We start from the raw sequence: 878116 nt of genomic DNA, 5'->3' as shown, positions 1-878116 counted from the left end.
TGTTTTGTTGGTTTCTGGAACGCTGTTATGGAGGTGTGGAGATGGTGTTCAAGGAGCTTCGTCCGCATCAGCGTGAGGCTGTTGATGCGGTTGTTCGGGCTCTGGATTTTCCTGCAGCGGGGATGCTGCCGGAGCGGGGCCTGCGCACTCAGGTGATCATGGCCACGGGTTCGGGCAAGAGCTTCGTGGCGGTGCGCAGTGCTGAGGAGCTTCGCGCGGGGCGGGTGCTGGTGTTGGTGCCGTCGCTGGATCTGCTGGAGCAGAGCGTGGCCGCGTGGCGTGAGGGGGGCCGTACGGGTCCGGTGGTGGGTGTCTCGTCCTTGCGGGGGGACGAGGTCGGGTTCGTCAACACCACGGACGTGGACGAGCTGGTGGCGTGGATCCGGGGGATGGAGTGGGTGACGGTGTTCGCCACGTATGCCTCTCTGGGGCTGGGCACGCTGGAGCGTGCGCATGCTGCCGGGCTTCCGGGGTGGGACCTGATCGTGGTCGACGAGGCGCACCGTACGTCTGGGCGGATCGGGAAGCCGTGGGCGGTTGTTCATGACAACTTGCGTATTCCGGCGGTGCGGCGGCTGTACATGACGGCCACCCCGCGGTTGTGGCAGTTCGGGGATGAGGGTGCCGGGCAGCCGGGCGGGGTGGTGGCGAGTATGGAAGACGATCCGGGGGGTCCGTTCGGCGGGCGCTGTTACACCCTGACGCTTTCCGAGGCGGTCGACCGGGGGATCTGCGCCCGGTACCAGGTCGTGTGCGTGGATGTGAGGGATGCGGACTTTCAGGCTGCGCTGCTGCTGGGGGAGAACGCTCGCAGTGACACGGTCCGCGGTGCGCGGCTCGCTGCTTTGCAGACGGCGCTGCTGAAGGCGTCGGCTGAGGAGGATCTGCGCAGGACGTTGGTCTTTCATCACCAGTTGAGGGAGGCCGAGAGTTTCGCGGCCGGTCTTCCCGGCGTCGCGGCGCGGCTGCACGCCGGCGATCCGGAGTTGTACCCGAAGACGGTGTGGGCGGATTGGCTGTGCGGCGAGCACGGGCCGGTGCGCCGTCGTCGGGTGCTGGGCGAGTTCGCCGACGGGGTCGCTGGTGACGGCACGGTGGTCGAGAAGGGTTTTCTGTCCTCGGTGAAGGTGCTCGGTGAGGGCGTGGACACGAGGGATTGTGATTCCGTGTATTGGGCGGATGTGCGTGGGTCCATGCCGGATCTGGTTCAGGCTGTGGGCAGGGCGCTGCGTGTGCAGCCCGGGGAGGGGAAGGTTGCCTCGCTGGTTGTGGCCGGTGTGCTGCTGGGTCCCGGTGAGGGTCCGCAGAACATGCTCACTTCCAAGGCCTATGCCGGGTTGGCCCGGCTGTTGGAGGCGTTGCGCGCGCATGATGCCCGGGTCGTTGAGGCTCTGGCCGAGCAGCAGGTTCGAAGCCGTCGTAGGTTCGTGGAAGAGGAGAGCGGCGTCGAGGGTGTCAGTGGTCCTGCCAGGGAGTTGCTGAAGTTTTCCGCTCCTCGTGACCATGCCGCTCTGGCCGCGTTCATCACGCTGCGTGTCCTGGATCCTGAGCACAAGCACTGGAGGCGCGGGGTCGAAGCTGCGGGTCTGTACCGGCGTGTGCATGGTGATCTGCGGGTGTCCTTCACCTTTCGCGTGCCGGTCGGCGAGGAGGGGGAGGCCGGGGGGTGGCCTGCGTCGCTGGCTGACTTTCCGCTGGGGCAGTGGCTTGCCGACGCTCGCCGCGCGTACGGGCAAGGTCGTCTGGATGACGGGCGGATCGCTCAGTTGGAGAAGCTGGGCATGATCTGGTCGCACTTCGACGTCGCCTTCGAGGAGGGGCTCGATGCGGCGCGGGCGTGGGCGGACGGGCACGGTCACCTCCTTGCTCCGGTGGGCGCTGTCGGCCAGGGCGGGTATCCGGTCGGGGACCTGGCTGCGGAATCAGCGCGCGGCTGCGAAGCGGGCGGATGAGGCCGTGCGGCGGCGCGGAGAGGGGCTTCCGGTCGGTTCCACGGCGGGGATGCTCTCCTCGGAGCGTCGCGAGGCGCTGGAGGAGATCGACCCGGCCTGGTGCCCTCCTTGGCCGGTGGACTGGCAGCGGTGTTTTCATCTCACGCGTCGTCACCGGGAAGCCGGCGGGAGGCTGCCCACCGAGCCGGGGGTTGTGATCGTGCAGGGTGATGATCTTGGGCGGTGGGTGGCTGCGCAGCGGCGCGGCTGGGACGCGCGCAGTGTGGCGCAGCAGTGGATGCTGCGGCATGTGCTGGGTGTCGAGCCCGCTACCGGGGTGGGGATGGCGGGGGTGCGGCGTAGCAGGGCGCAGATCTGGGCGTCGAATCTCGCGGCTGCGCGGCAGTATCGGGAGCGGGAGGGTCATTTGAATGTTCCCCGCTCGCATGTGGAGTGCGTGGAGGGTGTCGATTTCCGGCTTGGTGCGTTCATCTCCAACCAGCGCTCCCGGGTGGGGCGTCTTGCGCCTGAGCGTGCCGCTCAGCTCACGGAGTTGGGGATGCGCTGGGTGTGAGTGTGTGCCGATCCCGGGGGTTGGGGGTTGGTTTTGTTGGTGTGGTCGGGTTGGTCAGTAGTGGAGTTCTGCGTAGTCGATGTCGGTGAATTCGACGAGGAGGCCGGCGGCCCGGCGGCCTCGGTCCTTGAAGTACTGCTCCTGCAGTCCTTCGGCGATGATGGCGCGTAGTTGTTCCTCGGTGGCGGCTTGGGCCTGGGCGTCGAAGAGGCGTTGGGCGTAGGCGGGTGGCAGGTGCTGGGTGATGAGGCGGATGCGGCCGTCGTCGGTGGAGCCGGGTGCGGCGGTGAATCCGAAGCGGGCGCGGGTCTCGACGGTGATGCCGCCGGTGGTGGCGGCGCGTTTCTGGGCGCGTTGTTTGATGCGTGGCTGCCAGTCGCGGCGTACTTCTTCGGCGAGGCGGGCGGCGAGTGGTGCGCGGGGGCGTTTGAACTGGCCTGTGAGGTAGCGCTCGACGGTGCGCTGGGAGATGCCCAGGCGGTGGGCGACGGTGCGGGTGGAGCCCTTTTCGCTCTTGACGAGGAAGCGCATCCGGGCGCCGGCGCTCTTGGGGAGGGGGCGGGTGGTGGTGTTCTGGGCGGCTTTGGTGAGGCCGTCGCCGATGGTTCCCACGGGCTGCTCCTATTCTCCGCCGTCGGGGGTGTCGTCGTTCTTGATGTGGCGGGCGGGGTTGTGGCCGGCGTCGAGGAGTTCGGCGGCCCACAGGAAGGACTGGGTGCCTTCGTGTTTGACCATTCCGGGGCTGACGCCGAGGCGGAAGCCGCCCGGTACCGGTTTGCCGTCGTGGCCGCGTGGGAGGACGTCCAGCGGGGAGGGGCCGGCGGAAGGGTAGACGACGCAGTCGGAGAGCACCGCGAGGGGGAAGAGGTTTGCGGTGTCGGCGAGGCGGCGCATCTTGCGGTGCATGTTGATGCGGGCGGTGGAGATGACCGCGGCGCGGATGTCCGGCCGCCAGGTGGGGCGTTCCAGGGCCGGCCACCGGTCGCCGGGGCGGTAGCCGGCGCCCTGGGGGCGTTCGCGGAGCTTGCCGATGCCGCCCTTGACGGTGGCTTTGATGGCGGTGAGCAGCGCGGCCTGTCCCGGGTCGAGGCTCTTGTGGTGCTTCATTGCGGTGAGGTATTCGGCTTCGTCCATGCTTGTGGTGACGCCGAGGTGGGCCATGGTCGTCAGGTAGGCGTCCCGCAGCCGCTGGTACCAGGGGTCCAGGTAGGGGCCGCTGTCGGGGCGTAGGTATGCCTCCAGTGGGTGTACGTCATGGCCGAGTTCGAGGGCGTAGGCGAGGGTGGGGGTTGCATACCAGGCTGGTCCTGTGGGGCGGTCGCCGTGCGGGGTGAAGGGGTTGGGCAGCCGCGTGTCGAGGTCGATGTGGGAGAGGTCGGCCAGCCAGCAGCCGGGCAGCTTCTTGTCGAAGGCGGGTGCCTGGCGGTGTTCCGGGGCGCCGAGGCCGACGGTCAGCCGGTTCGCGGCCGCGGCGAACGCGGCGTTGACATCCAGGCCCACCACGAGAGGTGCTGTGCATTCGGCGTCGGTGAGCAGCTGCGGGTCGCGGATCCAGTCGTAGGCTTCCTCATCCAGCAGCTGCCCGTCCGTGCGGTGTTGGGCGAGTGGGTGTTCGGGGGGTGCTTCGGGTGGTGCCGGGTCCACGGCGGTGGTGAGCGATCCGGGCATCGGGGCGGAGGTGAAGGAGCCGGAGGTCTCCTGCCGTACGGCGCGGGTGGGTGGCCGCAGCGCGGTCATCAGTTCCAGGCCGCATACGGCGGTGGAGCCGCGGGGGGTCAGGACGCGGGTGGCGAAGTCGCCCAGGACGCGGGCGAGTTCGGCGGGGGGCAGCTGCGCGGCGGTGCCCCAGGAGCGGGTATCGAGCGCGCCCCAGGGCAGTACGGCGAGTTGCACGCACTGGCGGCGGCCGTCGTGGACGGGGCGGTAGATACGCGGCCACGGGCCGAAGCCACGGCGTGTGAGGTTCCAGCGGGCTGCGGTCAGTTGTTGCACTACCGGGTGGTCCTGTGGCAGACGCAAGCCGCGGCGGTCGGTCAACTCTGGGGGCAGGCCCAGGTGTTCGGCCGCTGCCGCGGTAAGGACGATGAGGGGGTCGGCGTCCTGGCCGGAGCGGTGCAGCCGTGGTGCGCCCAGGTTCGCTTCGGACAGTGTCCATTCGGCCAGTTCCGGGACCGTGGTGGCAGGACAGTCCAGGACGAGGCCGGCGGTGCAGTACGCGGAGCCGTCGCCGTCCAGTACCGCCAGCGGGCCGGCGGTGAACCGTGGATCGTCCTCCGCCGCGGCCGGCACCCGTTTCGCCGGCACCCGTTTCGCCGACGGGGCCTTCCCCGGCGCAGACCCCCCCGAGCAGCCCTCGCCCCGCGGCGTGACTCCCCTCTCCCCCACAACCCGCCGCGGCGAAGACCCCGCTCCCCACCCAGGAACCGGGGCCGGGGCCGACTCACGTTCGGGGGGCGGCTCCGGTGCCGGGGCCGGGGCCGGGGCCGACTCACGTTCGGGGGGCGGCTCCGGTGCCGGGGCCGGGGCCGGGGCCGACTCACGCTCCGGCTCATGCCCCGGTTCATGCCCATGCTCCGGTGCCGGGGCCGGCTCACGTTCGGGGGGCGGCACACCGGCACCAGCACTGTCCGCGCTCCCCCGCCCCGGGACAGAGTCCGCCTCCCGCCCTGCCCCTGCTGCCCGCACACCATCCGGCCGCTCCCGGCCCCCGCCCTCCGGCGGATACAGCTCAGCAAGCCTGCCCAACAACCGCGCATACGCCTCACGCTGCCGCCCCCGGGGCACACTCCTGCCCGCCTCCCACGACACCACCGTCGCCCGGCGCACCCCCAAAGCCCCCGCAACCTCCTCCTGCGTCAGCCCGTGAGCCCTCCGCAAACGCGCACGTTCCCCCGGCGCGGGCAACGCACTGCTCCCCGCAACCAACCCGTCAACCGCATCGAACAACCCCAACACCAACACCCCCAACGAACAGCGACAGCGAACAGCGACAGCGAACAGCGACAGCGAACAGCGACAGCGAACAGCGAGCGCGAACAGCGAGCGCACTTCACGCGTACATATAGCGCACCGAGCACCCCGCTCGCCCACGGTAATGCCGCGGGGATCCCCTGACGCCCGGGGCGAGCGCAGCCCTCCACAAGTCCCCGCCCCCGCACGGGGCCCGGGGGCTCTGCGAAGACCCGGGCCCGCCACAGCAGTTCACGTACCCGCCACGTCCCACGCGACGGTATCCCCACCCCCTGCCGTCAACCGCACGCAGCCGGCCCAGGCGGCGGCGTCCCGCGCGCCCCTGCGTGGGTGGCGGGTAAGGCGGGGGATCGGAGCGCAGCTGGGGAGAGCGGCCCAGCCGACGCCGGGGAGCGGGGGCGCGGGGTGGCGGTCTCGGGAAATGTTGAGTGGGACAATCCCCGGCCCAGTCCCCGTCGGGCGACGTCACAGATCCACAGCGCACCCACCGGCCGCCGCTCCCGCCTGCACACCGGCCGGCAGATACCGGAACACCTGCACTCGGACGGCGACGTGCCGTGGAACAGCATGGCCGGTGCCGCACCATAGGGCGGGGAACTGCCCACCGCAGTGCTCACACACGCCCGCCCCCTCCCGGAGGAAGCCACAACCTGGCACACCACACCGCACACGCGATCGCCGCACACCACAACGTCCCTGGCGGAACCGCCGCAGCACCCCCCACTCCCCGAGCACGGCAGACAACACAGCAGGCAACACGGCAGGCACCATGGCAGAAAACCCGCCAACAAAACCCAGCAGGAAACCACCCACCCACCACGCAGGTGGCACGACAGCCAACCCCAGCCCACGACAGGGAGCACGGCACCGCCGGAGAGGAGCTGGTCAGGATGCGGGTCACGGTCGTGGGCAGCGGTGACGCCTTCGGTACCGGGGGACGCTTCCAGACGTGCATCGTGCTCGGAGCGGACGACCCGGCCGCCGCCTCACACACCCTCCTCGACTGCGGCGCCACCAGCGCGGTCGCTCTCCAGCAGCAGGGGTTCGACCTGAACTCCATCGAGACGGTGCTGGTCACCCACCTCCACGCAGACCACTTCGGGGGCATTCCCTTCCTGGTGCTCGACGGTCAGTTCCGGCGCCGCACCAGGGACTTGACGGTGGTCGGGCCGCCGGGGACCGAGCGCCGCCTGGCCGAGGCCATGGAGGTGTGCTTCCCGGGGTCGACGTCGGTCCGGCGCCGCTTCTCGCTGCGTGTGCTCGAACACGCCGAGCGGACGCCGCTGGTGACCGACCCGTTCCCGGTGCGTCACTCCGCGGGTGCGCCCGCGTACGCGATCCGCGTCGAGGACGCCGCCACCCCGGCCCGTATCGCCTACTCCGGTGACACGGAATGGACCGACGCGCTCGTCGAAGTGGCGGAAGGCACCGGCCTGTTCCTGTGCGAAGGGTACGCTCCAGGCCCCGTGCGCTGGCATCTGGACCTGGCCACCCTGCAAGAGCAGCGTGGCCGGCTGGCCACACAGCGTCTCGTCCTGACGCATCTGTCACCGGCGGCGCTCGAGGCCGACCTGAACGGCTGGGACGTCGCCCACGACGGCCTGACCATGACGGTCTGACACCCCCGGGATGCACTCCCCGTGCTCCGGCAGCACACCTGTGCGCTGCCGGAGCACAGCAACGCGAAACCGAACGGGCCTGCGCGGAAGGGATGTTCAGCGCACCGCCGTGAAAACATCCAGGTTGCGCAGCTCGCTCCGCGTCACCTCGGAGAAGAGGCCGGTCAGCCCCCGCTCGATGCGCCGAAGCTTCTCCTGCGGCAGACGCAGACTGCGGGCGATACGCCCCGGCGCGGAGCCCCCGTGCCAGGCGATCACCACCCGCCCCCCGGGACGCAGCACCCGGTGCAACTCCCCCAGCCCGGCCTCCAGATCCGGCCAGACAGCGACGTTGTTGACGCAGACCAAGCGGTCGGCACTGCCGCCCTCAAGCCCGGTCTCCTCCGCCGTGCCCAGGCCCAGGCAGACGCGGCCGGCGCGTACCGCCGCACGGTTGGCGCGGATCGCGGCCGCACGCATCTCAGGTGAGGGATCCACCCCGCGGACCGTGGCGGCGCGGGTGCGGGCCGCGAGCAGCCCAACGAGGGCTCCAGGGCCGTAGCCCACCTCCACCACCTCATCACCGGGCCGCACATCAAGCAGCCCGACCACCTCGTTCTGCCGGTTGGTCCACCGCATGAACCACCCCGCCAGGCGCCCAGCGGCACCGGAAGGATGCGCGAAAGACGAAGTGACCGGCCCGTCCACGGCCCACGAGCGCAGATTCGTATCCATGACGCAACACTGGCACTCCAAACCGGCTTGACGTCACATGCCGCCCTGAACCCGGCCGGGACCGGTGAAGCGGCACACCGGCTGGGCACCACCACCCCAGCACCGCGCTACGACGAACAACGCCGCACCCTCACACCCACCACACCCGCCACACCCGCCACCCGGCACAACGGCCGGGTGGCGCATGTGGCGGCCCGAGGAGCTACGCAAGCTCACATTCCTACAGCTCATGCGACATCTGGGAACCAACCCGAACAACACCCGCACCGTCCCGCAGCAGCACCGACCCGGACCACGTGCAAGGGGTCAAAACTCGGCTGCCTCCAGGAACCGCTCGAGTTCAGCACGGGTGTCGGGCCCGCACGGCTGGAAGACGATCTCCGTGACGCCCTGCGCGGCGAAGTCGTCCAGCCGGCGCCGGATCTGGTCACGGGTGCCGCTGACCGTCACCTCCCGCAGCATCCGGTGACCGCCGGCCTTCCACGCGGCCTCGTCGGCTTCGTTGAGCTCGACGCAGTGCCCCTCATGGACCGCGAGGTGCCGCCGCTCCTGGGGGATCCGCTCCACGGCATCCATCCACTCCGCGCCGCCCGGGAGTTCACGCACGGCGCAGGGACCACCGAATTCATACGCCCCGTGGTAGGCCAGGGCCCAGCCCGGTCCGCCGGCCAGCCGCGCGTGCTCGGAATCCGAGGCCTCCCCTTCCTCCAGCACCGTTCCCCACACCAGATACGGCACCCACGAGTACTCCTTCATGAACTCCGGCAACCGCAGCGTGACATACAGGCCGTCGCCGATCTGCTCGGTCACTCCGTGACCCTTGGGGCCCAGAGCGCTGATCAGGACGGGAACATCGACCGGACGAGCGGGAGCATGCCCTTCCGGGTGCAGCATCTGCATCTGCGCACCCTCCCACTCCACGACCTCACCCCGCAGCAGACCCCGGTAAGCGCGGATATACGAGTCCATGTAAGACCAGCTGACCGCCCGATACCCCATAGCACGGCGACCGGTGAACCCCGTACCGAAAGCCACCACAACACGACCCGGCGCCAATTCCGCGAGGGTAGCGGTCGCAGCGGCATTGACCATCGGATGACGCAGACTGGGAATCAACACACCCGGCCCGAGACCTATCCGCTCGGTCCGCTCAGCGGCCAGCGCGAGAGTCATCCACACATCCGGACTCTGCTGAGGCGTGTCATACACCCACGCCCGCGCATATCCCAACCGCTCGGCCACAGCGATGTTGTCCGGCGAATCAGCAGCGGTCGGAAAAGCACAGGACACCTCCACAGGGGCCCCTCCATTTCTCCCATGACGGACAGGACGCCAACAAACAAGCCACCAACACACGCCGCACACACACCGTCAGGCAGTGTCCTTAAGGCAAGCCGGCGTGCGGGACCTCCACGCGTACCGACAACAGTTGCGCTTCGCGCACCGGGCGGCGTTCGTGTTCCGGGAAGGAAGGCGCCGCACACAAGAACAGAGTGCGGCCATCGTCACCACCGAGCATGCACGCGAACACACCCGTTCCCGTGGCTATCTCCTCCACGACCTCACCACCCTCCACAACACGCAAAACACGATGATGCAACGCATCCGCCACCCACACCGCGCCGTCGGCGTCCGCGCAGATTCCGTCGGGACCGACCTCAAGACGCTCGACGGCCTCGCCGACGTCCTCGGTGTCGGGTGTCTCGCCGAACTGCGCCCATGTGCGCCGGTTGCTCAACTCGCCGTCCTCGCCGACGTCGAAGGCGGTCAGCCTCCCGGCGAACGTCTCCGCGACGACCAGTACTCCGCCCGGCAGGATCACCATGCCGTTGGGGAAGCCGAGGTTCTGTGCCGCGGTCGTCACGGTGCCGTCCGGGTCGACCCGGGTGAGTGTGGTGTAGCGCAGCGCGGCCCCGCCCATGAGGTCGAAGCCGAAATTGCCGACGAAGGCACGTCCGTGCTCGTCGACGACCATGTCGTTGAGCACTCCGGAGACGGCGCCGGACAGGTCGGCGTGCTCGGTCAGCTCTCCCGTCTCAGCGCGGACGAGGACACGGTGATCGCGCATCGACACGATCAGTGTGCGCCCGTCGGGCAGGAAGCCGAGCCCGGACGGCTGGCCGGGCACCTCCGCCACGACCTCGATGGCACCACGCCCATCGGTCGCCACGACCTGATTGGTGTAGAAGTCCGACACCCACAGCCGGCCGTCGTGCCACCGCGGGCACTCCAGGTAGGAGTACCCGTCCAGCACGACCGTCAACTCCCGGGCCGACGGCTGTACTTCCTCCATCGTGACCTCGTTCCCCCACGTCGTCGTGGGCAGTTCGGAAGGCCTGGTCCCACGGTGGCTCCTGGGGCGGCCACGTCGCACGGCACGAGAGCGGCGCAACGAGGGTTGTGGGACGTACTGACTAAGCGCATAGTCATTCCACCGGGAATGGGTGTCAAGGGTCTGGGCGACGACTTCGGGAAAGGGTGGAGGAACACCGTGCGGCATCCCTTCGGAGCTGCGGCTGCGTCTCGCGGGCAGCCGACGGGACGGACGGCAGCCACGAATTCGCTGCGCACAGTTGCCCGTTCGCCGCAGAGGAGGAGAGCGTCGGTCAGTGACTGAGCGCATGGTCACTGGAGCGTGGTACACAGTTCGAGGCGTTCGTGACGCGGAGTCTCACCGGAAAGTCACCGCATGCGAGCAGGAAGCGAGCGCCAGCAGCGAAGCCGGGATCCGTACCGGAACCGCAGGAAGGGGCGTCTCGGCATGGCCAAACGGCAGGCCCGCTTCACACCGCGGGAGATGGAGGACGACCCCCGCCTGCAGGACCAGTCCCCGGATCTGTGGAACAAGGAGTTCGGGGACGTCGCCCGCGGACTGCTTGCCTCCGCCGTCCGCTGTTTCGCCGCCAACGGCTTCCACGCCACGACCACGCGCGACATCTCCGCCGGTGTCGGGCTCAGTCCGGCCGCGCTGTATGTGCACTTCCCGTCCAAAGAACTCGTGCTCTACGAGATCACGCGGATCGGCCACGAGCGCGCTCTCGCTCACATACAGGGGCCCGAAATCGAGGCGACCGCCGGCGCCGCGGACCGTCTGCACCTGCTCATGAGGCGGTACACCGCCTGGCACGCACGCCACCACGTGGCAGCGCGGGTCTGCCAGTACGAGCTCAACGGGCTTGCCCCGGAACACTACGACGAGATCCGGCAGCTGCGTCGCCGGACCAACGAGGTGTTCCGCGACGTCGTCGCCCGTGGCGTCGCGGACGGCACTTTCGCGCAGGTCGACGTCAACAGGGTCGTGCGCGGCACGCTCTCACTCGGCATCGACCTGGTCCGCTGGTACCGGCTGGACGGGCCCGACTCCCCTGAGGAACTCGGCGAGTTCTACGCCGATCTCGCTCTGAGGATGGTGACGAAGACCGCCGCACAGGACGAGCAGTCCGCAGGAGCACCGGCCCGGTCGCGCAACCGCCGGAAGGCCAGCAGCTCCCCGGTCTCTGTCACCGGGTAGCAGCTTCATGCACGTCGCGGGCAGCGCCGAGGCGGTGCTGGAATGCTCACATCGCACCGGCATGGACCGCTCTTCGTCGTTCTGCTCGGCCGGACCAGCTCACAGGAGGATGTGACAGTGCCGTTCAACCGTCTCGCCGCTGCTTCCGCCACCCGGATCGGACTCGGACTGGCCGCACTGGGGCGTCCCGGCTACATCAACCTCGGCCGGGAGTCCGATCTGCCCGCCGAGCGGACGGTCGAGGCGATGGAGGAACGTGTCCGCGCAGTACTCGACGCGGCATACGCACGCGGAGTGCGGTACTTCGACGTCGCTCGCTCCTACGGGAGGGCGGAGGAGTTTCTCGCCGGCTGGCTGCGGAGCCGCCCGGAAACCGACGATGCGGTGGTCGGCAGCAAGTGGGGCTACACGTATACGGCCGAGTGGCATGTCGGCGCGACGGTGAACGAGGTGAAGGACCACAGCCTGGCCACGTTCGAACGCCAACTGGCCGAGACACGCGGCTTTCTCGGCGACCGCCTCGACCTCTACCAGGTCCACTCCGTGACTCCCGACAGCCCCGTCCTCACAGATCGTGCCCTGCAGGTCCGCCTCGCCGCTCTCGCCGCCGAAGGCGTCACCATCGGTCTGTCCACGTCCGGTCCCGGGCAGCCGGCCGCCATCCGCGCCGCTCTCCCGGTCACGGTGGACGGCGTCCCGCTCTTCTCCAGCGTCCAGGCCACGTACAACCTGCTCGAACCCTCAGCAGGAACCGCCCTCGCCGAGGCGCACGACGCCGGGCGCACCGTCATCATCAAGGAGGCCCTCGCCAACGGCCGCCTCGTGCACGAGACGGCCGACTCGCCCCTCGGCTGCCTCGCGAGGGAGACCGGCACCACTCCCGATGCCCTGGCCATGGCCGCCGTACTGCGAGAACCGTGGGCCGACATCGTCCTGTCCGGCGCCGCCACGACGGGCCAGCTGGACGACAACACCTCGGCGGCGGCTGCGCACCTCACCGACGGCCACGTCGAACGACTGTCTGCCCTGGCTGTGCCGGCGACCGCCTACTGGCGGCACCGGGCAGCCCTGCCGTGGACCTGAACCGCACCTCTCGGACCGAGCAGCCTGGTCTTCGCCGCGGACCGCAGGTCACACCTCTGCCGTGACGGCGGCGGCCGCATCCTCCGGGGACAGCCTCCGCTGGGCGTTACTGTCGAAAGCAGGAGGAAGGGGGACACAATGTCGTCCCGGATGCTGCATGACAGCGCACTGACCAGCCTGCGCACGGGCTTCACCGGCACCCTGCTCACTCCAGGCGACCCCTCCTACGAGGAGACCCGCGCCGTCTTCAACGCCATGATCGACCGCTCCCCCGCGCTGATCGCTCTGCCCCACAACGAGGCGGAGGTCGCCAGGGCAGTGGCCTACGGCCGTGCGGAAGGGCTGCCGATCGCGGTGCGCGGCGGCGGCCACAGTGTCGCCGGCAATTCGACCTGCGACGGACTTGTGGTGGACCTGCGCGAGATGAACGGCGTCACCGTCGATCCCGCCGCCCGCACGGTGCGTGTGGGCGGGGGCGCCACCATCGGCGATCTCGACGCCGCGGTCCAGCCGTACGGGCTGGCCACGACCGGCGGCCGGGTCTCGACGACGGGTGTCGGCGGGTTCGTTCTCGGCGGAGGATCGGGGTGGCTGGAGCGCACCTTCGGGCTGGCCTGCGACAACCTCCTGGCCGCCGAGCTGGTGACGGCGGACGGCAGTCTCGTACGGGCCACCGCCCACAGCGACAGCGAGCTGTTCTGGGCACTGCACGGCGGTGGCGGCAATTTCGGCGTGGTGACGTCGATGACGCTGAGGCTGCATCCCCTGCCCGTGCTGACCGCCGCTCTGCTGATCTGGCCGGCGGAGGCCGGGCCCCAAGTGGTGCGCGCGTACCGGGATTTCATGGAGAACGCGCCCGACCAGGTGGGCGGCGGACTGATCTGCCTGACGGCAGGTCAGGAGCCTTTCGTCCCGGAGAGCCTTGTCGGGAGACTCGCCTGCGCCGTGCTGATCACCTACACCGGGCAGGAGGCACAGGCCCGCGACGTCATGGCCCCGATGCTCCGGCTCGGCCACGCGGGAGAGATGATCGCCGAGATGCCGTACGCGGAGCTGCAGAGCATGCTCGACGATCCGCCCGGCTACCGGAACTACTGGTCCGCGGAGCACCTTGAGGCGTTTCCCGACGAGGCCGTGGATCTCTTCTGCGCGCGGGCTCACGACATGGTGGTTCCCTCGCCGTCCCAGCATGTGCTCTTCCCTCAGGGCGGCGCGGTCGCGCGGGACGCCGATCTGTATCCGTTGCCCTGGCGCAACGCCCCCTGGACGGTGCATCCGTTCGGCCTCTGGGACGATCCAGCCGACGATGCCCGGGCCAAGGAGTGGGCACGCGGCCTGCGCAGCGATCTGAAGCCCTGGGCGAGCGGTGCCGTGTATCTGAACTTCATCGGGCAGGAGGGCCAGGACCGGGTCGTCGCCGGCTTCGGGCCTGAGAACTACCGGCGCCTGGCCAGGGTCAAGGCCCACTACGACCCGGAGAACGTCTTCCGGCTCAACCACAACATCCAGCCGGCGTCTTGAGAGCGCGTGGCCGTTGAGGGCGGGTGGCCGTTGAACGCGCGTGGCCGCCGCCAGTCATGGCAAGCCGCTGCCGTGCGTCACTCCTCGTCGAGGGCTGCGCTGAGCAGCCGCCGGGTGCCTTCCTCGACGCGGTCGGCGTAGTAGTCGTAGAGCGCCTGGCGGCCCAGGTGGGCCGCGAGTGCCCCGTCACCGTCGCGGATCGCGGCGAGGACCTGACGGTGGTGGGCGATGGAGCGGTGCATCCAGACGGTGGCGTCGGCGGCCACCGCGATCTTCTCCTCGATGACCTCGACGACGGCGTCGTGGACGGCGCGTGCGCACAGACCCAGCAGTGAGTTGCCGCTGGCTTCGGCCACGGCCTGGTGGAAGAGCGCGTCGGCCTCGCTGAAGGCGTGCAGACCGGCCTTCCCGGCGCTGAGCGTCTCCATCCGCTCGATCTGCTGTGCCATGCGCGCCAGGTCGCTCTCACTGTGCAGGCGGGCCGCGAGGCGGTTGCTCTCGGCGTCCAGCACCATGCGGAACTGCACCAGTTCGCCGAGGGTGGACAGATGGGAACGGGCGAGCCGCCCCAGGGTGCGGCTGAGGTTGTCCGGCGTGATGCCGAGGACCTCGGCCCCCAGGGGGTCACCGGGCCGGGAGCGTACGAGTCCGGCGGACTGCAGTACGCGCAGTGCTTCGCGGACGGTGGAGCGTCCGACGGCGAACTGGCTGACCAGTTCGCGTTCCCCTGGGAGCCGTGAGCCCGGCGGAAGGTCGCCGCTGAGGATGCGCTCCTCGATCTGTTCCGCGACGCGCTGATATGCGCGCACCGGCTCCACCGGCTGGAAGATGGCCTCCTCCGCGGACATGTGCTCCCCCTCGTCGTACCCGGTCGGCTCCTGGACTGCTGGTACTCACTGCCTCGAACCCCCGCACCGGCGGAGGCTCAGCATGTTCTCCCCCTTGACCGAGGCGTGAGCGCCCTAGGAGAGTACGGGAATTCAACTGGTCTGACCAGTCTCCTGGCTACCTGGCCAGGTGTCTTGGAGGGTTGTTGCCACATGCATTCCAGTCCAGGTGCTCCTCCGCGTGACCCCGTGGTCGACGCGGAGGCCGCCGTCCGTCTCACCCGCGATCTGGTACGGCTGCGCACCGTGAGCGATGCGGGAGCCGACGGCGTCGAAGGGCCGGCCGTCGGCCTGCTCGCGGAGCTCTTCACCGAGTTCGGCTGGGAGTACGAGGTGACCGAGGTGGCGCCGGGACGCCCGAACCTCGTCGCCGTCGTCGAGGGCGGCGGCGGGGACGGCCCGACGCTGATGTTCGAGGGGCACACCGACGTCGTGACGGAGGGGCGCGGCAAGGACTGGAGCGTCGACCCGTACGGCGGCGACATCCGTGACGGCAGGCTGTGGGGCCGGGGTTCCGCCGACATGAAGTCCGGTCTGGCGGCCATGATCCACGGCGTACGGGGCCTGGAGCTCGCGGGCCCGTTCCCCGGCCGGATCGTCCTCGGCGTGCTGTGCGACGAGGAGGGGATGATGCTCGGCGCCAAGGCGTTCGCGGCGTCCCCGCTCGCGTCCCAGGTGGACGGGGTCATCGTCTGCGAGCCCGAAGGTTACGAGGTGTGCACCTCCGCCCGCGGCGGCATCCGTATCCGGCTGGCCCTCACGGGCGTGATGGCGCACGGCGCGATGCCGCAGGAGGCGCGTTCTCCGCTGATCGCCGGGGCCCGGATCGTCGAGGCCCTCGCCGGCGTGGAGGAGTGGGCTGTGCGGCGCTTCGGCACGCATCCGCATGCCGGGGCGGTGACCGTGACCCCGACCGTGCTGCACGCCGGGGACCCGGAACAGCTCAACGTCATTCCCGCGCACGGCATGGTCGGCGTCGATGTGCGTACGGTTCCCGGCACCGACCACGCCGAGCTGATCGGCCGTGTGCGGCAGGCTGCGGCGGACGCCGCCGGGACGGCGGGGGTCACGGTCGAGACGACCGTCGTCGACGACAGGCCCGCGATCGAGATCGGCGAGGACCATCCCGTCGTCGCCGCGCTGGTCGCCGGGCACCGCGCCGAGCACAGCTCCGCGCCCGCGTTCGGGGCGGTGCCGGGCACCACGGACGGCACGATCCTCACCCGTGACGCGGGACTGCCGACAGTGGTCTACGGCCCGGGCGGCAAGTGGATCGCGCACCAGAAGGACGAGTACGTCGAGGTGGCCGAGATCGGCGAGTACGCGAGGGTCTACGCGGCCGCGGCCCGGCACTTCCTCACCGCCTGGCCCCGGGAATCCGAGGGGGCGGCACGGTGAGCGCTTCCTCCCCTTCCGGCGGTCACCTGCTCGCCGGCACCCTTCCGGAGGGCCTGACCGGCTCGCTTCCCGTCGGCGACGAGCAGGTGCCCGCCGTGCGCAGGGAGCCCGTGCGCTTCCCGTACGACGGCAGCGAGGTCGCGCTCGCCCCGGTCGGCGACGAGGCCCTCGCGCTGCGGGCGGCCGGGCACGCGGCGCAGCTGCGCAGGCAGGTCGCGAAGCTGCCGACACGGGTGCGACGGCGGGTCCTCGCCGGCGTCGCCGCGGCGCTGGAGGAGGTCGCCCGCGGCATGGAGGATCTGCTCGTGCTGGAGACGGGCAAGCCGCGCACAGACTGCCGCACCGAGGTGGTGCGGGCCGTGGCCACCTGGGAGGCCGCGGCCGACGAGGTGTCCCATGTGCACGGTGAGACGGTGCCGCTGGACGGCCTGCCGTCCGGTGACGGCCTGACGGGGTTCTGGACTCGGCGGCCGGTCGGTGTCGTCGTCGGGGTCGCGGGGTTCAACTACCCGATGATGCTGGCCTCGCACAAGATCGCTCCGGCGATCGCCGCCGGGTGCCCTGTCATCGTCAAGCCCGCGCCGGCGACGCCGCTGGCGACGCTGTGGCTGGTCGCGCTCGTACGGGAGCAGCTGACGGCCGCGGGTGCACCGGCCGGAGCGGTGCAGATGGTCACCGGGGACGCCGACGTGGGGCGCGTGCTGACGACGCATCCGGACGTGGCGGCGGTCTCCTTCACCGGGTCCGCTCAGATCGGGCACCGCATCGCGCGCGAGGCGGCACCGCGCAAGGTGGTCCTGGAGCTCGGCTCGAACGCGGCGCTGGTGGTGGCCGCCGACGCCGACCTCGACGCGGCGGCGGACGCCGTGGTGCGCGGCGGTTTCTACGCCTCGGGGCAGGCGTGCATCTCCGTACAGCGGGTGATCGCCGTGGAGGGGATCGCCGGTGAGCTGGAGCGGAAGATCACCGAGCGGCTGCCCGGCGTCGTCGTCGGTGACCCACGCGAGCCGGACACCAGGGTGTCGGCGCTCATCGACGAGGCGGCGACGCAGCGGGTGTGCTCCTGGATCGAACGCGCCCGCGCCGCGGGAGCGCGGCTGGTGCACGGCGGTACGCGCAGCGGCCCGTGCGTCACGCCGACGCTGCTTGCCGGGGTGCCCGACGGTGAGCCCGCCTGGGACGAGGAGATCTTCGGCCCGGTGGTGTGCCTGCGGACCGTGCCCGATCTCGATGCGGCGTACGCGACGGTCAACGCCAGCCGGTACGGGCTGCACGCGGCGGTCTTCACGCGGGATCTGGGGGCGGCGTTCGACGCCGTCGAGGAGCTGGAGGCCGGAGGCGTCGTAATCAACGAAGTACCCGGCTACCGCTGCGACATCGCACCGTACGGCGGCGTGAAGGACTCGGGAACGGGCCGCGAGGGTCCGCGGTTCGCGATCGAGGAGATGACGGTGACGCGGATGGCGGTGTTCCGGCGGTGAGCTCGGCACGGAAGGAGAGCAGGGTGGCGTACGCGGATCTGTTCCGCCTGGACGGGCGCCGGGTGGCGGTCGTCGGCGGGGCGAGCGGCATCGGCAGGGAGTCGGCACGGGCACTGGCCGCGCACGGTGCGGAGGTGCTGGTCGCCGACAGGGACGGGCCGGGCGCGGAGGAGACGGCGCGGCTCGCCGCCGGTGAGCGCCCAGCGCCGGGGTCGGGCACGGGCCCCGTCAGCCCGCACACACTCGACGTACTCGACGAGGCCGCCGTACGGGAAGCCGTGGCCGAGTGGGGAGCGCTGGACGGCCTCGTCGTCACGGTGGGCGCCAATGTGCGCAAGCGGATCGCCGACTACACACCGTCCGACTTCGACCGGGTCATCGCGCTCAATCTGCGGGCGTATCTGACGCTCGTGCAGTCGGCGGCCCCGCAGATGGCCGAGCGGGGGCGGGGCAGCGTCGTGGGGATGGCGTCGATGCGGGCCTTCCAGGTGGAGGCGGGCCAGAGCGTGTACGCGGCTTCGAAGGCGGGGCTCGTGCAGTTGCTGCGTACCGCCGCCGCGGAGTGGGGGCCGCGCGGAGTGCGCTTCAACGCGGTGGCACCGGGGGTGGTGCGTACCCCGCTGACCGATCAGATCGCCGCCGATCCGCAGTGGTACGAGGCCTACGCGCAGGCGTCGGCGCTGGGCCGGTGGGCAGGCGCGGAGGAGATCGCGGGGGCCGTGGCGTATCTCGTTTCGGACGCCTCGACGTACGTCACCGGCAGCGTGCTGACGGTGGACGGCGGCTGGACGGCGGTGGACGGCCGCTACGAACCGTCCCTGTAGCCGGTTCCGGCGGACCGCAACCGGCAGACACGCACCGGGCGTTCGGCGCCGGGCAGCAAAGGCAGAGCGGCCGGCACCGGGCACGGCTCCGAGCACCGAGCTCCGAGCACCGAGCACCGGACTCCGAGCAGCAAGCAACGAGCAGCAGCACAGGCAGCGGCACAGAAGGAGCGACATGTCCGACAGCCGATCAGAACCAGGCCCGGAGGAGTCCGGCCGGAAGGAGTCCGGCAGGCCGGGTCCGCCCGGGGCGGCACCGGCCGCGAACCGGCGCCGCCGCTCGCTCTGGCTCCTGCTGGTGCCCGGTGTGCTGTACTGCGCGGCGCCCGTGGTGGCCAACAGCATCGAACCGCGCATTCTCGGTGTGCCGTTCCTCCTGGCGTGGATCATCATGGCGACCGTCGTCAGCCCTTTGATCATCTGGGCTGCCGCCCGCCTCGACCCCGCCTACCGCACCGACGCGCTCGAACCGATACCCGCGGACGATGTCCCGGGCGCAGCCGCGGAAGGCGGCGATGAGCGCGGGCCGGCCACGGGAGGTGCGGCATGAGCGGGTCCGCTGCGATCGCGACGACGATCTTCGGTCTGGCGATGGTGGCGACCATCGTCGTCGGTCTGCTCAGCGCACGCGGAAGGGACAAGGGACTGGCGGAGTGGTCGGTCTCCAGCCGCGGTCTGGGCGTGCTGTTCATCTGGCTGCTGATGGCCGGCGAGACCTACACGAGCTTCTCCTTCCTCGGCACGGCCGGCTGGTCGTTCTCCTTCGGGGTGCCGATCCTCTACCTGGTGGCGTATCTGACGACGGGTTTCGCCGTGGCGTACGTGGTGGGGCCCGCCCTGTGGACGTACGCGAGCCGGCACCGGCTGATATCCATCGCCGACATGGCCGAACACCGCTTCCGTTCCCGGCCGTTGGGGATGCTCGTCGCGGTCGTGGCGACGGTCTTCATCGTGCCCTACATCCAGGTGCAGATTCAGGGCATGGGCGTGGTGGTCAACGCCATGACGTACGGGAGCATCGATCTGCGCGTCGCCGCGGTGATCTCCTTCGTCGTCGCCGAGGTCTTCATCCTGGTGTCCGGGCTGCGCGGCTCGGCCTGGGTCAGCGCGCTCAAGGACGTCCTGGTGATCGCCGTCGTGGTCTTCCTCGCGGTGTACGTACCGATGCACTTCGTGGACGGGCTGGGCGACTTCATGCAGCGGATGGTGACGGAGAAGCCGGAATGGCTGACGTTCCCCGGCCACGAGTCGGACGGTCTGGACGGCACGTGGTTCGTGACCACACTGCTGCTGAACGCAGTGACCATCACGATCTTCCCGACGACGGTCGCCGGCTACCTCAGCGCGAAGTCCCCGAACGCCCTGCGCCGCAACGCAGTTCTGCTGCCCTGGTACCAACTGCTGCTGTTCATCCCGATGATGGTCGGCGCGACGGCGCTGTTCGTGGTGCCCGATCTGAAGAACCCGGATCTGGCGCTGTTCTCGCTCGTCACCGACTCGCTGCCGGCTCCGCTCGTCGCGGTGATCGGTGTGGCGGGGGCGCTCTCGGCGATCGTCCCGATGAGTGTGTTCATGCTGGCGATCGGCACGTTGTGGGGCCGTACCCTGCTGGGCGGCGGCAACGGCGCCGACCCGCGCAGCCGCCGCAGCGGCTCGGCTCCGGCCGACGACGTGCGCACCAAACGGCTGTCGCAGCTGGTGTGTCTCCTGGCGGGGCTGCTGGCGCTCGCGGGAAGCCTGTTCTTCCCCAACACCCTTGTCCAGCTGTCCGTTCTGTCCTACGAAGGGCTGGCGCAGTTGGTGCCCGCCGTACTGCTGGCGCTGTACTGGCGGCGGATGCCGGCTGCGGCGGCCGTCGCGGGAATGCTGGTGGGCCTGACGGTGATGACGCTCCTCTGGGCCACCGGCAACGATCCGCTGAACGGCATCAACGGCGGCATCATCGCCCTGGCGGCGAACCTCGCCGTGACCGGTGCCGTCACCTGGCTGCGCCCCGCCGAGGGCGGCCCGCCCGAGGCAGCCCAGAAGGACCGCGCACCGGATACCGCACCTGCGACGGGAGATGCCGAATGACAGGCGGACTGCACGAGATCCGGCCCGTGCTCTACCGCGCCGCCCGCATCGTCAGCCAGCAGACTCTCGGCGGCCCGGAGCCGGAGGCGATCGCCGTCGCCGGCGGCCGGATCGCCGCCACCGGCACGGTGACGAGGCTGCGCGAGCGCTTCCCCGGCGCCGAGGAGGTCGACTTCGGTGACGCCGCCGTCGTACCGGGCCTGAACGACGCGCACATCCATCTCGCCATCGCCGCCGAGGACTTGCTGCATCTCGACCTGTCGGCCGACGCCGTCGGCGGCGTCGAGGACCTGCTCGGCCACGTACGGGCCGAGGCGGTGCGTGCGGCACCCGGTGAGTGGATTCGCGGCAGCCGGTACGACGACACCAAGACCGGCCGGCTCACCCGCTGGGACCTGGACCGCGCCGCGCCCGGACACCCCGTCCTCGTCGTGCAGGTCGCGGGCCACTGGGGCGTCGCCAACTCCGCCGCGCTGCAAGCCCTCCACATCGACGAGGACTCCTCGCCTCCCAGCGGCGGCGACTTCGGACGCGGCAGTGACGGACGCCTCGACGGCCGGCTCATCGAGCGTGCCCTGATGAACGTCGTCTATCCGGCGACCGCCCGCGGCGCCGACTCACCTCTGCGGCCCAGCTCCCCGCAGGAGAAACTGCGCGGCCTGGCCCGCGCGCAGCGGCAGTGGCACGCGGCAGGGCTGACCTCCGTGTGCGACGCCCTCATCGCTCCCGAGGACATCTCACTGCTTCGCCAGGCAAGGGCCAGGGACGAACTGACCCTCCGTGTCGGCATGCTGCTGTCCATCGACCACTACGCCGCGGCACAGGCGCTGGGCGCCGGCAGCGGCTTCGGCGACGACGTGCTGCGGCTCGTCGGTGTGAAGGCGTTCGTGGACGGCGCGATCGGCGGACGTACCTGTCTGCTGGCGGAGCCGTACGCCGACTCCGGAGGCCACGGACTGCAGACCACGCCCACGGAGGAGCTGTCCGCACAGGTGCGGTCCGTGCACCGGGACGGCAACCGCATCGGCGTGCACGCCAACGGGGACGCGGCGATCCGTCTCGTCCTCGACGCGTTCGAGGCCGCCCAGCGGGAGGTGCCGCAGCCTGACCTGCGGCACCGCATCGAGCACTGCAGCGTCATCGACGCGGACATCCTGGAGCGGATGCGGAGACTCGGGGCGGTCGCCGTGTCCTTCGCGGGCTATGTGGGCTACCACGGCGGGGCGCTGAACCGCTGGTACGGGGAGGAGCGCGCCGAGCGGATGTTCGCGCACCGCTCGTTCCTGGACGCCGGGGTGGCGGTCGCCGGTTCGTCCGACTACCCGTGCGGCCCTTATCAGCCGCTGCTCGGCATCCAGTCGATGGTCACCCGCGAGGGGACGGACGACGGCGTGCCGGTCGGCCCGTCGCAGCGGGTCACCGCGCGGGAGGCGCTCGGCGTCTTCACTCTCGGCTCGGCCGAGGCCGAGGGCACCTCCCGGTACAAGGGGCGTCTGGAGCCCGGCTGCCTCGCCGACTTCACGGTGCTGGGCGAGGACATCCTCACCGTGGAGCCCCAGGGCATCGGCTCCGTACCGGTGCGTGCCACGTACGTGGGCGGTGAGTGCGTCCACGAGGCGTGACAGGCGACTCCCCCGCGGCAGGAGCGGCGGACACAGCGGACGCACGGGCGGGCCGGACGGGCCCATTGGGCCCGCCCGGCCGGGACCGCTCCACCGGGACCGCGCCTGAGCGCGACCCCGCTACCGCGGGTGCGGCCGCAGCGCCGGGTCGACGCAACGCGGCGGTTCGAGACGGTCGGCGATGCTGCGCAGCGTACGTGCGAGCGTGCGACGCGACCGGCGGACCTTCGCGGGCTCGTCCGGGACCACGGGAGCGCCGGGCAGCGCGGAGTGGGCGAGATTCCGTGTCGCGTCCGCGACGAGGGGGCCTTCGATCGGGAACATGGCGTCTCCTTCGGGTCAGTCGGGTACGGGTCCGGTGGTGGCCCGTACGACCAGTTCGGTGGGCAGCTTGATCCGCGGCACCTTCTCCTCCTCCCGGGGTTCGAGCAGCAGCCGGCCTGCGAGCCGGCCCTTCTCGCCCATGGGCTGCCGTACGGTCGTCAGGCGTGCTCTGCCCGCTTCCGGGACGTCGTCGAAGCCCGCGACGGAGATATCACGCCCGACGACGAGCCCCCGCTGCTCGCAGGCGTCGAGCACCCCGAGCGCGAGCACGTCGCCGATCGCGAGCACGGCGGTGGGCCGGTCGGCGACATCGAGGAAGTGGGCTGCGGCGGAGGCCGCCGCGGAACGGGAGTTGCGGCCCGCGGCGACGACGCGGACACTGCGCCAGTCGACTCCCACCTCCTCCAGGGCGTCCCGGTAGCCGGCGAGGCGGCCGCGCAAGTCCCCGCAGTCGGAGGCGAGTTGCTCCTCCACGGTCGCGGGGCCCGAGGTGCCCGGTGCGACGACCTGATCGACCATCACCGCGATCCGCCGGTGGCCGAGTCTGGCGATGTGTTCTCCGGCGAGCCGCGCCGAGGCCCGCTCGTCGATACCGACGTACGGGATCGAGGGATCGTCCCGCTCGTCGGTGGTCACCATCGGCAGGCCCCGTGCCCGGATCAGTGCCTTGGCGGGATGGCCTACAGGCACGCAGTAGAGACAGAAACCGTCGACCACCGCGTTGCGTACGGCCGTCTCCGGATCGTCGGTTCCGGGCGGCACCGGAGCATCACTGCCGGCCGTTTCCGGGTTGTAGGCACGGGGCGGCATGGGGATGAGGAGCAGGCCGGTGCCGGAGGCTTCGGCGACCTCCGCGACTCCGCGCAGAAAGCCCACGGAGTACGGGTCGGCGAAGGCGTACGACAGGGTCTCGGTGAAGAGCAGGCCGATCGCTCCGGCCCTCCCCCGCCGCAGTGAACGCGCCGTCGCGTCGGGCCCGGGGTAGCCCAGGCGCCGCGCGGCGTCGAAAATCCGCTCGCGCAGGTCCTTGTTGAGCTGGTCGGGGCGGCCGTATGCGTTGGAGACGGTCGTCCGCGACACCCCGACCTCGTCCGCGACGGTCTGCAGCGTCGCCCGCTTCCCACGCGAGTCCATGGCCCCCACCGCTCGTCCACCCATCTTCTGTATCGATTAAGTCTGTATCGATACAGTAGCCGGGCGCCGTAGCGGCTGTCCAATTCTTTTTTCGCGAGAGGGGCTTGTTCAGGCCGATTCGACGGCCTGCTTGATCCGCCGGCCGAAATCCTCCGCGTCCTTGCGTGCCGCGTTCAGGGCGACACCGGCGATCATCTTGCCGACGCCGTGACCGGTGAGGGAGTTGAACAGCCGCACGCGCGTGGTGCCTTCGCCGGTCGACTCGAGGTCGTAACCACCCTCCTCGGCCGTCACCAGATTCTCCGAGGTCTCCGTCCAGCGGATCTTGGTGGGCGGTTCGAACTCGGTGATGCGGAACTCCCGGCGCGTGCGCACCCCGGCGTCCTTGACCGTGCTCCTGTACACGGTGCCCACCCCGGTCGGGCCGTCGGTCACCTTCGCCATCTCCTCGACCCTGGGGCTGAATTCGGGGTCGTTCCGCCCGTCGGCGAGGAACGCGAAGACCTCCTCGACGGGGCGGTCGATCTCCGTCGTCACCTCGAACTGTCCGGCCATCGCCTCTCTCCCCTGCTTCGGATCACTCCCTGGGTCCGACTCCGTTCACGGCTGCCTGCGGGCCTGTTCGGTGGCCATGCCGGCAGCCTCCCGTTCAGAGCCGGCGCTGGCGGTGCTCAGGGCACCGCCGGCGCTCTCCAGGTGTGCCCGTACGAACCACTGGAAGAGTTCCAGGCTCCGCAAGTGCTCGATGAGCATGTCCTGGGTGATCAGGTCGCTCTCGTCGGTGGCCTTCACCGCTTCCCTGTGGTCCTTGATGATTCCGCTGTAGACGAGGTCGAGAGCACCGAGGTGTTCGATCGCCTCGGCACGGCCGATGGCGTAGTCCTCCCAGCCGCGCTCCGCCACGAGGGCTCCGGGGGTGCCTTTCGGCGATCCGCCGAGTGTGGAGATGCGCTCGGCGGTGGTGTCGGTCATGTCGCGTACGGCGTCGACCTGGGGGTCGAGCATCTCGTGCACGGCGATGAAGTGCGGGCCGACCACGTTCCAGTGGACGTGCTTGAGGGTCAGAGCGAGATCGTTGAGGGCATGCAGCCGCATCGTCAGCAGCCGGATGACGTCGCCGCCCTCCCGCTGCGACATTCCGGGGACCGTGTACTTCGGGTCGGGCGCACTGCTGGGCACTCGTCTCTCCCTCTCCGCTGACGGTCCGCCCCAACTCGGCGGTTTCTCCCATGCGACCACCGGTGAACTCCCGGCGCGCGCCGGGAGAGCGCCGAGTCGCCCATTCGGGAGCCGGGGAACACCCCGGCGCGCGGTCGCCTGCACGTGTGCCGCCGGTACGTCGCGGAGTTCCCACAGCGCGGGTTGCGCGCGGTGTTCCGGGCGGGTTCACGTGCCGGTCGGCGGCGCCGCGACGCACCGTACGAGCGCACTGAGCCGCTGGTCGGCGGGCGGTGCAAGACGTGCCTGTTCCAGGGCCGTGAGCGCGGACGCGGTGAGCTGACCGATGCGTGCCTCGACGGCGGCGACGGCCCCGAGACCGGTGAGGAGGTCCTGGATCCGCCCGAGCTCGCCGGCGTGGAGTTGCTGGTTGCCGAGCGCGGCACGCAGTTGACGCTCGGCGTCGTGTCTGCCGTGTGCGCGTGCGCGCTGCAGCGCGATGGCCATCAGGTACGTGGAGACACCGTCCCGGATGTCGTCACCGGCGGGTTTGCCCGTACGGACGGGCCCTCCGAAGACGCCGAGGAGGTCGTCGCGCAGCTGGAAGGCGACACCGGCGCTGCGTCCCGCCCGGCGCAGCGCGGCGATGAGTTCCGGGCCCGCGCCCGCCATGGCGGCTCCCAGATGGAGGGGGCGTTCGACGGTGTAGAGGCCGCTCTTGAGGTAGGCCACCCGCAGCGACTCCTCGGGCGAGTCCACGCCGGTGCCCTGCCCGTACAGGTCGAGGTACTGGCCCGCGATGGTCTCGGTGCGCATGGCCTGCCAGGCGGGACCGACGGCCCGTCTGGCCCTGCTGTCCAGCCCCGCCGTCTCGAACAGGTCGTCGGCCCACACCAGGGCGAGGTCGCCCGCGAGGATGGCCGCCGAGACCCCGAAGGCGTCGGCGTTGCCGCGCAGCCCCGCCGCCCGGTGCTGGTTGGCGAAGGCGACGTGGGCGGACGGGGCGCCTCGGCGCAGCAGCGAGCCGTCCATCAGGTCGTCGTGGATGAGCGCACAGCCCTGGATCAGCTCCAGCGCTGTGGCGACCTTGAGCACGGACTCGGCTCCGGAGCCCCGGGGCGCGCCGCCGCAGCCGCGCCAGCCCCACCACAGGAAGGCGGGACGGGTGCGCTTTCCGCCGCGCAGGACCACGTCGGCCAGCAGGTCGATGACGTCCTCCGCGAACCGGTCGCTGCTGCGGGCGGCCTCTTCCCTGCGAACCGAGATGTGCCGGGTCAGCAGCGCCTCGATGACGGCCGCTGTGTCGTGATCGGGATCGATGCCGAGCGTACGGACGTCCCGGACGTCCTGGTTCCCTTCTCGTACATGGGCGCTGGGCCGGCGCTGCATGGCGGCTCCTTCCCGCGGTCGGCCCGACAGCGCGGGCACGCCGCTCGCACTCACGGATGGTGAAGGGAGATCTGCGGAGAGTTTTTCAGCAGTGCCGCGCCGGTGCACCTCCGCGCCGTGCAACTGCCCGGGAACGTCCGTACGGGGCGACGGGACGTCCCGTACCAGGAGCGGAACGGAACTCCAGGCATTCACCGAGGGCGGAGGGGCACCCGGTCAGCGAATGGTACGAATCATGCGAAAGGCGGCATCCAACCCATGTCGAGGGGCAGAAAGATCCTCCGGGACGGCCGGCTGTCACGGAGAACGCAGGGCAACGCGGCGTTCGGGAGGTTCCGCCGCCGGATCGCCGACGGAACACGAGTGGTGGCCCGTACGGACGCCGGCGTTCTCCGTGCTGCCGGCGGCCGGTACAGCGGGACATCACCGGCCGGCGACGCAGGCCCGCCCGGCGGACCGGAAGAGCTGCACGGGAGAGGGGGGAACGCCCCATGAGCGACATGAAGCAGGGTTCCCAGCGCGAGGAGCTCTTCGCCGACTTCGCCCGGCACGTGAATCTGCCCGCGGGCCAGCTCGAGCACTGGCTGGAGACGGAGCGGTCACGCAGCGTGGGCCGGCACAAGGGTCAGCGGGAGAGCCACGGCCACGCTGCGGGGCGCCGCATACTGCGGCTTCTGCGCACCCCTAGGGCGGACTTCACCGCGGACGATCTGGTGCACATGCGAAGGGCGATCCACCACATCGACCGGCAGCTCAAACACCGGCCTCGGGGCGACGTCAGCGACACCGACTGGCGCTTCGCCCTCATGAACTGGGGGCACGACCCGCAGCGCTGAGGCCGTTCGGACGGGCCACGCGGCGGCACGGCCGTACAGCGGGGGCCCGAGCCGTACCCGCCCAGGGTGATGCGCACCGGGGGCGGCGGAGTGAGGATGGTGCCATGCTGCTGGCCGACATCGCGCGGACGTCGAGGGAGATCACGACGGTTTCCGCCCGCAAGGAGAAGGTGACGCTGCTTGCGGAACTCTTCCGCGCGGCTTCGCCCGCCGAAGTGCCGGTCGTCGTCACGTACTTGGCGGGCCGGCTGCCGCAGCGGCGTACCGGTGTGGGCTTCCGTACGCTCTCCGCTTCCCACCCGGCGTCACCCGAGGCGCACTTGACCATCGCCGAGGTGGACGCGGCGCTGGAGGAGATCGCCTCCGTACGCGGCAAAGGAGCACAGGCGGAGCGTAAACGGCTGCTGGAGGCGTTGATGTCCGCGGCGACCGAGGAGGAGCAGGACTTCCTCTTCCGGCTGCTCACCGGCGAGTTGCGGCAGGGGGCGCTGGACGCGTTCGCCGTCGAAGGGCTGGCGGAGGCGGTCTCCGTGCCGTCCGGACAGGCGCGGCGCGCCGTGATGTTCGGCGGTTCGCTCGGCGCGGTGGCGAGTGCGCTGCTGGCCGAAGGGCCCGCCGCGCTGGAGGAGTTCCGGCTGCAGACGGGCCGCCCGGTGCTGCCGATGCTGGCGCAGAGCGCGAAGAACGTACTGGAGGCGGTCGACAGGCTCGGTCCCTGCGTCGTGGAGGAGAAGCTGGACGGCATCCGCGTGCAGGTGCACAAGGACGGTGAGAGTGTCGGGATCTACACGCGGACCCTGGACGACATCACCGCCCGGCTTCCCGAGGTCTCCGGCGCGGTGGCCGCTCTGCCGGTGCGGCAGGCGGTGCTGGACGGGGAAGTCATCGCGCTGGCCGAGGACGGCAGGCCGCGCGCGTTCCAGGAGGTCTCACAGCGCGTGGGTTCGCACGCGGACGTGACCGCGGCCCGTGGGACGCTCCCGGTGACACCGCGTTTCTTCGACGTACTCTCGGTCGACGGACGTGATCTGGTGGACCTGGACGCGGCGCAGCGCCACGAGGCTCTCGCGCAGGCCGTTCCCGAATCCCTCCGGGTACGGCGCCTCGTCGTCTCGCATCCGCAGTCTGACGAAGAACGCAGCGCCGCCGAGCAGTTCGCACAGCGGGTGCTGGACCAGGGCCATGAGGGCGTCGTGGTCAAGGCGCTGGACTCCGCCTACACGGCGGGGCGGCGCGGCGCGTCCTGGCTGAAGGTGAAGCCCGTCTTCACGCTCGACCTCGTGGTGCTGGCCGCGGAGTGGGGCCACGGGCGGCGCACGGGGCGTCTGTCCAATCTCCATCTGGGTGCCCGGTGGCCGGACGGATCGTTCGCGATGCTCGGCAAGACCTTCAAGGGGCTGACGGACGAGCTGCTGGCCCGGCAGACCGGGGAGCTGCTCGCGATCGCGGAGCGCGAGCACCACTGGGGTGTGACGGTGCGCCCGGAACTGGTGGTGGAGATCGCCGTCGACGGGCTGCAGCGCTCGACGCGGTATCCGGCGGGGGTGACGCTGCGCTTCGCACGCGTGGTGCGCTACCGGCCCGACAAGAGCGCGGCGGATGCCGACACCGTCGACGATGTCCTCGCGCTGCGCAGGTGAACGGGCGGCGCACCAGGGGGCTTACGGGCGTGGGTGTACCCGTTGCCGCCCGGCACCGCGGCTTACACGGGCCGCGGTGCCGGGCGGGTCACGGCGCGGGCCCGACGGAAGGCCGGTGCCGGGCGGGTGAAGTCCCGCCGCCGCGGGGGCGGTTCAGCCGCGCGGGACGACCATCGAGAGGACCTTCGGCAGCGGGTACCAGTCGGAGGTCGCGAAACTGGCGTGCGACGCGGCGAGTTGGGTGACCCGGTCGCGGGCCTCCTGCTCCCCCGGTTCGACGTTGTCGATCTCCGGATCGACCTTGTGCGCGTCCGTCATCACCGTGAGATAGCCGTGTTCCTGATACCAGGCCGTGTCGATTCCGTCGCCGGCGAAGGTCGCAGCGTCGCCGTCGAAGACGACGAACCAGGGGCGCAGCGCCTCGTCGTAGCGTTCCGTGCGGGGGTCGCCCTTCTCCGCGCCGTGCACCGCCGGGAAGGCACCGGCCTCGGCCAGCGAGCCCTTGGCGGCGAGGTCCTTGAGGTGGGTGGCGTACTCCTCGTCCGTCCACAGGTCGTCGGCCGGGTTCTCCTCCTCGACGGTGCCGGGGATGAGTTCGACGAGGAACTTGCCCGCCATGGCGTCCCGGCCGGGCCAGCCGGTGCTGCCCACGGCTTCGTCGAGGGTGGCGTGTTCACCGGTGACGTCGGAGGGGCGCAGCAGGGCGTCGCCGAGCTTCTCGCCGAGCAGGGCGTCGAGTTCGTCGGGTCCGCGGTCGGCCTTGTCGTAGAAGCCGTCCTTCATCTCGACCTTGATGAGGACGGGTGGATGTCCCGGGTTCGCGTCGTGCCAGGCGCGCATGTCGGCGAGGCAGCCGTCGAGGCGCTGGTCGCGTTCCTTTGTGCGCAGCTCGTCCGCGGATGCGGCGTTCTCGCAGTTGTTGTCGTTTCCGGTGGGGCTGCTGTGGGAGACACGCCAGCCCTTGCCGAGGACGTTGGTCCACACGTCGAGTTCGAGGAGGGAGGCACCCGAGTCGAGGGCGTCGGCGAAGTATTCGTACTTGTCCTGCTCGTATGCGTTGTGTACGCCGACCCCCGTGGTGTCGGCGTAAGAAGCGGCCGCCGCCTTCTCTGGGCCCGCCTGGGCGGTGACCGGGAGGGCGAGCGCGGTGGCGGCGGTGACGAGCGCGGCAGTCGACACGGCGAGGGCGAGGCGGGATCTGCTCATGGCCTGAGTCCTTGGTGGTGTGGGGGGTCCAAGTGGTCATCAGCGTAGAGCGGTTCACCGTCCGCGGGTACGGGTTGCGCCGAAAGTCCCAGCACAGCAAGGGCCAGTCACAGGCTCAGCCACCGGTTCAGGAAGCGGCACCGGACCCGCCGCACGCGAAGGCCCCCTGCCGGCGCATCCGTCCGGCAAGGGGCCCCGGTGCTCCACGGGTTGGCCGCGTGGGCGTCCGCTCAGCGGCGGCGGCGTTTCGAACGGTCGAGGGCGGAGACGCCGAGTGCCGCCAGGACAAGCTGGATCAGCCACTCGACCCAGTCGACCCCCTTGGTGTCGGCCACGCCGAAGTACGTGGCGATGGCCGACCCGATCAGGGCGGCCACGATGCCGACCCCGATCGTCAGGAGAAGGCCGACGCGCTGACGTCCGGGGACGATGAGCCGCCCGAGCACGCCGATGACGATCCCGATGACGATGGCGCTGATGATGCCTGAGATCTCCATGATCTCCCCTTGTCGGTCGTCGTGTTCCCTCCTTTTGCCCGCTCAGCAGGCCCGCACTCGGCACTTCTCGCCTCGGCCGCCGTGCGTGCGGCGCCCCTGCGTGCCCTGACGGACGTGGGGGTCGGCGGCCGATTCCCGCCGTCCGCGTCCGTACGGGACTGCGACACTGGCCGGGTGCGGTCGGGCCGTACATACGGCTGGTGCGCACCGGCTCCGGGCCGTACGGCAGGCCTCGGCACGCACGGCAGTTCGGCACGTACGGCCGCCTCGGTCCGCACGGCAGCCCGGTCCGTACGGCGTCAAAGCACCAAGGAGGCCCGGCACTTGGACGCCCTCATCCCCGCTCCCCCGTCGAGCCCCGCGCCCGGTGCCGTGCATCTGCCCGGGTGGCTCGGCATCGATGAGCAGCGGCGCCTGGTCACGGCCTCCCGGCGGTGGGCGGCCGGTCCCGTACCGCTCCGGCACACGAGACTGCCGCGCGGCGGTGTGATGTCGGTGCAGACGGTGTGCCTGGGATGGCACTGGCAGCCCTACCGCTACACGCGCACCGCCGACGATGTGAACGGGCGCCGGGTGGCGGACTTCCCCGGGTGGCTGGGGGAGCTCGGCCGCCGGGCGCTGGGCGACGCGTACGGCGAGAGCGGGGCGACGCAGCAGTACGCTCCGGACACGGCACTGATCAACTTCTACGACGGCCGCGCACGCATGGGCATGCACCAGGACAAGGACGAAAGGTCGGCCGAGCCGGTGGTGTCGCTGAGCATCGGCGACACGTGCGTCTTCCGCTTCGGGAACACCACCTCACGGGGCCGGCCCTACACCGACATCGAGCTGGCCTCGGGGGACCTGTTCGTCTTCGGCGGCCCCTCCCGCTTCGCGTACCACGGCGTGACGAAGGTCTTCCCGGGCACGGGCGATCCGGCCACGGGGATGGCGTCGGGACGGCTGAACCTCACTCTGCGGGTCACCGGTCTGGCGGACTGAACCTGGACCGGACCGTCGGAAATCGGCAGAAGCCACGGCCGGAGCCGGTCTCCGTGTATGGATCGCGCGTCTCTGCCTACCCGGGGGTCATGGACGAGAAATACCCCGACCCGGAGGATCCCCGGCACACGCCCGGTCTGGAGCCCGGCGGCCAGGTGCCACCCGGGGAGACGCCTCCCGGCGAGGACAGCACGGGCGGCGCCGGCCCGGATGAACGCCACAATCCCGCGAAGGGCTGGGCCAGGACGCCGGTGATCGTGCTGGCGCTGCTCGTCGCGGTCTTCTTCGTCTATTTCCTGGCCTGGGCGGTCGAGCTCTGAGCGGACGCCCTCGCTCGCGGCGGCGGGCAGCGGGACCGGGGCGGTGAACGGCTGCGTCGGCCTGGTCCTGCTGCGTCCGGCCGAGTGCGTACCGGCCTGTGCGCGGTACGGGCCCGCACCAGCACAGGCCGGAGGCCGTGGGCGGACAGGCAGGAAGGGGATGTGCCTGTCGCCCACGGCCTCCGTTCGGGTCGGCCCGCAGTTGCGGACCGGCCCGCTCTCCTACGGCACCGGCTTCACGGCGCCGGCGGAGCCGGCTGCGGTTCCGGGTCCGGCGGGACGGGCTCGGGCCCGGGAGCCGGCGGGATCGGATCGGGAGCCGGCCCCGGCGGCGGGGTGGGTGCGGGCGCCGGCACCGGATCCGGTGCGGGTCCGGGGCCAGGCCCGCCGGGGCCGGGCGGCGGAGTGGGCTTGGGCGGAACCGGGTCGCGCGCCCGCCCGGACGCGAACCTCGTCCCTGGCTGCTGAGCCATCACAACTCCAGCGGTCTCACGTAGCGGCCTGTTCCTGCTCCCGCTGCGGGTGCCCGGTTGTCCGCTCGGCACTCCCCGCCCGCCGGCCCGGGCCCGGGTGCGGCACCCCGGTCAGTCCGCGGGCACCTCGCTGCGGTCCCCGCCCCAGAGCGTGTGGAAGGACCCCGGACGGTCCGTACGCCGGTAGGTGTGCGCTCCGAAGAAGTCGCGCTGCCCCTGCGTGAGCGAGGCAGGCAGCCTCGCGCTGCGCAGGGCGTCGTACGAGGCGAGAGCGGCGGAGAAGCCCGGCACGGGGATGCCGTGCCCGACGGCGGTGGCCACCACCGACCGCCAGTCGCCCTGCGCCTCGCCGATCTCCTTGCCGAAGTGGTCGTCCGCCAGCAGCGTCGGCAGATCGGGCCGGGCGGCGAACGCGGCACGGATGCGGTCCAGGAAGACCGCGCGGATGATGCACCCCGCGCGCCAGATGGCGGCGACGGCGCCGGGGTCGATGTCCCATCCGTACTCGTTGCTGCCGCTGCGGATCATGTTCCAGCCCTGCGCGTACGAGGTGATCTTCGAGGCGTACAGGGCCTGTTCGACCTTCTCCGCGAACCGCTCGGCGTCGGCCGGGGCGAGCGGCGCGGCCGTGGGGCCCGGCAGGTGTGCGCTGGCGGAGCGCAGATCGGCGTGGCCCGACAGGGAACGGGCGAAGACCGCCTCGGCGATGCCGGAGACCGGCACCCCGAGATCGAGTGCCGTCTGCACGGTCCAGCGGCCGGTGCCCTTCTGCTCGGCCTGGTCGGCGACGACGTCGACGAAGGGCTCGCCGGTCGCGGCGTCGTCGTGGGACAGGACCTCGGCGGTGATCTCGATGAGGTAGGAGTCCAGACGGCCGGTGTTCCAGTCGCGGAAGGTCTCGGCGATGCGGGCGGGGCTGTAGCCGGCGATGTCACGCAGCAGATGGTAGGCCTCGCCGATCAGCTGCATATCTGCGTACTCGATGCCGTTGTGCACCATCTTCACGAAGTGGCCCGCTCCGTCGGGGCCGACGTGGGTGGTGCAGGGAGTGCCGTCCGGCGCCTTGGCGGCGATGCTCTCCAGCATCGGGCGGAGCGATTCGTAGGCGTCGGCGGAGCCGCCGGGCATGATGCTCGGGCCGTGCAGCGCGCCTTCCTCGCCGCCTGAGATGCCCGTACCGACGAAGTGCAGCCCTCGTTCGCGGAGTGCCTTCTCGCGGCGGCGGGTGTCGGCGTAATGGGCGTTGCCGCCGTCGATGATCACGTCGCCGGGTTCGAGCAGTGCGGCGAACTCGTCGATGACGGCGTCCGTGGGACCACCCGCCTTGACCATGATCACCAGCCGCCGGGGCCGCTCCAGTGCGGCGACGAACTCCTCCGCCGTCTCGGCGGCGACGAAGCTGCCCTCGTCGGAGAAGTCGCGCACGAGGTCACGCGTCCTGGAGACGGTCCTGTTGTGCAGGGCGACGGTGTATCCGTTGCGTGCGAAGTTGCGGGCGAGGTTACGGCCCATGACGGCGAGGCCGGTGACGCCGATGTGTGCGCTGGTGCTCATGCTGATGCTCCTGAAACGAAACGGGCCGGCCGGCGGATCCGCCCGGCTCGGGTGGAGGGGGAAGCGGGTGCCCGGCGGCGCGACGTGTCAGCCCGTACGGGGCGGAAGCGGCAGGGGAAGACCGGGCAGACCGTCCAGGCTGACTCCGACGTGCTCCTTCGCCTCGCAGTATGCGGCGAACGACTCGTCGGTCTCGCGGGCGAAGCGCTGCGTGTGCAGGGGCCGTTCTTCCCGGTACTCCATGAAGGGCACCGCGAATCCGCACGTGTCGCTGATGCGCTCGGCCCGCACGGTGATGACGGCACGCAGATCGGTGCGGTCCCGCATGCCCTCGCCGAAGTGCGGGAGCAGCTCCGCCCAGCGCGGGTCGTCACGGAAGACGGGTCTGCCGGTGCCGTGGACGCGGACGATGCGCGGCGGCCCTGCGAACGCGCACCACATCAGGGTGATCCGGCCGTTCTCCCGCAGATGGGCGATCGTCTCGGCGCCGCTGCCGCCGAGGTCGAGGTAGCCGACGGTGACGTCGTCGAGCACGGCGAACGAACCGGCCACCCCCTTCGGTGAGACGTTGACGTGTCCGCCGGGCGCCAGCGGAGCGGTCGCGGTGAAGAAGACGGGCTGCTCCTCGATGAAGTCACGAAGCCGCCCGTCGATGCGTTCGTAGATCTTGCCCATCCGGGCATTGTCGGCCGGGAGCGAGGGCCATGAGCGGGGATTCCGCAAACGCGTACGGCCGCGTCGCCGGCCACTCCGCCGCCCGTACGGTGCTGGGCCGGGAGATGCCGGATGCCGGGCCGGCGGATGCCTGGTGCCGGAGCCCGTCAACTCAGAGGCGTGCCGTCGACGACGGTCTCGACGCCGTCGGCGAGGAAGCACAGGTGCCCGGCGATGCGCGCCGCCTCGTCCAGCGGCTGCTCGTAGCACCACGCGGCGTCCTCGATGACGCCGCCGGCGGTGCGCAGCGTCCGGTAGGAGGCCCGGCCCTTGTAGGGGCAGTGCGTGTGTGTGGAGCTGGGCTGCAGCAGTTCGGTGCGTACGTCCTCCGGCGGCAGGTAGTAGCGGTTGGGCAGGCCGGTCTCGGAGAGCAGGTACGCCCGGCGGCTCCCGGCGATCTCCGTGCCCGCGGCCCTGATCACCACGTGACGGCCGGTGGGGCGTACGTCGACGCGGTGGTACGGGTCGCGTACGTGCCCGCTGACCTCTTCGTCCTCGTCGAACCATGCGTCCATGGACGCCCAGTACACGGCCGCGTGCCCCTTGAGCCACCCGGCGCCGTCCAGCGGTTCGGGGTAGCTCCACACGGCGTTCTCCGCGAGGCGGTCGCCGTACCGCACGCTCCAGTAGCGGGCGTCGCCCTTGAAGGGGCAGTGGGTGGTGTGGCCGCTCTCCTCCAGCAGGTCCTCGCGCAGGTCGCCCTGCGGCACGTACAGCTGCGGCAGCAGATTGCTCTCGTGGAGCAGTTTGGCGCTGGTGGAATCCAGCACAGTCTCGCTGCCCAGCAGCGCCCGTACGCGGCGCGGGAACGGCTGCCACAGCAGCCGGTGCGCCGGGCCGTCGATGGTGTAGTTGACGGTCTCCGGGGACCGCGAGGCGAGCGGTCCGCCGCCGAGGGTGAGGGTCATGGTCTGCGCCTCCGGATCAGCGTGGCGGTGCGGTGCGCTTCCCACTCTCGCACCGCGGCCGGCCCACCGCGCCCGGCGCGGGCTCTCACCCCAACGGGCCCGCTCATCTCACCGGATGGAACTCCCGGAGACCGTACGGGCGATGACCAGGCGCTGGATCTCGCTCGTCCCTTCGAAGATCGTGTAGATGGCGGCGTCGCGGTGCATCCGCTCCACCGGGTATTCGCGTGTGAAGCCGTTGCCGCCGAGGATCTGCATGGCCTGTGCGGTGACCGTCTTGGCCGTCTCGCCCGCGTAGAGCTTCGACATGGACCCCTCGGCGGAGTCGAACGGCCTGCCCGCCGCCGCCATCCACGAGGCGCGCCACACCAGCAGGCGTGCAGCGTCGATGCGGGTGCGCATGTCGGCCAGCTGGAAGGCGATGCCCTGGTTGTCGATGATGGGACGCCCGAACTGGACCCGGTCCTTGGCGTAGTCGAGCGCGACCTCGTACGCGGCCCGCGCAATGCCCACGGCCTGCGCGCCCACCGCGGGCCGGGAGGCCTCGAAGGTCGCCATCGCGGCGTTCTTCACGCGCTCACCGCCCTGCTTGGCGCGCTCGCGCGCACGGGCGAGGCGCTCGTCCAGCTTCTCCTTGCCTCCCAGCAGGCAGCTGCCGGGGACGCGCACGTCCTCCAGGACGACCTCCGCGGTGTGTGAGGCGCGGATGCCGTGCTTCTTGAACTTCTGGCCCTGGGACAGGCCTGTAGTGCGCGGCGGGACGATGAAGGACGCGTGTCCCTTGGAGCCCAGCTCGGGGTCGACGACGGCGACGACGACGTGGATGTTGGCGATGCCGCCGTTGGTGGCCCAGGTCTTGGTGCCGTTGAGGACCCACTCGTCCTTGGCCTCGTCGTAGACGGCGCGGGTACGCATGGCGGAGACGTCGGATCCGGCGTCGGGTTCGGAGGAGCAGAAGGCGGCGACCTGCACGTCGTCAGGGTCGCCGTACATCTGCGGGACCCAGGTGCCGATCTGCTCCTCGGTTCCGTTGGCCAGCACCCCGACGGCCGCCAGGCCCGTGCCCACGATGGACAGGGCGATTCCGGCGTCGCCCCAGAAGAGCTCCTCCATCGTCATGGCGATGCCGAGACCGGTCGGGTCGAAGAACTGCTGCGCGTAGAAGTCGAGCGAATACAGACCGATCTTCGCGGCCTCCTGGATCACGGGCCAGGGGGTCTCCTCGCGCTCGTCCCATTCGGCGGCGGCCGGGCGGATCACGTCGGCTGCGAAACCGTGAATCCATTCACGGATCTCCTTCTGATCGTCATTGAGATCGAGCGCGAATACGGAGTCGCCCATGACCGGTCCTTCCAGCAGCAGAGTTACCAATGGTAATGGCAAGTCTGTTACTGGTCGGTAATTGCTGTCAACTCCCGGCCGTGACCGGTCGTCCGGCTGCGACGGGTGTTACGTTTCGCTGGGGTAGCGAGATTGCAAAGGGTGGGGAGGCACCATGGAGACCACACAGCCGGCGGAGCAGCGGAGCGCCGCGGACCGGCGCCGCAAAGAGCTGCTGGAGGCCGCCGACCGCGTGGTGCTGCGCGACGGCCCGGGTGCCTCGATGAACGCCATCGCCGCGGAGGCGGGAATCACCAAACCCATCCTGTACCGCCACTTCGGCGACAAGGAGGGGCTCTATCGCGCGCTGGCCGTACGGCACACCGACGCCCTGCTCAGCGCGCTGAGAGCGGCACTTGACGCCCCCGCGGAGCGGCGTCAGCGCGTCGAGGCCACGCTGGACACCTACCTCGCCGCCATCGAGGTACGGCCTCAGGTCTACCGCTTCCTGATGCATCCCTCCGAGGGAGGCTCGGGCAGTGACCGCGGCTTCGACGCTGGGCAGCACTCCGCTCCCCTGCTGCGCCGACTCGGGGACGAGCTGGGCAAGGTGATCGAGGAACGCCTCGACCTCGGGCCGGGCGGGCAGGAGGCGGCGCGCGTATGGGGACACGGCGTCGTCGGCATGGCGTACGCCGCCGGTGACTGGTGGCTGCGTGAACGCCCTTGCTCGCGGGCCGAGTTGGTGAGACAGCTCGCCGACCTGCTGTGGGGGAGCCTTGCGATGGCCGACGACCGTCCCGGTGCCCCCGGCCGTCTCTGAGCACATCGCGGCACGTTACCGCGTACAAGTGCGCGTACATGCGGCGGCGCCGCGCCCCGGACGCGAACGGGCCCGGCGCACGAGGGCAAGTCGCCTGTGGGTGAGGCGGTTCGGGCACAGCGGCGGACCTCGGTAGGCTGCTCCCACCGAGGGGCAAGGAGGAGCAGGACGATGGCAGGCAACCAGGAGCCGCTGTCTCCGCGGGCCAGGCTGGCCGTGACGGCGGGCAAGGCCGCGGCGGCGGTGTCGAGGGCAGCGGGTCGCGGCAGCGGATCGGTGATCGGCGGCAGGGTCGCTCTGAGGCTCGATCCCGACCTGCTGGCTCAGCTGGCCCATCATCTCGACGTGGTCCTGGTGTCGGCGACGAACGGCAAGACCACCACCACCCGCCTGATCGCGGAGGCGCTGCGCGCCAACGGCGGAGTGGTCTCCAACGCGCTGGGCGCGAACATGCCCGCAGGGATCACTTCCGCGCTGGCCGGCGGATCGGAGGCCCAGTACGGCGTGATCGAGGTCGACGAGAAGTACCTCGACACCGTCGCGCGCGATGTGACCCCCAAGGCGATCGCCCTGCTGAACCTCTCCCGCGACCAGCTCGACCGTGCCGCCGAGACGCGCATGCTGGCCGAACGCTGGCGTGAGGGGCTCTCCGGCACCAAGGCCGTCGTCATCGCCAACGCCGACGACCCCCTCGTCGTATGGGCGGCCTCCTCCGCGCCGAACGTCGTGTGGGTGGCCGCCGGCCAGGAGTGGAAGGACGACGCGTGGTCGTGCCCCGCGTGCGGCGGCGTCATGCAGCGGCCGGACGACGACTGGTTCTGCGGCGAGTGCGGTTTCCGCCGCCCGACGCCGAGTTGGGCGCTGTCCGGGGACGAGGTGCTCGACCCGCACGGCTCCGCCTGGCCGATCAAGCTTCAGCTCCCGGGCCGCGCCAACAAGGCCAACGCCACGACGTCGGCGGCCGTCGCCGCGGCGTTCGGTGTGGCCCCGCAGGTGGCGCTGGAGCGGATGCACTCGGTGACCGCCGTCGCCGGACGCTACGACGTGGTGAACTACCGGGGCCGGGAGGTGCGGCTGCTGCTGGCGAAGAACCCCGCCGGGTGGCTGGAGACCTTCTCCCTCATCGACGCACCCCCCGCTCCTGTGATCCTCTCGGTCAACGCCCGCGGCGCCGACGGCACGGACACCTCCTGGCTCTGGGACGTGGACTACTCGCGTCTGGCCGGGCACCCGATCTGCGTGATCGGCGACCGCAAGCTGGACCTGGCCGTACGGCTGGAGGTCGCCGGCGTCGACTTCCAGGTCTGCGAGAGCGCGGCGGAGGCGGTCTCGGCGTGCCCGCCCGGACGCATCGAGGCGATCGCGAACTACACGGCCTTCCAGGATCTGCGCCGCGTCGTCGGCAACTGAACCCATCGACCCGCTCAAGGAGTTGGCGAGCATGAGTGACACGGGCCTGCGGGTGGTGTGGGTCTACCCCGACCTCCTCAGCACCTACGGCGACCAGGGCAACGCGCTGGTGGTGGAGCGGCGCGCGCAGCAGCGCGGGCTGTCGGTGCAGCGCACCGACGTCCGTTCCGACCAGCAGGTGCCGACGTCGGCGGACATCTACCTGATCGGAGGCGGCGAGGACCGGCCGCAGCGGCTCGCCGCGGAGCGGCTGCTGCGCGACGGCGGGCTCGGCCGGGCCGTCGACAACGGCGCCATCATCTTCTCCGTCTGCGCCGGCTACCAGATCCTCGGCCGGGAGTTCGTCAACGACCTCGGCGAGCCCCAGCGTGGCCTCGGCCTGCTGGACGTGGTCAGCACCCGCGGCGAGGCCGAGCGCTGCGTGGGCGACGTACTGGCCGACATCGACGGCGAGTTGGGCCTGCCGGAGCTGACGGGCTTCGAGAACCACCAGGGCATCACGCACGTCGGACCCGGCGCCCGCCCGCTGGCGCGGGTGCGGCTGGGCAAGGGCAACGGCACGGGCGACGGCACCGAGGGCGCGTGGAACGACACCGTCTTCGGTACGTACATGCACGGCCCGGTTCTGGCGCGCAACCCCCAGATCGCGGACCACCTCATCAAGCTGGCGCTGGATGTGAACGCGCTTCCGCCGGTCGACGACCAGTGGTACGAGGCGCTGCGCAAGGAACGGATCTCCGCGGCGCTGCAGCCGGCCTGAGCTCCGGCTGAACGCTCCTCCTCCCCCGCCCCGGTCGCCGTACCGGAGGCGGGGTGTTTCATGCCCGGGCGGGGAGCGAGGTCCCCGGGGGCGGCGGCCCGGAGGCGGGCGAATACGCTTGTCGGGCAGAACGCCCAAGTCAGGAGAGAGCGCAGATGGACCACGGCGGGCACGGCATGACGATGGATCTGCCGCCGTTCACACTCGGCCGCGGTCTGGAGTTCACCGGGGAGCCGTTCTTCCTGGTGGGCTGCCTGCTGGCGCTGGCGCTGTACGCCGCCGCCGTGGTGCGGCTCCGCAGGCGCGGCGACGCATGGCCGCTGCCACGTACCGTCGCGTGGGTGCTGGGTGTGCTCAGTGTCGCCGTGACCATGTGCACGGCGCTGAACGAGTACGGGATGGTGCTCTTCAGCGTCCACATGGTCCAGCACATGATCATCAGCATGCTGTCGCCGATCCTGCTGCTGCTGGGAGCGCCGGTGACGCTGACGCTGCGTGCGCTGCCGTCGGCGGGGCGCGGTCGCAAGGGCCCACGGGAGCTGCTGGTGGCGGTGCTGCACAGCCGCGTGCTGCGAGTCCTCACCCATCCCGGCTTCACGATCCCGCTGTTCATCGCGAGTCTCTACGGGCTGTACTTCACGCCGCTCTTCGATTTCCTGATGGGGTCGACCGCCGGGCATTTGTTGATGATGGTGCACTTCCTGATGGTCGGGCTGGTCTTCTTCTGGCCGATCATGGGCGTCGACCCGGGTCCGTACCGGCCCGGCTACCTGATGCGGATGCTGGAGCTGTTCGCCGGGATGCCCTTCCACGCCTTCTTCGGCATCGCACTGATGATGGCCTCGGAGCCGATGATCACCACGTACGCGCACCCGTCGGCGTCGCTGCAGGTGACGGCGTTGTCGGACCAGACGGCCGCGGGCGGCATCGCCTGGGCGTTCAGCGAGATCCCCTCAGTGCTGGTGCTCCTCGCGCTGGTCTTCCAGTGGCACAGGTCGGAGGAGCGCGAGGCGCGCCGCAGGGACAGGATGGCCGACCGTGACGGCGACAAGGAGCTGGCCGCCTACAACGCCTACCTGGCATCCCTCCAGGCCCGTCAGCAGTGACCTCCAGGCAGTAGCGCCACCGCCCTCCGGCGAGCGACCATGGGAGTCGGATCCGGTCCCTTTTGTACGGGAATCCCCGTCACCGGCCGGATCCCGGGAGGAGGGGTGCAGTGATGCCTGGCTCTGCGAAGGCGATGACCGTCGGTACGGTGTCGGCACTGGTGCTCGTGACGGCCTACACGGTGACCTTGGGGAGCAGCGGGTGGCTGTGGTTCGCGTGGGTCGTGCTGGTACTGGTCACGCTGGGAGCCGTCTCCACACAGCGGAACTGAGTCCGTCGGCGGTGGGCCCCCTCCCCCGGGCGCCGGGGAGGGAGCTACTCTGCGATCTCACCGGAACGCATGGGGGAAGGCCGTAGCGTGTTCTACAACTTGTTCAAGTACGTGTTGCTGGGGCCCCTGTTGCGCCTGTACTTCCGTCCGCGGATCGAAGGACTGGAGAACATCCCGGACGACGGGGCGGCCATCGTGGCCGGCAACCATCTCTCCGTGTCGGACCACTTCCTGATGCCGGCGATCCTGCGACGGCGCATCACCTTCCTTGCGAAGTCCGAGTACTTCACCGGGCCGGGCCTGAAGGGCCGTCTGACGGCCGCGTTCTTCCGCAGCGTGGGCCAGATCCCGGTGGACCGCTCGGGGAAGGGGGCCGGCCAGGCCGCCATCGACGAGGGCCTGGGCGTTCTCCGCAAGGACGAGCTGCTCGGCATCTATCCCGAGGGCACCCGTTCCCACGACGGGCGGCTCTACAAGGGCAGGGTGGGCGTCGCGGCCATGGCTCTCCAGGCGGGGGTGAGGGTGATTCCCTGCGCGATGGTCGGCACCTTCGAACTGCAGCCTCCGGGGCGGAAGATGCCCCGGTTCGGGCGCGTGACGATCCGCTTCGGCAAGCCTCTGGACTTCTCCCGTTACGCGGGAATGGAGGGCGAGCGCGCGGTGCTGCGGGCCGTCACGGACGAGATCATCCACGAGATCCTTCAGCTGTCCGGCCAGGAGTACGTCGACATGTACGCGCCGGAGGCGAAGGCCCTTCAGGCGCAGGAGCGGCAGCAGGCCCGTACACGGGGGCGCAGCGAGGAGCGCGGGAAGAGCTGAGCCGGCGGGGCGGCGGAGGAAGCGGCGGCCGGTACAGCGGGGGGCTCGCACCCCGCAGAGTGGACGCGACGAAGGGGACGGCCGGAATGTCCCGCCGTCCCCTCGTGCATTGCGCGGTGGGCTCTGCGCCCTCAGCTCAGCGCGGCGGCCCCTGCAGCCGTGCGGCGTTGGCCTTGGCGTCCGGCACGCTCAGGCTGGGGACGATCTGCGGGACCGGCGCGGAGTGCGGAGCGCAGGTCAGGTCCTTCTCGCCGACCGTTCCCTCAAGGAGGTAGGTGTCGACACGCTTGTTGATGCAGGGGTTCCTGATGTCGGTGATTCCGTGCGAGCCGGCGTCCCGCTCGGTGATCAGACGCGAGCCCTTGAGGCGCTTGTGCACCTCCAGAGCACCGCCGTACGGGGTGGCCGCGTCCCGCTCGGACTGGGTGATCAGGACGGGCGGGAGCCCTTCCCCGGAACCCACCTCGACCGGCTCCTGCTGCTTCACGGGCCAGGTGGCGCAGGGCAGGTTGAGCCAGGTGTTGGACCAGGTGAGGAACGGGTGCTTCTCGTGCAGCCGCGTGCTGTCGCTGTCCCACTTGTCCCAGCTGGTGGGCCACTTGGCGTCGGTGCACTCCACGGCGGTGTAGACGGCGTTGCCGTTCTCGGACGCCTTGTTGCCGGCCTTGTCGGACAGGTCGGGACCGGCGGCTTCGACAAGGGCCTTCTCGTTCCCCTTGCGGTGGTCGGACCAGGCCTTGGCTACCTGTGGCCACGCCTGGTCGTAGTACGGGGCGTTCTGGAAGAAGGCCAGCAGCTCGGCCGGTCCGACGACTCCGCCGATGGGCTTCTTCGCGGCCTCGGCCCGCAGCTTCGTCCACTGCTCGTCGACCTTCGCGGCCGTGTCGCCGATGCCGTAGGTCTCATCGTGCTCGGCGACCCACTTCGTCCAGTCCTCCCAGCGGCCCTGGAAGGCGACGTCCTGGTCGAGGTTGTTCTTGTACCAGATCTGGTCTCGGGAGGGGTTGACGACGCTGTCGAGAACCATGCGGCGCACATGCGCCGGGAACAGGGTGCCGTAGACGGACCCGAGGTAGGTCCCGTAGGACACCCCGAGGTAGTTCAGCTTCTTCTCGCCGAGAGCGGCACGGATGACGTCGAGGTCGCGGGCGGTGTTGGGCGTCGTCATGTGAGGCAGCAGGCCGTCGCTGCGCTCCTTGCAGCCCTGGGCGTACTCCTCGGCCAGCTTGCGCTGGGCCCTCTTGTCCGCTTCGTCGCCGGGCACCGGGTCCTGCTTCGGAGCCTTGACGTACTCCTGGGGGTCCATGCAGGAGATCGGTGAGGATTGTCCGACACCGCGGGGATCGAAGCCGACGAAGTCGTAGGCCTTCGCGGCCTTCTTCCAGACGGAGGAGGTGTTCTTGGTGATGCGCCCGGGGAAGGACAGCCCCGAACCTCCCGGCCCGCCCGGGTTGTAGAGGAGCGAACCCTGGTGGTCCTTCTCGGCGCCGGTGGACTCGGCCCGGTCGACGGCGATCTTGATGGTTCGTCCGCCGGGGTCGGAGTAGTCGACGGGGACGGTCACGAACCCGCACTGGACGGGCTTCTCGACACCCCAGTCCTTGGGGCAGTCCTTCCAGTCGACGCCCTCCTTGGCCGCGCGGGCCGCTGCGATCTTCACGCCACGGGCCTCGGCACCACCGCCAGGCTCGGCCTGGCCGCTGCGGGCGTCCGCGGACGCCGGGGGGACTACGAAGAAGCCAACCGTGAGCGCGGCTGCGCCGACGGCGGCGATGCTTGCGTTGCGTATGTTCACGTGGGGTGGTCCCCCTTGGGGTGGCTGGCCGCTGGAGGCAGACCGTGATCGTTGATCACGGTTAACGTCGATCCCTACCTGCCCGCGGCACACAGGGGACAGGGTGCGCAGGCGATCTTTATCAAGTCGTGAATCTACCGGCGCCGGCCGGTGCACGCCTCAGCAGCGCTGCCATTCGGGTAACCGGCACCTCCCGGTTCCCCGCAAGTACGCGAGTCGCATCGTCAGAACTGCTGCGCCGGCGCGGTGTTGGACGGCGTCACCCGGACGGCTTGCCGCGCTCGCGCCGTTCCGGCACGTTCATGGCGACCAACGCGCGCAGCCCTTCCTCGAATCCGTCCGGGTCCAACCCGCCGAAGAGCGCCTGCTGCACGAAGTACCCCTGCACCGTGCCGATGAGGGTGCGCGCGACGTGGTCGGGATCCGCCCCGGGGTCCACCCAGCCGCGCGCCTGGTACTCCTCGACCAGCGCGACCCACTGCCCGCGCAGCCGCTGATATCCGTCCGCGAGAACCCGCGCCACTTCGGGATTGCGCAGCGTCTCCCCCCACACCTGCACCAGCATCTGCGGAAGCGCCCGCTGGTCGTCGGAGTCCCCCAGCGACTTGCGCAGCCGGGCGAGGACCGAGCCGAACAGCTCGTCCGGGGTGGGCGGCGGATCCGCGGCGGCGACTGCGGCGTAGGACTCGCGGACGCTCTCCAGCGTCTCGGCCGCGACCGCTGCGACGATCTCCTCCTTGCTGCGGAAGTAGCGGTAGACGGCTCCGGCGGACAGGCCCGCTTCCTTGAGCACGTCCTGCATCGACGTGGCATGGAATCCGTTGCGTGTGAAGCAACGGCGGGCGCCGTCGAGGATCTGGCGCCTTCGGGCGTCGAGGTGCTCCTGGGAAACGCGGGCCATGACCTAAAAGACTAAAACGAACATTCATTCTTGACAACCTCAGGCAGAGGCGCGACGGTGGGCGTCAGAAAAACGAACGATCCTTCTCTCTCACCGGAGGGCCACCGAATGTCCGGTTCCTCGCCCCACCGCACGCCGGTTCCACGCTCCCGTGCGCTCGCCGCCGTCCTTCTGCTCGTCCCACTGATCGTCGCCTTCGCACTGTGGGCCTTCGCCTGGCCCGCGGCACGGACGGCGCCGCGTGATCTTCCGGTGGGCGTCGCAGGGCCGCCTGCCGCCGCCGCGTCCGTCGAGCAGAAGCTCGGCCGGGGCGGGGAGGCTTTCGAGATCCACCGGTACGGCGACGAGGCAGCCGCGCGCGACGCCATCGAGCAGCGGGAGATATACGGAGCAGTCGTCGCGACGCCTGAGGGACCGCGGGCACTGACGGCTAGCGCCGCGAGCCCGGTGGTCGCCCAGGCCCTGGAGCAGGCAGTGGCCGGCCGGTCAGCAGCCGGCGACGCCGCGCCTTCCACGGATGTGGTGTCCGCGCCCCCGGCCGATCCCCGGGGTGCGGCGCTGAGTTCGAGCGTGCTGCCGATGGCGATCGGCGGGGTCGCGGCGGGCGCCCTGGTCGTCACGCTCGGGCTGCGCGGCACTCGAGCCATCGCCGCACTGGTGGGCGCAGCGGCACTCGTCGGTGCGGTGGCGGCCGCGCTCACACACAGCTGGCTGACCGTGCTCACCGGCAACTGGTGGGCGGAGTCCGCCTCGTTCGGACTGATCTCACTCGCGGTGAGCGCGAGCGTGGCCGGTCTCGGCACCCTGCTGGGACCGGGGGGCATCGGATTGGGGGCGATGGTGATGGTGCTGCTCGGGAATCCCTTCTCAGGAGTCACCTCCGCGCCGGAGATGCTGCCCGAGCCCTTCGGAGCAGCGGGACAGTGGCTGCCGCCGGGCGCGGGCGGAACGCTGCTGCGCTCCGTCGGCTTCTTCGACGGACGGGCCGTGGACTCCCCCGTCCTGGTGCTGACCGTGTGGGCCGTGGCCGGCCTCACGCTGGTGACGATCGGCGGGCTGCGCCGGCCGACGGGGCCGCCGGCCGCCGGCGAGGAACAGCCGCGGACTCGGGTGCCGGCGACCTGACCTGCCGGACCGCGGTCTCAAGTACGGGCCGTACGCCACCTGTTGGAGGGACGGGCGGCGTACGGCTTCCGGGCTTTCACTTCATCCGTACGCCATGACTCCGGTCGCAACTCTCCGTATGCCGCAACCCCCCGTCCGGTAAACGCTCTTGACGCCGTACGTGCCCGCGGACGATTCTCGTCTGGACGCACGACCCAGCAGTAACTTCGAACCCCCCACACAGCATCGGAGTCCCTGTGATCCGCAAAGAGAAGCGTCGTATTCTCATAGTCGCCTCCGCGAGCACCGCGCTGGCGGCAAGTCTTATCGGGGCAGGTGCAGCTCAGGCGGCCAAGCCGGAGCAAGCAGCCGCACCCGACATCTCCGTGGACGCCGTCCAGAAGGACCTCAAAGAGCTTCAGTCAGTGGCAGAGGCCAACGGAGGCAACCGCGCGCACGGCGAGCCCGGATTCAAGGCGTCCATCGACTTCATGAAGAAGAAGCTCGACGACGCCGGATTCAAGACCAAGGTCCAGGAGTTCGACGGCGGCGGCGCGACCGGATACAACCTCATCGCCGACTGGCCCGGAGGCGGGTCCGCCGACGACACGGTGATGGTCGGCTCCCATCTGGACTCGGTCAGCGAAGGCGCCGGCATCAACGACAACGGCTCGGGCTCCGCCGGAGTACTCGAGACCGCTCTCGCCGTCTCCGAGGAGAAGCTGGAGCCGAAGAAGCATCTGCGCTTCGCCTGGTGGGGCGCAGAGGAGCAAGGCCTCGTCGGCTCGCAGCACTACGTCGACAGCCTCGCCCAGGACGACGTGAAGAAGATCAACGCCTACCTGAACTTCGACATGATCGGCTCCCCCAACGCGGGCTACTTCGTCTACGACGACGACGCGGCCGTGCAGAAGGTCTTCACGGACTATTTCAAGTCCAAGGACATCACGACGGAGACGTCATCCGAGGTCGGCGGACGAAGTGACCACGCCTCGTTCGCTGCTGCGGGAGTGACCGTCGGCGGCACCTTCACCGGCGCCGGGGAGACCATGACCGAGGAGCAGGCCAAGCAGTGGGACGGCCAGGCGGGCGAGCCGTACGACAAGTGCTACCACTCGGAGTGCGACGACGTCTCGAACATCAACGAGAAGGCGCTCGACGTGAACAGCGACGCCATCGCCCACGCCGTCTGGGAGCTCAGCTCCTGACGCCCCGCCACGTCTCACCCGTGTGAGCCGCGCGCCGCTTCCGTGCGCTGAGGCTCAACTCCCCCGGCCCGGCCGCCTGTTACCGGCGGCCGGGCCGCGGTGCTCTGCGGCGATGCCGAAGCGCTGACGTTCGCCTTCGGCGGAAGGCACGTCTCGCACCGTCGAGACGGTGCTGATCACACCGTCCTCCGCCGCCGCGTCCAGCTCTTCCAGTTTCTCCAGGTCAGCAGCCGATACGAGCGCCACCAGCGGCTTGCCGTGCCGCGTGACCACCACACGTTCGCCGCCGTAGACCACACGGTTGATCAGGTCGGCGAGGGCCGCACGTGCTTGCGTCACCGGAATCTCGTACGTCATGCTCCCAGCATAACGTCATGTACGTCCTGTACATTTTTGACGTTCGACGACCCCGACCGAGGGAGAGGTGACGTGATGCCCGAACGGCCGTCAGCCCGCTACGTCCTGCCGGAGCTGACCGAGCGCACCAGCAGCGGCACCCGCACGCTCGATCCGTACTCCAAGCTCCTCGACGAACGGATCATCTTCCTGGGCACACAGATCGACGACACCGCGGCGAACGACGTCATGGCCCAGCTCATCCACCTGGAGGCGGCGGCGCCGGAGCAAGACATCTCGCTCTACATCAACTCCCCCGGTGGATCCTTCACGGCGATGTCCGCGGTCTACGACACGATGCGCTATGTCAGCTGCGACATCGAGACGGTCTGTCTGGGGCAGGCGGCCTCGTCCGCGTCGGTGCTGCTGGCCGCCGGAACTCCCGGCAAGCGGCTGGCACTTCCGGGTGCGCGCATCGTCATCCACCAGCCCGCGTTCGCCGAACCCGTGCATGGACAGGCCGACGATCTGGCCATCCAGGCGAGGGAACTGCTGCGCACACGGGAGCTGCTGGAGGAGATGTACGCAGAGCACACCGGCCGGCCCTTGGAGACGATCCGCGCCGATCTGGAGCGGGACAAGATCTTCGATGCCCAGGAGGCCGTCGCCTACGGGCTGGTCGACCGGCTCACCGCAGGCCGCAAGGGCGGCGCCGCCGGCCACCGTTCCGAGGGGTGAGGCGCCGTGCTGCCGCCCGAACTGCCGCCGCTGCCGGCCCTGACCCGTGCCGAGTGCCAGGTCGTCGACGCGTATCTGGAGGTGCTCGACGTGCTGGGGCGCATCAACCCGGCACGGGGCGAGCACACCTACGGCGGACTGCGCGCGGCTCAGGCACTGGTGGGCAAGGCCACCGCACTGCGCGACGCGCTGACGCTGATGCACGAGCGGGGCGAGAGCGAACTGCACGGTCCGACGCTGGCAACCGCCCTGCGGGTACTGGACGGTGAACGGCGCGCCTCGCTCGTGACGCTCCCACCCGACGGATCGAAGGCGGGCTGAAGGCGCCCTCAGGGGCCGAAGGCCGTGTGCCGGTCTGCTCAGCGGGCCCCGGCCGGTGCGTTCCGGGCGATCGTGGAGGCCGCCGAGTCGAGCTGTTCCTCGTCCAGGTCCGCGCGGGCCGTCAGACGCAGCCGCGAGATGCCGTCCGGCACCGAGGGCGGCCGGAAGCAGCCCACTTGGAGCCCGTCGGCGCGGCACGCCGCCGCCCAGCGGACGGCGTCTTCGGGGGTGGGTGCCCGTACGGAGATCACGGCGGCGTCCGGGCGGCCCGCGCGCAGCCCGGCGGCCGTCAGCCTGTCGTGCAGGAAGGCGGCGGCGGAGCGCACGCGGACTGAGCGCCCGGGCTCGCGACGCAGGACGCGGAGCGCGGTCAGTGCCGCCGCGGCTGCCGCGGGTGCCAGGCCTGTGTCGAAGATGAACGTGCGGGCGGTGTCGACGAGATGGGCGATGACGTGTGCTGGTCCGAGCACCGCACCGCCCTGGCTGCCGAGGGACTTGGAGAGGGTGACGGTCGCGACCGTACCGGCGGTGCCGGCGAGGCCGGCGGCATGCAGGGCTCCGCGGCCTCCCTCGCCGAGCACCCCGAGGCCGTGTGCGTCGTCGACGGCCAGCGCGGCGCCGTGCGCGCGGCAGACCTCGGCGAGTGCGGGCAGCGGTGCCGCGTCGCCGTCGACGGAGAAGACGGCGTCGGTGACGGTCAGCGCGGGCCCTTCGTGCCCGTCGAGCGCCTTGTGCACCGCGTCGGGATCCGCGTGCGGGACGACGACGGTCTCGGCACGGGAGAGGCGGCAGCCGTCGATGAGGGAGGCGTGATTGCCGGCGTCGGAGACGAGCAGGCTGCCGCGCGGGGTGAGCGCGGTGAGCGCTGCGAGGTTCGCGGCGTACCCGGAAGAGAAGACGAGCGCCGCCTCGAATCCGCAGAACTCCGCGAGTTCCGTTTCGAGTTCGGCGTGCAGGGCGGTGGATCCGGTGACCAGGCGCGAGCCCGTCGAGCCCGCTCCCCAGCGGCGTGCCGCCTCCGCGGCTGCACCGGTCACCTCGGGGTGGCGGGCCAGGCCGAGGTAGTCGTTGCCGGCCAGGTCCAGTGCGCCGGAGTCGGCCGGACGGGGCCGGAGCTCACGTACGAGCCCGGCGCGTTGCCGGAGCCGGCGGGCCCGGCCCGTCCAGGAGAACGGATCGCTTTCGCCGGCCGGCAACGGCGGCGGCGCAAGCTCCGCGCCGGAAGCGGACACGCCTGACGAGCCGGTGGCGGCGGCAGGGGGCTCATCGGGCATGGGTGTTCCTCCTCGTGTCTCCGTCCGCATGCGCCGGACCGGCGGGCAGGTACGCGGCGGGGGACGGGAACGCGGCAGTGCTTTTTGTCGGCAGTCCATAGACCGTAGTCCCTCGGCCGCCGGGCCGCGGTGTGGCGATACACACACCGCCCCGGGGCGGTGTTGTGAGTTCTCTCCTTGGCCTTGAGCGGGGAAATCGGCAAGGATCACCACCATGGACCTGCTGAACACGCTGGCGGACAAGGGCCTCCGCCGGGAACTGCCGACCCGCGACGAGGCCCTCGCTGTTTTGGAGACCTCCGACGACGAACTGCTCGATGTTGTGGCCGCTGCCGGGAAGGTGCGCCGCCACTGGTTCGGGCGGAGGGTGAAGCTGAACTATCTCGTCAACCTCAAGTCCGGGCTGTGTCCTGAGGATTGCTCGTACTGCTCACAGCGTCTCGGTTCGAAGGCCGAGATCCTCAAGTACACCTGGCTGAAGCCCGACGAGGCCGCCTCCGCCGCAGAGGCCGGTCTCAAGGGGGGTGCGAAGCGCGTCTGCCTGGTCGCCAGCGGCCGCGGGCCCACCGACCGCGACATCGACCGCGTCTCGCAGACCATTTCCGCCATCAAGGACCAGCACGAGGACGTCGAGGTGTGCGCGTGCCTGGGGCTGCTCTCCGAGGGCCAGGCGACCCGCCTGCAGGAGGCCGGTGCCGACGCCTACAACCACAACCTCAACACCTCCGAGGAGACTTACGGCGACATCTGCACGACGCACGACTTCGCCGACCGGCAGGAGACGGTGCGTCAGGCGCAGGGCGCCGGCCTTTCGGCCTGTTCCGGGCTGATCGCGGGCATGGGCGAGCGTGACGAGGACCTGGTGGACGTGGCCTTCGCGCTGCGCGAGCTGGACCCGGACTCCGTGCCGGTCAACTTCCTCATCCCGTTCGACGGGACACCGCTGGCCGGCCAGTGGAACCTCACGCCCCAGCGGGCGCTGCGCATCCTGGCGATGGTGCGGTTCGTCCACCCCGACGCCGAGGTGCGGCTGGCGGCCGGACGCGAGGTGCATCTGCGGACGATGCAGCCGCTCGCGCTGCACCTGGCCAACTCCATCTTCCTCGGCGACTACCTCACCAGCGAGGGACAGGCAGGTCAGTCCGACCTCGACATGATCGCGGACGCGGGGTTCGAGGTGGAGGGCACGGACACCACGACCCTGCCGGAGCACCGCGAGCACCCCGGGCAGCGCGCCGGTGATCTGGTCGCCGTGCGCCGGCGCGGGGCCGGCACCGCGCTGCCGCCCAATGCCTGAGGACGCCCGCTCCCCCATGGGTCACGACTCCCACGCTGCGCGAAGCCCTCTGAGCACCCGCGAGTTGCTCGACCTGGACCGGCGGCACGTATGGCATCCGTACGGGCCGATGCCCGGCCGCACGGAGCCGCTGGTCGTCGAGTCCGCATCCGGGGTCCGTCTGCGCCTGGCCGAGGAGTTCTGCGGGCGGCGCGAGCTGGTGGACGGGATGTCCTCCTGGTGGTCAGCCGTGCACGGCTACAACCACCCTGTGCTCAATGAGGCGGCACGTGCGCAGCTGGAGCGCATGAGCCACGTGATGTTCGGAGGGCTGACGCACGAGCCGGCCGTGCGGCTGGCGAAGCGCCTCGTCGAGATCACCCCGGCGGGACTCGAGCACGTCTTCCTCGCGGACTCCGGGTCCGTCTCGGTCGAGGTCGCCGTCAAGATGTGCCTGCAGTACTGGCGTTCGCAGGGGCGCGGCGCCAAGCGGCGGCTGATGACATGGCGCGGCGGATACCACGGGGACACCTGGCAGCCCATGTCGGTGTGCGATCCCGAGGGCGGCATGCACGAACTGTGGTCCGGTGTTCTGCCGAGGCAGGTCTTCGCGGACGCGCCACCCGACGGTTTCGGCGCCGCTCCGGACGAGGCCTACGTGCGTCACCTGCGCGAGACGGTCGGGCGGCACGCGGACGAGCTGGCCGCGGTGATCGTGGAACCCGTCGTCCAGGGGGCGGGCGGCATGCGCTTCCACTCCCCCGCCTACGTACGGGCGTTGAGGGAGGCGTGCGACGAGCACGACGTGCTGCTGGTGCTGGACGAGATCGCCACGGGTTTCGGGCGCACCGGGACCCTGTTCGCCGCGGAACACGCCGGCGTCACGCCGGACGTGATGTGCGTGGGCAAGGCCCTCACCGGCGGTTACCTCACGCTCGCGGCGGCCCTGTGCACGCAGCGGGTCGCCGGCGGAATCTCGCAGGGCGAGGTTCCGGTGCTGGCGCACGGCCCCACGTTCATGGGCAATCCGCTGGCGGCCGCCGTCGCGGACGCGTCCGTCGGACTGCTCCTGGACGGGGACTGGGCGGCCGAGGTGCGCCGCGTGGAGGACGGGCTGCGCACCGGCCTGGCCGGTGCCGAGGAGCTGCCCGGTGTGACCGGGGTACGGGTGCTCGGCGCGATCGGTGTGCTCCAGCTCGACCACGAGGCCGGCATGGCCGAAGCGACACGGGCGGCAGCTCGCCATGGAGTGTGGCTGCGGCCGTTCCGCGACATGGTCTACACGATGCCTCCGTACGTCACCGGCGACGAGGACGTCGCGGCGATCTGCGCGGCGATGCGTGCCGCAGCGGCGGAGGGCTGAACCGGTGCGGGGCATCACCGTCGTCACCGGGACGGACACCGAGGTCGGCAAGACGGTCGCCACGGCCGCGATCGCCGCGGCTGCTCTGGCACGCGGCCGCTCGGTGGCAGTACTCAAGCCGGCCCAGACGGGCCTGGCCGACGGTGAGCCCGGCGACGTGGAGCGGGTGCGGCAGCTGGCGGGCGGGGAAGTCACCGGCGCCGAACTCGCCCGCTACCCGGAGCCGTTGGCGCCCGCGACCGCCGCGCGCCGGGCGGGGCTCCCGTCCGTCGGGCCGGAGCAGGTGGCGGAGGCGGCGCACCGGCTGGCCACCGTTCACGATCTGGTACTGGTCGAGGGCGCGGGCGGGCTCCTCGTACGGTACGACGAGGCGGGGGCGACGCTGGCGGACGCGGCACGGCTGCTGGACGCCGACGTGGTGGTGGTCGCCGCGGCCGGGCTGGGCACGCTCAACGCGACCGCTCTGACTGCGGAGGCGCTGTGCGCACGCGGTCTGCGGATACGGGGCGTGGTGATCGGAAGCTTCCCCGCCGAGCCCGGGCTGGCGGCGCGCTGCAACGTGGAGGACCTGCCGGCGGCCGCCGGCAGCGCTCTGCTCGGCGTGCTGCCCGCGGGAGCGGGAGCCATGGCCGCCGCCGACTTCCGCGCGGCGGCGCCGGGTTGGCTCTCCACGACGCTGGGCGGCTGCCGGCCGGAGTGCTGACCCTCGCTCGGGCCCCTCGTTCCTCCTGTCGCTACGCCTGCCCCCCTGCTCCTGTCGATACGCCGGCTCTTCTGGTGTTCGGCCCTTGTCTCCTCCTTCCCGTCTCCTCTCCCCACCGACCGTGCGAACGGGCAGAATCGGGACGTCCTGCCCTTTCCGCCCGGAGTGGGCGGGCCCCGACGGGAGGAATCGTTCATGGCCGCACGGAACGCGCAACCGGCAGGCGGAAGCCCCGTACGACACCCGCTGTTCGCGCGCTTCTACGAGCGGCTGAGCGTATCGGCCGACGCAGGGGCCGGAGTGCGGGCACACAGGCAGGAGTTGCTGACAGGACTCACGGGCAGCGTGATCGAGGTGGGAGCCGGCAACGGCCTCAACTTCGCCCGGTATCCGGCGGGCGTCTCCCGGGTGATCGCCGTCGAGCCCGAGCCCCGTCTGCGCCGGTCGGCCACCGAATCGGCCCGCGGACCCGAGGTGCGCGTTCCGGTGCATGTCGTGGCCGGCACGGCGCAGGCGCTGCCCGCCGCGGACGACTCCTGCGACGCCGCGGTCTGCTCGCTGGTTCTGTGCTCGCTGCCGGATGTCTCCAGCGCCCTGAGCGAGGTGCGGCGCGTGCTGCGGCCCGGCGGTGAGCTGCGCTTCTACGAGCACGGCCGCGCCGAGGGACGGCGGGGGATGATGCGTTTCCAGCGTGTTCTGGACGGCACGGTGTGGCCTCTGCTCTTCGGCGGCTGCCACACCGGCCGGGACCCGGTCGGGGAGATCGCAGCCGCCGGTTTCACGGACGTCTCATTCCGCCGGCTGCAGGTACCGGAGAACGGACCGGCGCTGCCGGCCTCGTTCCACGTGCTGGGCAGTGCGCGCCGCCCCTGAACAGCCGGGCCGGTACGCCCCGGCAAGGCAGCGGATTCATTGCATCGAGCGGTTCGGTTCGTCCAGCGGTTCAGTACGTCCAGGAGCGCAGCTCGAGGGCGATGTCGCGTACGCCCGCTGAGCCGTCCTTGACCAGCCAGGCCAGATCGCGGATCTTCTCCGGCGAGGCGCTGACCCGCAGGCCGCTGGCGACGAGATAGCCGTAGGCGACGGCGGAAGCGAAGAGGGCGTTGCCGCGCTCCAGCGCGGGGACGTGGAGCAGCAACTGCAGCAGTGCCGCGGCACGGTCGTGCGGCTCCGCGTAGACGGGACGTTCGAATATGGTTGCTTCGTGCCTGCTGACGGCGGCGACGAGAGCACCGTAGTCGGTGACGCGCGGGTCGCCGGGGGCCTTCGCCTCCGCGACCATCAGAAGCCAGGCGAGGTCGATGCGGAGAGTCACGTACGCGGAAGGCCCTCGCTCTCGCGCCGCCCCGGTTCGGGGAACTCCTCCGCGAAGACCGACTCGTAGTTCTTCATGAAGTCCGACGCCGCCTCGACGAAGGTCTGGCCTGCCTCGCCCGCGTCCCGCTCGACGAGCTCCTCGATGTAGCGGTTCATGCTCATCCCCCGCTCGGTGGCGCGGTCACGCGCTGTCTGTGCGGTCGCTTCGTCCACGCGGACGTTCAGCTGAGTCTTCGACACACCTCCACGCTAGCACTGATTCGCTAGCAACGGCCAGACGAGTGCGCGGGACCTTCGGCGTGGACTGTCGCGGGCATTCCAGGGGCGCTTCGCTGACGCTTCCGCGGGCACCGGCCGTTGTCAGTGCCCGGCTCTAGGGTTCTGTGCGTCGGGGACCGCCGGGGGAATTCCGCGGACCTGCGCAAGGGGATGGGGGAAGAACCGTGCACTGGACGGCATGGGCCGCGTCCGCGCTTGTGGCGGTAACGGGCGGCTGGATGCTCTTCGACGGGCTCCACGCCCTGATCACGGGTGACTACGTGACACCGGACAGCGGCACGCACGCCGGGCAGCTGGGCCCCTGGGCGAGCCTGATCTCGGGCATCGGGCTCGACCCCAGGTCGCTGCTGGTCAAGTGGGTGTTCGTCGGGTATGCGGCGGCGTATCTCACCTCGGGGGCCGTTCTGGCCGCAGGTGCGGCGGCTGCCTGGCGTGCGGTGGCGGTCGTCGCCGTGCTCGGGCTGTGGTACCTGCCGTTCGGGACCGTGGCGAATCTGGCCGTGCTGGCTCTCCTGCTCATACCGGCACTGCGAATACGGGGCTGAGCGCAAGCGCCTCGTGACCCGAGTCCGGATGGTGAAAACCCTTCGCCGTCCCTGACGGGCGGGTGCTCAGCTGCCGGAATGAGTGATCTCGTGATACGCGCGGCGACGGACGACGACCTCGACAGCGTTCTGGGGTTCTGGAAGCACGCCGCCGAAGGCACCAGCATCAGCGATGACCAGAACGGTGTGGCGGCCCTGATCGCCCGGGATCCGCAGGCCCTGCTGCTCGCGGAGCGCGACGGAAGGCTGGCCGGGACGGTGATTGCCGGTTTCGACGGTTGGCGCTGCCACCTCTACCGGCTGGCCGTGTGCCCTCGGCAGCGCCGGCAGGGCGTGGCCACCGCGCTGCTGCAGGCGGCCGAGCAGCGTTTCGCCGCACTCGGCGGCCGGCGGGCCGATGCGATGGTGCTCGACCGCAACATCCCGGCGCACTCCGCATGGACCGCTGCCGGCTACGGCACCGAGCCGCAGTGGAGCCGGTGGGTCAAGCACCTGGTCTGAGCGCATACCGATGCGATGCCCGGGGAACTCGCCGTCGGCACCGTCCGTCTACGATGAACGACCGCCGTCATTTGCGAACCTCTGGCCAGTGACGTTCCGCGATCCCCGCACACCACCGGGGCAGCCCGACCGAAAGGTGTGAGAGTCCGCCCATGGGCGATTCTCCCAACAGCAGACAGCACCGTGACCGGCACGTCGTGACCGCTCAGCCTCAGCCCCGCCCCGCCCCGTGCGCCCCGTACACCGCATCCCGCCGCGCCTTCCCGCCGGCAGCGGAGGCGGCACGGTGACCGAGGTGCTCTTCCTCCTGGTGGCGCTGCTCCTCGCCCTGGCCTGCGGAGCGTTCGTCGCCGCCGAGTTCTCGCTGACGACGGTCGAGCGCGCCGATCTGGAGCGTGCGGTGCAGCGCGGCGAGCGGGGCGCGCAGAGTGCCATGGAAGCGGTGCGGTCGCTGACCTTCCAGTTGTCCGGGGCGCAGCTCGGGATCACGGTCACCAACCTCGTCGTCGGCATGCTCGCCGAGCCGTCGATCGCCAAGCTGATCGCGGGCCCGTTGCGGGCGGCGGGTGTGCCGCCCTCGGCGGCGCCGTCGGCGGCGCTCGTCATCGGTACGGGCCTCTCCACTCTCGTCCTCATGGTGGTCGGGGAACTCGTACCGAAGAACTGGGCGATCTCCCGGCCGCTGCCCATCGCCAAGGCCGTCGCCACACCGCAGCGTGTCTTCTCGGCGGTCTTCCGTCCCCTCATCCGGCATCTGAACAACACGGCCAACCGGATAATGACGATGATGGGCCTGGAGCCGACCGAGGAGCTGGACTCCGCCCGCTCACCGCGCGAACTGGCCGCACTCGCCCGGCACTCGGCGAAGGAGGGCGCGCTGGAGCCCGACACCGCCGACCTGTTCGTGAGGACGCTGCACCTCGCGGAGCTCACCGCGGAGAACGTCATGACCCCCCGGGTGCAGGTCACTTCCCTGGATGTGCAGGCGAACGCCGAGGACGTCGCCAACGCGACCCGGGCCACGGGGCTCTCCCGCTTTCCGGTGGTCCGCGGCGGACTGGACACCGTCGTCGGCATCGTGCGGATCAAGGACGTGCTGGCCGTGCCCGCCGAGGAGCGCCCGCGCTATCCGGTGACGGAGCTGATGAGGGAACCGCTGCTCGTACCGGAGTCGCTGACCGTGGACCGCCTGCTGGACCGCATGCCCGGCGGGGAGCGCAGCATCGCCGTCGTCATCGACGAGTACGGCGGCACGGCCGGCGTGGTCACCCTCGAGGACATCATCGAGGAGGTCGTGGGCGAGGTGCGCGACGAGCACGACCCTCAGGAGCCGCCGGACCTCGCCCCCGCCGGCCACGATCCGGACGGACGGCGCGTCTTCGACGCGGACGGCGCCACCCGCACCGACCAGCTCGAAGCCATCGGCATGCACGCCCCGGAAGGCCCGTACGAGACGCTCGCGGGGCTGATCGCCACCGAGCTCGGGCGGATTCCCGAGCGGGGTGACGCCCTGGACGTCGCCGGCTGGCACATCGAGGTGGTGGACGCACACGGGCGCCGCGCCGCACGCGCACAGCTCACCGCTCCCCCGGAACCCGAAGAGGACGACGAAGCCGCCGGGGAGGAGAAGCGTTGACCGCGATCCAGCTGTTCATCGGGCTGCTCACGCTCGTCGCCAACGCCTTCTTCGTGGGCAGCGAGTTCGCGCTGATCTCCGTACGCCGCGCACAGATCGAGCCCCGCGCCGAGCAGGGCGACAGGCGAGCGCGCAGCGTCCTGTGGGGCCTGGAGAACGTCTCCGCGCTGATGGCAGCGGCGCAGCTCGGCATCACACTGTGCACGCTGGTGCTCGGTGTCGTCGCGGAGCCTGCCATCGAGCATCTTCTGGAGCCTCTCTTCCACACGCTGGGCGTGGGCGACGGCCTGGCCCGCATCATCTCCTTCGTCATCGCGCTGTCCGTTGCCACGTACGCGCACATGCTGCTGGGCGAGATGGTGCCGAAGAACATCGCGCTGGCCGACCCGGAGCGTGCGGCGCTGCTGCTGGGGCCGCCGCTCGTCGGGCTGTCCCGCGCGCTGCGGCCGGTGATCTTCACCGTGAACGCCTTCGCCAACAGCTTGCTGAAGCTGCTGCGCGTGGAGCCGAGGGGCGAGGTCGTCTCGACGTTCTCCGACGACGAACTGGCGCAGATGGTCGCCGACTCCAGCGAGGCGGGGCTGCTCGACGACCGCTCCACGGAGCGCCTGCGTGACGCGCTGGAACTCGGCCGGCGGCCCGTCGGCGAGATCGCGAAGCCGACCGAGCAGGTGGTCGCCGCACGTCTGGGCGTGACTCCGGAGGAGCTGGAGCAGCTCTCGGCAAGTTCGGGCTACTCCCGGTTCCCCGTCGTCGACAGCAAAGGACGCGCCCTGGGCTATCTGCACGTCAAGGACGCGCTGGACGCACTCCCGCGAGACGCGGCCTTCCCGGCGACGGCGATGCGCCCGATCGCGCGCGTCCGTGCGTCGATGCCGCTGGACGACGTGCTGGGAGCGATGCGCTCCAGCAGTACGCACCTCGCGGCGGTGATGGGGGACGACGGGCGTACGGCGGGCGTGGTCACGATGGAGGACGTGCTGCGCGAGCTGGTGCACCGCAGCCGGGACGACGAGCAGCGGTGATCACCGGGCCGACCTGAGCCGAGCTGAGAGGAGCAACTGACGGTCGCCCGGAGCAGCCGGATACGATGGTCGGCCGTGAGCAGCACGCAGGACTCCTCAAAGACAGCCGCAGCAGCCGCATCGGCCACGACGGCCGGGGCCGCAAGGACAGCCGCATCCGTGAGGAAGGCCGGGTCCGTGGCGCCCGACGGCCCCGCCGGGCCTTCGGAAACCCCCGTCGTCCGCAGCTTCGTCGCCCTCGGCGACTCCTTCACCGAAGGCATGTCCGACCGTCTCCCGGACGGCAGCTACCGCGGCTGGGCCGACCTGCTCGCCGCGCGTCTCGCCGCCCTCGCCGAGGACACTCCCCCGCGCTCCGCCGGGCCGACGCCGCCGGACGCCGAGGAAGGCTTCCGGTACGCGAACCTCGCGGTGCGCGGCAAGCTCATCGGGCAGATCGCGGCAGAGCAGGTGGACACCGCCGCGGCGATGAACGCCGACCTGGTGACGCTCGTCGGCGGGCTCAACGACACACTGCGCCCCCGTTGCGACATGGGCCGGGTGTGCGGCGTGCTTGAGGAGTGCGTGGGGAAGCTGGCCCCGAGCTGCGGGCAGCTGGTCCTGATGCACAGCCCCGGACGCAACGGTCCCGGACTGGAGCGCTGCAGGGGCCGCATGGAGCAACTGTTCGCATTCATTGACGAGTTGGCGGACCGGTACGGCGCGACGGTCGTAGACCTGTACACCGGTGCGCCGCTGGCCGATCCGCGGCTGTGGGACGTCGACCGGCTCCATCTGACCGCCGAGGGCCACCGGCGGGTGGCCGAGGCGGTGTGCCAGCGGCTCGGGCATCCCGCGGTCTCGGACTGGCGCGCACCGGTGCCGCCGTCCCCCGCACCGTCCTGGCTCGCACGGCGCCGTGCCGATGTGCGCTTCACGCGCGAACACCTGGTGCCTTGGATAGGACGGCGTCTGACGGGCCGCTCCAGCGGAGACGGACGGGCGCCCAAGCGCCCGGAGCTGACCGCGCTGGCCTGCGAGGACACCCCGTAGAGGCCGGTACGCCACCCCGTAGAATCGGGTGATGTGACTGACAAGCCCCGCATCCCCGACGTCCTCGCCTCCCGCTACGCGTCCGCACAGCTGGCCCGTCTGTGGTCCCCGGAAGAGAAGGTGGTGCTGGAGCGGCGGCTGTGGCTCGCGGTGCTGCGCGCCCAGCGCGACCTGGGCGTCGGCGTTCCGGAGCAGGCGGTCGCCGGCTACGAGCGCGTACTCGGAGACGTCGACCTGGCCTCCATCGCCGAGCGCGAGCGGGTCACCCGCCACGATGTGAAGGCCCGCATCGAGGAGTTCAACGCGCTGGCCGGGCACGAGCACGTGCACAAGGGCATGACCTCCCGCGACCTGACAGAGAACGTCGAGCAGCTGCAGATCCGGCGCTCCCTGGAGGTCGCCCGGGACCGCACGGTCGCGCTGCTGGCGCGGCTGGGCCGGCTCGCCGGTGAGCACGCCGGACTGGTCATCGCGGGACGCTCGCACAACGTCGCCGCGCAGGCCACGACTCTCGGCAAGCGTTTCGCGACCGCCGCCGACGAACTCCTCGCCGCCTACGGACGGTTGACGGAACTGCTCGCCCGATACCCGCTGCGCGGCATCAAGGGCCCCGTCGGCACCTCGCAGGACATGCTGGACCTCCTCGGCGGCGACGAGGAGAAGCTCGCCGAACTCGAGCGCAGGGTCGCCTCCCATCTCGGCTTCTCCCACGCCCTCACCTCCGTCGGCCAGGTATATCCGCGCTCCCTCGACCACGACGCCCTCACCGCGCTGGTGCAGCTCGCCGCCGCGCCCTCGTCGCTGGCAAAGACCATCAGGCTGATGGCCGGACAGGAGCTCGTGACCGAGGGCTTCAAGGAGGGGCAGGTCGGTTCCTCTGCGATGCCGCACAAGATGAACACCCGCTCCTGCGAGCGCGTCAACGGCCTGATGGTCGTCCTGCGCGGTTATGCCTCGATGACGGGCGAGCTCGCCGGCGACCAGTGGAACGAGGGCGACGTCTCCTGCTCCGTCGTGCGGCGCGTGGCCCTGCCCGACGCCTTCTTCGCCTTCGACGGGCTGATGGAGACGTTCCTGACGGTGCTCGAGGAGTTCGGCACCTTCCCCGCCGTCGTGGAACGCGAACTGGACCGCTACCTCCCCTTCCTGGCCACGACGAAGGTACTCATGGCGTCCGTACGGGCCGGCGTCGGCAGGGAGAGCGCACACGAGGTCATCAAGGAGCACGCCGTGGCCTCGGCGCTGGCGCTGCGCGCCGGTGCGGAACGCAACGAGCTGCTGGACCGGCTCGCCGCCGATGAGCGGATCCCCCTCGGACGCGAAGAGCTGGGCGCACTGATGGAGGACCGGCTCGCCTTCACCGGCGCGGCGGCCGGCCAGGTGGGCGCGGTGGTCGCCCGTATCGAGAAGGTCACCAAGGAGCACCCGGAGGCCGCCGCCTACACGCCGGGAGCGATCCTCTGACGCGGCGCGCTCCCCGCTTCAGTCGGGAGGAGCTGGAGGCCGCCCGCGGCAGACTCGTCCCGGACGTGACCGCAGAGGGACTGAGGGTGCTCTTCTGCGGTATCAACCCGGGCCTGATGTCGGCGGCGACCGGGCATCACTTCGCCCGGCCGGGCAACCGGTTCTGGCCCGTGCTGCACGTCTCGGGCTTCACGCCGCGCCGGCTCCGGCCGGACGAGGAACGCGAGTTGCTCACGTACGGGCTCGGCATCACCAACGTCGTACAGCGGGCCAGCGCACGGGCCGACGAGCTGAGCGACAGGGAGTACCGGGAGGGCGGCAGGCAGCTTGCGGAGAAGGTGGCGGGGCTGCGGCCGCTGTGGCTGGCCGTGGTGGGTGTCACGGCCTACCGCACAGCCTTCGGCGAGCGTGCGGCCCGGATCGGCCCGCAGGAACGGCTGATCGGCGGGGCGCGTGTGTGGGTGCTGCCCAACCCCAGCGGCCTCAACGCCCACTGGACGCCGCAGGCGATGGCTGAGGAGTACTCCCGGCTGCGGGAGGCGGCCGCACCCGGGCCGGGACCGGCGGCGAGGGCTGCCGGCACCGGACCGCGGCGCGGGCGCTAGAGAGGCGAGGCGACTCCAACGCGGGCGCTAAGGCGGGTCGTTGACGGTGACCGCGGCGATCAGCTGAAAGGGCAGCTCGTGGCCCTGCTGCGAGACGCCCACGGCTATCCAGCGGCCGTCCGCCCGCCACAGCTCCACATAGGGGACGCTGCCGCTCAGCCCTTCCCAGGGCTCGGTCATCTCCTCGCCCTCGGTGCTCCGCAGCAGGACGCCGTACAGGCTGACGACCTGCGGCTCGCCCCATCGCCGGGTGAGCAGCATGCTCAACGCCCCGCACTCCGCCCCGTACTGATCCTCCGCGGCGAGCCGCGCCGTGCCGTCGTCCTCCCAGAACCCCTCGCTCGTGGACAGCTCCGCCAGGTGGTAGCCCGGGCCGCTGACCACACCGGCCTCCCTGCCGCGCTGGGCGGGGAAGTCCCTGGCGCGTAACAGGTCGATCGTGGCGAGGTGTTGGGCGAGGTCGCTCATCGTCCCAGTAAACCGCCAACGGCCGACATCCGAGTACGCACGGCCGGCCGCCGAGGGCGACTCCCTGCTGTTTCCGGCCGCGCTGCGCGAACCGGCCGCGGCGCACGGCAATCCGCGGGCGCGCGAAGTGCTGGAGCGTGCGGCGTTGACCGGCCGGGAGGAAGAGGTCCTGCGGCTGGTCGCCGGCGGGCTGAGGAACACGGAGATCGCGCAGCGGCTGCTGCTGGGCACCGAGACGGTCAAGTCACATGTGAGTTCGCTGCTTTCGAAGCTCGAAGCCCGTGCTCGCACACAGGCGTTGACCGTGGCGTACGAGTCAGGCTTCGCAGCCCCCGGGTGAGGACCCCTCTACTCGCGGTAACAACCGGTACCCGATACGATCCGGACCTGGGCTCAGGCAGGGAGGCGGACTTGGCGCGGCTCTCCGGCAGAGATCCTTCTCTGCTGCGACGGATCAACTCGACCGCCGTGCTGCGCGTACTGCGCTCGGAGTTCGGCCGCGCCCCGCTGACGCTGACCGACCTCGCGCAGGCCACGGAGCTCTCCCGTCCCACCGTCGAGGGCGTCGTCGAAGGCCTTGTCGAAGCGGGTCTGGCCGAGGAGAGCCCCGGCGGCACGGAGCACGCCGCGCGGCGCGGACGTCCGGCGCGCCGTTTCCGCTTCCGCGCGGAGGCCGGGCACGCGCTCGGCGTCGAGATCGGATCGCACCGCACCGCCGCCGTACTGGCCGATCTGACGGGCGGGTTCACGGGTACGGTCACCCACGACGTCGACGAGGATGCCGACGCGGAGGAGCGTCTGGATCAGGCACACAGCACTGTGGCCGAACTCCTCGACGCGAGCGGGGTGGGCTGCGAGTCGCTGCGGGCTGTGGGCGTGGGCACACCGGGAATCGTCGATGCCGACGGCACCGTACGCCTGAGCACGGCACTGCCGGGATGGACGGGGCTGCCGCTCGGCGAGCAGCTGCGCGAGGCGTTCAACTGCCCGGTGCTGGTCGAGAACGACGCCAACGCCGGTGTGGTCGCGGAGCGTTGGCAGGGGGCGGCGGAAGGTGCCGAGGACGTCGTCATGGTGCTGGTCGGGCTGAGCCCCGGCGCGGGCTCACTGATCGGGGGCCGCCTGCACCGCGGGTTCGGCGGGGCCGCCGGGGAGATCGGCGCGCTGCACCTGCTGGGCCGCGAGGCCACTCCGGAGCGGCTGCTGTCGACCACGGGTGAGCCGCTTCATCCGCTGGACGAGACGGCCGTGGCGCGTGTCTTCGCCCTCGCCCGCGCGGGCGACGAGCGCGCGGAGCGGGCCGTGGAACGGTTCGTGCAGCGGCTGGTGCACGACGTCGCCGCGCTGGTGCTCGCTCTCGACCCCGAACTGGTCGTGATCGGCGGCTGGGCATCCGGGCTGGACGACGTACTGCAGCCGCTGCGCGGCGAGTTGCAGCGCTACTGTCTGCGGCCGCCGCGCGTCGCACTGTCGGTGCTGGGCGAGGCGGCGGTGGCCACCGGAGCACTGCGGCTCGCTCTCGACGAGGTCGAGAGCGAGCTGTTCAGCGTCAACGCCGGCTGAGACGCGCGCCGGCGCGGTGCCGGCGGTGGGCCTGTTCGGCGGCGGGCCCGTCGGCGCCCGTCATAAAGGGCTCGGGCACCCTGCTGTCGCCGAAGGTGAGGCGGCAGGTGTCGGCACGGTAGGTGGAGACCCCGACGGCGGCCGTGGTGCCCTGCGCGATGTAGCAGGTGGTGACGACCAGCACGGGAGCGCCGGGCAGCCGGTCGAGCTGCCGTGCGTCGTCGGCACGTACGGAGCCGAGCTCCACGGTGCGCTCCTGGCCCTCAAGGTCCAGGCGCTGCAGCTCCCGCAGTACGGCGCGGCCGCGTGCGGCACCGGCACCCGGCTCCGCGTCGGGCAGCGCGGGGACCGAGGAGCGCGGTACGTAGAGCACTTCGGTCGCCACCGGCTGACCGTGCGTCATGCGCGTACGGCGCACGGAGTGGACCGGCTCGCCCCCCTCCTGGCCCAGCAGCGCGGCCACACCGGCGGGCGGTGCGCTCTCCTCGCTCTCGCCGGTCTGCCAGGCGTCATCCGGGGTGCCCGGCCACCCCTGCTCGCCCTGGACGACGTCCACCCCGAAGCGGGGTGGTGCGACGGTGGTGCCGACGCCGCGCCTGCGCTGCAGCCTGCCTTCGAGTTCGAGCTGCTCGAGGGCTTGCCGGAGGGTGGCGCGGGCGACGCCGAAGCGTGCGGCCAGTTCGCGCTCGTTCGGCAGGATCTCGCCCACCGCGAACTCGGAGTCCAGCGCGTCCGACAGCACGGTCTTCAGGTGCCAGTACTTCGGCTCCGGCACCGTGTCCAGCTGTGTGGTCCCCACTGTGGCTCCGCCTTCCCCTGTCAGCCTGCCGCGATCCGGACAGGCTTTATACGTGCTTGTTTTTTAAAGGTCCTTGCGTATGGCCGACCTTAAGGCCGCCATAAGAGTTGGTCAAGACCAATCTGAAACGGGTGAGATCTGGCCACCACCGCACTGAGCTGCAATGATCGATCATCGTTCAGCAGAGGAGGATGCGGAGCCCATGGCCACACAGCAGCGGATCACGGTCGTCACCGGTGGCAGCCGCGGCATCGGCGCGGCTGTCGCCGTACGTCTGGCGCGTGCGGGACACCACGTCGCCATCGGGTACGAGCGCTCCCGCGAAGCCGCCGAGAGCACAGCACGGACGGTACGAGCCGAGGGGGTGCGCGCCCTGGCCGTGCAGCTGGACACCAGCGTCGAGGCGGACGTGGACCGGCTCTTCGACGCTGTGCGCGAGCAACTCGGGCCTGTGACAGGGCTGGTGAACAACGCCGGAGTGACCGGGCCCCTCGGCCGCTTCACCGAGACGCCGACGGAAGTGATGCGCCGTGTCCTCGATGTGAACGTGCTCGGCTCACTGCTGTGCGCGCGGCGCGCCCTGCTGGAGATGTCGACGGCGCACGGCGGCGAGGGTGGAAGCGTCGTGAACATCTCCTCCGGGGCGGCGACCCTGGGCGCACCGGGCGAGTACGTGCACTACGCGGCGTCCAAGGCGGCGGTCGACGCGATGACGGTCGGCCTCGCGAAGGAGTTCGGGCCGGAGGGCGTACGGGTCAACTCCGTACAGCCCGGGGCCGTTCTGACGGAAATGCACGCCACGATGGGCGACCCGGAGCGGCCGTGGAAGAAGGCCGCGACCATTCCGGTGGGACGGCCGGGCGAGCCGGACGAGGTCGCGGCTGCGGTGGCGTGGCTGCTCTCGGACGAGGCCTCGTTCACGAACGGCGCGGTGCTGAGGGTCACCGGCGGGGTCTGAACGGCGGCCCGGTCACCGGCCGGACAGCGCCGGACGCGGCCTGACGGCGCCGGACGGCGGCCGGGCAGCGCGCTCAGCGCGTGCTGTTCAGAACGTGGCGCTCAAGGCGTCCGCAGGTGGCCCAGCTTGTCCGGGTTGGCCAGCAGGTAGACGGAGCGGATCCGGCCGTCGGCCACGTCCAGGAACATCACGGCCGACGGCTTGCCGCCGAGTGAACCCACTGCGGCTGTCGCGCCGTTGAGCTCCGTGAATGCGAACTCCAGGTCCGCGACGCCCTGTTCGCCGATGGCCGCGATGAAGCGGCTCACCTTGCCGGCCGAAGTGATGGTCCGCAGCGGCGCCTTGGCCTTGCCACCGCCGTCCCCGACCAGCCGGACGTCGGGTGCGAGCAGTTCGAGCAGGCCGTCGATGTCGCCGCGGGAGGCGGCATCGAGGAACCGCCGCGTCAGCTCACGCTGCTGGGCCGGATCCACCTCGTAGCGAGGGGTGCGCTCCGAGACGTGCGCACGCGCGCGGGCGGCAAGCTGCCGTACGGCCGCCGGACTGCGGTCGAGAACGGCGGCGATCTCCTCGTGGGGGAAGCCGAAGGCCTCGCGCAGCACGAACACCGCGCGCTCCAGCGGCGAGAGTGACTCCAGCACCACGAGGACGGCCACGGAGACGGACTCGGCCAGCATCACGCGGTCGGCGCCGTCCGGCACCTGACCGGCATGGATGTCGGTGGGCAGCGGCTCGGGCAGCCACGGTCCGACGTAGGTCTCGCGACGGTGCTGTGCCGAGCGCAGCCGGTCCAGGGCGAGCCGCGTGGTGACGCGTACGAGGAACGCCCTGGGCTCCCGCACCTCCGCGCGGGCCGCCGAGGCCCAGCGCAGCCAGGCGTCCTGGACGATGTCCTCGGCGTCCGCGACGCGGCCCAGCATGCGGTAGGCCACGCCGAGCAGGACCGGACGGTGCTCCTCGAAGACCTCGACCTCGGTCGCATCGCTTTCTTCGGCGTCCACGGGCCCATGATGTCACCCGGTACCGCGGCGTTCTCACGCACGTACGCCCATGCGCCCGTGAGTCCTCACGCAGGTACGCCGATGCGCCCGTACGTGCGTTCCCGCGGGAGGCTTCCACGGCGGGCCACTTGCTGACATCGTGTCTACGAACGGCCGGGCCGTCCGCACCGGCCGTCCCGTGCCCCACGTACGAGCAATTCACGAGGAGTGGACCATGACCGCCGTCGCCTCCCCCCACGCGCCCGTGCCGCCCACGGAATCCTTCGTGCACGTCACCCCCGCGGGGCAGCCCGGGTTCGACCTCGCCTATGAGCGGCGCGGGAGCGGCGAGCCCGTCGTGCTGCTGCACGGCATCGGACATCACTGGCAGGCGTGGGAGCCCGTGCTCAGCATCCTCACCGCGTCCTGCGAGGTGATCGCCGTCGACCTGCCGGGCTTCGGCGCCTCCCCGGAGCTGCCGGACGGCGTCTCCTACGAACTGGACAGCGTGATACCGCTGTTGAGCTCGGCGTTCGACGCCCTGGAACTGGAGCGTCCGCATGTCGTCGGCAACTCCCTGGGCGGTCTGCTCGCTCTGGAGCTCGCGCTGCACGGACACGCGCGCTCGGTCACTGCTCTCTCCCCCGCCGGTTTCTGGACCGGGGCGGAGAGGCGCTACGCCTATGCCGTACTGATGGGCATGCGGGCCGGTGCCAAGGGGATTCCTGACGGACTGCTGCAGCGGATGGCCCGCAGCGCCGCGGGACGGGCGGCGCTCACCAGCACCATCTACGCGCGGCCGGGCCGCCGTTCACCCGAGGCTGTCGTGGCCGAGACCCGTTCGATGCGCGCGGCGACCGGGTTCGGCCCGACACTCAAGGTGGGGCGGAGTCCGGATGTGATCTTCAAGCAGGACATCCCCGGTGTGCCGGTGACGATCGGGTGGGGCGAGAAGGACAGGCTGCTGCTGCGCCGTCAGGGCACGCGGGCGAAGAAGGCGATCCCCGGCGCACGACTGGTCCCGCTGCCCGGCTGCGGGCATGTGCCGATGAACGACGATCCCGCGCTGGTGGCCCGTCTGGTGATGGAGACGGTACGGGCGGTCTGAGCACCGGCGGAGACCGCGACGGGGCCCGGCGCGGCTGCCGGGCCCCGCACGCGCTCAGGGCCGGGGCCGGTGACCCTCCGGCACCGCTTCCCCGGCGGGCACCGGCCCCGGCGGTGTTCCGTCGCCGAAGGGCCGGCCGCCCAGCTGCTCGCGGTGGTGCGGGGTCAGCCAGCCGGCGAGGTCAGGGCCCGCGGGCACGATGCCTGTCGGATTGATGCCGGCGTGGACCCCGTAGTAGTGCCGCTTGATGTGGTCGAAGTCGGTCGTGTCGCCGAACCCCGGCGTCTGGTAGAGATCCCGCGCGTAGGCCCACAGCACCGGGTCCTCGGTGAGCTTGTTGCGGTTGCACTTGAAGTGGCCGTGGTAGACGGCGTCGAAGCGCACGAGGGTGGTGAAGAGGCGGATGTCGGCCTCGGTGATGCTCTCGCCCACCAGGTAGCGGCGGTCGGCCAGTCGTTCGGAGAGCAGGTCGAGCCGCCGGAAGACATCGCCGTACGCCTTCTCGTACTCCTCCTGGCCGGTCGCGAATCCGGCCCGGTAGACACCGTTGTTGAGGTCGCGGTAGACGCCGTCCATGACCTCGTCGATCTCGTCGCGCAGCTCTGCCGGATAGAGATCCGGGGCGCCCGCACGATGCAGACGCGTCCACTCGGCCGCCATATCGAGGGTCATCTGCTGGTAGTCGTTGGTGACCAGGCGGCCGCTCGGGACGTCGACGACCGCGGGGACGCTCACCCCGCCCGGGTACTCCTTCTCGCGGGCGTCGTAGGCCTCGTGCAGGAAGCGGATGCCGAGAACGGGGTCCTTGTCCCCGGGGTCGAGCGTGAAGCGCCAACTGCGGTCGTCCTGGAGGGGATCGGTTACGGCGAGCGACAGCGCGTCTTCCAGGCCCAGCAGCCGCCGCGAGACGGCGACGCGGCTCGCCCACGGGCAGGCCCGGCTGATGACGAGCCGGTAGCGCCCGGCCTCCACGGGCCAGCCGTCCGCGCCGTCAGCGGTGATCCGGTCCGCGAAGTGGCTCCTGGACCTCTTGAAGGCCTTCTTCCCGTACGCGGTGTTGCTCTGCGCGGTGTTGCCGGTGGTGGACGTGTCGCCGTCGGGGCTCAATGTGCGGTTCCTTCCCTGTCGGTCTCCGGTGACCCCCCTACCCCTGTGCGGGCCCGTCCACCTTCCCGCGAGGCGGTGACATTCCGGAAACGCCGGGCGGGAGCTCTCAGCCGGTTCCGTCGTCCGACCGGTGCCGGGCCGAGCGCACCAGGCGGTCGCCGTCGCCGTCTCCTTCCGCCCGGCTCTGGCCGTCCCGGCCATCCCCCGCGGGCGCCGGCGGGTCCGTACGGCGCGGCCACGGGCGCCGTCAGACGATCTCCTCGCTCATCTCCGCGAGTTCGCGGTCGCCACTGCCGCTGCTGAAGGTGGGAGTCGTGTACGAGCCGCGCCCCGCGACCGCCCACCAGAACGACGCGAGCCCCAGCACGCAGACCAGGGCGACGGGTGCGTAGTTGAAGGAGTCGGGGTTGATCGGGTTCGTCTGCGGGAGGCAGAAGAGCACGGTCACGAAGGCCACCCACGCCACGGCCGTCCAGCCGATCGGCACACCCCAGCGGCCGAGGTTCCACTTCCCCTGCCGGAAGCGCTCCTTGTACCGCAGCCGCAGGAAGATCGGGATGGCGTACGCAGGGGTGATGCCGATGACGGAGATCGCCGTGACCGCGCCGTACGCCGCCTTGCTGAAGAGCGCCGGAGAGGCGAGCAGCGCGGCCACGGCGACGGTCAGCAGCACGGCACGGGCCGGCGTCCCGGTGCGCGGGCTGACGCGCCGCCACTGGGCGGAGAGCGGCAGAGCACCGTCGCGGGAGAAGGCGAAGACCATGCGGCTGGCGGCTGCGACCTCTGCGTTGCCGCAGAAGAGCTGAGCGATGATCACGATCAGCAGCAGCAGCTTTGCGCCGGTCAGGCCCAGTGCGTCGAGGAAGATCTGCGCGGGCGGCACGCCGGTGGCGCTGTTCTGGGTGCCCGCGTAGTCCTGGATCGCGAAGGTCACCCCGGCCAGCAGGACGAAGCCGGCCACCCAGGACCATCCGACGGCCCTCACGATGCCGCGCGCGGCACTGACCTCGGCGTCCGTGGTCTCCTCCGACAGGTGGGCGCTGGCGTCGTATCCGGTGAAGGTGTACTGGGCGAGCAGCAGCCCGATCATCACCACGTACAGCGAGCTCGACCAGCCGGTGTCGTTGACGAACTCGCCGAAGACGAACGACGCCGACTGGTGCTCGGACGGTATGAGCGCCAGCGCCGTGACGATCACTGTGACACCGGCGAAGTGCCACCACACGCTCACGGAGTTGAGAACGCTGACCAGCCGTACCCCGAAGAGGTTCAACGTCGCGTGCAGCACGAGGATGCACAGGAAGATGATCATCACGACGCCCGGCGTCGGATCGACCCCCCACTGGAGGTTGAGCAGCGCACCGGTGAACATCGCGGCGCCGTAGTCGATTCCGGCGAGGGTGCCCAGCAGTCCGAGCAGGTTCAGCCAGCCCGTGTACCAGCCCCACCGGCGGCCGCCGAGCTGGTCCGCCATGTAGTACAGGGCACCGGAGGTGGGGTAGGCGCTGGTGACCTCGGCGAGTCCGGCGCCGACGAACATCACCATCAGACCCACCAGCACCCAGCCCCACAGCATCACCGACGGCCCGCCGGTGACCAGGCCGAATCCGTACAGCGTCATGCATCCGGAGAGGACGGAGATGACGGAGAAGCTGATGGCGAAGTTGCCGAACGGGCCCATGCGGCGGATCAGTACGGGGTGGTACCCCAGGTCGCGCAGCTTGGCGTCGTCATCGATCCGGTCGTCGCGACGCGACCTGACGTTGGGGCTCAACGGAAACCTCCTGGGGTGGTGCGAGGGGACGGAAGCGGGGGGCGGCGGGTGCGGCGGGGACGGTGGTATGTGGCGGTGACCGGACGGTGGCGAGGCGGGGAGTGCGGTCCGGCCGCGGCGGTCAGCTGTCCGCGGCGAAGGACTCCTCGCGGGCCCGGCAGTACTCCGCCCGCGCCGATTCGGGACGTTCGGGATCCTCGGCGACCTGGAGCCACGGCTGCTGCGTGAAGTACGGGCCCAGCGCGGCGAAGACGCGTGCCGCGTCGGCTGCCCGCTTTCCCGCCCACAGAGCGTGCGCCAGATGATTGAGGTCCAGTACGGACTGGCTGGTGGGGTCCGTGTGGTCGAACCAGCCCTGCAGGGCGGTGCGGGCGTCGAGGGCGACGGGATCGTGCGCCCACTGCTGCCGCAGCAGCGGATCGTCCTTGCCTTCGGCGATCTGGCGCCGGTACTGCTCGACGTAGGCGTAGAGCGGGAGCGCCAGCAGCGCCGAGCCGGCCGGCGCCCAGGAGGACACCCAGCGGACGAAGTCGACCGCGGACGCGTGTGTGGAGAAGCTGCCCCCGGAGCGCGCGTGCAGGAAGTGCAGCATGCGGTGGTGCGCCTCGCGGTTGTATCTGTCGCGTTCGTAGACGCGGTAGAGCAGTCCCCACGGGCCGGGCGGGAGCATCGGCTCCGCGGCGCGCTCGCGGTGCTCGCCCCGCTCCTGGCGCTCGTCGAGACGGGCCAGGGCGAGCAGGCACACCCACGGCACCGGGTCGGCGGGCAGCAACTCGGCCGCGGCGTGGCACTCCAGACGTGCGGCCTTCTCCAACTCACCGGCGCTGTAGTGGTGTTCACGACGGGCGCGGACGGCGCGCTCCACCGCGACCCGTGCCGACATCATCCGCGCGTCGGCGTTGCGCGGGTCCTCCTGCAGCCAGGCCTCCACCACCTGGGACCCGGCCGCCACGACGCCCAGCACCTGCGAACGGGCCGTGCGCAGCCCCCATGAAGTGCCCGTACGGTCCAGAAGCGTGCGCATGGCCATCCAGCGGCCGGCACGCAACTCCTCCAGGGCGCCGCGCAGTTCGTTGTCGAATCCGGCCGGGCTGTAGACGGGGCGTATCCCCCGGCCCGCTCCCCCGGTCGTCCGCCGCATCAGTTCTGCTCCGTGGCCACCCGGCGCGACGGCGAACGGCGCGTCGGGCTGTTCGGGGGCAGCGGCGGGTGGTGCGGCATCACGGAAGTTCCTCAACGGCAGGGGCGGGGACCGCGTCGCGCCGACGACCGCGCAGGGCGGGCGAGCAGCGAAGCGTGACCGCGTGTCCCGGATTCATCACCGAACCTAACTCCTCGGAGGTCACAAGCCAGCAGTGGGAAATGTGACGGTCCTGCGCCGAAAGTCCGCGAAGGGGTTGTGAATCGGCACCCTTGCCGCTTCTGCGTCCTTCTTCCAGGCTCATCTTCTCCGCCCCACCGCGGACAAGAAGGTGCCGTCATGGCGTCGCGCGCGTGGGGGACCGCGCTGACGCGCCAGGTCACGATGTAAGGAGAGAGCTTGGAGGCAGCGGGGACGCGCGTCAAGACCCGTCAGCGGTGTGCGACTTGCGCGCTCACCGCGCGCAGCGCACGGAACCCTTTCTGCAGTTGCGGCGTCGGTGTTCACTGAGTCCAGTGTTCGTCGCTGCGCTCGCCGAGGTGTCGCGTGCACCGCCGACGTGGCGGTGATACGTATCGCCCGGTCCGGTCCGTACCGCCCTGTTTTGTCCATCCGCGATCCAGGAGGCTCGTCCATGGCGCACGAGGACCCCATCTTCCGCACCACCGGCGGCACGGCACCGGGACGGCGTGCGCTGCTGCGCGGCTCACTGGTCGCGTCCGCCGCCTTCTCCCTGCCCGCGCTGTCGGGTGCCGCCCCGTCGCAGGCGCTCGGCGGACGTCCACGGGCGAAGTGGGGTGTCCAGACCGGTGATGTGACGACGTCCTCGGCTCTGGTGTGGGTACGGTCCGACCGGCGGGCCCGGATGGTCGTCGAGACGTCGGCGACGGAGTCCTTCCGCAACGCGCGCCGGTGGGAGGGCCCCGTCGTGGGCCCCGGCACGGACTTCACCGGCGTCACGCCGCTGCGCGGGCTCCCGGCAGGGGAACAGGTCTTCTACCGCGTCACTCTCGCGGATCCCGACGATCCGCGGCGTACGGGCGAACCGGCGCGCGGCACCTTCCGCACCGCGCCGGGCAGACGGCGGCAGGGCGTGCGTTTCCTCTGGTCGGGGGACCTGGCGGGGCAGGGCTGGGGAATCAACCCCGACCGCGGTGGCTACGCGATCTTCGAAGAGATGCGGCGTCTGGAACCGGACTTCTTCCTCAACAGCGGCGACACCATCTACGCCGACGGGCCCATCGAGGAGAAGGTCGCGCTGCCGGACGGCGGAGTGTGGCGCAACGTCACCACCGAGGAGAAGTCGAAGGTCGCCGAGACCCTCGGGGAGTTCCGCGGCAACTTCCGCTACAACCGGCTGGATGAGAACCTGCGCCGGTTCCAGGCCCAGGTGCCCTCCGTCGTCCAGTGGGACGACCACGAGGTGCTCAACAACTGGTATCCGGGCGAGATCCTCGACGACGACCGCTACAAGGTGAAGGACGTCGACACCCTCGCCGCCCGCTCGCTGCGCGCTTTCGCCGAATACCACCCGCTCACGACGCTCCCGGCGAAGGACGAGGACGGGCGCGTGCACCGAGTCGTCCACCACGGCCCGATGCTGGACGTCTTCGTCCTCGACATGCGGACGTACCGGAACGCCAACTCCCCCGGCAGGCAGGAGCAGGACCCCACGGGAATCCTCGGCGAGGCGCAGCTGAAGTGGCTGAAGAAGGCACTGTCGCGCTCGCGGGCCGTCTGGAAGGTGATCGCCTCCGACATGCCGATCGGCCTCGTCGTGCCCGACGGGAAGACCGACTTCGAAGGCATCGCCCAGAGCGACCCCGGTGCGCCGCTGGGCCGGGAGCTCCAACTCGCCGAACTGCTGCGGCACATCAAGCGTGAACGCATCACCGGGACGGTGTGGTTCACCACGGACGTCCACTACACCTCGGCGCAGCACTACGACCCCTCGCGGGCGGCCTTCAAGGACTTCGAGCCGTTCTGGGAGTTCGTCTCGGGGCCGCTCAACGCGGGAGGATTCCCCGCCCTGAAACTCGACGGCACCTTCGGACCGTCGCAGGCCTTCGTCAAGGCGCCGGAGAAGGCCAACACGCCGCCGTCCGAAGGCGGCCAGTACTTCGGGCAGGTCGACATCGACGGCGGCAGCGGCGAGTTGACGGTGCGGCTGCGGGAGCAGGGAGGCGAGACGCTCTTCACCAAGGTGCTGCAGCCCGGCCGGGTCGGCCAGTGAGCCGCGGGAGGGCCGGAAGGGTGACGCCGTGAGCGGCACCCGCGAGCTCCCGCACGGTGAGCCCTTCAACTATCCGGGCGCAGGCGCCACCGCGGGGCGCCCCGGGAGCTGGCCGGCGGGATTCCGCACGCTGCATGTGAGCACTCAAGTCGGTTCCGGCGAGGCCGACTTCGCACTCGCGGCGGACGCGGTGATGACGTGGCACCTGCACCGGACCGCGGGTGTGCGCTTCGTCACCGGCGCGCGCCGGGCGGCACCGGGGGTGGAGGTCGTCGTCGGCCTGGGCGTGGGCGGACTGCGGGTCCACGCGCCGTGCCGCGTGGTGTGGACCGCGGACCGGGACGGCCGCACCGGATGGGGGTACGGGACGCTGCCCGGTCACCCGGTGCGGGGCGAAGAGGCGTTCGTGGTCGTACAGGACGAGGACGGCACGGTCCGGCTGGAGGTCCTGGCCTTCAGCCGGCCGGCGGCCTGGTTCACGATGGCGGCGGGCCCGCTGCTGCCGGTGTTCCAGCGGTGGTACGCCCGCAGATGCGGGCGGGTCCTGCGGCGGCTCGTACGCGCGGGACGGGGCGCGGAATAGGACTCGGGACGGGGCGCGGAAACGGTCACGGGACCGGGCTCCGGCCGGGGCGAAAACGGCCATCGAGACGGCCGGGAAGAAAGCGGCACCGAGGGGACAGAACATCCTTAACCCATCGGTCACAAGGCGTTCTTGATCGGGCAACGCCAGTGCGTGAGGGTGATCGCATGACTGACTTGTCACAGAACGAGCATCCGACTCCACAGGGCCTCCGCAACCTCCTCACAGGCGGCATCGGCAACTGGCGGTCGCTGCTCCGCAGGCACCGCCCGCAGTCACCGCCGCGCAGCGCCGAGGACTGCGCGACCGGAGTGAAGTCCCGGGCGACGGCGGCGGCTTCGCTGTGGCGGGTACGCACCACTGTGCCGGACGAGCCGGGGACGCTCGCGCGGCTGTGCGCGGCGTTCGCGCGGGAGCGTGTGGACATCGTCTCGCTGCAGACCTCTCCCCTGGGCCTCCGGCCCGGGGAGACCGCGTCCCTCGGCCTCAGGCCCGGGGACGACCCAGGCCCCGGGTATCGCCATGAGCCCGGTGCCGGGCCCGTCGACCGCACGGGGTCCGGGCACGAAGGCGCCCGTGAGCAGGCCATGGACGAGTTCGTGCTGCGCGCACCCGCCCGGCTGGAGGCCGGCGAGCTCGCAGGGATCGTGAACGGCGCGGGCGGCAGCGGCACATGGGTCGAGCGGGCCGATGCCCACGACCTCGTCGACACCCCTACCCGGGTACTTCGCCTCGCCGCGCGCACCGCCGTCGACACCGCCGAACTGCCGCTCGCGCTGCGGCAGTTGCTCGGACGGTGCACGGTGCGGTCCGTTCCGCCCGTCTCCCCGGTCTCCGGTGCGCCGTCACCGCTGGAGGTCCCGCCGGAGGGTACGTGCGAGGGGACCGTGCTGCGACTGCCCGACCCCGCCGGTGGCGTCCTCGTCGTCGAGCGCCCCCAACTGCCCTTCACTCCTGCCGAATTCGCACGGGCTGCCGCTCTCGTGGAGCTGGACCGCGTGCTGGGTGCCGGTGTGCGTGTGCCCGGTTCTCCGGACGCCCTGACACTGCCGGACGGCTGGCCGGTCACCGTGCGGCGCGCCGACACCGGCGATCTGGAGGCCGCCCTGGAGATGCACGAGCGGTGCTCGAAGACGACGCTGACGCAGCGTTACCACGGGCCCGTCGGCGAGGCCGACCGCTACCTGCGGCACCTGCTCTCACCGCGGTTCGGCCGGACCCTGGCCGCCCGTACGGCGTCGGGGAAGCTCGTCGCGCTTGGACATCTGCTGTGGGACGGCGACGAGAGCGAGGTCGCCCTCCTGGTCGAGGACGACTGGCAGCGCAGGGGAATCGGGAGCGAACTGCTGCACCGTCTGGCCCGGCTGGCGCGCGAGGCGGGTTCGTCGGACGTCTACGCCGTCACGCAGGCGTCCAACACGGCCATGGTCTCGGCGATGCGGAAGCTCGGAATGCCCCTCGACCACCAGGTCGAGGACAGCACACTCGTCATCACCGCCCGGCTGAGCGGCACAGACACGTCCGCGGGCGCGGTCCGCGCACCGGCCACGGCGTCGTCCGTGCCCCAAGGCCGCGGCTGAGGCGGCTCGCCGGACGGGCACACCCGGGCGGGCACACAGGCGGAGCCCGCCCGGGTGCGCGGCGGCCCCGGCGACCAGTGACGTCCCGGCCGGCGCCCGGCACAGCGGATGCTGATGACGCCGGGGGCCTGCGCATACCAGGATGGGAGCATGTCCGATCCCATGAACTCCACCCCCCTGCCGCGACAGGTCGCCGACGCATACGTGGACGCCCTCGTCGAACTCGACCCGATCACCGGTACGTACCTCGGCGTACCGGAGAGCCACGGCCGCTTGCCCGATTTCTCCCCCGCAGGCCAGGAAGCCCTCGCTGAGCTGAGCCGCACGACGCTCCGCCGGCTCGCCGAGGCGGAGGAACAGCCCGGAGCCGGCAGCGACGCGGAACGCCGCTGCGCACGGCTGCTGCGCGAGCGGCTGACGGCCGAACTCGCCGTGCACGACGCCCAGGAGGGGCTGCGCGCCGTCAGCAACCTCCACTCCCCCGTCCATGCGGTACGGGGGATCTTCACCGTCATGCCGTCCGAGACCCTGGAGGACTGGACGGCCGTCGCGCAGCGTCTGCGTGCCGTCCCCGACGCCCTCGACGGCTACCGGGAGTCTCTTGAAGCAGGCCTCGCCAAGGGCCTGCACGCAGGGCCGCGCCAGGTCTCCACCGTCATCGGACAGCTGGAGGAGTGGGTCGGCGACGGTGAAGACGGTGACGGCAAGGGATGGTTCGCCGCCTTCGCGGCGGAGGGCCCCGACGCGCTGACCGAGGTCCTCGCTTCCGCCGCGGCCGACGCGACGGGCGCGGTCCGGGAGCTGCGTGACTGGCTGCGCGAGGTGTACGAGCCGGGTGTCGCGGGATCGCCGGAGACGGTCGGACGTGAGCGGTACGCCACGTGGGCCCGCTACTGGAACGGCGCCGACCTCGACCTGGACGAGGCGTACGCGTACGGCTGGTCCGAATTCCACCGTCTGCTGGGTGAGATGCGCACCGAGGCGGAGAAGGTTCTGCCGGGTGCGTCCACGCCGTGGGAGGCGCTGCGCCACCTCGACACGGAGGGCGAGGCAGTCGAAGGCGTCGACGAGGTGCGTGAGTGGCTCCAGGGCCTCATGGACGAAGCCATCGAGAAGCTGGACGGCACGCACTTCGAACTGGCCGAGCGGGTCAGGCGCGTGGAGTCCCGCATCGCGCCTCCGGGCGGCGCGGCCGCCCCGTACTACACACAGCCGTCGCTGGACTTCTCACGCCCCGGCCGCACATGGCTGCCCACCATGGGAGAGACCCGCTTCCCCGTCTACGACCTGGTCTCCACCTGGTACCACGAGGGCGTGCCCGGCCACCATCTGCAGCTGGCGCAGTGGACGCACGTCGCGAACGAGCTGTCCCGGTACCAGACGACGGTCGGCATCGTCAGCGCCAACGCCGAGGGCTGGGCCCTGTATGCGGAGCGGCTCATGGACGAGCTGGGCTTCCTCGTCAACGCCGAGCAGCGGCTGGGCTATCTGGACGCGCAGATGATGCGGGCGACGCGCGTCATCGTCGACATCGGCATGCACCTTTCGCTGCGCATCCCGGACGACTCGCCGTTCCGTCCCGGCGAGCAGTGGACTCCTGAACTGGCGCAGGAGTTCTTCGGGATGCACAGCGGCCGGCCGGCGGACTTCGTGGAGAGTGAGCTGGTGCGCTATCTGGGGATGCCGGGACAGGCGATCGGCTACAAGCTGGGTGAGCGTGCGTGGCTGACGGGGCGTGAGGCGGCGCGCAAGGCGCACGGTGACGAATTCGACCCGAAGAAGTGGCACATGGCGGCCCTGTCCCAGGGGTCGTTGGGGCTGGACGACCTGGTCTCGGAGCTGTCGGCGCTCTGAGGTCCGGCTCGCCCCCGCGCGAGACGCCGCGCGGTGCGTGACCGGCCGTCGGGTCCATCACGCACCGCGCGGCGTTTCCACGCTCGGTCCGCTCGGAGGGTCAGCGCCACTGAAGGGGCAGTGGCGGAGTCCCCTGAGCGATTTGGCGACAAGTCGCCCCGTCGACTGGTCGGTTCATTGACCGGCTGTCCCCTGTCTCCCGGCACGCCACGGCCCGCACGGTCAACGGGCGAAGCCGTTCTCGGAGTTGATGACCTCGCCGGTGATCCATGCCGCCTCGTCCGTGGTGAGCCAGGAGACGAGGCGCGCGGGATCGTCGGGCGTGGCCCAGCGGCCGCCCGGGAAGAGCGCGGCGACGGCGGCGTGATCAGCGCCCTTGCGGTAACCGGTGTCGACGGGGCCCGGGTTGACCGCATTGACGGTGATGCGGGGTGCCAGCGCCGTGGCGAGCGTACGTACGGAGGAGGCCAGGGCGCCCTTCGCGAGGCTGTAGCAGATCTCCTCCGGCATGCCCCCTCGTACGTCCTGGCCCGAGGTCATCACCACGACGTGGCCCGCGGGGGCCTCCTCGGGGCGCGGGAGGCGTGCGAACGCCTGGATCAGAAGGATCACCGAGCGGGTGTTCACGGCCCAGTGGGCGTCGAGCATCCCGGCGTCGACGGATTCGAGTGGGCCGTCGCTGCCGCTGAGGGCGTGGTTGGCCACGAGGATGTCGAGCCCGTTTCCGCCGAGCGCCTCCGCCGCCTCGTCGATGAGGCGGGACGGTGCACCGGGCGCGGTCAGGTCGCCGGGGCCGTGCGCGACGGTCGCACCGGGTACGGCGCACTCGCGCAGGGCGTCGGCCAGCGCACCGGGGCCCTCCGGGTCGCTGCCCCATGGCTGGGTGGAGTCGTGCGGGAGGTGATGGTGCATGTAGACGCTCGCGCCATAGGCGGCCAGGCGGCGTGCGACGGCGTGGCCGATGCCGGCACGGCGGCTGGCTCCGGTGACGAGGGCGGTGCGGCCGGCCAGCGGCAGCGGGTCGCGGCGGGGTGCTGAATGTGCAGGCATGGCGGACAGCCTGATACGCGACGGCGGGCGGCGTCACTTGGATTTCACGGCGCCGGTGCGGCGGCGGGCGGCGCCGGCCTGGTCAGGAGTCGGCGGGTGACGACCGGTGGTGCAGCGCGGACCCCTGCCGGGACTTAGTGACCTCGAGCTGCACGGGGATGCGCTGCCGCAGGTCGGCGACGTGGCTGACGATGCCGACGCACCGGTCGCGCTCCCGCAGCGAGTCCAGGACGTCGAGGATCTCGTCGAGTGTCTGCTCGTCGAGGCTGCCGAACCCCTCGTCGATGAAGAGTGTCTCCAGCCGAGTGCCGCCCGCCTCGTCGGTCACGACGTCGGCGAGGCCAAGGGCCAGGGCCAGGGAAGCGGAGAACGTCTCGCCGCCGGAGAGCGTCGCCGTGTCGCGCTCGGCCCCCGTCCAGGCGTCGATGACGTGCAGGCCCAGCCCTGAGCGTGCCCGTCCGCCGGAGAGGGCGTCGGAGTGGACGAGGGTGTAGCGGCCGGCGGACATCCGGGCGAGGCGCTCGCTCGCGGCGGCGGCGACCTGCTCCAGACGTGCGGCCAGCACATAGGACTCCAGCCGCATCCGGCGTTCGTTCTCCGCCGACGTGCCGGCCGCGAGCCCCGCGAGGCGCGCGACCCGTTCGTGGGCCTCCCGCAACGGCGCGAGTTCGCGTGCGCCGGCGACTGCCTTCCGGCTGAGGGCGTCGAGCTCGGAGCAGCGTGTACGGGAGGCGTCCTCGGCGGCCGAGGCTGCGCGCAGCCGGCGGGTGGCCTCGTCCGTGGCCCGCTGTGCGGCGTCGGCGTCGGCGGGCGGCAGCGCGGCCGCGGCGATGAGCGCCGGGTCCCTGAGCTCGGTGCCGACGGTCGCCTCGGTGGCCCGCCACTCCTCCAACCGCGTTTCCAGTACGCGCTGTTCCCCGTCGTCGAGGACGGCCGCGGCCGCATCCGCCGGGCTCCCGAAACCGGCACGGGCAGCCGCGGCGGCGAGTTGGGCGGCGGCCTCCTCGACCCGCCGGCCGGTCTCCTGTGCCCTGCGGGCCGCCTCCGCCGCCTCGGTGAGCATGGCGGTGCGGCGCCGCAGGGTGGCGGCCCGTTCGGTGACGCTCGGCGCGTCGCCCCGTGCCTGCTCCAACTCGGCCGTCAGCGTGCCCAGTTCACGCTGGAGCGCCTCACGGTGGGACGTACGGGCCGCTGAGCGGCGCTCGGCGGACCGCGTCTGGGCGAGGCGCTCGGAGTGCTCCCGCTCGGCACGGGCAAGGACCTCGCGCGCGGCGTGCGCGTCGGCCGCCTCCCCGTGTGCGAGCTGGTGCTCCCTGTCCAACTCGGCCACCGCGGCGGCCAGTTCGCCGGTCTCTTCCCCCTGTGACTCAGCACGCGCCGCGGCCAGCGCCTCCCGTACGCGGTGCGAGGCGGTGTCCGCCTCCTCGCGCGCCGCCTCGGCACTGCGGTACGCGGCCAGCGCGCCGTCCTCGGCGGCCTGGTCGACGGCTCCGGCCACGGCACGCGCGGGCTCGGGGTGCTCGGTGGCCCCGCAGACGGTGCAGGGCTCGCCCTCCCGCAGTTCCGCGGCGAGTTCGGCGGCGATCTCCCGCAGCCGCCGGTCCTTGAGCCGCAGCCACTCCTCGTGGGCGGCGGCTGCTCCTTCGCGTGCTTTCAGCAGCCGCCGGTCTGCGTCCTCGGCATGCTGCGTGAGCTCGTCACGCCGCCGGGCCGCGGCGAGGCGCAGCTTCGCGGGCTCCAGCCGCCCGGCGAGCTGTTCGGCCCGGGTGGCGGCCTCCTGCGCCGCGTCGACGCGCCGCTGGTGTGCCTCGCGCGCGCTCTCCCAGCCGGAGAGCCACTCCGAGGCCTCGCGCAGGGCCTCCTCGTCCGTACGCGATTCGCGCTCCAGCGTGGCGAGTTCGGCCTCGACCTCGCAGCGGCGCTGCTCGGAGCGCCGGGCGGCCTCCAGCGAGCCGAGCTCCTGCCGGTACTCCCCCGCCAGGCGTGTCAGTTCGTCCGCGGGTGCGTCGGTCAGCTCCGGGGGCAACTGCCGGCTGTGGTGCGTCTGCTCGGCCTGCGCCTCGTCGTGGGCGGAGGATGCCGAGGTGTGCAGGGCTGCGGCGGGGGCGACTCCGGCTGCGGCGCGGGCCCGTTCGAGACTTTGCCGGGTCTCTTCACGCTCGGCCGCGCGGGCCTCCAGATCGCGGGCGCACTGCTCGGCGTCGGCGTACTGCCTCTGCCGCCGGGCGAGTTCACGGGTCTCGGCCAGCTGTGACATGGCCTCGGCGTGGACGGCCTCGGCCGTGGCCGAGGCGATGGCGACGACGTCGAGGCGCTCGCGCGCGCTCGTACGGGCGAGAGCGGCCCATTCGAGTACGGCGGCGGTCAGCCCCGGGTCCCCCGGCGCCAGGCCGTCGCCGCTCGCGACCTCCCGTGATGGGCGCTGCCGCTGCTTGCTCTTGCCGCCCCGCTGGCCGGGCAGGCCGGACGTGCCCGACGCGCCGTCCGCCTCCTGCTCGCCGGCCGGCCCAAAGCCCTGGCCCTGCGGCAGTCCGTCCAGGCCCCCGACGCCGCCGAGAGCCTGCCGCATGCGGTGGAGCAGGCCCAGCAGGGCCTCGTCTCCGGAACGCACCTCCTCCTGCGCACCGCGGCGCATGCGCGCAAGCTGTTCCTCCGCGGCGGCGAACCGGCCCGTGTCGAAGAGCCGGCCGAGGAGCTTGGCGCGGTCCTCCGCGCCGGCTCGCAGGAACCGCGCGAAGTCGCCCTGCGGAAGGAGCACGACCTGGCAGAACTGATCGCGGCTCATCCCGGTCAGCTGCGCGACCTCTTCACCGATCTCCTGGTGGGACCGGCTCAGGCCGCGCCACTGTGCCTTCCCCGCGTCGTACTCACGCAGCCAGGACTGAGCGCGCTCGCGGGTGCTGCCGGTGCCGCGCCGTTTGGGGCGGGTCTGCTCGGGACGGCGCGTGATCTGCAGACGGCGCCCGGCCACGGTGAGGTCGAGCACCACCTCGGTCAGTGTGCCCGGTGCGGCGTGGTCGCTGCGGAGGGTGCCGCCCGGCTGCTGGCGCACGCCGGGAACCGTGCCGTAGAGGGCGAAGCACACGGCGTCGAGCACGGAGGTCTTGCCGGCGCCCGTCGGGCCGTGGAGCAGGAACAGACCGGCGGCGGACAGCTCGTCGAAGTCGACCTGCTGGGTGTCCGCGAAGGGCCCGAAGGCGGTGACCGTCAGCGTGTGCAGCCTCATCCGCGGGCCTCCGCGCGCTCCGGCGTATCGCCGGGCGCGTCCTCGGCGCGTGCGGCCTCGAGGGCCTCGCCGAGCATCCGGCGCTCGCGGGGGTCGGCGGCCCTGCCCGTACGGACGTGTCCGACGAAGTCCTCGGCGATCTCCTGGTCGCTGCGGCCCTTCAGCCGGCGTGCGTAGGAGACGTCCGTGCCGGTCGCCGCCGCGGGATCGGGATCGAAGACGAGGCTGACGGTGTGCGGGAACCGCTCCGACAGCCGGGCCATGGGCCCGTGCGGCCGTGCCGCGTCGGTGAGGGTGGCCTCCACCCACGCCTCTTCGTGCGGGGTGTGGGCCGGATCGTGGAGCAGGTCCTCCAGGCTGCCGCGCAGCCTGGCCAGGGGCCGCGGTACGGGGCAGTCGATGCGACGCGCCTCGACGCCCCCCGCCGCGTCGAGGTCGACGAGCCACATCGACTTGCGGTGTGCGGCCTCGGAGAAGGAGTAGGCGAGTGGCGAACCGGAGTAGCGCACGCGCTCGCTGATGGTCTGACAGCCGTGCAGGTGGCCAAGTGCCGCGTAGTGGACGCCGTCGAAGACTGAGGCGGGCACGGAGGACACCCCGCCGACGGTGATGTCCCGTTCGCTGTCGGAGGATTCGCCGCCATGGACGAAGGCGTGGGCGAGCACGACGGAGCGGGTGGTGGGCGCCCGGGACGCGAGATCGGCGCGCACCCGGTCCATCGCGGCGCGCAGCACGGCGGTGTGGCCGCTGCCTTCGGCGCCCAGTGCGGCGGAGGCGAGGGCCGGTTCCAGGTAGGGCAGCCCGTAGCAGGCGACGTCTCCGTGTACGTCGGAGAGCAGCACCGGGGTGCCGCAGTCTTCCGGATCCGTACGCAGGTGCACGCCGGCGTGGCGCATCAGGCCGGAGCCGACTCCCAGTCGCCGGGCCGAGTCGTGGTTGCCGGAGATCATGACGGTGGGCACGCCGAGCTGCGCGAGCCCGTGCAGCGCCTCGTCGAAGAGCGAAACCGCCGCCAGCGGCGGCACCGCCCTGTCGTAGACGTCGCCCGCGACGAGGACGGCGTCGACCCGCTCCTCCTCGACGGTGGCGAGCAGATGGCCGAGGAACTCCCGCTGCGCGTCGAGCATGCTGACGCGGTGAAAGCCCCGCCCCAGATGCCAGTCCGATGTGTGCAGCAATCTCACAGCACTGCTCCCGCCCGCACGCGCGCGCTCCTCCGTCGTCAGGTCGCCTGAACACCGACTGGTCTACCAGTCGGCACTGACAACGCGGCAATCGGCACGTCCGGCGGTGACCGCGCCCGCGGGCCGTCCGAGCCGAGACCAACAGGCCTGCGGCACCGCTGACCTGACACGGCATCGGCGGAATGATGGGGAACGGTCTCGGCTGTACGACCCAGCCCATGCCCGCATGCGAGGGCCGTCCCGGGAGTCCGAGCCGTCCGAAAGCCGTTCGCCGCGGGGCGAGTTGACGACCGCTCGGCAGGGGGTGCGGCAAGCGGCGGCGGGCGTGCCGTGCGTGCTGCTCAGTGTGCGTCGGGCCGCAGCCGGAGCCCCTGCATGCCTCCGTCGACGGCCAGTTCGGTGCCTGTCGTCGCACCGGCATACGGTCCGGCGAGATAGCACACCGCGGCGGCGACCTCCTCGGCTGAGACCAGCCGGCCCGTCGGCTGCCTGGCCTCCAGGGCGGCACGCTCGGCAGCCGGGTCGGGGGCCGCATCCAGCAGCCGTCCGATCCACGGGGTGTCGGCGGTCCCCGGGTTGACGCAGTTGACGCGGATGCCTTCGCGGACGTGATCGGCCGCCATGGCGCGCGTCAGCGCGAGAACCGCGCCCTTGCTGGCGGAGTAGAGGGCACGCTGCGGCAGTCCCGCGGTCGCGGCCACGGAGCAGGTGTTGACGATGGCCGCGCCGCCGCCGTGCACCCCGCCGTGCGCCGCTCCACCGCCGTCTGCGGCGGCCGCCTGGCGCAGCAGCGGGAGGGCAGCGGCGCTGACCCGGGCCATGCCCGTCACGTTGATGTCCAGAACCCTGCCCCACTCCTCGTCGTCGTTGTCCTCGACGGTGCCCTGGGCTCCGATGCCCGCGTTGTTCACCAGTACGTCGAGACGTCCGAAGCGCTCACCGAGGGCCTCCAGCGCGGCGTTCACCGATGACCGGTCGGCTACGTCGCAGGGCAGTCCCCACAGGCCGTCCGGCAGCGTGTCCCCGGCGACGTCCAGGACGCACACCTGCGCGCCGCGCCGGGCCAGTTCCCGGGCGACGGCCAGGCCGATCCCGGAGGCGCCGCCGGTCACGGCGGCGCTCCGGCCGCCGAACTCGCCCTCGGAGGATGCCTTCTGCTGAGCCATGCTGCTTCGCCGTCCTTCGTACGTACTGCTGCCGGGCGTGCCGGATGCCGTTCGCGCTCAGTCCGCCGGTGGGCGGCCGGTGTGCGCCTGCACCGCATCCTGGCGGTGTGCTCAGCAGAGCGTAAGGGCGGGTGCGTACAAGTCCATCCGGCCGGGTCGGTCCCGCTGGGTCCGTCCCGACCAGTCCGTCCCGGTTCCGTCACGCCCGGCTCCGTCCCGCAGGGCCGGGGCGCAAGCGCGGTCCGGGACGTGCCCGCGGACCCGGGCGGTCCGCGAGGCGCGGCGCCGCTGCCCGCTCAGGCCCCGGCCCCGTCTCCCTCGCCTGTTGTCCGGCCGGCTGCCAGGTCCCGGGGCCTCCCCCGCTCGTACAGCAGCGCAGAGGCGATGAGCCCCGCGGCGAAGAACCCGGTCGCGCACCAGTAAGCGACCGCGAAACTGTGGACGTTCGCCCGCGCGATCAGGTCCGGGGTGCGCGCGTGAGTGCGGGTGTAGTCGGTGAAGGCGTGGGCCGCCATCGTGTTGAACAGCGCCGTGCCGACCGAACCGCCCACCTGCTGCATCGTGTTGACGGTGGCGGAGGCGACGCCCTGGTCCCGCTTGACGACGCCCAGGGTGGCCAGGCTGATGGCGGACGGCATGACCAGGCCCAGGCCCACACCCATGACCAGCAGCGGCGGCAGGACGTGCGCCGCGTAAGTGCTGTGCAGGCTGAGCGCGGTGAGCCAGATGAGCCCCGCCGCCGCCAGCCCCATCCCCGCGGGCACGACCGGCTTCGGACCGATTCGCGGGATCAGCACGTTCGTCGAGAGCTGGGCCGTCGCCATCAACGCGCCGACCATCGGCAGGAAGGCCAGACCGGTGCTCACGGGTGAGTAGCCGAGCGTCCTCTGCAGGTAGTACGTGAGGAAGAGAAAGACGCCGAACATGCCCGCGCCCGCGATGAAGACGCTGATGAAGGACGCGGCACGGTTGCGGTCCCTGATGATGCGCAGCGGAAGCAGCGGGTTGTCCGTACGCGATTCGCGGACGACGAAGCAGCAGAGCAGCGCGGCGCTCACGGTGAGGGAGCCCCAGCACCGCCAGTCGCCCCAGCTCTCGGTGTCTGCGCTGGAGAACCCGTAGACCAGGCAGAAGAGCCCGCCGGCGACCAGTGCCGTGCCCGGCAGGTCGAGCCGGGGACGGTGGGTGGGCCGGTGCGGCGGCAGGATCGCCATGGCGCAGGCGGCTGCGACGACGGCGATGACGATGTTGACGTAGAGCGTCCAGCGCCAGGTCAGGTACTCCGTGAGCACACCGCCCAGCAGCAGCCCGATGGCTGCCCCGGACCCCGCGATGGCGCCGAAGACGCCGAACGCCCGGGAGCGTTCGCGCGGCTGCGTGAACGTGGTCGTCAGCAGGGACAGCGCCGACGGGGCGAGCAGCGCCCCGAACATGCCCTGCAGCGCACGTGCACCGATCAGTGCCGTGAAGCTGCCCGCGGAACCGCCGAGGGCCGAGGCGACGCCGAACCCGATGAGTCCCGTCACGAAGGTCCTGCGCCGCCCGAGCAGGTCGGACAGCCGGCCGCCGAGCAGGAGCAGGCTGCCGAAGGCCAGCGTGTACGCGGTGATGACCCACTGCCGGCCCTCGTTGGAGAAACCGAGGTCCCGCTGCGCGGAGGGCAGGGCGATGTTCACGATCGTCGCGTCCAGGACCACCATCAGCTGGGCCAGGGCGATGACGGTCAGCGCCCACCAGCGGTGGGAGGTGCGGCTCTCCTCGCCCGCGCCGGAGGCCGGGGCGGAACCGGCATCACCGCCGGGAGAGGGACCGGCCGGTCTGGGGGGCATCGGCGGACCTCACGGCTCCACGGCTGACAGGACGGTGACGCTTCGCAGTCGTCACGCTATGTCCGGATTCCGCGGGCCGCAAAAGATCAAGACCCGGGAGATGGGGAGATGGGGAGTGCCACGGGACGGCACGGTGCCGGAGGGGGCAGGGCTGACCAGAGCGGGACTCTCAGGGATTTCCGTAGGCCTCGCCGCCGACCGCGAGGCGTGCCGTGCCCGCGGTGCTGTCCGCCAGCCAGTCACGGAAGCCGTCGAGCTCCGCCTCGGGCAGCCCCACTTCGATGGTCACCTCGGCCCCGTAAGTGACTTCGCGTACCGAACGGCCGCCGGAGCGCATGTCGTTCTCCAGCCTGCCGGCACGCTGGTGGTCGGTGGTCACGGTCACCAGGCGGTACCGCTGCCGCACACGGGTCCCGACGGCGTCCAGCGCCTCGCCGACGGCTCCGCCGTACGCGCGCATCAGTCCGCCCGCGCCCAGCTTCGTACCTCCGAAGTAGCGCGCGACGACGGCGACCGCGCAGCGGACCCCGCGGCGCGTGAGCATCTGCAGCATCGGCAGGCCGGCGGTGCCGCCCGGCTCTCCGTCGTCGTCGGACCTCTGCAGGCCGGCGTCCGCGCCGATGACGTACGCCCAGCAGTGGTGGGTGGCTCCCGGGTGCTCGGCGCGGACCCGCGCGACGAACGCCTTCGCCTCCTCCTCGGTGGCCGCGGGAGCCAGTACGCACACGAACCGCGAGCGGCTGACCTCCGTCTCGTGCACGCCTTCGCCGGCGACGGTGACGTACTGCTCCTGCATACGGGCACCCTACGTTCGGGCCCGGCACGGCCGGGAGCGGGAATGGCGGGGCCGGTCCCGCCCGTTGGAGAGGTCATGGACGCAGACGCGGAGACGGTACGCAGGATTCTCACCGAGTCGGGCGGCACATGGGCGGTGGTCGGCCTCTCGACGAACCGGGCGCGCGCGGCGTACGGCGTCGCGGGTGTGCTCCAGCGCTTCGGCAAGCGCGTGGTGCCGGTGCATCCCAAGGGCGAAACGGTCCACGGCGAGAAGGGCTACGCGACGCTGGCCGACATCCCCTTCCCCGTGGATGTCGTGGACGTGTTCGTGAACTCCGACCTGGCAGGGAAGGTCGCGGACGAGGCCGTGGACGTCGGGGCGAAGGCGGTCTGGTTCCAGCTGGGAGTGGTCGACGAGAGCGCGTACGAGCGCACCCGGGCCGCCGGCCTGGAGATGGTCATGGACCGGTGTCCGGCGATCGAGATCCCGAAACTGGGGTGAGCCGCCCGGCGCCGCCTGGCTATGGTGCGTGGTCGTGATCAGGACACGGATGGCAGACCCGGACGACGCCCCCGAGCTGGTGCGGCTTCGCCGGCTGATGTTCCTGGGCATGCACGGGAGAGACGAGCCGGGCCCCTGGGAGCGGGACGCGGAGGCCATCGCCCGCCGCGAGCTGCGCCGGGACACCGCCGGCGGCCGGCTGGGCGCGTTCGTGGTGGACGGGGACGAGCCGGGACCGCGGCACCTGGCGGCCTGCGCGGTGGGCACGGTCGAGGAGCGCCTGCCCGCGCCGAAGCATCCGGCCGGGCGCTTCGGATTCGTCTTCAGCGTCTGCACGGACGAGCGCTACCGGGGGCGCGGCTACGCGCGTACGACGACCGAAGCGCTCCTGGACTGGTTCGCCGGGCAGGACGTGACACGGGTCGACCTGCATGCGAGCGGCGACGCCGTACACCTCTACCGCTCGATGGGGTTCGCCGAGCATTCGACCCCGCTCTCGCTCGATCTGTCGCGGCAGTGACGGCCCTCGGCGTTCGTGCCTCAGCGGCACGGCCGCCGCGAGTGCGTGCGTACGCCCGCTCAGATGCCCAGGTCCTCCAGGACGACGGCGCCCGGGAGTCCGGCCAGCGCCTTGCCGGGGACGATGAGCTTGCCGCGGCGCCGGCCGCTGCCGATCAGGGTCCAGGGCAGTTCCGTGACCGCCGCGTCGATCAGCACCGGCCACCCCTCGGGAAGCCCGATCGGGGTGATGCCTCCGTACTCCATGCCGGTCTCTTCGACGGCGGTGTCCATCGGCGCGAACGACGCCTTGCGTGCCTGTAGTTGGCGCCGGACCGCGCCGTTGACGTCGACGCGCGTGGTGGAGAGCACGACGCATGCGGCCAGGGTGCGCTCTCCGCCGCGCTTCGCGGCCACGACGACGCAGTTGGCCGAGGTGCCGGTCAGGTCCTCGCCGTAGTTCTCGACGAAGACGGCCGTGTCGGCCTTGTCCGGATCGGTGTCGACGTACAGCAGCTGGTCGGCCGGCACCTCGCCCTTCCAGGCACGTACGGCGTCCGCCGCCGGCCCGGTGAAGTGACCGGCCGCTCCCGCGGGTTCGGCCGAGTCGAAGTTCCCGATGGGTGCGCGCATGCGCCGCACGCTAGCACCGGACCGCGGACCGAGGCAGCGCCGGTCAGCGGGGTGCGGGCACCGAGATGGCCATGGTCATCTCGACCGGTGCACCGCCCTGGTTGCGGTAGCCGTGCGGCACGTTCGCCTCGAAGGAGGCGGAGGTGCCCGTGGGCACCTCGTAGTCCTTCCCCTCGACGCTGAGCGTGAGCAGACCCTCGCGTACGTGCACCAGCTCGGTCGTGCCGGCCGGGTGCGGGTCGGAACTGCTCCCGTCGCCGGGCATGAGCCGCCAGGACCACAGCTCCAGCGGGCCCGGAGCCTCGGCGCCCGCCAGCAGGGTGCTGTGGCTGCCCGCCTCGGTGGACCACAGCCGTACCGCCTGCTCCGCCGGTACGAGGCGCACCTGCGGCTCCTGGTCGTAGTCGAGCAGGGTGGTGATGCTCACGCCGAGGGCGTCGCCCACCTTGACGACCGTGCCGACGCTGGGATTTGTGCGGCCCTGCTCGATCTGGATGAGCATCCCGCGGCTCACGCCGGCCCGGGCTGCGAGGCGTCCAAGGTGTAGCCGCGCTCCTGGCGCCGGCGCTTCAGATTGCGGGCCAGGGACTGCGTGAGGTGGTCGAGGTCCGTCACGGGCTCCGTACACCGTCCAATATTCTGGATGACAGGGTTCAGCGTACTAAACTACGGTGAGCTGTACTTCCTTGTTCACGCCACTGTACTGCGAGGTGTTTCATGACCGCCGCCCTGGCCCTGGTCACCAGCCTGATGTGGGGGCTCGCCGACTTCGGGGGCGGGCTGCTCACGCGGCGCATGTCCGCGCTGACCGTCGTCGTGGTCTCCCAGGCGCTGGCGGCCGTGGTGCTCGGCGCGATCGTGATCGCCACGGGAGGCTGGAGCGAGTGGGGCGGACAGCTGTGGTTCGCGGCGGCGGCCGGTCTCGTCGGGCCGGTGGCCATGCTGGCCTTCTACAAGGCGCTCGCCCAGGGCCCGATGGGCGTGGTCTCGCCGCTGGCCTCGCTCGCTGTGGTCGTCCCCGTCGCGGCCGGTCTGGCACTGGGGGAACGGCCGGGCTGGATCCAGGCGGCGGGCATCATCGTCGCTGTGGCCGGGGTGGTGCTCGCAGGCGGTCCGGAGCTGCGCGGCGCCCCGGTACAGCGGAAGACGATCGCCCTCACGCTCGTCTCCGCGCTGGGCTTCGGCGCCGTGATGGCGCTGATCGAGCACGCCGGCACCGGCACCATGGCGGGCCTCTTCCTCGCGCTGTTCGTGCAGCGGGTGTGCAACGTCGCCGTGGGCGGTGCCGCGCTGTACGTGCAGGTCAGGCGGGGGACACCGGCGCTGCCCGCCGAAGGGGGCGGCCGTGCCGTTCTCGCCGCGCTGCCCGCTCTGGCCTTCGTCGGCCTGGCGGACGTCGCCGCCAACGGCACGTACATGCTCGCGACCTCGTACGGGCCGGTGACCACGGCCGCGGTGCTCGCCTCGCTTTATCCCGTCGTCACGGCGATCGCGGCGCGCGGTGTGCTGCGGGAGCGGCTGCGCGCCGTGCAGACCGCCGGGGCGGGCCTGGCGCTGGTCGGCACGGTGCTGCTGGCGTCCTCCTGACGCCGGGCCCGGCTGCCCGGAAGGTCACGTGCCGTCCGCCGCCGTGCTCCGGGGCGCTGCCCCCACGGCACGGCGGGGGGCCGTCCGTGCCCTACTCCCCCTCGCCCCCGGCCAGTTCGGATGCGGCCAGGAGCTGCTGGGGCGTCACACCGTCCGGCACCGGCACCGGCGCCGGCGTCCGCAGCGGCGGCTGCCAGCCCCGCTCGCCCTCCCAGCGGCGCACGATCCTCGCGGGAGCACCGGCCACCACGGCATGACCGGGCACTTCGCCCCGTACAACCGAACCGGCTGCGACGACCACGTTCCGGCCCAGCCGCGCCCCCGGAAGGATCACCGCACCGGCGCCGAGCCAGCTGCCGCCGCCGATCTCGACGGCGGCACTGCGCGGCCACTGCTTGCCGACGGGCTCATGCGGGTCGTCGTAGGAGTGGTTGGTCGAGGTGATGTAGACGTACGGGCCGCAGTAGACGTCGTCACCGAAGGTGACGGACCCCTGCACGTCCGCGATGACGTGACTGCCGCGGCCCAGGACGACGCCGTTGCCGAGGGTGAGAACCGGTTCCGGGCCGAGGTCGAGGTCCGGCAGCATCCCGGCGGCGAGGGTGACCTCCTGGCCGATGACGCAGTGATCCCCGAGTTCGATCCACGGGGTGCCGAAGACCGTGCCCTGCGGGAAGGCGAGCCGGGTGCCGGCCCCGATCCGGCGGAAGGCATACGGCCCGGGGCGCTCGGCGCTGATGGCACCGGCGTACTGGGCCCGGCGCCAGATGCCGTGCACCGCACGGGACGTGAGCGAGGCGAAGGTGTTCCGGATCGATGGCACGCCCGTCACGGTAGTCCGGACGGGTACGTGCGGGCCCGTACAGGCCCCTGTGATCTTCCGCCCACCCATCGCCTACGGTTCAAGCAGGGGCCGGTGACGATCCGGCCGGGGAGCGAGCGGAGAAGACGATGACGGAGAAGCGAGCGGTGATTGCGGGTGTGAGCGGCAGCGAACCCAAGCTCGACGAGGATGCCTACACCGCGCCGACATCCGTAGTCGTGGGAGCCGTGACCATGGGCGCGGGCTCCAGCGTCTGGTACGGGGCGGTGATGCGTGCGGACTGCGACCTGATCACGCTCGGCGAGGGCTCCAACATCCAGGACAACTGCACCGTCCACGCCGACCCGGGCTTTCCCACACACATCGGCGCCGGCGTCTCGGTCGGCCACAACGCGGTGCTGCACGGCTGCACCGTGGAGGACGACGTCCTCGTCGGGATGAGCGCAACGGTGCTCAACGGCGCCCTCATCGGCTCCGGTTCGCTGATCGCCGCCCATGCGCTCGTTCCGCAGGGCATGCAGGTGCCGCCGGGGTCGCTGGTGGCGGGCGTGCCGGCGAAGATCAAGCGGGAGCTGACCCCCGAGGAGCGCGAGGGCATCAAGGCCAACGCCGCCATGTACCAGCATCTGGCCCGCACCCACCGCGACGAGGTCTCGCCCGTCGAAGACTGAGCGGCCGGCAGGCCTCGCTCAGTCGCCGGTACGGACCGCGCCGGACCCGGCGCGGTCCGTACCGGCGTTGTCCTGCCCGGCGCCGGCCCCCGCCTTGTCTGCCCCGGCCTTCTCGCCCGCCGCCTTCTCGGCCCCGGCCCCTGCTTCCGCGCCCTCGGAGGCGGCACGTTCGGCCTCGGCCTTACGGGCGCGGCGGCGCACGATGATCATCGAGGCGAGTCCGCAGAGCACGGCGGCCACGAGGCCCAGCCAGGAGAAGCGCTTGAGCCACTGCTCGGCCACGATGCCCACGTAGTAGATGACGGCCGTCGTGCCGCCCGCCCAGACGATGCCGCCCAGCACGTTCGCGATGAGGAACTTCCAGTAGGGCATCCTCAGCACACCCGCGAGCGGCCCGGCGAAGATCCGCAGGAGCGCGATGAAGCGGCCGAAGAAGACCGCCCACATCCCCCACCGCTCGAACGCCCGCTCCGCGGTGGCGACATGATGCGGCCCGAAGTGCTTCGGGAACTTGCCGCCGAGCCAGGCCAGCAGCGGTTTGCCGCCCTTGCGGCCGATCGCGTAGCCGATGGAGTCACCGACGATCGCGCCCGTCGTGGCGCATGCGCCGAGGATCAGCGGGTCGATCTCTCCGTGCTGCGAGGCCAGCAGCGCCGAGCTGACGAGGACGATCTCACCCGGGAGGGGAATGCCCAGGCTCTCCAGCCCGATGACCACCCCGACCAGGAGATAGACACTCACGGCCGGCACGCTCTGGAGCAACTCCTGGACCTCGTGCAACTGAGCTTCCTCCCGCAGGTGATGGACGCGGGGAGGCGTCGGTCCGCTGCACCCCGCGCACGCGCCCGGAAGGCCACGGGCGCGCGTCCGGGCAGCCTACTCGATGCCGGGAAACGGGAAACGGCGCCGCGAAGGGCAGCAGGAGGTCACCTCGACCGCGCGGCGCAGGGACCGTCCGCGGCCGGCCGGCCGACCGTCACTTCGGCTTCGGGCGTCGGCGGCGGCGTCGGCTCAACCGTGGGGACGCAGCGTCCAGATGATGGTCATCTCGCCCGTGACGGCGCCGTCCTCGCGGGCGATCTTCACATCCACCGGGAACTCCGGCCGCTCCCCCACGTCCAGCTCGGCCAGCACGTCCGCCACGGGCCTGCCGAGCTCGGCGGTCGCCGTCACGGCGCCCATGGCCAGCTTCTTGTATCCGATCTCGGCACGGACTGCGAGCGGCACCGCGCGCCCGAGCTGGTCGCCGAACGCGGCGAGCACGACGGCTCCGCTGGCCGACTCGGCGAGTGTGAACATGGCTCCGGCGTGCGGCCCGCCGACGTGGTTGTGGTAGTCGCTCTGGTCGGGCAGGGAGACGACGGCCCGCTCGGCGCTCGTCTCGCTGAACTGGAGGCCGAGGGTGCGGACCATCGGGACGGTGTCCGCCATCATCTGGCCGATGGACGGGAGGGAGTCTGTGGACATGGCAGCGAGGTTACCACCCAGTAACTCCGGTCGGTCAACGGCTCCGGCTCCCCCCCCCAGTGCGGCCGCCGGGTCAGCCGATGGTGAAGGCGCCCTCCGGCGGCTCCGGCGACGGCGCGGCCTCGCCGTCCGCGACGGGTTCCGCCCCGTCGGTGAAGCGATCCAGCGCCGCTCCGTGCACGACCCGTGCGGGGAAGGCGTCCGAGGCCGTGCTGCGCGCGAGGGCGTCGACGGGGAACGGCTCGTGCGAGACGGCCAGGACGATGTTGCCGAAGCGCCGGCCACGCAGCACCGGGGGCTCGGCGACGACGCAGATGTGCTCGAAGACCGTGCGGAACGTGGCGACCTGGGACGCGGCGAACCGGAACGGGGCGGCGTCGGCGACGTTCAGGACGCAGATGCCCTGCTCCCGCAGGACGCGGCCGACGGCCTGAGCGCAGGAGACCGTGGTCAGATGCGGCGGCACGTGCACGCCGTCGTAGACATCGGCGATCACGACGTCCGCCGACGCCGCCGGTGACGCGCCCAGGAAGTCGAGGGCGTCCGCGGCCGACGGCGCGATACCGGAGCCGGGCGGCAGCGGAAGGTGCTCCTGTACGAATCCGAGCAGGGCCGCGTCGGTGTCGGCGACCTGCTGCCGCGACCCGGGGCGGGTCGCCGCCACGTACCGGGGAAGGGTGAGCGCGCCGCCGCCCAGATGCAGCACGTCCAGGGCCTCCCCGGGCGGCGCCGCCAGGTCCAGTACGTGGGCGACGCGGCGGGCGTACTCGAATTCCAGGTGCGTGGCGTCGCGCAGGTCGACGTAGGACTGCGGCGCGCCCTCGACCGTGAGCAGCCAGCCGCCCTCGCGGTCGATGTCGGGCAGCAGCTTCGCGGTGCCGCCCCCGACGGCACGCGTCACGGGTATCGGATCCTCGTTCACCGTCCCATTGTGCTGTCGTGCCGCCGGCCCTTGTGCCCCCGGCCCGGACGTGCGGCGGAGTCGTACAGCCGCACGTCCGGGCCGGGGCTCGGACGGCCCCGGGGGGGGCCGCCCTCGCGCTACTCTTCGCCGACCCGCGTGACGGTGCCGGCGCCCACGGTGCGGCCGCCCTCACGGACCGCGAAGCCGAGGCCCGTCTCCAGCGGCACCGCGTGGTCCAGCTCGACGTCCAGCGTCACGGTGTCGCCGGGAAGGGCGATGCCGTCCTCACCGAGGGCGACCTCGCCGGCCACGTCCGCAGTACGCAGATAGAACTGCGGACGGTAGCCGCTGTGGACCGGCGTACGGCGGCCGCCGTCCCGCGTGGAGAGCAGCCGGACCCTCGCGGTGAACCGGCGCCGGGGAGTCAGGCTGCCCGGCACGGCGACGATGTGCCCCCGCCGCACGGCGTCCCGCGGCACGCCGCGCAGCAGCAGCGCCACGTTGTCCCCGGCCTGTGCCTCCTCCATCGGCTTGCCGAAGGTCTCCACGCCGGTCACGACGGTCTCGGTCTCCGCTCCGAGGACCTCCGCCTTGTCGCCGACGCGCACCGTGCCGCGTTCCACTGCTCCGGTGACGACGGTGCCGCGTCCGGTGATGGTCAGCACGTTCTCCACCGGCAGCAGGAAGGGTGCGTCGAGGTACCGCTCCGGGACGGGGACCCAGGTGTCCACGGCGTCCAGCAGCGCCTCGATCGCCCCCGTCCAGCGCGGGTCGCCCTCCAGTGCGCGCAGCCCGGAGACCCTCACGACGGGGAGGGTGTCCCCGTCGTAGCCGTGGGCGGTCAGCAGCTCGCGGACCTCCAGCTCGACCAGCTCGGTCAGCTCCTCCTCGCCGGCGTCCGCCTTGTTCAGGGCGACGACGACGTGCTGTACGCCGACCTGCCGCGCCAGCAGCACGTGCTCGGCGGTCTGCGGCATTACGCCGTCGACGGCGGAGACCACGAGGATCGCGCCGTCCAGCTGGGCGGCGCCGGTCACCATGTTCTTGATGAAGTCCGCGTGGCCGGGCATGTCGATGTGCGCGTAGTGCCTCGTGCCGGTCTCGTACTCGACGTGCGCGATCGTGATCGTGATCCCGCGGGCCGCCTCCTCGGGTGCCCTGTCGATGCGGTCGAACGGCACGAACGCGCCGGTGCCGCGGTCGCTGAGGACCTTGGTGATGGCGGCCGTCAGGGTCGTCTTGCCGTGGTCGACGTGCCCCATGGTGCCGATGTTGAGGTGCGGCTTGGTGCGCACGTAAGCCTGCTTGGCCATGTCTCTTCCTCGTCTGGTTCGCGCCCTCGGAACGGGCGCGGCGGGAACGGGACCCCTCGGACCGGCCGACCCTTCCCCTGCGGGGTCCTCGGTGCGATCCGGGAAGGGTCAGCCTCGGGTGCCGTCGGCTGCCACGGCGGCGGCAGCCAGGGCAGCGCATGCGGCTGCGGCCGCGCCGGCGGCGACGGGGCCGGCCGGCGAGGTGACCGAGGTGAGCGAGGAGAACGGCGGAACGGCAGCCCTCGGCACGCCCGCTGCCGCGGGCCGTGCGATGAGGAGGGGCTGCCTGAACATGACCTTGATGCTGACGTCCCAACGGCCGTACGTCGACTGATTTTTCTCACACTCCGGCCGGCCCGCGGTCGCCGTCCGCCGGGCCGGCGAAGCCGCCGCTGAGAAGGGGTCCGGGCGGGCGGCTGACCCCGGTCACCACGTCGCGGATGTGACCGTTCCGCGGATGAGCGATGGGCTTCCCGTCCGGCGGAGGCTCACATACGTCGGTTACGCTCGCCGCGTGTCCGTCCCCTCAACGCAGCAGTCAGACGGTCTCCCCAGCCGGCTGGTGCAGGCGCTGCTCTCCCCGAGGTGCCGGCTCGCAGTGCTTCTGCTGCTGCTGTCCGCCGCGGGGATATCGATGCTGGTGTACGAGCCTCAGCGGTTCGTCACCCAAGGGCTGCCCGCACATCTCTCGGGCGGCCTCGCCGGCGTCCTGTTCACGGTGGCCTACGGGCTGTGCACGGCGGCCTTCGTCCCGCGGCCGGTCCTCAACGTCGCCGCCGGCGCGCTCTTCGGCAGCCAGGCCGGCACGGTCGCGGCGGTCGTCGGTACGGTCATCGGCTCCGGGCTCGCTTTCGGGCTCGGCAGAATCCTGGGCCAGGACGCGCTCCGTCCACTGCTGCGGGCGCGCTGGCTGAGCGCCGCCGACCGCCAGCTGAGCCGGCACGGATTCCGGTCGATGCTGATCATCCGGCTGCTTCCCGGCGTCCCCTTCGCGGCCTCCAACTACGGTGCCGCCGTCTCCCGTATGGGATGGCCGGCCTTTCTCACGGCGACGGCCCTGGGCGTGGTGCCCAACACGGCCGCGTATGTGATCGCCGGCAGTCACGCCGCCGCGCCCACCTCTCCCGTCTTCCTCGCCGCCTTCGGCTTCATCGCGCTCTCCGGCCTCGGCGGTGCCGTGCTCGCCTGGCGCAAGCGCGCCCTGCTGCGGGGTTCCGCACCGGCCCGTAGCGGGGAGAGCGAGCCCTGCGGCCAGGGCGACGCCGCTCCTTGAGGGCCCGTCACGACCGTCATCCGAATGGCTGTAGTCTTCCCCGCGTGATCATTGCCGCGGCGAGGACGGGTCAGCGCAGATGTCTTGGTTCGAATCGTTCATTCTCGGGCTCGTCCAGGGACTGACCGAGTTCCTTCCGATCTCTTCGAGCGCCCATCTGCGGCTCACCGCGGCCTTCGCGGGATGGCAGGACCCGGGCGCCGCCTTCACCGCCGTCACCCAGATCGGCACGGAGACGGCGGTCATCATCTACTTCCGCAAGGACATCGGGCGCATCATCTCCGCCTGGAGCCGGTCCCTCGTCCAGCGCGACATGCGGCGCGACCACGACGCGCAACTGGGCTGGCTGGTGATCGTCGGCTCGATCCCCATCGGCGTGCTCGGACTTGCGTTCAAGGACCAGATCGAGGGCCCGTTCCGTGATCTGCGGCTCATCGCGACGACGCTGATCGTCCTGGGCATCATCCTCGGCGTCGCCGACAGGCTCGCCGCCCGGGACGCCCGCGCGGGGAAGCACCGGACGGTGCGTCCGCGCAAGACGATCGACCAACTGAACGTCAAGGACGGCCTGCTCTACGGATGCGCCCAGGCGCTGGCGCTGGTCCCAGGCGTATCGCGGTCGGGCGCCACCATCAGCGGCGGCCTCTTCATGGGCTACACCCGTGAGGCCGCCGCCCGTTACTCCTTCCTGCTCGCCATCCCCGCCGTGATGGCCTCCGGCTTCCTCGAGCTGACGGAGATCGGCAAGGGGCATGTCTCGTGGGGGCCGACCATCTTCGCGACGGTCCTCGCCTTCGTGGTCGCGTACGCGGTGATCGCCTGGTTCATGCGCTGGATCTCCACCCGCAGCTTCATGCCCTTCGTCATCTACCGCGTGCTGCTGGGCATCGTGCTGTTCGTGCTGGTGGCCACGGGAGTTCTCAGCCCCACCGAGGGCGCCTCGTCGGACGGCGGCGTCTCGTCCGGCTGAGCTTGGGGCAGTGCGGCGTCAGACCAGCGGTGCACAGCGGCCCCTGGGTGTAGTCCTGCCGCCGTACGGCAGGACTCACCCGCGGGACGAGGACAGAGCACGGTTCACGAGGCATCGTTGACGACATGAACCGGATGTGGCCATTCCGCCTGGATCGTCCGTGAACGCCCTCATGGCAGCAATGCTGCTGTCCCTGGTGTCGGCCGTGTGCTACGCGACCGCGGCCATCGTCCAGGAACGCCTCGCCGCGACGACGGCACCCAGCCGGTACGGACTGCTGCGATCGCCCCGCTGGTGGGGAGCGGTCGCGCTGAACAGCTCCGGCGCGATCCTCCACGTGGGCGCGCTGGGGCTCGGGCCGCTGACCGTTGTGCAGCCGCTCGGCGTCCTCACCCTCGTACTGGCGGCCCCGCTGGCAGCCGTGCTGGTCAACAAGCCGGTGAGCGCGGCCGCTTGGTACGGCATCGTCATCGTTTCGGGCGGGCTTGCCGTACTTCTGGTGCTCACCGGGTCCACCCCTGCCCATGCTCTCGGGGGTGCCGGGCAGCTCGCTTTGGCGGGGACGGTGGCCTGCGCGCTGGCTCTGCTCCTGCTGACCGCCACGACGGCGGGACGGCGCGCACGGATGCTGCGGTCGGTGTCGATGGCGGCAGCGGCGGGAGTGGCCTACGGCGCCGCGTCGGTGTTCACGAAGACCGTCGCCGACATCTGGGACACCTCGCTCTCGCTTTCCGGTTTCCTGGCGACCGCGCCCGTGCTGCTGCTCATCGGCGTTCTCGCCGCGGCCGGGCTGGCGGCCTCCCAGTCCTCGTACCGCGGTGGCGGGCTGGCCGCACCGCTGGCTACGACGACGGTGGTCAACCCGGCCTTCGCCGCCGCCGTCGGCATCGTGATGCTCGGCGAGAGCTTCCGCTACGGGACTCCGGGCGCCGTGGGCGCGGTCCTCGCCGGGGTCGTCACCGCGTGGGGGCTCTTCGTCCTCGCCGCCGACAGCGCCGGTGGCCGGCCACGGCAGGCCAGAGGCTCGCGGGTTCCGGTCAAGGGCCCGGGGCCCGTGGTGATCCGGGCTCCCGGGCGGCTGTCCGGGGCGGTGCACCAGGCCGTCCTGCGGATGCCGCCCGTACGGCAGCACACGCGGGAGCCTGCCTCGCGGCGCTGACGCGGCGGGGCGGGGCGGGGCGGGCCTGAGGGCTGGGCTGGAACTGGCGACCTGGCGTGGGGCAACGCCGGGGCGTGAACAGTTCCTCCGGCCGCGCAACAGCGTGGACACAGGATCTTCACACCGTGTTCATTTTTCGCAGCTCGCGGTGACGGAACGCACAGAGGGCGTGCCGAATGTCGCGTTTCAGCGAATGATGCCCCTTCATTCATTCCCAGGAAATTGTTCGCCGAATGAGGGAAATCAAAGACCGTTTCCGCAAAGGCGGTTACGCGCAGCATTCACAAGTTCCTTGCGTAATTCCGCCGGACACGCAGCTATACATGGTGAGGGTGACCGGTCGGTAAGCAGCGATCAGATCCGGCCAATGTCGCACCGGCGTACGGCCGAATCATGTCGCGACCAGCGGGCACCAAGTCGTCACGAAAGTGACAGAACGGCGAGACTTCCGTATGCGCTTCCCAAGCTGACGGCGCGTCGGCCCGGCACCTCGGCCCGCACACCCGGATTCCCGTCCCGACCAGGCACTCTTCCCCTCCTCACCCCGCCCTCGGCAGGGCCGCGGAGCGGCTGTGCACCCCGGCCCGGCACGGCACCCGGCGGTACCGGGGCGGATTTCCACGCCAACTGTCCTCAGCTTGTCCCTGAGACCAGGACAAGCCCTTCCCTCCGCAATGCGCGTACAGGGCCGCTCAAGAGCGGCATCATGCCGTGAGGGGACCGGGGGGAGACCGACCGCACCGATCAAGAGTTGGTGGACCATGCGAATCCGAAGGCTTCTCAGCGAACCCCGCACGAGGGCGACACAGTTCACAGATGGATTACTGAATCTTTCCGGGTCGCACGCGTTCTCGGCTGGCTACACTCACGCCCCATGCGATCCATGAACCACAGCCGTCGGAGGCGTGCAGACGAGAATCACCCGATATTCATTGCCAGTTCAGGTCGGCGTAGACGACTCGTCCGATATGCGGCAGTGACAGTCGGGTGCGCCTGCACCGGGTACATGGCGCTCTTCGTAGCTGTGTTCGGTGGAGTTCAGGACCCGGTCGGGGATCAGCCCCCGCGTATGGACCAGCCGTTGCCCAGCACATCTTCACAGGACGACTCCGATGTACCGGCGGGCGCAGAGATTCCGGCCCGCACAGCCTCCCCCCACAATTCGTCCTCCCCCCACGACCCCCCGGCCTCGACCAGGCCTGACCGCAGGACCACACCCCCCACCCCCCGCAGCGACCGCGACCCCGCACAGACCACCCCCACACCCGCCAATTCTTCGGCCCGTCCCGGCGGCGCGACCAGGTGAGCCGGCACGCGCTGCGCCGAGACCCGCGAGGGCACTGGCTGCTGCTGGTGCTCTTCCTTCCCGTGGTCACAGCTGCCCTCCTCTTCGAGGGCTGGACGAACCACGAGGTCGACTCCGCACGCACCAAAGCCCCGTGCGCCACCCCGATCCCGCGCGCCGCCGACAACGGGGACCCTGTTCTGCGTCTCGACGGCAAGTTCGTCCAGACGGCCTCCATGCCCGCCCGCACCGCCGCGCTCACCTTCAACGGGGGCCCGGACCCCACGTGGACGCCGCGCATCCTCGACCTGCTGCGCAGCCGCCACGCCAAGGCCACCTTCTTCGTCTACGGATCGCAGGCCACCCGCCACCCCGAACTGGTGCGCCGTATCCGTGCCGAGGGGCACGAGATCGGCTCGTACACCTACACGGGCGGTGACCTCGGCGTCGCATCGCCCATCCGTGCCCAGTTGGAGCTCTCCCTCACGCAGACCGCGCTGGCGGGCACCGCCGGCGTCAACACCGGACTTCTCCGTCTCCCCCACACCAGGGCGGCCGACACGATGTGCGGCAAGGAGTGGACGGCGGCACAGCGCAGCGCCGAGCAGGGCTATCTCCTCGTCGCCGCGGACCGCAAGTCCCGCAAGCCCTCGCAGGGAGTGATACGGCAGTACAGCCACACCGACCTCGGTTATCACGAAGCTGAGCAATTGCTCCGCAACCGGAACGTGAAGAAGTTCACCACCGTCACAGGAGGGCTGGGGCAGCAGTCCTCGATGACGACGGTGTCCGCAGACGAAAGGCTGCGAGGTGAGGGGCTGATATGGGCGCGGACCCTGGGCCGCTTCTTCACCGGTGCGATGGCCTGGGCGCTGGGCATCGCCGGCGGCCTCGGTGTGCTGCGGCTGCTGATGCTCGTACTCTTCGCGCGGATGCACATGCGGCGCCTGCAGCGGTTCCGTCCTGGCTCGCCGTGGCTGCGGGAAGTGAACGAGCCGGTGACGGTCCTCGTCCCGGCGCACAACGAAGAGGCGGGGATCGAGGCCACGGTCCGCTCACTTCTGGCCTCGACGCACCCCTACGTCCAGGTCGTCGTCATCGACGACGGGTCCACGGACCGCACCGCGCAGATCGCCGAAGGCATCCGCGACCCGCGGGTGACCGTCGTACGGCAGCCCAACGCGGGCAAGCCGGGCGCGCTCAACACAGGTCTGGGCTACGCGCGTCACGACATCGTCGTGATGGTCGACGCGGACACCGTCTTCGAGCCCGACGCCCTATTCCGGCTCATCCAGCCGCTGGCCCATCCGGCCATCGGTGCGGTGAGCGGCAACACGAAGGTCGGCAACAGGACCAAGCTGCTCGGCAGATGGCAGCACCTGGAGTACGTCTTCGGGTTCAACCTGGACCGGCGGATGTTCGAGGTGCTGGAGTGCATGCCGACCGTCCCGGGTGCCATCGGCGCCTTCCGCCGGGACGCGCTGATGGGCATCGGCGGCGTCAGCGACGACACCCTGGCCGAGGACACCGACCTGACGATGGCCCTGTGGCGGGCGGGATGGCGCGTCGTCTACGAGGAGTCCGCCATCGCGTGGACCGAAGTGCCGGGCAGTCTGGGCCAGTTGTGGCGGCAGCGCTACCGCTGGTGCTACGGCACGCTCCAGTCGATGTGGAAGCACCGGCGTGCGGTCCTGGAGGTCGGCCCTGCCGGGCGCTTCGGGCGCAGAGGGCTGAGCTACCTGGCCCTGTTCCAGATCGCCCTGCCCCTGTTCGCACCGGTCGTCGACGTCTTCTTCCTCTACGGCATCTTCTTCCGCGACCCTGTCGAGGCGGTGGGCGTCTGGCTCGGCTTCATGGCCGTCCAGATGGTCACGGCCGCGTACGCGCTGCGGCTGGACAACGAGCGGATGCGCGAGCTGTGGGCGCTGCCGCTCCAGCTGTTCGTGTACAGGCAGCTGCTGTATCTGGTGATCATTCAGTCCGTGGTGACGGCCATGCTCGGCAACCGGCTGAAGTGGCAGCGCATGCGCCGGTCGGGCACGGCGGACGAGTATCTGCTCAGCGAGCCGGTCCAGCGCAAGAGTCTGCTGCCGAAGTGAACGACACGTACGTGACCGTATCGACGTCGACGTGACCGAGGGAGAGTCGGACCATGAAGGACCCACTTGACCAGTGGGCCGAGGGTGAGACGCCAGGTGCGTCTCAGGGGGATTCTCCGGGCCACACCGCCGAGTTGGCCGGTGAGTGGAGGCACCACGGGCCCGGGGGCTCGAGCGTCCACGGCTGGGCCGGGACCGGCCAGGGGTGGGCCGTCTCGGACCCGGTGAACGTCGTCGGCCCGGCACGTCGCGGAGACCCGAACCGGCCGCTGCAGCCCTCCTGGGAGACCAGGGAGACGATCAGGGGCGAGGTGGCCCGGTCACGTACGGAGGCGGCCGGCCGGCCGGGCCCCGCTCCGCCGCAGTCCCCGGTACCAGGCCAGGGAAGGGGGCCGCGCCCGCAACCCGGCCGTCCGGGATTCCCCGCCGGGCGGGCCGGAGCTGTCGGACCTGGCGGCCCCGGCGGACCGGGAGGGCCGGGCGGTCCGATGAGACCCGGCGGCCCCGCCGGACGCGGCGGCATGGGCGGCGGACCTCCCGCGCGGGAGAACAACTCCCGGTTCGGACCCACTCCACCTCGCGCACCGCGCCGTCCCAAGCGCCGCAGGCCGCTGCGGCGCGCCGCCGTCCTGCTGCTCGCAACGATCCTCGTGGGCTCCGGCGGCACCTACGCATGGGCGGAGACGAAGCTCCAACGGGACGTGAACCTCGACAAGTTCACGGACCGTCCCCCGGCCGGCAAGGGCACGAACTACCTCATCGTCGGTTCCGACAGCCGCGAGGGCCTCTCCGAGGCGGACCGGAAGGAGCTCAACACCGGTGTGTTCGGGGGCCGTCGCACCGACTCGATGATCCTCATGCACAAGGGCGCGCACGGCACGACGATGATGAGCCTCCCCCGCGACTCGTGGGTGACGATCCCCGGGTACAAGCGTCCCTCCACGGGCAAGCAGTCCGCGCCTGTGAAGAACAAGCTCAACTCGGCGTTCGCGCTGGGCGGTCCGGAGCTGCTCATAGCCACGATCGAGCAGAACACCGGCCTGCGCATCGACCATTACGCCGAGATCGGGTTCGCGGGCTTCGTGAACATCGTCGACGCGGTCGGCGGAGTCCCGATGTGCATCAAGCGGGACATCAAGGACGAGGACTCCGGCGCCGACCTGAGGAAGGGCTGCCAGAACCTCAACGGGGCCGAGGCCCTCGCGTTCGTACGGCAGCGCAAGCAGGAGGCCGAGGGCGACCTGGGCCGCACGCAGAACCAGCAGCAGTTCCTCTCCGCGCTGGCCGGCAAGGCCACGTCACCCGGGACGATGCTCAACCCGTCCGATCTCTACCCCGCTCTCAGCGCCGGGCTCGACACGCTCGTCGTCGACCAGACCATGAGCATGCCTGCGCTCACCAAGATGTTCCGCTCCGTGCAGGGCGTGTCCAAGGGCGGCGGTCAGCAGGTCAACGTGCCCACCGCTGGGGGCATCTCGACGCCGAAGGGCAGCGCGCTGCGCTGGGACGAGGCGAAGTCGGAGAAGCTCTTCTCCCAGCTCAAGAACGACAGTCCGGTGACCGTCACCAACAAGTGACCTCTCCCCAAGGCCTGTTGAGGGCGACCGCCAGGAGTGACCAGGGCGGTCAGCGGATACGGTGCTGACATGGGGAACGGGGCGCCGGACGGGCACGGACACGCTGCGCAGGGCGAACGGCCGGATCAGGGCTATGGGTTGCTGGTGGCGGCGACACCTCCGGGCAGACACCCGGCGCTCCAGGCGACGGAGGCGCTGCCCGCTCTCGCCGCGACTCCCCCGTCGGTGCTGCTGGGCACGGGCACCGGCAGCGTCGTCCAGCTCGCGGACCCGGGCGACCCCAACGCCGTGCTGTCACACCTGCGTACGGCCGCCGCGCACGACGGACCGCTGCTCGTCTATCTCGCGGGGCAGCTCCTGCTCGACTCGCGCGAGCGTCTTCCGCATCTCGCACTGACGCGCTCCACGCCGCGGTCCGTGCGCTACACGGGTCTGCCATGGCACTGGCTCGTCGCCGAGTTCGGCCGCAGACCCATCGGGAGCACGGCGGTGATCGCCGACCTCGTCGCGGACGCGGCGCTGTGGCAGCGGCGTTCGCAGTACCGGCTCGCGGACGGGCTCGTCCTGCACGGGACTCTGGCCGCGCCGCCCGCCGGACGGCTCCCCCGCGCTACGGAGTACAGCCGCGCGCTCGCCACGGTGCTGCGGGCGAGCCGCGTGCGGCCGCCGCTGGACCAGCTCCATCAACTCGCCATGCACGGCGCCGGCTTCGGCCCGGCCTGTGACGAGCGGATGCCGCTCGGCGGTGCTCCTGCCCCGGCCATGCCGGGTCCGGGGCCGGGGCCGGCACCTGCGCCGGGGCCCGGGCTGGTCCCTGCGCCGGGTCCGGGGCCGGAACCTGCGGCCGTGACCGTGCCCGCCTCGGAACCTCCGGCGGCGCCGCCTGCCCCCGCACCCGCACCCGCACCCGCACCCGCACCCGCGACGGTCACGCCGCTCCCCGCGTCCGCGTTTCCCCCGCCACCCTCGTCTCCCCCTCCGGCGCCGCCATCGTCCCGGCCGTCCTCGCCGCCCGTACCGCCCTCAACACCCGTACCGCCCGTACCGGGAGGGGCAACTGAGGCCGCCGGTGACGCACCCGCCGGCGTGCACGAGGCCATCTACCGGGCAGCCGGTGAAGGCCGCCACGGTGAGGCCGCGACGATCGCCTCCCAGTGGGAGACCGCCGCCCTGCGCGCTTCAGGACCCCACTCGATGGAGGCCGTCCACTGGGTGGAGGTGCGCGCCGACCTCGCCCATCGAGCGGGCGACGCCGCACGCGCGTGCACCTTGTGGCTGCAGGCGGCCGCCGTCCGCCTCCAGGCCGGCCAGGCCCCGGAGACGGGCGAGGTCTCCGGTGCCGTGGACCGCGCACACCACTGCTGGCACCAGGTGGCCGACCAGGGGCAGGCGTACCAGCTCGGAGTGCAGCTCTCGCAGCTCAGGGAGCGGGCACCGGGCGGCACACCGGGAGCGGTCCGCGACGTACAGGACCGGCTCGCCGTGCTCGCTTCCCCGCACGGGCCGGGAGACCGGGCGGCGGCAGGCTGACAGCCGGATGCCGGGCCGGCCGCTCCTCCGGCCCCCTTCCCGGACATGGCCGGACCGGGCCGGGCAGGGGACCGGCCGGACAGGACTGCCGCCCTGCCACCGGAAGCGTGGCCGGGGCGTTCAGTGCGAGTGCCGTGGCACCTCGCTGCCGCTGCCACCCGTCAGGAAGTCCAGGTCGGCGCCCCGGTCGGCCTGCATGACGTGATCGGTGTACAGCTTCGACCAGCCGCGCCGCGCTCCGCCGCCGCTGCCCTTCGCGCCGTCACCGTCCGAAGCGGATGATGCCTCTGCCTCGGCACGGGCGGCCAGTTCGGCCTCGTCGACGCGCAGATCGAGCCGCCGTCCCGGGACGTCGAGTTCGACGACGTCTCCCGTACGTACGAGCGCGAGCGGCCCCCCTACCGCCGCCTCCGGTGCGACGTGCAGCACGCACGTGCCGTATCCGGTGCCGCTCATCCGCGCGTCACTGATCCGGACGACGTCCTCGACGCCCGCCTCCAGCAGCACCTTGGGAACCGGGACGTTGCCCACCTCGGGAAAGCCGGGATAGCCCTTGGGCCCGGCGCCCCGCACCACGATGACGGTGGACGGGTCGACGGGCAGCTCCGGGTCGTCCGCAGCGGCCGTGTAGTCCTCGACCCGGTCGAAGACGAGCGCGCGCCCGCTGTGGGTCAGCAGTTCCGGGTCGGCCGCGGACACCTTGAGCACCGCGCCGTCGGGGCAGAGGCTTCCGTAGAGCACGACGGTTCCCGCACCCGCCGGCATGAACGGTTCGGAGACGGTGCGGATGACCTCGCGGTTGTAGCACTCGGCGTCGGCGATCTCCTCCCCGATGGCGCGCCCGGTGACGGTGACCGGCTCCTGGTGGATGAGCGCGCCCAGTTCACGCATGACGACGGGCAGGCCGCCCGCGTAGTAGAAGTCCTCCATCAGGAAGCGCCCCGAGGGCATCATGTCCGCGAGCACCGGGACTTCGGAGGTGAGTGCGTCGAAGTCGCCCAGTTCGAGGGGCACTTCGACCCTGCCCGCCAGAGCCAGCAGGTGTACGACGGCGTTGGTCGAGCCGCCCAGCGCCGCGTTCACACGTATCGCGTTCTCGAACGCCTCGCGCGTGAGCACCTGGGAGGGCCGCAGATCCTGCTCCACGAGCTGTACGGCCTGCCTTCCGGACGCCTGCGCAAGGGCGTAACGCCTGGCGTCGACTGCGGGGACCGCCGCTCCGCCGGACATCTGCATGCCCAGGCTCTCGGCCATGCACGCCATCGTCGAGGCCGTACCCATCGTCATGCAGTGCCCGCGGCTGCGCGACATGCAGCCCTCCGCCTCGCGCAGGTCGGCCTCCGTCAGCTTTCCTGCGCGCACCTCCTCGCTGAGCTTCCACACCGCCGTGCCCGAACCGATGTCCCTGCCACGGAACTTGCCGTTGAGCATCGGCCCGCCGGTGACCATGATCGAGGGGATGTCGACGCTCGCGGCGCCCATGAGCATGGCCGGTGTCGTCTTGTCGCAGCCGGACAGCAGCACGACGCCGTCGAGCGGGTTGGCCCGCAGCGTCTCCTCGACCTCCATGGCCATCAGATTGCGGTACAGCATGGTGGTCGGCCGCATCAGCGGTTCGCCGAGCGACATGGCGGGGAACTCGAGCGGCAGGCCGCCCGCTTCCCACACGCCGCGCTTGACCGCGTCCGCCACGTCCCTCAAGTGCGCGTTGCAGGGCGTGAGTTCCGACCAGCTGTTGCCGATTCCGATGACGGGCCGTCCGTCGAAGACCTCGGGGCCGAAGCCCTGGTTGCGCATCCAAGAGCGGTGGATGAAGCCGTTGCGGCCCTCCGCCGCGAACCAGGCCGAACTGCGCCGGGCGGATCCGTCGTTGCTGCCCATGTCCACTCCCTGTGCTGGTCGGTGCTGTGACGGCCCCCGGGTCAACGACGATCTTGGTGTGCGGTTCACCGCCGGGTCAACGGTCGCGCTCGTCCGCCTCCCCGAGCGGCGGCGGCGTGTCCTGCCTGCCCGTGCCCCATTTCGAGGGCTCCGGTCCGAGGCGGAAGTCCAGGGAGCTGCCGCGCCGTATGTCCTCCGTGCTGATCCAGGTACGGGAGATGTCCTTGCCGCCGGCCGACGCGGAGCGTATGTAGCGGTCCGCTCCGTCGCCGCGCGGTGCGCGGATCGTGAAGTGTCCCTTCGGATACCAGTCGCGGTCGAGGGTCAGCTCGACCCGTTCGAACGCGGGGGTGTTCAGGCCCCAGGTGTCCGTGCCCGGTGCGACCGGGAACATGCCCATGGCCGACAGCACCATCCAGGACGACATGGTGCCCAGGTCGTCGTTGCCGGTGACGCCGTCAGGGGCGTCGGTGAAGCGGCACAGCGCGGCCTCGACGACGTCGGTGGTCTTCCACGGCGAGCCGGTGGAGAGGTAGGTGTACGGGGCGATGAGGTCGTGCTCGTTCTGCGGGTTGTACTTGTCGGAGTCGTAGTAGTCGTAAGGACCGTCGACCCACACGTCGCTCGCTGTCTTCCGCGGATCCTCCGTGAGCTGGTCGTAGGCGAAGAACGAGTCCAGGCGCTCCTCGGTCGCCTCGCGTCCTCCCGTACGGGACATCAGCCCCGCCACGTCCTGCGGCACCATCCACATGTACTGCCAGGGCGTCCCCTCGTGGAACCCTTCGCTCCTGGCAGGGTCGGCGGGCCCGGCGAAGGTGCCGCCGGCTTCGCGGGCGCGGAAGAATCCGGTGCCGGGGTCGAGGATGTTGCGGTAGTTGCGGGAGCGTTCGGCGTAGCGCCGGGCGTCGGCGGTGTGGCCGAGATCACGGGCCATTCCGGCGAGGGCGGCGTCGGCGGCGGCGTACTCAAGGGTCGCCGAGCCGCTGTGCTTGAAGTCCGGACTGCCTGGTTTGATGCGTTTCCTGTCCGGGTCGTGCGGGATGTATCCGTCCTTGATGTATTCCTTGTTGGCCATACGCCCCAAATAGGGGGAATCCGTGGGCGGAACACCGTCGGCGTTCTTCTTCAGCGCCCGGTAGGCCCTCTCCTCCTCACCCTCCAGCAGCCCCTGCTGGTAGGCGTTGGTGAGGAACGGCGTGACCGGGTCACCGGCCATGATGTTCGTCTCCCGGGTGGCGTAGCCCCACCGGGGCAGCCACCCGCCCTGCTCGTCGACGTCCAGCAGCGACAGCGCCATGTCGCGGGACTCGCGCGGTGCGACGAGCGTGAGCAGCTGCGCCTGGGTGCGATACGTGTCCCACAATGACCAGTTCTGGTAGTAGGTGTGCCCCTTCGCGCGGTGGATCCGCTGGTCCCAGCCCCTGTAGCGCCGGTCCACGTCCTCCCCGGTGTTGGGGTGGAGCAGCGCCCGGTAGAGCGAGGAGTAGAAGACCCGCAGACGCGCCTCACTCCCGCCGCTCACGCGGACCCGGCCGAGCCGCTCCTGCCAGGCCCGCCGTGCGGCGTCGCGGGTCTCGTCGAAGGACTGGCCGTCCACCGCGCCGAGGTTGCGTTCCGCGCCCTCGGCGTCGACGTACGACAGGGCCGTCACCGCCTCGACGTCGCGGTCGCCGTTCCGGGTGTCGAAGCGGGCGTACGCGCCGCGGCGCCCGCCGCCCTCGGAGGAGTCGCCGCCCTCGGTGACCTTCTCCCCGTCCCAGGTCCCGTGGGAGTCGAACGGCCGGTCGAAGCGGGTGACGGCCCATACGGTGTAGGGCTCGGTGCCCTGGCAGAAGCCGCTCCCTGTGACCTTGGTGGCGATGGTCCGCTCGTCGATGACGCGCGCGGAGCTGCCGGTCACCTTGTGCAGTGCCTGGCCGGAGTTGAGCAGCACGTTCGCCTTGCCGGTACGGGGAAAGGTGTAGCGCTGGTGGCCGGTGTGCCTGCCCGCGGTGAGTTCGGCCTTCGTGCCGCCGTAGTCGTCGAGGGCGACCTTGTACGACCCAGGTGAGGCGCTCTCGGTCTCGTGGCGGAATCCGGAAGCGTACTCGTTGTTGTCGGTGCTGGTGATGTCGCCGGTGGTCGGCATGGCAGGAAGGTCGCCGCCCAGCCCGCACCCGACGCCGGAGAGGTGCACGGAGGAGAAGCCGCGTATTCGGTCCTCGTCCCAGTCGTAGCCGGTGCTGCTGCGGGTGGTGTCGGGTGAGAGCTGCACCTTGCCGAACGGGACGGCGGCACCCGGGAAAGTGTTGCCTTCGTTGCGGGTGCCTATGAAAGGGTCGACGAAGGCGGCGGGGTCCCTCACCGGACCCGCGTGCATCTCCCCTCCCCCGCACGGAGCAGCGGGCGGGGAGGCCCCTACCAGCCCGGCACAGAGCGTCGCGACGGCCAGACCCAGCAGGGTCCGGATGCGCTTCGCTCGTATCACCAGGGGCCTCCGGCCGGGACATCGTTGTCGAACGGCCAAGGGTTGCCACCGCCAGGGCCGCTGTCTATGCCCCAGGTCACAACGGTCCGTACGGTCCCCTCCGGTGCATGCGCCCTTCCCCGCCGGGGAAGCCCTCCGCACAGTTGGTGACCCGGTGACAGGACGGTGGAGGCGACACATGGCCGCACGGCGTGACGATGCCCCGCCCGCTCCGGCGCGCGGGTCCCGCTGGGCACGTCCCGCCGCTGCTGCCGTGGCCGGCGCGCTCCCCGCGCTCGCCTTTCCGGCGCCGTCCCTGTGGTGGCTCGCATGGGTGGGTCTGGTGCCGTGGCTGCTGCTGGTGCGGGGTGCCGCCTCCGCACGTCAGGCCGCGCTGACGGGCTGGATCGGCGGTACGGGTTTCATGCTGGCCGTACACCACTGGCTGCTGCCGAGCCTGCACGTCTTCCTCTTCGTACTGGCGGCGCTGCTGGGCCTGTTGTGGGCTCCGTGGGGATGGCTCGTGCGGCGGCTGCTGGGCGGCCGCGCCGGGCCGGGCCGGCTCGCGGCGGCTCTCGTGCTGGTGCCTTCGGGGTGGCTCGTGATCGAACTGGTCCGTTCCTGGGAGTACTTGGGAGGACCGTGGGGTCTGCTCGGCGCGAGCCAGTGGCAGATCACCCCCGCGCTGCGGCTGGCCTCCGTCGGCGGAGTGTGGCTGGTCACCTTCGTGCTGGTCGCTGTGAACACCGCAGTGGCGGCGCTGGCGGCACCGCTGGTGTCGCGCCGTACCGGCCGCTCAGTGACGGAAGCCGTCGCGGCAGCCGCCGCCCTGGCCGTCTGCTGCGGCGCGGTGGCCGCGGCATGGGCGTGGGCGCCGCGGCCCCGCGCGGACGGTGAGCTGCGCGTCGCCGTCGTACAGCCCGGCGTGGTGAAGGGCCAGCACGCGCGGCTGGAACGCAGCGAGGAGCTGACCCGCAAGCTGAAGGACCGCCGGCTGGATCTAGTGGTGTGGGGCGAGAGCAGCGTCAGCTTCGACCTGGGAAACCACCCGCGGCTGCGGAAGCGGCTCGCTGACCTCTCGTCGCAGGCCGGCGCGCGGATCCTGGTCAATGTGGACGCCCGGCGCTCCGACCGTCCCGGCATCTACAAGAGTTCGATACTGATCGGCCCCGACGGCACGGTCGGCAAGCGCTACGACAAGACGCGCCTGGTGCCCTTCGGTGAGTACGTCCCGGCGCGCTCCCTGCTCGGCTGGGCCACCTCGGTCGGCCGGGCGGCAGGCGAGGACCGGCTGCGCGGCGACGGCCCGGTGATGATGGAGACGTCCGGCGAGAAGTTCGGGCCACTGGTGTGCTTCGAGAGCGCGTTTCCCGACATGAGCCGTCAACTCGCCCTGGACGGAGCGCGGTTGATCGTCACGCAGTCCTCGACGTCGACGTTCCAGGACAGCTGGGCCCCCGCGCAGCACGCCTCACTGGGCGCCATGCGTGCCGCCGAGACCGGGCGGCCGATGGTGCACGCCACGCTCACCGGCATCAGCGCGGTCTACGGTCCCCGCGGAGAGCGCACCGGCCCGTGGCTCGGCACGGACCGCAGCACCGCGGAGGTCTACACGGTGCCGCTGGCCACCGGTTCGACGCTCTATCTCCGTACGGGCGACTGGATCGTGCACGCCGCGACGGCCGCACTGGTCCTCTGCGGGGCGGCCGCACTGGTGCGCGGACTCCTCAGGCGCCGCCGGTCGGACGGGCAGCGCGGCACCTCCGACGGCTCACCTGCCGCGGGCCGCTGACGATCCGTCCGCCGCCGTGCCGGTTCCCGGCTGCCCTCCGCCGTCCGTCCCCTCGTGCGTCCCGTCGTGCGCCGCCGCCGCGTCGTGCTCCCCCGGCGGGCTCCAGTCGGCGATCCCGTCGAGTGCGCGCAACGCCAGGTGCGGACCGATCCGGTTGACCGTGGCCACCGCGGCATCACGCAGCGCACAAGCGGGCGCGGAGGTCATGGTGACCAGTCGGGCGACCCGGACGGCCCGCCGTACCACCTCGCTCGTGCGTGGCAGACGGTCGCGGGTATACGCGGCCAGGGCCCGCGGTACGTCCGCCTCCGGTCCGGCGTGGTGGGCGAGCACGACGGCGTCCTCGACCGCCTGGTTGCCGCCCTGACCGAGGGTGGGCGGCATCGCGTGCGCGGCGTCGCCGAGGACGGCCACGCGTCCGCGGTGGAAGGCCGGAAGCGGCTCGGCGGCCTGGTGGACGTCGTTGCGCAGCACGTCGTCCGGGCCCGCGGCGTCGAGGATCGCGGGCACCGGATGGTGCCATGTGCTGAATCTGCGCCGGAGTTCGGCGTGTTCGTCGTCGGCCGCCCGCTCCCCTGCCGGCACGGCCGCGGCGGCGTACACGTAGACCCGTCCGTCGTGCAGCGGCTGCGTGCCCCACAGGGTGCCGCGCCCCCACGTCTCGTGCGGCGGGTAGGCCACGTCGGGAGCCGGCACGACGAGGCGCCAGGCGGTGAAGCCCGCATACCTGGGAGCGGGGCTTCCGGGAAAGAGCACGGAACGCGCCGGTGAGTGGATGCCGTCGGCGGCCACGGCCAGTTCGGCCTCCCACTCCTCCGCGTCGCTGCGCACGCGCGCCGACCGGTCCGGGCCGCCGGGGTCGGCGACGGCGCCCGGCGTGCCCGTGCGCACCGTGCCGTCGGGCAGTCGGGAGAGCAGCAGGGAGATGAGCGTGGCCCGGTGCACGGGGACGAACGGACCACCGAACCGGGCTGCCGCCGCGGCCTGGTTCGTACGGGAGAGCCAGCGCCCCGAGGGAGTGCGCAGCCCGCCCTCGTCCGTCCAGGTGCGCATCGACCTGAGGGTGTCGCCGAGGCCGACGACGTCCAGCGCCCGGAGGGAGTTGGGGGTGAGACCGAGGCCAGCGCCGACTGCTTCGACGGCCGGGGCACGTTCGAGGACGGTGACGTGCCAGCCCTGCTGGTGCAGGGCGACGGCGGCCGTGAGCCCGCCGATGCCGGCGCCGATGACGACTGCTCGGGGCTGGGACCGGGATGCGGGCATGGGCGGTCTCCTCTTCCGTCGGGCGACCTGCCATCAGGCCACTACATATGTAGTCTACTACGTCCGTAGTTCCGCGGTCCGTGCCCGGAGGTGCCGTCGTACATTTGCTGCCATGAGCGCCCCCCGTTCCTCTCCGCCCGGCGCCGGGCCCCTCGCCCGCTCCGAGGTGATCGCCGACGCCGCGATCGCCCTGCTCGCCGAGCGCGGGCTCCGAGCCCTGACCCACCGGGCCGTGGACGAGGCAGCCGGCCTTCCGCAGGGCTCGACCTCCAACCACGCCCGTACTCGGGCAGCGCTGATCGAGGCAGCGGTGCGCCGCCTGGCCGTACGGGAGTCGCAGGTGATCGCGCTCGAGGAGATGCCGACCGGGGAGGACACCGCCGAACTGGCGGACGGGCTGGCGCTGGCGGTGCACCGCTACCTCACCCGGGATCCGTCGCTGCTCCTCGCACGCTACGAACTGGCCCTGGAGATCACGCGACGGCCCGGACTGCGGGAGATGTATGTGCGGACCGGGACCAGCGCCTTCCGTGAGCCGCTCGTGGCGATGCTGACGCGCGCCGGGTCGTCCGCGCCGGAGCGGCACACGCTGTCGCTGGTGGCGTGGTGCGACGGGATGCTCTTCTCGTGCACAGCCGGCTCGTACGCCGCCGAGGTGCCCACGTACGCGGAACTGCGGGCCGGGCTGCGGGAGTTGCTGCAGGGCATGCTCGCCTCGTCGCCCGCAGTGCCGGGGAGCTGAGCGGCCGGCGGCCGGGGGCCGGCCCGAAGGCTTCAGGCCGGCCCCAGCCTGCTCTCCAGCCGCCCCACTGCGGCCCGGATTCCCTCCCCGTACGCATCGTCGGCCAGCGAGCCCAACGCGCCCTGCGCGCGGCGCAGTTCGCGGCGTGCGGCAGCGCTGTCGCCGAGCTTGGCGTGAGCGGCGGCGACGTTGAGATACAGCGACGGATACAGGGAGCGGACCGCCGGCGAGTGCTCACCCCACTCCACCTGCTCCTCGGTGAGCGCGTCGGCAGCGGCGAGTGCCCGCAGGTCCCACTCCAGCTCGGCGCCGGGGTCGTCCTGGGTGTCGGCCATGTAGTGCGCGATGGTGCAGCGGTGGAAGAGGTCCCCCTCGCCCGTGGTCTCGGACCACAGCAGCGAGAAGCGGTTCCGGGCCTCCTCACGGTCGCCGGCGCGATGGAGCATGATCGCCTGGCCGATCCGGACCATGACCCCGTCCGGGGACGTCTCCTGCTGCGGCTCCGTCACGGGACTCCTCCTCCACCGGCGCGCCGAGTGCTGCCGTCACCTGCCACGACGACGCTAGCCGCAGGCACTGACAATCACGCTCAGGCGCGTGCGCCGGCATCCGGGATACGCCAGTCGACGGGCGCGTGCCCGGCCGCGGCGACCGCTTCGTCGATCCGGCTGAAAGGCCGCGAGCCGAAGAACTTCTTCGCCGAGAGCGGCGACGGGTGGGCGCCCTGCACCACGGTGTGCCGGGCGGTGTCGATCAGCGGAAGCTTCTTCTTCGCGTAGTTCCCCCACAGCACGAAGACGACCGGGGTCTCCCTGGCCGCCACGGCCCGGATCACGGCGTCGGTGAACGTCTCCCAGCCCTTGCCCTTGTGGGAGTTGGCCTCGCCCGCCCGGACCGTGAGCACCGCGTTGAGCAGCAGCACGCCCTGCTCCGCCCAGGGCGTGAGATGTCCGCTGTCCGGCACGGGATGGCCGAGGTCCTCGCGCATCTCCTTGTAGATGTTGCGCAGCGACGGCGGGGTGCGCACACCGGGCCGCACGGAGAAGCACAGGCCGTGGCCCTGGCCCTCTCCGTGGTACGGGTCCTGCCCGAGGATCAGCACCTTCACCCGCTCGTACGGCGTGGCGTGCAGGGCGGCGAAGACCTCCTCGCGCGGCGGGTAGACCGGACCGCGCTCACGCTCCTGCTCGACGAATTCGGCGAGCTCCTTGAAGTAGGGCTTTCCGGTCTCCTCGCCGAGGGCCTGCTGCCAGGAGTCCGGCAGGGTGCCCAGCATGTCGTTCAACTCTCGTACCTCCGCGGCGGCTTCGCATCTGTGGTTGCCGTCACGAACGTACCGGCTGCCGCCGACACGCCGCCGCCTCCGCCCCACGACAGCGGGGCGGAGGCGGCGGCGCGGACTGCGGTTTTCGGGCGTGCCTCCCGGACGGGGGCCGGACCGGTCTACCAGCTGGACTTCTTGTGCAGCTCCCACATGCGCGGAAGCGTGGAGGGGTCCAGGACCCACTCGACGCCGGCCACGTCCTTGAGCGAGGCCACATACACCCGGCCCTGCCAGAGCGGCAGCAGCCGCGCGTCCTTCGCGATGAGCTTCTGGGCGCGGGTGAAGGCGCGGCTGGCGGTCGCGCGGTTGCTCTCCTTGCGCGACGTGGGCAGCAGGTCCCCGGTGATCTCGGAGTTCTCGTATGGCGTGCCGAGCGCGTTGTTCTTGCCGACGAAGGGCGCCACGTAGTTGTCGGCGTCCGGGAAGTCGGGGAACCAGCCGCGGCCGAACACCGGGTACTTGCCCTTGCTGTAACCCTCGACGAACTCGGACCACGGGCGGCCCTGCACGGAGACGTCGAAGAGCCCGGACTTGTTCAGCTGCCGCTTGAGCTCGGCGAACGTCTCACCCGTCGTCGAGCCGTAGCGGTCCGTGGTGTACCACAGCTTCAGCGGCACCTTCTTGCTGATGCCCGCTTCTCTGAGCGTCTTCTCGGCCTCGCCCCTGTCGGGCTCGCCGTAGCGGTCGTAGTAGGCACTGGTGTGGCCCGTGATTCCGCCGGGGACCATGGAGTAGAGCGGGTCGGTCGTGCGGTTGTACACGTTGCGCACGAGTGCCTTGCGGTCGATCAGCTCTGCAACGGCCTTGCGCACGGCGGGATTTCCCGCCATCTGGTCCTTGGGGTTGAAGACGAGATAGCTGATCTCGGAACCGAGGAGTTCCGTCAGCTCCACTTCCTGGTTCCCGTTCGCCTGCGCCTTCTGGAATCCGCTGACCTGATCCGGCGTCAGGCCGCGGTATGCGACGTCGATCTTCTTGTCCTTGAGCGCCTTCACCATCTTCGCGGAGTCCTGGAAGTACTCGATGGTGACGACGTCGTTCTTGGGCTTCGCGGGACCGCGGTAGCCGTTGTACCTCGTCAGCTCCGCCTTCTTGCCCTTGCTGTAGGACTTCAGGGAGTACGGACCGGAGCCGACGATCTTCGAGCCCTTGCGCAGCTTCTTCGCCGGGTACGTCTCAGGGTCGACGATCGAGGTCGCCGGCGTGGCGAGGATGAAGGGGAACGTGGCGTCGGACTTCTTCAGATGGAAGACGACTGTCCGCTTGTCCGGCGCCTCCACCCGGTCCAGGCTGCCCAGCAGGCCGAGCGGCCCCGACTTCGCCTTGATCGTCATGACGCGGTCCACGGAGTGCTTCACCGCGTCGGCGTCGAGCGGATTCCCGTTGGAGAATTTCAGGCCGTCCCGCAGCGTGCAGCGGTAGACGCGGCTCGCGGAGTCGGTGAAGCCGCAGCGCTTGGCCGCGTCGGGCTCCGGGGAAGAGCTGCTGCTCGGGAAGGACAGGAGCGTCTGGTACACGTTCTTGTAGAGTTCCCATGAACCGTCCCAGGCCGCAGCCGGGTCGAGGGTGCTGGGAGCGCTGGTGGTGCCCGTGACGATCTCGCGGAGCTGTTCCTCGTTGTCGCCACCCGACATCGAACTGCACCCCGCGACCATCGACATAGATATGACAACGGTCGCTGCGATCCTCAGAGGTCCGTTCCGGTCGAACACCTGCGCGCTCCTCAGTCGGCGGGGCCACTACTGCCGATGCAGTTGCAAAAGGGAATTGCCGTCGGCCGGTCAATGCGTTGCTTGCGTTCCTACGCCGTCGTACGGAGTACGGCGGCGCCCTACGCGGACCCGCTGGCCGAGAGGCGAGAGAGACCCTACCTCAGCACCCGACCCGGCGAACATGCACTGGTCAACCATTCGTCAATTGCCAACAGGACGCGGAGCATTCCGATGACAGCGGGTGCCGGTCCGGCAACGGACCGGCACCCGGAATTCCCCGGAGGGACGGTGCACGCGGGGCGGGAAATCCCTACTCGACTCCGGCGTTGAGCGCGAGGCCCCCGTCGACGACCAGAGTCTGGCCGGTGATCCACGCGGATTCGGAGGAAGTGAGGAAAGCGGCGGCCCCGCCGATGTCCTGCGGCACCCCGAGCCGGTTCATGGGATAGCGGGCCGCGGCGTCCGCTTCCCGCCCCTCGTAGAGAGCGGCGGCGAACTTCGTCTTCACCACGGCCGGCGCGACGGCGTTGACACGTACGGCCGGCGCGAATTCATGAGCGAGCTGCTGTGTGAGATTGATCATCGCCGCCTTGCTCATGCCGTACGCGCCGATGAAGGGCGAAGCGGACATACCGGCGATGGACGCGACGTTCACGATCGTGCCGCCGTTCTCCCGCTGCCAGGCCGCCCACGTGGACTGCGCGAAGCCGAGCGCGGAGACCACGTTCGTCTCGAAGACCTTGCGCGCGACACCGAGGTCGAGTTCGGCGATCGGGCCGAAGACCGGGTTGGTCCCCGCGTTGTTGACCAGGTGATCCACCCGCCCGTAGGCCTCCATCACCTGCTCGACGGCGGAGCGCCGGTGCTCGTCGTCGTGCGCCTTGCCCGCGGCGTACATGGCCCGCTGCGGTCCGAGGGCGGCGACGGCCTCCTTCAGGGCGTCCTCGTTGCGTCCGGTGATGCACACGCGGTGCCCGCGTGCGATCAGGGCCTCGGCGACTCCGTATCCGATGCCCCGGCTGCCGCCGGTGACGATCGCGACCTCGCCGCTGTCCTGCTGTGCTGCTTCGTGCTGTGCCATCTTCCGCGACCCTCCGGTCAGTTGAGCGGGCCGCCGGCCACGTACAGAACCTGGCCGGAGACGAATCCGGCGTCCTCACCGCTGAAGAAGGCGATGGCGCCGGCGATGTCCTCCGGCCTGCCCACACGCTGCACGGGGATCTGCGAGGCGGCGGCGGCCTGGAAGTCCTCGAAGCCCATGCCGACACGCTCGGCGGTGGCGGCCGTCATGTCGGTGACGATGAAGCCGGGTGCGACGGCGTTGGCCGTGATGCCGAACTTCCCCAGCTCCTTGGCGAGGGTCTTGGTGAAGCCCTGCATCCCGGCCTTGGCCGCGGCGTAGTTGACCTGTCCGCGGTTACCGAGGGCCGAGGAGGAGGAGAGGTTCACGATGCGCCCGAACCCGGCGTCGACCATGTGCTTCTGGCAGGCGCGGGACATCACGAAGGCACCGCGCAGGTGCACGTTCATCACGGTGTCCCAGTCGGCGTCGCTCATCTTGAACAGCAGGTTGTCCCTCAGCACGCCCGCGTTGTTCACGAGCACCGTGGGCGGCCCGAGTTCGTCGACGACTCGCGCGACGGCGGTCTCCACCTGAGCGGAGTCCGAGACGTCGCAGCCCACGGCGACCGCCCGGCCGCCCTCGGCTGTGATCTTCTCGACGGTCTCCTTGCAGGCCGCCTCGTCGAGGTCGAGCACCGCTACGGCGCGGCCCTCGGCCGCGAGCCGTACGGCGGTGGCCGCGCCGATGCCCCGCGCCGCACCGGTGACGATCGCGACGCGCTGGTCGGTGGTGGACATGCTGTTTCTCCTCGCCCTGATTACGTGGTGAGCAACCGCTTAGTACCTTGTGGCAGTCGTGACGCTATGAGTAGCGCCACCTGCTGTCAACGGGTGCCCCTGCACATGAGATTCACCGCACGAGCAGCTCCAGCAGCCGCTCGGCCTCCGCCTCGGGGTCACAGGTCAGTCCCGTGTGCACCGGTCCCGGCTGCACCACCGTGCTGCGCGGGGCGACGAGCCAGCGGAAGCGGCTCCCGGGCGCGTCACCCGCCGCCTGCCCCGCGGCGTTCCCTCCGTCGCAGACTCTCTCGGCGGCGTGCAGCGCCGCCCGTACACCGTCCAGGTCCGCCTGCGGGTCGAGCGCACGCAGCCGTTCCTCGTCCAGGTGCGTACGCGCGACGACGAGAGATCTGGCGCGGCAGTAGAGGACCACGCCCGCGTTCATCGTCTCGCCCCGCTCGACGCGCGGAACGACCCGCAGAAGTGCGTACTCGAACTCGTCGCGCTCCGCGCACTTCCCCGCGCTCACCGCCGCGCTCCCCGCCTGTCCCGCTGCCCGTGCGGCCATCCTTCCGTCAGCCACCCCGGAGCCTTGGACGGGCCGTCCTCGCTCGGCTCGCCAAGCGTGATCCGCTCGTGCAGGCCGGGGACGCGCGCGGAGAGCGCCCGTACATACGCGTCGCGCAGCTCGTCCGGCCCCGCGAACCCCGGTTCGTCCGTGAGCCACTCGTCGGGGACCTCGGCGGCGCATTCGGCGAGCAGCGAACCGGTGACCAGCGGCGCCAACTCCGCGGCGGCCCCGGCCACATCGGGCGCGAACGGGGCGAGCACATGATCGGAGGCGTCGTAGGGCTTGCCCGAAGAGGCCTGTCCTGAAGAGGCCTGTGCGGATGGCCAGTTGTGATGCCAGATCATCGTCGCGCCGTGGTCGATGAGCCACATCCTGCCGTGCCAGACCAGCAGGTTGGGGTTGCGCCAGGACCGGTCGACGTTGCCCGTCAGCGCGTCGAACCACACGAGGCGGCCCGCCTCCGCCGCATCGACGCGGAAGGCCAGCGGATCGAGCCCCAGCGACCCGGGCAGGAAGTCCATGCCGAGGTTGAGGCCGCCGCTGGCTTTGAGCAGCGCCTGAACCTCCTCGTCCGGTTCACTCCGGCCGATGACGGGGTCGAGCTGGATGCGTACGAGTTCGGGCACGCGCAGGCCGAGCCGGTGCGCGAGCCGGCCCGCGAGGACTTCGGCCACCAGAGTCTTGCGGCCCTGCCCGGCGCCCGTGAACTTCATGACGTACGTGCCGAGATCGTCCGCCTCGACGATTCCGGGCAGCGAACCGCCCTCCCGCAGCGGGGTGACATAGCGGGTCGCGGTGACTTCGCGCAGCATCCGCTCAGGTTAGCCGCCACCCCTGCCCGGCACCGTTCGATATTCGCGGCGTCCCCTTGCGGCACGGTGCCATCCTTCGCGCATGAATCCATCAGGTACTTCCGGCGCTTCCGGTACGTCTGGCGCTTCCGCTGCCTCCGGCGGCCCGGGGACGGCGGGCGGCCCGTTTCCGGATGAGGCCGTCGCCGCCTTCCCCGCGCAGTTCGCCCGCTCCCGGCGCTTCTCTCTGGGAGCGGTGCGCCACGTGACGGTGTCACCGGACGGGGAGCGTGTGGTGTTCCTGCGTACGCGCAGCGGAAGCGACCCTTCCTGTGGCCTGTGGGTACGGGAAGCAGGCGGTGACGAACATCTGCTGGCCGATCCGGCCGTGCTGGGCGCCGCCGCCGGACCCGGGCCCGCGGCACCCACGCCCGAGGAAGCGGCCCGCAGGGAGAGGGAGCGCGACCTGTCCACGGGCGTGACCGGCTATGCCGTGGACGACGCGGCGGAGCTGGCCGTCTTCGCCCTCGACGGCGCGCTGTGGGCGGCGCCGACGCGGCCCGGCGGGGGCGGCCCCTCCCCCGTACCGGCCGCGGGCCCGGTCGCCGATCCGCGGCTCTCCCCCGACGGTCGGCTCATCGCGTACGTCACAGGCGGCGCGCTGCACGTCGTGCGGACGGACGGCACGGACGACCGCCGCCTCGCGGGGCCCGGAGAAGACGAAGCGGGGACGGTGACCTACGGGCTGACCGACCACGTCTCGCAGGAGTCCCTGGGACGCGGCCGCGGACACTGGTGGGCTCCCGGCAGCGACGCGCTGCTGGTGGCTCGCGTGGACAACACGGACGTGGGAGTCCGCTTCCTCGGCGACCCCGCGGACCCGGCCCGTCCACCGCGCGCCCAGCACTATCCGGAGGCCGGGACCGCGAACGCCGACGTCTCCCTCCACCTGCTGCGCCTGGACGGGCCCGGCGCCGAAGTGGACTGGGACCGCGGCGCGTTCGAGTACGTGGTCGAGGCGGGCTGGGACGCGCACGGCCCTCTCGTCACCGTCCAGAGCCGCGACCAGCACACCCTGCTGACCCTCGCCGTGGACGCCGCGACCGGCGCCACGCGTGAACTGGAGCGGCAGCACGACGAGCACTGGGTGGAGCTGCTGCCGGGCGCGTACTGCCGGACCGCGTCCGGAGCACTGGTGACGCCGTGGGAGAGCGAGGACACCCGGAGGCTGTGCGTGGGCGGGCACGTGGTGACGCCGCCGGGGCTGCAGGTCTCGCAAGTCCTGGGAACCGAGAAGGAGACGGTGCTCTTCACCGCGAGCGGGGACCCCTTGGAGAGTCATGTGTGGTCCTGGTCCCCGGACGCCGGCAGCGTGCGGATCAGCGACGGTCCCGGGCTGCACTCCGCGGTCGCGCGCGGCGGCACGACGGTGCTCGACAGCCTCACGCCGGACGGCCCGCGCGTGGCGGTGCTGCGCGACGGCGCGGCCGCGGGCACCGTCGGCTCCCTCGTCGAGGAGCCGACGCTGCGGCCGCGGCCGGAACTGCTGACCCTGGGCGAACGCCGGCTGCGCAGCGCGCTGTTCCTGCCCAGCTGGTACGAGCCGGGTGCCCCGGACACCTCCCCGCTTCCGGTGCTGCTCGCCCCGTACAGCGGACCGGGGATGCAGCTGGTGGTACGGGCACGCATCTGGCCGGCGCTCGTCGCGCAGTGGTTCGCGGAACACGGATACGCGGTGCTGGTGACCGACGGGCGGGGAACCCCCGGGCGCGGCCCGGCGTGGGAGAAGTCGGTCTGGGGGGACCAGTTCACACCCGTTCTGGAGGACCAGGCAGACGCCCTGCAGGCGGCCGCGGCGGCGCGTCCGTACCTGGACACGGCACGGGTCGGCATCCAGGGCTGGTCCTACGGAGGCGCGCTCGCCACGGCAGCGGTCCTGCGAGCACCGGAGACCTTTCACGCGGCGGTCGCCGGCGCTCCTTCCATCGATCCCAGGCTGTACGACACGCACTGGAAGGAACGCTTCCTGGGACACCCCGGCGAGCACCCGGAGAACTACGACCGCTGCACCCTGACCCGGGACGCCGGTCTGCTGCGGCGTCCGCTGCTGCTTGTGCACGGAACTGCCGACGACAACGTGACCTTCGCCCATACTCTGCGCATGTCGGCGGCACTGCTGGCCGCCGGACGCGAACACTCGTTGCTGCCCCTGCCCGGGCAGTCGCACATCGTAAGCGACCCCGTCACGGCCGAGAGGCTGCTCCCGGCGCAATTGCTTTTTCTTGACAAAGCCCTTCGCACCTGACGGGCTGCTGTGCAGGATTCCCAGATCAGAGGCAACGCGTGCAGCTCCCGACAGAACAGGATCTCCCCATGTCAGGATCGACCACCCGCAGGTCCGTGATCGCCGCGGCGGGCGCCGCCTCGGCCGCCGTCACTCTCGCCGCCTGCGGCTCCGGCGGCGGTGAGAGCAGCGACGAGAACGCCGGTGGCGACGGCGGCAGCGAGGAGGGCGGCGGCGCGGCCAAGGGCGAACTCGGCGACGCCGCCGAAATCCCGGAGGGCGGCGGCAAGGTCTTCAAGGAGCAGAAGGTCGTCGTGACGCGTCCCAGCGGGTCCGAGTACAAGGCCTTCTCCGCGACGTGTACGCACAAGGGCTGCTCGGTCGCGGAGGTCAAGGGCGGCGCGATCATCTGCCCTTGCCACGACAGCAAGTTCGACATCTCGGACGGGAGCGTCAAGGGCGGACCCGCGACCAAGCCGCTTCCGGCGGCGCAGGTCTCCGTCAAGGGCGGCAAGATCCACCTCGCCGACGGCTGAGCCCGATGCCGGGTCCGGTGCCCGTGGCCGCGCTCGTGCCGGCGGCCACGGGCACCGCTGCCGCGTGCCCGTGACATAGCGCCCTGCCGGCCGCAACGGGCAGCGGGCCTCTCAGTCGTAGCGCCGTGCGGCGGCGGGCCGGAGCGCGGCCGCCACCACGGCGGCCACCTCTTGCGTGCTCTCCACCGTCAGCGGGGAGACGGTCAGACGAACTCCGGGCGGCGACGTGAGCCGGAAGCGCGCTCCCGGAGCGACGGCCCACCCCGCCTGCATCAGGCGCGCGACGGCCCCCGTCTCGTCCGGCACCGGCACCCACACGTTCATGCCGCTTCGCCCGTGCGCCCCGACGCCGCGCTCCCGGAGCGCCCGTACGAGCGCATCCCGGCGCTCCCCGTATGAGCGTGCCACCGCGGCGACATCGACCGCCCGCGTCTCCCACAGGTGCAGCACGGCGTCCTGCAGCAGGTGGCTGACCCAGCCGGGACCGAGGAGCTGGCGGCCGCGCACGCGGTCGAGGGTGAGATCGTCGCCGGTGACGACGGCCAGCCGCAGGTCCGGCCCGTACGCCTTCGCCGTGGACCGCACCAGAGCCCAGTGATCGGTGTGCCCCGCAAGGGTGTTGAGCGGCTCCTCGACGATGCCGTGCCCGTGGTCGTCCTCGATGAGCAGCGTCCCGGGATGTCCCGCGAGCACTTCGCGCAGCCGCCCGGCACGCTCGGCGCTCACCGCGGCACCGGTGGGGTTCTGCGCCCGGGCGGTGACGATCAGGGCGTGGGCGCCCTCGCGCAGCGCGCGTGCCGCTTCGCCGGGCAGCGGGCCGAAGTCGTCGACCGCCACGGGCAGCGTCCTCAGCCCGAGGGCGGGAACCAGATCGAGCAGGCTGCCCCACCCCGGGTCCTCGACGGCGACGGCGTCTCCCGGGCGCAGATGCGCCGCGAGCACCCGCTCGATGGCGTCGAGCGCGCCCGAGGTCACCGCGACCTGCCCGCCGGGCACGCCGTCCTCGTCCAGCATGCGGCGTGCCGCGCGGGCGAGCGGTTCGCTCACTGCCGGGTCGCCGTACAGCGCGCTGCGGCGGGCGGCGTTCTCCGCGGCCGACGCGAGCGCCGCGTGCAGCGGCGGCAGCAGGCCGGTGTCGGGGTTGCCGGTCGAGATGTCCGCGCACCCTTCCGGCACTTCGGCGCGGATGGCCTCCCGCGGGGTGGCGGCGGGCCGACGGCGTACGCGGCTGCCGCGGCGGCCCGCGGTCTCGATCACCCCGCGTTCGCGCAAGGTCCGGTAGGCGGCCGCCACCGTGTTCGCATTGATGCCCAGACTGTGCGCCAACTCCCGCATGGGCGGCAGGAGTTGCCCCGGACTGAGGCCGCCCGTGCGCACACCGCTCTCCACGCTCGCCGCGATCTCTGCTGCGCGACGGCCCTCGATCCGATATTCTCCTAGCACAAACTTGATTATGCACTAGTACAAAACTGAACGCAAGGGAGAGTTCCTTGACGTACACCGTCCCGTCCCCCGGCCCTTCCCCCGACTCCTACGCCCGCACCGACCGCAGCGTCCCGACCCGGCACCGCGAACGCGCCTCGTACGACCGGGAGTTGGTGCACTCGATCCTGGACGAGGAGTACATCTGCCATCTGGGCTTCGTACGCGACGGCGCACCGGTGGTCCTGCCGACGCTGTACGCGCGCAGGGGCGAGCGTCTGTATCTGCACGGATCCACCGGGTCACGCCCGCTGCGGGAGGCGGACGGCGAACAGGGACTACGGGTCTGTGTGACCGTCACCTGCCTCGACGGGCTCGTTCTGGCCCGTGCGGCCTTCCACCACTCGCTCAACTACCGTTCCGTCGTCGTCCACGGGACCGCCCGCCGGGTCACGGAGCACGGCGAACTCACCGGCGCTCTCGACGCGTTGGTCGACGGCGTGGTCCCCGGGCGTGCGGCCGACTCCCGCCCCGCCGACGCCAAGGAGCTGGCCGCGACCGCCGTCCTCCGCCTCGACCTGGAAGAGGTGTCCGCGAAGGTCCGCCAGGGCGGGCCCGGTGACGACCCGGAGGATGCCGGACTGCCCCATTGGAGCGGCGTCGTCCCGGTCAGCCGCACGTACGGCACCCCCCTGCCCGCCGAGGACCTGACCCCCGGCACGGCGCTGCCCGGGTACCTCAAGAGCCGCTGATCCGGGGCCCGTTCAGCTCACGGGGCGCGCCCCGGCTCGTCAGGTGCGGGCGTCGTCCGGCGGGACGCCTCCGGCAGGACGCCGCGGGCATCGGCAGTGCTCTCCGCTCCGCCGGAGGCGACCGGCTCGTACTGCTGCTGTTTCGGGGCCGAGCTCTGCGCGATGAAGGCCCCCAGTAGGACGACCGCACCGCCCACGAGCTGTACGGCGGCGAGGTGTTCGCCGAGGAGCACCCAGGCGAGCACCGTCGCGATGACGGCTTCGAGGCACGCCACGACGCCGGCGACCTGCGGGGAGAGCCGCCGCACCGAGATGACTCCGGTGAGATACGCGGCGACGGTCGCGACCAGCACGATCCATCCCAGCAGGACGACCGCCGGCACCGTCCTGCCGTCCAGGGACGCCTGCCCGCCCAGCACTCGCCACTGCATCTCCCAGGGCCGCGCGAGCACGGTCAGTACGAGCGCGCCAATCAGCAGCCCGTAGGCGATCACGCCGAACGGATCCGGGGGCAGGCGGCCGTCCTTCCCGTCGCTGCCGTGGTCCGAGAGCACGAAGTAGCCCACCTGGCAGCAGGCAGCGCCCAGTGCCAGCAGCAGCCCCAGCAGATCGAGCGTGAGCCCGGACCACACCCGCACCACGCAGGCCAGACCGCCGACCGCGAGGACGACGCCCACTCCCGCGGCCCGGCTGACCGGCCGCCGCTGCACGAACCGCACCCACCCCAGCACCAGTGCGGGAGCGAGATACTCGATGAGGAGCGCGACGCCGACCGGGATGCGGGAGAGCGCAGCGAAGTAGCACGCCTGCACGCCGGCCACCGCCAGCAGCCCGAACCCCAGGAGCAGTCCGGGACGTTCACGCATCAGCGCCCGGTGGCGCCAGGCGAGGGGCAGCACGAGGAAGGCCGCGCCCGCCACCCGTAGCCAGGTCACGTGCAGCGGTTCGAGGCCGGCTTCGATCAGCGGCTTGGCAGCGGGTCCGGAACCGCCGAACGCGAAGGCGGATACGAGCGCGAGCGTCAGCCCGAGGCTGCGACCGCGGACATGCCGGCCGCCGGGCCGAGTGGTGTCGTGCATGCGTTCATCATGTCAACCGCCGACAGGAGTGTCACCCCTCATACCCCTGACATCGAGTCCGGCGGCGAGCCCCGTCACGTCGACTCCCGCGGTGCGCAGCACCTCAGCCGCGCGGCAGTCCGCATCGGCCGCCAGGCCGGCGAAGAGGTCGACGGCGTCGGCGCGTGCCTCCCCCCGTGCGGAGGCACGGTCCAGTGCCACCTCCATCGCCACGGCGGCGGCCGGTGACCAGCCGGCCACGAGCGGGGGGTCCGTCCCCCGCGGTCGGGGGCCGCCGGTCTCCACCGTGTGCCGCCAGCGCAGCCCGTAGCCGATGCTGCGCTGGGCGAGATAGCCGAGCAGTTTCGCGGTCTGCGCACCGCCGCCGCCGAGGAACGCCCGTATGACGGGGTCCGATTCGAGAAGGCTGTGCAGCAGATGCGCCGTGTCCACCTCGCGGTCGCCGCCCCGCGCGGCGCGGCGGCGCGCGGTCGCGACGACGGCGGCCAGCTGTTCGCTGAGCCGGTCCTCGATCACCGCGCCGGCCGTGCTGCCGGCAGGCACTGGGGGCGTACTGGTGTCCACAGCAGCACCACATCACATGCACATCCGGCCACACATCGCCGTCACGGGGCATATGCACGTCCCCCGTTGGGAGGTGAGCCCCGGACCACGTCTCCTCCCTGAGGAGGAGCAGGGCCTCAGGGACCCCCGCGAAGGGTATGCAGGAACCGAATGCCCGGAACATTGCGTCTTGTTCCCCAACAACCCCCCATACGGCAGCACTTGGAGATTCCCATGGCAGACCACCATGCACGCTCCGTTCTCGCCGCTCTCGCCCTCGGTGCCGCTGTGACCCTCAGCGGGTGCGCCGGAGGCTCCGCGTCCTCGTCGTCGTCCGACTCACCTGCTTCGGTGGACGGCCCGGACTCGGGCTCAGCCGCTCCGCAGAAGCCCAGCGCGCAGGACGCCGAAGACGACGGCGCCCGCCGTCCGGACGGCTCCGGCAATTCGCAGAGCCGGCCGCGGTGGTGCACGACGGAGGCGCTGTCGGTCTCTCTGCGACCGGGACAACCCGCCGCCGGCAACCGCTATGCCGCCCTCGTCCTCGCCAACTCCTCGTCCACCCCCTGCCGTACGCAGGGCTGGCCCGGGCTCCAGCTGACCGGCGAGGACGGCGGGAAGATCCCGACCGAGGTCGTACGGGACCACTCCACCCCCTCGCGGCAGCTGACGCTCTCCCCCGGCGGCAAGGCGTCGGCCCGGCTGCACTGGACGGTCGTGCCGGGCGAGGGCGACCCCTCCGACGGAAGGTGCCCGGACCCGAAGGCGGTACGCGTGATCCCGCCGGACCAGCGCACCGCGAAGTCCGCGCAGTGGAAGCTGGGCGAGGTGTGCGGCGCCGGCGAACTCGACGTCCGGCCGCTGCTGCCCGGCGGGGGTCCGCCGCGCTGACCGGCGGGCGAAGGCCCACGGCGCAACGGTCACTCGTCCTCGGCGAGGATCAGATAGAGCTTCTTGCGGGCGTCGTTGACGACCGCGAGCGCCTTGTCCCGCTGCTCCGGGCTGCCGTTCGCCCAGACCTGCTGGAACGCGCTGACCAGAGCACCGCCGGCCTTGCGCACCTCGTTCATCGCCTCCCAGTCGATGCCGCGTCCGGCCTCCTCCCACGGAGCCTCCGGGCCGGCGTCGGCCTCCTGCCGTCCGGCGTCGGTGAGGGAGAAGAGGTTCTTGCCGCCCTCACTGGCGCTGCTGATCAGACCCTCGTCCTCCAGCAGCTGCAGCGTCGGGTAGACGGAGCCCGGCGAGGGCTTCCACGCTCCGCCGCTGCGCTCGGCGATCTCCTGGATCATCTCGTAGCCGTGCATCGGACGGTCCTTGAGGAGCGCCAGGATCGAGGCACGCACATCGCCGCGGCGTGCCCGGCCTCGCGGTCCCCCGCGGCCACGCCCCCGCGGGCCGAACGGCGGCCCGTCTCCGAAGGGCGGACCGAACGCACCGAAGGCCCGCCTCTCGGACGGACCGAACCCACCCGGGCCGCAGTGCCCCGGGCCGTGACCGCGCCCGCGGCCGCCCGGTCGCTGTTCTTCCTTACGCATGACGACATCCTTTCGATGATCTGTCTTCGACAGACGTTGACTTGTCGTGATGCGTCAACGATATATCGCTGATGCTCGTATGGCAATGCCCTGGTTCTCGCCCCGTCTGACCTGTCTCAGCGGAGCTGGCGTCGATCTCACCCAAGGTGCGCGGATGCGGTTCTGTCTCAGCGAAGGTTGCTATCCCAGCAGTTTGTCTCAGCGAATGTGCACCGGCGCTCATGCCGGGTGTCCGGTCGCATCGAAGTTTGAGTGCTTGGTCCGCGACGCCGTACTCGGGCCCGGCTGAATAAGGGATGCACGCTGTGAGGGCTCGGTCCTAGGGTTTGCGCCCATGTCCACGACCGCCTCGCCGCTGTCCGCGTATCCCCCGTTGAACCTGGAGGTGCACACGCCCCGGCTGTCCCTGCTTGGGGCGACAGATGAGCTCCTGGAACGCCTGGTCCCGACGGTGCGCAAGGGGATAGCCACGGGGCCTCCGTGGCCCTTCGACGATCCGATGTCCCTCTATGAGGAGGGGCCGGGACGCGAGTGGAGCTGGCTGCGGGAGGTGTGGAGGGGCCGAGGCCGTGTCGAGGCCGGCTTCTGGCGCCTTTACTTCGTCGTGGTCATCGACGGCGAGCCGGTAGGGATGCAGGACCTGATCGGCACCGACTTCGCCGCGTTCGGAACGGTCTCCACCTTCTCCTGGCTCAGCCCCGACGTGAGGGGCGGCGGCATGGGGAAGGAGATGCGGCAGGCAGTGCTGCATCTGGCCTTCGAAGGGCTGGGGGGCTGCGAGGCGAACAGTGATGCGTTCGTCGACAACCATGCCTCGAACCGTGTCTCCGAAGCCCTGGGATATGTGCCGAACGGCGTCACCTGGGACACCCGACGGGGCGAGCCGGCGGAGATCAAACGCTGGAGGCTGACCCGCGAGCAGTGGATCACGCGGCGGCGCGACGATATCGAACTCGTCGCTGTTGCTGACTGTCTGCCCGTCCTCGGGATCGCCCCGTCACCCCTGAACTGAGCAACGCGAAGTGACGGCGCTGCCGTGGGAGCGGCGAGAAACAGGAAGGCGGGACCCAACGGACGTTGGCAGAATGCCCGTCCTGCTCAACACCCGACGGAGGACCCGACGGCCATGCCTCGTGCCATCACTTTGATCCGCACCGCCTCTCTGTCCGACGTCGCTGAGTATGCCTACGCGGCCACGGCGCCCGCCGAGTCACGCCTGATCTTCCTCGCCGGCGCGTGTCCGCTGAACGATGACGGCTCCACAGCGGCGATCGGGGACTACGCGGGTCAGGCGACGAAGGCCATCGAGAACATGCAGACTGCTCTCGCTGCCTCGGGCGCGTCGCTCCAGGACGTCATCAGCACCAGGGTCCTCGTCGCATCGGCCCGGCAGGAGGACCTGGTGGCTGCATGGGAGGTAGTCCGGAACTCGTTCGCCGACCATGACGTCCCCAGCACCTTGATGGGCGTCACCGTGCTCGGCTACCGGAACCAGCTCGTCGAAATCGAGGCCGTCGCCGCCGTGCTCGATTCTTGAGCCCACTGCCACGCATCCCCCCCCCAGCCCGTGGTGGCGCAGGCCCGTTCGTCGCCGCGAAGGCATCCCGCGTCCGCTCGTCCATGTCGTGCTCGGCCCGGACATCCACGACTCGGGCATGCACTGCAGCCAGCCGGACTAAGCAGCCGGGAGCGTGGCGGCGCTGGCGCCTGCCGTCATGCCAGCGCAGCCAGAATGGCTGCGACGATACGGCCGTCACCTGCGGTCTCTGTCGAGCAGGATCAACCGGTCCCGCTCCAGCCAGGAACGAGCTTCCGTTCACCTTCGCTGAGTTTCACGGAATCTTCGTTGAGACAGGTCACCGCCCGTCCCGGTCCACCTGTCCGGCATTGGCCGTCGCCCGGTCCATCCGACGTCGCCTAACGTCCCGCGGCATGAGGATCCGTACAGTCGACGCCTTCACCGACCGTCCCTACAGCGGCAATCCGGCCGCGGTCGTGCTGCTGGAGGAGGAGTCGTTCCCGCCGGACGAACGCATGCAGAAGGTCGCCGGAGAGATGAACCTCTCGGAGACCGCCTTCGCACACCCGCTCTCCGGGGACTCGGAGGCCGACTGGGCGCTGCGCTGGTTCACTCCCACCACGGAGGTCGGTCTGTGCGGTCACGCGACGCTGGCCACCGCACACGTCCTGCACGGCGACGGCAGGAGCGAAGGCGCCGTCCGCTTCCGCACCCGCAGCGGTGTGCTCGGCGCGGCAACCGCGCCCGGCGGAGCGATCACACTGGACTTCCCCACGGCACCGCTCACCCCTGCCGCCGCACCCCCCGGTCTCGCCCCCGCTCTCGGCGCCGAGCCGGTCTCCGTGTACGACACGGGCCCGCTCGGCGATCTCCTCGTCGAGGTGGCGGACGAGCGGACGCTGCGCGCCCTCACCCCCGACAGCGCGGCGGTCGCCCGCCTCCCGCACCGGGGCGTCATCGTCACCGCGCTCGCGGAGGGCCGCACCGGCGGCACCCATGACGGCGGCCACGACTACGTCTCGCGGATGTTCGCCCCCGGCGCCGGTATCCCTGAGGACCCGGTCACCGGCAGTGCCCACACCGCCCTGGCGCCGCTGTGGTCCGGGCGGCTGGGCCAAGACTCCCTCACGGGCCTGCAGTGCTCCGCTCGTACGGGCCTGGTGCGTACGACACTGCGCGGTGAACGCACCGAACTGACGGGCGAGGCGGTCACGGTGCTCGACGCGCAGCTCTGTGCCGGATGGTGACGCGCGTCCGCCCGGAGAGCGCAGTCCCCGGCCACGCCCGTCGGTTCAGGGCGTAGGCAGCCAGTCCACCTTGCCGGCGAAGAGCGCGTAGCCGGTGAAGGCGACGATGTCGATCAGGGCGTGAGCCACCACCAGCGGCCCGACACGTCCCCAACGCCGGTAGAGCACAACGAAGATGACGCCCATCGCCATGTTCCCCAGCATGCCGCCGATGCCCTGGTAGAGGTGGTACGAGCCGCGCAGCACGGCGCTCACCCCGAGGGCGGCCCACGGTGAGTAGTGCAGCTGCCCGAGTCTGCGCAGCAGATAGCCGACGACGATGACCTCTTCCAGCACGGCGTTCTGCAGCGCGGAGGCGATCAGGACCGGAATCCGCCACCACACGTGCGGCAGGGACTCGGGGACCACGGTGAGGTTGAAACCGGCCTGCAGGGCGGCCAGGTACAGCGCAAGGCCGCTCCCGCCGATGGCGGCCGCCAGCAGCGCCCCGCGTCCCAGGTCGAAGCCGGGCCTGCTCCGGTCGAACCCGAGCGAGCGCAGCCCTCCCCCTGCGCCCGGGCGGCCCGGGCGGTGCTCCCAGCCCTCCCGCATGAGGAGGTGCGCCACCAGCGCCACCGGCACGAGCGCCGTGGCGATCCCGAAGAGCTGCCAGGCCAGGTCCAGCCACGGGCGGTCCGGGGCCCGTGAGGTGTTGAGCCGTGCGGCCTGGTCGGCGAGAGCCCCGGAGGCGGTCAGCGAGCCCACGAAGCTGATCAGCGCCGATACCGCGCTCGCCCCGAGCGACAGTGCCAGCACCAGCAGCGTCTCGCGCCGCAGTACGCGCTCCGTGAGCGTCTCCCCGGACGCCGGGGACCGGGCGGGGTCGCTCGCTTGCGACTGCACACATGCCTCCACTTCACCGGTACGCGACAGCCGGGGACGTGCATAGCTTGCCGGACGCGGACGGGGCGTGCGAAGCGGGGTCCGGCCGCACGGGCCGGGGCGCGGGCCGTACCGCTAGGCCCCTGGGGGCCAGGTGTGCACCGGCTCGCCCGTGCGGGCGAGTTCGCAGTAGCGCCGTGTGACCGCCGCGAGCGCCTTCTCCCGGTCGAGCCCGGAGTCGACGCAGCGGTGGTAGGCGGCGGCCTGCCACGAGGCGCCGTTGACGCGGCGGCGGCAGCGTTCCTCGATGATGCTCAGGCAGCGGTCGCGGTCGCCGCTCTCGACGCCCCACGCCTCCAGCCCGGCGGCCGCCATGGGCAGCAGTTCCTCCTGTACGAGCCGGACCGCCGGCACAGTGGCGAGGCCGCCGGGGCGGCCGGGCCGCGGCCAGGTCAGTTCGGCCTCGATGCCGTACCGGCAGGCCGCCTCGAAGTTCGCGGACGCGGCGCCGAAGGGCAGTCTCGTCCAGACCGGGCGCGGCTCGTCGGCGAGGCTGCGCACCAGTCCGTAGTAGAGAGCGGTGTTGGCGAGCACGTCCGCCACCGTGGGGCCCGCGGGCAGCACCCTGTTCTCCACGCGCAGATGGGGGACGCCGGCGGTGACCGCGTACACCGGCCTGTTCCAGCGGTAGACGGTCCCGTTGTGCAGCACAAGTTCCGGGAGGCCGGGGGTGCCTCCCTGCCGCAGTACGCCGTGCGGGTCCTCGTCGTCGCAGATGGGCAGCAGCGCGGGGAAGTAGCGCAGGTTCTCCTCGAACAGGTCGTACACGGAACCGATCCACCGCTCGCCGAACCAGGTGCGCGGCCGTACGCCCTGTGCGCTCAGCTCAGCCGGCCGGGTGTCGGTCGCCTGCAGGAAGAGCGGGATGCGCGACTCGCGCCACAGCTCACGGCCGAACAGGAAGGGCGAGTTGGCGCCCATGGCGACCTGCACGGCGGAGACCGCCTGCGATGCGTTCCACACGTCGGCGAAACGATCCGGCGTCACCTGCAGATGCAGCTGCACCGAGGTGCACGCTGCCTCCGGCGCGATCGAGGCGGAGTTACGGGTCAGCCGCTCGACGCCTTCGATGTCGAGGACGACCTCCTCGCCCCGCGAAGCCATGATCTGGTCGTTGAGCAGGGTGTAGCGGTCCACCTCGGTCAGGTTCGACGAGACGAGGTCCTCGTCCGTGAGCGTGGGCAGGATGCCGATCATCACGATCCGGGCGCCCTCTTCCCGGGCCTGCCTGTCGGCATAGCCAAGCCCCGTACGCAGCTCCTCCGCCAGCTGATCGAACACCCGCCCGGACAGGCGGTGCGGCACGATATTGACCTCGAGATTGAACTGCCCGAGTTCCGTCTGGAAATCCTGGCTGCCGATACGCCGCAGCACCTCGGCGTTCATCATGCGGGGCATTCCGTCGGCGTCCGCGAGATTCAGCTCGATCTCCAGGCCCATCAGATTCCGCGGGCGCTCGAACCGTCCCTCGTCCAGGAGCACCCCGAACGCCTCGAGGCACTCCTTCAGCTTCCGCCTGTACCGATGCCGAGCGGACAGGTCGAACCCGTCGGAGACGACCTTCTCACCCATCGGGGTGTCCCTCCTCGATACGGCCGCATGGTGTCAGCCATGATGCCCGTCGGGCAGGTGGATAACGCCTAGGCCGCGCGTTTTGAGACTCCCGTCCCGCCGGTCCTCCGGCAGGGGCCGCGCTCGATTCAAGGCCCGGCCCGGAAGGTACGAGTCCGGAACCCGGCCGCCGGTGACTGCCGCATATCGCGCCGGGCGTCACGTTCCTCTGGCATGCGGCAGGAGTCCCAGTCCGGACGCACAGTCATTGTGGGAAAGGCAGACAGGATCCGGCCGACCACCGGAGCACCGTCGCCCCAGGCAGCAGGCCCGGGCACCACAGGACAAGCAGTCAAGTACCGCACCACGCCGACCGGATACCGCCTTGCGTTAACAACCCTGGCGCGTTAGCAGAAATGGTGATGTAGCACCCTTCGTATAAACTCCGGGCAGAGGCCGAGGCGCGGTATCACCGGACGGTCCGGGGGCCCGCAGTCGACGCGTCCGCCCGCGGCTCGCGGTCTTCCCACGCCGACAGTGCTGTCCGCGCCATGCAGAGCACCACGTGATCTCCAGTGAGAGGTGGCGACCCATCATGCCGCTGCAGGTCCCTTCCGCCCCGGTTTCCGCATCACGCAGCGTCCTTGCGGCGCTTCGCACCCGGCCTCCCGCGCACCGGGGACGCACGCCTCTCACCGCGGACGGAGCCGGGCGCGCACTGGAGATCGAACTCCCGCTGCCCGTCCATGAGTTGACCGGAGACCGCCCGGCCGCCGCGGCCCCGTCCACGCGGCTCACCGGCTGGCGCTTCCTGCTGCGGGATGCGGGCGCCCCCGCCGGATCGGCCGCGGTCGGCGCCGCGGAGACACTGCTCACCTCCGACGGGTGGGCGTTCGCGTACTTCTGCGGCGGCCCCTACGTCGCCTCGTCCCAACGGGCCCTGCGGCAGGCCGAGTCGCTGCCCGGGCTCCACCAGCCCCGGCTGCTGTCCGTGCCGCGGCTGTACATGCTCACGCTGTGGCTGCACGGGAACGCCGACGCGGACATGACCGAGGGCACACCGCAGCCCTCCGACCTGCTGATCCCGCTGGCGCCCGCTCCTCCGGGCATCGCTGCCCGCGTACCGCACCGGGCGGACGCGCTGCTGCCGCTGCTGACCAGGCGTTCGGTCACGACGACGACGCTGCTGCGAAGCGGGGCGTGAACGAAGCGGGGGATGTGAACGAGGTGCGGTACGGTACGCGGCACCTCGCGCGGTTCCGGGCCAGGGCTCCCCGCAGCACCAATACGGCAAACCACCCGTAACAGCGGTGGAGTTGACGGCAACCACCCGCACGAGTGATGCGTCTGTCCTGGTTGAGGAGTGGTGACACGAAATCCCTGCGGAATCTCCTCCGCGGGGGAACACTGGGACACGCACCGGAACGGGGGGCGGCAATGGACACCGTTACCAGCCGCAACACGGACATCACGACACTACGGAAGACGACAGCGACAATGTGCCAGCACCAGCCACCTTGCCCGACAGCCGAGTCCGCCGACCGGGAAGCCGCACACCCTGTGGCTCACTTCCCGGAACAGGGCTGGAGCCTGCTGTGCAATGGTGTTCTCCTCTTCGAGGACACGGGTGAACTCCTGCCGGACGGCAAGATCATCGATCCGCACCGTCCGCTCGACAGCCGCAACATCGCCACCGCCGCCTGATCCCGCAGCGGCGCAGAGCCAGGGCCGGCCCGGTGTCCCACCGAACCGGCCCTGACGTATGCGGCGTTGCTCCGCCGCGCCGGCTCAGCCGTCGTACTCCTCCAACGGCGGGCAGGAGCACACCAGATTGCGGTCGCCGAAGGCGCCGTCGATACGCCGCACCGGCGGCCAGTACTTGTCCGAGGCGCTGACTCCCGCGGGGAACACCGCCTCCTCGCGCCCGTAGGGGTGCGCCCAGTCCCCGCTCAACTGCCCTGCGGTGTGCGGCGCGTTGCGCAGCGGATTGTTCTCGGCGGGCCACTCCCCCGAGCCGACCTTGTCGATCTCACCGCGGATCTCGATCATCGCCTCGCAGAAGCGGTCCAGCTCTGCCAAGTCCTCGCTCTCCGTGGGCTCCGTCATGAGCGTGCCCGGCACGGGGAACGACATGGTCGGTGCGTGGAAGCCGTAGTCGATCAGCCGCTTGGCCACGTCGTCGATGGTGACGCCGGTCTGCTTCGCCAGCGGCCGTACGTCGATGATGCACTCGTGCGCGACCAGCCCGCGCGGCCCCGTGTAGAGCACCGGGTAGTGCGGTTCCAGGCGCTTGGCGATGTAGTTCGCGCCGAGCACCGCGACCTGTGTGGCACGGCGCAGCCCTTCGGCTCCCATCAGCCGCACGTACGCCCAGGAGATCGGCAGGATCCCGGCCGAGCCCCAGGGTGAGCCGGAGACGGGGCCGATGCCGCTCGCCGGTCCCGCGGCGGGCTGCAGCGGGTGGTTGGGCAGGTGCGGGGCGAGGTGCTCGCGCACCCCGATCGGGCCGACGCCGGGACCGCCGCCGCCGTGCGGGATGCAGAAGGTCTTGTGCAGGTTCAGATGGGAGACGTCGGCACCGAACTTGCCGGGCCGCGCGAGCCCCATCAGCGCGTTGAGGTTCGCGCCGTCCACGTAGACCTGACCGCCGGCGTCGTGCACGGCGGCGCAGATCTCGGTGATGTTCTCCTCGAAGACCCCGTGCGTGGAGGGGTAGGTGACCATCAGCACCGACAGTTCGTCGCCGTACTGCTCGATCTTCGCGCGCAGGTCGGCGGTGTCCACGTCACCGTCCTCGCTGGTCCTGACGACCACCACGCGCATGCCCGCCATCACGGCGCTGGCAGCGTTGGTGCCGTGCGCAGAGGAGGGGATCAGGCACACGGTGCGCTGGTCGTCGCCGCGTGAGCGGTGGTAGGCGCGTACGGCGAGCAGCCCGGCCAGTTCGCCCTGCGAGCCGGCGTTGGGCTGCAGGGAGACCGCGTCGTAGCCGGTGATCTCCGCGAGCTGCTCTTCGAGCTGGCGGATGAGCGCAATGTAGCCCTCGGCCTGGTCGGCCGGTGCGAAGGGATGCAGCCCCGCGAACTCGGGCCAGGTGACGGCCTCCATCTCGGTTGTCGCGTTGAGCTTCATCGTGCACGACCCGAGCGGGATCATGCCGCGGTCCAGCGCGTAGTCGCGGTCGGCCAGCCTGCGCAGGTAGCGCAGCATCGCCGTCTCGGACCGGTACTCGTGGAAGACGGGGTGCGTCAGGTAGTCGTCGGTGCGCAGCAGCGCCTCGGGCAGTGCGTCGGGCAGGGCGTCGTCCGCAGCGCGGGCGTCCAGCTCGGCGGGATCCGCCTCGACGCCGAAGGCGGACCAGGCGGCCTCCAGCTGCGCCCGGTTCGTGGTCTCGTCGCAGGCCATGCCGACGTGGTCGGCGTCTGTCTCCCGCACATTCACACCGGCTTCCCGCGCACGGGCGACGATCTCGGCCGCACGGCCCGGCACCCGGGCGGTGACGGTGTCGAAGTAGCTGCCGTGCACGATCTCGACGCCGCCTGCGCGCAGCCCCTCGGCGAGCAGCGTCGCGTAGCGGTGCGTACGGCGTGCGATGTGCGCAAGGCCCTCCGGCCCGTGGTGCACCGCGTACATCCCGGACATCACCGCGAGCAGCACCTGGGCAGTGCAGATGTTGCTGGTGGCCTTCTCGCGGCGGATGTGCTGCTCGCGGGTCTGCAGGGCGAGGCGGTAGGCCTGCGAGCCGTCGGCGTCCTTGGAGACTCCGACGAGGCGGCCGGGGAGGCTGCGCGCGTAGCTCTCGCGCACCGACATGTAGCCCGCGTGCGGCCCGCCGAAGCCCATGGGCACACCGAAACGCTGACTGGAGCCGACTGCGATGTCCGCGCCGAGCGAGCCCGGGGAGGTCAGCAGCGTGAGGGCCAGCAGATCGGCGGCGACGGTCACGACCGCACCCAGTTCGTGAGCCTGATCGATGACGGCACGGTGGTCCCGCACGGCGCCGGAGGCTCCCGGGTACTGCAGCAGCATCCCGAAGACGCCCCGCTCCGCCACGTCCGCGGGGATGCCGTCGTCCAGGTCCGCTACGACGACCTCGACGCCGGTCGGCTCGGCGCGGGTGCGGATGACGGCGATCGTCTGCGGAAGGCAGTCCGCGTCGACGAGGAAGACGCCTTGCTTGACCTTGCCGACACGGCGGGAGAGGGCCATGGCCTCGGCCGCCGCCGTGGGCTCGTCCAGGAGGGAGGCGCCGGAGGTCGGCAGACCCGTCAGGTCGGCCACCATGGTCTGGAAGTTGAGCAGAGCCTCCAGGCGGCCCTGCGAGATCTCCGGCTGATACGGCGTGTACGCGGTGTACCAGGCCGGGTTCTCCATGACGTTGCGCAGGACGACCGCGGGCGTGAAGGTCCCGTAGTAGCCGAGGCCGATCATGGACGGGAGCACCTGGTTGCGGGCGGCGAACTCCCGCAGCTCCGCGACGACCTCGGCCTCGGTTCGGGCGGGAGGCAGACGCAGGGCCTCATTGCTCTTGATCACTTCGGGGACCGCCGCGGCCGTCAGCTCGTCGAGGGAGCCGTACCCGACCTGGGCGAGCATCTTGGCCTGCGCACCGGTATCGGGGCCGATGTGCCGTCGTTCGAAGGGAGTTCCGCGTTCCAGATCGGTGAGAGGGATGCGGTTGGCAGTCATCTGCGGGGGCCTCCTGGTCGCTGTGACCTACGGGGACACCATGGCGCTGGTGCCCGGACGCCCTCCCCCTCTGTCATCTCGACCTGAGAGTTTCACCGGTCCGCCCGGCTGGACGGGAACCCGGCTTTCACCGTCGGTGAGGAGGAGCCCAGGCACTGCTCGGCCCGCCCTGCTTTCCAGAGTGACCTCGCCCGCGCGGTACGTGAGCCTGAGAGATTCCGGGGAGGAGTTGCTCCTTCGGCGCCTCCGGCTGCACCGGAGGACTCTCCCGCTCGGGGTCAACAGCCGCTTCCGAGCCTACCAGCGGTTTGTCCGGCAGGAGCCGGAGGTGCACTCGGGTGGCCAACCGCTGAAATGTGCCTTTGGGTGGTAATACGGCTTGTACGACCGGCTCCCGGCGTCCCCCGGCGCCCCCGCAGCACGCCGTTGCGCGGCAGTACGACAGGCCGAGGGAGGGGTTCGTCAAACCACCAGACCCAGGACCGGCCTCTTATCGTCACGCACCCGGTGCCCTGGTCACGTCGACTTGGAGGGACCGTGCAGCACGACATCGATCCCCGGAGCCTGATCGGACGCAAAGCACTCGACAGCAGCGGCTGCAAGATCGGAACGGTGGGCGAGGTGTATCTCGACGACGCGACGGGCGAACCCGAGTGGGCTGCCGTGCGCACCGGGCTTCTCCGGCGCGAGACCCTCGTACCGCTGGAGCCGAGCGAACTCGTCAGCGGCTTCCTGCGCGTCCCCTTCGACCGCGCTCTGGTGCGCAGCACCCCCGTACTGGGCGTGGGCAGACACCTCTCCCCCCGCCAGGAGCTCCAGCTCTATCTCCACTACGGACTGGACGTGCCGCCCTCCGCGGAAGCCTCGCGCCCCTCTGCCTCCCCGTCCCCGGCGTCCGAGGACTCTCCCGCCGCTTCCTCCTCCGTCTCACCCGCTCCCGACAGGGACTTCGGGCGGATAGCGGGTTCCGAGAGCTGAACCGATTCCTCCCTGGCCGCCTCCCCCGTCCGGCCCAACGAGTCCGTACTTTCCGTGCGCGACATCGCCGCGAGGGGCGGCGGCTCGGCCGCCTCCAGAGCGGGATCGTCCACGGAGAAGGTACGGACTCGCCCGGGCACCGACCCCGGATCCTCAAACCGCACGGTGACCCGTCCGAGGCCGCTGCCCTGCACCCAGCCGTGGCCATGTTCCGCATGCCGTACGTCCCGCCCCGGGACCCAGCGCCGGTCGGCCGGCGCCTCGGCCGCCTCGGGCGCGGCCGCCGGGCCCGGTCCCTCCCGCTGCCGGGCGTCGTCGGCCGCCGCCATCGCTTCAGCCGCATCCGCCGTGGCCTGTGCCTGTGCGAACAGGTCCTCCTGTGTGAAGTCCGCCAGACCGCTCACGCCGACACCGAGCAGCCGTACCCCGGCGGTGGTGTCCACCGTGTCGATCAGCCTGGCCGCCGCCTCCCGCACCACGCCGCGGTCGTCGGTGGGGCCCCGCAGCGTCTCCGAGCGCGTCAGCGTGGAGAAGTCGTAGCTCCGCACCTTGATCGCAACGGTGCGCCCGGACCTCCCCGCCGCCTGCAGCCGCTCCACACAGCGGTCGGCTAGCCGCGCGACATGGGCCTGTACGAGCGCCCGGTCGGTGAGGTCCACGTCGAAGGTGTCCTCCACCGACACGGACTTCGCATCGCGCTCCGCGATCACCGGGCGGTCGTCCCATCCGTTCGCCATCGCGTACAGCGAGGTGCCGTGCGCTCGGCCGAGGAGCCTCAGCAACTCCGCCTCTCCCGCCTCCGCCGTGTCCCCGACCGTGGTGATCCCCGCCCGGCGGAGGACCTCGGCCGTGGCCGGGCCGACCCCTGGCAGGGTGCGTACGGACATGGGAGCCAGGAGCTCACGCTCCGTCCCCGGCTCTATGACGACGAGTCCGTCCGGCTTGGCCTCCTCCGATGCGATCTTGGCCAGCATCTTGGAGCCGGCCAGTCCCACCGATCCGTTGAGGCCCGTGCTCTTGCTGATGCTGTCCCGCAAGCGCTCACCGACGGCCCGTACGGCAAGGGAGGCAGAGCCTTCCGTCAGCGCGTCACCCGCCTCGAGGTCGACGAACGCCTCGTCCAGGCTGAGTGGCTCCACGAGCGGCGACAGCTCACCGAGGATCTCCATCACGGCTTCGCTCACCTCCCGGTAGAGGCTGAAGCGAGGTGCGAGATAGGCGGCATTGGGGCACAGCCGACGGGCCTGCGCCATGGGCATGGCCGAATGGACGCCGAAGATCCGCGCCTCGTACGACGCCGTGGAGACGACTCCGCGCGGGCCGAGACCGCCCACGACGACCGGCTTCCCCCGGAGGCTGGGCTTGGAAGCCTGCTCGACGGCAGCGAAGAAGGCGTCCATGTCCAGGTGCAGGATCGTCGGAACGCTTCTCACACTTGTCGATGCTGCCGCATGGGTCCGACAGTCTCAGCCGGCGCGGTTGCGGCGCCGTGCCAGTTCGTCCCCGGGATGGTCGCCGACGATGGTCTCGCCCGAGTCGACGTGTTCGCCGTGCAGCTGCGCCAGGGCCGCCTCGACGTCCTTCCACACCACTCCCACGGCGATCCCGAAAACGCCCTGTCCGCCCTGCAGCAGGTCGACGACCTCGTCGGGCGAGGAGCACTCGTAGACGGTGGCGCCGTCGCTCATGAGCGTCATCTTGGCCAGGTCGGTCCGGCCACGGGAGCGCAGGTGCTGGACGGCGGTGCGGATGTTCTGCAGCGATACGCCGGTGTCCAGCAGCCGTTTGACGATCTTGAGGACCACGATGTCGCGGAAGCTGTAGAGCCGCTGGCTGCCGGATCCGTACGCGGGGCGGATGCTCGGCTCCACGAGCCCGGTGCGCGCCCAGTAGTCGAGCTGGCGGTAGGTGATGCCTGCGGCGGAGCAAGCAGTCGGTCCGCGGTATCCGACCAGGTCCTGTGATTCGGCCCCTGCGCTCTCCCCCGGCGACGGCGCTGTGGAACCCCCCGGCGGAGGAGAACCGTCCGCTGCCATACCGTCGCCGGTACTTCTCACGCCGACCTCCGTCCTCCACGTCCCGGGGCATACCCCAGGACCTGCCTCACTGAAGGTAGGCAGTCACCCGTGGTGCGTCAACGATCGCCACACTCGGCACGCCGGGTGATATTGCCCCAAGGAGTGGTTTGCCGTAACCGTGAGCAGGGAAGACGTCACGGTCCACACGCGGGCGGAGCGGGCGCGGGACGGCGGCCCGGGAGGGTCACTGACTACTGGTGCCGAAGTCCTCGGGCGAGATCTGGTCGAGGAACTCGCGGAACTTCTCCACCTCGTCCTCCTGCTCGTCCGGAATGGCGATCCCCGCGTCGTCCAGCACACCTTCGCTGCCGTAGATCGGCGTACCGGTGCGCAGAGCAAGCGCTATGGCGTCCGACGGGCGGGCGCTGACCTCGACGCCGCTGGCGAAGACCAGCTCGGCGTAGAACACGCCTTCGCGCAGGTCGGTGATACGGACGGCCGTGAGCTCCTGCCCCACAGCCTCCAGGACGTCCTTGAACAGATCATGGGTGAGCGGGCGAGCAGGCGTCATGCCCTGCTGCGCGAAGGCGATCGCGGTCGCCTCCCCTGGGCCGATCCAGATGGGGAGGTACCGGTCGCCACCCACTTCACGCAGCAGCACGATCGGTTGGTTGGAGGGCATTTCGACCCGGACACCCACAACGTCGAGCTCGTTCACACAGCAACCCTAGGCCGTGCCCCGCCTGTTTGGGTAGTCGGGACCCACCCTGAGCTGTCGTATGAACCTACTCACCCGGCCGCCGCTCCACGTCGCCCTGCTCAGCGGCCCGGAACCGCGGCGCCGCCCGCACAAAGGCCGTACGGACCTGCATGGACGGTGGCCCACGACGCGGATTCCCCGCCCGGGCGGACAGCCGGCGCCCCGGAGGTGTCCGTACGGGCGGAAATCCGCATCGGGCCCGGACGACGGCGTCCAGCTGCTCTTTGATCACTTGAGAGGGGACGTTGGTCACAGTGCAGCCGCCGGGACGCCGCCGAGCCCTGCGGCGAGCGCGGCGCTGGCCCTGCGGCGACGTGGCAGAGCCCGGCCCTCCGTGGTCTCACGCGGACCGGTCTTCGCAGCCGTGACCGCAGGGCTCTCTGCCCACCGCCTGTGGCAGGGCTCCGTGGGCCTGCGACGTATGTCAGACCGGTATGTCAGACCGCGCGCTTGCTGGCGAAGAAGACGAGGCGGAACTTGCCGATCTGCACCTCGTCGCCGTTGGCGAGCGGAACGCCGGCTTCGATGCGCTCCCGGTTGACGTACGTGCCGTTGAGGCTGCCGACGTCCGAGACGGTGAAGACACCGTCGGGGCCACGGCGGAACTCCACGTGCCGCCGCGAGACAGTCACATCGTCAAGGAAGATGTCGCTCTCGGGATGGCGGCCTGCGGTGGTGAGCTCCCCGTCCAGCAGGAAGCGGCTGCCGGAGTTGGGCCCGCGGCGGACGACCATCAAGGCTGAGCCCAGGGGAAGCGCGTCGACCGCGGCCTGTGCCTCCGGGGAAAGCGGCGGAGTCTGCTGGCCGGTGGCCTCCGCCTCGTAAGCCTCCAGGCCGGAGATCGAGATGGTGGAGGTCGTCTCGGAGGAACCCTCGACCACGGGGGCCCCGCCCCGGAGCGGTGCCCCGCAGTTGGAACAGAACCGGCTCGCCTCTGCGACCTGGGTCCCGCACCTGCTACACACCGGCACGGCAGATCCTCCACCCTTGTTCGAGGTTGATGGTGCACCGGAACCTATGCGGCCCGATGCTGCGGGGTCAACCGAAACCCCGTCCTGACCACCCGCATGGCCAGCGCCGGGAGCGGTGATCTCGTCGCGGAACAGCGGCCGTCCGGCACCCTCGCCCTCGGTGCCCGCCGCAGCATCGTGCTGCCGGGAGGTCCGGCGCCGCGCGGCGTTACCGCCGTGGTCCTGGCGGCCCTTGCCGAACAACCTTGCAAAAAAACTCACGGGCGATTCCCCTCGCACGAAACAGACCCGCCCGTGGGGCAGGACAGACCTTCGATGCTCTCACTCCGCCGGTACGACGCCCAGACAACGTCCCTGGCCTTCGGACAGTTTCCCTCACGCGATGGTCACCGGGTCCGCCGACCCCCCGCAAGACTCCGCCGCCACCTCAACGCCCGGATGACCGAGCGTAATCAGGCCGTTTCGCAGAGCGCAAGGCGTTCACGACGATCTCCTGGGACGGCTTGACCGAGGCGTCGGCCTGTTCCTTCCGCAGCGTCTGCACGACACCGCCGGGGATGTTGAGGGCCGGCTCCAGGTCCTTGGGCTTGCCGATCACCTGAAAGCGGTACGGCGGACTGATCTTGTGTCCGTCCACACTCACACCGCCCGGGCTGTCCGAGAAGTACGTATTCGCAACCACTCGTACGTTGTTGACCTCGATCGCCTCGGCGCCGGCGGCACGGAGCTCCTGCACGGCGTCGAGGAGCATGTCCGCCTCGACGGACTTGCCGGGATCAGACACGGTCAGCTCGATCCCCGGCCCCTGAGCGCCCACCGTACCTGCGAGCACGCCGAGTTGGCGTGCCTTCTGGCGCGTCTGCTTGCGGGCCTCCTCGGCCTGGTCCGAGCTGTTCTCCAACTCGGTGCGCTGGCCCTCGAGACTCTGCTTCTCGTCCTCGAGCCGCTTGGTGCGGTCGTCCAGTTCGTCGAGGATGCGCACCAGGTCCTCCTGGCGCGCGCCGCGCAGCGCACTGTTCTCACTCGTGGAACGGACCTGGATCGCCAGCCCGAGGCCGAGCACGAACAGCAGGAGCGCGACGATGAGTTGGGCTCTCGTCACACGGGGCGGCCAGACCGCCTGCGCCAGCCGCTGCCGGCCCGTACGCTCCGGCTCCTGCGGAACACCTGCGGAATCAGCGGGTGTTGGCTGCTGCTCACGCGCAGGTTCGCGTGGCGCCCCTCCGCGTGCGTCCCCGTCTTCCGAGTCGCCGGGCTCCGAGTCAGCGGGCTCCACCGGGTTCTGCGGCGGATGCCGCGAATCCCCGTCCGGGTCGCCGTCGTCACCGGGCGACCTGCCGGGCCGGGCGCTCCCCGCGCTCCCGGGCGTGCGTCCTTCCCGCTCTTCCTCAACTGGCCGGGAGGGGCCGCGGTCCCGGTCCGGGCCGCCCTCCCCCGCCGGCTCCTCGGGGGGCAGTTCACCGGGGTGCTTGTTGCCGTCTCCGTCGCTCATCGGCCTCACGCCCGGAACACGTGCCGCCGGATCGCGGCTGCGTTGGAGAAGATGCGGATACCGAGCACCACCACGACGCCGGTGGACAGTTGTGCACCCACACCGAGCTTGTCGCCGAGGAACACGATCAGCGCCGCGACAACCACGTTCGACAGGAACGACACGACGAACACCTTGTCGTCGAAGATCCCGTCGAGCATGGCCCGCAGTCCGCCGAAGACCGCGTCCAGCGCCGCGACAACGGCGATCGGGAGATAGGGCTCGACGACCGTCGGGACGACGGGCCGGACCACGAGCCCGGCCACGACCCCGACGATGAGGCCCAGTACGGCGATCACTATCTGCTGCCCTCTCCTGTCTGCACCGGCTTTGCCGTTCGTACGATCAGGCTCGGCGCGGCGGGCAGCCGCACCTCGTCCTGAGTGCTGATGCTGGTGCGCACACCGTAGTTCTCCTGCAGCACCTGCAAGTACTGCCCGTCGGCACTGTCCTGGAACGCCGTGCTCATCTTCTTCCCCGGCCCCAGAGCGAGAAGGGTGTACGGAGGCACGAGCGGCTTGTTGTCCACAAGTATCGCGTCGCCCGCGGCCCGGATCGCCGAAAGTGACGTCAGGCGCTGACCGTTGACGGACACGGCCTCGGCTCCCGACTCCCAGAGGCCGTTGACCACGCGCTGCAGATCCCGGTCGCGCACCCGCCCGTTGTCAGAGAATCCGCTGCTCTGACGGGGGCCGCCGGAGTCACTGTCCTGCGTGTCCTTGGCGTCGTCGACGGTCAGCTTGATGCCCGGCCCGTGCACTGGCAACGCGCCCGAGAGCAGCCCTGCCACCTCCGCCTCGTCGCCCCCGTGCTTCTCAAGAGCCTTGCGCTGCCGCGCCTCGACGTCCTTACGGAGCTGGTCGACGCTCTTCTGCAGTGAGTCCGCACGCCGGTCGCCGTCGTCGATCCGTGTGATCAACTCCTGCCGCTCCTTGGCGAGTTCGGGTGCGGACACCCGTGCCTGGGCGGCCCCCACGGTGACGACCAGCGCGGCCAGCACCAGCCCGGCGGCGAGCCAGAGCTTCGCGCTGACGGTCCGCGGCATGCCGGACCGGCCTTCGGCTCCGCGGCGGGCAGCGGCCTGTGCGTACCCGTCGTCGAGGCTGTGGTGCATCGCGTTGGTCAGCAGCGACATGGAGGCATCTGGCCGCGCACGCCCCGAAGCCGTACTCCCTTCAGGGTGCTGCTGCGACATGACGCACATCGTCGCACGGCAAGGTCACTGCCGCCGAACCCGCCCACCCCTTCTGCGATCAGCGGCCCGCGCTGTCGACCACTGCGGACCATTCGTCCAGCAATGCCTGCGCCGAGGCGTCGTCGGGCCCTTCCGCCCACAGATGGGTGACCGCCTCTGCGGGATCAGGAAGCACCATCACCCACCGGCCGTCGGACTCCACGATCCGGATGCCGTCCGTGGTGTCCACGGAACGGTCGCCCGCGGCCTCGACGACGGTCCGCATGACGAGCCCCTTCACCGCCCAGGGTGTCGCGAGGTCACGCTTGAGTACGTGTGCCCTCGGAATACGTGCGTCGATCTGGCTGAGTGTGAGCTGCGCCCGGGCGACGAGACCGATGAGGCGTACGAAGGCGGCCGAGCCGTCGAAGACGGAGCTGAACTCCGGGGTGATGTACCCACCACGGCCGTCGCCCCCGAAGACCGTCGTCTCGTCACGGCCGACGCGCGTCAGGTCGTCGGGGGACGTCGTCGTCCACTCCACCTGTGTGCCGTGGTAGGCCGCGACCTGTTCGGCGATACGGGTCGTGGTCACCGGCAGAGCCACCTTCCCGCTGCGCCGCTCGGCGGCGATCAGGTCGAGCATCACCAGGAGTGCCCTGTCGTCCTCGATGATCCGGCCGCGCTCGTCCACGAGGGACAGGCGGTCACCGACCGGGTCAAAGCGGATGCCGAAGGCGGCGCGCGCGGAAGCGACGATCTCGCCGAGCCTGACGAGGCCCGAGCGGCGCTCGTCGGCGGTCTCGGTCGGGCGGGACTCGTCCAGGCCGGGGTTGATGGTCAGCGAATCCACACCGAGCCGCCCCAGGAGGCTCGGCAGAACGAGCCCGGCGCTGCCGTTGGACGCGTCCACGACGACCTTGAGGCCGGCCTCCTCGACGCCGGTGGTGTCGACGGAGCGCAGCAACGAGCCCGTGTAGGAGTCGTACACGCTCGCGGGGAACCGCAGATCGCCGATCTCGCCCGGGAACGCCCGCCGGTACTCCTGCCGCGCGAAGACCCGGTCGAGTTTGCGCTGCGCGGCCTGGGACAGGTCGGCTCCGCGTTCGTCGAAGAACATGATGTCGACGTTCTCCGGCACTCCGGGTGTCGTACGGATCATGATGCCGCCGGCGCTTCCGCGTGCCGTCTGCTGGCGGGCGACGGGCAGCGGGACGTTCTCCAGGTCCCGCACGTCGATGGCGCTGGTCTGCAGCGCGGAGATCATGGCCCGCTTCAGCGCGCGGGCACCGCGGGAGTGGTCGCGAGCGGTGGTGACGGTCGACCCCTTCTTCAGGGTGGTCGCGTAAGCCCCGGCGAGCCGTACGGCGAGTTCCGGCGTGATCTCGACGTTCACGATTCCCGAGACGCCACGCGCGCCGAAGAGATGGGCCTGGCCCCTCGACTCCCAGATGACCGACGTGTTGACGAACGCGCCTGCCTCTACGGTCTTGAAGGGGTACACCCGCACATTGCCCTGGACGATGGACTCCTCGCCGATGAGGCACTCGTCCCCGATGACGGCACCGTCCTCGATGCGGGCCGCGCGCATGATGTCGGTGTTCTTGCCGATGACGCAGCCGCGCAGATTCGCCTGCGGCCCGATGTAGACGTTGTCGTCCACGACGGCGCGGTGGAGGAAGGCGCCGCTCTTGACGACGACGTTGGAACCGATGACGGAGTGCTCGCGGAGTTCGGCGCCCGCTTCGACCTTCGCGTAGTCACCGATGTAGAGAGGGCCACGCAGCACCGCGTCCGAGTGGACCTCGGCGCCCTCGGCGACCCACACGCCGGGGGAGATCTCGAAGCCGTCGATGTCGACCTCGACCTTGCCCTCGAGCACGTCGGCCTGTGCCTTCACATAGCTTTCGTGTGTGCCGACGTCCTCCCAGTACCCTTCGGCCACGAAGCCGTAGACGGGCTTGCCTTCCTTCATCAGCTGCGGGAAGACGTCGCCGGACCAGTCGACGGACACATCCGGTTCCACGTAGTCGAAGACCTCGGGCTCCATGACGTAGATCCCGGTATTGACGGTGTCCGAGAAGACCTGCCCCCAGGTGGGCTTCTCCAGGAATCGCTCCACCCTTCCGTCGTCGTCGACGATGGTGATACCGAACTCGAGGGGATTGGGTACACGCGTGAGGCAGACGGTGACGAGCGCGCCCTGCCGCTTGTGGTACTCGATGAGTTCGGTCAGGTCGAAGTCGGTGAGCGCGTCTCCGGAGATGACGAGGAAGGAGTCGTCCTTGAGGGCCTCTTCCGCATTCTTCACGCTGCCCGCCGTGCCGAGGGGCTTCTCCTCGTTGGCATAGCTCAGCTCCATGCCGAGCTCTTCACCGTCCCCGAAGTAATTCCTGACGAGGGACGCGAGGAATTGCACGGTCACCACGGTCTCGTTGAGTCCATGGCGCTTCAGCAACCGCAGCACGTGCTCCATGATGGGCCGATTGGCCACGGGCAGGAGCGGCTTGGGCATGCTCGAGGTCATGGGGCGAAGGCGGGTCCCTTCGCCGCCGGCCATAACGACGGCCTTCATATCGGAAGCGTCCTCCTCGGTAAGACGACGGTCATACCGACTTCCCCGATCAGGGATGAACCACACATTGCCCAGGCGCGAACCAGCCGCTCCGTCCTGGGAGAATTCTCACGCGGCGGTCGTTCCCGCGTTGAGCAGACGACGCACCTGGACCACGTACAGGATCCCCGCCCACCAGTAGAGCGCCGTTCCCCAGCCGGCGAAGGCCCATCCGAAAACTGCCGCAAGTGACGCGATCCAGCCGGTGCCGTCACTGAGAAGCAGCAGCGGAAACGCGTACATCAAGTTGAACGTCGCGGCCTTCCCGAGGAAGTTCACCTGCGGGGGCGCATAGCCGCGCCGGTCCAGAAGCCACACCATCACCAGAAGGAGAAGTTCGCGCGCCAGCAGCGTCGCCGTGAGCCACAGCGGGAGGATCTCGCGCCATGTGAGCCCGAGCAGTGTGGAGAGGATGTACAGCCTGTCGGCAGCAGGGTCCAGGATCCGGCCGAGATCGCTCACCTGGTTCCAGCGGCGCGCGAGCTTGCCGTCCAGGTAGTCGCTGATGCCGCTGAACGCCAGGACCAGCAGTGCCCAGCCGTCGCAGTTCGGCCCGCCGAAGACCGGCCAGAGGATCAGCCACAGAAACACAGGCACGCCGACGAGACGAGCCATGCTGAGGATGTTCGGGATGGTGAAGACCCGGCCCTCCGCGGACTTCCTGTCCTGGACCTCCACCGGAAGCCTCCTGTGAACACTCGCGTCGACGATGCACCCAGACACTACCGGCACAGCCATGCCCCGGGTACAGGGCCCCCGTCGTACGCAGAGAAGCCCCGTTGGTGTGGGTTGTGTTCCCATTCCAACGGGGCTTCTTCTACTGGTAGTTCGGCGGTGTCCTACTCTCCCACACGCTCCCGCATGCAGTACCATCGGCGCAGTAAGGCTTAGCTTCCGGGTTCGGAATGTGACCGGGCGTTTCCCTCACGCTATGACCACCGAAACACACCCCCCACACAACGGTGGGGGAAACCTGTGTATGTGTGTGTCAGCGCACTATTCACATATCAACAACCGCCCCGGCTGCCCCTGCTTGGGGGTGTGGGGGTTGTTGCTTCAGATACCGCACAGTGGACGCGTAGCACATGTGGTCAAGCCCTCGGCTTATTAGTACCGGTCAACTCCAACCCTCACGGGTCTTCCATATCCGGCCTATCAACCCGGTCATCTCCCGGGAGCCTTAACCCCACACAGGGGGTGGGAGTCCTCATCTCGAAGCAGGCTTCCCGCTTAGATGCTTTCAGCGGTTATCCCTCCCGAACGTAGCCAACCAGCCATGCTCTTGGCAGAACAACTGGCACACCAGAGGTCCGTCCGTCCCGGTCCTCTCGTACTAGGGACAGCCCTTCTCAAGACTCCTACGCGCGCAGCGGATAGGGACCGAACTGTCTCACGACGTTCTAAACCCAGCTCGCGTACCGCTTTAATGGGCGAACAGCCCAACCCTTGGGGCCGACTCCAGCCCCAGGATGCGACGAGCCGACATCGAGGTGCCAAACCATCCCGTCGATATGGACTCTTGGGGAAGATCAGCCTGTTATCCCCGGGGTACCTTTTATCCGTTGAGCGACGGCGCTTCCACAAGCCACCGCCGGATCACTAGTCCCGACTTTCGTCCCTGCTCGACCCGTCAGTCTCACAGTCAAGCTCCCTTGTGCACTTACACTCACCACCTGATGACCAACCAGGCTGAGGGAACCTTTGGGCGCCTCCGTTACATTTTAGGAGGCAACCGCCCCAGTTAAACTACCCACCAGACACTGTCCCTGATCCGGATCACGGACCCAGGTTAGACATCCAGCACGATCAGAGTGGTATTTCAACAACGACTCCACACCCGCTGGCGCGAATGCTTCACAGTCTCCCACCTATCCTACACAAACCGAACCGAACACCAATATCAAGCTATAGTAAAGGTCCCGGGGTCTTTCCGTCCTGCTGCGCGAAACGAGCATCTTTACTCGTAGTGCAATTTCACCGGGCCTATGGTTGAGACAGTCAAGAAGTCGTTACGCCATTCGTGCAGGTCGGAACTTACCCGACAAGGAATTTCGCTACCTTAGGATGGTTATAGTTACCACCGCCGTTTACTGGCGCTTAAGTTCTCAGCTTCGCCACACCGAAATGTGACTAACCGGTCCCCTTAACGTTCCAGCACCGGGCAGGCGTCAGTCCGTATACATCGCCTTACGGCTTCGCACGGACCTGTGTTTTTAGTAAACAGTCGCTTCTCGCTGGTCTCTGCGGCCACCACCAGCTCCCCCAGCACGTGGGATCACCAGCCGTGGCCCCCCTTCTCCCGAAGTTACGGGGGCATTTTGCCGAGTTCCTTAACCATAGTTCACCCGAACGCCTCGGTATTCTCTACCAGACCACCTGAGTCGGTTTAGGGTACGGGCCGCAACAGCACTCGCTAGAGGCTTTTCTCGACAGCATAGGATCATCCACTTCACCACAATCGGCTCGGCATCAGGTCTCAGGCCCATGTCATGCGGATTTACCTGCATGACGCCCTACACCCTTACCCCGGGACAACCACCGCCCGGGCTGGACTACCTTCCTGCGTCACCCCATCACTCACCTACTACAGACTCGGACCGCCGGCTCCACCACACCCACAGCATCCCGAAGGACACCGCAGGGGGCTTCACGGGCTTAGCATCACCTGATTCAGCGCTGGCGCACTGCCACGGGTACCGGAATATCAACCGGTTATCCATCGACTACGCCTGTCGGCCTCGCCTTAGGACCCGACTTACCCTGGGCAGATCAGCTTGACCCAGGAACCCTTAGTCAATCGGCGCACACGTTTCTCACGTATGTATCGCTACTCATGCCTGCATTCTCACTCGCATACCGTCCACAACTCGCTTACACGGCTGCTTCACCCGGCACACGACGCTCCCCTACCCACCCACACACCCGTTAGGGCTCACATATGAGTGACACGACGTCGGCGGTGTGCTTGAGCCCCGCTACATTGTCGGCGCGGAATCACTTGACCAGTGAGCTATTACGCACTCTTTCAAGGATGGCTGCTTCTAAGCCAACCTCCTGGTTGTCTCTGCGACTCCACATCCTTTCCCACTTAGCACACGCTTAGGGGCCTTAGTCGATGCTCTGGGCTGTTTCCCTCTCGACCATGGAGCTTATCCCCCACAGTCTCACTGCCGCGCTCTCACTTACCGGCATTCGGAGTTTGGCTAAGGTCAGTAACCCGGTAGGGCCCATCGCCTATCCAGTGCTCTACCTCCGGCAAGAAACACACGACGCTGCACCTAAATGCATTTCGGGGAGAACCAGCTATCACGGAGTTTGATTGGCCTTTCACCCCTAACCACAGGTCATCCCCCAGGTTTTCAACCCTGGTGGGTTCGGGCCTCCACGAAGTCTTACCTCCGCTTCACCCTGCCCATGGCTAGATCACTCCGCTTCGGGTCTTGAACACGCTACTAAACGCCCTCTTCGGACTCGCTTTCGCTACGGCTCCCCCACACGGGTTAACCTCGCAACATGCCGCAAACTCGCAGGCTCATTCTTCAAAAGGCACGCAGTCACGACGCACCAAGCAAGCTTGGCACGCGACGCTCCCACGGCTTGTAGGCACACGGTTTCAGGTACTCTTTCACTCCGCTCCCGCGGTACTTTTCACCATTCCCTCACGGTACTATCCGCTATCGGTCACCAGGGAATATTTAGGCTTGACGGGTGGTCCCGCCAGATTCACACAGGATTTCTCGGGCCCCATGCTACTCGGGAAAAAGACAAGTGAGCCATCACAATTTCAGCTACGGGGGTCTTACCCTCTACGCCGGGCCTTTCGCATACCCTTCGCCTATTGCAATGGTTTCTGACTCACCCAGCCGCCGGCAGACGACTGAAGCCCCATCCCACAACCCCGTACATGCAACCCCTGCCGGGTCTCACACACATACGGTTTAGCCTCATCCAGTTTCGCTCGCCACTACTCCCGGAATCACGGTTGTTTTCTCTTCCTGCGGGTACTGAGATGTTTCACTTCCCCGCGTTCCCTCCACACACCCTATACATTCAGATGCAGGTGACAGCCCATGACGACTGCCGGGTTTCCCCATTCGGACACCCCCGGATCACAGCTCGGTTGACAACTCCCCGGGGCCTATCGCGGCCTCCCACGTCCTTCATCGGTTCCTGGTGCCAAGGCATCCACCGTGCGCCCTTAAAAACTTGGCCACAGATGCTCGCGTCCACTGTCCAGTTCTCAAACAACAACCAGCCACCCACCACCCACGCCCACAGACGCAGTACACCGGGACCGGCACCAAGAGACCCACGACCACACGGCCGTACTCTCAGACACCCAACAGCGCGCCCGGCCCCCGCCACCGGCCCGTCCTCCGTTCCACACCCCGTCCGAAGACGAGGCAGTACTTGGATGACAGGCCCGCGACAGCAGACCGAATAGTCAACGTTCCACCCATGAGCAGACCACCGTCGGACATTCGCCGACGAAATGGCTCTGGACGGCAGGACCTCCGAACGGGAGGTGAACCCTGTCGCCACATGCTCCTTAGAAAGGAGGTGATCCAGCCGCACCTTCCGGTACGGCTACCTTGTTACGACTTCGTCCCAATCGCCAGTCCCACCTTCGACGGCTCCCTCCCACAAGGGGTTGGGCCACCGGCTTCGGGTGTTACCGACTTTCGTGACGTGACGGGCGGTGTGTACAAGGCCCGGGAACGTATTCACCGCAGCAATGCTGATCTGCGATTACTAGCGACTCCGACTTCATGGGGTCGAGTTGCAGACCCCAATCCGAACTGAGACCGGCTTTTTGAGATTCGCTCCACCTCACGGCATCGCCACTCATTGTACCGGCCATTGTAGCACGTGTGCAGCCCAAGACATAAGGGGCATGATGACTTGACGTCGTCCCCACCTTCCTCCGAGTTGACCCCGGCAGTCTCCCGTGAGTCCCCAGCACCACAAGGGCCTGCTGGCAACACGAGACAAGGGTTGCGCTCGTTGCGGGACTTAACCCAACATCTCACGACACGAGCTGACGACAGCCATGCACCACCTGTACACCGACCACAAGGGGGACCCTGTCTCCAGGGTTTTCCGGTGTATGTCAAGCCTTGGTAAGGTTCTTCGCGTTGCGTCGAATTAAGCCACATGCTCCGCCGCTTGTGCGGGCCCCCGTCAATTCCTTTGAGTTTTAGCCTTGCGGCCGTACTCCCCAGGCGGGGCACTTAATGCGTTAGCTGCGGCACGGACAACGTGGAATGTCGCCCACACCTAGTGCCCAACGTTTACGGCATGGACTACCAGGGTATCTAATCCTGTTCGCTCCCCATGCTTTCGCTCCTCAGCGTCAGTATCGGCCCAGAGATCCGCCTTCGCCACCGGTGTTCCTCCTGATATCTGCGCATTTCACCGCTACACCAGGAATTCCGATCTCCCCTACCGAACTCCAGCCTGCCCGTATCGAATGCAGACCCAGGGTTAAGCCCCGGGCTTTCACATCCGACGCGACAAGCCGCCTACGAGCTCTTTACGCCCAATAATTCCGGACAACGCTTGCACCCTACGTATTACCGCGGCTGCTGGCACGTAGTTAGCCGGTGCTTCTTCTGCAGGTACCGTCACTCACGCTTCTTCCCTGCTGAAAGAGGTTTACAACCCGAAGGCCGTCATCCCTCACGCGGCGTCGCTGCATCAGGCTTCCGCCCATTGTGCAATATTCCCCACTGCTGCCTCCCGTAGGAGTCTGGGCCGTGTCTCAGTCCCAGTGTGGCCGGTCGCCCTCTCAGGCCGGCTACCCGTCGTCGCCTTGGTAGGCCATCACCCCACCAACAAGCTGATAGGCCGCGGGCTCATCCTGCACCGCCGAAGCTTTCCACCACCAGAGCATGCGCCCGGCAGTCCCATACGGTATTAGACCCCGTTTCCAGGGCTTGTCCCGAAGTGCAGGGCAGATTGCCCACGTGTTACTCACCCGTTCGCCACTAATCCCCGGCCGAAACCGGTTCATCGTTCGACTTGCATGTGTTAAGCACGCCGCCAGCGTTCGTCCTGAGCCAGGATCAAACTCTCCGTGAATGCCTCAAAAAGACAGACCACAAAGAGCGGCACAACCAGGAGGAATAATCCCGGCATGCCAGCACCCTCGCTGTCATCAAAGAAATCCACACCCCTCAAAAACCCGGGATGCGGGGTATCAACATATCTGGCGTTGACTTTTAGCACGCTGTTGAGTTCTCAAAGAACGGACGCTTCCATCACAACCCTGCCACAGGCCACTCCGGGCGCTTCCCTCTCGGTAAACCCGACACTATCAAACTCCTTGCCCCGCAAACGAATTGGGGCTGTCGGCCGAGCTGTCGGGCACCAGGCCGGGGGGCGACGTTACCGGGCCGCAGAAGCAGGGGCAAATTGATTTCCCGCGGCTCGGGCCCGTGCAGGGCCGGGACGCACACGCCACACCTCATGCTCGGGCTGAGCGGGCCGTTTCCATGACTTACGCTTCTCAACGATGCGCCGTCCAGGACAGGTCGGGGACGGCGGACGTTCCGTTCCCTCACCGGGAGGCACCATGACCACCGTTACGTCCCCCCTGGCCGGAGTCGCCGTCGGGCTTTCGTCGGTGCCCGACCCTGTTTTCTCAGCGGCGATGGTCGGACCGGGTACCGCCGTTGATCCGGTACGGGAGCGCATCGAAGCTGTCTCCCCTGTGGACGGGATCATCGTCTCGCTGCATCCGCACGCCTTCGTCGTCGTCGATCCGGACGGACATGGTGTGCTGACTCATCTGGGGATCGACACGGTCCAGCTCAACGGAGAAGGTTTCGAACTCCTCGCCGCCAAGGGCGACACGGTGGAGCGCGGACAGGCGCTCGTGCGCTGGGATCCGGCCGTCATCGAACAGGCGGGGAAGTCGCCCATCTCACCGGTGATCGCGCTCGAGGCCGCCGCCGACTCGCTTGGGGCCGTACTGGAGGAGGGCGTCGTCGACACTGGTACGACGCTCTTCAAGTGGAAGTGACGTCCGTACCCGCTCCCGCGCAGAGCGTCGGGTACGCGTGAAGTACAGCGGTGGCCGGGCTCACCGCACCAACCGGAGATGAGTGAGATGGACACACCCCTTCGAGGTGTCGGCGTAAGTCACGGAGTGGCGATCGGTGAGGTCCGGCACATGGGTACGGCGGTCATGGAGCCGCCGGCCAGGCAGATCTCCGAGTCGGAGGCGCCGCGGGAGCAGCAACGCGCGCAGCGTTCGGTCGAAGCCGTGGCCAACGACCTGATGGCCAGGGGCAATCTCGCGGGCGGCGAAGCGCAGGCAGTCCTCGAGGCGCAGGCCATGATGGCGCAGGATCCCGAACTGCTGGCCGACGTCGAACGGCGTATCGCGGTGGGAAGCACGGCGGAACGAGCTGTCTACGACGCCTTCGCCGCCTACCGGGCTCTGCTCGCCGGTGCCGGCGAGTACCTCGCGGGCCGGGTCGCGGACCTCGACGACGTGCGGAACCGCATCGTCGCGCGGCTGATGGGCGTTCCGATGCCCGGTGTGCCCGACAGCGACCAGCCGTACGTGCTCATCGCGCGCGACCTGGCTCCGGCCGACACCGCGCTGCTGGATCCGGGGCTCGTGCTCGGCTTCGTGACGGAAGAGGGCGGTCCGACCAGCCACAGCGCCATCCTTGCCCGTGCGTTGGGAGTGCCCGCCGTCGTGGCGCTTGCGGGTGCCTGCGAGGTGGCGGAGGGCACCGTCGTGGCTGTCGACGGCAGCACCGGCACCGTGCGGGTGTCGCCGACCGAGGAGGAGCAGGCCGAGCTGGCCAGGGAGGCGCGTGAGCGGAAGGCATCGCTGGACGCCGCCAAGGGGCCGGGGGCGACGTCCGACGGTCACAAGGTGCCGCTGCTGGCCAACGTCGGCGGGCCCGCGGATGTGAGCGCCGCTGTCGAGGCCGGCGCGGAAGGCGTCGGGCTGTTCCGCACCGAGTTCCTCTTCCTCGACGACAGCACGAAGGCGCCCTCCGAGGAGAAGCAGGTCACGGCCTACAGGCAGGTGCTGGAGGCCTTTCCGGAGGGGCGCGTCGTCGTGCGTGTGCTGGACGCCGGGGCAGACAAGCCGCTGGACTTCCTCACACCGGCCGACGAACCCAACCCAGCGCTCGGAGTCCGTGGTCTGCGTACGCTGCTCGACCACCCCGAGGTGCTCCAGGGACAGCTCGCCGCGCTGGCGAAGGCGGCCGACGGGCTGCCGGTCTACCTGGAGGTGATGGCCCCGATGGTGGCCGACCGCGCCGACGCCAGGGCGTTCGCGGACGCCTGCCGTGCAGCGGGGCTGGAAGCCAAGTGCGGGGTGATGGTGGAGGTGCCCTCGGCTGCGTTGCGTGCGCGGTCCGTGCTGCAGGAGGTGGAGTTCCTCTCGCTGGGGACGAACGATCTCGCGCAGTACACCTTCGCCGCGGACCGTCAGGTGGGTGCCGTCTCCCGGCTGCAGGACCCCTGGCAGCCTGCGTTGCTGGATCTGGTGGCGCTGGCGGCCGAGGCGGCCGCGGCGGAGGGGAAGAGCTGCGGAGTGTGCGGGGAGGCGGCCGCCGACCCGCTGCTCGCGTGTGTGCTGACAGGGCTCGGGGTGACGAGCCTGTCTATGGGCGCAGCGTCCATTCCGTACGTACGGGCGACGCTGGCCAAGCACACTCTGGCCCAGTGTGAGCGCGCGGCCGCGGCGGCGAGGGCGGCGGACAGCGCGCAGGACTCGCTGGTCGCCGCGCAGGCCGTGCTCTCCGGCGAGTGAACCCGGGGCCGGCCGCCGGTCCGCGACCGGTGTCGTGCTGACGCCGCCCGCGGACCACCGCCAGCCCTGCGGGACGGGTCAGCAGTGCAGTTCACCCCCCGGGTGCGACAGGTGGTGGCCGGGCGCGTGCTCGACCCCGGGCTCCGGGGCCACCGGCTCCCGTGTGGCCGGGTCGGTGCAGTAGGCGGCGAAGACCTCGGCGGCACTCAGCGGCCTCAGCCAGCACCGCCCCGGGTCGAGCCGCCACCCGCGCACCACGTCACCCGGCGGCGCCCCGTCGGATCCGTCACCGCCTCGTCCGGCGGCGGCGCGGGCCTCCGAACGGAGCACGAGGCCGCCGTGGCTGCCGGTGGCGAACCCCGCCGCGAGCGCCGTGGTCAGTGCCAGCGCCGCGGACTCGTGGGCGTGGCAGGCGCCTTGGGCCGTGCGGCGCACATCGAGTGCCGCGGCGAGTGGTGAGCCCGGGACGGCGACACTGGCGACCAGATGGTGGACACCGGGCCCGGCCGCGTCGAGGAGAGCGCTCAGCGCGAGTGCGGCACGGTCGAAGGCCGCCTTCCCGATGTCGGTGCCGCACCGGCCGCAGGAACCCGCCCTGGCCAGGATCTCGGCTCCCGCCTGCCAGGTGAGCCGGCACACGTGTGCGTCGCGGAGCTGCGGCAGCAGACGGGCGAGGGCCTGTCCCCGGTACGGCACCGTGGTGCCGGTCACGGCGACCTCGGCGACATACCGCCCGCGGCTGGCCGCGGTGTCGGGGTCGAGCCGCTGCTCCTGGCAGAACAGCTCGTAGTCGACAGGGTCGAACAACGCCACACGGGTGTGCACGTGATCGGCCGTCAGCGCGCGCAGCATCCCTTCCAGCTGCCTCAGATAGCTCTGGTGATCGTCGAAGCTGAAGGATCCGTACGTCCGCATGCGCGCGAAGTGCGACTCGTCGGCCAGCACCGGGACGATGCTGGGTGCTTCGCGACGCAGGGTGCGGTGGCGGCTGCGTCTGCGGCTTCTGGTGTGTGCCATGGGCTCCCCCTCGGGCCGTACGGATCACTTGCTCACTCACCGTAATCGGGGGGTCTGACAACGGGCCGCCGCGGCCGCCTCGCTCAGCCGGTGCGGTCCTGAGCGAGCCGTTCGTAGAAGCGGAGGAGCTCGACGTCGTCGACGGATCCGGGATTGACGGCCTTGTCCAGGCGGGTGCCCTGGAGCAGGCGTTTCACGGGGACTTCGAGGCGCTTGCCGGTGAGCGTGTGCGGCACGCCCTCGATCTCGATGATCTCGTCGGGCACGTGGCGCGGAGAGAGCCCTTCCCGGATGGTCTGCCTGATGCGGTCACGCAGTGTGTCGTCGAGCTCGGCTCCCTGGGCGAGGTGGACGAAGAGCGGCATCCAGTAGCCCCCGTCCGCCTGTTCGACTCCGATGACGAGGGATTCGCGGATCTCGGGCAGCCGCTCCACGGCCTCGTAGATGTCGGCGGACCCCATGCGCACGCCCTGCCGGTTGAGCGTGGAGTCCGAACGGCCGTGGATGACCACGGTGTTGCGGCCGGTGAGCGTGATCCAGTCGCCGTGCCGCCAGACGCCGGGGAACATCTCGAAGTAGCTCTCGCGGTAGCGCGATCCGTCCGGGTCGTTCCAGAAGCGGATGGGCATGGAGGGCAGAGGGCAGGTGACGACGAGTTCGCCGACTTCGTCCGTGAGCGGCTTGCCCTGCGGGTCCCAGGACTGCAGGTCCGTCGCGAGTGAGGGCGCCTGCAGCTCGCCCGTGTGCACGGGGAGGGTGGGGACGGCGCCGGCGAAGCAGCTGCAGACGTCGGTGCCGCCGCTGACGGAGGCGATCCACATGTCCTCGGAGACCTCGTCGTGGATCCAGCGGAAACCGTCGGGCGGCAGCGGCGAGCCGGTGGTGGCGACGCACTTGACGCGGGAGAGGTCGAGGTCTCGGCCCGGGTGGATGCCGGCCTTGCGGCAGGCCATGACGTACGCGGCCGAGGTGCCGAAGAAGGTGGTGCCGGTGCGGGCTGCCACCTGCCACTGCGCGTTCATGTCCGGATGGCCCGGGCTGCCGTCGTAGGTGACGACGGTGCTGCCGGTGAGGAGACCGGAGATGAGGAAGTTCCACATCATCCAGCCGGTGGAGGTGTACCAGAAGAAGCGGTCCCCGGGGCCGGTGTCGCAGTGCAGGCCGAGCTGCTTGAGGTGTTCCAGGAGGATGCCGCCCTGCGACTGCACGATCGCCTTCGGCAGCCCCGTGGTGCCGGAGGAGTAGAGAACCCACAGCGGATGGTCGAAGGGCACCTGCTCGAAGACGGGAGCGCTGTCGGCGGAACCGGCCGGGGCGGCGGTCAGGGCGGACCACTCCAACGTCCCGTCGGGGGCCGGGGTGCCGAGCAGGGGGATGTGAACCACCGCGCGCAGACTGGGCAGTTCGCGGCGGAGTTCGGCGACGGTCTCGCGGCGGTCGTGTTCCTTGCCGCCGTAACGGTATCCGTCCACCGTGAACAGCACGGCCGGCTCGACCTGCTGGAAGCGGTCGAGGACGCTGCGGGCACCGAAGTCCGGCGCGCAGGACGTCCACACCGCTCCGACGGCGGCGGACGCGAGCAGGGCGACGACCGCCTGGGGAACGTTTGGCAGGTAGCCGCTGACGCGGTCGCCCGGCCGTACGCCGAGCCGGCGCAGTTCGGCGGAGAGGGAGCCCACTTGGCGGCGGAGTTCGCCCCAGGTGACAGGGCTCGGCTCGTGCTCCTCGTCGACGTGCAGCAGGGCCGGGTCGTCGACTCGTGCCGGGTCCTCGGCCATGCGCAGCGCGTGCTCGGCGTAGTTGAGCCTCGCTCCGGGGAACCATTCGGCGCCGGGCATGGCGGAGTCGGCCAGCACCGTCTCGTAAGGGGTGGAGAAGCGGACGTCGAACCATTCGGTGAGCGCCTGCCAGAAAGAGGTCAGTTCCTCCACGGACCAGCGGTGCAGTGCGGCGTAGCTCGCCTCCGGGTCGCCGGGTACGGCGGCGGGCGCACCGTGGTGTTCGGCCGCCCACGCCTGGAAGCGTGTGATCCGTGCGCCAGCAACGCGGTCCGGGCCCGGCCGCCAGAGAGGCTCCGGCGAGACGGGCTGCGGTTGCGGTGTGCTGTGCGCGGCGGTCATGGCGGCTCCCGGTCCGGATGGGCTGGCGGCACGCCTTGCGGGCGTACGTGTGGCTGACCTGGACGATGCCATGTGATCAACACTCACGCCAGGGCGCACACCACATGCCCGCCTCGCAGCGAATGTGGCGGGAGCACCCTCTGACGGTGGCAGGCACAGGCGCCCGCCCCACACGCCGGCGGAGGCGCGTGGAGGCGCGGAGACGCATGGCACGAGCGGATGTTCAATGAGTGAACTCCGGTTGAACGCCGGTGACGGACGGCGCTCCGCGCTGGCACGCTGAACAGCATGGATGGGCGTGGCCTGGTGGGGGCGGTGCGGGCGGCGGGCGCGGCGTGGCGGTCGAAGCCGGGGGGTTCCAGTCCTGGACGGACCAAGGCCCAGCGGGCCTCGTGGGGGCTGCGGCGTGGCGCAGCCGGGCGGCAGCGGTCCCGGGGAGCCGAGCGGGCCCGGGTGCCCGGGCCCGCGAGCGGCGCTGTGGCGCGGCCGGGGGGCGGGACGATCCGGTTCGAGCGGTCGTCGCTCTCCGTACGTGTCGCTGTGGGCGGTGCCGTCTTCCTCGGCTGGGACGAGGCGGGACCGAGCCCTTCGTACGCGCTGCCCGGACCCGTTCCGGAAGCGGACACCCGTGCTGTGCTGGAGCCGGACAAGGACGGCGGATGGCGGCTGGTCTCGGAGCGGCTGCTGCTGACGGTCTCCCGTCACGGGACGGTCGAAGTACGCACTCCCGGCGGTGAGTTGCTGCGCAGGGACCTGCCGCCGCGCTGGTGGGAGACGTCCGGCGGCCGGGATGGGAACTCCGACGAGCCGGCCGGGGAGCGGGAGACGGCGGAGCAGAGGAAGGCGGAGCGGGAGACGGCCGAGCAGGAGGGCGACCGGGATCCCGTCGTGGACGGGGCGGCGGCCGGGCGCAGCGAGGCCGCCGCGCGGCAGGAGCCCGGAGCGGAGGTGCCGCCCGCCGGGCGGGGCGGCCGGTGGATGCACCGCTCCCAAGTGGCCGCCGACGCCCGCTTCTTCGGGCTCGGCGGACGTACGTGCGGACCCTGCCTGCCCGACGGTTCGTACCCGCTGCGCAAGCGCGGCCCCGCCACTGCCCCGGACGGCGCCCGGCACGGGGACGACGCGCCGGACCTCTCCATGCCCGTACAGCTAGTCGTCGCGGACGCGGGCACTCATCTGGTCTTCCACGACAACCCCGGCGAGGGCCGGGTGACGTTGCGCCAGGGCCTGGAGGGAAGAGGCTCGGGACACGACCGCCCGGGGCACAGCCAAATCCGCATGGCCGGGGGGCCGTTGCGCTATTGGGTGATGGCGGGGCCGCCGGCCCGGGTGCTGCACGGCTGGGCACGCCTGACAGGTGCCCCTGTGCTGCCGCCCGGGTGGGCGCTGGGGCACCAGCACGCGGGCGCCGGGTCCGGCCGGGGGCCCAGTCAGGTCGCGGCGGGGTACCGCGAGCATGAACTGCCCCTGCGTGCCGTCCACTTGGACGGCGACGCCGGACACGTGGGGCACGCCGCGAACCGGATACTCAGGGGCGAACGCGGGCGGCGGGCCGATCTGCCTCCGCCGGCCGCCGAGTTGCAGGAGTACGGAGTCCGTCTCGTGTCCGGCGACGACACCCGGGACACCGCTTCATCGGCGCCCTCGGCCACCCAGGACCCGTCCGGCACAGCGCACGACGGCGCCAAGTTCGCCCTCTCGCACGGCGGTTGGGCAGGCATGCAGCGCGACGGAGGCACCCGGGGCGGCGAGGTGGCCACAGGATGGGAAGGGCTGCGGGAGTCGCTGTCCCTGGTGGTGGGGCTGGGTCTGTGCGGCGTGCCGTATTCCGGCCCGGGGATCGGAGGGCCCGCCGGCACCCCGTCTCCGGAGCTGTATCTGCGCTGGTTCCAACTCGCCGCGTACTTCCCGCTGTTCCACGTTCACGTCGCCAAGGGGACCGGCGCAAGGGAGCCTTGGGCGTTCGGGGACGAGGTGCTGTCGGGCTGCGCGTCGGCCATGGCCGAACGGGAGAGGCTGCGGCCGTACTTCACCACGCTCGCCCATCTCGCGCACCGCACCGGCGCTCCGTACGTACGTCCGCTGTGGTGGCAGCATCCACGTGAGCGGTCGCTGCGCGACTGCGGCGACGCCTTTCTGCTGGGCGACGCGCTGCTGGTGGCCCCGGTGCTGGAGGAGGGCGCCCGCCGGCGGACGGTGCGGCTGCCGCACGGCCGCTGGTACGAGACGGTGACGGGCGAGATGCACGAAGGTCCGGGCGAAGTTCTCCTCGACGCCCCGCTGTCGCGGATCCCCGTGCTGGCCCGTGCCGGAGCGGCGGTACCGGTGACCGGCACGGACCGGGGCACGGAACTGGAGGTCTGGACGCCCGCACCGGGACGGAGAGGCAAGGGGCTGGTGATCCGCGACGCCGGTGCGGAGCGCGGTGAACTGCCGCCGCCCGCGGAGCGCTTCACGGTCCTGCGACGCGGCGGCGCCACGGTGGTGACTCGCGAGGACGGTGCTCCCGTGGGCTACCCGGTGCGGCTGCGAAGCTGATAGACGAATGGGCCATGGCAGCATTCAGAGGATCATTCAGCCGCACGGCGCTCACTGCCGGGCTGCTCGCCCTGGCAACCCTCGTGTCCGCAGCACCCGCCGCCTCGGCCGCGGCCAGTGCGGCCGGTGACCCCGCTCAGCGAGGACACCGGGACGGCGGGCACCAAGACCCCTCCGCTCCCAGGGAGTTCGTCGCGCTGCGCGACGTCGCCCCCACCGTCCTTCAGGAGATCCGCTACCGGACGCGGCACAACTTCGTCGGCGACCGCGTGCACGGCTACCGGCAGAGCATGTGCATCGTCACCCGCGACACCGCCGAGGCGCTGCGAACGGCGCAGCGCTCGCTCCTCGGGAAGGGCTACTCCCTGAAGGTGTACGACTGTTACCGCCCGCAGCGGGCGGTCGACCACTTCGTGGAGTGGGCGAAGGACCTGGACGACGAGCGTATGAAGGACGAGTTCTATCCGCGCGTCGAGAAGGACCGCCTCTTCGAGGACGGCTACATAGCCGAGAAGTCCGGCCACAGCAGGGGCAGCACGGTCGATCTGACGCTGGTGCGGCTGCCGGCGAAGCCGACGCGCCCGTACCGGCCGGGTGAGCCGCTCGTGTCCTGCTTCGCGCCGCAGGATGTGCGCTTCCCCGACAACTCCGTGGACATGGGCACCGGTTACGACTGTTTCGACACGCTCTCGCACACCCTCGATCCGCGTATCGAGGGCAAGCAGCGGGCGAACCGGATGCTGCTGAAGAACACGATGGAGAAGTCCGGGTTCACCAACCTCCCCGAGGAGTGGTGGCACTACACCCTCACGGAAGAGACGTTCCCCGAGACCTACTTCGACTTCCCCGTCTGGCGTCGCGCGCTCGAAGGACACTGAACGGCGACCGTCGGGGCGGCAGGCCGGCAGGGTGCCGGCCTGCGGTTTCCCCGGGGCTCCGGCGGACGGGCCCGGCACCGTACGGCGGCACGGAGCCACCCCCGTGGGTCCCGTGCCGCCGTACTGACGTCGTGGACGGCGGCGGCAACGGGACGGTTCGCCGCCTGGACGGTCCGTACACACGTGTACGCGTCCGGTGACACGGCCGTGACATCCGGGACCGGGCCGGCTGCCGGCGGGCCCCGAGCCTCAGAAGGGGTAGTGCGCGTGCCGGGTGGCCAGCGTGACCCAGCGGGTGTTGCTGAACGCCTCGATGCCCCAGCGGCCGCCGAACCGGCCGTAGCCGGACGCCTTGAATCCGCCGAAGGGGACCTGGGGTTCGTCCGCGACCGACTGGTCGCCCACGTGCACGATGCCGGTGCGTATGCGGCGCGCGAGGGCGAGCCCGTGCGTGCCGTTCTCGGTGATGATGCCGCAAGTCAGGCCGTGTTCGGTGTCGTTGGCCAGAGCGACTGCTTCGTCGTCGTCGGTGAAGGTGGCGACAGCGCAGACGGGGCCGAACGCCTCGCCGTGGTACAGCTCCATGCCGGGGGTGACCCCGGTGAGCACGGTGGCGGGGTGCACGGCGTTCTCCGGTGCGCCTCCCCCGGTGAGCACCGCGGCGCCCTTGCCGACGGCGTCCCGGACGAGAGCCGCGACCCGTTCCGCGGACTCGGTGCTCACCATCGGCCCGATGACGGTGGTGGGTTCGGCCGGACCGCCGTGCGGCAGCGCGGCCACCTTCGCGGTGAACTTCTCGGTGAACTCCTCGGCCAGCGAGGTGTGCACCAGGATCCGGTCGCCCGACATGCAGATCTGGCCCGCGTTCATGAAGACCGCGAACGTAGCGGCGTCGACGGCGTAGTCGACGTCGGCGTCGTCGAGCACGATGACGGAGTTCTTGCCGCCCAACTCCAGGACGGCGGGCTTGAGATGCTGCGCCGCGAGATTGCCTATGAGGCGGCCGACACCCGTCGAACCGGTGAAGTTGACCGCGCACACAGCCGGTTCGGCCACCAGCGCCGCGGCGACCTCGGCGGCGTCCCCGGGGTCGTTGCTGACGACGTTGAGCACACCGTCGGGCAGGCCGGCCTCCCGCAGTACGTCCGCCACGAAGTAACCGCAGGCCAGCGGTGCGTCCTCGCTGGGTTTGACGACGACGGTGTTCCCCGCGGCGAGCGGCGCGGCCACGGCCCGGGTCCCCAGGATGACAGGGGCGTTCCACGGCGCGAACGCCGCCACGACACCGACCGGCTCACGGACGGCGAGGCTCAGCGTCCCGTCGTCCTGCGGCGTCAGCACCTCGCCCTGGGGTGCGCTGACCGCTGCCGCCGCCTCGCGGAGCATCCCGGAGGCCAGCTGCACGTTGAAGAGGGCCCAGGGGCGGCTGCCTCCCGCCTCCTGCGCCATGAGCGTCGCGGCCTCCTCGCCGCGGGAGTCCAGGATGTCGGCGGCCTTGAGGAATACGGCACGGCGCTCGGCGGGCCCGGTCGCCGCCCAGGACGGGAACGCCGCGTCGGCGGCCGCCACCGCACGGCGCACATCCTCCGGTCCGCCGGCGGCGACCGTGGCGTAGACCTCGCCGGTGTACGGGTTGTGATCCTCGGCCCTGCGTCCGGAGGCGGCGGGGACATCCTTCCCGCCGATGAACAGGTCGCGGTGGACGGTCATGCCGGGGCCTCCCGAGGTGGCGGCGGTGCTGAGCGAGGTCCGACCGCCGGTGCGGGGCCGTGAGCCGCCGGACGCCGCGAGCAGGACCATGTTCGCCAGGCGAACTTTCGTTCATATTGCTAGCCGGAGTCTCCGGCTGTCCCGACGCGGGTGTCAACGGTCGTGGCCCGCCCAGCACTCCCCAGCCCGCCCGCAGGAAACGGAATCCTCCCGGCGATCCCGTGCGGGCCAAGGGTCCGTGACCGCTCCACCGGCCCCCCCGGATCCGGGGGAAATACGGAGCGGATAACTCCGACACGGCGGCGATGTCGATGACCTCCACGGCCCGGCACGTCCATGATGTCAATGCCCTTGACGGTCCCTCAGCTGCGATGAACACTGCCGACACGCTCGTCACGGAGACCGGGCGGGGTGGCGCCGGACCGTGATCAGCGGCCCTCTGCCCTGGCGCCGGCTCCGTGCCAGATCAAGCACCATCCCGAAGGAACGTCCGGGGGCGCCTCCCCCGGCCAAGGGACAAGGAGCCGTCATGAGCCAGTTCTCCAACACGGACATCTTCGCGGGTGAGGTGATCGGCACCGCGATTCTCATCCTCTTCGGAGCCGGTGTCTGTGCCGCCGTCAATCTGCGATTCTCCAAGGCCGCCGCATCCGGCTGGGTGGTCATCGCCTTCGGCTGGGGCTTCGGCGTGCTCGCCGGCGCCTACACGGCACTGCCGCTCTCGGGCGGGCACATCAACCCCGCGGTGACCGTTGGCATCGCCCTCGACAGCGGCGAGTGGAGCAAGGTGCCGCTCTACATAGCCGCGCAGATGATCGGCGCCGTCATCGGTGCCGTCCTGGTGTGGGTGGCCTACTACGCACAGTTCGCCGCCAACGCCGACCCCGAGTTCGCCCAGGGGACGCTCGGCAACTTCTCCACCATCCCCGAGGTGCGCAACCCGGGTGCCAATCTCGCCACCGAGATAGTCGCCACCATCGCGCTGGTTCTGCCGATCCTCGCCTTCGGTGCGACTTCGGCGCTCGCCGAGAACGGCACGCAGGTTCTCATCGTCGCCCTGCTCGTCGTCGGCATCGGGCTCTCGCTCGGCGGCCCGACCGGGTACGCCATCAACCCCGCCCGGGACCTCGGGCCCCGCATAGCTCACGCGCTGCTGCCCATCCCCAACAAGGGCGGGTCGGACTGGGGTTACTCCTGGGTCCCGGTCGCCGGTCCGCTCATCGGGGCCGCGATAGCGGCGGGCATCTTCAAACTCGCCTTCTGATCCCGGGCCGAGCGCCCCGGGACTTCTCTCCAGCACTCCGGTTCGGACAAGGGGACGCGACCATGTCGGACAAGTTCGTCGCAGCGATCGACCAGGGCACCACATCGAGCCGCTGCATCATCTTCAACCAGGACGGCGCCGTCGTAGCCGTCGACCAGCGCGAGCACCGCCAGATCTTCCCGAAGCCGGGGTGGGTGGAGCACGACGCCACCGAGATCTGGTCCAAGGTGCAGGCGGTGGTGGCCGGGGCGATCGCCAAGGCCGGTCTGCGGGCCGACCAGCTGAGCGCGCTGGGCATCACCAACCAGCGTGAGACCACCGTCCTGTGGGACAGGAAGACCGGCAAGCCGGTGCACAACGCCATCGTCTGGCAGGACACCCGCACGGCCACCCTCTGCAACGAACTGGGCGGCTCGGACGGCCAGGACCGCTTCCGCGACCGTACGGGCCTGCCGCTGGCGAGCTACTTCGCCGGGCCCAAGGTCGCCTGGCTGCTGGACAACGTGCCCGGCCTGCGGCAGCGCGCCGAAGCCGGCGACATCGCCTTCGGCACCATCGACTCCTGGCTGATCTGGAACCTCACGGGAGCCACGGACAGCGGGGTGCACGTCACCGACGTCACCAACGCCGGGCGCACCATGCTGATGAACCTGGAGACGCTCCAGTGGGACCAGTCCATCCTCGACGCGATGAACGTGCCTGCGGCCGTGCTGCCGGAGATCAGGTCCTCGGCCGAGGTGTACGGGACGGCCCACGGCCAGGTCGCCGGGGTGCCGGTGGCGTCCGCGCTCGGCGACCAGCACGCGGCGCTGTTCGGCCAGACGTGCTACTCCGTCGGCGAGGCCAAGAACACCTACGGCACCGGCTCCTTCCTGCTGCTGAACACCGGTCAGCGGCCCGTCCCCAGCAAGAACGGCCTGCTGACGACGATGGCCTACCAGCTCGGCGGTGACGCTCCCACGTACTGCCTGGAAGGGTCGATCGCCATCACGGGCGCGCTCGTCCAGTGGTTCCGCGACCAGCTCGGCATCATCAGCGAGGCCGCCGAGATCGAGACGCTCGCCGCGAGCGTCGACGACAACGGCGGTGCCTACATCGTCCCGGCCTTCTCGGGGCTGTTCGCTCCGTACTGGCGCTCGGACGCGCGCGGCGTGGTGGCCGGGCTTACCCGTTACGTCACGAAGGGGCACCTGGCACGCGCGGTGCTGGAGGCCACCAGCTGGCAGACGCGCGAGGTCGTGGACGCCATGTACCAGGACTCCGGCGTCCACATCACCAGCCTGAAGGTCGACGGCGGCATGACCGAGAACAATCTCCTCATGCAGCACCAGGCGGACGTGCTCGGCGTACCGGTGATCCGGCCGGTCGTCGCGGAGACCACATGTCTCGGCGCTGCCTACGCGGCAGGGCTGGCGACAGGGGTCTGGTCCGACCTGGACGAGCTCAGCAGCCACTGGAAGCGCGACGCGGAGTGGACTCCCCAGATGGACCAGGACGCCCGGGACCGGGAGTACCACAACTGGCGCAAGGCGGTGGAGCGCAGCTTCGGCTGGCTGGAGGACGGCGAGTGACCGGCTGACGGCGGCTCACCGGTTCCGCGGCGCGCGGCAGTACCGCAGCGCCGCATGGCAGCACCGGAGCCCCGTCCGGTCCCGGCGGCGTTCAGCGCGCCGGGGCCGGGCGGGGCTCCGTCTGCTGGGCGGCCACGGCACGGCGCATCGCATGCTCGACGACGGAGACCAGCACGTCGCGGACGGATTCGCGGCGGCGGGCGTCGCACACCAGCACCGGCACCTCCGCGTCCAGGTCGAGCGCCTCGCGGATGGCGTCGGGCGGGTAGACCTCGGCGCCGTCGAAGTGGTTGACCGCGACGGTGAACGGGATGCTCCGGCGTTCGAAGTAGTCGATGCCGGCGAAGCTGTCCTCCAGCCGCCGTGTGTCGACGAGCACGACCGCGCCCAGTGCCCCCTGCGCCAGCTCGTCCCAGAGGAACCAGAACCGGTCCTGTCCGGGCGTGCCGAACAGGTAGAGCACCAGGCCGTCGTTGATGGTGATGCGGCCGAAGTCCATGGCGACGGTCGTCGTGGACTTCGACTCCACGCCGGCGGTGTCGTCCACCGGGCGGCCCGCCTCGGTGAGTGTCTCCTCCGTGCGCAGCGGTTTGATCTCGCTGACGGAGCCGACGAGAGTTGTCTTGCCGACGCCGAATCCGCCGGCCACGAGAAGTTTCAGCGTCACCGGTTCGGCTGGTGACGCCTTGCTCGCGCCTCGCTTAGAGCGCCCGAAGGCCATCGATTACCTCTCTGAGAATGCTTTCGTCCGGCAGTTCCGCCGGAGGGACGGGCCTGCTCACGCGTACCCAGTCGGCGTCGATGAGGTCCCCGATGAGAACGCGTACGACGCCGACGGGAAGGTCGAGTTCGGCGGCCAGCTCGGCGACGGACTGCGGAGCACGGCGGCACTGGACGACGATGTCGACATGCTCCGGAGCGAGGGAGTTGTCCGCGAGCACATCCGTGTTGTCCAGGGCGCCGCCGCCGGTGTCCTCACCGGCCGCGCCCTCGTGATTGTCGCCGCCGCCGTCGCCGCTCTCCTGGGCCTTCGCTGCCCCTTCACCGTCCCGGCCCTGCGCGATCACGAGGGCGATGAGGTCGAGGCGTACATCGTCGGAGCTGCTGCGGGTGCGGCCGCGCGTCATGGCGTACGGCCGCACCACAGGCCCAGCGGCGTCGTCGAACCAGCGGTCCGTCATCACTGTGTCCCGTTCAGATCCCGTCAGTTGCCGCTGGTGCGGCTCGGCGGGCCCGACCGGGGGGCGGTGCCCAGGTGTGCACCGACCCGCTTGACCAGGAGTGTCATCTCGTAGGCGATCAGTCCGACGTCGGCGTCCGCCTCGGCGACCACGGCGAGGCAGCTGCCGTCCCCGGCTGCAGTGACGAAGAGGAACGCCTCCTCCAGTTCGACGACGGTCTGGCGCACTCCGCCCACGTCGAAGTGCCGGCCGACGCCCTTGGCGAGGCTGTGGAAACCGGACGCGACGGCGGCCAGATGCTCGCCGTCCTCCCGCGTCAGGTCCTGGGAGGCCCCACGGGGCAGCCCGTCGCCGGAGAGGACGAGAGCCTTGCTGATGCTGCCGACACGCTGGACCAACTCGTCCAGGAGCCAGTTGAGTTCACCGCTCCCAGAAGCGTTGCTCTCCGTGCCTTTCGGTGCGGTCATCGACCGTCCCCCTCCGGTGTCGTTCCTGGTGCTGACTCCGCCGCCTCGTCCCCCGATGCGCCGGCGTTGTGCAGGCGGCCGCGCTGCCAGCCACGCTGGAGCGAGGCCATCCGGCTGCGTACCTCGTCCGCGTCGCGGTTGGCGAGATCGTCGGAGCGGGGACCTTGGTCGCCGCCGCTCCCCGGTGCGCTGTCGCCCGAATTCTGTTTGAGCTGGGGTGCCAGGCTCGCCTGGCGGACCCTGCGGGGCAGTCCGGAGACCGTACCGGACTGAGCGGGACCGGCGGACGGCGTGGTGCCTGGACCCGTACCGGCGTCCGCGGAGTGGTCCTGGCTGCCCGGACGGTCCCGGCGCCCTTCCGTGGCGTCGGCCTCCTGAGCCTCTGAGGCCTCCTCGTCGCGTCCGACCGTACGCCCGTGGTCGGCGACCAGCACCGGCGTACGGGGGCGGCGGCGCGGCAGCGGGGCCAGGCCGCCCCGGCCCTCTCCGGACGACGTGGGACGGGAGGAGCCCTCGGAGTCGTCCTCGGCCTGCTGGTGCTGTTCGAGGCCGGGCCTGGGACCGCCCAGGGCGGGGCCGGGGGCGCTGTGGAGCGGGGTCTGGCGGCCGCCGTTCGCGTCGTCCCTGCCGTTCCCGTGACCGGAGCCCTCCTCCAACTCGCCTAGCGGGGCCTCCAGTTCGACGGGTCCGTCGAGGGCGGCCCGCTCCCGCGGAGTCCCACTCGCCCCCGGAGCGGAAGGACCGCGGGTGAGAGCGTCCAGCCGGGTACCGGAGACGCCGTTGCCCGACGGCTCCCGCTCGACCCGGTCGTCGTCGTGCCCCGAGGTCTCCGTGAGGATCCTGCCGGGGAGCAGGACGACGGCCGTGGTGCCCCCGTACGGCGAGGGCTGCAGCGATACGCGTACACCCTGGCGCTGTGCGAGCCGGGAGACCACGAATAGTCCGAGGCGGTCGGTGTCGGAGAGTTCGAACTCCGGTGTCTCCGCGAGCCGCAGGTTCGCTTCGAGGAGCGCGTCGGCCGCCATGCCGAGTCCGCGGTCGTGGATCTCCAGGGTGTAGCCGTTCGCGACGCGTTCGCCCAGGACCTGCACCGCCGTGTGAGGAGGCGAGTAGACGGTGGCGTTCTCCAGGAGTTCGGCGATGAGGTGCGTGAGGTCGGCGACGGAACCGCCGTCCACCGCAAGCCGCGGCAGGCGGCGGACCTCGATGCGTTCGTAGTCCTCGACCTCGGCGACGGCGGCGCGTACGACGTCCATCAGCTGCACCGGCTTGCGCCACTGCCGGGAGGGCGCGGCTCCGGAGAGGATCACGAGCCCTTCAGCGTGGCGGCGCATGCGGGTGGTGAGGTGGTCGAGGCGGAAGAGGTCGGCGAGTTCGTCGGAGTCCTCGGTGCGCCGCTCCATGTGGTCCAGGAGGCTCAGCTGCTTGTGCAGCAGAACCTGGTTCCGGCGGGCCAGGTTGACGAACACCTCGGAGACGCCGCGGCGCATGTCCGCCTGTTTCACGGCCGCTTCGACGGCGGCGCGCTGCAGGGTGTTGACGGCCTGGCCGACCTGCCCGGCCTCGTCCTGCGAGTACTCCAGCTTCGGCGCCTCGGTCTCGATGTCGACGGCCTCGCCGGCGGCGAGACGGCGCATCACGCTCGGCAGCCGCACTCCGGCGGCCTCCTGTGCCTCTCTGCGCAGGGTGCGCAGATCGCGTACGAGGCCGCGGCCGACCCGGAAGGAGATGACCACCGAGGCGATGACGGCGGCGGCACCGAGGACGGCCGCCGCTCCGGCCTGGATGAGCACCTTGGTCGCATCCGGCTGCACGCGCTGCTCGTAGCGGTCGCGGGCCTCGAAGTTCATGCGCTCGAGATCGGTGAGGACCGTGGAGGTCGCCGACTGCCAGCGTTCCGCGTTCACCACGCCGTCGGTGCCCCGGCTGCCCGCCGCGATGACGGCGTCCTCGTAACTGCGCAGCGTGCCCCCGTCGGTGCCGTTCCAGTACGCGTCGAAGACCTGGCGTTCCTCGGCGGGCAGTTCCGCGAGGGTCGTCTCGTAGGTGAGGTTGCGTTCGGCGACGCGGTCGGAGAACGCGCGCCGGTCGCCGCTGGTCATCTTCCCGGAGGCGAGCGCCGCGGCCATCAGCGCGTCCTCGCGGGAGAGATACTCGCGTGCCCGTACGAGGCCGACGAGGGCGCGTCCCTGCTTGTCGAGGTCGACGTCGTCGAGGCCGCCCAGCGCGCTGAGGAACGTGTAGCAGGGGTCGATGAGTCCGTTGTACGCCTGGAAGGCGCCGCCGCGGGTGAGCGTGCTCTCCCCCGCCTTGCGGACCTTCTTCAGGCCTTCGAGCTTGTCCAGCATCGCGTCGAGGCGCTGGTGCGCGTTGACCGTGAGGTTCGAACGCAGCCCGGGCGCACGGGCGTTGGAGCGCAGCTTCGCGATCTGCGCGTCTGTGTCCCGCTGTTGCTTCTTCATCTGGGTCAGCGCCTCGGAGCCACGCGGGTCCGCGAGGTAGACCATCACCTGCCGCCGCTCCCGCTGGAGCGCCTGAGCTGCGTCCTGCGCTGGGTCGCCCACCTTGTCGACGGTGTTGACCACGTTCAGCAATTCCTGCGCCTGACGGCCGGTGATGTACGTGGCGAAGGCCCAGATGGACACCAGAGACAGCAGCGGCACCAGCAGCAGCACCACGATCTTCCGGCGGATCGACCTACCGCGCAAGCGCATGGCCTCCCCTAGTCAACCCCGTCCGCTCGGGGGCGAGTTCCGACAGCAAACGGCGTGAGCCTACTACTGACGCAGTACCCAGTCGTAGATGTGTCCGAGCGGGAAAACCGGCCGTCCAGGGTGCCTCATCCTGAGATGTCCGGCGATGCCCCACACGAGTTCCTGGATTGTGGCGCAGGCCACTGACGTGGAAACGTGTGACGTATGGGGGATCGTGAGGGGGGAGTGAAAGGATCATGTACGCGAGACCCAGGCTGCCGGACCCCGTCCGTGCGGCGGCGGTTCGCGCACTCGTCATAGTCGCGGTGACGCTCGTCGAGTTGATGGTCGCCGTGCTGTGTTCGCTCGCCGAGGTGTGGCTGGCCTTTCCCATGGTGATCTCCACCGTGGCCAGCACGGTGGTGGCGACGTGGGCGGTGCTCGATGTGTGGGTGACCCGTCAGGTGTGGCGGCAGCGGCACGGAGTGCTCTCCGAGCCCAGCAGCGCCGCCCGGCAGCGTGCGGTGGATCGGGCCAGGACCAGGACGAGAACGGCCCCGGGGACGGCGCAGGGAGAGGCGTCCGGTACGTCGCCGGGGGCGGGTCGAGGAGCCGGGACGGGAACGGGAACGGGGCGGGAGCGAGGCGGCCGGAGGGCGTGACCGGTCCGGGACCGGTCCGGGACTGGTCCGGGACCGGTCCGGGACTGGTCCGGGGCCGCTCCGCACGAAGTGCCGCCCGTGCGTGCCCGGTTACTGGTCCCGGCGGGGGCCTTCGGCCTGTGCCGGCACGCGCGGCCCGTGATCGCCCCGCTCGGGCCGGCGGAACATCCGCGTCGCCGTGATCTCCCCGTGCACGGCCTCCTCGTCCCCGTCCTGCTGCGGCAGTCCGGGGCGCAGGTGCTCCTCGACGCTGATGTACTTCAGCCCCGCACGCAGGTCGGCGTCGTTGCGCAGCCGTACGACGAGGGGGAACTCGGCGAGGGCCGTGGTGTCGAACAGCCCCGTGGTGTACAGCAGTTGGACACCGAGGGCGTCGGCGACGGCCCGCTGCAGCTCCAGCAGATACGTGGCGTTGGCGCGGCCGATGGGGTTGTCGAGGAACAGCGTGCCGGCGTGCCGGTCCTTGTCCTGGCCGCGGTCGTTGCCGCGCAGTGCCGCCATGGTGCAGTAGAGGGCGATGGCGGCCGTCAGCAGCTGGCCGCCGGAGAAGACGTCGCCCATCTGCCCCACGGGCACCCGCTCCGCGCGCAGCACCGCATCCGGCTTGAGGATCTCCACAGATACTCCACGCGGCTCCAGGGCGGCGTGAACTCCCCGCAGCAGCAGCGACATTCCGTCCCGCCGCAGATCGGAGTTCTTCGCGACGGCGGTACGGGTGGCCTCGTCGACCACCTCTCCGAGCCGCTCGGAGAGCACGGCCTGGTCGGGGTCGTCGAAGCGGATGCGCAGGAACTCCTGCCCTGACCACTCCCCTAGCCCTTCGGGCAGCCTGGAGAGGCGCTGCGCGGAGCGCAGTGTCGCCAGTGACGACTCCACGAGGCCTCGCAGGCGGTCGACGATGCTGTCGCGGTTGCGCTCCAGCTGCTCCAGCTCGTCGCTGAGCACCCGGAGCCGCGGAGCGAACGCCTCCGCCCAGGCGGTGGCGTGGTCGGGCAGCGCGGAGGCGGGCAGTTCGCGGATCTGCTGCCGGGCCGGGGTGCGGACCTGCTCGTACCGGGAGGAGTTCGCGTGCCGTACGAGCACGTCGCAGGTCTCCCGCACCGCCTGCTCCGCGGCCGACAGGTCGGCTGCGCAGCCGCGCACGGAGCGGCGCGCCTCGGCGGCGGCCCGGCGGGCCTCGGCGGGCGTCGCCGGGAAGGGCTCGGGCGTCCCGTCGGCGTCCTGCGCCGCCGGCTGCTGCGGGTCACGCAGCGAGTCCCGCAGGAGCGCCGCGGTCTCGTCGAATCCGTCCGCGGCCTCCTCGGCCGCCCGGTGGGCCCTCACGAGAACGGTGTGCGCGGTGCGCGCCTCCTCCAACTCGTCGCTGTGGGCGGCCAGTTCGGCCTTGGCCGTACGCAGCAGACGCTGTGCCTCCTCGACGTCTGCGGGCTCCATGCCGGCGGGGAGTTCCGTGTGGCTGCCGCCCTGTGCCGGGGCCAGCCGCTCGGCCTCACCGCGCAGTCTGCCCAGCTGTTCGCTGGCAGCGGCGGCGCGGGACTCCAGCATCTGCACCCGCAACTCGGCCCGTGCCGCGGCGGCCTGACGGGCGGGACCGTCCGCGCCGTCCGGGCCGTCCAGAAGCAGCGCCGCGCGGGTGCGGACCTTGTTGGTGAGCCGGTCGAGGGCGGCCCGACCGGCCGACTCGTCGCTCTCGGCGTGGGCCTGCTCGGCACGCAGATCGGCGCCCACGCCGACTCTCTCGTACAGCTGGGAGGCCGATCTGTACGCCTCGCGCAGGGCGGGCAGCGACGCCGCGCGAGGCGCCCGTACGGTCTCGTCGACGTCGTCGGGTACGCCGGCGATCTGGGCGCGTTCGGCGCGCAGCGCGCGTGCGGTGCGCCGCGCGTCGTCCGCTGCGCGCTGTGCGGCACGTCTGTCCTCGTCGCCCGCGCGGGCGCGCGCAAGGCAGGTCTTCGCGCGCTCCTCCGCCTCCGCGGTCTCCTCGGCCAGAGCACGGAGCCGGGTCAGCCAGCCGCTGCGCTCCCGCAGCCGGGAGGCGAGACCGGCGAGTGCGTCCGCCGCGCGCCGGGCCCTCCCGGCCTGCTCCTGGCGCTCGTCCCGTACGCGGGCGGCGCCTGCGGCGGCTTCCTCCGCCTCCTCGTGGGCCGTGCGTGACTGTGCCAGGTGAGCCCGGGCGGCTTCCGCTGCCGCACGGGTGCTCTCCGCGGTCGCGGCCAGCTCCGCGAGCCGGCCGGGCGGACAGGCGGTGCGCCAGGAGGCGAGGCGGGCCGCGAGGGTGCGGTCGGCGGAGAGGCGTGCGGCGAGGGCGCGGATCTCCTCGTCCCGGGCGAGCGCTCTGGTGCGCAGCTGCCGGCGCTCCTCGTCGGCGGCGTGCTCGTCGTGCATGGCCGGATTCGGCGGTACGAGGAAGACGTCGTCGCGACGCGCGGCGGTGCCCTCCCGGGGGACGGGCGCGAGCAGGGCCGCGGCCGTGCCGACCGCCACCGCGGACCGGGGCAGCAACGCCGCACCGGCCAGGGCCTCCTGAGCGCGGACGTGGCTTGCGGGGTCGGTGACGACGACGCCGTCGACCAGCTCGGGACGGGCCGCGAGCACATCGGCGTGGTCCGCCGGGTCGACGGCCTGCGCCAGATAGCGCCAGCCGGGCAGTGCGGGGACGCCGTGCTCGCCCAGGAAGTCGACGGTCGCGGTGACGTCGGGGGCGGGCGGCAGCAGACCGCCGTCGCCGAGGGCGCCCAGCATGCGGGAGTCCTCCGCGGCGCCGGTGCGCAGCTCGAAGAGCTGCCGTTCGCAGGATGCGACCGCGTCGTCGAGGAGTTCCGCCAGTGACTCACCGCCGCTGTCCAGCTCCTCGGCGGTCAGGGGGCCTCCGGTGCCGTCGGCACCTCCCGGGGCGCCGTACGGGGAGGCCTCCCCCGGCGGAGACCCGGCCCCCGGCCCGGCCGCCCCGTCCTCGTCGCCGCTGCGGGCAGCCGTACGGGGCGAGGGCACCGCGGACGGGGCGGACTCCCCCTCCTGATGCGGATTCCGGGCCTTGTGGGGCAGGCCGAGGAGCTCGGCGAGGCGTTCCTCCGCTCCGAGCGCTTCGGCCGTACGCAGTTCCACGGCGTGGGCGGCGGCGGCCGCTTCGGCCGCGTCTTCCGCGCGGGCGGCGGCGAGTTCGGCGCGGGAGAGTTCCGTGACGGCCTCCTGAGCGCGCTCGGCAGTGCGGCGTGCTGTCTCGCGCGCCTCCTCCCAGGCCGCGGTGGCGCTCCGTTCGGCGTCCTCGGCGGCCAGGGCGGCAGCGGCCGGGTCCGTGCCGGCGTCGCCGTCCTCCGGCGCCTCGATCCAGCCGGCCCGTACGGCTTCGGCGGTCTCCTGCTCCACCTCCGCGAGGCGGCCGCGCAGGTGGCCCGTCTCGCTGCGGGCGCGCTCGGCTTCGGTTGCGGCGGCGGTCGCGTCCCGGTGTGCGTCCTCCGAGCCGGACTGGAGCGCCGCGGAGCGCTCCTCCTCCTCGGCGGCGTTGCTCTCCCCGTCCTCGGCAGCGGCGTGCAGGGCGCGTACGAGGTCGGCGGCTGCCGTGGCCCGGGCGGCCAGGGCGGGGGCCGCGTCCCGTTCGGCCTCGCGGATGGCGTCGGAGAGCCGCGCCGCGCGGTCGGCTGCGGTGCGGTGGGCGAGCACCGTCTCCGCGGCCTGCCAGGCCGAGAACAGGGTGCGGGCCTCGGTGAGTTCACGGCGCTGGGCGGATGCTGCCTTCTCCGCGCCCTCGAGCGCCGACGAAGCATGTCTGTAGGCGAGTTCGGCCGCGATGAGGGACGAGCGGTCGCGCCGGGCGCCGGCGCGGGTGACGGCCTGCTCCGCTTCGGCGACCTGGCCGGCGAGTTCGGCGCTGTGGCTGCGTTCGGCGCTGCCGCGGGCCGTGAGGCGGTGCACCAGCGTGCGGGCGCGGCCTTCGGCGGCGGCGTGGATCCCGCGGGCGCTCTCGCGCTGCTGCGCGGAATCGGCGATGCGGTGCAGGAGGTCCAGCGATCCGGCGGTGAAGTCGCGCTCCGCGGTGAGTTCGCTGCGGCGGCCGAGTTTGTGGGCGAAGCCGTGCACCAGATCGGCGAGCCCGTCGGTGTCGCGGGTGTCGGTGACGGCGCGCAGCAGGAGGTCGGTGAAGTCCGAGTCGTTCTTGACCGCGAAGAGACCGGCGGCCTCACCTTCGTCGGCGTTCATCTCCCGCTGGTAGCGGAAGAGTTCGGGGTCGAGGCCGAGGCCGGTGAGGCGTTCGGTCCACCGTTCGTGAACCTCTTCCCAGGCGACATCGAGGTTCGGGTACGCCTTGCCCGTCTCCGTCAGTACGTCCCGGAAGCCCTTCATCGTGCGGCGCCGCCCGCGCGCCGACGAGGTGCCCTCGGACGCGGGACGCAGCGCGGCGGACTCCGCGACGGGCAGCGAGTCCAGACTCATTCCGGGGCCCGGCCGGAAGGCATACCACGCCTCGGCGAACTTCCGCGGGTCGCTGGAGACTTGGCGTCCGCGCCACTCGCTGACCTTGCCGACGACGACGGTCTCCCCGGTACGCGTGTGCTGCCACTCCAGTGCCACGTGGCCGCAGTCGTCCGCGAGCAGGAACTTGCGGAGCACGCCGGAGCTCGCACCGCCGAGGGTGTTGCGGTGCCCGGGCAGCATCACGGAGAAGATCAGCTTGAGCAGTACGGACTTGCCGCCTCCGTTCTCCAGGAAGAGCACCCCGGCGGGGGCGGGTCGGCGCGGGGGCCCGCCCGGCTCCTCCTCGAAGAAGTCGGCCTGTGCGGGCGCGGGGCTGGGCACCGGACCGCCGACTCCGCGCAGATCCAGCACGGTGTCGGCGTAGCGCGCACCGGCGGGCCCGATGGAGTAGAGGCGGATCCGGGACAGCTCGTACATGGCGGCGGGCTCTCGTCGTCGTGGTCGGGGTGAGCGGGTGCCGTGCGGCGCTGGGGCCGGCCTGGCGGCTCGCGGGTCGGGCGGGTGCCGGGCACCGGAACGGACGGATCAGGGGGTCAAGGGGGCAAGGGGTCAAGAAGTCAGGAGTGGAACGGCAGGGCTGCGTCACCCGCGAGCGCCGGCTCGTCGCCCTCGGCGGCCGGAAGCAGCGTGGCGCTTCCGTCGCTGACGGGGACGACGCCCAGCTCCAGCAGTTCGGACATGGCGGCGCTGCCTGCCATGTCACGGACCTGGAGCTGATACCGGGCGGTGGTGCGGTAGGTGCCTCCCGCGTCGTCGCCGGTGCGCTGCAGGAATCCGGAGTCGGCGAGGAAGGCGACGGCCTTGCCGATGATGCCTGTCGTCGAACCGGCAAGCCTGCGGGCGTCCTTGGTGGCGCCGGTGGAGCTGCGGCGTGCGTAGACCCGCCAGGCCGCCTCCAGGCCGGGGGCGTCGGTGGCCGGGTCGGCGTTCTCGCCGGCCTCCTCGGCACGCTCCGCCAGCCTGCGGCACGCCTGCCGGACGAAGGAGTCCACACCGTTGACCGAGATGCGGCCGATGTAGGCGTCGTCGGCGAGATCTTCGGGACGGGGGAAGGCCATGGCGGCGACGGCAAGATGAGCCAGCCCGTGCAGGAAGCGGTCGGCGGAGTCGGCCGCCGCACGCCGTGCGTAGTCGCCCATGCGGACGGCGAAGGCCGAGTCCTCGCCCGCGGCCAGCGCCATGCCCGCCCGGCCCGAGACCTCCAGGACGACCAGGCCCAGCCCGGTGGCGACAGCGTCGGCCAGGCGCGCGAACGCCGGTTCGTCTCGGTAGCGCCGGAGCAGCCCCGCGTATTCGGAGTCGCGGGCGGGCAGCAGCTTCGGGTGCAGCCCGAAAGAGACGAGGCGGGCGGCGTCGGCGGTGTCGGCGGGCGTGACGGCCGCGGGTGCGGTGCGGGCCGAGGAAGCGGCGGACTCGCCCACCGCGCCCACCGCGCCCTCCGCGGCCGCGGAGGGAATGCGGGCGGCGGGGCCGGGGCGCTCGTCGTGGCTGTCGGTCACGGGTGGGTCACTCCTGCGCCTCGGGTCGGATGCCGGAACGGGACGGGGCGGGACTGGAGATGGCGGGGGCTGGAAGCAGCGGGGCTGGAGAGGGCCGGAGAACGGCGAGGTGCGGGCCCGGAGGGAGGTGGCAGGCGAGGGCGGCCCCGGAGAGGGACGACGCGTGCCCGGCGTGAACGGGCCGTCCCCGCACCGCACTTCACGGAGCGTCGTCGGGCCGCCGGGCGGCGGGGGCTCACGCAGCTCCCTCGCGGCTCTCGCGGCCGGACGCCATCCCCGCGGCGTCCAGCGCCGCAGTGCCGACGATCAGATCGGCTCCCCCGAACTCCTCGTCGTCCAGCTCCTCGCCGTCGTCGACCGCGAAGAGAAGGGTCCGTTCGCCCTGGCGGTATGCGGTGCCCACGGGCGGGCTCGCCGCGTGCACCGCCAGCAGGGAGACCAGATAGGGAAGTCCGGGATCCAGACGCCTGGCGTCCGCCAGCAGCCCGGAGAGCCTGCGCGGCGCGTCCTGCGGCAGGTCCAGCAGCTCCATCGCCGACTCCAGCTGTTCCTCGCTGAAACGGCTGTCGTCGGGGGTGGCGATCAGATCCGGCTCCGGCATCTCGGCGCCGAGATGTTCGCGCGGCGTGGGCGGCGTGAGCAGCATCTCCGTCAGATCCCCCAGACGTACGGCGCCGGGGGTGCGCAGCCCCGTCCCGCGTGCGAAGAAGGCGTCGGTGACCGCCCCGGCCTGCTCCACGGGCAACGGCAGCAGCGGCGCGAGCAGTTGGCCGTACAGATCGAGACCGGCGCGGGCTGCGGGCGGAGCGAAGGACTGGCGGTCCTGCTCGGCGCGGAAGAGCGGCCCCGCCGCCAGCAGCCGCGACTGGAGCTGGGTGTGGCGGCGGATGCAGTCCTTGACGATGTCGACGAGCTCGGCGGCGCGGCGCTTGTGGTCGGGGCCGCGCTCGGACGCCGCCTCGTCGCGGGCGCGGCGGATGTTGGTGAGGATCGCGTTCTCATGGCGGTAACGCTCGGCGACGTGCTCCAGGGCCTCGGTGATCATGTCGGGAACGGTGCTCAACCAGTCCACCGCGCGCACGTCGCGCCGGGTGGCCTCCAGGGTGCGGCGGAGCGTCTCCGCGTACTGCACCGTGCGGTAACGGGCCTGTTCGGCCGCGAGCTGTGCGTCGGCGAGGCGACCGCGGCTGATGAGGACCTCCAGCTTGACCTCGGCGGCGATCTGGGCGCTGGTGACGTCCGTGTCGAGGGCGCCCACCAGGACGTTGACGGCTTCGTCGGTGGTGCGCAGATAGACGCTGCCGCCGGGGCCGGGGACCTCCTCGATGAGCTTGAAGTCGTAGTCACGGCGCACGTACGAGCCTTCCGGCCCGAACGTGCCGTACACGGCGCGGAATCCGCGGTCCACGCTGCCGACGTTGAGCAGGTTCTCCAGCACCCAGCGGGCGACGCGCTCGTGCTCCGCGACGCCGCGCCCCGGGGCCTGCGCCGCGACCCGCGGCAACAGCCTCGCCACGACGTCCTCGTGGTCGGCACCGGTGTCGAAGTCCATCTGCAGGGTGACGAGGTCGATGGCGCTCAGGGCCACCTCCGCCATGGCGTAAGTGCTGTACTCCCCCGCGAGGTTGGCCTTGCGTACATCCAGGTCGTGCAGCGGAGCCGTGCAGGCCAGAGCGCGGAGCCGGCGTGCCAGCCCTTCGTCGGCCGCGGGGCCGGGGGCGGGGGACGGGAGGATCGGCGGGGCGTGCTCAGTCACGACGGACACACTAGGCGGTCGCGCTGACAACGCCCGGAACAGCCCCTGTTGTCGCTTACGTCATCGGCGCGCGGTCATCGACTGCGCGCTCCCCCACGGCAGTTCACGCCGACAGGACGGAACAGACGGCCTGTCAGGGGCGGCACAGGCGGCACACACGCGGCGCACAGGCGGCAGCACCCGAAGAGCGGCCCCCGGTGCCGGCTCAGCGCCCCGTCTCCGGGCTGAGCCGTCCGCGCACCGCGCTCTGCACACCGGCCTCCTCCGCGGGATCGGCGGCGAGCCTCCGCAGCCGTTCGACCACCCGCTCGTCCCCCGTCGCGGCGGACTCCGCGGCAAGCGCCCGGGTCGTCTCCTCGCAGTCCCACAGGCATTCCACGGCGAAGCCCGCCGCGAACGAGGGGTCGGTCAGGGCGAGCGCCCCGGCCGCGCAGCCGCGCAGCTGTGAGGAGGACGTCTCCCGGTAGATGTGCCGCAGCACCGGCGCCGCGCAGTCCACGCCGAGCCTGCCCACGCCCTCCACCAGCGGCCACAGCGCGTCGCTGTCGGGACCCTCCTTGCGTACGGTGCGGCGCAGAGCGCTCAGTACGGCTCCGGAATCCTGCGCCCCGCCGCAGCACGCGAGCATCTCGGCTGCCACCGTCGTCAGGCATTCGGGCAGCGACCCCTCGGGCGCGGCAGCCCACTGCCGGGCACGCACGATCGCCGCCGTGCTGCGCATCCGCGCGAACGCGCACAGTGCGGCTTCGACGACGGTCGAGCTCGGGTCGGCGGCGGCCAGTTCGATGAGGCCGAGCGCTTCGGGGTCGCCCCGGTCGGCGAGATGACGCAGCGCGGCGGCGCGTGCGGCCTCGCGCTGCGAGCGTGCCGCCGCCAGCAGCTCCTCACGGTCCTCCGGCCCCGCCACGGCGGAGAGACACCGGGCGGCGGCCGCCTCGCGGTGGACTCGCGGATGCTGGTCGAACCCGTCCTGTGCCCAGTCGAGCACCTCGCGCACGCTCCAGCCGGGACGGGGGCCCGGCGCCTGCATCTGGCGCTGCCAGCGGTCGAAGCAGCCCTGTTCGCGCACCCGCAGCAGCCGCTCAGCCTGCTCGGGACGGCTCTGGTCCTCGGCCCACAGGCGCCAGGGGCGCGGCTCGAAGGCCTCCCGCGCCGCCGCGGCCAGACCGGCGTCGCCCTGTGCCGTACGGGGGAAGCGGGCGAGGACGGCGGGACCCAGCCCGCGCAGCCCGGCGTCGTCGTCGCGGACGGCCAGCTCGTCCAGTGCCCACTGCCAGTTGGCTCCGGAAGTGGCGTACCGGCGCAGGAGTTCCCTCGCGGCGGTGTCGTCGTAGGAGGCGAGGTGGCCGAGCACGGAGAGCGCCAGACCCGTGCGCGCCTCACGGTCGCCGCCGGGCGGGAGTTCGTCCTCGGGGGCGAAGAGATGTTCCTCGATGTCGTCGAGTGAGGCGTCGAGCTCCATGTGCAGCCGCGCGTAATAGAGCGAACGGTTCTCGATCCGCCAGTCCCGCCGGGGGTCGTGGAGCACGCACTGCCTCAGCGCAGCGAGCGCCTCGGTGCGAGGCGCCGCCAGCGCGTGCAGCGTGCCGTCGCCGCGGCCCCTCTGAAGGAGGCCGAGCAGCGTACCGCTGGGCGCTATGTCTGAATCGACGGAATCGACGAACATAAGGGTCAGCATCCGGTGCGGGGTGTTCGACTGGCAACGGGATTTCCGTTGACCAGCATCCTTGCCGGTGGTCGCGGTTCTACTCCTGCTCCTGGGGCGGCGCACAAGCGGAATGGCGAGACCGCCAGTACGGGCCGGGAGCTTACCGGCACTCCCCGCCCCCGCGCCCCTCCGCCCGGACGAGCGCTCCGCACGCACCTCGCCCCCGACGGCAGGGGCGGCATATGTCCGGCGCACCACCGGGCCGTGTATCGCGAAACCACTTACGGGCAGTCGCAGGCTGTGCAACAGTCGTAACCGAGCCCTCACTTCCCGTATCGGAGACCTCGATGCCCTCCCACCTCGATGCGGACCGTCCGGCCCCTCAGCCGCCCGAGCGCGGCGCGCTCGACGCCCTCATCACGCAGGCGCGGCATCTGCGCGGCGGGATCGACGCCGTGCGTCCGCACACGGCGGACGAGGACGCGGAGCGAGTGGAGGATCCGGCCCGGCGCTGGCAGCGTGCGCTGTGCGACCTCGCCGCCCACCAGCTCGACGACCTCGGCGAGCACCTCGGGCAGCTCCGCGCCGGCCCGCCCGCGCAGCCGGAACCGCCCGGTGGCCCGCTCCCGGGCGAAGGCGCCGGCACGGCCGGTGCCGCGGAGCCGGCGGCGCTGACCAGCAGAGTGGGAAGCGCCGAGTGGAACCTGCTCACCGACGAGGTGTCGTGGTCGGAGGAGCTGTACGGCCTCTTCGGGCGCACCCCCGAAGAAGGCCCGCTCTCCCTGGACGAACTGCCCTCGTGGGTGCTTCCCGATGACCAGCCCCTGCTGGCTGCCGCCGTGACGGACTGCCTCGTGGACGGCAGGCCCATCGACCAGGAGTTCCGCATCATGCGGCCGGACGGCGCCGTGCGCAGCCTCCATCTGCTGGGCGAGCCGGTGCTCGACGGCCACGGCGGCACCGCGGCGATGTGGGCCGTGCTGCGGGACGTCAGCCGGCTGCGCCGCAGCGAACTCGCCGTGCGTGAGAGCCGCGAGACGGTGCGGCACGAGCGTCACGCGGCGCAGGCGGAGCGCAGGCTCGCGGCGGAGCTGCAGGAGACGGTGCTTCCGCCGTTGCGCGGCTCCCGGCGCATCGACCGCGGCGGTTCGGGCCGTACGGGCGGCGAGGGGACCCTCGACATCGCCTCGCACTATCTGCCGTCCCACACCAGCACCATGATCGGCGGCGACTGGTACGACGCCCTGGAGCTGCCGGGCGGCGCCACCCTGCTCTCCGCCGGTGATCTCACCGGGCACGGTGTCGCCGCGGCCTCGGGTATGGCGATGCTGCTGGGCGCCGTACGCGGCATGGCCTTCGCCGGGGTGGAGCCCGGCGCGCTGATGGGACATCTGAACGACCTGCTGGAGGCCTCCGCGCAGCCCGCCCTCGGCAGCGCCGTGTGCGGCCGGTACGACCCGCGCGAGCGCACCTTCACCTGGTCCCAGGCGGGACATCCGGCGCCGGTCGTCTTCCGCGGCGCCGCCGGCCGTGCGCTGCGGCCGCCGCAGGGCATGCTGCTCGGTGCGACACCGGGCGCCGCGTACGGGCAGCGCACCGAACTGCTGCAGCCCGGCGACCTGTTGGTGCTGCACACCGACGAACTCGCGCCCCGCGTCGGTCCGTCGGGCACGGCGGCCGCGAAACAGGGCACGGCGCCGGAGCGGCTGCTCGGGCTCGCGGAACGCTTCGCCGGGGCGCAGTCGGCACAGGAGTGCGTGCGCGCTGTCGTCGACGAGTTCGGCGGCCCCGAACGCGAGGGCGACGCCTGCGTGCTGGTCGCCCGCGTCACCGGCTGACGGCAACGCACGGCGCCCGCAGCCCTGTTGAAGCGGACGGAGCGAGTGCCGCAAGCGGAACGGCAGGGAAGAAAACGCCCGTGCGCGTTCATTTGTTGGAGTCAGAACGCTCTCTCTTGACGTCACGTTTCTCCACCGCGAAGCTTTCGCTCGCCCTGGACGTGGCCGTTCGACCTGACGGCTTCACGTGGTGAACTCATCCGGGCGCGGCCGAGGGCCCGCCCCCGTTCCTCTCCTCTGGAGGATGCGTGCGTACCAACTCCCGTCGGAACTTCCTGCGAGCGGCGCTGGTCGGTGCGTCGGCGATGGCCGCGCCCGTCCCCCTGGCGGGTGTGGCCCGTGCCGAGGGCGCGAGCACGCCGGCCGCCGCGAAGGCCTCCGGGGAGGCGCCCGGCGGTCCAGGGGCGGGCGCGGTGTTCACGCCTGCCGACAAGACGGGCTTCGGCACCTCCCGTACGAAGGAGAGCCCCGTCTGGTTCACCTTGCAGGGCGGCCGGATGAGCGAGACGTACTACCCGGACCTGAGCACCCCCGCCAGCCGGCAGACGCAGCTCGTGGTCACGGACGGCAAGACGTTCGTCGAGCGTCTCAGCGACGGCGAGTCCCGTACGGAGCTCTGCGGCCGGGACGGGGCTCCCGTCTACCGGCTGACCAGCAGGGGCACCGGCTGGTGCGCGGTAACGCGGTACGTCACCGACCCGGAGTGCGCGAGCGTGCTCATCGACGTCGAGGTGCGCTCCCAGACGGGCGCCCCGCTGCAGGTGTTCGTCCTGCACGACCCGTCGCTCTCCGGGGACGGCGACGACGACAGCGCATTCCCGTGGGACGGGGCGCTCGTGGCCAAGGACAAGCACGCGGCGAGCGCGCTGGTCGCGCACGACGGCTTCGCCGAGTCCACCGTCGGCTATCTCGGCGTGAACGACGGCTGGAGCGAACTGTCCGAGAACAACGGTCACTTGAAGCACCACTACGCCACCGCCGGACCCGGCAACGTCCTGCAGACCGGCCGGCTCCGGATCGACGGACGCGGCCGCACCCGGCAGACGGTCGTGGTCGGCTTCGGCGAGAAGGCCGCGGACGCGGTCAGGACGGCTCGGCTCTCGCTCCGTGCGGGCTTCGACGCGGCGGCCTCTGCGTACGAGCGCGGCTGGAGCGACTACCTCGCGGGCCTGCCCGAGGCGCCGGGGAGCCTGCGTACACCCTCCCACCAGGCCCTGTACACCGCGTCGGTCGTGACGCTGGCCGCCGGCGAGGACAAGCGCAATCCGGGGGCGTTCATCGCTTCCCCGTCCATGCCCTGGGACTTCGCTTCCCGCCACGTCGTGCCCGAGACCGGCCCGTACCACCTGGTGTGGCCACGGGACCAGTACCAGATAGGCACCGGTCTCCTCGCGGCAGGCGACCGCGCGGCGGCGGACCGGGCCCTGGACTACATGCTCAGGACCCAGGAGCCCGACGGACACTGGGCGCAGAACTGCAAGGTCGACGGCGAACCGTTCTGGACGAACATCCAACTCGACGAGACCGCAGCACCGATGCTGCTCGCGTGGCTGCTGGACCGTCACGACGCCGAGACCCTCGAGCACCTCGTCCGGGCCGCCGACTTCATCCTCGGCTTCAAGAGCGAGGAGGGGTACAAGGCGCCCTACAGCCAGCAGGAACGGTGGGAGGAACAGTCGGGCTACTCGCCCTCGACGATCGCCTCCGTGATCGCCGGACTCGTCTGCCTCGGCGACCTCCTCAAGCGCGGCGGCCAGGGCGAGGCGGCCGCCGAGTACCTCAAGGCCGCCGACAAATGGCAGGAGTCGGTCGAGGACTGGACGGTGACCTCACAGGGGCCCGACTCCTCCGAGCCCTACTATCTGCGGCTCACCAAGAACGGCAAGCCGAACTCCGGTGAGGAGTACGAACTCGGCAACAACATCGAGACGCCCGTCGACCAACGCACCGTCGTCGACGCCGGGTTCCTGGAGCTCGTGCGGCTGGGCGTCAAGCCGGCCGACGACCCGGTGATCGCCAACTCCCTCGCCGTGGTGGACCGCAAGCTCGCCGTGGACACTCCCGCCGGGAGGCACTGGTACCGCTACTCCGGCGACGGTTACGGCGAGCAGCCGAACGGCGAGCAGTGGACCGTCAACCGTCCTGAGGTGAAGACGACCCACGGGCGGCTGTGGCCCATCTTCGCCGGCGAGCGCGGTGAGTACGAACTCCTCTGTGGCGAGAGGCAGTCGGCGGCCGGGCGGCTGCGCGACATGGCCGCAACCGCCGGCGAGACGCTGATGCTGCCCGAGCAGGTCTGGGACGACCGGCCGCCGGTGCCGCGTGAGAAGTCCGGCACCGGCACGGCCTCGGCCACGCCGCTGGCGTGGACGCACGCGCAGTATGTGCGCCTCGCCTGGTCCGTGGAGCGCGGAGCTCCGGTGGAGTACCCGACCGTGGTCGCGGAGCGCTATCTGCGCCGCTGATCCGGCACGGGAACCCCGGCCGGGCCGGGCCGGCAGGCGGCCTTGCGGGGCCCCCGACCGGGCCCGGTCCGTCCCGGGGGTCGCCGACCGCTCACACCGAGCGCAGCCCCCTGCTCCCCGGCAGCCGGGCCGGCTTGGGCTCGTCGGACAGCTTCGGCTTCCTGGGCTTCCTGGGCAGCGCGTGCTGGATCTCCTCGCGCAGGTCGGCGACGGTGCCGTGCCCGGCGTACTGACCGGTGAGCCGGTACATCTCGCGCAGCCTGTCCCAGGTGCGGTGCGAGGAGTTCTCACCGATGCTGACGAGGGCGAGGCGGGCGTAGCGGTCGGCCTGTTCGGGCTCGTCGGCGATGAAGTAGGCCGAGGCCAGGGAGATCCAGTCGAAGATCTTCGAGCGCTGACGCTCCTCCGCCCGCAGATGGAGGGCCTGTTTGGCGTGCCCCTCCGCCACACGTGCCGCGGACGGCTCGTGCTCGGCGAGCGTGCGGAAGGCCAGCGCCTCCATGCCGTGCAGATCCGCCTCGTCGAACATCTGCATCCAACTGGGCGGCGGCACATCGCCGTTGTCGGAGGCGAAGAGGTCCTCCGCCTCCCCGAGCGTCCGCCGCATCTCCTGCCCGCGGCCCATCGACGCCTGCGCCCATGCCTCGATGGTGTGCAGCATCGCGCGCGTACGCGGCAGGGTCTCCTCGCCGGATCCCGCACGGGCCAGCTTCATCAGGTCGAGCGCGTCGTCCGGCCGTCCGAGGTGCACCATCTGGCGTGCGGCACGCGAGAGCGCCTCGCCCGCGCGTGGCCTGTCGCCGCCCTCGCGGGCCGCGTGCGCGGCGATGACGAAGTACTTCTGCGCGGTGGGCTCCAGGCCGACGTCGTGCGACATCCACCCCGCGAGTACGGCGAGGTTGGCTGCGACGCCCCACAACCGCCGTTGCAGACGGTCCGGATGGTGGTAGGCGAGCATCCCGCCCACCTCGTTGAGCTGGCCGACCACCGCCTTGCGCTGGAGGCCGCCGCCACGTGCGGCGTCCCAGGCGCGGAAGACCTCGACCGAGTGCTCAAGGGCCTCGATCTCCTGCGTGCCCACGGGGGCCGCGTCGTACCTGTCGACGGCCGCCTGGTCCACGAGGCGCGGGTGGCCCGGGTGGCCGGGGTGGAGGATGCCGGCGGCGGAACCGGGGTCGCCGCGGAGCCAGTCGTACATGGCACTGCTGAGTGCCGATCCTGCGGTGAGCGCGGCGCCCGCGCCCACCAAGCCGCGTCGGTTGAGCATGAGGTCCATTCCCGTGAATTCGGTGAGGACCTCGGCCGTCCGCTCGGGCGCCCACGGCAGCCCGTCCAGTCCGGACTGCTGCCGTCTGGCCGGCTGCCCCGCCTTGCTGAACCCGAGGTCCTCGATGGTCACGACACGGCCGAGTCGCTCGGTGAACAGGGCCGCCAGCACCTTCGGCACCGGATCGCGCGGGGTCTCCCCCATGTCGATCCAACGCCGCACCCGCGAGGTGTCGGTCGCCAGCTGCGCGTGGCCCATGGCCACCGACTGCCGGTTCACGAGCCGCGCGAGCTCGCCCTTGGACCATCCGGCGAGGCCGAACAGGTCCGCGAGACGGGTGTTGGGTCCCTTGGTCACGTCAAGCCCCCAGGTTCTCGGCTGAGTTGACAGTAACCCCCGCTCAACTGCCCTGCGAGTATTCGCCAGGGTTCGCCAGGGTCCGCCAGATGGTGTGCCACCCGCGCGCGGGTGTCCTGTAGGACCGCGCCACCCCGGTCCCGTCCGGTTCGGCCACGCATTCCCCAGGGTGCGGGCCGCCTCCCCCGGACGGGCCCGGCGGGCGCGCAACCCGTCGGCGTACGAAGGGACCCTGCTCACCATGCATCCAGCGACGTCCGCCGTGTCCGCACCGCTCCGGCCGCTCGGTACTCCGCCCTACGGCGGCGGTTCCGCTGCGGCTCCCCTGAAGGAGGGGCCCTTGAGGGAGGGGCCCTCCGCCGCGCGTACCGCCCCTCCCCGGGCCGGCACCGCACGGACGCGGCTCGCGGCCGGCGCCGCATCCCAACCCGTCAGCGGGAGACTGGACTTGTCCGGCCCACAGGGTGCGCAGCTGCGCACGGCCATCGCCGCCGTCCACCGGATCTGCCCGGAGTTCCATCCGGTGCAGGTGCTGCGCCGCGTCGGCCGCTCGGTGCTGGTGTCCGGGACGGCCGGGCGGAACGCGGTCGTCGCCAAGTGCCTCGTGGACAAAGGCGATTCGTACGTCGAACGCTTCCGGCACGAAATAGCGGCCTACCGCACCTTCGTACGCCACCGGCCCCCGGTCCGGGTGCCGAGGCTGGTGGCCGCCGACCCGGAGGAGTGCGTGCTGGTGATCGAGCGCATGCCGGGCCGTGTGGCGGCGTTACGTCGGCACCTGCTCGACTCCCCGCCGCGCGCCGATCTGCGTGCCGCGCTGGGCGCGTTGTGCAAGGTCAACCTCTGGCAGCCGCCGGGCGGGGCCTTCACCCGCCCGATCGACTACCCCGCGCGGCTGTCCCGATGTCATGAGCAGGGCCTGCTGACGGACCGTGACCTGGGAGACCTGCAGACCCTGCTGCACGGCGTCGCCCAGGCGCACGGCGCGGGCGGCGCCTCACCCTGGCAGTTCTGCCACGGCGACGCCCTGCTGACCAATGTGCTGCTCGCCCCGCCGGGTCCCGCCCTGGTCGACTGGGAGCACGCGGGCTGGTACCTGCCCGGGTACGACCTGGCGACCCTGTGGGTGGTGCTCGGTGACGCACCGATGGCCCGGCGCCACATCAGTCAGCTCGCCCAGGCGCAGGGCGCGGCGGCGAGGGACGCGTTCCTGGTGAATCTGATGCTGGTGCTGACGCGTGAGATCCGTACGTACGAGACGGCCATCCAGCGCACCATGCGCGAACCTGCCCCGGCCGCTCCCCCGGCCGGCGGTCAGGAACGTCCTGGTGCGATGGCCACCGGAGAGCAGCAACGGCTGCTGCTGCGGCGGCTGCACGACGACTGCGGCCTCGCGAGGCGTGCGGTGCGTGCCGCCGTGGGCACCCGGTAGGCGCAGGCCGGCGCGGGGGCCTTCGGGCCGTTCCGCCCGTCACCTGCGGGGCGTCACCGGTCTGGACAGGTGACGCCCCGCAGGCTGTGCGGGGCGTCCGTCGGCACGCCCCAACGCACCACGCTGACGTGCGAATTCCCTTCCGCGCCCGGTCATTGACGGATGGTCGGGCAACCGATACCTCTGAGGCCTGCTCGCACCTGTATGCGACGAGTGCCGGTCACGGCACCAGCCCAGACCGAGGAGGCCGCATTGCCTGGATCGCCCGGATCTTCTGGTTCGCTTCACGACTCTCCCGACCCGCTCAGACGCCTCGCCCGAGCCATGTCCGCGTGTGCCCCGTCCGGACGGGGCACTCCGCGAAGCCGCCGCTCCCGCGCCCTGCGGGCCGCCGGCACCGGTGTCGCCGCCACGGCGCTGCTGCTCCCGCTGGTCTCCGCCGGCCCGTACGCGACGGCGGAACAGCGCGGCTCCTCCCGGCTCCAGCAGCAGTTCGCCGACGCCGCCGAGGAGTACGGGGTGCCGGAGAGTGTGCTCCTCGGGGTCTCCTATCTGCAGTCCCGCTGGGACGCGCACGACGGCGCGCCGAGCGTCTCCGGCGGCTACGGGCCGATGCACCTGACCGATGCGCGTACGGCACTCGCCGGATCGGCGGCGACGCGAGCGGGGCACGGCGCAGGGCACTCCGGTGAGGAGGACGCCCGCGGCGACACGGCACGCCCGGTCCGTACGGCCGGTGCGGCGGCGGCCGGCACCCGTGCGCCGCGCGCCCGCGATCTGCCCGCTCGCCTGCGCACCGCCGAGGCGGCCGCGAAACTGACCGGCCTGCCGGAGAAGGAGCTGCGCGGGTCCACGAGCGCGAACCTGCGCGGCGGCGCGGCGCTGCTGGCGGCCGCGCAGAAGAAGCTGGGCCGTCCCCTCAGCTCCGATCCGGCGGACTGGTACGGGGCGGTGGCCGCCTACCCGCAGGCATCCGAGCGGGGAACCGGGTCCGCGTTCGCGAACGACGTGTTCGGGGTGATGCGTTCGGGACAGCAGCGCACCACGGACTCCGGGCAGCGGATGAGGCTGGAGGCCGACCCCGGTCTGCGCGCCGGACCTTCCCGGACGGACGGCCGCGGGCAGGCAGAGGCCGGGCCGCGGTCCGCGGCGAAGGAGAAGCCCGAGTGCCCCAGCAGCGTGTCCTGCGAGTGGCTGCCCGCGCCGTACGAGGAGTACACGGACGACGACGGCAATCCGACCTACGGGAACCACGACAAGTCACGCCGTCCCGGCTCCGCCTCCATCGACTACATCGTGGTGCACGACACCGAGGGCCGCTGGGACACCGTGCTGGACCTGGTCCAGGACCCGACGTATGTGTCCTGGAACTACTCGCTGCGCTCCTCCGACGGTCACATCGCCCAGCACGTACGGGCCAAGGACGCGGCCTGGCACGCCGGCAACTGGTACGTCAACGCCAAGTCGGTGGGCCTGGAGCACGAGGGCTTCCTCACCGATCCGGACGCCTGGTACACCGAGGCGATGTACCGCTCCTCGGCCCGCCTGGTGCGGTATCTGGCCGGGAAGTACGACATCCCGCTGGACCGGCAGCACATCATCGGCCACGACAACGTGCCGGGCGTGACCACCGCCAACATCCCCGGCATGCACACCGATCCCGGTCCGTACTTCGACTGGCAGCACTACTTCACGCTGCTCGGCAAGCCGTTCGTACGAGGGGCGGCACCCGGCAGCAAGCTGCTGACGGTGCGGCCGGACTACGACAAGCACCGGCCTGCCTACACCAAGTGCGACGACTCGGGCGATCCCTGCCCGCCGCACGGCTCCGGTGCCGTGCGGCTGCACACCGAGCCCGACGCGGACTCCGAACTGGTCGAGGACGCCGGGCTGCACCCCGGCGGCGGCAAGTCCACCACCGGCGTCAACGACACCGGCGCACGCGCCAGTACGGGCCAGCAGTACGCGGTCGCGGGCCGCAAGGGCGACTGGACCGCGATCTGGTATCTCGGCCAGAAGGCCTGGTTCCACAACCCGGAGAAGCAGCCCACCGCCGTCCCCTCCCGGGGCAAGGTCGTCGTGCCCAAGGCGGGCAAGGACGAGATCCCGGTCTACGGGCGGGCCTACCCGGAGAAGGACGCCTACCCCGAGGGCGTGCCGGCGCAGGAGCTCTCGCCGCTGCCGTACAAGATCAAGGCCGGCCAGGCGTACGCAGCGGGCCTCAGGACGCGGGGCGAGTATCTCTACGCCAAGGAGTTCGACCCGCAGGCGGAGAAGTTCAAGGTGGTGCGCGGCGATCTCACGTACTACCAGATCCAGCTGGGCCACCGCGTCGCGTTCGTCAAGGCGGACGACGTACGGGTGACCGGCTCGTCCTCGTAGGGACGGTCCGGCCGCGGAGAACCGGAAGGGCCCGGGAGCGTCACTGCTGGAACATCTCGGCGGGCAGCGGCTTCAGCAGCGCGTAGAGGTCGTTGGTGATGGGCCGGTCCCAGCTCGCGATGGTGACGAGGACGCCGTCGCTGCGGTCGAACTGGACGCACGAGATGCGCTCCTCGGAGCATTTCACGCGGCGCACGATCAGCAGATTGTCCTCGTGCATGACCGGGTCGTCCTCGACACCGGTGACCTCGACGGCTTCGTCGTTCTCCAGCGCCGACAGCAGTTGCGCCACCTCGAAGGGCACCTGGCTGCCGGTGACCTCGCGGGCCGGGGAGCCCTCCGGCAGATTGCCGATGATCATCGCCGGCCCGCGGCCGCCGAAGAGGTCGTAGCGCAGGAAGACGCCCTGGCAGGTGCCGTCCGGCGCGGGCAGCAGGCCGGCGCCGAGGTTGCCCGGCCAGTCGGTCGGGTCCATGGCCAGGACATCGAAGTCCGGACCTGCGGGAACGGACGCACTGCGACGGCGGAGGAACGACATGCCGACATGGTACGTCCCCCGGAGCGCCCCTTCCCGGGGGCACCTCAGCATGGTCACGGTCCCGTCACCGCGCGCGGCGGGCAGCCGAGGAGGGGCAGTTCGGCCCCGGCCCCGGCCCGTGCCGTCAGGTCAGTGCCCGTGCCGTCAGGTCAGGTCAGGTCGAAGCGTCCGTTGCGCGCACCGAGCACGAACGCGTTCCACTCACCCGGTGAGAAGATGACCGCCGGGATCTCGGGAGTGCGGCCGTTGCGCATCGCGATGTAGCCCTCGACGAAGGCGATCTCAACGCCGCCCATCGCCTGGGTGCCCGACTGCCAGCGGGCGTTGGTGAGATCGAGGTCCGGCCTCGTCACGGTGCTGGTGGTGGTGCGCTCGGCCACGTGCGCTCCTCCTGATTCTCTTCGCGGAAGGGTTCAGCGTAACGACCGCCGGAGGGCGCCCGACAGAGCCGTGCTGCCGCCGATTGCGCCCGGGGACGGGCGCGGGCGCCGTCAGACGATCTCGTTGCCGTTGAAGATCCCGAGGCGTTCACGGTACAGCTCGACGGGCACCCCGTTGGGGTCCCGCAGATACAGGCTCTCCTCGACACCGCGGTCCGGCCCCGCGTACTCGATTCCCGCCGCGTCCAGTGCGCTGCGCGCCGCCGCGTGCGCGCCGCCCTCCATCGACAGGGCAAGGTGCTGCACGCCGCCGACCGTCTCGGCGAACGGCGGGTGGTCGTGGCCGGGGAAGTCGAAGAAGCCGAGCAGGTTGCCGTTGCCGATGTCGAAGAAGAAGTGCGTCGAGCCCCGGTAGTCGCGGTTCTCCACCAGTTCGACGAGGGGGAAGCCGAGGAGCTCCTGATAGAAGCGGATGGTCTCCTCCACGTCGCGGCAGATGAACGCCACGTGGTGGACGCCGCGGGCGGTCGTGGCCGGCCGGTCGGGGACGCCGAGCAGATAGCGGGACCGCAACGTCTCCCGCCGGGTGCGCAGTTCCTCCAATGCCGTTCCCTCCGGCTCAGCCATCACGGACCTTCCTGCAGAAGTGATTGGTCGTTCAACCATTCACTCTACGGGCGTCCGGCCGTGCCGCGCGAGGAGCCTCGGCGGTCAGCGCACCGCGGACACCGGCCCCGTATCCGTGCGGGCCGCGTCCCGGGACTGATCCGCCTGCCGGGGCCGCTGGTGCGGGGCGCCGCCGTCGCGCAGCAGTCTCCTCAGCGTCCGGCCGACAATGAGCACGCCGTTGCCGGTCAGCAGTGACTCCGCGTGGAACTGGAGCGAGGCGAAGCCCGGTCCGAGCAGCGCGTGCACCTCACCGGTCTCCTGGTCGCGGCTGACCCGTACGGTCCCCAGTTCCGGGTGTGTGAACTCGCCCGCGCCGCTGCGTGCCGCGAAGGAGTTGTAGAAGCCCACGTCCTCGGCGGCACCGAAGAGATCGATCCGGCGCTGCACGCCCTGGTTGGGGACCTCCCTGCGGGCGACGGGCAGACCGAGTTCGAGGCTGAGCACCTGGTGGCTGAGGCACACGGCCAGGAACGGGCGGCCCTCGGTGAGCAACGTCCGCACCGCGGACCGGAGTCGGGCGATCTTGGGATGCTTCGCGTCGCACGGATCGCCGGGCCCTGGACCGAGCACGACCAGGTCGTGGCCGTCGAAGCTGTACGGCTCGTCGTAGCGCTGCAGCGTCACCGCCAGCCCCAGGGAGCGCAGTTGGTGTTCGAGCATGGAGGTGAAGGTGTCCTCCGCGTCCACGACGAGGACGCGCCGTGCGGACAGCAACGGATCGGGCGGACCGGCGGCATCCGCTTCCCCCCGCCAGAAGCCGGCGACGGAGGAGTTGCGCTTCTCGAGTGCCGCACGGACGCTGGGATGCTCGCTGAGCGGCGTGCCGGAACCCGTCTCGAGCGCGCCCCGCAGTCCCGCCGCCTTCGCCCATGTCTCGGCGACTTCGGAAGAGGGCCGGGAGTGCCGTACGAGCGTCGCGCCCACGCCGATACGGACCCGGCCCCCGCGGTCGATGTCGGCGGTCCTGATGAGGATGGCCGAGTCGAGGGTGCGCCGGCCGCGGTCCCGGCCGATCAGTGCGATGACTCCGCTGTAGTAACCGCGGCCCTCCGGTTCGTACTTCGCGATGACGCGGCAGGCGTTCTCCAGCGGGCTGCCGGTGACGGTGGGGGCGAACATCGTCTCGCGGAGGATGTCGCGCGGATCCCTGGTGCTTCTGCCCTCGATGAAGTAGCCCGTGTGCGCCAGGCGTGCCATCTCCTGCAGATGGGGGCCGACCACTTTGACGCCGCTGTCGCAGACCCGCGTCATCATCTTCAGTTCCTCGTCGACGACCATGTACAGCTCGTCGGTCTCCTTGCGGTCGGCGAGGAACTTCAGCACCTCCGGCAGGTTCGGCCCCGACGGCGGGTAGCGGTAGGTGCCGCTGACGGGGTTCATCACGGCGGTGCCCTCGTGGAGGCTGATGTGCCGCTCGGGGGTGGCGCCCACGAACGTGCGGTCGCCGGTGTGCACGATGAACGTCCAGTACGCGCCCGACTCCCGCTGCACCAGGCGGCGGAAGAAGGCGAGGGCGCTGTGCAGGCCGTAGTCGGTGATCTCGGCCGTGAACGACCGCTTCAGCACGAAGTTGGCGCCCTCGCCGCCGCCGATCTCGTCGCGTACGACGCTGCGGACCATCTCGGCGTACGTCTCGTCGTCGATGTCGAAGTGCTCGTCCGTCAGCTTGACCGGCACGTCGCGGATGCGTTCGAGGGCCTCCGACAGCCGTACGGTCTCCTGCTGCGTCACCCTCATCGCGATCAGCGGGGACCCGTCGTCGGCGCAGGTGAATCCGCGTTCCGCGAGGGCGCGGTAGGGCACGAGGGCGAGCACGTCGTGGCGCGGGCCGCCGTTGCCGCGGGACCCGTGCCGGTCGTGCCCGTCGTGCAAGTCGTCCTCGGCGCCCCGGGCTTCCCGCTCCTGGGGGTCGTCCGTGTCGTCGGGCAGCGGGAGCCCGGCGAGTGATCCGGGCGTTGAGACCTCGCCGAGCAGCACCTCCAGCATCGCGGGGCCGGGTCCGGTGCTCTCGGGCCGGTGCAGCAGCGCGAAGACCGGCGCCCGCCGGGACAGCACGGATTCGAGCGCGCCGGATGCCATGGAGGTCTCCTTCTCGGTGGTGGTCATGTCGCGGCCTTCTCCAGGCCGTCCCCGGCGGCGCCCACCGCCGCGTCGTCCAGCTGACCGAGCAGCCGGCCGGTCACCGAGACGACGGCACAGCGCTGGGCCGCGTACTCGATGGCCATCCAGTGGTGGGCCTCGGAGAAGTCGGCGACCCCGTCGGCGACCAGGAACGGCTGTATGTCGTTGGTGAACGCCTCGACCGCGGTCATCAGCACGCCGACATGCGCGTAGACACCGCAGACGATCAACTGGTCGCGCTTCTCCTCGCGCATCTTCTCCAGCAGCCCGGAGCGGAAGAACGCGCTGTAGCGCCACTTGGTGAACCGCCAGTCCTCCTCGTGGGGCGCGAGTTCGTCGACGACGTGCCGGTCCGCCGGGTCCACGCGCATGCCGGCCCCCCAGAAGTCCTTGAGGAGGCCCCGCTGTTCGTCGGTCATGCCGCCCGGCTGTGCCGTGTAACCGACCGGGACGCCCAGCTCACGGCAGCGTTCGCGCAGCCGCGCGATGTTGCCCACGACCTCGTCCCGCAGCCCTTCGGCCGGCAGGGGCCGTAAGAAGTACCTCTGCATGTCGTGGATGAGCAGCGCGGCGCGGGCAGGGTCGGGTGCCCAGCGCGCGGTGTTGGCGGGCAGATCGCGTGCCGTCGGCAGCGAGTAGGGCTTGATCTCCGGGATGCCTGGCATGTCGTCCTCTGCTGGTCGGCGGCCTTGCGGGGGTTCGTTCGCGGCTGCGGACACGCGCGTCAGACGCCGAGCGTCGCTCCGCCGTCCACCGTGAGCGTGTGCATGGTGATGTGGGAGGCGCGGTCGGAGAGCAGGAAGACGACGGCGTCCGCGACTTCGGAGGGTTCGGCGACCTTCTCCAGCGGAATCCCGAGGCGGTACGCGGCGGGCGAGCCCTCGAGCGTCCTGCGCGGCCCGGTCTCGTCGTGCCACATCGACCTGAGCATCGGGGTGTCGGTGGAGCCCGGCGCCACGACGTTGCACCGTATGCCGTGCCGTGCGACCTCCAGCCCGAGGCACTTGGTGAACATCGTCGCCGCGGCTTTGGAGGCCGAGTAGGCGGCCATGTCCATGCGGGCCGTGTCCGCGGCGTTGGACGCGACGGTGACGACGGCACCGCGGGCGCGGGCCGTCATCTTCCGTACGACCGTCCGGGACACGAGGAAGGCGCCGAGGGCGTTGACGTCGAACGTCGCCTTCCAGTCGTCCTCGGTCAATTCGACGGCCCGGCCGAGCCGGAGGACGCCTGCCGCGTTGACGAGGTAGTCCAGCGGCCCCAGTTGGTCCTCGACGGCGTCCACCGCGGAGGCCACTTCGGTGCCGGAGGTGACGTCGGCGGCGAAAGGCAGCACGGTCTGCCCGTCCGCCGCCAGCTTCTCCGTGGTCTCGCGCAGGGCGTCCGCGTCACGGTCGACGGCCGCGACCTTCACTCCGCGCCGCCCGAGCTCTCCGGCCACCGCGGCGCCGATGCCTCCGGCCGCGCCGGTCACGAGTGCGGTCCTGTCCTTCATCTGCTGGATCTCCTTCCGAAACGGGCGGGTACGCGGGGTGTTCCGGCGTCCGCCGCCGTGCCCGTCAGCCCTGCCACGAGGCCACCACCGACATCGCCTGTTCGGGGTTGAGGCGCGGATCGCAGAGGCTCGTGTACTTCTTGGCGACCTCGCCGGCGTACGACTCGTTCAGCACGCACTCGGTCACCTCGTCAGGCGTGGTCTCCAGGTGCAGTCCGCCCGCCACCCCGCCCGAGGAGCGCACCGCCATCTGGAACTGCTGGATCTCCTGTACGACGGTCTCCACGAAGCGGGTCTTGAGCCCGGCACGCGTGACGACCGTGTTGCCGTGCATGGGATCGGTGAGCCAGACGACGGGGTGTCCGGCGGCGCGCACCGCCTCGACGAGCGCGGGAAGCTGCCCGGCGACGGCGCCGGCGCCCATGCGCGCGATGAGGCTGAGCCGGCCCGCTTCGCGGCCGGGGTCGAGACGCTCGCACAGGGCGAGGAGTTCGGCGGGCCGCACGCCCGGACCGACCTTGCAGGCCAGCGGGTTGACGACACCTGCGAGAAGAGCGACGTGGGCGCCGTCGAGCTGTCTGGTCCGCTCCCCGATCCAGGGAAGGTGGGTGGATCCGAGGAGCACCTCGCGGTCCGCGGTCCGGCGGAGCATGGGGACCTCGTAGTCGAGCAGGAGCGCCTCGTGGCTGGTCCACACGCGGGTGTCGACCTCCGGCGCAGGGCACGCGCCCCGCCACCCCAGCTGTGTCATCGCCGCCGCGGCGGCGCGGTATCCGTCCAGGATGCGCGTGGGGTCCGGGCGCCTCAACGCGGCGTCCGGCTCGGGGCTGTTGACCATGTGGCCGCGGTATACGGGAAGCCGGACGCCGCCGGTCATCTCGGTCGCCGCCGACCTGGGCTTGGTGAACTGGCCGGCGATACGCCCGATTCGCAGTACGGGGGTGTGGGTGGCCATCTTCAGCGTGCCTGCCAGTACGTCCAGCAGGCCGGCCTTCCTGGCGACGTATCCGGTGGTGCAGTCTGCCGGGTCCTCGGCGCAGTCACCGGCCCACACCACATGCGCGGCGCCGGCCGCGACCTGCGCCAGCAGCGCCCGCAGCCGGTGCACGTCCTCGGCGCAGACGAGCGCGTCCTCGTCCGCCAGCCGGGCGCGTACCGTCGTGAGCAGCGGATGGCCGCTCCAGTCGGGCTGCTGAAGAGCCGTTCTGGAGCGGATGTCCAGCAGATCGTTGACCACTGACTCCTCCACGTCCGAGATGAACAAGAGGCGCGGGATGCGCCGGAGACTCGCCCTGCCTTGCCGCTGCCGTCGCGGAACCGCCGAGGAGGCGTCCGGTGCGTGCCGGCGCGTCCCGTTCCCGCGTCCCTGCCGGCCCGGCCGCGCACGCGCACCGCGGCCGTACCTCCCGTGGTTCAGGAGGCGTGCGGCCTGTCTCTGCCTGGCGCCGCCGACAGGACGGCGACCGTGTGTGCGGCCGAGGCGAGGGTGACGTGGCGGTGCCAGCCGCTGTATGAGCGGCCGACGTAGTCCCGGATGCCTACCTGCGAGGTGATCTCGTCGAAGTCCCGGTCGACGCGGCGGGAGAAGCTGCTCAGGTGTGGTACGGCCGCGCTGCGGGAGCGTGGCAGGTCCGTCAGCCACAGTTCCGACGGCCAGCGCCGGTCGCCCTCGCCGACCCCGACGAGCAGGAAGCTGCCGTCGTCGCGGGCCGCCGCCGGCCGTGCGCCGGGCGGCCGCACCCGTACGGCCGTGATCAGGCTGGTACAGCGGCGCGGATGCGGCCGCGGCCCGGGCTCCCGCCACATCACGGGCCGGCGCATGTTCCTGGCGGCACGCATGATCTGCGCGGCGGGCAGCATGTTTGCGCCGTGCCCGGTCAGTGCGGGGTCGGTCACCGTGAGGCGGAGCTCGCCCGGGACTCTGACGACCGACGGGATGCCTTCCGCGTGCAGGCCGTTGGCGGTGGCCAGCGGGTCGGCCTCACCGATGTCGACGACAACGGGCCGGGCCGGTATCCGCCAGTCCTTCAGCATCTCCCGGCATGCCGTGAGAACACAGTCGCTGAGGGTCTCCGGCTCGACCTCGCACGGGATGGACGCCTGGTTGCGGCGCAGCCCGTCCTTGATCCACGTCTGCGGCAGGTGCAGGCGCCAGTTCAGCGGTGCGCTCATGCTGTCCGAGACGGCCCAGACCCCTATCGCACGCTGTGCGTTGAGCGCCTGGCCCTCGGCGTGCGAGAAGTACCTGCTGACGCCTACCGAGTGCTGCCCGACCTTCGGGATGATCATGGGGCGGGCGACCCACGCCTGCGGCGGTGCCGTGTCGATGAGATGGGACGCCATCGCCTGCCGCACGAGCGTCCAGTCCCAGGTGGAGCTGCAGATGAAGTGGTGCAGGCTCTGCCCGGTGCCGCTCCCGCCGATCAGGGCGGCCATGTTGCGTATCGACTTGCGGCCGCGGGTGGACAGCAGGCCCCGTATGTAGTCCATGCCTTTGCGGCGCTGGTCGCTGCGTCGCAGGGAACGGAACAGCGCGGTGCACAGCTCGTCGAGCTCGGCCTCGAACTCGCCGGTCTCCACGGGCGGCCCGCCCTGGCCCTGCTCCGGCACGTTCCCCACGGGGCCGACCCGGGATACGGGCAGCTGTGCCGCCGTCACTACCGGCGCTTCAGCGGTCAACGGCTGGCTGACAGTGCTCATGTGGAGTCCTCCGGTCAGGTGCACCCGCGGGGCATGCACTCGGCAGAGTGATCTGCTGCGGCAGCGATCTTCGCCGGATTACACATTAGAAATCCCGCTTTCCAAATTTGAATAACAATGCGATGGCAAGGTTCAGCGGTTGGGCCTGTCACGGCACATGACTACTTCGTGTCGGCAGCCAATTCGGGAGTTGACCGGGAGACGACTCGAAGGTCACTGTCTAGTACCGGCGATCAAAGGCAAGTCGGCAGGGGTGCCACTGCCCGTGGCACTGAACCTAGGCTTTGAGAAGCGGAGCTGAGATGGGGCTCAACAAGAAAGTGCTCCTCGCGGAACCCCGTAGTTTCTGCGCAGGAGTGCGACGGGCCATTTCGATTATCGAGCTCGCTCTGGAGCGCTATGGCGCCCCCATTTATGTACGCAAGGAAATCGTCCACAACCACTACGTCGTAGGGCTGCTGGCCCGGCGCGGAGTGCGATTCGTCGACTCCGAGGAAGAGGTGCCGGAGGGAGCGGTCTGCGTTTTCTCCGCGCACGGAGTGGCACCTCAGGTCCGCCAGAACGCCGAAGTGCGACAGCTCGACGTGATCGACGCGACCTGCCCGCTGGTGTCCAAGGTGCACCAGGAGGCCAGGCGATTCGCCCGTGAGGAGCGCACGTTGCTGCTGGTCGGGCACGAGGGCCACGAAGAGGTCGAGGGTACGTACGGGCACGCGCCGGACCGTACGGTGATCGTCGAGACCGTCGAGGACGCCGAGCGGCTGGACCTTCCGGCCGACGCGCCGGTCGCCTACCTGACGCAGACCACGCTGTCGGTCGACGAGACCAAGGACATCATCGAGGTCCTTCGCCGGCGGTTCAGCGACCTGCGCGGGCCCGGCACCGACGACATCTGTTATGCGAGCCAGAACAGGCAGGACGCCGTCAAGGCCGTCGTGTCCCGCAGCGATCTCGTCCTCGTGGTCGGTTCCCGTAATTCCAGCAATTCCCTCCGCATGGTCGAGGTGTCCGAAAGGCTCGGCACTCCCGCCCATCTCGTCCCGGACGTCACCGAATTCGACGAGAGCTGGATCGAGGGCGTGAACACCGTGGGAGTGAGTGCGGGAGCCAGCGCGCCGGAGATTCTGGTCGAGCAACTGCTGGACCGGCTCGCGGAGTTCGGCTTCTCCGACATCGAGATCGAGCAGGTCGCACAGGAGGACGTCGTCTTCCACCCGCCGGCGCGGCTCACCGACCCGGCGCCGGCCGGCTGACTCAACCACGGAAGGAGAGGAAGGCCGACATGGACGTGGACACTCCCCCGGTCTCCGCCGCGCGGCGCAGGCGTCTGGAGGTGATCCGGCGGACCGAGAGGCGGCTCAGCGGTTTCCTGGCCTCGGAACGCGAGAAGTGGGCCGGCGTGAACAGCCGTGGCGCCGTGCCGGTGGACGCCGTTACCGGCCTGGTCGAGGCGGGCGGCAAGCGGCTGCGTCCGGCGTTCTGCGTCACCGGTTTCCTCGCCGCCGGCGGCGACGCCGGCGATCAGTCGATCGTGGACTGCGCTGCCGGCGTCGAGCTGATCCACACCGGTGCCCTCATCCACGACGACGTGCTGGACGCGTCCGAACTGCGGCGCGGCAGCCCGGCGGTGCACACCCGCAACGCCGCGGTGCACGGCGAACGCGGATGGCTCGGCGAGTCCCGCCGCTACGGCGAGGGCGTCGCCATCGTCTCCGGCGCGCTCGCGGGCATCTACGCCGAACGTCTCACCCGGAACCTGCCCGCGGAAGCCGCCGGCATCTGGGGCGAGATGCTCACCGAGATCCAGATCGGCCAGTACCTGGACCTCGCCGTCGCGGCCGAGGGCGTGGCCGAGCCCGAACTGTCCCGCTGGATCGCGATATGCAAGTCCGGCCGCTACAGCATCCACCGCCCGCTGCTGCTGGGCGCCGCAGTCGCCGGACGGCACGATCTCGGGCCGGTCTTCGAGGAGTACGGGGAGGCGCTGGGCGAGGCGTTCCAGCTGCGTGACGACCTCATCGGCACCTTCGGCGACAGCGCCGCGGCGGGCAAGCCGGTGGGCCTGGACCTGGAACAGCACAAGATGACGCTGCTGCTCGCCGAGGCGGCACAGCGCGACGAACGCGTACACAAACTGATCTCGACGAGCCGGTGGGACACCGCCGAACTCCTCGACCGGCTGGGCGAGCACAAAGACCGGATCGAGCAGCGCATCACCGCTCTCGTGGAGCGGGCCCGGCAGGCCGCCGGGACGGCGGAGCTGGACGCGGCGTGGCGGACCGAACTCGTCGAGATGGCCCACGAAGTCGCTTACCGGAACCGCTGAGGAGACCGAAGATGTCCGAGACATTCCGCGCCCAGGGGCGGCGTCCGCTCAGGGCCGGCTCCCGAGTGAGCGGGTGATGGCGATGTCGCTGCTGGAGAGCGTGCGAAGCCCTGAACGGCTGCGGGAGCTGAACACCGAGCAACTGGAGGAACTCGCGGGAGAGATCCGCGAGTTCCTGATCGAGAAGGTGACCGGCTCCGGCGGTCACCTCGGTCCCAATCTGGGCGTGGTGGAGCTGACGATCGCGCTCCACAGCGTGTTCGACTCGCCGCAGGACCGGCTGCTGTGGGACACCGGTCACCAGTCGTACGTGCACAAGATCCTCACCGGCCGCACCACGGGCTTCGACCGGCTCCGCAAGAGCGGTGGTCTCTCCGGTTATCCCAGCGCCGCCGAGTCCGAGCACGATCTGGTGGAGAACTCGCACGCGTCCACCGCACTTTCGTACGCGGACGGGCTCGCACGCGCCAACGCCCACCACGGCCAGGACGAGCGCTCGGTCGTCGCGGTGATCGGCGACGGCGCGATGACCGGCGGGATGGCCTGGGAGGCGCTGAACAACATCGCCGGAGGCCCGGACCGCCGGCTGATCGTCGTACTCAACGACAACCAGCGCTCCTACGCCCCGACCCAGGGCGGATTCGCCGACCACCTCGGCGTGCTGCGGCAGGGCGAACGCCCGGGACAGGGACTGTTCGAGCAGCTCGGACTCGCCTACACGGGCCCCGTTGACGGGCACGATGTGGCCGCCGTGCAGGACGAGCTGCGCCGGGCACGTGACCGGGGAGGTCCCGTCGTCGTACACGTCGTCACGGAGAAGGGGCGCGGTTTCCCGCACACCGAGAACAACGATCTGGACCGGGGGCATGCCATCAAGCCCATGAACCCCGTCACCGGGGAGGCGCTGGGCAAGTCCTCGGGTCCGTCGTTCACTTCGGTCTTCGGCAGCGAGATCGTCCGTATCGCCGAGGCCCGGCCGGACGTCGTCGCGGTCACCGCGGCGATGCTGGAGCCGACCGGACTGCTTCCGATGAAGGAGCGCTTCCCCGACCGCGTCGTGGACGTCGGCATCGCCGAGCAGCACGCCGTGACCATGGCGGCGGGCCTGTCCATCGGCGGCGTCCACCCCGTCGTCGCCATCTACTCGACGTTCGTCAACCGGGCCTTCGACCAGCTCCTGATGGACGTGGCCCTGCACCGCAGGGCGGTGACGTTCGTACTCGACCGCTCCGGCGTCACCGGCGACGACGGGCCGAGCCACAACGGCATGTGGGACATGTCCGTGCTGCAGGTGGTGCCGGGGCTTCGGATCGCGGCACCACGCGACGGCGCACGGCTGGCCGAGCTGCTCACGGAGGCCGTCGGCTGGGAGGAGGGCCCCAGCCTGGTGCGCTTCCCGAAGGGGCCGACGGGCGAAGACCTGCCCGCCAAGGCGACGTTCGCGGGAATCGACGTGCTGCACCGCGAGGGTCCGCTGGACGTGCTGATCGTCTCGGTCGGCGCGCTCGCGGGCATGGCCCTGGGCGTCGCGGAGGTCGTACGGGCACAGGGCATCGGCGCCACCGTGGTGGACCCGCGCTGGGTGACGCCCGTCAACCCTGCGCTCGGCGACATGGCGCGCCGTCACCGGCTGGTGATCACGGTCGAGGACAACAGCCGTACGAGCGGCGTGGGTTCGAACCTCGCGCAGTTCCTGCGTGACGCGAGCGTGAGCACGCCGCTGCGCGAGTTCGGCATCCCCCGGCGCTTCCTCGACCACGGGAGCAGGGCAGAGGTGCTCTCCGGCTGCGGGCTGACCGCGCAGGACATCGCACGTGCGGTGGTGGAGGAGATCAGCGGTCCGCAGACGTCACCGGAAGGCGTCCCGGCCGACGACCTGAGTCACGAGATGCTCCGCCTCATGGAGCAGGGCACTGGGAGGGAGACACGGTGACGACCGTAGGGCTGGGGATACCGAAGCTCCGGGAGGAGCCGCCGGAGCCGGCTGAGATCGCCCCGCGGCGCAGGACCCGTCAGATCATGGTGGGTCAGGTGCCGGTGGGCGGTGACGCGCCGGTGTCGGTGCAGTCGATGACGACGACGCTCACCGCGGACGTGAACGCCACGCTGCAGCAGATCGCCGAACTGACCGCGTCCGGCTGCGAGATCGTACGGGTGGCAGTGCCGTCCGCGGACGACGCGGAGGCCCTGCCGGCCATCGCGAAGAAGTCGCAGATACCGGTGATCGCCGACATCCACTTCCAGCCCAAGTACGTCTTCGCCGCGATCGACGCGGGCTGCGCCGCGGTGCGGGTCAACCCCGGCAACATCAAGAAGTTCGACGACCGCGTCGGGGACATCGCCAAGGAGGCCGCGAACGCGGGCATTCCGATCCGGATCGGCGTCAACGCGGGGTCGCTGGACAAGCGGCTCCTCGAGAAACACGGAAGGGTCACCCCGGAGGCGCTGGTCGAGTCGGCGCTGTGGGAGTGCTCCCTGTTCGAGGAGCACGGGTTCCGCGACATCAAGATCTCGGTGAAGCACAACGACCCCGTGGTGATGATCGCCGCGTACCGGCAGCTCGCCGCTCAGTGCGACTATCCGCTGCACCTCGGTGTGACCGAGGCCGGGCCGTCGTTCCAGGGAACGGTCAAGTCCTCGGTCGCCTTCGGCGCGCTGCTGGCCGAGGGGATCGGCGACACGATCCGGGTGTCGCTGTCCTCCCCGCCGGTCGAGGAGGTCAAGGTCGGCAACCAGATCCTCGAGTCCCTCGGGCTGCGGCAGCGCGGACTGGACATCGTCTCCTGCCCGTCCTGCGGGAGGGCACAGGTGGACGTGCACACGCTCGCGGAGAAGGTCACAGCAGCTCTGGAGGGGTTCCCGGTGCCCCTGCGAGTGGCCGTGATGGGCTGCGTGGTCAACGGTCCGGGCGAGGCCCGTGAGGCCGACCTCGGAGTCGCGTCCGGCAACGGCAAGGGCCAGATCTTCGTCAAGGGCGAGGTCATCAAGACGGTGCCGGAGTCGAAGATCGTCGAGACCCTGGTGGAGGAGGCCATGAGGATCGCCGAGGAGCGTGAGGAGGCCGCCGGGGGCGAGCCGGGGGCCGTGGTCCTCACGCCCTGACGCAACGCTGCGCGTGCGCGGCGGAGTCCGCGGCCCGTCCCCTGGGGGCGGGCCGCGGATTTCGTATGTCCGTACGGCACGCGTGGCGTCCGCACCGGACGTGTTGTGTCCCCGCGGCACGTGTTGTGCCTCCATGCCACGTGCGGCTCTCCTCGCGCGGCTCATTCCCGTCCGCACGGAGAGTCCGGTTTTCCGGTCTTTCACCGGTTTTTTCTGGCCTGCGGCGCCGCTTGCGAAGCCATGCCCGGGCTGAATGGCAAGTGCCGTCAGAAAGTTCACGCCACTACGGACTCGGGCTCGCCGGAGGGCTACGTCAAGTGCGTTGACGTGCCCGGCTGTTTGGCGCGGATGACACTGATCCCTTTCCCCGTGGAGGGGGTACCTCCGCCTGTGGTGTCGAGGTACCGTGACGCCGTGACCTGACTGTGTCGCACGCATACTCGGAGAGGGGTTCAAGATCCATATTTACGGGGGCCATGCCAGAGTTGGCTGTGAAGGTACAGCCCTGTGGATTCGGTGGCTGCTCCCCAAACGAAAGGCCTGTGGAGCGTTGGGATTTACTGCCATCGAAGGGACTGTTCATGTCGTCAACCCGACAGCAGACTCCGGCTGAAAAGCCAGCGGTCGGTGAGCCCGATGACGTCGACATTTCTTCATTCGCACTCGTCGACCGCGAGTCGGAGTTCGCCGACCTCCGCCGTCTGCTCCTTACACCCGATGTCCGTATCCTCACCGTCACCGGCGCGGTCGGGGTGGGAAAAAGCCGCCTCGCGGAAAGTGTTTTCAGAGAGGTTTCCAAGGAATTCGAGCACGGCGGCGGTTTCCTGGAACTCAACGAGGTCCGCTTAGATCCGGACCTGCCCGCGCTGCTCGCCGGCATGCTCGGGTTCGACCTGCCCGGCTCCGGATCACTTCCCGCGGAGCAGCACCTGCTCGGGCGCCTGCGTGACAAGCAGTTCCTGCTCGTGCTCGACGGCTGCGACCGGCTGCGTGAGCAACTCGCCCCTCTCGTCGCCCGGTTGGTCAAGGGCTGCCCCCGCCTGTCCGTGCTGGTCACGGGCCCGGAGCGGCTCGGCGTGTACGGCGAGATCCTGCTGCGACTGGACCCGCTCGGGCTCCCCTCCCCCGAGCGCTCCGAAGATCTTCCGACGATGCAGCAGATTCCGTCCGTACGGCTGTTCGTCCAACGGACACGCATGGTTCGCCCCAACTTCGCGCTGACCAACGAGAATCTCGACGCGGTGGCGCGGCTGTGCATACGGACCGACGGTATTCCGCTTGCCATCGAACTCGCCGCGGCACGGATGAAGTTGCTGTCACCCCAGAGGCTCCTCGCCGAACTGGACAAGGACTTGGACAGCCTCTCCGGGACGGAATTCGACACGCTGTCCAGACACCGCGGAATGCGGCAGGCCATCGAGCGGAGCCTGAGCGGGCTGGGAGAAGAAGAACGGTCGTTCTTGGGCCGGTTGGCCATGTTCGGCAAGGAGTTCGACGCGGCGGCCGCAGTGGGCATGTCTCCGATCGGCCCCGGAGAGACACAGCAGTTGCTGGAAAGGCTGGTCGACAAGAACCTCCTGCGCACCACGGAATGCCCCGACGGAGACCTCATCATCACGATGCTCGGTCTCACGCGGCAGTATCTGCTGGAACGCCTGGGAGAACAGGAGGATTCCAAGGGGATACGCTCGGACCACGCCCGGTACTTTCTCTCGATGACCAGGTCGGCGGAGGAAGCCCTGCGTGGTCCGGAACAGACGCGCTGGCTGGGTCAATTGGACCACTGGCATCTCGATATAACCACCGCGCTGCGCTATTTCGCGGAAATCGGGGACGGCACGAGTCTCGTGACGATCACCACCGCTTTACGGCTCTACTGGCAGGCACGCGGAAGCGCACGGGACGGAATTCACTGGCTGCACCAGGGCCTTGAAGCCGCGGCCTCCGGGCGCCTGCCGGCGGATGCGGCCACCGACGCTGCGGGCACCGGGGCTGCGGAAACCGTGGCGGCGGACCCGGGCGTCATCGCCGGTGCCGAGCTGGTGATGGCCGAACTGCTGCTGTGCACCGGGGAGTTGTCGTCCTGCGAGGACTGGCTGACCAGGGCACGCTCCCGGTACCAGGAGCTCGGCGACCATGCGGGGATCGCAGCCTGCCTGCGGGTGTACGGGCAGGTCGCCTTCCACAGGGGTGATCTGGCGGAAGCGGAACGCCGGTTCGGCGAGTGCGCGGACATGCGGCTCCCCGACGACGCCGGCGAACGGGGCGAGGCGCTGCGCGGTCTCGCCGAGTGCCACAGGCTCTCGGGCGATCTCCAATCCGCCAGGGCGGTGGCCGAGGAGGCCCTCGCGGTCTTCCGGCGCACGCGGGACTCGCGGAACGTCGCGCTGACCAACATCGTGCGTGCCGACGTCGCCTTCGGGTCCGGTGATCAGGACACGGCCATCGAGCTGTACCAGTCCGCGATGCTCCAGATCGCCGAGCTCGGGCACCTCCTGGGGTGCGCGCTCGCGCTGGAGAAGTTCGCCGTCCTGCTGACCCGCAGCCGCTCCCGCCCCACGGAGACCTGGCGCCGGGCGGCGAAGGCCTTCGGCACGGCGGCCGCGATACGTGCCACCACCGGGTGCACCGCCCCCGCGTCCAGGAAGATGGAGATCGAGTCCGTGACGGCCAACACCCGCGTGCGCCTCGGCGACCAGGAGGCCGAGGAACTGGCGGCGGTCGGCGCGGGGATGGAGCCGGAAGTGGCCATCACAGCGGTCCTGACTCCGCTGGAGTGCGCGGGACTCACCCCCGAGTGGGAAGGGCCCGGGCACCCCCTGACGCCGCGCGAGCTGGAAGTCGCCCATCTCGTGGCCAGCGGCCTGACGAACCGTGAGATCGCCCGCCGGCTGGGCATCGCGGAGTGGACGGCCGTCAACCACCTGCGGAAGATCATGCGCAAGCTCGCCTGCTCCTCACGTGTGCAGGTGGCCAGCTGGATGGCCAAGCGGGCCGAGGACGCCGTGGAGAGCGGCGCCGAGTAGGGCCTCGGAGCCAGGGGAAGTACGCGGAGCCCGGGGCGAGGGCATCGGGCCGCCCCGGGCTCCGCTGTCGGTGGTTCCCTCCCCCGCGCGCCGGACGGCAGAACGGGGGCCGCGGACGTCGCCGGTCAGAAACCGAAGTGCAGCAGGTTGAAGGCGAGGACGCAGGCCACGGTCGTACGGAACGCCACCACTCCCCTGCTCCGTGCGAGCAGGGCCTGGCCGCCCAGCAGATACGCGCCGTACTGCTTGAGGCGTACGGCCATGAACGGGGCGAGCACGAGGGCGAACCACCACGGAATCCACCCCAGCACCGAGGGGCCGACGATCACGAGCAGATTGAGCGCGGTGAGGATGCCAAGGAAGATCTTGTTGCCGCGGTCGGAGGTGAGCACGGCGACGGTGCGCCTGCCCACGGCGCCGTCACCGCCGGCGTCGTTGGTGTTGGAGTAGCCGGCTATCAGGAGCTGGCCGAACCCGAACAGCAGGGCCTCGACCAGGACGAGTGCCGGCAGGCCGCCGGCGATGATGCCGTACGGTGCGAGCACGAACGCAGCGGCGGAGTAGAGCAGCAGCACCTCGCCGAGCGCCACGTAGCTGAGCTTGAGGCCCCAGGAGTACTGCACGCTGAAGACCAGCAGCGCAGCTGCGACGACGATCGCCCAGGTGGGGGTGTGCGGCGCCTGTGTGATCGCGACGGCCCACCAGACGGCCCCCCAGGCCCATGCCGCGTAGCCGAAGAGCAGGGCATGGCGCACCGGCAGCTCGCCGGTCAGGAGCGGCTTCCGCTTCAGCGGGCGGAGTTCCGTGTTGTCCTCGGAGAGGTAATTGGCGCTGTCGCTGCCGTCCTTGATGCCCATCACGTCGTCAAGCGTCATGACGGCGGAGAGCACACCGACCTTCCCCAGGGCGAAAAGCAGAAACGTCAGCAGGACGTGACCGTCGAAGCGGGATTCCGCATCCAGCGCGGTCCACACAATGAGGAGCGCAAGGAAGAAATCGATTACGAACTGGAACTTGACGAGCCTGGCGAAGAGGCCGATCTTCAGGCGGAACCCTTGCTTCGGTGAAACGTCAGTACCGGCTGCCATATTGATGTCCTTACAATCGGAGCTTGTGGTCGGCCTCGTCGTTCACAGGGCCACCGCGTCCGTGTTGAGGCATGCCAGAAGGCTGCGCGCCTGCACGTTGACGTAGTGGCCGTGCTTGACCAGTGCGTTCAACTGCCCGGCGGTGACCCAGAGATAGCCCCGTGGCGGCGTCGCCGGGGCGTCCGTCCCGTCGGCGTCGACGAACATGTAGCGGCTCTCCGCCTGGTGGAAGCGCCCTCCCTCCTCGCAGTGCACCGCCTCGTAGCGGACGCGCTCACGGGGGGCCCGAAGCACCAGATCGAGGAACGCGGGGCGCTCCGCATCGCTGAGGTGGGCGTAGTTCTCCGGTGTGTACTGCACGGTCGGCCCGAGCTCGACCGTGTCGAGGAATCCCGCCTCGGCACGTGCATGGGCCAGCAGATGGGGCACGCCGCCGAAGCGGCGCGTCACGAACGCGGTGACCCCGGTGGCGACGGGCTCCAGCAGCGGCTGCGTCCAGCTGGTGACCTCACGGCTGTCGGCCTGTACCGCGACGGCCATCACCCGGAAGTACCGCTCCGGCACGTGCTCGATGGAGGATTCGCCACGCACCCATCCGGTCACCCCGGCCAACGGGACGCTCTGCACGCGCACTTCGTGCCGCGAGCGCTCCGCGGTGATCCTTGAGAGCAGCTCGGTGTCCGGGTGCAGCGCACGCTCTCCGGCGGACGGGAGCGGCACGCACGCCAGCACGGTGCGGGCGTCCATGTTCACGACGTTGTCCCGGCGCAGCAGTTCGCCGAGCTGTCCCAGGGTGAGCCAGCAGAAGTTGTCTTCCAGCGGCACCTCGCCCCGCGCCTCGACGATCATGTTGCGGTTGGACTTCCTCAGGAACCACGAGCCGTGCTCGGACTGGAGCACGTCGGCGAGCACACGCCCGCGCGCGGGGTCGGTGAAGTACTCCAGGTACTTCACGTCCGCGCCCTTGTGCACCTTGGTGTAGTTGCTGCGGGTGGCCTGCACGGTCGGCGAGAGCTGGAGCAGGTTGGGATTGCCCGGCTCCATCTTGGCCTGCATCAGGAAGTGCGGCACTCCGTCGAACTGCCTGACGAGGATGCCGAGGACGCCGACCTCGGGCTGATTGATGATGGGCTGTTCCCATTCGCCGTGCGGGCCCTCGCCAAGGCGTACGCGCACACCTTCGACGGAGAAGAATCTGCCGCTGCGGTGCACCAGGTTGCCGCTCTCCCGCTCGAACGACCAGCCGTCCAGGTCGGCGAAGGGAATGCGGTCGACCCTGAATCTGCTCCGTGCGGCGAGCCCGGCCAGCCAGCCGGCGACATCCCGCGTGGGAAGGCCCCGTCCCTGGGTCGTACGGGCGGAGCGCGCCATGGCGAGGCCGGCGTCCGGGTCATCGCGGGGGCGCAGCAGGGGTGTTCCGGGCCGTGCTTCGGCGACGGGCCCTGCTTCGGCTCCGGGCCGGGCCGCCGCGTCCGCGGGACTCGTCGCGCCCGCCGGATCCGTTGCGCCCGCCGTCCTAGCGGAGTTCGGCGGCATGGCTCTCCTCCCGCTTCTCGTGGCTCTGCGCCAGGACCGCGCGGTGGGTGGCCGGAGTGTCCACGGGCGCCGCGGCATCCGCGTCCGGCCGGCGCTTGACCGCCTTCCACCAGCCCGGGTTGTCGCGGTACCAGGCGACCGTCTCCACCAGGCCGCGCTCCAGTGACACACCCGGTTCGTAGCCGAGTTCGTCACGGATCTTGGTGTCGTCCAGCGAGTACCGGTCGTCGTGGCCCAGCCGGTCGGCGACCCGGACGATCGCGGAGGGGGAAGCGCCGCACAGCTCGATCAGACGTTCCGCGATGGCGAGATTGGGCCGCTCGTCGCCCCCGCCGACGTTGTAGACCTCGCCGGGACGCCCGTCCAGCAGGATCTTGTGGATGGCGCGGCAGTGGTCGTCCACGTGCAGCCACTCGCGGACGTTGTGGCCGTCCCCGTAGAGCGGGACCTGCTTGCCCTCCAGCAGGTTGGTGATGAAGAGCGGGACCAGCTTCTCGGTGTGCTGGTACGGGCCGTAGTTGTTGGAGCAGCGGCTGACGGAGACGTTCAGCCCGTGTGTGCGCCAGTACGAGCGGACCAGCATGTCGGCGCCGGCTTTGGACGCCGCGTAGGGGGAGTTCGGGGCGATCGGAGAGGACTCCGTCCAGGAGCCCTCGGGTATCGACCCGTACACCTCGTCGGTGGAGATGTGCACGAACCGCTCCAGCCCGCGGTGCAGTGCGGCGTCCAGCAGCACCTGGGTGCCGAGCACGTTCGTACGGAAGAAGTCGCCGGGGGCCGCGATCGAGCGGTCCACGTGGGACTCCGCCGCGAAGTGCACGACGGCGTCATGACCGGGCAGCAGCTCGTGGACCAGTGCCGGGTCGCAGATGTCGCCGTGCACGAACTCCAGCCCCCGCGCGCCGGTCGGCAGGTTCTCGCGGTTGCCGGAGTACGTCAGTTTGTCCAGCACAGTCACCTGCACGCCCTCGGCGTCCGGCCGGCCACCGCCGAGCAGGGTGCGTACATAGTGCGAGCCGATGAATCCGGCTCCTCCGGTCACCAGGATTCTCATGTCGCGACCTCCACCTTGGAATCGTCACCGACGATGAGGCGGTGCCGGGGTGCGGAACCGGCGGCCGAACCCACGGACGCCGACCTGCCGATCAACGAGCCGCTCAGGCCCCGCAGTCCGCGGACCGTCGACCGGTCCAGCACGATCGAGTCCTCGATGCCGGTGCCGCTCAGGCCGCAGTGTCTGCCGATGGAGGTGTACCTGCCGATGTGGCTGTCCTCCACCACGCTGCCCGCGCCGATGATCGCGGGGCCTTCGATCGTGGAACGCACGACGCGTGCTCCCGCCTCGACGGTCACCGGGCCGGTGACCGTGCTCTCCGCGTCGACATGGCCGGTGCTGTGCGGGCGCAGTGCGTCCAGCAGGCGGCGGTTGCACTCGAGTACGCCGTCGGCGTTCCCCGTGTCCTGCCAGTAGCCGGCGTACTCGCTCGCCGTGACCCGCTCGCCCTCGGCGACGAGCCAGGCGATGGCGTCGGTGATCTCCAGTTCGCCACGGGCGCTCGGTGAGATGGCCGCGACCGCCTCGTGGACGGCGGGAGTGAAGCAGTAGACGCCGACGAGGGCGAGGTCGCTGGCCGGCTCCTCGGGTTTCTCCGCCAGCGCCCGCACGGCGCCGTGTTCGTCGATCTCGGCGACACCGTAGGCGCTGGGGTCGGGGACCTTCTGCACGACGATGTGCGCGGCCGGGCGCTGCGCGGTGAAGGCGGCGGTGACGTCCCCGATTCCCTCCGGCAGCATGTTGTCGCCGAGATACATCAGGAAGTCGTCGTCGCCGAGGAAGCCGCTCGCGACCATGACGCAGTGCGCGAGTCCGAGCGGCTCTGCCTGGTGGATGTAGGTGATGCGGGCGCCGAAGCGGTCGCCGTCCCCGATGGCCTCGCTGATCTTGCCGGCCTGGTCTCCGACGATGACGCCGATCTCGGTGATGCCCGTTTCCGTGATGTTGTTCAGGACGTGTTCGAGCACCGCTTTGCCGGCGATCGGCACGAGTTGCTTCGGCGAGGAATGGGTGAGAGGCCGGAGCCGGGTTCCTGATCCTCCGGATAAAACTAGAGCCTTCACGATTTCCTCTCGGACTGCCCTCTGGCCGGTGATCCGCCGGTATGCACGACCCGTTGTACGGCAGAAATGGGCTGTGATTCCGCTGTCCGGCTCCGTATTCATTACCGCGCACACGCCCGCCGGGTGCTCTTGCGAACCTGGAAGCCGTCGTACCAGGTGAGAAGCACCGTCTTCGCTGGGCTCAGGAGAACGGGAGCACGCCGGTCCGGCCTGCACATCCGGTATTCCACGAGTCGGCGAAGCGATGACGAACGCTTTGTGTCGACTGTCACGAATTTACTGCGAGCAATCTATCCGCGGAGTTGCGGCAGCCGTGCGGCCCGGGCGCTGAGTCTGTCAGGTCATCACGGACCTGACAGACTCTCGCGGTGAATGCGCGAGTCCGCGGCGCGTGCTTTCAGTGACGGACCGCCCGGACCGCCCGGTCCACCCGTTCCGCCGGGTCCCCGCGTTCGGCCGGGTCCGGCATCGACGGATCGTTCACGACCCCGTCGGGCGTGGCCGCACGTCCACGGGCGGACTCGGCCTCGAACTCCGCCTCTCCCAGGGCGCTTACGGCGAGGACCGTGACGCGGTCGACGTCGAACCTCTCGCCCGCCGGCAGTGGCGCGGCCACCGACTCGCGCGCCGCCGCGGCCGCGCCCAGCAGCCGTGCGGCGTGCCCGTGGTGCCCGGCGAGTGCCCGCGCCCCGGCGAGGCCCTCCAGCGCCAGCGCGACCGCCCGCGGGTCCCCGGTGGTCCGGGCAGTGGCGTAGCCGTCGAGCTGAAGGCCGAGGGCGGCCTGGCTCCGGCCGCGGTGCTCTGCGATGAATCCCAGCTCGGCGAGGATCAGCGGGGGCGCGCCGGGCTCGTAGCCCATCTGCCGGTGCAGATCGAGGACGCTGTGCATGTGCGCCTCGGCCCGGTCCAGTTCGCCTTCCCTGCGTGCGCCGAGGCCGAGCCCGATCTCGGCGAACTGTTCCCCGAACCGGTCCGACTGCTCGATCGCGAGCCGCCTCGCACGCTCGTGGAACTCCCGTGCCTGGCCGAGGTCTCCGGTCAGCAGCGCCGTGCGGCCCAGGCCCGACAGCTTGAAGGAGACCTCGGGCCACAGCCCCAGGTCCTCGGCCATCCGCAGCCCGTCCCGGTAGAGCTGCCCCGCGTGATCGTAGTCACCCACGATCTCGGCGAGGGTCGCCAGCGGTGCCATGGCCTGCAACTGGCCCCACTGGTCTCCGAGTTCGCGGAAGAGTTCGAGGCTGCGTTCGCCGTCCCGCCGCAGCGCGCTGAAGTCTCCGCGCAGCTTGGCCTGGAAGCTGCGGCTGCTGAGGGCGGCGGCGATGCCCCAGCGGTCGCCGAGTGAACGGAACGCCGTCAGGGCACGGTTGACGAGTTCGGTGCCGGGTGCCGGATCGCCGATGCCGTACAGGTTCGAGCCGAGGAACCACTCCATGCGGGCCTGAGTGCCGGGCTCGTCGAGGTCTTCGTACGGCTGGAGCGCCGCGCGGTACTCCGCCGAGTGGTCGGCGCTGCCCCCCAGTTGAAGCCTCGTCGAGCCGAGCGCCGCCGTGGCCGCAGCCACCTGGGACGGATCGGCCGGGCCGCCGGTGGACAGCGCCATGGTGAGGGAGCGCTGCGCTTCGCTGATGCGGCCCCGCAGATGCCAGTACCACATCAGTGCGTTCGCGAGACGCAGCGCACGGCCCGCGTCGCCCAGCCGTGCCGAATTCTCCAGCGCCGTACGGAGGTTGGCGGCTTCGGAGTCCAGCAGCCGCAGCGACTCGCGCTGTCCGTGGCCGCGGAGATGGGGATCGGCCCGTTCGGCGAGTCCGGTGAAGTAGTCGCTGTGCCTGCGCTGGAAGTCCTCGGCCTCGGCGGCCTCCGCGAGGCGTTCGGCGCAATAGGCGGCGACGGACTCCAGCAGCCGGTAGCGCGGCCCCGTACGGCTTTCGGTCATCACGACGAGGGAGCAGTCCACGAGCCTGGCGAGCAGGCCGAGCACGGACGCGGGGTCCAAGTCGTCCCCGGCGCAGATCTCTTCGGCCGCCGCGAGGGAGGCTCCGTCGGAGTGGACGGCAAGCCTCCGCAGGACTGCCTGTTCCTGTTCGCCGAGGAGCTCCCAGCTCCAGTCGATGACGGCACGCAGAGTCCTCTGGCGTGCCGGGGCTCCGCGTGTGCCGACGGCCAGCACTCGGAAGCGGTCGTCGAGCCGCGCCACCAACTCGTGCACGCCCAGGGCACGTACGCGCGTGGCGGCCATCTCCAGAGCGAGGGGGATGCCGTCGAGGCGCCGGCACACCGCCGCGACCGCGGCGACGTTGCTCTCGTCCAGTACGAAACTCGGTGCCGCCGCGGTGGCACGTGCCACGAACAGCTCGACCGCGCTGAATCCGCAGACCTCCTCGGCGCTGACGCCCTCGCTGTGCGCGGGCGTACGCAGCGGAGGCACCGCCTGGAGATGCTCGCCCGTAATGCCGAGCGGCTCCTGACTCGTCGCCAGGATTCGCAGCTGCGGTGCGGCCTTCAGCAGCGCCTCGGCCAGCTCGGCGACCGGCTCGATCACATGCTCGCAGTTGTCCAGCACCAGCAGTGCCGGCTCGTCACCCAGCGCCCGTACGACGCGCTCGGTCACCGACGGCGGTCTGCCACCCGGGCCGGGCGAGGTCGTGGTGTCCTCGCGCACGCCGAGGACGGCGCCGACGATCTCGTGCACCTCGGCCGCCGCCGTGGCCGGCGACGGTTCGAGTGAGGCGAACTCGGCGAGCCGTACGCCTCCGGGAAACGCCTCGCCGGCCTGTGCCGCGGTGGCCAGGGCGAGTTGGGTCTTTCCGACGCCGCCCGCCCCGGTGAGCGTCAGCAGCCGGTTGGCCCCCAGCAGCGTACGCAGATCGCTGAGCGCCTCGGTCCGTCCGATCAGGTCGGTGAGCGCGGTCGGTACGTTCGACGGCCGGCGCGCGGCGCTGGTGGCGGGTGTGGGCACGGGTGTGAGCGACGGGTCCTGGGTGAGGATCGCCTGGTGCAGCGCGGCGAGTTCGGGACCGGGATCGACGCCCAGATCGTCCGCCAGATGTCCGCGCAGATCGGCGTAGCTGCTCAGCGCGGCGCCCTGACGGCCGGCCAGATAGAGGGCACGGATGTGGGCGGTGCGCAGCCTCTCCCGCAGCGGGTGCGCCGCGACCAGGTCGCCGAGTTCGTCCGCGAGGAGCGTGTGCTCCCCCAACTCCAGGCGTGCCTCGGCCTGTTCTTCCAGCGCGGTCAGGCGCTGCTCCTCCAGCCGTGTCGTGACCGGGCGGGTGAACTCCTCGTCGGCGAAGTCGGCGAAGGCCGGGCCGCGCCACACCGCGAGAGCGTCGGCGAGGAGGGCGGCACGCGCTCCCGGGTCGCCGGCCTTGCGTGCCGATGCCGCGAGCCCGTGGAACCGGTCCGCGTCCAGGGCGTCGGGGGCGGCCCGCAGCTGGTAGCCGCGCGAGGCTGACACCACCAGATCCCTGCCGCCCGGCTCGGCGTCCTCCAGGACGCGCCTCAGCTGCCACACCTTGCTCTGCAGCACACCGCTGGGGTTGTTCGGCAGCTTCCCGCCCCACAGGTCCTCGATCAGCGTGTCCGCCGTGACCGGCCTGCCCTGGTGGGCGAGGAGGTCGGCGAGCAGTGCGCGGACCTTGAGCTCGGGAACCCTGACAGGCCGGCCGTCCTCCGTCCACACCCCCAGCGGGCCAAGCACCCCGAAACGCATGCGGTCACGGTAACCCAACGCGCGTTCGCGGTCACCGGCGGCAGCGGATCCCGGGTGCTCACGGACGTACGGGAGCACTCCGGGAGCGACCGAGAGCAGACCGGGACCGGACCGGGAGCGGCTGGGAGAAGAGTGACGGACTGAAGGACTTCGAGCGGACGACGGGAGACGGAATGAGCGAAGAGAAGCTGCGCGTGGCCGTCATCATCGGCAGCACGCGGACCGGCCGCTTCGGGCCCGTCGCGGCCGACTGGATCGCCGCGGAGGCGTCCAAGCGCGGCGACCTGGACGTCGATGTGATCGATCTCGCCAAGGCGTGGCTGCCCGACGTGCTCGGCGACGGCGGTCCCCCGCCCCAGGCGGTCGCCGATCTCGCACCGTGGCTGGAGTCGGCGGACGCGTTCGTCATGGTCACGCCCGAGTACAACCACAGCTTTCCCGCCTCCCTCAAGAACGCCGTCGACTGGTACGTCGAGGAGTGGAAGGCCAAGCCCGTCGGCTTCGTCTCGTACGGAGCCATCGCGGGCGGCCTGCGGTCGGTCGCGCATCTGCGCGAGGTGCTCCCGTCGATGCACGCCGTCACCGTCAGGGACTCCGTCTCCTTCCACGACTACTGGGAGCAGTTCGACGAGGAGGGGCAGCCGCGAGATCCCGAAGGGTGCAGCGCCGCGGCCAAGCTGATGCTCGACCAGTTGTCCTGGTGGGGGCATCTGCTGCGGGACGCGCGCACGGCGCGCCCCTACCCCGGCTGAGCCCACGCCCGACACCCGTAAACCCACACCCAAACCCACACCCACACCCACACCGCGATCAAGTACGGCCCGTGCGTGCCCCGTACGCCCACGCGAGGCATGCGGCGCATCCGGTCCGCCGCGGTCCACGACACGCATCCATGCACCGGCACACATCACGGAAGGACTGCCATGTCATCGAAGGCCCCCGCGGCCGACGGCCCGAAGGCCGGTACACGGGAGTGGACCGGGCTCGCAGTGCTGGCCCTGCCGACACTGCTGCTCGCGCTCGACCAGAGCGTGCTCTTCCTCGCGTTGCCGCACCTCGCCGAGTCGCTCAACCCCACCGGCACGCAGACGTTGTGGATCATGGACATCTACGGGTTCATGATCGCCGGCTTCCTGGTCACGATGGGCACCCTCGGCGACCGTATCGGGCGCCGCAGGCTGCTGATGATCGGCGCGTTCGTCGTCGGTCTCGCCTCCCTGGCCGCCGCGTACGCCTCCAGCTCCGAAATGCTCATCCTCACCCGGGCGTTGCTCGGTGTCGCCGCGGCGACGCTCATGCCCTCGACGCTCGCTCTCATCAGCAACATGTTCCAGGACGAGCATCAGCGCGGCCGGGCCATCGCCGTGTGGGCGAGCTGCTTCATGGCGGGCACGGCGCTCGGCCCGGTGATCGGCGGCGTGCTGCTCGAATTCTTCTGGTGGGGCTCGGTGTTCCTACTGGGTGTGCCCGTCATGCTGATCCTGCTGGTCGCAGCGCCGATGCTGCTCCCGGAGTACAAGGATCCCGACGGCGGCAAGCTGGACCTGCTGAGCGTCGCCCTGTCGCTGGCGGCGATCCTGCCGGTCATCTACGGGCTCAAGGACATCGCGCGGCACGGCTGGCAGCCCGTGTACCTCGGAGTGATCGCGGTCGGCGTGGTGTTCGGCGTGCTGTTCGTGGCGCGCCAGCGCCGGCTCACCCATCCGCTGCTGGACATCAGGCTCTTCCGGCACGGCGCCTTCACCGCGGCCCTGCTGATCCTGATGCTCACCATGGCCACCATGGGCGGCAGTTACCTGTTCATCACCGGCTTCCTGCAGATGGTCGAGGGTCTCTCGCCCGTGGAGGCCGGCCTGTGGATGGTGCCCTCCGCGCTCGCCTCGATCGTCTCCGCGATGGTGGCGCCCTCCCTGGCGAAGCGGATGCCGATGGGCATCGTCATCGGCGCGGGCCTCGGCATCAGCACCGTCGGGTACGCGCTCATCACGCTCGTGGATCCCGTGGGCGGACTGCCGCTGCTGGTCGCCGGTTTCGTGCTTGCCTTCTTCGGCACGGGTCCCATCGGGGCGCTGGGCACCAACCTCGTCGTGGGCTCCGCACCCCCTGAGAAGGGCGGCTCGGCGGCGTCGCTGTCGGAGACGAGCGGTGAGTTCGGGGTCTCGCTGGGCGTCGCCGCCTTCGGCAGCCTGGGCACGGCCGTCTACCGCAACGAACTGGCCCTGCCCGCGGGCACTTCCGAGGACGCCGCCGAGGCGAGCCGTAACGGCGCCGAGGGTGCCGTGGCCGCCGCGGAGCAGCTCTCCGGCAAGGCCGGCTCGGAGCTGCTCACCGCTGCGCGCGACGCGTACACAAGCGGTCTCAACACGATCGGCGTGGTGTGCGCGGTTCTCATCGCCGTGACCGCGTGCATCGCGGTCACGACCCTCCGCCGGGTCGGCGCGGGGGACTCCGGGGACTCCGGAGCCGGCGAGGAGGCCGGGGACAAGGACGGCGGCGGAGGCAAGTCCTCCGAGACCGCGGAGGGTTCACTCTCCGGCACGTGAACCAGCCGCCGGTGCACCGCCCCCGCTCGGATTCGGTGCACCGGCGTGCCTCCCGGCCCTCCGCGACTCCCCCCTCGCGGAGGGCCGGCGTCATCCGTGGCCGCCGCGATCCGTGATCCGGGCCCGGACGACGGCAGTTCGCCGCCTCTGCCCGTGAACCTGACATAGGGCCGGGACTCCCGTTGAGGCGGATCACGCGGTGAAACAGACTCGCCACGAGGATGCTCCCCACGTCGGTTTCAAACCCGGCCTCATGTCCCGCGGCGGTGCTTTGCCGTCCGGGGTTTCCCAGAGGAGATGGAATGCCCGCTCCGGCAAAGGCGAATGCAGCGACCGCGGCCCGGTGCCGGATATGCGGCGGCGGCGTCGAGGAGTTCTTCGACTTCGGACGGCAGCCCGTATCCGACTCGTTCGTGACACGGGAATCGGCGGGCAGCGAATTCTTCTTCCGGCTCGCGGCGGGCATCTGCACGTCGTGCACGATGGTGCAGCTGATGGAGGAAGTGCCGCGGGAGCAGATGTTCCACGAGGACTATCCCTACCGTTCGTCAGGTTCGGTCGTGATGAACGAGCACTTCGAGAACTTCGCGCGGCGGCTGCTGGAGAGGGAACTGACGGGCACGGACCCGTTCGTCGTCGAAATCGGGTCCAACGACGGCGCGATGCTCAGAACGATCGCGAAGGCGGGTGTGCGGCACCTCGGTGTCGACCCGTCAGGTCAGGTGAGCGACACCGCCAGGGCCGCCGGGCTGCGGGTGCGTACGGACTTCTTCCAGGAGTCGACGGCGCGTGAGATCGCCGCGTCCGACGGGCCCGCGGACGTCGTCTTCTCCGCGAACACCACGAGCCACATCGCCTACATCGGCTCCGTACTGCGCGGTGTCGACGCGCTGCTGTCGGACGACGGTGTGCTCGTACTCGAAGACCGCTATCTGGGCGACATCATGGAGCAGAACGCGTTCGACCAGATCTACGACGAGCACTTCTATCTGCTGTCGGTCTCCTCGGTTCGGTCCATGGCCGGAACCTTCGGGTTCGAACTTGTCGACGCCGAACCGCTCTCGGTGCACGGCGGTTCGATGCGCTACACCATCGCGCGGCCCGGCAGGCGCACGGTGAGCGGCGCCGTGGAGCGGCTGCTGGAGCAGGAGCGGACGCGGGGCCTGGCCAGCCCCGCCACGTACCAGCGCTTCGCCGAAGGTGTGCGCGGCAGCTGCCGTGACCTGATGGCCCTGCTGGAGGACCTGCGCGCAAAGGGCCGCACGGTCGCCGGCTACGGCGCGACGGCGAAGAGCGCCACGGTGATCAACTACTGCGGGATCGGGCCGGAACTCCTCCCGTACATCTGCGACAGCACCCCGGCCAAACACGGGCGGCTCACGCCCGGGACGCACATTCCCGTGCGGCCCTCCGAGGCATTCTCCGACCCGTATCCCGACTACGCGCTGCTGTTCGCCTGGAATCACGCCGAGGAGATCATGGCGAAGGAGCGGGAATTCCACGAGGCGGGCGGCAAGTGGATTCTCTACGTCCCCGGCGTCCACATCGTCTGACGCCTCAGGGACGTCTCAACCGGGACGGCGGCGCGCCCGAATCGGGCTGCATCGAGCTCCATCGGGCTGCATTGGCTGGAGAAGCACTCCTGAGAACAGGAAGGGTGTCATGAAGAAGTACGAAGGCAAGAAGGCCGTCGTCACCGGCGGAACGCACGGCATCGGAAGGACGGTTGTCGAGGCCCTTCTAGACGGCGGCGCGGAAGTCCTGCTCACCGGGCTCAACGAGCAGAACATCAAGACGGCGGCCGAGGAACTCGGCCCGCGCGCGCACGTACTGCGCTCGGACGCCGCGAGCATGGCGGACATCGAAGCGCTCGGCACCGCCGTGCAGGAGAAGCTCGGCGAAGTCGACTTCGTGTTCGTCAACGTGGGACTCATCAAGTTCGGCTCTCTCGGCCAGGTGACCGAGGAGACCTACGACAGGATGTTCGACACGAACACCAAGGGCGCGTTCTTCACCGCGCAGCGCCTCGCTCCGCTCGTCAGGGAAGGCGGCTCGTTCGTCTTCACCAGCGCCGTCGCGGTGGGCATGGGATTCGTCGCGACGAGCGTCGGCACCGGCATGAAGTCCGCGATCCGGGCCTTCTCGAAGGTCTTCGCCTCGGAGCTCCTCCCCCGGCGGATCAGGGTGAACACGGTGAGCCCCGGATTCACCCAGACCCCTTCCATGGGCATCGCCGAGATGTCCGAGGAACTGCGGGCCGCCAACCAGAAGGAGGGGGAGGAACTCACCCCCATGCGCCGCTTCGGCACGCCCGAGGAGGTCGCCACCGCGGTGCTCTTCCTCGCCTTCGACGCCACCTTCACCACCGGCATCGACCTTCCCGTCGACGGCGGTCTCGGCCAGGGGCTGGAGTGGCCGCACGACGAGATCGTCGAGCACTGACAGCGTCCCGGCACACAGCGACCCGTACCCCACGGAGGTGGACAGGGATGTCCAAGCCCATCAGAACCGCAGTGATCGGCGGCGGCATGGCCGGCTGCGCCGCGGCCAAGAAGCTCATCGCGGACGGCCGGGAAGTCGTGATCTACGAATCGGCGGACGGGCTCGGCGGACGGGCACGCTCATGGCACCGGCCCGAGATCGAGCCCTCCGTCGGCATCAACCTGATGTACGTCAGCTTCTACTCGCTGATGAAGGAGATGATCAGCGAGTACGGCCTGGAAGACGAGCTCATCCCCATCTCCAGCAACGTGCACATATCCGACGGGTCCAAGGCGATCGGCCTGTCGTCGGACTCGCCGCTGAGCCTGCTCTCGTACAAGCACGTCTCGCTGCGCGACCGCTTCGCCTTTCTGCTCACGACGCTGAAGCAGGTGCGCAGGCAGAAGGAGCTGGACCTCTTCGACCCGGTCAAGTCGGCGCCGTTCGACGACGGTACGACGGCCGCGGAATGGGGCTGCCGGCAGGTCTCGAAGCGAGGCTTCGACTTCCTGCTGCGCCCGCAGATCGAGGGGTTCTGGAACTTCGCCTGCGAGGAGATCTCCGCGGTGCACGCGCGGGCGCTGCTCGCGTGGATGGGCGGCTCCGGTTTCTACGTCTTCCGGGACGGCATGCAGGTCCTCGCCGAGCGGAACGCCGAGGGCGCGGATCTGCGCCTCTCGCACGAGGTCACGGGCGTGCAGATGACGGCAGGGCGGGTGCGCGTCACCGCCGCGCCCCGTGACGGCGCCGAAGGCACCGAAGGAACTGGCGGGGCCGAAGGGGCGCCCGGGGCACAGGGAGCCGGCAACACCGACGCGGTGAGCGACACCTTCGACGACGTCGTGATCGCCACGCCCGCGACGATAGCCGCGAAGCTGGTGACCGCGCTCCCGGCGGAGGCCGTCACCGACGGCACGCGGTCCTTCCTGGAGTCGCAGAGGTACGAACCGGCGCTGTCGGTCTCCTATCTCGCCGACGCGGGAACCCTGCCCTCCCACGCGCACATCGTGGCCGGCGGCCCCGACGACCCGCCGCTGCGCAACATGATCACCTACCCGCGCGAGGTGCGGGACGAGAACGGCGGCCGGTCGGAGAAGCTTCTGGTCTTCACCTATCCCGGCCGTGCGAACACCCGCCGTCTGCTGGGCCGTTCCACGCAGGAGCAGTTCGAGGCGGTGACACCGCTGCTGCCGACGCTGTGGCCGGACTTCCCCTCCGACGCGGAACCGTTCCACATCGCCGAGCGCCCGTACGGATTCCCCATTCCCGCACCCGGACGGTACCGGCGCTCCGCGGAGGTCATGCGGGAGCAGGGGGCGCCTGTCGTCTTCGCGGGCGACTACTTCAACTCGCCCACCACGGAGGCCGCGATGCTCTCCGGCGTACGGGCAGCCGAGACGCTCATGGCCGCCGGCTAGGGGTGTCTGAAAAATCCCTCCCCCAGCTACCGCTGGGAGGTGCCCCCAGCTGCGCGGCCCTAACGGGCGGACGACGCTATTTCCCAGACACCCCCAAGCGCCTCCCTCCAGCCGATCCAGCAAGGAGAGCCGATGAAGGTCCTGTTCATTCCCGGCAACAGCCCGTATCCCGTCTTCTCGCACACGCCGCTGGCGACCGCGGCCCGTAACGCGGGACATCAGGTCTTCATGGGCGGGATCGAGTGGGTGCTGCCCAACATCGCCAGCGTCGGGCTGTCTCCGGTCAAGATCTCTCCCGTCTCGATGGAAGAGGTCAGCGCCTTCATGGGCGCGATGCCGGAGGACCCGGCCGAGCAGGTCAAGGCGGTGGGCAAGGTGTACGCGGAGATCGCGGTCGACAGCCTCGAACCGCTTCTCGACATGGCCGACCACTGGCGTCCCGACATCGTGGTCGGCGGCGGCATGTTCTACACGGCGCCGGTGCTCGCGCACCATCTCGGGATTCCGTCGGTGCGACTGGAGTGGGACCGCATCGACTGCCGCATGTACGACCCGGGGGCCGTGACCGTACTGGAGCCCGTGCTGGGCGAGCTGGGTCTGGAGCGCACCCCCGGCCCCGACCTCTGGCTGGACGTGTGCCCGCCGAGCCTGCGTCCCGAGGACGCGCCGCCGTCCCGGTCGATGCGGTGGGTGCCCGGCAATCCGCAGAAGCCGATCGCACCTTGGATGTACACCAAGGGCGACCGTCCCCGCGTCTACATCACCGCCGGCACGCGGCTCTTCAGCGGCGACGCCCTGCGGGAGATGGCCAGGAGCATCGGCGGCCTCGGTGCGGAGGTCGTCGTCGGCGCCCCGGAGAACGTCGCCGCGGAACTCCGCGACGACCTGCCGGGCGTACACGTCGGCTGGGTGCCCCTGGACGTGCTCGCCCCGACCTGCGACATCATCATGCACCACGGCGGCGGCGGGACGGACATGACAGCGCTCAACGCCGGCATCCCGCAACTGATCGCCAACCCCGAGTACCCGACCTCGGCGACCAGGAAGATCACCGAGTTCGGCGCCGCACTGCTGGTGGAGTCCGACGGCCGGAGCACCGAGGACCTCACCGACGCCTGCAAGGAGCTGCTCGCCGACCCCGGCTACGCCACGAAAGCGGCGTCGCTCTCCCGTGAGATGGCCGAACTCCCCCCGGCCGCCGGGATGGTGACCGAGATGGAGAAGCTCGTGGCCGCCCGTTCCTGAAGTTCCGGCAGGTCCCGGTCACCGTCCGCCGCCCGCGGAGGGTGACCGGGGAGAGGAAGGCGGGAGAGGAAGGCGGGAGAGGACGGCTGTGCGGATCGAAGAGACGGGGATCCCCGGGGCCTATGTCGTCACACCGGAGCAACTCCCCGACGAGCGGGGCAGCTTCTGGGAGGCGATGCGCGCCGACAAGCTGGAGGAGGTGCTGGGCGAGCCCTTCGTGCCGCGGCAGATCAGCTACTCGGTGTCCCGGCGCAACACCCTGCGGGGCATACACTCGGTCGCCGTTCCCCCGGGTCAGGCGAAGTACGTGACGTGTGTACGCGGCCGGCTGCGCGACATCGTCGTCGAACTGCGCACCGGGTCACCGGCGTTCGGCACCCACCACGTGGTCACGCTCGACGCGGCCTCCGGACGCTCCCTCTACATTCCCGAGGGCGTCGGCCACGGCTTTCTCGCCCTCGCCGACGACACGTGCATCAGTTACGTCATGTCCACCGTGTACGCCCCGGGCACGCAGATCGACATCAACCCGCTCGACCCGGAACTCGGCCTGCCCTGGAACCCGGCCGGCCGCCCCTGATGTCGCCGAAGGACACCCGGGCGCCCAGTCTGGCCGAGACGGTGGCCTCCGGCGTGCTGCCCGAGTGGCGGGGAAGCGCCGCATGACCGCGCGGCCAATCCGTATCGGCGTGCTGGGCTGCGCCGACATCGCACGGCGCCGGATGCTGCCCGCGTTCGCAGCCTGCCCGGACACCGAGGTGAGCGCCGTGGCAGGCCGCGACGCCGCGAGGGCGGAGGCGCTCGCCGGCGGGTACTCGGCCCGCGGAGTCGGCGGCTACGCCGCGCTCCTGTCGGACGAGGAGGTCGACGCGGTGTACGTTCCGCTGCCGCTCGCCCTCCACGCGCGGTGGGTCGAGGCAGCGCTGCGCAGCGGAAAGCACGTACTGGCGGAGAAGCCGCTGACGGACGAACCGGCCCGTACGGCCGCCCTGTTCGCCCTGGCCCGGGAGAACGGGCTGGCGCTGATGGAGAACGTCATGTTCCTCCACCACGGCCAGCACGCGCGGGTGAGCGACCTGGTCGCGGACGGCGCCATCGGCGAAGTGCGCTCCTTCCACGCCGCGTTCACGGTGCCGCGGCGGCCGCCGGGAGACATCCGGTACGACCCGGAGCTGCGCGGCGGCGCGCTGTGGGACACCGGCGTGTATCCGCTGCGTGCCGCGATGCGGTTGCTGGGCCCGGAACTCGAAGTCCTGGGTGCCCGGCTCGCCGCCGGTCCCGGATTCGCCGTCGACACCTCGGGGGCCGCGCTGCTGAGCACGCCGGACGGTGCCGCCGTCCAGCTCTCCTTCGGGCTGGACCACGCCTACCGCAACTCCTACGAACTGTGCGGCAGCACGGGCCGCATCACGCTCGACCGTGTCTTCACGCCGCCGGCGGACCATGTTCCCGTGGCGGTGCTGGAGGACGGCTCGGGCACGACCGCGCTGCCCCTGGAGGCGGACGACCAAGTGGCCAACACCGTGGCGGCGTTCGCGGCGGCCGTGCATGCGGGCGGTGCGCAGGAGGCGGACACCGTACGGCAGGCAGAGCTGCTCGACTCGGTGGTGAGGCATTCCCGGCGGTGAAGGACCCGCGGCGGTGAGGCACCCGGCACCCCGCCCGCTGCCGGCGTCCCGCCGGAACATGGCGGAATTCCGGCCGAGGGCTCCCGGAGCCGCGGCCCTGGCCCATGAGTCCTCTCACCCTTTGCCGTCCCTGCGGTTGCCCGCAGACTGTCCGACCACAACGAGGCAAGAGACGGCGTCCATGAGGGACCTGGTACAGACGGCCCGGATTCACGTTCGCGCAGCGCACGTCGAACGGATCACGTCCATCGGTGCGCTCCGGGCGGCGAGCGCCGTCAGTTTCTCTTCAGCTCCTCGGCGAGCATCACAAGGATGCCGCTGGGACCGCGGAGGTACGTGAGCTTGTAGGCATCCTCATAGGTCGCCACACCGCGAAGCGGACGGCATCCGTGCTTTGCGGCTGCCTCAAGGGCTTTGTCGATGTCGTCGACTGAGAAGGCGACGCGATGCATGCCGATCTCGTTGGGACGAGTGGGCTTCGACTCGATCGCTTCGGGGTGGATGTACTCGAAGAGCTCAAGGCGACCGTGACCGTCCGGCGTCTGGAGCATCGCAATGTTGGCATGATTGCCATCAAGCCCGACGGCGGTGTCGGTCCACTCACCACTGACCGTGTCACGGCCGACGACCGTGAGGCCGAGGTCGGTGAAGAAGGAGATCGTCGCTTCGAGGTCGCGAACGGCGATGCCGACGTTCTCAAGTTTGATGGCCATGCGTTGCATGCTACCGAGCCGGACCGATCGGGTGCTTCCGGCAAGGACGCAGCCGAGTACCAGGGCACCCACACCCGCACGTCATCGCCAACCAGGGTGACCACCCCACCGAGATCCCGGCACCGTTGGGGCCACAGGGCGAACGGATGCACGTCAGTCCGGGACCTGACACGGCCCCGCAACCGCTCCACGCAAGGGAAGGCGAGTTTGCTCTGGCCTGAACCGCGCGGATCGCGCCGCCAGCTGGCGGTGGGGTCCCTGCCGGCCTGCCGCGCCGGGAACAGCCCGTCCGGTCGGCACGGTTGCATCGTCCGAGGGACCGGCGCCGCAGGGGCGGGGAACACGCGAGCCACGAGGTCGTCCGCCCACCAGGATCCGGTCCCCAGGATCGCGGTGGCAGTCGGCTCAGATGCCGAACTCCGTGGGGGACATTCCGAGAGCCGCGCACACCTCGCGCAGGACCTGCTCCTCAGCGGGGGCCACCCAACCGTCTGCCCCGGCCACCACGATGCCGGTCTGGATCACGGCACGGGCCTCGGCCGGCTTCTTCGCCGCCTTGGCGATCTCCTGTAGCGCCTCGGCCTTGCCATGCGCGAAGTTCGCCGCGAGTTGGTCGGCGTGCTTGTTGAACCGCTCCCGGAGCTGGGCCGGAGGGAAGTTCTGCAGGACGTCGTTGTTCAGGATGAGGGATTCGACGTGCTGGCGCTCGGCCGGATCGACATGACCGTCCGCGGCGGCGACCAGGGCACACGCCGCCATGCTCGCGTCCCGGAACGCGCCGCTCTTGAGTTCCGCCTTGAGGGAGGTCAGCTGGGTCTTCAAGGCGCTGACGAGCTGCGCCTTGGAGCCTCCCGAGCCGGATCCTCCGCCGGGTCGCGCCTGACCCACCCCACGCCTGCCCGGCGCCTGCTGCTGGAGTCCCTTGGCCTGATCCTTGAGTCGGTCCCACATCGCCACTGCTGCCACCTCGGCTTTCGGAGTGCGTCCACCGCGCCCGTCACGCGGCACCCTGCCAACGTGGCCCGCCCCGGTGAAGTTCCACGACCGGGCGAGCGCCTGCCTGCCGTCAGGCCCCCGGTGCGAGGAGGTGCCCCGGAACTGCACACGCCCGGAGCGTCGCCTGCCGTCCCGTCCGACGGACGGGAGTCGCTGCTCACCGTCGGCGCGGAGGGTGCTGACGGTGCATACGCAATCCTTTCCGGAGCGCATGATGCGGACCGTGTTCCTCGGGAGTGCCGGATGCGCAGTGCGTCGCCGGGGCACGCCCGCATGCCGGTGTGAAGTCGCCCGCGCCCCGCGCCCGTTGACGTGAACGGAAGGCGACAAGGCGCGCAGCCATACCGATTGATCCCTCCTGCTGCCTTGCCTGGGCCTGGTGTTCGGGCACTTCGGGCTTGCCGCCTTCGTGGCTGTTGGGGTTGCGGATGCCGCGTAGCGGCCTGTCGCGAAGTCCTCCTGGTGGGCCTGGGTGAAGACCTGCCGGTACAGGGCGGTCTCGCTCACGTCGCGGCGGCCGACACTGTTTCTGCGCCTCGGCGTTCACCTTCCGGGAGGCGGACCTCTGGTAGACGAACGATGTTCCCGTGTAGCGGACTTGACCGTTCTCATTCATTCGAGGCGTTTGATCAGCGAACCCATTCGGTTCCCCTTGAACCTCAGCGAACCTTAGGCGTCAGGGTGATCGTGCTGGGGGTGCGGGGGGTGTCTGTACCGGCTGGGGCGGGCCTTGCAGCGAGATACGTCGAGTTCTCGTACGTAGACGGTGTCCCGCGAGCGTCGGGCGCGTCCGCTGCTGGGCTGTGTGGCGGCACCCTTTGAGGACGTGGCCCCGTGAGGCCATTTCGATGGCCGCAGAGCGAACGCCACTTCGCGGACTGGCACTGGTCGGCGACGACCGGACGAACACGTCGGCTTCGAGTCGTGGCTGCCGCATCGCCTCCCCCGCGTCTCACCCTCCCGTGCAGTACACGTCGTTGAGCCTGAGACTCCATGAGGGAAACCGCACCGATGACTCACAGCTTTACCGCCGCAGCCGCCCCTGGCGCGCTTCCGATCATCGGTCATGGCTGGGCGCTGCTGCGGCGCCCGCTCGACTTCACCGCCTCTCTCGCCAGTCATGGTGATCTGGTGACGATCCGGCTGGGCCCACTGCGCGCGTACGTCCCGTGCCATCCGGAGTTGCTGTGGCACGTACTGACGGATGACCGTACGTTCGACAAGGGCGGCTGGATGTACGACAAGGCGCGCGCACTGGCGGGCAACGGCCTGCCTTTGTGCCCCCGCCGGGATCACCGTCCGCAGCGTCGACTGATGCAGCCGGGTTTCCATCCCAGCAGGCTCGAGCGGTACAGCGAGGTCATGGCGGACGAGATCACCGCCATGACGGCCTCATGGCGGGACGGCCAGATCATCGACGCCTTCCCCGCACTGTTCGACATGGCACTGCGTACGGTCAGCCGCACGCTGTTCCGCACCAGCGTCCACCCCGGCTCGGTAGAGGAGTTCCGGCGCAGTCTGGCAACTGCGATGGGCAGTTTCCTGCCACGATTGCTGGTGCCACGGTCCCTTGAGAAGCTCCCGCTACCCATGGTCCGTCGGCTCCAGCAAGTGACGCAGGATCTCCTGTACGCCCGCGACCGGCTCATGGCCGAGAGCGCTCACGATCGGGGCGAGGACGGCAGCCTCCTATCCGCCATGATCGCCGCCCGGCAGAGGGAGAGCTACGGCTGGCTGTCCGCCGCGGACATCGATGAGCAGGTCCTCCCGCTGCTCATCGCCGGTTCGGACACCGCCGCGGCATCGCTTGCCTGGGCCCTGCACCTCCTGGCCCACAACCCCGACGCCGAGCGCCGGCTCCACGAGGAGGTGGACGAAGTACTCGACGGCAGGTCAGCGCAGTGGAGCGATGTGCCCAGACTTCCCTACACCACCCGCGTACTCAGCGAGGCCCTACGCCTCTACCCTCCCGCGTGGCTACTGACCCGGGTGACCACCGCCCCCACCCGGCTCGCCGGACACGAACTGCGCCCCGGAAGCACGGTCATCTTCAGCAGCGCCGCGGTGCACCGGCACCCCCGCTTCTACTCGGATCCTGATGAGTTCGACCCCGACCGCTGGCTGCCGCACCACGCCGACCGTCTTCCCCGCGGTGCGTACCTGCCCTTCGGGGCAGGATCACGCAAATGCATCGGAGACCGCTACGGGACGACCGAGGCCACTCTCGCCCTCGCGACCATCACCCACCGATGGCAGCTGCGCAGTGCCCCAGGATCCGATCCGCGTCCGGCCCCGCTCAACGCCATCCTGCATCCCCGCTGCCTCCTGCTGCAGGTACGGGCGCGGCAAGGTGCCGCATGAAGGCGGGCACCGCCGTCCGGAACACGTCGTTGAAGCGGAACGTCGAGCACGCAGCCGCCACCTGCGGGAGCGCGGAGATGGCACGATCCGTCCCGGCACGATCCGCATACCCTGACACCACATCGGCGGCAAACCGGGAACCGCCGGTGGCTGACCGCGGAATTGATCCACACCCGGGCGGGGTTGGAGCAGTCATGAAGGCAATCGCACTGGAGAAGTACGGGTCCGCCGACGACCTCAAGCTCGTCGACCTGCCCGAGCCGAAGGTAGCGCCCGGCGAGGTGCTGGTTCGGGTGAAGGCGGCCGGGGTCAATCCGGTCGACTGGAAGCTCGCCGCCGGAGGGCTCGACCCGGTCATGGACGCCGGGTTTCCATTGATCCCCGGCTGGGACGTGGCCGGGGTCGTGGAACGTACGGGATTCGACGCGGGCGAATACGCCCCGGGCGACGAGGTCTACGGATACGTCCGCAAGGACTGGGCGCAGAACGGCACATACGCGCAGCTGGTCTCCGCGCCCGTGCGCACGCTGGCGAAGAAGCCCACCGCGCTGAACTGGCAGGAGGCGGCAGGTGTGCCGCTGGCCGGGCTCACCGCGTACCGGACGTTGAAGCGTGTCGCCGCCGGAAGCGGGGACACGGTGCTGATCCATGCCGCGGCGGGCGGCGTCGGATCTCTCGGTGTGCAGATCGCGGTCGCCCTCGGGGCGCGGGTCATCGGCACCGCGAGCGAGCGGAACCACGAGTTCCTGCGCTCCCTCGGGGCCGAGCCGGTCACCTACGGGGACGGATTGGCCGACCGCGTACGGCAGTTGGCGCCCGAGGGCGTCGACGCTGCCCTCGACTTCGTGGGCAGCGGGGCAGTCGACGTATCGCTGTCCCTCGTGGAGCGGGCCGACCGAGTGGCCTCGGTCGCCGAGGGCGAGGTGACGCAGAAGGGCGGACATTACGTGTGGGTGCGCCCGGACGCGGACGACCTGGCTTTCCTTACGGAACTCGCGGACGCCGGCAAGCTCAAGGTGCATGTGGAAGAAGCTCTGCCGCTGGCTGAGGCTGCGCAGGCTTGGCGGCTGAGTCAGGCGGGGCGCACCCGCGGAAAGATCGTCCTCACTGTCTGAAGCAGGCGAAGGGGCCCGGCGGGGTGCGGCGTGCGGCAGGCCCGTACCCGCGTGGCCTCCACCGGCGCCCGCACGTTGAGCGCCGGTAGAGGTCGAACCCGGGCGGACCCTGCGCTCGCCGGCAAGGCCGCTGACGTACGGCTCACCCCGGACCGTCTACACCGGCACCCAGCGACTCAAGGGCTTCACCGACGCCCTCGACGCCGCGGGGCTTCCCGTCGACGAACGCTACGTACGGCAGGGACAGAAGACGACCGGCGAGGCGACGCTCGCCGCGCGGGAGCTCCTTTCCTTGCCCGAACCGCCCACCGCCCTGTTCTGCTCCAACAACCGCAACACCATCGGCGCGTACCACGCCATGCGCGCCGCGGGCCGCTCCACCGCCCTCACCGGATTCGACGACTTCGAACTCGCCGGCGCCCTGGGGCTTCCGCTCACTGTCGTCGCGTACGACACCGACCAACTCGGCCGCTGCTCCGCGGAGTTGCTCATGTCCCGCATACGAGGCACCGACCAGCCGCCAACCCAGGGGCCCCGCGCGTCCCGCCGAGTCACGGTGCCCACCTCGCTCATCACGTACAACACGGGCGGCAAACAGATCCTCTGACCGCCGGGCCGGCAGTCAGGTGCGGGTTTCAGGACGTGAAGCGGCTCTGGATGTCCGGGCGCTCGGCGAGGTGCTTGGGATAGCCAGGGCCGAGGCGCGGGTGGGTGTCGTCGGCTGTCATCGGTTCCCCACAGGCGGCGCAGACGACCTCGGCACCGCTCTCTCGGCCGCAGCGGTCGTGGTGGAAGACCACGGGTGGTCCCTGCTCGTCGGCGAGCCAGCGATTGCCCCAGGTGTTCATTGCAGCCAGCACGCCGAAGAAGTCGCGGCCCTTCTCCGTGAGGACGTAGTCGTAGCGCACCGGCTCATGCTGGTAGGCCTTCTTCTCCATGAGGCCTTCATCGACCAAGCGGCGGAGACGGTCGGTCAAGGTGTTGCGAGCAATGCCGAGCTCCTGCTGGAACGCGTCGAACCGCTTGATCCCGTAGAAGGCCTCCCGCAGGACCATCGGCGTCCACCAGTCCCCGAGCAGGTCCATGGTGCGCGCGACGGAACACGGCCAGTTCGCGAAAGAGGTCCGCCTCATGACCTCAGCATACTTAGGGTCTCACGATAAGACCCAGCAGTTCGGAACCGTTGACCTGCAGGCGGAGCAGCTGAGTAGCCGCAGCGGCGGTCGCCACCGCTGCGGCATTCACGACGGGACCAGGTCGAGGGCCCGGCCCAGGGTGGTGAGCCGGGCGTCCAGCGTCTCCCCGGCGGGGTAGAAGCGGACGGTGTCGACCCCGGCGTCGCGCCACACCCGCAGCCGGTCTCGCACCATGTCTTCGGTGCCGATGAGCGTGGTACCCAGCACCATGCCGTCGGTGACCAGTTCGGCCGCGCCGTCCCGGTCGCCGGCCTGCCAGCGTTCGCGGACCTCGGCGGCGGCCTCCGCCCAGCCCTGACGGCTGTATGCGTTGTTGTAGAAGTTGGTGCTCGCGGAGCCCATGCCGCCGAGGCTGAAGGCCAGTTCCTTCTTCCGGCCGGCCACCATCGCCTGCAGCGCGTCCTCGTCCTCGGCGAAGGCCACCTCGGCGCCCTGGCAGATGTCGAGATCGGCGCGTGAGCGGCCGGAAGCGCTCAGGCCCGCGTCCAGGTGATCGAAGTAGGCCTCTTTGGCTCCCTCGGGTACGAAGCTGGTGCCGAGCCAGCCGTCGGCGATCTCGCCGGTCAGATGAAGCGTCTTCGGCGAGAGGGTCGCGAGGTAGACCGGGATGTCGTGCTCGGCGCGCATCGACAGGCGCATCGGCTTGGCATCCCCACCGGGCAGCGGGATCTGGAACTCGCGCCCGCGGTAGGAGACCTTCTCACCCGCGGCGGCCTGCCGCACGATCTCGACGGTCTCCCGCAACCGTGACAACGGCCGGCCGAAGGAGACGCCGTGCAGTCCCTCGATCACCTGCGGACCGGATGGGCCGAGTCCCAGCAGGAAGCGCCCCTCGGAGATCTGCGACAAAGTGATCGCCGCCCGGGCGATGGCCATCGGCGTGCGCGTGGCGAGCTGAATGATCCCGGAGCCGAGCAGCATGCGCTCCGTCCGCGCGGCGAGATACCCCAGCGGCGACGGCGCCTCGGAACCCCAGGCCTCCGCCACCCAGCAGATGTCCAGGCCCAGCTTCTCCGCCTCCGTAACGAAGGCCACCGTCTCCTGCCAACTGCCCCCGGATGCCTCGATCGTGGTCGACGTACGCATCACACACTCGCCTTTCCGGACTCTTCCGCAAGCCTCTTGATCGCCTCGAGAGTGATGCCGATGTTGCTCTCGAACTCGCGCATCCGCACGAACACGATCTTCTGTTCCTTCTCAGGCATCCGGTCGATGGCGGCGGAGAGACCGGAACGGCCCGGCCCCAGCTGCATCCACTGCCGCAACAGCGTTCCCCCGTCCCTGGGTTCGAGAGTGAATCGCCAGATCGCCGCAGGTCGCTCGGGGTCCTCGACCGCCCAGGCGAACACCCTCGGCGGCTCGTACTCCACGACGTGGGAGGTGGTGGCCCACTCCCCCAGCGCCTCGTGCCTGCTCCGGCCCACGAAGCGGGCCCCCGGCACGGGTCCTGTTCCTCCCTCCAGCCACTCCACCGAGTGCAACTCGGCGCTCATGCGCGGCATCAGCTCGATGTCGGACACCAGCTCCCACACCCGTTCCGGCGGGGCAGCGATCCAGATCGGCACCTCCACCGTCGGCTTGTCCGCGTAGCGCGCGCCCGTCCACTCCATGGCCCGGTGGCCTCCTCAGCAGTAGCGAATATCCCCGCAACGAAGGTTCTGAACAGTAAAGTTGCGTAGATAGACTGACCTGTCAAGCGTGGGCCGCTGCACGGACGGTTCGCTCACCGGCCCCGGTCTGCAGCAGCGGCTTACCGAGACCGTCGCTGCCTTTCTCCGCCTGGTCGAAGCGGATGTGCGCTACGTCTGCCTGAAACGCCGGTGGTACGAGTCCCCAGCAGAGCGCACTGAGGCGCCTGTCACCCAGCGGGTGGAGGAGCAGGGCGACCCCTTGCGGATCACTGTGCCCTGTTCCCGCCCGGGGCCGGTTTCAGAACCGAGTTCCGTCCGGTTCTTGCGAAGTGTGGGAGGAGGTTCGCGGACTTTGCGCAGTGTGCGATCGCTGGACGAACCCATCTCTCGGAATTGGGTTTGCGCCTGGCAACCTGTCAATTCACCTGAGACGTACGGCGTTTGACACCTCAACGGCCCCTCCGCCACCGCCCCGGCGCCGCGCGCGGGGTGACCGGAACACCCGTGGTCAGTCCACGCCGCCCTGCATCGGGGCCCAGAACTCCTCGAACGACATCGTGCCGTCGCCATCCGTGTCGAGTACGTCGATGAACTGCTGCGCCTGCTCGTCGGTGAGGTGCTCGCCGCGCAGCTCGGCGACGACCTGCTGGTATTCCTTGGCGGTTATCTGCCCGTCGCCGTCGAGGTCGTATGCATCGAAGACCTTGCGCGCGGCCGCTTTCATGTCCACCACGTGAGTTCGCCTTTCCTCGTTGGATGTTGGGCGATACTACTGCGCACTGATCGCCTGCAGCACAGGCCCGCGCATCTCCTCGCGTGGGCATCCATCCGCCGCTCCGGCACGTTCGCGGTGCACCGCCCGTACGACGCGACGCCGGCCATGGATTCACGCGTCCCCCCTGGCCCCCTCAACATCCCCGATCGGTGCAGCACCCGACGAACACAGCGACCGGCACAAGTCAGGGGAACGGGCTGTGATCAGCCTCGGCAGTTGTCTCCAAGGTGTCAGGACCGTTTCAGGAGCGATGCGCAGGCATGGGGTTCGGGCAAGCCCGAAACACCGTGCGCCGCCGCCGCGGACTGCACATCCTTCTCTGTATCAGTCCATGAGGCGAGGGGGAGAGAAAGCATGATGAGCAAGATCCGTACGGGTCTGGTGGGGGCCGCCGCTCTGGGCACGGCTGTTTTCGCGATACCGGCCGGGAGCACACAGGCCCAGCCTGCCGCTCCGAAGCCCGAGCCGGCAGCCTCCGAACCGGCCGGAGAGATCAGCGCACAAGCGTCGATATGCAGGGGCGAGACGATCAAGATCGACGGTGGCACGCTGCGGTACGGGGAGTGCTCCCAGGACGGGAAGCGCGAGGTGACGGGCACGCTGAACGACACGAAGGGCAACGGCCGTTGCGTCTACGGCAAGGTCGTCTTCAAGCCGTCCGACGTAACCAAGGAGTACAAGGACTGCGGCGGCGCGGTCACCAAATTCTCGACAGGCTGGCGCGATGCCGCAGACGCCAAGGTGTACCTGCGCTGAGAACCAGACAGGCCGATGCGCCCGGTCCCGGTGTCGTGCGCTGAGCAGGCGCGGTGCCGCCGCACCGCGCCTGCTCAGCCGCCTTGCCGCTCGGCCTCCGCGCCCGCCTGAGCACCGACGGTGTGCGCGGGGCCGAGCTTCTCGATCTCGTACTCCCCCGTGGGAAAGCCGGGCGTCGGCAGCGGATCGGGGTACGCGGGATCGGTACGGGGCGGCTGCCGCCGCACCCACGCCGAGCGGATCCTGATGGCGGCGTCCACGGCCAGGCACAGCAGCCGCGAGGGCGTGCGGACCCCGAAGGCCGTGCGCATGTGCGGAGACAGCAGCGCGGGCACGGCAGCTTCGGCCAGGCGCCGTCCGAGCGGGCGCAGTCGCTCGGGCAGCCAGCCGGCCATCGGCTCGGTCACCGTGCCGCGGAGGATGTTCCACAGGGTCTCCGCCTCGGGCGAGTAGCGGAAGTTGGCCTCGACGTACTCGTCGTGGAACCGGGCGAACTCCTCGTACGAGCCGGGGAGATCCTTGAGCCCCATGTGCTCGCCCTGCTGCTTCATGTGCAGGTAGCCGGCCATGTGTTCCTGCTCGCTCAGCGGGCGCCACCCGTAGCGGTCCACCCAGCGGGCCTGTATCAGCATGCTGGTCGCCAGCGTGAAGAGGTACTCGTCGTTGTGGATGGACCACTGCTCGTTCTCGTCGCTGATGTGCTTGACCGCGTTCTTGTGTATCCGGTTCATCTGGCGGACGGCGGCCCTGCCCCGCTCGTCCTTGAAGCCGCGCCGCACCATCTCCAGGCTGATCAGGGCGAAGTGTTCCATCCTCCGCTGGGTGTTCTCCGTCAGCTCACCGGTCCTCACCAGCACGGCCGCCATGTGGGGCGGTGCCACGCTGTTGGCGAAGGCGAGCGCGCCGGCGATGCTGTAGTCCCACGGGAACTCGTATCCCATGTCGAGCCACCAGATGTGGCTGCACGACTCCTCGACATCCATGTCCTGGATCTCCCGCAGCCGTGCGTACCGCTCCTCGTGCCGCTTCGAACGCCTGCCCCTGATCATGTCGCTTCCTTTCAGCCCGCGTTCAAGAGGACGTACCGCCGTGGCCGGCCGAGATCGCCCGCTCGGTCAACGCCCGTGCCGCGCCTGTGTAGTTGACGGGATCGCACAGCTCGCTCAGCTCGGCGCCGGTGAACTGCCGGGCGAGTTCGGGCGATTCGGAGAGCACGTCCCTCAGCGGTCTTCCCGAGGCGCTCGCCGTCGCCGAGCACCGCGACAGCAGCCGCTGCGCGGCCGCCTTGCCGAGCTTCGGAGCCAGCCGTGCGGTGATCCGTTCGGCCGCGGCCCGTCCCCCGGTGATGGCGAGGTTGCTCCGCATGCGTCCGGCGTCCACCTCCAGACCTTCCACGAGGGCTACCGCGGTGTGCGCGGCCCCGCCGGTCAACCGCAGGCATTCGCGCAGCAGTTGCCATTCGGCGTGCCAGGCGCCCGCTGAGCGCTCGTCCTCCGACATGAGGCACTGGGTGAGGGCGGCGGCCATCGCCGGCACCTGCATCGCCGCGCTGCGTACGAGGGTTGAGAGCACCGGATTGCGCTTGTGCGGCATCGCCGAGGAGGATCCGCGCCCTTCGCCGCCGGGTTCGGCGACCTCGCCGACCTCCGTGCGGGCGAGCGACTGCACATCGACGGCGATCTTGCCGAGTGCTCCCGCAGTGAAGGCGAGGGCGGCGGCCAGGTCGGCGACCGGAGCCCGCAGCGAGTGCCAGGGAAGCGGCGTGACCGCGAGACCGGTCTCCTCGGCGAAGACCTCCAGGAGCCGCGCGTGGTATCCGGCGCGTTCCTCCGCGGTGAACGATCCGTCCGTCTCCGCGTACTCGAGGTACCCGGCGAGCGTGCCTGCGGCCCCGCCGAGCGAGACGGGCAGTCCTCCTGCGGCGAGCCTGTCCAGCCGTTCGCGTGCGCCGAGGAGCAACTCCCGCCAGCCGGCGGCCTTGAGGCCGAACGTCGTGGGAACGGCGTGCAGCGCGAGGGTGCGCCCGGCCATCGGGGTGTCCAGGTGCCGCTCCGCGAGCCCGGCGAGCGCTCCGGCCGCCGTTTCCAGGTCGGCGCGCACGATGCCCAGCACCCGTGAGGCGACCAGCATGGCGCCCGTGTCGAAGACGTCCTGGCTGGTCGATCCGCGGTGCACGTACTCGGCGGCGGCGGGGTCCTCGGCCGCGACCACGCGCGTCAGCGCCTGTACGAGGCCGACGACCGGGTTGGCCGTCTCGCGTGCGGCCAGGGCGAGTTCACGCAGATCCAGCATCCCGGCGCGCGCCGTACGGGAGATGGCGGAGGCGGCGGACTCCGGCACGACCTTCAGGCGGGCCTGCGCTCGTGCCAGGGCGGCTTCCGCGTCCAGCATGGCCTGGAGCCACGCCGTGTCGCACGCCGCCGCCTCGGCAGGTGTGCCCGCACGTACCGGCGAGAGGAGGCCGGCGTCCAGCTGCACCTCCCGCCCGTTCATGGCTTCCCTCCCGGCATGCGCAGCCGTCCGGCCCTCCGGCACGTCCGCCTCGGCGTGCGCGTGGTCACGCCCGGTCACACGATCACCCCGTCGAGGTCGAACTCGGAGACGTCCTGCCTGACGGCCGCGGGCACATGCGCCACCGGCGGCAGCGCCAGCACCGAGCGTGCGATGGCGTCTGCGTCGCCGACAGTCACGGAGTCGGCTCCGGGCCGGATCCCGGCGGCCGTCACCCAGTGCACGAACTCGGTGGGGACGCCGTACGCGTACCGCCGCGGATGAGCCTGGCCGCGCCCGTCGATCAGGTGGTACGGACGCTCGGTCACGGCGAGGCCGCCCGTCTCGAAGACGGTGTCGCGGTCGCCGGGTATCCGGTACGGCATCGCCTGGTCGGTGTTGAGCAGATGCCGCAGCAACGGGTCGTCGGTGCGCCGGAGATCGGGCTCGGGAAGCCGTGCCTCGATGAGGGCGCGGGAACGCACGGGCGGCCCGGGGACGGTGGCCGAGGAGGCGACGAACGCCGGGCGGCCGGTGTTGAGGCGTATGTGCGTGCCGGGCCCCGTGATCTCCACCAGTCCGGCCTCGATCAGCGCTGTCAGCTCTTCGACCCGGGAGGCGGGCGGCCCTATGGAGAGGAAGGCATTGAGCGGCGTGTACCAGCTGGCCAGATCGTCGCGGTGCGAGTTGCCCTCGAGGCCGCCGTGGTCGACGGCGAGCCGCACCTCGTTGCGCAGATCGCGGAGCACGTCGAGGGCCGCCTTGAGGGCACCGCTGACGTTGCCCGCGCGCGCCTCCCGCACATCGCGTTCCAGATACTCCAGCAGCCAGGCACGGAAGTCGTCCCTGTCGGTGAACTTCCGGGCGGCGCAGGGCTTGGAGATCCGCTCCCAGTCCCAGCGGTCGCCCTGTGCGATGCCGTACGAGTCCAGCAGCCGCCCCTCGCCCGCGTCGCCGGCCTCGCCGGTGCCGGGGGTGAGGCTCAGATACTCCTCGACGAGCGCTTCCGCGTCGGCCGCGCGGCCACGGGAGACGAGGAGAGTGCGGTAGTAGACGCACTCGACCTCGCGGCGGATGAGCGGCCACAGGTCCCTGCCGAAGTTGACGCCTCCGCCGCCTGCGGAGCGTGAACGCAGCCCGCCGGCCCTCTCGGGCGTGAGCAGCCGCGGGAAGTACCTGCCGGAGGCGCCCTTCTCGTTCTCGCCGCGTGCGTGGTAGGGCACGCCGCGGCGGGAGAACGCGTACATGAGCGGCTCGTTGCCGGACGGACGGTAGACGAGCCTGCCGTCCTCGCGGCTGAAGCGTCCGCCGCGGCCGACCGTGAACAACGCCATGTAGTCGAAGAAGCACAGCCCCAGCCCGCGCAGCAGCACCGGCTCCCCCGCCTCGATCCCGCTCAGGTCCAGGTCGGCGGGGTTCGCCGGGGTGATGTAGGTGAGGTGGTGGATGCGGGCCAGGCTCGCGGCGCGTTCCTCACGGGCGGTGGGCCGGGTCGCCACGTGTCCCTGCGCGAGGACGATCGCGTCCAGGTGGTTCAGCCGCGTGCCGTCCTCCAGCCGTACTCCCTGCGGTCCGCCGGGTACTCCGTGGGTGTCGGCCATGGCGACGGCCCGCGACCTGTGAGTTACGACGCGGACGTGCCGGGGGGCGCCGGCGACGACCTGCTCGAAGCAGTGGCTCAGGTAGTGACCGTAGAACGCCCTCGTCGGGTACGAGTCGGGCCCGAGGCCGGCGGCCTCGCGGAGCACCTCGTCCGGGTGGCCGTCGCAAGTGCCGGGCGCCGGCAGGCCCTTGGCCCACTCGTGCAAGGTGGGTCCCGGCTCGAGGGGGCCCTGGATCTTCGTGCTCTCATCGGTGAACACGGTGATCTGCGAGGCCACCGTGTTCATCAGCAGGTGCGCCGACTGCTCGGTGCGCCAGACCGATCCCGCACCCGGACCGGAGGGGTCCACCACATGGACCGTCACCGTCGTGTACGACGGCGAGGCACGTTCGTTGGCGCACAACCGCTCCAGCACCGCCAGCCCACGAGGGCCGACACCGACGATGCCGATCTCGAGACGGCTGTTCATCAGGGCAGCTTCTGCGTCTGCAGCCGGCGGGTGAGCTCCAGCCGTTTGATCTTCGTCGTGGCGGTCTGCGGCAGATCCTCTATGCGCCACTGGACGGGGTCCGCCATGGCGGGCAGGTCGGCGGTCGCGGACCGCCAGGAGTCCAGGTCCAGCGGCTCGTCGTTGCGGGTGGCCACCACGGGCACGGGAGAGCTGTTCTCACCGGGCACGATGATGGCCTCCGTGAGCTGCGGCAGACGCCCGAAGAGCTTGTCCTCGATCTCCAGCGTGCTGTCGATGCCCGGTATCTCGTCGACCTCGCGGTCCAGCAGGTGCAGACAGCCCCACTTGGTGCGGTAGCCGACGTCGCCCATGCGCCACCAGCCGTCGTTGACCTGCTTCTCCCAGCGCTGGTGCTCATCCAGGTACGTCACGATCCGCCCGTCGCTGCGGACTTCGATGTATCCGGGCGAGGACTTGCTGGGGCGATTGCCGTCGCGGCTGACCACGCGTACACCGGTCATGCCGGGGAACGGCCTGCCCACGCAGCGGCCTTCGGCCTCCGCGCCCCGCCTGGGGCTGTACGTACGCCCCGCGATGGGCCCGACCTCGCTCTGCCCGTACATCTGGATGAAGACGGCACCCTTGCGGCGGGACGCGGCGAGGAGCCGGTGCACGGTGCGCGGATGGATCGCGTCGAAGGTGCTGCTGAAGTACTTCACCCGGGCCAGCGGTGCACGCGGGTCCTCCGCGAGTTCCTCCCAGCGCATGAACGAGTTCGGGTGGGCCTCGATCAGACCGGGTGGCACCTGCGTGAACAGGTCGGCCACGGCTGCCGGATCGTCCTCCCTGAGCACCATGAGCGGATGCCCCTGGAGGATGCTGATGGGCATGGCGGTGAACATCCGTGAGTGCACGAACGACACGTGGACCGCGACGGGTTCGCTCGGGCCGACCAGCTTGGCCACCGTCCCCTGGGGTCGGTATCTCGCCTGGAACGTACGGGAGGTGTGGACGGCGAGCTTCGGCACGCCGGTCGTGCCGGAGGTGTGCGTGATCAGCGTGGGGTGGTCCGGGGGCATGTGCACCGGGGCGACGCGCTTGACGCCGGCAAGCGCGTCGAGTTCCTCCGCGTTCTCGTGCCGTCCGGAGGTCAGCAGCAGCTTGCGTGACAACTGGACGACCTCGGCGGGCAGTTCCTCCTCCAGCTTCGCCTGGTCGGTGACGAGGTACGGCTTGTCGGTACGCCGCAGCAGTTCCGCGACGGTCGCGCCGTCCAGCTTCGGCGACAGCAGGATGGGCACAGCACCGAGCCGTGCGACGGAGCAGGCGAGCAGGGTGATGTCGAACCCGTCGGTCTTGTGCACGACCACGCGCTCGCTCGTACGGACGCCCGCCGCCCACAGCCGCGAGGCGAAGTCGTCGACCAGGTCGGCCACTTCGGTCAGGGTGAGCCGGCGGCCGCGCGCCGGGTCGATGTCCAGGTCGTGATCGAGGATCACCGGGCTCGCAGGGTGCTTCGCCGCCGCCCTGTCGAAGAGTGTGCCCAGCCCAATGCCCTTGTTGCCGATGCGCTGGAGAAGCATTCCCAAGCCCCTTGGTCTGTGTGTGGTCTCAAACGTGCGTCACTTCTCGATGACGCTCTTGATGCGGCTCAGCGTGTCCTTCAGGTCCTGCGCGAGCTTGGCCGACCACTCGTCGACGAACAGTGCGCGCTTGTCCTCGTCGAGGCCGGCGACGATCTTGTGGATCCCCGCTGTCGCCTTGCCCATGCGGAAGTGATGGGTGAGCACGGCGCCGCCGCCCTCGGCCGGCTCGATGTCGAAGCCCCAGACGCTCTCCTGGTCCGCCCCCGCGTGGGAGAGCATCATCCAGCGGAACGTACGGCCGGGCCGGGCCTCGGTGATCCGGCACTCGGTGTGCCAGACGCCGCGCACCAGCGGGGCCCAGGCCACGACGTCCTCGCTGCGCAGGTTCTCGCCGCGGAAGACGGAGCCGACTGCCGACGGCTCTCCCTCGGTCCATTCGCCGCCCTGGCACTCGGGGCTCCACTCGCCGCTGCGGGGCAGATCGCTGACCACGTCGTAGATCTCATCGGGCGTGGCCGGAACGTGGATGTCGGCACGCAGATCGAAAAGGGGGGACTCGTCTATGACGGAGGTAGTCATGCGGGAGACCCTCGCAGCGGCGTCCCGCCGCTGCCCAAGGATGGACGCAGGGTTCGTCAGGTCGCCGCCCGGCAGTTCGCCGGCGCCGGTGTGGAGCACGAGTTTGCCGTGCACCTCCCCCGCCTCCAGCCGCCGGTGTGCCTCCGCGGCGTCGCTCAGCGGCATTGACGTGATCGCGCGGGGACGCAGAAGGCCCTCCGCGAGCAGACGGTTGATCTCGGCGGCCGCGTCGGCGAGTTCGGAGCGGGACGCCTGGGAGATCGCGAACCCGATGACCGACGCGTCCTTGACGTAGAGCGGACCCACCGGCAGCACGGGGCGGGTGTGCAGACCCGACAGCAGCACGATCCGGCCACGTCTGGCGAGCAGGCCGACGGCTGTGCCGAGGTCGTTCTGCGCCGCGGTGTCCACGTACAAGTCGACGCCGTGCGGCGCCAGTTCCCGCACCTGTTCCCAGACGCCGGATCTGCGGTGGTCGACGACTTCGGCGGCGCCCAGGGAGCGTACGTAGCCGGTGTTGTGCGCGCTCGCCACGGCGATGACGTGGGCGCCCGCCTGTGCGGCCATCATCACCAGGGCGCTGCCGACGTTGCCGCCCGCTCCCACGACGACGACGGTCTCGCCACGGCACAGACGGCCGTGTGTGTACAGGGCGAGATACGCGGTGGACGCGGGGTGCGAGACGGCCACCGCGTCGGTGGGGCAGATGCCCGGGGGAAGCAGATAGAGCCGTTCTGCCGGTACGGCGACCTGGCCGGCCGCCGCGCCCTGCCTGCCCGCGTAGCCGAGACTGCTGCACCACACGCGCTCGCCGACGGCGAAGCCGCTCGTCCCGGCGCCGACGGCGCTCACCGTGCCCACCATGTCGCGGCCGACGACGAACGGCATGGGCACGGGCGTACGCCACGCCCCGGACCGCACGAAGGTGTCGACGTGGTTGACGGCGCTGACCAGGACGTCGACGAGGACCTCGTCCGGCCGCAGCTGCGGCGGCGGCAGCTCCCCGTACCGGATGACGTCGGGGGGCCCGAACCGTTCCATGAAAGCGGCACGCATGGCTGGATTTTCCTCATGCGGAGCGCGCGGCATCGGCGGCGGCCCGCAAGTGTGTCACCTCGGCGCCCGTGCGCCACCGCCGTGCCCGCACTCTTCCGGCGCGTTCAAGGGGCGGTGCGCGGGCGGCCGTACCTGACAAACACGCCGGTTTTTCGCGCACGCGTGCGGTGGTCGCCCGTGAAGCTTGGGGCGTTTCCAGAAGCCCCCGGACCTCGGGCCAGAGGGCAGACCTCGCGAGAACTGGAGCTCGAATTGAGTATGTTGAACAGACGGCGGTTCCTGGCAGGCACGGGTGCCGCCGTCGCCACGTCGGGTGCGGTCACCTCACTGGGAACACCCGCGCACGCCGCGCAGCCGGGCCCCGCCGCCGCGGCCACAGCGGCCGCCCCGGCCACCGGCGGTACTGGAATCTCCACCGTCACCCCGGACGACGCCCGGTACGCCGACATGGTCTCGGGCATGAACGCCAGGCTCGTGGGCGAACCGGAGGCCGTGAAGCTCCCGGCCACGACCGAGCAGGTCGTCCAGGTCGTACGCGAAGCGGTGGAGGCCGGAAAGCGTCTGGTGATCCGCAGCGGCGGCCACTGCTTCGAGGACTTCGTCTTCAACAAGGAAGCCAACGTCATCGCCGACCTGCGGCTGATGAACCGCGTGGGCTGGGACGAGGGCCGCAAGGCCTTCTTCGTCGAGCCGGGCGCCACCCTGCTCGACATCTACGAGACGCTGCACAACGGCTGGGGTGTCACCATTCCCGGCGGCGGCTGCCACAGCGTCGGCGCCGGCGGCCACTTCGCGGGCGGGGGCTACGGCGTACTCTCCCGCAAGCACGGCGTCGTCATCGACCACGTGTACGCGGCCGAGGTCGTCACCGTCGACCGGCACGGCAAGGTCCGCGCCGTCGTCGCCACCCGCGACGAGTCCGACCCGAACCACGATCTGCTGTGGGCATGCGCCGGCGGAGGCGGCGGCAACTTCGGCGTGGTGACCCGGTACTGGCTGCGCACCACCGGCGCCGAAGGCACCGATCCGGCCACACTGCTGCCCCGGCCCCCGTCGCACGTCCTCTACACGCAGGCCACCTGGCCGTGGGAGAAGATCACCAAGGACGGCTTCACCTCGCTGCTGAAGAAGTACGGCGAGTGGTCCATGAAGCACAACGACGTGGACTCGCCGTACGCCGACATGGGCCACTGGCTCTTCCTCAACCACGTCTCCGCGGGCACCCTCTTCCTCGTGGCGCAGATCGACGCCACGGTCCCCGACGCCGAGAAGCTGATGAACGGCTTCACCGACTTCCTCAGCGAGGCGATGGGCGGCGTGAAGCCCGCCACCCTCGACACCCAGCACCTGCCGTTCATGAAGGCGACCACCTACAGCACCACGGGTGGCGAGACGCTCAACAACCCCAACCTGCGCACGTTCCACAAGTCCGCGTTCATGAAGAGCGCCTTCCCCCAGCGGCAGATCGACGCCCTCTACAAGCACCTGACGCGCAAGGACTACGACAACGCCTACAGCTACATCGTCCTCAACTCCGCGGGCTGCCGGATCAACGAGACGGACCCCGCCGCCACGCCGTCGCCGCACCGCGAGGCACACCTGCTGATGTTCTACGAGTCGTACTGGCACAAGGCCGACGACGACAAGGCCAACATCGACTGGATCCGCGGTATCTACGGCGACGTCTACGCCGACACCGGCGGCGTGCCGGTGCCCAACGACGTGACGGACGGGTGCTACATCAACTACCCGGATGTGGACCTGAGCGACCCGGAGTTCAACAAGTCCGACTCGCCGTGGCACGAGCTGTACTACGGGGACAACTACTCGCGGCTGCAGAAGGCGAAGGCGCAGTGGGACCCGCGCAACTTCTTCCACCACCGCCAGTCGGTCCAGATCAAGTCCTGACTCCGGGGTCCGCTCCCGCAGGTCCGGACACATCCGGCCCCCGGCTCCGCGGAAATCGCGGGGCCGGGGGCCTCGGACTACGGGCTGACGGCTGCGCCCTGCGGCGTCGCCTGCCCCTCCCGTCAGCCGAGCAACGCGCGTGCCTCGGCGATGAGTTCGACCTGGCGCTTCCAGTCCCCGCCGTCGACGACGAGGTCGATGTGGTCCGCGCCGGCCTCCGCGTACGCCGCGAAACGCTCGGCGGCCTCCTTCGGGCTGCCGCCGATCGGCACGTGCGGAGCGTCCTCGGGCGGGACGCCGTACATCTCGACGAGGCTGCGTTCGAATGCCTCGCGTGCGGTACGGACCGACTCGTCGTCGCCGAGGCCCGCGTGCAGCCAGACGGTGGTGCTGGGCGCGGGCCGTCCGTGCTCCGCCGCGATCTCACGCAGCTTCGCCGTGCCCTCGGCGAGCCTGTGCGGCGCCATCATCGAGGGCATCCAGCCGTCTCCGTGCACCGCGGCCCGGCGTATCGCGCCGTCCGTGTTGCCGCCGACCAGCACGGGCGGCACGGGCGCGGCCGGGGCCAGGGAGACCACGGGCCGCCCCGGCTCGCTCTCCAGCGTCGTCTCCGCACCGGAGAGCAGTCCGGGGAGCACACCGAGCGCCGCCTCCAGACGCCCGTTGCGTCCCTCGGCGGTGGCGCCGACCGCCTGCCAGAAGGGGGTGCCGGGTGCTCCCCCGGAGCCGACTCCCAGTACGACCCTGTTCTTCGAGAGGTACTGGAGGGTCCCGATCTGCGCGGCGACCCAGGCGATGTTGCGCAGCGGAAGCGTCATCACCCCGAACCGCAGCAGCACGCGCTCGGTGACGGCGGCAGCGGCGGACAGCGCGAGGGTGCACTCCAGGGCGGGGGTGCCGTTTCCCATGATGAAGTCGGACGCGGAGACCGAATCCAGCCCGGCTTCCTCGACGTGCCGTGCCCCCTCCGCTATGCCCGGGAAGCCGGCCGGCTCCAGTTCGGCCATGGTGGGCAGCGAGATTCCGACTTTGACATCCGGCAAGGCGTCCTCCGTAGCAGGTGGCTGCAGCGGTCGACCGCTGCATCGGTGTGTGCGTACGCCCGCGGGTGGAAGGACGGACGGGCCCACCGGACCGGCTCACCGGGACCGGCTGCGCCCCCTCTGTCTGTCCGCCCGCCGGCCGTCACGTGGCGCCGCGGTCCTTCAACCGGCCCACGAGAGCGGCGAGTTGAGCCTACAGCCGGAGCCTTCGCCGGTCCGGGCGGCAGATTCGCACGAACCGGGCAAACCGTCCCGGTCGCCGGGGATATCGGGCGTCATGGGCCAGGGAGTTTGTCAACTCCGCCGAGCGCGCCTGCCGTTCCCTGGCAGTCCTCCCCTGTCAGTCCTCCCCTGTCAGTCCTGCCAGTGGCTGACGGCCGGGTCCCGTCAGTTCCCGCTCTCCGCGAGAAACGTCTGCACCGCCGCGGCGAACTCCTTGGGCCGCTGCTCGTGCACGAGGTGGCCGCCCTCCTCGACGGTGACGAACCTGCCGTGCGGGATGCGTTCCGCCATCGCCGCCATGTCCTCCTGCGGCAGATGACTGCCGGACCCACCGCCGACGATCAGCGTGGGTGCGGTGATACCGGCGAGCTGCCGCCACCAGCGCGGGTCGGGCTCGTTGCGCTGCCGGTTCCACTGCCCTCTGACCTCGAAGTCGAACAGCGGTTGCCCGGGCGGCGGTTCGGGGATCTCCCGCGGCGGGTCGAGGGGCCGCAGCGCGACGGTCTCCTCCAGAACGAGCCGCTCGACCCTCGCTGGGTGCTCGCCCGCGAAGACTCCGGCGACGGCCGAGCCGAAGGAGTGTCCGACGAGGATGACGCTGCCCAGGCCGAGTTCGTCCAGGAAGCACCGCAAGTCCTCGCAGAGCAGATCCAGCCCGTACTCGCCCGGCCAGTCGCTGCGGCCGTGCCCGCGCAGGTCCGGTGCGCAGAGCGGGTGCGCGGCGGCGAGTTGGGCGATCAGCGGTCCCCGCCAGTCCTCTCCGTCCTCGCCCAGGCAGTGCAGCAGGACGACGGGGGTGCCGCCGGTGTTCTCCGTTCCCCAGGTCCGGTAGGCGATCCGGATGCCGTTCGCCCGTACCGTTCGGACATCGTCACTCATACGGGCGACGCTAGTGCAGATCCTTCCCGGAGTCCGGCTGCTGCCGCCGGGCGGGTTCGGAGCGGCGGTAGGAGTAGCCGAAGTAGATGACCAGGCCGATCAGGAGCCACACACCGAATCGGATCCAGGTCTGCGCGGTCAGGAAGGTGGTCAGCCAGATGGAGGCGACCACGCCGAGACCCGGCACCCAGGGCATCCACGGAGTACGGAACGTGCGGGGCAGATCCGGACGCCGGCAGCGTCCGTTCGGGACCCGGCTCACCGCGCCGTGCCCGCCCCGTGGCGGCCGTCCGCCTCCAGTACGGCCATGGCGGCGTTGTGCCCTCCGATGCCGCTGACGCCGCCGCCCCGCACCGAACCGGCGCCGCACAGCAGGACGTTGGCGTGTGCCGTCTCCACGCCCCAGCGCCGGCCGCTCTCCTCGTCGGTCCACGGGAAGGAGAGGTCCCCGTGGAAGATGTGACCGCCGGGCAGGCGCAGTTCGCCTTCGAGGTCCTGCGGGGTCTTGGCCTCGATGCACGGTCTGCCGTCGGCGTCCAGCGCCAGGCAGTCGGCGACGGGCTCCGCCAGATGGCGGTCGAGCTCGGCGAGAGTGCCGGTCAGGGCCTTCTCCCGGAGTGCGGCACGGCCGGTGCTGTTCGCGGCCTCGAAGCAGCCGGCGGGTGTGAGCAGCCCGAAGAGCGTGAGGGTCTGGTAGCCCTGGGCGGCGAGTTCCGCGCCGAGGATCGTGGGGTCGGTGAGGGAGTGGCAGTACAGCTCGGAGGGCGGAACCCTGGGCAGCTCTCCCGATTCGGCCTGCCGGTGGGCTTCGGCCAGCTGCTCGTACCCCTCGGCGACGTGGAAGGTGCCGGCGAAGGCCTCCCGTGCGTCGACGGAGGTGTCCTTCAGCCGGGGAAGGCGGCGCAGCAGCATGTTGACCTTCAGCTGCGAACCGCTGACCGGACCGGGGCGGGCGGCGTTCCCGGAGGTGTCCCCGGACGTGTTCCCGGAGGCTGGCTCCTCCCCGAGCATCTGTGAGAGCGCTTGCGGTGAGGCGTTCACCAGGACCCGGCGGGCCGCCGCCCTGCCCTCGCCCTCGGCGGTCCGGTAGTGGACCTCGGCGCTGGCGCCGTCGGTCTCGACGCGGTGCACGGTGTGTCCCGTGCGGATCTCCGCACCGGCGGCCCGTGCGGCGTCGGCGAGGGCGTCGGTCAGTGCCCCCATGCCGCCGACGGGCACGTCCCAGTCGCCGGTGCCGCCCCCGACGACGTGGTAGAGGAAACAGCGGTTCTGCAGCAGCGAAGCGTCGTGCGCATGGCTGAAGGTGCCGATGAGGCCGTCGGTGAGCACCACGCCCCGCACCAGGTCGTCGGCGAATCTCTCCTCGATCGTCTCGCCGAGAGGCCGCTCGAACAGGGCCTCCCACGCGGCGTCTTCACCGATCCGTGCCTTCAGCTCCGCGCGGGTGGGAAGCGGTTCGGTGAGCGTGGGGAAGACGCGCTGGGCCACGCGCTGCGTCATTGCGTAGAAGTGCTCCCAGGCCTCGAATTCCCGCTCCCCGCCCGTGAGCCGGGCGAAGGACTCGCGTGTACGGGCCGTGCCGTCACCGACGAAGAGGCCGGTTGCCCGTCCGCCGCGCACGGCAGGCGTGTAGGAGGAGACGCCGCGCTTGCGTACGGCGAAGCGCACCCCGAGGTCGTCGATGATCCGCTGCGGCAGCAGGCTCACCAGGTACGAGTAGCGCGAGAGCCGCGCGTCCACGCCGGTGAAGGTCTGCTCGGAGACGGCGGCGCCGCCGGTGCGGTCCAGACGCTCCAGCACCAGGACGCGCTGTCCGGCGCGGGCGAGATAAGCGGCGGCGACAAGGCCGTTGTGGCCGCCGCCGACGATGACGGCATCGTGGGCGGCTCTGTCGTGGGAGGACTCGTGGGAGGTCTCGTGGGACGCGTGGTGGGAGGCGTGGTGGGAGGCGGCAGGCATGCCTCTTCGTAGCATGTCCCGGGCCGGCGGCACAGGTTCATTCGTCCGGATCGGAGTCCGGCGTGACGTCCATGCCGAGCACGCCGGCCGTGTGGAACATCTCCGAGGCCAGCTGCCGCACGTCGCCGGTGCCTTCGAGACGCAGCACCACACGTGCGGTGTCCTCGGCACCGGTGCGCTCCTCGCCCTCGGGCTCGCCCGTGGGCCGCGGCAGCCTGTCGACCCTGACCGCCAGGATGCGGAAGTCCCGGTTGGTGCACATCTCCATCAGCTGTGGCAGCAGTGCCGCTCCGGTGCGGTAGCGCAATCGGACCGTGGACTCGGTGGCCGCGCGGTCCGCGGAGAGGCGGTTCGCGACGAGCGGGTAGCCGCGGATGACGATGAAGTGCAGGGCGGTGGTGACCGCCGCCAGCACTCCGAGCCCGCCGCCGCAGGCCATCCCCACAGCGCAGGTGAGCCAGACGGTGGCCGCGGTGGTGAGGCCGCGCACGGCGTCACGGCGTACGAAGATCAGGCCGCCGCCGATGAAGCCGATTCCGGCGATGATCTGTGAGGCGACCCGGGACGGGTCGAAGGAGACGTCCTCCATGCCGAGAACGTTGCTGAAGCCGTACTGGGAGATCTGCATCATCAGGGCGCTGGCCATGCCGACCAGCGCGTGCGTGCGCAGCCCCGCGCTCTTCTGCCGGGTGCCGCGCTCCCAGCCGATCAGCGTGGAGAGCACCAGCGCCAGGCCCAACTCGCCCAGCTGGGACCAGCCCTGATGGTTGTGCACGTCCCACAGGGGAGCCGCCAGACCCATCGCATGCGCCTCCTCTTGCGCCGGTACGCCGGGAAACTATCAGCAAGCGCATGTTTCCGGACTCTCCCGACACAGGAAGGTTCCAGCCACGCACCGGCAGACCGTTCAGGGTGCGGTCTCCGCTTCCCAACCCATCCGGGGAATCAGAGCCGTTCGGCATTCAACGTAAGGGCATTCTGCGAAGCCTTCTCCGAAGGCACCTGTCGGTAGGGGCCGTTGAGGATCACTCACCGGCACTCTCTCGGCGCACCGGACACCGCGCCGCACCCACCGGCCGCCGGAACTCGGCGAGACCCCGCGCCGCCCAACTCGAATACCACCGCAGGCATCTGACATATGCTCAGCACATACCCACCCGAGCCCCGGACGGCAAAGCACGGGCGGAGTGGACAGAAAAACGGCTCCGCACGGACAGCGATCGGGAATGGTGGTTCCGGTCGGTCATGACGCTGAGTAGGGTGTGCGTTGCTGCCGGGAACCGGACAAGTTCCGGTCGAATTCGGGTTGCCCGGATTGCGCACATTGGGCGGCATCGGCACAGACGGCAGATTCGGCAGGAGAGCATGACCGCTGGCTTTTTCGAAGGGCAGTACGTGTGGCACCCGGCGGCCGATGACCGTCAGCTCGCACGCGCTTGCGTGGATGTGCGGGCGGGCCGGTATCTCAGCGCGCACGAGGTGCTGAAGGACGCCCGCAGGGACGCGGGCCTGCGCTCCCACCGTTCGCTCGTGCTCGCCTCCGAGGCGTGCGACTCCGACCTCGCCGAACGCTGGCTGTCGGAGGAGCCCAGCAAGGAGGCGGCGCTGATGTGGGCGCGGGTCTCCTCGCTGCGCGCGCTGCGGGCGGCGGACGCGGAGGACCACCGCGCCGGCGACCTCGGCCGCATCGCCTTCACCGCCTGCCAGCGGGCGGCGCTGATGGCTCCGAGGGATCCCACGCCGTGGGTCACCCAGCTCTCCCTCGCCAGGCTCCAGCGGCCCCGGGACCCGGCGCCGCAGGGCCTGCTCACCGCGCCGCCGGGGCCGTGGTCCCTCTTCTCGCACATCCTCCGGCTCGACCCGTGGCACCGGGAGGCCCATCACCGGTTCCTGTCCTTCTTCTTCGCACGCCACGGCGGTTCGGCCAACGCCGCGTGGGACGTTGCCGCCTTCCTCGGCCAACGGGCTCCCGTCTCCTCCCCGTTGAGGCTGCTGCCGCTGGTGGCCCTGATCGAGGAGCACGACCCGTCCACGCTGCTGGCCGACCGTACGTGGGAGCAACCACAGTGGAAGGCCACGGCGTTGGGGGCCTACCAGCACTGGCTGCCGGAGGTCGCCGGCAGCGAGTTCACTCCCGTGCTCGACCTGGCGTACCTGGCCCACGCACTGATCATGGCGAGCTGCGAGTTCGAGGCGCGTCCGGTCTTCGCCGCCATGGGTCCCTTCGCCTCACGCATGCCGTGGAGCGCCCTCGGCGACCCCGAGGAGCAGCTCAGCAAGGCCCGGCTGGCCTGCGGACTGCCCGTACCGGGCTCGCGCGGACGTGGCACGGCCTTCCGCGCCGGCGACGGCCCGTGAGCCGCGGCCCCCTGGAATGAGGCCCGGCGCCCACCGGAGCCCCGCTGCCGATACCGGCGAAGCTTCCCCGATGTCCACACGAGAAAGGCCCGAACGTGCCCGACACCGCCTCCACAGGCCGCACGAGAATACGACAGCGGGAAGCACCTGTCGCTCTGGACGATGACGCGACTCTGCACGCGATGGGATATCCGCGGAAACTCACCCGCCGATTCCGCGCATTCGACAACTTCGCGATCTCCTTCACCATCATCAACATCATCTCCGGAATCTTCTCGTCATTCGGATTCGGAATGAATGCGGGCGGCCCGTTGGTCCTCGTATTCGGCTGGATCAGCGTTTCCGTGATGGTGCTCTTCATCGGTGCGTCGATGGGCGAGATCGCATCCGCCTACCCCACCAGCGGCGCGCTGTATTTCTCTGCCGGAAAGCTCGCCAAGCACAACAAGGGCGCATGGTCCTGGTACACGGGGTGGCTGAACTTCGTCGGCCAGGTAGGCGGCACGGCGGCGACAGGGTACGCCGCCGCCACTTTCATCCAGGCCTTCATCGCGATGCAGTGGCCGTCCTACGAGGTGACCGGGCACCGCACGGTGCTGATCACCGCGGCGATCCTGCTGCTCCAGGCCCTCGCGAACACCTACACGGTGCAGCTGGTCGCCGTCTTCAACCGCATCTCGGTGTGGTGGCTGCTGATCGGCATGGTCGTGATCGTCACCGCCCTGTGGGTGATGCCTGAGCACCACCAGTCGGCGTCCTTCGTCACTCACTTCGCCAACAACACCGGTTTCACGAGCGCCCTTTACGGCGGCATGCTCGGCCTGCTGGTGACGAGCTGGACCTTTACCGGGTTCGACGGCAGTTTCCACATGTCCGAAGAGACGGTTCAGGCCACCGTGAACGCACCGCGTGGCATCATGCGTGCGATCGGTTACTCCGCCATCACAGGTCTGATCCTCATGCTCGCCCTGGTGTACGCGATCCGCGACTACGGCAAGGAGGCCGCCGCGGAAGCCCCGCCCGTGCAGATTCTCATCGACGCCCTTGGCATGGGCACAGCCAAGCTTCTCCTGCTCATCGTGATCGGCGCGATGCTCTTCTGCGGTCTGGCCAACATGACCAGCAACACCCGGCAGATCTTCGCCTTTTCACGGGACGGCGCCATGCCGGGGTCCCGCTGGTGGCATTCGGTCTCCCCGCGTACACGTACGCCCGTGAAGGCCGTATGGCTCGCGGCGGCCTGCTCGATGGTCCTGGTCATTCCCGGCTGGTGGTCCAAGACGGCGTTCACGGCCATCGTCAGCGTCAACGTCGTCGGGCTCTTCCTCGCCTACGCGGTCCCCATCTATCTCCGTCTCCGGCTGGACGACTTCCAGCCCGGCCCGTGGCACCTCGGGCGATGGGGCAAGCCGGTCGGGGCCGTCGCCGTGACGTGGATCCTCCTCAGCAACGTCCTGTTCATGCTGCCCCACGCCTCCCCGATCACCGTGACGACGTTCAACTACGCGCCGATCGCGCTGGCAGCGGTGCTGATCATCGCCACGGTTTGGTGGTTCGCCACCGCCCGGCGGCGCTTCCAGGGGCCGGTCAGCTACGGCCGTCCGGACGAAGTGGCCGCCATGGACCTGATCTGACACGGCGCCGGCGGGCCGCACCGGCCGGCCCGCCGGCCCACCCCAGTGGAAAGGACGCACAAGGCATGGAACCTCTCGGGGACGACGCCCCGTACCCGACCTCCGCCGAAGGGCCCGGCTCCGTGACGGCCCCGTCCGGGGGCAGCGGCGGCCGCGCGGGCGGACTCGGCGTCTCCCGCGCCTCGTCGGACGAATGGCTCCAGGTCGAGGAGTGGGCAGCCGAGGAGCAGTGGAACCCGGGGCTGGGCGACACGGCCTGCTTCCACCCCACCGACCCCGGCGGCTTCTTCCTCGGACGCGTCGGCGGCAGCCCCGTCTCGGCGGTCTCGGTCGTCAACTACTCCCCCGGCTTCGCCTTCCTCGGCTACTACCTGGTCCGTCCGGACTTCCGCGGCAAGGGCGTGGGCCTGGCCACCTGGGAGGAGGCGGTGCCGCACGCCGGGGCGAGGACCATCGGCCTGGACGCCGTCCTCGAACAGCAGGAGACCTACAGCCGTTCGGGCTTCTCCCCCGCCTACCCCACCTGCCGCTACGGCGGGCGTCCCGCCTCCCGCGGCACTCCGCCGCCCTCCGTGGTGCCGGTGACGCAGGATCACTTCGAGGCACTCGCCGCCTACGACGAGGAGTGCTTCCCCGCCCCCCGCCGGGCGTTCCTCCGCAGGTGGCTCGCGGCCCCCGGCCACCGCGCGCACGTCTTCGTACAGGACGGCGAGCCGGCCGGCTACGGCGTGATCCGGCAGGCCAGGGACGGTCACCGCATCGGCCCGCTCTTCGCCGGCTCCCCGCAGGCCGCCGAGGCACTCTTCGACGCACTCACCGCCCACCTCAGCCAGGACGACGAGGTCCATGTCGACATCCCCCAGACCAATGAGGCGGCCGTCTCCCTCGCCACGAGCCGTGGCCTGTCGCCCGGCTTCGAGAGCGTACGGATGTACAAGGGTCCGCCTCCTGCCGTGCGGGCGGAGCGCGTCTTCGGTGTCACGAGTCTCGAACTCGGCTGAACCCCCGGTTGGTGCCCCGGCTGGGGCCCCGGCCGCCCCCGCCCGCGAAATCCGCCGGGCAGGCCCCGCGCGTCTCTGCACCGGCCGCCCCGTGCGGCAGGGTGTAGGTGTGCAGCCGGAGCGGGCGGCACCCCGCGCCGCGGCGGAATTCATGACAGACGGTCAGGGAGACCTCGCGGCACGGCGGCGGACGCCGCGTCAGGGCCCTCCCGCCCGGGCCGTACGGCAGGACCACTCGGCCGCGATTTCGGCTCTGACCTGTAGTAATACTGGCCAGAGGGACAGTGCTACGCTCACTCGGAGGTATCAATGAAGATGCTGATCAACGTGCCGGAGAACGTCGTCGCGGACGCCCTGCGGGGAATCGCCGCCGCGCATCCCGAGCTGACGGTCGACGTGGACAACCGCGTGGTCGTGCGGCGTGACGCCCCCGTCGCCGGCAAGGTGGGCCTGGTCTCCGGCGGAGGCTCCGGCCACGAACCCCTGCACGGCGGCTTCGTCGGCCGCGGAATGCTCGACGCGGCCTGTCCCGGCGCGATCTTCACCTCCCCCGTGCCCGACCAGATGACGCGTGCCGCTGCCGCCGTCGACAGCGGCAGCGGAGTCCTGTTCGTCGTGAAGAACTACACCGGCGACGTCCTCAACTTCGACATGGCCGCCGAGCTGGCGGAGGACGAGGGCATCCAGGTGGGCAAGGTCCTGGTGCAGGACGATGTCGCCGTCACCGACAGCGACTTCACGGCCGGACGCCGTGGCACCGGCGGCACGCTGTTCGTCGAGAAGATCGCGGGTGCGCTCGCGGAGGAGGGTGCTCCGCTGGAGCGCGTCGAGGCGATGGCACGTCAGGTGTCCGACTCCTGCCGGAGCTTCGGCGTCGCGCTCGCCCCCTGCACGACGCCCGCGAAGGGCAGCCCCACCTTCGACCTGCCCGCCGGTGAGCTGGAGCTGGGCATCGGCATCCACGGCGAATCGGGCCGCGAGCGGCGTTCGATGATGACCTCCGGCGAGATCGCCGACTTCGCGGTGGACGCCGTGCTCACCGATCTGGAACCGGACGGTCCCGTGCTGGTTCTGGTCAACGGCATGGGTGCCACCCCCCTGCTCGAGCTGTACGGTTTCTGCGCCGAGGTGCAGCGCGTCCTGGACGAGCGCCGCGTGCCGGTCGCCCGTACCCTCGTCGGCAACTACGTCACCTCACTGGACATGGCCGGAGCCTCGGTGACCCTGTGCCGGGCCGACGAGGAGATGCTGCGGCTGTACGACGCACCGGTGAGCACGCCGTCACTCCGCTGGGGTTGCTGAAGATGAGTCATGGGCACCGGGCCGCACCACTGCCGCCGTTCCGGGAACGGCCCTCGGCCCTTGTGAAGAGGGAGTTGTCTTGACCGACCTGACCGATGAGCTGGATGCCGGGACCGTCTTCCGCTGGCTCACCACCGCAGCCGCCTCCGTGGAGCGCGAAGCCGACCTGCTCACCGAGCTCGACTCGGCCATCGGGGACGCCGACCACGGCAGCAACCTGCAGCGCGGTTTCGCCGCCGTCGTGACGGCTCTGGGCAAGGAGTCGCCCGCTGCGCCCGGGGCCGTACTGATCCTCGCCGGACGGCAGTTGGTCTCCAGCGTCGGCGGCGCCTCCGGTCCGCTTTACGGAACGCTGCTGCGCCGTACGGGCAAGGCGCTGGGTGACGCGGAGCGGGTGACGGGCAGCCAGCTGGCCGAAGCGCTGCGGACCGGAGTGGACGCCGTGGCGCAGCTGGGCGGTGCCGCGCTGGGAGACAAGACGATGCTGGACGCGCTGTATCCGGGCGTCGAGGCACTGGCCGCGGGCGGGCCCCACCCGTACGGCGCGGCACGCACCGCCGCCGACGAGGGCGCGCTCGCCACCGTGCCGATGCGCGCGCGCAAGGGCCGCGCGAGCTATCTCGGCGAGAGAAGCGTGGGACACAAGGACCCGGGTGCGACGTCCTCAGCGCTGCTCTTCACGGCCCTTGCCGGGGCGGTCGCCGATGAGTGAGCAGCAGGACACTTCCCCCGCCGGCGGACAGGCACCGGGCCGGTCCTCGGAGGGGAAGTCCCAGCCCAGGGTCGGGATCGTTCTGGTCTCGCACAGCAAGGAGGTCGCCGACTCCGTGGCCCGCCTCGCGGTCGGGCTCGCCGCAGGAAGGGACAGCGCGCCGGTCGAAGGCGCGGGCGGCGGGCCGGACGGCGGTCTGGGCACCAGTGCGGAACTCATCAGCGCCGCGGCGCACAAGGTCGACACGGGGGCCGGTGTGGCCATCCTCGTCGACCTCGGAAGCGCGGTGCTTACGGTGAAGGTGCTGCTGGCCGAAGGGGACGATCTGCCCGAGAACGCCCAGCTGGTGGACGCCCCTCTCGTCGAGGGGGCGATCGCCGCGGTGGTGGCGTCGGCGGGCGGCGCGGACCTCGCGGAGGTCGCGGCCGCCGCCGAGGAGGCATACCACTTCCGGAAGGTGTGAGCGGCGCCCCTGGCCGGCTCGGCCGCCACGGCGTCGCCGCCCGTCTCGCGGCCCCGCCGTCCCGCGGTCAGGTCAGGCGGGGCTGCGGAGCCTGGGAGCCGCCGGCGCATCCCCGGATGTGCCTGGCGCGGACGCGGCGGACTGGGCGGACCGCGTGGTCTGCTGCTCCGCGCCGCCTCCCCCGGGCTGCTCGACGGTGTCCGCGGTGCTGCGCGCCCAGTCCGCGAGCCCCGCGACGTCGATGCCGTGCGGTGGACGGCTCCGGTACGGCTCGATCCCGCCGGTGCCGCGCAGCAGCAGACGTGCGCCGCCCCTTGTGTTGCCGCGGGCGAGGTGCGTGATCCCGACGGCGAGCTGCGCGAGGCCCTTCCACAGCGCCGCTTCCGCCTCGGGCGCCGTCTTCCAGGCGTCCTCCAGCACCTCGTGCGCGTGGAAGGGCATGCCGTCGTCGAGCAGACGCTGCGCCTCCTCCAGGGTCTGGGCGGGGGTGCGCACGACGCCCTCGGGCTGGCGGGCGACGCCCTCCTGCCCGTACGGAAGCGGCCGTCCCAGTCCGTCGCGGGGACGGGCGTTGCGGGCCTTGCCTTCGGGGTCGCGGTCGCGCCGGGCTGAGCCGCCCCTGGCCCGGGCCGTCTCCGGCGGAGGCGCGGCAGGGGTGACGGCAGCGGCTGGAAGACCCGTACGGGGATCATGGCCGCAGTGCTCGCAGCAGGCCCGTGAGGGGTCCTCACGCACCCGGCCGCACTCCTCGCACACCTGGTTCAGCCAGCACGCCGGCTCCCCGCCCTGCTGATCGTGGCTCTCCTGCACGTGACGCCCTTCTCGCTCGCCGCACTCGGTCTCCGCCGGTGGCACATGGTCGCCGCCCGCGCCGCACACGGGCCGCCGGGGCGGCGGGCGGACTTCGCCGTCACCCTCCCGCGAAGACGTCGGTCAGTGGCACGCCGACCTCACCGAGTCTCCCCGCATCGACCGGCAGACCGGAAGTCACCAGTGTGCGCAGGGGCCCTGTGACGTCCCAGACGTTGACGTTCATCCCGGCCAGCACCCGGCGCTCCCGGAGCCAGAACGCGATGAATTCGCGGTCGGCGGGGCTTCCCCGGAAGACGACCTGGTCGTAGCCGCCCCGTCCCACATGGCCCGTGTACTCCATGCCCAGGTCGTACTGATCCGTGAAGAAGTACGGGAGCCTCTCGTAGCTCGCGTCTTCCCCGAGCATCGATCTGGCCGCCGTGGCGGGCTGGTTGAGGGCGTTCGCCCAGTGCTCGACACGGATGTGCCTGCCCAGCAGCGGATGGAAGGCGCTGGCGACATCGCCGGCGGCCCAGATGTCCGGGTGCGAGGTGCGCAGCGCGGAGTCGACGCGGACGCCGTCGTCGACCTCGAGTCCGGCATCGGCCGCGAGCGCGGTGTTCGGGGTGATGCCGACGCCTACGACGACGGCGTCGGCCTCGATCCGCTCGCCGCCGTGCAGCAGCACACCGTTGACGTGGCCGCCTTCACCGGTGATCTCGGTGACATGGGTGCCGCAGCGCAGATCCACGCCGTGATCGGTGTGCAGGTCGGCGAAGACCTGCGCAGTCTCACGGCCCAGCACGCCGATCAGGGGCAGTTCGGCCGCCTCCAGCAGGGTCACCTGCACTCCGGCCTCGCGGGCGGCGGCCGTCGTCTCCAGGCCGATCCAGCCGCCGCCGATGACGACGAGCCGGGAGGCGCCGGCGAAGGTCTCCTTGAGGGCGTCGCTGTCGGCGAGCCGGCGCAGATAGTGCACGCCGCCCAGGCTCTCGCCCGGCACCGGAAGCCTGCGCGGGGAGGAGCCGGTGGCCAGCAGCAGCTTCGCGTACGGGAGGGACTCGCCGTCCCCGAGCGTGACCGTGCGGCCGCCGGGATCGATGCCGGCGACGGAGGCTCCGAGGCGCAGCCCGACGCCGTTCTCCTCGTACCAGTGGCGCGGATGGACGTAGACGTCCTCACGCGCCGATGCGCCTCTGAGGTACTCCTTCGACAGCGGCGGGCGCTCGTAGGGGCGCTCCTGCTCGTCGCCGATGAGGACCACCGGCCCGTCGAACCCCCCGTCGCGCAGGGCCTCGGCGGCCTTCGCTCCGGCGAGGCCGGCACCGGCGATCACGAAGGGGGAGGTCGTCGTCGCGCCCATGTTCTGCTCCTCGGCTGGGAATCGGCGGTGGACGCCCGGCGGTGCGGCTCGCTCACCCTGCCCGTGCCGCGCCGCCGGGAGCATTCGGGCCGGGGCTCAGCCGGACGGGCCGTGCGACGCGGCGGCTGTGCGCAGCTCCTTCTCCAGGGTCCCGAACAGGTCGCTCCAGGAGTCCGCGAACTTCCTGACTCCCTCGTCCTCCAGCGTCGTCACGACGTCGTGGTACGAGACTCCCGCCACGTCGAGGTCGTCGAGGATCTGCTGGGACTCCGCGTACGTGCCGTGGACGGTGTCGCCCGTGATCTCCCCGTGGTCCTCGACGGCGCGGAGGGTCGCCTCGGGCATGGTGTTCACGACGTCCGGCGCGACCAGCCCTGCGACGTAGCGGGTGTCGTCGAAGGAGGGGTCCTTCACGCCGGTGGAGGCCCACAGCGGGCGCTGCGGCCGCATGCCGGCCGCTTCGAGGGCCTGCCAGCGGTCGCCGGCCCGCGCGTGCTCGAAGTGCTCATATGCGAGGCGGGCGTTGGCGAGGGCGGCACGCCCGCGCAGCGCCTGCGCCTGTGAGCTGCCCAGCTTGTCGAGGCGTTCGTCGGTCGCGGTGTCGACGCGGCTGACGAAGAAAGACGCGACCGACGCGATGGCGGAGAGGTCGCGTCCCGCGGTGTGCGCCTCCTCCATCCCGTCGAGGAAGGCGCCGATGACCTGGTCGTAGCGGTCGAGGGAGAAGATCAGGGTCACGTTGACGCTGATGCCCTCGGCGAGCGCCGCGGTGATCGCTCCCAGGCCCTCGCGGGTGGCTGGGATCTTCACGAAGAGGTTGGGCCGGTCCACCAGCCACCACAGGCCGCGTGCCTCGGCGAGGGTCGCCCCCGTGTCATGAGCCAGGCGCGGGTCGACCTCGATGGAGACGCGTCCGTCCACGCCGCGGCTGGTCTCGTGGACACCGCTCAGGACATCGCAGGCCCAGCGCACGTCGTAGGCCGTCATCAGGCGGGCCGCCTCGGCGACGCCGACTCCGCGCCGGGCGAGGTCCGCGATCTGTGCGTCGTAGTGCGGTCCGGACCCCATCGCCCGGTCGAAGATCGTCGGATTGCTGGTGATGCCGACGACGCCCTGCTGACTGACGAGGCGGGACAGCCAGCCGCCAGCGAGCCGCTCGCGGCTCAGGTCGTCCAGCCAGGGGGCCACGCCTTCGTCCGCGAGCCGCTCCAAGGTGTCGGTCATGGTCATCTCCCTCGGGTCGTCTCCCCCGAAGAGCCCATGACTCCAACGTAACTCCGGACTTACGCGCTGCCATGACCTGCGCCGACGCCCTCCGCAGCCGGGCAGGACCTAGCCCTGGCCGGCGCCCTCGAACCAGGTGGGTCCGTCACCGGCGGCCTGCTTGATGCGCATCACGACGCCCTCCCCCATGGGCGGCAGGGCGTCGAGCCCGAACCAGCCCACCTCCAGCGACTCGTCGTCGTTGACCCTGGCTTCGCCACCGGTTGCGCGGCAGCGGAAGCAGATGTCCATGAACTGGCAGACGTCGCCGTTGGGAAAGGTCACGGGCTCTTCCAACGCCTGTACGAGGACGACGCGTTCGGCGACGCAGCGCACCGCCGTCTCCTCCTCCACCTCGCGCCGGGCGGCCGCCGCGGGCTGCTCGCCGGGCTCCGGGATGCCGCCGATGATCGACCAGTGTCCGGTGTCGGCCCGCCGGCCCAGCAGCACACGCCCCTCGTCGTCGAACACGACCGCGCTGACGCCAGGCAGGTAGAGGAGTTGGTGACCTGCGGTGGCGCGGATCCGGCGGATGAATTCAGGCGTCGACATGATCCCGAGCCTACGTGTTTCCGTGCGTGCCCCGTCCCCGCCGCCGTTCACAGCAGGAACATCCCTCCTGTACGGGATATCCACAATCAAGGCCCGACGCACTACGGTTGACGAGCGAAGTCGCAGCCCGTCGCTTCCCGGGGAGTGGAGCGGTGCGGGGTGCGCCGGTTTCGGGGGGTCGCAGGGATGACGTCACCTGTGCAGGGGTCGTCCGCGGTGCGTGAACGGGAGAGCAGCACCGCCGACGTGACAGGAGTGCTCGTACTGGGTGCGTGCGCGGGCTGGGCGCTGATCACAGCCGCGGGACGGGACGCCAGGCCGGAGGGGCTGCTCCTCGCGGTCCTCGCGGTGGGTGCCGGCTATGCCACCGGACGCATTGCGGGCTCCGTGCTGCCCGCCGGCGCCGCGGCCGGGGCGGGGGTCGCGGGCGTCTTCCTCGCCCTTTTCGGGCCGTCGTCCTCGCGCGTCATACCCGGCAGCATCGACTTCGCCGGGCCCGCGGGGCGTTCGGGGGTGACCGCCGCGCTCCTCACGCTGGCCGTGGGCGCCTTCTGCTGTGCCGCGTGGGCGACCGGGGTGCCTGCCGTGCGGCTGGGTCTGCGGCTGCTGGCGGCGGGCACTGTGGTGTGCGCCCTGTTCGTGGGCACCCCGGTCGGATTCGCCGCCGCCCTGGCCGTGCTGGTGTGCTCCATCGCGGCGGGCCCCGTACGGCGGCGGCCGCTGTGCCTGGCCGCTCTGGCTCTGGCCGCCGCGGGCGTCACGGGTGTCACCTTCGCGGTGGCACAGGACGGGCTGCCGCGCGGCGCGTCCGTCGCACTGCACGAGCAACTCACCGGTCACCGGGTGGAGTTGTGGCGGGACGCCGTCGCGATCACGCGGGAGAACCCGATGTCCGGCACCGGTCCGGACACGTTCAGGGATCTGAGCGTCACGGCACAGGGCGCGGGCGCGGCCACCGGCACGGCACGTGGCACGGACACGGACACGGACACGAGCGTCGGCACGGCGCGCTCGGCGGTCACCGGGCAGGGCACGCTCCCCGCGCACGCGCCTGCGCCGTCCGACGGCAAGCCGCACTCGGCTCCGCTGCAGGTCGCCGCCGAGCAGGGGCTGCCGGGGCTGGCGTTGCTCGCTGCGGCCTTCGGGTGGCTGCTGCTTGCCCTGTGGGCATCGCCCCGGCCGACGCCCCTCGTACTGACGGCGGGGGCGGCGCTCGCGGCACTGGCCGCGCTGGCGGCGATAGGCAACGCTCTGAGCTTCACCCAGGTGACGGCGGGCGCGGGCCTTCTCGCGGGCATCGCCTGCGCGAGGCGGCTCAACTGACGCGGCGCGCCGTCACCGTCGCTGCCGGTACGCGGGCGGCGGCTCCCGGGATCAGGGCGTGACGGCGGCGCCGGCCAGCAGCCTGCCCTCGGCGTAGGTCCCCGCCGACTCGGGCAGCCGGGCCGTACGCCCGCCGAGCAGCACGGTCAGCCCGCCGGTCGGAGCGGCGCCCGGGTCCGGGGCCGTACCGGTCCTGCGCAGGGCCTGGGCGGCGACCGCGTCGGCGGAGCGGAAGAGCACGGGCTCGGGCCCGCCTTCCCCGGCCACGGCCGCGCGGATGCGTCCGCCCACGAGTTCGTAGTGAGTGCACCCGAGGACGACGGCGCGCACGCCGCGCGGCGTCAGCGCAGCCGCCGCGCCGACGGCGACGTCGATGGCGTGCTCCTGCGCGGTCTCCACGGCGTCGGCGAGGCCGTGGCAGGGCACCTCCGTGAACTGGGCGTCCTGCCCGAACTCCGCGATGAGCCGGCGCTGGTAGGGGCTGCCGGTGGTGGCCGGAGTCGCCCAGACGGCGACGGGACCGCCGCCCTGTGCCGCGGGCTTGACCGCGGGCACCGTACCGATCACCGGAAGGTCCGGCTCCAGCTCCGCGCGGAGGGCGGACAGAGCATGTACGGACGCGGTGTTGCAGGCGACGATCAGCGCATCGGGCGCGTGCGCGCGTGCCGCCTTGGCGCAGGCCATGGCGTGCGCGGTGATGTCGTCGGCGCTCCGCGGGCCCCAGGGCATGCTGTCCGGGTCGCTGGAGAGGACGAGGTCCGCGTCGGGACGTGCCCTGCGTACCGCCGCCGCAGCCGCGAGCAGGCCGATACCGGAGTCCACGAACGCGATCTTCACGGCACGCCACTGTAGTCGATCGGCCGTACGGGCCACGCACCTCGTCCCGCCTCACCACCGGCCCCGGCGTACCGCCGGCACCGCCCGCCGTGCGGCAGACTGCGGCGGATGAGCGCGCTGACCTGGATCGCTTCGGGATCCCTCGCCGCATGGCTGTGGCTGCTGCTGTGCCAGGCCCGCTTCTGGCGTACGGACATCCGCCTGCCGCCCGGCGAGGTGCCGGAGCGCTGGCCGGCGCTGGCGGTGGTGGTGCCCGCGCGGGACGAGGCGGATGTGCTGCCGCTGAGCCTGCCCGGCCTGCTGGCGCAGGAGTATCCGGGGCGGGCCGAGATCTTCCTCGTCGACGACGGCTCGACGGACGGCACCGGCGCACTGGCGCAGCGGCTCGCCGTCGAACAGCAGCCGCACGGCCTGCCGTTGACGGTCACCTCCCCCGGCGAGCCCGAGCCGGGATGGACGGGCAAACTGTGGGCTCTGCGGCACGGCATGGCACTCGCACGGGAGCGCACCGGCGCCGAGTTCCTGCTGCTCACGGACGCCGACATCGCCCACGCCCCGGGCTCGCTGCGGGACCTGGTGAGTGCCGCGACCGGCGCCCGTCTGGACCTCCTCTCCCAGATGGCGCGGCTTCGGGCCGACAGCGCATGGGAGCGGCTCATCGTCCCGGCGTTCGTCTACTTCTTCGCGCAGCTCTATCCCTTCGGCCGGGTCAACCGTCCCGCCTCCCGTACCGCCGCCGCGGCCGGCGGCTGTGTGCTGCTGCGCACCGAGGCGGCCGTGCGCGCACGCGTACCGGAGAGCATCCGGCACGCCGTCATCGACGACGTGACGCTCGCCCGTGCCGTCAAGCGCGCGGGCGGCGGGCGGATCTGGCTGGGGCTGGCCGACGGTGTGGAGAGCGTGCGCCCCTACGACCGGCTGCCGCAGCTGTGGCGCATGGTGGCACGCAGCGCGTACGCGCAGCTCGGGAACAACCCGGTGGTGCTGCTGGGAACCGTCGCGGGTCTGACGCTGGTGTATCTGGTGCCTCCGCTGACGGCGCTGGCCGGGTCACCCGTGGGGGCGGCGGCGTGGGCGGCGATGGCCCTGACGTACGTGCCGATGCTGCGCTACTACCGGCAGCCGCCGTGGCGGGCGCTCGCGCTGCCCGTCACGGCGGCCCTGTATCTGCTGATGACGGTCGACTCGGCGCTGCGGCACCACCGCGGGCGCGGTGCCTCGTGGAAGGGCCGCACGTACGCGTGATCGCGGCGCCGAGGAACAGGCAGCCGGTGACAGGGAGTTGACGGCCCCACCCGCAGGGGACGTTCACTCGCGGCAGCTCACTTGCGGCCGGGAGTCCACTTCATGCCCCACTCGTAGGCCGCGTCGACGGTGCGCTGCGGGCTGCTGCCGCGCGGGGTGACCAGATAGCGGGCCTCGCGCTGCACGACGAGGTCGCCGCCCTGGTTGGTGATGAGTGCGAGCGCGCAGACGTTGGACGTGACGGTGCACTCGTCGAGCGAGAACTCCACCGGAGCGCCGTGCTGGGGCTGGAGGGTGACGGTGCCGGCGACGCCCTCGAAGCTGCGGGCCCCTTCGTAGATCGTGACGAAGACGAGGATGCGGCGCAGGTCCGCGGCATGGTCGAGGTTGACGGTGAGGTTCTCGCCGGAGGTGACCGCGCCCGTGCGGTCGTCGCCGTCGAGTTGCATGTACGGCGGCTGGTGCAGCGAGCCGAAGGCGTTGCCGAGGGCCTGGACGACGCCCTTGCGCCCGTCGGCGAGTTCGAAGAGTGCGCACAGGTCCAGGTCGAGGTCCGAGTGACCCGCGATGGCCTTGCCGAGCTTCCGGCCCCAGCCCGAGAACTGCTTGTGCACCTGCCAGTTGAGGTTGACCCGCAGGACGCCGCCGGTGCCGCCCTGTTTGGTCAGCGAGACGGACGGCGACTGCTTGGTCAGCGTGACCTTGGTGAGCCGTACCGGCGTGGCCCCGGACGCGGGCGGCGCGGCCCCGGGCGGGGGCGCGGCGGAAGCCGCGGGGGTGGCGGGCGCAGCGGCAGGGGTGGACGCAGCGGTGGATGCAGGACCCGCGGCGGGCGCCGTGCCGCGCACCGATGCGCCCGTGTCCGCCTGTTCGTCAACACTGATCCCGAAGTCCGTTGCCAGACCGGCCAGTCCGCTGCCGTACCCCTGGCCGACCGCGCGGAACTTCCAGGAGCCCTGCCTGCGGTAGAGCTCACCGAGTACGAACGCCTTCTCCACTGTGGCGTCCGCGCTCTCGAAGCGGGCGATCTCCGCGCCGCCGGCCGCGTCCACGAGCCGTACGTACAACCCCGGGACCTGCCCGAACGTACCGCCGTCGGCAGAGGCGGCCAGCACGATCCGGTCGATGTCCGGCTCGACCTTGCCGAGGTCCGCGCCCAGCACGTCGAGGACGGCGTCCCCTTCGGAGTGCTTCCCCTCGTGGGTCACGGCGCCCGAGGCGTGGCGAGGCTGGTTGTAGAAGACGAAGTCGTCGTCGGAGCGGACCTTTCCGGATTCCGCCAGCAGCAGCGCGGACGCGTCCACGTCCACGGGGCCCGTCCCGGACCCCCGGCCCAGCTCGATACGCACGGACTCCGCCGCGACGGGTACGTTGCTGCCCTTCTGCATCGTCATGCCACTCCACTCCCCTCGTCGTTCCGCCGCGGCCCTCTCGGCGGCCTGTTCACCGCGCTTCGGCTGCGACTGGCACATTCCGTTACAACATCTCGACACGTCCATGTGACCGTTTTTGCCGGGTTCGCTCGTATTGGTGATGGGGAGTCACCGCAAGCACGAGAAACCGCTCCTTGACCGGGGTCCCCAACGGCCACATTTTGGGCTTACCTTATGGGCATGACCTCCCCCCGCTACTCCCCTGGCGGCTACTACGCTGGCCCTTCCTACCCCGACACACCGATCTACGACATGCTCGTGAACGAGCGTGGCACCCCGCAGATCGCTCCCATCCGGGTCCCGTCGGCGTACGAACCGATGCCTTCCCTCGCCGCACTGCCCCCGGCGCTCCCGGCACTGCCCGCCGGCCCGAGCCACCAGCAGCAGTACACGCCCCCGCAGGGGTATCCGAACGCCATGGGCAACCAGCCCCCGCCGCCCGGCATGGCGCAGCCCGCGCCCCTGCAGTCGGCGCCGCTGCAACAGACGCCTGCGCCCTACATTCCGCAGCAGGCACCCCAGCAGCGCGGCTATCCGGACCCGCGGCAGCAGCAACAGCCCCAGCCGCCGCAGCAGATGCGGCCCGTCGCACCTCCGCGCCCTGCCGCGCCCCGTCCAGCCGCACCGCGGCCGGCCGCTCCCCGGCAGATGCCGAACTCGTACGACGACCCCTACGGCGGCCACCAGTACCCGGGCCGCGGCTACTGACCTGATCCGGCCGTTCAACTGCCTCACGGTGGTGGGAGGATGGCCGTATGACGTCCGCGTGGCTGGCATCGCTCCACCTCTACCCGGTGAAGGCACTGGCGGGGATCGAACGTGAGGAGCTCACCGTCGAGCCGTGGGGCCCGGCCGCGGACAGGCGCTGGATGCTGACGTCTCCGGACGGCAGCCAGGTCACACAGCGCGAACATCCACGTCTCGCACAGGCACGCGCGGTTCCGCTGCCCGGAGGGGGAGTCAGGGTGGCGGCTCCGGGGAGGGAGCCGCTGGAGGCGGGTGTGCCGCCGGCGGGCCAGGACGTCGTCCCTGTGCGGCTTTTCGGGAAGAAGCTGGAAGTGGCGCCCGCGGACGCGGCATCGAGCCAGTGGTTCTCGGAGTATCTCGGCACGCCTGTGCGGCTTGTGCACCTGGACGCACCCGAGCGGCGCCGCCCCCTCGATCCGCGGTTCGCCCGCGAGGGAGAGACCGTCTCGCTCGCCGACGGCTTTCCGCTGCTGCTCACGACGGTCTCCTCGCTGGACGCGCTCAACTCGCTGATCGCACAAGGCGATCACGCCGACGAAGGCCCGCTGCCGATGAACCGCTTCAGACCCAACCTCGTGGTGCGGGGAAGCGCCCCGTGGGCCGAGGACGGCTGGGAACGGCTCCGCATCGGTGAGATCGTCTTCCGCGTGGTCAAGCCGTGCGGCCGGTGCGTGGTGACGACGACCGACCAGACGACGGGCGAACGCGGAAAGGAGCCGCTGCGCACCCTGGCCCGCCACCGTCGCTTCGGGGACCAACTGGTCTTCGGTCAGAACCTGGTCCCGGAGCATACGGGCAGGGTGCGCAGCGGCGACTTGGTGGAGGTGCTCGCCTAGACAATGCCTCGCGGCATCAGGGAGGTGCCTGGGCGAGCCCCTCCTCTCCGGCTCTTCCGGCACGCCCGGCGCACTTGGTTCCGTGGCGGGATGTGCGCCGGGTGTGCCCGTCCGCCGGTGTCCTCGCGGCTTTCGTCCGTCAGCCGCCGTCCTCCTCCATCAGCCGGGAGCGGATCAGGAACCGGACGCCTTCCGGTGCTTCGAGCGAGAATCCGCTGCCGCGTCCCGGCACCACGTCGACCGTGAGGTGGGTGTGGCTCCAGTACGCGAACTGGCTGGCGGACATCCAGAACGGCACCGGCTCGTCGACGCCGTCCACCGCCAGCCGTCCGAGCAGGACGTCCGAGTCGCCCGTGCGCAGCTCGCCGAGCTGATAGCACATCGGGGAACTGCCGTCGCAGCAGCCGCCCGACTGGTGGAACATCAGCGGCCCGTGCTGCCGCGTGAGCTGCCGGATCATCGCGGCGGCCTCCTCCGTGAAGCCGACCCGCTCCGGCGCACCGGCCGCCGTGCGCTCCTCCTCCGCCTGGTCCGCGGATGCCATCAGAAGAACCCGAGCTTCTTCGGCGAGTAGCTCACCAGCAGGTTCTTGGTCTGCTGGTAGTGGTCGAGCATCATCCGGTGGTTCTCGCGGCCGATGCCCGACTGCTTGTACCCGCCGAACGCGGCGTGCGCCGGGTAGGCGTGGTAGCAGTTCGTCCACACGCGCCCGGCCTGGATGGCCCGTCCCGCGCGGTAGGCAGTGTTGCCGTCACGGCTCCATACGCCGGCGCCCAGGCCGTAGAGGGTGTCGTTGGCCGTCGACATGGCGTCGTCGAAGTCGGAGAAGTCTGTGACGGCCACGACCGGCCCGAAGATCTCCTCCTGGAAGACGCGCATGCTGTTGTTGCCCTCCAGGATCGTGGGCCGCACGTAGTAGCCGCCCTCCAGCTCGCCACCCAGCTCGGCACGTGTGCCGCCGGTCAGCGCCTTGGCGCCTTCCTGCTTGCCGATGTCGAGGTAGGAGAGGATCTTCTCCATCTGGTCGTTGGAGGCCTGCGCGCCGACCATCGTCTCGGTGTCCAGCGGGTGCCCCTGGACGATCTTCTCCGTACGGGCGACACCCGCGTCGAGGAAGTCCCGGTAGTGGCCCTGCTGGATGAGCGCGCGCGACGGACACGTGCACACTTCGCCCTGGTTGAGGGCGAACATCGTGAAGCCCTCCATCGCCTTGTCGTAGAAGTCGTCGTCGGCGGTGGAGACGTCGTCGAAGAAGATGTTGGGGCTCTTGCCGCCGAGTTCGAGCGTGACGGGCTTGAGGTTCTCGGAGGCGTACTGCATGATCAGCCGGCCCGTGGTGGTCTCACCGGTGAAGGCGACCTTGGCCACGCGCGGGCTGCTGGCCAGCGGCTTGCCCGCTTCCGCACCGAAGCCGTTGACGATGTTGACGACGCCGGGCGGCAGCAGATCGGCGACCAGGCTCATCCAGAAGTGCACGGAGGCCGGGGTCTGTTCGGCCGGCTTGAGGACGACCGCGTTGCCGGCCGCCAGCGCCGGCGCCAGCTTCCACACGGCCATGAGGATCGGGAAGTTCCACGGGATGATCTGGGCGACCACGCCCAGCGGCTCGTGGAAGTGGTAGGCGACGGTGTCCTCGTCGATCTCCGACAGCGACCCTTCCTGCGCCCGTATCGCTCCGGCGAAGTAGCGGAAGTGGTCGATGGCCAGGGGAATGTCGGCGGCCAGTGCCTCACGTACGGGCTTGCCGTTCTCCCAGCTCTCGGCGACGGCGAGTTCCTCGAGGTGCTCCTCCATGCGCTGGGCGATCCGGTTGAGCACCGCGGCGCGTTCGGCCGCCGGTGTGCTTGCCCAGCCGGGCGCCGCGTCGTGCGCGGCGTCGATGGCACGTTCCACGTCCTCGGCGGTGCCGCGGGCGATCTCCGTGAAGGCCGCTCCTGTGACGGGTGTGGGGTTCTCGAAGTAGCCGCCCTGTTTGGGGGCGACGTAAGTCCCCCCGATCCAGTGGTCGTAGCGGGACTTGTAGTTCATGACGGCCCCGTCGGACCCGGGCGCGGCGTAGCGGCTCATCTCTGCCTCCCCTTGGTGCGGGCGGCCCGCCGCATCCCACGGCGGGCCCGATCTGCGGCAAAGACTAGGGACGGGAACGTTGCCGATACGTTGCGTGCGCTCCCCTGTCCTCTCCGTACGGACGGCGCGGCCCGGGCTCCCGCGAGTTCTCCAGCCCGTAGGCGCGGCGCAGTTCGCGTACGCGCCCGTACAGGGAGGCCGTGCGCGCCTGTCCGGACTGGCGTCCGGCGAGCAGCGTCTCCCACATCTCCAGGTCGTCCTCGCCCCAGGGAGTTCTCACCCACTCCTCCAGCAGCACCGGGTCGCGGGACGCCAGCAGGGCACGGCGCAGCCTGTCCTCCAGCCGCCTGCGCAGCCGTACGACGCCGGGCGCCTCGGAGAGGGGCAGCAGCGGCCCGCGGTATGCGGAGAGCGCCGTGGGCAGGTCGCCCTCTGCCAGGGCATCGCCGACGGCGTCGTGGTCGGTGTGCGGGACGGTGCGCAGCCGGTAGGGGCGTGAGTCGAGCAGCGGGCCCAACAGGCCGCGGAGACGGGAGAGTTCGGCACGCAGGGTGACGGGCGTGACGGACCGCTCGCCGTAGAGCTCCAGGGCGAGCCGCTCACCGGTGAGGCCCTCAGGGTGCGCGGCGAGCAGCACCATGATCTCGCTGTGCCGGCGGCCCAGCCGCAGGGGTGCGCCGCCTCCCGTGTCGAGGAGGGCCTCGTCGCAGCCGAGGGCGTTGAGTACGGGCGCACCGCCGGCGGACGCGCCGCCCGCGGCTGCCTGTTCGGCGAGGAACGCCTCGGCGGCGCGTGCCGTGGCCTGGACGAGCGCGAGGCTCTGCGGTGCCGCCAGGTGGTCCCCGCCGGTGATGTCGATCGCGCCGATGAGCCGGTGCGTACGCGGATCGTGCACGGGGGCGGCGGCGCAGGTCCACGCCTGCACGGGGCGGCAGTAGTGCTCGGCGGTGAAGATCTGCACGGCATGGTCGACGGCGAGGGCCGTGCCGGGGGCGTTGGTGCCGATGTAGCGCTCGGACCAGCGGGCGCCCGGCACGAAGTTCATCCGCTCTGCGTGGCGCTGGACCTGCGAGTGGCCCTCGACCCACAGCATGCGCCCGTTCTCGTCGCACACGGAGAGCAGATGGGCGCCGTCGTCGGCGACGGTGCCGAGCAGTTCGCGGAAGAGCGGCATGACCCGGGAGAGCGGGTGCGCGGAGCGGTATGCGGCGAGGTCCGCGTCGGCCAGGTCGATGCTGGCCACGCTCTCCGGTTCGACGGAGGCACCGGCGCAGCGCTGCCAGGACTCGGCCACGACGTTCCGCACCTGTGCGCCGATCGCGCCCTCGGTCACGAACTCCTCGTGCGCGCGGCGTACCTGGCCCGTCCGCTCGGCCGCGTCTGCCCCTGTCTCCAGCGCCAGCCATGGATTATGCACACCGTCATCGTGCCGTGCGTCACAGCGCCAGGCAACGCCGTGGACCCGGACAATCCGACACGGTTCGGGATACTCCCGGGGCCCGTGGCACGTGTGCCGCCGTGCGCACCCTGGTACCCGTCCTTCATGCACACCCCCTCCTCGCTCTCCGACGGTGAGACCGCCCAGCTCGACGCCCACTGGCGGGCCCTGAACTACCTCTCCGCCTGCCAGCTGTATCTGCGGGAGAATCCGCTGCTCCGTGAGCCGCTGCGCCCGGAGCACGTCAAACCGAGGCTGCTCGGGCACTGGGGTTCGGCGCCCGGGCTCGGACTGGTCTACACCCACCTGAACAGGGCCATCCGTGAGCACGGCCTGGAGGCCATGTGCGTCTGGGGTCCCGGTCACGGTGCTCCGGCGGTGCTGGCGGGGGCATGGCTGGAGGGCACGTACGGCGAACTCGAGCCGGGACGTGCGCGTGACGCCGAGGGCATGCTCGGCCTGTTCCGCGACTTCTCCCAGCCGGGCGGGCTGCCGAGCCACACGGCCCCGGACGTGCCCGGCTCCATCCAGGAGGGCGGCGAGCTGGGGTACGCGCTGGCGCACGCCTACGGCGCGGCGTTCGACAATCCGCGCCTGCTGGTGTGCGCGGTCGTGGGCGACGGGGAGGCGGAGACGGGGCCGCTGGCCGCCGCGTGGCACTCCGGCAAGTTCCTCGACCCCGTGCACGACGGGGCGGTGCTCCCCGTCCTCCACCTCAACGGGTACAAGATCGCCAACCCCACCGTGCTCGCCCGGATTCCGGAGGACGAACTCGACGCCCTGCTGCGCGGCTACGGCTACGACCCGCTGCACGTCACCGCTCACCCGGACACCCCGCCCGCGGAGACGCACCGCGCGCTGGCCGGGGCGTTCGACGTGGCGGTGAAGCGCATCGGTCAGTACCAGCGGGAGGCCCGCGCCAGTGCCGGCGGCTCCGGCCACCGGCCGCGCTGGCCGGTGCTCGTACTGCGTACGCCGAAGGGCTGGACGGGTCCGGCCGAAGTGGACGGCGTACCCGTCGAGGACACCTGGCGCTCGCACCAGGTGCCGCTCTCAGGTGTGCGCGAAGACCCGGAGCGGCTGCGGCAGTTGGAGGGATGGCTGCGCTCGTACGGTCCGGAGGAGCTCTTCGGCGCCGACGGCAGGCCGTCGGAGCAGGTGCTGGCGTGCGTGCCCGAGGGAGAGCGCAGGCTGGGCGCCGTCCCGCACGCCAACGGGGGACGGCTGCTGCGCGATCTGCCGGTGCCCGCGCTGGAACCGCACTCGGTGGACGTCGAGCGGCACGGGCACGCCATGCACGAGCCGACTCGGGTGCTCGGCGGGATGCTGACGGAGCTGTTCTCGGCCACGCAGGAGCGGCGCGACTTCCGCATGTTCGGGCCGGACGAGACGGCCTCGAACCACCTCGACGGCGTCTTCGCCGTCACACCGCGCGGCTGGCAGGCGCAGACGCTGAAGACCGACGAGAACCTCGGTGCGCACGGGCGGGTGCTTGAGGTGCTCTCTGAACACATGTGCCAGGGCTGGCTGGAGGGCTACGTCCTCACGGGCCGGCACGGGCTCTTCGGCTCGTACGAGGCCTTCGCCCACATCGTCGCGAGCATGGCCGGACAGCACGTCAAGTGGCTGCAGAGCTCCCTGGAAGTCCCGTGGCGCAGGCCGCTGGCCTCGCTCAACTACCTGCTCACGTCGCACGCGTGGCGGCAGGACCACAACGGCTTCTCCCACCAGGACCCGGGCTTCATCGACCACATCATGAACAAGAGCCCGCAGGTCGTGCGGGTCTATCTGCCGCCGGACGCCAACACGCTGCTGTGCGTCGCCGATCATGTGCTGCGTACGCGCGACACCGTCAACGTGGTGGTCGCGGGCAAGCAGGAGTGCTTCGACTGGCTGTCGCTGGAGGAGGCCCGCGGGCACTGTGCGCGCGGGCTGGGCGTGTGGGAGTGGGCGGGCACCGAAGTGCCCGGCGGGGAGCCGGACGTGGTGCTCGCCTGCGCGGGCGACGTCCCCACCCAGGAGACGCTGGCAGCGGCGTCGCTGCTGCGCGAGCATCTGCCGTCCTTGGCAGTGCGGGTGGTCAACGTGGTCGACATCGCACGGCTGCTGCCCCGTTCCGAGCATCCGCACGGGCTGCCCGACGCGGAGTTCGACGCCGTCTTCACGCGCGACAAGCCCGTCATCTTCGCCTACCACGGCTATCCGTGGCTGGTGCACCGCCTCACGTACCGGCGGGCCGTGCACGACTCTCTCCATGTACGCGGCTACAAGGAAATGGGCGCCACGACAACGCCGTTCGACATGGTGGTGCGCAACGACATGGACCGCTACCGCCTCGTGATGGACGTGATCGACCGCACCCCGGGGCTGCCCGTGCGGGCAACCGGTGTGCGTCAGGCGCTGGCGGACATGCGGACCCGGCACCACTCCTGGATCCGTGAACACGGAACGGACCTGCCGGAGGTCGCGGACTGGAAGTGGAGTGAGTCCGCGACCTCCGGCTGAGGGCCCCTCCTCCCCGCCCCGGCCTGTGCGATGCCCCTGCCTTGTGTCAGACCTCCACGTCCTCCAGCACCCCCAGGGCGTCAGGGACCAGAACGGCCGCCGAGAAGTAGGCGCTCACCAGGTATGAGATGAGGGCCTTCGCCCCGATCCCCATGAAGCGGACGTTGAGACCCGGCTCGATCTCGTCGGGGATGCCCGTCTGGTGGAGGCCGACGACGCCCTGGTTCTCCTGGCCGGTACGCATCGCCAGCACGCTTGTCGTGCCGTCCTTGCCGACCGGGATCTTGTTGCAGGGCAGCAGCGGAATGCCCCGCCAGGTGCGCACGGTCGCGCCGTGCAGCTCGGTCTGCGGAGGATGGATGCCGCGGCTGCTGCACTCGCGCCCGATGGCGGCGACGGCGCGTGGATGCGCGAGCAGGTACTGGGTCTTGCGGCGGCGGGAGATCAGTTCGTCGAGGTCGTCGGGGGTGGGCGGACCGGAGCGGGTGTGGATGCGCTGGGACGGAGCCGCGTTGTGCAGGAGCCCGAAATCACGGCTGTTGACCATCTCGTGCTCCTGCCGCTCCCGCAGCGCCTCCACCGTCAGCCGCAGCTGCTCCTCCACCTGGTTCATCGGATGGTTGTACAGATCCGCCACCCGCGTATGCACCCGCAGCACCGTCTGCGCCACACTCAGCTCGTACTCACGCGGAGACAACTCGTAATCCACGAACGTCCCCGGCAGCAGCGCCTCCCCCGCATGCCCCGAAGCCAGCTCGATCGCAGCCTCACCGCGCTTGTTCTGGCGGGGGATGGCGCGGGAGAGGTACTCGTCGAGATACGAGCGCAGTGCCGGTGAGCGGTCCGCGACCTCGCGGAACTCCTCGGCCCGCAGGGCCAGTACGGTGCACTTCGTCAGTGCGGTGAGGGTCTGCTCCCACTCCCCCGGATCCGGTGTGAGGGCCTGCTCGCCCGCGTGGTCGCCGCCGGCGAGGACGCCCAGCGACACCTGCTCGCCGTACTTGCCGCTGCCGGTGCGCTTCACCTTGCCGTGCGCGATGAGGAGGAGCTGTGCCGGGTCGCCCGGGGAGACCACGGTCTCGCCCGCCGTGTGCTCCCGCTGCTCGAAGCGTCCGGCGAGAGCGGTCAGGGCGGCCTCGTCGGCCAGCCCGCGCAGGAGCGGGATCTCACGGAGTTCCGCAGGGATCACGGCGATGTCGGCGCCGGTGGCGACGAACTCCACCTGCCCGTCGCCGAGCGTGTGCGTCAGCCGCCTGTTGACGCGGAACGTGCCGCCCGTGGTCTCCACCCACGGCAGGATCTTCAGCAGCCAGCGCGAGGAGATCCCCTGCATCTGGGGCGGCGTCTTGGTGGTGGTGGTCAGGTTGCGGGCCGCGGCCGGAGCGAGACTGTGCTGTGCCGCGAGGCCGGGCGTGGGACCGGGGTGGCCGGACTGGCCGGACTGGCTGGTCATGGACCGGTGGACCTTCCGTGCTGGGACCTGGCTGGGGCTGGAGAGGGAACTGGCTCTGGAGCCCGGCCCGTTCGGCGCCGCCGTATTCCTGCGGCTGCCGGGCCGTCAGCAACTCGCCTCAGTGGCCGATTTCGACGTCCTCGAGGATTCCCAGGGCGTCGGGGACCAGAACGGCCGCCGAATAGTAGGCGCTCACCAGGTAGGAGATGAGCGCCTTTTCGTCGATGCCCATGAAACGGACCGAGACCCCCGGCTGGAATTCGTCGGGAATACCCGTCTGATGCAGGCCGACGACGCCCTGTACCTCGCCCGTGCGCATCGCCAGCACCGATGTGCTGCCCGAGCCGGTGACCGGGATCTTGTCGCACGGGAGGACGGGCACGCCGCGCCACGCGGGCACGCGGTGCCCGTCCAGCTCGGCGCTGTCGGGATGGATGCCGCGGCTGCTGCACTCGCGCCCGAAGGCGGCGATCGCCTTGGGGTGCGCGAGCACGACGCTCGGCTCCTTCCACACGGTGGCCAGGAGTTCGTCGAGGTCGTCGGGGGTGGGCGGACCGGAGCGGGTGTGGATGCGCTGGGACGGAGCCGCGTTGTGCAGGAGCCCGAAATCACGGCTGTTGACCATCTCGTGCTCCTGCCGCTCCCGCAGCGCCTCCACCGTCAGCCGCAGCTGCTCCTCCACCTGGTTCATCGGATGGTTGTACAGATCCGCCACCCGCGTATGCACCCGCAGCACCGTCTGCGCCACACTCAGCTCGTACTCACGCGGAGACAACTCGTAATCCACGAACGTCCCCGGCAGCGGCACTTCCCCCGCATGCCCCGAAGCCAGCTCGATCGCAGCCTCACCGTCGGGTGTGTGCCGGCCGGGCGATGTGTCGGCGGACGGGGCGGTCTGTGCGCGGAGGCTCTCGGACCGGCCGGCGATCTCCTCGAAGGACTCGCGCGCGAGCGTCAGAACGGTGCCGCTGGTCAGCGAGGTGAGGGTGATGTCCCACTTCCCCGGCTCGCCGGTGAGCCGTTCGGACCCGACGTGGTCGCCGTCGGCCAGCACCCCCAGCACGCTCTCGCCGCCGTACTTGCCCTCGGTCGTCTTGCGCAGCTTGCCGTGCGCGACGAGGACGAGCTGGTCGGCGGGACGCCCTGCCTCGATGATCGTCTCGCCCGGCCCGAAGTCGCGCTGCTCGCAGCGGTTCGCGAGCGCTTCGAGCACCCCGCGGTCCTCGTAGCCGCGCAGCAGCGGGAGTTCGGTCAGTTCCAGCGGGACGACCCGTACCTCGGCGCCTGTCGTGGTGAATTCGACCCGGCCGTCGCCGAGGGTGTGCGTCAGGCGCCTGTTGACGCGGAAGGTGCCGCCTGGAACGTGGACCCAGGGAAGGACCTTCAGCAGCCACCGTGAAGTGATCCCCTGCATTTGCGGGGGCGTCTTCGTCGTGGTGGTGAGATTGCGTGCGGCGCCCGTCGCGAGACTCGACTGCGCGTGCTGCGCAGCCTCGTCGCCACCGGAATTCGTCTCCACCGCAGTCGCCATATGGATACCGCCAATCTCCGTGTCCGCACCGGCAATTCGCTCGTTGCGCTGACGAAGCTAGGCCGCGACGCTCATACCGGGCAATCGCTCAAAAGAGATCGCATTGCCTGGAATGCCAGGTCAATGTGCTGGGTATCGGCTGTGATCCGCGGTGGGGTACGGGCTGTCCGCCGCGGGCTCGGTGGCGGCCGCTGCCGGCGGCGTGGCAGCCGACCGCCGGCCGGCTCCGGCCGCGCGACCGGCAGCGGCACACCCGCCGAGGTGACACTGGGTGCAGGGTCATTTCGCCACCCCCGCCGCACGACCGCTCGCCGCGGGAAGTATGGTCGGAGTTCCACAACGGGGTGGCCACGGGGCCGGGGCGATGACCACGTTCCGGTGATTTGAGTCTCTTTGGCCTGTTCCCACGCATGTACCTCCCGCCATGAGGTACTTACGCATGTGGAGAAGGGGGTGAGAAGTTATGCGCGCGATCGTCGGCCTGTGGCGCTGGCGCAGCAACCCGCTGTGCCGTCGCAGCGACCGCCGTGAAGCATGGCTGGCACTGGGTGTCATGATCCTTGTCGTCGTCGTCGCTCCACTCGCCGGGTGGCTCGGAGCCTCCGCGGCGCACGGTGCTCTGATGAAGAACGCCGAGGAGCAGCAGCGCGGCCGTCACCAGGTGTGGGCGACTGCCGAGTCGGTGCAGAACCGCGCTCCGTTGGGGTCCGACCCCGAGTCCGGGTCGCAGCAGCCCGAGCGCCGTCACGTGGTAGCACACTGGGCCGGTCCAGACGGCAGCAGCCACAAGAGCACAGTCACCACACAGGAGCGCGTCCAGCCCGGTGAGCGCTTCCGCATCTGGACGGACGGGGACGGCACGGCCACCCGACGTCCCATGAGTCCGCACACCGCGTCCTCGCAGGCCGCCCTCGCCGGGCTGGCCGCCGGAGCGGGAGCCGCCGGAGCCCTGGAGGCCGCACGCAGGCTCGCCATGCGGCAGTTGCTGCGGCGCCGGTACGCGGTGTGGGACGCGGAGTGGTCCCGTATCGGCCCCGACTGGGGACGCACCGGCTCCAACAACTGACCACCAGCTCGCCCCGGACGGGCGTCGGCACCAGCACCGGCACGTGCCGCGACGTCTGCGCGGTCCGTCCGTGCGTCCGCCGCTTCCGAACACCGCTACCGAACGCGCAAGCGGCGGACGGACGGTGGTCGTCGTGCGCCCGAAGTGCGGACACGTGACCGCGACCCTCCCGGCGCGCGCTACGGTGGTGCGACTCCGGTGCGCATCTCAACGCGCCACAGGAACTTCGAGGTTGGGGCACAACTGTCCATGGCACAGGGCTCGGTGCAGGTGACGCACGCCGGTACGTCGCGGTGGCGGCGCCGCACGGGAGAGTACGGCTCTCTGGCCGCCGCCCTGGAGGCCGCCACCGACGGTGATGTGATCACCGTCGCGCCGGGGACGTACCGCGAGAACCTGGTGCTCGAGCGCACCGTCACCCTGCGCGGGCCGGAACGCGCCGCGGCCGGCTCGGTCCGCATCGCCCCTGCCGAGGGTGTGGCCCTGACCGTACGGTCCTCGGCCGTCGTGCAGCATCTGCAGATCGAGGCGCAGGACGCCGCGTCGCCCGCGCTGCTGGTCGAGGACGGTGCCGCGGAGCTCAACGGCCTCCGGGTGATGACGCGTTCGGCGTCCGGGATCGAGGTGCGCGGCGGTGCCCGCCCAACGGTGCGCCGTTGCACCGTCGACAATCCGGCCGGGACGGGGATCACCGTCACCGGCGGCGCCGGCGGCGTGTACGAGGAATGCGAGGTCGTCTCGGCGGGGCAGTCGGGCGTATCGGTGCGCGACGGTGCACATCCGCGGCTTGAGCGCTGCAGCGTGCACCACGCCACCGGCGCCGGGCTCTCGCTGCACGGAGAGGGCAGCGCGGCGGAGGCCGTCGGCTGCGACGTGTACGAGATCAAGGGCAGCGGCGTGCAGGTCGTCGCCCGCGCCACGGGGCATCTCACCGACTGCCGGGTGCACCGCACGTCCGCCGACGGCGTCACCCTGGACACCGACGCGGTCCTCACACTCGCCGACTGCGACATCCACGACATCCCCGAGAACGCCCTGGACCTGCGCTCCCGTTCGGTGCTCACCCTCACCCGCTCCACTGTGCGGCGCTTCGGCCGCAACGGCCTGTCGGTGTGGGACCCGGGCACCCGCGCGGACGCCAACAGCTGCGAGATCCATGAGAGTACGGGTGACTACCCGGCCGTGTGGATCAGTGACGGCGCGAGCGTCGTGCTGGACTCCTGCCGCGTGCACACCGTGCCGGACGCGCTGTTCATCCTCGACCGCGGCTCGCGTGCCGACGTCATCGACAGCGACATCGCCCAAGTGCGCGGCACGGCCGTCTCGGTGAGCGACGGCGCGACGGTGCAGCTCGACGACTGCCGCATCCGGGAGGCCGCGACGGGCGCCTGGTTCCGCGACCACGGCAGCGGAGGCACGCTCGCCAACTGCACGGTCGACGGCGTCGCGACGGGCTTCATCGTCACGAAAGGGGCGGACCCCGGCATCGACAGGTGCACGGTCACCTCGCCCACGGAGGCAGGTTTCTACGTCTCGGCGGAAGGCCGCGGAACCTTCCACGGCTGCCGGGTCAGCGGCTCCCAAGGGTACGGCTTCCACATCATCGACGGCTGCCGTACGACGCTGCGCCGCTGCCGTACGGAACGGTGCGCGCGCGGCGGCTTCGAGTTCGCGGAGAAGGGTCCTGTCGTCGAGGACTGCAGAAGCGACGACAGCGCGGCCGTCGCGGCGCCCGGTGACGCGGGGGTGTCCGCGTCCGCTGTCGCTGCGCAGCCGACGGCACCGCCGGTCCCGGCGGGGGGCGGAGGGGCCGCCGCGCCTCCCGCCCTGTTGCCGGCGAAGGCACCGGCCGCGCAGAAGCCCGCCAAGGCCGCGGGCAAGGGATCCCCGGACGCCGCGGGCCAGGCGCAGGCCCCGGCCGTCCCGGCGCGCCCCGCCCAGGAGGTCCTCGGCGAACTGGACACGCTGGTGGGCCTGGAGAGCGTCAAGCGTGAAGTACGGGCGCTCACCGACATGATCGAGGTGGGGCGGCGCCGCCAGCAGGCCGGTCTCAAGGCGGCCTCGGTACGGCGCCATCTCGTCTTCACCGGCTCTCCCGGCACCGGCAAGACGACGGTGGCCCGGCTGTACGGCGAGATACTGCACGCCCTCGGGGTCCTGGAACGCGGCCACTTGGTGGAGGTCTCCCGCGTCGACCTCGTCGGCGAGCACATCGGCTCCACCGCGATCCGCACACAGGAGGCCTTCGACCGTGCGCGGGGCGGAGTGCTCTTCATCGACGAGGCGTACGCGCTCTCCCCGGAGGACGGCGGCAGGGACTTCGGCCGTGAGGCCATCGACACGCTGGTCAAGCTCATGGAGGACCACCGCGAAGAGGTGGTGGTCATCGCCGCGGGCTACACCACGGAGATGCAGCGCTTCCTCGCCGTCAACCCCGGTGTGGCGTCCCGCTTCTCACGCACCATCACCTTCGGCGACTACACGCCGGAGGAGCTGCTGAGGATCGTGGAGCAACAGGCGGAGGAGCACGAATACCACCTCGGGGACGCCGCGACGGAGGCGCTGCTGAAGCACTTCACGGCGCTGCCCAAGGGCCCCTCGTTCGGCAACGGCCGCACCGCACGCCAGACGTTCGAGTCCATGGTCGAAAGGCACGCGGGCCGGGTGGCGCAGCTGTCCGAACCGAGCACCGAGGACCTCACGCTCCTCTACGCGGACGACCTGCCCGAATCGGCCTGAGACTCCGCGTCCTCCGACCCGCCCTGCCGCGGCACGCCGCTCTCGGCGGGAGCGCCGGCCGCGCCGGATTCCTCGCCCGCCGCAAGGCCCTCCCCTCCACGGGTGCGGTCCGTATTCGCCCGCTTCAGTTCCGACACCGCCCGGATCACGGCTGCGGCGCCCGAGCAGACGGCGAGTACGGCTCCTCCCGACGAGGCGATGATCTGGGCCAGATCCGGCACATCCAGAACCGCGAGCCGCAGGTTGTCGACCGCGACCGGCACACACAGGGCCGCGACCACGAAGGCGACCACCGCGTATGCGAGCAGCCAGCCGGGGGCCGGGCTTCGCCCGGGGCGGCCGTCCCCGGTCTCCGCCTCGCCGGAAGCGTCCACGGGCGGCGCCTGTGCCGTGACATGGGCGGACGGGCCGCCCTGCTCGTACGCGTGCTGCGCTTCCGGCGCACCGTCCGGGCCGCCCTCCCGCCAGGCACCCGCGCCCGCCCCCGGCTCCTTCTCCGCGCCGCCGGAAGCGCGCGGCTCGCGGCGGCGGAGGCGGAGCAGGAGGCGGTCCCTCTCCGCGTCGAAGACGGCGTCGGCCTGGTATTCGCCGTGGCCCAGGATCGGTGCGGGAAGAGGGTGCCGGAGGGTGCGGCCGTATTCGAGGGGATCGAGCAGCGGGCCCTGGTCGATGCCGGCGCCCTCCAGGCGTACGGGCCCGCCGATGGGGTCGGTCAGGCGCCACAGGTTGCGCCAGCAGTCCACCTGCTGGTGGAGGTCGTGCAGTTGGCGGGGGCCGAAGTAGGCGGGGAACCAGCGCCCGTAGAGGCGCTCCAGCGGCGAGCCGTAGGTGAGCAGAGCGACCTGGCCGCGCGTGCCGCGGTCCAGGTGCCACACGGCGGCGGCGGCCAGCACGCTGCCCTGTGAGTGTCCGGAGATCACCAGCCGGCCGCCGGTGCTCTCCGTCCAGGTGGCAATCCGCCAGGCCAGGTCGGGCACGGCGCGTTCCGCGTAGCAGGGCGGGGCGAACGGGTGTGCCGCGCGCGGCCAGAAGGTGCCGACGTCCCACAGGATGCCGATGGTGCGCCGCGCCGACGGATCGCGGTAGGCGCGGCGGCCCCAGGTGATGAAGAGGACGAAGGCGAGACCGATGAGCCACGAGCCGAGCACCTGGGCGGCGTCGGCGAATCCGTCGACGACAGGGGCCTGACCGTCCGCGGCACGTCCGGGCACTTCTCCGGTGAGCCAGGTGCCGAGGACGCCGGCGGTCCCGAGAAGCAGCGTTATCCCGGCGATGGTGCCCACCAGCCAGGGCGTGGCGTCGGTGAGCGCGGCGCGGCCGATGGTGGAGGCGATGCGGCGGGAGCGGGAGGCGTCGGGAAGGGCACCCGGGTAGCCGCGTTCCACGTCGTCGGTCAACTCCCGGCTGCGACGGGAGAGTTGGAGCAGGAACCAGAGGGCCAGCACGAGTACGACGCCGAGCAGTACGGGAATGGCCGCCGACTGCCAGGTCAGCAGCGTCGGGGGGCCCTCGATCAGCCCGTTGCCCATGCCCGGGGTGCCGGAGCCGTCCAGCCAGTCGCCGACGCGCTGCGTCACGCCGCCGGACATCACACCGCCCAGGGCGCACGCGAGCATCGCGACCGACGCGGAGCCGAGCCCCTTCAGCGCCGTACGCTCCGCGGGCCGGCGGCGGTGGAGGACGGCACCGAGCACACCCATCGCCGCCACCAGCAAGCCTTGCGCGACGGCGAGCACACCGAAGGTCTCGTCGCCCGGCAGTTCCCCGCCGCGCGAGACCCACTGCGGCCGCGACCATGACGCGTGCACCACGGCCAGCAGCAGGACGGCGACGGTGATGCCGGGGAGCGCCCGGACCGTGAACTTGTCGAGTGTGTCGTCCGGTTCGCTCTCCTTGCGGCCCCGGCGGCACACCACGTACAGCACCCACGCCGCGCACGCCACGACGAGGATCTCGGTCAGCCAGCCGACGGCGTCGAGTGCGTCGCTGCCGCCGGGCTTGCGGTCGTACCGGGTGGTCGCGGCAGCCAGGGCGGCTGCGACGGTGAGGAAGCCCGCAGCGGTGTGCGCGGCACGCAGCCGCGCCACGAGCCGCTTGCCGTACCAGAAGCCGGGCAGGCAGAGCGCCGGACGGTCGCGCGCCTCGCGGTCGTACTCGTCGACGGGCCGGCGAAGCGGCGGCTGCGACTCGTACGCCGCCCATGTGCGGTGCGAGAGCCACCACAGCAGCAGCGTCAGCGCCGCGGGCACCACCGCCGCCAGCGCGAGCCGGCGGCCCGGCGGGCTCCACCAGCCGCCCCCGCCGGACGGGTCCTGCGCCATGAAGCCCAGCCAGGACCGCTGTTCGACGCACCCGGCCGAGCCTGCGCACTGCCATGCGACGAGATCGAGGGCGACCTCGCATGCGGCGGCGACCAGCAGCACGGTGAGGCTGAGGGAGAGCAGACGCACCAGCACCCCGTGCGCGCGGGCCAGGACGAGCCGGGGACCGTAGTCGGCGGGCCGCATCCAGTGCGAGAGATTGGCGACCATGAAGGGCAGCAGGATCAGCCAGAGGGCGCGGGCGCCGTTGCCCGAGGTCAGATTGGACCAGGAGTACGCCTCGGGCACCGGCTTGTCGGTGTAGTCCTGCGGCCGGGCCTCGGCGTCGACGTCGTCGGTGCGCCGGTACACGGCGGCGGTGGTGTCGCCGGTGACGCGTTCGATGCGCGGGTCGCCGAGCATCTCCTGGGGCGTGGTGCCGCCGACCCCGTGCACCAGCAGTTCGAGATTGAGACCTGGCGGAGGCTCAACTCCCGACTCTCCCGGGGTGGTTCGTGAGACGTCCGGCTCCGCGCCGCCGCCGTTCTCCGCCTTCTGCAATTCTCCGCTCCCCCGAGGTGTTGCGTCCGCTTCCCCGCTCTTCGTGCTGCCTCCAGCATCCTGCCCCCGCCCTAGCGGCACAGCCCGCCCACACACAAGCCACGCGAAATCGTGACGTGCGCTCCCACCTTCGCCGGATGGGAGGATGGCCACGCCGGGACGGGGCGGAGGAAGAAGGGACGACGGGCACGGTGAGCACGGCGGGCGACAACCAGAACCTGCTCGCGGAGCAGCGGCGCGCGCTCATCCTCGCGGAGGTGCGCGAGCGCGGCGGCGTCCGCGTGGCCGAGCTGACGCGGAGGCTGCTGGTCTCCGACATGACCGTGCGCCGCGACCTGGACGTACTGGCCCGCCGCGGTGTCCTGGAGAAGGTGCACGGCGGTGCGGTGCCGCTCGCGGAGGCCAGCACGCACGAGCCGGGTTTCGAGGCGAAGTCGTCGCTGGAGCAGGCCGCGAAGGAGGACATCGCCCGCGCCGCGGCGGTCATGGCGAAGCCGGGCAGCGCGATCGCCCTGTCCGGCGGCACGACGACGTACGCGCTGGCGCAGCAGCTCACCGAGGTGCCGGATCTGACGGTGGTCACAAACTCGGTGCGGGTCGCGGACGTCTTCGAGGCCGCGCAGCGCCGTCCGTCCGGCGGGCCGCAGGCCCGCGCGGGCGCGGCGACGGTGGTCCTGACCGGCGGTGTGCGTACGCCTTCCGACTCGCTCGTCGGCCCGGTCGCGGACGCGGCGATCCGCACGCTCCACTTCGATGTGCTCTTCCTCGGCGTGCACGGCATATCTCCCGAGGCCGGGCTGTCGACCCCGAACCTGGCGGAGGCGGAGACGAACAGGCACTTCGTCGGCTCCGCGCGGCGCGTGGTCGTGGTCGCGGATCACACCAAGTGGGGGACGGTGGGCCTGAGTTCGTTCGCGGCGCTGGAGCAGGTCGGCACGCTCGTCACGGACGGCGGCCTGACGCACGAGGCCCGTGAACGGATCCGGGAGCACATCAGCGAGCTGGTCGTCGCGGGCGAGCCGGGAACCGACGACACCGAGGGCGGCGCGGACACCGCGGAAGGCGCGGCAGGCACGGGCGGCGCGGACGCCCGGGAGGCGGCCCGGGAAGCCGCCGGAGAAGGTCAGTGACAGCCGTTCAGCCGGCCCAGTCCCCCGCCGCGAGGAAGGTGTCGACGGTCTGGCTGTACGGGGCGATGTCCAGGCCCTGCGCCGCGAGCCAGTCGTCGGAGTAGTACTTGTCGAGGTAGCGGTCGCCCGGATCGCAGATCAGCGTGACCACACTGCCCGTACGTCCCTGGGCGGCCATCTCGGAGACGATCTTCAGGGCGCTCCACAGCCCCGTCCCCGTGGAACCGCCGGCGCGCAGCCCCATGACGCGTTCCAGCGCGCGCAGTGCGGCGATGGCCGCGGCATCGGGGACCTTCATCATCCGGTCCACGGCGGACGGCAGGAAACTCGGCTCCATGCGGGGGCGTCCGATGCCTTCGATACGTGAACTGCCCTCGCTGGACGCCTCGTTGTCGCCCCGGACCCAGCCGTCGAAGAAGCACGAGTTCTCGGGGTCCGGTACGCACACACGGGTGTCGTACTGCATGTAGCGCACGTAGCGGGCGATGGTCGCGGAGGTGCCGCCGGTGCCCGCGGTGGCCACGATCCAGGCGGGCTCCGGGAAGCGTTCACGCTTCATCTGCTCGTACACGGATTCGGCGATGTTGTTGTTGCCGCGCCAGTCGGTTGCCCGCTCGGCGTAGGTGAACTGGTCCATGTAATGGCCGCCGGAGTCCGCCGCGAGGGCGGCCGAGACCTCGTACACGGTGCGCGGGTCGTCCACGAGGTGACACCGGCCGCCGTGGAACTCGATGAGTCGGGTCTTCTCGCGGCTGGTCGTGCGCGGCATCACCGCGATGAACGGCACGCCGATCAGCTTTGCGAAGTAGGCCTCGCTCACCGCGGTCGACCCCGAGGACGCCTCGATCACCGGTCGGCCGGGGCGGATCCAGCCGTTGCACAGCCCGTAGAGGAACAGGGACCGCGCGAGGCGGTGCTTGAGGCTGCCGGTGGGGTGCGTCGACTCGTCCTTGAGGTACAGGTCGATGCCCCACTGCTCGGGGAGGGGGAAGGACAGCAGATGCGTGTCCGCGCTGCGGTTGCTGTCCGCCTGCACCTTGCGGACCGCGTCCTTGAGCCAGTCGCGGTACTCCGCGTCGCTGCGGTCGACATCGAGGGTGGCGGCGGCGGACGCCCCGACCCCGTCGCTGATCGCGGGCTGGGCGGACCCCGGGCCGGGGGCGGAGGCGGATGCGGGGGGCGGTTCGGTGGTGCTCACATGGCCGATCATAGAAGGGCCCTCTGGTGGAGCCCGCGGCTTGCGTGCACACTGCACAGAGGGTATGGGGCCGGCCACCCGGGGGGACCGGGGCCGCGAGGAGAAGGTGGGAGGCGATCGTGTCGGAGCCGGAGTACGACGCGGGCGGGGTCCGGATACGGCGGATGCTGCGCTCACTCACACGTGCGGGTCATGTCCTTGTCCGGGACGGGCAGTTGGTGCTGATGACCAGCTACGGGAGCGAGATCGACAGCGCTCCCCTGGACAAGGTCCGCATCAGCGGCTACGGCCTGCCGGACAGCGCCCTGGCGACCGTGAGCGGCACCCGTTACGTGCTGCAGTTCGGCCTCGGCCGCCGCGCCGGCCTGCTGAACGCGGTGCGTACGGCGCGCGCCAAGGCAGCCGCGGACCGCGGGATTCTCGGGACCTGAAGCCGCATCGCCGGGCGCCCGCCGCGGCCGAGGGGCCGGGCGGAGGCAGCGCACCCGGCTCGCGTTGCGGGAGACGGAGCACGGTCTCATCCTGAGCGTGTGTCTTTCATCACATATGCCTCGAATGTCGCTGTTCGCTCCCTGACGACCGTCTCCAGGGAGCCGCTGCCGTGACCGCCCGTGCCACCGGGAGGTCGCGCACCCACTGCGCGGTCGAGTTCCAGGCGCTGCCCTCGCGGATCGGGCAGGTGCGCCGGATCGTCACCGCACAGCTGCGCTACTGGCGGCTTGAGCCGCTCATCGACGCGGCCGCGCTCGGTGTCACCGAGCTGCTCACCAACGTCCACCGGCACACCGGCTCCGACAAGCACTGCACCGTCGAGATCGTCTTCCGCAAGGACCACCTCACGGTGTCCGTACGGGACCACGATCCGCGGCTGCCGCGGGTGCGGACGGCCGAGCCGTCCGCGACCAACGGCCGGGGCCTGGCCCTCATCGCTGCCGTCAGCGCCAGCTGGGGGATGCGCGCCCAGAACGACGGGTCGGGGAAAGTCGTCTGGTTCACGCTGCCCGTCACGCTGGGCACACCGCCACAGCGTGCCGCGGCCGTCCCGTCGGCACTGCCCGACGAGTCCTCGCTGCCCGCCTTCGCCGCCGCGGCGGGCGCGGGCGGCGGCGTGAGCAACGGGATGGGCCAGGGGATGGGGCACGGTTCGGGCGGCGGGGTGCCGTCCGGGCCGGGAGCCGCCGGCCAGGCGGCCGGGGACCCGGCAGCGCCGGCACGTCCGCATCCCTGAGCCACGGCCGGCACCGGACGCCCCCGGCAGTGGTCGGCCGCCTCCGCACGCCCGTACGGTCCCGGGCCCGTCCGGCGGTTCCGACGGTTCCGGTGGTCCCGGCCACGCCCTCCGCGGTCATTCCGTGGCCACGGCCCGCAGCACGTTCAGCCGCGCCGCCCTGCGCGCGGGCCGCAGCCCCGCGACGAGCCCGGCAGCAAGCCCGACGAGCGCCACCACGGCCAGCCGCAGCGGAGCCACGTCGAAGGTGCTGGTCCCCGCGGTGTCGGCGGCCCGCACCAGCGCCCAGCCGAGGAAGCCGCCCAGCAGCAGCCCGCCCAGCGTGCCGAACGCCGCCACGAGCAGCGACTCCCAGCGCACCATGGCCCGCAGCTGGGGACGGGTCTGGCCGACCGAGCGCAGCAGTCCCAGTTCGCGGGTGCGTTCGTGCAGCGCGAGGGTCAGGGTGTTGGCGATGCCCAGCAGCGCGATGAGGACGGCCAGCGCCAGGAGGGCGTAGACGAGGGTGAGCATCATGTCGATGCCGCCCGCGGAGCTCTCCGCGTACTCCTGACGTGTCTGCACCTCCGGACTGCCGTACGCACGTACCGCCCCGGTCACCGCCGCCTTGCCGTCCGCAGGCGCGACGCCGTCCCTCAAGGTGACCGCGAGCAGCGCGTCGGAGTCCTGGGTCCGGTGCGGCGCCCAGGCCTGGCGGGCGATCACGTAGTCGCCCGCGAGTTCGTTCCGGTCGTACACGGCCTCGACGGTGAAGCGCTGCCGGTCGCCGTCGGTGAAGTTCAGCACGGCGGTGGAGCCGGGGTTCCAGCCGTGCTTGTCCGCCTCGTCCGCGGAGACCGCCAGTCCGTCCCGGCCGAGGGAATCCAGCGAGCCGCGGACCCCGGTGACCTCCAGGACGTCCTGCAGGCGCCCAGGGTCCGTGACGGTCAGTTCCTTGCCGGCGCCTTCGACGCGCGCCACACCCTTGCCCAGGCCGAGTGCCGTGGACACCTCGGGCAGCCGTTCGACGGCGGGGGCGAGCGGCGGGCTCAGTCCGCTGCCGCCGGCGCCGAACGCAGGGGCGCTCACTGCGACATCGCCGGCGAAGGAGCGGGAGACGGTGTCGTCCATCGTCGTCTTGAGCGAGGACGCGAAGACGGTGAACAGCGAGACCACCGCGACCCCCGTCATCAGCGCGGTCGCCGTGGCGGCGGTGCGCTTGGGACTGCGCAGGGCGTTCCGCTGGGCGAGCGCCCCCGTCACGCCGCGCAGCCGGGCCACGGGCCGCCCCAGCACCCGTACGGACGCCGCAGCCGCGGCCGGGCCGAGTACGAGGAACGCGGCGAGCAGCACGACCGCACCGCTCCCCGTAAGCCAGAGAGAACGGCTGCTGCCCGCGGCGCCCCACGCGGTCGCCGCGGCGCCGGCCACGGCGAGAGCCGCACCCGCGGCGGTGCGGCCGCGCGCCACATGCGGATTCTCGGCGGACGTCTCGCGCAGGGCCGCGAGCGGCGCCGTACGCGAGGCCCGTACGGCCGGCGAGAGCGCCGAGGCGAGGCAGACGAGCACGCCGATGCCCAGCGGAAGCGCGAGCGAGAGCGAGCTGACGACGAGAGCGCCGTCCGGGAAGGGGAAGCCGACGGCAGGGAAGAGGGCCTGCAGCCCTGCGGCGACGCCGACGCCTCCGGCGAGACCGGCCGCCGAGGCGACGAGCCCGACGACGGCGGCCTCGGTGAGCGTGGCGCCGAGCACCTGCCCACGTGAGGCGCCCAGCGCGCGCAACAGGGCGTTCTCGCGGGTGCGTTGGGCGACGACGATCGCGAAGGTGTTGTGGATGGAGAAGACGGCGACGAGCAGGGCGATGCCGGAGAAGACCAGCAGCAGCGACGTGAAGAGCGTCAGGAACTGACCGGAGATCATCTCCTGGTCCTCCTCGGCGACCTGCTGCCCGGCGACGGCCTCGACGCCCTTCGGCAGGACCGGCTTCAGCGCGGTCACCAGCTCTTCCTGGCCCGTTCCCTCCGCTGCCCGTACCTGGATTGCCGCGGCGCGGTCCGGCTCGGGCATCAGATGCTTCTGGGCGTCGGCGAGCGTCAGCCCCGCGAAGGTCACCTGGCCCATGCCGTCCTCGCCGCCGAAGGAGGCCAGGCCCACGATCCTGATGCGGACCGGCCCGGGCGTGCGCAGCGTCGTGGTGTCGCCGATGCTCAGGCCGCCGCGTTCGGCGGCGCCCTTGTTGAGCACGGCCTCACCGGAGCGGCGGGGTGCCCGTCCGTCCGCGAGCGAGTACGGGTTCAGCTCGGGGTCCGCGATCCAGTTGCCGGCGAGAGTGGGCGGGCCCTGGCCGCCGACGGGTTCGCCGTCGGAACCCACGATCTGGCCCATGCCCTCGACGGACGGCTCGGCCGCCGCGACGCCCGGCACCTCCGCGATGCGGGTGAGGACGCGGGTGTCGAGGGGCTGCCGCGTGCCCTGTGCGTCGCCCGAGGTGGTGATGACGCTGTCGCTGCGTACGACCGCGTCGGTGCCCGCGGCGGCGTTGCCGAACATGGTGTCGAAGCCGGCGCGCAGGGTGTCCCCCATGACGAGGGTCCCGGCGACGAAGGAGACACCGAGCAGCACGGCACCGAACGTGCCTGCGAAGCGGCGCCTGTGGGTGCGCAGGGACGCGAGGCTGAGCCGGAGCGCGGCGCGCACACCGCCGCGCGTACGGACCGGGCCCCGGCCACCGCCGAAGCGTGTCCCGCCAGGGCCCGTGCCGCCGCCCGGGACGGCGTCGCGACCGGTGCGGTCCCGGCCGCCGCTGGTGCGGCCCGGACCGGTGACGGTGCTCATGCCGGCACCCCCGCGGCGTCGAAGGCCTTGAGCCGGTCCAGGACGCCCTCGGCGGTCGGTGACGTCATCCGGTCCACGAGCCGCCCGTCGGCGAGGAAGACCACCTCGTCGGCGTGGGCAGCGGCCACCGGGTCGTGGGTGACCATCACGACCGTACGGCGCATCTGCCGCACCGCGTCGCCGAGGAGCCCCAGCACCTCCTCGCCGGAGCGGGAGTCGAGATTGCCGGTGGGCTCGTCGGCGAAGACGACATCGGGCTCGCCCGCGAACGCGCGTGCCACGGCGACGCGTTGCTGCTGCCCGCCGGAGAGTTCAGCGGGCCGGTGGTGAAGCCTGTCGCGCAGGCCGACGGTGTCGACGAGCGCGTCGGTCCACTCGGTGTCCGGCCGTCTGCCCGCGAGGTCGCGCGGCAGGCTGATGTTCTCCGCGACGGTCAGCGTCGGCACCAGGTTGAAGGACTGGAAGACGAAGCCGACGCGCTCGCGGCGCAGCAGCGTCAGCTGCTTGTCGGTCAGCGGGCCCAGCTCGGTGTCACCGATGTGGGCCGTCCCCGAGGTGAGGGTGTCCAGCCCCGCGGCGCAGTGCATCAGGGTGGACTTGCCGGAGCCGGAGGGCCCCATGATGGCGGTGAAGCGGCCGGCGGTGAAGCCGACGGAGACGCCGTCCAGCGCCCGCACCTCGGTCTCACCGCCGCCGTAGATCTTCACCGCGCCGGTGACGCGTGCGGCGAGATCACTCATGCCGGACCGTCCTCGTACGGCCGGCCGCCCTCCTGGAGGACGGACAGCCGCCGCCAGTACTCGTCCTCGTCGATGTCGCCCTCGGCGAAGCGCCGTCCCAGCAGGTCGACGGGCGAGTTCTCCGGTCGCGGGCCGCCCGCCGCCGCGGGGCCGCGCCCCTGCCAGGGCCCGTTCCAAGGCCCGTTCCACGGGCCGCGGCGGCCGCGCCATGCGGTGCGGCGCAGCAGGACGATCACGCCGGCGATCACCGCCGCCCAGATCAGGGGGAAGAGCAGGATCCACGGGCCGGGGCCCGCTCCGTCGTGCCAGTGCGCGAGTTCGAACATGCCGGTCAACTCCTCGGTCGCGAAGGGGTTCTGCGTTCTGTTCCTTCGCTTCCGAGCCTCGCCCGGAGAGGGGGCCGCGGTCGTCGTACGGCCGGCGGCTCCTCGCCTGCCTCCCCGGGAGTATCCGCCGGCGGGCCGCTGCTCCCGGCGGGTGCGGGGCCAGGCCCTCGATTGCGGGGCGCGGCGCCGGAGGCGCCCCGGTGTCAGAGTGTGACGGCGATCCCGATGTGCGGGCGCCTGCCGCGCCTGAGCAGGGCCCCGCCGGAATCGGTGAGGCGGAACTGCCAGCCGTATTTGCGGGCCATCGCCTTGCGCACCCGGTCCAGGCCGCCGTCCTCGGTCATCAGCCTCGCGGTGCCCTCGACCGGCTCTGCGCCCTCGGGCGTATGGCCGCGCGCGTCGCACGGGGTGACGGTGACGCGCGCGCCGTTGCGCACGCGCTTGACCTTGCCGCTGTCGTCGCGGGTCCAGACGAGCAGTTCACCGCCGTCCCCGACGGCCCACACGGGCGTGGCGACGGCGGTGCCGTCCCGCTTGAAGGTCGTGAGGCTGACGTAGCGGCTTCCGGCGATCTGAGATGTCATCACGTGCCGAGGCTACGGCCACCGGCGCCGGGTCGGCCCCCGCCGGCGCCGAGTTCGCGGCGCATGCACACCCGGGGCCAGCGGTCCAGGCCAGCGTGCGCCTCCTCGGCCCGGATCCTGCGCAGGCCGGGCGTCAGTTCGCCGTCGGTCAGTACGCGGAAGCCGCAGCGCTCGTAGTACGGGGCGTTCCACGGCACCTCGGCGAAGGTGCACAGGGTCAGGGCGGGGACGCCGGCGGCTTCCGCCTGCCTGGCGACGTGGCCGATCAGCGCCCGCCCGATGCGGCGGTGCGCGCTGCCGGGGTGGACGGAGATCTGCTCGATGTGGATGTTGCCGTCCACGGGTTCGGCCAGTACATACGCCACTGGCAGGTCGCTCGTCCCGTCCGTACCGCGGGTGCCGCGGGCTCCGCGGGTGCCGTCCGCAGCGCCGTCGCCGTCCCCGGCGTCGCCGTCCTGTGTGCCGCCGTCCCCCGTGCCGCCGGCTGGGTCCACCGCCACCCACAGCCCGCCCTGGTGCGCGTAGCGGCGCAGTACGGGCAGCGGCGGCGGTGCGTCGTCGGCGATCCGGTCCATTCCGAGTTCGCGGAAGACGCCGCCCGCCGCGCGTTCGACGTCCTGAAGGCGCCTCAGATCTCTCTCGGCACCGGCCCTGATGTGCACCGTCGTCATCCTGTCAGCGCCCCCAGAGGGTCGTCGAGGACGGGCTGCCACGCCAGTTCGGCGGCGCCGACGAGGCTGTTGTGCGCCAGTGAGCTGGGCAGCACGGGCACGCTGCCGCTCCTCCCCCACAGGCTGCTGTCGGCGATCACAGAACGCAGCCGTTCGCCGTCCGTCTCCAGCAGGGTGCGGTGCAGACCTCCGAGGATGATGCGGTCGGGGTTGAGGATGTTGACGAGCCCTGCGAGGCCCAGTCCCAGCCGGTCGATGAGGGTCTCGACCGCCGTCCGTACGGCCGGGTCGCTGCCGTACTCGGTGCTGATCAGCTCCTGGGAGCGTTCCAGCAGCGACACCTCCGGGCCGGGTTCGCGCCCGGCGGCCTCCACGAAGGCCAGCGGGTCGGTCTCGACGTCGAGACAGCCGCGGCTGCCGCAGTGGCAGGGCCGTCCGCCGGGGTCGACGGTGAGGTGCCCGACCTCCAGGGCCAGGCCCGAACTGCCCGTGTGCAGCCGCCCGTCGAGCACGAGGGCGCCGCCGACGCCCCGGTGCCCCGTCCCCACGACGAGGAGATGCTCCGCACCGCGGCCGGCGCCGTGCCGGTGCTCGGCGAGGGCCGCGAGGTTGATGTCGTTGGCCGCGCAGCCGGTAGCGGTCGCGTCCCCGGAGAGGCCGCTGATGCGGGCCTCGGCGAGGGCGCGGGTGAAGATGTCCCGTACGGGGGCGCCCACCTCCCAGGCGAGGTGCAGGGGGTTGATCGCGGTGCCCTCGGGTTCGGCGACCGCGGAGGGCACGGCGAGGCCGGCTCCGACGCAGCGGCGTCCGCTGCTCTCCAGCAGGCCGGCGCCCGCCGCCACGACCTCGCCGAGGATCTGCGCCGGGTCGGCCGAGACCGTTCCGCAGCCGGGCGCGGTGGCGACGATCCGGCCGCCGAGGCCGACGAGCGCCGCGCGGAATCCGTCGGCGTGCACCTGCGCGGCGAGGACGACGGGGCCCCGCGGATTCACCGCGAGCCGGTGCGAGGGGCGGCCCTGCGTTCCCGAGGCGGCGCCCGGCCGTGAGTCGACCGTGATCAGGCCGAGCGACTCCAGCTCGGCGGCGACGGCGCCCGCGGTCGCCCGTGTCACGCCGAGTTCGGCGGTGAGAGCGGCACGGGTGGGCGCTCTGCCCGTGTGGACGAGTTCCAGGGCGGGGCCGAGGGCGCTGCGGCCTCGCTCCAATTTGCTTGTACGCGTCGGGGTCACCCCTCTATTCTCGCTTTGTGCCGACACTGAACAAAATACGGTCGGCGCTTGCCGGAGCAATGGGGCTCGGCAGCTGCCGCGAGGCAGTCCGCCGCGAGGATTCCCCGCCGTCCGTCCTGCGCCGTCTCCGTACCGCGACAACGGTCTTCTTCGCACTCGACGGCTTCGTCTTCGCCGGCTGGGTCGTGCGCATCCCGGCGATCAAGGAACAGACGGGGGCCTCGCCCAGCGCCCTCGGGCTGGCGCTGCTCGGCGTGTCCGCGGGCGGCGTGATCACGATGATGCTGACGGGGCGGCTGTGCCGCCGCTTCGGCAACCACCCCGTCACCGTCGCCGCGGCAGCACTGCTCTCGCTCAGTGCCGCGCTGCCGCCGCTGACCCACTCCGCCCTGTCCCTCGGTCTCGTCCTGCTCGTGTTCGGTGCAGCCTACGGCGGTCTGAACGTGGCGATGAACGCCGCGGCCGTCGACCTGATCGCGGCACTGCGCCGCCCCGTCATGCCCTCGTTCCACGCCGCGTTCAGCCTGGGCGGGATGACCGGGGCGGGCGTGGGCGGCCTGGTGGCGGGACAGCTGACGCCGGCCCGTCATCTGCTGATCCTCACCGTGACCGGGCTGGTCCTCACTGCTCTCGCCGGACGGGTGCTGCTCGCACACCGCGCACCGGCCGCCGGCCCACCGCCTTCCGGGCCTGCCGCGGAAGGCACGCGCGGGGAGGGCACCCTCGGGGAGACCACCCGGGGAGAGGGCACCGGCAGCGGGAGCGGCGAGTCCCGCGGCATGACTGGCCGCACGCGCCGGCTCGTCCTCGCCCTGGGTCTGATCGCGCTGTGCACCGCGTACGGGGAGGGTGCGCTGGCGGACTGGAGCGCTCTGCACCTCGCCGAGGATCTGCACGCCGGTCCCGGTATCGCCGCGGCCGGCTACTCCGTCTTCGCACTCGCCATGACGGCGGGCCGGCTGTGCGGGACGTGGCTGCTCGAACGTCTCGGCCAGAGCCGCCTGTTGACGGCGGGCGGCCTCACCGCGGGTACGGGCATGCTGCTGGGGGCGCTGGCCCCGCAGGTCTGGCTCGTACTGGCCGGCTTCGTGATCACCGGGCTGGGCCTGGCCAATCTGTTCCCAGTCGCCGTCGCCCGCGCGGGCGCGCTCGCGGGGCCGGGCGGTGTCGCCGCCGCCTCGACCCTCGGGTACGGCGGGATGCTGGTCGGGCCCGTCGCCATCGGCTTCCTCGCCGAGTGGTTCTCGCTGACGGCGGCGCTGACCACCGTCGCGCTGCTCGCGGCCGTCGCCGCCGCCGTGACCCGGGCCGTACGCGGGGCGCTCGACGCCGGAGACGCCCATGCCGCCAGGGATACCGGTGCCGAAGGGGCGCCGGAGCGGATGCCGGAGCGGACGCCGGAGCAGACCTAGGAGCGGACGGAGACGCCCGGGGCCCGATGCCGCCGGAGGACTCCGGGCGCGGCGCACGGCCGGAGGAGGCTGAGCGCCGCACGTTCGCGCGCGGTACCGCCGGAGGCTCAGGTGAGCGTGAGCGTCGTGCTCAGCTCCGCCTCCGAGCTGCCGCCCGCGTAGATCCCGAACTCGCCCGCCTCCACGAGGAGTTCGCCCCGCGGGTCGTTGCTGTGGAAGCCGAGGTCGTCGGCGCCGAGTTCGAAGGCGACCGTGCGGCTCCCGCCTGCTTCGAGCGTGACCCGTTCGAAGCCGCGCAGCCTCCGCACGGGCTGCGCGATGCTTGCGGCCTTGTCGCGGATGTAGAGCTGCACGACCTCGTCCCCCGCGCGGCGGCCGGTGTTCTTCACCCGCACCGTGACCCTGACCTTCGCGCCGCCGTCCCGTACGGCCTGTGCGCTCACGCTCTTCTCGCTCAACTCGAGCCGCGAGTAGCCGAACGTGGTGTAGCTGAGCCCGTGCCCGAAGGGGAAGAGCGGCCCGTGCGCCAGGTCGAGGTACTTGGAGGTGTACTTGTTGTCCGCGTCATAGGGACGGCCGGTGTTCTCGTGCGCGTAGTACTGGGCGAGCTGCCCCACAGCCCGCGGGAAGGTCGTCGGCAGCTTGCCGCCCGGGTTGACCTTTCCGAAGAGCACGTCCGCGACGGCGTTGCCGCCCTCCAGTCCGGGGTGCCAGCCCTCCAGGACCGCCGGTGCTTGCTCCACGATGCCGGAGAGCACCAACGGCCGGCCCGCGAGGACCACGACGGCGAAGGGCTTGCCGGTCTGCGCGACCCGGCGGATCAGTTCCTCCTGGACGCCGGGGAGTGTGATGTCGCTGCGGGAGGCGGCCTCGCCGCTGTGGCTCGCCTTCTCGCCCACCACCACGACGGCGGCGTCCGATGCCCGTACGGCCGCCTCGGCCTCCTTGAAACCACCGGTCTCGTCGCCCGTGACGTCACATCCGCGGGCGAAGGTCACCTTCGCGTCCGGAACGGCCTTCTTCACGCCCTCCAGTACGGAGACGGCGGGGAACTTCCGCGCGCCGGGCCCGGCCCAGGTGCCGTGGAGCTCCTGGGTGTCGTCGCCCAGCGGTCCGACGACGGCGAGCGAGGAGGTGTCCTGGCCGAAGGGCAGGGTCTGTTCGTCGTTCTTGAGCAGCACCGCGCAGCGGGCGGCGGTCTCCCTGGCGTGACGGCGGGCGGACCTGGTCGGCTTGCCGATCTCGCCGTCCTCGTCGGTGTACGGGTTCTCGAACAGGCCGAGGCGCGCCTTGATACGGAGGATGCGCGTGACGGCGTCGTCCAGCCGCTGCCGCTCGATCCGGCCGGACTCCAGAAGCTCTTTGCCGTTGTCGGCGTAGGTGGTGCTGACCATCTCCATGTCGACGCCGGCGCCCAGGGCGAGCGCCGCCGCGTCGGCGTCGTCGGCGGCGACGCCGTGCGGAATCAGCTCCTGCACGCCGTTGTAGTCGCCGACGACGAAGCCGTCGAAGCCGAACTCCTCGTGGAGGATGCCGGTGAGGGTGTGCCGGTTGGCGTGCGCCGGAACGCCGTTGACGGTGTTGAAGGCGGCCATCAGTGTCGCCACTCCCGCGTCGACGGCCGCCTTGAACGGTGGCAGCGCGAGGTCGCGCAGCCGCCTCTCTGAGATGTCCACGGTGTTGTAGTCGCGGCCTCCCTCGGGGAAGCCGTACCCCACGAAGTGCTTGGCGCAGGCGGCGAGGCGGCCCTTCTCCGAGTAGTCCTCGCCCTGGTAACCGCGTACCTTCGCCGCCGTCAACTCCGCCGTCAGATACGGGTCTTCGCCGCTGCCCTCGGCGATCCGCCCCCAGCGCGGCTCACGGGTGACGTCGGCCATCGGCGCGAACGTCCAGTGCACGCCCCACGACGCCGCCTCCCGCGCGCTGACTTCGGCGTCCGTGGCGACCACGGCGGGGTCGAAGGAGGCGCCTTGTGCGAGCGGTACGGGAAAGGTCGTCAGGAAGCCGTGGATGACGTCGAGTCCGAAGACGAGGGGGATACCGAGCCGCGACTCCTCGACGGCCAGCCGCTGGAGGTCGTTGCACTCCTTGGCGCCTGTGATGTTGAGAACGGAGCCCAGCCGCCCTTCGGCCGCGGCCTCTCGCGCCTTGTCGTTCTGGCCTTCGCCCGGACCCGTGTCGGGGTTCCAGGTCAGCTGCTGCAGCTGGCCGAACTTCTCCTCGACGGTCATGCGTGCCAGCAGCTTCCGCACCCGGCGCTCCGTTCTGGCGTCGACGCGCTCGCGGGCGACGGCGGTTGAGCGGCGCGCGGCACGTGTGGACTCGGCGTCCGCAGCGGTCTCCCCGGCCGGAGCGGCAGCGGCGGGAGTGGCCGCGAGCGCCGGGAGCGACGCGGACGAAGCGACGACGGCCGCCCCTGCGGAAGCCCTGAACACGCTGCGACGGCTGAGGTTTCCGGCCACTCGGGTCTCCTTCGAAGTGCGTGCCGACCTGGGTCACTTGGATCTTGCCGGAGTGCAGTCAATCCGCCGCCGCAGAGGCGGTCAAGGGACGAAAAGGAAAGCGGCGCGAATTTTTGGAAGCGCATACATGACTGCCTTGCCCCGCCCTGCCCTCCTCTCCGGAACCGTGTGTGTACGCGGGCGCGTGTGCAGGGGCATGACAGGGAAGGCCCTCAACGGGGCTGCGGACAGCGGGGACCGACGAGGGGGCACAGCGGTGAACGGCACACGCACACAGGCAGAACGGGACGCCGTGACGGTGGAGATCGGCTTCGCACTGCTGACCGGAACCCTGCTGGCGGGGCTGTGCGGCCTCTTCTTCTGGGGAGCCCATGCCCTGCTTCCGCTGCCGGACGGGCGCGTCTGGCTGACGCTCGCGCTGAGCACCTCGGCGACCGTCTTCGTCGCGCGCGTGCTGTACGTGCTTCTGCGTGCCCCTTCCGGCAGAGCGCCGGAGCACGGGGCACCGGACGAGCCTGGCCCTGAGGGCGAGTTCGGCATGGACGGGCCAGACGGGGCGGAGGGGACGGACGGGGCGGACAGCACGGACGGCACGCCCGGCGGGCGCTTCTGAACGGTGCTGCGGGGTGCGCAGAGTGCGGAGGGTACGGGGGCACCGGGTCGGCGCTGTGCGGCACTGAACTGGCCGTGCCGGACGGCGCGTTCCGCGGCCCTGCAGCGGATCAGCCGAGCCAGCCGGGGCGTACGAGCCCGGACTCGTAGGCCAGCACCACGAGTTGGGCGCGGTCACGCACCCCGAGCTTGACCATCGCGCGGCTGACATGCGTCTTGGCGGTCAGCGGCGAGACGACCAGACGGCCGGCGATCTCCTCGTTCGACAGTCCGATGCCCACGAGCGCCATCACCTCCCTCTCCCGCTCGGTGAGTCCGGCCAGCGCTTCGGCCTGGGCGGGCGCCTTGGAACGGGCCGCGAACTCCGCGATCAGCCGCCGTGTGACGCTCGGTGAGAGCAGCGCGTCCCCCTCGACGACGGCGCGTGCCGCCCGTACCAGTTCCTCGGGTTCGGTGTCCTTGACGAGGAAGCCCGAGGCTCCGGAGCGGATCGCCTCGAAGACGTACTCGTCCAGCTCGAACGTGGTCAGCATGACGACCTTCACCTCGGCCAGCGTGGAGTCCTCGCAGATGCGGCGCGTGGCGGCGAGACCGTCGAGCACGGGCATGCGGATGTCCATCAGGACCAGATCCGGGCGGAGTTGGCGCACCAGCTCCAGGGCTTCCTCGCCGTCGGCGGCCTCCCCTGCCACCTCGATTCCGGGCTGGGCGTCGAGCAGGGCGCGGAATCCCGCACGTACCAGCGACTGGTCGTCGGCGAGCAGGACGCGGATCACGGTGACTCCTTCGCTGGGGGCGGCGACACGCTACCGCTGCCGGTCAGTGGCAGACGCGCGGTGACACGGAATCCGCCGTCACCGCGCGGTCCCGCCTCGGCGCTTCCGCCGAGCGCCGCTGCCCGTTCGCGCATTCCGACGAGGCCGTTGCCGCCGGTGGTGATGCCGCCGGAGCTCCCGCTGCCCTCGCTCCCCACCGCCGGGCCGTCGTCGTCGATGTCGATGCGGAGTTCGCCGGGCCCGTAACGCAGACGTACGCGCGCCGAGCGCGACCCGGAGTGCCGTACGACGTTGGTCAGCGCCTCCTGGATGATGCGGAACGCCGCCAGATCGGCGCCGGGCGGCAGTGGCGTCACGTCGCCCTCGGTCGCGGTGGTGACGTCCAGGCCGGCGTCGGCGGCCTGAGCGGTCAGCTCCGGGAGACGGTCGAGTCCGGGCGCGGGGGCGCGCGGGGCGTCACCGGACGCGCGCAGGGTGTCGAGCACCTGGCGCACCTCGCCGAGGGCCTCCTTGCTGGCGCTCTTGATGGTCGTGAGAGCCGTACGGGCCTGTTCGCGGTCGGAGTCGAGCAGCGCGAGACCCACACCCGCCTGAACGTTGATCACCGAGATGCTGTGGGCGAGTACGTCGTGCAACTCGCGAGCGATGCGCAGCCGTTCCTCGTCCACGCGGCGGAGCTCGGCGGCCTCCTCCTCGGCGCGGCGGCGGACCCACTCCTGGCGCCGGGTGCGGGCGAGTTCGGCGGCCGCGAGGACGGCCGCGATCCAGGCGGCGATGAGGAGTTCGCCCTGCCAGCCGGGCGCCTGGTCGCCCGCGGGCGGCAAGTGGTCGCGCAGCACGTATCCGGCGAGCAGATGGGCCGCCCAGACCAGACCCAGGGCGCCCCAGGCCGCGTGCCGGTGTCCTGCGACGACGGCTGAGAAGGCGGCAACGGCCAGGCTCAGGAGGACGGGCCCGTACGGATATCCGGCGCAGAGGTACACGATCGTCGCCACCGCGCTGCCGAAGGCGGCGGTACGGGGCCGGCGGTAGCGCACGAGCAGCAGCAGCGGACCCACGGCCAGCAGCAGGCGCGCGTAGACGTCGAGCGAGGTCCGCAGGCCTTCCTGGCCCGCGGCGGCACCCTGCGAACCGGCCTGCTGGATGACGAGCACGACGAAGGAGCTCAGCCACGGCAGATGACGCCGCCCGGAACCCGGCCAGGGGCCCCGGCCTCTCCACCACGGCGGGCCCCAAGGGCCGGGCGGGCCCGGCGGACCCCAGTGCCCGGCTGCGTGCGGGCCGCGCGCGTGCGGGGCGCGCACGTACGGGCCGCCGGAGAGCGGGCCACCACCGGTGTGCGGACGACCCGAGTTCCGGGCATCGGCCTGGCGGCCGGTGGAGCAGGCGCCGCCGGCGCGCATGCGGAGCCGGCCCGGCAGGTCCAGGATCGGACGGGCGGGCTTCCAGTGCGGGCGGCGCTTCATGTCCGCAACGCTAGCCGCGCGGTGCATCACCCGTAGTCAGCCTGTGGCGGGCCTCGCGGCTACTCCGCGGGGAGTAGCCACGGGGCAGCTGTCCCGTGCGCGGGGCGTTCGAGGTACGGGGCGGGGCCCGAGGTGTGGGGCGAGGCCCGAGCTGTGGGGCGAGGCCCGAGCTGTGGGGCGAGGCCCGAGCTGTGGGGCGAGGCCCGAGCTGTGGGGCGGGACCCGAGGTGTGGGTAAAGGTCAGGCGAGGCCCACGTTGCGGGCGAGAGTGACGGCGGCGTGATCGAAGAACTTCTCCCGCGCCGCGACGACACGTTCGAACTGGCCGAAGACTTCGAAGCTCACCAGCCCGGCCAACTGCGCCCAGACGGCGACCAGTTCGGCCACGACCGGTGCGGGCAGGCCGATGCCGAGGCGCTCCGCGAGCTCGCGTGCGTCCTCCAGGACGGGTGCCGGAGCGGCGGCTGCGGCCGTCGCGGCGGGGTCGGGGCCCCGCACCGTTCCGTCCGATCCCGGCACCCTCAAGGCACCGGCGGCGTACGCGTCGGCGGCGACAGTGACCAGTGCCCGGGCCGCGCGGGTGGCCGGGACTGTGGTGGACGCCGGAGCCGCGTAGCCGGGGACGGGCGAACCATAGATGAGGGCGTACTCGTGCGGGTGTGCGAGGGCCCACGACCGGTGGGCGCGGCAGACGGCCTGCCAGCGGGCGATGTGCGAGTCGGCCTGCGCGGCTGACGCTTCGAGGGCCGCTTCGGTGGCGTCGCCGAGCGCGTCGTAGGAGTCGGTGATGAGGGCGGTGAGCAGGTCGTCGCGGCCCGGGAAGTAGCGGTAGAGCGCCGACGAGACCATTCCCAGGCTGCGGGCGACGGCTCGCAGGGAGAGTCTGGCCGCACCCTCGGCGGCGAGCTGTCGGCGTGCTTCGTCTTTGATGGCGGTGGTGATCTCATCGCGTGCGCGCTCCCGGGCGCCCTGGATCCTGGTCATGGACGCAGTCTGCCAGTTCTTTCGGAGCACTGAACACTTTTCAGAGCACTGCTCTGGAATTTGCGCACCGCTCATGTAACACTGCTCTTAATTGAGAGCAGTGCTCTCCCAGCTGAGAACCACTCACCCCCGTCCGGGAAGGATCACCCGCCATGACCACCACCCCGCATGTCGTCAGACCCGACTGGCTCACTCGCCGCGTCCTCAACCCCACGATCGCCTGGCTGACCCGGCGCGGCATCAACGTGGCCGGCTCACGGGTGCTCGCCGTACGGGGCCGCAAGAGCGGCGAGTGGCGACGCACGCCCGTCAATCCGCTTCCGTACGGCGGCGAGCGCTATCTCGTCGCCCCTCGCGGTCATGTCCAGTGGACGCACAACATGCGCGCCGCGGGCGGCGGCGAGCTGCACAAGGGCAAGCACGTCGAACACTTCAGCGCGGCCGAACTGCCCGACGCGGAGAAGCCGGAGGTCCTGCGCGCCTACCTCGCGAAGTGGAGCTGGGAGGCCGGCACGTTCTTCAAAGGACTCAGCGCCCGGTCCACCGACGCCGAACTGCTCGCCGCCGCGCACGATTACCCCGTCTTCCGGATCACGGCCGCTGCCCCGCCGGGTTCGGGCGGCGGCGACTCCCACGGCACGGACGGCACAGGCGACACAGGCGGCACCGACGGCACAGGCGGCACCAACGGCTCGGGCTCTGCGAACCGCGCCTGACACCGCGGCCCGGAAGACACGTACCCCTACTGCGGCCGGTCCAGTGTGTCCAGGGCCCGCCGCGCCACGGGGCTCGTACGGACGACCTCCGCCAGCGAGGTCGCACCGCGGGTGAACTGCGCGAAGACGTTCCAGGCGGGGCGGAATCCGGTGAGTGCGGCGTGCAGCATGCCGGGGCGGCGTGAGAAGACGTTGAACATGCGCCGCCCGACGCCCATTTCGACTCCCAGGCCCGCCTTGACGGCGAAGGCGTAGTCGAGCGTCTGCCGGCGGGTGTCCACGGCGTCATGGGACTCGGCGACGCGTACGGCCCACTCCCCCGCCAGCCGGCCGGAACGAAGTGCGAAGGAGATCCCCTCGCGCGTCCATGGCTCCAGCAGCCCCGCGGCGTCACCGCACACCAGCACGCGGCCCCGGGAAAGCGGTGAGTCGTCCGCGCGGCACCGGGTCAAGTGCCCGGAGGAGACACTGGGTTCGAACCCGGCGAGTCCGAGCCTGCCGACGAAGTCCTCCAAGTAGCGCTTGGTGGCGGCGCCTTCGCCGCGGGCCGAGATGACACCGACAGTGAGGGTGTCGCCCTTCGGAAAGACCCATCCGTAACTGCCGGGCAGCGGGCCCCAGTCGACGAGCACCCGGCCCGCCCAGTCCTCGGCGACGCTCGCGGGCACCGGGACCTCCACCTCCAGGCCCAGGTCGACCTGGTCCATCTTCACGCCGACGTGAGCGCCTATCCGGCTCGCGCTTCCGTCGGCGCCGACCACCGCCCGCGCGAGCACGGGCCGTTCCGCACCGGAGAGCACCACGGCGACGGTACGGCGGTCGGGCACGGAGGCGCCGTGCTGTTCGACCCGGGTCACGGTCACGCCCGTGCGTACGCGGGCGCCCGCCTTGACCGCGTGCTCGACCAGCGACTCGTCCAGTTCCGAGCGGTTGACCAGACCGAAGAGCATCTGCCGGGAGCGCCGGGTGCGCGAGAGCCTGCCGTTGAGGGAGAAGGTCACCGCGTGCACGCGGTCGCGCAGCGGGAGATCGAAGCCCGGGGGCAGCGCGTCGCGCGAAGGGCCGATGATGCCGCCACCGCAGGTCTTGTAGCGCGGCAGTTCGGCCTTCTCCAGCAGCAGCACCCGGCGTCCGGCGACGGCCGCCGCGTACGCGGCGGAGGCACCGGCGGGCCCCGCGCCGACGACGACCACGTCCCAGACCGGGTCGTCGGCCTGCGGGCTCAGTGCGTCGTCCGGGACGGGTTCATCCGCGTGCGCCCAGGCACCGTCGCCGCTGCCTCCCGCACCGTCCGGGACGTGCGAACCGCCCCTGCTCTCCGGCCCCTTCGGCCCTCCGCCCCGGGACTCCTCCGCGCTCCTCCCGGCGTCGCCCCGGCCCTCTGCCCCGGTTGCGTCCTCGCTGCTCACGATGTGCTTCCGCTCCGCTCGACCTCGGCTTGGTGTGGCCGGTCGAATACTACGGCGCCGCTCGGGCGGGGCCCGCTGTGGGAGGATCATCGGCGACTTCAGGGCATGTCCGCCGCACGTGCGCCGTACCCGGACACAGCGCGGCGGACGGCCGAACACCGCGCCCACAAGGAGCGTTTCATGACCCTCAGCCCGGCTCGCGGGGACGAGCAGCAGCCCGCCGGCGCCCACCGTACCGACGACAGCGGCGGCGGCACCGAAGCGATCGCGGCAGCCGTCTCCGCCGGCATGCCGCGTGCCCGGACCGAGCTCGCCGAACTGGTCGCCTTCCGCTCGGTCGCCGATCCCGGGCAGTTCCCCAGGAGCGAGTGCGAGGGCGCCGCGCGCTGGGTCGCGGACGCCCTGCGCGGCGAAGGCTTCCAGGACGTGGAGGTGTTCGGCACACCGGACGGCACCGAGTCCGTCTACGGTCTGCTGCCGGGCCCGGAAGGCGCACCGACGGTGCTGCTCTACGCCCACTACGACGTGCAGCCGCCGCTGGACGAAGACGCCTGGCACACGCCGCCGTTCACGCTGACGGAGCGCGAGGGACGCTGGTACGGACGCGGGGCCGCCGACTGCAAGGGCGGAATCCTCATGCACCTTCTGGCACTTCGCGCACTGCGGGCCGAGGGCGGACTGCCGGTAACGGTCAAGTTCATCGCGGAGGGCTCGGAGGAGCAGGGCACGGGCGGCCTGCAACAGTACGCACAGGCGCACCCCAGGCTCCTCTCCGCCGACACCATCGTCATCGGCGACACCGGCAACTTCCGCGCCGGCCTGCCCACGGTGACCGCCTCGCTGCGCGGGATGTCCGGGCTCCAGGTCACGGTGGAGACGCTGGAGGGCAACCTGCACTCAGGCCAGTTCGGCGGCGCCGCACCGGACGCGCTGGCCGCCCTCATCCGCATGCTCGACTCGCTGCGCGACGCCGACGGCGGCACCGTCATCGACGGCGTCCGGCCTGGCCCCGGCTGGGACGGCCTGGAGTACCCGGAGGAGGACTTCCGCGGCGACGCACGCGTGCTCGACGGTGTCTCCCTGACCGGCTCGGGAAGCGTCGCGGACCGCATCTGGGCGCAGCCCTCGGTCTCCGTGCTGGGCATCGACTGCCCGCCCGTGGTCGGCGCCACCGCCTCCGTGCAGGCGAGGGCACGGGCTTCCGTCAGCCTGCGGGTACCGCCGGGCGCGGACACGGAGAAGATGACCGCGCTCCTCGTCTCGCACCTGGAGTCGCGCACTCCCTGGGGCGCACGCGTGACCATCGAACGGACGGGGCAGGGCCAGCCTTTCCGCGCGGACACCTCGTCTCCGGCGTACCGGGCCATGGCCGTGGCGCTGAGCACCGCGTACGACGGGCAGGAGATGCAGATCGCCGGGCAGGGCGGCTCCATCCCGCTGTGCGACACCCTCGCCTCGCTCTACCCGGAGGCGGAGATCCTCCTGATCGGGCTGAGCGAACCGGCGGCGCAGATCCATGCGGTCAACGAGAGCGTCTCACCTGAGGAGTTGGAGCGGCTCTCGGTCGCGGAGGCGCTCTTCCTGCGGGAGTACGCGGAGCGCACCTGAACGCTCCACGGCGCACCAACGCCCTGTCCGCCGTCAACGACGGCGCGGCCAGGACGTTGTCCGGCCCCTACGCGGCGTCGCGCCCGTCCCCGACCGGGACGCCCGCCTCCAGGTAGAGGGGGCGTCCCGTCTCGCGGGCCCGCAGGGCGCCGCGCAGCCTCTCCAGACGTACGGGCGGCAGAAGCCCGGCGGCCTCGGCCTCGGTGACGAAACGCCAGCCGCGCAGCTCCGCGCCGGGCAGCAGCATCCGGTCCGCTTCCTCCGCGGCCAGGCGGCCGCCGTCGAACAGGAGGCGGATCCCGCCGTATCCGGGAGGACGGGGCGGCTCCCAGTCGGTGACGAGCAGCCGCGGGGCCGACTTCAGCCGCAGTCCCAGCTCCTCGGCGACCTCCCGTACGCCCGCACGCGCGGGCGCCTCGCCCGGCTCGACGACGCCGCCGGGGAACTCCCAGCCCGGTTTGTAGGTCGGGTCGACGAGCAGCACCCTGTCCTGCTCGTCGAAGAGCAGGACTCCCGCGGCGACGGTCTCGGCCGTCGGCTCGGGAGTCTGCACGATCTCCAGGGTCCCGGCGCCCTCGCGCAGGGCGCCCGCCACCTCTTCCGCCGTCTGCCGCGGCGTGAGCCGCGAGGTCTCCACCGTGTGTGCGTCGGCGGTGAGCCAGCCCAGCGCGGCCCGGTAGGCGGGCAGCTGCCCGCGGCACCAACTCCGGTCCGGGCGGTTGCCGGTGTCGTCGGACTGGTCGATGCGTGTCCGAAGGATCGTTTCATCCGCGTGGAGAAGAACGTGGCGCACCGGTATCCGGCGGGCGGCGAGCGCGCCGAATATCTCGTCCCGGTACTCCTGCCGCAGCAGCGTCATGGGAACGATCAGCGGACCCGGCACCTCGGTGAGCAGCGCTGCGGCGGTGTCCGCCACGAGGCGCCGCCAGGAAGGGAGTTGCTGGTAGTCGTCGACCTGAGCGAGCCGTTCCTTGGGGAGCATGTCTCTCAGCCCCGTGCCGATCAGGGCCGGGTCGCACAGGGTGCTCCCCGGGATCAGATCCAGGAGTTCGTGCGCCGCGGTGGTCTTGCCCGCGCCGAAGGCGCCGTTGAGCCACACGATCACGGTCGGTTCCCCCTCTGCCGTCGCCCCCCGTTTCACGCTGCCCGCTCAACCCTGCCACGGAAACGCGCGGGGGCGGCGCCGTCGCAAAACCCTGGCGCACGCGGCGGATTTCACCACTGTGCGACGGTGCGGCCCGACCGGAAGACCCACGAACGGGGACGATGGGGACGACAGGGACGACGGGGATGTTCAGGCCGTCACGGGCGGACGCCAGCCGGGGTCGCGGCCGCTGAGCGCGAGGAGTTCGTCGAAGACGGACGCGTCGTCCGGCACGGGGAAGGGCTCACCGAAGACGTTCATCTTCCGCCCCATGGGAGCCAGTTCCCGCCAGCCCTCCAGGAGCACCGGAAGACTCGGCTCGTACGGAGTGAAGTCCTGCCCGGTGGCACGTGCGAGGTCCCAGGCGTGCACGGTGAGATCGCCGAGCACCATTCCGCCGACGGTGCGCTGCGGCAGCCCCATGCCCTGCGAGGTGCCCTCCAGCGCGCCCGGTGCCGCCCAGGCGTCCACCAGGCGCGCGGTCTCCTCGTCGAAGCGTGCCCGCCAGTCGTTCCCGCCGTCCACGTAACCGGGTGTCGTGGAGAAGTCGGCGGTGCCCTTCGCGGCGAGGGCCTGGAAGCTCACCACGACATGCATGAGGTGGTCGAGCAGAGCCCGTACGTCGTACTCGCTGCACGGTGTCGGATCGCCCAGCTGTCCCTCCCGCACTCCGCGCACGACGGGGCGTGCTGTGCGGGCGGCGCCTTCCAGCAGTCCGGAGATTTCGTTCGTCATGTCCGGAACGCTACGGCGGCGGTGCACGCCCCGGATTGAAGAAACACGACACCCCGGGCAGGCATAGGATCGCCGCCATGGCAGGTCAGCACGGCCGGGACGGCGGGCCGGGCCCCGGACAGCGGCGGACCGGGTCCGCGTACGGGTCCGCGTACGGCGCGGATTCGCCTCGCGGCGACACCCGGGGCATCGTCGACGCGGGCGAGCTCTTCTCGCGTGTGCGCTTCCGGCGCCGTGCGGCCGCCGCACCGCTGCGCCCGTACGTGGAGCACTACTGGCTGATCGACTGGGACCTGGAGCGGCCCCACCTCTCCCAGGTCGTGCCGCACCCCTCGGTCAACATCGTCTTCCAGCGCCACGGTGCGGGGCCGTCCGGCGCCGAGGTCGCGGGCGTGGGGCTGGGCCTGTTCTCGATCACGCTGGAGGGTACGGGCCGGGTGTGCGGCGTCCAGTTCCGTCCCGGCGGCTTCCGGCCGTTCCTCACCCGCCGGGGCCGCGGGAGCGTGGGAGAGCTGACGGGCCGGAGGGAGCCGCTCAGCGAGGTCTTCCCAACCACGGACGGCGTCCCCTCCGTCCCCGCCACGGTGCTCACACCCGGCGAGGAGGACGAGAGGGTCGAGGCGCTGGACACCTTTCTGCTCGGCCTCGGCCCGGAGCCGGACCCCGGCGCCGAGCGTGCGATGGAGCTGGCACATCTCGTACGGACGGACCGCGGCATCACCCGCGTCGAGCAACTCGCCCGCCGCGAAGGGGTGTCGGTGCGTTCGCTGCAGCGGCTCTTCGCCAACTGCGTGGGTGTGAGCCCCAAATGGGTCATCCTGCGCTACCGCATCCACGAGGCGCTGGAGCAGGCCGCCGGGCATCCGGACATCGACTGGGCGCGACTGGCCGGCGAACTCGGCTACAGCGACCAGGCGCACCTCGTACGGGACTTCACCGGCACGGTCGGGCTCCCGCCGGCGGAGTATGCGCGCGCCGCCGGCGGACCCGCCTCGCATCCGGGCTCCTCACCCGGGTCCGCGTCTCAATAGGCCGCCCCCGTGCGCTCTGGCTCCCCTCACGCGGGCTCCCCTCACACGGCCGGCACCGTGGAGGGCCACCGGGGACGGCTCCGCTTCGCCGTGCTCGGCCGGTCCGAGTGTGGCCGGGCGAGACCTCTGCTTCCCCCAGGCTCCCCGGCAGCAGCGCTGCTCACGGCGCTGCTGCTGCGCGAAGGCCGCACCGTGACGGCGCCCGAACTGATCGACGCCGTCGGGGGGAGAGAACCCACCGGAGGCAGCGCGACGTCCCGGCGACGCTGCCGACGAGGCGGAGCGAGCGGTGACACTGCTGCGCAGATGCGGGGAGCTGTGGAGCGCACGGACACAGACCGTGCTGGGCCGGGCCCCGCACGGCACGGGCGAGACCGGGCGTGCGCGGGGTGCCGGCGGGAGGCGCTGGCCGTGTGTGAGCGGCTGGGCTCCCACGACACCGAGGAACTTAGGGCCCTGCTCGACGGGCACGGCTCGGACGGCCCGCCCCGAGAACCCGCGGTGGCACGGCGCCTCGCTGGCCCCCCTGCTGCCTTACCGGCCCTGCCCCTCCCGGACCTGCCCGGCCCTGCGGCATGCCATGCGGCGGGGTCATGCACCCGCAATGCACCGGGTCGTGCGCGGTGCCCGGTCCGGAGCTCCCGGCTCGCGCGCGGGAGCGGTGCGCGGTGCGCGGTCAGCGGTGCGCCCGTCAGCGATAGCCCAGATTCCGGCAGGCCGCCGCCGCTCCGATCAGTCCGGCGTCGGTTCCCATCTGCGCCGGCACGATCTCCAGCCCCTGTACGAACGACAGCGTCGCGTAGTCCCGCAACGCACGGCGCAGCGGCGCGAAGAGAACCTCGCCCGCCTTCGCCACTCCCCCGCCGAGCACCGCTATCTCGACCTCCACGAGCGTGGCGGTGGCGGCGATCCCGGCGGCCAGTGCGCGGGCCGCGCGCTCGAACGAGGCGGCGGCGACGGCGTCGCCGTCCCTGGCAGCGGCAGCGACGGCGGCGGCGGACGCGTCACCGTCCGGGCCCGGGCGCCAGCCCCGGTCCAGGGCGCGACGGGCGATATTGGGTCCGCTGGCGATGCGTTCGACGCAGCCGCGCCCGCCGCAGGGGCAGCTGTCACCGTCCAGGTCGACGCTGATGTGGCCGATGTGGCCCGCGTTCCCGCTGGGGCCGGGGTGCAGTTCGCCGCCGAGGATCAGCCCGCCGCCGACGCCGGTGGAGACCACCATGCACAGCGCGTCCGTACGCCCGCGTGCGGCTCCCTGCCAGTGCTCGGCCGCGGCCATCGCCACGCCGTCGCCGACGAGGGTCACCGGCAGCCCGCCCGTACGTTCGCGGACGCCCTGGACGAGTGGATACTCGCGCCAGCCCGGGATGTTGACGGGAGAGACCGTGCCCGCCTTGGCGTCGACCGGGCCCGCGCTCCCGATGCCCACGGCGCGGACGCCGGACCACATCGGGGACGTGGCGAGCTCCTTCAGGACCTCGCCCAGGGCGGCCATCACCTGCTCACCCTCCCCGTGGGGCGGCGTCGGACGCTGTGCCCGCAGAAGCAGGCCGCCGCCGCAGTCCACCAGAGCGCCCGCGATCTTGGTGCCGCCGATGTCGAGGGCGGCCACGAGGTCCGTGTGCATGGGTGATGTTCTCCCGGGGAGGGGCCGGAGACCCGCCCCCGGCCGGGAACGGTCGAGAGATCAGTCTGGCGTTTTGTGACAACGTTGTCCAGACTGCTGTGCGAGGCAGCTATGCTGCTCGCTGCCGCTCCACGCATCAAGGGGGACCCGACAGCCGTGACCGAGACCGTACGATCCGCCGCATCCCGCGCATCCGGGGCCCGTTACGGCAACCGGCCCACCATGAAGGATGTCGCCGCCCGCGCCGGCGTCGGCCTCAAGACCGTCTCCAGAGTCGTCAACGGCGAGGCGGGGGTCTCGCCCGACACGGAACGCCGCGTGCAGGAGTCGATCACCGCTCTCGGGTTCCGCCGCAACGACAGCGCGCGCATCCTCCGCAAGGGCCGCACCGCCAGCATCGGGCTCGTACTGGAGGATCTCGCGGACCCCTTCTACGCGCCGCTGAGCAGGGCGGTGGAGGAAGTCGCCCGCGCGCACGGGGCGCTGCTCATCAACGGCTCCAGTGCCGAGGACCCCGAGCGCGAGCAGGAGTTGGTCCTCGCCCTGTGCGCCCGGCGCGTGGACGGCCTCGTCATCGTCCCGGCCAGCGACGACCACCGCTATCTGGAACCGGAGATGGCCGCGGGGGTGGCCACCGTCTTCGTCGACCGCCCCCCGGGGAACATCGAGGCGGACCAGGTGCTCGTCGACAGCTTCGCCGGGGCACGCGAGGGCGTAGCGCATCTGATAGCGCACGGGCACCGGCGCGTCGGCTTCATCGGCGACGTGCCCCGCATCCACACCGCGCACGAGCGCATACGGGGATACGAGGCCGCGATGTCCGACGCAGGGCTGCCCGTGCACGCGAGCTGGCTGGCACCGGGCTCGACGGACCCCGAGCGGGTACGCGCGGACGCCGAACGCATGCTGAGCGGCCCCGAACCGGTCACCGCGGTCTTCGCCGGCAACAACCGTGTGACGGTCACGCTGGTGCGGGTGCTCGCGGAACTCGACCGTCCCGTCGCGCTCGTCGGCTTCGACGACTTCGAGCTCGCCGACATGCTCTCGCCCCCGGTGACCGTCGTGGCGCAGGACCCGGCCCAACTGGGCCGCACAGCCGCCGGTCTGCTCTTCCGGCGGCTGGAGGGCGCACACGACCCGCCGCGTCTGATGACGCATCCGACGACGCTGATCACCCGGGGATCGGGCGAACTGCCCCCTGCCTGACCGCACTTGGCCGGCCCTTCTTCCGCGACGAGGGTTCCCGCACCGCCGCCGCGCCGTACGCTCAGGCCGGCAGGACGGAGTCGAATAGGTCCTGCGCCGCGTCCACCGCCGCCGCGAGCCCCTCCGGCTGTGAGCCCGCCGCCTCGAGTACGCCGTCGACGCCGCGCAGCCCCGCACGCTCCAGCAGCGTCTTCTCGTTCGTAGCCCACTCACCCCGCGCGGCGAGGACGGCGTGGGCCTGCTCCATCGCCGCGACCGCGACCGAGCCGGCGACTTCGGTGCGTCCGCCGCGCGGAGCGTGGTTGGCCCTGGCGTAGGAGAGCGTGGCCCTGGCCGTCTCCCGCCACCGGGCGGAGGCCGAGGAGCGCAGCGCGGCGGGGTAGGACGGGCGGGGCAGTTCGCCGCGCAGCACCTGGTTGAGGGCGAGTTCGCCGACCACGAGATAGCTGGGGATGCCCGCGAGGTGGAACATGAGCTGCTCCCGGTGGAAGCGCCCCTGCTCCGCCTCCGCGATCTCGTGCTCCACCACGTCGAGATCGCGGTAGTGGACGTCGGTACGGCGGCCGTCGACGGTCAGCCAGGCGCCTCCGTTGAAGAGGCCGCCGCCCCACTCGCCGATGCCGCTCACCTCGCCCGGCCAGCCGAGGGCGCGCAGGTGGCCGGGATCGAACGCGCCACGGTAGTAGATGGCGAAGTCCCAGTCGCTGCCTGGCCGTTGACGGCCCTGGGCGCGGGACCCGCCGAGGGCGACGGCCTCGACGGCGGGCAGGGCGGCGAGAGCGTCGGCGACATGGTCGGGGAAGGTCTGGTCGTCCATGCCGGACAGGTATACCCGCCCTGCCGCCGGTCTGCCGGTCCCGCCAGACCGGCAGTCCGGCAGACCGGCGGTTCACAGCGGGGCCTGGCAGCCGTCAGCACACCGGCAGTCCTGGCACGGGCTTGTCGTTCTCCCCGCCCTTGATGTAGACGTCGCTCACGAACACCCGCTTGTTGCCGCTGTCGTCGTCCGTCTTCGCCCACCACACGTTCGTCCAGCGTCCCGAGGTCTCGCGGTGCCGGAGCTTGGCCTGGCAGAAGAAGTAGTTGGTGCCGGCGTTGAGTTGGCCGACCGGCTTGTGCTGGGCGTTGTAGGACGTGGCCTGCTTCCACACCGTGCAGTCGAACTTCTTCTCTGTGCCTGCCCTGAGGTGGCAGACCGGATCCGGGGCGGGTGCGCCGCCGCTGCCGCCCGCGCTGCTGCCTCCGCCGGAGACCGTGCCGCCCGTGCCGCCGGAGTCCGCGCCGCCGGGTCCGCCGCCCTTGCCTCCGTCGGCGCCCTTGCCACCCGGGCCCCCCTTGCCGGGGCCGCCTGCCGTGGCGCCCGGCCTGGAGTCCGCGCTCTTGCCGCCGCCCGGCGAAGGCCCGTCCTTCTCCGGGACGCTGCCTCCGCCCTTGCCGGACTCCTGATTCCCGGTCCCGGCGGAACCGGCCTCGCCGGAGCCGCCGCCCGCGCGGGTGCCGTCACCGCCCGTCCCCGACACGACGGCGTACGTGGCTCCGGCACCCGTCAGCAGGACCGCGGCCACCCCGGCGGCGACGGCGGCCCGGCGGCGGCCACCCGCCCGGTCGCCGCGGGTACGGACGGTGTGCTGGTCGGTGTCCCTTGAGGTGGCGGAAGCGGGGCCGGATGCCGCTCCCGGCACCTGGGCACCCCCCGGCACCTGGCCGAGCGACGGCGCCGACCCGAACGCGCCCTGCGCACCGTGGTGTTGCGCACCGTGGTGTCGAGGTGGCAGACCGCTGCCGCCCGCCGCCGGCGGCGGCCCGGACGGCCCGTGCGCGGCGGCACCTCCGCCGTCTCCTGACCCGGGGCCCTGCCCCTGCGCCGCCTGGCCCAGCCGCATCGTCGCGGACGGGCCGGCCGGTGGCGCCGTGCCCTTGGCGACCGCGTCCAGCAGGGCCGTCGCGCGTTCCGCGTCGGCACGCTTGCCCGGGTCCTTCTCCAGCAGTTCCGCCAGTACGGGTCCGAGCGGCCCGGCACGCAGGGGTTCAGGGAGCGGTTCGACGACGATCGCGTTGAGGGTGGACCAGGTCGAGGTGCGGCGGAAGGGTGCGGCGCCTTCGACCGCGGCGTAGAGGGTCGCCCCAAGCGCCCAGACGTCGCAGGCCGCGCGGGGTGCTTCGCCCCGGGCCCGCTCCGGCGCCAAGTAGTCCAGGGAGCCGACCAGTTCGCCGCTTCCCGTCAGCTGCGTACTGGCGCCGTCGTCCGGGTCCTCCACAGCGGCGATGCCGAAGTCGGTGAGCACGACCCGCTCGGAGCCGTTCTCCAGGAGCACGTTGCCTGGCTTGACGTCGCGGTGGAGGACACCCGCGCGGTGGGCCGCCGCGAGGGCGTCCATCACCTTCGCGCCGATGGCGGCGGCCTCCCGCGGCTCCACCGTGCCGCGTTCGCGGAGCACGTCGTCCAGCGAGGGGCCCTCGATCAGCTCCATCACGATGACCGGCCGGCCCTCGTGCTGGGCGACGTCGTGCACCGAGACCACCCCGGAGTGCCGCACGCGCGCGGCTGCCCGCGCCTCGCGCTGCATACGGGTCCGCAGCTCGTCCAGTTCGCCGCCGGCCGCGTCGGTGAAGGTCCGCAGTTCCTTGACCGCGACCTCTCTGCCGAGCACCTCGTCGACCGCGCGCCAGACCACGCCCATGCCGCCGCGGCCGAGACGCCCCGTCACCCGGTAGCGCCCCGCGAGGATCCGGCCGGCCTCCGCCGGGCCGGTGCTCGCTCCTGCCGGTTCGCCGCCGTCGCCCGCGGGGCCCGGCTGCCCGCTCCCGCCGCCCTCCGGCGGCTGCTCCCCCGGTGTCCGCACTGCCCGTCCCCTCTTGCCGCGTACCGCTCTGTCGCGTGAAGGGCAAGACTACGGGCCTCAGTTGGCTTCTGCCTCCGTGGGCCGTCCGGCGAGGTGGCACAGGTCCGCGCGGGTCAGCCCGGAGTGCCTGGCCACCTCCCCGGACGAGAGCGCGCCGCAGTCCAGGCCACGCAGCAGGTAGCCGCTGAGCGCGCGGGCGGTCGCGGGCTCGTCCATCACGGCGGCGTCGGCTCCCGCGTTGCCGGTGTAGGCGGCGAGGCGGGCTGCGGCGCGCTCCATGCCCTCGCGGTAGAAGGCGTAGACGGCGGCGTAGCGCGTGGGCAGATGGCCGGGGTGCATGTCCCAGCCCTGGTAGTAGGCGCGGGCCAACGACCGCCGTACGAGGGCGTGATGGTGCCGCCACGCCTCGTGCACCTGCTCCCTCGTGCCGCTGGGGACGATGTTCGTCGAACCGTCCGACAGGCGCACTCCCGTCCCCGCCGCGGCGGTCTGCATCACCGCCTTGGCGTGATCGGCGACGGGATGGTCCATGGCCTGGTGTGCGGCGCTCACTCCGCAGGCGGCGCTGTAGTCGAACGTTCCGTAGTGGAGCGAAGTGGCGCGGCCCCCGGCGGCGTCGATCATCAGCGCGACGGTGGCGCGTCCGTCGGCGCCGAGGACGGACTGCGTCGTCTCGATCTGGATCTCGAAGCCCAGGCGACCCGCCGGCAATCCGCGTGCCGCCTCGAACTCTCCGCACAGCCGCGCCATCGCCGCCACCTGCTCGGGATGGCTGACCTTGGGCAGGGTGAGCACGAGGCCGTCCGGCAGCCCGCCGGTCTCCATCAGGCCGGTGAGGAAGATGTCGAGAGTGCGGATGCCCCGGTCGCGCACGGCGGCTTCCATGCACTTCATGCGGATGCCCGTGTACGGGGGTGCGCCGCCGTCCGCGCAGCCGGCACGGACGACACGGGCCGCGCCGGCGGCCGCCGCGTCCTCCTCGGCGTCGGAGCGGATGCCGTAGCCGTCCTCGAAGTCGATGCGCAGGTCCTCCACGGGCTCGCGCTCCAGCTTGGCCCTTACGCGCTCGTACACGGGAGCCGCGAGATCCTCGCGCAGGCCGAGCACGGCCGCCAGCGAGGCCGCGTCCGGGGCGTGTTCGTCGAGCAGGTCCCGTGCCTGCTCGCCCCAGGCGCGCACGGTGCCGGGCGTGACGGCGTCGGCGGGCACATAAACGGTGTGCACGGGCTGGCGCGTGCCCGGCTCGCCCGGATACCGGCGGGCGAGTTCGGCGTCGACGGGGGCGAGCCGGGCCGCGATGTCCGTGCACACGCTCTCCGCCAGGCTCGTGGCAACGGTCCCGTCCTCGCTCACGCCTTCACCCAACTTTCCGTTCTGTGGAATCAACAATTCGTAGAACGAAGCTATCCAGGGCTGTTGAGGCAGGTCAACCACGCCCCGGCGGCGGCCGCGCGGGACGGACGGGGCCAGGGGGCGTTCACCAGCTGGCGTGCAGCGGCTCGCCCTCCGCATAGCCCGCGGCGCTCTGCACGCCCACGACGGCCTTCTCCGCGAACTCCTCGAGCGAGGCCGCTCCGGCGTACGTGCACGAGGAGCGCACGCCCGCGATGATCGAGTCGATGACGTCCTCGACACCGGGCCGTGCCGGGTCGACGAACATCCGCGAGGTGGAGATGCCCTCCTCGAACAGGGCCTTGCGTGCACGGTCGTACGCCGACTCCTCGCTCGTACGGTTGCGTACGGCGCGTGCGGAGGCCATGCCGTAGGACTCCTTGTAGGCCCGTCCGTCGGCGGTCTGCTGGAGGTCGCCCGGCGACTCGTACGTACCGGCGAACCATGAGCCGATCATGACGTTGGACGCGCCGGCGGCGAGGGCCATGGCCACGTCGCGCGGATGCCGCACACCGCCGTCGGCCCACACGTACTTGCCGAACTTCCGTGCCTCGGCCGCGCATTCGAGCACGGCGGAGAACTGGGGTCGGCCGACACCGGTCATCATCCGCGTCGTGCACATGGCGCCCGGCCCGACGCCGACCTTGACGATGTCGGCCCCGGCCTCGACGAGGTCACGTACACCCTCGGCGGCGACGATGTTCCCCGCGACCACGGGCACTTGGGGATCGAGTGCCTTCACGGCGCGCAGCGCGTCGACCATGCGCTCCTGGTGGCCGTGTGCGGTGTCCACGACCAGGGTGTCGACTCCGGCCTCCAGCAGCGCGCGTGCCTTGCCCGCGACGTCGCCGTTGATGCCCACCGCGGCGGCCACGCGCAGCCGGCCCGCAGCGTCGGTCGCCGGGGTGTAGAGCGTGGCGCGCAGCGCGCCCTTGCGGGTCAGGATGCCCACGAGGCGCCCGTCGGCGTCGACGGCGGGGGCGAGCTTGCGGTGTGCGCTGTCGAGCTGGTCGAAGGCCTCGCTCGGGTCGACGTCCGCCTTCAGCACCAGCAGATCGCGGGACATCACCTCCGACAGCTGCGTGAAGCGGTCCACGCCGGTCAGGTCGGACTCGGTGACGACGCCCACGGGCCGTCCCTCCTGGACCACGACGCCCGCTCCGTGCGCGCGCTTGGGCAGCAGCGACAGCGCGTCGGCGGCCGTCTGGTGCGGCGCGAGCGTGATCGGGGTGTCCAGCACCAGGTGGCGGCGCTTGACCCAGGCGGTCACCTCGGTGACGACGTCGATCGGGATGTCCTGCGGGATGACGGCGAGGCCGCCGCGGCGTGCCACGGTCTCGGCCATGCGCCGGCCCGCGATGGCCGTCATATTGGCGACGACCAGGGGGACCGTGGTGCCGCTGCCGTCGGGGGACGCGAGGTCCACACCCTGCCGGGAGCCGACCGCGGAGTGGCGGGGCACCATGAACACGTCGTCGTACGTCAGGTCGTACGGGGGCTGCTGGTCGTTCAGGAATCGCATACCGGCTCTCTCACCTGCGTCGTCGCTCCACGTGGGCGCCCCTCCCAGCGGTAGCTGGGGGACGGTGGGGAGTGAATGCCGGAGGTGCAGTGTCCCTTCGGTGCTCCTACTCCATCATCCCCGACCGGGCAGCCAGGCGGCGAACCGGGCCCCTCCGGAGCGGGGCGTCAGCGTGCTCCAGCGGCCTCCCCGGCCTGTTGCACGCCCGCGGTAAGCACATCTAGTGTCCCGCTTGGACACATGAATCCATCCATGTTGGGGGGCAGCAGTTGGGCAGGCCTCTCCCCACGTCCCAGCGCGCCTACCAGTACGCGAAGGACCGCATACTCGACGGCGTTCTCGCCGGGGGCGACCTGATCAGCGAGGGCACGGTCGCCGAGGCGCTCGGCATCAGCCGTACGCCCGTGCGTGAGGCCTTCCTGCGGCTGGAGACGGAGGGGCTTCTTCGGCTCTATCCCAAGCGGGGCGCGGTGGTGGTGCCGGTCTCCGCGAAGGAGGTGGAGACCGTGCTGGAGACGCGAGAACTGATCGAGTCCTTCGCCGCGGAGAAGGTCTCCTCCCTCGGTGCGGCGCCGCTGGAACGGCTCGTGGAGGAGCTGCGCGACCAGCTCCAGGAGCAGCGGAAGCTGCGCGAGGCGGGCGACGGCAAGGCGTTCGTCGCCGCCGACCAGGTCTTCCACCAGCTCATCGTGCAGGCCGCCGACAATCCGATCCTGCTGGACCTGTACGCGGGTCTGCGCGACCGCCAGCAGCGCATGGGCCTGTACGCCGTCTTCAACGACAGCGACAGGCTGCGCGCCACGAACCACGAGCACGTCGAGCTCGTCGCCCTGCTCGAGAAGGGCGATCTCTCTGCCTACCGTGCCGCGCTGCGCGGGCACCTGCGTGGCACCCGCGCAGCGGTCCTCGGACATCAGGACAGCAGCATCCAGCCCAGCACGGACGTGGACTGAAGGAAGACCAGGACGCACATCAGGAGCAGCAGCAGGAGGCTCCAGCCGACGACCTTCCTCAGCAGTTCCGGCTCCCGTCCGCCCAGGCCCGTGGCGGCGGCGGCGATGGCGAGGTTCTGCGGCGAGAGCATCTTGCCCAGGACGCCGCCGGAGCTGTTGGCCGCTGCGAGCAGCTCCGGCGCGTAGCCGGAGTTCTTGGCGGCCGTCACCTGGAGGATGCCGAAGAGGGCGTTCGCCGAGGTGTCGGATCCCGTGACCGCGACTCCGAGCCAGCCCAGCACCGGTGAGAGGAAAGCCAGTGCGGGTCCGGCGCCGGCGATGAAGTGACCGATGGTGGAGGTCTGGCCGGACAGGTTCATCACGTACGCCAGGGCGAGCACCGTGGCGACGGTGAGGATCGCCCACCGCAGCTGGTGCAGGGTGCGTCCGTACGAACGGACCGCCACGCGCGGTGATATGACCAGCAGCGCGGCGGTGAGGACTCCGCTGAGCAGCAGCATCGTGCCGGTAGCGGGCAGCCAGTCGAACTTGAACACGGTGGAGGCCGCGGGCTTGCCGCTCACGGGATCGGCGATGTGCAGGCCGGGCCAGTTGTAGAGGATCGTGCCCTTCTCCTCCAGGACCGTTTTCACAGCCGGCAGCTTGGTCACGGCGAAGACGATGATGATCACGGCGTACGGGAGGTAGGCCTTCACGGCGGCGGCCTTGCTGTCCTGGACAGCCGTGTCCGTGCCGCCACCCTCCGGTTTCCGCGTCGCCGCCCCGCTGCCGGCGCCCTGCCCGCCGGCTCCGGCACCGCCGTCCGCGCTGTCCGCACCGTCGGCAGATGCGCTCGAGTCGCCGGAGACGGAGTCGGAGTCGGTCAAGGCGCCCGCAGGCAGCGGCGTGTAGGAGCCGCGCATCCGCATCACCAGGACGAGCACGCCGACGGCGACGAGCGCGGCGACGACGTCGGTGAGCTCAACGGAGATGTAGTTGGAGCAGGTGAACTGGGCCACGGCGAAGGCGAGTCCGCACGCGAGGGCGGGCCACCAGGTCTGCTTCACACCGCGCCGTCCGTCCACCATGTACACCAGCAGCACCGGCACGACCGCGGCGAGCATCGGCGTCTGCCGGCCCACCATGGAGGAGACGTCCTCGAGCGGCAGGCCCGTCAGTTCGGACAGCGTGATGACGGGCGTGCCCATCGCACCGAACGCAACAGGCGCGGTATTGGCCACCAGCGCCACCGCTGCCGCCTTGAACGGCTTGAAGCCCAGCGCGATCAGCATCACCGCGCTGATCGCGACCGGCGCCCCGAACCCGGCGAGCGCCTCGAGGAGCGCCCCGAAGCAGAAGGCGACGATGACGGCCTGCAGGCGCTGGTCGTCGGAGAGCTTGCCGAAGGAGCGGCGCAGCACCTCGAAGTGCCCCGTGTCGACGGTCATCTGGTAGACCCACAGGGCGTTGACCACGATCCACATGATCGGGAACAGCCCGAACAGGGCCCCGAGTGCAGCGGAGTTGAGGCTCTGCCCGACAGGCATGTCGTATGCGGCCACCGCGACGACGATTGACGTGGCGAGCGACGCGATGCCGGAGAGCCATGCCTGGACGCGCAGTACGCCCAGGAGCACGAAGAAGACGACCAGCGGAAGTGCGGCGACGAGCGACGACCACCCCAGCGAACCGCCCAGCGGGTCGAGTACGGGTTGGAACACGGTGCCTCCGGTGACGAGTTGGGACTCGGGGACGGTTCACCAGGGCCTGACGCCGCGTATCGAGGCGTCGACGACCTGGACGGGGTGCAGCACGGGGAGCTGCTTGTCGAGATGGCGCGAAATCTGCAGCAGACAGCCGGGGTTGGCCGTCACCACGGCGTCGGGGGACGTCGAGCGCACGTTGTCCGCCTTGCGGCGGCCGAGCTCCTCGGCCGGTCCGGGCTGGATGAGGTTGTACACGCCGGCGGAGCCGCAGCACATGTCGGCCTCGGGAATGTCGACGACGTCGAGTTCCGGGACGCTGCGCAGGACGGCGCGCGGCTGTTCGCGGACGCCCTGCGCGTGTACGAGGTGACATGCCTCGTGGTGTGCGAGCCGTGCGGGTACGGGGTGGCGGGGTGCGAGCGGGGTGAGTTCGGCGAGGAGTTCGGAGACGTCGCGGACCTTGGCCGCGAACGCCGCGGCGCGGTCGCGGTATGCGGGGTCGTCGGCGAGCAGCTTCCCGTACTCCTTCAGCGCCGAGCCGCAGCCCGCCACATTCACCACGATCACGTCGACGCCGAGCGGTTCGAAGGTGTCGATGAGCCGCCGCGCCCTGACGACGGCCTCCTCCTCGCGTCCCGCGTGCTCGCTGAGCGCGCCGCAGCATCCCTGCGCCACGGGTGCGATCACGTCGCAGCCCTCCGCGGTCAGCACGCGGACCGTGGCCTCGTTGACCTGGGCGAAGAAGACCTGCTGCACGCAGCCCGTGACCATGCCGACGGTGCGGCGCGCGGCCGGCGGCTCCGGCGCCGGGCCCGCCGGCTCCCTGTCAGCCGTCTCCCGGCCCGCCGTCTCCGGTGCGTTCTCCGCCGCCGTCTCCCGGCCCGTACGGGCGGCCGGGGTGCGCTCCGGCGTCCTGCGCAGCGCCGAGCGCAGCGGCACGTCCGGCATCAGCGCCTCCAGGGCGCGCAGCCTCGCGGGCAGCCTCCGCAGCAGCCCCGTACGGCTCAACGCCCGGCGGATGCCCAGCCGCTGGTAGAGGGCGCCGAGTACGGCGGCCACCCGCAGCCGGCGCGGATAGGGGAAGAGGCGGAAGATCAGTCCGCGGAAGGCTCGGTCGGAGCGGGAACGCGCCCAGTTGCGTTCGATCTGCGGGCGTACGGACTCGATGAGCCGGTCGTACTGCACTCCGGACGGGCACGCCGTCACACACGCCATGCAGCCCAGACAGTTGTCGAAGTGACCCACGGCGGCGGAGCTCAGCGGCGCCTCGCCCTCGCTGATGAGCTGCATCTGGTAGATGCGGCCGCGCGGTGAGTTCATCTCCTCGCCGGTCAGGGTGTACGTGGGGCAGGCGGGCAGGCAGAAGCCGCAGTGCACGCAGTCGGAGAGAAGCTCCGGGGACGGCGGGCGGTGGGCGTCGAAACCGCCGCCCGTGGCGGGCGTCTCGGGCGTTCCACCGTGCGGCGTGGTCATCAAGTGCTCCCTACGGATGAGCCGGGGCGGGGTCGGGCGGCCGGGCCGGCCGGCCGGTCAGAACCAGGGCGCGAAGCGCCCCGGTGCACACAGGTCGTCGGGGTCGAACTGCCGCTTGAGGGAGCGCAGTACGGCGACGGCCGGCGGCGCGGGCCCCCACGCCGCGGCGAGGGCGTCGACGCCTTCACGGCGCCGCCGCAGCGTCACCGAGCCTCCGGCCTCGTGCACGGACTCGCGCCATGCGGTCAGGCACGCGGCGTGCTCCGCCGCGTCGCCGCCGCGCAGCACGACGGTGTGCAGGCCCTGCGCGACTCCGCTGACGAGCTCCGCCTCCACGGCGCCGCCCGCGGTCAGTTCGTTCAGCCGCCGCACCAGGGCGGGCAGGCGCGCCGGATGTGTTCCTGCGCGCAGCACGGTCTCGCCGTCCTCGCCGCGTACGAGGCCGGACAGCCGCTGCCAGGCGGCACGTGCGGCGTCGTTGCCGAGTACGCGGGCCGCCGCGAGACCGGGGACGTCCGGGGCGAGGCGGCCGCGCTCCGCGACGCTCTCCGCGGTGCCCTGGAAGCGAATCAGCAGCCGCTGCCCGTCCCACTCCACCGCGACGGGCTCCAGCGGCGAACGCATCACGGCACGCGCCGCCGTGAGCGCTGCCTCGGCGTCGCCGACGGGCAGGGCGAGGGTCGCCGTGGCCTCGGGCAGCGGATGGACGCGCAGGTTGAGCCGGACGGCGAGGCCGAACGCGCCGAGCGAGCCGGCCATCAGCTTCGCCAGGTCGTAGCCGGCGACGTTCTTGATGACGTCGCCGCCGGTACGGGCCACGGTGCCGTCGGCGAGCACGAGCGTCGCGCCGATCACCAGATCGCCGAGACCGCCGTACTTCAGACGGCACGGCCCGGCGTCGCCGCACGCGAGCAGGCCGCCCAGCGTCGCGCCGTCGCCGCCGGTCGGCGGCTCGACCGGCAGCCACTGCCCGGCGGGAGCCAGCACCTCCTGTAGCCGGGTGAGCGGCATACCGGCCTCGACGCCGACCGTCCAGTCCTCGGGGGCGTGGCTGATCATGCGGTCGAGGCCGGAGGTCTCCAGCACGAGGCCGGCGTCCGCGACGGGTGCGCCCCACTCCAGTGCCGTACCGGCGCCCTCGAACAGCACCGTACGCCGCTCGTGTCCGGCGGCCGCGAGGGTGTCGGCGGCCTCGGCGAGGCCCGACGGGCGGACGCGGGAGGGCAGTTCACCCGCCGCCGTGCCCGACTCCCCGGCAGGCGGCGGCACTTGGCCCGGACCGGGTGCCGGCACCGGCGACGGTGCGGGTTCCGGTGCGCCGTCTGCGGGCGGGCCGCTCGCACGCACCGTCCCCTGGGGCTCCTCGGTCACCTCTCTCACAACCTCTCGATCACGCCGGCCGCTTCGAGCGGGTGCGGCCGGTAGCGGCCTGGCGCCTCCCCGCACAGCCGCGGAGTGGGCAGCACCTTGCCGGGGTTGGCCAGTCCGTCCGGGTCGAACGCGGTACGCAGCTGCCGCATCACCGCCAGGTCCGTCTCCCCGAACATCTCCGGCATGGAACACGCCTTGTCCAGGCCGATGCCGTGCTCGCCGCTGAGCGAGCCACCCAACTCCACGCACATCTCGGCGATTTCGGCCGCCAGCCGCTCCGCCCGCTCCGACTCGCCGGCTTCCTCGTCGAAGAGCACCAGCGGATGCAGATTGCCGTCGCCCGCGTGGAAGACGTTGGCCACGCGCAGCCCTTCGGCGCGCGACATCGCGGCGATACGGCTAAGCGCCTCGGACAGGCGGGTACGGGGGACGACGCCGTCCTGCACGAAGTAGTCAGGGCTGATGCGTCCGACAGCGGCGAACGCGGCCTTGCGCCCCTTCCAGATCAGGGCGCGCTCCTCGGAGGTCGTGGCGATGCGTACGTTCGTGGTGCCCTTCTCGTGGCACAGCGCGACGACCTTCTCGAACTGCTCGTCGCACTCGTGCTCCATCCCGTCGAGTTCGACGACGAGCGCCGCCGTGGCGTCGAGGCTGTATCCGGCGTGCACGGCCGCCTCGCAGGCCTCGATCGCGAGGGCGTCGAGCATCTCCACCGCCGCGGGCACGATGCCGGACGCCATGATCCCGCTGACGGCCTCCCCCGCCGCCTCCACCGTGGGGAAGTCCGCGACGAGAGTGCGGACGCTCTCGGGCGTACGCAGCAGCCGCACGGTGATCTCCGTGGCGATGCCGAGAGTGCCCTCGGAGCCGATGAACAGGCCGCGCAGGTCCGGTCCCGGGCTCTCCGGTGCGTCCGCGCCGAGTTCGGTGACCGACCCGTCCGGCAGGACGACGCGCAGCGCGGTCACGTGGTGCACCGTGAAGCCGTACTTCACGCAGTGGGCGCCGCCGGAGTTCTCCGCGACGTTGCCACCGATCGTGCACACGACCTGACTTGAGGGGTCGGGCGCGTAATAGAGGCCGTGCGGTGCGGCGACCCGGGAGATCTCGGCGTTGGTGACGCCCGGCTGGAGCACCATCCGCCGGTCCTCGGGATCGAAGTCGAGCACCTGGCGCATCCGGGCGAGGGAGATCACCACCCCCTGCGCCACGGGCACCGCGCCACCCGACAGCCCCGTGCCGGCGCCGCGGGCGACGAAGGGCAGCCCCGCCTTCGCGCACAGTGAGACGGCGGCCGCGACCTCCTCGGTGCTGCGCGGCAACACGACCAGAGCGGGGACTTCACGGAAGCCGGTCAGCCCGTCACACTCGTAAGTCCGCAGCTGGAGCGGATCGCTCAGCACGGAATCCGTTCCGAGTGCGGCTTCGAACTCCCGGCGCAGTACGGTGTCGATCATGGCACCGTGCCTCCTGACCCGTAGATCCTCCGACGGAACGGCAGTTCAGCGAATTCCGAATTCCGGTATTCGAGGACCGCGTCACGGAACCTAGGGTCCTTGCATCTATGGGTCAACCCTTCGTTGCATCTATGTTTCACAACTTCCGGGCCGCCGCCGCAGCGCCGCCACGCGGACGTACATCCCGGCCGGGGACGCACACCGCAGCACCGGCGGCTCACCGGACCACCGGCGGAAGGCCGGCACCGGGACTTGAGACTTGACCGACCTCCGCGACCGTTTGACTGTGCGAACGAGCGGAAACCCTCTAACAGCACTTCAATGAGACGATTGAAGCCATGCTCCGCGCCCCGGAGCAGGTGACGGGATCCGGCGGGGAGGCCAGGGTGAAGTTCGTTCTCGAAGTCGACATGGGTGACACGGCGTTCGACGGCGACGCCGCGGTCGAACTGGGCCGCATCCTGCGGTACTGGGGCGGCAACCTCCGTCACTACGACCTCGAGCCGGGCACCGGCGAGGCGCTCTACGACTCCGGCTACCGCGAAGTGGGCCGCTGGGCAGTCGTGGCCGCCGACGGTTCCTGACGAGGTTCACGGCCACTGAGCCCACTGAGCCCCGTCACGCGGCACGGGTGCGGAACGAGGCGCGGTAGGACTGCGGCGTGACGCCGGTGACGCGCTTGAACCGTTCACGGAAGGCGGTGGGCGAACCGAACCCCGAGTGCGCGGCGATGCGCTCCACACCGTGGTCGGTGGTCTCCAGCAGGAACTGCGCACGCCGCACCCGGGCCCGCAGCAGCCACTGCAGCGGCGTGCTGCCGGTCTGCTCCCGGAACCGGCGGTTGAAGGTCCGCTCGCTCAGTCCGCTGCGCCCGGCCATCTGCGCAAGGGTCAGCTCCTGTGCGAGGTTCTCCTCGATCCAGGACAGCACCGGTTCCAGCAACGACCCCCGGGGTACGGGCGGTTGGGCGTGCACCATGAACTGCGCCTGCCCGCCCTCCCTCTCCAGCGGCATCACCGAGAGCCGGGCAGAGTCCGCCGCGACGGCCGACCCCAGGTCCCGCCGGATCATGTGCAGGCACAGATCCAGGCCCGCGGAGGCCCCGGCTGAGGTGAGGACCTGGCCGTTGTCCACGTAAAGGACGTCCGGGCGGACGTCGACCCGGGGGAACGCCCCGGCCAGCCGGTCTGCCGCCATCCAGTGGGTGGTCGCGCTCAGCCCGTCCAGCAGCCCGGCCGCGGCGAGGACGAACGCACCCGTGCAGACGGAGGCGATCCGGGTGCCCGCGGCCGCGGCCTCGCGCAGCGCGTCCAGCACTCCGTCGCCCGGCGGGGCCGCCCGCTCCGAGCACCCCGGCACGACGACCGTGTCCGCCTCCCGCAGGGCCTCCAGACCATGCGGAGCGACCAGGGTGAACGCCTCGCTGGCCACCTGCGGCGTCACCGAGCAGACCTGGACGCGGTACGGACGGCGCCCGTCCGCCAGCCGGGCACGCCCGAACACCTCGATGGGCGTCGCCATGTCGGCCGCCACCACATGATCCAGCGCCAGAACCGCCACCGTATGCATGAGGCCACGGTAGGCGAGAACGCGCCAGCCGTGAATGTGCACGTCAGAGCGGAAACGCCGTCGTACCTGCGGGTCGGCCGTGCTGGCGGGAATCCGTTGGAAGTTGTCGATTCAGCCACTGGGGAGCGCCCTGCCTCCGGCCTAGCGTGACGCTGCGAGACCCCGGCCGTGCGTACGGGAAATGCGTACGAGAACGAGCCGGGAACCGGCGATCACACGAGGAGCAACACCAGCCGATGCACGCACAAATCATCCTGTTCGACGGCTTCGACCCGCTGGACGTCATCGCCCCGTACGAAGTCCTGCACGCCGCCGGTGAGGCCGCGGACGGAGCCGTGACCGTCGAACTGGTCACCGCCGAGGGCGCCCGTGAAGTCCCCAGCGGCACACCGCCGTTGGGCCTGCGAGCCGGCGGTGCGCCCGACCTCGACCGCGCGGACGTGATCCTTCTTCCGGGCGCCGCGGGCCGCCACACAGCAGGGAAGGAGACCGCCGCGACGGAGACCGCCGGGGAGGACTGCGGCGGCGAGGAAGGAGGGCCGGAACGGCAGGACACGATCCCGGCGATCCTCGCCCGTTCGCTCGGGACCGGACTGCCCGCCGTGGCCGCCGAGGCGCTCGCACGTGAGGACACGCTGGTCGCGACCGTGTGCGGCGGCTCGCTGATCCTCGCGATGGCCGGGCTCGTCGAGGGCCGCCACGTCACCACACACCACCTGGGCATGGAACTTCTCGCACCTGCCGGAGCCCGCCCCGTCGACGCCCGCGTCGTCGACGACGGGGACCTGATCACCGGCGCGAGCGTCACCTCCGGGCTTGACCTGGCCCTCTATCTCATCGAACGCGAGGTCGGACCCCGGGTCGCGCACGCGGTCGGAACGCTCTTCGCCCACGAGCGCCGCGGCATCGTGTGGTGCCCCCGCGGGCCGGTCCCCGACGGTGAGCGTGACAGCGGAGCCGCGGGGCAGCGGACCGGGGCCGGGGCCGCCCGATGACGAAGTTCCTGCTCGCCGTCCACGTCCTGGCGGCCATCGTCGCGGTGGGGCCCGTGACAGTGGCCGCCAGCATGTTCCCCGCGGCGGCCCGCCGCGCCCAGGCCCAGGCCCGGGCAGCCGGACCGGACGCCGGCCCTCTCGCCGCCGTCCGTGTCCTGCACCGCATTTGCCGCGTCTACGGCGTCATCGGCGTGGCCGTCCCGGCATTCGGCTTCGCCACCGCGAGCAGCCTCGGCGTCCTCACCGACACCTGGCTGATCGTCTCGATCGCGCTCACGGCTGCGGCGGCCGGCGTCCTCGCGCTGGCCGTCGTACCGCGCCAGGAGACGCTTGTGGACCAGCTCGAAGGCACCGACCCGTCCCATGGCGGGATACGTCCGGGAGCCACCGCGCAACTGGCCATGCTCACGGGCCTGTTCAACATTCTCTGGGCCACCGTGACGGTGCTGATGATCCTCCGGCCCGGTTCGACCACGAGCGTGTGAGGACGCGGCGCGGGCGGCCCGGTCACGCTGCTCACGCACCGCGCCCCGTCCGGCGGCGTGCCCCGAAGTCGCCGTGAGCGTGCCGGAGTTCGTTCCCGTACGGGACGGCACGCGGCCCGGCGGACCCGCGCCGCGCTTCGAAGCGTCGGAACGTCCACGTGGACGGCCTTCGCCGAGGACGTGAAAGGGGCACCGGCCGGGGAGCCGCCCGGCCGCCTGACCGTTACTAGCGGTTACGCACGCCCCGCAGGCCGCACGGGCCCATGCCCATGGGCCGCTGTACTGGGGCTCCGCAGGTGAGCGGCTCTCTTCCCACACATTCCCTCCTCCGATTCCCCGCACGGGAAGATCCGTATTTCCCTAGGCAGCGGGCCTCGCAGCGAGGTAATTTGCGCCGTCAGTCACTGAACGTCGTGACAGGGAGCAGACGGGGTGAGGGCGGTGTGCTGTGCGTGACTACAGCCTTCCCCCGCTCGTGGAGCCGCTCAGATCCGGCGGCCTGGCCGACTCCGTGTACGAACTGGCCGCACGGGAACCGGGGTTGCCGCAGCTGGCCCGCCGTGACAGTCCCGACGGAAGCACCGGCGAGTGGCGTGAGATGACCGCCGGCGCCTTCGCTGCGCACGTGCTCAAGCTGGCGAAGGGGCTGCTCGCCGAAGGCATACGCTTCGGCGACCGCGTCGCCGTCATGTCCCGTACGCGGCACGAGTGGACGCTCTTCAGCTTCGCCCTGTGGTCGCTCGGCGCCCAGGTCGTGCCCCTCTATCCGGCGTCGTCACCGGAGCAGCTGCGCTGGGTCCTGGGCGACTCGGGCGCGCGTGCCATCATCGTCGAGCACGAGGACCACGCGATGACAGTGGGCTCGGTCGTCGACGGGCTGCCGCAGCTGCGTCACATCTGGCAGCTCGACGCGGACTGTGTGGGGTGGCTGGCCCAGGCGGGCCGCTCCGTCGAGGACAACGACGTGCACCGGCAACGCTGGGCCGTCACACCGGAGATGACGGCCGCGGTCATCTACACCTCGGGCACCACGGGCCGCCCGCGTGGATGCGTCATCACGCATCGCAATCTCGCCTCGGAGTGCGACACGATCCTCGCCGGCTGGGGCCGTCTGATGGGCGAGCCCGGTCAGCAGCCCTCCATCCTCGCCTTTCTGCCCATGGGTCATGTCTACGGGCTGATGGTGACGGTGCTCTGCATCCGCGGCGGCTATCTGCTGGGACATCAACCGGACATCTCCGCCCGGGAGTTGATGCCTGCCCTGAGATCCTTCCGCCCGACGTGTCTTTATGCGGTGCCGTACTTCTTCGAGAAGTTCTACGCGGGCGCACGGATGATGGCCGAGAAGGCGGGCCGCGGCGAGATGTTCGCCCGGGCGATGGAGGCCTCCAAACGGTACGCGGAGGCGGCGGAGGCACAGGCGCTGGGCGCCGGACCGGGCCCCGGCACCGCGCTGCGGGCCCGGCACGCGGTCTACGACCGCCTGGTCTACCGGCACTTGCGTGACGTGATCGGCGGCCGCACGCGGAACGTGGTCTCGGCCGGCTCCCCGCTGAGCCGCGATCTCGGGCTGGCGCTCGCCGGTGCGGGGATCGTCGTCTACGACTGTTACGGCCTCACCGAGACCACGTGCGCCATCACCGCGCAGCCGCCGGGCAGGCCGCGGTTCGGCACGGTGGGCCGCCCCATGCCGGGCGCCGCGGTGCACATCGCCCGCGACGGCGAGGTGTGGGTGCGGGGCCCGATGGTCTTCCCCGGCTACACGGACGGCTCGCACAGCAGCACACAGCCGGACGTCCAGCATCCCGAGGGCGGCGGCGCGCACGCGCGGCAGCCGTATGCGGAGACACTGCGCGACGGCTGGCTCGGCACGGGTGACGTCGGCTACCTCGACGACGGCTATCTGGTCATCACCGGCCGCAAGAAGGACGTCATCATCACCAGCGCCGGCAGGAGCGTCTCACCCCTGATGCTGGAGACGCGGCTGCGCGCCCATCCCCTCATCTCCCAGGCGTTCGTGGTGGGTGACCACCGTCCCTACGTCGCCGCCCTGGTCACCCTGGACCCGGAAGTACTCGAACAGTGGCGCAAGGGCCGTGAGCAGTGGGGGCCTTCGGGCCCCGGCTACGGCAACACCCCTGCGGAGGAACTGGAACGCGAGGTGGGGCGGGCCGTGGCAGCGGCCAACAGCGTCTTCTCACGGGCCGAGTCGATCCGCTCGTTCCGCATCCTCCCCGAGGAGTTCACCATGGCCGACGGCCTGGTGACGCCGTCGCTGAAGCTGCGGCGGGAAGCGATCACGCGGATGTACGCCACTGAGATCGAAGAGCTGTACGAGAGCTGATTCCTGCCGGAGACGGCACACGGCAGACACAAGTCGGCAATGTAGCAGTGTTGAACGCCGAAGGACCGGTTCTTGTCAGGTCGAGACGAAGCCTCAACCACATCCTCACACTCACCATTAGCGTCCGTCGCACTTCAAAGATGAGTGTGAGAGGAGGGCGGATGGGTTCCGCCATCACGCCCGGGCGGGCGGTCGGCACCGTGCTGGTCGTCCTTGGGCTGGTCGCAACGCTCTCAGCGCTGCTGGTGCCGGTGTACTTCTTCGACGGCAACCGCACCATCGCGCTGGCCCGTTCGGGATGGCAGGACGACGGTAAGGGAACCTGGAAAACGGAATACGGCCCCCTTACCCCATTGGACCGTGACTTCATACGCAAAGTGCGGGATGCCGGATTGTGGGAAGTCCCCGCCGGCAAAGCCGCGCAGGAGCGCGGGACACGTAAGTCGGTGCGAATCGCGGGCGATCATCTCGTCGACGGACACACGGAGTTGGACCGACGGGCCGTCGAGGCCGGTCGCACCCTGAAGGTCACACTTCCCAACCAGCCTGTCGGCAAGAGCCAGGACTACCTGGAGGACGTCGACAGTGCAAGGGGTGACGAATTCGACCAGGTTCTCGTCGACAGGCTGCGCCGGGCTCATGGCGTGGTCTTCGGCCTCGTGGGCCTTGTACGCGATCAGACCCGCAACTCAATGGTGCGGTCGTTGGCGACCCGGGCCAACGCCATTGTCCTCGATCACCTCACAGTCCTGGAGGACACCGGGCTCGTGGATTTCGAGGCGCTGAACGACGCGAAATGAGTGGAGTGAAGTCAATATGAGACAAAAAGGCCACAAACGCTCGCGCACGGCGAACAAAACGATAGCGATCGTCGCAGCGCTGGTGGTCGGTGGTGGTGGCGCAGCGGCGGTAGGTGTGAGCGCTTTCGCGGGGTCGAGTGAAGACCCCGCTGCTGCCGCGAGCACGATCGACTGTCCTGATGTGAGCCTTGCACTGGGCCAGGTACCCGAGGGCGCCAAGGAGCCCGTGGGTCAGAAGCTCGCCGCTATGGATCAGCAGGTCGCGCAGGCTTACGGCCAGTGGAACTCCCAGGAGCAGAGCTCCGAGGAGGCCCTCGGTCAGTTGAACCAGCAGCGCGCGGAGACCATCCAGAGCATGAGCCAGGACATCCAGAACGCCGGCGGCGAAGCCCCCGGTGACATGGAGTCCATGGCCCAGTGCCAGATGATGCAGGACCAGGCCACCCAGGAGGGTCAGGAAGGCCAGGAAGGCGAGGAGGGTCAGGACCAGCAGGTCCAGGGCCCGGTCGCCGAGGACTTCGTCAACATCGAGGACGTCGAACCCAACGCCTCGAAGGAAGAGCCCCCGGGCGGCAGCTTCACGACGGAGTGCGGCAACAACGAAGAGGAGCACTTCAACTCCGACAACGTGATCGCCGCGCCTGGTGTTCTGAACGGCGCCCACCACGTGCACGACTACGTGGGCAACGAGGACACCAACCAGGCCTCCAGCGACGAGTCTCTCGCCGCGGCCGGTACGACCTGCGCCAAGGGCGACCAGTCGACGCACTACTGGCCCGTGATCCGTTCGCTGGACGGGAACGAGGACCAGCGGGGCGCCGTTGACGAAGCCGACGTCCAGCAGCAGCAGGGCGCCGAGGGCCAGGAGGAACAGCCCCAGGGCCAGCGCAACGGTGAAGACGCCGGTCAGGACCAGGGCCAGGACCAGGGCCAGGAACAGCCCCCAGCCGAGGAACAGCCCCCGGCTGAAGGCGAAGAGGGCCAGGACCAGGGCCAGGAACAGCCCCCAGCCGAGGAACAGCCCCCGGCTGAAGGCGAAGAGGGCCAGGACCAGGGCCAGGAACAGCCCCCGGCCGAGGAAGAGCCCCCGGCTGAAGAGGAAGAGCAGGTGGGTGGCGGCGAAGGTGCCGAAGCCCAGGTCGGCGACGGTGGTGCCAACGACCTCAACGTCGGCAGCATCCTCGCGCCCAACGCCACGCTGAAGTTCAACTCCGGCGGTGCCGAGCAGGTCGCCGAGATGCCGCGCTTCCTGCGCATCATCACCGGTGACGCCAAGGCCTTCACCAACGGCGACGCGAACGCCAACGCATCGTGGAGCTGCGAGGGCTTCGAGGACCGTCAGCTGAAGGACAAGTACCCGATCTGCCCCGAGGGCAGCGCCACGATCCGTACGTTCAACTTCCAGAACTGCTGGGACGGTCAGAACACGGACAGCGGTAACCACCGCGACCACATGGCGTTCTCGGACGACCAGGGCAACTGCCCCGAGGGATTCCAGAACGTCCCGCAGCTGCAGCAGACCATCAAGTACGACATCCCGCAGCAGAATCTGCTGAATGCTGACACACCGTTCGCGGTGGACTCCTTCCCGGAGCAGCTGCACAAGCCCATCACCGACCACAGCGACTTCATCAACGTCATGCCCGAGGAGCTCATGACGGAAGCCGTGAAGTGCATCAACGAGGACCAGGAGTGTTGACCTGAGACTCCGCCGCGGGGCTGCGGCCCCGCGGCGGAGCACCGCTCACGACAGCGGCCCGGACACAGATTCTGTGTCCGGGCCGCTGCCTGTTCTTCTGTCTTCTGTTGTCTCTGTTGTCCTTCTGTTCTTCTGTTGTCAGTGCCTCACTCGGAGGTTCCGGGCCGGCACCCGGTGCGTGAACACCGGGTGCCCGCGGTCACAGACCGTTGACCCGGGCCTCGCGTGCGACGCCCAGCGGGCGCACGCCCTGAGTTGCAGTGCGCGCCCTGCGGCCTGCACGTGTGCGCTGCCGCCGTATCTGCCCCAGCAGCCGGCGGCCGCGGAGGGTCATCTCCAGTTCGAAACGGGTACGCGGATCGCGCAGCGCCGAACCGAAGAGCTTCTCTATCTGACGCAGCCTGTATCGCACCGTCTGCGGGTGCACCTGCAGCGTCTTCGCCGCCTCAGGTGCTCCCCCGCTCTCCAGCCACGCCAGCAGCGTGACTTCGAGGCGCTCGCTCTGCCGCGGGGTGAGCTCGGCGAGGGGGCCGAGCCAGCGGGAGGAGAGCGCGCAGGCGAGCGATTCGTCCTGCAGCAGCAGAAGCATGGACAGATGGTCGTCGACGAAGAGGACCTTTCCGTCCTGGTTGTTGCCGACGTTTCCGTTGATGCCGGCGCCGCCCGGTGCCCCGGGTGGCGGTGTCAGCTCCAGCAGTCGCCGGGCCCAGCGCACCGATGATCCCGCGTCGCTCAGCGGGACGGTGTGCCCGACCGCAGCGGTACGACCGCGCAGCACGTTCTCCAGTGCTTCGCGGTCGTCCTCGGGGTCGGGTATCAGCAGGCACAGCTCACTCTCGACGGGGCTGACCAGGGCGTTGCCGAGCGCCGCGGCGAGCTGGGGCACCTCGCTGGGTGAGGCGAGGGCGATAGCACGCACGGTCTCCGGCAGCGGCCACCTTGCTGACCTGGCCAGTTCCGTCAGTCGTGATTCCGGGAATTCCTCCTCTTCCATGAGTGCCGTGAACAGCTGTCGTCGCGCCCGGTCGATGGGAACCGCTGCTGTGACGTTGTCGGCCTGGGTTGCGGTTCCCGTGTCCGTGTTGTCCTTTGTCTCCGGGGAGTGATGTCCCAATGCGGCCAGCAATGCCTGTTCCACGGCCCATTGAGCATCCTCGCGGTCAATTTCCCGCAGAAAAGCGGACATTGCCGGTATGCTGCGCTGTAGAGCTTCCACCACCTGGTCTGCGACGGCGGGCAGCTCCTTTCTCTGAACGCGCGCCCACTCGCCACGGGGGCGAGACCGGATGCGGTTGAGAACGTCGCTCATCTCTACCTCGTTCCTGCCGGGTTGGGCCTGCCCGAGCACGGGAGGACAAGCCCGCGGAGGTTGCCTCCGGTAACCGGTATCCCGCCCCGGCCCCGGAGTTGAGGGTCCCCCTGCTTCCCCTGAAGGGGCATCATCGACACCGCGGGGTGCGGCGGCGATCCCACTGCCAGAATTTGTCACAGAGCGATAAAACCTGTGAAGGTCCCGGGGAGTTCCGAGATGCTTCTGCATCCCGACCACCGCATTTTGGTCGCGCAAAGTAGAGAGCTTCACACCAGAACGTCACGGGTCATTCCCGATTCAACTGCTTTGCGTTATACGGCAGATGCGGGACCGAGGGTCAGGTCGGACTTCGGCGACAGTGCGATCGGAAGATCCGGATGCCCCCAGAACAGATCCGTGTCCCGCCGGCGAAGCGCCGTCCCACGGCGCTCGCAGCGTCCCGGCGAGGTGACGTCTCCCCTCGCCAGGGCCGTCAGCGCTCGGCTCCGCGCCCGGATCCCGGCCCCAGACTCGAGGTCGAGACCCCCGGACGCGGCACGGCGGCGCGCTTCGTTCCCCGGTACACGGCGTTCGTGATCGCTTCGGCCCTCGCCATCGTCTTCGCGATCAGCAACCAGTCGCTGGACAGGCTGTGGGCGTTCATCGAATTCGGCTCCGGGGTCTTCTCCCTGCTGCTGCTCAGCTTCTCGGTCCTGTGGGGCGTGGCAGCCGCGGACCGGCTGCTGCTGGACCCGAACCACCGGCTCATCGCCCAGGCCATCCACCGGGGCGCCGCCGTGGGCGGCATAGGTTTCCTCGGTCTGCACATCTGGTCGAAGGTCGCGCTCGGCTCCACGACCTGGCAGGCGACGGCGATACCGGGGCTCGATCCCGCCCAGCCGATCCTGATCGGACTGGGCACTGTCGCGGGTTATCTCTTCGTGGCGGTAACGGTGACAGGCGCCGTGCGGGGCGCCTTCGCACGCAGGGGACAGTCACGCATGTGGCGTGCCCTGCACATGACCGCCTATCTGGCCTGGGGCGCTTCCCTGGTCCACGGGCTGCGCGCCGGCCGCGCGGTGCAGGACTGGATCGACTGGGGATACGCCATAGCCCTGACCGGCGTGACCGTCGTCCTGATGATGCGCCTGGCTCCCGGGCGTAACGCGTCACCGGTCGACAAGCGCAAGAAGGAGCAATAGTGACATCTCTCGTGCCCTCCCCCGTCTCCGCGTCCAGCGCGGACGCGGTGCCCTCCCTCGCCTCGTTCGGGCCGCCCCGGCTGCTCGCGGGCCTGGGCACCGGCGCGGGATGGACCCGGCGCCTGGAGCGCGTCGGCCACCTGACGGTGCACGGAACGATGCCCGAACTGCGGCTCGAAGAACTGGTCGATCTCGCCGAGAACATCGATCTTCGCGGCCGGGGCGGTGCGGGCTTCCCCTTCGCCCGCAAGCTCAAGGCCGTCATCGAATCGGCCCACCGGCGCCAGCAAGCGCGTGCTGCCGTCGTGGTCAACGGGAGCGAGGGCGAGCCCAGCTGCCTCAAGGACACCGCGCTGCTCCTGTTCAGTCCGCATCTGGTGCTCGACGGAGCGATGCTCTGCGCCCGCGCCCTGAACTCGGACGAGGTCAACGTCGCCGTGGCACGCCCCGACGTGGAGCGCTCCGTGCGGGACGCCGTCGCCGAGCGGGGCCCCGGCGGCCCGCGCATCCGTGTCATCCGCATGCCGGATCGCTTCGTCACCGGTGAGGCCAGCGCGACCGTCAGCGGTCTCAACCAGCTGCCGGTGCTGCCCTCGGGCAGCGGCATCCGGGCCAGCGACGCCGGCGTCGACGGCCTGCCCACCCTGCTGTCCAACACCGAGACCTTCGCTCAGCTCGCCGTCGGCGCACGCCTGGGCGCCCTGGACTTCCGCAACGTGGGTCTGCCCACCGAACCCGGCACGGTGCTGCTGACCGTGGGCGGCGACAAGGTCGTGGAGACGCCGACCGGTGCGCCGCTGCCGTACATCCTGGGGCTGTGCGGCATCGACCCGGGCCAGGGCGTGCTGATCGGCGGCTACCACGGGCGCTTTCTGGAGCGGGACTCGTGCTGGCAGGCACGGATCTCCCGCGACTCGCTGGACGCACTGGGCTCGACGCTCGGAGCCGGCGCGGTGCTTCCGCTGCCCGAGGGCACCTGCCCCGTCGGCGAGGTGGAGCTGGTCGCCCGCTGGATGGCGGACGAGTCGGCCGGACAGTGCGGCCCGTGCTTCCTGGGGCTGCCTGCGCTCGCCGACACCGTGGCCTGGGCGGCCGACGGCGGCGGGCAGGAGGCCATGAACGCGCTACGGGCGCGGACCAGGGGCGTCAAGAACCGCGGCGCGTGCAGCCACCCCGACGGCACGGCCCGGTTCGTGGAGTCGGGCCTGGAGATCTTCGCCGAGGACTTCGAGGAGCACGCCTTCGGCCGCGGTTGCGGCAGGCCCGTGCTCGGCTGCCTCTCGGTGCCCGAGGCCGTGCAGCTCTCGGCCGGGTACCGGCCTCCCGAGCGCACCGAACGCCCCCAGCGCGTCCCGCAGATCGAGCAGAAGCAGAAGCGGCTGGTCGTCGACTGGACGCTGTGCCAGGGGCACGGGCTGTGCGCCGGAGTCGTACCGGACATGATCGAGCTGGACATCGACGGCTACCCCACGGGCGCCTCCGCGACGATCCACCCGCACACGCACAAGCAGGCACAGCGAGCGGTGCGCCGCTGTCCGGCCCTCGCGCTGCGCATCGAGGAGCGGTAGGGAGCGGACGCCGCCGCGGGCGCGGCGCTTCACCACGACGGCCTCAACAGGCGGCAATCCGGGGGGAATTCACCCGACGGCACATTCGCCCCGGCCGCGGTAGGCCGCGGTTTGGCACGATCGGACAACTTTCCGCCGCCTGGAACCCTCCTGCACCACACTCACGTCCCAGCTACACAATTCCAGCACTGAAGGAGCGGTCATGAGGAAGCAGCGTCGCGTGGCACTGGTGGGGACCGCGCTCGTCGTCGCGATGTTCGCTACGGGATGCGGTTCCAACGGCGATGACTACTCCGGTCAGAAGCTCAAGCCGGCCGGGCAGGCTGCGGACAACGACGGCGCCGATTCCAGCGGCACCAGCAGGGCGAATGCCCCTGCGAAGTCCTTGCAGGTCAAGTCCTCGGCCAAGCTCGGCGACGTCGTCACCGACTCGAAGGGCTGGACGCTCTACCGGTCCGACGACGACACCGCTTCGCCGTCCCAGTCCAACTGCAACGGCAACTGCGAAGACATGTGGCTGCCGGTACCCGCGAAGGACGCCAAGGCGTCGGCCGGAATAGCCAAGGACCAGATCGGCAAGGTCAAGCGCAGCGACGGCAGCTGGCAGCTCACCCTGGGCGGCTGGCCCGCCTACCGCCACGCCAAGGACAAGAAGCCGGGCGACACCGAGGGCCACGGCGTCGGCGGCACGTGGAACGCCCTCGCCCCCGACGGCAACAAGGCGAGCGCCCGCAACGTCAAGCAGCTCAAGGCCGTCAAGAACCCGGAGCTCGGCGAGATCCTCGCCGACGCGAAGGGCCGCACGCTCTACCGGTTCGACAAGGACTCGGCGTGGCCGATGAAGTCCAACTGCAACGGCGACTGCGCGAAGATGTGGGTGCCCGCGAAGCCCGTCGACAAGGACAAGGTCAGCGGCGTCAACCCCAAGCTGCTCACCACCTACGAGCGCGCGGACGGCACGAAGCAGCTGACCATCGACTGCTGGCCGCTGTACTGGTTCAAGGGCGACAAGAAGGCCGGTGACATCAGCGGGCAGGGCAAGATGGGTCTCTGGCACGCCGCCACCGAGGACGGCAAGAAGGCCGGCGCCTCCCGCTGATCCACCCGGCAACGGCACACGCACACGCACACTTGAAGTTCCTGCAGGGCCCGCACTCTCGCACCGTCCCCCACGGGGGAGGCGCAGGGAGGCGGGCCCTGAGGTTCGAGCACCACCCTGCGGGCGCCTGACCAACGGCCGCGCAGACAGTGTGAATCCGTGAACGGCTCTCTCCCGCCCGGAGAGGGCCGTTTTCGATGTACGGGCCAACCGGCCGCCGCAAGGCCCTCAGAGGGCCTTCTGGGTCTCTTCCTGCCCCCACGTCACGGCAGCGGGCGAGCCGCCGTCCGGACTGACAGCGGTTTCACCGCTGCGGGTTCGTTCCAGGCATGGCCGGACGTGCCGAGCCAACCACGGCAGCCCGTACAGCTGCGCCTCGTCCTCCAGACGCAGCACCTTTGTCAACTCGTCTGCCATGGCTTCCAGTTCGGCCTGCCGCTCGCCGCACCTGCAGCCTCGCGGCCCCTGCGGGGTTCCGGGCGTACTGCTCCAGGCCCTCCAGAAGGGCGAGTTCGCGCGCACAGGCCCGGACCGGTGCTTCAGCGCTGCACGGGCCGCACCTCGTCCGCCGTCCCCGCCGAGGCGCCCGCTCCGGCGCCGTCCTCCGCGGTGCCGCGGCCCCGGCGGCACAGCATCCGCGCGCGCAGCGCGCCGACCGCGGGCTCGGTCCAACGGGCGGCCGGCGGCCCGGCGATGACCAGCAGCAGCACATACGCCGTGGCGAGCGGCACGATGCGCGGCTGTCGGTGTGCCTGCCCGCGCGTGCCCCCGCGTGACGGGTCAGGTGGTCAGGTGGTCATGTGCCGCTGATGATGCGGGCCAGTTCGTCGACCCCCTCGCGGGTGCCGACCGCGACCACCGCGTCACCGGCTTCGAGCCGGAACTCCGGCCCGGGAGACGGGTGCGGTCCCGTGCGGCGGAGCACGGCCACGATGTAGGCGCCGGTGCGGGTGCGGGCGCGGGTCTCCCCCAACTGGCGGCTGCGGTACGGGGAATGGGTCGTCACCGGGATCCGCTCGGTGACCAGGTCCAGGTCCATCTCGCTGGTGCCGAGCCCCGGGGTGTCGGGGGGCGCGAGCAGTTCGGCGAGGGACGAGGCCTCATCCGAGTCGAGCGGCACCGTGGCCTGGCAGGCGTCGGGGTCGTCCGGGTCGTAGAAGCCGAGGAAGCGCCGCCCGTCCTGATGGGCGACGACGGAGATGTGGCGGCCCGCCCGGGTCTCGATGTCGTACTGCGTGCCGACTCCCGGCAGCTTGGTGCGCTGCGTGGTCATGGCTGCCTCTGCCTCCTCGGAGAGTGCGATGCGGGCCGCAGGTCGCGGCGAGATCGAGAGTAACCCGCACGGCGGACCGGCCTCGAGCCGCACCCTTCACCCGCAGCCGCACCCCGCAGCCGCGCCCCCGCTCGGCCCCGTCCCTGGCCCCAGCCGCATGCCGGGGCCGCACGCGGCTGATCCACGCGGCAGCCGCAGCAGGTGCGTACGTCAGGAGCCGTCGGGGTCGGCGCGCTCCAGCGCGGGCTTCGGCCCCGGCTCGGCCTCCGTCAGCAGATAGTCGGCCGCGGCTGTGTCGGTGACGATGCTGGTGACCAGGCCGGAGCGCAGCACCGCGCCGATGGCCTCGGCCTTGCGCTGCCCCCCGGCGATGGCGATCACCTCGGGGACGCGGCGCAGCCGCTCGGCCTCGACGGTGATGCAGCGCTCCCCCAGGTCCCGTCCGATGCGGCGGCCGCTCTTGTCGAAAAGGTGCGCGGACATCTCCGCCGCCACGCCCAGCGAGGAGTAGTGCTCCCGCTCGGAGTCGCTGAGCATGTCGTGGACGGTGGAGATTCCCGGCTCCCAGGAGCCGATGGAGACGGCGGCGACGGTCACCTTGTCGAAGTACTCGAAGGCTCGTGCGATGCCCGTCTGGCTGCGCAGCGCCGCGGCGGTCGCGGGGTCGGGCAGCAGCATCGGGGCGTACACCGGGTGCGCCTCGCCGCCGGCGACCTCGGCGGCCCGCCGCACGGCCTCGACGGAGCCGCGGTCGGCGGTGCCCGCGTCGTAGACACCGGTGAGCTGCACGACCGTGCAGGGCGGCAGCTGGCGAAGCGCGGCGGCCATGTGGGTGGTGGAGCGGCCCCAGGCCAGGCCCAGCACGTCTCCTTCGGTCACGAGCTCACCGAGCAGGCCGGCGGCGACCTCGCCCAGGTTCTCGGGGTCGGCGCCGTCGTCCGCCGCTTCGGACGGCGACTCGACGACCACGACGTGCCGCAGGCCGTAGCGGGCGCGGAGCGCGTCCGAGCGGTCGGCGTCCAGTTCCGCGGGGACTCTGATCTCGATGCGGACCAGGTCCCGCTCCAGCGCCGTCTCCAGCACCCGTGCCACTTTGAAGCGGCTCACGCCGAACTCGTCCGCGATCTGGATCTTGGATTTGCCCTCAAGGTAGAAACGGCGTGCCATGGCCGCCGCCTGCATGAGCTCGGCGGGTCCCATTCGTGTGGTCCGACCCGACGACACCGCACTCACCTCACTGTCTTGCCGTACGTACGCCTCAGCGCTGAGCGTTCATCCTTGCAGATCCCCGGTGGCCTCGATCCCACTCTGCGTCCGCGGTCCGCTCCGGGCGGCATGTCCGGAGCCTGAATCCAGTGTGCGCACACACCGCACGCGGACAGGACGGGCCGCGGCGCGGATCCGGGGATCAGTTCACGGGTACGCGGATCGCCAGGCGATCACCGGGCGGCGGTCCCGGATCCCCCGGCCCGGCGGGCCGCCTCCTCCGCCTGCTGGCGCAGGCCCCGTACGGCCGCGGCGGGGTCGTCGGTGCCGTAGACCGACGAGCCGGCGACGAAGACGTCCGCACCGGCCTCGGCGCACTGCTCGATGGTGGAGGCCGAGACCCCGCCGTCGACCTGGAGCCACATCTCCAGGCCGTGCTTGTCCATCAGCTGCCGGGCGCGGCGGATCTTCGGCAGCATGATGTCGAGGAACGCCTGCCCGCCGAATCCGGGTTCGACCGTCATCACCAGCAGCATGTCCAGCTCCGGCAGCAGGTCCTCGTACAGCTCGACGGGGGTGGCCGGCTTGAGGGCCATCGCCGCCCGGGCCCCGAGTGCCTTGATCTCGCGCGCGAGCCGTACGGGAGCCGCCGCCGCCTCCGCGTGGAAGGTGACGGAGCGGGCACCGGCGTCCACGTACTGCGGCGCCCAGCGGTCCGGTTCCTCGATCATCAGGTGGCAGTCCAGCGGGATGTCGGTCGCCTTGCTCAGCGCCTCGACGACGGGTGTCCCGAGGGTGAGGTTGGGGACGAAGTGGCTGTCCATGACGTCGACATGGAGCCAGTCCGCGCCGGTCACCGCATCGGCCTCGTCGGCGAGACGCGCGAAGTCGGCCGAGAGGATGCTGGGGCTGATCTGAGCCATGTGCCTGCTGCCTGCCTGTCCGAACCGTCGGGCCGGTGCACCTTCCGCCCGGTCCCGTCTGAGCTGCCCCGGGCCGTACGGCGCCGGGCCGTGCGGCCCCGGCGCGTCCGGGTGCCGCACGCCGGATCATGTCATCCGCCGGGCGGTGCCTCTCGCGCGGCCACCGGCTTCGCCGGGCGGCCGGGCGCCGGTCGGCGGCACGCACGCGTGCGCGAACACGGGTGCGCCCGCGGCGGAACCGTCCGCCGCGGGCGCCCGTAACGCCGGACTGTGCTCAGAGCCAGCCGGGCACGACGAAGAACAGCCAGGTCACCGGTGGTGCGATGGCGACCATGCTGAATCCCCAGACCATCAGCCGCCGGAACACCATGTCCCGTTGTTCCTTCGGGGAGTTCGCGGTGACCAGCGCGCCACTGGTGGAGAAGGGCGAGGAATCGACCACGGACGAGGAGATCGCGAGAGCGACGATGAGCCCGACCGCACCCACGTGACCGTCCTGCAGGAAGGGCACGGCCAGCGGGATGAGCGCGCCCAGGATGCCGGTCGTGGAGGCGAAGGCCGACACCACTGCCCCGATGAGGCAGATCAGCAGCGCACCCAGCAGCGGAGCGTTGATGGAGGCCACGCTCTCCCCGAGGAAGTCGATGGTCCCCATGTTCTCCATCATGGTGACGAACGTGACGATGCCGCAGACGAGAAGGACCGTGGACCAGGCGCAGGCGTCGACTGCTCCCTTGGCGGACGCCGGGTTCACCAGTGTCAGCACGACGCCGACGGTGAGCGCCATGAGACCGGGGTCGGCCTCGAAGAAGAGCGTCCCGACGACCATGCCGACGAGCCCGACCAGCGTCAGGATCCGGACGCCGTTCAGCTGTACGGCTTCTTCTTCCTCCACGGCGACGTCCGTACCGCTCCCGCCCGCTGGTGCGGTCACGGGCGCCGGAGGACCGTCGGTCTTGGTCGCCGTCGCCGCCGCTGTGCCGCCGTCCGCGCCGGGCGCGGTCTTCTCGTCGCCGGCCGGTGCGCCGGCAGTGACCAGCGAGCCGCCCTCGTCCTCACCGGACTCCGGGCCCGTGTCCTTGGATTCGCCGTCGGCACGGCGCCCGATCAGGCTGCGCCCGCCGAACAGGAAGAAGACGACGAGGCTGAGGACGACGTTGAAGATGAAGGAGGCCACAAAGAGGAGAGTCGGATTGGCTTCCAGCTCGCTCTTGGCCACGACGCCGTTCGTGATACTGCCGAAGATGCTGATCGGCGAGAAACCGCCGGCGCTGGCTCCGTTGATGATGAGCAGGCCCATCAGAACGGGATTGATCCGGTAGCGAACGCAGAATCCCATGCCGATGGGGGCGATGATCCCCACGGCTGCCGGAACAACCGCGCCCGTGGCCGTGAGCACCGCCGTGACCAGGAACATCACCCATGGGATGAGCGCGATCCTGCCGCCTACGGCTTGCGTTGCCGAATGGACGAGCCAGTTCACCGTTCCGTTGTTCGTGGCGATCGCGAAAAGGAATGTGACACCGACGAGCACGACAAATAGATCGCCCGGGAATCCGCCGAATATGTCGTCCGCGGACTGGCCCATGAACCCGCTTCCGATCACAAAGGCAGCGACAATGGCCAGTGCGCCCATGTGGACCGATGTAAGGGTGGCGATGGCGAATACCAAGACCAACCCGATGATGGATATGACATGAACTGACACGAGGCTTCCTCGCCTTCGGTCGAACGGTCACTTCAAAGGCGTGCCGGCACATCTCCGAGCCGGAATCAGAAACCTATCCGAGCCCTGTGACTCCGCCGTTGCGAGCGCTTCTGGGGATTGCCCGCAAAACGCCAAGCTATTCCGCGATCCGGAATCCGATTTTCGCCTTGGGTGAGTATGAGAGGGGGGTCGGAGCCCGTCAAGACTTCGCGCGAGGATCCTTCATCAGGCGGTGCCCTCCTCGTGCGCGCGTCCCAGAGCTGTGCTGATTCTCTTGGCCGCCTCGTTGACGAGAGCGCCGTAGACGGGTCTGGCGTCGTCCGTCATACGGCTCGTCGGCACGTTGATGCTGATGCTGGCGACCGGAAGTCCGGCCTCCCCGAGGACCGCCGACGCGACGGCGGAGACGTCCGCGCGCCACTCGCCGCTGTTGGTGGCCCAGCCCCGCTCCCGCGTCCTGGCCAGCTCGGCACGCAGCCGGACCGCATCGGTGATCGTCGTGTCGGTGAACTGCCGCAGCCCCTGGGCGATGTAGCGCTCGACGGCGTCCTGCGGGTCGGCGGCCAGCACCGCCTTGCCGTTGGCGGAGGCGTGCACGGCGAGGTTCTGCCCGAGCGGCAGGATGATCCGTACGGGCTGCGACGTCTCAAGGCGCTCGACCAGCACCACCTTGCTGCCCTCACGGACCGCCAGGTGGACCGTCTCGTCCGTGCGGCGGCGCAGTTCCTCCATCACCGGCAGCGCGATGTCGCGCAGGCCCAGCTCGTCGGTGGCGTGCCGGCCGACGTGCAGCGCCTTGGTGGTGACGACCCAGCGGGTGGGGACGGAGCCGGTCGGCCGGATCCACCCCGCCTCCTTCAGCGTGACGAGCGTGCGCTGCACGGAGGACTTGGGCAGCCCCATGGCCCGTGCCAGGTCGGCGACGCCGATCGGCTGGCGGACGGCGAGTTCTTCGAGAGCCCGGAGGGCGTTGAGGACGTTCTGCATCCATTGACTCGTTCCGTGGGGGAACCTTAGGCTCCGGTGTGCCGCCAGACGATACAGCGTGCCGCACTACGGCACAACCCTTGCGAGGAGCCGGGCTCATGACACCGCGTACCGGTCGCCACTTCCTGCAGATCCCCGGGCCGACCAACGTCCCCGACCGGTGCTGCGCGCCATGTCGGCTCCCACGATCGACCACCGCGGGCCGGAGTTCTCAGCGCTGACGCACCGTCTGCTGGAGGCGCTGGGGCCAGTGTTCGGCACCACCGGACCGGTAGTGGTCTATCCCGCCTCCGGGACGGGCGCCTGGGAGGCCGCGCTGGTCAACACGCTCAGCCCAGGGGACCGGGTGCTCAGCTTCGAGACGGGTCACTTCTCCGCGCTCTGGCGGGAGATGGCCGGTTCGCTCGGCCTGGAGACCGGCACCGACTTCGTCCCCGGTGACTGGCGGCACGGCGCCGACCCCGGCGTACTCGCCGAGCGGCTCACCGCCGACAAGCAGCACGCGATCAAGGCGGTCTGCGTCGTGCACAACGAGACCTCCACGGGCGTGACAAGCCGCATCCCGGAGATCCGCCGTGCCATGGACGAGGCGGGCCACCCGGCGCTGCTGCTCGTCGACACCATCTCCTCGCTCGGCTCCATCGACTACCGGCACGACGAGTGGGGCGTGGACGTCACCGTCGCCGGCTCGCAGAAGGGCCTGATGCTGCCGCCGGGACTGAGCTTCAACGCCGTCAGCGACAAGGCACTCGTCGCTTCCCGCACGGCCCGGCTGCCGAAGGTCTTCTGGGACTGGCGGCCGGTCATCGAGGCGAACCGGCAGGGCTCGTTCCCGTACACCCCTGCCACCAACCTGCTCTACGGACTCGAAGAAGCACTGCGCATGCTGCGGGAGGAGGGCCTGAACGACGTATTCGCCCGGCACGCCCGGCACGCCGCCGCCACCCGCGCCGCGGTGCGCGGCTGGGGCCTGGAGGTCCTCTGCCTGGACGAGCGGGAGCACTCCGGTTCGCTCACGGCCGTGCTGATGCCGGACGGGCACGACTCCGACAAGCTGCGCAAGATCATCCTTGAGCGGTTCGACATGTCGCTGGGCGCCGGCCTCGGGAAGCTGGCGGGCCGGGTCTTCCGCATCGGTCACCTCGGCCAGATCGGCGACCTCACCCTCGCGGGGACGCTCGCGGGTGTGCAGATGGGGCTTGAGCTCGCCGACGTGCCCATCGACTCGGGCGGTCTCGGCGCGGCGCTGGACACGCTGCGCGCGGAGTGACCGCCCACGCCGTGCCCGCACGGCCCCTGCCCGCACGGCCCCTGCCCCCTTCTCCCCTCCCGCCCGTCCCTCCCGCACCGCCCGCGCCGGTTCCGCGGCGTCCACGAGCACTTGGAGTCCGCAGCACATGACAGCGATCAGCGGCGACGCACCGTCCGCAGCCGCCGGCCCGGCGGCCCGCGAGGTCGAGGCCCGCCTGCGCGGTTCGGTCGAGGGCGAGGTCGAATTCGACGACTACACCCGGCACCTCTTCTCCCGCGACGCGAGCATGTACGCCATCGAGCCGCTGGGCGTCGTCTTCCCCCGTCACGAGGGCGACGTGCAGGCGGCGGTGACGGCGGCGGCCGAGGCGGGCATACCCGTCGTGCCCCGCGGCGCCGGGACGTCCCTGGCCGGGCAGACCATCGGCCCCGGCCTCGTACTGGACCTGTCCCGCCACATGAACCGCATCGTGGAGATCGACACGGAGCGGCGCACGGCACTGGTCGAGGCGGGCGTGGTGCAGGACCAGCTCAACCGGGCCGCGGCACGGCACGGCCTGATGTTCGGGCCGGACACCTCCACCAGCAACCGCGCCACCGTGGGCGGGATGATCGGCAACAACTCGGCCGGCAGCGGCTCGATCCGTTACGGCATGACAATCGACCACGTCCGCGAACTCGACGTCGTACTCTCCGACGCGACGACGGCTCACCTCGCCCCGGTCGGCGAGGCCGAGCGCGTCCGCCGCGCCGGACTGCCGACGCTGGAGGGACGGCTGTACCGCGAACTCCCGGGCATCGTCGAGGAGAACGCCGAGGCGATCGCCGAGGGCATGCCGCAGTTCTGGCGCCGCGCCTGCGGCTACCGGCTGGACAGACTGGTCCGCCCCGGCACGGACTTCGATCTGGCGAAGTTCACCGTCGGGTCCGAAGGCACTCTGGTGCTGGCCACGCGCGCGCTGGTCGACCTCGTGCCGAAGCCCGCCCGTACGGTGATCGCCGTCGGGCACTTCACCTCGGTCGCGGGGGCGGTCGCCGCCACGGAGGACGCACTGGCCTGCGACCCGTCGGCCGTGGAGATGATGGACCGTACGATCCTCGACCTCTCCCGGAAGAAGATCGAATACGCCTCCCTGAGCACCATTCTCGAAGGCGACCCGGAAGCCCTCCTCTTCGTCAGCTTCACCGGCGACGACGAGCGCGAGCTGGTCTGCAGGCTGGAGGAGCTCACGGCCCTGTGGCGGCGCCACGGCCACGGCTACCACACGCTCCAGGCCGTCACCCCGGCCCAGCAGGACTCACTGCTGAAGGTCCGCAAATCCTCACTCGGGCTGCTGATGGCGGCCAGCGAGGGCACCCGCCGCCCGCTGGCCTTCATCGAGGACACCGCCGTCGACCCCGTCCATCTCGCCGACTACACAAGGCGCTTCAAGCAGGTGCTGGACCGCCACGGGCTCGACGCGGGCTTCTACGGCCACTGTTCGGTCGGCTGTCTGCACATCCGCCCGTTCGTCGACACCGCCGACCCGGCGCAGGTCGCGACGATGCGCACCGTCGCCGAGGAGATCAAGGACCTCGTGCGCGAGTACGGCGGCGTCAACTCCAGCGAGCACGGTGACGGCCTGGCCCGCAGCGAGTTCAACCGCGAGATCTTCGGCGAGGACCTCTACGAGGCGATGCGCCGCGTGAAGGGCCTCTTCGACCCGGACGACCGGCTCAACCCCGGCAAGATCGTCGACGCGCCGTCCATGACCGACAACCTCCGCGACCCGGCGCTCCCGCCCGCCGGAGAGCTGCGCACCCGGCTGGACTTCGAGGTCGTCGGCGGCATGCGCGGCGCCGCGGACCGCTGCATGAACATCGGACTGTGCCGCAAGGCCGACGCGGGGACGATGTGCCCCTCGTACATGGCGACTCTCAAAGAGGAGGACTCCACCCGCGGACGTGCCAACGCGCTGGTGAAGGCGCTCTCGGACCCCGACCCGCACCGGGCGCTGGGCGACGGGCGCCTCCACGAGGTCCTGGACCTGTGCCTGATGTGCAAGGCGTGCAAGAGCGAGTGCCCCCTCGGCGTCGACATGGCCACCCTCAAGGCGGAGTCCCTCGCCCACCACCACGACGAGCACGGAATCCCGCGCAGATCACGGCTGTTCGCGTCCATCCGCACGCTGAACCGGCTGGGCTCGGCCACGGCCCCGCTGTCCAACCTCCCGGGACGTCTCCCGTTCCTGCGCACCCTGATGGACCGGTGGCTGGGCATCACACCGTCCCGTCCGCTGCCGGTCTACGAACGGCGCAACCTCGTGCGCTGGTTCCGGCGGCGCAGGCCCGCGGCGGGTGCCCGGACGGGACCGGCACACCAGCGGGAGGCCCCCGGATCGCAGGGCACGGTCACCTACCTCGCCGACTCCTTCACCACCTACACCGAGCCGGGGATCGGCCGCGCCGCCGTCGAGCTGCTGGAGCGGGCGGGCTGGCACGTCGCGCTGGAGTCCCGGGGCTGCTGCGGCCGTTCGGCCTTCTCCAAGGGTCTGCTGGACGAGGCGAAGGAACAGGCGCGCGGGCTTGCCCGGCTGCTGTCCGAGACGGCCCCGGCGGGTTCACCCGTAGTGGGCTGCGAACCCTCGTGCCTGATGACGCTCCGCGACGAGCACCGGGCCATGCTGCCGCGGGACGCGGCGGTGGCGGACATCTCAGGCCGCGTACGCCAGGTCGAGGAGCTGATCGGCGAGGCGGTCGACGACGGAAGGCTCCGACTCGACGAGGACGCCTGGCCCGCCGGGCAGCGCATCCTGTACCACGGTCACTGCCACCAGAAGGCCGAGGTCGGCACCGCGGCGACGGTCGCGCTGCTCAAGCGGATCCCTGGGGCGGAGGTCGTCGAGCTGGACGCGGGCTGCTGCGGAATGGCCGGCTCCTTCGGCTTCGAGTCCGAGCACTACGAGACGTCCATGACCGTCGGCGGCGACCGCCTCTTCCCCGCGGTCAACGCCGAGGGCGACGGGACCGTCGTCGCGGCGAGCGGTGTCTCCTGCCGGCAGCAGATCTTCCACGGCACCGAACGCAACGCCTGGCACCCCGTGGAGCTGGTGCGCGCGGCGCTGCGGACCGATACCGGGCCCGCCGAGGCCGCAGGAACCGGCGAGGCCTCAAGTGCCGCAGCGACCGGCGAGGCCTCCGGCATCACCGGCACGGAACGCTCCGGAGGAGGGACGCAGCAGTGACCACAGGCCAGTCCGCGGGCGCTCTCGACGGCGTACGCGTCATCGACCTCACCCAGGTGATGGCGGGCCCGTACTGCACGATGCTCCTCGCCGACCTCGGCGCGGACGTGATCAAGGTCGAACCGCCCGGCAAGGGCGACCAGATCCGCAGCTCCTGGGACTCGCCGCAGCCCGGCCACGACAGCCCTTCCTTCCACGCGCTGAACCGCAACAAGCGCAGCGTCACGCTCGATCTGCGCTCCGAGGAGGGGCAGCGGGACTTCCGCGGGCTCGCCGCGGGCGCGGACATCGTCGTGGAGAACTTCCGCCCCGGGGTCGCCGACCGCCTGGGCGTGGGCTACGAAGCCGTACGCGAGACCAGGCCGGACATCGTCTACGCCTCGATCTCGGGCTTCGGGCAGTACGGCCCGTACGCGGACCGCCCCGGCTACGACCTGATCGCCCAGAGCATGGCGGGCGCCCTCAGCGTCACCGGCGAAGGAGACGGACCGCCCGTCAAGTGCGGCCTGCCGGTGGGCGATCTGGGCGCCGGGATGCTGTGCGCCGTCGGCATCCTCGGCGCGTACGTGCACCGCACGCGCACCGGAGAGGGCCAGTACCTGGAGACGTCGCTGTACGAGGCGGTGCTGGCCATGTCGGTGTGGGAGTCCACGGAGTTCTTCTCCACCGGCCGGGCGCCGCGGCGCCTGGGTTCGGCGCACCGGATGACCGCCCCGTACCAGGCTCTGCGTACGGCGGACGGCTACGTCACGATCGCCGCCAACAACCAGCGCCTCTGGGAACGTCTGTGCACCGCGCTGGACCTCGGGCACCTCGAGGACGACGACCGGTTCGCCACCAACACGGCCCGCATGGAACACCGGCCGGAGCTCGTCGCCCTGCTGGAGGGGCGGCTTGCGGCGGAGCCCACCGGCGAGACGGTCGCGAGGCTCCTCGACGCCGGTGTGCCCGCGGGACCGATCCTGGACTACGAGCAGATCCTCGGCGCCGACCCGGACCCGCACGCCGAGGCGCGCGGCATGGTCGAGGAGTACGAGCACCCCGTGGCCGGCCGGAAGCGGGTCCTCGGCTTCCCCGTCAAGCTGGGCGGCACTCCGGCCCGGATGCGCCGCCATCCCCCGCTCCTCGGGCAGCACAACGACGAACTCCTGGGGGACGCATGAGCGTCGAGGAACCACTTCCGTCCGTCAGCTGGAGCGAGGAGCGGGTGCCGGGGACCGGCGGCTCCGCCGCCCGCCTCGTCCTCTCCAACCCTGGCCGGCGCAACGCCCTCACTCTGGGCATGTACGACCAGCTCCACCAGGCCTGCGAGGAGATCGACGCGGCGCCGCACATCCGCGTGACGGTGCTGCGCGGTGCCGGCGGCGGGGCGTTCGCAGCCGGCACCGACATCGGCGAGTTCCGTGACTTCACCGGCGCCGACGGCGTGGACTACGAGCGGCGCGTCGGACGTGCCGTCGAACGCCTCGCCGCGCTGCGCATGCCCGTGATCGCCGCCGTCGAGGGCCCCGCCGTGGGCGGCGGGATGGCCCTGGCCGCGTGCTGCGACATCGTGGTGTGCACTCCCGGCGCCGTCTTCGGCGCGCCGATCGCCCGCACGCTCGGGAACTGCCTGGCCCCGGCCGTCGTCGCCCGGCTGTACGCCTGCCTGGGCCGGGCCCGCACGCTGCGCGCCCTGCTCACCGCCGAACTTGTCGGCGCGCAGGAGGCGTACGAGGCGGGCCTCGTGGCGCACGTCGCGAGCAGCGCCGACGACGGCACCGGCAGTCTCGACGAGCACGTCGCCCGGCTCACCGCCCGCATCGCGGGCTGCGCGCCGCTGACCCTGGCGGCGCTGAAGGAGGCCGACCGGCGCGTGCTGGCCGGTTCGACGCCCGGTCCGGCGGACGATCTGTACGAACTGTGCTACGGCAGCCGCGACTTCCGCGAAGGCGTCTCGGCGTTCCTCGGCAAGCGCGCCCCCGAGTGGCAGGGCCGCTGACCGGTCCCGGCCGGGGCGAGTCGCCGGTCCGGCCGGGGACGAGGCGCCGCTCCGGTCACGGGCGGGCCTCGTCCGTCAGCTGATGTCGGCCGTGCGGCGCAGCAGCGCCAGATACATCGCGTCGGTGCCGTGCAGATGCGGCCACAGCTGTACGTCGGGACCGTCGCCGAGGCCCGGCATGTCCGGCAGCAGCGGGCGCGCGTCGATCAGTTCGGCACCGGTCTCCTTGACCAGGTCGTCGACGACGGCGCGGGTCTCCGCCGGGTGCGGCGAGCACGTCGCATAGCCGACGACCCCGCCCACCCGCACCGAGTTCAGCGCCTGCCGCAGCAGATCCCGCTGGAGTGGCGCGAACCCCGGCACGTCCTCCGGGCGGCGCCGCCAGCGCGCCTCGGGGCGGCGGCGCAGCGCCCCGAGTCCCGTGCACGGGACGTCGACGAGCACCCGGTCGAAGGTGCCCGGACGCCAGGCGGGGCGGGTGGCGTCGGCGGTGACCACCGCGTACGGCCCCGGGTTGCCCTCCAGGGCGCGGCTCACGAGCCTCGCCCTGTGCGGCTGCTTCTCGGCTGCGACCAGCACCGCGCCGCGCTGCGCCGCCAGGGCGGCCAGCAGCGCCGCCTTGCCGCCGGGGCCGGCGCAGCCGTCCAGCCACCGCTCGTCCCTGGCCGTCTCGCGGACGCCGTCCGGCCCGTCGGCCCCGTCCGCGCCCTCCGGCCCTTCCGGCCGCAGGGGTGCGGCGGCCAGCGCGAGCGCGACGAGCTGGCTGCCCTCGTCCTGTACTCCGGCGCGCCCCTCCCGTACCGGCGGCAGCTCGCCCGGATCGCCGCCCTCGGCGAGCCGGACGGCGTGGGGCGACCAGCGCCCGGGTACGGCGTCGCCGGTGAGCAACTCCTCGGCGGTGGCGCGGCCGGGACGTGCGACGAGGGTGACCTCGGGCCGTTCGTTGTCGGCCTCCAGCAGCTCCTCCATGCCGGCGCTGCCGCCGCCGAGCGCGTCCCACAGGGCCGAGACGATCCACCGCGGGTGTGCGTGGCGGACGCCCAGGTGCTGCTCGGGGTCCTCGTCGTAGGGCGGTGCGACCTTCTCCAGCCAGCCCTCGAGGTCGTGCGTGGTGATCTTGCGGAGCACGGCGTTGACGAACTTGGCGCGCCCGTCTCCCAGTACCACGCGTGCGAGTTCGACGGTGGCGCTGACCGCGGCGTGCGCGGGGACGCGGGTGCCCAGGAGCTGGTGGGCGCCGAGTGAGAGCACGTCCAGTACGGGCGGGTCGACTTCGCGCAGCGGCCGGTCGACACACTCGGCGATGATCTCGTCGTAGGTGCCCTGCCACCGCAGCGTGCCGTAGACGAGTTCGGTGGCGAGCGCCGCGTCCCTGGCGTCGAACTGCCCCTCGGCGCGGGCCTTCTGCAGCAGCGGCGGCAGTACGAGGTTGGCGTAGGCGTCGCGCTCGTCGACCGCCCGCAGCGCATCGAAGGCGAGGATGCGGACGGGATCCTTGCGGGGACGGCGGTACGGCTTGGCGGGGCGGCGCGGCCGGTTGCTCAAGGGAAGGTGCTCCGGGGCTGGGATGACGAGTGTCCGGCCGGGCGGCCCGGGTTCGCGGGCCGGCGGGGCGGACCGGATCTTCCCCAGCCTACGCCCGCACGCGCGCTACTGCCCGAGCCGCTCGCCCTCGCCCACGCGCACACCCCGCGCCCAGTCGGCCGCCTTCATCGGCTTCTTGCCCTGCGGCTGCACCCACTGCAGCTCGACCGGGTGCGAACCGGTGCCCACCCAGACGGAGTTCTTGCCCGCGAGCAGTTCGGCAGGGCCCAGCTCGGTGCCCTCGGGCACTGAGTGTTCCGGGTGCTGCGTCAGCGAACGGATCTTCAGGCGTTCACCCCGGAAGAGCGTCCACGCGCCGGGAGCGGGAGTGCACCCCCGTACGAGACGGTCCACCCGCGGTGCCGGCGCCGCCCAGTCGACACGGGCGTCCCCGACGTCCAGCTTGGGTGCCACGGAGATGCCTTCCGCGGGCTGCGGCACGGCGCGCAGAGTGCCGTCCTCGATGCCGTCCATGGTGGCCGCGAGCAGCCCGGCGCCTGCGAAGGCGAGGCGCGTGAGCAGGTCGCCGCTGGTGTCGGTCTCCCGTACCTTCTCCGTGATCACCCCGTATACGGGCCCGGAGTCCAGACCCTCCTCGATGAGGAAGGTGCTGGCACCGGTCATCTCGTCACCGGCCAGCAGTGCGTGCTGCACGGGAGCCGCACCGCGCCAGGCGGGAAGCAGCGAGAAGTGCAGGTTGACCCAGCCCTGAGCCGGCACGTCGAGGGCGACGCGCGGCAGCAGCGCACCGTAGGCCACGACAGGGCAGCAGTCCGGCCCGATCTCGCGGAGCCTGGCCAGGAAGTCCTCATCCCGCGGCCGGGCCGGCTTGAGCACCTCGATGCCCGCGTCCTCCGCCCGCTGCGCGACCGGGCTGGGAACCAGATGCCGTCCGCGTCCCGCACGGGCGTCCGGCCGCGTCACCACGGCAGCCACCTCGTGCCGCTCCGAGGCGATCAGTGCGTCAAGAGCGGGCACGGCGACCTCGGGGGTGCCGGCGAAGACGAGCTTCATCGGTGGGAACCTCTCACTGAACGGCGGCGCCGCGGTTGCCGCGGGCGGACGACGACGCGCAAGTCTACGGTCCTCACATTCCGTCATATCGCCCTGCCCGAGGGGGCGTACGGGCTGTCGCGCAACCCTGCCGCCTCAACCACGCCCCGTCCGGGCGTGACCCGGGCCGCCGTTGCCGCGTTGGTCAAGTCATATTGACCGAAACGAGCCGTTCCGCGGCTCCTGTTCCCTGCAAGACGGTTCGAGAGGCTTGTTCATGGCCGACCACGCAACCCACGACGCCCAGGCGAGGGCCAGCCTGCACCTGCTGGTGCGGGACATCGAGCGGGTCCGCCGCCAGGTGGACGCGCTGCGTACCCTCACCGCCCAACTCGGCAATGTCTACCGCCCGCGACGGTCCGCCCCGTCCGCGGGCTTCGTCGTATACGGACGTGCTCCCGCTCCCACGGTCCGGCTCGCGCAGGAGCTGCGGGACAGCGTGGAGACGCTGGTCACCGCCGCAGTGGACTTCGACCGGTCGCTGGGCTTCTCCTGGGACGCGGTGGGGTCCGCGCTCGGAGTCACCAAGCAGGCCGTGCACCGCCGTTACGGCTCGCGCCGCAACGCCTCGCGTGAACAGGTCGAGGCGGGCGGGCAGTCCGCCGACGCCCCGGCTCCGTCCACGGCACTGCCGGCGATGCCCGGTCCGGCCGGCAGCGGGAGCGCCCTCCCTGCGGCCGCCGCCGCTTCCGGTGCGGCGTCCAGGCCCGCGGCGGCAGCGGGCGGTGCGCTGCCGGCGTCCACCCCCGCTGCCCGGCCCGTGCCCGGTCAGCCGGGACGCGGCCGCGACCACAGACCGGGGGCCCTCCCCGGCCCCCGCAACGGCTGACTCCTCCACGGCCGTTGCTCCACCGCCCGGTGCGCGTTCCCTGCGCCACCGGGCGGTGTGACGTCCACGTACGGAAGGGACGGCGCGCGGCGGGCCAGGGCGACCCGTGCGGCCGGTCGGCCCGTAGACCCGGGCTCCCCTCGGCCCGTACGACCGCCGGGTCCCGTCTGCCCGTACCGTCAGCCGATGTCCGGCGGGTCCACCCGGATCTGCACCGGCGTCCCCTCGCGCCGCGTCAGCCGTGCCACATGCGCCGTCTTCAGAGCCGACGCCAGCGCCGCACCGGATCCCTGAGGCACCCGCACCAGCGCGCGCACCCACTCCTCCCCCGCCGGCGGATCGCCCGGGCGGCGGGGCCTGCCCGGCTCGATCACCGGAACGGGCACCGGCCCCAGCACCTCCGCGTCTCCGGGCAGCCGTGCCTGCGAGAGCAGCCCCGCCACGGCCTCGGCCCGCCCGCTGACCGCCGCCATCCGGGAGACCGGGGGGAAGCCCAGCTCGGCGCGTTCGGCGAGCTCGCGCACCGCGAAACCCGCCGGGTCCCAGCGCACCAGCGCCTGCACGGGCCGCAGCGAGGGCTCCGCGACGATCAGCACCGTGCCGTCCGCTTCCTCGTCGCCCCCTCGGCCGCCGTCCTCGCCCTCGCCGCGCGCGCCGCCCCCACCCCCCGGCCGCACGAGCGCAGCCGCCGAGAGCCACCTGCGCAACGCCTCCTCGCCGGCCCGCAGATCCGGGCGGCCCAGCAGCGCCCACGCGTCCAGCAGCACCGCCGCCGCATAACCGGGACCCTCCGCTACGGGTTCCGCGCCGGGAGTGGAGACGACGATCGCCGGAGTGCCGGGGACGCTCTCCAGCACATGGTCACGCCCCGACGTACGGACGGGCACCTGCGGGAACGCCCGCCCGAGCTCCTCGGCTGTGCGGCGCGCTCCGAACACCTGCCCGCGCAGCCGGGCGCCACCGCACTGTGCGCAGTGCCAGCCGGGCGCCTCCCGGGCGCACCAGCCGCAGCGCAGCGCTCCGCTCGCCTCCAGCGCCTCCAGCGGTCCCGAGCAGTGGACGCACCGGGCCGGTGCCCGGCACCGCTCGCACGCCAGCCGCGGTACGTAGCCCCGCCGCGGGACCTGCACCAGGACGGGACCGCGCCGCAGGGCGTCCCGGGCCGTGTTCCAGGCGAGGCTGGGCAGCCGCGCCGTACGGGCCGCGGGATCACGTGCCTCGTCGTGCTCGCCGACCGTACGGATCAGCGGCGCCGCCTTCCGCAGCGTCTCCCGCGCGGCCTCCAGCGGCCGCGCCCAGCCCGACTCGACGAGCTGCGCGCCCTCGACCGTGCAGCTGTGCCCGCCGAGCAGGAATCCCGCCCCCTCGGTGACGGCTCGCTGGAGCAGAACTTCGCGGGCGTGCGGCTGCGGGGCGTGGTCGTCGCTGTGGGCCGCGTCCCCGTCGTCCCAGAGAACGGCCAGACCGAGATCGCGTACGGGCGCGAACATCGCCGCCCGCGTACCCACCACCGCGCGCACCGATCCGCGGTTGACCGCGAGCCAGCGCCCGTAGCGCTGCTCCGGACCGGACTCGGCGGTCAGCAGCACATGCCGCCCGGAGCCGAGCAGCGAGGTGAGCGCGGCGTCGACGCGCTGCGCCGCGCGCCCGTCGGGCAGCACCGCCAGTGCGCCTCTTCCGGAGGCGAGTGCCGCGGCGACGGCGCGCGCCAGCTCCTCCGGCCACTGCGGTCCGGGCAGTGCCGTCCAAACGGCCCGGGGTGTGCCGCCTGCGGCCAGGGCGCTGAGATATCCGGGCCCCTCCGCGTACCGCTCCCAGCTCCCCGGTGCCGGCGGCTCGGGCGGGGGCTGCGCCTCCGGCGACGTGCGCTTCTCCGCGCGGGCCATGCGCGGAGGCACCGCCAGCTGCACCACGTCCGCGAGCGATCCGGCGTACCGGTCGGCGACCGCACGGCACAGCCTCAGCAGCGGCGGCGTGAGCACGGGCTCCGGGGAGAGCACCTGCGCGATCGGGGCGAGCGCGCCGGAGTAGTCGCTGCGCCCTGCCCGCTCCACGATGAACCCGTTGATCAGCCGGCCGCCCTCGCGGCGCCCCTCCTTCTCCCCCGCCCCGAAGCGCACCCGCACCCGCACCCCGGGCTGCGCCTCCTCGTCCATGGCGGCGGGCACCGCATAGTCGAAGTACCGGTCGAGGTGTACGAGCCCCTTGTCCACCAGCACCCGCGCAACCGGCAGTTCCCCGGCGAGAGCCGCCCCGCGCCATGTCCGGGGCTTCGCCTTCGGCGGCTTTCGCTTGCGCACGGTCTCCCGCAGCAGCGCAAGCTGCTCCGGCGCCTCACCGGAGGACTCCCGCTGCCCGTCACCGCTGCTCACAGCGTTCAGTCATAGCAGACGGCTCGGACATGACGACCGGGCGGCGGCCTGCCTCGGTGGGCCGACACACGACGAGGCCCGGCCGCCCCCGGAGGGGCGGCCGGGCCGTGAGTCCGTGCGCAGCGGTACGGGCGGGCTGCTTACAGCCCGGCGGCCTTGCGCAGCGCGTCCACGCGGTCGGTGCGCTCCCAGGTGAAGTCCGGGAGCTCACGGCCGAAGTGGCCGTACGCAGCGGTCTGGGCGTAGATCGGACGGAGCAGATCCAGGTCGCGGATGATCGCGGCCGGGCGGAGGTCGAAGACCTCGCTGATCGCCTGCTCGATCTTCTCGACGTCGATGGCGGCGGTGCCGAAGGTCTCGACGAAGACGCCCACCGGCTCGGCCTTGCCGATCGCGTAGGCGACCTGGACCTCACAGCGGGTGGCGAGCTCTGCCGCGACGACGTTCTTGGCGACCCAGCGCATCGCGTATGCCGCCGAGCGGTCGACCTTGGAGGGGTCCTTGCCGGAGAAGGCGCCGCCGCCGTGGCGGGCGTAACCGCCGTAGGTGTCGACGATGATCTTGCGGCCGGTGAGGCCGGCGTCGCCCATCGGGCCGCCGATCTCGAAGCGGCCGGTGGGGTTGACCAGCAGCCGGTAGGCGCTGGTGTCCAGCTTCACGCCGTCCTCGTCGACGAGGCGCTTCAGCTCCGGCTCCACGACGTACTCGCGGATGTCGGGAGCGAGCAGCGAGTCGAGGTCGATGTCCGCGGCGTGCTGCGAGGAGACCACGACGGTGTCGAGACGGACGGCCTTGTCGCCCTCGTACTCGATGGTGACCTGCGTCTTGCCGTCCGGGCGCAGGTAGGGAATCGTCCCGTTCTTGCGCACTTCGGACAGCCGCTCCGAGAGCCGCTGGGCGAGCTGGATGGGCAGCGGCATGTACTCGGCGGTCTCGTCGCAGGCGTAGCCGAACATCAGGCCCTGGTCGCCCGCGCCCTGCTTGTCGAGCTCGTCCTCGTCGCCCTCGACCCGGTTCTCGTACGCGGTGTCGACGCCCTGCGCGATGTCCGGGGACTGCGCGCCGATGGACTCCGAGACGCCGCAGGAGGCACCGTCGAAGCCCTTCTTCGAGGAGTCGTATCCGATGTCAAGGATCTTGTTGCGCACCAGCGAAGAGATCGGTGCGTAGGCCTTGGTGGTCACTTCACCGGCGACGTGCACCAGGCCGGTGGTGATCAGAGTCTCGACGGCGACCCGCGAGTGCGGGTCCTCCTTGAGCAGCGCGTCGAGGATGGTGTCGCTGATCTGGTCAGCAATCTTGTCAGGGTGACCCTCGGTCACGGATTCCGAGGTGAACAGACGGCGGGACACATCGCTCCCTGGGGTTGCAGCGGCTGCTGGCTATTCATGGGCGGACCGGTCGGGGGCTGCCTCAAGCAGTGACTCGAGCTGTGACTCGAGGTCGGGCCCAAGCACGGTCCGCCGCCAGTTTATCCATCTACGGCCGCATCCAATCACGTCGTCTCGAACTTCGATACCACGGTGACCTGCGTAACCCTGTCCCGAGCGGGACCCGAGGCGCTCTTGACGCGTTCGCGGACGAGCGGCCACCTCGTGACATATCACACAAGCCGGACTCACCGGAACCCTTGGTTCCGCCCAGCTCCCGTGCCCTCGTCCGGATCAGGGAAATCGCAGTGCGACCAGGTCCCAAACCGTATCGGACAGCTCTTCCTTGGGGCCGTACGGGACCGGGGTCTCGCTTCCGTCCGCGGCCAGCACCACGGCTTCGCTCTCCTCCGTTCCGAAAGTCTTGCGCTCCCCCACCTCGTTCACGACGAGCAGATCGCAGCGCTTGCGCGCGAGCTTGGCGCGGCCGTTCGCGAGGACGTCGTCGGTCTCGGCGGCGAAGCCGACCACGATCTGTCCCGCGCGCGGACGGTCGGTGGACAGTTCGGCGAGGATGTCCGGGTTACGGACGAGGGCGACCGGGTCGGGATCGACGCCGCTGCGCTTCTTGATCTTGCCGGAGGCGTAGACGGCGGGCCGGAAGTCCGCGACGGCGGCCGCCATCACCACGGCATCGGCGTCAGCGGCGGCCTTGACGACCGCCTCGCGCAGCTGCACGGCCGTCTCCACGGGCACCACGTCCACGCCCGCGGGAGCCGGGAGCGCGCTGTTCGCCGCGATCAGGGAGACGCGCGCTCCGCGAGCCGCGGCGGTACGGGCCAGCGCATAGCCCTGCTTGCCCGAGGAACGGTTGCCCAGGAACCGTACGGGGTCGAGTGGTTCGCGCGTACCGCCGGCGCTGACCACCACGTGACGCCCGGCGAGGTCGGCGGGCACCTCCGCGCTCGCCCGGCTCAGCACGCGCCGGCACAGCTCGAAGATGCTCTCGGGATCCGGGAGGCGCCCCTTGCCCGTGTCGGCCCCCGTCAGACGTCCGACGGCCGGCTCGATGACGAGGCAGCCGCGGCGGCGCAGCGTGGCGACGTTCTCCTGCGTGGCCGGGTGCTCCCACATCTCGGTGTGCATGGCGGGTGCGAAGACAACCGGACATCGTGCGGTGAGAAGCGTGTTGGTGAGCAGGTCGTCCGCGAGGCCGTGCGCCGCCTTGGCGAGGACGTCGGCTGTGGCGGGGGCGACCACGACCAGGTCGGCGGTCTGCCCGATCCGTACGTGCGGGACCTCGTGGACCGAATCCCACACGTCTGTCGCCACGGGCTGTCCGGACAGGGCCGCGAAGGTGGCCGCCCCCACGAAGCGCAGGGCGGACTCCGTCGGCACCACCCGCGTCCCGTACCCGCTCTCCGTCAGGCGGCGCAGCAGCTCACACGCCTTGTACGCGGCGATGCCGCCGGTGACTCCCAGTACGACCCTGGACCGCTCTGCTGGCGCTGCTCCATCGCTCGCCTCTCCCCACGAGAGCCCGTCCGTCCGGGCTGGTCTGCCCTGCATCTGCGTTTCCGCTTTCCCGCACATGACACACCACGGGCCCGGCAGCCGCGCTGCCGGGCCCGTGTGAAGCCGGATCCTGCCGAGCTCGACGAGAGCTGTTACTGCGTGACCGGCACGTCGACGGCCTCGGAGGTCAGCAGCCCCGCGTTGATCTCGCGGAGAGCGATCGAGAGCGGCTTCTCGTGGACGTGGGTGTCCACCAGGGGGCCCACGTATTCGAGGAGGCCCTCACCGAGCTGCGAGTAGTACGCGTTGATCTGCCGCGCGCGCTTCGCCGCGTAGATCACCAGGCTGTACTTCGAGTCGGTGGCTTCGAGCAGCTCATCAATCGGCGGGTTGATGATGCCCTCGGGCGTGGAGATGGAAGAGGACACGCTCTGCCTTCCGGAGGGTGTGTGAAGGTCGGAAAAAGATCAAGAATCAAGCGATCCGCATCAAGGCTAGCAGCTCGGCACTGACGTCCTCGACCGAGGTATTGACAAGGGTCACATCGAACTCTTCTTCTGCCGCCAGCTCGGTACGGGCGACGGCGAGGCGGCGCTCGATCACCTCGGGAGCCTCGGTGTCGCGGCCGGTCAGGCGGCGTACGAGCTCCTCCCAGCTGGGGGGAGCGAGGAAGACGAGCCGGGCCGAGGGCATCGCCTGCTGCACCAGCCGCGCACCTTGGAGATCGATCTCCAGCAGGACGAGCTCGCCGCGCTCGAGATGCTCCAGTACGGCGCCGCGGGGGGTCCCGTAGCGGTTGCCCGCGAATTCCGCCCACTCCAGCAGCTCGCCGTTGGCGACCAGCTTGTCGAACCTCTCGTCGTCCACGAAGAAGTAGTGCACACCGTGCACCTCGCCGGGGCGCGGTCTGCGCGTCGTGGCGGAGACGGACAGCCAGACCTCGGGGTGGGCCTTGCGCAGATGCGCGACGACCGTGCTCTTGCCGACGCCCGAAGGGCCGGAGAGCACGGTCAGCCGCGGCGTGCCGGCGGGAGGTTCGGGGGTGGCCCCCCGGGGTGCTGCTGTACTCATGCAGCGATTATCCCGGTTTTCGGCGGTGCCTTGCCACCACGGCACCGCAGGCCGCAGCCCACGGTGCCGTGCAGTGCGAGGTCAGGCGGACGCACCGCCGAACTCCCGCTCCAGAGCGGCGATCTGGTTGGAGCCGAGGCCGCGCACGCGACGGCTCTCGGAGATCCCGAGACGCTCCATGATCTGCTTGGCGCGGACCTTGCCGACGCCTGGGAGACTCTCCAGGAGAGCGCTGACCTTCATCTTGCCGATGACGTCGTTCTCCTGGCCCTGTTTGATCACATCGTGAAGGGTCGCGCCGGAGTGCTTCAGCCGGTTCTTGACCTCGGCGCGCTCCCGGCGAGCCGCGGCGGCCTTTTCGAGCGCGGCTGCGCGCTGTTCAGGGGTAAGGGGCGGAAGAGCCACGCCTACGTCACCTCAGTTAGAACTGTCGGAAATGGATTCGGTGAGGAACCTCGCAGCCCCGCATGGGCGGAGCCGACGAGCAACGCGCCTGTTCACGCTGCTCCCGACGGAGACTAGCGGGCGACAGCGCCTGAGTCAGCGAGAACTGCGGAAAAGTCCTGGTCAGACTCCAGCCGATCGGTGCATACAGGGACAAAACGTCCCAGTTTTTTGCCCAACTGCGCGTTTTTTCACGGGCGTCGGCGTTCGGATACCGCATCTCCGCAGGTACGGCGCGGGTACGGGGCAGCCGGAGAAGCGGAGTTGTGAAGGGGCACCCGGGGCGTGTGACGGCCGCTTCAGGCGGGCGGATTCACACCGGCCGGCCGGTACGGTTCCCCGCTCCGTGTAGCTCGCAGGGCTCGGTGGGGTCGCACGGCTTCACGCGACCGCTTCGGCCATGAGACCGGCTTCGCGGGCTGCCGCCTCGCGCAGCGCCGCGGACGACGGCCCGTGCCGCAGCACTCCCCTGCTGATGCTCGGCAGGACGTTGCCCACCGCCGCGCCGAAGACCCCCGGCAGATCGCCGGCGGTGGCGCCCTGGGCCCCGATACCGGGGGCGAGCAGTGCTCCGCCCATGTCGAGGTCCACGCCCAGTTCGCCCAGCGTGCCGCCGAGGGTGGCTCCGACGACCGCGCCGAAAGAACCGAGCGGGGCTTCGCCGGCGTTCTCAGCCGCGAGGTGTTCCAGCACGGTGGCCGCGACGGTGCGGCCGTCGCCCCGTACCGCGTGCTGCACCTCGGCTCCCTCCGGGTTGGAGGTCAGGGCGAGCACGAAGAGCCCGCACCCCGCCGCACGGGCACGGTCGAGTGCCGGACGCAGCGAGCCGAAGCCCAGATACGGGCTGACGGTCAGCGCGTCGGAGAAGAGAGGGGAGGACGGGTCGAGGAAGGCGTCGGCGTAGGCGGCCATGGTCGATCCGATGTCACCGCGCTTGGCATCCATGACGACCAAGGCCCCCGCGTCCCGGGACTCGGCGACGGCACGTTCCAGGACGGCGACGCCGCGGGATCCGAACCGTTCGAAGAAGGCGGACTGGGGCTTGAGCACGGCGACCCGGTCCGCAAGCGCCTCCACGACCGTGCGCGTGAAGCGTTCGAGGCCGGCGATGTCGTCGCCGAGCCCCCATTCGGCGAGCAGAGCGGCGTGCGGGTCGATGCCGACGCAGAGCGGGCCCCGTTCGTCCATCGCGCGGCGGAGCCGGGCGCCGAATGGCTTCCGGCGGACCGCGCTCCGGGGGTTCGCGGTGCTCGGGTCCGCGGTATTCGGGTCCGCGGTGTTCGGGTCCGCCGGGATCATGCGGCTTCGGCCTTCCTGTGTCCGGCGCCGACTGCCTCGGCGAGAGTGTCGTACGGGCTGGCCGCGAGCCGCGCCGCCAGTCCCTCGTGCAGTTTCCGCGGCCAGCCGGGGCCCTCGTAGACGAAGGCGCTGTAGCCCTGTACGAGCGTGGCACCGGCGAGGATGCGCTGCCACACGTCCTCGGCCGTGCTGATCCCGCCGACGCCGACGAGGGTGACGCGGCCGCCGACCCGCGCGTACAGGCGCCGCAGCACCTCCAGCGACCTGGACTGGAGCGGGGCGCCGGAGAGGCCGCCGGTCTCCGCGGTGGCCGACGGGCCGGAGGTCAGGGCGAGGCCCTCGCGGGCGACGGTGGTGTTCGTGGCGATGATTCCGTCGAGTCCGAGCTCGACTGCCAGGTCTGCGACGGCGTCGACGTCCTCGTCCGCGAGGTCGGGCGCGATCTTCACCAGGAGCGGCACGCGGCGCCCGGGGACGGCCTCGTCGGCGGCCTCCCGTACGGCGGCGAGCAGCGGGCGGAGCGACTCGGTGGCCTGGAGGGCGCGCAGACCGGGGGTGTTGGGCGAGGAGACGTTGACGACGAGGTAGTCGGCGTGCGCGGCGAGCCGCCGCGCGGAGGTGACGTAGTCGGCGGCGGCCTCCTCCTCCGGAACCGCCTTGGTCTTGCCGATGTTGACGCCGACCACCGGCCCGCCGTTGCCGCCGGATCCGCCGGTGCCGCCGCGGCGGCCGGCACGGGCCGCGAGCCGGGCGGCGACCGCGGCAGAGCCGTCGTTGTTGAACCCCATGCGGTTGATCAGGGCACGGTCCGGCACGAGCCTGAACAGCCGCTTGCGCGGATTGCCGGGCTGCGCCCGTCCGGTGACGGTGCCGACCTCGATGTGGTCGAAGCCCAGCATCGCCAGTCCGTCGACGCCCTCGGCGTTCTTGTCGAAGCCGGCGGCGAGCCCGAAGGGCCCCGGCATGCTGCGTCCCAGGGCGTGCACCCTCAGCTCCTCGTGGCGCGGAGCGAAGCGGGCGGCGAGCAGACCGCGCACCACCGGCAGCCGTGCGGCGAGACGGATCAAGGCGAAGGCCACCCGGTGGGCCTTCTCCGGGTCCATCCGCGCGAACACGGTCTTGAAGAGCAGGGAGTACATGGCGGGCCGGGCCTTCGTGTGCGTACGGGCGGTGGGGTCGGCGGGGATAGGCGGGGATCGGGGATCGGGGATCGGGAGGGCTCGGGGACGGGACGGGGAGTCCGGCCCGGCCGGGCAGTCGGTCGCTCTGACCGCGCGGTCCGGCCGGACCGGCGGGTCAGCCTGACCCGCGGGCCGCCGTGAGGTGGTCCGCATGGTCCTGGAGCGAGCGGACCCCGACCTCGCCGCGCGCCATCGCCTCGATGCCCTGCACCGCCGCGGCGAGCGCCTGGACGGTGGTGAGGCAGGGGACGGCGCGGGCGACGGCGGCGGTGCGGATGTCGTATCCGTCCAGGCGCCCGCCCGTGCCCCAGGGGGTGTTGACGATGAGGTCGATGTGCCCGTCGTGGATCAGCTGGACGATGGTGGGCTCGCCGTCCGGGCCGGGCCCCTGGCTGTGCTTGCGTACGACGGCGGCGTTGATGCCGTTGCGCCTGAGGACTTCCGCCGTACCGGACGTGGCCATCAACTCGAAGCCCATGGCGGCGAGTTCACGCGCCGGGAAGATCAACGACCGCTTGTCGCGGTTGGCGACGGAGACGAAAGCGCGGCCCTTGGTGGGCAGCGCACCGTACGCAGCCGCCTGGGACTTGGCGTAGGAGGTGCCGAAGACCGCGTCGATGCCCATGACTTCGCCGGTGGAGCGCATCTCCGGTCCGAGGACGGTGTCCACGCCCCGGCCCTGCACGTCGCGGAAGCGGGTCCAGGGCAGCACGGCCTCCTTGACGGAGATCGGCGCGTCCAGCGGCAGATCGCCGCCGTCACCGGTGGCCGGCAGCATGCCCTCGGCGCGCAGCTCCGGGACGGTGGCGCCCAGTGAGATGCGGGCCGCGGCCTTGGCCAGTGGAACCGCCGTGGCCTTGGAGGTGAAGGGGACGGTGCGGGAGGCGCGGGGGTTGGCCTCCAGTACGTAGAGGATGTCCCCGGCCATCGCGAACTGGATGTTGATCAGCCCGCGCACGCCCACGCCGCGGGCGATGGCCTCCGTCGAGGCGCGCAGGCGCTTGATGTCGTGCCCGCCGAGGGTGATGGGCGGCAGCGCGCAGGCGGAGTCGCCGGAGTGGATACCGGCCTCCTCGATGTGCTCCATGACGCCCCCGAGGTAGAGCTCGTGGCCGTCGTACAGCGCGTCGACGTCGATCTCGATGGCATCGTCGAGGAACCGGTCGATGAGCACGGGGTGTTCGGAGATCAGGCCGGCATGGCGCTCCAAGTAGGCGGCGAGCGCTGCCTCGTCGTAGACGATCTCCATGCCGCGTCCGCCGAGCACGTACGAAGGACGCACCATCACCGGGTAGTTGATGCCGGAGGCGATCTCCCGCGCCTGGTCGAAGGAGTACGCCGTGCCGTACTTGGGCGCCGGCAGCCCCGCCTCCTCCAGCACCCGGCCGAAGGCCCCGCGCTCCTCCGCGAGATTGATCGCCTCGGGCGAAGTGCCCACGACCGGCACGCCGTTGTCCTTCAGCGCCTGAGCCAGGCCCAGCGGCGTCTGGCCGCCGAGCTGGACGAGTACGCCCGCGACAGGCCCGGCGGCCTGCTCGGCGTGGACGATCTCCAGCACGTCCTCCAGAGTGAGCGGCTCGAAGTAGAGCCGGTCGGAGGTGTCGTAGTCGGTGGAGACCGTCTCCGGATTGCAGTTGACCATGACGGTCTCGTAGCCGCCCTCAGGAGTCGGCGCAGCACCCAGCGCGAAGGAGGCGTGCACGCAGGAGTAGTCGAACTCGATGCCCTGGCCGATGCGGTTGGGACCGGAGCCGAGGATGATCACGGCTGGCTTCTCGCGTGGTGCGACCTCGTTCTCCTCGTCGTAGGAGGAGTAGAAGTAGGGCGTTCGGGCGGCGAATTCGGCGGCGCAGGTGTCGACCGTCTTGTAGACGGGACGGATGCCCAGCGCGTGCCGCACCTCGCGCACGACGTCCTCGCGCAGGGACCGTACGGCCGCGATCTGGGCGTCCGAGAAGCCGTGCCGCTTGGCGCCGGACAGCAGCGCGGGGCTCAACTCCCGTGCCTCGGCGAGCTCCTCGGCGACCTCGTGGATCAGGAAGAGCTGGTCGGTGAACCAGGGGTCGATCTTCGTGGCGGCGAAGATCTCCTCCTGCGTCGCCCCGGCACGGATAGCGTCCATCACGGTGTTGATCCGCCCGTCGGTGGGGCGGGCGGCCTGCCTCAGCAGCGCGCTCTTCTCCCCCACCGGGGAGGTGAAGTCGAACTGGCTGCCCTTCTTCTCCAGTGAGCGCAGCGCCTTGTTCAGCGCCTCGGGGAAGTTGCGGCCGATGGCCATCGCCTCGCCCACCGACTTCATCGTGGTGGTGAGGGTGTCGTCCGCGCCCGTGAACTTCTCGAAGGCGAACCGCGGCGCCTTGACCACCACGTAGTCCAGCGTCGGCTCGAACGAGGCGGGAGTCTGCTCCGTGATGTCGTTGGGAATCTCGTCGAGCGTGTAGCCCACCGCCAGTTTCGCCGCGATCTTGGCGATGGGGAATCCGGTGGCCTTGGAGGCGAGCGCCGAGGAGCGCGAGACCCGTGGGTTCATCTCGATCACGACGACCCGCCCGTCGGACGGGTCGACGGCGAACTGGATGTTGCAGCCGCCGGTGTCGACACCGACCTCGCGGATCACGGCGATGCCGATGTCCCGGAGAATCTGGTACTCCCGGTCGGTGAGTGTCATCGCCGGTGCCACGGTGATGGAGTCACCGGTGTGCACGCCCATCGGGTCGAAGTTCTCGATGGAGCAGACGACCACGACGTTGTCGTGCTTGTCGCGCATCAGCTCCAGCTCGTACTCCTTCCACCCGAGGATCGACTCCTCCAGCAGCACCTCGCTCGTCGGGGAGAGCGCCAGCCCCTGCCCGGCGATGCGCCGCAGTTCCTCCTCGTTGTGCGCGAAGCCGGAGCCCGCGCCGCCCATCGTGAACGACGGCCGTACGACGACGGGGTAGCCGCCCAGGCCCTCGACCCCGGCAAGCACCTCGTCCATGGAGTGGCAGATGACTGAACGGGCGGACTCCCCGTGGCCGGTGCGCTCGCGCACCGCCTCGACGACCTCCTTGAACTGGTCGCGGTCCTCGCCCTTGTTGATGGCCTCGACGTTCGCGCCGATCAGCTCCACGCCGTACTCGGCCAGCGTTCCCGCCTCGTCCAGCGAGATCGCCGTGTTGAGCGCGGTCTGGCCGCCCAGGGTCGGCAGCAGCGCGTCGGGGCGCTCCTTCGCGATGATCTTCTCGACGAACTCCGGTGTGATCGGCTCGACGTACGTCGCATCCGCGATCTCCGGATCGGTCATGATCGTCGCCGGGTTGGAGTTGACGAGGATCACCCGCAGCCCTTCCGACTTCAGCACCCGGCAGGCCTGCGTGCCGGAGTAGTCGAACTCGGCCGCCTGACCGATCACGATCGGGCCCGAGCCGATCACCAGAACGGACTCGATGTCGGTGCGCTTAGGCACGCCGGTCCTCCAAGTGCGGGTTGGTGCTGCTGTGCTGGCGCTGCTCGTCCATGAGCGCGGTGAAGCGGTCGAAGAGGTAGGCGGCGTCGTGCGGTCCGGCCGCCGCCTCGGGGTGGTACTGGACGCTGAAGGCGGGCCGGTCCAGCAGCCGCAGCCCTTCCACCACGTCGTCGTTGAGGCAGACGTGGGAGACCTCGGCGCGTCCGTACGGGGTGTCGGAGACCGTCCCCAGCGGCGCGTCGACCGCGAACCCGTGGTTGTGCGCGGTGACTTCGACCTTTCCGGTGACCCGGTCCTGGACGGGCTGGTTGACCCCTCGGTGCCCGTACTTGAGCTTGAACGTGCCGAAGCCCAGGGCGCGTCCGAGGATCTGGTTGCCGAAGCAGATGCCGAACAGCGGCGTGCCGCGCTCCAGCACCGCGCGCATCAGGGCGACGGGGTGTTCGGCCGTGGCGGGATCGCCGGGCCCGTTGGAGAAGAACACGCCGTCCGGTTCGACCGCGTAGATGTCCTCCGCGCTCGCGTCCGCCGGCAGCACATGGACCTCTATGCCGCGCTCGGCCATGCGGTGCGGCGTCATGCCCTTGATCCCGAGGTCGACGGCGGCGACGGTGAAACGTTTTGTGCCGTGCGCCGGCACCACGTATGCCTCCCGCGTCGCCACCTCGCCGCACAGGTCGGCGCCCGTCATCGCCGGAGCGGAACGCACCCGTTCCAGCAGCCCCGCCACGTCGGACGAGACGGCGTCCCCGGAGAAGATCCCGGCGCGCATCGCGCCCCGCTCGCGCAGGTGCCGCGTGAGAGCGCGGGTGTCGACGCCGCTGATGCCGACGACGCCCTGCGCGGTCAGCTCCTCGTCAAGGGTGCGCACGGAGCGCCAGTTGGAGGGCCTGCGGGCCGGGTCGCGTACGACGTATCCGGCGACCCAGATGCGCCCGGACTCCGGATCCTCGTCGTTGACGCCGGTGTTGCCGATGTGCGGGGCGGTCATCACGACCACCTGACGGTGGTAGGAGGGGTCGGTGAGGGTCTCCTGGTATCCCGTCATCCCGGTGTTGAAGACGGCTTCCCCGAAGGTCTCCCCCACCGCGCCGTACGCGCGTCCGCGGAAGCTGCGGCCGTCCTCCAGAACGAGTACGGCCGGACTCCCGGCGGCCGGCCGGTCGGTGCTCGTCATCATGTGTCCCTCTCAGGGGTCGCCACGGGCTGTTGGTGCGGGCCGGCGACGCCGCTGTCGCCGGATGCGAGTGCTTCGAGCCGCTCCGCCCAGGCCGCGTGCCCGTGTGCGCGGTCGAAGCGGAAGCCGGAATCGATGCGCCGGTCGCCGAGCTGCCAGGTGATCACCAGCAGCCCGCCCTCGGTGAGGACCTTGCCGGCGATGCCCTTGTCCAGGCGGGCGCCGCGCAGCTGCCGGGCCGGGATGAGGAAGTCCTTCGCTCCGGGCCGTACGACATGGACGCCCGTTTCCGTCAGCGTGAGTTCGGCGCGGCTGCGGGTGCCCAGGCCGTGCGCGACGATCCGGTCCAGCCACTGCCCGGCCGTGGTGGAGCCGTGGTAGCGCCCGTCCGCGTGCAGCAGGACATCGCCGGTCTTCTCCGGCGCGGGCGGCGTGGACGGTTCGGGCAGATCGCCCTGGAGGGTGCCGCGCCACTTCCAGCCCTGCCGCATCAGCCAGTACAGCAGTGCGACGAAGAGCAGCAGCCCGACGACCCAGCCGATGCGCGCCGCCCAGTCGGTGACCTCCTGCGACCTCGGCTCGGCCGCCAGCGCGGCGGCCGGGCCCCGGGCCAGGCCGGCGGCCAGGTCTGCGCCCGGCGATGCGAGAGATTGTGAGATCACGCCAGTTTCCCGTCGACGAGTGTTGCCCGTCCCCGCAGCCAGGTGTGCGTGACGCGTCCCGGCAGTTCACGGCCCTCGTAGGGGGTGTTGCGGCTGCGGGAGGCGAAGCCCGCGGGGTCCACCGTCCCACGGTAGTCGGGGTCGATGAGCAGCAGGTTCGCGGGTTCACCGGCGGCGACGGGACGGCCCTGGCCGTGCAGCCGGCCGATGGCGGCGGGGCGGTACGACATCCGCTCGGCGAGGCCCGCCCAGTCCAGCAGACCCGTATCGACCATCGTCTGCTGCAGCACCGGAAGCGCCGTCTCCAGGCCGACCATCCCCATGGCTGCGGCGCCCCATTCGCAGTCCTTGTCCTCGTGAGGATGCGGCGCGTGGTCGGTGGCGACGCAGTCGATGGTGCCGTCGGCGAGCGCCTCGCGCAGCGCCCGTACGTCGGCCTCGGTGCGCAGCGGCGGGTTCACCTTGTAGACGGGGTCGTAGGAGCGTACGAGCTCGTCGGTCAGCAGCAGATGGTGCGGGGTGACCTCGGCGGTGACCTTCCACCCCTTGGACTTGGCCCACCGCACCAGCTCCACCGAGCCCGCCGTGGACAGGTGGCAGATGTGCACGCGTGAGCCGACGTGGGCGGCGAGCAGCACGTCGCGTGCGATGACCGACTCCTCGGCGACGGCAGGCCAGCCGCCCAGGCCGAGTTCGCCGGAGACGGTGCCCTCGTTCATCTGCGCGCCCTCGGTCAGCCGGGGCTCCTGGGCGTGCTGGGCGACGACGCCGTCGAAGGCCTTCACGTACTCCAGTGCCCGGCGCATGATCACGGCGTCGTCCACGCACTTGCCGTCGTCGGAGAAGACCCGCACGCCCGCCGCGGAGTCGTGCATGGCCCCAAGTTCGGCGAGCTGCTTGCCCTCCAGGCCGACGGTGACGGCGCCGACGGGCTGCACGTCGCAGTAGCCGGACTCGCGGCCCAGGCGCCACACCTGTTCGACGACGCCGGCGGTGTCGGCGACCGGGAAGGTGTTGGCCATGGCGTGCACCGCGGTGAAGCCGCCCTTCGCCGCCGCCATGGTCCCGGTGAGCACGGTCTCGGAGTCCTCGCGCCCGGGCTCGCGCAGGTGTGTGTGCAGATCGACGAGGCCGGGGAGCAGGATCCGGCCGTCGGCCTCGATCACGTGCGCGCCGGCGGCGGTGAGGCCGCTGCCGGTCCCGGCGATCGTCTGCCCGTCGATCAGTACGTCCTGAGGCGGGCCGCCGAGCAGCCGCGCGCCGCGGAGAAGCGTCTTGCCGGTCGTGCCGTCGGCGGCTTCGGTGCCGGTGATGCTGTTCTTGCCTGCCATGGTCAGTCGTTCTCCTCGGTGCGGGCGGCTTCCGTGTGGACGGAGGGTGCGCCGGAGACGGCCGGTTCGGCGCCTCCCAGCAGCAGGTACAGCACGGCCATCCGGATGCTCACACCGTTGGTGACCTGCTCGACGGCGGTGCAGCGGGGCGAGTCGGCGACCTCGGCGGTGATCTCCATACCCCGGTTCATCGGGCCGGGGTGCATCACGACGGAGTGCTCCGGCATCCGCGCCATCCGCTGCCCGTCCAGTCCGTAGCGGCGTGCGTACTCGCGCTCGGTCGGGAAGAAGGCCGCGTTCATGCGCTCCCGCTGCACCCGCAGCATCATCACGGCGTCGGACTTGGCGATGACGGAGTCCAGGTCGTAGCTGACCTCGCACGGCCAGCTGCCGACCCCGACGGGCACCAGCGTGGGCGGCGCCACCAGGGTCACCTCGGCCCCGAGCGTGCTGAGCAAGTGGACGTTGGAGCGGGCGACACGGCTGTGCAGCACGTCGCCGACGATCGTGATGCGGCGGCCTGACAGGTCGCCCTCGCCGCCCGCGAGCCGTCGCCGCATGGTGAAGGCGTCCAGGAGCGCCTGCGTGGGGTGTTCGTGGGTGCCGTCCCCTGCATTGACGACGGAGCCGCCGATCCAGCCGGAGGTGGCCAGGCGGTGCGGCGCCCCGGAGCCGTGGTGACGGATGACGACGGCGTCGGCGCCCATGGCCTCCAGGGTGAGCGCGGTGTCCTTCAGCGATTCGCCCTTGGAGACCGAGGAGCCCTTGGCTGAGAAGTTGATGACGTCCGCGGAGAGGCGCTTGGCGGCGGCCTCGAACGAGATCCGGGTGCGCGTCGAGTCCTCGAAGAAGAGATTGACGACGGTGCGGCCGCGCAGAGTCGGCAGTTTCTTGATCGGCCGGTCCGCGACCCGGGCCATCTCCTCGGCGGTGTCGAGGACGAGCACGGCGTCGTCGCGTGAGAGATCGGCGGCCGAGATGAGGTGACGCTTCATCTGTTGCCTTCCGTGGGTCGGTTGTCCGCGGGCGTGGCGGTTCGGGGCGGCTGTCGGGTGCGGGCGGAGGCAGAGGGGCGGACCTGTGCGGAGCGCGGCGCAGTCGTGGCGGGCCGTCGCGCGGAGCTGCACGGGGGCGGGATCGGTGAGGGACGGATGCGGTGAGGTATCCGGTGGCTCGGGGGCGCGTCGCGGTGCGGCCGTACAGCCGTGAGGTGCACCGGAGCCCGGATTCCCCCGGACGGGCTAACGCTCCACGTGTGCTTCGGCCTGCTGTCCGGTGCTGTGCTGCCGGTCCACGCCCGCGGGGGCGGACCCGAGGAGCACCCCGTCGCGGCCGTCCTCCTCCGTGAGCTGGACCCTGACCGCCTCGCGCAGGGAGGTCGGCAGGTTCTTCCGACGTAGTCGGCACGGATCGGGAGTTCGCGGTGGCCGCGGTCGACGAGCACGGCGAGCTGGACCGCACGAGGGCGCCCGATGTCACCGAGAGCGTCCAGAGCGGCACGGATGGTGCGGCCGGAGAAGAGCACGTCGTCGACGAGGACCACCAGCCGCCCGTCGACGCCGTCGGTCGGAATGTCCGTACGGGCCAGCGCGCGGGCCGGGCCGAGCCGCAGGTCGTCGCGGTACATGGTGATGTCGAGCGACCCGTGCGGGACCGGCCTGCCGGTGACCTCCGCGAGCTTGGCCGCCAGGCGCCGGGCCAGGAAGACGCCGCGGGTGGGAATTCCGAGAAGCACCACGTCGTCGGCGCCCTTGGCGCGTTCGACGATCTCGTGGGCGATGCGGGTGAGGACGCGGGCGATGTCCTGCGCCTCGAGTACGGGGCGGCCGGTGGCCGTTCCCCTGCTGCCGTCGTCGGCAGACCTGCTGGTGTCCATGCGAAGAGGACCTCCTTCCCCGCCTCACGGGACGGGCCTTAAAGGACGTCTGAACTGTCAGCGCAACGGTACCAGGGGGCCGGAGACCGCCTGCACCGAGGCCGGAATCATTCGGAGAAGCGTTCGGACGCAGACCGGAGCTTTCAATTCCGCTCTACCTCGCAAAGCTGATCGGCGTTCGGCTTGACGGCAGACATTACGCTGCGTAACCTCACAGTGAGTTACCACTTTCTCGTCCGCGGGGAGCGATATGTCCAGCGAATACGCCAAGCAGCTCGGAGCGAAGCTCCGTGCCATCCGCACCCAGCAGGGGCTCTCCCTCCACGGGGTCGAGGAGAAGTCCCAAGGCCGCTGGAAGGCGGTCGTGGTCGGTTCCTACGAGCGCGGGGACCGTGCCGTCACCGTTCAGCGTCTCGCCGAGCTGGCCGACTTCTACGGTGTTCCGGTGCAGGAGCTCCTGCCGGGCACCACTCCTGGAGGCGCCGCGGAGCCGCCGCCCAAGCTCGTGCTCGACCTGGAGCGCCTGGCCCATGTGCCTGCGGAGAAGGCGGGCCCGCTCCAGCGGTATGCGGCCACCATCCAGTCCCAGCGCGGCGACTACAACGGCAAGGTCCTCTCGATCCGTCAGGACGACCTTCGCACGCTCGCCGTCATCTACGACCAGTCCCCCTCGGTGCTGACGGAGCAGCTCATCAGCTGGGGCGTCCTCGACGCGGACGCGCGCCGCGCGGTCGCCCACGAAGACGCCTGACGGCCTGAAGGCCGGCCGAGCCGGAACATGCCGCTGCCGGTGGTGCGCCCTGTGCGGGCGTTCCACCGGCAGCGGTTTTTTGTGATCGCCTTCGGTCCACGACACTCGATTTCGTGAGCGGATCACCACGGAAAGTGATCGGGACCCGGTGCGGGATGCCCCGCTCACACGATTGGCCGAACTGCTCCGCACCGATTCGCAAGGATGCATGACAGCCAGAACCGGGTGGCCGGACCGGTGGCGGAACGGGGACCGCTTCCGCGGCCCCCGTCAGCGGCGAAGTGTCGGCTTCAGGTCCTTCAGACGGCCGAGCAGGCCGTTGATGAAGGGCGGTGACTCATCCGTGGAGAACTCCCGCGCGATGTCCAGAGCCTCGTCTATGACGACCGCTTCGGGGACGTCCTCGGACCAGATCAGCTCGTACGCCGCCAGCCGCAGGATGCAGCGGTCCACGGCCGGCATCCGGTCCAGCGTCCAGCCCACGGAGTAGGTGGAGATCAGCTCGTCGATCCGCTCGGCATTCTGCGCGTAGCCCTCGATGAGCTGCATCGTGTATTCGCTGACGGGCGGCTGCCGCTCGTCAGTCCCGGCGTGACGGATCCAGTCCTGCATGACGGCCGTGGGGGTGCTGTCCCGCTGGTCAGCCTCGAAGATGATCTGGAAGGCACGCTTACGGGCCTTGTTCCGGGCTGCCACGGTTAGCCGTTCACCCGGCCGAGGTACTCGCCGGAACGGGTGTCGACCTTGATCTTCTCGCCGGTGGTGATGAACAGCGGCACGCCGACCTCGTAACCCGTCTCCAGGCGGGCGGGCTTGGAGCCGCCGGTGGAGCGGTCGCCCTGGACACCGGGCTCGGTGTGCTCGATGACCAGCTCGACCGCGGCGGGCAGCTCGACGAAGAGCGCCTCGCCCTGGTACATCGCGACCGTCGCCTCGAAGCCCTCCATCAGGTAGTTGGCGGTGTCGCCGACGATCTCGGGGGTCACGTGGAGCTGGTCGTAGGTCTCCATGTCCATGAAGACGAAGTACTCGCCGTCCTTGTACGAGAACTGCATCCCGCGTCGGTCCACGGTGGCCGTATCGACCTTGGTGCCCGCGTTGAACGTCTTGTCGACGGTCTTGCCGGACATGACGTTCTTCAGTTTCGTACGGACAAAGGCGGGCCCCTTGCCGGGCTTGACGTGCTGGAACTCGACGACGGACCAGAGCTGGCCGCCTTCGAGCTTGAGCACCATGCCGTTCTTGAGGTCGTTCGTGGATGCCACGGTTGCGGAATCTCCTGAGACTGCTGCTGCGGAGACCAGAGGGCCGCCACGGCTCCCGTCACCCGTCAGGGGCTAGAGAGCGAGCAGCTCTTTGGTCGTGATGGTGAGTAGCTCGGGTCCGCCGTCCGCCGCGGGGCGGACGACGAGCGTGTCATCGATCCGGACACCGCCCTGGCCCGGCAGATGGACCCCGGGCTCGATGGTGACCGGCACACAAGCGTCCAGTTTACCCATGGCCCCAGGTGACAGCCGAGGGTCCTCACCGATTTCCAGTCCCACCCCGTGACCCGTCGAGGAGCCGAGTGCCTCGGCATGCCCGGCGCCCTTCAGCACCTGGCGCGTGGCACGGTCGACGTCGCTGCAGGCCATACCGGGTGTCAGGGCCTCCCGTCCGGCCCTCTGGGCGGCGAAGACGAGGTCGTAGAGCTCCACCTGCCAGTCCTCGGGAGCGGTCCCGATCACGAATGTACGGCCGATCTGGCAGCGGTAGCCGTGGTATTGGGCGCCCAGGCGCACGGAGAGGAAGTCGCCCTCCTCCACCCGCCGGTCGGTGGGACGGTGCCGGGCCAGGCCGGAGTTGCGTCCCGTCGCCACGCACGTGGGAAAGGCTGAGCCTTCCGCGCCGTGGTCGATCAGTCTGCGCTCCAGCTCCAGGGCCAGGTGCCGTTCGGTGCGTCCGACGAGGATCGACTCCAGCAGCTCGCCCAGCGCCTGATCGGTGATCTCCGCCGCGATGCGCAGGGCGGAGATCTCCTCCTCGTCCTTGATGACGCGCTGGGCCTCGACAGGGCCGGAGAGACCCGTGAGGCGGAGTGACGCGGCGACCGAAGCCATGGCGCGGTACCTGGCAACGGTCAGATGGTGCTCCTCGACGGCGAGCAGGCGAGCACCGGCCGTCGCGGCCAGATCGGCGGCGGCCACGGCGGTGTCGCCCTCGGAGTTGGAGAGGCGGTCGGTGCGCAGCTCGTCGTCGGGACGGCTGCCGGTGTGGTGGTCCGGGCTGTCGGCGGAGGCCGGGCCGAGCAGGGTGTCGGTGCCGTCGGGGCCGATCAGCAGCGCCGCCCCGTGCGACGGACGGCCGGTCAGATAGCGGATGTTGGCGGGCCGCGTGACCAGCACCGCGTCGGGCGGACCGTCCTTCACCGCAGTCGCGGCACAGCGCTCACGGAGCAGGGCGCGGCGAGCCACATGGACCTCGGACATGTTTCGACCTTACGGAGAGCCCGGCGGGGCGGCAGTCCGTGCGGGGCCGTGCGGGCGACGGGGCGCGGAGGCCGCAACGCGGGCCCGCGCCCCGCGGGGGCGGAACCTGCGAGGTCGGCGACCGGGCCGGCGGGGTCTCACCAGCGCGGAGGGCTGGCCAGGCTGCGGGCCACGACGTCGTCGAGCATCCGGGCCGTGGTCGCCACGTCCTGGCGGGAGTTGTCGATGATGGGCAGGCCCGAGCCGTACCAGCCGGCCATGCGGCCGTGTATCTGGGCGACCTCTTCGTCGCTGAGGCGCCGGTTGCCGCTGCGGGCCGCGTTGCGCTCCAGCACGATCTCCAGCCCCGGCAGCAGCACGACCGGGATCATGCCGGGGCCGACGTGACGCTTCCAGCCGCCGAGCCCGACCACGGGGCGGTCGGGGAAGACGGCGTCGTCGAGGATGCAGGAGATGCCGTTGGCCAGGAAGTTACGGGCGGCGAAGCCGCAGGTGCGGCGTGCCAGCCGGTACTGCGCCTCGGAGTGGTCGTTCCAGCCGCTCTGCGGATCGGCGAAGCCCGAGCGCACCCATTCACGTACGTCGTCGAGGCTGATGTGGGACGTGGGCACGGCACGGCGGTCGGCCCAGTAGCGGGCCACGGTGGTCTTGCCCGCGCCCGCGGGGCCGATCAGCAGTACGGCGACGGCAGCCCGGGTGGCGTCGAGCTGCGCCGGGTCGGCGTCCGGGGTCGGGATCTCGACGGGAGCTCCGCGCGAGAGCTGCAGATGACCGGTGGATTCGGTGGGATGGACTTCCGGGTCGCCCGGGTATCCCTGACCGGGCTGCTGCGCGGGCGCCGGGGGCACCGGCGGCGGCGCACCGGGAGCGGGTGCCGGCGGTACGGGCGGCGGTGGTGCGGGTGCCGGCGGCTGGGCGGGCACGGACGGGCGTCCCTGGGGCTGCGCGGGCGGCGGGACGTGAGGCTGCGGCGGATGCTGGGAGCGGGCGCCGGGCCAGGCAGGCTGCGGCGGCTGCGCGGGCGGCGCGGGCGGTGCGGGCGGCGCCGGCGGCGCCGGCTGCGAAGGTACGGGCGGCTGCGGAGGTGCCTGTCCGTTGTGCGGGGGGCGCGTGCCCTGCTGGTTGCCCGGTACGGATTCCGGAGGAGGGACGGGCTGTTGCGCCCCGTACTGCTGCATCCGCTCCCCAACTCCGCTCGCGTCTGCCGACGCTGCCCCCGCAGCGCCACGTTCGTGTGACAGTACCGGAAGGTACTGCCCTGGTTGTCCCTGTTGAACGGCGAAGAGCAGCGGCGAGTGCCCGGCGGCCGGAATCACCGCGGGAGTTCGCTGCCCTCGCTGCTGTCGCCGTCCTCGCTGCCCTCGCCCGTGATCCGCCTACGCGGCGATCTCCGCGTGCGCGGCGAGCAGCATCGCCGGGTCGGGCCCCTCCAGCACGGACGGCTTGGCAAGGCCGTCGAGGACGATGAAGCGCAGCAGGTCCCCGCGGGACTTCTTGTCGACGCGCATCGTCTCCAGCAGCTTCGGCCACTGGTCGCCGCGGTAGGTGACGGGCAGACCCACCGACTCGAGTACGGCGCGGTGCCGTTCGGCCGTGGCGTCGTCCAGCCGGCCCGCGATGCGGCCCAGCTCGGCCGCGAAGACCATGCCGACGGAGACGGCGGCGCCGTGCCGCCATTCGTAGCGCTCGTTCTTCTCGATGGCGTGGGCCAGCGTGTGCCCGTAGTTGAGGATCTCGCGGAGACCGGACTCCTTCAGGTCGGCGGAGACGACCTCCGCCTTGACCCTGATGGAGCGTTCGATCAGTTCGGCGGTGTGCGGGCCGCCGGGGCCGCGCGCAGCCTCCGGGTCGGCCTCGATCAGATCCAGGATGACCGGGTCCGCGATGAAGCCGGCCTTGATGATCTCGGCGAGGCCGCCGACGTAGTCGTGCACGCTCAGCGAGTCCAGCGCGGCGAGGTCGCACAGCACCCCGGCGGGCTGGTGGAAGGCGCCCACCAGGTTCTTGCCCTCGGCGGTGTTGATACCGGTCTTGCCGCCGACGGCGGCGTCCACCATGCCCAGCACCGTCGTCGGCACCGCGATCCAGCGCACACCGCGCAACCAGGTCGCGGCCACGAAGCCCGCGACGTCAGTGGTGGCGCCGCCGCCCACGCCGACGATGACGTCGCTGCGTGTGAAGCCCGTCTGCCCGAGGGCCTTCCAGCAGTACGCCGCGACCTCGGCGGTCTTGGACTCCTCGGCGTTCGGCAGCTGCACGGCGATGGCCTCGTACCCCTGTGCGGCCAGGTCCTCGCGAAGCACCCCGCCGGTCTCGGCCAGGGCCTCCGGGTGCAGGACGGCGACGCGCTTGGCGGCGGGGCCGATCAAGTCCGGGAGTTCGCCGAGGAGTTGGCGCCCGATGAGCACGTCGTAGGGCGGGTTGCCCGCTCCGCCGACGGTGACGCGGATCTGGGGGGACTCGCTGGTCATTGCTGCTTCAGCTCCAGGACGTCGAGGATCTCGCCGACGACCTCGTCGGGCGTGCGGTTCTCGGTGCTGACGACTGCCCTGGCGACCTCGGTGTACAGAGGACGGCGTGCGTCCATCAGCTCCCGCCACTGCTTGCGCGGGTTCATCATCAGCAGCGGCCGCGGTGCGTCGAGCCCGACCCGCTTGACGGCCTCGGCGACATCCATGTCGAGAAAGACGACGGGCGCCCCCTCCAGCAGCTGCCTGGTCTCCGGCGCGAGGACGGCGCCGCCGCCGAGCGCCAGCACGCCGTTGTGCTCGGCCAGCGCCGTACGTACGGCTTCGCGCTCCAGGGCACGGAAGTGCGGCTCTCCGTCGTCGAGGAAGATCTCGGAGATCGGCTTGCCCGCGGCCCGGACGATGTCCTGGTCGGTGTCGCGGCAGGCTGTGCCCAGCCGTTCGGCCAGGAGTTCGCCGACGGTCGTCTTTCCGACGCCCATCGGGCCGACGAGGATGACGGCGGGCCCGGTCACTTGATCTCCAGGCTGTCGAGGAAGCCGGTCACGTTGCGGCGGGTCTCGGTGACGCTGTCACCGCCGAACTTCTCCGCCACGGCGTCCGCCAGTACGAGCGCGACCATCGCCTCCGCCACGATTCCGGCGGCGGGAACGGCGCACACGTCGGAGCGCTGGTGGTGCGCGCGGGTCTCCTCGCCGGTCTGCACATCGACGGTCGCCAGCGCCCGCGGCACCGTCGCGATCGGCTTCATCGCGGCCCGTACGCGCAGGAGTTCACCGGTGGAGAGCCCGCCCTCCGTACCGCCCGAGCGGCCGGAGCTGCGCCGGATCCCCTCGTCCGTCGGGACGATCTCGTCGTGCGCCTTGGAGCCCGGCACCCGCGCCAGCCCGAAGCCGTCGCCCAGCTCGACGCCCTTGATCGCCTGAATTCCCATGAGGGCTCCCGCGAGCCGGGAATCCAGCCGCCGGTCCCAGTGGACGTGCGAGCCCAGCCCGACCGGCACCCCGTGCGCGGCCACCTCGACCACTCCGCCGAGGGTGTCGCCGTCCTGGTGGGCCTGGTCGATCTCCGCGACCATCGCCTTGCTCGCGTCGGCGTCCAGGCAGCGCACCGGGTCGGCGTCCAGCCGCTCCACGTCGGCAGGCTGGGGGACAAGGCCGTAGGGGGCCTTGGCCGCGCCGAGCTCGACGACGTGGGAGACGATCTCGATCCCGGCGGTCTCCTTCAGGTACGAGCCGGCGACGGTGCCGAGCGCCACACGGGCCGCCGTCTCCCGCGCCGAGGCCCGCTCCAGCACGGGGCGCGCCTCGTCGAAGCCGTACTTCTGCATGCCCGCGAGGTCGGCGTGACCCGGGCGCGGCCGCGTCAGCGGTGCGTTCCGCGCGAGGCCGGCCAGCACCTCCTCGTCGACGGGGTCGGCGGCCATCACCTGCTCCCACTTGGGCCACTCCGTGTTGCCCACCATGATCGCGACGGGCGAGCCGAGGGTGAGCCCGTGCCGTACGCCGCCGATGAAGGTGATCTCGTCCCGCTCGAACTTCATCCGGGCCCCGCGCCCGTAACCGAGCCGCCGCCGTGCCAGTGCGTCGGCCACCATGTCAGTGGTGACCGGGACGCCGGAAGGCAGCCCTTCCAGCGTCGCCACCAGTGCGGGGCCGTGCGACTCCCCCGCGGTCAGCCAGCGCAACCTGCTCAACGGTGCTCCTCGATCTCGTGCCTGGGCACGGGTGCGGTCCTTGCTCCGGTCCCTGTGGGCCTGCCCCGATCTTCCCACGGGCGCCGGCCGGAGCCCGCCGCGGTCCAGTGGCCGGACGCCGCGTGGCGGCCGGGCGGGCGCCGCGGAGCTCCCGGGCCCGTGCGCGCGCTCGGACCGGAGCCCTCCGGTCAGGCCGTACGGGCGTGCAGCGCCGCCTCGCCCGCGGCGCGCATCGCGGCCAGCGGAGCGGGAGCGCGCCCCGTCATCAGCTCGACCTGCGGCACGGCCTGGTGCACGAGCAGGTCGAGCCCTGAGACGACGGTGCCGCCCCGCTCCGCCCATGCCGCCGCGAGCCGGGTCGGCCAGGGGTCGTAGAGGACGTCGAAGAGCGTGCCGGGCCTGGCGGGCACGCGGTCGGCGAGCTCGTCGGCGGCACCGGCAGGCGTGGTGGCGATGACGAGCGGCGCAGTGAGCGCGTCCGCCGCGTCCGTCCAGGCGGCGGTCCGGACCCTCACCCCGAGGCGGTCCCCCCAGCCGCGCATCTCGGCGGCCCGCTCCGCACTGCGTACGTAGGCAGTCACGTCCCCGTCGCAGATCTGCGCGAGCGCGGCCAGCGCCGACGAGGCGGTGGCGCCCGCGCCGAGGACCGCGGCGTGCTCGACGCGCACAGTCCCGCGCTCCCGCAGAGCCGTCACCATGCCGGGAATGTCGGTGTTGTACCCGATGCGTCTTCCGCCTTTGAAGACAACGGTGTTGGCCGCCCCGACGGATTCCGCGGTGGCGCTGACCTCGTCCAGCAGCGGGATCACCGCGCGCTTGAGCGGCATCGTCAGCGAGAGGCCCGCCCACTGCTCGTCGGTACCGCCGAGGAAGGAGCCGAGGCCGTCCTCGTCCACCTCGTACCGCTCGTACGTCCAGCCCTCCAGGCCCAGTTGCCCGTACGCCGCGCGGTGCAGCACCGGTGAGAGGGAGTGGGCGACGGGCGAGCCGAGGACGGCGGCCCTCCGTACGGCCGGGGACGCGGCGGGCGCCGGCCGTACGGGGTGGTGCGGGTGCATCAGCCGCCGTTCTCCTTCTTCTTGCGCTGTTCCTTGTTGAAGTCCTGGACGTTGCGGTCGTGTTCGGCCTTGCTGGCGGTGAACCGCGTGTCGCCCGGCTTGACGGTGACGAAGTAGATCCAGTTGCCCTTGGCCGGCTTGAGCGCCGCCTCGATCGCCTGGTGCCCGGGGTTGTCGATGGGGGCGGGCGGCAGACCGCGGTTGAGATAGGTGTTGTAGGGCGACTTGAACCTGGTGTCCTCGACGGAAGTCTCCAACGACGAGCGGCCCTTGGCGTAATTGATGGTCGAGTCGAACTGCAGCAGTATGTTCTTTTCGAGCCGGTTGTAGATGACCCGGGAGACCCTGCCGAACTCCTCGTCCTGCTGGGCCTCCGCCTGGATGAGCGAGGCGATGGTGAGTATCTCCTCGGGCGACTTGCCGACCTTCTTCGCCTCGCCCGCCAGATCGACTTTGGTGTGCTCGGCCTTGGCCCGTCCGATCATGTCCCGCAGGACGTCCAGTGGGTCGCTCTCCTCGCCGACGCTGTAGCGGGAGGGGAAGAGGAAGCCTTCCGGATTGCCCTTGGCGAAGCCCGGCAGGCCAAGGTCGGCGGCACGGGCCTTCTTGGCGGTCTTCTCCGTGGTGCCCTTCGGTTTGCCGAGCTTCTCGTCGACCAGCTCGTAGACCTTCTTCGCGCGCAGGCCCTCGGAGATGATCAGCCCGTTCTGGCTGGCCGGGTCGAGCATCAGGTTCACGGCCGCGGCACCGGACATCTTCTTGCGGAGGCTGTACGTGCCGGGCTGGATGCCGCTCGACTTCTTCTCCGCCTGTGCCGCCTCGACGAAGGCACCGGCGCTCTTGACCACTCCGGCCTGCTGCAGCTCGTCGCCCATGTCGGCGATCGAGGCGCCGTCGGGGATGTTCACCTGGGCCTGCCCCGAGCCCTTGCCCGAGTAGTCGGGAGCGGGCGCGAAGTAGGTCTTGTAGAAGTCGTATCCGAAGTAGCCCGCAGTGCCGAGGCCTCCCGCGAGGAGCAGCGAGACGGCCAGGCAGGCGCAACCGCCCCGGCGCTTCTTGGTCTCGCCGCCGCGGCGGCCGGACCGCTTCGAACGCCCGTCGTCGTCCTCGTGGTCGAAGTCGCCGTCCTCGTCGTCGCGGTCCGCGAAGAAGGCGTGCTCGCCCTGGTCGGGCCCCGGGTCCCAGCCGGTCTCGGGGTCGGCGTCGGGCCTACCGGCGGGACCGCCCGGCCCGCCCGGCGCGCCGGGGTGCGGTGCGAGATAGCCGTCCGCACCCTGCTGCCCGTACGGCCCCGGTCCCGGATAGCCCTGGCCCTGCGGTGGCTGCTGTTGCTGCTGCGGATGGCCCTGCTGTGCGGCGTAGTAGCCGGGCTGGGCGCCGGTGTCGTAGGGGCCGTTGACGGCGGGCATGCCGTGCGGGTTCGTGGCCCCCACGCCGTGTCCGGCGTCGTAGGGTCCGCCTGCTCCGCCGCCGTCGTAGCCACCCTGCCCGTAGTACTGCTGCTGTGGCTGCTGGCCGTAGTAGCCCTGCTGGTGCGGCACCTGATGCTGGCCGGTGCTGTACGGGTCGGCGTACTGGCCGGCGTAGGGATCGCCGTCGCCCGGGTATGAGGTGTCTCTCCCACCGTCCCACGTGTCCCCGAAGAGAGGGTCGTCGGGATGCCAAGGTGGGAGGCTCTGCCCCCGGCCATACTCAGTCATCGGTCCCCTAGATCCGCCGGACGGCAGCCGTCTGCTGAACGCAACAGGCAGGACACCCGCGGCACGGTGAGCTTGCCGGCCCCCTCCAGCGGTTGCGCGTGTCGCGGGAACGTTACCGTATCGCGATCAGACAACCACTTCGACGCATTCCCCGGGTGGGCTGCCTGACATCCGCTCAGTCTCCAGGGCGTTCTGCAGAATCACCACCGCCGCAGCCTGATCGATGCGGGAGCGGCCCTTCTTCGAGTTCACGCCGGACGCACGCATGTCCTGTGCAGCCGTGACTGTACTCATACGCTCGTCCACGAGCCGAACCGGCACCGGTGTGATCTTCCTCGCCAGCTCCTCCGCGAACGAACGGACCTTGGCCGCGGCCGGCCCCTCGCTGCCCTTGAGCGAACGGGGCAGGCCGGCCACGACCTCGATCGGTTCGTACTCGGTGACGAGCGCCGCCAACCGCCGCTGCGCCGCGGGCAGATCGCGCCCCGGCACCGTCTCGACCGGTGTCGCCAGCAGCCCGTCGGGGTCACTGCTCGCGACGCCGATGCGGGCGTCGCCGACGTCGACGGCGAGACGGCGGCCACGGCGCATCAGGCGCCGGCGCTCTCTGTCACGAGCCGTTCGACTGTGGCGATGGCGTCGTCCACGGCGCCGGCGTTCTGGCCGCCGCCCTGGGCGACGTCGGGCTTGCCGCCGCCCCCGCCGCCGAGCGTCTTTGCGGCGCCGCGCACCAGGTCACCGGCCTTGAGGCCACGGTCGCGTGCGGCGTCGTTCGTGGCGATGACGGTCAGCGGCCGGCCCCCCGTGACGGCGAACAGCGCGACGACGGCGGGACGTGAGCCCGGGATGCGCTGGCGGACGTCGAGCACGAGGGTGCGCAGGTCCTCCGCGGCGGTGCCGTCCGGCACGCGCGCGGCGGCCAGGGCCACGCCCCGTACGTCCGTCGCGCCCTGGGCGATGCCGGCGGCGGCCTGCAGCACCTTCTCGGCGCGGAAGCGCTCGATCTCCTTCTCGGCGTCCTTCAGCCGGGTCACCATCGAGGAGATCCTCTCGGGCAGCTCCTCGGGGCGGCCCTTGAGAAGGTCCGTGAGCTGGGAGACCACGGTGTGCTCGCGGGCGAGGAACTTGTAGGCGTCGACTCCGACGAGAGCCTCCACGCGCCGCACGCCGGAGCCGATGGAGGCCTCGCCCAGCAGCTTGACGAGGCCGAGCTGGGCGGTGTTGTGGACGTGGGTGCCGCCGCACAGCTCCTTGGAGAAGTCGCCGATGGTCACCACGCGTACCCGTTCGCCGTACTTCTCACCGAACTCGGCGAGCGCGCCCTGCTTCTTGGCGTCGTCGATGCCCATGTACTCGGCGGACACGTCGAGTTCGCGGGCCAGCACCTCGTTGATCTTCTGCTCGACGTCCGTGAGGACGGCGCCCGGCACTGCCGAAGGCGACCCGAAGTCGAAGCGGAAGCGGCCGGGCGAGTTCTCCGAACCGGCCTGGGCGGCGGTCGGGCCCAGAGCGTCGCGAAGGGCCTGGTGGGTGAGGTGCGTCGCGCTGTGGGCGCGGGCGATGGAGCGGCGCCGGTCCACGTCGATCTGAGCGTGCGCGGAAGCGCCGACGGTCACCTCTCCGACCTGGACCACGCCCTTGTGCACCGAGACGCCCGTGACGGGCTGCTGCACGTCCCGGACCTCGACCACCGCGCCGTTCTCCAGCCGGATGCGTCCGGTGTCGGCGAGCTGTCCGCCACCCTCGGCGTAGAAGGGCGTGCGGTCGAGGACGACTTCGACCTCGTCGCCCTCGTGGGCGGCGGGCGAGGAGACGCCGTCGACGAGCAGGCCGACGACGGAGGCCTCGTCACCGGTGTGCTTGTAGCCGGTGAAGTCGGTGGCGCCGCTGCCGTCCGCGATCTCGCGGTACGCGGAGAGGTCGGCGTGGCCCTGCTTCTTGGACCTCGCGTCGGCCTTCGCGCGGTCGCGCTGCTCCTGCATCAGCCGCCGGAAGCCCGCCTCGTCGACGGAGAGGCCCTGTTCGGCGGCCATCTCCAGCGTGAGGTCGATGGGGAAACCCCAGGTGTCGTGCAGCAGGAAGGCCTTCTCACCGGCCAGGACCGTGCTGCCGACGGCCTGGGTCTCGCTGACGGCGGTGTCCAGGATGTTGGTGCCCGAACGCAGCGTCTTGAGGAAGGCCGCCTCTTCGGCGAGGGCGACGGTCTCGATGCGCTTGCGGTCGGTTTCGAGCTCCGGATACTGCGGAGCCATGGCCTTGATGACGGTGTCCGTCAGTTCGGCGACGGTCGGACCGCTCGCGCCGAGGATGCGCATGTTGCGGATGGCACGGCGCATGATGCGGCGAAGCACGTAGCCGCGGCCCTCGTTGCCGGGGGTGACGCCGTCGCCGATGAGCATGACGGCGGTGCGGATGTGGTCGGCGACCACGCGCAGCGAGACGTCGGTGTGCTCGGCGTCGCCGTAGCGCACACCGGTCAGTTCGGTGGCCTTGTCGAGCACCATGCGCGAGGTGTCGATCTCGTACATGTTGTGCACGCCCTGCAGGATCATCGCCAGGCGCTCGAAGCCGAGGCCCGTGTCGATGTTCTGGCTGGGCAGGTCGCCGATGATCGGGTAGTCCTTGCCCTGACCGGGACCGCGCTCGTACTGCATGAACACCAGGTTCCACAGCTCGACGTAGCGCTCGTCGTTGACCGCGGGGCCGCCCTCGGGGCCGAACTCGGGACCTCGGTCGTAGTTGACCTCCGAGCAGGGACCGCAGGGGCCGGGGACGCCCATGTCCCAGTAGTTCTCCTCCTTGTCCAGGCGCTGGATGCGCTCGGCGGGGACGCCGACGACGTCGCGCCAGATGCGCTCCGCCTCGTCGTCCTCCTCGTAGACGGTGATCCACAGCCGCTCCGGGTCGAGCCCGTAACCCCCGTCGTCCTGCGGTGTGGTCATCAGCTCCCAGGCGAGCTTCGCGGCGCCTTCCTTGAAGTAGTCGCCGAACGAGAAGTTGCCGCACATCTGGAAGAACGTGCCGTGCCGGGTGGTCTTGCCGACCTCTTCGATGTCCGGCGTACGCACGCACTTCTGCACGCTGGTGGCGCGGTCGTACGGCGCCTTGACCTCGCCCAGGAAGTACGGCTTGAAGGGGACCATGCCCGCGTTGACGAGCAGCAGCGTCGGGTCGTCCGCGATCAGCGACGCCGACGGCACGACGGTGTGCCCCCGCTCCTCGAAGAAGCGCAGCCAGCGGCGGCGGATTTCAGCCGACTCCATCAGTGGTCCTCGTTTCGGTCGTACGGTCGGTCGGGGCCCTGCCGGTGGTGTGCAGAGCCCAGTTGCGGTCTGCGGGTCTGGGCGGGGAGGCCCGGGCCGCCCGCCTGGTCGGGCGGTGGGGCGTCGAGCCCCAGAGCGTCGTTCAACTCGCCCTCCCGCTGGGCCATTCCGGCCTTCACGTCCAGGGCGAAGTCCTTGAGGCGGTGGCCCGTGTCGACGGCCTTGCCTGCCGCACGGACGGCCAGCGCGTCGGGGGCGAGGGAGCGCAGCTTGCGCTGCACTTTGGCGGTGGCCCACACGCCGGCTGCGGCGCCGGTGGTGAACCAGAAGGCTCGGCGGAACATCTGCGGATCAGCCCTTCCCTCGCATGCGCCCGCGCCCGCCGCGCCGGGCACCCGGCAGGGTGCGGCTCACGACGACGGGTGGCGGCGTCTGCTGTGCCGGTACGTCCTTCTTCCGCCTCAGCGCGCGCCGTACGCCATAGCCGAAGGACGCGACCTTCACCAGCGGCCCACCGAATGTGGTGGAGACGGTCGAGGAGAGTGCCGAGGCGTTGGAGGTGACCTCCTGGACGTCGGAGGCGATCGCGTCCACCCGGTCCAGCTGCGTCTGGGCGGAGCGCACGGTCGCGGACGCCTCTCCCAGGAGCGGCACGGCCTGCTCCGTCACGCCCGTCACCAGCTTGGTGGCCGCCTTGAGCGTCTGCGCGAGCCTCACCAGCACCACGGCGAGGAACGAGACCAGAATCGCCCAGAAGACGGCCACGAGGAGACCGGCCACCTCTCCACCGGACACGCTGCACCGCTTCCCTCGGGTCCTACGGGGTCTGCCGCCGCTCCTGGCTGCGCTCGCTCGCGGACCGCATCCGGCACCCGTCCCGGGCAGCGGCGGCTGTACCCCGAGCCTATCGCGCCGCCGGGCCCGGTTCGTACCGCATAAACGACGGCATCGGAGCAGGAGGGAGGGCGTGCGCTCCGCCGGCGGAGCACTGGGGCGGCAGGCACCGCGGGCACGGGACGCGGCCGGACGGCATCCCGAAGAGACTTGCTTGGCAGGCGGGTTGACCGGGGGTTCGGCCAACGCACCGCCGGCCGGGACCGGTTGAGGTCCCCGGGTACGCGGCAGCCCGCCGTGCCGGCGCCCGGCGGGGAGGCCGGGCGCACGCGGAGGCAGGCGGGCTGTGCCGTCGAGTTGCGGTCTGAGAGCGCTGGAACCGGGAGGGCGCGCGCGGGAGGCGGCGCGAGGGCGGGTCGCCGCGCGGGACGGGTGCGCCGCCCGGGCAGTGGAGCCCTCTCTCGCGCCTGCGGCCTCAGCGTGCGTAGTACTCGATGACCATCTGCTCGTCGCAGACCACAGGAATCTCCTTGCGGTTGGGCGCGCGGTCCAGACGGAAGGCGAGCGCCTCCAGGTTGACCTCCAGGTACCGCGGGATCTCGCCGTCAGGAGCGTATCCGCCCTCGCGCGCGACCAGGAAGGGGTGCTTGGTACGGCTGCGCTCGCGGACCTGCACGACGTCGTCGGGCTTGAGCCTGTAGGAGGGCTTGTCGACCTTCCGGTCGTTCACCGCGATGTGGCCGTGCACGACCATCTGACGGGCCTGGTAGATGGTGCGGGCCAGACCTGAGCGGAGCACGAGCGCGTCGAGGCGGCGCTCCAGCTCGATGACGAGCTGGTCGCTGGTCTTGCCGCCCGTCTTGCGGGCGCGCTCGTAGGCGCGGACCATCTGCCGCTCGCTGATGTCGTACTGGGCACGCAGCCGCTGCTTCTCCAGCAGCCGGACCTTGTAGTCGCTGTTCTGCTTGCGGCCCCGGCCGTGCTCGCCCGGAGGGTAGGGCCGGTGCTCGAAGTACTTCACGGCCTTCGGGGTCAGCGCGATGCCGAGGGCACGCGACTTCTTGACCTTGGGACGCGACTGGTTCACTGAACGGACCTCCATGTAAGTTAGGTGAGGCTTACCTTAGCGGAGGAGAACGTATGTTTCGACCTGGGATTCCCCGCACCGGCACCGATTCCGGCCGGGGACAGCCGCGTCCCGTGGAAGACGCCCGGGCACCCACTGCCGCGGAGCGCGTACGGACCCTCGTGGAATCCAGCGTATCGGCCGTGCTCGACATTCCGTCGGCCCGGCCGCCGGAACCCGCAGCGCTCGGACACGGCAGCCCGGAGGCGCGGGCCGTCACGGAGGACGGTGACGTGGTCCTCCTGGTCCCCGCCTCGTCACCTGCCGCGCAGCTCGCCGGGCGCGCAAGCGGCGACGAGGTCACTGCGGTGATGGAAATCACCGACGTGGCGCCGGTGGCGGTGCCGCACCGGGTACGGGGCCGGGCCTGGGTCGCGGGCTGGCTCACGCCCGTCGCCGCCGGAGAACGCGCCGCTCTCGCGCGGCTGATCGCGGCACGGCACCCGGCCGGGCCGCCGGCGGCCGATGTGGCGTGGCTGCTGCTGCGGCTGGAGGTCGGCGAGGCGTACGTCGACGATCTGTGGGGCGCGGAAGCCGTCGAGCCCGACGACTTCGCAGCGGCGGAACCCGATCCGCTGGCGCCCCACGAGGCCGAACTGCTGCAGCATCTGGCCTCCTCGCACGACGATCAGATGCGCACCCTGTGCGGGCTGCTGGGCGAGACCGGACCGGCGTGCGCCGCGGCGGGGGCACAGGCGGTGCCTCTCTCCGTCGACCGGTACGGGATGCGGGTGCGCTTCTGCGGACTCGAGGGGCATCAGCCCGGCGCGTGCTTCGACGCCCGGTTCGAATTCCCGGACCCGGTCGACGATGTGGCTCAGCTGCGGCAGGCGATGCGTCTGCTCTTCGAAGCCGCGGCGCAGTAGCGGAACGGGGGACGGCAACGGACGGATCAGCTCCGGAGCGTGGTCATTCCGCCGCGGGCTTGGGGGACTCAGGTGACTCCTGGGGTGCGGGGCCCGTGCCGCGCAGCCGTTCGCGGACGCGTTCGGCCACCTCGGCATAGCGGGCCTCGGCGCCATACCGCGTCGGTTCGTAGTAGCGCTTGCCGTGGATCGCGTCCGGCGCGTACTGCTGTGCGGCGATGGCGCCGGGGAGGTCGTGCGGATACTGGTAGCCCTTGCCGTGCCCGAGTTTCGCGGAGCCCTGGTAGTGGCTGTCGCGCAGGTGCGGCGGGACGGGGCCGGCCAGCCCTTCGCGTACATCGGCGAGGGCCGCGTCCATGGCCATGTAGGCGGCGTTCGACTTGGGCGCCAGCGCCAGGGCCACGACCGCGTGGCCGAGCGTGATACGGGCCTCCGGGAAGCCGATCATGGCGACCGCCTGCGCCGCCGCCACCGCCGTCTGCAGCGCGGTCGGATCGGCGAGGCCGATGTCCTCGCTGGCCGAGATCATCAGGCGGCGCGCGATGAAGCGGGGGTCCTCCCCCGCATCGACCATGCGTGCCAGATAGTGCAGCGCCGCGTCGACGTCCGAACCCCGGATGGACTTGATCAGCGCACTCGCGACGTCGTAGTGCTGGTCGCCGTCGCGGTCATAGGCGACCGCCGCCCGGTCGACAGCCTCCTCCAGCGTCGCCAGGGTGACCTTGGACTCGTCCTTGGCGAGCGCCGCGCCCGCACCGGCCTCCAGCGCGGTCAGCGCGCGCCTGGCGTCCCCGCCCGCGATACGCAGCAGATGGGCCTCAGCCTCCGCGGGAAGCGTGACCGAACCGCCAAGGCCGCGCTCCTCCGCGACGGCGCGGCGGACCAGGGAGCGCACATCCTCCTCGGTGAGCGCCTCCAGCGTCAGCAGCAACGACCGCGACAGCAGCGGCGAGATCACCGAGAAGTACGGATTCTCTGTCGTCGCCGCGATCAGCGTGACCCAGCGGTTCTCCACCGCGGGCAGCAGGGAGTCCTGCTGGGCCTTGCTGAAGCGGTGGATCTCGTCGAGGAAGAGGACGGTGTCCTTGCTGTACGCACCCGAGGAGCGGCGCGCGCTCTCGATGACGGCGCGCACCTCCTTCACGCCCGCGGTGATGGCCGACAGCTCCACGAAACGCTTGTCGGTGGCCTGGCTGACGACATACGCGAGGGTCGTCTTGCCGGTGCCCGGCGGGCCCCACAGCATCACCGAGGAAGGCCCGGCGGGGCCGCCGCCGCTCTCACCCACGAGCCGGCGCAGCGGAGAGCCGGGGCGCAGCAGATGCTGCTGGCCCACGACATCGTCCAGGGTCTGCGGGCGCATCCGTACGGCCAGGGGGCTGGCGGACGGATCCCGCGCCTGACGTTCCTCTGCGGCCGCGGTGAACAGGTCGGGTTCCACGCCAGGAACCCTAAATCAACGCTCTGACAACGGCGGCGGGGCCGCCCCTGGTCCTCAGCCCGTCCAGAACTCCCACCAGCGCACCAGGATCAGCAGCCCGATGACGCCGATGTGCAGCACGGGCAGCACCCATGGGAACTCGTCCAGGAAGCCCCGCACCGGCGCGGGCGCGGGCAGGTGGCCGTGACGTACGTTGTGCGCCGTCACATACCAGAACATGATGATCGTGGCCGCCCACGCGAGGCAGCACCACAGGCACAGGGCGCCGATGTCGTACAGCGACTGGTACATGAGCCAGGTGCAGAACCCGACGCCGAAGAGCGTGCCCGCGTTGAACGTGAGCCAGTACCAGCGCGGGAAGCGCGCCCGCGCGAGCAGGCTCATCCCCACGCAGATGACCACCGCGTACGCCGCGATGCCGATCATCGGGTTCGGCACCCCGAAGGCCTCGGCCTGCTCGCTCTTCATGATGTTGCCGCAGGAGATGACCGGGTTGAGGCTGCACGCGGGCGTGAAGTCCGGGTTCTCCGCCAGCTTGATCTTGTCCAGGGTGATCACCCAGGACGCCAGCAGACCCGCGGCCGCCGTGATCAGCAGCATCCAGGCGAAGGCACGTCCGGTGCCGACGACGCCCTCCGAGGGCTCGTCCGTGCCGGTGCGCGCGTCGTCGAGGGGTGCCGTCATGGTCATAAGCCCTTGATCCCGTCGTCGGTCCTCTGCCCCGTGTGCAGCTCAATTGTGCACCAAGGCCCGCACCCTCAGCGGAGTTTCCCGGCCACCTCGGCGACCACACCGTCGAGTGGTACGGCGGTCTGCTCACCGCTGTGCAGATCCTTCAGCTGGGCCACTCCCTGAGCCAGATCCCGCTCCCCGGCCAGCAGCGCGAAGCGCGCACCGGAACGGTCGGCGGACTTCATGGCGTTCTTCATGCCCTTGCCGCCGTAGGCGAAGTCGGCGGCCACGCCGTCCCGGCGCAGCTCGGTCACCACCCGGAAGAGCGCACGGCGCGCCTCCTCACCGATCGGGACCGCGAACACGTCGGTGGCGGCGGGCAGTTCGAGCTCGACTCCCTCCGCGCGCAGGGCCAGCACCGTACGGTCGACGCCCAGCGCCCAGCCCACCGACGGCAGGGGCGGGCCGCCGATCATCTCCGACAGGCCGTCGTAGCGGCCGCCGCCGCCGACGGCGGACTGCGAGCCGAGTCCGTCGTGCACGAACTCGAAGGTGGTGCGCGTGTAGTAGTCGAGACCGCGCACCAGGCGCGGGTCGTCCTCGTAAGAGACGCCCGCCGACGTCAGGAGTTCACGCACCTGCTCGTGGTACGACTTGCAGGCCTCGCACAGGTGGTCCCGCATCATCGGCACGTCCGTGAGCTGCCGCTGCACACTCTCCCTCTTGTCGTCCAGCACCCGCAGGGGGTTGATCTCGACACGGCTGCGAGTGTCCTCGTCCAGGTCGAGCCGGCGCAGGAACTCCTGAAGCGCCGCGCGGTACACGGGGCGGCACTCCTTGTCCCCGAGGGAGTTGAGCAGGATGCGGAAGTCGCGCAACCCGAGTGAGCGGTACGCATCGTGCGCGAGGATCACCAACTCGGCGTCCAGGGAAGGGTCTTCGGCGCCGATCGCCTCGGCACCGACCTGGGAGAAGTGCCGGTAGCGGCCCTTCTGCGGGCGCTCGTAGCGGTAGTACGAGCCCGAATACCACAGCTTGACCGGGAGGTTGCCGCTCTTGTGCAGGCTGGCCTCCAGGGCCGCGCGCAGCACGGAGGCGGTGCCTTCGGGGCGCAGGGCCAGTTCGTCGCCGCCCTTGGTGGTGAGGGTGTACATCTCCTTGGTGACGATGTCGGTGGACTCGCCGACACCTCGGGCGAACAGCTCGACCTGCTCGAAACCGGGTGTCTCGGTGTATCCGTAGCCGGCGCGGCGCAGCGGCGCGGAGAGCGCCTCACGCACCGCGAGGTAGTCCGCGGACCGGGGCGGGATGAGGTCGTAGGTGCCCTTGGGGGCCTTGAAGGTGGTCACGGAAGTCGGGTCACATTCCTCGTCGCGGGGCGGCGCTCGTACCGCCGCCGCCCGGCCCGGCGGCCACCTGCCGCATGAAGGGGTTGGTGGCGCGCTCCTGGCCGATGGTCGTCTGGGGGCCGTGGCCCGAGAGCACCACGGTCTCGTCCTGGAGCGGCAGGCACACTCGTGCCAGCGACTGCAGGATCTCCTCGTGGTCGCCCCCGGGGAGGTCGGTACGTCCGACGGAGCCGGCGAAGAGCAGGTCGCCCGAGAAGAACACCGGTGGCACATCTGCCTGTTCGGGCATCCGGAACGTCACCGACCCCTTCGTATGGCCCGGCGCGTGTGTGACGGTCAGCTCCAGCCCGGCCAGCCGCAGCGTGGCGCCGTCGGTCAGCTCCTCGATGTCGTCCGGCTCCCCCACGGTCAGCTCGCCCATGAGCGGCTGGCCGATGCTGCGGCCCAGCGCCTTCTCCGGGTCGCTCATCATGTAGCGGTCCTCGGGGTGGATCCAGGCGGGCACGTCGTGCGCGCCGCACACCGGCACGACCGAGGCGACATGGTCGATGTGTCCGTGGGTCAGCACGACGGCGACCGGCTTCAGCCGGTGCTTTTCGACGGCCTCCTGGACGCCTTCGGTGGCCTGGTGGCCAGGGTCGATGATCACGCACTCCTCGCCGGCGGCGGGGGCGACCAGATAGCAGTTGGTCCCCCAGGCCCCGGCGGGGAACCCGGCAACGAGCACGATCGTCCTTCATTCGTCCGGAAATCGGTCACGGCGGCCGGGACGTCCTGCCCGGGAACCGCCGGATGCCTGCGGCGATCCGCGCAACCCGCCCCGCCGATCAGGCTGATCACAGCCTACCGGCGGCGGCCCGGACGCCGCGAACCCGTATACGGTACGGGCGGACTCTGGTACGTACGCACGCATCCCCACGCAGGCACGGCCCGAAGGAGAAGCCCCCCGTGGTCAGCAGCGAACAGCGCAGAAAGCAGCTCGCACGCGAGAAGTACCTGAGACAGCAGGAGAGGCGCGCGGCACGCCGGCGACGGGCACGCCTGCGGAACATCGGGATCGCCCTCGCCGCGGCACTGGTGCTCGGGGCGGGCGCGGCCTACGCGGTGTCCGGCGGCCTCGGCCGCGACGAGGCGAAGAAGAAGGACTCCTCGAAGGACTCCGCGACGAAGAAGCCCGCGGACCCCTGTGACAAGCCCGCCGGGGGCAAGCCGAACGGCAAGACGTGGAAGAAGGAACCCGCCCTCGATGTCGACGAGTCCGCGACGTACGCGATGACGCTGGAGACGACGTGCGGCGAGATCGGCGTCGACATGGACGCCTCGAAGACGCCGCGCACGGTCAACTCCTTCCGCTTCCTCGCCGGTGAGAGCTTCTTCGACCACACCGAGTGCCACCGGCTGGTCGACGCGAGCATCCACGTCCTGCAGTGCGGCGACCCCCTGGCCACCGGAAAGGGCGGCCCGGGCTACACGCTGCCGGACGAGAACCTGAAGGACCCGCGAGTGCAGGACGGCACGTACCCGGCGGGCACGGTCGCAATGGCGAACAGGTACGACGAGCGGACCAAGAAGGGCCGGGACACGGGAGGCAGCCAGTTCTTCCTCGTCTTCGAGGACAGCAAGCTCCCGCCGGACTTCACTCCGTTCGGAAAGATCACAAAGGGAATGGGCGTGCTGAAGAAGATCGCCGAGGCCGGTTCGACGCCGGATCCGCAGACCCGGAACACCCCGCCGAATGCGACCGTGGTGATCGACAAGGCCACGGTTCGCAAGTCCTGAACCGGCGGAGCCGTATACGGACACTGCCCTTCGCGTGCACAATTTCGCTCCGCCCGCATGCGGACAGCGCGGGCGCCGTTCGCCTATGTTGGCAATGACGAGATCTGTGGACGATGCCGGGGGGCCCGCACCCAGCCTGGGCATCTTGTGGAGGAGGCGCTGTGAGCAGCGACCCGTCGTGGGGCCGCGTCGATGAGGCGGGGACCGTTTACGTGCGTACAGCCGACGGCGAGAAGGTCGTCGGATCGTGGCAGGCAGGCTCTCCGGAGGAAGCGCTCGCCTACTTCACGCGCAAGTACGAGGGTCTGGTCGTGGAGATCAGCCTCCTGGAGAAGCGCGTGAAGACCACGGATCTGTCCGCCAGGGACGCCACCACCGCGATCGAGCATCTGCGGGAACAGGTCGACGCGCATCACGCCGTCGGCGATCTCGACGCACTCGGCAAGCGGCTCGACGCCCTGACCGTCGCGGTGGACAAGCGCCGCGAGGAGCGCAAGGCGGAGAAGGCACAGCAGAACGAGCGGGCCCGCCAGTCCAAGGAGGAGCTGGTCGCAGAGGCGGAGGAGCTCGCGCAGAGCGAGCAGTGGCGGGCCGCCGGCGAGCGGCTGCGCGCCCTGGTCGAGAGCTGGAAGCGCCTGCCGCGGCTCGACCGCAAGACGGACGACGAGCTGTGGCGCCGCTTCTCCCATGCGCGCTCCGCATTCTCCAAGCGGCGCAAGGCACACTTCGCGCAGCTCGACGCGCAGCGCGAGGAGGCCCGTCAGCGCAAGGAGAAGCTGGTGGCCGAGGCCCAGGCTCTCTCCGACTCCCGCGAATGGGGCTCCACCGCCGCGAAGTACCGCGATCTGATGCAGGAGTGGAAGGCCGCCGGACGTGCGCAGCGGGAGCACGAGGAGGACCTGTGGCAGCGCTTCCGCGGCGCCCAGGACGTCTTCTTCCAGGCCCGCAGCGAGGTGTTCGCGGAGCGCGACGTCGAGCAGCGGGAGAACCTGGCCCGCAAGGAGGAGCTGGTCGCCGAGGCCGAGAAGCTGCTTCCGGTCAGTGACCTCAAGACGGCCCGCGGAGCCTTCCGTGCCGTCAACGAGCGCTGGGACGCCGTGGGTCATGTGCCCCGTGACGCCCGGGCCAGGATCGAGGGCCGTATGCACGCCGTCGAGCGGGCGATCCAGGAGGCCGAGGAGTCCGAGTGGCGCCGTACGAACCCGGAGGCGCGGGCACGCGCGGCGGGGCTGACGGGCCAGCTGCAGGATGCCGTCGACAAGCTGCGCGACCAGGCCGAGAAGGCCCGCGCGTCGGGGAACACGGCCAAGGCGGAGAAGCTGGAGAAGGAGCTGGCCGGCCGCCAGGAGCTGCTGGACCAGGCGATGAAGGGCCTGGAGGAGTTCGGCGGCTGAGGAGCGGGCCGGGACTGCCGGGCCGGTTGGCTACGGGCCCGTCGGCGGTCTCGTCCTGATCAGGCTGGTGATCCGCCCCCTAGCCCTTGCCCCTGCTGACCAGGCCGGCGATCGGACCTGGGTGCCGCAGCTCCCGTTCCGGCCGGTGGCCGCTCTCCGCCTCAGGACGGCCTGCGTGCCGAGGTCACCCGGTAGACGTCGTAGACGCCCTCCACGCCGCGCACCGCCTTCAGTACGTGCCCCAGATGCTTGGGGTCCCCCATCTCGAAGGTGAAGCGTGAGGTGGCGACCCGGTCCCGCGAGGTCTGCACGGCCGCCGAGAGGATGTTGACGTGCTGGTCGGAGAGGATGCGTGTGACGTCCGAGAGCAGCCGGGAGCGGTCCAGCGCCTCGACCTGGATGGCGACGAGGAAGACCGAGGACTGGCTGGGCGCCCACTCCACGTCGATGATCCGCTCGGGCTCCTTGGTCAGGGAGTCGACGTTGACGCAGTCGGTGCGGTGTACCGAGACGCCGTTGCCGCGGGTCACGAAGCCGATGATCGGGTCGCCGGGCACGGGCGTACAGCACCGGGCCAGCTTGACCCACACATCGTCCACGCCCTTGACCACGACGCCCGGGTCGGAGTTCGCTCGCCGCTTGGCGCGGCGCGTGGCGGCCGGCATGGGCGGGGCAGTCTCGGCCAGGTCCTCGTTAGCGGCGTCCTCACCGCCGAGGGACTGCACGAGCTTCTGCACGACGCTCTGCGCGGACATGTGGCCCTCGCCGATGGCCGCGTAGAGGGCGGAGATGTCGGCGTAGCGCATCTCGTGAGCGAGCGTGACGAGTGAGTCGCCGGTGAGGATGCGCTGGATCGGCAGGTTCTGCTTGCGCATGGCACGGGCGATGGCGTCCTTGCCATGCTCTATGGCCTCGTCGCGGCGCTCCTTGGTGAACCAGGCGCGGATCTTGTTGCGGGCCCGGGGCGACTTCACAAAACCCAGCCAGTCGCGGGAGGGCCCCGCACCGGCGGACTTGGAGGTGAAGACTTCGACGGTGTCGCCGTTGTCCAGGGTGGATTCCAGCGGCACCAGACGGCCGTTGACGCGCGCCCCGATGGTGCGGTGCCCGACCTCGGTGTGGACGGCGTAGGCGAAGTCGACAGGGGTGGCCTCCGCGGGCAGCGCGATGACGTCGCCCTTCGGTGTGAAGACGAAGACCTCGTTGCGGGAGAGGTCGAAGCGCAGCGACTCCAGGAACTCGCCCGGGTCCTCCGTCTCCTTCTGCCAGTCCAGCAGCTGCCGCAGCCAGGACATGTCGTTGACGTGCTCGTCGCCCTTGCCGGTGCCCTTGGGGACGTCCGTACGCACCTTCGAGGCTCCGGCGACGGCCTGCTGCTTGTACTTCCAGTGGGCCGCGATGCCGTACTCGGCGCGGCGGTGCATGTCGAAGGTGCGGATCTGCAGTTCGACGGGCTTGCCCCCGGGCCCGATGACCGTCGTGTGGAGCGACTGGTACATGTTGAACTTGGGCATCGCGATGTAGTCCTTGAACCGGCCGGGGACCGGATTCCACCGGGCGTGCACGGTGCCCAGGGCTGCGTAGCAGTCGCGGACGGTGTCCACCAGGACGCGGATCCCGACCAGGTCGTAGATCTCCGCGAAGTCCCGGCCGCGGACGATCATCTTCTGGTAGACGCTGTAGTAGTGCTTGGGGCGGCCGGTGACGGTGGCCTTGATGCGGGCGGCCCGCAGGTCGGCCTGTACCTCGTCGGTGACGACGGCCAGATACTCGTCCCGCTTCGGCGCCCGCTCGGCCACCAGCCGCACGATCTCGTCGTACATCTTGGGGTAGAGGATCGCGAAGGCGAGGTCCTCCAGCTCCCACTTGATGGTGTTCATGCCCAGCCGGTGCGCGAGCGGAGCGAAGATCTCCAGGGTCTCCCGGGCCTTCTGCTCCTGCTTCGCCCGCTTCAGATAGCGCATGGTGCGCATGTTGTGCAGCCGGTCGGCGAGCTTGATGACCAGCACCCGGGGGTCCTTGGCCATGGCGACGACCATCTTGCGTACGGTCTCGGCCTGTGCGGCTTCGCCGAACTTGACCTTGTCCAGCTTGGTGACGCCGTCGACGAGGAGGGCGACCTGCTCGCCGAAGTCACGGCGGAGGGTGTCCAGGCCGTACTCGGTGTCCTCGACTGTGTCGTGCAGCAGCCCCGCCATCAGCGTCGCCGGGTCCATGCCCAGCTCCGCGAGAATGGTGGTGACCGCGAGCGGGTGCGTGATGTACGGGTCGCCGCTCTTGCGCTTCTGGCCCCGGTGCCAGCGCTCGGCGACCTGGTAGGCGTGCTCGATCTGGCGGAGAGTCGCGGACTCGATCTTCGGGTCGTTGCCGCGCACTATCCGCAGCAGCGGCTCCAGGACGGGATTGAAGGGGCTGGAGCGCTGCACACCGAGGCGGGCCAGACGCGCCCGTACGCGGTTGGAGGAACCGGAGCGGCCCGAGACGCCGGAAACAGCTCGGGCCGGGGCCACTCGTTCGCTGTGTGCCTCTCCGTCGGGGGCCTCCGACGACGGGCCGGTAGAGGTGCGGTCGTCGACGGCTGTCCCTCCGGCGCCGGACGGGCTGCCGGCCCTGTCCGCCTTCCCCTCCCTGGCGGGGTCGCCGCCTCTGCCGCCGTCGCTGCGCTGTGAACCGGCGGGCGGACCGGATCCTGCGTGCTCACGGGGCGCCGGGCCCTCGGTGCCGTCCCGAGGAAGCCTGTCCGCGGCCGCGGCGAGAGCGCCGGGCCCGCCGGGCTCGGCGTCGTGACGCTGCGCTGCGGTGTGCGGCTGGGCCTCGTCTGGCAAGAGCACTCCTCGTTGGACCCCAGGTCGGACTGCCATGGTATCGACCCCGGCGGTACCCCTGCCGCGCAGCCGGTCGTGCGGCCACAGCGAAAGGCGGTCACCCGTGTCTCGTGGGGAGAACGTACCGGGTGACCGCCTTGTGGTGTCCGCTCGTGGTCAGACCGTGACCAATGCGTCCAAGGGGGCGTCGCGCAGCGCGGGCTTCAGCCGGTCGCGGCCACCGAGGAAGGCGAGCTCCATCAGGACGGCTATGCCGGCGACGTGTGCCCCCGCTCGCCGTACGAGCTGCAGTGCCGCATCGGCCGTGCCGCCGGTGGCCAGCACGTCGTCGATGATCATCACCCTGTCGTCGGGGGCGAGGTCCTCGGCGTGGACCTCCATCTCGGCGGTGCCGTACTCCAGCTCGTAAGACTGCGCCAGGGTCGCGCCGGGCAGCTTGCCTGCCTTCCGTACGGGGATGAAGCCCAGACCTGCCCGCACGGCCACCGGTGCGGCCAGGATGAAACCCCGCGCTTCCAGGCCGACGACCTTGGTGGCGCCGCGCTGGGCGCAGACACCCGCGAGGGTGTCGGTGAGCACCGCGAACGCCTCGGGGTCGGCCAGCAGCGGCGTGATGTCCTTGAACATCACGCCCGGCACCGGGTAGTCCGCCACGTCCCGGATACGGCCGAGGAGCATCTCCCGTACGGCATCGGGGACGGCCGGCTCGGGCTCGCTCATGCTGACTGCCACCTCGTTCACCTGCGCTTTCCGGACGGACGGTTGCGGTTGCGGTTACGCGAGGGCGGCTGACGGCGCTGGGCGGGGGAACCGGAGGGCTCGTTCCGGCCGCCGCGGGGTCCGACGACTCCGGCGCCGGCGGGCGCGGTGCCGTCGTCCGGGGCCTGCACACTGCCGTGGCCCGGGCCGGGGAAGCCGTCCTGCGGGGCCGGACCGTCGCCGGGACCGTCCTCGCCCTGCTCCTCCCTGCCCTCGCGGTCCTCGCTCTTGAGGCGCTTGGCCTTGACGCGCCTGGCCAGCGCCTTGATCTGCGGCTCGCGCTCCTTGAAGTCGGCCACGAGCGGCGTGGCGATGAAGATCGAGGAGTACGCACCGGCTGCGAGGCCGACGAAGAGGGACAGGGCGATGTCGTTGAGCATGCCGCCGCCCAGCAGGCCACCGCCGATGAAGAGCAGCCCCGCGACGGGGAGCAGCGCGACGACCGTGGTGTTGATGGACCGCACCAGGGTGGAGTTGATGCTCCGGTTGGCGATCTCGCTGTAGGTGTACTTCGTCTGCTTGGTGACGTTCCGGCTGCTCTCTCTCAGGCTGTCGAACACGACGACGGTGTCGTAGAGCGAATAACCGAGAATCGTCAGCAGACCGATGACGGTGCCTGGCGTGACTTCGAAGCCGACGAGCGAATAGATGCCGACGGTGATCGTGATGTCGTGGATCAGGGCGATGAGCGCCGCCAGCGCCATTCTCCATTCGAAGGCGATGGCGAGATAGATCACCACGAGGATCATGAAGATCCCCAGCCCCAGCCATGCCTTGTTGGCGATCTGCTCGCCCCAGCTGGGACCGACGAGCTGAGTGTCGATCTTGTTGGGATCGACCTTGAGCTGGCCCGAGAGGGACTCCTTGACCTCCGTCGACTTGGCCGTGTCCAGACCCGCGATCTGGATGCGCATGCCGCCGTTGCCCAGCTGCTGGACGATCGCCGGGTGGCCGGACTCCTCCTCCACGGTCTCCTTCGTCTGCTGGACGGAGGCGGTGGTCTTGGGCGTGGTGAGCACCGCGCCGCCCTCGAACTCGATGCCCATGTTGAGTCCGCGCACCGCGAGGCCCACGATCGCCGTGATCGTGATCAGGATGGAGACGCCGTACCAGAGCTTGCGCTTGCCGATGAAGTCGTAGCCGACGTCACCGCGGTAGAGCCGGGCACCGATGTTGCCGAGTCGCGACATCTCATGCCTCCTTCAGGTCGGTGCTGACGGCGGACGCGCGTCGGCCGCGGCGCAGTGGCGGTTTGGCTCCGAGTCTGGTCGGGTCGAGACCGGACCAGGGGTTCCCGCTGGAGAAGAACTTGGTGCGGGCCAGCACCGTCATCAGCGGCTTGGTAAAGAAGAAGACGACGACGACGTCCAGCAGCGTGGTCAGCCCGAGAGTGAACGCGAACCCCTGCACCTTGCCGACCGTGACGATGAAGAGCACGGCGGCGGCGAGGAACGACACGAAGTCGGAGACGAGGATCGTGCGCCGGGCACGTGGCCAGCCGCGCTCGACGGCGGGCCGCAGCGTGCGTCCCTCGCGGATCTCGTCGCGGATGCGTTCGAAGTAGACGATGAACGAGTCCGCCGTGATGCCGATGGCGACGATCGCGCCGCACACGGCCGGGAGGTTCAGCGCGAAGCCGATCGCCGGGCCGAGCAGCGACATGATCGTGTATGTCAGGGCCGCGGAGACGAGGAGGCTGAGGATCGCGATGAGGGACAGCCCTCGGTAGTACGCGATCAGATACACCACCACGAGGGCGAGCCCGATGGCACCGGCGATGAGCCCGGCCGCGAGCTGGTCGCTGCCGAGCGCCGGGGTCACCGTCGTGACGTCCGACTCCTCGAAGGTGAGCGGCAGAGCGCCGTAGGAAAGGATGTTGCCCAGCTCCTCGGCGGACTGCTGATTGAAGCTGCCGGAGATCTCGGCGTTGGACGAGAGCCGCTGGCTCACGGAGGGCGCGGAGACGACCTCGCCGTCCAGGGCGATCGCGAACTGGTTCTGCGGCTGCTGCTTCTTGGAGAGCTTCCCTGTGGTGTCGCCGAAGTCCTTGGAGCCCTTGCCGTCGAAGGACATCGTGACGATCCACTGGCCGCGCGTCTGGTCGAACTGGGCCTTGGCGTCGGTGACGTTCTTGCCCTCGACCCCGACCGGCCCCAGAACGTACTTGATCTTCTCCTTGGCGTCGCACGCGAGAACCGGCTCACCCGACTTCGCGGCGGACGCCTGCTCACTCACCTTGGCCCTGTCCTGCTTGCCGTTGCAGTCGAGCTTCTGGAACTTCTTCGCGAACTCCGGCGGGACGCCCGGAGGCTGCTGTTGCTGCGGCGGGGCGGTGGGCGGCGCCGTCGGCTTGGGGCTGGGCTTGTCGTCCGCGGGCGCGGCCTTCGCCTTGAGGCCGTCGGTCACCGCGCGGCCCTGGTCCTGGTCGCCCTGTCCGCTGCTCTGCCCGCCCTGACCGTCCTGGCCGTTCTGCTTCTCGCCCGACGGCGGCTTGGACGGGGACTGGGACGGCGGCTGCTGAGGCTGCTGGGTGGACGGCGCGTATGTCAGCACCGGGCGGAAGGCCAGCTTGGCGGTCGTGCCGACCTGCTCCCGGGCCTGCTTCTCGTTCGTACCGCGGGGGATGTTGGCGATGATGTGCCTGTCGCCCTGGGTCTGGACCTCGGCCTCCTGGACCCCCAGACCGTTGACCCGCCGCTCGATGATGCCCACGGCGGTGTTCATGTTGGTCTGGTTGATCGCGTTCGGCTTCCCCGGCTGGTTCTTGGCCTCAAGGGTGATGCTCGTGCCGCCGGCGAGATCGATGCCGAGCCGGGGGGTGTCGTGCCCGGAGAAGAACATTCCCCCGGTCATCCCCACCAGGGCCAGCAGGATCAGCGTCAGCGAGCGCCATGGTTTCGCGTGTGCGCCCTGGCTCCTGCGGCCTTTCTTCGGTGCTGCCACCTTCGCGTCTCTCCTGTCCCAGCAGCCGGTGCCGGCCCAGGAGTTGAGTGGGGCCGCCACGCGGCGCACAAATGGTCTGCGGACGTGCTCCGCCGCCGGGCCCGGTCAGTGGCCCGGCGGCGCCGACCTTACTCGGAGTCGGTGCCCTTCCGCTTGGCGTCCTCGGGCTGGTCGTCACCCTTGGCCTGCTCGTCCTTCGCGTCGGACGCGGCGCGCCGCGCGTCGCCGTCGGCTCCGGTGTCGTCGCCGTCCTCGTCGTCGGACTTGGCGAAGTCGACCTTGGAGCCCTCGGCGCGCTCGTCGTCCGAGGTGAGGGAGGAGGCGTCGTCCGGGACGACGGTTTCGCCGATCTCGAGGTCGCTGGGCGAGGCGTTCACGATCCGCTCGTACTCCTCCTGCTCGAGCACGGCGCCGACGGCGTTCTTGGCGTAGAGGGCGTGCGTGCCGGGAGCAACCTCAAGGAGGACCGTGTCATCGCGGATCTCCTTGACGGTGGCGTACATGCCGCCGATCGTCCGGACACCGGTGCCCGGCGTCATCGCGTCACGCATCTGGGCGGCCTTGCGCTGCTTGTTCTTGGCGGACCGCGTCATCAGGAACATGGCCCCGATGAGCACGATGAAAGGGAGGAGAGTAACGATATTCACGGCGGGAGAGAGTCCTTCGCACGACCGCGTCTCAGCGGCCTGGATTTCGGGGTGGGCGTGCCGCCTGTAAAGGGACGGCGCTGGCGGAGTCTAAGCGAGCCCTCGCCAATGGAACAACGTCAAGCGTGGCACAGGGGTTCCTGACCCGTCTCCCCCGTGCACATCACTCTCCCAGGAGACCTTGCCGGCCGGTGCCCGGCGGGGAATCCGGGGGCTGCGGGGGCCTTGCCAGCCCCAGGTGATCCCACGCCGCCGGGGTGGCGATCCGGCCGCGCGGCGTCCGGGCCAGCAGCCCCTCCCGTACGAGGAAGGGCTCGGCCACCTCCTCCACGGTCTCCCGCTCCTCCCCCACCGCGACGGAGAGCGTGGAGAGGCCGACGGGGCCGCCGCCGAAGAGCTTCACCAGCGCGCCGAGGACCCCCCGGTCCAGCCTGTCCAGGCCGCGTTCGTCCACCTCGTACACCGCGAGGGCACGGGAGGCGATATCGCGGTCGATGACGCCGTCGGCCTTGACCTGGGCGTAGTCGCGGACGCGGCGCAGCAGGCGGTTGGCGATGCGGGGCGTGCCGCGGGACCGGCCGGCGATCTCGGCGGCGCCCTCCGCGTCCGTACGCACCTCCAGCAGCCGCGCGGAGCGGTGGACGACCTGCTCCAGCTCGCCGGGCTCGTAGAACTCCATGTGAGCGGTGAATCCGAACCTGTCGCGCAGCGGCGGCGGCAGCAGCCCGGCCCGGGTGGTGGCGCCGACCAGGGTGAAGGGCGGCAGCTCCAGCGGGATCGCCGTGGCGCCGGGCCCCTTTCCGACGATCACGTCGACGCGGTAGTCCTCCATCGCCATGTAGAGCATCTCCTCGGCGGGCCGCGACATGCGGTGGATCTCGTCGAGGAAGAGGATCTCGCCCTCCTGGAGCGAGGAGAGGATCGCGGCGAGATCGCCGGCGTGCTGGATGGCGGGGCCCGAGGTGATGCGGATCGGAGCGCTCATCTCTGCGGCGATGATCATGGACAGTGTGGTCTTGCCCAGGCCGGGGGCACCCGAGAGCAGCACGTGGTCGGCCGTGCCTCCGCGCCTGCGCGCGGCCTTCAGTACGAGATCGAGCTGCTCCCGCACCTTCGACTGGCCGATGAACTCGCTCAGTTCCCTGGGGCGCAGCGCCGCCTCCACGGCGCTCTCGTCGTTCTCCGCCTCGGGCCCTACGAGGCGGTCGGTGCCGTCGGCCGCCGTGTCCGCGCCGCGGCCGTAGTCGTCGCCGTTCATGGCGCCTGCCTCCGCCTGTGGTGGTGCACGGGGCCGTGCACGGTCTGTGTGCGGCGATGCCTGTGGTGCGTGCAGCCGTACCTGTGGTCCGTACCTCCGTGCCCCTGGTGCGTGCCGCCGTCCTTGTTCCGCGTCGTGCCGCTCAGTGCCGCCCGCATCTCACCGCGCCCGGTTCAGCGTCTGCAGCGCCGCGCGCAGCAACTGCGGTACGGGCGGCTCCGCGCCGGCGGCCGCCGCCTCCTCGGCCTGCGGGGCGACGGCCGCCACGGCTTCGTCCGCCTCACGGATCGCGTACCCCAACCCGACGAGGGCGGAGTGGAGTTGGCCGCGCCAGCCGCCGCTCTGTGCGCCTGCCGCCTGCCCGGGAAGATGTGCGGCCGCCCCGGAGACGGGCCCGCCAAGGCGGTCCTTCAGCTCCAGCAGCAGCTTCTGCGCGCCCTTCTTCCCGATGCCGGGCACGGCCGTCAGCGCCTTCTCGTCGCCCCCCGAGACGGCAGCCCGCAGCGCGTCCGGCGAATGCACGGCGAGCATGGACTGGGCGAGGCGCGGACCGACGCCGCTCGCCGTCTGCAGCAACTCGAAGGTCTGACGGGCGTCTTCGTCCTCGAAGCCGTACAGCGTCAGCGAGTCCTCCCGTACGACGAGGGAGGTGGCGAGCTTGGCGTGCCTGCCGACGCGCAGCTGGGAGAGCGTGCCCGGCGTGCACTGCACGGCCATGCCCACACCGCCGACCTCGACGACTGCTGCGCCGGGTGCGAGCGAGGCGACGGTGCCGGAGACGAAAGCGATCATCGGGCGGTGCCTTTCGGGGCTTCAGGCGCTCTCGGGGGTCTGGACGCTCTCGGAGTTCCGGGCGTTTTTCGGGTTCCGGGCGCTTGCGCGGCGCCCGGCTCTCCCGCTGCTCGGCCGGGGCCGGGTCCATCTCCCGCCGAGACGGGGGCACTTGGCGGGTCGGCGGAAGCCGCCGCGTGCCTCGCGTGCGCCTGCTGGAGGCGGTTGAGGCGCTGCTGCACGGGGGCGCGCCAGATGTGGCAGATGGCGAGCGCGAGGGCGTCGGCGGCGTCGGCCGGGCGCGGCGGGGCGTCGAGCCGGAGCAGCCGCATTACCATGGTGCCCACCTGCGTCTTCTCCGCCCGGCCGGTGCCGGTGACGGCGGCCTTGACCTCGCTGGGCGTGTGCAGTTCGACGGGCAGGCCGCGGCGCGCGGCGCACAGCATCGCCACGGCTCCGGCCTGGGCCGTGCCCATGACCGTACGGACGTTGTGCTGGCTGAACACCCGCTCCACGGCGACGGCTTCGGGACTGTGCCGGTCCAGCCACTGCTCGACGCCCTGCTCGATCAGCAGAAGGCGCTCGGCGACGGACACGTCCGCCGGTGTGCGCACGACGCCGGCCGCCTTCATCGTCAGCGGCCTGCCGGCGACTCCCTCGACGACCCCGAGGCCGCAGCGGGTCAGCCCCGGATCGACACCGAGCACACGCACGCCCGTCCTCCTCGCTCACGCCTGCGGTTCCGACTGTGTTCCCGCAGGTTATCGGCAGGGACCGACAATCCCGTCGCAACGTACCGGCACGGGGTGCCTGAACGGCCCGGACGGCGACGGCAGTTAACGGTGGCGGCAGTGGACGACACGGCGTCGCGGCCGGACGCCCCCGGACGGCTGGCAGCATCGCCGTACGGCAGGGAGGGCGGAGGGCTCAGGCGTCGACCTTCGCCATGATGTCGTCGTCCACGTCGAAGTTGGCGAACACGTTCTGCACGTCGTCGCTGTCCTCGAGGGCGTCGATCAGCTTGAAGATCTTGCGCGCGCCTTCCTCCTCCAACGGCACCTGCACGCTGGGCAGGAAGCTGTTGTCGGCCGACTCGTAGTCGATGCCGGCGTCCACCAGCGCCGTGCGCACCGCGACCATATCGGTGGCTTCGCTGATGACCTCGAAGTTCTCACCGAGGTCGTTGACTTCCTCCGCCCCGGCTTCCAGAACGGCGGCGAGCACGTCGTCCTCGGCGAGACCGTCGTCGCCCTTGGGGACGATCACGACGCCCTTGCGGTTGAAGAGGTAGGAGACGGAGCCCGGGTCGGCCATGGAGCCGCCGTTGCGGGTCATGGCGACGCGTACGTCGGAGGCGGCGCGGTTGCGGTTGTCGGTGAGGCACTCGATGAGCACCGCGACGCCGTTGGGCCCGTAACCCTCGTACATGATCGTCTCGTAGTCGGCGCCGCCCGCCTCGAGACCAGCGCCGCGCTTGACGGCGCTGTCGATGTTCTTGTTGGGGACGGAGGACTTCTTCGCCTTCTGGATGGCGTCGAAGAGGGTCGGGTTGCCCTCCGGGTCGGCGCCGCCCGTGCGGGCCGCGACCTCGATGTTCTTGATCAGCTTGGCGAAGAGTTTGCCGCGCTTGGCATCGATCACGGCCTTCTTGTGCTTGGTGGTTGCCCACTTAGAGTGGCCGGACACAGCCTTGCTCCTTCGACGTCACCGACATGAACAGACGCGGAGATCCTACCGTCAGCGGTCCCGCGTGCTGACCGCCCCGCTCCCTCAGCCGGGGGACCGTCAGCGGCCTGCCCTTCCCGGACGCCGCGGGGCGGCACACAGGGCGGCCGGGCGGACACGTCCGGTGGTCAGGTGCCTGCGGCGCGCACCATCTCGACGAACATCGCGTGCACACGGTGGTCGCCCGTGAGTTCGGGGTGGAAGGACGTCGCCAGCAGGGCGTCCTGGCGTACGGCGACCGTGTGCCCGTCGTGCACGGCCAGGGTCTCGGCACGTGCTCCCGTCGACTCGACCCACGGTGCCCTGATGAAGACTCCGTCGACGGGGCCGCCGGCCACGCCCTTCACCTCGACCAGCGCCTCGAAGGACTCGTTCTGCCTGCCGAAGGCGTTGCGGCGGACGAGCATGTCGATGCCGCCGACGGTCTCCTGCTCGGTCCCCGGGGCCTGGCCCTCCCCGGCCGGCACCGGGGAGGTGCCGAGGATCTTGTCCGCGAGCAGGATCATCCCCGCGCAGGATCCGTACGCCGGCATGCCCGCCCGTACGCGCTCGCGCAGCGGCTCCATCAGGCCGAAGGCGACGGCCAGTTTGGAGATCGTCGTCGACTCGCCGCCGGGGACGACCAGTCCGTCGACCGCGGCGAGCTCCTCCGGCCGTCGCACGGCACGGGTGTGCGCACCCGCCGCGGCCAAGGCGGCGAAGTGCTCACGCACGTCGCCCTGGAGGGCGAGTACGCCGACGGTGGGAGTGCTCACGGACGGGTGCCTCTCGTACGGGTGCTGTATCTGCAGTCGTTCACCAAGCGGTGCCGGTGTCGGTGCCGGTCGCGGGGCCGGTCACCAGCCGCGGGAGGCGTATCGCTCTCCCTCGGGGAGGGTGTCGCAGTTGATGCCGACCATGGCCTCGCCGAGACCTCGTGAGGCATCGGCGATGATCTTCGGGTCGTCGTAGAAGGTCGTCGCCTTCACGATGGACGCCGCACGCTTCGCAGGGTCACCGGACTTGAAGATGCCGGAGCCCACGAAGACGCCTTCGGCGCCGAGTTGACGCATCAGCGCGGCGTCCGCCGGAGTGGCGACCCCGCCCGCGGAGAAGAGCACGACGGGCAGCTTGCCCAGCTCGGCGACCTCCCTGACCAGCTCGTACGGTGCGCGCAGCTCCTTGGCCGCGCCGTACAGCTCGTGGCTGTCCAGCGCCTTGAGCCTGCCGATGTCGCCGTTGATCTGACGCATGTGGCGCACGGCCTCGACCACGTTGCCGGTGCCTGCCTCGCCCTTGGAGCGGATCATGGCGGCGCCCTCGGAGATGCGGCGCAGGGCCTCGCCGAGGTTGGTGGCCCCGCACACGAACGGGGTGGTGAAGGCGAACTTGTCGCTGTGGTTGACCTCGTCGGCCGGCGTGAGGACCTCGGACTCGTCGATGTAGTCCACGCCCAGCGCCTGCAGGAGCTGCGCCTCGACGAAGTGGCCGATGCGGGACTTGGCCATCACCGGGATGGTGACCGCCTCGATGATCCCCTCGATCATGTCCGGGTCGGACATCCGCGCGACGCCGCCGTCCTTGCGGATGTCGGCGGGGACCCGCTCGAGCGCCATGACCGCGACGGCACCGGCGTCCTCGGCGATCTTCGCCTGCTCGGGCGTGACGACGTCCATGATCACGCCGCCCTTGAGCTGCTCGGCCATGCCGCGCTTGACACGGGCAGTGCCAGTCGCAGGGGCCTGAGCGGCGGACGTGGCAGAGGGCACGGAAGACGGGGTGGACACGTATGACCTCACTCGACGGTAAAAGTACGACAGGACCATGGTAGGTCCGCTCCATACACCGTCCGGGAGAGGGGTGGCCTTGGAAAAGGGCCAATCCGCCTGTGGTGGACTGCCCGCCGGCTCCCGCGGGCAGCGCGCCGCGCTCCCGTCCGGCGCCTACTGGGACGCTCCGTTGCCCCGGTCGGCGAGCGCCGGCGGTGGCTCGTCGTCCATCTCGAAGGCCAGCGGGAAGGGCGCGTAACCGGCGAGCCGCAGCCAGCGCACCGTCCGATGGCGCCGCAGCGCCCGCGCCGCACGCACGGCGTCGTTGTGGAAGCGCCGCGCCATCGGCACCCGGCGTACCGCCGCGGCCAGTTCGGCCGCCGTGTCCTCGCCGCCCGGCGCGGCCCGTACGGCCTCGACCTGCGCGCTCTCGTCGAAGACGGCGCGCAGCGCCTGGCTCAGCTCGCTCTCGGCGACCTCACGCTGCTCCTCCGGCGCCTGCCGGGCGTCGTGCGCGGCCTGGTAAAGGACCATCGACGCCGCGGGGTCGAGGACCCCGGCGGTGGCCAACTCCTGTGCGATGGACGCCCGTCGGAGCAGCTGCGCGTCGAGCGCGGCCCGTGCTGCGTCGATGCGCGCGTGCAGCCGGTCGAGACGCCCGGCCGTCCAGCTGAGATAGACGCCGATGAGGAGCACGGCTGCGACGAGCAGGATCAGAGTCGTCATGGTGGGCATCGCTACCGCGCTCTCCCTCGTTCTTCACCGGGCACCTGGCACCTCGCACCCTTCAGCTGTCACCGGTCACTGGTCACTGGTCACCGGTCTCCGGCCATCGGCCATCGGTCGCGGGCTCGTGCGTACGGGCGCTCCCGGTCCGCTCAGTCACGGGCCAGGCCGAGGCGGGCACGCAGTCCGATGCGTTCGTCGGGCGAGACCGCGGCGGCGCCGTCGGTGACGGTCTCGTAGACGGCCAGGATGTCGGCGCCGACGGTCGACCAGTCGAAGCGGCGCACGTGGCGGCTGCCGTACGCACGCAGACGCTCCCGCCGCTCCGGGTCGGCGAGCAGCCGCACGGCGGCGTCCGCGAGGGCGCCGGAGTCCTCGTTCGGGAAGAGTTCGCCGGCCTCTCCCCCGTCGAGCACCTGCGCGAAGGCGTCCAGGTCGCTGGCGAGCACGGGAGCGCCGGAGGACATGGCCTCGACGAGGATGATCCCGAAGGACTCACCGCCGGTGTTGGGCGCGACGTACAGGTCGACGCTGCGCAGCAGCCGCGCCTTGTCCTCGTCGCTGACCATGCCGAGGAACTCCACCCGCTCCCGCATCCCGGCCGGCAGATCCTCGACGGCCTCCTCCTCGTCGCCGCGTCCTGCCACGAGCAGACGCGTCTCCGGCAGCGATTCGAGGATGCGCGGAAGGGCCCTCATCAGGACGGGAAGTCCCTTGCGTGGCTCGTCGATCCGTCCGATGAAGCCGATCGTGCCGCCCTGCCATTCGGCCTTGGGCTCCGCACGCGCGAAGAAGTCGACGTCGACGCCGTTGGGAATGACGACGGCGTCGCCGCCGAGGTGTTCGACGAACGTGCGCCGTGCGTACTCGCTCACCGCGATCCGCGCGCTGATCTTCTCCAGTGCGGGCTGCAGGATCGGGTACGCCGCGATCATCGCCCGCGAACGGGGGTTGGAGGTGTGGAAGGTCGCGACGATGGGGCCCTGGGCCGCCCAGCAGGTGAGCAGGGCGAGGGAGGGCGTGGCCGGCTCGTGGATGTGCAGCACGTCGAAGCGGCCCTCGTGCACCCAGCGCCGTACCCGTGCCGCGGAGAGGAAGCCGAAGTTGAGCCGCGCGACCGAGCCGTTGTACGGCACGGGGACGGCGCGGCCCGCGGAGACGACGTACGGCGGCAGCGGCGTCTCGTCGTCGGACGGTGCCAGTACGGACACCTCGTGCCCGAGGCGGTCGAGATGCTCCGCCAGGTCGCGGACGTGGAACTGGACGCCGCCCGGCACGTCCCAGGAGTAGGGGCAGACGATCCCGATCCTCATGCCTCCCGCTCCTCCCCGGACGCCGTGCGGTGCCCTGTCGTGTCCTTCCCCACGGAGTCCGCGTCACTCGGCGGCGGGAAGTCCGAGAGCCACAGCCGCTGCAGCATGTGCCAGTCCTCCGGGTGCTCCGCGATGCCCTCGGCGAAGGCGTCCGCCAGCGTCTGCGTCATGACGGCGGTCTTCTCCTCCCGTGTGCCCTCCGCGGGAACCGGGACCGGCGGATACACACGGCCTTCCATGCGCGGTGCGGGCCCGTACCAGAGGGTCACCGGCAGCAGCAGGGCTCCGGTCTGCTGGGCGAGCAGGGCGGGCCCGGCCGGCATCCGCGTACGTTCGCCGAAGAAGCTCACCTCGATCCCGGAGGCCGACAGGTCGCGGTCGGCGACGAGACACACGAGGCCGCCGTCGCGCAGCCGGCGCGCGAGCGTGCCGAAGGCGCTGCCGCCGGAGTGCGGCAGCACCTCCATCCCGAGTCCTTCGCGGTAGGCCACGAACCGGTCGAAGAGTGACTCGGGCTTGAGACGTTCGACGACCGTGCTGAAGGGCGTCTTCAGCCCTGTCGTGACGTACGCGCCCGCGAGGTCCCAGTTGGCCAGGTGCGGCAGGGCGAGGATGACGCCGCGGTCGGACTCGATGCCGTCGGTCAGCCGGTGCAGATCGTGGATGTGCACGTTGTCCCGTATGTGCTGCTCACGCCAGGCGGGCAGCCGGAACGACTCCATCCAGTACCGCAGGTACGAGCGCATGCCGGCCTGTGAGAGCTGCCTGAGCCGCTCCGGCGAGGCCCCGGGCACGACACGGGCGAGGTTGGCCTCCAGCTGCCGCACGCCCCTGCCTCGCCGCTTCCAGACGCCGTCCGCGATGTGCCGGCCCAGGGCGGCGGCGGCCGGTGCGGGAAGCCTGCGCACGCCGGCCCAGCCCAGGCCGTACAGCGAGTCGGTCAGCTGTTCACGGACGGTGCTGCTCACGCCGTGCCCGTCCCGTCCGCCTCGGCCGCCTCGCGCCGTACGGTCACGACCCGCTGCCCGAGCGTGACGATGCTGCCGAGCGCGACGGCCCACAGCGCGACGGGAAGCAGAACGCCGATGTACGGGACGCCGAAGAGCGTGAAGCCCGAGAGCCCGGCGAGTACGAGTGTGATCACGAGCCGCTCGGCGCGCTCCACAAGGCCGTTGACGTTCACGGGCAGCCCGATGCTCTCTCCGCGCGCCTTCGTGTAGGAGACGACCTGGCCGCTTGCGAGGCAGAAGATCGTCACCCCGCACATCAGGACGCTGTCGCCGCCGCCCGCGTACCAGAGCGCGATGCCGCCGAAGACGGCCGCGTCCGCGACGCGGTCGAGAGTGGAGTCGAGAAAGGCTCCCCACCGGCTGGAGCGCCCCAACTGCCGTGCCATGTTGCCGTCGACGAGATCGGAGAAGACGAAGAGCGTGATGACGACGGTGCCCCAGAAGAAGTGGCCGAGCGGGTAGAAGACCAGCGCTCCCGCGACCACTCCTGCGGTGCCGATCAGGGTGACCGTATCGGGACTCACTCCCAGGCGCAGCAGCAGCGTCGCGAAGGGTGTGAGGACACGCGTGAAGAACGCACGCGCGTACTTGTTCAGCATGGCCGTCCCGTTGATCGATGGCGGGCCGGCAGCGGGTACGGCCACCGGTCGGCCCATGTTAGCCAGGCGCGCAGGCCCTCGCGTCCACGGTCCGCGGCAGCTCCCTGCGCTACGTATGGACGCGTGCCGGGAGCGGTGGAAAGCTCGAAGTACCGCGTTTTTCGCGACGAAGCCAGACGGACCCAGCAGGTGTCGACCGGAAGGCGGGACACATGGGCGACAAGGCGAGCACACACCCCGGAGCCGCCGGCAGGGCAGCGGCGGCCGACCACCCCTCCAAATTGCGGAACGTGGTGCTGGTCGGCCACAGCGGATCGGGTAAGACCACCCTCGTGGAAGCACTCGCACTGGCCTCCGGGGCGGTGACGAGAGCCGGCAGGGTGGAGGACGGCGGATCCCTCTCCGACTACGACGAGATCGAGCACCGGCAACACCGTTCGGTGCAGCTCTCCCTGGTGCCGGTCGAGTGGGAAGGCATCCGGATCAACGTACTGGACACCCCCGGATATGCGGATTTCGTCGGGGAGTTGAGGGCCGGTCTGCGAGCAGCGGACGCGGCCCTTTTCGTCGTCTCGGCGGCCGACGGCGTCGACGGCGCGACCCGCCTCGTATGGGACGAGTGCGCCGCGGTCGGGATGCCGCGGGCGATCGTGGTGACCCATCTCGACGCCGCACGCGCCGACTTCGAAGAGATGGTCTCGGTCTGCCAGAGCGTCTTCGGGGGCGACGACCCCGACGCCGTCATCCCGCTCTACCTGCCGCTCCACGGCGAACAGGGCGCCGACGGGCACGCTCCCGTGGAGGGCCTGGTCGGCCTGCTCTCCCAGCGCGTGTACGACTACTCCTCGGGGACGCGCACCGAACGCGACCCCGACCCCGGCGCACTTCCGCAGATCGAGGAGTCCAGGAACAGGCTCATCGAGGGGATCATCGCCGAGAGCGAGGACGAGACCCTCATGGAGCGCTACCTCGGCGGCGAGGAGTGCGAGATCGAGACCCTCATCCAGGATCTCGAGAAGGCCGTCGCACGCGGCGTCTTCCACCCCGTGCTGGCAGCGGCACCCGCGGCCGACGGCGCACAGCACGGCCTGGGCACTCTGGAACTGCTGGAGCTGATCACGGGAGGCTTCCCCTCACCCCCCGAGCACGAGATCCCCGAGGTCACCACGCCCGAGGGCAAGCCCGGCCCTGCGCTGACCTGCGATCCGGACGGCCCGCTCGTGGCCGAGGTGGTCAAGACCTCCTCCGACCCGTACGTGGGCCGCATCTCCCTCGTCCGTGTCTTCTCCGGCACTCTTCGTCCGGACGAGACGGTGCACGTCTCGGGGCACGGCCTGGAGGACCGCGGCCATGAGGACCACGACGTGGACGAGCGGATCGGAGCGCTCTCCGCGCCCTTCGGCAAACAGCAGCGCCCGCTGGCCAAGGCCGTGGCCGGCGACCTGGCGTGCGTGGCGAAGCTGAGCCGGGCGGAGACGGGCGACACCCTGTCCGCCAAGGACGATCCGCTGCTCATGCAGCCCTGGGTGATGCCGGACCCGCTGCTGCCCGTCGCCATCGAGGCGCACACGAAGGCGGACGAGGACAAGCTCTCGCACGGGCTGTCCCGGCTCGTCGCCGAGGACCCCACGATGCGTCTGGAGCAGAACCCGGACACCCGCCAGCTCGTCCTGTGGTGCCTGGGCGAGGCGCACATGGGGGTCGCCCTGGAGCGGCTGCGCAGCCGCTACGGCGTCAACGTCGACTCCGTACCGCACAAGGTGTCGCTCCGGGAGACCTTCGCCGAGGAGGCGGCCGGCCGCGGACGGCACGTCAAACAGTCGGGCGGGCACGGGCAGTTCGCGATATGCGAGATCACGGTGGAGCCGCTGCCGGGCGGCAGCGGCATCGAGTTCGTCGACAAGGTCGTCGGCGGCGCCGTGCCCCGGCAGTTCATCCCGTCGGTGGAGAAGGGCGTACGGGCGCAGGCCGCCAAGGGCGTCGCCGCGGGCTATCCGCTCGTGGACTTCCGAGTGACGCTGCACGACGGCAAGGCCCACTCGGTGGACTCCTCGGACGCCGCCTTCCAGACGGCGGGCGCGCTCGCGCTGCGCGAGTGCGCGTCCAAGGCGCGCATCCATCTCCTGGAGCCCGTCGCGGAGTTGCAGGTGGACGTGGAGGACGAGTATGTCGGCTCGGTGATGAGCGACCTGTCCGGACGGCGCGGGAAGGTCTCCGGCACCGAGCAGGCAACCGACGGGCACACGCTCGTACGGGCGCAGATCCCGGAGATCGAGATCAGCCGGTACGCGGTGGAACTGCGCTCCCTCTCCCACGGGACGGGGCGGTTCGCCCGCTCGTACGCCTGCCACGAACCGATGCCCCAGCAGCTGGCCGGCAAGATCCTGGAAGCCGCCCAGAATGGCGGCTGACTGCGGCTACGCTGGACAAAGGCACGTGAAAAGGTGTGCCGGCCACGGCAGTTGGGAATATGCCGTGGTCGGCACCGCGCGTGGGCGGGCGTCGCCGTGGTTTGACGAAGTGGGGGCTCAGTGGCCGGGTTCGACGATTTCGAGGGCATCGAGGCCGCGTCCGACTTCAGTCCGGGCGCGCAGGTCCCGCTCTCCGGTTCCGGTGGTCAGACGGCGGCCACTCAGGCCCTCGCCTCCGCCGCGTACCGGGACGGTCCCGTCACCGACCTCATCGCCGCGAACGACGGCGCCACCGTGAAGCCCCCGCGGCTGTCGCTCTTCGAGCCGAACCTCGGCGAGGCGTTCTCGCGCGCCGTGCAGGTGCGGCTGCTCGGCGGGGCGCGCAAGGCGCTCATCCAGTCCTTCGGCATCGAGCCGCAGACGGTCGTCGAGCACTGCCTGGCGGCCACTCGCATCCGCAAGGACCGCGACACCCGGCTGACCGTCATCATGGTCATCTTCGGGGTGCTCTTCCTGCCGGGGACACTGCTGTGGCTGCTGGCCTTCCAGCTGCGCCGCGCGATCGCAGGCGCTCAGGACAGGCGCATGGGCGCCTTCGGCATGGCCGCCATGGTCGCACTGGGCGGTCTGGCCGTCCTGTTCATGCTCAAGCTCCCCTTCACCGGACTGCTCGCCATCTATCTGCGCGGCATGCTCATCGTGCCCATCGTCGGCTGGCTGTGGGCGAAGCAGGTCTGCGAGCGCTCCGCGAAGCTGCTGCGCGGGCAGTGGGAGCAGCTGCTGGGCGGCAGCGGCCTCGGGGCGAAGATCCCCGAGGCGGTCCCGCAGGACCCGGGTGACGCCGGGGCCGAACGAATCCGGCTGGGCCTCGCCAAGCTCAGCGCCGAGCAGGCCAGCAACCTCGTCTACTACGCGGGTCCCAAGGGGATACTCGGCATGGGCACGCGGTGGGGCAGCTGGCAGCTCGCCGAGGAACTGGTGCCCAAGGACCCCGAAGCCGACATCAACCCCTTCCGCAGCTGGGACGTGGTGCGTTCCATCCACGACCAGCTCCGCAGGCTGGAGCGCGGCCCGCTGCACACCGGCGGCTTCCCCACCCCCTCGATACGGCACTGGGTCGTCTCCCCCATCGGCGAGGGCGCCAAGGAGGTCACCCGCCCCGAGGGCCAGGAGGTCGAGGGGTACCGCATCAAGGACTTCGAGATACAGCGCATCTGCAACGAGCAGCAGTTCGGCAGCGGCAACAGGCACTACCTCGGCGTCCAGTTCGTGCTCTGGGACGGCCAGTTGGTGATCACACTGCTGATCACGGTGACGGTGCTGCATCACACCCTGCGCATCGAGGTCACGGGCCACGCCCTGGGCCCGGTGCATCCCCTGTTCACGACGAAGCCCAAGGCCAAGACCAAAGAGGTCTCCAAGAGCGTGAAGTTCTGGGAGACCAAGGAGGTCACCCTGCCGCTGGTGCACGCCCGAGAGGTGGTTCGGCTCTCCGCCCGCGCCCCCTTCACCTGGTTCCCTCCGGTGCTGGACTTCCTCGGCGGCAAGCTGAATCTTCCGGAGCCCTTCGGGCTGCGTCACGCGTGGGCGGACAAGCCGTGGCGGCACCGTTTCATGGCCGATGACGCGCTGCGCGCGGCCACTCCCGTGCTGCGGGTGGTGCATTCGGCGGCGATGCGCGTACTGGAGGAGAACGGCTGCAACACCGAGCAGTTCGGCAACCGTTCGCTCGTACTCAGCGGCCTGGTGCAGGGCGCCGAACCCAGGAAGGCCGACGCGTACGACGCGTGACGCGTCACGCAGGCAAACGCGAACGGGCGTCGGCGTCGGCGACGTGGCGGACCCGGAACGTCCCGCCCGGGCGGGTGGCTTGAGCATTTTGCATGCTTGAGCATTTGTATGAAATGAAGCCACCGACGTATGACATCCGTCCATGGTGGGCAAAGCGGTTCGCTTCTACCTTCTCCGTACGTGATTCACGTGCTGGGTGATCCCCGGCCTCACTGCTGCCGCACCTCCGCATTCCCGCAGGAAGACATCCGGCCCGGAGTGTGACGCAACCGCCTCCGAATCCCGTCCCGCATCCCCCGTCTCTCGTCCCCCGGCGGGACAACTCCAGTGACGGGGCTGCCGGTTCGCGATACGGCCCGCCGTGGCTGCGTGCTGTGTGCTGTGTGCTGCGTATTTTCCAGCTCTCCTACCTCGCGGGGCTCCGGGGATCCATTCCGCGCCGGCCCTCGACGTCCCATGGCCGTGTACGGGCCGCGCGCCCCGCCGACGGCATGCTCCGGCCCTGTCCGCCAGGGCCATCAGTGATTTGGGAGTAACCGATGAGCGTTCTCGACAAGTCCGGTCCACGTACCGGCGTATTCCGCAGGCAACCGATCTCGGACGAACCCGCCGACGGGGAGTCCTCAGGGCTCAAACGCACGCTCGGCCTGTGGCAGCTCACCGCCATCGGCCTCGGCGCGATCATCGGGGCGGGGATCTTCACTCTCGCCGGGACGGTCGCCAACGGCACAGCGGGCCCCGCCGTCAGTCTGTCCTTCATCCTCGCCGGTGTCGCGAGCGCCGCGGCGGCACTCTCCTACGCCGAATTCGCGGGACTCATCCCGCGGTCGGGATCCGCCTACACCTACAGCTACGCCGTGCTCGGTGAACTCGTCGCCTGGCTCATCGGCTGGGATCTGCTGCTGGAGTACACGGCGATCGTCGCCGTGGTGGCCATCGGCGTATCCGGCTACTTCTCATTCCTGCTACAGGGGTTGGGCGTTGATCTGCCGGCGTGGATGCTGGGCGCGCCGGGCACGGGCGACGGGCATCGCGTCGATCTGTTCGCCGCGCTGCTGTGTCTGCTGATCGCCTGGCTGCTCAACCGCGGCATGAAGACCAGCGCCCGGGTCGAGACGGTCCTGGTCTTCGTGAAGATCGCCATCGTCATCGCCGTCATCGTCGTCGGCGCCTTCTTCGTCAAGTCCGGCAACCTCACCCCGTTCCTTCCGTACGGCTTCGGCGGTGTGGTCACAGGGGCCGCCACGGTCTTCTTCGCGGTGTTCGGCTACGACGCGATGAGCACGGCTGCGGAGGAGTCCAAGGACGCGCAGCGCAATCTGCCGAAGGCGATCGTGCTGTCGCTCGCCATAGCGATGGTGCTGTACCTGCTCGCCTGCGCCGTGCTGACGGGCATGCAGCGCTACAACAAGATCGACGCGGAAAGCCCGTTCGCCACCGTCTTCCAAGCGGTGGGGCTGCCCGTTTTCGCCGACGTCATCGCGATCGGTGCGATCGTCGGAATCCTCACCGTGCTGTTCTCCTTCATGCTCGGTGCGTCCCGGGTGTGGTTCGCGATCAGCCGGGACGGCCTGCTGCCCGGATGGTTCGCGAAGGTCCACCCCCGAACCGAGGTGCCGAACCGGCCGACCTGGATCATCGGCCTGGTGTCGGCGGGCATCGCGGGTCTGATGCCGATCGCCGAGGCCGCGGAACTCACCAACATCGGCATTCTGCTGGCATTCGTGGTCGTCTCGGCCGCGGTCGTCGTCCTGCGCTACCGCTCACCCCACCTCCCGCGCAGCTTCCGCTGCCCCGGCATGCCGTTCGTGCCGCTCGTCGGCATCGCCTTCTCGCTGTGGCTGGTCGCCCAGTTGCAGACCACGACGTTCATTCGCTTCGGCATCTGGTTCGCGCTCGGCCTCGTGGTCTACGCCCTCTACGGCTACCGGCACTCCAAGCTCGGACGCGGGGTAGCCAACCCGGGCGGCGACGGCGGACCCTCCGGGACCGTGGCCGCCTCCGGCTCCGGCCCCGATGCCCCCCGGTCCAGGGACGAGGCGTGAGCCCGAGCCCGAGCCCGAGCCCGAGCGTGAACGAGCACGTCACGGCCGGCAGCACGGCCTCCGGCGGCGCAACGGCCGCGCGCCTTCCGGCCCGATGACCGGCGCACCGGCGTCCGGTCGTCCGGGGACCGTGTCCAGTCACCGTCTCCGCACCGAGGAGGGTCCGCCCTCCCGGTGCGGGGAACCGGCGGGGTACTACGTCGTGATCGGCGGCGGAGACGTGGCACGGAAGGTCTGCGGATCCCTGCGGTCTTCCGGGCACCTCGTATGCCACCTCGTACAGCCCGCGGACGACGCCCTGCGCGAAGCTCTGCACCACGAAGTGGCCGGCGTCGCGGTCTTGTTCGACAGCGACGTCGAGTCCCTGCGCTACGCCCTCGCGGTCGAGCACATCCTTCCCAACGTGCGGCTCGTCGCGGAGATATTCGACCGTACGGTCGCCGAACAGCTCATGCGCGTCGTCCCCAACTGCCGGGTCACCTCCCCTGCCGAGGTCGGCGCTCCTTCCTTCCTGGCCGCCTGCCTCCAACCGGATCTGCTCGCGGTCGACCGCAGGCCCTCGGGCAACGTCGGTGCGTGGTGGGACGGCGAGACCGTACGTCTCCAGCCCTACCGCCCCCCGCGTTCGCTGAGGTACCGGGCACGGCTGGGCAAGGTGCGGGGACAGCTGAGACCGCACGACGGCAGCTCTCGGATCATGCTCGCCGGCCTCACGGGGATCTTCGGAGTGCTGCTGGCGGACTGGATCTGGTCGACCGCCTTCCTCCATCGCGCACCTGTCGAGGCTCTCTTCGAAGCGTCGCGAACGGTGTCCACCGTCGGTCCCGCGGCCGCACACGGCTCTGACGCGTATCTGGTGTTCGCCTCGCTGGCGATGCTCGGCACCATCGTCTTCACCGCCGTGTTCACGGCGGGCATGGTCGACCGCCTGCTGGCCCCCCGTCCCGCCGGAATCGTGGGCCCCAGGACCGTTCCCCGTGGCAGCCATGTCGTGGTCGTGGGGCTCGGGCAGGTGGGGGTGCGGCTGTGCACCCGGCTGCAGGCCCTCGGCATCGGCGTGGTGGCGGTCGAGCGGGATCCGACCGCCCCGAATCTGCGCCTGGCCAGGGCACTCGACGTGCCGGTGGTCGTCGCCGACGCAACGGACAGGTTCGTGCTGCGCAAGCTCGGCCTCCACCGGGCGATGGCGCTGGCCGCAGTCGCCTCCGACGACCGGGACAACATCGCGGTCTCGGTCGCGGCCCTCGCCGTCTCGCCCCGACTGCGTGTGGTGATGCGCGCGGGCGACCACGAGGCCATCGCGGAGACCCGCTCACTGTTCAGGATCGGCCTGGTCCACGACCTCAACAGCCTCAGCGCCGCCTATACGACTGCGACCCTCTGCGGACTGCGGCCGCGCGGTGTGATGGCGCACGGCAGGCAGTTGCTCGTGGAGTGCGCGGACGGCGTGGTGGTGCGCTGGCCCCGGACGGATCGGTGCGACCACACGCGGGATGAACACCCCGTGCGCTCATGACCGTTCGTGCGGAGACCGCACTCGTCGCGCCGCGCCGCTCCCCCTCACGCGGACCTTCGGGTCAGCGGACCGCCGGGCCGTCCTGCCAGGCGTCGGCCAGCATCGCGCGGGTCTCCGCGAGGAGTTGGGGAAGCACCCGCGTGTGCGCCACGACGGGCATGAAGTTGGTGTCGCCGCCCCACCGCGGCACGACGTGCTGGTGCAGATGCGCGGCGATTCCGGCGCCCGCTACCGACCCCTGGTTCATTCCGACGTTGAAGCCCTGAGCTCCGGACGCGGCCTTCAGCGTCTTCATCGCATGCTTCGTGTATTCGGCCAGCTCGGCCGTCTCCTCGCCGGTCAGTCCGGGATAGTTGGCGACGTGCCGGAACGGGACGACCATGAGATGCCCGCCGTTGTACGGATAGAGATTCAGCACCGCGTAGACGTGCTCGCCGCGCGCGAGGACGAGGCCGTCCTCGTCGCTCTTGGCCGGGATGGTGCAAAAGGGACAGCCGTCGTCCGCGCCGGGGCCGGTGGGCTTGTTCTCACCCTGGATGTACGCCATGCGGTGCGGTGTCCACAGGCGCTGGAACGCATCCGGCGTTCCGACCCCGATCTGCTGTTCCGGCTCGCTCGTCATGCGGGCCAGCATAAAACTTCCCAGGTACCGGGCAGGGCCCCAGGGTGATTCCCGGAACCCCGCCCGTACGCTGCGGCACGGCACGCCGTGCGGCCGCGCCGCGAGACCGCTACGCCCGGCGCTCTGCCGCCTGCAGCAGTTCGGCGACTGCCTCGTTCTGCGGTACGCCGTTCTTCTGCGTGCCGTCGCGGTAGCGGAAGGAGACGGCTCCGGCGGACACGTCCTCGTCCCCCGCGATGATCATGAAGGGGACCTTGGACTTCTGCGCGTTGCGGATCTTCTTCTGCATCCGGTCCGAGGAGGAGTCGACTTCGATGCGCAGGCCCTTCTTCCCGGCCTCCGCCGCGAACTCCTCCAGATACGGCACATGCGCGTCGCCGATCGGGATGCACACCGCCTGCACCGGCGCCAGCCACGCCGGGAAGGCGCCCGCGTAGTGCTCCAGCAGGACCGCGAAGAACCTCTCGATCGAGCCGAAGAGCGCACGGTGGATCATCACCGGCTGCTGGCGGGAGCCGTCCGCCGCGGTGTATTCGAGTCCGAAGCGCTTGGGCTGCTGGAAGTCGACCTGAATCGTGGACATCTGCCAGGTCCGGCCGATGGCGTCCTTCGCCTGCACGGAGATCTTCGGCCCGTAGTACGCGGCGCCGCCCGGGTCCATCACCAGCTCCAGACCCTGCTTGCCGGCAGCGTCGCGCAGTGCCTCGGTGGCCTCCTCCCACTCCTCGGGCTCGCCGATGAACTTGGGGTTGCCCTCCTCGCGGGTGGACAGCTCCAGGTAGAAGTCGTTCAGCCCGTAGTCGCGGAGCAGGCCCAGTACGAAGGTGAGCAGACTGTCGAGCTCGTCGGCCATCTGCTCCTTGGTGCAGTAGATGTGCGAGTCGTCCTGGGTGAAGCCGCGCGCGCGGGTCAGGCCGTGCACGACACCGGACTTCTCGTACCGGTAGACCGTCCCGAACTCGAAGAGCCGCATGGGCAGTTCACGGTACGACCGGCCGCGCGCCTTGAAGATCAAGTTGTGCATCGGGCAGTTCATGGCCTTGAGCCGGTAGTTCTGCCCCTCGAACTCCAGCGGCGGGAAGATCGACTCCGCATAGTTCGGCAGGTGCCCGGAGGTCTCGAACAGCTGCTCCTTGGAGATGTGCGGGGTGTTGACGAACTCGTACCCCGACTCCTCGTGCCGCTGCCGCGAGTAGTCCTCCATCACCTTGCGTACGACGCCGCCCTTGGGGTGGAAGACGGCCAGCCCCGACCCCAGCTCCTCCGGAATCGAGAACAGGTCGAGCTCGGAACCCAGCCTGCGGTGGTCGCGCTTCTCGGCCTCGGCGAGAAACTCCAGATACGCCTTCAGCTCGTCCTTGGTCGGCCACGCGGTGCCGTAGATGCGCTGCAGCTGCTGGTTCTTCTCGCTGCCGCGCCAGTACGCGGCGGCGCTGCGCATCAGCTTGAACGCCGGGATCGCCCTGGTCGTCGGCAGGTGCGGGCCGCGGCACAGGTCCTTCCAGCACAGCTCACCGGACTTGGCGTCCAGGTTGTCGTAGATGGTCAGTTCACCCGCGCCGACCTCCGCCGACGCGCCCTCGGCCGCGTCCGCCGCCGAGCCCTTCAGCCCGATCAGCTCCAGCTTGTACGGCTCGTCCGACAGCTCCTCCCGGGCGTCCTCGTCGGTGGTGACGCGGCGGGAGAAGCGCTGCCCCTGCTTCTGGATCTGCTGCATCTTCTTCTCGATGAGCTTGAGATCGTCCGGGGTGAAGGGCTCGGGGACGTCGAAGTCGTAGTAGAAGCCGTCCCGTACGGGCGGCCCGATGCCGAGCTTGGCCTCCGGGTACAGCTCCTGCACCGCCTGCGCCATGACGTGAGCGGTGGAGTGGCGGAGGATGTCGAGCCCGTCCTGGCTGGTCAGCTCCACCGGCTCGACCTCCTCGCCCTCGGCGACCTCGTACGCCAGGTCCTTCAACTGCCCCGCCACACGCGCGGCCACGACCGAACGCTCGCCCTCGAAGAGAGCGGCGGCCGTCGTGCCCGTCGTCACCACGCGCTCTTCCCGCTCGGAATCGCGTTTGATGATCACACGGACATCGGTCACCGGTCTCTCCTGACTCTCATTTCGCCGAGCGCCGACGAGCGTCGAGCGCAGCTGGAATCGTACCGAGAGCACACCCCTTCCCGCGAAACGGTTACGGGCCCTCACCACCCGCGGGGACCGCCCGGGCGCGATTCCCGCCCGGCCGCCCGTGATTGACGCGTCACGGAGTGCGGTATCAGCAGCGCGGGCGTCTTACGGACAGGAGTGGTGCCATGACCCCGTGGTACGAGGGACCGCTCGCGGCACTGGCCCTGGACGTCCGCCGTCCCCCGCTGCAGCCCGGCACAGCCACCGGCCCCGACCCCGAACACGACCGGCTCCACGCCGCGGCGGTCGCAACCCAGCAGGCTCCGGGCGCGCCCGTCGAGACACACAGCCTGCCCGCCGGCCCCGGCACCGTCGAGGGGCGCCAGGCATACGGCGTGGCCCGCTCACTGGCGTCGCACGCCGCCGGAAAGCCCCTCGTCGTCATGGACGCCCCTTACGATCTGACACTGCTCGACCGGGAGTTGAGGCGCCACAGGAACACTCCGCTCGCCGGGTGCCTCGGCGCCCGGAGCATGTGCGTGATCGATCCCGTCCTTCTCCACGGACGCCTGAACCGCACCTCGGCGGCCCGTGCCTCGCGCAGCGGCCTCACGGAACTCTGCGACCACTACGGCGTTCCCGCTCCGGCGGACACCGCCGCGGACGCGGCGGCCGCCGGGTTGGCGCTCGCAAGGGCGCTCGGCCGCCACTTCGCGCCGCAGCTCGCCGGGCTCACGCCGGCGGCACTGCACACCCTCCAGGCGATCTGGTTCGCAGCCGAAGCCCGCGGCCCCGGCGCCTGGTTCACCCGCGGCACGCGCAAACCGGCGGACCACATCTGGCCCCTGCGCCCGATAACGGCCGCCTGACCCCGACCCGCGCCGACAGCCCGTCGAACGCCATGAGACCGACCCGTCGACTGACGGACCGGCTCCTGTACTCGTGGAACTTCTGGGACGCGATGCGAACCAAGACGCTCGCCCCGGCGGACGTCATGGGGGTGCGGGTGGCGAAGCCCCCGCCCCGCGAGGCGAAGCCGAGCAAAAACGACGAGGGCGAAGCGGCCCGCGCTTCATGCGCACACACTCACCCTCGACCGGACCGAATGGGGGTGCGGGTGGCCAAGCCCCCGCCCCGCGAGGCGAAGCCGAGCAAAAACAACGAGGGCGAAGCGGCCCGCGCTTCATGCGCACACACTCACCCTCGACCGGACCGAATGGGGGTGCGGGTGGCCAAGCCCCCGCCCCGCGAGGCGAAGCCGAGCAAAAACGACGAGGGCGAAGCGGTCCGCGCTTCTTGCGGACACACTCCACCCTCGACCTCGTGGGCGATACTGGGTTCGAACCAGTGACCTCTTCGGTGTGAACGAAGCGCTCTCCCGCTGAGCTAATCGCCCGCTCGCGGCACGTGCAGAACCATACAGTGCCGCTCAGTCATCATCCAAACCCCTTCGGAGCCACCGCTCCAGACCCCGTCGGCCCGCCCGCATCATCAGCGCGTGGTTGGCCCGCAGGAACGGCCGCGCGGGCACCGCCAGCCGCCGCATCAGCGGTCTGCGCACCTCCACTTGCTGCTCGTACACGGCGACCGTGCCACCGGAGCGGGAGGCTCCCTCTCCTCTTACCGTCCAGCGCGCCCAGCCCGCCACATCGCCGTCGATCTCCATCTCCAGGACGCCGGCGGCAGGATCGTGCCGCACAGCCTTCCCTGTGATCCAAAGGTCGAACGGCAGGACGGAGCGGATACGACCACGGCCCGACGACTCCTCCAGCGCGTGCACCTCCCGCACTTGGGGCCACCAGTCGGGATACTCCCCGGCTCGCTCCAACGCGGCGAAGACCTCCGCCGGGTGCGCGCGGAGGCGCCAGACGCTGCGGAAGACGAAACGGTGGCGGCTGGACGTCATCGGCTCACTCCTCACGCTCCCCGCCGAGGACCGCCGTTCGTGTCCGCGGCCCGTGGCGCCTCCGCATCCTGTCATCACGGAGGAGCAGGCGTACGTTGCAGCCGATCGCCGAATTCATCCGCTTCAGCGGAACTTCGGCCACCGGACACAGCAGAATGCGCCCGCCCGAATTTACCGATGAAGTGAATTCCCGCTGTATCTCCCTTACACGGAGAAACTCACCATCAACCGCCCGCAGCAAGAACGGAACACCACAACTGCTCATATGCAGAACCGGGACCCGGGCTCATGCCCTGGACCCCGGTTGAAGCGGTGGGCGATACTGGGTTCGAACCAGTGACCTCTTCGGTGTGAACGAAGCGCTCTCCCGCTGAGCTAATCGCCCGCTGCGCCCGGAAGATTACCGCATGTCAGGTCCTGCTCATGACGTCGCCTGTTCATGACGTCGCGGGGACCCCGCGCTACCGCACACGCGCTCCCTCCTTGCGTCCCCGGCGCTCCAGCCGCCGCTCCCGCCACCAGTGTGTCCACTGCAGCAACTGCCGCTTCGTCCAGCGCAGCACACGCTGCGCCCAGGGAAACTCGGTCGCCCACAGTCCGATGCCGGCGAAGATGATCAGCCAGCCCGGACCCGGCAGCGGCAGCAGCACGACTCCGCCGGCGACGACCGACAGGCCGAGGATGAAGATCACCACCTGCCAGGTGCGGTGCAGGGGCTTCGACGCCTTGATGAACCGCGGGGCCCGTGAACCCAAGGGTCTCCGGTCACTCTCTGCGTACATAAGCCCAACGTAACCGAAGTCGGCACCGTCACCGGAATAGCCCTACCCAACAAAAACGCCATAGGCCATATCAAGGGCTGCATTACTGGCAAAACGGTCAGAGGGGTTTACAACCGACGAGTACGTGGCATGTCGATTTCGCCGACGTGCGAACCCCCGAGCGCACACTGAGCGAAAGGCCCTGGCGCTTATGAACACCACGGTCAGCTGCGAGCTGCACCTGCGCCTCGTTGTTTCGAGCGAGTCATCACTGCCGGTACCCGCGGGGCTGCGGTACGACACGGCCGATCCCTATGCCGTCCACGCCACCTTCCACACCGGCGCCGAGGAGACCGTCGAATGGGTCTTCGCGCGCGATCTCCTCGCCGAGGGTCTGCACAGACCCACAGGCACCGGTGACGTCCGTGTATGGCCCTCCCGGAGCCACGGCCAGGGAGTCGTCTGCATCGCCCTCAGCTCTCCCGAGGGCGAGGCTCTGCTCGAGGCCCCGGCGCGGGCCCTGGAGTCCTTCCTCAAGCGAACCGACGCGGCCGTGCCGCCCGGCACCGAGCACCGACACTTCGACCTCGACACAGAGCTCTCGCACATCCTCGCGGAGAGCTGACCCCACTGGTCCCGCGCAGCCGTCCGACTCGGGGCGACGGCTGCGCCTCCTTCGGCAGCACGGTACGCACGAAGACGCCGTCACTGACGGATCCGGCTGAGCCGGGCTCCGTCGGTGGCGGCGTCGCCGTGCGGTGCAGGCGTTAGTCTCTGCGCACCGGACCCGTCGGTCAGACCCCGAGGAGCGACCCGTGCAGATCAACCACGACACCCGGTGCGCACTCGACGACGTGGTGGACCTGCTCAACACCGCGGCCGACGGTGAGCGGCCCGACCGGCTCGTCTCGGTGGCCGACCTCGGGGCGTACGTCGAGCGCAACAGCCTCAGCGACGTCGGGGCGCTGACGGCCGAGGACCTGAGCGCGGTGCGGTCCGTGCGGGAGCGTTTCGCGCGGGTCTTCGAGGCGGGTGACGACCGCACGGCCGCCGGGCTCGTCAACGCGCTCGTGGCCGAAGCGGGGACGACTCCTCAGCTGACCGACCACGACGGGTACGACTGGCACGTGCACTACTTCGCACCGGGCGCGTCCGTCTCGCACCACCTGGCGGCCGACGGCGGCATGGCCCTGGCCTTCGTCCTCGTCTCCGGGGAGCGGGACCGGCTGCGCAGGTGCGGCGCTCCGGACTGCCGGCGGGCGTTCGTGGATCTCTCCCGGAACCGTTCCCGGCGCTACTGCGACAGCCGTACGTGCGGCAACAGGCTTCATGTCGCGGCCTACCGGGCGCGGCAGCGGGATTCCGCGGAGACCGCGGAATCCCCGGAGACTGCGCAGCGCTGAGCGGCGCCGACGTGGGGCCGTCCCGTGCGCTGCACCGTGCCAGGCGTCCGGCCGCGGAGGCCTTCAGCCGAGAAAAAGGTCGTGGGCGCCGGTGATGGCGAGCAGGACCGCGATGAACGCCAGGAAGAACATCAGCGGCGGCTGGGACAGGGCGTAGAGGCAGCCCTTCTGCTCGGCCAGCTGCACCTCGGGCAGTGCAGGGACGGGGACGGGCGGGGCGGTCGCGGCAGGTGTGGAGGGCGGCTCTGCGAGCTCGGCCGGGGGATTCGGCGTCATGTCCATCTCGCGGTGATGATGACGCAGCCCGCACCCCGGCGAAGGTCAACACGCCCACAGCACGGTGGAGTTCATGGGTACTTCCGGTGCTGTGGTGATGAACGTGGTAGACGGGCCGGATGTGAACGGCTGCGGCTGCTGTGCGCTGGCAGGTGCGTCAGATGCCGTGCTTCTTGAGGATGGCCTCGATGTCGGAGTAGTCCTCGGTGTCGCCGTCGGAGGCGGACTTCGCCGGCTTGCCGGACGCCTGTTTTCGCGCCTGCCCCGTGGACGATGCCGACCCGCCTGAGCCGAGGGCGGGAGCGCTCGCCGTACCGGAGGCGGCGACTCGGCCCGTTGCGGCCGCCGTGGCGCGGGATCCCTCGCCGCCCTTGCGACGGGACCGGTTGCCCGCGAAGCGCCCGATGACGTACAGCACGAACGCGACGGCCAGTACCGCGAAACCCGACCAGACCGAGGGCTTGAGCACGAGGTCCGCGGCCCAGGTGCCCACCGCCTTGCCGATCTTTCCGCCCAGCCCGATCAGGCCGGACATGGCCAGCCCGACCGGGACCAGCGAGAATGCCGCGATGCGGGTGGCGGCGGCGAAGCGCCGCCGGAAGGCCGTCAGGAACGCGACGGCCAGGCCGGCCGCGGAGAGCGCGGCGCACACGGTCGTGGTCAGCATGTCGTCCATTTTGCTACGTGCGCACGTGAGAGACCATGCCGGTCCCCGTATTCAGGGAGATCTCGGGGTCATGAGCAATTCGTGAGGCTGAGAGACTGTCCGTATGGACGACGCTTCCTCCAGCCCCGTGCTCGACTACTGGTGCGAGCTGCAGTGCCCCGACTGCCACCGCGCCCAGGGAGACCTCGACGCGCTGCGCGAGCGGTACGGCGAGCGGCTGGAGATCCGGCTGCGGCACTTCCCGCTCGAGAAACACAAGCACGCGTATGCCGCGGCGCAGGCCGCGGAGGAGGCGTTCGCGCAGGGCAAGGGGGACGCCTACACGGCGGCCGTGCTGGAGCGCCACGCCGAACTCGCCGACCGCGGTGAGGAGTTGCTGCTGGAGGTGGCGCGCGAACTGGGCCTGGACGCCGGGGAGTTCGAGAGCGCGCTGATCGACGGACGGCATCTGCTGATCGTCGACGCCGACCAGGCGGAGGGCCGGGCGATCGGAGTGAAGGGCACACCGACGTACGTCATCGGCGGGCAGCGGCTGGACGGCGGGAAGAGCCAGGAAGGGCTCAGGGGCCGGATCGAGGAGATCGCGGACGGGCTGACGCGTCAGAGCGGCTTGTAGAAGTGCTGTTCCACGGCGCGGTAGCCCAGTGACGAATACAGGCGCAGGGCCGGTGTGTTGGCGCAGTAGACGTGCAGACCGAGCACCCGCGCTCCGGCCGCGAGGGACTCGCGTTCGGCGACGAGCATCAGCGAGCGGCCGTGGCCCCGGCCCCGCTGCTGCTCGGTGACCTCGACCTCGTAGACGTAGCTGTCGGCGTCCTTGCGCGGGCTGCGTGCGGTCTCGATCCACACGGTGCCGACGTCAGCGCCTTCGTGGACGAGTACGCGCAGCACCGCGCCACGTGTGGCGACGCCTGCGGGCAGCAGCGCACGGTTCGACTCGTCGGCCCTGGCTTCCAGTTCGCCGTCCGGCACGCCGCGGTCCGAGAGCATCCGCAGCAGCTTCGGCCGTCCCCCGGCCACCCAGGCGGGGAACTCCGCCGCTGTCATGGGGCGGACGGTGCTGCCGGACGGGAGCTGCGGCTCCTCGTCGAGGTGCTTGATCATACTGCGGCTGCGCTCGCGGTAGCCGAGACCCGCCACCAGCCCCAGGGCCGCCTCCGCCCTGGCCGGGACGGTGATCTCCACGCGCCGGCAGCCCCAGTCGCGCAGCACCTCCTCCGCCGCGAGGGCGGCGACGGCTCCGCGTCCGCGCCGCCGCTCGCGTTCGTCGACGACGAGTTGCGTCACGCGGGCCGTGACGGGGCCGTACTGCGGATCGACGGTCAGGCGGAGAAGGCCGACGGGGCGGCTGTTGACGCAGATGTCGTACGAGCGGGAGCGCACACCGTCCGCGTCGTACTGGTCGGGGCCGGTGGGGCGCAGCGTCGTGGTCACGCCCGAGTTCTACCCGGCTGAACTGCCCGGCGTCACGCGGTTTCACCGCCCGTGCGCGGCAGGAGCGGGCCGTTCACGGGTCGATGTCGGCCGCTGAGCGCTCGGCGAACAGGCGCATGGCCTTGACGGTGACCGGGCCGGGCGCGCCAGGCAGTTCGCGGCTGTCGAGGCGGTGCACGGCCTGTACGTCGCGCAGCGAGGAGGTCAGGAAGATCTCCTCGGCGCGCTCCAGGACGTCGAACGGAAGGTCCGTCTCCCGCGCGCCGGACCACTCCGCGACCAGGGCGCGGGTGATGCCGGCGAGGCAGCCCGACTCCACCGGCGGCGTGTGCAGTTCACCGTCGAGGACGACGAAGACGTTGGTGCCGGTGCCCTCGCAGAGGCGGCCCCGGGTGTTGGCGAACAGGGCCTCGCCCGCGCCCTGTTCGTGTGCCCGGGAGAGCGCGAGGACGTTCTCTCCGTACGAGGTCGTCTTCAGGCCCGTGAGGGCACCCCGCTCGTTGCGGGTCCAGGGGACGGTGATCACAGCTGTGGTTTCGGGGCGCCGCGGCGACTCGGTGAGGACGACGACCAGGGTCGGCCGGACGTCACCGCGGTCGGAGCCCAGCGGCGACGGCCCTCCGGTATAGGTGATGCGGAGCCTGCCGAGCGGCACCGGCTCGGCCGCGGTGACAGCCGCACACGCACGCCGCACCTCGTCCGGGTCGGGCTCGGGCAGGCCCAGTCCGCGGGCCGACCGCGCGAGCCGCTCGATGTGCCGTGTGAGGGCGAAGGGTGTGCCGTCCGTGGTCTTGACCGTCTCGAAGACTCCGTCGCCGACGGTCAGTCCATGGTCCAGGACGGAGACGTGTGCGTCGCCGACGTCCCGCAGTCCGCCGTCGAGCCAGATCCTCACGGGGCTCTCCTTCCGCTCGTCGCCGTGGAACGCGGCACCTCGGGCACCCGGGGCACTTCGCGGACCCGGGGCGCCTGGGGAGGCCGCAGGTCCGACGCTACCTTGAGCAGCCCGGACGCCTTGAGTTCAGTCTCCTCCCACTCCGCCTCCGGGTCGGATCCCCAGGTGATTCCGGCGCCGGTTCCGAAGCGCAGCACGGCGGCGCCGGGGGTTGCCCCGCCTGCGGCCGGGGTGCGGCGTTCGATCCAGAAGGTGCGTATGCCCACCGCCAGCTCGCCCGTGCCCCGGTCGGCGTCGGCCCAGCCGATGCCACCGCAGTACGGGCCGCGTGGTGCGCGCTCCAGCTCGCCGATGATCCGCAGGGCGCTCAGCTTGGGGGCGCCCGTGATCGAGCCCGCAGGGAAGGTGTGCCGGAAGAGGTCCGGCCATCCGGCGCCGGCCGGGAGTTCGCCGCGCACGGTGGAGACGAGGTGGACGAGGCCAGGGTGCTGCTCTATCTCGCAGAGCCCGGGAACGGTGACCGAGCCGGGTTCACATACGCGGCCCAGGTCGTTGCGCACCAGGTCGACGATCATCACGTTCTCGGCGTGGTCCTTCTCCAGAAACGCGTCGGCCGTACGGGCCGTGCCCTTGATCGGTCCCGAGGTGACGGTGCTGCCCGAGCGGCGCAGATACAGCTCCGGGGACGCCGTGGCCACCTCCACGCCGTGCGCGGGCAGCCGCACGGCGCCCGCGTACGGGGCGGGGTTGCCGCGTGCCAGCAGGGCCGAGAGGCCGGCGATGTCGGAGGCGTCGGGGCCGGGGTCGGGCAGCGGCGCGCTCAGGACCCGGCAGAGATTCGCCTGGTAGACGTCGCCCGCGGCGATGTGCTCGCGGATGCGCCGTACCCCTGCGGTGTAGGCGGCGCGGTCCATGGAGCTGGTCCATGCGCCGGGTGCCGGGCCGCGCCACCGCGAGGCCGCCGGGACGATCGCCCTCGGGCGCGCTGCCCAGCCAGGAAGCGCGGCCCGGGGCTCCGCAGTCTCGCGTACGTCGCCGAAGCGCGCGCAGAGCATCCGGCCCTCGAAGTCAGCGACGACCGCCCACCAGCCCGCGGACTCCAGGGCGGCGGGGTCGCTGGTGACGTCACGCAGGTCGGTGGCGAGAAGGGAGCCGAATCGGGCGAAGGGCGAGGGGGCGTACACATGACCGAGTCTATGGTGCAGCGGCGGAGTCCTTCGGGGGGTGCCGCGAGGGGGCTCACACAGACCGTGCGCGGAGCCCGCGCCCCAGCTCGGCGGGCCGCACGGGCGGTCACGCAGAGCAAACAGAATTTGAGCTGGCAGCGATATCCGCTAGAGTTCAACCCGTCGCCGGGACGCGCAAGCTGACCGCGACGGAAGCACATGCGGACGTGGCTCAGTTGGTAGAGCATCACCTTGCCAAGGTGAGGGTCGCGAGTTCGAATCTCGTCGTCCGCTCTGTGTGGGGGTCCGCTCGACTCCCGCCTCGGTGGAGTGGCCGAGAGGCGAGGCAACGGCCTGCAAAGCCGTCTACACGGGTTCAAATCCCGTCTCCACCTCCAAGGACGATTAGCTCAGCGGGAGAGCGCTTCCCTGACACGGAAGAGGTCACTGGTTCAATCCCAGTATCGTCCACGCAGGCCAGGGGCCGTCTCCCGGTGAGGGAGACGGCCCCTGTGCGTGTGACCAACTGCGCGGCTGTGCCGACCCGTTCCGCGGCTGTCGATGCGGAGGCTTCCCCGGGTCAGCCGGGGCGCACCGCACCGGATCGCCGGACCGCCTGGAGTCCGTGTGACTCCTCGGGGTCGAAGGGCAGTTCAGCGACCGGCTCCCGGATGACCCCAACTCACCCGCCCGCACCGGCCGTTGCTGCGAGGGAGCCCCGCGGATTCCTCCATCGGCACGGCGCCGGGTCTTGCCTTGAAGCACGGAGTTGCCGAAGAGTTACGGCCGGTATGGTCCGCAGGCTGAAGAAGAGGCGGTTGCATCGTGGTCGACGCGAGCGAGCAAGCCGGCGCGACGGGGCCCTCCCGGCGGCGCGTGACCGCCGTCATGGCTTCCGGCCTGATGGGCGCGGTGTACGCGGCGGGCACGCCCACGGCGAGTGCCGCCGAGCGACGTCCGGTCTCCGACGGCCGCGGTGACCCCGCCCGCCACGACGTGCTGTTCGTGAGCGCGCACCCGGACGACGAGGCGGGAAACCTGTCCACCTTCGGCCTGTGGCGCGAGCGCCGGGGACTGCGCACAGGTGTCGTCACCATCACCCGGGGCGAGGGCGGCGGAAACGCGGTCGGCCCGGAGGAGGGCGCACCGCTCGGCATGCTGCGGGAGGGCGAGGAGCGCTCCGCAACCGCGCTCGCGGGCATCGAGAACATCTTCTACCTCGACAAACCGGACTTCTGGTACACACTCTCCGCCCCGCTCACCGAGCGGATCTGGCACGAGCAGGACACCTTGGAACGCATGGTCCGGCTGTTCCGCATGGCAAGGCCGCACACCGTCGTGACCATGGATCCACGTCCGTTCAACCAGCACGGCGGGCACCAGATGTCGGCGCGGCTGGCGATCGAGGCGTACTTCCTCTCCGGTGACGAGCGGGCATTCCCGGGCCAGTTGACGTGCGAGGGACTGCGGCCCTGGTGCCCCCGCCGGCTGCTGTCGCAGAATCACGGCTTCTCGGAGCTCCTCGGGCCGGAAGCGGCCAAGGAGCGCCGCACCGACCCGGACACCGGTCTGCCCGTATTCGGCGTCTGGTCGGGGCACACCTCGCGCGAGCACGGGAAGTCGTGGGCGCAGGTGGAGCGGGACGCGGCCCGCATGTACCGCAGTCAGGGCTGGGCCGCGCTGCCGCCGGAGGTTCCCACGGACCCCGGGAAGCTGGGCTCGGACTGGTTCAGCGTGCTGGCGCACCGGGGCGAGGCCGTCGAGGCGCCTGTCCGCGAGCAGGGCGAACTGCGGCCCTTGTACGCCGAGTTCCGCACCTGGACGCGCCGAGTGGGGTTGCCCTGGCTGGCCAACAACGCCCAGCCCCGCTACCCGGCCCCGCCGTCCACCACTGTTCCCGAGGTCGCCGTGGCCCCCGTACTGAACGGCGTCGAAGGCGACGGCGAGTACCCAGGGCCGCGGTTGCGCCTGCGGCACTGGGAGGGTGACGAGGCGACGGACACCGACTGCTCGGCGACGGCGAAGATGTCACGGCACGGCGACGACCTCTTCGTACTGGTCACGGTCACGGACGACCGGGAGGGGACCCGCCTGGACAAGGAGGACGCCAAGAGGCACTGGCGGACCGACTCCGTCGAGATCGCGCTCGATCCGCGGGGCGACGGCGACGACACGTCGGTCACGTTCAAGACCGGCATCTTCCCCTTCACGGAGCCGGACGGCGGCCCGGCCGCGGAGCGGGACGCCGACAACCGCCAGGGGCCCGCTGAGAAGACCGCGCCCGGCATGCGCGTCGCCGCCGCGGTCGGCGAACCGTACCGGGGCTACACGGTCGAGGCGAAGATCCCTCTCGGGGAGCTGCCGGCCGCGGCGGATCCCGAGCGGTTCGCGGCGAACATCCTCGTGTACGACTCCGACACCCAGGACAAGACAGGTCAGACCCGGCTGGCGTGGTCGCCGTTCGGCAGCGCACAGGCCGACCCGTACGTGTGGGGCAGCGCCCGCCTGGAGGGTTACACGCCGCCGCCGGACCGGCCGACGGTCCCGGCCGACCCAGGGATTCCGACGGAGGCGGCGCGCAGCGAGGACTCCCCCGCTTCCGTCGCCCAGGCCCGCCGCACCGGTATCCCGGTCGCCGGGGGTCCGCGCCCCTGCAGGCCGAACTGACGCCCCGACGCCGACGGGCGGCCGTGGACGCTCGCGAATTTGTCTTGCAGGTCAGGGCGTGACAATATCTCTGTCGCAACAGCCCGCGCGGTTAGCTCAGCGGGAGAGCGCTTCCCTGACACGGAAGAGGTCACTGGTTCAATCCCAGTACCGCGCACGATGAAAGTGCCCCGGCCGTCTCGGCCGGGGCACTTCGCTGTGTCGGTCGGCGTCAACTGCGCGCAGAGGCAGGGCTCATGACGAGAAGAGCATGTGGCCGAAGCCGCGCTTGTGGCCATGCTTGTGGTGGCCGTGATGCCCGTGGTGGCCGTGGTGCTGGGCGCCCCAGGCGGGGGCGGCGGGATAGGACTGCGGCGCGTGGCCCTGCTGGGGGTACGGGGCGGCCGGCGGCGGACCCCCTGGCTGTTGCCACTGGGTCTCCAGGCGTGTGAGCGCTTCGAGTTCACCGTAGTCGAGGAAGATCCCCCGGCAGCCGCCGCACTGCTCGATCTGGACGCCGTTGCGGTTGAACGTCTGCATCGGGGCACCGCACTTGGGACACTGCATAAACAACTTCCTCTCCACACCGGTGTATTCACCGCTCGGCTAGTGCAGGTCAAGCCTAAGGGCGGTTTCGTCCCGTTGTCCGGGTGCGGCAGCAGCCGCTATCCGCTCGCAGGCCTCCACGCACGCCGTCTCGGCTTCGTCCAGGGGACGTCGGGCGTCGTGCGCCTTTGCGACGGCGAGTGCCGCCGTCTGTACGGTCAGGGCCCGCGCGGGGGCGTCCAGGCGGGGCCAGGGGTCGAGGTGGGCCGTGCCCGACCCGGCCTGGTATGCGCCCAGAAAGGTGTTCCAGGACGCGGCCGGCAGCAGCCCCGCCGCATACCAGGCCGCCGGCCGGGCGAGGTCCCACGCCGGATCGCCGAGCCCCAGGTCGTCGACATCGATGAGCTGCCAGCCGCCGCCGGCTGCCGGATGTCTGACCAGCTGGCCCAGATGGAAGTCGCCGTGGCAGAGCGTGCCGGTGCGTGACGGCTCCGGCGGCTCCTCGTTCCGGCACCAGGCGGGGAGCGTCGCCCACGCTGCCTCGGCGGACCCGGCCGCCGCTTCGAGGGCGGGAGCAGCGGTGCCGCGGCCGAGCGCGGCACGCATCCGCCCGACTGCCCTGGCGGCCTTCGCCGGACCGCGCATCGCCGGCAGCGGGCCGGGCAGTTGGGGGGCCAGCGCGTCCGGCGGCACCGAATGCAGGCAGGCGAGAAGGGCGCCCGCCTCCTGCCAGGGGGCGGAGCCGGGGGCATCCGGATCGACGGGCGCACCGCGCGGCCAGAGCGTGGCAGGCCGGCCGCCCTCCAGGGGCAACGGGCGTACGTCCCGGGCCCGTTCGGCCGGGATTCCGCCGGGCGCGAGCGGCGCCAGCATGATTCCGGCGAGGCGTGGGTGGGCGGATACGCGCAGCCGTACGGTCAGTTCGGCGGTGCCGGCATCCGAGGCGGGCGGGTGTGCCTTGGCGACGAGGCCGCCGAAGGTGACGACCGTGCCGTCGGGACGGTCGGCGAGGACGACCGGCCCCGGTGCGGGGTCCCGCCCTGCGGGCTGCGACGGCTGCGGGCCGGCCGCCTCCCGCACGAGGGCGCACAGCCGGTCGGTCAGCGTGTGTGTCGTCGGCACCGTCCCCCCCAGCGACTCGTGCAGCGGCAGCGACTTGCGGAGCGCCTGCGACTCGTGCAGCAGCCGCAGCGGCCAGCGGCCCAGCGGCCCAGCGGCCTGCAGGTGATCGTACGCACCAAGGCCGCGCAAACGTGAGGTCCGGGCAGCTCCCCAGCTGCCCGGACCTCAATGCCGTCCGTCGCACCCCCGTCCCCACGGGGCTGATGGCCGGGTCATCCCCGGCTCGGGCCGCTCTCCCGAGCCTGGAGCACCGTTCAGTGCCCCAGCATTCCGGCCACGGACGACGCCTGTGTGATCACCGCCTGCACCGCACCGAAGGCGATGGCGAGGACGATGGCCAGCGGCAGCACCATGGCGGCCGCAACCAGCGGATGACGACGGCCGCTCCCACGCGTGCCGAAGTCGGCGATCGCCACCAGCCGTCCCCGCGCTCTGCGTGCCACGCGATCTGCTGTGTGCGCCATGGTCCGCTCCCGTCGTCTCCTGGGGCGGCGGGCGACTGACCTCGGGGGACGAGTGCTTCGCCCGCCGCTTGCAAAAAGACTAGGCGGGCGGCGGCGGCCGGGCGTCATGCCCGCGTATCGACTGAAGGGCCTCCCCCAGGATGACAGCGGGACTGGCCGGATACTCCCCAGGGTGGAGGCGGACACCACCGGCACGAGGGTCTTCCCGGAAGGGTGCTCGCATACGGGATGTAACGGAGCCGCTCGGACCGCGCCGGCGAGGCCTCCCGCGCAGGTCGCGCGCCGGTGGGAGGGGGTGCGCCCGTATGTACGAGCGGAGGGCTCACCCGGTGATGTGAACAGGTGACATCGCTCACCACAGACGCGCGGGCCGGGCGGGCCGACACCTCGTCAAGTCCCGTCGCGGGCACGCGGGTACGCGGCAGGCGAGCAGCCGCCCGACGGGTCGGACACGGGTCGGCGGATGCGTTCCGTACCGTCAAGTCGCGTGCGGGGGCGGGACGTTGACCTGCGGCGAGAGGGCTACGTACGGGCGGGCCACGCCAGTTGGGACCAGCGAGGCATGGCTGACGCGCCCGCGGCAATACGTACGGCGCCGCGTGCGCGGCCTGTCGTCGCCGCGTGGCAGCAGTCCGTAAGCTGTGCCTCGTCAGACGGACGCGCTGGGAAACGAACAAGGGCTCCCCGGCCACCGGCTGGGGACTCCCCGCCGGAGGCAGGGAAGGCCCACCACCTCAGGCAGGGGAACGACATGGCGATGATGCGGCTCCGACGCGAGGATCCGCGAGTCGTCGGCTCGTTCAGGCTGCACCGGCGCCTCGGGGCCGGCGGAATGGGCGTGGTCTATCTCGGTTCCGACCGGCGGGGGCAGCGGGTCGCGCTGAAGGTCATCCGTCCGGATCTAGCCGAGGACAAGGAGTTCCGCTCGCGCTTCGCCCGCGAGGTCTCCGCCGCGCGCCGCATCCGTGGCGGCTGTACGGCCCGGCTCGTTGCGGCCGATCTGGACGCGGACCGGCCGTGGTTCGCCACGCAGTACGTGCCGGGCCCGTCTCTGCACGACAAGGTGAGCGAATCGGGGCCGCTTCCGGCGAGCCAAGTCGCTTCCATCGGGGCGGCGTTGGCCGAAGGGCTGGTCGCCGTCCACGAGGCCGGCGTCGTACACCGCGATCTGAAGCCGTCGAACATCCTGCTCTCGCCCAAGGGTCCGCGCATCATCGACTTCGGAATCGCGTGGGCCACGGGCGCGAGCACGCTGACGCATGTCGGCACGGCCGTGGGCTCACCCGGGTTCCTCGCACCCGAGCAGGTACGGGGCGCGCTGGTGACGCCCGCGACGGACGTGTTCGCCCTGGGCGCGACGCTGGCGTACGCGGCGACCGCCGACTCCCCTTTCGGGCAGGGCAGTTCAGAAGTGATGCTCTACCGCGTGGTGCACGAGGAGCCGCAGCTGGAGAGCGTGCACGCGGCACTCGCACCGCTCATCCACGCCTGCCTGGTGAAGGTGCCGGAGGAGCGTCCGAGCCCTCTCCAGCTCTCCCTCCGTCTCAAGGAGATCGCGACGCGTGAGGCGCGCGGTCTGTCGGAGCAGCCGGGCGGGACGGCGGGTACGGACGGCGGAGGCGGCGCCTCCCATGGTTCTCACGGTTCGTACGGCTCCGACGGGGCGGGAGCGCCGGGCGGCAGGGGCACCGCGGGCGGTGGTTCCGCCGGCGGCGGGCGCCCGCCGGCCGCACGGGCGACGGGCACCGGGACGAGCGCCAACAGGCCGGTCTCTTCCGGTGGTTCGGCAGGTTCGGCTGCTCGCGGCGGGGCGGGGGCGGTGCCCCGGTCGAGGCCGCCGGGCGACCGGGGCCGCGTGCGGCGCTCCGAGGAACGCGGACGGCAGCGAGGGGCCCAGGCGCCGCGTCAAGAGCGGCACCGCGAGCACCACCGCGACCACGGGACCTCGGGGGCGTCCGGCGCCTCCGGGTCCCCGGGCACCGCGGGCGGCTCCTCATCAGGGGGCGCGGACGGTCATGTGGGGTCGCCCCGCGCCTCGACACCGCGTACCGGCGACCGTGCCACCGGGGCCGGAGCCGGGAGCCGGTCCACGGCGCGGACGGCCACGCGTACCGGCGGCAGCAACGCCGCGAGTCGCGGGGGTCCGGCGCGGCGGCCGGGCGCGGGGGGACGCGATCAGGGGCCCGGCTCCGCGCGGCGCGGAGCGGACCGCCGGCTGCTGCGGCAGCGGCTGATCGTGTTCGTGACAGTCACCCTGCTCGTGGCGCTGGGGATCGCGGCGGCGCAGGGCTGTCAGGGACCTGCGCGCGGCCTGGGCAGCGGTCCGGTGCCCGCACCTCCGGCACTGACGGCACCCACGGCACCGGCCGACGCCGCTCCGGTTCACGGCACCCCGGGCTGAGCGGGCTCCGGCTCAAGCGGCCCCGGCTCCCGGGCAGAGCACGGCTTCGCCGGCGCGACGTTCACGTCCTCGTCGCCGCGTAGAAGGCGACCGCCGCGGCAGCGCCGACGTTGAGCGAGTCCACGCCGTGCGCCATCGGGATGCGGACACGATCGTCGGCGGCTCTGATCGCCCGTACGGACAGGCCGTCCCCCTCGGCGCCGAGCAGAAGCGCCACCCGCGGCAGCAGGTGTGCCCCGATGTCGTCGAGCGGTACGGCGTCCTCGTCCGGTGTGAGTGCCAGCAGCCGGAAGCCTGCCTCGCGTACGGACTCCAGGCCTTGCGGCCATGTGCCGAGCCGCGCGTACGGGACCGAGAAGACGGCGCCCATCGACACCTTGACGGAGCGCCGGTAGAGCGGGTCGGCGCAGGACGGTGAGAGCAGCACCCCGTCCATGCCGAGCGCCGCGGCGCTGCGGAACACCGCACCGATGTTGGTGTGGTCGTTGACCGCTTCCATGATCACCACCCGCCGGGCCGAGGCCAGCAGGGCCCCGGGCTCAGGCAGGGGCGTGCGTCCCATGGAGGCGAGGGCGCCGCGGTGCACGTGGTAGCCGGTGACCTGTTCGGCGGCCTCGGGGCTCATGACATAGGCGGGTGCCCGCACTTCGTCGATCACGTCCCGCATGGCGGGTAGCCACTTCTCGGAGAGCAGCATCGAGCGCATCGGGTAACCGGCTTGCGCGGCACGGCGGATGACCTTCTCGCCCTCCGCCACGAACAGGCCCTCGGCGGGCTCGCGTCTGCGGCGCAGCTCGACGTCGGTGAGGTCCGTGAAGTCGGACAGCCGGGGGTCGGCGGGATCGTCGACGGGGATGATGTCAGCCACAGTTGACCCGGCTCAGCTTCCGTTTCCGGTTCCGGTTCCGCTTCCGGCTGCCGCTTCCCGGGAGGCAGTTCTCCCGACGGACACCACGTCGCCGACGACGATGACCGCCGGCGGCCGTACCCCCTCCGCGGCCGAACGCTCAGCCACCGTCGCCAGGGTGGCGTCCACGCGGCGCTCCCCCGCCATTGTCCCCTCCTGCACGACGGCCACGGGCGTACCGGCGTCCCTGCCGTGCCGCACCAGAGTCTCCGCGATGGCGCCGATGCGTTCCACCGCCATCAGCAGTACGAGGGTGCCGCGCAGGCGTGCCAGCGCGGGCCAGTCGACGAGCGACCGCGGGTCGTCGGGTGCCACATGACCGCTGACCACCGTGAACTCGTGAGCGACACCGCGGTGGGTGACCGGGATGCCGACGGCACCCGGGACGCTCACGGCGCTGGTGATGCCGGGCACGACGGTGACCGGCACTCCCGCCGCCGCGAGCTGCTCCGCCTCCTCCATCCCACGGCCGAAGACGAACGGATCGCCGCCCTTGAGCCGTACGACGGACCTGCCGGCCTTGGCGTGCTCGACGAGGGCGTCGTTGATGGCCTCCTGCGCCATGGCGCGCCCGTAAGGGATCTTCGCAGCGTCGATCACCTCGACGTGCGGGGGCAGTTCGGCCAGCAGGTCACGCGGCCCGAGCCGGTCCGCGACGACGACGTCCGCCTCGGCGAGCAGCCTGCGGCCCCGCACCGTGATCAGGTCCGGGTCGCCCGGGCCGCCGCCGACGAGGGCCACTCCCCCTCTGCGGCCGCGGTGCCGGGGCGCGCCGAGCGTACCGTCGTGCAGTCCCTCGACGACCGCGTCGCGCACTGCCGCGGACCGGCGCGGATCGCGGCCGGTCAGGACGGCGACGGTGACGCCCTCGCTCTGTCCCGTGGCCGGGGTCCAGGCGGTGGCGGCCGAGGCGTCGTCGCTGCGTACGCACCACACGCGGCGGGCCTCGGCCTCGGCGGAGGCCGACTGGTTGGTCGCGGGATCATCGGTCGCGATCAGCGCGTACCAGGCACCGTCCAGGTCTCCGTCGGCGTACGGGCGCTGCCGCCAGGCCAGTTCGCCCGCGTCGGCCATGGCCTCGACGGACGGGGTCACGGCGGGGGCGATCAGCAGCACGTCCGCGCCCGCGGCCAGCAGTGCGGGAAGCCGCCGCTGGGCGACGCTGCCGCCGCCGACGACCACGACCCGGCGCCCGGCGAGGCGGAGGCCGACGGGGTAGGCGGGATGGTCTCTCCCGGCACCGGACCGGGGACCGGCGCCGGTTCCGTTCCCGTCTCCGTTTCCGTTCGTCGGGGGCTCGGACTCGGACTCGGACATGCGGGTGCGGCTCCTTGCTTGCGGAACGGGCCGCTACGGCGCTGGAGCGGCGGGGGAAGTGCGTGTGCGGTGGGGACGTACTTCGCGTACAGACTATTGCGCGGGAGGTGCGGGCGCTGTTCCGCGGATCACTGCGGGCGGGCGCAGCGCCGGGGCGGCAGGACGGTACCGGACGGAGGGACGAGGCGAAGGGACGGGTCCGGGCTTGCGGCGGCCCCCGTACAACTGCGCGCGTACGGCTGTGCACGTGGGAACGGCGGACGCAGCGGAGGCACAAGGCGGGCCCGCACGCGCGCAGGCCCGGACGCGCGCAGGCCTGGACGCGGAGGCACGGCATGGCGCCATGACGCCGCGTGTACCGGCCGGGCGCCCCCGCCCCCTCTCAGCCCTTCCCCGTCACTCCAGCCGAGTCGAACGTCGCGACCTCGTGCATGGCACGCGCGGCGCTCTGCACCATGGGCAGCGACAGCAGGGCGCCGGTGCCCTCCCCCAGCCGCAGGTCCAGGTCGACCAGCGGCCGGAGCCCGAGCTTGGTGAGTGCGGCCACGTGCCCGGGCTCGGAACTGCGGTGCCCCGCGATGCACGCGGCCAGGGCCTCCGGCGCCACACAACGCGCGACCAGGGCTGCGGCGCCCGCGCTGACTCCGTCGAGGATCACCGGCGTACGAAGGGACGCACCGCCGAGGATGAGGCCGACCAGCGCCGCGTGTTCGAGCCCGCCGACGGCCGCCAGCATCCCCAGCGGGTCCTCGGGGTCGGGCTGGTGCAATTCGAGAGCGCGGCGCACGACTTCGACCTTGCGGGCGTGCGTCTCGTCGTTGATGCCCGTGCCGCGGCCGGTCACCTCGGATGGATCGGCACCCGTGCATGCGGCGACGAGCACGGCGGAGGCGGTGGTGTTGGCGATTCCCATCTCGCCTGTGAGCAGCGCCTTGTTGCCCGCGGCGACCAGGTCGCGTGCGGTCTCGATGCCCACCTCGACGGCGCGCAGCGCCTCCTCACGGGTCATGGCGGGACCCTGGGTCATGTCGGCGGTGCCCGCGCGGACCTTGCGGGGCAACAGGCCTGGTGTGGAGGGAAGTTCGCCCGCCACGCCGACGTCGACGATGCAGACCTCGGCGCCGACCTGGTTCGCGAACGCGTTGCAGACGGCGCCCCCGCCGAGGAAGTTGGCGACCATCTGGCCCGTCACCTCCTGCGGCCACGGGGTGACTCCCTGGGCGTGCACTCCGTGGTCCCCCGCGAAGATCGCGACAGCGGCGGGCTCCGGGAGCGGCGGCGGGCACTTGCGCGAAAGCCCGCACAGCTGCGCGGAGATGATCTCCAGCATGCCGAGCGCACCGGCCGGCTTGGTCATCCGCTTCTGCCGCTCCCACGCCTCACCGAGCGCCTTGGCGTCCAGCGGACGGATGGCGGCGACGGTGTCGGAGAGCAGGTCCTGCGGCTCGGCACCGGGCAGCACGCGGCGTCCGTACGACTCCTCGTGCACGACCCAGGACAGCGGACGGCGCTTGGACCAGCCCGCCTGCGCCAGTTCGGGCTCGGGCGGGAACTCGTCGACGTAACCGACGCACAGGTAGGCGACCACCTCCAGATGCTCGGGCAGCTCCAGCGCGCGGACCATCTCACGCTCGTCGAAGAAGCTGACCCAGCCGACGCCCAGCCCTTCGGCGCGGGCCGCGAGCCACAGGTTCTCCACGGCGAGCGCCGAGGAGTACGGGGCCATCTGCGGCTGTGTGTGGCGGCCGAGGGTGTGCCGGCCGCCACGGGTCGGGTCCGCGGTGACGACGATGTTGACGGGGGTGTCGAGGATCGCCTCGATCTTCAGTTCCTTGAACTGCTTCGCCCGGGCTTTCGGCAGGGACTCGGCGTACGCGTGCCGCTGACGCTCGGCCAGCTCGTGCATGGCACGCCGGGTCTCCTCGGAGCGGATGACCACGAAGTCCCAGGGCTGGGAGTGGCCGACGCTGGGCGCGGTGTGAGCCGCCTCCAGGACGCGGAGCAGCACCTCGTGCGGGATGGGGTCGGGGCGGAATCCGTTGCGGATGTCCCGGCGTTCACGCATCAGGCGGTGTACGGCCTCGCGCTCGTCGTCGGCGTAGCCGGGGGCCGGCGGGCCTGCCGGGGCCGAGGGCTGGGCGTCCTGAGCTGAAGGGTCTTCGGACATGGCCTCGCCGTCGCTGGCCGGGGCGTCGGGCCCGGTCTCCGGACCGTTCTCCGGATCGGCCTCAGGACCGCTCTCCGGACCGGTCTCCATGGCTGTCTTGGCCGCGGCCTCCGCTTCAGCCCCTGTTTCGGTCGCCGCTTCTGCTTCGGGAGCCGTCCCGGAAGCGGCGGCCGTGGCGGCGTCCTCGCCCGTGTCCGGCACGGGTGCCGGTGCGGCTGCGGGCGCGGTGCCCGCCGCGGCGTCCTCGCTTATGCGATCGGCAGGTACGGGCACGGCGGCACCCTCCGTCTGCTGTGTCTCTCCGGCAGCCGGCTCGGACTCGGGCGCGGGAGCCGGTACGACGGGGTCGGGGGCGGGCGCGGCTTCCGCCCCTGGCGCAGGCGCGGGCGCGGCCGCGGTCGCCGCGACGTCCTGCCCGGCGGCGTGCTCCGGCTGGGGCCCGGCTTGCGTGGCCGCGGGCTGCCCCTGTCTCGGCACCGTGGCTCCGGATCCGGGCTGCACTGATGCCACTGATGCCTCCGGGAGGGCTTCCGCACGGTCCTGGACGGCACCCTGGACGCCGTCCACCTGGACCTGAGCGCCCTGCACGACCGCCGCCTCGACGTGCCGGGTCTGCTGGGCGGGGATTCCGGCGACGCTCTCGGGCGCCGGAGCGGCACCCGAACCGGCCTGTGCGGCTTCCTGCGTGGCTGCGGCGTCGTCCGCCGCCTCCCCCGCGGGCTGCTGGGCGGGGATCTTCGCTCCGTCCGCCGCCGGTACGGCGCTCTCCGCGTCCGGCATCTCCCCCGGCGGGGGCGTTGCCGCACCGTCAGCGTCAACCGGTGTGGCGGCGCCGGGCTGTTGGGGTTCGATCGCCTCCACGGCCGTCGAACCCGGAGAAGAGACCCATGTGTTGCCGGTGCCGGTGCTCTCGTTGCTGCTCTCGTCCTTCGCACGGCGGTGCTTGCGCTTACGCCCGCCGCCGGACCGGGGCGCCACAGCCTGACCGTCCTGCGTTCCGCCCGACGGCGCAGGTGCCGGAGCCGCGGAATCGGGCTGCTGCGCCGCGCCGTCGGGTCCGGGGGGCGCGGGCTGCTCCGGAGCCGGGCCGGGCTGAGCAGCGTCCCCCGGGGCGGCCGCGGCCAGTTGGGGACCGGCGAGCGCCATGGCCTCCTGAGTCTGGACGGGTGTTTCCGCGTCACCGGACGGCCCGCTGTCCGCCGCCCACATCTCGTTCTGCGGCGGCAGCGCACCGAGTTGAGGCCCGGGCAACGACTCAGGGTTCTCCTGTGCGAGGTCCAGGTACTCGGGACCGCCCGAAGTGGCGCCGTCCCGCTGCGCGGTGCTGTCGTACTGCGGAGCGAACTCGCCCTGCTGCGCCGTGACTTCAGGCTGATGCGGCTGAGCGTGCGGCTGGGGCTGGGGCTGGGGCTGTGAGGGCGGCTGCGGTTCCGGCTGCGGCACTGACTGCTGCTGTTGCGCCGAAGGTCCCGGCACAGGCCCCGGAGCGGGGACGGCATTCTGCGCGGCACCGCCCGAACGGCCGCCGAGCCCACGGTCGGAGAGCGGACGTACCGCCCCCGACTGCTCCGGCTCGGGCGGCCCCAGGTGGAGCGGCCGGCGGGGAGGCGTCCGGTCGCGCGGCGTGCCCTTGGCCGGAGTGGAGGTCTCCTGACCCTCTGTGTAGGCCGCTCGGACCGAACTGGTGTCGATCGCGCCGGAGTCACGTCCGTCCGTCTCGTGCGGGCCGGGTACGTGGGCGGCGCCGGGGGCGGGTTCGTACTGCTGCGTGCCCCTGTCCGGCTGCGGCTGGGGCTGCTGCTGCGGCTCGTATGCGTCCACATGCCCGTAGAACTCCTGCGCGTACGGGCCCTGATGGGCGTACGGGCCCTGCTGCGCGTACGGGTCCTGCTGCGCGTACGGGTCCTGCCCGCCCGGGACCTGCGGCTGCGGCTGAGCGCCCGCGGAGGCCTGCGGGTCGTTCCACGCACCGTGCGAGCCCGGCAGCAGCAAGTCCGGGGCGGCGGGCGCGACTCCGGGAGCCGCTGCATCGCCGAAGCCGGCGTCCGGTCCCGCGTAGGAGTAGCTGCCGTCCACCGGAAAACCCGGCTGCCGGCCGTCCGGCTGCCCGCCTGCATTCTCCGGCTGCCCCTCACCGGGGATCTGGCCGGTGTCAGTCATGCGTACCCCTCGCGCATCGGTAGTGCTTCTTCCAGCCCCGCGGACAGCCGCCGGGCTTCGTAGATGAAGAACGAGCGCGCAACAGGTGCGGCACGTTCTCCCCCACGCGCCATCCGGACATTGACGGACGAACCCTCAACACCGCATGGCGGCACAACGATCCGTCAGCCTACCCGGGGCTGAGCGGACCGCCGTCCACGGAAGGGTGAGAAACAGCACTTCGTCGTGGTTCGTCACGAACCGGCCACAGAGGTTCAGGTCCGGACACCGGAAAGCAGAAAAACGACAGCTCGTTCACTTTCCACCCACTCCGTGGTGTCCAGCTCCACGGACTGAAGCAGGGCGCACTCCACGGCGTAACCGCCCTCCGCGAGCGCCCTCCCGATGGCCTCCGCCTCGTCCCGCGTCGCAGCGTGGGTGACGATGCGGCCCGGGCGTCGGTCGGCGACGGCCGCGACCGTGGCGACGCCACCGCCGCCCACGCGCACCACGTCCGGCTCCGGCAGATCCTCCAGGACCTGCGGTGCCGTGCCGTGCACGGTGTCCAGCTGTACGCCGAACCGGCGCGCCACGGCGGCCGTACGGGCGCATGCGTCCAGGTCGCGGTCGACCGCGATGACGGCGGCGCCGAAGCGGGCGGCCTCGACGGCCAGCGCGCCGCTGCCCGCGCCGATGTCCCACACGAGGTCCCCGATGCGCGGCCCGAGCCGGGCGAGCTGGCCGGCGCGCAGTTGCTGCGACTCGCTCGCCCGCGCCGGTGCGGCGGCATGCGCGGGACCGCCTTCACCGGCCTCGACGGGCTCACCGGCCCCGACGGGGTCACTGGTCTCCCCTTCCGCATAGCGGGACAGCGGGAGCGCCCAACCCCGCACGGCGGGCGGGTAGTCCGTGCCGTGCGCTGCGAGCCATCCACCGCCGTGCGCTCCGTGCCCGGGCGTGCCACCGCCGGCTCCCGTACCCCCGGGCTGCGGCGGGGCGGGAGCCGTCGAACCGCCCGCGACGATCACGACGTTCGGGTCGCGCCAGGTGTGGTCGGCGACCTTGTCCGAGGTGAGGACCGTGACTTCCTCCTGCGAGGTGCCCAGCGCCTCGCAGATGACGAAGGTTCGGTGCACCGGCCCGAGCAGGAGCGCGAGTTCCGCGGGGCCCGCACCCGGCGAGGTGAGCACACCGACCTTGGTGTGGGCGCGGCAGACGTTGACCGCGTGCCGCAGCGTACGGGAGTTGGCGACCACGAGCTGCGCGTCGTCCCAGGGCATCCCGGCACGGGCGAAGGCGGCGGCCATCGCCGAGACGGCCGGGACGACCTCGACCTCGAGACCGTGTTCAGGGGCGCGCAGGGTGCGTACGACGCCGAAGAAGCCCGGGTCGCCGTCGGCGAAGACGACGGCTGTGCCGCGGTGGCGTGCGATGCGGCGCGCGGCGAGCGAGACGCTGCCGAGCCTGATCTGCTCTGCGTGCGGCGGGACTTCGGGCATCCCGAGATGGTGTGCGGCGCCTGCGACGAGCGTGGCCGCGCCGAGGGCGGAGCGGGCGGCGCCTGACAGAGGCGAACCGTCCCACCCGATCACGGTGACGCGGTCGGCCATCGGTGCGCTCTCCTGGGCTCGTCGCAGGTCGGGGCTCGTCGAGCCTACCTCTGCGGCGGCCTGGGGCTAAGGCCGGGGCGGACGGTTCCGGATATGCGGGCGTACGACGGGATTTGTGCAGGCCGTCCGGCCTGCCCCACTCCCCGTTCCGTTTTCTGCCGCTCTCTACCGCGGTGAGTGCAGCCAGTCCGGGTACGGTGCGTAGCCGCCGGCGTCGGCCAGCTCCTCCTGGATGCCTTCGAGGTCCTCGGGCAGCAGGCTCCACACGAGCAGATCGGTGCGGATCTCGGCCCAGCCGCCGTCCTCTGTGCGGGTGCGCGCTATCCAGGCGTTGCGCAGCACCCCCTCGCTGATGCAGCCGAGCTTCTGCGCGACCTGCTGCGCGGCGGTGTTGTCCGCGGCCGTACGCAGTTCCATCCGCTCGAACTTCTGGTCCTGGAAGAGCCATTGGGCCAGCGCCAGCACCGATTCGGAGGCGTAGCCCTCGCCGCGTGCCCAGGGCGCCGTGACGTAGCCGACCTCGGCGGCGAGGACGCGCCAGTCGGTGCTGCCGAGCTGGACGAGGCCGACCAGACGCTGGGTGAGGAACTCGGTCACGGCGAAGACGATTCCGTCACCCTCGGTGCGCACCGCGGGGGCGCGCCGCAGGATGAACTCCCGTGCGTCGGCGTCGCGGTAGGGCACCGGCACGGTGGTCCAGGCGGCCACCAGCTCGTCGCGCATCATCTCCGTGAGCGAGGGCACATCCGCTTCCTCGAACGGGCGCAGCACGAGACGGTCCGTGCTGATCGAGACGTCCGGAAAGGTCGAAGTCATGTGCTGCTCCATACGGATCGAGGGGCTGGGGCTGTCGCTCCCCAGAAGACCACCGCGGGGTCTGCCGGCCGCTCTGGGCGGACCGCCGGCGGGGGGTCCTGGGTGCACCAGACGATTGCCGCAGTGCACAGCATGCAGCATCGGAAGCGGTGTGCGCAGTGCCGGAGACCCCTTCGCAGGCGGGAAGCGGCGCGGCATGCCGACTTGTCGATACGGGGACCTGTGCCGGGCGCCCGTCGGCTCCCTCCGGCGGTCCCGGCGGGGGATCGCGATCCGCCGGGAGCGCTGTCCGGATCGTGTGCACATGCGGTCGCGGGCAGACCCCGCACCCCGGTGAAGCGGCCCTTCCCCCGTCCCGGACGCGGCGGCCGACGGCGCCCCTCTTAGACTTCGCGGCGTGTTCACCCCGCTCACCGTTGCTCTCGCCGTGGCCGCGCTCGCCCTGGCCGTCTGGTGCGGCTGGGCGGCCTACCGCGACCAGCCCACCAAGGACTGGCACTTCATCGGCATGGCCGTAGTCTCGCTGCTCGCCCTCGCACAGCTCGCGGTCGGCATCGTGCGGCTGGCCGGCGGAGCGGACGCCGCCGAGGGAACCGTCATCTTCGTGGCGTATCTGGCCGCGGTCGCGGCCTGCGTACCGGTGGTGGGCCTCATCTCGCTGACGGAGCGCACCAAGTGGGGCTCGCTCACCGTTGCCGCCGGCGCAGTGGTACTCGCGGTGCTGCAGGCGCGACTGCACGAGATCTGGGGAGGCGCAGGTGGCGCCTGAGACACCGCCTCGGGAGCCGCGGAGCCCGGACGGCGACCCGGCCGGCCCCGACGGCGCGGCCCCGCAGGCTTCACCGGCACCGGCACCGGCGCGGCGCATCGGCATCGGCAAGGGCCCCGGCACACTGCTCGTCACGCTCTACGGCATCTTCACGGTCGGTGCCGCGTCCCGCTCGGCCGTGCAGCTGGCGACCCGTTTCGACGAGGCGCCGCTGGCCTATCTCCTGTCGGCAGTGGCGGCTCTCGTGTACGCCTTCATCACGCTGTCACTCGTACGGGGAGGCGAGAGGGCACGCAAGGCCGCCTTCGGCTGCTGCTGCGTGGAGCTGCTGGGCGTGCTGACGGTGGGCACCTGGACGCTCGTGGAACCGTCCGCCTTCCCGGACGCCACCGTGTGGTCGGACTACGGCATGGGCTATCTCTTCATTCCCGTGATCCTGCCCGTGACAGGGCTGCTGTGGCTGCGCCGGTCCCGTTCACAGGCCGACTCCGCCGCCGGCGGTGACTGAGGCCGCCGTACGAGCGCACGTACCGGCGTCGCCCGGGCACCGCTGACGCTCCGTCAGGGTGCTCCGTCAGGGTCGCGCCGGCGGGCCCCGTCAGGCGCTTGCGCGGACCGCCGCGGAACCGCCCGCGCCCCCGGCGGTGCCGCCGACGTCCTTCGTCATCGACGTCAGCTTCACCTGCCGGTCCTTATCGGTGCTGCCGGACGTGGTGTAGCCGTACTTCCGGTACAGCCGGAGATTGCCTTCGCTGCGGTGCCCGGTGACGAGCTGGTAGCGCTTGGCGTCACGCTCGGCCGCCAGCCGGTCCTCGATGGCGGCGAGGAGCCGCCCGCCCAGACCGTGCCGCTGCAGCCGGGGGTGTACGCAGAGCCTGTCGATCCGTGCGGTGCCGTCGGCGTCGACCGCGCCCCGTACGGAGCCGACGACCTCGTCGCCGAGGCGGGCCACCAGCACGCAGCCGGCTGCCATCTCGGCGCGCAGCCCTTCCAGGGTCTGGGTGAGGGGAGCGATGGCGTAGTCCCCGTAGGCTTCCGCCTCGCTCTGGAAGCACAGGTACTGGAGCTTGAGGATTTGCTCGGCGTCGCCTTCGACCGCCGCAGAGATGGTCACGCTCATACCCATGTGCGCCCTGCCTCCCCTTGTCATGGTGCGTCCGGGCACGGGCGGGATGTGCGAGGGTGGCCGTGCCCGGACTGTCTGCCCTGATGTGACGCCGATTGCTTCCCGCAGCATTCCCCCAAGTTCACGTGCCGCAATCCGACGCCGTGAGCATTGTGCGCAGGCAACCCAGACATCGGGAACGAACCGGGCCCAGGCTGCCCTGTGACATTTCCAACTCACCTGCGATCTCGGGGTAGGTGAGGTCCCTGCCGGAGAACAGCGCGCGCATCAGCGCCGGGCACGGACCGGGAAGCCGGGCGACGGCGGCGGCGAGGAGGCGTCGCTGCTCGACGGCGAGGACCGTGGCTTCCGCCGCGGGGGTGTACGGCAGGCCGCGGTCGGGCAGCGGGACCTCGCGACCCGCGCGGCGGCGCGCACGGCGTGCCTCGGCCCGTACGGCACGGCGCAGCCAGCGCGCGGACGGTGCGGTGCCGTCGTGCATGCCGGCGGTGACCGCCCGACCGGGCCTCCCGGCCTCCAGCCAGCGCAGCCACACGGCCTGTTGCAGGTCCTCCGGGTCCGCGCCCGCCGCTGCCGCCTCCGCGGCGCATTCCGCCGCGAGGAGCCGCCGCAGCGGACGGGACGGCAGCGGGGGTTCCGGTACGCCGGTGCCGGCGTGGGCTGAGCGGTGCTCCATGGTGGTCGCAACGCCCCGGAGGCGGGCCGCGGTTGCCGTACGGCGGCGATGCCACCCCTGCGGGTGACAGCGCCGCCTCCCCCGCCTCCGGCTTGGGCGGTGCCCCCATCAGAAGCCTCAGGCCCCTGGGGGTTCAGCGCGCGCGGAAGTCCTCCGCCGCGAGCAGTCCGGTGTCGGGGTTGTCGGTGAAGATGCCGTCGATGCCCGTGGCGAAGTAGGCGCTGAAGGCGCCGAAGGCGTCGCCGTAGGCGTTCGGGTCCGTGCCCCGCCGGAAGTCGGCGGGCAGGAAGGAGTTCTCGTTGCGCATGGTGTACGGGTGCAGCACCAGGCCCTCCGCGTGCGCGTCCCGTACGAGCGTCGTCGGCTCGCCGAGGCTGCCGTCGGGCTTCTTCGGGATGACCAGGTCCACCAGCGGACCGATGCCGTCGGCGAACCGCGCGATCCACTTAAGGCCCTCCGGCTTGACCAGGTCGGCGACGGTCCGCGGATCGCCCGCCTCCACAAAGTCCCAGGGCCGCGAGGTGGCCGCGTCCAGCAGGCAGACGCCGGGGCAGTCGACCAGCTTCTTCAGCTTCTGGATGCTGCTGGGCTCGAAGGACTGCACGAAGTTCGGGGAATCCTCGCTGTGGCGCCCGTACTTGCGCAGAAGCTTCGCCAGCCGCGGCTCCAGTTCCAGGCCGAGCTTGCGGAAGTAGGTGGGGTGCTTGGTCTCGATGTGCAGCCACACGGGGCGGCCGCGGCTCTTGCCCTGCTTGTGCGCCCACTTGAGGACGTCCTCGAAGAGCGGCACCTCCCAGCGCCCGTCGTAGAGCGTGTTGCGCTGACGGGTCTGCGGGATGCGTTCCTTCGCGCGCAGCGTGCGCAGTTCGGCGAGGGTGAAGTCCTCGGTGAACCAGCCCGTGAGCTCCTTGCCGTCGACCGACTTGGTCGTCTTGCGCCCGGCGAACTCGGGATGAGCGGCGACGTTCGTGGTGGCCGTGATGTCGTTCTCGTGACGGCAGACGAGATGCCCGTCCTTGGTGGGCACGAGGTCCTGCTCGATCACGTCCGCGCCCATGTCCAAGGCGAGTTGGTAGGAGCCGAAGGTGTGCTCGGGGCGGTAGCCGCTGGCACCGCGGTGAGCGACGACGGCCGGTACCGGCAGCCGTCCTCCGTGCCGGTCCTTCTCGCGTCCCCCGCTCTTGTCCTCCGCGAGTGCGCTCCCGCCCGTACCGACCGTGGCTGCGCCTGCGGCGCCCAGTACGGCCGCTCCGAGCACGAGTCTCCGACCCGGCTGCTGCTCCTGTCCCATGGGCTCTCCTCAGCTCGTCTCAGATCTGTTCCGTCCGCCTGAACGCGTTGGTCCGGCGGACGACTGGCTGATCGTAGGTCGGGCTTGCGTACGGAAGGGAGGCGTAGGGCCGAACATGCGGGAAACACGGCCAAGATGACACTCCGACGCACTCCGGCATGGCACGCGAGAGACGGCGAAGAGACGGTATTCCGTGTCAACTCCGTGTATCGGTCCGATGACCCCGGTGTGCGCGCCGCCTGGAGCGGCAAGTATCGTCCTCACCTGCGCGGGTCCGCGCGTGACCATCACCGACCGGAGGAACCGTTGTCCCGTTTCCGTCTGATCAAGGCACTGCTCGGCCCGCTGCTGCGGGTGCTGTTGCGCCCGCAGGTGGAAGGGGCGGAGCGAATTCCCGGTTCCGGCCCGGTGATTCTCGCCGGCAACCACCTCACCTTCATCGACTCGATGGTGCTGCCCCTGGTCACGCACCGTCAGGTGTTCTTCATCGGCAAGGACGAGTACGTGAAGGGCCGCAGCCTCAAGGGCCGTCTGATGGCGTGGTTCTTCACCGGTGTCGGCATGATCCCCGTCGACCGCGACGGCGGACGGGGCGGCGTCGCGGCACTGATGACGGGCCGCCGGGTGCTGGAGGAGGGCAGGATCTTCGGCATCTACCCGGAGGGCACCCGCTCCCCCGACGGCCGCCTCTACCGCGGTCGCACCGGCATCGCCCGTCTCGCGCTGATGACCGGCGCACCCGTGGTGCCCTTCGCGATGATCGGGACGGACTCGATCCAGCCCGGCGGCAAGGGCCTGCCCCGTCCCGCGCCCGGCCGCCGCATCGCCGTGCGCTTCGGCGAGCCGCTGGACTTCACGCGCTACGAGGGCATGGACCGCGACCGTTACGTGCTGCGTGCTGTGACGGACGAGGTGATGAGCGAGGTCATGCGCCTGTCCGGGCAGGAGTACGTGGACGTCTACGCGACGAAGGCCAAGGCCGCCTGACAGCCGCCTGACAGAGGCAGCACCGTCGAATACGGCAGCGCGCGGACCGCCTCGCGGCGGCCCGGCGCTTCATCTGTCCGCAGGACGGCGCGACAGGGCAAAGCTTGCCGGGAGGGGCACTAGGCGGGCCAGGTCCCCGTCAGACCGCGTACCCCGGTCGCTCCTCCCCGGTGGATGACCGCCTTGACCACGCCGGCGATCGCCCCCTTGAGGGCGACGGCGGGCAGGATCTCCTTCAAGCGCCGCTCCTCGTCGGAGGCGTCCGGTGCGTCGTCCTCGTGCGCGACGGCCTTCCAGACCTTGCTGAACAGGGCGCTGGCGATCATGCCGCCGAGCAGCCCGAAGAGGATGCCGAGGGGCTTGTAGAGCAGCTTGACCACGCCGGTCACCTCTTCCCGTGCTTCCCGCACTTCCAGTGCTTGCCATGGGTTCCGTGCTGCCGGTGCAGGATCAGGTATGCCGCCAGGGCGGCGGTGCCGACGGCGCCCAGGGCGGCCATGGCCGCGCCCGGTTTGGCGAAGCTGCCGTTGGCGGCCTTCTCGGCCGTGTGCTGCACCTTGACCTTGGCCTCGTTCGCCTCGAACAGGGCCTTGGACTTGGCGTGCGCGGCCATCTCCCGCGCGTGCGCCTTCACGTCCGTCTTGCCCGCCAGTTCCGCGACCGTGTCCGCCAGCTCTTCGCGGGCCTGCTCCACCTCCGCCCGCAGCCGGCGGGTGTCGGTCGCCGTGCCGGACTTGCGCGTCATCGCTGGGCTCCTTCCCTGATCGCATCGACATCGGCCTTGACGCTGTCGATGGTCCTCTCGGGTTTCGGCGGTGCGGCGGATCCCAGCTCGTGCTTCCCCGCCAGCGCCAGCACACCGGCGACCAGCAGCAGCCCGCCGGCGACGATCAGGGCCGAGGCCCATACGGGCAGCGCCACGGCTATGCCCGCGATCGCCGCGAAGACCAGCGCCCACAGGGCCAGCAACCCCATGACCGCGGCCCCGCCGAACATGCCGCCGCCGAAGCCGGCACGCTTGCCCTTCTCCTTCATCTCGGCCTGCGCCAGACGCATCTCGCTGCGCACCACGTCGCTGAGCTGCTGCGAAGCCTGCTTGGTCAGCTCGGCGACGGTGCTGTGGTTCGTCTCTTCCGGCCGGTGACGCACAGATCCGATCATCGCGTCTCGCCTCGCTTCTCATCGGGGGGCCATCCGGGTGCCCTCCCGCCGAGCGGCTACTCGTACGGACGCATCAGCGCCGGTCAGCGGCCCATTCGCGCTGTTCCGCGAGATCTTTCCGTACCTCTGCGAGCTGGAGCGCCACGGCGGAGGGTGCGGTGCCGCCGCGGCCGTCTCGCGACGCGAGGGCGCCGGGGACGGTGAGGACCTCGCGCACCTGCGGGCCGAGGTGCGGGGAGATCGCGGCGAACTGTTCGTCCGTGAGCTCGTCCAGCTCGATGCCGTCGCGCTCGCAGACCTTCACGCACTCCCCCGCCACCTCGTGCGCGACCCGGAAGGGGATTCCCTGCCGCACCAGCCACTCGGCGATGTCCGTGGCGAGCGAGAACCCCGCGGGTGCCAGCTCCGCCAGGCGTTCCCGGTGCACGGTCAGGGTGGCGAGCATGCCGGTGAAGGCGGGCAGCAGCATCTCCAGCTGGTCGCAGGAGTCGAATACGGGCTCCTTGTCCTCCTGCAGGTCGCGGTTGTACGCGAGCGGGAGGGCCTTGAGGGTGGCGAGCAGCCCGGTGAGGTTGCCGATCAGGCGGCCCGACTTGCCCCGGGCCAGCTCGGCGATGTCCGGGTTCTTCTTCTGCGGCATGATCGACGAGCCGGTGGAGAAGGCGTCGTGGAGCGTGACGAAGGAGAACTCCTTGGTGTTCCAGAGGATGATCTCCTCCGCGATCTTCGAGACGTCGACGCCGGTCATGGCCGTGATGAAGGCGAACTCGGCGACGAAGTCCCGGGAGGCCGTCCCGTCGATCGAGTTGGCCGACGAGCCGTGCTCGAAGCCGAGGTCGGCGGCGACGGCCTGCGGGTCGAGGCCCAGCGAGGACCCCGCGAGCGCACCGGAGCCGTACGGGGAGACGGCCGTACGGGCGTCCCACTGACGCAGCCGCTCCGCGTCCCTCGACAGGGCCTGCGCGTGAGCGAGTACGTGGTGGGCGAAGAGCACGGGCTGGGCGTGCTGGAGATGGGTGCGGCCGGGCATCGCCACGTCGGGGTGTGCCTCGGCGAGGCCGACGAGCGCCCCCTGGAGGTCGGCGAGGAGCCCGCCGAGGATGCGGGCGTGGTCGCGCAGGTACATCCGGAAGAGCGTCGCGACCTGGTCGTTCCGTGAGCGTCCGGCGCGCAGCTTGCCGCCCAGGTCGGGCCCGAGCCGCTCCAGGAGGCCGCGCTCCAGGGCGGTGTGGACGTCCTCGTCGGCGATGGTGCCGGTGAAGATGCCGTCGGCGACGTCGCGCTCCAGCTGGTCCAGCCCGTCGGTCATCTGCCGGAGCTCTTCGGCGGTGAGCAGTCCGGCCTTGTGCAGCACGCGGGCGTGTGCCCGGGAGCCGGCGATGTCGTACGGCGCGAGCCGCCAGTCGAAGTGGACGGAGGCGGAGAGCTTCTCCAGGGCTTCGGACGGCCCGTCGGCGAAGCGGCCGCCCCAGAGGCGGACGTCATCGGTGTTGTCGCTGCTCACGGGGCGGTGCTCCTGGACGGACGTGGATGTGCGGGGGTACGGACTCGTGGCCGGGTTCGGCCCGGTGGCCGCCGTGCCTGGCTACCCCGCGCCATCGCGCGGACCACCCAAGCACGGCGAGAGACTACGCCTGGGACTGGTCCCGCTTCGCGGCGATCTTGCTGGACATTCCGAAGAGCTCGATGAAGCCCTTGGACATCGACTGGTCGAAGGTGTCGCCGCTGTCGTATGTCGCGAGGTTGAAGTCGTAGAGCGACTGCTGGGAGCGCCGGCCGGTGACGACGGCCCGTCCGCCGTGCAGCGTCATCCGGATGTCGCCGCTGACGTGCTCGCTGGCCTCGTCGATGAAGCCTTCCAGGGCGCGCTTGAGCGGGGAGAACCACAGGCCGTCGTAGACGAGTTCGGCCCACCGCTGCTCGACCTGCCGCTTGAACCGGGCCAGTTCGCGCTCGACGGTGACGTTCTCCAGCTCCTGGTGCGCGGTGATCAGCGCGATGCCGCCCGGGGACTCGTACACCTCCCGGGACTTGATGCCCACCAGCCGGTCCTCGACCATGTCGATCCGGCCGACGCCGTGGGCGCCCGCCCGGTCGTTCAGCTGCTGGATCGCCTGCAGGACGCTGACCGGCTTGCCGTCGAGGGCGACGGGGACGCCCTTCTCGAAGGTGACGATCACCTCGTCTGCCTCGCGCGGGGTGGCGGGGTTCTCGGTGTACTCGTAGACGTCCTCGATGGGCCCGTTCCAGATGTCCTCCAGGAAGCCGGTCTCGACCGCCCGGCCGAAGACGTTCTGGTCGATGGAGTACGGGGACTTCTTGCTCGTCGCGATCGGCAGGCCCTTGTCCTCGCAGAAGGCGATCGCCTTGTCCCGGGTCATCGCGTAGTCCCGCACGGGCGCGATGCACTTCAGGTCGGGGGCGAGGGAGGAGATGCCGGCCTCGAACCGCACCTGGTCGTTGCCCTTGCCGGTGCAGCCGTGGGCGACCGTCGTGGCGCCGTGCTTGTGCGCGGCGTCCACCAGGTGCTTGACGATCGTAGGCCGGGAGAGGGCGGAGACCAGCGGATAGCGGTCCATGTAGAGCGCGTTGGCCTTGATAGCCGGCAGGCAGTACTCGTCGGCGAACTCCTCCTTGGCGTCCGCCACTTCGGCCTCGACGGCACCGCAGGCGAGTGCGCGCTTGCGGATGACGTCCAGGTCCTCGCCTCCCTGGCCGACATCGACGGCGACGGCGACGACCTCGGCCCCGGTCTCCTCGGCGATCCAGCCGATGCAGACGGAGGTGTCAAGGCCGCCGGAGTAGGCGAGTACGACGCGCTCAGTCACGGGGTTCTCCTTACAGTGCATACGCTGACTGGCATAAGTATGCACTCACCCGTATGTTTCGTCAACGCGCCTGGTCAGAGACTTACGCAAGGGACCGGGGCGGGATTCCGCGCGCGCCGGAGACGCGGTGGGTCTCTCAGCCGGAGCGGCCGCCGAGCTCCTCGCGGAGCACCGCAGCGTGGCTGTGGTCGAGCTGCTCCTCTTTCACGGCGGTCAGCAGCGTCACCTTCCCGCCGTCCACCCGCTCACGGAGGCGGTCTAGCGCCTCGCGGGCCTCGGGCTCCGCCAGCTCGGCGCGGTAGCGCTCGGCGAACTGGCCGAACCGGTCGGGATCGTGGGAGTACCACTTGCGCAGCTCGGTCGAGGGAGCGATCTGCTTCGCCCACTCGTCCAGCCGTGCGTTCTCCTTCTTCATCCCGCGCGGCCACACCCGGTCCACGAGCACCCTCAGCCCGTCCTCACGGGGCCTGGCCTCCTCGTACACGCGCCGCACCCGCACACGCTTCGTCTTCGTCATGCCTCAAGGGTGGGACAGCGGCGGCCGGGCCGCACGGTCAGTGATGCCGGACCAGGGCGTGTCCGCAAAGTAGCGTCGTCCTCCCCCTGGGCCTTCGGCCCGGGAGGCGAGAGCGCTGGGGTACCACCCGGGCCGCCTAGGCCCAGGGGGAGGGCTGAGCCGACGACCGACAACGCTGGGGGCACGCCCCCACGCTGCGCTGGGGGGACCCTCCCCCAGACGGAGTCTGGGGGAGGGACTCTGCGGACACGCCCTAGTGCTCCTTCTGAGCCAGGTTCAGCAGATGCCCCGCGAGTGCCTGCCCCCCGTCGGGGGCGCGGCTGATGAGGAGGAGCGTGTCGTCGCCGGCGATGGTGCCGATGATGTCGTGGACGCCCGCCTGGTCGATTGCCGAGGCGAGGAACTGAGCGGCGCCGGGCGGCGTGCGCAGGACCACCAGGTTCGCCGACGCCTCGGCGGAGATGAGGAGTTCGCCCGCGAGGCGTGCCATGCGGGCCTCGGTCGCCGACTCGCCCAGCGGAGCCTTCGGCGTGCGGTCGCCGCCCTCGCTGGGGACGGCGTAGATCAGCTCGCCTCCGGTGTTACGGATCTTCACGGCGCCCAGCTCGTCCAGGTCACGGGAGAGCGTGGCCTGAGTGACGGAGAGGCCGTCGTCGGCGAGAAGCTTGGCGAGCTGACTCTGGGAGCGCACCGGCTGCCGGTTGAGGATGTCGACGATCCGCCGGTGCCGGGCAGTGCGGGTCTGCGGTACGGCCTGGCCCCCGTAACCGTTGCCCAGCTCCTCCTCGTGCGCGTACCCCTCGGTCATCGGCCCGGTCCCCTTCGGCTCATGCGCTCGTCTCCCCGCCGTCCACCGCGTCCAGGACCGTGGGGAGGGCTCCGAGGAGAGCGTCCACCTCGTGCTCGGTGACGATCAGCGGCGGAGCGAGCCGTACGACATCCGGCGCGACCGCGTTGACCAGGAACCCCGCGTCCTGAGCCGCTTGTTGCACGTGCGGTGCGACGGGCTCGGTGAGCACGATACCCAGCAGGAGTCCCGCCCCGCGGACCTGCTCGACGAGCGGATGTCCGATCGACCAGATCCCGTCACGCAGCCGCTCCCCCAGTCGCCGGGCGCGCGCGGGCAGTTCCTCCTCGGCGAGGGTCCGCAGCACCGCCAGTGCGGCCGCGCAGGCGACGGGATTGCCGCCGAAGGTGGAGCCGTGCTGACCGGGCGTCAGCAGCTCCGCCGCCTCGCCGAAGAACATCGTGGCGCCCAGCGGAAGACCGCCGCCGAGGCCCTTGGCGAGGGTGATGACGTCCGGTTCCACGCCCTGTGCCTGGCAGGCGAACCAGTGGCCGGTACGTCCGATACCTGTCTGGATCTCGTCGATGACGAGGAGCGTCCCGTTCGCACGCGTGATGTCGCGTGCGGCCGCGAGATAGCCCTCGGGCGGCACGACGACACCGTTCTCCCCCTGCACCGGCTCGACGATCACCAGCGCCGTGTCCGTGGTGACGGCTGCGCTCAGCGCGTCGGCGTCGCCGTAGGGCACGTGGGTCACGTCGCCGGGCAGCGGCTCGAACGGCGCCTGCTTCGCGGGCTGTCCCGTCAGAGCGAGGGCTCCCATGGTGCGGCCGTGGAAGCCGCCCTCGGTGGCGACCATGTGCGTACGGCCCGTGCGCCGCCCGGCCTTGACGGCCGCCTCGACGGCTTCGGCGCCCGAGTTGCAGAAGTAGACCCGGCCCTCGCGGCCCGTCAGCTCCAGCAGCCGCTCGGCCAGTTCGACGGGCGGTTCGGCGATGAAGAGGTTGGAGACGTGGCCGAGCGTGGCGACCTGGTCGGAGACCGCTCGTACGACCGCGTCGTGCGCCGTGCCCAGCGCGTTGACGGCGATGCCGCCGGTGAAGTCCGTGTAGGCCTTGCCCTGCGCGTCCCACAGGGTGCTGCCGTGACCGTGCGTCAGAGGTATCCGCGGAGTGCCGTAGTTGTCGGTCATGGCCGACTGCCAGCGGCCGGTGAGCGCGGAGTTGGCGGTGTCGCGGGCGGTGGTGCCGGCGGCGCTGCCGGGCGTGGTGCCGGCGGCGCCTGTGGCCGTCCCCGCCGGTTCGTCCGTGGTGGTCATGGCGTGGGCTCCTCCCCCTCACGCTTGTCCGGCACGACCATCGTGCCGATGCCCTCGTCGGTGAAGATCTCCAGCAGGATCGAGTGCGGTACGCGGCCGTCCAGGACGCGTGCGGTGCGCACCCCGTTGCGTACGGCGTGCAGGCAGCCCTCCATCTTGGGGACCATGCCGCTGGCCAGATCCGGCAGCAGCTTCTCCAGTTCGGCGGCGGTGAGTTCGCTGACGACCTCGTCGCTGGCCGGCCAGTCCGCGTACAGGCCCTCGACGTCTGTAAGCACCATCAGCGTCTCGGCGCCGAGCGCGGCGGCGAGTGCGGCGGCGGCGGTGTCGGCGTTGACGTTGTAGACGCCGCATCCGTCGCCCGCGGCTGTGCCGCCGTCCCCGTCGGTCTCGTCGGACGGGTCGGCGCTGCGTGCGATGGAGGAGATGACGGGGATGCGTCCGTCGTCCAGCAGCGCCTGGATCGCGCCGGTCTCTATGCTCTCGATGTCGCCGACGCGGCCGATGTCGACGGCTTCGCCGTCGATGCGGGCGTAACGCTTCGTCGCAGCCATGATGTGGGCGTCCTCGCCGGTCATGCCGACGGCGAGCGGCCCGTGCCGGTTCAGGAGATTGACGAGCTCGCGCTGGACCTGGCCTGCGAGGACCATCCGTACGACGTCCATCGTCTCGGGCGTGGTCACACGCAGGCCGGCCTTGAACTCCGACTCCAGCCCCAGACGCGTCAGTTGGGCGCTGATCTGCGGACCGCCGCCGTGCACGACGACGGGACGCAGCCCGGCCTGGCGCAGGAAGACGACATCCTGTGCGAAGGCTGCCTTGAGTTCCTGGTCGACCATTGCGTTGCCGCCGAACTTGATGACGACGGTCCGGCCGTTGTGCCGCGTGAGCCACGGCAGCGCCTCGATGAGCGTCCGCGCCTTGGGCAGCGCGGTATGCCTGCGGGTGGGATGCACGGGATCGTTCACGAGCTGTAGGCGCTGTTCTCGTGTACGTAGTCGGCCGTCAGGTCGTTCGTCCAGATGACGGCGGACTCGGAGCCGGCGGCGAGGTCGGCCGTGATGCGCACCTCGCGGTAGCGCATGTCGGCCTTGTCGCGGTCCTCTCCGACCGAGCCGTTCCGGCAGACCCAGACGCCGTTGACGGCGACGTTGATCCGGTCGGGCTCGAAGGCGGCGCCGGTCGTGCCGACCGCGGAGAGCACACGGCCCCAGTTGGGGTCCTCGCCGTGCACGGCGCACTTGAGCAGATTGCTACGGGCGACAGCGCGGCCGACCTCGACGGCGTCGTCCTCGCTCGCGGCGTTCTGGACCTCGATGCGGATGTCCTTCGAGGCGCCCTCGGCATCGCGGATGAGCTGCTGGGCCAGGTCGTCGCAGACCGTCCGTACCGCCTCGGTGAACTCCGTGCCGTCCGGGACGACTTCAGCGGCGCCGGAGGCGAGCAGCAACACCGTGTCGTTGGTGGAAAGGCAGCCGTCGGAGTCGATCCGCTCGAAGGTCGTACGGGTCGCGTCGCGCAGCGCACCGTCCAGGGCGGCGGAGTCCAGGTCGGCGTCCGTGGTCAGCACGACCAGCATCGTGGCGAGCGAAGGCGCGAGCATGCCCGCGCCCTTGGCCATTCCGCCCACCGTCCATCCGCCGGAACCCTGCACCACGGCCGTCTTGTGCACCGTGTCGGTGGTCTTGATCGCCAGGGCGGCCTTCTCGCCGCCGTACTCGGAAAGTTGACCGGCGGCCTCGCCGACTCCCGGCAGCAGCCTGTCCATCGGGAGCCGGGTGCCGATCAGTCCGGTGGAGCAGACGGCGATCTCGCCGGCGCTGTGACCGAGGGCCGAGGCGGCCTGCTCCGCGGTGGCGTGCGTGTCCTGGAAGCCGAGCGGGCCCGTACAGGCGTTGGCGCCACCGGAGTTGAGCACGACGGCCGACACCGCGCCGCCCTTGAGCACCTGCTGCGACCAGAGCACGGGCGCGGCCTTGACGCGGTTCGCGGTGAACACGCCCGCGGCCGCGCGGCGAGGTCCGTTGTTGACGACGAGCGCCAGGTCCTCTCCGCCGCTCTCCTTGATTCCGGCCGCGACCCCCGCAGCCGTGAACCCCTTTGCCGCTGTCACGCTCACGCTTCTTCTCCGTTCGCTTCGCCGCCTGCCGGCCGGGGGCACCTGCCGTCGCTCACGGCGCGGTTCCCACGGCGGGCAGCCCCAGTGCCTCGGGAAGTCCGAGGGCGATGTTCATGCTCTGCACCGCGCCGCCGGCGGTGCCCTTGGTCAGGTTGTCGACTGCGCTGACGACGATCAGGCGACCGGCGTCGGTATCCAGAGCCACCTGCAGCTGAACGCTGTTCGAGCCGTGCACGTGGCCCGTCGACGGCCACTCACCGTCCGGGAGCAGGGTGACGAACTGCTCGTCCTGGTAGGCCTTTTCGTAGACGGCACGCAGCTCCTCCGCACCGGTGCCCGGCCTCGCCCTGGCGCTGCAGGTGGCGAGGATCCCGCGGGACATCGGCGCGAGAGTCGGCGTGAAGGAGACGCTGACCCGCTCACCCGCCGCCGCGGAGAGGTTCTGCACCATCTCGGGTGTGTGCCGGTGCCCGCCGCCCACTCCGTACGGGCTCATGGAGCCCATCACCTCGCTGCCCAGCAGATGCGGCTTGAGCGCCTTGCCCGCGCCCGAGGTTCCCGTCGCCGCGACGACGACGGCCTCCGGCTCGGCCAGCGCGGCCGCGTAGGCGGGGACGAGGGCGAGTGAGACGGCGGTCGGATAACAGCCCGGGACCGCGATGCGCCTGGACCCCACCAGCGCGGCGCGGGCCCCCGGCAGCTCAGGAAGGCCGTACGGCCAGGTGCCGGCGTGGGGCGTGCCGTAGAAGCGCTGCCACGCCTGTGCGTCCGAGAGGCGGAAGTCCGCGCCGCAGTCCACGACGAGCACGCCCTCCCCCAGCTCACGGGCGACCGCTGCGGACTGTCCGTGCGGCAGGGCGAGGAAGACGACGTCGTGACCGGCCAGAGCGGCGACGGTCGTCTCCTCCAGCACCCGGTCCGCGTACGGAGTCAGATGCGGCTGGAGTGCGCCGAGCCGGCTGCCCGCGTTGGAGTTGCCGGTGAGCGCCCCGACCTCGACCTCGGGATGCGCGGCCAGCAGGCGCAGGATCTCCCCGCCCGCATATCCGCTCGCCCCGGCGACCGCTGCTCGTATTGCCATCGATCCCTCCTCGTCGCCAGCATGACTATACGTGACATGGCAGTTTTATGCAAAGCTGGCGAATACGACGCCCCAGCGGCCTGCGACCGAGATTTTTAGTTGGCGGACGAGCACTTTAGTTGGCGGATCTTGATCCCGTAACGCTGTGTTGCGATCAGTTCCGAAGAGTGTTCCCGGTCGTCAGCCGGTGAGTGCTGCTGTGGGTGTGTGAGCGAGGTAGCGAGGGCGAAGATCCCTTCGGATTCAAGTCAACTGGACCAGTTGGTCATGGAGTTCGACGGCGATGCCGCGGCACGGGATCGGCTGCGGCTCGGGGGCGACTGGTCGCGTCGGTGGAGTTCGACATGGCGGATCGGTGCCGGCGAGGTGGGCTGGCCGGTCCGCGACATGGCTCATGTGCCGGTGCTGTCGTCCCGGCCGATGCGGGGGTTCACGTGGCGGGCGAAGCAGCGGCATCGCCCCGGGCTCGAAGTGATGGTGTCGACGGGTAGGGGGCACGGCTTCGAGTCGTTAGAGGAGATGCGGCTGTTGGTCGCGCTGGACTTCCTGGGCGCCGCAGAGGTGCTGTCGCAGCCGTTCCGCCTGGACTTCGAGCACGTGGGCGGGCCTTCCTGGCACATTCCGGACTTCCTCGCCCTGATCGGCGGCGGGATGTGGCTACTGGATGTCCGACCAATGGAGCTGGTCAAGGATGCGGACGCGCTGAAGTTCGCGGCAGCCAGGGAGGTGGCGGCGGCATGCGGCTGGCGGTACTCGGTGGTCGCGGGCTGGCACCGGCATGTGTGGAGCGTCCTTGATCACTTGTCGTCGCGACGGCGGCCGGCGAGGGATCTCCTGGGCATGCGGGATCAGTTGCTCACGGCTATCGGCCGTCGGGAGGGCCGGGTGATGCCATTTTGCGAGTTGGCAGACGCGACCAGCGTCCCCTCCGTTGGCCGTGCGAACATCGTCCGGCTGCTCTGGCAACGCAAGCTCGGTGTGGATCTTGGCAGTCCCTTGCGGGACAGCTCCCTGATCTGGGGGGTGTGATGGCGTCGAGAGGGTTCTTGCAGGTCGCTCCAGGCAGGCGGCTCGCGCTCAACGGAGTCGAGTGGACGATCGAGGACGTCCACGGCCAGTTCGGCCGACTCGTTCTCGTGGATGACGACGGCCGCGCGGAGACCCGCTCGTTCCGCTGGCTGATCAACCATCCCGACCTGCGGCTCCTGCCGACGGTCGAAGCCTCAAGGCAACACTTGCCGGTCTCCCGTCAGCCGAGGACACTCGCCGATCTGACGACGGACCAGTTGGAACGCGCCCGGCTGCGGGCTGCGCATGTGTTGGAAGCTGAGACGGGGTTCCGGGAGGGGCACCCCGCTCGGGCCCTGCCGGGTGAGCCCCGGCCTGCCTACGATCCGGACCGCACGACGCTGACCCAGCGTCGCCATGCGAAGGCGGCGGAAACGAGGGCGATGCCCCGTGCGGAGGCGACCCGGCTCGGTCTGCAGCATCTCAGCTACCGAACCTTGGAGCGTCTGGCGGCTCTCTCGGGCGACAGTCTTCTGCTGGCCTGTGCGGATGGGCGCTGGACACGGCGACGCAGTGGGCACCGCTGCATCACGGAGGAGGTCCGTGAGGCGATCTTCGCGGTCAAGGGTGAGTGCAGCGAACGCGCCCGCCTGAGTCTGGCCGCCAGGCACCGGCTGATGCACCAGTACATGCGTGAGCGGTTCCCGACGTTTCCGACGAAGAAGATCCCTTCCCGCTGGACGCTCGCGAACGTCTGGGAGGAGTGGTTCGGGTCAGGCGGCGCCCGACCGCGCTACCAGCGGACGGCCCAGGCCGCCGCAGAAGCCGGGGTCTCCGGTCGGATGGTGGTCCATCGGCCCGGCCAGGTGCTGGTACTGGACTCGACCCCGATGCCGGTGAAGCTGCGCGAGACCGTGTTCGGTGATGCGGTCACCGCGACACTGACCCTCGCGCTGGATCTCTACACGCACGGGCTGCCGGCCTTTCGGCTCACGTTGCAATCAGACACCTCGATCGACGTCGCGATGCTGCTGCGGGACGTGATGCTGCCGCTTCCGATGCGGGACGGCTGGAGCAAGGAAATGGAATGGCCCTACGCGGGGGTCCCGGCCGACGTGATCGCCGAGTTCACCGGTCACCGGGTGGCCGCTCTGCCGTTCTTCGCCCCGGAGACGGTCACCACCGACCACGGCGGCCCCTACAAGAACCACGACCTAGTGGAAGTCGAGAGGGAGATCGGCTGCCGGATCCTGCCCGCCCGCGTCCTGCGGCAGACAGACAAGTTCGCGGTCGAGCGTCAGTTCCTCACCATCCAGACCATGCTCTTCGAGCACCTGTTGGGCTTCACCGGGGGCGATGTCGCGGACCGCGGGACGGACCCGGAACGCGACGCGAGCCTCACGCTCGCACAAGCCGAACACATCATCGCGACATGGATCGTCAAGATCTGGCAGAACCGCAAACTAACCGAATACGCACCGAGTTGGGCGCCTGGCGAGGACCACAGCCCCAACACTCTGTTCGCAGCGGCGATGGAACAGGGTGGCTTCGACCTGGACTTCCCCGAACCGGGCTTCTACTACAAGGCTCTGCGCAAGCACCACGTGAAGATCCATCCACGACGCGGAGTGAAGATCCGTGGGCTTTGGTATCACGACCCCGTCCTCGACGAGCCGCCATTCCTGCAGCCCTCCGGTCGAGGCGGCAAGCACGCGGGCAAGTGGGTCGTTTGCAGCGACCGAAGGGACCGTCGGCAGGTAGTCCTCCAGGACCCGGCCAACCACGAGACTTGGCACATCCTGCGCTGGAAAGGGCTGCCGCCCGAGGGTGAGATCCCCGCCTTCTCCGACAAGACCGCCGACGCCCTCCTGGCGCACGTGAAGGCGAACAACATCAAGATCCACTCCGAGAGCGAGCTCTTGGAATATCTGCTGGAGATCCTCGGGTCGGTCACCCCGGTCGATCAATGGCCAAGCCAGGCCACGAAGAAGGCCGGGAAAAAGCGGCGTGCCGCCCAGGCCCGCGAGATCAGTCGCGCCCAGGCTGCGGCCGCCGACTGCCCTGCCACACCGGCGCCGCCAGTCGAATCGGCCCCGGCAGAGATGCCTGCGGCCTGGGCCGAACATGCCCGCACGATCGACCGCGCAGTCGACACCGACCGCCGCCGGCGTCGCGAAGAGGCGCTCGCCGAGACCAGGCCCGTCGCCCCGCCGAAGCTGCACGAGGCCCTGAAACGGCGGCCCATGTTCCTGCCGGCGCCCCGCGACGACTCAGAAGCCGACACCAGTGTCCGGGAGGACGACGCGTGACCCGAACCCTCTCCCCCGACGATCCGCTGGCGGACCTGCCCTCACGAGCCCAGATCGCCGAGTTGATCCTGAGTAAGCGCCCGCCCCGCGACACCTACGTCGGCTGGCAGCACTATCGCGCCCGCTGCGGCCTTCTCGTCCCCGCCCCGGTGATCTCGCCGCAGCAGTGGTCGGTGACCCCAGACAGCCGCAAAGCTGACTATGAACTCTACCGGCAGTTGACGAACGCCAACCTCCCAGTGCAGGCGACTCCCATGCACGACAAGGTCGGCAAGCTGATTCGGCGTCGGTTAAGCGGCAACACGAAGAAGCAGGACGATCCGACGCGCGCCGGCGTTATGGTCGGCGGCTGGGGCAACTACGGCAAGACAGCGTCCGTCTGCTCTGCGGGTGCCGTTTTCGAAGGCCAGTGGCTCGAACTGCACAGCTACCTCAACCCCGCGGCTCTGCCGGGCTCGCGTGATCTCCACGCGCCGGTCGTCTACGCCTCGACCCCGGTGACAGCGACTCCGAAGAGCCTCTGTGCGTCGATCCTGGGCTTCTTCCGCGCGGAAACGCGCAAGACGGCAACGCTGCCGGAACTGGTCCGGCTGGTTGCGGACTCCCTCCACGACCACGGCGTCAAAGTACTGATCCTTGACGACATCAGCCGACTGAGGATGCACAGAGCCGACGACCAGGACGTCCTTGACCTGATCCGGGCCTTCATGAGCCTGGACGTCACCCTGATCCTGGCCGGCGTCAACATTTCCGGCATTGGACTGCTCCGAGAGGCGAAATGGAACAAGAAGACCCGGCAGTGGGAGATGCCACCGCTGGAGTCGACCCGCATCCACGGCCTAGAAGTCACTCAGACCGAGCACCGCTTCGAGCTCATCGAAATCGACCGCTTCCGCTACACCACCCGACACCAGATCCAGGCCTTCGTCGACCACCTACAGGGAATCGAGGAGCACCTGCGGCTGCACAACGCCAAGGAGGGCATGCTCACCGGCGGCACCATGCCGGAGTACTTGATGCGTCGCACCGGAGGCGTCGTCGGCCTTTTGGGGCGCCTACTCGAGGACGGCGCCCTGGAGGCCGTGGAGTCGGGGAAGGAACTGATCGACGAGAGCCTGCTGGACGAGATCGTCCTTCGACGGGACGAGCCTGAGCAGGCGCCGGACGAGCCCGTGATCCCGGCCGACCCAACTATCGTCGGTAAGAAGATCCGACAGGTGAAACGGCACCGGAACACTGTCTTCGACGACCACGGCCCCGCCGGGGCAACAGGGAGTTGAACCAAGCAATGCATCCATTGCCCCGAAGCTTGGGCCCGCTCCGAGGTGAATCAATGGGAGGCTACCTGCGAAGGCTCGCATATCGCCTCGGAATCTCTCCAGTGCATCTCGCCAGCGTCACGGGCCTGCACAACGCCAATCGGCTGGACAACCGCATGGGGCGACATGCATTGATGGAGCTCGACGGAGACACCATCACAACCTTCAGTCAGGCGACGCGGCTTACCCGAGAAGAGGCCACTTCTCTTACCCTGTCCTCTTGGAAGTATCGATACCCTCCAATTCTTCGCTCTCTTCCTGGGCCTGCACAGCGTACCCTGTTTGATACGTGGCTCTTCGGTGTTCCACGCTTCTGTCCGCAGTGCCTCGCGGGCGAAAAAGCAAATACGCCAATGCCGCGCGGAGGACCGTGGAAGAAAGAATGGCACCTCCCTGTTGCTTTTGCCTGCATGGAACACCGCGTATTCCTGAGTCACAAGTGCCCTCGCTGTGGCCAGCCAGCACAAGACAGCGCCATACTGATGCAGCGACCCAACGACCACACCCTGCATCCGGCGCAGTGTCGGTGGACATTCGAGACGCCCGGAGCCCGGAAACGAATGAGTGAGGCATGCGGCAACCGCCTCGACAAATCCCCTCACTACGCGGAGCCCACGGATTCGATGTTCGCCTTGCAACAGGAGATCATCGAGACCCTCAACCTCACAACGTCGCATCACGATTCCGCGTCCTTTTTCACTGACCTCCGGCTCGTCGTCGCTGCCCTCACTGCGGCTTGGCCGGCAAGCAGCCACCTCATCGAGTCTGAACACAAAGAGAGTGTTGATTTCCATGTGTCAGGCCAGACTGATTACCGGCGAACACCCCGGGGAGGGGCCCGGAGGCACCGGATTGACGCGCTCCCGCGAGACGCTACTGCGAGCGCAGCACTCTTGTTAGCGTCACGTTCAGTCCTTAATGCCGAAGATCTTCGCGAAAGCCTATCCCCCTTGATTCGCGAAGGATTCAAGGATCGAGACGAACGGTATTCTTGGGAAGGGCTCCTCTCTCGACACGAGGAAAATTGCACCCCTAGATTCCGGATCGCCGTTGAACCCTTGACGCGAACATTTCGGAGAGCCGGAGGCCCTTCCAGACTCCGTTCGGCAACGCGCAATGACTACCGGCCCGCGCACATTCCCGCTTCCTTGGAGGAAGGCTGGTTCGAACGCCACTTTCACCATTTTCATGGCGCGACACCCAAGCTCCTACGCATGAATGCGGCTGTTCGTCTAGTGCAGTGGGTGCTCGGCGGATCAATGGGGGCTTCTGCGGCATACCTGGGAATTCCGTTGAAACGTCATAATTTCTCGGCGGCGGCGATCAAGCGGGTCGATCCATTTGAGTTTCACAGGGCACTTGAAGGCATTGCCGAAGAAATCTCCTCGACGCCCTATCCGATCGACTACCACCGACGCCGAGAAGCCCTTCAGAGTTGGGCTCTTGATCAGGACGCTTGGGACAGCATCACCAAACGACTGGCACCACCGAGTCACCATGCTTCGCCATTTCTCGACGATCGGAAGCGGCAATCAGCCTCCGTCTTCGTCTGGGTTCAAGTGACCCGAGGCCAGCACGTCTTCGCCCCGAGACCGATCGAAGCTGCTCAGACGCCCGACGTCCAGCGCGAGTGGGCACGCATGCGCAACACGACGTGGAACCAGTTGACCCGCCCTGATGCCATCCCTCACTACGCCGACCTGCGCAAGGTCCTTACCGATTACGCGACCCAGCTGGCCCGGAGCATCGACAACGGGGAACCGCTCACCTAGCAGTGAACACGTGTCGCTCGACGCTCATCTGGAGCCAGTCACCGAGGGCGAACATGCTGGACCGGGTGCGCATTACCTGTTCAATTGCAGCAGCCTCATTCGACACCGCTCTTCGGGGTGCGACGATCGACCTCTTGGGAGTCGCTCTCGTCTCGAACTGAGGCGTTGCCGGTGATGGAGACGGCTGTGGCACATGTTGCCCACCGCTGGACGAGCGGCCGCTGTCGCCTGGGCGGCGGGGTGCCGCTGCGGTGTTCAAGGCGCTCGGCGACCCGGTGCGGCTGCGGCTGTGCTCGCGAATCGCCTCGCACTCTGGCCGTGAGGCGTGCGTTTGCGACATCTTCAGTCCCCGGCCGCGGGCCGATGAAGTCCGTGACCTCGAATTCGGCTCTCCAAGGCCCACGGTCGCATCGGCCGCGTAGGGCAACTGCAGCCCCTGCGATAGCCAGCGGGCCCACCCGGATAACCCCGTGCGCCGGCAAGCGGCCCGAACAAGTCCGACTCCTGCGCCGAAACACGCCCCTCGCAGACCCGAGATGGCCGACCATGGAGAGACGGCTAAACACAGTTGACATAGCCATGAGGGGGACTCTTGCGGGCCGAGTTGTGCGTCGAAGGGGATGCAAGTGAGCTCCGGTCCCTACACGCCTGGCTTCGCGGCGAAGCAGACATCCGCCGTTCTGCCAGCTTGGAGCTGAGGGAAGCACCGCCACGACCCGGGCAGATGGGCACCCTCGTCGACGTGATCCAACTCGTGACCGACAACAGCTGGAGCGCGGCGTCATTCGTGATGGCTCTCGTCGCGTGGAAGCGCACTCGTCCACAGAACCCGAGCATCACGATCAACCACGGTGATACAGCTGTCACACTCACCAACTGCAGCGACGAGGAAGTTGAACGAGTGATCCGCTTCCTTGAGCACGGGCCGGTGGCAGAGGCTGCCGACGAGTGAGCGAGCTGCCGGACCCGGGTGCCTCACGAGCCGTGCTCATCGGCACGAGCCAGTACGACCATCTCGAACCGCTGCCCACGGTCGCCAACAACCTGACAGCGCTGGCAGAAGCGCTCACCACCCCTGCCTGCTGGGGCCTGCAGCCGCAGAACTGCGCCATCATCTCCAACCCAATGAGCTCAGAAGAAGTGATGGCAGCTGTCCGAGACTCGGGGAGGCAAGCGCGCGACACTCTCTTCGTCTACTACGCCGGGCACGGACTCGTGGATCCACAAGGTGGGCTCTTCCTTGGAAGGCCCCAAACGAAGCAGCACCTGGTTGAAACTGGCCTGCCCTATGACTGGTTGCGGCAAGCACTAAGCGGCAGTCAGGCAGAGCGACACGTCGTCGTACTGGACTGCTGCTACGGCGGCCTGGCCCTGGGCACCATGGGCGACGGCGCCTCGGAGCTGGTGAACCAAGCAACAGTAGAAGGTAGTTACCTCTTGGCCGCGGCTTCGGAGACGCGCCCGGCGCTTGCACCGGCGGGCGAAACGTACACCGCATTCACAGCGGAACTGCTCGACGTTCTGCGTAGCGGCATCCGTAACGGCCCCGAACTGCTGGAACTTGATGTCGTCTACCGACACCTGCGGTTGTCATTGGGGGCCAAGGGACGCCCGCTGCCACAAGCCCGGAACCGCAATACCGGCGGCCGACTTGCGCTCGGGCGCAACCAAGCGTTTCTGCCGACTCAGCCGGTCAGTGTCTCTGCCTCAGACCCCGATCGACGGAGGTGGCCACAGCCGACCAACGTTCGTACCGCTGAGGGCTTCATCGAGAAGCTGGCCGACGTCCGCAGGGTGTCCGGCCTCACGCAGGATGGGTCAGCCAGCGCTCCGGCGGGCAGATCTCGAAGAGAGCGGTCAGCTACCTAGCAAACCGAACTGCGTTGCCGAAGACTTGGAAGACGACTGCCATCTATCTGTCTGCATGTGGTGTGCCGGAGGATCAGGTGGCTCAGTGGAAGGCTGCCTGGCAGAGGCTCCGACAGGATTCAACTCGTCCCGCTCCAGATGACCAGCCAGCAGCCCAGCAGACCCGGCCCCCGAGAGCGGGCATCTGGGGCAAGATGACACGGCGAATCCAAGCCCGCGGCGAACGTTGACGCCCCTGCCGAGACCAGCTCCAGATTTGGTTTTCCGCGCCGCTTCTCGGCTTCTTACTGGCCCGGAGAAGCAGGAGCGGAGGGCCCGGACTTCTCCGGCGCCGGACTGGACTTGTCCGAGTCACTACCGAACAGCGTGTTCCACCCGGCAATGATCAGCACAACAACCACGACGATCACCCACGTCGCTGGCTTCTTTGAACGTCCAGACACGCCAGATGGCCTGACGTAATGCCCTGCACGGTAATAACTCTTGCGGCTCCCCATCCTGACTCCCCCCGAGTGCTCGAAACACTTGCTTGCTCACTCGCTCTCGGAACGCAGTTTGACAGGCTGCAGCTGACAGAAGAGACGCTTCTGCCGCCCAGGGCCGGAATCCGTCGGTCAGGGGAAACGCTTGGCGAGAACTGCCGCCCCAGAGACAGGGCTGCAAAGCCGCGAGCACTGCTCATACTGGGCTGCGGTTTGCGCTGATCAGCGTCAGCATGCCGTGAGTGCCTCCTCTCCCTATTGGCGTGTGACGGGCAGCAGTTTGTCGACCGTCGCCAGCAGGAGGGTGATGTCGGCGTCGGTCCGCCGCTTCGCTGCCAGTTCGGCAGCCTCGGGCTCCAGAAAGGCATCGGACAGTGCGGATGTTGAGGCCGGTCAGCCGTCAGACGCTGCGGCGCCACGGCCTTGCGGATGATCGTGGATCCAGGAAAGGCCTCCTAGATCGAGGTGTTGGCGAGCTCGGGTGACGGCGACGTAGGAGAGGCGGGCCTCCCCAAGGTCGATCGGTCCGGGGAGAGGGTTGCCGTGCTCGTCCTGGCTGGCCTCGTCGTCTGGTGGTGGTGTGAAGTCGTCAGCGATGCGGATCGATGACCACTCGCGCCCCTTCGCTTTGTGGGCGGTGGAGATGGTGATCTCGGCGCGGTCTTCGTGGGTGAGCTGGTTTACGGCGGCGAGGATGGCTTCGGCTCCGTGCTCGTCCACGAGGTCCACCAGGGGCGCGAGGTCACGGCCGGAAGGGTCCTTATCCGCGTAGTCCTGCAGTTCACCCCAGGAACGAAAGAGGATCAGTTCGGGGTGGGTGGTGCGGCGTCCGGACTTCAGATCCCTGGCTGCAACGGCGAGTGCCTGCAGGGCGCCTCCCCCGCCGGCGAGGGCAACTCGTCTGCCGGCGTCGAGGTACTGGAGAACTTCGATCATGGCACCGACGTTGGTGCGGCACAGTACTGCGGCAGGGGATGCCGTGGCCGGGCTGACCGACGTGGCAATGTCGGGGGTTCCTGTGAGGCGGATGGGGGCCTCGGCGATGGCGAGCCAACGATTGGCCTCTTCGGCCAATCGAGGCCCGAAGCGGAACGAGCGTGAGAGGTGCAGATGGGTGCCTTGGAAGCCGGTCATGACGTCACGTGCACCGCGCCAGCCGTAGATGGCCTGGGCTGAGTCTCCGACCATCACCAGCTGCGTGTGCTGGCGTTGGTCGTTGAGGACTTTCTCCAGGACGGGGTTGGTGTCCTGGGCTTCGTCGAGGAGAAGGAAGTCGGCGGGGATTCGGGGTTGGGAGAGCGCCCAGATCTTCAGGTAGTGGTCGTGTTCGAAGCGCACGATGCCTTCGTCGGTCTGCTGGACGTCCTCCCATGCCTTGCGGGCGTACGGCAACACCAGGTCAGCCAGTTCCGCTCGCTCCTCGGGAGCTTCGATGCCACGGAGGGGCGGCACGTGACGTGCTGTCAGCTCGGGGTCGGATGAGTGGCAGAAACGCGTGACCGTCTGCAGCATGCAGTGGGAAAGAGCTCGCGTACTGACATCCCGCGCTCCGATACGGGTGTCCTTGCTGATGCCCAGCTCTTGTCCGACGCGCCAACTAGCTGTCCGGGGTGAGTTCATTCGGGACAGGTACTTGTGCCCTACCGCTGCGAAGGCCAGGGAGTGGGCGGTCTTGCACAGCACGTGGCGAGGAAAGGTGCGGGCTGCCGCCGTCGCGATTGCCTTGTTGAAGGCGATGTAGCGGCCTCGGCTGCTGACGCTGTCGGCAAGCATCACCAGCGTGGTGGTCTTCCCGGTTCCCGCCCCGGCCTGAAGTGCGAGGTGCTGGCCGTCGCGGAAGGCGTCGACGGCAGCGGCTTGTTCGTCAGTGGGATCCAGCATGCGCAAAGTTCCAATCGAAGCCACAAGAAACGGGAACGCTTACCGCGCCTTTGAGGTGGCGCACACGCAAGACCCGGCAGTCCGGCGCTGCCCAGCACATGGGATCGCTGCTCACGCGCCCCTGACAGCACACAACCGGGCTGCAAGATCTGTCTTGCATGGGTGAAGGTGACAGCCCACACGCGGTCACTGTCGCGACTCAGCCGTCGTATCACTCTCACGCAGCACGAGGAGGGCTCACGTGTTCCCCTAAGCGAGCACGTGTTCGCATCTGGTCATCACTTCGGGCAGAACTATCTGCCTCGCGGCCGACGGCGAACGGCTGCAACGGGCCCCGCTAGTCGACCGGCGGCATGGGGGCCGGATGACCGTCACAGAGATGGGACAGCAGGGCGCCCACCGGAGAACCAAGGGCGTGGGCGAGTGCGTGCCAGGTCTTAAGGGTGCCGATGGTGCGGCCTTGCTCGATCTCGATGAGTGTGCGCCTGGCCAGGCCGCTGCGCTCGGCAAGCTCGTCGTAGGTCCAGCCGCGTTCCGCCCGCAAGCGCGAGAGCTCCAAGCGCATGGCTTCGAGGTCCGGCTCGGGCGGGAAGATCGTCACTCAGTAATCGGACGGTGCAGACCCCTGCCCTGTCAGTGCAGAGTTCTGCCCTATCTGACACGGCTTCAGTCGTCTTCCCTATAGGGCAGGAGTCTGCACTACAGTGCCGCCGTCCCGCTGGTAGCCGCAGCGCAGGCTCGCCCGACGAAGGAAGGTGACCGGTGACCGTCGCAGCGCCGGCCTCAGTGACACCGCCACCCCGTGTGTGGACTGTCGAGGTTCTTCCGAATCGTGCTTCGACGAGATTGAGATGCACTAGTTGCGGCCCGCTCCAAATCCCCGTGGGAGCAGCAGGGATCCGTCAGGGAGCGCTGAGGCACCTGGCCGAACACGCACGCCGGAACTGGCTACCGCCTCATCTGCGTACCTGTCGGTGCAGGGAGGGTGGCTGCCGCTGGCATGGCCGACATCGCGGTTGCGGAGGAGACATCCTGCTCGCCCTGACCCAGTGCGCACACTCGTGGCGCCTTGCAGATGCGTGCCGCGAATGTGCGACGGTCACGAGCGCCACCGCCCGCGTCGACGAGCCACATGTCCCCTCTCACCCAGCGCCGTGCTCTGTCCCTGCGCAGATCGTGCCCTGGGATGCCGATGAGCCGGACGCGTGGTGGTCGATCCCCGAGGTAGACGAGCGCACGGAGACGGGGTGCTAGCGCGACGTGGGCTGCGGCGACCGTTGCTTGGTCCTGGCGCATGCCAATGCGTCAAGTCGGCCCAGCTCCCATGGCTCGATGAGCTTCGGGATGTACCGCTGCGGCACCGTGCTGCCCTGGGTGATCATCTTGAACGTCCATCTATCAGCGATGCACCGATCTCGAACGTCTCGTCCGTGCGCGGTGCAGCGACATCGACGAGTGTCAGGGTGCCGCGGGATCGACAACGCTCCTGCCACGGCAGCGGGCGGGTCCGGCACCGCGGTCCTACCCAGAGCGCGACGTGCGAGCTGACGTTCACACACGCAAGCCCACGCGTTTTTGACACCACCGATTCGCGATCCATGAATCCCGTGGGCCTGCCCGTGACGATCTCCCTGGTGAATGGCCGGCTCAATCACCGAACTTAAGAACGAGCCTGCCACGGGTGCCTCCCGCCGCCAGCCTTCGGTGAGCGTCGGCAGCACGTCGCGCGGGATAGGTCGCCGCCACCCGCAAGGTCAGTTGGCCCCGCTCGGCCAGTGCACGGAGCTCGTCGAGCTTGTCCCGCTCGGTGATGTATTCGCGAACGCGGACGGGGTGGAAGGTGATGCCTCGCGCCGGATTGCCGGTGTAGTAGCGCAAGGTCGCGATGCGCCCGCCGTCGCGGACCGCGCCGATGACCTTGTCGTCGAGTAGCGCGCCGTCGGCGAGCCCGTCGACCCCATGCGGCACGGCGTCGCGGATTCGCTCCGCCACATCGTCGCCGCGCTCGACGACGACATCCGCGCCGAGCTCGCGGACCAGTTCCCGGTCCTTCGGGGCCGCATCGGCGAGCACCCGCAGTCCCTGCACCTTTGCCAGTTGGATCACGTAGCCGCCGTACGTGCCCGCGGCCCCGGTCACGGCGAGGGTCTGCCCCGGGCGCAGACCCAGCAGATCGAGCGTCATCCGCGCGGTGAGCCCGTTCATCGGCAATGTCGACGCGGCGGCGTCATCGAAACCTGCAGGGGTCCGCACCACGGATTCGGCGGGCAACACGACCTGTTCCGAGTAGGCGCCGTGAGTGCCGCGCGGGAAGACGATGCCCATCACGCGATCACCGACGGCCAGGTCCGTCTCCGTGTCCGGACCGATCTCTTCGAGCACCCCGGCAACGTCCATCCCGACCACGTACGGCTTCGGTGCGCCGCGCATCTCCTCAGCACTGAATCCGCTGCGCCGCAGGGTGTCGGTCGGGTTCACAGCAGCGGCCCGCACCCGCACCCGCACCTCGCCCGGGCCGGGTTCCGGCTCAGGCAGCTCGACCTCGCGAAGTACCGCTGGGCCGCCGAACTCTGTGAACCCGATCGCTTTCATCGTCACCCCTTGCGAGCCCTTCAGTTGCCTGTCCCCTCGAACGGGAGCTCGAGGAAGATGCTGACGTCGGGCGCGTCTTCCAGCCCCACGATGGTGGCCACGATCTCCTCGGTCGTGTCGGAGGAGATCTTGACCGCACTCGCCTCGACGCATCGGTGGAACTTGGCCACGATGTCCTCCAAGCTCAGCGGGTTGTCCGGGTGCCCGAGGGGGTGCTCCGACTGCGTCCGGGCAATGCGTCCGTCGTCGTGCTCGATTTCGACGATCCCGACGCCGTAGCCGTTGGCGCCGCGTTGCAGCGTCGGATCGACGCTGAATTCGACCTTCCTTGCCAGCTCAATCGCCGCCGCGTCGCCCAGTTCTTCGGGCGCGAAGTCCTGGATGGAGATCGTGCCGTGACGAAGCAGCTTCCCGATGAGGAAGGGAATGCTGACCTTCGCGTCGATGCTGCGCGTCGGTGCGGCGCGAACCTCAATCGGTGCGCATTGGTGCGGGAGCAGGTCACTGCAACCGGTGATTCGAATTTTCGCAATGCGCTCGGGCGCGACCGAACCGCTGCGGCGCAGCTCGTCGAGGGCCGTGAGGAAAAGCTGGGGATGCCCGGCGCACGGCCATGGTTTGAACGAGGTGAGCGGACCGAGTAGCTCCGTTCCGCGGATGAATGCCGGGTCGTACTCGCCGCCGAAGAACTGCCCGAAATACCCGTACTGCCCCTCGAGACTCTCGTCGTCACCAGGCAGGCCCTCTCGGGCGAGCAGCGCCGACAGCGCCCCGGCCCGCGCGTTGATGCCCTCGCGCACCGCCCGGTAGGCGGAGCCGGGCCGGGCCAGGGCCTGCATGGTCCCCGAGGTCTGATGAAGAGCCAGCCCGAGACTGTTCTGGATCCGCTCGGCGTCGAGGCCCAGCAACGACGAAGTCGTCATCGCCGCGCCCAGCACGCCGGGGATGGACGGGAGCCACCCGTGATCGGAGATCGGCCGTCGCAGGGCCTGGGCGAGACGGATCACCATGTCCTGGCCGAGCGCCACCGCCGTGATCAGGCGGCGGCCGTCGACCGGCCCTTCGGCATGAGCCACGGGCAGCGCCGCGGTCACCGCTGGGGCCGACGGGTGGGAGTACCCGGCCACGTCGTCGAAGTCGAGGGTGTGGGCGAGCGATCCGAGCCAGAGGATCGAGTCGAGAGCAGGCATCCGGCGGCCGAGCGTCGGGGTCGGCACATCGCCCGGGGCGGCCGCCACATCGAGGAACCCGCGGACCGGGTCCAGGTAGCCGGGCGATCCACCCGTCGCAGCGAGGCACACGCCGAGCGTGTCGAGGATGCCCCACTTCGCAGCCGTCACTGCCGCATCCGGCATGTCCTCGAAGGTCAGGCTCGCAGCGGTTCGGGCGAGGTGCGCGCTCGCGTCCTCAGCACCGCGGTGCATCCCGCGGGAGTGGTCCGCCATGGATCCGTCCTTCTCTCGTGAGGGACGCCTGCGCGCAGTCCGTGGCGCCGAGGTCCCGTGTCTTCGAATCGCTCGAGCTGAGTCGCTGCGCAGATGTCAGCCGTCCACGACCTTCTCCCGCGTGGACACCTGGGCGTGTGATGCCCCAGTGCCGACAGCTCCTTCGGCGGCGGGCTCGTCGGCTCGGGCGGCCGGGCGGGGATCACTGGCCCGGGACCGCAGGTCGAACACGACGCCACCCACGATGAACGCCGCGGAGAGGACGAAGAGAAGGGAGACACCCCACGTGTCGTGAGTCGGAGAGGCCTGAACCAGGGCGAGCGCCGTGACCGGCGCGAGCCCGCCCGCGATCGCGCCGCCGACCCCCATGCCGGTGCTGATGCCGGAGTTCCGAGCCTCCACCGGGAACTGCTGGGCGAAGTATGCGCCGTACGCAGCGAACATGGTCGGTGCGGCGATTCCGGTGCCGACGACCAGGGCGATGCAGATCAGCACGGTGTTCCCGGTGTCCAGCAACAAGAAGAACGGGAAGGAGAACGCGGCCACGAAGATCCCGCCGCCGAGCACGACCCGCCAGGCGCCCCATCGGTCCGCCAGCCGTCCGCCGATCGGGACCACCAGGACCGCAGTGCCAGTCGCCACCGCGACGCCGAGGGAACCGACGCTCGCATCGACGTGGCGGTAGGTGGTCAGGTAGGCCAGCGAGAAGGTCTTGAACAGGTAGCCGGCACCGTTGTAGCCGAAGTACACGAACGTGGTGATCAGCAGTCCACGCCAGTGCTTCCGGAGCAGGTTCCGCAGCGGGGACTTGTCCCGGATGATCACGTCGTTGGCGGCAGCATCCCTGAATTCGGGAGTTTCGGGCATCCGGGCCCGCACCCAGAGGCCCAGTCCCACCAGGACGAAGCTGGCGACGAACGGGATTCGCCATCCGATGCCGTACAGGAACTCGTCACTGGTGGTGGCGAGGATCGCGACGACGATCGACGCGGCGAACAACCCGATGTTCGACCCGAGCGCCGGCCACGAGGCCTGCCGGCCCTTCCGATTCGGATCGGCGTACTCATAGGACACGGCCATGGCGCTCGACGTTTCCGCTCCGGCACCGAGCCCCTGCAGGAGACGCAGGACAACCAGGATGATCGGAGCCGCCGTTCCGATGGCCGCGTACGACGGAAGCAGGCCGATCAGGCCTGACGACACACCCATCAGGACGAAGGTCAGCATCAGGACCGTCTTCCGGCCGATGCGGTCGCCGACTGCCCCCAGGACGATCGCGCCGAACGGGCGGGCCACAAAGCCCACCCCGAAGGTGGCCAACGACGCGAGGGTGCCACTCGCCGGATCGAAGTTCGCGAAGAAGATCCGATTGAAGATCAGCGCCGACATCGACGCGAAGAGCATGAAGTCGAACCACTCGAGAGCAGATCCGACGACGACAGCCGAGCGCACTCGGCGCTGTATCTTCCCGCGGGCTGTCCCGCTGGTCTCGATGTCCGGCATGGCGTCTCCCTTGACTCCTGCGATCAGTTCGTCGTCCCACCCAGCATCAGGTGGCAGCGCGCCCTCACCTGCGATTTCCGTGCTGAGGGATCTCCCACTTGGCTAGTGGTGTTCGTATATACGATTTCTAGATCGTATTTGAGAATTCGTGGAAAGTATCGGCGCCTGCAGGCGGTGTCAAGGGTTCAAACAACGCAGCTTCGCCTCCTCCGGGCCGCCGGCCTTCCGCTCGCCTGGACCGCGTACGGGAGCGCCCACATCCCCCGGGAGCACGCTCACCCCGGACGCACAGCCGACCTTCCACGAAGTGGCACTGCGTCAGAGGCCGGACCGCACACGCATTCAATCGGGGATCTCCCGGGGCAAGGCGCACTTCCTGGCCCGGAAGATCGCGGAGGCCGAACCGCGGGTCACCCACACCGGCGTGACGGCCCACTCCTTCCCCGTGGCCCCTGTCCAGCCCGAGTGCGACCCCAGGTGAGCCGCGGGCTGACGTGCAGGCCGAGCAGTCATCCCTCTTGACAGCCTTTTCAGGAGGCTCCTAGCTTGACCTAAATCAGAACTGGAGTTCATATATACGGACGACACTCACCTGTTGCCTGCTGCACTCAGGCGTGCCGTCAACGACGACGGAGAGGGAGGAGTCACATGGTCAAAGCTGTGCCTCCGGTCGTGACCGGCAGAGAAGCCGACGTGGTCCCTTCCCGGAAGCCTCCCAGTCGCAGGCGGGTCGTCGTCGCGGGCATGGTCGGCACCGTCGTGGAGTACTTCGACTTCCTCGTCTACGCGACCGTCTCCGGCTTGGTCTTCGGCGACCTCTTCTTTCCCAGCGGTAACGACTTCGTCGGCACGATGCTGGTCTGGTCGACCTTCGCCGTGGGCTTCTTGGTCCGCCCGCTCGGCGGGATCGTCTTCGGCCACTTCGGCGACAAGATCGGCCGCAGCCGCATCCTGTTCATCACCCTCACGATGATGGGTGCCGCGACCACGGCCATCGGCCTGCTGCCCACGTACGACCAGATCGGTGTGACCGCCCCGGTCCTCCTCATCCTGATGCGGGTCATCCAGGGGCTCGGGGTCGGCGGTGAGTACGGTGGCGCCGCGCTGATGGTCGTCGAGCACACCCACGGCTCCGGCAGGCGGGGACTCTTCGGCGCTCTGACCAGCGCCAGCTCCTCACTGGGTTTCCTGGCGGCCTCCGGGCTCATGGCCGTGCTCACCGCTGTCACCACGGAAGAGCAGTTCTCGGGGTGGGCCTGGCGGCTGCCGTTCCTGGTGAGTTCCGCTCTCCTGGCCGTGGGTTTCTACGTCCGTTACCGCCTCGGCGAGACGCCGGTGATGGCGGAGGCGCTGGAGCGCGAGAAGACGGTACGGCGGCCCCTGGTCGAACTCTTCCGGACACATCCGTGCCAGGTGCTGATCGCCCTCGGCGCCCCTTTCGGACTCTTTGCCGCGTACTACGTCATTCTCGTGTTCAGCATCCCCTTCGCTGTACGGGAAGGGGACTCCAGCGAGTCATTTCTGCTGGCGATGTCGACCGTCGCGCAGGCCCTCTACATCTGTTCCGTGATCTTCGGCGGATATCTCTCGGACCGTCGGGGCCGCCGCTTCCCGCTCATGGCGGGAGCCGTTGGCCTTGCACTGTGGGGCTTCGCCTTCTTCCCCCTCCTGCTCGCCGGCGGAACACTCGGTGTTCTCGTCGCCTTCGTCGTCGCTCTGTTCTTCCTCGGGCTGATCTTCGGTCCGATGGCGGCGTATCTGGCCGAGCTGTTCGGCACCGGTGTGCGACTGACCGGCCTCTCCTTCGGTTACCAGGTCAGCGCCGCTCTCGCCGGAGGTCTCTCCCCGTTGCTGGCCACCTATCTGGTGCACGCGACGGACTCATGGATCCCGGTGGCCGGCCTGGTGTCGGTCGCCCTGGTGATCACTTTCATCGCAGTCCTCTTCAGCCCCGACCGGACCAATACCGACCTCCGCCCATAGGACCGCCCTGGACCGAAAGGAGAACAGAACATGTCGGAAGACATCAGGGAGGTCTACGCGCTGCGGTACGCGGCCCGTCCGGAGTGCATGTCGAGTGAGGTGTTCTACCGCTACGACCTCTACGGCGAGCCCGACGCCGCCGTGGGCATGGACTACTTCTTCTGGCTGGTCCGCTCCGGAAACCGGACCACGGTCGTGGACTGCGGATTCAGCGAAGAGACGGCCGCAGTCCGCAACCGGCGTGTCGACACCGCTCCGTCCGAGCTGCTCTCCCGCACAGGCACGGACCCGGCTTCGGTGGATCACGTGATCCTCACGCACATGCACTTCGACCACGTCGGCAACACAGGCCTGTTCCCCAACGCCACGTTCCACATGGCCGGCGCGGAATACGCGTACTGGACGGGCCGCCACCGGGACCGGCCGGCGTTCTCGTGGCCCGTCGAGTCCGCCGAGGTACGTCAGTTGGAAACGCTGCGGCGCGAGGAGCGGCTGCACCTGACTGGAGAGAGCGAGGAGTTGGTGAAGGGGATACGTGCCACCCGCTTCCCCGGTCACACGCCCGGCCAGATAGTCACCGAGGTGAGCGTGGACGACAAGCAGATCGTCCTGGCCTCTGACGCCATGCATCACTACACCGAGATCGAACGCGACAGGCCCTTCTACCTCTTCACGGACATCGAGGCGATGCTGGACTCCTACCAGGCACTGCGTGACCTGGACGCCCGTCCGAACACCGATGTCGTCCCAGGGCACGACCCGGCAGTGACAGCGCGGTACGCCGAAGTGGCGAAGGACTGCTTCGACCTCACCTCGCCCGTGGGGGCGCGTCCGTAACTCGGCTGCCACTCTGACCCGACTCCAAGTCCCCGTCCCTACAACGAACCACGAGAGCCATGCCAATGCCGCCACCCCAGCGTCCGCACCCTGCGGCTTACAGCCGCCCGGAAGAGCGGCCGACCCGCCGCGTCGAGGGTTTCGCGGTGGCATCAGGGGCTTGGGCGACGGCGATCCCCTTTCCCAGTCCGCTGGCCTACTCCTATTCGTACGCACTGCGCTATCCCGACGGGATTGTCGTCGTCGACCTTGGCTGGGACTCCGACGAGGCCTGGCAGGCTTTCCTCGACGGCCTGTCGCGAGCGGGTGCGGCGTTGGACGAGGTCGTCGGGGTGGTGATCACCCACGCCCATCCGGACCACTTCGGACTCGCCCCTCGTATCCGTGAGCACACCTCGGCATGGATCGGCGCGCATCCGAATGAACGGGTCCAGATCGGAGTCGACTTCGGCGAGCGACAGCAGCGACTTCGCGAAATCGGGGCGTGGCTGAGGGACTGTGGCGTGCCGATGCCGCTGCTCGCTGAATTGGACGATGAACTCCGCGCCCTCGACGCGGTGTTGCCGACGGTCGAACCGGATGTGGAACTCGCAGACGGGGTCGCCGTACCCGGTACCGGAGGAGCCCTGGTGCCCCTGCACACCCCAGGTCACACAGACGGGCATCTGTGTTTCCACGAGCGTGAGCGGAACCTGGTGCTGACGGTGACCACGTCCTTCCGAAGGTGACGCCGAATGTCGCTCGCCGCCCCGGTTCTGGCCCGTACCCGCTGAGGGAGTACCTGGCCTCGTTGGACGGGTTGCGGCACCTGCCCGGCTCCGCCCTGGTGCTGCCGGGTCACGAGTGGCCCTTCGACCGCTTGTCCCTCCGCATCGACGCCCTGCATCAGCATCACCGCGAGCGACTCGTGGAGATCGAGCAAGCGGTCGAGCAGGGATGCGACACGGTGTGGAAGGTCGCCGAGGAGGTCTCGTGGGCCAGGCCGTTCTCAACGCTGACCCCCCGGTCGCTGAGATCGGCTCTTGGCGAAACCTCCTCACACTTGACCCACTTGGCCGCGGACGGCCGAATCCGGTACGCACGCGGGCGTCCTGAACGATGGACCGCTGCTCAGGAACAGCGTCCCTCGACGTCAGCCAAGAACCACTGACGGCAGGCCGAGGACTGCTGCTTAAATGACTCCGGATGCCCGCAGCCTGGCGATGTCCTGGACCGACATTCCCAGCTCGTCGAGGACTTCGTCAGTGTCAGCACCGATGTCACCGGAGCGCCTCGGCTCGACCATCGGTGAGTCCGACAGGAAGAGCGGGCTGCCCAGGGTCATGAACGTGCCCTGCTCGTCGGTGACGTTGCGCAGTACCCCGCGGGCGCGGACGTGGGGGTCTTCGAGCAGTTCCGGCAAGGTCACCACCGGAGCGCACGGGACCTTCAGATCCGTGAGCATGCGGGTGAGTTCGTTCTTGGGGTAGGTGCTCGTCCACCGCTCGACGATCGCGTCGACCTCGTCCATGTGGTCGCAGCGGCCACTCATAGTGGCGAACCTTGGATCGTCGGCGGCCGGGTCGCCCATCAGCTCACAGAGCCGCTGCCAGTGCGATTCAGTTGGGCACAGCAGGGCTATCCAGCCATCGCTTGTCCGATAGGCGTTGTACGGCGCTACGGCCAACGCACCGTGGCGGTTGCCGGTGCGTTCCGGGCTCTTCGCCGTGCTGCTGCTGATGAGGCCGGCGATGTTCGAGGTCAAGGAGGGCAGGATGGCGTCCTGCAGCGAGATCTCGACGTGTTGGCCGCGGCCGGTGCGGGTGCGCTGGAACAGCGCGGCCAGTACCCCGGCGATCATGTGCGTGCCCGCCATGAAGTCGACCACGGAGGGGCCGGTGCGGACGGGGGTGCCGTCTTCGAATCCGGTGGTGCTCATGATCGCTGTGCGGGCCTGGATGGTGAGGTCCATGGCGGATTCGCCGGCGTAGGGGCCGAAGGAGCCGAAGCCGCTGCCCGACGCCATGATCAGACCGGGGTTGATCTCGCTGAGCTCGTCGTAGCCGAGCCCGAAGCGGTCCATCGCTCCGGGGGAGAGGTTCTGCACGAGCACGTCGGCGTTGCGGACGAGGTCGCGCAGCACTTCCTGCCCGGCGGGGTTGGCCAGGTCGAGGCGGATGTTGCGCTTGCCGGAGTTGAGGAAGCGGAACTGGATGGGGTAGCCGTCCTCATCGACGGTGGGCAGCCGCCGGTACGGATCGCCCTGGGGTGCCTCGATCTTGATGACGTCCGCGCCCAGGCGGGCCATCAGCATCGTGCAGTACGGGCCGAAGTAGAACTGTCCGAGACAGATCACCTTCACGCCCTCGAGCGCGGTCATCCAGGCCCACCGTCACTTCCGTTGTCGTCGATGGGGGCGAGCATCGCCGTGTCGCGCAGCTGAACGGGCAAGTCGTGGGAGCACCGGGGAAGAGAGCGCATTCGGTTCGTAATTACGATTACCGGTGCGCATTTACAGTCGGAGGCTATGAGTGGGCTCCTGCAGTGTCAATATCAGGCGCGGCAGGAGGATGGTGCCGCTGTCGCGAGGTCACCGCCGCGACGTCGACAAGAAGCGGCCTGGTGCGCCAACTGGCAGCCAGCAGCCCGGTACTGGCACGGCCCCGTCCCCTGCGGCGCCCTGCAGGAGAGCGGGACCGTGCGGCTCGATTCGGCGGGCGGGCGCGCCACAGTGCCTACCGGATCGCCCCCTCCGCCCGTAGCGTCCGCAGGTCGTCGTCCGTGAAGCCCCAGTCGGCCAGGGCCTCCTGGGTGTGCTGCCCCGGCGCGGGAGGCACGGTACGAAGGGTCGGCCGGGTCCGCCCGAACCGCGGCGCGGGCGCAGGCTGCGTGATTCCGTCCAGGCTCGTGAAGCCGTCGCGGGCCCGGTGGTGCGGGTGCGTGGCGACCTCTCCGAGGGCCAGGACGGGCGAGAAACACCCGTCGACGTCGGCGAGCAGTTCGGTCCACTCGTCGCGGGTCCGCGTAGAGAACACCGCTTCGAGTCGGCGACGCAGCTCGGGCCAGTCAGTGCGGTCAACTGTCGATACCGGCATGGCGATGCCGTCGAGGTCCACGCCGACAGCGTCGAAGAGTGCCCATTGAAACTTCGGCTCGATGGCACCGATCGCGACGTACTTGTGGTCGCTGGTCTCGTAGACGTTGTAGAAGGGGGCGCCTGAGTCGACGTAGTTCGTGCCCCGTTCATCGTTCCAGGTGCCCATCAGCCGACGTCCGTGGAAGAGGGTCATGAGCAGCGACGCCCCGTCCACCATGGCCGTGTCGACGACTTGTCCCAGTCCGGAGCGGCGTGCCTCCAGCACGGCACACACGATGCCGAAAGCCAGCATCATCCCGCCGCCGGCGTAGTCGCCGAGCAGATTGAGGGGGATCGTGGGCGGCCCGCCCGCGTGCCCGATCGGCTCCAGCGCTCCGGCGAGGGCGATGTAGTTGATGTCGTGGCCGGCCTTCTGGGCGAGCGGGCCGGTTTGCCCCCAACCGGTCGCACGCCCGTAGACGATCCCGGGGTTGCGTTCCAGGCAGGCGTCCGGGCCGATCCCGAGACGTTCAGCGACCCCTGGCCTGTACCCCTCATAGATGGCGTCGGCCTCTTCGACGAGGCGCAGAACGACCTCTGGGCCCTGTGCGTGCTTGAGGTCGACGATCACGGACCGCCGTCCGCGGTTGTACAGCTCCAGACGATGGTCGGGCGCCTGCGGCCTTTCGGCAGGGTCCGGACGGTCGATGCGCAGGATCTCGGCGCCCATGTCCGCCAGCAACATGCCCGCGAAGGGCCCCGGTCCCCGCCCGGCGACCTCGATGATCCGTATCCCGGCGAGCGGCCCAGAGTCGCTCTGCGCGAAGCTCCCGCTCGCTGGCCCCTTCGGCATCGTCGTCTCCTCACTGGGCCGCACCACATCTGCGGCGCTCAGGTCTTAGATCTTGTCGAAACGAATCCGCACCGGGACATCGCGCCTGCGTTCACCAACGCGCCCTCGTTGTCGAACGCCTGGCTCGCCGTCAGGGGGCTGGATCATTCAACTCAGCGTGGCGAGCGAACCTCCGCCGCTGTCGCATATATGAACTAGCGATCGCATAGACGGCGCTAGTTGAAGCTAGGCGGGCGGACGTCGCCTGTCAATGGACGTGGAGATCGCAACGACGCGAGCCCTGCCGCCCGAGCCAGCAGGTGCATTGACCGGGCCAGTCAACGGTTGTAGCGTCGTGAATCGTCATACGGGACAGTAGTTCGTATATGCGTTCACGCGATATCGCTCGTTGCGATCTCGGAGTGCTCGCACAAGGGAGCCAGCCGTGATCGAGCAGGACATGATCTTCATCGACGGCAAATGGGTCAACTCGGCAGGGACCGACCGGTTGACCGTGGTCAACCCAGCGACCGAGGAGCAGATCGCGACGGTGCCGCGGGGGCACATCGATGATGTCGACCGCGCCGCAAAGGCTGCCGCGCAGGCATTTGAATCTTGGTCGCGGTCGTCGCCGGCGGAGCGGACGGCTGTGCTCACTCGCATCGCCGACATCCTCGAGGCGAAGGCCGAGGAGCTGACGCGCTCGACCGTGAGCGAGATCGGCACGCCGATCACGCTCGCTCGCAGTTCCCACGTCGCCGCCCCCATCAACGACCTGCGTATCGCCGCGGCGAGCATCAAGGACATCCTCTGGGAGGAGCGGTTCGACGACACGATCGTGCGGCGCATCCCCGCGGGTGTGGCGGGCGCGATCACCCCGTGGAACGGCCCCATGCGGATGGTGGCACTCAAGGCGGGCGCAGCATTGGCTGCGGGATGCACCATGGTGCTCAAGGGCACGGAGGTCGCACCGCTGAGCTCATTCGTCTTCGCGAAGGCCACCGCCGAGGCGGGCCTTCCGGACGGCGTGTTCAACTTGGTCAGCGGAACAGGCCCGGAGATCGGTGAGGCTCTCGCGGCCCATCCGCTCGTCGACATCGTGTCGCTGACCGGGTCGGTGCGCGCAGGCAGCCGGGTGATGGAGCTCGCATCGAAGTCGGTCAAGCGCGTGGCGCTGGAGCTCGGCGGCAAGTCCGCCAACGTCATCCTCGAAGACGCTGATCTGGAGAAGGCCGTAACGGACGGGCTCACCGACGCCTTCCGCAACGCCGGCCAGGTCTGCGGGGGCCTGTCGCGGACGCTAGTCCCGCGGTCCCGGCTGGCCGAGGCCGAGGAGATCGCCGCGGCGAAGGCCGGGAGTTTCGTCATCGGCGACCCCTTCGATGAGGCGACGACCCTGGGGCCGGTTGTCTCCGACGTCCAGCGCGAGCGCGTGCGTCGGTTCATCCGGACCGGCATCGATGAAGGGATGCGGCTGGTTGCGGGAGGCCCGGACGCGCCCGAGCACCTCGACCGTGGCTACTACGTGCGGCCGACTGTGTTCAGTGGCACCAACAACGACACGTTGGCGCGGCAGGAGGTCTTCGGCCCGGTCAACGTCATCATCCCCTTCGACGATGCGGACGACGCCGTCGCCATCGCCAACGACTCCGACTACGGACTCGCCGGCGGCGTCTGGTCCGCCGACCCCGAACGAGCTCGCGACGTTGGGCGGCGGCTCCGCACCGGGCGTGTGCGCATCAACGGCGCCCCCATCGACATGCGTGCCCCACACGGCGGTCTGAAGCTCTCGGGCGTCGGCCGCGAGATGGGCCGGTACGGAATCGAGGAGTACCTCGAGTACCAGTCCCTCATCAGCTGACGCCCCGAAACGAGAGGTAACCAGCGTGATCACCGCACAAGCCCGAGCCATGGCAGGTCCGACAGCGCCGTTCACCACGATCACCATCGAGCGCCGCGACGTCGGGCCGAATGACGTGCTGCTCGACATCGCCTACTCCGGCGTCTGCCACACCGATGTCCACCACGCCCGGGCGGAGTTCGGGCACACCCGCTATCCGATCGTTCCCGGCCACGAGATCGCGGGCCGGGTCCGCGAAGTCGGGTCCGCCGTCTCCGGCCTCGCTGTCGGCGACCACGTCGGTGTCGGTTGCCTGGTCGACTCATGCCGGACCTGCTCCGCCTGCGGGGCGGGGCAGGAGTCGTACTGCCGACACGGCAAGGTGCTGACCTACAACGGCGTTGATCCGGACGGGACCACCACGCTGGGCGGCTACAGCGAACTCGTCGTCGTCGACCAACGGTTCGTCGCCCGCATCCCAGAAGCCTTGCCCCTGGAGGCCGCGGCCCCACTGCTCTGCGCAGGCATCACGATGTACCAGCCGCTGCGCTACTGGGGCGCGGGACCAGGCACCCGGGTCGGCATCCTCGGGTTCGGCGGGCTCGGCCACATCGGTGTGCAGATCTCTCACGCCCTCGGCTCACACACGACGGTCCTCGAACTCACCGAGGACCGCCGGGCCGACGCCGAACGCCTCGGCGCCGACGACTACCGGACGACCGGCGACCTGGAGCCGCTGCGGGACTCCTTCGATCTCATCGTCTCGACCGTCCCGACGAACTACGATCTCTCCGCTCATCTCGACCTGCTCGACTTCAACGGCACCCTCGTCAACCTGGGAGTGCCCGATGAGCCCCTGCGTATCGACCCGTACACGCTGTTGACCAACCGCCGGACGCTGGCGGGGTCGATGAGTGGTGGCATGCCGCAGACCCAGGAGATGCTCGACTTCTGCGCAGAGAACGGCATCAAGGCCGAGACCGAGGTCATCGCCGCGAAGGAACTCGACGAGGTCTATGACCGGCTCACATCCGGAGATGTGCGGTACCGGTTCGTTCTTGACGCCGCGACCATCGCCGAGGCCTGACGCAGAGAAGAACCCACACCGGGTGGCACACCCGGTGTGGGACTACGGCTTGACGCCGGATCGAGGGACGCTCGCCGTCAAGGACGTAGCAGAACGGGCCCTGTTCGACGCGCACGCCCGTGTGGATGTGGCGAGCCTCGGAAGACGACTCGCCACCACCCGTTGGAGAGGCGCTTGCGCGACGCCTCAGCTGTCGGGGCGATGGAGTTGTGCGGCGGACTCGGCGATGAACTCCGCCTCGAGCGCAGGCTTGTCGACCTTCTCCGAGCCCAGCACCGGCAGCTCGTCGGTCTGGAACCGCCAACGGGTCGGTACGGCGAAGGACGCCAGGTTCGAGCGGAGTGCAGCGACGACGTACTCCTCGAGGTCCGGCCGAAAGGCTGTGGGCCCGTCAACCACCACGATGGCTGCGACCTCCTCACCCAGGTCAGGATGGGGAAGGCCGATCACTGCGGCGTCGAGGACACCGTCCACGCCAACGAGAGCGCGCTCGACGGCCAGCGGCGCGATGTTCTCGCCACCACGCAGGATGAGGTCCTTGCTGCGGCCGGTGACCCAGAGATAGCCGTCCTCGTCGATGTGCCCGAGGTCGCCGGTGTGCAGCCAGCCCTCGGAGTCGATGGGGCTCGCCTGCTCGTCGTAGTAGCCGAGCATCTGGGAGGCCGCGCGGATCAGCACCTCGCCCTCCCCTTCGGGTGTCCGGTCACCCAAGGAGATCTCAACGGTGGGCAACGGCAGGCCGCAACAACCGGGGCGGTCGCGGGTGTCGCGTCCGCTGGCTGCGGTGGCCTGCCCACCGTTCTCGGTCAGCCCGTACCCGGTGGCGACGCGCGCCTGGACGGAAGGGAGTTCGTCACGGATGCGCTGGTACAGGGTCGGGTGGGCGGGGGCGCCTCCCAAGGTCAGGGACCTGAGGCTGCTGAGATCGACCGGCCGGACCGCCTGCGCGTCGAGGAGCCTGCTGACCATGGTCGGGACAGCACTCCAGCGGGTGATGTCGTGTGCCGCGATGAGGTCCATCGCCGCGTTCGGGTCGAACTTGCCTTCTGGGAACACCAGGGTCTCGCCGACGACGACTCCACGCACAAGCGTCTGTGCGCCACCCACGTGGAACAGGGGTCCCGTGTGCAGAGCGACGCTAGGTGCTGCGCCGTCGAGTTCCTGCGGAAGTCGTTTGGTGATGCGCAGCAGCGAATGCAGTCCGGAGATGATCGAGCGGTGCGAGAGCACGGCTGCCTTGGGAGAACCGGTGCTGCCCGAGGTGAAGAGGATCAGGGCCGGCTCGTTCTCATCGTCGGATTCGGGGCGCTCCGGCAGCGGGCCGTCGATCACATCGGCCATCGGCCACGGCGCGGTCGGGCTCCCGGCGGGGAGCTTGCGCTCCAGACGGGGATCGACGATCACGGACAGCGGGTTGAGCTGCTCGAAGGCGTGCTCCATCTCGCGGCTGCTCCACCAGGCGTTGACCAGCACGGGGACGGCGCCCAGCCACCAGGTGGCCCAGAGGTTCACCACCCAGTCCGGGCTGTTCCAGCCGAGCAGTGCGACCCGGTCCCCGCGGCCGATCCCATGCTGCTGCAGCTGCGCCGCCTTGCGACGAACCGTCGCGACCAGGTCGCAGAAGTCGAGCCGCACGTCGCCCTGCATCATGTGGGCCCGGCCCGCCCAACGGTCGGCGTGGTCCAGCAGAGACTCCACCCGCCGCGCACGCGGCTCATACATGCGATACGGCACGCCGCCGACGTGCTCGACGGTGACCTCACGTCCCCAGGACGCAATAGGGGCGCTCATCGCCTTCTCCTCCAGCAGTCGGGCTAGTCGGACCGCGTCGCGCGCGCTCATCGGAAGAAGCGGCGCTCGACCACGAGTGGGTCGTGGCTCGGGATCACTTCGCAGCCCAACTTCTCGATTCGGCCGATGCTGTGCTCGTAGGCGACGATGTCGGTGAAGAATCCGGACGGGATGCGGCCGGCCTCCGCGTCGCCGGCCCAGTTCTCATACAGGTCGACGCAGTCGCCCGCGATCAGGTATCGCTTGGGCCCGGCCTCGACCAGGACACCTTGCGAACCTGGTGTGTGGCCCGGCAGCGCGACCAGCGAGACTCCCGGCGCCAACTCCGCGTCTCCCTCGACCGCATCGATACGGTCCTCGGCCCGTCGCCAGGCAGCTGTCAGCTCCGGGACGTCCTCGAACTGGCGGCGGTGCCACACCACAGGGTTGCGGGCGTAGTCGATCTCGCTCTGCTGCACAGCGATGCGTGCGTTCGGGAACAGGTGGTTGTTCGAACTGTGGTCCCAGTGCAGGTGGGTGTTGACGACCAGCCGCACGTCCTCGGGATCGATGCCCAACGCCCGCACCGCTGTGTCGGGACGCTCCTCAGGTGTCTGCTCCATCCTGATGCGGTGATGCTTCCACGCCCGGTCGAGGTCGGCCCCTGTGTCGACGATCACCGGTGCGCCTCCGCCCTCGATCACGAACATGATCAGGGGGATGTCCATCGCCTCGCCCCAACCCCGCAGGTAGGTGAGCGACGGCTTGTGCAGGCCGAAGACGCGGCCGACGGACAGGGCCGTGATCGTGAGCGTCACGCTGCGTCCCCCCTGGCCGGGGACACCTCGACGAGTTCACGGTCACGGGTCTCCCGCAGGGCCAGCGTGCAGCCCAACCCGATCAGGCAGTAGACGGCCAGGAACACTCCGAACACGAAGCCGCCGTACGTGCCGATGATGCTGGCAGCCACCAGGGGCGGAATGGCTCCCCCGAGGACGCCGGCAAGGCTGTAGGAAAGGCCGGCTGCGGTGTAGCGGTAGCGGGTCTGGAACAGCTCGGAAAGGAAGGACCCCGCGACACCGAAGCCGACGCCTGCGATCGCGAAGGTCACCGACATGCCGATCCAGAAGGCGGTGAGTGAGGCGGTGTCCAGCAGCGGGAACAGCGCCAGAGCCCATGGGACGCCGAGGACGTTCGCCACCAGAAGTACCTGTCGGCGGCCGAACCGGTCGGACAGGATGCCGCCGGCGATGATGGCCACGCAGTTGATGACGTTGCCGAACATGCCGGCCAGCAGTACCTCGGGCCGCGTGAGTCCGAGCGTGGCGGTGCCGTAGTTGGTGAGGTACGCGATCCCGATATAGCCGAGCGAGAAGGCCATCACGAGCGCACCCGCTCCGAGCAGGATCTCCTTCCATTGGTTCGCGAAGGCCTCCTTGAACGGCAAGCCGCCCGCGGTGCGGCGCTGCTTCGCCTCGGCCTCGAAGGCCGGGGTCTCCTCTGTCTTGAGGCGCACGTAAAGACCCACGACAACGAGAAGGATGCTGAGCAGGAACGGAACGCGCCATCCCCAGGCGACGAAGGTCTTGTCGCTCATGTACAGGGCTGCCACCAGGAACGTTCCCAGAGCAAGGATGTTCGCGAACGCGCCGCCGAGATTGGTGAACATCGCCCAGAAGCCACGGCGGTCCTTCGGTGAGTGCTCGGAAGTGAACAGGGCTGCGCCAGCCCACTCGCCACCAGCGGCCAGCCCCTGTGCGATGCGCAACAGGACCAGTGCGATGGGCGCAACGATCCCGATGCTCGCTGCGGTGGGCAGCAGACCGATGAGTACGGTCGCGGCTCCCATCATCGTCATCGTGGCGATGAGGGTGCGCTTGCGCCCGAGGCGGTCACCGAAGTGCCCGAACACCAGTGAACCGAGCGGGCGCGCGACGAACGCGACGCCCAGGGTCGCGAAGGACACAACGGTCCCTGCTTGCTCCCCGAGGACGGGGAAGAAGGCGTTGGCGAAGACCAGCGCTGCTGCTGTGCCGTAGATGCCGAAGTCATAGAACTCGATGACGGTGCCCATGAAGCTGGCCAGAGCCACTTTGCGCATCTTCCGCGGCGCAGGGGACGTCCCTGCTGCCGAGGCCCCTGCGGCCGGACCGGGGCTTGTGGACCCGGGTCCGTCGATCGCGAAACCCTCCGGCGGGTTCTGTGTGGTCATCGGACCAGCTCCTCGAATACTCGTCGTTGAGAGGGGCGAGGCTGACAGCCGGGCAATCCCGTCCGTCGTCGTGCACAGCCGACGCCGTTGACCGGTTCCAAGGGATCCGGGCCGACGACAGCGAGTTCTTCGGAATGCCCACTGACCCGGTCCCGGGTAGGTGCCCCCGGGCGGTTCGGAGTCGGTCGGCACCGTCCTCGGCCTCCGGGCTCCCGGGCCGACGGGTGATGAGGGACGCCAACTCAGGCATTCATGGGTTCGCATATACGAACTTGAATTTGAAATCAGGAACTTTTGCGGCAACGTAGCCGCGTTACTCACGACCAGTCAATAGCCTGTGCGCTGCCCGTTTTGCACGGAGTGAGGATCGAGGACCCAGGCGTTGACACTGCGTCGACGCGAATGCAAGGATTCGTAATAACGATCTATCGTTCTGATTTCAGAACCACTCGATGGGTGAAGGGCCCACGTCGGCTACGGAGATTCGCGTGATGCTCTGCCGGTGCCGGCGAACCTCTGCCAACCTGCCGCCACTCGCTTCCTGCGGTAGATCCGGGTCTCACTCGAGCGACCCGCAGAGCCTGCCGGTGGCCGGTTGCTGGTGGTGATGCACGGGCTCAGCAGCACAGCGCTGTTGGACTGTGCCTTCGCGCCGACTCGCGGGTCCCGTCACGCCTGGGAAAACGATCACAGGCGTGGGCCCTCGGGTTCTGGCCGCTAGGACTTCGGAAGGTTGGCGACAGAGATGTCCGTACCGACAACTGACTGGCCCCGACTGCTCCCGCTCGGGGACGACCCCGTCGCCATGCTCATCGATGGGGAGTGGACGAGCGCGTCGGCCTCCACGACTCCGGTGTTCAACCCCAGCACGGGCCACCGCCTGGCGACTGCCGCTGACGGCGGTGCCCCGGCTGTGGATCAGGCAGTCGCGGCGGCCCGGCGCGCGTTCCAGGAAGAACGATGGCGCCGGCTCTCAAGTCCTGAGCGCGGCGAAGTACTCTGGCGCGTCGCCGCGCTCATGCGCGAGCAGCTGGACGGCTTGGCACAGCTGGAAAGCCTCAACCTGGGTCTGCCGGTCGCCCAGGCCAAGAGCATGGTGCTCGAGGCCAGTGCGCAGTTCCGCTACTACGCCGGGTGGGCCGACAAGATCCACGGTCGCACGGTGGACCTCGGTCCGGGCGACCGCCGGATCCAGGGCTACACGCTGCGCGAACCGATAGGCGTAGCAGGCCTCATCACCCCGTGGAACGCGCCGCTCAGCATGGCGGCCAAGAAGCTTGCGCCCGCGCTCGCCGCAGGCTGCTCGTGTGTGCTCAAGCCGGCGGAGGAGACGCCGCTGACCTCGCTGTGGCTCGGGCGGATCCTGCTCGACGCGGGCGTGCCCGCAGGCGTGGTGAACGTCGTCACCGGTGTCGGTGAGCACGCCGGCGCCGCCCTCGCGGCGCACGCCGACGTCGATACGGTGTCGTTCACTGGATCGACCGAGGTCGGCAGGCTCATAGTCCAGGCGGCCACCGGCAACATGAAGAAGCTGTCGCTCGAACTCGGTGGCAAGTCCCCGGTCATCGTGTTCGAGGATGCCGATCTGAGCGCCGCCATACCGGGCGCCGCGTCAGCGGTCTTCTGGAACACCGGTCAGGTGTGCGCCGCCGGAACGCGGCTCTTCGTCCACGAATCGGTCTTCGACGAAGTCGTTCGCGGCGTCGCTCAGGCGGGTCGCTCGATGCGGATCGGCCCCGGCTCGGATCCGAATGCAGACCTAGGTCCGCTGATCTCGCAGAAGCAACTCGACCGGGTCGTCGGATACGTCGACAGCGGCGTGAAGGACGGCGCTCACGTCGTCAGTGGAGGAGGCCGGGTCGGGGACGAGGGCTACTTCTTCGAGCCCACCGTCTTCGTGGATGTCGACCAGTCCATGACGGTCATGCGGGAGGAGATCTTCGGGCCGGTGCTGGGTGTGATGCCGTTCTCCGACCCCGACGAGGCAGTCACGCTGGCGAACGACAGCTCGTACGGCCTGGCCTCGAGTGTCTGGACCCAGGACGGCGCACTGGCCCACTCGGTCGCCCGGCGACTTCGCGCAGGACGGGTCGGGATCAACGTCCACCGTGCAGGTGGGGTTCACATGCCGGCCGGCGGCTACCGTCAGTCGGGCTGGGGCCGCGAGAGCGGTCCCGAGGCATTGGAGAACTACCTCGAGACCAAGTCTGTGGTCTCGCAGCTGGCTTGATGTCCCGCAAGGGCAACGCGCTGCTGCGGTACCCCGCAGACATGTCCGCCTGAGATGCCCTTTGCCGATCGAAGACTCCCGGCTGGGCGGCGTTGCCGCCCAGCCGTGCCGCGGGGCGAAGCATCATCCAAGACGGCTCGATAGCGCTCGTCGCGCCTTCGATTGGCGCGAGCGCGATGATCGGCCGGAGGCGGAGCGACGTTGTACGAGCGCCGCCAGGCCATGAGCGCCTCTTCGCCGAACTGAGCCTGTACGTCCTCGCGTCTTCGACCGTCGAGCGCCCCGTACTGCCGTTCGTTGAGGCGCCAGGTGCGACGGACGGGGATCCAGTGTCGGTCGGCGACGTCGAGGGCGATGTCGGCGGTCGAGATCGCACGGCGCGGCAGGGAGGTGTGGACGACGCCCGGCACGAGGCCCGCGTCGGCGAGCAGTCTGCCGCTTGCGGCGGCTTCCTTGTATCCGGCATCGGACAACGGGATGTCGGCCCAGCCCGCGAACCTGCGGCGGCGTTCCAGATGCTCTCGCCGTGTCGAAAGCAGTATCAGCGTTGGCGTGGCGTTGAACTGCCGCTCCTTTCAACTCCCGCACCCTGATCGAATGGCACTGTTGGCGTCGACACCTGACGGCAAGCCGGGCGGGGGCGCGAGAAGAAGGACTGGACTACGACCTATGGGGCGCACGCAGGTGCGCAGCCGGCCTCGGCCGGCTGCGCACCTCCTGCCCGCAAGACAACGCAGCGGCACCGTCAGCACGTTGGGGTCAGGGACTTCCAGCAGCCCCGGCTGCACTGAGCTGAGCTACCGCTAGGCGATAACCGTCTCGGCTGCGTCGTCCCGCTCGGCCGGCTCGGTCGCGTCGTCCCGCTCGAGCTCCAGGTGCTTCGTCTCACCGATGATGAAGATGCAGATCAGGCTCATCAGGGCGACGCACGCGAGGATGACGCCAAAGGTGAAACCGCCCCAGGCGTCGATGATGGGACCGGCGATGAGCGGTGGGACAGCGCCGCCCAGCATTCCGGCGAGGCTGTAGCTCAGCCCGGTTGCGGTGTAGCGGTAGCGCGTGTGGAAGAGCTCGGACAGGAACGCACCGAGCGGCCCGGTCGCGAGACCCGAGATGAACATGGTGACCGGGACGCCGATGGCGAAGGCGGACAGCGAGCGGGTGTCGAGGATCGGGAACAGCGCGAGCGTCCAGACAACTGCCAGACAGGCGGCGGTCGTAATCATCCGCCGACGGCCGATCCGGTCACTGAGTGCCGCGCCGAGCACGATGGCGACCGAGATCGCCACCCCACCCAGGATCGCGACGCCCAGAACGTTGGGCCTGGGCAACTCAAGCACCGTGGTCCCGTAGTTGATCAGGTAGGTGCCGCCCACGTAGGTCAGCGACAGCGTCATGGTCGCGGTACCGGTGGCGAGCAGGATCTGCGTCGGCTGAGTCTTGAAGGCGTCGAGGAACGGGGCACGTGCGATCCCGGTGAGCTCGACCTGCTTCTTGAACACCGGCGTCTCGTCCAGGCTCAGGCGCACCCACAGGCCCACGGCAATGAGCAGGATGCTGGCCAGGAAGGGGACTCGCCAGCCCCAGTCGACGAAGGTCTTGTCGCTCATGCCGACAGCAGTGGCGAAGAAGGTGGCGTTGGCCAGGATGATGGCGCCGCCCCCGCCGAAAGAGGGGAACATCGACCAGAAGCCACGCTTGGTTTTCGGTGCGTTCTCCGAGGCGAACAGCACCGCGCCGCCCCACTCGCCTCCAGCGGCGAGACCCTGAAGGATGCGCAGCACGACGATGAGGATCGGTGCGGCGACGCCGATCGTCCCCGCGGTGGGCATCAAGCCCACCAGCAGGGTCGAGACACCCATCAGGAGCATGGTCGCGATCAGCGTCTTCTTGCGACCCAGGCGGTCGCCGAAGTGGCCGAAGAGGATACTGCCGAACGGCCGGGCGACGAACGCCACTCCGAGGGTCGCGAACGAGGCCACAGTGCCGGCGACCGGTCCGAGGGCGGGGAAGAAGACGCTCGGAAACACCAGAGCGGCAGCGACGCCGTAGATGTTGTAGTCGTAGAACTCGATGACGGTGCCGATGAAACTCGCCGTCGCGACGCGCTTCATGCCCTGGGGTGTCCCGCCGTCGGATGGTGGCTGGGTGGAGGAGGCCGGGGCTTCCTCTGATGAGTGCGTCATGACATCTCCCTGATGGAGACGCAGCCCCCCGTGTCCGCGTCAGACGGGACGCCCGCCTTCCAGCGGGCGCCAACTGGGTCGGTCGGTTCAGGTCGTTGGTGCCGGACGGATACTCAGTCCAGTTGCCCGCCGTCCCGCAGGACGCCCTCGGCGATCTTGAAGGCCTCGCCGGCAGCGGGGAGCCCGCAGTAGACCGCGGCTTGCAGCAAGATCTCCTTGATCTCGGCGACCGTGCAGCCGTTCCGGATCGCTCCCTCGACGTGGTGCGCCAGTTGGGCAGGCCGGTTGAGGGCGGTCAGCATCGCGATGTTGATGATGCTGCGGGTCTTGCGGTCGATGCCGTCCCGAGACCAGACCCGCCCGAAGCAGACCTCCTCGGCGTACTCCTGAATGGCGTCGTTGAAGACGTTGCGGTCCTGGTCCTTCTTCTCTACGTAGCCGTCACCCATGAGTTCGTTCATGATGCGGCGGCCGGTGGTCTTGGTGTCGGTGCTGTCCACGTCGTCTCCTGGGTCTCGCATGAATGTGTCCGGGTCAGTCCCGGTCGAGCACTGCCTGGACCTCGTCGGCGGTGAGCTTGATCGTCACGCCTGCCCGCTCGTTCTGGAGCAGCAGCGGGGTTTGGGAGTCCCGGTCGCCCCAGCCGCGGTCGAGAGCTTCCTGAAAGTCCTCCTGCACCAGCCGGCCCGCGCGCATGGGGACCTCAAGCTGCTCAGCAAGCTCAAGGGCGAGCCGAAGATCCTTGTTCGCGAGGACAAGTGCGAAGGACGGTGGGTCGAAGGCCTCCTGCAGGTACCGGTCGCCGACCCGGTCGAAGGTCCGGGCCCGGCCGATCGCGCCCTGCCGCATGGCGTGCCACAGCGCAGCGGGTTCCACCCCGGCCTTGACGCCCATGGTGAAGACTTCGGAGATCGCCGAACGGATCATCATGCTGGCGCAGTTGTGGACGAGCTTCGCGGTGTTGCCTGCGCCGATCTCACCGACGTAAAGGATCTGGTCTCCGATGGCGTCGAGTACCGCCCGGTTCCGGTCGAAGGCTTCCCGATCGCCACCGACATAGATGGCGAGCTTGCCTGAGCGGGCACCCTTGGGCCCTCCACTCACAGGAGCGTCGAACAGCTCGACCCCCTGCTCGCGACAGGTGCCGTGCACCTCGCGAACGAGGGTCGGGGAGTTCGTGGTCAGGTCGAACCAGACACTGCCGGGTTGCAGCGCACTCAACAGCCCAGCCTCGCCGAGACCGACCTCTCGCATCTCCACCGGGCCGGGCAGCGAGGTGAAGACGACCTCCGCCGAGCGTGCGAGGTCAGCGACAGAGTCCGCCCAGGTTGCTCCGGCCTCTTCGAATGACGCGCCGCTTGCGCGATTGAGGTCGTGCACCACGAGGTCATGGCCGGTTCGCAGCAGATTGTGCGCCATACCCGAGCCCATGCCACCGAGCCCGATGAAGCCCACCTTCATACCTTGTCCTTTCGCCGGTGGACGGACAACGGCGGTGTCGTCCGTGTTACCAGGACAGAGCGAGTCGTATTTACGAACTCACGACCGTATAAGCGAATGCACAGTATGGCGTCGATATTCGCCTGTCAACGCCGCGCACAGCTCGCACCTCCGTTGACATCGGGGATGACCCGACCGTAGCCTCAGGATGTAATTACGGACACGAGTTCGCATTAACGAACCACATCAATGGGGCACTCGTTGCGGAGTGAGCCTCGATCTCATCGGTGGTGCCTTGTGGCCCAGGAGGCTGACGTGATTCACCGACGTGACGCGCTCGTCACCGGCGAACGGGCGCCGCTGACCGGCGATGGGGCGACCGGAGTTGAGCGCAGTGTCACTGGGCGAGCTGTGGCGACCGTCGCTCATCAGAGAGCTCTGGATGTGCAGCACGCTCACCACACCCGGATCGCGGCCTGCACTCCTCGACCTTCGCTGAGCGAGCGATGCGCTCTCCCGCACGCGCTTGGTGAGGCCGCTCGCAACGACGACAACGGAAGTGACGGTGGGCCTGAATGACCGCGCTCGAGGGCGTGAAGGTGATCTGTCTCGGACAGTTCTACTTCGGCCCGTACTGCACGATGCTGATGGCCCGCCTGGGCGCGGACGTCATCAAGATCGAGGCACCCCAGGGCGATCCGTACCGGCGGCTGCCCACCGTCGATGAGGACGGCTACCCCATCCAGTTCCGCTTCCTCAACTCCGGCAAGCGCAACATCCGCCTCGACCTGGCCAACCCCGCCGGGCAGGAAGTACTGCGCGACCTCGTCCGCAACGCCGACGTGCTCGTGCAGAACCTCTCCCCCGGAGCGATGGACCGCTTCGGGCTCGGCTACGACGAGCTCAGCGAGATCAACCCCGGTCTGATCATGGCGTCGGGCAGCGGCTTCGGCTCCTTCGGCCCCTACGCCGGCGAATCCGCCATGGACCTCACCATCCAGGCCCGCACAGCGATCATGAGCACCACCGGATTCGAAGACGGCACCCCCGTCCGCACCGGCCCCTCCGTGGTCGACTTCATGGCGGGCACGCACATGATCGCCGGGGTACTGGCCGCGCTGTTCCAGCGCACCCACACCGGCTGCGGCCAACACGTCGAAATCTCACTGCAGGACGCCATCCTGCCCTCCCTGACCTCGAACATCGCCGGCCTGCTCAGCCCGGGCACCGCCAGCCATGAGCGAACGGGCAACCGGCACGGCGGGATGTCGGTCGCGCCCTACAACGCCTATCCCGCCGCCGACGGCTGGGTCACGGTGCTGTGTCCGACCGACGGGCACTGGCAGCGGCTTTGTGAGCTGATGGGCGACCCGGCCGCCGACGACCAAAGGTTCGCCACCATGAGCGGCCGCTGCGACCACATGGACGAGGTCGACGCGATTGTCGGCCGCTGGACGAGCACCCAGCCCAAGGACGACTTGGCCTACAAGCTCAAGGATCTGAAGATCCCGTGCGCCCCAGTGGTCACCCTGCCCGAACTGCTCGAAGACCCCCACGTCCGCGCCCGCGGGGTACTGCGCAACGTCACCGACGAGCAAGGCACGTTCATGACCCTGGGCAGCCCGCTCTTCCTGTCGGACTCACCGATGGTCGAGCCGAGCCGCTCCGGCGGGCTGGGAGAGCACACCGACTCCGTACTGAGCGACGAACTCGGGATGTCCGCAAACGACATCGCGAAGCTGCGCGACGCAGGGGTCATCTGAGCGCCCCTCCGGCGCTCCGAGGCGGAACACCTGACAAGGAGCAAGCACACCATGACCGTTGACGCGCGCATTGCCGTTCTGCCGGCCGGCCAGGAGAAGCTTGAGCTGCGCGAGGTCACGCTCGGCACTCCCGACACGCATGAGGTCGTCGTCCGGCAACGGGCGTTGGGCGTCTGCCACAGCCAGCTGGACCGGATCTTCAATCCGAGCCGGACCGCCTCCATGCTGCTCGGACACGAGTCCATCGGGACGGTGGTCGAGGTGGGGGCGGAGGTCACCTACGTCAGCCCGGGTGATGAGGTGCTGACGACGTGGATCCCCCGCACCCCGCTCGCCGGCCGCCCGCCTGTGCCCTCGCGGATCGTCTTTCCCGGCGGGGACGAGGCAAGCACGCACAACACTTTCACGTGGGGCACGCACGCCGTCGTCGACGAGCAGTGGATTGTCAAAGCCCCGCAGGGCATTCCCCCAGCCCTTGGCTCGATCATCGGATGCGCGCTAATGACCGGGGCCGGCGCCGTCATGAACACCGCCGAGGTCCGGGCCGGGCAGAGCGTCGCGGTCTGGGGCGCCGGCGGCGTGGGTCTATGTGCCCTCGCGGGCGCGTCGATCCTCGGAGCCTCGCCGGTCATCGCGGTCGATATCGACGCCGACAAGCTGGAGTTGGCAAAGCAGTTCGGTGCCACCGAGGTGGTCGACGTGCGGGCCGGCGACCCCGTCGAGGCCATCCGTGCGTTGACGCCGCATGCGGATGGGACCCACGGCGTCGACTTCGCCTTCGACTGCACCGGCCTGGGTGAGAACATCCCGGTCAGCCTGGCCGCTGTGCGTCCCGGGATCCGCGGGTCAGGGATCCGCGGCGGTGCGGACGTGCTGGTCGGCATTCCGCGAGTGCCCTTCCAGCTCGACGCCATGGACCTGCTCAACGGCGAGAAGCGGCTGGTCGGGTGTGTCGGCGGAAGCTGCGATCCGCAGCGTGACTTCACGACTTTCGTCGACTGGGTCAGGGACGGCAAGTTCGACCCGAGTGCGCTGGTGACGGACCGGTACTCGCTGGACCAGCTCAACTCCGCCGTCGACGACCTCCACCACGGCCGTGTCCGCGGCCGCGCGGTCGTGGAGCTGGACCTGCCAGGCACGGCCGCTGGACCTGTCTGATCGCCAGTACGTCGGCCGGGTGCCGCCCGGCCGAGGGCAGCGGCGCGAACACCTCGAAGGAGCGACTGCACATGAGCGTGGAACCCGATCTGAGAATCCGGCACCTGAGCCCAGCCTTCCGGACCTTCTGTGGTGAGGGCGCACTCGACGCGTTGCCGCGGGAACTGGCTCGGATCGGGGCAGCCCGGGCCGTGATCGTCTGCATCCCGGCCGTCGCCGAGCATCGTGAGGCGATGGACAGGCTTCACGAGACGCTCGGCGACCGGCTCGTGGGCCAGTTCGACGGTGTGGAAGAGCAGAGCCCCCTCCCGTCGGTCGAAAAGGCCCGGACGTTCTTGGCGGACCACGACGCGGACGCGGTGATCGCCGTTGGCGGCGGGTCGTCGGTGGTCACAGCGCGAGCGGCCACGATCCTGCTCGGCGAGGGCAAGGACGTGCGTGAGTTGTGCACCCGCCGGGGAGCGGACGGGAGGCTTGAGAGCCCGAAGCTGACGGCGCCGAAACTGCCGCAGTGGGTGGTGCCGAGCTCGCCGACGACGGCCTACGCGAAGGCGGGCGCCGCCGTCAGGGATCCCGAGACCGAGGAACGACTCGCCCTCTACGACCCGAAGGCCCGCGCCCAGGGAGTCGTACTCGATCCCGTCATGGCGCTCACCGCACCCCCTCGGCTCAGCTGGTCGGCCGCCCTGAACATCTTCTCGATGGCAGTGGAAGGCCTGCAGTCCCAGCGGGTCGACCCGCTCGCCGACGCGCTGTTGGCGCACGCGCTGCGGACCGTCGTGACCTGGCTTCCCCGTGTCGCGAAGGAGCCGGACGCCGCGACTCCGCGGCTGCAGCTGATGCTCGCGGCAATCATGAGTGGCCAAGGGAGCGATCACAGCGGCGGCGGTCTGGCGCAGGCCCTCTCGCACGCCGTCGGACCGAGGTCGTCGGCCCCCAACGGAGTTGTGGAAGCCCTGCTGCTGCCGCACGCCATGCGCTTCAACGCCGGTGTCGTCCCGGACCGTCTCGCCGGCATCGCGGACTACCTGGGGCTCGACGACCGCAGCGCGGACGGGGTCATCGCAGAGGTCGAGCGCCTGCTGGAGGTCTTCGAGGCACCTCGTCACCTGCAGGACATCGGCGTGGAGGAGACGGCGCTCGCCGAGGCGGCCTCCCACGCCATGGACGACTGGGCCATCACTGCCGGACCACGCCCGCCCGAGGCGCAGGACGTACGGGACCTGCTCAACGGCGCCTGGTAGTCGCGGACTCGAACTGCACGACGATCATCGAAGGAAGTGCCATGACGACGACGGAGACCCCGCAGGGCGCGGGGATCGGTAAGGAACTGGCCACCGGCAAGTTCACCGAAGAGATGCTGACGAGCATGCGGAACCTGATCGGGACCGAGCTCCGGACAGACGCGTGCGTGAACAACGAGTACGCCACGCGACTGGCCATCCTGCGATTCGCTGAGGGCATCGGCGACGACAACCCACTCTGGACGGACGAGGAGTACGCGTCCGCAGGTCCGTTCGGTCAGATCATCGCGCCGCCCAGCTTCATCTTCGCCTGCCTGGGCTCGGTCCAGGTGGGGTGGCGCGGTCTCGGCGGATTCCATGCCGAGACCGACGTGACCTTCCACGCCCCGATCCGGGTCGGCGACAAGATCACGGCACGCGTCTGGTTCGACGGCTTCGACGACCCGATCGACAGCTCTTTCGGCGGCCGCCGCATCAAGGACTACCTGCGTCAGGAGTACTGGAACCAGGACGGGCAGCTGGTAGCACGTTTCATCTGCTCCCGGATGCGCTTCGAGCGCGGAGAGATGCAGAAGCGGCGCAGCTCGCGGGCGATCGAACTCCCGCACCCCTGGACGGACGAGGAGCTCGCGAAGGTGGAGGAGGACATCCTCGCCGAGACTCCGCGTGGAGCCGAGCCGCGATACTGGGAAGACGTGAAGATCGGCGACGAGATCGACACCATCACCAAGGGTCCGATCGGGCTCACCGACGAGATCGCCTACGTCGCCTCCGGCGCGGCCCCGATCCCGCGCCTGTCCGCGCACGGCGTGGCCCTGCGCCGCTACCGGAAGCACCCGAAGTGGGCATTCCGCGATCCCAGCACCCACGCCCTGGAGCCGGTGTACTCGGTGCACTACAACGACTACGCCGCCAGGCTGCAGGGCGCGCAGATCGCCTACGACGTCGGTATCCAGCGCACCTGCTGGCAGATTCACTCACTGACTCACTGGATCGGCGACGCCGGATCGGTGAAGGCGATCCACGGCCAGTACCGGGCGCACGTCTACCTGTCCGATGTCGTCCGGCTCGGCGGCAAGGTCGTCGACAAGGAGATCGATGCGGACGGCGACGCCGTGCTGCACCTGGAGACCTGGGCCTACAACCAGCGCGAGAAGAACTGCATGCCGGGCACCGCGACGGTCGTCCTGCCGCGGCGCACAGAGGAGACGCCGTGACACTGCACCAGCCTCGCCCTCTGCCGCTGGCGTGGGGCAAGGAGATCGGGACTGAGGTGGTCCGGGGTATCCCGTTCCGCACCTACACCGAGCGTCCCCGCGACATCGGTGCCCTCCTCGCCTTCGCCGACCGGTGGGGCGAACGCCCGCACATCGTCCAGGGCGAGCGCGTGGTGACGTTCGCCGGCCTGCGACGTGCCGTCGAGGCGAAGGCCGCTCGGCTCGTCGACGAAGGACTTCGCCCGGGTGACCGGATGCTGCTGATGGGTTTCAACAGCCCGGAGTGGATCATCAATTTCTGGGCGGGCGTGACGATCGGGGCGGTCCCCGTCCTCGGGAACGCGTGGTGGGGGCCCACAGAGCTCGCCGACAGCCTCACGCTGCTGGACCCGGCCCTGGTGCTGGCCGACACGCGCGCTGTCCGGTCGCTGCCCGACGACGCCCCCGTCGGCACCTGGGCGTGCGAGATCCCCGAGGCCGGTGAGTCGCCCTCCGTGGCACCCCGTGCGGAGGCGCACCACGAGGACGAGCCCGCTGCCTTCGTGTTCACGTCGGGCACTTCCGGCAAGCCGAAGGCCGTAGTGCTCTCGCACCGATCGCTGCTCGCCGGGCTGCACATGTTGCTGCACATCACCCGGCGGCTGCCCCAGCAGGTCGACGAGTCCACCGGAGACGCAGGTCTGCACACCGGTCCGATGTTCCACATCGGCGGGATCCAGACGCTCATCCGCGCGATCACGGTCGGCGACACGCTGGTCATGCCGGCCGGGAAGTTCGACCCTGCCGAGGCTCTGCAGCTGATCGAGAAGTGGCGGATCGTCCGGTGGAGCGCGGTGCCGACGATGGTCTCCCGCGTGCTTGAGCACCCGGACATCCATCGGCGGGACCTGACGTCGATCCGATCGATCACCGTGGGCGGCGCGCCCGTGCACTCGGACTTCCTCGCCCAACTGCACGCCGGGCTGCCGGGAGTCGACCCGCGGGTGGCCACCGGCTACGGGCTGACCGAGAACGGCGGCCAGGCCACCGCGGCGTCAGGCAAGGACACGACCGAGCGGCCCGGCGCCTGCGGGCGCCCGCTGCCCTGCGTCGAGTTGAGCGTCCTCGACCCGAGCGAACATCAGGACGGCGAGATCCTCATCCGCTGCCCCACCCAGATGATCGGGTACTTCGGCAACGACAACTCGCCCATCGACGAGGACGGTTGGCTGCACACCGGCGACCTCGGGCACATCGACGAGGACGGCTACCTCTGGATCACCGGCCGAGCCAAGGACATGATCATCCGGGGCGGCGAGAACATCGCACCGGCCGCTGTGGAAGAAGCACTGGCAGGTGTCGACGGCGTCGTCGAATCCGCCGTGTTCGGCGTGCCCCATCCCGAACTCGGGGAGGAGGTCATGGCCGTGGTCTTCGTCGAGAACGACCTCACGGACGCCGACCTCACCCGCGAACTGCGTTCACGACTGGCCTCGTTCGCAGTACCGAGCCGATGGCGGATCGAACACCAGCCGCTCCCGACGACACATTCCGGCAAGATCGACAAGAACGAACTGGCCACCGAGGCACGCGCCGATCTCGCCGCCACGACAGGAGCCTCCACATGAGCGAAATCGTCCGAGAGTCGGCCGGAGAGCGAGTCGCACGCCTGGAGATGCGCAGGCCCCCGAACAACTTCTTCGACGAAGCGCTGCTGACCGAGCTGGCCGATGCCCTCCTTGCCCTCGACGACGAGCCAGACGTCACCAGCGTCGTGCTCTGCGCCCAGGGCAAACACTTCTGCGCCGGCGCCGACCTTCGTGGAATGGACGCGGCCGGCATCCGCCGGGTCTACCGGCAGGCCTTCCGAATGTTCTCCGGCCGCAAGCCGGTCGTCGCTGCCGTGCAGGGCGGCGCGATCGGCGGCGGACTCGGCCTGGCCATGTCCGCGGACTTCCGCGTCGCCGCCCCCGGAGCCCGGCTCACGGCCAACTTCGCCCGGCTCGGCTTCCATCAGGGCTTCGCGCTCTCGGTCACGCTTCCCAGGGCCGTCGGCCCCCAACGCGCCCAGGAGCTGCTCTACACCGGCCGCTCGGTCAGCGGTGACGAGGCAGCCTCGATCGGCCTCTGCGACTCTGTGGCCGAGGACCCCCGCGAGGCCGCCGTCGAACTCGCCGCCAAGATCGCGGAATCGGCCCCGCTCTCGGTGGCCTCCATCCGTGCCACTCTGCGACGGGCGCTGGTGTCCGAGGTCTCCGCCGCCCTCGACCGTGAGGCGGACGCACAAGCCGCGCTACTGGACTCCGCTGACTTCGCCGAAGGCGTTGCGGCCTCCATCGAAAAGCGCCCACCCCACTTCGTTGGTTCGTAATGATGAATGAAGGGTCGGGACCAGCTAGAGTGACGATGTGACCGACGACTCCGCTCAGGCCGACCCGGACGGTCCCAAGAGCCATCGCACCATCGACCGAGTGACCCGCATCCTCGAAGAGGTCGTGTACCACCCCGGGATCGGATTCGCCGACCTGGCCCGTGCGCTCGACGCGCCGAAGAGCTCGGTCCACGGCTTTATTCGGGGCCTGCAGGCGAACGGCTGGCTCTACGAGGTCGACCGACGCTTCTACCTCGGTCCGGCCATCTACGGCCTGACGCTGGCCAGCGGCCACATCCGAGCCGGTCAGGTAAGTCAGGCGGACCTCGACGCACTGCACAAGGACACCGGGATGACCGTGTTCCTCGGCGTCGAGGCCGGTGATCACCTCATCTACATCGGGGAGTCAGGGACGGACTCCCTGACCGGATTCGCCGCCCGCAGCAACATCCGCCGCAAGCTGATCTCGACGGCCGGCGGGAAGGCACTGCTGTCGGAGAAGCCTGACGCGGAGCGGGACGCCTACCTCCGCCGGCAGCAATCCGAGGACAGCGAGACCGTCTCGGAATTCCTCGCCGAGTTCGCCGAGATCAGGAAGACGGGCATCGCACGGAACTTCCGGCACCAAGGCGCGCAGATCGCTTTCGCCAGCGTGGTGCGGAACCAGACGGGCGAGGCTGTGGCAGCGGCGATCCTGGTGGGCCAGACAGCCGAGGTGGAGCCTCGGGAGCAAAAGGTCCGCAAGGCGCTGCTCAAGCATGCCGCCTCGTGGACGAGGCAGAAGAACACTCCTCGGGAACCGATCTAGTTCGAGCGGCTCGCATTGAGCGAGCCAACTCGGCGCCGCAGTAGCGGAGTTCGCTCCACCCTTGTGTTCGCTCTACGAACCCTGACCCGTCGACGCCAAAGGCGCGTCGGTACCTCTCGCAGCCGAAGGCTACCGACGCGCGGCGCCGCCCTGTTCCGGTAGCGGGTCGACTCCTGCTGTGACTCCCCGACTCCATGCGCTCGCGAGTCTTCATCCACTCCCCCACCTCGCTGTCTCACCTGGAGAACTGCCGTTGACAGGCCGCTGAGCCGTCCGTAGTGTTCGGCCATCATAGCGATCGTCAGTTCTTATATACGAACCAAATATGACCGCCGGCGAGGATGCTCGAGGAGTGTGTTCGGTGATCGAGCGCGATCAGATCTTCATCAACGGCAAGTGGGTGTCCTCTGCAGGCGCCGGCGTCATCGAGGTGATCAATCCGGTCTCCGAGGAGCCGGTGGCGACCATCCCGGCAGGGAGCGCGGTCGATGTCGACCTCGCCGCTGAGGCTGCTGCCGCGGCGTTCCCGGAGTGGTCGCAGACCTCGGTCGACGAGCGCGAGAGCTACCTGCGCAAGCTCGCCGAGCTGACCCGGGAGCGCGCTGACGAAATCACGCGAGCCGTCGTCAGCGAGATCGGTCAGCCCTACGCGGCTGCCGCCGGGGCCCAGGGCGCCGCGGCGGTGGAGGACCTGCGCAGCATCGCGGACAGCCTGCCGGAGATCACCTGGGCGGAGCAGGTCGGCCCAACCGTCGTCGCCCGTGAAGCCGCCGGAGTGGTCGGGGCGATCACTCCGTGGAACGGGCCGATGCGGATGATCTGCATGAAGGCCGGGGCGGCCATGGCCGCCGGTTGCACGGTCGTCCTCAAGGGCACCGAGGTCGCACCGCTGAGCTCGTTCATCTTCGCCGAGATGATCGCCGACGCAGGCATGCCGGACGGGGTCTTCAACCTCGTCTCCGGAACCGGTCCGGACGTCGGCGAGGCAATCGTCACCCATCCGCTGGTCGACATGGTCTCGCTCACCGGGTCCGTCCGCGCAGGCCGGCGGGTGATGGAACTGGCGGCACAGGACGTCAAGAAGGTCGCCCTGGAGCTCGGCGGCAAGTCGGCGAACGTCATCCTTGAGGACGCCGACCTCGCCCGGGCCATCGAGGTCGGTATCGAGGACGCTTTTCGCAACTCCGGCCAGGTGTGCGGCGGACTGTCCAGGGTCCTCGTCCCACGGTCCCGCCTCGCCGAGGCGGAGGAGATCGCGGTTAGCAAGGCGGAGAGCTACGTCCTCGGCGACCCCTACGACCCGGCCACCACGCTCGGCCCGGTCGCGAACGTCCAGCAGCAGCGGCGGATCCGCGAATACATCCAGGCCGGCCTCGACGAGGGCGTACGGCTGCTCACAGGTGGCCCCGAGGCGCCGGACGGGCTCGACAAGGGCTTCTTCGTCCGGCCGACCGTCTTCAGCGGTGACAACACCTCGCGCATCGCGCGAGAGGAGATCTTCGGTCCCGTCGTCGTCATCATTCCGTTCGAGGACGAAGCCGACGCGTTCCGGATCGCCAACGACACCGAGTACGGCCTCGCCGGGGCGATTTGGGCCGGCGACGACGACCGCGCGCGTGCGCTCGCCCGCAAGCTCCGCACCGGGCGGATCCGGATCAACGGCTCGCCGGTGAACCAGCGCGCTCCGCACGGCGGGTTCAAACTCTCCGGAATCGGCCGCGAGTTCGGCCGGTACGGCATCGAGGAGTTCCTCGAGTACAAGTCCATCGGCTGACCGGGCGGAGCAAGATGATCACCGTGAACGCCCGATCTGTCTCAGGACCGGGCGAGCCCTTCAAGCCCACGACACTCGACCGCCGCGACCTGGGCCCAAGCGACGTCCTGATCGACATCGCCTACTGCGGCATCTGCCACACCGACGCCTGAGCCCGAGCCGAATTGCGGCTCTGTGATCCGATCGCACGACGCTCCCTCGAAAGGCCGTCACCAGATGACAACGACGCAGTGGGTCATCGACGCGGTGAAGCTCGGCGAGCTTCAGAACATCCCCGCCGAGGAGATCTACTTCAAGGATCGCAGCCGACGGACCGTCAGCATCCCCTTGGTGATGTTCCTGCTGAGATCCGACAAGCGAACGGTGGTCGTGGACACCGGCGGCCCGGCCGACGAGGAGCACGTCCGCAGGAGCATCCCCTTCTGGTACGAGGCGCCCGAGGCGATGCGCCCGGAGAACGCGCTGCCCCCGCTGGGTGTGCGTCCTGACGAAGTCGACCTCGTCGTCAATACCCACCTTCACTGGGATCACTGCTCGAACAACGACTTGTTCGAGAACGCGGAGATCCTCGTCCAGCGCACCGAGCTCGCCTACGCCGCTGCCCCGTGCCCTGCACACCTTGGGGCCTACGGCATCCACCCAGGGGTCATCCCTCCATTCGCCCGGTGTCTGGACCGGATTCGGGCCCTCGACGGTGGCAGCGAGATCGCCCCAGGCCTGGGAGTCGTTCCCCTCCCGGGCCACTCCCCCGGTTCACAGGGCGTCCGGGTGGAAACCGGCGAGGGCACCTTCATCATCACCGGCGATTGCGTCGACACCCTCGAGAACTGGGAGAACGGGGGCTCAGCCCTGCCGCTGCCGTCTGGCCGGTTCACCGATCTACCCGCCTTCTACGCCAGCCTCGGTCACCTCAAAGACACCGGTTGGACCCCGCTGCCCAGCCACGACCACGCCGTAGTCGCGAAGGGTGGTTTCGGCTACCGACATCGCTCTAATGCCCCGCGACGTCGCGGAGCCAACTGAACCGGAGAGGAACTCAGTGCGGGTGGTAGAAACGGACCAACTGACCGGCATGCTCGTGGAGTACGCCGAATCCACGAGCGTCGACGCTCTCCCCGACACCATTCGAGAGCGAGCGAAGCTTGTCATCCTCGACGAGCTCGCGAGTGCCTACTTCGGGGCAGATTGCCGGGCGGGCAGGCTGGCCGCCCGCTACGTCGCCGGTCAGGCTGGACACGCTGACGCCCTGGTGCTGCGGACAGCGCATCGCACGTCGGCAGAGCTGGCGGCGTTGGCCAACGGCACGGCAGGACACGCCGACGAGATAGACGGCGCACACGTGGTCGGCGGTCATCCGGGTGCCACGCTGGTCCATGCTGCGACCGCCGTCGCTCAACTGCGGCATTGCTCGGGCGGCGACTTGATCAGTGCTGTGGTGCTCGGCTACGACGTCGGTACCCGACTGATCGACGCTTGCGGTGGCACATTCCGGCTCAAGGACGAGTTCCACCTGCACGCGGACTTCCTCCACGCCGTCGGGGCCGCCGTGGCGTGCGGTCGCCTACTCGAGCTCGACTCCCGCCAGTTGGCGAACGCCATGGCACTTGCCACGTTCAGGGCCAACGGGCTGTGCGCTCTGTTCCGGGAGGACAATCACATCAGCAAAGCCTTCTGTAACGGCCAGTACGCCTCCGCAGGTGTCGGAGCAGCGCTGATGGCCGAGGCCGGGTTGGAAGGCGTGGCCGACGTCATCGGGGAACGCCACGGTCTCCTCCACGCCTGGGGCGTCGACGACGGACGCGAGCGTGTGCTCCGGGATCTCGGATCCGAATTCGCCGTCAGCGGCCACAACTTCAAATTCCTTCGGGCCGGCTACCCGATCCATGCCGCAGTGGAGGCGGCGACGCTCCTCGTCAACGAGCATGCGATCGCACCCGAGGCGATCGAACAGGTCCACGTCGGCATGCCGGGAAACGCGATGCGTGTCGTGGACGGGCGGACGATGCACAACATCTGCCTGCAGGACATGTTGGGAGTCGCCTTGGTCCGTGGCGGGATCAGCCTGTCGAAATCTCCCTTCCCGGAAATCGAGGCGGATCCACGGTTTTCCGCTCTCAGAAAGCGGATCACTCTGGGCGTGGATCCCGGCCTCGAACACGACCAGCCGAACGGGCGGGGCGCTGTCGTGACCATCAGGCCGGCTGACGGGCGAACCGTAACTCGGCGCGTGGACCATCCGCGGGGCCACAGCGGGCGCGGCGAGCCCACCTGGCCGGAGCTGGCCGTCAAGTGGCGCGAGGCGCTGGACGGAGTCGACACCGACGCCTGGGTCAGCACCGCGGTCGACCTCGAGAACCTCGATGACGTAACGACGTTCGCCAAGCAGTTCGCAGTGGACGGGCCTCGTCGCACCTGAGCCCGCCCGGACGAGATCCGCACGGACCACGAACTCACCGATCGAGGAAATCGATGTCGTCAACCGACCGGCCGCGGCAGGAATTCACACAGGCGACGGGAGTCTCCGCCCGTAGCGATCGGCAGATGCGCCGAATCGCTCTGGCGAGCTTCACCGGGACCGTGATCGAGTTCTACGACTTGACCCTGTACGCGGTCACCGCCTCACTGGTGTTCGCCAAAGTGTTCTTCCCCGCTCTCGGGCCCGCGGCAGGCACGGTTGCCGCCTTCGGCACCCTGGGTGTGGCCTTCGTGGCGCGCCCGATCGGTGCAGTGCTCTTCGGTCACTTCGGTGACCGGCTGGGGCGCAAGCGAGTCCTGGTCACGACACTGCTCATGATGGGGATCGCGACGGTCCTGGTGGGTGCAATGCCCACCGCTGGCCAGATCGGGATCGCGGCCCCGATCTTGATCGTGGTCATGCGGGTGGTACAAGGCCTCGCGGCAGGCGGGGAGTTGGCCGGCGCGGCGCTGTTCAGCACCGAGAGCGCGCCGCAGAGGAAGCGCGGATTCTGGACGATGTTCACCTCCCTCGGAGGCGGCTTCTCGATCGTCCTCGCGAACGCCACGCTCTTGCTCGTCGGACTCGGCATGTCCGACGAGCAGTTCGCCTCCTTCGGATGGCGGATCCCGTTCCTGGCAAGCGCCTTGCTCATCATCGTCGGTCTGTACATCCGCCTGAAGATCGATGAAAGCCCCGTCTTCCAAGCCGAGGCCTCACCGAGCAAGCGCGGCGCCTCTTCGAAGCTGCCGTTCCTGGAGGCCTGGCGACGACAACCGCGACAGATGCTGCTCGTTGCCGGAATCTCGATCATGCAGGCAGCCTTCACCTACCTCGGAGCTACCTACTTCGCGAACGTCGGTGAAACATCACTTGGTCTGAGCCGGAACACGGTTCTCGCTGCCGGCATCGCGGGCGGGCTGTGCTGGGCGCTCGGCGTCGTGATCGGAGCCATCACCTCCGACCGGATCGGGCGGCGCCCGGTGCTCCTCGCCTCAACTGCGGCGGCAGTCGCCTGGGCCCTCTTCGTCTTCCCCGCCCTGTCCTCAGCCTCGGCGGGGACATACCTGTTGCTCCTGTGCGTAACGATGCTGATCGCGGGCGCCGAGATCGGCCCGATCAACGTGATGCTCTCCGAGGCCTTCGACACCAAGTACCGGTACACAGCCTCAGCTTTCGCCTACAACATCGGGCTGGTGCTCGGCGGTGCCGTGCCCCCGCTCCTCGCCGGTGCGATAACCGCCTCCTACGGCGCCTTCGTATTCGGTCTCTTCCTTGCCGTGCTGTGTCTCATCAGCCTGATCAGTGCGATAGCCCAACCCGAAACACTCAACCGCGACTTGACCGACGTGCTCGCCTCCGAACGCTGAACGCCCTGGCGACGGGCGCTGCACGTAGAGCCCGTGCTCGACACACTCGATCGTCTCCGACCAACACAGGCCGAGGGGCTGGCTCCCAGCGGTCGTAGACAACTGATATGTCGCGGATGTAGTTCCATACGGCTTGTCTGTGTCGTAGAGCGCCATGTCGCCGGGCCTGGGTTCGGTCTCGCGACCGTCCTGGACGATCATGCCGGTGCCTTGTTCGATGAGTGAGAACTTGACGTACCGCTGCGGTGCCCGGGCGATGAGGACCGGGGTGCGGTGGACCGCGTGTGCGTCGGCATGCATGTCGAACAGATGAATGTCGCCGGTGACTCCAGCCCTGAGCCGTCCGCGGAAGCTGTCGGGGTCCCCGGCGTGGACGTCGAGTGACACGACAGCGTGGAGACCTTCGCGCGGTACGCCGCGAGGTCCTGCAGATCCTCCGGCGGACCGGTCGACAAGCGACGTGGCTGGTCGGACATCACTACCTCACCGCAATGTGATGACTTTCGACGTTTTGGCCGTGTTCACATTGCCCATTCTCGTTCGAATGTCGTGGGTCCAAGTACGTCCGCTCTACCGGATCCTGCGTACTTTGCTCACCGGATTCGAGCACCAGCTCATCGACGGGCAACGCGCGGCGGGACAAGTGGCTCCCGCTCGGAGACCGAACCACGGGATCGAGGCCATCTGGCACGTCTACCGGCAGATCCTCTCGATCTACATCATCACCAACCCGCCGCCGACAGCAAGACCGCCGAGAGAGTCCTTGAAGCACTCCACACCTGCCCGATCCCTGAGGGCACCAAGCTATCGGCCCGACCCGAGCCGGTGCACGCTTGCCTACTTCGGGCACCGGAGGCATGTTCAACAACGGTAGCCATCAACAGCGTCATCTGGAAGACCCGCCGACTCACCCACGGTTTCCGCAACTTCACCAAGCACAGGATCCGGATCCTGCCGCACGCGGCACCCGCCCCTACCGTACGTTCGTCGCCCAAGTCTCGATCAGCCGAACGAGCCGACCCAGGCCGATCTACGAAGAGCCTTGGAATTTCCGCACATCATTCGCCGATCACGTGGAGGGCAATCTGGAACGTTCGCTGATGTCGTCAACTCTATTGAGACAAGCGGAAGTCCCACAGCAATTCGCGGGTGCCCAACCAACTGAGTAACGGTTCGGATGCGAGTTGCATGGTCACGCTGGCATCACGGTCAGCCGGCTGGTCCCGCTCCGGTTCTTGATCCACGGATTCGGTCGCGCAGGCTCCTGAACCGCGGCGGCGCGGGCGTGGCCGAGGAGATCGCGGCGACCCGTTTCGCGGAGACACCGCCCCTTACGATGGCGCCGTGGATAGAAGTGGCGTCCCGAAGCAGTCTGAGGCACGTGGTCGACCCAGGCTGGTCGACGTGGCACGCATCGCTGGCGTGGACCCTTCGACGGTGTCGCGGACGCTACGCCGCGGAGAGCAGAATGCGACCTCTTCGCGCTCGCTGCGCATCTGGGAGGCCGCCCGCGAGCTCGGCTACCGCACGAACCTGTCGGCGGCGTCCCTGCGGACGAACGTGTCGCGGCTCGTTGCTGTTTTCGTCCCTCGTCTGCGCGACGAGGTTCTCGCTGTGATGTACGAGGGCATCGATGAAACCCTCCAAGCTGCTGGCTATCAGAGTGTGGTGCTCGCGACCGGCGACGACCCTGAGGTCCAGGTGGCCAAACTCGAGGCCGCGATGCAGCGTGGTATCGATGGCGTACTGGTCGGCGACGCGGTGATCGGGTCACCGTACTTGGCGCGGGTGCGTGCAACCGGTATCCCTTGCGTCCTCTTCAACCGTCCGCGCCGTGGCTACCGTTCAGTCGCGGCCGCCGACGAAGAGGGCGGTCGGCTCGCAGCACGGCACCTGCTGGATCTCGTGGGCGGGACGTTGGCCCTCTACGCGGGGATGGACTACGCGCAGAACCTCAAGGATCGGGCGGACGGGTTCGCCGCAGAGCTTCACGAAGCCGGGCGACCACTCGATGCCTCGGCCTTTTTCCAAGGCGGCGTCTATGCCGAGGACGGCCGCGACGCGGCCGCCGAGCTGATCAAACACGCCGAGCAGCCGTTCGGTGTGTTCGCGGTCAATGACATGGCAGCGATCGGCGTCCTCGGAGAAGGTGTGCGACAGGGGCTGGTACCCGGACGCGATTTCTACGTCGTGGGGTTCAACGACATCTCGCTTGCGCGGATGATGCCTGTCCCGCTCACGACGGTTCACAGCCCGATGAAAGAGCTCGGTGCCGAGTCTGCGCGTGCTCTGGTCTCGCTGATGAGCGGCGACCGCCCGCGTTCGCGCGTGATGCCCGTCGAGCTTGTCGTGCGTGAGTCCACGGTTGCCCGCGACAGCAGCCGGGTGTGACGACCTGCCGGGCGAGTCAGGCGGCACCGAAGGCTTCCTGGCAGGTCAAAACGTCCGCAGGGTATATGCAATCGTTTGCAAGATCGGATAAACCAGAACGTGCAAACGATTGCAATATGAGGTCGAGGTGCTTAGCATCGCTCGACATGAACGAACGAGCTGAGCGCAACCAGGCGGGCGCGGGCGACCCTGCGCCCCGTAGCCGTCCAGGGCGTGGGCTGTTCACCGATCGCTTCCGGTGGGTGGTGCTCGCCGGCATCGTCGTGATCACTGTTGTCAACTATGTCGACCGTGGCGCGATCTCCTACGCGGCGGACGGCATCATCGGCGAGTACGACCTCGACCCCGCCGAGTGGGGGAACGTGCTCGGCTACTTCGGGTACGGGTACATGTTCGGCGCACTCGTCGGCGGGATACTCGCCGACCGCAAGGGCCCGCGTTGGATGTGGACGGTGGCGTCCGTCTCGTGGTCGCTGCTGGTGATGTGCGTCATCTTCGCGGGTGACGTCGGCCTCGCCATCGCGGGTTCGGCACTGGTGGGGTTCGCGGTGTTCCGTATCGCCTTCGGGTTCGCCGAAGGGCCGACGTATGCGACGGTCAACCGTACGGTCGCGAACTGGGCAACCGTCGAGGAGCGCGGCTTCATGTCGGCGGTCGGACTGCTGGGAACGCCCCTGGGCGCGCTGGTGACCGCTCCGATAGCCGTCGGCCTGATCGCGCTCACGGGTTCGTGGCGCTGGGTGTTCGTAGCCCTGGGACTCCTCGGTCTGATCTGGATCGTCTGGTGGCGGTCGGTGTTCACGAACCGCCCCGAGGACAACGCGCGTGTCTCCCGAGCTGAGCTCGCAATGATCCGTGACGGGGAACAGCGCCTCGTCTCCGAGCACACAGTCGACGAACTCCCTCGCGACCTTCGCTGGTGGCAGTTCTTCCGCAGCCGGACCCTGGTTTTCAACGCCTTGGGCTACTTCGCCTTCATGTATGTCAACTTCATGATCCTCACGTGGACGCCGCGCTACTTGCAGGCGGAGTTCGGGTTCTCGCTCAACTCGTTGTGGTACTTGGGGATGATCCCTTGGATCGGGGCGTGCGCGACCGTCCTGCTCGGCGGCCGGATCAGCGACTGGCTGCGGCGACGGACGGGAAGCCTCTGGGTCGCGCGTAGCGGATTCGCGATGGTCTCGCTCGCTCTCACGACCATCTGCTTCAGCCTTGTCCCCACGGTAGGAAGCGCCGCAGCGGTCCTTTTCATCATGGCTGTGGGGAATGCCCTCAACTCATTGCCGAATGCGGTGTACTGGACGGTCCTGATCGACACGGTGCCAGAGCGCGTCGGGACCTTCGGAGGCCTGACGCACTTCATCGCCAACATTGCCGCGGTCGCGGCCCCAACCGTCACCGGTTACCTCGTCTCGGCGAACGGCTACGGTGCGATGTTCGTAGCAACGGCCGTCGCCACAGGAGTCGGTGTAATCTCCATGGCGCTCGTGCGGCCAGGTCGACTCGGCTTCGACGTCCGTCCGGTGACGACCGCTTGACTCGCCGACCCCCCCTGCTCACGGTCACCGGGGAGCGTCGGCTCGTCGGCAACTCGCCCGCCGCGGCAGATGCCCGGGTCATGGCGGCGCGCCACGCGGCGCAGCAGCGTGGGACGGAGCTCAACGCGTTCGCCGCCCTGGACAACTTCGCGACCTCGGCCGCAGAGGTCTCGACTGCCGTCGGCACAGGTGGTCCGCTGGCAGGGGTAGCCGTGGCGGTGAAGGACGTCATCGATGTCCGAGGCCTTCCGACCCGATGTGGCTCGCGGCTGACTGGAAGCGAGCCGTGTACGGACGATGCGGAGGTCGTTGCCCTGCTTCGGAGGGCCGGCGCGGTGACGCTTGGCAAGACGACGACTCACGAGTTCGCCTACGGTCCGACAGGTGACGTGACGGCGACCGGTCCAGTCCGGAACCCGCACGACCCCCGGCGGATGTCCGGCGGCTCCAGCGCAGGTTCGGCAGCGGCCCTCGGCGCCGGGATCGTCGCTGCGGCCCTGGGGACCGACACCGGCGGATCCGGGCGAACACCGGCCGCGTTCTGCGGTGTGGTGGGCTTGCGGCCGAGCTTCGGGGCGATCAGCGTGCAAGGCGTGTTCCCGCTCGCGCCCAGCCTGGACACGGTCAGCCCCATGGCGACGGACGTACGAGGTCTCCGGACCGTTTGGGAGGCTGTTCGCGCCCGACCTGAGGCACCTCTACGAGGTGAGGTCCCGCGACTCAGGGTCGGTCGACTTGCCGGGGGCGACTGGTCGCGACTGGCGCCCGCGGTCAGTGCGGCGATACGTCGTGTGGTGTCCGTCCTCGATCAACTCGGACACGAGGTACGTGAGAGCGACGGTGGGTGGGCGCCACAGACGCACGAGCTCTACCGTGCCATCCAGGGACCGGAGGCGGCAGCCATCCACCACACAAGCCTTCACGACCGGCCGGCTGAGTTCCAGCCCGAGGTGCTGAAACGCCTCTGTGACGCCGAGAAGGTTGCAGGATGGGAGTACGTTCGCGCGCAGGAGCAGATGGCTGCGCTGCGGGCCGATCATGCGCGGATCTTCGGCGACGCGGATGTCCTTCTTTGCGCGACCTCCCCGGTGACGGCGCCGCTTGTGGGCCAGCGCACCAGGTTTGACGCCGGGCGGAACTCCGTATGGGACGTGGCGCTGGCGCTGACCGCGCCTTTCAGCGTGCTCGCCCTTCCAGCACTGTCCATACCGGTGTGGCTCGGCCCAGATCAGATGCCGGCGGGGGTGCAGATCATCGGGAGGCAAGGCGCCGACGACCTACTCCTCGCATTGGGCGAGCAACTGGAGAAAGCGCTCGGGAACGCCGAAGGCACAGCTGCGAGCGCTCCAACACCGAGTAACAAGAGAGAACGATGACGGAGCCGCCACAACCGGTAAGCCGAGGCCGGACAGGTCTCGTGCAGTAATCTCGACGATCACGTCACTAGCATGCTCACCGTCAGACGACGGGGCAACCGGGCGGCGGGCCACCCGCCTTCGACCGGGAGGCGTACAAGCAGCGCAGCCCCGTCGAGCGGTGCATCTACGACTTGAAGTAGTGGCACGGCGGAGATAGAGACGCAGGGCGTATTGGCGACCGCGGGCGTGGACAAGTGCTGCGCCGGGGTGGCCGCCGACGACATGCGCGCCGTCAATTCGTCCGCGCCTCCCGCCGTTCCGTTCGCGAGATGCGCGTTCACGTAACTCGTCCGGGATCGCCTCAGAGAGACGGACGCCGCGTGATGTGCCGGCGCGTGTCCGCTCAACCGTCCACCGCCTCCAGAAGCAGCTCGGTCACTGCTTCGGGTGCCGTGACCATGGCGTCGTGCGCCGCGTGGAGAACGCGATACGAGAACTCCGGATCCTCGGCATGGCGCTTGCGTGCCCTGTCGAGAACGTGCGGTTCCAGGGACGACGGCACACACTCGATGAACATGCCGGGGTGTCTCCAGGCGCGGTCCGTGCTGCCCACCGGGTCCTGATAGGTCTTCAACGGCTGTGACGTGGTGCGGCTGTTGATCCATGCGGCGTCATCCGGGTCGGTGATCCCGTACCAGGAGGCGTCGGAAGGCGGGATGTACCAGCCTTCGCCACCGTTCTCCGCCATCTCGACGTGCCCCGCGGCGCGGGCGGGGCCGACCATGTCGTGGTGCGACTCCCCTGTTCGGGGAAGGTGCGCATCGAGGAAGACGATTCTCCGCACCCGGTCGGCGATCCGTTCCATCGCACCGGAAGCGACCATGCCTCCGTAGCTGTGTGCCACGAGAACGGCGTCCTGGATGTCCTCGTACTCGAATACCGCCACCAGGTCCTGAACGTGGACGTCCAGGCCTATCGCCTGACTCAGCAGATGTGCTCGCTCGCCGAGGCCCGTCAGCGTGGGCGTGTACACCATGGGGCCCGCCTGCCGCAGCGCGGAGGCCACATGCTTCCAGCACCAGCCGCCATGCCGGCCGCCATGTAGGAGCACAAACGGTGGACTTGCCGAGATCGGCGCTGCCGACATCGCAGATCACCTCCTGGTCGTAGTGGGATGTGGGCAGGCACCGCTGGGAAAGAAGGGCGGGCCGAAACCGCAGGCTTGGGGTGCCACCAACGGTTCCGCAGACCGCAGTTCAAGCGCGAGCAACGCACGCCTGCACGGCAGGAGCCAGACGTCGGCCCGCCCCGTGAATGAGGTCCCGCACGTTGCAGACCTCACTCCGGCCGCAGGAGCATTCGGGGCCCGATGGATGCTGGTCTTCTGCCTGCACGGCCGTCAGGGCTTCGCATCCGACGCGACGTCGTCCAGGTCGACCTGGCGGGTCTCGCGGACCTTCAGCACACACAGCAGACTGGCCAGACAGGTGGCTGCCAGGATGACGCCGAACACGAAGCTGCCGAAAGAGCCGATGATGGAGGTGGCGACCAGGGGCGGGATACCGCCACCAATCACGCCGGCGAGGCTGTAGGCGAGACCAACGGCCGTGTAGCGGTACCGGGTGTGGAAGAGCTCGGACAGGAACGCGCCCTGGGGACCCCTGCCGAAGCCGGAGATGAACATGGTGATGAAGAGGCCGATGGCGAAGACGGTGCGGGAGCCGAGGTCGAGGATCGGGAACAGAACGAGCGCCCATACGACGGCTGCGCCGCCGGCACCGATCATCACTACACGCCGTCCGATCCGGTCGGAGAGGACAGCGCCGAGGATGACTCCGGCGGAGATCGCCAATCCACCCACCATCGCCATGCCCAGGACGAAGGTGTTTGTCAGCTTGAGTTCCGCTGTGCCGTAGTGGACGAGATAGGTGCCGCCGATGTAAGTCAGGGCGAAGCACATTGTCGCTGTGCCGGTCCCCAACAGCACCTGAGCCGGCTGGTGCTTGAACGCCTCGACGAACGGCACCTTGGAGGCGTCCGAGCGCGCCATCTCCTTCTTGAACACCGGGGTTTCATCAACCCTCAGCCGCACCCAGAGCCCGAAGATGACGAGCACGAAACTGGCGACAAAGGGAACCCGCCAGCCCCAGCTGGTGAACGTCTTGTCGCTCATGAGCACTGAGGTCAGGAAGAACGTGGCGTTGGCGAGCACGATCGCGCCGCCTCCGCCCAAGGACGGGAACATCGCCCAGAAGCCGCGTTTGCCCTTGGGAGCGTGCTCCGAGGAGAACAGCACCGCGCCGGCGAACTCGCCACCAGCCGCCAGCCCCTGAAGGACGCGGAGCAGGATGATCAGAACAGGGGCAGCGACTCCGATCTGGCCGGCGGTGGGCATCAGCCCCACCAGAACGGTGGACACCCCCATCAGCAGCATGGTGGCTATCAGGGTCTTCTTGCGTCCGAGGCGGTCGCCGAAGTGCCCGAACAGGATGCTGCCGAACGGCCGTGCCAGGAAGGCGACGCCAAGTGCCGCGAACGAGGCAATGGTGCCTGCGGCCTCACCCAGAGCCGGGAAGAAGATCGCGGGGAAGACCAGGGCGGCCGCGGTGCCGTAGATGCCGAAGTCGTAGAACTCGATCACGGTGCCGATGAAGCTGGCGCTCGCGACTCGTTTCATGTTCTTGGGTGGAGCTGCATCTTCAGCGGCCTGGCCGGATGTGGCGCTCGGCGGAATTGCCTGTTCCGGTGTGTGTGTCATTGTTCTCCCTGCTTTCGACGCGGCTTCGTCGCAGCGTCAGGTGAGCCGACAGCCGGGGAATTGGTCTGTCGCGGGGGTGCGGCGATGCGGCGCGCGAACTGCGAGGAAATTTCTTTCAGTTCAGCGACCCTGCAGCCGCGGTTGAGGTTGAGGGCGCCTTCGATGTGGCGGCTCAGTCGGGCCGGCAGTTCACCGCCGTGAGCGGCGACGTCGATGAGCTGCGTCGCTCGGGTCGATGCCGTCCGGGACCCGGACCGGGATTGAGCGCCATCCCCGGTGCCCATGGCACCGAGCGCGATGAGGCCAACCTTCATGAACCTGTCCTTATCGATGACGGGCGCGGCTCGGCGGGCCTGTTGTGCTGTTGGCAAGGCCCGCTCCCAGTGGAGACAGTTCGTATATACGTATGCAAGACCGTATGTGCGATCGACCGTAAGAGTCGCCCTGGTACGTGTCAACGCTCGTGCGCAGCCCTTTTTCGTGGACGTAACACCGGTCGATCCCATTGACGGCACCGATCCGGACTCTTAGCCTCGCGACTGTAAATAGGTACTTGGGTTCGCAATTACGTACCTACTCTGTCGGCACGAGTGCCTCTGACTACCCCGGGTACACCGTGCGACCTGGGAGGATGGCGTGACCGGACGTTGTGAGGTGCTGATCAACGGCCATCGGGCGCGGTCGGTCGGCAAGGGAAGCATCGAGGTCGGGAAACCCCGTCACAGAGGAGGTCATCGCCACAGCAGCGGCTCCCCCACACGACCGGGGCCGAGCAGGACGATGACGCCGACTGCGACGCGCTCCCGGACGACATCCGCCGCCGGCGAGGAAAGCACCCCACGACACAACGACCCGAGGAGAGTTACTCCACGATGCGCGCGACACTCCTGTACCAGGCCGGCGACGTACGCGTCGAAGACGTCGACGATCCGAAGCTCCAACAGGCCACGGACGCCGTCATCCGCATCGTCCTGGCCTGCGTCTGCGGCAGCGATCTGTGGCCCTACAAGTCACAGCCGTTCACCGACGATCCCCGCCACATGGGCCACGAGTTCATCGGCGTCGTCGAGGAGACCGGTACGGAGGTGACCCGTGTCCGGCGCGGCGACGTGGTCGTCGTCCCCTTCACCTACGCGGACAACACGTGCGCCTACTGCCGCGAGGGCCTGCAGACTTCCTGCCCCCACGGGGGCCCATGGGGTGTGGGCGGCATCGACGGGGGCCAGGGCGAGGCCGCCCGCGTTCCTTACGCCGACGGCACCCTCGTCAAACTCCCCGTCGGCGAGGACTCCGAGCTGCTGCCCGGTCTGCTCACTCTCTCCGACGTGCTGTGCACCGGCTACCACGCCGCCCGGACCGCGGGGGTCGAGCCCGGCGCCAGCGTGACTGTGATCGGCGACGGCGCCGTCGGACTGTCGGCGGTCATCTGCGCGAAGCTGCTGGGCGCCGAGCGGATCATCCTCATGGGCCGCCACACCGGGCGCACCGACCTGGGCCGTGAGTTCGGCGCCACCGATGTGGTCGCGGCACGCGGCGAGGAAGGCGTCACCGCTGTGCGCGAGTTGACCGGCGGACGCGGCACCGAGCGGGTACTCGAATGCGTCGGCCTCAAGGACGCACTCGTCCAAGCCGTCGGCGCGGTTCGCGACGGCGGAGTCATCAGCCGTGTCGGAGCCCCGCAGTACCCCGAAGTCCCCCTCGGCTTCCCCGAGTTCCTCCGCAACATCACCCTCACTGGTGGCGTCGCTCCTGCCCGCGCCTACATGGAAGACCTCATGCCGCACATCCTCAACGGGGAGATCCGACCCGGGCGGGTCTTCGACCGCACGGTCGGACTGGAAGACGTCGCGGAGGGCTACCGCCTCATGAACGACCGCGAGGCTTTGAAGACCCTCGTACGTCCGTGATCGCACCTCAGCATGTCAACGGCCCTGACCACTCCCAGGGCGCAATCCACAGGGCTCGCATCCGGGAGGTCCGCTGATGACCATCATCGAGGCGATCGCGGACCTCAGTCGTCGAATCCGGTTCGATGACCTGCCCGGCCCCGTGGTCGAAGAGTGCAAGCGGCTGCTCCTGGACTCCGTCGGCTGTGCCGTCGCCGGGCACGCCACGATGAAAGGCCGCTCCGGGACAGAGATCGGTCTCCGCATGGGCGGCGCATCGGGAGACGCCACCATTCCGGGCAGCCCGCACCGGAGCACGGTGTTCGGCGCCGCCTTCGCGAACGGCGAACTGATCAACGCCCTCGACTTCGACGCGATCCTGCCCCCCGGCCACGTGACCCCGTACGTCCTCCCGGGCGCGCTGGCGGAGGCCGAGGCCGGTCACGCGGACGGTGAGTCGCTGATCACCGCAATAGCCGTGGCGCATGAGGTGTCCTACCGATTCGGCCGGGCCATGGACGGTTTGCGCGACATCCGGGACGGCGAATACACCATGCCGCCCGTCTTCGGCTACAGCTCGACGGTGTTCGGTGCCACCGCGGCGATCGGCATGCTGCGTTCGCAGAGTCGAGACGTCATCATCGAGGCGCTAGGCATCGCCGGCATGACCACACCGGTCCACTCATTCCGCTCCTGGTGCAACTACACACCGTCCACGACGCTGAAGTATCTCTCGGCCGGTGCCCTCACTCAGGCCGCATCTGCCGCGGCCCACATGGCGGAACTGGGACACCGCGGCAATCCGGAGATCCTCGATGACGCCGAACACGGGTTTCCCCGCTACGTGGGCACCACCAGGTGGCAGCCAGAGAAGATCCTCGACGAGCTTGGCCGCGACTGGGGCTTCCCGGACGCACTGTCCTACAAGCCGTACCCGCACGCGCGGGGCTCGCACGGCGCACTCGACGCACTCACCGGGCTGATCGAAGAGCACAATCTGGAGCCCGAGGAGATCGACGCCGTCCGCGCCTGGGGCGAGTCTTTCGCGGCGTCCTATCCCGTCTGGCAGAACCGGGACATCGTCGAAATCGAGGACGCCCAATACAGCATCGTGCACGCGCTCGCGGTGGCCGCCCACCGGATTCCGCCAGGCAGGGCGTGGCAGAACCGCGAGGTCGTCTTCAACCCGTCCGTCACGGCGCTGATGGGACGGACCACCTACGAGGCACACCCCGACTACGCGACCTCGGTCTCCGCGCACACGCAGAGCAGACCCACACGGGTCGAGGTCGAAGCACGGGGCACCACCTTCGTGCGCGAGTGCCTCTACCCCAAGGGCACTCCGTCCCCGGACCCGAGCACGACGATGTCCACCGACGACATCATCCGCAAGTTCCGCAGCAATGCCGAGGGTCTGCTCCGACCGGACGCCATCGAGCGGGCGGCCGGTGCCGTCCTCGCCCTCGAGGTCGCGCCCGATGTCGCGGACGTCGTCCGGATGGTCGCGACGGACGGTTCCAGCACCTCCTGATCCTTCCGAGCAGGAAAGAACGACGGCAAGCGGTGGTGCGAACCACCCCGGTTCACAACAGCGCCTCGGCCGTGATCGGCAGGTCGCGGATGCGGCGCCCGGTGGCATGGAAGACGGCATTGGCGACGGCCGGTGCCACACCGACCAGGACGAGCTCGCCGAGGCCCTTGACGCCGATGGGGTCGGCCTCGTCGTCGCGGCCGTCGACGTAGATCGCCTTCAGATCGACGACGTCGGCGTTGACCGGGACCAGGTAGTCGGCCAGGTCGGCGTTGACGATCCGGCCGTCGCGGTGGTCGGTGACCGTGTGCTCCAGCAGCGTGGTGCCGATGCCGCCGACCATGGCGCCGAGCGCCTGACTGTCGGCCAGCTTTGGACTGATGATGCGGCCCGCGTCGAAGACACCGAGCATCCGCCTCACCCGAACCAGGCCGAGTCGTGCGTCGACGGCGACCTCCGCGAAGACGGCGCCGTAGCCGTACATGGAGGACCGGGCCTGTCCAGGTGTGTAGGAGCCGTCGGCTTCCAGTTCGGTGCGGTTGTTCCGCGACATAAGCCGCTGGTAGGTCTCGCCGCGGGAGGGGTCGCTCTTCAAGTGCAGCCGGCCGCCCCGTACGACGATGTCCTGGACGTCCGCTCCGTACAGCGGCGATTCGCGGTCCTCGACGGCGAGTTCGACCGCCTGCCGGCGAAGCTTGTCGCATCCGTCCTGGACGGTGGATCCGACGCTGGCCATGGTCTGCGAGCCGCCGTGGATCGGTGCCGGAGGCAGGGCGGTGTCGCCGAGCCGGAAGGTGACGTTGCGGACAGCCAAGCCGAGGGCGTCGGCGGCGATCTGGGTCATGGAGGTGTAGGTTCCGGGGCCCATGTCGCTGGTCGCGGACTCGACCAGGGCTGTGCCGTCTGCGTCCAACCGGATCCGGGCTTTCGCCGGGGACCTGAGCGTGTCGTACAGCGCGGTCGCCATGCCGGTGCCGATCAGCCAGTCGCCGTCGCGGGTCGATCGGGGCTCGGCGTTGCGGCGGTCCCAGCCGAATTCGCGTGCGCCCACGGTGTAGCACTCGCGCAGCCGCCGGGTGGAGAACGGACGCCCGTTTGACTGGTCGTTCTCGGGTTCGTTGCGCTCGCGCAGCTTGATCGGGTCGATGCCGAGCTCGTGGGCGAGTTCGTCCATCGCGCTCTCGACGGCGAAGGCGGCGGTGGAGTAGCCCGGGCCGCGCATCGGCGTCGGGGTGTTCACGTCCAGCGGCACCGTACGGTGCGTCTGGCTGACGTTGGGCGTCGTGTACAGCATCTGCCCCGGAGAGACGACACCCCGCTCCGAGAACTTCTCGTACCGTGACGTCTCTGCGCGCATGTCGTGGGTCATGGCGGTCAGCCGTCCGCGGCGGTCGCTGCCCAGACGTACCCGGTACTCGTATCCCGGCCGGTATCCCACGCCGAAGTAGAGCTGCCTGCGCGTGAGTACGAGCTTGACCGGACGCTTCGCCTCGCGGGCCGCGAGCGCCGCGATGGTGATGTGCGGCCAGGCACGCGCCGCGTTGCCGAACGCACCGCCGACGAACGGCGAGATGACGCGGATGGATTCCGCCGGAATGCCGAAGTCTGCGGCGAGTTGGTCCCGCGGGCTCTGCACCCACTGCGTCTTGTCCCACAGCGTGAGCCGCCTGCCCTGCCAGCGGGCGACGGTGGCGTGGAGCTCCATCGCGTTGTGGTGATTGCGGGCGGGCCGGTACGTCATCTCCAGCCGTACGGGGGCGGATTCGAGGGCCTTCTCCGCGTCACCGCGCTCGTAGGTGACCGGGTCGCCCTCCGCCGGGGCATCGGTCAGGTCGATGACGGGCCGCTCGGTGTCGTAAGCGGCCCTCACCAGGCTCGCCGCGTGCTGGGCGGCCTCAAGTGTGGTGGCCACGACGACGGCGACCGGCTGGCCGTGGAAGCGGACCTGGTCGTCCTGGAAGACGCGCAGCCGCTCGCCCGGAAGGTTGAGTGATCCCGGGTTGTCGCGGTAGGGCAGCTTGGGTGCGTTGCGGTGGTGGATCACCTTCAGTACACCGGGCTGCGCCTCGGCGGCGCGTGTGTCGATGCCGGTGATCCGGCCGCGGGCGACACTGCTGTCGACCACCACGGCGTGCACGACCCCGTCGGGCTCGTGATCGGCGGCGTACTTGGCCTGTCCGGTCACCTTCAGGTGCCCGTCCACTCGGGAGAGCGGGGCTCCGACGGCTGCCTGCGGCTGGGGGCTCATTCGCTGTCTCCTACGATGCGCAGCTGGCGTTCGACTGTCCGCTCGAGCAGCTCGATCTTGAAGCGGTTGTGTTTCAGCGGCCGGGCCCCCTCCGCTGCCGACGCGGCCGCCCGTGCCCAGAGCCGCTCCGAAGGGCGTTCACCGACGAGGGCCCGCTCGACGGCGGTCAGCTTCCACGGCACTGTCCCGACCCCGCCGGCGGCGACCTTGGCTTCGCGGATCACGGCGCCGCGGATGTGCAGGGCGACGGCGGCGGAGGTGAGGGCGAACTCGTAGGACTGGCGGTCGCGGACCTTCAGGTAGCCGGACTTCAACGGGCGCGGGAGGGCCGGAATCTCCAGGGCCGTAACCAACTCGCCGTGTCCGATGGCGTGTTCACGATTCGGGGTGCGGCCGGGTCGGAGCAGGAAGTCCTTGAGGGGGACAGTCCGCTCACCTTCCGCGCCGAGCAGGCGCACCCGTGCCTCCAGTGCCGCGAACGCGACGGCGACATCGGAGGGGTGGGTGGCCACACAGTCCTCGGAAGTTCCCAGGATCGCGTGGGTGCGGTTGAAGCCCTCACGCGCGGCACAACCGGAGCCCGGGTCCCGCTTGTTGCAGGCGGCGGTCACGTCACGGAAGTACGTGCAGCGGGCGCGCTGCATGATGTTGCCGCCGATGGTGGCCATGTTGCGCAGCTGAGCGGACGCGCTCAGCTCCAGAGCCTGGGCGATGACCGGATAAGTGCTGCGTACCTTGGGGTGGTTGGCGGCCTCGGTCATGGTGACCAGCGCACCGATGCGCAACCCGCCGCGTTCTGTGACGGTGACTTCGCGCAGCGGTAGGCCGCTGATGTCGACCACCGTCTCGGGGCGTTCGACGGTCTCGCGCATCAGGTCGACGAGGGTGGTACCGCCGGCGATGTAGCGTCCGCCGCGCCGGCCGGCGTCGAGAGCCGCGCGGGTGTCGGGCGCCTTCGTGTAGGTGAAGGGGTACATGGTGAATGGCCCTCAATTCCGCCCGGCGGTCTGCTCGACCGCCCGCACGATCTTCGTGTAGCAGCCGCAGCGGCAGAGGTTGCCGCTCATCCACTCCCTGATCTCGTCCTTCGACCCGGTGTGTCCCTCCTTGATGCAACCGACGCCGGACATGATCTGACCCGGTGTGCAGTAGCCGCACTGGAATGCGTCGTGCTCGACGAACGCCTGCTGCAGAGGGTGCAGTTCGTCACCGTCGGCAAGGCCCTCGATGGTGGTGATTTCGGTGCCGTCCACGCGAATCGCCAGCGTCAGGCAGGAGTTGACCCGGCGTCCGTCCACGAGGACCGTGCAGGCCCCGCAGGCACCGGCGTTGCAGCCCTTCTTCGAGCCGGTCAGGCCGAGGTGCTCGCGCAGCAGGTCGAGCAACGACGTCCGATTGTCTACCGTGACGGTGTGCCGCCGGCCGTTGATGGTGAGGGAGACGCGGCTGCTGGGTGGCGCCTCGGCGTCAGCTGTCTGCTCGCCACCGAGCAGCGACGGACCTGCGCCGAGAGCACCCGCCGTCACAACACCACCGACAGCAGCGGAGCTCGTGACGAAGGTACGGCGCGACGGCGCGGACGGGGGTTGGACAGGAGGAGACACAGCTGTCTCGGAGAATTCGGAAGACATGCCCACTCTCTCAACAGGGGGAAGATGGGGGCGTACTGGCCGGCGCGAGCCGCGCGCCGTACCTCGCTGGGCCAGGGCAACTTCGGCTCCCATCCAGCCTGCTGGGCAGACTGGCCGTGCAACAGGCCGTGCTGTGCCGGGGAATGACCAGCCAGGGTGTGACACAGCCCCCCTCGCGCCTGTCCCACGAGGCGCAGCACTGTCAGAGTGGGTCGGTTGAGCACTGGTTCAGTGCCGGCCCCAGGGCCACCAACTCGGCGAGCATCGCCGAGTCCGGCACCCCCGATCTCATGCCTGTTCCTGTCGAAAGCCTCACCGGCTTCCAGGCAAGTTGCGGGCCATCACGATGCGCTGGACCTGGTTGGTGCCCTCGTAGATCTGGGTGATCTTGGCGTCGCGCATCATGCGCTCGACCGGGTAGTCGCGGGTATAGCCGTAGCCGCCGAGGAGCTGGACGGCGTCCGTGGTCACCTCCATGGCGACGTCCGAGGCGAAGCACTTGGCGGCCGCACCCTGGAAGGTGAGATCGGCGTCGTCGCGCTCGGACTTCGCCGCGGCCGCATACGTGAGTTGGCGGGCTGCCTCGGTCTTCATGGCCATGTCGGCGAGCATGAACTGGATGCCCTGGAAGTCGGCGATCGGCTTGCCGAACTGCTTGCGCTCCTTGACGTACTCCTTGGCATAGTCGAGGGCGCCCTGTGCGATGCCGAGGGCCTGGGCGGCAATGGTGATGCGGGTGTGGTCCAGGGTCTTCATGGCGGTGGCGAAGCCGGTGCCCTCCTCGCCGATCATGCGGTCGGCGGGAATGCGGACGTTGTCGAGGTAGACCTCGCGGGTCGGGCTGCCCTTGATGCCGAGCTTCTTCTCAGGGGCGCCGAACGAGACCCCTTCGTCGGACTTTTCGACGACGAACGCCGAGATGCCCTTCGAACGCTTCGTCGGGTCGGTCACGGCCATGACCGTGTAGTACTCCGAGACGCCCGCGTTCGTGATCCAGCGCTTCACGCCGTTCAGGACGTAGAAGTCACCTTCGCGGACCGCCTTCGTCTTCATGCCGGCAGCGTCCGAGCCCGCATCCGGCTCGGAGAGGCAGTAGGAGAACGTCCCGGCGCCCTTGGCGAGCGGCGTCAAGTACTTCTTGTTCAGTTCGTCGGAGCCGGAGAGGATCAGCGGCAGCGAACCCAGCTTGTTCACCGCGGGGATCAGGGAGGAACTCGCACAGGCGCGGGCCACCTCCTCAATCACGATCACCGTGGCCAGCGCGTCGGCGCCCGAGCCGCCGTACTCCTCCGGGACGTGCACGGCGTGCAGATCGTTGGCGACCAGTGCGTCGTGCGCCTCCTGCGGGAAGCGGGCCTCCTCGTCCACCTGGGAGGCATGCGGAGCGATCTTCGCCTCGGCCAGCGACCGGATCACGTCCCGGAGCATGTCGTGCTCCTCGGACAGGCGAAAGAGGTTGAATTCCGACATAAGCTCTCCCACTACGCGGCACTGAGTGCCCTAATTATGCATACTGAGTGCCACCCCAAGAAGGGGTCTGTACGTTCGTGCCCATGGACAAGCAAACGGACAGCGCGAGGTCGAGTGCTTCGGGTGAACCCACGACGGCAGAGACCCGGGAGAAGGTCTCCATCAGGGATCTCCTCGTGTCAGCCGCCTTCGAACTCTTCTCAGAGTGCGGCTACGAGAACACCACCATCGACGACATCGTGCGCCGCGCCGGCGTAGGCAGGCGATCGTTCTTCAGGTACTTCCCCACCAAAGAGGAAGTCGTCTTCCCCGACCATGAGCGAGCCCTCGCCGACATGATCGAGTATCTGGAGGAAGGCGCCCAGGACCCCGACCCCGTCGGACGCACCTGCGGAGCAGCCCGCCTGGTCATGCGCATGTATGCCGAAAACGCCGAGTTCTCGGTGAAGCGATACGGGCTCACCCGCAAGGTCGCAGCACTCAGAGCCCACGAGACGTCCGTGGTTCGGCGCTACGAGCGAGCCCTCGCCGCGTACCTCAAGGGCCGGTTCGCCCCGCTCACGGACGGAGACGTGCGGGCATACACAGTCGCCGCGAGCGTGGTCGCCGCGCACAACTACGGACTGCGCACGTGGCTGCGTTCCGGCGCTCGTGGTGATGCCGCCGCCGGCGTCGACCGCGCCCTCGATCTGGTTCATCGCACCTGGTGCGACACGGGGGAAACGCTCGTCCTGGTAACCCGCAGCAATACTCCAACCTGGCAGATCGTCCAACGACTTGAGAGCGCCCGATCCGGACAAACCTGCACGGGGAACTCAGTGCCACAATATGAAGGTACTTAGTTCCCTCTTGGGCCTTTGACCGTTGCCCTTGGGACAGCTGGGGCATGGTCTGCTCTCCGAGCTTGCCTCGGCACGACGGCTGCCCTGCCGACCGGCAATCGCCCTGGCTGGGTCTGCCACGACCGAAGCCCACGGGTCGGCCTCATGCGGGGCCTCGGGATGGTCCTGGGGTGTTCAACCCGTCGCAGTGTGCGGTCGTTCGACCGCCAACCAAGGACGCCTCGAACTCGTTGATCCGGGCACATGTCCAGAGGCGCGCGAAGTCTGGACCGATAGCTGAACTCGCCACCGACACCCCGGCGTTGGCCGCGGAGGGCCAAACCTCCATCGCATGAGACTCCGCTCGAATCTGTCTGCGTGATACGTTCGAACAGAGGCTCCGCATTTACGAATGACAGTCCGCGTATGCGATACCGCCGTTCCGTCAACGATCGGACCAGGACCGCGCCGTGCCGAGCAGGCACGGCTGACCCTGTCACGACCGGTCGCCAGCTGGCAGCCAACGCTGGTCCGGAAGGATGAGTTGACGCGACCCACCGGCCCTCACGGCCGGAGGGCGTGTCGATGGCAGCTTGAAGCGGGACCTTTGTCATTGCTCGATGACATCTGCTGATGACATAGCGTACGGAAGGACCGGGCAGCATGACCGGGATCCACGAGAGCTCCCGCCTCGATGAGGGCCGTCGCAACGGTGCCACTGGCCGACGAACTCTCCTGCCCGCCTTGATGTTCACGGCCCTGTCGGTCTCCGTGATCAGCACGCTCGGTGCACCCATGGTGCCGACCATCGCGCACGAGCAGCACATATCCCTCAGCACTGCCCAATGGGTCCTGACCGCGACGTTGTTGTCCGGGGCGATAGCCGGACCGGTCCTGGGCAGGCTCGGGGACGGGCCACACCGGCGCGGGGCAATCCAAGGAGCTCTGGCCGGTGCGTGCATCGGAAGTGTTCTGGCAGCGACTGCTCCTGTTTTCAGCCTGCTACTGGTAGGACGTGCTCTTCAGGGGCTGGGGATGGGCGTGATGCCACTTGCGATCGCCGTCGCGCGCGACCACCTACCGGCAAAGGGCATGCGTTCTGGGATCTCCTCGCTCTCGATCACCACTTCTGTCGGCGCGGGGCTCGGCTATCCCGTGACAGGGGTCATCGCTCAGCACTTCGATTACCGTGCAGGCTTCTGGTTCGCCGCGCTGCTGGGCGCCGTCGCACTGGTTGTCGTCACGCGGGTGGTGCCCGTGGGGTCCTTGGTGCCACGTCGTCCACTTGATGTGACCGGTGCAGCGCTGCTCTGCTCCGGGCTGGCGACGGTCCTGTTGGCACTGAGCCAGGGTGTGGCCTGGGGCCTGACGTCGGCTGCCACCCTCGGCTGCTTTGGTGCCGGCGTCGTGCTGGTCGCTGTCTGGATCGCCCAGGCGCTTCGCACCAGGGACCCACTGGTGGATATCCGGCTGATACGCAATCGAGCGGTCCTGGCCGCCAACACAACCGCGCTCATGGCGGGCATAGGCATGTACGCCGTGCTGTCCCTGGTCAACCTCTACACACAGGTTCCCGCCGCGGCCGGGTATGGCTTTCACCTCTCACTTGCCGCTGCCGGTCTTGTCCTGATGCCGATGTCCCTGGGCAGTATCACAGCGAATCGTGCCGCTTCGGCTCTTGTCTCACGGATCGGGCTCTACCGGGTGCTGCCGCTGGGGCCCCTCGTGGTCTGCCTCGACCTGGTCCTGCTCGCGCTCTGGCGCGAGCACGTGAGCTTGCTGGTCCTTGGCACCTTCCTGCTCGGTGCCGGCATCGGAGCGTCCTTTGCAGTCATGCCTCTGCTCATAGTGCGTCACGTCCCGACGTCCGAGACGGGAAGCGCTACCAGCTTCAACCAGGTGCTGCGCACGGTAGGCGGTGCCGTCGGCAGCGCCGCTATATCAGCGATCATGCTTGCGTACACATCGGCCGGCAGCGAGATTCCCCGAGGCGCCGCCTACACCACGGCGTTCCTGGTGACCGCGGCGGCCTCCTTCGTCGGCGTCATTGCCGCCATCGTCCTGCCCACCCGTCACAGCGCAGCATCCGAGTCAGGCCACGCTGTCGTGGCACGGGGGCCGCTTGCCGGCACCGGGTCAGGGGGTTCCCGGTGGGGTATCCTCCGCCGCGGTTCAGGGCGGTGACGGCGCCGGGCCGGAAGGGACGAACGATGGGCTCGGGTACGGAACGTGCGAGTGGCAGAAAGCGCGATTCGGACGCAACTCGGGCAGAGTTGCTCGGCGCAGCCCGCGACCTGTTCGGTCGCCATGGCTACGACGCGGTGACCCTCCGGGACATCGGAGAGCGCGCCGGTGTGGACGCCTCCCTGATTGCGCGGTACTTCGGCAACAAGGCTGCGCTCTACCAGTCCGCTGTAGAAGAAGACAGCCGCGAAGTGACCGCCTCGGCCGAAGAGTTCGACTTGGTGGCGTTCACCGTGAAGGCGCTGCAGCGGGCCGATCAGAGGGGGGCACCAGGCCCACTGGTCCAGGCGCTCCTCTCCCAGAGTGCCGCCCTGGAGGTGCGCGCTTCCGCGGCGGAGGAGATCCGCATCCGCCTGATCTCGCCGCTCGCCGAACGCCTGGCAGCTGAGGGCGCCGACGATCCCAACGGACGGGCAGAGGTCCTGATCTCATGCCTGATTGGCGTGATCGCCCTCCGCTCGAGCGCTCTCTTCGACGGCTTGTCAGCGATGAGCCCCCAGGCGATCGGCGCCATCCTCGAGAGCGCCGGAGAGGCCAGCCACGGTGCGGGCGACTCGCCTTCCTGACTTTCCACTTGCTCGCTGGCCCGAGCGCCCTGCTCCTGGTCACTCCTCGGCATCGCACGGCCTGGAGCAGGGCGGCAATTGAGGCCTGGCTCGCTGGCGTTCGAGACGGTTCCGAATGGGACTGAGCCAGCTTGTCCACAGCCTTCGCTCATGAAGCGGTCCCGGGACGTTCGGACGATGCCGAGGACGGCGTCTGCCAGGCAGCCCCCATCGTGTCGGCGCTTGTCCACTTGCCGAAGCCTCACGTGGGGCCGTCAGGGCCGTTCGGGTCGTTGCTCCGGGTCCGTCTGTGTCAAGTGCGGGGCCGAGCGGGGGGTGGTCATGTCGAGCAGGAGCACGGCGTCGTGGTCGGGGGTTCCGGGCTCGGCTGTGTAGACGCCGAGGCGTTGGCCGGGGGTGCCTTCCAGTTCCATGGACTGGGCGGTGAGGGTGATCGTGCCGACGTGGGGGTGGTGGAAGGTCTTGTGCGCAGGTTTGCGGCCGGTCACTTCGTAGCGTTCCCAGAGTTTGGCGAAGTCGGGGCTCTTGAGGAGGAGTTCGCCGACGAGGTTGGTCAGGTCGGGGGCGTCGGGCGCGGTGCCGGCGATGGCGCGCAGGCGGACGACGCAGGCGCGGACCTGGTTGTCCCACTCGGGGAAGAGGTCGCGGGCGGCGGGGTGGAGGAAGAGGTAGCGGGCGAGGTTGCGCTGCTTGGCGGGCCAGTCGTCCAGGCCCGCGTACAGGGCGAGGCCGCCGGGGTTCCAGGCGAGGAAGTCCATGCTGCGGCTGATGACGTAGGCCGGGTTGGGGCGCATCGACTCCAGCAGCAGCTTCAGGTGGGGGCGCACGGTACGGCTCGGTGCTGGTGGCGGCTCGGGGGCGTACCGGGCGGCGCGGGCGGCCAGTTCCCGCAGGTGGTGGTGTTCCTGGTCGTCCAACTGGAGGGCGCGGGCGAGGGCGTCGAGGACGGAGGGGCTGGGGCGGGTCTCCTTGCCGCGCTCCAGGCGTACGTAGTAGTCGATGCTGATCCCGGCCAGGGTGGCCAGTTCCTCCCTGCGCAGCCCCGGGGTGCGGCGTACACCGGCGCCGACGGTGAGACCTGCCTGCTCGGGGCTGGTCTGGGTCCGCCGGGCCCGCAGGAACCGGCCCAGCTCCATGCCACCGCTGCCGCTGCCGGTGGGATTCCGCTCAGATGCCATGGCTCGAGTGTCACACCGCGCTGACCTGCTCGGCACTGCTGTAGGGGGTCCTGTCATTACCCCCGAAGATCCCGGCCTGCCGCGTGGGACGAAAAGCCGCGAAGGTTGATGACAGCGCCCTTCACAGCGCGCGAGCAGGACAGCGGGGTCGGAGGGGACGTAACTCACTGGCCCACCTGGCGCGCCCGTCGCGAGCGGTCACAGGGCGATCGAGTCAGAGTGGAAACCCCGGAAGGCAACCGGAGAGCAATCGATGCGCTACATCAAGCTGCGTGACCTGGACGTTTCCCGGATCGGTCTGGGTGCGATGGGGATGTCCCACGGGTACACCGACTCCGGAACGGACGAGGCGGAATCCGTCCGTACCCTCCACCGCGCCTTGGAACTGGGCGTCACGCTGATCGACACCGCCGAGATCTACGGCCCGTACACCAACGAGGAACTCCTCAGCCGCGCCCTCAAGGGCCGCCGCGACCAGGTCGTGCTGGCCACGAAGTTCGGCCTCGTCTCGCACGCGGGCGCCGGCCCTTGGACTCTGGACAGCAGCCCGGCCAACATCCGCACCGCCGTCGAGGGCTCGCTCACGCGGCTGGGCACCGACCACATCGACCTCTACTACCAGCACCGCGTGGACCCGGACACCCCGATCGAGGAGACCGTCGGGGCGCTGGCCGAGCTGGTCGCCGAGGGCAAGGTCCGCGCCATCGGCCTGTCCGAGGCCGGGCCCGACACCATCCGTCGCGCGCACGCCGTCCACCCGGTGACGGCCGTGCAGTCGGAGTACTCCCTGTGGACCCGCGACCCCGAGGCGCGGGTGCTGCCGCTGCTGCGGGAGCTGAACATCGGTCTGGTGCCGTTCGCGCCGCTGGGGCACGGCTTCCTCACAGGCACGATCCGCTCCACCGACGGTTTCGGGGAAGGCGACTTCCGGCACGGCAACCCGCGCTTCACCGGCGAGAACTTCCGGCGCAACCTGCGCATCGCCGACGAGGTCCAGGCCGTCGCTGCCGAAGCCGGTGCCACCCCGGCCCAGGTCGCTCTGGCCTGGCTGCTGGCTCAGGGCGACGACATCGCCCCCATCCCCGGCACCAAGCGCGTCCACCGCGTCGAGGAGAACACCACGGCCGACGAGATCGAGCTGACCGCCGAGCAACTCGACAGGCTGACGGGCCTTCCTCCGGCATCCGGAGCCACGCACACGGAAGCCGGCTTGCGGATGCTCGAACGCTGACCCCGTAGGCGCACCGCCAACCCACTCTTCCCGCACAGAAGGAAGTCCCCATGCAGCACATCACCCTGAACAACGGCGTCGAGATGCCGATCCTCGGTTTCGGCGTGTACCAGATCCCGCCGGACGATACCGAGCAGGCCGTCGCCGAAGCCCTCGCGGCCGGCTACCGGCTGCTCGACACCGCCGCCGCGTACCAGAACGAGGAAGCCGTCGGACGCGCGATCAGCAAGAGCGGTGTCCCGCGCGAGGAGCTCTTCGTCACCACCAAGCTGTGGATCCAGGACGCTCCCGCGCAGGAGAACACCAAGCGTGCCTTCGAGGCGTCACTGAACAAGCTCGGCCTCGACCACCTCGACCTGTATCTGATGCACCAGCCCTACGGCGACGTGTACGGCCAGTGGCGCGCCATGGAGGACCTGCATCGCGAGGGCCGCGTCAGGGCGATCGGCGTCGCCAACTTCTTTCCCGACCGGCTCGTCGACCTCGTCGTCAACAACGAGGTCACGCCCGCGGTCAACCAGATCGAGACCCACCCCTTCTTCCAGCGCACCGCCGACCACGAGGTCATGCGCGAGCACGGAGTCCAGATCCAGTCCTGGGGCGGGTTCGCCGAAGGCCGCAACAACCTCTTCACCGACCCGCTCCTGAGCAACATCGGCAAGGCACACGGCAGGTCCGTGGCGCAGGTCGTGCTCCGCTGGCTGATCCAGCGCGGCATCGTCACGATCCCCAAGTCGGTTCGCGCCGAGCGCATGGCGGAGAACATCGACGTCTTCGACTTCGAACTCACCGACGACCAGATGGCGTCCATCGCCACACTGGAGACCGGCGGCTCGCTCTTCTTCGACCACCGCGACCCCGCCATCGTCGACTGGCTCGCCAAACGACGCGTGGACGCCTGACCCCGGCACGCCGCAGCCCGACAGCGCCGATGCCTCCGAAGTCCCTGGCCAACACTCCCGGGACGCCTGTCGCACAGAGCGCGAGAAATACGGATTCCCATGACCGAGGAACATGAGATGACACCGCGATCCCCACCGGGCCTCCGACGGGACCCGGCCCGGCCACAGCGCATGACGACGAGCGGTGCGGCCGCCGGTAACAGGGAGCCCGCCGCTCTGAGGCGACGCGCGCTCCTCCGTGGTGTGCTTCTGGGGGGAGCAACCGTGATGACCGGTGCCCAGATCGCCGGGTGTTCCGTTTCCTCGCCGAGGGACGGAGGCGAGCCCGAGTCCACTGAGCGTTCTGCCTCAACGCCCGTGCCCAAAAAGCGGGTTCTCCTGGCCTTCTTCTCCCGGCCGGGCGAGAACTACTACTACGGCGGGCGCACCAACCTCAAGACCGGAAACACCGAAGTGCTCGCTCGAATGATCAGCAAGCGTATCGAGTGCGACGTGCACCGTATCCAGCCCGCCGACCCGTACCCCGACGACTACGACGAGACGGTCGAGCGCAACAAGCGCGAGCAGGACGCTGATGCGCGACCTGCCATCGCCGGCCTGCCGTCCTCGATCAAGCGTTACGACACGGTGCTACTCGGCAGCCCCATCTGGAACGACAGAGCACCCATGATCATGTCGACCTTCACCGAGAAGTTCGACTTTCGCGGCAAGAACGTCCACCCCCTCACCACGTATGCAATGAGCGGCCTGGGCACCACCGAGCGCGACTACGAGCGCTCCTGCACGGGCGCGACCATCGGGGAAGGACTCGCGGTGCGCGGCGAGAAAGTCCGCAATGCCGACGCCCAAGTTCAGTCCTGGCTACGGCGCATCGAAATTATCCGAGACTAGACCGGTCGCCGAACGCAGCGCCCCACCGAACGCCCGCGCGCAGCCCAGACCTGCCCGTGCGCCCACCGAGATGCGCCAGGCAGTACGACAGAAAGGCAGTCCACCGTGCCCACGTGGTTCATCACCGGCTGCTCCACCGGCCTCGGCCGTGCCCTCGCCGAAGCCGTCCTGGAACGGGGCTGGAACGCGGTCGTCACCGCGCGCAGCCTCACCAAGGTTGAGGACCTGGCCGCGGCCCACCCCGACACCGCACTCGCGCTGGCCCTCGATGTCACCGACACGGCACGGGTCACCCAGGCCGTCGAGCAGGCCCAAGCCCGCTTCGGCGCAATCGACGTACTCGTCAACAACGCAGGCCACGGCTACCGTTCGGCCGTCGAGGAGGCCGCTGACGCGGAGACAAAGGAACTGTTCGCCACCAACTTCTTCGGCCCCGTCGCGCTGATCAAAGCAGTACTCCCGGACATGCGTGCCCAACGGAACGGCGCCATCGTCAACGTCTCGTCGATTGCCGGTCAGTATTCAGCTCCCGGTTCCGGCTACTACTCCGCGACCAAGTTCGCACTGGAAGGGATGTCGGACGCCCTGCGCAAAGAGGTCGGCCCGCTCGGCATCAAGGTGCTCGTCGTCGAGCCGGGCGCCTTCCGTACCGACTTCGCCGGGCGCTCGCTGCAACAGTCCGGAACCGTCATCGCAGACTACGCACAGACCGCGGGCCTGCGGCGCAAGGAGAACGACACCACCCACGGCCGCCAGCCGGGCGACCCGGAAAGGGCCCCGCAAGTCATCATCGACGCCCTCGAATCCGACCACACTCCGTTCCGGCTTCTGCTCGGCAGCGACGCCATCGCGGTCGTGCGCGACGAACTCGCGGCCCGCATGGGCGAAGTCGAGGCATGGGAGACCGCGAGCAGAATGACCGACTTCCCGGCATGACCGGGCGACCGCCTAAGGCTTCCGCGACAGGCGCGCCCCTAAATGGGTCAGCAAGCCAACGTCGCTCTTCAGGAGTGCCAGCGTCAGGCCGCCATCCAGCCACCGTCGGCAACAAGGGCGTGGCCATTGATCGCAGCCGCGGCGTCGGAAGCAAGGAACACGGCAATTGCAGCTATGTTCCGCGAAGGAATGCGCCCGCCTGGACGAATTGCCGTTGGCAGGGAGAAGCGGGGACTCGCTTCGGGAAGCGTGGTTTCCCGAGCCGCTGCGCTACCCTCAGTGTCGATCGATCCCGGACAAATTGCGTTGCAACGAATCCCTGCTTCGGCGAACGCAAACGCGATGTTCTTCGTGAGCCCGATGACGGCGTGCTTGCTAGCGGTATAGGCCGCACCCGCCCGACCGCCTGTAAGGCCACAGATGGAAGACATATTCAGGATGACCCCGCCACCATGCTCCAGCATCCCGGGGAGCAGTTCATGGCAGAAGTGGAATGTCCCGGTGACGTTTACGCTCATCACCCGTTCCCAAACGTCCGCAGAGAGACGTGCCACGTCCAGGCGGTGGTCCCTGACAGCAGCGTTGTTGCACAAGACATCGACACGACCGTGGCGCTGAAGGATCAAGGAGCATGCCTGCTCGACGTCAGATTGTGAAGCGACATCTGCTACCACCGCGGATGCGACCCCACCCTGCTGACGCACTGAGTTGACCGTCGCTTCTGCCCCGGCACCGTCTCGGTCGATCGCGATGACATGGTCACCCTCGCCCGCGAAGGAAAGGGCCAAAGACCTGCCTATGCCGCCGGCCGCACCCGTGATCACGACGTTACGGCTTGAATCTGCTCCAGGGCGAAGGTTTTTCGAGTCCATCTCAACCCACGAATTCTGGTCGCTGTGAGCTACGGAATCAGGAGATCCACCGGGATTTCAAACGCGGCCCCCGGGGGTGACAAATGTGAGCAAACCTTGGATGCGGCGCTTACGCGACGGGGCCAACCGAGCCGATATTCGCAACAACCTGCTATCGCAGCATGACGACTTGAGCGGTCCACAAGCCTTTGCCAGTGGGACGCGCTGACCGAGCACACCTCCATCTCCGCTCGCTGGTTCGCATTTAAGAACCATCGTTCCTATTTTCGATCGGAGACTAGTGCGCCGGGCGCCACCCGTCAACCACGAAGTCCCAGCTGGCGCGCGGCGTTGCTGGCCAGGCGTGACAACGGAGCGGTGGGCTGCAATCTCTCCCGCATGAACTGACGTGCACTGAGGGTCCGTTGATGGTCAGCTCCTGCGGCATCGGGCCCCCGCTGAGACCAAACGCCAGCACAAAGTCACGGTTCGGGTCAGGCTGCAACCATTCGAAGTTCTTACATGTCGCAACTTGGTACATGAGTCAACCAACTTGCCTATGTGGAAGCTTCCTTATCATTCGGTTTCAACCCACCACCTTCCTGGCCTCAGCCGCCACAGAGCTGGGAGCCGCCGGCCATTGGCAGCCCGACCCTTCCTGGCCTGCGCCGCCGCAGGGCTGGCAGCTGTGGGTGCCCGTTGATTCTGAGGCCGGTCTGCCCCCGAGGGCTCCGCAGCCCGCGGTGGCAGTCTCTGCCTACGGCGGATCACCTCCAGCTCCGGCAGGTCCGACGGAGGTCTGGGCGTCTTCGGACGGAGACGCAAGCAGGCGGAAGCCGAAGTCGAGCGGCTCGCGATCGAGTTGCAGGCGCTCCAGGCCGAGCACGCCCGGCAAGGGGCGGAGAGGACTGCCCTGCATCAGCAACTCTCCCGCGTTCAGGGCGAAGAAGCAGCCACCTTGGTCGCCGACACCGAACGCCTCCGAATCGCGTACCAGGAGGCGGACGATCTTCTGCTCGCCAAGGTCGACCGGGCTTCCGATCAGCTGCATCAGGCACTCAGCGACGAGCGGCAGGCCTACGACGACGTGGTGCGCCGGGCTGCCGACACCACAGCGGAGACAACGAGGGCCCAGCAACGCTTGGATCAGCTCCGGGCACAGGTGGTGCACACGGAAGACGCAGCGATGCTCCAGGAAGCCGGCATCTACGAGTACCGGCACCCGCTGGAGGACGCGGTCGCATACAAGTCCCAGCTGAGCACTCTGAATGACCAGGTCAAAGCACTGGCACGTGGGAAGGGTGCCGTGCTCGCCGCCACGGACTGGCACGTCCACGGATCCCTGACCGAGGGCAAGAAGATGGTGCGCGACTTCTCCAAGCTCATGCTGCGCGCCGACAACGCCGTACGGACCATGCGCCCGCACCGTCTGTCCTCTCTTGTGGACCGGTTGGACAAGTCCCGGCAGACCATCGCCCGCCTCGGCGCGACGATGCACATCCGCATCTCCGACGAGTACCACCGACTGCGAGTTCGCGAGCTGGAACTGACCGCGGACCACCTCACCAAGCAGGAGGAGGAGAAGGAACGACGACGCGAGCTGCGGGAGCAGCAGCGCGAGGAGGAACGGCTCCAGAAGGAGCTGGAGCGGGAACGCAGCCGCCTGGACAAGGAGCGTCAGCACTATCAGTCCGCGCTGGAGCGGCTGCGCGCCTCAGGCTCTTTCGACGGAGCCGGAGCAGCAGAGCTGCGGGACAAGCTCGCCGAGATCGAAGCCTCCCTGGCCGCGGTTGACGCCCGCGAGGCCAACATCCGTGCCGGCTACGTGTACGTCATCTCCAACGTCGGCGCCTTCGGCGAGCGAATGGTCAAGATCGGCCTGACCAGGCGCCTGGAGCCCATGGACAGGGTCAACGAACTCGGCGACGCCTCCGTACCGTTTCGCTTCGACGTGCACTGGGCGCCTCAGAAGTGCCGTCGCAGCCGTTCCGGCTGGACTTCGAGCACGTGGGCGGGCAAGCGTGGCACATCCCGCACTTCCTGGCCGTGGTCGCCGGTGGGATGTGGCTGCTGGATGTCCGCCCGATGGAGCTTGTCAAACATGCGGACGCGCTGAAGTTCGCGGCGGCCAGGGAGGTGGCGGCGGCATGCGACTCGCACTACTCGGTGGTCGCGGGCTGGCGCCCTCATGTGTGGAGCGTCCTTGATCACTTGTCGTCGCGTCGGCGGCCGGCGAGGGATTTCTTAGGCATGCGGGACCAGTTGCTCACGGCTATCGGCAGCCAGGAGGGGCGGGCGATGAAGTTCTGCGAGTTGGCGAACACGGCCAGTGTGCCTTCTGTTGGTCGCGCAAACATCGTCCGGCTGCTCTGGCAGCGCGAGCTCGGTGTTGATCTGGGCAGTCCCTTGCGCGACGACACTTCGGCGCGTTCGCGCGCCCACGAGGCTGTGGACCCCATCACCGCTCAGGTCTCCTTTCGACGTCGGCGGAGAACACGGCGGAACAGTGCATGGCGAGTGAGCATCGCGAGCTGGGGGTGCCGGGCGAAGGGTTGGCGGATTTGGAAGTCCAGCTCTTCGGTCAACCGCGCGGAGCGTTTCTCCGCGGCGAGTTCGTCCAGGAGCCGGTCGATCTGGGTCAGGAGCGTGCCGTGAAGCTGCCACTGTTCCGGATGGCGCTGCTGTTCAGCGAGCAGCAGCTGGGCGATCCGGTCGCGGGCATCGTGGGCATCGCGGAGCTTGTCCGTCAGCTCAACCTCCGCGTCGTCTGCGTCCGTGGTGACGTCGCTGGTGACCAGTACGGTGAACGCATCGATGGCAGCGGCCAGTTCAGCGAACAGCTCCTGCAGCGCAGCGGTTGTCTCGAGAGGGAAGAGCGGCTCTTGCGCACCTTCCTCCGCGAGTTCGGTCAGCGTTCGGGCGATGACCCTGAGTACGACCGCGCAAATCTCCAGGGTGTCCAGGCCTGTCCTCAGAACGAGCCGTGAGAGTGTCCCTTCCCTCACCCGGGGGTTGAGCTTCAGACTCTCCTCGGCCTGCGCAACAGCGGCATCGACCTGCACGATGTCGTGGTCGAGTCGGCGCGCCTCCTCCAGACGTGCCTCGGCTTCTTCCACCGGGGTGGGCCTGCCGACCTCTTCGCCCAGGCTCCACAGAAGATCTCTCATTCGTTCGGCAAGGTCCTCAATGGCCTCACCGGCGGACTGTGTCCAAATCGGGGGAACGAAGAGGACGTTGAACAGCAAGCCCACGACTGCGCCGATGAGGGTCTCCACCACCCGGTCCAGGGCGGTCTCCGCCACTCTTGTCACGCTTACGCCCAGCACCAGCATGGCGCTGATTGCGACCTCGGGAACGAATTCGTTGACGCGTACCAGATGGCCCAGGATCAGGGCGGCGAGGATGAGCACTCCTAGCGACCACCAGCTCAGCCCCACCAGTGAGCTGAAACCGACAGCCAGAAGCACGCCGGCGACCACGGCGATGATCCGCCGCATACCTCGGGTCAGCGTGGCGTAGACGGTGACCTGTACGACAAGGAGAGTGGTCAGCGGGGCAAGGAGCGGGACCTCGGCGCTGCTCAGCCAGAGTGCAGCCAGGTAGCTGAGCACCGCCGCCGCTGAGGAACGGAGCGTCTGGATGACTGAAGGGTCGTTGCGGCGGTGCAGGACACCGGCGATGGCTTCACGGACGTCCGGCACCCGGTGGCTTTTCCCGGTCACACCGCGGTAGAGCACCGGTCGTGCGGGCTGTCACCCGTGCGGGCGTCTCGATGCACCTTCGTGCCGTGCGGAACCGTCACAGGAGGGCGAAGGGTAAGTAAGGCAGGGGGAGGTCAAGTGCTCGCCTTCGTGAATGTCTCCTCGGGGAGAGCCTGATCGTCCGCGCGGTAGGTGTACGCCGCTTCCCGCACCGATTCGTTGCTCTCCCAGCCCGCCCCGACGGCCTCGCCGATGGTGGCCAGGGAGCTTGTCAGCCATACGAGTTCCCACTTGTCGCCGATCCGGACAGGATGGCCGAGCGTCTCGGAGAACAGCCCTGTCGGAACGAGAAGCAGGGAACCGAGCCATGTCAGCACCAGCAGACTGCCGTAGAGGGAGAGGACGCCGATCGTGACCGTTGCCAGGGTCACGATGTTGAAGAGGATCACCTGTTCTCGTGCCTCGGGCCGGGGACTGCGCTCCCACAGCTGGGCGCCGAGGATGAACGTGCAGATCGTGGTGAGAACCGACGCAACGGTGATCAAGCCGAGACGCACTGCTCCCAGGTCGTCCGCCAGCTGCCAGATGTCGCTGGTGACCAGCGCCAATGCGGCCGTCCCCAGAGCGGTGACGGACGCACGTGTGAGGTGCATGCTGAGCTGCCACGGGCTGTTGGCACGCAGCATTCCCACCAGGAGCCGCATGTTGCCCGCGGTGACCCGCGCCACCATGCGTACCTCGGACTCGTCCACTTCGATCTTGTGGCCGAGTTCCTCGACTCTCCGCATCACTCCGGGAGGCGGACCCAGGCGGTTCACAACTCCGCGTTGATCCACCTCTGCCGCACTGATGTCCCCGATGAGGGCCGCTACGAGGCGGGTGACGGTCTCAGCGAGCCGCTGTCTGACCCCCATCGCGCCGAGCGCCGGCATCGAAACCACCGCGACCCCGTGGCTCGCGCTGGCGTGCGCGATCACGGGGCGGCGTGAGGTCGCGATCGGCAGGTCCGTCACCACGACCGCGAGATCCCAGCCTTCCCGGAGCAGCCGCTGCCTGCCCGCCGAGATGATCTCTGCCACGTCGGTGGGTGGCACGGCGAGCCGGTCGGAGACGGCTTGGAACCTCCAGCGCACATCGGGTACCCGGGCGGTCATCCGGTCGGAGAGCTCCGCTTCCATCCCCCTGACGAACTCCGAGACCATCCCTGGTGAGGCAGCAACGCCGACGACGATTTCGATCGTCTCTTCGCCGATGTCTCCCTCGACCGGCTTGTCGGGGGTGTGCATCCGGCCAGCACACCAGCCCCTGCGGGGCGAGTCCAGTGAACGCACCGGCCCGCCGGTCAGGTGTGCCGCTTCGCCGAGGCTCAGTCGCTCAGCTCCGGTTCCCCGAACAGCGCCGCGTAGCCGGAGGGCAGCTGGGTGAGGAGCTGGTTGAACTCTCCGCCGGAAACCGATTCGGCGACGGTTGACAGTACGGCGCTGGCGTCCCATTCGGCTGTCCTGGTCTGGACTCTGGTCCGTTCGGCGACCCGGGCGAGGAATTCGGTGACCCCGAAGGACTCGGCCGCCTCCGTGCTCCTGTCCAGCAGTGGCCGGTCGATCGGCTCGGGCAGCTGCGAGGCCAGGTCCTTCGCCTCGCCCCCGGTGATCCGGGAGCTCAGTACATCGAGGACCGCTTCGGTGATCTGCATCGCTTCTGCCTGGTCCCGGTACTCGCCACGTTCGCGCACGCGGGCGAGGAATTGGTCGCTCTTCATGACGGACCTCTCGTTCCGATCACAGGGTGGACATGGCTCTCGCAGGGGTTCGAGCAAGGTGTTCATGGGCGAGGCGTACGGCCATGGCACCCTCGCCCACGGCGGAGGCGACGCGTTTGACCGAGCCGCTGCGTACGTCTCCCGCTGCGAGCACTCCCGGCCAGTTCGTTTCGAGGGGCAGCGGTTCCCGTTCCAGCTGCCTCCACGGGCCCTCGTAACGGGTTTCGCCGGGTTCGCTTCCGGTGACGACGAATCCGCGGTCGTCGAGAACGAGCGCTTTCCCGAGCCAGTCCGTACAGGGACGAGCGCCGATGAAGACGAAGAGGGCCCGCACCTCCAGGTCACTCCCCTGCCAGGTCCGCAGGTTGCGGACCTTCACCCGCCGGATCGTGTCCTCGCCGGTCACTCCGACCACTTCCTGTTCCAGATGCACCTCGACGCCGGGGCGCTGTTCGATCTGGTCGATGAGGTAGCGGGACATGTTCCGCTCCAGGGAGTCGTCGATCGCGACAATGTGAACGCGGGAACCGTTGTCCGCGAGGAAGACGGCAGCCTGTCCGGCGGAGTTGCCGCCGCCCACCACGGCCACGGGGTCCTGGCCGCACATGCGGACCTCGTGGGCGGTTGCGGCGTAGTGGATGCTGCTGCCTTCGAAGTGTTCGCTGCCGGGGACGACGAGTCGCCTGTAGCGAACTCCCGTGGTCACGACGACCGTGCGTCCGGCGGCGTCAGTTCCGTCGGCGAGGGCAACTGTGTAGTGATCCCCGTCGCGTCGCAGGGCCTCGGCCGCGGCCGGCACCTGGATGTCGGCGTCGAACTTGTGAGCCTGGAGCACGGCACGTTCGATCAGCTCGCCACCGGAGATCCCGGAGGGAAAGCCGAGGTAGTTCTCGATGCGAGACGTTCTGGCGGCCTGACCACCAGTGGCGACGGCGTCGATCAGGGCCGTCGAGTAGCCGTCGGAAGCCCCGTAGACCGCGGCGGCAAGTCCGGCAGGCCCCGCACCGACAACGAGAAGATCATGGACTGACGCGTCTCCAGATGGTGCCGGCAGGCCCACCAGACGCGCGAGCTCGGCCGCGTCGGGATTCCGCAGCACATGGCGGCCATTCCAGATGACGACCGGTGTCTCCTGCGGGGTGATGCCGAAACGGCGCAGAATCGCCTCGGCCTCGTCGTCACTGTCCAGGTCGACCAGGCGGTGCGGCAGACGGTTGCGCGCGGCGAACTCGCGCAGCCGGCGGGTCTGCGGCGAGCGGCACGAACCGAGAATCCGGAAGCCCGCGCCGGCCCCGATGAGTCGGGCGCGGCGTCCGAGGTAGGCACGGAGTATTTGGTCCCCCAGCACGGCATCGTTCGCGACCACTTCACGGAGACGGTCCACGGAAAGGGCGAGCACTTCGCCGGCCTCCCGGACAACAGCGGTGTAGAAGGCCCGCTGCCCCTCCAGCAGACCGAGTTCACCCAGGAAGCGCCCCGGACCGTGGGTGGCGACAAGCCCTTCCTCCGGCAGGCCGAAGTCGTGCACGACGTCGACCAGGCCGCTGAGGATCACCAGGAACTCCTGGTTGGGCTCGCCCTCGCGGAACAACACCTCGCTCGACGCGGTCGGGCGCCGATCACCGCAGGCGGAAAGCCGCTCAACCTGTTCGTCCGTCAGCCGTGGATAGGCGCCGTGCATGTCCGGGGTCTCGGTGGACATCAGGTCAGCTCCTCTCCCCTGCCGGGCGGCAACCGGTGAGTGCACGGCGCCGAGCAGCGCACGTAAGGCTGCAGGCCGTGCGGATGGTCACCGGGGGTCACACCTCCTAGCCGCGGGATGCGGGGGCCGCCTGGTCGTGCCGGGCGAGCGTCTCCTCCACCCAGGAGCGCAGGCTCGCCGCGGGCAGGGCACCGGCACGGCGCCCGATCACCTCACCCCGGTCGAGGATGAGCAGCGTCGGCACCGCCTGCACCTCGAATCTCCGGGCCAGCTGCGGGCATCGACCCACGTCGGCCTTCACCAGCTTGATGCGGCCCGCTAGGTCGGCTGCGACCTGTTCCAGCGTCGGACTCACCGTGAGGCAGGGCCCGCACCACTCGGCCCACAGGTCGACCAGCACCGGCAGATCTGCGCGCTCCACAATGTCGGTGAAGGAGTCGTCCGTGGTGGAGACGATCCACGGCAAAGGAGACCGGCAGTTTCCGCACCGGGGTGTTCCGGATGCGGAAGCCGGGAGACGGTTCGTCCGTCCGCAGGAAGGACAGGACACCGTCTTGACCTGCGGTGTACCCATGGATCTCACGCTGCCCTGGCGAGGGAGTCGTCGGCGGCCCGCTCCTCCGCCGACGCCTCGTAGGTGACCGTCAGCTCCCCGTTCTGCGCGTCGACGCGCACGAGGGCGTCGTCCGGGACGTCGCCCCGCAAGAGAGCGCGGCCGACGATCGTCTCGACCTCGTGCGAGATGTAGCGGCGCAGCGGACGGGCCCCGTAGACGGGGTCGTACCCCTGGTGTGCGATTAGCCGGCGGGCCTCCTCAGTGAGTTCGACGGTGATCCTGCGTTCCGCGAGGCGGGAGCGCAGGTCGTTGAACTGAAGCTCGACGATCTGCTCGATCTGCTCCTGGCCGAGCGGGCTGAACAGGACGATGTCGTCGACGCGGTTGAGGAACTCGGGCCGGAAGTGGCTGCGCAGCTCGTCCATGACGCGGCTGCGGGCGTCCGCCTTGATCTGCCCTTCGGCGGTGACACCGTCGAGCAGGTGCACCGAGCCGATGTTGGACGTCAGGATGACGACCGTGTTGCGGAAGTTGACGGTACGTCCCTGCGCGTCGGTGATCCTTCCATCGTCGAGCACCTGAAGGAGGGTGTTGAAGACGTCGGCGTGTGCCTTCTCGATCTCGTCGAAGAGCACGACGGAGTAGGGCTTGCGCCGGACCGCCTCAGTCAGCTGCCCGCCTTCCTCGTAGCCGATGTAACCAGGCGGGGCACCGACCAGACGGCTGACCGTGTGCCGCTCCTGGTACTCGCTCATGTCCAGCCGCACGATGCTCTCCTCGGAGTCGAACAGCGCTTCCGCGAGTGCCTTGGCCAGCTCGGTCTTACCGACGCCCGTCGGCCCGAGGAAAACGAACGACCCGATGGGCCGCCGCGGATCGCGGATGCCGGAACGCGACCGGATGACCGCGTCGGCGACCAGCCCCACGGCCTCGTCCTGCCCGACGACCCGCTCCCGCAGGATGTCGTCGAGCCGGAGCAGCTTCTCCCGCTCGCCCTCCTGGAGCCGTGTCACGGGAATCCCGGTCCACGCGGCGACGATCTCGGCGATCTCGTCCTCGGTGACCACCTCGCGCAGCAGCCGCGACTCGCCCTGCTTGTCGGTCAGCTGGTCCTCGTCCGCGGCGAGCTTGCGTTCGAGTTCGGTGATCTTTCCGTAGCGCAGTTCCGCCGCACGGTTCAGGTCGTAGGAGCGCTCGGCCTCCTCGGCCTCCTGGCGCGCCTGCTCCAGCTCCTGGCGTATCTCCTGCACCCGCCGGATCGCCTGACGCTCGGCCTCCCACTGGGCCTGCTTGGCGTCCGCCTCGGCCCGCAGGTCGGCCAGTTCCCGGCGCAGCTCCTCCAGGCGCGCGGCGCTCGCCGCGTCCGTCTCCTTCGAGAGGGCGGCCTCTTCGATCTCCAGCCGCGTGACACGGCGGGTCAGCTCGTCCAGCTCGGCAGGCATCGAGTCCATCTCGGTGCGCATGCGGGCGCATGCCTCATCGACGAGGTCGATGGCCTTGTCGGGGAGGAACCTGTCGGAGATGTAGCGGTGGCTGAGCGTGGCCGCGGCCACCAGCGCGGTGTCCTGGATGCTGACGCCGTGGAAGATCTCCAGCCGCTCCCGCAGACCGCGCAGGATCGACACGGTGTCCTCGACCGACGGCTCGTCCACCATCACTTGCTGGAACCTGCGCTCCAGTGCGGCGTCCGACTCGACGTGCTTGCGGTACTCGGCCAGCGTCGTGGCGCCGATCATGTGCAGCTCGCCGCGGGCGAGCATCGGCTTGAACATGTTGCCGGCGTCCATCGCGCCCTCGGAACCGCCGCCTGCCCCGACGACGTTGTGCAGCTCGTCGACGAAGAGAAGGATGCTGCCCTCCGCGGCCTTCACCTCGCTGAGCACGGCCTGGAGCCGTTCCTCGAACTCGCCGCGGTACTTGGCTCCGGCGACGAGCGAGCTGATGTCGAGTGAGAAGACGGTCTTCTCCCGCAGTCCTTCAGGGACATCCCCGCTGACGATGCGCTGCGCCAGACCTTCGACGATGGCGGTCTTGCCAACACCGGGATCGCCGATCAGGACAGGGTTGTTCTTCGTCTTCCGACTGAGGATCTGGATCACCCGGCGGATCTCGGCGTCCCGGCCGATGACCGGGTCGAGCGTCCCGCTGCGTGCCTCGGCGACCAGGTCACGGCCGTACTTCTCCAGCGCCTCGTAGGCACCCTCGGGAGTGGCGGAAGTGACACGCTGGCTGCCGCGAACACGCGTGAGGCTGTTCAGGAAGGAGTCACGGGTGACGCCGTGATCCTTCAGGAGGCGGCCCGCTCCGGTCGCGGAGCCTTCCTCCGTCATCGCGAGGAGCAGATGCTCCACGGAGACGTACTCGTCCTTCAGCCTGCGGGCCTCCTGATCCGCGGACTCGAGCAGCTTCGCCAGACGCTGCGTCACACGGACCTCGCCCGAAGGCGCCCCGGCGCCGGTCTGCTTGGGCTTGCGTCCCAGCTCACTCTCCACCGCCTCCCTCAGCGCCGAGGGGTCGGCTCCGGCCTGTTCGACGAGGCGCGGGATGAGGCCCTCGCTCTGGCCGAGGAGAGCGGACAGCAGATGTTCGCCGTCCACTTCGGTGTGCCCCAGCCGTGTGGCGGTGGACTGCGCCTCCTGCAGCGCTTCCTGTGACTTCTGAGTCAGACGGTTCATATCCATGACGAGTCATCACTCCTCACGCCGCTGCGGCGCAGCGCGGCTTCGAGCACGGCGATGCGGTCGAGCAGGTCCATAACGAGTCCCAGCGACGCGTAGTTGAGGCAGAACCCGGCTCGCAGCCGCTGGATGCGGGCAAGGGTCAGGGGCGCGGACGAGGGGAACCACAGCCTTCCTTCGGCGTCGCGATGCACCTCAAGCAGGCCGAGTGTCACCAACCGCCGCACCATGTCCGGATGCAGTCCCGACCGATCCGCGACGACGTCCAGGCTGAGCCGGTGTACTGGTGCCAGCACATAGGAGGGACGTACCGCACCTCTGTCTGCGATGTGGGAGGCGGGCTTCGATCGCGGGATCATCGTGGCCTCCTCGGGTCGAAGTCGGAGCTGGCCGCGAGCTCTTCGAACAGCTCGCGTTCACGAGGCGTGGGCTCGGGCGGCACCTCGATGCGCAGCCTGGCGTAGAGGTCGCCCGGCGTACCGCTGGGGTTGGGCATGCCTTCGCCGCGCAACCGGAGCCGTCTGCCGCTGGAGGAACCCGCGGGCACGGTGACCTTCGCCTGCCCGTCGGGAGTCGGCACCGGAACAGTCGCCCCGAGCGCCGCCTCCCAAGGGGTGACGGGAAGCGAGACGTGAATGTCGCGGCCCTCGAGCCGGAACTGCGGATGGGGTGTGATCCGCACCCGCAGGAACAAGTCACCGGCAGGGGCGTCCGGGCTGCCCCGGCCGCCCTCACCCGCCAGCCGGATGCGCTGTCCTTCGACGACACCGCGGGGGATATCGACCTGGTAGGTGCGGGCCCCCTCCGCGCCGCCGAGGGTGACGCTGCGCCGGCCGCCCCTGTATGCCTCCTCGACACTGAGCGGCATCTCCGCCTCCTGGTCCGCGCCGCGGACCGGTCCGCCGGGGCCGCCGCCTCCGAACATCGAGCCGAAGAGATCCTCGAAGTTGATCCCGGCGTCCTGGAAGTCTCCGAAGCCGCCTCCGACGTCCTGCGAGACGCGCACACGAGGGCCGCCGCCCTGCCATGCCCCGGCTCGCCCGGCACCGGCGCCGGCGGCCACACGCTCGTCGTAGTCCTCGGGGATCTGACGGAACGCGGGACCGTAACGGTCGTAGCGCGCACGGGTCTTGGGATCGGAGAGAACGCTGTAGGCCTCGTTGAGTTCCTTGAACCGTTCTTCCGACGCCGGTTCGGTGTTCACATCGGGGTGATACTTCCGGGCCAACGTGCGGTAGGCCTGCTGGATCTCATCGGCACTCGCACCCCGGTGCACTCCGAGGACCTCGTAGTAGTCCTGTGCCATGGCAGGTCACTCCAGCCGGGCTGTGACGGTGACAGCCGCAGGACGCAGCTGATTGACGCCGTCTCCATAGCCCGGGCGCACAACCTCGTGGACGATGCCGGGGGCGGCTCCGTCGTCCTCCACCGTGCCCACCGCCTCGTGACGAGTGGGGTCGAAGGGCACCCCGGTCTCGTCGTGCCGCGGGAAGCCGAGCTTCTCGAAGGTGCTTACCGCCTCGTCCCGCACCGCCCTGACGCCTTCGATGACGGAGGACTCACCGGCTTCGGCATGTTCGAGAGCCAACTCCAGGTGGTCGATGAGGGGCAGCAGGGCAGCCGCCGTACGGGAACGCTCCACGGAGCGTTCCCGTTCGAGTTCACGGGCATGACGCTTGCGCAGGTTGTCCAAGTCGGCCAGCGTGCGCTGCCAGCGCTCCCGCAGCTCCTCCACGGCCTGCGACTGCTCCTCGGGCCCCGGCTCGGCCATGGCGGCTTGCTGCTGGCCGCTGTCGTCCTCCGCAGGGACGTCCGGCTCGTTGGCCGCGTCCCCATCGTTCAGGGGAAACTCCATCTCCGTGGGCTCGTGTTCGCTCGACATGCCGCGCCTCAGCCCTTGTCGAACTCGGCGTCGACGACGTCGTCGTCACCCGGACCGCCCTCTCCGGACGTGTCGCTCGGAGAAGCGCCGTCGGTCGAGGCGGCCTGCCCCGGCTCTGCTCCCCGGGCTCCCAGGGAGTGGAACAGCTGCTGCAGCTCCGAGGTGAGCGAGCGGACCCGCTCCACGCTCTCCTGTTCCTGCACGGCCTTCCGGGCGTCGGCAACGAGCATCTCGGCGCGGGACTTCTCGTGCTGGGGTGCGTTCTCGCCCAGCTCCGACAGGCGGCGTTCCACCTGGTAGGCGACGCTGTCCAGCTCGTTCCGGGCGTCGACGGCCTGGCGCAGTGCCTGGTCCTCGGAGCGGTTGCGCTCCGCCTCGGCCACCATCTGGTCGACCTCGCTGCGGTCCAGATTGGAGCTCTCACTGATCGTGATGCCCTGCTCGGCCCCGGTGTCCCTGTCACGGGCCGTGACGTTGAGGATGCCGTTGGCGTCAACATCGAAGGTGACCTCGATCTGGGGTTCACCGCGTGGCGCCGGCCGGATGTCGGTGAGCTGGAACCTGCCGAGCACCCGGTTGTCGGCCGCGTTCTCCCGCTCGCCCTGGAGCACCACCACGTCCACGGCCGGCTGGTTGTCCTCCGCCGTCGAGAAGGTCTCCGAGCGGCGGACCGGAATGGTGGTGTTCCGTTCGATGATCTTCGTCATGACGCCGCCGCGGGTCTCCACGCCCAGCGAGAGCGGAGTGACGTCGAGCAGCAGGACGTCCTTGACCTCTCCCTTCAGCACTCCTGCCTGGATGCCGGCACCCACCGCGACGACCTCGTCGGGGTTGACGCTCATGTTCGGGTCCATGCCGCCCGTGAGCCGGCGGACCAGGGCCTGCACCGCGGGCATCCGGGTGGAGCCGCCAACGAGGATGACCTCGTCGATGTCGCTGTCGGTGATCTTCGCGTCGGCCATGGCTTGCTTGACCGGCTCCAGGCAGCGCTCGACGAGGTCGGAGGTGATCTGCTCGAACGTGGAGCGCATCACCGTCTCCGTCAGGTGCTTGGGACCGTTGGCGTCCGCGGTGATGAAAGGCAGGCTGACCTGCGTCTGCGTGACGGAGCTCAGCTCCGTCTTGGCCTTCTCGGCCGATTCGAAGAGGCGCTGCAGCGCCTGCGGGTCGCTGCGCAGGTCGATGCCGTTCTCCTGCTGGAAGCTGTCCGCGAGGTGGTCGACCAGCCGCCGGTCGAAGTCGTCGCCGCCGAGGTGCCCGTCACCGGCTGTCGACCGCACCTCCACGACGCCGTCCCCGACGTCCAGGATGCTGACGTCGAAGGTGCCGCCGCCGAGGTCGAAGACCAGCACGCTCTCGTGCTCCTTCTTGTCCAAGCCGTAGGCGAGGGCCGCGGCGGTCGGTTCGTTGATTATCCGCAGGACTTCCAGCCCGGCGATGCGGCCGGCGTCCTTCGTGGCGGTGCGCTGCGAGTCGTTGAAGTACGCGGGAACGGTGATCACCGCTTCCGTCACCTTCTCGCCGAACGCCTTCCCCGCGTCGTCCGCGAGCTTGCGCAGCACCTGCGCGCTGATCTCCTCCGGCGCATACTGCTTCCCCCGAACCTCGAAGCGCGCGACGCCCCCCTCGCCCTCGACCACGTCGAATGCGACGGCCTTGGCCTCGTCCGAGATCTCGTCGTAGTTGCGCCCGATGAAGCGCTTGGCGGAGTAGATCGTGCCCTTGGGGTTGAGAATCGCCTGGCGCCGGGCCAGCTGACCTACCAGGCGCTCTCCGGTGTCGGTGTATGCCACGACGGACGGCGTCGTACGGGTCCCCTCGGCGTTCGGGACGACCGTGGCTTCCCCGCCTTCCCAGAAGGCGATCACCGAGTTCGTCGTCCCGAGGTCAATGCCCACTGCCCTGGCCATGAGATGCCTCCTCGTCCCTCGGTCTCTTCTCGACCGGAAGCGGTCATCTCACTGAGCCGGACCACAAACGCCACCAGACGGAAGCCCCCGGTCCCGCCGTCACCGCTTCCACTTCACGCGGTGCTCGCGCGTCGGTTCCAACACTCCTGGACGTGGAGGTGGGGTGCATGCGCCCCAGAGGTCCAAGTGAGCCCACTCCGCTCGCACCGGCGGGACACACAGGTCGAGGCCGGTCCGCGAACAGGCGGGCGACCCCATCCGTGACTAGCCTGAGAGACGGGAGTGCCGTACCGAGCACGGGATCACCGCATGGGTGTCAAACCGACAGCAGCACGGCAGCAGGAGCCCTCCGCCCTCGATGTATGGGACGGGGAAGACTCGACCGGCCTGCGGAACCTCTTCCTGCTGTCGGTCGAGATGTTCGACGGGCACGGCGAGGACGACGTGCTGCGCATGGCCATGGCAGCCGTGGCCACCCTTGGCCCGTGCAGGACGGAGGCCGGCTACCTCCGGAGTGACGACGCATGGGTACGCGCCATTGACAACCGGGACGGGACCCCCGGCCCGGATCTCGACGATCAGGTCGAAGCGCTCGGCGCTGAGGACGGGACCGTCAAGATCTACGGACGGCACTGGTGCCAGGCGATCGCGCTGCGCTCACCGCGGGGCACCATCGGATACCTCGTGGTCAGCGCCGCTGCGTGCATCTCCGATGACGAGCAGTTCCGGCTCAACGCCCTCGCCCACCAGACCTCGGCCGCATTGAGCAATGCCGCGGGGCGAAGGGCGGAGCGGGAGCACGCTTCGGCGTTGCGACGTGCCCACCACGACCGCGGCAAGGCAATCGCTCAGCTGAAGGAGTCGGTGGCCGAGCTCGAATTCCAGAGATCCGTGCACGAAGCTCTCAGCCAGGCCTCGGCCGAGAGCGAGGAAGGCATCGCGGACATGGTCCGCGCCTTCACCGCCCTCCCCGTCACGGTCGAGGACCCCTTCGGGAATCTGCGGGTCTGGTCTGGCCCCGGCCGCCCGGAACCGTACCCGGAGCCCGGGCTCGGGCGACGCGAGCAGGAGGTGCACAGCGGCATGCGGCGCGCCGGCCCCGTACGTGCGGGGAACCGTCTCACCTGCATCGCCCAGCACCGCGGCAAGGTGTTCGGCACGATCTCGCTCATCGATCCCGGCAGGACCGCCGGGGCTCACGAGGAGTTCGTACTCGACCACGCGTGCGTGGCGCTGGCCCTGGAGATGTCCCACCAGCGCCGTCTGGCGGAGACCGAGCTCCGGCTGCGCCGGGAACTCGTCGACGACCTGATCACCGGCACGGACGACGCAGGCGCCTACCCGCGGGCGGAAGCCGTCGGCCACGACCTTCACGGAGACCACCGCCTCGTGGTGGTGCAGTGGGAGGACAAGCCGCCGGACACCGTCGCCGACGCCGTCGGCCGCGCCGCCACCAGCCTCGGCCTGAAGTTCCTGCTCGGCCGCCGCTCAGGGACCACCGTCCTCGCCGTGCAGGGCGCCGCTGCGCCCCACGCCCTGCATGAAACCGTGGCGGAGGCGCTGGGCTCCACGAATGGAGGTGTCGGGATCGGCGGGCGGGCCGAATCTCCCGCCGACTTTCCCCGTTCCTACGAGGAAGCGGTGCGCGCGTCGGAGTTCCGGCGTCATTCCTGCACGCCCGCAGGCGCCACCGCGTATGACGAGCTGGGCTTCTACCGCATCCTCGCCTCCGGTGAGGACCGGGGGAAGGCTGAGGAGTTCGTACGTGAATGGCTCGGCCCGCTGCAGGACTACGACGCGGAGCACCACACGGACCTGGTGAGGACCCTTTCCCTCTTCTTCGACTGCGGCGGCAAGTACGAAGACTCCGCCGCCGCACTCACCATCCACCGCAGCACCCTGCGCTACCGGCTCGGCCGCATACGGGAGATCAGCGGCCACGACCTGTCGCATCCCGACACACGCCTCAACCTGCACGTCGCCACAAGGATCTGGCAGGTCCTGGACGGATCATTCTGAGCGAACGGTCGGGCGCCGCAGCGGTGCAGGCGGCTGCCTCTGAAAGGCCCCCTCCCTTCCGGGAGGGGGCGGAGAGGCGGACGCAGCTAGCCGTTGCCGTTGCCGTCGTTACTGGCCTTGACTTCGATGTGACGAGGCTTCGTGGCCTCCGCCTTGTGCGCCGTGATGCTGAGCACGCCATCGGACATGGTGGCCTCGACGTTCTCCGTGTCGACTTCGCCTGTCAGCAGCATGCGGTACTCGAACCGGCCGGTGCGCCGTGTGTTGCTACGCACGATGCCTTCGCGTTCCTTCTCCTTGATCTCACCCGTGACGAGCAGTTCTTGACCGTTCACCTCGACGTCGACGTCCTCCGGCTTCACGCCAGGAAGCTCAACCTCGATCTTGAACGCATCGTCGGTCTCGGTCACGTCCGCGAGAGGTGCCCACGCTGTGGGCCCCGTCATGGCCGCCGCGCCGCCGACGCTGGACTCCAGGAGTCCCTCCATCCGACCGACCAGATCGTCGAATTCCATCAGCGGGCTACGCACCCAGCCCCGCGCACGCTCCATAGGTACATTGGGTCGTATCCGTCGGGCCGGTACCGTCATCCCACTTCACCTCCATCCCCGGGGGACGCCCCCGGGGGCGTAACTCTGTTCCACACCGCAAGAGCGTTCTCTCGCCAGTCAGTTCCGGCCGGTACCGAGACGATCCGTCGGTGTGGGACCTTCCGGTCCACAAGCAATTGGCGGGCGCTTGTCTCCCATGTGGTCAGGGTCGCGCGCGGGAGACTCGCGCGGGTGCCCCCGGAAGGCCTAATCGTCCGGAGAGATTCATCCCTCCGGTACGAGAGCCCGCCGCTCAGGGCGTATCCGCGTGTGCGGCGGGTCTTCGTCAACTTCGGTGCAGGACCAGAGAGGCGGGCCGGCCCCGCCTCATCACCTTCCGTCCCCGTCACGCCGGTCCTCTGGGGGACCGCCGTCCTGTCGGTCCCGGCTCTCGCGCCTGCCGGCCGGGGCGTAGACGTCGTCCGGCCGCGCTTCGGCACGGGATTCCCGAACCGCTTCACGAAGCGCCTTCCGGAATCTGCCAGGGCCCCACGAGCGGCCGTGGACGGCCCTTTCGAGGTCGGCCCCCCGGGTGGTTCCCTCTTCGCGGAGTGTCTTCGTCACCTGCTCGATCTCGTCGTCGAGCGCCCGGTCGGCAATGGCCTTGGACCGGCTGGTGGGCCCGGTGGTGCCGGACATGCCCGGTGAGTAGAACGAGTCGCCGGGTCCCGGCATGTACTTCCGCAGTCCGGACCGCTCACGGATGCGGCTGCGCGCCTTACGGTCCGCGACCCTCCGGTCTCGTTCACGGGCCCTGCGACGGACGTCCTCCGGCATCGCCCGTTCACGCTCGGCCTGCGGCGAGGGCTCTTCGCGCCAGTCGGCCTCCGCCTCTTGCGCCGTGAGCGGCGCGGCGATGTTCTCGAGGGACTGCTGCTCGGCGCGCACGCCGAAGAACAATTCCGCCAGGCCGCCGATGGCCATGGCGCCCGCGCCGATGATGAAGCCGGTGGCCAGCAGGTTCTCCTCACCGCTGTGGATGAAGTGGCCGAACAGCAACGGCCCGGTGATCCCGCCCACCGCCGTGCCTACGGCAAAGAACAGCGAGATGGACAGCGCCCGGGTCTCCATGGGAAACACCTCACTGACCGTCAGGTAGGCCGAACTGGCCCCCGCGGAGGCCACGAAGAAGGTGACCGAGAGGAGGAGGAAGAACCACCAGGCCGTCAGGGATCCGTACATCAGCAGCAGGGCGATCGCGACTGCGATGCCGGCAGTGCCGAAGTAGGTGGCGGTGATCATCGGCTTTCGGCCGACCGTGTCGAAGAGGCGGCCGAGGAGAAGCGGCCCGAGGAAGTTGGCGATCGCGAAGATGGCCATGTAGTAGGGCACCGCACCTGAGGAGACGTTGAAGAACCCGCTGAGGATGGAACCGAGATCGAAGACGACGGCGTTGTACATGAACGCCTGGCCGACGAACAGGGAGAGGCCGAGAATCGCTCGTCGCGGATACCTCTGCATCGCTGTACGGGCGATCTCGGTGAACGGAATGACCTCACGCTGCTGGATGGTGATCGCCTGTCCGGGCTCCGGCAGCTCCCTGCCGGCCTCCTGCCGCACCTCGGCCTCGATTCGGTCGACGATCTCCTCGGCCTCCTGTTCCCGGCCGTGGATGAACAGCCACCGGGGACTCTCCGGAACGTTGCGCCGTACCAGGAGGATGCCCAGCCCGAGGATGCCGCCGAGCCCGAAGGCCAGCCGCCAGCCCAGATTCCCCGGGAACGTGGAGCTGAGGAGACCCAGCGCGGCAAGGCTGCCCAGTGCCGAACCGATCCAGTAGCTGCCGTTGATGGCGAGGTCCACCCGCCCTCGGTTACGTGCCGGAATCAGTTCGTCGACGGCGGAGTTGATTGCGGCGTACTCACCGCCGATGCCCATTCCGGTGATGAACCTGACGAGGAAGAAGTACCAGGCCTCGTGGGAGAACGCGGTGGCGACCGTGGCGAGAACGTAGATCCCGAGCGTGGCCATGAAGAGCTTCTTGCGGCCGAAGCGGTCCGTGAGCCGGCCGAAGAGCAAGGCGCCGATACAGGCACCCGCCACATAGATCCCGGCCGCGGTTCCGATATCCGCACTGGTGAGGGAGATCCCGCTACCCGGCTGGGACATCCGGGCAGCCACGGCTCCGACGATCGTCACCTCAAGCCCGTCCAGGACCCAGACCGCGCCGAGGCCGAACACGACACGCCAGTGGAATCGTGACCACGGCAGGCGGTCCAGCCTGCTCGGAATGTGCGTGGTGATGGTGCCCGTATTCACAGAAGTGCCCATGCTGCTCCTTCACGTGTTTCTTCGGGGAAATTGAATGAACGGGCCTCAACGCTCAAATCGCATAAGGTGCTTCGATGCTTCTCTGCCGCGTTCTCGGTCACCGCTTCCGCTTCTTCAGCGAAGGCGGCACGATGCGCTGGTCCTGCAGCCGCGGCTGCGGGGCGCAGGGTGCCAAGCGGTATGCCACGGCCGAGGACGCCCAGCGCTACGCGCGAGCACTCGACCATGAGGACGCGAGCGATCTCGGCCGCCGGGCCCCCCTCGTCGGCTTGCTTCCGTTGCGCATGTGGCGCGCTCTGTCCGGCCATAGCCGGCGAAACGACGCCGGTACGACCCCGGAGTCTCGTGGGCGCTGAAGCCCGGACGGTGTCACCCCGCGGGCGTCCGGGCGCGCTCGATGGGCGGAGGCGACATTCGCGAATCACCCTAGAGCCATAGACGGCGAATAAACCTGTATGCCTGTTCGGTTCACTTTTCGCCTAATTGCAACCGCACGGGAGGTGTCATGCAATGCGGAACCGAGTGCGCGCTCAGCCACTCGATGGCTCGTAGAGCTGTGCAGAGCCGCCAATGACGGGGAACGGCAGTGCCGCGCCTTCGGCCCGGATGCGGATCGCGCTGGTGACGGACCCGGGCCTACCCGCCGAGCTGGCGGATCGCCTGGCCGAAGACCTGCCCCGATTCCTGAGGGAGGACGTGGCCCCCGAGGTCAACTGGCAGGTACGGACGATCACCATGCCGCTGAACGCGGACGAGCAGGTCGACATCTCCGGCCTGGTTGAGGATGTCCTGCCCCGCTTGACTGACCGCGACTGGGACGCAGGCGTCTTCCTCACCGACCTGCCACGCCGCACCTGGCAGGACCCCGTCAGCGCAGAAGTCAGCCATGAACACCACGTCGGTCTGGTCTCACTGCCCGCGCTGGGCTCGGTGCGGCTGCGCCGACGGGCGGCCAAGGCAGTGGCGGAAGTGATCGCTCAGCTCCTGGCCCCCGATGCCGCGAGCGAGACCAATGCCGTCATCGGCCGACGAGTCAGCGCTCACAGGCTCCCACCCCAGTCCAAGAGCGATCGGAGCAGCACCGACCTCTACGTCGTATCCGGGAGTTACGGACGCCTGCGGTTGGTTGCGGGCATGGTGCGGGACAACCGGCCCTGGCAGCTGTTCACGACACTCTCCCGCGCTCTCGCCGGCGTGTTCGCCACGGCCGCCTTCGGCATGATCAACGTAACTTCCTGGATGGTCGCCACCGGCCTGAATACTTGGCGGCACAGCCTGATCGCCGTCTTCTCCGTCGTAGCGCTGACACTCTGGATCATCATCGATCACGAACTGTGGGAACGTCACGCCGACGACCTGTCCCGCGCGAGGGCTCGTCTGTACAACCTCGTTACCGCCGTGACCATCGCCTTGGGTGTGCTCTTCCTCTACCTGGTGCTCTTCCTTGTCCTCCTCGGCGTGACCGGGGTGCTCCTGGTTCCCTCGGTGCTGCAACAGGGGTTGCAGACTCAACCCGATGCCGGTGACTACATCTCACTGGCCTGGTTCGTGACGTCCTTCGGGATGCTCGGCGGCGCCTTCGGTTCGGGGCTGGAAGACGACGGAACCGTCCGCAACGCTGCATACGGGGAGCGGCAGCGCAGCCGCCGGGACGCGCAGCAGAGGGCGAGGAAGAGACGGGAGCAGGAACAACGGGGCGCTCCCACTTCCGATGGAACGAAGACTTGAGCACCGCTGGGCCGAAGAGTCCTGCTCCGCAGCAACCGGTCATCCACAGGGCGGAATCGACCGTGCGCACACCTCCTGGTCACCCTCTAAGCCTTGGTCGGTGCGGCCGTCCTGGCGGCCTGCTCGATCTTCGCGCAGTAGGCTGCGCGGGCTTTCTCGTCGATCGGCTGCTCGTTTTCGGCGCGCACCCCGGTCCGGCCGTCGACGGCCTCGCGCAGGATGTCGGCATGCCCGGCATGCCGGATGGTCTCGCCGAGGACATGGACCATGACGGCGAACAGATTCGTGTTCGGATAAGGCTCCGACCACCAGGGCACGTGGCCGGGGGCATCGAGGGCAAGCTCGTCGATCGTCGCGTCCGAGTGTTCCCACGAGCGCCGGTAGAACCCGATGATCTGATCGCGCGTCTCGTCCTCTGCCGCCCACAGATCGCTGCCGTCGGAGTCCTGCCACCGGCACAGCGGTTCCGGAGAAGGGCGGTCGAAGACCTCACCGAAGTATCTGGCCTCGACCGTGGCCACGTGTTTGACCAGGCCGAGGAGGTTGGTCCCGGTCGCTGTCAAAGGTCTGCGGGCGTCGTATTCGGACAAGCCGTCGAGCTTCCAGAGCAGCGCCTTGCGATCCCGCCGCAGTCTCCCGAGCAGGTTGTCTTTCGCGAACTCATCGATCACGCGGTATGAGCCTGCCATGAGCTGTTCGTGGTCTCAAGATCCCGTACGTGGTCCGCAACGACTGGCAGAGCCGACGCCTGGCCGCAGCCCTGACCTGCTATAAGAAGCTCGCGAAAGCTGCCACATGAGACAACCTCTAAACGACCGGCAGCTGAACCACCTGCTTCACAAGACTGCTGACCGTGGTCTTCCGGGGCCGACGGTAACGGGCCTTACCAGGGTCGACCTGACAGGTGAAACATGTGCGCCTTCTTTGAACTTGCCTGCGCAAGCCTCTCCCTCCGCTGTTTGGGAACCTGCAAGTAGAGCGTCACCGCTCCGGGCACGAGAATGGTGAGGAGGTGTGCGGCATGGCCGTCATGGGTGTGTCCAGGTTCGAAAGATTCTTCCGTGCCGCGGCGAATCTCGACGTGGACAAGAATGACCTGAAGCGCTACAGCGACTTCGTCGATCAAAAACTCTACGACCTGCTGATCGTCGGCCAGGCTACGGCCGAGGCGAACGGTCGGGACACTGTCGAACCTTGGGATCTGCCGATCACCAAGGGGCTTCAGGAGAGCATCCACCGGTTCCGGAAACTGGACCAGGACGTCGAACTCAAGCCAATCCTTGAGCAGTTGACGATACATCCACCACTTGATCGGGCCGCCACTGAGGATACCGAGGCGAGATATCCCGAGATCATCGGCGGGCTGAGCGTGGCTCTGGCTGACACCTTCAAGATCATGTACCCCGGAATCAAGAATCCCCAGACCAAGCACTGGGTGGGTGTGATCGAAATCTTCACCCTGCTTCTCTGACCCAGCCACTCTCGTCTCGAGCGGGCCGTTTTACCGCCGGTTCGGCTGTCCACTGGATGAACCCGGGAGACGACTCTCAGTCTTCGGATCTCAGGTATGGGGCGGATGCGAAGAGGTTGAGGCCCAGCGCGCCGGACAGGTAATGGGTCGCTCGTTGTCCGCGGACGCTGTTCCCGGCCGGGTCCAGACCGGGGGAGAACACGGCCAGCCCGCCCTTGCCGGGAGCGACGGTCAGGATGCCGCCGGACACCCCGCTCTTGCCCGGCATGCCGATCTCGTAGAGCCAGTCGCCGCTGCGCTCATACAGACCGGAGGTGGCGAGTGCGGCCAGAGTGTCGCGGCATACCGCGCCGTCGACGACCTGGTCGCCAGTAACGGGATTGACCCCGCCGTCGGCGAGGGTGGTCCCCATGATGGCCAGGTCGCGGGTGGTCACCGAAAGGGAGCACTGCTTGGTGTAGAGGTCCGTGGCCTCGATCGGATCCCAGCCGAGGCGCTCGTAGCTGTCGAGCAGCCGGGCGATCGACTCGTTTCGCTGGTTGGAGGCAGCCTCCGACTCGTACACCCGCATGTCCAGGGCGAGTTCACGGCCGGCGAACCGGGACAGTCCGTGCTGGATGAAATCCCAACGCTGGGCGGCGTCCGCTCCGGGGACCAGACTCGCGGTGGCGAGTGCGCCGGCATTGACCATCGGATTCATCGGGCTGCCGTGATTGAGTTCAATGGCCAGGATGGAGTTGAACGGCAAGCCGGTGTTGTTGACACCCACCTGCCGCCGGACCGTGTCGTGCCCGAAAGCCTGGTCCACCAAGGCGAACACGAACGCCTTCGAGATGGACTGGATGGAGAAGGGATTGCCAGCGTCACCGGCCTGGCGAACGCTTCCACGCACGTCGGCGACGCTAAGCCCGAACACGCGCGGATCGGCCTCGGCCAGAGCGGGAATGTAGTCCGCGACGTGTCCCGAGGTGTCGCCCCGAAACAGTGCGTAGGCCGCGGACAGCGCGTCATCCACCGCTTCCGCACTGGGCAGGCTGCCGGTGGAGACAGCCGCCGCCTCATGGACCGGCCCGGCCGCATCGCCAGGATCGTGGATTACGCCGCCCATAAACTGTGGCTTCCTCTCACGGATCACCCGCAGGCCTGCCCTTAACTGAGTTGCATCCGGACCTCAAGAAACCCGTGGAGCCAGCACTGGGACCCAGGTACGAGCAGCCTTCGATCTGCTGCTCAGAGGTCTTGCGACCTGCTCTGATTCCTACGGCAGGACGGCAGCCAGCGACTTTGGCACACTGGCGCTGACGTCCTCCCACTCGCCTTCGCTGACGTGGTTCTTGAGCGCCTTGAGAACCGTGCGCACCAGCTGCTCGGTGCCGCCCTCGATCGCGTACGGACAGTCTCGTCGGACGCGCCCGAGGAATTCCTCGCTATCCATCTTCACCGGTGTCTCCGAGGGCTTCCACCCGTCGTAGTAGACGCCGCGCACCAGCGTCGGGAGCTGTGCGGCGAACTGCGCGGCCTCGTCGACCGACAGGCGGTCCCGCAGCGAGTGCAGCACTGCTCGCAGGGCCGCGTACGACTGGTTCCGGCGCTCTTTGGGCCATCCATAGGCCTCCTCGATGTCCTTGAGGAGCCGATTGGCCTTGTCCACCATCGTGCTGAATGAAGGGAATCCTGTCTCAACCATCTCTTGCTCCTTCCTCCGCCCGTGGTGGCCACCGGCCCCTGCAGGGGGACTGGGCCACCATGGGCGAGAGCCCGGCCGACCGTGTCAGCCGCCGCTGTACTCGGTGATCTCGGCGTGTGACGAGGCTTCGCGACTTCCGCCTTGGGAACGGTGCTCGTGAGCACTCCCGCGGACAAATGTCGGATACGAGGCGACGGGCCGAGTGGCCTGATCGTCATCGCCCTGTCCTTTCTTGCCGGCCCCGCGCTTGGAAGAACGAGTCACCCCCTTCCATCAGCATCCAGGGTGACGAGCCGGGCACCCTCGCGCCTGCACCTGCGAGATCAAGAATCCGCACCCGTTGTCCGCCCGGCAGCACAAGATCCGCATCCGATATTCCGGATGAGTCCACGAGTGGGGGGGTGCTGTGGGGCGGTCGATGACGTGTCCTGCCCAGGACGGCCCGGATGTCGGTGGCGGTCGTCCATGGGTACTGCGATGCGCTAAGCAAACAGGCCAGCTGCCAGGTCACAGGTCGCCCTGCGGGAGTCCGCGAACTCGCGCACTTCGGTCGTCGAAGAGGCACCCGCCCTTCGCTGCGCGCCCCACGTCGGTCGGCAACCGCGGCCGACTGCAGTCAGGACGTTTCGTCCTGGGCAGGAAGCGTCCTCTTCCCAGGCCGGAGCCGTCAGGGATGCGTGAGCGGGGCGGTCAGCCGGCTGCCTGCCCTGTGGACGGCCCTGCTACCGGTCTCGCGGGCGTCGCTGCGCACGCACCGCCGACTCCACGTCACGCCAGCGCTCGGCCTCATCACGGCTGCGTCGTGGTCTCCGCCTCAGCCCGCTGCGCGAGCGGATCGTGGAGACCAACTGTCCGAGTCCATCCAGGGATTGCTGCGGCGAGCGGTATGCACCGCTCGGGTCGGAACGACCCCGACCAAGATCCGCCAACTAGCCTTCTCAAGATCCGCCAACAAGAATTCTCGACGTACCCCTGACCTCCACAGTTCAGATCAAGATCCGCCAACTAAAAGTCTCGGTCACAGCCCTGACGGGTCAGCACCGGAGGAGCAGGAATCCGTATGCCGTACATGTCCCGTACGTATCCCGCCGCCGCGGCACCGGTCCTTCGGCGCGCTCAGCTTCCGCCGGACGCTGAGCGCGCGGCACGGGCCAGCAGCAGTTCCTTCTCGCGGGCGTTGCGGGCGAGGGATGCCGCCCGCTCGAACTCGGCGCGTGCCTCGTCGGTCCGCCCCTGGCGCTCCAGCAGATCGCCGCGGACGCTCGGCAGCAAGTGGTAGTCCTTCAGGGCCGGTTCGTCCGTGAGGGCGTCCACGATCTCCAGGCCGGCCGCGGGACCGCGCGCCATGGAGACGGCGACCGCCCGGTTCAGCTCGATCACCGGGGAGGGAGTCAGGGCCGTCAGCTGCCCGTAGAGCGTCGCGATCGCCGTCCAGTCCGTTTCGTCGTAACGCACGGCCTGCGCATGGCACGCGGCGATCGCGGCCTGGAGGGAGTACGGCCCGCGGCCGGCGCGGTGCAGTGCGTCGAGGCCACGCCGCATCAGCAGCCGGTTCCACCTGGCGCGGTTCTGGTCGGCGAGCAGCACGGGCTCGCCGCCGGGTCCGGTGCGGGCGGGAATGCGGGACGCCTGGAACTCCAGGAGCGCGGCCAGGCCGTGCACCTCGGGCTCCGCAGGCATCAGGCTCCGCAGGACGCGGGCCAGCCGGAGCGCGTCCTCGCAGAGGGCGGGGCGCACCCAGTCCTCCCCGGAGGTCGCGGAGTAGCCCTCGTTGAAGACCAGGTAGATCACTTCGAGGACCGAGGAGAGCCGGGCGTCGCGGTCGGGGCCGGCAGGGACCTCGAAGGGCACCCCTGACTCGGCCAGGGACCGTTTCGCGCGGACGATCCGCTGAGCGACCGTCTTCTCGGAGGTCAGGAAGGCACGGGCGATCTCCGGCGTCGTCAGGCCGCCCAGCAGCCGCAGTGTGAGCGCGATGCGGGCGTGCGTCGGGAGCACTGGGTGGCATGCGGTGAAGATCAGCCGGAGCAGGTCGTCGTCGATGTCATCTTCGGCGTACGCCTCCGGCCCCGGCGCTGAGGGCCCCTGACCGGAGACGGCGGACACGTCCTCGAGGGCCCGGCCGACCTCCGCGAGCTTGCGGGCGTACGTCTCCCTGCGGCGTACGAGATCGATTGCGCGGTGCTTGGCCGTGGCCGTGAGCCAGGCTCCCGGTCTGCCGGGAACGCCTGACTCCGGCCACTGCTCCAGCGCTGCGAGCAGCGCGTCCTGCGCGAGTTCCTCGGCGATGCCGACGTCCCGCACGATGCGGGTGACAGCGGCGATGATCCGCGGCGATTCGATCCTGAATGCCGCTTCGACCGTCTCTGTCACGCTTCCTGCTGTCACGGGCACCCATCACAGCAGCCGCCCGCGAAGCGGACAAGCGCGGCCCGGCCGGGTCAGCCTTCGTCAAGCTGCCGGACCTCGGCCGTGACCTCCCACTCCGCCGGGTGGATCTCCAGGAACCGCCTGGCCCACTCCATGGCCTCGGCCTTGTCCTTGCACTGCGAGAGCGAGTAGCCGCCGACGACCTCCTTGCTCTCGGTGAAGGGTCCGTCGGTGTAGCTGACCTTGCCGCCGGACCAGGTGAGCCGGGTCGCTTCGGACGTCGGGGTGAGTCCGGCGGTGTCCAGCATGACTCCGGCCTTGGTGATCTCCTCCAGCAGCGCGTTCATGCGCTCCTGGAACTCGGGGCCCGGAGCCTCGTCGGGCAGGTTCTGCTCGTCTACGCGGATCATCGTCAGAAAGCGCGGCATGGTGACTCCTCGGTCGGAACGGCGGGGCCTTCCCCCGCCTCTCACCCTTGCGTCGAACGGGAGACGCCCGGATCGACATCCTCGGCGGAATTCTTCTGAGAATCCTCGCCGGCCGCCTCCTGAGCGTCCCGGCCACCGGCCGGCGCCCCCGCACCGGCCCCCGCACGGGCCCAGGTCTGTGCCCGTGCCAGCATCTCGACGCCGAGGCCGCTGACCATGAGGCGCTCCTTCGCGTTCGCCATGAGAGCAGCCGTCCAGCGGGTCGGGCCGCCGTCGGCGATGCTCACCGCCTCCCCTCCGGGGGTGGTGAGGCGCAGTTCGAAACAGGCGCCCGCGTAGTAGCCGCGCCCGCGGGTGCGGTCGTCGTCGAAGCCCGCCGTCACCTCGGGGTGTTCCCGGGCGATCCGCTCCAGGACGCGCTCACGCAGGGCCGCACGGTGCCGCCCGTCCGTGAGATCGGTGACCGAGACGTGCAACCGCCAGGAGTGGGGTCCGATCTCCACGAGCCGCCCGAGGACGTCGATGTGGGCGGTGATGTGCTCCGCCAGCGCCGCCGTCTCGAAACGGAAGGAACCCTCGTCCCGCCCGGCCGTGCACATGCCCAGCAGCGCGAAGTGAGCCGTCATGCCCGGCGAGTCGAACACCTGCGCCCGCACCACACGGTGCACGGCCGCCAGACGGACCGGCCGCCGGGAGCGGCGGTCCGTACGCAGCAGCTCCCGGCGGCGTACGGCGCACTCGAGGGCCAGGACGTTCGTGGCGTCGGCGACGACCTCCGTGTTGCGGACGGTGCTCACGACCTTGTGCTGGTCGACGGTCGCCACCGCCGAGTTCGTACCCAGCGGGCTGAGCGGTGACAGCGTGAGGCTGGTGAAGCCGTGCCCGGCGAGGCGCTGATGGAGCAGGAGTTCCACCTCTGCGAGGGCCGCCGGGTGCAGATCCGAAGGACCGGTGAACCGGTTGCGTGCGTACTGCGCCATGAGCCGGGCGGGGGTGACGCCGGCCGCGCGCCGCCGGAAGACCGCGAGCAGCAGGGTCTGCAGGTCCGGCAGGGACAGGCGCTCGGCCAGCGCTGCCATGAGCCCGCTCGAGCGCGCCTCGCGCAGGATCCGTCCCAGATGCGGGTCAGGCGCTTCCGGCGCGGTCATCCCGTCCTCCTTGCGGTCGGCGGTCTCACTGCCTCATCGTGGCGCAGCACCGGGCCGCGGCCGTACCGGTTTTCCGGGGCCCGGCCGGTGTGTACGTACGGCTACCGTGGCGGGCCGGTGGGCCCCGCCGCCCGACACCGCGGCCCAACGCTCCTTCGCATGCGAGTGCGGGGACACCGGCTGCCGCGAGGACGTCGAACTGCCCCTGGTCCGCTCCCGCGGCCGCCCGATCCTGCTTCGCGGCCGGTCCTCGCACCCGGCCACAGCGCCCCGGCCTGGCCGGTCAGTTCTCCAGGTTCAGGCTCCACTCCCCCGCCCGTCCGGACAGGGTGATGACGGAGAGCGGCTGGGCGTCGATGTGCCAGTACGACTGGGGCGGCGCCTTCAGCACGTAGCACAGCGCGGCCCGCATCACGCCGGGCTCGGTCACCGCGACGATCCAGCTGCCGTCGCCCACCGGGCGGGTGTCGAGCCAGCCGCCGATCCGCTGGATGAAGGTCACCAGTGACTCGCCGCCGTGCGGCGCGGAGCGCGGGTCCGAGAGCCAGTTCTGTACGGGCTGCGGCTCACGGGCGGCGACCTCCCTGAGGGTGTAGCCGCTCCAGCGGCCCATGTCGCAGTCGCGCAGTGCGGGCTGCGCGACCGGGGAGAGGCCGAGGGACAGACCGGTCTCCCGGCAGCGGACGGACGGGGAGCAGTACCGCAGTTCGGCGGCGGCCAGATGGGAGAGGGACGGTCCGGCCCTCTTGACCTCGTGCCATCCGGCCGCGTCGAGGGAACGGCTGTCCCCGAAACGCACATCGAGGACGGACGAGCTCCGGCTGGATGCCAGAAGGGTGAGGCGAAGGGCCATCCGGCGATCGTAGAGCGATCGGCGCCCGTCTTCGATAGGACATTCGTCATGCCGGACCCTGCTCGGGGAGGTCTTCTGGTGGACACCTCCGCACGGGAGCGGTGCAATGAAAGCGCACGTCACCAAAGCGGTCATCGCGGTCATAGCGGAGACACGCACCTGAAAGCAGCGGGCACGGGAGAGTGCACACGTGGAGCTGGACGAGGTGACCGACGAGTTGTACGGGCTGCGGCCACAGGAGTTCACCGCCGCCCGCGAGGACCGCGCGCAGCGCGCCCGTGCCGACGGGCAGCGGGAGCTGGCGAAGCGGATCAGCGCCCTGCGCCGTCCCACGATCGCCGCCTGGGCGAGCAACATGCTGGTACGGAAGCAGGGGGAGCAGGTCGCACCGCTGCTGCGTCTCGGCGAGGAACTGCGCGGCGCACACCGGAATCTGGACGGGGATGAGCTGCGCCTGCTCTCACGCCGGCAGCACCGGCTGGTGAACGCCCTGTCCACCGAGGCGGAACGGCTCGCCTCGAAGGCCGGCGTCCCTCTCGGCCCGCAGGCGCAGCAGGAGGTGGCACAGACGCTCCACGCGGTGCTCACGGACCCGGACTCGGCGCAGGAGTGGGCGGCGGGGCGGCTGGCGAAGCCGCTGACCGTCACCGCCGGTTTCGACGCCGCGGCCCGCGAGGTGGCTGCCTCGTCGGCCCGCGGTAGCGGGACACGTGCGCGTACGGGGTCGAAGCAGCCGCAGAAGGCGAAGCAGGGTGACCGGGCGAAGCGGCCGAGCCGCACGCGGCCGGACGGCAAGGCTCACGGAGGAACCCGCGAAGACCGGGCCGCCCCGGCGGCCGCCCGGGAAGCCGCCGGCAAGGCCGCCGGAGAGGCTGCCCGGAAAGCCGCCGATCAGGCGCACAGGCGCCGGCGGGAGGCGGACGCGGCGTCCGAGGAGACGGCTGCGGCGCGAGCGGCACGCGAGGAGGCCGAGGAGCGAGTCGGGCAGCTGCGCGGCGAGATGCGGGAGGCCGAGGAGACCCGTAAGCAGTCGCGAAAGCGCGAGCGGGAAGCGGAACGTGCCGAACGGGAGGCACGGCGCCGGGCCGAGGAGGCCGAGGCGGCGGAGGAACGCGCCCGCCGGGAGGCCGGTGCCCGCGGGGAAGCCGGTGCGGGACGAAGCAGACGGTGAGGCGCGCTCAGGGTTCCGCTCGGCGTCACCGGCGCGGAGAGTTCCGCTCGGCATCGCCGACGGGGAGAGTTCCGCTCGGCATCGCCGACGCGGAGAGTTCCGCTCGGCATCGCCGGCGCGGGGGCCTCCCCCGGTCCGCGCCGGAGCAGGCCACCGACTCGGCGCGCCCCAGGAGTCCCGTACCGGTCACTCCTGCCGGGGCCGCTCGCGGACCACGTCCCCTGGCCGCTTGTCCTGGCGCAGTCCGAGGAAGCGCGGGTGGCGCAGCCTCCCGTCCCGCGTCCACTCCGTGAAGCCGGTCTCGGCGACGAGTTCCGGCAGGGCCCAGTGCGCCCCCTTCTCACGCACCGGATCGGCGAACGGCGAGCGCCGCGTGGCCAGTTCGTCCAGCCTGCGCCGCAGGTCGAGCAGCGTGGCCCGGTCGTAGCCGGTGCCGACCTTGCCCGCGTACCGCAGGCGGCCGTCCTCGTAGTAGCCCAGCAGAAGTGCGCCGAACCCGACCCGGCTGCCCGCGGGTTCGGTGAAGCCGCCGATGACGAACTCCTGACCCTTCGCGCACTTCAGCTTCAGCCAGTCCGGCGAACGGCGCGTCACATACCGCCCTTCGGACACCTTGGCGATCAGCCCCTCCCAGCCGCGGCCGCACGCCTCGTCCAGGAGACGCTGTCCGCCCTCGTTGCGGTGGGTGGTGAAGCGCAGCGGACCGTGGAAGCTCAGCGCCTCGCGCAGCAGCGACTTGCGGGTACGCAGCGGCAGCGGCCGCACGTCCGCCCCGTCCAGCCGCAGCAGGTCGAAGAGGTAGTAGGTGACGGCGACGCCGGTGGCACGCGCCTGGTCCGGGTCGGTCAGCTGCATGCGCTGCTGGAGCCGCGCGAAGTCCGTGCGGCCCTTGCTGAACGCGACGATCTCGCCGTCGACGGTGAAGTCCGGGCAGTCCTGCGCGGCCAGCGCTCCGGCGATCTCCGGGTAGGTGCCGTTCAGCGAGCGGCCCGTACGGGAGAGAAGCCGTACATGTCCCCCTTCGCGTACGGCGAGGACACGTACGCCGTCGAGCTTGCGCTCGAAGATCCAGCCGCCGCGCGCGAAGTCCCGGCGGTCGCTGAGGGTGGCGAGCATGGGGCTCGCGGCCAGTTCGGCGCCGGGGGCCGCGTCGCGGAGCCGGCGGCGCTGCTCGGCGGGCAGCCCGTCCAGCAGGGTGCTCATCGCGCTGCTCCCAGGACTCCCACGGCTCCGAGGGTGCCCAGGACTCCCGTCGCTCCCGTCGCGCCCGTCGCTCCCATGGCCGGCTCCTCCCTGTCGGGGGGTGGCAGGTACCCCGGCAGGTACGGGGCCATGCGACGGTCTGCCGCACGCACCGGACCCGCTTCCCGGCGCCCGCAGCGGTCCCTCAGCCGAGCACTTCGTCGCAGGCCGTGCGCAGCCGCCGTACCCCTTCCGCGATCTCGCTGCCGCCGGCGGCCGGCGCGAAGCTCAGGCGCAGATGACGGGCCGCGGGCTCGGCGGCGAAGTAGGGCCGCCCCGGGGCGACGGAGACTCCGGCACGCAGCGCGGCTCCGGCAAGGGCGTCCTCGTCCGAGCCGTCCGGCAGCCGGAGCCACAGGTGGTAGCCGCCGAGCGGCGCGTGCGCCACGGTCAGCCCGGGCAGCTCGCGCGTGAGGGCGGTGAGCAGCACCTCCCGCCGCTCCCTCAGCCGGGCGGCGACGGTGCGGAGATGACGCGGCCAGGCGGGCGCGCCGACGAGTTCGAGCGCGGCCTCCTGCAGTGGCCGGGAAACGAAGAAGCTGTCCACGGTCTGCACGGCGCGAAGCCGCTCCAGGGCAGGTCCGCGCGCTGAGAGCGCCCCGACGCGCAGGCTGGGCGAGGTGGCTTTCGTGAGTGAACACAGGTGTACGACCCTGCCGTCCGGGTCCGACGAACGGAGCGTCGGCGGCAGCGGCCCCGCGTCCTCATGCGCGAGGTGACGGGCGAAGTCGTCCTCGACGACGAACGCGCCCGCCTGCCCGGCCGCACGCAGCACGGCTGCCCGTCGCTCCGGAGCGAGCACGGCGCCGGTCGGGTTCTGGAAGAGCGGCTGGCAGAGGAAGACGCGGGCGCCGCTGGCGCGGAATGCGCCTTCGAGGAGTCCGGGCCGCACCCCGTCGGTGTCGACCGGCACCGGAACGGGACGCAGACCGGAGGCGCGCGCGGCGGCGATCAGCCCCGGATAGGTCGGCGACTCGACGAGGACTGCGGCCCCGGGGGCGGCCAGGGCCCGCAGCGCCGTGGTGACGGCGCTCTGGCCGCCGGCGGTGATCAGTACGTCCGCGGCCGTGACGCTTCCTTCGGGACCGCCGATCTCGCGCGCGAACCAGCCACGCAGCTCTTCCACCCCCGGCACCGGGGGCCGGTCCCAGGCGCCGGGCCTGCGCCCGGCGCGGGCCAGCGCGGCGGCCAGCGCCCTCTCGGGGCGCAGGTTCGCCGGCAGATAGCCGCCGCTGAGTTCGATGACGCCGGTGGGCGGCACGGCCAGCGTGGCCAGCACGCCCTCGGCGTCGACGCTGCGCGGCACCTGGTCGGCGGAGGCATCGGCGCTCAGTGCGACTTCCTGCCAGGAGGTGTCGCCCCTCGCGGGCGGCGCCGCACCGGTGCCCGCCCGGAAGACCCCGGCGCCGGGCCTGGTGACGACCAGGCCCTCCGCGGCGAGCCTGGCGAGTGCCCTGGAGACGGTGACGGGGCTGACCCGGTGCCGCTCGACCAGCACCCGACTCGACGGCAGCTTTTCACCAGGAGAGTAGCGGTTCAGCTCCTGACGAAGGGTTCCTGCCAGTTCAGCCACGCTGCTACGCTCATGCATGGAAGCAGACAATAGCGCTACCACGGGCGAAGCGATAGCAGTTCCCGACGCCGTTCCGGCCCGTACAGGCGGCACCCCCGCCGGCGTCGGTGGACCCGCGGGCGGAGCCTCCGCCCGCGCAGACACCGCGGCCCCCGCACCGCCTGCGGCGCACCCCACCCGGCTGCGGAGCGGCGGTCTCGTCCTCGCCTCCCTGGGCGTCACCTGCTTCTCCCTCACGCTTCCCGCCACCGCCTGGGCGCTCGAAGGCTTCGGACCGTGGTCGGCGACGTCGCTGCGCGTCGTCCTCGCCGGCCTCGCGGCGTGCCTGCTGCTCGCCGTACTGAGGGTTCCCGCACCGCCACGGCGGCACTGGCCGTGGCTGGCCGTCTCCGCGTCCGGCGTCATGATCGGCTTTCCGCTGCTGACGACGCTCGCGCTGCAGACCTCCTCCACCGCGCACGTCGCCGTCGTCGTCGGTCTGCTGCCGCTGACGACCGCGCTGTACTCCTCGCTGCGTACCGGCTCCCGGCCGTCCCCCGTCTTCTGGGCGGCGGCTCTCGCGGGGGCCGCCGCCGTGCTGGCCTTCGCCCTGCACGAGAGCGGTGGCGTCCCCGCCGTCGGCGATCTCTATCTGGTCGCCGCCCTGCTGCTCTGCGCGGCGGGCTACGGCGAGGGCGGCCGGCTCGCGCGCGAACTGTCCGGGCTCCAGGTGATCGGCTGGGCGCTGGCCGGCTGTCTGCCGCTGGCCGTTCCCGCCGCCCTGGTCTCCCTGCTGGCCGAGCCCGCACATCCGACCGTGCACGCGGTGGCCGGTCTGGTGTGGGTGGCGACCGGATCGCAGCTGCTGGGGCTCCTGCTGTGGTACCGGGGCATGGGCCTCGCCGGTATCGCCAGGGCCAGCCAGACACAGCTCGCGCAGCCGCTGCTCACGCTGGCCTGGTCGGTGCTGCTGCTCGGCGAGCACCTCCCGCCCGCAGCTCCCGCGACGGCCGTCGCCGTGCTGCTCTGCATCGTCGTCGTCCACAGAGCCCGTACCTGACGGAGCACGGACAGCCCATCCGGCTTAGACTTATCTGTACGGACAGCACACCACGGACTGTACGGACTTTCCGTTGCATCCCCTGCGAACAGGAGGGCCCTCCTGATGCGAGCGAACACGGGCGACCGTCTGCTGGTGCACGGCCGGGTCGTGGGTGAGCACGACCGCGAGGCGGAGATCGTCGAGGTGCTCGGCAAGGACGGCGAGCCGCCGTTCCGCGTGCGCTTCGAGGACGGGCACGAGGCAGTGGTCTCACCAGGACCCGACTCCGTCGTACAGGAACGCAAGACCAAGCATCACGCCTGAGAGCGGCTACGGCGCCGCCGGGGCAGGGGTGCCGTACGGCCGCTTCCCTCGCCGGCCGCTACCGCCGCCGCGGATAGTGGTCGGCGACGACGCGGTCCATCGCGCCGATGGTGTCCTCCGAGACCTCTTTGGCCGAGAAGAAGGCATGCCCCTGCACCTCGGGCAGTGACTTGCAGTACGTGAGGTGCCGCGAGAGTTCGGCCGGATCCTGCCACGGCTCGGGCTGGGCGGGGTCGCCGGCCTTGTAGAGCGCTTCGCCGATGAAGAGCCGCGTCCGCGTCCCCCGTACGGTCTCCGCCCACCACTGCGCGAGCTTCGAGTAGTCCGCGACCTCGAAGCCCATGTGCCAGTAGAGCTGCGGCATGACGTAGTCGATCCAGCCGTCGCGCACCCACTTGCGGGTGTCCGCGTGCAGGTCGTCGTACGTCTGCACCTGCGCGGCGCTGTCCGAACCCGCCGGATCGCTCGACTTGTTGCGCCACACGCCGAACGGGCTGATCCCGAAGGGCAGCCCGGGCTTGATACGGCGGATGCGCCGCGCGGCCTCCTCCACCAGCAGGTCGATGTTGTCGCGACGCCAGGCGGCACGGTCCGGGAATCCCTTGCCGTACTCCTCGTACGCGGCGTCGTCGTCGAAGGTCTCCCCCTCGACTGGATAGGGGTAGAAGTAGTCGTCCCAGTGGACACCGTCGATGTCGTAGCGGCGGACCGCGTCGAGCATGGCGTCCTGCACGAAGCGCCGCACCTGCGGCAGCCCGGGGTTGTAGTAGAGCTTGCCGCCGTAGCGGACCACCCAGTCCGGGTGGCGGCGGGCCGGATGGGAGGCCACGAGCTTCCCCGGGTCGTCGTGGAGCGCGATGCGGTACGGGTTGAACCACGTCTCCACGGCCAGCCCCCGCCGGTGCGCCTCGCGGACGACGAAGCCCAGCGGGTCCCAGCCGGGAGCCTTGCCCTGGACTCCGGTGAGCCACTCCGACCACGGCTCGTGCCGCGAGGGCCACAATGCGTCGGCGGTCGGCCTGGCCTGGAACCAGACGGTGTTGAGCCGGCGGCGCTTGGCGGCGTCCAGGTGGGCGAGCAGCTCGGCCTGCTGCTCCCGCGGGGTCAGGTCCGCGGCGCTGGGCCAGTCACGGTTGTCGACCGTCGCGATCCACATGCCGCGCAGTTCGCGGTCACCGCCGTCGTGGCCGTACGCCGGGGCCCGGCGCTCCCGGGCTCGTTGCCGCTCCTGCGCCGTGGCGTTGAGGTTCGAAGAACCGGCCACGCCGGTCAGTGCGCCCGCCGAACCCGCCGCGAAGCTTCTGCGTGTGATGCGCCGCATCGACTTCCCTTCCCCCTTCATGGTCGCCCCGGGCTTCCGTCCGCCCGTTCCAGGCCTCCCCTTCATGGTCGCTCCGCCGGGCCTGTGGTCGGTGGCGCTCGCCGGTACGTCGCCTGCACGCCGGAGTGGTGGAGACCAATCCGCCCAGGCTCCCGTGCCCGTGGCGCACGTACAAGTCCCCCGCGAGCTTTCGCCCCCGCCCCGCGAGGCGGGCGTCGTCGGGGGTAACGTCGTGGGCGGCGTGGGAGCACCCCGTACACACTCCGGGGGAGGGACAGGGGTGTTCCTCGGGGGGCCGTTCCCGGCGGGCCGTTCCTCCAGGGGCCGTCACGCCCGTCACGCCTGGGACCAGAGGATCAGCGAAAGGCACGAGGTGACGGACATCGAACGCGTCGGAGTGGTGGGCTGTGGCCAGATGGGCTCGGGCATCGCCGAGGTGTGTGCACGGGCCGGACTGGACGTCATGGTCGCCGAGACCACCGGCGAAGCCCTGGAGCTGGGCCGCACACGGCTGGCGAACTCCCTCGGCAAGGCCGCGGAACGCGGAAAGATCAGCGAGAACGAGCGGGACACGACGCTCGACCGGCTCGCCTTCACCACCGACCTGGGCGACTTCGCCGACCGTGACCTCGTCATCGAGGCCGTGATCGAGAACGAGCAGGTCAAGACGGAGATCTTCCAGGTCCTCGACCAGGTCGTGACCCGGCCCGACGCGATCCTCGCCTCCAACACCTCCTCGATCCCGCTGGTCAAGCTCGCGGTGGCGACCTCACGCCCCGACCAGGTCATCGGCATCCACTTCTTCAACCCGGCGCCGGTGCAGAAGCTCGTCGAGATCATCCCCGCGCTCACCACCGGGGACGAGGCGATCAAGCGGGCGGAGGCGGCCGTCTCCGGCATCCTCGGCAAGCACACGATCCGCGCCCAGGACCGTTCCGGCTTCGTCGTCAACGCCCTGCTGATTCCGTATCTGCTGTCCGCGGTCAGGATGTTCGAGTCGGGGATCGCGAGCCGCGAGGACATCGACAACGGCATGGAGCTCGGCTGCGCGCACCCGATGGGGCCGCTGAAGCTCACCGACCTGATCGGTCTCGACACCGTCGCATCGGTCGCCGACTCGATGTACGCGGAGTTCAAGGAGCCCCTGTACGCCGCTCCCCCGCTGCTGCAGCGGATGGTGGACGCGGGACGTCTCGGCCGCAAGGCGGGCGCGGGCTTCTACGCCTACAGCTGACGGCTCGTAGAAACCGCCCCCCGGGTCGGGGCCAACGAGAGGCCTCAGGGGCAGGAGCACGCCAACGGCACGTCCGCGTCTGCTCGTTCGGGCGGCGGATCGTGCCTCGGCCCGTGCACCCTGCAGCGGTCGTTGCGCAGGGCGAGCAGCGCGACGTCGTCGGGCAGACGGCCACCCGCGTGCCGCAGCAGGGACCGCCGCACGTGGTCGACGAGGTCTGCCGGACCGGCCGTCGTCCCCGCCGCTCCTGCCGCTCCGTTCCCGGCCGTGCGCGCCGCCGGGCGGCGGCCTCGCGCTCTTCGTCCGGCGAGAGCGGCCGTGAGGGTCTCGGGCAGGGGGAAGGACCTCCCGTCGGCGTCACGGGCGTCCTCGGCTCCGTCGGTGTAGAAGAACAGCGCCTCGCCCGGCGCCAGTTGGAGGTGTCTGGGCTCGGGGCCCTCCGGCGGCAGCGGCAGCATGCCGAGCGGCGGGAGCGGTTCGGCCGTGGAGACCAGTTCGCTGCGGCATTCGCCGCGGGGACCAGGGGTGAGCCGGTACGGCCAGGGGTGACCGCAGTTGACGGCGGTGACCGTGCCGTCGGTGCGTACCTCCAGCAGAAGCACCGTCACGAACTCCTCGTCCACGGGCTCCTCTTCGGCACTCTCGTCGTCCAAGTCTTGGCCCGTGCCCCGCTGTTCCGACAGGTCCGCGCACGCGTACGGGCGGGACGCGAGATGCCGGTCCAGCGCCCGCTCCAGACGGTGCGGCACCCGTTCCAGCCGCGGTTCGTCATGTGCGGCCTCGCGGAAGCTGCCCAGCACCGCCGCGACCGTGCCGACCGCTCCGAGCCCGTGCCCCCGCACGTCCCCGATCACGACGCGCACGCCGTGCACGGTGGCCACCGCGTCGTACAGATCACCGCCCACGGCCGCACCGCGAGCCGCCGAGAGATATCCGGCAGCCACGGTGAGGCCCCCGATACGGGCCGGCAGCGGCCTTATCAGCGCCTGCTGTGCGGCGGTGGCCACCTCGCGGGTACGGGCGAGCTCGTCGGTGAGGTGTGCACGCCGCCGCACCGTGTAGCAACTCGCCATCGCCACGCAGACGATGGCCGCGCACATGCCGGCGCTGCCGCCGATCTCCTGGTAAACGGGCGCGGAGCCAAGTGGATACAGGGCGAGGAGCGCACAGCCGCCTCCGAGCCAGACACCCGTGCGCGCCCCTGTGCCGGCGCACGCCAGCGCGGGTGTGGCAGCCAGCAGGGCCACGCAGTGTGTGTCCACAGGCAGCACGAGCTCCCACAGCAGCACGCCCACAACCCACACGGCGGGCACGGCGAAAGCCACCGCTCTGCGTACCCTCCGCCCGCCTGCGGTGACCTTGGGCCGTGCCTTCGGGGCTCCGGCCGCCTTCGGGGCTCCGGCCGCCTTCGCGGCCCTCGGGGCCTTCGCTTCGGCGAGGGCGGGGCTCGTGACGCCTGCGCGCGATGCCTGGTCTCCGGTCATGCGGATGGTCCCTCCGGCCTCCGGGACGATCGCGCGCCCCGTCCGTGCTGCTGTCTGGCTCCCCTCCCCCCGCAACCCCCTGCGACCAGCACGATGGTGGCCGACCCGCGGACCCGGATGACCAAGGTCCGGCATTCCTCACACGATTGAGTGAGTGGGCGCGTGACTGTACGGTGCCGCGGCCCCGCGTGCCGGCAAGCGGACCGCCGCACCCGGAACAGACGGGAACAGACCCGGACCACTCACCGGACACGCCCGGACGCTTCCGGACACACAACGGCCCGGCCCCTGGCGGGAACCAGGGGCCGGGCCGGACAGCGGGGTTTCTCGGGACTCGTCTCAGAACGTGTCCCAGGACGAGTCCCAGACGTGTCTCAGGACTGAGCGGCAGCCTCCGCTCCGCGCAGCACCGCGCCGGTGCGCTCCACCGCCGAGGCGACCGCGGCGTCCCGTGCCGCCGAGGCCTCATCGGCCGTCAGCGTACGGTCGCTCGCGCGGAATCGCAGCGCGTACGCCAGCGACTTCTTGCCCCCGCCGAGCTGTTCACCGGTGAAGACATCGAACAGCCGCACAGATTCGAGGAGTTCACCCGCGCCCTCGCCCAGCGCGGCCTCCACCCGCGCCGCCGGCACGGACTCGTCCACGACCAGGGCGACGTCCCGCGTGGCCACCGGGAAGCCGGACACCCGCGGAGCCGGCACGACCCCGCCGCCCGCCTTCTCGACGGCGTCGAGGTCGAGTTCCATCGCGCAGGAACGCTGTGGCAGCCCGAGCGCCTTGACGGCACGCGGGTGCAGTTCGCCCGCGTGCCCGACGAGCGTTCCCTCGCCGTCGCCGTCCGGACCTCCGGCGTAGAGAGCCGCGCAGCGGCCGGGGTGCCACGGTTCGTACTGCGCGCTGCGGACGGTGAGTTCGGCTCCGGCCGCCCGCGCGACCGTACGGGCGGCCTCGATCGCGTCGGCCCAGACGGACGGGCGGCCCTCGCCCCACCAGCCCGGCTGTTCACGGGGGCCGGCGAGCACGGCGGCGGCATGCCTCGGCTGACGGGGCAGCGCCGCGTCCAGTGAGGCGATCTCATCGTCCGCGGGACGGGCGTCGACGCGCAGCCTCGCGGCCCGGGTCTCGGCCCCGGTGGGCAGGAAGACCAGGCCCGTCTCGAAGAGCGCCAGCCCTCCCTGACTGCCCTGGCTGCCGCGGCCGTCGTTGCGCCGCAGTGCCGCGAGCAGGCCCGGCAGCAGCGTGGTGCGCAGCGACGGCTCCTCGTCGGAGAGCGGGTTGACGAGCGTGACCGTACGGCGGCGCGGGTCGTCCTGCGCCAGGCCGAGCTGGTCGAAGGAGTCCTGCCCGACGAAGGGGTAGTTGAGCGCCTCGACATAGCCGGCACCGGCGAGCGCACGCCCGGCCCGGCGGTGCAGCCGCTGCCGCTCGGTCAGACCCCGGCCGGCGGGAGGCCTGGGCAGGGTCGAGGGCAGGTTCTCGTAGCCCTCGAGGCGGATGACCTCTTCGGCCAGGTCGTTGGGGTCGGTCAGGTCGGAACGCCAGGACGGCACGGTCACGGTCAGCTCGTCCTGCCCGTACACGTCGCAGCCCACCTGGAGCAGGCGGCGCACGACCGTCTCGCGGGCGTAGGTGACGCCGGCGACCCGGCCGGGGTGGCTTGCGGGGATCTTGATGGTGTGCGGCCCGTGCGGCGTGACGAACTCGGTGACGCCGGAGTCGGCGCTGCCACCGGCCAGCAGCACCAGCAGGTCGACGGTGCGCTGTGCGGCGGCCGCGGCGGCCTCCGGGTCGACGCCGCGCTCGAAACGGCGGGAAGCCTCGGACGAGATCTTGTGACGCCGGCTGGTACGGGCCACGGTGACGGGATCGAAGTGGGCGGCCTCCACCACGACTTCGGTCGTCCCGCGCCACTCGCCGCTCTCCGGGTCCTGCTCCGGGTCGGCGATCTCGCTGTTGCCGCCGCCCATCACACCGGCGAGGCCGATGGGTCCAGTGTCGTCGGCGATGACGAGGTCTTCGGCGTCCAGCTTCCGCTTCGTGCCGTCGAGGGTGGTCAGCCGCTCGCCGGGGGTGGCGCGGCGGACCGTGATGGGGCCGTCCAGCCGGGACCGGTCGTATGCGTGCAGCGGCGAACCCAGCTCCAGCATCACGTAGTTGGTGATGTCGACGGGCAGTGAGACGGGCCGCATGCCCGACTTCTGCAGCCGCCGCTGGAGCCACAGGGGCGATGTGGCCTCCGGCCGCAGCCCCGTGACCGTACGGGCGGCGAAGCGGTCGCAGCCCTTCGGGTCGGAGACATTGACCTGGAAGCCGTGTGCGTTGGGTGTGGGCACGTCCAGGAGCGCGGGGTCGCGCAGCTGCTGCCCGTACGCGGTCGCCGTCTCCCGGGCGATGCCGCGCATGGAAAGGCAGTAGCCGCGGTCGGGGGTGACGGCGATGTCCAGTACCTCGTCGACGAGTTCGAGCAGCTCGACGGCGTCGGTGCCCGGCTCGTACTCGGGCGGGAGCACGATGATCCCCGAGTGGTCCTCCCCCATGCCCAGTTCGGCGGCGGAGCAGATCATGCCCTCGGAGACCTTGCCGTAGGTCTTGCGGGCGCTGATCGCGAAGCCGCCGGGCAGCACCGCTCCGGGCAGCACGACGACGACCTTGTCGCCCACGCGGAAGTTGGTCGCACCGCAGACGATGTTCTGCGGCTCTCCCGAACCGTTGGCCTGACCCACGTCGACCTGGCAGTAGCGGATCGGCTTCTTGAACTCCGTCAGCTCCTCGATCGCGAGGACCTTGCCGACGACGAGCGGCCCTTTGAGCCCGGCACCGAGCTGCTCGACCGTCTCGACCTCGAGCCCGGCGTCGATCAGCTTCGCCGCGACGTCCCGGCCCGTCTCGCCGGCTGGCAGCTCTACGTACTCCCGAAGCCACGAAAGCGGGGCGCGCATCAGATCTCCATCCCGAACGGCCTGGTGAAGCGCACGTCACCCTCGACCATGTCTCGCATGTCCTCGACGTTGTGGCGGAACATCATCATCCGCTCGATCCCGAATCCGAAGGCGAATCCGCTGTACTTCTCCGGGTCGACACCGCAGGCGGTCAGCACGCGCGGGTTGACCATGCCGCAGCCGCCCAGCTCGATCCAGCCCTCGCTGGAGCAGGTCCGGCACGGGTTGTCCGGGTCGCCGACCGAGTCGCCGTGGCACCGGTAGCAGACCATGTCCATCTCGGCCGAAGGCTCGGTGAACGGGAAGTAGTTGGGGCGCAGCCGGGTGTGCACATCCTCGCCGAACAGCTCGCGCACCATGTGGTCGAGGGTGCCCTTGAGGTCGCCCATCGTCAGGCCCTCGTCGACGGCGAGCAGCTCGACCTGGGTGAAGACGGGCGTGTGCGTCGCGTCGAGCTCGTCGGTGCGGAAGACCCGGCCGGGGCAGATCACGTAGACGGGCGGTTCGCGGTCGAGCAGCGTACGGATCTGCACCGGCGAGGTGTGCGTGCGCAGTACGACGCCGCTGTCCCCCTCGCCCGTGCCTTCAGCAGGGCCCTCTTCGCCGCCGTCCTTCTCCGTACGTACGAAGAAGGTGTCCTGCATCGTGCGCGCCGGGTGGTCGGGGGCGATGTTGAGGGCGTCGAAGTTGAACCACTCCGCCTCTGCCTCGGGCCCCTCGGCCACCTCGTAACCCATGGCGACGAAGATGTCCTCGACGCGCTCGCAGAAGGTCGTCAGGGGATGACGGGCGCCGGATGGCATGCGGTCGTAGGGCAGCGTGACGTCCACTGCCTCCTCGACCAGGACGCGCTCGTCGCGCTCACGTTCCAGCTCCTCCTGCCGCTGCTTCAGTGCCTGCCCGACCGCGCCGCGTGCCTGGCCGACGCGCTTGCCGACCTCGGCCTTGGCGTGCGGGGGCAGGGCGCCGATCTCGCGGTTGGCCAGAGCCAGTGGGGAGCGGTCGCCTGCGTGAGCGGCCTTCACCTCGCGCAGCGATTCGAGATCACCGGCGGCTGCGACGGCGGCCAGCGCCTCGTCCTTCGCCCGGTCGATCACTTCCGGTTTGAGTGCCTCGACCTCGACGGGGTCGTAGGACTTATTGGGTGCGGACATCTTTTCCCGTACTTCCGATTGGATCCGGCTGCGCGCGAGGGGGCGGCCCCCGGCAGCCGAGTCTAGATGGACGGGCGTACGGCCCCGCACACGGCCGTGATCAGGCGATCACGGGGATCATAGGGAGGGGGCCGCGCTCCCGCGGGCCTCGAGAAGCCCGTGCACGCCGGTCAGGCCATGAAGGCCGGGGCGCCCACGGGCAGGGTAAATCGGAACCGGGCGCCGCCGGCGACCGCGCGGTCCACGGTGATCGTCCCGCCGTGAGCCTCGACGATGCCCTTGACGATGTACAGGCCCAGGCCGGTGCCGCCGCGCTTGCTGCCCCGCCAGAAGCGGGTGAAGACGCGGCTCATCGACTCCTCAGGGATGCCGGGGCCTTCGTCGCTCACGGTGACTGCCGTTCCTTGTTCGTCGCTGCGGAGAGGTGCGGGTGCCACTTCGATGGTGACAGTGCCCTCGCCGTGACGCACGGCGTTTTCCAGCAGGTTGCCGAGCACCTGGTCGACCTTGTCGGGGTCGGCCCACAGGCCGGGCAGCGGCTCGCTGACACGGGTGACGAAGCGGTCCGAGGAGCGTCCGGCCGCTACGTGCGCCTCGATGTGACGCGTACCGCCGCGGCCATGTCCACGGGCTGACGGCGCACCTCCAGGCGTCCCGAGTCGATCCGGGAGATGTCCAGCAGTTCGGCGATGAGCCTGGTGACGCGGTTTGCGTCGGCGTCGACGGTCTCCAGCATCAGCCGCTTCTGGTCGTCGGTGAAGCGCTCCCACTTCGCCAGCAGCGTCGCTGTGAACCCTTTCACCGAGGTGAGGGGTGAACGCAGTTCGTGCGCGACCGTCGCTATCAGCTCGGCGTGGCTGCGCTCGGCACGACGCCGCGCCTCGGTGCCGCGCAGGGTCACCACCAGCCGCTGCACGGGTCCCTTCGGGCGGGCCCGTACGTAGCGGGCCGAGACGAGCACCTCGCGGCCGCCGGGCAGCAGCAGGTTCCGCTCGGGCTGGCCGGTGCGGGTGGCGAGGCCGCCGTAGGGGTCGGTGAGCTGCCACCACCGGCGCCCGTCCATGTCCTCAAGCGGCAGCGCCTGCTGCAGGGTGCCGCCGAGGGCGTCGGCGGCGCTGAGCCCTGTCAGTCGGACCGCGGCGGCGTTGAAGGAGACGACCCGGCCCGTACGGTCCGCGACGACGAGCCCGTCGGGCAGATCGTCGGGGTGTACGGCGAGCCCGCCGGGGCCGGCGAAGGCCTCCGTGCAGACGTCCGCGCCGGGATCGGGAGCCGGGCCGGGATCGGGAACCGGGCCGGGCCGGCCGGCGGAGGCACCGGACGACGGAGACGGGGCGCCGTGCGGCTGTGTGCGCTGCATCCGCACATCCATCCCCGGTGCACCCCCCTCGTCTGGCCTCACTGGCTCCACCGGCCCCAACTGGCTCCACTGGCTCCGCCCCCGGGCCCGGCCACCCTACTAGTGCACCGTCCGCGGTGTCCCTCCCCGCGACGCCGGGCGAAAGCCGCACGGGCAGCGCAGAGTGCGCCGCGGGCGCACGCCGGGCGCGCGGTCCACCGGGGAATCCGGGGTGTGCTGTTACAGGCCGTCGCCGCCGGCACCGCCGGCACCGTGCCGGCAGCCCCCGGCGCCACGCTGTGCGCGGGCCGACGCGTACAGGCAGACGGCCGCCGCCGTCGCCAGGTTGAGGCTCTCCGCGCGGCCGTGGATGGGCACCCGCACCACCTCGTCCGCGAGGGCACGGGTCTCCTCCGGCAGGCCCCAGGCCTCGTTGCCGAAGATCCAGCCGGTGGGGCCGCCCATCGTCCCGGCGTCGAGCGCCGCGTCGAGGTCCCGCTCACCGGCGCCGTCGGCGGCCAGCAGCCGTACGCCCGCGGCGCGCAGTCCGGCAGCGGCCGACGCGGCGGGTACGCCGACGGCGACCGGCAGATGGAAGAGCGAACCCGCGGACGCCCGCACCGTCTTGGGGTTGTACAGGTCCACGGAGGCGTCGGTGAGGATCACCGCGTCGGCCCCGGCGGCGTCCGCACAGCGCAGCACGGTGCCGGCGTTGCCGGGGTCGCGCACGTGCGCGAGGACCGCCACCAGGCGCGGGCGGGCCGCGAGCACCGCCTCCAGCGGGGAGTCGACGAAGCGGCAGACCCCGACGAGGCCCTGCGGGCTGACCGTCCGGGTCATGCCGTCCAGGGTCTGCGGGTCGGCCAGGTGGACGCGTGCGCCCGACTCGTGTGCCTCCCGCAGGATTTCGGCATGGCGCTCCGCGGCCTCGGGCGTCGCGAACAGCTCGGCCAGGGCGGGGCCGCCGCCACCGCCGGGCTCGTCCCAGCCGACCGCGACGGCCTCCCGTACGGCCTGCGGCCCCTCGGCGAGGAAGAGGCGGTCCTTGGCGCGGAAGTTGCGCCGCACCAGCCGCCGCGCTGCGGCGACGCGTGCGGAGCGCGGGGAGATCGGGTCGGGGGTGGTGCCCATGGGCGGCGGCTGCTCACTTCGGGATCGTGACCGTGCAACACACAGCAGCGGACCCGCGGGCACTCATACCTGCGGGTCCGCTGCCGTACGAAAACGCCATGCGTGCTGCGTGCTTCAGGCTGCCTTCGGGGCGTTGACGTCGCTCGGGAGGGCCTTCTGCGCCGTCTCGACGAGGGCGGTGAAGGCGCCCGCGTCGTTGACCGCGAGGTCGGCGAGGATCTTGCGGTCCACCTCGATGTTGGCGGCCTTCAGACCCTGGATGAAGCGGTTGTAGGTGATGCCGTTGGCGCGGGCGGCGGCGTTGATGCGCTGGATCCACAGCTGGCGGAAGTCGCCCTTGCGCCGCTTGCGGTCGTTGTAGTTGTAGACGTAGGAGTGGGTGACCTGCTCCTTCGCCTTCCTGTACAGACGAGAGCGCTGGCCGCGGTAGCCGCTGGCCTGCTCGAGAATCGCCCGGCGCTTCTTGTGTGCGTTGACTGACCGCTTGACGCGTGCCACTTGATGACTCCTTGGTACACGGGGCCGGTCTGGTGGGACGACCACCCAGCCCGGATCGATTGGGTCCCGGTCGAGCCGGACTTACTTGCCGAGAAGCTTCTTGGCCTTCTTGGCGTCGGCCGGGGCCGCCTCGGCATTGCCCGCCAGGCGACGCGTCAGCGTGGACGGCTTGTGCTCGAGATAGTGGCGGCGGCCGGCACGCTGGCGCATCACCTTGCCCGAGCCTGTGATCTTGAAGCGCTTACGGGCACCACTGTGCGTCTTGTTCTTCGGCATGTCGCCGCTCACTCCTCGTCGGTGGCGCCCCGCACCCGGCCCGCGGGCCGGCGGCGAAGGCGCCTTGTATCGCTTGTACGGACTGTCCGGGGTGTCCCGAGGCAGGGCCCCTCGGAGGGCTCACGCCTCGGCGGGCTCCTCGGCGGGGCTGCTCTCCTGCTGGCGGCCGGCCTTGCGGGCTGCCTGCGCCTCGCGGGCCTCGGCCATCGCCTCGGTCTTCTTCTTGTGCGGACCGAGAACCATGATCATGTTGCGGCCGTCCTGCTTCGGGTTGGATTCCACGAAGCCCAGGTCGGCGACGTCGTCCGCGAGCCGCTGGAGCAGCCGGAAGCCCAGCTCGGGGCGGGACTGCTCACGTCCGCGGAACATGATCGTGATCTTGACCTTGTCACCCTGCTTGAGGAACCGGACGACGTGACCCTTCTTGGTGTCGTAGTCGTGCGGATCGATCTTCGGCCGGAGCTTCATCTCCTTGATGACCGTGTGCGCCTGGTTCTTGCGCGCCTCACGGGCCTTCATGGCCGACTCGTACTTGAACTTTCCGTAGTCCATGAGCTTGCAGACCGGCGGACGTGCTGTCGCCGCCACCTCGACCAGGTCGAGGTCGTACTCCTGCGCAAGCTCCAGGGCTTTGGCAAGCGGCACGATGCCGACCTGCTCGCCACTGGGACCGACGAGTCGCACCTCGGGGACGCGAATCCGGTCGTTGATGCGGGGCTCGGCGCTGATGGGGCCTCCTCGGTACACGGCACGGCGGTCTGGCGGACGGCCGCGCAAGTGATGTCGTCTGTGTGACCACCGCGCCGAGACGCAGAAAACGCCCCTGACGGACACAGGCGGTGGCTCCTCAAAGACCTGGAGCACCGACGCGTGATCGCGGGGCGCAGCCTGACCGTTGACCCGCGGCCCGCCGGGCCGTCAGGTGGGAGTTCGGAGCCTCCACTTGCGGGCTGAAGTCACGTACTCTCCAGCCGGTCGATATCCCAGCATACCAGGGGCCGGGAGCACTCCCCACCGGGGCCACCGCGGCCACCTGGGCCGGGACCTCTGCGGCGAAGGGCCCTAGGGTGACACACATGAGCGACTCCGACCCCAACGGCCCCGCGGCTCCCGGCAGTCCCGGTGCCCCCGACTTCGACAGCATGACCCGCGACATCGCGGACGTACCGGCGGTCGAGGTGATCACCACCGTCGCTGTGCACCTGATGAGTTCGGCCGCGGTGAATCTCGGGCTGTCCGAGGGGGGCGAGCAGCATCGGGACCTGGACGAGGCGCGCAAGCTCATCCACGCCCTCGCGGGGCTCGTCACCGCGAGCGCCACGGAGATCGGGACGTACCACGCGGCGCCGCTGCGGGACGGCCTGAAGTCGCTGCAGCTGGCGTTCCGCGAGGCCTCGGCCGTACCGGACGAGCCGGGACAGGGCCCGGGAGAGAAGTTCACGGGCCCCGTCTTCAGCTGAGCCGGAGCCGGCGGCCGGTCCGGTCCGGTTCGTTCCGCAGGCCGGCCGGTCAGCGGGGAGAGCCCGAGGGCTGAAGGTTCCTGTGCAGCTCCGCGCCCGCCGGCGGATGCGTGACGCGGTGCAGGACCGCCGCCAGTGCGCCGCCCACGAGCGGGGCCACCAGGAAGAGCCAGAACTGGGTGAGTGCCGCGCCGCCGGCGAAGATCGCCGGGCCGAGGCTCCGGGCCGGGTTGACCCCTGCGCCCGTCAGCGGGATGCCGATCAGGCTGATGACGGCCAGCGTGAGGCCGATGGGGAGTCCGCCGAAGCCCGCGACGGTCACTTTGTGGGTCATGCACAGGTAGACGTAGACGAGCAGCGCCGTCAGCAGCAGTTCGGCGAGGAAGGCGCCGCCGAGGTTGATCTGCACCGCGGAGCGGTCGCCGAAGCCGTTGCTGCCGAAGCTCTCGCTGGTCCGGAGGCCGGGCACCTGCTTGGCGAGCAGGAAGAGCAGAGCGGCGCCCGCGATGGCGCCGGCGACCTGCGCGATCCAGTACTTCACAGCGGTCGGCACGTCGAGCCGCTTGGCCATCAGGAACCCCAGGGTGACCGCCGGGTTCACGTGGGCGCCGGAGACCGGTCCGAAGACGTAGGCGAGCGCCAGCAGCGTGAAGCCGAACGCGAGAGCGATGCCGAGCGTGCCGATGTACTCACCCGACAGCACCGTGGCACCCACCGCGAAGAAGACGAGGACCGCGGTTCCAAGGAATTCCGCTGCAGTGGTCTGCAGCTCCGTCTCGGTCGACATGGCACTCCTGACACGTCGGGAATGGTCGCTCACCATCCTCCGCCGCCTGCGGCGGGCGCGCATGTCGAGCCGGAAGCCCCGTCCACCAGCGACGACGCGCTCTCCCGGGGGCCGGGCACAGGGTCGCGGCGGGTCCCGTCAGCGCCGGTAGAGGGCATCCTCGGGGAGGGTGCTGCCGGGCGGGAGCAGTGCCAGTTCGAGGCCCCGTACGAGGCGTGAGCGCAGCGTCTCGTCGGCCGCGAGCGCGCCGGCCAGCCGCCGCACGGCCGCTGCGGCCGTGCCTGCGTCGGCGGCGGCGTCCGGGGCCAGCGTCAGGGCGAGTGTGGCGTCGGAGCCGGGGCCGCCGGGCACGAGGTGTGCGCCTGCCACGTCGGGTTCGGCGGCGAGCAGGGCGCGCAGCGCGGCCGTGATCCGGGGCCCGGAGACGGGGCCGGTGCCGGTGCGGCCCTCCGCGAGCGCGCGCAGGGCGGGACCGGTGAGCTGATACGTGACGGGCCCGGCGAGGTCGAGGACGAGGGTGTCCGCCTTCTCGTGAGCGAGGGCCTGCAGCGCCTGGCGCAGCGGCACGGCCACGGGACGGGCCTCGGCGTTCCACCGGGCCAACGCCTCGGTGCCGGTGAACGCGGGCAGCGCACGGCGCCCGGCGGGGGTGGTGAGCGTCGGCACGGCCATCTCGCTGGTCTTCTCGCGGCGCAGGCCCGACCCGGCTGCTTCGCTCTCGCCGAGAACGGCGACGACGGGCACCAGAAGCCGCGCCAGGGCGAGGGCTTCGAGCACGCGCTCTTCCGCGCCCGGCTCCTCGGGGGCCGCCTGCCAGGCGGCGAGCGCCTCCGTGAGGGCGGGGTCGGCCGTGCCGGTGTCGGCGGAGAAGCCCGGGTCGGGGATGTTCTTGAGCGCCACGGCCAAGAGCTTAGTTCCGTGCCGCGGCGGCTCCGGACGCCGGGGCGGCGGCGGGGAGCCCGGGCGACGGCCGGGGGACGGCACGTTGCGCCACGGGGCCATGGCGCCGCCGCCGCGTGCGTACGCAGCTGCGCCCTCAGCGCCGGGACAGCCGGTTGCCCATGCCCCGCAGGGTCTCCGCGTTCACGCCCTTGTGGACCGCCACCGCGCCCCCGATGAGCAGCAGCCCGAGTACGGCGGCGATCGTCGCCAGCCAGCCCGCGCTCGGCCCGTCGTCGGGACCCGTCCCGAAGAACTCGCTCCTGTACGGCTGCCGGCTGGGCTCCTGCTCACGGGGCTTGATGTTGGAGCCCATCTCGATGGCGGCAGCCGGGTCGACGACGCCTGTGCCGAGAGCGTCGCTGCGGCCGCCCTCGGGGGTGTGACGTGCCGTGTCGGACAGCAGTTCCTTGATCTGCGCGGGGCTCAGCTCGGGGTGTGCGGCCCGTACGAGCGCGACCGCGCCGGAGGCGAACGCCGAGGCGGCGCTGGTGCCCCACCCCTCGTAGTACTTCCGGTCGGGGTCGGCTATCAGCACCTCCTTGCCGGGGGCGGCGACGGTCGCGTACCAGCGCCGCGTGGAGAAGGAGGCGCGCGCCCCGCGGCGGTCGACGGCGGTGACCGCGATGACGCCGGGGTAGGCGGCCGGATAGGAGACGTGGTCGCCGTCTTCTCCGCCGTTGCCGGCGGAGGCCACGACGACGGAGCCCTTGCGCTGCGCGTAGCGGACTGCGGAGTCCTCTCCGGCCTCGGGGTGGGCGGAACTGCTGTCGTCGCCCAGGGAGAGGTTGATGACGTCGGCGCCCTTGTCGGCGGCCCAGCGGATGCCGTCGGCAAGAGCGGAGGCGCGTGCGTCGCGTGCCTTCTTGCGCTTGGGGTCGCTGTCCTCGAGCAGGACCCGTACGGGAAGGATCTTCGCTTCGGGGGCGACGCCCATGACGCCGAGCTTGCTGCCCTTGCCGTGACCGTGGCCGGCGATGATCCCCGCCATGGCGGTGCCGTGCCGGGCCCATGCGCGGTCGCCCTTCTTCGCGCCCAGGGTGATGAAGTCGCGGCCGCTGCGCACGTTGCCTTCCAGGTCGGGATGGCCGGGGTCGACGCCGGTGTCGAGCACGGCGACGGTGATGCCCTTGCCCTTGGTGGTCTTCCAGGCGTCCGACACGTGAATGGCCTTCAGGCCCCACTGCTGCCGCTGGATGCCCTCGCCCTCCGCCGCCTGTGCGCTGCCTGCGGCCGGCAGGACGGCGATCGCCGCCGCGAGCGCCGCGGCCGCCAGGCGCCGTGGCCGGGTGCTGCCCGGCGTAGTGCGGCGCTGCGGGGCGTGTACGGGCCGGATGTGGGTCACTGGTCGTCCTCTTCCCCTGCCCCATCACGCAGACGGCGCTCGATGCGGTCCGCTATGCCCTGTGCGTCGTGGCCGAGACCGGCCTGTGCCGCGGCCGACGTCTCACCCTTCTCGGTCGCTTCGGCCGCGGGCTGCGGGTCGCTGACGACGCGTCCGTCCGCGAACCCGCTCACGGCGTAGACGACGACGGGCGCGTCGGAGAGCACCCGCATCGTCCAGCTGGCGCGCTGGGCGTCGCCGAAGTCGGCCGAGACCGTGCCGCGCGATCCGTACGGACGCGGCATCAGGTCGGTGCGTTCGCTGAGGTTCTCCACGGCGAAGCGCTTGCGCAGCGCGCGCATGCCCGCGCTCTCGGAACGTGTGAAGAGCAGGCCGACCGTGGTGACGCTGCTGGTCGTCTCGTCGGCGTAGGTGGCGCGTACGAGACGGCTGCATCCGACAGGTGACAGGGCCTTGGCGAGCAACGGGTCGAACGCGCCCCGGCAGTTGCTGTCCGGTGCGACGCCGACGCGGATCCAGCGGCGGTCGGCCCCGCCGGGGCCGGCACCCCGCCCCTCGAGGACGCGGGGGAAGAGGTCGTCGACGGAGTTGTTGTGCCACGCGGCCCGCATCTCGTCGAACGAGCCCTCGGTGACGGCCTGTTCGCCGGAGTCGCCGGTGAGCCATGTGCCGGCGGCGGCTCCGCCCAGCAGACCGACGCCCAGGACCAGGCAGACGGCGGCCGCCACCGTGCGGGGGGCCGGGCGGCTGTGCACGCGTTCGTCGCGGATGGGCCGCAACTGCCATGTGGGAGGCCCGGAGTCGGAGAAGCCCTGCTGCCGGGGCAGACCGGGATGGCCGCCGGCTGGAGCGGGAGGGTGCGGTGGGCGCTGCGGCGGAACGGCACCCGGAAGCGGGGCCGGGCCGGGGGCAGGGTCCGCAGCGGGGCCGGAGCCGGGGACGGCAGCAGGCCCGGAGACTGAGCCGGGGACGGCACGGGTGCCCGGTGTGGTCTCCGTTCCGTCCCGTCTGCCGGTGCTGCTCTGCCCTTCCATGCCGGAGGCGCTCGTTCTGCGGCGCAGCGTCTCGGACGTCAGGGGCTCCCCGGTGGGCGGCGGGGGCTGGGGAGTTGCGGCGGGCCGGGGCAGGCGCGGCCCTCCGGAAGGGGACGAGGCGCCGGCCGGGGAGTGCGGTCCTGCGCTCGCGGATGCGTCCGATTCCGTGTCGTGCGGCATGTGTGCGGTGGGCTCGTCTTTCTGGGGAGGCTCCACGAACGCGCCCTGGCGCGGAGGCGCTGCCGGGCGCGGGGGAAAGGCGGGGCGGGGAGGGACCTGAGGACGTCTGGGATACGAGTCCGGTGAAGGGTCCGGGGAGTGTGTGCGGTCGGCGTCAGTGCTCATCTGCACCCCTCCCGCGCGCAGTGCCACCCCACACGATCCCTTTCGGGGCATGCCGGTTCGTATCGGACAGTACGCCGCTGGTCCAGACTCATCGCAGCGTGCGGCCGTAACTCTACGGTGCGAACTGGTGGTCCCGGCAACCCGGTCGGGCAGATGGCAGGGCTGTCCTGCACGGCTCCCCTCTGGCAAGCTGCCCGGATGCCCGACGCAACTTCCGGCCTCGCAGCCGTACGCGCCCGCTACGACCGCGCGAGCGCGCACCTGGACGCGCCGTTCGCCGCCGTCGACCTGGAGGCGTTCGACGAGAATGCCTCCGACCTGGTGCGACGTGCAGGCGGCAAACCGGTCCGTGTGGCCAGCAAGTCGGTGCGCTGCCGGGCTCTGTTGGAGCGTGTGCTCGCGCGGGACGGTTTCGCCGGAGTGCTGAGCTTCACGCTCGCCGAGTCCCTGTGGCTGGCACGTTCGGGCATCGACGACGTTCTGCTCGGCTATCCGTCCGCGGACCGGTCCGGATTCGCCGAACTCGCCGCCGATCCGAAGCTCGCGCGGAGCGTGACCGTGATGGTGGACGATCCGGCCCAGCTCGACCTCATCGACGCCGCGAGAGACGGCGGCACCGAGGAGATCCGGGTCTGTCTCGAACTCGACACCGCGCTGCGGCTTCTGGGCGGCCGTGTCCGGATCGGCGCACTCCGCTCACCGCTGCGCTCCCCCGCCCGCCTCGCCGAGTTCGCCCGCGCGGTGACCCGCCGGAAGGGCTTCCGGCTCACCGGCCTGATGGCCTACGAGGGGCACGTCGCAGGCGTGGGCGACGCCGCACCGGGCAACTGGGCGCGCTCGCGCGGCGTACGGCTCATGCAGGCGGCGGCACGGCGGGAGCTTGCCGCACGCCGGGCGGAGGCCGTACGTGCGGTGCGCCGCGTCGCACCCGACCTGGAGTTCGTCAACGGGGGCGGCACGGGCAGCGTGCAGCACACGGCCGCGGAGGAGGCGGTCACCGAGATCGCGGCGGGCTCCGGCCTGTTCGTGCCGCGCCTCTTCGACCACTACACCTCATTCACCGGACGGCCCGCCGCGCTCTTCGCACTTCCGGTCGTACGCAAGCCCGGCGTGGGCGTGGTGACGGTCCTCGGCGGCGGCTACCCGGCCTCCGGGGCTCCCGGCTGGGACCGGCTGCCCCAGCCGTATCTTCCCGAGGGTCTGCGCTACGACAGACAGGAGGCGGCCGGCGAGGTGCAGACACCGCTGCTGGGGTCCGCCGCCGACGATCTGCTGGTGGGAGACCGTGTCTGGTTCCGGCACGCCAAGGCCGGAGAGCTGTGCGAGCGGTTCGACGCGCTGCACGTGATCGAGGGCGACCGGGTCACCGGCTCGTTCCCGACGTACAGGGGCGAAGGCCGCACCTTCCTCTGACGCCTGATCGGGCCCGGCCCCCGCTCTCAGCCCCGCTCTCGGCCCCGCTCTCGTCGGTTCTCAGACATTCTCGCCGGGGCTGTCCCCACCGCCGCCGCCGTCCTCGGTGACCCCCTCCGCCAGCTTGTCCATGTCGCTCAGCGGCGGTGCGGACTCGGCGATGTCGAAGCCGCTGCGCAGCACCAGCATCTCCCCCGACCCGTCGGGGTGCGTGAAGGCCACGGACTCGACGTAGGCGTCCGGCTTGGTGCGGTTGACGATCTTCCAGCGCACCCGGTAGGCGTCCTGCCCGGCCACCGAGGTTTTCTCCGAAGTCACGGCTTCGTGCGATTTGATGCCGCCGTAAGTGCCCTTGCTGTAGGCGAGCTTCGCGAACCGCCCGATGTCGTTCCTCGCCGCGTTCTCGGTGTCGCCGGTGTCGGTGGGCGCCACGATGATCATGGACGAGCCACGCAGGCAGCTCTCCGCCTCGCTGCCGGGGCACTTGTACTTCCCGGTGGTGACCATCGGCCCGAACGGGTCGCGCTCCCAGCCGTCCAGGACGGGCAGATCGACGCCCCTGGCCGGAAGGTCCCCCTCCGGCTCGCCAGGCGTGCCCCCGTCCTCCTCCGGCGCTCCCGGACCGTCCTCGGGCGGCGTGGGTTCGCTGCTCGGCCCGACGCCTCCGGCCTCGTCACGCGGGCCGCGGCTGACGCCCGGCCCGATGGCGAAGGTGAGCACGGCGCTGACGACGAGGGCGGCTACGAGCACCAGCGCACCGACGACGCCTGCGACGAGCGGGCCCCGTACGGCCGCCTTGGTACGGCTCTGGCCCGTCCAGGAGGTGCCGTCCCACCAGCGTTCCGCGGAGGGCGAGTTGGCTCTCTGACCCGGGTCGGGGTCGGGGTACCAGCCGGGCGGCGTCGTCATGCTCACGCATCGACTGTAGGGGACCAGGTGTGCGAATCACACTGTCACTGCCCGGCCGTACCCCGTCCGGAAGGGCGGCTGGCGGCGACACCGTCACATCGGTGTCACGTACGCCCCTGAGATGCCGCCGTCCACCATGAAGTCCGTCGCGTTGACGAACGAGGCGTCGTCGCTGGCCAGGAAGGCGACGGCGGCGGCGATCTCCTCCGGCTCGGCGAAGCGCCCTGGCGGCACGTGCACGAGACGGCGCTGCGCACGCTCCGGGTCCTTCGCGAACAGTTCCTTCAGCAACGGGGTGTTGACGGGCCCGGGGCAGATCGCGTTGACCCTGATGCCCTCCCGCGCGAACTGCACGCCCAGTTCACGCGACATCGCCAGCACACCGCCCTTGGACGCGGTGTAGCTGATCTGCGAGGTGGCGGCGCCCAGCACGGCCACGAAGGAGGCCGTGTTGACGATCGAGCCGCGCCCCTGCCGCTGCATGTACGGGATGGCGTGCTTGCAGCACAGATAGACCGAGGTGAGGTTGACCTGCTGCACACGCTCCCAGGCGTCGAGACCGGTGGTGAGGATCGAGTCGTCGTCGGGCGGTGAGATGCCCGCGTTGTTGAAGGCGATGTCGACCGAGCCGTACGTCTCGTGGGCCGTCCGGAAGAGGGCCTCGACCTGCGCGGAGTCGGTGACGTCGGTCTCCACGTACAGTCCGCCGGTCTCCTCGGCCACGGCCTTGCCGCGCTCGCCGTCGACGTCGGCGCAGACCACGTTGGCGCCCTCCGCGGCGAGGCGGCGCGCGGAGGCCAGGCCGATGCCGCTGCCCGCGCCCGTGACGACGGCGGTACGTCCGGTCAGGCGCCGGCAGACGACGGCTGCTTCCGCGGTGTCGGTGAGCGATTCGGTCACGGCTGCTCCTCGGTGCTGATGAACACGTTCTTGGTCTCGGTGAAGGCGGCGAGCGCGTCAGGGCCGAGTTCACGGCCGAGACCCGACTGCTTGTAGCCGCCGAAGGGGGTCGTATAGCGCACGGCGCTGTGGGAGTTGACGGACAGGTTGCCTGCCGCGACCGCGCGCGAGACGCGCAGTGCGCGGCCCACGTCGCGGGTCCAGATCGACCCGGACAGGCCGTACTCGGAGTCGTTGGCGATGCGGACGGCCTCCGCCTCGTCCTCGAAGGGGACCGCCACGGCGACCGGCCCGAAGATCTCCTCCGCGCTGCGCCGGTCGCCCGGCCGTCCCTCAAGGACGGTGGCCGGATACCAGAAGCCCTTGCCGGCGGGGACGTCCCCGCGGATGAGTGCGGGCTCGTCCTCGGACACGTATCCCCGTACGCGCTCACGCTGGCGCTGCGAGATCAGCGGGCCCATCTGCGTGCCCGTATCCGCCGGGTCGCCGGCCGTGAACGTCTTCACGGCCGGTTCCAGAAGCTCCAGGAAGCGGTCGTAGACCTCGCGCTGTACGAGGATGCGGCTGCGGGCGCAGCAGTCCTGACCGGTGTTGTCCAGGAAGGACCCGGGTGCCGCGGCGGCGGCCGCCGCGAGATCGGCGTCGGCGAAGACGATGTTGGGGCTCTTGCCGCCGAGTTCGAGCGTCACGCGCTTCACGCCCGCGGCGCACCTGGCCATGATGTCCTTGCCGACGGCTGTCGAGCCGGTGAAGACGACCTTGGCCACCTTCGGGTGCTCGACGAGCGCCGTGCCCGCCACCGGGCCCTCGCCCGGCAGCACTTGGAAGAGGCCCTCGGGCAGCCCCGCCTCCAGGGCGAGTTCGCCGAGGCGCAACGCGGTGAGCGGCGTGGTCTCGGCCGGTTTGAGGACGACGGCGTTGCCGGCGGCCAGCGCGGGGACGGTGCCCCAGGCGGCGACCGGCATGGGGAAGTTCCAGGGCGCGATGACGGCCACGACGCCGAGCGGTTCGGCGAAGGTGACGTCGATGCCGCCGTCGACGGGGATCTGGCGGCCGCTGAGGCGCTCCACCCCTCCGGCGGCGTAGTCGAGGAGGTCGCGGACGTTGCCCGCCTCGAACCGGGCGTTGCCGACGGGGTGACCTGCCTCCTTCACCTCCAACTGCGCCAGTTCTTCGAGGTGTTCGTCGACGGTGACGGCGAACCGGCGCAGCAGCCGTGCGCGTTCGCCCGGTGCGAGCGCCGCCCACTTCGTCTGCGCGCTCACCGCCCGGCGTACTGCCGCGTCGGCTTCCGCCGGGCCTGCGGCGGTGACGGTGGTGATCAGTTCCTCGGTCGCAGGGTTGACGACGGGGAGTTCGTTCGTGTGGTGCTCGTCCTGCAAAGCCTGTCCTTACATGCGTTCGAAGGACCGGAAGCGCTCCCAGTCCGTGACGGCCGTGTCGTACGCCTGCTGCTCGATGTGCGCCATGTTCCGGTAGTGCGCGACGACTTCCTCGCCGAATGCCTCACGCGCGACCTCGCTCCGCTCCCACAGCTCGGCGGCCTCGCGCAGGGTGGTGGGCACGTGCACCGCGTCGCCGTTGTAGGCGTTGCCGGTGCACGGCTCCTCCAGCTCCAGCTTCTGGTCGACGCCGTACAGCCCGGCGGCGATCATCCCGGCGGTGGCGAGATACGGGTTGACGTCGCCGCCCGGTACGCGGTTCTCCAGCCGGTGACCGGCCCCGTGCCCGACGACGCGCAGCGCGCACGTGCGGTTGTCGGGGCCCCAGGCGACGGCGGTCGGCGCGAAGGAACCCGGCTGGAAACGCTTGTAGGAGTTGATGTTCGGGGCGTAGAGCAGCGTGAACTCACGCATGGCCGCGAGCTGTCCCGCGAGGAAGTGCCGCATCGTGGCCGACATGCCGTGCGGGCCGTCGTCGTCGGCGAGGACCGGGGCGCCGGCCTCGTCCCGGAGCGAGAGATGGATGTGGCACGAATTGCCCTCGCGCTCGTCATACTTGGCCATGAAGGTGAGGGCCTGGCCCGACTGGGCCGCGATCTCCTTCGCGCCGGTCTTGTAGACGACGTGCTGGTCGCAGGTCGTGAGCGCGTCGTCGTAGCGGAAGGCGATCTCGTGCTGCCCCAGGTTGCACTCGCCCTTCGCGGACTCCACGCGCATTCCGGCCGCGCCCATCTCGTTGCGGATCCGGCGCAGCAGCGGCTCGACGCGGCTCGTGCCGAGCATCGAATAGTCCACGTTGTACTGGTTCGCCGGAGTCAGGCCGCGGTAGGCACTGTCCCACGCCTGCTCGAAGGTGTCCTGGAAGACCATGAACTCCAGCTCGGTGCCGGTGTACGCGGTCCAGCCGCGCTCGGCGAGGCGGTCGAGCTGGCGGCGGAGGATCTGCCGGGGCGAGGCGACGACGGGCGAGCCGTCGTGCCAAGCCAGATCGGCGGTGATCATGGCCGTGCCGGGGTTCCACGGAACGAGCCGCAGCGTGCTGGTGTCGCCGTGCATGGCGAAGTCGCCGTAGCCGCGCTCCCACGAGGACATGGTGTAGCCGTCGACGGTGTTCAGGTCCACGTCGACGGCGAGGAGGTAGTTGCACCCCTCGGTGCCGTGCTCCAGGACCTCGTCCAGGAAATGACGGGCTGCGAACCGTTTCCCTTGCAGCCGCCCTTGCATGTCCGTGAAGGCCAGCGCCACGGTGTCGATCTCCTCCCGTTCGACGAGCACTCGCAGCTCGTCTACCGAGAGCGGGGGTGTGCGGTCTGCCACGTCTGGCCTCCTGTCGGTCCGCGGGAAGTCATAAGGTAGTCCGGAAGACCATTGGTTCGGAAGGGGTTCCGATGAGGGAGGGCCAGTGAGAGCCGACCACGGCACCGGGCTGGGAGGGCCCGGCGGCCGTCCCGAGGACGACCGTCTCGCCGCCGTGCTCCGGCCTGTGCGGGCCGGCAACGGCTTCGAGGAGGCGCTGGAGCAGATACTCCAGATCGTCCGGCTGGGCCTGGTCCCCGACGGCGAACGGCTCCCCGCCGAACGCGAGCTCGCCGAGCGCCTCGGCATCAGCCGCGTCATGCTCCGCGAGGTGCTCAAGGTGCTCGCGGAGCAGGGCCTGGTGACCAGCCGCCGCGGACGCTACGGCGGCACCTTCGTACGGCATCCGCAGCCGCCCGCCCCCGACGCGGAGACCTCGGAAGAGCTGCGGCGCAGCGTCGCGGGGGCCGCCGGGGACGTGGACGTACGGGACACCCTGCGCTTCCGCGAGGTGCTGGAGACCGGCGCAGCCGAACTGTGCGCCTCCCGCGGCCTCGAGAAGGCCGAGGCCGCACGACTGCGCGCGGCGCTGGACGCCACCCGGAACGCGGCTCTCGCCGACTACCGGCGCAGCGACACCCTCTTCCACCTCACCCTCGTCGAACTGGCCGGCTCCCCCACACTGACCGCGCAGTACGCGGCCGTACGGGCAAGGGTGAACGACCTGCTGGGCCGCATCCCGCTGCTGGTGCGTAACCTGGAGCACGCACAGCAGCAGCACGCGGAACTCGTCGACGCCGTCCTGTCCGGCGATCCCGATCGGGCCCGGAGCGTCAGCCGCGAGCACTGCGCCGGCACCGCCGCCCTGCTGCGGGGGTTCCTCACGTGACCTTCCCCCCGGAAGTGACGATGACCGGCTCCGGCGGGGCGGAAGTACGCGCACACGTAATCCCTGCGTAACGCGCAGGGGGTTGCGCTGCGACCCACCTCGGCGCAAAGGTATGTCACCACACCAATGCCGAGGGTAGGAGCGGTCATGGCCGATGGAACCAAGTCCTCGCAATCGTCTCCCGGCGCGGGCGATACCGGCCCGGAGAGCGCGGAAGCGTATCTCCAGGCGCGCTCGCTCCGCCGCGGCAGCGCCGGGTGGCTGCTGCTGACCGGTCTCGGCGTCGCCTACGTCGTCTCGGGCGACTACGCGGGCTGGAACTTCGGGCTCGCCGAAGGCGGATTCGGCGGTCTGGCGATAGCCACCGTGCTGATGGGCACGATGTACACCTGCCTGGTCTTCTCCCTCGCGGAGCTCTCCTCGATCCTGCCGACCGCCGGCGGCGGCTACGGCTTCGCCCGCCGCGCGCTGGGTACTTGGGGCGGGTTCCTGACGGGGACGGCGATCCTCATCGAGTACATCCTCGCCCCGGCGGCCATCGCGGTCTTCATCGGCGGGTACGTCGAATCGCTCGGCCTCTTCGGTATCGAGGCCGGCTGGCCCGTCTACCTCGTATGCTTCGCGATCTTCATCGGCATCCACCTGTGGGGCGTCGGTGAGGCCCTGCGCTTCAGCTTCGTCGTCACCGGCATCGCGGTCGCGGCCCTGCTGGTCTTCTGCATCGGCGCGTTCACGCACTTCGGCGGCGGTTCGCTCAACGACGTGGCCGTCGACGCGGACGCCTTCGCCTCCAACTCGTGGCTGCCGCTGGGCCTGTTGGGCATCTGGGCGGCGTTCCCGTTCGGCATGTGGTTCTTCCTCGGTGTCGAAGGCGTGCCACTGGCGGCGGAGGAGGCACGCGACCCGGTGCGTGCCATGCCGAAGGCGCTGGCGTGGTCGATCGGCATCCTGGTGCTGCTCGCCCTGCTGACGCTGCTGCCCGCGGCCGGAGCCGCCGGTTCGGACGCCATCAAGGACGCCGACAACCCGCTCGTCGCGGCGCTGGAGGCCGCCACCGGCGGTGAGCCGACGACGCTGAGCAGGATCGTCAACTACGCGGGCCTGGCGGGCCTGGTGGCCTCCTTCTTCTCACTCATCTACGCAGGGTCCAGGCAGCTCTTCGCCCTCTCCCGGGCCGGCTACCTGCCCCGCTTCCTCTCCCTGACCAGCCGCCGCAAGGCCCCCTACCTCGGCCTGCTGGTGCCGGGCCTGATCGGTTTCTCGCTGGCGGCGTACACGGGTGACGGCGCCCGGATGCTCAACATCGCCGTCTTCGGCGCGGCCGTCAGCTACGTGCTGATGTCGCTCTCGCACATCGTGCTGCGCCGCCGCGAGCCGGGACTGCCCCGTCCGTACCGCACCCCCGGCGGGCTCCTGACCTCCTCGGTCGCCTTCGTGCTCGCCTGCTCGGCCGTCGTGGCCACGTTCCTGGTGGATCCGACCGCGGCGGGAATCGCCTTCGTCCTCTACGGAGTGGCCGTCGCCTACTTCGCCTTGTACAGCCGGCACCATCTGGTGGCCGCGGCCCCGGAGGAGGAGTTCGCGGCGCTCGCCGCCGCCGAGGCGGAACTGGAGCGCGACTCCGACGACGACGATCCGTCCCCGACGCCGCAAGTACGCGCCAAGTAGCCCTCCCGTCCTCCCCGGCCGGCTCGCGCCGCTCCAAGGCGCGTGCCGGCCGGGCGCACGGGGCGGGCGTACAGGCGCGGGCCGCTCACGCCCGTAGGCTGGAAGAACCGGACGAGCCGACGATCTGAGGACCCGACTCATGCAGACCCCGCTGATCGGCGTCAGCACCTACATGGAGAGCGACGTCCGCTGGGGCGTGTGGCAGCACCAAGCCGCGGTGCTGCCCGCCGGATACCACCGTCTCGTGCAGCGAGCGGGCGGCTGCGCGCTGCTGCTGCCGCCGGACTCGGACGAGCAGGCGCGCCGGATCGTCAGCAGGCTGGACGGCCTCGTGGTCTCCGGCGGCCCGGACGTCGAACCGAGGCGGTACGGGGCCGAGCCCGGCCCGGACTGCGGCCCGCCCGACCCCGAGCGGGACGCCTGGGAGCTCGCCCTGACCCGCGCCGCCCTGGACCAGGGCGTACCGCTGCTGGGCATCTGCCGCGGCATGCAGATCCTCAACGTGCTGCTGGGCGGCACCCTCGTCCAGCACATGGAAGGCCACCGCGGCACCCCGGGTGTCTTCGCCGAGCATGCGGTACGGCCCGTCGCCGGCACCCGGCTCGCACAGGTGCTGCCCGGGCCGGTGTCCGTACCCACCTACCACCACCAGGCGGTGGCCCGCCTCGGTGACGGGCTGGTGCCGGGCGCACACGCGGACGACGGCACCGTCGAGGCGCTCGAACTGCCGGGCAGGGAACATCCGTTCGTCCTCGCGGTGCAGTGGCACCCCGAGGAGGGAGACGACGTCCGCGTGATGCGCGCCCTGGTGGAGGCCGCGCGTACAACCGGTGAGGCACAGCCGCAGTCCGGGGCACGCACGGCCAGGGCAGCGGCAGGGAAGGCCCCGGCGGCGGGCTGAGCCGGTAGACGGCGGCGCTACGGCGCCCGCAGATCCAATGGACGGGCGTCCCGTCTTTGAATGCGTCCCCTCAGCCCAGCGCCTTGCGCAGCGCCCCCGCCAGCGCACCCGGAGCCTCGGTGAGCGAGGGCCCGTACCAGGTCAGGTACCGCCCGCTGACCAGCGCCGCGGGCAGTCCGGGAAAGGCCTCCGGTCCGTCCTCCCACGTGAAGCGGTAAGGCTCGTCCGGCAGCACGACCAGATCGGCCCGGGCCGGCCCGTCGAGCTCGCCGGCCGGCACGCGCGGATAGCGCTCCGCGTGCTGCCCGTAGACGTTGTGCACCCCGAGGTGTGCGAGCAGCGCGCCCGCGAAGGTGTCGCGGCCGAGCACCATCCACGGGCGGCGCCAGACGGGGACGACCGCCCGCACGTCGAACTCCGCGCGCACTTCGCCCCACGCGGCCTCCGCCTCGTCCAGCCAGCGGGGGCGCGGCAGCCCGCAGCCCTCGGTCAGCACCCGCTCCAGCTCGGCGAACGCCTGCGGCAGGGTGCGTACTTCGGTGACGAGGACCTCGAGCCCGGCGGCCCGCAGGGCGGCGAGATCCGCCTCGCGGTTCTCCTCCTCGTTCGCGACGACGAGGTCGGGGCGGAGGGAGACGATCCGCTCCACGTCCGGATTCTTCGTGCCGCGCACCCGGGCCGCCTCCAGCCCGGGCGGGTGGCTGCACCAGTCGGTGACTCCGGCGAGCAGTCCGGGGGCCGTCGCGGCCAGTGCCTCGGTGAGGGAAGGGACGAGGGAGACGACGCGTCGCACGGTGCCGGTACTTGTGTGCGCCATACCGGCACCGTACGCCCCCCGTGCGGCTGCGATTGCCGCTCCCCCGTACGGCGGCCCACCCCCGGGTGGTCGTCCGCGGGGAGACCCCACGGCCCGGAGGCGTGTTCCTCGTACGGAGAAGAGAGTAGACCCGTATCGGCCGATGAGGCAGTCGTATTTGCGCCAGCGCGCAAAGCGTTCACGGATCCGCGGGTCCCGCCGGCACTGTGGCCGGACGGACGACTGAGAAGGTCAGCCGGCCTCGGTCCGCACCGTCGGCTCGTGCCGTACGGGAAAGTTCACGGAGCGCGCGATGAAGCACAGGCCCGGCACCTCGGCGTGCAGCGCCCGTGCCGTGTCTGCCGTCGACCCGTCGGCGACGGTCACTTCGGGACGCAGCACGGCCTCGGTGAAGGCTCCGCCGCCGCCCGCCGCGTCCATCGTCATCGTCGCCGTCGCGTGGTCCTCGTACGCAGTGACGACGACTCCGCGCACGGAGCAGAGGTGGAGATACCAGAGCATGTGGCACTGCGCGAGCGCCGAGAGCAGCAGCTCCTCGGGGTTCCAGCGCTCCTCGTCGCCGCGGAACGCCGGGTCGGCGGAGGCCGCGATCGGCGGCTTCGCGCCCGCCAGCACCTCGTGGGCGCGGCTGAAGGCACGGTAGTCACGCGTACCTTCCCCCAGGTCCCCGGTCCACTCGACGGTGACTTCGTACGCGTGCGTGGCTGCCATGTACCCAGCGTAGAAGCGGGGCGGTGCGAGGGGCACAGGGCCCCGGGACTGCTGCGGCTCGCTGTCGGACCCGTACGGCATCATCGGGGCCGTGACTACGACGACGGCTCGACGCCTGATGCTCCTGGACACCTCGTCCCTCTACTTCCGTGCCTACTTCGGGGTTCCGGAGTCGGTCAGGGCGCCGGACGGCACCCCGGTCAACGCCGTGCGCGGGCTGCTCGACTTCATCGCACGCCTGGTGAGCAACCGTCATCCGGACTCCCTGGTGGCCTGCATGGACTTCGACTGGCGCCCCCAGTGGCGCGTCGAGCTCATCCCGTCCTACAAGGCACACCGGGTCGCGGAGGAGGTGCCGGCCGGTCCGGATGCCGAGGAGATCCCGGACACGCTCAGCCCGCAGGTCCCCGTGATCGACGAGGTGCTCGACGCCGTCGGCATCGCCCGCGTCGGGGCGGACGGCTTCGAGGCGGACGACATCATCGGCACCCTCACGGCTCGCGCCGGCTCTCCCGTCGACATCGTCACCGGCGACCGTGACTTGTTCCAGCTGATCGACGACTCCCGGGGCGTGCGGGTGCTGTATCCGGTCAAGGGAGTGGGGACCCTCGACGTCTACGACGAGTCCGCGCTGCGCGCGAAGTACGGCGTGGACGGCGGTGGTTACGCGGATCTGGCCCTGCTGCGCGGCGACCCGAGCGACGGGCTGCCCGGCGTGCAGGGCATCGGGGAGAAGACGGCGGCGAAGCTGCTGGAGCGCTACGGGGACCTGGCGGGGATCCTGACGGCCGCCGAGGATCCTTCGTCCGCGATCACTCCCGCGCAGCGCAAGCGGCTGGCCGAGGCGCGGCCCTATCTGGCCGTGGCCCCGAAGGTGGTGCGGGTCGCGAGCGATGTCACCCTGCCGGAGTTCGACGCCGCCCTGCCGGCGCGGGCACGCCGTCCGGAGGCCCTGGACGCCCTGGCGGAGCGGTGGGGGCTCGGCGGCTCCCTGGAGCGGCTGCTGAATGTGCTGGCCGACCGGGAGCGCTGATCAACGGCGGCGGGCCCGCGGCGCCGTACACGGGGTGAAGTGGTACGTTGGGGAACTTAGGCAACCCTAACCACATCTCCCGACCGCCGCCTCCTGCTTACCCGCCATCCCTGGAGTCCCACGTGGCAGACCGTACGGCCCGCAGCAAGAACCAGGTCCACCACGCCCGCGTGGTCCGCACCGAGCAGCTGACGCCCCACATGGTGCGCGTCGTGCTCGGCGGCCCCGGCCTGGCGGAGTTCGAGGCGGGCGAGTACACGGACCACTACGTCAAGCTGCTCTTCCCGGTCCCGGGCGTGGAGTATCCCGAGCCGTTCGACATCGCGGCCGTCCGCGCCGGCTTCCCGCGCGACCAGTGGCCGGTGACCCGTACGTACACGGTGCGGTCATGGGCGCCCGCGGCACGGGAGCTGACGCTCGACTTCGTCATCCACGGCGACGAGGGCCTCGCCGGGCCGTGGGCACGCGGCGCCCGCCCGGGCGACGTGATCCGCTTCCTCGGCCCCGGCGGCGCCTATCACCCCTCGGCGGACGCCGACTGGCATCTGCTCGCAGGTGACGAGAGCGCCCTGCCCGCCATCGCCACGGCACTCGAAGCCATGCCCGCGGATGCCACCGTACGGGCCCTGATCGAGGTCGAAGGCCCGCAGGAGGAGCAGAAGTTGAGCCTTCCGGACACCGCGGGCGTCGTGTGGCTGCACCGCGGCACCGCCCGTGTCGGGGAGAAGCTGACCGAGGCCGTGCGGGCGCTGGAGTTCCCACCGGGCACCCCGCAGGCGTTCGTCCACGGTGAGGCGGGTTTCGTCAAGGAGCTCCGCCGCCACCTGCGTCTCGAACGCGGCCTGGAGCGCGAGCAGTTGTCCATCTCCGGCTACTGGCGTCTGGGTCACGACGAGGACGGCTGGCAGGCCTCGAAGAAGGAGTGGAAGGCGCAGGTCGAGGCTGAGCAGGAGAGCGCGGGCGGCGAACAGGGCCCGCGGTCCTGACCGTTCCGCGGTCCTGACCCTTCGCGGCCCTGACCGTTCCGCCCCCTTCCGCGGTCCTGACCGTTCCGCGCCCTTCCCGCGGCTCACGCGGTACTCCAGGTCAGGTCGTCAGCGCTCGATCCCGTCCAAGTGGCACCCGGGCCGCGGCGCGGTGACCGGATTGCACCTCACAGGGCCGCTGCCGTACGGAAGTTCGGCCACGTAGTCGGAGCCGTAGCGCGCGGCGAGGCCTGGGACGGGAAAGTCCGTCGAGACCATCTGGGCGCCCGAGGCCAGCGCGTCCCGCAGCATGCCCCTGTCACCGGAGGTGGCCTGGTCGAGCGGCACGTCGGAGCGCGTCCGTACGAAGTAACCCTGCTTCACCAGGTCCTGGATGACGGCCTTGCCGGGCCCGGTCGGGTCGTTGACCTTCATGAACGCGGCGTCCGGGCGCCCCGGTTCGGAATCGGTGAAGAGCACCCTGCCCTGCAGGCTCTCGCGGCCGCCCGCTCGGTAGGCGTCCTGCAGCTTCTGGTCGTCGTTGTCCATCAGGAACGTCACCTTGCCGCGGGCGGCCGAGAGCCGGGGCCAGCCGTGCTCGCGCACGGACTCCTCCAGGGTCTGACCGGGGCGGCGGATGTCGTCGGCCGTGACGGTCGCCTCGTCGGGGAAGACGGTACGTATCTCGGCGTCCAGCGCGTCCAGCATCTCCGTGTCCCAAGGCGGGCTCTTCGCGCCGCCGCGGGCCTCCATCTCCGGGTCCGTCTCCTTGAGTTCGAGGAGCACGGGGACGGGCGCATGCCCGGGGCGCCGCTCCGACCACTTCTTGACCTGCGTGAGACAGCGCTTGAGCGAGACGCAGTTGCTGCGGTAGTCGAAGTCGGCCCAGTGCAGCACCTTGAAGCCGGGCTTGCGCAGGTCCGGATCGTCCATCGGCGGCAGCCCGGCATCCTCGCGGATCAGGGGGTCGGCGTAGAGACCGCCGTCCGGATCCGGGAAGACGTCCAGCTCGATGCCGCGCACCTGCTGGCGGGAGAACTGCACGGGCAGCGACGCGTGACTGTAGAGCAGCGTACGGAAGCCTGGGTCGTGCGCCGCCATCAACTGCTGCTCGGCGAAGGGTGCTTCACGGTGGTAGCTGTTGTGGGTCGCCATGGCCTGGATCTGGGTGACACGCAGTCCGTCCGCCCCCGTACGGGCGGAGGGCGGGGCAGGCGCAGGGGCCGCCGACGACAGCGTCAGGGCTGCGGCGAGCGCAGCGGCGGCCGCCGCCCAGCGCCGGGCCACGGAACCGTACAGGGACCTGGAGACGGGTCTGGAGACAGAGCGCACAGCGACCTCCCGCGGGGCATGAGTACATCAGGCGCGATGTACATGCCCACGCGGCGCGCGGAGCCAACACGGGCCGCTCCCACGGCCGTTCGACTCCTTGCCCCGCACGGACGGACCGCTCCGGCGCCGCTGAGCGCCGGCTCCGGGATCCGGCGGCTCTCAGCCCACGCTCGTGTACGCCACGACGCCTCGCCGCATCGACTCCAGCGCCCTGCGGGCGTTCTTCGCCACGTCCCCGCCTTCCGGTGCCGCGACCGCGACCTGGCCCAGCACGTCGATGCACTGCTTGCACCAGCGCACGAAGTCGCCGGCGGGCATGTCGGCGTCGCGCAGCACGGAATCCAGCCCGTGCCCCTCGGCCCAGCGGTACGCGGCCCAGGCGAAGCCGAGGTCGGGCTCGCGCTGGCCGACGCCCTCGGTCTGGCTGATGCGGTGTTCCTCCTCCAGCGCGTCCAGGCGGCCCCAGATGCGCACCATTTCCTCCAGGGCGCCGCGTGCACCGCCGCTGGGCAGCTTCGGCGGCAGCGCATCGTCGGCGGCACGCGACTCGTACACCAACGCCGAGACGCAGGCGGCCAGTTCGGACGGCGGCAGACCCTCCCACACGCCGTCGCGGAGGCATTCGCTCGCCAGCAGGTCCAGCTCGCCGTAGAGCCGCGCCAGCCGCCGACCGTCCTCCGTGACCTCGTCGCCGCGGAGGTAGCCCAGGTCCGTGAGCAGTGCCGAGACCCGGTCGAAGGTGCGGGCGATGGTGTTCGTACGGCCCTCGATCTTGCGTTCCAGCTGGCGGGTGTCCCGCTTGAGCCGCTGGTAGCGCTCCGCCCAGCGGGCGTGGTCCTCCCGCTCGTCGCAGCCGTGGCAGGGATGGCGGCGGATCTCGGCGCGCAGCTTCGCGATCTCTTCGTCGTCGGCCGCGGCGGCGCGCTGCTTGCGGTGCCGCGGAGGCGCGTGGTGCCCGGCCTTCGTACGCAGCGCCGAGGCCAGGTCACGGCGCGACTCGGGGCTGCGGGCGTTGAACGATCTCGGGATGCGCATCCGCTCCAGCGGCTCCACGGGGACGGGGAAGTCGATGGAGCCCAGGCGCTTCACCTGCCGCTGAGCCGTCAGTACGAGCGGACGCGGCCCTTCCTGCTGGTGGTGCCAGCCGCGGTGCTGGGCCGGACCGCGGGCGCTCGTCCCGGAGTCGAGGACGAGCGCCAGCCCCGCGAACTTGCCCGTGGGCACGTGGATGACGTCCCCCGGCTTCAGCTTCTCCAGCGCCGCCGCGGCCTGCGCACGGCGCTGCACCGCGCCCTGCTTGGCCAGCTCGGTCTCCCGGTCCTTGAGCCGGCGGCGAAGCCGCGAGTACTCCTCGAAGTCGCCCAGGTGGCAGGTCATGGACCCCCGGTAGCCTTCCAGGCCCTCCTCGTTGCGCTGGACCTGCCGGGAGATGCCGACCACGGAACGGTCGGCCTGGAACTGCGCGAAGGACGTCTCCAGCAGCTCACGCGAGGTGTGCCGGCCGAACTGGCCGACGAGATTGACCGCCATGTTGTAGGACGGCTTGAAGGAGGAACGCAGCGGATACGTGCGCGTACCGGCCAGGCCCGCCAGGGCGCCCGGGTCCATGCCGCGCTGCCACAGGACGACCGCGTGACCCTCGATGTCGATGCCGCGGCGCCCGGCCCGCCCCGTCAGCTGAGTGAACTCGCCGGGGGTGATGTCCGCGTGCTGCTCGCCGTTCCACTTGACCAGCTTCTCCAGCACCACCGACCGGGCCGGCATGTTGATCCCGAGCGCCAGCGTCTCGGTCGCGAACACGGCCTTGACCAGCCCTCGTACGAACAGCTCCTCGACGACCTCCTTGAAGGTGGGCAGCATGCCCGCGTGGTGTGCGGCGATGCCCCGCTCCAGGCCCTCCAGCCAGTCGAAGTACCCCAGCACATGCAGATCCTCGTCGGGGATGTCCGCCGTGCGCTCCTCGACGATCTCGCGGACGCGCGCCCGCGCCGCGTTGTCGTTCAGCCGCAGCCCGGCGTAGAGGCACTGCTGCACCGCGGCCTCGCAGCCGGCACGGCTGAAGATGAAGGTGATGGCGGGCAGCAGGCCCTCCGAGTCCAGCTTGTCGATGACCTCCGGACGGCCCGGTGTCCACACCCGGGAGCGCCTGCGCCGCTCCCGCTCCCGGTCGGCCTCCCTGCGCGAACCGCCACGGCGCCGGTCGCGCGGGCCGCTCGGACGGCTGTTCTCCATGCGCGCCATGCGCACCAGGTCGGGATTGACCTCCCGCTTGTCGCCCTTCTCCTCGAACAGGTCGTACATGCCACGGCCCGCGAGCACGTGCTGCCACAGAGGCACGGGACGGTGCTCGGAGACGATCACCTCGGTGTCGCCGCGGACGGTGTCCAGCCAGTCGCCGAACTCCTCCGCGTTGGAGACCGTCGCCGAGAGCGAGACCAGCGTGACCGACTCGGGAAGGTGGATGATCACCTCTTCCCAGACGGCGCCGCGGAACCGGTCGGAGAGATAGTGCACCTCGTCCATGACGACGTGGCCGAGGCCGTCGAGGGCCTGCGAGCCCGCGTAGAGCATGTTCCGCAGGACCTCGGTGGTCATGACGATGACGGGGGCGTCGCCGTTGACGCTGTTGTCCCCGGTCAGCAGGCCCACCCGGTCCGCGCCGTGGCGCTTGACCAGGTCGTTGTACTTCTGGTTGGACAGGGCCTTGATCGGCGTGGTGTAGAAGCATTTGCGGCCCTGCGTGAGGGCGAGGTGCACGGCGAATTCGCCGACGATCGTCTTGCCGGAGCCGGTCGGCGCCGCGACCAGCACTCCCTTCCCTGCTTCGAGGGCTCGGCACGCCTCGATCTGGAACTCGTCGAGATCGAAGTCGTACAGGTCGCGGAACGGGGCTAGAGCGGTGGCCTGCTCTGCGGCGCGCAGCCGCGCCAGTGCATACCGCTCTGCGGGGGACAGGTCCTCGGTCATCGTGTCTACGAGCCTACCGGCCACCTCCGACACCGCTCACGATCATTACTCCGCGACGAGGAGCCGCACCGCCCCCGGGACCACGCGTGCCGTCAGCGGCAGCGGCCCGAGCGGTTCGCCGTCCGCGTACCCGGTCACCTCCGGCGCCTCCAGCCGCACGCTGCGGGCCCGGTAAGTCGTGACGGCGGGATGGGACAGATGGGTGCCCTTGTAGACGCGGGGGAAGACGCGCAGCAGTGTGGCGCGGCTGCACTCCCCCACGACCGTCACGTCGAGGAGCCCGTCGTCCATCTCGGCACCGTGGCAGATGCGCATGCCGCCGCCGTACGAGGGGCCGTTGCCGACGGCGACCAGCGTCGCCCGGATCTCCAGCGGCTCCCCCTCGTCGAGCGTCAGCCGGTACGGGATGGTCTTGAAGGCGGCCAGCTCGGCGAGGATCGCCAGGTCGTACTTGACCTTGCCGGACGGCCAGCGCATCCGGTTGCCCCGGTCGTTGACGCGTGAGTCGAACCCCGAGGCGAGCACCGTCCCGAACCAGCGCTCCTCCGCTCTGCCCAGGTCGACGCGCCGCTCATGCCCTGCCTTGAGCGCCTCCGCGACGACGCGGCCGGCCTCCGCGGGCTGCCGCACGGGCAGTCCGGTCGCGCGCGCGAAGTCGTTGCCGGTGCCCACGGAGACGACGCCGAGCGGGGTCTCCGTACCGGCGACCGCCTGCAGTCCGAGGGACGACATGCCGTCGCCGCCGACTGCGATCAGCGCGCCGGTGCCCGCCTGCACGGCCTCGCGGGCCCGTATGAGCGCGTCGTCGGCGTCGGTGCCGACGACGGTGCGTACGGCGAATCCGGCCCGGCGCAGCTCGTCAGCGGCGGGCTGCGCGGCGGCGGCGCCACGGCCGCGGCCCGCTATGGGGTTGACGAAAAGGGTGATCTCGCTGGTCACGCGCGGACCATACCCGCTCAGGTCGCGTCGCCGTAACCGTCCCGTCCACCCCGTCCGTGCGGACCGTCGCCGCCCGCACCGCCGGATTCGCCCTCGGGCAGCGCGCGGGGCGCGGGGACGCTCTCGCCTTCCTCCAGGCCGTCGGGGCCGTCGATGAGGGACGCCTCGTCGTCGTCCAGAGCGGCATACGGGTCGTTGCGGCTGCGGCGGCGGTCGTTGAAGAGGCAGATGCCCACGGCCCCGAAGTAGAGCAGGACGATGGGCGCGGCCAGGGCTGCCATGGTCAGCGGGTCGCCTGTGGGCGTGGCGATGGCGGAGAAGACCGTGATGCAGAGCACCATGACCCGCCACCAGCTCAGCAGCTGCCGGCCGCCGAGGATGCCGGTCAGGTTCAGCATGACCAGCAGCAGCGGGAGTTCGAAGGCGAGCCCGAAGACGATCACCAGTCGCGTGACGATGTCGAGGAAGTCGTCCAGCGGGATCAGGTTGCCGGTCCCGCCCGGGCTGAAGTCCAGCAGCGTCGCCGCCGCCTTGGGCAGGATCAGGTACGCGAGGTAGGCACCGCCGAGGAAGAGCGGGACGCCGGCGCCGACGAAGGCACGTGCGTACTTCTTCTCGTGCTTGTGGAGCCCCGGAGCGAGGAAGGCCCACAGCTGGTGCAGCCAGACCGGGGAGGCGGCGACGACGCCGACGGTCAGGGCGACCTTGAGCATGATCGTGAAGGGGGCGATCAGACCGTTGATGGTGATCTCGGCGCAGGTCTCGCCTTCCTCGGCGGCACGCCCGAAGCCCTCGGTGCAGCCGACGGACTCGCGCACCGGGTCGGTGAGGAAGTCGGCGATCGGCTTGTAGTAGATCATCGCCACGACGGTGACGACGAGGATCGCCAGCACCGCCTTCATCAGCCGGTTGCGCAGCTCCCGCAAATGGTCCGCGAGGGGCATCCGCCCCTCGGGGTCCTTCTCGCTTTTGTCTTTGCCCTGTCTACGGGCTGACTTGAGCAACCCAGATCCTCAGTGTGTGAAGTGTCGGAAATGCCGGTCTTGCCCTACCGGTGCGGTACGGCGGAATCACGCGACGTCAGGACTGGTTCTGCTGCTTCTGGCTGGCCGGCTCGGACACGGGCCGCGAGCTGGCGACGTCCCCCGGGGCGGCCTGGATGGTCTTCGGCGCCTGCTGGGAGTCGGCGGAGGTACCGGCAGAGGTACCGGCGTCGCCTTCGTCGGCGCCGTCCTTCTTCATCTGCTTGGCCTCGCTCTTGAGGATGCGGGCAGACTTGCCCAGCGAACGGGCCATGTCCGGAAGCTTCTTGGCGCCGAACAGCAGCAGGATGACCAGGACGATCAGGACGATCTCCAGGGGCTTCAGGTTGCCGATCATGTGCCACTACCTTCTCGCCGGGGCCGGCGTGTGTCCTTGCCTGCCGTATGAATCGGACGGGCTGCGTCAAGCGAGTGCTGACAGCGATCGTAACCCTGGGCCGTGAACGACGGGCAATGCCCGTACCGACCCGAGGTTGCGCTCGGGCATCGCCGCGACGCGGCACTGTGCAGCTTACCGCTCAAAGGTACGGACAAGGCAGGGCGCGTGTGCACCCGCCACATCACGGCCGCCCCCGTCCCCCCACCGCAGCCTCGCCGCCCGGCTCACCGGGTACGTGGCCGTGTCCGTCACGTGCGGCACCGGCCCGCCCGGCCAGCGGTCCGGCGGCGCGCTCCAGGTCCTCGGCGGCGCGGGTGATGCGCTCCGAGCTGTCACCGACGGCCCGTGTGAACCGGCGCACTTCCAGCCCGACCCGGACGGCCAGCACACCGAGTACGGCGATTCCGCAGAAGGCGAGGGCGAGAAAGAACATGGGCCAGAGCATGGTCAGAGCCTAGTGGGCCGATTCCGCGAAGCCCGCCTGCACCCGTGTGCACCCGCGTGCGCCAGTGGGCGGAGGCCCGGGCCTGAGCATCCGTGCGCGGCCCGAGCGTCCATGGACGCCCGCGGGCCGGTGCGCGCTCTCACTCCCCGTACGCTGCAAGCGCCGTGCGCGCCGCCTCCCGTGCGCTGTCCGCGAGTTCGCGGGGTGCGACGATCCTGCCGTCGTGGCCCAGCCGCAGCGCGAGCCGCCGCAGCGAGGCCGGATCGGGAGTACGCAGGGTGACGCGCAGGCCTCCGTCGGGCAGCTCCTCGGCGCTGTCGTACGGGTAGTACTCGGCGACCCAGCGGCCGCCGGGCCCGACCTCGACGACGACTTCCGGATCCTCCGCGGAGGGCTGCACGAGCCCTTCGCTCAGATCCCGCAGCTCCATCGGCGGCGGGTCGGCGGGCTCCTGGAGCAGCCGGATCTCGGCGACCCTGTCCAGCCGGAAGGTGCGGCGTGCTTCCGAGAGCCGGCACCAGGCCTCCAGGTAGGTGTGCCCGACGGCGAACAGACGGATCGGATCCACTTCGCGCTCAGTGAGTTCGTCGCGCGCCGGCGAGTAGTAGCGAAGCCACAGCCTGCGCTGCTCGGCGATGGCTCGGTCCACGTCGGCGAAGACCCCGCCCTCCGACTCGAAGGTCACCGACAGCCGCGAGCTGGCGCCCGCGTTCTCCCCTGCCGCCTCCTCCAGCTTGGCGGTGGCCCGCCGCAGCGCGTCCCGGTCGCTCTCGCGCAGCCCCGGGAGCGTGGCCACGGCGCGGGCTGCGACGAGCAGCGCCGTCGCCTCGTCCGAGGCGAGGCGCAGCGGCTGCGCCGTGTCGCTGCCGAGGGCGTCCGCGTTCCGCCACCAGATGCGCTCGCCGTCGGTGTCGATCTCCAGCAGGTCGCCCCCACGGAAGCTGGTGCCGCACATCGGCAGCACGTCGAGATCGGAGATCAGCTCGTCGGCGGTGATTCCGAAGGCGCGCGCCACGTCGTCGATGCGGGCGCCGGGGCGGTCGCGCAGGTAGGTGACCAGCGACAGCATCCGTCGCGTCTGGTCGATGGCGTTCGGTGCCACGGTCCGTGCTCCCCTTCAGCCCTTGGCGACGGCGCGCAGCCGGTCGACCACTTCGGCCCGCAGTTCGGCCGGCTCCAGCACGATCACGTCCGGCCCGAACTCCACCAGCCATGCGTCCAGTCCGTGCCCGTACGGGATCTCCAACTCCTCCCACCCGTCGGGCAGTTCCCGTACCTCGGTGGCGCGGGCCCGCAACGGGTAGCCGGCGCCCGAGCGCAGCCGGATGCGCGCGGTGCGCGACGCGCTCTCCCCGGCCCAGCGCTCGACGGTCTCCCGTACGGTCACCTGGTCCGGTACCGCCGCGGTGAACGCCGTGGCGCGGGAGCGTACGGGCCCGGTGATGCGGGAGAGGCGGAAGACGCGCTCGGCCTGCCTTTCCCGGTCGTAGCCCGCGAGATACCAGTGGCCCCGCCAGCACTCCAGCGTCCAGGGCTCGACCTGGCGCCGCTCGGGGCGGGCGGCGTTGGACTTGCGGTAGTCGAAGACGACGGGGCGGCGGTCCCGGCAAGCGAGCATCAACGGCTCGAAAGCGGCCTCACGGGCGGGGATGTACGGCTCCAGCGTGCTGTGCGGAACCGCGGGAACGGCGCCGTCCCCCTCGTCGTGCTGCGGCATGCCGCCGGCCGCGTGCAGCTTCTGCAGAGCACCGCTGGCCGCGCCCGCGAGACGTGCCTGCTGCCACACCCGTGCGGCCAGGCCCAGGGCGGTGGCCTCCTCGGCGTCGAGGGCGACGGGCGGGAGCCTGTTGCTGTCGCGCTGGGCGCGGTAGCCGATGTCGCCGTCCAGGCTCTCCACGGTGTCGATGACGAGGCCGAGTTCGCGCAGATCGTCCTTGTCGCGCTCGAACATCCTGTTGAAGGACTCGTCGCTGCCTGCCTCGAGATATGCCTCGATCGAGGTACGCAGCTCTCGCTTCGTCAGCGGGCGCCGGGTCCCGAGCAGGCACAGCGCCAGATTCATCAGCCGCTCGGCCTTGGCAATCGCCATGGGCTCCCTCGTGCTCCCGTACTTCTCGTACTGCTCTGTGCTCTTCTCGGCAATTGACCGTACCGCTCGCCGCGTTCCCCGCAAAAGCAAAGTCCGAGGGTCCCGCCCTCCGGCGGGACCCTCGGATGAACTCGCGGTGCGGCCCGGCTCAGACGGAGACGAGGTCGCAGACGAAGATGAGGGTCTCGTTCGGCTTGATACGACCGCCGCCCGCGCCCTGCTCCCCGTACGCGAGGTGGGCGGGAATGGTCAGCCGGCGGCGTCCGCCGACCTTCATGCCCTGCACACCACGGTCCCAGCCGGGGATGACCTGGCCGGCGCCGAGCTGGAACTGCAGCGGCTTGCCGCGGTTCCAGCTGGCGTCGAACTCCTCGCCGCTGGAGAAGGAGACGCCCACGTAGTGGACGGAGACGTTGTCGCCGGCCTTGGCCTCGGGCCCGTCGCCCTCCCAGAGATCCACGATCTCCAGATCGGCAGGCGGCGCGCCCTCGGGAAAGTCGACCTCGGGCTTGTCGATGCTCACGAAACAGCTCCTAGCAACGAATCATTCGGACAACCGCGCCAGTCTGTCACGCCGGGCGGGGTCAGTTGACGTTCAGCACGTCCACCGAGAACACCACGCCAGAGGAGAACTGCTTGCGCTGCTCCTTCGGGAACTCGTCCTTCGGGACGGAGATCACGACGCGGCTGCCGGCCTTCTTGCCCTTCAGGGCCTCGCCCCAGCCGGGGATCTTGGAGACGGGGATCTCCTGCGGCCCGCCCTGCGCCCAGGTGTCGTCGAGCTGCTTGCCGCCCTTCCACAGCTTGGCCGTGAACTGGGTCAGGACAGTGCTCTTCTCACTGACCTTCTTGCCGTCACCCTCGATGATCGTCTCGTCGACCAGCTTGTCGGGGGCCTCTTCCTTGCCCTTCGGCATGGTGATCTCGGGTGCCTTGTCCGTCTCGACCTTGGTGCTCACCTCGGGCAGCTCCGGGTTCTGCTCGCCCTTCACCGGCTTGCCGTCGATCTTGTTCGGCATGATCTTCTCAAGGTCCACGACGAAGACCAGCGTGGAGTTCTTCGGGATCGTCGGGGGCTGGCCCTGCTTGCCGTACCCCTTCGACGGAGGCACCACCAACTCGACGCGGCTGCCGAGCTTCTTGCCCACCAGGGCTTCGTCCCAGCCCTTGATGACCTTGCCGGTGCCGATCTGGAAGGTGGCCGGCTGGCCCCGCTTCCAGCTGCTGTCGAACTCCTTACCGTTCCACAGCTGGCCGTGGTAGTTCGCGTTGAGCGAGTCGCCCTTCTTGACCTTCTGCCCCTTGCCCTCCTTGAGGACCTTGACCTTCAGGTCCTTCGGGGGCTTGCCCTTGCCCTTGGCCACCTTGGGCTTCTTGTCCGTGGCGCCGGTGACCTGCGGGGGCTGTCCGTTCTTGTCCTCCTCGCTGCCGCAGGAGGCGACTGAGACGATCAGCGCAGGCACGGCAAGGGCCACGACGAGGCGGCGCACGAGGGGGTTCCTGGGGCGGGGGGTCGTTCCCCGGGGGGTCTGCAGCATTGTGTCCAACTCGCGGTCTAGGGATGTCCGGACGGTCGGGGGCAACCCTACGACCCCGTCCGGACATCCCGTCCCCCGTCGACACGTCTCACATCCCGGCGATGAGCTTCTCCACGCGCTCGTCGACTGACCGGAAGGGGTCTTTGCACAGGACAGTGCGCTGCGCCTGGTCGTTGAGCTTGAGATGGACCCAGTCGACGGTGAAATCCCGGCGCTGCTCCTGGGCCCGCCTGATGAAGTCGCCGCGCAGCCGTGCCCGCGTCGTCTGCGGCGGCACAGACTTGCCTTCGAAGATCTTCAGGTCGTTGCAGATACGCGCTGCCTGGCCGTTGCGCTCCAGCAGGTAGTAGAGGCCACGGCGGCGGTGGATGTCGTGGTACGCGAGATCTATCTGCGCGATGCGCGGGTGCGACATCGTGATGTTGTTCTTCGCCCGGTAGCGCTCGATCAGCTGGTACTTCATGACCCAGTCGATCTCTGTGTTGATCTTGTCGAGTTCCTGGGTGCGGATGGCGTCCAGGGCGCGGCCCCACAGCTCCAGTACGCGCTCCACACGGCCGGTGCGGATGCCGCGCCGGTCGCAGAAGTCCAGCGCCTTCTCGTAGTACTCCTGCTGAACCTCCAGTGCGGAGGCCTCGCGGCCGCTGGCCAGGCGCACCTTGCGCTGGCCCGTGATGTCGTGGCTCACCTCGCGGATGGCCCGGATCGGGTTCTCCAGGGTCAGGTCGCGCATCACCGTGCCCGCCTCGATCATGCGCAGCACGAGGTCGGTCGCACCGACCTTGAGCAGCATGGTCGTCTCGGACATGTTGGAGTCGCCCACGATGACGTGGAGGCGGCGGTAGCGCTCGGCGTCCGCGTGCGGTTCGTCGCGGGTGTTGATGATCGGACGGGAGCGCGTGGTCGCGGAGCTGACCCCCTCCCAGATGTGCTCGGCGCGCTGGCTGACGCAGTAGACCGCGCCCCGCGGCGTCTGCAGCACCTTGCCCGCGCCGCAGACGAGCTGCCGTGTGACGAGGAAGGGAATGAGGACGTCCGCCAGCCGCGAGAACTCCCCGTGCCGCGCCACGAGATAGTTCTCGTGGCAGCCGTAGGAGTTGCCCGCGGAGTCGGTGTTGTTCTTGAAGAGAAAGACGTCGCCTGCGATTCCTTCCTCGTGCAGGCGACGTTCGGCATCGACGAGGAGACCCTCGAGGATGCGCTCGCCGGACTTGTCGTGGGTGACCAGCTCGGTCACGTTGTCGCACTCGGGCGTCGCGTATTCGGGGTGGGAGCCAACATCCAGATAGAGGCGGGCACCGTTGCGCAGAAAGACGTTGCTGCTGCGGCCCCATGACACGACACGGCGGAAGAGATACCGCGCCACTTCGTCGGGGGACAGACGGCGCTGGCCCCGGAACGTACACGTGACGCCGTACTCGTTCTCAAGCCCGAAGATTCGGCGGTCCATGACTGAACATTACGCCTGACGGCCTGTTCTGAAACCGGGTTCGGGGGCACCGTTGCGATCATTTTCCGCCTCGGTGACCGGCACTGACGCATGACCAGGACCTGCCGCGGGGGCCGCCACGGAGGTGCCGCGGGAGCCCGCGGAGGGCACCGACAGAGCGCGTCGCGTCAGCATCAGTACGAGGAACGCGGCCAGCCCTCCCCCGCCCACGACGGCGAAGCCCGCGGACGCGCCGCCCCGCTCGATGACGGGACCCACCACGGCCGTACCTGCGGCAGCACCCACCCCGAACGTGGTGACAAGCCATGAGAAGGCCTCGGTGACGGTCCCGGACGGAGCGTGCCGGTCCACGACCAGGAAGGCGCAGGCAAGCGCCGGGGCCAGAAAGATGCCGGAGACTCCGGCCAGGGCCGTCATCGTGGCCACACCGGGTACGAGGGCCAGCGGCAGGTACCCCGCGGCAAGGGCGAGAACAAGCCACACCAGTCGGCGTTCCGGAGCGCCCGGCCAGTGCCGCGCCCCGTAGACGACACCGCCGGCGAGAGCACCGAAGCCCAGCGCCGAGAGCAGGTAGCTGGAGATGAGGGCATCGCCGTGGTCGTCCGCGTAGCCGACGGCCGCGACGGCTACGGCGCCGAGCGCGAGCCCGACGAAGAAGAAGGTGCCGAGCAGCGCCAGCAGCCCCGAAGAGCGCAGGGCGCCCAGCCAGTGCGGCTCGCGCGGAGCTGAACGCCAGGCCCGTGAGGGCGGCGAGACGACGACCGAGAGCGCGCCGAGCACGCCGAGCGCGTTGATGGCGAGAAGCGCGGCCGCCTCGTTCCACAGGGCCACGGACACCGTCACCAGCAGCGGCCCGACGGCGAACATCACTTCCTGCGCGACGGCGTCGAGCGCGTACGCCCTGTGCACCTTGCCGGGGCCGCTCAGCACGCTGGGCCACAGGGCCCGCAGTCCGCCCTCCAGCGGCGGCGTGCACACTCCGGCGACGAGTACGCCCGCGGCTGCCGGCCAGACCGGGTCGGTGCCCGCTGCCGTCAGCAACACCATGCCCAGCGCCGAGAGCACCGCCGCGGGAAGCATCACGCGCGGCTGTCCGTGGATGTCGACCAGGCGCCCCAGCAGCGGCTGGCCCACGGCGGTGGCGAGTCCGTAGACCGCGGAGAGGACGCCGGCGAGCGTGTAACTGCCGCCTTCGGCACGGATGAAGAGCACGATCACGAGCGGTCCCGTGGCGTTGGGCAGCCTGCCCGTCAGAGTGCCCGCGAGCAGCCGCATCGCGTGCCGGGCGCGCAGCAGCTCGGCATAGCCCGTCGCCATGACTTTCGGCTCCTTCCGGCGCTCACGGGGTCACGCTGTCACGTTGTACGTATAACTGCCGCCGTTATACGTACCATGTCGCTGACGCACGGTCCACCCCGGGCACCCCATGGCCACGGGCAGGCGAAGGAGCGGTACGGATGGCGAGCACCCGGCGGCCCGGCACCGCGGACCAGCCGCGCACCGGTGCCTCCCCGGAACGCCCGCGCCCCACCAGCCGGGACGTCGCCCGCCACGCGAGCGTCTCGCAGGCGACGGTCTCCCTCGTGCTGGGCGGCAAGTGGCAGGGCCGCGTCTCTCCCCGCACCGCCGAGACCGTACGGGCCTCCGCGCAGGCTCTCGGCTACCGGCCCAACCTGGCCGCACGCAGCCTGCGTCTGGGCCGGACCCGGACGGCTCTGCTCGTCGTGCCCGCCCTCACCCACGACTACTTCGCGCGGGTACACGCCGGTGCCTCACGAGTCGCCGCGGAGCACGACTTCGGCGTGGTGCTCTATCCGTCGCCCGAAGGCACCGGGCCCGCCGTCGATCCCTTCGGCTCAGCGCGTGCGGCGCTGGACGGCGTGATCGCATCCTCGATGGCCCCCGAGGCGCTGGCGGCACTGCGCGAGGGCGGGTTGCCGCTGGTGATGCTGGACACCGACCCCGCGGGCGACCGGGCTGCCGCCACCGTCAATCTCGACATCGCCGACGGCATGCACCAGGCGGCCGGACATGTCCTCGGTCTCGGTCACCGCCGCCTCGCGCATCTGGCCGCAGACGTGGACACGTGGACCTTCGGCGTACGGGCCGGGGCGCTGGCGGACGCCGTCGCCGGTACGGCGGGAGCGGTCGTACGGACGGAACCCAGCGATCTCAGCGTCGAGGCCGCCCTGCACGCCGCCACCCGGGCTCTCTCCGCCGACCCGCGGCCCACGGCGGTGATCTGTGACGACGACCTGCTGGCCGCGGGAGCGTGCAAGGCGGCGCGGCGGCTGGGCCTGCGCGTGCCGGAGGACGTCTCCGTGACGGGCTTCGACGATCTGAGCCTGGCGACCGCGCTGGAGCCGGAGTTGACGACGGTGAGGCTGCCCGCCGAGGAGGTCGGTGCGGCCGGTATGCGCGCGCTGCTGGACGTGCTGGCGGGGAGGGCGGCCAGTACCCCCGTCCTCGCCGTGCAGCTCGTACAGCGCGGTTCCACGGCTGAGCCCTCCGCAGGCAGCTGAGGCCGGCGGGCGCAGCCGGAGGCCGTCACAGGCCGGGGCGTGCGGCTCCGAGGTGAGGCCTGCTGGCCCGCCGGCTCTGGCCCTGGCCGCGACGCCGCGTGCCCCGCAGGACGTCGGTCCTGCGGGGCACGCGCGCTGAACGGAACGGCGGGAAGGCTGCGCTACTCCTCGGAGCTGTCGCTGGAAGCTTCCTCGTCGCCGTCGGACGACGAGGAGGAGGCCGAACCCCCCTGGCTCTCGTCCTCCCCCAGCAGACGCCGCAGCTGGCTGCCCAGGACCCGCTTGAACTTCCGCTGCTGGACGCGGCTGCGGTCGAGCAGCGCAACCTCCAACTGGTCGGCGGTCACGTCGCGTTCGCCGCCGTTGTTGTCGCGCGCCAGGGACTCCTTGCCGAGCTTGACGGCCTCCGCCAGCGTCATGTCGTCACGGTGGCGCTGCTCGAGATAGCTGTTGATCTGGTCGGAGTTGCCGCCGACTGCGAGCGAGCCGTGTTCGTCCACGATCGAGCCGTCGTGCGGAAGCCGGTAGATCTGGTCGTCCTCGGGGGCGGGGCCGACCTCGGCGACGATCAGCTCCACCTCGTACGGCTTCTCGGCCGCGCTGGAGAAGATCGTCCCCAGCGTCTGGGCATAGACGTTCGCCAGGCCACGGGCCGTCACATCGGCGCGGTCGTAGGTGAATCCGCGCAGATCCGCGTAGCGGACACCGCCGATGCGCAGATTCTCGAACTCGTTGTACTTGCCCACCGCTGCGAACGCGATGCGGTCGTAGATCTCGCTGATCTTGTGGAGCGACCGCGAGGGGTTCTCGGCGACGAACACGATGCCGTCGGTGTACTGCAGCACGACAACACTGCGACCCCGCGCGATGCCCTTGCGGGCGTACTCGGCGCGGTCCGCCATGGCCTGCTGGGGTGAGACGTAGAACGGCGTCGACACCGGTTATCCGTCCCTTCCTTCTCCTGTCAGAGGGCGCTGAAGGCCCCGTGGCCTTCTTCAGGTGAGCGGGGCCTGCGGCCCGTTGGGCTGCTGGAGCCTGCCCTCGTGCATCGTGCGTACGAGCCCGGAGACGTCCTCCTCGGAGAGCCTCCGGCAGCCCTCGTCGGAGATGACCGTGAGCGTGGGATAGATCTTGCGCGCCATGTCGGGCCCGCCTGTGGCCGAGTCGTCGTCCGCGGCGTCGTAGAGCGCCTGCAGGGTCACCGTGCAGGCCTGCTCCTCCGTCAGGTCGTCCCGGTGCAGCTTCTTCAGGGAGCCGCGCGCGAACACCGAGCCGGAACCGACGGCGGTGAAGCCCACTTCCTCGGAACGGCCGCCCGTCACGTCGTAGGAGAAGATGCGGCCCTGCTCACGGTCCACGTCGTAGCCCGCGAAGACCGGGACGACCGCGAGGCCCTGGAGAGCCATGCCGAGATTGCTGCGGATCATGGTGGAGAGCCGGTTCGCCTTGCCCTCCAGCGAGAGCGTCGAGCCCTCCACCTTCTCGAAGTGCTCCAGCTCCAGCTGGAAGAGCTTCACCATCTCCACCGCGAGCCCTGCCGTGCCGGCGATGCCCACGGCCGAGTACTCGTCAGCCGGGAAGACCTTCTCGATGTCCCGCTGCGCGATGACGTTGCCCATCGTCGCGCGGCGGTCGCCCGCGAGCACCACACCGCCCCGGTACGTCGCGGCGACGATGGTCGTGCCGTGCGGAGCCTGCACGGCGCCCTCGACAGCGGGCAGCGGCCGACTGCCGGGCAGCACCTCTGGGGCGTGCTCGGACAGGAAGTCCATGAACGAGGACGAGCCGGGTGTCAGGAAGGCAGCCGGCAGACGCCCTGTGTCACGAGTGTTGGCTTCCACACGTTTCCTTCCACAGATCGGAAGTCGGTTCAGAGGGGATCTTGGAATACTGCACGGACCATACCCGCAGGCCCGGAAGTCACCCGTCCTGCGCCCCCGGGACCGGGGACGCAGGACGGGTGATCACGCGATTACTCTCCGCCCTTCTGAACGAAGGACCGTACGAAGTCCTCGGCGTTCTCCTCAAGGACGTCGTCGATCTCGTCCAGGACGGAGTCCACATCCTCCGAGAGTGCTTCCTGGCGCTCCTTGAGGTCCTCGGAGACCTGGGTCTCCTCAGTCTGCTCCTCGGTTTCCTCGGTCTGGCGGGTGGCCTTCTGCTGCCCGCCGCCGGTGTCCTTGGTCGCCATATCCTCACCCCGCTCGGTTCGGTGTACGCGTGACGTACAAGATCAGACCCTACAAGCAGGGACTGACATCGGCCCTTCACTTCTCCAACGTCGGAGTACCACCCCGGTGATTCCCGCATGCGGCACCGAATAGCCGTCCTTCAGCCTCCGGAAAGCACCCTCACCAGCTCCTCCGCCGTACGGCAGCGGTCCAGGAGCTCCTTGACGTGGTCACGGGTGCCGCGCAGCGGCTCCAGCGTCGGGACCCGTTGCAGAGAGTCACGACCGGGCAGATCGAAGATGACGGAGTCCCAGGAGGCGGCGGCCACGTCGTCCGCGTACTGCTCCAGGCAGCGCCCGCGGAAATAGGCGCGTGTGTCCTCCGGCGGCTTGCCCACGGCCCGCTTGATGTCCTCCTCCTGTAGCAGCCGCTGGATGTTGCCGCGGTTCGCGAGGCGGTTGTAGAGCCCCTTGTCGGGCCTTACGTCCGCGTACTGCAGGTCCACCAGGTGCAGGCGTGCCGCGTCCCAGCCGAGCCGGTCACGGCGGCGGTAGCCCTCCATCAGCTCGCGCTTGGCGACCCAGTCCAGCTCCCCGGAGAGGCTCATCGGATCCTGCTCCAGTCTCGTCAGGACGTCTTCCCAGCGGGTGAGGACATCCTGGGTCTGCTCGTCCGCGTCCGCGCCCCAGCGCTCCTCGACGTACTTGCGCGCGAGCTCGCAGTACTCCATCTGAAGCTGGACGCCCGTGAGCGTACGGCCGCTGCGCAGCGTGATCAGCTTGCCCAGCGTCGGGTCGTGCGAGACGTGGTGGAGCGTACGGACGGGCTGATCGACGGCGAGATCGACGGCGATGAAGTTGTCCTCGACCATCGACAGGACGAGTGCCGTGGTGCCGAGTTTGAGATAGGTGGAGATCTCGGAGAGGTTCGCGTCGCCGATGATCACGTGCAGGCGGCGGTACTTCTCCGCGTCGGCGTGCGGCTCGTCGCGGGTGTTGATGATCGGCCGTTTCAGCGTCGTCTCCAGGCCGACCTCGACCTCGAAGTAGTCCGCACGCTGGCTGAGCTGGAATCCGTGCTCGCTGCCGTCCTGGCCGAGGCCGACGCGGCCGGCGCCGCACATCACCTGGCGCGAGACGAAGAAGGGCGTCAGATGGCGCACGATGTCCGAGAACGGCGTCTCCCGCTTCATCAGGTAGTTCTCGTGCGTGCCGTAGGAGGCGCCTTTGTTGTCGGTGTTGTTCTTGTAGAGGTGGATCGCCTGCGTCCCGGGGACCTCGGCGGCCCGCTCGGCAGCCTCCGCCATGATCCGCTCCCCCGCCTTGTCCCACAGGACGGCGTCGAGGGGGTTGGTCACCTCTGGTGCGCTGTACTCGGGGTGGGCGTGGTCGACGTAGAGACGGGCGCCGTTGGTGAGGATGACATTGGCCAGGCCGATGTCCTCGTCCGTGAGCTGGCTGGCGTCGGCGGACTCCCGTGCCAGGTCGAAGCCGCGGGCGTCCCGCAACGGGTTCTCTTCCTCGAAGTCCCAGCGGGCACGGCGTGCCCGGTGCATCGCCGCGGCGTAGGCGTTGACGATCTGGGATGAGGTGAGCATGGCATTGGCGTTGGGATGGCCGGGTACGGAGATCCCGTACTCCGTCTCGATACCCATTACTCGCCGTACGGTCATGCGGCCCTCCTTGCCCGGCAGCGGCCCGCCTGTGGGCCGCCGCTCAAGTCCCGCTGCGCATCCGCCCCGTCTGCGGTCCTTCCCTCAGCACTTTGCGTAGCGGCACTACGGACGAGCCTAGAACGCACGGGCTGAAGTCGGGAGATCACTCAGCGGACTTCCTCGGACTGCTCAAAAAGGATCCGGCCACGGACGCCCTCCCCTGCCTTCGGCGGGGGTCCACCAGGGGCGTCCGCAGCCGGATCGCTGTCTGCTTACAGGTACTGACCGGTGTTGGCCACGGTGTCGATCGAGCGGCCGGTGTCCGCACCCTGCTTTCCGGTGACCAGCGTGCGGATGTATACGATCCGCTCGCCCTTCTTGCCGGAGATGCGGGCCCAGTCGTCGGGGTTGGTCGTGTTCGGGAGGTCCTCGTTCTCCTTGAACTCGTCGACGCAGGCGGCGAGCAGATGGGAGACGCGGAGACCCTTCTGGTTCTGGTCGAGGTAGGCCTTGATCGCCATCTTCTTCGCCCGGCCGACGATGTTCTCGATCATGGCGCCGGAGTTGAAGTCCTTGAAGTAGAGCACTTCCTTGTCACCGTTGGCGTAGGTGACCTCCAGGAAGCGGTTCTCCTCGGACTCCGCGTACATCTGCTCCACTACGGACTGGATCATGGCGTCCACCGCGGCGTTGGAGTTGCCGCCGTGCTCGGAGACGTCGTCCGCGTGCAGCGGCAGGTTCGCGGTGAGGTACTTCGAGAAGATGTCCTTGGCGGCCTCGGCGTCCGGACGCTCGATCTTGATCTTCACGTCGAGACGGCCTGGACGCAGGATCGCCGGGTCGATCATGTCCTCGCGGTTCGAGGCGCCGATGACGATGACGTTCTCCAGGCCCTCCACACCGTCGATCTCGGAGAGCAGCTGCGGGACGATCGTGTTCTCCACGTCCGAGCTGACGCCCGAGCCTCGGGTGCGGAAGAGGGAGTCCATCTCGTCGAAGAAGACGATGACGGGCGTGCCCTCGCTGGCCTTCTCTCTGGCGCGCTGGAAGACGAGGCGGATGTGCCGCTCGGTCTCACCCACGTACTTGTTGAGGAGCTCGGGGCCCTTGATGTTGAGGAAGTAGCTCTTGCCCTGGGGCTTTCCTGTGACCTCCGCCACCTTCTTGGCCAGCGAGTTGGCGACGGCCTTGGCGATCAGCGTCTTGCCGCAGCCGGGCGGGCCATAGAGCAGAACGCCCTTCGGCGGGCGCAGTTCGTGCTCCTTGAAGAGATCCGGGTGCAGATACGGCAGTTCGACCGCGTCGCGGATCTGCTCGATCTGGCCGCGCAGACCGCCGATCTTGGCGTAGTCGATGTCGGGGACCTCTTCGAGGACGAGTTCCTCGACCTCGCTCTTGGGCACGACTTCGAAGACGTAACCGGAGCGCGGCTCCAGGAGCAGAGCGTCGCCGGCGCGGAGCGTCGTCTCCAGCAGGGGCTCGGCGAGACGCACCACCCGCTCCTCGTCGGTGTGCCCGACGACCAGGGCGCGCTCGCCGTCCTCCAGGACCTCCTTGAGCATGACGATGTCGCCCGCGGTCTCGAACTCCATCGCCTCGACCACGTTGAGAGCTTCGTTGAGCATCAGCTCCTGGCCGCGCCGGAGCTCCTCGAGTTCGACGCTGGGGCTGACGTTCACGCGGAGCTTGCGCCCGCCGGTGAAGATGTCGGCTGTGCCGTCCTCGTTCGCCGTCAGGAAAACTCCGAAGCCGGCCGGCGGCTGCGCGAGTCGGTCGACCTCTTCCTTGAGGGCAACGATCTGGTCACGCGCCTCACGGAGAGTGTTGGAGAGCCGCTCGTTCTGTGCTGAGACGCCGGCCAGATTGGTCTGCAGCTCGACGATCCGCTCCTCAAGAATCCGAGTGTGCCGCGGAGAGTCGGCGAGCTTGCGGCGCAGGACGGCGATCTCCTGCTCCAGATACGCCACCTGGCCGGACGGGTCTTCGGAACCCCGACCGGGCCGGATGCCGCGGTTGATGTCGTCGTCGTGGGCTGCCACGGTCCTCACCTCCTCCAGGGGGAGCTGGACGCTTCCTGACCCTACCTGGGCGGGTACAGGTTGAAACCCTAGATCACAAAGACGGTCGCGGTGTGTCTGATCTTCACCCTTGCGCGCTCCCTCACGCCAGGGGAATACCCACCCATGACCATCCGAAAGCGGCCGGTTGTAGGGTCGGAACGGTCAACACCCCTTCATGGACAGCAGCTTTCCATCACGAACGCAGGAACGGCAGGCGACAGGATGAGCACCGGGGACGACGCACTCGAGGTCTGGATCGACCAGGATCTGTGCACCGGCGACGGCATCTGCGCGCAGTACGCACCCGAGGTGTTCGAGCTGGACATCGACGGCTTGGCCTATGTCAAGAGCGCCGACGACGAGCTTCTTCAGAACGAGGGCGCCACGACTCCCGTACCGCTGCCGCTCCTCAGAGACGTCGTGGATTCCGCGAAGGAGTGCCCCGGTGACTGCATTCATGTCCGCCGTGTTTCGGACAGTGTTGAAGTCTACGGCCCCGACGCCGACTAGCACGGAGTGTGACGAGCTCTCACGCTGAGTGCCCGACAGGCGGGGCGGGACGGGCCGTTGCGCCTCAGATGCTCTCCGGGCTGCCGGGGACGGGAGCGGCCTCCAGCGCGAACTTCCCGTCCTTCCACTCCCACTTCACCTTCCGCTGCCGGTCCGGGCAGCAGCTCGGCACGGAAGGCGAGGAGTAGCCCAGCAGCTTGGCCGAGACCGTACGGCCGCTGACCTTCAGGTCCTGGACGGTCATCCGCTCCTTGGTGCGCAGCATCGTCGCGACCACGCGGGGCGGATCGTCGGGACGGGCCGGGGCGCCAAGGACGAACAGGGCGTTGGGCGGCGTGCCCGTACCGGAGTGGCAGCGCACCGACGCGACGGTCTCCTTGCGTCCGTCGCCGTCGAAGTCCGTGGAGCCCTTGCCGACGACGTCGACCTTGACGGACGGGCTGCCGCAATCCACGGGGAAGTCTGCCTTCTTCGGGTCCGGGGCCGGGCCGGAGGCCGTCGTGGTGAGCGTGGGCTGAGCGGTGGCGTCCGCCGGCTGGATCAGGGCCGATGCCCCGACGACGGCGGCGAGGGCCACGGCCGTGCTGAGCCAGTGCACCATGCGGGTACGGGTGTGCGGCAGTTCCGTCACGCCGGGTGACTCCTGTGAGAAGTGTGCTTGGGGGTGCACAGCATCGTGCCATACGTCACACGGCACCGGAACGGGCGGGACCGGGTTCGTCCGTACGGCTTCTGACGAGGCGTCAGCGCGGGAGCCTCAACACCCCCGCCAGGTCGCCGCGTTGGCGCGGAGGAACGAGGCGGGGGCTGCCGCGTGCGTGGTCCGCGGGACGGGACCACGGGGAGGCCGGCGCCCCAACAGGGCTTTCAGGAACGGCCAGAGGTGCTGCCGGGGCCGGTGTAGTCGTCCCCGTACGCGCCCTTGGCGGGGCGGCGGCGGCGCAGCGGCGGCTCGACGCCGTCGGCGAGGCGGCGGGCGGTGAGCAGGAAGCCCGTGTGCCCGATCATGCGGTGATCGGGACGTACGGCCAGGCCCTCGACGTGCCAGTTGCGCACCATGGTCTCCCACGCCTGCGGCTCGTTGAACGTGCCGTGCTCGCGGATCGACTCGACCATGCGGGCCAGTTGGGTCGTGGTGGCGACATAGCTGCACAGGATGCCGCCCGGGACAAGGGCCTTGGAGACGGACTCGAGGCACTCCCAGGGAGCGAGCATGTCGAGGATGACGCGGTCGACGTCGCCGTCCGAGAGGTGGTCCTGCAGATCGCCGACGGTGAGCGTCCAGGCGGGGTGCGGTTCGCCGAAGTAGCGCTCGACGTTCTGCCGGGCGATCTCGGCGAAGTCCGCCCGCCGTTCGTAGCTGTGGAGCATGCCCATGTCGCCGATGGCGCGGAGCAGGAAGGTGCTCAGCGAACCGGAGCCGACTCCCGCCTCGACGACGCGCGCGCCCGCGAAGATGTCGGCCATGGCAAGGACTTGGCCCGCGTCCTTGGGATAGACGACGGCGGCGCCGCGCGGCATGGACAGGACGTAGTCGGGGAGCAGGGGGCGCAGCGCGAGGTAGGCGACGTTTCCCGTGGTACGGACGACACTGCCCTCGGGAGCGCCGATCAGCTCGTCGTGGGGGAAGGCTCCCTTGTGGGTGTGGAAGCTCTTTCCCTCTTCGAGCGTGAACGTGTAGTGGCGTCCCTTGGGATCGGTGAGCTGGACCTGGTCCCCGACCTTGAAGGGCCCGCGACGGCGGGCTGCACCGGTCGGTTCGGACATACGCACAGACTAACGGGTCTGGTCAGCGGGCCTCATGCCGAGGGCTTGGCCATGGCCGCGACGAAGGCACGCTCGACGTCGCCTGTGGAGAGCACGCCGTAGATCTCGCCGGTCTCCTCGACCACCAGGTACTCGGTCGCCGGGGTGGCACGCAGGTGCTCCAGCAGTTCCTCGCCGGCCAGCTCCGCCGGGACGCGCATGCCCTCCTTCAGCTCCTGGGCGAGGGTGGAGACCGCGACCCAGGGACGCCGGTGCGAGGGGACGCCGGCGATGGCCGCCTCCCGTACCAGCGAGACGGGACCGCCGGCGCCGTCGACGACCACGAGGGCGCGGGCTCCGGCGTCGTTGGCGCGGCGGAGCGCCTCCGAGAGCGGGGTGTCGGTGGGTACGGGGACGGCGCGCCTGGTGAGGTTGCGGGCGCGCAGCTCGGGAAGGTGCTCGCGCAGCCGTGCCATGCGCAGGCTGTTCCCGGCGCCGGTCCAGATGATGGCGGCCAGGATGGCGGCGAGCAGCGCGTCCATGAGGGTGTCGATGCCCCCGATGGACTCCTGAGTCAGGCCGCCCGCATGCGTGGCGAGCGGCAGCCCGATGAGCACGGCGACGGCCAGCGCCCGGCCGATCCACGCGGCGAAGACGGTGCCGGTCATGGGACGGCCGCTCAGCTTCCACACGAGGGCGCGCAGCATCCGGCCGCCGTCCAGAGGCAGTCCGGGGAGGAGGTTGAAGGCGGCCACGATGAGGTTGGAGATCATCAGCCCGGCCAGCAGCACACCCGGTACGGTGCCGGGCCGCACGGCCTGCATCCCGCCGTAGAAGACCCCGGCCAGCACGAGGGACAGCAGTGGTCCGACGAAGGCGAGCACGAACTCGCGGCCGGGGGTCTCGGCCTCCTTCTCGATCTCGGAGACGCCGCCGAAGAACTGGAGCTGGATGCGGCGCACCGGCAGCTTGAAGCGCAGCGCGGCGACGGTGTGGGCGAGTTCGTGCACGAGGACCGAGGCGTAGAAGGCCACGGCGAAGAAGAGCGCGATCAGGTAGCGCACCGTGCCGAGATGGGGCAGGACGCGGTCGAGTTGTCCGCCGAAGACCCAGGTGATGAGGGCGGCGACGAGGAACCAGCTGGGTGCCACGTAGACGGGCACGCCGAAAGGGCGGCCCATCAGGAGACCGCCGCCGAAGGGGCGGGCACGACGGGGCTTGTCGGGGCCGAGACCCTTGGGGCCGTGACCGGCGGGGCCGGGGGCGGCGGAGCCGGAGGCGGCGGGACCGGGGGCGCCGGGGCCGGAGGCGGCGGGGCCTGACACGGGGGCGGATTCCCGGCCGGAGTCCGGGCCGGAAGCCGTGCCCGGCTCCGGTTCTGACGCGTCGTCGGCAGCTGCGGCGCCCGCCTCCCGCCCGTCCGGGTACGCCGGAGCGTCCGGACGGTCCGGGAGAGAGGCCGTGCCCTCCCCCGCCGTTCCGGAACCGCCGGAGCCGCCGGAGCCGCCCGAACGCGGCGTGCCGCCGTTTTCCGTGTCCGCCACGGGTTCCCTTCTGCCGCTTCCTCGCACTCCGCCGCGCCGCCGGTCGCCGATGGGCGTGCGGGGGCGGGTGCGCCGCCCTCGATGGTATGCGTCCGTTGTCAGTGCGGGGCCCTAGGGTCGTACGTCATGACCACCCGCGTCGCATCGCCCCCGAACTCCCTCTCCCCGTCCCGCGCCAGCGACTTCATGCAGTGTCCGCTGCTCTACCGCTTCCGGGTGATCGACAAACTGCCGGAGAAACCCTCCCCGGCTGCCACGCGCGGAACGGTCGTACACGCCGTGCTGGAGCGGCTCTTCGACGCCCCGGCGGAGCAGCGCAGCCTGCCGCGTGCCCGGTCCCTGGTCGCCCGAGAGTGGGAGCGGCTGCTGGCGAAGCGTCCGGAGCTGAAGGAGCTCTTCGCCGAGGACGGCGGGGAGACGGCGGCGGACGGCGCCGAGTTGGCGGCGTGGCTGGCGGAGGCGGAGGCGCTCGTCGAGCGCTGGTTCTCGCTGGAGGACCCGACCCGTCTGGAGCCCACGGAGCGGGAGTTCTTCGTGGAGGCCACGCTGGATTCGGGGCTGCGGCTGCGCGGCATCATCGACCGTGTCGACGTCGCGCCCACGGGCGAGGTCCGGATCGTCGACTACAAGACGGGCAAGGCGCCGCCGCCCCAGTTCTCCGACGGGCCGCTCTTCCAGATGAAGTTCTACGCGCTGGTGGTCTGGCGGCTGCGCGGGATCGTCCCCCGCCGTCTCCAACTGGTCTTCCTGGGCAGTGGAGATGTGCTGACGTACGACCCGGACGAGGAGGATCTGCGCCGCGTCGAACGCAAGGTGCTGGCGCTGTGGGAGGCGATCACGAAGGCGACGGAGACGGGCGACTGGCGCCCCAGTCCCGGCAAGCTCTGCGACTGGTGCGACCATCAGGCACACTGCCCGGAATTCGGCGGCTCTCCCCCGCCGTATCCGCTCACGGTGCAGCCGCGGCTGCCCGAGCCGCGCAGCGAAGGGCCACAGGAATCCGCCGCGGACGTTTAGGCAAGAATGGGGTCCGGTTCCTGCCGCCCGCCGAAGGAGATCCCGTGGCAATCCGCGTCCTGTTGGTCGACGACCAGCCGCTGCTGCGCACCGGCTTCCGGATGATTCTGGAGGCGGAGCAGGACATCGCCGTCGTCGGCGAGGCCGGTGACGGGCTGCAGGCGCTGGACCAGGTGCGGGCGCTGCAGCCGGACGTGGTCCTGATGGACATCCGCATGCCGCGGATGGACGGGGTGGAAGCCACGCGCCGCATCACCGGGCCCGCGAAGGACGGCCCCGCGAAGGTGCTCGTGCTGACCACCTTCGACCTCGACGAGTACGTGGTGGAGGCGCTGCGCGCCGGTGCCAGCGGTTTCCTGCTCAAGGACGCGCCGGCCGCCGAGCTGGTGCAGGCGATCCGCGTGGTGGCGGCGGGCGAGGCGATGCTGGCGCCGAGCATCACACGCCGCCTGCTCGACAAGTACGCGGGGAAGCTCCCCTCGGGCGAGGAGCCGGTGCCGGACACGCTGCATCAGCTGACGGATCGCGAGGTGGAGGTGCTGAAGCTGGTGGCGCGCGGCCTGTCGAACTCGGAGATCGCCGCGGACCTCTTCGTCAGCGAGACGACGGTCAAGACGCACGTCGGGCATGTGCTCACCAAGCTCGGGCTTCGCGACCGCGTGCAGGCCGCGGTCTACGCGTACGAGAGCGGGCTGGTGCGGCCCGGCTCCTAGGGCATGTCCGCAGAGTAGCGTCGCCGCCCGTTAGGGCGGGGGCCGCGGGATCTGGTGCGTGCGATGACAAGGCGGAGGGTGGGGGCACCTCCCGGGCCTGTCAGGCCCCGGGGGCGAGAGCGCTGGGGGTACCACCCGGGCCGCCCAGGCCCAGGGGAAGGGCTGCGCCGACGACCGACAACGCTGGGGGCACGCCCCCTCGCTGCGCTGGGGGACCCCCACCCACGAAGTGGGGGAGAGCGTGCGTGCCAGGCCGCGCAGCCCTGGGGGCACTCCCCCAGACGGAGTCTGGGGGAGGGACCTTGCGGACACGCCCCAGGGTCTGGGCCGCGCCGCAGGGCGCCCCCGGTACCGTCTACCGCTTGCGGACCTGGACCCCGATCCGGACCCCGACCCGGACGCGGCTTTCCGGACCGCCCCGTCAGCCGTCGGTGCTGCGGCCCAGCTCCCACAACTGCAGCACCGACGAGGAGTTCAGCGCCCATTCGGCTCCGGTGATGTCCTCACGCGCGGCGATGAACTGCTTGCCCTGCCACAGCGGCAGCACGGGCACCTCCTCGGCCACGATGTCCTGGGCGCGCCCGAAGCCGCGCTCGGTGCGGACCCTGTCGGCCTTCTGCCGTGTCTGCGGGATGACCTTGTCGCGTATCTCGGTACTGATGTAAGGGCTGTTGAGGAAGTTGTTCCGCTCGAAGAACGGCGCGATGTAGTTGTCGGCGTCCGGGAAGTCAGGGAACCAGCCGTAGCCGTAGACCTGGTACTTCCCCTCCAACGCGGCCCCGCGGTAGGTGTCCCAGGGGAGCCCGCGCACCTCGGCGTCGAACAGGCCGCTGCCGTTGAGCTGCTCCTTGAGCTTGGTGAACTCCTTCTTGGTGACGCTGCCGTAGTGGTCGGTGGTGTAGGCGAGTTCGAGTTTCACCGGCGTGCTCACGCCCGCCCGGCGCAGAGTGCGCCGGGCCGAGTCGGTGCCGGCTTCGCCGTACTTGTTGAAGAAGGAGTTCCGGTGTCCGGGCACGCCCGAGGGCACCAGGGAGTAGAGCGGCTCGGCAGTGCGGGCGTACACGTCCCGTACGAGGGACTCACGGTCGATCACCTCGGCCACGGCACGCCGCACGGCCAGGCGGCCCGCGGTCTCGTCGTCCGTGTTGAAGACGAGGTAGCGGATCTCCTGGCCCGGCTGCTGCACGAGATCGATGCGGTCCTCGGGCGCCGATTCCAGTCTCTCGATCTGCTGCGGCGAGATGGTGCGGTTCATCAGGTCGATGTCGCCCGCGCGCAGCGCCTTCTCCATGGCGGCGGAGTCGCTGAAGGACCGCATTTCGACCTTCTCGCCGGCGATCTTCAGCGAGCCCTTGTAGTCGGGGTTGCGGGTGAAGACCGTCTTCTTCGCGCCGGATTCGTATTCGAGCGTGTACGGGCCCGACCCCACTGTCCGGAACCCCTTGGCGAAGCCGTCCGCGGGATAGCTTTCCTGGTCGACGATCGAGGCGGCCGGAGTGGCGATCTTGAACGGGAAGGTGGCGTCCGGCTTGCGCAGATTGAAGACGATCGCACGGTCACTGGTGGCCTCGACGTCGGCTATGCCGCTGAGCAGTGAGGCCGGTCCGTTGGCGAAGCGGATGCGCAGGATGCGCTCGATGGAGTACTCCACGTCCTTGGCGTCGAGGGTGTTGCCGTTGGAGAAGGTGAGGCCCTCGCGCAGGGTGCAGCGGTACTGCTCGTTCCGCTCGTCGGTGAAGCCGCACCTCTCCGCGGCGTCCCGGACGGGGCGGGTGCCGGAGCGCGGCATCCGCAGCAGCGTCTGGAAGGCGTTGCGCATGACGTTCCACGAGCTGACGTCGTACGCGGCCGCTGGGTCGAAGGGCGCGGGCGTGGCCTTGGACACGGCGAAGGTGTCGGTCGTACCGACGACGATCGCCTCCTCGTCGCTCCCCGTCACCTGCCCGCAAGCGGTCAGCAGGGACGCCAGCAGACCGGCTGTCGCAGTGAGCGCCGGGGTCTTGCGGTGCATCGGGCACGGTCCTCTCGTCGGCCGAAGGGTCACGGTGCGAAAGACCGGGCGGGAGACGCTGACGGGCTCAGGTGGCCATCCCTGAACTGGTCGCCCTGGCAACGGACTTCGAGCCCGATGAGGACACCCCCGGTCCGCCGTGGACTGCGCGGACGCACCGGACCGACCGGCATGGCGTGCCGGCGCCGACGCGAAGTCTGGTGAATGTCACAGCGCTCTTCGTGCCGCGTCAAGAGGCTGGGACCACGTATTCGGCGAAGGCAGCCGACAGGGCGTCATAAGCGTTACAAGTCGCCTGAGCAGGCGCGGACCTGAGTGCCTGCAAGCGGGGCGGAGCGCGGCCCGGGAGCGTCCCGAAGCCGCCTGCGGAAGAGGTGCCGGAGCGTCAGGAGACGCTCTGGTGCGCCACGAGGACCAGAGAACGCAGGAAGGCGAGATTCACCTCTTCGAGCGATTCCACGACGGTGCGGCCCGGTGCGTCGTCGATGGGCGCGACGGACGGCACCGCCACCACCCGGCAGCCTGCCGCCTCGGCGGACGCCACCCCGGTCACGGTGTCCTCGATGACGGCGCAGCGGGCCGGGTCCGCGCCGAGGCGCCCGGCGGCCGTCAGATAGGGGTCGGGGTGCGGCTTCGTACGGTTCAGTTCGTCCCCGGCGACGGTGAGGTCGAAGTGCTCCCTGCCGAGGGAGACCAGCATCTCGTCCACGACCGTGCGGTGGGAGGCGGAGACCAGCGCGGTGGGGACCCCGTGCAGGGAGAGCTCGGCGAGCAGGCGCCGCGCGCCGGGTACCAGCTGCACGCCGCGGCGCACGCGCTCGATGAACTTGTCGTTGAGCAGCACGGTCAGCTCCTCGACCGTGATGTCGGCCTGCGTCGCCTCGATGAGGAAGCCGGCACTGCGCGTCATCGGGCCGCCGACCACGACCTCGCGCCATTCGTCCTTCAGTACGTGCCCGAGCTCCGCGAAAGCCTCACTCTCGGCGTCCCACCAGTAGCCTTCCGTGTCGACCAGGGTGCCGTCCATGTCGAGGAGCACCGCCTGCAGCGACGAGCCTTCGGCCGTAAGAGTGCCGAGCGCGGGGATGGAGCTGGTCATCCGCGTACACCTCCGTGAGGGACAACAAGGCCGGCCGCCCGCCCCACAGGAGCGAACGACCGGCCTGTACCGGACCGACCATTCTACGGCCGTCCGGTCGGAGCCGTTATCGGGCGTTGAAGTACTTGGCCTCCGGATGGTGGATCACGATGGCGTCGGTGGACTGCTCGGGGTGCAGCTGGAACTCCTCCGACAGCTCGACGCCGATGCGCTCCGGCTGCAGCAGGTCCGCGATCTTCGCCCGGTCCTCCAGGTTGGGGCAGGCACCGTAGCCGAGGGAGAAGCGGGCACCCCGGTACTTCAGGGCGAACATGTCGGCCATGGCGGCCGGGTCCTCTGCCGAGATGTCCAGCTCGGCGCGTACCCGGGCGTGCCAGTACTCGGCGAGGGCCTCCGCGAGCTGGACGGACAGGCCGTGCAGCTCCAGGTAGTCCCGGTAGGCGTCCTTCGCGAAGAGCTCCGCGGTGGCCTCGCCGATCTTCGAACCGACCGTGACGACCTGCAGCCCGACGACGTCCTGTTCACCTGAGTCCTCCGGGCGGAAGAAGTCCGCGAGGCACAGCCGCCGGCCGCGGCGCTGGCGCGGGAAGGTGAAGCGGGTGCGCTCGCTGCCGTCCTCGTTGAGGAGGATCAGGTCGTCGCCCTTGGAGACGCACGGGTAGTAGCCGTAGACGACGGCCGCCTCCAGCATGTTGTCGGTGTGCAGCCGGTCCAGCAGGCCGCGCAGCCGGGGACGTCCGTCGGACTCCACCAGTTCCTCGTAGTCGGGGCCGTCGCCCGTGCGGGACTCCTTCAGGCCCCACTGGCCCTTGAAGAGCGCGCCCTCGTCGATCCAGGACGCGTAGTCCTTCAGGCCGATGCCCTTGACCACGCGGCTGCCCCAGAAGGGCGGCGTCGGCACCGGGTTGTCGGTGGCCACGTCGGAGCGCACCGAACCGTCGTTGACCTCCTCCTCCGGCACCTCACCGGCCGCGGACGAGGGGCGCTTGGGCACCCGGCGCTGCTTCAGCGGCGGCAGTTCGGCACCGGGGACGCCACGCTTGACGCCGATGAGGGCGTCCATGAGGCGCAGGCCCTCGAAGGCGTCGCGGGCGTAGCGGACTTCGCCCTCGTAGACCTCGTGCAGATCCTGCTCGACGTATGCGCGCGTGAGTGCGGCGCCGCCGAGGATGACCGGGAAGTCGGAGGCCATCTTGCGCTGGTTGAGCTCCTCCAGGTTCTCCTTCATGATCACCGTGGACTTCACCAGGAGGCCGGACATGCCGATGACGTCGGCCTTGTTCTCCTCGGCGGCATCCAGGATGGCGCCTACGGGCTGCTTGATCCCCAGATTGACCACGGTGTAGCCGTTGTTGGACAGGATGATGTCGACGAGGTTCTTGCCGATGTCGTGCACGTCGCCGCGGACCGTGGCCAGGACGATGGTGCCCTTGCCCTCGTCGTCCGTCTTCTCCATGTGCGGTTCCAGGTAGGCGACCGCGGTCTTCATGATCTCGGCGGACTGCAGCACGAACGGAAGCTGCATCTTGCCCGCGCCGAAGAGTTCGCCGACGACCTTCATGCCCGCGAGCAGCGTGTCGTTGACGATGTCGAGCGCGGGACGCTCCTGCAGCGCCGTCTCCAAGTCGTCTTCCAGGCCGTTGCGTTCGCCGTCGATGACGCGCCGCTGGAGGCGCTCGTCCAGCGGCAGCGCCGCGAGCTCCTCGGCCTTGCCGGCCTTCATCGCCTTGGTGTCGACGCCCTCGAACAGCTCCAGGAGATGCTGCAGCGGGTCGTAACCCTCACGGCGCCGGTCGTAGATCAGGTCCAGGGCGGTGGTGACCTGCTCCTCCTCCAGGCGAGCGATCGGCAGGATCTTGCTCGCGTGCACGATCGCCGAGTCCAGCCCGGCCTTGACGCACTCGTCGAGGAAGACGGAGTTGAGGACGATGCGCGCGGCCGGATTGAGCCCGAAGGAGATGTTGGACAGGCCGAGCGTGGTCTGCACGTGGGGGCGGCGCTTCTTCAGCTCCCGGATGGCCTCGATGGTGTTGATCCCGTCCTTGCGGGACTCCTCCTGGCCGGTGCAGATGGTGAACGTCAGGCAGTCGATGAGGATGCTCGACTCGGCGATGCCGTAGTTGGCGGTCAGGTCGTCGATGATGCGCTCGGCGATGGCGACCTTGTTCTCGGCGGTACGGGCCTGGCCCTCCTCGTCGATCGTCAGAGCCATCAGGGCGGCGCCGTGCTCGCGTGCCAGGGTGGCCACGCGGGCGAAGCGGGACTCGGGGCCGTCGCCGTCCTCGTAGTTGACGGAGTTGATGACGGCTCGGCCGCCAAGCTTCTCCAACCCGGCCTGGATCACCGGCACTTCGGTGGAGTCGAGCACGAGGGGAAGGGTGGAGGAGGTCGCGAAGCGCCCGGCGATCTCCGCCATGTCGGCGACGCCGTCACGGCCCACGTAGTCGACGCACACGTCGAGCATGTGGGCGCCCTCGCGGATCTGGTCGCGGGCCATCTCCACGCAGTCGTCCCAGCGGCCGTCGAGCATGGCCTCGCGGAACTTCTTCGAGCCGTTGGCGTTCGTACGCTCGCCGATCGCCAGGTACGAGGTGTCCTGGCGGAAGGGGATCATCTGGTAGAGGGAGGCGGCACCCGCCTCGGGCGTGGGTGTGCGCTGGGCCGGTGCCTTGCCGCGTACGCGCTCAACGAGCTGGCGCAGGTGCTCGGGGGTCGTACCGCAGCAGCCGCCGACCAGGGAGAGGCCGTAGTCGCGGACGAAGCCCTCGTGCGCGTCGCACAGCTCCTCGGGCGTGAGCGGGTAGTGGGCTCCGTCCTTGCCGAGTACGGGCAGGCCCGCGTTGGGCATGCACGAGACCGGCACCTGCGAGTGCTGGGCGAGGTAGCGCAGGTGCTCGCTCATCTCGGCCGGCCCGGTGGCGCAGTTGAGGCCGATCATGTCGATGCCGAGCGGCTCCAGGGCCGTGAGGGCCGCACCGATCTCGGAACCCAGCAGCATGGTGCCGGTGGTCTCGACGGTCACGGAGCAGATCAGCGGCAGCTCGTGCGCGCCGGCGGCGTCCATGGCGCGGCGGGCACCGATGACGGCCGCCTTGGTCTGCAGCAGGTCCTGGGTGGTCTCCACCAGCAGGGCGTCGGCACCGCCGGCGATCATGCCTTCGGCGTTCTGCTGGTAGGCGTCGCGCAGCGTGGTGTACGGGGCGTGGCCCAGCGTCGGCAGCTTGGTGCCGGGGCCCATCGAGCCGAGCACCCAGCGGGGGCGGCCGTCGGCCTCGAATTCGTCCGCCACGTCGCGGGCGATGCGGGTGCCCGTCTCGGAGAGCTCGAAGACGCGGTCGGTGATGTCGTACTCGCCCAGGGCGGCGTGGTTGGCGCCGAAGGTGTTGGTCTCGACACAGTCCACGCCGGCGGCGAAGTACTCGGTGTGGACCGACCGCACGATGTCGGGACGTGTCACGTTGAGGATCTCGTTGCAGCCTTCGAGCTGCTGGAAGTCGTCGAGGGACGGGTCCTGCGCCTGAATCATGGTGCCCATCGCGCCGTCGGCGACGACCACGCGTTCCGTGAGTGCCTTACGCAGGGCTGCTGCCCTCGGGAAGGCGGAATCGGGCGTACTGCTCGGCGAGGCCATGAAGGGTTCTCCCTAAAGTGCGACGGCTGTCGGCTATGCGCTGTCCGGTCACTGCACTGAGGACGGCGCACCTGATCAGGGTATCGGGCGAACACAAGAGTGCAGCCGGGCATCCCGCGGAGCGGACGTACAAGACGCCGCGAAAGGGCAGGAAACCGGCTGAACCGGACGACTTCGCACGGCGGGGGCGCACAGGGGGCCATCAGCGCTGGGCGCGGGGACAGACCGGTGCGCTCGCTCGTAAGCGGACCGGGCTACCGTCGGTCCACATCAAGCGATACCGTTCGGCATTGTCGAACCCGATTCAGAGCGGCCGTTGCGAGCAGGTCAGGGAGGTGCCCGGTGGCCCGGAACATCCAGTCGCTCGAGCGCGCGGCGGCCGTGCTGCGGCTTCTGGCGGGCGGTGAACGCAGGCTCGGCCTGTCCGACATCGCCTCGTCAATGGATCTTCCGAAGGGCACCGCGCACGGTCTGCTGCGCACCCTCCAGCAGGAGGGTTTCGTGGAGCAGGACGAGGCGACGGGCAAGTACCAGCTGGGCGCGGAACTGCTGCGGCTGGGCACCAGCTACCTGGACGTGCACGAGCTGCGCTCCCGGGCCCTGGTCTGGGCGGACGACCTGGCACGGTCCAGCGGGGAGAGCGTCTATCTGGGCGTTCTGCACCAGCAGGGCGTGCTCATCGTGCACCACGTCTTCCGGCCGGACAACAGCCGTCAGGTGCTGGAGGTCGGTGCGATGCAGCCGCTGCACAGCACCGCGCTGGGCAAGGTGATCTCGGCGTTCGACCCGGTGGCGCACAGCGAGGCCGTGGACGGCGAGCGCCGGCGCTTCACGGAGCACACGGTCACGTCGCTCGAGGAGTTCGAGGACGTGCTGGAGCTGACGCGGGCGCGCGGCTGGGCCGCCGACGTGGAGGAGACCTGGGAGGGGCTCGCCTCGATCGCGGCGCCGATCCGCGACCGCCGCCGGATGCCGGTGGGAGCGGTCGGCGTGACCGGGGCGCTGGAGCGGGTCTGCGAGGACGTCACCGCCGGTACGGGCGTCGTCGGCGCGGCCTCACCGTCCGGCGCGGTCAACGGTGCGGGGGGCGCGCCCGTCGAGGCCGAACTGCGGCCGACGCTCGTCGCCGCCGTACGGGACTGCGCGCGCGCCGTCTCACGGGATCTCGGCGCCCGGCGGTTCTGACGGGCGGGTTCCGGCCGGCGGTTCCGGCCGGCGGGACCCCCCGGGCGCGGGGCATCGGCGCGGTCCCGGCTCCGCCCTGCCCGGAGATGATCTCCCCTGCGTACACGGAGTGCGGGAGTCCTGGGTCACACCCCTTGACGAGACCGTCACCAGGGACAAAACTGCCCAGTCGGCGGTCGGCATTGTCGAACAGCGGACGGAACCGGCCCGCCCTCCCCATCTGGACAAGACAAAGGAGTCGCGGGTGTCCAGCTCCGACATCTTCTTCGGCGAAGTCATAGGTACGGCGATGCTCGTACTGCTCGGCGGCGGCGTCTGCGCCGCCGTGACCTTCAAGCGCTCAAAGGCCTCCAACGCCGGCTGGGTCGCCATCGCCTTCGGCTGGGGCATGGCAGTCCTCGTCGGCGGCTATGTCTCGGTGGGCGTCTCCGGCGCACACCTCAACCCGGCCGTCACCCTCGCCCTCGCTATAGAGGGCACCACCCCGTGGGGCGATGTTCCGCTCTACTTCGCCAGCGAACTGCTCGGCGCCATGATCGGCGCCGTTCTGGTGTGGCTCACCTACTACGGCCAGTTCCACGCCGATCTCGTAGAGCCGGAGATGGCGCAGCGCAAGTCCGAGAATCCCGGACCTGTGCACGGCGTCTTCTTCACCTCTCCGGAGATCCGCAACACCGTTCAGAACCTCGTCACCGAGATCATCGCCACGTTCGTCCTCATCATCGCGATCCTGACCCAGGGGCTGACCAAGGGAGTCGGGGTCTCCGGCGTCGGCGTGCTGCTCGTGGCCCTGACGGTCGTCGGCATCGGTCTGTCTCTCGGCGGTCCCACGGGGTACGCCATCAACCCTGTCCGTGACCTCGGCCCGCGTATCGTGCACGCACTGCTGCCCCTGCCGAACAAGGGCGGCTCCGACTGGAACTACTCCTGGATACCGGTCGTGGGCCCGCTGATCGGCGCCGCGATCGCCGCCGGAGTACACCAGGTCGCATTCGCCTGAGCCGTGACTCCCGGGCTCCCGGCTCCCGGGCTGCGGAGCTGCCGGGCCGGACCGGGGCGTCGACGCCCCGGTCCGGCCCGGCAGCCCGGAGCACCGGCCGGCGGCCCGGAGGTTACGGGCGGCGCGCGCGGCAGAGACCTCTTCCCACCCCGAAACACTTGGAGCAGGACATGAGCGAGACCGAGAACCAGTCCGCGGGCGCTTCCACCCACGGCGAGGGCCCCTTCATCGCCGCCATCGACCAGGGCACGACCTCCAGCCGCTGCATCGTCTTCGACAAGGACGGCCGCATCGTCGCCGTCGACCAGAAGGAACACGAGCAGATCTTCCCGAAGCCCGGCTGGGTCGAGCACGACGCCGCCGAGATCTGGACGAACGTGCAGCAGGTGGTCATAGGCGCCCTGGACAACGCGGGCATAACCAAGGCCGACGTGAAGGCCCTCGGCATCACCAACCAGCGTGAGACGACGCTGCTGTGGGACAAGGCCACCGGCGAGCCCGTGCACAACGCCCTGGTCTGGCAGGACACCCGCACGGACACGCTCTGCCGCGAACTCGGCCGCAACGTCGGCCAGGACCGCTTCCGCCGCGAGACCGGCCTGCCCCTGGCCTCCTACTTCTCCGGGCCGAAGATCCGCTGGCTGCTCGACAACGTCGACGGGCTCCGCGAGCGCGCCGAGCGCGGCGAACTCCTCTTCGGAACCATGGACTCCTGGGTCATCTGGAACCTCACCGGCGGCCCTGACGGAGGGCGTCACGTCACGGACGTGACCAACGCCTCCCGCACCATGCTGATGAACCTGCACTCGATGAACTGGGACGAGAAGATCTGCAGCTCCATGGGCGTCCCCATGTCGTTGCTGCCCGAGATCCGTTCCTCCGCCGAGGTGTACGGGGAGGCGACGGGCGCGCTCGCCGGTGTCCCGGTGGCCTCCGCACTGGGTGACCAGCAGGCGGCACTGTTCGGGCAGACCTGCTTCGCCGAGGGAGAGGCGAAGTCCACGTACGGCACGGGAACGTTCCTGCTGCTCAACACCGGCCATGAGGCGGTCAATTCGTACAACGGGCTGCTGACGACGGTCGGTTACCGCATCGGCGACGAGCGGCCGGTCTACGCCCTGGAGGGCGCGATCGCCGTCACCGGTTCGCTCGTGCAGTGGATGCGCGACCAGATGGGACTGATCAGCACCGCTGCCGAGATCGAGACCCTCGCCAGCTCCGTCGAGGACAACGGCGGCGCCTACTTCGTGCCGGCCTTCTCCGGCCTCTTCGCCCCGTACTGGCGCGACGACGCCCGCGGTGTGATCGCCGGCCTCACCCGGTACGTCACGAAGGCCCACCTCGCCCGTGCCGTGCTGGAGGCGACCGCCTGGCAGACGCGGGAGATCGTCGACGCGATGCAGAAGGACTCCGGCGTCGAGCTGACCGCGCTGAAGGTCGACGGCGGCATGACGTCCAACAACCTGCTGATGCAGACCATGTCGGACTTCCTCGACGCACCCGTCGTACGGCCGATGGTCGCCGAGACCACCTGTCTTGGCGCCGCCTACGCGGCAGGGCTCGCCGTCGGCTTCTGGTCCGACGTCGACGAGCTGCGCGCCAACTGGAAGCGGGCGGCCGAGTGGACGCCCCACATGGACGCGGCCGACCGCGACCGCGAGTACAAGAACTGGCTCAAGGCCGTGCAGCGGACCATGGGCTGGATCGAAGAGGAGAACTGAGAACGATGAACACCCTGCAGAGCGTCCCCACCCTCGGGACGCACCCGGCTGCCGGCGGCAACCCGAGCCGCGCCGAGACCAGGGAGCTGCTCACGGGAGCGACGTACGACCTGCTCGTGATCGGCGGCGGCATCCTCGGAACCTCGGTGGCCTGGCACGCCGCGCAGTCGGGGCTGCGGGTGGCGATGGTGGACGCCGGCGACTTCGCCGGCGCCACCTCCTCCGCCTCCTCCAAGCTGGTCCACGGCGGACTGCGTTATCTGCAGACCGGCGCGGTGAAGCTGGTGGCGGAGAACCACCACGAGCGGCGGGTGCTGGCCAAGGACGTGGCTCCGCACCTCGTCAATCCGCTCAAGTTCTATCTGCCCGTCTACAAGGGCGGGCCGCACGGTGCGGCGAAGCTGGGCGCCGGCGTCTTCGCCTACAGCGCGCTCTCCGCGTTCGGCGACGGCGTCGGGCGTCTCGTCTCGCCCGCACGCGCCGCGGCCGACAACCCCGGGCTGCGTACGGAGAACCTCAAGGCGGTGGCGGTCTACGGCGACCACCAGATGAACGACTCGCGCATGGCCGTCATGACGGTCCGTGCCGCCGTCGCCTCGGGCGCCGTGGTCCTCAACCACGCCGAGGTGACCGGCCTGCGCCGTACCGTCGGCCGGGTGACGGGAGCCGAACTGCGCGACCGCACCGACGGCAGCGAGTTCGGCGTCGACGCCCGCCTCGTGCTCAACGCGACCGGCCCCTGGGTGGACCACCTTCGCCGCCTGGAGGACAGGAGCGCCGCTCCCAGCGTGCGGCTCTCCAAGGGCGCCCACCTCGTGCTGCGCCGCAAGTCGCCCTGGCGGGCGGCGATGGCGACGCCGATCGACAAGTACCGCATCACCTTCGCGCTTCCGTGGGAGGACCAGCTGCTGCTGGGCACCACCGACGAGGCCTACGAGGGCGATCCGGGCGACGTGCGGGCGACCGAGGCCGACATCCAGCAGATCCTGGACGAGGCCGCGTTCTCCGTACGGGACGAGCACCTGACCCGCGATCTGATCAGCTACGCCTTCGCGGGCCTGCGCGTGCTCCCGGGCGGCCCGGGGGGCGTGACGGCGGCGAAGCGGGAGACGGTCGTCAGCGAGGGCATCGGCGGAATGCTCTCGGTCGCGGGCGGCAAGTGGACGACGTACCGGCACATCGGCCGCGCCGTGATGGACAAGCTGGCGAAGCTGCCCGGCGGTTCGATCGCGCAGGACATGGAGCCCGTAGGGGAGTTGGTGCGCCGCACACCGCTGCCCGGGATCTCGAATCCGAACGCGGTCGCTCACCGGCTGCTGGTGGACCGGGAGCGCGAACCGGGCCCGCGCATGGACCCGTCGACGGCCCGCCATCTGGCCACGCACTACGGCTCGCTCTCCTTCGACATCGCGCGGCTGGTCAACGAGGACCCGTCGCTCGGCGAGCGCATCCACCCGGACGGGCCGGAGATCTGGGCCCAGGTCGTGCACGCGCGCGACCACGAGTGGGCCGAGACCGCCGACGACGTGCTGCGGCGGCGCACCACGCTCACCATCCGCGGTCTGGACACCGACGAGGTGCGTGAACGCGTCGGGAAGCTCCTCGCGGAGCGCAACGGCTGAGCGCACGGGGAACGGCTGCTCAGGTGGCCGTTCCGCCGGCCGGCCTCCCGCCCTCCGCCGGGGCGGCTGGAGGCAGGGGGGAAGGGGGGACGCGTCCCCGTGCGGCCGTGACGGGACCGCACGGGGATCGCAGGCGGGCGGGCCACGCCGGGGGGCAGGCCCGCCCGCCGTCAGTTGAGCGGGCCGTCAGTTGAGCAGGCGTCAGTTGATGGGCACCAGTTGAGCCGCCGCCCGCGCCCCCGCGCAGGCACCCGGCGCACATGCCAGGCACAGCCGTCGGGCAACAGGCCCGTCAGCCCGCCCGCTCCCCCAGCCAGACCGCCGTGTCCGGTGCGAGCAAGCCGTCGTAGGGACCCGGCTCGCTCGCGAGCAGTGGCACCGCGCCGGCCGGAAGGGGTACGGGCCGTCCGGAGAGATTGACGCGGCACTCGAGCAGCGGGCCCCGGCGGAAGGCCAGTTCGCCCTCGGCGGCCTCCAGCCACTCCAGCACTTCGCCGTCCGGTGAGCCGCTGAAGCCGCGGCGCAGTCTCAGCGCGGTGCGGTACAGCTCCAGGAAGGAGCCCTCCACTCCGCTCTGTGCCTCCACGGAGTGGGCTCCCCATCCGTCGGGCTGCGGCAGCCATGCCCCGGCGGGGCCGAAGCCGTACGAGGGTCCCTGGAGCTGCCACGGCACCGGTACGCGGCAGCCGTCGCGGCCCTTGTGCGTACGGCCTGTGCGCTCCCACATCGGGTCGCGCAGCGCCTCGGCGGGCAGGTCCGCGACCTCCGGAAGCCCGAGCTCCTCACCCTGGTACAGGTAGGCGGTGCCGGGCAGCGCCAGGGTGAGCAGCGCGGCGGCGCGGGCCCGGCGGCGACCGAGTCCGTGGTCGGGAGCCGGTTCGCGTCCGCCGGAGGTCAGCCACTCGGCGAAGTCGGTGCCTTCGGGGAGGCCGTAGCGGGTGGCGTGCCGGACCACGTCGTGGTTGGAGAGCACCCAGGTCGGCAGGGTGCCCACGGAGTGCGCGCCTTCGAGCGACTCGTCGATGACCGCGCGGAAGGACGCGGCGTCCCAAGGGCAGCGCAGATGGAAGAAGTTGAAGGCCTGGTGCAGCTCGTCGGGACGGGTGTACAGCGGCAGCCGGGCGGCGCTGACACCCGCTTCGGCGACGGCGACGCGGGGCGGCCGGTAGGAGTCGAGGATCTTCCGCCAGGACCGGTAGACGTCGTGCACCTCGTCCCGGTCCCAGAAGGGGTGATCGTCGCCCTGCGGCGGCGAGTTGAGGGGTGCGGCGTCGTTGCCGAAGGTGTTGCGCAGCGGACGCGAGAGGTCCTTGCGCAGGCCGTGTGCGACGTCGACGCGGAAGCCGTCGACGCCGAGGTCGAGCCAGAAGCGCAGGGTCCGTTCGAAGTCGGCGGCGACCTCCGGGTTCTCCCAGTTCAGGTCGGGCTGCTCGGCGGCGAATATGTGCATGTACCACTGCCCGTCCGCCGTCCTGGTCCATGCGCCGCCGCCGAACTTGGACTGCCAGTCGGCGGGCGGCTCGCTGCCGCCGGGTGGGTTGCCGTCCAGGAAGACGAAGCGGTCGCGGGCCGCCGAACCGGGGGCGGAGCCGAGCGCCTCCGCGAACCAGGGGTGCTGGTCGGAGCAGTGGTTGGGGACGATGTCGACGATGACCTTCAGGCCGAGCCCGTGGGCTCGCGAGAGCAGGTCGCGGAAGTCGTCGAGGGTTCCGTGGCGCGGGTCGACGCCCCGGGGGTCGGACACGTCGTAACCCCCGTCCGCCCAGGGCGAGGGGTAGAAGGGCGTAAGCCAGAGCGCGTCGACACCGAGACCGGCCAGATGACCGAGGCGGTCGGCGATGCCGCGCAGGTCGCCCATGCCGTCGCCGTCGGCGTCGGCGAAGCTGGGCACGTAGATCTGGTAGACGACCGCCTCACGCCACCAGGCGTCGGTGGCTTCCGTGGGTTCCTGGGACGGCTGCTGGGGCGTGCTGGCTGTCACGGTGTCCTCTCAAGAAACGGCGCATGCGGCCGCGCCACCCGTCCGTCCGTACGGACGCGGCGCGATGCCGACGGGCACTGTACGTACACCGCCGCACCGCCGGAAGCGGCGGCCGCTGCCGAGCCTCACCAGGAGCACCGTGCAGGTCAAGTGGATGGACCGGCGGCGGCTCGCGGGCTGCCGGGCCCACGGGGACACTCCCGCGGACGGTGCGTGCCCGCCGGGCGTACGGGTGCGGCCAGGGCTGCGGCGTGCGCGCTGTCACGCCGTAGGCTGGTTGCCGCACGGAACGGAACAGCAGCCGGGTGCGCGTCGACGCACACGACCCGGCCGGAAGGAGGCGCTGGGTGATCGAGCTCGAGGGAGTACCCGAGCTGGTCGACCCGGTCATGGTGGCCGCGTTCGAAGGCTGGAACGACGCCGGCGACGCCGCCTCCACCGCGGTCGGGCACATGGAGCGGGAGTGGAAGGGCGAGGTCTTCGCGGCGCTCGACGCGGAGGACTACTACGACTTCCAGGTCAACAGGCCGCAGGTGTGGCTGGACGGCGGCTCACGCAAGATCACATGGCCGACGACACGGCTTGCCGTCGTACGCGTGGACGACGCGGGCGGCAAGGGGAAGCCGCGCGACCTGGTGCTGGTGCGCGGCATCGAGCCGAGCATGCGCTGGCGCTCCTTCTGCAACGAAATCCTCGGCTTCGCCCACGAGTTGGGCGTCGAGATGGTCGTCGTCCTCGGCGCGCTGCTTGGTGACACCCCGCACAGCCGCCCCGTCCCGGTGACGGGCGTGACGTCCGATCCCGACCTGGCCCGCACCATGAACCTGGAGGAGTCGCGGTACGAGGGGCCGACAGGCATCGTCGGCATCCTCCAGGAGGCGTGCACCCACGCCGGCGTACCGGCGCTGAGCCTGTGGGCGTCGGTGCCGCACTACGTCTCCCAGCCGCCCAACCCGAAGGCCACCCTCGCGCTGCTGAACCGCCTCGAGGATCTGCTGGAGCTGAACGTGCCCCAGGGCGAGCTGCAGGAGGACGCGCGCGCATGGCAGTTGGGCGTGGACCAGCTTGCCGCCGAGGACAGCGAGGTCGCCGAGTACGTGCAGTCGCTGGAGGAGGCACGGGACACCGCCGAGCTGCCGGAGGCTTCGGGAGAGGCCATCGCGAAGGAGTTCGAGCGGTATCTGCGGCGGCGTGACGACGGTCCGGGAGGTGCCGGCAGCGGTACGCCCGGTGGCAACGCGCGGGAGACCGGGGCGGGTTCTTCCCCCGTATACGGCGAAGAGACCCCCAAGCGTGCTGCGGGCGGCGGACGCTCCCGTCGTTCCAAGCCGCAGCCGCGCGACGGCGCCAAGGACGACCGCAAGGACGACGAGGACGCCGGCGGCGCCGAGAACGGCAAGCAGGCCGACGGGAGCGGGGACGCCGAGGGCCGGGACGCCGAGAGCCGGGACGCCGGGGCGGACAAGGAAGGCGGCGGCGAAAGCGGCGGAAAAGACGGCGGCGACGGCAAGGCCAAGCCCGGTACGCGCCGCAGCACCACCGGCGGCACCAAGAGCGGCGGCGGGCGGACCAGAAGCACCGGCGCCACCAAGGGCACGAAGGGCACCCGCAGCAGCGGCCGTGCCGGCGGCGGCAAGTCCGCCAAGGACGAGGGCAAGAGCGACGACGAGAGCGGAAGCGGCGCCGGCACCGGCACCGGCAAGGCGAAGCCCTCCTCCTCCGCCGGCGAGCAGGACGAGAGCGGCGAGAACAGCGGGAGCCGCAAGAAGGACGGCACGAGCGGCGAAAGCGGCAAGAGCAGCGGCAGACGGCAGAACGGCGGCAAGCGCAAGCCCGGCGCCGACGAGCCCGCCGAGCCGGACGAGACCGACAAGGGCGGCAAGGGCAAGGGCGGCACGGGCAAGAGCAAGGACTCCGACGAGGAGTAAGCACCCGGCCCATGCAAAGGGCCGCCCCGCCGGGAGATCAGCGGGACGGCCGTTGCGACGGGGCGCCTCTGCCCTACAGCGCGACCCCCAGCAGCGCATCCACCGCACGCGAGACCATGCCGGGCGCACCCTCGTCCGTGCCTCCCCCGGCCTCCTGCGCCGCCGCCCAGCGGTCGACCGCGGCCAGCGCGGCAGGTGAGTTCAGATCGTCCGCGAGCGCCGCGCGGATCTCCTCGACGACGGCGTCCGCGGGCGGGCCGTCCGGCCGCGAGACGGCGGTCCGCCACCGCGCGAGCCTGGCCCGTGCCTCGTCGAGCACGTCGCTCGAGTACTCCCAGTCCGACCGGTAGTGGTTCGCCAGCAGCGTGAGCCGGATCGCGGCGGGATCGACTCCGTCGCGACGCAGCTGTGAGACGAAGACCAGGTTCCCCTTGGACTTCGACATCTTCTCGCCGTCCAGGCCCACCATCCCGGCGTGTACGTAGGTCTGCGCGAAGGGGTGTTCACCGGTGAGCGCCTGCGCGTGCGAGGCGCCCATCTCGTGGTGGGGGAAGGCGAGATCGGAGCCGCCGCCCTGTACGTCGAAGCCCATGCCGAGGTGTTCCAGGGCGATCGCCACACACTCGATGTGCCATCCGGGCCTGCCGGGGCCGAGCGAGGCCCCGTCCCACTCCGGTTCGCCGTCGCGGGCGGCGCGCCACAGCATCGGGTCGAGCGGACTCTTCTTCCCGGGCCGCTCCGGGTCGCCGCCGCGCTCGGCGGAGAGGATCCGCATGGTCTCGGCGTCGAGGCGGGAGACTTCGCCGAAGTGGGTGTCCGCGTCGACGGAGAAGTAGACGTCCCCCTCCAGTTCGTACGCGGCGCCCAGGTCACGCAGCCGCTCGACGAGCGGGACGATGCGCGGAATCGATTCGACGGCACCGACGAACTGCCGCGGGGGCAGCATCCGCAGAGCCGTCATGTCCTCCCGGAAGAGGTCCGTCTCACGCTCCGCCAGCGCCGCCCATGCCTCGCCCGTCTCCTGCGCACGCTCCAGCAGGGGATCGTCGATGTCGGTGACGTTCTGTATGTAGTGGACCTGCCGCTTGGTGTCGAGCCACACGCGCTGTACGAGGTCGAAGGCGTTGTAGGTCGCCGCGTGCCCCAGATGAGTGGCGTCGTACGGGGTGATCCCGCAGACGTAAATGCGGGCGACGGAACCGGGCGCCAGGGTGGCGCGGGCGCCCGTCGCGGTGTTGTGGATCTCCAGGTCGCGGCCCTGACCAGGCAGGGCGGGAACCTCGGAAGCGGGCCAGGCATGCATTCCCTGAGCCTAACCCGGACAGGAGTTCGCCATCCTGACGGGACGGCCGCCCCGTCCCGGGCCTGCGGAAATGGCCGGATAGGCGGTCTTGACCGCGGACAGCAGCGTGCGCAGGTGTCTCACGGGCGCGTGCGTACGTGTCACACGGGGGGCCACGGGATGGCCGGCCAGTCGCCGCTGGGCAGCGGGTGGCGGCCGGAGCTGACCAGGCCGTCGATCCGCTTGCGCAGGGCCTCTGCTTCGGCCGTGGTGATCAGCCCGGAGAGCCTGGCGGCGAGGGGGGCGCCGTCGGCGAGCGCCGTGCCGAGCCCGCGCAGCGTCGCGGTCGCCTCGGATGTCAGTTCCTCGCCGGCCCAGCCCCACAGCAGGGTGCGCAGCTTGTCGTCGACGTGGAAGGTGACGCCGTGGTCGATGGCGTACAGCGCGCCCGTGGGGAGGGTCAGCAGGTGACCGCCCTTGCGGTCGCCGTTGTTGATGACGGCGTCGACGACTGCCAGCCGCCGCAGCCGTTCGTCGTCGGCGTGCACGAGAAGCGCGGGCCGCGCGGAGCCGGTGTCCACGTGCCCGACGGGTTTCCAGCCCTCGCCCGGCTCGTCCCCCTCGACGATGGCGAGCAGCTCCCGGCCGCCGGCGGCGCCGGCCTCGTCGTCCCCGGCGGTGTCGTCGTCCCCGGCGGCCCCGTGAGCGCCGTCCGCCGCGTCCCCCTCATCGGCGCCCGCGCCGACGCCCAGGGCCCGGTCCGGGTCTTCGTCCCCATCCTCGGACGCGGCTCCGGGCAGCGGCCCCACCCACGCCTGGCACATGCCCTCGCCGTACGGTCCCTCCCGCAGCACCGTCGCGGGGATCAGATCCCAGCCGGTCGCGCGGGAGATCTCGTACGCCGCGACCTCCCGCTGTGCGAGCGTGCCGTCAGGAAAGTCCCACAGCGGCCGCTCGCCCGCCACCGGCTTGTACACGCACGGGACCCGGTGCCCTTCGTGTTCGACCTCGCCGAAGAGCACGGCGTTGGAGGCCTGCCGGATCTGTCCCAGTACGGACAGCGTGCCGAACTCCAGGCGGGTGCGCGTCTCCTCGGCCGCGGGCGAAGCGGCCTGCTGCTCCTGTCGCGGCGGACGACCGCAATCGGCTGCCTGGTTCATTCGCCGCGCCGGTATCCGTTCTGACGCGGACACACATGGCCTTCCGGGTCGAGCGGGAGGCTGCACAGCGGACACGGCGGCCTGCCGGCGTTGACGACTTCGAGTGCGCGCTTGGCGAACGCCCGGGCCATGGTGCCGTCGAGGCGTACGCGGAGCATCGGCGGCCCGTTCTCGTCGTCCTGGAGCAGCCGCTCCTCGGCGTCGGCGAGATCCTCGTCGGAGTCGGCCTCCAGTTCGACGACGGCCTGTGCCTCGACGACCATCCGCTCACCGTCACCGTCCCAGGCCAGCGCCATGGTGCCGACGCGGAACTCCTCCTCGACGGGGGTCTCCAGCGGCTGCGTGTCGTCGAGTTCGGCAGGCGCCACAGCGGGCACCGGTGCGTTGCCGCCGGAGCGGCGCACGACCTCGTCCAGCAGTTCGTCGATCCGCTCGGCCAGGGCCTCCACTTGTGCCTTCTCCAAGGCGACGCTGGTGGTGCGGCCCGATGCCGACGCCTGGAGGTAGAAGGTGCGCCGTCCTGGCAGCCCGACGGTACCGGCGATGAATCGGTCCGGCGGGTCGTAGAGGAACACCTGACGGGACACGTCCTGCTCCGTTGTCGTCGACGTCTGATCGGTCTAAGGCACCCTACTGCCGCGCCGATCTTCCTGCTTAGGCTCCGCCCCCCACTGCGGCGTCGCTGCCGTGGTCCGGGGAGTCCTCCTGGCCGTGCGGGCCTTCGTCACCCGCGTCGCCGGGCGCGGGCTCCGGCGGTACGAGGGAGTCCACTTCGCCCGTCTCCCCCAGCCGCAGCAGGAAGGGCCGCAGCGGGGTGTAGCGGATGACGGTGAGCGAGCACGGGCCGACGGCGATGCGCTGGAAGAGGTCCAGGTGCATGCCGAGAGCGTCCGCGACGACCGACTTGATGATGTCGCCGTGCGAACACATGGCGAACAGCGCGTCCGCCCCGTGCTCCGCCTCGATGCGCACGTTCCACTCCCGTACGGCCTCCACGGCCCGCGCCTGCATCGCGCGCATCGACTCCCCGCCGGGGAAGGCCGCCGCGGACGGGTGCTGCTGCACCGTCGTCATCAGCGGTTCGTCGCTCAGCTCCGCGAGTTTGCGCCCGCTCCAGTCGCCGTAGTCGCACTCGGAGATGCGCTCATCGGTGTGCAGGGGCAGCTCCGGCCGTGCCTGCAGGAGCGGTTCCAGGGTCTCGCGGCAGCGCTGCATGGGGCTGGTGACGAGCGCCGCCAACGGCAGCGCACCCAGCCGCCCGGGAAGCGCCGCGGCCTGGGTCCGGCCGTGGTCGTCCAGGGCCACTCCGGGCGTGCGGCCCGCGAGCAGTCCGGAGGTGTTGGCGGTGGAGCGGCCGTGCCGTACGAGGATGAGCGTGGGCATGCCTGCCAGCGTAGGCGAGCGCTCCGGGGTGCCCGCCGGTGGTCCGGTGGGCGGCCTCAGGGCACAATGACCAGTCGTGATCGTGGACTGCGCCATCTACCGGGAAGGACGCCGCACGGAGCGGCCGTCCGACTATTCCGATGCCCTGGACGAGGCCAGGGCGGCCGGGGACGCCTTTCTGTGGATCGGGCTGCACGAGCCGACCGAGGCCGAATTCGAGCTTGTGACAAGCGAGTTCGGTCTGCACCCGCTCGCCGTCGAGGACGCTCTGCACGCGCATCAGCGTCCCAAGCTGGAGGTCTACGCGGACTCCCTCTTCCTTGTGCTCAAGCCCGTCTCCTACGACCAGTCCACGGCAGCCGTCGCCACCGGGGAGCTGATGCTGTTCGTCGGCGACTCCTTCGTGGTGACGGTCCGCCACGGCGAGGCCAATCCGCTCGGAACGGTGCGCGAGCGGCTGGAACGCGAGCCGGAGGTCCTGCGGCACGGGCCGACGGCCGTGATGTACGCGGTGAGCGACGCCATCGTGGACCAGTACATGGACATCGCCGCGGATCTCCAGATCAGCCTCGACGGACTGGAGGAGGACGTCTTCTCCCCGGAGGCCCAGGCCGCCCGTGACACCGCAGGCCGCATCTACGCCTTCAAACGGCAGGTTCTGGGCTTCCGGCGGGCGACCGGGCCGCTGGCCGAGCCGCTGGAGCGGCTGATGCGTGCGGGAGTGCCGTTCGTCCACGAGGACTCGCGGCCGTTCTTCCGCGACGTGAGCGACCATCTGACCCGCGTCAACGAGCAGGTGGACAGCCTCGACCGGCTGCTGTCGGACATCCTCTCCGCGAACCTCGCCCAGATGAGCGTCCGGCAGAACGACAACATGCGGAAGATCTCCGCCTGGGCCGCCATGTTCGCGGTGCCCACGGCCATCGCCGGGATCTACGGCATGAACTTCGAGCACATGCCGGAGCTGCACTGGGTGTGGGCGTACCCGGCCGTGCTCGGAGTCATCGTGACGGCCTGTCTGCTGCTCTTCCGGGTCTTCAAGCGCCGCGGGTGGATCTGACCGTACGTCTCACGCCGCCGCACGGAGCGGTTCGCACGTAGCGGTTCCGCCGGAGGGCGGCCGACGTGGTGTGACCGACTGCGTAACCCTTGCGCGCGCCGCGCGTTGAGATGCGTAACGGCCGTGGCGGGGATGACCCCCGAGCCCCCTCCACGGCCGTAGGCATGCCCTCAGGCGGCCGCTACGACGCCACTCCGGCCCGCTCCAGTGCTTCGACGCCCGCCCTCAGCCCTGCGATGCGCTCCTCCAGCGCGAAGCCGGCCGGGGCGAGGGAGAGAGTGGTCACTCCGGCCTCGGCGTAGGAGCGCATCCGCTCGGAGATCCGCTCGACCGGGCCGAGGAGGGTGGTGGAGTCGATGAGTTCGTGCGGCACGGCGGCCGCAGCACCTTCCTTGTCGCCCGCCAGGTACTTGTCCTGGATCTCGGCGGCCTCCTTCTCGTAACCCATGCGCTGTGCCAGCCGGTTGTAGAAGTTCTGCTTGCGGCTGCCCATGCCGCCCACGTAGAGCGCCGTGTACGGGCGGAACTGGTCGGCCAGCGCGTGGACGTCCTCCCCCACCGCCATCGGCACCGTCGGGCACACGTCGAAACCGTCGAGGCCCGGGCCCTTGCCGGCCTTCTCCCGTCCTGTGCGCAGGTGCTGGAGCGTGGTCTCCTCCGCGTGCTCGGGCGAGAAGAAGATCAGCAGGGCACCGTCGGCGATCTCGCCGGTCTGCTCCAGGTTCTTCGGGCCGATCGCCGCGATGTAGAGCGGGATCTCCGCACGTACGGGGTGCACGGTCAGCTTGATCGGCTTGCCCGGACCGTCTGGCAGCGGCAGCGTCCAGTGCTCGCCCTGGTGGCTGAGACGCTCGCGGGACATGGCCTTGCGGATGATCTCGGCGTACTCGCGGGTGCGGGAGAGCGGCTTGTCGAACTTCACGCCGTACCAGCCCTCGGAGACCTGCGGCCCCGAGACGCCGAGGCCGAGGCGGAAGCGCCCGCCGGAGAGCGAGTCGAGAGTGGCCGCCGTCATGGCGGTCATCGCGGGCGTACGGGCGGGGATCTGGAAGATGCCCGAGCCGACGTCGATCCGCTCGGTCTGCGCCGCCACCCAGGACAGGACGGTGGGGGCGTCCGAGCCGTAGGCCTCCGCGGCCCAGCAGACCGAGTAGCCGAGACGGTCCGCCTCGCGGGCGACGGCGAGGTTGTCCGCGTCCATCCCCGCGCCCCAGTAGCCGAGGTTGATACCGAGCCGCATACCGGCCCCCTTACTGATCAGTAACGTCACTGTCCCGGGGACTCTAGCGTGCGCTCACAAGTAACCTCAACGCCCATGGAGGCAAGGCACCTCGGCCGTACCGGCCTGCGCGTATCCCGAATCGGCCTCGGCACCCTCACCTGGGCCCGGGACACCGGCGAGAGGGACGCCGCCGACCAGCTCAAGACGTTCTGGGAAGCGGGGGGCACGCTGGTCGACACCGCCGACGTATACGGGGCCGGCGGCGCCGAGTACCTCCTGGGCAGGCTGCTGGAAGGCCTCGTGCCGCGCCGTGACCTGGTGGTCGCCACCAAGGCGGGCAGCGTGCCCGACCCGGACCGCCGCTTCGACTGCTCACGCGGACATCTCCTGGCGGCGCTCGACGCCTCCCTGGAGAGACTGCGCACCGACTACGTGGACCTGTGGCAGGTGCACGCCTTCGACCCCGGGACACCGCTGGACGAGACGCTGCAGGCCCTGGACATCGCGGTCAGCAGCGGCCGGGCACGCTATGCGGGGGTCTCCAACTTCAGCGGCTGGCAGCTCGCCAAGGCGGCCACCTGGCAGCTCGCCGCCCCCGCCACGCGCACCCGGCTGGCGAGCACACAGATGGAGTACTCGCTGCTCCAGCGCGGCGTCGAACGTGAACTGCTGCCCGCCGCCGTCGACTTGGGCCTCGGCCTGCTGCCCTCCTCGCCGCTGGGGCGCGGCGTGCTCACCGGCAAGTACCGCCGTGCCGACCCGCCGCCCGAATCGCGCGGAGCCTCCGAGCACATGGCTCCCTTCGTCGCCCCGTACCTCGACGAGACAGCCTGCTCGATCGTCGACGCCGTCTCGACGGCCGCCGACGGGCTGGCGGTCTCACCGCTGCAGGTGGCGCTGGCCTGGGTACGGGACCGGCCGGGGGTGACCGCGCCCATCGTCGGTGCGCGCACGGCCGCGCAGCTCACCGAGGCGCTGTCAGTGGAGGGCCTTAGTCTTCCTGACGAGATCTGCCACGCGCTCGACGATGTGTCAGCGCCGGTGCACCGCTATCCCGACCAGGACTGGAGCGAGCTGTGACGGACGACAAGGCAGCCGAACTCCTCGCGGCGGTACGGGCGGTGGAGAGCGGCGAGCGCGCCGCCGCTTCGTTCTTCACCGAGTCCGGACAGCAGCCGCCTTCACCACGCCCGCATGCCCCCGCGGCATCAGCGGGGCCGCGGCCCGTGTCCGCCGCCGCGAGCGCGAGCAGTGCCGCACAGCGCGGCCCGGTCACCGTCCCGGACACGCTGCGCGACGTGCTCGCCGAGGGCGGCGCTCCGGAGACGCTCGCCCCGCGGGTCGCGGAGGCCCTCGGCGAGCAGGCAGCCGGGCTGCTCCGTTCCGACCCGTGGCAGCTGCTCGCCGTCCGGGGCGTGAAGCCCGAGCAGGCGGACGGCTTCGCCCGCGCCCTGCTCGGCGAGGAGAGCGGCCCCGGCGACGAGCGGCGCGCACAGGCGCTCGTGGTGTGGCTGCTGGAGCGCGCCGCGCTGGCGGGGCACACGGCCCTGGAACCGGCCGGGCTGTCCAAGGGCCTCTCCCAGTACGCGGTTCCGGAGCCGGACGAGGCGGTCCGTACGGCCATCGACGCGGGAGCCGTCCTCGTCTTTGAGGACGCGCTGGACGCCATGCCCCCTGGCGGGCTTCCGCAAGCGCCCGCCCCGGGCGGCGAGGGCCAGGAAGAGCCCGAAGAGCGGCCCGTACGGCTGCTGTTGGGGCTCGACCGCTATGCGCTCGCGGAAGAGAGCCTCGCGGACGGGCTGGCGCGGCTGATCAGCGCTTCCGCTCAGGAGGCCGCATCGGGTGAGGCGTCCCGTACGGGCTGGGAGGGCTGGGAGGCCGCGAGCGCTTCCGCTCCGTCGCCGTCCGCGGCAGAGCTGATCCGGGCGGCCGCCGGACACGGCCTGGTCGCCCACACCGGTGGCGAGGCCGCCCGCGCCGAGCCCGCCGCGCTCCTCGCCGCAGCCGCCCGGTCGGGGCTGCGCGTCTGCGCCGCCGTGCACAGCGCACGCGGACGCGACCGTCTCACAGGCCTGCTGCCCGCCGGTGCCCCCGACGGCGGGGGCGCTCAGGCGGCGCCGTCCGTCGTCACGGTCGCCGGGCTGCTCGACGGCCGGGAAGGCCCGGGACGGGACGCGGAGGGCGGGTGGGAGCTCGACCTGCTGATCGTCTGCGACGCCCCGCAGCTCGACGCCGAGACAGCCGCCGCCCTCGTGGAGTCACTGCCGGACGGGGCGCGACTGGTACTCAGCGGCGATCCGAACGTGCTCGGTTCGGCCGGGCCCGGCCAGGTCTTCTCCGACGTCCTCTCCAGCGGTGCCTGTCCGCGCGTCGCCTCGCGCACTCCGGATCCCGGGCCGATCGGCGAGCTCGTCTCCGGTATCGGCATCGGCGAGCTGAGCCAGGTGGAGGCGCCCGGCAAGGAAGTCGTCATCGTTCCGGTGCGGGACGCGGGCGAGGCGGTCCACCGCACCGTTCAGCTCGTGGCCGACTCGGTGCCCCGGGCAATCGGCGTCCCATCCGGCGACACCCAGGTGATCACCACCGGCCACGGCGGAGCGGCCGGCACCCGGGCGCTGAACGCCGCGCTCAAGGAGCGGCTCCACCCCGGCCCCGGACGCCTCGACGGCTTCGACCCGGGCGACCGCGTGGTCCACACCCCGTCCCGTGGCCGTACGGAACCGGCCGTGGTCGTCTCCGGCGAGGAGGACGGGCTGCGGCTCGAGCACGCCGTGACGGGAGAGAGCGTCCTCGTCGCACGCGACCGCGTCGCGGATGAGGTCAGGCACGGCTGGGCGGTCACGGCCCATCAGGCGGCGGGCATGAGCTGGCCGGCCGTGGTCGCGGTGCTGCCGGGCGATGCCGCCTCGGCACTGACCCGCGAGTGGGTGTACACGGCCTTCGGGCGGGGCGAGCGGCATCTGTCGGTCGTCCACGGCGCGGAGGACGCCCTTCCCAAAGCCGTGGCTTCGGTCACGGCTCCGGCCCGCACCACGCGGCTGCGGGCCTTGCTGGCCCAGTCCGCCCGAGCGGCCGAGGCAGCGGCTGCCCCGGGTGCGGAAAGCGGGACGCCGGACGGGCCGGGAGACCAGCCGCAGACAGAGCTCCCCTAGGGCGTGTCCGCAAACTAGCGTCGTCCGCCCGTTAGGGCCGGGGACCCCACCCAGACGGAGTCTGGGAGGGACTTTGCGGACACGCCCTAGTACAGGCTGCGCATCACGAGCAGGGAGAAGGCGGGCCGGACGGGACGGGCGCGGGGCTCACAGGAGCCCCGCCGCCGTCGGCGGCCCCGACGCGGCACCACCGGCACAGGGTCACACCACCTGTGCGGTCACTCCTCGTCGTCCAGCTCGATGTCGGCCTCGTCGAAGACGGAGCTGACATCGAAGCGGCAGATCACCCTTTCGGGGTCGGCCTGCTCGAACGGCGCCGTCAGCCACTCCCCCGGCTCGCTCGGCTCGTCGGCCGCCGCCACCCAGAGCGTCGAGTCGCCCTCGTCCAGACCGAACTCCTTGTGCCGGGTGGCGATCTCGTCGGCCTCGTACTCCCCGAAGAGGACGCCCAGCGCCGCGTGCACACTGCCGCCCGCCGACCCCGTCGCCGGGCCGTCCTCGTCCGCCGAGTCCGGGTCGAGGTCGGTGACGCGCTGAGCCTGGGCAAGCAGCCTCTGCGGCTCCACGACGGTGTAGTCCCGCCGGATCAGCACGCTGAGGGCGCTGGGGATCTCGGGGCCCGTGTAGGCGGGCATCGAGTCGCCCCCGGGGATCTCGAACGGAGTGACCTCGTCGTACTGTTCGTAGAGCAGCTCGTCGTAGGCCTCGCCCGCCGCGGCGAGTTCGTCGAACGCGGCGTAGACAGCGGTGTCGGAGGCGCCGTTCCCGTTGTCCTTCCCGGCCCCTTCCGCCCGGCGCTCGACCGCTTCGAGGTGCCGGTCCAGCGCGGCTTTCACCGCTTCGGCGGCGGCGCGTACGTCGGCAGCGGTGGGCTGCTCAGCATCAGACATAGTGCAGACGCTATCCGGATCCGTCCTCTGCCCGCACAATAGATGAGATGCCGGAATACGAATTTCGCGATGTGTACGTTCCTCGCGGGGTGTCCCGCAAGGCGGCGACCCGACTGCTGACAGACCATGCCGAGTACGGGCACTGGGAGTTGGCCCGTACACGGCTCTACCCCGACGGCAGCCGCAGGGTGCGGCTGCGCCGCCGGATCATCCGCCAGCTGCACGCGACCTGGTGAGCCTCCCGGCCCAAGGAGGCGGCACGACGGACAGGACGGACAGCACAACGCGACGGAGCGGGCACCACCCGGGTGGTGCCCGCTCCGCCTTCTTTCAGGCTGTCCCTACTCAGCGCCGCGCAAGCCGCGAGGCACGACGGTAGAGAACGAAGCCGCCGATCATCAGGCCCGCGCTCAGCGGGGCGCCGATGCCGATCATCTCGCCGGCACCGGTGTGCGCCAGCTCGCCGGTGATCGGCTCGGACGCGGTCCGCACGTCGGACGCCGGGGTGACGTCGTTGCCGCCCCCGGGGTTGTCCGAGCCCGGGTTCTCAGGTCCGGGGTTGTCCGGGCCCGGGTTCTCAGGTCCGGGGTTGTCCGGGCCCGGGTTCTCCGGCTCCTCGTCGGTCGGCGGTGTGACGTCGGAGTCGCCGCCGCAGTCGCCCGATGCGCCGTTGGACTCGCCCAGCGCGCTGATGCCGTTCCCGCACACGTTGACCGGAGCGTTGATCGGCGCCTGGACGTTGTTCCCGGAGCCGATGCCGTCCGAGTCCCCGGCGGTGCCGCTCGTCCGCGTCGAACCGCTGTCGCCGCAGCTGCCGCCCGATGCCGAGTTGAGAGACCCGAGGACGCTCACCGTGTTGCCGCACACGTTGATCGGGGCGTTGATGGGCGCCTGGACGTTGTTGCCCGATAGCACTCCTGACCCGTTACCGGCGACTCCCTGAGTCGCGGAGTCCGCGAACGCCGTACCTCCCGAGAACGTGGCGAGCACGCCGCCCGCCGCGGCCACGGTGATCAGGCCTTTTCTGGTGACCTGTCGCATGGTTCTGATTCCCCTGCCTTGCTTTCTGCCAGTGGGTATTACAAGGGCGCACGAAGGGGAGTGGATTCGTGAATTCGCGTATCCCCCCCGGAAGGCCGGACGGCGTCGAGGCCGCGTACACACGCGCCGCGCCGCCGGACTTCACTTCGTCATGCGTTGAGGATGACCTCAGTTGCCGGGGCAGGCGTTGCCGCCGGCCATGTTCATGTCCCCGACCACGGACACCGTGTTGCCGCAGATGCTCAGCGGGACATGGACCGGGGCCTGCACGTTGTTGCCGGAGGCAACACCGGAAGCGTTTCCGGCGGCTCCCGCAAGCCCCTGGTCGGCGGCGGCGACACCCGCACCCGCGAGCATCAGACCGCCGGCGGCAGCCGCGACGGCGGCGACCTTCTTGATCATGAATTCCTCCTCGTTGGCATGCGGTTCAAACCGCGAACCGCATCTCCTGTAACGAGGATGGAGGAATCCGGGTACGAGGCGACGCGGGCATTCACCCATTCCGGGCCCCCGCGCACAACTGCCCGAATATCCCGCCCGTACGGACGGACGGGAGACCGCACACCGTTCCGGAAAAACCCGACGGCGGCTCTCCGCCGACACGGACCGTACGGGCGGCTCAGTCCGGCACCGGGCGAATCAGCATTGGCCGAGTCAGCACTGATCCAGGAAGCGGTCGAGTACACGGACCCCGAATTTCAGCCCCTCCACCGGCACCCGCTCGTCGACGCCGTGGAACATGCCCGCGAAGTCGAGCTCGGGCGGAAGCTTCAGGGGCGCGAATCCGAAGCAGCGGATGCCGAGGTCGTCGAAGGACTTGGCGTCCGTGCCGCCGGACAGCATGTACGGCACCGCCCGCGCGGCCGGATCCTCGGCCTTCAGCGAGGTCTGCATCGCGTCCACCAGTGCGCCGTCAAAGCTCGTCTCCAGCGCCTTGTCGGCGTGGACGTCCGAACGCTGGACGCGCGGCCCGAGGACCCGGTCCAGATCGGCGAGGAACTCCTCCTCGTGGCCGGGCAGGAAGCGGCCGTCGACATGGGCGGTGGCCTGGCCCGGGATGACGTTGACCTTGTAGCCGGCGCCGAGCTGGGTGGGCGCCGCGGTGTTCTGCAGGGTGGCGCCGATGATCTTCGCGATGCCGCCGAGCTTGGCGAGCGTCTCCTCCATGTCCTCGGGATCGAGTTCCGTGCCGAGGGCGTCGGAGAGCTCGTCCAGGAAGGACCGCACGGTCTTGGTCACACGCACCGGGAACTTGTGCCGGCCCAACCGGCCCACGGCTTCGCAGAGTTCAGTGATCGCGTTGTCGTTGTTGGTCATCGACCCGTGCCCGGCCGTGCCGTCGACCGTGAGCCGCATCCAGTGCATGCCCTTCTGAGCCGTCTCCACCAGATACAGGCGCAGGTCGTCGTTGACCGTGAAGGAGAAGCCGCCGACCTCGCCGATCGCCTCGGTGACGCCGTCGAAGAGGTCACGGTGGTTGTCGACCAGGTGCCGGGCCCCGTAGACGCCGCCGGCCTCCTCGTCGGCGAGGAAGGCCAGCACCACGTCGCGCGGCGGCCTGCGTCCGCTGCGCAGCCGGTCGCGTACGACGGCGAGGGTCATCGCATCCATGTCCTTCATGTCGACGGCGCCGCGTCCCCAGACGCAGCCGTCGGCGATCTCTCCGGAGAAGGGGTCGTGCGTCCAGTCCGCGGCGTTGGCCGGCACGACGTCAGTGTGCCCGTGGATCAGCAGGGCGGGACGGGAGGGATCCTCCCCCGCGATGCGGGCGACCGTGGAGGCGCGGCCGGGTCGGGACTCGAAGACCTCGGGCTCCAGGCCCACTTCGGCGAGCTTCTCCGCGACGTACTCGGCGGCGGCACGTTCCCCCGGACCCTCGTTGCCGCCGTAGTTGCTGGTGTCGATCCGGATGAGATCGCGGCAGAGGTCGACGACCTCGCTCTCGGCGCTCGGTCCGTCACCGGCCGGTGCAGGGGTCGACTGGTTCACGCTGCCTCCTCGTATCGCCGCGGGGTCCGCCCCCATACTCCCTCTCACAACGCCCGCTCCCAAGGGCAGGGAGGGCAGCGGGGGTGATCGGGACCCCTCATCGCAGTGTTAAAGTTGTCCCCGGCCGCACGCCGATGGCGGGCGCCGCACCTTGTCGGGGTGGCGGAATGGCAGACGCGCTAGCTTGAGGTGCTAGTGCCCTTTACAGGGCGTGGGGGTTCAAGTCCCCCTCCCGACACCGATGGAGCCCCTCTGGCTAGGGGTTTTACACCTCTACCGCTGTCGTACGACGAGCCGCGTGACGAACAGGGATGATCTTGCTCAGGTCAGACAGACCCGAGAGCCACCCTCAGGCCGCAGCTCGAATGACGCTCGGCTCGGAACGGCAGACGACCACGAACGCAAGCATTTGGCAGCGCGCTGAGCACAGCGGTGCCGCGCAACGGGATGCCCAGGTGCGTCGCCAGCCCCCGCCTCTCAGCGATATCGGCACTGCCGGGTGGCCCGATGAGAACCGCGAGCATGATCGTGAGGTTCGCCCCTGACGAACTGTCAATTGGCTTGATGCATAGGACCGTTAAGGCACCCTGGGGCTCCGTCCGAGTCGTCAGCGGAGCACCCTCGTGCTCCGAGGCGGGGACGAGGACGGAGCGTTCACCCCCTGGGGCGTTACTGGTTGGTGCCGCCTTTCCGGAGTTCGGGATTGCCCCGAGTACTGCCGGGAAAGACGTCACCAGCCGGCCAGTGTTCCGTCAGGCCGAGGGCGGTGTGGATGTGATGGGCCGCCGGCTGGTGCTCGACGTTGATGTTGACCAATTGTGGCAGGAACGGGACGAAGCTCGTCCCTGCGAGGGGACCTGGCGGTTCACGGCTTCCGTGCACGTCCGCGCGCCGTGAGCACCGCTCACCGCTCGCGCCGGCTCCTGCGGGCGTGGTCCTCGACCACCTCGGTGAGATGCTGTGTCAGCAGACCTGCCACGGGCAGCCGCAGGTCCGCGTCGCGGGCGGTGACGACGACGTCCCAAAGGTCCTTGCTCCACGACCGCTCCCGTACGGGCGTGCCGCCGCGGTCGTAATCGGCCGCCATCCCGTCGAAGAAGCCCCAGTTGCGCACCACCCAGGAGTCGCCGAGGCTCGTCCGGGCGACGTCGAGGACGGCCTCCTCGGGGACGGCGTAAGCCGCAGCCAGGTCCAGGGCCTCGTGCACTCCGGCGAGGGCGCTGAAGAGCATCAGCTGGTTGGCCAGCTTGACCGCCGCGCCCGCTCCGGACGGGCCGACGTGCACCACCTCCGAGCCCACGGTGTGCAGCAACGGCTCCGCGCGCCGGAACGCGTCGCCGTCGCCGCCGGCCATGACCGTCAGGTCGCCGCTCTCCGCGCGCGCCGGTCCGCCGCTGACGGGGGCGTCCAGCAGGTGGATGCCGCGCCGGCTTCCCAGCTCGCTCAGACGGCGCACCGTCTCCGGCCGCACGGTGCTGTGCAGCACGACCGTTGAACCGGGAGCCAGCAGCGCGAAGAGCCCTTCGTCGCCGGCCAGGACTAGGGTCACGGCGTCGTCGTCCGGCACCGCCACCGCCACCAGTTCCTGACCGGCCAGCTCCCGGACCGAACCGGCCGCCTCTGCGCCGGCCCGCGCGCAGGCCTCCACGCGGCTCGCGTCGAGGTCGTACACGCACACCGCCCAGCCGCCCCCGAGCAACGCACGCACCATGGGTGTTCCCAGGGTGCCCAGGCCGACGAATCCGGTCCGCATCTCAGTCGGTCACCTTCCCGAGCAGGTACGTGGACTGCCGTGACTGGCGCATCCGGTGCACCGCGTACACCGACAGCCCGGCCACGACCAGAGCCATCGGCGGGAAGACGAACGCGCCGACCGCGCTGGCCGCGAAGCCGAAGAGCGCGATCGCGCGCCAGGTACGTGCGTTCCTCGCGTGCGTGGCCCAAGCCGCCTTCACGCTGCCGGCCGAGGGGAATTCGGCGGGCGGCGGCGACGCCGGCCGCCCGGGGCGTGACCCGAGCGCGAGCGCGCCCAGCGCCAGGACGGCGAACAGCGCCGCGAGACCGTAGGCCTGCTCGGTGAAGCGCAGGCAGGACACCAGCGCCAGGCAGGCCGCCATGATGAGGGTTCCAGGTCGCATCGTTCTCTCCCTACGCGAAGAGTTCCCAGGTGGAGACCACGCCCAGCAGGAACAGCACGATCCCCGAGATGATCACCCACCAGCGGGCTCCGGTCTTCAGCCGGTACTGCGGCGGAAGCACCTTCTTCTCCGTCCACACGATGGCCAGGCAGAAGACCCCGCTCATCAGCAGGCCGCCGAGTACGGACGCCGGCGTCACGATGACCACGAGCTCGCCCACCGTCCACACCAGGATCAGCGACGTCACCAGCATGTAGCCGTAGAGGTAGGGACGTACGGACCGCTGGCCCGCCAGGCGTACCCGGTCGGAGACCGCGCCCAGGCTCTCGTAGGCCGTGTAGCTGTACATCTCCCAGAAGGCGTAGAGGGAGCCGAAGAAGGCGAAGAAGACCGCCACGAAGTAGAGGTACTCGAAGGTCGGGTGGACGGCGGTGAGGAACCCGGCCTGGTGGGTGAGGGTCTGATCCTCCGAAGGAACAAGCCGTTCCTCCGACAGCAACGACGCCCCGTTCACCATGAACATGATGGAGAAGACCGTGATCGCGGAGAAGGAGAGGATCGCGTCCCCGAGCGGCACCCTGGACCATGCCCGTGCCTTCTCGGCCTCCTCCGGGTCCGGGGACAGGGGCAGGTACGACCCGCGGCCGGCCTTGGCGAACCGCTCGCTGAACGTCTTCACGTCACGGTGCGCGAGCAGGCCCCACTTCTTCTCGCGGAGCATGCCGGCGTAGGCGATGTAGTCATAGGTGCCGCCGCCGACCGCTCCGAGGTAGGCGCCGATCTCCAGCCAGACCGAACGCTCGGCGATGTCCGGGTAGTCGGCCTCCAGCCACGTCGCGTACTCGGGGACCGAGGGGACGAATCCGCGCAGCGCACCGAGCCAGTCGGGTTCCAGGACGATGACGCTGACGGCGATGGCGAGCAGCATGAACCCGACGATGACGGTCTGCGCCGTCTCAAGCCGGTCGTAGCCGCCCACCCAGGAGAGCACCGCAGAGAGGACGATGAGAAGAGAGGCCCACATCGCTCCGGTGCCGACCGTGGATTCGCCGATCAGATCGCCGATGCCGAGGCCCAGGCCGCTCATCCACGACGGCACGACGGCGATCGACGTCGCTCCGAAGACGATCGGGAACCAGCCCTTCGGGCCGGGGAAGACCGTGGCCCACCGGGTCATCGGGTGCTCCCCGGCCACCACGGTGTAGCGGTTCATGGAGTACGCCAGCGCCGCCTTCGTGATCGCCGCCACGACGAACGCCCATATCAGCGCGTAGCCGAAGATCGAACCGCCTCGCGAGGCGAAAATCATCTCGCCGCTGCCTATGTTGGCCGACGCGATGATGGCGCCGGGGCCGAGAACGGTCGCGGCTCCGACGAGGGTGAGGCGCCGTCGCAGTCTGTGTGGTGGTTCCGGATAGGTGAGGTGCTCGCCCGTCGCCGTCGCCTGGTTCTGATCTGTCATGACGCATCACTCCGTGGTGCTTGGTGCTCGGTACTCGGTGCCTGTGGCCTGGTGCTCCGTGCCCAGGGCCAGCTCGCGGGCGGCGGCCAGTTCCATCTCGTGCAGCTTGGCCACGCGCCTGCGGAAGTGTTCGTCGGTGTGGAAGGAGGCGCCCAGGAAGGTGCGGAGCACGTCTTCGGCTGTGACGGGGCCGATGATCCAGGCACCCATGCACAGCACGTTGACGTCGTCGTGCTCCACGGACTGATGGGCACAGAACGTGTCGTGGCACAGGGCCGCGCGGATGCCGGGGATCTTGTTGGCGGCGATGCACGCGCCGACCCCCGTACCGCACAGGAGCACTCCGCGGTCGGCCTCTCCGTTACGGACCGGTTCGCAGACCAGCCGCGTGATGTCGGGAAAGTCGACCGGCTCCGTCGTGTGCGTGCCCACGTCCGTCACCTCGACGCCCAACTCGTCGAGGACGCCCCTGATGTGGTCCTTGATTCCGAGACCGCAGTGGTCGTTGCCGAGTGCCAGGCGCATCATGTTCCTCCGGTGGAGCGTGGGTTGCCGAGTTCGGTGTGCCGGGGCATCGCCTCCTGGGCCCCCGGCCGGGTCACGGCCGTCGAGGCGGCGAGGACGGCCGTCCCGATGGCCGACTCCTCGTCCACTCCGCGGCTCAGCCCCGCGGCGAGGTAGCCCGCGAAGGCGTCCCCCGCTCCCACGGTGTCCGTGGCCTGAACGCGCGGTGCGGGGAAGAAGAGTGGCTGCTCGCCGCGGGTGGCGATCGCGCCGCGGGCGCCCAGGGTCGCGACCACGAGGCAACCGTGCCGGGCCGCAAGCGAGCGGGCGCAGTCCTCGGCCGTCCGGTCCTCCCCCGCCGGGGTTCCGCCGGCCGCCGCGAGCTGGCGCACCTCGTGCTCGTTGACGAGGAGTACGTCGACCTGCGCCAGCGGCAGGTCCGGGTCCTGCGGTAGGTCGGGGTCCTGCGGTAGGTCGGGGTCCTGCGGCGGGTCCGGGTCCTGCGGCACCGGTGCCGCGTTCAGCACGACGGTGGCCCCGCGCGCGGCGGCCAGCGAGGCGGCACAGCGTACGACGGGGAGCGGGATCTCCCACTGCATCAGCAACACGTCCCCGGCACCGAGCGCTTCGCAGACGGCGGTGACGTCGTCCTCGTCGATGTGGCCGTTGGCACCCCGGGTCAGGGCGATCACGTTCTCGCCGCAGCTCTCGACCAGGATGGTGGCCGTCCCGGTCGGCACGTCCTGCCTGCGGCGTACGAACGAGGTGTCGACCCCCTCGCGTTCGAGCGCGCCGAGGAGAAGCTCGCCCCCGTCGTCCTCTCCGCACGCGCCGGCCATGCGCACCGACGCTCCGGCACGGGCACACGCCACGGCCTGGTTGGCGCCCTTACCGCCGGGGAGCCGGCTCAGGCTCCCGCCCGCGACGGTCTCGCCCCGGCGCGGCAACCGCGGCACGGTGGTGACGAGGTCGACGTTGAGGCTCCCCAGCACAGTCACCCCGCCCATCACCGCACCACCCGCGCGCGGTTCCGTGCGGTCGTCTGGCGCCGCACGATGTGCACGTCGAACATCTCCACGGCCGGCTCGTGACCGTCCATCGCCCGGTCGATCAGCAGAGCGGCGGCGCGACGGCCGAGTGCCTGGATCGGCTGGTGGACCGTCGTCAGACCCGGACGCAGGTACGAAGCCAGGTGGATGTCGTCGAACCCCACGATGCTGACCTCCTCCGGTACGGCGAGCCCCACGTCCTCCAGCGCCCGCAGCGCGCCGATCGCCATCAGGTCGTTGCCGCAGAACACGGCGCTGAACGGCCGCCGACGCCGACGCAGAGCGCGCAGCCCGTCGTACCCGCCCTGCTCCAGGAAGCCGCCCTCGACCACCAGAGAGGCGTCGTAGGCGAGTTCGGCATCGTGCAAGGCGTCCCGGTACCCCTCGTGCCGGTCCTCGGCCACCGACAGATGCGCCGGACCCCGGATGTGCGCGATCTGTTCATGCCCGAGTTCGATCAGGTGCTCGGTCGCCAGGCGGCCGCCGAGCCGGTGGTTGCTGCGCACCACCCACGCCCCGTCGATGCTGGTGTCCCGGTCCACGGTCACCACCGGCATCCCCGCCAGCGCCGCCGAGATCTCCTCGCCCCTGGCGAGACCGCCGACCAGCACCACTCCGTCCACCCGCTTCCGGCGCAGGTGCAGCAGCTCCTGCACGGCGACGTCCGTGTCCTCCGAGGTCTGGCACAGCAGCAGGAGCCGACCGTGCTCCGTGGCGGTCTCCTGTATCCCGTTGACCAGCTCCGGGAAGAACGGGTTCGTGATGTCGGGCACCAGCACCGCGATCGTGCCCGTCGCCTTGCCGTGCAGGCTGCGCGCGAGATCGTTCGGCTCATAGCCCAGCTTCCGCGCGGCGCTGCGCACCCGGTCCCGGGTCGCCGGGCCGACGCGTTCGCTCTCGTTGAGCGCGCGGGACACGGTGGTGATGGAGACGCCGGCTTCGGCGGCCACGTCCCGGATGGTCACCATGCGCCACACCCTGGACAATCGTTTGCACGGGAATGCCGGTGATCATGGTCAAACGTTTGCATGCGCTGAAACTAGGCGCGGGTGCGAAGGGGCGTCAAGACTTCGGTACGTACCGCGGACCGGGTGTGAGCTGCCACGTCACCGCAGCCGGCAGCGCATCCCGGACGTCCGTCCGGTGGCATCCCGCAACAAGTACGGGGCGCCGGCCCGCAGTTGAGGGCCGCGCGTTGCCGGGGACCGTGCGGCTACGGGCAGCGCCTGAAGACCAGGACGGCGTTGTGCCCGCCGAATCCGAAGGCGTTGCTCACCGCGAGGTCGATCCGCTGCTTCCGGGCGGTCTTGGACACCAGGTTCAGCTCGATGTCCGGGGCGATGGTCTTCAGGTTGGCGGTGGGCGGGGCAAGTTGGTGCTGGAGGGTCAGCACGGTGAGTGCCGCCTCCACCGCTGCGCTGGCGCCGAAGGTGTGGCCGAGGGCTCCCTTGGCCGAGGTCACGGTGGGGGCGTGCGGGAGGACGCGGGCGACCATGGCCGCCTCGGTGACGTCGTTGAGGCGGGTCGAGGTGCCGTGGGCGTTGACGTGGTCCACCTCTCCGGGGGTGGCACCGGCTTCGGTGAGCGCGGCACGCAACGCGGCCTCCGCCACGAGGTGTTCGGGGTGCGGGGCGGTGGGGTGGAAGGCGTCGTTGGTGGAGCCGCAGCCAGCCAGGATCGCGCGCGGCCTCGCACCACGCCTCAGGGCGTCGGCCGTCCGTTCGAGGACCAGCACGGCGGCTCCTTCGCCGAGGACGAACCCGTCCCGGTCGGCGTCGAACGGGCGTGAGGCCGCGGCCGGATCGTCGCGTCGCCGGGAGAGCATCGTCGGCTGCGTGGCTGGCCTGAAGCTGGCGCGCTGAGCGCGGAGTTGGAGATCGCAATCCTGACGGGAATCGGCAGCAAGGTGGCATGTGGATGTCCGAATCGCCGACAGGAGGACCATGCACTTGGGCGGTAGGGGCATACGGGCCCTCTGGCCCGCACCGGGTCTTGATGACCGACGCAAGCCGCTGGGGTGAGCGCAATGCCTGAGTCACGCTGACTGCGCGGTGGCAGCGCCTCCCAGCGCACAGTCATCGCCGATTTGTCCAAGTCGGCGCCCGGGGTGAGGTGTAGGAATGGCCGGGAGGAATCTCGATGTCTGGAGGAGACATGACTGGTGAGCCGTCGTTCTTCTCGCTGGGCGTGGAGGATGCCGAGCGAGGGCACGTTTTCTACAAAGGGCTGTTCGGCTGGGACATGCAACCGGGGCCGTCGGGGAATGGCTTCGAAATCACCACGGTCGGCGCATGGGGAGGGATCCACGGAGGCGATCCTGGCGCGTCGCCCTATCTCTTCTTCCGGGTCGACGACCTCGATACGGCACTCCGGCGAGTTCACGAGCTGGGCGGCACGGTGGACGTGACTGATCACGAAGGAGAGGACGAGGACGGCACACGGGCGCGTTTCGGCCGCTTCAAGCTCTGCCGCGACGACCAGGGTTCACCCTTCGGTCTGCATGAGCTACCTGACTGACCAAGTCGGCCCGAAGAACGTCGGGCATGCCGTCGACGCACCTAAGCGGTGGTGGCTGGGAATAGCCGGCGCATCAAAGCAGTGGATGCCGTGACGTGCAGGCCACTTGCACTGCCGCCCCAGTGATAGACGCGGGGCCCCTTCGCGCCGTCGCCGCAGGAGATCTTCTCCCTTGCCTCAGCACGAACAGTCGCCGCAGCGGCCGATTGGTCCAGATTTGACGCAGCCCATCCGCGGACCCCTGCACCGGTGCCGGAGCGGGGCATCCCGGGGCTGATCAGAGGGTCGCGGTTTCAGGTGGCGTCGGCACGGGTGAGTGCTGCGGCGTGGTCGCGGACGAAGTCGGCTATGTCGCGCGGGGGGCGGCCGAGCAGGTCGGCGACCGTATCGGTAGTGAAGTCCCCCCAGCCGGAGGCATACGCGTGTGCGTACTCTTCGAGCATGTCGACGATCCATGCCGGAACGCCGTAGCCGAGCAGTGTCTTGCGCTTGGTGTTGTCGCTGACCGGCAGGTAGGTGATGGAGCTGCCGAGCGTGAGGCCCATTTGCTCGGCGACCTGGTCGAACGTCAGCGAGCGCGGGCCGGTGAGGGAGTATGTCCTGCCGTGGTGGCGGTCCGGGTCGTCGACGAGCACCCGGGCGGCGCACTCGGCGATGTCGCGGGCGTCGATCATGCCGACCCGCGCCGAGGCCATGTTCAGCGAGAACGTGCCGGTGGCGCGGATGTCGCCCGTCTCGTTCAGCAGGTTCTGCATGAACCAGTGCGGACGCAGGATCGTCCAGCGCATGCCGCACCGTTCGGTCTCCCGGTCGGACAGCGCGTGCAGCCTGCCGCTGCGGTTCGGCGCGTCATGTGCCGCACCGACGACGGACAGGCGCACGACGCGCTCCACGCCGGCCTGGCGTGCGGCCCACACGGCATTCATGTGGTTCTCCGGAGCGCGTGGGCCGTTCGGGGTGAGCAGCCACACGTCCTGCACGCCCTCGAATGCAGGAGGCAGCGACCGAGGATCATCGAGGTCACCGACGAAGACTTCGGCGCCGTGTTCGCGCGGGACGTCGGCTTTGCACTCGTCGCGGACGAGAGCACGAAGGTCCACATCGGCCCCGTGCAGCCCATTCGTCAGCGCGGTGGACACAGTACCGGTGGCTCCTGTGATCAGCACGGTGCGCGACATGCTCACTCTCCCTTACTGGTAGCGGGGATACGGATCAGGTTGCGGACAACGTCGGGGGTCAGCTGAGCGGCGGCGATGGCAGTCAGCGCGAGCACAAACCCGACGCCCTGCCACGGCGTCAGGGATTGACCGAGGAACAGAAAGCCCAAGATCGTGGCAGCCGCGGGCGAGAGCAGGGAGAGGAACGACACGGCGACCACCGGCAACTTGCCGATGCCGCGGAACCAGATCGGGTAGGACAGCAGCGCGCCAACCACAGAAAGCCACGCATAGCCGCCGACCGCACGAAGATCCAGTCCGGACGGAAGTCCCTCGAAGGCAAGCGCGAGCGGGACGAGCACGAGACCGCCGGCGGTGAGCTGCCAGCCGGCGATGGTCACCGCGCCGGCACCCTCAGGGCGCCCCCACCGTTTGGTCAAGACGATCCCGCCGGCCATCACCCCGGCAGCTCCGATCCCAGCCAGGACGCCGAGCAGGTCGAAGGAGATCCTGCCGCGCAGGACGATCAACCCGACGCCGACCACGCCCGCCAGGCCCCAGCCCAGCCGCCAGCGCGTGGGCTTCTCGCTGAGCAGCCAGAACGCCAGGCCGGTGACGAACAGTGGCTGGACGGCGAAGAGAGTCGCCGCGACACCACCCGGCAGCCGGTAGGCAGCGACGAACAGCAGCGCGAAGAGCGCGCCGATGTTGAGCGTGCCAAGCAGCAGCGAGCGCCACAGCCACGCGCCCTGCGGCAGCTTGCGCGTGACGGCGAGCAGGATCAGCCCGGCCGGCAGCGCGCGAAGCACGCCGGACACCAGCGGGTAGCCGGGCGGGAGGAACTCGGTGGTGACCAGGTACGTGGTGCCCCAACTGATCGGTACGGCCGCGGTCAGCGCGGTCACTCCCAGCGTGCCGCCGCAGGGCGCAGCTTCGCTGGGCGCTGTCGCCGAGGTCGTGGATGTGGTCGCCATGAAGACCTCTCAACGTTGAAATATTCAATGTTGGCGACAGTACTCCGAGTGATACCTTTGCGTCAAACAGTTCAAGGTTGAGGAGTTTTCTGTGACGAGAGATGCCGTCGACCTCGTCGTGGAGCAGTGGGCCCGTGTCCGCCCGGACCTCGACGCGTCCCCCATGCGGGTCCTCGGCCGCCTCTCCCGAATGGCCCGGATCGCCGAGCGCGAACTCAAAAGGCTCTTCAGTGAATTCGGCCTGGAAAGAGGCGAGTTCGACGTCCTCGCCACCCTCCGACGCGCCGGCTCAGCCGACGGCATGACCGCCGGCATGCTGGCCCGCTCCTCGATGGTCACCTCGGGCGCCGTCACCAACCGCCTCGACCGGCTCGTCGCCAAGGGCTACATCACACGTGACCTCGACCCCGCCAACCGTCGTACCGTCATCGTCGCCCTCACGCCCGCCGGCCGCGAGCTCATCGACCGAGCCGTCGCCGCCCACCTCGACAACGAACGGCGCATCCTCGCCGCGCTCGACCAGCACCAGCAGGACGACCTTGCCGCAACCCTGCGCACCCTCCTGCTCAACCACGGCGACGAAGCGAGCGACGTCGCGCCAGCAGACGAGGCCTGAGTCTCGATCCTCCGGGCAGTCCGGCCATCGCCCGGCCCCAGTCGGGACAACACAGGGTGGCCATCGCGGCGTGGTGCAGGTAGGCAACAGACAGCAGCGGGCCCCGGCGCCACCGGGCCCTGCGCCGCTGACAGCCCGGGCTGCGGGAAGCGTCCACTGGCCACGGTCCTCAATGGCCGGTGACCCTGGTCGTCGACTGGGCGACTTGGCGTTCGTAGTGGACCGGGATGGAGCCAGTAGTTGTGACTGCCGAGCTGCGAGCCGGGGAGAAATTGGAGAGCACCCGTCGTGGACCTCCCGCCCGGCTTGGCGGAGTTCGCCCACTGCCAGGCCCGGAAAGGGAGACAGCTCGACGGCGGGTCGCTGCGGACTGGCGACCGGACCGCGCCGACGATGAGGTGGGAGTGTTCAGCCGCTTCCGCGGCCTCCTAACCGCCGACCATCTCGTCGATCACGTCCGCGAGCGGGCAGCACGGTGTTGCCGGCCCGCAAATTCCCTCGGGGAGCGTCACCTGTCGGGAACTATCGCGAGGGTGCCACGACGGCGACCACATCGATCTCGACGAGCATGCCTTCGAGAGCAAGTGCGGGCACGGGGATCAGCGTCATCGCGGGCTTGTCGTCTCCCCACACGCGAGCGACCTCCTCGGTCATCACGCGGAACTTCTCACGGTCGTGATCCACGATCAGTAGGTTGATCTTGGCGATGTCACGCAGAGTAGCGCCGGCCGCGGCGAGCACGGTCTCCGTGTTAGTGACCGCCTGTGCGAACTGCTCGCGGAAGTCGTTCGACAGGCGGGTGTCCTCGGTCTCGCCGCCCTGACCGGCGGGCGTGATGATCCGCCAGCCAGCCGGGAACTCGGACAAATGCGAGTATCCGTTCGGCCTTGGGTCATATAGTCCTGGTGGATTCGTGAACGTAAGTGACTGGATTTCGCGTACGGCTGACATCGCCGGCTCCTCTCCCGTCTCGAATAACGGGTGGTCTCTTGCCTGATCGCCTGGTCCGGCAGCTCGGCTTCCAGCGTCCGCAATATTCGTGCCGCCCAGTGGTGTTCGCTCCAACCCTGCCGCACAACGAGAAGCAGGCAGGTCTCGACACCGAGCACCAGGTAGATCAGATTGCACTGCTGTACGCGGACACCCGCACGGCCCAACCCGGACCGCCCAAGAGCCTGGAGAGCACGGGAGTTGGTGAGACCGTAGACATCCGTGCCATCGATGAGGGTGCCGTTGAAGGTGAGGCGGTCGACGGTGGCTGCGCCATAGGCCCACGGGCTGCGAGGAGGGCAAGGATGGCCGACAGGTTCAACCCGGCGGGGATGTGGCAGCCGAATGGTCGTGCCTTCTCTCAGGGGGTTGCCCAGGGGGAAGGTGTGGTTGTCCACGTCACGGGCCAAGTGGCCTGGGACGAATTCGACAACGTCGTCGGCGTCGGGGATCCCGAGGCACAGATGGAGAAGGCTGTCGAGAACGTCCGAACGGTCCTCGCCGACGTCGGCGGGACGCTCGGCGATATCGTCTCCATGACGATCTACTTCCTCGACCGCGCCGATCTACCCGTGATCCAACGTGTCCGAGCCCGCCACTTCGACATCGACAGTGCACCGGCCAGCATCCTGATCCAGGTCCCCGGCCTGGTAGTTCCCGAATTCCTCGTCGAACTCGTCCCCATCGCCGTGGTACCGCACAGCAGGTTCATCCGCCGACACTGATCTCCGCGACTGGAACAGCAGTGGTCCGCCAGGGGCTGGGCTGCCGGCTGGTGGCCTCCACCAGCAAGGTGTCCGGGATGTTGATGCGTGCCGTGACGTACGTGACCGGCGAAAGCGCGAAGACGGCGCCCGCGACGATCCCCGCCCGCAGGCCCATCCAGCGGCGCACCGCGCTGAACAACAGCGGCACGGTCGCCGCCGCTGCCAGCATCTGCGGCAGCAGCAGGACCCACTCATGGAAGCCGAGCGTCCGGACGAACAGCGCCTGGAGTCACCGCGCTCCCGGCAGCTTGTCGACCGTGAGCGAGCAGGTAATCGACGAACCCCAACGCCCGTGGGGCTAATGACCTCCGCCTACACGGCGTGGCTGCAAACTCCCCTCTGGAGAGTTTCACTCTGGGGGCCTGTGCGGATGATCTGGCTCGGTTGCTCGATGCCCTGGCCCTCGACAGTGCTCACGTAGTTCTCTTCTCCCTGGGCGGCGCCGTGGCGCAGGTCTTCGCACTTCGGCACCCCGCGCGGGTCAGCGCGCTGGGCCTGGTGTGCACCATGGCCGCCAGCGACGGCTCGGCCTATCTCGACAGGGCCCGCACCGCGGAACTCCAAGGAATGGAGGCGCAAGTTGTCCCGACGATGCAGAGGTGGTTCAACACGCCAGCCCTGGCAGAGAATCGGTGGGCCGTACGGTACGCACGCGAACAGATCCGCCGAGTGCCACCTGAGCGCTGGGCACGCTACTGGCGAGGCCTCAACCAAGTGCACACGCTTGACCGACTCGGCGAAATCACGCCCGCGCTGTTCTCGCGGTCCGCGATGAGTTTCAGAGGCCGGCCGAGTCTGTCCTACTGCCGACGAGAAGGAGCGACGATGTGACCGCACCTGAAGTCTTGATGAAAGGAGTCGTGTTCGGTGAGTCACCACGCTGGCACGACGGGCGAGTATGGTTCTCCGACTGGGGCGCGAACCAGGTGATTGCGCTCGGCACCGACGGCAGCCACGAGGTGGTCGCGACTGTCCCGTCGTTCCCGATGTGCATCGACTTCCTCCCCGACGGCCGGCTGCTGGTCGTGGATTCGGCACAGCGACGGCTGCTGCGCCGTGAGCCTGACGGATCGCTGATCCCGCATGCCGACCTCTCCGGGGTCTCCGCGAAGCCATGGAACGACATCGTGGTCGACGACCACGGAAACGCCTACGTGAACACCATCGGCTTCGACTTTCCCGGCGGCGAGTTCGCCCCAGGTCTGGTCGTCCTCGTCACACCGGACGGCAACGTCAGTGAGGTCGCGGACAACGTCGCGTTCCCGAACGGGATGGCGATCGCACCGGACGGCGGGACACTGATCGTCGCCGAGTCCTACGGCAACCAGCTCACCGCCTATGACATCCGGGAGGATGGCGACCTCGGCAACCGGCGGGTGTGGGCGGAGACGCCCGGCGACCACCCGGACGGGATCTGCATCGATGCCCAGGGCGCTGTCTGGTACGCGGACGTCGGCAACCAGCACTGTGTGCGTGTGCGCGAGGGGGGTCAGGTGCTTGCCACGGTCGACCTGGACCGGGGTGCCTTCGCCTGCACGCTCAGCCGTGGGGACGACCCGCACTTGTACGTCGTCGGACAGAACTGGGAGGGATCCGAGTCCTCGGAACCCAGCGGCCGGGTCGTGGCGTTCCCAGCACCCGCACCAGGCGCCGGGAAGCCCTGACTCCAGTCATGGATACGCCCGCTCCCTCCGGTACGCCACCGCCGGGGATCGACATCAAACGTTCCTGGACCCCTATGGGTCTCATAGATGTCATCGTTCGAGCCGTCGCCGCTGATGGCCCCAACCACTGACATCTGCGACGTGCTCGCGCTAGCGAAGCCTGAGTAACACCCATCTGTTGGACTCCTATTCGCGCCTGACTTCCCGTCAATTCAGCAGGGCTGTAGAGCTCTTGAGACGGTGGCGGTGTGTTGCTCGCATCGATGTTGGGGCCTCCGTGTCCCCTGCATCTAGCACCGGCGGTGGCGGTAGCCCCTCCGGTTCGCCGCCTCGCCCCTGAGCGCCGCCAACGTGTAGCCCCCGCGCCAGCAACCGCGGCCGCACGGTACCTACATCGCGGTGCCGGCGGAGGCTCCACCAGCCGCCCCAGTCGCGTTGAGGACCGCGAAGCAGCCGAACAGCGTGACCCGCAGCGTGACGAGGACCGCCGGCACCAGGGCGCTGCCGATCAGCGCGGTCCCACCGTGCAGCACCCCGCTCAGCACGTACCGGCGGAGTCGGTCGCCGGCGGGCGGCATGCCAGGTCAGGCGCCGTACACCACCGCTGAAGCTGCCCGCGAGCAGTGTCATTCAGGGCTGTTCCGGCGGATACGCCGTGGGCTCGCCATGCTCCGGCGCGGACCCGGCCCGCCGGACGCCGGTCCTCCTCCCGAAGCGGGGCCACGCCTGCCACCGACGTCACCTCACCCGTGCCGGTCGGCGGCCAACTCCCGCTCGCAAGGGCCGTTTTCGCGAGCGCGGAACCCGCGCCCGCGGCCCCTGGCCAGGGAGGTCACCGGGAGGAGAACAGATCGGAGCTGACGAACCTGTTGACAGTTTCTGTTTTGTGAACCTAGCGTAAAACACTAGTCGTCTAGACATTTTGGCCTGACGGGCCCGACACGGAGGTGACCATGGCGTCGCAGACTTCGCCCCTGAAGGAGGCCCGCTTCGAGCTGGTCGAGATCCCCGAGCCCATGGGCCCCGTCGAGGTGACGGTGGACCGGCGCAAGGTCCTCGACTACGCGTACTGCGAGGACGACTTCGGGTCCTGGTACTTCGGGGAGTCTCCCTTCGCCGGGCCCGTGGGCCACCCCCTCGTGCTGGCCAACGACCTGCTGTTCCTGTTCTACGAGAACTACGACGGCAACACCGCGCAGGGTCTGCACACCCACGAGCACCTCACCTTCCACTCGCCGGTGGCGGTCGGCGAGACCGTGACCGTCGAAGGCGCCTACACGGAGAAGTACCAGCGGCGCGGCCAGGGCTATGTCGTCCTCGAGGCGGAAGCGCGCGGGTCCGACGGGCGCCTGCTCGTGCGGCACGTCGGCAAGGAGATCATGCGCACGGTCGCCGGCGAGGTCGTCGGGCAGCGCCGCGCGGCCGGACACCAGCGGGCCCGCACAGTGCTCGGCACCGTGGACCGCGGCGTTCCCCTGCTGGACCGCGCGCGGCTCGACGCCCCCGAGAGGGCCGCCGTCCCCACGCGCACGACGGTCTTCACCCAGGACCAGATGTCGGTGTTCTCGTGGGCCGGACGCGGATACGCGAACGTGCACACCCACCGGGAGAAGGCCGGCGCCGCCGGGCTCGACCGCACGATCGTGCAGGCCCAGCAGCAGACCGGCTTCATCGTCTCCAACCTCGTCGAGGTCTTCGGGAAGAGCTTCTTCACATCCGGCGAGCTCGACCTGCGCTTCGTCTCACCCGTCTTCGTCGGGGACGAGCTGACCACGAGCGGCGCGGTCTCTGGCGTCAGCGGCGACCGTCTGGAGCTGGAGGTCTGGGTCGACAAGGCCGACGGAACCCGCAGCGCCCTCGGCTGGGCGTCCGCGCGCGTCGACGGCGATCCCGCGCGCCCCACCCGGCTGGTGTGACCTGAGCGCTCCCGCACCCGCCGCCCACCACTCACATCGAGTCACATCGAGATCGACAACGGAGTCACCCATGCCAGAAACAACCACCGCCGGGCCGTCCGGCGGGCGGGAGCGGGCCGCGCTCGCCAAGCGCGCCGCTGTCGCCAGCCTCGTCGGCACAGCGGTCGAGTGGTACGACTACTTCATCTTCGGCACCGCGTCGGCCCTCGTCCTCGGCCAGTTGTTCTTCCCGAACGAAGAGGACCCGATCATCGGCACCCTGTCAGCGTTCGCGGTGTTCGGCGTCGGCTTCGTCGCCAGCCCGGTCGGCGGCATCGTCTTCGGGCACTTCGGGGACAAGTTCGGGCGGAAGGCGGCCCTGGTCACGACCCTGATGATGATGGGTGTATCGACCTTCCTCATCGGGCTCCTGCCCACCACCGCGCACATCGGCATATGGGCACCCGTCCTGCTCGTAGTGCTGCGGCTCGTCCAGGGCTTCGCCGTCGGCGGCGAATGGGGAGGCGCCTCGCTGGTGGCCGTCGAGTACGCGCCGGAACACAAGCGGGGTGCTTACGGCAGCGCCCCGCAGATCGGCAACGCCGTGGGGCTGGTGCTGTCCACGAGCATCTTCGCGCTGGTCTCCCTGCTGCCGGAGGACGAACTCCTCGGGTGGGGCTGGCGCGTTCCCTTTCTCTTCAGCGCGGTGCTGATCGCGGTCGGCCTGTTCATCCGCTTCAAGCTCACCGAGACGCCGGCGTTCCGTGCCGCCCAGGAGCGGCTGGAGGAACAGGTCGCCGACGCGAAGGTGAAGGAGAAGATGCCGATCGCCGAGCTGTTCAGGCGGTTCAAGCGGCCGCTGCTGCTGGCCATGGGCATGAGGCTCGGCGAGGCAGTCTTCGGCTACATCATCCTCACCATCGGTCTGACCTTCGCGACCAACTACACCGACGTCCCCCGCACGGACGTGCTTGTCGCCAGCACCGTCGCGGCCGCGGCCGCCATCTACACGTACTACTTCTTCGGAAAGCTCTCCGACCGGATCGGCAGGCGCACCGTCTTCGTCATCGGCGCTGTGACGGGCCTGGTGGTCACCTTCCCCTTCTTCTGGATCCTCCAGGCCGACGCCGTCGTGCTCACGTACGTGATCTACACCGTGGCCTACGCGATCGGGGTGGGAGCCCTCTACGGCGTCGAACCGGCCTTCTTCTCCGAGCTGTTCAGCACGAAGGTGCGCTACACGGGCGTGTCGATGGCGGCGCAGATTCCCAGCATCCTCATCGGTCTGTGGCCGCTCGCCTCCACGGCGCTGCTCGCGGCGACCGACGGCGCTCCCTGGCCGATCGCTCTGATCACGGTGGGGTCCCTCCTCATCGCCCTGGTCTGCGCGCTGCTCGCGCCGGAGACCCGCAAGGTGGACATGGACCGCGTCGGCGAGAGCCGGGACACGGACCGGTCCGGCGAGCCGGAGGCGGTGGCCCCGTGACCCGCACTCCCCCGCGCCCGTGGCGCGACCTGACCGATCCCCGCCGTACCGCCGCGGCCGACGTACTCGAAGAGGGCCTGAAGGAACCGGAGTTCGAGAACCTGAGCATCCCCGAGGAGCTCGGGACCGTGCGGGTCCTCGTGGACGACCACAAGATCAAGCGGTTCGCGTTCACGCAGGACGACCACTCGCCCTGGCATCTGCGGGAGAGTCCGTTCGGCGGGAAGCGGATCGCTCACGCCGCGCTCCTCGGCAACGACCTCGTCCAGCTCTTCACCCTCGTCTACGCCGCCAGCAAGGTCGTCGGCTACCACACCGAGGAGCAGATGTGGTTCGACAGTCCGGCCGTGCTGGACGAGGCCGTCACGCTCACCGGGACGTACACCGAGGCCTACCGGCGCCGCGGCCAGGGCTACGTCGTCATGGAGGCGCGGGCCACCGGCGAGGACGGGCGGAGCATCGTCCGGCACCGGGGCGTGGAGATCCTCAAGACCGACCCGGGCGCCATCGGAGGCCGGGGATCGGCGAGCCCCGTGCGCCGGGTGACCGGCGAGGTCGCCGAGGACGCGCGGGTCGTCGCCACCGTCGACTCCGGTGTGCGCGTGGGCGACGTGCTCGCTCCGCTGCACAAGACGATCACGTCTGAGCAGGCCGCCGTCTTCAGCCGCGTCGGCGAGTACGTACGCAACATCCACAACGACATCGGCGTCGCCCGCGACGGCGGTTTGCGTGTGCCGATCGTGCAGGGACAGCAGCAGTTCGGCGTACTGGCCCAGCTGCTCAGCCTGCGGTTCGGGCGGGCCTTCTTCACTTCCGGGTGGCTACGGGTGAAGTTCCTGGCCCCCCTGGATGTGTTCGAACCGTTCCTCGCGACCGGCGTGGTCACGGCGGTCGCCCCGGCCGACTCGGGTCTCCGCATCGACTTGGAGGTCTGGGTCCGGCGGGAGTCGGACGGCCGGCTGATGACGGCCGGCTGGGCCTGCGCGACCGTTCCCGCGTCCTGACCGGACGCATCGACAGAAAGCGAATCACCGAAAGATGAGTACATCCAAGACCGGCGGTCAGGTCGTCGTCGACATGCTGCGCTCCTTCGGCGTCGAGTACGTCTTCGGCGTCGTGGGCGGCCAGACCCTCGCGATCACCGACGCGATCATCGACACCCCCGGCATCGAACTCGTCCACACCCGCCACGAGAACGCCGCGGCCGTGATGATGGACGCCTACGGCAGACTGACCGGCAGACCGGCCGCCTGCATAGCGACGACCGGTCCCGGCACGACCAACCTGCTCACCGGCGTGGGCGGTGCCTACCGGGACTCCAGCCCTGGCTTCGTACTCACCTGCAACAACAACGGCGAGAACATCCACAAGGACGACGCGCAGAACGCCGACCACGTGGAACTGGTCAAGCCCCTGGTGAAGTTCTCGCGACTCGTCGCACACGGCTCCTCGATCAAACAGGCCATGGAGGAGGCCTACGTCAACGCACTCACCGGCAACCCCGGGCCGGTGCACCTCGACTTCGCCCGCGACACGATCGAGGGCCGCCTCGAGAACCCGCCCGCGATACCCGCGACGCATCCCAGCCGGCAGTGGGTCACCGAGCGCCCGTCCGCCACGGCGGCCGTACTGGCCCGCGCCGCGGAGCGTGTGCTGAGTGCGCAGCGGCCGGTCATCTGGCTCGGAAACGGCGGCAATCGGGCACGCGCGAGCGAGGACGTACTCGCCCTCGCCGAGGCCCTGGCCATCCCGGTCGTCACCACCTTCAACGGCATCGGATCCGTACCGACCACGCATCCGCTGGTGTTCGGGGCGGCCAGCCGCATGGGCACCGCCCTCTCCAGCAGGGTGCTCGACGAGGCCGACCTGGTGCTCGCGCTCGGCAACAGCCTCAACGCCGTCTCGACCACCCGCTGGCGGCGCTCCCTGCCCGACATCGTCCAGGTCGACGTCGAGCCGGCGATGATCGGGCGCTACTACTCCCAGATCACCGAAGGTGTGGTGAGCGACCTCGCCTCCTTCGCCCGCGGCCTCGTGACCGCCCTCGGTGAACGCGCCGCCGACGCCCGGGAAATGCGGGCGGAGTGGCTGGCCTCGCTGGAGAAGGCACGCGCCGCGTGGTGGCAGGGAACCGAGGTGGCGGACGCCGGCGCCGAGAGGGCCCTCTCCCCCGCCGACATCGTGCGCTCCCTACGCGAAGTGGCGCCCGAGGAGACCCTGTTGATCCCGGACGCCGGCAACCCCGGCGTCTGGTCCTTCCTCTGGGAGATCCAGCAGCCGAACAGCTACATCAAGCCCGTCGGCTTCGGGAACATGGGATTCGCGCTGCCCTCTGCCATCGCCGCCTCCCTCATCGACCCCGCACGTCCCGTCCTCGCCCTCATCGGGGACGGCTCCCTGGCCATGAGCATGGGCGAGTTGGAGACACTCGCCCGGGTCGGCGGCAACGTCTGCGTCGTCGTCCTCAACGACTCCAGCTACGGAAACATCCGCCAGGAACAGGAGTTGCACTTCGGCGGCCGCACCATCGGCGTCGACTTCGGACCCGTCGACTTCGCCATGGCCGCCCTCGCGATGGGCGTCGACGGAGCGAGCGTCGGCAGCCTGCCGACACTGCGGCAGCGTGTGACCGACGCCTTCGCGGCCGGCAGGCCCAAGGTGCTGGACGTACAGATCGACCGCGACGCGAACGCGTGGACGTACCCGGCGTTCGTGGCCCGGCAGCAGGAAGAGGAGGCGTGAGGGACATGGCCGACGGAACGGCGGCGTCGCCGCTCGCGGGCGTGAAGGTGCTCGACCTGTCGCGGTTCATCGCGGGCCCGCTGTGCTCGCAGATCCTGGCCGACTTCGGGGCCGAGGTCGTCAAGATCGAGCGGCCGGGCGGCGAGGACTCCCGCCATCACGGGCCGTACCACGAGGACGAGAGCATCTACATGTTCCTGTACCACCGGAACAAGTACGACGCGGCACTCGACACCCGCCACCCCGAGGCGCTCGGAATCCTGGAGCGCCTCATCGAGTGGTCCGACGTCGTCGTGGAGAACTACCGCCCGGGGACCATCGAGAAGATGGGCATCGGGTACGAGCGGATGAAGGAGCTCAACCCCGACGTCATACTGGTCTCCATCTCCGGTTTCGGGCAGACGGGCCCGGACTCGCACCGGGCACTCTTCGACGCGATCTCCCAGGCGTCCTCCGGGCTGATGAGCATGACCGGTGAGCCCGGCGGCAAGCCCACCCTCAGCGGCACTTACATCGCCGACTACACCACCGGGTACCAGGGCGCTATCGGCGCGCTGATGGCGATCCTGCACCGTGAACGGACCGGCGAGGGGCAGCTGGTGGACGTCGCCTCGTTCGACACGATGTTCTCCGCCCTGGGCATCCGCCTCATCTCCGAGTTGATGCTCGGGCAGAGCATGCCGCGCAGCGGGTCGCGCGACCTGCTGACCGCACCGGTCAACGTCTATGAGGCCGCGGACGGCCCCGTCTACATCCAGGCCGGAACCGCGTCGCTGTTCTCGAAGATCTGCGCAGTGATGGAACGCCCCGACCTGGCCGAGGACACCCGCTTCGCCGGCGTCGACGGCAGAATGGCCCAACAGGAGTACCTGGAGGGCGAGATCGGCGCGTGGGCGTCATCGCGCACCGTGGCCGAGATCGCGAACGTACTCGAGGAGGCCGGAGTGCCCTACGCGAAGGTCGCCGACGTCGCCGAGGTCGCACGGTCACCGCAGATCGCGGCCCGCGGAATGATCGTCGAGGCGGAGCATCCCGAACTCGGTACGATCCGCATGCCCGGCAACCCGATCAAGATGGAGAAGACCCCGCCCATGGTCCGCAAGGCACCGCCCCGAGTCGGCGAGGACAACGACCACGTGTACCGGGGCATACTCGGACTGACCGCCGAGGAGACGGCGGGGCTGCGGGAGTCGGGGGCGATCCGGCCGTGACGCGCGCCCCCCGATACCAGGTGATCTACAACGACCTAGTCGAGCAGATCCAGTCCGGCGCGCTGGCGCCCGCCGCACAACTGCCGGGCGAGACCGATCTCGCCCGGCAGTACGGGGTCAGTCGGATGACGGTGCGTCAGGCGCTGGACCTCCTGGACTCGGACCAGTTCGTCGTACGACGGCAAGGCAGCGGAACCTTCGTCAGCGAGAACGCCAAGCACGGCCGGCGGCTGAACCGGCTGCGCTCGTTCGCGGACGAGATCGCGAGCACCAGCAGTGCGGTCACCTCACGCGTCGTACGGGCCGAGACGGAGAAGGCTGACGCCGACGTCGCCGACCGGTTCGGCGTCGCCGAGGGCGACCTGGCCAACCACATCACGCGGGTGCGGCTGATCGACGGCTGCGCCGCCGCCCTGCAGGACGCCTGGATTCCCTACGCTGTCGCGCCCTCGCTGTGCCGGGAACCGCTGCTCGACGGCTCCCTCTACCGCACACTCAGCGAGCGCTTCGGCGTCCAACTGCGCTACGCAGACCAGTCCATGACCGCGGCACTGCTGACGGACGGGCAGGCCGCACTCCTCGAGGCAGAACCGGGCGGAGCCGTGCTGGAGGCCCGCCGTACGACCTTCGACGCGACAGGGGGCATCGTCGAGCTCACGACGAGCTGGACTCTGCCGCAGTTCCCGTTCCTGCTGCGGATAGACGCCGAATGAGCACAGGCACACGCGTCGTCGCGGTCGACGTCGGCACCTCCGCGGTCCGCGCCGCCGTCGTGGACATCGACGGACATGTTCTGGCCACTCACCACCTTTCCCGCGGGTGCGATCCGGGCGGAGAGACCTTCGATCCCGCCGCGCTGCACCGTGACGTACTGACCGCGCTGAAGGGCGTCTCCTCCACCGGTGAAGACCCCTCCGCACTGGCGATCGCCGCCCACATCGGCACCGTCATCGTGGACGAGAGCCTCAAGCCCGAAGCCCGCGGCGGCGGTTGGTCGGATACCCGCGGCGTACGGACGCTCACGGAACTCGGCGAGACGACCCTCCGGCGGATCCTGAGTGCCTCCGGCCGGCCCTCTCCTGCCGGAGGCGCGCTGGCCCGCCTCCTGGAAACGGACGCGGAGCGCGCCGCGTCGGTGCGTGCGGTGCTCTCCCCGAAGGACTTCCTCGTCGCCCAGCTCACCGGGGAGGTGGCCTCCGATGCCATCAGCGCCGCCTACACCCTGGCGTCCGACGTGCGCAGCCGCTCCTGGAACACCGCCCTGCTGGACGAGCTGGGCCTGGACCCCGCGGTGTTCGCGCCACAGACCGAGCCGGCGTCCGTGGTCGGCACGCTCACCAGTCAGGCCGCCGCCGCCACTGATCTGCCCGCGGGGCTTCCCGTCGTGGCCGGCGGGCCTGACGGTTCCGTCGGTATCGGGCTGCTCCTGGGCACTTCCGAGGACGCCATCGCCGATGTCGCCGGAACCACGGACGTCGTCGGACGATTGTTGCCCTCCCCCGACGAGGCACCCCACGGCGCTGTTCTCAACCCCTCGGTACTGCCGGGCCGGTTCGTCGCCGGCGGGGCAAGCGGACTGACCGGCGGAGCGGTCGCCCAGTGGCGGTCCCTGGTGGGCGACGTCAAGGACCAGCGGATCGCGGCTGTGCCGCCGGGATCCGATGGGCTGACGATCCTGCCCGCCATGACGGGCGCGCGATTTCCACGCTGGCGGCCCGCCTCCCGCGGAGCGGTGTTCGGACAGCAACCCGGCCACGGCCCGGCTCACCTGCTGCATGCCGCACAGGAAGGGGCCGCCTTCACCGTGCGCGAAGGGCTGGACCAGCTCGACCCCACAGGACGGCTTCCAGTCGTCCTCGCCGGCGGTTCCGCCCGCAGCACGCACCTGGCACACCTGCGCGCCGACGCCTTCGCCCGTCCCCTGCTCATCTCACCGGAGCCGGACGTCACCCTGCTCGGCGCCGCCGCGCTGGCTCTCCTCGGCTCCGGTACGGCCACGGACCTGGACGCTCTGCGCTCCCGCCTCATCGGCACCATGCGCGAACTCCTCCCCGACGAGGCGCGTGCGGCCCAGTACACCCGGCTCTACTCACGCTGGCGCGAACTGCACGACGCAGTGGACCAGGCAGACGCCACCGACGGCTGACCCGCGTGCCGCTCCGGCATCCCCCACACTCCTTGGCCGCCGTGCATCCACTCGTCGAAGACGCACGGTCCTTGTCCCGACGACGCGGTGCTGGCGAAGGGCCTCGGCGATTTCGGAATTCAGCGTGATAGTCCGAGCGCCCGTGCCTGTCTTGGGGCCGTCTTCGTATGCCTCTCAGCTGTCCATTCGCTTGACACGTACGCCTCTTGACGCGGTACGGCTCAGAGGAAACCCGGCCCCGTTGCAGGGGAGCGAGGCGTCTGGGCGTGATCGGCACGGCAGTTGACGTGGTGGTGATCGGCGAGGGCCCGCCCGGGACGCCGTACGGGAGATCAGCCGCCGGCTCAGCTGATGACAGGACTGCGGCGCTCGACGAGTACGACGTCGCGCCACGTGCCGTGCAGTTGGCCGGCTCGCTCGCGGGTGCCGATGACGCGGAACCCGGCGACTGCGGTGGAGAGCGAGACTGGCGGTGTTCTCGGGGAAGACGCCGGACTGGACGGTCCAGAGACCGGCGCTCTCCGTGGAAGCGACGAGCGCGTCCAGCAGAGCGCGGGCGATACCGCGGCCACGTGCTGTGGGATGGACGTAGACGGAGTGTTCGACGACTCCGGCGTACACCTCACGTGGGGAGGTGGGGGCGACAGCGGCCCAGCGCCTCCCCCGTCGCGTCGTCGACGGCGACGTAGCGGTGCAGGGGCAGCTTCGCCGCGTCGAAGGCCTCCCAGGCGGGGGCGGCCGTCTCGAACGTCGCGTCCCCTTCGTCGATCCCGGTCCGGTGGAGCGCCAGCACCGCGCCGCATCCTGCGCGCGATCAGGCGTTCTCCCTGCTTCGTGGCCCGCCCGCGTAACCGGCGTTTGTCCGACCTGGCACAGGCGATTGTGGACGGGGCCGAGCGCGGCTTCCTGTCATGCCGGACAACTTGTCCCACTGAACGGCCCGGAAGCGGCGGCGAGTTCTCCGCTCCGCGCCGGCTGGGAATGGACATGGTGACGGGGGGAGACGGTGATCGTGGACGAACACGGCGACGAGCCAGGGGTCGCCGTCCGCGTAGCCGAGCAGCGCCGCCGCGATGAACGGCGAGAACCCCGCGAGCGCGGCGCCGATCTCGCGGGAGGCCGCGAGCCCGGTGTAGCGCCCGACTTGGGCGTGTTGTCGAGGGGGACGCCGGTCAGCCGGTCAGCGCCGCGGGCGGCACGCAGGGGCACTCAGAGGTCGCCGCCGCCCTCCAAGAGGGCCAGGTCGGACTTGACGAGGGACGTGGTCACAAGGAGTTCGGTGATCAGGTTGTGGTTGAGGGCGTTGCCGACGGGCTGGGGGACTTCGTCTTCCATGAGCCCGGACACCGAGCCACTGAGCCTCGTCCGTACGCCGGCGACGACGCGTGCGGCCCGCTGCTTGCTCCAGGTCTCCGCCGGGCGCAGATCCGCCAGTTCGGCCGCGACCTCCGCCCAGGGAAGAGGCTGCGGCATGGGGTCATTGCGCAGATAACGCTGGGCGAGGCAGATCAGGACCAGCTTCTCGGTCGCGGTCAGGTCCCACACATCGCCCTCGTGCGTGGCGGCCTCGCGCAGACCGCCATCCCCTGCCCCGGGCGTCGGTGTGGCGACCCGCACCTCCAGCAAGTGCTCCCGTTTCGGGGCGACGATGAACAGCGGGGTGAACCCGGACCGGAGCTCGACCCGGTCACCGCCCAGCACCAGGCGTGCCCCCGGGAGCCGGATCGGCAGGCGCCCGGTGTTGTTCAGCACCCACCGCGAGTGCTCCCGCGTGAAGTAGCCCTGCTTGCGGCTGACGTGCGTGTCGTCCGGCGCGACACAGACATGGACTTCCGGTTCGTTGCGGCCGAACACGAGGGGGAAGGCGGCGTCGGGGGCCATGCTCATGCCGCCGTTGACGCCCATGACGAACAGGGTGCCGGGCTGCGTGGGTGGAATGCCGCGAGACAGGCTTCCGTAATCCTCCGGCAGCAGGTTGACCTTGCTCGGTGGCCGCGGCGGCGACAGTGTCATCGGCTCTGCCTCCTCGTCCCGGTTGCTCGGGGCCACGCTAGCCACTTCCGGACGAGTGACGTCCCGGATCGGACCGATCAGGCCGATCAGGCCGCCCCCATCCTGCTGGGTGGGCCGTGGCCTTCCCCTTTGCCGGCATGACGTCACCCCAAGCTTCCGAACTCGTACGCGGGGAAGGCCCGCTGCCGCCCGGAGGGGAGGGCGGCAGCGGGACGGCGGCTACGGTGCCGGAGCCGGTTCGGGCGCGGGCGGGGGTTCCGGCGCGGGCTCCGGCGCCGGCTCCGGAGCTGGGCCCTCCTGCTCGGGCGCGGGCTCCGGCTCCGGAGCGGGGGCTTCCTCCTCGGGCGCGGGCTGCGGCTCCGGCGCAGGTTCCGGAGCAGGAGCTTCCTCCTCGGGCGCAGGAGGCGCGGGGGCTTCGTCCTCAGGGGCAGGAGGCGTGGGGGCCTCCTCCTCGGGCGCGGGCTCCGGCTCCGGCGCAGGTTCCGGAGCAGGAGCTTCCTCCTCGGGCGCCGGAGGTGCGGGGGCTTCGTCCTCAGGGGCAGGAGGCGTGGGGGCTTCCTCCTCGGGCGCGGGCTCCGGCTCGGGAGCAGGGGCTTCCTCCTCAGGCGCAGGCGCAGGCGGAGCGGGCGCTTCATCTGCAGGTGTCGGAGGAGCGGGAGCCTCCTCGGGCGCCGGAGGTGCGGGAGCCTCCCCCTCAGGCCCGGGCGGAGCCGGAGGCGGCGGGGCAGGCGCAGGCGGAGCTTCCTCCCCTGGGGCGGGCGGAGCCGGGACCTCGCCCTCGGACGCCGGAGGTGCGGGGGCCTCACCCTCGGGCGCAGGCGGAGCGGGAGGCTCAGGCGCCGGTGCAGGCGCAGGCGGAGCCTCGCCCTCAGGCGCTGGGGGTACTGGCGGAGCGGGAGCTTCAAGTGCAGGCGCCGGTGGTGCGGGGACCTCACCCTCGGGTGCAGGCGGCGGAAGTGGAGCAGGGGCTCCGGTCGGCGGGGCAGGAGCAGGGGCCCCGGGCGGCGGGGCAGGAGCAGGAGGCGGCGCCTGCGCGCCCTCTGCCTCCTCCGCACGCACCAGCCCCGAAGGTGACGAACCAGACGGCGCCGCCAGCGGCCCCCAGAGGTCCTCAAGGGGCAGATTGCCCACCAAGCCGTCGTTGACCGGTCCACCGACATACGTGGGTGGGCTACTCGCCGGGTCGGGGAGGTCCATCAGCGCGTGCTCGTTCCACTGCTCGATGGACCTCCGCTCCTCAGGGCTGGTGGTCGACTCAAGGTACTCATTCGCGTTGTACAGGCCGCCTGCAGCACCGGCGATGGGTCCAGCCAGCTTTGATGCCAGGCTCTTTGCAGGGAGTTTGCCGTCTGGTCCGGGAACCGGGCGGGCATTCTCTGGGTCCCTGAAACCCCCGATGGTTTCCGCGGCCCGATCGGCATAGAAGAAGCCGGTGTAGGCACCGTCGAAGGTGCGCCCCGCGAAGTCACCCCAGTTGAACTCCGCAGGCGGTGGCTCCGGCGCAGCCGGAGGCGGCGTCTGAGCCTGCTCCGCTTCCGCCTCCTCCGCACGCGCCAGCTCCGAAGGTGACGAACCAGGCTCCGCCGACGGCGGCGCCTGAGCCGGAGCACCGCCATCAGGAGCCGGAGCCCCCGGAGCGGGAGCACCGCTCTCGAGTGCAGGTGCGGCACCGTCTTCGCTTCCAGGTGCGACGCCGTCGGCAGAATCCGGAGCCTCACCCACGGGCGGAGCCGGAGGCTCACCCTCCCCCTCAGGCGGCGCGGCCCTGTCCGCGGAAGGGATGTCCGGCACGGGCGTACCTGCAGCGGGCGTTTCTGGAGTCGCGTCCGGAGTCGCGCTGGTCTCCGCTCCGGGCTGCGGCGCCGCCGCCCATGCTCCGGAACTGGCGTCGTACAGGCCTTCCTCGGCGTCGGAGTCGTCAGAGTCCTCGGAGTCGTCGCCTGAGTCCTCGTCGGCATCGTCGTCGGACTGCTCAGCGAGGCCCGGCAGTTCCGCAGTCGGTACTCCGGAGTCCTCGCTCACGTCACCGGTGTCCGGGTCCTCGTCGCTGTCGGACTCCTCATCCGAGTCGTCGGAGTCCTGCGATACGGGGGCCGGAAGCGTCCGCGGGCCCGCGGCGCGGTCAGCGGCCGGATCGAGCGATGGACCTGCCCGCAGCCCCCGTTGAATCCGATGCAACGCCTCCTCGTCCACCCCGGCGGCACGCAGCCGCTCTGCGATGCGCTCTCGGGCCTCCTGCTCGAGCGATGGCTGCCCGGAACGCGGGAAGTCCGCATCCGCGCGGTGCGCCGACGCCGCGTCGCTCGACTGCTGCTGATAGCGCGGCTGTTGCCGTTCCTGCTGACGCTGCTGCAGCTCCGGCTGCTCCTGCTGATACTGCTGCAGCTCCGGCTGCTCTTGCTGCTGCTGCACGGTCGCAGCCTGCGCCTGGCCAGGAGCGAAGACCGCCGGCAGCAGCCACGCACCGAACCCCAGCGCCCCGGTCACCACCGCCGTACGTACCAACTGGCGGTCCCACAGCGGCTTCGCGTGCCACTCCGACCGCGGCTGGGGGCACCTGCCGGCGCCGCCAGGGGGAGAGAACTCCGACTGCGCCGCCTTCGACGGCGCACCGCGATCGCCGGCACCGACCGTGCCCGACGCAACGGCGTCCACCAACTCACGTACCGTGGCCGCCGGCACCTCGATCACCGCACCTCCCCGTTGGCGCGAAGGAGCCCTCGTCAGCTCAGGCGGCACCGCGACGTACGTGACCCGCCCGAGGCAGGCCAGTTCCTCCTCGACGTCGACGATCAGCAACGTGGCTGCCGACAACTCCACACCGGTGCGCTGCCGATCCCACCAGGCCCGCAGCCGCCTCGCCGTCCCCCGCGCGGCGAGCTCGTCCCCGAACATCGGCGGTACGAGCACCGGCACGTCCGCGCCGGCCTCGGCGAACCGCGACCGCATCCCCACGGCGACGGCGTCGGCCAGTTGAGGGTCTCTGACCAGCACCAGGCAGGCATGACCCGCGTGATCACCCGGCGAACCGGAGCGTGCTTTCGCCTGCGGGAATCGGCCAGTTGGATCCGGGATTCTCCGTAGATGCATGCTTGGCGCCTCCTCACGGCAGGACGAAGCCGCCGCCCGTTCACCCCTGGACATGGCACGACAAAGTCCTGGTCTGTTGGTGCGCGGTGACGCTAGGGGACGTCGCCCGGGACCGGTCTCAACTTGCCGGTAACCGAGCGACGGCCGGACCACCGCAGCCCCACTCCTGGCCGTCTGCCGCCAACAAGTGGGTGGTCACGGGCCGTTGGCGTTCGAGGCCCTTGCGTGGGACCTGGAGACGACCGACCATGACCGTCGACGCGGCCGGATCGCTGATCCGGCACACAGAGCATTCGTCTCGTCACCGCGTGACCGCCTGACCGCGTGCCGCAGTAGCCGCGTGACTCGCGAAGGAGACGCCTGAACCGGCGTAAGTCGAACGGGGGAAGACCGATGGATTGCGCACGCCTGTCTGATGCCGAACTGCTCCGTCTCACACGGGTGGTCGGAGGGCCGTTTGCCGCTGCGCTCGATGAGCTGGAGCGGCGCCACTTCCCTGCCGTACGGGCCTTCGCATCCGCAGGCACCGTGAGCGAGACGGCCGCCGGCGAGCTGGCGCACCAGTCGTGGGATGAGGCGCTGCGGCAGCAGGAGGACGGCAGTGCCAGTGGTGCCGTACGCCCCTACGCCCTCGCTGCGGTGCTCCGTACGGCTTCCTGCTGGGCGCGCGAGGGCCAACGGAGCGCGTTGAACCCGGAGTTGTGCAGCTGGATCGAGACGAACGGGCTGGTGGCGCTTGAGGACGCCGCGACACCGGAATCCCACCCCGGCTCACTCGGGGCGCGCGCCTTCGGCGGTCTTCCGGACCGCAGCCAGGCGGTTCTGTGGCACGAGACGGTCGAGCGCGACGACAGTGCGCTGACGGCCAAGTTGGCCGGTGCCGGCTCCGGTGAGGTGCCCGCGCTCACCGTCCGTGCACGGAGGGGTCTGCACAACTCGTACGTCCAGATCCACCAGAACGGGATGCGGGACGACTGCCGCCGATTCCACCGCATGGTGCTCGCCTACGCGGACGAGAGGTCCTCGGACGTCGTCGCGGAACTCGCCCCGCACTTGGAGAGTTGCGACCGCTGTTCCCAGGCCGTCACCGACCTCGTGAGTGTGCAGGACGACTGCGGTTCACTGCTGGCGCGGGCACTGCTGCCGTGGGGCGGTCCGGAGTACGCCGCCCGCCGCATGAGGGAAGACACCGGCCAGGAGCTCTTCGTGCCCGGGGCCGGTGTGCCGACCGCGGGCGCTGCTGCGACCGGCAGTACGGCGACCGGCGACCGCCGGCCTGAGGGCCCGACAACCGGGCCCGTGGTGTCCGAACCCCCGGTGTCCGAAGCCCTGGCGACCAAGCTCTGGGCCACCCGAAGCCCGGCGAGCGGCAGGCCTCGGCCTGCGGTACCCGGCGCGGCGGGCGCCAGTGCACGCATGACCCGCCGGCGGCGCACCGATCTCTTCGTGCGGTGTACGGCTGCCGCCGCGCTGTGCGGTGTCGCGGCCGTCGTCGTTCCGGGGTTCGCAGGAGACGACCCCCCGAAGGGGAAACCGCAGAGCAAGGAGTCGGGACCGCCTGTGCAGCCCTCGTCTTCGCCTTCCACAACGCCCTCCCCTTCCAGTACTTCGGCCAGCGCGACGGCCTCTCCCTCGAAGAAGCCCGACCCGCCGTCGAAGCCCAGCAGGGAACGGCCCCCCTCGCCGCCCGCTGACGGCTCGGCAGTGGAGTGGCTCTTCGACCAGGTCGGCGGCGGGATCACTCCGGACACCTCGGGCAACGACAAGGACGGCACTCTCTTCGGCGCGACCCCTGCGAGCAGCGTGACGGGCGGAGCGCTGCGCTTCGACGGGGGCCAATTCGTGGCGTCGAAGGGTCCGTTGGTCGACACGAGCAGCAGCTTCTCCGTATCGGCACGGATCAAGCTGAAGGACACGGACCGCTCGCAGACGGTGGTGAGTCAGGACGGATCGGAGTCCAGCGGCTTCCTGCTCCAGTACGACGCGGAAGAGTCGCAGTGGGAGATGCGAATTCCGGAAGGACCCTCGGACGACGTGGATGCGGACGCGGACGAGGCGGTCTCGGATGTGGAGGTCGAGGCGGAGGAATGGACGCATCTGACGGGTGTTTACGACGAGGCCGCCGGAAAGGTCCGCCTGTACGTCGACGGCCGCCCCGGTGAATCGGTCGACCACGAAGAGGACTTCGCGTCACCGGGGAACTTCGTCGTGGGCCGCGGGCTGGGAGACAACGAGTTCTTCAGGGGTGTCGACGGAACCATCGACGATGTCCGGGCATTCGGCAAGGCCGTCTCACCGGCGGAGGCCGGGTCCCTGGCAGAGAGGTCATGAACATCCCGGCCCGGCTGCTGGTCGGCGGCCCCGCGCTGCCTCCTCACCCACACCGGCGGGCTCACAGATCACCGGTCAGCCACGCCGGTAACTGAACGACCGCGTACCCTCCCAGGCCTTCTTCTTGATGCGGTATCCATGCGCCTTTTCTTCGGCGAGGTGACCAGGTCCGATGTCGACCACGTCGGCACGGCGCCAGACACCGTCGATCTTCTGGTCCACGAAGTAGGTGAACTCGTTGAAGTCTTTGGTCGAGGCTTCGAACGTGTTCCTGATGGTGAGAATTCTCCTGCCCTTGGTGGATGACTTCGACAGCTCGACGGTCTGATCCGCCCAGATGGTGAGGGCTCTCTCCAAAGGCGCCCACGACCCGGCCCTTTCGCCGTTCACGGAGATCGACGCGCTCTGCCCTGAGACGCTGGAATCGAGGCGCCGCGTCAGCCGCACGCCGGCATTGGCCGGATCGACCTTCACCGTGAACTGGCTCCATCCGCCGGGCCCGAATGCGCGGCCGTCGTCGGTGACGATGCGCTTGGCGGACGCCGACGGCTTGGCGGGCGCCGACGGCTTGGCGGACTCGGGGGGAATGAGGAACATCGCCACGGCCACAACGGCAACCAGAGATGCCGCGAGCCCGGTGAGCAGGAAGGCTCGGCGCGGAGACCTGCGGTCGGAGCCGGAGCCCGCGGAGGCGGTGCCCGCGGAGCCGGAGTCCGCGGAGGCGGATTCCGCGGAGGCGGGGTCCACCGTGGTCTGCCCGTGCAGCGGCCGGTCCGATTCCTCGGCCTCCGAGGCCGGGGCGCCCGTGGACTCGGGCTCGGACTCCGACTTCGTGGAGGCGATCATGTCCATCACGGCAGGAGGAAGCCAGTCGGCACTCGGCCAGGGACCGGCGAGCCGGGCGAGGACGTCGGCCAGCGGAGGCCGGGCGGCCGGGTCCTTTGCCAGACAGGCGACGATCAAGTCGCGATGCTCGCGCTCCACAACGATGTCGCGCAGATCGGGCGGTTCGCTCGTGATGCGATGAAGGATGGCGGCGATCGTCTCGCCGTCGAAAGGACTGTGACCCGTGGCCGCGAATCCCAGGACCGCGCCAAGGGCGAACACGTCGCTGGCGGCTTCGGGCGGATGCCCGTTCACCTGTTCCGGGGACATGTAGGCGTAGGTTCCCAGGACGGCGCCGGTCACGGTCATCCGGCTTGCATCCTGCGTGCTGGCGATACCGAAGTCGATGATTCTGGGACCGTCGGCGGCCAGGATCACGTTGCCGGGTTTGAGATCTCGATGCACCAGGCCGCATGCGTGGATGGCGGCCAACCCCTCGGCGAGCCCGGCCCCCAGAGTCCGTACGGCCTGCGTGCCGAGGGGACCGTGTCCGGTAACGGCGCCGTGCAGGGAAGGGCCGGGGATGTACGCGGTGGCCATCCACGGTGGATCGGCATCGGGATCGGCGTCGATGACCAATGTGGTGTGGAATCCCCCGACCCTGCGGGCGGCCTCGACCTCGCGGGCGAACCGGGCGCGGAACCGCTCACGGTGAGCGTATTCGTACCGGATCAGCTTCACCGCGACCGGACGTCCCCCCGGGGAACGACCGAAGAACACCTGCCCCATGCCGCCTTCGCCAAGCCGCCCCACCAGCCGGTACTTGCCGACGCGCCTCGGATCGCTGGGCTGCAGCGGATCCACCCAAGCCCCCCACGTTCGATACGAGGACCCAAATACACCATCAACCTCTCAAGAAGGCCAGAGGAGTTGGGGACCGGCTTCGGATATCCGGGGAGGGGCGAAAATGCTCGTACGTTGTCCGGTGACCGGCCGACCGGCCCGCAGGGCCCCAGGGCCGCGGCCCGCCCGAGCACCCGAGGCTGCGGCCATCGGCGTCGACCACCACGAGGCGACGAGGACCACCGATGATGCGCAGCGCAGTCCCGGCAACTGCATACCGCCTGATCCAGGTCGTGCTGCTTCCGCTCCCGCTCATCGGTTACGTGCTGTGGGGCAGCAAATTGTTCCTGTACACCCGTAGCTCCGGGGTCTTCCCCACGGTGCTCGCGTCCTTCTACCCCCCCCCAGTGGACGATGCATACGCTGGCCCGCCTACGCCCAGCGTCGCCATCTGGCTGCAAGCAACCAGCACGACGCGTGGCACCTCCTGCCCGGCATCAGCGCACCCACACTGGACGTGCACGGCAGCGACGACCTGCTCACCCCGCCGCCAACGCTCCCCTGCTCGCGAACCGCATCCTCGGCGCCCGGCTTCACATGATCCCCGGAGCGCGGCACGCCTATTTCGATGAGTTCCGCGCCGTCGCAAGCCCGCTCGTTTGGACTTTCTCACCACGGTGCCGGCCGCACCGGTGACGGGGAACGGGCGTTCCCGGTGGCAGGCGGTCGGCCGCCTGATCTATTTCCACGAGCGCACTGATACATCGGAGAAGCCTGAGGACTCGCTACCGGCTCCTGTCCTGAGCCTCGGGATGCGGACGACCTCCGGAGCCGTGGCGGGTTGCCGCCGATCGGCAGCGGTTTTCGCGGGCAGGTGCTTAAGACAGACGAACGGTGAGTGTGGTGTGACGTGAGCACAGTAATCGCGAAGGGGTTGCGGGTCAGTGTCCGCTCGGTGCAGCGGTGGCGGCAGACATGGAGTTCGGGCGGTCCGTGGGCCCCTACGCAGTATGCAATCGGTGGACGAACTCATCTCTTGGACTTCGGGGTTGGCGCCTGACGACCTGTCAATTGACCTAGTGACTACGGCTATTGACGTGCGTTGGCTGGACTCTCTCTCCCTTCCGGTGGCGCGTCACAGCCTGCCGGTGCACGAACGACTACCGTGCGGATGCCGCCGTGGTCCAGGGGATCGGCCGACAAGCGTCACCTCGACGACCAGGGCGGCGTGACCGTCGGCGAAGCTGGACCCGATCGTCAGAGACCACCCTTGGCCAGCGAGTCGACCACGCCTGGCAGCTCGTCCAGCCAGGATTCGTTCCCGTCAGCTAAGACCGCCTTGCGGACCTGGTCAGGAATGTCGAGACTCATACCGCCAACCTGCCGTGATCTGAGCGCATTGGTTCGCCGGATTGCTTCAGGCTGCTGTCTTGAGGGGGCGCCCGCTCCAGCGAATCCCTTCCGTCACTCCGGCCGCAGCGGCGATCTGGGCCACGGTGGTCTGCTCGAACCCCTGACGCTCGAAGAGTTCGAGCGCAATCTCGGACAAGTGCGCTGGCGTCCGCCGGCTCTTGCTCATGGCAGTCCTTTTCCATCACCTCCTGCTGGCCCAGCCACATAATGTTAGAGACACATGCGGTGTATCAGCCTCGCTGAACCTGACGCCGGTCCCTGCCACGAGAAATCCCGCGGACCGCTGCGCGATGACCGACGCCGTCGTCGCGGGTCCGGTATCCGGTCGAGCGTCGGGCCCCGCCGCGCGGATGTCGCCGGGCGCGCTGGTAGTGGTCGGCTGCAGGACTACCCGGAGTGGTCCTTTACCCGGACCACATCGGGATGACCGAGACGAGCAGCAGCAGCGCAAGGATGGTGTTGAGCACCCGCCAGTGCCGGTCCGTCCGCAGTAGGCGGGCCAGCAGCAGGCCGGCTGTGCACCACAGGGTCAGCGAGAGAGCAGCCGCGAGACCGAAGATGACACCGAGCAGCACCGAAAGCCGCAACGGTCCGTTTGCTGCCGCAGCGAAGGATGCCGCCGCGCCGAGGGTCATGGTCCAGCCCTTCGGATTGAGCCACAGCAGTCCTATGCCGTCGAGGACGCCGTACGCCGCCGGTGCGTCGTCCGCGGAGGACGGCGTCCCGCTCCGGACCGTCCTCCAGGCCAGATACACCAGATACGCCGTTCCGGCGATTGCCAGGATCAGCCGCAGCGAGGGTACGGCGAGGAGTACGCCGCCAAGTCCCGCTGCTGCCACGGCCGCCAGTGTCGAAAGCCCTATGGCCACTCCGGCGATGAGCGGCACGGAGCGGCGGAAGCCGAACCGTGCCCCGGATGCCGTCGCCAGCGCCGTGGCGCCTCCGGGTGTCACGGTCGCCACCAGGGCGAACAGCAGCGGCGGGGCAATCGCGTCCGCGTTCACGTCGCCGCGTCCAGCAGGTGGCCGGCTACTACCTCCGCGGCCCGGTCCGCGTCTGTGGCTGTGTTGTTGAGGTGGAAGGCCAGGCGCAGTCGGCCTGCGCGGACGCTGCCCACGACGGCTGCCCGCTCCAACTCACCGAGCGTGTCCGGCTCGACGGCCGCGCTGACGATCGCGGAGTCGCCGGGAGGCAGCCCCACGGCTGCCCGGAAACGGTTCGCCAGGCTCAGAGCGTGCTCGTGCAGTACAGCAGTACCGACCCCAGCGAGCAGATGCAGTGCCGGCGCCTGTGCGACCCAGGAGTGCCAGGCCGGAGACAGGTCGAAGCGGCGTGCGTCTTCCGCCAATCGCAGCGGACCGCCGTAGAGGCTGTCCCAGCGCTCCTCACCGGCGTACCAGCCGGCGGCATGCGGGACGAGCTCTTCGGTGAATTCGGACCGCACCGTGAAGAAGCATGTCCCCCGCGGAGCCAGCAGCCACTTGTATCCACTGCACGTGGTGTAGGCGAACCGGTCCACATCCACGGGAAGCCAGCCGGTCGCCTGCGTCGTGTCCAGCAGAACCCGGGTGCCCGTCCCCTCGCACACAGCGGTCAGTGCGTCGAGGCCGGCGAGGCGCCCGTCCGCGGACTGCACAGCCGAGACGGCAACCAGCGCGGTGCGGGGTGTCACTGCTTCGGCCAGCCGCTCCAGGGGGACCTCCCGTACCTGGATACCGCGGCGGGCCTGAGCATGGAACGGGAAGACGAGGCTGGTGAACTCCCCTGCCGCGGTAAGGACTTCGCTCCCTTCAGGCAGGGACGCCGCGACCAGTCCGGCGAATGCGCTGACCTGGCTGCCCACTGCCACACGGTCTGCATCCACTCCAACCAGACCGGCGTACGCCGTTCGGGACGATTCGAGCGGCGCATCATATGCCGGCGGGGTCGCAGCCCCCTTGCGCCACTCCGTCAGCGCCCGCCGCAGAGCGTTCAGGGAGCGCCGCGGGGGCAGTCCCAGAGAAGCGGTGTTGAGGTAGGTGACATCCGGATCGAATTCCGCCTGCGCGACGGCCAGCCGGGACCACCCTGCTGGGCCTTCCGCGTCCCGGGCGGTTGCGTGCTTCTGCATGGCTTCAGCGTGTGCCCCCGGCCGCCTGTGCGGAAGTGCGACCTCGTGACGAGCAGACCCAAGCTGTGCTTGGGTGTCAGCCATGGACGGCGAACGGATACCGCAGAACAGCATGGGCGAGCTCCTCGACCCGCGCCGGATGCTGGTATTCGCCGAAGTGGCACGCACCGGCTCCCTGGCCGCCGCCGCGCACTTGCTGGGCTGGACACAACCGGCCGTCGCCCAGCACGTCAGACGACTCGAACGCGACGCTGGCTGCCCGCTTGTCGTCCGCAACTCCCGGGGCGTCACGCTCACCGAGGCAGGGCAGTCCCTCGCGGCGCACGCCGAGGCGCTGGTGGTCCGGCTGCGCGCGGCCCGGGCGGACCTGGACGCACTGAACGATCTGCGCGCCGGACGCGTACGTCTCGCGGCCTTCCCTTCCGCCTGTGCCACCGTCGTCCCGGCCGCCCTCGCCCTGCTGCACGAACGCACACCCGGCCTGGACGTCCGCCTCACCGAGGCGGCTCCGTCCGAAGCCCGGCGGCTGCTGGCAGCCGGGGACATCGACCTCGCGGTCACCTTCGACTACGACAACGTGCCCGTCAACGCATCGGATGAGAGGGCGATTCCGCTCTTCGACGATCCGATACGACTCGTGGTACCCACCGGGCACCCTCTCGCGGAGCACCCGGATGCAGACCTCGCCGACGCCCGCGACCAGCGCTGGATCGCCGGCTGTCCGAGCTGCCTCGCGCACCTGAGGACCGCGGCCGCCGGATGCGGCTTCCTGCCTGACGTCCGCCACAGCACCGACGACTACGTCGTGACCCAGACCCTCGTCTCCACCGGACTCGGCGTCGCTCTGCTGCCCGCTCTCGCGCTCGAAGCCGCCCGTGACCCCGCGGTCACGGCGATCGGGATCCGCGCGCACAGCCCGCGGCGAATCTCACTCATCGGTTCAGCCGACGTTCCCCCGAGCCGTGCCACCGCCGCGGTCTCGAGCGCGATCTGCACAGTCACCGAGCACCGGCTCTGACACTTTCCCCAGCAGTGACTGGATTCGTCAGGAAGCGTTCGAGAGCCGGGCGGCCACGGATGCGAGTCCCCGCCGGACAGGGGCAGTTGGTGGCGGTGCTGGCGGGTGACGAAGCCGCCGTGGAGATCGTGCGGCCCCTGGTCGCCCCCATGTGCCGTGAGACGTTCTCTCCGACGCCGCCGGGGAAGTGGTCGAGACCGGCGAGGGCGTCACACGGTTCCGTGCCGGAGACAGGGTCGTCAACATCTTCAACCCCCGATGGTTCGGAGGCCCGTACCCGGGGACGGCCGCGCACGAGTACGGCACCGCCCAGGATGGATGGCTCGCCGAGTACAAGGCCGTCTCGGAGGAAGCGGTGGCCGCCATACCGCGTGGGCTGTCTTTCGAGCAGGCGTCCACCCTTCCCTGCGCCGCCGTGACCGCGTGGACCGCCCTGACCGGCCCCCGTCCGGTCACCCCGGCCGACACCGTCCTCACCCAGGGCTCTGGCGGCGTGTCACTGTTCGCCGTCCAGCTGGCCAAGGTCGTCGGGGCACGGGTCATTGCCACCACCTCGGCCCCGCACAAGGCGGAACTGCTTCGCACCCTGGGCGCGGACGACGTCATCGACTACCACCAAACACCTCAATGGGGTGACGCCGTGCGAGCGTTGAGCGGCGGGCGCGGAGTGGATCGGATCATTGAGGTCGGTGGAGCGTCCACCTTCGCGGAGTCCCTGCGGGCGGGGAGCGACGCCGCCGAGATCGATGCCATCGGGTTCCTGGGCACCCAAGGCTGGAACGTCGACTTCATGGGCTTGTTCAACGGCGGATTCGAGACCCTGCGCAGGATTCGTGTCGGCAGCCGCCAGGACACCGAGAGCCTGCTACGCACACTCGAGCGGCATCCCGTCGCACCTGTCATTGACAGCGTTCATCCCCTTCACCACGCCGTGGATGCCTGGCGTCACCTCGACAGTCGGAAGAATCTCGGCAAGGTGGTCATCACCTTCCCTTCCTGAGTCGCTCGGTGCAGCCGGCAGCGGACCTGTAGTACCGAGTAGTACCGACGGCGCCTCCGACGCCACGCCTGTTAGCATCATTGGGCAGTTGTCCAAGGCGATTGTCCAACGTTTGGGACGGAAGGACTTCCCATGCCTTACGGCTACAGGCGCTTCGCTTCCCGCAGGCGCGAGGAACTCCATGCGGACGGTCGCCTCCTCGCAACGCGTGCCGGAACCGTCGAGTGCGCCGAGCTTGGACCGGCCTCGGGTCTGCCGGTCCTGTTCTTCCCGGGCGGTCATGCCGGCCACGACCAGACCCGTCTTCTCTCCCGCCTGGCCGCATCCGGGTGCCGCGTCATCGGCTGGTCACGACCGGGGTACCTGCGCACCCCGTTGACGGTCGGAAGCACCTTCGCCGCACAGGCCGACGCCGCCGCCGCACTGCTGGACGAGCTCGGCGTGCCCCGGGCAGTGGCCTACGGGATCAGCGGTGGCGGCCCCATGGCCATCGAGTTCGCGCGCAGACATCCGGACATGACGCGACGGCTGGTGCTGGAGTCGGCTGTCAGCAAGCGCTACGCACCCGCGATCTCGCCGCTCGCCCGGACGCTGTTCCTCACACCGCGCGGTACGTGGCTGACCACTGTGTTCGCGCGCCGCTGGCCACGTGCGTACACGAGTGAGTTCGTGCGCCAGGAGTCGACCCTGGACCTCCGGAGCAGGCGCCGGGTCGTCGAGTGGATACTGGCCGACAGCGGTCGCCGGGAGTTTCTGCAATCCGTCACGGATCTCATCACCCCGTACGAGGACCGTGCCGTCGGCTCGGACAACGACCTGCGGCTGTGGGCCGCGCTCGACGATTCGCTCACCGCCGGCGTCCACTGCCCGACCCTGGTGCTGCACGGAAGCCACGACGGGGACGTCGACCCCGCCCACGCACACCACTCGGCGTCCACCATCCCGAATGCGCAGCTCCACATCGTCGAAGAGGGCTGGCATCTACTGCCGCTGTCGCTGAATGGCGAATCCGCCTACAAAACAACATGCACGTTCCTCGGCCTCGACGACGCCGACCGACGGGGACGACCGGATCACTGGACGCAGCCCTGAAGGTTCCCCGCCAGATCAGCCGGCAGGAGCCCGGCACCACCCATACGGGCCGCGGGCGAAGGCGCAGCCGCTTGCCGTCGAACTCGGAACGGGCCGTTGATCGCCCAGCGTTGTATCTGATCGCCAGGGCATCGTTCCCACGACTCCGGGACCAAGTGCTCGTAGATGTCGACCGTGGTGCTGATCGACTTGTGGCCGAGCCAGCGAGACCTCGTGGACCGGGATGTCGGCGGGATGTCGGCCGCCAGGCGCTCGAGGCGGAAAGCACGCATGTGACGGCGGCGCCGGACGGAGGAGGGCTTCGAGGCCGGTCCCGCCGTAGCACCGGGGAAGGCCCGGCTTTCGGCGAGGCAGTCTGCCAACTCGGCGGCGAATCCGGTCAGTCCGTGAGATCGACCCTGATCGTCAGCAGGTGCGTGCCGAGTGCCCGCACCGCCGTGCTGTTGAAACGCGACAGCGTCCGCAGCCGTGCACGGGAGTCGTCACCCGGGATGAGATGAGCCGTGCCCCGGTGCCAGCGTCCCTTTACGCGGACGCGGACACGCGGGTCCGCCTTGATGTTCCGCACGTACTGGGACTTCTCGCCGTACTCCGAGACGAACCAGAACTCCCGGCCCACGCGCCGCCCGCCGATGGGCGTCCGCCGGGGCAGTCCGGAACTCCGGCCGGTGGTCTCCAGAAGATCCTGGGTCGGCAGACGGACCGTCAGTGGGTTGACGATCCTTCGCTGGAACGACGTGACGACCCGGTGCTTGATCTCGTTGTGGCGTGCCATGTGTCGCTCCCGTCTGCCGCCGTCGCCGTTCCCTGACCTCGGATTCAGGTGATCAGGGGTACACCGCGCGATCCTATGATCCGCTGCTGGGGGCACATCAGCGGCCCAAGCCCCCTGTCTCGTGAGATATCTGACGTGCCCTGAGATCGGGCCACGAGGGCTTGATCAGGCTGCGCCGTCGACCTTCGACGACTTCAGGCCTGTCTGGTGGGCCAGTGCGATGACGGCCTGGTCGAACATCTCGTCAGGTGCCTCGACCACTCGCTGGAAGTGGCCGAACACCTCGAAGCTGATAAGTCCGAAGAGCTGCGCCCAGGCAGTGACGACCCAGGGCACCACGTCCTCCGGGACCGCACGGTCCGATTCCCGGGTGAGCTCCAGGATGTCGGAGTTCAGTACCGTGGCAGGAGGCACCCCCTGGGCGGGCGCCTTCAGCGCGCCGGTAGCCAGGGCGGACTCGGCCAGCGACAACAACACCAGTGCCACACGGGAGGCCGGCTTCACGGTTTCCTGGGGTGCGCGGTAGTCGGGGACGGGCGCGCCGTAGATCAGCGTGTACTCGTGCGGATGACCGAGTGCCCAGCGGCGGACGGCCCGGCACACGGCCACCCACTCCTGCATGAGATCGGTGCTGCCGCTGTCCTTCAACGCCGTCTCCGCGGCTTGGCCCACCGCTTCGAACGCGTCGATGATGAGCGCCGTGAGCAGATCGTCCCGGCTGGGGAAGTAGCGGTAGAGGGCGGAGGGAACCATCCCCAGCTCACGTGCGACTGCGCGCAGCGAGAGCCTGGCGGCTCCGTCGGCGGCGAGCTGCTGCCGTGCCTGGCTCTTGATGGCGCCCGCGATCTCGGCTCGGGCCCGCTCCCTTGCTCCCTTGATGGCTCCCATGTGAGCAGTGTTCCACAGGTCAGTGAACAGTGGCCAGGTACGAGAGCAACACCCTTGTTTTGGAGCAGTGTTCACGGCACACTCGTCTGTGACCACATCGAGACTTTGACTCGTTTTCAGGCCGGGCGTCCGCAGCGTGGCGGACACCTCCCACACTCGCACCCGCCACGCGCAGGCCCCGACCCGCTTGCCGGGCGGTGATCCGATCCCGGGGGCCGAGCACCTCTGGCACGGGCAGTCCCGCGGACACCGGTCCCGAACCGTCCTGGCTCGGCCGACGCGGCCGCGTCACAGAGGCCGAGAGAAAGGAGGCCGCGTGATGATCACTACCGGGCCACCCCGGGGGCGATCAGGCGAACCGCTGCGGTCCGTGTGGTCTTCCTCGCGACCGATCCGGCGCTGCGTCCCGGGCGCACGCGCCGTGAGGCACAGACGCCCCGAAGCGCAATCCGGCGAGTGTATTTCCGGCTCGACCGGCCGGAACCTGGACACAAGACCCGCCGCGCCGCGAAAAGTTGAAGACGCTTCAGTTCCCGGGGGCATTGGCAAACCGCCCCGTACCGTCTCACCAACGGGCACGTGAACGCTTGAACACCCTCGCCCCTGTTTCTGGTTGCTCAAGTGCAAGCATCAGCTGCTGCAGCACCCAATAGGCGGCGTCGGGTTCAGTCGTACGCGTATGAGCCTGAATGGGGAAGGGTGCATCTACTCGATGCAGAATTCATCTGTCGGACACTCAGATCGTTCAGTAGTCGACAGGACCCTCAAGATCTTCGGATGTTTCAATGTCAGGAATTCCGCTCTCACCGTCAGTGAAATCAGTCGTAGATCGGGGTTGCCGGTAGCCACTACCTACCGCCTCGTATCGAAGCTGTTGTCATGGGGAGCGCTGGAACGTGCGGCGGGCAACAAATACAGCATCGGCCTGCGCCTGTGGGAAGTTGCCTCGCTGGCCCCGCGGCACTCGATGTTCCGTACCGCCGCTCTGCCACACATGCTCGAACTGCAAAAGGAAACCAATTCATCGGTCTTCCTGTCGGCACGGGAGGAAGGCGACGGAATCTGGCTGGAGAGCTTCTGGGGTGACGGAGTGCCCTACGACGGCTCATGCATCGTAGGGAACCGGTTCCCGCTGTACGCCTCGGCGTCCGGGCAGGTCCTGCTGGCCCACGCCGACCCCGTGGTCCAACGCGAGCTCTACTCACGCGGCACACGGGCCGTGACGGGGCATACCGTCACCGGCTCGCTCGCCCTCCGCAAACTCGTCAACGACGTGAAGCGACGGGGGTATGCCGTGGACGACACCGAACCGTGCGACGACCTGTCGGGCGTCGCAGCTCCCATTCACGGCACTGACGGAACCGCCGTCGCCTGTGTCGCTCTGTGTGATTCGTCGGCAGGCGGGTCGCCGCAACAGCGTGTGAAGCCCCTGCTGGCAACGACCCGACGTATATCTCAAGAACTCGCGAAGCTGCAGGGGCTGAGGTTCCCTTCGCAGCGCGACGGCTTAGACCGCAGGGGGAGTTGAAGCGAGAGTCACCTCGAAGACGTCCGGTCGGGCCTCGCAGCAGTCGTCAACGACACCGCCGAGGTGCTGGCCGAGCACCGGCCGCCGAGGAGACGGTTCGGCGTGATCATCTCGGACGAGGTGGCGAAGTACAGGGCCACCGTCGACAGTCGCCGGCGCCAACCGTTGACCCCATCTGTGCCCGCATCGCCTCAGATGCGACCCACAGCCGCATTTCCCTTCTCGATACGCGAAGTTGGAGTCATCCCGTGAATACGATCAACCGAACGGTGGTTGTCACCGGACTTGGAGCGACCACTCCGCTGGGCGGCGACACCGCGTCCACTTGGCAGGCGCTGCTCGCCGGCCGCTCCGGCGTCCGGTCGCTGGACCATGAGTGGGCCGAGGACGGCAATGTGCGCATCGCCGCCGAGATCGCGGTGGAGCCCGCCGAACGCATACCTCAGGCCCAGGTACGCAAGCTCGACCGCAGCGCACAGTTCGCCCTGATCGCGGCGCGCGAGGCGTGGGCCGACGCCGGATTCAACGGCCCGGCGGGAACCGAGTCCTCGGCGGATCCCGACCGACTCGGCGCCGTCATCGGGTCCGCCGTCGGCGGCATGGCCTCCGTGCTCGAACAGTACGAGGTCCTGAAGGAACAGGGCGCCCGCAAGGTGTCCCCTCACACCATGCCGATGCTGTTGCCGAACATGCCGTCGGCCAACGTCGGTCTGGACGTCAACGCCCGTGCCGGAGTGCACAGCACCGCCAGTGCCTGCGCCTCCGGCGCCGAGGCCATCGGCTACGGCATAGACATGATCCGTACCGGCCGCGCCGACGTTGTCATCGCGGGCGGGACGGATGCGGCCATCTGCTCCCTCAATCTGGCGTCGTTCAGCAACATGCAGGCCGTTTCCAAGCGCAATGACGACCCGGCCGCGGCGTCCCGTCCGTACGACACCGCCCGCGACGGCTTCGTCATGGCCGAAGGCGCGGGCGTCGTCGTGCTGGAGTCCGCCGAACACGCCGAGCGGCGCGGCGCACGCGTCTACGCGGAGGCGGTCGGCCAAGGTCTGTCCGCCGACAGTCACCACGTCGCCCAGCCGGAGCCGACGGGCCGTGGAATCGCCGCCGCCCTGCAGCACTTGCTGGACACCAACGACCTCAAGCCCACCGAGATCATGCACGTCAACACGCACGCCACCGCAACACCCCTCGGCGACGTCGCCGAGATCAAGGCCATGCGCGATGTCTTCGGTGTCGACGTCGACCACTTCGCCGTATCCGCCACGAAGTCCATGACCGGCCACCTGCTGGGCGGCGCCGGCGGCGTCGAGACCGTGGCCGCCGTTCTCGCCCTGTACCACCGCGCCGCACCGCCCACGATCAATCTCGAAAATCCCGATCCCGAGGTCAACGCCGACATCGTCTGCGGCGAGCCTCGCCCCTTGCCTGTCGGACGCATCGCCGCCCTGAACAACTCCTTCGGCTTCGGCGGCCACAACGTGGTCGTGGGCCTGCGAACGGTCTGAACCCAGCCCCTCTTCGCTGCTCGGGCGGTTGGCGGCAGATCCGCGAGCAGTTGCGGCTCCAGGCAGCCGGACGGTTCGAGGCGGTGACGCGGGCACGGTGAGGAGGCGCGGTGCTCGCGAAGCACTTGCAAGTCTGTGCTCGGCGGTGCAGCGACAGCGATAGCGGCGGACCCGGGCCGAGGGCGGTCCGCGGGCGCTGCGGGCGCAGGACCTGCCTCGCTGCCGCGGCTGAGCGAGGAACAGTTCGCACAGTTGGGCGCGAGTCGGCCAAGGGACCGGCTGCGCACGGCTGGGAGGACCAGGGCCGGACGCTGTCCCGGGTCCAATACCGTGTTCGACCTCACTGGAGGGCAGTTCGTGAGGTTTGTTGCAACACGTGTGAGCCCGGTCTCGGTTCCTACGACTCCACGAGTTAATTCTGAGTGAAACCCAAGACCCGCTTTTCACTGGCTGAGAAAGCGGCTTGTTCTGCATCCGTCTCTCTGGCAAAGCTTCAGGTGTCGGTGTCAGGAAGACGGAACCCGGCAATCGCTACCACACTCGGAAGTGGAGAGCCGTCTTCGCCGCCGGGCTACGGGGATGCGATTCAGAGCCGCTCTCCTGCTGGCACTGAGCCGCTTTTCAGAATCGATGTTGATAGAGGTACCGGACATGGCCCATATGGCCGTCGTCGGCATGTCATGCAGGTTTCCTGGGGCGTCCAACCCCAATGAGTTCTGGAAAATCCTGGAGAACGCCGAACCGCAGTTCGCCGCGGTTCCTGAAAGCCGTTGGGACCACTCCGTCTGGTATCGGCCAGGCGATTTCAGGCAGCCGCACAGCGCCTACACCGACCAAGTCGCCTTTCTCGACGATGTCGACCACTTCGCACCCTCACACTACGGAATTCCACCCCGTCGGGCCCGCACCATGGACCCTCAGGCGAAGCTCTTCACGGACCTCGCCCGGGAAGCGCTGCAGGACGCCGGCTGGGAGCGGGACGGCTTCGACCGGGCCTCGACCGGAGTCTTCGCCGGTGTGACGTCGCTGGACCACCGCGACATCACCTTCTCCCCCGTCACCGAAGATCTCCTCGCAGACGGGTCCACGCACCAGGGCGTCAGCGACCCGGAGCTGCACAAGGCCGGCAACTCCCCGGTGATGCCGTTCAGTTCGTTCACCATTCCCGGAGCCCTGGCCAACATGGTCCCGGCCACGGTCAGCGAGATCCTGGACCTGGGCGGCCCCTCCCTCTCCGTCGACGCCGCCTGCTCCTCGGCGCTCGTCGCCTTGGACACCGCGATCCGCTCGCTGCGCTCCGGCGCCTGCTCGATCGCCGTCGTCGGTGGCGTCTACCTCGGCCTGTCCCCGTCCGGCATGGTCGGCTTCTCCCGCGCCGGGGCGCTGTCCCGCAACGGCGTCTGCCGGCCTTTCGACGAGCGCGCCGACGGGTTCGTCCTGGGGGAGGGCGGCGCGACGCTGGTGCTGCGCCCCCTGGATGACGCCCTGGCGGCGGGCGACCGTGTCTACGCCGTCATCGCCGGTGTGGGCATGGCCAACGACGGCCGCGGCGGCGGTCCGATGACCCCGCAGACCCAGGGCCAGCTCGCCACGCTCCGCGCGGCGTACCGGGACGCCGGGATCGCCCCCGGGGACGTCGATCTGCTGGAGGCCCACGGAACCGGTACGCCGGTCGGCGACCGGACCGAGGTGGAGGCGATGCAGCTGCTGCGTGCCGGCGAGGAAGAGGTCCGGCCGTGCTACGTGTCCTCCTCCAAGGCACTCATCGGCCATACGCTCTCGGGTGCCGGTGCTGCCGGCCTGGTGAAGGCCGCACTCGCGATCCACAAGGGCGTCGTACCGCCGCAGCCCGCGGAGATTCGCGTCAGCAGCGAGCTGGAGCTGGAGGCCGCAGAGCTGCGTATGACCACGCAGCAGAAGCCGTGGCCGCATGACGAGGTGCGCCGGGCGGGCGTCAGCTCGTTCGGCTTCGGCGGTACGAACGTGCATGCCGTCCTGGAGAGCGCGCCAGCCAGTGGCACTCCCGGCCCGGCTACCGGAGGTGAGCCGTCGGCCCGTCCTTCCGCCGAGGAGAGCCAGGACCAGCCCTGGCTCTTCCTGCTGTCCGCCGGGTCGGTTCGGCAACTGGCGCGCCACGCCGAGGAGATCCACCGGTACGTCGCTGACAACGCCGATGCCGCACCCGCCGCCGTGGCCCGCACTCTCGCCTCCCGTACGTTGCTCACCGCACGATTGGCCGTCGTCGCAGCCTCTCGCGAGGAACTTCTGAGCCGCCTCGAACTGGCCGCCCAGCATCTGGCGGAGGGACGGGTCGGCGTGCTGGCCGACGGGGTACACGCGGCCGCCGGACCGCTGCCGGCCGAGGACCGGAAAATAGCCTTCGCCTTTCCCGGCCAGGGCTCCCAGCGCCCCGGCATGCTGGCCGAACTCGTGCGGCGTTTCCCCCTGCTGGCCGAACGCGCCGCCGAACTGGCCGAGTCGACGGCCGGAGTGTCCGACGAACTCGCCCAGGAACTGCCGGACCTGCTGTGGGGCCGGGACCAGGACGACGACGAGGCGCAGTCGGCGATGACGGAGACCGACCGGTGCCAGCCGGCCCTCGGCATCTCCGGCATGAGCATCGCGGAGATGCTGGCCGCCTGCGGAGTGCGACCCGACATCTCTGTCGGGCACAGTGTCGGCGAGTTCCCGGCCGCAGCGGCGGCCGGCGTGCTCGATCCGCGGGATGCGGTCCACTTCCTGGCGCGGCGGGGCTCGGCCCTCGCCGAGGCGGTGACACCCGGCGAGAGCGCCATGCTTGCCGTCCAGGCGCCGATCGCCGAGGCGGAACAACTCGCCACGGCGGTGGAGGATGTGTGGCCCGCTTGCTACAACCACGAGGGCCAGCTCGTCCTCAGCGGTAGCAGCGACGCGGTCGACGCTCTGCGCGAGTACTGCGCTCAGCAAGATGTCACCTCCGCGCGGCTGGAGGTGTCCCACGCATTCCACTCGCCCCTGGTGGCCGCGGCGGACGAGGCGATGGCCCAGATCGTCGAGGAGCTTCCCTTGACGACCCCCACGTGCACCTTCGTCTCCAGCGTCAGCGGCCGGCTGTGCCCGGAACCGCAGGAGGCCAAGCACCTGTGGGAGCGCCACCACATCGAACCCGTGCGGTTCATCGATGCCGTCCGCTCGGTCGCCGAGGGCGGTGCGCGCTTCCTCGTCCAGCTCTACGGCGGTGACAACCTGCTGCAGATGGCCCGCCGTAGCGACGCCGGCGCCGGGCTCGACCTGCTGGCCGTGACGAACGGCAGGGCCGACGGAGGACGGGCCTTCCTCACTGTCCTCGCCCGACTCGCGGTCGCGGGAGTGCCCGTCGAGCCGTCAGTGCTCTTCGACACCGAAGCCGGGCCGCTGCTGTCGCTCCCTCCGTCGCCGCTGGAGACGGAGATCTACAGCGTCCTCACCGGTGCGGGTCGCAAGCCCAAGCCCAAGCCCGAGCCCGTTGGTTCGTCGGTGCCACCCGCCTCGGCCATAGCCGCGCCTTCGCCGGCGACGGCTCACCGTCAGGACGCGGCCTCCGGCCCCCGCGCCGCCCTTCCCTCCCCTGTCCCCACGCATCAGTTTGGAGAGCCGAACATGAGCGGTCTCGTTGAGTTCCTGCACGCGCAAGTCGCGCTGCTCCAGTCCGTCGACCCGGCTGGCCGGGTCGTCCCCACCTCGGACCCTCGCCGTACCGCCGAAGTACCCGCGGGCCGGCCGGTCGAGTCGGCCACGCAGGACTCCGGCGCCGCTCAGCTGACGGCCGCGGGCGCCGTGGCGGCGCCGGGCGCGGCGGAAGCGGCACAAGAGGTGGAAGGCATCGTGCTGTCCGCGATTGCGAACGTCAGCGCGTACTCCGAGGACTTCCTGCGCCCGGAGCACGCCTTCACCACCGATCTCGGCTTCGACTCCCTCATGCTCGGCGAACTCACCGTCCGGCTGCGCAAGCAGTGGCCCGGAATCGAGATCAGCGTTGCCGAGATCATCGATATCAAGAGCGTCGGCTCACTGGTCGAAGCCGTGCAGAGCCGGGTGGGGGCGGAGCGGCCGGCAGCAGTTCCGGCGCAGCGCACGGCGACACCGCCCGCGCCCAACCCGCAGGCCGCCGCCGGTGAGCCGGAACGTACAGCTTTCGACCGCCGGGAGAGCGCCGACGTCCGCCTGTTCCCGGAGGTCGTGGCCTCGCAGGAGCGTACGCGCACCATCGCTTCGGCCAGTACGCACAACCCGTACTTCCTGCAGCATGAGGGCAACATCCGCGACACCACCCGGGTCGGCGACCGAGAGTTGATCTCCTTCTCCAGCTACAACTACCTCGGCCTGTCCGGGCATCCGCAGGTGGCGGACGCCATCCAGGAGGCCGTCGAGCGTTACGGCTCCTCGGTGTCCGCCGCCCGGATCCTGTCCGGCAACCGGCCCCTGCACGAGGAGCTCGACCGGGGCCTGGCCGAACTCGTCGGAGCACAGGACGCGGTGACCCTTGTGAGCGGTCACGCCACCAACGTCACCGTCATCGGCCACTTGATGGGCCCGGAGGATCTCGTCCTCCACGACTCCCTGGCCCACGACAGCATCCTTCAGGGGTGCCGGCAGTCGGGAGCTGCGCGCCAGCCGTTCCCTCACAACGATTTGGCTGCCTTGGACCGGATCCTGAGCGAGGTACGCGACAGGTACCGCCGCGTACTGATCGTGGTCGAGGGCGTCTACAGCATGGACGGCGACACGGCCGACCTGCCCGCTCTGATCACCGTCAAGGAGAAGCACGCCGCCCTGCTGATGATCGACGAGGCGCACAGCATCGGTGTCATGGGCAAGACCGGCGGGGGCATGGCGGAGTTCTCCGGGGTCAACCCCGAAGACGTGGACGTCTGGATGGGCACCCTCTCCAAGTCGTTGGCCAGTTGCGGCGGTTACGTCGCCGGACGACGCGAACTCATCGAGCACTTCCGGTACACGCTCCCCGGATTCGTCTTCAGCGCCGGGCTGCCCCCGGCCTCCACCGCCGCGGCGGTGACTGCGCTGCGACTGATCCGCGAGGAACCGGAGCGCATTGCCCGGCTGCACGACAACGCCGACACGTTCCTGCGGCTCGCGGCCGAGGCAGGGGTGGACGTGGGCACCAGCGAGAACACCCCGATCGTGCCCGCCATCACAGGCGACTCCCTCAAGGCGCTGCAGCTGGCCGACCAGCTCTACGCCCGGGGCGTCAGCGCCAACCCGATCCTCCACCCCGCGGTCGAGGAACGCCTCACACGACTGCGGTTCTTCATCACTTCCGAGCACACCGAGCAGCAGATCCGCACGACGGTCGGGATCCTGGCCGAGGAGCTCGCCAAGCTGTCCTGACCCCGCGGGTGGCGCCTGGACGGAGGCTAAGGGACCCGGTTCCTCGGCTCCGTCCAGGTTTCCCGGTCTGTGTCCGCCTTTGGCAGGGGGCGATGCATGCCCCCGGCCGGCAAGGCGGCCAGGGCGTCCGCCGCCCGGTCAACGTGCCGCCCTTCCCCTGAGAGATCGAACCGGAGGCGAGCCCATGACCGCCCCCACCTCCCGCACTCTTCCCGCACCCCAGTGGCCGGCGCCCAGCGAGCACTTGCCCGCGCTGCCGACCACGCACGAGATGTTCCTGGACGTCATGACAGCACCCATGGGGCACTCCGCCCAGCTCGACTCCGCCTTCGCCGTTTCGCGAGAGGGATGGCCGCTGGGAGTCGAACTCGTCGACTCGTGACAGGGCATAGGGCGGTTCGTGGGTCGATGGTCCGATTCCCGCCGAGGTCGGAGCGGGCCCGTGGAACGGTCTGCCTGGTCGATCCGGAATCGAACCGGTCGCCATGGTCGGAGTGGTTACCACTTCGACCTGGAGTGGCGATGGTGCGGCGGACGAGCTGGCCCTTGACATGATTGGACCCTTGCAGCGGATCGTGCCTGGGCAGGTGGGCCTTGGACATGATTCGCCGGGCGCGAAGGGCATCAGGCAAGGAAGAACTTGGCAACGTAGTACTCGATGCCGACTTCCATACGGAGTTCGTCCATGCTCGGGCTCTTCGCCGCGTCATGGAGTCGGCGCTCCGTCCCTTACGCCGGCGATCTGTGTGCTGTAGCTCTCTTTGCGGCCCTTGTTGACCAGTGTGCGGTCGTGTAGAAGGGCCAGCTCGCGTGAGCTGGCCGAGCCTGCCGCCTCCGTCTGCCGCATGAGTCTCAGCGCGCGTCGCTGAACGTCGAGTTGCCGTTCGGCGTGCTGGCCGATCGGCCACGCCGCGAGCTGAAGACCGGTGTTGAGGTGAGGGGCGCAAGGCCTGGCTGGCGCACACCTCCCGTAACAGGTGCGCGGGCCCGGCCAGCCGTCAGTACTGGACGTGCTTGCCTCCGTCCACGATCAGCGTCTCCCCCGTCACCATGTCCATTCCCAGCAGGCCCAGGACCGCCTGTGCGACGTGCTCGGGGCCCGAAGTCCTCCGCAGCGGTACGTTCCTGGACTCGGCCTGGGCCCGTTCCGCGAAGCCCTGCTCGCCGTGCAGATCTGTCTGCCAGCGGGTTGCGACCGTGCCCGGGGCGACGGCGTTGACGCGGACCTCCGGGGCGAGCGCGCTGGCCAGGTTTCTGGTGAGCTGCAACATCGCCGCCTTGCTCACGCCGTACGCGATGGACGAACCGCCCGCCCGGTAGGCGGAGATGGAGGAGACGTTGACGACCGCGCCGGCGGCCTCGCGCAGCGCGGGCGCGAAGGCGCGGGCGCTGCGGAAGGCGCCGACGACGTTGACATCCAGCAGCTCGTGCCAGACGGCGTCGTCGAGTCCCTCCAGGTCGGACTCGCGGACGGGGCGGGTGGTGCCCGCGTTGTTGACCAGCACGTCCACCCGCCCGAACCGCTCCAGGACGCCGCCGGCGAAGGCACGTACGGCGGCGTCGTCGGACACGTCCGCCTGTGCCGTCAGGGCCTGGCAGCCCTTCTCTGCCAGGTCGGCCGCCAGCGCTTCGGCGGCGCCTGCCGAACGGGTCCAGCTCGCGGCGATGCCGCTTACCCCGGCGTCTGCGAGCGCCAGGGCCGTGGCGCGGCCGATGCCGGTGCAGCCACCAGTGATGACGGCGACGGTGTCCTTGAGAACCATGTGCAGCCCCTACTCGGTCCTGGATTCCCCGGAGTCCGGGTCAGCCTCTGCCCTGGGCCCCGCCCCGGCAGCTGCCCCGGCCGTCGTGCCCGGCTCCGCTTCAACGGGCCGGGGGCCGGGGCCGGCGGGGGCGTGTTCCAGCAGTCCGAGGTCCGTCTCCCGGGATTCCTTGGAGTACAGGAAGGCGACGAGCGAGATCATCGCCGTCGCCGCCATGAAGACGGCGACGAGCCAGGGGTCGCCGTCCGCATAGCCCAGGAGCGCCGCCGCGATGAACGGGGAGAACCCCGCGAGTGCGGCACCGATCTCGCGGGAGGCCGCGAACCCGGTGTAGCGCACCCGTGCCCCGAACAGTTCGGCGTAGAAGGCGGGTTGGACGGCGATCATCGGCGCCAGACCCAGCGAGGTCGCCACGATCATCGCCAGCCAGATCACGACGGGGACACCGGTGTCCAGCAGCAGGAAGAACGGGTACGCGAACAGCCCCGTGAAGACGACGCTGAACAGGTTCAGCGGCCTGCGCCCGATCCTGTCCGACAGCGCGCCGTACACCGGCTGCAGCGCGATCACGACGAGCCCGAACGAGATCACCCCGGTCAGCGCGACCCACTTGGGCTGCTCGACCTGAACGGTCAGATACGAGACGGAGAAGGTCGCATAGATGTACACCACCGAGGTGTCGCAGATGTGCGCGCCGATCCCCACGAAGAAGCTGCGCGGATAGCGCCGCAGCGCCTCACGAACCGGGAGCTTCACCACGCTCTGCTTCTCCTTCATCCGCTGGAACACGGGGGATTCGGCGACGCGCAGCCGCAGATAGAGCGAGACGGCGATGAGTACGAAGCTGAAGAGGAACGGCAGCCGCCATCCCCAGCTCTGCTGGCTCGCCTGGGGCAGCATCCCGACGAACAGGAAGACGACCATCCCGAGCACGAGCCCGATCTGGACGCCCATCTGTGCGAACGAGGCGTAGAAACCGCGCCGTTCGGCCGGGGCGTGCTCGGCGAGCAGCGTCGAAGCACCGCCGAACTCCGCACCTGCGCCCAGCCCTTGGCACACCCGCATCAGCGTGAGCAGCACGGGAGCCATGACGCCGATCGAGGCGTATGTGGGCAGCAGCCCGATCACGCCCGTGGACAGGCCCATCACCAGCGTGGTCAGTACGAGCGTCGAGCGCCTGCCGATGCGGTCGCCGAGGGCCCCGAAGAAGAAGCCGCCCACCGGACGGAAGATGAAGCCGACGCCGAACGTGGCCAACCCGATGAGCGTGCCCATGGCCGGATCGTCCTGGACGAAGAAGAGGTCGTTGAACACGAGCACGACAGCCGTGCCGTAGATGAAGAAGTCGTACCACTCAAGAGCCGTCCCCACGACGGACGCGGTGACCACGCGCCGCAGTTCGGTGTCGGTCCGTATGTTCCTGGTGGCCGGGGGTGGTGGTGCTTGCTGGGACATCGTCGTCTCCTCAAGGATCTGTGTGGTCCCCCTGGTTGCCGTACGGTCCGGGCTGCCCGCCACCAGCACCGTCGGCGTCGCCCTTGAGCGCCAGCAGCTCCTCCCATGTGCGGCTCGGGAGAGGGATGCCGTGCCGGCGCCTGTGCATCCGTGTGCGCTCCTCCGGCTCCCCCGGAACCAGAACTTCCATCTCGCCCTGCGCGGGCGCGGTCGCCGCCAGCGCGACGCAGAACTGCTCGGTCTCCGCACGGAATTCGGCGAGCGGGACGAACGCGTCGATCCGCAGGCCGATGAGCACCGTGCCGAAGTGCCCCTCGTAGCCGGGCCTGCTGGAGATCCCCGCCCGGCTGAGCAGCCCGCCGACGATCTCGATGACCACGCTCAGCCCGTAGCCCTTGTGCCCCCCGAAGGGCAGAAGCGCGCCGCCCCTGTAGAAGTCGCCGGGGTCGCGTGAGCCCGCCCCTTCGGAGTCGAGCAGGAGCCCGTCGGCGACGGGCAGTCCCCGTGTACGGGCGAGGGCGAGCTTGCCCTCGGCGACGGCGGCCGTCGCCCAGTCCATGACGAGCGGCGGCTTGCCCTCACCGCGCGGGAGCCCCCAGGACATGGGGTTGGTGCCCATGCGGCGTTCCCGGCCGCCGTACGGCGCGACCGTCGCGTCGGCGTTCGACAGCGCCAGCGCGACAAGGCCCTCGTCGGCCATGCGTGCGGTGTATTCGCCCAGCCGCCCGATGTGGTTGCAGTCCTGGACGGTGACGACGCCGACCGCGAACTCGTCGCACAGGGAGATCAGTTCGTCCGAGGCGAGGCGGGCGGCGAGCTGCCCGAAGGCGCGCTCACCGTCGACGACGGCGGTAGCGCCGTGGCGTGAGAGAAGGCGGCCTGTCCTGGACGGGTCGATCAGCCCTTCCCGTACCGCCGCGAGGTAGCCGGGCAGCCGGCGCACACCGTGCGAGTCGTGCCCGAGCAGGTTCGACGCAACCAGGGAGTCCGCCACGTGGCGCGCGGACCCCGACGGCAGGCCGGCACCCTCCAGCAACTCGGTCGCCAGATCCGCCAGTTCCCGCGCTCCGGTCATCCGCTCCCGGTGACCCTCGGCCTGCGTGCTCGTCAACCCCTGCCGCCTTCATCGCTACAGCTCGAAATTCCGCCTGAAGGAATTGCGTTCCGGAATTTCTTCAGGTCCGGAGATGCTGCCACAGCTATCTCCGGCTGGGAACCCACCGCGCGCACGAAGGCGACCGCGCGCCACCGGAACAGCAATATCTACGCAATCCCCCTGATTCTTCTTCGACTTACTCAATCCGGTCCCGCAGCGGCACTGGCTAGACTGTCGCCATGGCCAGAGAGGTGCGGCGCACGGCGGCGGACAAGACGCTCGATGTCCTCGAAGCACTGGGACAACACCGCAGCATCGCGGAGATCTCCGAGGTCACATCCCTCCCGAAGCCCACCGCTCACCGGATTCTCCAGACCCTGGTCGAGCGCGGCTTCGCCCGGTACCTCGGCCACGGCAGCTATGCGAGCGGCCCTCGCATCCTCACCCTCGTCGGCCGTCACCAGCGCGAGGTGGACCTCCCGAACCAGGTGGGGCCGACCTTGGAGATGCTCCGCGAAGAGACCGACTGGACGGTCCACTTCACACTCCTGACCGGTGACGAAGCCGTCTACGCGGCCAAGTCGGATGGAGACAAGCCCTACCGGCTCGCCTCACGCGTGGGCATGAGCCTCGCGCTGCACTCCACCTCGGTGGGCAAATCGATACTGGCCACGCTGCCGGAAGAGTCCGTGCTCGCCCTCCTCAAGCGCACCGGCATGCCCGCCCGAACTGACCACACACGCACCGACCCGACGAAGCTGCTCACCGAACTCACCGCGATCCGCCAGCGGGGATATGCGGAGGACCACGAGGAGAACGAGTCCGGCGTGATCGCCGTGGGCGCGCCCGTCTTCGACCACGCCGGGGACGCGGTGGGCGGCATGAGCGCGGCCACCCTGAGCAACTTCGCGGACTCCCAGAACATGGCCAGGTGCGGCCAGGCGGTCGCCGCAGCAGCGAAGCACTTCTCTCTGACGTTGGGCGCCCCGCCGCACCGCTGCGATCTCACCCGAAGCCGGCCAGGCTAGACCTGAGTCGGCGATTCTTTATTGGTTGGGCGTGAGTCCACCGGATCGAGGATTGGTCTGTCCGTTGTCCCGGCAGATCCGCCATGCGGTCCGCTCACACATGTCCTCCCCGGCGGCCTGGGCTTCACCGACGAGGAACCGGTAGCCGAACTCCGGGTCATCATCACGGTGAGCGTCGAACAGTGCATTGTCGGCGCGGCCCGCCTGTCAACTGCGGTCCGGGACCGGCGATTCCGGCGGGTTGTCGGCAGCGATGGGGGTGGTGCTGCTGATGGACCACAGGACCTCGAAGAGGTTCGAGTGCATCTGGGCGTACTCGGCGCTCTCGATCATCATGGCGAAGTTCTCGCGGCGTGAGGACATCACTGCGACCTCGTGCTCTCCGATGATCGTGGTCATGGTGAAGATGTACTGAGGTGGGGCGTATCTCGACTCACGGTAGTCAGCCGCGCTCGTAGGCCAGCCGTGGTCGTAGTCCCGCTCGGGCGACCGCACCACGCGCAGCGTGAGGTGCCTTTCGCGCCGCCCCGCGATGTACTCGTTCATGGCGCTGTGACCGGGCACGGTCAGCAGGTCCTTCATCGAAAGGATGCCGCGCAGCGGAGCAGGCCAGTCCAGCGTTTCGAAGAGCGCGGACTTGATCCCCGATGCGCCTTCGAGGTAGCGCACTCTGGGCCGGCTGACACCCTTGGCGCGCATCGCACGAAGCTTCGGGACGAGATCGTCCAGGACTTCCTTGCGCTCCGCCCAGTCGTCCAGAAGCTTGCCCGGGTCGTTCGCGGTCAGGACCGCACGTCCGCGGCCCGCCGGCTTGGCCGTCGGGCCGACCTCGGTGATGCTCACCAAGCCGCGGTGGGTCAGTCGCTTGGTGATGTCGTACGCGTTCGTCCTGCTCACATCGGCCCGCTCGGCCACCTCGGCCACAGTCGGACGCCGCATGTCCAGCACCGCCAGGTAGAACCTCGCCTCCTTGGGCTCCAGCCCCGCATCGACCAACTCCTGCCACATGGCCGCCTCCAGTTGTCGAGAAGAGGCGACATCCTATCCACTCAGGAGAATTACTGGGAGGGGTTGACGTGACTGGTCAGCGTTTCTACTCTGCCGCCGCTTCAACGTGGTGAGGCTGCTTTTGTCGAGAATCGTCGACAAAAGAAGAGCTGAGATACGCGTCTGCTCCATCGACGACGGGAGTCACGCTCATGACAGAGGAACGGGTTCCGCGCATCAAGGTGGCGGCCGTACAGGCCGCGCCGGTCTTCCTCGATTCCGGTGCCTCGATTGCCAAGCTGGACCGCCTGGTCGCCGAGGCGGCAGGCCACGGTGCCGAACTGGTCGTGTTCGGCGAGACGTTCGTCGCCGGTTTCCCCCTCTGGAACGCGGTGCTTCCTGCGGTCGACCAACACGGGCTCCACCAGCGGTTGGTCGAGTCGGCCATCACGGTTCCAGGGCGCCACGCCGAAGCGCTGGCCGGTATCGCCGCGCAGCACCGGATCGTGCTGTCGGTCGGGGTGAACGAGCGCGCCGAGCACAGCCTCGGCCAGGTCTTCAACTCCAACCTGATCTTCGACCCGGACGGGCGCCTGGTGAACCACCGCAGGAAGCTCGTCGCCACCTGGTACGAGAGGCTGACCTGGTCACACGGCGACGCACACGACCTCAAGCCCGTCGAACTCGGCGGCTGGCGCCTGGGGGCGCTGATATGCGGTGAGAACACCAACACCCTGGCCCGCTACGCCCTGTTGGCGCAGGGTGAGCGGCTGCACATCGCCACCTATCCCCCGGCATGGCCCTTCGACCAGCGGACAGGCGCGCCGGAGTACGACCTCATGGACAGCATCCGAATCCGCAGCGCGGCACACGCCTTCGAAGGCAAGGTCTTCAGTGTCGTCGCGGCGACGGCGCTGGACGACGAGGCCGTGGCTGAAGTGGCAGCAGGCGACAGCCGTATCGAAGAACTGCTCCGCTCGACTCCGACCGCCTCTCTAATCGTGGGACCGCGCGGTGACACGTTGGCCGGCCCGCTCGTCGGGAAAGAGGGGATCCTCTACGCGGAAGTGGACCTGACCGAAGAGATCGCCCTGAAACAGGCGCACGACATCGTCGGCACGTATCAGCGGCTCGACATCTTCGAGCTCAGGATGAACACGAGCCGCCCCCGGCCCATCGTCCTGCACGGCACGGACGCGCACGCAGCCTCCCAGACCCTGTCACCGGTTCTCAGCGAGGAGGCCACCGATGTCTGACACCGCACTCCCCACAGCCGCTCCCGCAGCCGACGGCATGGAACACAGGAAGAAGGGGCGCCGGGCACTCCGCGCCGCCATATTCGGCTTCTTCGTGGACATGTACGACGTCTACCTGCCCGTGATCGCCCTGGCGCCGGCCATCATGTACTTCACCGCCAGCGACTCGTCGTCCGTCGACAACGCGACGCTGACGGCAGCCATCTTCGCCGCCTCATTGATAGGGCGGCCGCTGGGGTCGGTCATCTTCGGATCCATGGGTGACCGACTCGGACGACGCCGCACGACCATCATCGTGTCCGCAGGATTCACCGTCTGCACCGGGCTCATCGCACTTCTGCCGAGCTACGCGTCCATCGGCTCTCTCTCGCCCCTGCTGCTTGTGATTCTGCGGCTTCTCGACGGAGTCTTCCTCGGCGGCCAGTACACGGCCGCCAACCCGCTGGCGATGGAGTACGCGCCGCGCGAGCGCCGGGGTCTGTACGGGTCGCTGCTGAACATCGGCTACCCGGCCGCCCTCGGGGCCATCACCGTCATCACCGTCATCACGCTCCGGGTGTTCCCGGCCGAAGGCGCGGAGTCCGCCTATGTCGTCTGGGGCTGGCGGATTCCGTTCGCCATCGGCTTCGTACTGTCCGGGATGCTCTGCCTCCACTACCTCCGCTCGGTCCCCGAGTCCGAACTGTGGACGAAGATGCCGAAGGTCAAGAGCCCGCTGCGCACGCTCTTCTCCGGGCGCAGCCTGCGGAGCTTCCGGACGGCGTTCATCGTCGGATCGGGAGCATGGCTCACCCTTGACGGCACGGTCGGCGTGTTCGCGGGACACTTCCAGAAACTGGGGACCGACGTATCGGTGATCAACACCGTGGTCCTGATCTCCGCGGCCCTCGGCGTCTGCGCCTTCCCCCTCATCGGCTCCCTGGGGCAACGGTTCGGCCGGCGGGAGGTCTTCCTCGCCCTCGGGGCGGTCAACCTCACGATCGCGCCGCTCGCTTTCGCCCTCGCGGTCGGCAACAAGGCGAACACCTCGGCGGTGATCTTCTTCGCCACTCTCTCGATCGTCTCGGCGCTGCTGGTCTGGGCCGTGATCACGGCGTACATCATGGAGATGTTCCCCACCGAGATCCGCTCCTCGGGCTACGGGATCGCCTACAGCCTCCCCAGCGTCGTTCCCGCCTTCTACACCTACTACATGCTGGGCCTGGGGAATTTCATGCCCTACGACTACACCCCGGTAGTGATCGTCGCGGCCGGCGGGCTGCTACTGCTCATCGGCGCATGGGTCAGCAAGGACCTGCGCCATGTCGATCTCGAGAACGCGTAGGCCGATGCGGCCTTCCACGCCCGGCACCTCCGGGAGTCCGTCGTACTCCGAACTGAAGGCCGAGCCGGCTCGTGGAGCCACCACAGGAAAGCAGGACACATGTCGTACGCCGATTTCCCCACCGCCAACGGCACGACCATCGGGTGGGGCGACCGCACCTACGGACGTGCGTCGCGGGACCGTCGCATCGATGCCCGCCGGCCGGACCACGACGGGGCGAGGGCGGCTTTGGAGACGTTCTACTTCGCGTTCAACTGCCCCTCTCTGCAAGTGTTCCAGGAGGTGTGGGCTCCCGATCAGCTGGTGTCGCTGTACAACCCCGTGGGGGGCGTCATCCGCGGCAACTCGGAAATCGACGCCCTCTACGACCGGATCTTCCACGGACCGGCCCGGGTCTGGGTCGAACTCCACGACGTCGTCGAGTACTTCACACCGGCCTCCGCGCTGTTCGCGGGCCGCGAGCGGGGCGAGTTCACCCGCGACGGAGTCACCGTCGAACTGGCCATCCGCACCAGCCGCACCTTTCACTATCTCGGAAGCGACGTCGGCTGGCGCCAGGTACATCATCACGGATCCATCGACGACCCCGCGGCCCTGGCCACGTATCAGACGGCCGTAAGGGCGCCTGAGTAGACGCGGCACCCGCCTACGTCCGCCGCGGCGCGCGGCTGCGTTCGTAGTGCCGCCTGGCCTTCATGCGGTTGCCGCAGGTTGCCATCGAGCACCAGCGTGCCTTGTTGGCTCTGCTGCGGTCGAGCAGGAACAACCGGCACTCGTCGTTGCCGCAGGGCCGCAACCGCCCGGGCAGTTCCTCCTGCAGCCGTGCCCACGCCAGAACCACCCGCACCGGCAGCCGGGAGCCGGGCGGGACGACCAGCTCCCAGTCCACGCCGTGATCGCCGAGCACCGGAATCCGATGCACACCGTCGAGCACCTCATCGAGCACCGACACATGCTTCTCCCCCAGCACCACGTCCCGAATGCCGTCCCGGACTCCTCGAAGGCGCTCGAGCTCAGCGGGCGTTCCCACGCCACCACGAGCCCGCACCCAGCGGAACGCCCGCCGGTCATCGGCCAGTTCGTCCCGTTCGGTGCCATCGATCACCGGTCTGCTGTTGAGGAGCGCGAGCAGCACCTCGACGTCGTCATCTGCCACAGCCCACCTGCCTAATCTAACCTGTCTGACACATTTGACAGGTTAGCAGACTCGTGTTTGGCTGCCTTGTAACCAGTTCAAGCAATCTTAGGGGTTAGAGATGCCGACGGCGCACCACCGGACCACGACGATCGACGGCCACACCGTCTTCTACCGCGAAGCGGGCCCGCAGGACGCTCCCACCGTGGTGCTCCTGCACGGATATCCGACCAGCTCCCACATGTTCCGCGAGCTGATCCCGGCGCTCGCCGACCGCTACCACGTCATCGCGCCGGACCACCTGGGATTCGGGAACTCGGACGCACCCCCGGTCGAGGAATTCGACTACAGCTTCGACGCCCTGGCCGCCGTCACCGACCACCTGCTCGAACACCTCGGCGTGCACCACTACTCGATCTACGTACAGGACTACGGCGCCCCGATCGGCTGGCGGCTCGCCCTGGCCCACCCCGACCGGATCACCGCGATCATCACGCAGAACGGCAACGCCTACGACTCCGGCTTCGTCGACTCCTTCTGGGCACCCCTGTGGGCCTATGCCGCCGATCCCGGCCCCGACACCGAACCGCCCGTCCGTGCGGCGCTCAGCGTTGACGCCATCCGCTGGCAGTACCTCCATGGCGTGCCCGACACCAGCCTCGTCAGCCCGGACACCTGGGCACATGACCACGCCCTCATCCAGCGCCCCGGCAACGACGCCGTCCAGCTCCGCCTCTTCCGCGACTACGTCACCAACGTCGAGCTGTATCCCGGGCTGCACGACTACTTCCGGGCAAGCCAAGTCCCGCTGCTCGCCGTGTGGGGCGCCAACGATGAGATCTTCGGCCCGGACGGTGCGCGGGCCTTCGCGGAGGACCTGCCCGACGCCGAGATCCACCTGCTGAACGCCGGGCACTTCGCGCTCGAAAGCGATCTCGACACCATCGCCGGGTACATCCGCGGGTTCCTCGGCCGCATCACCGGCCACCGCCCGTAAGGGAACACCGTCCAAGTCCCGGGATCCTCAATACGTCGATGCCGGACGGGAGATGGCCACCCGTCGACCGAAGGCACGTGAAGGGTGTCGCCGCTTCTCGAGTCGGCTGTCGGTGAAGCTCCCGTGGGCGTCGGGGTCATCCCGGCGCGATCCGATTCACTGACGCTTTGGTCTATACCAAACCGGCCGATCCCCGTATCCTCATCCGTGGCCAGTGGCACACCGTCCCCCACCTGGGTTGCGTACTGGCACGGGCGACGACCCACGCGACTCCGCCCCCAAGCAGCCGGGTGAACTCTCGATCCGCCGTCTCCAGGAGGGTCACCACAATGAAAGTTCGCACCAGAGGCTCGGCGATCATCGGCACCATCTGTCTCGTCGCGACGTTGGCCTTGGCCACGGCGTCCGCCGCCGAGCCCGCCGCTCCACGTCAGGCCGAGGTCGTACTCAACGAAGTGGCCACGGCCGAGAATCCGGCGGCCGGCACCGCCGGGCCCGGCGACACGGTCTGGATAGCCGAACGCGCCGGCCGCGTACGGGTCCTGGGCGATCAGGGGCTCGGCGAGCCCGTCCTCGACATCTCCGACGAGACCACCACCGACGGCGAACGCGGCCTGCTGGGCATCGCGTTCGACAAGGAGTTCGCCCACTTCTACATCTCGTTCACGAACCTCGAAGGCACCAGCACCGTGGACGAGTTCGCCATGGAGGGCGGCGAGATCGAGCCCGACTCCCGGCGCACCGTCCTCACTCAGGAGCAGCCGTACGCGAACCACAACGGCGGCGGCATCGCATTCGGTCCCGACGGCATGCTCTACATCGCGCTCGGCGACGGCGGCTCGGGCGGCGACCCGCATGACAACGGACAGAACCTCGGCACGCTGCTGGGCAAGCTGCTGCGGATCGACCCCAGCGGCGGCGACCCGTACGCGATCCCGCCTGACAATCCGTTCGTGGACGACCCGGACGCGCGGGGCGAGATCTGGGCGTACGGACTGCGTAACCCGTGGCGGTTCTCCTTCGACGCGGGAACGGGCGACCTGCTGATCGGCGACGTCGGCCAGAGCAAGCGCGAGGAGATCGACTGGGCGGCGGGCGACAGCGAGGGCGGCGAGAACTACGGATGGTCGCGCATGGAGGGCTCGCTCGTGTTCTCGGGCGAGGAGCCCGAGAACCATGTGCCGCCGGTCCACGAGTACGGTCGCGACGGGCTGGCCTGTTCGGTCACCGGCGGATACGTCTACCGGGGCGAGGCGATACCGGACCTGCAGGGCCAGTACCTGTTCAGCGACTACTGCGACGGCACCATCCGCGCCCTGCGGATGGAGAACGGCGAGGTGACCGGCGAGACCGACCTCGGGGTCAACGGCGGCGAGGTCGTCTCGTTCGTCCAGGACGGCGACGGCGAGCTGTACGTGCTCGACATCGGGGGCAGCGTCTCCCGCATCGACCCGGCGTAACGGGCCGGTGCGGCGGGGTCCGGCGTAACGGGACCGGGCCCGGCGTTCGTATCGGTGCCCCCGCCGTACGTAGCTACGGCGGGCGCACCGGCTCGCCCGCGTTTCATGGTCCCGGGCCGGCCGGCGCCCGAACTCCCGGGCGCGGCTGGGCCGTTCGCCCGCACCCGGCGCCGGTCACCAGTCAGCGCGCGGGCCTCACCGCTGCCCTCAGCCCTCACCCCCGCGCCGTGCTCGCCCGCCTCAGCGTGGCGACTGCGCGGCCCGCCCGGTGTGCCCGGTACAGCGAGAAGAGCGCCGCACCGCCCGCGAAGACGGCGAGGGCCGGTTCGAGCATCAGCAGCGCGCCGCCGAGCAGGACACCCACGGCGCCGATGATCTGCCACTGCCGTGCCGAGGTGCGGTAGCCCTCCAGCGAACGCTCGACCTCGGACCTGCCGGGAACCGGCCCGGCCGAGGGGGAAGCGGCCGCCGGCCGCGCCCCCTCGTGAACGCCCAGCCAGAAGTTCACGGCGGCGGCAGCGGCGAACACCGCTGCCCACACCGGCGCGTCCTGCGACGCCCGGACGCCCGCGAGTCCGAGGAAGCCCAGCCCGATCACCATGTAGCGCCACTTGAACTGCCGGTTCATGAGATGACCTCCGCGTACGAGAGCATCGCGATGACGCCGCAGACCGTGAGGAACACCGAGCCGAGGGCCACGAGCGTGCGCAGCAGCGTGCTCATCCGGTACTCGGAGGGCATGTTGACCTTGTCGACGTAGAGCAGTCCCGCGCCGTAGATGCCGCAGGCGAAGACGCCGCCGACGATGGACGCCGGGGTGATCAGGTCGACGAAGTCCGCTCCCGTGGCGATCATCAGCACTGCGCCGATACCGGTCCAGGCGTAGACGAAAGGCCTGATGCCCCGCTGCCCGCGGACGCGGACCTTCTCCGAGACGGCCGAGAGACTCTCGTACGTCGTCCAGGAGTACGCCTCCCACAGGGCGTAGACGGTGCCGAAGAGGACCATCACGATGGCCACGATGTAGAAGTACTCGAAGATCGGTGCCACCGCGGCGAGGAACTGCGACTGATACGTCAGCACGTCGTTGCCCTCGGGCACCTGCTGCTTCTCCCCGAGTATCGCCGCGCCGTTGATCATGAACGCCGATGCGATGACGGCCATGGCGAGGAACGCCGCCATCATGTCGAAGAGAGGGGCGCGGTTCCACGCGCGGGCCTTCTGCACGTCCTCGGGCTCGCTCGACAGCGGGATGAGGGCCCTGGCCTCCTGCTTGGCCAGCCGCCGGCCGATCGCGTCGACGTCCTGGTGCCCGAGCATCCCCCACTTCTTCTCACGGAGCATGCCGGTGTAGCCGATGTAGTCGTACATGCCTCCGCCGAGGCCGCCCATGAAGACCACGAGCTCCACCCACACCGAAGTCCCGGTGATCTCCGGGTACTTGTCGGCCACGAACGGGGCGTACTCGAAGCTGCTGGGCACCAGACCGCGCAGCACGCCGAGCCAGTCGGGCTGCGCGACGAAGACCCCGATCAGGACGAGCACCACCATCAGCCCGGCGATCACGACCTGCACCTTCTCCAGCACGGTGTATCCGCCCGCCCAGGACACGACCGCCGCGAAGAGGAGAATTCCGATCGCGTAGGCGGTGGCGTTGCCCGCTCCCATCGACGCGAGGAAGTCGCCGAGCGCGACGGCCACACCGCTCGCCCAGCCCGGGAACGAGGCCAGGCAGATCAGCGCCAGCAGCACCGGGAACCAGCCGCGCGGACCGGGCAGCACCTTGGCGAAGCGCGTCATGGGGTGTTCGCCGGTGAGCGTGATGTGCCGGTTGGACGCGTAGACGAGCGCCCCCTTGGCGACCGTCCCCACGACGATCGCCCACAGCACCGTGTAGCCGAAGACGGCGCCCTCGCGTGAGGCGAGGATCGATTCGCCGCTCCCGATGGTGAGCGAGGCGATGATCGCGCCGGGGCCGAAGAACTTGAGGACCGTGGCGAGGCTGAAGCCTCCCCGTCGCAGCTCCGGGGGTGGCTCCGGGAAACGCAGCACGGGGTCTGCGTTGCGACCGATTTCTTCTGTGGCCATGTCAGTCCAGACGATCGTCTTCGTATATCCTATAGGATACTTGGAACAGGTTGCTCGATTATTCGAGCGGGTCAGCTGCGACGTCAAGGGAGTGGACCGCTCTCATTTCCGTCCCGCAAGAGCCCGCGCCCAGCACACTCAGGGGGAGACACCATGGACGGGCCACCTGCGGAAACGCCGAACGGCACGGCACCGGCGGCGCCACTGCCCCGTCGCCAGATGCTCACGGACGACGTCCACGAGGCGATCAAGGCGCTGATCATGGATCACGCCATCGCCCCGGGTGAGCGGGTCTCGATCGACGGGCTCGCCCGCCAGCTCGGCGTCTCCCCCACCCCTGTACGGGAGGCGCTGGCGCGCCTCGAGACGGCGGAGCTGGTCGTCAAGGAACCCCTGCGGGGATACCGGACCACGCCGCTGCTCAACCGCGAACAGCTCGCCGATCTCTACCGGTTCCGGCTGCTCATCGAGCCGTGGGCCGCGGCCAGGGCCGCCGAGAAGGCGGACGAGCGGGGCCGCGAAAGGCTCCGCACGGAGATGGCGGCCTGCGACGCACCCCATGAGGCGACGTACGACGCATACAAGGCGCTGACAGCCCACGACACCCGCTTCCACGTGCTGGTGGCGGAACTGGCCGAAAGCGCGCAGGTGCGGCTCGCGTTCGAGCGCACCCACTGCCACCTGCACATCTTCCGGCTCTACTACGACAGCGGCATCGGCCGGCGGACGCTGGAGGAACACCGCGCGATCACGGACGCCGTCCTGGCCGGGGATCCGGAGGCCGCCGAGGCGGCCATGCGGACCCATCTGGAGACCGCCTATTACGAGCGGCTGCGGCCGGTGTCGGAGGCTTCGGACTCGGAGCAGTCCTGACTCAGCTCACCAGGGCCGCGCCTGAGGCCTGAGGGCCTGAGGGCCTGAGGGCATGGGCGCCGCGCTGCTGACCGATCGCCGAGCCGCGCCCGCCCGCCCGCCCGTCCGTCCTTGCGCGCGCGACGTCAGGCCTTGCGTGCGACACCGCCGTACGCCGAGGCGAGCGGCTCGTCGGTCTCGGGGCGCCAGTCGCCGATGGGCACCAGCCCGGGCTCCAGCAGCTCAAGGCCGGTGAAGAAGTCCTTCACCTCGCTCTTGGGGCGCAGTTGGAGGGGTGTGCCCTCGGCGCGGTAGACCTCCTCCACCTGGTTCATGGAGGAGTCCAGCTCCGCGGTGGCTGCTCATCGAACGTTCCGTTTCCGGGTGGGAGCGGGGGTCATCGGTCGTCGTACTCCTTCTGCAGACCCATCAGATACGTACGGGCGTCGGGGACGAGCTTCGCGGCGAGCTGGGACATGCCGGTGTGCGTCTCCAGATGGGGCACGACGTCGCGGCGCTGGTCGTAGTAGAGCGCGCTGGTCAGTCCCACCTCGGTGTAGACGATGTCCTGCAACTCCCGTTCCCCGAAGCGGAAGTACGTGAAATGGCCGCTGGTACCGGGGTGCGCGCCCGCGGCGAGGGGCAGGATGCGCAAGGTGATCCGCGGCCGTTCCAGGGCCTCGAGGAGCCGGCCGATCTGCGTGCGCATCACCTGCGGCGGACCCACGACGCGGCGCAGCGCGGCCTCCTCCATCACGACCCACAGGGAGGGTGCGTCCGGGGAGTCGAGCAGGTCCTGGCGGCGCAGCCGCAGTTCGACACGCTGCTCGACGGCCTCCGCCGGCGCCTCGGGGAACCCGGCGCGTATGACGGCGCGGGCGTAGTCCGGGGTCTGCAGCAGCCCGGTGACGTAGTGCGGTTCGTAGACGCGCAGCACGCTGGCCGAGGTCTCCAGGCTGACGTAGGCGCCGAACCAGTCGGGCAGAGCCTCCCGGAAGGAGTGCCACCAGCCGGGCTTGTTGGCCTGCTCGGTCATCAGGAGAAACTCACCGGTCTCATCGGGCGGGACCTCGTACAGCTCCAGCAGCGCCTTGACGTAGGGCAGTTTGAAACCCACCTGGCCGCTCTCCAGGCGGCGCACGGTCAGCTGGTTGACGTCCAGGACGCGTGCGGCGTCGGACAGGTCCAGCCCGCGCTCCTCGCGCAGCTCACGCAGCCGCTTGCCCAGGACGATGCGCAGCACCGTGGGCGCGCTCTGGCCGCTCGGCAGCGGGCCGCCGCTCACGCGCAACAACCTCCTGACTGGGTGACAAGTACGTGCGAAAGCACCTCAGTTGGACGGCGTTGCTGTGAACTTCACCCCGAAGCCGTCGAGTTGAAAATATCAGGTGGCCGCTCGCTCCCTGAAGGGCCGGGCAGGCGCGGAATCGGGCGGGTTGCGGCCGATGTGCTGCAGGGGCTCATGTGTGCCGGGCGGGCGTTTCGCCGTACGGCGTGCGGCCCGCGTCCAGGCCGTCGGCGTCCTGCCGGTCGAGCCAGCCTGTGGTGATCAGGTACTGCCCGAGGATGTAGCCGGCCATGATGAGCAGCTCCTGCGAGGGAACCTTGCGGCCGGCTGCCTGCAGCCCGATCAGCAGGTCCGAGCCGACGAACGCCGCGGCGCCCGCGCCCACTCGGCCGCCGACTCCGAGTGCCGCGGCGCCCATCAGTGTCAGAGCGAGGCTGTAGCCCGCGACGGGCAGTCGCAGCCGCTTCTCCAGCGTGGGTGCGAGCACGCCGTTCACGGCGGCCCAGCCCGCGAGGCAGCCGGCCGCCGTCCAGGGCTTGCGCCGCAGCGAGCGCAGCGCACCGAGCCGGGCGTAGCCGGTGGTGTAGCTGACCTGGGTGCCGAGAAATGCGGCCATTCCCAGGAGGAAGGCCGGTTCGTGCTCGTCGAAGAGGAGGGCGGTGTCACCGGCGGTCGCGAAGGCGAGGCCCGTGACGAGGGGAGCCGGCGCGGGTGCCGTCTCGTCGGCGCGGCGACGCAGCACGTACGAGGCGAGGGCCGGCATCAGCAGCGGCTTCGCGGCGCGGCGCAGTCCCCGCGTACGGTCGCTCGCGACGGCCGCCAGGTCCGCGGCGGCGAGGGCGCCGAAGGCGACGAGGGCGCTGCGGCCGTTGCCGTCGGGCCTGGTGGTGCGCGCGGCCGCCGCTGCCGTAGCTCTGCGGACTCGGTGGCGGGTGGAGCGTCCTGTGATCATCATGCCGGGCAGTCTTGTCGGCGCGCGCACAGCCGGTCAACAGGGCCGGGGCGGGGCCGGAAGGGACGCACCTGCGACGCATTCGGTCGAAGGGGGCGAGTGGCGCGGCACGGCCGGCGGCGGGCGTTCCTACGGTTCGTCGTGAGGGGCCGGACCGGCCGTGCCCGTCCATCAACCGGAGGCGCACATGACCTCGGAGACCGCACGGCGGGAGAAGGCAGCATGACGCCGCCGATCGTCGTGCATCCGCCCGCGACGGGTGGCGGCCGCCGTGTCACCGCGCACGCGGAGCAGTTGGGCGTCGCCTTCCGCCAGGAAGACGTCAGCGAGTTCCTGCGGCACGCGGGCCTGAGCGAGGACGAGATCCAGCTCGACGACCCCAACCTGATCGAGTGGCGCGGCGGTGGTCCGGACGTATGGGGCTGAACGGGCCCGGCCGGCCCCCGGGCCGCCCTGCCGAGGACGGCGGCCGCCGCGCTGCGACTCCCCTGACGCGATGAATCGGGCCGCCGCGGCGGTCGGTCCATGCAACAGCAACCGCGCCCATCGTGGCCGAGGAGGACGGAAGCCATGCAGAAGATCACCACATTTCTCTGGTACGACGGCCAGGCCGAGGAGGCCGTGAACCACTACACCTCGGTCTTTCCCGACTCGCGCGTGATCGACGTACAGCGGTACGGGGAGGCCGGGCCCGGCGAGGCCGGCACGGTCATGACCATCGCCTTCGAACTCTCGGGGCAGCGCTTCACCGCGCTCAACGGCGGCCCGGAGTTCGCATTCAACGAGGCCGTCTCGCTGTACGTGGACTGCGCCGACCAGGTGGAGGTCGACATGTACTGGGAGAGGCTCGGCGAGGGCGGCGAGGAAGGTCCGTGCGGCTGGCTGAAAGACAAGTTCGGACTGTCGTGGCAGATCGTGCCGCGGGTGCTGCCGGAACTGCTGGGCGACCCCGATCCGGCGAGATCCGCGCGGGTGATGAAGGCCATGTTCGGGATGCGGAAGCTCGACGTACAGGCCCTGGTGGAGGCCGGCAAGCCGTGAGCCGGGCGCCTCGCCCCGGGCGGTCACCGCTGCGGGAGGCGTGGCAGTGCGGCGCGGGAATCGCGGTGCGGGGTGCGGGTGCGGGCACGAGGTGAGGGCCTCGTGCCCGCACCCGTACGCTGCCGGGACAGCGCCGCACATGAGAGGGAGCGACCGATGACGCCTGATCAGTGGGCCACGATCCGGCGGCTCGTGGAGTGGCTTGATGCCGCCAACGGCGACGGCGAGCAGGAGACGGCGATGCGCCTGATGAAGCTCGCGGAGGAGTCCGGCGAGGTGATGCAGGCGTACATCGGTACGACGGGGCAGAACCCCCGCAAGGGGCGTACGCACAGCTCCGCGGACGTGGCCGCGGAGCTGTGCGACGTGATCCTGACCGCCGCCGTCGCGCTGCACCGGTTCACCGGCGATCCGGCGGCCGCACTCGACGCCAGGATCCGTGAGGTGGCGCGGCGCTCCCTGGCACCGCGGGACGCGGTGGCAGGGCAGGCGGCGCAGGCGGCGCCTGAGCCGCACGGGTGCCACGGGTCGCCAGCACGTGACGAGCCGCGTCCTCCCCGGCAGGCGAGCGTCTGACCGGAGCCTGGACTGGCCCGCCCACGGCACGGCACGGCACGGCAGGTGACCGCAGGTGACGCGCCGGGTCAGGGCTGCGGTTCGGGCTTCTGCCCCCGCTCGGACGCGGTCTCGCCGTGACCGCCCGTCAGTGCGGGGGCTGCCGCCGCGGCCTCCGAGTGGTGCACCGGCGGGTCCGCTCCGCCCGCACCCTTCGCGAGGCCGGCGCCGTCCGGGCGGTCCGGGCCGTCCGCGTCATCCGCGCCGCCGGCGGCAAGCGCGCCCTCCGTGTCCGGGGAGAGCGACCTCTGGGCACGTCCCATGACGAGCAGCACGACGACCATCACCGCGGGACACAGAGCGAAGACGGTGAACGCTCCTGACGTGCCCAGCCCCGCGTCGAGCAGTACCCCGCCGAGCCAGGGCCCCACCATCGCACCGACCTTGGCGACGGAGGACGCCCAGGCGGCGCCGTTGGCACGTATCGCCGTGGGATAGAAGGTGCCGGCAATGCTGGTGATGCCGCCGTGGCCGCCGTTGATGAACATCTTCGCGGAGATGACGACGCAGATGTACAGCACGGGCCCCGGTGACCCGAGACCCAGGGTCAGCATCGCGGCCGTCGCCATCAGCGGCATCCAGAGGATGCTGCCCACGCCCCGGCGGTCCACGAAGCGGCTGATCGCAAGCTGCGCGCAGGCGCCCGCGACACTCGCCGCGGCGGCGATGAGAGCGGCGGAGCTGACGCTGAAGCCCATCCGCTCGTTGATGAGCGGCGTCCAGAAGACCATGAAGTAGATCAGTGCGGACGAGCACACGTACACGGTCCACAGCAGCGGCGTGATGCGGGCGAGCGAGCCGCGGAAGAGCGTGACGGGCGTGAACTTCCTGCCCTGGGCGGGCGGTTGGGGGTCCCCGGGCACGAAGTGCGTTCCCGGCACCACCGTGTACCCGGGCCAGAGCCGCTTGAGGGTCGCGGTGATGCGCCGGTCGGCGTCCGGACGGCCGCGGTGCGCGAGGAACTTCACGGACTCGGGGAGGAAGAGCATCACCGGTACGAGCGCGAGCAGCGAGCAGACACCGCCCGCGACGAAGACCGAGCTCCAGCCGTGTCCGGGCACCAGCAGGTTCGAGACGGGCCCGCCTGCCGCGCCGCCGAGCGTGTAGCCGACCATGATCACCGAGATCGCGGTGACGCGGAACCTCTTCGGCGCGTACTCCGCCGTCAGCGCCCAGGAGATCGGGAGCACTCCGCCGAGGAAGAAGCCGGAGACGAAGCGCAGCACGAAGAGATGCCCGTACGTCTCCGCGAGGGCGAAGGCCGTCATGAAGACGCCGAAGCCGGCGACGCAGATCACGATCGAGGGCTTACGGCCGAAGCGGTCGCCCAGGTAACCCATGCACAGACCGCCGACGAGCGTGCCGAAGAGACCGACCGTGCCGAGCGTGCCCAGTTGGGTGTCGCTGAGGCCGAAGTCCCCTTTCAGGTACGTGGCGGTGAAGGAGAGGATCTGGAAGTCGAAGCCGTCGAGAAAGGTGATCAGACAGCAGACGGCGAAGACCCGGTACCAGGCCCTGCGGCCCTGCTGCTTCTCGATGAGCGGGGCGAGTTCCACGACGGGCGCCGAGGCGGGCCCGTCCGGGGACGACGGTGCGGATGACATGGGAAGCTCCTCGTCATTGAGGGTGCGCCGGGTGCGCGGGGAAGACGGAGATCAGGCCGTTGTCGGCGTCGACGCGGACGCGGTCACCGGTCCGGATCACGGTGAGCGGGTCCTGGTCCAGCCCGGTGACGGTGGGGACCCGGGTGACGACCGCCCCGAGAGCGGCCTTCGTCGTGGTGGTGACGTAGATCATCGCGAGCGGCGCGGTGCCGAGCAGGCGCGTCGACTGGAAGAACCCGGCCCAGCCGGAGGAGCCCTTGGCGCCGGGGAAGACGAGAACCTTGCCCGCGAAGGACTGCTCGTACAGGGGATGCCGGCGTTCGATGATCACGCCGCGTGCGGGGTCGATGCCGCCCCAGCCGGAGATCGTCGCCTGCGAGACGAGTGCCTCGCCCTCGGCCGTGCCGGGCACGACGGTCCTGCCGTGCAACTCCAGTGCAGCGTGACGGTGTTGACCCGCTCCGTGGAGCGACGGCGAGGGGGCCGGCGCTTCGGCCGCCTGGCGCCGGCTCATCGCAGCTCTCCCTTCCAGCGGCCGGTGACCGCCGCCGAGATGCAGTCCTGGAGCGTGCCGAACCAGGCCTCGATACCGAGGATCGCGGGCAGATAGTGCGCCTGCTTCGCCGAGTCGGTGGCGAAGACCCTGGTGCCGGGCGGTGCGGAACGGGACATGGCGGGGCAGGAGTCGGTGAGGACGCGGGCTCCGGCCCGTTCGATCGTCTCTGTCCATCCGTTGCGGTCGGCGGTGGTGCGCAGTGCTCTGGGCACCATCAGCCACAGCTGCGTCCCGGAGTGCAGGCGGCGGCCTTCGAGAAGGTGCGCGGTCTCGCGTACCTGGTCGAGGGAGGCGTGCGGGCAGCCGAGCAGCACGAAGTCGACATCGGTGCGCTCACCCTGGGAGTTGAGGTCCTCGTAGACGCCGCGGCGTTCGCGCTCGCCGTACGGCACCGCCTCGGGCGGGGCGTTCCCGGTCCCGAACGCGGCCTGTGCGGTGGGCGCTTCGGGCGTGATGCCGGGCAGGTGGTAGATCTCCACTCCCCCGGACGATGCCGCCGCGGCGCCGAAGTGCTTCAGGTCGAGCAGGTCGGGCTGCCTCAACTCGCCGGTGACGACCGGGCGTTCGTCCTGGACGAGGCCGCCCGCGAAGTAGCCGAGCATGCCCCACTCCAGCGGTCCGCCGACGGGTGTGCGTGCCTCGATGAGATGGGTGCCGCGCCGGTTGGCCTCGTGGTGGTTGCCCCAGCAGGGGATGCGGCCGGTCAGCGACGCCGCGCCGGTGGAGGCGGTGCCCTCGCAGTTCGTACGGGCGCCGAGCACGGAGTTGGCGTACACCACCGCGGAGGACTCCATCCACGCGACGTGCTCGCCGCGTACGGGGATGTTGCCGACCTGGTAAGGCGTGCACGTCGCGAGGATGTTGACGCCCTTGCGGCCGTAGAAGGATTCGGCGTCGCTCTGCAGCTCGATCATTTCCTTCGGGTACGGAGCGATGCCCTCGGAGTCCGGGCCGAAGGACTGCTGCAGCTGGCACGTGGGGACGCGCATCGCCGGGATCTCCAGATCCTCGTCGGAGTCCAGGTTGATCACGGCGTACGCCTTGTCCCAGCCGCCCTCGCGCACGAGCCGGGCCTTGACGGGCGAGGGCTGGGTCATCGTCCCGGCGACGTTGCGGACGTCGCAGAGCCGCTCGGCGTCGAGCGCACGGCCGTAGCGGACGAGCAGATCCATCGCCGCCGCGGTGGCGGGGCCCTCGGCGCCGTCCAGCATGGCCTTGTCGGAGTCGGTGAGCAGCATCAGCGGCGGGCTCCTCGTGCGCGGGGTGACAGGACCGCTCCCTCCTGGAGGGGGCGTACGGTGCGCCGGTAGACCGAGAGCCAGCCCCGTGCCGCGGTGCCAGCTCCGAAGGGCTCCTGCACCCGGGACTCCAACTCCTCCCGGCGACGGGCGAGTTCGCCGTCCGGGACGAGCAGGTCGGCGCGGCGCGCGGTGAGATCGACCGTGATGGTGTCTCCGTCGCGTACGAGTGCCAGCGGCCCTCCGTCGGCGGCCTCCGGCGACACCTCGCCGACGACGACCCCCTTGTTGACCAGACCGGACAGTTGCCCGTCGGTGACCACCGCCACCTGCCCCGTCAGCCCCGCGCCGTCGAGGGCGAAGACGGGGCGGGACGCCATGCCCATGCCGGGCGTGCCCTTGGGGCCGAGGCCGCGGAGCACCAGCACGTCTCCGGCGGTGACGGCGCCCTCGCGCAGCCCGTCGAGGGCCGCGTGCGGGTCCTCGTACACCCTCGCCGGGCCGGTGAAGGACGTCTCGCGCTGCTCGTCGACGGCGAGTTTGACGATGCCGGTCGCGGGGGCGAGGCTGCCGCGGACGAGGACGATGGTGGGCCGCCGCCCGTGCGGCCTGGCGGCGGAGCGGATCACCCGGCCGTCGGGGTGAGGCGCCTCGGCCAGGTTCTCGCCGACGGTGCGCCCGGTCACCGTCCCCGCTCCCGTGTGCAGCAGTCCGCCGAGGCCGCGCATCACGCATGCCGCGCCGCCTGCCGCGTCGAACTCCTCTATGGAATGGGGCCCGTTGGGGCGTACGGCGGCCAGCAGCGGCACTGTGTCGGCGAGTTGCTCGTACAGGCCGTACACGTCGACGCCGGACTCGGCCTCCTCGGCGATCGCCTGCAGATGCTTGACCGAGTTGATCGAGGCGCTGACGGAGAGCATCAGTGTCACCGCGTTCTCGAAGGCGTGCGGTGTGAGCACGTCGCGCGGGCGCAGGTCCTCGTGCACGAGCGCGACGGCCCGGCGTGCGGCGGCGCGCACGTCGTCCCGCATCTTCGCGCTCTCGGCGAGTACGGGCGTCGATCCGGGCAGCGCCATGCCGAGGGCCTCACAGGCCATGTGCATGGAGTTGGCGGTGCCCATGCCCGCGCACACCCCGGGGCCGGCGACGGCGTTCTCGCTCATGGCGGTCAGCTCCTCGAGCGAGAGCCGTCCCTGCGCGTGGTGGCCGGCGCCGAGGAAGACGTCCTCGATGTCGCAGTGCCTGCCGCGGTAGGTGCCGCATGCCTGGTAGCCGCAACCGGCCATGACCGTGGGGAGGTTGATGCGGGCGGCGGCCATCAGCTGGCCCGGCGCGGTCTTGTCGCACGAGGCCAGGCACACCATCCCGTCGAGCTGTGCGCCCTCGACCGCCGCCTCGATGTCGTGGCTGATCAGGTCGCGGGCGGAGAGGATGTAGCCGCCGCGTCCTCCGGCGCTGTGGATGAAGTCGCTGGGTGCGACGGTGCGTATCTCGAAGCCCAGGCCGCCCGCCTCGTCGACGGCCTCCTTCGCAGCCCGTGCGACCGCGTCCAGGTGGCTGTAGCAAGTGGCCAGCGAGGACGAGGAGTTGACGATCGCGATCTTCGGCTTGGCCATGTCCTCGTCGGTGAGTCCAAGGGCACGCCACTGTGCTCGGCGTACAGCCCAGGGGGATGTGCCGGGCCGGTAGTTGCTGCGCAGTTCCGTCATGGCCTGCTCCTGCTCCTCGGTCCTCCGTCGTCGGTCGTCGTCGGTCCTCGGTCGTCGTCGGTCAGGTCGTCGGTCAGCCGTCGCCGGTCAGCCGTCTAGGTTGGCGCCGAGCCGTTCGCGGAGTGCGGGGACGTCGATGTCGTGCACGCTGCCGTCACCTCCCGCGAGGTCGAGGGCGTGGGCGGCCCCGGCGCCCATCGCGGCGCACGGGCCCATGACGCGGACGCTGGAGAGGGCGGCGGCGTCGCCGTCGGCGCAGCGGCCCGCGGCGACGAGGTTGTCGGCGTCCGGGGAGAGCATCGAGCGCAGCGGCACGTAGTGCAGATGGTCGGCGTCGAACATCTCCCACACGTAGCCCTCGGCGCGGTCGTGCAGTTCGATGGGCCACGCCGTACGGGCGACGGAGTCGGGGAAACGGGTGCCGGCGCGCACCTCGCCGAGGCTGAGTGCGTGAACCCCCTTGATCCAGCGGGTCTGCCGGCGGCCCGGCAGCCCGTAGGAGCGCACCCGCGCCCGCCCGAACGCCTTGGGGTATTCGGCGCGCAGGAACTCGACGACGAGGTCGGCCTGTTCGCGCCCTTCGAGCTGGGCACGCGCGGCGCGTACGGGGTCGAGCGGCGCTTCGACGTGGGTCATGTTCATCACGGCCGTGTTCCGGCCGGGGAAGAAAAAGGCGAGGCCGTCGCGGCGCAGCAGCCCGTACTCGCCGGCCTTGCGGGCGACGTGCTCTGCGAGTTCCTCACGTCCCGGCTGGTGCGTCTCGTCCAGGTGTTCCAGCACGATCTGCTGCGAGCCGTAGATCGTGCGCTCGGGGACCCGGCAGGGCAGGCCCGCCTCCCAGGCGAGGGCCGCGTCGCCGGTCGCGTCGACGAAGCCGGGTGCCGTGACGCGGACGTCGCCGAAGCGCGTCGCGAAGGTGACGGTCCCGATGCGGCGGCCGTCGCGTTCGACGCCGGTGATGGAGGCGCCCAGGACCACGCGGATACCCAGTGCGCGGATCATCCGCTCGACCCACCGTCCGAGGGCCACTTCGTCATAACTGACGGTGATGGTGTGTCCGCGGTTGAAGTGCAGGTCGTCGCTCGCGCCGAGGCTGTCGAAGATGTCGTCGAACATGCCGTGGGTGAGCTGCCGGTAGCCGGGTGCGTTGCCGAACACTCCGCAGAAGAGGCCGATGAGGGAGTTGACCATCTGACCGCCGAGCACGGGCAGGCTGTCGACCAGTACGACGTCGCGTCCCAGCCGGGCCGATTCGATCGCAGCGGACACCCCGGAGACGCCGGCCCCAACGACGCACACGTCCGCGTCCAGCGTGTGGGCCGCGGGGCCCGCCGCCTTGGTGACGGTGTGCAGGGTGAGTTCGGACAGCGCGTGGGGCATGCGGCCTCCCTGGGTGAGCTGCGGCGGCGCCGTGCGACGGGCGGGTGCGCGGCGGAGCAGGCGTCGCGGGCAGATTAGGAAGCCCACATCCGGAAAAGGAACGTCCGGTTCAATAGCGTCTTCGGCTGGCTCCCATCAACGGTATTTATGGTGCCGTCCGAAACCCCAGGTCAGCAGCGGGCGGGAACGGCCGGGCCCGGCCGCACGCGCTCAGCGGGCACCGCCTCCAGCGGGTACGGACACGGGCGCAGGCAGCGGGTACGGGCTGCGAGCGCCTCGTACCGGCTCCGTTCACGGCGCCGCCTCGGCCGCGGCCCGCGCCACCAGACCGCGCAGCCAGACGTTCGCCGGATCCTTGTCATAGACCGTGTCCCACCACAGGAGTTCGTCGATCTCGTCGAGCGGGACGGGCCACTCCAGGGCCCGCACACCCCGCTCGGCCGGCAGCCGGGCCGCGAGACGCGCGGGGTACAGCGCCACGCGGCGCGTACCGGCGATGAAGTCGGGCACGGCCCGGTAGCTCTCCACCCGTACGGCGATCCGAGGGCGGATGCCGAGAGCCGTCAGCTGCCGTGTCGCGGGCGAGGCGGAGGGGTAGCCGGCGTCGCGGTGGTAGGGCACAACCCAGGGCAGCGGCGTCAGGTCCGCCAGCCCGAAGGACTCCGCCTCGCACAGCGGATGGTCCGCCGAGAGGAGGCACATCCAGCGGTCCCTGAAGAGCGGCCGCGAGCTGACGGGCGTACGGAAGTGGCCCAGCCGGGGGGAGACCATCCCGTCGACGAGCCTGATGGTCTCGACGATGTCGCCGCCGATCGTCTCCCGCACGAGCCGCATGTGCAGCGCGGCCCGGGGCGCCTCTTGGGCCAGCAGCCGCGAGAGGCTGTCGCCGAGCACGGTCGCCGGATAGTCGGACATCAGCAGCGTGAACTCGCGCCGGGAGCCTGCCGGTTCGAAGGCGCTGCCCGTGGCGAAGAGGCGTTCGGTGGCGGCGCAGACCGTCTCCACCTGCTCGGTCAGCTGCGTCGCGAGCGGGGTCAGGACGTACACGCCGCCGGTACGCAGCAGCAGCTCGTCCCCGAAGTGCCGGCGCAGCCGCGAGAGCGAGGCGCTGACGGCGGGCTGGGAAACCCCGAGCCTCTTCGCCGCCCGGGTGACGTTGCGCTCCCGGAACAGCTCGCGCAGCGTGACCAGGAGATTGAGGTCGAGATTAGCGAGGTGGGCGGGCGTACGCTCCGGCGGGGTGGCCATGACGGCAGCGTGCGCGGCGGGCTCCCGGGCGGCAAGCCCCCGTGGGCAGAAACGGGGGCAGGCACCGCGCGTCACGTGCGTTGACGGATGGCGCCCGCCTGTCTAGCTTTCGCCGCGGGACGGCCCCGTCCGATTCGTCCGAAGGAGAGCCACCATGCGCGAGGGGAACCGGGCGGCAGCGCACAGCGGCACCCGTGCCGGCGCCGGCAGCAGCACCGGCACCGGTTCGGTGACGGGCAGAGCGCTGCGCGTGCTGGAGGCCTTCACGCCCTCCGCTCCGGTGCTCACGCTCACGGAGATCTCCCGCCGCAGCGGACTGCCGCTCACCACGGCGCACCGTCTGGTGAGCGAGCTGGCCGGCTGGGGCGCACTCGAACGCGACCCGGAGCGCGGTTACCGCATCGGCCTGCGCCTGTGGGAGATCGCCGCGCTCGCGCCGCGCGGACTGGGCCTGCGCGAGGTCGCCCTCCCCCACCTGTCGGACCTGGCCCGCGTCACCGGCGAGAACGTGCAGCTGGCGGTGCGCGAGGAGCTGTCCGTGGTGTACGTGGAACGACTCGCGGGATGCGCCTCGGTGCCCGTGCTCACACGCGTCGGCGGCCGTTTCGCGCTCACGCCGACCAGCGTCGGACGCGTACTGCTCGCCCACGCGCCCGCGGACGTGCAGGAGCGCGCGCTGGCGCAGCGGCAGCGCCGCTACACCGAGCGGACCGAGTGCGATCCCGTACGGCTGCGCCAGGCGCTCGCGGAGGTGCGGCAGACCGGCGTCGCGGTGTGCGAGCGGCAGGTGACGATGGACAGCGTGTCCGTGGCCGCTCCCGTACTCGGTCCGGGCAACGAGGTCGTCGCGGCCGTCTCGGTCGTCGCCCACGTGGAGACCGTCCAGGCCCACACACTCGTGCCGCTGGTCCAGGTCGCCGCCTCCGGCATCTCACGTGCGCTCGGTGCGCCGCCGCCCGGTTCCCGGAGCGGCTACGGGGGCGCCGGCAGGTCACGCAGCCGTACGGACAGGCAGGTCACGCAGCCTTCCAGCTTCTCGAACTCGCCGATGTCCACCGGGACGGGCTCGTAACCCAGCCCGGCGAGCAGCTCCGCGCTGCGGGGCGCGCCGGAAGCCATCAGGAGGCGGTTCCCGCCGAGGAGCACGACGTGGGCGCCGGCCTCCTCCGGCACCGCCCGGAAGCGGGGGAAGTACGACGGGTCGTCCACGAGCGGCGGGTGGCCGATGACCGTGCCGTCCGGCAGCGCGGTGACTGCGGATTTCAGATGGAGCACCCTTGTGACGGGCACGGGGACCACGCGTGCGCCCAACGGCTCGAAGGCGGCGCGCAGTTGGCGCACGCCCTCCTCGTTCGTACGTCCGCCGAGGCCCACGTACACCGTCTCCCCGCTCTTGAGCACGTCCCCGCCGTCGAGCGTCCCCGGGGGTTCCACGCGGCGGACGGCGAAGCCCAGAGCGCGGACCGCCTCCTCGACGGCGGTGGTCTCGGGCCGCCTCGAAGGGGCCCCGGGGCGGCAGATCAGCGCCGTCCCGCGCAGGACGACCACGGCGTCCTCCACGAACACGCTGTCCGGGCAGGTCTCTTCGGCCGGTACCTCGGCCGTCCGCCAGCCGTTGTCCCGCAACGCCCGTACGTAGCCCTCCCATTGGCGCTCGGCGAGTGCCCGGTCGACCGGGACCCGCTCCACGTGGGTGACCAGACCCTCCGCGAGTCGCGGGACGGGCGGGCGCACGAGGGCGAGGGCCTTCGCTTCGGGCACGGGCTCGGGCACGGGCTTGACTCCGTCTCTCGTCGTTCGGCGGCCCGCTCTCGTGGTGCGGGGTCCGCCGCTGCGGGCGCGGCGGCGCTACGGCGGGGTGATCGCACCCAGCAGCGCCCGCGCGCACAGGTCCCGCACGTGGTCGCGCGGCATGCGGGGCTCCTCCTCCAGCCACTCCAGGCAGACCGTCACCATGAACGAGAGCCAGCCGCGCACCGCGATGCGCAGCGTGGGCAGGTCGGCGGCGATGCTCGCTGATTCCGGATCTGCGGCGAGCACGTCCAGGATCTGCCGTTCCTGTGCGGCGAGGCCGTCCCGGTAGACCCTCCGCACCACCGGATCACCGGCCGCCTCGGCGCGGTGGAAGGCGCGGAAACCCTGCGCGTGGTTCTCGACGTATTCGAGGAAGCAGTCCAGGCCGCTGGTCAGCTGCTCCCGTACGGGCACACCCGGATCGGCTGCCGTGAGGCGCAGCATCCGGTTGCTCTCCCGCTCGACGACGGCGGCGAAGAAGTCGTTCTTGGTCGGGAAGTAGTGGTAGAGCAGCCCGCGCGAGACGCCCGCGATCTCGGCGACATGCTCGATCGAGACGTCCTCGTGGGGCCTGCTCGCGAACAGCCGCGCACCCACGGCCAGAAGCTCCTCGCGGCGCTCTTCGGTGCTCAGCCGGCGGCGCGTGCGCTCCCCCTGCTTCTCGCCCATGGAGCGTCACTTTACTTGACGCCCGTACGGCGCCTGCCCACACTGGGGGTCTTATTGAACCGATGTATAACAAGCCCTGCGGGGGCTTGCGGCACGGGGAGTTGAGGCGGATGACCCAGGCACGGGAGGCGGGCACGACGGCTCGCCCGGCGGGGCACAACAGCGCGGGCAAGGGGTTCCGCAGCGCCCGGCTGGGCTGGCCCGAACTGCACCGCATTCCGCATCCACCACGCCGCGTACCGGTTCTGGGGGATGTGCTCGGTGCGAGTGTGCGGTCGCCGGTGCAGGACTCGATGCGCGTCGGGCGCCGACTCGGGCCGGTCTTCCGGCGCAAGGCGTTCAACAAGGAGATCGTCTTCGTGTGGGGCGCGGACCTCGCGGCCGAACTCGCCGACGAGTCACGCTTCGCCAAGCACGTCGGCCTCGGTGTCGCCAACCTGCGTCCGCTCGCCGGCGACGGCCTCTTCACCGCCTACAACCACGAGCCCAACTGGCAGCTCGCGCACGACATACTGGCGCCGGGCTTCAGCCGTGCGGCCATGGAGGGCTACCACCCGCTGATGCTCGACGTGGCCCGGCAGCTCACCTCCTCCTGGGACGAGCGCAGCCGCGCCGGGGACGCCGTCGACGTTCCGGGCGACATGACGAAGCTGACCCTGGAGACCATCGCGCGCACGGGGTTCGGGCACGACTTCGGCTCCTTCGAACGCTCGCAGCTGCACCCCTTCGTGACGGCCATGGTCGGAGCGCTCTCGTACGCGCAGCGCCGCAACGCCGCCCCTCCGCTGCTGGGCCCGCTCCTGCAGCGCGGCGCCGCGAAGCGGGACGAGGCGGACCGGGCATACCTCAACAGCACCGTCGACCAGGTCGTCGAGGCCCGGCGCGGCGCCGACGCCACCGGCGCCCGCGGCGATCTCCTGGACCGCATGCTGGAGACCGCCCATCCGGAGACGGGCGAGCGTCTCTCGCCGCAGAACATCCGCCGCCAAGTCGTCACCTTCCTCGTCGCCGGGCACGAAACGACCTCCGGGGCACTCTCGTTCGCCCTCCACTACCTCTCCCGCCACCCCGCCGTACTGGAGCGGGCGCAGGCGGAGGTGGAGCAGGTCTGGGGCGACACGGAGGAGCCCGCGTACGAGCAGGTCGCACGGCTGCGGTACGTACGGCGCGTGCTGGACGAGTCGCTCCGGCTGTGGCCGACCGCGCCCGCCTTCTCCCGGGAGGCCCTGCAGGAGACGACCCTCGGCGGCGTCCATCCGATGCGCGAGGGCGCCTGGGCACTCGTACTGATCATGCTGCTGCACCGGGACCCGGCCGCCTGGGGCGAGGACGCGGAGGCCTTCGACCCGGACCGCTTCGAGCCGAAGGCGGTGCGTGCCCGGCCGCCGCACGTCTTCAAGCCGTTCGGTACGGGTGCACGTGCCTGCATCGGGCGGCAGTTCGCGCTGCACGAGGCGACCCTCGTCCTCGGGCTGCTGCTCCGGCGCTACGACTTCCGGGCGGACCCCGACTACCGGCTGGAGGTCTCAGAGCGGCTCACCCTGATGCCGCGCGGCCTCAGGCTGCATCTCACCCGGCGTACCGCCGCACCGCCGGCACAGACACCGGCCGCGGCACGCGGCTGACGCGCAACCCGCCCGGTTCACGCCCCTGTTGAGGTTGCGGTGCACGCCCCGGCCCGCTTCCCGTCCTGCTCAACTCCCCTGTACGGCGGGCGAGTCGGCGGTCAGCGGCGTGTCCCAGTCCAGCTGCCGCGCCAGTTCACCGTCGGAGGAGTCGGCGGAGGCCGAGTCGGAGGCGGACGCGGGCGCGGACCCGGGCGCGCCGGTGCGGCTCCTCCACTTCGCCCGGTAGTCGTCCAGCCTCCGCTGCAGACGGCTCGGTGCGCGACGGGGTGTCAACCGGGCGCTGTCGACGATGTTGCGTTCGACGCGCGGCCTGCGGAGCCTCTCGTACCGCTCCAGCGCCGAGCGCGTATCGGGGGCGTCGCGCAGCGACTTGGCGAGCACCACCGCGTCCTCCAGCGCCATCGACGCGCCCTGACCGGTCGCCGGAGAGGCCGCGTGCGCGGCGTCGCCGATGAGGAGCATGCGGTCCGTGCGCCACCGCGTGACAGTCGACAGATCGCGGGCGTTCGTCACCATCAGCCTGCCGTCGGTCGCCGCGACGATGTCGGCAGCGGGCGTCGCGTCGGGCCGCAGCAGCGGCAGGAGCCGGTCACGCCACTGGACCGGTGTGGTCTCCGCGATCTCGGCGTCGCTCAGTTCCTCCGCCGACACGCGGGCGAACCAGAAGGTCTCCCCGTCCGGAGAGACCGCATAGCCCATGGCGGCGGTGCTGCCCCGCAGCATCTCGATGCGTCCCGGTTCGTTCGGCGGCGCGGCCTCGGTGGTGTAGCCGTAGAAGACACGCTGTCCCGCGTAGCGCGGCCGTGAGGCCTCGGGGTCGGTCAACGGCCGTACGACGGAGTGGATTCCGTCCGCGCCGAGCAGCAGATCGCCGCGCGCGGTGCTGCCGTCGGCGAACCCCGCCGTGACGCCGTCCTCGTCCTCGGTCGCCGTCACGAACCGTTCGCCATGTCTGACGGCGATCCCGCGGCGTACCGCCTCCTCCCGCAGCACCGCGCAGAGTTCGGCCCGGCGCAGACAGCGGAAGCGCCGCAGCGGGTCGTCCGTCTCGCCGAGCGGGACGGTGGAGACGACGGAACCTGTGTCGCCGGTCAGACGCATCGCGGTCAGTTCGAAACCGGCGCGGGCGACGGCCTCGGCGGCGCCGAACTGCGCCAGAGCGAGCATGCCGTTGCTCGCGAGGGTCAGAAAGGCGCCGATGTCCGCGCCGCTGTCCGGATGGGCCTCGTGCACGGCGACCTGGACGCCGGCCTTGTCCAGGGCGAGCGCCGCGGCGGTTCCGGCGATGCCGCCACCGATGATCAGGATCCGCATCTTCGAAGCCCTCATTCGCTGGTCGGTGCGCCGGCTGCGGCGGCCCGTCGACGAGTCCTCTGCGCGGACGGGACTCTCCCGCACCGCTCATGGCCGCACCGTGGTGCCGCCCGGGTGAACGGTACCCGCTTCCCGGACTCCGCATCCGGGCACGCACCCGCCCCCGGGGTCACCGGCGCGGCCGGCGGATCCGTCACGTGCGCCGGCAACGCCGACGCCAGTTCGCCGTCCATACATCAGCACCGGAGAGCCGGCTGATCTTCTCGAGCCGGTATATCAGGGTGCCGCGGCGCACGGGCGGTCGTTCTGCCACCAGGACGAGGCCGAGGGTCTCGACCGGCCGTCCGGGAACGGGCGCGACGCGAGGAGCTGGGAAGACCGCTGGGGAAACCGCGGGAATCGCCGCTGGCTGAGCAACTGCAGCCGCACGCGGTGCGGTGCGGTGCGGTGTGTGGCCGGGCGTGTGCCGGACGGCCGATGGGGGCCCCGCGTGCGGACGGCGCCGACGGGCCGCCCGCTCCCGGACGGCTTCGCAGGCCGCAGCGAAGCCGTCCGGGAGCGGGGCCCTTCGCTGGGCCGGTCGCGCTTGGGCGAAATCGCACTCCCCCCAGCGCGACTCCGCACCCCCCAAGCCCGGCCCTTCCCCGGCAGGTTGGCGGACCGAACACCGGGCATCCGGTGTTCAGCATCACGTTGACACTATGTCGTTGTGGGCTTCAAGCCGCAAGCATCGTTCTGATAATTTCAAAGCAAGTCGCAAGGAAAACGCTTGTGTTGACGCTCACACAGCTGCCCCGCCCGGTCTGCCGGGCCCGGCCGCCGTGTGCGGACGTTCGTCTGGAAGCGCTCACATGTGTCTCGTTGCCGGCCGCACCACTGCGTACGTGCTTTCGACCGCGCACGTACCGATCCACCTGCGCAAGGAGTTCGGAAGATGAACCCTGATGCTGTAACCGGCCCCGACACCGGCCGCCTCCGTAACGGGATGTCCGCACGCGAACTGGGCGCCGAAGGCTGGCACAAGCCCTGGAGCGGGCAGAACGGCGGCGCCTGCGTCGAGGCGAAGAAGCTCCCCGACGGCCGGGTGGCGCTGCGCCAGTCCACCGACCCCGAGGGCCCCGTGCTGCTCTACACCCCTGAGGAGATCACCGCGTTCATCGAGGGGGCCAAGGCAGGGGCTGCCGACTTCCTCACGGCCTGAGCCTGCGGCGGACAGTGCCGTCCGGCGTCCGGCCGGCGGCACCCCGTCAGGGCCCGAACCGAAAAGGCAGGCCGGGTGCGGGAGATGTGCCCGCACGCCGGCTTGCCCTGGAGCGCACTCCAATTCGTACCGTGCGCTCCATGACCACATCCGCAGCCACACCACCCACCGGACCCACGCCTCAGCGCGGCATCGAATCGGGCTTCGGAGCCCGCACCACCGCGACCGAGGTCCTGCAGGGCATCGACCTGTCCGGGAAGCTCGCGCTCGTCACAGGCGGCTACTCGGGCCTTGGCCTGGAGACGACGCGCGCCCTCGCCGCGGCGGGCGCCCACGTCGTCGTTCCCGCCCGCCGGGCCGACGCGGCGAGGGAGGCGCTCTCAGAGATCCCCGGCACCGAGGTGGACGCACTCGACCTCGGTGACCTCGACAGCGTCCGGGCGTTCACCGACCGCTTCCTCGCCACGGACCGCAGCATCGACATCATGATCAACAGTGCCGCGGTGATGGCCTGCCCCGAGACGCGCGTCGGACCGGGCTGGGAGGCGCAGTTCGCGACCAACCACCTCGGCCACCACGCGCTGGTCAACGGGCTCTGGCCGGCGCTCGCGCGGGACGGCGGCGCGCGTGTGGTCTCCGTGTCCTCGGCGGGCCACCGCCGCTCCGCGATCCGCTGGGACGACATCCACTTCGAGCAGGGCTACGACAAGTGGGCCGCCTACGGTCAGGCGAAGACCGCGAACGCCCTCTTCGCCGTCCAACTCGACGCGTTCGGGCGCGAGTCGGGCGTACGTTCCTTCTCGCTGCACCCCGGAGGCATCCTCACCCCGCTCCAACGCCACCTGCCCACCGAGGAGATGGTCGCCTTCGGATGGATCGACGAGGACGGCAATCCGCTGCAGCCGACCTTCAAGACCCCTGAGCAGGGCGCGGCGACGCAGGTGTGGGCGGCGACGTCCCCGCAGCTGGAGGGCCTGGGCGGCGTCTACTGCGAGGACTGCGACATCGCCGGGCACGTGCCCGACGGGCAGAACTCGGGCCCGGGCGTACGTGAGTACGCGACGGACCCGGAGGAGGCGGCGCGACTCTGGACGCTCTCGGCCGGACTGACCGGCCTCGACGCGTTCGCGGGGAAAGCCGGGGCCTGAACGGGCGGCTCGGGCCGCGGGTGCGCCGAGCCCGCGGCACCGGCCGTGCCGCACCAGCCGTGCGACACCCGCCCCGGCACCGGTCCCCTCAGCGGAGTTTCCGTCCGCGGGGCCGCATGCCGCGGGCCGAATGGACGCGGGTGCCCGCCGGTGCCCGGGAGCGCAGCACCGGCCAGGACCGCCGTAGCCACCCGATGTGACCCGGAGCGGCGCGAGCACGGACGCCGCCGCCGGCACCCGCATGGCGCAGGCGGCCGCATCCCCTTCGGCTGACAGCCCGTCCGGCCGCGGCCATCGGACGGTGGTTGCCGGCAACCCCGTGAGCCCGCCAGCGATCCCGTACGGGAGGCGCCCGGCACACGGGGCGATCTGCCGCTCCGTCAGCTGACGGTGCGCCAACCTGCGCTTTCAGTGGGCCGACCACAGGAGGCGGAGCCCGGTTCGCTCTGCTACAGGTGATTTCGTGGTCCGCGTTTCTTTCAGAACTCCGAGAAAGTCAGAACGCGTTGCCCCGATGGGGTTGTCGCGTTCATGGCGTACTGCCTTTACTGGCGGGGCGCGGAATCCGATTTCAGCCCGTGCGGGGAGCGGCAGTTCTGCAATCTCCCCGCACGGGTCCCCCACGCATCGGTGACCGAACTCCGAGCGCGGGAGTCACCGTTCCTTCCCACTCCCGAAGGAGACCGAGATGGCTGCACATCCAGGCTTCGACCGTCGTGCCCTGCTCCGCGGTGGTGTGGCTGCCACGGCCGCCGGTGCGATCGGCCTGGGCGCCGCCGGCACCGCGCACGCCGCCGCCCCGGCCGCGAGGGCGGCCCGCCCGCTCCGGAAGTCCCGCGCCAAGGCCGCAGAACCGCGTATCTACACCACCGAGGAGTGGGGCGCACGGCCCGCCTCCGGTGAGATCGTCATCGAGGACCACGTACCGACCTTCATCGTCGTCCACCACACCGCCGAACCGGGCAACAGCGAGGACTACTCGCTGGAGCACGCGAAGAAGATCTGCCGGGACATCCAGAACCACCACATGGACGGCAACGGCTGGTCCGACAGCGGCCAGCAGTTCACCAACTCCCGCGGCGGATTCCGCCTTGAGGGCCGCCACCAGAGCCTGTCCGTCGTCCGCGGCGGCACCCAGCACGTGCAGGGCGCCAACGTCGGCGGCCACAACAGCGAGGTCATCGGGATTGAGAACGAGGGCCTCTACACCGACGTGGACGTCCCCCCGGCGCTGTGGGAGTCGCTCGTCCAGCTCGTGGCGTGGATCGCGTCCCAGTACGGCACGCAGCTGCAGAACATCCAGGGCCACCGGGACTTCAACTCGACCGAGTGCCCCGGCGACGTCCTCTACGGACGCCTGCAGGAGCTGCGCGACGCGGTCGGCAACGCCCTCGGCGTCTCCGCCCCCTCCGGGGACGACGTGCTGACCTGGCCGCTGCTCAAGCCGGGTGCCGCCGGCGCACACGTGCGCGCCGCCCAGCATCTGCTGCGCGGCAAGGGCTACAGGGTTCCGGTGGACGGCGTCTTCGGTACGTCCACCAAGCGCGCCGTGGCCGAACTGGCCGACCGGCACGGCGTCAAGCGCCACACCTGCTCGGCCGCGTACCACTGCAAGGACGACGAGACCGGCTACCTCGGCTCGGACATCTGGCCGCTGATCACCCCGTCGTCGCGCGCGGCGGGCGGCGACGACGTGGACGACGCCGTCAGTACGCTGCTGCGCAAGAACCGGCGCCGTACCCGGCTCGCCTCGGGGAAGCTCACCCAGTCCGACTGGAAGCGGCTGCTGTCCTGACGCGGCAGCCCTGACGCGAGGGATGTGGCCGGGTCGCGCTCCCCGGCCGCATCCCTCGCTCTGCTTCCGCTTCGCCCCCTGCGCCCTGCGCCCGGCTCGCCCGGCACCGCGTCCCGGGCGTCTGCGATGCTGGTCCTGTGCCGCAGACGAAGCGCGAACCGCAGCCCGTCACTCCCGACCCGCCGGTTTCCACGTCGCCGCCGCTGCTCACTCAGTCCTGGCTCGATCTGGCTTTCGTGCACTGGAGGGCCGACCCGGCTGATGTGGCGCCGCTGCTGCCGCGGGGCACCGTGCCGGACGTGCTGCACGGCACCACGTACGTCGGCCTCGTCGCGTTCCGCATGCACCGCGTGGGCTGGTTCCGACTGCCGGGCATCCCGTATCTCGGCAGCTTTCCCGAGACGAACGTACGGCTGTACTCGGTGGACGGACACGGGCGGCGGGGCGTGGTCTTCCGGTCGCTCGACGCGTCACGCCTGATTCCCGTCACGGTGGCGCTCACCGCGTTCCGCATGCCCTACAGGTGGTCGCGCATGTCGGTGCGCAAGGACGGCACCTCGATCACCTACACCAGCAGCCGGCGGTGGCCGGGGCCACGGGGCGCACGCTGCCGGATGGCCATACGGACCGGTGAGCCCGTCGAGGAGCCCACTGAGCTCGAACACTTTCTGACCGCCCGCTGGGGCATGCACAACACGTTCTTCAACCGGGCGGTGTATCTGCCCAACGACCATCCGCGCTGGCCGCTGCACCGGGCCGAACTGACCGAGTGCGACGAGGACTTGGTGACGGCGGCGGGGCTGCCCGCTCCGGCCGGCGAGCCCGTGAGCGTGCTGTATTCGCCGGGTGTGCCCGTACGGTTCACACGCCCCGCCCGCCCGGCGGGGGTGCCGACTCCCTGAACCGGGCCTCTGCACCGGCTTCCTGGCCCGCCCCTGACCCGGCCTCCTGGCCCGCCCTCTGACCGGATTCCTCCTGCTCAGAGCGGACCGCGCCGCAGCCGCACCCGGTAGGAGTACTGCTCCGGCAGGAAGTGACTCACCGCCAGCTCGACGCGCTCCCCGGTGGCCGTCGCGTACAGCCGGTCGATGCGCAGCACCGGATGGCCCGGCTCGCAGCGCAGCTCCGCCGCCACCCGCCCGGGTGCGGCCGCCACCGTGATGCTCTGTTCGGCGTCGGTGATGGGCGCCTGCAGCCGCTCGTCCAGCAGACCGATGACGGTGACGGTGCTCACGGCTCCGCCCTCGGTGAGCTCCGGCACGGAGCGCAGCGTCTCCCCGACTCCGGGCGGCAGCCAGACGGCGGTGTGGCAGAACGGCACGTCGTCGTGGAGCCGCAGAAAGGCGGCGGTGTGCACCACGTCGCTCTCCAGCCCGAGCCTGCCCGCGGCGTCCAGGTCCACCTGCCGGCGCAGCGGGGCCGACAGCCGCATCGTCGTGTCGACGGACAGGCTCATCAAGTCGTCCACCGAACCGAACTGGCGCAGATAGCGACTGCCGCGCGGCGCCGCGAACGTGCCGCGCCCGGGCACCCGGTGCACCAGCCCCTCCGCCACCAGGTCCTGGAAGGCCCGCCGCACGGTCTGCCTGCTGACCTGGTACGTACGGGCCAGCTCGGCCTCCGTGGGCAGCCGCGCCCCGTCGGGGTAGCGGCGGGAGAGGAGGCCGGCCCGGAGGTCGTCGGCGAGAGCGCGGTACGCACTGCGGGCGCGGCCCGTCGCGCCGGAACCCGTCGTGCCGGCGCCCGTCGCTCCCGTCGCGCCCGTCACATCCGCGGCACCCGTGGCGCGCGTCGGGGCAGCCGTGCCGGAGTCCGTCACGCGAGCGTCACCTCCGCGGTGGCGTGCGCGTCGTCGCGGCAACTGGCCACCCGCAGCCGCACGCCGGTACCGCCGCCGGGACCTCTGTCACGGCCGCCCCGGCCGCCCGCCGCCCCGCCCTCCCCGCAGGTCAGCAGCCGCTCACCGCAGAAGACGGGCTTGCGCAGCCGGTACGACAGCGCGCGCACGCTCCGCCCGGGAGCCTCGCGCCGTACCAGCTCCAGCATCGACAGCACCAGCAGCGGCCCGTGCACGACCAGCCCCGGGTACCCCTCAGTGCCGGTGGTGTAGGGCGCGTCGTAGTGGATGCGGTGCGCGTTGGCGGTGAGTGCGCTGAAGCGGAAGAGCAGCGTGGGATCGGTCCGCCACGGCGACCGCCAGGCGGCGTCCGTCTCGGGCGCGGTCACGGTGTCCGGGACGAGCTCCGCCGGTACGGGCGCTCCGCCGCCGCTGCGGTAGACCAGGTCCACCTCTTCCGTCACGCACAGCGCGCCGCCCTGCCGGTACTCCCCCCGTACGGTCACGAACAGCAGCCCGCCGCTCCTGCCCTCCTTGACCTCGGCTCCGCTGAGCGAGCTGGTCAGTTCGGCGGGAGCGCCGAGCGTCAGCGGCGCCCGCACATCGAGGCGTCCGCCCGCGAACATCCGCCGCCGCTGCGGCAGCGGCGGGAGGAAGTGACCGTCGCGTGGATGTCCGTCGGCGCCGAGTTCGCCCTGCCTCGGCCAGCGCAGGAAGTGCAGCCAGTGCCACAGCGGGGGAAGCGGCTGCCCGGCGGCCGCCGCCGGAGCGGGCAGTCCGAGCACGGCGGACAGCGCGGCGCAGGGCCCGGGGTCGAGGGCGTCGGTGCTGTGCACCGGGCCGGGCCGCCACGTACGGGCGATGTCGCGGAGTGCGTCTGTGCCGCCGGCGGCGGTGGGCTCGGACACGGTCGTCCCTCGCTCTCGCTCTCGCGCTCCCGCCCTCAGGACACCGGCGGTTCCGGTACGTACAAAGCAGGTGAATTCTGTGGAGGAGGCCGCCCAGCAGTCAATAAGGGCACGAGTCTTCGCAGTTCACAGCGGCATTGACACGGCTCGCGAATTGGCCGTACAAATCTGGGCGTACGGCGGCGAACAGCGGCGTACGGAGCCGGGGCGGAGCACGGCGGCGGAGACGCAAAGACACGCAACGCAACGGACCGAACGGAGCGGAGCCCATGACCGATGTACGGCCGCTGGACGGCATCACAGTCGTCAGCCTCGAACAGGCCGTCGCCGCGCCCTTCGCCACCCGCCAGCTCGCCGACCTCGGCGCCCGCGTCATCAAGATCGAACGCCCCGGCGGCGGCGACTTCGCCCGCCGCTACGACACGACCGTGCACGGCAACTCCAGCTATTTCGTGTGGCTCAACCGCTCCAAGGAATCCCTGAGCCTCGACGTCAAGGACGAGCGGGGGCGTGCCGTACTCGGCGAACTCCTCGCCCGCGCCGATGTGTTCGTCAGCAACCTGGCGCCCGGCGCCGCGGGCAGGCTCGGTCTGTCCCCCGCCGAACTCACGGCCGCACATCCGCGCCTGATCCCCTGCACCGTCTCCGGCTACGGCACGAGCGGTCCATGGGCGGACCGCAAGGCCTACGACCTGCTCGTGCAGTGCCAGACAGGTCTCGTCTCGCTCACCGGCACGGGCGGCGAATCCGCGCGGACCGGGGTGTCGGTCGCGGACATCGCAGCGGGCATGTACGCCTACAGCGGCGTCCTGACGGCCCTGTTCACCCGCGCGACCACCGGCGTGGCCCGCCCCGTCGAGGTCTCCCTGTTCGAGGCGCTCGCCGAGTGGATGGGCCAGCCCGCCTACTACACCGCGCACACGGGCACGCAGCCGCCGCGTCTGGGCACCCAGCACCCGACCATCGCCCCGTACGGCGCATACACCGCGGCCGACGGCAAGGACGTGCTCTTCTCCATCCAGAACGAGCGCGAATGGACGGCTCTGTGCACGGAGTTCCTCCAGGACCCGGACCTGGCCGGCGACCGGCGCTTCGCCACCTCCTCGGCCCGCGTCGCGCACCGGGAGGAACTCAACGCCGTCGTTGCGGAGCGCTTCGCCTGCTCGGATTCCGAGGAGATCGTCGCGGTACTCGACCGGATCGGCGTGGCCTGCGCGGGCGTCAACTCCGTCGCCGAGTTCCTCTCACATCCGGTGCTCAGCGGGCGCGACCGCTGGCGTGAAGTGGCCGTTCCCGGCGGTGCGTTCGTGCAGGCGCTGCTGCCGCCGGCCGACCTGGCCGGTACCGCCGCCCGCATGGACCCGGTTCCGGCTCCGGGCGAGCACACGGACGCGCTCCTCGGCGAACTCGGCCACTCGCCGGAGCAGGTGGCGGCGTTGCGGGCCGACGGCGTCGTCTGACGCCGTCGGCCCGCAACGCCGCGGCCGCGCGCCTCAGCCCTCCCGTACGGGCACCGGGTGTTCGGGCGGCCCGCTCTTCCCGGCCTCGCGCACGTCCGCGTGCCCCGCTGGGAGGATCGCCTCGGCCAGCGGCCCCTCCTCGCGCCTGCCCGCGGAGCGTACGTAGTAGATGACGCCGGCGAGCAGCAGACCGAAGATCCACGCGAACGGCGCCACGTCCGAGAACCGCGGGACGAGCGCCAGCACCGCGGAGACGATCGCCGAGGGCACGAAGGCGATGAGCGCCTCGGGGTTGAAGCCGCGCCGGAAGTGGTAGGCGCCGCTCTTCTCGGCCGTGAACAGGGCCTCCACGTCGATCTTTCCACGCCGGATCAGGTAGTAGTCGACGAGCAGGACGGCCACCATCGGCCCGAGGAACGCGCCCAGTCCGCCCAGGAAGTACTGGATGATCACAGGGGTCGAGTACAGCTCCCACGGCAGGACGACGATCGCCAGCAGCGCTGTGACCATGCCGCCGCGCTTGAAGTCCAGGTACTTCGGGAGGAGGTTGGCGAAGTCGTAGGCGGGAGACACGAAGTTGGCGACGACGTTGATGCCGATCGTTGCGATCATGAACGAGATGGCGCCGATCACCGTCACCCACGGGTTGTCGATGCGGTGGATGACCTCGACCGGGTCGGAGACCGCCTCCCCGAAGACCGAGATGGTGCCCGCCGTCATCAGCACCGACGCCACGGCGAAGGCGGTGAAGTTGACCGGCAGCCCCCACATGTTGCCGCTCCTGTACGCACGGTGGTCCGGCGTGAAGCGGGCGAAGTCGGCGTAGTTGAGGACCAGCGTCAGGAACGTGGTGACGGTCAGCGAGACGGCCACGGCGCTCTCGTGGAACTGCTCCCCCGCGCTCAGCCCAGTCACCGACTCCGTCAGCGAGATGTCGCCGCCCGCCTTCACCAGCAGCCAGGCGGCGAGTACGAGCATCACGATCCACACGACCGGGCCGGTGGCGATGTCCTGGACCTTGCGGATGAACTCCATGCCGCGGGTGAGAAGTACGGCCTGCGCACCCCACATGACGAGGAACGAGATCCAGCCCAGCCTCGTCTGCCCGAGGAAGCCGCCCGTGTCGAGGCTCTCCAGGCCGGGCGATATCTGGATGGCGAGCAGCACCAGCGCCTTCGAGGCGAGCCAGGTCTGGATGCCGTACCAGGCGACGGCCATCACCGCCCGCAGCAGCGCCGGGATGTTGGCGCCGTAGACGCCCCAGCTCGCGCGGGCGAGCACGGGGAAGGGGACGCCCGTACGGTGCCCCGCGTGCCCCATTCTGTTCATGAACCACTGGATGATGCAGATGCCCGCCAGCAGGGAGACGAAGACCTGCCAGGGCGGCAGACCCAGTACGAACAGGCTCGCCGCGAAAGCGTAGTTGCTGATCGCATGGGTGTCGGACATCCACAGCGCGAAGATGGAGTACGCGCCCCATTTGCGCTCCGCGGTGGGAGCGAGGTCCGCGTTGAACAGGCGGGGATCCGGCGTGCGGGGAGTCGTCACGGGCAAGCCTTCCGTCGAACAGGCACTCCGGAGGACGGAAAGAGAATTCCGGCCGTCCGGGGTCCGGCCGCACCATACGGTCCCCGGGGCCTGTGGCGACATCGTTGCGACGCGATTGCCGTCAGATCAATCAGGACGCGGAAGGTACCTGCTCAGCGGCCATGAACTGATGGTCTTGGGCCGCGGAGGAGCGAAGCTGCGCACCTTGCTGGTGGAGAGGCCGAGCCCCACGACCGCCTCCGCGAAGGCCACGGCGGCGGCGACACCGTCCACGACGGGCACCGCGAGTTCGGCCTCGACCCGCTCCCGCAGCCCGGCCATTCCGTCGCAGCCCAGGCAGATCACCTCAGCGTGGTCCTCCTCGACGGCCGTACGCGCCTGGCTGAGGATCTCCGTCACGGTCCGCTCCTCGTCCTCCTCCAGTTCCAGTACGCCCAGGCCCGTGCCTCGTACGGACGCGCAGCGCTGCAGCAGCCCCGCCGTCAGCAGCCGGTCCTGGATCTGCGGCACGGCCCGGTCGAGGGTGGTGACGACGGCGTAGGAGTGCCCGAGCATCATCGCCGCCTGTGCGGCGCACTCGGTGATGTCGAGGACTGGTACGTCGAGGAGTTCCTGCGCGGCCTCCCGCCCCGGTTCGCCGAAGCCGGCCATGACCAGGGCGTCGAAGGGCTCCCCGTCCCAGGTGGCGAGCCGGTCGAGCACGGCGGCGGCGCTCAGTTGCCCTTCGAAGTGCCCTTCGATCGACTCCGGCCCCCACAGCGGTCCGGCCGCGACGATCTCCGTGCCCGGCGGGCGCTCTCCTCCGCGAGCGTCCTGATCGTGGCGGTCATGGAAGCGGTGGTGTCCGGATTGAGGACGAGGATGCGCACGGCCGCTCCAGACGCCGGGTGACCTGGCAGGTGACGGCAGAGACTACGGCGGCCGACGCGGCGGAAGCGGCCCGGTGCCGCCCGCACCCGGCGTGACCCGCCCGGGCTGCGGCGCGGGCCGCCCGGGAGGCGGGCCGCCTGCCACGGGCTTAGCGTCGGCACATGGGATCCGGTGAGTCTCACTTCGACATCCTTCTGCAGCCGCAGACGGCCGACTTCGAGGGCCACCCCGAGCACGGCCCCGTGCTGCGCGCGATCAACGTACGGGCGACCGGCGCGCTCGGTGCCTCCGGCTATCCGCGCTACGCGGGCGAAGGTGTCGAGGCGGACATCGACCCGCGGACCCGTACCGTCGAAGCGATCACCGTCGACGGCGAGGAACTCCCCTACGGATGGGTGGCGGAGATCGCCGACGAGGACGGCGCGGCGAGCTGACGGGAGGTCCGGACGGCTTCCCGGCCCGACCGACCCGCGCGCAGCCGCACCTGTCCGCGCGCGCCGCCGCACCTGGATCGGCCCAGATCCCTTCAGACCGCCCGTACTCCGGCCAGGGTCAGCTCCGCGATCCGCTGCGCCGCGTCGGTGCGGAAGAGCGCGAGGCCCTCGCCGATGCGCTGTTCGCGTACCGGCCCGGGCCGTACGGCGGTCTCCAGCGCTTCCGCCAACTCCCCCCGTTCGCGGGCGAGTCCGGACAGTCCGGCCGCGGCCATCGCCCGTACGCCCTCCGTGCCGTGCCCGGGAAGCGGCCGGTATCCGATCACCGGAACCGCGGCGGCGAGCGCCTGCGCGGCCGTCTGCCCCGCGGCGTTGTCGACGAGCGCGTCCGCAGACGCCATCAGGTCCGCCATGTCCTCGACCCAGCCCAGCGCGAGCGTCCCCGGCAGTGCGGCAGCCCGGCGCCGCAGCCGCTCGTCCCGGCCGCACAGCAGTACGGGGCAGAACCCGTGGGCTGCCAACTCCCGTGCCGTGCCCGGCAGTCCCGACCCGACACCCCACGCCCCGGCGGAGAGCAGGACCACCGGGCGACCGGGAGCCAGCCGGCCGAACTCGCCACGCCAGTACCCGGGCGCGGACTCCCGCCCCGCGGCGAATGCCTCCGGGACCACGGGCCCGGTCGCCTCCGCCGGCCTGCCGGTGACCGCCGCCGCCGTACGGGCGGCCGCCCCGGTCACGCACAGGTACACGTCGTTGCCCGGGTGGAGCCATCCGCGGTGCACGGCGAAGTCGACGACCGTCACCACGCTCGGGATCTGCAGCACACGGCGCTTGCGCAGCCTGCCCGTCACCTGGGCTGACAGATGGAAGGTGGAGATCACGGCATCGGGTTGCCAGGCCTCCACGACGTCCATCAGGGGGCGTTCCGCGAGCGCCGCGAGGGGCGCGCTGCCCGGCCTCGGCACCGTGGCGCCGTCCGGACGGGCCGCTCCGTCAGCTCCGTCAGCTCCGTCCGCCCCGTCCAGTCCGCCGGGTCCGTCCGGCCCGTACGGCCCCGGCGCGAGGAACGCGGCGTAGATCCACGCGTACAGCTGCGGCACGTGCCGGACCGCGCCCTTGTACCCCGCCCGCAGCGCGGGCCCCACCCCCGTCGGGAGCAGTGTCAGGACATCCTGGATCCGGGCCGAGTGGCCACGTGCCCGGAGCCGCTCGGCGAGCTCGCCGGCGACGGCGTCGTGACCCGCGCCCATGCTCGCGCTCAGCAGCAGAAACCGTTGCCGCACAGTGCCCCACCAGGTCCGATGGTCGGCGCCGGACCCGACGGCACAGCGCCCGTACGGGTGACTGGGTGCCGCGTTACCGGCCGGCCGAACCGGGCCCGATCGAGTGATTCGGGCTGCTGTACGAACGACCCCCCACAGGCGGCTCCGGCCGATAGCCAGCATTCTGGGAGTCCTGCTCCTGATCACCCGGAGGGTGTCATGTTCGAGGGTTCTGGGCGGCTCGCAGCGCGCGGCACGCAGCGGCCGGTGGCGCTCATCACCGGTGCCTCTTCGGGCATCGGCACGGCGGTCGCCGAGCAGCTCGCAACGGAAGGCAGCTGGCGCCTGCTGCTCAACGGACGTGACGAGGAGCGCCTCGGCGACGTCGCCGTACGCACCCGGGGCACCGCTCTGCCTGCCGACGTCACCGATCCGCAGGCCCGCGCCCGGCTCGCCCGCGAGGCACTTGCGCACGGCGGCCGGGTCGACGCGCTGGTCGCCGGGGCGGGCATCGGCTGGGCCGGACCCTTCACGGCACAGCCGGTCGAGTCCATCGACCGGCTGCTGGCGGTCAACCTCTCCGCCGTCATGCACCTGGTGCGGCTGCTGCTGCCGGGGATGGTCGCCCGTCGCAGGGGCCGCATCGTGCTCATCGGTTCCATGGCGGGCAGCGTGGGCGTGCGCGACGAGGCGGTCTACTCCGCGACGAAGGGCGGTCTGATCGCGTTCGCCGACAGCCTGCGCTACGAGCTGTCCTCCACCGGTGTTCGCGTCTCCGTGGTGATGCCGGGCGCCGTGGACACCCCCTTCTTCGGCCGCCGTGGCGCCCCGTACCACCGCACAAGGCCCCGGCCGGTGCCTCCGTCGCTGGTCGCGGAGGCCGTACGCAGATCCCTGGTGCACGGAAGACCCGACGCGTACGTGCCCGGCTGGCTCGGCCTCCCGGCGCGGCTGCACGGCGTCGCGCCGGGTGTCTTCCGCTCACTCGCCCAGCGCTTCGGCTAGGAGTCGGTACGACGTGTTGCTTCTGGCGGTAAGTGTCTTCCTCGCGCTGCTGGCGGCCCTGGCGAACGCTGCGGCGTCCGTACTGCAGCGGCGTGCGGCGGCCACGGAACGGGTCACCTCCAGCGGCAGGCGCTTCTCCTGGCTCACCCATCTCCTGCACCGGCCGGTGTGGATGTGGGGTTCGGCGATGCTCGTCTTCTCGGGGATCTTCCAGGCGGGCGCCCTCGCCACGGGGCCGCTCGCCGTGGTGCAGCCGGTCATGGCGACAGAGCTGCTGTTCACGCTGGTCGTGGGCAGCATCTTCTTCCACCGCCGTCCGGACGCCCGCGCCTGGTGGGCGTTTCTCTCGATGGTGTCGGGGCTCGCGATCTTCCTCGTCCTCGTGCATCCCTCGGTGGGCACGACGCGGGTGCCCGTCGGACGGTGGGTGACGGTCGGGGCGGTCGTGCTCGTCGTCGTGATCGGGCTGATCGTGCTCGCCGCCAGGCTGCCGTCGTCGCCGCGTGCGACGGTGCTCGGTACGGCGACGGCCTTCGGGTTCTCCGGTACGGCGGCGCTGATGAAGGACGCGGTCGCCCGGCTGTCGGACGGGCTGGTGGCGCTGCTGACGGCGTGGCAGACCTACGGCGTGGCCGTGGTCGGACTGGCCAGCTTCCTGCTGCTGCAGATGACGCTGCGCGCGGGAACCCTGGTCGCCTCCCAGCCGGCCCTCACCCTGGGCGACTCGCTCATGAGCGTCGTGCTGGGCGCGGTGCTCTTCGACGAGCATCTCCGGGTCGGACTGCTGATCATTCCGGAGCTGGGGGCGCTGGCCCTGGTCGGTCTGGGCAGCCTTCAGCTGGCGAGGACACCGGAGGTCTCGGGCGATCAGCAGGGACAAGTGTGGTGAGCGCCGGTTCCCGGCGGTCGTCCGGCGCCCTCCGCGCAGCCCGCGACGGTGCGCTGTGGGCGGGAGCCGCCGCGCTCGTGACAGCGGGCTGGCATCTGGGACCGGCCGCGAGCTGGCTGCCGGCTGTACGCAGGGTGGTGAGCCCCGCTCTGGACGGCCGCGGCAACCCCGGCCATGTGGCGCTGACCTTCGACGACGGGCCCGACCCGGTCAGCACTCCGTATTTCCTGGAGGAACTCGAACGCCTCGGCGCCCGGGCCACCTTCTTCGTACTCGGCAGCCGGCTGGAGCGGTATCCGCAGCTCGGCGGGCGCATCGTGGCGGAAGGCCACGAACTGGCGGTGCACGGCTGGCAGCACGAGCGGTTCTGGCATCCGAGACCGCGCCGGGACGTACGCGATCTGGCCCGGGCGACACACTCCGTGCACCGCGCGGCCGGTGCGCGCCCCCGCTGGTACCGGCCCCCCTACGGCGTTCTCACCGCGACCCGGCTGGCCGCGGCCCGGCGGCTGGACCTGCAGCCCGTGCTGTGGACGGCGTGGGGCCGGGACTGGACGGCGACGGCCGACGCGGACAGCGTCCTCGCGGAGCTGGCCGGACGGATGGGCGGCGGCGCGACCGTACTGCTGCACGACAGCGACCACGCATGCGCCCCCCACGCATGGCACTCCGCCCTGGACGCGCTGCCGCACCTGGTGATGCGGTGCCGGGCCGAGGGGCTGACGGTGGGGCCGCTGGCCGAACACGGCCTGCGGTCCGCGTGACGTCGCCGCCCCTCGGCCTCCCCCGGTGCCGGCACCGCCGGTTCAGCAGATACGCGGAAGCTGCTCCCCCACCGGGAGGTCCACCACACGTGTGCCGCCCAGTCCGGTGCGGGCGACGACCATGCCGGGGTGCGCCTCGACGCATTCGCCGATCACCGCGGCCCGTGCACCCAGCGGGTGCTCCCGCATGGCGGCCAGCACCGCCTCCGCGTGCTCCCGGGGAACGAAGGCGACGAGCTTGCCCTCGTTCGCGACGTACATCGGATCGAGTCCCAGCACAGCGCACGCGTTGGCCACCGGCGGCGGGACCGGCACTGCCTTCTCCTCCAGGACCACGCCGGCTCTCGCCGCGACCGCGATCTCGTTGAGCGCCGCCGCGAGCCCGCCCCGTGTCGGGTCGCGCAGCACATGCAGGTCCGGCGTGACGGCGAGCATCGCCTCGACGAGACCGCCGAGCGCGGCGCAGTCGCTCTCGACCTCCACGCCGAACTCCAGCCCGTCGCGCACGCTCATGACGGCGACGCCGTGCACGCCGATCTCCCCGCTGACGATGACGACGTCACCCGGTTCCGCCCGCTGCGGGCGGATGTCCACTCCCTCCGGGATGAGTCCGATGCCCGCGGTGTTGAGGTAGATGCCGTCGCCGCGTCCGGCCTCGACCACCTTCGTGTCGCCGGTGGCGACCTCCACGCCCGCGGCGCGGGCCGCGGCACCGAGCGCCTCGGCGACCCGTGAGACCAGCGGCACCTCGACGCCCTCCTCCAGGATGAAACCGCAGGAGAGATAGGCGGCACGCGCGCCGCTCATGGCCAGGTCGTTGACGGTGCCGTTCACGGCGAGGTCGCCGATGCTGCCGCCGGGGAAGAACAGCGGCCGTACGACGAACGAGTCGGTGGAGAAGGCCAGCCGCGTGCCGCCCAGCGTGAGAGCCGCGGAGTCGGCGAGGCCAGCGAGCAGATCGCCCCCGAAGGCGGGCGCGAAGATGTGCTCGACGAGTTCGGAGGAGAGCGCTCCCCCGCCGCCGTGGCCCATCACCACCCGCGGCTGGTCGCGCAGCGGCGCGGGGCAGGTCCAGCCGGAGAAGTCGGGCGCGGCCGGCCCGGCGGCTCCGGCAGTCGGGCCCATGGTCGGGTCGGTGTTCGGGTCGGCGAGGCCGGTGGTCTCAGACAACGGGGCTTCCCTCCAGCGAAGTCGACGCGGACGCGGTGCCCGTGCCCTCCGGCGTACGGGGGCCGCCCACCGCGGGCGGCCCGGCGGTCTCGTTCGCAGACGACTTGGTGGCCGCGCTCATGCTCTCCAGGCGGCGGTAGAGGTAGTACGCGGCGCAGGCACCCTCGCTGGAGACCATCGTGGCGCCGAGCGGCGTACGAGGGGTGCACATGGTGCCGAACGCCTCGCACTCGTGTGGCTTGAGAAGCCCCTGCAGTACCTCGCCGCTGCGGCACTCCTCGGGCTCCCGGGTGTCGATGCCGGCCACCGAGAAGCGGTGCTCGGCGTCGAACTCCCGGTAGCGGGAGGCGAGTCGCCATCCGCTGTCCGGGATCACGCCGATGCCCCGCCAGGCTCGGTCGGCGACCTCGAAGATGTCCGCGAGCATCGCCTTCGCCGCCGGGTTGCCCTCCGGCGGCACCACACGGGCGTACGCGTTGTCGACGGTGTGCTCGCCGCGCTCCAGTTGCCGCACGGTGCGGCGTACGCCCTCCAGCACGTCGAGCGGCTCGAAGCCGGTCACCACGATCGGCACCCCGAACCGCTCGGCCAGCGCCGGGTATTCACCGGTGCCCATCACGCTGCACACGTGTCCCGCGGCGAGGAAGCCCTGCACCCGGCACGACTCCGACTGCATGATCGCCTCGATGGCCGGGGGTACGCGTACGTGCGAGACGAGCAGGCTGAAGTTGCGGATGCCCAGCCTGCGGGCCTGATGAACCGTCATCGCGTTGGGTGGCGCGGTCGTCTCGAAACCGATGCCGAAGAAGACGACTTCACGGCCGGGGTTCTGCTGCGCGATGCGCAGCGCGTCCAGCGGTGAGTAGACGACCCGGACGTCGCCGCCCTCGCCGCGGACCTGGAACAGGTCGCGGTCCGTGCCGGGCACGCGCAGCATGTCGCCGTAGCTGCAGAAGATCACCTCCGGCCGGGAGGCGATCTCCAGGGCCTTGTCGATGACCTCCAGCGGCGTCACACACACCGGGCAGCCCGGGCCGTGAATCAACTCCACCTGTTCCGGCAGAAGTTGGTCGATGCCGTGCCGGATGATGGAGTGCGTCTGGCCGCCGCAGACCTCCATCAGGGCCCAGGGCCGGGTGACGGTGGCGTGGATGTCGTCCAAGAGCTTGCGCGCGAGAGCGGGGTCCTGGAATTCGTCGATGTACTTCATTTCGCCGCCTCCTGTGCAGCAAGCTCCCAGGGGTCGCCGAACTCCTCCTCCAGCAACCCGAGTTCCTCGAACAGCGCGAGCGTCTGCCGCGCCGACTCCTCGTCCAGCCGCTGCAGCGCGAAGCCGACGTGGACGATCGTGTACTCGCCGGCCTGCAGGTCCGGCAGGTACTCGCAGCACACCTCCTTCTCCACGCCGCCGAAGTCGACGGTGGCCATGCGGGTGCCGTCCCGCTCCTTGATCTCCAGCACCTTGCCGGGTACCGCCAGGCACATGGTGTTTTCTCCTTGCTCTTCGGGTGGCCGGGAGCCCTCCGGGCCTCCGGGACGTCAGCGGTGCCGTCTCAGCGAACGGCCCGTGTACGCGGCGGTCCCGTGGCCTCGGCGCGGGCCGCGATCATCAACTGACCCAGGGCGAGGCCTCCGTCGTTGGGCGGCACGAGCCGGTGCCGGAGCACGGTGAACCCGTCCTCGCTCAGCAGGCGCGCACACGCCGCGGACAGCAGCGAGTTGGCGAAGACGCCGCCGCTGAGCGCGACCGTCCCCAGCCGGTGCCGCTCCCGCGCGGTACGGCAGACCCGCAGTACGAGCGCGGCGACCGACCGGTGGAAGCGCGCGGCGGTGGACCCGGCGGCCACACCGGATCGCACGTCCGCGACGATGCCCGCCAGCACCGGTGCCGGATCGCAGGTGAGGGTCTCCGCAGCCGTCGTGCGAAGCGTGAACGCCCAGTCGCGGCGGCCCGGTTCGTCCCCGTGCGCGGCCGCCGCGGCCTCGAACTCCATGGCGGCCTGCGCCTCGTAGCCGGCGTGGTGGCACACCCCCGCGAGCGAGGCCGCGGCGTCGAAGAGCCGCCCCATGCTGGAGGTGGGCACACAGCCCAGCTTCCGCTCCAACTGGACGGAGAGCGCCTTCAGTTCGTCCTCCGGGCAGGCGGCGGTGCAGGGCAGGTCCGCGTCCCAGGGCAGACCCGCCGCATAGAGGTGGGCGAGCGCCATCCGGTAGGGGCGCCTGACCGCCGCGTCGCCGCCCGGAAGCGGCACCGGGCTCAGATGGGCCAGCCGCCGGTAGCCGTCGTAGTCGGCGAGGAGGAACTCGCCGCCCCACACGGTCGCGTCGTCCCCGTATCCGGTGCCGTCGAAGGCGACGCCGATGACGGGGGCACTGCCGTCCAGGCCGTGTTCGGCCATGACGGAGGCGATGTGGGCGTGGTGGTGCTGCACGCGGTGTACGGGCCGTCCTTCCGCGTGCCGCTCGGCCCAGCCCGCGGACCGGTATCCGGGGTGCCGGTCCGCGGCGAGCAGCGCGGGACGTACTCCGGTGATCGCCTCCAACTGCCGTTCCGCGCCGTCGAAGGCGTTGAGCGTGGCCAGATCGTCCATGTCGCCGATGTGCGCGGACAGCCACGCGTGATGGCCCTCGCCCATGCAGAAGGTGTTCTTCAGGTCGCCGCCGACGGCGAGCGCCGCCGTCACCGGCGCCGGCAGATTGACGGGGAAGGGCGCGTACCCGCGTGAGCGGCGCACCGGCAGCTGCTCCCCGTCCGTGACCCGCACGACGGAGTCGTCGCAAGGCACATGGATCGGCCGGTCGTGCGTCAGCCAGGCGTCGGCGAGCGGGGCGAGCCGCTCCAGCGCCTCCTCGTCGGAGGTGACGATGGGCTCGCCGCCGAAGTTGCCGCTCGTCATCACCAGCAGCCGCGGTCCGGGAGGGTCGCCGGGAAGCCCGAGGAGCAGATGGTGCAGGGGCGCGTACGGCAGCATGATCCCCAAGTCGGCGCTGCGCGGCGCCACTTCGTCCGCCACCGCCAGCGGCTGCCCCGCGGTCTCCGAGGTCTCCGCGCCTGCCACGCCGTACGTGCCGTACGTACGCCGGCGCAGCAGCACGATCGGCCGGCGTCCGCCGCTGAGCAGTTCACGTGCGACGGCGTCGAGCTGCACCAGCCGCGCGGCGTCCTCCAGGTCCCGCGCCATGAGCGCGAACGGCTTGTCACCGCGGGCTTTCCGCCGCCGCAGCAGGCTGACGGCACCGGCGTTCGAGGCGTCACAGGCGAGGTGGTAGCCGCCGATCCCCTTCACGGCCACGATCGCCCCCTCGGCGAGCAACTGCCGTGCGGCGGCGACCGGTTCACCGCCCCGCCCGCCGTCGGCACCCCCCGCACGGGCCGGTACGTGCAGCCTCAGCCGCGGGCCGCAGTCGTGGCACGAGACGGGCTGCGCGTGGAAGCGGCGGTCGCCGGGGTCGCGGTACTCGTGCGCGCACCGCTCGCACATCGGGAAGCCGTCCATGGTGGTGTGCGAGCGGTCGTACGGGAGCCCGGTGACGATCGTGAAGCGCGGACCGCAGTGCGTGCACGTGATGAAGGGGTGCCGGTAGCGCCGGTCGGCCGGGTCGCTCAGCTCCGCGAGGCAGTCCGCGCAGGTCGCGGTGTCCGGTGCGACGAGAGTGCGGGCGGTCCCGCCGCGGCCCCGCGACTCCGCGATGGTGAATCCGCGGCCGCCGGCGGTGGCCATCGGCTCGTGCGTCACCGACTGGACGACGGCCAGCGGCGGAGCGTCCGTGGTGATACGCCCGCAGAAGGCCGCGAGCGCGTCCGGCCCGCCCTCGACCTCGGCGACGACGCCGTCCCCGGTGTTGGCGACATGCCCGGAGAGCCCGAGTTCACCGGCGAGCGCGTACACGAAGGGCCGGAAGCCGACGCCCTGGACGACTCCCCGCACGGTGACCTTGCGGCGCTGCGCCAGCTGGGTGCGCTCCGTGCCGTTGCGTGCCGCTGTGGCGGTGCCGTACTGCGGGTTCACGAGTGGCTGCGGGCCGGCACGCCGGCGGCGTGGGTGTGCGGGTGCGTGTGCGCCCCGGCGTCCGGGCGGGTGTTCAGGTGCGTGTGCGTGTGCCCGTACGCGCTGCCACCGCAGGATCCGGAACCGGTTCCGGCGCGGGCCATCACGGGCCGGTGCACCTCGCCCCCGTCGGCGACGGCCAGCGCACGCTCCAGCAGCAGACCCGTGCCGGTGCCTCTGCGCGCCGAAGTGAGCACCACGTCGACACCGGGGTTGACCTGGCGGACGTTGGCCCGGAACGCCTCCTCGTCGAAGCCGGCCGCCTCGGCGATGTCGTCCTTGGTGACGATCACGAGCTGCGCCAGCCCGAACGCCGTGGGGTACTTCAGCGGCTTGTCCTCCCCCTCCGTCACCGAGGCGAGCACGACACGCAGGGATTCCCCCAGGTCGTAGGAGGCGGGGCAGACCAGATTGCCGACGTTCTCCACGAACAGCAGCCGCGTGCCCCCGGGCAGCCAGCCCTCCAGCTGCGCGCTGAGCATGCCGGCCTCCAGGTGGCACAGCCCGTCCGTGAGCACCTGCTTCACGGGAACACCTGCGCGGGCGAGGCGCTCCGCGTCGTGCTCGGTCGCCAGGTCCGCAGTCAGCGCCGCCACGGGCACACCCCGCGAAGCGGCCAGCGCGAGTTCGGCTTCGAGCAGCGCCGTCTTCCCGCTGCCGGGGCTGGAGAGGAGGTTGACGACGGTGGTTCCGCGGGCGGCCAGTTCCGCGCGCAGTGAACCGGCGCGCTCGTCGTTCTTCACGAGCACCGCCTGCTGCAGATCGACGACTCGGCACATGCGTCTCAGCTCTCCTTGACCTGTACGGATGCGTGGTGGGCGGCGCCGTCATCGCGGGCGCCGCCCGCGTGGCGGAGGCCGGTGATCTGCAGTTCGCGCCCCGACACCAGCTCGGCCTTGCCGCCTTCGCACTGCGGGCAGCACAGCTGCGGGGGCATGCCGGTTGCCCATTCGGCTCCGCAGGGTGCGCAGCGGGCACGGCCCGGTACGTGCTCGATGAGGAGTTCGGCGCCTTCCAGCACGGTCCCGGCGCACGCGAGTGAGAAGCAGAAGCGCAGTGAACCGGCCACCACACCGGCCAGTTCGCCGAGCCGCAGCCGTACGGCGGACACCGTCCGGCAGCCGTCCGCAGCGGGGGCCTCCGTCACCTGCTCCACCATCGCCACAGCGATGGACATCTCGTGCATCTCATCCCTCCGCTTCGCGGTTCATTACAGGCCCGCCCCCGTAGGCGGCCCCCCTGACACGCCGCCCTCCGGGGGCAAGGTGGTCCGTTCGGCTCACCTGCTCCGGCGCGCTTACGTTGTGGCGTATCTACCTATATGTCAGATTTTTGAACTGTGTTGCTCTGACAGCGGTACGGGCGGTCGACGACGGTGCGAAGGGATCGGTCCCATGGGCGGCGAGGCGGCAAAGACGGCAACGGCACCGGCGGCGGCGACCGCAATCGACGAGATCCATATCCTGTGGACCTCGGAGGGCATGAGCTGCGACGGCGACACGGTCTCGGTGACAGCGGCCTCGCTCCCCAGCCTTGAGGACGTGGTGCTGGGCGCCGTCCCCGGTCTCCCCAAGGTCCATCTGCACAACAAGGTGCTGGCCTACGAGACCGGCGAGGACTTTCTGACCGCCTTCCGCAAAGGGGCCCGCGGCGAACTCGGGCCCTTCATCCTCGTCGTCGAGGGCTCCATCCCGAACGAGAACATCAACGGCGACGGCTACTGGACGTCCATGGGCAACGACCCGGACACCGGCGAGCCGATCACTCTCAACACCTGGCTCGACCGGCTGGCCCCGCAGGCCTGGGCGGTCGTCGCCATCGGCACCTGCGCCACGTACGGCGGCATCCACGCCATGGCGGGCAATCCGACCGGCTGCATGGGACTGGCCGACTACCTCGGCTGGGACTACCGCTCCAAGGCCGGGCTGCCGATCGTCAACGTGCCGGGCTGCCCCGTACAGCCGGACAACTTCATGGAGACCCTGCTGTGGGTCCTGCATCAGGCGGCCGGGCTCGCTCCGACCATCCCGCTCGATGAGAACCTCCGGCCCACCTGGCTGTTCGGCAAGACCGTCCATGAGGGCTGCGACCGTGCCGCGTACTACGAGCAGGGGGACTTCGCAAAGGACTACAACTCGCCCAAGTGCCAGGTGAAGATCGGCTGTTGGGGCCCGGTCGTGAATTGCAACGTCACGAAGCGCGGCTGGATGGACGGAGTCGGCGGCTGTCCCAACGTGGGCGGCATCTGCATCGGCTGCACCATGCCGGGTTTCCCCGACAAGTTCATGCCGTTCATGGACGAACCTCCCGGTGCCTCGCTCTCCTCGTCGCTGATGAGCCTCTACGGGCCGTTCATCCGCAGCATGCGGTCGATCACGAACCGCTCGGCGAACCGCGAACCCAAGTGGCGGCACGACGAGCCCGCCCTCACCTCCGGCTACCAGCCCCGCTGGACCGGCCGCAAGTAATCAGCGAAGCACCCGTGAGAGGAACGAGAAGTGGCGACCGCCCAGCAGACGTCGAAGGCATCCGGCACCGGGGAACGTGAACTGACCGAGGTGGCCTTCGATCCCATCACCCGGATCGTGGGCAATCTCGGCATCTACACGAAGATCAACTTCCCGGGCCGTGAGGTGGCGGAGTGCCGCAGCACCTCGTCCATCTTCCGTGGCTACAGCGTCTTCATGAAGGGCAAGGACCCGCGGGACTCGCACTTCATCACCAGCCGCATCTGCGGCATCTGCGGCGACAACCACGCCACTTGTTCCGTGTACGCGCAGAACATGGCGTACGGAGTGAAGCCGCCGCCGCTCGCCGACTGGATCATCAACCTCGGCGAGGCGGCCGAGTTCATGTTCGACCACACGATCTTCCAGGACAACATGGTCTTCGTCGACTACTGCGAACGCATGGTCAGAGAGACCAACCCCGGTGTGCTCGAACGCGCCGAACGCACCCCCGCTCCCGGCGCCGGGACGCACGGCCACCGCACCATCGCCGACATCATGCGCTCCTTCAACCCCTTCGAGGGCGAGACGTACAAGCAGGCGCTGGTGATGAGCCGGCTGACCCGCGAGATGTGCTGTCTCATGGAGGGCCGCCACGTCCACCCCTCCACGCTCTACCCGGGCGGCGTCGGCACGGTCGCCACACCTCAGCTCTTCACCGACTATCTCGTGCGGCTCATGCGCTGCATGGACTTCGTCAAGCGCGCCGTCGCCATGAACGACGACGTCTTCGACTTCTTCTACGAGGCGCTGCCCGGGTACGAAGAGGTCGGCCGCCGGCGCACGCTGCTCGCCTGCTGGGGCTGCTTCCAGGACCCCGAAGTCGTCGACTACGACTACCGGACGATGAACACGTGGGGGAACGCCATGTTCGTCACCCCCGGCATCATCGTCGACAACAAGCTCGTGACGACCGACCTCGTCGACATCAACCTGGGCATGCGCATCCTGCTGGGCAGCAGCTACTACGAGGACTGGGTCTCCGAGGAGACATACGTCGAGCGCGACCCGCTGGGCAATCCCGTCGACCGGCGCCACCCCTGGAACCAGACGACCCTGCCGCAGCCGCAGAAGCGCGACCTGGACGGCGGCAAGTACAGCTGGGTGATGAGCCCCCGCTGGTACGACAAGCGGACGGGCGACCACCTGGCCCTCGACACCGGAGGCGGCCCCATCGCCCGCCTGTGGGCGACGGCGCTGGCGGGGAAGGTCAGCACCCCGTACGTACGTTCAACGGGGCGGAGCGTCCAGATCGATCTGCCGAAGACCCCGATGACGCCCGAGACGCGGCTGGAGTGGAAGCCGCCTGCGTTCCCCAACACCCTGGAGCGCAACCGCGCCCGGATGTACTTCGTCGCGTACGCCGCCGGCATGGCGCTGCACTTCGTGGACCGGGCGCTGGCGGAGGTGCGGGCGGGACGCACCAAGGTCTTCGAGGACTTCAAGGTGCCCGAGGAGGCCATCGGCGTCGGCTTCCACGAGGCGGTGCGCGGGGTGCTCTCCCACCACCTCGTCATCCGCGACCGCAAGATCGCCAACTACCACCCGTATCCCCCGACCCCGTGGAACGCCAGCCCGCGCGACCACTTCGGGACCCCGGGTCCGTACGAGGACGCCGTGCAGGGCATGCCGATCTTCGAGGAGAACAGCCCCGAGAACTTCAAGGGCATCGACATCATGCGCACGGTCCGCAGCTTCGACCCTTGTCTGCCGTGCGGCGTGCACATGTACCTCGGAGACGGGCGGACCGTGCGGGAGAGCCACTCCCCGACCTTCGGCGCGCTGGCGTAGGCCGCGGGATGACATGGAACGAGCGCGAGGCGCGTGAACACGTCGCCCGCACCGAGGAGTTGCTCTCTGGCCTGGACGGCCTCGCGGACACGGCCGCACGCGATCAGGCACTGGACGCGCTGCACGCGCTGGCCGGGATGTACGGCGAATGCCTCGCCCGCGTGATGAGCCGCGCGGACGAGGAGACGCGGTCGGCGATCGCGGACGACGAACTGGTGGCCCACCTGCTGCTCGTGCACGAGCTGCACCCCGAGACCGCGGGGCAGCGGGTGCGGCGCGCCCTGGCCGACGTACGGGGCGTGACGCTCCTCTCCGCGGACGAGCAGGAGGTGCGCGTGCGCATCGCCCCGCAGGGGTGCGGCTCTCCGCCGGCGGAGCAGCTGGCGCGGACGGTACGGGAGGCGGTGGCCTGGGCGGCGCCCGAGGTCGAGCGGGTGGAGACCGAGGACGCCGCGCCGGAGCCGTCGCTGATCCCGGTGGAGTCCCTCTTCCGAGGCGCCGGCGCCCAGCCCGCCGGGAACCGGTGACCGCCGTGGGGCAGGGGAACGGGACGGTGCCCCGTGTGCCCGGCGACCGGCTGCGAGGTCTGCTGCGCCGGCCCATCGCCGCGGGCGGCACCGCCGCAGGAACTACCGCGGCCGCCGCCGAGCGCTGCGACCTGTGCGCCGAGTCCGTCCCCGAGGGGCACCGGCACATGCTGGACGTCCAGAAGGACACGCTGCTGTGCACGTGCGGGCCGTGCTCGCTCCTCTTCGGGCAGAGCGCCGCGGGCGGCCGGCACTACCGGCTGCTGCCCGGGCGCAGGACGCGGCTGGAGCACTTCCGTATCGGCGCTCCGCTGTGGGCCCGGCTCGGTGTGCCCGTCGGCCTGGCCTTCTTCGTACGGGACGGGGCGAGCGGCGAAGTGAGCGTGGGGTATCCCAGCCCGCTGGGAGTGACCCGTTCGGCCATTGGACCGGAGGTCTGGGAAGCGGTCGCGCAGGGGTACCCGGAGCTCGCGGAACTCGCCGACGGCGTGGAGGCGCTGCTGGTGCACCGCTCGGACGGCGCGGACGAGCACTGGATCGTCCCGCTGGACGACTGCTACCGGCTCGCGGCTCTCGTCCGTACCCACTGGCGGGGGCTGTCGGGCGGCACCGAGGTGCGCGAGCACATCGACGCCTTCTTCGCGGGACTCGGCGCGACCTCCGCGCAGGACCGCACGAGCTGAACCGCTGGGCCACCGGGCACAGCAGACGAACCGAGGAGTCACCATGGCTGAGATCAAGGTCGGCGAGCCGCACGTGCGGCTCGACAAGGCGGCACACGTCCCCGGTGTGCGGCAGGGCAACCACGAGGGCATGTACAAGCGGCAGCCCGGACATCTGCCCGACGACACCTCCACGGCGCGCAGATCGACGGGGGTCAGCCCGAAGGCCAAGGACCCGGTCCTGCCCGGCATGCCGAACCTCTCCCCCGCGTGAACGTGGAAGCGCACACCGTCGCGGACGCACACGTCGCCGACGGTGCGCGGGCCGGCACCGACCGGCGTACGGACGTCCCCGATCTGGACTTCGCCGTCACCGGCGTACGCGCCATGCCGGACGCAGCCGTTCCGACGCTGGCCTTCCGGCTCGCGCTCAGCCGTACCGGCGGCGGCCGGGTCCGCTCGGTCTCGCTGAGCACGGACGTGCGGATCGCGGTCGCCCGACGCGGCTACGACCGGGCCGACCAGCTGGTCATGGCGAGGCTCTTCGGCCAGCCCGAGCAGTGGGCGACGAGCATGCGGCCGCTGACCTGGGCCCGGATCAGCACGGTCGTACCGCCCTTCGACGAACGCACCGAGACCGACCTGCCGGTGCCCTGCAACCGGGACATGGAGCTTGCCGTGACGTCGTACTTCCACGGAGTGCGCGACGGGGAGATCCCGCTGGACTTCCTCTTCAGCGGGACCGTCTTCCACGACGGCCCGGACGGGCGGCTGCGGACCGCGCAGATCTCCTGGGCCAAGGACGCCGGCTGCCGGATGCCGGCAGCGCTCTGGCACGAGGTCACGGGCCGCTACGGCGGCGGAACGAGCTGGCTTCCGCTGTCGGCCGGCGCGTACGGCGAACTCACCGCCCACCGGGACCGGCACGCGCTGACGGGATGGGACGAGACGGTCGCCGACCTGCTCGCCCGCGTACGCACCACCGCTGGAGGTACGGCGTGAACGCCGTGGAGAAGATCGCCCGTGCCTGTCTGTACGAGGGGTACCTGCTGTGGCCGTACCGCAGGGGCGCGCTGAAGAACGCCCGCCGCTGGACCTTCGGCGGGGTCTATCCGCAGCGGTGCGCCGGGGTGATCGGCGAGCCGTCGCACATGCGCACGGAGCTGCTGCTGCGTGCGGGACCGGCGGCGAAACTCACCGTTCACGTGCGGTTCCTGCAGGTCATCGACCGGCAGGTGTACCGCAACGGGCCGACCGGACCGGTGCCGGTGGACGAGCTCCGCGTCGAGGGCAACAGCCATCTGACATGGCAGGAGGCGACCGAGCGGCGCTGGGTGTGCCCTCCCTGGTCGCCGCGCCGCGGGCCGCGCACCAGCACGATCGACATCGCCGCGGGCACGGACCGGGAGGCGCTGCGCGCCGAGTCGGGCAGCGTCGCCGGGACGCTGGTACGGGGCTGGCAGCGGCTGACCGGGAAGGTCCGGCTCAGTTCCGTGCCCGTCACGGACAAGGTGATGCGGGTGACGGTGGATGTCGAGAACACCTCACCGTGCCCGCTCGCGGCCGCAGGCGCACGGGACGCACGGGACGCGCTGGCTCCGTACGCCTTCTCCTCCACGCACCTGGTGCTGCACAGCGAGGCCGGGGATTTCGTCTCGCTGACCGACCCGCCAGCGGACCTGCGGGAGGCCGCCGCGGCCTGCGAGAACGTCGGCGTGTGGCCCGTACTGGTCTCCGAGGACCCGCAGGCCGCCCGGCGCACCCCGCACTTCTCGGCGGAGGTCCTCTCCTCCCCCATCACGCTGTACGACTTTCCGGCCGTCGCTCCGGAGAGCCCCGGCGACCTGTTCGACGGGGGTGAGATCGACAAGCTTCTGATCTTCAGCGTGCTCAGCCTCACCCCGCGGGAGCAGGAGGAGGCGCGGGCCACCGATCCGCGCGCACGGGAGATCCTGGACCGCTGTGCGTCCCTGGAGCCCGAGGACCTCGCCGCGCTGCACGGCACGATCCGCGCGTTCCGGCCGGTACTGGAGGGACGGTGAGCGCGGACCCGGGCCGTACGGTCCGGGTGGGAGGCGTGCGGGTGGGGCGCGGCAGCCGCGTGCGGCTGCGGCCCGGGCAATCGGCCGACGTCCTCGACCTGGCGCTCACGGGACGTACGGCGGAGGTCGACGCCGTCGAGGAGGACCTGGAGGGCCGCGTCCATGTCGTCGTCACGCTCGACGGCGACGACGGGCGGGACTTCCGCACCGGCCTGGGTCACCGCTTCTTCTTCACGCCGGAAGAGGTGGAGCCGCTGGGGGAAGGTCCCGCGGGGCCGCGGATCCTCGTCGCGGGGATCGGCAACATCTTCATGGCCGACGACGCCTTCGGACCGGAGGTCGTGGCCGCCATGCGTGGACGGACGCTCCCGGAGGGCGTGCACATCGCGGACTTCGGCATCCGCGGCATGGACCTCGCCTACCGGCTGCTGGACGGCTACGACGTCGCCGTCCTGGTCGACGCGGCGCCACGCGGCGGGGAGCCCGGCACCGTCCACGTCATCGACCCCGGGCCACTGCACGCCGCACCGGAGGCCGGGGAGCGGACGCTTCCGCAGGCGCACGGGATGGACCCGGTGCAGGTGCTGGCCCTGGCGCGGCAGCTGGGCGACGGGACAGGGGCGCTGCCCCGGGTGCTCGTACTGGGATGTGAACCCGCGGTGCGGATGCGCGGCGACGAGCCCGACGTGGTGGTCGGGCTGAGCGGACCCGTGCGCGATGCCGTACAGCGGGCGGCGGACATGCTGGAGTCGCTGACCGCCGAACTTCTGCGCGACCCGCACCGCGAACTGAGCACACCGGCAGTCGGGAGGTGAGAGAGATGAGGAAAGGGATCTTCGTTCCGGCGGTCGCCGTGCGCGTCGCGGTGGGGACCGTGGTCGTGGCGGTGGCCGCGATGGCAGCGGTCAGCGCACCGGACATGGTGCGCTACTTCAAGATGAAGTCGATGTAGGCGAGCCCGGCCCGAGCGGGCGGGCACGGTGCCACCGCGTCCGCCACGGCGGCCCGGGGCGGCCGGTCACCTTTCGCGGGAGTGCACGGTGAACAGGCCGCCCTCGGGGTCGAACAGACCGGCCGAGCGCCCGAAGGGGTTGTCGCCGGGGCTGATCGCGACGGCGCCGCCCGCCCCGACCGCGGTCTTCGCGGCGTCGTCGACGTCGTTCACGGAGAAGGAGACGTGCCAGCGCGGGCGGATGTGCGGATCGGGCGCCGACTCGATCGCGCCGCCGCGCAGAGTGGCCACATTCCGGCCGTCGACCCGTACGACGACGGCCTCGTACTGGTAGTCGACCTCGCAGCGCCCCGTGTCGGACGCCCAGTCGAACACCTCGGCATAGAAGATCGCCGCCGCGAATGCGTCCCGGGTGCGCAGCTCCAGCCGTGCCGGCAGGTCCCGCCGCCCCGCCTCCCAGCTTGAGAGGACCGCGCCCTCCCAGAAGCCGAACGTCGCACCGGCGAGGTCGGCCGCCAGCGCGGTGCGTCCTTCGCCCATGCGGATCGGGCCGACGGCGACGGTCGCGCTCCGCTCGCGCACACGCGAGGCGGCGGTGTCCGCGGACGGCACCGAGAAGAACGGCGTCCACTGCACGGCCACGCCCATCGTGCGGGCGATGGCGCCCAGCCCGGCGACGGGGACGTCGTCGGAGTAGGCGACGCTGAACTCCTCGCCGATGCTGCCGGGGCGGAAGGTCCACCCCAGCACCTCGCCGTAGAAGCGCTGGGCGCCCTCCAGCTCACCCGTCGCGAGGCTCACCCAGCAGGGCGCTCCGTGCACGGGTGACGCCTGGGAGGCCACGCCGGCTCTCCTTGTAGCCCCGGCGTACCCGATCAGCGGCCCAGTGCTTTCTGGAGCTGCCGCTTGTTCATCGAGGAGCGGCCCTCGACGCCCCGCTGCCGGGCCTCGTTGTAGAGCTGGTCGCGGGTCGGACCGCTCTTGGGGCCCATGCCGCGGGCGGAGCGGGTGCCGCCCCGTGCGGCCGCGGACTTGCCCTTGGTGGAGGTGCGGCTGGCGCGGTCCGCCTCGCCGGTGCGAGCACGTTCCTTGTTCACCGTGCGGGAGGCGATCTCCTTGGCGCGGCCCTTGGGGGCGCCTCGCTTCTTCGCGCCCTCCTTGATGTGCTCGTACTGGCGCTCACGCTTCGCATTCGATCCAGCAGGCATGACTCCTCCTGTGTCGGGTTGGAATCATTGCCCCGGTTACCCGTACACCCCGATTGCTAACAAGCACACGCGAAACGGATCGGACGCGCCAGCGGTGCGGGGCCGGGGCTCCCCGGTGATCGCCTGCGAGGAGTCCGCTCAGGGTTTGCGCGCCACGGCCCCGTAGCAGGTCGCCTCGGCGTCGGTCACCTGCGAGAGGTCGTGTCCGGGGTCGGGGCGCCAGCGGTGGGTGACCGTGATGCCCGGGTCGAGCAGTTCCCACCCGTCGAAGAAGCGGGTGAACTCCTCGCGGGTACGCGGCTGTACGGCCGTGCCGGCTGCCTCGTACGCGCCGACGGCGCGGCCCAGGGCCTCCGGGTCGAAGTCCGGCGTGACATGGCTGATGGTCAGGGTGCTGCCGGAGGGCAGGGCCTCCTTGAAGTACTCGACGACGCCGTGCGCGGTGCGCTCACCGGGAACGCTGCGTTCATCGGGAACGCCGCGTTCATCGGGAACGAAGTGGAGGAGTGCGATCAGGCTCAGGGCGACCGGGCGGCTCAGGTCGAGGGTCGCCTGCACCTCCGGCGACTTCAGCAGCGCCTCGGGGTTCCGGGCGTCGCACTGCGAGTAGGCGGTACGGCCCTCGGAGCTGCTGCGCAGCAGGGCATGTGCGTGGGTGAGGACGATGGGGTCGTTGTCGGTGTAGACGACGCGTGACTCCGGCGCGGTCTCCTGCGCGATCTCGTGGAGGTTGGGCGAGGTGGGGATTCCGGTGCCCACGTCGAGGAACTGGCGCATGCCCAGCTGCGTCAGATGCCGCACGGACCGGTGCATGAACTGGCGGTTGGCGCGCGCGGCGACGAGCACTGCGGGGAAGACCGCCATGGCCTTGCCGGCGCTCTCGCGGTCGGCGGGGAAGTTCGTGGTGCCGCCGAGGAAGTAGTCGTACATCCGGGCCGAATGGGCACGGTCCAGCTCCAGATCCACTGCGCCTTCGTCAACGGCCACCGGATTCCGCCTTTCTCGACTTCCTCGTCACGCACGGTCGTTCGGACCGCTATCGTGCGCCACTCGGGCGAACTTTCCCAGGGCACATGGGAGTTGACGGGCAGGACCGGCCAGAGGGTGGCGCGAAGACACCCGTGGGGCGTGGCCTGGATGCGGTAGCCATGTTTTTACTCTGTGTAGTATTTTGACCGGACTTCCGCGGACACGGGCCTTCAAGGGCCGTTCGCGCCTTCTGACCGACGTTCTCCCGTGAGAGGGCTCCCCCATGAGCGCCGAGGACCAGCAGCCGCCGGGCTCCGCAGCAGCGCCCGCGGCGTGTGCGGCGGCGGACTCTGCAGACGCGGCGGAGGGGGCGGCCGCGGCTCACGACGAGGACGCCCACCGCCGGCTGATGCTCTCCTTCGACGCGTTCGACGCTTCCCACCACCGGCTGTGGCTGCGTTATGCGCACACGCAGGCCGGAAGCCGCGAAGCCGCGCAGCACATCGTCGGGGACGCCTGCCGCCATCTGCTGGACCACTGGGAGCACGCGCTGCGTCAGGAGTCGCTCACGGAGTACGCCTGGACCGTGCTCAAGGAGCACGTCGCGCGCTGGCTGAGCGAGCGGGGGCTGCGGCCGCTGCTGGCGGAGACCGCGGCCTTCCACGCCGCCGCACGCAAGGCGCTGCTGCACGAGCTCCGGGACGAATTCGCCGTCCTGGAGGGGGAGATCGGGCTGTACGCGGCGATCGGACGGCTCCCGGAACGGCAGTACGACGTGGTGGTGCTGCGGTATGTGCTCGGCTGCACGGAGGAAGAGGTCGCGGGCTATCTCGGTTTCGAGACCGCAGCGGTGCGCTCCCACATACGCTATGCGAAACGGAAGCTCGCCCGGGAGCTGCGCACGGCACCGGGGCCAGGCACGGGGGACGGATGATGCGGGGGAGGCACCCGGGAGGCGAACACCCCACCATCGACGCGCTGTTGAGCGGTGCGGAGGTGCTCGCCGAGGACTACGACGAGAGTGATGTGGCCGCGGTTCGCGAGCGGGTCCTCGCGGGGTCAGCGGATGCGGCAGGCCCCTCGGACCGCTCGGATCCCCCGGATCGCGCGGATCGCGCGGATCGCGCGGATCGCGCGTATCCGTCAAGTCCCGTGGGTCCGGCGGCCGTTGCCAGGGCTCCGGCGGCTCCGGCCGGATCAGACACCGGCGCGGCGACGGCGGACGGTGCTGCCGTGCGTGCGCGTCACTACCCGACCGAGTGCGAACAGGCCGCGCACGACTTGGACTTGGCGGTGAGCCTCGTCGTAAACGCTCCCGAGGCCGCGGCGAGTCTGACGCGCCTCGTCGACGACCAGGAGTCCATCGCGCCCGAGGGCGCGCTCGTCTTCGGCTGTCTTCTGCATCTGGCGCGATACCGCGAAGCGGCCCAGTTCTGGTGGCAGTTCGCCGCAGGCGGCGGTTCCCGGACCGCCGCCTTCTGTCTGTGTCTGCACCACCGGCGGCACGGCGAGTTCCGCGACGCGGACTACTGGCGTGCGCAGGCGGCAAGGCTGGCGCAGCGCGCCCGTACGAACGGCGCGCCGGAGCGCCGGCCGCAGCGGCCGTCCACTCTGCCCCTCCTTCCGGACGGGGTGCGGCACGGACTGCTGAGCGAGTGTCACGGCGGCGGGCATCCGAGCCTGCCGCATGCCCTGGAGGCGGTCATCCACCGGCTTCCCGTGCTGGAGGACGACGAGGATTTCGGTGAAATCCCCCAGCCGGCACGGGACTTGGCAGGACATCTGACCGCCCGTTGAGGACGTGCGTCCGGCGTTCCCGTGCGCTCTGCCCGGTCGGCACGGGCGTGATGTGCCTGCGTACACGATCCGGCCCGGCAGGCGCCCGCCTGCCCAGCCGGGCGCCTGCCGGTGGCCTGTTCCGGCCTGACGACACCCCCTACAGCCGACCGCCGGTGAACCGGGTGAAGGGACCGGCCTTGCGCCGGGCCGAGTAGCGGCCGGCCGCGAAGGAGGCGGCGACGGCACTGATCGCCCCGGTGCCGATGCCGGCCGCGATGCCCTTGCGGTTCTTCACGACGCTCCACGTCGTGGTCGCCGCGGTCGCTGCGGTGCTCGACGCGGAGGCGAGCTTCTGCCGCCCCACCTCGGCACCCCTGCTGGCGGCATGACCGGCACGCCTCGTGGCGTCGCCGAAGTTACGGCCGCCGCCCTCGACGGCGTCACCGACGGAGTGCGTGGCCGAACTGGTCTTCGTGGCGGCCTTGTTGATGCCGCGGTCCGCCTTCTCCGCCGCGGCGGCGGGCTTCTTGGTGCTGCTTGCGGCCTTTCCCGCGTTGCTTGAGGTCTTGCCGTTCTCAGTCATGGCCAACGGGTTGCCGTGTGTGTCGGCTTGAAACATTCGGTGTCCGGAGTGTGCAGACGCCGTTCGCACAGACCGCGGCAGGACGCTGCTTCGCACCGGGTGTCCGCCGTCTATCCGTCCTGCCGGGGCAGCAACGAACCGAGGGGGCCCAGATCGAGGTTGAGGTCCTCCATCGTCAGCCCGTAGCGCTCGCACAGCTCCGTCATGCGCTCGTGCAGGATCATCAGCGTCATGCCGATCCGCTCTTCCTGGTCCTCGTCCAGATCACCCTGGTCGACTCTGTTCAAAGCGGTGCGTTCCATCAGCTGACGCAGCAACTCCACGATCGTCAGGACGAGTTTCATCAGATCCCGCTCGACCGTGTCCGGGTCCGTGCGCAGACGCCGGGCCAGCCTGCCGCTGCCTCGCGGGCCCTCTTCGGGCCCCGCCGGCAGCAGGTCGAAGGCGCGAGCGGCCGAACGTGCCACGTCGTCCAGGCGGATGCCGTCCGTGATCCCCTCGGGGAGCCGACCGTGGTCGTCTCCGTGCTCGCGCTCAGGCCCGCGCTTGTGCCCGGGCTCGTACCCGGGCTCGTACTCGTTGGTCATTCCTAGCCGCCCGTCCGCCCGCTCTCCCCGCTCACCACGGCCCCGGATCGTCAGCCGTGACGGAGTGGATGACGGCACGCAGATTGATGTGTACGAGATCGACGTCCGCGATGGACAGCACGATGTCGCCGGTCAGCACCGCACCGCCGGACAGCAGCCGGTCCAGCAGGTCGATGAGGGCGACCTGGCGGCCGGCGAGCCCGTTCTCCTCCGCGATGCCGTTCGCGAAGCCGTCGGAGGCGGACCGGGTGCCCGCTTCGACGGCTCCGGCGAAGCCGCTGCCGGGCAGTTCAGCCTCCATCGTCGGCGGTACCTGTGGTGTGCGGCTGCGGTGAGGACGGCGGCGTCGCGAACGAGTACGGCGCCCACGGCCCGGTCAGCTCGACCCGTACGCCCGGCACGTGCTCGGCGACGCCGCTGATCGCCTCCTTGAAGTCCTCGCTGCGCGAGGCCGGCACCAGATAGGCGTCGTTGGCGATGTTCTCGCCCGTTCCGGCGGCCAGTTCGCCCTGCTGCGGGCGGTGCGCCACCTTGGCCGTGGCGACCCCGTCCGCGAGCGCCGTCACGCGCTCGGCGACCGCTCCGGCGGCCCGGTAGGTGTCGCGGTGCGTGCTGCGCTGCCGCCTGCGCTGCTGAAGGTACGCACGTCCCGGGCTGCCGGATGCCGCCCCGGCGCCGCCGGAGGTCTCCGCCGCCGCGCCGGCGGCCGCCTCACGCGGATCGGCGTACACCTTCACACCCCACTCGACGTGGCCTTCCAGCCGCGCGAGCAGCGCCTCGAATTCGGCGCCCCGCTCGGCCAGCATCCGGGAGACACGTCCGTCGTCGAGATAGACGGTCGCCAGGCGCATGGGCAGCACTGTCGTGTGCTCGTACGCGGCGGCGACGACGGCGTGGTGCGAGCGGGCAAGGGTCTCCAGCCGCTCCATGTCCTCCAGTTGGGCCTTCAGCCCCGCCTCGTCGTACATCCCCGCCGGGACGTCCGAGATCAGCGCGCCCAGCCCGGCACCCTCCACCGTGCGCACCGGCTCCCCGGAGGGACCGGTCAGCCCGGCGGCCGCCGCGTCGAGCGGTCCGCCCCGGCGGCCGACCGCGAAGACGTAACGGACCTGCTCACTCTCCGGCGCCTGCTGCAGCGCTCCGGGATCTCCCTCCGGAACCGGCATCGGTCTCGTCACCTTCCGCGCTTGCGCGTGCCGTCGCCGTCGCCGGTCTCCCGTGCGGCCTTCTTCGCGGCGGAACCCTGCCGGGCCGCGGAACCTCCGCCGGACGCCGGTTGCCCGGCTGCGCCGTCGTCGCCCGCGGGCAGCTCGGCAGCCGAGCGCAGCCGCTCGATCTCCCGGCGCAGCCGGTCGTTCTCCTCGGCCAGGGCGTTGCCGTCGTCCCGCCCGTCGAGGGCGGGGTCGGACTGCCGCGAGCGTGCGGCGGAGGCCCGGGAGGAGAGCGACGGGTCGTTCTCCCACCAGTCGATCCCCATCTCCTTCGCCTTGTCGACGGAGACCACAAGCAGACGCAGCTTGATCGTCAGCAGCTCGATGTCGAGCAGGTTGATCTGGATGTCGCCCGCGATGACGACACCCTTGTCGAGGACCCGTTCGAGAATGTCCGCCAGGTTGGCGGAGGAGCCTTGCTGACCGTACGGGACCGCCCTGTTCTGGGACGGTCCCATACGCCCGGCCAGTGAATCGGACACGTGGTATCAGCCTTGTCTGCTCAGTCGGGGTGGGGTCTTCGGACGGTCAGCGGCCTGCGGAGACGGTACGGCGGCCGCGCTCGTCTTCCTCTTCTGCGTCTTCCGCCTCGTCCTCCTCGTACTCCTCCTCGGGCTCCAGCTCCTCCTCGTACTCGCCCTCGGGCTCCTCTTCGGGGCCTTCCTCTTCCGCCTCGTCCTCCTCGAACTCCCCTTCGGGCTCCTGCTCCTCGTCGTACTCTCCCTCGGGGTCGCCCTCTGCGTCATCCTCGTCCGCCGGGCCGTACTCGCCGGCGAGTCCGTCCTCGGACTCCGGCTCCTCGGCCTCGGACTCCGGCTCCTCGGCCTCGGACTCCCCGGACTCGGACTCCTCCTTGGCGCGCTCTTCCTCCTCGACGGCGTCGTCGTGCTCGACCACGACCTCTCCGTCCCGGATCTCGCCGCGCCATCCGTCGGTGGCTTCGCCCCGCATCATGATGAACTTGCGGTACAGCTTCAGGTCCAGCCGTGCGCGTCGGCCCTGAGCCCGCCAGATGTTGCCGGTCTTCTCGAAGAACCCGCCAGGGAAGTACTCCAGGACGAGCAGCACTCGGGTCAGGTCGTCGGTGATGCGGTGGAAGGTCACCACACCCTTGACGGAGCCCTTCGCGCCGCTGGTGGTCCAGGTGATGCGCTCGTCGGGGACCTGCTCGGTGACGTTGGCCGACAGACTGCGGGTGGACTTGGCGACCTTCACCTTCCAGTTGCTGCTGGTGTCGTCGGACTTCTCGACGCTGACGACGCCCTTCGCGAAGGTGCTGAACTCCTGGAACTGCGTCCACTGGTCGTACGCCTCGCGTACGGGCACGCCCACGTCGATGTCCTCGACGATGGTGACGCTCTTGGACTTGCCCCCGCCGCTCTTGCTGCCCTTGCCGAACAAACCCTTGACCTTGTCCTTGACCATTTCCTTGACATGCGAGGTGCCCGCCGTCATCGCCGCCTGCGCGGGGGACTTGCCCTCGCTCAGCGCCTGACCGCCCTTGGCGAGGCTGCCCATCAGGCCGCCCGCGCCCTGGCCGCCTTCGCCGAACCTGGTGACGCTCTCGCCCAGCCTGCTGCCCAGTCCGGAGACCGCCTTGACGGCTCGCGCCTGGAGGTAGGCCTGCAGCTCTTCCTTGAGGCGGTCGGTGGCCGGGTCGTTCGCCACCTGTTCCTTGAACCTGCTCAGAGTGGAATCAGCCATTGCCGCCTCCCCGGTTCGCGGCCTTCCGCGCACCGCCGGATGCGGTCTTCGCGGCCGTCTTGCGGACTCCGCCGGTGGCCTTGCCCGCACCGGAGGTGGCCTTCCTGGTGCCGGAGGCCGTCTTCCGAGCGCCGGAGGACGCGGTCTTCCGGGCACCGTCGCCCGTACCGCCGGAACGGCTGCCACGGCTGCCGGAAGCGGCCCTGCCGTTGGCGGAACCCGAACCCTTGGCGGACTTCGCCGGCTTGGCCGTCCTGCTGCCCGCTGCTGCGGGCTTGCGTGGCCTCGGCCGTTCCGCGCGCTGCCGTTCCTCGCGCTCCTCGCGGCCGCCTTCGGCGCGCTCCTCCTCGCCCTCGGCGTCCTCGGCGTCCTCGGCGTCCTCGCCCTCGGCGTCGTCAGTGCCCCGCGCACGCCGCGTGGGGTCGTTCATGTCGAGCGTGCGCTCGTGGAGGGAGTCGGCGAGGCTGCCGGCCCGCTGGGTGACCGCGGAGGTCAGCGCGGACTTCGTGTTGTCGACCAGGTCCTTGCGCATCTGGTCGCTCAGCTGGCCGACCACGGGCGAGTTCGCCACCGTCTTCACCAGCTGCTGCGGATTGATGTCGAGCTTCTTGCCGGCCAGGAACATGCCCAGGCCGATGGCCATCTTGGCCTTTCTCGTGCGCCCCAGGAGGTAACCGCCCACGAGCGCCATTCCTATCTTGCTGTTGTTCATCATCTTCCGGTCACCTTCTGTCTCCCCCGTAGCTGTGGGCTGGCTCTGACGCTCATGGGTGCCGCTGATGCTGTCGTTGCCATGCTTGACGCCATTCCAGTTCGTCCAGGAGGTCGTCCTCGATCCGGTCGAACTCCTCTTCCGTCATGCGGCCGTCGAGCAGTTCCTGCTCCAGTGCCGCCAGCTGTCGCCGTACGGGCTCGGGGTCGTAGTACTGCTGCTCCGCGGTCAGTACGAGCTGGTCCATGACCCAGACCGCTCCGCGCACGGGCGCCAGCGGCAGGGTCAGCAGCTGCGTGATGAGGCCCATGGGGAGGCCCTCCGATCAGCCGTGTCAGACGAAGCTGTACGGGGGCAGCGGGCCGTGGAGGTTGAGGGAGTAGACGTCCCCGCGCCGCTCGGCCTCCTCGTGCACGGACTGGGAGAAGGCCGCGGAGTCCTCCCGCCGCACCAGGAACGAGACGTTCAGGAAGTGCGACTGCGTGGGCTCGGCGACGGTGTGGCGCTGGGCGCCGGCGGACAGCCGCTCCACCAGGTCCCTGCCGTCGGCCTCGTGGCGGGCCTGGACCTCGTTCGATACCAGCTCGCCCAGCCGCACCTTCTCCTCCTGGGCCTCCGGGTGCTCCCTGGTGACCTCGCGCAGGCGCTGGATCTCCGCGGAGCCTGCGACGATCTCGCGGAGCAGGTCTTCCTCCTCGCGGGCCGCCTTGAGGTTGTACTCCACGCAGCCGTTCAGCTCGGCGAGCCGCTCGGCGTACGCGTCCTTGTTCTCCTCCAGCACCGACTCGACGGAACCGTCGTCGGGGCCCACCAGGCCGAAGCGCATCGGCAGCGTCGCACCGTCCGCCATCAGCTTCTCCAGCACGGCCTGATGCGCGGCGAGATCACGGCGCTTGGCGCGAAGATCCCCGGGTGCGTCGCTCACGACGGCGCTGAGACTCTTCGTCCCGACCGTGCGCAGCGTGCCGGCGGGCTCGCCCACCCCGCTCAGCCCCTGCAGGTTCTGCGGGTGCTCCGCTGTCGTGATGGCGTAGATGTAGGTGGACACGTGTCAGTCCTCCTTCCGGCGAGTGGTGCGGCGGGCACCGGACGAGCTCGAGGACGCCGCCTTCCGCGGCTCCCGCTCTTCCTCCTCACCGTCGCGGCCCTTCTGGAAGGACTCGCTGAAGGCCTCGACCGCCCCGGTCAGCGCGCCCTTGGACTTGCCCTTCGCGCCGCTTTCCGTCGCGTCGCCGACGATGTCGGTGAGCTGGGTGGGGGCCTTGCGGCCCGACTCGAGGTCGAGCCTGTTGCACGCCTCGGCGAAGCGCAGGTAGGTGTCCACGCTGGCGACGACCACCCGGACGTCGATCTTGAGTATCTCGATGCCGACGAGGGAGACCCGCACGAAGGCGTCGATCACGAGACCACGGTCCAGGATCAGTTCGAGGATGTCGTAGAGATTTCCGCTGCCCGAGCCGCTGCTCTGCTGCGTGTTGGTCTGCGGAACTACCGTCACGTTCTTCGTCCTTTCGGAACGATGCTGTACTCGGCGGCCGTGGTTGCGTGAGCCGTCCTGCGGATCACTCCCGGCTCGCGCTCATTTCCGCTGGTCGATCTGGCCGCGTGCGTAACGGCGGGTGCGCTCGTAGCCGAGCAGATTTCCCTGGCCGTCGAGCTGCACGCGGTAGGAACCCATCACGCTGGTCGTGTCGGGGACGCGCTCGATCTCGACGACCTCGACGTCCGCGGTCCAGCCTTCGTCCGTGGCCTTCACCGAGGACACGGAACCGGGTTCGCACTGCAGGAGTTCGGAGAGCTGTCCGGCCGCGAGACGCATGGCCTCGGCTATGGGGACGCGTCCGTTGTGCGCGCTGTGGCCCCGGTCCTGCTTCTGTTCACGCTTCGCCTGCGGCCTTTCGGCCTGCTGCGACTGCGATTTGTTCTCTTTGTCACCCGTTGTCGCCATGCTCTCACCCCTTTCCGGGCTGCCGGGTTTCAGGCCTGTGTTCCAGGTCTCACCGCATGCATCGTGCGGAGGGTGTGTTGGGTGCCCCGGGTGTGAAGAGCTATGCGTCGCAGTTACGTGATCGCCACAACTGCCTTGTCCCGCGGGTGAGTCCGAAGGGCTGCGCTCATGCGCCGGCGCTCTCCCGTACGAGCAACCTGTAGGGGACGGTGACCCGGCGTGCGGGCAGATGCCCCAGACGCCCGTATACGCGGTCCGCGAGGCACTGCAGAGCGCGCTCCGCGATCTGCTCCTTGTCAGGGGAGACGGTGGCCAGGGAGGGCACCGAGTAACGCCCGTCCTCGATGTCGTCGAAGCCGACCAGCGCCAGATCCGCGGGCACCCGGAGGCCTGCTTCCCTTACGGCTCGCAGCGCACCGAGGGCGAGTTCGTCGCTGAAGCAGAAGACGGCATCGGGAACTTCCGCCATGCCGAGCAGCTCACGCATCGCGCGGTGGCCCTCAGCGCGGTGCAGTGTGGCGACGGTTCGCGTCAAGGCCTCCCTGACGGGCAGGCCTGCCGAGGCGAGCGCCTCCCGGTAGCCCTGCGCGCGCTGTTCCGCCGTGCCGTTGGAGAGCTGCGGCTGCAGACCGACGGCTGCGATGCGGCGGCGGCCGAGGGCGACGAGGTGGGCCGTGGCCTCGCGTGCGGCTGCGACGTTGTCGATGGCGACGCGGTCCGCGGTGCCGCCCGTCTCCTGCTCTCCGAGCACGACGAGGGGCAACGTGGCGCTGTGACGGCCCAGTTCCCCGGGTGTGAGCGACCAGGGACTCATGATCATGCCGTCCACGGTGTGGCGTTCTGAGCCTTCAAGCAGCCGGCGCTCCCGCTCGGCGGTGCCGTCGGTGCGGTCGACGAGAACCGTCCAACCCCGGTCCTGAGCCGCGTCGATGAGCAGTTCCGCGATCTCGCCGAAGTACGGGGAGCTGACCTCGGGAACGGCGAGCCCGATGAGACCTGTGCGGCCCTGGCGCAGGTTTCGCGCCGCGAGGTTGGGCCGGTACTGCAGTTCGTCGATGACGCGCAGCACCCGCTCCCGGGTGGCGGGGGCCACGGCGGACGCGTTGTTCACGACGTTGGAGACGGTACGGACGGAGACGCCGGCCCTGACCGCCACGTCCTTCAGTTTCGCCGCCACCTGCGCCCTGCCTTCCCGGCCTGCCACCCCGCCGTCCGTTCGTACCGGCGGACCGATCGTCCCACGTCGGAGTCCGCGACGGAGAAAATCTCCGCCATCCCTTGCCACGCTGCATGCAACGTTGCAAAGTGGCCGGTCAGCAGTCTGTCAGATCTGTCAGAAGGGAGCCCTCCTGTGACCACGATGAGCACCGGGTCCGGCGACGCCGCGCCGGCCGGCCTGGCCACGATCGGCGACGTGGTGCGCGACCTGTACACCGACGGCGTCAGCGCGTGCCGCGGGGCGTTCCCGCCCGAGTGGGCCGACCGCATGCGCGAGGACGTCGAGCGCGCCTACGAGGAGGCGAGGCGGCGCCCCGGTGGCGCCGTGGGCCGCGGCCCGAACCGCTACTACGTCGAGATACACCCCGAGCAGCTGCGCGGCTTCGTCGAGCTCGTCGACCACCCCTGGGTCCGGGCGGTGTGCGAGGCGGTGCTCGGCCCGCGGTACTCCATCGTCGAGCTCGGCTTCGACATCCCCTTCGCAGGCGCCGTCCACCAGCCCTGGCACCGCGACTTCCCCATGCCGGACATCACCCGTGACAAGCGGCGCCTGAACTCGCTGGCCTTCAACCTCACCGGCGTCGACACGACCGAAGACATGGGCCCGTTCGAGATCGCACCGGGCACGCAGTGGGACGGCGACGCGGGCTTCGAGCACGGCATGTTCCCGCCGCGTGAGGACTACTCCCGCTACCGCGAGCTCGGCGTGCGCAAGTTCCCGCAGCGCGGTGACATCTCCGTGCGCTCGGCGCTGACGATCCACCGCGGCACCGCCAACCACTCCGGGCTCTCCCGGCCCGTACTCGTGCTCGGCGTGGACGCCCCCGGGGCAGGCAACGACGCCCATCACGACATGGCCGTCACCCGCGGGTACTGGGAGGCCCTTCCGGAGCGCGTACGCGCGCACCTGCACTGCCCGGTCGTCGAGTCACTCACTCCGATCACGCAGAAGCACACCATCGAGGGCCTGGTCATGGGCGACGCGGAGCCCGACTCCCCCACCGGAGGCATGGCCGCTGCCGTGCCCGAAGACCCCGACGGCGGCTGACCGCCGCGGTCGGGGCGGCGTCGAACGCCGTCCCGGGAGCGCCCCGTCGGACGACGCGGTCCGGCCGTTCACTCCTTGACCGCGCCGCTCAGCATGCCCTCGATGAAGCGCCGCTGCAGCGCCACGTACACCACGACGACCGGCAGGGCGATCAGTACCGACGCGGCGGCGAGGAGCGCCGTGTCGGAGCTGTGCTGCCCCTGGAAGAAGGCCAGCCCGAGCGGAACCGTTCGGTGGGCCTCGTCGCTGACCATGACCAGGGCCATCAGGAACTCGTTCCACGTCCACATGAAGACGATGACGACCATCGTGGACAGCGCCGGCCGTCCCATCGGGACGAGGACGCGCCACAGCGTCGTCCAGCTGGAAGCCCCGTCGATACGGGCGGCCTCGATGACCGAGCGGGAACTGTTGCGGAAGTACGTACGCATCCAGAACACGCCGAAGGCGAGGGACTGTGCCGTCTGCGGGAGGATCAACGCCCAGTAGGTGTCGGTCAGTTGCCAGTACCGAAGGTCGAAGTAGAGGGGTACGACGAGGGCTTCCTGCGGCAGCGTCAGGCCGAGGACGAAGAGGTAGAAGAGCAGGTTCGAGCCGGGGAAGCGCATCACGCCGAAGGCGTACGCGGCGAGCACGGCGAGTACGGCCGTGGCCGTGACGACCACGACGGCGACCAGCACGGAGTTCGTGAGGTACGTGCCGAAGTGCCCGCGGGTCCAGGCCTCCGCGAAATTGGCCCAGTTGAGGCCGTCCGGCAGCGAGAAGCCGGTGTCGAGGGAGGAGCGGCGGCCGAAGGCGGTGGCCAGGACGCCGATCACGGGTGTGAGGCTGATGGCCGCGAAGAGGGCCAGGATGCCGTAGGTGGCGCTGCGTTCGAGGCGTCCGGTCATCGGTCCGGTCATCGGCTGCGTCCTTCTACGAGCCGCGCGACGGAGACCGTCAGCGCGAAGATCAGCACGGTCAGTCCGACGCCCATGGCGGCCGCCGATCCGACCTCGTTCGTCTCGAACGCGCGGTGGTAGACCTCGTACGCGGGCACGGAGGTGGCGTTGCCCGGGCCGCCGCTGGTGGTGATGTAGATCAGGTCGAAGTTGCGCAGCCCGGCCACGATGGTGAGCGTCAGCGCGACGGCGGTCTCCGCGCGCAGCGCGGGCAGGGTGACGGTGAAGAACTCCCGCAGCGGGCCCGCCCCGTCGATGCGCGCCGCCTCGTACAGCTCACGCGGGATCCGCTGGACGCCGGCGAGGAAGAGCACGACGCACAGGCCCGTCTCGACCCAGGTGCCGATCGTGCCGACCGCGGGCAGCGCCCACGTGTAGTCCCCGAGCCAGGAGCGGGCGAGGGAGCCGAGGCCGACGGCGCGGAGGGTGTCGTTGAGCAGTCCGTCCGGCGCCAGGATGGAGCGCCATGCGACGCCGACGACGACCATCGCCAGCACCTGCGGCAGGAAGAGCACGGTGCGGAAGAACGTCATCCCCCGCACCCGGAAGCGGGAGAGCGCCGCGGCCAGCAGCAGCCCCAGGGCGACGGGCAGCGCGGCGTAGAAGACCAGCAGCGCCAGGGCATGAAGGAAGGGGGCGCGCAGCGACGGATCGGTCAGCAGGGCCTGGTAGTTGTCCGTTCCGGCCCAGGTGGCGGCGGTCAGCCCGTCCCAGTGGAGCAGCGACAGCCACACCGTCTGCCCGAGGGGGAAGAGGAGGAAGACGGCGTAGAGCGCGAGGGCCGGCAGTACGTAGAGATAGCCGACGGCGCGGGGCTGTCCGGGTGCCTGGCGGCGGTAGCGGCCGGCGGTGTGCCGCAGCAGACGTCCGGGCAAGCCGGCGCGGCCGCCGTCCACTTCGGGCCCGGCATGGGCTGCGGCGGCGGGTGCCGTGGGCGCGGCGCTCACGGCTTCGGCTTCCCTTCGGCGCGCTTCTTCTCCTGGCTGTGCTTCTTGTCCTGGAAGGCGGTGTAGGAGCGCTGCATCTTCGAGGAGAGTCCGCCGGGTGAGAGCGAGCCGTTGACGACGCCCTGGAGGTCGGCGGAGAGCGAGTCGTAGAAGTCGGGCGTGGTGTAGTCGAGATACGGCACGAGCCCGTCGGCGGCGTTGAGCTGCTCCCAGCCCTCGACCATCTGCTCGTCGACGCTGCCTTCGGGGACTTCGCGGGTGGTGCTGCCCGGCACGGCGGGCAGCACGCCCTCCTCGGTCATCACGTCGGCCGCGTGCCGGCTGGTGATGAAGTCCAGGTAGGCGGCGGCCACTTGGGGGTGCCGGGACTTCGAGGTGACCGACCACGCGAGGCCCTGCCCGCCGGTCGTGACGGGCTCGGCGTCCTTTTCCACGGGAGGCGGCGGCATGAATCCGAGCTTGCCGCCCATCGACTTCTTCAGATCCGGCAGCTGCCAGGTGCCGGTGATGAGGAACGCGCCCTCGCCGTCGGCGAACTTCTTCGCGGCGTCGTCGTAGCCGGTGCCGTTGGCGCCCTCGGGGATGTAGCCCTTCTTCTTCCAGTCGGCGAGGGTGCGGGCGGCCTCCCGCGTCGGCTCGTTGTCGAAGCCCTTGCCGCGTCCGAAGACGCTCTCGCGGGTCTCCTCGGCTCCGCCGGCCTGGTTCTGCAGGACGCCGAAGGTGTGGATCGCCGGGTACTTGTCCAAGTTGCCGAACTGGACGGGGAGTTCACCTTCGTCCTTGATCTCCGGCAGTGCGTCCGTCAGCTCGTCCCAGGTCCCGGGTGGCTTCACGCCGGCCTTGTCCAGTACGTCCTTGTTGTAGTAGACGCCGATGTACTCGCCGGTCTGGGAGATGCCGTAGAGCCGCCCGGTGCCGAAGTCCCGGCCGTCGGCGGAGACGCGGTTGAGGTTGAGGAGCGTGGAGGGATAGCGGGTGTTCCAGGCGTAGATGCCCGCGTAGTCGTCGAGCGGGGTGAGAAGACCGGCCTGCACGAAGGCCACCATGTCGGGGTAGCCCTGATTGGCCTGGATGACGTCCGGCGGCCTGTTCCCCGAAATGGCCAGCTTCAGCGTCGTCTTGAGGTCGGAGAAGCTGCGGGCGACGCGCTTGATGCGGATGTTGGGGTACTTCTTCTCGAACTCGGCGTTGAGGCGCTCCAGTTCGTCGTTCTGGCCGCCGCGTACCTCCTGGTCCCAGACGGTGAGCGTGGCCTTCCCAGCCTTGGACGGGTCGGGCTTCGCGGTGGCGCCCGCTCCGGGCACGCCCGCCCCCGCCGCGCCGGAACCGTCGGTGCCGGGCACGCAGGCGGCGGCGAGCAGCACGCCGCCGGCCGCCAGCGCGAGCGGCACCGTACGCCGGCGGGGTCCTCGGCGGGGCCGTCGCGGCCTCGTGCCGCTGTCCGTGCCCGTGACTCGTTCAGAGCGCATGGGGGTCTCCTCTCGGCGGGACCGCGCGGTGCGGGCGGACCGGGCCCGTACCGGCGCGGCGGTCAGGGCGCACGGAACCCGATGGTGGGGGTGGCCCGGCGGAGCGCCGAGCCGCGTGCCGCCCCGGGAAGCAGCTCGGACAGGAAGGCGTACCGCCGCATCACCTCCTCGCTCTGCCCGCCGCAGCGGGTGGCGTACTGCCACCAGGCGGCGACCTCGGGCCAGCCGGGCGCGGAGAGCGAGCCGCCGAAGTGCTGTACGGACAGAGCGGCGGTGAGGTTGGCGAAGGCGAGCCGGTCGGCGAGCGGCCAGCCGGCCAGCGTCCCCGTGATGAAGCCGGCGACGAAGACGTCTCCGGCGCCGGTCGGGTCGAGCGCCTGGACGGGCAGGGCGGGCAGATCGGCGCTCTCGCCGGTCAGCGAGTCGACTGCGACGGCCCCTCCGGAGCCCTTGGTGACGACGGCGATCGGGACGAGTTCAGCCAGTGCCCGTACCGCCTCCTCGGGACTGCCGGTGCGGGTGTAGTGCTGCGCCTCGGCGGCGTTGGGCAGGAAGGCGTGACAGTAGGAGAGGTCGGCGAGGGTGTCCGGGTCCCAGGCGCCGGTGTCGTCCCAGCCGACGTCCGCGAAGATCTTGCTGCCCTCGTCGTACGCCTCACGCACCCAGCTCTCCAGCCGGCCCGGAGCCAGGTCGGTGAAGCAGGCGCGGGAGCGCGGGCGCCCGGCCGCACGTACGCAGGGGGCGGGTGCCTCGTGACCGTGGGAGACCATCGTCCGCTCGCCCTCGTACGCCATGGAGACGGTGACGGGCGAGTGCCAGCCCTGCGCGCGGTGGGACGGGGCGAGGTCGATGCCCTCGCTGTCGGCCAGGGACTCCCAGCAGTAGTCGCCGTAGACGTCGTCGCCGAACGCGGCGGCGAGCGAGGTGCGCAGGCCGAGACGGCGCAGGGCGGTGGCCATGTTGGCGACGCCGCCGGGGGACGATCCCATGCCGCGGGCCCAGGACTCGGTGCCGCGTACGGGCGCGTGGTCGAGCCCCGTGAAGATGATGTCGAGGAAGACGGTGCCGGTCAGGAAGACGTCCTGCTCGGGGCCGCCGTCGTCGCGCAGGGCCGACAGCGGGTCCAGGGCCGCCGATGTCGGCGCCGGCTGCGCGCTCCCGGTCGTGCTCATTGCCCGTCCCGCCCCCTTCCGCGGCTCTCGATCGGCCCTCGGTTTCCGCGGTCCCTCGATGCTTTGAGCGATACCTTGCACGTCAGCGGCGATGAGTGCAAGACCCCGGTCACACTCGCGCAAAGACGCTCAGTCGCGCTACATTGCCGACATGTTGCGCGAGACCCGGCATGAGCAGCTGCTGAAGCTGCTCCGCGAGGAGGGCGTGCTGCCTGTCGGGCGGATCGCACAGCGCCTCGGCGTCAGCGAGGCCACCGCACGCCGCGACCTGACCGGCCTGGACAGGGCCGGAATGCTGACGCGGGTCTACGGCGGCGCGGTGGCCCGCGGCCCCGTCGAGCGGCCGTTCGCGGAGGAGGAGGTCGACGACCGCGCCGGCAAGGACGCGATCGCCCGTACCGCCGCCGCCACCGTCGAGGACGGCGAGACGGTGCTGCTCGACATCGGCACCACGACCCTGCAGCTCGCGCGGCGGCTGCACGGCCGGGACATCACCGTGGCGACCAGCAACCTCGCGGTCTACGACGAGCTCAAGGACGACCCGGAGGTCACGCTCGTGCTGCTCGGCGGCCAGGTGCGCCGCAACTACCGTTCGCTGGTGGGGCACTTGACGCAGTCCGGCCTCAGCCAGCTCTACGCCGACCGGCTCTTCCTCGGTACCAGCGGCGTGCTGCCCGACGGCCGCGTACTCGACACCACCGACATCGAAGTGCCCGTCAAGCAGGCGATGCTGGCCGCGGCACGGCACGTGGTACTGCTCGCCACCGCACGGAAGTTCCCCGGCAAGGGGACGGCCCGTATCTGCGGACCTCAGGACATCGACGCGCTGATCACGAATCAGGCGTCCGACCCCGGCACCCTCGCCGTCTTCCGCGAGGCCGGAGTGGAAGTGACAGCTGTGGAAGCGGAGTCGGAGGGACGGCGATGAGGCTGACGGTGCTGGGCGGCGGCGGATTCCGGGTGCCGCTGGTGCACCGGGCGCTGCTGGAGGACAAGGGCGACGACGCAGGCCGCGTCACCGAACTCGTGCTGTACGACACCGACTCGGGCCGCCTGGACGCCGTCACGGCAGTCCTCGCCCACCAGGCGGCGCGGCACGACGGCCGTGCCGCTCCCGCCGTACGGGCCACGACCGACCTCGACGAGGCGCTGCGCGGCGCGGACTTCGTCTTCTCCGCCGTCCGCGTCGGCGGCCTGGAGGGCCGTACCCGCGACGAACGCGTTCCGCTGGCGGAGGGCGTGCTCGGCCAGGAGACGGTGGGCGCGGGCGGCGTGCTCTACGGGCTGCGGACTCTCCCCGTCGCCGTGCGGATCGCCGAACGCGTCGCCGAAGTCGCCCCCGACGCCTGGGTCATCAACTTCACCAACCCGGCGGGCATGGTCACCGAGGCGATGAGCCGCGTCTTCCGCGAACGCGGCCTGGGCGAGCGGGTGATCGGCATCTGCGACTCCCCCGTCGGCCTGTGCCGGCGGGCCGCCCGCGCCCTGGGCGCCGACCCCGACCGCGCGGACTACGACTACGTGGGACTCAACCACCTCGGCTGGCTGCGCCGCGTCGTCGTGGACGGACGGGACCGGCTGCCCGGACTCCTCGCGGACGGCGGCCGGCTGGAGTCCTTCGAGGAGGGCCGGCTCTTCGGCGCGGGCTGGCTCCAGGCGCTGGGCGCGCTGCCCAACGAATATCTGCACTACTACTACTTCAACCGCGAGGCCGTCGCCGCGATCCGGGGTGCGCAGGCCACGCGCGGCGAGTTCCTGCGCGAGCAGCAGTCCCTCTTCTACGCGGAGTCGCTCCCCCGCGATCCCGCCGGTGCGCACGCGGCGTGGGAACGTACGCGCCGGGAACGCGAGGAGACGTACATGGCGGAGAGCCGTGAGGCCACGGGCGGGTGGGAACGCGACACCTGCGACCTGGACGGGGGCGGCTACGACCGTGTCGCCCTCGCTCTGATGCGCGCTGTCTCGCGCAACGAGCGCACGACCCTGATCCTCAACGTGCCCAACCGCACCGCCGTGCCGGGCCTGGACGCCGATGCGGTGGTGGAGGTGCCGTGCCTCGTCGACGCGGGCGGCGCCCGGCCGCTGTCGGCGGGCCCCGTCGCTCCGGACCAGCTCGGGCTGATGCTCCAGCTCAAGGCGGTGGAACGCTCGGCCATCGACGCGGCGGCCGACGGCTCACGCCCCGCGGCGCTCCGGGCCCTGGCCCTGCACCCCCTGGTCGACTCGGTACGTGTCGCCGAGCGCATCCTCGACGCGGCGGGCGGCGACGACGTCTTCGGCGCAGAGGACGCACGCAGCCGTCGCTGAGTCTCGCCGGGCCGAGGTGGAACGCACGCCGACTCGGGAGCCTGGGGGAATCGGCTGGATGATGCCTTTTTGTGCCCTTCGAGGCGTGGACCCCGGGCTGCGGCGGTCATAGCGTTGTCGGATCGACGCCGCCTCGCGGGCACGCCCGGCAGCGGAGAATCTCCGAATACCCCGGCCGCCGGCGGTGATTCCGATGGTGCTCAAGGATCTCTGGCGCAGCTTCCGCGAATTCAACGCGCAGCAAGTCGAGAGCTGGGAACGGATCCAGCTGCTCAACCGCCCCTGGGAGGAAGAGTTCGTCCACTGGGCGCGGGGCGCCGAGGGCTGGGTGCTCCACGGTCATCTTCCGCCGCCCCGTCACGCACACAGAACGAGCGTGACCCGCTCGGGGTGGTGCCCGGGGCTGAGACGCTCTCCGGGGGCGGACGGACGGCCGCCCTCGCCCTGACCGCTGACCGGACCGGCTGGCCGACTGGCCGGCCAGCCGGCCGGCGAGGTCAGGGCCGGGGCCACGGCCTCGGGTCAGGTCAGGGCCGGGGGAAGGCGTTCAGGAGCGGCTCCCCCGCGGCGTAACGGCGGACCTGCTCCACGACGAGCCGCTCGGCGCGCGGCCCGAACGTGGCGGAGCCGCCCGCCACATGCGGGGTGATCAGCACGCCGGGCTGCTGCCGCAGCGGATGGTCACCCGGCAGCGGCTCAGGATCGGTGACGTCGAGGGCGGCACGCAGCCGCCCCCCTCGGACCTCCTCCAGCAGCGCCCCGGTGTCGAGGGTGCGGCCGCGTCCGACGTTGACGACGAGCGCGCCGTCGGGCAGCGCGGCCAGCTCCGCCTTGCCGAACAGGCCTTCCGTGGCCGGGGTTTCGGGCAGGACGAGGACCGCGATGTCCACGTCCTGCAGTAGCTGCGGCAGAGCGGTGACGGCGTGCACGTCCTCCTCGGGCCTGGCCCGCCGTGCGATGCGCACCACCTCCGCCTCGCAGGCCAGCAGCCGCTTCTCCAGGGCCTGTCCGATCGACCCGTAACCGACGACGGCGACGCGGGAGCCGGCGAGCGAGCGCGTGAAGTGCGGTGCCCAGCGGCCGGCTTGCTGGTCCGCGACCCAGTGCGGAAGGTCGCGCTGCGCGGCGATCATCAGGCCGAGGGCGTGTTCGGCGGTGCTCGCGTCGTGCAGGCCGCGGCCGTTGTACAGACGTACACCCTCGGGCATCACCGGCAGCAGCTTCTCGACGCCGGCGCTGAGCGACTGAACCGCCCGCACGGCGGGGAGCCGCGGAAGCAGACGCTCAGCGCCCGGCACCGCGTACGGCATCACCCACAGAGCGGTCGACTCCAGGGCGCCGGCGGGCAGTTCGTCCTCCGGGGTGCGTCCGTTCCATACGTGTACGCGGACGTTCGAGGGCCACGGCCCGTGCCGTGCGTCGAGGTCGGGCCAGGGCAGAAGCACGTGGACTGCGGGGTCGGTCGTGTCGGACATCGGCGTGTGACTCTCCTCGTCGCATACGGCGGATGACGGGCGGGCGGTCGGGAACGAGCGGACGGGCGGTCGGTCGGACGGGCGGGACGAACGGACCGACAGCCGGACGCGCGGGCCGCCGGACAGCCGGACGGGCAGCCGGATGCACCGGCGGACCAGGGGGATGGACCGGCGCTCGGACATACCGGACGTCCGCCGTCGCATGCGGATCTGGACCGTCCGCGGCCATTGACCCGCCCCTCTCACGCTCGTAACGTCCTTCCCGCCCAGTGAAACACTTTCCACCCGACGGAAAAAGGGGGTCCGGGAATGACAGCGGCGTCTCCCGCCGGCGCCGGCAGCGGCGGCTTCTGGTCATCGACCCGCGCCCGGTATCTGATGCCGATCGCGTTCGTCACGTACTCGCTCGCCTACCTCGACCGGTCCAACTACGCGATCGCCTCGGCCGGCGGCATGGCGGAGGAGCTGAACCTCTCGGCCGGGACCGACTCCCTCATCGCGGCTTCCTTCTTCCTCGGCTACTTCTTCTTCCAGATCCCGGGCACCATCTACGCCGAGCAGCGCAGCGTGCGCCTGATGGTCGCCTTCTCGACGATCGCCTGGGGCGTGCTGGCGACGGCGCAGGGCATGCTCAGCAGCCCGGGCCAGCTCATACCGGTGCGCTTCGCGCTCGGTGTCGTCGAGGGTGCGGTGCTGCCGTCGTTGGTGGTGCTGCTGAGTCGCTGGTTCACCAAACGCGAGCGCGGCCGCGCCAACTCCCTGCTGATCCTGGGCAATCCCATCACCGTGATGTGGCTGTCCGTGCTCTCCGGATGGCTCATCGAGATCTCCGACTGGCGGATGATGTTCATCGTCGAGGGCCTGCCGTCGGTCGTCTGGGGTCTGTTGTGCCTGCGGCTGATCAAGGACCGTCCGCGCGAGGCCCGCTGGCTGCCCGAGGCCGAGCACGACAAGCTGCGCGCGGAACTCGCCGACGAGCAGCGCGCCGCGGCCGAGTCGCCCGGTTCTGCCGTGACGGCCACCGAGGTCGGCGCCGGCTCCCCCGCCGCCCCCGGCGCCCGGTCCGACCCGGGCGCGCACGCCACCACCGCCGACGCACCGCGAGCGAGTGCCGCGGACTACAAGATGGTGCTGCGCTCACGTCCCGTGATCGTGCTCGCCGCCCAGTACTTCTTCTGGTCGTTCGGCATGTACGGCTTCATCTTCTGGCTGCCGTCCATCGTGAAGCAGGCCTCCGGCGAGGGCATCGGTGCCACCGGTCTGATCTCGTCGATCCCCTACGCCTTCGCCGTCGTGGCGATGATGCTCAACTCCCGCTTCTCCGACCGCACCGGGCGCCGGCGCGCCGCCGTGTGGCCGTGGCTCGGGACGGGCGCCCTGGCGCTGCTGGGCTCCTATCTCGCGGGGGCGAACTTCCCGCTCGCGCTGACGCTGCTCACCGTCGCGGGCCTGTGCATGTACGCGCCCTACGGCCCGTACTTCGCCTTCGTCTCCGAACTGGCACCTGCCGGTGTCGCGGGCGCCGCCGTCGCCGCCGTCAACTCCTTCGGTGCGCTGGGGTCGTTCGCCGGCACCTACCTCGTGGGCTGGGTACGCGGCACACCGCTCGGCGACGCGGGCGCCTTCGGCTTCATGGCGGTGTGCACCCTGATCTCCGCGGCGCTGATGTTCGGCGTCAGGGAACCGCGGAGCACCCCAGGCGCTACCGGTACGGTGAGTGAGCAGCCGCACCCGGCCGCCCCCCGTACGACCGCGGGCGACGGGGGACGCGGCTGAACCTGCCGGACCGACCTTGCCGCGCACGATCTTCGAGGGAGCACCGACGGTGACCGCACCGCCCGGCGACGACATGCTCAGCCGGGGCCTGCGGCTGATGACCGTGCTGGCCGACAACCCGTCGGGGCTGGGCGTCAGTGCGGCCGCACGTACCGCCGGACTGCCGGTCAGCAGCGCACACCGGCTGCTGGGGCGGCTGGCCGCCGAGCGCTTCGTCGCCTACGACGAGGACACCCGGCGCTACGCCCTGGGCGTGCGGGTCCTCGAATTCTCCCGCGGCTTCCAGCGCTCCCCCGCCGGCTACTCTGCGGCGGCCGCACCGATGCGGCGCCTCGCCGCCCGTACGGGACTGCCGGCCATCGCCGGAATCCTCGACGGCAGCGAGGTGCTGCTGGTGCTCAGCGCGGAGGGCACACAGCACCTGCAGCTGCGCAGCGCCGAGGGCACGCGCAATCCCTGGCACGCCACGTCCATGGGCCACGCCCTCGCCTCGGTGCTTCCGGAGCAGGAGCTGGCCGCGCTCCTCGCCGCCGATCTGCCCTCCCCCACCGCACACACGGTCACCGACCCGGAGGCACTGCGCGAGAGGCTGGCGCGGGCGCGGGAGCGGGGATGGGCCGAGGTGGACGAGGAGAACGAGGTGGGTGTCCGCTCCGTCGCCACCGTCGTCCCCGATCTGAACGGGGGGCTGCGTCCCCGTCTGGCGGTGTCGCTCGGCGCCACGGTCGTACTCACCACCTGGGACGAACTCCACAGCCACGTACCGGAGATGCGTGCCTGCGCGGAGGAGATCGCCTCTCTGATGGGGTGACGTCTCTGATGGGGTGACGTCCGCGTTCGGGCACGGCGGCACCGGCCCGCGCCCGTACGGGGGCCGTGTCCCCATGGACCGCTCCACGGGACGACGTCTCGAAAAGGTGACGCCCACGGGACGGAACCCCTTGGAGTGACACCATCGGCCGGCAGCCGCGTGCCCCGGGTCGATCAGCACCCGCAGGGGTAGGACTGGGGCGATCAGTCGCCGAGACGGCCTGTGAGGCGGACAGGCCATGGGGGAGGAACTCACCGTGCGGACAGGCATCAAGACACTGACCTTCGTCGTCGGCACCGGGCGCAGCGGCTCGACGGCGCTGTCGCAGGTGCTGCGGCTGCACCCGGACGTGCTCAGCCTCAACGAGCTGTACTCCTGTATCGACGGCCCGCCGGCACTGTCCCAACAACGCCTGACGGGGGCGGAGTTCTGGCGATGTCTGCGCGAACCGATGCCGGTCTTCGACGCCATGGTGCGCAGCGGCACGCCGCTCCCGGAGTTCATCTACAACCGCCACCCCGAGTGGCGCTACTCGGCGGAGACCACGGGCATCCCGGCGATCAGCATGATGGCGCTGCCGCACCTCACCGACGCCCCCGACGCCTTCCTCGACGCGCTGGAGCCGGAAGTCAGCGCCTGGCCCGAACGCCCCGCCCCGCAGCAGTGGCACGCCCTCTTCGGCGCACTCGCCTCGCGCATCGGCGGACGCGAGGCGGCGGTGGAGCGCTCCGGCTACTCGCTGCACCGTGTCGACACGCTGTACGCGCTCTTCCCCGACGCCCGCTTCGTGCATCTCCACCGCAACGGGCCCGACTGCGCCCTGTCCATGAGCCGCCACAACGGCTACCGCATGATCTCCCTGCTCCGCGAGATCGTGCGCCGCTCCGGCGTCGAGTCCGCGTCCGACCTGACGGACGACCACATCAAGCAACTCCCCGACGATCTGGCCCCGTTGCTGGGCCCGCAGTACGATCCGGCGCTCGTGCTCGACCGTGAGATGCCGGTGCCGGACTTCGGCACGCTGTGGTCGGATCTCATCTGCGAGGGAGTGGGTCACCTCTCCGCGATCCCGTCGGAGCAGCGCACGTCGCTGTCGTACGAGCGGCTCCTGGACGCCCCGCGTCAGGAACTGGCCCGGCTGGCCGACTTCATCGGCGTCCAGCCGTTCGCGGAGTGGCTGGAGGAGGGCGACGAGATCCTCGACGGCACCGGCCGCCGCGACTCGTCCCTGCACCTCCCCGGCCGGACGCTCACCGAGCTCCGCGACAACTGCGCACGGGGGGAAGAGGCGCTGGGCGTCGCCCGGAGCGCCCACTCCTGAGCGACGCCGGGCGTTCGCCCGGAGCGCCCACTCCCGGGCCGGCGACGGACCGCAGACCCGCCAACCAGGTTCCGGCGCACGTCACTTCCGGTAGACCAGCAGGTAGCGCCAGAAGAGGAGTCTGCGGAGCGAGCATCCGGGGAGCAGCACGGCCGCCTCCCGCCGGATCTGCGGCAGCGGCATCCCGGGCTGCTTCACGGGCGCCCGCACCCCGGACCTGGGGCGGGTGCCGGCCGCCCGCTCCCGTGCGGCGACCGTGGCCGTGCCACCGCGTTCACAGGGACGGCTGCCAGGCTCCAGGCGTAGTCCACCGGTGACTTCTCCGGATAGCAGCCCAGTACGACGAGGGTGCCGCCCGGCGTCAGCGCGTCCCGCAGGGCGGCGACCGTGCCGAACGGCATGTGGTGGATGCTCGCCAGGCAGGAGACGAAGTCGTAGTGGTTACGGGGCAGTTCGGCCCGGGTGACGTCCGACTGGCGGAAGCGCGGCCCGGGCCGGCTCCGCTTCCCGTCCGCACGTGAGGCCGACCCCGCGGCGTCGATCACCTCCGCCGACGGATCCACCGCGTCGACCTCCACGCCCAGTTCCGCGAGCCGCCGGGCGAAGCGGCCGGTGCCGCATCCGACGTCCAGCGCCGTACGGCAGCCGTGCGGGAGATGGCGCAGCAGCAACCGGTGGTAGTGGTCGTTGTGATCGAAAGGCATGCCCGGACTCTGCCACCGCCGCCGGCTCTCCACAGCCGTACGGTAATCGCCAACACTTCTTCGCAAAGAACCCTTTGCGAAGAAGTGTTGGTCTTCTAGAGTGCGCGGCATGGCCAACACCGAGAACGACATCGTCGTCCTGGACGCCAAGGGGCTGCGTGCGCTGGCGCATCCGGTCCGCGTCCAGCTCGTCGGACTGCTGCGCAAGCACGGCCCGTCGACGGCCACCCGCCTCGCCGACCAACTGGGTGTCAACTCCGGTACGGCCAGCTACCACTTGCGCCAGCTCGGCGCCGCGGGCTTCGTCGAGGAGGACACGGAACGCGGCAACGCCCGGGAGCGCTGGTGGCGTTCGGTCCACCGGTCGACGCGCTTCAACGACCTGGAACTGGCCGAGCAGGAGCCGGAAGCCACGCTGACCTACCTGAACTCCGTCGCCGCCGCATACACCTTGCGGATCCAGCGCGCCGTGAGCGAGTTCCAGACGATGCCCCGCGCATGGCGTGATGTGGCCGACCTTAGCGACTGGGCCCTGCGGCTGACCCCGGACGAAAGCCGCGAACTGTACGAGGAGTTGGTCTCGGTCATCGACCGCTACCGGCGGGACGCGCCGGGAACTGCCGCGCCGGAGGGCGCGGAGCGCGTCTCCCTGATCACGCAGATCCTGCCGGAACTGGACACGCCCCCGAGGCCGGAATGAAGCACGGCTTAGCGGCATCCCGGCCGCTGGCCGCTGTTCTCGCCGCGATGGGTGTGTCGCTGACCGGCACCCGCACCTCGGCGGTGGCACTGCCCTGGTTCGTGCTCATCACGACAGGCAGCGCGACGCAGACCGGTCTGGTGGCCTTCTGCGAGATGACCCCGTACGTGGCGGCCAAGGCGTTCACCGGACCGCTGGTGGACCGGAGCGGCCCGCGCGTCATCTCGTGGTCGACCGACGCCGTCAGCGCCGTCGCCGCCGCGACGATGCCGGTGCTGTACGCCGTGAACCTGCTCCCCTTCTGGCTGTTGCTGTTCCTGGTCGCCGTGATCGGGGCGGCACGCGGGCCCGGGGATCTGGCCAAGGAGGTCATGGTTCCGGAAGCGGCCGAGCGCGGACGGATGCCGTTGGAGCGTGCCACCGGACTCAGCGGCATGACCGAGCGTCTCGCCTTCACCGTCGGCCCGGCGCTGGGTGGATCTCTCTCTGCACTGGTCGGCCCGCTCACCTGCCTGGTGATCATCTCCGCGTGCTTCGCGCTGGGGTCGGTCATCACGGCACTGGCGCTCCCCCGTGACATGGGAGGTGCTGCCGCACCCGGTCCGGCTCACGGTGGCCCCACGGGCTACTGGAGGCGTTTCGGGGAGGGCTGGCAGTTCCTCCGCGGAGATCCGCTGCTGCTCACCGTCATCGTCACGGTCGGAATGACGAACGCGTTGAACGCGGCCTTCCACACCGTGTTCCTGCCGGTCTGGGCGAAGGAATCCGGTCACGGGCCCACCGCGATCGGCCTGAACGGCGCTGTGGCCGGCATCGCCGCGGTCTGCGCCAGCCTGATCGCCGCGGTGGTGGCACACCGGATGCGGCGCCGGATCGTCTTCTTCGCCGGTTTCCTGCTCGGCGGCGCACCGAGATACCTGATCCTTGCCGTGGACGCACCGATGTGGGCGGTGGTGGGGGTGTTCGCCCTCAGCGGTTTCGGCTCGGGCTTCCTCAACCCGATCCTGGCCGCCGTCTGCTTCGAACGCGTACCGCGTCACCTGCTGGGCCGCGTCAACGCCCTGGGTGACTCGCTCGGTTGGGCAGGCATACCTCTCGGTGGGCTGGCGGGCGGCGCGGCAGTGGCAGCCTTCGGGCTTGTACCGTCCCTGCTGACAAGCGGAGCGGCGTTCTTCCTCACCACGAACCTGGCCGGACTACGCCCGGAATGGCGGCAGATGGACCACCAGCGGGCGGACGCACGGCGCCTTCCGCAGGAGCAGGCCACCCAGCGGAAGGACACCGCGCAGAAGTAGGGCGGCCCGCCCCGGATCACGCGTACGGGACGAGGCGGCCGCTCATGCCTTGATGTCCCCGAACTCCGGCGCGTCGTCCACCAGTCCGCTGTCCAGGTGGAAGCGGCGGGCGGTCTCGTACGGCTCCTGCTTCACCGCGGGCGTCTGCGGCATCTCCCTGCGCAGGATCGGCACCAGCGCGTCCAGGGCCTTGGGGTCGGTGTCCTTGAGGTACTTCTCCAGCAGCTCCCGCACCTTCCCCGGGTCTCCCTGCACGTCCTGCTGGGCGCGCTTGATCGCGCTCTGGAACCCCTTGACCTCCTCGGACTTCTTCTTCAGCAGCTTCTGCGTGGAGAAGACGACACCGTGCAGTGCGCCCGTCATGTCCTTCACATCGCCCCGTGCCGGGGATATGAGAATGCGGCCCGAGCCGTCGGCCTCGGCCTGCTGGCCGATCGGCTGGAAGAACGAAAGCGCGTCCACGCGGCCCGACTTGAGCGCGCCGATGGCCGAGGTGGCCGCGGGGCCCAGGTTGACGAGGGTCGCGTCGGTCTTCGCCTTCTTGCCGATGCCGTTGAAGAGGTGGTTGACCAGAGCCTCCGTGCCGCTGCCCGGTCCGGTGATGCCGATCTTCTTGCCCACCAGCACCTTGGTGCGCTCCTCAACGCTCGCCTTCTCGCCGGGCCCGCCGAAGTCCTTCCCCACCACGATGTCCACGTAATACTCGGTGACGAGGCTGCTCACCACACGAGTGGTGCCGGCCTCGGACTCGGCCAGGTTGAAGGCGTCCGTGAGCACACCCGCCCCGAGGTCGATGGAGCCGGACTTCAGTGCAGCGGCGACCTTCGCGCCGGTTCCGAGCCGGGGACGGTCGCCGAGCTTGATGCCCTCGTCCTTGAAGTAGCCCTTCTCCTCGGCGATGAAGAGCGGGAAGAAGGCGACGGAGTTGCTGATCTGGCCGATGTTGAGCGTGCCGGCCTTGGTGGACGACGCCCCGTGCTTCGCGCATCCGGCGGCGAGCGGGGAGAGAAGTACGGGGGCGGCGGCGAACGACTTCAGCAGCGCCCTGCGCTCGATGTGCATTGCCATGGTTCCGGCTCCAGTCGCATGGGTTCCAGCTCCTCTCGGAGAGGAGAGGTTCGGTTGAGGTGAGACGTGAGGGACTTCGGAGGGACTTGGGGGTGGGGTGAGGTGTGGTGAGGCGGGTTCAGCCCTGGGACTCGACCGGTTTCCACCGGTTGACTCGGCGCCCGATGAGGCCGACGAACACGTTCAACAGGCCCGCGATGACGCTCAGTACGACGAGGGTCGCGAAGACACCGGCGGTGTCGAACTGCGCCGCCGCGTCGTTGATCAGATAACCGAGACCCTGGTTGGAGGCCACCAGTTCACCGATGACGGCGCCGATCAGCGCGTAAGGGATGGCGACCTTGAGACCGGTGAGCACGCCCGTCATCGACGCCGGCAGCACGACCTTCAGCGCGATGTCCCGGCGGGTGCCGCCCATGAGCCGCACCGCGTCGACGAGCCCGCGGTCCACTTCCCGTACGCCCGCGGCCGTGTTGAGGAAGACGAGGAAGAAGACCGTCGCGGCGGCGAGCAGCACCTTCATGTGCATCCCGATGCCGAACCAGACGATGAACAGCGGCGCCAGCGCGACCTTCGGGATCGAGTACAGCGCCATCATGAACGGGTCGACGACGCGGTAGGCGGTCCTGAGCGACGCCAGTACGAACCCGGCGAGCGCACCGGCGAGCGCACCGAGCAGGAAGCCGTAGAGGATCTCCTGGATGGTCACCCAGCTGTGCGTCCAGAGGGTGCCGTCGGCCGACCACTCGCCGAGGCGCTCGGCGATGGCGCTCGGCTTACTGGTGAAGGTGATGTCGAAGAGGCTGCCCGCGGTGGCCTCCCAGCCGGCGAGCAGCACGACGACGAGGATCAGCCGCAGACTCCACACGGTCGTGGTGCTCCCGTACCGCTGCCACCAGGTGCGCTGTACGGGGATGCGTACGGGGCCGTGCGCCGTGGTCTCCGCGTGCTCCCGGTTCCCCTCGTCCGACGGAGCGTCCGCCGCCCCGTCGTCCGCGCCCTGCGCCGGCCTCACGGTCTGCTCGGTCATGACGAGCCCTCCTTCAGCGCGGCGGCCATCGCCGTGTGCAGCCGTACGAACTCCTGGTCGACGCGGAGCGCGTCGACGGAGCGCGGCCGGGCCAGGGTGATCCTCTCGTCGGCGACGATGCGGCCGAGCCCGCCGAGCACGACGATCCGGTCGCCCAGCAGCAGCGCCTCCTCGATGTCGTGAGTGACGAACACGACGGTCTGACCGCTGCCCTGCCACAACTGCAGCAGCTCCTCCTGGAGTTCGGTACGCAGCTGCGCGTCGAGCGCGCCGAACGGCTCGTCCATGAGCAGCGTGCGGGGAGTGCCGGCGAGCATCCGGGCCAGCGAGGCGCGGCGCCGCATGCCGCCGGAGAGTTCGCGCGGGTAGTGCTTGCCGAATCCGGTGAGGCCGACGCGCTGGAGCAGCTCGGCGGCCGTCTTCCGGCGCTCTTCGGCCTTCACTCCGCGGATCTCGAGCGGCATCTCGACGTTGCGCTGCACGTCGCGCCACGGCATGAGCGTGTCGGACTGGGTGAGGTAGCCGATGTCGATGTCGGGCCCGGTCAGCTTCCTGCCGCGGTACGACACGACGCCCGCGGAGGGTTCGGTGAGCCCGGCGAGGAGGTTGAGCATCGTGGACTTGCCGCAGCCGCTGCGTCCGAGGACGGTCACGAAGCTGCCCTCCTCGACGGTGAGGGCGAAGTCGCGCAGCGCGACGATTGCGCTGTCGTCCTTGGTGAACTGCTTGGTCAGCCTCTCGGCGCTGAGTACGGCGGTCATGTCGCCGCCCCCGCCCGCGGGCCCTCGTCCGCCTCGCGCATGCCGTACGCGTCGTAGCTGAACTCGCCGGCGGCCCACCGCTCCCGCAGGCCGTCCTCCTTGGCGATGCGCTGCCGCACGGCCTCGGCGGTCGCCTCCGCGTCCGCGGCGGCCACGGCGGTGACCCCGTCGTCGTCGAGGACGAGCACATCGCCGGGGGCGACACCGGTGCCGCCGATCGTCACCGGGACGTCGACGCTGCCGCGTATCTCCTTCGTCGCGCCGCGGGCACGCCGCCAGCGCGTCCACACGCCGTACTCAAGCCGCGCCAGATCCGCGCTGTCGCGCACCGCCGCGTCGACGAGCACCGCCGCCGCTCCGCGTGCCCCGGCCTGGGTGGCGAGCAGATCGCCGAAGAGCGCCACGGGCTCCGGCTGCGGCATGGTCAGTACGAGGACCTCACCGGGACGCAGATGCGTCATCGCCTCGTGCACCGCCCGGTTGTCGCCCTGACCGCAGCGGGCGATACGGGCCGGACCGGCCGTGCGGCGCCCCGGCTGCAGAGGCACCCACTCGGCGTCGAGCAGGCCGCGGCGCCCGTAGGCCTCGTAGACGGTCGCGACTCCGGCCCCGGCGAGCTCGTCGATGGCGGCTGCCGTCACCGCCGCGCTCACAGTGCACCCACCACGTTGGGCAGCAGCCGGTGGAAGGCCTCCGCCTGCCGGATGTTCTCGTCGCCGGTGACCTTGCGGGCGTGGTTGCCTCGCTGGTCGGCGCGTTGCGCGTAGTACTCCTGGAGATACTGCTGAGCAGCCATGCAGCTCATGGCGTCGACCTTACGTTTGAATACGGGCGTTATGTCCACATAGACGGTCGGTGTGAAACCGCACAGTTCCGGCTGGTGCGGTTCGAAGGCCAGGAACTCCGGCGGCGGCGCCGTACGGAAGCCGCTCGCGACCCCGGCGCCGGAGGTGAGCAGCCGCGCACGGGCCACGGCCTCGTGTGCGACGGGGTGGTCCGGGTTGAAGGGGTCCTTCTCGGGGTGGGTGAGCACCACGTCCGGGGCGAAGTCGCGCATCAGGTCGGCGAGTTCGCCGACCGACTCCGGTGAGACGTGCAGCGGGTAGTCGCCGAGGTCGAAGGCGCGGAATTCGGCGCCGACCTCGGCGGCGGCCTTTGTCGCCTCCTCGTGGCGTATCCGCTTCACGTTCTCCTCGGTCTGGCCCTCCTGCTTCCACAGCACTCCGGACTCGCCGCGCTCGCCGTAGGAGAGGGCCACGACGAGGGCTTCGCCGCCCCGGGCGGTGTGCGCGGCGACCGTACCGGCGGAACGCCAGACGAAGTCGGCGCTGTGGGCGCCGACGACCAGCATGCGGCGCCCGCTCATACCAGGCTCTCCTTCCGGTGGTGGGCGGGTGCGTCCGCGAGAGGGCGGGCACCGACGAGCCACCGGCTGTTGTGCACGGTCATGGTGCGTACGTCGGCCTCGGCGAAGCCCTCGTCGAGCAGACGGTCGGCGCAGATCGCGAGTCCGTCCTCGACGGGCGGGTTGAAGGGCTGGCCGAGGTCGCTGGAGATCACCGAGTGCTCCGGGCCGGCCTCGCGGATGGCACGGAACCAGGTCTCCCAGCCGACCTTGCCGGTGTACGGCGTGGTGAAGCAGCGCTCCAACAGGGCCCCGCGGGCGGCGAGTTCACGCTGACGGTCGACCGCGACCCGCTGCGAGGTGAACTCCGGGTGCGTGACGACCATCCGCTCGACGCCCTCCTGTGCGGCGGCCTCGACGACGACGGCGATCTCGTCGGCGTGCAGATGGCCGGTGGCCAGCACCATGTCGTGGCGGGCGATCAGCCGGAAGACCTGACGTGCGGCGGGGACGACCTCACCTCCGGGCGTCAGGACGTCCACGGGGTCGGCGGCCATGCCGTCGGCGCGCAGGTCCTCCTGGAGGCGGGCCCACATGGGGGGCGTGGCGCCTTCGGGTTCGCGGGCCTGGCAGTGGCGCTGGTTGGCGCTGTCGACGGTGGGCAGCCAGACGAACTTCGCGCCGCCCCGTCCGGCGATCTCGACGGCGACGGGGTTGAGCCCTCCCACGGAGGCGTTGAGCGTGATGGCGCCCAGCGCGGTGGCTCCCGGCTCGGCGCGGCGCACGACGGCGGCCCGCTCGGCGGTGGGCGCGTAGTGCGACTTCAGCACGAAGCCCGCCAGACCGACCGCGGCGAAGCGCTCGGCGAGCGTCACATCGTCGATGCGGCGGCGCATCACATCCGGTGCCACGTGGATGTGCACGTCATACGCCCCGCGCACGAGCTCTCGGGCCCGGTCGGACGGCTGGGGGTGCTCCGTCATGTCTCTCCCTTTGCAGCCATAATCTCCGCTCAGATTGTTAACAATCTTGGCTACAGCGGTCAAGGGTGCTGCAGGCACGGAAAAAGCCCCGGCCGGAGAGACCGGGGCGGTGGGACGCGACGGCGGACGAGGGCGGCGGGACGAGGGCGGTGGAACGCGACGACGGAGCGAGGCGGTGGAACGAGGCGAGCCTGGGGCGGCGCCGTCCGACGACCCGGCAGAGGGGTCCGCGGGCCGCCCGCGGAGGGAGCGCCCCCTCAACGGGCCGGCGGCGCCCCCGACCGGTCGACCTCCTTGAGCGCCTTGATGACGCTGCGCAGATGACTGCGCGCCGCCGCTTCCGCCGCCTCCGGATCGTGGGTGCAGATCCCCTCGATGATCGCGAGGTGCTCCGGCAGCGACACCGAGGGCCGGCCGGGGTGCATGGCAAGCCGGAACTGGTGCCGCACGTTCTGCCCCCGCAGCCGCTCCAGCAGCCGCGACGCGGTGGCCTGACCGCCGATCTCCCGTACGCGCCGGTGCAGTTCCTGGTTGAGGGAGGAGTAACCGAGCAGGTCGCCCTCGGCGACCGCTTCCCGCATGGCGGCGCCGATCGACTGCAGTTCGCGGATCTCCTCACCGGTGACGGCCACCGCCGCCTTCGCCGCGCAGAGCCCCTCCAGCACCATGCGGACCTCGGAGATCTCGACCGCCTCGTCCAGGGAGACGGCGCGCACGCGGGCACCGCGGTTCTGTATGCGCTCGACGAGCCCTTCGTTGGTCAGCTCCAGCAGCGCCGCCCGTACGCTGGCCCGGCTGGCGTCGAACTGCGTGGACAGATCGGCCTCGACGAGCCGCTGGTTGGGTACGAACTCGCCGCGGACGATCGCCTCACGAATGGCTTCCACCAAGGGCGTTCCGGCCGTTCCGGCCCGGTCCTCTGCCACGGTCGCTCCGGTTCCTCTTCGCTCCACAGATGCACACCGATATTGTCAACAATATTGTGCGAGCTTAGTGTAGCGGTCGTGGATTCCTCACCGGACAGCGATTCCCGCACAACCGTCGCGGTCCTCGGTCTCGGCGAGGCCGGCGGCGCGATCGCCGGCGACCTCACGCGTGCCGGCGCGGCCGTACGCGGCTACGACCCCGCTCCGGTGCCTGTGCCCGAAGGAGTGACCCGCACGTACAGCGAGGCCGAAGCCGTGACCGGCGCGCACCTCGTCCTCAGCGTCAACAGCGCCTCCTCCGCGGCCGCCGCACTGCACGCCGCGGTGAACTCCCTCCAGGCCGAAGCCGTCTGGGCCGACCTCAACACGGCCTCCCCCGGCGCGAAGCAGGCCCTCGCCGCCACGGCCGCCGAACACGGTACGGCGTTCGCGGACGTGGCCGTCATGGCGCCCGTCCCCGGCCGCGGCCTGCGCGTACCGATGCTGGCCTGCGGGTCCGGCGCCTCCCGCGCCGCCGGGCTCCTCGCTCCGTTCGGGGCGTCGGTCGGTCTCGTCGACGGGGAAGCGGGCACGGCCGCCCGGCGGAAGCTGCTGCGCAGCGTGTTCTTCAAGGGCATGGCCGCCGCCGTCGTCGAAGCCCTCGAAGCCGGCCGCGCCTCGGGCTGCGAGGAGTGGGTACGGGAGAACATCGCGGCCGAACTCGCCCGCGCCGACGCCGCGACCGTCGACCGCCTCGTCGACGGCACCCACCGCCACGCGGTCCGCCGTACGTCGGAGATGGCGGCAGCGGCGGAGATGCTCAGCGAACTGGGCGTCGAACCCGCCGTCGCGAGCGCGAGCCGCGATCTGCTGGCGCGACTGGCCGCGGACGGGTAGAGCTCGCAGGCCCCTGGCCACCGCGGCCGGCCCGGCCCGCCCGGGCAGGCGGGACAGGCAGTCAGGTGGGCAGACAGGCAGCGCTGCTACCCCACCGCCTTCGCCGCCGCCCTCCCCGCCGTACGGCCGGAGAACAGGCACCCGCCGAGGAACGTCCCCTCCAGCGACCGGTATCCGTGCACACCGCCGCCCCCGAAGCCCGCAGCCTCCCCCGCCGCGTACACGCCCGGCAGCGGATCGCCGCCCTCGCTCAGCACCCGCGCGTCCAGATCGGTCTCCAGGCCGCCGAGCGTCTTGCGGGTCAGGATGTTGAGCCGCACGGCGATCAGCGGCCCGGCCTTCGGGTCGAGGAGCCGGTGCGGCGACGCGACGCGGATCAGCTTGTCGCCCAGGTACTTGCGAGCGCCGTTGATCGCCGTGACCTGGGAGTCCTTGGTGAAGGGGTTGCGGATCTCCCGGTCGCGGGCCTCGATCTCGCGACGCAGCCCGGCCTCGTCGATGAGCTTGTCGCCGGTGAGTTCGTTCATCCGCCGTACGAGAGGGCCGAGTTCACGTTCGATGACGAAGTCCGCGCCGTTGTCCATGAACGCCTGTACGGGACCCGGCGCACCGGAGCCCACCCTGGCCAGGAGCTGCCGCAGGTCCCGTCCCGTCAGGTCCGGGTTCTGCTCGGAGCCGGAGAGCGTGAACTCCTTCTCGATGATCTTCTGGCTGAGCACGAACCAGGTGTAGTCGTGCCCCGAATGCATGATGTGGTCGAGGGTGCCGAGCGTGTCGAAGCCCGGGTACAGCGGCACGGGCAGCCGCTTGCCGGTGGCGTCCAGCCAGAGCGACGAGGGACCCGGCAGGATGCGGATGCCGTGCAGGTTCCAGATGGGGCTCCAGTTCTCGATGCCCTCGGTGTAGTGCCACATCCGGTCGCGGTTGATGATGCGTCCGCCCGCCGCTTCGGTGATGCCGAGCATCAGCCCGTCGACGTGTGCGGGCACCCCCGAGAGCATCCGCTCGGGCGGAGTGCCCAGCCGCTGCGGCCAGTTGGCGCGTACGAGATCGTGGTTGCCGCCGATGCCGCCGGAGGTGACGATGACGGCCTGTGCGCGCAGATCGAACGTGCCGGCCGCCTCCCTTCCGCTGGCCATGCCGCGCTCCGCGTCGCTGGGCTCCAGCACCTCGCCGCTGACGGTGTCGACCGCGCCGGCGCTGCGCCCCAGGCCGGTCACGCGGTGCCGGAAGCGCAGCTCCACGTTCCCGCGCTCGACCCCGGCCCGCACGCGCCTCTCGAACGGCTCGACGAGTCCCGGGCCCGTGCCCCAGGTGATGTGGAAGCGCGGCACCGAATTGCCGTGGCCCGTCGCGCCGTAGCCGCCCCGCTCGGCCCAGCCGACGACGGGGAAGAACTTCAGGCCCTGCTGCCGCAGCCACGCCCGCTTCTCGCCCGCCGCGAAGCCGACGTACGCCTCGGCCCAGCGCCTTGGCCAGTGGTCCTCCTCGCGGTCGAACCCGGCGGTGCCGAGCCAGTCCTGCCATGCCAGCTCGTGGCTGTCGCGGATGCGCATGCGGCGCTGCTCCGGCGAGTCGACGAGGAAGAGGCCGCCGAAGGACCAGTGGGCCTGCCCGCCCAGGGACTGCTCCGGTTCCTGGTCGAGGAGGAGCACCTTGCGTCCCGCGTCGGCCAGTTCGGCCGTCGCCGCGAGGCCGGCGAGCCCCGCTCCGATCACGATGACATCGGCGTCGTACGCCATACGTCCCACCTGTTCCGCGCCCGGTCGTCCGCCCGGAGGCCCCGGCGGCCGCTGATGATCTGGTGAGCGGAGAGTAGCCCCCTGCGCACCTGCGCGGCACCCCGGGGCAGGTGGTGGAATGTGGTCCATGAGGCAGATCCGATGACCGAAGAGCCCCGCTCGGCGGAGGAGTTGCTCGACATCGTCGACGAGGACGACCGCGTCGTCGGCCGCGCCCTGCGCGGGGAGGCGACGGCGCGGCGGCTGCGCCACCGCTGCACCTCCGTGCAGGTGCGCGATCCGCTCGGCCGGATCTTCGTACACCGCCGCACACCGCAGAAGCTGGTCTTCCCCTCGATGCACGACGTGGTGGTCGGCGGCGTCGTCGGCGCCGGCGAGACCTACGACGAGTGCGCCCTGCGCGAGGCCGGCGAGGAACTGGGCGTGCCGGGGCTGCCCGCGCCCGAGCCGCGCCTGACCTTCCTCTACGAATCACCGCAGCACACCTGGTTCCTGCGGGTCTACGAGCTGGTGTGCGAGCAGCCGGTACGGCCGCAGCCCGAGGAGATCGACTGGTGGGACTTCCTTCCCGAGGACGAGCTGGAGCGGCGGCTGCGGCTGCCGGACTGGCCCGTCGTACCGGACGGGCTGGAGTGCCACCGGCGCCTGCGCGCCTGGCACGGGCGGAGTTGACCAGGCCCGCCGGCGAGCAGATCGGGGGACGGCGTCCGCACGGGCCGGCGCCGCGGAAGCCCTCCGCCGAGGATGGATGCCCGGGCCGGGCCGTAGGCTCGGGTGCATGATCGACCGGCTCATGGCGACGCTCCGGCTGTGGTTCGCACCGCAGCGCCTGCGGGCTGAGGGCAGCACGCCCGACTACCGCTTCTCGCTCGCCAACGAGCGCACCTTCCTCGCGTGGATCCGCACCGCGCTGGCGCTCGTCGCGGGCGGCATCGCCGTGGACCAGTTCCTGACGGGCCTGAGCTGGGGCGTACGTACGACGATCTCGGTGGCGGTGCTGGCCTGCGGCGCGCTGTGCGCGTTCCGCGCGGTCAATCACTGGATGCGCTGCGAGCTGGCGATGCGGCGGGGCGAGGATCTGCCCGTGTCCCGCTTCCCGGTGCTGCTGGCGACGGCGACCGGGGTGGCCGCTCTGCTGGTGCTGGCCGCGGTCGTGCTGGGGGCCGGCAGGTGAGCGGGCGCGGCGGCGCACCGGACACACGCACGGGCGATCCGGCCGCCCAGCCGGAACGTACGCGCTTCGCATGGCGCCGCACGACACTCACGTTCGCCGTCGCCGTCGCTCTCGCCGTACGGGAGGCGCTGTACGGGGGCGGCGGGGTATCGGCGACCGAGGCGGCGGCCGCCGCGGCCGGTGTGCTGGCATGGCTGGTCTTCCTGGTGCTGGCGCACCGCCGCATCACGGACATGCAGGCGGACCGTCCGGCGCGCATGGGGGCCGGGGCCGTACGCGCGGCCGCCCTGTGCACACTGGCCATGGCGACGGTAGGGGTGGTGCTGCTCTGGTAGGCGATCGACGCGGGAACGGAAAGGGTGCGGCGGAACGCCCGCAGGCACCCCTCGTCGTGGTGATGGGGGTGTCCGGGTCGGGCAAGTCCACCGTGGGCGAACTGCTCGCGGAGCGGCTGCAGGTGCCGTACGCCGAGGCCGACTCCTTCCATCCGCCCGCCAACATAAGGAAGATGTCGGCCGGCACGCCGCTGGACGACGAGGACCGGCGCCCCTGGCTCGACGCCATCGCCGGCTGGCTCTCGGAGCACGACGGGACCGGCGGCGTCGTCAGCTGCTCGGCGCTGCGCCGCCGTTACCGCGACCGGCTGCGCACGAGCGGCGCGGCGATGTTCTTCCTGCACCTGGACGGCTCCGAGGAGCTGATCGCGCAGCGACTGGAGGGCCGCGAGGGGCACTTCATGCCCCGTTCGCTGCTGCGGTCTCAGTTCGCGACCCTGGAGCCGCTGGAGCAGGACGAGCGAGGGGCGGCGCTCGCGATCGGGGGCACTCCGCATGAGGTCACCGAACGGGCACTGGCTGCCCTCGCGCCGTAGCCGCGGCGACGGATGCCCTGACAAGCTTTGGGCGTTGCGGACCCAAGCCGCCGCCCTCCGCCGGACCGCACGTGGTGGTTCTCGTCACATACGGGGCTTTCCGTGCGGCCGGCGGCCGTTCACCCCTAGACGCCATACCGACTAGTCGGCATGATCGTGCTCAACATCGGCCGCCCTCCGTTCGTCTGTCAGTGCCATCCCGTCGGCGCCCTGCCGTCCGTCCCGTTCAGTCCGTCCCGTTCCGTCGTTCCGAGTCCCGCCCCGCCGATCCACACCAAGGAGCGCGCACGCATGAGCAAGGAGAATCCGCCCGGGCTCGATCCCGAGCGGCTCGCCGCACATCTGGACCGGGAACGCCCGGGCCTGGTGCGGGGGCCGCTGCGGGCCGAGGTCATCCAGGGCGGCCGGTCGAACCTCACCTACCGGGTGACCGACGGCGCGGGCCGCTGGGTCGTGCGGCGCCCGCCGCTCGGCCATGTGCTGGCCACAGCGCACGACATGAGCCGCGAGTACCGCGTGATCAGCGCGCTGCACGGCACGGACGTGCCCGTGCCCGGGACCGTGCTGCTGTGCGAGGACGAGGACGTGCTCGGTGCGCCCTTCTACGTCATGGAGGAGGTGGAGGGCACTCCGTACCGTACGGCCGGTGAACTGGCCGCGATCGGGCCGGAGCGCACCCGCGCGCTGGCGCTGGCGCTGCCCGACACGCTCGTCGCGCTGCACTCCGTCGATCCGGCGAGCGTCGGGCTGGGGGACTTCGGGCGCCCGGAGGGCTTCCTGGAGCGGCAGTTGCGCCGCTGGGGCAAGCAACTGGAGGCCTCCCGCAGCCGGGAGCTGGACGGAATCGACGAACTGCACGCCTCGCTGGGCAAGCAGCTGCCCGTCTCCCCCGAACCTTCCGTCGTCCACGGCGACTTCAGACTCGACAACGTACTGGCCGGCGCGGACGACCGGATCGCCGCGGTACTGGACTGGGAGATGTCCACACTCGGCGATCCGCTGACCGATCTGGGCCTGCTGGTGATGTACAGCGAACCGCTCAACGTCCCCGACGCACCGGTGAGTTCGACGGCCGAGGCCCCGGGGCATCCCTCGCCGCAGGAGCTGATCGAGCGGTACGCGGCAGGCTCGGGGCGCGACGTGTCACGCATCAACTGGTACACGGCGTTCGCCTGGTTCAAGCTCGCAGTGATTCTGGAAGGCATCCACTACCGCTACACACTCGGCCAGACCGTCGGGCCTGGCTTCGACCGGATAGGCGGCCTCGTCCCGGTCTTCATCGACAACGGACTCACCACGCTGCGGAAGGGATGAGGTCAGTGGACTTCGCATTCGACGCCCGTACGGAAGAACTCCGCAAGAAGCTCCAGAGCTTCATGGACGAACACGTCTATCCGGCGGAGGCGGTCGCCGACGAGCAGCGCGCCGGACAGGACTCCCCTTGGGAGACGCCGCCGGTCGTGGAGGAGTTGAAGCTGAAGGCACGCAAGCACGGCCTGTGGAACCTCTTCCTGCCCGACCGCACTTACGGGGCGGGGCTGACGAACCTGCAGTATGCGCCCCTCGCCGAGATCCTCGGACGGAGCCCGCGCCTGGCCCCGACCGTTGTCAACTGCGCGGCCCCGGACACCGGGAACATGGAGGTGCTCACGGAGTTCGGCAACGCCGAGCAGCGCAGGCAGTGGCTGGAGCCGCTGCTCAGCGGCGAGATCCGTTCCGGCTTCGCGATGACCGAGCCGGAGGTCGCCTCGTCCGACGCGACGAACATCGAGACGCGTATCCGGCGTGACGGCGACGACTACGTCATCACCGGCCGCAAGTGGTACATCTCCGGTGCCATGCACCCCGATTGCAAGATCTTCATCGTCATGGGCAAGACAGACCCCGACGACCCCGACAGCCGCCGCCAGCAGTCGATGGTGCTGGTGCCGAGGGACACCCCGGGTCTCGAAGTGCGCCGCGCCATGCAGGTGTACGGCTATGAGGACCACTACCACGGCGGCCACGCCGAGCTGGTCTTCGACGGGGCGCGGGTGCCGCGCAGCAACCTCATCGGCGAGGAGGGCGGCGGGTTCGCCATCGCGCAGGCGCGCCTCGGACCGGGCCGCATCCACCACTGCATGCGGCTGATCGGCATGGCGGAGCGGGCCGTAGAGCTCATGTGCCGCCGGGCACTGGGCCGTTCGGCCTTCGGCAAGCCGCTGGCCGAGCAGGGCGTGGTGGGTGAATGGATCGCCGACGCACGCGTACAGATCGAGCAGCTGCGGCTGCTGGTGCTCAAGACGGCGTGGCTGATGGACACCGTCGGAAACAAGGGCGCACACACCGAGATCCAGGCCATCAAGATCGCCACGCCGCGCGCGGTCGTGGACATCCTCGACAAGGCGGTCCAGCTGCACGGCGCGGGCGGCGTCAGCCAGGACTTCCCCCTGGCGGAGCTGTGGGCCGGGGCCCGTACGCTCCAACTGGCCGACGGCCCGGACGAGGTGCATCAACGCTCCCTGGCCCGGCGGGAGTTGAAGAAGTACGCGTAACCGCTGCATGGGGCCACTGGCTGCTGCGCCGAGCCCCTGGCACGAGGTGGCCCTCTCGGCCTCCGTCGGCAAAGCTGCCTGCGGAGGCCGGGCGCGATCGCGAAACGCTTCATGCCGTCTCCATTGAGTGCCGGCAGGGCGTCACTGCGGTTCTGCGGTTCCCCTCGTCGGCGCGGCAGCCGGCCACGCGCGGGGGTAGGGCACCTTCAGCGTTTCGGCCGCGACGTGCGTGTGTTCGGCGGCCGCGTGCAGCCGGCCCCCGCGAAGGACGACGGCACCGCTGCGGAGCATGCTCTCGACGAGCTCGGCTGCGAGCGCTTCGGGGGACCTGCCCAACTGCTGTGCCGCGTCCGTGAGCCAGGCCCGTGCGTGCAGGTAGGGCTCGACGTCGTCGGCGGGGAGGCCGTCGCGGATCATCAGGGCGAACGCGAAGATCCGTCGGGCGCCGTACCAGACCGCTCCGTCCGGGTCGTCGACGAGGCGTTGGGCGCGGCGCAGCGCGGTGGTGAAGGCTGCGGTGGGGTCGGTGGGGACCGGTCCGTGCGAAGGCAGCACTACGCGCGGGGCGAGATCGGCCAGCCTGCGCAGGGAGGACAGCGCCGTGGCCGTCGCGTCGGCGCCGTCGAGCGCGAGGTTCACCCAGCCCACGTCGTAATCCGACAGCGCGTCTCCTGCCACCAGCAACCGCTCTTCGGGCTGCCAGAGCGAGATGTGGCCGTAGGTGTGCCCGGGGGTGTGCACGACCTCCCAGTCGGCATCACCGAGACGCAGGGTCTGTCCGTCCTCCAGCGGCTCGTCGACGGTGTACGGGGCGACCGGCTGGTCAAGGTACTCCGCCACGCAGCAGCCCGCATCGCGCCGGGCAACGGCCTGGGCGTCCGGCGCACTGGCCGCGATGCCTGCGCCCCTGGCCTGCAGCAGCGCGTTCCCCCCGACGTGGTCGGAGTGCCAGTGCGTGTTCACGACCCGCGTCAGGTGCCCCGCGTGCGCGCGTGCCCATGCGGCCGTCTCCTCCGCGTGGCCCACGAACCCGCTGTCGACAAGGGCCGGTTGGCGCCCTCGCAGCAGGAGCAGGTTGGCGTCGGGGAACGGCCTGCGCTGCCAGGTCACCCAGGCCGGCAGAGTCTCGACGTCGCGAACCATCAGCAGCCTCCTTCCGTAACGGCGAAGCCGTCGGGACCGTACTTCGCGTCCTGCACCGCTGCGACTCGACGCGGTACCTGTCCCCTCTGCCCACTGCGCAGCTCGCACCCACCCACCGTGCGGCCTTCAGCCCATGGTCGTGCCGCGCACCACGAAGCCGCGATCCGGCTTACGGCACGCCTCGCTGCGATACGGCCGGCACCGACGTCCCCTCACATCCGTTGTCCGGGACGCCGTGCGGGCGCGTGCCGTCGGTTCGGGCCTCCAGCGCACGCAGCACGGCCACCATGTCCTCGCCGCCGTGGCCCTGCGCGACGGCCTCGTCGAAGAGGGCGTGGCAGACATCGAGGAGAGGGGAGGCCAGGTCGGCCTTGCGGGCGGCTTCCGCGATCAGCCGGTTGTTCTGCAGGACGTCCTCGGCCGACGCCTGGACGGCGAAGTCACGGTCCAGCAGTTTGGGCGCCTTCATTCGGAAGACAGGGCTGGCCATCGGACCTGCCTCCAGGACGTCCAGGAACCGGCGCTGGTCGAGCCCGTGCCGGTCGGCGAAGTGGAACGCCTCGGTCAGACCGGTCACCAGCGTGATCAGGAACAGGTTCACCGAGAGTTTCATCAACAAGGCACCCGGAACGGGGCCGCAGTCGAACGTCTCACGGCACATGGGGGCGACCAGGGGCCGTACGGTCTCCACGGCGGTTTCCTCACCCGCCAGCATCGCCACCAACTGCCCCTGTTCGGCGGGGACTCGGGAGCCCGAGACCGGGGCTTCGGCGTACTTCCCGCCCGCGGCACGGATGTCTGCCTCCAGAGCGGCCGAGTAGTCCGGCGAGGTCGTTCCCGTGTGGACGACGGTGTGACCGGCAACTCGCTCCGCGAAGCCCGGGGTGCCCCGCCCCAGAGCCGCATCGATCGCCTCCTCGCCGGCCAGCATGAGGATCACGACGCCGGCCCGGTCGAAGACCTCGGCGGGGCTCGCCGCGACTTCGGCTCCTGCCGCGCTCAGGGCTTCGCTCCGGGCTGTGGTGCGGTTCCAGACGACGAGGGGCGTCCCGGCGCGGGCGAGGTTGAGCGCCATGGGCTGCCCCATGACTCCGAGGCCGACGAAACCCACGTTCACGATGCACCGCCGTTTCTGACCGACGCCGAGAACGAGCCGTCGCCTTTGCTTCTCGGGCAGGTCCGCGGGGCCGTCGCGCTCACTGATCATGACAGCCGTCATAGTAGTACCCCCTATGACGGCTGTCATAGAGTGAGGCCGAAACTCTTGAGTGGTCTTGAGTGGTACTGGGAGGTGGGATGACCGTGTCCGAACATGGGCCACGACAGCGCATGGTCTTCAGCGCGGCTCAGCTCATCCGGCGCGACGGAGTCTCCTCCGCGGGCATGCGTGACGTCGCCGTCCACGCCGGGGCGCCCCGCGGATCGCTCCAGCACTACTTCCCCGGCGGCAAGGAGCAACTCGTCAACGAGGCCGTGGAGTGGGCGGGCCGGTACGCGGGCGATCGTGTTGCCCGCTTTCTCGCCGCGCTGCCCGAGCCGAAGCCGAGCGAGCTGTTCGCCGAGATGGTGCGCCAGTGGACCGACGAGTATCAGACGACCGGCTTCGCAGGTGGTTGCCCCGTTGCCGCTGCCACGGTCGACTGCGCGGAGTCCACGGTGTCAACACGAGAAGCCGCGTCCGCCGCTTTCACCACCTGGAACGGGTCGGTGGCCCAGGCGCTGGCGGACATGGGTGTGCCCGAGGAGCGGGCCGGTGAACTGGCCACGCTCATGATCGGGGCGCTGGAAGGGGCGATCCTCATCGCCCGGGCCGAGCAGGACATCCGCGCCCTGACGACGGTTTCCCGAGCGCTCGGCCCTCTCCTCGACGGGGCGGTGGGCAGCGCCAGCTGACCATGGCCACCGCTCAATTCACTCAAGAGCGGCGGCCTGGACCGTCGATTCGCGACTCGCGGGTCGGGACCGCGATCGAGGCGATTCGCCTCGGTCGGCACAGGGTCTCGGTATACAGCTCGGCGATGCGCTGCGGTTCGCCCTCCCCCCCCATGCGGCGGCGCAGCTCCCGCACGTGCGCGCGCGTGGTGGTGGATTCGGACACGATGGAACTCCCCGTCCTGGAGGCCGCGCCGCTCTGCGACGCGGAGGACTGGGATCCTTCCCGTGGCTGCGATGCGGGCCCTTACCCCGTGAGTAGTCCGCGGTCGCGTGTTCCCCGGCAAGTGCCGCATCCGCTAAGGTCATTCGCATGACTGCCGGGTCGGCCGTGGGCCGCACACAGATCGGGTACCCGGCCGGCGTTTGATCACCGCGCGGGCGAGAGGCCCGCCCCCGTCACGAGAAGCGCGTACAGCACACGTACAGCCACTCGTGATGTGAAGGAGGTGAGTTCATGAGCTGGCAGGAATTCCTCGACCGTCACCAGGCCGGTGACGTCATCGAAGGCGTGGTCACACAGGAAGTGCCCTTCGGCTCCTTCGTCGAGTACGAAGGCGTCACCGGCCTCGCGTACCAGGAGTCCTGGCCCGCAGGCACCCGCGTCTCGGTCCGCATTCTCGAGATCGACCCCGAGACGCAGCGGTTCAGCCTGGCCTCGGCCTGATACGCCATGGCCTGACGGTCTGATGGGCCAGACGTTCAGACGGCCAGACGGTCTGACGTAAGGGGCTGGTCCGGGGGAAGAGGACTCCCCCGGACCAGCGCCTCGCATTATCCGCCCCCACCTCGCCCCGCGGGGAGTCGGGAGTCCCGGTGTCCGACTGCAGCAGATCCCACGGCATCCGCGTATCGCCGCCCGTGCACACGGGCAGCAGGCGCAAGCCGTGGAGCAGCCTGCCGCGGTCCGTGACGGCAGGGGTCGAGGAGGTGCTCTGCGGCAGGGTGACCGCCGCCGCGAGCCTGCCGGGCGGGTTCTCCGAAGGCATCGCCGCGCGGCTGGAGTTGAGCGACGGGCGCAGGGCGTTCGCGAAGGCCGCCGACGTGACGACCGCCCCCGCGGAGGGCGCCTTCCACCGGCGCGAGGCCGTGGTGGCGGGCGGGCTGCCGTCCGGGGTGCCGGCGCCGCGGCTGCTGGGTTCGCATGACGACGGCGAGTGGGTGGCGTTGGTCTTCGAGTACGTCGACGGGGAACTCCCCGGACAGCCCTGGCGTGAACCCGAATTGGCACGCGTACTCGACGCCGTGACCGGCCTGGCCGAACGGCTGACCCCGGCACCACAGCCCGAAATGGCCCCCGCCGCACCGCGATTGGGCGGCTGGGCACGCCTCGCCGGTGATGCGCGGGCGGAGGCGAAGTTGTCGTCGGCCGCTCCCGGAGCCGCGGAGGATCTGGACCTGCATCTGTCGCTGGAGGCGCACCTTGCGGAGGCCACCAGTGGCGGAACACTGACGCACGGGGATCTGTACCCGTTCAACGTCCTGCTTAGGGACGGCCGCGCCGTGTTCGTCGACTGGGCACATGCCTGGACCGGCCCTGCCCACGCGGACCTTGTGATGCTGCTCGGCAGCGTGGCGCTCAGCGGCATCGACCCGGAGCCCTTCGCCGCACGCCACCCGCTGCTCCACGGCGTCGAGCCCGAAGCGGTGGACGTCCTCATCTCCGCACAGGCGGGATTCCTCCTGGCCGCGGCCTGCTCGGCGGACTCGGCGGCGGACCCGCGGCTTGTGCGGATGATGTCCGGGCTGGGTCTGTCCTCCCTGCGCTGGCTGAGCGCCCGCCGGAAGAGCAACACGTAGCCGCCGCATATCCGTTGGCGGAGCACGGTGACGTACGTCGCGAGCCGGAACAGGAAGGGTGTACGGGATGGAGCCTGGCCGGGCGAGCCTGTCGGCGATGGGAAGCGCGCTGCTGAGAGCGGCTCACGTCCACGAGGACGAGCCGCCGTGGGTGCTGGAGGACACCGTCTCGGCGTCGCTCCTCGACAGCGGTGACGTGGGGCGGTTGGAGACCTCCATGGCACGCTGGACGCCCGAGGTGCGTCGCCCCTGGCGGGTGGGTCACGCCGTACGGGCGCGGCTGGCCGAAGACATCGCCGTCGAAGGGCTGGCCGTGGGGCGTCGCGAGTACGTTCTCCTCGGCGCGGGTCTCGACACCTTCGCCTGGCGGCACGCCCGCGCGGGCGAGTTCGGCATCTGGGAGCTGGACCATCCGGACACGCAGGCATGGAAGCGTGCCTCGCTGCGGCGGATGCGCATGGCAGAGCCGCCGAATCTCCGGTTCGTGCCCGTCGACCTGTCGGTGACCGCCCTCCACGATATCGAGACCCCCTCACTCGCCACCTGGAACTGGCTCGGCGTGACGATGTATCTGCCCCGAACGGCGACGGAGACGACTCTGCGTGCCATCGCTTCGCGGCGCCCGGGTACGACGCTGGTCGTCAACTTCGTGCTTCCCGCACGGGAGTTGGACGACGAGCTGTCCGCAGCCGTCAGCAGAAGCGCCGTGGCGGCCGTCGAGGACGCCCATGAACCCGTTCTCGCCTGCTACACGGCCGCCCAGGCCGATTCGATGCTGCGCGACGCGGGCTTCAGCACGGTCACCATCCTGGACGCCGACCACCTGAGCAATCGCTACCTGCGCTCACGCCCGCTTCTGCGTCTCCCGGGCTCGACTGTCCTCGCCGTGGCAACCGTCTGACAGGCAGGCGAAGCAGCTGCGGCCCTGGAGATGTTCACCCCTCATCGTCCACGTAGAGACAGAAAGGGTGTCCAGCCGGATCGATCATCACCCTGACGTTCTGCTGAGGCTGATGAGCTGCTTCGGAGGCGCCGAGCTCGACCGCGTGAGCGACGGCCGCTCGCAGGTCGACGACCTCGAATTCGAGATGCATCATCATCCGCTGCGCACCGTCTTCGGCCGGCCAGACCGGAGGTACGTACCCGTGTGCGGTCTGGAACGCGATGTACGCCACTCCCTCGGGGGGCGCGATGAAGGCCTCGTCAGGGCCTTCCTTGACGATCTGCCAGCCCACGAGCTGCGAGTAGAAGCGTGCGAGAGCATGCGGGTCGGGGGCCTCAAGCGTCACACCCCACCAGTCGGATCTCGACATCCGCGGGGTGCCCCGGTCGTGGCTCGCCCGTCCGTGCACGCAGCGCAGTTTACGAAGGCGGGCAACCGCCTTGAGGCCGGGCTCTCCCCTCCGCCCCGCGCGACGGGCCGTTCAGGCCGGATGGTCACGCGGCACGCCGTGGTGCCGCCGAAACCCCCAACCTGCCGTGAGGTTCTTGAGTTCCCCTCCGCAGTAATCGCCTTGGCGACCCTCTGAGAAACGGATCCGCCGCTGTCCGGTCCGGCCGGGACCGGCATCGTGCGGCCTTTGTCCTGACGGGCCGTACGAGGGTCTACTCTGGAGGCGAAGGCTCTTTCAGCCAAGCGTTTCGATATCGGGTCGTCCATCACTCAACATAGAGATCTGCATGTTTGTGACATTCTTGAGTGCCCCCATGGAGGCCACCATGCCGATCGTCTTTCTGCACGGTGTCAACACTCGAAAATCGATTGACTATGAAGAGCGGTCAAGGCTCGCGATGCGCTGTTCCGGGAAGTGTTCCTGCCCGCTGCGGAGCTCGGCCCGATGGAACCACTGAAAAGCCCGTACTGGGGCGATGGCGCTGCGAAGTCACATTCGGCCTTGGCAGTGCAGTTCTCGCCGCGTAACCCCTCGCCGGCGAATTGGCGAATGACAAGTGGAGCAAATACGCTGATAAAGGAGATCATGATGAAGGACATGATCCGTCCCCAGCGGAATCGGGCCTCGGCTGCGGACATCTGCCCAGTACCTCCGTCGCCCCAGGCAGTCACCGACTTGTACAACCGGTTCCTCGAACTGCAGCGTTCGCACAGGCTGGTTGAAGGAGTGACATTCGACCAGTACTTCGCCGTCTGGCTCGCAAGCAGGCGCAGCGAGAACTTCATCGGCCTCGACGACGGAGCAAGGACCGAAGGACCGAGCGGTGACCCCCAGCCCATCAGCCGGCCCGACACAGCGCTGAAGGGCGTTGTGCGGACCATGGTGCTGCTCGTCGACTTCCCCGACCGCCCGCACGGCGCGGATCGCGGTCCAGGTCACTACGAGACGATGCTGTTCGGCGACGGGAATTTCCCCACGGGCAGCATGCGCGACTACTACCGCCAGGTGAGCGGCTTCGACGCGAGCTCCGGCTCGGGCATCGACATCCAGGGCGAGGTGCACGGCTGGTTCCGCATGCCGCATCCCCTTTCCTTCTACGCGGATGCTCACTCAGGTATGGGCGAGAATTTCCCGCGCAACGCGCAGGGCCTGGCGCGCGACGCCGTGCGGGCCGCCATGGATTCGGGGGTCGACTTCGCCGATTTCGACGCCCTCGGCGAAGGGACCGTCACGGCTCTCTTCATCATCCATGCCGGCCGTGGGGCTGAAGAGACCACTGAGAGCGGCGACTTGTGGAGCCTGAAGTGGACGATCCCCGAAGAGCTCAGGGTCACTCCGCACATGACGGCAGAAACATTCCTCACCGTTCCTGAGGACTGCGCCGTCGGTGTCTGCGCCCATGAGTGGGGGCATCTGGCCGCGCGGTGGGCCGACTTCTACGACACCGGGCGGCGCAAGACGACCGTCTCGGCCGGTCTCGGCAACTACTGCCTGATGGCCTCCGGTACATGGTGCAACAGCGGCCTGACTCCTGGCTTCCCCAATGGCATGCTGCGCATGTTCCACGGATGGGTCGAGCCGAAGGTCGTGAACGAGCCGACGAAGGACATCGAGTTGGCACCGACGGCCGAGGGCGGGGACGTGGCCTTCATCCGCAACGAGGAGAGGATGTCCGACTCGCAGTACCTCGTCGCCGAGTACCGGAGACGGCAGGGGCAGGACGCCTTCCTGCCGGACGAGGGTGTCGCCGTCTACGTCGTCGACGAGTCGATCGACAACGTGAACGACGAGGAGCGCCTCGCCATCCGGCTGCTGCAGGCCGACGGCGAGGACGACCTCCAGACGATCTTCGGCGGAGGAAACCGCGGCGATGCCGACGACCTCTATCCCTTCGACGGCAACAACAGGATCGGTGAGAAGACCAAGCCTGCTCTCGACCTCCCCGACGGCAAGTGGTCCGGGATCACGATCGACGTCGAGGGGAACGCGGGCGCTGACAGAATGGGCCTCCACGTGGCGATGGAATGACGCCGGACAGGGCCGGCCCAAGTCCCGGGCCGGCCCCCGCTGTCCGCGCGACGACCCCGCTCACGGACGACCCCGCTCACGGCTGGATGACCACGCGCCCCGTCGTGATGCCGTCGAAGACGCGCTGGACCGCGTTCGCGCCCTCATCCAGCGGGAGCCGCTCGCTGATGTGCGGCTTGACCTTGCCGTCCGCGGCGAGCGCGGTCAGTTCCTCGTGGCAGGCCTGGACGGCCGCAGGGTCCTTGGTGTTGTACAGGCCCCAGTGGAGGCCCAGGACCGAGTAGTTCTTGATCAGCGCGTGGTTGAGGCCCGGCGTCGGCACGGCGCCGCTCGCGAAGCCGACCACGACGATGCGGCCCTCGAAGGCGATGCACTTGACCGACTTCGCATAGGCGTCGCCGCCGACCGGGTCGTAGACGACGTCCGCGCCGCGGCCTTCCGTGGCGTCCTTCACGGCGGCCACGATGTCGTCCTCGCGCCGGTCCACGACCACGTCGCAGCCCAGCTCTCGCGCCGTCTCCGCCTTGGACTTGCCGCCCACGACGCCGATGACGCGGGCGCCCGCAGCCTTGCCGAGCTGTACGGCCGCGCTGCCCACGCCGCCCGCCGCCGCGTGCACGAGCAGCGTCTCGCCGGGCTGGAGCCGGGCCCGGCGGTGCAGCCCGAACCAGCCCGTCTGGTAGCCGATGTGGAGCGCGGCGGCCTCGGCGTCGTCCAGCGCCTCGGGGGCCTTGCGAACGCCGGCCGCGCTGACGAGCGTACGTTCCGCGAATCCGCCCATGGGCAGGGCCGGCACGGCGATGACGCGGTCACCGGCGGCGGGGGCTCCGCCCGCCGGGATGCCCTCCGCGCCCTCGCCCACGGCGAGGACCTCGCCGCACAGCTCCACGCCGGGCGTGAACGGGAACGGCGGCTTGACCTGGTATTCGCCCCGGCACAGCAGCGCGTCGGGGAAGTTGACGGCGGCGGCGCGCACCCGTACGAGCACCTCGCCCGCGCCGGGTTCGGGGTCGGGGATGTCCTCCAGCCGCATCACCTCGCGCGGCTCGCCGTTCTTGTGGACGCGCCATGCCTTCACCGGTGCTACCTCCGGAACGTAGTTGCCTGATTGTTCTTCGCTCGTCTCGTGGTCCGCCGCCGTCGTCCGGCGACGGCCGCCGGCCTCGGGCCTCCCGTCTCTGGCCGCGTACGCGCCCGCGTGCGTACGGGCCCGGGTGCACGCTCATACCCATCCGCGCGGCAGTGCAAGACCCTCCCGCAGAACCGCGCGGCGGTCAGGGCCGCAGCGCCCGCAGCAGCAGGTCCGCGAGATGGTCCGCGACCTCCTGCGCTCCGAGCCGCCCCTCGGGCCTGTACCAGGTGCTCAGGTGGTGGACGGAGCCGAAGTGGTAGTCCACGACCAGGTCCGCGGGCGTGGCCGAGTTGAACACCCCGCTGCGCTGCCCCTCGGCGACCAGGTCGCGGAAGCGCTCGTGGTAGCGGCGGCGTTCCGCCCGCACCTGCTTCTGCTTCTCGGGGCTGAGCTGGTGCATGGAGCGGAAGAAGATCAGTGCGTCGTCGAGGTTCTCGATGGTGGTGACGACGACGTCGGCGGCGGCCCGTCGCAGCCGCTCCTCGACGGGCTCCTGCGCGTCGGCATAGGAGTCCAGGCGGTCCTGCTGGAGCCGGAGCAGACGCCCGTAGATCTCGTGCAGCAGATCGTCCTTGGACCCGAAGTAGTGGTAGAGGGCCCCCTTGGTGACCCCCGCCGCCTCGACTATCTCCTGCACGGACGTACGGTCGTAGCCCCGCTCGGAGAACAGCCGCGTGGCGGCGGCCATCAGCCGCTGCGGCACGGGGGCGGGGGCCGGAGCGGTGTCCGCGGCCGTGTCATGAGCCGTGCCGCCTGCACCTCTCCTGCCGTGGGCGCCGGTGCGGGGCGCCGTTCCAGATGTGGCCATGTGCCCTCACCTGCCTCTCTCAGTGCGCCCGCTCACCGCGTACTCCGCGCCGACCGCCGCCGTTTCGTCATTTGCCGCTGTCACCACGGGAACGCAGTTCCCGCCGGAGGATCTTCCCACTGGTCGTCTTGGGCAGGTCGTCCAGGATCTCGACCTCGCGCGGGTACTTGTACGCCGCCAGCCGCTCCTTGCAGTGGCCGATCAGCTCCTGCGGCACGGCCGCCGTGCCTGGACGGAGGCTGACGTACGCCTTGACCGACTCGCCGCGGTAGTCGTCCCCGACACCCACGACTGCCGCCTCCCGCACGGCGGGATGACCGTAGAGGACGTCTTCGACCTCGCGCGGCCAGACCTTGAAACCGGAGGCGTTGATCATGTCCTTCTTGCGGTCGACGACGTAGAGCCAGCCGTCGGCGTCCATGAACCCGATGTCGCCGGTGCGCAGTTCACCGTCGGGCACCGCCGCGGCGGACTCCTCCGGCCTGCGCCAGTACCCGGGCACGACCTGTGGTCCTCGTACGGTGATCTCGCCGTGCTCCCCCAGCGGTACGGGGCTGCCCTCGTCGTCGACTATGCGTACGACCGTGTCCGGCCCGGGCACCCCCACCGCCAGCGTGCCCGACTCCGGGTCGACGGGTGCCTGCCGCCCCGGCGGCACCGACGCGCAGGGCGCGGTGCACTCGGTGAGCCCGTAGCCGTTGCTCAGATACGGGCCGAAGCCCGCGGCGAACTTCTCCACCAGCGCGGGCGGCAGCGGCGCACCGCCCGAGGAGAGATGGCGGAAGGAGGCGAAGTGATCCCGTGTGGCCTGCGGGTGCGCGGCCAGCGCCATGTAGGCGGTGGACGGGCCGACGGTGTAGGCCGGGCGGTGCTCCAGGAACGCGTCCAGTACGACGCCGGCCTCGAAGCGGTACGCGAGAGCGAGCGTGCCGCGGCCGACGACGCAGGCGGACAGCTCGCAGACCATGCCGGTGATGTGGAACAGCGGCGCGAGGACGAAGATGCAGGCGCCGTCGGGCAGTTGGAGGCCGGTGTGCTGACGCTCGGCGTTGTAGGCGATGTTGGCGTGGGTGTTCATGGCGCCCTTGGGGGCCCCGCTGGTGCCGGAGGTGTAGCTGATCAACGCCGTGTCGCCGCCGGTCAGTTCACGTCCGCGCGGGGAGGGGCCGCCGGCCCGCGCGACCGTGAGCAGGTCGTCCGCGTCGCCGGCTGACGCGACTCGCTCGAAGCCCAGTACACGCGGGTCGTCCCGCGACTGCAGGCCCCGTTCGCAGGCGGTCAGCACCATGCGTACGGGCGAATCGGCGGCCGTGGCCCGCAGATACGGCTCCCAGGCCCTCTCGTCGCACACCAGCGCCGTCACGTCGGCGTCGTGGAGCACGTGTGCGACTTCGCCGGCCTTGTACATGGGGTTCACGGGCACCACCACCGCGCCCGCCTTCCACGCACCCAGCAGCGCGAGGACGAAGTGCGGGCTGTTCTGCAGCATCAGCGCCAGCCGGTCACCGTGCTGGAAGCCCCGTGCGGCGAGATGCGCGGCCACGCCGTCCGAGAGGGCATCTGCCTCGCGGTAGCTGACGCGGCCGTCGAAGTAGGCCAGGGCGGTGCGGTCGGGGACCGTGCGTACGGCTTCGCGGAAGGCGTGCAGCACCGTCTCCGGCGGTTGCACGGGGGCGCGCTGCACGTCGTTGAGCTGCTTCAGCCACGGCTTGTCCTCGTACGTCACGGTCAACGTGCCGTCCCCTTCGAGGCTTCGGCGCCGCCGGTCACGACCGCAGCGGCGTCCTGTTGCCCGGCTGCGTCCGGTGCCTGTGCCCCCTGGGCCTCCTGGGCGAGGAGGGACTCCAGCTTCCGCTGCATCTTGTTCATGCCGCCCAGCCAGTGGTCGGGATCGCCCGCGCGTGCCGCGTAGAAGCCCGCGGTCTCGGGGTGCGGCAGTACGAGGAAGCGCCGTGAGCGCATCGCCTCGAAGAGGGAGTCGGCGACGGCTTCCGGTTCGATTGCGGTCTCGGCGAGCACCAGGTCACCGGCGGTTCCGGTCGAGGCGAGCATGTCGGTGCGTACGCCCTGCGGGCACACGGCGTGCACATCGATGCCGCGGTGCTTGTAGGTCACCGCGAGCCACTCGGCGAAGGCGAGCGCGGCGTGCTTGGTCACGCTGTAGGGAGCGGAGCCGAGCATGGTGAGCAGCCCGGCCGCCGAGACCGTCGCGACGAACCGCCCCCGGCCCTGCTCCAGCCAGCCGGGCACCAGCTCGCGCGCCGCCCGTACGTGCGCCATCACATTGACGTCCCAGGCGTTCTCCCACAGCTCTTCGCCCGCCTCCGGGCCGCCGCTGTGCCCCACGCCCGCGTTGGCGCAGAAGGTGTCGATCGTGCCGCCGAGCGCTTCGCGGGCGACCGGCACGATCGACGAGGCGTCGCCGGGCACCGCGATGGCGCCGATCTCCTCGGCGACGGCTCCGGCCTTGGCGGCGTCGAGGTCGTTGACGGCGACCCGGGCGCCCTCGGCGGCGAAACGGCGGGCCAGAGCCGCCCCGATACCGCCGCCCCCGCCCGTGACGACCACTGTGCTGTCGCGCAAAGACTCCATCCCCGCAACTCCCCTTCGCACTCTCACTCCGGCTCTCCCCGCGGCGGCAGACTAACCAGTCGGTATGGCCGGGGGAAGAGGAGGACCGGGGCCCGGATACGGGAGGAGGCCGGCGCGAAGACGGCGCCGACGCCGCACGGAAGCGCCACGCCGCGTTCCTGACCAGGGGCGTTCACCGCTCGGCGCCCGCAGCAGCGGTCAGGTCTTGCGGCCGACTCCCCCGTATGTAGTGACGGGAGTCACCGGGAAGGGCATGCGGTCGGGTCGCCACTGCGTCACGGGGACAAGGCCCGGCTCCAGCAGTTCGAGACCGTCGAAGAAGTGTCCCAACTCCGCGGGGCTGCGCAGGTGGTAGGGGACGGCGCCGCTGCTGTTGTACTTCTCGTGGGCGGCCTGACGGGCGGCGCTGATGTCGGTGCCGTCGCTGAGCGTGAGATGGCTGCCGGGCGGCAGGGCGTCCAGCAGACGGGCCACGAGCGACCCGGCCAGTGCGTCGTCGGGGACGTGCCCCATGATCCCGAGCATCATCAGGCCGACGGGACGCCCGAAGTCCAGCGTCCTGGACGCGGCTTCGAGGATCGCCTCCGGGTCGCGGACGTCGGCGTCGATGTAGTCGGTGGCGCCCTCGGGCGTGGAGGTCAGCAGTGCCTGGGCGTGCGCGAGCACCAGGGGGTCGTTGTCCACGTACACGACGCGGGAGGCGCGGGCGACGGACTGCGCGATCTCGTGCGTGTTGTCACCCGTGGGCAGCCCGGTGCCGACATCGAGGAACTGGCGGATTCCGGCGCCGCCCACGAGATGGCGCACGGCGCGGGCGAGGAAGCAGCGGGAGCCGCGGGCGGCGTCGACGATTCCGGGAAACGTCTTCGCGAACTCGTCACCGGCCTCCGCGTCGACCGGATAGTTGTCCTTGCCACCCAGCCAGTAGTTCCATATCCGGGCCGAATGAGGCACCGACGTGTCGATCTCGGCCGGCAGGTACGGGCCGGGTCCGGACTTCTCATCCGCCATGGTGATCATCTCCCCGTCCACCCGGTGGTTTCCTCTTCACCCTACGGCCGTTATTACTCGCGGGACACGGAGCGGAAGCCGCGACGGGAACGCTTCGGGATCAACTGACCGCGTGCCCGGCGCCGTTGACGCGCCCGGAACGGATCATGTATTCGTGCAGGCAGAGAGCACATCTTCTCCGCGCTCCTCCACCGCGGACTCACGCGCCGGAACCCGTCGTTGCGAAGCCTTCACGACTGATGAGAGTTCTGTGAGAAGTCATGAGAACCACGTGAGAATTCCCGCCGGGGGTGAGTGCCCGCATGATGCGGGGGTAGTTCACGGGCCCGGGAAGGCCGGTGCAGCGGAACGCCCGGACAACCTGAAAGAAATGACTTCGCAACGGGGGGATCCGATTGCGCGGCACTTACGTCATATCGCCGACGAGTCGGGTCCACTCCGTCGGAGGTGGGATGATTGGCCGGTTTCAGAGCCCTCGCAGAGCAGGTACGCGACCCTGACAGGGCGCCCTCCCAGCGCAGACAGGCGTTGCGCAAATGCCTGGAGCGCTTCGCCCCGTACGGGCACCGCGCGACGTGGCAGCACCTGTGTGCCCGCGCCGGCTTCCGCCCGGACGACCGCGAGCCCGACCCGGCGCTGCTGATCGCCGCCCTCGAAGAGCTCGAGGAAGCGCGGTCGGTGTGGCTGGAGTACGAGTCGCAGGTCGCGATGCGCCGCAGAGCCGAGAAGCGCCACGGCATCAGACAGCCGGCGCCGCACGACGAATGGCACCGCCTGACGTGGGGCGGCAGGTCGCTGCTTCCCTGTGACCCGTCGACGCCGCCCACGCCGCGGCTTGCGGACGTGCTGCGCCGGATGATCACCGCCATGGACAAGGACGTCGGCAAGGACGTCTTCCGCCTTGCCGGCCGCGGCCGCGGGCTGCGCCCCGGACTCGGCTCGATGGCCGCTTCGCAGGGCTGACCCTCGCAGATACGACACAGCGGCACGACAACAGCACAGGGCCTCCCGCCCCTTACGGGCGTTGACACACGCGACGACACCGCAGCATGCTGAGCGGGCGCTTAGCAGCTGGCGGCGCGCGACACGTATGCGGGAGGTTGTACGGATGGCGGAGCCCCGGGTCTTCACCTCGACCGACGAACTGGTGGCCGCGGTCGGCCAGGAACTCGGCGTCAGCGACTGGCTGGAGATCGACCAGAAGCGGATCGACCTGTTCGCGGACGCGACGGGCGACCATCAGTGGATCCACGTGGACCCGGCACGCGCGAAGGAGGGCCCCTTCGGCACGACCATCGCGCACGGTTATCTGACGCTCTCGCTGCTGCCCGACCTGCTGCCGCAGATCATGCGCGTGGAGGGGATCCGCATGGGCGTCAACTACGGCGTGAACAAGGTGCGTTTCCCCGCGCCCGTGCCGGTCGGCTCACGGCTGCGCGCACGGGCGGAACTCGTCGACGTCAGCGAGGCCGGCGGCGGAGTGCAGGTCGCGGCCAAGGTGACGGTCGAGCGGGAGGGCGGCGACAAGCCGGTGTGCGTCGCGGAGACCCTCAGCCGCTACTTCTGGTGACATCCTCGCCGCCCCGCGGACCCTGCGGGGCGACCATGCGCAGGACGAGGTCGGCGTAGAGCGTGCCGATCTCGTCCGGTGTTCTGCGGCCCGAAGGGCTGTACCAACGGGCGACGTCGATGCAGAGGGACATCACGGCGAGCGTCGTACCGCGGATGTCGGCGACCTCGAACTCGCCGGAGGCGTCCCCGCTCTCCAGCACGCCGCGGAGGATCTCCTCGCTGCGGCGCCGCAGTCCGACGATCTCCTCGTAGTGCTCCTCGCCGAGCGCGGCCAGTTCGTACTGCACGACGCGTGCGGTGGTGTGGTGCTCGGCGTGCCAGCGCACGAAGAACAGCACGGCGCGGGCCAGCCGTTCGGCATCGTCGCCGCCGCCGTCCGCGGCCTCGGCCAGCACGCCGACGGAGCGCTCGTGGCCGACCTTGCTGATCTGGAAGAGGAGCTCTTCCTTGGTCTTGTAGTGGATGTAGAGCGCGGCGGGGCTCATGCCCGCGCGGCTCGCGATGTCGCGTGTGGTGGTGGCGTGGAAACCGCGCTCCGCGAACGCCTCCACCGCACCGAGCAGCAGCCGCCGGGCGGCGTCCGGGGAGATCCCCTCGAAGGGCTCGTCGGCCACGGCGACCTGGGGTTCCGCTTGCGATGCCATGCCTGTGCCCTTCTCGTCGACCGGTCGAACACCATACATCGACGGCTGAGCAGATGCTTAGAGCGCCTGTCATGGGGCGGGGGACGGGATCTCGGGAACCGGTCGAGGTAAACGATCAGCGCTAGTTTTCGGCCGCGGCGGCCCTACCATTCAACGCATGGCCAGACCGTCCAAGCCGCTGCTCAGCCGCGAGCGGATCGTCGCGTGCGCGCTGGCGCTCGTGGACGCGGAAGGGCTGCAGGCGGTCTCCACGAGGCGCCTCGCCGCCGAACTCGGCGTGAGCGGGCCCTCCCTCTACAACCATTTCCGCAACAAGGACGAGATCCTCGACGCCGCCGCCGACACCGTCTGCGCGCAGGTCGAGGTGTCGATGTTCACCGACGGGACGGACTGGCGGCAGGCGCTGGTGGAGTGGGCGCGCTCCTACCGTGCGGCTCTGGGCGCACACCCGAACATCGTGCCGTTCCTGGCGCAGGGCCCGGGGCGGCGCCCCAGCCAGTTGCGGATGGCCGACGCGGTCTTCGGCGGGATGACGGACGCGGGCTGGCCCAAGCCACAGGCCACCCATATCGGCGCGCTCATGCGCTACTTCGTGGCCGGCTCGGCACTCGGTTCGTTCGCCCGCGGCTTCGTCGGCGACGCGTCGCTGTACGAGGGCGACTACCCGCACCTGGACCAGGCGCATCTGCTGACGAGACACCAACGGTGGGTCGACGACGGCGCGTTCGAGACCGGCCTGCACGCCATCGTCGACGGCCTGGCCGCCCGCTTCCCCGGCTGACCACCGGTACGGTCCGGGCGCGGAGCAGTCCGCGGTCGCCGCCTCTCAGGCCGTACGACGGCGGAAGAGCACGACGCTGAGCACGACCGAGACCACGGTGATACCCGCGCACCAGGCGGCGGCCGTCCACGCCGCCGACCCGACCGGGGTGCCGTGCAGCAGGCCCCGCAGCGTGTCGACGACCGGGGTCACGGGCTGATTCGCCGCGAAGCTCTGCACCCAGCCCGGCATGGATCCGACCGGTACGAAGCCGTTGCTCGCGTACGGCAGGAACATGATCATGAAGCTGAATCCGCTGGCGCCCTCCGGCGTCCTGGCCAGCAGCCCGAACACCGCCGCCAGCCACGAGACCGCGAGCACGAACATCATCAGCACACCGACCGTCCCGGCCCACGCGAGCACACCGGCCTGCGACCGGAAGCCGATCAGGAACGCCGTGGCCAGCATCAGCGCCGACGCGCAGCCGCATCGCACCAGGCTTGAGACGACGTGCCCCGCCAGCACCGATCCGCCGGACACTCCCATCGAACGGAAGCGGTCGATGATTCCCTCGCTCATGTCCCGCGTGACGCTCGTCGCAGTGAGGGCGGAGACGAATCCCGTACACATCAGCAGCACGCCGGGGAGTACGAAGTCGACGTACTGCTCGGTCGGCGTCTCGATCGCGCCACCGAACAGGTAGACGAAAAGCAGCATGATCATGACGGGCAGGATGAGGGCGGTCAGCAGCCCGTCGACTTCCCTCATGGTCAGCCGGACACTGCGCCGCGACATCGTGAACGTCTCGCGCAGCGGCGCCAGTCGGCGGGCTTCCTCCACCGGATGACCGGCGTCCCGCGTCATCGTCAGCTCAGACATGTGCGGCCTCCTCCGTGTCACGGCGCCCGTCACTCGCCGCACCACCGCCGGACACGGCGGCGCGCCCGGTCAGCGCGATGAATACGTCGTCGAGCGTCGCCCCGTGCGTGCTGAAGTACTCGATGGCGTCACGTGCCGGGTCGAACTCGTCGAGCAGGGCCCGCACTTGGGCCGCCGTCCCGTCGGTGGCAACGCTCAGGCTCCACTCCTCCGCGTCGGCCACGATCACCCTCGCCCCCAGCCCGGCACGCAGCCGCCCGAACGCGGCGCGGTCGGCAGCCCTCAGGTCGAGCCTGTGCCCGCCGGCCTGCTGCTTGAGCTGAGCGGGCGTGCCGTCGGCGACGATCCGGCCTCCGTTGAGCACCGCGACCCGGTCGGCGAGCCGGTCCGCCTCCTCCAGGTACTGGGTCGTCAGCAGGACGGTCACGCCGGACCGTGCGAGATCCGAGATGACGGACCACATGCTCTGTCTGCTGCGTACGTCGAGACCCGTGGTCGGTTCGTCGAGGAAGATCACCGACGGTTCGCCGACGAGTCCCGCGGCGATGTCCAGTCTGCGGCGCATGCCGCCCGAGTAGGTCTTGACCCTTCGCCCCGCGGCTCGGGACAGGCCGAACCGCTCCAGCAGCCCGGTGGCGCGAGACTTCGCCGCACCCCTTCGCATGCCGGCCAACTCGGCCATCATGCACAGGTTCTCCATGCCGGTCTGCAGATCGTCGAGCGCCGCGTACTGCCCGGTGAGGCTGATCCTGCGGCGCACCTTGCCGCGCTCCCGCCGGACGTCGTACCCGGCCACGGCCGCCTGCCCGGCATCCATCGCGGTCAGCGTGGCCAGAATCCGCACCATCGTCGTCTTGCCCGCGCCGTTCGGCCCGAGGAGCGCGGCCACGCTGCCGCGCCGCACCGCGAGGTCCACACCGTCGAGAACGCGCAGCGCTCCATAGGACTTCGTCACCCCCACCGCTTCGATCGCCGTGTCCGACATCCCGTCGCCCCCTTCTTCTGCGTATGCGATACGCATTAACTACTGTGTAGGGTATACGCAGAAGCGCGGTTGTCAAACAGCTCATGAGCGAGGCGATGAACGAGAACACCACGACCGGACTGCCCTCCAGCGTCGAGCTGGCCTGGGGTTTCCGGGAGCAGCCCAGGAAGGGGCCCAGGCGTGCGCTGACGCTCTCCAAGATCGTCGAGGCCGGGGCCGCCGTCGCGGACTCGGAAGGGCTCGGCTCGGTCTCGATGAGCAGGGTCGCAAGTGAACTCGCCGTCTCGACCATGTCGCTCTACCGGTACGTCTCGGCCAAGGAGGAACTCGTCACGCTGATGGCCGACGCCGTCTCCGGTCCCGCGCCCGTACCGGTGGAGAACGAGAACTGGCGGGCGGGGCTGGTCCGTTGGGGCATGGAGTACATGACGGTCGCGCGCCGGCATCCGTGGATCGCGGAGATTCCCGTCAGCGGACCGCCCGTGACCCCCAACTCGGTCAGATGGATGGAGGCCGGGCTGCGCTGCCTGCGAACCGCGGGGCTGGGGCCCGGCGAGCAGCTGGCCGCGCTGCTGCTGATCAGCCAGTACGTGCGCAGCCAGGCGCTGCTGGAGAGCCAGCTGGCCGCCTCGATGTCCGCGTCGGGCGACACCGACGAGACCCTCCTCCCCCGCTACAAGAGGCAACTCTCGATGCTCACCGGCCCTCAGGAGTTCCCGGCGCTGCACGAGATCCTGGACGCCGGGGTCTTCGACGGGACGGAGGAGGACCACGACGTGGACTTCCGCTTCGGCCTGGAGCGGATCCTGGACGGCATCGAGGTGTACGTCGGAAGCACACCGGACTCGCCGGACGCCGCGTCAGACAACTGAAGCGGCAGCTCCTGAGCATCCCCGGCGCCGGAGCCACCGGGGAGCCGCCAGGAAAACGGCGTTGCCCGGGTCATGACCCGGGCACTAGGGTCGGTCAGGTGACTGCCGGGTCGGCCATGGGCCACGCACGAGTGAGGTTCCCGGTTCCGGCGTGAGCTTGAGGCGGGCGAGAGGCCCGCCCCCTTCTCCGCATCTTTGCTCCCAGCGCCCCACGTGCGGCGCCCGATCCAGCGGATCCCAAAGAGCAGGAGACACATCACTGATGTCGAACGACCAGCAGTACCCTCAGGAGTCCGAGCTGCCGACGACCGCCGTCCAGCTCAACCACACCGCCGTCTACGCCACGGACCAGCCCCGGTCGGCCGAGTTCATAGCCACGATCCTGGGACTGAAAGTCGGGGCCCGGTTGGGGCCGTTCCTCCCCGTCGACCTCGGCAACGGTGTGACGCTCGACTACTACGAGAAGAGAGATGAGCCGGTCCAGGGGCAGCACTACGCGTTCCTCGTACCCGACGGGCATTTCGACACCATGATCACCCGCCTTGAGGAGGCCGGGGTCACGTACTACGCCGACCCCAGTCACACCGAACCCGGCCGCACAAACAGTCTCTTCGGCGGGCGGGGCGCGTACTTCAACGATCCCGACGGTCACAACATGGAGATCATGACCCGGCCCTACCTCCGCCCCTAGGGCCAAAACTGACGCACGGCTGTCAGCAGTCCTCGCCGGGTACCCTCCGGCTTCCGGCCCAGACGTGGGCCTGTGCCGGAAGCCGGAGAGCCGCGGCCTACTCGAAGACCACCAGCGCGCGGCCCCCGCGCCCCGCGAGCATCGCGTCGAAGGCCGCCGGGATGTCCTCCAGGCCGATCCGCTCCGTCACCAGCGCGCCCAGGTCCAGGCGTCCTTGGCGTACGTGCTCGGCGAGTACGGGAAGATCCCGTGCGGGGTCGCAGTTGCCGTAGACGCAGCCGGTGAGGGTGCGGGCGAAGTGGAAGATCTCCAGCGCGGAGAGCTGCACCTGCTCCTCCTTGCCGCCGATGCCGACGACGGTCGTACGGCCGCCGCGCCGCGTGGAGTTCCAGGCGGCGCGAATGGTCTCGCCGCGGCCGACGCACTCGACCGCCACATCCGCGCCGAAGCCGCCGGTGAGCTTGCGGATCTCCTTCGCGGTCGTATCGGACGCGGTCAGATAGCCGGTGGCTCCTGCCGCGCGGGCCAACTCCTCCTTCTCCGGGGAGACATCGACGGCGATCACCTCTCCCGCCCCGGCCAGCCTCGCGGACTGGAGCGCCGCCAGCCCGACGCCGCCCACCCCGAAGACGGCAACCGATTCGCCCGTACGCACGCGGGCGCTGTGGTGCACCGCGCCGTCTCCGGTCAGGGCGGCGCAGCCCAGCAGGGCGGCCTCCGTGAGCGGCACCCCGGCGGGCAGCGGCAGCACGCAGCGGGACGAGACCACGGTCTCCTCCGCGAACGCCGCGGAGGAGAGGCCGGGGTAGAGGTCCTCGCCCGCCTTCGTACGCGCGTAGGGGACCGTCGTCCCGGCGTTCGCGTTCACGCACAGCCACGGTTCGGCGAGCGGGCCGCAGAAGTGGCACTCCCCGCAGGAGGGCGCCCAGTTGAGTACGACGGGGTCGCCGGGCGCATGCCCCTCGACCCCTTCGCCGACGGCCACGACGGTGCCCGCGCCCTCGTGGCCCAGCACGGCCGGTACGGGCTGGCGCAGCGTGCCGTTGGAGAGTGAGAGGTCGGAGTGGCAGACACCCGCGGCCGCCAGACGCACGCGCACCTGCCCCGGCCCTGGTTCGGGCAGATCGATGCCGGCGACGCCGAGCGGCGTTCCGACGGCGGAGAGTACGGCGGCGCGGACCATGTCGGGCTCCTGACGGGTGTGTTCCGGCTGGGCGAAGAGATGCTCGGAGCGGTGAACGGCGTCAGAACTGGAGGGACTTGGTCTGCAGGTACTCCCCCAGTCCGTGCCGCCCCAGCTCCCTGCCGACTCCGGACTGCTTGTAACCCCCGAACGGCGCGAGGGGGTTGAAGCGCCCGCCGTTGATGTCGACCTGCCCCGTATCCAGCCTGCGGGCGAAGGCGACGGCCTCCTCCTCGTCCTTCGCCCAGACGGCGCCGGCGAGTCCGTAGACGCTGTCGTTGGCGATGCGGACGGCGTCGTCGACGTCCTCGTACTTCAGGATCGACAGCACCGGACCGAAGATCTCCTCCTGGGCGATGGTCATCCCGGGCGTCACGTCGGCGAAGACGGTCGGGCGTACGTAGCAGCCCTCCTCGTACCCCTCGGGGGCGCCGGGGCCGCCCGCCGCGAGGGTGGCGCCCTCTTCGACGCCCTTGGCGATGAAGCCGGTGACACGTGCGTGCTGCTTGGCGTTGACGACGGGCCCGATCCGCGTCGTCTCCTCCCTCGGATCGCCCGGCAGGTACTTCCCGACGGCTTCGGCGGCCACGCGCACCGCCTCGTCGTAGTGCTCGGAGTCGACGAGCATGCGGGTCCAGGCGCTGCATGTCTGGCCGGAGTTGGCCATGACGTTGGCGACGCCCTTCTTGACGGCCTTGGTCAGATCCGCACCCGGCAGGATGACGTTGGCGGACTTGCCGCCCAGTTCGAGCGCGACGCGCTTGACCGAGCCGCCAGCGGCCGCACCGATCTGCCGTCCGACGGCGGTGGAGCCGGTGAAGGAGACCAGGTCGACGCCCTCATGCGCGGCCAGCGCCTGCCCCGCGACGTGGCCGAGGCCGGTAACAAGGTTGAACACGCCCGCGGGCAGGCCCACTTCGTGCACGGCTTCGGCGAACAGCTGGGCCACGAGCGGCGTGTCCTCCGCCGGCTTGAGCACCACGGTGCACCCGGCGGCGAAGGCGGGCGCGGCCTTGGCGACGATCTGGTGCAGCGGGTAGTTCCACGGCGTGATCGCGCCGACGACTCCCACCGGCTCGTGGAAGACACGGGAGTTGCCGATCTCCTCCTCGAAGGGGTAGTCGGCGGCCAGCTTCGCATAGCTGCCGCAGACCGCGACCGGCACACTGGCGTGCACCGCCTGGGAGAAGGCCAGCGGGGAGCCGAGTTCCGCCGTGACGGTCTCGGCGATCTCCTGGTGGCGTGCCTTCAGAGCGTCGTGCAACGCGCCCAGCAGCGCGGCGCGTTCGGCGGGCGGGGTCGCGGCCCAGCCGGGGAACGCGGCGCGTGCGGCGCGTACCGCCGCGGACACGTCCTGCGCACCGCCCGCCGGTACGGTCCCGATGACGGTGCCGTCCGCCGGGTTGGTGACTTCGAGCTTCTCCGTGGCCGCCGCCGGGCGCCACGCGCCGTCGATGTACATACCGTCGTGTGCCTGCATGGACCCAAACTAGCGCCGCTAGTTTGAGGTGTCAGTACGGCGACGGGTGCCGTGGGTCACCCGCGGCTCCGGCTCTCCCCGTTGGCGGCGGCGGCCGCCCTGGCGCCGCGGTCTCCGTCCGCGTCGCCGTCCGTGCTGCCGTCGCTGGGTCCGTCGCGGTGGCCGCCGTGCCCGCCGTTGGTTCGGTCCTCGCGGGGTGCGTCGCGGGGTCCCGCTTTCTGCCCCCGCCCTGCCTCGTAGGTACGGGCCCGTGCCCGCGCGGCCGTCCCCGAGGCCCCCACCAGCACCACCCCGAGCAGCACGAACGGCGCGGCGGCCCCGCCCGTCCCCGCGAGCAGACCGGCACCGGCGGGCGCGGCGACCTGGCCGAGCCGGTTGCCGGTCAGCCGCAGCGCCAGCGCCGTCGACCGTGCGCTGTGCGGCGCGGCCTGTACGACCGTGCTCATCGTCAGCGGCTGGCCGACCCCGAGGCAGAACCCGAGCAGCACCAGCGCGGGCGCGAGCGCCCACACCGGGACGGGCACGGCCAGCAGCACGCACAGCGCGCCCGCGGCGAGGCAGCTGAGGACGAGCAGCAACTGCCTGCCGAGCCAGGCCGTCATCCGGGGAAGCACGACACGCGACAGCACGGACGCCGCGGCCCGCAGGCTCAGCAGCAGACCCACCACGCCCGGTGCGATGCCACGCTCCTCGCCGACGACCGGCAGATAGGCCGTGAGGACGTCCGTCGTGGAGAGGACGGCGAGGGACGCGAAGATGCCCGCGGGGACTCCGCGGGCCCGCAGGATGCGTACGACCGGCACTGGTGCGGACGGCGGGCCGCCGGCCCCGCGGTCACCGCCCGGGGTGCTCCGGGCGGCACGGCCCTCGATGCGCCACAGCGTCGCGTACGCGCAGAGCGTCAGCACGCCGGAGCCGAACAGGGCGGCGGCGCTGCCGTGTTGACCGGCCCCGGGCCCGGGCCCGCCGGCGGACGCGCCCGCGCCCGCGCCGCCCACGAGCAGACCGGACAGCAAGGGCCCGATGAGCTGGCCCATGGAGCCGCCGACGGTGAAGTGGCCGAAGTTGCGGTCGTATTCGTCGGGGCCGCTCTGCCGCGCCACGAGCGACTGCGCGCCGATCATGAACACCAGGTGCCCGAGGCCCAGCAGGGTGCTCCACGCGGCGAGGAGGACGAGAGAGGGCGCCGTTGCGGCCAGCGCACATCCGGCGGCTATGAGGGCGGCCCCGACGGGCAGCAGCGGCGCGCACCGACGTGTGTCGGTTCGCCGCCCCAGCGGTACGGCGACGGCCAGCGGCAGCAGCGCGAAGGCCGCGGTGATGACGCCGACGGCGCGCGGCCCGGCGCCGAGCTCCAGCGCGTGGTAGGACACGGCGGGCCGCGCCATGCTCACCGCCCCCTGCAGGAAGGTGAACGAGACGATCAGGCGCAGCAGCCAGCGGCGCGGCGGCACGGGGGACGGCTCCTGGAGCGGAAGCGCAGAAGTCACCCGGAACCCGGAACCGTGGCAGCTTCGGCAGCCGTGGCAGCTTCGGCACCCGTGGCAGCCATGTCAGCTTCGGCAGCCGTGTCAGGCCTGCCAGCGGTGCCGGCCGCGCCGGCAGGCGCCACCCGCACAGGGAACCCGTTAAGCACCGCGGTCCCGGAGAGCGGGTCCAGCAGCGTCCCGTCCAGGAGCTGGTTGACGTTGACGCCGGGGTCCCCGGCCGCGACCCGCATCCGCGTACCGGGCCGGTCGTGGCCCCAGCCGTGCGGCAGGCTGACCACGCCGGTACGCACCGAGTCGGTCACCTCGACGGGCGCGGTCACCTCTCCCCCGTCGCCGGTGACGCGTGCGTCGGCGCCGTCGGCGAGGCCGAGGCGGGCGGCGTCGTCGGGGTGGATCTGGAGGGTGCAGCGGTTCGTGCCGCCGCGCAGGGCCGGGACGTTGTGCATCCAGCTGTTGTTGGAGCGCAGATGGCGCCGGCCGACCAGCACGAGGCTCTCGCCCGTGGTGCGCCGCCGCAGCGCCGCCCACAGCCGCGGCACGTCCTCGCGGACGGGTTCCGGGCAGAGTTCGACCGTGCCGGAGCGGGTACGCAGCAGCTCCGGCAGCCGCGGGCGCAGTGGCCCCAGGTCGATGCCGTGCGGGTGGCCGAGGAGCCTGTCCAGGCTGAGCCCTTCCGGGTCGGCGCCGAAGCCCTCTCCGTACGGGCCGAGGCGCAGCATCATGTCCAGGCGCCGCTCGACCCCGTCCCGTCCGGTCAGCTGCCCCGCGAGCTCTTCCGGGTCCCTGCCGTGCACGGGCGAGGCCGGGTCGGCGGCGGCCTTGCCGAGCGTACGGGCGATGACGGCGTCGTCGACGGTGTGCGCCGGGGCGTCGGGGGTGCCGGCGAGGCAGAGCAGCAACCGCGCCATGATCTCCGCCTCGTCCGGCTCGCCCTCCTCCTGTTCGACCACGGCGCGGGTGTAGCGCACCTGGTTGCGTACGGGCAGCGCGTTGAAGGCGAAGTCGAAGTGCGGGGTCCGGCTGGGCCTGGCAGGCGGCAGTACGACGTCGGCGTGGCGGGTGGTCTCGTTGAGGTACGGGTCGAGGCTGACCATGAAGTCCAGCCCGGCGAGCGCCGCTTCCAGCCCTTCGCCGTCCGGTGCGGAGAGCACGGGGTTGCCGGCGAGGGTGATCAGGGCCCGTACCCGGCCCTCCCCGGGAGTGGTGATCTCCTCGGCGAGCGCGACGACCGGGAGTTCCCTCTTGGCCTCGGGATGCCCGCTGACCCTGCTGTGCCAGCGTCCCAGCTGGAATCCCCTGCCCTTCTCCGCCTGGGCCCCGGAGGGGCGCGGCGGCCGTGCGGTGGCGGAGAGCGGGAACATGGAGCCGCCGGGCCGGTCGAGATTGCCGGTCAGCGCGCTGAGTACGTCCACGAGCCAGTTGGTGAGGGTGCCGAACTCGACGGTGGAGGAGCCGACACGGCCGTAGACGGCGGCGCGCGGTGCGGCCGCCAGCTCGCGCGCGAGCTGGCGGATGTCCTCCGCGGGGACGTCGCAGGCGTCCTGGACGGTTTCCGGCGTGAACTCCCGGGCCAGCTCCCGTACTTCGCCGACGCCGCTCAGGTGCTCCCCGAGCTCCCCGGTATCGGTGAGCCCTTCGTCGAAGAGCACCTGCACCATCGCCATCAGCAGCAGTGCGTCGCTGCCGGGCCGGATCGGCACATGCCGGTCGGCGAGCTTCGCGGTGCGCGTGCGGCGCGGGTCGACGACGGTGAGGCGGCCCCCGCGGCGGCGCAGCCGCTTCAGCCTGCCGGGGAAGTCCGGGACGGTGGCGAGCGATCCGTTGGACTCGACGGGGTTGGCGCCCAGGATCAGCAGATGGTCGGTGCGGTCGATGTCGGGGACGGGTATGGCCTGCGGGTCGCCGTACAGCAGCCCGCACGAAACGTGCTTGGGCATCTGGTCGAGGGTGCTGGCCGTGTAGAAGTTGCGGGTGCGCAGCGCGCCCAGGAGCTGCGGCGGGTAGAGGGCGCCGGCCATGGTGTGCACGTTGGGGTTGCCGAGATAGACGGCGACGGCGTCGGCCACGCCGTCCGCCAGTACGGGACCGAGTCCGGCGGCGACCGCGGCGAACGCCTCGTCCCAGCCGGTCTCCTTCAGCTCCCCGTCCGCGGCGCGCACCAGGGGGCGCGTCAACCGGTCGGGATCGGCGTCGAGTTCACCGAACGACGCGCCCTTCGGGCAGACGAAGCCGTGGCTGAAGACGTCGTGGCGGTCACCGCGTGCCTTGGTGATACGTCCGTCCTCGACGGTGACGGTGAGACCGCAGGTCGCCTCGCACAGCGGGCAGATGCGCAGCCCGGTGCCGGTCTCCTCAGGGGTGCGGGCGCCGTCGCGGACGGCTCCGGTGGACGTGTCGGGCGTACCGGTAGCGGTCATCGCGCTCCCTAGGGCCGTGCATGCTGTGTCACTCCGTGCCATGAACTGTAGGCCCCTTGAGCGGGACTTCGCCCGCGAGGCCGGTGAACGTGACACGGGTTACGGGCACGATGCCGGACCCGGCCCCGGACGGCACACCCTGCGGAGTCCGCGCAAGAGCGGCACACCGGCACTCACCCGCCGCGGCACGGCCTCATTGACGCGGACACCCCTTATTCCTATGGTCAAGTACAGGAATCTAGTGTCGCGTCAGCCAAGGTTTGCCCGGTAGCGAGGTGCTCTGGTGCGTGCAGCGGCAAGACGGCCGGAAGCCCTCGTAGTGGGCCTACTCGGGTTTACGGCCAACGCAGCCGGTGCGCGTGCCAGGGCGGCGAGCGGGGTGAACCTTGGCTGACGCGGCGCTAGGGGGATACATGAGCGGCAGGAGCATCCCGATGACCCTCGGCACCGGTGCCGGCAGCGGCAGGGCGGACCAGGAGCAGGCGCGCAAGACGGCGGAGGGTCTCGGCTACCTCTCCGGCTTCGGCAACCAGCACAGCAGCGAGGCGGTGCCCGGCGCGCTGCCCGTGGGGCGGAACTCCCCGCAGCGCGCCCCGCTCGGCCTGTACGCGGAGCAGCTGAGCGGCACGGCCTTCACCGAGCCCCGCGCGAACAACCGCCGCTCCTGGCTCTATCGCATCCGCCCCTCGGCCGCGCATCCCCGCTTCCGGCGCACCGGCAACGGCGGCCTGCGCAGCGCGCCCTTCACCGAGGCGGAGCCCGACCCGAACCGGATGCGCTGGAACCCGCTGCCGGACCCGCCGCAGGGCACCGACTTCGTCGACGGGCTGTGGACGCTCGGCGGCAACGGCGACGCGGCACAGCGCACCGGAATGGCCGTCCACCTCTACGCCGCGGACACCTCCATGACCGACCGCGTCTTCTGCGACTCCGACGGGGAACTGCTGATCGTCCCGGAGCTCGGCGGGCTGCTGCTGCACACCGAGTTCGGCCTGCTGAGAGCGGAGCCCGGGCACGTGGCGCTGATCCCGCGCGGGGTGCGGTTCCGCGTCGTACTGCTGGAGCACCAGGCGCGCGGCTACATCTGCGAGAACTACGGACAGCCCTTCACGCTGCCCGAGTTGGGCCCGATCGGCGCCAACGGCCTCGCCAACCCACGGGACTTCATGGCACCTGTCGCCGCCTACGAGGAGGACGGCGCGGACCGTCCGGTCGAGGTGGTCAACAAGTTCTGCGGCAACCTCTGGACGGCACGCTACGACCACTCGCCGCTGGACGTCGTCGCCTGGCACGGCAACCACGTCCCGTACGTCTACGACCTGCGCCGCTTCAACGTGATGGGCACCATCAGCTACGACCACCCGGACCCGTCCATCTTCACCGTCCTCACCTCGCCGTCCGACACTCCGGGGCTGGCGGGCGTGGACTTCGTGGTCTTCGCGCCGCGGTGGCTGGTCGGCGAGGACACCTTCCGCCCGCCGTACTTCCACCGGAACGTGATGAGCGAGTACATGGGCCTGGTCGAGGGCGCCTACGACGCGAAGGCGGAGGGCTTCGTCCCCGGCGGCGGCTCCCTGCACAACATGATGTCCGCGCACGGACCGGACCGGGAGACCTTCGAGCGGGCGAGCTCGGCCGAGCTGAAGCCGCAGAAGATCGACGACGGCCTGGCCTTCATGTTCGAGACGCGCTGGCCCGTGATCGCCACTGCGCAGGCGCTGGAGGCCTCGCATCTGCAGTCCGGTTACGACGACGTGTGGCAGGGTCTGCAGCGCGACTTCCGGCCTTAGGGTCTGCCTGACAAATAGCGTCGTACGTCCGTAGGACGGGGGGAGCGGTGTCTGGGGCGTGCGATCGCAAGGCGGAGGGAGGAGAGCGCAGCGGGCTGCGCCGACGACCGACAACGCTGGGGGCACCTCCCACGAAGTGGGGGAGAGCGTGCGCCCCAGACACCGCTCCCCAGACGGGATTTGTCAGACAGACCCTAGGTGGTGGTCCCGTGTCCGTCTTCGCTCCCGACTCGCTGGAGCTCAACCGCAAGCTGCCGCTGTGGTATCAGGTCTCGCAGTCGCTGCGGGCCTCGATACTCGGCCGCACGCCGCAGGCACCGCTGCGGCTGCCGACCGAGGAACGCCTCGCCGAGCACTACGGGGTGAGCGTGCTGACCATGCGGCAGGCGCTGAAGGAGCTGGAGACGGAAGGGCTGATCTCCCGGCACCGCAGACGCGGCACCTTCATCGAACCCGACGCGTGCAGGGCGAGGCCGGTACGGCTGCTGGGCTCGGTCGACACGATCGTGGCCCAGCAGTCGGGCGACCTCACCACGCTCCTGGAGCACGGGCCCGCCGCGCTGCCGCCCGGACTGGCCGAGCACTTCCCGGGGGTCACGCAGGCCACGGCGTACCGGCGGCTGCGCCGCGACCCGGACAGCGGCGAGGCGACCAACTGGGCGGAGAACTTCATCCATCCACGCGTCGCCCCGCTCATCGACCCCGCCGACCTGGAGCGCGGCTGGCCGATGACGAAGGTGCTGCGCGACGGTGTCGGCGTGCGCATCAGCCGGATCACCGACACCGTCGAGGCGCGGCTGGCCGACCCGGAGACGGCGAAGCTGCTGGACGTGCCGCTGCTCAGCCCGATCCTGCACTACACGGGCGTGACGTACGACGAGGACGGGCAAGCCGTGGACATCGCGCTGATCCACTACCGCGGTGACCGCTTCTCCTTCTCCGTGACCGTCCAGGCCGACTGAGCGCGGTGGAAGGGAAGTTGGCCTCCCGCCCAGGGCATGCCGCCCGTGACGGTGACACGCGCCCCTGACGACTGTGGGCACCCCCTCGTAGCATCGAGCGGTGAGCGATGACGGCCCCGGCACCCAGGACGCACTCCCCGGCGACGCGCCTCTGCTCGACGAGGTGATGCCCTGGTCCGTCGCGCCCCTGCGCCTGGGCCGCGGATGGGTCGCCGGGCCGGACGCCGCCTCGCTGCGCGGCCGTTGGAACGCGCTGATCCGCACCGGCGACGAGGCCGCGCGGTCGGCGCTGTTCGTCCCCAGCCGCTCCCGTACGCTGCGCAGCGCCGTCGCGCCGCTGCCCGGGATGCCGGCGCACGACGGGCGGCTGACGCGGGAGCGCGGGGGCTGTCCGGAGCCGGTCCAGATCCTGCACGGTCCGTACGACCAGCAGTGGCTGATCCCTGACCACCGGCTCATCGACGCGGCGCGCCCGCAGCTGTGGCGGGTGAGCGACGCGCATCAGACGCATCTGGTGGAGACCGCGCACGACCAGCGGCTCCCGGGGCCGCTCTTCACCTTCACCGCGCTGCTGCCGGACGGGCGGACGCATGCAGGGCGGGCGGGGCGCATCCGCCCGCTGTACCGGCGTCCCGGCGGCCGTGAACCCAACCTTCTCCCCGGCCTGTTGGAACATCTCGCCGGCCGGCTGGGCGTGCCCGTCACACCGGAGGACGTGCTCGCATGGACGGCCGCCGCGGGCCGGCCGGGGCCCGGCGGGCGGGCGGTGCCGCTGACTTCGGATCCGGGGCTGTGGCGGAGCGGAGTGGCGCTGGGTGGCCGCATCATCCGGCTGCACACGCGGGCCGCACGGTACGCCGGCGTGGACGGCGCCGGGCGGCCGCGGTTGTCCGGCGGTCATCGCCCGTATGTACGGGCCCCGTTGCCCGCCGCGGCGCCGGCGCCCGAGGAGCTCGACCACGACGCGGAGGAGCGGACGCTGCATGTCGGGGAGGGACGGGTGGCGCCCGTGGCGCGGTCGGCCTGGGAGTTCGAGGCGGGCGGCGTGCGCGTGCTGGAGGCCTGGTTCGCCGAGCGGGCGGCGCCGCCGCCCGAAGCAGCCGGGACGCTCGCGGCCGTACGGCCCCGGCGCTGGCCGCAGGAGTGGACGTCGGAGCTGCTGGAGCTGATCACGGTACTGACGCTGCTGTCCGAACTCCGCCCGGAACAACGGGACTTGGCCCGGACACTGGCATCCGCCACGGAAGGCCGCGGGGAATCAGGCCCGGAGTCCCGCGGAGGGATCGGCCGGGCCGGGCTCCACCGTGCCGGGCTGCTGCCCGCGCCGCCGTACGCTCGCCGCCCGGCGTCGGTCCTCGACGTACCGGAGGAGGGCCCGGAGGGCCAACTCGCGCTGCTCTAGGGGTGTCCGACGGCCGCTCGCGGGCTCGCGGCGCCCGGCACACATGAGCGTGGGGCGGCGGCCGGCGAACCGGTCACCGCCCCGAGGCGCAGGGAGGTCTGTTGGCGGAAGGAGGCTTCAGCCGCGACCGCCGAAGAGCGTGCGGCGCAGTTTGCGCAGCGGCGCGAACAGCGAGACACGCGTGCCCCGGATTCCCGTCCGGCTCCGCGCGGCATCTCGCCGGGTGATCTCACGCATCAGCGAAGTCGCTTCTTCCGTCTCACCCTGCGGCACGGCGGGGCCGGCGAGCACAGCCAGATGCCGGTCCAGGCGCGAACTCGTCGCGCCCGTACCGCATTTGATCGCAGGCACTCGCGCCCTGCCGCTCATTGTTATCTGTTCCATGACTCTCCCCACCCGTACGAGGGCACGAGGCCCGGGCACAGCAACCCTAACGCCCGACTGCTCCACCCGTGTATCCCGGTCACAGGATTCACCTGCCCCACAGGCGCGTTGACGAACATGCGGGACGCCCTGTGATACGTACCCGTGTCCCGCCCGACGGGCGGAAACGTGCGTGCGCCGGGGCCCGCGATGCCGGATCATGTGAGCCATGTCCGCACAGCCCCGCAAGTCCGCCGCCACCGACAGGAGTGAGATTCTGACTTCTCCGACCCGTCCGGAGCACGCGATTACTCCGTACCTGACCATCGACGACACCGACTCGCCGTCCGACATCATCGACGCCCTCTTCCTGGGCCGCTTCACCAACGGGGAGCAGCCCTACTCGCGCAGTCACTCCGTCGACCGGGTCAAGAAGGGCCGCACGCTGCTGCCTTCGGAGGCGACGGTGCTGCGCGAGGCGCAGGACGACGGCCGCAGCACGGTGCTGGCGGAGGGCGAGGGCTGGACGGCCCTGGTCTCACGCTGGACGCATGGCGCGGACGTCACGGTGACGGCGGTCAGCGGCGAACTCGCCCAGAAGCGCCTGGACGAGGCCGTGAAGGACGCCGAGGACGAGCCGGAGCCCCAGTCCGACAAGGTCTCCATGGGCTTCTGGTATCACTCGCCGATGCGCGGCCCGCGCCGCACCACTCGTGCCATCACCGCGGGCACCTGGCAGGAGGTGCGTCCCAACTACACGGCGCGGGTGGCCGACGCCATGGACGGGCTGATGAAGGTCACCCCGGACGAGATCTCCGGACGCCTGCTGCTGCTCCACGGTCCGCCGGGCACCGGAAAGACCTCGGCGCTCCGCACGCTCGCACGTTCGTGGCGCGACTGGTGCCAGGTGGACTGCGTTCTCGACCCGGAGCATCTGTTCAACAACATCGGCTATCTGATGGACATCGCCATCGGCGCCGACGACAGCGACTCCGACGAGCAGCGCTGGCGGCTCCTTCTCCTGGAGGACTGCGACGAGTTGATCCGCGGCGAAGCCAAGCACGCCGCGGGCCAGGCCCTCTCCCGGCTGCTCAACCTGACGGACGGTCTGCTCGGCCAGGGCCGCAACGTGCTGGTGGGTGTCACCACGAACGAGGACCTCGAGCGGCTGCACCCCGCCGTGGTAAGGCCGGGCAGGTGTCTGGCCCGTATCGAGGTAGGCGCGCTCAGCCGCACCGAGGCGGTGGGCTGGCTCGGTACGGACGAGGGCGTCGGCCGCGAAGGCGCCACCCTGGCCGAGCTGTTCGCGCTCCGCAAGGGCACCTCGCCGGCCGCGGTTCCCGCGCAGCACGACCGCGAGGGCTCCGGCCTCTACCTGTGAGCGGGCAGGCGGTCTACGCGCAGACGTGACTGACGGGCTGACGGGGCATCAGGTGCGGCGCCACCGCGCCGCCGCCGCACCTGATAAACAGTCGAACGATGCTGCCATGCGCTGCCAGAATCACGTCATGGTCGATAACGTCGCTGAACTCGCCGAGCGCACCGCAAGCGGTGAGCGCTTCAAGTACCTCTATTTCTGGGGCCATCGGCCGCGGCGGGACGGCGGCATCGGCAAGGGCTGCCTGAGCCAGTGGTGGCACGCCCCCTTCGAGGCGGAAGGCGTCGAGTACGCCACGGCCGAACACTGGATGATGGCCCGCAAGGCCCGTCTGTTCGGGGACGAGGAAGCGGAGCGGCGCGCGGTGGCCGCCCGTCATCCCAAACAGGCGAAGGCCGCAGGCCGCTCGGTGCGCGGCTTCGACCAGAGCGTGTGGGAGCGCGAGCGCTTCGCCATCGTGGTCGAGGGCAGCCTGCGGAAGTTCGAGCACCACGGCGAGCTGCGCGAGTTCCTGCTCGGCACCAACAGCCGCGTGCTGGTGGAGGCGAGCCCGCTGGACCGGGTGTGGGGGGTGGGTCTCGCGGCGGACGACGAGCGGGTGCGCGACCCCTCCCAGTGGCGTGGGCAGAACCTGCTGGGGTTCGCGCTGATGGAAGCCCGCACGAGGCTGCTCACGCGGACGGGCACACCGACATAGCGAGCGCGGCGGAATGAAATCCGGTTCGGCCTTGAACTCTTCGGCGTCACAGGCCTGTTGAGGCCGCCGGCTCCCGCCGGGCCGGCGCCGGTCCGTACGCTCACATCAGACGTACGTCCGTGTCAGCCGTACACCGCGCGCAGCGCGTCCTCGGCCGCGGCACGCGCCGCATCGCGGTCCAGGCCCAGCCTCTTCGCGCGGTGCGCGTAGGACTGCGCCGCCTCGGACGCCTCCCTTGCGGCCGCGTCGCCCGCCGCCGCCACGAAGGTGCCGTGCCGCCCCCTGGTCTCGATGACTCCGTCCGACTCAAGCACCCGGTAGGCCTTGGCGACGGTGTTCGCCGCGAGCCCCAGCTCGACTGCCAGCCCGCGCACGGTCGGCAGCTTGTAGCCGGTGGGCAGATCCCCGCCACGCGCACGGGCGGCGATCTGGGCGCGGAGCTGCTCGTACGGGGCCTCCGGCGCGGCAGGGTCGATGGTGATCTGCAACGGCACGTGTTCTCCGGTCTGTTCGCGGTTTCTCTCGTGGACGGGGACGCGTGCGGATACGCGTGTGCGGTGCCGATTCTCCCTCAGGGGAGGGAAAATCAGGAGCGGCGCCACAGGAGGCCGCGTAGCGTGCCGGATCATGACGCCGAAGGTCACTGTCGAAGCCTTCCGCCCGCGTGACGCCGGAGCAGTGGCCGAGGTGCGGCGTGCGGCCGTCCCGTATCTGGTGTGCACGGCCGAATCGGTGACCTGGGAGGCCGAGTCCGGGCCCGTGTCGGGGCGTACCCGCTGGCTGGTCGCGAGGGACTCCGGCGGCCGTGTCGTGGGCTGCGCGGACACGGGACTGCTCATCAGCAGCACCGAGCCGGGTCACGGCTATCTGCACACGGCTGTGCGCCCGGACGCAAGAGGGCTGGGCGCGGGTGCCGCGCTGGCGGCCGAGGCGGAGGAATACCTGTCCGGGCTGGGGGCGGCCCGTGCCTGGACGTGGGTCCCGGACGACGGCAACTCCCCCGGATTCGCCGAGCGCAGGGGTTACGTACGCGGTCGGCGCGCCTGCTTTCTGGGGCTGGACCTCGCGCGTGCCGGTCTTCCCGCGCTGCCCGAGCCGCTGCCCGAGGGCGTCGAGCTCCGTACGGCCTGGGATTTCGCCGGCGACCAGCGTCCGCTGTACGAAGCGGACTTGGAGTGCTGTGCGGACGAACCAGGCGACGTACGCCACGGCTTCGTGCCGTACGAGGACTGGCTGCGGCTGAACTGGGAACGCCCGGACATCGACCACCGCCTGAGCTCGGTCGTCCTGGTCGGCGGCGAGGTGGCCTCGTACTCCGTGGCGCAGACGGACGGACGGGAGCGCTACTGGTCGGGCATGACCGGCACCCGGCGCACCTACCGCGGGCGCGGACTGGCGCGGCTGGCCAAGCTCGACTCGCTGCGCCGCTCGCGGTCCGCGGGCCGCACGCGGGCCTTCACCGGCAACGACGCGACGAACGCGCCGATGCTGGCTCTCAACAGGAGCCTCGGCTATGTGCAGGCGGCGGCCGAGTGGCGCTACTCCAAGGCGCTGTGAACGGGCGTCGGCCCGGAGTGCCGACGCGTCGGCTCAGAGCGCCGACCGGTTGCCGGTGTCGACGGGCCGGCTGCTGGCGGCACCCTTGCGTGCGTGCTGCTGCACCTGTTCCGCGGTGAGCGCGTAACCGGTGTCCGCGTCGCTCGTGGAGCGGGCGAAGATCACTCCGAGGACCTTTCCGTCCTTCGTCAGCAGCGGGCCGCCGGAGTTGCCCGGGCGGACGGTGGAGCGGATGGCGTAGATGTCCCGGGTACTGAGGTCGTCGCCGTAGATGTCCTGCCCGCGCGCCTCGACGCGCTGTGCGACTGCTGCCGCACGCAGATCGAGGCTGCCGTTCTCCGGATAGCCGGCCACGACGCCGGGCGCTCCGCGGGGCGCGTTGCCCGCGAAGTCCAGGGCGGGTGCCTCCAGTCCGGGCACGGCGAGTACGGCGACGTCGGTCTTCGGGTCGAAGTGCACGACCCTCGCCTCGAAGCGGGGGCCGACTCCGCCGACGCGTACGGTCGGTTCGTCCACGCCGGCGACGACGTGCGCGTTGGTCATCACACGCTGGTTCGTGTAGACGAAGCCGCTGCCTTCCTGGCCGCGGGGGCTTCCGTCGACGTCCGCCACGCCCTCGACCTTGACCGAGCTGCGCTTTGCGGCCTGAGTCGCGGCGGGGGTGACGGAGTCGCCGGAGGGCTTGGCGACGGAGGTGCCCGGTTCGTGCTCGAAGGGGTTGAAGACCGGCGGGAATCCCGCTGTCGTGAGCGCTCCCGTTGCGTCGTTGAACCAGGTGGCGGCCTGGTCGGGCATCCGGTCCTGGACGGTGCCGAGCACTTCCGAGCTGCGGATCGTCTCGTTCAGCGTGGGTGAGGGCGACACGGACAGGGCGCTCGCCGCGACCCAGCCGACAACCAGTACCGCTATCGCGTTGACGGCCACTCCCCCGGCGCCGTCGGCCCAGCGCACGGGCGTCCAGCTCAACGCGTCACGCAGCCGCCACCCCAGCGGAGCTGCTACCGCCTGGCCCAGTGCCGCCGGTACGAGCACGGTGAGCAGCGCCACGATGGTGGCCTCCGTGGTGCCGGGATGCACCTTGTCCAGCACGAACGGCAGCGCCCACACACCGACGACGGCGCCGCCGACGAAGCCGGCGAGGGAGACGAACCCCGCAACGAGGCCTCGCTGATAGCCGGAAACGGAGAAGACCAGCACTGCGAGCAGCAACAGCACATCCAGCAGGTTCACCGCACACCCCTTCTCGCCCCACTCGGGTTACTCATCGTGCTCACGTTGCGGCCCTGTCCTCCGATTGTGCCTCGGCCGTCCTCCGCATCTGCCCCTGGTCGCAGAACACACGCGAAACAGAGCAGGGTTGGTTCCGTATCACGACTGAGGCTCAACGGATACGCACCCATACTTCCCATTCGCGTAAATGGTGAGGAAATGGCTGCTACGCCCCCTGAGATCCCGGGTTCCCGCCGCCGCTCCGGCCGTCGTCCCGCCGGCCCGATCCCTCGAGGCGGCGTGCCACGCGCCCCAGCCCTTCGGCGAGCAGCTCCAGCTCTCCACCGTCGAGTACGTCTATCAACGCCTCCCGCACGGCGGCGACATGACCCGGGGCCGCGTCACGCAGCGCACGTCTGCCCTCTCCGGTGAGCACGGCGTAGACCCCGCGCACATCGCTCTCGCAGGTGCGGCGGCGCACAAGGCCGCGCCTCTCCAGCCGGCCGATCTGGTAGGTCAGGCCGCTCTTGGAGGTGACCAGCCCGTTGGCCAGCTCCGTCATACGGATCTCTCCGCCCGGGGCCTCACCGAGGCGGACGAGGATCTCGTACTGCGGATGGGACAGGCCGCTGTCCTCCCTCAGCTGCTGTTCGAGGTGCTGGGCGACCCGGTTGCTCGCCTGGAGGAAGCCCTGCCAGGCAGCCATCTCGCGTTCGTCCAGCCATTCGGGATCGGTCATGCGGCAATCCTACGGTGTTGTTCAAATTCGAATCATCGAGTAGCGTCGGGATCAGATAGTTCGAGTTTGAACAGTATCGGTGTTCGCACCGTCCGCCGCGCCCCCGTGAAAGGCAGAAGCGATCATGACCACCGGCACCACGGCCACCGGCGCCACAGAGGGGACGACGCCACCTGCCCGCATGCCCGTGCTCTATCTCAGCCACGGCGCACCGCCGCTGGCCGACGACGAGCTGTGGACCTCCCAACTGGCGGACTGGAGCGCCCGGTTGCCGCGGCCGAAGGCGATCCTTATGGTCTCGGCGCACTGGGAGTCGGCTCCGGTCACCCTCTCCGCCACGCGTACGGTGCCGCTCCTCTACGACTTCTGGGGGTTCCCGGAGCGCTACTTCCAGGTGCGCTATCCGGCACCGGGCGCTCCCGGACTCGCCGAACGCGTACGGAAGTTGCTCTCGGCGAGTGGCGGCCAGGTGCACGACGCACCGGCCCGCGGCCTCGACCACGGGGCGTACGTGCCGCTCGTCGAGATGTATCCGGACGCCGACGTGCCGGTGCTGCAGATGTCCATGCCCACTCTCGAACCGGAGGAGCTGCTGCGGCTGGGGCGCAGGCTCGCCCCGCTGCGCGACGAGGGTTACCTCATCGTCGGCAGCGGCTTCTTCACCCACAATCTGAGCGAGCTGCGGTGGGGCGCCGGCGTGGACGAAGCGCCCGGCTGGTCAAGGGAGTTCGACGCCTGGGGGCGGGAGGCGCTGGAGCGCGGCGACATCGACGCGCTGCTCGACTTCGCGCACAAGTCGCCCGCGGGGCGCACGGCCCACCCGCGAAGCGAGCACTTCGCCCCGCTCTTCGTCACCCTCGGCGCGGGCGAGGCGGAACTGGCGCGGCAGCGCACGGTCATCGACGGGTTCTGGGCCGGGCTGGCCAAGCGGTCCGTCCAGATCGGCGGTTGAGACGGGGTGCCCGGGGTGACGTCGGAATTCGGCCCGGCGGGCAGCGGGTACTGCGGGGCACGGCACGCACCGGGGACACACCGGACGAGCGTTGAAGTCCCGGCTGCCGGACGGCGGTTCAGCCCGGCAGCCGGGAGTCATGACGGTCAGCGCGGCGCCGCCCAGGTGTGGGCGACGTCGATGACGATGCGGTCGCTCAGTTCGAGGACGCGGAAGGGCAGCCGGGCCCTGACTCCGAGGCCGAGCTGGGTCGTTCCCTCGTAGCTGGCGCCGAAGCGGGCGTCGCGGAAGGTCTTGTACCCCTCGAGGTTCACACCCGGCAGCGGCTTGCCGCCCCGGCCCGGGTACGTCGCCTCGTAGGTCTCCGGGTCGTAGCTGGGCGCGGACGCGACGATCTCCAGGATCGCGCCCCCGTTGATCTTGATGTGGTTGCCGGAGCCGTCCTGGTAGAACTTGTCGACATAACGGACCTGGTAGGCCGCGGGATCCGCGGGCATGCCCGGGCGGATGTCGAGAACCATGCGGTCGAAGCAGTCGTGCCGCCCGGTCCGTACGTCGGTGAGCGGACGGTCGCCCGTGCCCGTGCCCGTCTTCGGCAGGCTCCCCCACGTGACGCCGCAACTCGCGGCGGCAGCCGAGGACTGCGAAGAAGCAGCGGTGGCTCCGGGCCCGGCGGCGGTGGCCACCGACGCGGTGGTCAGGAGCCCCGCACTGGTGAGCACGGCGATGACGAGCAGCCTGGTGTGTCGCATTTGGAGGCCCCCTTGTGGCGCAATTGCTGTGGCAAGAGGCTAGACACCTGAAACCGGGCTTGAGTTGTACAGAAACGCATGTAACCGGATCGAAGTAGGAAAACGGACGCACGGCACACATCGATGCGCCCCCGGGGTACGCGCCTGAGCCCCTGCTTACCCCTGCCTTAACGCCACCATAAGGATGGGCAGTTGGGGCCTCCGGGCGTCGAACGGGCAGTTGAGCGCCGCTAGCGTGCTGCACATCGCATCGGCCCGGCCCGCCTGGCACCACCGGGGCGCGCGGGGCAGGCGGCACCGTACGCCCCCCACTTCCAGGAGCCCCAAGATGTCCGCTCGTCGCACGGTCGCACGCATATCCGCTCTCGGAGCCGTGCCCATCGCGCTCTCCATGGCCGCTGCGGTTCCGGCCGCGGCACACGGTTCGATGACCGACCCCGTCAGCCGTGTCTCCGCCTGCTTCGCGGAGGGGCCGGAGAACGCGAAGTCCGCCGCGTGCAAGGCGGCCGTGAAGGCAGGCGGGACCCAGGCCCTCTACGACTGGAACGAGGTCAACATCCCGGACGCGGCGGGCAAGCACGAGCAGATCATCCCGGACGGAAAGCTGTGCAGCGCGGGACGCGCCAAGTACAAGGGCCTCGACCTGCCGCGCAAGGACTGGCCGTCCTCGAAGATGAGCGCCGGCGAACACTCTTTCTCGTACAAGGCGACGGCCCCGCACAAGGGCAGCTTCGAGCTGTACATCACGAAGGCCGGCTACGACCCGTCCAAGCCGCTGAAGTGGTCGGACCTGGAGTCCAAGCCGTTCGCCAAGGTCAAGGACCCCAAGCTGCAGGGCGGCGAGTACAAGTTCAAGGGTGATGTGCCCAAGAGGAGCGGCCGCCACCTGATCTACAGCATCTGGCAGCGCTCCGACAGCCCCGAGGCGTTCTACACCTGCTCCGACGTCACCTTCGGGGGCGGAAAGGCCGCCGCCTCCGGCAGCGGGGCGGAGCCCTCCTCACAGGCCGGTCCGGAAGCGCCGAGCGACTCGGAGATCGCCGCCGGCGCCGCGAAGTCGACCGTGGAGCACGGCGGCCGCGGCAACCCGTCGGCCGGGGAGCACGGCGCCCACGGTGCGCACGCCGGCACCAAGAGCGCCCAGGGCGGGCACTCCTCGCACAACGCCCCCGAGGTGAAGAGCTCCGGGCAGGGCGACCGCCTCGCCCGTACCGGAGGCGACGACACGACGACGAACATCGCCCTCGCCGGAGCAGGCGTCCTCGTCGTCGGCGCCGCACTTGTCTGCCTCGGTGCCCGCCGCCGTGACCTCGGCCGTCGCAGCAACAGCTGACAATGCGCATGGGATGCTGTTACGAGCAGGACCGGGACGGGACGTGCGTGGCCTGCGGGGAAGGTGAGGCAGGGTGGAGCATGTGGAGCCGCCGGCGGCGACGCGGGAAGTCACCTCGGAGGCCGAGCTGCGAGAACTGCTCGGCGACCCCGCGCCGCACGCGGCGCGGAAGGTCCGGAGCACGCTGCACGCGCTGGACCGGGAGTGGCTTGCACACTCGCCGCTGTGTCTGATCGCCACATCGGGCCGCGACGGTTCGTGCGACGTGTCGCCGAAGGGCGACCCGTCCGGCTTCGTGAAGGTGCTGGACGAGCGTACGGTCGCGATCCCCGACCGGCCGGGCAACAGACGGGCCGACGGGTTCCGCAACATCCTGCAGAACCCGCACGTCGGCCTCATCCATCTGCTGCCCGGCCGTGGCGACACGCTGCGCATCAACGGCACGGCACGGATCGTGCGCGAGGCGCCCTTCCTCGACGAGATGACGGTCGGACGGAACCGGCCCCTGCTGGCGCTGGTGGTCCGGATCGAGGAGATCTACTTCCACTGCTCGAAGGCGTTCCTGCGCTCCGCCGCCTGGAATCCGGGCACCTGGGAGCCGGAGGCGCTCCCGGGGCGGGCGAAGCTGTCCAAGGCGCTGGAACGCCAGGACGACCCGCTGGAGTTGCTGGAGGAGCACTACGGGCCCGCGTACGCGGAGAAGCTCTACGAATGGTGATGTGACGGCACCGGGGCCGCGCCGCCGTACTCGAACGGCGATGCGGCCCCGGTGTCCGTGTTCCTGCTCCTGTTCCTGTTCCTGCTCCTGTTTCTGCTGTCCGGCTATGAAGTGCAGGTCGTCGGCTCGGCATTGGCGGGGTCGAGGGCGTTGGCCGTCTCGTGGAACGCCAGCTTGTCGAAGAGGCCGATCGCCAGATGTTCGGAGATGTCGGCCGGGCACAGATCCTGGAGCACGACGTTGTTGACGTCCGGCCCCTTCAGGAACTGCGACTTGTAGGGCGTCACGATCTCGTCGTACTTCGTCGCGATCACCGTGTACTTCACGCCCGGCAGGGTGTCGCCGCCCTCGTTCAGGCGGCCCAGGAACTCCGAGCCCTCCTTCTGCTGCATCAGCGACGGCGCGAGCCCGTCGACGACGTCGCCGAGCGGCGGCAGCAGGTCGACGAGCTTGGTGAGCCCGCTCAGCGTGGTGCCGTGGTTGCTCGGCGCGATGCCGACGAGTGCGTTCACCTTGTCGGCTCCGCCGAGGAACTTCATGTAGTAGCGGGGCATCATGCCGCCCTGCGAATGGCCGACGATGTCGACCTTGTTGGTGCCGCTCGCCTCCAGGACCTTGTCGACGAAGGTGTCGAGCTGTGCGGCGGAGTCCTCGATCGGGCCGAGGCCGTAGAGCAGCGGAACGCCGTTGTACTGGCCGTAGTCGAGGGAGAAGACGCAGTAGCCGCGCTTCTTCAAGTAGGGCGCCAGGCCGAGCCAGTTGTCCAGCGCGTTGCCGCCCGTTCCGTGCACGAGCACGACGGGGCGCGGGTGTTCCTCCGAGGGCTTGCAGTCGTAGTCGTTCCAGCCGCCCTCCGACGACGAGGCCCGGGCTGCCGGCTTGCCGGCTGACTTGGAGTCCGCCGAGTCCGCCGAGTCCGATGTGGAGGAACCGGACGCTGAAGATCCGGGCTCGGCGGTCTCGGACGCCGAGGCGCCCGACGCCGTGAGTGGGAGCGCCGTCATGACGATCGCGGCCGCCGCGGCGACCGCGGGGGTGGCGGGGTGCTTCCAGGACAGTTTCACTGCCGTCTCCTCGTGGGGGTGAGGGGGACGTTGATGCCTGTGGCGCCTCTTGGGGTCTGCGTAACGAGTGTTGTGTGGGGGGTGTTGATGCGGGGGGTGGTGCACAGGTGACAGTGGGGAGTGAGGCAGGCCACATTGACGAAGCCACGTCAATTAACGCAGCGGTAACTTTGGAGTGCCATAAGCGGGACTGTGAAGATTCGGTGACCGTCCCGACGCCGTGTAGGCTGCCGCGGCGGCACGAAGTCAAGAGCGGGAGGAAGTCCGGTGGTTTTGAAGATCACCACCCGCAACGCCCGCTTCCAGCAGTGGCAGTCGCTGCTGTCCAACCGGAACAAGCGGCAGCGCGCAGGGGAGTTCCTCGTCCAGGGAGTCCGCCCCATCACGATCGCCGTCGAACGCGGCTGGCCCGTACGGGCGTTGATCCACTCCACCCGGCGGCCGCTGTCCCGCTGGGCGGAGAACCTGGTACGCGAGGTGCCGGCGGAACGGATCGCGATGGCGCCCGAACTCCTCGCCGAACTGGGCGGCAAGGACGAGACCGCCCCCGAGGTCGTGGCGGTGCTCGGGATGCCCGAGGACGATCTGTCCCGCATCGGCGTGAGCGACGGCTTCCTCGGCGTGCTCTTCGACCGTCCCGCCGGCCCCGGGAACCTCGGCACCGTCATCCGCTCCGCGGACGCCTTCGGCGCCGGGGGCGTGATCGTGACCGGTCACGCCGCCGACGTATACGACCCCAAGTCGGTGCGGGCAAGCACCGGTTCGCTCTTCGCGCTTCCGGCCGTACGGGTGCCCTCCCGGCGTGAGGTCGTGAGCTGGCTGGAGGAGCAGCGGGCCCGCGGGCTGCCGGTCGCGGTCGTCGGCACGGACGAAAAAGGCGACGCCGACCTCTTCGACACCGATCTGACCGGGCCCGTACTGCTGCTCGTCGGGAATGAGACCGCAGGCCTGAGCGCGGGCTGGCGCGAGGTGTGCGATCACACGGTGCGCATCCCGATGGCCGGCTCCGCGAGTTCGCTCAACGCGGCCGGCGCCGCGACCGCCGTGCTGTACGAGGTCTCCAGGCAGCGCATCGCCGCCGCACGCCGGGGCTGACCCGGCTGCACGCCGGAGCTGACACGCCCTAGGGCCGCGGCGCCCGGTGCGCTCCGCACGCAGGCCGGCGGCCGGCCCGTTCCCTCCGGATTCCGCGGAATGGCCGGTGCGCCCGGGTGGTTGCTCACGTCATGACCCGACGTCCCGGACCTCGCGTCCTGTCCGAAGAGGCTCTCTCGGAGCTGCTGGGCGCCCAGCACTTCAGCGTCCTCGCCACCAACAAGCGCAGCGGCCATCCGCATCTGACCACCATGGTGCACAGCTGGGACCCCGAGGCCCGCATCGTGCGCTTCTTCACCACCGCCGACCGCGTGAAGGTGAAGCACCTGCGGCGCGACCCGCGTGCGGCCGTGCATGTGCCGGGCGGCGACGTGTGGACCTTCGCCGTCGCCGAGGGCGAGGCGGAGGTCTCCGAGATCACGACCGTGCCCGGTGACGCCACCGGTCTGGAGGTACTCGCGATGCTTCCGGAGTCGATGAGGCCCGCGGACGAACGCGCCTTCCTGGAGCAGTTGGTGGACGAACGCCGGGTGGTCATCCGTCTGAGAGTGAACCGCATGTACGGAACGGCGCTCGACGTCGACGGCTGAGGAACCGGCACCGGCCTCGGGCACCGGCACGGTGCCGGCCCGCGGTCGCAGCTGCGGCTATGCCGCGTCCAGCAGCCCCGCGGGGTGCGCCGCGGAAGCGCCGAACCGCAGCCGGGCCCGGTCCGCCGCCGCCTCGGCACGTCTGGCCTTCTCCTCGCGGGGGTCCAGGGAGAGCTGCAGGGTGGCGAGTTCGGCTGGCATCAGCTCCTCCGCACGCAGGACGAGCGCTCGTACGCGGGCACGCTGCAGCCCGAGCCCGTCGTGCAGGGCGTAGGCGACGGCGGTCAGGACCGGAGTGTGCGCGGAGGGTTCGGTGAGCGTGCGGGTGCGCGTGGTGACGGAGCGGTCGGCGTAGCGGACGGTGAGGGTCAGCGCACGGGCAGCCTGCCCTCCGGTACGCATGCGGAAGCCCAGTTCGTCGGCCAGGGCGAGCAGCGCGCGGCGGCGCGCGCCCGTATCGAGTTCGTCCCGGCCGAAGCGGAGTTCGGCCTTCTCCGAACGTGCCGGTTCACCGGGAACCACCGGTGTCGGATCGATGCCGCGGGAGCGCTCGTGGAGGAGGCGTCCGGTCTTCGCGCCGAGGATGCGCTGCAGGGTGGCGGGAGCGGTGCCGGCGACGCGGCCGACGGTGTCCAGACCGTACGAACACAGGGTGCGTGCGGTCGCCGCGCCGACGCCGTGCAGTGCCGCGACGGGTCTGCCGGCGAGGAAGGCGGCGGACTCCTCCGGGTGCACGGCCCGTACCGAGCCCACGGGCCCGGAGTGCACGGCCATCCGTGCGAGCAGCGGGTTGACGGCGACGCCGATGGTGCAGTCGGTGCCGTACAGGGCCAGCGCACGGAGCCGGATGAGCCGGGCCAGTCCGGGTGCGTCGCGGTCGAAGTAGCGCAGCGCGCCCCGTACGTCGGCGAGCGCGGCGTCGGGCGGCAGCGCCTGTACGACGGGGGTGAAGCCCGCGAGGAGACCGAGGAGTACGGAGAACTCCGGGCCGTGGCCGCCCTCTTCGGCATGACGGGATCCGTCCCCGAACTGGACGTACAGCACGCGGAGTTGTGCCGGATGCCCGTTCATCCCGCGCTCCCCGGGCTGGAGTGCCACAGCTTGCGCAGGGCCTGCGGGGAACCCGCGGAATCGCCGGGCGGGCGCAGGTCGGCCCAGGGGTGCATCTCATATCCCTTGGCCACCTCGACCGTGCGGCCACCGGCGTCCTGCCCGGACCCGGTCTCCTCTCCCCCGGGCGGCTCCGCCAGCCTGGCGGCCACGGCGTCCAGGCCGCCGGTGCGGCGCAGCTCGGCCAGTTCGGCCAGGTCCCATGCGGCCGATCCCACCACGCTGAGGCTGCGCGGGCCGCGCCGCTGCACCACTCCCCTCACCAGCAGCAGCCAGGAGTGGAAGACGGTGTGTGCGCAGGCGGCGTGCGAATCGTCGAAGAAGGCGAGGTCGACCAGTCCCGTGCCGTCGTCGAGGGTGCTGAAGATGACGCGCCGCCCGGAGCGGATCGGCGGGGTCTGGGTCGCGGCCTTGGCGCCGGCGACCAGGACCGTCTCACCGTGCCGGACGTCGCGCAGCGCACGTGCGGAGTGCGCGCCCAACTCCCGCAGGAACGCGGTGTGATCGTCCATGAGGTGCCGGGAGGCGTCCATGCCGAGGACGCCGAGTTCCGCGCCCAGCCGCTCGCCGGCGTCGAGGTCGGGAAGCCCGGCCGGCTCGGGTACGGCGGCGTCGCCCTGCGCCGCCTGGTCCAGGGCCAGTTGCCCCTCACGGGCACCGGCGCCGCCGCGCTGCCGGCGGTGGAGTTCGGCGATCTGCAGAAGCAGGTCGCGGCGGTTGCCGCCGGGGGCGAAGGCGTCCAGCGCCCCCACGCGCGCGAGCTTCTCGGCCACGGGACGCGGCGGCCGTGCTCTGCGCCAGAGGTCGGCCAGCGAGTCGTAGGGCTGCTCGGCGGCGATGCGCTCCGCGTCCGTCTCGCTGATGCCCTGCACTTCGGAGAGTGCGAGACGCAGCCCCCACCGGCGCTGCCCGGCATCCGGATCAGCCGCACCCTCAACTCTCTTGGAATCAGACACCAGTTCGATCTGATAGGCGGCCGATGACCGGTTCACATCCAGCGGCAGCACCGGCACCCCGTGTCTGCGCGCGTCCGCCAGCAGCAGCCGCTTCGGGTACATCCCCGGATCGTGCTCCAGCACCCCCGCGTAGAAGGCCGCCGGATGATGGGCCTTCAGCCACGCCGACTGGTACGTCGGTACGGCGAAGGCGACGGCGTGCGCCTTGCAGAAGCCGTACGAGCCGAACGCCTCCACGATCTCCCAGGTGCGTTCGACGGCCTCGGCCGCGTACCCGCGCCGGGACGCCTCCTGCGCGAACCAGGCCCGGACCCTCCCCTGCCGCTCGCCGTCCGAGAGCGCGCGCCGCGCCTCGTCGGCCATGGCACGGCCGCATCCGGTCATGACGGACACGATCTCGATGATCTGCTCGTGGAAGACGACGACACCGAACGTCTCGCGCAGCGCCGGCTCCAGGTCCGGGTGCGGATACGCGGCCGGCCGCCGTCCGTGCCGCGCCTCGATGAACGGCCGCACCATGTCGGCGACGACCGGCCCCGGCCGGAACAGCGAGATGTCGACGACGAGATGGTGGAAGCTCTCCGGCTGCAGCCGCCCCACCAGGTCGCGCTGGCCCGGCGATTCGATCTGGAAGCACCCGAGCGTCTCGGCGGAGCGGATCAGCGCGTACGTACGCGGATCGCCCTGGGGCACCTCGTCCAGCGCGAGACGGCCGCCCCCCGCGCGTTCGATCTCGGCGACCGCGTACGCCATCGCGGACTGCATCCGCACCCCCAGCACGTCCAGCTTCAGCAGCCCCATCTCCTCCACGTCGTCCTTGTCGAACTGCGACATGGGGATGGGGGCCGCCCCCTCGTCCGGCGGGCCGAGCGGGATCTCGCCGCTCGTGGGCACGACAGGTGTACGGGCGCGGAGCGAGGAGTCCGAGAGCAGCACCCCGCACGGGTGCATGGCGATGCCGCGGGGCAGTGCGTCCAGCGACTCGACCAGGTCCCAGAAGCGGGGCCCGTACCGCCCGGCGTCCACACCGCTCAGCTCGGGGAGCTCCTCGAGGGCGGCACGCGCGTCACGGGCCCGAATGTGCGGGAACGACTTGGCGAGCTCGTCGGTCTCGGCGGGGTCCATGCTCAGCGCGGCGGCCACGTCACGGATGGCGTGCCGCACCCGGTAGGTCTCGGGCATGGAGACGGCGGCGACGCGCTCTTCGCCGAAGCGGTCGAAGATCGCGCGGTAGACCTCCAGCCTTCGCGCTGACTCCACGTCGATGTCGATGTCCGGCAGGGCGGCGCGGCGCGGCGAGAGGAACCGCTCCATGAGAAGGCCGTGTTCGACGGGGTCGGCCTGTGCGATGCCCAGCAGATGGTTGACCAGCGATCCGGCGCCGGAGCCGCGCGCTGCGACCCGTACGCCCAGTGCCCTTGCGTCCTCGACGACCTGCGCGACCGTGAGGAAGTAGGAGGAGAAGCCGAGACCTTCGATGATCCGCAGCTCGTGTTCGAGTCTCTCCCAGCGCTCCCGCTGCCCCTCGTACCGCCGGGCGACCATCCCGGCCGCACACCGCGAACGCAGCACGCGCTCGGCGCTCCTGCCGCCGCCCGCACCGACCAGCCACGGTTCGGGGAAGTGCACACGTCCGATGCCGATGTCGTACTCCGGGTCGACGCGGCAGTTCCCCGCGGTCTCCTCGGTCAGCGCCAGCAGCCGGTGCGCGGTGTCGCTCCGGTAGCCCGCGGCCTGAGCGATGCGCTCCGCGGCCGACGCCATGGCCTCCGGGCCCTTGAGCCACCGCTCGCCGCCGTCCAGCCCTTTCCGGGGATCGATGGGGACCAGGCGGCGCGCGGCGTCCAGTACGTCCGCGACCGGGCCCTGGCCGGGGTCGGCGTAGCGCACCCCGTTGGCCAGTACGGGCTTCACCCCCTGCTCAGCGGCGAGCCCCAGCATCCGCGCGGACTCGCGAAGCGGCACGTGCCCGGCGACCTCCAGCCGCAGCGCCCGCGTGCCGAAGATCTCCCGCCAGCCGTCCAGTTGCCGTGCCGCGCGGTCGGGGCGTCCGGCGGCGAGCGACCGGCCGACGTCGGAGCCGGGACCGAGCAGCACGGTCAGCGCGTCCTCGTGCCCGCCCGCGCCGCTTCCCGCGCCGGACACCGGCGCGCCTCCGACCGCGGCCAGGTCCTCCCACTCCAGCAAGGGGCGCTCGCCGCCGCCTGCGTGCGCGGCGGTGACCAGCCGGCACAGCCGCGCCCATCCCGCGGCCCCCCGCCCGGCGAGGAAGACGACGCGCTGTGCCGATTCGTCGATGAAGGCACCACCTCTGACGGGAGTACGGCGGCGGCGTACCGCGCTCTTCTTCTCCGGCCGCTCCGCCACCGCAAGATCCACCCCGTACACCGGCCGTACGCCGGCCTCCGCGCTCGCCCGTGCGAAGCGGACCGCTCCGGCGAGGCTGTCCCGGTCGGTGAGCGCGACCGCGTCCATGCCGCGCTCGGCGGCGCGGCCGGCCAGCGTCTCGGGGTGCGAGGCCCCGTATCTCAGGGAGAATCCGGAGGCGACGTGCAGGTGCACGAATCCCGGCATCGCACGCACCTCCCGCCGCATCCGCACCTTGCCTGTCCTCCGGCACACCCCCACCATAGACCAGTGCGTCGAACTCGCGTTCGAACGGTTGGTGTGACGTTTCCCCGCAGCTCACCGGCGGTACGCGGCCGCGCGGGCAAGGCCAGGAACCACCGCCTGGCCGGGTGTCCGACCGGCCCGGGACAGCCGGGTTCCGCGCTGAGAGAACCGCTCCCGCCACCGCACACGGCGGCGTCATCATCAGCTCCATGAGCGAACGCGTCGCCGTCCTCTCCGACATCCACGGCGTCCTCCCCGCTTTGGAGGCGGTACTGGCCGAGCCGGACGTACGGACGGCCGACACCGTCGTGCTCACGGGGGACCTCCTCGCCGGGCCGCAGCCCGTCGAGACGCTGGAGCTGCTGCGCGGCCTGGGCGAGAGGGCGGTATGGATACGGGGCAACGCCGACCGCGAACTGGTCGAGCTCGCACGCGCGGGCCGGGACGTACCCGACGCCCTGCCCTTCGACGCATGGGCGGCGGGGCAGCTGCACGCCGCGGACGTCGAGTTCCTGGCTGGGCTGCCGGCGAGCGTCCGCCTGGAGGCCGACGGGCTCGGCCCGGTGCTCTTCTGCCACGCCACGCCCCGCAACGACACGGAGGTGGTGCTCGCCGACTCCCGGCCCCAACGCTGGGCCGAGGTGCTGGCAGACGTGGACGCCGACGTACGGGCCGTGGTCTGCGGCCACACCCACATGCCGTTCGTACGGCTCACGCACGGGCTGCTGGTGATCAATCCCGGCAGCGTCGGAATGCCGTACGGACGTCCCGGTGCGCACTGGGCCATGCTCGGCCCCGGTGAGGCCGTGACCCTGCGCCGCACCCCGTACGACTACGCGGCGGCCTGCGCCCGCATCGCCGCCGAGTCCGGGTTCGAGGGTGCGGCGGAGTGGGCGGAGGAGTACGTGCACGCGCGCAACAGCGCAGAGTACGCACTCGCCGCCTTCGGACCGCTCGACGGCCGCGACGAGTGCCGCAGCGAGTAGGGACGGCGAGATAGGCGGCCTGCGCCCGCATCGCCGCGGAGTCCGGCTTCGAGAGCGCCGCGGAGCGGGCGCACGAGACCTGTACGCACGGAACAGCGCCGCGGACGCCCTGGCCGCGTCCGGGCCACGGGCCAGACGCGGACGTGACCCGTCCCAGCTCCGCGGGAGACTCCATGCCCGGTCCGTGCAGAGACCGCGAAAGCGGCTCCGTGTGACCGATGTCAAAGAAGTGGCCGACCGTAGAGGCGGCAGGGCAGGGTAGAAGAGCCAGCGCCCGGCCCGTGGGCACACCGCAGACGGGCGGGGCCCGACCCACTCGCACAGGACATGCACAGAAGGAGCCCCATGAGGATCGGGATCGTCGGAGCCACCGGCCAGGTCGGCAGCGTGATGCGGGAGATTCTGGCCGAGCGGAAACTCCCCGTGGAGCAGCTGCGTCTGTTCGCCTCCGCCCGTTCCGCCGGGCGCACCCTCCCCTGGCAGGGCGGGGAGATCACCGTCGAGGACGCGACGGCCGCCGACTACTCGGGACTGGACGTCGTGCTGTTCTCCGCCGGGGGGTCGACGTCGAAGGCCATCGCGGAGAAGGTCGCCTCGCAGGGCCCGGTCGTCATCGACAACTCCTCCGCCTGGCGGCTCGACCCCGAAGTGCCGCTCGTCGTCTCCGAGGTGAACCCGGACGCGGCCAGGCACCGCCCGAAGGGCATCATCGCCAACCCGAACTGCACCACCATGGCCGCCATGCCCGTGCTGCGTCCGCTGCACGAGGAGGCCGGGCTGACGGGGCTGGTCGTCGCCACCTACCAGGCGGTCTCCGGCAGCGGCCTGGCCGGCGTCGCCGAGCTGAACGAGCAGGCGGGCAAGGCCGTCGAGAGCGACGCGACCCGGCTGACGTTCGACGGCGGCGCCGTCGACTTCCCCGAGCCGGACAAGTACGAGCGTCCGATCGCCTTCAACGTGCTGCCGATGGCCGGTTCGATCGTCGACGACGGTCTGGACGAGACCGACGAGGAGCAAAAGCTCCGCAACGAGAGCCGCAAGATCCTCGGCATCCCCGGCCTGAGGGTGTCGGGCACCTGCGTGCGCGTGCCCGTCTTCACCGGTCACTCCCTCCAGGTCAACGCCCGCTTCGAGCGGGCGATCACACCGGAGCGCGCGCGTGAACTGCTGGCGGCGGCACCGGGCGTGGAGCTCTCCGACATCCCCACGCCGCTGCAGGCCGCGGGCAAGGACGCGAGCTACGTCGGCCGTATCCGCACCGACGAGACCGCCGAGCACGGCCTCGCGCTCTTCCTCGCCAACGACAACCTCCGCAAGGGCGCGGCACTGAACGCGGTGCAGATCGCGGAGCTGGTCGCCGCCGAGTGAGGTGACCGGGCGAAGGCCCGTACACGACGGCCACGACGACGGAACCCCCGGGCTGTGCCCGGGGGTTCCGCGTGTGCGCTGTGACGCTGCTCAGTGCGGGATCACACCGGACGCGTCAGGTGCCGGGTGCGTCAGGGAAGCTGCGCACCGGTGGCCTCGAGGGCCGTCGTCACCGGCTGGAAGAAGGTCTCGCCGCCGGCGGAGCAGTCGCCGCTGCCGCCGGAGGTCATGCCGAGAGCCTTGTCGCCGGCAAAGAGGGAGCCGCCGCTGTCGCCGGGCTCGGCGCAGACGTCGGTCTGGATCAGACCGTTGACGGTGCCCTCGGGGTAGGTGACGGAGGCGTCCAGGGCCTTGACCGTGCCCTCGTGCACCTGGGTGGTGCTGCCGCTGCGGGTGACCTTCTGGCCGACCTCGGCCTCGGCCGCCGCCGTGATCTCCTGCGTGCCGCCGTCGTAGAGGTTGACCGAGCTCGGGTGGTCGACCTCGGCGGTGTACGTGGCGATGCCGTAGTCGGCACCCGGGAACTCGCCGTCGCCGCTCTTGGCGATCTCCTCGCCACCCTCGCTGTCGGACCAGCTGGCGATCGCGGTGGTGCAGTGGCCCGCCGAGAGGAAGGCCGGCTTGCCGTCGAGGGTGACGTTGAAGCCGAGCGAGCAGCGTCCACCGTCACCGTGGATGGCGTCACCACCGGCAATCTTGGTGGTGAACTCACCCGCGCTGCGCTTCATTTCGACCTTGCTGCCCTGCGCCTCGGCCTGCTTCTTCAGCTGGGCGAGCTTCTCGCCCTTGACCGTCTTGTCGGCGGTGATGACGACCTTGTTGGACTTCACGTCCACGGCACGGGCGGTGCCGGCGACGCTGTCCTTCGTCAGGGTGTCCTTGACCGACTTCAGCTGGGCCATCGTGTGCTGAACGATCTTGGCCTCGGCGCCTGCCGCCTCGACCTTCTTCTTGGCGGCCTGGTCCGTCACGTTGACGACGAGCTTCTTGGCCTTGGCGTCGTAGAACGAACCGGCGTCACCCTTGACGTCCGACGTGAGCTTCGAGGCGAGCTTCGAAGCCGACGTGCTGGAGAGGGTCTTGAGGCTCGGCGTGGCCTCTTCCGCAGCGTTGGCTGTCGACAGGGTCAGCGATCCGGCGACGAGCGCTGCGACACCCGCGCCTGCTATGACCATCTGCCGCTTCGATATCTTCTTCAACTCTGAACCTCCAGTGGGGGGTTGAGGCCGCCCTTGCTTTTGGAGGGAGACCCCGGAGGAAGTACGGACACAGCCTTCCTTGCCTGAAGGCCTCCTTGGCCGAAGGAAGGGCGCGTCCATGCCAACTCGTACCCACGAGTATTACGAGAACCGCTGTTACCGCACAAGGCCGAGTAGGCGACGGCCTGTGAAAAGTCGCACCGTTGCAGGTCGACCGTACACAGCACAACTCACCTCGTCGATCCCTTGTTTGAGCGCAAGGGACGGCAACAGGCAGGAACATGGCCCCAACTGGCACAACAAGCGTACTTGTCCTGTTCTGTCCACCGATTCCTGCTTGATATACGGGATTTCTTCCAGGGTCTGCCACGAGCCGTCCCGGACCGGTCCGGGAATTCAGCGCGCATCCTTGTACCGGGCGTTCACGGCCGTTTCCCGCCGCCCCCGCACCTCACCGGCGTGCTCCAGCCCCTATGCGGCCCATTGCGGCCCAGTCACGGCCCTTTACGGCCACCGGATGTCACGGGCGGGCCTTCACCGGGGGGCCGCGCTCCGGCTTTGGCGGCCGTACCGGGAAATTCGCCCACGCCCATGTCAACGCGGCGCGGCCGCCGGGAACATGGGCCGCGAGGGCCGGGCGGAGATTCCGAACACCCCTTCTCCGCCTCCCTGTTGACACCTCGCACAGTGTTTCGTACGCGTCGCACAGCGGCATCACACTGGCGGCAGGTCACCATGGTGTGCGGGGCCATCCGCACCCGTCTGCTCTCCCGCCCGCACCGGCGGGGGTGCGCACAACTTGCACACCGTCACCACGCGCGCCCCACAAGTTCCTTGACCCGGCACCATAAGTTCTGCACCAGTAACGTCACGAAACCCGTACTGGGCATGTATCCACTTGGCGCAACATCCGCATCATGGACGACCATAGAGATGCGGACTCCCGGGGGGGAGCTCGAAGTGACTGCGGACGGACCGCGCAGAGGAGAGGAGGCGTCCATGGGATCGGTGCGCAAGGCGAGTGCCTGGCTGGGCCTCGTCGACGACAGCGAAATGCGTTACTACGACGACGACTACGCCGAAGGACCGGAGCCCGGTGACGCCGCCCAGGAGCCCTGGGTCACGGACCCGCGGATCCGGGTGACGGCTGAGGCCGCTCAGGATCAGGGCACCCGGATCGCGACCGTCACACCCGACGGTTTCCGCGACGCGCGCGGTATCGGTGAGCTGTTCCGCGACGGGGTGCCCGTCATCATCAACCTCACGATGATGGAGTCCGCTGACGCCAAGCGCGTCGTGGACTTCGCCGCCGGGCTGACCTTCGGGCTCCGGGGGTCCATCGAGCGGGTTGCGACGCGGGTGTTCCTGCTGACGCCCGACGACTACAAGATCGTCGGCAGCGAGAACCGCCGCGCCGCCGAGGGCGGCTTCTTCAACCAGAGCTGACAGGGGCCCGAAGGCGAAGTAGCCGTCCTCCCCCGGGGTTTGACACCGGCGGGCAACAGGCCGGCGCCGTCGGTCCGCGCGCCGTGAGACCGGGCGCGCACGGCGTCACGGCCGGGTGATCCCGCTCGGCAGAAGGTCGTTCCCACCGCCGTGCTCCTGCTCGTGGCCGCGCTCGTGGCCGCTTCCGCGCCCATGGCCGTCGCCGTTTCCGCGGCCCTCTCCACTGCCGTTTCCGTTGCTGTGGCCGCTGCCGTCCATGTGGTCGTTGCCGTTGCCGTTGCCGTTGGCGGATTCGGCGGACGTGGCCGGGGCAACCGCTCCGGCCCGCTCCTGGCTCCCGTCCGCCTGCCGCGGCAGGCGCTTGCGCACGGAGAGCGCGGGGGCGTTTCGCTCACCGCCGCCGGTACCGCGGGCGGCACGGGTCACGGGCTCCTCTCCGTCCGGTCCGCCCGGGCCCGTCCCCTCCACGGCCGTCTTCCCGGCCGCGGCGGTCTCCTCGTCCGTCTCGCCGGGGACGCCGGTCTCCATGGTGCGCGGCAGCCTGAGCGCCGCCAGCACCCCGAGCAGCAGCAGTCCGGCACTGGCGATCAGCGTGACGTGCATGCCGTGGACGAACGCCTCCCGGGCCGCCGACCGGAGCGCGTCCCCGGCGGGGCCGTCGAGCCGTGCCGCGATGCCGTAAGCCTCACCCAGCGAATGGCTCGCGTCGCCCTTCGCTACGGCGGAGACGCCGGGCACATCGCGCACGCCCGGCGCGTACGCGGCGTTCATCACGCTGCCGAGCACGGCGATGCCCATGCCGGCTCCCAGCTGGTAGGCCGTCTCCCCGATCGCCGCGGCCCCGCCGGAGCGCGAAGGAGGAGCCTCGTTGAGCATCGACTCGTAGCAGCCGAAGAGCGTGGTCTCCAGCCCGAAGCCGAGCAGCACGAACCCGCCGACGAGCAGCACCGGCCTGTCCTCCAGACCGAGGCCCGTCAGGCAGAGGACAGCCGCGATCGTGAGCAGGAACCCGAGACCGACCATGCGCCGCGGGCCCAGCAAGCCCAGCAGCCGGGAACCGACGAGCCCGGCGGCGATGGCCGCGAGTGAGAGCGGCAGCAGCCGCAGACCGGTCTGCAGCGGCGAGAGGCCGAGCACAAGCTGCAGGTACTGGGCGGCGATCAGCGCGAGCCCCACGAGGGCGAGCACCGTGAGCACGATGCAGCCCACCGCAGTGCCGAAGGCGCGGCGCGCGACCGTACGGACGTCGATGAGCGGGTACGTACGCCGCCGCTGCCTGCGTACGAACACCCCGAGCAGCACCAGGCCGGTGAGCAGCGGCACGGCCGTGCCCGGCGTGAAGGGATGACCGCCCCCCGCGTGCTTGACGCCGAGGATGACGCCGAAGAGGCCGCCCGCGGCCACGACGGCGCCGAGGACGTCCCAGGGCCCTTCACGGGTGCCGGTGGACTCGGGCAGCAGCCAGCGCCCGGCGAGCAGCCCCGCAGCCATCAGCGGGAGGTTGACGAGGAAGACCGAGCCCCACCAGAAGTGCTCCAGGAGCAGCCCGCCGACGAGCGGCCCCACCGCGGCGCCGACCGCCGCGACCGCGCTCCAGATGCCGATCGCGAGGGCCCGCTCACGGCGGTCGGGGAAGACGTGCCGCAGGATCGACAGCGTCGCGGGCATGATCATCGCGCCGCCGACGCCCAGCAGGGCCCGTGCCCCGATGAGCATGCCCGGTGTCTGTGAGTAGGCGGCCAGGGCCGAGGCGGCCGCGAAGAAGGCGTAGCCGAAGAGCAGCACCCGGCGCCGCCCGACGCGGTCGCCAAGCGTGCCGAAGAGGATCAGCAGGGAGGCGCAGACGAGCGGATAGGCGTCCACGATCCACAGCAGCTCGACGGAGCCGGGCCTGAGCTGTTCGGAGACGGCCGGCACCGCCACGTGCAGCACTGTGGCGTCGATGGCGACCAGCAGCAGACTGGCGCAGAGGACGACGAGAACGGTCCACCGGTTCACGCGGGGCCCGGCGGTCAGGGGCCGGGCAGCCCCGTGCGCGGGAACGTCCGCCGCCTCTCCGGCTCCGGCCGTGGTCGTCCCGGACATCTGCGCACCTCCTCTCGCGCTCGTGCCTTCGGTACGTGGGGGGTCACCGGGCCCGCTGCCGACGTCTGCCCCGCGAGCGGGGACGGAACGCACTGCTGCCCGGCACGGAAGGACGAGTGGCCGTCAGGGTACGCGAGTCTGCCAGGCGACCGCGTGGCGGATCTCACCCGCGGTGCCACCTGCACCGGGCCCCCACACACGTGCCGCACCTCACGGGCCCACGGACCCGCTGCGTCAACTCCCGGGCGCGGAACGGGAATCCGGACGGAAAAGAAGAACCGAATTCCCCACCGACCAGCGGTGAACAGAAATTCAGGAGCGGGTTGGCCGTCCGCACGTGCGACCGCACCCGGAATACGGTGTCTAAACCCCGGATAAGCTGCGGGAATTCACCTGCACAAACACCTCGGTGAGACACACTCCACATCACATCGTCATCACGAACGCCCGTCGCGTGTGCGGTCAGCTCTCGCAGCCGTTGTAACGTCGACTAGGTGCGTACCGACCGACTGCTCGCCCGGCTGGAACAGGAGCCCGAGCGACCGAGCAACCGCGATGTCCCGCGGATGAGCCGAACCCGCAAGCTGTTGTTCGGCGCCACTTCGGTGCTCTATGCGGTGATTGTCATCGCCGTGCTGATCCGGGCAGATCTGGTGCGGCTCGACTGGCAGGTGATGCTCTTCAGGCCGTACAAGCAGTGGCCGGAACTGCACGAGTTCCTCGACTACTTCGTCGTCCTCGGCCAGCGCGGCCCGACCGCGGTGCTCGTGGCCGCGTGGCTCGGCTGGCGGTCGTGGCGGCAGCGCACGCTGCGCCCGCTGCTCGTACTCGGCACCGCGCTGCTGGCGCTCAACGTCACTGTCGGCGCTGTGAAAATCGGCCTGGGCAGACTCGGGCCGCACTACGCGACCACCGTCGGATCTGCCGAACTCTTCGCCGGCGGAGACATATTCCCCTCAGGTCACACCGCCAACGCCGTTGTGACCTGGGGCATTCTGGCTTATCTCGCCACCACGCCGCGGGCCCGCAGGGTGCTGTCGGTGATGGCCGCGTTCTTCGCCCTCGGCGTCGGCGCGACCACCGCCTACCTCGGCACCCACTGGGTGAGCGACGTGCTGCTCGGCTGGGCGGCCGGACTGCTCATCCTGCTCGGGCTGCCGTGGGCCGAGCCCGTCATCGCCTGGGCGGAGGACCGCATCGAGGCGTGGAGGGAGCGCCGGCGCACCGCGAGCCCCGGCGGCCGCCGCCTCGTGCCCTCGCCGCTCTCCCCCGTCACGCGGCAGTCGCTGCTGCCTTCGCGCCGGGGTCTGCCGGCCGAGGAGATGGCGGTGCAGGACGAGGGCCAGCACGGCGAGACCGCGGTCATCGGCGGCCGTGCGCCCGCCCCGTCCTCGTCGGGGACGGGCGTCGGGGCGGCGAGGCTGTACCACCCGGCCGGACGTCAGCACCCACTGCGGACCGAACGGGCGCCGGTCAGCCCGCAGCCGCCGGCCGGGCCGCGCCGCCCGTACTCGGACCGCTCGCTGCCGCGCACAGCCCATCTCGGGCCGCGCGGCAGGTAACCGGGAGCCCGTCAGCCGACAGCAGGCGGCCCCGGTGCCCGGAAGAAGGGCACCGGGGCCGCCTGCTTTGCTGCGGGCCGCCGCGCTGCGGAGTCAGCCCTTCCAGCAGCGCACGACGTTCCCCGTGCTCTTCTCGACGGCGAAGTTGATCCGCCCGCTCAGATACTCCATGGTGATGATCGCGTCCGGCGGCAGCGACCGGACAGTGGCCCAGCCACGTGCGTACGCGCGCTCCTCGGCGGCCTCCGCCGTGAGCCCCACATAGCTCTCGGGGTCGTCCTGCGGGTTGTCCTGGGCTGCGGATTCCGGTGCCATGCCGCCACCGTACCGCCGAAGGTCCCCGCCGTATCGTCAGCTCGTCACACTCTTGTCACAAGCCCGGCGAAGCTCTCGACTCTTCACCGTGTCACTCGTACGGGGCTCGTACGGAAGTCCGCATTCTTCCCCTTCTGCACACGGATTCGCTCACAGGAATTCTCCCGCGGACGTGCCGTCAGAAATTGCGGAGCACCCGGCAATTCTCCCGGGACTGTGATCCGGTAACGCTGCGGAGGCGTGCGGGACTTGTGCGTCGCAACCGCTTGCACAATTCCGGCGTAACGAGCCTTTCCCGCCTCGCACAGTGCTCCGCTCCGAACGACGGGCCGGCGCGGTGAAGGCAAGGGGAGCGGGCTGCAGGAAGGAAGCGGCAGCAACAGCGGGAAGGAAAGTCTTCAACTTCCGCCGAGGGCCCGGTCAAGCCTGTCGCGCAACGCGCTGACCTGCGCGAACAGCCCTTCAGGAGCGCGTACTTCGAAGTCGAATCCGAGCATCAGAATGTAAGGAAGGATCACTTCGAGCGACGGCCCGCCGGTGCGCAGCAGACAGCTGTGCTCGTCGACCGCCTCCAGGGTGCCCGTCGACAGCGTGACCACCTGGGCCGCCCGCTCGACCGGCACCCGCAGCAGCACCGTCACATGCTCCGCGAACGCCCTGACGGCCACGCCTTCGGAGACCCACGCCGCCAGGTCCTCCGCGGGACCGGTGCGGGGAGCGAACCGCGGACCGTGCGGCGGTGTGAGCGTGATGCGGTCGACCCGGAAGGTGCGCCAGTCCGCACGCTCGGTGTCCCAGCCGACCAGATACCAGCGCCGGTAGGTGCTGACGAGCCGGTGCGGTTCGACGATGCGCCGGCCGGTGGTGCCGTCGTGCGTCTCGTACGAGAAGCGGAGCTGCTGGTGATCGCGGCAGGCGTGGGCGAGTTCGGTGATGAGGGACGCCTCCACGGCAGGCCCGTAGTGTGCCCGTGTCATCGGCACGGTGTAGGCGTTCAGCGCGTTCACGCGGCGGCGCAGCCGGTGCGGCAGCACCTGTTCGAGCTTCGCCAGCGCACGCGCCGAGGACTCCTCGATGCCCTGTACGCCGCCGCCCGCGGCACCCCGCAGGCCGACGGCGACCGCGACGGCCTCCTCGTCGTCGAGCAGCAGCGGCGGCAGTTCGGCACCGGCGCCGAGCTGGTAGCCGCCCGCGGTGCCCGTACTGGAGTTGACCGGATAGCCCAGGCCGCGGAGCCGCTCGACGTCCCTGCGGACGGTGCGCGGGGTGACCCCGAGCCGTTCCGCGAGTTCGGCGCCGGACCATTCACGAGGGGACTGCAGCAGCGAGAGCAGACGCAGAAGCCGTGCCGATGTCTCGACCATGCCACTGAGTCTGCCACCTGTTGCGGACACCTTCTGTCCGCAACAGGTGGCAGCTCAGGCAGCTCAGGACCTGTTCTTCAGCCGGCTACCAGCGGTACCAGCGGGCCTTCTTGCCTCCTGCGCCCGTGGTGCGCAGCAGGAAGCCGAGCAGCCAGATCACCAGAACCGCGACGGCGATGTACCAGAGCACCTCGAGCGCGAAGCCGAAGCCGAAAAGTACCAACGCCAGGAGCAGTACGAGCAGTACAGGACCCATCGGGCAACACCTCCTGGCACGACGGGTGCCCCTCTCCGGATTCCTACACCGCCTCCGCACAACTCACCCGTACCGACAGGTCGTTGTCGAGCGTGTAGTACGGCCTGACCGAGTGGACCGCACCGTCCTCGCCCGTGACCCGCTGCGGCGGATAGCTGAAGATCTGCTTCTTGTCCGGTACGTCGTCCAGTATCCGGGCGATGCGGACCGCCTCCTCGTCCGCGGACGGACGCAGCCACAGGTTCCACACCCGGTGTCCGGACGGCAGCGCGTCCAGGGGCAGCCGGGCCGTGAAGCCCGGTGCCGGTTGCGCGCCGGGTGTGCGGGAGCCGTTGGTGCGGCCGCTGTTCGTATCGGGGTCGCCGGCGGGCGCCTCTCCGTCCAGCGTCAGGGGCACGCTCACGGGCGCCTCCGCTGTGTCGCGCGGATGCGCCTCCAGGCGTGCGGTGGCCGAGAGGCGGGCGCCGTAGAGCCTGCCCCGCAGCACCATGCTCCCGTCCACCACCCGCAGCGGCCCCGCCTCGGCGTGCGGCCAGCGCAGCCATGAACGGACCGTGAGATTGCCGAACTTGGTGGCGTACGGGATGCGAACGCCCAGCCATGTGCGGCCCTCACGGGGTACTCGGTCGATGAGGGAACGCAGATCGTGCACACCGGGCAGCAGCCGCTGCGGCTCCTCGCCGGCCAGGGCGAGACTGGCGTCCCAGCGCCCCTCGGGGAGGGTCATGATGCTCGGCAGCACGGCGCGCATCGTGCCCTCCGCCTCCGCGGGACCGAGCGGCAGCCTTACGGTGTCCGCCGGGCCCTCGCCGCGCAGACGCAGCAGCAGCGCCGCGTCGCCCGGCGGCCATGCCGCGGCGCCGTCGGTCAGCCGTACGTCGAAGGTGAGGCCTCCGGCGCTGTCGGCGGTGCAGTCGGCGCGCGCACGTACGGGCTCGGGCGCAGCGGCGGACGGTACGGCGTGCAGGGCCTCGGCGGCAGAGCGGAGTCCGCTCTGCCCGGCGCCCGCCGCGGCCCGCGCCTCCCTGGCCGTCCGGCCGGTCCTGCCGGTCCGGCCGGTCCTGCCGGCCTTCTGGGCCTTCCCCCTCTTTCCTCCCGGCCTCTCCTTTCTCGCGTCTCTCGCCGCGCACCCGGCCGGATCCGGGGCGGAAGCGGCGGCCGCGGCCGCCTTCGGTGCCGGGACTGCCCCCATGACTCCCGGGACGCCGGTGACGTAGCTGGTCATGGCCGTCCTCCCTGCAGTGCGGGTCTCGTGCCCTTGAGGGCCTGCTTGGCAACGTGCTCGGCGACGTCCTTGACGGCGTAGGCACCGCCGAGCAGCGCTCCGCGTGCCCTGTGCACGGCGCCGCCGCGGCGATTGACGAGGGCGGTCAGCAAGTCCTCGTAGCGTGCGCCCACTCGCGCCGGGTCGAAGCGGGCCGAGGAGGCGAGCGCGGCCCTCCCCATGCGTTGCCGCAGCGCGTCGTCGTTCATCAGCCGCAGCAGCGAGCCGGCGATTGCGGGCTCGTCGCCCACGGGTGCCAGCAGACCGTCCACGCCGTCGCGGATGATCTCGCCCGGCCCGTGCGGGCAGTCGGTGGCCACGACGGGCAGACCGCACCGCATCGCTTCGACGATGGTCATGCCGAATGACTCCAGGCTCGAAGTGACCGCCCCGATGGCGCCCTTGGCCCACTCGGCCTCGATGGGATGCGCCGGGCCCATGAGGAACACATGGTTGTAGAGGCCGAGTTCGTCGATCAGGGAGCGCAGCCGGTCCCGCTCGCGCCCGTTGCCGTAGATGCGCAGACCCCAGTCGGGGCGTTCGGCGACGACCTCGGCGAAGGCGCGTATCAGCACGTCGTAGCGCTTCGCGGGGGCGAGCCGGCCCGCGGCGACGACCCACTTGCCGGTGCCGTCCGCGGGACGGACGTCCGGTTCGGGCACGCTGTTCGGCAGCGCCTCGACGCGTACGCCGGGCAGCCGCAGGATCCTGCGGTAGTCACGGGCGTCGGCCTCGGTGACGGTGGTGACCGCGTCCAGCCGCGGATAGGTGCCGCGGAGCACCAGCTTCAGGCGCGCCGGATGCGTGGCGAGCGTGAGGTGCTCCTGCCCCAGACGGGCCGGGCCCCGGCGGGTCTGGCGGGCTATGTGCGCGTTGAGCCCGGGGCGCGTGCCGATGACGACGTCGGCAGTCGTGGTCCGCAGGTGCTCGCCGATACGGCGGTCGGTCAGCGGGCTGTACTGCGGATGCCGCCCGTCGCCGCGCGGGAACACCCGGGCCGGCAGGGCGTGTTCGGGATCGCCCCCCTCGTAGCCGGGGCTGTGCCGGCGCATGTCCACGAGCGACCGCAGCCGCACCCGGGGACCCGGGTCGAAGAACGGCCTGTGCCGGTACCGGAAGACCGACACGACCTCCACGTCGTGCTGTTCGGCAAGCGTCCGCGCCAAGTTGAACGTGGTGCGGATCGTTCCCCCCATGCCGTACGCGCTGTTGATCAGAAACGAGATGTGCATTCTGCCCCGACTCCCACCCGTATAGAGCGTTCGTTCCCCCAATTGCCCATCAGTCACTGGCTAGACGGGCATGGGACGGGGATGGTTGGCCGCTATCGAGGCTTTGTTCCAGAAGAGTTCCGACATCGTGAAGAAGATTCGGGAACTCTCCAACTCTCCAACTCTTCTTTCCTCTCCGGCGTCCAAGCGGTCCCGGGCCGGTCCGGCCCGCGGCGGTCCGATTCCGCACCAGCTCACGCGTGACCGGGACCACGGCTCCCCCGTTGTTCATACGGACAAGAACCGAACGCCCAGGGAGCCCCCGTGTCCCCCATGCTCGATGTCAGCGACGACGTACGCGCCGAGATCGGCGATGATGAAGCCAACCGGCTGCTCGCGGGCGACAACGCCCCGGGCAGCTACGACTGCACCTCGTGCCGCGCTCCGGGCGACACGGGCCAAGTCCGCACCAGCACCGTCCTGTTCGTGGGCGACGAGACGGCCGTGCTCGCCTTCGCACACGCCACGTGCATCCCCTCCCAGGTGGTCAAGGTCACCGAGGAGGAGGTACAGGGTGCCGTCCGCACGATCACCGCCGACGCCGCGGCCGCCTCCCAGGCCGCACCCCCGGGCAGCTCCGGACCAGCGCACACAGCCGTCCCCGGGCACGCACCTCCGGTGGCACCGTCCGCAGCCCCCGGTGGTACCGCCGCGCCCCCGGCCGGCCCGGCTCCCGTCACCGGCCCGGGCGGTCCCGGCGGTCCTGTCGGCCAGGGCGGTGCGATGGCCCCGGCAGCCGTACACACGCCGGCGCACACACCCTCCTACGCCCCCGAATACACCCCCGAGTACGCCCAGGCTCCCGTCCCCGGCCCGGCCCAGCCGCCCGCGGCGGCGCAGCAGCCGGCGCCGGAGCGGGCGGTGCTCGGCGTCACATGCGGGCAGGTACTGATCGAAGACACGGTGTACGCGGCCGTCGTCGTGGAACCGACGGCGCGCATCGCCCGCCCCGGCTCGGACGGCCAGGGCGACGACTTCCTGCCCCTCCTCGTCGAGCAGGGCTTCCTCCCCGTCACCGGCCTCACCCAGGCCCCGGCGCCCGTGCCGGGGTGGTCGGTGCTCGTCGCCATGGGCCAGCTGCACGCGATCCTGCAGCCGCCCACCGGCAGCAGCGTCCAGCAGAACATCTGGTGGCAGGCGCACCAGGCACTGCCCGTCACGGACGGATGGCGCAACTCCGCGAACCAGAGCAACACGGTGCTCGTCTACGCCGCTCCCGTCGGCTCCATCGGGCAGCAGCCCCGTGAGGACCTGCTGCGCGAGGCGCTGGTGCAGGCAGCCGCCCAGGGCGTTCTCGTGGGCGCCGCCATGCCGCTCGCCGGGGCCTGAAGGCGCAGCCGGCGCCACGGGTCCGGTGCGTACGGATTCGCACGCACGGTCCACGGCGCACCCCTGCGAACAGGTCATTCGACGCGCCGCCCCGCATCCGCGGGGCGGCGCCGTCGTTGGCCCAGACGTGCAGCCTTACGAACCTTCCCGAGCTCCCCGTCCCTACCGCGACCACGGCAGAGGCCCCGGCCTGGGCATCCCGGCCATGCGGCCGAGCCATGACGGCCCCGCGGACAACGCCTCCTCCACACCCATCTACGACGCTCTGTACGCGGAGTACAGCAGGCTCTTCCGTACGCTTCCCGGCGACCGCACCGGCGAGGAGGAGCTGCGCTTCGAGGGCTTCGGCACGGTGCACGGCACCGGCACCGGCAGCTGGGGCGGCGACGGCTGGCACAGCAGCGAATGGCCGAGGGAGTCGCTGCCGCGGCACGCACACCGCGTACCGGCGGCGCTGCCGCCCGGCCCGCGCGACGGCCAGACTTACTGACCGGCCGCCCGGTTGACCGGCCGCCGGGTCGGCCGGTCAGTCCCGGCGTCCGCTCCGGGGCCGGAGCCCTCACTGGTCCCCAGTCCGGCTACTTCTTCCTGCCGCGCTTCTCCCGCACCCGCACCGACATGTGGACCGGCGTCCCGTCGAACCCGAACTCCTCGCGCAGACGCCGCTCCACGAACCGCCTGTAGCCCGCCTCCAGAAAGCCCGAGGCGAAGAGCACGAACCGCGGCGGACGGGTGCCCGCCTGCGTCCCGAAGAGGATGCGGGGCTGCTTGCCGCCCCGTACGGGGTGGGGGTGCGAGGCGACGATCTCACCGAGGAACGAGTTCAGCTTCCCCGTCGGCACCCGCGTCTCCCAGCCCTCCAGGGCCGTCTCGATGGCGGGCACCAGCTTCTCCATGTGGCGCCCAGTGCGGGCGGAGATGTTCACGCGAGGCGCCCAGCGGACCTGGACCAGGTCGCGTTCGATCTCCCGCTCCAGATAGAAGCGGCGCTCCTCGTCCAGGTTGTCCCACTTGTTGTAGGCGAGGACGAGCGCCCGTCCGGCCTCCACCGCCATGGTGATGATGCGCAGGTCCTGAACGCTGATCGGCTCGGTCACATCGATCAGTACGACCGCGACCTCGGCCTTCTCCAGCGCGGCAGCGGTGCGCAGCGACGCGTAGTAGTCGGCACCCTCCTGCAGGTGCACGCGACGGCGGATGCCGGCCGTGTCGACGAACATCCAGCTCTTTCCGGCCAGTTCGATCAGTTCGTCCACCGGGTCGCGGGTGGTGCCGGCGATCTCGTCGACGACGACGCGCTCCTCCTTGGCGACCTTGTTCAGCAGCGAGGACTTGCCGACGTTCGGACGGCCGATGAGCGCGATGCGCCTCGGTCCGCCGACACCGCCCCTGCCGAAGGTCTGCTCCGGCGCATCGGGCAGCGCCTCCAGCACGACGTCGAGCAGGTCGCCGGTGCCACGTCCGTGCAGCGCCGAGACGGGGTGCGGCTCGCCGAGCCCGAGCGCCCACAGATAGGTCGCGTCGGCCTCCCCGTTCGGGCCGTCGACCTTGTTGGCGCACAGCACGACGGGCTTCCCGGCCTTGCGCAGCATGCGTACGACCGCCTCGTCCGTGTCCGTGGCACCGACCTGGGCGTCCACGACCAGCACCACCGCGTCCGCCGCCTCGACGGCGAACTCCGCCTGGGCCGCGACGGTGGCCTCCATGCCGAGCACGTCCTGCTCCCAGCCGCCGGTGTCCACGAGCTTGAAGCGACGGCCGGCCCACTCCCCTTCGTAGGTCACGCGGTCGCGGGTCACGCCGGGACGGTCCTCGACGACGGCCTCACGCCGCCCGAGGATCCGGTTCACCAGCGTCGACTTGCCGACATTGGGGCGCCCGACGACGGCCAGCACGGGCAGCGGGCCCTGCGAGGCCTCCTCCAGTGCGCCCTCCACCTCCTCGGCGTCGAACCCCTCTTCGGCGGCGAGCTCCATGAACCGGTCGAACTCGGCGTCGCCGAGCTCACCGTGGTCGTGCCCGGGCTCGTACACGCCGTGCTGTTCCTTCTCGTCCATGCGGTCTCGTCCTCGTCGTTCATGATCAGGTGGTCCGCCGCCCTGCGGATGCTCCGCACGGCGGCTACTGCAAGTCTGCCGGGACACGGCCGGCGGGTGCCGGATGCCCGGTGCCGGAAGCCGGCCGCTCTCAGCGTCCCGTCTGCCGCCGTGCGTCGGCCAGATGGTCCGTGAGGTGCCGCTGGATGCGTACGGTCGCCTCGTCCAGCGCCGAACGCGTACGGCGACCGCTGCCGTCGCCCGCCTCGAACGGGTCGCCGAAGACGACGTCGATACGGCTGCGCACCGCCGGGAGAGCCCGCACGAGGCGGCCCGGCCGGTCGTTGCTGCCCAGCACGGCGACCGGAACGACCGGTGCCCCCGAGCGTACGGCGAAGTAGGCCAGCCCCGAACGCAGCGAGGCGAAGTCGCCCTCGCCGCGGGTGCCTTCGGGGAAGATGCCCATCACGCCTCCCCGCTCCAGCACACCCAGGGTGCCGACGACCGCGGCCCTGTCCGTGCTGCCGCGGTCGACCGCGATCTGTCCGATGCCGCGGAGGAACGGGCCGAGAGGGCCGATGAACGCCTCCTGCTTGATGAGGAAGTGCACGGGACGCGGAGAGGTCCCCATCAGCATCGGGCCGTCGACGAAGTGCGAATGGTTGACGGCGAGGATCGCGGGCCCGCTCGGCGGTACGCGCCAGGCGCCCAGTACGCGCGGACGCCACAGGCCGTGCATCACACCCAGGCCGATCCGGCGGCCGGCCGCCGCACCTCGCGGACCGGGCGCGGAGCCGGTCGATGTCACTTGGAGATCTGCCCCGCCTTCTCGTCGGCCTTCGCGGCGGCGGCCTTCCCGACGAGCGTGACGACGCACTCGACGACCTGCTCCAGCGTGAGCTGGGTGGTGTCGACCTCGACGGCGTCGTCGGCCTTCTTCAGCGGGGACGTCTTGCGGCCGCTGTCGGCGGCGTCCCGCTTGTCCAGGGCCTCGCGGGTGGCCGAGAGATCCGCGGCGTCCTTGCCCTTCAGCTCCCCGCTGCGGCGGGAGGCACGGGCCTCGGGAGAGGCGGTGAGGAAGATCTTGAGGTCGGCGTCGGGGAGGACGGTCGTGCCGATGTCCCGGCCCTCGACGACGATGCCGCCGACCGCCCCTGCCGCGATGGAACGCTGCAGCGCCGTGATCCGGGTCCGCACCTCGGGGACGGCGCTGACCTTGCTGACCGCCGCGGTGACCTCCTGGGTGCGGATGGGGCCGGACGCGTCCGCACCGTCGACTGCGATGGCGGGGGCTGCCGGGTCGGTGCCGGAGTCGATGACGGGCTTGGCCGCGGCGGCGGCGACGGCCGCGGCGTCGTCCACGGGAACGCCGTTCGTCAGCATCCACCAGGTGATCGCCCTGTACTGCGCGCCCGTGTCCAGATAGCTGAGGCCGAGCTCAGCCGCGACGGCCTTGGAGGTGCTGGACTTGCCCGTGCCGGAGGGGCCGTCGATGGCGACAATCACTGCAGACACGCTGTGGGGGACCTTTCTCGAACACGGGCAGGGACGGCGCCGGCCGTACCGGCCGCGGGAACAAGGCTACCGGCTCGGATGGGGGTGTATCCCCGCGTCCCTGACACGGGCCCGACGGGGTTCGCCGCCGTCGCACGACGGCATCGGACGGCCCCGGCACGACCTGGGCAGAAGGGCCGCGGGGCACGGCTTGTGCGCCCCGGCGGCACGGCAAGCCGCGGCCCTTCCTGTGCCGGTGCGTGCCGGTGTTCGGTGCGGGTGCGGTGCCCGTGCGGCCCGATGCGCTCACTGCTGCCGGAGTGACCAGCCACGGTCGCGCAGCGCCGCCTCGAGCGCCGCCGCCGCGCCGGGCTCGACCATCAGCTGCACATGGCCGGCCTGCTGCCCCGTCGCGTGCTCGATGCGTACGTCCTCGATGTTGACGCCTGCGGCCCCGGCGTCCGCGAAGATGCGGGCCAGCTCCCCCGGCCGGTCGCTGATGAGGACCGCCACGGTCCGGTACGCGGCCGGTGCCTGGCCGTGCTTGCCCGGGACCCTCGCCCGGCCCGAGTTGCCCCGGCGCAGCACGCTCTCGATGCCCGCGACGCCGCCGCCCCGCTTCTCCTCGTCGGCGGAGCCGAGCGCGCGAAGAGCCCGTACGGCCTCGTCAAGGTCGCTCGCCACGTCGGCGAGGATGTCCGCGACGGGCCCCGGGTTCGCGGTGAGGATCTCCACCCACATCGCGGGGTCGGAGGCGGCGATGCGGGTGACGTCGCGGATGCCCTGTCCGCACAGGCGTACGGCTGTCTCGTCCGCGGCCTCCAGACGGGCCGCGATCATGCTGGAGAGCAGCTGCGGGGTGTGCGAGACGAGTGCGACCGCCCGGTCGTGCGCGTCGGCGTCCATCACGACGGGGACGGCGCCGCACAGCGCGATCAGTTCCAGCGCGAGGTTGAGCACCTCGGTGTCGGTCTCGGCGGTCGGCGTGAGCACCCACGGCCGTCCCTCGAAGAGGTCGGCGGTGGCGGCCAGCGGCCCGTTCTGCTCGCGGCCGGACATGGGGTGGCTGCCGAGGTAGCCGACGAGGTCGCCGCCCGCTTCGAGCAGCTCGCGCCGGGGGCCGCCCTTGACGCTGGCCACGTCGATGCACGCGCGGGCGATGCCGCGGCGCTGCACGTCCGCGATCACGCGGGCCACGTGCGTCGGCGGTACGGCCACGATCGCGAGGTCGACGGCGGCTTCCGGCTCACCGGCCGTGCCGGCCCCGAGCGCCGCCGCCGTACGGACGCGCTCCGGGTCGATGTCGCTGAGGTGCACCCGCACGCCGCGCGCGGTCAGGGCGAGCGCCGCTGAGGTGCCGATGAGACCCGTGCCGACGACGAGAGCTGTACGCATTACCGGGCGATGTCCTTACTGGGCAATGTCCTTGCGAAGTGCCGCTGCTGCCCCGAGGTAGACGTGGTTGATCTGCGACTTCGGAACATCCGACTCGACGTGCGCCAGTACCCGCACCACGCGCGGCATGGCGCCGGCGACGTCCAGTTCCTGCGCGCAGATCAGCGGAACGTCCACGATGCCGAGCTTACGTGCGCCGGCCGCGGGGAAGTCGCTGTGCAGGTCGGGGGTGGCCGTGAACCAGACGCTTATGAGGTCGTCCGCGTCGAGGCCGTTGCGCTCCAGCACGCTGGTCATCAGCGCCGAGACCTGCTCGTGCATGTGGCCGGATTCGTCCCGCTCCAGCTGGACGGCTCCCCGTACCGCTCGTACCGCCACTCCTGCCCCGCTCCCTGCTGCCGTGCTGCCCTGCTGCGCCGTGCCGTGCTTGGTGTCCGCTGTCGTCTGCCGCATGCCCGGCTGCCGCCGGCCGCTGACAGCGTAGATCGCCAGGGGAAACGCACGTCCGGACCGACCGCACACTGAGACGGCCCGCACGCGAAGACGCCGGCACCCGTGGGCGCCGGCGTCCCGGTGCGACCGGCCACCCCCTGGAGACCGGCCTCTAGAGACCGACCTCGTTCATCAGCATGCCGACCTCGGTGTTCGTCATGCGGCGCAGCCAGCCCGACTTCTGGTCGCCCAGCGCGATGGGCCCGAAGCGCGTACGGACCAGCCGTTCGACGGGGAAGCCCGCCTCCGCGAGCATGCGGCGGACGATGTGCTTGCGGCCCTCGTGCAGGGTGACCTCCACGAGGTAGTTCTTGCCGATGTTCTCCACGACCCGGAAGTGGTCTGCGCGGGCGTGGCCGTCGTCCAGGCGGATGCCGTCCTTCAGACGCTTGCCGAGGTCACGCGGCAGCGGGCCCTGGATCGCTGCGAGATACGTCTTCTTCACGCCGTAGCGCGGGTGGGTGAGGCGGTGCGCCAGCTCGCCGTGGTTGGTGAGGAGTATGAGGCCCTCGGTCTCGGTGTCGAGACGGCCGACGTGGAAGAGGCGGGTCTCCCGGTTCTGCACGTAGTCGCCGAGACACTGGCGGCCTTCCGGGTCCTCCATCGACGCGACGACGCCCGCGGGCTTGTTGAGCGCGAAGAAGACATGCGACTGGGAGGCGATCGTCAGCCCGTCGACCTTGATCTCGTCCTTGTCCGGGTCGACGCGGACGCCCTGCTCGACGACGATGCTGCCGTTGACCTCGACCCTCGCCCGCTCGATCAGCTCCTCGCATGCGCGACGCGAGCCCATGCCCGCGCGGGCCAGCACCTTCTGCAGCCGCTCGCCCTCCTGATCGCCGAAGGTCTTCGGCAGACTCCGGGCGGGCTTGGTGTGCCGGGCGCGGTTGCGCTCCTCGATCTGCGCCTCGTACTCGCGGGGGCGCGAGGGCGCGGAGGCGTTACGGGCGCGGGCCTTGGGGGCTCCGCTGCCGGTGACCTTGCGGGGGCCGCTCTTCGCCGCGTTCTTCGCCGCGACGCTCCTCGCAGCCGCGCCGCGCGCCGCGGGAGTCCTGGGGGCGCCCTTCGGACCGCCCTTGGATCCGCTCTTCGGACCGGCTTCCGTGCCGGCACCCTTGCGTCCGCTGCCCGGCCCGGCCGCGGACGGCTTCTTCCCCGCCGCCTTCGGGCCGCCCCTGGACGCGCCCTGCGGGGAGTCCCCGGTGCGTCCGCCGCCGCGTGCGCCCGGCTTGCCGCCGCCGCTCGTGGGGCGCTCCCCGTCCTTGCCGTAGCGGCGTTCCTCCGGGCGCGGGCGCTCGGCCCGTTTCGGCCTGCCTGCGCCCCCTCCGGCCGCGCGGGGGGACTGCCCGCCGCCCACGCCCCTGTTCTTACGGTTCCCGCCGGTGTTGCCGCTGCTTCGCATCAGTGTTCCGTCTGCGTTCTGTCGTGGACTTCGTCGCCGCTGTCATCTACGTCGAACGACGGCATGCCTTCCGGTGAATCCCCCTCGACGGCGTCCGCCTCGGGAAGGAAGGGCGCCAGCTCCGGAAGCTCGTCCAGGCCGCGCAGGCCCAGCCGCTCCAGGAAGTAATGCGTCGTCGTGTACAGGATCGCACCTGTCTCGGGTTCCGCGCCCGCCTCCTGGACCAGCCCCCGCTGCAGGAGCGTACGCATCACGCCGTCGCAGTTGACTCCTCGTACGGCGGAGACGCGTGAACGGCTCACGGGCTGGCGGTAGGCGACCACGGCGAGCGTCTCCAGCGCGGCCTGCGTCAGCCGTGCCTGCTGCCCGTCGAGCACAAAGCTCTCGACGGCCTCCGAATACTCGGCCCGTGTGTAGAAGCGCCAGCCCTCGGCGACGAGACGCAGTTCGAAGCCCCGCTGCTGCCGGTCGTACTCGTCGGCCAGTTCGCGCAGGGCGTCGGAGATGTCGCGGCGCCGCCTCTGCAGAACCTTCGCCAGGTGCTCCTCGGTGGCGGGCTCGTCGACGACCATGAGCACGGCCTCCAGGGCGGGCTTCAACTCCAGCGCGGCGACGCCCTCCGGGTCGGTGGCCGGGTCGGTGCCCGGGTCGGTGCCGGGCTCGGCACTGGGCTCGGTGCCGGGCTCGTGGTCCTCGGGTGCTTCGGGACCGGCGGCGGTGCGGCCGTCGTCGGCGGCTGCGCCCGGAGCTGCGACGCCTCCGGCTGCCGCCGCTTCGCGCACCGGCCCGTCCGCGGCGTCCGCCGCCGCCTCCTGGACCTCGTACGTCTCCTCGCTCATGCCTGCATCTCCTCTTGGGCCTCGGGCTCCTGCCGGGACTCCGGCTCCTCGTCCTGCTGCCCGGGCTCCTGGTCGAACTCGTCCGTGACCAAGGGCTCCTTGCCGTCCTCGCCGCTCCACCTGACCATCAGCGACCCCAGCGCCTCGTCCTGTTCGAGGTCGATCGCCCGCTCCCGGTAGAGCTCCAGGAGCGCGAGGAAACGCGCGACGACGGTCAGGGTGTCCGGAGCGTCCTGGGTGAGCTGCTGGAAGCTGACCTCGCCGAGCTCCCGCAGCCTGGCCACCACCACCTCGGCCTGTTCGCGCACGCTCACCAGCGGTGCGTGGATGTGCTCGACGTAGACCTGCGGCTTCGGCTTCGGCCGCATCGCCTTCACCGCGAGCCGGGCGAAGCCCTCCGGGCCGATGCTGATGGCCACTTCGGGCAGCAGCTCGGCGTGGTGGGGTTCGAGACCGACCGTACGGGGATGGCGGTGCGCCTCCTGCGCCATGCGCCCGGCGAAGATCCCGGCGATCTCCTTGTACGCCCGGTACTGCAGCAGGCGCGCGAAGAGCAGGTCGCGGGCCTCCAGCAGCGCGAGGTCCGCCTCGTCCTCGACCTCGGCCGCGGGCAGCAGCCGTGCGGCCTTCAGGTCGAGCAACGTCGAGGCGACGACGAGGAATTCGGTGGTCTGGTCGAGATCCCAGTCGGGGCCCATGGCGTGGATGTAAGTCATGAACTCGTCGGTGACCTTCGAGAGCGCGACCTCCGTGACATCCAGCTTGTGCTTGGAGATCAGCTGCAGGAGGAGGTCGAAGGGGCCTTCGAAGTTGTCCAGGACGACCTTGAACCGCCCGTCGTCGGGCTGCTCTTCGGCCGGCTGTTCCTCCGGTGACGGACGCCCGTCGCCGGCGCCGTCCGCGACAGACGGGTGTTCGGGCCCTGGCTCGGGCTCGGGCCCTGGCTCCGGCTCGGGTTCCGGCTCCGGCTCGGGTCCGGGCGCCGGCTCGGGTCCGGGCGCCGGCACGGGCCGCAACTCCGGCTCATGCGCCGGTTCCGGCTCGGGCGGGCCCTCCGGCTCCGGTACGGCCCCTGGCGCCAGGCCCGGCACGGAGGGCGCGGCCTGCTCCCCGCCGGGGTCCGCCACGCCGGAAGGCGGCGACGTACCCGGCCCCCGTCCGAGGCTGCGGCGGGCGGTGCGGGGTGTCGTGTCGGCGTGGTCGTCAGGACTGGGCATCGCGGGGCAGCGTACTGGGGAGGAGCCGGTCAGGGCGTTCCGGCTCACTCATGTGCCCGCGCTTTCGGATGTGGTGGCGCACTGGAGGCTTCAGCGCCCCCGCAGCCGCCGTACGAGGATGCTGGCGTCGCCCCGGGACTCCAGGTCGGCCAGGACGACGGCGACGGCCTCGCGGACGATGCGGCCGCGGTCGACAGCCAGGCCGTGTTCACCGCGCAGCACCAGCCGCGCGTGCTCCAGGTCCATCAGCTCTTCCGCGGAGACGTAGACGGTGATCTTCTCGTCGTGCCGTTCGCGTCCGCTGGGGCGGCGGTTGGCGCCGCGCGTCCCCCTGCGTGCCGAACCGCCCGCCTGCTGACGGCCCCTGGGCTCGGACGTTCGCGAACTCTTCGGCTGCTGCGGGGACTTCGCCGCCGGACCGGATGCCTGCCCCGCCTGTACGGGCTGTCCCGGCCCGGTCTGGCGGGACGGGATCTCCGCGCTTCCGGAGCCTGTCCGACTGCTGCCGCCCGCACCGCCGGCGCCGCTCTGCGGCGCACCCTGACCGGGCACCGTACGGCGCTGTGCGGTCTTCTGGTCCGATCCGTCGCCGCCCTCGCGGCCCGTGTGCTCACTGCCGCTTCCCGTGCCGGTGCCACCGCGTGGAGCCGCACCGCCGTCAGCGGCGGACTCGTCGCCCTCGCCCGCGGCGGTGTGCTCGCTGTCTCGGCCGTCGTCGCCGCGCACCGGGGCGTCACCGTCACCGGCGGAAACGTCGGCGGCGGAACCGTCAGCGGCGTCATCCGCCTCACCGGTGGAGTCCCGTTCGCCGGCCGGTGCCGGAACCCGGGTCGTGGAGGGTGCGCTCTTGCCCGAAGGCTCCTCACCGTTGGCGTGGTTCTGGTTCGCGGGGGACGACGGCTGAACCGCTGAGCCCCCGGTCGTACGGAACAGTTCGTCAGCAGCAGGAAGACTCACTCGGCGTGGCACCGGGCGAGCACCTCCCTGGCGAGCTGGCGATAGGCGGCGGCGCCGACGGAGTTGGAGGCGTACGTCGTGATCGGCTCACCCGCGACGGTCGTCTCC

General features: G+C 70.5%; 750 protein-coding genes, 7 tRNA genes, 3 rRNA genes, 22 pseudogenes and 2 riboswitches (1 of these 784 cut by a window edge). Of the genes and pseudogenes, 322 read left to right on the top strand and 460 right to left on the bottom strand.

Annotated features, from left to right (window positions below):
• Positions 1-41: 41 nt before the first annotated feature.
• Both ACSMXX_RS30805 and ACSMXX_RS30800 read left to right on the top strand, forming a co-directional pair.
• The gene (locus ACSMXX_RS30805) at positions 42-1952 is read left to right on the top strand and encodes a helicase associated domain-containing protein (RefSeq protein WP_473181931.1); all 1911 of its coding nucleotides are present in this window, start codon (positions 42-44) and stop codon (positions 1950-1952) included.
• A gap of 49 nt (positions 1953-2001) precedes the next feature.
• Positions 2002-2505, top strand: a complete 504-nt coding sequence (locus ACSMXX_RS30800; RefSeq protein ID WP_473181930.1) for a helicase associated domain-containing protein — start codon at positions 2002-2004, stop codon at positions 2503-2505.
• A 54-nt stretch (positions 2506-2559) separates the two neighbouring features.
• On the opposite strand, the gene tpg is transcribed toward ACSMXX_RS30800, so the two are convergent.
• Positions 2560-3117: a telomere-protecting terminal protein Tpg gene (gene tpg / locus ACSMXX_RS30795; protein WP_473181929.1), complete on the bottom strand. Its 558-nt coding sequence runs from the start codon at positions 3115-3117 to the stop codon at positions 2560-2562.
• A gap of 9 nt (positions 3118-3126) precedes the next feature.
• Positions 3127-5466: a telomere-associated protein Tap gene (gene tap / locus ACSMXX_RS30790; protein WP_473185045.1), complete on the bottom strand. Its 2340-nt coding sequence runs from the start codon at positions 5464-5466 to the stop codon at positions 3127-3129.
• 833 nt (positions 5467-6299) lie between these two features.
• Here tap and ACSMXX_RS30785 point away from each other — a divergent pair.
• Positions 6300-7094: an MBL fold metallo-hydrolase gene (locus ACSMXX_RS30785; RefSeq protein ID WP_473181928.1), complete on the top strand. Its 795-nt coding sequence runs from the start codon at positions 6300-6302 to the stop codon at positions 7092-7094.
• A gap of 96 nt (positions 7095-7190) precedes the next feature.
• Here ACSMXX_RS30785 and ACSMXX_RS30780 read toward each other — a convergent pair whose 3' ends face one another.
• The 3 genes from ACSMXX_RS30780 to ACSMXX_RS30770 all read right to left on the bottom strand — a co-directional run bounded on the left by ACSMXX_RS30780 (position 7191) and on the right by ACSMXX_RS30770 (position 10101).
• A complete protein-coding gene (locus ACSMXX_RS30780; protein WP_473181927.1) occupies positions 7191-7808 on the bottom strand; it encodes a class I SAM-dependent methyltransferase in 618 nt (205 codons plus the stop codon).
• Positions 7809-8114: 306 nt separating this feature from the next.
• A complete protein-coding gene (locus tag ACSMXX_RS30775) occupies positions 8115-9098 on the bottom strand; it encodes an LLM class flavin-dependent oxidoreductase (protein WP_473185044.1) in 984 nt (327 codons plus the stop codon).
• A gap of 94 nt (positions 9099-9192) precedes the next feature.
• Positions 9193-10101 carry an SMP-30/gluconolactonase/LRE family protein gene (locus ACSMXX_RS30770; protein ID WP_473181926.1) on the bottom strand — a complete coding sequence of 303 codons (909 nt, stop codon included), beginning with the start codon at positions 10099-10101 and terminating at the stop codon, positions 9193-9195.
• Positions 10102-10569: 468 nt separating this feature from the next.
• Here ACSMXX_RS30770 and ACSMXX_RS30765 point away from each other — a divergent pair, with 468 nt between their 5' ends.
• From ACSMXX_RS30765 to ACSMXX_RS30755, 3 genes are all read left to right on the top strand, one after another.
• Positions 10570-11319, top strand: a complete 750-nt coding sequence (locus tag ACSMXX_RS30765) for a TetR/AcrR family transcriptional regulator (protein WP_473181925.1) — start codon at positions 10570-10572, stop codon at positions 11317-11319.
• A 117-nt stretch (positions 11320-11436) separates the two neighbouring features.
• The gene (locus ACSMXX_RS30760) at positions 11437-12402 is read left to right on the top strand and encodes an aldo/keto reductase (RefSeq protein ID WP_473181924.1); all 966 of its coding nucleotides are present in this window, start codon (positions 11437-11439) and stop codon (positions 12400-12402) included.
• 138 nt (positions 12403-12540) lie between these two features.
• Positions 12541-13923 (top strand): FAD-binding oxidoreductase, encoded by a 1383-nt coding sequence (locus ACSMXX_RS30755; RefSeq protein ID WP_473181923.1) that lies wholly within the window; start codon positions 12541-12543, stop codon positions 13921-13923.
• A 77-nt stretch (positions 13924-14000) separates the two neighbouring features.
• Here the strand turns inward: ACSMXX_RS30755 and ACSMXX_RS30750 are convergent, their stop codons facing one another.
• Entirely contained in the window at positions 14001-14771 is a 771-nt protein-coding gene (locus ACSMXX_RS30750) for a FadR/GntR family transcriptional regulator (protein WP_473181922.1), read from the bottom strand.
• A 192-nt stretch (positions 14772-14963) separates the two neighbouring features.
• On the opposite strand from ACSMXX_RS30750, the gene ACSMXX_RS30745 reads away from it, so the two are divergent.
• From ACSMXX_RS30745 to ACSMXX_RS30720, 6 genes are all read left to right on the top strand, one after another.
• Complete coding sequence (locus ACSMXX_RS30745) at positions 14964-16208, top strand: M20 family metallopeptidase (protein WP_473181921.1); 1245 nt, start codon at positions 14964-14966, stop codon at positions 16206-16208.
• Positions 16205-17689, top strand: coding sequence for an aldehyde dehydrogenase family protein (locus ACSMXX_RS30740; protein ID WP_473181920.1), 1485 nt, complete (start codon positions 16205-16207; stop codon positions 17687-17689). The genes ACSMXX_RS30745 and ACSMXX_RS30740 overlap by 4 nt, the downstream gene beginning before the upstream one ends.
• 23 nt (positions 17690-17712) lie before the next feature.
• Positions 17713-18513 carry an SDR family NAD(P)-dependent oxidoreductase gene (locus ACSMXX_RS30735; RefSeq protein ID WP_473181919.1) on the top strand — a complete coding sequence of 267 codons (801 nt, stop codon included), beginning with the start codon at positions 17713-17715 and terminating at the stop codon, positions 18511-18513.
• 175 nt (positions 18514-18688) lie between these two features.
• Positions 18689-19063: a DUF3311 domain-containing protein gene (locus ACSMXX_RS30730; RefSeq protein WP_473181918.1), complete on the top strand. Its 375-nt coding sequence runs from the start codon at positions 18689-18691 to the stop codon at positions 19061-19063.
• Complete coding sequence (locus ACSMXX_RS30725; protein ID WP_473181917.1) at positions 19060-20586, top strand: sodium:solute symporter family protein; 1527 nt, start codon at positions 19060-19062, stop codon at positions 20584-20586. The genes ACSMXX_RS30730 and ACSMXX_RS30725 overlap by 4 nt, the downstream gene beginning before the upstream one ends.
• The gene (locus ACSMXX_RS30720) at positions 20583-22208 is read left to right on the top strand and encodes an amidohydrolase (protein ID WP_473181916.1); all 1626 of its coding nucleotides are present in this window, start codon (positions 20583-20585) and stop codon (positions 22206-22208) included. The genes ACSMXX_RS30725 and ACSMXX_RS30720 overlap by 4 nt, the downstream gene beginning before the upstream one ends.
• Before the next feature lie 120 nt (positions 22209-22328).
• On the opposite strand, the gene ACSMXX_RS30715 is transcribed toward ACSMXX_RS30720, so the two are convergent.
• The 5 genes from ACSMXX_RS30715 to ACSMXX_RS30695 form a co-directional block, all read right to left on the bottom strand.
• Positions 22329-22532, bottom strand: a complete 204-nt coding sequence (locus ACSMXX_RS30715) for a hypothetical protein (RefSeq protein WP_473181915.1) — start codon at positions 22530-22532, stop codon at positions 22329-22331.
• Positions 22533-22547: 15 nt separating this feature from the next.
• Positions 22548-23666, bottom strand: coding sequence for a LacI family DNA-binding transcriptional regulator (locus ACSMXX_RS30710; protein ID WP_473181914.1), 1119 nt, complete (start codon positions 23664-23666; stop codon positions 22548-22550).
• 108 nt (positions 23667-23774) lie between these two features.
• Positions 23775-24221 carry an SRPBCC family protein gene (locus ACSMXX_RS30705; RefSeq protein WP_473181913.1) on the bottom strand — a complete coding sequence of 149 codons (447 nt, stop codon included), beginning with the start codon at positions 24219-24221 and terminating at the stop codon, positions 23775-23777.
• 45 nt (positions 24222-24266) lie between these two features.
• A complete protein-coding gene (locus ACSMXX_RS30700) occupies positions 24267-24845 on the bottom strand; it encodes a Dps family protein (protein WP_473181912.1) in 579 nt (192 codons plus the stop codon).
• Positions 24846-25052: 207 nt separating this feature from the next.
• Positions 25053-26213, bottom strand: a complete 1161-nt coding sequence (locus tag ACSMXX_RS30695; protein WP_473181911.1) for a polyprenyl synthetase family protein — start codon at positions 26211-26213, stop codon at positions 25053-25055.
• 491 nt (positions 26214-26704) lie between these two features.
• Between ACSMXX_RS30695 and ACSMXX_RS30690 the strand changes: the two genes are divergently transcribed.
• Together ACSMXX_RS30690 and ACSMXX_RS30685 are read left to right on the top strand one after the other, a co-directional pair.
• Positions 26705-27049, top strand: a complete 345-nt coding sequence (locus ACSMXX_RS30690; RefSeq protein WP_473181910.1) for a DUF3140 domain-containing protein — start codon at positions 26705-26707, stop codon at positions 27047-27049.
• A 104-nt stretch (positions 27050-27153) separates the two neighbouring features.
• A complete protein-coding gene (locus tag ACSMXX_RS30685) occupies positions 27154-28689 on the top strand; it encodes an ATP-dependent DNA ligase (protein ID WP_473181909.1) in 1536 nt (511 codons plus the stop codon).
• A gap of 153 nt (positions 28690-28842) precedes the next feature.
• Here the strand turns inward: ACSMXX_RS30685 and ACSMXX_RS30680 are convergent, their stop codons facing one another.
• Positions 28843-29895, bottom strand: coding sequence for a phosphatidylinositol-specific phospholipase C domain-containing protein (locus tag ACSMXX_RS30680; RefSeq protein ID WP_473181908.1), 1053 nt, complete (start codon positions 29893-29895; stop codon positions 28843-28845).
• A gap of 230 nt (positions 29896-30125) precedes the next feature.
• Positions 30126-30392: a GlsB/YeaQ/YmgE family stress response membrane protein gene (locus tag ACSMXX_RS30675; protein ID WP_070008754.1), complete on the bottom strand. Its 267-nt coding sequence runs from the start codon at positions 30390-30392 to the stop codon at positions 30126-30128.
• 324 nt (positions 30393-30716) lie between these two features.
• Between ACSMXX_RS30675 and ACSMXX_RS30670 the strand changes: the two genes are divergently transcribed.
• Together ACSMXX_RS30670 and ACSMXX_RS30665 are read left to right on the top strand one after the other, a co-directional pair.
• Entirely contained in the window at positions 30717-31376 is a 660-nt protein-coding gene (locus ACSMXX_RS30670) for an alpha-ketoglutarate-dependent dioxygenase AlkB family protein (RefSeq protein WP_473185043.1), read from the top strand.
• 89 nt (positions 31377-31465) lie between these two features.
• Positions 31466-31696, top strand: coding sequence for a DUF6480 family protein (locus ACSMXX_RS30665; protein ID WP_473181907.1), 231 nt, complete (start codon positions 31466-31468; stop codon positions 31694-31696).
• A gap of 584 nt (positions 31697-32280) precedes the next feature.
• Here ACSMXX_RS30665 and gndA read toward each other — a convergent pair.
• The 4 genes from gndA to ACSMXX_RS30645 all read right to left on the bottom strand — a co-directional run bounded on the left by gndA (position 32281) and on the right by ACSMXX_RS30645 (position 36686).
• Positions 32281-33723, bottom strand: coding sequence for an NADP-dependent phosphogluconate dehydrogenase (gene gndA, locus ACSMXX_RS30660; protein WP_473181906.1), 1443 nt, complete (start codon positions 33721-33723; stop codon positions 32281-32283).
• Positions 33724-33810: 87 nt separating this feature from the next.
• Positions 33811-34398, bottom strand: a complete 588-nt coding sequence (locus tag ACSMXX_RS30655) for a pyridoxamine 5'-phosphate oxidase family protein (RefSeq protein WP_473181905.1) — start codon at positions 34396-34398, stop codon at positions 33811-33813.
• Between the two features lie 146 nt (positions 34399-34544).
• The gene (locus ACSMXX_RS30650) at positions 34545-35345 is read right to left on the bottom strand and encodes a DUF427 domain-containing protein (protein WP_473181904.1); all 801 of its coding nucleotides are present in this window, start codon (positions 35343-35345) and stop codon (positions 34545-34547) included.
• A gap of 108 nt (positions 35346-35453) precedes the next feature.
• A complete protein-coding gene (locus ACSMXX_RS30645; RefSeq protein ID WP_473181903.1) occupies positions 35454-36686 on the bottom strand; it encodes an acyl-CoA dehydrogenase family protein in 1233 nt (410 codons plus the stop codon).
• Positions 36687-36840: 154 nt separating this feature from the next.
• Here ACSMXX_RS30645 and ACSMXX_RS30640 point away from each other — a divergent pair, with 154 nt between their 5' ends.
• The 6 genes from ACSMXX_RS30640 to ACSMXX_RS30615 all read left to right on the top strand — a co-directional run bounded on the left by ACSMXX_RS30640 (position 36841) and on the right by ACSMXX_RS30615 (position 41855).
• On the top strand, positions 36841-37488 hold the full coding sequence (locus tag ACSMXX_RS30640; RefSeq protein WP_473181902.1) for a TetR/AcrR family transcriptional regulator: 648 nt from the start codon (positions 36841-36843) through the stop codon (positions 37486-37488).
• A gap of 171 nt (positions 37489-37659) precedes the next feature.
• Positions 37660-38898 (top strand): DUF1727 domain-containing protein, encoded by a 1239-nt coding sequence (locus tag ACSMXX_RS30635; protein ID WP_473181901.1) that lies wholly within the window; start codon positions 37660-37662, stop codon positions 38896-38898.
• Positions 38899-38929: 31 nt separating this feature from the next.
• A complete protein-coding gene (locus ACSMXX_RS30630; protein ID WP_473181900.1) occupies positions 38930-39658 on the top strand; it encodes a type 1 glutamine amidotransferase in 729 nt (242 codons plus the stop codon).
• Positions 39659-39813: 155 nt separating this feature from the next.
• Positions 39814-40764, top strand: coding sequence for a cytochrome c oxidase assembly protein (locus ACSMXX_RS30625; protein WP_473181899.1), 951 nt, complete (start codon positions 39814-39816; stop codon positions 40762-40764).
• A 110-nt stretch (positions 40765-40874) separates the two neighbouring features.
• Positions 40875-41036 carry a hypothetical protein gene (locus ACSMXX_RS30620; protein ID WP_473185056.1) on the top strand — a complete coding sequence of 54 codons (162 nt, stop codon included), beginning with the start codon at positions 40875-40877 and terminating at the stop codon, positions 41034-41036.
• Positions 41037-41123: 87 nt separating this feature from the next.
• Positions 41124-41855, top strand: a complete 732-nt coding sequence (locus ACSMXX_RS30615) for a lysophospholipid acyltransferase family protein (protein ID WP_473181898.1) — start codon at positions 41124-41126, stop codon at positions 41853-41855.
• 136 nt (positions 41856-41991) lie between these two features.
• Here ACSMXX_RS30615 and ACSMXX_RS30610 read toward each other — a convergent pair whose 3' ends face one another.
• Positions 41992-43650, bottom strand: a complete 1659-nt coding sequence (locus ACSMXX_RS30610; RefSeq protein WP_473181897.1) for an alpha/beta hydrolase — start codon at positions 43648-43650, stop codon at positions 41992-41994.
• A 259-nt stretch (positions 43651-43909) separates the two neighbouring features.
• On the bottom strand, positions 43910-44551 hold the full coding sequence (locus ACSMXX_RS30605; RefSeq protein WP_473181896.1) for a TetR/AcrR family transcriptional regulator: 642 nt from the start codon (positions 44549-44551) through the stop codon (positions 43910-43912).
• Between the two features lie 108 nt (positions 44552-44659).
• On the opposite strand from ACSMXX_RS30605, the gene ACSMXX_RS30600 reads away from it, so the two are divergent.
• Together ACSMXX_RS30600 and ACSMXX_RS30595 are read left to right on the top strand one after the other, a co-directional pair.
• Positions 44660-45676, top strand: coding sequence for an ABC transporter permease (locus ACSMXX_RS30600; protein ID WP_473181895.1), 1017 nt, complete (start codon positions 44660-44662; stop codon positions 45674-45676).
• A gap of 404 nt (positions 45677-46080) precedes the next feature.
• Positions 46081-46863 carry a M28 family peptidase gene (locus tag ACSMXX_RS30595; RefSeq protein ID WP_473181894.1) on the top strand — a complete coding sequence of 261 codons (783 nt, stop codon included), beginning with the start codon at positions 46081-46083 and terminating at the stop codon, positions 46861-46863.
• Positions 46864-46917: 54 nt separating this feature from the next.
• Here ACSMXX_RS30595 and ACSMXX_RS30590 read toward each other — a convergent pair whose 3' ends face one another.
• Positions 46918-47220: a type II toxin-antitoxin system Phd/YefM family antitoxin gene (locus ACSMXX_RS30590; RefSeq protein WP_473181893.1), complete on the bottom strand. Its 303-nt coding sequence runs from the start codon at positions 47218-47220 to the stop codon at positions 46918-46920.
• 75 nt (positions 47221-47295) lie between these two features.
• Here ACSMXX_RS30590 and ACSMXX_RS30585 point away from each other — a divergent pair, with 75 nt between their 5' ends.
• Positions 47296-47937, top strand: a complete 642-nt coding sequence (locus tag ACSMXX_RS30585) for an ATP-dependent Clp protease proteolytic subunit (RefSeq protein ID WP_473181892.1) — start codon at positions 47296-47298, stop codon at positions 47935-47937.
• Positions 47938-47943: 6 nt separating this feature from the next.
• On the top strand, positions 47944-48258 hold the full coding sequence (locus ACSMXX_RS30580) for a hypothetical protein (RefSeq protein WP_473181891.1): 315 nt from the start codon (positions 47944-47946) through the stop codon (positions 48256-48258).
• 38 nt (positions 48259-48296) lie between these two features.
• On the opposite strand, the gene ACSMXX_RS30575 is transcribed toward ACSMXX_RS30580, so the two are convergent.
• Positions 48297-49532, bottom strand: a complete 1236-nt coding sequence (locus ACSMXX_RS30575) for an 8-amino-7-oxononanoate synthase (RefSeq protein ID WP_473181890.1) — start codon at positions 49530-49532, stop codon at positions 48297-48299.
• A gap of 214 nt (positions 49533-49746) precedes the next feature.
• On the opposite strand from ACSMXX_RS30575, the gene bioB reads away from it, so the two are divergent.
• From bioB to ACSMXX_RS30555, 4 genes are all read left to right on the top strand, one after another.
• On the top strand, positions 49747-50829 hold the full coding sequence (bioB, locus tag ACSMXX_RS30570; RefSeq protein ID WP_473181889.1) for a biotin synthase BioB: 1083 nt from the start codon (positions 49747-49749) through the stop codon (positions 50827-50829).
• 16 nt (positions 50830-50845) lie between these two features.
• The gene (locus ACSMXX_RS30565; protein ID WP_473181888.1) at positions 50846-52171 is read left to right on the top strand and encodes an adenosylmethionine--8-amino-7-oxononanoate transaminase; all 1326 of its coding nucleotides are present in this window, start codon (positions 50846-50848) and stop codon (positions 52169-52171) included.
• 4 nt (positions 52172-52175) lie between these two features.
• Positions 52176-52874: a dethiobiotin synthase gene (gene bioD / locus ACSMXX_RS30560; protein ID WP_473181887.1), complete on the top strand. Its 699-nt coding sequence runs from the start codon at positions 52176-52178 to the stop codon at positions 52872-52874.
• Positions 52875-53069: 195 nt separating this feature from the next.
• Entirely contained in the window at positions 53070-53747 is a 678-nt protein-coding gene (locus tag ACSMXX_RS30555) for a class I SAM-dependent methyltransferase (RefSeq protein WP_473181886.1), read from the top strand.
• 70 nt (positions 53748-53817) lie between these two features.
• On the opposite strand, the gene ACSMXX_RS30550 is transcribed toward ACSMXX_RS30555, so the two are convergent.
• Complete coding sequence (locus tag ACSMXX_RS30550) at positions 53818-54189, bottom strand: fic family toxin-antitoxin system, toxin component (protein ID WP_473181885.1); 372 nt, start codon at positions 54187-54189, stop codon at positions 53818-53820.
• The gene (locus ACSMXX_RS30545) at positions 54186-54431 is read right to left on the bottom strand and encodes a toxin-antitoxin system HicB family antitoxin (protein ID WP_473181884.1); all 246 of its coding nucleotides are present in this window, start codon (positions 54429-54431) and stop codon (positions 54186-54188) included. Before ACSMXX_RS30545 ends, ACSMXX_RS30550 begins: the two co-directional genes overlap by 4 nt.
• Positions 54432-54634: 203 nt before the next feature.
• Between ACSMXX_RS30545 and ACSMXX_RS30540 the strand changes: the two genes are divergently transcribed.
• From ACSMXX_RS30540 to mug, 7 genes are all read left to right on the top strand, one after another.
• Positions 54635-55015, top strand: a complete 381-nt coding sequence (locus tag ACSMXX_RS30540; RefSeq protein WP_473181883.1) for a hypothetical protein — start codon at positions 54635-54637, stop codon at positions 55013-55015.
• 78 nt (positions 55016-55093) lie between these two features.
• Positions 55094-55516, top strand: coding sequence for a GNAT family N-acetyltransferase (locus ACSMXX_RS30535; protein WP_473181882.1), 423 nt, complete (start codon positions 55094-55096; stop codon positions 55514-55516).
• Positions 55517-55802: 286 nt separating this feature from the next.
• Positions 55803-57152, top strand: a complete 1350-nt coding sequence (locus tag ACSMXX_RS30530) for a hemolysin family protein (RefSeq protein WP_473181881.1) — start codon at positions 55803-55805, stop codon at positions 57150-57152.
• Complete coding sequence (locus ACSMXX_RS30525) at positions 57149-58177, top strand: hemolysin family protein (RefSeq protein ID WP_473181880.1); 1029 nt, start codon at positions 57149-57151, stop codon at positions 58175-58177. The genes ACSMXX_RS30530 and ACSMXX_RS30525 overlap by 4 nt, the downstream gene beginning before the upstream one ends.
• Before the next feature lie 159 nt (positions 58178-58336).
• Positions 58337-59209: an SGNH/GDSL hydrolase family protein gene (locus ACSMXX_RS30520; protein WP_473181879.1), complete on the top strand. Its 873-nt coding sequence runs from the start codon at positions 58337-58339 to the stop codon at positions 59207-59209.
• Positions 59210-59242: 33 nt separating this feature from the next.
• A complete protein-coding gene (gene purB / locus ACSMXX_RS30515) occupies positions 59243-60673 on the top strand; it encodes an adenylosuccinate lyase (protein ID WP_473181878.1) in 1431 nt (476 codons plus the stop codon).
• A gap of 65 nt (positions 60674-60738) precedes the next feature.
• Positions 60739-61278 carry a G/U mismatch-specific DNA glycosylase gene (gene mug, locus ACSMXX_RS30510; RefSeq protein WP_473181877.1) on the top strand — a complete coding sequence of 180 codons (540 nt, stop codon included), beginning with the start codon at positions 60739-60741 and terminating at the stop codon, positions 61276-61278.
• Between the two features lie 27 nt (positions 61279-61305).
• On the opposite strand, the gene ACSMXX_RS30505 is transcribed toward mug, so the two are convergent.
• Complete coding sequence (locus ACSMXX_RS30505; protein WP_473181876.1) at positions 61306-61746, bottom strand: hypothetical protein; 441 nt, start codon at positions 61744-61746, stop codon at positions 61306-61308.
• A gap of 7 nt (positions 61747-61753) precedes the next feature.
• Between ACSMXX_RS30505 and ACSMXX_RS30500 the strand changes: the two are divergent.
• Positions 61754-62086 (top strand): annotated as a pseudogene (locus ACSMXX_RS30500) (response regulator transcription factor); the annotation flags it as partial.
• A gap of 71 nt (positions 62087-62157) precedes the next feature.
• Entirely contained in the window at positions 62158-63309 is a 1152-nt protein-coding gene (locus ACSMXX_RS30495) for an ROK family transcriptional regulator (protein WP_473181875.1), read from the top strand.
• Here the strand turns inward: ACSMXX_RS30495 and ACSMXX_RS30490 are convergent.
• Positions 63296-64108, bottom strand: coding sequence for a GntR family transcriptional regulator (locus ACSMXX_RS30490; protein ID WP_473181874.1), 813 nt, complete (start codon positions 64106-64108; stop codon positions 63296-63298). The genes ACSMXX_RS30495 and ACSMXX_RS30490 overlap by 14 nt on opposite strands.
• A gap of 202 nt (positions 64109-64310) precedes the next feature.
• Here ACSMXX_RS30490 and ACSMXX_RS30485 point away from each other — a divergent pair, with 202 nt between their 5' ends.
• Complete coding sequence (locus ACSMXX_RS30485) at positions 64311-65066, top strand: SDR family oxidoreductase (protein WP_473181873.1); 756 nt, start codon at positions 64311-64313, stop codon at positions 65064-65066.
• Positions 65067-65167: 101 nt separating this feature from the next.
• On the opposite strand, the gene ACSMXX_RS30480 is transcribed toward ACSMXX_RS30485, so the two are convergent.
• Positions 65168-66067, bottom strand: a complete 900-nt coding sequence (locus tag ACSMXX_RS30480; protein WP_473181872.1) for an RNA polymerase sigma-70 factor — start codon at positions 66065-66067, stop codon at positions 65168-65170.
• Positions 66068-66281: 214 nt separating this feature from the next.
• Between ACSMXX_RS30480 and ACSMXX_RS30475 the strand changes: the two genes are divergently transcribed.
• Complete coding sequence (locus tag ACSMXX_RS30475) at positions 66282-67154, top strand: alpha/beta fold hydrolase (protein ID WP_473181871.1); 873 nt, start codon at positions 66282-66284, stop codon at positions 67152-67154.
• A gap of 54 nt (positions 67155-67208) precedes the next feature.
• On the opposite strand, the gene ACSMXX_RS30470 is transcribed toward ACSMXX_RS30475, so the two are convergent.
• The 3 genes from ACSMXX_RS30470 to ACSMXX_RS30460 all read right to left on the bottom strand — a co-directional run bounded on the left by ACSMXX_RS30470 (position 67209) and on the right by ACSMXX_RS30460 (position 71176).
• The gene (locus tag ACSMXX_RS30470; protein ID WP_473181870.1) at positions 67209-68261 is read right to left on the bottom strand and encodes a glutathione S-transferase family protein; all 1053 of its coding nucleotides are present in this window, start codon (positions 68259-68261) and stop codon (positions 67209-67211) included.
• Positions 68262-68508: 247 nt separating this feature from the next.
• Entirely contained in the window at positions 68509-70035 is a 1527-nt protein-coding gene (locus ACSMXX_RS30465; RefSeq protein ID WP_473181869.1) for an amino acid permease, read from the bottom strand.
• Between the two features lie 121 nt (positions 70036-70156).
• Positions 70157-71176 carry a hypothetical protein gene (locus ACSMXX_RS30460; RefSeq protein WP_473181868.1) on the bottom strand — a complete coding sequence of 340 codons (1020 nt, stop codon included), beginning with the start codon at positions 71174-71176 and terminating at the stop codon, positions 70157-70159.
• Positions 71177-71810: 634 nt separating this feature from the next.
• Between ACSMXX_RS30460 and ACSMXX_RS30455 the strand changes: the two genes are divergently transcribed.
• The 4 genes from ACSMXX_RS30455 to ACSMXX_RS30440 all read left to right on the top strand — a co-directional run bounded on the left by ACSMXX_RS30455 (position 71811) and on the right by ACSMXX_RS30440 (position 77426).
• Positions 71811-73409, top strand: a complete 1599-nt coding sequence (locus ACSMXX_RS30455) for an alkaline phosphatase D family protein (RefSeq protein ID WP_473181867.1) — start codon at positions 71811-71813, stop codon at positions 73407-73409.
• A 28-nt stretch (positions 73410-73437) separates the two neighbouring features.
• The gene (locus ACSMXX_RS30450) at positions 73438-73992 is read left to right on the top strand and encodes a DUF1990 family protein (RefSeq protein WP_473181866.1); all 555 of its coding nucleotides are present in this window, start codon (positions 73438-73440) and stop codon (positions 73990-73992) included.
• Positions 73993-74159: 167 nt separating this feature from the next.
• Positions 74160-75572 carry a GNAT family N-acetyltransferase gene (locus tag ACSMXX_RS30445; protein ID WP_473181865.1) on the top strand — a complete coding sequence of 471 codons (1413 nt, stop codon included), beginning with the start codon at positions 74160-74162 and terminating at the stop codon, positions 75570-75572.
• Between the two features lie 150 nt (positions 75573-75722).
• Entirely contained in the window at positions 75723-77426 is a 1704-nt protein-coding gene (locus ACSMXX_RS30440) for a DUF885 domain-containing protein (RefSeq protein WP_473181864.1), read from the top strand.
• A 222-nt stretch (positions 77427-77648) separates the two neighbouring features.
• On the opposite strand, the gene ACSMXX_RS30435 is transcribed toward ACSMXX_RS30440, so the two are convergent.
• The 6 genes from ACSMXX_RS30435 to ACSMXX_RS30410 form a co-directional block, all read right to left on the bottom strand.
• The gene (locus tag ACSMXX_RS30435; RefSeq protein ID WP_473181863.1) at positions 77649-78476 is read right to left on the bottom strand and encodes an SDR family oxidoreductase; all 828 of its coding nucleotides are present in this window, start codon (positions 78474-78476) and stop codon (positions 77649-77651) included.
• Between the two features lie 82 nt (positions 78477-78558).
• Complete coding sequence (locus ACSMXX_RS30430) at positions 78559-81702, bottom strand: AAA family ATPase (RefSeq protein ID WP_473181862.1); 3144 nt, start codon at positions 81700-81702, stop codon at positions 78559-78561.
• Positions 81699-82886, bottom strand: a complete 1188-nt coding sequence (locus tag ACSMXX_RS30425) for an exonuclease SbcCD subunit D (RefSeq protein WP_473181861.1) — start codon at positions 82884-82886, stop codon at positions 81699-81701. The genes ACSMXX_RS30430 and ACSMXX_RS30425 overlap by 4 nt, the downstream gene beginning before the upstream one ends.
• Positions 82887-83227: 341 nt before the next feature.
• Positions 83228-84052: an SDR family NAD(P)-dependent oxidoreductase gene (locus ACSMXX_RS30420; protein WP_473181860.1), complete on the bottom strand. Its 825-nt coding sequence runs from the start codon at positions 84050-84052 to the stop codon at positions 83228-83230.
• A 296-nt stretch (positions 84053-84348) separates the two neighbouring features.
• Entirely contained in the window at positions 84349-85881 is a 1533-nt protein-coding gene (locus ACSMXX_RS30415) for an MFS transporter (RefSeq protein ID WP_473181859.1), read from the bottom strand.
• 169 nt (positions 85882-86050) lie between these two features.
• Positions 86051-86677 carry a YigZ family protein gene (locus ACSMXX_RS30410; protein WP_473181858.1) on the bottom strand — a complete coding sequence of 209 codons (627 nt, stop codon included), beginning with the start codon at positions 86675-86677 and terminating at the stop codon, positions 86051-86053.
• A 75-nt stretch (positions 86678-86752) separates the two neighbouring features.
• On the opposite strand from ACSMXX_RS30410, the gene ACSMXX_RS30405 reads away from it, so the two are divergent.
• Both ACSMXX_RS30405 and ACSMXX_RS30400 read left to right on the top strand, forming a co-directional pair.
• The gene (locus ACSMXX_RS30405) at positions 86753-87160 is read left to right on the top strand and encodes a CoA-binding protein (RefSeq protein WP_473181857.1); all 408 of its coding nucleotides are present in this window, start codon (positions 86753-86755) and stop codon (positions 87158-87160) included.
• Between the two features lie 34 nt (positions 87161-87194).
• The gene (locus tag ACSMXX_RS30400; protein WP_473181856.1) at positions 87195-87680 is read left to right on the top strand and encodes a GNAT family N-acetyltransferase; all 486 of its coding nucleotides are present in this window, start codon (positions 87195-87197) and stop codon (positions 87678-87680) included.
• Positions 87681-87739: 59 nt separating this feature from the next.
• Here the strand turns inward: ACSMXX_RS30400 and ACSMXX_RS30395 are convergent, their stop codons facing one another.
• Both ACSMXX_RS30395 and ACSMXX_RS30390 read right to left on the bottom strand, forming a co-directional pair.
• Entirely contained in the window at positions 87740-88291 is a 552-nt protein-coding gene (locus ACSMXX_RS30395; protein ID WP_473181855.1) for a YbaK/EbsC family protein, read from the bottom strand.
• A 43-nt stretch (positions 88292-88334) separates the two neighbouring features.
• A pseudogene (locus ACSMXX_RS30390) lies at positions 88335-88906 on the bottom strand (helix-turn-helix domain-containing protein).
• A gap of 102 nt (positions 88907-89008) precedes the next feature.
• On the opposite strand from ACSMXX_RS30390, the gene ACSMXX_RS30385 reads away from it, so the two are divergent.
• The gene (locus tag ACSMXX_RS30385) at positions 89009-89878 is read left to right on the top strand and encodes an EamA family transporter (RefSeq protein WP_473181854.1); all 870 of its coding nucleotides are present in this window, start codon (positions 89009-89011) and stop codon (positions 89876-89878) included.
• Between the two features lie 91 nt (positions 89879-89969).
• Here the strand turns inward: ACSMXX_RS30385 and ACSMXX_RS30380 are convergent, their stop codons facing one another.
• Positions 89970-90701, bottom strand: coding sequence for an acyltransferase (locus tag ACSMXX_RS30380; protein ID WP_473181853.1), 732 nt, complete (start codon positions 90699-90701; stop codon positions 89970-89972).
• 128 nt (positions 90702-90829) lie between these two features.
• Here ACSMXX_RS30380 and ACSMXX_RS30375 point away from each other — a divergent pair, with 128 nt between their 5' ends.
• Complete coding sequence (locus ACSMXX_RS30375) at positions 90830-91372, top strand: gamma carbonic anhydrase family protein (protein WP_473181852.1); 543 nt, start codon at positions 90830-90832, stop codon at positions 91370-91372.
• Positions 91373-91390: 18 nt separating this feature from the next.
• On the opposite strand, the gene ACSMXX_RS30370 is transcribed toward ACSMXX_RS30375, so the two are convergent.
• From ACSMXX_RS30370 to ACSMXX_RS30350, 5 genes are all read right to left on the bottom strand, one after another.
• Entirely contained in the window at positions 91391-92152 is a 762-nt protein-coding gene (locus tag ACSMXX_RS30370) for a DedA family protein (protein ID WP_473181851.1), read from the bottom strand.
• 231 nt (positions 92153-92383) lie between these two features.
• Positions 92384-92839 (bottom strand): DUF4442 domain-containing protein, encoded by a 456-nt coding sequence (locus ACSMXX_RS30365; protein WP_473181850.1) that lies wholly within the window; start codon positions 92837-92839, stop codon positions 92384-92386.
• Positions 92840-92912: 73 nt separating this feature from the next.
• Positions 92913-93761, bottom strand: coding sequence for a spermidine synthase (locus ACSMXX_RS30360; protein ID WP_473181849.1), 849 nt, complete (start codon positions 93759-93761; stop codon positions 92913-92915).
• Between the two features lie 119 nt (positions 93762-93880).
• On the bottom strand, positions 93881-95056 hold the full coding sequence (tuf, locus tag ACSMXX_RS30355; protein WP_473181848.1) for an elongation factor Tu: 1176 nt from the start codon (positions 95054-95056) through the stop codon (positions 93881-93883).
• A gap of 108 nt (positions 95057-95164) precedes the next feature.
• Entirely contained in the window at positions 95165-95350 is a 186-nt protein-coding gene (locus tag ACSMXX_RS30350; RefSeq protein WP_473181847.1) for a hypothetical protein, read from the bottom strand.
• A gap of 220 nt (positions 95351-95570) precedes the next feature.
• Here ACSMXX_RS30350 and ACSMXX_RS30345 point away from each other — a divergent pair, with 220 nt between their 5' ends.
• The 6 genes from ACSMXX_RS30345 (at position 95571) to ACSMXX_RS30320 (ending at position 104949) form a co-directional block, all read left to right on the top strand.
• A complete protein-coding gene (locus tag ACSMXX_RS30345; RefSeq protein ID WP_473181846.1) occupies positions 95571-96329 on the top strand; it encodes a TVP38/TMEM64 family protein in 759 nt (252 codons plus the stop codon).
• Between the two features lie 79 nt (positions 96330-96408).
• Positions 96409-97299: an undecaprenyl-diphosphate phosphatase gene (locus tag ACSMXX_RS30340; RefSeq protein WP_473181845.1), complete on the top strand. Its 891-nt coding sequence runs from the start codon at positions 96409-96411 to the stop codon at positions 97297-97299.
• Between the two features lie 172 nt (positions 97300-97471).
• Positions 97472-98458 (top strand): DMT family transporter, encoded by a 987-nt coding sequence (locus ACSMXX_RS30335; RefSeq protein WP_473181844.1) that lies wholly within the window; start codon positions 97472-97474, stop codon positions 98456-98458.
• Between the two features lie 1302 nt (positions 98459-99760).
• Positions 99761-101842, top strand: coding sequence for a bifunctional polysaccharide deacetylase/glycosyltransferase family 2 protein (locus ACSMXX_RS30330; protein WP_473181843.1), 2082 nt, complete (start codon positions 99761-99763; stop codon positions 101840-101842).
• 488 nt (positions 101843-102330) lie between these two features.
• Positions 102331-103419: an LCP family protein gene (locus tag ACSMXX_RS30325; RefSeq protein WP_473181842.1), complete on the top strand. Its 1089-nt coding sequence runs from the start codon at positions 102331-102333 to the stop codon at positions 103417-103419.
• Positions 103420-103488: 69 nt separating this feature from the next.
• Complete coding sequence (locus ACSMXX_RS30320) at positions 103489-104949, top strand: hypothetical protein (protein ID WP_473181841.1); 1461 nt, start codon at positions 103489-103491, stop codon at positions 104947-104949.
• A gap of 120 nt (positions 104950-105069) precedes the next feature.
• Here the strand turns inward: ACSMXX_RS30320 and ACSMXX_RS30315 are convergent, their stop codons facing one another.
• On the bottom strand, positions 105070-106830 hold the full coding sequence (locus ACSMXX_RS30315) for an IlvD/Edd family dehydratase (protein WP_473181840.1): 1761 nt from the start codon (positions 106828-106830) through the stop codon (positions 105070-105072).
• A 76-nt stretch (positions 106831-106906) separates the two neighbouring features.
• On the bottom strand, positions 106907-109189 hold the full coding sequence (locus ACSMXX_RS30310; RefSeq protein WP_473181839.1) for a GH92 family glycosyl hydrolase: 2283 nt from the start codon (positions 109187-109189) through the stop codon (positions 106907-106909).
• Positions 109190-109475: 286 nt separating this feature from the next.
• Here ACSMXX_RS30310 and lnt point away from each other — a divergent pair, with 286 nt between their 5' ends.
• Positions 109476-111068: an apolipoprotein N-acyltransferase gene (lnt, locus tag ACSMXX_RS30305; RefSeq protein WP_473181838.1), complete on the top strand. Its 1593-nt coding sequence runs from the start codon at positions 109476-109478 to the stop codon at positions 111066-111068.
• Here the strand turns inward: lnt and ACSMXX_RS30300 are convergent.
• Entirely contained in the window at positions 111048-112331 is a 1284-nt protein-coding gene (locus ACSMXX_RS30300) for an FAD-dependent monooxygenase (protein WP_473181837.1), read from the bottom strand. The genes lnt and ACSMXX_RS30300 overlap by 21 nt on opposite strands.
• A 112-nt stretch (positions 112332-112443) precedes the next feature.
• Between ACSMXX_RS30300 and ACSMXX_RS30295 the strand changes: the two genes are divergently transcribed.
• The gene (locus tag ACSMXX_RS30295) at positions 112444-113073 is read left to right on the top strand and encodes a TetR/AcrR family transcriptional regulator (protein WP_473181836.1); all 630 of its coding nucleotides are present in this window, start codon (positions 112444-112446) and stop codon (positions 113071-113073) included.
• Positions 113074-113105: 32 nt separating this feature from the next.
• On the opposite strand, the gene ACSMXX_RS30290 is transcribed toward ACSMXX_RS30295, so the two are convergent.
• The 7 genes from ACSMXX_RS30290 to ACSMXX_RS30260 form a co-directional block, all read right to left on the bottom strand.
• Positions 113106-113582: a hypothetical protein gene (locus ACSMXX_RS30290; RefSeq protein ID WP_473181835.1), complete on the bottom strand. Its 477-nt coding sequence runs from the start codon at positions 113580-113582 to the stop codon at positions 113106-113108.
• A gap of 80 nt (positions 113583-113662) precedes the next feature.
• Positions 113663-114349, bottom strand: coding sequence for a uracil-DNA glycosylase (locus ACSMXX_RS30285; protein ID WP_473185042.1), 687 nt, complete (start codon positions 114347-114349; stop codon positions 113663-113665).
• A gap of 167 nt (positions 114350-114516) precedes the next feature.
• Positions 114517-116109 (bottom strand): ABC transporter substrate-binding protein, encoded by a 1593-nt coding sequence (locus ACSMXX_RS30280; protein ID WP_473181834.1) that lies wholly within the window; start codon positions 116107-116109, stop codon positions 114517-114519.
• A gap of 310 nt (positions 116110-116419) precedes the next feature.
• Positions 116420-117190, bottom strand: coding sequence for an SDR family oxidoreductase (locus tag ACSMXX_RS30275; RefSeq protein WP_473181833.1), 771 nt, complete (start codon positions 117188-117190; stop codon positions 116420-116422).
• A gap of 17 nt (positions 117191-117207) precedes the next feature.
• Entirely contained in the window at positions 117208-117969 is a 762-nt protein-coding gene (gene fabG, locus ACSMXX_RS30270) for a 3-oxoacyl-ACP reductase FabG (protein WP_473181832.1), read from the bottom strand.
• A 112-nt stretch (positions 117970-118081) separates the two neighbouring features.
• Positions 118082-118519 (bottom strand): DUF3037 domain-containing protein, encoded by a 438-nt coding sequence (locus ACSMXX_RS30265; protein WP_473181831.1) that lies wholly within the window; start codon positions 118517-118519, stop codon positions 118082-118084.
• Complete coding sequence (locus ACSMXX_RS30260; protein ID WP_473181830.1) at positions 118477-119334, bottom strand: HipA family kinase; 858 nt, start codon at positions 119332-119334, stop codon at positions 118477-118479. Before ACSMXX_RS30260 ends, ACSMXX_RS30265 begins: the two co-directional genes overlap by 43 nt.
• Positions 119335-119416: 82 nt before the next feature.
• Here ACSMXX_RS30260 and ACSMXX_RS30255 point away from each other — a divergent pair, with 82 nt between their 5' ends.
• Entirely contained in the window at positions 119417-121618 is a 2202-nt protein-coding gene (locus tag ACSMXX_RS30255) for a S9 family peptidase (protein WP_473181829.1), read from the top strand.
• A 68-nt stretch (positions 121619-121686) separates the two neighbouring features.
• The gene (locus ACSMXX_RS30250) at positions 121687-122133 is read left to right on the top strand and encodes a Rieske (2Fe-2S) protein (protein WP_473181828.1); all 447 of its coding nucleotides are present in this window, start codon (positions 121687-121689) and stop codon (positions 122131-122133) included.
• A 111-nt stretch (positions 122134-122244) separates the two neighbouring features.
• On the opposite strand, the gene ACSMXX_RS30245 is transcribed toward ACSMXX_RS30250, so the two are convergent.
• Positions 122245-123576 carry an aminotransferase class I/II-fold pyridoxal phosphate-dependent enzyme gene (locus ACSMXX_RS30245; protein ID WP_473181827.1) on the bottom strand — a complete coding sequence of 444 codons (1332 nt, stop codon included), beginning with the start codon at positions 123574-123576 and terminating at the stop codon, positions 122245-122247.
• A 47-nt stretch (positions 123577-123623) separates the two neighbouring features.
• Between ACSMXX_RS30245 and ACSMXX_RS30240 the strand changes: the two genes are divergently transcribed.
• A complete protein-coding gene (locus tag ACSMXX_RS30240) occupies positions 123624-124307 on the top strand; it encodes a pyridoxamine 5'-phosphate oxidase family protein (RefSeq protein WP_473181826.1) in 684 nt (227 codons plus the stop codon).
• A gap of 17 nt (positions 124308-124324) precedes the next feature.
• Here ACSMXX_RS30240 and ACSMXX_RS30235 read toward each other — a convergent pair whose 3' ends face one another.
• Positions 124325-125386, bottom strand: coding sequence for an EamA family transporter (locus ACSMXX_RS30235; RefSeq protein ID WP_473181825.1), 1062 nt, complete (start codon positions 125384-125386; stop codon positions 124325-124327).
• 12 nt (positions 125387-125398) lie between these two features.
• Positions 125399-125950 (bottom strand): hypothetical protein, encoded by a 552-nt coding sequence (locus ACSMXX_RS30230; RefSeq protein ID WP_473181824.1) that lies wholly within the window; start codon positions 125948-125950, stop codon positions 125399-125401.
• A gap of 213 nt (positions 125951-126163) precedes the next feature.
• Here ACSMXX_RS30230 and ACSMXX_RS30225 point away from each other — a divergent pair, with 213 nt between their 5' ends.
• A complete protein-coding gene (locus tag ACSMXX_RS30225) occupies positions 126164-126820 on the top strand; it encodes a DUF4232 domain-containing protein (RefSeq protein WP_473181823.1) in 657 nt (218 codons plus the stop codon).
• A gap of 29 nt (positions 126821-126849) precedes the next feature.
• Here ACSMXX_RS30225 and ACSMXX_RS30220 read toward each other — a convergent pair whose 3' ends face one another.
• Positions 126850-127464, bottom strand: a complete 615-nt coding sequence (locus tag ACSMXX_RS30220; protein ID WP_473181822.1) for a PadR family transcriptional regulator — start codon at positions 127462-127464, stop codon at positions 126850-126852.
• Positions 127465-127798: 334 nt separating this feature from the next.
• Between ACSMXX_RS30220 and ACSMXX_RS30215 the strand changes: the two genes are divergently transcribed.
• The 3 genes from ACSMXX_RS30215 (at position 127799) to ACSMXX_RS30205 (ending at position 130230) form a co-directional block, all read left to right on the top strand.
• Complete coding sequence (locus ACSMXX_RS30215; RefSeq protein WP_473181821.1) at positions 127799-128476, top strand: GNAT family N-acetyltransferase; 678 nt, start codon at positions 127799-127801, stop codon at positions 128474-128476.
• 114 nt (positions 128477-128590) lie between these two features.
• Complete coding sequence (locus tag ACSMXX_RS30210; protein WP_473181820.1) at positions 128591-129001, top strand: RidA family protein; 411 nt, start codon at positions 128591-128593, stop codon at positions 128999-129001.
• Between the two features lie 395 nt (positions 129002-129396).
• Positions 129397-130230, top strand: coding sequence for a PhzF family phenazine biosynthesis protein (locus ACSMXX_RS30205; protein ID WP_473181819.1), 834 nt, complete (start codon positions 129397-129399; stop codon positions 130228-130230).
• Between the two features lie 45 nt (positions 130231-130275).
• On the opposite strand, the gene ACSMXX_RS30200 is transcribed toward ACSMXX_RS30205, so the two are convergent.
• Together ACSMXX_RS30200 and ACSMXX_RS30195 are read right to left on the bottom strand one after the other, a co-directional pair.
• Positions 130276-131112 (bottom strand): CPBP family intramembrane glutamic endopeptidase, encoded by an 837-nt coding sequence (locus ACSMXX_RS30200; RefSeq protein ID WP_473181818.1) that lies wholly within the window; start codon positions 131110-131112, stop codon positions 130276-130278.
• Positions 131113-131226: 114 nt separating this feature from the next.
• Complete coding sequence (locus ACSMXX_RS30195) at positions 131227-132723, bottom strand: glutamate-cysteine ligase family protein (protein WP_473181817.1); 1497 nt, start codon at positions 132721-132723, stop codon at positions 131227-131229.
• 574 nt (positions 132724-133297) lie between these two features.
• Between ACSMXX_RS30195 and ACSMXX_RS30190 the strand changes: the two genes are divergently transcribed.
• Both ACSMXX_RS30190 and ACSMXX_RS30185 read left to right on the top strand, forming a co-directional pair.
• The gene (locus ACSMXX_RS30190) at positions 133298-133906 is read left to right on the top strand and encodes a hypothetical protein (RefSeq protein ID WP_473181816.1); all 609 of its coding nucleotides are present in this window, start codon (positions 133298-133300) and stop codon (positions 133904-133906) included.
• A 293-nt stretch (positions 133907-134199) separates the two neighbouring features.
• Complete coding sequence (locus tag ACSMXX_RS30185) at positions 134200-134406, top strand: DUF5999 family protein (protein ID WP_028437360.1); 207 nt, start codon at positions 134200-134202, stop codon at positions 134404-134406.
• 84 nt (positions 134407-134490) lie between these two features.
• Here ACSMXX_RS30185 and gcvP read toward each other — a convergent pair whose 3' ends face one another.
• Positions 134491-137391, bottom strand: a complete 2901-nt coding sequence (gcvP, locus tag ACSMXX_RS30180; protein ID WP_473181815.1) for an aminomethyl-transferring glycine dehydrogenase — start codon at positions 137389-137391, stop codon at positions 134491-134493.
• Between the two features lie 60 nt (positions 137392-137451).
• Positions 137452-137577, bottom strand: a riboswitch (glycine riboswitch).
• Positions 137578-137672, bottom strand: a riboswitch (glycine riboswitch).
• 256 nt (positions 137673-137928) lie between these two features.
• Here gcvP and ACSMXX_RS30175 point away from each other — a divergent pair.
• Positions 137929-138369 carry a PRC-barrel domain-containing protein gene (locus ACSMXX_RS30175; RefSeq protein WP_473181814.1) on the top strand — a complete coding sequence of 147 codons (441 nt, stop codon included), beginning with the start codon at positions 137929-137931 and terminating at the stop codon, positions 138367-138369.
• 71 nt (positions 138370-138440) lie between these two features.
• On the opposite strand, the pseudogene ACSMXX_RS30170 reads toward ACSMXX_RS30175, so the two are convergent.
• The 13 genes and pseudogenes from ACSMXX_RS30170 to ACSMXX_RS30110 all read right to left on the bottom strand — a co-directional run.
• Positions 138441-139802: pseudogene (locus ACSMXX_RS30170) on the bottom strand (DNA polymerase IV); the annotation flags it as partial.
• Positions 139803-139835: 33 nt separating this feature from the next.
• Entirely contained in the window at positions 139836-140405 is a 570-nt protein-coding gene (locus tag ACSMXX_RS30165; protein WP_473181813.1) for a MerR family transcriptional regulator, read from the bottom strand.
• A 226-nt stretch (positions 140406-140631) separates the two neighbouring features.
• Complete coding sequence (locus tag ACSMXX_RS30160; protein ID WP_028437364.1) at positions 140632-141105, bottom strand: bifunctional nuclease family protein; 474 nt, start codon at positions 141103-141105, stop codon at positions 140632-140634.
• A gap of 479 nt (positions 141106-141584) precedes the next feature.
• The gene (locus tag ACSMXX_RS30155; protein WP_473185041.1) at positions 141585-142028 is read right to left on the bottom strand and encodes an FHA domain-containing protein; all 444 of its coding nucleotides are present in this window, start codon (positions 142026-142028) and stop codon (positions 141585-141587) included.
• A 21-nt stretch (positions 142029-142049) separates the two neighbouring features.
• Positions 142050-142112, bottom strand: a pseudogene (locus ACSMXX_RS30150) (zinc-ribbon domain-containing protein); the annotation flags it as partial.
• 433 nt (positions 142113-142545) lie between these two features.
• On the bottom strand, positions 142546-143610 hold the full coding sequence (locus tag ACSMXX_RS30145) for a DUF881 domain-containing protein (RefSeq protein WP_473181812.1): 1065 nt from the start codon (positions 143608-143610) through the stop codon (positions 142546-142548).
• Positions 143611-143615: 5 nt separating this feature from the next.
• Positions 143616-143948: a small basic family protein gene (locus ACSMXX_RS30140; protein ID WP_027750352.1), complete on the bottom strand. Its 333-nt coding sequence runs from the start codon at positions 143946-143948 to the stop codon at positions 143616-143618.
• Positions 143948-144844 (bottom strand): DUF881 domain-containing protein, encoded by an 897-nt coding sequence (locus ACSMXX_RS30135; RefSeq protein ID WP_473181811.1) that lies wholly within the window; start codon positions 144842-144844, stop codon positions 143948-143950. Before ACSMXX_RS30135 ends, ACSMXX_RS30140 begins: the two co-directional genes overlap by 1 nt.
• Before the next feature lie 58 nt (positions 144845-144902).
• On the bottom strand, positions 144903-147398 hold the full coding sequence (locus ACSMXX_RS30130; RefSeq protein WP_473181810.1) for a sugar phosphate nucleotidyltransferase: 2496 nt from the start codon (positions 147396-147398) through the stop codon (positions 144903-144905).
• Between the two features lie 108 nt (positions 147399-147506).
• A complete protein-coding gene (locus tag ACSMXX_RS30125; RefSeq protein WP_473181809.1) occupies positions 147507-148115 on the bottom strand; it encodes a CDP-alcohol phosphatidyltransferase family protein in 609 nt (202 codons plus the stop codon).
• 148 nt (positions 148116-148263) lie between these two features.
• Positions 148264-148380: ribosomal RNA gene (gene rrf / locus ACSMXX_RS30120) — 5S ribosomal RNA — on the bottom strand.
• A gap of 144 nt (positions 148381-148524) precedes the next feature.
• Positions 148525-151649: ribosomal RNA gene (locus tag ACSMXX_RS30115) — 23S ribosomal RNA — on the bottom strand.
• Positions 151650-151990: 341 nt separating this feature from the next.
• Positions 151991-153518: ribosomal RNA gene (locus tag ACSMXX_RS30110) — 16S ribosomal RNA — on the bottom strand.
• Together the 16S, 23S and 5S rRNA genes form the textbook arrangement of a ribosomal RNA operon.
• Before the next feature lie 493 nt (positions 153519-154011).
• Here ACSMXX_RS30110 and ACSMXX_RS30105 point away from each other — a divergent pair.
• Together ACSMXX_RS30105 and ptsP are read left to right on the top strand one after the other, a co-directional pair.
• Entirely contained in the window at positions 154012-154461 is a 450-nt protein-coding gene (locus tag ACSMXX_RS30105; protein WP_473181808.1) for a PTS sugar transporter subunit IIA, read from the top strand.
• An 87-nt stretch (positions 154462-154548) separates the two neighbouring features.
• Positions 154549-156219, top strand: a complete 1671-nt coding sequence (gene ptsP / locus ACSMXX_RS30100; RefSeq protein WP_473185040.1) for a phosphoenolpyruvate--protein phosphotransferase — start codon at positions 154549-154551, stop codon at positions 156217-156219.
• 78 nt (positions 156220-156297) lie between these two features.
• Here the strand turns inward: ptsP and ACSMXX_RS30095 are convergent, their stop codons facing one another.
• Complete coding sequence (locus ACSMXX_RS30095; protein ID WP_473181807.1) at positions 156298-157236, bottom strand: hypothetical protein; 939 nt, start codon at positions 157234-157236, stop codon at positions 156298-156300.
• Positions 157237-157319: 83 nt separating this feature from the next.
• Positions 157320-159356: an acetoacetate--CoA ligase gene (locus ACSMXX_RS30090; RefSeq protein ID WP_473181806.1), complete on the bottom strand. Its 2037-nt coding sequence runs from the start codon at positions 159354-159356 to the stop codon at positions 157320-157322.
• 288 nt (positions 159357-159644) lie between these two features.
• Between ACSMXX_RS30090 and ACSMXX_RS30085 the strand changes: the two genes are divergently transcribed.
• Together ACSMXX_RS30085 and ACSMXX_RS30080 are read left to right on the top strand one after the other, a co-directional pair.
• On the top strand, positions 159645-161894 hold the full coding sequence (locus tag ACSMXX_RS30085; protein WP_473181805.1) for a TIM-barrel domain-containing protein: 2250 nt from the start codon (positions 159645-159647) through the stop codon (positions 161892-161894).
• A gap of 14 nt (positions 161895-161908) precedes the next feature.
• Positions 161909-162772, top strand: coding sequence for a M15 family metallopeptidase (locus ACSMXX_RS30080; RefSeq protein WP_473181804.1), 864 nt, complete (start codon positions 161909-161911; stop codon positions 162770-162772).
• 249 nt (positions 162773-163021) lie between these two features.
• On the opposite strand, the gene ACSMXX_RS30075 is transcribed toward ACSMXX_RS30080, so the two are convergent.
• Entirely contained in the window at positions 163022-164482 is a 1461-nt protein-coding gene (locus ACSMXX_RS30075) for an aldehyde dehydrogenase family protein (protein ID WP_473185039.1), read from the bottom strand.
• Between the two features lie 529 nt (positions 164483-165011).
• Between ACSMXX_RS30075 and ACSMXX_RS30070 the strand changes: the two genes are divergently transcribed.
• Complete coding sequence (locus ACSMXX_RS30070) at positions 165012-165746, top strand: MIP/aquaporin family protein (protein ID WP_473181803.1); 735 nt, start codon at positions 165012-165014, stop codon at positions 165744-165746.
• 62 nt (positions 165747-165808) lie between these two features.
• Complete coding sequence (glpK, locus tag ACSMXX_RS30065; RefSeq protein ID WP_473181802.1) at positions 165809-167317, top strand: glycerol kinase GlpK; 1509 nt, start codon at positions 165809-165811, stop codon at positions 167315-167317.
• 91 nt (positions 167318-167408) lie between these two features.
• Here the strand turns inward: glpK (ACSMXX_RS30065) and ACSMXX_RS30060 are convergent, their stop codons facing one another.
• From ACSMXX_RS30060 to ACSMXX_RS30045, 4 genes are read right to left on the bottom strand one after another with little or no spacing between them, the layout of a single operon-like run.
• Complete coding sequence (locus tag ACSMXX_RS30060) at positions 167409-168038, bottom strand: GTP-binding protein (RefSeq protein WP_473181801.1); 630 nt, start codon at positions 168036-168038, stop codon at positions 167409-167411.
• Positions 168019-168498, bottom strand: coding sequence for a DUF742 domain-containing protein (locus tag ACSMXX_RS30055; protein WP_473181800.1), 480 nt, complete (start codon positions 168496-168498; stop codon positions 168019-168021). The genes ACSMXX_RS30060 and ACSMXX_RS30055 overlap by 20 nt, the downstream gene beginning before the upstream one ends.
• A gap of 23 nt (positions 168499-168521) precedes the next feature.
• The gene (locus ACSMXX_RS30050) at positions 168522-168965 is read right to left on the bottom strand and encodes a roadblock/LC7 domain-containing protein (protein ID WP_473181799.1); all 444 of its coding nucleotides are present in this window, start codon (positions 168963-168965) and stop codon (positions 168522-168524) included.
• A complete protein-coding gene (locus ACSMXX_RS30045) occupies positions 168962-171679 on the bottom strand; it encodes a sensor histidine kinase (RefSeq protein ID WP_473181798.1) in 2718 nt (905 codons plus the stop codon). The genes ACSMXX_RS30050 and ACSMXX_RS30045 overlap by 4 nt, the downstream gene beginning before the upstream one ends.
• A 236-nt stretch (positions 171680-171915) precedes the next feature.
• Between ACSMXX_RS30045 and ACSMXX_RS30040 the strand changes: the two genes are divergently transcribed.
• Positions 171916-172320, top strand: coding sequence for a hypothetical protein (locus tag ACSMXX_RS30040; RefSeq protein ID WP_473181797.1), 405 nt, complete (start codon positions 171916-171918; stop codon positions 172318-172320).
• 90 nt (positions 172321-172410) lie between these two features.
• On the opposite strand, the gene ACSMXX_RS30035 is transcribed toward ACSMXX_RS30040, so the two are convergent.
• From ACSMXX_RS30035 to ACSMXX_RS30020, 4 genes are all read right to left on the bottom strand, one after another.
• Complete coding sequence (locus ACSMXX_RS30035) at positions 172411-177210, bottom strand: hypothetical protein (RefSeq protein WP_473181796.1); 4800 nt, start codon at positions 177208-177210, stop codon at positions 172411-172413.
• A gap of 140 nt (positions 177211-177350) precedes the next feature.
• Entirely contained in the window at positions 177351-178292 is a 942-nt protein-coding gene (locus tag ACSMXX_RS30030) for a hypothetical protein (protein WP_473181795.1), read from the bottom strand.
• Positions 178293-178527: 235 nt separating this feature from the next.
• Positions 178528-180048 (bottom strand): hypothetical protein, encoded by a 1521-nt coding sequence (locus ACSMXX_RS30025; RefSeq protein ID WP_473181794.1) that lies wholly within the window; start codon positions 180046-180048, stop codon positions 178528-178530.
• 205 nt (positions 180049-180253) lie between these two features.
• Positions 180254-181714 (bottom strand): HEAT repeat domain-containing protein, encoded by a 1461-nt coding sequence (locus ACSMXX_RS30020; RefSeq protein ID WP_473185038.1) that lies wholly within the window; start codon positions 181712-181714, stop codon positions 180254-180256.
• Between the two features lie 329 nt (positions 181715-182043).
• Between ACSMXX_RS30020 and ACSMXX_RS30015 the strand changes: the two genes are divergently transcribed.
• Together ACSMXX_RS30015 and ACSMXX_RS30010 are read left to right on the top strand one after the other, a co-directional pair.
• Entirely contained in the window at positions 182044-183534 is a 1491-nt protein-coding gene (locus ACSMXX_RS30015) for a PP2C family protein-serine/threonine phosphatase (RefSeq protein WP_473181793.1), read from the top strand.
• Between the two features lie 248 nt (positions 183535-183782).
• On the top strand, positions 183783-185999 hold the full coding sequence (locus ACSMXX_RS30010) for a glycoside hydrolase family 15 protein (RefSeq protein WP_473181792.1): 2217 nt from the start codon (positions 183783-183785) through the stop codon (positions 185997-185999).
• A 91-nt stretch (positions 186000-186090) separates the two neighbouring features.
• Here the strand turns inward: ACSMXX_RS30010 and ACSMXX_RS30005 are convergent, their stop codons facing one another.
• Entirely contained in the window at positions 186091-187623 is a 1533-nt protein-coding gene (locus ACSMXX_RS30005; protein ID WP_473181791.1) for a DNA-binding protein NsdB, read from the bottom strand.
• A gap of 241 nt (positions 187624-187864) precedes the next feature.
• Here ACSMXX_RS30005 and ACSMXX_RS30000 point away from each other — a divergent pair, with 241 nt between their 5' ends.
• A complete protein-coding gene (locus ACSMXX_RS30000) occupies positions 187865-189055 on the top strand; it encodes an aminoglycoside phosphotransferase family protein (protein WP_473181790.1) in 1191 nt (396 codons plus the stop codon).
• A gap of 324 nt (positions 189056-189379) precedes the next feature.
• The gene (locus ACSMXX_RS29995; RefSeq protein ID WP_473181789.1) at positions 189380-191437 is read left to right on the top strand and encodes an N-acetylmuramoyl-L-alanine amidase; all 2058 of its coding nucleotides are present in this window, start codon (positions 189380-189382) and stop codon (positions 191435-191437) included.
• Positions 191438-191477: 40 nt separating this feature from the next.
• On the opposite strand, the gene ACSMXX_RS29990 is transcribed toward ACSMXX_RS29995, so the two are convergent.
• The 8 genes from ACSMXX_RS29990 to ACSMXX_RS29955 all read right to left on the bottom strand — a co-directional run bounded on the left by ACSMXX_RS29990 (position 191478) and on the right by ACSMXX_RS29955 (position 199340).
• The gene (locus ACSMXX_RS29990) at positions 191478-191975 is read right to left on the bottom strand and encodes a hypothetical protein (protein WP_473181788.1); all 498 of its coding nucleotides are present in this window, start codon (positions 191973-191975) and stop codon (positions 191478-191480) included.
• A 149-nt stretch (positions 191976-192124) separates the two neighbouring features.
• Positions 192125-192355 (bottom strand): DUF397 domain-containing protein, encoded by a 231-nt coding sequence (locus ACSMXX_RS29985; protein ID WP_070012724.1) that lies wholly within the window; start codon positions 192353-192355, stop codon positions 192125-192127.
• A gap of 111 nt (positions 192356-192466) precedes the next feature.
• Positions 192467-192982, bottom strand: coding sequence for a VOC family protein (locus ACSMXX_RS29980; protein ID WP_473181787.1), 516 nt, complete (start codon positions 192980-192982; stop codon positions 192467-192469).
• An 84-nt stretch (positions 192983-193066) separates the two neighbouring features.
• Complete coding sequence (locus ACSMXX_RS29975) at positions 193067-195130, bottom strand: anthranilate synthase family protein (RefSeq protein ID WP_473181786.1); 2064 nt, start codon at positions 195128-195130, stop codon at positions 193067-193069.
• Positions 195127-195810 carry an isochorismatase family protein gene (locus ACSMXX_RS29970; RefSeq protein ID WP_473181785.1) on the bottom strand — a complete coding sequence of 228 codons (684 nt, stop codon included), beginning with the start codon at positions 195808-195810 and terminating at the stop codon, positions 195127-195129. The genes ACSMXX_RS29975 and ACSMXX_RS29970 overlap by 4 nt, the downstream gene beginning before the upstream one ends.
• 59 nt (positions 195811-195869) lie before the next feature.
• Positions 195870-196640, bottom strand: coding sequence for a 2,3-dihydro-2,3-dihydroxybenzoate dehydrogenase (locus tag ACSMXX_RS29965; protein ID WP_473181784.1), 771 nt, complete (start codon positions 196638-196640; stop codon positions 195870-195872).
• A 64-nt stretch (positions 196641-196704) separates the two neighbouring features.
• Positions 196705-197877: a 3-deoxy-7-phosphoheptulonate synthase gene (locus ACSMXX_RS29960; protein WP_473185037.1), complete on the bottom strand. Its 1173-nt coding sequence runs from the start codon at positions 197875-197877 to the stop codon at positions 196705-196707.
• 176 nt (positions 197878-198053) lie between these two features.
• Positions 198054-199340 (bottom strand): IS701 family transposase, encoded by a 1287-nt coding sequence (locus ACSMXX_RS29955; protein ID WP_473181783.1) that lies wholly within the window; start codon positions 199338-199340, stop codon positions 198054-198056.
• A gap of 302 nt (positions 199341-199642) precedes the next feature.
• Between ACSMXX_RS29955 and ispH the strand changes: the two genes are divergently transcribed.
• The 5 genes from ispH (at position 199643) to ACSMXX_RS29930 (ending at position 207794) form a co-directional block, all read left to right on the top strand.
• Positions 199643-200593 carry a 4-hydroxy-3-methylbut-2-enyl diphosphate reductase gene (ispH, locus tag ACSMXX_RS29950; RefSeq protein WP_473181782.1) on the top strand — a complete coding sequence of 317 codons (951 nt, stop codon included), beginning with the start codon at positions 199643-199645 and terminating at the stop codon, positions 200591-200593.
• Positions 200594-200622: 29 nt separating this feature from the next.
• On the top strand, positions 200623-201666 hold the full coding sequence (locus ACSMXX_RS29945; RefSeq protein ID WP_473181781.1) for a polyprenyl synthetase family protein: 1044 nt from the start codon (positions 200623-200625) through the stop codon (positions 201664-201666).
• Positions 201667-201748: 82 nt separating this feature from the next.
• The gene (locus ACSMXX_RS29940; RefSeq protein WP_473185036.1) at positions 201749-203599 is read left to right on the top strand and encodes a 1-deoxy-D-xylulose-5-phosphate synthase; all 1851 of its coding nucleotides are present in this window, start codon (positions 201749-201751) and stop codon (positions 203597-203599) included.
• Entirely contained in the window at positions 203596-204768 is a 1173-nt protein-coding gene (ispG, locus tag ACSMXX_RS29935; RefSeq protein WP_473181780.1) for a flavodoxin-dependent (E)-4-hydroxy-3-methylbut-2-enyl-diphosphate synthase, read from the top strand. Before ACSMXX_RS29940 ends, ispG begins: the two co-directional genes overlap by 4 nt.
• Positions 204769-205349: 581 nt before the next feature.
• Positions 205350-207794, top strand: coding sequence for an ATP-binding protein (locus ACSMXX_RS29930; protein WP_473181779.1), 2445 nt, complete (start codon positions 205350-205352; stop codon positions 207792-207794).
• Between the two features lie 125 nt (positions 207795-207919).
• Here ACSMXX_RS29930 and ACSMXX_RS29925 read toward each other — a convergent pair whose 3' ends face one another.
• The 5 genes from ACSMXX_RS29925 to ACSMXX_RS29905 all read right to left on the bottom strand — a co-directional run bounded on the left by ACSMXX_RS29925 (position 207920) and on the right by ACSMXX_RS29905 (position 216248).
• The gene (locus ACSMXX_RS29925) at positions 207920-208882 is read right to left on the bottom strand and encodes a UbiA family prenyltransferase (protein ID WP_473181778.1); all 963 of its coding nucleotides are present in this window, start codon (positions 208880-208882) and stop codon (positions 207920-207922) included.
• Positions 208883-208924: 42 nt separating this feature from the next.
• Positions 208925-210253: an NDP-hexose 2,3-dehydratase family protein gene (locus ACSMXX_RS29920; protein ID WP_473185035.1), complete on the bottom strand. Its 1329-nt coding sequence runs from the start codon at positions 210251-210253 to the stop codon at positions 208925-208927.
• A gap of 145 nt (positions 210254-210398) precedes the next feature.
• Positions 210399-211472 (bottom strand): dTDP-glucose 4,6-dehydratase, encoded by a 1074-nt coding sequence (gene rfbB, locus ACSMXX_RS29915; protein ID WP_473181777.1) that lies wholly within the window; start codon positions 211470-211472, stop codon positions 210399-210401.
• Positions 211469-212536 (bottom strand): glucose-1-phosphate thymidylyltransferase, encoded by a 1068-nt coding sequence (locus ACSMXX_RS29910; protein ID WP_473181776.1) that lies wholly within the window; start codon positions 212534-212536, stop codon positions 211469-211471. The genes rfbB and ACSMXX_RS29910 overlap by 4 nt, the downstream gene beginning before the upstream one ends.
• Before the next feature lie 397 nt (positions 212537-212933).
• Positions 212934-216248, bottom strand: a complete 3315-nt coding sequence (locus ACSMXX_RS29905) for a BTAD domain-containing putative transcriptional regulator (protein ID WP_473181775.1) — start codon at positions 216246-216248, stop codon at positions 212934-212936.
• 173 nt (positions 216249-216421) lie between these two features.
• Between ACSMXX_RS29905 and ACSMXX_RS29900 the strand changes: the two genes are divergently transcribed.
• The 8 genes from ACSMXX_RS29900 to ACSMXX_RS29865 all read left to right on the top strand — a co-directional run bounded on the left by ACSMXX_RS29900 (position 216422) and on the right by ACSMXX_RS29865 (position 225563).
• Positions 216422-217000 carry an NADPH-dependent FMN reductase gene (locus ACSMXX_RS29900; protein ID WP_473181774.1) on the top strand — a complete coding sequence of 193 codons (579 nt, stop codon included), beginning with the start codon at positions 216422-216424 and terminating at the stop codon, positions 216998-217000.
• A gap of 171 nt (positions 217001-217171) precedes the next feature.
• Positions 217172-218791 carry an MFS transporter gene (locus ACSMXX_RS29895; protein ID WP_473181773.1) on the top strand — a complete coding sequence of 540 codons (1620 nt, stop codon included), beginning with the start codon at positions 217172-217174 and terminating at the stop codon, positions 218789-218791.
• 302 nt (positions 218792-219093) lie between these two features.
• Complete coding sequence (locus ACSMXX_RS29890; protein ID WP_473181772.1) at positions 219094-220344, top strand: methyltransferase domain-containing protein; 1251 nt, start codon at positions 219094-219096, stop codon at positions 220342-220344.
• 109 nt (positions 220345-220453) lie between these two features.
• Positions 220454-221233, top strand: a complete 780-nt coding sequence (locus ACSMXX_RS29885; protein ID WP_473181771.1) for an SDR family oxidoreductase — start codon at positions 220454-220456, stop codon at positions 221231-221233.
• A gap of 47 nt (positions 221234-221280) precedes the next feature.
• Complete coding sequence (locus ACSMXX_RS29880) at positions 221281-222690, top strand: FAD-dependent oxidoreductase (protein WP_473181770.1); 1410 nt, start codon at positions 221281-221283, stop codon at positions 222688-222690.
• 132 nt (positions 222691-222822) lie between these two features.
• Positions 222823-223935 carry a nucleotide disphospho-sugar-binding domain-containing protein gene (locus ACSMXX_RS29875; RefSeq protein WP_473181769.1) on the top strand — a complete coding sequence of 371 codons (1113 nt, stop codon included), beginning with the start codon at positions 222823-222825 and terminating at the stop codon, positions 223933-223935.
• 88 nt (positions 223936-224023) lie between these two features.
• Positions 224024-224515 (top strand): dTDP-4-dehydrorhamnose 3,5-epimerase family protein, encoded by a 492-nt coding sequence (locus tag ACSMXX_RS29870; protein WP_473181768.1) that lies wholly within the window; start codon positions 224024-224026, stop codon positions 224513-224515.
• Positions 224516-224597: 82 nt separating this feature from the next.
• Positions 224598-225563: a Gfo/Idh/MocA family protein gene (locus ACSMXX_RS29865; RefSeq protein WP_473181767.1), complete on the top strand. Its 966-nt coding sequence runs from the start codon at positions 224598-224600 to the stop codon at positions 225561-225563.
• Positions 225564-225838: 275 nt separating this feature from the next.
• Here ACSMXX_RS29865 and ACSMXX_RS29860 read toward each other — a convergent pair whose 3' ends face one another.
• Together ACSMXX_RS29860 and ACSMXX_RS29855 are read right to left on the bottom strand one after the other, a co-directional pair.
• Positions 225839-226276: a VOC family protein gene (locus tag ACSMXX_RS29860; protein ID WP_473181766.1), complete on the bottom strand. Its 438-nt coding sequence runs from the start codon at positions 226274-226276 to the stop codon at positions 225839-225841.
• Positions 226277-226681: 405 nt separating this feature from the next.
• The gene (locus ACSMXX_RS29855; RefSeq protein ID WP_473181765.1) at positions 226682-227233 is read right to left on the bottom strand and encodes a tellurite resistance TerB family protein; all 552 of its coding nucleotides are present in this window, start codon (positions 227231-227233) and stop codon (positions 226682-226684) included.
• A gap of 1050 nt (positions 227234-228283) precedes the next feature.
• On the opposite strand from ACSMXX_RS29855, the gene ACSMXX_RS29850 reads away from it, so the two are divergent.
• From ACSMXX_RS29850 to ACSMXX_RS29840, 3 genes are all read left to right on the top strand, one after another.
• Entirely contained in the window at positions 228284-229633 is a 1350-nt protein-coding gene (locus ACSMXX_RS29850; RefSeq protein ID WP_473181764.1) for a cytochrome P450, read from the top strand.
• A gap of 194 nt (positions 229634-229827) precedes the next feature.
• Positions 229828-230748 (top strand): NADP-dependent oxidoreductase, encoded by a 921-nt coding sequence (locus tag ACSMXX_RS29845; protein WP_473181763.1) that lies wholly within the window; start codon positions 229828-229830, stop codon positions 230746-230748.
• Positions 230749-230857: 109 nt separating this feature from the next.
• On the top strand, positions 230858-231355 hold the full coding sequence (locus tag ACSMXX_RS29840; RefSeq protein WP_473185034.1) for a substrate-binding domain-containing protein: 498 nt from the start codon (positions 230858-230860) through the stop codon (positions 231353-231355).
• Between the two features lie 28 nt (positions 231356-231383).
• On the opposite strand, the gene ACSMXX_RS29835 is transcribed toward ACSMXX_RS29840, so the two are convergent.
• The 4 genes from ACSMXX_RS29835 to ACSMXX_RS29820 form a co-directional block, all read right to left on the bottom strand.
• Positions 231384-231881: a winged helix-turn-helix transcriptional regulator gene (locus ACSMXX_RS29835; protein WP_473181762.1), complete on the bottom strand. Its 498-nt coding sequence runs from the start codon at positions 231879-231881 to the stop codon at positions 231384-231386.
• Positions 231882-231989: 108 nt separating this feature from the next.
• Positions 231990-233030 (bottom strand): LLM class flavin-dependent oxidoreductase, encoded by a 1041-nt coding sequence (locus ACSMXX_RS29830; RefSeq protein ID WP_473181761.1) that lies wholly within the window; start codon positions 233028-233030, stop codon positions 231990-231992.
• Entirely contained in the window at positions 233030-233554 is a 525-nt protein-coding gene (locus ACSMXX_RS29825) for an SRPBCC family protein (RefSeq protein ID WP_473181760.1), read from the bottom strand. Before ACSMXX_RS29825 ends, ACSMXX_RS29830 begins: the two co-directional genes overlap by 1 nt.
• A gap of 529 nt (positions 233555-234083) precedes the next feature.
• Positions 234084-234299, bottom strand: coding sequence for an EF-hand domain-containing protein (locus ACSMXX_RS29820; protein ID WP_473185033.1), 216 nt, complete (start codon positions 234297-234299; stop codon positions 234084-234086).
• Positions 234300-234704: 405 nt separating this feature from the next.
• Here ACSMXX_RS29820 and ACSMXX_RS29815 point away from each other — a divergent pair, with 405 nt between their 5' ends.
• Positions 234705-235106: a hypothetical protein gene (locus ACSMXX_RS29815; protein ID WP_473181759.1), complete on the top strand. Its 402-nt coding sequence runs from the start codon at positions 234705-234707 to the stop codon at positions 235104-235106.
• 74 nt (positions 235107-235180) lie between these two features.
• On the opposite strand, the gene ACSMXX_RS29810 is transcribed toward ACSMXX_RS29815, so the two are convergent.
• The 5 genes from ACSMXX_RS29810 to ACSMXX_RS29790 all read right to left on the bottom strand — a co-directional run bounded on the left by ACSMXX_RS29810 (position 235181) and on the right by ACSMXX_RS29790 (position 242871).
• Positions 235181-236155, bottom strand: coding sequence for an oxygenase MpaB family protein (locus tag ACSMXX_RS29810; protein ID WP_473181758.1), 975 nt, complete (start codon positions 236153-236155; stop codon positions 235181-235183).
• A gap of 22 nt (positions 236156-236177) precedes the next feature.
• On the bottom strand, positions 236178-237599 hold the full coding sequence (locus ACSMXX_RS29805; protein WP_473181757.1) for a nitrosuccinate lyase: 1422 nt from the start codon (positions 237597-237599) through the stop codon (positions 236178-236180).
• 74 nt (positions 237600-237673) lie between these two features.
• Positions 237674-239668: an FAD/NAD(P)-binding protein gene (locus ACSMXX_RS29800; protein WP_473181756.1), complete on the bottom strand. Its 1995-nt coding sequence runs from the start codon at positions 239666-239668 to the stop codon at positions 237674-237676.
• Positions 239668-241233 (bottom strand): class I adenylate-forming enzyme family protein, encoded by a 1566-nt coding sequence (locus ACSMXX_RS29795; protein WP_473181755.1) that lies wholly within the window; start codon positions 241231-241233, stop codon positions 239668-239670. Before ACSMXX_RS29795 ends, ACSMXX_RS29800 begins: the two co-directional genes overlap by 1 nt.
• Before the next feature lie 39 nt (positions 241234-241272).
• Positions 241273-242871 (bottom strand): zinc-binding dehydrogenase, encoded by a 1599-nt coding sequence (locus ACSMXX_RS29790; protein ID WP_473181754.1) that lies wholly within the window; start codon positions 242869-242871, stop codon positions 241273-241275.
• A 258-nt stretch (positions 242872-243129) separates the two neighbouring features.
• Between ACSMXX_RS29790 and ACSMXX_RS29785 the strand changes: the two genes are divergently transcribed.
• A complete protein-coding gene (locus ACSMXX_RS29785) occupies positions 243130-244779 on the top strand; it encodes an FAD-binding oxidoreductase (RefSeq protein WP_473185032.1) in 1650 nt (549 codons plus the stop codon).
• A 122-nt stretch (positions 244780-244901) separates the two neighbouring features.
• Here ACSMXX_RS29785 and ACSMXX_RS29780 read toward each other — a convergent pair whose 3' ends face one another.
• From ACSMXX_RS29780 to ACSMXX_RS29760, 5 genes and pseudogenes are all read right to left on the bottom strand, one after another.
• Entirely contained in the window at positions 244902-245822 is a 921-nt protein-coding gene (locus ACSMXX_RS29780) for an LLM class flavin-dependent oxidoreductase (protein WP_473181753.1), read from the bottom strand.
• Between the two features lie 387 nt (positions 245823-246209).
• Positions 246210-246923, bottom strand: a complete 714-nt coding sequence (locus ACSMXX_RS29775) for an alpha/beta fold hydrolase (protein WP_473181752.1) — start codon at positions 246921-246923, stop codon at positions 246210-246212.
• A gap of 10 nt (positions 246924-246933) precedes the next feature.
• Positions 246934-247164, bottom strand: a pseudogene (locus ACSMXX_RS29770) (amino acid permease C-terminal domain-containing protein); the annotation flags it as partial.
• Between the two features lie 17 nt (positions 247165-247181).
• Entirely contained in the window at positions 247182-248882 is a 1701-nt protein-coding gene (locus ACSMXX_RS29765; protein WP_473181751.1) for a phytoene desaturase family protein, read from the bottom strand.
• A 37-nt stretch (positions 248883-248919) separates the two neighbouring features.
• Positions 248920-249684: an MgtC/SapB family protein gene (locus ACSMXX_RS29760; RefSeq protein ID WP_473181750.1), complete on the bottom strand. Its 765-nt coding sequence runs from the start codon at positions 249682-249684 to the stop codon at positions 248920-248922.
• Positions 249685-250247: 563 nt separating this feature from the next.
• Here ACSMXX_RS29760 and ACSMXX_RS29755 point away from each other — a divergent pair.
• The 6 genes from ACSMXX_RS29755 to ACSMXX_RS29730 all read left to right on the top strand — a co-directional run bounded on the left by ACSMXX_RS29755 (position 250248) and on the right by ACSMXX_RS29730 (position 256352).
• Entirely contained in the window at positions 250248-251240 is a 993-nt protein-coding gene (locus tag ACSMXX_RS29755) for a hypothetical protein (RefSeq protein ID WP_473181749.1), read from the top strand.
• Between the two features lie 182 nt (positions 251241-251422).
• Positions 251423-252874 (top strand): amino acid permease, encoded by a 1452-nt coding sequence (locus tag ACSMXX_RS29750; protein WP_473181748.1) that lies wholly within the window; start codon positions 251423-251425, stop codon positions 252872-252874.
• A 65-nt stretch (positions 252875-252939) separates the two neighbouring features.
• The gene (locus tag ACSMXX_RS29745) at positions 252940-253875 is read left to right on the top strand and encodes a GNAT family N-acetyltransferase (RefSeq protein ID WP_473181747.1); all 936 of its coding nucleotides are present in this window, start codon (positions 252940-252942) and stop codon (positions 253873-253875) included.
• Positions 253876-254184: 309 nt separating this feature from the next.
• Positions 254185-255177 (top strand): dihydroxyacetone kinase subunit DhaK, encoded by a 993-nt coding sequence (gene dhaK / locus ACSMXX_RS29740; RefSeq protein ID WP_473181746.1) that lies wholly within the window; start codon positions 254185-254187, stop codon positions 255175-255177.
• Between the two features lie 79 nt (positions 255178-255256).
• Positions 255257-255889, top strand: coding sequence for a dihydroxyacetone kinase subunit DhaL (gene dhaL, locus ACSMXX_RS29735; RefSeq protein WP_473181745.1), 633 nt, complete (start codon positions 255257-255259; stop codon positions 255887-255889).
• Positions 255882-256352 carry a PTS-dependent dihydroxyacetone kinase phosphotransferase subunit DhaM gene (locus ACSMXX_RS29730; RefSeq protein ID WP_473181744.1) on the top strand — a complete coding sequence of 157 codons (471 nt, stop codon included), beginning with the start codon at positions 255882-255884 and terminating at the stop codon, positions 256350-256352. The genes dhaL and ACSMXX_RS29730 overlap by 8 nt, the downstream gene beginning before the upstream one ends.
• A gap of 72 nt (positions 256353-256424) precedes the next feature.
• Here the strand turns inward: ACSMXX_RS29730 and ACSMXX_RS29725 are convergent, their stop codons facing one another.
• From ACSMXX_RS29725 to ACSMXX_RS29710, 4 genes are all read right to left on the bottom strand, one after another.
• Positions 256425-257087 carry a DUF309 domain-containing protein gene (locus tag ACSMXX_RS29725; protein ID WP_473185031.1) on the bottom strand — a complete coding sequence of 221 codons (663 nt, stop codon included), beginning with the start codon at positions 257085-257087 and terminating at the stop codon, positions 256425-256427.
• A gap of 175 nt (positions 257088-257262) precedes the next feature.
• Positions 257263-258507, bottom strand: a complete 1245-nt coding sequence (locus tag ACSMXX_RS29720) for an NAD(P)/FAD-dependent oxidoreductase (RefSeq protein WP_473181743.1) — start codon at positions 258505-258507, stop codon at positions 257263-257265.
• A gap of 96 nt (positions 258508-258603) precedes the next feature.
• Complete coding sequence (gene tal, locus ACSMXX_RS29715; protein WP_473181742.1) at positions 258604-259731, bottom strand: transaldolase; 1128 nt, start codon at positions 259729-259731, stop codon at positions 258604-258606.
• Positions 259732-259839: 108 nt separating this feature from the next.
• Positions 259840-260322, bottom strand: coding sequence for an NUDIX hydrolase (locus ACSMXX_RS29710; RefSeq protein WP_473181741.1), 483 nt, complete (start codon positions 260320-260322; stop codon positions 259840-259842).
• Between the two features lie 186 nt (positions 260323-260508).
• Between ACSMXX_RS29710 and ACSMXX_RS29705 the strand changes: the two genes are divergently transcribed.
• Positions 260509-261645 (top strand): O-antigen ligase family protein, encoded by a 1137-nt coding sequence (locus ACSMXX_RS29705; RefSeq protein WP_473181740.1) that lies wholly within the window; start codon positions 260509-260511, stop codon positions 261643-261645.
• A gap of 51 nt (positions 261646-261696) precedes the next feature.
• On the opposite strand, the gene ACSMXX_RS29700 is transcribed toward ACSMXX_RS29705, so the two are convergent.
• A complete protein-coding gene (locus ACSMXX_RS29700) occupies positions 261697-262482 on the bottom strand; it encodes a glutamate racemase (protein WP_473181739.1) in 786 nt (261 codons plus the stop codon).
• A gap of 108 nt (positions 262483-262590) precedes the next feature.
• Here ACSMXX_RS29700 and ACSMXX_RS29695 point away from each other — a divergent pair, with 108 nt between their 5' ends.
• Positions 262591-263727 (top strand): glycosyltransferase, encoded by a 1137-nt coding sequence (locus ACSMXX_RS29695; RefSeq protein ID WP_473181738.1) that lies wholly within the window; start codon positions 262591-262593, stop codon positions 263725-263727.
• Between the two features lie 77 nt (positions 263728-263804).
• Here the strand turns inward: ACSMXX_RS29695 and ACSMXX_RS29690 are convergent, their stop codons facing one another.
• On the bottom strand, positions 263805-265121 hold the full coding sequence (locus ACSMXX_RS29690; protein ID WP_473181737.1) for a TerD family protein: 1317 nt from the start codon (positions 265119-265121) through the stop codon (positions 263805-263807).
• A 219-nt stretch (positions 265122-265340) separates the two neighbouring features.
• On the opposite strand from ACSMXX_RS29690, the gene ACSMXX_RS29685 reads away from it, so the two are divergent.
• Together ACSMXX_RS29685 and ACSMXX_RS29680 are read left to right on the top strand one after the other, a co-directional pair.
• Entirely contained in the window at positions 265341-265868 is a 528-nt protein-coding gene (locus ACSMXX_RS29685; protein WP_473181736.1) for a DUF6643 family protein, read from the top strand.
• A gap of 47 nt (positions 265869-265915) precedes the next feature.
• Complete coding sequence (locus ACSMXX_RS29680; protein ID WP_473181735.1) at positions 265916-266743, top strand: MOSC domain-containing protein; 828 nt, start codon at positions 265916-265918, stop codon at positions 266741-266743.
• A 139-nt stretch (positions 266744-266882) separates the two neighbouring features.
• Here the strand turns inward: ACSMXX_RS29680 and ACSMXX_RS29675 are convergent, their stop codons facing one another.
• The 3 genes from ACSMXX_RS29675 to ACSMXX_RS29665 all read right to left on the bottom strand — a co-directional run bounded on the left by ACSMXX_RS29675 (position 266883) and on the right by ACSMXX_RS29665 (position 270227).
• Entirely contained in the window at positions 266883-267287 is a 405-nt protein-coding gene (locus ACSMXX_RS29675) for a DUF779 domain-containing protein (RefSeq protein ID WP_473181734.1), read from the bottom strand.
• The gene (gene exaC / locus ACSMXX_RS29670) at positions 267287-268810 is read right to left on the bottom strand and encodes an acetaldehyde dehydrogenase ExaC (RefSeq protein WP_473181733.1); all 1524 of its coding nucleotides are present in this window, start codon (positions 268808-268810) and stop codon (positions 267287-267289) included. The genes ACSMXX_RS29675 and exaC overlap by 1 nt, the downstream gene beginning before the upstream one ends.
• 64 nt (positions 268811-268874) lie before the next feature.
• The gene (locus ACSMXX_RS29665) at positions 268875-270227 is read right to left on the bottom strand and encodes a transcriptional regulator (protein WP_473181732.1); all 1353 of its coding nucleotides are present in this window, start codon (positions 270225-270227) and stop codon (positions 268875-268877) included.
• Positions 270228-270353: 126 nt separating this feature from the next.
• On the opposite strand from ACSMXX_RS29665, the gene ACSMXX_RS29660 reads away from it, so the two are divergent.
• Positions 270354-272753: a phosphoketolase family protein gene (locus ACSMXX_RS29660; protein ID WP_473181731.1), complete on the top strand. Its 2400-nt coding sequence runs from the start codon at positions 270354-270356 to the stop codon at positions 272751-272753.
• A gap of 46 nt (positions 272754-272799) precedes the next feature.
• Here the strand turns inward: ACSMXX_RS29660 and ACSMXX_RS29655 are convergent, their stop codons facing one another.
• Together ACSMXX_RS29655 and ACSMXX_RS29650 are read right to left on the bottom strand one after the other, a co-directional pair.
• Positions 272800-274206, bottom strand: coding sequence for a family 2B encapsulin nanocompartment shell protein (locus ACSMXX_RS29655; protein WP_473181730.1), 1407 nt, complete (start codon positions 274204-274206; stop codon positions 272800-272802).
• Between the two features lie 118 nt (positions 274207-274324).
• Positions 274325-275737 carry a family 2B encapsulin nanocompartment shell protein gene (locus tag ACSMXX_RS29650; protein WP_473181729.1) on the bottom strand — a complete coding sequence of 471 codons (1413 nt, stop codon included), beginning with the start codon at positions 275735-275737 and terminating at the stop codon, positions 274325-274327.
• 463 nt (positions 275738-276200) lie between these two features.
• Here ACSMXX_RS29650 and ACSMXX_RS29645 point away from each other — a divergent pair, with 463 nt between their 5' ends.
• Positions 276201-276803, top strand: a complete 603-nt coding sequence (locus ACSMXX_RS29645; protein WP_473181728.1) for an Rv1733c family protein — start codon at positions 276201-276203, stop codon at positions 276801-276803.
• A gap of 249 nt (positions 276804-277052) precedes the next feature.
• A complete protein-coding gene (locus ACSMXX_RS29640; RefSeq protein ID WP_473181727.1) occupies positions 277053-279542 on the top strand; it encodes a right-handed parallel beta-helix repeat-containing protein in 2490 nt (829 codons plus the stop codon).
• 455 nt (positions 279543-279997) lie between these two features.
• Here ACSMXX_RS29640 and ACSMXX_RS29635 read toward each other — a convergent pair.
• Positions 279998-282403, bottom strand: a pseudogene (locus ACSMXX_RS29635) (hypothetical protein); the annotation flags it as partial.
• Between the two features lie 137 nt (positions 282404-282540).
• Between ACSMXX_RS29635 and ACSMXX_RS29630 the strand changes: the two are divergent.
• Positions 282541-283533: a DeoR/GlpR family DNA-binding transcription regulator gene (locus ACSMXX_RS29630; protein WP_473181726.1), complete on the top strand. Its 993-nt coding sequence runs from the start codon at positions 282541-282543 to the stop codon at positions 283531-283533.
• 7 nt (positions 283534-283540) lie between these two features.
• Here ACSMXX_RS29630 and ACSMXX_RS29625 read toward each other — a convergent pair whose 3' ends face one another.
• Positions 283541-284743 (bottom strand): PLP-dependent cysteine synthase family protein, encoded by a 1203-nt coding sequence (locus ACSMXX_RS29625; protein ID WP_473181725.1) that lies wholly within the window; start codon positions 284741-284743, stop codon positions 283541-283543.
• A gap of 107 nt (positions 284744-284850) precedes the next feature.
• Here ACSMXX_RS29625 and ACSMXX_RS29620 point away from each other — a divergent pair, with 107 nt between their 5' ends.
• The gene (locus ACSMXX_RS29620) at positions 284851-285162 is read left to right on the top strand and encodes a hypothetical protein (RefSeq protein WP_473181724.1); all 312 of its coding nucleotides are present in this window, start codon (positions 284851-284853) and stop codon (positions 285160-285162) included.
• Between the two features lie 170 nt (positions 285163-285332).
• On the top strand, positions 285333-285959 hold the full coding sequence (locus tag ACSMXX_RS29615) for an ATP-binding protein (protein ID WP_473181723.1): 627 nt from the start codon (positions 285333-285335) through the stop codon (positions 285957-285959).
• Between the two features lie 117 nt (positions 285960-286076).
• Here the strand turns inward: ACSMXX_RS29615 and ACSMXX_RS29610 are convergent, their stop codons facing one another.
• From ACSMXX_RS29610 to ACSMXX_RS29585, 6 genes are all read right to left on the bottom strand, one after another.
• On the bottom strand, positions 286077-288635 hold the full coding sequence (locus tag ACSMXX_RS29610) for an ABC transporter permease (protein WP_473185030.1): 2559 nt from the start codon (positions 288633-288635) through the stop codon (positions 286077-286079).
• 134 nt (positions 288636-288769) lie between these two features.
• A complete protein-coding gene (locus ACSMXX_RS29605; RefSeq protein ID WP_473181722.1) occupies positions 288770-289513 on the bottom strand; it encodes an ABC transporter ATP-binding protein in 744 nt (247 codons plus the stop codon).
• Positions 289510-289839, bottom strand: coding sequence for an SHOCT domain-containing protein (locus ACSMXX_RS29600; RefSeq protein ID WP_473181721.1), 330 nt, complete (start codon positions 289837-289839; stop codon positions 289510-289512). The genes ACSMXX_RS29605 and ACSMXX_RS29600 overlap by 4 nt, the downstream gene beginning before the upstream one ends.
• Before the next feature lie 203 nt (positions 289840-290042).
• Positions 290043-290423, bottom strand: coding sequence for a PPOX class F420-dependent oxidoreductase (locus ACSMXX_RS29595; RefSeq protein WP_473185029.1), 381 nt, complete (start codon positions 290421-290423; stop codon positions 290043-290045).
• Positions 290423-291094, bottom strand: coding sequence for a GNAT family N-acetyltransferase (locus tag ACSMXX_RS29590; protein WP_473181720.1), 672 nt, complete (start codon positions 291092-291094; stop codon positions 290423-290425). The genes ACSMXX_RS29595 and ACSMXX_RS29590 overlap by 1 nt, the downstream gene beginning before the upstream one ends.
• The gene (locus ACSMXX_RS29585; RefSeq protein ID WP_473181719.1) at positions 291091-292323 is read right to left on the bottom strand and encodes an ROK family protein; all 1233 of its coding nucleotides are present in this window, start codon (positions 292321-292323) and stop codon (positions 291091-291093) included. The genes ACSMXX_RS29590 and ACSMXX_RS29585 overlap by 4 nt, the downstream gene beginning before the upstream one ends.
• Positions 292324-292340: 17 nt before the next feature.
• On the opposite strand from ACSMXX_RS29585, the gene ACSMXX_RS29580 reads away from it, so the two are divergent.
• On the top strand, positions 292341-293735 hold the full coding sequence (locus tag ACSMXX_RS29580; protein ID WP_473181718.1) for an MFS transporter: 1395 nt from the start codon (positions 292341-292343) through the stop codon (positions 293733-293735).
• Between the two features lie 107 nt (positions 293736-293842).
• On the opposite strand, the gene ACSMXX_RS29575 is transcribed toward ACSMXX_RS29580, so the two are convergent.
• On the bottom strand, positions 293843-295966 hold the full coding sequence (locus ACSMXX_RS29575; RefSeq protein ID WP_473185028.1) for a glycoside hydrolase family 3 N-terminal domain-containing protein: 2124 nt from the start codon (positions 295964-295966) through the stop codon (positions 293843-293845).
• 487 nt (positions 295967-296453) lie between these two features.
• Here ACSMXX_RS29575 and ACSMXX_RS29570 point away from each other — a divergent pair, with 487 nt between their 5' ends.
• Entirely contained in the window at positions 296454-296810 is a 357-nt protein-coding gene (locus ACSMXX_RS29570; protein ID WP_473181717.1) for a DUF6332 family protein, read from the top strand.
• Between the two features lie 109 nt (positions 296811-296919).
• On the opposite strand, the gene ACSMXX_RS29565 is transcribed toward ACSMXX_RS29570, so the two are convergent.
• The 3 genes from ACSMXX_RS29565 to ACSMXX_RS29555 form a co-directional block, all read right to left on the bottom strand.
• Entirely contained in the window at positions 296920-297585 is a 666-nt protein-coding gene (locus ACSMXX_RS29565; RefSeq protein ID WP_473181716.1) for a response regulator, read from the bottom strand.
• Positions 297582-299051, bottom strand: a complete 1470-nt coding sequence (locus ACSMXX_RS29560) for a sensor histidine kinase (RefSeq protein ID WP_473181715.1) — start codon at positions 299049-299051, stop codon at positions 297582-297584. Before ACSMXX_RS29560 ends, ACSMXX_RS29565 begins: the two co-directional genes overlap by 4 nt.
• Positions 299052-299291: 240 nt before the next feature.
• Positions 299292-300035 (bottom strand): TetR/AcrR family transcriptional regulator, encoded by a 744-nt coding sequence (locus ACSMXX_RS29555; RefSeq protein ID WP_473181714.1) that lies wholly within the window; start codon positions 300033-300035, stop codon positions 299292-299294.
• A 152-nt stretch (positions 300036-300187) separates the two neighbouring features.
• Between ACSMXX_RS29555 and ACSMXX_RS29550 the strand changes: the two are divergent.
• Positions 300188-300640: pseudogene (locus ACSMXX_RS29550) on the top strand (nitroreductase family deazaflavin-dependent oxidoreductase); the annotation flags it as partial.
• Between the two features lie 137 nt (positions 300641-300777).
• Here ACSMXX_RS29550 and ACSMXX_RS29545 read toward each other — a convergent pair.
• Positions 300778-301977: a geranylgeranyl reductase family protein gene (locus tag ACSMXX_RS29545; RefSeq protein WP_473185027.1), complete on the bottom strand. Its 1200-nt coding sequence runs from the start codon at positions 301975-301977 to the stop codon at positions 300778-300780.
• 363 nt (positions 301978-302340) lie between these two features.
• Here ACSMXX_RS29545 and ACSMXX_RS29540 point away from each other — a divergent pair, with 363 nt between their 5' ends.
• Positions 302341-303768, top strand: coding sequence for a M20/M25/M40 family metallo-hydrolase (locus ACSMXX_RS29540; protein ID WP_473181713.1), 1428 nt, complete (start codon positions 302341-302343; stop codon positions 303766-303768).
• Between the two features lie 67 nt (positions 303769-303835).
• Here the strand turns inward: ACSMXX_RS29540 and ACSMXX_RS29535 are convergent, their stop codons facing one another.
• Together ACSMXX_RS29535 and ACSMXX_RS29530 are read right to left on the bottom strand one after the other, a co-directional pair.
• On the bottom strand, positions 303836-304873 hold the full coding sequence (locus tag ACSMXX_RS29535; protein ID WP_473181712.1) for an NUDIX hydrolase: 1038 nt from the start codon (positions 304871-304873) through the stop codon (positions 303836-303838).
• 189 nt (positions 304874-305062) lie between these two features.
• Positions 305063-305647, bottom strand: a complete 585-nt coding sequence (locus ACSMXX_RS29530) for a TIGR03086 family metal-binding protein (protein ID WP_473181711.1) — start codon at positions 305645-305647, stop codon at positions 305063-305065.
• Positions 305648-305724: 77 nt separating this feature from the next.
• Here ACSMXX_RS29530 and ACSMXX_RS29525 point away from each other — a divergent pair, with 77 nt between their 5' ends.
• Positions 305725-306678, top strand: coding sequence for a DUF6597 domain-containing transcriptional factor (locus ACSMXX_RS29525; RefSeq protein ID WP_473181710.1), 954 nt, complete (start codon positions 305725-305727; stop codon positions 306676-306678).
• Positions 306679-307369: 691 nt separating this feature from the next.
• Here the strand turns inward: ACSMXX_RS29525 and ACSMXX_RS29520 are convergent.
• Entirely contained in the window at positions 307370-308305 is a 936-nt protein-coding gene (locus tag ACSMXX_RS29520) for an ROK family protein (protein WP_473181709.1), read from the bottom strand.
• A gap of 156 nt (positions 308306-308461) precedes the next feature.
• On the opposite strand from ACSMXX_RS29520, the gene ACSMXX_RS29515 reads away from it, so the two are divergent.
• Entirely contained in the window at positions 308462-309511 is a 1050-nt protein-coding gene (locus ACSMXX_RS29515; protein WP_473181708.1) for a LacI family DNA-binding transcriptional regulator, read from the top strand.
• 61 nt (positions 309512-309572) lie between these two features.
• Here ACSMXX_RS29515 and ACSMXX_RS29510 read toward each other — a convergent pair whose 3' ends face one another.
• From ACSMXX_RS29510 to ACSMXX_RS29495, 4 genes are all read right to left on the bottom strand, one after another.
• Positions 309573-310328, bottom strand: coding sequence for a nucleotidyltransferase domain-containing protein (locus tag ACSMXX_RS29510; protein WP_473181707.1), 756 nt, complete (start codon positions 310326-310328; stop codon positions 309573-309575).
• Between the two features lie 94 nt (positions 310329-310422).
• Positions 310423-312240, bottom strand: a complete 1818-nt coding sequence (locus ACSMXX_RS29505) for a serine/threonine-protein kinase (RefSeq protein ID WP_473185026.1) — start codon at positions 312238-312240, stop codon at positions 310423-310425.
• Between the two features lie 171 nt (positions 312241-312411).
• Positions 312412-313707, bottom strand: a complete 1296-nt coding sequence (locus tag ACSMXX_RS29500; protein WP_473181706.1) for a DUF6986 family protein — start codon at positions 313705-313707, stop codon at positions 312412-312414.
• Between the two features lie 124 nt (positions 313708-313831).
• Complete coding sequence (locus ACSMXX_RS29495) at positions 313832-315268, bottom strand: GuaB1 family IMP dehydrogenase-related protein (RefSeq protein WP_473181705.1); 1437 nt, start codon at positions 315266-315268, stop codon at positions 313832-313834.
• 269 nt (positions 315269-315537) lie between these two features.
• Between ACSMXX_RS29495 and ACSMXX_RS29490 the strand changes: the two genes are divergently transcribed.
• Positions 315538-316221, top strand: coding sequence for a GntR family transcriptional regulator (locus tag ACSMXX_RS29490; protein WP_473181704.1), 684 nt, complete (start codon positions 315538-315540; stop codon positions 316219-316221).
• On the opposite strand, the gene ACSMXX_RS29485 is transcribed toward ACSMXX_RS29490, so the two are convergent.
• From ACSMXX_RS29485 to ACSMXX_RS29470, 4 genes are read right to left on the bottom strand one after another with little or no spacing between them, the layout of a single operon-like run.
• Positions 316182-317921 carry an L-lactate permease gene (locus tag ACSMXX_RS29485; RefSeq protein ID WP_473181703.1) on the bottom strand — a complete coding sequence of 580 codons (1740 nt, stop codon included), beginning with the start codon at positions 317919-317921 and terminating at the stop codon, positions 316182-316184. The genes ACSMXX_RS29490 and ACSMXX_RS29485 overlap by 40 nt on opposite strands.
• Positions 317922-317957: 36 nt before the next feature.
• Positions 317958-319379, bottom strand: coding sequence for a (Fe-S)-binding protein (locus tag ACSMXX_RS29480; RefSeq protein WP_473181702.1), 1422 nt, complete (start codon positions 319377-319379; stop codon positions 317958-317960).
• Positions 319380-319436: 57 nt separating this feature from the next.
• Complete coding sequence (locus ACSMXX_RS29475; protein ID WP_473181701.1) at positions 319437-320750, bottom strand: FAD-binding oxidoreductase; 1314 nt, start codon at positions 320748-320750, stop codon at positions 319437-319439.
• 5 nt (positions 320751-320755) lie between these two features.
• On the bottom strand, positions 320756-322207 hold the full coding sequence (locus ACSMXX_RS29470) for an FAD-linked oxidase C-terminal domain-containing protein (protein ID WP_473181700.1): 1452 nt from the start codon (positions 322205-322207) through the stop codon (positions 320756-320758).
• Between the two features lie 338 nt (positions 322208-322545).
• Here ACSMXX_RS29470 and ACSMXX_RS29465 point away from each other — a divergent pair, with 338 nt between their 5' ends.
• Complete coding sequence (locus tag ACSMXX_RS29465; protein ID WP_473181699.1) at positions 322546-322791, top strand: hypothetical protein; 246 nt, start codon at positions 322546-322548, stop codon at positions 322789-322791.
• 34 nt (positions 322792-322825) lie between these two features.
• Here the strand turns inward: ACSMXX_RS29465 and ACSMXX_RS29460 are convergent, their stop codons facing one another.
• Positions 322826-323776 (bottom strand): GlxA family transcriptional regulator, encoded by a 951-nt coding sequence (locus tag ACSMXX_RS29460; protein ID WP_473181698.1) that lies wholly within the window; start codon positions 323774-323776, stop codon positions 322826-322828.
• Positions 323777-324012: 236 nt separating this feature from the next.
• Between ACSMXX_RS29460 and ACSMXX_RS29455 the strand changes: the two genes are divergently transcribed.
• From ACSMXX_RS29455 to ACSMXX_RS29435, 5 genes are all read left to right on the top strand, one after another.
• Positions 324013-324771: a DJ-1/PfpI family protein gene (locus ACSMXX_RS29455; protein ID WP_473181697.1), complete on the top strand. Its 759-nt coding sequence runs from the start codon at positions 324013-324015 to the stop codon at positions 324769-324771.
• Positions 324768-325256 carry a hypothetical protein gene (locus ACSMXX_RS29450; RefSeq protein ID WP_473181696.1) on the top strand — a complete coding sequence of 163 codons (489 nt, stop codon included), beginning with the start codon at positions 324768-324770 and terminating at the stop codon, positions 325254-325256. Before ACSMXX_RS29455 ends, ACSMXX_RS29450 begins: the two co-directional genes overlap by 4 nt.
• A 448-nt stretch (positions 325257-325704) precedes the next feature.
• On the top strand, positions 325705-327600 hold the full coding sequence (locus ACSMXX_RS29445) for an AMP-dependent synthetase/ligase (RefSeq protein WP_473181695.1): 1896 nt from the start codon (positions 325705-325707) through the stop codon (positions 327598-327600).
• A gap of 161 nt (positions 327601-327761) precedes the next feature.
• Positions 327762-328400 (top strand): DUF4142 domain-containing protein, encoded by a 639-nt coding sequence (locus ACSMXX_RS29440; RefSeq protein WP_473181694.1) that lies wholly within the window; start codon positions 327762-327764, stop codon positions 328398-328400.
• A 181-nt stretch (positions 328401-328581) separates the two neighbouring features.
• Positions 328582-330099, top strand: coding sequence for a DUF1996 domain-containing protein (locus ACSMXX_RS29435; protein WP_473181693.1), 1518 nt, complete (start codon positions 328582-328584; stop codon positions 330097-330099).
• A gap of 199 nt (positions 330100-330298) precedes the next feature.
• Here ACSMXX_RS29435 and ACSMXX_RS29430 read toward each other — a convergent pair whose 3' ends face one another.
• Positions 330299-331237 (bottom strand): PucR family transcriptional regulator, encoded by a 939-nt coding sequence (locus tag ACSMXX_RS29430; protein ID WP_473181692.1) that lies wholly within the window; start codon positions 331235-331237, stop codon positions 330299-330301.
• Positions 331238-331983: 746 nt separating this feature from the next.
• Here ACSMXX_RS29430 and ACSMXX_RS29425 point away from each other — a divergent pair.
• The 3 genes from ACSMXX_RS29425 (at position 331984) to ACSMXX_RS29415 (ending at position 335259) form a co-directional block, all read left to right on the top strand.
• The gene (locus ACSMXX_RS29425) at positions 331984-332592 is read left to right on the top strand and encodes a hypothetical protein (RefSeq protein ID WP_473181691.1); all 609 of its coding nucleotides are present in this window, start codon (positions 331984-331986) and stop codon (positions 332590-332592) included.
• Entirely contained in the window at positions 332592-334160 is a 1569-nt protein-coding gene (locus ACSMXX_RS29420) for an NADH-ubiquinone oxidoreductase-F iron-sulfur binding region domain-containing protein (RefSeq protein WP_473181690.1), read from the top strand. Before ACSMXX_RS29425 ends, ACSMXX_RS29420 begins: the two co-directional genes overlap by 1 nt.
• Before the next feature lie 202 nt (positions 334161-334362).
• Positions 334363-335259, top strand: a complete 897-nt coding sequence (locus tag ACSMXX_RS29415; protein ID WP_473181689.1) for an SCO0930 family lipoprotein — start codon at positions 334363-334365, stop codon at positions 335257-335259.
• A 228-nt stretch (positions 335260-335487) separates the two neighbouring features.
• Here the strand turns inward: ACSMXX_RS29415 and ACSMXX_RS29410 are convergent, their stop codons facing one another.
• The 7 genes from ACSMXX_RS29410 to ACSMXX_RS29380 form a co-directional block, all read right to left on the bottom strand.
• Positions 335488-335676 carry a hypothetical protein gene (locus ACSMXX_RS29410; RefSeq protein ID WP_473181688.1) on the bottom strand — a complete coding sequence of 63 codons (189 nt, stop codon included), beginning with the start codon at positions 335674-335676 and terminating at the stop codon, positions 335488-335490.
• A 122-nt stretch (positions 335677-335798) separates the two neighbouring features.
• On the bottom strand, positions 335799-335990 hold the full coding sequence (locus ACSMXX_RS29405) for a hypothetical protein (protein WP_473181687.1): 192 nt from the start codon (positions 335988-335990) through the stop codon (positions 335799-335801).
• 65 nt (positions 335991-336055) lie between these two features.
• Positions 336056-336532: a cation:proton antiporter regulatory subunit gene (locus ACSMXX_RS29400; protein WP_473181686.1), complete on the bottom strand. Its 477-nt coding sequence runs from the start codon at positions 336530-336532 to the stop codon at positions 336056-336058.
• A 210-nt stretch (positions 336533-336742) separates the two neighbouring features.
• The gene (locus ACSMXX_RS29395) at positions 336743-337732 is read right to left on the bottom strand and encodes a sugar-binding transcriptional regulator (RefSeq protein WP_171904108.1); all 990 of its coding nucleotides are present in this window, start codon (positions 337730-337732) and stop codon (positions 336743-336745) included.
• Positions 337733-337971: 239 nt separating this feature from the next.
• The gene (rpe, locus tag ACSMXX_RS29390) at positions 337972-338661 is read right to left on the bottom strand and encodes a ribulose-phosphate 3-epimerase (RefSeq protein ID WP_473181685.1); all 690 of its coding nucleotides are present in this window, start codon (positions 338659-338661) and stop codon (positions 337972-337974) included.
• 274 nt (positions 338662-338935) lie between these two features.
• A complete protein-coding gene (locus tag ACSMXX_RS29385; RefSeq protein ID WP_473181684.1) occupies positions 338936-340369 on the bottom strand; it encodes an SLC13 family permease in 1434 nt (477 codons plus the stop codon).
• A gap of 225 nt (positions 340370-340594) precedes the next feature.
• Positions 340595-341356, bottom strand: a complete 762-nt coding sequence (locus tag ACSMXX_RS29380) for an IclR family transcriptional regulator (RefSeq protein WP_473181683.1) — start codon at positions 341354-341356, stop codon at positions 340595-340597.
• Between the two features lie 172 nt (positions 341357-341528).
• On the opposite strand from ACSMXX_RS29380, the gene ACSMXX_RS29375 reads away from it, so the two are divergent.
• From ACSMXX_RS29375 to ACSMXX_RS29360, 4 genes are all read left to right on the top strand, one after another.
• Positions 341529-342626, top strand: coding sequence for a pyridoxal-phosphate-dependent aminotransferase family protein (locus ACSMXX_RS29375; RefSeq protein ID WP_473181682.1), 1098 nt, complete (start codon positions 341529-341531; stop codon positions 342624-342626).
• Positions 342627-342753: 127 nt separating this feature from the next.
• Complete coding sequence (locus ACSMXX_RS29370) at positions 342754-345831, top strand: FAD-binding and (Fe-S)-binding domain-containing protein (RefSeq protein ID WP_473181681.1); 3078 nt, start codon at positions 342754-342756, stop codon at positions 345829-345831.
• Positions 345828-346994 (top strand): CaiB/BaiF CoA transferase family protein, encoded by a 1167-nt coding sequence (locus tag ACSMXX_RS29365; protein WP_473181680.1) that lies wholly within the window; start codon positions 345828-345830, stop codon positions 346992-346994. Before ACSMXX_RS29370 ends, ACSMXX_RS29365 begins: the two co-directional genes overlap by 4 nt.
• A complete protein-coding gene (locus ACSMXX_RS29360) occupies positions 346991-347812 on the top strand; it encodes an enoyl-CoA hydratase (RefSeq protein ID WP_473181679.1) in 822 nt (273 codons plus the stop codon). The genes ACSMXX_RS29365 and ACSMXX_RS29360 overlap by 4 nt, the downstream gene beginning before the upstream one ends.
• Positions 347813-347887: 75 nt before the next feature.
• On the opposite strand, the gene ACSMXX_RS29355 is transcribed toward ACSMXX_RS29360, so the two are convergent.
• Positions 347888-349357, bottom strand: coding sequence for an RsmB/NOP family class I SAM-dependent RNA methyltransferase (locus ACSMXX_RS29355; protein ID WP_473181678.1), 1470 nt, complete (start codon positions 349355-349357; stop codon positions 347888-347890).
• A gap of 105 nt (positions 349358-349462) precedes the next feature.
• A complete protein-coding gene (gene fmt / locus ACSMXX_RS29350; RefSeq protein ID WP_473181677.1) occupies positions 349463-350410 on the bottom strand; it encodes a methionyl-tRNA formyltransferase in 948 nt (315 codons plus the stop codon).
• A gap of 256 nt (positions 350411-350666) precedes the next feature.
• On the opposite strand from fmt, the gene ACSMXX_RS29345 reads away from it, so the two are divergent.
• Entirely contained in the window at positions 350667-351278 is a 612-nt protein-coding gene (locus tag ACSMXX_RS29345) for a hypothetical protein (protein WP_473181676.1), read from the top strand.
• 179 nt (positions 351279-351457) lie between these two features.
• Here ACSMXX_RS29345 and ACSMXX_RS29340 read toward each other — a convergent pair whose 3' ends face one another.
• The 14 genes and pseudogenes from ACSMXX_RS29340 to pyrR form a co-directional block, all read right to left on the bottom strand.
• Positions 351458-353650: a primosomal protein N' gene (locus tag ACSMXX_RS29340; protein WP_473181675.1), complete on the bottom strand. Its 2193-nt coding sequence runs from the start codon at positions 353648-353650 to the stop codon at positions 351458-351460.
• A gap of 140 nt (positions 353651-353790) precedes the next feature.
• Positions 353791-355002, bottom strand: a complete 1212-nt coding sequence (metK, locus tag ACSMXX_RS29335; RefSeq protein WP_473181674.1) for a methionine adenosyltransferase — start codon at positions 355000-355002, stop codon at positions 353791-353793.
• Positions 355003-355314: 312 nt separating this feature from the next.
• On the bottom strand, positions 355315-356589 hold the full coding sequence (gene coaBC, locus ACSMXX_RS29330) for a bifunctional phosphopantothenoylcysteine decarboxylase/phosphopantothenate--cysteine ligase CoaBC (RefSeq protein ID WP_473181673.1): 1275 nt from the start codon (positions 356587-356589) through the stop codon (positions 355315-355317).
• A 98-nt stretch (positions 356590-356687) separates the two neighbouring features.
• Entirely contained in the window at positions 356688-356963 is a 276-nt protein-coding gene (rpoZ, locus tag ACSMXX_RS29325; RefSeq protein WP_028431631.1) for a DNA-directed RNA polymerase subunit omega, read from the bottom strand.
• A 46-nt stretch (positions 356964-357009) separates the two neighbouring features.
• Positions 357010-357606 (bottom strand): guanylate kinase, encoded by a 597-nt coding sequence (gene gmk, locus ACSMXX_RS29320; RefSeq protein ID WP_473181672.1) that lies wholly within the window; start codon positions 357604-357606, stop codon positions 357010-357012.
• A gap of 81 nt (positions 357607-357687) precedes the next feature.
• Complete coding sequence (gene mihF, locus ACSMXX_RS29315) at positions 357688-358011, bottom strand: integration host factor, actinobacterial type (RefSeq protein WP_028431629.1); 324 nt, start codon at positions 358009-358011, stop codon at positions 357688-357690.
• A 420-nt stretch (positions 358012-358431) separates the two neighbouring features.
• On the bottom strand, positions 358432-359349 hold the full coding sequence (gene pyrF / locus ACSMXX_RS29310; RefSeq protein WP_473181671.1) for an orotidine-5'-phosphate decarboxylase: 918 nt from the start codon (positions 359347-359349) through the stop codon (positions 358432-358434).
• Complete coding sequence (locus tag ACSMXX_RS29305) at positions 359346-360488, bottom strand: quinone-dependent dihydroorotate dehydrogenase (protein ID WP_473181670.1); 1143 nt, start codon at positions 360486-360488, stop codon at positions 359346-359348. Before ACSMXX_RS29305 ends, pyrF begins: the two co-directional genes overlap by 4 nt.
• Before the next feature lie 157 nt (positions 360489-360645).
• A complete protein-coding gene (gene carB / locus ACSMXX_RS29300; RefSeq protein ID WP_473181669.1) occupies positions 360646-363975 on the bottom strand; it encodes a carbamoyl-phosphate synthase large subunit in 3330 nt (1109 codons plus the stop codon).
• On the bottom strand, positions 363968-365152 hold the full coding sequence (carA, locus tag ACSMXX_RS29295; protein WP_473185025.1) for a glutamine-hydrolyzing carbamoyl-phosphate synthase small subunit: 1185 nt from the start codon (positions 365150-365152) through the stop codon (positions 363968-363970). The genes carB and carA overlap by 8 nt, the downstream gene beginning before the upstream one ends.
• Positions 365152-365778, bottom strand: coding sequence for a PH-like domain-containing protein (locus ACSMXX_RS29290; RefSeq protein ID WP_473185024.1), 627 nt, complete (start codon positions 365776-365778; stop codon positions 365152-365154). Before ACSMXX_RS29290 ends, carA begins: the two co-directional genes overlap by 1 nt.
• A 32-nt stretch (positions 365779-365810) precedes the next feature.
• The gene (locus ACSMXX_RS29285) at positions 365811-367145 is read right to left on the bottom strand and encodes a dihydroorotase (RefSeq protein ID WP_473181668.1); all 1335 of its coding nucleotides are present in this window, start codon (positions 367143-367145) and stop codon (positions 365811-365813) included.
• A gap of 2 nt (positions 367146-367147) precedes the next feature.
• A complete protein-coding gene (locus ACSMXX_RS29280) occupies positions 367148-368140 on the bottom strand; it encodes an aspartate carbamoyltransferase catalytic subunit (protein WP_473181667.1) in 993 nt (330 codons plus the stop codon).
• 246 nt (positions 368141-368386) lie between these two features.
• A pseudogene (gene pyrR, locus ACSMXX_RS29275) lies at positions 368387-369021 on the bottom strand (bifunctional pyr operon transcriptional regulator/uracil phosphoribosyltransferase PyrR).
• 250 nt (positions 369022-369271) lie between these two features.
• Here pyrR and bldD point away from each other — a divergent pair.
• Positions 369272-369772 carry a transcriptional regulator BldD gene (gene bldD / locus ACSMXX_RS29270; RefSeq protein WP_028431622.1) on the top strand — a complete coding sequence of 167 codons (501 nt, stop codon included), beginning with the start codon at positions 369272-369274 and terminating at the stop codon, positions 369770-369772.
• A gap of 270 nt (positions 369773-370042) precedes the next feature.
• Here the strand turns inward: bldD and nusB are convergent, their stop codons facing one another.
• From nusB to rpsD, 14 genes are all read right to left on the bottom strand, one after another.
• Entirely contained in the window at positions 370043-370468 is a 426-nt protein-coding gene (gene nusB, locus ACSMXX_RS29265) for a transcription antitermination factor NusB (protein WP_473181666.1), read from the bottom strand.
• Positions 370469-370470: 2 nt separating this feature from the next.
• Positions 370471-371037 (bottom strand): elongation factor P, encoded by a 567-nt coding sequence (gene efp, locus ACSMXX_RS29260; protein WP_070012634.1) that lies wholly within the window; start codon positions 371035-371037, stop codon positions 370471-370473.
• A 72-nt stretch (positions 371038-371109) separates the two neighbouring features.
• Positions 371110-372240, bottom strand: coding sequence for an aminopeptidase P family protein (locus ACSMXX_RS29255; RefSeq protein ID WP_473181665.1), 1131 nt, complete (start codon positions 372238-372240; stop codon positions 371110-371112).
• Positions 372241-372377: 137 nt separating this feature from the next.
• Positions 372378-373163, bottom strand: a complete 786-nt coding sequence (locus ACSMXX_RS29250; RefSeq protein WP_473181664.1) for an AAA family ATPase — start codon at positions 373161-373163, stop codon at positions 372378-372380.
• 453 nt (positions 373164-373616) lie between these two features.
• Positions 373617-374711: a 3-dehydroquinate synthase gene (aroB, locus tag ACSMXX_RS29245; protein WP_473181663.1), complete on the bottom strand. Its 1095-nt coding sequence runs from the start codon at positions 374709-374711 to the stop codon at positions 373617-373619.
• Positions 374708-375223 (bottom strand): shikimate kinase, encoded by a 516-nt coding sequence (locus ACSMXX_RS29240; RefSeq protein WP_473181662.1) that lies wholly within the window; start codon positions 375221-375223, stop codon positions 374708-374710. Before ACSMXX_RS29240 ends, aroB begins: the two co-directional genes overlap by 4 nt.
• On the bottom strand, positions 375220-376404 hold the full coding sequence (gene aroC, locus ACSMXX_RS29235) for a chorismate synthase (RefSeq protein WP_473181661.1): 1185 nt from the start codon (positions 376402-376404) through the stop codon (positions 375220-375222). Before aroC ends, ACSMXX_RS29240 begins: the two co-directional genes overlap by 4 nt.
• Positions 376405-376592: 188 nt before the next feature.
• Complete coding sequence (locus tag ACSMXX_RS29230; protein ID WP_473181660.1) at positions 376593-377462, bottom strand: shikimate dehydrogenase; 870 nt, start codon at positions 377460-377462, stop codon at positions 376593-376595.
• Entirely contained in the window at positions 377462-379162 is a 1701-nt protein-coding gene (gene mltG / locus ACSMXX_RS29225) for an endolytic transglycosylase MltG (protein WP_473181659.1), read from the bottom strand. The genes ACSMXX_RS29230 and mltG overlap by 1 nt, the downstream gene beginning before the upstream one ends.
• Before the next feature lie 126 nt (positions 379163-379288).
• The gene (gene ruvX / locus ACSMXX_RS29220; protein ID WP_473181658.1) at positions 379289-379753 is read right to left on the bottom strand and encodes a Holliday junction resolvase RuvX; all 465 of its coding nucleotides are present in this window, start codon (positions 379751-379753) and stop codon (positions 379289-379291) included.
• Positions 379753-382425: an alanine--tRNA ligase gene (gene alaS, locus ACSMXX_RS29215; RefSeq protein WP_473181657.1), complete on the bottom strand. Its 2673-nt coding sequence runs from the start codon at positions 382423-382425 to the stop codon at positions 379753-379755. The genes ruvX and alaS overlap by 1 nt, the downstream gene beginning before the upstream one ends.
• Positions 382425-382769, bottom strand: coding sequence for a DUF6167 family protein (locus ACSMXX_RS29210; protein WP_473181656.1), 345 nt, complete (start codon positions 382767-382769; stop codon positions 382425-382427). Before ACSMXX_RS29210 ends, alaS begins: the two co-directional genes overlap by 1 nt.
• Before the next feature lie 7 nt (positions 382770-382776).
• Positions 382777-383220: a DUF948 domain-containing protein gene (locus ACSMXX_RS29205; RefSeq protein ID WP_473181655.1), complete on the bottom strand. Its 444-nt coding sequence runs from the start codon at positions 383218-383220 to the stop codon at positions 382777-382779.
• 514 nt (positions 383221-383734) lie between these two features.
• Positions 383735-384361, bottom strand: a complete 627-nt coding sequence (rpsD, locus tag ACSMXX_RS29200) for a 30S ribosomal protein S4 (protein ID WP_473181654.1) — start codon at positions 384359-384361, stop codon at positions 383735-383737.
• Positions 384362-384399: 38 nt separating this feature from the next.
• On the opposite strand from rpsD, the gene ACSMXX_RS29195 reads away from it, so the two are divergent.
• On the top strand, positions 384400-385251 hold the full coding sequence (locus ACSMXX_RS29195) for a DUF2470 domain-containing protein (RefSeq protein WP_473181653.1): 852 nt from the start codon (positions 384400-384402) through the stop codon (positions 385249-385251).
• 43 nt (positions 385252-385294) lie between these two features.
• On the opposite strand, the gene ACSMXX_RS29190 is transcribed toward ACSMXX_RS29195, so the two are convergent.
• The 4 genes from ACSMXX_RS29190 to ACSMXX_RS29175 form a co-directional block, all read right to left on the bottom strand.
• On the bottom strand, positions 385295-386692 hold the full coding sequence (locus tag ACSMXX_RS29190) for a replication-associated recombination protein A (protein WP_473181652.1): 1398 nt from the start codon (positions 386690-386692) through the stop codon (positions 385295-385297).
• Between the two features lie 54 nt (positions 386693-386746).
• Positions 386747-387382 carry a vitamin K epoxide reductase family protein gene (locus ACSMXX_RS29185; protein ID WP_473181651.1) on the bottom strand — a complete coding sequence of 212 codons (636 nt, stop codon included), beginning with the start codon at positions 387380-387382 and terminating at the stop codon, positions 386747-386749.
• A 68-nt stretch (positions 387383-387450) separates the two neighbouring features.
• On the bottom strand, positions 387451-388713 hold the full coding sequence (gene hisS, locus ACSMXX_RS29180) for a histidine--tRNA ligase (RefSeq protein WP_473181650.1): 1263 nt from the start codon (positions 388711-388713) through the stop codon (positions 387451-387453).
• Positions 388714-388723: 10 nt separating this feature from the next.
• Positions 388724-389440, bottom strand: coding sequence for an MBL fold metallo-hydrolase (locus ACSMXX_RS29175; protein ID WP_473181649.1), 717 nt, complete (start codon positions 389438-389440; stop codon positions 388724-388726).
• A 221-nt stretch (positions 389441-389661) separates the two neighbouring features.
• Between ACSMXX_RS29175 and ACSMXX_RS29170 the strand changes: the two genes are divergently transcribed.
• Together ACSMXX_RS29170 and ACSMXX_RS29165 are read left to right on the top strand one after the other, a co-directional pair.
• Positions 389662-390492, top strand: a complete 831-nt coding sequence (locus ACSMXX_RS29170) for a peptidylprolyl isomerase (protein ID WP_473181648.1) — start codon at positions 389662-389664, stop codon at positions 390490-390492.
• Between the two features lie 161 nt (positions 390493-390653).
• A complete protein-coding gene (locus ACSMXX_RS29165) occupies positions 390654-391886 on the top strand; it encodes a DUF349 domain-containing protein (RefSeq protein WP_473181647.1) in 1233 nt (410 codons plus the stop codon).
• Between the two features lie 161 nt (positions 391887-392047).
• Here ACSMXX_RS29165 and ACSMXX_RS29160 read toward each other — a convergent pair whose 3' ends face one another.
• The 15 genes from ACSMXX_RS29160 to pgsA form a co-directional block, all read right to left on the bottom strand.
• Entirely contained in the window at positions 392048-394717 is a 2670-nt protein-coding gene (locus ACSMXX_RS29160; RefSeq protein ID WP_473181646.1) for a RelA/SpoT family protein, read from the bottom strand.
• 150 nt (positions 394718-394867) lie between these two features.
• Positions 394868-395431 (bottom strand): adenine phosphoribosyltransferase, encoded by a 564-nt coding sequence (locus ACSMXX_RS29155; RefSeq protein ID WP_473181645.1) that lies wholly within the window; start codon positions 395429-395431, stop codon positions 394868-394870.
• A gap of 17 nt (positions 395432-395448) precedes the next feature.
• Positions 395449-396660 carry a protein translocase subunit SecF gene (gene secF / locus ACSMXX_RS29150; protein ID WP_473181644.1) on the bottom strand — a complete coding sequence of 404 codons (1212 nt, stop codon included), beginning with the start codon at positions 396658-396660 and terminating at the stop codon, positions 395449-395451.
• A gap of 1 nt (position 396661) precedes the next feature.
• Complete coding sequence (gene secD / locus ACSMXX_RS29145; RefSeq protein WP_473181643.1) at positions 396662-398413, bottom strand: protein translocase subunit SecD; 1752 nt, start codon at positions 398411-398413, stop codon at positions 396662-396664.
• A gap of 128 nt (positions 398414-398541) precedes the next feature.
• Positions 398542-399060, bottom strand: a complete 519-nt coding sequence (gene yajC, locus ACSMXX_RS29140) for a preprotein translocase subunit YajC (RefSeq protein WP_473181642.1) — start codon at positions 399058-399060, stop codon at positions 398542-398544.
• Positions 399061-399223: 163 nt separating this feature from the next.
• Complete coding sequence (gene ruvB, locus ACSMXX_RS29135) at positions 399224-400318, bottom strand: Holliday junction branch migration DNA helicase RuvB (RefSeq protein ID WP_473181641.1); 1095 nt, start codon at positions 400316-400318, stop codon at positions 399224-399226.
• Positions 400319-400477: 159 nt separating this feature from the next.
• Entirely contained in the window at positions 400478-401110 is a 633-nt protein-coding gene (gene ruvA / locus ACSMXX_RS29130; RefSeq protein ID WP_473181640.1) for a Holliday junction branch migration protein RuvA, read from the bottom strand.
• Entirely contained in the window at positions 401107-401802 is a 696-nt protein-coding gene (gene ruvC / locus ACSMXX_RS29125) for a crossover junction endodeoxyribonuclease RuvC (RefSeq protein WP_473181639.1), read from the bottom strand. Before ruvC ends, ruvA begins: the two co-directional genes overlap by 4 nt.
• A gap of 214 nt (positions 401803-402016) precedes the next feature.
• Complete coding sequence (locus ACSMXX_RS29120; RefSeq protein ID WP_473181638.1) at positions 402017-402775, bottom strand: YebC/PmpR family DNA-binding transcriptional regulator; 759 nt, start codon at positions 402773-402775, stop codon at positions 402017-402019.
• Between the two features lie 167 nt (positions 402776-402942).
• Complete coding sequence (gene pdxT / locus ACSMXX_RS29115) at positions 402943-403569, bottom strand: pyridoxal 5'-phosphate synthase glutaminase subunit PdxT (RefSeq protein ID WP_473181637.1); 627 nt, start codon at positions 403567-403569, stop codon at positions 402943-402945.
• 81 nt (positions 403570-403650) lie between these two features.
• The gene (pdxS, locus tag ACSMXX_RS29110; RefSeq protein ID WP_473181636.1) at positions 403651-404619 is read right to left on the bottom strand and encodes a pyridoxal 5'-phosphate synthase lyase subunit PdxS; all 969 of its coding nucleotides are present in this window, start codon (positions 404617-404619) and stop codon (positions 403651-403653) included.
• A 117-nt stretch (positions 404620-404736) separates the two neighbouring features.
• Complete coding sequence (locus ACSMXX_RS29105) at positions 404737-405288, bottom strand: LemA family protein (RefSeq protein ID WP_473181635.1); 552 nt, start codon at positions 405286-405288, stop codon at positions 404737-404739.
• 152 nt (positions 405289-405440) lie between these two features.
• On the bottom strand, positions 405441-406601 hold the full coding sequence (locus tag ACSMXX_RS29100) for a glycosyltransferase family 4 protein (RefSeq protein WP_473181634.1): 1161 nt from the start codon (positions 406599-406601) through the stop codon (positions 405441-405443).
• Positions 406598-407569: a phosphatidylinositol mannoside acyltransferase gene (locus ACSMXX_RS29095; protein WP_473181633.1), complete on the bottom strand. Its 972-nt coding sequence runs from the start codon at positions 407567-407569 to the stop codon at positions 406598-406600. The genes ACSMXX_RS29100 and ACSMXX_RS29095 overlap by 4 nt, the downstream gene beginning before the upstream one ends.
• Positions 407566-408267, bottom strand: a complete 702-nt coding sequence (gene pgsA, locus ACSMXX_RS29090; RefSeq protein WP_473181632.1) for a phosphatidylinositol phosphate synthase — start codon at positions 408265-408267, stop codon at positions 407566-407568. The genes ACSMXX_RS29095 and pgsA overlap by 4 nt, the downstream gene beginning before the upstream one ends.
• 155 nt (positions 408268-408422) lie before the next feature.
• Here pgsA and ACSMXX_RS29085 point away from each other — a divergent pair, with 155 nt between their 5' ends.
• The 4 genes from ACSMXX_RS29085 to ACSMXX_RS29070 all read left to right on the top strand — a co-directional run bounded on the left by ACSMXX_RS29085 (position 408423) and on the right by ACSMXX_RS29070 (position 415973).
• Complete coding sequence (locus ACSMXX_RS29085; protein WP_473181631.1) at positions 408423-410621, top strand: elongation factor G-like protein EF-G2; 2199 nt, start codon at positions 408423-408425, stop codon at positions 410619-410621.
• Positions 410622-410741: 120 nt separating this feature from the next.
• On the top strand, positions 410742-412412 hold the full coding sequence (locus tag ACSMXX_RS29080; protein ID WP_473181630.1) for a hypothetical protein: 1671 nt from the start codon (positions 410742-410744) through the stop codon (positions 412410-412412).
• A gap of 539 nt (positions 412413-412951) precedes the next feature.
• The gene (locus tag ACSMXX_RS29075; RefSeq protein WP_473181629.1) at positions 412952-414457 is read left to right on the top strand and encodes an amino acid permease; all 1506 of its coding nucleotides are present in this window, start codon (positions 412952-412954) and stop codon (positions 414455-414457) included.
• Between the two features lie 130 nt (positions 414458-414587).
• Positions 414588-415973 (top strand): NAD-binding protein, encoded by a 1386-nt coding sequence (locus ACSMXX_RS29070; RefSeq protein ID WP_473181628.1) that lies wholly within the window; start codon positions 414588-414590, stop codon positions 415971-415973.
• 61 nt (positions 415974-416034) lie between these two features.
• Here ACSMXX_RS29070 and ACSMXX_RS29065 read toward each other — a convergent pair whose 3' ends face one another.
• On the bottom strand, positions 416035-416607 hold the full coding sequence (locus ACSMXX_RS29065; protein ID WP_473181627.1) for an HIT family protein: 573 nt from the start codon (positions 416605-416607) through the stop codon (positions 416035-416037).
• 97 nt (positions 416608-416704) lie between these two features.
• Complete coding sequence (thrS, locus tag ACSMXX_RS29060) at positions 416705-418681, bottom strand: threonine--tRNA ligase (protein ID WP_473181626.1); 1977 nt, start codon at positions 418679-418681, stop codon at positions 416705-416707.
• Positions 418682-418893: 212 nt separating this feature from the next.
• Here thrS and ACSMXX_RS29055 point away from each other — a divergent pair, with 212 nt between their 5' ends.
• Positions 418894-419577, top strand: a complete 684-nt coding sequence (locus ACSMXX_RS29055) for a 3'-5' exonuclease family protein (protein ID WP_473181625.1) — start codon at positions 418894-418896, stop codon at positions 419575-419577.
• 455 nt (positions 419578-420032) lie between these two features.
• On the opposite strand, the gene ACSMXX_RS29050 is transcribed toward ACSMXX_RS29055, so the two are convergent.
• The 4 genes from ACSMXX_RS29050 to ACSMXX_RS29035 all read right to left on the bottom strand — a co-directional run bounded on the left by ACSMXX_RS29050 (position 420033) and on the right by ACSMXX_RS29035 (position 421396).
• Positions 420033-420104 (bottom strand) — tRNA-Val (locus ACSMXX_RS29050).
• 33 nt (positions 420105-420137) lie between these two features.
• A complete protein-coding gene (locus ACSMXX_RS29045) occupies positions 420138-420614 on the bottom strand; it encodes an SRPBCC family protein (RefSeq protein ID WP_473181624.1) in 477 nt (158 codons plus the stop codon).
• Between the two features lie 313 nt (positions 420615-420927).
• A tRNA-Val gene (locus ACSMXX_RS29040) sits at positions 420928-420999 on the bottom strand.
• A gap of 76 nt (positions 421000-421075) precedes the next feature.
• A complete protein-coding gene (locus tag ACSMXX_RS29035) occupies positions 421076-421396 on the bottom strand; it encodes a TIGR02611 family protein (protein ID WP_473181623.1) in 321 nt (106 codons plus the stop codon).
• A gap of 190 nt (positions 421397-421586) precedes the next feature.
• Between ACSMXX_RS29035 and ACSMXX_RS29030 the strand changes: the two genes are divergently transcribed.
• On the top strand, positions 421587-422000 hold the full coding sequence (locus tag ACSMXX_RS29030; protein WP_003959770.1) for an SsgA family sporulation/cell division regulator: 414 nt from the start codon (positions 421587-421589) through the stop codon (positions 421998-422000).
• Positions 422001-422190: 190 nt separating this feature from the next.
• On the top strand, positions 422191-422778 hold the full coding sequence (locus tag ACSMXX_RS29025; RefSeq protein ID WP_473181622.1) for a CGNR zinc finger domain-containing protein: 588 nt from the start codon (positions 422191-422193) through the stop codon (positions 422776-422778).
• A gap of 63 nt (positions 422779-422841) precedes the next feature.
• Here the strand turns inward: ACSMXX_RS29025 and ACSMXX_RS29020 are convergent, their stop codons facing one another.
• Positions 422842-423060, bottom strand: coding sequence for a hypothetical protein (locus ACSMXX_RS29020; protein ID WP_473181621.1), 219 nt, complete (start codon positions 423058-423060; stop codon positions 422842-422844).
• 151 nt (positions 423061-423211) lie between these two features.
• Complete coding sequence (locus tag ACSMXX_RS29015) at positions 423212-423721, bottom strand: hypothetical protein (RefSeq protein WP_473181620.1); 510 nt, start codon at positions 423719-423721, stop codon at positions 423212-423214.
• Between the two features lie 103 nt (positions 423722-423824).
• Between ACSMXX_RS29015 and ACSMXX_RS29010 the strand changes: the two genes are divergently transcribed.
• The gene (locus ACSMXX_RS29010) at positions 423825-424337 is read left to right on the top strand and encodes a DsbA family protein (protein WP_473181619.1); all 513 of its coding nucleotides are present in this window, start codon (positions 423825-423827) and stop codon (positions 424335-424337) included.
• Here ACSMXX_RS29010 and ACSMXX_RS29005 read toward each other — a convergent pair.
• The 3 genes from ACSMXX_RS29005 to ACSMXX_RS28995 all read right to left on the bottom strand — a co-directional run bounded on the left by ACSMXX_RS29005 (position 424322) and on the right by ACSMXX_RS28995 (position 427234).
• Complete coding sequence (locus tag ACSMXX_RS29005) at positions 424322-425155, bottom strand: GNAT family N-acetyltransferase (RefSeq protein WP_473181618.1); 834 nt, start codon at positions 425153-425155, stop codon at positions 424322-424324. The two genes, ACSMXX_RS29010 and ACSMXX_RS29005, sit on opposite strands and share 16 nt — an antisense overlap.
• Before the next feature lie 73 nt (positions 425156-425228).
• Positions 425229-426050 carry an aminotransferase class IV gene (locus ACSMXX_RS29000; protein ID WP_473181617.1) on the bottom strand — a complete coding sequence of 274 codons (822 nt, stop codon included), beginning with the start codon at positions 426048-426050 and terminating at the stop codon, positions 425229-425231.
• Entirely contained in the window at positions 426047-427234 is a 1188-nt protein-coding gene (locus tag ACSMXX_RS28995; protein ID WP_473181616.1) for a chorismate-binding protein, read from the bottom strand. The genes ACSMXX_RS29000 and ACSMXX_RS28995 overlap by 4 nt, the downstream gene beginning before the upstream one ends.
• Positions 427235-427437: 203 nt before the next feature.
• On the opposite strand from ACSMXX_RS28995, the gene ACSMXX_RS28990 reads away from it, so the two are divergent.
• The 5 genes from ACSMXX_RS28990 (at position 427438) to ACSMXX_RS28970 (ending at position 430040) form a co-directional block, all read left to right on the top strand.
• Positions 427438-427510 (top strand) — tRNA-Gly (locus ACSMXX_RS28990).
• 30 nt (positions 427511-427540) lie between these two features.
• Positions 427541-427614: transfer RNA gene (locus ACSMXX_RS28985), tRNA-Cys, on the top strand.
• Between the two features lies 1 nt (position 427615).
• Positions 427616-427687: transfer RNA gene (locus tag ACSMXX_RS28980), tRNA-Val, on the top strand.
• Between the two features lie 354 nt (positions 427688-428041).
• Positions 428042-429883: a sugar-binding protein gene (locus tag ACSMXX_RS28975; protein WP_473181615.1), complete on the top strand. Its 1842-nt coding sequence runs from the start codon at positions 428042-428044 to the stop codon at positions 429881-429883.
• An 85-nt stretch (positions 429884-429968) separates the two neighbouring features.
• Positions 429969-430040: transfer RNA gene (locus tag ACSMXX_RS28970), tRNA-Val, on the top strand.
• 77 nt (positions 430041-430117) lie between these two features.
• On the opposite strand, the gene ACSMXX_RS28965 is transcribed toward ACSMXX_RS28970, so the two are convergent.
• From ACSMXX_RS28965 to ACSMXX_RS28955, 3 genes are all read right to left on the bottom strand, one after another.
• The gene (locus ACSMXX_RS28965; protein WP_473181614.1) at positions 430118-430429 is read right to left on the bottom strand and encodes a TFIIB-type zinc ribbon-containing protein; all 312 of its coding nucleotides are present in this window, start codon (positions 430427-430429) and stop codon (positions 430118-430120) included.
• Between the two features lie 39 nt (positions 430430-430468).
• Positions 430469-431488 (bottom strand): phosphotransferase family protein, encoded by a 1020-nt coding sequence (locus ACSMXX_RS28960; RefSeq protein ID WP_473185023.1) that lies wholly within the window; start codon positions 431486-431488, stop codon positions 430469-430471.
• A gap of 296 nt (positions 431489-431784) precedes the next feature.
• The gene (locus tag ACSMXX_RS28955; protein WP_473181613.1) at positions 431785-431994 is read right to left on the bottom strand and encodes a hypothetical protein; all 210 of its coding nucleotides are present in this window, start codon (positions 431992-431994) and stop codon (positions 431785-431787) included.
• A gap of 751 nt (positions 431995-432745) precedes the next feature.
• Here ACSMXX_RS28955 and ACSMXX_RS28950 point away from each other — a divergent pair.
• On the top strand, positions 432746-434395 hold the full coding sequence (locus ACSMXX_RS28950) for a serine/threonine-protein kinase (RefSeq protein WP_473181612.1): 1650 nt from the start codon (positions 432746-432748) through the stop codon (positions 434393-434395).
• 61 nt (positions 434396-434456) lie between these two features.
• Here ACSMXX_RS28950 and ACSMXX_RS28945 read toward each other — a convergent pair whose 3' ends face one another.
• From ACSMXX_RS28945 to ACSMXX_RS28925, 5 genes are all read right to left on the bottom strand, one after another.
• Positions 434457-435263, bottom strand: coding sequence for a TrmH family RNA methyltransferase (locus ACSMXX_RS28945; protein ID WP_473181611.1), 807 nt, complete (start codon positions 435261-435263; stop codon positions 434457-434459).
• Positions 435264-435275: 12 nt separating this feature from the next.
• The gene (gene cobA / locus ACSMXX_RS28940) at positions 435276-436619 is read right to left on the bottom strand and encodes a uroporphyrinogen-III C-methyltransferase (protein ID WP_473181610.1); all 1344 of its coding nucleotides are present in this window, start codon (positions 436617-436619) and stop codon (positions 435276-435278) included.
• Between the two features lie 382 nt (positions 436620-437001).
• On the bottom strand, positions 437002-440946 hold the full coding sequence (gene cobT / locus ACSMXX_RS28935; protein ID WP_473181609.1) for a nicotinate-nucleotide--dimethylbenzimidazole phosphoribosyltransferase: 3945 nt from the start codon (positions 440944-440946) through the stop codon (positions 437002-437004).
• A 254-nt stretch (positions 440947-441200) separates the two neighbouring features.
• Positions 441201-442535: a precorrin-6y C5,15-methyltransferase (decarboxylating) subunit CbiE gene (gene cbiE / locus ACSMXX_RS28930; RefSeq protein WP_473181608.1), complete on the bottom strand. Its 1335-nt coding sequence runs from the start codon at positions 442533-442535 to the stop codon at positions 441201-441203.
• A 165-nt stretch (positions 442536-442700) separates the two neighbouring features.
• Entirely contained in the window at positions 442701-443351 is a 651-nt protein-coding gene (locus ACSMXX_RS28925) for a GNAT family N-acetyltransferase (RefSeq protein ID WP_473181607.1), read from the bottom strand.
• Positions 443352-443748: 397 nt separating this feature from the next.
• Between ACSMXX_RS28925 and ACSMXX_RS28920 the strand changes: the two genes are divergently transcribed.
• Both ACSMXX_RS28920 and ACSMXX_RS28915 read left to right on the top strand, forming a co-directional pair.
• Positions 443749-444120, top strand: a complete 372-nt coding sequence (locus ACSMXX_RS28920) for a hypothetical protein (protein ID WP_473181606.1) — start codon at positions 443749-443751, stop codon at positions 444118-444120.
• Positions 444121-444217: 97 nt separating this feature from the next.
• On the top strand, positions 444218-444628 hold the full coding sequence (locus tag ACSMXX_RS28915; protein ID WP_473185022.1) for a hypothetical protein: 411 nt from the start codon (positions 444218-444220) through the stop codon (positions 444626-444628).
• A gap of 90 nt (positions 444629-444718) precedes the next feature.
• Here ACSMXX_RS28915 and ACSMXX_RS28910 read toward each other — a convergent pair whose 3' ends face one another.
• The 3 genes from ACSMXX_RS28910 to ACSMXX_RS28900 form a co-directional block, all read right to left on the bottom strand.
• Positions 444719-445246, bottom strand: a complete 528-nt coding sequence (locus tag ACSMXX_RS28910; RefSeq protein WP_473181605.1) for a GNAT family N-acetyltransferase — start codon at positions 445244-445246, stop codon at positions 444719-444721.
• A gap of 121 nt (positions 445247-445367) precedes the next feature.
• Positions 445368-445922 (bottom strand): sigma-70 RNA polymerase sigma factor region 4 domain-containing protein, encoded by a 555-nt coding sequence (locus ACSMXX_RS28905; protein ID WP_473181604.1) that lies wholly within the window; start codon positions 445920-445922, stop codon positions 445368-445370.
• Positions 445923-446055: 133 nt separating this feature from the next.
• Positions 446056-447213 carry a glycerophosphodiester phosphodiesterase gene (locus ACSMXX_RS28900; protein WP_473181603.1) on the bottom strand — a complete coding sequence of 386 codons (1158 nt, stop codon included), beginning with the start codon at positions 447211-447213 and terminating at the stop codon, positions 446056-446058.
• A 306-nt stretch (positions 447214-447519) separates the two neighbouring features.
• On the opposite strand from ACSMXX_RS28900, the gene ACSMXX_RS28895 reads away from it, so the two are divergent.
• Positions 447520-448200 (top strand): lysophospholipid acyltransferase family protein, encoded by a 681-nt coding sequence (locus ACSMXX_RS28895; RefSeq protein WP_473181602.1) that lies wholly within the window; start codon positions 447520-447522, stop codon positions 448198-448200.
• Positions 448201-448319: 119 nt separating this feature from the next.
• On the opposite strand, the gene ACSMXX_RS28890 is transcribed toward ACSMXX_RS28895, so the two are convergent.
• The 11 genes from ACSMXX_RS28890 to argC all read right to left on the bottom strand — a co-directional run bounded on the left by ACSMXX_RS28890 (position 448320) and on the right by argC (position 458011).
• The gene (locus tag ACSMXX_RS28890) at positions 448320-448580 is read right to left on the bottom strand and encodes a DUF4235 domain-containing protein (RefSeq protein WP_473181601.1); all 261 of its coding nucleotides are present in this window, start codon (positions 448578-448580) and stop codon (positions 448320-448322) included.
• 5 nt (positions 448581-448585) lie between these two features.
• Positions 448586-448945, bottom strand: a complete 360-nt coding sequence (locus tag ACSMXX_RS28885) for a DUF3618 domain-containing protein (RefSeq protein WP_473181600.1) — start codon at positions 448943-448945, stop codon at positions 448586-448588.
• Positions 448942-449361, bottom strand: a complete 420-nt coding sequence (locus ACSMXX_RS28880) for a phage holin family protein (protein ID WP_473181599.1) — start codon at positions 449359-449361, stop codon at positions 448942-448944. Before ACSMXX_RS28880 ends, ACSMXX_RS28885 begins: the two co-directional genes overlap by 4 nt.
• A gap of 73 nt (positions 449362-449434) precedes the next feature.
• On the bottom strand, positions 449435-450865 hold the full coding sequence (argH, locus tag ACSMXX_RS28875) for an argininosuccinate lyase (RefSeq protein WP_473181598.1): 1431 nt from the start codon (positions 450863-450865) through the stop codon (positions 449435-449437).
• A gap of 124 nt (positions 450866-450989) precedes the next feature.
• Positions 450990-452189: an argininosuccinate synthase gene (locus ACSMXX_RS28870; RefSeq protein ID WP_473181597.1), complete on the bottom strand. Its 1200-nt coding sequence runs from the start codon at positions 452187-452189 to the stop codon at positions 450990-450992.
• A 136-nt stretch (positions 452190-452325) separates the two neighbouring features.
• Positions 452326-452706 carry a DUF488 domain-containing protein gene (locus ACSMXX_RS28865; protein WP_473181596.1) on the bottom strand — a complete coding sequence of 127 codons (381 nt, stop codon included), beginning with the start codon at positions 452704-452706 and terminating at the stop codon, positions 452326-452328.
• A 253-nt stretch (positions 452707-452959) separates the two neighbouring features.
• Positions 452960-453514: an arginine repressor gene (locus ACSMXX_RS28860; RefSeq protein ID WP_473181595.1), complete on the bottom strand. Its 555-nt coding sequence runs from the start codon at positions 453512-453514 to the stop codon at positions 452960-452962.
• Positions 453515-453533: 19 nt separating this feature from the next.
• Positions 453534-454685 (bottom strand): acetylornithine transaminase, encoded by a 1152-nt coding sequence (locus tag ACSMXX_RS28855; protein WP_473185021.1) that lies wholly within the window; start codon positions 454683-454685, stop codon positions 453534-453536.
• 122 nt (positions 454686-454807) lie between these two features.
• Positions 454808-455779: an acetylglutamate kinase gene (argB, locus tag ACSMXX_RS28850; protein WP_473181594.1), complete on the bottom strand. Its 972-nt coding sequence runs from the start codon at positions 455777-455779 to the stop codon at positions 454808-454810.
• A complete protein-coding gene (argJ, locus tag ACSMXX_RS28845) occupies positions 455776-456930 on the bottom strand; it encodes a bifunctional glutamate N-acetyltransferase/amino-acid acetyltransferase ArgJ (RefSeq protein WP_473181593.1) in 1155 nt (384 codons plus the stop codon). The genes argB and argJ overlap by 4 nt, the downstream gene beginning before the upstream one ends.
• Positions 456931-456982: 52 nt before the next feature.
• A complete protein-coding gene (argC, locus tag ACSMXX_RS28840; RefSeq protein WP_473181592.1) occupies positions 456983-458011 on the bottom strand; it encodes an N-acetyl-gamma-glutamyl-phosphate reductase in 1029 nt (342 codons plus the stop codon).
• A gap of 267 nt (positions 458012-458278) precedes the next feature.
• On the opposite strand from argC, the gene ACSMXX_RS28835 reads away from it, so the two are divergent.
• The 8 genes and pseudogenes from ACSMXX_RS28835 (at position 458279) to ACSMXX_RS28800 (ending at position 466288) form a co-directional block, all read left to right on the top strand.
• Positions 458279-459040, top strand: coding sequence for a hypothetical protein (locus ACSMXX_RS28835; protein WP_473181591.1), 762 nt, complete (start codon positions 458279-458281; stop codon positions 459038-459040).
• Positions 459040-461328 (top strand): transposase, encoded by a 2289-nt coding sequence (locus tag ACSMXX_RS28830; RefSeq protein WP_473185020.1) that lies wholly within the window; start codon positions 459040-459042, stop codon positions 461326-461328. Before ACSMXX_RS28835 ends, ACSMXX_RS28830 begins: the two co-directional genes overlap by 1 nt.
• The gene (locus tag ACSMXX_RS28825) at positions 461325-462608 is read left to right on the top strand and encodes a TniB family NTP-binding protein (protein WP_473181590.1); all 1284 of its coding nucleotides are present in this window, start codon (positions 461325-461327) and stop codon (positions 462606-462608) included. Before ACSMXX_RS28830 ends, ACSMXX_RS28825 begins: the two co-directional genes overlap by 4 nt.
• An 8-nt stretch (positions 462609-462616) precedes the next feature.
• Positions 462617-463066 (top strand): annotated as a pseudogene (locus ACSMXX_RS28820) (TniQ family protein); the annotation flags it as partial.
• Positions 463067-463795: 729 nt separating this feature from the next.
• Complete coding sequence (locus tag ACSMXX_RS28815) at positions 463796-464419, top strand: hypothetical protein (protein ID WP_473185055.1); 624 nt, start codon at positions 463796-463798, stop codon at positions 464417-464419.
• Positions 464420-464625: 206 nt separating this feature from the next.
• Positions 464626-464760, top strand: a pseudogene (locus ACSMXX_RS28810) (transcriptional regulator); the annotation flags it as partial.
• 251 nt (positions 464761-465011) lie between these two features.
• The gene (locus ACSMXX_RS28805; RefSeq protein ID WP_473181589.1) at positions 465012-465371 is read left to right on the top strand and encodes an effector-associated constant component EACC1; all 360 of its coding nucleotides are present in this window, start codon (positions 465012-465014) and stop codon (positions 465369-465371) included.
• Entirely contained in the window at positions 465368-466288 is a 921-nt protein-coding gene (locus tag ACSMXX_RS28800) for a caspase family protein (RefSeq protein WP_473181588.1), read from the top strand. The genes ACSMXX_RS28805 and ACSMXX_RS28800 overlap by 4 nt, the downstream gene beginning before the upstream one ends.
• An 875-nt stretch (positions 466289-467163) precedes the next feature.
• Here ACSMXX_RS28800 and ACSMXX_RS28795 read toward each other — a convergent pair.
• From ACSMXX_RS28795 to ACSMXX_RS28775, 5 genes are all read right to left on the bottom strand, one after another.
• A complete protein-coding gene (locus ACSMXX_RS28795; RefSeq protein WP_473181587.1) occupies positions 467164-468651 on the bottom strand; it encodes a UvrD-helicase domain-containing protein in 1488 nt (495 codons plus the stop codon).
• Between the two features lie 337 nt (positions 468652-468988).
• Positions 468989-469252, bottom strand: coding sequence for a helix-turn-helix transcriptional regulator (locus ACSMXX_RS28790; RefSeq protein ID WP_473181586.1), 264 nt, complete (start codon positions 469250-469252; stop codon positions 468989-468991).
• A gap of 1046 nt (positions 469253-470298) precedes the next feature.
• Positions 470299-471243: an NADP-dependent oxidoreductase gene (locus tag ACSMXX_RS28785; protein WP_473181585.1), complete on the bottom strand. Its 945-nt coding sequence runs from the start codon at positions 471241-471243 to the stop codon at positions 470299-470301.
• Between the two features lie 20 nt (positions 471244-471263).
• Entirely contained in the window at positions 471264-472688 is a 1425-nt protein-coding gene (locus ACSMXX_RS28780) for an MmgE/PrpD family protein (protein ID WP_473181584.1), read from the bottom strand.
• 96 nt (positions 472689-472784) lie between these two features.
• Entirely contained in the window at positions 472785-474191 is a 1407-nt protein-coding gene (locus ACSMXX_RS28775) for an MFS transporter (protein ID WP_473181583.1), read from the bottom strand.
• A gap of 307 nt (positions 474192-474498) precedes the next feature.
• Between ACSMXX_RS28775 and ACSMXX_RS28770 the strand changes: the two genes are divergently transcribed.
• The 4 genes from ACSMXX_RS28770 to ACSMXX_RS28755 all read left to right on the top strand — a co-directional run bounded on the left by ACSMXX_RS28770 (position 474499) and on the right by ACSMXX_RS28755 (position 477739).
• Entirely contained in the window at positions 474499-474672 is a 174-nt protein-coding gene (locus ACSMXX_RS28770) for a hypothetical protein (protein WP_473181582.1), read from the top strand.
• Between the two features lie 167 nt (positions 474673-474839).
• A complete protein-coding gene (locus tag ACSMXX_RS28765; protein ID WP_473181581.1) occupies positions 474840-476174 on the top strand; it encodes an MFS transporter in 1335 nt (444 codons plus the stop codon).
• 30 nt (positions 476175-476204) lie between these two features.
• Positions 476205-477011, top strand: coding sequence for an N-acyl homoserine lactonase family protein (locus ACSMXX_RS28760; RefSeq protein ID WP_473181580.1), 807 nt, complete (start codon positions 476205-476207; stop codon positions 477009-477011).
• A 146-nt stretch (positions 477012-477157) separates the two neighbouring features.
• The gene (locus ACSMXX_RS28755) at positions 477158-477739 is read left to right on the top strand and encodes an MBL fold metallo-hydrolase (RefSeq protein WP_473181579.1); all 582 of its coding nucleotides are present in this window, start codon (positions 477158-477160) and stop codon (positions 477737-477739) included.
• Between the two features lie 443 nt (positions 477740-478182).
• On the opposite strand, the gene ACSMXX_RS28750 is transcribed toward ACSMXX_RS28755, so the two are convergent.
• Positions 478183-479370 carry a CaiB/BaiF CoA transferase family protein gene (locus ACSMXX_RS28750; protein WP_473181578.1) on the bottom strand — a complete coding sequence of 396 codons (1188 nt, stop codon included), beginning with the start codon at positions 479368-479370 and terminating at the stop codon, positions 478183-478185.
• Between the two features lie 355 nt (positions 479371-479725).
• A complete protein-coding gene (locus ACSMXX_RS28745; protein ID WP_473181577.1) occupies positions 479726-480919 on the bottom strand; it encodes a CaiB/BaiF CoA transferase family protein in 1194 nt (397 codons plus the stop codon).
• A gap of 424 nt (positions 480920-481343) precedes the next feature.
• On the opposite strand from ACSMXX_RS28745, the gene ACSMXX_RS28740 reads away from it, so the two are divergent.
• The gene (locus ACSMXX_RS28740) at positions 481344-482759 is read left to right on the top strand and encodes an aldehyde dehydrogenase family protein (protein WP_473181576.1); all 1416 of its coding nucleotides are present in this window, start codon (positions 481344-481346) and stop codon (positions 482757-482759) included.
• 49 nt (positions 482760-482808) lie between these two features.
• The gene (locus ACSMXX_RS28735) at positions 482809-483825 is read left to right on the top strand and encodes an NAD(P)-dependent alcohol dehydrogenase (protein ID WP_473181575.1); all 1017 of its coding nucleotides are present in this window, start codon (positions 482809-482811) and stop codon (positions 483823-483825) included.
• Positions 483826-484011: 186 nt separating this feature from the next.
• Here ACSMXX_RS28735 and ACSMXX_RS28730 read toward each other — a convergent pair whose 3' ends face one another.
• From ACSMXX_RS28730 to ACSMXX_RS28720, 3 genes are read right to left on the bottom strand one after another with little or no spacing between them, the layout of a single operon-like run.
• Entirely contained in the window at positions 484012-485616 is a 1605-nt protein-coding gene (locus tag ACSMXX_RS28730) for a class I adenylate-forming enzyme family protein (protein ID WP_473181574.1), read from the bottom strand.
• A gap of 47 nt (positions 485617-485663) precedes the next feature.
• A complete protein-coding gene (locus ACSMXX_RS28725) occupies positions 485664-486413 on the bottom strand; it encodes an N-acyl homoserine lactonase family protein (RefSeq protein WP_473181573.1) in 750 nt (249 codons plus the stop codon).
• Positions 486410-487807: an MFS transporter gene (locus ACSMXX_RS28720; protein WP_473181572.1), complete on the bottom strand. Its 1398-nt coding sequence runs from the start codon at positions 487805-487807 to the stop codon at positions 486410-486412. Before ACSMXX_RS28720 ends, ACSMXX_RS28725 begins: the two co-directional genes overlap by 4 nt.
• A gap of 745 nt (positions 487808-488552) precedes the next feature.
• Here ACSMXX_RS28720 and ACSMXX_RS28715 point away from each other — a divergent pair.
• Complete coding sequence (locus tag ACSMXX_RS28715) at positions 488553-490037, top strand: aldehyde dehydrogenase family protein (RefSeq protein WP_473181571.1); 1485 nt, start codon at positions 488553-488555, stop codon at positions 490035-490037.
• Here ACSMXX_RS28715 and ACSMXX_RS28710 read toward each other — a convergent pair.
• The 4 genes from ACSMXX_RS28710 to ACSMXX_RS28695 all read right to left on the bottom strand — a co-directional run bounded on the left by ACSMXX_RS28710 (position 489998) and on the right by ACSMXX_RS28695 (position 493684).
• Complete coding sequence (locus ACSMXX_RS28710) at positions 489998-490576, bottom strand: 2,3-bisphosphoglycerate-dependent phosphoglycerate mutase (protein WP_473185019.1); 579 nt, start codon at positions 490574-490576, stop codon at positions 489998-490000. The two genes, ACSMXX_RS28715 and ACSMXX_RS28710, sit on opposite strands and share 40 nt — an antisense overlap.
• Positions 490577-490840: 264 nt before the next feature.
• Positions 490841-492223 (bottom strand): MFS transporter, encoded by a 1383-nt coding sequence (locus ACSMXX_RS28705; protein WP_473181570.1) that lies wholly within the window; start codon positions 492221-492223, stop codon positions 490841-490843.
• A 113-nt stretch (positions 492224-492336) separates the two neighbouring features.
• Positions 492337-492723, bottom strand: coding sequence for a carboxymuconolactone decarboxylase family protein (locus ACSMXX_RS28700; protein ID WP_473181569.1), 387 nt, complete (start codon positions 492721-492723; stop codon positions 492337-492339).
• A 34-nt stretch (positions 492724-492757) separates the two neighbouring features.
• Positions 492758-493684 (bottom strand): NAD(P)-dependent oxidoreductase, encoded by a 927-nt coding sequence (locus ACSMXX_RS28695; protein ID WP_473181568.1) that lies wholly within the window; start codon positions 493682-493684, stop codon positions 492758-492760.
• Between the two features lie 554 nt (positions 493685-494238).
• Here ACSMXX_RS28695 and ACSMXX_RS28690 point away from each other — a divergent pair.
• From ACSMXX_RS28690 to ACSMXX_RS28635, 12 genes are all read left to right on the top strand, one after another.
• Positions 494239-495426 carry a CaiB/BaiF CoA transferase family protein gene (locus tag ACSMXX_RS28690; protein ID WP_473181567.1) on the top strand — a complete coding sequence of 396 codons (1188 nt, stop codon included), beginning with the start codon at positions 494239-494241 and terminating at the stop codon, positions 495424-495426.
• Positions 495427-495477: 51 nt separating this feature from the next.
• Positions 495478-496584 carry a zinc-binding dehydrogenase gene (locus ACSMXX_RS28685; RefSeq protein ID WP_473181566.1) on the top strand — a complete coding sequence of 369 codons (1107 nt, stop codon included), beginning with the start codon at positions 495478-495480 and terminating at the stop codon, positions 496582-496584.
• A gap of 71 nt (positions 496585-496655) precedes the next feature.
• Positions 496656-497828, top strand: coding sequence for an iron-containing alcohol dehydrogenase family protein (locus tag ACSMXX_RS28680; protein WP_473181565.1), 1173 nt, complete (start codon positions 496656-496658; stop codon positions 497826-497828).
• Positions 497829-497869: 41 nt separating this feature from the next.
• Entirely contained in the window at positions 497870-499045 is a 1176-nt protein-coding gene (locus ACSMXX_RS28675) for an FAS1-like dehydratase domain-containing protein (protein ID WP_473181564.1), read from the top strand.
• Complete coding sequence (locus tag ACSMXX_RS28670; protein ID WP_473181563.1) at positions 499042-500652, top strand: class I adenylate-forming enzyme family protein; 1611 nt, start codon at positions 499042-499044, stop codon at positions 500650-500652. Before ACSMXX_RS28675 ends, ACSMXX_RS28670 begins: the two co-directional genes overlap by 4 nt.
• On the top strand, positions 500649-501395 hold the full coding sequence (locus ACSMXX_RS28665) for an enoyl-CoA hydratase/isomerase family protein (RefSeq protein WP_473181562.1): 747 nt from the start codon (positions 500649-500651) through the stop codon (positions 501393-501395). Before ACSMXX_RS28670 ends, ACSMXX_RS28665 begins: the two co-directional genes overlap by 4 nt.
• Positions 501396-501432: 37 nt before the next feature.
• A complete protein-coding gene (locus ACSMXX_RS28660) occupies positions 501433-502203 on the top strand; it encodes an IclR family transcriptional regulator (RefSeq protein WP_473181561.1) in 771 nt (256 codons plus the stop codon).
• Between the two features lie 361 nt (positions 502204-502564).
• The gene (locus ACSMXX_RS28655; protein WP_473181560.1) at positions 502565-503977 is read left to right on the top strand and encodes an aldehyde dehydrogenase family protein; all 1413 of its coding nucleotides are present in this window, start codon (positions 502565-502567) and stop codon (positions 503975-503977) included.
• A 23-nt stretch (positions 503978-504000) separates the two neighbouring features.
• A complete protein-coding gene (locus ACSMXX_RS28650) occupies positions 504001-504129 on the top strand; it encodes a hypothetical protein (RefSeq protein WP_473181559.1) in 129 nt (42 codons plus the stop codon).
• Positions 504130-504193: 64 nt separating this feature from the next.
• A complete protein-coding gene (locus tag ACSMXX_RS28645) occupies positions 504194-505000 on the top strand; it encodes an N-acyl homoserine lactonase family protein (RefSeq protein WP_473181558.1) in 807 nt (268 codons plus the stop codon).
• Positions 505001-505022: 22 nt separating this feature from the next.
• Entirely contained in the window at positions 505023-506393 is a 1371-nt protein-coding gene (locus ACSMXX_RS28640; protein ID WP_473181557.1) for an MmgE/PrpD family protein, read from the top strand.
• Between the two features lie 125 nt (positions 506394-506518).
• A complete protein-coding gene (locus ACSMXX_RS28635) occupies positions 506519-507802 on the top strand; it encodes an MFS transporter (RefSeq protein ID WP_473181556.1) in 1284 nt (427 codons plus the stop codon).
• A 138-nt stretch (positions 507803-507940) separates the two neighbouring features.
• Here ACSMXX_RS28635 and ACSMXX_RS28630 read toward each other — a convergent pair.
• Positions 507941-508189, bottom strand: a pseudogene (locus ACSMXX_RS28630) (AraC-like ligand-binding domain-containing protein); the annotation flags it as partial.
• Positions 508190-509206: 1017 nt separating this feature from the next.
• On the opposite strand from ACSMXX_RS28630, the gene ACSMXX_RS28625 reads away from it, so the two are divergent.
• The 4 genes and pseudogenes from ACSMXX_RS28625 to ACSMXX_RS28610 all read left to right on the top strand — a co-directional run.
• Entirely contained in the window at positions 509207-510193 is a 987-nt protein-coding gene (locus ACSMXX_RS28625) for a LacI family DNA-binding transcriptional regulator (RefSeq protein ID WP_473181555.1), read from the top strand.
• 146 nt (positions 510194-510339) lie between these two features.
• Positions 510340-511731, top strand: coding sequence for an MFS transporter (locus ACSMXX_RS28620; RefSeq protein ID WP_473181554.1), 1392 nt, complete (start codon positions 510340-510342; stop codon positions 511729-511731).
• Between the two features lie 80 nt (positions 511732-511811).
• A complete protein-coding gene (locus ACSMXX_RS28615) occupies positions 511812-513107 on the top strand; it encodes an amidase (RefSeq protein ID WP_473181553.1) in 1296 nt (431 codons plus the stop codon).
• Between the two features lie 77 nt (positions 513108-513184).
• A pseudogene (locus tag ACSMXX_RS28610) lies at positions 513185-513286 on the top strand (IS5/IS1182 family transposase); the annotation flags it as partial.
• A gap of 206 nt (positions 513287-513492) precedes the next feature.
• Here the strand turns inward: ACSMXX_RS28610 and ACSMXX_RS28605 are convergent.
• The 3 genes from ACSMXX_RS28605 to ACSMXX_RS28595 all read right to left on the bottom strand — a co-directional run bounded on the left by ACSMXX_RS28605 (position 513493) and on the right by ACSMXX_RS28595 (position 516161).
• Complete coding sequence (locus ACSMXX_RS28605) at positions 513493-514236, bottom strand: alpha/beta fold hydrolase (RefSeq protein ID WP_473181552.1); 744 nt, start codon at positions 514234-514236, stop codon at positions 513493-513495.
• Between the two features lie 252 nt (positions 514237-514488).
• On the bottom strand, positions 514489-515847 hold the full coding sequence (locus tag ACSMXX_RS28600) for an MFS transporter (RefSeq protein WP_473181551.1): 1359 nt from the start codon (positions 515845-515847) through the stop codon (positions 514489-514491).
• Positions 515844-516161, bottom strand: coding sequence for a hypothetical protein (locus ACSMXX_RS28595; protein ID WP_473181550.1), 318 nt, complete (start codon positions 516159-516161; stop codon positions 515844-515846). Before ACSMXX_RS28595 ends, ACSMXX_RS28600 begins: the two co-directional genes overlap by 4 nt.
• A 558-nt stretch (positions 516162-516719) precedes the next feature.
• Here ACSMXX_RS28595 and ACSMXX_RS28590 point away from each other — a divergent pair.
• Both ACSMXX_RS28590 and ACSMXX_RS28585 read left to right on the top strand, forming a co-directional pair.
• Positions 516720-517754 (top strand): zinc-binding dehydrogenase, encoded by a 1035-nt coding sequence (locus ACSMXX_RS28590; RefSeq protein WP_473181549.1) that lies wholly within the window; start codon positions 516720-516722, stop codon positions 517752-517754.
• 76 nt (positions 517755-517830) lie between these two features.
• Complete coding sequence (locus ACSMXX_RS28585) at positions 517831-519264, top strand: MmgE/PrpD family protein (protein ID WP_473181548.1); 1434 nt, start codon at positions 517831-517833, stop codon at positions 519262-519264.
• Between the two features lie 52 nt (positions 519265-519316).
• On the opposite strand, the gene ACSMXX_RS28580 is transcribed toward ACSMXX_RS28585, so the two are convergent.
• The 4 genes from ACSMXX_RS28580 to ACSMXX_RS28565 form a co-directional block, all read right to left on the bottom strand.
• Positions 519317-521512, bottom strand: a complete 2196-nt coding sequence (locus ACSMXX_RS28580) for a xanthine dehydrogenase family protein molybdopterin-binding subunit (RefSeq protein ID WP_473181547.1) — start codon at positions 521510-521512, stop codon at positions 519317-519319.
• Positions 521509-522489 (bottom strand): FAD binding domain-containing protein, encoded by a 981-nt coding sequence (locus tag ACSMXX_RS28575; protein WP_473181546.1) that lies wholly within the window; start codon positions 522487-522489, stop codon positions 521509-521511. Before ACSMXX_RS28575 ends, ACSMXX_RS28580 begins: the two co-directional genes overlap by 4 nt.
• Positions 522490-522501: 12 nt before the next feature.
• Positions 522502-523143: a (2Fe-2S)-binding protein gene (locus tag ACSMXX_RS28570; RefSeq protein ID WP_473181545.1), complete on the bottom strand. Its 642-nt coding sequence runs from the start codon at positions 523141-523143 to the stop codon at positions 522502-522504.
• Positions 523144-523455: 312 nt separating this feature from the next.
• Positions 523456-524613: an acyl-CoA dehydrogenase family protein gene (locus ACSMXX_RS28565; RefSeq protein ID WP_473181544.1), complete on the bottom strand. Its 1158-nt coding sequence runs from the start codon at positions 524611-524613 to the stop codon at positions 523456-523458.
• 83 nt (positions 524614-524696) lie between these two features.
• Here ACSMXX_RS28565 and ACSMXX_RS28560 point away from each other — a divergent pair, with 83 nt between their 5' ends.
• The 3 genes from ACSMXX_RS28560 (at position 524697) to ACSMXX_RS28550 (ending at position 528244) form a co-directional block, all read left to right on the top strand.
• Positions 524697-525455 carry a TetR/AcrR family transcriptional regulator gene (locus ACSMXX_RS28560; protein ID WP_473181543.1) on the top strand — a complete coding sequence of 253 codons (759 nt, stop codon included), beginning with the start codon at positions 524697-524699 and terminating at the stop codon, positions 525453-525455.
• Positions 525456-526097: 642 nt separating this feature from the next.
• The gene (locus ACSMXX_RS28555; RefSeq protein WP_473181542.1) at positions 526098-527618 is read left to right on the top strand and encodes an MFS transporter; all 1521 of its coding nucleotides are present in this window, start codon (positions 526098-526100) and stop codon (positions 527616-527618) included.
• An 89-nt stretch (positions 527619-527707) separates the two neighbouring features.
• Positions 527708-528244: a TetR/AcrR family transcriptional regulator gene (locus ACSMXX_RS28550; RefSeq protein ID WP_473181541.1), complete on the top strand. Its 537-nt coding sequence runs from the start codon at positions 527708-527710 to the stop codon at positions 528242-528244.
• Between the two features lie 254 nt (positions 528245-528498).
• Here the strand turns inward: ACSMXX_RS28550 and ACSMXX_RS28545 are convergent, their stop codons facing one another.
• Positions 528499-529422: a helix-turn-helix transcriptional regulator gene (locus ACSMXX_RS28545; RefSeq protein ID WP_473181540.1), complete on the bottom strand. Its 924-nt coding sequence runs from the start codon at positions 529420-529422 to the stop codon at positions 528499-528501.
• Positions 529423-529675: 253 nt separating this feature from the next.
• Between ACSMXX_RS28545 and ACSMXX_RS28540 the strand changes: the two genes are divergently transcribed.
• From ACSMXX_RS28540 to ACSMXX_RS28525, 4 genes are all read left to right on the top strand, one after another.
• Positions 529676-530653 carry an aldo/keto reductase gene (locus ACSMXX_RS28540; RefSeq protein ID WP_473181539.1) on the top strand — a complete coding sequence of 326 codons (978 nt, stop codon included), beginning with the start codon at positions 529676-529678 and terminating at the stop codon, positions 530651-530653.
• Positions 530654-530703: 50 nt separating this feature from the next.
• A complete protein-coding gene (locus ACSMXX_RS28535; RefSeq protein WP_473181538.1) occupies positions 530704-531555 on the top strand; it encodes an aldo/keto reductase in 852 nt (283 codons plus the stop codon).
• A gap of 267 nt (positions 531556-531822) precedes the next feature.
• Complete coding sequence (locus tag ACSMXX_RS28530) at positions 531823-532446, top strand: flavodoxin (RefSeq protein WP_473181537.1); 624 nt, start codon at positions 531823-531825, stop codon at positions 532444-532446.
• 105 nt (positions 532447-532551) lie between these two features.
• Positions 532552-533382, top strand: a complete 831-nt coding sequence (locus tag ACSMXX_RS28525; protein WP_473181536.1) for an oxidoreductase — start codon at positions 532552-532554, stop codon at positions 533380-533382.
• Between the two features lie 83 nt (positions 533383-533465).
• Here the strand turns inward: ACSMXX_RS28525 and ACSMXX_RS28520 are convergent, their stop codons facing one another.
• Together ACSMXX_RS28520 and ACSMXX_RS28515 are read right to left on the bottom strand one after the other, a co-directional pair.
• Complete coding sequence (locus ACSMXX_RS28520) at positions 533466-534254, bottom strand: SDR family NAD(P)-dependent oxidoreductase (RefSeq protein WP_473181535.1); 789 nt, start codon at positions 534252-534254, stop codon at positions 533466-533468.
• Positions 534255-534990: 736 nt separating this feature from the next.
• The gene (locus ACSMXX_RS28515) at positions 534991-535284 is read right to left on the bottom strand and encodes a hypothetical protein (protein WP_473181534.1); all 294 of its coding nucleotides are present in this window, start codon (positions 535282-535284) and stop codon (positions 534991-534993) included.
• A gap of 135 nt (positions 535285-535419) precedes the next feature.
• Here ACSMXX_RS28515 and ACSMXX_RS28510 point away from each other — a divergent pair, with 135 nt between their 5' ends.
• On the top strand, positions 535420-536349 hold the full coding sequence (locus ACSMXX_RS28510) for an SNIPE associated domain-containing protein (RefSeq protein ID WP_473181533.1): 930 nt from the start codon (positions 535420-535422) through the stop codon (positions 536347-536349).
• A 91-nt stretch (positions 536350-536440) separates the two neighbouring features.
• Here ACSMXX_RS28510 and ACSMXX_RS28505 read toward each other — a convergent pair whose 3' ends face one another.
• The 11 genes from ACSMXX_RS28505 to dnaK all read right to left on the bottom strand — a co-directional run bounded on the left by ACSMXX_RS28505 (position 536441) and on the right by dnaK (position 548421).
• Positions 536441-536590: a hypothetical protein gene (locus ACSMXX_RS28505; protein WP_473181532.1), complete on the bottom strand. Its 150-nt coding sequence runs from the start codon at positions 536588-536590 to the stop codon at positions 536441-536443.
• A 108-nt stretch (positions 536591-536698) separates the two neighbouring features.
• Positions 536699-537934, bottom strand: a complete 1236-nt coding sequence (locus ACSMXX_RS28500) for an FUSC family protein (RefSeq protein WP_473185018.1) — start codon at positions 537932-537934, stop codon at positions 536699-536701.
• A 134-nt stretch (positions 537935-538068) separates the two neighbouring features.
• Positions 538069-539220, bottom strand: a complete 1152-nt coding sequence (locus tag ACSMXX_RS28495) for a hypothetical protein (RefSeq protein WP_473181531.1) — start codon at positions 539218-539220, stop codon at positions 538069-538071.
• Positions 539221-539300: 80 nt separating this feature from the next.
• The gene (locus tag ACSMXX_RS28490; RefSeq protein ID WP_473181530.1) at positions 539301-539693 is read right to left on the bottom strand and encodes a DUF2267 domain-containing protein; all 393 of its coding nucleotides are present in this window, start codon (positions 539691-539693) and stop codon (positions 539301-539303) included.
• 19 nt (positions 539694-539712) lie between these two features.
• Positions 539713-541395: an FAD-dependent oxidoreductase gene (locus tag ACSMXX_RS28485; RefSeq protein WP_473181529.1), complete on the bottom strand. Its 1683-nt coding sequence runs from the start codon at positions 541393-541395 to the stop codon at positions 539713-539715.
• A gap of 106 nt (positions 541396-541501) precedes the next feature.
• Positions 541502-541861: a thioredoxin family protein gene (locus ACSMXX_RS28480; RefSeq protein WP_473181528.1), complete on the bottom strand. Its 360-nt coding sequence runs from the start codon at positions 541859-541861 to the stop codon at positions 541502-541504.
• Positions 541862-541974: 113 nt separating this feature from the next.
• Entirely contained in the window at positions 541975-544632 is a 2658-nt protein-coding gene (clpB, locus tag ACSMXX_RS28475) for an ATP-dependent chaperone ClpB (RefSeq protein WP_473181527.1), read from the bottom strand.
• On the bottom strand, positions 544623-544988 hold the full coding sequence (locus tag ACSMXX_RS28470) for a chaperone modulator CbpM (RefSeq protein ID WP_473181526.1): 366 nt from the start codon (positions 544986-544988) through the stop codon (positions 544623-544625). Before ACSMXX_RS28470 ends, clpB begins: the two co-directional genes overlap by 10 nt.
• A complete protein-coding gene (locus ACSMXX_RS28465) occupies positions 544985-545935 on the bottom strand; it encodes a DnaJ C-terminal domain-containing protein (protein WP_473181525.1) in 951 nt (316 codons plus the stop codon). Before ACSMXX_RS28465 ends, ACSMXX_RS28470 begins: the two co-directional genes overlap by 4 nt.
• Before the next feature lie 6 nt (positions 545936-545941).
• The gene (locus ACSMXX_RS28460) at positions 545942-546511 is read right to left on the bottom strand and encodes a nucleotide exchange factor GrpE (protein ID WP_473181524.1); all 570 of its coding nucleotides are present in this window, start codon (positions 546509-546511) and stop codon (positions 545942-545944) included.
• An 8-nt stretch (positions 546512-546519) separates the two neighbouring features.
• Positions 546520-548421 (bottom strand): molecular chaperone DnaK, encoded by a 1902-nt coding sequence (gene dnaK, locus ACSMXX_RS28455; protein ID WP_473181523.1) that lies wholly within the window; start codon positions 548419-548421, stop codon positions 546520-546522.
• 309 nt (positions 548422-548730) lie between these two features.
• Between dnaK and ACSMXX_RS28450 the strand changes: the two genes are divergently transcribed.
• Entirely contained in the window at positions 548731-550440 is a 1710-nt protein-coding gene (locus ACSMXX_RS28450) for a PucR family transcriptional regulator (RefSeq protein WP_473181522.1), read from the top strand.
• Positions 550441-550526: 86 nt separating this feature from the next.
• Here ACSMXX_RS28450 and ACSMXX_RS28445 read toward each other — a convergent pair whose 3' ends face one another.
• Positions 550527-550955 carry an Hsp20/alpha crystallin family protein gene (locus ACSMXX_RS28445; protein WP_473181521.1) on the bottom strand — a complete coding sequence of 143 codons (429 nt, stop codon included), beginning with the start codon at positions 550953-550955 and terminating at the stop codon, positions 550527-550529.
• A 405-nt stretch (positions 550956-551360) separates the two neighbouring features.
• On the bottom strand, positions 551361-553301 hold the full coding sequence (locus ACSMXX_RS28440) for an MFS transporter (protein ID WP_473181520.1): 1941 nt from the start codon (positions 553299-553301) through the stop codon (positions 551361-551363).
• Positions 553302-553871: 570 nt separating this feature from the next.
• Between ACSMXX_RS28440 and ACSMXX_RS28435 the strand changes: the two genes are divergently transcribed.
• Positions 553872-555029, top strand: coding sequence for a hypothetical protein (locus ACSMXX_RS28435; protein ID WP_473181519.1), 1158 nt, complete (start codon positions 553872-553874; stop codon positions 555027-555029).
• A gap of 86 nt (positions 555030-555115) precedes the next feature.
• On the opposite strand, the gene ACSMXX_RS28430 is transcribed toward ACSMXX_RS28435, so the two are convergent.
• On the bottom strand, positions 555116-555700 hold the full coding sequence (locus tag ACSMXX_RS28430; protein ID WP_473181518.1) for a DinB family protein: 585 nt from the start codon (positions 555698-555700) through the stop codon (positions 555116-555118).
• Between the two features lie 350 nt (positions 555701-556050).
• Here ACSMXX_RS28430 and ACSMXX_RS28425 point away from each other — a divergent pair, with 350 nt between their 5' ends.
• Positions 556051-556500, top strand: coding sequence for a DUF1931 family protein (locus ACSMXX_RS28425; RefSeq protein WP_473181517.1), 450 nt, complete (start codon positions 556051-556053; stop codon positions 556498-556500).
• Positions 556501-556576: 76 nt separating this feature from the next.
• Here the strand turns inward: ACSMXX_RS28425 and glsA are convergent, their stop codons facing one another.
• From glsA to ACSMXX_RS28395, 6 genes are all read right to left on the bottom strand, one after another.
• A complete protein-coding gene (gene glsA, locus ACSMXX_RS28420; RefSeq protein ID WP_473181516.1) occupies positions 556577-557608 on the bottom strand; it encodes a glutaminase A in 1032 nt (343 codons plus the stop codon).
• A gap of 150 nt (positions 557609-557758) precedes the next feature.
• The gene (locus ACSMXX_RS28415) at positions 557759-558187 is read right to left on the bottom strand and encodes a DUF2267 domain-containing protein (protein ID WP_473181515.1); all 429 of its coding nucleotides are present in this window, start codon (positions 558185-558187) and stop codon (positions 557759-557761) included.
• A gap of 1116 nt (positions 558188-559303) precedes the next feature.
• Positions 559304-560560: an RNA polymerase sigma factor gene (locus ACSMXX_RS28410; RefSeq protein WP_473181514.1), complete on the bottom strand. Its 1257-nt coding sequence runs from the start codon at positions 560558-560560 to the stop codon at positions 559304-559306.
• Positions 560561-560628: 68 nt separating this feature from the next.
• Positions 560629-560985: a YciI family protein gene (locus ACSMXX_RS28405; protein ID WP_473181513.1), complete on the bottom strand. Its 357-nt coding sequence runs from the start codon at positions 560983-560985 to the stop codon at positions 560629-560631.
• A gap of 41 nt (positions 560986-561026) precedes the next feature.
• Positions 561027-562133, bottom strand: coding sequence for a hypothetical protein (locus tag ACSMXX_RS28400; RefSeq protein ID WP_473181512.1), 1107 nt, complete (start codon positions 562131-562133; stop codon positions 561027-561029).
• 283 nt (positions 562134-562416) lie between these two features.
• Entirely contained in the window at positions 562417-562986 is a 570-nt protein-coding gene (locus ACSMXX_RS28395; protein ID WP_473181511.1) for a histidine phosphatase family protein, read from the bottom strand.
• A 190-nt stretch (positions 562987-563176) separates the two neighbouring features.
• On the opposite strand from ACSMXX_RS28395, the gene ACSMXX_RS28390 reads away from it, so the two are divergent.
• Positions 563177-564157 (top strand): hypothetical protein, encoded by a 981-nt coding sequence (locus tag ACSMXX_RS28390; protein ID WP_473181510.1) that lies wholly within the window; start codon positions 563177-563179, stop codon positions 564155-564157.
• Positions 564158-564343: 186 nt separating this feature from the next.
• Here ACSMXX_RS28390 and ligD read toward each other — a convergent pair whose 3' ends face one another.
• Both ligD and ACSMXX_RS28380 read right to left on the bottom strand, forming a co-directional pair.
• Positions 564344-565360 carry a non-homologous end-joining DNA ligase gene (gene ligD, locus ACSMXX_RS28385; RefSeq protein WP_473181509.1) on the bottom strand — a complete coding sequence of 339 codons (1017 nt, stop codon included), beginning with the start codon at positions 565358-565360 and terminating at the stop codon, positions 564344-564346.
• A 184-nt stretch (positions 565361-565544) separates the two neighbouring features.
• The gene (locus ACSMXX_RS28380) at positions 565545-566990 is read right to left on the bottom strand and encodes an aminotransferase-like domain-containing protein (RefSeq protein ID WP_473181508.1); all 1446 of its coding nucleotides are present in this window, start codon (positions 566988-566990) and stop codon (positions 565545-565547) included.
• On the opposite strand from ACSMXX_RS28380, the gene ACSMXX_RS28375 reads away from it, so the two are divergent.
• Both ACSMXX_RS28375 and ACSMXX_RS28370 read left to right on the top strand, forming a co-directional pair.
• The gene (locus tag ACSMXX_RS28375) at positions 566989-568011 is read left to right on the top strand and encodes a DMT family transporter (protein WP_473181507.1); all 1023 of its coding nucleotides are present in this window, start codon (positions 566989-566991) and stop codon (positions 568009-568011) included. The genes ACSMXX_RS28380 and ACSMXX_RS28375 overlap by 2 nt on opposite strands.
• Before the next feature lie 105 nt (positions 568012-568116).
• Positions 568117-568317, top strand: a complete 201-nt coding sequence (locus tag ACSMXX_RS28370; protein ID WP_473181506.1) for a DUF1918 domain-containing protein — start codon at positions 568117-568119, stop codon at positions 568315-568317.
• A 58-nt stretch (positions 568318-568375) separates the two neighbouring features.
• Here the strand turns inward: ACSMXX_RS28370 and ACSMXX_RS28365 are convergent, their stop codons facing one another.
• A complete protein-coding gene (locus ACSMXX_RS28365; RefSeq protein WP_473181505.1) occupies positions 568376-569638 on the bottom strand; it encodes a glycoside hydrolase family 10-like protein in 1263 nt (420 codons plus the stop codon).
• Between the two features lie 373 nt (positions 569639-570011).
• On the opposite strand from ACSMXX_RS28365, the gene ACSMXX_RS28360 reads away from it, so the two are divergent.
• A complete protein-coding gene (locus ACSMXX_RS28360) occupies positions 570012-570872 on the top strand; it encodes a 3-hydroxybutyryl-CoA dehydrogenase (protein WP_473181504.1) in 861 nt (286 codons plus the stop codon).
• Positions 570873-570916: 44 nt separating this feature from the next.
• Here the strand turns inward: ACSMXX_RS28360 and ACSMXX_RS28355 are convergent, their stop codons facing one another.
• The 8 genes and pseudogenes from ACSMXX_RS28355 to infC form a co-directional block, all read right to left on the bottom strand.
• Positions 570917-572356, bottom strand: a complete 1440-nt coding sequence (locus ACSMXX_RS28355) for a PP2C family protein-serine/threonine phosphatase (protein WP_473181503.1) — start codon at positions 572354-572356, stop codon at positions 570917-570919.
• Positions 572357-572730: 374 nt separating this feature from the next.
• Complete coding sequence (gene pheT, locus ACSMXX_RS28350) at positions 572731-575295, bottom strand: phenylalanine--tRNA ligase subunit beta (protein WP_473181502.1); 2565 nt, start codon at positions 575293-575295, stop codon at positions 572731-572733.
• The gene (gene pheS, locus ACSMXX_RS28345) at positions 575295-576449 is read right to left on the bottom strand and encodes a phenylalanine--tRNA ligase subunit alpha (protein ID WP_473181501.1); all 1155 of its coding nucleotides are present in this window, start codon (positions 576447-576449) and stop codon (positions 575295-575297) included. The genes pheT and pheS overlap by 1 nt, the downstream gene beginning before the upstream one ends.
• 170 nt (positions 576450-576619) lie before the next feature.
• Positions 576620-577809: pseudogene (locus tag ACSMXX_RS28340) on the bottom strand (sensor histidine kinase).
• 219 nt (positions 577810-578028) lie between these two features.
• On the bottom strand, positions 578029-578919 hold the full coding sequence (locus tag ACSMXX_RS28335) for a TrmH family RNA methyltransferase (protein WP_473181500.1): 891 nt from the start codon (positions 578917-578919) through the stop codon (positions 578029-578031).
• A gap of 114 nt (positions 578920-579033) precedes the next feature.
• A complete protein-coding gene (rplT, locus tag ACSMXX_RS28330; RefSeq protein WP_070012487.1) occupies positions 579034-579417 on the bottom strand; it encodes a 50S ribosomal protein L20 in 384 nt (127 codons plus the stop codon).
• A gap of 81 nt (positions 579418-579498) precedes the next feature.
• On the bottom strand, positions 579499-579693 hold the full coding sequence (rpmI, locus tag ACSMXX_RS28325) for a 50S ribosomal protein L35 (RefSeq protein ID WP_473181499.1): 195 nt from the start codon (positions 579691-579693) through the stop codon (positions 579499-579501).
• A 120-nt stretch (positions 579694-579813) separates the two neighbouring features.
• Positions 579814-580440: a translation initiation factor IF-3 gene (gene infC, locus ACSMXX_RS28320; RefSeq protein ID WP_216093856.1), complete on the bottom strand. Its 627-nt coding sequence runs from the start codon at positions 580438-580440 to the stop codon at positions 579814-579816.
• Positions 580441-580769: 329 nt separating this feature from the next.
• Between infC and ACSMXX_RS28315 the strand changes: the two genes are divergently transcribed.
• A complete protein-coding gene (locus tag ACSMXX_RS28315; protein WP_473181498.1) occupies positions 580770-581153 on the top strand; it encodes a DUF1844 domain-containing protein in 384 nt (127 codons plus the stop codon).
• Between the two features lie 49 nt (positions 581154-581202).
• On the opposite strand, the gene ACSMXX_RS28310 is transcribed toward ACSMXX_RS28315, so the two are convergent.
• From ACSMXX_RS28310 to ACSMXX_RS28295, 4 genes are all read right to left on the bottom strand, one after another.
• Complete coding sequence (locus ACSMXX_RS28310; RefSeq protein WP_473181497.1) at positions 581203-581940, bottom strand: MIP family channel protein; 738 nt, start codon at positions 581938-581940, stop codon at positions 581203-581205.
• A gap of 138 nt (positions 581941-582078) precedes the next feature.
• The gene (locus tag ACSMXX_RS28305; RefSeq protein ID WP_473181496.1) at positions 582079-582840 is read right to left on the bottom strand and encodes an SseB family protein; all 762 of its coding nucleotides are present in this window, start codon (positions 582838-582840) and stop codon (positions 582079-582081) included.
• Between the two features lie 136 nt (positions 582841-582976).
• Positions 582977-584215, bottom strand: a complete 1239-nt coding sequence (mycP, locus tag ACSMXX_RS28300; protein WP_473185017.1) for a type VII secretion-associated serine protease mycosin — start codon at positions 584213-584215, stop codon at positions 582977-582979.
• A 5-nt stretch (positions 584216-584220) separates the two neighbouring features.
• On the bottom strand, positions 584221-585003 hold the full coding sequence (locus ACSMXX_RS28295) for a hypothetical protein (RefSeq protein ID WP_473181495.1): 783 nt from the start codon (positions 585001-585003) through the stop codon (positions 584221-584223).
• Between the two features lie 798 nt (positions 585004-585801).
• On the opposite strand from ACSMXX_RS28295, the gene ACSMXX_RS28290 reads away from it, so the two are divergent.
• On the top strand, positions 585802-587016 hold the full coding sequence (locus ACSMXX_RS28290; RefSeq protein WP_473181494.1) for an amino acid deaminase/aldolase: 1215 nt from the start codon (positions 585802-585804) through the stop codon (positions 587014-587016).
• Between the two features lie 60 nt (positions 587017-587076).
• Here ACSMXX_RS28290 and ACSMXX_RS28285 read toward each other — a convergent pair whose 3' ends face one another.
• From ACSMXX_RS28285 to ACSMXX_RS28270, 4 genes are all read right to left on the bottom strand, one after another.
• Complete coding sequence (locus tag ACSMXX_RS28285; protein WP_473185016.1) at positions 587077-587925, bottom strand: DUF2510 domain-containing protein; 849 nt, start codon at positions 587923-587925, stop codon at positions 587077-587079.
• A 93-nt stretch (positions 587926-588018) separates the two neighbouring features.
• Entirely contained in the window at positions 588019-588825 is an 807-nt protein-coding gene (locus tag ACSMXX_RS28280; RefSeq protein ID WP_473181493.1) for a 3-oxoacyl-ACP reductase, read from the bottom strand.
• Positions 588822-590207 (bottom strand): aldehyde dehydrogenase family protein, encoded by a 1386-nt coding sequence (locus ACSMXX_RS28275; RefSeq protein ID WP_473181492.1) that lies wholly within the window; start codon positions 590205-590207, stop codon positions 588822-588824. Before ACSMXX_RS28275 ends, ACSMXX_RS28280 begins: the two co-directional genes overlap by 4 nt.
• 9 nt (positions 590208-590216) lie before the next feature.
• Entirely contained in the window at positions 590217-591584 is a 1368-nt protein-coding gene (locus ACSMXX_RS28270) for a glutamine synthetase family protein (RefSeq protein ID WP_473181491.1), read from the bottom strand.
• 85 nt (positions 591585-591669) lie between these two features.
• Here ACSMXX_RS28270 and ACSMXX_RS28265 point away from each other — a divergent pair, with 85 nt between their 5' ends.
• The 3 genes from ACSMXX_RS28265 to ACSMXX_RS28255 all read left to right on the top strand — a co-directional run bounded on the left by ACSMXX_RS28265 (position 591670) and on the right by ACSMXX_RS28255 (position 595021).
• Positions 591670-592452: a FadR/GntR family transcriptional regulator gene (locus tag ACSMXX_RS28265; RefSeq protein ID WP_473181490.1), complete on the top strand. Its 783-nt coding sequence runs from the start codon at positions 591670-591672 to the stop codon at positions 592450-592452.
• A 147-nt stretch (positions 592453-592599) separates the two neighbouring features.
• Positions 592600-594120 carry an ethanolamine permease gene (eat, locus tag ACSMXX_RS28260; protein WP_473181489.1) on the top strand — a complete coding sequence of 507 codons (1521 nt, stop codon included), beginning with the start codon at positions 592600-592602 and terminating at the stop codon, positions 594118-594120.
• A 139-nt stretch (positions 594121-594259) separates the two neighbouring features.
• On the top strand, positions 594260-595021 hold the full coding sequence (locus tag ACSMXX_RS28255; protein WP_473181488.1) for a gamma-glutamyl-gamma-aminobutyrate hydrolase family protein: 762 nt from the start codon (positions 594260-594262) through the stop codon (positions 595019-595021).
• A 70-nt stretch (positions 595022-595091) separates the two neighbouring features.
• On the opposite strand, the gene ACSMXX_RS28250 is transcribed toward ACSMXX_RS28255, so the two are convergent.
• A complete protein-coding gene (locus ACSMXX_RS28250) occupies positions 595092-595838 on the bottom strand; it encodes a helical backbone metal receptor (RefSeq protein WP_473181487.1) in 747 nt (248 codons plus the stop codon).
• Positions 595839-596069: 231 nt separating this feature from the next.
• Complete coding sequence (locus tag ACSMXX_RS28245; protein WP_473181486.1) at positions 596070-596549, bottom strand: OsmC family protein; 480 nt, start codon at positions 596547-596549, stop codon at positions 596070-596072.
• 118 nt (positions 596550-596667) lie between these two features.
• Between ACSMXX_RS28245 and ACSMXX_RS28240 the strand changes: the two genes are divergently transcribed.
• Positions 596668-597582 carry a 5'-3' exonuclease gene (locus ACSMXX_RS28240; protein ID WP_473185015.1) on the top strand — a complete coding sequence of 305 codons (915 nt, stop codon included), beginning with the start codon at positions 596668-596670 and terminating at the stop codon, positions 597580-597582.
• Positions 597583-597704: 122 nt separating this feature from the next.
• Positions 597705-598568, top strand: a complete 864-nt coding sequence (locus tag ACSMXX_RS28235) for a siderophore-interacting protein (protein WP_473181485.1) — start codon at positions 597705-597707, stop codon at positions 598566-598568.
• Positions 598569-598676: 108 nt separating this feature from the next.
• Here ACSMXX_RS28235 and ACSMXX_RS28230 read toward each other — a convergent pair whose 3' ends face one another.
• From ACSMXX_RS28230 to ACSMXX_RS28175, 12 genes are all read right to left on the bottom strand, one after another.
• Positions 598677-599879, bottom strand: a complete 1203-nt coding sequence (locus ACSMXX_RS28230; protein WP_473181484.1) for a phosphatidylinositol-specific phospholipase C1-like protein — start codon at positions 599877-599879, stop codon at positions 598677-598679.
• Positions 599880-600038: 159 nt separating this feature from the next.
• Positions 600039-602846: a DEAD/DEAH box helicase gene (locus tag ACSMXX_RS28225; protein WP_473181483.1), complete on the bottom strand. Its 2808-nt coding sequence runs from the start codon at positions 602844-602846 to the stop codon at positions 600039-600041.
• Between the two features lie 45 nt (positions 602847-602891).
• Entirely contained in the window at positions 602892-603785 is an 894-nt protein-coding gene (locus ACSMXX_RS28220; protein WP_473181482.1) for a diacylglycerol kinase, read from the bottom strand.
• Positions 603786-603802: 17 nt separating this feature from the next.
• The gene (gene tatC, locus ACSMXX_RS28215) at positions 603803-604789 is read right to left on the bottom strand and encodes a twin-arginine translocase subunit TatC (RefSeq protein ID WP_473181481.1); all 987 of its coding nucleotides are present in this window, start codon (positions 604787-604789) and stop codon (positions 603803-603805) included.
• 76 nt (positions 604790-604865) lie between these two features.
• On the bottom strand, positions 604866-605165 hold the full coding sequence (gene tatA, locus ACSMXX_RS28210) for a Sec-independent protein translocase subunit TatA (RefSeq protein ID WP_473181480.1): 300 nt from the start codon (positions 605163-605165) through the stop codon (positions 604866-604868).
• 223 nt (positions 605166-605388) lie between these two features.
• The gene (locus tag ACSMXX_RS28205) at positions 605389-605652 is read right to left on the bottom strand and encodes a hypothetical protein (protein ID WP_473181479.1); all 264 of its coding nucleotides are present in this window, start codon (positions 605650-605652) and stop codon (positions 605389-605391) included.
• A gap of 139 nt (positions 605653-605791) precedes the next feature.
• Entirely contained in the window at positions 605792-606754 is a 963-nt protein-coding gene (locus ACSMXX_RS28200) for a helix-turn-helix transcriptional regulator (RefSeq protein WP_070012465.1), read from the bottom strand.
• Positions 606755-606769: 15 nt separating this feature from the next.
• Positions 606770-607741, bottom strand: coding sequence for a helix-turn-helix transcriptional regulator (locus ACSMXX_RS28195; protein ID WP_473181478.1), 972 nt, complete (start codon positions 607739-607741; stop codon positions 606770-606772).
• Positions 607742-607889: 148 nt separating this feature from the next.
• Positions 607890-608264: an FKBP-type peptidyl-prolyl cis-trans isomerase gene (locus ACSMXX_RS28190; RefSeq protein ID WP_055488325.1), complete on the bottom strand. Its 375-nt coding sequence runs from the start codon at positions 608262-608264 to the stop codon at positions 607890-607892.
• Positions 608265-608325: 61 nt separating this feature from the next.
• A complete protein-coding gene (locus ACSMXX_RS28185) occupies positions 608326-609231 on the bottom strand; it encodes an FKBP-type peptidyl-prolyl cis-trans isomerase (protein WP_473181477.1) in 906 nt (301 codons plus the stop codon).
• 136 nt (positions 609232-609367) lie between these two features.
• The gene (gene pafA / locus ACSMXX_RS28180; protein ID WP_070012462.1) at positions 609368-610729 is read right to left on the bottom strand and encodes a Pup--protein ligase; all 1362 of its coding nucleotides are present in this window, start codon (positions 610727-610729) and stop codon (positions 609368-609370) included.
• A gap of 9 nt (positions 610730-610738) precedes the next feature.
• Positions 610739-612046 (bottom strand): MFS transporter, encoded by a 1308-nt coding sequence (locus ACSMXX_RS28175; protein ID WP_473181476.1) that lies wholly within the window; start codon positions 612044-612046, stop codon positions 610739-610741.
• Between the two features lie 140 nt (positions 612047-612186).
• Here ACSMXX_RS28175 and ACSMXX_RS28170 point away from each other — a divergent pair, with 140 nt between their 5' ends.
• Entirely contained in the window at positions 612187-613251 is a 1065-nt protein-coding gene (locus ACSMXX_RS28170) for a LacI family DNA-binding transcriptional regulator (protein ID WP_473181475.1), read from the top strand.
• 161 nt (positions 613252-613412) lie between these two features.
• Here the strand turns inward: ACSMXX_RS28170 and prcA are convergent, their stop codons facing one another.
• The 5 genes from prcA to arc all read right to left on the bottom strand — a co-directional run bounded on the left by prcA (position 613413) and on the right by arc (position 619115).
• Complete coding sequence (prcA, locus tag ACSMXX_RS28165; RefSeq protein WP_473181474.1) at positions 613413-614189, bottom strand: proteasome subunit alpha; 777 nt, start codon at positions 614187-614189, stop codon at positions 613413-613415.
• Between the two features lie 57 nt (positions 614190-614246).
• A complete protein-coding gene (prcB, locus tag ACSMXX_RS28160; protein ID WP_473181473.1) occupies positions 614247-615092 on the bottom strand; it encodes a proteasome subunit beta in 846 nt (281 codons plus the stop codon).
• Positions 615093-615223: 131 nt separating this feature from the next.
• Positions 615224-615442 (bottom strand): ubiquitin-like protein Pup, encoded by a 219-nt coding sequence (locus ACSMXX_RS28155; RefSeq protein ID WP_473181472.1) that lies wholly within the window; start codon positions 615440-615442, stop codon positions 615224-615226.
• Positions 615443-615582: 140 nt separating this feature from the next.
• Positions 615583-617094 (bottom strand): depupylase/deamidase Dop, encoded by a 1512-nt coding sequence (dop, locus tag ACSMXX_RS28150; protein WP_473181471.1) that lies wholly within the window; start codon positions 617092-617094, stop codon positions 615583-615585.
• Between the two features lie 254 nt (positions 617095-617348).
• A complete protein-coding gene (gene arc / locus ACSMXX_RS28145; protein ID WP_473181470.1) occupies positions 617349-619115 on the bottom strand; it encodes a proteasome ATPase in 1767 nt (588 codons plus the stop codon).
• A gap of 243 nt (positions 619116-619358) precedes the next feature.
• Here arc and ACSMXX_RS28140 point away from each other — a divergent pair, with 243 nt between their 5' ends.
• Positions 619359-619646: a ferredoxin gene (locus tag ACSMXX_RS28140; RefSeq protein WP_473181469.1), complete on the top strand. Its 288-nt coding sequence runs from the start codon at positions 619359-619361 to the stop codon at positions 619644-619646.
• Between the two features lie 64 nt (positions 619647-619710).
• Here ACSMXX_RS28140 and ACSMXX_RS28135 read toward each other — a convergent pair whose 3' ends face one another.
• The 3 genes from ACSMXX_RS28135 to ACSMXX_RS28125 form a co-directional block, all read right to left on the bottom strand.
• Positions 619711-620277 (bottom strand): hypothetical protein, encoded by a 567-nt coding sequence (locus ACSMXX_RS28135; RefSeq protein ID WP_473181468.1) that lies wholly within the window; start codon positions 620275-620277, stop codon positions 619711-619713.
• 236 nt (positions 620278-620513) lie between these two features.
• Positions 620514-621413 (bottom strand): tRNA (adenine-N1)-methyltransferase, encoded by a 900-nt coding sequence (locus ACSMXX_RS28130; RefSeq protein ID WP_473181467.1) that lies wholly within the window; start codon positions 621411-621413, stop codon positions 620514-620516.
• A gap of 32 nt (positions 621414-621445) precedes the next feature.
• Positions 621446-622936: a site-2 protease family protein gene (locus ACSMXX_RS28125; RefSeq protein WP_473181466.1), complete on the bottom strand. Its 1491-nt coding sequence runs from the start codon at positions 622934-622936 to the stop codon at positions 621446-621448.
• Between the two features lie 126 nt (positions 622937-623062).
• Here ACSMXX_RS28125 and ACSMXX_RS28120 point away from each other — a divergent pair, with 126 nt between their 5' ends.
• Positions 623063-623953, top strand: coding sequence for a RecB family exonuclease (locus tag ACSMXX_RS28120; RefSeq protein WP_473181465.1), 891 nt, complete (start codon positions 623063-623065; stop codon positions 623951-623953).
• Positions 623954-623997: 44 nt separating this feature from the next.
• Positions 623998-624666, top strand: coding sequence for a response regulator (locus ACSMXX_RS28115; protein ID WP_070012450.1), 669 nt, complete (start codon positions 623998-624000; stop codon positions 624664-624666).
• Positions 624667-625087: 421 nt separating this feature from the next.
• On the opposite strand, the gene ACSMXX_RS28110 is transcribed toward ACSMXX_RS28115, so the two are convergent.
• The 3 genes from ACSMXX_RS28110 to metH all read right to left on the bottom strand — a co-directional run bounded on the left by ACSMXX_RS28110 (position 625088) and on the right by metH (position 631407).
• Positions 625088-626677 (bottom strand): ABC transporter substrate-binding protein, encoded by a 1590-nt coding sequence (locus ACSMXX_RS28110; protein WP_473181464.1) that lies wholly within the window; start codon positions 626675-626677, stop codon positions 625088-625090.
• A gap of 385 nt (positions 626678-627062) precedes the next feature.
• Positions 627063-627776 carry an HAD family hydrolase gene (locus ACSMXX_RS28105; RefSeq protein ID WP_473181463.1) on the bottom strand — a complete coding sequence of 238 codons (714 nt, stop codon included), beginning with the start codon at positions 627774-627776 and terminating at the stop codon, positions 627063-627065.
• A 106-nt stretch (positions 627777-627882) separates the two neighbouring features.
• Positions 627883-631407, bottom strand: a complete 3525-nt coding sequence (metH, locus tag ACSMXX_RS28100) for a methionine synthase (RefSeq protein WP_473181462.1) — start codon at positions 631405-631407, stop codon at positions 627883-627885.
• A 342-nt stretch (positions 631408-631749) separates the two neighbouring features.
• Here metH and ACSMXX_RS28095 point away from each other — a divergent pair, with 342 nt between their 5' ends.
• The 4 genes from ACSMXX_RS28095 (at position 631750) to ACSMXX_RS28080 (ending at position 636935) form a co-directional block, all read left to right on the top strand.
• Positions 631750-632592 carry an IclR family transcriptional regulator gene (locus tag ACSMXX_RS28095; RefSeq protein ID WP_473181461.1) on the top strand — a complete coding sequence of 281 codons (843 nt, stop codon included), beginning with the start codon at positions 631750-631752 and terminating at the stop codon, positions 632590-632592.
• A 244-nt stretch (positions 632593-632836) separates the two neighbouring features.
• Positions 632837-633592: an MIP/aquaporin family protein gene (locus tag ACSMXX_RS28090; protein WP_473181460.1), complete on the top strand. Its 756-nt coding sequence runs from the start codon at positions 632837-632839 to the stop codon at positions 633590-633592.
• Between the two features lie 170 nt (positions 633593-633762).
• Positions 633763-635313: a glycerol kinase GlpK gene (glpK, locus tag ACSMXX_RS28085; protein ID WP_473181459.1), complete on the top strand. Its 1551-nt coding sequence runs from the start codon at positions 633763-633765 to the stop codon at positions 635311-635313.
• 5 nt (positions 635314-635318) lie between these two features.
• On the top strand, positions 635319-636935 hold the full coding sequence (locus ACSMXX_RS28080; protein WP_473181458.1) for a glycerol-3-phosphate dehydrogenase/oxidase: 1617 nt from the start codon (positions 635319-635321) through the stop codon (positions 636933-636935).
• A gap of 292 nt (positions 636936-637227) precedes the next feature.
• On the opposite strand, the gene ACSMXX_RS28075 is transcribed toward ACSMXX_RS28080, so the two are convergent.
• A complete protein-coding gene (locus ACSMXX_RS28075; protein WP_473181457.1) occupies positions 637228-638916 on the bottom strand; it encodes a glycoside hydrolase family 13 protein in 1689 nt (562 codons plus the stop codon).
• Positions 638917-639263: 347 nt separating this feature from the next.
• On the opposite strand from ACSMXX_RS28075, the pseudogene ACSMXX_RS28070 reads away from it, so the two are divergent.
• Positions 639264-640149, top strand: a pseudogene (locus ACSMXX_RS28070) (PAC2 family protein); the annotation flags it as partial.
• Positions 640150-640917: 768 nt separating this feature from the next.
• Here the strand turns inward: ACSMXX_RS28070 and mshC are convergent.
• The 4 genes from mshC to ACSMXX_RS28050 all read right to left on the bottom strand — a co-directional run bounded on the left by mshC (position 640918) and on the right by ACSMXX_RS28050 (position 644669).
• Complete coding sequence (gene mshC / locus ACSMXX_RS28065; RefSeq protein WP_473181456.1) at positions 640918-642147, bottom strand: cysteine--1-D-myo-inosityl 2-amino-2-deoxy-alpha-D-glucopyranoside ligase; 1230 nt, start codon at positions 642145-642147, stop codon at positions 640918-640920.
• A 140-nt stretch (positions 642148-642287) separates the two neighbouring features.
• On the bottom strand, positions 642288-643286 hold the full coding sequence (locus ACSMXX_RS28060; RefSeq protein WP_473181455.1) for an SCO1664 family protein: 999 nt from the start codon (positions 643284-643286) through the stop codon (positions 642288-642290).
• Positions 643283-643873, bottom strand: a complete 591-nt coding sequence (locus tag ACSMXX_RS28055; RefSeq protein ID WP_070012440.1) for a DUF3090 domain-containing protein — start codon at positions 643871-643873, stop codon at positions 643283-643285. Before ACSMXX_RS28055 ends, ACSMXX_RS28060 begins: the two co-directional genes overlap by 4 nt.
• 67 nt (positions 643874-643940) lie before the next feature.
• The gene (locus tag ACSMXX_RS28050) at positions 643941-644669 is read right to left on the bottom strand and encodes a histidine phosphatase family protein (protein WP_473181454.1); all 729 of its coding nucleotides are present in this window, start codon (positions 644667-644669) and stop codon (positions 643941-643943) included.
• Positions 644670-644745: 76 nt separating this feature from the next.
• On the opposite strand from ACSMXX_RS28050, the gene corA reads away from it, so the two are divergent.
• Positions 644746-645729, top strand: a complete 984-nt coding sequence (gene corA, locus ACSMXX_RS28045) for a magnesium/cobalt transporter CorA (protein ID WP_473181453.1) — start codon at positions 644746-644748, stop codon at positions 645727-645729.
• A gap of 181 nt (positions 645730-645910) precedes the next feature.
• Here corA and ACSMXX_RS28040 read toward each other — a convergent pair whose 3' ends face one another.
• Positions 645911-646969 (bottom strand): LLM class F420-dependent oxidoreductase, encoded by a 1059-nt coding sequence (locus tag ACSMXX_RS28040; RefSeq protein ID WP_473181452.1) that lies wholly within the window; start codon positions 646967-646969, stop codon positions 645911-645913.
• A 75-nt stretch (positions 646970-647044) separates the two neighbouring features.
• Here ACSMXX_RS28040 and ACSMXX_RS28035 point away from each other — a divergent pair, with 75 nt between their 5' ends.
• Complete coding sequence (locus ACSMXX_RS28035) at positions 647045-648031, top strand: aldo/keto reductase (protein WP_473181451.1); 987 nt, start codon at positions 647045-647047, stop codon at positions 648029-648031.
• On the top strand, positions 648028-650103 hold the full coding sequence (locus ACSMXX_RS28030) for a helix-hairpin-helix domain-containing protein (RefSeq protein WP_473181450.1): 2076 nt from the start codon (positions 648028-648030) through the stop codon (positions 650101-650103). The genes ACSMXX_RS28035 and ACSMXX_RS28030 overlap by 4 nt, the downstream gene beginning before the upstream one ends.
• Before the next feature lie 218 nt (positions 650104-650321).
• Here the strand turns inward: ACSMXX_RS28030 and ACSMXX_RS28025 are convergent, their stop codons facing one another.
• On the bottom strand, positions 650322-650993 hold the full coding sequence (locus tag ACSMXX_RS28025) for a hypothetical protein (protein WP_473181449.1): 672 nt from the start codon (positions 650991-650993) through the stop codon (positions 650322-650324).
• A 47-nt stretch (positions 650994-651040) separates the two neighbouring features.
• Here ACSMXX_RS28025 and ACSMXX_RS28020 point away from each other — a divergent pair, with 47 nt between their 5' ends.
• Entirely contained in the window at positions 651041-651229 is a 189-nt protein-coding gene (locus ACSMXX_RS28020) for a DUF5703 family protein (RefSeq protein WP_037976561.1), read from the top strand.
• Positions 651230-651338: 109 nt separating this feature from the next.
• On the opposite strand, the gene ACSMXX_RS28015 is transcribed toward ACSMXX_RS28020, so the two are convergent.
• From ACSMXX_RS28015 to ACSMXX_RS28005, 3 genes are all read right to left on the bottom strand, one after another.
• Positions 651339-652034, bottom strand: a complete 696-nt coding sequence (locus tag ACSMXX_RS28015) for a chaplin (protein WP_473181448.1) — start codon at positions 652032-652034, stop codon at positions 651339-651341.
• Positions 652035-652202: 168 nt separating this feature from the next.
• On the bottom strand, positions 652203-652436 hold the full coding sequence (locus ACSMXX_RS28010) for a chaplin (RefSeq protein WP_473181447.1): 234 nt from the start codon (positions 652434-652436) through the stop codon (positions 652203-652205).
• 252 nt (positions 652437-652688) lie between these two features.
• Positions 652689-654023 (bottom strand): M20/M25/M40 family metallo-hydrolase, encoded by a 1335-nt coding sequence (locus ACSMXX_RS28005; RefSeq protein WP_473181446.1) that lies wholly within the window; start codon positions 654021-654023, stop codon positions 652689-652691.
• A 153-nt stretch (positions 654024-654176) separates the two neighbouring features.
• Here ACSMXX_RS28005 and ACSMXX_RS28000 point away from each other — a divergent pair.
• Positions 654177-654261, top strand: a tRNA-Leu gene (locus ACSMXX_RS28000).
• Between the two features lie 666 nt (positions 654262-654927).
• Here ACSMXX_RS28000 and ACSMXX_RS27995 read toward each other — a convergent pair.
• The 7 genes and pseudogenes from ACSMXX_RS27995 to ACSMXX_RS27965 form a co-directional block, all read right to left on the bottom strand.
• The gene (locus ACSMXX_RS27995) at positions 654928-655776 is read right to left on the bottom strand and encodes an NAD(P)-dependent oxidoreductase (RefSeq protein ID WP_473181445.1); all 849 of its coding nucleotides are present in this window, start codon (positions 655774-655776) and stop codon (positions 654928-654930) included.
• 1 nt (position 655777) lies between these two features.
• Positions 655778-656161 carry a hypothetical protein gene (locus ACSMXX_RS27990; RefSeq protein ID WP_473181444.1) on the bottom strand — a complete coding sequence of 128 codons (384 nt, stop codon included), beginning with the start codon at positions 656159-656161 and terminating at the stop codon, positions 655778-655780.
• Between the two features lie 10 nt (positions 656162-656171).
• The gene (locus ACSMXX_RS27985) at positions 656172-657623 is read right to left on the bottom strand and encodes an Nramp family divalent metal transporter (RefSeq protein ID WP_473181443.1); all 1452 of its coding nucleotides are present in this window, start codon (positions 657621-657623) and stop codon (positions 656172-656174) included.
• Positions 657624-657629: 6 nt separating this feature from the next.
• A complete protein-coding gene (gene rpiB / locus ACSMXX_RS27980; RefSeq protein WP_473181442.1) occupies positions 657630-658151 on the bottom strand; it encodes a ribose 5-phosphate isomerase B in 522 nt (173 codons plus the stop codon).
• Positions 658148-659134, bottom strand: a complete 987-nt coding sequence (locus tag ACSMXX_RS27975; protein ID WP_473181441.1) for a ribokinase — start codon at positions 659132-659134, stop codon at positions 658148-658150. The genes rpiB and ACSMXX_RS27975 overlap by 4 nt, the downstream gene beginning before the upstream one ends.
• A complete protein-coding gene (locus ACSMXX_RS27970; protein WP_473181440.1) occupies positions 659134-660144 on the bottom strand; it encodes a LacI family DNA-binding transcriptional regulator in 1011 nt (336 codons plus the stop codon). Before ACSMXX_RS27970 ends, ACSMXX_RS27975 begins: the two co-directional genes overlap by 1 nt.
• Before the next feature lie 245 nt (positions 660145-660389).
• A pseudogene (locus ACSMXX_RS27965) lies at positions 660390-660998 on the bottom strand (beta-ketoacyl-[acyl-carrier-protein] synthase family protein); the annotation flags it as partial.
• 332 nt (positions 660999-661330) lie between these two features.
• On the opposite strand from ACSMXX_RS27965, the gene ACSMXX_RS27960 reads away from it, so the two are divergent.
• Entirely contained in the window at positions 661331-661693 is a 363-nt protein-coding gene (locus ACSMXX_RS27960) for a VOC family protein (protein WP_473181439.1), read from the top strand.
• Between the two features lie 293 nt (positions 661694-661986).
• Here ACSMXX_RS27960 and ACSMXX_RS27955 read toward each other — a convergent pair whose 3' ends face one another.
• On the bottom strand, positions 661987-662871 hold the full coding sequence (locus ACSMXX_RS27955) for an SDR family oxidoreductase (protein WP_473181438.1): 885 nt from the start codon (positions 662869-662871) through the stop codon (positions 661987-661989).
• A gap of 2 nt (positions 662872-662873) precedes the next feature.
• Entirely contained in the window at positions 662874-663824 is a 951-nt protein-coding gene (locus ACSMXX_RS27950) for an EamA family transporter (RefSeq protein WP_473181437.1), read from the bottom strand.
• A 91-nt stretch (positions 663825-663915) separates the two neighbouring features.
• Here ACSMXX_RS27950 and ACSMXX_RS27945 point away from each other — a divergent pair, with 91 nt between their 5' ends.
• Complete coding sequence (locus ACSMXX_RS27945) at positions 663916-664440, top strand: MarR family winged helix-turn-helix transcriptional regulator (RefSeq protein ID WP_473181436.1); 525 nt, start codon at positions 663916-663918, stop codon at positions 664438-664440.
• Positions 664441-664962: 522 nt separating this feature from the next.
• Here ACSMXX_RS27945 and ACSMXX_RS27940 read toward each other — a convergent pair.
• Positions 664963-665307 (bottom strand): RidA family protein, encoded by a 345-nt coding sequence (locus ACSMXX_RS27940; RefSeq protein WP_473181435.1) that lies wholly within the window; start codon positions 665305-665307, stop codon positions 664963-664965.
• Positions 665308-665492: 185 nt separating this feature from the next.
• Between ACSMXX_RS27940 and ACSMXX_RS27935 the strand changes: the two genes are divergently transcribed.
• Entirely contained in the window at positions 665493-666155 is a 663-nt protein-coding gene (locus ACSMXX_RS27935; RefSeq protein ID WP_473181434.1) for a RidA family protein, read from the top strand.
• Here ACSMXX_RS27935 and ACSMXX_RS27930 read toward each other — a convergent pair.
• The gene (locus tag ACSMXX_RS27930) at positions 666139-666417 is read right to left on the bottom strand and encodes a glycosyltransferase family 39 protein (protein WP_473185014.1); all 279 of its coding nucleotides are present in this window, start codon (positions 666415-666417) and stop codon (positions 666139-666141) included. The genes ACSMXX_RS27935 and ACSMXX_RS27930 overlap by 17 nt on opposite strands.
• Before the next feature lie 95 nt (positions 666418-666512).
• Here ACSMXX_RS27930 and ACSMXX_RS27925 point away from each other — a divergent pair.
• Together ACSMXX_RS27925 and ACSMXX_RS27920 are read left to right on the top strand one after the other, a co-directional pair.
• Positions 666513-667028, top strand: a pseudogene (locus ACSMXX_RS27925) (alpha/beta fold hydrolase); the annotation flags it as partial.
• Positions 667029-667057: 29 nt separating this feature from the next.
• Complete coding sequence (locus tag ACSMXX_RS27920; RefSeq protein ID WP_473181433.1) at positions 667058-667861, top strand: SMP-30/gluconolactonase/LRE family protein; 804 nt, start codon at positions 667058-667060, stop codon at positions 667859-667861.
• A 389-nt stretch (positions 667862-668250) separates the two neighbouring features.
• On the opposite strand, the gene ACSMXX_RS27915 is transcribed toward ACSMXX_RS27920, so the two are convergent.
• Positions 668251-668394, bottom strand: a complete 144-nt coding sequence (locus tag ACSMXX_RS27915; RefSeq protein WP_473181432.1) for a hypothetical protein — start codon at positions 668392-668394, stop codon at positions 668251-668253.
• A 420-nt stretch (positions 668395-668814) separates the two neighbouring features.
• On the opposite strand from ACSMXX_RS27915, the gene ACSMXX_RS27910 reads away from it, so the two are divergent.
• From ACSMXX_RS27910 to ACSMXX_RS27880, 7 genes are all read left to right on the top strand, one after another.
• Positions 668815-669777, top strand: a complete 963-nt coding sequence (locus ACSMXX_RS27910; protein WP_473181431.1) for a MaoC/PaaZ C-terminal domain-containing protein — start codon at positions 668815-668817, stop codon at positions 669775-669777.
• 70 nt (positions 669778-669847) lie between these two features.
• Positions 669848-671242, top strand: coding sequence for an MFS transporter (locus ACSMXX_RS27905; protein WP_473181430.1), 1395 nt, complete (start codon positions 669848-669850; stop codon positions 671240-671242).
• Complete coding sequence (locus tag ACSMXX_RS27900; RefSeq protein ID WP_473181429.1) at positions 671239-672246, top strand: hypothetical protein; 1008 nt, start codon at positions 671239-671241, stop codon at positions 672244-672246. The genes ACSMXX_RS27905 and ACSMXX_RS27900 overlap by 4 nt, the downstream gene beginning before the upstream one ends.
• A 34-nt stretch (positions 672247-672280) precedes the next feature.
• Positions 672281-673984 (top strand): thiamine pyrophosphate-binding protein, encoded by a 1704-nt coding sequence (locus ACSMXX_RS27895; protein WP_473181428.1) that lies wholly within the window; start codon positions 672281-672283, stop codon positions 673982-673984.
• 5 nt (positions 673985-673989) lie between these two features.
• On the top strand, positions 673990-675195 hold the full coding sequence (locus tag ACSMXX_RS27890; protein WP_473181427.1) for a CaiB/BaiF CoA transferase family protein: 1206 nt from the start codon (positions 673990-673992) through the stop codon (positions 675193-675195).
• A complete protein-coding gene (locus ACSMXX_RS27885; protein WP_473181426.1) occupies positions 675192-675908 on the top strand; it encodes a GntR family transcriptional regulator in 717 nt (238 codons plus the stop codon). The genes ACSMXX_RS27890 and ACSMXX_RS27885 overlap by 4 nt, the downstream gene beginning before the upstream one ends.
• Positions 675905-677341, top strand: a complete 1437-nt coding sequence (locus tag ACSMXX_RS27880) for a xylulokinase (RefSeq protein ID WP_473181425.1) — start codon at positions 675905-675907, stop codon at positions 677339-677341. Before ACSMXX_RS27885 ends, ACSMXX_RS27880 begins: the two co-directional genes overlap by 4 nt.
• Before the next feature lie 344 nt (positions 677342-677685).
• Here ACSMXX_RS27880 and ACSMXX_RS27875 read toward each other — a convergent pair.
• A pseudogene (locus ACSMXX_RS27875) lies at positions 677686-678134 on the bottom strand (GNAT family N-acetyltransferase).
• A gap of 416 nt (positions 678135-678550) precedes the next feature.
• Positions 678551-679354 (bottom strand): hypothetical protein, encoded by an 804-nt coding sequence (locus tag ACSMXX_RS27870; RefSeq protein WP_473181424.1) that lies wholly within the window; start codon positions 679352-679354, stop codon positions 678551-678553.
• 2632 nt (positions 679355-681986) lie between these two features.
• On the opposite strand from ACSMXX_RS27870, the gene ACSMXX_RS27865 reads away from it, so the two are divergent.
• Together ACSMXX_RS27865 and ACSMXX_RS27860 are read left to right on the top strand one after the other, a co-directional pair.
• Positions 681987-682331 (top strand): hypothetical protein, encoded by a 345-nt coding sequence (locus tag ACSMXX_RS27865; protein WP_473181423.1) that lies wholly within the window; start codon positions 681987-681989, stop codon positions 682329-682331.
• 506 nt (positions 682332-682837) lie between these two features.
• Complete coding sequence (locus tag ACSMXX_RS27860) at positions 682838-684775, top strand: LamG domain-containing protein (protein WP_473181422.1); 1938 nt, start codon at positions 682838-682840, stop codon at positions 684773-684775.
• 75 nt (positions 684776-684850) lie between these two features.
• Here ACSMXX_RS27860 and ACSMXX_RS27855 read toward each other — a convergent pair whose 3' ends face one another.
• Positions 684851-686464 (bottom strand): serine/threonine-protein kinase, encoded by a 1614-nt coding sequence (locus tag ACSMXX_RS27855; RefSeq protein ID WP_473181421.1) that lies wholly within the window; start codon positions 686462-686464, stop codon positions 684851-684853.
• Between the two features lie 406 nt (positions 686465-686870).
• On the opposite strand from ACSMXX_RS27855, the pseudogene ACSMXX_RS27850 reads away from it, so the two are divergent.
• Positions 686871-687139 (top strand): annotated as a pseudogene (locus ACSMXX_RS27850) (alpha/beta fold hydrolase); the annotation flags it as partial.
• 721 nt (positions 687140-687860) lie between these two features.
• Here the strand turns inward: ACSMXX_RS27850 and ACSMXX_RS27845 are convergent.
• From ACSMXX_RS27845 to ACSMXX_RS27835, 3 genes are all read right to left on the bottom strand, one after another.
• Complete coding sequence (locus ACSMXX_RS27845) at positions 687861-688022, bottom strand: TetR/AcrR family transcriptional regulator (protein WP_473181420.1); 162 nt, start codon at positions 688020-688022, stop codon at positions 687861-687863.
• 238 nt (positions 688023-688260) lie between these two features.
• Positions 688261-688860, bottom strand: coding sequence for a LysE family translocator (locus ACSMXX_RS27840; protein WP_473181419.1), 600 nt, complete (start codon positions 688858-688860; stop codon positions 688261-688263).
• Positions 688857-689966, bottom strand: coding sequence for an aminotransferase class V-fold PLP-dependent enzyme (locus ACSMXX_RS27835; RefSeq protein WP_473181418.1), 1110 nt, complete (start codon positions 689964-689966; stop codon positions 688857-688859). The genes ACSMXX_RS27840 and ACSMXX_RS27835 overlap by 4 nt, the downstream gene beginning before the upstream one ends.
• A gap of 82 nt (positions 689967-690048) precedes the next feature.
• On the opposite strand from ACSMXX_RS27835, the gene ACSMXX_RS27830 reads away from it, so the two are divergent.
• The 4 genes and pseudogenes from ACSMXX_RS27830 (at position 690049) to ACSMXX_RS27815 (ending at position 693076) form a co-directional block, all read left to right on the top strand.
• Positions 690049-690984 carry a LysR family transcriptional regulator gene (locus tag ACSMXX_RS27830; protein ID WP_473185013.1) on the top strand — a complete coding sequence of 312 codons (936 nt, stop codon included), beginning with the start codon at positions 690049-690051 and terminating at the stop codon, positions 690982-690984.
• 187 nt (positions 690985-691171) lie between these two features.
• Positions 691172-691294 (top strand): annotated as a pseudogene (locus tag ACSMXX_RS27825) (NAD(P)-dependent alcohol dehydrogenase); the annotation flags it as partial.
• Between the two features lie 45 nt (positions 691295-691339).
• The gene (locus ACSMXX_RS27820; RefSeq protein WP_473185012.1) at positions 691340-691984 is read left to right on the top strand and encodes a zinc-dependent alcohol dehydrogenase family protein; all 645 of its coding nucleotides are present in this window, start codon (positions 691340-691342) and stop codon (positions 691982-691984) included.
• A 132-nt stretch (positions 691985-692116) separates the two neighbouring features.
• Complete coding sequence (locus tag ACSMXX_RS27815; RefSeq protein ID WP_473181417.1) at positions 692117-693076, top strand: alpha/beta fold hydrolase; 960 nt, start codon at positions 692117-692119, stop codon at positions 693074-693076.
• Between the two features lie 379 nt (positions 693077-693455).
• On the opposite strand, the gene ACSMXX_RS27810 is transcribed toward ACSMXX_RS27815, so the two are convergent.
• Entirely contained in the window at positions 693456-693851 is a 396-nt protein-coding gene (locus ACSMXX_RS27810) for a nitroreductase/quinone reductase family protein (RefSeq protein WP_473181416.1), read from the bottom strand.
• Positions 693852-694016: 165 nt separating this feature from the next.
• On the bottom strand, positions 694017-694739 hold the full coding sequence (locus ACSMXX_RS27805) for a TetR/AcrR family transcriptional regulator (protein WP_473181415.1): 723 nt from the start codon (positions 694737-694739) through the stop codon (positions 694017-694019).
• Between the two features lie 712 nt (positions 694740-695451).
• On the opposite strand from ACSMXX_RS27805, the gene ACSMXX_RS27800 reads away from it, so the two are divergent.
• From ACSMXX_RS27800 to ACSMXX_RS27780, 5 genes and pseudogenes are all read left to right on the top strand, one after another.
• Positions 695452-696267, top strand: a complete 816-nt coding sequence (locus tag ACSMXX_RS27800; protein WP_473181414.1) for an IclR family transcriptional regulator — start codon at positions 695452-695454, stop codon at positions 696265-696267.
• A 248-nt stretch (positions 696268-696515) separates the two neighbouring features.
• Positions 696516-697778 carry a beta-ketoacyl-[acyl-carrier-protein] synthase family protein gene (locus tag ACSMXX_RS27795; RefSeq protein WP_473181413.1) on the top strand — a complete coding sequence of 421 codons (1263 nt, stop codon included), beginning with the start codon at positions 696516-696518 and terminating at the stop codon, positions 697776-697778.
• A 169-nt stretch (positions 697779-697947) separates the two neighbouring features.
• Positions 697948-698104: pseudogene (locus ACSMXX_RS27790) on the top strand (IS630 family transposase); the annotation flags it as partial.
• Between the two features lie 325 nt (positions 698105-698429).
• A complete protein-coding gene (locus ACSMXX_RS27785) occupies positions 698430-703145 on the top strand; it encodes an aminotransferase class I/II-fold pyridoxal phosphate-dependent enzyme (RefSeq protein ID WP_473181412.1) in 4716 nt (1571 codons plus the stop codon).
• Between the two features lie 184 nt (positions 703146-703329).
• Positions 703330-703527, top strand: coding sequence for a hypothetical protein (locus tag ACSMXX_RS27780; RefSeq protein WP_473181411.1), 198 nt, complete (start codon positions 703330-703332; stop codon positions 703525-703527).
• A gap of 242 nt (positions 703528-703769) precedes the next feature.
• Here ACSMXX_RS27780 and ACSMXX_RS27775 read toward each other — a convergent pair.
• From ACSMXX_RS27775 to ACSMXX_RS27760, 4 genes and pseudogenes are all read right to left on the bottom strand, one after another.
• Positions 703770-704058 (bottom strand): annotated as a pseudogene (locus ACSMXX_RS27775) (DUF6624 domain-containing protein); the annotation flags it as partial.
• Between the two features lie 85 nt (positions 704059-704143).
• Entirely contained in the window at positions 704144-704908 is a 765-nt protein-coding gene (locus ACSMXX_RS27770; protein ID WP_473181410.1) for an SDR family NAD(P)-dependent oxidoreductase, read from the bottom strand.
• Positions 704909-704917: 9 nt separating this feature from the next.
• Positions 704918-706363 carry an MFS transporter gene (locus tag ACSMXX_RS27765; RefSeq protein WP_473181409.1) on the bottom strand — a complete coding sequence of 482 codons (1446 nt, stop codon included), beginning with the start codon at positions 706361-706363 and terminating at the stop codon, positions 704918-704920.
• Between the two features lie 10 nt (positions 706364-706373).
• Complete coding sequence (locus ACSMXX_RS27760) at positions 706374-707474, bottom strand: Ldh family oxidoreductase (RefSeq protein ID WP_473181408.1); 1101 nt, start codon at positions 707472-707474, stop codon at positions 706374-706376.
• Positions 707475-707698: 224 nt separating this feature from the next.
• Here ACSMXX_RS27760 and ACSMXX_RS27755 point away from each other — a divergent pair, with 224 nt between their 5' ends.
• Positions 707699-708487, top strand: coding sequence for an IclR family transcriptional regulator (locus tag ACSMXX_RS27755; protein ID WP_473181407.1), 789 nt, complete (start codon positions 707699-707701; stop codon positions 708485-708487).
• 207 nt (positions 708488-708694) lie between these two features.
• Here ACSMXX_RS27755 and ACSMXX_RS27750 read toward each other — a convergent pair whose 3' ends face one another.
• Complete coding sequence (locus ACSMXX_RS27750) at positions 708695-709495, bottom strand: TrmB family transcriptional regulator (protein WP_473181406.1); 801 nt, start codon at positions 709493-709495, stop codon at positions 708695-708697.
• 191 nt (positions 709496-709686) lie between these two features.
• On the opposite strand from ACSMXX_RS27750, the gene ACSMXX_RS27745 reads away from it, so the two are divergent.
• The 3 genes from ACSMXX_RS27745 to ACSMXX_RS27735 all read left to right on the top strand — a co-directional run bounded on the left by ACSMXX_RS27745 (position 709687) and on the right by ACSMXX_RS27735 (position 712687).
• Positions 709687-710730: a carbon-nitrogen hydrolase family protein gene (locus tag ACSMXX_RS27745; protein WP_473181405.1), complete on the top strand. Its 1044-nt coding sequence runs from the start codon at positions 709687-709689 to the stop codon at positions 710728-710730.
• Positions 710723-712054, top strand: coding sequence for an MFS transporter (locus ACSMXX_RS27740; RefSeq protein ID WP_473181404.1), 1332 nt, complete (start codon positions 710723-710725; stop codon positions 712052-712054). Before ACSMXX_RS27745 ends, ACSMXX_RS27740 begins: the two co-directional genes overlap by 8 nt.
• A 99-nt stretch (positions 712055-712153) precedes the next feature.
• Positions 712154-712687 carry a YybH family protein gene (locus tag ACSMXX_RS27735; protein ID WP_473181403.1) on the top strand — a complete coding sequence of 178 codons (534 nt, stop codon included), beginning with the start codon at positions 712154-712156 and terminating at the stop codon, positions 712685-712687.
• Between the two features lie 13 nt (positions 712688-712700).
• Here the strand turns inward: ACSMXX_RS27735 and ACSMXX_RS27730 are convergent, their stop codons facing one another.
• A complete protein-coding gene (locus ACSMXX_RS27730) occupies positions 712701-713210 on the bottom strand; it encodes a CGNR zinc finger domain-containing protein (RefSeq protein ID WP_473181402.1) in 510 nt (169 codons plus the stop codon).
• Between the two features lie 100 nt (positions 713211-713310).
• Here ACSMXX_RS27730 and ACSMXX_RS27725 point away from each other — a divergent pair, with 100 nt between their 5' ends.
• Both ACSMXX_RS27725 and ACSMXX_RS27720 read left to right on the top strand, forming a co-directional pair.
• Entirely contained in the window at positions 713311-714186 is an 876-nt protein-coding gene (locus ACSMXX_RS27725; RefSeq protein ID WP_473181401.1) for an alpha/beta fold hydrolase, read from the top strand.
• 329 nt (positions 714187-714515) lie between these two features.
• Positions 714516-715646 carry a PQQ-dependent sugar dehydrogenase gene (locus ACSMXX_RS27720; RefSeq protein WP_473181400.1) on the top strand — a complete coding sequence of 377 codons (1131 nt, stop codon included), beginning with the start codon at positions 714516-714518 and terminating at the stop codon, positions 715644-715646.
• 214 nt (positions 715647-715860) lie between these two features.
• Here ACSMXX_RS27720 and ACSMXX_RS27715 read toward each other — a convergent pair whose 3' ends face one another.
• Positions 715861-716274: a hypothetical protein gene (locus ACSMXX_RS27715; protein ID WP_473181399.1), complete on the bottom strand. Its 414-nt coding sequence runs from the start codon at positions 716272-716274 to the stop codon at positions 715861-715863.
• Positions 716271-717734: an Nramp family divalent metal transporter gene (locus ACSMXX_RS27710; protein WP_473181398.1), complete on the bottom strand. Its 1464-nt coding sequence runs from the start codon at positions 717732-717734 to the stop codon at positions 716271-716273. Before ACSMXX_RS27710 ends, ACSMXX_RS27715 begins: the two co-directional genes overlap by 4 nt.
• A gap of 153 nt (positions 717735-717887) precedes the next feature.
• Between ACSMXX_RS27710 and ACSMXX_RS27705 the strand changes: the two genes are divergently transcribed.
• On the top strand, positions 717888-718607 hold the full coding sequence (locus ACSMXX_RS27705; RefSeq protein ID WP_473181397.1) for a GntR family transcriptional regulator: 720 nt from the start codon (positions 717888-717890) through the stop codon (positions 718605-718607).
• A gap of 125 nt (positions 718608-718732) precedes the next feature.
• On the opposite strand, the gene ACSMXX_RS27700 is transcribed toward ACSMXX_RS27705, so the two are convergent.
• From ACSMXX_RS27700 to ACSMXX_RS27690, 3 genes are all read right to left on the bottom strand, one after another.
• The gene (locus tag ACSMXX_RS27700) at positions 718733-718921 is read right to left on the bottom strand and encodes an SAM-dependent methyltransferase (RefSeq protein ID WP_473181396.1); all 189 of its coding nucleotides are present in this window, start codon (positions 718919-718921) and stop codon (positions 718733-718735) included.
• 62 nt (positions 718922-718983) lie between these two features.
• Positions 718984-719871 carry a helix-turn-helix domain-containing protein gene (locus ACSMXX_RS27695; protein ID WP_473181395.1) on the bottom strand — a complete coding sequence of 296 codons (888 nt, stop codon included), beginning with the start codon at positions 719869-719871 and terminating at the stop codon, positions 718984-718986.
• Positions 719872-720046: 175 nt separating this feature from the next.
• Entirely contained in the window at positions 720047-720829 is a 783-nt protein-coding gene (locus ACSMXX_RS27690; protein ID WP_473181394.1) for a lysoplasmalogenase, read from the bottom strand.
• 219 nt (positions 720830-721048) lie between these two features.
• Between ACSMXX_RS27690 and ACSMXX_RS27685 the strand changes: the two genes are divergently transcribed.
• From ACSMXX_RS27685 to ACSMXX_RS27675, 3 genes are all read left to right on the top strand, one after another.
• On the top strand, positions 721049-721252 hold the full coding sequence (locus ACSMXX_RS27685; RefSeq protein WP_473181393.1) for a hypothetical protein: 204 nt from the start codon (positions 721049-721051) through the stop codon (positions 721250-721252).
• A 144-nt stretch (positions 721253-721396) separates the two neighbouring features.
• Positions 721397-721867, top strand: coding sequence for a VOC family protein (locus ACSMXX_RS27680; RefSeq protein ID WP_473181392.1), 471 nt, complete (start codon positions 721397-721399; stop codon positions 721865-721867).
• A 156-nt stretch (positions 721868-722023) separates the two neighbouring features.
• Complete coding sequence (locus tag ACSMXX_RS27675; protein ID WP_473181391.1) at positions 722024-722443, top strand: MazG-like family protein; 420 nt, start codon at positions 722024-722026, stop codon at positions 722441-722443.
• A gap of 68 nt (positions 722444-722511) precedes the next feature.
• Here the strand turns inward: ACSMXX_RS27675 and ACSMXX_RS27670 are convergent, their stop codons facing one another.
• From ACSMXX_RS27670 to ACSMXX_RS27645, 6 genes are all read right to left on the bottom strand, one after another.
• Positions 722512-724086 carry an MFS transporter gene (locus tag ACSMXX_RS27670; protein WP_473181390.1) on the bottom strand — a complete coding sequence of 525 codons (1575 nt, stop codon included), beginning with the start codon at positions 724084-724086 and terminating at the stop codon, positions 722512-722514.
• Positions 724087-724099: 13 nt separating this feature from the next.
• Complete coding sequence (locus ACSMXX_RS27665) at positions 724100-724600, bottom strand: aconitase X swivel domain-containing protein (RefSeq protein WP_473181389.1); 501 nt, start codon at positions 724598-724600, stop codon at positions 724100-724102.
• Positions 724597-725880, bottom strand: a complete 1284-nt coding sequence (locus tag ACSMXX_RS27660; protein ID WP_473181388.1) for an aconitase X — start codon at positions 725878-725880, stop codon at positions 724597-724599. Before ACSMXX_RS27660 ends, ACSMXX_RS27665 begins: the two co-directional genes overlap by 4 nt.
• Positions 725880-727589 carry a dihydroxy-acid dehydratase gene (gene ilvD / locus ACSMXX_RS27655; RefSeq protein ID WP_473181387.1) on the bottom strand — a complete coding sequence of 570 codons (1710 nt, stop codon included), beginning with the start codon at positions 727587-727589 and terminating at the stop codon, positions 725880-725882. The genes ACSMXX_RS27660 and ilvD overlap by 1 nt, the downstream gene beginning before the upstream one ends.
• A gap of 87 nt (positions 727590-727676) precedes the next feature.
• Complete coding sequence (locus ACSMXX_RS27650; protein ID WP_473181386.1) at positions 727677-728969, bottom strand: FAD-dependent oxidoreductase; 1293 nt, start codon at positions 728967-728969, stop codon at positions 727677-727679.
• A gap of 291 nt (positions 728970-729260) precedes the next feature.
• Entirely contained in the window at positions 729261-730217 is a 957-nt protein-coding gene (locus tag ACSMXX_RS27645; protein WP_473181385.1) for a LysR family transcriptional regulator, read from the bottom strand.
• Positions 730218-730371: 154 nt separating this feature from the next.
• Here ACSMXX_RS27645 and ACSMXX_RS27640 point away from each other — a divergent pair, with 154 nt between their 5' ends.
• Complete coding sequence (locus tag ACSMXX_RS27640; RefSeq protein ID WP_473181384.1) at positions 730372-731289, top strand: IclR family transcriptional regulator; 918 nt, start codon at positions 730372-730374, stop codon at positions 731287-731289.
• On the opposite strand, the gene ddaH is transcribed toward ACSMXX_RS27640, so the two are convergent.
• Positions 731190-731990, bottom strand: a complete 801-nt coding sequence (ddaH, locus tag ACSMXX_RS27635) for a dimethylargininase (protein WP_473181383.1) — start codon at positions 731988-731990, stop codon at positions 731190-731192. The two genes, ACSMXX_RS27640 and ddaH, sit on opposite strands and share 100 nt — an antisense overlap.
• A gap of 75 nt (positions 731991-732065) precedes the next feature.
• Positions 732066-732680: a TetR/AcrR family transcriptional regulator gene (locus tag ACSMXX_RS27630; protein ID WP_473181382.1), complete on the bottom strand. Its 615-nt coding sequence runs from the start codon at positions 732678-732680 to the stop codon at positions 732066-732068.
• 110 nt (positions 732681-732790) lie between these two features.
• On the opposite strand from ACSMXX_RS27630, the gene ACSMXX_RS27625 reads away from it, so the two are divergent.
• Positions 732791-734305 carry a cytochrome P450 gene (locus tag ACSMXX_RS27625; RefSeq protein WP_473181381.1) on the top strand — a complete coding sequence of 505 codons (1515 nt, stop codon included), beginning with the start codon at positions 732791-732793 and terminating at the stop codon, positions 734303-734305.
• Between the two features lie 69 nt (positions 734306-734374).
• Here the strand turns inward: ACSMXX_RS27625 and ACSMXX_RS27620 are convergent, their stop codons facing one another.
• Positions 734375-735622 (bottom strand): FAD-dependent monooxygenase, encoded by a 1248-nt coding sequence (locus ACSMXX_RS27620; protein WP_473181380.1) that lies wholly within the window; start codon positions 735620-735622, stop codon positions 734375-734377.
• A 934-nt stretch (positions 735623-736556) separates the two neighbouring features.
• On the opposite strand from ACSMXX_RS27620, the gene ACSMXX_RS27615 reads away from it, so the two are divergent.
• From ACSMXX_RS27615 to ACSMXX_RS27600, 4 genes are all read left to right on the top strand, one after another.
• Positions 736557-736823 carry a DUF397 domain-containing protein gene (locus ACSMXX_RS27615; RefSeq protein ID WP_473181379.1) on the top strand — a complete coding sequence of 89 codons (267 nt, stop codon included), beginning with the start codon at positions 736557-736559 and terminating at the stop codon, positions 736821-736823.
• Positions 736824-736963: 140 nt separating this feature from the next.
• Complete coding sequence (locus ACSMXX_RS27610; protein WP_473181378.1) at positions 736964-737971, top strand: SDR family NAD(P)-dependent oxidoreductase; 1008 nt, start codon at positions 736964-736966, stop codon at positions 737969-737971.
• Between the two features lie 688 nt (positions 737972-738659).
• Positions 738660-739766 carry a peptidoglycan recognition protein family protein gene (locus ACSMXX_RS27605; RefSeq protein ID WP_473181377.1) on the top strand — a complete coding sequence of 369 codons (1107 nt, stop codon included), beginning with the start codon at positions 738660-738662 and terminating at the stop codon, positions 739764-739766.
• 137 nt (positions 739767-739903) lie between these two features.
• Complete coding sequence (locus tag ACSMXX_RS27600; RefSeq protein ID WP_473181376.1) at positions 739904-740668, top strand: YqjF family protein; 765 nt, start codon at positions 739904-739906, stop codon at positions 740666-740668.
• A gap of 77 nt (positions 740669-740745) precedes the next feature.
• Here ACSMXX_RS27600 and ACSMXX_RS27595 read toward each other — a convergent pair whose 3' ends face one another.
• Both ACSMXX_RS27595 and ACSMXX_RS27590 read right to left on the bottom strand, forming a co-directional pair.
• Complete coding sequence (locus tag ACSMXX_RS27595; RefSeq protein ID WP_473181375.1) at positions 740746-741585, bottom strand: GntR family transcriptional regulator; 840 nt, start codon at positions 741583-741585, stop codon at positions 740746-740748.
• Entirely contained in the window at positions 741582-742511 is a 930-nt protein-coding gene (locus ACSMXX_RS27590; protein WP_473181374.1) for an HTD2 family dehydratase, read from the bottom strand. Before ACSMXX_RS27590 ends, ACSMXX_RS27595 begins: the two co-directional genes overlap by 4 nt.
• A gap of 269 nt (positions 742512-742780) precedes the next feature.
• Between ACSMXX_RS27590 and ACSMXX_RS27585 the strand changes: the two genes are divergently transcribed.
• Positions 742781-743971 (top strand): CaiB/BaiF CoA transferase family protein, encoded by a 1191-nt coding sequence (locus tag ACSMXX_RS27585; RefSeq protein ID WP_473181373.1) that lies wholly within the window; start codon positions 742781-742783, stop codon positions 743969-743971.
• Positions 743972-744004: 33 nt separating this feature from the next.
• Here the strand turns inward: ACSMXX_RS27585 and ACSMXX_RS27580 are convergent, their stop codons facing one another.
• Both ACSMXX_RS27580 and ACSMXX_RS27575 read right to left on the bottom strand, forming a co-directional pair.
• Positions 744005-745519, bottom strand: a complete 1515-nt coding sequence (locus ACSMXX_RS27580) for an NCS1 family nucleobase:cation symporter-1 (protein WP_473181372.1) — start codon at positions 745517-745519, stop codon at positions 744005-744007.
• Positions 745520-745645: 126 nt separating this feature from the next.
• Positions 745646-746388 (bottom strand): annotated as a pseudogene (locus ACSMXX_RS27575) (aspartate/glutamate racemase family protein).
• A gap of 162 nt (positions 746389-746550) precedes the next feature.
• On the opposite strand from ACSMXX_RS27575, the gene ACSMXX_RS27570 reads away from it, so the two are divergent.
• Complete coding sequence (locus ACSMXX_RS27570) at positions 746551-746823, top strand: hypothetical protein (RefSeq protein ID WP_473181371.1); 273 nt, start codon at positions 746551-746553, stop codon at positions 746821-746823.
• A gap of 92 nt (positions 746824-746915) precedes the next feature.
• On the opposite strand, the gene ACSMXX_RS27565 is transcribed toward ACSMXX_RS27570, so the two are convergent.
• Positions 746916-748106: an MGDG synthase family glycosyltransferase gene (locus ACSMXX_RS27565; RefSeq protein WP_473181370.1), complete on the bottom strand. Its 1191-nt coding sequence runs from the start codon at positions 748104-748106 to the stop codon at positions 746916-746918.
• A gap of 198 nt (positions 748107-748304) precedes the next feature.
• Here ACSMXX_RS27565 and ACSMXX_RS27560 point away from each other — a divergent pair, with 198 nt between their 5' ends.
• The 3 genes from ACSMXX_RS27560 to ACSMXX_RS27550 are packed head-to-tail and all read left to right on the top strand — an operon-like array spanning position 748305 to position 750743.
• Positions 748305-749090 carry an SDR family NAD(P)-dependent oxidoreductase gene (locus ACSMXX_RS27560; protein WP_473181369.1) on the top strand — a complete coding sequence of 262 codons (786 nt, stop codon included), beginning with the start codon at positions 748305-748307 and terminating at the stop codon, positions 749088-749090.
• Between the two features lie 13 nt (positions 749091-749103).
• Complete coding sequence (locus ACSMXX_RS27555) at positions 749104-749979, top strand: DMT family transporter (RefSeq protein WP_473181368.1); 876 nt, start codon at positions 749104-749106, stop codon at positions 749977-749979.
• A complete protein-coding gene (locus tag ACSMXX_RS27550; RefSeq protein WP_473181367.1) occupies positions 749976-750743 on the top strand; it encodes a polysaccharide deacetylase family protein in 768 nt (255 codons plus the stop codon). Before ACSMXX_RS27555 ends, ACSMXX_RS27550 begins: the two co-directional genes overlap by 4 nt.
• A gap of 42 nt (positions 750744-750785) precedes the next feature.
• Here ACSMXX_RS27550 and hypE read toward each other — a convergent pair whose 3' ends face one another.
• From hypE to ACSMXX_RS27520, 6 genes are all read right to left on the bottom strand, one after another.
• Entirely contained in the window at positions 750786-751868 is a 1083-nt protein-coding gene (gene hypE, locus ACSMXX_RS27545; protein ID WP_473185011.1) for a hydrogenase expression/formation protein HypE, read from the bottom strand.
• A 37-nt stretch (positions 751869-751905) separates the two neighbouring features.
• On the bottom strand, positions 751906-753123 hold the full coding sequence (gene hypD, locus ACSMXX_RS27540; RefSeq protein WP_473181366.1) for a hydrogenase formation protein HypD: 1218 nt from the start codon (positions 753121-753123) through the stop codon (positions 751906-751908).
• The gene (locus ACSMXX_RS27535; RefSeq protein ID WP_473181365.1) at positions 753120-753398 is read right to left on the bottom strand and encodes a HypC/HybG/HupF family hydrogenase formation chaperone; all 279 of its coding nucleotides are present in this window, start codon (positions 753396-753398) and stop codon (positions 753120-753122) included. The genes hypD and ACSMXX_RS27535 overlap by 4 nt, the downstream gene beginning before the upstream one ends.
• A 68-nt stretch (positions 753399-753466) precedes the next feature.
• Positions 753467-755923 carry a carbamoyltransferase HypF gene (gene hypF, locus ACSMXX_RS27530; RefSeq protein WP_473181364.1) on the bottom strand — a complete coding sequence of 819 codons (2457 nt, stop codon included), beginning with the start codon at positions 755921-755923 and terminating at the stop codon, positions 753467-753469.
• On the bottom strand, positions 755920-756741 hold the full coding sequence (hypB, locus tag ACSMXX_RS27525; RefSeq protein ID WP_473181363.1) for a hydrogenase nickel incorporation protein HypB: 822 nt from the start codon (positions 756739-756741) through the stop codon (positions 755920-755922). Before hypB ends, hypF begins: the two co-directional genes overlap by 4 nt.
• Before the next feature lie 5 nt (positions 756742-756746).
• Positions 756747-757148, bottom strand: coding sequence for a hydrogenase maturation nickel metallochaperone HypA/HybF (locus ACSMXX_RS27520; protein WP_473181362.1), 402 nt, complete (start codon positions 757146-757148; stop codon positions 756747-756749).
• 208 nt (positions 757149-757356) lie between these two features.
• On the opposite strand from ACSMXX_RS27520, the gene ACSMXX_RS27515 reads away from it, so the two are divergent.
• The 9 genes from ACSMXX_RS27515 to ACSMXX_RS27475 all read left to right on the top strand — a co-directional run bounded on the left by ACSMXX_RS27515 (position 757357) and on the right by ACSMXX_RS27475 (position 764443).
• Positions 757357-758430, top strand: a complete 1074-nt coding sequence (locus tag ACSMXX_RS27515) for an NADH-quinone oxidoreductase subunit B family protein (RefSeq protein WP_473181361.1) — start codon at positions 757357-757359, stop codon at positions 758428-758430.
• A gap of 90 nt (positions 758431-758520) precedes the next feature.
• Positions 758521-760260, top strand: a complete 1740-nt coding sequence (locus ACSMXX_RS27510; protein ID WP_473185010.1) for a nickel-dependent hydrogenase large subunit — start codon at positions 758521-758523, stop codon at positions 760258-760260.
• Between the two features lie 8 nt (positions 760261-760268).
• Positions 760269-760787 carry a NifU family protein gene (locus ACSMXX_RS27505; protein WP_473181360.1) on the top strand — a complete coding sequence of 173 codons (519 nt, stop codon included), beginning with the start codon at positions 760269-760271 and terminating at the stop codon, positions 760785-760787.
• A gap of 26 nt (positions 760788-760813) precedes the next feature.
• The gene (locus ACSMXX_RS27500) at positions 760814-761470 is read left to right on the top strand and encodes a DUF5947 family protein (RefSeq protein WP_473181359.1); all 657 of its coding nucleotides are present in this window, start codon (positions 760814-760816) and stop codon (positions 761468-761470) included.
• A gap of 43 nt (positions 761471-761513) precedes the next feature.
• On the top strand, positions 761514-761723 hold the full coding sequence (locus tag ACSMXX_RS27495) for a hypothetical protein (protein WP_473181358.1): 210 nt from the start codon (positions 761514-761516) through the stop codon (positions 761721-761723).
• Entirely contained in the window at positions 761720-762451 is a 732-nt protein-coding gene (locus ACSMXX_RS27490) for a DUF6084 family protein (RefSeq protein ID WP_473181357.1), read from the top strand. Before ACSMXX_RS27495 ends, ACSMXX_RS27490 begins: the two co-directional genes overlap by 4 nt.
• On the top strand, positions 762448-763491 hold the full coding sequence (locus ACSMXX_RS27485; protein ID WP_473181356.1) for a hypothetical protein: 1044 nt from the start codon (positions 762448-762450) through the stop codon (positions 763489-763491). The genes ACSMXX_RS27490 and ACSMXX_RS27485 overlap by 4 nt, the downstream gene beginning before the upstream one ends.
• A complete protein-coding gene (locus ACSMXX_RS27480; protein WP_473181355.1) occupies positions 763488-764306 on the top strand; it encodes a hydrogenase maturation protease in 819 nt (272 codons plus the stop codon). The genes ACSMXX_RS27485 and ACSMXX_RS27480 overlap by 4 nt, the downstream gene beginning before the upstream one ends.
• 5 nt (positions 764307-764311) lie before the next feature.
• Positions 764312-764443, top strand: a complete 132-nt coding sequence (locus ACSMXX_RS27475; RefSeq protein ID WP_275520694.1) for a DUF6893 family small protein — start codon at positions 764312-764314, stop codon at positions 764441-764443.
• 66 nt (positions 764444-764509) lie between these two features.
• On the opposite strand, the gene ACSMXX_RS27470 is transcribed toward ACSMXX_RS27475, so the two are convergent.
• From ACSMXX_RS27470 to ACSMXX_RS27460, 3 genes are all read right to left on the bottom strand, one after another.
• Positions 764510-765286, bottom strand: a complete 777-nt coding sequence (locus ACSMXX_RS27470; RefSeq protein ID WP_473181354.1) for a VOC family protein — start codon at positions 765284-765286, stop codon at positions 764510-764512.
• A gap of 32 nt (positions 765287-765318) precedes the next feature.
• Positions 765319-765651: a plasmid stabilization protein gene (locus tag ACSMXX_RS27465; RefSeq protein WP_473181353.1), complete on the bottom strand. Its 333-nt coding sequence runs from the start codon at positions 765649-765651 to the stop codon at positions 765319-765321.
• A 138-nt stretch (positions 765652-765789) separates the two neighbouring features.
• Entirely contained in the window at positions 765790-766638 is an 849-nt protein-coding gene (locus tag ACSMXX_RS27460; protein ID WP_473181352.1) for an SAM-dependent methyltransferase, read from the bottom strand.
• A 265-nt stretch (positions 766639-766903) separates the two neighbouring features.
• Between ACSMXX_RS27460 and ACSMXX_RS27455 the strand changes: the two genes are divergently transcribed.
• A complete protein-coding gene (locus ACSMXX_RS27455) occupies positions 766904-767554 on the top strand; it encodes a sigma-70 family RNA polymerase sigma factor (RefSeq protein WP_473181351.1) in 651 nt (216 codons plus the stop codon).
• A 299-nt stretch (positions 767555-767853) separates the two neighbouring features.
• Complete coding sequence (locus tag ACSMXX_RS27450; RefSeq protein WP_473181350.1) at positions 767854-768417, top strand: hypothetical protein; 564 nt, start codon at positions 767854-767856, stop codon at positions 768415-768417.
• A gap of 139 nt (positions 768418-768556) precedes the next feature.
• Here ACSMXX_RS27450 and ACSMXX_RS27445 read toward each other — a convergent pair whose 3' ends face one another.
• From ACSMXX_RS27445 to ACSMXX_RS27390, 12 genes are all read right to left on the bottom strand, one after another.
• Complete coding sequence (locus ACSMXX_RS27445; RefSeq protein ID WP_473181349.1) at positions 768557-768982, bottom strand: hypothetical protein; 426 nt, start codon at positions 768980-768982, stop codon at positions 768557-768559.
• 110 nt (positions 768983-769092) lie between these two features.
• Positions 769093-769569: a gas vesicle protein K gene (locus ACSMXX_RS27440; RefSeq protein ID WP_473181348.1), complete on the bottom strand. Its 477-nt coding sequence runs from the start codon at positions 769567-769569 to the stop codon at positions 769093-769095.
• A gap of 31 nt (positions 769570-769600) precedes the next feature.
• Complete coding sequence (locus ACSMXX_RS27435; RefSeq protein WP_473181347.1) at positions 769601-769870, bottom strand: gas vesicle protein; 270 nt, start codon at positions 769868-769870, stop codon at positions 769601-769603.
• Positions 769860-770735 carry a GvpL/GvpF family gas vesicle protein gene (locus tag ACSMXX_RS27430; protein WP_473181346.1) on the bottom strand — a complete coding sequence of 292 codons (876 nt, stop codon included), beginning with the start codon at positions 770733-770735 and terminating at the stop codon, positions 769860-769862. The genes ACSMXX_RS27435 and ACSMXX_RS27430 overlap by 11 nt, the downstream gene beginning before the upstream one ends.
• 8 nt (positions 770736-770743) lie before the next feature.
• Complete coding sequence (locus ACSMXX_RS27425; protein WP_473181345.1) at positions 770744-771262, bottom strand: gas vesicle protein; 519 nt, start codon at positions 771260-771262, stop codon at positions 770744-770746.
• A gap of 46 nt (positions 771263-771308) precedes the next feature.
• Entirely contained in the window at positions 771309-772484 is a 1176-nt protein-coding gene (locus tag ACSMXX_RS27420) for an SRPBCC family protein (protein WP_473181344.1), read from the bottom strand.
• Positions 772477-773199, bottom strand: coding sequence for a hypothetical protein (locus tag ACSMXX_RS27415; protein WP_473181343.1), 723 nt, complete (start codon positions 773197-773199; stop codon positions 772477-772479). Before ACSMXX_RS27415 ends, ACSMXX_RS27420 begins: the two co-directional genes overlap by 8 nt.
• 49 nt (positions 773200-773248) lie before the next feature.
• Positions 773249-773506, bottom strand: coding sequence for a gas vesicle protein GvpG (locus ACSMXX_RS27410; protein ID WP_473181342.1), 258 nt, complete (start codon positions 773504-773506; stop codon positions 773249-773251).
• A gap of 24 nt (positions 773507-773530) precedes the next feature.
• On the bottom strand, positions 773531-774244 hold the full coding sequence (locus ACSMXX_RS27405) for a GvpL/GvpF family gas vesicle protein (RefSeq protein ID WP_473181341.1): 714 nt from the start codon (positions 774242-774244) through the stop codon (positions 773531-773533).
• A 3-nt stretch (positions 774245-774247) separates the two neighbouring features.
• Positions 774248-774694 carry a gas vesicle structural protein GvpA gene (locus tag ACSMXX_RS27400; protein ID WP_473181340.1) on the bottom strand — a complete coding sequence of 149 codons (447 nt, stop codon included), beginning with the start codon at positions 774692-774694 and terminating at the stop codon, positions 774248-774250.
• A gap of 81 nt (positions 774695-774775) precedes the next feature.
• On the bottom strand, positions 774776-775144 hold the full coding sequence (locus ACSMXX_RS27395) for a gas vesicle protein GvpO (RefSeq protein WP_473181339.1): 369 nt from the start codon (positions 775142-775144) through the stop codon (positions 774776-774778).
• A 166-nt stretch (positions 775145-775310) separates the two neighbouring features.
• Positions 775311-776321 (bottom strand): LacI family DNA-binding transcriptional regulator, encoded by a 1011-nt coding sequence (locus ACSMXX_RS27390; protein ID WP_473181338.1) that lies wholly within the window; start codon positions 776319-776321, stop codon positions 775311-775313.
• A 183-nt stretch (positions 776322-776504) separates the two neighbouring features.
• On the opposite strand from ACSMXX_RS27390, the gene ACSMXX_RS27385 reads away from it, so the two are divergent.
• Positions 776505-777410 carry a phytanoyl-CoA dioxygenase family protein gene (locus ACSMXX_RS27385; RefSeq protein ID WP_473185009.1) on the top strand — a complete coding sequence of 302 codons (906 nt, stop codon included), beginning with the start codon at positions 776505-776507 and terminating at the stop codon, positions 777408-777410.
• A 68-nt stretch (positions 777411-777478) separates the two neighbouring features.
• Here ACSMXX_RS27385 and ACSMXX_RS27380 read toward each other — a convergent pair whose 3' ends face one another.
• From ACSMXX_RS27380 to ACSMXX_RS27365, 4 genes are all read right to left on the bottom strand, one after another.
• Positions 777479-778300 carry a carbohydrate ABC transporter permease gene (locus tag ACSMXX_RS27380; RefSeq protein WP_473185008.1) on the bottom strand — a complete coding sequence of 274 codons (822 nt, stop codon included), beginning with the start codon at positions 778298-778300 and terminating at the stop codon, positions 777479-777481.
• 8 nt (positions 778301-778308) lie between these two features.
• Positions 778309-779214, bottom strand: a complete 906-nt coding sequence (locus ACSMXX_RS27375; protein ID WP_473185007.1) for a carbohydrate ABC transporter permease — start codon at positions 779212-779214, stop codon at positions 778309-778311.
• 80 nt (positions 779215-779294) lie between these two features.
• Positions 779295-780767: an ABC transporter substrate-binding protein gene (locus tag ACSMXX_RS27370; protein WP_473181337.1), complete on the bottom strand. Its 1473-nt coding sequence runs from the start codon at positions 780765-780767 to the stop codon at positions 779295-779297.
• Positions 780768-780829: 62 nt separating this feature from the next.
• A complete protein-coding gene (locus ACSMXX_RS27365) occupies positions 780830-781939 on the bottom strand; it encodes a carbohydrate kinase family protein (RefSeq protein WP_473181336.1) in 1110 nt (369 codons plus the stop codon).
• 151 nt (positions 781940-782090) lie between these two features.
• Between ACSMXX_RS27365 and ACSMXX_RS27360 the strand changes: the two genes are divergently transcribed.
• The 3 genes from ACSMXX_RS27360 (at position 782091) to ACSMXX_RS27350 (ending at position 784694) form a co-directional block, all read left to right on the top strand.
• A complete protein-coding gene (locus ACSMXX_RS27360) occupies positions 782091-782867 on the top strand; it encodes a DeoR/GlpR family DNA-binding transcription regulator (protein ID WP_473181335.1) in 777 nt (258 codons plus the stop codon).
• A complete protein-coding gene (locus tag ACSMXX_RS27355; protein ID WP_473181334.1) occupies positions 782864-784246 on the top strand; it encodes a 6-phospho-beta-glucosidase in 1383 nt (460 codons plus the stop codon). The genes ACSMXX_RS27360 and ACSMXX_RS27355 overlap by 4 nt, the downstream gene beginning before the upstream one ends.
• A 193-nt stretch (positions 784247-784439) precedes the next feature.
• Positions 784440-784694 (top strand): hypothetical protein, encoded by a 255-nt coding sequence (locus ACSMXX_RS27350; protein WP_473181333.1) that lies wholly within the window; start codon positions 784440-784442, stop codon positions 784692-784694.
• Between the two features lie 79 nt (positions 784695-784773).
• On the opposite strand, the gene ACSMXX_RS27345 is transcribed toward ACSMXX_RS27350, so the two are convergent.
• Positions 784774-785721, bottom strand: coding sequence for a 2-hydroxyacid dehydrogenase (locus tag ACSMXX_RS27345; protein WP_473181332.1), 948 nt, complete (start codon positions 785719-785721; stop codon positions 784774-784776).
• Positions 785722-786030: 309 nt separating this feature from the next.
• Between ACSMXX_RS27345 and ACSMXX_RS27340 the strand changes: the two genes are divergently transcribed.
• The 3 genes from ACSMXX_RS27340 (at position 786031) to ACSMXX_RS27330 (ending at position 789629) form a co-directional block, all read left to right on the top strand.
• Positions 786031-787497 (top strand): MFS transporter, encoded by a 1467-nt coding sequence (locus tag ACSMXX_RS27340; protein ID WP_473181331.1) that lies wholly within the window; start codon positions 786031-786033, stop codon positions 787495-787497.
• Positions 787498-787546: 49 nt separating this feature from the next.
• On the top strand, positions 787547-788308 hold the full coding sequence (locus ACSMXX_RS27335; protein WP_473181330.1) for an IclR family transcriptional regulator: 762 nt from the start codon (positions 787547-787549) through the stop codon (positions 788306-788308).
• Positions 788309-788546: 238 nt separating this feature from the next.
• Positions 788547-789629 (top strand): sulfotransferase family protein, encoded by a 1083-nt coding sequence (locus ACSMXX_RS27330; protein ID WP_473181329.1) that lies wholly within the window; start codon positions 788547-788549, stop codon positions 789627-789629.
• A 194-nt stretch (positions 789630-789823) separates the two neighbouring features.
• On the opposite strand, the gene ACSMXX_RS27325 is transcribed toward ACSMXX_RS27330, so the two are convergent.
• On the bottom strand, positions 789824-790333 hold the full coding sequence (locus tag ACSMXX_RS27325) for a class I SAM-dependent methyltransferase (RefSeq protein ID WP_473181328.1): 510 nt from the start codon (positions 790331-790333) through the stop codon (positions 789824-789826).
• A gap of 109 nt (positions 790334-790442) precedes the next feature.
• Between ACSMXX_RS27325 and ACSMXX_RS27320 the strand changes: the two genes are divergently transcribed.
• Together ACSMXX_RS27320 and ACSMXX_RS27315 are read left to right on the top strand one after the other, a co-directional pair.
• The gene (locus tag ACSMXX_RS27320) at positions 790443-791033 is read left to right on the top strand and encodes an ArsR/SmtB family transcription factor (protein ID WP_473181327.1); all 591 of its coding nucleotides are present in this window, start codon (positions 790443-790445) and stop codon (positions 791031-791033) included.
• Positions 791030-792328, top strand: coding sequence for an MFS transporter (locus ACSMXX_RS27315; protein WP_473181326.1), 1299 nt, complete (start codon positions 791030-791032; stop codon positions 792326-792328). The genes ACSMXX_RS27320 and ACSMXX_RS27315 overlap by 4 nt, the downstream gene beginning before the upstream one ends.
• A 42-nt stretch (positions 792329-792370) precedes the next feature.
• Here ACSMXX_RS27315 and ACSMXX_RS27310 read toward each other — a convergent pair whose 3' ends face one another.
• The 7 genes from ACSMXX_RS27310 to ACSMXX_RS27280 all read right to left on the bottom strand — a co-directional run bounded on the left by ACSMXX_RS27310 (position 792371) and on the right by ACSMXX_RS27280 (position 798441).
• The gene (locus ACSMXX_RS27310; protein ID WP_473181325.1) at positions 792371-793396 is read right to left on the bottom strand and encodes an ABC transporter substrate-binding protein; all 1026 of its coding nucleotides are present in this window, start codon (positions 793394-793396) and stop codon (positions 792371-792373) included.
• Positions 793397-793514: 118 nt separating this feature from the next.
• Complete coding sequence (locus ACSMXX_RS27305; RefSeq protein ID WP_473181324.1) at positions 793515-794426, bottom strand: ABC transporter permease; 912 nt, start codon at positions 794424-794426, stop codon at positions 793515-793517.
• Positions 794423-795187, bottom strand: coding sequence for an ABC transporter ATP-binding protein (locus ACSMXX_RS27300; protein WP_473181323.1), 765 nt, complete (start codon positions 795185-795187; stop codon positions 794423-794425). Before ACSMXX_RS27300 ends, ACSMXX_RS27305 begins: the two co-directional genes overlap by 4 nt.
• Positions 795184-795840, bottom strand: coding sequence for a 4-carboxy-4-hydroxy-2-oxoadipate aldolase/oxaloacetate decarboxylase (locus tag ACSMXX_RS27295; protein ID WP_473181322.1), 657 nt, complete (start codon positions 795838-795840; stop codon positions 795184-795186). Before ACSMXX_RS27295 ends, ACSMXX_RS27300 begins: the two co-directional genes overlap by 4 nt.
• Positions 795837-796553 (bottom strand): PIG-L deacetylase family protein, encoded by a 717-nt coding sequence (locus tag ACSMXX_RS27290; RefSeq protein ID WP_473181321.1) that lies wholly within the window; start codon positions 796551-796553, stop codon positions 795837-795839. Before ACSMXX_RS27290 ends, ACSMXX_RS27295 begins: the two co-directional genes overlap by 4 nt.
• The gene (locus ACSMXX_RS27285) at positions 796550-797515 is read right to left on the bottom strand and encodes a DUF6282 family protein (RefSeq protein WP_473181320.1); all 966 of its coding nucleotides are present in this window, start codon (positions 797513-797515) and stop codon (positions 796550-796552) included. The genes ACSMXX_RS27290 and ACSMXX_RS27285 overlap by 4 nt, the downstream gene beginning before the upstream one ends.
• Before the next feature lie 257 nt (positions 797516-797772).
• On the bottom strand, positions 797773-798441 hold the full coding sequence (locus ACSMXX_RS27280) for a GntR family transcriptional regulator (RefSeq protein ID WP_473181319.1): 669 nt from the start codon (positions 798439-798441) through the stop codon (positions 797773-797775).
• A gap of 78 nt (positions 798442-798519) precedes the next feature.
• Here ACSMXX_RS27280 and ACSMXX_RS27275 point away from each other — a divergent pair, with 78 nt between their 5' ends.
• Positions 798520-799317 carry an NAD(P)-dependent oxidoreductase gene (locus ACSMXX_RS27275; protein WP_473181318.1) on the top strand — a complete coding sequence of 266 codons (798 nt, stop codon included), beginning with the start codon at positions 798520-798522 and terminating at the stop codon, positions 799315-799317.
• Positions 799318-799403: 86 nt separating this feature from the next.
• Here ACSMXX_RS27275 and ACSMXX_RS27270 read toward each other — a convergent pair whose 3' ends face one another.
• Complete coding sequence (locus ACSMXX_RS27270) at positions 799404-801059, bottom strand: FAD-binding dehydrogenase (protein ID WP_473181317.1); 1656 nt, start codon at positions 801057-801059, stop codon at positions 799404-799406.
• 141 nt (positions 801060-801200) lie between these two features.
• Here ACSMXX_RS27270 and ACSMXX_RS27265 point away from each other — a divergent pair, with 141 nt between their 5' ends.
• From ACSMXX_RS27265 to ACSMXX_RS27240, 6 genes are all read left to right on the top strand, one after another.
• Entirely contained in the window at positions 801201-801731 is a 531-nt protein-coding gene (locus tag ACSMXX_RS27265) for an NUDIX domain-containing protein (protein WP_473181316.1), read from the top strand.
• A 106-nt stretch (positions 801732-801837) separates the two neighbouring features.
• Complete coding sequence (locus ACSMXX_RS27260) at positions 801838-802233, top strand: YidH family protein (protein ID WP_473181315.1); 396 nt, start codon at positions 801838-801840, stop codon at positions 802231-802233.
• A complete protein-coding gene (locus ACSMXX_RS27255) occupies positions 802230-802568 on the top strand; it encodes a DUF202 domain-containing protein (protein WP_473181314.1) in 339 nt (112 codons plus the stop codon). Before ACSMXX_RS27260 ends, ACSMXX_RS27255 begins: the two co-directional genes overlap by 4 nt.
• A 62-nt stretch (positions 802569-802630) precedes the next feature.
• Positions 802631-803104 carry a gluconokinase gene (locus tag ACSMXX_RS27250; RefSeq protein WP_473181313.1) on the top strand — a complete coding sequence of 158 codons (474 nt, stop codon included), beginning with the start codon at positions 802631-802633 and terminating at the stop codon, positions 803102-803104.
• Positions 803105-803395: 291 nt separating this feature from the next.
• On the top strand, positions 803396-804418 hold the full coding sequence (locus ACSMXX_RS27245) for a phosphotransferase family protein (RefSeq protein WP_473181312.1): 1023 nt from the start codon (positions 803396-803398) through the stop codon (positions 804416-804418).
• 5 nt (positions 804419-804423) lie between these two features.
• Positions 804424-805638, top strand: a complete 1215-nt coding sequence (locus ACSMXX_RS27240) for an acyl-CoA dehydrogenase family protein (protein WP_473181311.1) — start codon at positions 804424-804426, stop codon at positions 805636-805638.
• A gap of 141 nt (positions 805639-805779) precedes the next feature.
• On the opposite strand, the gene ACSMXX_RS27235 is transcribed toward ACSMXX_RS27240, so the two are convergent.
• Both ACSMXX_RS27235 and ACSMXX_RS27230 read right to left on the bottom strand, forming a co-directional pair.
• Positions 805780-806781, bottom strand: coding sequence for an MBL fold metallo-hydrolase (locus ACSMXX_RS27235; RefSeq protein WP_473181310.1), 1002 nt, complete (start codon positions 806779-806781; stop codon positions 805780-805782).
• A 169-nt stretch (positions 806782-806950) separates the two neighbouring features.
• On the bottom strand, positions 806951-807898 hold the full coding sequence (locus tag ACSMXX_RS27230) for an NAD(P)-dependent oxidoreductase (protein ID WP_473185006.1): 948 nt from the start codon (positions 807896-807898) through the stop codon (positions 806951-806953).
• A gap of 179 nt (positions 807899-808077) precedes the next feature.
• Between ACSMXX_RS27230 and ACSMXX_RS27225 the strand changes: the two genes are divergently transcribed.
• The gene (locus ACSMXX_RS27225; RefSeq protein ID WP_473181309.1) at positions 808078-808674 is read left to right on the top strand and encodes a TetR/AcrR family transcriptional regulator; all 597 of its coding nucleotides are present in this window, start codon (positions 808078-808080) and stop codon (positions 808672-808674) included.
• Positions 808675-808696: 22 nt separating this feature from the next.
• Here ACSMXX_RS27225 and ACSMXX_RS27220 read toward each other — a convergent pair whose 3' ends face one another.
• The gene (locus ACSMXX_RS27220) at positions 808697-808879 is read right to left on the bottom strand and encodes a hypothetical protein (RefSeq protein WP_473181308.1); all 183 of its coding nucleotides are present in this window, start codon (positions 808877-808879) and stop codon (positions 808697-808699) included.
• A gap of 291 nt (positions 808880-809170) precedes the next feature.
• On the opposite strand from ACSMXX_RS27220, the gene ACSMXX_RS27215 reads away from it, so the two are divergent.
• From ACSMXX_RS27215 to ACSMXX_RS27205, 3 genes are all read left to right on the top strand, one after another.
• Complete coding sequence (locus ACSMXX_RS27215; RefSeq protein WP_473181307.1) at positions 809171-809380, top strand: S1 RNA-binding domain-containing protein; 210 nt, start codon at positions 809171-809173, stop codon at positions 809378-809380.
• 149 nt (positions 809381-809529) lie between these two features.
• A complete protein-coding gene (locus tag ACSMXX_RS27210) occupies positions 809530-810513 on the top strand; it encodes an aminoglycoside phosphotransferase family protein (RefSeq protein ID WP_473181306.1) in 984 nt (327 codons plus the stop codon).
• Between the two features lie 67 nt (positions 810514-810580).
• Positions 810581-811414, top strand: coding sequence for a class I SAM-dependent methyltransferase (locus ACSMXX_RS27205; RefSeq protein WP_473181305.1), 834 nt, complete (start codon positions 810581-810583; stop codon positions 811412-811414).
• Positions 811415-811448: 34 nt separating this feature from the next.
• On the opposite strand, the gene ACSMXX_RS27200 is transcribed toward ACSMXX_RS27205, so the two are convergent.
• Entirely contained in the window at positions 811449-811865 is a 417-nt protein-coding gene (locus ACSMXX_RS27200; RefSeq protein WP_473181304.1) for a VOC family protein, read from the bottom strand.
• A 627-nt stretch (positions 811866-812492) separates the two neighbouring features.
• On the opposite strand from ACSMXX_RS27200, the gene ACSMXX_RS27195 reads away from it, so the two are divergent.
• Entirely contained in the window at positions 812493-813935 is a 1443-nt protein-coding gene (locus tag ACSMXX_RS27195; protein WP_473181303.1) for a M6 family metalloprotease domain-containing protein, read from the top strand.
• 76 nt (positions 813936-814011) lie between these two features.
• On the opposite strand, the gene ACSMXX_RS27190 is transcribed toward ACSMXX_RS27195, so the two are convergent.
• The 5 genes from ACSMXX_RS27190 to ACSMXX_RS27170 all read right to left on the bottom strand — a co-directional run bounded on the left by ACSMXX_RS27190 (position 814012) and on the right by ACSMXX_RS27170 (position 819478).
• Positions 814012-815013: an NADPH:quinone oxidoreductase family protein gene (locus tag ACSMXX_RS27190; RefSeq protein WP_473181302.1), complete on the bottom strand. Its 1002-nt coding sequence runs from the start codon at positions 815011-815013 to the stop codon at positions 814012-814014.
• A gap of 196 nt (positions 815014-815209) precedes the next feature.
• Positions 815210-815755, bottom strand: a complete 546-nt coding sequence (locus tag ACSMXX_RS27185) for a TetR/AcrR family transcriptional regulator (protein WP_473185005.1) — start codon at positions 815753-815755, stop codon at positions 815210-815212.
• A gap of 187 nt (positions 815756-815942) precedes the next feature.
• Positions 815943-817601, bottom strand: a complete 1659-nt coding sequence (locus ACSMXX_RS27180) for an AMP-binding protein (RefSeq protein WP_473185004.1) — start codon at positions 817599-817601, stop codon at positions 815943-815945.
• Between the two features lie 2 nt (positions 817602-817603).
• Positions 817604-818467 (bottom strand): SDR family NAD(P)-dependent oxidoreductase, encoded by an 864-nt coding sequence (locus ACSMXX_RS27175; RefSeq protein ID WP_473181301.1) that lies wholly within the window; start codon positions 818465-818467, stop codon positions 817604-817606.
• Positions 818468-818665: 198 nt separating this feature from the next.
• Positions 818666-819478: an SAM-dependent methyltransferase gene (locus ACSMXX_RS27170; protein ID WP_473185003.1), complete on the bottom strand. Its 813-nt coding sequence runs from the start codon at positions 819476-819478 to the stop codon at positions 818666-818668.
• Between the two features lie 456 nt (positions 819479-819934).
• Between ACSMXX_RS27170 and ACSMXX_RS27165 the strand changes: the two genes are divergently transcribed.
• Entirely contained in the window at positions 819935-820441 is a 507-nt protein-coding gene (locus ACSMXX_RS27165; protein WP_473181300.1) for a hypothetical protein, read from the top strand.
• A 145-nt stretch (positions 820442-820586) separates the two neighbouring features.
• Complete coding sequence (locus ACSMXX_RS27160; RefSeq protein WP_473181299.1) at positions 820587-821048, top strand: MaoC family dehydratase; 462 nt, start codon at positions 820587-820589, stop codon at positions 821046-821048.
• Here ACSMXX_RS27160 and ACSMXX_RS27155 read toward each other — a convergent pair.
• On the bottom strand, positions 821029-821694 hold the full coding sequence (locus ACSMXX_RS27155; RefSeq protein ID WP_473181298.1) for a TetR/AcrR family transcriptional regulator: 666 nt from the start codon (positions 821692-821694) through the stop codon (positions 821029-821031). The two genes, ACSMXX_RS27160 and ACSMXX_RS27155, sit on opposite strands and share 20 nt — an antisense overlap.
• Positions 821695-821851: 157 nt before the next feature.
• Between ACSMXX_RS27155 and ACSMXX_RS27150 the strand changes: the two genes are divergently transcribed.
• Positions 821852-822475 (top strand): TetR/AcrR family transcriptional regulator, encoded by a 624-nt coding sequence (locus tag ACSMXX_RS27150; protein ID WP_473181297.1) that lies wholly within the window; start codon positions 821852-821854, stop codon positions 822473-822475.
• 45 nt (positions 822476-822520) lie between these two features.
• Here the strand turns inward: ACSMXX_RS27150 and ACSMXX_RS27145 are convergent, their stop codons facing one another.
• Together ACSMXX_RS27145 and ACSMXX_RS27140 are read right to left on the bottom strand one after the other, a co-directional pair.
• On the bottom strand, positions 822521-823267 hold the full coding sequence (locus tag ACSMXX_RS27145) for an ABC transporter permease (RefSeq protein ID WP_473185002.1): 747 nt from the start codon (positions 823265-823267) through the stop codon (positions 822521-822523).
• 58 nt (positions 823268-823325) lie between these two features.
• A complete protein-coding gene (locus ACSMXX_RS27140; RefSeq protein ID WP_473181296.1) occupies positions 823326-824354 on the bottom strand; it encodes an ATP-binding cassette domain-containing protein in 1029 nt (342 codons plus the stop codon).
• 47 nt (positions 824355-824401) lie between these two features.
• On the opposite strand from ACSMXX_RS27140, the gene ACSMXX_RS27135 reads away from it, so the two are divergent.
• Together ACSMXX_RS27135 and ACSMXX_RS27130 are read left to right on the top strand one after the other, a co-directional pair.
• Positions 824402-825190: a TetR/AcrR family transcriptional regulator gene (locus ACSMXX_RS27135; protein ID WP_473181295.1), complete on the top strand. Its 789-nt coding sequence runs from the start codon at positions 824402-824404 to the stop codon at positions 825188-825190.
• A 262-nt stretch (positions 825191-825452) separates the two neighbouring features.
• Positions 825453-825881, top strand: a complete 429-nt coding sequence (locus ACSMXX_RS27130; RefSeq protein WP_473181294.1) for a VOC family protein — start codon at positions 825453-825455, stop codon at positions 825879-825881.
• Positions 825882-825978: 97 nt separating this feature from the next.
• Here ACSMXX_RS27130 and ACSMXX_RS27125 read toward each other — a convergent pair whose 3' ends face one another.
• The 4 genes from ACSMXX_RS27125 to ACSMXX_RS27110 form a co-directional block, all read right to left on the bottom strand.
• Complete coding sequence (locus tag ACSMXX_RS27125; RefSeq protein ID WP_473181293.1) at positions 825979-827064, bottom strand: zinc-binding dehydrogenase; 1086 nt, start codon at positions 827062-827064, stop codon at positions 825979-825981.
• A 61-nt stretch (positions 827065-827125) separates the two neighbouring features.
• A complete protein-coding gene (locus tag ACSMXX_RS27120; RefSeq protein ID WP_473181292.1) occupies positions 827126-828544 on the bottom strand; it encodes an aldehyde dehydrogenase family protein in 1419 nt (472 codons plus the stop codon).
• Positions 828545-828600: 56 nt separating this feature from the next.
• Positions 828601-830034: an MFS transporter gene (locus tag ACSMXX_RS27115; protein ID WP_473181291.1), complete on the bottom strand. Its 1434-nt coding sequence runs from the start codon at positions 830032-830034 to the stop codon at positions 828601-828603.
• Positions 830031-832451 carry a molybdopterin oxidoreductase family protein gene (locus tag ACSMXX_RS27110; protein ID WP_473181290.1) on the bottom strand — a complete coding sequence of 807 codons (2421 nt, stop codon included), beginning with the start codon at positions 832449-832451 and terminating at the stop codon, positions 830031-830033. Before ACSMXX_RS27110 ends, ACSMXX_RS27115 begins: the two co-directional genes overlap by 4 nt.
• 434 nt (positions 832452-832885) lie before the next feature.
• On the opposite strand from ACSMXX_RS27110, the gene hmgA reads away from it, so the two are divergent.
• From hmgA to ACSMXX_RS27095, 3 genes are all read left to right on the top strand, one after another.
• The gene (hmgA, locus tag ACSMXX_RS27105) at positions 832886-834241 is read left to right on the top strand and encodes a homogentisate 1,2-dioxygenase (protein WP_473185001.1); all 1356 of its coding nucleotides are present in this window, start codon (positions 832886-832888) and stop codon (positions 834239-834241) included.
• A gap of 209 nt (positions 834242-834450) precedes the next feature.
• Entirely contained in the window at positions 834451-835203 is a 753-nt protein-coding gene (locus tag ACSMXX_RS27100) for a GntR family transcriptional regulator (RefSeq protein ID WP_473181289.1), read from the top strand.
• A 166-nt stretch (positions 835204-835369) separates the two neighbouring features.
• The gene (locus ACSMXX_RS27095; RefSeq protein ID WP_473185000.1) at positions 835370-836605 is read left to right on the top strand and encodes a type ISP restriction/modification enzyme; all 1236 of its coding nucleotides are present in this window, start codon (positions 835370-835372) and stop codon (positions 836603-836605) included.
• 117 nt (positions 836606-836722) lie between these two features.
• Here the strand turns inward: ACSMXX_RS27095 and ACSMXX_RS27090 are convergent, their stop codons facing one another.
• Complete coding sequence (locus ACSMXX_RS27090) at positions 836723-836989, bottom strand: hypothetical protein (protein WP_473181288.1); 267 nt, start codon at positions 836987-836989, stop codon at positions 836723-836725.
• A 208-nt stretch (positions 836990-837197) separates the two neighbouring features.
• Between ACSMXX_RS27090 and ACSMXX_RS27085 the strand changes: the two genes are divergently transcribed.
• Together ACSMXX_RS27085 and ACSMXX_RS27080 are read left to right on the top strand one after the other, a co-directional pair.
• Positions 837198-838349, top strand: coding sequence for a DUF5925 domain-containing protein (locus ACSMXX_RS27085; protein WP_473181287.1), 1152 nt, complete (start codon positions 837198-837200; stop codon positions 838347-838349).
• Positions 838350-838476: 127 nt separating this feature from the next.
• Positions 838477-839043: an NADAR family protein gene (locus ACSMXX_RS27080; RefSeq protein ID WP_473181286.1), complete on the top strand. Its 567-nt coding sequence runs from the start codon at positions 838477-838479 to the stop codon at positions 839041-839043.
• Positions 839044-839165: 122 nt separating this feature from the next.
• Here ACSMXX_RS27080 and ACSMXX_RS27075 read toward each other — a convergent pair whose 3' ends face one another.
• Positions 839166-839537, bottom strand: a complete 372-nt coding sequence (locus ACSMXX_RS27075) for a GntR family transcriptional regulator (RefSeq protein WP_473181285.1) — start codon at positions 839535-839537, stop codon at positions 839166-839168.
• Positions 839538-839670: 133 nt separating this feature from the next.
• Here ACSMXX_RS27075 and ACSMXX_RS27070 point away from each other — a divergent pair, with 133 nt between their 5' ends.
• Entirely contained in the window at positions 839671-840600 is a 930-nt protein-coding gene (locus tag ACSMXX_RS27070) for a GNAT family N-acetyltransferase (protein WP_473181284.1), read from the top strand.
• 33 nt (positions 840601-840633) lie between these two features.
• Here ACSMXX_RS27070 and ACSMXX_RS27065 read toward each other — a convergent pair whose 3' ends face one another.
• Together ACSMXX_RS27065 and ACSMXX_RS27060 are read right to left on the bottom strand one after the other, a co-directional pair.
• The gene (locus tag ACSMXX_RS27065) at positions 840634-841830 is read right to left on the bottom strand and encodes a MarP family serine protease (protein WP_473181283.1); all 1197 of its coding nucleotides are present in this window, start codon (positions 841828-841830) and stop codon (positions 840634-840636) included.
• A 205-nt stretch (positions 841831-842035) separates the two neighbouring features.
• Complete coding sequence (locus ACSMXX_RS27060; RefSeq protein WP_473181282.1) at positions 842036-842548, bottom strand: MarR family winged helix-turn-helix transcriptional regulator; 513 nt, start codon at positions 842546-842548, stop codon at positions 842036-842038.
• A 124-nt stretch (positions 842549-842672) separates the two neighbouring features.
• Here ACSMXX_RS27060 and ACSMXX_RS27055 point away from each other — a divergent pair, with 124 nt between their 5' ends.
• Entirely contained in the window at positions 842673-843500 is an 828-nt protein-coding gene (locus ACSMXX_RS27055; protein WP_473181281.1) for a dioxygenase family protein, read from the top strand.
• A gap of 146 nt (positions 843501-843646) precedes the next feature.
• Here the strand turns inward: ACSMXX_RS27055 and ACSMXX_RS27050 are convergent, their stop codons facing one another.
• Complete coding sequence (locus tag ACSMXX_RS27050; protein WP_473181280.1) at positions 843647-844252, bottom strand: AMIN-like domain-containing (lipo)protein; 606 nt, start codon at positions 844250-844252, stop codon at positions 843647-843649.
• Positions 844253-844580: 328 nt separating this feature from the next.
• Here ACSMXX_RS27050 and ACSMXX_RS27045 point away from each other — a divergent pair, with 328 nt between their 5' ends.
• Both ACSMXX_RS27045 and ACSMXX_RS27040 read left to right on the top strand, forming a co-directional pair.
• Complete coding sequence (locus ACSMXX_RS27045) at positions 844581-845585, top strand: lytic polysaccharide monooxygenase auxiliary activity family 9 protein (protein WP_473181279.1); 1005 nt, start codon at positions 844581-844583, stop codon at positions 845583-845585.
• A gap of 73 nt (positions 845586-845658) precedes the next feature.
• A complete protein-coding gene (locus ACSMXX_RS27040) occupies positions 845659-846303 on the top strand; it encodes a pyridoxamine 5'-phosphate oxidase family protein (protein ID WP_473181278.1) in 645 nt (214 codons plus the stop codon).
• A 104-nt stretch (positions 846304-846407) separates the two neighbouring features.
• Here ACSMXX_RS27040 and ACSMXX_RS27035 read toward each other — a convergent pair whose 3' ends face one another.
• Positions 846408-847307: an esterase/lipase family protein gene (locus ACSMXX_RS27035; RefSeq protein ID WP_473184999.1), complete on the bottom strand. Its 900-nt coding sequence runs from the start codon at positions 847305-847307 to the stop codon at positions 846408-846410.
• A gap of 327 nt (positions 847308-847634) precedes the next feature.
• Between ACSMXX_RS27035 and ACSMXX_RS27030 the strand changes: the two genes are divergently transcribed.
• The gene (locus ACSMXX_RS27030) at positions 847635-848462 is read left to right on the top strand and encodes a TrmH family RNA methyltransferase (RefSeq protein WP_473181277.1); all 828 of its coding nucleotides are present in this window, start codon (positions 847635-847637) and stop codon (positions 848460-848462) included.
• 131 nt (positions 848463-848593) lie between these two features.
• Positions 848594-849052 (top strand): pyridoxamine 5'-phosphate oxidase family protein, encoded by a 459-nt coding sequence (locus ACSMXX_RS27025; RefSeq protein ID WP_473181276.1) that lies wholly within the window; start codon positions 848594-848596, stop codon positions 849050-849052.
• A gap of 57 nt (positions 849053-849109) precedes the next feature.
• Here ACSMXX_RS27025 and ACSMXX_RS27020 read toward each other — a convergent pair whose 3' ends face one another.
• Both ACSMXX_RS27020 and ACSMXX_RS27015 read right to left on the bottom strand, forming a co-directional pair.
• Entirely contained in the window at positions 849110-850123 is a 1014-nt protein-coding gene (locus ACSMXX_RS27020) for a DNA polymerase Y family protein (RefSeq protein ID WP_473181275.1), read from the bottom strand.
• Positions 850120-853692 (bottom strand): DNA polymerase III subunit alpha, encoded by a 3573-nt coding sequence (locus ACSMXX_RS27015; protein ID WP_473181274.1) that lies wholly within the window; start codon positions 853690-853692, stop codon positions 850120-850122. The genes ACSMXX_RS27020 and ACSMXX_RS27015 overlap by 4 nt, the downstream gene beginning before the upstream one ends.
• 248 nt (positions 853693-853940) lie before the next feature.
• Here ACSMXX_RS27015 and ACSMXX_RS27010 point away from each other — a divergent pair, with 248 nt between their 5' ends.
• Positions 853941-854717, top strand: a complete 777-nt coding sequence (locus tag ACSMXX_RS27010; protein WP_473181273.1) for a metallophosphoesterase family protein — start codon at positions 853941-853943, stop codon at positions 854715-854717.
• Positions 854718-855062: 345 nt separating this feature from the next.
• A complete protein-coding gene (locus ACSMXX_RS27005) occupies positions 855063-856085 on the top strand; it encodes an aspartate-semialdehyde dehydrogenase (protein WP_473181272.1) in 1023 nt (340 codons plus the stop codon).
• Between the two features lie 131 nt (positions 856086-856216).
• On the opposite strand, the gene ACSMXX_RS27000 is transcribed toward ACSMXX_RS27005, so the two are convergent.
• Positions 856217-857260 (bottom strand): S1 family peptidase, encoded by a 1044-nt coding sequence (locus ACSMXX_RS27000; RefSeq protein ID WP_473184998.1) that lies wholly within the window; start codon positions 857258-857260, stop codon positions 856217-856219.
• A gap of 1023 nt (positions 857261-858283) precedes the next feature.
• Here ACSMXX_RS27000 and ACSMXX_RS26995 point away from each other — a divergent pair.
• On the top strand, positions 858284-858730 hold the full coding sequence (locus ACSMXX_RS26995; protein ID WP_070036027.1) for a cell division protein SepF: 447 nt from the start codon (positions 858284-858286) through the stop codon (positions 858728-858730).
• Between the two features lie 105 nt (positions 858731-858835).
• Here the strand turns inward: ACSMXX_RS26995 and ACSMXX_RS26990 are convergent, their stop codons facing one another.
• Complete coding sequence (locus ACSMXX_RS26990; protein ID WP_473181271.1) at positions 858836-860815, bottom strand: MFS transporter; 1980 nt, start codon at positions 860813-860815, stop codon at positions 858836-858838.
• A gap of 494 nt (positions 860816-861309) precedes the next feature.
• Between ACSMXX_RS26990 and ACSMXX_RS26985 the strand changes: the two genes are divergently transcribed.
• Complete coding sequence (locus ACSMXX_RS26985) at positions 861310-862377, top strand: phosphatase PAP2 family protein (RefSeq protein ID WP_473181270.1); 1068 nt, start codon at positions 861310-861312, stop codon at positions 862375-862377.
• 93 nt (positions 862378-862470) lie between these two features.
• On the opposite strand, the gene ACSMXX_RS26980 is transcribed toward ACSMXX_RS26985, so the two are convergent.
• The 5 genes from ACSMXX_RS26980 to ACSMXX_RS26960 form a co-directional block, all read right to left on the bottom strand.
• Entirely contained in the window at positions 862471-862692 is a 222-nt protein-coding gene (locus ACSMXX_RS26980; protein ID WP_473181269.1) for a hypothetical protein, read from the bottom strand.
• 398 nt (positions 862693-863090) lie between these two features.
• On the bottom strand, positions 863091-864056 hold the full coding sequence (locus tag ACSMXX_RS26975) for a helix-turn-helix transcriptional regulator (protein WP_473181268.1): 966 nt from the start codon (positions 864054-864056) through the stop codon (positions 863091-863093).
• A gap of 85 nt (positions 864057-864141) precedes the next feature.
• Complete coding sequence (locus tag ACSMXX_RS26970) at positions 864142-864312, bottom strand: hydrophobic protein (RefSeq protein ID WP_473181267.1); 171 nt, start codon at positions 864310-864312, stop codon at positions 864142-864144.
• Positions 864313-864355: 43 nt separating this feature from the next.
• Positions 864356-865537, bottom strand: coding sequence for a hypothetical protein (locus ACSMXX_RS26965; RefSeq protein ID WP_473181266.1), 1182 nt, complete (start codon positions 865535-865537; stop codon positions 864356-864358).
• Entirely contained in the window at positions 865534-866808 is a 1275-nt protein-coding gene (locus ACSMXX_RS26960) for a glycosyltransferase family 4 protein (RefSeq protein ID WP_473181265.1), read from the bottom strand. The genes ACSMXX_RS26965 and ACSMXX_RS26960 overlap by 4 nt, the downstream gene beginning before the upstream one ends.
• A gap of 312 nt (positions 866809-867120) precedes the next feature.
• Between ACSMXX_RS26960 and ACSMXX_RS26955 the strand changes: the two genes are divergently transcribed.
• Positions 867121-868176, top strand: coding sequence for a hypothetical protein (locus tag ACSMXX_RS26955; protein WP_473184997.1), 1056 nt, complete (start codon positions 867121-867123; stop codon positions 868174-868176).
• Between the two features lie 205 nt (positions 868177-868381).
• Positions 868382-868666, top strand: a complete 285-nt coding sequence (locus ACSMXX_RS26950) for a hypothetical protein (protein WP_473181264.1) — start codon at positions 868382-868384, stop codon at positions 868664-868666.
• Between the two features lie 88 nt (positions 868667-868754).
• On the opposite strand, the gene der is transcribed toward ACSMXX_RS26950, so the two are convergent.
• The 10 genes from der to ACSMXX_RS26900 all read right to left on the bottom strand — a co-directional run.
• Positions 868755-870233, bottom strand: a complete 1479-nt coding sequence (der, locus tag ACSMXX_RS26945) for a ribosome biogenesis GTPase Der (protein ID WP_473181263.1) — start codon at positions 870231-870233, stop codon at positions 868755-868757.
• 130 nt (positions 870234-870363) lie between these two features.
• Entirely contained in the window at positions 870364-870951 is a 588-nt protein-coding gene (locus ACSMXX_RS26940; RefSeq protein ID WP_473184996.1) for a lysophospholipid acyltransferase family protein, read from the bottom strand.
• A 65-nt stretch (positions 870952-871016) separates the two neighbouring features.
• Complete coding sequence (gene cmk / locus ACSMXX_RS26935; protein ID WP_473181262.1) at positions 871017-871727, bottom strand: (d)CMP kinase; 711 nt, start codon at positions 871725-871727, stop codon at positions 871017-871019.
• Between the two features lie 285 nt (positions 871728-872012).
• The gene (locus ACSMXX_RS26930; protein ID WP_473181261.1) at positions 872013-873101 is read right to left on the bottom strand and encodes a prephenate dehydrogenase; all 1089 of its coding nucleotides are present in this window, start codon (positions 873099-873101) and stop codon (positions 872013-872015) included.
• Positions 873102-873116: 15 nt separating this feature from the next.
• Positions 873117-873479: a chorismate mutase gene (aroH, locus tag ACSMXX_RS26925; RefSeq protein ID WP_473184995.1), complete on the bottom strand. Its 363-nt coding sequence runs from the start codon at positions 873477-873479 to the stop codon at positions 873117-873119.
• Positions 873480-873705: 226 nt separating this feature from the next.
• Positions 873706-874995: a pseudouridine synthase gene (locus ACSMXX_RS26920; RefSeq protein WP_473181260.1), complete on the bottom strand. Its 1290-nt coding sequence runs from the start codon at positions 874993-874995 to the stop codon at positions 873706-873708.
• Positions 874995-875834 (bottom strand): SMC-Scp complex subunit ScpB, encoded by an 840-nt coding sequence (gene scpB, locus ACSMXX_RS26915; RefSeq protein WP_473181259.1) that lies wholly within the window; start codon positions 875832-875834, stop codon positions 874995-874997. The genes ACSMXX_RS26920 and scpB overlap by 1 nt, the downstream gene beginning before the upstream one ends.
• Positions 875831-877051 (bottom strand): segregation and condensation protein A, encoded by a 1221-nt coding sequence (locus ACSMXX_RS26910; RefSeq protein WP_473181258.1) that lies wholly within the window; start codon positions 877049-877051, stop codon positions 875831-875833. Before ACSMXX_RS26910 ends, scpB begins: the two co-directional genes overlap by 4 nt.
• Before the next feature lie 90 nt (positions 877052-877141).
• Complete coding sequence (locus tag ACSMXX_RS26905) at positions 877142-877777, bottom strand: hypothetical protein (protein ID WP_473184994.1); 636 nt, start codon at positions 877775-877777, stop codon at positions 877142-877144.
• A 227-nt stretch (positions 877778-878004) separates the two neighbouring features.
• A protein-coding gene (locus ACSMXX_RS26900; protein WP_473181257.1) for a ParA family protein crosses the window boundary here: on the bottom strand, positions 878005-878116 show its 3' end. The gene runs 1082 nt beyond the window's last position; 112 of the gene's 1194 nt are visible here — the last part of the coding sequence; its start codon lies beyond the right edge, outside the window; the stop codon is at positions 878005-878007.

The sequence above is a fragment of the Streptomyces sp. DSM 116795 genome, assembly GCF_055792905.1.
The sequence above is the reverse complement of the archived record's forward strand: the minus strand, read 5'-3'. Positions and strand labels throughout refer to the sequence as shown.

What these genes read in the sequence shown, in the direction of transcription:
- ACSMXX_RS29085 (WP_473181631.1), top strand. Translation starts at nt 408,423, where the DNA reads ATGGGCGACAAGGCGAGCACACACCCCGGAGCCGCCGGCAGGGCAGCG.
- ACSMXX_RS30060 (WP_473181801.1), bottom strand. Translation starts at nt 168,038, where the DNA reads ATGGCCTTCGGGCGCTCTAAGCGAGGCGCGAGCAAGGCGTCACCAGCC.
- ACSMXX_RS27475 (WP_275520694.1), top strand. Translation starts at nt 764,312, where the DNA reads ATGAGGAAAGGGATCTTCGTTCCGGCGGTCGCCGTGCGCGTCGCGGTG.
- ACSMXX_RS27325 (WP_473181328.1), bottom strand. Translation starts at nt 790,333, where the DNA reads ATGCCTTTCGATCACAACGACCACTACCACCGGTTGCTGCTGCGCCAT.
- ACSMXX_RS29800 (WP_473181756.1), bottom strand. Translation starts at nt 239,668, where the DNA reads ATGAACAGCCGTCTCGAGATCGGCATCGTCGGTGTCGGCCCTCGTGGG.
- ACSMXX_RS27660 (WP_473181388.1), bottom strand. Translation starts at nt 725,880, where the DNA reads ATGCTGCTCACCGACTCCGACAAGGCCATGCTGGACGGCGCCGAGGGC.
- ACSMXX_RS27155 (WP_473181298.1), bottom strand. Translation starts at nt 821,694, where the DNA reads ATGGCATCGCAAGCGGAACCCCAGGTCGCCGTGGCCGACGAGCCCTTC.
- ACSMXX_RS30105 (WP_473181808.1), top strand. Translation starts at nt 154,012, where the DNA reads ATGACCACCGTTACGTCCCCCCTGGCCGGAGTCGCCGTCGGGCTTTCG.
- ACSMXX_RS30590 (WP_473181893.1), bottom strand. Translation starts at nt 47,220, where the DNA reads ATGACGTACGAGATTCCGGTGACGCAAGCACGTGCGGCCCTCGCCGAC.
- ACSMXX_RS27305 (WP_473181324.1), bottom strand. Translation starts at nt 794,426, where the DNA reads ATGACCGAGCAGACCGTGAGGCCGGCGCAGGGCGCGGACGACGGGGCG.
- ACSMXX_RS29965 (WP_473181784.1), bottom strand. Translation starts at nt 196,640, where the DNA reads ATGAAGGACAGGACCGCACTCGTGACCGGCGCGGCCGGAGGCATCGGC.
- ACSMXX_RS28445 (WP_473181521.1), bottom strand. Translation starts at nt 550,955, where the DNA reads ATGGAATTCGACGATCTGGTCGGTCGGATGGAGGGACTCCTGGAGTCC.
- ACSMXX_RS28205 (WP_473181479.1), bottom strand. Translation starts at nt 605,652, where the DNA reads ATGCTCTGGCCCATGTTCTTTCTCGCCCTCGCCTTCTGCGGAATCGCC.
- ACSMXX_RS29605 (WP_473181722.1), bottom strand. Translation starts at nt 289,513, where the DNA reads ATGAGTGATCTCGCCGCACGCGTCACCGGCGCGGTGAAGATCTACGGC.
- glpK (WP_473181802.1), top strand. Translation starts at nt 165,809, where the DNA reads ATGTCGGACAAGTTCGTCGCAGCGATCGACCAGGGCACCACATCGAGC.
- ACSMXX_RS30315 (WP_473181840.1), bottom strand. Translation starts at nt 106,830, where the DNA reads ATGGGCAGCAACGACGGATCCGCCCGGCGCAGTTCGGCCTGGTTCGCG.
- ACSMXX_RS30265 (WP_473181831.1), bottom strand. Translation starts at nt 118,519, where the DNA reads ATGGCCGCACGGGCAGCGGGACAGGCGGGGAGCGCGGCGGTGAGCGCG.
- ACSMXX_RS28735 (WP_473181575.1), top strand. Translation starts at nt 482,809, where the DNA reads ATGGCAGGTCCGACAGCGCCGTTCACCACGATCACCATCGAGCGCCGC.
- ACSMXX_RS27315 (WP_473181326.1), top strand. Translation starts at nt 791,030, where the DNA reads ATGAAGCACGGCTTAGCGGCATCCCGGCCGCTGGCCGCTGTTCTCGCC.
- glpK (WP_473181459.1), top strand. Translation starts at nt 633,763, where the DNA reads ATGAGCGAGACCGAGAACCAGTCCGCGGGCGCTTCCACCCACGGCGAG.
- ACSMXX_RS28715 (WP_473181571.1), top strand. Translation starts at nt 488,553, where the DNA reads ATGTCCGTACCGACAACTGACTGGCCCCGACTGCTCCCGCTCGGGGAC.
- ACSMXX_RS30020 (WP_473185038.1), bottom strand. Translation starts at nt 181,714, where the DNA reads ATGTTCGTCGATTCCGTCGATTCAGACATAGCGCCCAGCGGTACGCTG.
- ACSMXX_RS30805 (WP_473181931.1), top strand. Translation starts at nt 42, where the DNA reads ATGGTGTTCAAGGAGCTTCGTCCGCATCAGCGTGAGGCTGTTGATGCG.
- ACSMXX_RS30295 (WP_473181836.1), top strand. Translation starts at nt 112,444, where the DNA reads ATGAGCGCCCCCCGTTCCTCTCCGCCCGGCGCCGGGCCCCTCGCCCGC.
- ACSMXX_RS27160 (WP_473181299.1), top strand. Translation starts at nt 820,587, where the DNA reads ATGGCGGAGCCCCGGGTCTTCACCTCGACCGACGAACTGGTGGCCGCG.
- ACSMXX_RS27020 (WP_473181275.1), bottom strand. Translation starts at nt 850,123, where the DNA reads ATGAACGGGCATCCGGCACAACTCCGCGTGCTGTACGTCCAGTTCGGG.
- ACSMXX_RS27560 (WP_473181369.1), top strand. Translation starts at nt 748,305, where the DNA reads ATGTTCGAGGGTTCTGGGCGGCTCGCAGCGCGCGGCACGCAGCGGCCG.
- ACSMXX_RS26940 (WP_473184996.1), bottom strand. Translation starts at nt 870,951, where the DNA reads ATGCACGGCCTGTGGCGTCCGCGCGTACTGGGCGCCTGGCGCGTACCG.
- ACSMXX_RS29640 (WP_473181727.1), top strand. Translation starts at nt 277,053, where the DNA reads ATGGCACAGGGCTCGGTGCAGGTGACGCACGCCGGTACGTCGCGGTGG.
- ACSMXX_RS27395 (WP_473181339.1), bottom strand. Translation starts at nt 775,144, where the DNA reads ATGGCGACAACGGGTGACAAAGAGAACAAATCGCAGTCGCAGCAGGCC.
- ACSMXX_RS26995 (WP_070036027.1), top strand. Translation starts at nt 858,284, where the DNA reads ATGGGATCGGTGCGCAAGGCGAGTGCCTGGCTGGGCCTCGTCGACGAC.
- ACSMXX_RS27120 (WP_473181292.1), bottom strand. Translation starts at nt 828,544, where the DNA reads ATGCAGGCACACGACGGTATGTACATCGACGGCGCGTGGCGCCCGGCG.
- hypE (WP_473185011.1), bottom strand. Translation starts at nt 751,868, where the DNA reads ATGGGCCCGACTGCCGGAGCCGCCGGGCCGGCCGCGCCCGACTTCTCC.
- ACSMXX_RS29155 (WP_473181645.1), bottom strand. Translation starts at nt 395,431, where the DNA reads ATGAGCGAGCCCGAGCCGGCCGTCCCCGATGCCGTACGGGAGATGCTC.
- ACSMXX_RS27715 (WP_473181399.1), bottom strand. Translation starts at nt 716,274, where the DNA reads ATGAACCGGCAGTTCAAGTGGCGCTACATGGTGATCGGGCTGGGCTTC.
- pyrF (WP_473181671.1), bottom strand. Translation starts at nt 359,349, where the DNA reads ATGATCCCGGCGGACCCGAACACCGCGGACCCGAATACCGCGGACCCG.
- ACSMXX_RS28250 (WP_473181487.1), bottom strand. Translation starts at nt 595,838, where the DNA reads ATGGCGCACACAAGTACCGGCACCGTGCGACGCGTCGTCTCCCTCGTC.
- ACSMXX_RS30635 (WP_473181901.1), top strand. Translation starts at nt 37,660, where the DNA reads ATGGCAGGCAACCAGGAGCCGCTGTCTCCGCGGGCCAGGCTGGCCGTG.
- ACSMXX_RS27440 (WP_473181348.1), bottom strand. Translation starts at nt 769,569, where the DNA reads ATGACCAACGAGTACGAGCCCGGGTACGAGCCCGGGCACAAGCGCGGG.
- ACSMXX_RS28910 (WP_473181605.1), bottom strand. Translation starts at nt 445,246, where the DNA reads ATGGGTATGAGCGTGACCATCTCTGCGGCGGTCGAAGGCGACGCCGAG.
- ACSMXX_RS27365 (WP_473181336.1), bottom strand. Translation starts at nt 781,939, where the DNA reads ATGAGCACGACCGGGAGCGCGCAGCCGGCGCCGACATCGGCGGCCCTG.
- ACSMXX_RS28665 (WP_473181562.1), top strand. Translation starts at nt 500,649, where the DNA reads ATGAGCGAAATCGTCCGAGAGTCGGCCGGAGAGCGAGTCGCACGCCTG.
- ACSMXX_RS28860 (WP_473181595.1), bottom strand. Translation starts at nt 453,514, where the DNA reads ATGACCGAGGGGTACGCGCACGAGGAGGAGCTGGGCAACGGTTACGGG.
- ACSMXX_RS27150 (WP_473181297.1), top strand. Translation starts at nt 821,852, where the DNA reads ATGGCCAGACCGTCCAAGCCGCTGCTCAGCCGCGAGCGGATCGTCGCG.
- ACSMXX_RS29595 (WP_473185029.1), bottom strand. Translation starts at nt 290,423, where the DNA reads ATGACATCTCAGATCGCCGGAAGCCGCTACGTCAGCCTCACGACCTTC.
- ACSMXX_RS30680 (WP_473181908.1), bottom strand. Translation starts at nt 29,895, where the DNA reads ATGAGCAGATCCCGCCTCGCCCTCGCCGTGTCGACTGCCGCGCTCGTC.
- ACSMXX_RS28575 (WP_473181546.1), bottom strand. Translation starts at nt 522,489, where the DNA reads ATGTACCCCTTCACCTACACGAAGGCGCCCGACACCCGCGCGGCTCTC.
- ACSMXX_RS29520 (WP_473181709.1), bottom strand. Translation starts at nt 308,305, where the DNA reads ATGCACACGGACCTCGTGGCCGCCCTCGACATCGGCGGCACCAAGATC.
- ACSMXX_RS28835 (WP_473181591.1), top strand. Translation starts at nt 458,279, where the DNA reads ATGGAGTTCGACGGCGATGCCGCGGCACGGGATCGGCTGCGGCTCGGG.
- ACSMXX_RS28925 (WP_473181607.1), bottom strand. Translation starts at nt 443,351, where the DNA reads ATGACTTCGACCTTTCCGGACGTCTCGATCAGCACGGACCGTCTCGTG.
- ACSMXX_RS30210 (WP_473181820.1), top strand. Translation starts at nt 128,591, where the DNA reads ATGCCTCGTGCCATCACTTTGATCCGCACCGCCTCTCTGTCCGACGTC.
- ACSMXX_RS27665 (WP_473181389.1), bottom strand. Translation starts at nt 724,600, where the DNA reads ATGAGCCGGCGCCAGGCGGCCGAAGCGCCGGCCCCCTCGCCGTCGCTC.
- ACSMXX_RS29410 (WP_473181688.1), bottom strand. Translation starts at nt 335,676, where the DNA reads ATGGCAGACGAGTTGACAAAGGTGCTGCGTCTGGAGGACGAGGCGCAG.
- ACSMXX_RS30755 (WP_473181923.1), top strand. Translation starts at nt 12,541, where the DNA reads ATGTCGTCCCGGATGCTGCATGACAGCGCACTGACCAGCCTGCGCACG.
- ACSMXX_RS30070 (WP_473181803.1), top strand. Translation starts at nt 165,012, where the DNA reads ATGAGCCAGTTCTCCAACACGGACATCTTCGCGGGTGAGGTGATCGGC.
- ACSMXX_RS29850 (WP_473181764.1), top strand. Translation starts at nt 228,284, where the DNA reads ATGACTCACAGCTTTACCGCCGCAGCCGCCCCTGGCGCGCTTCCGATC.
- ACSMXX_RS27125 (WP_473181293.1), bottom strand. Translation starts at nt 827,064, where the DNA reads ATGGTCCGCGCCGCCGTACTCTCCGCCGTCGGAACGCCGCTCGGCGTC.
- tatA (WP_473181480.1), bottom strand. Translation starts at nt 605,165, where the DNA reads ATGATCGGCAACCTGAAGCCCCTGGAGATCGTCCTGATCGTCCTGGTC.
- ACSMXX_RS28730 (WP_473181574.1), bottom strand. Translation starts at nt 485,616, where the DNA reads ATGAGCGCCCCTATTGCGTCCTGGGGACGTGAGGTCACCGTCGAGCAC.
- ACSMXX_RS30685 (WP_473181909.1), top strand. Translation starts at nt 27,154, where the DNA reads ATGCTGCTGGCCGACATCGCGCGGACGTCGAGGGAGATCACGACGGTT.
- ACSMXX_RS30655 (WP_473181905.1), bottom strand. Translation starts at nt 34,398, where the DNA reads ATGGGCAAGATCTACGAACGCATCGACGGGCGGCTTCGTGACTTCATC.
- ACSMXX_RS28675 (WP_473181564.1), top strand. Translation starts at nt 497,870, where the DNA reads ATGACGACGACGGAGACCCCGCAGGGCGCGGGGATCGGTAAGGAACTG.
- ACSMXX_RS28745 (WP_473181577.1), bottom strand. Translation starts at nt 480,919, where the DNA reads ATGCCGAAGGGGCCAGCGAGCGGGAGCTTCGCGCAGAGCGACTCTGGG.
- ACSMXX_RS27750 (WP_473181406.1), bottom strand. Translation starts at nt 709,495, where the DNA reads ATGTGGCAGGAGTTGGTCGATGCGGGGCTGGAGCCCAAGGAGGCGAGG.
- ACSMXX_RS30585 (WP_473181892.1), top strand. Translation starts at nt 47,296, where the DNA reads ATGCCCGAACGGCCGTCAGCCCGCTACGTCCTGCCGGAGCTGACCGAG.
- ACSMXX_RS28880 (WP_473181599.1), bottom strand. Translation starts at nt 449,361, where the DNA reads ATGATCGGATCTGTGCGTCACCGGCCGGAAGAGACGAACCACAGCACC.
- ACSMXX_RS28645 (WP_473181558.1), top strand. Translation starts at nt 504,194, where the DNA reads ATGACAACGACGCAGTGGGTCATCGACGCGGTGAAGCTCGGCGAGCTT.
- ACSMXX_RS29820 (WP_473185033.1), bottom strand. Translation starts at nt 234,299, where the DNA reads ATGAAAGCGGCCGCGCGCAAGGTCTTCGATGCATACGACCTCGACGGC.
- ACSMXX_RS28595 (WP_473181550.1), bottom strand. Translation starts at nt 516,161, where the DNA reads ATGAAGGTTGGCCTCATCGCGCTCGGTGCCATGGGCACCGGGGATGGC.
- ACSMXX_RS27350 (WP_473181333.1), top strand. Translation starts at nt 784,440, where the DNA reads ATGGTGCTCAAGGATCTCTGGCGCAGCTTCCGCGAATTCAACGCGCAG.
- ACSMXX_RS28590 (WP_473181549.1), top strand. Translation starts at nt 516,720, where the DNA reads ATGCGCGCGACACTCCTGTACCAGGCCGGCGACGTACGCGTCGAAGAC.
- ACSMXX_RS27950 (WP_473181437.1), bottom strand. Translation starts at nt 663,824, where the DNA reads ATGGCGACCACATCCACGACCTCGGCGACAGCGCCCAGCGAAGCTGCG.
- ACSMXX_RS27975 (WP_473181441.1), bottom strand. Translation starts at nt 659,134, where the DNA reads ATGGGCGGGGTGACTGTGCTGGGGAGCCTCAACGTCGACCTCGTCACC.
- ACSMXX_RS26930 (WP_473181261.1), bottom strand. Translation starts at nt 873,101, where the DNA reads ATGCGTACAGCTCTCGTCGTCGGCACGGGTCTCATCGGCACCTCAGCG.
- ACSMXX_RS27090 (WP_473181288.1), bottom strand. Translation starts at nt 836,989, where the DNA reads ATGGAACAGATAACAATGAGCGGCAGGGCGCGAGTGCCTGCGATCAAA.
- mltG (WP_473181659.1), bottom strand. Translation starts at nt 379,162, where the DNA reads ATGACTGAGTATGGCCGGGGGCAGAGCCTCCCACCTTGGCATCCCGAC.
- ACSMXX_RS29750 (WP_473181748.1), top strand. Translation starts at nt 251,423, where the DNA reads ATGGGATATCCGCGGAAACTCACCCGCCGATTCCGCGCATTCGACAAC.
- ACSMXX_RS29600 (WP_473181721.1), bottom strand. Translation starts at nt 289,839, where the DNA reads ATGTTCGAACTCGCGCACTGGCACGACGGAGCGGGCCCCGGCCCGTGG.
- ACSMXX_RS28425 (WP_473181517.1), top strand. Translation starts at nt 556,051, where the DNA reads ATGGCCGTCATGGGTGTGTCCAGGTTCGAAAGATTCTTCCGTGCCGCG.
- ACSMXX_RS26920 (WP_473181260.1), bottom strand. Translation starts at nt 874,995, where the DNA reads ATGCGAAGCAGCGGCAACACCGGCGGGAACCGTAAGAACAGGGGCGTG.
- ACSMXX_RS26950 (WP_473181264.1), top strand. Translation starts at nt 868,382, where the DNA reads ATGCGGCCGAGCCATGACGGCCCCGCGGACAACGCCTCCTCCACACCC.
- ACSMXX_RS28380 (WP_473181508.1), bottom strand. Translation starts at nt 566,990, where the DNA reads ATGCATGAGCGTAGCAGCGTGGCTGAACTGGCAGGAACCCTTCGTCAG.
- ACSMXX_RS30475 (WP_473181871.1), top strand. Translation starts at nt 66,282, where the DNA reads ATGACCGCCGTCGCCTCCCCCCACGCGCCCGTGCCGCCCACGGAATCC.
- ACSMXX_RS29805 (WP_473181757.1), bottom strand. Translation starts at nt 237,599, where the DNA reads ATGAACGGGCGGGAGGTGCAGCTGGACGCCGGCCTCCTCTCGCCGGTA.
- ACSMXX_RS28440 (WP_473181520.1), bottom strand. Translation starts at nt 553,301, where the DNA reads ATGGGCACTTCTGTGAATACGGGCACCATCACCACGCACATTCCGAGC.
- ACSMXX_RS30600 (WP_473181895.1), top strand. Translation starts at nt 44,660, where the DNA reads ATGTCCGGTTCCTCGCCCCACCGCACGCCGGTTCCACGCTCCCGTGCG.
- ACSMXX_RS29230 (WP_473181660.1), bottom strand. Translation starts at nt 377,462, where the DNA reads ATGCACCCGCACCACCCCGTACGGCCGGCGCCCGCCGCGTCCCCGGCC.
- ACSMXX_RS30220 (WP_473181822.1), bottom strand. Translation starts at nt 127,464, where the DNA reads ATGCGTAAGGAAGAACAGCGACCGGGCGGCCGCGGGCGCGGTCACGGC.
- ACSMXX_RS27630 (WP_473181382.1), bottom strand. Translation starts at nt 732,680, where the DNA reads ATGGGCGAGAAGCAGGGGGAGCGCACGCGCCGCCGGCTGAGCACCGAA.
- ACSMXX_RS29745 (WP_473181747.1), top strand. Translation starts at nt 252,940, where the DNA reads ATGGAACCTCTCGGGGACGACGCCCCGTACCCGACCTCCGCCGAAGGG.
- ACSMXX_RS27445 (WP_473181349.1), bottom strand. Translation starts at nt 768,982, where the DNA reads ATGACTGAGAACGGCAAGACCTCAAGCAACGCGGGAAAGGCCGCAAGC.
- ACSMXX_RS29100 (WP_473181634.1), bottom strand. Translation starts at nt 406,601, where the DNA reads ATGAGGATCGGGATCGTCTGCCCCTACTCCTGGGACGTGCCGGGCGGC.
- ACSMXX_RS28570 (WP_473181545.1), bottom strand. Translation starts at nt 523,143, where the DNA reads ATGTCTTCCGAATTCTCCGAGACAGCTGTGTCTCCTCCTGTCCAACCC.
- ACSMXX_RS27185 (WP_473185005.1), bottom strand. Translation starts at nt 815,755, where the DNA reads ATGGCCGCCGCCACGCGGCTGTTCTCCGAGCGGGGCTACGACCGTACG.
- ptsP (WP_473185040.1), top strand. Translation starts at nt 154,549, where the DNA reads ATGGACACACCCCTTCGAGGTGTCGGCGTAAGTCACGGAGTGGCGATC.
- ACSMXX_RS28955 (WP_473181613.1), bottom strand. Translation starts at nt 431,994, where the DNA reads ATGGCGCACACAGCAGATCGCGTGGCACGCAGAGCGCGGGGACGGCTG.
- ACSMXX_RS27435 (WP_473181347.1), bottom strand. Translation starts at nt 769,870, where the DNA reads ATGGAGGCTGAACTGCCCGGCAGCGGCTTCGCCGGAGCCGTCGAAGCG.
- ACSMXX_RS27300 (WP_473181323.1), bottom strand. Translation starts at nt 795,187, where the DNA reads ATGACCGCCGTACTCAGCGCCGAGAGGCTGACCAAGCAGTTCACCAAG.
- ACSMXX_RS26910 (WP_473181258.1), bottom strand. Translation starts at nt 877,051, where the DNA reads ATGCCCAGTCCTGACGACCACGCCGACACGACACCCCGCACCGCCCGC.
- ACSMXX_RS30185 (WP_028437360.1), top strand. Translation starts at nt 134,200, where the DNA reads ATGTGCCAGCACCAGCCACCTTGCCCGACAGCCGAGTCCGCCGACCGG.
- ACSMXX_RS29930 (WP_473181779.1), top strand. Translation starts at nt 205,350, where the DNA reads ATGTCGTCAACCCGACAGCAGACTCCGGCTGAAAAGCCAGCGGTCGGT.
- ACSMXX_RS30650 (WP_473181904.1), bottom strand. Translation starts at nt 35,345, where the DNA reads ATGACCCTCACCCTCGGCGGCGGACCGCTCGCCTCGCGGTCCCCGGAG.
- ACSMXX_RS30780 (WP_473181927.1), bottom strand. Translation starts at nt 7,808, where the DNA reads ATGGATACGAATCTGCGCTCGTGGGCCGTGGACGGGCCGGTCACTTCG.
- ACSMXX_RS30190 (WP_473181816.1), top strand. Translation starts at nt 133,298, where the DNA reads ATGCCGCTGCAGGTCCCTTCCGCCCCGGTTTCCGCATCACGCAGCGTC.
- ACSMXX_RS30765 (WP_473181925.1), top strand. Translation starts at nt 10,570, where the DNA reads ATGGCCAAACGGCAGGCCCGCTTCACACCGCGGGAGATGGAGGACGAC.
- ACSMXX_RS30705 (WP_473181913.1), bottom strand. Translation starts at nt 24,221, where the DNA reads ATGGCCGGACAGTTCGAGGTGACGACGGAGATCGACCGCCCCGTCGAG.
- ACSMXX_RS30745 (WP_473181921.1), top strand. Translation starts at nt 14,964, where the DNA reads ATGCATTCCAGTCCAGGTGCTCCTCCGCGTGACCCCGTGGTCGACGCG.
- ACSMXX_RS27845 (WP_473181420.1), bottom strand. Translation starts at nt 688,022, where the DNA reads ATGAGCAAGAGCCGGCGGACGCCAGCGCACTTGTCCGAGATTGCGCTC.
- ACSMXX_RS29785 (WP_473185032.1), top strand. Translation starts at nt 243,130, where the DNA reads ATGTTGAACAGACGGCGGTTCCTGGCAGGCACGGGTGCCGCCGTCGCC.
- ACSMXX_RS27015 (WP_473181274.1), bottom strand. Translation starts at nt 853,692, where the DNA reads ATGCCGGGATTCGTGCACCTGCACGTCGCCTCCGGATTCTCCCTGAGA.
- pafA (WP_070012462.1), bottom strand. Translation starts at nt 610,729, where the DNA reads ATGGACCGCCGAATCTTCGGGCTTGAGAACGAGTACGGCGTCACGTGT.
- ACSMXX_RS28540 (WP_473181539.1), top strand. Translation starts at nt 529,676, where the DNA reads ATGCGCTACATCAAGCTGCGTGACCTGGACGTTTCCCGGATCGGTCTG.
- ACSMXX_RS27140 (WP_473181296.1), bottom strand. Translation starts at nt 824,354, where the DNA reads ATGCGTATCGCATACGCAGAAGAAGGGGGCGACGGGATGTCGGACACG.
- alaS (WP_473181657.1), bottom strand. Translation starts at nt 382,425, where the DNA reads ATGGAGTCGGCTGAAATCCGCCGCCGCTGGCTGCGCTTCTTCGAGGAG.
- ACSMXX_RS30055 (WP_473181800.1), bottom strand. Translation starts at nt 168,498, where the DNA reads ATGACGGACCGCTGGTTCGACGACGCCGCTGGGCCTGTGGTGCGGCCG.
- ACSMXX_RS29900 (WP_473181774.1), top strand. Translation starts at nt 216,422, where the DNA reads ATGAGCGAAGAGAAGCTGCGCGTGGCCGTCATCATCGGCAGCACGCGG.
- ACSMXX_RS28015 (WP_473181448.1), bottom strand. Translation starts at nt 652,034, where the DNA reads ATGCGACAGGTCACCAGAAAAGGCCTGATCACCGTGGCCGCGGCGGGC.
- ACSMXX_RS27585 (WP_473181373.1), top strand. Translation starts at nt 742,781, where the DNA reads ATGACCGATGTACGGCCGCTGGACGGCATCACAGTCGTCAGCCTCGAA.
- ACSMXX_RS30750 (WP_473181922.1), bottom strand. Translation starts at nt 14,771, where the DNA reads ATGTCCGCGGAGGAGGCCATCTTCCAGCCGGTGGAGCCGGTGCGCGCA.
- ACSMXX_RS29845 (WP_473181763.1), top strand. Translation starts at nt 229,828, where the DNA reads ATGAAGGCAATCGCACTGGAGAAGTACGGGTCCGCCGACGACCTCAAG.
- ACSMXX_RS29395 (WP_171904108.1), bottom strand. Translation starts at nt 337,732, where the DNA reads ATGGGACCCGCCGAGCTCATGCAGGCGGCGGCCATGGCACGCCGTTTC.
- ACSMXX_RS29835 (WP_473181762.1), bottom strand. Translation starts at nt 231,881, where the DNA reads ATGAGGCGGACCTCTTTCGCGAACTGGCCGTGTTCCGTCGCGCGCACC.
- ACSMXX_RS29925 (WP_473181778.1), bottom strand. Translation starts at nt 208,882, where the DNA reads ATGGCAGCCGGTACTGACGTTTCACCGAAGCAAGGGTTCCGCCTGAAG.
- bldD (WP_028431622.1), top strand. Translation starts at nt 369,272, where the DNA reads ATGTCCAGCGAATACGCCAAGCAGCTCGGAGCGAAGCTCCGTGCCATC.
- ACSMXX_RS27415 (WP_473181343.1), bottom strand. Translation starts at nt 773,199, where the DNA reads ATGATGAACAACAGCAAGATAGGAATGGCGCTCGTGGGCGGTTACCTC.
- ACSMXX_RS28950 (WP_473181612.1), top strand. Translation starts at nt 432,746, where the DNA reads ATGGCGATGATGCGGCTCCGACGCGAGGATCCGCGAGTCGTCGGCTCG.
- ACSMXX_RS29875 (WP_473181769.1), top strand. Translation starts at nt 222,823, where the DNA reads ATGAAGGTCCTGTTCATTCCCGGCAACAGCCCGTATCCCGTCTTCTCG.
- ACSMXX_RS30435 (WP_473181863.1), bottom strand. Translation starts at nt 78,476, where the DNA reads ATGCCTGCACATTCAGCACCCCGCCGCGACCCGCTGCCGCTGGCCGGC.
- ACSMXX_RS30455 (WP_473181867.1), top strand. Translation starts at nt 71,811, where the DNA reads ATGGCGCACGAGGACCCCATCTTCCGCACCACCGGCGGCACGGCACCG.
- ACSMXX_RS28695 (WP_473181568.1), bottom strand. Translation starts at nt 493,684, where the DNA reads ATGAAGGTGGGCTTCATCGGGCTCGGTGGCATGGGCTCGGGTATGGCG.
- ACSMXX_RS29630 (WP_473181726.1), top strand. Translation starts at nt 282,541, where the DNA reads ATGGGAGGATGGCCACGCCGGGACGGGGCGGAGGAAGAAGGGACGACG.
- ACSMXX_RS29920 (WP_473185035.1), bottom strand. Translation starts at nt 210,253, where the DNA reads ATGGCGCGCTCCGCCCGTACGACCCAGGGACGGGGCCTTCCCACGCGG.
- ACSMXX_RS29345 (WP_473181676.1), top strand. Translation starts at nt 350,667, where the DNA reads ATGGCCGACCACGCAACCCACGACGCCCAGGCGAGGGCCAGCCTGCAC.
- ACSMXX_RS27995 (WP_473181445.1), bottom strand. Translation starts at nt 655,776, where the DNA reads ATGCGGACCGGATTCGTCGGCCTGGGCACCCTGGGAACACCCATGGTG.
- pdxS (WP_473181636.1), bottom strand. Translation starts at nt 404,619, where the DNA reads ATGGTCCTGTCGTACTTTTACCGTCGAGTGAGGTCATACGTGTCCACC.
- ACSMXX_RS27215 (WP_473181307.1), top strand. Translation starts at nt 809,171, where the DNA reads ATGAGCTGGCAGGAATTCCTCGACCGTCACCAGGCCGGTGACGTCATC.
- ACSMXX_RS30640 (WP_473181902.1), top strand. Translation starts at nt 36,841, where the DNA reads ATGGAGACCACACAGCCGGCGGAGCAGCGGAGCGCCGCGGACCGGCGC.
- ACSMXX_RS30350 (WP_473181847.1), bottom strand. Translation starts at nt 95,350, where the DNA reads ATGTTCAGGCAGCCCCTCCTCATCGCACGGCCCGCGGCAGCGGGCGTG.
- ACSMXX_RS28110 (WP_473181464.1), bottom strand. Translation starts at nt 626,677, where the DNA reads ATGCACCGCAAGACCCCGGCGCTCACTGCGACAGCCGGTCTGCTGGCG.
- ACSMXX_RS27815 (WP_473181417.1), top strand. Translation starts at nt 692,117, where the DNA reads ATGCCTTACGGCTACAGGCGCTTCGCTTCCCGCAGGCGCGAGGAACTC.
- ACSMXX_RS27290 (WP_473181321.1), bottom strand. Translation starts at nt 796,553, where the DNA reads ATGAGCGGGCGCCGCATGCTGGTCGTCGGCGCCCACAGCGCCGACTTC.
- ACSMXX_RS29575 (WP_473185028.1), bottom strand. Translation starts at nt 295,966, where the DNA reads ATGACCGTCGAGGAGAAGTTCGGCCAGCTGCAGCAGCTGACCTGGAAC.
- ACSMXX_RS27175 (WP_473181301.1), bottom strand. Translation starts at nt 818,467, where the DNA reads ATGGAGTCTTTGCGCGACAGCACAGTGGTCGTCACGGGCGGGGGCGGC.
- ACSMXX_RS28510 (WP_473181533.1), top strand. Translation starts at nt 535,420, where the DNA reads ATGCTCCAGGAAGCCGGCATCTACGAGTACCGGCACCCGCTGGAGGAC.
- pgsA (WP_473181632.1), bottom strand. Translation starts at nt 408,267, where the DNA reads ATGGGCCGACCGGTGGCCGTACCCGCTGCCGGCCCGCCATCGATCAAC.
- ACSMXX_RS30675 (WP_070008754.1), bottom strand. Translation starts at nt 30,392, where the DNA reads ATGGAGATCTCAGGCATCATCAGCGCCATCGTCATCGGGATCGTCATC.
- ACSMXX_RS27685 (WP_473181393.1), top strand. Translation starts at nt 721,049, where the DNA reads ATGACGCCGCCGATCGTCGTGCATCCGCCCGCGACGGGTGGCGGCCGC.
- dnaK (WP_473181523.1), bottom strand. Translation starts at nt 548,421, where the DNA reads ATGGCCAGGGCAGTGGGCATTGACCTCGGGACGACGAACTCGGTGATC.
- ACSMXX_RS29885 (WP_473181771.1), top strand. Translation starts at nt 220,454, where the DNA reads ATGAAGAAGTACGAAGGCAAGAAGGCCGTCGTCACCGGCGGAACGCAC.
- ACSMXX_RS28290 (WP_473181494.1), top strand. Translation starts at nt 585,802, where the DNA reads ATGCCCGACGCAACTTCCGGCCTCGCAGCCGTACGCGCCCGCTACGAC.
- ACSMXX_RS30300 (WP_473181837.1), bottom strand. Translation starts at nt 112,331, where the DNA reads ATGCCCGCATCCCGGTCCCAGCCCCGAGCAGTCGTCATCGGCGCCGGC.
- ACSMXX_RS28370 (WP_473181506.1), top strand. Translation starts at nt 568,117, where the DNA reads ATGCGAGCGAACACGGGCGACCGTCTGCTGGTGCACGGCCGGGTCGTG.
- ACSMXX_RS27535 (WP_473181365.1), bottom strand. Translation starts at nt 753,398, where the DNA reads ATGTGCCTGGCGGTACCCGGCAAGGTGCTGGAGATCAAGGAGCGGGAC.
- ACSMXX_RS27700 (WP_473181396.1), bottom strand. Translation starts at nt 718,921, where the DNA reads ATGAACCAGGTGGAGGAGGTCTACCGCGCCGAGGGCACACCCCTCCAA.
- ACSMXX_RS29400 (WP_473181686.1), bottom strand. Translation starts at nt 336,532, where the DNA reads ATGACCACGCAGCGCACCAAGCTGCCGGGAGTCGGCACGCAGTACGAC.
- ACSMXX_RS30325 (WP_473181842.1), top strand. Translation starts at nt 102,331, where the DNA reads ATGAGACCCGGCGGCCCCGCCGGACGCGGCGGCATGGGCGGCGGACCT.
- ACSMXX_RS28400 (WP_473181512.1), bottom strand. Translation starts at nt 562,133, where the DNA reads ATGACCGCGCCGGAAGCGCCTGACCCGCATCTGGGACGGATCCTGCGC.
- ACSMXX_RS27025 (WP_473181276.1), top strand. Translation starts at nt 848,594, where the DNA reads ATGACCCGACGTCCCGGACCTCGCGTCCTGTCCGAAGAGGCTCTCTCG.
- ACSMXX_RS27835 (WP_473181418.1), bottom strand. Translation starts at nt 689,966, where the DNA reads ATGCAGAAGCACGCAACCGCCCGGGACGCGGAAGGCCCAGCAGGGTGG.
- ACSMXX_RS27050 (WP_473181280.1), bottom strand. Translation starts at nt 844,252, where the DNA reads ATGCGACACACCAGGCTGCTCGTCATCGCCGTGCTCACCAGTGCGGGG.
- ACSMXX_RS27370 (WP_473181337.1), bottom strand. Translation starts at nt 780,767, where the DNA reads ATGCGCTCTGAACGAGTCACGGGCACGGACAGCGGCACGAGGCCGCGA.
- ACSMXX_RS30410 (WP_473181858.1), bottom strand. Translation starts at nt 86,677, where the DNA reads ATGCAGGAGCAGTACGTCACCGTCGCCGGCGAAGGCGTGCACGAGACG.
- rpsD (WP_473181654.1), bottom strand. Translation starts at nt 384,361, where the DNA reads ATGGAGGTCCGTTCAGTGAACCAGTCGCGTCCCAAGGTCAAGAAGTCG.
- ACSMXX_RS30235 (WP_473181825.1), bottom strand. Translation starts at nt 125,386, where the DNA reads ATGCACGACACCACTCGGCCCGGCGGCCGGCATGTCCGCGGTCGCAGC.
- ACSMXX_RS27675 (WP_473181391.1), top strand. Translation starts at nt 722,024, where the DNA reads ATGACGCCTGATCAGTGGGCCACGATCCGGCGGCTCGTGGAGTGGCTT.
- ACSMXX_RS30575 (WP_473181890.1), bottom strand. Translation starts at nt 49,532, where the DNA reads ATGCCCGATGAGCCCCCTGCCGCCGCCACCGGCTCGTCAGGCGTGTCC.
- dop (WP_473181471.1), bottom strand. Translation starts at nt 617,094, where the DNA reads ATGACCGTACGGCGAGTAATGGGTATCGAGACGGAGTACGGGATCTCC.
- ACSMXX_RS28245 (WP_473181486.1), bottom strand. Translation starts at nt 596,549, where the DNA reads ATGGCAGCCACGCACGCGTACGAAGTCACCGTCGAGTGGACCGGGGAC.
- ACSMXX_RS30460 (WP_473181868.1), bottom strand. Translation starts at nt 71,176, where the DNA reads ATGCGGCGGACGACCGGGGGAGCGGGCCGGGGGATACGCCCCGTCTAC.
- ACSMXX_RS27710 (WP_473181398.1), bottom strand. Translation starts at nt 717,734, where the DNA reads ATGGCCACAGAAGAAATCGGTCGCAACGCAGACCCCGTGCTGCGTTTC.
- ACSMXX_RS28060 (WP_473181455.1), bottom strand. Translation starts at nt 643,286, where the DNA reads ATGAACCAGGCAGCCGATTGCGGTCGTCCGCCGCGACAGGAGCAGCAG.
- ACSMXX_RS28685 (WP_473181566.1), top strand. Translation starts at nt 495,478, where the DNA reads ATGACCGTTGACGCGCGCATTGCCGTTCTGCCGGCCGGCCAGGAGAAG.
- ACSMXX_RS27260 (WP_473181315.1), top strand. Translation starts at nt 801,838, where the DNA reads ATGATCGACCGGCTCATGGCGACGCTCCGGCTGTGGTTCGCACCGCAG.
- ACSMXX_RS27955 (WP_473181438.1), bottom strand. Translation starts at nt 662,871, where the DNA reads ATGTCGCGCACCGTGCTGATCACAGGAGCCACCGGTACTGTGTCCACC.
- ACSMXX_RS27960 (WP_473181439.1), top strand. Translation starts at nt 661,331, where the DNA reads ATGACTGGTGAGCCGTCGTTCTTCTCGCTGGGCGTGGAGGATGCCGAG.
- ACSMXX_RS28105 (WP_473181463.1), bottom strand. Translation starts at nt 627,776, where the DNA reads ATGACCAGCTCCATCCCCGCGCTCGGCACTCTTACGGCCGAAGGCTCG.
- ACSMXX_RS29030 (WP_003959770.1), top strand. Translation starts at nt 421,587, where the DNA reads ATGAACACCACGGTCAGCTGCGAGCTGCACCTGCGCCTCGTTGTTTCG.
- ACSMXX_RS27455 (WP_473181351.1), top strand. Translation starts at nt 766,904, where the DNA reads ATGAGCGCCGAGGACCAGCAGCCGCCGGGCTCCGCAGCAGCGCCCGCG.
- ACSMXX_RS28495 (WP_473181531.1), bottom strand. Translation starts at nt 539,220, where the DNA reads ATGCACACCCCCGACAAGCCGGTCGAGGGAGACATCGGCGAAGAGACG.
- ACSMXX_RS29795 (WP_473181755.1), bottom strand. Translation starts at nt 241,233, where the DNA reads ATGCTTCTCCAGCGCATCGGCAACAAGGGCATTGGGCTGGGCACACTC.
- ACSMXX_RS29460 (WP_473181698.1), bottom strand. Translation starts at nt 323,776, where the DNA reads ATGCATACGGTGGCGGTTCTGGCGCTGGATCATGTGGTGGCGGCCGAC.
- hmgA (WP_473185001.1), top strand. Translation starts at nt 832,886, where the DNA reads ATGACCCTCGGCACCGGTGCCGGCAGCGGCAGGGCGGACCAGGAGCAG.
- ACSMXX_RS30095 (WP_473181807.1), bottom strand. Translation starts at nt 157,236, where the DNA reads ATGGCACACACCAGAAGCCGCAGACGCAGCCGCCACCGCACCCTGCGT.
- ACSMXX_RS27895 (WP_473181428.1), top strand. Translation starts at nt 672,281, where the DNA reads ATGAGTACATCCAAGACCGGCGGTCAGGTCGTCGTCGACATGCTGCGC.
- ACSMXX_RS29470 (WP_473181700.1), bottom strand. Translation starts at nt 322,207, where the DNA reads ATGATCGACACCGTACTGCGCCGGGAGTTCGAAGCCGCACTCGGAACG.
- ACSMXX_RS27810 (WP_473181416.1), bottom strand. Translation starts at nt 693,851, where the DNA reads ATGGCACGCCACAACGAGATCAAGCACCGGGTCGTCACGTCGTTCCAG.
- ACSMXX_RS27095 (WP_473185000.1), top strand. Translation starts at nt 835,370, where the DNA reads ATGCCCTGGTCCGTCGCGCCCCTGCGCCTGGGCCGCGGATGGGTCGCC.
- ACSMXX_RS29560 (WP_473181715.1), bottom strand. Translation starts at nt 299,051, where the DNA reads ATGAAGCGCCGCCCGCACTGGAAGCCCGCCCGTCCGATCCTGGACCTG.
- ACSMXX_RS27110 (WP_473181290.1), bottom strand. Translation starts at nt 832,451, where the DNA reads ATGACCGCTACCGGTACGCCCGACACGTCCACCGGAGCCGTCCGCGAC.
- argC (WP_473181592.1), bottom strand. Translation starts at nt 458,011, where the DNA reads ATGGCAATACGAGCAGCGGTCGCCGGGGCGAGCGGATATGCGGGCGGG.
- ACSMXX_RS27310 (WP_473181325.1), bottom strand. Translation starts at nt 793,396, where the DNA reads ATGGCAATGCACATCGAGCGCAGGGCGCTGCTGAAGTCGTTCGCCGCC.
- ACSMXX_RS30445 (WP_473181865.1), top strand. Translation starts at nt 74,160, where the DNA reads ATGACTGACTTGTCACAGAACGAGCATCCGACTCCACAGGGCCTCCGC.
- ACSMXX_RS27645 (WP_473181385.1), bottom strand. Translation starts at nt 730,217, where the DNA reads ATGGCCACCCCGCCGGAGCGTACGCCCGCCCACCTCGCTAATCTCGAC.
- ACSMXX_RS28885 (WP_473181600.1), bottom strand. Translation starts at nt 448,945, where the DNA reads ATGACGCGCAAGTCCGGCACGGCGACCGACACCCGCCGGCTGCGGGCG.
- ACSMXX_RS28760 (WP_473181580.1), top strand. Translation starts at nt 476,205, where the DNA reads ATGTCGGAAGACATCAGGGAGGTCTACGCGCTGCGGTACGCGGCCCGT.
- fabG (WP_473181832.1), bottom strand. Translation starts at nt 117,969, where the DNA reads ATGTCCACCACCGACCAGCGCGTCGCGATCGTCACCGGTGCGGCGCGG.
- cobA (WP_473181610.1), bottom strand. Translation starts at nt 436,619, where the DNA reads ATGTCCGAGTCCGAGTCCGAGCCCCCGACGAACGGAAACGGAGACGGG.
- ACSMXX_RS29755 (WP_473181749.1), top strand. Translation starts at nt 250,248, where the DNA reads ATGACCGCTGGCTTTTTCGAAGGGCAGTACGTGTGGCACCCGGCGGCC.
- ACSMXX_RS28355 (WP_473181503.1), bottom strand. Translation starts at nt 572,356, where the DNA reads ATGACCGGAGACCAGGCATCGCGCGCAGGCGTCACGAGCCCCGCCCTC.
- ACSMXX_RS30395 (WP_473181855.1), bottom strand. Translation starts at nt 88,291, where the DNA reads ATGCGCGCACCCATCGGGAACTTCGACTCGGCCGAACCCGCGGGAGCG.
- ACSMXX_RS27830 (WP_473185013.1), top strand. Translation starts at nt 690,049, where the DNA reads ATGGACGGCGAACGGATACCGCAGAACAGCATGGGCGAGCTCCTCGAC.
- ACSMXX_RS29660 (WP_473181731.1), top strand. Translation starts at nt 270,354, where the DNA reads ATGCACACCCCCTCCTCGCTCTCCGACGGTGAGACCGCCCAGCTCGAC.
- ilvD (WP_473181387.1), bottom strand. Translation starts at nt 727,589, where the DNA reads ATGACGGAACTGCGCAGCAACTACCGGCCCGGCACATCCCCCTGGGCT.
- ACSMXX_RS28375 (WP_473181507.1), top strand. Translation starts at nt 566,989, where the DNA reads ATGGAAGCAGACAATAGCGCTACCACGGGCGAAGCGATAGCAGTTCCC.
- ACSMXX_RS28780 (WP_473181584.1), bottom strand. Translation starts at nt 472,688, where the DNA reads ATGGCGGACCACTCCCGCGGGATGCACCGCGGTGCTGAGGACGCGAGC.
- ACSMXX_RS28785 (WP_473181585.1), bottom strand. Translation starts at nt 471,243, where the DNA reads ATGAAAGCGATCGGGTTCACAGAGTTCGGCGGCCCAGCGGTACTTCGC.
- rfbB (WP_473181777.1), bottom strand. Translation starts at nt 211,472, where the DNA reads ATGAGAATCCTGGTGACCGGAGGAGCCGGATTCATCGGCTCGCACTAT.
- ACSMXX_RS27690 (WP_473181394.1), bottom strand. Translation starts at nt 720,829, where the DNA reads ATGATGATCACAGGACGCTCCACCCGCCACCGAGTCCGCAGAGCTACG.
- ruvB (WP_473181641.1), bottom strand. Translation starts at nt 400,318, where the DNA reads ATGAACGGCGACGACTACGGCCGCGGCGCGGACACGGCGGCCGACGGC.
- ACSMXX_RS30800 (WP_473181930.1), top strand. Translation starts at nt 2,002, where the DNA reads ATGCTCTCCTCGGAGCGTCGCGAGGCGCTGGAGGAGATCGACCCGGCC.
- ACSMXX_RS29940 (WP_473185036.1), top strand. Translation starts at nt 201,749, where the DNA reads ATGTCGCTGCTGGAGAGCGTGCGAAGCCCTGAACGGCTGCGGGAGCTG.
- ACSMXX_RS29065 (WP_473181627.1), bottom strand. Translation starts at nt 416,607, where the DNA reads ATGCTGGCCCGCATGACGAGCGAGCCGGAACAGCAGATCGGGGTCGGA.
- ispH (WP_473181782.1), top strand. Translation starts at nt 199,643, where the DNA reads ATGGGGCTCAACAAGAAAGTGCTCCTCGCGGAACCCCGTAGTTTCTGC.
- ACSMXX_RS27410 (WP_473181342.1), bottom strand. Translation starts at nt 773,506, where the DNA reads ATGGGCCTCATCACGCAGCTGCTGACCCTGCCGCTGGCGCCCGTGCGC.
- ACSMXX_RS29970 (WP_473181785.1), bottom strand. Translation starts at nt 195,810, where the DNA reads ATGCCAGGCATCCCGGAGATCAAGCCCTACTCGCTGCCGACGGCACGC.
- gmk (WP_473181672.1), bottom strand. Translation starts at nt 357,606, where the DNA reads ATGAGTACAGCAGCACCCCGGGGGGCCACCCCCGAACCTCCCGCCGGC.
- ACSMXX_RS28605 (WP_473181552.1), bottom strand. Translation starts at nt 514,236, where the DNA reads ATGTCGGCAGCGCCGATCTCGGCAAGTCCACCGTTTGTGCTCCTACAT.
- ACSMXX_RS29790 (WP_473181754.1), bottom strand. Translation starts at nt 242,871, where the DNA reads ATGCGTGCCGCTTTCATGGAACGGTTCGGGCCCCCCGACGTCATCCGG.
- ACSMXX_RS28195 (WP_473181478.1), bottom strand. Translation starts at nt 607,741, where the DNA reads ATGGCGATTGCCAAGGCCGAGCGGCTGATGAATCTGGCGCTGTGCCTG.
- ACSMXX_RS29975 (WP_473181786.1), bottom strand. Translation starts at nt 195,130, where the DNA reads ATGACCACCACCGAGAAGGAGACCTCCATGGCATCCGGCGCGCTCGAA.
- ligD (WP_473181509.1), bottom strand. Translation starts at nt 565,360, where the DNA reads ATGAGCACCCTGCTGGACGGGCTGCCCGCCGAGCAGCGCCGCCGGCTC.
- ACSMXX_RS28585 (WP_473181548.1), top strand. Translation starts at nt 517,831, where the DNA reads ATGACCATCATCGAGGCGATCGCGGACCTCAGTCGTCGAATCCGGTTC.
- ACSMXX_RS27780 (WP_473181411.1), top strand. Translation starts at nt 703,330, where the DNA reads ATGACCGCCCCCACCTCCCGCACTCTTCCCGCACCCCAGTGGCCGGCG.
- ACSMXX_RS27005 (WP_473181272.1), top strand. Translation starts at nt 855,063, where the DNA reads ATGAGGATCGGGATCGTCGGAGCCACCGGCCAGGTCGGCAGCGTGATG.
- ACSMXX_RS30015 (WP_473181793.1), top strand. Translation starts at nt 182,044, where the DNA reads ATGCCCTCCCACCTCGATGCGGACCGTCCGGCCCCTCAGCCGCCCGAG.
- ACSMXX_RS30040 (WP_473181797.1), top strand. Translation starts at nt 171,916, where the DNA reads ATGTACGCGAGACCCAGGCTGCCGGACCCCGTCCGTGCGGCGGCGGTT.
- ACSMXX_RS30130 (WP_473181810.1), bottom strand. Translation starts at nt 147,398, where the DNA reads ATGAAGGCCGTCGTTATGGCCGGCGGCGAAGGGACCCGCCTTCGCCCC.
- ACSMXX_RS26980 (WP_473181269.1), bottom strand. Translation starts at nt 862,692, where the DNA reads ATGGCACCGGAATCCGCAGCCCAGGACAACCCGCAGGACGACCCCGAG.
- ACSMXX_RS30205 (WP_473181819.1), top strand. Translation starts at nt 129,397, where the DNA reads ATGAGGATCCGTACAGTCGACGCCTTCACCGACCGTCCCTACAGCGGC.
- ACSMXX_RS29775 (WP_473181752.1), bottom strand. Translation starts at nt 246,923, where the DNA reads ATGAGTGACGATGTCCGAACGGTACGGGCGAACGGCATCCGGATCGCC.
- ACSMXX_RS27355 (WP_473181334.1), top strand. Translation starts at nt 782,864, where the DNA reads ATGAGGCTGACGGTGCTGGGCGGCGGCGGATTCCGGGTGCCGCTGGTG.
- ACSMXX_RS28750 (WP_473181578.1), bottom strand. Translation starts at nt 479,370, where the DNA reads ATGACCGCGCTCGAGGGCGTGAAGGTGATCTGTCTCGGACAGTTCTAC.
- ACSMXX_RS28415 (WP_473181515.1), bottom strand. Translation starts at nt 558,187, where the DNA reads ATGGTTGAGACAGGATTCCCTTCATTCAGCACGATGGTGGACAAGGCC.
- ACSMXX_RS27495 (WP_473181358.1), top strand. Translation starts at nt 761,514, where the DNA reads ATGGCTGAGATCAAGGTCGGCGAGCCGCACGTGCGGCTCGACAAGGCG.
- ACSMXX_RS30310 (WP_473181839.1), bottom strand. Translation starts at nt 109,189, where the DNA reads ATGCACGCGGGTCCGGTGAGGGACCCCGCCGCCTTCGTCGACCCTTTC.
- ACSMXX_RS27235 (WP_473181310.1), bottom strand. Translation starts at nt 806,781, where the DNA reads ATGGTTCGCGACGTCGAGACTCTGCCGGCCTGGGTGACCTGGCAGCGC.
- ACSMXX_RS27060 (WP_473181282.1), bottom strand. Translation starts at nt 842,548, where the DNA reads ATGACCGATCCCGAATGGCTGGACGAACGCGAGATGGCTGCCTGGCAG.
- ACSMXX_RS27785 (WP_473181412.1), top strand. Translation starts at nt 698,430, where the DNA reads ATGGCCCATATGGCCGTCGTCGGCATGTCATGCAGGTTTCCTGGGGCG.
- hypB (WP_473181363.1), bottom strand. Translation starts at nt 756,741, where the DNA reads ATGTGCCGAGTCGTCGATCTGCAGCAGGCGGTGCTCGTGAAGAACGAC.
- ACSMXX_RS26960 (WP_473181265.1), bottom strand. Translation starts at nt 866,808, where the DNA reads ATGCACATCTCGTTTCTGATCAACAGCGCGTACGGCATGGGGGGAACG.
- ACSMXX_RS27870 (WP_473181424.1), bottom strand. Translation starts at nt 679,354, where the DNA reads ATGACACTGTCGCCGCCGCGGCCACCGAGCAAGGTCAACCTGCTGCCG.
- ACSMXX_RS29990 (WP_473181788.1), bottom strand. Translation starts at nt 191,975, where the DNA reads ATGTCGTTCCTCCGCCGTCGCAGTGCGTCCGTTCCCGCAGGTCCGGAC.
- exaC (WP_473181733.1), bottom strand. Translation starts at nt 268,810, where the DNA reads ATGAGCCGCTACGCCGCGCCCGGGTCCGACGGGGCCGTCATGAACTAC.
- ACSMXX_RS28965 (WP_473181614.1), bottom strand. Translation starts at nt 430,429, where the DNA reads ATGCAGTGTCCCAAGTGCGGTGCCCCGATGCAGACGTTCAACCGCAAC.
- ACSMXX_RS30710 (WP_473181914.1), bottom strand. Translation starts at nt 23,666, where the DNA reads ATGGACTCGCGTGGGAAGCGGGCGACGCTGCAGACCGTCGCGGACGAG.
- ACSMXX_RS29525 (WP_473181710.1), top strand. Translation starts at nt 305,725, where the DNA reads ATGGCAGGTCAGCACGGCCGGGACGGCGGGCCGGGCCCCGGACAGCGG.
- ACSMXX_RS28775 (WP_473181583.1), bottom strand. Translation starts at nt 474,191, where the DNA reads ATGCCGGACATCGAGACCAGCGGGACAGCCCGCGGGAAGATACAGCGC.
- ACSMXX_RS26955 (WP_473184997.1), top strand. Translation starts at nt 867,121, where the DNA reads ATGCTCGATGTCAGCGACGACGTACGCGCCGAGATCGGCGATGATGAA.
- bioB (WP_473181889.1), top strand. Translation starts at nt 49,747, where the DNA reads ATGGACCTGCTGAACACGCTGGCGGACAAGGGCCTCCGCCGGGAACTG.
- ACSMXX_RS27340 (WP_473181331.1), top strand. Translation starts at nt 786,031, where the DNA reads ATGACAGCGGCGTCTCCCGCCGGCGCCGGCAGCGGCGGCTTCTGGTCA.
- ACSMXX_RS30260 (WP_473181830.1), bottom strand. Translation starts at nt 119,334, where the DNA reads ATGCTGCGCGAAGTCACCGCGACCCGCTATGTCACCCCGCTGCGGGAG.
- ACSMXX_RS27610 (WP_473181378.1), top strand. Translation starts at nt 736,964, where the DNA reads ATGACCACATCCGCAGCCACACCACCCACCGGACCCACGCCTCAGCGC.
- ACSMXX_RS28335 (WP_473181500.1), bottom strand. Translation starts at nt 578,919, where the DNA reads ATGGGCACCACCCCCGACCCGATCTCCCCGCGCTCCGCACGCGTCGCC.
- ACSMXX_RS28120 (WP_473181465.1), top strand. Translation starts at nt 623,063, where the DNA reads ATGACCACCCGCGTCGCATCGCCCCCGAACTCCCTCTCCCCGTCCCGC.
- ACSMXX_RS29995 (WP_473181789.1), top strand. Translation starts at nt 189,380, where the DNA reads ATGTCCGCGTGTGCCCCGTCCGGACGGGGCACTCCGCGAAGCCGCCGC.
- ACSMXX_RS27740 (WP_473181404.1), top strand. Translation starts at nt 710,723, where the DNA reads ATGTCTGACACCGCACTCCCCACAGCCGCTCCCGCAGCCGACGGCATG.
- fmt (WP_473181677.1), bottom strand. Translation starts at nt 350,410, where the DNA reads ATGAAGCTCGTCTTCGCCGGCACCCCCGAGGTCGCCGTGCCCGCTCTT.
- ACSMXX_RS27250 (WP_473181313.1), top strand. Translation starts at nt 802,631, where the DNA reads ATGGGGGTGTCCGGGTCGGGCAAGTCCACCGTGGGCGAACTGCTCGCG.
- ACSMXX_RS27910 (WP_473181431.1), top strand. Translation starts at nt 668,815, where the DNA reads ATGGCGTCGCAGACTTCGCCCCTGAAGGAGGCCCGCTTCGAGCTGGTC.
- ACSMXX_RS29375 (WP_473181682.1), top strand. Translation starts at nt 341,529, where the DNA reads ATGTCGGCTCCCACGATCGACCACCGCGGGCCGGAGTTCTCAGCGCTG.
- ACSMXX_RS29685 (WP_473181736.1), top strand. Translation starts at nt 265,341, where the DNA reads ATGACCTCCCCCCGCTACTCCCCTGGCGGCTACTACGCTGGCCCTTCC.
- pheS (WP_473181501.1), bottom strand. Translation starts at nt 576,449, where the DNA reads ATGTCCGCACCCAATAAGTCCTACGACCCCGTCGAGGTCGAGGCACTC.
- ACSMXX_RS29370 (WP_473181681.1), top strand. Translation starts at nt 342,754, where the DNA reads ATGACAGCGATCAGCGGCGACGCACCGTCCGCAGCCGCCGGCCCGGCG.
- ACSMXX_RS27755 (WP_473181407.1), top strand. Translation starts at nt 707,699, where the DNA reads ATGGCCAGAGAGGTGCGGCGCACGGCGGCGGACAAGACGCTCGATGTC.
- ACSMXX_RS27650 (WP_473181386.1), bottom strand. Translation starts at nt 728,969, where the DNA reads ATGCCCCACGCGCTGTCCGAACTCACCCTGCACACCGTCACCAAGGCG.
- ACSMXX_RS27385 (WP_473185009.1), top strand. Translation starts at nt 776,505, where the DNA reads ATGAGCACCGGGTCCGGCGACGCCGCGCCGGCCGGCCTGGCCACGATC.
- ACSMXX_RS29020 (WP_473181621.1), bottom strand. Translation starts at nt 423,060, where the DNA reads ATGGACATGACGCCGAATCCCCCGGCCGAGCTCGCAGAGCCGCCCTCC.
- ACSMXX_RS29555 (WP_473181714.1), bottom strand. Translation starts at nt 300,035, where the DNA reads ATGACCAGGATCCAGGGCGCCCGGGAGCGCGCACGCGATGAGATCACC.
- ACSMXX_RS27625 (WP_473181381.1), top strand. Translation starts at nt 732,791, where the DNA reads ATGACCCAGGCACGGGAGGCGGGCACGACGGCTCGCCCGGCGGGGCAC.
- ACSMXX_RS30075 (WP_473185039.1), bottom strand. Translation starts at nt 164,482, where the DNA reads ATGACCGTCCACCGCGACCTGTTCATCGGCGGGAAGGATGTCCCCGCC.
- ACSMXX_RS28155 (WP_473181472.1), bottom strand. Translation starts at nt 615,442, where the DNA reads ATGGCGACCAAGGACACCGGCGGCGGGCAGCAGAAGGCCACCCGCCAG.
- ACSMXX_RS29895 (WP_473181773.1), top strand. Translation starts at nt 217,172, where the DNA reads ATGTCATCGAAGGCCCCCGCGGCCGACGGCCCGAAGGCCGGTACACGG.
- ACSMXX_RS30415 (WP_473181859.1), bottom strand. Translation starts at nt 85,881, where the DNA reads ATGCCCCCCAGACCGGCCGGTCCCTCTCCCGGCGGTGATGCCGGTTCC.
- ACSMXX_RS30405 (WP_473181857.1), top strand. Translation starts at nt 86,753, where the DNA reads ATGGACGCAGACGCGGAGACGGTACGCAGGATTCTCACCGAGTCGGGC.
- ACSMXX_RS29705 (WP_473181740.1), top strand. Translation starts at nt 260,509, where the DNA reads ATGACGTCACCTGTGCAGGGGTCGTCCGCGGTGCGTGAACGGGAGAGC.
- ACSMXX_RS29285 (WP_473181668.1), bottom strand. Translation starts at nt 367,145, where the DNA reads ATGGCAGGCAAGAACAGCATCACCGGCACCGAAGCCGCCGACGGCACG.
- gndA (WP_473181906.1), bottom strand. Translation starts at nt 33,723, where the DNA reads ATGAGCACCAGCGCACACATCGGCGTCACCGGCCTCGCCGTCATGGGC.
- ACSMXX_RS28560 (WP_473181543.1), top strand. Translation starts at nt 524,697, where the DNA reads ATGGACAAGCAAACGGACAGCGCGAGGTCGAGTGCTTCGGGTGAACCC.
- ACSMXX_RS30625 (WP_473181899.1), top strand. Translation starts at nt 39,814, where the DNA reads ATGGACCACGGCGGGCACGGCATGACGATGGATCTGCCGCCGTTCACA.
- ACSMXX_RS30690 (WP_473181910.1), top strand. Translation starts at nt 26,705, where the DNA reads ATGAGCGACATGAAGCAGGGTTCCCAGCGCGAGGAGCTCTTCGCCGAC.
- lnt (WP_473181838.1), top strand. Translation starts at nt 109,476, where the DNA reads ATGGCCGCACGGCGTGACGATGCCCCGCCCGCTCCGGCGCGCGGGTCC.
- ACSMXX_RS28545 (WP_473181540.1), bottom strand. Translation starts at nt 529,422, where the DNA reads ATGGCATCTGAGCGGAATCCCACCGGCAGCGGCAGCGGTGGCATGGAG.
- ACSMXX_RS27035 (WP_473184999.1), bottom strand. Translation starts at nt 847,307, where the DNA reads ATGACGGCGCTCCCACTCACGGCGTCGGGCGCCTCGGCGTCCGAGACC.
- ACSMXX_RS27130 (WP_473181294.1), top strand. Translation starts at nt 825,453, where the DNA reads ATGTCGAACGACCAGCAGTACCCTCAGGAGTCCGAGCTGCCGACGACC.
- coaBC (WP_473181673.1), bottom strand. Translation starts at nt 356,589, where the DNA reads ATGCAGGGCAGACCAGCCCGGACGGACGGGCTCTCGTGGGGAGAGGCG.
- ACSMXX_RS27205 (WP_473181305.1), top strand. Translation starts at nt 810,581, where the DNA reads ATGGAGCCTGGCCGGGCGAGCCTGTCGGCGATGGGAAGCGCGCTGCTG.
- ACSMXX_RS30485 (WP_473181873.1), top strand. Translation starts at nt 64,311, where the DNA reads ATGGCCACACAGCAGCGGATCACGGTCGTCACCGGTGGCAGCCGCGGC.
- hypD (WP_473181366.1), bottom strand. Translation starts at nt 753,123, where the DNA reads ATGAAGTACATCGACGAATTCCAGGACCCCGCTCTCGCGCGCAAGCTC.
- ACSMXX_RS28405 (WP_473181513.1), bottom strand. Translation starts at nt 560,985, where the DNA reads ATGCCGCGCTTTCTGACGATGATCCGCGTAGACGAGCAGAACCTGCCC.
- ACSMXX_RS30385 (WP_473181854.1), top strand. Translation starts at nt 89,009, where the DNA reads ATGACCGCCGCCCTGGCCCTGGTCACCAGCCTGATGTGGGGGCTCGCC.
- ACSMXX_RS29645 (WP_473181728.1), top strand. Translation starts at nt 276,201, where the DNA reads ATGCGCGCGATCGTCGGCCTGTGGCGCTGGCGCAGCAACCCGCTGTGC.
- ACSMXX_RS28690 (WP_473181567.1), top strand. Translation starts at nt 494,239, where the DNA reads ATGACCGCGCTCGAGGGCGTGAAGGTGATCTGTCTCGGACAGTTCTAC.
- ACSMXX_RS29765 (WP_473181751.1), bottom strand. Translation starts at nt 248,882, where the DNA reads ATGCCTGCCGCCTCCCACCACGCCTCCCACCACGCGTCCCACGAGACC.
- ACSMXX_RS30730 (WP_473181918.1), top strand. Translation starts at nt 18,689, where the DNA reads ATGTCCGACAGCCGATCAGAACCAGGCCCGGAGGAGTCCGGCCGGAAG.
- ACSMXX_RS27345 (WP_473181332.1), bottom strand. Translation starts at nt 785,721, where the DNA reads ATGTCCGACACGACCGACCCCGCAGTCCACGTGCTTCTGCCCTGGCCC.
- ACSMXX_RS28620 (WP_473181554.1), top strand. Translation starts at nt 510,340, where the DNA reads ATGAACGAACGAGCTGAGCGCAACCAGGCGGGCGCGGGCGACCCTGCG.
- ruvX (WP_473181658.1), bottom strand. Translation starts at nt 379,753, where the DNA reads ATGCGCCGTGGCCGCCGTCTCGCCGTCGACGTCGGCGACGCCCGCATC.
- ACSMXX_RS29255 (WP_473181665.1), bottom strand. Translation starts at nt 372,240, where the DNA reads ATGTCCGAGGTCCATGTGGCTCGCCGCGCCCTGCTCCGTGAGCGCTGT.
- ACSMXX_RS29720 (WP_473181743.1), bottom strand. Translation starts at nt 258,507, where the DNA reads ATGGGCGCGACGACGACCTCCCCCTTCGTGATCGCCGGTGCCGGCCTC.
- ACSMXX_RS27135 (WP_473181295.1), top strand. Translation starts at nt 824,402, where the DNA reads ATGAGCGAGGCGATGAACGAGAACACCACGACCGGACTGCCCTCCAGC.
- ACSMXX_RS30255 (WP_473181829.1), top strand. Translation starts at nt 119,417, where the DNA reads ATGAATCCATCAGGTACTTCCGGCGCTTCCGGTACGTCTGGCGCTTCC.
- ACSMXX_RS28435 (WP_473181519.1), top strand. Translation starts at nt 553,872, where the DNA reads ATGACGGGGAACGGCAGTGCCGCGCCTTCGGCCCGGATGCGGATCGCG.
- ACSMXX_RS27720 (WP_473181400.1), top strand. Translation starts at nt 714,516, where the DNA reads ATGAAAGTTCGCACCAGAGGCTCGGCGATCATCGGCACCATCTGTCTC.
- carA (WP_473185025.1), bottom strand. Translation starts at nt 365,152, where the DNA reads ATGACGAGCACCGACCGGCCGGCCGCCGGGAGTCCGGCCGTACTCGTT.
- ACSMXX_RS27330 (WP_473181329.1), top strand. Translation starts at nt 788,547, where the DNA reads ATGGGGGAGGAACTCACCGTGCGGACAGGCATCAAGACACTGACCTTC.
- ACSMXX_RS28395 (WP_473181511.1), bottom strand. Translation starts at nt 562,986, where the DNA reads ATGGCCCTTCGCCTCACCCTTCTGGCATCCAGCCGGAGCTCGTCCGTC.
- ACSMXX_RS27265 (WP_473181316.1), top strand. Translation starts at nt 801,201, where the DNA reads ATGACCGAAGAGCCCCGCTCGGCGGAGGAGTTGCTCGACATCGTCGAC.
- ACSMXX_RS27770 (WP_473181410.1), bottom strand. Translation starts at nt 704,908, where the DNA reads ATGGTTCTCAAGGACACCGTCGCCGTCATCACTGGTGGCTGCACCGGC.
- ACSMXX_RS28450 (WP_473181522.1), top strand. Translation starts at nt 548,731, where the DNA reads ATGGGTGTCAAACCGACAGCAGCACGGCAGCAGGAGCCCTCCGCCCTC.
- ACSMXX_RS27170 (WP_473185003.1), bottom strand. Translation starts at nt 819,478, where the DNA reads ATGGCGGATGAGAAGTCCGGACCCGGCCCGTACCTGCCGGCCGAGATC.
- ACSMXX_RS29760 (WP_473181750.1), bottom strand. Translation starts at nt 249,684, where the DNA reads ATGGGTCTGGCGGCTCCCCTGTGGGACGTGCACAACCATCAGGGCTGG.
- ACSMXX_RS29280 (WP_473181667.1), bottom strand. Translation starts at nt 368,140, where the DNA reads ATGAAGCGTCACCTCATCTCGGCCGCCGATCTCTCACGCGACGACGCC.
- ACSMXX_RS28225 (WP_473181483.1), bottom strand. Translation starts at nt 602,846, where the DNA reads ATGACCGAGGACCTGTCCCCCGCAGAGCGGTATGCACTGGCGCGGCTG.
- ACSMXX_RS30335 (WP_473181844.1), top strand. Translation starts at nt 97,472, where the DNA reads ATGGCAGCAATGCTGCTGTCCCTGGTGTCGGCCGTGTGCTACGCGACC.
- ACSMXX_RS26990 (WP_473181271.1), bottom strand. Translation starts at nt 860,815, where the DNA reads ATGTCCGGGACGACCACGGCCGGAGCCGGAGAGGCGGCGGACGTTCCC.
- ACSMXX_RS28600 (WP_473181551.1), bottom strand. Translation starts at nt 515,847, where the DNA reads ATGACACACACACCGGAACAGGCAATTCCGCCGAGCGCCACATCCGGC.
- ACSMXX_RS27225 (WP_473181309.1), top strand. Translation starts at nt 808,078, where the DNA reads ATGACCGTGTCCGAACATGGGCCACGACAGCGCATGGTCTTCAGCGCG.
- ACSMXX_RS27620 (WP_473181380.1), bottom strand. Translation starts at nt 735,622, where the DNA reads ATGCGGATCCTGATCATCGGTGGCGGCATCGCCGGAACCGCCGCGGCG.
- ACSMXX_RS27070 (WP_473181284.1), top strand. Translation starts at nt 839,671, where the DNA reads ATGACGCCGAAGGTCACTGTCGAAGCCTTCCGCCCGCGTGACGCCGGA.
- ACSMXX_RS27735 (WP_473181403.1), top strand. Translation starts at nt 712,154, where the DNA reads ATGTCGTACGCCGATTTCCCCACCGCCAACGGCACGACCATCGGGTGG.
- ACSMXX_RS30195 (WP_473181817.1), bottom strand. Translation starts at nt 132,723, where the DNA reads ATGGGTGAGAAGGTCGTCTCCGACGGGTTCGACCTGTCCGCTCGGCAT.
- ACSMXX_RS29380 (WP_473181683.1), bottom strand. Translation starts at nt 341,356, where the DNA reads ATGCAGAACGTCCTCAACGCCCTCCGGGCTCTCGAAGAACTCGCCGTC.
- cobT (WP_473181609.1), bottom strand. Translation starts at nt 440,946, where the DNA reads ATGACTGACACCGGCCAGATCCCCGGTGAGGGGCAGCCGGAGAATGCA.
- aroB (WP_473181663.1), bottom strand. Translation starts at nt 374,711, where the DNA reads ATGACCAGCGAGTCCCCCCAGATCCGCGTCACCGTCGGCGGAGCGGGC.
- ACSMXX_RS28795 (WP_473181587.1), bottom strand. Translation starts at nt 468,651, where the DNA reads ATGCTGGATCCCACTGACGAACAAGCCGCTGCCGTCGACGCCTTCCGC.
- ACSMXX_RS30565 (WP_473181888.1), top strand. Translation starts at nt 50,846, where the DNA reads ATGGGTCACGACTCCCACGCTGCGCGAAGCCCTCTGAGCACCCGCGAG.
- ACSMXX_RS28035 (WP_473181451.1), top strand. Translation starts at nt 647,045, where the DNA reads ATGGAGGCAAGGCACCTCGGCCGTACCGGCCTGCGCGTATCCCGAATC.
- tuf (WP_473181848.1), bottom strand. Translation starts at nt 95,056, where the DNA reads ATGGCCAAGCAGGCTTACGTGCGCACCAAGCCGCACCTCAACATCGGC.
- ACSMXX_RS29625 (WP_473181725.1), bottom strand. Translation starts at nt 284,743, where the DNA reads ATGATCGGCCATGTGAGCACCACCGAACCGCCCCCCGCATCCGCCTCC.
- ACSMXX_RS28635 (WP_473181556.1), top strand. Translation starts at nt 506,519, where the DNA reads ATGCGCCGAATCGCTCTGGCGAGCTTCACCGGGACCGTGATCGAGTTC.
- ACSMXX_RS29590 (WP_473181720.1), bottom strand. Translation starts at nt 291,094, where the DNA reads ATGACGACGGTGCACATCAGGGCCGGTGCCGAGAGAGATCTGAGGCGC.
- ACSMXX_RS29540 (WP_473181713.1), top strand. Translation starts at nt 302,341, where the DNA reads ATGACCCTCAGCCCGGCTCGCGGGGACGAGCAGCAGCCCGCCGGCGCC.
- ACSMXX_RS29305 (WP_473181670.1), bottom strand. Translation starts at nt 360,488, where the DNA reads ATGTACTCCCTGCTCTTCAAGACCGTGTTCGCGCGGATGGACCCGGAG.
- ACSMXX_RS30365 (WP_473181850.1), bottom strand. Translation starts at nt 92,839, where the DNA reads ATGTCCACAGACTCCCTCCCGTCCATCGGCCAGATGATGGCGGACACC.
- ACSMXX_RS28830 (WP_473185020.1), top strand. Translation starts at nt 459,040, where the DNA reads ATGGCGTCGAGAGGGTTCTTGCAGGTCGCTCCAGGCAGGCGGCTCGCG.
- ACSMXX_RS29530 (WP_473181711.1), bottom strand. Translation starts at nt 305,647, where the DNA reads ATGACGAACGAAATCTCCGGACTGCTGGAAGGCGCCGCCCGCACAGCA.
- metH (WP_473181462.1), bottom strand. Translation starts at nt 631,407, where the DNA reads ATGGCCTCGCCGAGCAGTACGCCCGATTCCGCCTTCCCGAGGGCAGCA.
- ACSMXX_RS29905 (WP_473181775.1), bottom strand. Translation starts at nt 216,248, where the DNA reads ATGCGTTTCGGGGTGCTTGGCCCGCTGGGGGTGTGGACGGAGGACGGC.
- ACSMXX_RS28515 (WP_473181534.1), bottom strand. Translation starts at nt 535,284, where the DNA reads ATGCAGCTGATCGGAAGCCCGGTCGACCTTGGCGAGCAGAAGATCGTC.
- ACSMXX_RS28505 (WP_473181532.1), bottom strand. Translation starts at nt 536,590, where the DNA reads ATGTTTGCGCGACCAACAGAAGGCACACTGGCCGTGTTCGCCAACTCG.
- ACSMXX_RS27520 (WP_473181362.1), bottom strand. Translation starts at nt 757,148, where the DNA reads ATGCACGAGATGTCCATCGCTGTGGCGATGGTGGAGCAGGTGACGGAG.
- ACSMXX_RS29650 (WP_473181729.1), bottom strand. Translation starts at nt 275,737, where the DNA reads ATGGCGACTGCGGTGGAGACGAATTCCGGTGGCGACGAGGCTGCGCAG.
- ACSMXX_RS29825 (WP_473181760.1), bottom strand. Translation starts at nt 233,554, where the DNA reads ATGGAGTGGACGGGCGCGCGCTACGCGGACAAGCCGACGGTGGAGGTG.
- ACSMXX_RS30725 (WP_473181917.1), top strand. Translation starts at nt 19,060, where the DNA reads ATGAGCGGGTCCGCTGCGATCGCGACGACGATCTTCGGTCTGGCGATG.
- ACSMXX_RS28470 (WP_473181526.1), bottom strand. Translation starts at nt 544,988, where the DNA reads ATGATCCCGCGATCGAAGCCCGCCTCCCACATCGCAGACAGAGGTGCG.
- ACSMXX_RS27080 (WP_473181286.1), top strand. Translation starts at nt 838,477, where the DNA reads ATGGTCGATAACGTCGCTGAACTCGCCGAGCGCACCGCAAGCGGTGAG.
- ACSMXX_RS27745 (WP_473181405.1), top strand. Translation starts at nt 709,687, where the DNA reads ATGACAGAGGAACGGGTTCCGCGCATCAAGGTGGCGGCCGTACAGGCC.
- ACSMXX_RS29655 (WP_473181730.1), bottom strand. Translation starts at nt 274,206, where the DNA reads ATGACCAGCCAGTCCGGCCAGTCCGGCCACCCCGGTCCCACGCCCGGC.
- ACSMXX_RS30215 (WP_473181821.1), top strand. Translation starts at nt 127,799, where the DNA reads ATGTCCACGACCGCCTCGCCGCTGTCCGCGTATCCCCCGTTGAACCTG.
- eat (WP_473181489.1), top strand. Translation starts at nt 592,600, where the DNA reads ATGGCCGATGGAACCAAGTCCTCGCAATCGTCTCCCGGCGCGGGCGAT.
- ACSMXX_RS28025 (WP_473181449.1), bottom strand. Translation starts at nt 650,993, where the DNA reads ATGTCTGATGCTGAGCAGCCCACCGCTGCCGACGTACGCGCCGCCGCC.
- ACSMXX_RS27615 (WP_473181379.1), top strand. Translation starts at nt 736,557, where the DNA reads ATGAACCCTGATGCTGTAACCGGCCCCGACACCGGCCGCCTCCGTAAC.
- ACSMXX_RS28565 (WP_473181544.1), bottom strand. Translation starts at nt 524,613, where the DNA reads ATGTCGGAATTCAACCTCTTTCGCCTGTCCGAGGAGCACGACATGCTC.
- ACSMXX_RS29055 (WP_473181625.1), top strand. Translation starts at nt 418,894, where the DNA reads ATGACCCCGTGGTACGAGGGACCGCTCGCGGCACTGGCCCTGGACGTC.
- ACSMXX_RS29860 (WP_473181766.1), bottom strand. Translation starts at nt 226,276, where the DNA reads ATGGCCATCAAACTTGAGAACGTCGGCATCGCCGTTCGCGACCTCGAA.
- ACSMXX_RS27890 (WP_473181427.1), top strand. Translation starts at nt 673,990, where the DNA reads ATGGCCGACGGAACGGCGGCGTCGCCGCTCGCGGGCGTGAAGGTGCTC.
- ACSMXX_RS28175 (WP_473181476.1), bottom strand. Translation starts at nt 612,046, where the DNA reads ATGGCGACGGGCTATGCCGAGCTGCTGCGCGCCCGGCACGCGATGCGG.
- ACSMXX_RS29455 (WP_473181697.1), top strand. Translation starts at nt 324,013, where the DNA reads ATGCACGCACAAATCATCCTGTTCGACGGCTTCGACCCGCTGGACGTC.
- ACSMXX_RS29045 (WP_473181624.1), bottom strand. Translation starts at nt 420,614, where the DNA reads ATGACGTCCAGCCGCCACCGTTTCGTCTTCCGCAGCGTCTGGCGCCTC.
- ACSMXX_RS30720 (WP_473181916.1), top strand. Translation starts at nt 20,583, where the DNA reads ATGACAGGCGGACTGCACGAGATCCGGCCCGTGCTCTACCGCGCCGCC.
- ACSMXX_RS28555 (WP_473181542.1), top strand. Translation starts at nt 526,098, where the DNA reads ATGACCGGGATCCACGAGAGCTCCCGCCTCGATGAGGGCCGTCGCAAC.
- ACSMXX_RS28140 (WP_473181469.1), top strand. Translation starts at nt 619,359, where the DNA reads ATGAGCACCGGGGACGACGCACTCGAGGTCTGGATCGACCAGGATCTG.
- ACSMXX_RS29010 (WP_473181619.1), top strand. Translation starts at nt 423,825, where the DNA reads ATGGACGACGCTTCCTCCAGCCCCGTGCTCGACTACTGGTGCGAGCTG.
- ACSMXX_RS28490 (WP_473181530.1), bottom strand. Translation starts at nt 539,693, where the DNA reads ATGAAGAGCGACCAATTCCTCGCCCGCGTGCGCGAACGTGGCGAGTAC.
- ACSMXX_RS29465 (WP_473181699.1), top strand. Translation starts at nt 322,546, where the DNA reads ATGCTCCGCGCCCCGGAGCAGGTGACGGGATCCGGCGGGGAGGCCAGG.
- ACSMXX_RS27380 (WP_473185008.1), bottom strand. Translation starts at nt 778,300, where the DNA reads ATGACCGGACGCCTCGAACGCAGCGCCACCTACGGCATCCTGGCCCTC.
- ACSMXX_RS27905 (WP_473181430.1), top strand. Translation starts at nt 669,848, where the DNA reads ATGCCAGAAACAACCACCGCCGGGCCGTCCGGCGGGCGGGAGCGGGCC.
- ACSMXX_RS27670 (WP_473181390.1), bottom strand. Translation starts at nt 724,086, where the DNA reads ATGTCATCCGCACCGTCGTCCCCGGACGGGCCCGCCTCGGCGCCCGTC.
- ACSMXX_RS29450 (WP_473181696.1), top strand. Translation starts at nt 324,768, where the DNA reads ATGACGAAGTTCCTGCTCGCCGTCCACGTCCTGGCGGCCATCGTCGCG.
- ACSMXX_RS30090 (WP_473181806.1), bottom strand. Translation starts at nt 159,356, where the DNA reads ATGACCGCCGCGCACAGCACACCGCAACCGCAGCCCGTCTCGCCGGAG.
- ACSMXX_RS29675 (WP_473181734.1), bottom strand. Translation starts at nt 267,287, where the DNA reads ATGGCATCCGCGGACCAGGCGGAGGAGGAGCGCACGGCGGCCGGTGCG.
- ACSMXX_RS28530 (WP_473181537.1), top strand. Translation starts at nt 531,823, where the DNA reads ATGACCGGTGCCCAGATCGCCGGGTGTTCCGTTTCCTCGCCGAGGGAC.
- ACSMXX_RS29185 (WP_473181651.1), bottom strand. Translation starts at nt 387,382, where the DNA reads ATGACCATGACGGCACCCCTCGACGACGCGCGCACCGGCACGGACGAG.
- ACSMXX_RS29105 (WP_473181635.1), bottom strand. Translation starts at nt 405,288, where the DNA reads ATGACGACTCTGATCCTGCTCGTCGCAGCCGTGCTCCTCATCGGCGTC.
- ACSMXX_RS30320 (WP_473181841.1), top strand. Translation starts at nt 103,489, where the DNA reads ATGGGGAACGGGGCGCCGGACGGGCACGGACACGCTGCGCAGGGCGAA.
- ACSMXX_RS30420 (WP_473181860.1), bottom strand. Translation starts at nt 84,052, where the DNA reads ATGGCTCAGCAGAAGGCATCCTCCGAGGGCGAGTTCGGCGGCCGGAGC.
- ACSMXX_RS27990 (WP_473181444.1), bottom strand. Translation starts at nt 656,161, where the DNA reads ATGCGACCTGGAACCCTCATCATGGCGGCCTGCCTGGCGCTGGTGTCC.
- ACSMXX_RS30440 (WP_473181864.1), top strand. Translation starts at nt 75,723, where the DNA reads ATGTCCGATCCCATGAACTCCACCCCCCTGCCGCGACAGGTCGCCGAC.
- ACSMXX_RS28020 (WP_037976561.1), top strand. Translation starts at nt 651,041, where the DNA reads ATGCCGGAATACGAATTTCGCGATGTGTACGTTCCTCGCGGGGTGTCC.
- rpiB (WP_473181442.1), bottom strand. Translation starts at nt 658,151, where the DNA reads ATGATGCGCCTGGCACTCGGCAACGACCACTGCGGTCTCGGAATCAAG.
- ACSMXX_RS28010 (WP_473181447.1), bottom strand. Translation starts at nt 652,436, where the DNA reads ATGATCAAGAAGGTCGCCGCCGTCGCGGCTGCCGCCGGCGGTCTGATG.
- ACSMXX_RS27725 (WP_473181401.1), top strand. Translation starts at nt 713,311, where the DNA reads ATGCCGACGGCGCACCACCGGACCACGACGATCGACGGCCACACCGTC.
- ACSMXX_RS27000 (WP_473184998.1), bottom strand. Translation starts at nt 857,260, where the DNA reads ATGGTCATAGCAGGCGCGGGTGTCGCAGCGCTCGTCGCCGGATCGCTG.
- ACSMXX_RS29440 (WP_473181694.1), top strand. Translation starts at nt 327,762, where the DNA reads ATGGGTTCCGCCATCACGCCCGGGCGGGCGGTCGGCACCGTGCTGGTC.
- ACSMXX_RS27970 (WP_473181440.1), bottom strand. Translation starts at nt 660,144, where the DNA reads ATGGTGACCATCCGGGACGTGGCCGCCGAAGCCGGCGTCTCCATCACC.
- ACSMXX_RS27505 (WP_473181360.1), top strand. Translation starts at nt 760,269, where the DNA reads ATGACATGGAACGAGCGCGAGGCGCGTGAACACGTCGCCCGCACCGAG.
- ACSMXX_RS29510 (WP_473181707.1), bottom strand. Translation starts at nt 310,328, where the DNA reads ATGGACGACCAGACCTTCCCCGACCATGTCGCCGACGCTCTCGCCGCC.
- ACSMXX_RS27570 (WP_473181371.1), top strand. Translation starts at nt 746,551, where the DNA reads ATGGGATCCGGTGAGTCTCACTTCGACATCCTTCTGCAGCCGCAGACG.
- ACSMXX_RS30135 (WP_473181811.1), bottom strand. Translation starts at nt 144,844, where the DNA reads ATGTCGCAGCAGCACCCTGAAGGGAGTACGGCTTCGGGGCGTGCGCGG.
- ACSMXX_RS29830 (WP_473181761.1), bottom strand. Translation starts at nt 233,030, where the DNA reads ATGCGTACGTCGACCACGATCGAGGCATCCGGGGGCAGTTGGCAGGAG.
- ACSMXX_RS27605 (WP_473181377.1), top strand. Translation starts at nt 738,660, where the DNA reads ATGGCTGCACATCCAGGCTTCGACCGTCGTGCCCTGCTCCGCGGTGGT.
- ACSMXX_RS29035 (WP_473181623.1), bottom strand. Translation starts at nt 421,396, where the DNA reads ATGTACGCAGAGAGTGACCGGAGACCCTTGGGTTCACGGGCCCCGCGG.
- ACSMXX_RS30145 (WP_473181812.1), bottom strand. Translation starts at nt 143,610, where the DNA reads ATGAGCGACGGAGACGGCAACAAGCACCCCGGTGAACTGCCCCCCGAG.
- ACSMXX_RS30285 (WP_473185042.1), bottom strand. Translation starts at nt 114,349, where the DNA reads ATGCTGGGCACCCTGCCGGACTCCTGGCAGCAGGCCCTCGGCGAGGAG.
- ACSMXX_RS30605 (WP_473181896.1), bottom strand. Translation starts at nt 44,551, where the DNA reads ATGGCCCGCGTTTCCCAGGAGCACCTCGACGCCCGAAGGCGCCAGATC.
- ACSMXX_RS30275 (WP_473181833.1), bottom strand. Translation starts at nt 117,190, where the DNA reads ATGGCACAGCACGAAGCAGCACAGCAGGACAGCGGCGAGGTCGCGATC.
- ACSMXX_RS27985 (WP_473181443.1), bottom strand. Translation starts at nt 657,623, where the DNA reads ATGACAGATCAGAACCAGGCGACGGCGACGGGCGAGCACCTCACCTAT.
- ACSMXX_RS29680 (WP_473181735.1), top strand. Translation starts at nt 265,916, where the DNA reads ATGACGTCCGCGTGGCTGGCATCGCTCCACCTCTACCCGGTGAAGGCA.
- ACSMXX_RS28080 (WP_473181458.1), top strand. Translation starts at nt 635,319, where the DNA reads ATGAACACCCTGCAGAGCGTCCCCACCCTCGGGACGCACCCGGCTGCC.
- ACSMXX_RS28615 (WP_473181553.1), top strand. Translation starts at nt 511,812, where the DNA reads ATGGCGGCGCGCCACGCGGCGCAGCAGCGTGGGACGGAGCTCAACGCG.
- clpB (WP_473181527.1), bottom strand. Translation starts at nt 544,632, where the DNA reads ATGGATATGAACCGTCTGACTCAGAAGTCACAGGAAGCGCTGCAGGAG.
- ACSMXX_RS30430 (WP_473181862.1), bottom strand. Translation starts at nt 81,702, where the DNA reads ATGAGGCTGCACACGCTGACGGTCACCGCCTTCGGGCCCTTCGCGGAC.
- ACSMXX_RS30665 (WP_473181907.1), top strand. Translation starts at nt 31,466, where the DNA reads ATGGACGAGAAATACCCCGACCCGGAGGATCCCCGGCACACGCCCGGT.
- ACSMXX_RS27800 (WP_473181414.1), top strand. Translation starts at nt 695,452, where the DNA reads ATGCAGAATTCATCTGTCGGACACTCAGATCGTTCAGTAGTCGACAGG.
- ACSMXX_RS27515 (WP_473181361.1), top strand. Translation starts at nt 757,357, where the DNA reads ATGGGCGGCGAGGCGGCAAAGACGGCAACGGCACCGGCGGCGGCGACC.
- ACSMXX_RS27465 (WP_473181353.1), bottom strand. Translation starts at nt 765,651, where the DNA reads ATGCCTGCTGGATCGAATGCGAAGCGTGAGCGCCAGTACGAGCACATC.
- ACSMXX_RS28520 (WP_473181535.1), bottom strand. Translation starts at nt 534,254, where the DNA reads ATGGACTCGAAAAACCTTCGCCCTGGAGCAGATTCAAGCCGTAACGTC.
- ACSMXX_RS30165 (WP_473181813.1), bottom strand. Translation starts at nt 140,405, where the DNA reads ATGGCAGCGGACGGTTCTCCTCCGCCGGGGGGTTCCACAGCGCCGTCG.
- dhaK (WP_473181746.1), top strand. Translation starts at nt 254,185, where the DNA reads ATGAAGATGCTGATCAACGTGCCGGAGAACGTCGTCGCGGACGCCCTG.
- ACSMXX_RS29075 (WP_473181629.1), top strand. Translation starts at nt 412,952, where the DNA reads ATGAGCGTTCTCGACAAGTCCGGTCCACGTACCGGCGTATTCCGCAGG.
- ACSMXX_RS28460 (WP_473181524.1), bottom strand. Translation starts at nt 546,511, where the DNA reads ATGTCGAGCGAACACGAGCCCACGGAGATGGAGTTTCCCCTGAACGAT.
- ACSMXX_RS28680 (WP_473181565.1), top strand. Translation starts at nt 496,656, where the DNA reads ATGAGCGTGGAACCCGATCTGAGAATCCGGCACCTGAGCCCAGCCTTC.
- ACSMXX_RS27195 (WP_473181303.1), top strand. Translation starts at nt 812,493, where the DNA reads ATGATGAAGGACATGATCCGTCCCCAGCGGAATCGGGCCTCGGCTGCG.
- ACSMXX_RS29695 (WP_473181738.1), top strand. Translation starts at nt 262,591, where the DNA reads ATGAGCGCGCTGACCTGGATCGCTTCGGGATCCCTCGCCGCATGGCTG.
- ACSMXX_RS28865 (WP_473181596.1), bottom strand. Translation starts at nt 452,706, where the DNA reads ATGACGAAGACGAAGCGTGTGCGGGTGCGGCGCGTGTACGAGGAGGCC.
- ACSMXX_RS29360 (WP_473181679.1), top strand. Translation starts at nt 346,991, where the DNA reads ATGAGCGTCGAGGAACCACTTCCGTCCGTCAGCTGGAGCGAGGAGCGG.
- ACSMXX_RS29955 (WP_473181783.1), bottom strand. Translation starts at nt 199,340, where the DNA reads ATGAGCACTGTCAGCCAGCCGTTGACCGCTGAAGCGCCGGTAGTGACG.
- ACSMXX_RS29415 (WP_473181689.1), top strand. Translation starts at nt 334,363, where the DNA reads ATGAGGAAGCAGCGTCGCGTGGCACTGGTGGGGACCGCGCTCGTCGTC.
- ACSMXX_RS29865 (WP_473181767.1), top strand. Translation starts at nt 224,598, where the DNA reads ATGACCGCGCGGCCAATCCGTATCGGCGTGCTGGGCTGCGCCGACATC.
- ACSMXX_RS30555 (WP_473181886.1), top strand. Translation starts at nt 53,070, where the DNA reads ATGGCCGCACGGAACGCGCAACCGGCAGGCGGAAGCCCCGTACGACAC.
- ACSMXX_RS27245 (WP_473181312.1), top strand. Translation starts at nt 803,396, where the DNA reads ATGAGCAAGGAGAATCCGCCCGGGCTCGATCCCGAGCGGCTCGCCGCA.
- ACSMXX_RS28765 (WP_473181581.1), top strand. Translation starts at nt 474,840, where the DNA reads ATGGTCAAAGCTGTGCCTCCGGTCGTGACCGGCAGAGAAGCCGACGTG.
- ACSMXX_RS27270 (WP_473181317.1), bottom strand. Translation starts at nt 801,059, where the DNA reads ATGGCGTACGACGCCGATGTCATCGTGATCGGAGCGGGGCTCGCCGGC.
- ACSMXX_RS29195 (WP_473181653.1), top strand. Translation starts at nt 384,400, where the DNA reads ATGTTTCGACCTGGGATTCCCCGCACCGGCACCGATTCCGGCCGGGGA.
- ACSMXX_RS28315 (WP_473181498.1), top strand. Translation starts at nt 580,770, where the DNA reads ATGAGCGACTCCGACCCCAACGGCCCCGCGGCTCCCGGCAGTCCCGGT.
- ACSMXX_RS30535 (WP_473181882.1), top strand. Translation starts at nt 55,094, where the DNA reads ATGAGTGATCTCGTGATACGCGCGGCGACGGACGACGACCTCGACAGC.
- ACSMXX_RS27880 (WP_473181425.1), top strand. Translation starts at nt 675,905, where the DNA reads ATGAGCACAGGCACACGCGTCGTCGCGGTCGACGTCGGCACCTCCGCG.
- rpe (WP_473181685.1), bottom strand. Translation starts at nt 338,661, where the DNA reads ATGGCTCAGATCAGCCCCAGCATCCTCTCGGCCGACTTCGCGCGTCTC.
- ACSMXX_RS29810 (WP_473181758.1), bottom strand. Translation starts at nt 236,155, where the DNA reads ATGATCAGGGGCAGGCGTTCGAAGCGGCACGAGGAGCGGTACGCACGG.
- ACSMXX_RS30505 (WP_473181876.1), bottom strand. Translation starts at nt 61,746, where the DNA reads ATGAGCGACCTCGCCCAACACCTCGCCACGATCGACCTGTTACGCGCC.
- ACSMXX_RS28485 (WP_473181529.1), bottom strand. Translation starts at nt 541,395, where the DNA reads ATGTCCACCGAGACCCCGGACATGCACGGCGCCTATCCACGGCTGACG.
- glsA (WP_473181516.1), bottom strand. Translation starts at nt 557,608, where the DNA reads ATGGGCGGCGTAATCCACGATCCTGGCGATGCGGCCGGGCCGGTCCAT.
- ACSMXX_RS28050 (WP_473181454.1), bottom strand. Translation starts at nt 644,669, where the DNA reads ATGCCCACGCTCATCCTCGTACGGCACGGCCGCTCCACCGCCAACACC.
- ACSMXX_RS30080 (WP_473181804.1), top strand. Translation starts at nt 161,909, where the DNA reads ATGGCAGCATTCAGAGGATCATTCAGCCGCACGGCGCTCACTGCCGGG.
- secF (WP_473181644.1), bottom strand. Translation starts at nt 396,660, where the DNA reads ATGTCGCGACTCGGCAACATCGGTGCCCGGCTCTACCGCGGTGACGTC.
- ACSMXX_RS28310 (WP_473181497.1), bottom strand. Translation starts at nt 581,940, where the DNA reads ATGTCGACCGAGACGGAGCTGCAGACCACTGCAGCGGAATTCCTTGGA.
- ACSMXX_RS29890 (WP_473181772.1), top strand. Translation starts at nt 219,094, where the DNA reads ATGCCCGCTCCGGCAAAGGCGAATGCAGCGACCGCGGCCCGGTGCCGG.
- ACSMXX_RS30045 (WP_473181798.1), bottom strand. Translation starts at nt 171,679, where the DNA reads ATGCGCTTGCGCGGTAGGTCGATCCGCCGGAAGATCGTGGTGCTGCTG.
- ACSMXX_RS27640 (WP_473181384.1), top strand. Translation starts at nt 730,372, where the DNA reads ATGCGCGAGGGGAACCGGGCGGCAGCGCACAGCGGCACCCGTGCCGGC.
- ACSMXX_RS29015 (WP_473181620.1), bottom strand. Translation starts at nt 423,721, where the DNA reads ATGCTGACCACGACCGTGTGCGCCGCGCTCTCCGCGGCCGGCCTGGCC.
- ACSMXX_RS28040 (WP_473181452.1), bottom strand. Translation starts at nt 646,969, where the DNA reads ATGCGGCTCGGTATCAACCTCGGCTACTGGGGCGCGGGGATGGACGCG.
- ACSMXX_RS29710 (WP_473181741.1), bottom strand. Translation starts at nt 260,322, where the DNA reads ATGTCGACGCCTGAATTCATCCGCCGGATCCGCGCCACCGCAGGTCAC.
- ACSMXX_RS27360 (WP_473181335.1), top strand. Translation starts at nt 782,091, where the DNA reads ATGTTGCGCGAGACCCGGCATGAGCAGCTGCTGAAGCTGCTCCGCGAG.
- ACSMXX_RS27010 (WP_473181273.1), top strand. Translation starts at nt 853,941, where the DNA reads ATGAGCGAACGCGTCGCCGTCCTCTCCGACATCCACGGCGTCCTCCCC.
- ACSMXX_RS28240 (WP_473185015.1), top strand. Translation starts at nt 596,668, where the DNA reads ATGCTCCTGGACACCTCGTCCCTCTACTTCCGTGCCTACTTCGGGGTT.
- ACSMXX_RS30225 (WP_473181823.1), top strand. Translation starts at nt 126,164, where the DNA reads ATGGCAGACCACCATGCACGCTCCGTTCTCGCCGCTCTCGCCCTCGGT.
- ACSMXX_RS30250 (WP_473181828.1), top strand. Translation starts at nt 121,687, where the DNA reads ATGTCAGGATCGACCACCCGCAGGTCCGTGATCGCCGCGGCGGGCGCC.
- ACSMXX_RS28580 (WP_473181547.1), bottom strand. Translation starts at nt 521,512, where the DNA reads ATGAGCCCCCAGCCGCAGGCAGCCGTCGGAGCCCCGCTCTCCCGAGTG.
- ACSMXX_RS30375 (WP_473181852.1), top strand. Translation starts at nt 90,830, where the DNA reads ATGACGGAGAAGCGAGCGGTGATTGCGGGTGTGAGCGGCAGCGAACCC.
- ACSMXX_RS30035 (WP_473181796.1), bottom strand. Translation starts at nt 177,210, where the DNA reads ATGTACGAGCTGTCCCGGATCCGCCTCTACTCCATCGGGCCCGCCGGT.
- ACSMXX_RS27765 (WP_473181409.1), bottom strand. Translation starts at nt 706,363, where the DNA reads ATGTCCCAGCAAGCACCACCACCCCCGGCCACCAGGAACATACGGACC.
- ACSMXX_RS29815 (WP_473181759.1), top strand. Translation starts at nt 234,705, where the DNA reads ATGATGAGCAAGATCCGTACGGGTCTGGTGGGGGCCGCCGCTCTGGGC.
- ACSMXX_RS30340 (WP_473181845.1), top strand. Translation starts at nt 96,409, where the DNA reads ATGTCTTGGTTCGAATCGTTCATTCTCGGGCTCGTCCAGGGACTGACC.
- ACSMXX_RS28365 (WP_473181505.1), bottom strand. Translation starts at nt 569,638, where the DNA reads ATGCGGCGCATCACACGCAGAAGCTTCGCGGCGGGTTCGGCGGGCGCA.
- rpmI (WP_473181499.1), bottom strand. Translation starts at nt 579,693, where the DNA reads ATGCCGAAGAACAAGACGCACAGTGGTGCCCGTAAGCGCTTCAAGATC.
- ACSMXX_RS30050 (WP_473181799.1), bottom strand. Translation starts at nt 168,965, where the DNA reads ATGACCGCACCGAAAGGCACGGAGAGCAACGCTTCTGGGAGCGGTGAA.
- ACSMXX_RS30770 (WP_473181926.1), bottom strand. Translation starts at nt 10,101, where the DNA reads ATGGAGGAAGTACAGCCGTCGGCCCGGGAGTTGACGGTCGTGCTGGAC.
- ACSMXX_RS28285 (WP_473185016.1), bottom strand. Translation starts at nt 587,925, where the DNA reads ATGACGACGCCGCCCGGCTGGTACCCCGACCCCGACCCGGGTCAGAGA.
- ACSMXX_RS27320 (WP_473181327.1), top strand. Translation starts at nt 790,443, where the DNA reads ATGGCCAACACCGAGAACGACATCGTCGTCCTGGACGCCAAGGGGCTG.
- scpB (WP_473181259.1), bottom strand. Translation starts at nt 875,834, where the DNA reads ATGAGCGAGGAGACGTACGAGGTCCAGGAGGCGGCGGCGGACGCCGCG.
- gcvP (WP_473181815.1), bottom strand. Translation starts at nt 137,391, where the DNA reads ATGACTGCCAACCGCATCCCTCTCACCGATCTGGAACGCGGAACTCCC.
- ACSMXX_RS27705 (WP_473181397.1), top strand. Translation starts at nt 717,888, where the DNA reads ATGGACGGGCCACCTGCGGAAACGCCGAACGGCACGGCACCGGCGGCG.
- ACSMXX_RS29945 (WP_473181781.1), top strand. Translation starts at nt 200,623, where the DNA reads ATGGACGTGGACACTCCCCCGGTCTCCGCCGCGCGGCGCAGGCGTCTG.
- ACSMXX_RS27055 (WP_473181281.1), top strand. Translation starts at nt 842,673, where the DNA reads ATGACCACCGGCACCACGGCCACCGGCGCCACAGAGGGGACGACGCCA.
- pheT (WP_473181502.1), bottom strand. Translation starts at nt 575,295, where the DNA reads ATGCGCGCCCCGCTTTCGTGGCTTCGGGAGTACGTAGAGCTGCCAGCC.
- ACSMXX_RS29980 (WP_473181787.1), bottom strand. Translation starts at nt 192,982, where the DNA reads ATGGCTGAGCCGGAGGGAACGGCATTGGAGGAACTGCGCACCCGGCGG.
- ACSMXX_RS30695 (WP_473181911.1), bottom strand. Translation starts at nt 26,213, where the DNA reads ATGCAGCGCCGGCCCAGCGCCCATGTACGAGAAGGGAACCAGGACGTC.
- ACSMXX_RS29730 (WP_473181744.1), top strand. Translation starts at nt 255,882, where the DNA reads ATGAGTGAGCAGCAGGACACTTCCCCCGCCGGCGGACAGGCACCGGGC.
- ACSMXX_RS28465 (WP_473181525.1), bottom strand. Translation starts at nt 545,935, where the DNA reads ATGGCACAGGACTACTACGAGGTCCTCGGAGTGCACCGGGGTGCGAGT.
- ACSMXX_RS27045 (WP_473181279.1), top strand. Translation starts at nt 844,581, where the DNA reads ATGTCCGCTCGTCGCACGGTCGCACGCATATCCGCTCTCGGAGCCGTG.
- ACSMXX_RS26965 (WP_473181266.1), bottom strand. Translation starts at nt 865,537, where the DNA reads ATGACCAGCTACGTCACCGGCGTCCCGGGAGTCATGGGGGCAGTCCCG.
- ACSMXX_RS27860 (WP_473181422.1), top strand. Translation starts at nt 682,838, where the DNA reads ATGGATTGCGCACGCCTGTCTGATGCCGAACTGCTCCGTCTCACACGG.
- ACSMXX_RS27680 (WP_473181392.1), top strand. Translation starts at nt 721,397, where the DNA reads ATGCAGAAGATCACCACATTTCTCTGGTACGACGGCCAGGCCGAGGAG.
- ACSMXX_RS28535 (WP_473181538.1), top strand. Translation starts at nt 530,704, where the DNA reads ATGCAGCACATCACCCTGAACAACGGCGTCGAGATGCCGATCCTCGGT.
- ACSMXX_RS27420 (WP_473181344.1), bottom strand. Translation starts at nt 772,484, where the DNA reads ATGGCTGATTCCACTCTGAGCAGGTTCAAGGAACAGGTGGCGAACGAC.
- ACSMXX_RS28855 (WP_473185021.1), bottom strand. Translation starts at nt 454,685, where the DNA reads ATGACCGACAACTACGGCACTCCGCGGATACCTCTGACGCACGGTCAC.
- mshC (WP_473181456.1), bottom strand. Translation starts at nt 642,147, where the DNA reads ATGCATGCCTGGCCCGCTTCCGAGGTTCCCGCCCTGCCTGGTCAGGGC.
- ACSMXX_RS30085 (WP_473181805.1), top strand. Translation starts at nt 159,645, where the DNA reads ATGGATGGGCGTGGCCTGGTGGGGGCGGTGCGGGCGGCGGGCGCGGCG.
- cbiE (WP_473181608.1), bottom strand. Translation starts at nt 442,535, where the DNA reads ATGGCCGACCGCGTCACCGTGATCGGGTGGGACGGTTCGCCTCTGTCA.
- ruvA (WP_473181640.1), bottom strand. Translation starts at nt 401,110, where the DNA reads ATGATCGCTTTCGTCTCCGGCACCGTCGCCTCGCTCGCACCCGGCGCA.
- ACSMXX_RS26975 (WP_473181268.1), bottom strand. Translation starts at nt 864,056, where the DNA reads ATGGTCGAGACATCGGCACGGCTTCTGCGTCTGCTCTCGCTGCTGCAG.
- ACSMXX_RS28255 (WP_473181488.1), top strand. Translation starts at nt 594,260, where the DNA reads ATGCAGACCCCGCTGATCGGCGTCAGCACCTACATGGAGAGCGACGTC.
- ACSMXX_RS29690 (WP_473181737.1), bottom strand. Translation starts at nt 265,121, where the DNA reads ATGACGATGCAGAAGGGCAGCAACGTACCCGTCGCGGCGGAGTCCGTG.
- ACSMXX_RS28130 (WP_473181467.1), bottom strand. Translation starts at nt 621,413, where the DNA reads ATGTCCGAACCGACCGGTGCAGCCCGCCGTCGCGGGCCCTTCAAGGTC.
- ACSMXX_RS28705 (WP_473181570.1), bottom strand. Translation starts at nt 492,223, where the DNA reads ATGACGCACTCATCAGAGGAAGCCCCGGCCTCCTCCACCCAGCCACCA.
- ACSMXX_RS30630 (WP_473181900.1), top strand. Translation starts at nt 38,930, where the DNA reads ATGAGTGACACGGGCCTGCGGGTGGTGTGGGTCTACCCCGACCTCCTC.
- ACSMXX_RS28720 (WP_473181572.1), bottom strand. Translation starts at nt 487,807, where the DNA reads ATGACCACACAGAACCCGCCGGAGGGTTTCGCGATCGACGGACCCGGG.
- ACSMXX_RS27805 (WP_473181415.1), bottom strand. Translation starts at nt 694,739, where the DNA reads ATGGGAGCCATCAAGGGAGCAAGGGAGCGGGCCCGAGCCGAGATCGCG.
- ACSMXX_RS27285 (WP_473181320.1), bottom strand. Translation starts at nt 797,515, where the DNA reads ATGACGGAGCACCCCCAGCCGTCCGACCGGGCCCGAGAGCTCGTGCGC.
- ACSMXX_RS30000 (WP_473181790.1), top strand. Translation starts at nt 187,865, where the DNA reads ATGCATCCAGCGACGTCCGCCGTGTCCGCACCGCTCCGGCCGCTCGGT.
- ACSMXX_RS29880 (WP_473181770.1), top strand. Translation starts at nt 221,281, where the DNA reads ATGTCCAAGCCCATCAGAACCGCAGTGATCGGCGGCGGCATGGCCGGC.
- ACSMXX_RS28900 (WP_473181603.1), bottom strand. Translation starts at nt 447,213, where the DNA reads ATGGGACAGGAGCAGCAGCCGGGTCGGAGACTCGTGCTCGGAGCGGCC.
- ACSMXX_RS29495 (WP_473181705.1), bottom strand. Translation starts at nt 315,268, where the DNA reads ATGCGATTCCTGAACGACCAGCAGCCCCCGTACGACCTGACGTACGAC.
- ACSMXX_RS26970 (WP_473181267.1), bottom strand. Translation starts at nt 864,312, where the DNA reads ATGGGTCCTGTACTGCTCGTACTGCTCCTGGCGTTGGTACTTTTCGGC.
- ACSMXX_RS27085 (WP_473181287.1), top strand. Translation starts at nt 837,198, where the DNA reads ATGTCCGCACAGCCCCGCAAGTCCGCCGCCACCGACAGGAGTGAGATT.
- ACSMXX_RS28905 (WP_473181604.1), bottom strand. Translation starts at nt 445,922, where the DNA reads ATGGAGCACCGCTCAGCCCACGCCGGCACCGGCGTACCGGAACCCCCG.
- ACSMXX_RS29210 (WP_473181656.1), bottom strand. Translation starts at nt 382,769, where the DNA reads ATGTTCCGCCGAGCCTTCTGGTTCACCACCGGCGCCGCAGCCGGCGTG.
- ACSMXX_RS28170 (WP_473181475.1), top strand. Translation starts at nt 612,187, where the DNA reads ATGGCGAGCACCCGGCGGCCCGGCACCGCGGACCAGCCGCGCACCGGT.
- ACSMXX_RS27430 (WP_473181346.1), bottom strand. Translation starts at nt 770,735, where the DNA reads ATGCCGGTTCCGGAGGGAGATCCCGGAGCGCTGCAGCAGGCGCCGGAG.
- ACSMXX_RS29480 (WP_473181702.1), bottom strand. Translation starts at nt 319,379, where the DNA reads ATGACCACGCCGCACGGTGGAACGCCCGAGACGCCCGCCACGGGCGGC.
- ACSMXX_RS30715 (WP_473181915.1), bottom strand. Translation starts at nt 22,532, where the DNA reads ATGTTCCCGATCGAAGGCCCCCTCGTCGCGGACGCGACACGGAATCTC.
- ACSMXX_RS30645 (WP_473181903.1), bottom strand. Translation starts at nt 36,686, where the DNA reads ATGGGCGACTCCGTATTCGCGCTCGATCTCAATGACGATCAGAAGGAG.
- tal (WP_473181742.1), bottom strand. Translation starts at nt 259,731, where the DNA reads ATGACCGACACCTTGGAGCGGCTCGCGGACGAAGGCGTGGCCCCCTGG.
- der (WP_473181263.1), bottom strand. Translation starts at nt 870,233, where the DNA reads ATGGACGAGAAGGAACAGCACGGCGTGTACGAGCCCGGGCACGACCAC.